Annotated in this window: 757 protein-coding genes, 17 tRNA genes, 3 rRNA genes, 1 other RNA gene, 7 pseudogenes, 2 CRISPR repeat arrays and 1 riboswitch (2 of these 788 cut by a window edge); of the genes and pseudogenes, 266 read left to right on the top strand and 519 right to left on the bottom strand. The window is 71.4% G+C overall.

Annotated elements, in window-relative coordinates:
• Positions 1–649, top strand: the 3' portion of a protein-coding gene (locus MANAM107_RS11300; protein WP_223908490.1) for an aldo/keto reductase. The gene continues 332 nt to the left of window position 1, outside the view; only the last 649 of its 981 coding nucleotides appear in the window; its start codon lies off the left edge, out of view; the stop codon is at positions 647–649.
• Positions 650–699: 50 nt separating this feature from the next.
• Here the strand turns inward: MANAM107_RS11300 and MANAM107_RS11295 are convergent, their stop codons facing one another.
• From MANAM107_RS11295 to MANAM107_RS11280, 4 genes are all read right to left on the bottom strand, one after another.
• Entirely contained in the window at positions 700–1050 is a 351-nt protein-coding gene (locus tag MANAM107_RS11295; RefSeq protein WP_223908487.1) for a DNA primase, read from the bottom strand.
• 111 nt (positions 1051–1161) lie between these two features.
• Positions 1162–2256: an NAD(P)/FAD-dependent oxidoreductase gene (locus MANAM107_RS11290; RefSeq protein ID WP_223908484.1), complete on the bottom strand. Its 1095-nt coding sequence runs from the start codon at positions 2254–2256 to the stop codon at positions 1162–1164.
• A gap of 38 nt (positions 2257–2294) precedes the next feature.
• Positions 2295–4331 (bottom strand): M3 family metallopeptidase, encoded by a 2037-nt coding sequence (locus tag MANAM107_RS11285; protein WP_223908476.1) that lies wholly within the window; start codon positions 4329–4331, stop codon positions 2295–2297.
• A gap of 67 nt (positions 4332–4398) precedes the next feature.
• Positions 4399–5580, bottom strand: coding sequence for a bifunctional GNAT family N-acetyltransferase/nucleoside triphosphate pyrophosphohydrolase family protein (locus tag MANAM107_RS11280; protein ID WP_223908473.1), 1182 nt, complete (start codon positions 5578–5580; stop codon positions 4399–4401).
• Positions 5581–5753: 173 nt separating this feature from the next.
• On the opposite strand from MANAM107_RS11280, the gene MANAM107_RS11275 reads away from it, so the two are divergent.
• A complete protein-coding gene (locus MANAM107_RS11275) occupies positions 5754–7106 on the top strand; it encodes a hypothetical protein (protein WP_223908470.1) in 1353 nt (450 codons plus the stop codon).
• Positions 7107–7139: 33 nt separating this feature from the next.
• Here MANAM107_RS11275 and MANAM107_RS11270 read toward each other — a convergent pair whose 3' ends face one another.
• On the bottom strand, positions 7140–8438 hold the full coding sequence (locus MANAM107_RS11270; RefSeq protein ID WP_223908467.1) for an MFS transporter: 1299 nt from the start codon (positions 8436–8438) through the stop codon (positions 7140–7142).
• A gap of 304 nt (positions 8439–8742) precedes the next feature.
• On the opposite strand from MANAM107_RS11270, the gene MANAM107_RS11265 reads away from it, so the two are divergent.
• Together MANAM107_RS11265 and MANAM107_RS11260 are read left to right on the top strand one after the other, a co-directional pair.
• Positions 8743–9336: a DUF805 domain-containing protein gene (locus MANAM107_RS11265; RefSeq protein ID WP_223908464.1), complete on the top strand. Its 594-nt coding sequence runs from the start codon at positions 8743–8745 to the stop codon at positions 9334–9336.
• A 134-nt stretch (positions 9337–9470) separates the two neighbouring features.
• Positions 9471–10208 (top strand): DUF805 domain-containing protein, encoded by a 738-nt coding sequence (locus tag MANAM107_RS11260; protein WP_223908460.1) that lies wholly within the window; start codon positions 9471–9473, stop codon positions 10206–10208.
• A 92-nt stretch (positions 10209–10300) separates the two neighbouring features.
• On the opposite strand, the gene MANAM107_RS11255 is transcribed toward MANAM107_RS11260, so the two are convergent.
• Positions 10301–10388: transfer RNA gene (locus tag MANAM107_RS11255), tRNA-Leu, on the bottom strand.
• Positions 10389–10511: 123 nt separating this feature from the next.
• Positions 10512–11393, bottom strand: a complete 882-nt coding sequence (locus tag MANAM107_RS11250; protein WP_223908457.1) for a D-hexose-6-phosphate mutarotase — start codon at positions 11391–11393, stop codon at positions 10512–10514.
• Positions 11394–11697: 304 nt separating this feature from the next.
• Between MANAM107_RS11250 and MANAM107_RS11245 the strand changes: the two genes are divergently transcribed.
• Positions 11698–12948 carry an AI-2E family transporter gene (locus MANAM107_RS11245; protein ID WP_373314103.1) on the top strand — a complete coding sequence of 417 codons (1251 nt, stop codon included), beginning with the start codon at positions 11698–11700 and terminating at the stop codon, positions 12946–12948.
• Positions 12949–12994: 46 nt separating this feature from the next.
• Here the strand turns inward: MANAM107_RS11245 and MANAM107_RS11240 are convergent, their stop codons facing one another.
• From MANAM107_RS11240 to MANAM107_RS11220, 5 genes are all read right to left on the bottom strand, one after another.
• Positions 12995–16525, bottom strand: coding sequence for an error-prone DNA polymerase (locus tag MANAM107_RS11240; protein ID WP_223908452.1), 3531 nt, complete (start codon positions 16523–16525; stop codon positions 12995–12997).
• Between the two features lie 40 nt (positions 16526–16565).
• The gene (locus MANAM107_RS11235) at positions 16566–18875 is read right to left on the bottom strand and encodes an HNH endonuclease signature motif containing protein (RefSeq protein WP_223908448.1); all 2310 of its coding nucleotides are present in this window, start codon (positions 18873–18875) and stop codon (positions 16566–16568) included.
• Between the two features lie 441 nt (positions 18876–19316).
• Positions 19317–20117 (bottom strand): beta-carotene 15,15'-monooxygenase, encoded by an 801-nt coding sequence (locus tag MANAM107_RS11230; protein ID WP_223908445.1) that lies wholly within the window; start codon positions 20115–20117, stop codon positions 19317–19319.
• Positions 20114–20884 (bottom strand): SatD family protein, encoded by a 771-nt coding sequence (locus tag MANAM107_RS11225; protein WP_223908442.1) that lies wholly within the window; start codon positions 20882–20884, stop codon positions 20114–20116. Before MANAM107_RS11225 ends, MANAM107_RS11230 begins: the two co-directional genes overlap by 4 nt.
• A gap of 130 nt (positions 20885–21014) precedes the next feature.
• On the bottom strand, positions 21015–21659 hold the full coding sequence (locus MANAM107_RS11220; protein WP_223908438.1) for a thymidine kinase: 645 nt from the start codon (positions 21657–21659) through the stop codon (positions 21015–21017).
• A 136-nt stretch (positions 21660–21795) separates the two neighbouring features.
• On the opposite strand from MANAM107_RS11220, the gene MANAM107_RS11215 reads away from it, so the two are divergent.
• On the top strand, positions 21796–22518 hold the full coding sequence (locus tag MANAM107_RS11215) for a phosphatase PAP2 family protein (protein WP_223908435.1): 723 nt from the start codon (positions 21796–21798) through the stop codon (positions 22516–22518).
• 2 nt (positions 22519–22520) lie between these two features.
• On the opposite strand, the gene MANAM107_RS11210 is transcribed toward MANAM107_RS11215, so the two are convergent.
• Together MANAM107_RS11210 and imuA' are read right to left on the bottom strand one after the other, a co-directional pair.
• A complete protein-coding gene (locus MANAM107_RS11210; protein ID WP_223908433.1) occupies positions 22521–24248 on the bottom strand; it encodes a DNA polymerase Y family protein in 1728 nt (575 codons plus the stop codon).
• Positions 24245–25132 (bottom strand): DnaE2-dependent mutagenesis accessory factor ImuA', encoded by an 888-nt coding sequence (imuA', locus tag MANAM107_RS11205; protein WP_223908429.1) that lies wholly within the window; start codon positions 25130–25132, stop codon positions 24245–24247. The genes MANAM107_RS11210 and imuA' overlap by 4 nt, the downstream gene beginning before the upstream one ends.
• 260 nt (positions 25133–25392) lie before the next feature.
• Here imuA' and MANAM107_RS11200 point away from each other — a divergent pair, with 260 nt between their 5' ends.
• Positions 25393–25968: a YbhB/YbcL family Raf kinase inhibitor-like protein gene (locus tag MANAM107_RS11200; protein WP_223908426.1), complete on the top strand. Its 576-nt coding sequence runs from the start codon at positions 25393–25395 to the stop codon at positions 25966–25968.
• Complete coding sequence (locus MANAM107_RS11195) at positions 25965–26816, top strand: SDR family oxidoreductase (protein WP_223908422.1); 852 nt, start codon at positions 25965–25967, stop codon at positions 26814–26816. Before MANAM107_RS11200 ends, MANAM107_RS11195 begins: the two co-directional genes overlap by 4 nt.
• A 48-nt stretch (positions 26817–26864) precedes the next feature.
• Here MANAM107_RS11195 and MANAM107_RS11190 read toward each other — a convergent pair whose 3' ends face one another.
• From MANAM107_RS11190 to acnA, 6 genes are all read right to left on the bottom strand, one after another.
• Positions 26865–27323, bottom strand: a complete 459-nt coding sequence (locus tag MANAM107_RS11190) for a tRNA (cytidine(34)-2'-O)-methyltransferase (RefSeq protein ID WP_223908419.1) — start codon at positions 27321–27323, stop codon at positions 26865–26867.
• Between the two features lie 67 nt (positions 27324–27390).
• Complete coding sequence (locus MANAM107_RS11185) at positions 27391–28737, bottom strand: dihydrolipoyl dehydrogenase family protein (protein ID WP_263421965.1); 1347 nt, start codon at positions 28735–28737, stop codon at positions 27391–27393.
• A gap of 686 nt (positions 28738–29423) precedes the next feature.
• On the bottom strand, positions 29424–29981 hold the full coding sequence (locus MANAM107_RS11180) for a TetR/AcrR family transcriptional regulator (protein WP_223908412.1): 558 nt from the start codon (positions 29979–29981) through the stop codon (positions 29424–29426).
• A complete protein-coding gene (locus tag MANAM107_RS11175) occupies positions 29963–30859 on the bottom strand; it encodes an alpha/beta fold hydrolase (RefSeq protein WP_223908409.1) in 897 nt (298 codons plus the stop codon). The genes MANAM107_RS11180 and MANAM107_RS11175 overlap by 19 nt, the downstream gene beginning before the upstream one ends.
• 749 nt (positions 30860–31608) lie before the next feature.
• Complete coding sequence (locus MANAM107_RS11170) at positions 31609–31854, bottom strand: helix-turn-helix domain-containing protein (RefSeq protein ID WP_223908406.1); 246 nt, start codon at positions 31852–31854, stop codon at positions 31609–31611.
• A gap of 493 nt (positions 31855–32347) precedes the next feature.
• Positions 32348–35038, bottom strand: a complete 2691-nt coding sequence (gene acnA, locus MANAM107_RS11165) for an aconitate hydratase AcnA (protein WP_223913139.1) — start codon at positions 35036–35038, stop codon at positions 32348–32350.
• Positions 35039–35645: 607 nt separating this feature from the next.
• Here acnA and MANAM107_RS11160 point away from each other — a divergent pair.
• A complete protein-coding gene (locus MANAM107_RS11160; protein ID WP_223908404.1) occupies positions 35646–37472 on the top strand; it encodes a DUF7926 domain-containing protein in 1827 nt (608 codons plus the stop codon).
• 106 nt (positions 37473–37578) lie between these two features.
• Here MANAM107_RS11160 and MANAM107_RS11155 read toward each other — a convergent pair whose 3' ends face one another.
• Positions 37579–39003 (bottom strand): class I SAM-dependent RNA methyltransferase, encoded by a 1425-nt coding sequence (locus tag MANAM107_RS11155; protein ID WP_223908402.1) that lies wholly within the window; start codon positions 39001–39003, stop codon positions 37579–37581.
• A complete protein-coding gene (locus MANAM107_RS11150) occupies positions 39000–41087 on the bottom strand; it encodes an APC family permease (RefSeq protein ID WP_223908399.1) in 2088 nt (695 codons plus the stop codon). The genes MANAM107_RS11155 and MANAM107_RS11150 overlap by 4 nt, the downstream gene beginning before the upstream one ends.
• Positions 41088–41145: 58 nt before the next feature.
• Here MANAM107_RS11150 and MANAM107_RS11145 point away from each other — a divergent pair, with 58 nt between their 5' ends.
• Both MANAM107_RS11145 and MANAM107_RS11140 read left to right on the top strand, forming a co-directional pair.
• On the top strand, positions 41146–41811 hold the full coding sequence (locus tag MANAM107_RS11145; protein WP_179901423.1) for a potassium channel family protein: 666 nt from the start codon (positions 41146–41148) through the stop codon (positions 41809–41811).
• 3 nt (positions 41812–41814) lie between these two features.
• A complete protein-coding gene (locus tag MANAM107_RS11140; protein WP_223908397.1) occupies positions 41815–42507 on the top strand; it encodes a potassium channel family protein in 693 nt (230 codons plus the stop codon).
• Here MANAM107_RS11140 and MANAM107_RS11135 read toward each other — a convergent pair.
• From MANAM107_RS11135 to MANAM107_RS11120, 4 genes are all read right to left on the bottom strand, one after another.
• A complete protein-coding gene (locus MANAM107_RS11135) occupies positions 42470–43141 on the bottom strand; it encodes a DUF3159 domain-containing protein (RefSeq protein WP_223908394.1) in 672 nt (223 codons plus the stop codon). The genes MANAM107_RS11140 and MANAM107_RS11135 overlap by 38 nt on opposite strands.
• Positions 43138–43515, bottom strand: a complete 378-nt coding sequence (locus tag MANAM107_RS11130) for an OB-fold nucleic acid binding domain-containing protein (protein WP_179901420.1) — start codon at positions 43513–43515, stop codon at positions 43138–43140. Before MANAM107_RS11130 ends, MANAM107_RS11135 begins: the two co-directional genes overlap by 4 nt.
• 2 nt (positions 43516–43517) lie before the next feature.
• Complete coding sequence (locus MANAM107_RS11125; RefSeq protein WP_223908384.1) at positions 43518–44237, bottom strand: DUF3710 domain-containing protein; 720 nt, start codon at positions 44235–44237, stop codon at positions 43518–43520.
• 131 nt (positions 44238–44368) lie between these two features.
• The gene (locus MANAM107_RS11120; RefSeq protein ID WP_124933930.1) at positions 44369–44674 is read right to left on the bottom strand and encodes a DUF4193 domain-containing protein; all 306 of its coding nucleotides are present in this window, start codon (positions 44672–44674) and stop codon (positions 44369–44371) included.
• A gap of 317 nt (positions 44675–44991) precedes the next feature.
• Here MANAM107_RS11120 and sepH point away from each other — a divergent pair, with 317 nt between their 5' ends.
• The gene (gene sepH, locus MANAM107_RS11115; protein WP_223908380.1) at positions 44992–46512 is read left to right on the top strand and encodes a septation protein SepH; all 1521 of its coding nucleotides are present in this window, start codon (positions 44992–44994) and stop codon (positions 46510–46512) included.
• Between the two features lie 43 nt (positions 46513–46555).
• Here sepH and MANAM107_RS11110 read toward each other — a convergent pair whose 3' ends face one another.
• On the bottom strand, positions 46556–47800 hold the full coding sequence (locus MANAM107_RS11110) for an alkaline phosphatase family protein (RefSeq protein ID WP_223908376.1): 1245 nt from the start codon (positions 47798–47800) through the stop codon (positions 46556–46558).
• Positions 47797–48402, bottom strand: coding sequence for a DUF5998 family protein (locus MANAM107_RS11105; protein WP_223908373.1), 606 nt, complete (start codon positions 48400–48402; stop codon positions 47797–47799). The genes MANAM107_RS11110 and MANAM107_RS11105 overlap by 4 nt, the downstream gene beginning before the upstream one ends.
• Before the next feature lie 114 nt (positions 48403–48516).
• On the opposite strand from MANAM107_RS11105, the gene MANAM107_RS11100 reads away from it, so the two are divergent.
• The 3 genes from MANAM107_RS11100 to MANAM107_RS11090 are packed head-to-tail and all read left to right on the top strand — an operon-like array spanning position 48517 to position 53835.
• Complete coding sequence (locus tag MANAM107_RS11100) at positions 48517–51039, top strand: DNA gyrase/topoisomerase IV subunit A (RefSeq protein ID WP_223908370.1); 2523 nt, start codon at positions 48517–48519, stop codon at positions 51037–51039.
• Positions 51039–52697 carry an amidohydrolase gene (locus MANAM107_RS11095; protein ID WP_223908367.1) on the top strand — a complete coding sequence of 553 codons (1659 nt, stop codon included), beginning with the start codon at positions 51039–51041 and terminating at the stop codon, positions 52695–52697. Before MANAM107_RS11100 ends, MANAM107_RS11095 begins: the two co-directional genes overlap by 1 nt.
• Before the next feature lie 10 nt (positions 52698–52707).
• Positions 52708–53835 carry a glycerate kinase gene (locus MANAM107_RS11090; protein WP_223908363.1) on the top strand — a complete coding sequence of 376 codons (1128 nt, stop codon included), beginning with the start codon at positions 52708–52710 and terminating at the stop codon, positions 53833–53835.
• Between the two features lie 22 nt (positions 53836–53857).
• On the opposite strand, the gene MANAM107_RS11085 is transcribed toward MANAM107_RS11090, so the two are convergent.
• Both MANAM107_RS11085 and MANAM107_RS11080 read right to left on the bottom strand, forming a co-directional pair.
• On the bottom strand, positions 53858–54913 hold the full coding sequence (locus MANAM107_RS11085; RefSeq protein ID WP_179899738.1) for a GNAT family N-acetyltransferase: 1056 nt from the start codon (positions 54911–54913) through the stop codon (positions 53858–53860).
• Positions 54914–55049: 136 nt separating this feature from the next.
• Positions 55050–57293 (bottom strand): DNA gyrase/topoisomerase IV subunit B, encoded by a 2244-nt coding sequence (locus MANAM107_RS11080; protein WP_223908360.1) that lies wholly within the window; start codon positions 57291–57293, stop codon positions 55050–55052.
• Between the two features lie 173 nt (positions 57294–57466).
• Here MANAM107_RS11080 and MANAM107_RS11075 point away from each other — a divergent pair, with 173 nt between their 5' ends.
• A complete protein-coding gene (locus tag MANAM107_RS11075) occupies positions 57467–57745 on the top strand; it encodes a DUF7455 domain-containing protein (RefSeq protein WP_179899736.1) in 279 nt (92 codons plus the stop codon).
• 17 nt (positions 57746–57762) lie between these two features.
• The gene (locus tag MANAM107_RS11070) at positions 57763–58227 is read left to right on the top strand and encodes a rhodanese-like domain-containing protein (RefSeq protein WP_223908357.1); all 465 of its coding nucleotides are present in this window, start codon (positions 57763–57765) and stop codon (positions 58225–58227) included.
• Between the two features lie 112 nt (positions 58228–58339).
• On the opposite strand, the gene MANAM107_RS11065 is transcribed toward MANAM107_RS11070, so the two are convergent.
• Positions 58340–59983: an RNA polymerase sigma factor gene (locus MANAM107_RS11065; protein WP_223908355.1), complete on the bottom strand. Its 1644-nt coding sequence runs from the start codon at positions 59981–59983 to the stop codon at positions 58340–58342.
• Positions 59984–60140: 157 nt separating this feature from the next.
• Between MANAM107_RS11065 and MANAM107_RS11060 the strand changes: the two genes are divergently transcribed.
• A complete protein-coding gene (locus MANAM107_RS11060; protein ID WP_223908352.1) occupies positions 60141–61367 on the top strand; it encodes a polyprenyl synthetase family protein in 1227 nt (408 codons plus the stop codon).
• Between the two features lie 64 nt (positions 61368–61431).
• Positions 61432–63537 (top strand): Stk1 family PASTA domain-containing Ser/Thr kinase, encoded by a 2106-nt coding sequence (gene pknB, locus MANAM107_RS11055; RefSeq protein ID WP_223908349.1) that lies wholly within the window; start codon positions 61432–61434, stop codon positions 63535–63537.
• A 27-nt stretch (positions 63538–63564) separates the two neighbouring features.
• Here pknB and MANAM107_RS11050 read toward each other — a convergent pair whose 3' ends face one another.
• Together MANAM107_RS11050 and MANAM107_RS11045 are read right to left on the bottom strand one after the other, a co-directional pair.
• Positions 63565–64905: a class II 3-deoxy-7-phosphoheptulonate synthase gene (locus MANAM107_RS11050; protein WP_373314102.1), complete on the bottom strand. Its 1341-nt coding sequence runs from the start codon at positions 64903–64905 to the stop codon at positions 63565–63567.
• 79 nt (positions 64906–64984) lie between these two features.
• Complete coding sequence (locus MANAM107_RS11045) at positions 64985–65374, bottom strand: MarR family winged helix-turn-helix transcriptional regulator (protein WP_223908342.1); 390 nt, start codon at positions 65372–65374, stop codon at positions 64985–64987.
• A 193-nt stretch (positions 65375–65567) separates the two neighbouring features.
• Here MANAM107_RS11045 and MANAM107_RS11040 point away from each other — a divergent pair, with 193 nt between their 5' ends.
• The gene (locus MANAM107_RS11040) at positions 65568–67751 is read left to right on the top strand and encodes an MMPL family transporter (RefSeq protein WP_223908338.1); all 2184 of its coding nucleotides are present in this window, start codon (positions 65568–65570) and stop codon (positions 67749–67751) included.
• Positions 67752–67812: 61 nt separating this feature from the next.
• On the opposite strand, the gene MANAM107_RS11035 is transcribed toward MANAM107_RS11040, so the two are convergent.
• A complete protein-coding gene (locus tag MANAM107_RS11035; protein WP_223908335.1) occupies positions 67813–69042 on the bottom strand; it encodes a pyrophosphate--fructose-6-phosphate 1-phosphotransferase in 1230 nt (409 codons plus the stop codon).
• A 1402-nt stretch (positions 69043–70444) separates the two neighbouring features.
• On the opposite strand from MANAM107_RS11035, the gene MANAM107_RS11030 reads away from it, so the two are divergent.
• A complete protein-coding gene (locus MANAM107_RS11030) occupies positions 70445–71275 on the top strand; it encodes a peptidase inhibitor family I36 protein (RefSeq protein ID WP_223908332.1) in 831 nt (276 codons plus the stop codon).
• 140 nt (positions 71276–71415) lie between these two features.
• Here MANAM107_RS11030 and hchA read toward each other — a convergent pair whose 3' ends face one another.
• Positions 71416–72279 carry a glyoxalase III HchA gene (hchA, locus tag MANAM107_RS11025; RefSeq protein ID WP_223908330.1) on the bottom strand — a complete coding sequence of 288 codons (864 nt, stop codon included), beginning with the start codon at positions 72277–72279 and terminating at the stop codon, positions 71416–71418.
• Positions 72280–72582: 303 nt separating this feature from the next.
• A complete protein-coding gene (locus MANAM107_RS11020; RefSeq protein WP_223908328.1) occupies positions 72583–72780 on the bottom strand; it encodes a hypothetical protein in 198 nt (65 codons plus the stop codon).
• Between the two features lie 149 nt (positions 72781–72929).
• Here MANAM107_RS11020 and MANAM107_RS11015 point away from each other — a divergent pair, with 149 nt between their 5' ends.
• Together MANAM107_RS11015 and MANAM107_RS11010 are read left to right on the top strand one after the other, a co-directional pair.
• Entirely contained in the window at positions 72930–73391 is a 462-nt protein-coding gene (locus MANAM107_RS11015; protein ID WP_223908326.1) for an XRE family transcriptional regulator, read from the top strand.
• Positions 73388–73732 (top strand): HepT-like ribonuclease domain-containing protein, encoded by a 345-nt coding sequence (locus tag MANAM107_RS11010; RefSeq protein ID WP_223908322.1) that lies wholly within the window; start codon positions 73388–73390, stop codon positions 73730–73732. The genes MANAM107_RS11015 and MANAM107_RS11010 overlap by 4 nt, the downstream gene beginning before the upstream one ends.
• Positions 73733–73770: 38 nt before the next feature.
• Here MANAM107_RS11010 and MANAM107_RS11005 read toward each other — a convergent pair whose 3' ends face one another.
• From MANAM107_RS11005 to MANAM107_RS10995, 3 genes are all read right to left on the bottom strand, one after another.
• The gene (locus MANAM107_RS11005; RefSeq protein ID WP_223908320.1) at positions 73771–74106 is read right to left on the bottom strand and encodes a hypothetical protein; all 336 of its coding nucleotides are present in this window, start codon (positions 74104–74106) and stop codon (positions 73771–73773) included.
• 195 nt (positions 74107–74301) lie between these two features.
• Complete coding sequence (locus MANAM107_RS11000) at positions 74302–78222, bottom strand: tetratricopeptide repeat protein (RefSeq protein WP_223908318.1); 3921 nt, start codon at positions 78220–78222, stop codon at positions 74302–74304.
• A gap of 68 nt (positions 78223–78290) precedes the next feature.
• A complete protein-coding gene (locus MANAM107_RS10995) occupies positions 78291–79175 on the bottom strand; it encodes a lysophospholipid acyltransferase family protein (RefSeq protein ID WP_223908316.1) in 885 nt (294 codons plus the stop codon).
• A gap of 275 nt (positions 79176–79450) precedes the next feature.
• On the opposite strand from MANAM107_RS10995, the gene MANAM107_RS10990 reads away from it, so the two are divergent.
• Positions 79451–81103, top strand: coding sequence for a DEDD exonuclease domain-containing protein (locus MANAM107_RS10990; RefSeq protein ID WP_223913136.1), 1653 nt, complete (start codon positions 79451–79453; stop codon positions 81101–81103).
• Between the two features lie 43 nt (positions 81104–81146).
• On the opposite strand, the gene MANAM107_RS10985 is transcribed toward MANAM107_RS10990, so the two are convergent.
• A complete protein-coding gene (locus tag MANAM107_RS10985) occupies positions 81147–81590 on the bottom strand; it encodes a DNA-binding transcriptional response regulator (protein ID WP_223908313.1) in 444 nt (147 codons plus the stop codon).
• A 188-nt stretch (positions 81591–81778) separates the two neighbouring features.
• Between MANAM107_RS10985 and MANAM107_RS10980 the strand changes: the two genes are divergently transcribed.
• Positions 81779–82402 (top strand): superoxide dismutase, encoded by a 624-nt coding sequence (locus tag MANAM107_RS10980; RefSeq protein WP_223908311.1) that lies wholly within the window; start codon positions 81779–81781, stop codon positions 82400–82402.
• Positions 82403–82522: 120 nt separating this feature from the next.
• Here the strand turns inward: MANAM107_RS10980 and MANAM107_RS10975 are convergent, their stop codons facing one another.
• The 4 genes from MANAM107_RS10975 to MANAM107_RS10960 form a co-directional block, all read right to left on the bottom strand.
• Positions 82523–83527, bottom strand: coding sequence for an FKBP-type peptidyl-prolyl cis-trans isomerase (locus MANAM107_RS10975; protein WP_223908309.1), 1005 nt, complete (start codon positions 83525–83527; stop codon positions 82523–82525).
• Positions 83528–83687: 160 nt separating this feature from the next.
• Positions 83688–84077 (bottom strand): HesB/IscA family protein, encoded by a 390-nt coding sequence (locus MANAM107_RS10970; protein ID WP_223908307.1) that lies wholly within the window; start codon positions 84075–84077, stop codon positions 83688–83690.
• 87 nt (positions 84078–84164) lie between these two features.
• Positions 84165–85823, bottom strand: coding sequence for an ABC-F family ATP-binding cassette domain-containing protein (locus tag MANAM107_RS10965; protein ID WP_223908304.1), 1659 nt, complete (start codon positions 85821–85823; stop codon positions 84165–84167).
• 37 nt (positions 85824–85860) lie between these two features.
• Positions 85861–86490 (bottom strand): hypothetical protein, encoded by a 630-nt coding sequence (locus MANAM107_RS10960; protein ID WP_223908302.1) that lies wholly within the window; start codon positions 86488–86490, stop codon positions 85861–85863.
• Positions 86491–86871: 381 nt separating this feature from the next.
• Between MANAM107_RS10960 and MANAM107_RS10955 the strand changes: the two genes are divergently transcribed.
• Positions 86872–88962 (top strand): glucose PTS transporter subunit IIA, encoded by a 2091-nt coding sequence (locus MANAM107_RS10955; protein ID WP_223908300.1) that lies wholly within the window; start codon positions 86872–86874, stop codon positions 88960–88962.
• Positions 88963–89100: 138 nt separating this feature from the next.
• On the opposite strand, the gene ppk2 is transcribed toward MANAM107_RS10955, so the two are convergent.
• The 8 genes from ppk2 to MANAM107_RS10915 all read right to left on the bottom strand — a co-directional run bounded on the left by ppk2 (position 89101) and on the right by MANAM107_RS10915 (position 96167).
• Entirely contained in the window at positions 89101–89955 is an 855-nt protein-coding gene (gene ppk2, locus MANAM107_RS10950; protein WP_223913133.1) for a polyphosphate kinase 2, read from the bottom strand.
• A 73-nt stretch (positions 89956–90028) separates the two neighbouring features.
• On the bottom strand, positions 90029–90883 hold the full coding sequence (locus tag MANAM107_RS10945; RefSeq protein WP_223908297.1) for a TrmH family RNA methyltransferase: 855 nt from the start codon (positions 90881–90883) through the stop codon (positions 90029–90031).
• A gap of 8 nt (positions 90884–90891) precedes the next feature.
• The gene (locus MANAM107_RS10940) at positions 90892–92142 is read right to left on the bottom strand and encodes a chloride channel protein (RefSeq protein ID WP_223908294.1); all 1251 of its coding nucleotides are present in this window, start codon (positions 92140–92142) and stop codon (positions 90892–90894) included.
• Positions 92143–92229: 87 nt separating this feature from the next.
• Complete coding sequence (locus tag MANAM107_RS10935; RefSeq protein ID WP_223908291.1) at positions 92230–92733, bottom strand: potassium channel family protein; 504 nt, start codon at positions 92731–92733, stop codon at positions 92230–92232.
• A gap of 27 nt (positions 92734–92760) precedes the next feature.
• Positions 92761–93327, bottom strand: a complete 567-nt coding sequence (locus tag MANAM107_RS10930) for an HdeD family acid-resistance protein (protein WP_223908289.1) — start codon at positions 93325–93327, stop codon at positions 92761–92763.
• Between the two features lie 126 nt (positions 93328–93453).
• Positions 93454–94713 (bottom strand): SPFH domain-containing protein, encoded by a 1260-nt coding sequence (locus tag MANAM107_RS10925; RefSeq protein ID WP_223908287.1) that lies wholly within the window; start codon positions 94711–94713, stop codon positions 93454–93456.
• 59 nt (positions 94714–94772) lie between these two features.
• A complete protein-coding gene (locus MANAM107_RS10920; RefSeq protein ID WP_223908274.1) occupies positions 94773–95249 on the bottom strand; it encodes an NfeD family protein in 477 nt (158 codons plus the stop codon).
• Between the two features lie 78 nt (positions 95250–95327).
• On the bottom strand, positions 95328–96167 hold the full coding sequence (locus MANAM107_RS10915) for an ABC transporter ATP-binding protein (RefSeq protein WP_223908272.1): 840 nt from the start codon (positions 96165–96167) through the stop codon (positions 95328–95330).
• Between the two features lie 115 nt (positions 96168–96282).
• Here MANAM107_RS10915 and MANAM107_RS10910 point away from each other — a divergent pair, with 115 nt between their 5' ends.
• Complete coding sequence (locus MANAM107_RS10910; RefSeq protein WP_223908270.1) at positions 96283–96984, top strand: Rv1486c family protein; 702 nt, start codon at positions 96283–96285, stop codon at positions 96982–96984.
• A 30-nt stretch (positions 96985–97014) separates the two neighbouring features.
• On the opposite strand, the gene glgA is transcribed toward MANAM107_RS10910, so the two are convergent.
• Positions 97015–98244, bottom strand: coding sequence for a glycogen synthase (gene glgA, locus MANAM107_RS10905; protein ID WP_223908267.1), 1230 nt, complete (start codon positions 98242–98244; stop codon positions 97015–97017).
• 303 nt (positions 98245–98547) lie between these two features.
• Here glgA and MANAM107_RS10900 point away from each other — a divergent pair, with 303 nt between their 5' ends.
• Both MANAM107_RS10900 and serB read left to right on the top strand, forming a co-directional pair.
• Complete coding sequence (locus tag MANAM107_RS10900; RefSeq protein WP_223908265.1) at positions 98548–99792, top strand: glucose-1-phosphate adenylyltransferase; 1245 nt, start codon at positions 98548–98550, stop codon at positions 99790–99792.
• 114 nt (positions 99793–99906) lie between these two features.
• Positions 99907–100620 (top strand): phosphoserine phosphatase SerB, encoded by a 714-nt coding sequence (gene serB, locus MANAM107_RS10895; RefSeq protein WP_223908263.1) that lies wholly within the window; start codon positions 99907–99909, stop codon positions 100618–100620.
• Between the two features lie 59 nt (positions 100621–100679).
• Here serB and MANAM107_RS10890 read toward each other — a convergent pair whose 3' ends face one another.
• The 3 genes from MANAM107_RS10890 to MANAM107_RS10880 all read right to left on the bottom strand — a co-directional run bounded on the left by MANAM107_RS10890 (position 100680) and on the right by MANAM107_RS10880 (position 102833).
• Positions 100680–101177 (bottom strand): SixA phosphatase family protein, encoded by a 498-nt coding sequence (locus MANAM107_RS10890; protein WP_179899498.1) that lies wholly within the window; start codon positions 101175–101177, stop codon positions 100680–100682.
• A gap of 73 nt (positions 101178–101250) precedes the next feature.
• The gene (locus tag MANAM107_RS10885; protein WP_223908260.1) at positions 101251–102111 is read right to left on the bottom strand and encodes an SDR family oxidoreductase; all 861 of its coding nucleotides are present in this window, start codon (positions 102109–102111) and stop codon (positions 101251–101253) included.
• Positions 102108–102833 carry an SDR family oxidoreductase gene (locus MANAM107_RS10880; protein ID WP_223908259.1) on the bottom strand — a complete coding sequence of 242 codons (726 nt, stop codon included), beginning with the start codon at positions 102831–102833 and terminating at the stop codon, positions 102108–102110. The genes MANAM107_RS10885 and MANAM107_RS10880 overlap by 4 nt, the downstream gene beginning before the upstream one ends.
• Positions 102834–103164: 331 nt before the next feature.
• Between MANAM107_RS10880 and dusB the strand changes: the two genes are divergently transcribed.
• Positions 103165–104355, top strand: coding sequence for a tRNA dihydrouridine synthase DusB (dusB, locus tag MANAM107_RS10875; RefSeq protein WP_263421964.1), 1191 nt, complete (start codon positions 103165–103167; stop codon positions 104353–104355).
• A 62-nt stretch (positions 104356–104417) separates the two neighbouring features.
• Here the strand turns inward: dusB and MANAM107_RS10870 are convergent, their stop codons facing one another.
• A complete protein-coding gene (locus MANAM107_RS10870; RefSeq protein ID WP_373314101.1) occupies positions 104418–105791 on the bottom strand; it encodes a YibE/F family protein in 1374 nt (457 codons plus the stop codon).
• Positions 105792–105910: 119 nt separating this feature from the next.
• A complete protein-coding gene (locus tag MANAM107_RS10865) occupies positions 105911–107302 on the bottom strand; it encodes a glycine--tRNA ligase (protein ID WP_179899476.1) in 1392 nt (463 codons plus the stop codon).
• 168 nt (positions 107303–107470) lie between these two features.
• On the opposite strand from MANAM107_RS10865, the gene MANAM107_RS10860 reads away from it, so the two are divergent.
• The 6 genes from MANAM107_RS10860 to MANAM107_RS10835 all read left to right on the top strand — a co-directional run bounded on the left by MANAM107_RS10860 (position 107471) and on the right by MANAM107_RS10835 (position 111766).
• Positions 107471–108556, top strand: a complete 1086-nt coding sequence (locus tag MANAM107_RS10860; RefSeq protein WP_223908257.1) for a metal ABC transporter substrate-binding protein — start codon at positions 107471–107473, stop codon at positions 108554–108556.
• An 11-nt stretch (positions 108557–108567) separates the two neighbouring features.
• Positions 108568–109464, top strand: coding sequence for a metal ABC transporter ATP-binding protein (locus tag MANAM107_RS10855; RefSeq protein ID WP_223908256.1), 897 nt, complete (start codon positions 108568–108570; stop codon positions 109462–109464).
• On the top strand, positions 109464–110354 hold the full coding sequence (locus tag MANAM107_RS10850) for a metal ABC transporter permease (RefSeq protein WP_223908253.1): 891 nt from the start codon (positions 109464–109466) through the stop codon (positions 110352–110354). The genes MANAM107_RS10855 and MANAM107_RS10850 overlap by 1 nt, the downstream gene beginning before the upstream one ends.
• Positions 110351–110764 (top strand): Fur family transcriptional regulator, encoded by a 414-nt coding sequence (locus MANAM107_RS10845; protein WP_223908249.1) that lies wholly within the window; start codon positions 110351–110353, stop codon positions 110762–110764. The genes MANAM107_RS10850 and MANAM107_RS10845 overlap by 4 nt, the downstream gene beginning before the upstream one ends.
• 187 nt (positions 110765–110951) lie before the next feature.
• Positions 110952–111278 carry an ArsR/SmtB family transcription factor gene (locus tag MANAM107_RS10840; protein WP_223908246.1) on the top strand — a complete coding sequence of 109 codons (327 nt, stop codon included), beginning with the start codon at positions 110952–110954 and terminating at the stop codon, positions 111276–111278.
• Positions 111275–111766, top strand: a complete 492-nt coding sequence (locus MANAM107_RS10835) for an SRPBCC family protein (RefSeq protein ID WP_223908244.1) — start codon at positions 111275–111277, stop codon at positions 111764–111766. The genes MANAM107_RS10840 and MANAM107_RS10835 overlap by 4 nt, the downstream gene beginning before the upstream one ends.
• A gap of 213 nt (positions 111767–111979) precedes the next feature.
• Here MANAM107_RS10835 and uppS read toward each other — a convergent pair whose 3' ends face one another.
• The 15 genes from uppS to MANAM107_RS10760 form a co-directional block, all read right to left on the bottom strand.
• Positions 111980–112759: a polyprenyl diphosphate synthase gene (gene uppS, locus MANAM107_RS10830; RefSeq protein ID WP_373314100.1), complete on the bottom strand. Its 780-nt coding sequence runs from the start codon at positions 112757–112759 to the stop codon at positions 111980–111982.
• A 90-nt stretch (positions 112760–112849) separates the two neighbouring features.
• Positions 112850–113599 carry a DNA repair protein RecO gene (gene recO, locus MANAM107_RS10825; protein WP_223908242.1) on the bottom strand — a complete coding sequence of 250 codons (750 nt, stop codon included), beginning with the start codon at positions 113597–113599 and terminating at the stop codon, positions 112850–112852.
• Positions 113600–113845: 246 nt separating this feature from the next.
• Positions 113846–115645: a 2-isopropylmalate synthase gene (gene leuA, locus MANAM107_RS10820; RefSeq protein WP_223908240.1), complete on the bottom strand. Its 1800-nt coding sequence runs from the start codon at positions 115643–115645 to the stop codon at positions 113846–113848.
• 1109 nt (positions 115646–116754) lie between these two features.
• A CRISPR array of direct repeats spans positions 116755–117148; the repeat unit is 37 nt; unit sequence GTCTCAATGCACCTTATGGCGCGGGGTGCCTTCTGAC.
• A gap of 284 nt (positions 117149–117432) precedes the next feature.
• A complete protein-coding gene (locus MANAM107_RS10815) occupies positions 117433–117672 on the bottom strand; it encodes a helix-turn-helix transcriptional regulator (protein WP_223908238.1) in 240 nt (79 codons plus the stop codon).
• Between the two features lies 1 nt (position 117673).
• Positions 117674–118519 (bottom strand): ABC transporter permease, encoded by an 846-nt coding sequence (locus MANAM107_RS10810; protein ID WP_223908235.1) that lies wholly within the window; start codon positions 118517–118519, stop codon positions 117674–117676.
• The gene (locus MANAM107_RS10805; RefSeq protein WP_223908234.1) at positions 118516–119403 is read right to left on the bottom strand and encodes an ABC transporter ATP-binding protein; all 888 of its coding nucleotides are present in this window, start codon (positions 119401–119403) and stop codon (positions 118516–118518) included. The genes MANAM107_RS10810 and MANAM107_RS10805 overlap by 4 nt, the downstream gene beginning before the upstream one ends.
• Positions 119404–119586: 183 nt before the next feature.
• Positions 119587–123138 carry a proline dehydrogenase family protein gene (locus tag MANAM107_RS10800; RefSeq protein ID WP_223908233.1) on the bottom strand — a complete coding sequence of 1184 codons (3552 nt, stop codon included), beginning with the start codon at positions 123136–123138 and terminating at the stop codon, positions 119587–119589.
• 142 nt (positions 123139–123280) lie between these two features.
• Positions 123281–124462, bottom strand: a complete 1182-nt coding sequence (gene era, locus MANAM107_RS10795; RefSeq protein WP_373314052.1) for a GTPase Era — start codon at positions 124460–124462, stop codon at positions 123281–123283.
• A complete protein-coding gene (locus MANAM107_RS10790; RefSeq protein ID WP_223908232.1) occupies positions 124455–125792 on the bottom strand; it encodes a hemolysin family protein in 1338 nt (445 codons plus the stop codon). Before MANAM107_RS10790 ends, era begins: the two co-directional genes overlap by 8 nt.
• Complete coding sequence (gene ybeY, locus MANAM107_RS10785; RefSeq protein WP_179900237.1) at positions 125789–126247, bottom strand: rRNA maturation RNase YbeY; 459 nt, start codon at positions 126245–126247, stop codon at positions 125789–125791. The genes MANAM107_RS10790 and ybeY overlap by 4 nt, the downstream gene beginning before the upstream one ends.
• Complete coding sequence (locus MANAM107_RS10780; RefSeq protein WP_223908231.1) at positions 126244–127446, bottom strand: PhoH family protein; 1203 nt, start codon at positions 127444–127446, stop codon at positions 126244–126246. Before MANAM107_RS10780 ends, ybeY begins: the two co-directional genes overlap by 4 nt.
• Before the next feature lie 134 nt (positions 127447–127580).
• Positions 127581–128453 (bottom strand): EamA family transporter, encoded by an 873-nt coding sequence (locus MANAM107_RS10775; RefSeq protein ID WP_223908230.1) that lies wholly within the window; start codon positions 128451–128453, stop codon positions 127581–127583.
• A 64-nt stretch (positions 128454–128517) separates the two neighbouring features.
• Positions 128518–129264: an ABC transporter permease gene (locus MANAM107_RS10770; protein WP_223913118.1), complete on the bottom strand. Its 747-nt coding sequence runs from the start codon at positions 129262–129264 to the stop codon at positions 128518–128520.
• 2 nt (positions 129265–129266) lie between these two features.
• Positions 129267–130085 carry an ABC transporter ATP-binding protein gene (locus MANAM107_RS10765; RefSeq protein ID WP_223908228.1) on the bottom strand — a complete coding sequence of 273 codons (819 nt, stop codon included), beginning with the start codon at positions 130083–130085 and terminating at the stop codon, positions 129267–129269.
• A 64-nt stretch (positions 130086–130149) separates the two neighbouring features.
• Positions 130150–130770 (bottom strand): TetR/AcrR family transcriptional regulator, encoded by a 621-nt coding sequence (locus tag MANAM107_RS10760; RefSeq protein WP_179900239.1) that lies wholly within the window; start codon positions 130768–130770, stop codon positions 130150–130152.
• Positions 130771–131519: 749 nt separating this feature from the next.
• Here MANAM107_RS10760 and MANAM107_RS10755 point away from each other — a divergent pair.
• Positions 131520–134213, top strand: coding sequence for a helix-turn-helix transcriptional regulator (locus MANAM107_RS10755; protein ID WP_223908226.1), 2694 nt, complete (start codon positions 131520–131522; stop codon positions 134211–134213).
• A 63-nt stretch (positions 134214–134276) separates the two neighbouring features.
• On the opposite strand, the gene MANAM107_RS10750 is transcribed toward MANAM107_RS10755, so the two are convergent.
• A complete protein-coding gene (locus MANAM107_RS10750) occupies positions 134277–135083 on the bottom strand; it encodes a 16S rRNA (uracil(1498)-N(3))-methyltransferase (protein ID WP_223908224.1) in 807 nt (268 codons plus the stop codon).
• Positions 135084–135246: 163 nt separating this feature from the next.
• Here MANAM107_RS10750 and MANAM107_RS10745 point away from each other — a divergent pair, with 163 nt between their 5' ends.
• Positions 135247–136032, top strand: coding sequence for a YggS family pyridoxal phosphate-dependent enzyme (locus MANAM107_RS10745; RefSeq protein WP_223908222.1), 786 nt, complete (start codon positions 135247–135249; stop codon positions 136030–136032).
• A gap of 66 nt (positions 136033–136098) precedes the next feature.
• Here MANAM107_RS10745 and dnaJ read toward each other — a convergent pair whose 3' ends face one another.
• Positions 136099–137220 carry a molecular chaperone DnaJ gene (dnaJ, locus tag MANAM107_RS10740; protein WP_179901238.1) on the bottom strand — a complete coding sequence of 374 codons (1122 nt, stop codon included), beginning with the start codon at positions 137218–137220 and terminating at the stop codon, positions 136099–136101.
• Positions 137221–137274: 54 nt separating this feature from the next.
• Positions 137275–138384, bottom strand: a complete 1110-nt coding sequence (hrcA, locus tag MANAM107_RS10735) for a heat-inducible transcriptional repressor HrcA (protein WP_223908219.1) — start codon at positions 138382–138384, stop codon at positions 137275–137277.
• 129 nt (positions 138385–138513) lie between these two features.
• Between hrcA and MANAM107_RS10730 the strand changes: the two genes are divergently transcribed.
• The gene (locus MANAM107_RS10730; protein ID WP_223908216.1) at positions 138514–139587 is read left to right on the top strand and encodes a DUF3097 domain-containing protein; all 1074 of its coding nucleotides are present in this window, start codon (positions 138514–138516) and stop codon (positions 139585–139587) included.
• A 40-nt stretch (positions 139588–139627) separates the two neighbouring features.
• On the opposite strand, the gene MANAM107_RS10725 is transcribed toward MANAM107_RS10730, so the two are convergent.
• The 6 genes from MANAM107_RS10725 to lepA all read right to left on the bottom strand — a co-directional run bounded on the left by MANAM107_RS10725 (position 139628) and on the right by lepA (position 147474).
• Positions 139628–141037: a sodium:proton antiporter gene (locus tag MANAM107_RS10725; protein ID WP_223908212.1), complete on the bottom strand. Its 1410-nt coding sequence runs from the start codon at positions 141035–141037 to the stop codon at positions 139628–139630.
• Positions 141038–141198: 161 nt separating this feature from the next.
• Positions 141199–142023 carry a DUF2189 domain-containing protein gene (locus tag MANAM107_RS10720; RefSeq protein ID WP_223908210.1) on the bottom strand — a complete coding sequence of 275 codons (825 nt, stop codon included), beginning with the start codon at positions 142021–142023 and terminating at the stop codon, positions 141199–141201.
• 219 nt (positions 142024–142242) lie between these two features.
• Positions 142243–143556, bottom strand: a complete 1314-nt coding sequence (hemW, locus tag MANAM107_RS10715; RefSeq protein WP_223908208.1) for a radical SAM family heme chaperone HemW — start codon at positions 143554–143556, stop codon at positions 142243–142245.
• Positions 143553–144578 (bottom strand): tRNA (guanosine(46)-N7)-methyltransferase TrmB, encoded by a 1026-nt coding sequence (gene trmB / locus MANAM107_RS10710; protein ID WP_223908205.1) that lies wholly within the window; start codon positions 144576–144578, stop codon positions 143553–143555. Before trmB ends, hemW begins: the two co-directional genes overlap by 4 nt.
• 11 nt (positions 144579–144589) lie before the next feature.
• The gene (locus tag MANAM107_RS10705) at positions 144590–145426 is read right to left on the bottom strand and encodes an MOSC domain-containing protein (RefSeq protein WP_223913114.1); all 837 of its coding nucleotides are present in this window, start codon (positions 145424–145426) and stop codon (positions 144590–144592) included.
• Positions 145427–145596: 170 nt separating this feature from the next.
• Positions 145597–147474 carry a translation elongation factor 4 gene (lepA, locus tag MANAM107_RS10700; RefSeq protein ID WP_308443620.1) on the bottom strand — a complete coding sequence of 626 codons (1878 nt, stop codon included), beginning with the start codon at positions 147472–147474 and terminating at the stop codon, positions 145597–145599.
• Between the two features lie 205 nt (positions 147475–147679).
• Between lepA and MANAM107_RS10695 the strand changes: the two genes are divergently transcribed.
• Positions 147680–148471: a hypothetical protein gene (locus MANAM107_RS10695; protein ID WP_223908203.1), complete on the top strand. Its 792-nt coding sequence runs from the start codon at positions 147680–147682 to the stop codon at positions 148469–148471.
• Positions 148472–148593: 122 nt separating this feature from the next.
• Entirely contained in the window at positions 148594–149073 is a 480-nt protein-coding gene (locus MANAM107_RS10690) for a DedA family protein (protein ID WP_223908202.1), read from the top strand.
• Positions 149074–149222: 149 nt separating this feature from the next.
• Here the strand turns inward: MANAM107_RS10690 and MANAM107_RS13310 are convergent, their stop codons facing one another.
• Together MANAM107_RS13310 and MANAM107_RS10680 are read right to left on the bottom strand one after the other, a co-directional pair.
• Positions 149223–149576 (bottom strand): NUDIX domain-containing protein, encoded by a 354-nt coding sequence (locus tag MANAM107_RS13310; protein WP_373314051.1) that lies wholly within the window; start codon positions 149574–149576, stop codon positions 149223–149225.
• A 621-nt stretch (positions 149577–150197) separates the two neighbouring features.
• Positions 150198–150521: a CRISPR direct-repeat array (repeat unit 37 nt; unit sequence GTCTCAATGCACCTTATGGCGCGGGGTGCCTTCTGAC).
• 379 nt (positions 150522–150900) lie between these two features.
• Positions 150901–151857, bottom strand: a complete 957-nt coding sequence (locus tag MANAM107_RS10680) for a pirin family protein (protein WP_223908200.1) — start codon at positions 151855–151857, stop codon at positions 150901–150903.
• 525 nt (positions 151858–152382) lie between these two features.
• Here MANAM107_RS10680 and MANAM107_RS10675 point away from each other — a divergent pair.
• From MANAM107_RS10675 to MANAM107_RS10620, 12 genes are all read left to right on the top strand, one after another.
• Positions 152383–154155 (top strand): anthranilate synthase component 1, encoded by a 1773-nt coding sequence (locus tag MANAM107_RS10675; protein ID WP_223908199.1) that lies wholly within the window; start codon positions 152383–152385, stop codon positions 154153–154155.
• Between the two features lie 5 nt (positions 154156–154160).
• A complete protein-coding gene (locus MANAM107_RS10670) occupies positions 154161–154964 on the top strand; it encodes an anthranilate synthase component II (protein WP_223908198.1) in 804 nt (267 codons plus the stop codon).
• Positions 154961–156094 (top strand): anthranilate phosphoribosyltransferase, encoded by a 1134-nt coding sequence (gene trpD / locus MANAM107_RS10665; RefSeq protein ID WP_223908196.1) that lies wholly within the window; start codon positions 154961–154963, stop codon positions 156092–156094. Before MANAM107_RS10670 ends, trpD begins: the two co-directional genes overlap by 4 nt.
• A gap of 169 nt (positions 156095–156263) precedes the next feature.
• Positions 156264–158648 (top strand): tryptophan synthase subunit beta, encoded by a 2385-nt coding sequence (gene trpB, locus MANAM107_RS10660; RefSeq protein WP_223913108.1) that lies wholly within the window; start codon positions 156264–156266, stop codon positions 158646–158648.
• A 1-nt stretch (position 158649) separates the two neighbouring features.
• Positions 158650–159504, top strand: a complete 855-nt coding sequence (gene trpA / locus MANAM107_RS10655) for a tryptophan synthase subunit alpha (protein ID WP_223908192.1) — start codon at positions 158650–158652, stop codon at positions 159502–159504.
• A 372-nt stretch (positions 159505–159876) separates the two neighbouring features.
• Positions 159877–161430, top strand: coding sequence for a hypothetical protein (locus MANAM107_RS10650; RefSeq protein ID WP_223908189.1), 1554 nt, complete (start codon positions 159877–159879; stop codon positions 161428–161430).
• Positions 161431–161665: 235 nt separating this feature from the next.
• Entirely contained in the window at positions 161666–163048 is a 1383-nt protein-coding gene (locus MANAM107_RS10645; protein WP_223908187.1) for a sugar porter family MFS transporter, read from the top strand.
• A 108-nt stretch (positions 163049–163156) separates the two neighbouring features.
• A complete protein-coding gene (locus MANAM107_RS10640; RefSeq protein WP_223908184.1) occupies positions 163157–163843 on the top strand; it encodes a type II toxin-antitoxin system PemK/MazF family toxin in 687 nt (228 codons plus the stop codon).
• Between the two features lie 111 nt (positions 163844–163954).
• Positions 163955–165940 carry a hypothetical protein gene (locus tag MANAM107_RS10635; protein WP_223908180.1) on the top strand — a complete coding sequence of 662 codons (1986 nt, stop codon included), beginning with the start codon at positions 163955–163957 and terminating at the stop codon, positions 165938–165940.
• A complete protein-coding gene (locus tag MANAM107_RS10630; RefSeq protein WP_223908177.1) occupies positions 165933–166640 on the top strand; it encodes an ATP-binding cassette domain-containing protein in 708 nt (235 codons plus the stop codon). The genes MANAM107_RS10635 and MANAM107_RS10630 overlap by 8 nt, the downstream gene beginning before the upstream one ends.
• Before the next feature lie 141 nt (positions 166641–166781).
• Positions 166782–167042 (top strand): 30S ribosomal protein S20, encoded by a 261-nt coding sequence (gene rpsT / locus MANAM107_RS10625; protein ID WP_223908174.1) that lies wholly within the window; start codon positions 166782–166784, stop codon positions 167040–167042.
• Between the two features lie 162 nt (positions 167043–167204).
• Positions 167205–168692, top strand: coding sequence for a DUF1846 domain-containing protein (locus MANAM107_RS10620; protein ID WP_223908171.1), 1488 nt, complete (start codon positions 167205–167207; stop codon positions 168690–168692).
• A gap of 4 nt (positions 168693–168696) precedes the next feature.
• Here MANAM107_RS10620 and holA read toward each other — a convergent pair whose 3' ends face one another.
• From holA to MANAM107_RS10600, 4 genes and pseudogenes are all read right to left on the bottom strand, one after another.
• Positions 168697–169764: a DNA polymerase III subunit delta gene (gene holA, locus MANAM107_RS10615; RefSeq protein ID WP_223908168.1), complete on the bottom strand. Its 1068-nt coding sequence runs from the start codon at positions 169762–169764 to the stop codon at positions 168697–168699.
• Between the two features lie 239 nt (positions 169765–170003).
• Positions 170004–171563: pseudogene (locus MANAM107_RS10610) on the bottom strand (ComEC/Rec2 family competence protein); the annotation flags it as partial.
• Entirely contained in the window at positions 171560–172450 is an 891-nt protein-coding gene (locus MANAM107_RS10605) for a ComEA family DNA-binding protein (protein WP_223908166.1), read from the bottom strand. The pseudogene MANAM107_RS10610 and the gene MANAM107_RS10605, both read right to left, overlap by 4 nt.
• A 100-nt stretch (positions 172451–172550) precedes the next feature.
• Positions 172551–173372, bottom strand: coding sequence for a DegV family protein (locus MANAM107_RS10600; RefSeq protein WP_223908164.1), 822 nt, complete (start codon positions 173370–173372; stop codon positions 172551–172553).
• A gap of 319 nt (positions 173373–173691) precedes the next feature.
• Between MANAM107_RS10600 and MANAM107_RS10595 the strand changes: the two genes are divergently transcribed.
• Together MANAM107_RS10595 and MANAM107_RS10590 are read left to right on the top strand one after the other, a co-directional pair.
• Positions 173692–174423 carry an NPCBM/NEW2 domain-containing protein gene (locus MANAM107_RS10595; RefSeq protein ID WP_223908162.1) on the top strand — a complete coding sequence of 244 codons (732 nt, stop codon included), beginning with the start codon at positions 173692–173694 and terminating at the stop codon, positions 174421–174423.
• 39 nt (positions 174424–174462) lie between these two features.
• Positions 174463–175296: a hypothetical protein gene (locus tag MANAM107_RS10590; RefSeq protein ID WP_223908159.1), complete on the top strand. Its 834-nt coding sequence runs from the start codon at positions 174463–174465 to the stop codon at positions 175294–175296.
• A gap of 26 nt (positions 175297–175322) precedes the next feature.
• Here MANAM107_RS10590 and MANAM107_RS10585 read toward each other — a convergent pair whose 3' ends face one another.
• From MANAM107_RS10585 to MANAM107_RS10570, 4 genes are all read right to left on the bottom strand, one after another.
• The gene (locus MANAM107_RS10585; RefSeq protein ID WP_223908155.1) at positions 175323–176579 is read right to left on the bottom strand and encodes a glycosyltransferase; all 1257 of its coding nucleotides are present in this window, start codon (positions 176577–176579) and stop codon (positions 175323–175325) included.
• Position 176580: 1 nt separating this feature from the next.
• On the bottom strand, positions 176581–176727 hold the full coding sequence (locus MANAM107_RS10580) for a hypothetical protein (protein WP_223908153.1): 147 nt from the start codon (positions 176725–176727) through the stop codon (positions 176581–176583).
• A 188-nt stretch (positions 176728–176915) separates the two neighbouring features.
• The gene (locus MANAM107_RS10575; RefSeq protein WP_223908151.1) at positions 176916–177278 is read right to left on the bottom strand and encodes a hypothetical protein; all 363 of its coding nucleotides are present in this window, start codon (positions 177276–177278) and stop codon (positions 176916–176918) included.
• A gap of 443 nt (positions 177279–177721) precedes the next feature.
• Entirely contained in the window at positions 177722–178201 is a 480-nt protein-coding gene (locus tag MANAM107_RS10570) for a DUF6318 family protein (RefSeq protein ID WP_223908148.1), read from the bottom strand.
• Positions 178202–178842: 641 nt separating this feature from the next.
• Between MANAM107_RS10570 and MANAM107_RS10565 the strand changes: the two genes are divergently transcribed.
• The 7 genes and pseudogenes from MANAM107_RS10565 to MANAM107_RS10545 all read left to right on the top strand — a co-directional run.
• Entirely contained in the window at positions 178843–180924 is a 2082-nt protein-coding gene (locus MANAM107_RS10565; protein WP_223908147.1) for a helicase HerA-like domain-containing protein, read from the top strand.
• 57 nt (positions 180925–180981) lie between these two features.
• On the top strand, positions 180982–182511 hold the full coding sequence (locus MANAM107_RS10560; protein ID WP_223908146.1) for an ATP-dependent nuclease: 1530 nt from the start codon (positions 180982–180984) through the stop codon (positions 182509–182511).
• Between the two features lie 971 nt (positions 182512–183482).
• Positions 183483–184742, top strand: coding sequence for an IS256 family transposase (locus MANAM107_RS10555; protein WP_223908145.1), 1260 nt, complete (start codon positions 183483–183485; stop codon positions 184740–184742).
• 95 nt (positions 184743–184837) lie between these two features.
• The gene (locus MANAM107_RS13305; RefSeq protein WP_373314050.1) at positions 184838–185287 is read left to right on the top strand and encodes a transposase; all 450 of its coding nucleotides are present in this window, start codon (positions 184838–184840) and stop codon (positions 185285–185287) included.
• A pseudogene (locus MANAM107_RS13300) lies at positions 185259–185690 on the top strand (transposase). Before MANAM107_RS13305 ends, MANAM107_RS13300 begins: the two are co-directional and overlap by 29 nt.
• An 11-nt stretch (positions 185691–185701) precedes the next feature.
• Positions 185702–186199 (top strand): transposase, encoded by a 498-nt coding sequence (locus tag MANAM107_RS13295; RefSeq protein WP_373314049.1) that lies wholly within the window; start codon positions 185702–185704, stop codon positions 186197–186199.
• 28 nt (positions 186200–186227) lie between these two features.
• Positions 186228–187359, top strand: a pseudogene (locus MANAM107_RS10545) (IS110 family RNA-guided transposase); the annotation flags it as partial.
• Between the two features lie 46 nt (positions 187360–187405).
• Here MANAM107_RS10545 and MANAM107_RS10540 read toward each other — a convergent pair.
• A complete protein-coding gene (locus tag MANAM107_RS10540; RefSeq protein ID WP_223908144.1) occupies positions 187406–188137 on the bottom strand; it encodes a hypothetical protein in 732 nt (243 codons plus the stop codon).
• Positions 188138–188210: 73 nt separating this feature from the next.
• Positions 188211–191195: a leucine--tRNA ligase gene (locus MANAM107_RS10535; protein WP_223908143.1), complete on the bottom strand. Its 2985-nt coding sequence runs from the start codon at positions 191193–191195 to the stop codon at positions 188211–188213.
• Between the two features lie 364 nt (positions 191196–191559).
• Between MANAM107_RS10535 and nhaA (MANAM107_RS10530) the strand changes: the two genes are divergently transcribed.
• Positions 191560–192915: a Na+/H+ antiporter NhaA gene (gene nhaA / locus MANAM107_RS10530; RefSeq protein WP_223908142.1), complete on the top strand. Its 1356-nt coding sequence runs from the start codon at positions 191560–191562 to the stop codon at positions 192913–192915.
• A gap of 47 nt (positions 192916–192962) precedes the next feature.
• Here the strand turns inward: nhaA (MANAM107_RS10530) and MANAM107_RS10525 are convergent, their stop codons facing one another.
• The 7 genes from MANAM107_RS10525 to MANAM107_RS10495 all read right to left on the bottom strand — a co-directional run bounded on the left by MANAM107_RS10525 (position 192963) and on the right by MANAM107_RS10495 (position 199983).
• A complete protein-coding gene (locus MANAM107_RS10525) occupies positions 192963–193412 on the bottom strand; it encodes an HIT family protein (protein ID WP_223908140.1) in 450 nt (149 codons plus the stop codon).
• Between the two features lie 135 nt (positions 193413–193547).
• Positions 193548–194219, bottom strand: coding sequence for a metal-dependent transcriptional regulator (locus MANAM107_RS10520; RefSeq protein WP_263421963.1), 672 nt, complete (start codon positions 194217–194219; stop codon positions 193548–193550).
• 128 nt (positions 194220–194347) lie between these two features.
• Positions 194348–195073: a vitamin K epoxide reductase family protein gene (locus MANAM107_RS10515; protein WP_223908137.1), complete on the bottom strand. Its 726-nt coding sequence runs from the start codon at positions 195071–195073 to the stop codon at positions 194348–194350.
• Positions 195074–195196: 123 nt separating this feature from the next.
• Positions 195197–197200 carry a serine/threonine protein phosphatase gene (locus MANAM107_RS10510; RefSeq protein WP_373314048.1) on the bottom strand — a complete coding sequence of 668 codons (2004 nt, stop codon included), beginning with the start codon at positions 197198–197200 and terminating at the stop codon, positions 195197–195199.
• A gap of 8 nt (positions 197201–197208) precedes the next feature.
• Positions 197209–198105, bottom strand: coding sequence for an HAD hydrolase family protein (locus MANAM107_RS10505; protein WP_223908136.1), 897 nt, complete (start codon positions 198103–198105; stop codon positions 197209–197211).
• A gap of 104 nt (positions 198106–198209) precedes the next feature.
• Complete coding sequence (locus tag MANAM107_RS10500) at positions 198210–198392, bottom strand: methionine/alanine import family NSS transporter small subunit (RefSeq protein ID WP_179900116.1); 183 nt, start codon at positions 198390–198392, stop codon at positions 198210–198212.
• 1 nt (position 198393) lies between these two features.
• Positions 198394–199983, bottom strand: coding sequence for a sodium-dependent transporter (locus tag MANAM107_RS10495; protein ID WP_223908135.1), 1590 nt, complete (start codon positions 199981–199983; stop codon positions 198394–198396).
• A 343-nt stretch (positions 199984–200326) separates the two neighbouring features.
• On the opposite strand from MANAM107_RS10495, the gene deoD reads away from it, so the two are divergent.
• The gene (deoD, locus tag MANAM107_RS10490) at positions 200327–201049 is read left to right on the top strand and encodes a purine-nucleoside phosphorylase (protein WP_179900114.1); all 723 of its coding nucleotides are present in this window, start codon (positions 200327–200329) and stop codon (positions 201047–201049) included.
• A 251-nt stretch (positions 201050–201300) separates the two neighbouring features.
• Positions 201301–201582: a DUF1540 domain-containing protein gene (locus tag MANAM107_RS10485; RefSeq protein ID WP_223908134.1), complete on the top strand. Its 282-nt coding sequence runs from the start codon at positions 201301–201303 to the stop codon at positions 201580–201582.
• Between the two features lie 170 nt (positions 201583–201752).
• Here MANAM107_RS10485 and MANAM107_RS10480 read toward each other — a convergent pair whose 3' ends face one another.
• From MANAM107_RS10480 to MANAM107_RS10425, 12 genes are all read right to left on the bottom strand, one after another.
• Positions 201753–202667, bottom strand: a complete 915-nt coding sequence (locus tag MANAM107_RS10480; protein WP_223908133.1) for a hypothetical protein — start codon at positions 202665–202667, stop codon at positions 201753–201755.
• 243 nt (positions 202668–202910) lie between these two features.
• Positions 202911–203726: a MerR family transcriptional regulator gene (locus MANAM107_RS10475; protein WP_223908131.1), complete on the bottom strand. Its 816-nt coding sequence runs from the start codon at positions 203724–203726 to the stop codon at positions 202911–202913.
• Positions 203727–203846: 120 nt separating this feature from the next.
• Positions 203847–204482 (bottom strand): MarC family protein, encoded by a 636-nt coding sequence (locus MANAM107_RS10470; protein ID WP_223908129.1) that lies wholly within the window; start codon positions 204480–204482, stop codon positions 203847–203849.
• A 233-nt stretch (positions 204483–204715) separates the two neighbouring features.
• A complete protein-coding gene (locus MANAM107_RS10465; protein ID WP_223908126.1) occupies positions 204716–205675 on the bottom strand; it encodes an aldo/keto reductase in 960 nt (319 codons plus the stop codon).
• A gap of 266 nt (positions 205676–205941) precedes the next feature.
• A tRNA-Ala gene (locus tag MANAM107_RS10460) sits at positions 205942–206017 on the bottom strand.
• Between the two features lie 85 nt (positions 206018–206102).
• Positions 206103–206178: transfer RNA gene (locus tag MANAM107_RS10455), tRNA-Ala, on the bottom strand.
• Positions 206179–206298: 120 nt separating this feature from the next.
• Positions 206299–206901 (bottom strand): histidine phosphatase family protein, encoded by a 603-nt coding sequence (locus MANAM107_RS10450; protein ID WP_223908123.1) that lies wholly within the window; start codon positions 206899–206901, stop codon positions 206299–206301.
• 10 nt (positions 206902–206911) lie between these two features.
• Positions 206912–207322, bottom strand: coding sequence for a ribosome silencing factor (gene rsfS, locus MANAM107_RS10445; RefSeq protein ID WP_223908120.1), 411 nt, complete (start codon positions 207320–207322; stop codon positions 206912–206914).
• Positions 207323–207450: 128 nt separating this feature from the next.
• A complete protein-coding gene (locus MANAM107_RS10440; protein WP_223908117.1) occupies positions 207451–209379 on the bottom strand; it encodes a hypothetical protein in 1929 nt (642 codons plus the stop codon).
• The gene (gene nadD, locus MANAM107_RS10435) at positions 209369–210016 is read right to left on the bottom strand and encodes a nicotinate-nucleotide adenylyltransferase (RefSeq protein ID WP_373314098.1); all 648 of its coding nucleotides are present in this window, start codon (positions 210014–210016) and stop codon (positions 209369–209371) included. Before nadD ends, MANAM107_RS10440 begins: the two co-directional genes overlap by 11 nt.
• A gap of 206 nt (positions 210017–210222) precedes the next feature.
• The gene (locus MANAM107_RS10430; protein WP_223908111.1) at positions 210223–211290 is read right to left on the bottom strand and encodes an ROK family protein; all 1068 of its coding nucleotides are present in this window, start codon (positions 211288–211290) and stop codon (positions 210223–210225) included.
• Positions 211291–211293: 3 nt separating this feature from the next.
• Positions 211294–212205, bottom strand: a complete 912-nt coding sequence (locus tag MANAM107_RS10425; protein WP_223908108.1) for an SIS domain-containing protein — start codon at positions 212203–212205, stop codon at positions 211294–211296.
• Between the two features lie 296 nt (positions 212206–212501).
• Between MANAM107_RS10425 and MANAM107_RS10420 the strand changes: the two genes are divergently transcribed.
• The 11 genes from MANAM107_RS10420 to MANAM107_RS10370 all read left to right on the top strand — a co-directional run bounded on the left by MANAM107_RS10420 (position 212502) and on the right by MANAM107_RS10370 (position 227388).
• On the top strand, positions 212502–213278 hold the full coding sequence (locus MANAM107_RS10420) for a DeoR/GlpR family DNA-binding transcription regulator (protein WP_223908105.1): 777 nt from the start codon (positions 212502–212504) through the stop codon (positions 213276–213278).
• Between the two features lie 166 nt (positions 213279–213444).
• A complete protein-coding gene (gnpA, locus tag MANAM107_RS10415) occupies positions 213445–215658 on the top strand; it encodes a 1,3-beta-galactosyl-N-acetylhexosamine phosphorylase (protein ID WP_223908101.1) in 2214 nt (737 codons plus the stop codon).
• A 223-nt stretch (positions 215659–215881) separates the two neighbouring features.
• The gene (locus MANAM107_RS10410) at positions 215882–217078 is read left to right on the top strand and encodes a glycosyltransferase family protein (protein WP_223908097.1); all 1197 of its coding nucleotides are present in this window, start codon (positions 215882–215884) and stop codon (positions 217076–217078) included.
• Positions 217075–218286: a glycosyltransferase gene (locus MANAM107_RS10405; RefSeq protein ID WP_223908094.1), complete on the top strand. Its 1212-nt coding sequence runs from the start codon at positions 217075–217077 to the stop codon at positions 218284–218286. Before MANAM107_RS10410 ends, MANAM107_RS10405 begins: the two co-directional genes overlap by 4 nt.
• 2 nt (positions 218287–218288) lie before the next feature.
• Entirely contained in the window at positions 218289–219461 is a 1173-nt protein-coding gene (locus tag MANAM107_RS10400; protein ID WP_223913101.1) for a glycosyltransferase family 4 protein, read from the top strand.
• 161 nt (positions 219462–219622) lie between these two features.
• Positions 219623–221536 carry an ABC transporter ATP-binding protein gene (locus tag MANAM107_RS10395; protein WP_223913096.1) on the top strand — a complete coding sequence of 638 codons (1914 nt, stop codon included), beginning with the start codon at positions 219623–219625 and terminating at the stop codon, positions 221534–221536.
• Positions 221533–222672 (top strand): aminoglycoside phosphotransferase family protein, encoded by a 1140-nt coding sequence (locus MANAM107_RS10390; RefSeq protein ID WP_223908090.1) that lies wholly within the window; start codon positions 221533–221535, stop codon positions 222670–222672. Before MANAM107_RS10395 ends, MANAM107_RS10390 begins: the two co-directional genes overlap by 4 nt.
• Positions 222669–223838 (top strand): phosphotransferase, encoded by a 1170-nt coding sequence (locus tag MANAM107_RS10385; RefSeq protein ID WP_223908086.1) that lies wholly within the window; start codon positions 222669–222671, stop codon positions 223836–223838. Before MANAM107_RS10390 ends, MANAM107_RS10385 begins: the two co-directional genes overlap by 4 nt.
• Positions 223829–225157: a UDP-glucose dehydrogenase family protein gene (locus MANAM107_RS10380; RefSeq protein ID WP_223908083.1), complete on the top strand. Its 1329-nt coding sequence runs from the start codon at positions 223829–223831 to the stop codon at positions 225155–225157. Before MANAM107_RS10385 ends, MANAM107_RS10380 begins: the two co-directional genes overlap by 10 nt.
• Before the next feature lie 91 nt (positions 225158–225248).
• Entirely contained in the window at positions 225249–226676 is a 1428-nt protein-coding gene (locus tag MANAM107_RS10375) for a sensor histidine kinase (RefSeq protein WP_223908080.1), read from the top strand.
• Positions 226677–226710: 34 nt separating this feature from the next.
• Entirely contained in the window at positions 226711–227388 is a 678-nt protein-coding gene (locus tag MANAM107_RS10370; RefSeq protein ID WP_223908077.1) for a response regulator transcription factor, read from the top strand.
• Positions 227389–227424: 36 nt separating this feature from the next.
• Here MANAM107_RS10370 and MANAM107_RS10365 read toward each other — a convergent pair whose 3' ends face one another.
• The 8 genes from MANAM107_RS10365 to MANAM107_RS10330 form a co-directional block, all read right to left on the bottom strand.
• Positions 227425–227865 carry a hypothetical protein gene (locus MANAM107_RS10365; RefSeq protein ID WP_223908074.1) on the bottom strand — a complete coding sequence of 147 codons (441 nt, stop codon included), beginning with the start codon at positions 227863–227865 and terminating at the stop codon, positions 227425–227427.
• A 14-nt stretch (positions 227866–227879) separates the two neighbouring features.
• Positions 227880–229208, bottom strand: a complete 1329-nt coding sequence (locus tag MANAM107_RS10360; RefSeq protein WP_223908071.1) for a glutamate-5-semialdehyde dehydrogenase — start codon at positions 229206–229208, stop codon at positions 227880–227882.
• Positions 229209–229352: 144 nt separating this feature from the next.
• Positions 229353–230369 (bottom strand): DUF6199 family natural product biosynthesis protein, encoded by a 1017-nt coding sequence (locus MANAM107_RS10355; RefSeq protein WP_223908069.1) that lies wholly within the window; start codon positions 230367–230369, stop codon positions 229353–229355.
• A 198-nt stretch (positions 230370–230567) separates the two neighbouring features.
• Positions 230568–231662, bottom strand: coding sequence for a glutamate 5-kinase (gene proB / locus MANAM107_RS10350; RefSeq protein WP_223913092.1), 1095 nt, complete (start codon positions 231660–231662; stop codon positions 230568–230570).
• Positions 231663–231763: 101 nt separating this feature from the next.
• Complete coding sequence (gene obgE, locus MANAM107_RS10345; protein WP_223908067.1) at positions 231764–233332, bottom strand: GTPase ObgE; 1569 nt, start codon at positions 233330–233332, stop codon at positions 231764–231766.
• A 96-nt stretch (positions 233333–233428) separates the two neighbouring features.
• A complete protein-coding gene (gene rpmA / locus MANAM107_RS10340; protein WP_124934477.1) occupies positions 233429–233686 on the bottom strand; it encodes a 50S ribosomal protein L27 in 258 nt (85 codons plus the stop codon).
• A gap of 60 nt (positions 233687–233746) precedes the next feature.
• Positions 233747–234067: a 50S ribosomal protein L21 gene (gene rplU, locus MANAM107_RS10335; protein ID WP_179899450.1), complete on the bottom strand. Its 321-nt coding sequence runs from the start codon at positions 234065–234067 to the stop codon at positions 233747–233749.
• Between the two features lie 340 nt (positions 234068–234407).
• Positions 234408–238430: an Rne/Rng family ribonuclease gene (locus MANAM107_RS10330; protein ID WP_223908065.1), complete on the bottom strand. Its 4023-nt coding sequence runs from the start codon at positions 238428–238430 to the stop codon at positions 234408–234410.
• 524 nt (positions 238431–238954) lie between these two features.
• On the opposite strand from MANAM107_RS10330, the gene MANAM107_RS10325 reads away from it, so the two are divergent.
• Both MANAM107_RS10325 and cydB read left to right on the top strand, forming a co-directional pair.
• The gene (locus tag MANAM107_RS10325; RefSeq protein ID WP_223908063.1) at positions 238955–240472 is read left to right on the top strand and encodes a cytochrome ubiquinol oxidase subunit I; all 1518 of its coding nucleotides are present in this window, start codon (positions 238955–238957) and stop codon (positions 240470–240472) included.
• A 27-nt stretch (positions 240473–240499) separates the two neighbouring features.
• Positions 240500–241633 (top strand): cytochrome d ubiquinol oxidase subunit II, encoded by a 1134-nt coding sequence (cydB, locus tag MANAM107_RS10320; protein WP_223908061.1) that lies wholly within the window; start codon positions 240500–240502, stop codon positions 241631–241633.
• Positions 241634–241849: 216 nt separating this feature from the next.
• Here cydB and MANAM107_RS10315 read toward each other — a convergent pair whose 3' ends face one another.
• The gene (locus MANAM107_RS10315) at positions 241850–244228 is read right to left on the bottom strand and encodes a glycogen debranching protein (protein ID WP_223908059.1); all 2379 of its coding nucleotides are present in this window, start codon (positions 244226–244228) and stop codon (positions 241850–241852) included.
• 207 nt (positions 244229–244435) lie between these two features.
• On the opposite strand from MANAM107_RS10315, the gene cydD reads away from it, so the two are divergent.
• The 3 genes from cydD to MANAM107_RS10300 are packed head-to-tail and all read left to right on the top strand — an operon-like array spanning position 244436 to position 250102.
• On the top strand, positions 244436–246223 hold the full coding sequence (gene cydD, locus MANAM107_RS10310) for a thiol reductant ABC exporter subunit CydD (RefSeq protein WP_223908056.1): 1788 nt from the start codon (positions 244436–244438) through the stop codon (positions 246221–246223).
• The gene (cydC, locus tag MANAM107_RS10305; protein ID WP_223908052.1) at positions 246220–248082 is read left to right on the top strand and encodes a thiol reductant ABC exporter subunit CydC; all 1863 of its coding nucleotides are present in this window, start codon (positions 246220–246222) and stop codon (positions 248080–248082) included. The genes cydD and cydC overlap by 4 nt, the downstream gene beginning before the upstream one ends.
• Positions 248060–250102 carry a sensor histidine kinase gene (locus MANAM107_RS10300; protein ID WP_223908049.1) on the top strand — a complete coding sequence of 681 codons (2043 nt, stop codon included), beginning with the start codon at positions 248060–248062 and terminating at the stop codon, positions 250100–250102. Before cydC ends, MANAM107_RS10300 begins: the two co-directional genes overlap by 23 nt.
• Positions 250103–250526: 424 nt before the next feature.
• Here MANAM107_RS10300 and MANAM107_RS13290 read toward each other — a convergent pair whose 3' ends face one another.
• The 7 genes from MANAM107_RS13290 to coaD form a co-directional block, all read right to left on the bottom strand.
• Positions 250527–251048, bottom strand: coding sequence for an RCC1 domain-containing protein (locus MANAM107_RS13290; protein WP_223913087.1), 522 nt, complete (start codon positions 251046–251048; stop codon positions 250527–250529).
• Positions 251049–251140: 92 nt separating this feature from the next.
• Positions 251141–251794, bottom strand: a complete 654-nt coding sequence (locus tag MANAM107_RS10290; RefSeq protein WP_223908046.1) for a response regulator — start codon at positions 251792–251794, stop codon at positions 251141–251143.
• A gap of 291 nt (positions 251795–252085) precedes the next feature.
• Positions 252086–253186 (bottom strand): bifunctional DNA-formamidopyrimidine glycosylase/DNA-(apurinic or apyrimidinic site) lyase, encoded by a 1101-nt coding sequence (gene mutM / locus MANAM107_RS10285; protein WP_223908043.1) that lies wholly within the window; start codon positions 253184–253186, stop codon positions 252086–252088.
• Entirely contained in the window at positions 253179–254018 is an 840-nt protein-coding gene (gene rnc, locus MANAM107_RS10280; protein WP_223913083.1) for a ribonuclease III, read from the bottom strand. Before rnc ends, mutM begins: the two co-directional genes overlap by 8 nt.
• On the bottom strand, positions 254018–254665 hold the full coding sequence (locus MANAM107_RS10275) for a YceD family protein (RefSeq protein ID WP_223908040.1): 648 nt from the start codon (positions 254663–254665) through the stop codon (positions 254018–254020). The genes rnc and MANAM107_RS10275 overlap by 1 nt, the downstream gene beginning before the upstream one ends.
• A gap of 42 nt (positions 254666–254707) precedes the next feature.
• A complete protein-coding gene (locus MANAM107_RS10270; RefSeq protein WP_179900723.1) occupies positions 254708–255280 on the bottom strand; it encodes an ATPase in 573 nt (190 codons plus the stop codon).
• 25 nt (positions 255281–255305) lie between these two features.
• Positions 255306–255809 (bottom strand): pantetheine-phosphate adenylyltransferase, encoded by a 504-nt coding sequence (coaD, locus tag MANAM107_RS10265; RefSeq protein ID WP_223908038.1) that lies wholly within the window; start codon positions 255807–255809, stop codon positions 255306–255308.
• Positions 255810–255978: 169 nt separating this feature from the next.
• On the opposite strand from coaD, the gene rsmD reads away from it, so the two are divergent.
• Complete coding sequence (gene rsmD / locus MANAM107_RS10260; protein ID WP_223908035.1) at positions 255979–256545, top strand: 16S rRNA (guanine(966)-N(2))-methyltransferase RsmD; 567 nt, start codon at positions 255979–255981, stop codon at positions 256543–256545.
• A 46-nt stretch (positions 256546–256591) separates the two neighbouring features.
• Here rsmD and MANAM107_RS10255 read toward each other — a convergent pair whose 3' ends face one another.
• Both MANAM107_RS10255 and MANAM107_RS10250 read right to left on the bottom strand, forming a co-directional pair.
• Positions 256592–258850, bottom strand: a complete 2259-nt coding sequence (locus MANAM107_RS10255; protein ID WP_223913080.1) for an ATP-dependent DNA helicase RecG — start codon at positions 258848–258850, stop codon at positions 256592–256594.
• Between the two features lie 294 nt (positions 258851–259144).
• Positions 259145–261085, bottom strand: a complete 1941-nt coding sequence (locus MANAM107_RS10250; RefSeq protein ID WP_223908032.1) for a DAK2 domain-containing protein — start codon at positions 261083–261085, stop codon at positions 259145–259147.
• Positions 261086–261370: 285 nt separating this feature from the next.
• Here MANAM107_RS10250 and rpmB (MANAM107_RS10245) point away from each other — a divergent pair, with 285 nt between their 5' ends.
• Positions 261371–261562 (top strand): 50S ribosomal protein L28, encoded by a 192-nt coding sequence (gene rpmB, locus MANAM107_RS10245; RefSeq protein WP_124933394.1) that lies wholly within the window; start codon positions 261371–261373, stop codon positions 261560–261562.
• Positions 261563–261670: 108 nt separating this feature from the next.
• On the opposite strand, the gene MANAM107_RS10240 is transcribed toward rpmB (MANAM107_RS10245), so the two are convergent.
• The 3 genes from MANAM107_RS10240 to MANAM107_RS10230 form a co-directional block, all read right to left on the bottom strand.
• Positions 261671–262114 (bottom strand): GNAT family N-acetyltransferase, encoded by a 444-nt coding sequence (locus MANAM107_RS10240; protein ID WP_223908031.1) that lies wholly within the window; start codon positions 262112–262114, stop codon positions 261671–261673.
• A gap of 113 nt (positions 262115–262227) precedes the next feature.
• Positions 262228–263301 carry a thiamine-phosphate kinase gene (locus MANAM107_RS10235; RefSeq protein ID WP_223908029.1) on the bottom strand — a complete coding sequence of 358 codons (1074 nt, stop codon included), beginning with the start codon at positions 263299–263301 and terminating at the stop codon, positions 262228–262230.
• A complete protein-coding gene (locus tag MANAM107_RS10230) occupies positions 263288–264457 on the bottom strand; it encodes a D-alanine--D-alanine ligase family protein (RefSeq protein ID WP_179900717.1) in 1170 nt (389 codons plus the stop codon). The genes MANAM107_RS10235 and MANAM107_RS10230 overlap by 14 nt, the downstream gene beginning before the upstream one ends.
• A gap of 84 nt (positions 264458–264541) precedes the next feature.
• On the opposite strand from MANAM107_RS10230, the gene MANAM107_RS10225 reads away from it, so the two are divergent.
• A complete protein-coding gene (locus MANAM107_RS10225) occupies positions 264542–265327 on the top strand; it encodes an AMIN-like domain-containing (lipo)protein (RefSeq protein WP_223908026.1) in 786 nt (261 codons plus the stop codon).
• Between the two features lie 37 nt (positions 265328–265364).
• Here the strand turns inward: MANAM107_RS10225 and MANAM107_RS10220 are convergent, their stop codons facing one another.
• The 5 genes from MANAM107_RS10220 to leuC all read right to left on the bottom strand — a co-directional run bounded on the left by MANAM107_RS10220 (position 265365) and on the right by leuC (position 270998).
• Complete coding sequence (locus tag MANAM107_RS10220) at positions 265365–266408, bottom strand: NAD(P)H-dependent glycerol-3-phosphate dehydrogenase (protein WP_223913076.1); 1044 nt, start codon at positions 266406–266408, stop codon at positions 265365–265367.
• A gap of 41 nt (positions 266409–266449) precedes the next feature.
• The gene (locus MANAM107_RS10215; RefSeq protein ID WP_179900569.1) at positions 266450–267217 is read right to left on the bottom strand and encodes a lysophospholipid acyltransferase family protein; all 768 of its coding nucleotides are present in this window, start codon (positions 267215–267217) and stop codon (positions 266450–266452) included.
• Between the two features lie 96 nt (positions 267218–267313).
• Positions 267314–268636, bottom strand: a complete 1323-nt coding sequence (gene murA, locus MANAM107_RS10210; RefSeq protein WP_179900568.1) for a UDP-N-acetylglucosamine 1-carboxyvinyltransferase — start codon at positions 268634–268636, stop codon at positions 267314–267316.
• Positions 268637–268803: 167 nt separating this feature from the next.
• Complete coding sequence (gene leuD / locus MANAM107_RS10205; protein ID WP_223908023.1) at positions 268804–269511, bottom strand: 3-isopropylmalate dehydratase small subunit; 708 nt, start codon at positions 269509–269511, stop codon at positions 268804–268806.
• A gap of 23 nt (positions 269512–269534) precedes the next feature.
• Positions 269535–270998, bottom strand: coding sequence for a 3-isopropylmalate dehydratase large subunit (leuC, locus tag MANAM107_RS10200; protein ID WP_223908020.1), 1464 nt, complete (start codon positions 270996–270998; stop codon positions 269535–269537).
• A 163-nt stretch (positions 270999–271161) separates the two neighbouring features.
• Here leuC and MANAM107_RS10195 point away from each other — a divergent pair, with 163 nt between their 5' ends.
• Positions 271162–271893, top strand: coding sequence for an IclR family transcriptional regulator (locus MANAM107_RS10195; protein ID WP_179900564.1), 732 nt, complete (start codon positions 271162–271164; stop codon positions 271891–271893).
• A gap of 249 nt (positions 271894–272142) precedes the next feature.
• On the opposite strand, the gene MANAM107_RS10190 is transcribed toward MANAM107_RS10195, so the two are convergent.
• From MANAM107_RS10190 to nrdR, 3 genes are all read right to left on the bottom strand, one after another.
• Complete coding sequence (locus MANAM107_RS10190; RefSeq protein WP_223908017.1) at positions 272143–272928, bottom strand: phosphotransferase; 786 nt, start codon at positions 272926–272928, stop codon at positions 272143–272145.
• A 76-nt stretch (positions 272929–273004) separates the two neighbouring features.
• Positions 273005–274132, bottom strand: coding sequence for a glycosyltransferase family 4 protein (locus tag MANAM107_RS10185; protein ID WP_223908015.1), 1128 nt, complete (start codon positions 274130–274132; stop codon positions 273005–273007).
• Between the two features lie 70 nt (positions 274133–274202).
• Entirely contained in the window at positions 274203–274664 is a 462-nt protein-coding gene (gene nrdR, locus MANAM107_RS10180; RefSeq protein WP_179900562.1) for a transcriptional regulator NrdR, read from the bottom strand.
• Between the two features lie 341 nt (positions 274665–275005).
• Between nrdR and MANAM107_RS10175 the strand changes: the two genes are divergently transcribed.
• Complete coding sequence (locus tag MANAM107_RS10175) at positions 275006–276007, top strand: L-lactate dehydrogenase (RefSeq protein ID WP_179900561.1); 1002 nt, start codon at positions 275006–275008, stop codon at positions 276005–276007.
• Positions 276008–276084: 77 nt separating this feature from the next.
• Here the strand turns inward: MANAM107_RS10175 and lexA are convergent, their stop codons facing one another.
• Positions 276085–276879 (bottom strand): transcriptional repressor LexA, encoded by a 795-nt coding sequence (gene lexA / locus MANAM107_RS10170; protein WP_223908013.1) that lies wholly within the window; start codon positions 276877–276879, stop codon positions 276085–276087.
• A gap of 237 nt (positions 276880–277116) precedes the next feature.
• Between lexA and MANAM107_RS10165 the strand changes: the two genes are divergently transcribed.
• A complete protein-coding gene (locus MANAM107_RS10165) occupies positions 277117–278154 on the top strand; it encodes a LysM peptidoglycan-binding domain-containing protein (protein ID WP_223908011.1) in 1038 nt (345 codons plus the stop codon).
• Between the two features lie 57 nt (positions 278155–278211).
• On the opposite strand, the gene MANAM107_RS10160 is transcribed toward MANAM107_RS10165, so the two are convergent.
• Together MANAM107_RS10160 and hflX are read right to left on the bottom strand one after the other, a co-directional pair.
• On the bottom strand, positions 278212–280236 hold the full coding sequence (locus MANAM107_RS10160) for an ATP-dependent DNA helicase (RefSeq protein WP_505606732.1): 2025 nt from the start codon (positions 280234–280236) through the stop codon (positions 278212–278214).
• Between the two features lie 6 nt (positions 280237–280242).
• Positions 280243–281895, bottom strand: a complete 1653-nt coding sequence (hflX, locus tag MANAM107_RS10155) for a GTPase HflX (RefSeq protein ID WP_373314047.1) — start codon at positions 281893–281895, stop codon at positions 280243–280245.
• Between the two features lie 271 nt (positions 281896–282166).
• Between hflX and MANAM107_RS10150 the strand changes: the two genes are divergently transcribed.
• Positions 282167–283558 carry an MFS transporter gene (locus MANAM107_RS10150; RefSeq protein WP_223908009.1) on the top strand — a complete coding sequence of 464 codons (1392 nt, stop codon included), beginning with the start codon at positions 282167–282169 and terminating at the stop codon, positions 283556–283558.
• Positions 283559–283686: 128 nt separating this feature from the next.
• On the top strand, positions 283687–284310 hold the full coding sequence (locus MANAM107_RS10145) for a class I SAM-dependent methyltransferase (protein WP_223913067.1): 624 nt from the start codon (positions 283687–283689) through the stop codon (positions 284308–284310).
• 192 nt (positions 284311–284502) lie between these two features.
• Here the strand turns inward: MANAM107_RS10145 and MANAM107_RS10140 are convergent, their stop codons facing one another.
• The 7 genes from MANAM107_RS10140 to MANAM107_RS10110 form a co-directional block, all read right to left on the bottom strand.
• The gene (locus MANAM107_RS10140; RefSeq protein WP_223908008.1) at positions 284503–285549 is read right to left on the bottom strand and encodes an LppM family (lipo)protein; all 1047 of its coding nucleotides are present in this window, start codon (positions 285547–285549) and stop codon (positions 284503–284505) included.
• Between the two features lie 229 nt (positions 285550–285778).
• A complete protein-coding gene (locus MANAM107_RS10135; RefSeq protein WP_223913064.1) occupies positions 285779–287278 on the bottom strand; it encodes an MFS transporter in 1500 nt (499 codons plus the stop codon).
• Between the two features lie 140 nt (positions 287279–287418).
• Positions 287419–288786, bottom strand: coding sequence for a branched-chain amino acid transport system II carrier protein (gene brnQ / locus MANAM107_RS10130; protein WP_263421962.1), 1368 nt, complete (start codon positions 288784–288786; stop codon positions 287419–287421).
• Between the two features lie 152 nt (positions 288787–288938).
• Positions 288939–289922, bottom strand: coding sequence for a diaminopimelate epimerase (gene dapF, locus MANAM107_RS10125; protein WP_223908004.1), 984 nt, complete (start codon positions 289920–289922; stop codon positions 288939–288941).
• 180 nt (positions 289923–290102) lie between these two features.
• Complete coding sequence (gene miaA / locus MANAM107_RS10120; protein WP_223913061.1) at positions 290103–291110, bottom strand: tRNA (adenosine(37)-N6)-dimethylallyltransferase MiaA; 1008 nt, start codon at positions 291108–291110, stop codon at positions 290103–290105.
• Between the two features lie 6 nt (positions 291111–291116).
• The gene (locus MANAM107_RS10115; RefSeq protein ID WP_223908002.1) at positions 291117–292034 is read right to left on the bottom strand and encodes a YbjN domain-containing protein; all 918 of its coding nucleotides are present in this window, start codon (positions 292032–292034) and stop codon (positions 291117–291119) included.
• A complete protein-coding gene (locus tag MANAM107_RS10110) occupies positions 292034–292495 on the bottom strand; it encodes a YbjN domain-containing protein (RefSeq protein ID WP_223907999.1) in 462 nt (153 codons plus the stop codon). The genes MANAM107_RS10115 and MANAM107_RS10110 overlap by 1 nt, the downstream gene beginning before the upstream one ends.
• A gap of 246 nt (positions 292496–292741) precedes the next feature.
• On the opposite strand from MANAM107_RS10110, the gene MANAM107_RS10105 reads away from it, so the two are divergent.
• Positions 292742–293329, top strand: a complete 588-nt coding sequence (locus tag MANAM107_RS10105; protein WP_223907996.1) for a DM13 domain-containing protein — start codon at positions 292742–292744, stop codon at positions 293327–293329.
• Between the two features lie 113 nt (positions 293330–293442).
• Here MANAM107_RS10105 and nhaA (MANAM107_RS10100) read toward each other — a convergent pair whose 3' ends face one another.
• Together nhaA (MANAM107_RS10100) and miaB are read right to left on the bottom strand one after the other, a co-directional pair.
• Positions 293443–295308 carry a Na+/H+ antiporter NhaA gene (gene nhaA / locus MANAM107_RS10100; protein ID WP_223907993.1) on the bottom strand — a complete coding sequence of 622 codons (1866 nt, stop codon included), beginning with the start codon at positions 295306–295308 and terminating at the stop codon, positions 293443–293445.
• Between the two features lie 231 nt (positions 295309–295539).
• On the bottom strand, positions 295540–297255 hold the full coding sequence (miaB, locus tag MANAM107_RS10095; protein ID WP_223907991.1) for a tRNA (N6-isopentenyl adenosine(37)-C2)-methylthiotransferase MiaB: 1716 nt from the start codon (positions 297253–297255) through the stop codon (positions 295540–295542).
• Between the two features lie 217 nt (positions 297256–297472).
• On the opposite strand from miaB, the gene gcvP reads away from it, so the two are divergent.
• The 3 genes from gcvP to gcvH all read left to right on the top strand — a co-directional run bounded on the left by gcvP (position 297473) and on the right by gcvH (position 302328).
• Complete coding sequence (gene gcvP / locus MANAM107_RS10090) at positions 297473–300523, top strand: aminomethyl-transferring glycine dehydrogenase (RefSeq protein ID WP_223907988.1); 3051 nt, start codon at positions 297473–297475, stop codon at positions 300521–300523.
• An 11-nt stretch (positions 300524–300534) separates the two neighbouring features.
• Positions 300535–301809, top strand: a complete 1275-nt coding sequence (locus MANAM107_RS10085) for a glycine cleavage system aminomethyltransferase GcvT (protein ID WP_223907985.1) — start codon at positions 300535–300537, stop codon at positions 301807–301809.
• A 126-nt stretch (positions 301810–301935) separates the two neighbouring features.
• Positions 301936–302328: a glycine cleavage system protein GcvH gene (gene gcvH / locus MANAM107_RS10080; RefSeq protein ID WP_223907981.1), complete on the top strand. Its 393-nt coding sequence runs from the start codon at positions 301936–301938 to the stop codon at positions 302326–302328.
• A 143-nt stretch (positions 302329–302471) separates the two neighbouring features.
• Here gcvH and MANAM107_RS10075 read toward each other — a convergent pair whose 3' ends face one another.
• Together MANAM107_RS10075 and MANAM107_RS10070 are read right to left on the bottom strand one after the other, a co-directional pair.
• On the bottom strand, positions 302472–303980 hold the full coding sequence (locus MANAM107_RS10075) for an NAD(P)/FAD-dependent oxidoreductase (protein ID WP_223907978.1): 1509 nt from the start codon (positions 303978–303980) through the stop codon (positions 302472–302474).
• A gap of 154 nt (positions 303981–304134) precedes the next feature.
• The gene (locus MANAM107_RS10070) at positions 304135–305343 is read right to left on the bottom strand and encodes an ROK family transcriptional regulator (RefSeq protein ID WP_223907974.1); all 1209 of its coding nucleotides are present in this window, start codon (positions 305341–305343) and stop codon (positions 304135–304137) included.
• A 197-nt stretch (positions 305344–305540) separates the two neighbouring features.
• On the opposite strand from MANAM107_RS10070, the gene MANAM107_RS10065 reads away from it, so the two are divergent.
• From MANAM107_RS10065 to MANAM107_RS10050, 4 genes are all read left to right on the top strand, one after another.
• Positions 305541–307739 carry an alpha-galactosidase gene (locus MANAM107_RS10065; RefSeq protein WP_223907972.1) on the top strand — a complete coding sequence of 733 codons (2199 nt, stop codon included), beginning with the start codon at positions 305541–305543 and terminating at the stop codon, positions 307737–307739.
• A gap of 83 nt (positions 307740–307822) precedes the next feature.
• Positions 307823–308731 carry a carbohydrate ABC transporter permease gene (locus MANAM107_RS10060; protein WP_223907969.1) on the top strand — a complete coding sequence of 303 codons (909 nt, stop codon included), beginning with the start codon at positions 307823–307825 and terminating at the stop codon, positions 308729–308731.
• A 12-nt stretch (positions 308732–308743) separates the two neighbouring features.
• Positions 308744–309682: a carbohydrate ABC transporter permease gene (locus MANAM107_RS10055; protein ID WP_223907966.1), complete on the top strand. Its 939-nt coding sequence runs from the start codon at positions 308744–308746 to the stop codon at positions 309680–309682.
• A gap of 86 nt (positions 309683–309768) precedes the next feature.
• On the top strand, positions 309769–311121 hold the full coding sequence (locus MANAM107_RS10050) for an ABC transporter substrate-binding protein (protein WP_373314097.1): 1353 nt from the start codon (positions 309769–309771) through the stop codon (positions 311119–311121).
• A gap of 198 nt (positions 311122–311319) precedes the next feature.
• Here MANAM107_RS10050 and MANAM107_RS10045 read toward each other — a convergent pair whose 3' ends face one another.
• From MANAM107_RS10045 to pgsA, 7 genes are all read right to left on the bottom strand, one after another.
• On the bottom strand, positions 311320–313041 hold the full coding sequence (locus MANAM107_RS10045) for a formate--tetrahydrofolate ligase (protein ID WP_223907962.1): 1722 nt from the start codon (positions 313039–313041) through the stop codon (positions 311320–311322).
• Positions 313042–313241: 200 nt separating this feature from the next.
• On the bottom strand, positions 313242–313736 hold the full coding sequence (locus tag MANAM107_RS10040) for a regulatory protein RecX (protein WP_223907960.1): 495 nt from the start codon (positions 313734–313736) through the stop codon (positions 313242–313244).
• Positions 313736–314965, bottom strand: coding sequence for a recombinase RecA (gene recA / locus MANAM107_RS10035; protein ID WP_223907958.1), 1230 nt, complete (start codon positions 314963–314965; stop codon positions 313736–313738). Before recA ends, MANAM107_RS10040 begins: the two co-directional genes overlap by 1 nt.
• A gap of 290 nt (positions 314966–315255) precedes the next feature.
• Entirely contained in the window at positions 315256–315486 is a 231-nt protein-coding gene (locus MANAM107_RS10030; RefSeq protein ID WP_223907956.1) for a DUF3046 domain-containing protein, read from the bottom strand.
• A gap of 185 nt (positions 315487–315671) precedes the next feature.
• A complete protein-coding gene (locus tag MANAM107_RS10025) occupies positions 315672–316079 on the bottom strand; it encodes a helix-turn-helix domain-containing protein (protein WP_179899411.1) in 408 nt (135 codons plus the stop codon).
• Positions 316080–316294: 215 nt separating this feature from the next.
• Positions 316295–316801 (bottom strand): CinA family protein, encoded by a 507-nt coding sequence (locus MANAM107_RS10020; RefSeq protein WP_373314046.1) that lies wholly within the window; start codon positions 316799–316801, stop codon positions 316295–316297.
• A 38-nt stretch (positions 316802–316839) separates the two neighbouring features.
• Positions 316840–317451, bottom strand: a complete 612-nt coding sequence (gene pgsA / locus MANAM107_RS10015; RefSeq protein WP_223907950.1) for a CDP-diacylglycerol--glycerol-3-phosphate 3-phosphatidyltransferase — start codon at positions 317449–317451, stop codon at positions 316840–316842.
• A gap of 129 nt (positions 317452–317580) precedes the next feature.
• Here pgsA and MANAM107_RS10010 point away from each other — a divergent pair, with 129 nt between their 5' ends.
• The gene (locus MANAM107_RS10010; RefSeq protein ID WP_223907947.1) at positions 317581–319023 is read left to right on the top strand and encodes a CapA family protein; all 1443 of its coding nucleotides are present in this window, start codon (positions 317581–317583) and stop codon (positions 319021–319023) included.
• Positions 319024–319081: 58 nt separating this feature from the next.
• On the opposite strand, the gene MANAM107_RS10005 is transcribed toward MANAM107_RS10010, so the two are convergent.
• The 7 genes from MANAM107_RS10005 to MANAM107_RS09975 form a co-directional block, all read right to left on the bottom strand.
• Complete coding sequence (locus MANAM107_RS10005; RefSeq protein WP_223907945.1) at positions 319082–321970, bottom strand: DNA translocase FtsK; 2889 nt, start codon at positions 321968–321970, stop codon at positions 319082–319084.
• Positions 321971–322071: 101 nt separating this feature from the next.
• Positions 322072–322998, bottom strand: coding sequence for a PfkB family carbohydrate kinase (locus MANAM107_RS10000; protein WP_223907944.1), 927 nt, complete (start codon positions 322996–322998; stop codon positions 322072–322074).
• A gap of 14 nt (positions 322999–323012) precedes the next feature.
• A complete protein-coding gene (locus MANAM107_RS09995) occupies positions 323013–324647 on the bottom strand; it encodes a ribonuclease J (RefSeq protein WP_223913055.1) in 1635 nt (544 codons plus the stop codon).
• Between the two features lie 173 nt (positions 324648–324820).
• A tRNA-Glu gene (locus MANAM107_RS09990) sits at positions 324821–324893 on the bottom strand.
• Positions 324894–324957: 64 nt separating this feature from the next.
• A tRNA-Glu gene (locus MANAM107_RS09985) sits at positions 324958–325030 on the bottom strand.
• 41 nt (positions 325031–325071) lie between these two features.
• Positions 325072–325144 (bottom strand) — tRNA-Glu (locus tag MANAM107_RS09980).
• A gap of 24 nt (positions 325145–325168) precedes the next feature.
• A tRNA-Gln gene (locus tag MANAM107_RS09975) sits at positions 325169–325240 on the bottom strand.
• Positions 325241–325445: 205 nt separating this feature from the next.
• Between MANAM107_RS09975 and MANAM107_RS09970 the strand changes: the two genes are divergently transcribed.
• Entirely contained in the window at positions 325446–326288 is an 843-nt protein-coding gene (locus tag MANAM107_RS09970; RefSeq protein ID WP_223907942.1) for a hypothetical protein, read from the top strand.
• A 75-nt stretch (positions 326289–326363) separates the two neighbouring features.
• Here the strand turns inward: MANAM107_RS09970 and gltX are convergent, their stop codons facing one another.
• Positions 326364–327959 carry a glutamate--tRNA ligase gene (gltX, locus tag MANAM107_RS09965; RefSeq protein ID WP_223907940.1) on the bottom strand — a complete coding sequence of 532 codons (1596 nt, stop codon included), beginning with the start codon at positions 327957–327959 and terminating at the stop codon, positions 326364–326366.
• 142 nt (positions 327960–328101) lie between these two features.
• On the opposite strand from gltX, the gene MANAM107_RS09960 reads away from it, so the two are divergent.
• Both MANAM107_RS09960 and MANAM107_RS09955 read left to right on the top strand, forming a co-directional pair.
• Entirely contained in the window at positions 328102–328917 is an 816-nt protein-coding gene (locus MANAM107_RS09960; RefSeq protein ID WP_223907938.1) for a hypothetical protein, read from the top strand.
• 82 nt (positions 328918–328999) lie between these two features.
• Positions 329000–330274 carry a MalY/PatB family protein gene (locus MANAM107_RS09955; protein ID WP_223907935.1) on the top strand — a complete coding sequence of 425 codons (1275 nt, stop codon included), beginning with the start codon at positions 329000–329002 and terminating at the stop codon, positions 330272–330274.
• Between the two features lie 33 nt (positions 330275–330307).
• On the opposite strand, the gene MANAM107_RS09950 is transcribed toward MANAM107_RS09955, so the two are convergent.
• Positions 330308–331228 carry a fumarylacetoacetate hydrolase family protein gene (locus tag MANAM107_RS09950; RefSeq protein ID WP_223907932.1) on the bottom strand — a complete coding sequence of 307 codons (921 nt, stop codon included), beginning with the start codon at positions 331226–331228 and terminating at the stop codon, positions 330308–330310.
• Positions 331229–331506: 278 nt separating this feature from the next.
• On the opposite strand from MANAM107_RS09950, the gene MANAM107_RS09945 reads away from it, so the two are divergent.
• Both MANAM107_RS09945 and MANAM107_RS09940 read left to right on the top strand, forming a co-directional pair.
• A complete protein-coding gene (locus tag MANAM107_RS09945; protein ID WP_223907930.1) occupies positions 331507–333273 on the top strand; it encodes a hypothetical protein in 1767 nt (588 codons plus the stop codon).
• Positions 333274–333473: 200 nt separating this feature from the next.
• Entirely contained in the window at positions 333474–334463 is a 990-nt protein-coding gene (locus MANAM107_RS09940) for a hypothetical protein (RefSeq protein ID WP_223907928.1), read from the top strand.
• A gap of 111 nt (positions 334464–334574) precedes the next feature.
• Here the strand turns inward: MANAM107_RS09940 and MANAM107_RS09935 are convergent, their stop codons facing one another.
• The 4 genes from MANAM107_RS09935 to MANAM107_RS09920 form a co-directional block, all read right to left on the bottom strand.
• A complete protein-coding gene (locus tag MANAM107_RS09935) occupies positions 334575–336197 on the bottom strand; it encodes an alanine/glycine:cation symporter family protein (protein WP_373314096.1) in 1623 nt (540 codons plus the stop codon).
• 255 nt (positions 336198–336452) lie between these two features.
• On the bottom strand, positions 336453–337955 hold the full coding sequence (locus MANAM107_RS09930) for an alanine/glycine:cation symporter family protein (RefSeq protein ID WP_223907924.1): 1503 nt from the start codon (positions 337953–337955) through the stop codon (positions 336453–336455).
• 54 nt (positions 337956–338009) lie between these two features.
• Positions 338010–339497 (bottom strand): alanine/glycine:cation symporter family protein, encoded by a 1488-nt coding sequence (locus MANAM107_RS09925; protein WP_223907921.1) that lies wholly within the window; start codon positions 339495–339497, stop codon positions 338010–338012.
• Entirely contained in the window at positions 339494–340984 is a 1491-nt protein-coding gene (locus tag MANAM107_RS09920; protein ID WP_223907918.1) for an alanine/glycine:cation symporter family protein, read from the bottom strand. The genes MANAM107_RS09925 and MANAM107_RS09920 overlap by 4 nt, the downstream gene beginning before the upstream one ends.
• A 105-nt stretch (positions 340985–341089) precedes the next feature.
• Here MANAM107_RS09920 and MANAM107_RS09915 point away from each other — a divergent pair, with 105 nt between their 5' ends.
• Positions 341090–343789 (top strand): DEAD/DEAH box helicase, encoded by a 2700-nt coding sequence (locus MANAM107_RS09915; RefSeq protein ID WP_223907915.1) that lies wholly within the window; start codon positions 341090–341092, stop codon positions 343787–343789.
• A 385-nt stretch (positions 343790–344174) separates the two neighbouring features.
• Here the strand turns inward: MANAM107_RS09915 and mmuM are convergent, their stop codons facing one another.
• From mmuM to MANAM107_RS09900, 3 genes are all read right to left on the bottom strand, one after another.
• Positions 344175–345137: a homocysteine S-methyltransferase gene (mmuM, locus tag MANAM107_RS09910; protein ID WP_223907913.1), complete on the bottom strand. Its 963-nt coding sequence runs from the start codon at positions 345135–345137 to the stop codon at positions 344175–344177.
• A gap of 668 nt (positions 345138–345805) precedes the next feature.
• A complete protein-coding gene (locus MANAM107_RS09905; protein WP_179899953.1) occupies positions 345806–346189 on the bottom strand; it encodes a YccF domain-containing protein in 384 nt (127 codons plus the stop codon).
• Positions 346190–346296: 107 nt separating this feature from the next.
• A complete protein-coding gene (locus MANAM107_RS09900; protein ID WP_179899954.1) occupies positions 346297–347217 on the bottom strand; it encodes an ATP-grasp domain-containing protein in 921 nt (306 codons plus the stop codon).
• 263 nt (positions 347218–347480) lie between these two features.
• Here MANAM107_RS09900 and MANAM107_RS09895 point away from each other — a divergent pair.
• From MANAM107_RS09895 to MANAM107_RS09875, 5 genes are all read left to right on the top strand, one after another.
• A tRNA-Lys gene (locus MANAM107_RS09895) sits at positions 347481–347553 on the top strand.
• Between the two features lie 52 nt (positions 347554–347605).
• A tRNA-Lys gene (locus tag MANAM107_RS09890) sits at positions 347606–347681 on the top strand.
• Positions 347682–348043: 362 nt separating this feature from the next.
• The gene (locus tag MANAM107_RS09885) at positions 348044–348250 is read left to right on the top strand and encodes a hypothetical protein (protein ID WP_179899942.1); all 207 of its coding nucleotides are present in this window, start codon (positions 348044–348046) and stop codon (positions 348248–348250) included.
• 113 nt (positions 348251–348363) lie between these two features.
• Positions 348364–348840: a thioredoxin-dependent thiol peroxidase gene (gene bcp / locus MANAM107_RS09880; RefSeq protein WP_223907911.1), complete on the top strand. Its 477-nt coding sequence runs from the start codon at positions 348364–348366 to the stop codon at positions 348838–348840.
• A gap of 152 nt (positions 348841–348992) precedes the next feature.
• Positions 348993–349074 (top strand) — tRNA-Leu (locus MANAM107_RS09875).
• Positions 349075–349232: 158 nt separating this feature from the next.
• Here MANAM107_RS09875 and MANAM107_RS09870 read toward each other — a convergent pair.
• Positions 349233–349526 (bottom strand): antibiotic biosynthesis monooxygenase family protein, encoded by a 294-nt coding sequence (locus MANAM107_RS09870; RefSeq protein WP_179899956.1) that lies wholly within the window; start codon positions 349524–349526, stop codon positions 349233–349235.
• 211 nt (positions 349527–349737) lie between these two features.
• On the bottom strand, positions 349738–350511 hold the full coding sequence (locus MANAM107_RS09865) for an excalibur calcium-binding domain-containing protein (protein ID WP_223907908.1): 774 nt from the start codon (positions 350509–350511) through the stop codon (positions 349738–349740).
• Between the two features lie 247 nt (positions 350512–350758).
• On the opposite strand from MANAM107_RS09865, the gene rph reads away from it, so the two are divergent.
• Together rph and MANAM107_RS09855 are read left to right on the top strand one after the other, a co-directional pair.
• Positions 350759–351637: a ribonuclease PH gene (gene rph, locus MANAM107_RS09860; RefSeq protein WP_223907905.1), complete on the top strand. Its 879-nt coding sequence runs from the start codon at positions 350759–350761 to the stop codon at positions 351635–351637.
• 1 nt (position 351638) lies between these two features.
• Positions 351639–352370, top strand: coding sequence for a non-canonical purine NTP pyrophosphatase (locus tag MANAM107_RS09855; RefSeq protein WP_223907902.1), 732 nt, complete (start codon positions 351639–351641; stop codon positions 352368–352370).
• An 18-nt stretch (positions 352371–352388) separates the two neighbouring features.
• On the opposite strand, the gene MANAM107_RS09850 is transcribed toward MANAM107_RS09855, so the two are convergent.
• The 5 genes from MANAM107_RS09850 to clpS are packed head-to-tail and all read right to left on the bottom strand — an operon-like array spanning position 352389 to position 355733.
• Complete coding sequence (locus tag MANAM107_RS09850; RefSeq protein ID WP_223907899.1) at positions 352389–352967, bottom strand: DUF3054 family protein; 579 nt, start codon at positions 352965–352967, stop codon at positions 352389–352391.
• Positions 352964–353761 (bottom strand): MBL fold metallo-hydrolase, encoded by a 798-nt coding sequence (locus tag MANAM107_RS09845; protein ID WP_223907896.1) that lies wholly within the window; start codon positions 353759–353761, stop codon positions 352964–352966. Before MANAM107_RS09845 ends, MANAM107_RS09850 begins: the two co-directional genes overlap by 4 nt.
• Entirely contained in the window at positions 353758–354579 is an 822-nt protein-coding gene (gene murI, locus MANAM107_RS09840; protein WP_223913052.1) for a glutamate racemase, read from the bottom strand. Before murI ends, MANAM107_RS09845 begins: the two co-directional genes overlap by 4 nt.
• A 30-nt stretch (positions 354580–354609) precedes the next feature.
• Positions 354610–355398: a DUF2017 family protein gene (locus MANAM107_RS09835; protein ID WP_223907893.1), complete on the bottom strand. Its 789-nt coding sequence runs from the start codon at positions 355396–355398 to the stop codon at positions 354610–354612.
• Complete coding sequence (clpS, locus tag MANAM107_RS09830; RefSeq protein WP_223907890.1) at positions 355398–355733, bottom strand: ATP-dependent Clp protease adapter ClpS; 336 nt, start codon at positions 355731–355733, stop codon at positions 355398–355400. Before clpS ends, MANAM107_RS09835 begins: the two co-directional genes overlap by 1 nt.
• A 139-nt stretch (positions 355734–355872) precedes the next feature.
• Between clpS and MANAM107_RS09825 the strand changes: the two genes are divergently transcribed.
• On the top strand, positions 355873–357204 hold the full coding sequence (locus tag MANAM107_RS09825) for a nicotinate phosphoribosyltransferase (RefSeq protein ID WP_263421960.1): 1332 nt from the start codon (positions 355873–355875) through the stop codon (positions 357202–357204).
• Between the two features lie 136 nt (positions 357205–357340).
• Here MANAM107_RS09825 and MANAM107_RS09820 read toward each other — a convergent pair whose 3' ends face one another.
• The 13 genes from MANAM107_RS09820 to MANAM107_RS09760 form a co-directional block, all read right to left on the bottom strand.
• A complete protein-coding gene (locus MANAM107_RS09820; protein ID WP_223907884.1) occupies positions 357341–359161 on the bottom strand; it encodes a DEAD/DEAH box helicase in 1821 nt (606 codons plus the stop codon).
• A complete protein-coding gene (locus tag MANAM107_RS09815) occupies positions 359158–359517 on the bottom strand; it encodes a DUF3039 domain-containing protein (protein ID WP_223907880.1) in 360 nt (119 codons plus the stop codon). Before MANAM107_RS09815 ends, MANAM107_RS09820 begins: the two co-directional genes overlap by 4 nt.
• 110 nt (positions 359518–359627) lie before the next feature.
• Positions 359628–360365, bottom strand: a complete 738-nt coding sequence (gene nagB / locus MANAM107_RS09810) for a glucosamine-6-phosphate deaminase (RefSeq protein ID WP_223907877.1) — start codon at positions 360363–360365, stop codon at positions 359628–359630.
• A gap of 155 nt (positions 360366–360520) precedes the next feature.
• A complete protein-coding gene (locus MANAM107_RS09805; protein WP_223907875.1) occupies positions 360521–362278 on the bottom strand; it encodes a transporter in 1758 nt (585 codons plus the stop codon).
• Positions 362254–363057 (bottom strand): ABC transporter ATP-binding protein, encoded by an 804-nt coding sequence (locus tag MANAM107_RS09800; RefSeq protein ID WP_179900265.1) that lies wholly within the window; start codon positions 363055–363057, stop codon positions 362254–362256. Before MANAM107_RS09800 ends, MANAM107_RS09805 begins: the two co-directional genes overlap by 25 nt.
• Before the next feature lie 155 nt (positions 363058–363212).
• Positions 363213–363494: an HU family DNA-binding protein gene (locus MANAM107_RS09795; RefSeq protein WP_179900264.1), complete on the bottom strand. Its 282-nt coding sequence runs from the start codon at positions 363492–363494 to the stop codon at positions 363213–363215.
• Between the two features lie 257 nt (positions 363495–363751).
• Positions 363752–364450: an N-acetylmannosamine-6-phosphate 2-epimerase gene (locus tag MANAM107_RS09790; RefSeq protein ID WP_223913049.1), complete on the bottom strand. Its 699-nt coding sequence runs from the start codon at positions 364448–364450 to the stop codon at positions 363752–363754.
• 254 nt (positions 364451–364704) lie between these two features.
• A complete protein-coding gene (locus MANAM107_RS09785; RefSeq protein WP_223907873.1) occupies positions 364705–365766 on the bottom strand; it encodes an ROK family protein in 1062 nt (353 codons plus the stop codon).
• Between the two features lie 57 nt (positions 365767–365823).
• Entirely contained in the window at positions 365824–366744 is a 921-nt protein-coding gene (locus MANAM107_RS09780) for a dihydrodipicolinate synthase family protein (RefSeq protein ID WP_223907871.1), read from the bottom strand.
• Positions 366745–366850: 106 nt separating this feature from the next.
• Positions 366851–367669 carry an ATP-binding cassette domain-containing protein gene (locus MANAM107_RS09775; protein ID WP_179899760.1) on the bottom strand — a complete coding sequence of 273 codons (819 nt, stop codon included), beginning with the start codon at positions 367667–367669 and terminating at the stop codon, positions 366851–366853.
• Positions 367669–369831 (bottom strand): dipeptide/oligopeptide/nickel ABC transporter permease/ATP-binding protein, encoded by a 2163-nt coding sequence (locus tag MANAM107_RS09770; protein WP_223907869.1) that lies wholly within the window; start codon positions 369829–369831, stop codon positions 367669–367671. The genes MANAM107_RS09775 and MANAM107_RS09770 overlap by 1 nt, the downstream gene beginning before the upstream one ends.
• Positions 369831–370796: an ABC transporter permease gene (locus tag MANAM107_RS09765; RefSeq protein ID WP_223907866.1), complete on the bottom strand. Its 966-nt coding sequence runs from the start codon at positions 370794–370796 to the stop codon at positions 369831–369833. The genes MANAM107_RS09770 and MANAM107_RS09765 overlap by 1 nt, the downstream gene beginning before the upstream one ends.
• Positions 370797–371066: 270 nt before the next feature.
• On the bottom strand, positions 371067–372710 hold the full coding sequence (locus tag MANAM107_RS09760) for an ABC transporter substrate-binding protein (protein WP_223907863.1): 1644 nt from the start codon (positions 372708–372710) through the stop codon (positions 371067–371069).
• A 232-nt stretch (positions 372711–372942) separates the two neighbouring features.
• Here MANAM107_RS09760 and MANAM107_RS09755 point away from each other — a divergent pair, with 232 nt between their 5' ends.
• A complete protein-coding gene (locus tag MANAM107_RS09755) occupies positions 372943–373704 on the top strand; it encodes a FadR/GntR family transcriptional regulator (RefSeq protein WP_223907860.1) in 762 nt (253 codons plus the stop codon).
• A 130-nt stretch (positions 373705–373834) separates the two neighbouring features.
• Here MANAM107_RS09755 and MANAM107_RS09750 read toward each other — a convergent pair whose 3' ends face one another.
• The 4 genes from MANAM107_RS09750 to MANAM107_RS09735 form a co-directional block, all read right to left on the bottom strand.
• The gene (locus tag MANAM107_RS09750; RefSeq protein WP_223907857.1) at positions 373835–374671 is read right to left on the bottom strand and encodes a carbohydrate ABC transporter permease; all 837 of its coding nucleotides are present in this window, start codon (positions 374669–374671) and stop codon (positions 373835–373837) included.
• A gap of 3 nt (positions 374672–374674) precedes the next feature.
• On the bottom strand, positions 374675–375562 hold the full coding sequence (locus tag MANAM107_RS09745) for a carbohydrate ABC transporter permease (protein ID WP_179899755.1): 888 nt from the start codon (positions 375560–375562) through the stop codon (positions 374675–374677).
• Between the two features lie 52 nt (positions 375563–375614).
• On the bottom strand, positions 375615–376994 hold the full coding sequence (locus MANAM107_RS09740; protein ID WP_223907854.1) for an ABC transporter substrate-binding protein: 1380 nt from the start codon (positions 376992–376994) through the stop codon (positions 375615–375617).
• Positions 376995–377064: 70 nt separating this feature from the next.
• Positions 377065–379377 carry an exo-alpha-sialidase gene (locus MANAM107_RS09735; protein ID WP_223907851.1) on the bottom strand — a complete coding sequence of 771 codons (2313 nt, stop codon included), beginning with the start codon at positions 379375–379377 and terminating at the stop codon, positions 377065–377067.
• Positions 379378–380040: 663 nt separating this feature from the next.
• Here MANAM107_RS09735 and MANAM107_RS09730 point away from each other — a divergent pair.
• Positions 380041–382005, top strand: coding sequence for a solute carrier family 23 protein (locus tag MANAM107_RS09730; RefSeq protein WP_223907848.1), 1965 nt, complete (start codon positions 380041–380043; stop codon positions 382003–382005).
• 434 nt (positions 382006–382439) lie between these two features.
• Here the strand turns inward: MANAM107_RS09730 and MANAM107_RS09725 are convergent, their stop codons facing one another.
• The 7 genes from MANAM107_RS09725 to ftsE form a co-directional block, all read right to left on the bottom strand.
• Positions 382440–383696, bottom strand: coding sequence for an aminotransferase-like domain-containing protein (locus tag MANAM107_RS09725; protein WP_223907845.1), 1257 nt, complete (start codon positions 383694–383696; stop codon positions 382440–382442).
• A 40-nt stretch (positions 383697–383736) separates the two neighbouring features.
• The gene (locus MANAM107_RS09720; RefSeq protein WP_223907842.1) at positions 383737–385242 is read right to left on the bottom strand and encodes a sodium:solute symporter family transporter; all 1506 of its coding nucleotides are present in this window, start codon (positions 385240–385242) and stop codon (positions 383737–383739) included.
• Positions 385243–385501: 259 nt separating this feature from the next.
• Positions 385502–385872: a transfer-messenger RNA gene (ssrA, locus tag MANAM107_RS09715) on the bottom strand.
• Positions 385873–386051: 179 nt separating this feature from the next.
• Positions 386052–386591: an SsrA-binding protein SmpB gene (gene smpB / locus MANAM107_RS09710; RefSeq protein WP_223907839.1), complete on the bottom strand. Its 540-nt coding sequence runs from the start codon at positions 386589–386591 to the stop codon at positions 386052–386054.
• A 114-nt stretch (positions 386592–386705) separates the two neighbouring features.
• A complete protein-coding gene (locus tag MANAM107_RS09705) occupies positions 386706–387992 on the bottom strand; it encodes a peptidoglycan DD-metalloendopeptidase family protein (RefSeq protein ID WP_223907836.1) in 1287 nt (428 codons plus the stop codon).
• Positions 387993–387998: 6 nt separating this feature from the next.
• The gene (gene ftsX, locus MANAM107_RS09700; RefSeq protein ID WP_179899748.1) at positions 387999–388913 is read right to left on the bottom strand and encodes a permease-like cell division protein FtsX; all 915 of its coding nucleotides are present in this window, start codon (positions 388911–388913) and stop codon (positions 387999–388001) included.
• Positions 388914–388925: 12 nt separating this feature from the next.
• Complete coding sequence (gene ftsE / locus MANAM107_RS09695) at positions 388926–389615, bottom strand: cell division ATP-binding protein FtsE (RefSeq protein ID WP_179899747.1); 690 nt, start codon at positions 389613–389615, stop codon at positions 388926–388928.
• 231 nt (positions 389616–389846) lie between these two features.
• Between ftsE and MANAM107_RS09690 the strand changes: the two genes are divergently transcribed.
• Positions 389847–390380: a TY-Chap domain-containing protein gene (locus tag MANAM107_RS09690; RefSeq protein ID WP_223907834.1), complete on the top strand. Its 534-nt coding sequence runs from the start codon at positions 389847–389849 to the stop codon at positions 390378–390380.
• Positions 390381–390498: 118 nt separating this feature from the next.
• On the opposite strand, the gene MANAM107_RS09685 is transcribed toward MANAM107_RS09690, so the two are convergent.
• The 8 genes from MANAM107_RS09685 to MANAM107_RS09650 form a co-directional block, all read right to left on the bottom strand.
• A complete protein-coding gene (locus MANAM107_RS09685; RefSeq protein WP_223907831.1) occupies positions 390499–391296 on the bottom strand; it encodes a single-stranded DNA-binding protein in 798 nt (265 codons plus the stop codon).
• 224 nt (positions 391297–391520) lie between these two features.
• Positions 391521–393005, bottom strand: coding sequence for a GTPase (locus MANAM107_RS09680; RefSeq protein ID WP_223907828.1), 1485 nt, complete (start codon positions 393003–393005; stop codon positions 391521–391523).
• Positions 393002–394597 (bottom strand): GTPase domain-containing protein, encoded by a 1596-nt coding sequence (locus MANAM107_RS09675; RefSeq protein ID WP_223907825.1) that lies wholly within the window; start codon positions 394595–394597, stop codon positions 393002–393004. The genes MANAM107_RS09680 and MANAM107_RS09675 overlap by 4 nt, the downstream gene beginning before the upstream one ends.
• Positions 394598–394867: 270 nt before the next feature.
• On the bottom strand, positions 394868–395740 hold the full coding sequence (locus tag MANAM107_RS09670; RefSeq protein WP_223907823.1) for a hypothetical protein: 873 nt from the start codon (positions 395738–395740) through the stop codon (positions 394868–394870).
• Positions 395737–396246: a hypothetical protein gene (locus MANAM107_RS09665; RefSeq protein ID WP_223907820.1), complete on the bottom strand. Its 510-nt coding sequence runs from the start codon at positions 396244–396246 to the stop codon at positions 395737–395739. The genes MANAM107_RS09670 and MANAM107_RS09665 overlap by 4 nt, the downstream gene beginning before the upstream one ends.
• The gene (locus MANAM107_RS09660; RefSeq protein WP_223907817.1) at positions 396243–397100 is read right to left on the bottom strand and encodes a collagen-like protein; all 858 of its coding nucleotides are present in this window, start codon (positions 397098–397100) and stop codon (positions 396243–396245) included. The genes MANAM107_RS09665 and MANAM107_RS09660 overlap by 4 nt, the downstream gene beginning before the upstream one ends.
• 109 nt (positions 397101–397209) lie before the next feature.
• Positions 397210–397725, bottom strand: coding sequence for a hypothetical protein (locus MANAM107_RS09655; protein WP_223907815.1), 516 nt, complete (start codon positions 397723–397725; stop codon positions 397210–397212).
• Positions 397722–398042: a helix-turn-helix domain-containing protein gene (locus MANAM107_RS09650; RefSeq protein ID WP_223907813.1), complete on the bottom strand. Its 321-nt coding sequence runs from the start codon at positions 398040–398042 to the stop codon at positions 397722–397724. The genes MANAM107_RS09655 and MANAM107_RS09650 overlap by 4 nt, the downstream gene beginning before the upstream one ends.
• A gap of 76 nt (positions 398043–398118) precedes the next feature.
• Here MANAM107_RS09650 and MANAM107_RS09645 point away from each other — a divergent pair, with 76 nt between their 5' ends.
• Positions 398119–398379, top strand: coding sequence for a helix-turn-helix domain-containing protein (locus tag MANAM107_RS09645; RefSeq protein WP_223907811.1), 261 nt, complete (start codon positions 398119–398121; stop codon positions 398377–398379).
• 304 nt (positions 398380–398683) lie between these two features.
• Here MANAM107_RS09645 and MANAM107_RS09640 read toward each other — a convergent pair whose 3' ends face one another.
• The 3 genes and pseudogenes from MANAM107_RS09640 to MANAM107_RS09630 form a co-directional block, all read right to left on the bottom strand.
• Positions 398684–399172 (bottom strand): IS3 family transposase, encoded by a 489-nt coding sequence (locus MANAM107_RS09640; protein ID WP_263421894.1) that lies wholly within the window; start codon positions 399170–399172, stop codon positions 398684–398686.
• 151 nt (positions 399173–399323) lie between these two features.
• Positions 399324–399512 (bottom strand): annotated as a pseudogene (locus MANAM107_RS13285) (IS3 family transposase); the annotation flags it as partial.
• A 53-nt stretch (positions 399513–399565) separates the two neighbouring features.
• Positions 399566–399850: a transposase gene (locus tag MANAM107_RS09630; protein WP_223907808.1), complete on the bottom strand. Its 285-nt coding sequence runs from the start codon at positions 399848–399850 to the stop codon at positions 399566–399568.
• 250 nt (positions 399851–400100) lie between these two features.
• Between MANAM107_RS09630 and MANAM107_RS09625 the strand changes: the two genes are divergently transcribed.
• Positions 400101–400370: a hypothetical protein gene (locus MANAM107_RS09625; protein WP_223907806.1), complete on the top strand. Its 270-nt coding sequence runs from the start codon at positions 400101–400103 to the stop codon at positions 400368–400370.
• 229 nt (positions 400371–400599) lie between these two features.
• Here the strand turns inward: MANAM107_RS09625 and MANAM107_RS09620 are convergent.
• Positions 400600–400675, bottom strand: a tRNA-Arg gene (locus MANAM107_RS09620).
• A gap of 305 nt (positions 400676–400980) precedes the next feature.
• On the opposite strand from MANAM107_RS09620, the gene MANAM107_RS09615 reads away from it, so the two are divergent.
• Positions 400981–403743: an ATP-binding cassette domain-containing protein gene (locus MANAM107_RS09615; protein ID WP_223907804.1), complete on the top strand. Its 2763-nt coding sequence runs from the start codon at positions 400981–400983 to the stop codon at positions 403741–403743.
• A 46-nt stretch (positions 403744–403789) separates the two neighbouring features.
• Here MANAM107_RS09615 and MANAM107_RS09610 read toward each other — a convergent pair whose 3' ends face one another.
• A complete protein-coding gene (locus MANAM107_RS09610; RefSeq protein WP_223907801.1) occupies positions 403790–406558 on the bottom strand; it encodes a serine/threonine-protein kinase in 2769 nt (922 codons plus the stop codon).
• A gap of 198 nt (positions 406559–406756) precedes the next feature.
• Here MANAM107_RS09610 and orn point away from each other — a divergent pair, with 198 nt between their 5' ends.
• Together orn and MANAM107_RS09600 are read left to right on the top strand one after the other, a co-directional pair.
• The gene (orn, locus tag MANAM107_RS09605) at positions 406757–407392 is read left to right on the top strand and encodes an oligoribonuclease (RefSeq protein WP_223913043.1); all 636 of its coding nucleotides are present in this window, start codon (positions 406757–406759) and stop codon (positions 407390–407392) included.
• Positions 407393–407605: 213 nt separating this feature from the next.
• Positions 407606–407678 (top strand) — tRNA-His (locus MANAM107_RS09600).
• 114 nt (positions 407679–407792) lie between these two features.
• Here MANAM107_RS09600 and MANAM107_RS09595 read toward each other — a convergent pair.
• The gene (locus tag MANAM107_RS09595) at positions 407793–409214 is read right to left on the bottom strand and encodes an MFS transporter (RefSeq protein WP_223907799.1); all 1422 of its coding nucleotides are present in this window, start codon (positions 409212–409214) and stop codon (positions 407793–407795) included.
• A 325-nt stretch (positions 409215–409539) separates the two neighbouring features.
• Here MANAM107_RS09595 and MANAM107_RS09590 point away from each other — a divergent pair, with 325 nt between their 5' ends.
• The 7 genes from MANAM107_RS09590 to MANAM107_RS09560 all read left to right on the top strand — a co-directional run bounded on the left by MANAM107_RS09590 (position 409540) and on the right by MANAM107_RS09560 (position 419365).
• Positions 409540–410424: a polysaccharide deacetylase family protein gene (locus tag MANAM107_RS09590; RefSeq protein ID WP_223907797.1), complete on the top strand. Its 885-nt coding sequence runs from the start codon at positions 409540–409542 to the stop codon at positions 410422–410424.
• A gap of 271 nt (positions 410425–410695) precedes the next feature.
• Positions 410696–411460 carry a sugar transferase gene (locus MANAM107_RS09585; RefSeq protein WP_223907795.1) on the top strand — a complete coding sequence of 255 codons (765 nt, stop codon included), beginning with the start codon at positions 410696–410698 and terminating at the stop codon, positions 411458–411460.
• Positions 411457–412644, top strand: coding sequence for an ATP-grasp domain-containing protein (locus tag MANAM107_RS09580; protein WP_223907793.1), 1188 nt, complete (start codon positions 411457–411459; stop codon positions 412642–412644). The genes MANAM107_RS09585 and MANAM107_RS09580 overlap by 4 nt, the downstream gene beginning before the upstream one ends.
• Positions 412641–413882, top strand: coding sequence for an ATP-grasp domain-containing protein (locus MANAM107_RS09575; RefSeq protein WP_223907791.1), 1242 nt, complete (start codon positions 412641–412643; stop codon positions 413880–413882). The genes MANAM107_RS09580 and MANAM107_RS09575 overlap by 4 nt, the downstream gene beginning before the upstream one ends.
• The gene (locus tag MANAM107_RS09570) at positions 413879–415156 is read left to right on the top strand and encodes a glycosyltransferase (protein WP_223907788.1); all 1278 of its coding nucleotides are present in this window, start codon (positions 413879–413881) and stop codon (positions 415154–415156) included. Before MANAM107_RS09575 ends, MANAM107_RS09570 begins: the two co-directional genes overlap by 4 nt.
• A gap of 931 nt (positions 415157–416087) precedes the next feature.
• Positions 416088–417995 (top strand): nucleoside-diphosphate sugar epimerase/dehydratase, encoded by a 1908-nt coding sequence (locus MANAM107_RS09565; protein ID WP_223907785.1) that lies wholly within the window; start codon positions 416088–416090, stop codon positions 417993–417995.
• Positions 417996–418048: 53 nt separating this feature from the next.
• Positions 418049–419365: a hypothetical protein gene (locus tag MANAM107_RS09560; RefSeq protein WP_223907783.1), complete on the top strand. Its 1317-nt coding sequence runs from the start codon at positions 418049–418051 to the stop codon at positions 419363–419365.
• Between the two features lie 49 nt (positions 419366–419414).
• Here the strand turns inward: MANAM107_RS09560 and MANAM107_RS09555 are convergent, their stop codons facing one another.
• Complete coding sequence (locus tag MANAM107_RS09555) at positions 419415–419933, bottom strand: hypothetical protein (protein ID WP_223907781.1); 519 nt, start codon at positions 419931–419933, stop codon at positions 419415–419417.
• A 326-nt stretch (positions 419934–420259) separates the two neighbouring features.
• Here MANAM107_RS09555 and MANAM107_RS09550 point away from each other — a divergent pair, with 326 nt between their 5' ends.
• The 4 genes from MANAM107_RS09550 to MANAM107_RS09535 all read left to right on the top strand — a co-directional run bounded on the left by MANAM107_RS09550 (position 420260) and on the right by MANAM107_RS09535 (position 425656).
• On the top strand, positions 420260–421471 hold the full coding sequence (locus MANAM107_RS09550; RefSeq protein ID WP_223907779.1) for a DegT/DnrJ/EryC1/StrS family aminotransferase: 1212 nt from the start codon (positions 420260–420262) through the stop codon (positions 421469–421471).
• The gene (gene wzy / locus MANAM107_RS09545) at positions 421468–423084 is read left to right on the top strand and encodes an O-antigen polysaccharide polymerase Wzy (RefSeq protein ID WP_223907778.1); all 1617 of its coding nucleotides are present in this window, start codon (positions 421468–421470) and stop codon (positions 423082–423084) included. Before MANAM107_RS09550 ends, wzy begins: the two co-directional genes overlap by 4 nt.
• A 74-nt stretch (positions 423085–423158) precedes the next feature.
• Positions 423159–424286, top strand: coding sequence for a glycosyltransferase (locus MANAM107_RS09540; RefSeq protein ID WP_223907776.1), 1128 nt, complete (start codon positions 423159–423161; stop codon positions 424284–424286).
• On the top strand, positions 424286–425656 hold the full coding sequence (locus tag MANAM107_RS09535) for a lipopolysaccharide biosynthesis protein (RefSeq protein ID WP_223907772.1): 1371 nt from the start codon (positions 424286–424288) through the stop codon (positions 425654–425656). Before MANAM107_RS09540 ends, MANAM107_RS09535 begins: the two co-directional genes overlap by 1 nt.
• A 27-nt stretch (positions 425657–425683) precedes the next feature.
• Here MANAM107_RS09535 and tagD (MANAM107_RS09530) read toward each other — a convergent pair whose 3' ends face one another.
• Positions 425684–426082: a glycerol-3-phosphate cytidylyltransferase gene (gene tagD, locus MANAM107_RS09530; protein WP_179900292.1), complete on the bottom strand. Its 399-nt coding sequence runs from the start codon at positions 426080–426082 to the stop codon at positions 425684–425686.
• 492 nt (positions 426083–426574) lie between these two features.
• Between tagD (MANAM107_RS09530) and MANAM107_RS09525 the strand changes: the two genes are divergently transcribed.
• Entirely contained in the window at positions 426575–427192 is a 618-nt protein-coding gene (locus MANAM107_RS09525) for a UDP-N-acetylglucosamine 2-epimerase (protein WP_223907768.1), read from the top strand.
• On the opposite strand, the gene tagD (MANAM107_RS09520) is transcribed toward MANAM107_RS09525, so the two are convergent.
• The 9 genes from tagD (MANAM107_RS09520) to MANAM107_RS09480 all read right to left on the bottom strand — a co-directional run bounded on the left by tagD (MANAM107_RS09520) (position 427189) and on the right by MANAM107_RS09480 (position 437206).
• Entirely contained in the window at positions 427189–427623 is a 435-nt protein-coding gene (gene tagD / locus MANAM107_RS09520; RefSeq protein ID WP_223907764.1) for a glycerol-3-phosphate cytidylyltransferase, read from the bottom strand. The two genes, MANAM107_RS09525 and tagD (MANAM107_RS09520), sit on opposite strands and share 4 nt — an antisense overlap.
• Before the next feature lie 213 nt (positions 427624–427836).
• A complete protein-coding gene (locus tag MANAM107_RS09515; RefSeq protein WP_223907762.1) occupies positions 427837–428958 on the bottom strand; it encodes an LCP family protein in 1122 nt (373 codons plus the stop codon).
• A gap of 109 nt (positions 428959–429067) precedes the next feature.
• On the bottom strand, positions 429068–430228 hold the full coding sequence (locus MANAM107_RS09510) for a branched-chain amino acid aminotransferase (RefSeq protein ID WP_223907760.1): 1161 nt from the start codon (positions 430226–430228) through the stop codon (positions 429068–429070).
• 122 nt (positions 430229–430350) lie between these two features.
• Positions 430351–431394 carry a 3-isopropylmalate dehydrogenase gene (locus MANAM107_RS09505; RefSeq protein WP_223907758.1) on the bottom strand — a complete coding sequence of 348 codons (1044 nt, stop codon included), beginning with the start codon at positions 431392–431394 and terminating at the stop codon, positions 430351–430353.
• Between the two features lie 245 nt (positions 431395–431639).
• The gene (locus MANAM107_RS09500) at positions 431640–432254 is read right to left on the bottom strand and encodes a hypothetical protein (protein WP_223907755.1); all 615 of its coding nucleotides are present in this window, start codon (positions 432252–432254) and stop codon (positions 431640–431642) included.
• Positions 432251–433669 carry an AAA family ATPase gene (locus tag MANAM107_RS09495; protein WP_223907752.1) on the bottom strand — a complete coding sequence of 473 codons (1419 nt, stop codon included), beginning with the start codon at positions 433667–433669 and terminating at the stop codon, positions 432251–432253. Before MANAM107_RS09495 ends, MANAM107_RS09500 begins: the two co-directional genes overlap by 4 nt.
• Positions 433670–433862: 193 nt before the next feature.
• Complete coding sequence (ilvC, locus tag MANAM107_RS09490) at positions 433863–434894, bottom strand: ketol-acid reductoisomerase (RefSeq protein ID WP_223907750.1); 1032 nt, start codon at positions 434892–434894, stop codon at positions 433863–433865.
• Positions 434895–434903: 9 nt separating this feature from the next.
• Positions 434904–435416, bottom strand: coding sequence for an acetolactate synthase small subunit (ilvN, locus tag MANAM107_RS09485; RefSeq protein ID WP_179900300.1), 513 nt, complete (start codon positions 435414–435416; stop codon positions 434904–434906).
• Positions 435417–435421: 5 nt separating this feature from the next.
• Positions 435422–437206: an acetolactate synthase large subunit gene (locus tag MANAM107_RS09480; protein ID WP_223907747.1), complete on the bottom strand. Its 1785-nt coding sequence runs from the start codon at positions 437204–437206 to the stop codon at positions 435422–435424.
• A gap of 402 nt (positions 437207–437608) precedes the next feature.
• Here MANAM107_RS09480 and MANAM107_RS09475 point away from each other — a divergent pair, with 402 nt between their 5' ends.
• Positions 437609–439219 (top strand): aspartate:alanine exchanger family transporter, encoded by a 1611-nt coding sequence (locus MANAM107_RS09475; RefSeq protein ID WP_373314045.1) that lies wholly within the window; start codon positions 437609–437611, stop codon positions 439217–439219.
• Positions 439220–439267: 48 nt separating this feature from the next.
• Here the strand turns inward: MANAM107_RS09475 and MANAM107_RS09470 are convergent, their stop codons facing one another.
• The 4 genes from MANAM107_RS09470 to MANAM107_RS09455 all read right to left on the bottom strand — a co-directional run bounded on the left by MANAM107_RS09470 (position 439268) and on the right by MANAM107_RS09455 (position 446471).
• Complete coding sequence (locus MANAM107_RS09470; protein WP_179901596.1) at positions 439268–440584, bottom strand: threonine/serine exporter family protein; 1317 nt, start codon at positions 440582–440584, stop codon at positions 439268–439270.
• A gap of 372 nt (positions 440585–440956) precedes the next feature.
• Positions 440957–441073: ribosomal RNA gene (gene rrf, locus MANAM107_RS09465) — 5S ribosomal RNA — on the bottom strand.
• A gap of 185 nt (positions 441074–441258) precedes the next feature.
• Positions 441259–444449: ribosomal RNA gene (locus tag MANAM107_RS09460) — 23S ribosomal RNA — on the bottom strand.
• 486 nt (positions 444450–444935) lie between these two features.
• Positions 444936–446471 (bottom strand): 16S ribosomal RNA (locus MANAM107_RS09455).
• The 16S, 23S and 5S rRNA genes sit together here, the layout of an rRNA operon.
• A 779-nt stretch (positions 446472–447250) precedes the next feature.
• On the opposite strand from MANAM107_RS09455, the gene MANAM107_RS09450 reads away from it, so the two are divergent.
• Positions 447251–447763: a DoxX family protein gene (locus MANAM107_RS09450; RefSeq protein ID WP_223907742.1), complete on the top strand. Its 513-nt coding sequence runs from the start codon at positions 447251–447253 to the stop codon at positions 447761–447763.
• Positions 447764–447872: 109 nt separating this feature from the next.
• On the opposite strand, the gene MANAM107_RS09445 is transcribed toward MANAM107_RS09450, so the two are convergent.
• From MANAM107_RS09445 to gatC, 4 genes are all read right to left on the bottom strand, one after another.
• Positions 447873–449255: an NAD-dependent malic enzyme gene (locus MANAM107_RS09445; RefSeq protein WP_223907739.1), complete on the bottom strand. Its 1383-nt coding sequence runs from the start codon at positions 449253–449255 to the stop codon at positions 447873–447875.
• Between the two features lie 194 nt (positions 449256–449449).
• A complete protein-coding gene (gatB, locus tag MANAM107_RS09440) occupies positions 449450–450946 on the bottom strand; it encodes an Asp-tRNA(Asn)/Glu-tRNA(Gln) amidotransferase subunit GatB (RefSeq protein ID WP_223907736.1) in 1497 nt (498 codons plus the stop codon).
• Complete coding sequence (gatA, locus tag MANAM107_RS09435) at positions 450943–452490, bottom strand: Asp-tRNA(Asn)/Glu-tRNA(Gln) amidotransferase subunit GatA (RefSeq protein WP_223907732.1); 1548 nt, start codon at positions 452488–452490, stop codon at positions 450943–450945. The genes gatB and gatA overlap by 4 nt, the downstream gene beginning before the upstream one ends.
• Positions 452490–452792: an Asp-tRNA(Asn)/Glu-tRNA(Gln) amidotransferase subunit GatC gene (gene gatC / locus MANAM107_RS09430; RefSeq protein ID WP_179901134.1), complete on the bottom strand. Its 303-nt coding sequence runs from the start codon at positions 452790–452792 to the stop codon at positions 452490–452492. Before gatC ends, gatA begins: the two co-directional genes overlap by 1 nt.
• A gap of 372 nt (positions 452793–453164) precedes the next feature.
• On the opposite strand from gatC, the gene MANAM107_RS09425 reads away from it, so the two are divergent.
• Positions 453165–455276: a L,D-transpeptidase gene (locus MANAM107_RS09425; RefSeq protein WP_223907729.1), complete on the top strand. Its 2112-nt coding sequence runs from the start codon at positions 453165–453167 to the stop codon at positions 455274–455276.
• A gap of 98 nt (positions 455277–455374) precedes the next feature.
• Here the strand turns inward: MANAM107_RS09425 and ligA are convergent, their stop codons facing one another.
• Entirely contained in the window at positions 455375–457909 is a 2535-nt protein-coding gene (gene ligA / locus MANAM107_RS09420; RefSeq protein WP_223907726.1) for an NAD-dependent DNA ligase LigA, read from the bottom strand.
• A gap of 330 nt (positions 457910–458239) precedes the next feature.
• Here ligA and MANAM107_RS09415 point away from each other — a divergent pair, with 330 nt between their 5' ends.
• The gene (locus MANAM107_RS09415) at positions 458240–462376 is read left to right on the top strand and encodes an FHA domain-containing protein (protein WP_223907723.1); all 4137 of its coding nucleotides are present in this window, start codon (positions 458240–458242) and stop codon (positions 462374–462376) included.
• A 208-nt stretch (positions 462377–462584) separates the two neighbouring features.
• On the top strand, positions 462585–462833 hold the full coding sequence (locus MANAM107_RS09410; protein WP_179900557.1) for a WhiB family transcriptional regulator: 249 nt from the start codon (positions 462585–462587) through the stop codon (positions 462831–462833).
• A 91-nt stretch (positions 462834–462924) separates the two neighbouring features.
• Here MANAM107_RS09410 and MANAM107_RS09405 read toward each other — a convergent pair whose 3' ends face one another.
• Complete coding sequence (locus tag MANAM107_RS09405) at positions 462925–464397, bottom strand: sensor histidine kinase (RefSeq protein WP_223907720.1); 1473 nt, start codon at positions 464395–464397, stop codon at positions 462925–462927.
• A gap of 156 nt (positions 464398–464553) precedes the next feature.
• Here MANAM107_RS09405 and MANAM107_RS09400 point away from each other — a divergent pair, with 156 nt between their 5' ends.
• The 5 genes from MANAM107_RS09400 (at position 464554) to MANAM107_RS09380 (ending at position 467991) form a co-directional block, all read left to right on the top strand.
• Positions 464554–465048, top strand: coding sequence for a DUF2505 domain-containing protein (locus tag MANAM107_RS09400; RefSeq protein WP_223907717.1), 495 nt, complete (start codon positions 464554–464556; stop codon positions 465046–465048).
• Between the two features lie 185 nt (positions 465049–465233).
• Positions 465234–465680 carry an OsmC family protein gene (locus MANAM107_RS09395; RefSeq protein ID WP_223907715.1) on the top strand — a complete coding sequence of 149 codons (447 nt, stop codon included), beginning with the start codon at positions 465234–465236 and terminating at the stop codon, positions 465678–465680.
• An 81-nt stretch (positions 465681–465761) separates the two neighbouring features.
• On the top strand, positions 465762–466439 hold the full coding sequence (locus MANAM107_RS09390; protein ID WP_223907713.1) for a hypothetical protein: 678 nt from the start codon (positions 465762–465764) through the stop codon (positions 466437–466439).
• Complete coding sequence (locus MANAM107_RS09385; RefSeq protein ID WP_308443618.1) at positions 466436–467293, top strand: thymidylate synthase; 858 nt, start codon at positions 466436–466438, stop codon at positions 467291–467293. Before MANAM107_RS09390 ends, MANAM107_RS09385 begins: the two co-directional genes overlap by 4 nt.
• Before the next feature lie 80 nt (positions 467294–467373).
• Complete coding sequence (locus MANAM107_RS09380; protein WP_223907709.1) at positions 467374–467991, top strand: dihydrofolate reductase; 618 nt, start codon at positions 467374–467376, stop codon at positions 467989–467991.
• Between the two features lie 463 nt (positions 467992–468454).
• Here MANAM107_RS09380 and MANAM107_RS09375 read toward each other — a convergent pair.
• A pseudogene (locus MANAM107_RS09375) lies at positions 468455–469723 on the bottom strand (IS256 family transposase).
• 213 nt (positions 469724–469936) lie between these two features.
• Between MANAM107_RS09375 and MANAM107_RS09370 the strand changes: the two are divergent.
• On the top strand, positions 469937–471214 hold the full coding sequence (locus MANAM107_RS09370) for an MFS transporter (RefSeq protein ID WP_223907707.1): 1278 nt from the start codon (positions 469937–469939) through the stop codon (positions 471212–471214).
• On the opposite strand, the gene MANAM107_RS09365 is transcribed toward MANAM107_RS09370, so the two are convergent.
• From MANAM107_RS09365 to fumC, 7 genes are all read right to left on the bottom strand, one after another.
• A complete protein-coding gene (locus MANAM107_RS09365) occupies positions 471209–472162 on the bottom strand; it encodes an ABC transporter substrate-binding protein (RefSeq protein ID WP_223907704.1) in 954 nt (317 codons plus the stop codon). The genes MANAM107_RS09370 and MANAM107_RS09365 overlap by 6 nt on opposite strands.
• Positions 472159–472839 (bottom strand): ABC transporter permease, encoded by a 681-nt coding sequence (locus MANAM107_RS09360; RefSeq protein WP_179900962.1) that lies wholly within the window; start codon positions 472837–472839, stop codon positions 472159–472161. The genes MANAM107_RS09365 and MANAM107_RS09360 overlap by 4 nt, the downstream gene beginning before the upstream one ends.
• Positions 472836–473552 (bottom strand): ABC transporter permease, encoded by a 717-nt coding sequence (locus MANAM107_RS09355; RefSeq protein WP_223907702.1) that lies wholly within the window; start codon positions 473550–473552, stop codon positions 472836–472838. Before MANAM107_RS09355 ends, MANAM107_RS09360 begins: the two co-directional genes overlap by 4 nt.
• Positions 473549–474475, bottom strand: coding sequence for an ABC transporter ATP-binding protein (locus tag MANAM107_RS09350; RefSeq protein ID WP_179900960.1), 927 nt, complete (start codon positions 474473–474475; stop codon positions 473549–473551). The genes MANAM107_RS09355 and MANAM107_RS09350 overlap by 4 nt, the downstream gene beginning before the upstream one ends.
• 234 nt (positions 474476–474709) lie before the next feature.
• Positions 474710–475102 (bottom strand): VOC family protein, encoded by a 393-nt coding sequence (locus MANAM107_RS09345; RefSeq protein ID WP_223907699.1) that lies wholly within the window; start codon positions 475100–475102, stop codon positions 474710–474712.
• A gap of 94 nt (positions 475103–475196) precedes the next feature.
• Complete coding sequence (locus tag MANAM107_RS09340; RefSeq protein WP_179900958.1) at positions 475197–476033, bottom strand: nitroreductase family protein; 837 nt, start codon at positions 476031–476033, stop codon at positions 475197–475199.
• Positions 476034–476189: 156 nt separating this feature from the next.
• Positions 476190–477626 carry a class II fumarate hydratase gene (fumC, locus tag MANAM107_RS09335; RefSeq protein WP_223907696.1) on the bottom strand — a complete coding sequence of 479 codons (1437 nt, stop codon included), beginning with the start codon at positions 477624–477626 and terminating at the stop codon, positions 476190–476192.
• A 193-nt stretch (positions 477627–477819) separates the two neighbouring features.
• Between fumC and MANAM107_RS09330 the strand changes: the two genes are divergently transcribed.
• Entirely contained in the window at positions 477820–478011 is a 192-nt protein-coding gene (locus MANAM107_RS09330) for a CsbD family protein (protein ID WP_179900956.1), read from the top strand.
• Between the two features lie 162 nt (positions 478012–478173).
• Here the strand turns inward: MANAM107_RS09330 and MANAM107_RS09325 are convergent, their stop codons facing one another.
• The 3 genes from MANAM107_RS09325 to MANAM107_RS09315 all read right to left on the bottom strand — a co-directional run bounded on the left by MANAM107_RS09325 (position 478174) and on the right by MANAM107_RS09315 (position 481488).
• Positions 478174–479016 carry a purine-nucleoside phosphorylase gene (locus MANAM107_RS09325; protein ID WP_179900955.1) on the bottom strand — a complete coding sequence of 281 codons (843 nt, stop codon included), beginning with the start codon at positions 479014–479016 and terminating at the stop codon, positions 478174–478176.
• Between the two features lie 86 nt (positions 479017–479102).
• On the bottom strand, positions 479103–480608 hold the full coding sequence (locus tag MANAM107_RS09320) for a purine-cytosine permease family protein (RefSeq protein WP_223907693.1): 1506 nt from the start codon (positions 480606–480608) through the stop codon (positions 479103–479105).
• 175 nt (positions 480609–480783) lie between these two features.
• On the bottom strand, positions 480784–481488 hold the full coding sequence (locus tag MANAM107_RS09315; RefSeq protein ID WP_373314044.1) for a ferritin-like fold-containing protein: 705 nt from the start codon (positions 481486–481488) through the stop codon (positions 480784–480786).
• A gap of 467 nt (positions 481489–481955) precedes the next feature.
• Between MANAM107_RS09315 and MANAM107_RS09310 the strand changes: the two genes are divergently transcribed.
• The gene (locus MANAM107_RS09310) at positions 481956–483620 is read left to right on the top strand and encodes a DEAD/DEAH box helicase (protein ID WP_373314095.1); all 1665 of its coding nucleotides are present in this window, start codon (positions 481956–481958) and stop codon (positions 483618–483620) included.
• Positions 483621–483683: 63 nt separating this feature from the next.
• On the opposite strand, the gene MANAM107_RS09305 is transcribed toward MANAM107_RS09310, so the two are convergent.
• Positions 483684–484313 (bottom strand): MarC family protein, encoded by a 630-nt coding sequence (locus MANAM107_RS09305; protein ID WP_179901307.1) that lies wholly within the window; start codon positions 484311–484313, stop codon positions 483684–483686.
• Between the two features lie 428 nt (positions 484314–484741).
• The gene (locus MANAM107_RS09300; RefSeq protein WP_223907691.1) at positions 484742–485587 is read right to left on the bottom strand and encodes a PHP domain-containing protein; all 846 of its coding nucleotides are present in this window, start codon (positions 485585–485587) and stop codon (positions 484742–484744) included.
• A gap of 101 nt (positions 485588–485688) precedes the next feature.
• On the opposite strand from MANAM107_RS09300, the gene MANAM107_RS09295 reads away from it, so the two are divergent.
• The 4 genes from MANAM107_RS09295 (at position 485689) to MANAM107_RS09280 (ending at position 490120) form a co-directional block, all read left to right on the top strand.
• Positions 485689–486828: a Gfo/Idh/MocA family protein gene (locus MANAM107_RS09295; protein ID WP_223907688.1), complete on the top strand. Its 1140-nt coding sequence runs from the start codon at positions 485689–485691 to the stop codon at positions 486826–486828.
• A 109-nt stretch (positions 486829–486937) separates the two neighbouring features.
• On the top strand, positions 486938–488596 hold the full coding sequence (locus MANAM107_RS09290) for an aminopeptidase P family protein (protein WP_223907686.1): 1659 nt from the start codon (positions 486938–486940) through the stop codon (positions 488594–488596).
• Positions 488597–488693: 97 nt separating this feature from the next.
• Positions 488694–489068 carry an ArsR/SmtB family transcription factor gene (locus MANAM107_RS09285; RefSeq protein WP_223907684.1) on the top strand — a complete coding sequence of 125 codons (375 nt, stop codon included), beginning with the start codon at positions 488694–488696 and terminating at the stop codon, positions 489066–489068.
• Between the two features lie 83 nt (positions 489069–489151).
• Positions 489152–490120 (top strand): cation diffusion facilitator family transporter, encoded by a 969-nt coding sequence (locus tag MANAM107_RS09280; RefSeq protein ID WP_223913029.1) that lies wholly within the window; start codon positions 489152–489154, stop codon positions 490118–490120.
• 53 nt (positions 490121–490173) lie between these two features.
• On the opposite strand, the gene MANAM107_RS09275 is transcribed toward MANAM107_RS09280, so the two are convergent.
• Positions 490174–491025, bottom strand: coding sequence for a sugar phosphate isomerase/epimerase family protein (locus MANAM107_RS09275; RefSeq protein ID WP_179899338.1), 852 nt, complete (start codon positions 491023–491025; stop codon positions 490174–490176).
• A 4-nt stretch (positions 491026–491029) separates the two neighbouring features.
• Positions 491030–491896, bottom strand: a complete 867-nt coding sequence (locus MANAM107_RS09270) for a YflT domain-containing protein (RefSeq protein ID WP_223907682.1) — start codon at positions 491894–491896, stop codon at positions 491030–491032.
• A gap of 79 nt (positions 491897–491975) precedes the next feature.
• Here MANAM107_RS09270 and MANAM107_RS09265 point away from each other — a divergent pair, with 79 nt between their 5' ends.
• From MANAM107_RS09265 to MANAM107_RS09255, 3 genes are all read left to right on the top strand, one after another.
• Positions 491976–493268 carry a magnesium transporter MgtE N-terminal domain-containing protein gene (locus tag MANAM107_RS09265; RefSeq protein WP_223907680.1) on the top strand — a complete coding sequence of 431 codons (1293 nt, stop codon included), beginning with the start codon at positions 491976–491978 and terminating at the stop codon, positions 493266–493268.
• Positions 493261–493872: a DUF1003 domain-containing protein gene (locus tag MANAM107_RS09260; protein ID WP_179899298.1), complete on the top strand. Its 612-nt coding sequence runs from the start codon at positions 493261–493263 to the stop codon at positions 493870–493872. The genes MANAM107_RS09265 and MANAM107_RS09260 overlap by 8 nt, the downstream gene beginning before the upstream one ends.
• A gap of 72 nt (positions 493873–493944) precedes the next feature.
• A complete protein-coding gene (locus tag MANAM107_RS09255) occupies positions 493945–495087 on the top strand; it encodes an Mrp/NBP35 family ATP-binding protein (protein WP_223907678.1) in 1143 nt (380 codons plus the stop codon).
• A 115-nt stretch (positions 495088–495202) separates the two neighbouring features.
• Here the strand turns inward: MANAM107_RS09255 and MANAM107_RS09250 are convergent, their stop codons facing one another.
• On the bottom strand, positions 495203–496177 hold the full coding sequence (locus MANAM107_RS09250) for a twin-arginine translocase TatA/TatE family subunit (protein ID WP_223907676.1): 975 nt from the start codon (positions 496175–496177) through the stop codon (positions 495203–495205).
• A gap of 306 nt (positions 496178–496483) precedes the next feature.
• Between MANAM107_RS09250 and MANAM107_RS09245 the strand changes: the two genes are divergently transcribed.
• Entirely contained in the window at positions 496484–497119 is a 636-nt protein-coding gene (locus MANAM107_RS09245; RefSeq protein ID WP_223913026.1) for an O-methyltransferase, read from the top strand.
• A 174-nt stretch (positions 497120–497293) separates the two neighbouring features.
• Here the strand turns inward: MANAM107_RS09245 and MANAM107_RS09240 are convergent, their stop codons facing one another.
• The 8 genes and pseudogenes from MANAM107_RS09240 to dapE form a co-directional block, all read right to left on the bottom strand.
• A complete protein-coding gene (locus tag MANAM107_RS09240) occupies positions 497294–497482 on the bottom strand; it encodes a DUF3117 domain-containing protein (RefSeq protein WP_179899302.1) in 189 nt (62 codons plus the stop codon).
• A gap of 157 nt (positions 497483–497639) precedes the next feature.
• The gene (locus MANAM107_RS09235) at positions 497640–498389 is read right to left on the bottom strand and encodes an LOG family protein (protein ID WP_223907673.1); all 750 of its coding nucleotides are present in this window, start codon (positions 498387–498389) and stop codon (positions 497640–497642) included.
• A gap of 260 nt (positions 498390–498649) precedes the next feature.
• Positions 498650–498784, bottom strand: a complete 135-nt coding sequence (locus MANAM107_RS13350) for a hypothetical protein (RefSeq protein WP_263421893.1) — start codon at positions 498782–498784, stop codon at positions 498650–498652.
• Positions 498781–499770: an integrase core domain-containing protein gene (locus MANAM107_RS09230; RefSeq protein WP_444541953.1), complete on the bottom strand. Its 990-nt coding sequence runs from the start codon at positions 499768–499770 to the stop codon at positions 498781–498783. The genes MANAM107_RS13350 and MANAM107_RS09230 overlap by 4 nt, the downstream gene beginning before the upstream one ends.
• A gap of 122 nt (positions 499771–499892) precedes the next feature.
• Positions 499893–500390, bottom strand: a complete 498-nt coding sequence (locus tag MANAM107_RS13280) for a transposase (protein WP_373314043.1) — start codon at positions 500388–500390, stop codon at positions 499893–499895.
• 11 nt (positions 500391–500401) lie between these two features.
• Positions 500402–500794: pseudogene (locus tag MANAM107_RS13275) on the bottom strand (transposase).
• Between the two features lie 10 nt (positions 500795–500804).
• Positions 500805–501254 carry a transposase gene (locus MANAM107_RS13270; protein ID WP_373314042.1) on the bottom strand — a complete coding sequence of 150 codons (450 nt, stop codon included), beginning with the start codon at positions 501252–501254 and terminating at the stop codon, positions 500805–500807.
• Positions 501255–501789: 535 nt separating this feature from the next.
• On the bottom strand, positions 501790–502989 hold the full coding sequence (dapE, locus tag MANAM107_RS09220; RefSeq protein WP_223907671.1) for a succinyl-diaminopimelate desuccinylase: 1200 nt from the start codon (positions 502987–502989) through the stop codon (positions 501790–501792).
• 146 nt (positions 502990–503135) lie between these two features.
• Between dapE and MANAM107_RS09215 the strand changes: the two genes are divergently transcribed.
• Positions 503136–503744 carry a GNAT family N-acetyltransferase gene (locus tag MANAM107_RS09215; protein WP_223907669.1) on the top strand — a complete coding sequence of 203 codons (609 nt, stop codon included), beginning with the start codon at positions 503136–503138 and terminating at the stop codon, positions 503742–503744.
• A 235-nt stretch (positions 503745–503979) separates the two neighbouring features.
• Entirely contained in the window at positions 503980–505707 is a 1728-nt protein-coding gene (locus MANAM107_RS09210) for a phospho-sugar mutase (RefSeq protein WP_223907667.1), read from the top strand.
• A 46-nt stretch (positions 505708–505753) separates the two neighbouring features.
• Here the strand turns inward: MANAM107_RS09210 and MANAM107_RS09205 are convergent, their stop codons facing one another.
• The 7 genes from MANAM107_RS09205 to MANAM107_RS09175 form a co-directional block, all read right to left on the bottom strand.
• Positions 505754–506617 (bottom strand): metal ABC transporter permease, encoded by an 864-nt coding sequence (locus MANAM107_RS09205; protein WP_223907665.1) that lies wholly within the window; start codon positions 506615–506617, stop codon positions 505754–505756.
• On the bottom strand, positions 506614–507384 hold the full coding sequence (locus MANAM107_RS09200; protein WP_223907663.1) for a metal ABC transporter ATP-binding protein: 771 nt from the start codon (positions 507382–507384) through the stop codon (positions 506614–506616). The genes MANAM107_RS09205 and MANAM107_RS09200 overlap by 4 nt, the downstream gene beginning before the upstream one ends.
• Positions 507381–508319: a metal ABC transporter substrate-binding protein gene (locus MANAM107_RS09195; RefSeq protein WP_223907659.1), complete on the bottom strand. Its 939-nt coding sequence runs from the start codon at positions 508317–508319 to the stop codon at positions 507381–507383. The genes MANAM107_RS09200 and MANAM107_RS09195 overlap by 4 nt, the downstream gene beginning before the upstream one ends.
• Before the next feature lie 308 nt (positions 508320–508627).
• Positions 508628–509281, bottom strand: coding sequence for a deoxyribose-phosphate aldolase (gene deoC, locus MANAM107_RS09190; protein WP_223907656.1), 654 nt, complete (start codon positions 509279–509281; stop codon positions 508628–508630).
• A gap of 193 nt (positions 509282–509474) precedes the next feature.
• Positions 509475–510344 carry a serine/threonine-protein kinase gene (locus MANAM107_RS09185; protein WP_223907653.1) on the bottom strand — a complete coding sequence of 290 codons (870 nt, stop codon included), beginning with the start codon at positions 510342–510344 and terminating at the stop codon, positions 509475–509477.
• 337 nt (positions 510345–510681) lie between these two features.
• A complete protein-coding gene (locus MANAM107_RS09180) occupies positions 510682–511719 on the bottom strand; it encodes a hypothetical protein (protein WP_223907650.1) in 1038 nt (345 codons plus the stop codon).
• Complete coding sequence (locus tag MANAM107_RS09175) at positions 511716–512711, bottom strand: hypothetical protein (protein ID WP_223907647.1); 996 nt, start codon at positions 512709–512711, stop codon at positions 511716–511718. Before MANAM107_RS09175 ends, MANAM107_RS09180 begins: the two co-directional genes overlap by 4 nt.
• A gap of 168 nt (positions 512712–512879) precedes the next feature.
• On the opposite strand from MANAM107_RS09175, the gene MANAM107_RS13265 reads away from it, so the two are divergent.
• Positions 512880–513149 (top strand): hypothetical protein, encoded by a 270-nt coding sequence (locus tag MANAM107_RS13265; RefSeq protein ID WP_373314041.1) that lies wholly within the window; start codon positions 512880–512882, stop codon positions 513147–513149.
• Between the two features lie 60 nt (positions 513150–513209).
• Positions 513210–513464 (top strand): transposase family protein, encoded by a 255-nt coding sequence (locus MANAM107_RS13260; protein WP_373314094.1) that lies wholly within the window; start codon positions 513210–513212, stop codon positions 513462–513464.
• 397 nt (positions 513465–513861) lie between these two features.
• Here the strand turns inward: MANAM107_RS13260 and MANAM107_RS09165 are convergent, their stop codons facing one another.
• From MANAM107_RS09165 to MANAM107_RS09140, 6 genes are all read right to left on the bottom strand, one after another.
• Positions 513862–515211, bottom strand: a complete 1350-nt coding sequence (locus tag MANAM107_RS09165; protein ID WP_223907644.1) for a thymidine phosphorylase — start codon at positions 515209–515211, stop codon at positions 513862–513864.
• Positions 515208–515591, bottom strand: a complete 384-nt coding sequence (locus MANAM107_RS09160) for a cytidine deaminase (protein WP_263421959.1) — start codon at positions 515589–515591, stop codon at positions 515208–515210. The genes MANAM107_RS09165 and MANAM107_RS09160 overlap by 4 nt, the downstream gene beginning before the upstream one ends.
• Before the next feature lie 62 nt (positions 515592–515653).
• Positions 515654–516964, bottom strand: coding sequence for an ABC transporter permease (locus MANAM107_RS09155; RefSeq protein WP_373314040.1), 1311 nt, complete (start codon positions 516962–516964; stop codon positions 515654–515656).
• A gap of 3 nt (positions 516965–516967) precedes the next feature.
• Positions 516968–518242: an ABC transporter permease gene (locus tag MANAM107_RS09150; RefSeq protein WP_179899312.1), complete on the bottom strand. Its 1275-nt coding sequence runs from the start codon at positions 518240–518242 to the stop codon at positions 516968–516970.
• Entirely contained in the window at positions 518242–519849 is a 1608-nt protein-coding gene (locus MANAM107_RS09145; RefSeq protein WP_223907640.1) for an ABC transporter ATP-binding protein, read from the bottom strand. Before MANAM107_RS09145 ends, MANAM107_RS09150 begins: the two co-directional genes overlap by 1 nt.
• Positions 519850–519935: 86 nt before the next feature.
• On the bottom strand, positions 519936–521027 hold the full coding sequence (locus MANAM107_RS09140; RefSeq protein WP_223907637.1) for a BMP family lipoprotein: 1092 nt from the start codon (positions 521025–521027) through the stop codon (positions 519936–519938).
• Positions 521028–521376: 349 nt separating this feature from the next.
• Between MANAM107_RS09140 and MANAM107_RS09135 the strand changes: the two genes are divergently transcribed.
• From MANAM107_RS09135 to MANAM107_RS09105, 7 genes are all read left to right on the top strand, one after another.
• Positions 521377–522078 carry a hypothetical protein gene (locus tag MANAM107_RS09135; protein ID WP_223907634.1) on the top strand — a complete coding sequence of 234 codons (702 nt, stop codon included), beginning with the start codon at positions 521377–521379 and terminating at the stop codon, positions 522076–522078.
• Between the two features lie 11 nt (positions 522079–522089).
• Positions 522090–523106 carry a hypothetical protein gene (locus tag MANAM107_RS09130; protein ID WP_223907631.1) on the top strand — a complete coding sequence of 339 codons (1017 nt, stop codon included), beginning with the start codon at positions 522090–522092 and terminating at the stop codon, positions 523104–523106.
• 205 nt (positions 523107–523311) lie between these two features.
• On the top strand, positions 523312–524016 hold the full coding sequence (locus MANAM107_RS09125; protein ID WP_223907629.1) for a hypothetical protein: 705 nt from the start codon (positions 523312–523314) through the stop codon (positions 524014–524016).
• Positions 524017–524282: 266 nt separating this feature from the next.
• On the top strand, positions 524283–524954 hold the full coding sequence (locus MANAM107_RS09120; protein WP_223907626.1) for a hypothetical protein: 672 nt from the start codon (positions 524283–524285) through the stop codon (positions 524952–524954).
• 101 nt (positions 524955–525055) lie between these two features.
• Complete coding sequence (locus tag MANAM107_RS09115; protein WP_223907623.1) at positions 525056–525991, top strand: hypothetical protein; 936 nt, start codon at positions 525056–525058, stop codon at positions 525989–525991.
• A gap of 133 nt (positions 525992–526124) precedes the next feature.
• A complete protein-coding gene (locus MANAM107_RS09110) occupies positions 526125–526826 on the top strand; it encodes a hypothetical protein (protein WP_223907620.1) in 702 nt (233 codons plus the stop codon).
• Positions 526823–527884, top strand: coding sequence for a hypothetical protein (locus MANAM107_RS09105; protein WP_223907616.1), 1062 nt, complete (start codon positions 526823–526825; stop codon positions 527882–527884). Before MANAM107_RS09110 ends, MANAM107_RS09105 begins: the two co-directional genes overlap by 4 nt.
• Before the next feature lie 122 nt (positions 527885–528006).
• Here the strand turns inward: MANAM107_RS09105 and MANAM107_RS09100 are convergent, their stop codons facing one another.
• The 15 genes from MANAM107_RS09100 to MANAM107_RS13125 form a co-directional block, all read right to left on the bottom strand.
• Entirely contained in the window at positions 528007–528780 is a 774-nt protein-coding gene (locus tag MANAM107_RS09100) for a hypothetical protein (protein ID WP_223907613.1), read from the bottom strand.
• 19 nt (positions 528781–528799) lie between these two features.
• Positions 528800–529822: an IS630 family transposase gene (locus MANAM107_RS09095; protein ID WP_223907610.1), complete on the bottom strand. Its 1023-nt coding sequence runs from the start codon at positions 529820–529822 to the stop codon at positions 528800–528802.
• A 430-nt stretch (positions 529823–530252) separates the two neighbouring features.
• Complete coding sequence (locus MANAM107_RS09090; protein ID WP_223907607.1) at positions 530253–530759, bottom strand: hypothetical protein; 507 nt, start codon at positions 530757–530759, stop codon at positions 530253–530255.
• Positions 530760–531035: 276 nt separating this feature from the next.
• Positions 531036–531356: a hypothetical protein gene (locus tag MANAM107_RS09085; protein WP_223907604.1), complete on the bottom strand. Its 321-nt coding sequence runs from the start codon at positions 531354–531356 to the stop codon at positions 531036–531038.
• On the bottom strand, positions 531346–536064 hold the full coding sequence (locus MANAM107_RS13130) for an FtsK/SpoIIIE domain-containing protein (RefSeq protein WP_263421892.1): 4719 nt from the start codon (positions 536062–536064) through the stop codon (positions 531346–531348). Before MANAM107_RS13130 ends, MANAM107_RS09085 begins: the two co-directional genes overlap by 11 nt.
• 10 nt (positions 536065–536074) lie before the next feature.
• Entirely contained in the window at positions 536075–538750 is a 2676-nt protein-coding gene (locus MANAM107_RS09070) for a LysM peptidoglycan-binding domain-containing protein (RefSeq protein ID WP_223907602.1), read from the bottom strand.
• Entirely contained in the window at positions 538747–539175 is a 429-nt protein-coding gene (locus MANAM107_RS09065; protein ID WP_179899326.1) for a TadE/TadG family type IV pilus assembly protein, read from the bottom strand. The genes MANAM107_RS09070 and MANAM107_RS09065 overlap by 4 nt, the downstream gene beginning before the upstream one ends.
• A gap of 35 nt (positions 539176–539210) precedes the next feature.
• Positions 539211–539573 (bottom strand): TadE/TadG family type IV pilus assembly protein, encoded by a 363-nt coding sequence (locus MANAM107_RS09060; RefSeq protein WP_263421958.1) that lies wholly within the window; start codon positions 539571–539573, stop codon positions 539211–539213.
• 101 nt (positions 539574–539674) lie between these two features.
• The gene (locus MANAM107_RS09055; protein ID WP_179899327.1) at positions 539675–540079 is read right to left on the bottom strand and encodes a TadE/TadG family type IV pilus assembly protein; all 405 of its coding nucleotides are present in this window, start codon (positions 540077–540079) and stop codon (positions 539675–539677) included.
• Positions 540079–540288, bottom strand: a complete 210-nt coding sequence (locus tag MANAM107_RS09050; protein ID WP_179899328.1) for a hypothetical protein — start codon at positions 540286–540288, stop codon at positions 540079–540081. The genes MANAM107_RS09055 and MANAM107_RS09050 overlap by 1 nt, the downstream gene beginning before the upstream one ends.
• A 39-nt stretch (positions 540289–540327) precedes the next feature.
• A complete protein-coding gene (locus MANAM107_RS09045; protein WP_223907597.1) occupies positions 540328–541251 on the bottom strand; it encodes a type II secretion system F family protein in 924 nt (307 codons plus the stop codon).
• On the bottom strand, positions 541248–542129 hold the full coding sequence (locus MANAM107_RS09040; protein WP_223907594.1) for a type II secretion system F family protein: 882 nt from the start codon (positions 542127–542129) through the stop codon (positions 541248–541250). Before MANAM107_RS09040 ends, MANAM107_RS09045 begins: the two co-directional genes overlap by 4 nt.
• Positions 542126–543442, bottom strand: coding sequence for a TadA family conjugal transfer-associated ATPase (locus MANAM107_RS09035; protein ID WP_179899331.1), 1317 nt, complete (start codon positions 543440–543442; stop codon positions 542126–542128). The genes MANAM107_RS09040 and MANAM107_RS09035 overlap by 4 nt, the downstream gene beginning before the upstream one ends.
• On the bottom strand, positions 543439–544197 hold the full coding sequence (locus MANAM107_RS09030) for a CpaE/TadZ family protein (RefSeq protein ID WP_223907591.1): 759 nt from the start codon (positions 544195–544197) through the stop codon (positions 543439–543441). The genes MANAM107_RS09035 and MANAM107_RS09030 overlap by 4 nt, the downstream gene beginning before the upstream one ends.
• Positions 544197–544880, bottom strand: coding sequence for an SAF domain-containing protein (locus MANAM107_RS13125; RefSeq protein WP_263421891.1), 684 nt, complete (start codon positions 544878–544880; stop codon positions 544197–544199). Before MANAM107_RS13125 ends, MANAM107_RS09030 begins: the two co-directional genes overlap by 1 nt.
• Positions 544881–545144: 264 nt before the next feature.
• Between MANAM107_RS13125 and MANAM107_RS09020 the strand changes: the two genes are divergently transcribed.
• On the top strand, positions 545145–545444 hold the full coding sequence (locus tag MANAM107_RS09020) for a hypothetical protein (protein ID WP_179899334.1): 300 nt from the start codon (positions 545145–545147) through the stop codon (positions 545442–545444).
• A gap of 295 nt (positions 545445–545739) precedes the next feature.
• Here MANAM107_RS09020 and MANAM107_RS09015 read toward each other — a convergent pair whose 3' ends face one another.
• The 3 genes from MANAM107_RS09015 to MANAM107_RS09005 form a co-directional block, all read right to left on the bottom strand.
• Complete coding sequence (locus tag MANAM107_RS09015) at positions 545740–546972, bottom strand: mannose-1-phosphate guanylyltransferase (RefSeq protein WP_223907587.1); 1233 nt, start codon at positions 546970–546972, stop codon at positions 545740–545742.
• Between the two features lie 879 nt (positions 546973–547851).
• Positions 547852–548979 (bottom strand): YihY/virulence factor BrkB family protein, encoded by a 1128-nt coding sequence (locus MANAM107_RS09010; RefSeq protein WP_223907584.1) that lies wholly within the window; start codon positions 548977–548979, stop codon positions 547852–547854.
• A gap of 18 nt (positions 548980–548997) precedes the next feature.
• Positions 548998–549564: a 2'-5' RNA ligase family protein gene (locus MANAM107_RS09005; RefSeq protein ID WP_223907580.1), complete on the bottom strand. Its 567-nt coding sequence runs from the start codon at positions 549562–549564 to the stop codon at positions 548998–549000.
• A 355-nt stretch (positions 549565–549919) separates the two neighbouring features.
• Here MANAM107_RS09005 and MANAM107_RS09000 point away from each other — a divergent pair, with 355 nt between their 5' ends.
• The 5 genes from MANAM107_RS09000 (at position 549920) to MANAM107_RS08980 (ending at position 555568) form a co-directional block, all read left to right on the top strand.
• Entirely contained in the window at positions 549920–550717 is a 798-nt protein-coding gene (locus MANAM107_RS09000; protein WP_308443659.1) for a DeoR/GlpR family DNA-binding transcription regulator, read from the top strand.
• A gap of 93 nt (positions 550718–550810) precedes the next feature.
• The gene (gene galK, locus MANAM107_RS08995; RefSeq protein ID WP_223907574.1) at positions 550811–552124 is read left to right on the top strand and encodes a galactokinase; all 1314 of its coding nucleotides are present in this window, start codon (positions 550811–550813) and stop codon (positions 552122–552124) included.
• Positions 552125–552360: 236 nt separating this feature from the next.
• Positions 552361–553431 (top strand): efflux RND transporter periplasmic adaptor subunit, encoded by a 1071-nt coding sequence (locus MANAM107_RS13120; RefSeq protein ID WP_257492847.1) that lies wholly within the window; start codon positions 552361–552363, stop codon positions 553429–553431.
• Positions 553428–554213: an ABC transporter ATP-binding protein gene (locus MANAM107_RS08985; protein ID WP_223907572.1), complete on the top strand. Its 786-nt coding sequence runs from the start codon at positions 553428–553430 to the stop codon at positions 554211–554213. Before MANAM107_RS13120 ends, MANAM107_RS08985 begins: the two co-directional genes overlap by 4 nt.
• The gene (locus tag MANAM107_RS08980) at positions 554210–555568 is read left to right on the top strand and encodes an ABC transporter permease (RefSeq protein ID WP_223907570.1); all 1359 of its coding nucleotides are present in this window, start codon (positions 554210–554212) and stop codon (positions 555566–555568) included. Before MANAM107_RS08985 ends, MANAM107_RS08980 begins: the two co-directional genes overlap by 4 nt.
• Before the next feature lie 207 nt (positions 555569–555775).
• Here MANAM107_RS08980 and MANAM107_RS08975 read toward each other — a convergent pair whose 3' ends face one another.
• Positions 555776–556618: an exodeoxyribonuclease III gene (locus MANAM107_RS08975; protein WP_223907568.1), complete on the bottom strand. Its 843-nt coding sequence runs from the start codon at positions 556616–556618 to the stop codon at positions 555776–555778.
• Between the two features lie 34 nt (positions 556619–556652).
• Here MANAM107_RS08975 and MANAM107_RS08970 point away from each other — a divergent pair, with 34 nt between their 5' ends.
• Positions 556653–556949: an acylphosphatase gene (locus MANAM107_RS08970; RefSeq protein ID WP_223907565.1), complete on the top strand. Its 297-nt coding sequence runs from the start codon at positions 556653–556655 to the stop codon at positions 556947–556949.
• 79 nt (positions 556950–557028) lie between these two features.
• On the opposite strand, the gene MANAM107_RS08965 is transcribed toward MANAM107_RS08970, so the two are convergent.
• The 4 genes from MANAM107_RS08965 to MANAM107_RS08950 all read right to left on the bottom strand — a co-directional run bounded on the left by MANAM107_RS08965 (position 557029) and on the right by MANAM107_RS08950 (position 562246).
• Positions 557029–557931, bottom strand: coding sequence for a bifunctional methylenetetrahydrofolate dehydrogenase/methenyltetrahydrofolate cyclohydrolase (locus tag MANAM107_RS08965; RefSeq protein ID WP_223907562.1), 903 nt, complete (start codon positions 557929–557931; stop codon positions 557029–557031).
• Entirely contained in the window at positions 557928–559238 is a 1311-nt protein-coding gene (gene glyA / locus MANAM107_RS08960; RefSeq protein ID WP_223907559.1) for a serine hydroxymethyltransferase, read from the bottom strand. Before glyA ends, MANAM107_RS08965 begins: the two co-directional genes overlap by 4 nt.
• A gap of 52 nt (positions 559239–559290) precedes the next feature.
• Positions 559291–559379, bottom strand: a riboswitch (ZMP/ZTP riboswitch).
• 157 nt (positions 559380–559536) lie between these two features.
• Positions 559537–560658 (bottom strand): VOC family protein, encoded by a 1122-nt coding sequence (locus MANAM107_RS08955; protein ID WP_223907556.1) that lies wholly within the window; start codon positions 560656–560658, stop codon positions 559537–559539.
• Positions 560659–560962: 304 nt separating this feature from the next.
• Positions 560963–562246: a CobW family GTP-binding protein gene (locus tag MANAM107_RS08950; protein ID WP_223907554.1), complete on the bottom strand. Its 1284-nt coding sequence runs from the start codon at positions 562244–562246 to the stop codon at positions 560963–560965.
• Between the two features lie 17 nt (positions 562247–562263).
• Here MANAM107_RS08950 and rpmB (MANAM107_RS08945) point away from each other — a divergent pair, with 17 nt between their 5' ends.
• From rpmB (MANAM107_RS08945) to MANAM107_RS08905, 9 genes are all read left to right on the top strand, one after another.
• The gene (gene rpmB, locus MANAM107_RS08945; RefSeq protein ID WP_223907551.1) at positions 562264–562500 is read left to right on the top strand and encodes a 50S ribosomal protein L28; all 237 of its coding nucleotides are present in this window, start codon (positions 562264–562266) and stop codon (positions 562498–562500) included.
• The gene (gene rpmG / locus MANAM107_RS08940) at positions 562497–562667 is read left to right on the top strand and encodes a 50S ribosomal protein L33 (RefSeq protein WP_179900952.1); all 171 of its coding nucleotides are present in this window, start codon (positions 562497–562499) and stop codon (positions 562665–562667) included. The genes rpmB (MANAM107_RS08945) and rpmG overlap by 4 nt, the downstream gene beginning before the upstream one ends.
• Entirely contained in the window at positions 562667–562972 is a 306-nt protein-coding gene (gene rpsN, locus MANAM107_RS08935; RefSeq protein WP_179900953.1) for a 30S ribosomal protein S14, read from the top strand. Before rpmG ends, rpsN begins: the two co-directional genes overlap by 1 nt.
• Before the next feature lie 103 nt (positions 562973–563075).
• A complete protein-coding gene (locus MANAM107_RS08930) occupies positions 563076–563327 on the top strand; it encodes a type B 50S ribosomal protein L31 (RefSeq protein WP_223907549.1) in 252 nt (83 codons plus the stop codon).
• A gap of 65 nt (positions 563328–563392) precedes the next feature.
• Positions 563393–563515 carry a type B 50S ribosomal protein L36 gene (ykgO, locus tag MANAM107_RS08925; RefSeq protein WP_017194831.1) on the top strand — a complete coding sequence of 41 codons (123 nt, stop codon included), beginning with the start codon at positions 563393–563395 and terminating at the stop codon, positions 563513–563515.
• Positions 563516–564045: 530 nt separating this feature from the next.
• A complete protein-coding gene (locus MANAM107_RS08920; protein ID WP_223907546.1) occupies positions 564046–565047 on the top strand; it encodes a hypothetical protein in 1002 nt (333 codons plus the stop codon).
• Between the two features lie 192 nt (positions 565048–565239).
• The gene (locus MANAM107_RS08915) at positions 565240–566211 is read left to right on the top strand and encodes an IS481 family transposase (RefSeq protein WP_223907543.1); all 972 of its coding nucleotides are present in this window, start codon (positions 565240–565242) and stop codon (positions 566209–566211) included.
• A 9-nt stretch (positions 566212–566220) separates the two neighbouring features.
• Positions 566221–567081 (top strand): formyltetrahydrofolate deformylase, encoded by an 861-nt coding sequence (purU, locus tag MANAM107_RS08910; RefSeq protein WP_179901067.1) that lies wholly within the window; start codon positions 566221–566223, stop codon positions 567079–567081.
• A 13-nt stretch (positions 567082–567094) separates the two neighbouring features.
• Positions 567095–567604 carry a beta-class carbonic anhydrase gene (locus MANAM107_RS08905; RefSeq protein ID WP_223907539.1) on the top strand — a complete coding sequence of 170 codons (510 nt, stop codon included), beginning with the start codon at positions 567095–567097 and terminating at the stop codon, positions 567602–567604.
• A 72-nt stretch (positions 567605–567676) separates the two neighbouring features.
• Here MANAM107_RS08905 and MANAM107_RS08900 read toward each other — a convergent pair whose 3' ends face one another.
• The 3 genes from MANAM107_RS08900 to nucS form a co-directional block, all read right to left on the bottom strand.
• Positions 567677–568972, bottom strand: a complete 1296-nt coding sequence (locus MANAM107_RS08900) for an N-acetylglucosamine-6-phosphate deacetylase (RefSeq protein ID WP_223907535.1) — start codon at positions 568970–568972, stop codon at positions 567677–567679.
• Between the two features lie 153 nt (positions 568973–569125).
• On the bottom strand, positions 569126–570358 hold the full coding sequence (locus MANAM107_RS08895; RefSeq protein WP_223907533.1) for a DNA glycosylase AlkZ-like family protein: 1233 nt from the start codon (positions 570356–570358) through the stop codon (positions 569126–569128).
• A gap of 31 nt (positions 570359–570389) precedes the next feature.
• The gene (gene nucS / locus MANAM107_RS08890) at positions 570390–571085 is read right to left on the bottom strand and encodes an endonuclease NucS (RefSeq protein ID WP_179901063.1); all 696 of its coding nucleotides are present in this window, start codon (positions 571083–571085) and stop codon (positions 570390–570392) included.
• 164 nt (positions 571086–571249) lie between these two features.
• Between nucS and MANAM107_RS08885 the strand changes: the two genes are divergently transcribed.
• Entirely contained in the window at positions 571250–572644 is a 1395-nt protein-coding gene (locus MANAM107_RS08885; RefSeq protein WP_223907529.1) for a heparan-alpha-glucosaminide N-acetyltransferase domain-containing protein, read from the top strand.
• 117 nt (positions 572645–572761) lie between these two features.
• Here the strand turns inward: MANAM107_RS08885 and MANAM107_RS08880 are convergent, their stop codons facing one another.
• The 15 genes from MANAM107_RS08880 to MANAM107_RS08810 all read right to left on the bottom strand — a co-directional run bounded on the left by MANAM107_RS08880 (position 572762) and on the right by MANAM107_RS08810 (position 586112).
• Positions 572762–573199, bottom strand: a complete 438-nt coding sequence (locus MANAM107_RS08880; RefSeq protein WP_223907525.1) for a DUF2550 family protein — start codon at positions 573197–573199, stop codon at positions 572762–572764.
• A 3-nt stretch (positions 573200–573202) separates the two neighbouring features.
• Complete coding sequence (locus tag MANAM107_RS08875; protein ID WP_223907522.1) at positions 573203–573493, bottom strand: F0F1 ATP synthase subunit epsilon; 291 nt, start codon at positions 573491–573493, stop codon at positions 573203–573205.
• A gap of 26 nt (positions 573494–573519) precedes the next feature.
• Positions 573520–574956, bottom strand: coding sequence for a F0F1 ATP synthase subunit beta (atpD, locus tag MANAM107_RS08870; protein WP_223907520.1), 1437 nt, complete (start codon positions 574954–574956; stop codon positions 573520–573522).
• 90 nt (positions 574957–575046) lie between these two features.
• Positions 575047–576012, bottom strand: a complete 966-nt coding sequence (locus MANAM107_RS08865) for a F0F1 ATP synthase subunit gamma (protein WP_223907518.1) — start codon at positions 576010–576012, stop codon at positions 575047–575049.
• 3 nt (positions 576013–576015) lie between these two features.
• Complete coding sequence (atpA, locus tag MANAM107_RS08860) at positions 576016–577647, bottom strand: F0F1 ATP synthase subunit alpha (protein WP_179899859.1); 1632 nt, start codon at positions 577645–577647, stop codon at positions 576016–576018.
• Between the two features lie 76 nt (positions 577648–577723).
• Entirely contained in the window at positions 577724–578539 is an 816-nt protein-coding gene (locus MANAM107_RS08855) for a F0F1 ATP synthase subunit delta (RefSeq protein WP_223907516.1), read from the bottom strand.
• Positions 578536–579123, bottom strand: a complete 588-nt coding sequence (atpF, locus tag MANAM107_RS08850; RefSeq protein WP_223913016.1) for a F0F1 ATP synthase subunit B — start codon at positions 579121–579123, stop codon at positions 578536–578538. The genes MANAM107_RS08855 and atpF overlap by 4 nt, the downstream gene beginning before the upstream one ends.
• A complete protein-coding gene (gene atpE / locus MANAM107_RS08845; protein ID WP_124932557.1) occupies positions 579123–579332 on the bottom strand; it encodes an ATP synthase F0 subunit C in 210 nt (69 codons plus the stop codon). Before atpE ends, atpF begins: the two co-directional genes overlap by 1 nt.
• A gap of 67 nt (positions 579333–579399) precedes the next feature.
• Positions 579400–580257 (bottom strand): F0F1 ATP synthase subunit A, encoded by an 858-nt coding sequence (gene atpB, locus MANAM107_RS08840; protein WP_223907513.1) that lies wholly within the window; start codon positions 580255–580257, stop codon positions 579400–579402.
• 199 nt (positions 580258–580456) lie between these two features.
• Entirely contained in the window at positions 580457–580906 is a 450-nt protein-coding gene (locus MANAM107_RS08835) for a pseudouridine synthase (RefSeq protein WP_223907510.1), read from the bottom strand.
• The gene (locus MANAM107_RS08830) at positions 580903–582294 is read right to left on the bottom strand and encodes an MraY family glycosyltransferase (protein WP_223907507.1); all 1392 of its coding nucleotides are present in this window, start codon (positions 582292–582294) and stop codon (positions 580903–580905) included. The genes MANAM107_RS08835 and MANAM107_RS08830 overlap by 4 nt, the downstream gene beginning before the upstream one ends.
• The gene (locus tag MANAM107_RS08825) at positions 582291–583130 is read right to left on the bottom strand and encodes an L-threonylcarbamoyladenylate synthase (protein WP_373314039.1); all 840 of its coding nucleotides are present in this window, start codon (positions 583128–583130) and stop codon (positions 582291–582293) included. The genes MANAM107_RS08830 and MANAM107_RS08825 overlap by 4 nt, the downstream gene beginning before the upstream one ends.
• A gap of 53 nt (positions 583131–583183) precedes the next feature.
• Positions 583184–583669 (bottom strand): DUF456 domain-containing protein, encoded by a 486-nt coding sequence (locus MANAM107_RS08820; protein ID WP_179901735.1) that lies wholly within the window; start codon positions 583667–583669, stop codon positions 583184–583186.
• Positions 583670–583927: 258 nt separating this feature from the next.
• On the bottom strand, positions 583928–584644 hold the full coding sequence (locus tag MANAM107_RS08815) for a response regulator (protein WP_223907500.1): 717 nt from the start codon (positions 584642–584644) through the stop codon (positions 583928–583930).
• Positions 584645–584756: 112 nt separating this feature from the next.
• Positions 584757–586112 (bottom strand): PspC domain-containing protein, encoded by a 1356-nt coding sequence (locus MANAM107_RS08810; RefSeq protein ID WP_223907497.1) that lies wholly within the window; start codon positions 586110–586112, stop codon positions 584757–584759.
• A gap of 136 nt (positions 586113–586248) precedes the next feature.
• On the opposite strand from MANAM107_RS08810, the gene MANAM107_RS08805 reads away from it, so the two are divergent.
• The 3 genes from MANAM107_RS08805 to MANAM107_RS08795 all read left to right on the top strand — a co-directional run bounded on the left by MANAM107_RS08805 (position 586249) and on the right by MANAM107_RS08795 (position 590595).
• Positions 586249–587559: a hypothetical protein gene (locus MANAM107_RS08805; RefSeq protein ID WP_223907494.1), complete on the top strand. Its 1311-nt coding sequence runs from the start codon at positions 586249–586251 to the stop codon at positions 587557–587559.
• A gap of 72 nt (positions 587560–587631) precedes the next feature.
• Positions 587632–589911, top strand: coding sequence for a PspC domain-containing protein (locus MANAM107_RS08800; protein WP_223907491.1), 2280 nt, complete (start codon positions 587632–587634; stop codon positions 589909–589911).
• A gap of 159 nt (positions 589912–590070) precedes the next feature.
• A complete protein-coding gene (locus tag MANAM107_RS08795; RefSeq protein ID WP_223907488.1) occupies positions 590071–590595 on the top strand; it encodes a hypothetical protein in 525 nt (174 codons plus the stop codon).
• Positions 590596–590618: 23 nt separating this feature from the next.
• On the opposite strand, the gene MANAM107_RS08790 is transcribed toward MANAM107_RS08795, so the two are convergent.
• From MANAM107_RS08790 to guaA, 12 genes are all read right to left on the bottom strand, one after another.
• The gene (locus MANAM107_RS08790) at positions 590619–591200 is read right to left on the bottom strand and encodes a DJ-1 family glyoxalase III (protein ID WP_223907484.1); all 582 of its coding nucleotides are present in this window, start codon (positions 591198–591200) and stop codon (positions 590619–590621) included.
• A gap of 95 nt (positions 591201–591295) precedes the next feature.
• Positions 591296–591826: an NAD(P)H-dependent oxidoreductase gene (locus MANAM107_RS08785; RefSeq protein WP_223907480.1), complete on the bottom strand. Its 531-nt coding sequence runs from the start codon at positions 591824–591826 to the stop codon at positions 591296–591298.
• A complete protein-coding gene (locus tag MANAM107_RS08780) occupies positions 591823–592626 on the bottom strand; it encodes an ABC transporter permease (RefSeq protein WP_179901085.1) in 804 nt (267 codons plus the stop codon). The genes MANAM107_RS08785 and MANAM107_RS08780 overlap by 4 nt, the downstream gene beginning before the upstream one ends.
• Entirely contained in the window at positions 592623–593789 is a 1167-nt protein-coding gene (locus MANAM107_RS08775) for an ABC transporter substrate-binding protein (RefSeq protein WP_223907477.1), read from the bottom strand. Before MANAM107_RS08775 ends, MANAM107_RS08780 begins: the two co-directional genes overlap by 4 nt.
• An 8-nt stretch (positions 593790–593797) precedes the next feature.
• Positions 593798–594631: an ABC transporter ATP-binding protein gene (locus tag MANAM107_RS08770; protein ID WP_223907473.1), complete on the bottom strand. Its 834-nt coding sequence runs from the start codon at positions 594629–594631 to the stop codon at positions 593798–593800.
• On the bottom strand, positions 594607–595746 hold the full coding sequence (locus MANAM107_RS08765) for an acyl-CoA dehydrogenase family protein (RefSeq protein ID WP_223907470.1): 1140 nt from the start codon (positions 595744–595746) through the stop codon (positions 594607–594609). The genes MANAM107_RS08770 and MANAM107_RS08765 overlap by 25 nt, the downstream gene beginning before the upstream one ends.
• Before the next feature lie 949 nt (positions 595747–596695).
• Positions 596696–597472 (bottom strand): alpha/beta hydrolase family protein, encoded by a 777-nt coding sequence (locus tag MANAM107_RS08760; protein ID WP_223907467.1) that lies wholly within the window; start codon positions 597470–597472, stop codon positions 596696–596698.
• Positions 597469–597864, bottom strand: a complete 396-nt coding sequence (locus MANAM107_RS08755) for a hypothetical protein (protein WP_223907464.1) — start codon at positions 597862–597864, stop codon at positions 597469–597471. Before MANAM107_RS08755 ends, MANAM107_RS08760 begins: the two co-directional genes overlap by 4 nt.
• Positions 597865–597866: 2 nt before the next feature.
• Positions 597867–598472: a DUF4230 domain-containing protein gene (locus MANAM107_RS08750; protein ID WP_223907461.1), complete on the bottom strand. Its 606-nt coding sequence runs from the start codon at positions 598470–598472 to the stop codon at positions 597867–597869.
• 159 nt (positions 598473–598631) lie between these two features.
• Positions 598632–598769, bottom strand: coding sequence for a hypothetical protein (locus MANAM107_RS08745; RefSeq protein WP_179900204.1), 138 nt, complete (start codon positions 598767–598769; stop codon positions 598632–598634).
• 120 nt (positions 598770–598889) lie between these two features.
• On the bottom strand, positions 598890–600152 hold the full coding sequence (locus tag MANAM107_RS08740; RefSeq protein ID WP_223907459.1) for an ATP-binding protein: 1263 nt from the start codon (positions 600150–600152) through the stop codon (positions 598890–598892).
• Between the two features lie 255 nt (positions 600153–600407).
• On the bottom strand, positions 600408–601997 hold the full coding sequence (gene guaA, locus MANAM107_RS08735; RefSeq protein ID WP_179900209.1) for a glutamine-hydrolyzing GMP synthase: 1590 nt from the start codon (positions 601995–601997) through the stop codon (positions 600408–600410).
• A gap of 247 nt (positions 601998–602244) precedes the next feature.
• Between guaA and MANAM107_RS08730 the strand changes: the two genes are divergently transcribed.
• Positions 602245–602532 carry a hypothetical protein gene (locus tag MANAM107_RS08730; RefSeq protein ID WP_223907456.1) on the top strand — a complete coding sequence of 96 codons (288 nt, stop codon included), beginning with the start codon at positions 602245–602247 and terminating at the stop codon, positions 602530–602532.
• Positions 602533–602633: 101 nt separating this feature from the next.
• Here the strand turns inward: MANAM107_RS08730 and MANAM107_RS08725 are convergent, their stop codons facing one another.
• The 10 genes from MANAM107_RS08725 to iolC form a co-directional block, all read right to left on the bottom strand.
• The gene (locus tag MANAM107_RS08725; RefSeq protein ID WP_223907453.1) at positions 602634–603806 is read right to left on the bottom strand and encodes a zinc-binding dehydrogenase; all 1173 of its coding nucleotides are present in this window, start codon (positions 603804–603806) and stop codon (positions 602634–602636) included.
• 188 nt (positions 603807–603994) lie between these two features.
• Complete coding sequence (locus MANAM107_RS08720; protein ID WP_223907450.1) at positions 603995–605329, bottom strand: MFS transporter; 1335 nt, start codon at positions 605327–605329, stop codon at positions 603995–603997.
• A 216-nt stretch (positions 605330–605545) separates the two neighbouring features.
• Positions 605546–607039, bottom strand: a complete 1494-nt coding sequence (locus tag MANAM107_RS08715; protein WP_223913012.1) for a CoA-acylating methylmalonate-semialdehyde dehydrogenase — start codon at positions 607037–607039, stop codon at positions 605546–605548.
• Between the two features lie 348 nt (positions 607040–607387).
• The gene (locus MANAM107_RS08710) at positions 607388–608935 is read right to left on the bottom strand and encodes an AlbA family DNA-binding domain-containing protein (protein WP_223907446.1); all 1548 of its coding nucleotides are present in this window, start codon (positions 608933–608935) and stop codon (positions 607388–607390) included.
• The gene (locus tag MANAM107_RS08705) at positions 608932–611355 is read right to left on the bottom strand and encodes an AAA family ATPase (RefSeq protein WP_223907442.1); all 2424 of its coding nucleotides are present in this window, start codon (positions 611353–611355) and stop codon (positions 608932–608934) included. Before MANAM107_RS08705 ends, MANAM107_RS08710 begins: the two co-directional genes overlap by 4 nt.
• Positions 611352–611657, bottom strand: coding sequence for a DUF1819 family protein (locus MANAM107_RS08700; protein WP_223907438.1), 306 nt, complete (start codon positions 611655–611657; stop codon positions 611352–611354). Before MANAM107_RS08700 ends, MANAM107_RS08705 begins: the two co-directional genes overlap by 4 nt.
• A 190-nt stretch (positions 611658–611847) precedes the next feature.
• Positions 611848–613755, bottom strand: coding sequence for a 3D-(3,5/4)-trihydroxycyclohexane-1,2-dione acylhydrolase (decyclizing) (gene iolD / locus MANAM107_RS08695; RefSeq protein WP_223907437.1), 1908 nt, complete (start codon positions 613753–613755; stop codon positions 611848–611850).
• A gap of 37 nt (positions 613756–613792) precedes the next feature.
• On the bottom strand, positions 613793–614677 hold the full coding sequence (iolB, locus tag MANAM107_RS08690; RefSeq protein ID WP_223907434.1) for a 5-deoxy-glucuronate isomerase: 885 nt from the start codon (positions 614675–614677) through the stop codon (positions 613793–613795).
• Positions 614678–614711: 34 nt separating this feature from the next.
• Positions 614712–615590, bottom strand: a complete 879-nt coding sequence (locus MANAM107_RS08685) for a Cgl0159 family (beta/alpha)8-fold protein (RefSeq protein ID WP_223907431.1) — start codon at positions 615588–615590, stop codon at positions 614712–614714.
• 10 nt (positions 615591–615600) lie between these two features.
• Positions 615601–616587, bottom strand: a complete 987-nt coding sequence (gene iolC, locus MANAM107_RS08680; RefSeq protein WP_223907427.1) for a 5-dehydro-2-deoxygluconokinase — start codon at positions 616585–616587, stop codon at positions 615601–615603.
• A gap of 451 nt (positions 616588–617038) precedes the next feature.
• Here iolC and MANAM107_RS08675 point away from each other — a divergent pair, with 451 nt between their 5' ends.
• From MANAM107_RS08675 to iolG, 3 genes are all read left to right on the top strand, one after another.
• Positions 617039–617794 carry a GntR family transcriptional regulator gene (locus tag MANAM107_RS08675; RefSeq protein ID WP_223907425.1) on the top strand — a complete coding sequence of 252 codons (756 nt, stop codon included), beginning with the start codon at positions 617039–617041 and terminating at the stop codon, positions 617792–617794.
• 412 nt (positions 617795–618206) lie between these two features.
• Complete coding sequence (locus MANAM107_RS08670) at positions 618207–619283, top strand: transaldolase family protein (protein WP_223907423.1); 1077 nt, start codon at positions 618207–618209, stop codon at positions 619281–619283.
• A 244-nt stretch (positions 619284–619527) separates the two neighbouring features.
• Positions 619528–620517: an inositol 2-dehydrogenase gene (gene iolG / locus MANAM107_RS08665; RefSeq protein ID WP_223907421.1), complete on the top strand. Its 990-nt coding sequence runs from the start codon at positions 619528–619530 to the stop codon at positions 620515–620517.
• 82 nt (positions 620518–620599) lie between these two features.
• Here the strand turns inward: iolG and MANAM107_RS08660 are convergent, their stop codons facing one another.
• A complete protein-coding gene (locus MANAM107_RS08660) occupies positions 620600–621061 on the bottom strand; it encodes a peptidase inhibitor family I36 protein (protein WP_223907419.1) in 462 nt (153 codons plus the stop codon).
• A gap of 674 nt (positions 621062–621735) precedes the next feature.
• Between MANAM107_RS08660 and MANAM107_RS08655 the strand changes: the two genes are divergently transcribed.
• From MANAM107_RS08655 to MANAM107_RS08635, 5 genes are all read left to right on the top strand, one after another.
• Positions 621736–622710, top strand: a complete 975-nt coding sequence (locus tag MANAM107_RS08655) for a LacI family DNA-binding transcriptional regulator (protein WP_263421890.1) — start codon at positions 621736–621738, stop codon at positions 622708–622710.
• Between the two features lie 106 nt (positions 622711–622816).
• Positions 622817–624085: a Gfo/Idh/MocA family protein gene (locus MANAM107_RS08650; protein WP_223907413.1), complete on the top strand. Its 1269-nt coding sequence runs from the start codon at positions 622817–622819 to the stop codon at positions 624083–624085.
• A gap of 21 nt (positions 624086–624106) precedes the next feature.
• Positions 624107–625765: an MFS transporter gene (locus MANAM107_RS08645; RefSeq protein ID WP_223907409.1), complete on the top strand. Its 1659-nt coding sequence runs from the start codon at positions 624107–624109 to the stop codon at positions 625763–625765.
• Positions 625766–625973: 208 nt separating this feature from the next.
• Positions 625974–626900: a myo-inosose-2 dehydratase gene (iolE, locus tag MANAM107_RS08640; protein WP_223907405.1), complete on the top strand. Its 927-nt coding sequence runs from the start codon at positions 625974–625976 to the stop codon at positions 626898–626900.
• 385 nt (positions 626901–627285) lie between these two features.
• Positions 627286–628353 carry an IS630 family transposase gene (locus MANAM107_RS08635; RefSeq protein ID WP_223907402.1) on the top strand — a complete coding sequence of 356 codons (1068 nt, stop codon included), beginning with the start codon at positions 627286–627288 and terminating at the stop codon, positions 628351–628353.
• Between the two features lie 323 nt (positions 628354–628676).
• On the opposite strand, the gene gap is transcribed toward MANAM107_RS08635, so the two are convergent.
• Entirely contained in the window at positions 628677–629681 is a 1005-nt protein-coding gene (gene gap / locus MANAM107_RS08630; protein WP_223907399.1) for a type I glyceraldehyde-3-phosphate dehydrogenase, read from the bottom strand.
• An 11-nt stretch (positions 629682–629692) separates the two neighbouring features.
• Complete coding sequence (locus tag MANAM107_RS08625) at positions 629693–630355, bottom strand: TetR/AcrR family transcriptional regulator (protein ID WP_223907395.1); 663 nt, start codon at positions 630353–630355, stop codon at positions 629693–629695.
• Positions 630356–630758: 403 nt separating this feature from the next.
• Between MANAM107_RS08625 and MANAM107_RS08620 the strand changes: the two genes are divergently transcribed.
• The 4 genes from MANAM107_RS08620 to MANAM107_RS08605 all read left to right on the top strand — a co-directional run bounded on the left by MANAM107_RS08620 (position 630759) and on the right by MANAM107_RS08605 (position 635895).
• Complete coding sequence (locus MANAM107_RS08620; RefSeq protein ID WP_223907392.1) at positions 630759–631526, top strand: sulfite exporter TauE/SafE family protein; 768 nt, start codon at positions 630759–630761, stop codon at positions 631524–631526.
• 317 nt (positions 631527–631843) lie between these two features.
• The gene (locus MANAM107_RS08615) at positions 631844–632329 is read left to right on the top strand and encodes a pre-mRNA-splicing factor (protein ID WP_223907389.1); all 486 of its coding nucleotides are present in this window, start codon (positions 631844–631846) and stop codon (positions 632327–632329) included.
• A gap of 228 nt (positions 632330–632557) precedes the next feature.
• Positions 632558–634612 (top strand): phosphate acetyltransferase, encoded by a 2055-nt coding sequence (pta, locus tag MANAM107_RS08610; protein WP_223907386.1) that lies wholly within the window; start codon positions 632558–632560, stop codon positions 634610–634612.
• An 89-nt stretch (positions 634613–634701) separates the two neighbouring features.
• A complete protein-coding gene (locus MANAM107_RS08605) occupies positions 634702–635895 on the top strand; it encodes an acetate/propionate family kinase (RefSeq protein WP_223907383.1) in 1194 nt (397 codons plus the stop codon).
• Positions 635896–635986: 91 nt separating this feature from the next.
• Here the strand turns inward: MANAM107_RS08605 and MANAM107_RS08600 are convergent, their stop codons facing one another.
• Together MANAM107_RS08600 and MANAM107_RS08595 are read right to left on the bottom strand one after the other, a co-directional pair.
• Positions 635987–636430: a GtrA family protein gene (locus MANAM107_RS08600; protein ID WP_223907380.1), complete on the bottom strand. Its 444-nt coding sequence runs from the start codon at positions 636428–636430 to the stop codon at positions 635987–635989.
• Between the two features lie 120 nt (positions 636431–636550).
• Positions 636551–637147: a ribonuclease H family protein gene (locus tag MANAM107_RS08595; protein WP_223907377.1), complete on the bottom strand. Its 597-nt coding sequence runs from the start codon at positions 637145–637147 to the stop codon at positions 636551–636553.
• A 224-nt stretch (positions 637148–637371) separates the two neighbouring features.
• Between MANAM107_RS08595 and MANAM107_RS08590 the strand changes: the two genes are divergently transcribed.
• Together MANAM107_RS08590 and MANAM107_RS08585 are read left to right on the top strand one after the other, a co-directional pair.
• Positions 637372–639072: a sodium:solute symporter family protein gene (locus MANAM107_RS08590; RefSeq protein ID WP_223907375.1), complete on the top strand. Its 1701-nt coding sequence runs from the start codon at positions 637372–637374 to the stop codon at positions 639070–639072.
• Positions 639073–639102: 30 nt separating this feature from the next.
• Positions 639103–639342: a hypothetical protein gene (locus MANAM107_RS08585; protein WP_179900579.1), complete on the top strand. Its 240-nt coding sequence runs from the start codon at positions 639103–639105 to the stop codon at positions 639340–639342.
• A gap of 210 nt (positions 639343–639552) precedes the next feature.
• Here MANAM107_RS08585 and MANAM107_RS08580 read toward each other — a convergent pair whose 3' ends face one another.
• A complete protein-coding gene (locus tag MANAM107_RS08580) occupies positions 639553–639819 on the bottom strand; it encodes an HPr family phosphocarrier protein (RefSeq protein ID WP_179900580.1) in 267 nt (88 codons plus the stop codon).
• A 284-nt stretch (positions 639820–640103) separates the two neighbouring features.
• Entirely contained in the window at positions 640104–641228 is a 1125-nt protein-coding gene (locus MANAM107_RS08575; RefSeq protein ID WP_223907372.1) for a GuaB3 family IMP dehydrogenase-related protein, read from the bottom strand.
• A 77-nt stretch (positions 641229–641305) separates the two neighbouring features.
• Between MANAM107_RS08575 and MANAM107_RS08570 the strand changes: the two genes are divergently transcribed.
• Entirely contained in the window at positions 641306–642070 is a 765-nt protein-coding gene (locus tag MANAM107_RS08570; RefSeq protein ID WP_223907369.1) for an exonuclease domain-containing protein, read from the top strand.
• Positions 642071–642101: 31 nt separating this feature from the next.
• Here MANAM107_RS08570 and guaB read toward each other — a convergent pair whose 3' ends face one another.
• Positions 642102–643664: an IMP dehydrogenase gene (gene guaB / locus MANAM107_RS08565; RefSeq protein ID WP_223907365.1), complete on the bottom strand. Its 1563-nt coding sequence runs from the start codon at positions 643662–643664 to the stop codon at positions 642102–642104.
• 395 nt (positions 643665–644059) lie between these two features.
• On the opposite strand from guaB, the gene MANAM107_RS08560 reads away from it, so the two are divergent.
• A complete protein-coding gene (locus MANAM107_RS08560) occupies positions 644060–644362 on the top strand; it encodes a WhiB family transcriptional regulator (RefSeq protein WP_179900358.1) in 303 nt (100 codons plus the stop codon).
• A 186-nt stretch (positions 644363–644548) separates the two neighbouring features.
• On the opposite strand, the gene groES is transcribed toward MANAM107_RS08560, so the two are convergent.
• Positions 644549–644845 carry a co-chaperone GroES gene (gene groES / locus MANAM107_RS08555; protein WP_124932604.1) on the bottom strand — a complete coding sequence of 99 codons (297 nt, stop codon included), beginning with the start codon at positions 644843–644845 and terminating at the stop codon, positions 644549–644551.
• A 298-nt stretch (positions 644846–645143) separates the two neighbouring features.
• Between groES and MANAM107_RS08550 the strand changes: the two genes are divergently transcribed.
• Positions 645144–646511 carry a class I SAM-dependent methyltransferase gene (locus tag MANAM107_RS08550; RefSeq protein ID WP_223907362.1) on the top strand — a complete coding sequence of 456 codons (1368 nt, stop codon included), beginning with the start codon at positions 645144–645146 and terminating at the stop codon, positions 646509–646511.
• Between the two features lie 150 nt (positions 646512–646661).
• Complete coding sequence (locus MANAM107_RS08545; protein WP_223907359.1) at positions 646662–647855, top strand: glutamate--cysteine ligase; 1194 nt, start codon at positions 646662–646664, stop codon at positions 647853–647855.
• Between the two features lie 89 nt (positions 647856–647944).
• On the opposite strand, the gene MANAM107_RS08540 is transcribed toward MANAM107_RS08545, so the two are convergent.
• Complete coding sequence (locus MANAM107_RS08540; RefSeq protein WP_223907356.1) at positions 647945–648583, bottom strand: hypothetical protein; 639 nt, start codon at positions 648581–648583, stop codon at positions 647945–647947.
• Positions 648584–648862: 279 nt separating this feature from the next.
• Here MANAM107_RS08540 and MANAM107_RS08535 point away from each other — a divergent pair, with 279 nt between their 5' ends.
• Positions 648863–649444 (top strand): hypothetical protein, encoded by a 582-nt coding sequence (locus MANAM107_RS08535; protein WP_223907353.1) that lies wholly within the window; start codon positions 648863–648865, stop codon positions 649442–649444.
• A gap of 98 nt (positions 649445–649542) precedes the next feature.
• Here the strand turns inward: MANAM107_RS08535 and tsaD are convergent, their stop codons facing one another.
• From tsaD to MANAM107_RS08485, 10 genes are all read right to left on the bottom strand, one after another.
• Positions 649543–650604, bottom strand: coding sequence for a tRNA (adenosine(37)-N6)-threonylcarbamoyltransferase complex transferase subunit TsaD (tsaD, locus tag MANAM107_RS08530; RefSeq protein ID WP_223907351.1), 1062 nt, complete (start codon positions 650602–650604; stop codon positions 649543–649545).
• Between the two features lie 157 nt (positions 650605–650761).
• Positions 650762–651532, bottom strand: a complete 771-nt coding sequence (locus tag MANAM107_RS08525; RefSeq protein WP_124932607.1) for a succinate dehydrogenase/fumarate reductase iron-sulfur subunit — start codon at positions 651530–651532, stop codon at positions 650762–650764.
• Complete coding sequence (locus MANAM107_RS08520; protein ID WP_223907347.1) at positions 651529–653529, bottom strand: fumarate reductase/succinate dehydrogenase flavoprotein subunit; 2001 nt, start codon at positions 653527–653529, stop codon at positions 651529–651531. Before MANAM107_RS08520 ends, MANAM107_RS08525 begins: the two co-directional genes overlap by 4 nt.
• Before the next feature lie 12 nt (positions 653530–653541).
• Positions 653542–654264, bottom strand: a complete 723-nt coding sequence (locus tag MANAM107_RS08515) for a succinate dehydrogenase cytochrome b subunit (RefSeq protein ID WP_179900363.1) — start codon at positions 654262–654264, stop codon at positions 653542–653544.
• A gap of 306 nt (positions 654265–654570) precedes the next feature.
• Entirely contained in the window at positions 654571–655077 is a 507-nt protein-coding gene (gene rimI / locus MANAM107_RS08510) for a ribosomal protein S18-alanine N-acetyltransferase (protein ID WP_223907344.1), read from the bottom strand.
• 74 nt (positions 655078–655151) lie between these two features.
• The gene (tsaB, locus tag MANAM107_RS08505; protein ID WP_223907340.1) at positions 655152–655961 is read right to left on the bottom strand and encodes a tRNA (adenosine(37)-N6)-threonylcarbamoyltransferase complex dimerization subunit type 1 TsaB; all 810 of its coding nucleotides are present in this window, start codon (positions 655959–655961) and stop codon (positions 655152–655154) included.
• A 118-nt stretch (positions 655962–656079) separates the two neighbouring features.
• A complete protein-coding gene (locus tag MANAM107_RS08500) occupies positions 656080–657087 on the bottom strand; it encodes a hypothetical protein (protein WP_223907338.1) in 1008 nt (335 codons plus the stop codon).
• Entirely contained in the window at positions 657080–657643 is a 564-nt protein-coding gene (gene tsaE / locus MANAM107_RS08495; protein WP_223913009.1) for a tRNA (adenosine(37)-N6)-threonylcarbamoyltransferase complex ATPase subunit type 1 TsaE, read from the bottom strand. The genes MANAM107_RS08500 and tsaE overlap by 8 nt, the downstream gene beginning before the upstream one ends.
• Positions 657644–657806: 163 nt before the next feature.
• On the bottom strand, positions 657807–659246 hold the full coding sequence (gene alr / locus MANAM107_RS08490; protein ID WP_373314093.1) for an alanine racemase: 1440 nt from the start codon (positions 659244–659246) through the stop codon (positions 657807–657809).
• 125 nt (positions 659247–659371) lie between these two features.
• Entirely contained in the window at positions 659372–660991 is a 1620-nt protein-coding gene (locus MANAM107_RS08485) for a bifunctional ADP-dependent NAD(P)H-hydrate dehydratase/NAD(P)H-hydrate epimerase (RefSeq protein WP_223907331.1), read from the bottom strand.
• A 98-nt stretch (positions 660992–661089) separates the two neighbouring features.
• Between MANAM107_RS08485 and MANAM107_RS08480 the strand changes: the two genes are divergently transcribed.
• Entirely contained in the window at positions 661090–661476 is a 387-nt protein-coding gene (locus MANAM107_RS08480) for a holo-ACP synthase (RefSeq protein ID WP_223907328.1), read from the top strand.
• A 142-nt stretch (positions 661477–661618) separates the two neighbouring features.
• Here the strand turns inward: MANAM107_RS08480 and glmS are convergent, their stop codons facing one another.
• A complete protein-coding gene (glmS, locus tag MANAM107_RS08475; RefSeq protein WP_179900425.1) occupies positions 661619–663511 on the bottom strand; it encodes a glutamine--fructose-6-phosphate transaminase (isomerizing) in 1893 nt (630 codons plus the stop codon).
• Between the two features lie 105 nt (positions 663512–663616).
• On the opposite strand from glmS, the gene coaA reads away from it, so the two are divergent.
• Positions 663617–664585, top strand: a complete 969-nt coding sequence (gene coaA, locus MANAM107_RS08470) for a type I pantothenate kinase (protein WP_373314092.1) — start codon at positions 663617–663619, stop codon at positions 664583–664585.
• A 149-nt stretch (positions 664586–664734) separates the two neighbouring features.
• On the top strand, positions 664735–666300 hold the full coding sequence (locus MANAM107_RS08465) for a dihydrolipoyl dehydrogenase family protein (protein WP_223907322.1): 1566 nt from the start codon (positions 664735–664737) through the stop codon (positions 666298–666300).
• Positions 666301–666621: 321 nt separating this feature from the next.
• Here MANAM107_RS08465 and MANAM107_RS08460 read toward each other — a convergent pair whose 3' ends face one another.
• The 5 genes from MANAM107_RS08460 to truA form a co-directional block, all read right to left on the bottom strand.
• A complete protein-coding gene (locus MANAM107_RS08460; protein WP_223907319.1) occupies positions 666622–667248 on the bottom strand; it encodes a hypothetical protein in 627 nt (208 codons plus the stop codon).
• A 191-nt stretch (positions 667249–667439) separates the two neighbouring features.
• Positions 667440–668798 (bottom strand): phosphoglucosamine mutase, encoded by a 1359-nt coding sequence (gene glmM / locus MANAM107_RS08455; RefSeq protein WP_223907317.1) that lies wholly within the window; start codon positions 668796–668798, stop codon positions 667440–667442.
• Positions 668799–669101: 303 nt separating this feature from the next.
• Positions 669102–669596 carry a 30S ribosomal protein S9 gene (gene rpsI, locus MANAM107_RS08450; protein WP_124932619.1) on the bottom strand — a complete coding sequence of 165 codons (495 nt, stop codon included), beginning with the start codon at positions 669594–669596 and terminating at the stop codon, positions 669102–669104.
• A gap of 42 nt (positions 669597–669638) precedes the next feature.
• A complete protein-coding gene (gene rplM / locus MANAM107_RS08445) occupies positions 669639–670082 on the bottom strand; it encodes a 50S ribosomal protein L13 (RefSeq protein ID WP_124932620.1) in 444 nt (147 codons plus the stop codon).
• A 346-nt stretch (positions 670083–670428) separates the two neighbouring features.
• Entirely contained in the window at positions 670429–671508 is a 1080-nt protein-coding gene (gene truA / locus MANAM107_RS08440) for a tRNA pseudouridine(38-40) synthase TruA (protein WP_223907314.1), read from the bottom strand.
• A gap of 93 nt (positions 671509–671601) precedes the next feature.
• Between truA and MANAM107_RS08435 the strand changes: the two genes are divergently transcribed.
• The 4 genes from MANAM107_RS08435 to MANAM107_RS08420 all read left to right on the top strand — a co-directional run bounded on the left by MANAM107_RS08435 (position 671602) and on the right by MANAM107_RS08420 (position 678441).
• Positions 671602–672360 (top strand): ROK family protein, encoded by a 759-nt coding sequence (locus MANAM107_RS08435; protein ID WP_179901887.1) that lies wholly within the window; start codon positions 671602–671604, stop codon positions 672358–672360.
• Between the two features lie 201 nt (positions 672361–672561).
• The gene (locus tag MANAM107_RS08430; protein WP_223907310.1) at positions 672562–674109 is read left to right on the top strand and encodes a Re/Si-specific NAD(P)(+) transhydrogenase subunit alpha; all 1548 of its coding nucleotides are present in this window, start codon (positions 672562–672564) and stop codon (positions 674107–674109) included.
• 4 nt (positions 674110–674113) lie between these two features.
• Positions 674114–675610, top strand: coding sequence for an NAD(P)(+) transhydrogenase (Re/Si-specific) subunit beta (locus MANAM107_RS08425; RefSeq protein WP_223907307.1), 1497 nt, complete (start codon positions 674114–674116; stop codon positions 675608–675610).
• A gap of 248 nt (positions 675611–675858) precedes the next feature.
• Positions 675859–678441 carry a tetratricopeptide repeat protein gene (locus MANAM107_RS08420; RefSeq protein ID WP_223907304.1) on the top strand — a complete coding sequence of 861 codons (2583 nt, stop codon included), beginning with the start codon at positions 675859–675861 and terminating at the stop codon, positions 678439–678441.
• 233 nt (positions 678442–678674) lie between these two features.
• Here MANAM107_RS08420 and rplQ read toward each other — a convergent pair whose 3' ends face one another.
• The 45 genes from rplQ to rplJ form a co-directional block, all read right to left on the bottom strand.
• Positions 678675–679436 (bottom strand): 50S ribosomal protein L17, sunset domain variant, encoded by a 762-nt coding sequence (rplQ, locus tag MANAM107_RS08415; RefSeq protein ID WP_223907301.1) that lies wholly within the window; start codon positions 679434–679436, stop codon positions 678675–678677.
• A gap of 30 nt (positions 679437–679466) precedes the next feature.
• Entirely contained in the window at positions 679467–680468 is a 1002-nt protein-coding gene (locus tag MANAM107_RS08410) for a DNA-directed RNA polymerase subunit alpha (RefSeq protein ID WP_179900198.1), read from the bottom strand.
• Between the two features lie 154 nt (positions 680469–680622).
• Positions 680623–681024 (bottom strand): 30S ribosomal protein S11, encoded by a 402-nt coding sequence (rpsK, locus tag MANAM107_RS08405; protein WP_124932629.1) that lies wholly within the window; start codon positions 681022–681024, stop codon positions 680623–680625.
• A gap of 57 nt (positions 681025–681081) precedes the next feature.
• Positions 681082–681456 carry a 30S ribosomal protein S13 gene (gene rpsM / locus MANAM107_RS08400; RefSeq protein ID WP_124932630.1) on the bottom strand — a complete coding sequence of 125 codons (375 nt, stop codon included), beginning with the start codon at positions 681454–681456 and terminating at the stop codon, positions 681082–681084.
• Between the two features lie 173 nt (positions 681457–681629).
• Complete coding sequence (gene rpmJ, locus MANAM107_RS08395; protein ID WP_005987264.1) at positions 681630–681743, bottom strand: 50S ribosomal protein L36; 114 nt, start codon at positions 681741–681743, stop codon at positions 681630–681632.
• Positions 681744–681777: 34 nt separating this feature from the next.
• Complete coding sequence (infA, locus tag MANAM107_RS08390) at positions 681778–681999, bottom strand: translation initiation factor IF-1 (protein ID WP_003781847.1); 222 nt, start codon at positions 681997–681999, stop codon at positions 681778–681780.
• A gap of 231 nt (positions 682000–682230) precedes the next feature.
• Positions 682231–684024 (bottom strand): family 20 glycosylhydrolase, encoded by a 1794-nt coding sequence (locus MANAM107_RS08385; RefSeq protein ID WP_223907297.1) that lies wholly within the window; start codon positions 684022–684024, stop codon positions 682231–682233.
• 54 nt (positions 684025–684078) lie between these two features.
• Entirely contained in the window at positions 684079–684912 is an 834-nt protein-coding gene (gene map / locus MANAM107_RS08380) for a type I methionyl aminopeptidase (RefSeq protein WP_373314091.1), read from the bottom strand.
• 101 nt (positions 684913–685013) lie between these two features.
• Complete coding sequence (locus tag MANAM107_RS08375; protein ID WP_223907291.1) at positions 685014–685595, bottom strand: adenylate kinase; 582 nt, start codon at positions 685593–685595, stop codon at positions 685014–685016.
• The gene (gene secY, locus MANAM107_RS08370; protein WP_179900196.1) at positions 685592–686884 is read right to left on the bottom strand and encodes a preprotein translocase subunit SecY; all 1293 of its coding nucleotides are present in this window, start codon (positions 686882–686884) and stop codon (positions 685592–685594) included. Before secY ends, MANAM107_RS08375 begins: the two co-directional genes overlap by 4 nt.
• 304 nt (positions 686885–687188) lie before the next feature.
• Complete coding sequence (rplO, locus tag MANAM107_RS08365) at positions 687189–687698, bottom strand: 50S ribosomal protein L15 (protein ID WP_179900195.1); 510 nt, start codon at positions 687696–687698, stop codon at positions 687189–687191.
• 1 nt (position 687699) lies between these two features.
• On the bottom strand, positions 687700–687909 hold the full coding sequence (gene rpmD / locus MANAM107_RS08360) for a 50S ribosomal protein L30 (RefSeq protein ID WP_179900202.1): 210 nt from the start codon (positions 687907–687909) through the stop codon (positions 687700–687702).
• Complete coding sequence (gene rpsE, locus MANAM107_RS08355; protein ID WP_179900194.1) at positions 687909–688616, bottom strand: 30S ribosomal protein S5; 708 nt, start codon at positions 688614–688616, stop codon at positions 687909–687911. Before rpsE ends, rpmD begins: the two co-directional genes overlap by 1 nt.
• A 34-nt stretch (positions 688617–688650) precedes the next feature.
• The gene (gene rplR, locus MANAM107_RS08350; RefSeq protein WP_124932635.1) at positions 688651–689031 is read right to left on the bottom strand and encodes a 50S ribosomal protein L18; all 381 of its coding nucleotides are present in this window, start codon (positions 689029–689031) and stop codon (positions 688651–688653) included.
• A 2-nt stretch (positions 689032–689033) separates the two neighbouring features.
• Positions 689034–689573 (bottom strand): 50S ribosomal protein L6, encoded by a 540-nt coding sequence (gene rplF, locus MANAM107_RS08345; protein WP_124932636.1) that lies wholly within the window; start codon positions 689571–689573, stop codon positions 689034–689036.
• Between the two features lie 20 nt (positions 689574–689593).
• Positions 689594–689992, bottom strand: coding sequence for a 30S ribosomal protein S8 (gene rpsH / locus MANAM107_RS08340; RefSeq protein ID WP_179900193.1), 399 nt, complete (start codon positions 689990–689992; stop codon positions 689594–689596).
• A gap of 58 nt (positions 689993–690050) precedes the next feature.
• Positions 690051–690236, bottom strand: coding sequence for a type Z 30S ribosomal protein S14 (locus MANAM107_RS08335; RefSeq protein WP_003781856.1), 186 nt, complete (start codon positions 690234–690236; stop codon positions 690051–690053).
• A 1-nt stretch (position 690237) separates the two neighbouring features.
• The gene (rplE, locus tag MANAM107_RS08330) at positions 690238–690804 is read right to left on the bottom strand and encodes a 50S ribosomal protein L5 (RefSeq protein WP_218929171.1); all 567 of its coding nucleotides are present in this window, start codon (positions 690802–690804) and stop codon (positions 690238–690240) included.
• Between the two features lie 11 nt (positions 690805–690815).
• A complete protein-coding gene (gene rplX / locus MANAM107_RS08325) occupies positions 690816–691160 on the bottom strand; it encodes a 50S ribosomal protein L24 (RefSeq protein WP_179900191.1) in 345 nt (114 codons plus the stop codon).
• A gap of 1 nt (position 691161) precedes the next feature.
• The gene (gene rplN / locus MANAM107_RS08320; RefSeq protein WP_179900190.1) at positions 691162–691530 is read right to left on the bottom strand and encodes a 50S ribosomal protein L14; all 369 of its coding nucleotides are present in this window, start codon (positions 691528–691530) and stop codon (positions 691162–691164) included.
• A 548-nt stretch (positions 691531–692078) separates the two neighbouring features.
• Entirely contained in the window at positions 692079–692387 is a 309-nt protein-coding gene (rpsQ, locus tag MANAM107_RS08315; RefSeq protein WP_179900552.1) for a 30S ribosomal protein S17, read from the bottom strand.
• Positions 692384–692629 carry a 50S ribosomal protein L29 gene (rpmC, locus tag MANAM107_RS08310; protein ID WP_124932642.1) on the bottom strand — a complete coding sequence of 82 codons (246 nt, stop codon included), beginning with the start codon at positions 692627–692629 and terminating at the stop codon, positions 692384–692386. The genes rpsQ and rpmC overlap by 4 nt, the downstream gene beginning before the upstream one ends.
• Positions 692629–693048, bottom strand: coding sequence for a 50S ribosomal protein L16 (gene rplP / locus MANAM107_RS08305; RefSeq protein ID WP_179900551.1), 420 nt, complete (start codon positions 693046–693048; stop codon positions 692629–692631). Before rplP ends, rpmC begins: the two co-directional genes overlap by 1 nt.
• Before the next feature lie 3 nt (positions 693049–693051).
• A complete protein-coding gene (gene rpsC, locus MANAM107_RS08300) occupies positions 693052–693861 on the bottom strand; it encodes a 30S ribosomal protein S3 (RefSeq protein ID WP_179900550.1) in 810 nt (269 codons plus the stop codon).
• On the bottom strand, positions 693861–694238 hold the full coding sequence (gene rplV, locus MANAM107_RS08295; protein ID WP_179900549.1) for a 50S ribosomal protein L22: 378 nt from the start codon (positions 694236–694238) through the stop codon (positions 693861–693863). The genes rpsC and rplV overlap by 1 nt, the downstream gene beginning before the upstream one ends.
• A 31-nt stretch (positions 694239–694269) precedes the next feature.
• Positions 694270–694548, bottom strand: a complete 279-nt coding sequence (gene rpsS, locus MANAM107_RS08290) for a 30S ribosomal protein S19 (protein ID WP_008729396.1) — start codon at positions 694546–694548, stop codon at positions 694270–694272.
• 12 nt (positions 694549–694560) lie between these two features.
• Positions 694561–695397, bottom strand: a complete 837-nt coding sequence (gene rplB / locus MANAM107_RS08285; protein ID WP_124932646.1) for a 50S ribosomal protein L2 — start codon at positions 695395–695397, stop codon at positions 694561–694563.
• 21 nt (positions 695398–695418) lie between these two features.
• The gene (gene rplW, locus MANAM107_RS08280) at positions 695419–695724 is read right to left on the bottom strand and encodes a 50S ribosomal protein L23 (protein ID WP_223907287.1); all 306 of its coding nucleotides are present in this window, start codon (positions 695722–695724) and stop codon (positions 695419–695421) included.
• Positions 695721–696365: a 50S ribosomal protein L4 gene (gene rplD / locus MANAM107_RS08275; RefSeq protein WP_223907284.1), complete on the bottom strand. Its 645-nt coding sequence runs from the start codon at positions 696363–696365 to the stop codon at positions 695721–695723. Before rplD ends, rplW begins: the two co-directional genes overlap by 4 nt.
• A 4-nt stretch (positions 696366–696369) precedes the next feature.
• Positions 696370–697038: a 50S ribosomal protein L3 gene (gene rplC, locus MANAM107_RS08270; protein WP_223907281.1), complete on the bottom strand. Its 669-nt coding sequence runs from the start codon at positions 697036–697038 to the stop codon at positions 696370–696372.
• Positions 697039–697046: 8 nt separating this feature from the next.
• Complete coding sequence (rpsJ, locus tag MANAM107_RS08265; RefSeq protein ID WP_003786051.1) at positions 697047–697355, bottom strand: 30S ribosomal protein S10; 309 nt, start codon at positions 697353–697355, stop codon at positions 697047–697049.
• Between the two features lie 214 nt (positions 697356–697569).
• Positions 697570–698820 (bottom strand): class C sortase, encoded by a 1251-nt coding sequence (locus tag MANAM107_RS08260; RefSeq protein ID WP_223907278.1) that lies wholly within the window; start codon positions 698818–698820, stop codon positions 697570–697572.
• A complete protein-coding gene (locus MANAM107_RS08255) occupies positions 698814–702410 on the bottom strand; it encodes a CshA/CshB family fibrillar adhesin-related protein (RefSeq protein WP_223907275.1) in 3597 nt (1198 codons plus the stop codon). Before MANAM107_RS08255 ends, MANAM107_RS08260 begins: the two co-directional genes overlap by 7 nt.
• 489 nt (positions 702411–702899) lie before the next feature.
• Positions 702900–704483 (bottom strand): SpaH/EbpB family LPXTG-anchored major pilin, encoded by a 1584-nt coding sequence (locus MANAM107_RS08250; protein WP_223907272.1) that lies wholly within the window; start codon positions 704481–704483, stop codon positions 702900–702902.
• Positions 704484–704632: 149 nt separating this feature from the next.
• Complete coding sequence (locus MANAM107_RS08245; protein ID WP_223907268.1) at positions 704633–707536, bottom strand: CshA/CshB family fibrillar adhesin-related protein; 2904 nt, start codon at positions 707534–707536, stop codon at positions 704633–704635.
• A gap of 403 nt (positions 707537–707939) precedes the next feature.
• Entirely contained in the window at positions 707940–709130 is a 1191-nt protein-coding gene (gene tuf, locus MANAM107_RS08240; protein WP_179900775.1) for an elongation factor Tu, read from the bottom strand.
• Between the two features lie 193 nt (positions 709131–709323).
• Entirely contained in the window at positions 709324–711462 is a 2139-nt protein-coding gene (fusA, locus tag MANAM107_RS08235) for an elongation factor G (protein WP_223907265.1), read from the bottom strand.
• A gap of 111 nt (positions 711463–711573) precedes the next feature.
• Positions 711574–712044, bottom strand: coding sequence for a 30S ribosomal protein S7 (gene rpsG, locus MANAM107_RS08230; protein ID WP_179900777.1), 471 nt, complete (start codon positions 712042–712044; stop codon positions 711574–711576).
• Complete coding sequence (gene rpsL, locus MANAM107_RS08225) at positions 712044–712418, bottom strand: 30S ribosomal protein S12 (RefSeq protein WP_026428007.1); 375 nt, start codon at positions 712416–712418, stop codon at positions 712044–712046. The genes rpsG and rpsL overlap by 1 nt, the downstream gene beginning before the upstream one ends.
• A gap of 476 nt (positions 712419–712894) precedes the next feature.
• The gene (locus MANAM107_RS08220) at positions 712895–714046 is read right to left on the bottom strand and encodes a hypothetical protein (RefSeq protein WP_223907263.1); all 1152 of its coding nucleotides are present in this window, start codon (positions 714044–714046) and stop codon (positions 712895–712897) included.
• A 283-nt stretch (positions 714047–714329) separates the two neighbouring features.
• Positions 714330–718286 carry a DNA-directed RNA polymerase subunit beta' gene (locus MANAM107_RS08215; RefSeq protein WP_308443617.1) on the bottom strand — a complete coding sequence of 1319 codons (3957 nt, stop codon included), beginning with the start codon at positions 718284–718286 and terminating at the stop codon, positions 714330–714332.
• A 202-nt stretch (positions 718287–718488) separates the two neighbouring features.
• The gene (gene rpoB, locus MANAM107_RS08210) at positions 718489–722010 is read right to left on the bottom strand and encodes a DNA-directed RNA polymerase subunit beta (protein WP_179900870.1); all 3522 of its coding nucleotides are present in this window, start codon (positions 722008–722010) and stop codon (positions 718489–718491) included.
• A gap of 506 nt (positions 722011–722516) precedes the next feature.
• The gene (locus tag MANAM107_RS08205; RefSeq protein WP_223907257.1) at positions 722517–723506 is read right to left on the bottom strand and encodes a putative endonuclease domain-containing protein; all 990 of its coding nucleotides are present in this window, start codon (positions 723504–723506) and stop codon (positions 722517–722519) included.
• A gap of 737 nt (positions 723507–724243) precedes the next feature.
• Entirely contained in the window at positions 724244–724633 is a 390-nt protein-coding gene (gene rplL / locus MANAM107_RS08200) for a 50S ribosomal protein L7/L12 (RefSeq protein ID WP_179900889.1), read from the bottom strand.
• A gap of 63 nt (positions 724634–724696) precedes the next feature.
• Positions 724697–725218 carry a 50S ribosomal protein L10 gene (gene rplJ / locus MANAM107_RS08195; protein WP_179900890.1) on the bottom strand — a complete coding sequence of 174 codons (522 nt, stop codon included), beginning with the start codon at positions 725216–725218 and terminating at the stop codon, positions 724697–724699.
• A 532-nt stretch (positions 725219–725750) separates the two neighbouring features.
• Here rplJ and MANAM107_RS08190 point away from each other — a divergent pair.
• On the top strand, positions 725751–726425 hold the full coding sequence (locus MANAM107_RS08190) for a prepilin peptidase (protein ID WP_223907253.1): 675 nt from the start codon (positions 725751–725753) through the stop codon (positions 726423–726425).
• A 71-nt stretch (positions 726426–726496) separates the two neighbouring features.
• On the opposite strand, the gene MANAM107_RS08185 is transcribed toward MANAM107_RS08190, so the two are convergent.
• The 9 genes from MANAM107_RS08185 to MANAM107_RS08145 form a co-directional block, all read right to left on the bottom strand.
• The gene (locus MANAM107_RS08185) at positions 726497–727177 is read right to left on the bottom strand and encodes an OmpA family protein (RefSeq protein ID WP_223907249.1); all 681 of its coding nucleotides are present in this window, start codon (positions 727175–727177) and stop codon (positions 726497–726499) included.
• Positions 727174–727929, bottom strand: coding sequence for a hypothetical protein (locus MANAM107_RS08180; protein WP_223907245.1), 756 nt, complete (start codon positions 727927–727929; stop codon positions 727174–727176). Before MANAM107_RS08180 ends, MANAM107_RS08185 begins: the two co-directional genes overlap by 4 nt.
• Before the next feature lie 210 nt (positions 727930–728139).
• A complete protein-coding gene (locus MANAM107_RS08175) occupies positions 728140–728562 on the bottom strand; it encodes an OmpA family protein (protein WP_223907241.1) in 423 nt (140 codons plus the stop codon).
• 230 nt (positions 728563–728792) lie between these two features.
• Positions 728793–729383, bottom strand: a complete 591-nt coding sequence (locus tag MANAM107_RS08170; RefSeq protein ID WP_223907238.1) for a hypothetical protein — start codon at positions 729381–729383, stop codon at positions 728793–728795.
• A gap of 342 nt (positions 729384–729725) precedes the next feature.
• Entirely contained in the window at positions 729726–730415 is a 690-nt protein-coding gene (rplA, locus tag MANAM107_RS08165) for a 50S ribosomal protein L1 (protein WP_179900893.1), read from the bottom strand.
• A gap of 138 nt (positions 730416–730553) precedes the next feature.
• Positions 730554–730985, bottom strand: a complete 432-nt coding sequence (gene rplK, locus MANAM107_RS08160; RefSeq protein ID WP_179900894.1) for a 50S ribosomal protein L11 — start codon at positions 730983–730985, stop codon at positions 730554–730556.
• Between the two features lie 209 nt (positions 730986–731194).
• Positions 731195–732010 carry a transcription termination/antitermination protein NusG gene (nusG, locus tag MANAM107_RS08155; protein WP_223907234.1) on the bottom strand — a complete coding sequence of 272 codons (816 nt, stop codon included), beginning with the start codon at positions 732008–732010 and terminating at the stop codon, positions 731195–731197.
• A gap of 98 nt (positions 732011–732108) precedes the next feature.
• The gene (gene secE, locus MANAM107_RS08150) at positions 732109–732339 is read right to left on the bottom strand and encodes a preprotein translocase subunit SecE (protein WP_223907230.1); all 231 of its coding nucleotides are present in this window, start codon (positions 732337–732339) and stop codon (positions 732109–732111) included.
• Positions 732340–732436: 97 nt separating this feature from the next.
• Positions 732437–732509 (bottom strand) — tRNA-Trp (locus MANAM107_RS08145).
• A 202-nt stretch (positions 732510–732711) separates the two neighbouring features.
• On the opposite strand from MANAM107_RS08145, the gene MANAM107_RS08140 reads away from it, so the two are divergent.
• Positions 732712–733779, top strand: a complete 1068-nt coding sequence (locus MANAM107_RS08140; protein WP_223907227.1) for a DUF4862 family protein — start codon at positions 732712–732714, stop codon at positions 733777–733779.
• Positions 733780–733893: 114 nt separating this feature from the next.
• On the opposite strand, the gene MANAM107_RS08135 is transcribed toward MANAM107_RS08140, so the two are convergent.
• Positions 733894–735042, bottom strand: coding sequence for an MFS transporter (locus MANAM107_RS08135; protein WP_263421889.1), 1149 nt, complete (start codon positions 735040–735042; stop codon positions 733894–733896).
• Positions 735043–735282: 240 nt separating this feature from the next.
• On the opposite strand from MANAM107_RS08135, the gene MANAM107_RS08130 reads away from it, so the two are divergent.
• Both MANAM107_RS08130 and MANAM107_RS08125 read left to right on the top strand, forming a co-directional pair.
• Positions 735283–735900 carry a winged helix-turn-helix domain-containing protein gene (locus MANAM107_RS08130; RefSeq protein ID WP_223907221.1) on the top strand — a complete coding sequence of 206 codons (618 nt, stop codon included), beginning with the start codon at positions 735283–735285 and terminating at the stop codon, positions 735898–735900.
• Between the two features lie 376 nt (positions 735901–736276).
• Positions 736277–737509: a pyridoxal phosphate-dependent aminotransferase gene (locus MANAM107_RS08125; RefSeq protein ID WP_223907217.1), complete on the top strand. Its 1233-nt coding sequence runs from the start codon at positions 736277–736279 to the stop codon at positions 737507–737509.
• Between the two features lie 184 nt (positions 737510–737693).
• Here MANAM107_RS08125 and MANAM107_RS08120 read toward each other — a convergent pair whose 3' ends face one another.
• From MANAM107_RS08120 to MANAM107_RS08110, 3 genes are all read right to left on the bottom strand, one after another.
• On the bottom strand, positions 737694–739037 hold the full coding sequence (locus tag MANAM107_RS08120) for an MFS transporter (protein WP_223907212.1): 1344 nt from the start codon (positions 739035–739037) through the stop codon (positions 737694–737696).
• 163 nt (positions 739038–739200) lie between these two features.
• Complete coding sequence (locus tag MANAM107_RS08115; protein ID WP_223907209.1) at positions 739201–740727, bottom strand: alanine/glycine:cation symporter family protein; 1527 nt, start codon at positions 740725–740727, stop codon at positions 739201–739203.
• A gap of 242 nt (positions 740728–740969) precedes the next feature.
• Positions 740970–742214: a phosphotransferase gene (locus MANAM107_RS08110; protein WP_223907206.1), complete on the bottom strand. Its 1245-nt coding sequence runs from the start codon at positions 742212–742214 to the stop codon at positions 740970–740972.
• A 207-nt stretch (positions 742215–742421) separates the two neighbouring features.
• On the opposite strand from MANAM107_RS08110, the gene MANAM107_RS08105 reads away from it, so the two are divergent.
• Together MANAM107_RS08105 and MANAM107_RS08100 are read left to right on the top strand one after the other, a co-directional pair.
• Entirely contained in the window at positions 742422–743570 is a 1149-nt protein-coding gene (locus tag MANAM107_RS08105; protein WP_223907203.1) for an adenosine deaminase, read from the top strand.
• Positions 743567–744583: a LacI family DNA-binding transcriptional regulator gene (locus MANAM107_RS08100; RefSeq protein ID WP_223907200.1), complete on the top strand. Its 1017-nt coding sequence runs from the start codon at positions 743567–743569 to the stop codon at positions 744581–744583. Before MANAM107_RS08105 ends, MANAM107_RS08100 begins: the two co-directional genes overlap by 4 nt.
• Positions 744584–744601: 18 nt before the next feature.
• Here the strand turns inward: MANAM107_RS08100 and MANAM107_RS08095 are convergent, their stop codons facing one another.
• The 5 genes from MANAM107_RS08095 to MANAM107_RS08075 all read right to left on the bottom strand — a co-directional run bounded on the left by MANAM107_RS08095 (position 744602) and on the right by MANAM107_RS08075 (position 749017).
• A complete protein-coding gene (locus MANAM107_RS08095) occupies positions 744602–745381 on the bottom strand; it encodes an inositol monophosphatase family protein (RefSeq protein ID WP_223907197.1) in 780 nt (259 codons plus the stop codon).
• A gap of 8 nt (positions 745382–745389) precedes the next feature.
• Complete coding sequence (gene uhpT / locus MANAM107_RS08090; RefSeq protein ID WP_223907193.1) at positions 745390–746802, bottom strand: hexose-6-phosphate:phosphate antiporter UhpT; 1413 nt, start codon at positions 746800–746802, stop codon at positions 745390–745392.
• 204 nt (positions 746803–747006) lie between these two features.
• Positions 747007–748236: a UDP-N-acetylmuramate dehydrogenase gene (locus tag MANAM107_RS08085; RefSeq protein WP_373314090.1), complete on the bottom strand. Its 1230-nt coding sequence runs from the start codon at positions 748234–748236 to the stop codon at positions 747007–747009.
• 299 nt (positions 748237–748535) lie between these two features.
• The gene (locus MANAM107_RS08080) at positions 748536–748634 is read right to left on the bottom strand and encodes a 30S ribosomal protein bS22 (RefSeq protein ID WP_003792170.1); all 99 of its coding nucleotides are present in this window, start codon (positions 748632–748634) and stop codon (positions 748536–748538) included.
• Positions 748635–748774: 140 nt separating this feature from the next.
• Positions 748775–749017, bottom strand: coding sequence for a helix-turn-helix domain-containing protein (locus MANAM107_RS08075; RefSeq protein ID WP_179899792.1), 243 nt, complete (start codon positions 749015–749017; stop codon positions 748775–748777).
• Between the two features lie 309 nt (positions 749018–749326).
• Here MANAM107_RS08075 and MANAM107_RS08070 point away from each other — a divergent pair, with 309 nt between their 5' ends.
• Complete coding sequence (locus tag MANAM107_RS08070) at positions 749327–750781, top strand: TrkH family potassium uptake protein (RefSeq protein WP_223913004.1); 1455 nt, start codon at positions 749327–749329, stop codon at positions 750779–750781.
• A 195-nt stretch (positions 750782–750976) separates the two neighbouring features.
• Positions 750977–751645, top strand: a complete 669-nt coding sequence (locus MANAM107_RS08065; RefSeq protein WP_223907186.1) for a potassium channel family protein — start codon at positions 750977–750979, stop codon at positions 751643–751645.
• Between the two features lie 88 nt (positions 751646–751733).
• On the opposite strand, the gene lacZ is transcribed toward MANAM107_RS08065, so the two are convergent.
• The 8 genes and pseudogenes from lacZ to dhaK all read right to left on the bottom strand — a co-directional run bounded on the left by lacZ (position 751734) and on the right by dhaK (position 762162).
• The gene (lacZ, locus tag MANAM107_RS08060; RefSeq protein WP_223907183.1) at positions 751734–754952 is read right to left on the bottom strand and encodes a beta-galactosidase, LacZ type; all 3219 of its coding nucleotides are present in this window, start codon (positions 754950–754952) and stop codon (positions 751734–751736) included.
• Complete coding sequence (locus MANAM107_RS08055; RefSeq protein ID WP_223907180.1) at positions 754949–755746, bottom strand: carbohydrate ABC transporter permease; 798 nt, start codon at positions 755744–755746, stop codon at positions 754949–754951. Before MANAM107_RS08055 ends, lacZ begins: the two co-directional genes overlap by 4 nt.
• A 4-nt stretch (positions 755747–755750) precedes the next feature.
• Complete coding sequence (locus MANAM107_RS08050) at positions 755751–756722, bottom strand: carbohydrate ABC transporter permease (protein WP_223907177.1); 972 nt, start codon at positions 756720–756722, stop codon at positions 755751–755753.
• A gap of 136 nt (positions 756723–756858) precedes the next feature.
• Positions 756859–758166 (bottom strand): ABC transporter substrate-binding protein, encoded by a 1308-nt coding sequence (locus tag MANAM107_RS08045; protein WP_223907173.1) that lies wholly within the window; start codon positions 758164–758166, stop codon positions 756859–756861.
• Positions 758167–758522: 356 nt separating this feature from the next.
• The gene (locus MANAM107_RS08040; protein ID WP_223913001.1) at positions 758523–759488 is read right to left on the bottom strand and encodes an aldose epimerase family protein; all 966 of its coding nucleotides are present in this window, start codon (positions 759486–759488) and stop codon (positions 758523–758525) included.
• A 428-nt stretch (positions 759489–759916) separates the two neighbouring features.
• A complete protein-coding gene (locus MANAM107_RS08035; protein ID WP_308443657.1) occupies positions 759917–760324 on the bottom strand; it encodes a PTS-dependent dihydroxyacetone kinase phosphotransferase subunit DhaM in 408 nt (135 codons plus the stop codon).
• 195 nt (positions 760325–760519) lie between these two features.
• A pseudogene (gene dhaL / locus MANAM107_RS08030) lies at positions 760520–761161 on the bottom strand (dihydroxyacetone kinase subunit DhaL); the annotation flags it as partial.
• Entirely contained in the window at positions 761158–762162 is a 1005-nt protein-coding gene (gene dhaK, locus MANAM107_RS08025; protein ID WP_223907170.1) for a dihydroxyacetone kinase subunit DhaK, read from the bottom strand. The pseudogene dhaL and the gene dhaK, both read right to left, overlap by 4 nt.
• Before the next feature lie 301 nt (positions 762163–762463).
• On the opposite strand from dhaK, the gene MANAM107_RS08020 reads away from it, so the two are divergent.
• From MANAM107_RS08020 to MANAM107_RS07995, 6 genes are all read left to right on the top strand, one after another.
• Complete coding sequence (locus MANAM107_RS08020; RefSeq protein ID WP_179900906.1) at positions 762464–763135, top strand: hypothetical protein; 672 nt, start codon at positions 762464–762466, stop codon at positions 763133–763135.
• A gap of 107 nt (positions 763136–763242) precedes the next feature.
• Positions 763243–763743, top strand: a complete 501-nt coding sequence (locus MANAM107_RS08015; protein ID WP_223907167.1) for a nodulation protein NfeD — start codon at positions 763243–763245, stop codon at positions 763741–763743.
• Between the two features lie 113 nt (positions 763744–763856).
• Positions 763857–765278 (top strand): flotillin family protein, encoded by a 1422-nt coding sequence (locus MANAM107_RS08010; protein WP_223907164.1) that lies wholly within the window; start codon positions 763857–763859, stop codon positions 765276–765278.
• Positions 765279–765525: 247 nt separating this feature from the next.
• Positions 765526–767616, top strand: coding sequence for a transketolase (gene tkt, locus MANAM107_RS08005; protein ID WP_223907161.1), 2091 nt, complete (start codon positions 765526–765528; stop codon positions 767614–767616).
• A 216-nt stretch (positions 767617–767832) separates the two neighbouring features.
• Entirely contained in the window at positions 767833–768342 is a 510-nt protein-coding gene (locus tag MANAM107_RS08000; RefSeq protein ID WP_223907158.1) for a hypothetical protein, read from the top strand.
• 453 nt (positions 768343–768795) lie between these two features.
• Positions 768796–769527, top strand: a complete 732-nt coding sequence (locus MANAM107_RS07995; protein ID WP_223907155.1) for an L-ribulose-5-phosphate 4-epimerase — start codon at positions 768796–768798, stop codon at positions 769525–769527.
• A 190-nt stretch (positions 769528–769717) separates the two neighbouring features.
• Here the strand turns inward: MANAM107_RS07995 and MANAM107_RS07990 are convergent, their stop codons facing one another.
• From MANAM107_RS07990 to MANAM107_RS07970, 5 genes are all read right to left on the bottom strand, one after another.
• The gene (locus MANAM107_RS07990; RefSeq protein WP_223907151.1) at positions 769718–771115 is read right to left on the bottom strand and encodes an MFS transporter; all 1398 of its coding nucleotides are present in this window, start codon (positions 771113–771115) and stop codon (positions 769718–769720) included.
• An 83-nt stretch (positions 771116–771198) separates the two neighbouring features.
• Entirely contained in the window at positions 771199–772146 is a 948-nt protein-coding gene (locus tag MANAM107_RS07985; protein ID WP_223907148.1) for a sugar kinase, read from the bottom strand.
• A gap of 80 nt (positions 772147–772226) precedes the next feature.
• Positions 772227–773114: an L-ribulose-5-phosphate 3-epimerase gene (locus MANAM107_RS07980; RefSeq protein WP_223907144.1), complete on the bottom strand. Its 888-nt coding sequence runs from the start codon at positions 773112–773114 to the stop codon at positions 772227–772229.
• Positions 773111–773776 carry an orotidine 5'-phosphate decarboxylase / HUMPS family protein gene (locus MANAM107_RS07975; RefSeq protein ID WP_223907141.1) on the bottom strand — a complete coding sequence of 222 codons (666 nt, stop codon included), beginning with the start codon at positions 773774–773776 and terminating at the stop codon, positions 773111–773113. Before MANAM107_RS07975 ends, MANAM107_RS07980 begins: the two co-directional genes overlap by 4 nt.
• 15 nt (positions 773777–773791) lie before the next feature.
• Positions 773792–774784, bottom strand: coding sequence for a phosphotriesterase family protein (locus tag MANAM107_RS07970; protein WP_223907139.1), 993 nt, complete (start codon positions 774782–774784; stop codon positions 773792–773794).
• A 279-nt stretch (positions 774785–775063) separates the two neighbouring features.
• On the opposite strand from MANAM107_RS07970, the gene MANAM107_RS07965 reads away from it, so the two are divergent.
• The 4 genes from MANAM107_RS07965 to disA all read left to right on the top strand — a co-directional run bounded on the left by MANAM107_RS07965 (position 775064) and on the right by disA (position 779907).
• Positions 775064–776182 carry a sugar-binding transcriptional regulator gene (locus MANAM107_RS07965; protein ID WP_223907136.1) on the top strand — a complete coding sequence of 373 codons (1119 nt, stop codon included), beginning with the start codon at positions 775064–775066 and terminating at the stop codon, positions 776180–776182.
• Between the two features lie 319 nt (positions 776183–776501).
• The gene (locus MANAM107_RS07960) at positions 776502–777128 is read left to right on the top strand and encodes a hypothetical protein (protein ID WP_223907133.1); all 627 of its coding nucleotides are present in this window, start codon (positions 776502–776504) and stop codon (positions 777126–777128) included.
• Positions 777129–777281: 153 nt separating this feature from the next.
• Positions 777282–778700, top strand: coding sequence for a DNA repair protein RadA (radA, locus tag MANAM107_RS07955; RefSeq protein ID WP_223907130.1), 1419 nt, complete (start codon positions 777282–777284; stop codon positions 778698–778700).
• A 139-nt stretch (positions 778701–778839) separates the two neighbouring features.
• Positions 778840–779907, top strand: coding sequence for a DNA integrity scanning diadenylate cyclase DisA (gene disA, locus MANAM107_RS07950; protein WP_179899500.1), 1068 nt, complete (start codon positions 778840–778842; stop codon positions 779905–779907).
• Positions 779908–779963: 56 nt separating this feature from the next.
• On the opposite strand, the gene MANAM107_RS07945 is transcribed toward disA, so the two are convergent.
• From MANAM107_RS07945 to MANAM107_RS07935, 3 genes are all read right to left on the bottom strand, one after another.
• A complete protein-coding gene (locus MANAM107_RS07945; protein ID WP_223907126.1) occupies positions 779964–780680 on the bottom strand; it encodes a hypothetical protein in 717 nt (238 codons plus the stop codon).
• Positions 780681–781429: 749 nt separating this feature from the next.
• Complete coding sequence (locus MANAM107_RS07940; protein WP_223907123.1) at positions 781430–782377, bottom strand: iron-sulfur binding domain-containing protein; 948 nt, start codon at positions 782375–782377, stop codon at positions 781430–781432.
• Positions 782374–782922, bottom strand: coding sequence for an amino-acid N-acetyltransferase (locus MANAM107_RS07935; protein ID WP_223912994.1), 549 nt, complete (start codon positions 782920–782922; stop codon positions 782374–782376). The genes MANAM107_RS07940 and MANAM107_RS07935 overlap by 4 nt, the downstream gene beginning before the upstream one ends.
• Positions 782923–783430: 508 nt before the next feature.
• Here MANAM107_RS07935 and MANAM107_RS07930 point away from each other — a divergent pair.
• Positions 783431–784777, top strand: coding sequence for an MFS transporter (locus MANAM107_RS07930; RefSeq protein ID WP_263421888.1), 1347 nt, complete (start codon positions 783431–783433; stop codon positions 784775–784777).
• Positions 784778–785179: 402 nt separating this feature from the next.
• Here MANAM107_RS07930 and MANAM107_RS07925 read toward each other — a convergent pair whose 3' ends face one another.
• Positions 785180–786262, bottom strand: coding sequence for a sugar-binding transcriptional regulator (locus MANAM107_RS07925; RefSeq protein ID WP_223912986.1), 1083 nt, complete (start codon positions 786260–786262; stop codon positions 785180–785182).
• Positions 786263–786621: 359 nt separating this feature from the next.
• On the opposite strand from MANAM107_RS07925, the gene MANAM107_RS07920 reads away from it, so the two are divergent.
• Together MANAM107_RS07920 and MANAM107_RS07915 are read left to right on the top strand one after the other, a co-directional pair.
• Positions 786622–788385 (top strand): glycerol-3-phosphate dehydrogenase/oxidase, encoded by a 1764-nt coding sequence (locus MANAM107_RS07920; protein WP_223907121.1) that lies wholly within the window; start codon positions 786622–786624, stop codon positions 788383–788385.
• Positions 788386–788670: 285 nt separating this feature from the next.
• On the top strand, positions 788671–789528 hold the full coding sequence (locus MANAM107_RS07915; protein WP_223907119.1) for a DeoR/GlpR family DNA-binding transcription regulator: 858 nt from the start codon (positions 788671–788673) through the stop codon (positions 789526–789528).
• An 88-nt stretch (positions 789529–789616) separates the two neighbouring features.
• On the opposite strand, the gene MANAM107_RS07910 is transcribed toward MANAM107_RS07915, so the two are convergent.
• The 4 genes from MANAM107_RS07910 to MANAM107_RS07895 all read right to left on the bottom strand — a co-directional run bounded on the left by MANAM107_RS07910 (position 789617) and on the right by MANAM107_RS07895 (position 794062).
• Entirely contained in the window at positions 789617–791179 is a 1563-nt protein-coding gene (locus tag MANAM107_RS07910; RefSeq protein WP_223907117.1) for an FGGY-family carbohydrate kinase, read from the bottom strand.
• 350 nt (positions 791180–791529) lie between these two features.
• Entirely contained in the window at positions 791530–792402 is an 873-nt protein-coding gene (locus MANAM107_RS07905; protein ID WP_223907114.1) for an HAD-IIA family hydrolase, read from the bottom strand.
• Between the two features lie 66 nt (positions 792403–792468).
• Positions 792469–793536 (bottom strand): DUF7973 family transport facilitator, encoded by a 1068-nt coding sequence (locus tag MANAM107_RS07900; protein WP_223907111.1) that lies wholly within the window; start codon positions 793534–793536, stop codon positions 792469–792471.
• Positions 793537–793585: 49 nt separating this feature from the next.
• Positions 793586–794062, bottom strand: coding sequence for an RpiB/LacA/LacB family sugar-phosphate isomerase (locus MANAM107_RS07895; RefSeq protein WP_179899508.1), 477 nt, complete (start codon positions 794060–794062; stop codon positions 793586–793588).
• Between the two features lie 634 nt (positions 794063–794696).
• Here MANAM107_RS07895 and glpK point away from each other — a divergent pair.
• The 10 genes from glpK to MANAM107_RS07845 all read left to right on the top strand — a co-directional run bounded on the left by glpK (position 794697) and on the right by MANAM107_RS07845 (position 807386).
• Complete coding sequence (gene glpK / locus MANAM107_RS07890; protein WP_223907099.1) at positions 794697–796220, top strand: glycerol kinase GlpK; 1524 nt, start codon at positions 794697–794699, stop codon at positions 796218–796220.
• Between the two features lie 115 nt (positions 796221–796335).
• Positions 796336–797301 carry a hypothetical protein gene (locus MANAM107_RS07885; RefSeq protein WP_179899510.1) on the top strand — a complete coding sequence of 322 codons (966 nt, stop codon included), beginning with the start codon at positions 796336–796338 and terminating at the stop codon, positions 797299–797301.
• 283 nt (positions 797302–797584) lie between these two features.
• Positions 797585–799279 carry an L-lactate permease gene (locus tag MANAM107_RS07880; protein ID WP_223907096.1) on the top strand — a complete coding sequence of 565 codons (1695 nt, stop codon included), beginning with the start codon at positions 797585–797587 and terminating at the stop codon, positions 799277–799279.
• 418 nt (positions 799280–799697) lie between these two features.
• Positions 799698–800513 (top strand): (Fe-S)-binding protein, encoded by an 816-nt coding sequence (locus tag MANAM107_RS07875; protein WP_223907093.1) that lies wholly within the window; start codon positions 799698–799700, stop codon positions 800511–800513.
• On the top strand, positions 800510–802240 hold the full coding sequence (locus tag MANAM107_RS07870) for a LutB/LldF family L-lactate oxidation iron-sulfur protein (RefSeq protein ID WP_223907090.1): 1731 nt from the start codon (positions 800510–800512) through the stop codon (positions 802238–802240). Before MANAM107_RS07875 ends, MANAM107_RS07870 begins: the two co-directional genes overlap by 4 nt.
• On the top strand, positions 802240–802890 hold the full coding sequence (locus tag MANAM107_RS07865; RefSeq protein ID WP_223907087.1) for a LutC/YkgG family protein: 651 nt from the start codon (positions 802240–802242) through the stop codon (positions 802888–802890). Before MANAM107_RS07870 ends, MANAM107_RS07865 begins: the two co-directional genes overlap by 1 nt.
• A gap of 248 nt (positions 802891–803138) precedes the next feature.
• Complete coding sequence (locus MANAM107_RS07860; protein WP_179899515.1) at positions 803139–804404, top strand: alpha-hydroxy acid oxidase; 1266 nt, start codon at positions 803139–803141, stop codon at positions 804402–804404.
• Positions 804405–804657: 253 nt separating this feature from the next.
• A complete protein-coding gene (locus tag MANAM107_RS07855) occupies positions 804658–806265 on the top strand; it encodes a peptide MFS transporter (protein WP_223907084.1) in 1608 nt (535 codons plus the stop codon).
• Between the two features lie 81 nt (positions 806266–806346).
• A complete protein-coding gene (locus MANAM107_RS07850) occupies positions 806347–806973 on the top strand; it encodes a uridine kinase family protein (protein ID WP_179899517.1) in 627 nt (208 codons plus the stop codon).
• A 95-nt stretch (positions 806974–807068) separates the two neighbouring features.
• Positions 807069–807386 carry a DivIVA domain-containing protein gene (locus tag MANAM107_RS07845; protein ID WP_223907081.1) on the top strand — a complete coding sequence of 106 codons (318 nt, stop codon included), beginning with the start codon at positions 807069–807071 and terminating at the stop codon, positions 807384–807386.
• Between the two features lie 79 nt (positions 807387–807465).
• Here MANAM107_RS07845 and MANAM107_RS07840 read toward each other — a convergent pair whose 3' ends face one another.
• The 11 genes from MANAM107_RS07840 to folP form a co-directional block, all read right to left on the bottom strand.
• Positions 807466–809136 carry a lysine--tRNA ligase gene (locus MANAM107_RS07840; RefSeq protein ID WP_223907078.1) on the bottom strand — a complete coding sequence of 557 codons (1671 nt, stop codon included), beginning with the start codon at positions 809134–809136 and terminating at the stop codon, positions 807466–807468.
• 145 nt (positions 809137–809281) lie between these two features.
• Entirely contained in the window at positions 809282–810421 is a 1140-nt protein-coding gene (locus MANAM107_RS07835) for a hypothetical protein (protein WP_223907075.1), read from the bottom strand.
• A gap of 220 nt (positions 810422–810641) precedes the next feature.
• The gene (gene panD / locus MANAM107_RS07830) at positions 810642–811100 is read right to left on the bottom strand and encodes an aspartate 1-decarboxylase (RefSeq protein WP_223907072.1); all 459 of its coding nucleotides are present in this window, start codon (positions 811098–811100) and stop codon (positions 810642–810644) included.
• Between the two features lie 201 nt (positions 811101–811301).
• Positions 811302–812408, bottom strand: a complete 1107-nt coding sequence (panC, locus tag MANAM107_RS07825; protein WP_223907069.1) for a pantoate--beta-alanine ligase — start codon at positions 812406–812408, stop codon at positions 811302–811304.
• Positions 812409–812492: 84 nt separating this feature from the next.
• Positions 812493–812780 (bottom strand): DivIVA domain-containing protein, encoded by a 288-nt coding sequence (locus MANAM107_RS13175; protein ID WP_179900790.1) that lies wholly within the window; start codon positions 812778–812780, stop codon positions 812493–812495.
• Between the two features lie 174 nt (positions 812781–812954).
• Positions 812955–813962 (bottom strand): Rossmann-like and DUF2520 domain-containing protein, encoded by a 1008-nt coding sequence (locus MANAM107_RS07815; protein ID WP_223907066.1) that lies wholly within the window; start codon positions 813960–813962, stop codon positions 812955–812957.
• Positions 813959–815776: a PH domain-containing protein gene (locus MANAM107_RS07810; protein ID WP_223907062.1), complete on the bottom strand. Its 1818-nt coding sequence runs from the start codon at positions 815774–815776 to the stop codon at positions 813959–813961. Before MANAM107_RS07810 ends, MANAM107_RS07815 begins: the two co-directional genes overlap by 4 nt.
• Positions 815773–816267, bottom strand: a complete 495-nt coding sequence (locus tag MANAM107_RS07805) for a PH domain-containing protein (RefSeq protein ID WP_223907059.1) — start codon at positions 816265–816267, stop codon at positions 815773–815775. Before MANAM107_RS07805 ends, MANAM107_RS07810 begins: the two co-directional genes overlap by 4 nt.
• A gap of 86 nt (positions 816268–816353) precedes the next feature.
• Positions 816354–816839, bottom strand: coding sequence for a DUF3180 family protein (locus MANAM107_RS07800; protein WP_223907056.1), 486 nt, complete (start codon positions 816837–816839; stop codon positions 816354–816356).
• Positions 816839–819337, bottom strand: coding sequence for a 2-amino-4-hydroxy-6-hydroxymethyldihydropteridine diphosphokinase (gene folK, locus MANAM107_RS07795; RefSeq protein ID WP_263421887.1), 2499 nt, complete (start codon positions 819335–819337; stop codon positions 816839–816841). Before folK ends, MANAM107_RS07800 begins: the two co-directional genes overlap by 1 nt.
• The gene (folP, locus tag MANAM107_RS07785; protein ID WP_223907053.1) at positions 819334–820206 is read right to left on the bottom strand and encodes a dihydropteroate synthase; all 873 of its coding nucleotides are present in this window, start codon (positions 820204–820206) and stop codon (positions 819334–819336) included. The genes folK and folP overlap by 4 nt, the downstream gene beginning before the upstream one ends.
• Positions 820207–820616: 410 nt before the next feature.
• On the opposite strand from folP, the gene MANAM107_RS07780 reads away from it, so the two are divergent.
• Positions 820617–821444 (top strand): ABC transporter ATP-binding protein, encoded by an 828-nt coding sequence (locus MANAM107_RS07780; protein ID WP_223912980.1) that lies wholly within the window; start codon positions 820617–820619, stop codon positions 821442–821444.
• Positions 821444–823912, top strand: coding sequence for an FtsX-like permease family protein (locus tag MANAM107_RS07775; RefSeq protein ID WP_223907050.1), 2469 nt, complete (start codon positions 821444–821446; stop codon positions 823910–823912). The genes MANAM107_RS07780 and MANAM107_RS07775 overlap by 1 nt, the downstream gene beginning before the upstream one ends.
• Before the next feature lie 36 nt (positions 823913–823948).
• On the opposite strand, the gene MANAM107_RS07770 is transcribed toward MANAM107_RS07775, so the two are convergent.
• Entirely contained in the window at positions 823949–824632 is a 684-nt protein-coding gene (locus MANAM107_RS07770; protein ID WP_223907047.1) for a response regulator transcription factor, read from the bottom strand.
• 93 nt (positions 824633–824725) lie between these two features.
• Between MANAM107_RS07770 and MANAM107_RS07765 the strand changes: the two genes are divergently transcribed.
• A complete protein-coding gene (locus MANAM107_RS07765; protein WP_223907044.1) occupies positions 824726–825982 on the top strand; it encodes a sensor histidine kinase in 1257 nt (418 codons plus the stop codon).
• Positions 825983–826530: 548 nt separating this feature from the next.
• Here MANAM107_RS07765 and folE read toward each other — a convergent pair.
• From folE to dacB, 6 genes are all read right to left on the bottom strand, one after another.
• Complete coding sequence (gene folE, locus MANAM107_RS07760) at positions 826531–827103, bottom strand: GTP cyclohydrolase I FolE (protein WP_179900758.1); 573 nt, start codon at positions 827101–827103, stop codon at positions 826531–826533.
• Positions 827104–827202: 99 nt separating this feature from the next.
• A complete protein-coding gene (gene ftsH, locus MANAM107_RS07755; RefSeq protein ID WP_223907041.1) occupies positions 827203–829257 on the bottom strand; it encodes an ATP-dependent zinc metalloprotease FtsH in 2055 nt (684 codons plus the stop codon).
• 327 nt (positions 829258–829584) lie between these two features.
• Positions 829585–831078: an NlpC/P60 family protein gene (locus MANAM107_RS07750; protein WP_223913209.1), complete on the bottom strand. Its 1494-nt coding sequence runs from the start codon at positions 831076–831078 to the stop codon at positions 829585–829587.
• Positions 831079–831206: 128 nt separating this feature from the next.
• Positions 831207–831761, bottom strand: coding sequence for a hypoxanthine phosphoribosyltransferase (hpt, locus tag MANAM107_RS07745; protein WP_223912977.1), 555 nt, complete (start codon positions 831759–831761; stop codon positions 831207–831209).
• 412 nt (positions 831762–832173) lie between these two features.
• Positions 832174–833403 (bottom strand): Rv3626c family coenzyme F420 biosynthesis-associated protein, encoded by a 1230-nt coding sequence (locus MANAM107_RS07740; RefSeq protein ID WP_223907037.1) that lies wholly within the window; start codon positions 833401–833403, stop codon positions 832174–832176.
• Positions 833404–833415: 12 nt separating this feature from the next.
• Complete coding sequence (gene dacB / locus MANAM107_RS07735) at positions 833416–834813, bottom strand: D-alanyl-D-alanine carboxypeptidase/D-alanyl-D-alanine endopeptidase (protein ID WP_223907033.1); 1398 nt, start codon at positions 834811–834813, stop codon at positions 833416–833418.
• A gap of 346 nt (positions 834814–835159) precedes the next feature.
• On the opposite strand from dacB, the gene MANAM107_RS07730 reads away from it, so the two are divergent.
• Positions 835160–835660 carry an inorganic diphosphatase gene (locus MANAM107_RS07730; protein ID WP_179901576.1) on the top strand — a complete coding sequence of 167 codons (501 nt, stop codon included), beginning with the start codon at positions 835160–835162 and terminating at the stop codon, positions 835658–835660.
• A gap of 189 nt (positions 835661–835849) precedes the next feature.
• Here MANAM107_RS07730 and MANAM107_RS07725 read toward each other — a convergent pair whose 3' ends face one another.
• Positions 835850–837253, bottom strand: coding sequence for a C40 family peptidase (locus MANAM107_RS07725; RefSeq protein ID WP_223907030.1), 1404 nt, complete (start codon positions 837251–837253; stop codon positions 835850–835852).
• Between the two features lie 690 nt (positions 837254–837943).
• On the opposite strand from MANAM107_RS07725, the gene MANAM107_RS07720 reads away from it, so the two are divergent.
• The 4 genes from MANAM107_RS07720 (at position 837944) to MANAM107_RS07705 (ending at position 843069) form a co-directional block, all read left to right on the top strand.
• Positions 837944–839359 carry an O-acetylhomoserine aminocarboxypropyltransferase/cysteine synthase family protein gene (locus MANAM107_RS07720; protein ID WP_223907026.1) on the top strand — a complete coding sequence of 472 codons (1416 nt, stop codon included), beginning with the start codon at positions 837944–837946 and terminating at the stop codon, positions 839357–839359.
• A 50-nt stretch (positions 839360–839409) separates the two neighbouring features.
• Positions 839410–840576 (top strand): homoserine O-acetyltransferase MetX, encoded by a 1167-nt coding sequence (metX, locus tag MANAM107_RS07715; protein ID WP_223912972.1) that lies wholly within the window; start codon positions 839410–839412, stop codon positions 840574–840576.
• 652 nt (positions 840577–841228) lie between these two features.
• Positions 841229–841618 carry a hypothetical protein gene (locus MANAM107_RS07710; RefSeq protein WP_223907023.1) on the top strand — a complete coding sequence of 130 codons (390 nt, stop codon included), beginning with the start codon at positions 841229–841231 and terminating at the stop codon, positions 841616–841618.
• Between the two features lie 407 nt (positions 841619–842025).
• A complete protein-coding gene (locus tag MANAM107_RS07705; protein WP_179900457.1) occupies positions 842026–843069 on the top strand; it encodes an alpha/beta hydrolase in 1044 nt (347 codons plus the stop codon).
• 34 nt (positions 843070–843103) lie between these two features.
• On the opposite strand, the gene MANAM107_RS07700 is transcribed toward MANAM107_RS07705, so the two are convergent.
• The 14 genes from MANAM107_RS07700 to MANAM107_RS07635 form a co-directional block, all read right to left on the bottom strand.
• Positions 843104–843751, bottom strand: a complete 648-nt coding sequence (locus MANAM107_RS07700; protein WP_223907020.1) for a response regulator — start codon at positions 843749–843751, stop codon at positions 843104–843106.
• Complete coding sequence (locus tag MANAM107_RS07695; RefSeq protein ID WP_223907016.1) at positions 843748–844923, bottom strand: sensor histidine kinase; 1176 nt, start codon at positions 844921–844923, stop codon at positions 843748–843750. Before MANAM107_RS07695 ends, MANAM107_RS07700 begins: the two co-directional genes overlap by 4 nt.
• Positions 844924–844927: 4 nt before the next feature.
• Complete coding sequence (locus MANAM107_RS07690) at positions 844928–845089, bottom strand: hypothetical protein (protein ID WP_223907013.1); 162 nt, start codon at positions 845087–845089, stop codon at positions 844928–844930.
• 13 nt (positions 845090–845102) lie between these two features.
• Positions 845103–847061: a serine hydrolase domain-containing protein gene (locus tag MANAM107_RS07685; RefSeq protein ID WP_223907010.1), complete on the bottom strand. Its 1959-nt coding sequence runs from the start codon at positions 847059–847061 to the stop codon at positions 845103–845105.
• 196 nt (positions 847062–847257) lie between these two features.
• Positions 847258–849009, bottom strand: a complete 1752-nt coding sequence (locus MANAM107_RS07680) for a restriction system modified-DNA reader domain-containing protein (protein ID WP_223907007.1) — start codon at positions 849007–849009, stop codon at positions 847258–847260.
• Between the two features lie 148 nt (positions 849010–849157).
• The gene (locus MANAM107_RS07675) at positions 849158–851749 is read right to left on the bottom strand and encodes a transglutaminase-like domain-containing protein (RefSeq protein WP_263421886.1); all 2592 of its coding nucleotides are present in this window, start codon (positions 851747–851749) and stop codon (positions 849158–849160) included.
• Positions 851746–853104, bottom strand: coding sequence for a DUF58 domain-containing protein (locus MANAM107_RS07670; protein WP_223907004.1), 1359 nt, complete (start codon positions 853102–853104; stop codon positions 851746–851748). The genes MANAM107_RS07675 and MANAM107_RS07670 overlap by 4 nt, the downstream gene beginning before the upstream one ends.
• Positions 853101–854123 (bottom strand): AAA family ATPase, encoded by a 1023-nt coding sequence (locus tag MANAM107_RS07665; RefSeq protein WP_223907001.1) that lies wholly within the window; start codon positions 854121–854123, stop codon positions 853101–853103. The genes MANAM107_RS07670 and MANAM107_RS07665 overlap by 4 nt, the downstream gene beginning before the upstream one ends.
• Positions 854124–854395: 272 nt before the next feature.
• A complete protein-coding gene (gene ppdK, locus MANAM107_RS07660; protein WP_223906998.1) occupies positions 854396–857110 on the bottom strand; it encodes a pyruvate, phosphate dikinase in 2715 nt (904 codons plus the stop codon).
• A gap of 227 nt (positions 857111–857337) precedes the next feature.
• Positions 857338–858417 carry a putative glycoside hydrolase gene (locus MANAM107_RS07655; RefSeq protein ID WP_223906995.1) on the bottom strand — a complete coding sequence of 360 codons (1080 nt, stop codon included), beginning with the start codon at positions 858415–858417 and terminating at the stop codon, positions 857338–857340.
• A 2-nt stretch (positions 858418–858419) separates the two neighbouring features.
• Entirely contained in the window at positions 858420–860717 is a 2298-nt protein-coding gene (gene pelF, locus MANAM107_RS07650) for a GT4 family glycosyltransferase PelF (protein ID WP_223906992.1), read from the bottom strand.
• The gene (locus MANAM107_RS07645) at positions 860714–862162 is read right to left on the bottom strand and encodes a hypothetical protein (protein ID WP_223906989.1); all 1449 of its coding nucleotides are present in this window, start codon (positions 862160–862162) and stop codon (positions 860714–860716) included. Before MANAM107_RS07645 ends, pelF begins: the two co-directional genes overlap by 4 nt.
• 427 nt (positions 862163–862589) lie before the next feature.
• Complete coding sequence (locus tag MANAM107_RS07640; protein ID WP_223906987.1) at positions 862590–865181, bottom strand: ATP-dependent Clp protease ATP-binding subunit; 2592 nt, start codon at positions 865179–865181, stop codon at positions 862590–862592.
• 300 nt (positions 865182–865481) lie between these two features.
• On the bottom strand, positions 865482–866384 hold the full coding sequence (locus tag MANAM107_RS07635; protein ID WP_223906984.1) for a LysR family transcriptional regulator: 903 nt from the start codon (positions 866382–866384) through the stop codon (positions 865482–865484).
• Positions 866385–866436: 52 nt separating this feature from the next.
• On the opposite strand from MANAM107_RS07635, the gene MANAM107_RS07630 reads away from it, so the two are divergent.
• The gene (locus MANAM107_RS07630) at positions 866437–867543 is read left to right on the top strand and encodes a threonine ammonia-lyase (protein ID WP_223906981.1); all 1107 of its coding nucleotides are present in this window, start codon (positions 866437–866439) and stop codon (positions 867541–867543) included.
• Positions 867544–867723: 180 nt separating this feature from the next.
• On the opposite strand, the gene MANAM107_RS07625 is transcribed toward MANAM107_RS07630, so the two are convergent.
• The 7 genes from MANAM107_RS07625 to MANAM107_RS07590 form a co-directional block, all read right to left on the bottom strand.
• On the bottom strand, positions 867724–868515 hold the full coding sequence (locus MANAM107_RS07625) for a response regulator (protein ID WP_223906977.1): 792 nt from the start codon (positions 868513–868515) through the stop codon (positions 867724–867726).
• Positions 868512–869636 carry a sensor histidine kinase gene (locus tag MANAM107_RS07620; RefSeq protein ID WP_223906973.1) on the bottom strand — a complete coding sequence of 375 codons (1125 nt, stop codon included), beginning with the start codon at positions 869634–869636 and terminating at the stop codon, positions 868512–868514. Before MANAM107_RS07620 ends, MANAM107_RS07625 begins: the two co-directional genes overlap by 4 nt.
• A gap of 35 nt (positions 869637–869671) precedes the next feature.
• Positions 869672–869824, bottom strand: a complete 153-nt coding sequence (locus tag MANAM107_RS07615; protein WP_223906970.1) for a hypothetical protein — start codon at positions 869822–869824, stop codon at positions 869672–869674.
• A gap of 18 nt (positions 869825–869842) precedes the next feature.
• Positions 869843–870481, bottom strand: a complete 639-nt coding sequence (locus MANAM107_RS07610) for a response regulator (protein WP_373314088.1) — start codon at positions 870479–870481, stop codon at positions 869843–869845.
• A gap of 155 nt (positions 870482–870636) precedes the next feature.
• Positions 870637–871821, bottom strand: a complete 1185-nt coding sequence (locus MANAM107_RS13115) for a sensor histidine kinase (protein WP_263421956.1) — start codon at positions 871819–871821, stop codon at positions 870637–870639.
• Between the two features lie 5 nt (positions 871822–871826).
• The gene (locus MANAM107_RS07595; protein ID WP_263421885.1) at positions 871827–872753 is read right to left on the bottom strand and encodes an ABC transporter permease; all 927 of its coding nucleotides are present in this window, start codon (positions 872751–872753) and stop codon (positions 871827–871829) included.
• Positions 872754–872807: 54 nt separating this feature from the next.
• A complete protein-coding gene (locus MANAM107_RS07590) occupies positions 872808–873767 on the bottom strand; it encodes an ABC transporter ATP-binding protein (protein WP_223906964.1) in 960 nt (319 codons plus the stop codon).
• 122 nt (positions 873768–873889) lie between these two features.
• On the opposite strand from MANAM107_RS07590, the gene MANAM107_RS07585 reads away from it, so the two are divergent.
• From MANAM107_RS07585 to MANAM107_RS07575, 3 genes are all read left to right on the top strand, one after another.
• Complete coding sequence (locus MANAM107_RS07585; RefSeq protein WP_223906961.1) at positions 873890–875974, top strand: PQQ-binding-like beta-propeller repeat protein; 2085 nt, start codon at positions 873890–873892, stop codon at positions 875972–875974.
• Between the two features lie 114 nt (positions 875975–876088).
• Positions 876089–878167: a PQQ-binding-like beta-propeller repeat protein gene (locus MANAM107_RS07580; RefSeq protein WP_223906959.1), complete on the top strand. Its 2079-nt coding sequence runs from the start codon at positions 876089–876091 to the stop codon at positions 878165–878167.
• Entirely contained in the window at positions 878167–879555 is a 1389-nt protein-coding gene (locus MANAM107_RS07575) for a hypothetical protein (RefSeq protein WP_223906955.1), read from the top strand. Before MANAM107_RS07580 ends, MANAM107_RS07575 begins: the two co-directional genes overlap by 1 nt.
• A 186-nt stretch (positions 879556–879741) precedes the next feature.
• On the opposite strand, the gene dtd is transcribed toward MANAM107_RS07575, so the two are convergent.
• The 5 genes from dtd to MANAM107_RS07550 form a co-directional block, all read right to left on the bottom strand.
• On the bottom strand, positions 879742–880191 hold the full coding sequence (dtd, locus tag MANAM107_RS07570) for a D-aminoacyl-tRNA deacylase (protein ID WP_223906953.1): 450 nt from the start codon (positions 880189–880191) through the stop codon (positions 879742–879744).
• Positions 880191–880589, bottom strand: coding sequence for a DUF2516 family protein (locus tag MANAM107_RS07565; protein WP_179901359.1), 399 nt, complete (start codon positions 880587–880589; stop codon positions 880191–880193). Before MANAM107_RS07565 ends, dtd begins: the two co-directional genes overlap by 1 nt.
• A gap of 275 nt (positions 880590–880864) precedes the next feature.
• On the bottom strand, positions 880865–882151 hold the full coding sequence (ygfZ, locus tag MANAM107_RS07560) for a CAF17-like 4Fe-4S cluster assembly/insertion protein YgfZ (RefSeq protein WP_223906950.1): 1287 nt from the start codon (positions 882149–882151) through the stop codon (positions 880865–880867).
• Positions 882152–882293: 142 nt separating this feature from the next.
• Positions 882294–883004, bottom strand: coding sequence for a heme-binding beta-barrel domain-containing protein (locus MANAM107_RS07555; RefSeq protein ID WP_223906947.1), 711 nt, complete (start codon positions 883002–883004; stop codon positions 882294–882296).
• A gap of 61 nt (positions 883005–883065) precedes the next feature.
• The gene (locus MANAM107_RS07550) at positions 883066–884046 is read right to left on the bottom strand and encodes a hypothetical protein (protein ID WP_223906944.1); all 981 of its coding nucleotides are present in this window, start codon (positions 884044–884046) and stop codon (positions 883066–883068) included.
• A gap of 206 nt (positions 884047–884252) precedes the next feature.
• On the opposite strand from MANAM107_RS07550, the gene MANAM107_RS07545 reads away from it, so the two are divergent.
• The 3 genes from MANAM107_RS07545 (at position 884253) to MANAM107_RS07535 (ending at position 886736) form a co-directional block, all read left to right on the top strand.
• Positions 884253–884921 (top strand): winged helix family transcriptional regulator, encoded by a 669-nt coding sequence (locus MANAM107_RS07545; RefSeq protein WP_223906941.1) that lies wholly within the window; start codon positions 884253–884255, stop codon positions 884919–884921.
• 154 nt (positions 884922–885075) lie between these two features.
• The gene (locus tag MANAM107_RS07540) at positions 885076–885696 is read left to right on the top strand and encodes a DUF47 domain-containing protein (protein ID WP_223906938.1); all 621 of its coding nucleotides are present in this window, start codon (positions 885076–885078) and stop codon (positions 885694–885696) included.
• 8 nt (positions 885697–885704) lie between these two features.
• On the top strand, positions 885705–886736 hold the full coding sequence (locus MANAM107_RS07535) for an inorganic phosphate transporter (RefSeq protein WP_223906935.1): 1032 nt from the start codon (positions 885705–885707) through the stop codon (positions 886734–886736).
• Positions 886737–886891: 155 nt separating this feature from the next.
• Here MANAM107_RS07535 and pstB read toward each other — a convergent pair whose 3' ends face one another.
• The 4 genes from pstB to pstS form a co-directional block, all read right to left on the bottom strand.
• Positions 886892–887671 carry a phosphate ABC transporter ATP-binding protein PstB gene (gene pstB, locus MANAM107_RS07530; RefSeq protein WP_223906933.1) on the bottom strand — a complete coding sequence of 260 codons (780 nt, stop codon included), beginning with the start codon at positions 887669–887671 and terminating at the stop codon, positions 886892–886894.
• 73 nt (positions 887672–887744) lie between these two features.
• Entirely contained in the window at positions 887745–888875 is a 1131-nt protein-coding gene (gene pstA / locus MANAM107_RS07525; RefSeq protein WP_223906930.1) for a phosphate ABC transporter permease PstA, read from the bottom strand.
• 1 nt (position 888876) lies between these two features.
• Positions 888877–889920 carry a phosphate ABC transporter permease subunit PstC gene (gene pstC, locus MANAM107_RS07520; RefSeq protein ID WP_223906928.1) on the bottom strand — a complete coding sequence of 348 codons (1044 nt, stop codon included), beginning with the start codon at positions 889918–889920 and terminating at the stop codon, positions 888877–888879.
• Between the two features lie 71 nt (positions 889921–889991).
• Positions 889992–891095, bottom strand: a complete 1104-nt coding sequence (gene pstS, locus MANAM107_RS07515) for a phosphate ABC transporter substrate-binding protein PstS (protein WP_223906925.1) — start codon at positions 891093–891095, stop codon at positions 889992–889994.
• Positions 891096–891803: 708 nt separating this feature from the next.
• Between pstS and MANAM107_RS07510 the strand changes: the two genes are divergently transcribed.
• Both MANAM107_RS07510 and MANAM107_RS07505 read left to right on the top strand, forming a co-directional pair.
• The gene (locus tag MANAM107_RS07510) at positions 891804–892778 is read left to right on the top strand and encodes a DUF2599 domain-containing protein (RefSeq protein WP_223906921.1); all 975 of its coding nucleotides are present in this window, start codon (positions 891804–891806) and stop codon (positions 892776–892778) included.
• A 92-nt stretch (positions 892779–892870) separates the two neighbouring features.
• Positions 892871–893125, top strand: coding sequence for a hypothetical protein (locus MANAM107_RS07505; RefSeq protein ID WP_223906917.1), 255 nt, complete (start codon positions 892871–892873; stop codon positions 893123–893125).
• Positions 893126–893218: 93 nt separating this feature from the next.
• On the opposite strand, the gene MANAM107_RS07500 is transcribed toward MANAM107_RS07505, so the two are convergent.
• The 3 genes from MANAM107_RS07500 to MANAM107_RS07490 all read right to left on the bottom strand — a co-directional run bounded on the left by MANAM107_RS07500 (position 893219) and on the right by MANAM107_RS07490 (position 897824).
• Entirely contained in the window at positions 893219–894229 is a 1011-nt protein-coding gene (locus MANAM107_RS07500; protein ID WP_223906913.1) for an NUDIX hydrolase, read from the bottom strand.
• A 12-nt stretch (positions 894230–894241) separates the two neighbouring features.
• A complete protein-coding gene (locus MANAM107_RS07495; RefSeq protein WP_223906910.1) occupies positions 894242–897085 on the bottom strand; it encodes an RNA degradosome polyphosphate kinase in 2844 nt (947 codons plus the stop codon).
• Between the two features lie 82 nt (positions 897086–897167).
• The gene (locus MANAM107_RS07490; protein ID WP_223906907.1) at positions 897168–897824 is read right to left on the bottom strand and encodes a hypothetical protein; all 657 of its coding nucleotides are present in this window, start codon (positions 897822–897824) and stop codon (positions 897168–897170) included.
• A 320-nt stretch (positions 897825–898144) separates the two neighbouring features.
• Between MANAM107_RS07490 and MANAM107_RS07485 the strand changes: the two genes are divergently transcribed.
• A tRNA-Lys gene (locus MANAM107_RS07485) sits at positions 898145–898221 on the top strand.
• A gap of 389 nt (positions 898222–898610) precedes the next feature.
• On the opposite strand, the gene MANAM107_RS07480 is transcribed toward MANAM107_RS07485, so the two are convergent.
• From MANAM107_RS07480 to MANAM107_RS07445, 8 genes are all read right to left on the bottom strand, one after another.
• Positions 898611–899465: a hypothetical protein gene (locus tag MANAM107_RS07480; RefSeq protein WP_223906904.1), complete on the bottom strand. Its 855-nt coding sequence runs from the start codon at positions 899463–899465 to the stop codon at positions 898611–898613.
• Between the two features lie 287 nt (positions 899466–899752).
• A complete protein-coding gene (locus MANAM107_RS07475) occupies positions 899753–900010 on the bottom strand; it encodes a GlsB/YeaQ/YmgE family stress response membrane protein (protein ID WP_179900976.1) in 258 nt (85 codons plus the stop codon).
• A gap of 211 nt (positions 900011–900221) precedes the next feature.
• Entirely contained in the window at positions 900222–901841 is a 1620-nt protein-coding gene (locus MANAM107_RS07470) for a DEAD/DEAH box helicase (protein WP_263421884.1), read from the bottom strand.
• A gap of 146 nt (positions 901842–901987) precedes the next feature.
• Complete coding sequence (locus tag MANAM107_RS07465) at positions 901988–902929, bottom strand: EamA family transporter (RefSeq protein WP_373314038.1); 942 nt, start codon at positions 902927–902929, stop codon at positions 901988–901990.
• Between the two features lie 211 nt (positions 902930–903140).
• Positions 903141–904166 carry an AEC family transporter gene (locus MANAM107_RS07460; RefSeq protein ID WP_223906900.1) on the bottom strand — a complete coding sequence of 342 codons (1026 nt, stop codon included), beginning with the start codon at positions 904164–904166 and terminating at the stop codon, positions 903141–903143.
• A gap of 172 nt (positions 904167–904338) precedes the next feature.
• A complete protein-coding gene (locus tag MANAM107_RS07455) occupies positions 904339–905289 on the bottom strand; it encodes an endonuclease/exonuclease/phosphatase family protein (protein WP_223906897.1) in 951 nt (316 codons plus the stop codon).
• Positions 905290–905304: 15 nt separating this feature from the next.
• Positions 905305–905748 carry a peptide-methionine (R)-S-oxide reductase MsrB gene (gene msrB, locus MANAM107_RS07450; protein WP_223906894.1) on the bottom strand — a complete coding sequence of 148 codons (444 nt, stop codon included), beginning with the start codon at positions 905746–905748 and terminating at the stop codon, positions 905305–905307.
• A gap of 146 nt (positions 905749–905894) precedes the next feature.
• Positions 905895–907304 carry a mechanosensitive ion channel family protein gene (locus MANAM107_RS07445; protein WP_223906891.1) on the bottom strand — a complete coding sequence of 470 codons (1410 nt, stop codon included), beginning with the start codon at positions 907302–907304 and terminating at the stop codon, positions 905895–905897.
• 142 nt (positions 907305–907446) lie between these two features.
• On the opposite strand from MANAM107_RS07445, the gene MANAM107_RS07440 reads away from it, so the two are divergent.
• Entirely contained in the window at positions 907447–907776 is a 330-nt protein-coding gene (locus MANAM107_RS07440) for a PadR family transcriptional regulator (protein WP_223906888.1), read from the top strand.
• A complete protein-coding gene (locus tag MANAM107_RS07435) occupies positions 907776–908864 on the top strand; it encodes a permease prefix domain 1-containing protein (RefSeq protein ID WP_223906886.1) in 1089 nt (362 codons plus the stop codon). Before MANAM107_RS07440 ends, MANAM107_RS07435 begins: the two co-directional genes overlap by 1 nt.
• 90 nt (positions 908865–908954) lie before the next feature.
• On the opposite strand, the gene MANAM107_RS07430 is transcribed toward MANAM107_RS07435, so the two are convergent.
• The 3 genes from MANAM107_RS07430 to MANAM107_RS07420 all read right to left on the bottom strand — a co-directional run bounded on the left by MANAM107_RS07430 (position 908955) and on the right by MANAM107_RS07420 (position 909250).
• A tRNA-Phe gene (locus MANAM107_RS07430) sits at positions 908955–909027 on the bottom strand.
• Positions 909028–909075: 48 nt separating this feature from the next.
• A tRNA-Asp gene (locus MANAM107_RS07425) sits at positions 909076–909149 on the bottom strand.
• Positions 909150–909177: 28 nt separating this feature from the next.
• Positions 909178–909250: transfer RNA gene (locus MANAM107_RS07420), tRNA-Glu, on the bottom strand.
• Between the two features lie 214 nt (positions 909251–909464).
• Between MANAM107_RS07420 and MANAM107_RS07415 the strand changes: the two genes are divergently transcribed.
• Both MANAM107_RS07415 and MANAM107_RS07410 read left to right on the top strand, forming a co-directional pair.
• Entirely contained in the window at positions 909465–909854 is a 390-nt protein-coding gene (locus MANAM107_RS07415) for a metallopeptidase family protein (RefSeq protein WP_373314087.1), read from the top strand.
• A 95-nt stretch (positions 909855–909949) separates the two neighbouring features.
• On the top strand, positions 909950–911302 hold the full coding sequence (locus MANAM107_RS07410) for a glycoside hydrolase family 3 N-terminal domain-containing protein (protein ID WP_308443616.1): 1353 nt from the start codon (positions 909950–909952) through the stop codon (positions 911300–911302).
• A gap of 35 nt (positions 911303–911337) precedes the next feature.
• On the opposite strand, the gene MANAM107_RS07405 is transcribed toward MANAM107_RS07410, so the two are convergent.
• The gene (locus tag MANAM107_RS07405; protein ID WP_223906881.1) at positions 911338–913200 is read right to left on the bottom strand and encodes a variant leucine-rich repeat-containing protein; all 1863 of its coding nucleotides are present in this window, start codon (positions 913198–913200) and stop codon (positions 911338–911340) included.
• 434 nt (positions 913201–913634) lie between these two features.
• On the opposite strand from MANAM107_RS07405, the gene MANAM107_RS07400 reads away from it, so the two are divergent.
• On the top strand, positions 913635–914501 hold the full coding sequence (locus tag MANAM107_RS07400) for an ABC transporter ATP-binding protein (protein WP_223906878.1): 867 nt from the start codon (positions 913635–913637) through the stop codon (positions 914499–914501).
• Positions 914502–914504: 3 nt separating this feature from the next.
• Positions 914505–915193 carry the 5' portion of an ABC transporter permease gene (locus MANAM107_RS07395; protein ID WP_223906875.1) on the top strand. 1903 nt of this gene lie beyond the right edge of the window, so 689 of the gene's 2592 nt are visible here — the first part of the coding sequence; the start codon lies at positions 914505–914507; its stop codon lies beyond the right edge, outside the window.

Raw genomic sequence — 915193 nt, 5'->3', positions numbered from 1 at the left:
GCGCCTGGGCACCGACCACCTGGACCTGTGGCTGGTGCAGGTCCCCGACACCACCACCCCCCTGGAGGAGATGGCCCACGCCCTGAGCCTGGCCGTCTCCTCCGGGCGCGCCCGCTACGTGGGCCTGTCCAACCACCCGGCCTGGGTGACGGTGCATGTGGCCGACCTGCTCAAGGCCACCGCCCAGGGCCCGGGCCTGGCCGCGGTCGAGGTCGAGCACTCCCTGCTCTCGCGCGGGGTGGAGCGCGAGCTGCTGCCCGCGGCCTCGGCCCTGGGCTTCGGCGTCATCGGCTACGCGCCGCTGGGCCGGGGCGTGCTCACCGGCAAGTACCGCTCCTCGACTCCCCCCGACTCCCGGGCGGCCTCACCCCACCTGCGCTCCTATGTGGCCCCCTACCTGGCGCAGGCCCACCAGGGGGTCACCGAGGCGGTGGCGACGGCGGCCGCAGGCCTGGACCGCAAGCCGGTGGAGATCGCCCTGTCCTGGGCGCGCGACGCCCCGGGGATCTCCTCGACGATTGTGGGGGCCCGCACCCCCGCGCAGCTCCAGGGGGCGCTGGCCGCCGAGGACCTGCGCCTGCCCGTCCAGATCCGCCACGCCCTGGACGAGGTCACCGCCCCGCCCATGGGCTACCCCGAGCGCTTCTAGCGCGCCCGGGGACGGCGAGGCGGCGGCGGGGAAGGCGGCCTCAGCGCGCCTCAGCGGCGCTCGGGCTCCTCGTCGTCGTAGTCCTCATCGTCGTCATCGTCGTCGTAGTCGTCCTCGTCGCCTTCATCGTCGTAGTCATCGTCATCGTCGTCATCCACGACGTCGTCGTCCACGTCGTCGTAGTCGTCGTCATCCTCGCCGTCCCCGTCGAAGGTCTCGAAGGGCAGCTCGATGCCGTAGGCGGTGAACAGGGTGTCGTCGTAGGTGAAGAAGGCGTCCTGGAGGGCGTTCTCGGCAGCGACCACGGCCGGCGAGAACTCGTCACCGGTGACGGCGGCATCCAGGTGCGCCTCGAAAGCGGCGATGAGTCGGTTGAGCGCGGACCGCGGGTCATTCGTCATGGAGGACACACTACCGGCAACCCCCGCCGTGGTGAACAGAGTGGAGGCGATGGTGCCCGAGCCGATGCCGGCCCCCTCACCGGGTGAGGGGGCCGGGAGCAGCGGGGCGGGTCACTCGGCCACGCCCAGCTCCTCGCGCACGAAGCCGAGGAAGAGGTCCTCCCCCTTGATCCGGCTGGTCTCCTCCGGTCCGATGACGACGCGCACCCCATCGCGCATGATCTGGGCGGCCCCGCCTCCGGGCCCCAGGGGCAGGACCACCATCTCCGGCCCGGGCCGGTAGGTGGCGGTGGGCTGCTTGCCGGCGATGAGGTCGGCGATATTGCGGGCCACGACCTGGGCGTGGGCGCGGGCGGCGTCGGCGCGCTTGGACTCGCGCACGTCGGTGATGTCCCCGATGGCCCACACGCCGGGGTGGTCCACGACCCGCAGCTGGTCGTCGACCCGGATGGTGCCGTTGTAGTGGCGGATCTCCTCGTAGTCCGTGCCCAGGTAGCCGGTGGCGGCGGCCGATCCGTAGGCGCGGAACCACATGTCGGCCTCGATGCGCCGCCCGCTCTTGGTGTCCACGCGGAAGGGGGCCAGCACGCCCACATCCACCGGGGGCAGGTAGGCGAGCTTGTCGCCGGTGATGATCTCCACGCCGCGCTCCTGGAGCTGGGAGACGATGGCCTGGCGCATCTCCTCCTTGTAGTCGCCCTCGGGGATGATCCGATCGGCGGTCTCCAGGAGGGTGACCGCGATGTCGGGGAAGGCGGAGGTGATCTCCCCGGCCAGCTCGATGCCCACGGCACCGGCCCCCACGATGAGCACGCGCCCGGACTGGGCCAGGTTGGCGCGCATGCGCTCGATGCGGGCCTTGGCGATGACCGCCGAGGACTCCAGGTGCTTGGCCGGGAAGGGGTAGTTGGTGCCGGTGGCCAGGACCAGGTAGTCGGCCTCGATGGGGCCGTGCCCCGAGACCTCCACGGTGGTGCCGTGCACGGCCAGGGCGGTGCCGTGCACCACGCGGCCGTTGGTCAGGAGCTTGTCGTAGGGGATGAAGATCTTGTCGGCCCACTGGCTGTCCACAGCGGCGCGCAGGGCGGCGGCGTGGTTGACGAAGGTGTCCTTCTGCTCGATGAGGGTGACCTGTGCGACGTCGTCGAGCGCCTTGGCGACCGTGATGCCGCCGTAGCCGCCGCCGACAATGGTGACGCGGGCCATGTGCTTTCCTTCCGTTGAGGGGTGTGGTGGTGGCGTGCTCACAGCAGACCGCGGCGCTCCAGGAGCGGCTGGATCTGCGGGTCGTGCCCGGTCAGGGCCCGGTAGGAGGTCAGGGCGTCGCGGGAGTCGCCGCGTGAGAGGAACTCCCGGCGCAGGGCCTGCCCGGCGGTGCGGTTGAGGCCCTGGTCGCCGTCGATGGCCCCCTGGCCATCGGTGCGCAGCCACGCGGTGGCGTCGGCGTCCATGACCTCGCTCCAGATGTAGGCGTAGTAGGCGGCCGCGTAGCCGCCGGCGAAGCAGTGGGAGAAGTAGGTGGACCGGTAGCGCGGCGGCACCAGGGCGTCGTCGATGCCGGCGGCGGCCAGGGCCCGGTGCTCGAAGGCCTCGACCTCCTGCGGGTCGGTGGGCACCTCCTGGGCGGCCAGGGTGTGCCAGGCCTGGTCCAGCAGGGCGGCGCCCAGGTACTCGGTGGTGGCGTAGCCCTGGCCGAAGGCGCCCTGGCGGCGCAGCTGCTCGCTCAGGGCGGGGGGCATGGGCTCACCGGTGTCCACGTGCCGGGCATAGGAGGCCAGGATCCGGGGGTGCAGGGCCCAGCTCTCGTTGACCTGGCTGGGGAACTCCACGACGTCGTTGGGCACGTTGGTCCCGGAGGCCGAGGGGTAGCGGGTGTCGGCCAGCAGGCCGTGGAGGGCGTGGCCGAACTCGTGGAAGCAGGTGATGACCTCATCCCAGGTCAGCAGGGCCGGCCCGGTCTCGGGCTGCTCGATATTGGCGCAGTTGATGACCACGGGCCGCCGGTCCAGCAGGTGGGACTGCTCCACCAGGCTGGACATCCAGGCCCCGCCGGCCTTGCCGGGCCGGGCGTAGTAGTCGCCGACGAACAGGCCCAGCAGGGGGGCGCCGCGGTCCTGGCCGTCACGCACCTCCCACACGCGCACGGTGGGGTCGTACATGTGGGCCGCCAGGTCGGGGCGCTCGTGGAAGGTCAGGCCGTACAGACCTGTGGCCGCGGCGAAGACGCCCTTCTCCACCACGCTCCACAGCTCCAGGTAGGGGGCCAGGACCTCATCGTCGACGCCGAAGCGCTCCTTGCGCTCGGCGGCCTCGTACAGGGGCCAGTCGGCCGGGCCGAAGGCCTCCCCCGGCCGGGTCTGGGGGTCGGCGGCCATGCGCTCGGCCAGGCCCCGGGCGTCCCGGCGGGCGTTGGCCATGGCCGGGCCGCTCAGGCGCGAGAGCATCTCGGAGACGGCGCGGGTGGTCCGGGCGGCGGACTGCGCGGCCACGATGGCCGCGTGGTGGGGGTAGCCCAGCAGCTCGGCCCGCTCGGCGCGCAGGGCCGCCAGCTCCAGGACGATGTCACGCGTGTCGTGCTCCCCGCCCAGGCCGCGGGACATGGACCGCGCCAGGAGCTCGACGCGCTCCGCATGCGGGCGTGTGGTGGCCAGCGCCGGGGCGGCCGTGTAGTTGGCAACCCCCGCGGCGTGCATGGCCTCGGTGGCCAGGGTGGAGAAGCGAGACTCCAGCGCGGTCGTGCGGGCGTTGATCTCGCGCAGCCGCTCGGCCCGCTCCCCCTCCAGGGAGACGCCGTCGCGCTCGAAGGCCTCCACGCTCAAACGGACGAGCCTGGCGGTCTCCTCATCGAGGCTCGCCGCCTGCTCGTCCAGGGCCTTGAAGCGCCGGTAGAGGCGCGCATCGAGGGTGTAGGCGTCCTGGTGGGCGGACAGCTCGGGGGCCAGCCGCTCCTCCAGGGCATCCAGGTCGGGGCAGTAGGTGGCCGAGGTCAGGCAGGACAGCACGGTCAGGGCCCGGCCCAGCAGGTCGCCCGAGCGCTCCAGGGCCTCGACCGTGTTGGCCACGGTGGGTTCGGCGGGGTCGGTGGCCACGGCCTCCCACTCGGCGCGCTGGGCGGCCATGCCCGCCCGGATGGCGGGCTCGATGTCCTCGTGGCGCACCACCGCGAAGTCCGGCAGCCCCAGTTCCAGGGCCCAGGGGCGCGCCAGCGGGTTGGACTCGGGGAGCTCGGTGCTAGGGACTTCGGCGTCGGGGGCGCCGTGGGCGCCGTCGGTCAGGCTCATGGGCTCATCGTGCCACGTCTGGGACCTTGGGCCGGTAGCGGCAGCATGGCCGGTGGCAACGCCACCCTCATCCCCTTCCCGCCCGCAGCGCCCCGGCGACATCGGGCGGGAAGTAGCCCGGCCCCTTGAGGACCTTGCCGTCCTCGCGGTAGATCGGCCGGCCATCGGCCCCCAGCTTGGACATGTTGGAGCGCTGGACCTCGGCCAGCACCGCGGCCAGGTCGATCCCCGTCTCCAGGGCCATGCCGTAGATGACGTAGATGAGGTCGGCCAGGGCGTCGGCGCTCTCCACCACATCGCGGGTGCCCTCATCCCCGGCCACCGCCCGGGTGTAGGCCGCCTCGATCTCGGCGCGAGCGGCGGGGCCGTAGACCGCCCCGGTCAGCTCGGCGAACTCCTCGGCGATGAGGCTCATGCGCATCTCCAGGCTCCGGCGCTCCAGGGAGGGCCCGTCGGTCTGGATGGGCAGGCCGTAGGTGTGGTGGAAGCGGCGCACCAGCGCCTCGGGGTCATCGCCCTCGCGCCGCCCCACCTCGGTGGTGGCCACCAGGGGGGTGCGCGCCCCGCGGGCCTGGGCCGGGCCCTGCGCCGTCGGCCCGTCCCAGGGGGCCTGGGGCCGGCGGGGGTCGGTGGGCAGCAGGGTGGCGATCCAGCCGTCGTGCAGGACGCCGTCGTTGCGCAGCAGGCGGCGCACCTGCCCCTCCTTGCGGAACCCCACGGACCAGGCGAGCCTCCAGGAGGCCCAGTTGGGCACGCCGTCATGGATGTCGCAGCGCCATCGCAGCGCGGACAGCGGGCCCCTGCCCGCCTGGGCCACGGGCCCCTCGGGGTCGAAGGCGGCCTCGATGACGGCGCGCACCGCCCGGGCCATGAGGCCCCGCCCCCGGTACGGCGCGCCCAGCCAGTAGCCGATCTCCGCAGTGCCGTCCCCGGCCAGGGACAGCCCCACGACGCCGACCAGGGCGGGCACGCCGTCGGGCTCGCCGTCGGAGCCGGCCGGAAGCTGCTGCGCGACGGGCCGCAGCGCCCAGGTCAGCTCCTTGCCCTGGGCCCAGCCGCGCGGGACGATCTCCTCGGCGAAGACACGGGCATCATCCCGGGTGTAGCCGCGGGGCACCGAGGTCCACTCCTGGATCTCCGGGTCCTGGCACAGCTGGAAGATCCGCTCGATATCGGCGGTGGTGGGCGCTGAGAGCACGAGCCCGGGCGCTTCCCGCCCACCGGGGGCCTCAATGGTGAATGACTCCATGCCCGGCAATGGTAGTGCCGAGGACGAGCCGCCCGGTCCTGGCCCGCCTCACCGGGCCCGGTCCGGGCCGGTCTCAGCAAGCTCCCATGAGCCTGCACCAGGATCGAGCCGCTGGGCGGACGCCAGGTGCGCCGCAGGCAGAGCACGTCGACTATACGATCAGGTGAGGCCCCATGTCGCCACTGCCCCCTCCGTCCCCGTCCACTCCCGCGCCGTCGGGCTCGGTCCCGCGCTGGCTGCTGCCCCGCGTGCGGGTGCGCCAGCAGGGGCAGGTGATCCGCGTCGAGCAGGTGGTGCCCGCGCGCGTGGCCGAGATCCACACCGATACCCATGGCTCGGGCACGACGCACGGCGGGCGCACGACCCGGCGCTACGAGTCCGGGCTCGGCTCGCCGAGCGGCATCCCGCTGGTGCGCGAGCGCCTGACCATCCCCGCCGGGCCGGTGGGCGCCGAGCAGGTGGAGCAGGCGATCGGGGCGGCGCTGGCCGGCTTCCAGCCCGCCGCCTACCGGGGCGCGCCCGCCCGGCCCAGCCTCGCGCCCCTGCCCCACCTCATCGGCGCGGTGGCCTTCCTCGCCTTCGCCTGCGCGGCCGTCGTCATGGCGATGCGCATGCGGATGGACCTGGTGGGCTCCGCCGGCCCTGGCCAGCTGATCTGGATCCTCCTGGCCTTCCCCGCCGTCTTCGTCCTGGTGGGGGTCTCGATGGCGGCGGTGTGCGCGCGCCGGGCCTGGGTGCTGCGGATCCCCACATCGATCGCCGAGGATCAGTGGGGCCTGCTGCGCCAGGTGCTCACGGGCGTGGCCGGCCAGGAGCCAGGCTCCTCCCGCCCCCTGGATGTGGAGCTGGGCAGGCGCCGCGACCTACTGACGCATCCGCCCAGCCAGTACCCGCAGGGCGGGAGGATCGTCCGGGCCACGACTGCCGATGGCCGCATGGGACCGCCCTGGCCCGACGCCCAGGACGTCCACCGCCTGGTCAGGGCCGGACGACGACGTGCCCTGGCGACGGGGCTCTTCCTCGTGGTGCTCCTGGTGCCGGCGGCCCTGATCGCCGCGGGCATCTCCGCCGGCACCGGGTTCCCCCTGCTGCCCCTGGCCTGTGTCGTGGCGAGCCTGCCCCTGGCCATCATGCTCGTGCTCCTCAAGGGGGCGGACCCCGTGGTGGTGACCTATCCGCGCCGGCTGCCCGGGGAGCCCCGCCCTCTGAGGGTGGGGCTGGAGGACGTCGACGTCCCCAGCCTGCCCGGCTGGTGCGCCGCCCGGCGCCGCGAGGACGCCTGGGACGCCGCCGCCATGATCTGCGCCATCCTCTTCGGCGCCAGTGTCGCGGGCACCCTCGTCGGCAGCATCCTCACTCATCAGGCGATGCCCCCGTACCCCCCGGACCCCGCCTCGGGAGGCGGCTCCGCCATCTGGCTCATCATCGCGGTGGTGGCCCTCGTCGTGGTGACATTCTCCGTGCGCGCGGTGCTCCGGGTCCGCAGCGACGACGTCGAGCGCCGGCGACGGGCCGGACTGGCCTGAGCGGCGGGGCGGGCTCCGCCGGCGGGGCCGGCCTCAGCCCCGGCGGCGCAGGACCGGCCAGCAGGTGGCCAGCACCAGTCCCCCGATGAGCCCGTAGGCCAGGGCCACCCACAGTCCGTGGGAGTCGGAGAGCCACCCGACGACCGGGGGCATGATGAGGCCGGCGGCGCGCGCCAGCCAGGAGACGATGGTCAGGCCCTGCCCGGGGGCCAGGCCGGGGATGTCGTCACCGGCGGAGTAGGTCACCGGCACCGCCACGGCGCATCCCACCCCGGAGATGGCCATGCCGATGAGGGTGCCGGGCACGGAGGACATCACCAGGGCCAGGCCCATGCCCGCCACCACCAGCACACCTCCCCAGGCGATGACGGCGCGGGCGCCCAGGGCGTCGACCACCCGGTCCCCCACGAGCCGCCCCACGATCATCGTGCCCTGGATCGCGACGATGCCGAGCCCCACCTGGCCGGCGGCGGCCCCCTGGCCGGCCAGGAGCAGGGAGGACCAGTTGTGGCCCACATCCTCGGGGAACATGGCCGCGGCGCACAGGAGCGAGACGACGACGAGCACGCCGACGGTCAGCACGCTCACCCGGCGGGGCGCTCGGGTCCCGCCCTCGGCGGGGGCGTGCGCAGTGGTCTGCACGGGGGCCTGCGAGGTGCGCTCGGCGGGATCCTCCGCGGATTCCTCGGCGAGGAGCTCGGCAGGAGCCTGGGGCCGGTCAGCGTCGTCGTCGCCGGGCAGGAACCAGCCCAGGACCAGGGGGCCCGCACTGAGGAGGGCCAGCACCACGGCGGTCATGAGCATGTGGTGCCCCGGGGGGATGCCGGCCCCGGCGGCGGCCTGGCCCATGGCGGCGCCCAGGACGGCGCCCAGGGACCAGGCGGCATGGAAGCTGGTGACGATCGAGGAGCCCCAGTGGCGCTGGATGCGCAGGCCGTGCGCGTTCTGGCCCACATCCACCACGGCATCGGTGCCGCCCATGAGCAGCAGGCACAGGGCGAGCCACAGCCAGGACTGGGCGTAGGCGGCCCCGGCCAGGGCCGCGGCGACGACCACCATCCCCAGGCTGGCCACGCGGGCGGAGGTGAAGCGGGAGATGAGTCGGGGGGCGGCGAGTCCGGCCATGAGGGCGCCCACGCTGGTGGCGGCCACGGCCTGCCCGAAGGAGGCCTTGCTCAGATCCAGGTGGGCCACGATCTCGGGGTAGCGCGGCACCAGGTTGGCCACGCCCAGGCCGTTGGCCAGGAAGACCAGGTAGACGGCGATACGGGCGCGGATGAGCTGCGCGGGGGTGTGGGCACCAGAGGCGCCGGGGAGGGAGGGCAGGAGCATGTCAGTCGTTCATCAGTGGTTCTCAGTGGCGGATCCGGCGGCTGCCCGGCGGCCGATCCTGCTGGTGGCTCGGCCGCGGCTGCGGGCCGTGAGGGCGTCGGGGCGCGCAGGTGCGCGCGGAGGTCGCAAGGGGCCATCGTAGCGGTGGGGACCGCTCCCCAGCCCCCTGGAAGCCGATGCGGGGATATGAGGATGACGAAACCCGCCTCCTGTGCCTACTCTGGGCACGTGCACCCTCGCGGTGCCTCGAAGCTCAGTCCTCCCGACTCGAGCGCCTCCTGAACTCTCAACCCCTGGAGCCTCTATGTCCTACGGAAACACTCCCGACCCCTACGGCGCTCAGCCGCAGCAGGGCTACCCCCAGCAGCCCGGTGGGTTCCCCGGCCAGCCGGGGGGCATGCCCGGCGGCTACGGTGCCGGTGGCTACCAGTTCGGCGCCCCGGCTCTGAGCCCCGAGGTCGCCCCCCTGCCCGGCGCCAGCATCGGGGATGCCATCAAGCGCTTCTTCCAGCGCTACGCCCAGTTCCGCGGCTACGCCTCACAATCGGAGTATTGGTGGGTCCAGCTGTTCCTGGTGATCCTCCAAGTGATCGGCTACATCATGGTCATCGCTCCACTGATGGCCGCCGCCGTGGCCACTTCGGAGGACCCCACTGTTGCAGAATCCTCCGCAGCCGCTCTCGGCGCGGGAACGGTGGTCCTCGCGCTGATCTTCTTCGTTGTCTTCCTTGCACTCATCATCCCGAGCCTGTCCCTGTCCGTCCGTCGCCTGCACGACGCCGGGTACTCAGGATGGATGGTGCTGCTCATGTTCGTCCCCTACGCCGGTGCTATCGCTCCTATCGTGTTCGGACTTCTGCCCTCGAAGCCGGAGAACTACCGGCCCGAGTGGAGCTGATCAGATCCACGGGACCCACTCATCCTGAGCCATCGGGGCGGGCAGCACGCGATCATTGCACGCTGCCCGCCCCGATCCCTCTTCTCGCTCATTCTCACCACCCTTCCCGCCTCCCACCGGAACGGAGCCTCCTCATGCCCGACGGCCACTCCTCGCAGGCCGACTACCCCGGGGCCTCGCCCTATCCCGACTACCGGCCGAGCCCCGCCCCGGGGCACTCGCAGCCCTCTGTGTCAGCCGACCATGCCGGGCTCCCCGCCGGATACGGCCAGGCCGCCTACACCGGGCAGTACCCCTCCCCCACCTACCCTGGCGGCCTCACTTACCCAGGCAACTACCCCGCCTACCCGGGCGGCTACCCGGCCATGGGGACCGTCCCCTACCCGTATCCGTACCCGGGCGGCTACCACCGCTTCGGCATGCTCCCGCTCCCACCAGAGGCCTCTCCACTACCAGGTGCCAGCCCGGTGGAGGCGGTCAAGCGCTTCTTCCGCCGCTACGCCCAGTTCCGCGGCTACGCCTCGCGCTCGGAGTACTGGTGGACCCAGCTGTTCCTAGTGATCCTCGTAATCGGTGGCTATGTTGCGCTCTTCGTTCCTTTCATCCTCTCCTCAGGGAATCCCGCTGCGGCCGAGTCCGACGCCTCTAGCAGTGACGCGAGGCTCTTGATCTCCATGCTGATCTTCCTCGTGGTCAACCTTGCGCTGACCATCCCTTACCTCGCGCTGTGCGCCCGCCGCCTGCACGACGCCGGGCAGTCAGGGTGGCTGACACTGCTGCTCTTCATCCCCTACATCGGTCCTTTCATCATCCCCATCGTGTTCGGACTGATGCCCTCACGCCCGGACCTCTACCGGCCCGAGTGGAGTTGAGCAGCGAGGCGCGGGCCCACCTGGGATGAGGGTCAATAGCCGGAGGGCCGGGCAGTTCCAAGAACTGCCCGGCCCTCCGGCCTCGTCAGCGGTGTCCGAGGGGGGACTTGAACCCCCACGCCCGTTTAATAAGGCACTAGCACCTCAAGCTAGCGCGTCTACCTATTCCGCCACTCGGACTCTTCTGCGCCCGACGCAGGGGGATCCCCACGGGGCGACGCAGAGAAACTTAGCACGTCCGTGGCGGGGCCCACCAAGCCGCCCGCCGGTGCTTCCGCTCACACTTGGGCCCCGCCGGGGCTATCACATCGGCTCGACCTCGATGCGCGCCTGCATCGACCAGCTCTGCCCCGGAGCGATGAGCGGCGCGTGCTGGCGCACCGCCGCGCTCTCGACGCACACCATGGTGGGGAACTCGTCGTCGGCCATATCCGCCAGCCCGGCACTGAGGGTGGACCACGGGTTCCACACGATGGTGGAGGGCGCATGGCGCTTGGAGACGATGATGCGCCGCCCGTGCCCGGGATCGGTGACCTCCACGGTGCTGGCGGAGTCGTAGATGCGGTCCACCGGCCCGTTGATGCGCACCGGCCCGTCCTGGACCTGGACGGCAGCCGGGTCCTGGGCCAGGTTGTCGGTGTAGCCGGCGCCCTCCAGGCCCGTGATCCGCGTGACCGTGACGTCGTGGAGGGACAGGTAGGTGTGCAGCGCCGCCTCCACGGTGCGCACCTGGGGGCCGGTGTTACGCACCGACAGGGTCAGCTCCAGGCGGCTGCCCACCTCCACGCTGTAGAGCAGGCTCAGGCCGTCGTGGCTCAGGCTCAGCAGGGCGCGCACCCCCTGGTCGGGCGTGGCCTCCACCGAGCGCAGCGTCCATGTGGCCGTGCGGGCCCAGCCGTGCTTGACCACGGCCCGGCCATCGATGCCGGCCCCGAAGTCCGGCAGGCATAGGGGGATGCCCCCGCGGATGGCGGTGGCGCCGTCGAAGACCGCCTGACGGGAGGTGAACAGGACCTCCCTGCCGCCGCGGGAAGCCCAGGAGGTCACGGTGGCGCCGTGGAGGTGGATCTCCGCGGAGCCGGCGGGGGCGTCGATGAGCAGGCGGGGCTGCCCGCCCCGGCCGGGGGTCAGCGCGGCGCTGGGAGGAAGTCGCAGTGCCGGGTCGCATGATGGTCCACTGATCATGGTCTCACGCTAGTAGGCTGAGGGCCGTTTCGTCAGCGGCATCACGGCCAAGAGAAGAGCACACGTGTCCGAGCATCACGATCCGCCCACCGAGAAGGACGAGAAGGAGCCTGCCACCCGGGATGAGCCCGGGGAGCAGGCCGAAGCGCGCGCGCAGGAGCAGGCGGATGAGGACGCGGGCAGTCGGGCGGGCGGGCCGGCACGCGTCGCCGCCCCATCCTCCGGCCCCCTGACCTGGCCCAGGAGAGCGCACTCGGCCTGGCGCCGCACCCTGGAGCGGGTCGAGGAGCGCCGCCGCGCCACGATGCGCGGCCCCAGTGCCGCGCCCAGCACCATGGCCTCCACCGCAGCGACGCTCAGGACACCCGGGGCCCCCGCGGCGTCGCCGGGACCCGCCGAGGGCGCGGAGCAGGACGGCCCCGGCGTGCCCTCGGTGGTCACCACCCGCTCCACCGCCCTGGACTCCCTGCCCTCATGGCTGGTGCGCGGGGGCCTGGGGGCCTGGCTGGGCCTGGGCATCATCATCATGATCGCCCTGGTGGTCCTGGCCACCTCCATGATCATCCCCGTGTTCGTCGGGGTGTTCATGGCCCTGGTCCTGACCTCCATCCTCCAGCCCCTGGTCAACCTCTTCGCCCGGATCATGCCCCGCTACCCGGCGACCTTCCTGGCGCTGCTGACGACCCTGGCCGCCATCGCCGGCCTGCTGACCTACGTCGTGGCCTCGGTGACCAGCCAGTGGAACTCCCTGGCCACCCAGTTCAGCGATGGGCTGGACACCATCGTGGACTTCGTGGAGCACGGGCCCCTGCCGGTGCACCTGACCCAGCAGGAGTTGGCCACCCAGTTCCAGGCCCTGGTGCGCCAGGGCCAGGACTACGTCCAGTCCAACGCCCCGCACCTGGCCACCGAGATCCTGTCCAATGCCAGTGGCCTGGTGGATGTCTTCGCCGTCCTGGCGCTGGCGATCTTCTCCACGATCTTCTTCCTGGCCTCCGGGGGCAGGATGTGGCGCTGGTTCCTCAACGAGCTGCCCGCCCACATGCGTGAATCCGTCCACCGCGCCGCGGGGGCCGGCTGGTACACCTTCGCCGGCTACGCCCGGGGCACGGTCATCGTGGCCCTGACCGATGGGATCATGGCGGGCATCTTCCTCCAACTGGTGGGCATCCCCCTGGCCGCCCCCCTGGCGGTCCTGGTCTTCATCGGCGCCTTCATCCCGATCGTGGGGGCGCCCGCGGCCATGATCATCGCCATGGTGGTGGCCCTGGCCTCCGACGGCTTCATCACTATGATCGTGGTGTGCGTGGGGGTGGCCGGGATCGGTCAGATCGAGGGCCATATCCTCCAGCCCCTCATCATGGGCCGCCAGGTCTCCCTCCACCCGGTGGTGGTCATCATCGGCGTGGCCGTGGGCACCTACGCGGCCGGGCTGCTGGGCGCGATCATCGCCGTGCCCATCATCGGCGTGGTGTGGTCGGTCTACTCCGAGCTGCATGTCAGGGACGCCCCCGTCGTCGGGGAGCTGCCCGCCTACTCCTCGCAGGGGTCCTGAGCTGCTGGGGCCGCTGAACCGGTGGAGCGACGCCGCAGCGCGGCACTCACTGCCAGTCCCGGCTCCGGGTGGGGGCGGCGCCCTCCAACACCTCCAGGTGCTCGGCGCGCAGGGCGGTGACGCCGGGGCCCGTCTGCGCCGCGTCCCCGACCTCGGGCAGCGGCGGCTCCGACTGCTCCACGACCCCGCGCACGACCAGGGCGCCGGCGCGCCGCCCCACGGTCCGGTACCGCTTCCACATGCCGGCCGAGCACACGACATTGAGCAGCCCCGTCTCATCCTCCAGGTTGAGGAAGATCAGCCCGCTGGCGGTGTGGGGGCGCTGGCGGTGGGTGACCACGCCCGCCACCCGCACCCGCACGCCGTCGTCCTGGGCGCGCACCTGCGCGGTGGTGAGGATGCCCGCCCCGCTCAGGGCCTCGCGCAGCAGTCCAATGGGGCAGCCCTGGGTGGAGACCCCTGTCAGGCGCAGGTCGGCGACCATGCGGGAGCGGTGGTCCATCTCGGGCAGAGGCGGCGCCGTGGTGCCGACGGCGGTCCCCGGCAGGGTCGGCTGGAACCAGTCCCCGGCGCGCGGCCTCCCGCGGCCTCTGCGGCTCCCGTGCTCCTGGGAGAGGGGGCCTGCCGCCCACAGGGCCTCGCGCCGCCCCACCCCCAGGCTGCGCAGCGCTCCCGCGGCCGCCAGGGACTCGAGCTGGGAGCGGCTCAGTGGCAGGCGGCGGGCGAAGTCGGCCAGGTCCCGGTAGGGGCCCTTCTCGCGCTCGGCCACGATGGCCCGGGCGCTGTCCTGGCCGATGCCCCTGATGGGGGCCAGGCCCAGGCGCACCGCCAGGTCGGGGTGGGCGTCGATGGTGGTGGGCGCGGTCGGAGAGGGGAGCACCGGCGCCCACTCCTGCTCGCCGCCCGTCCCGGCGTCGCGCGCCTCCCCCCGGGTGGGGCGCTGCTCGACGACGGCCTGGACCTGGGAGGAGGAGACGTCGGCGGCCAGGACCCTCACGCCGTGGCGGCGGGCGTCGGCCACCAGGCTCTGGGGCGACCAGAAGCCCATGGGCTGGGCGGCCAGCACCCCGGCGTAGAAGTCCTCGGGCTTGCGGGCCTTGAGCCAGGCCGCGGCGTAGACGAGGTAGGCGAAGGAGAAGGCGTGGGACTCGGGGAAGCCGAAGTCGGCGAAGGCCCGCAGCTTGTCGAAGAGCGTCTCGGCGATATCCCGCGGGGCGCCCCGAAGGCTCATCATGCCCTCCACGAAGCGCTCGTGGAGGGCCTCCATGCGCTCGGCCGAGCGCTTGGCCCCCATGGCCTGGCGCAGGGCGTCGGCCTCGGCGGGGCTGAAGCCCGCGGCGTCCACGGCGATCTGCATGAGCTGCTCCTGGAAGAGGGGGACGCCCAGGGTCTTGGCCAGGGCCGGCTTGAGGGACTCGTGCAGATACGTGACCTCCTCCCTCCCCTGGCGGCGACGGATGTAGGGGCTGACGGCGTCGCCCTGGATGGGGCCGGGGCGGATGAGGGCCACCTCGACGACGATGTCGTAGAACTCCTGGGGCCGCAGCCGCGGCAGGGTGGCCATCTGGGCGCGCGACTCCACCTGGAAGACCCCCACCGTGTCCGCGGCGCACAGCAGGCGGTAGACGGCCGGGTCGTCCTCGGGCAGGGTGTGCAGCCCCCAGGGCCGGCCCGCCTGGGCCGAGCGCAGCACACCGGCGGGCGCGTGGTCGGCGTGCTCGCCCGGTGGCTGCTCGGGAACGGCCTCCCCGCGCCGGGCCAGGCCGTCGAAGGCCAGGCGCAGGGCGGTCAGGGCCCCCAGCCCCAGCAGGTCGAACTTGACCAGGCCGGCGGCGGCGCAGTCGTCCTTGTCCCATTGCAGGACCGAGCGCCCCGGCATGGCCGCCCAGCGCACGGGGCAGACCTCGGTGACGGGGCGGTCGCACAGGACCATCCCCCCGGAGTGGATGCTCAGGTGGCGGGGCAGGCGCAGCAGCCTCTCGGCGATATCGATGACCTGGGCGGGCACCTCCTCGTCCCGGCGGCCCGGCTGGCCCCGGTGGCCCGGGTCGGTCGCCGGGGCCGGGCCCGCGGGGGCGCCGTCGTCGGGGCGCAGTGAGGACCAGCGGTCCATCTGCGAGGCCCAGGCGTCCTGGAGGCCGGCGGGGTGGCCCAGGGCGCGGGCGGCGTCGCGCACGGCGGAGCGGGGGCGGTAGGAGATGACGTTGGCGACCTGGGCGGCGCAGTGGCGCCCGTAGCGGGAGTAGACGTGCTGGATGACCTCCTCGCGCCGGCAGGCCTCGATGTCCAGGTCGATGTCCGGGTAGCCGGCGCGCCCCGGGGACAGGAAGCGCTCGAAGAGCATGCGGTGGCGCACCGCGTCCACGGCGGTGATGCCCAGGGCGTAGCAGACGGCGGAGTTGGCGGCCGAGCCCCTGCCCTGGCACAGGATGGCGGCCTGCTCGCAGTACTCGACGATGGCGTGGACGATGAGGAAGTAGCCGGGGAAGCCGAGCTGCTCGATGACGTCGAGCTCATGTCCCAGGACCTCCCAGGCGCGGGGGTCCTGCTCGGGGGTCCCGTAGCGCCGGAGGGCGCCGCGGTGGGTGAGCTCGCGCAGCCAGGTGGCGGGGGTGTGCCCGGGCGGGACCTCGATGGCGGGCAGGTCGGGGGCGATGAGGGACAGGTCGAAGGCGATCTCGGTGCCGATCCGGGCGGCGGTGAGCACGGCGTGCGGGGCTCTCCGGTGGAGGCGGAGCATGTCCGCCGGGCTGCGCAGCCAGCGGCCGATGGCGGGCAGGTGGCCCCGTGCCCCGTCCAGGTCGGTGACCAGGCGGGTGGCGGTCAGGACATCGGCCAGGCGGGCGTCGCGGGGGCGGGCGCAGCGCACGGCTCCGGTGGCGACCAGGGGCAGGCGGTGGGCGGCGGCCAGGCGGCTGAGGGCCTCGGTGAGGGCGGCGTCGGTGGGGCCTGCGGTGAGGGTGAGCTCGACGGCGAGCCCGACGTCGGCGCCCTGCTCTGCCAGGAGTGCGGTGGGCGCCCCGACAGCGGTCGGCCCGCTGCACGGGTGGCTGCCGGACGGTCTGCGGGGGCGGTGGGGGTCGGCGAAGAGGTCGGCGAGGCGCCCTAGGCAGGCGTCGGCTGCGGCGAGGTCCCAGGTCTCTGGGCGGTGGGGGTCGCCCAGGGCGCGGCGCAGGGGCCCGTTGGCGGTGCCGGTGAGGATGAGGCAGGACCCCTCCAGGGCAGTGGCGAGGGCGGCCGGGTCGTGGGCGGGCTCCTGGGCGTGGCCGGCATTGAGGTTGTGCTCGGAGATGGCGGCGGCCAGGCGGCGGTATCCGTGCGGGCTGCGCGCCAGGACGGGCAGGTGGCTTCCGTCGGCCAGGGTCAGTTCGGTGCCGTGCACGGTGGGCAGGCCGTGGGCGCGGCCGGCCTGGGCGTGCTTGACGATGCCGGGCATGCCGTTGTGGTCGGTCAGGCCCAGGGCCTCCAGGCCGAGTTCGACAGCGGCGGCCGCCAGGTCCTCGGGCTCATTGGCGCCGTCGAGGAAGGAGTAGGCGGAGTGGGCGTGGAGCTCGGCGTAGCGGTGGGGGCTGGTCATGAGAGGTTGGGCGTCAGCGGCCGGAGAGGGGATGGTCTCTTCAGAAGGGCGGAACGGCGTCGAGCAGGGGAGCCAGACCGAGGAGGTGGGCGGCGCGCGGGTAGTCGGTGGCCTCGAAGGCGCCGGCGCGCTGTCCGGGGCCCGGCCCGCGGGTCTCCAGGGCAGCGCCTGCTGCTGCGAGGGCGCGCATTGTCGTGAGGCCTGCGGGCGGTCCTCCTTCAGGAGTGCTGCTCCTCGGGCCCGTGCCGTGGCCCACCGCACTGCTGCTCATGATGCGGCCGGCCGGTGTGATGGGGGTCTGGGCGGGGTGGGTGCTGGCGAGTCCGCGCTCGAGGCGCTCCAGGAGTGGGGCGGTGATCTCCTGGCTGAGCGTGGCGGGCACTGCTGCGCCCTGGTGCTGGTGGGAGTGGGGCCCGAGGCGCCGGGGCAGGAGGTGGATGGTGCCGTCGGCCTGCCGGCGGTAGCGGGCGCCGGTGGGGGTGCGCCAGGTCAGGGCGCCCTCGGGTGTGCGGGTCAGCGACCATCCGGGGGTGTGCTTGAGGCGGTGGTGGGCCTCGCAGAGGACGGTGAGGTTGTCCATGGAGGTCACGCCGCCTGCGCTCCATGGCGTGATGTGGTCGAGGTCGCAACGCCGGGCGGGGACCTCGCAGCCGGGGTGGGTGCAGGACTGATCGCGCAGGCGGACGCGCTCGGCCAGGTCCTGGGCGGGGCGGTAGCGCCTGCGCCCCACATCCAGCACCGCACCGGTGAGCGGGTCGGTGACCAGGCGGCGCCAGGTGCCCCCGGCCGCCAGGGCCCGGGCGACGCGGGCGGGGACCGGTGAGCGGCGCGAGCCGATGACGACCTCGGCGACGGGCCCTGCCGTGGGCGCAGCAGCAGTGGCAGCAGTACTGCTCGGGGTACCACTGGCGGCAGTGGGATCAGCAGTGGTGCCGGCGCCGGGATGGGTACCGGGATCCGCATCGGCGCCGGGCAGGAGGTGGTCGAGGGGGACGGTGACGTCCACGCGGACCTGCAATCCCGGTGGGAGGTGGAGGGCCGGCTCCCCCGAGGGCATCCACCATGGGCTCGTGGAGCTCATGAGGCCGCTCAGTGAGACCAGCAGCCCCTCCAGTGGAACGCCGTCGGGCATGGGGTAGCCGTCGCCCCCAGGGACCGGGCGAGCAGCGCCGTCACGTGGTGCGTCCGCAGCCATGCCGAGGTCTTCGGGCGCGCAGGCCGCGTTCTGACTGGTGCGCAGCGTGGCGAGCGTCATGGCGGTCAGCGCGTCGGCGCGCAGCTGGGCGGGGGTCCTGTCATCACCCGTGGCGCGGGCTGAGGCGGCGATGGCGTCGAGGGTGGCGTCCAGCAGGAAGGCATCCATGGTGGGCATGAGGAGACTCATCCTCCACACGCCCTCACCGGCGGGACGCGGGCGGCTCACATGCCTGCCGCGCACATGGCGCTGGCGGCGCTGGCTGGTGCCTTCGGGATCGTGGGCCACCAGGGCACGGTCCAGGTCCCGGGCCAGTTGGGCGTGGGTGCGGCGCGGGGCCCGGGGCAGGACCTCCTCCTGAACGGCCAGCGCCGTGTGGGACGCAGCGCCGTCGAGCCGTCCGACGACGAGGGCGGCCTTGGTCCCGTCCAGCAGTCCGGATCGGTGCAGGGCCTCGGTGGGCCCCAGCTCCGGGGTCATCAGCGCCTCCCCGCGCTCAAGGATCTGGCCCGCGCGCGTGCGGGAGATCCCCAGGCGGCAGGCGATCTCACTGGAGGTGGTGAAGCGGTTCTCCTCCGGGGTCACGAAGCGCGGCGCCGCCCCCTGCGGCCCCCAAGGCGCCGGGCCCGTGCGGAACTCGGGGCTCTGAGCCAGGCAGGCGGCCGCCATCGACTCGGCCCACGTGGCCCACGAGCCCAGGCGGTGACATGCGGCGACCAGCTCACTGAGCCCGTCAGCCCCCAGTGCCAGCAGCCCACTGCCCTGGATCATGTCCGACGGCAGGACCGCAAGGCCAGCCGCCTGCTGCGCGATCCCCGCCTCAGGGCTCACAGCAAGACCCGCGGTCAGGTCCTCGCTCGAGGCCGCACCAATGCCCGAGAGAAGATCCGTGGCAGGATCGACGACGCCGCCGTTGCGGGAGCCCGCAGAACCCACAGAATCCGCAGAATCCTCAGGAGTGTGGGGGTCGGCGGGCTCCGCAGACGTCGCCGCAGGGACGAGCAAGGGCGAGAGGAGCGCCTCGATCACCGCCGCCAGGGCACCACCGGGGGCCATCGCAGCGATCCGCTCGCAGGCCTCCTCCGGCTCACCCCAGTGCGCTGGGAGGGGCGCAGCCCGAAGCGGCAGGGCAGCCTGCGCCTCGGGAGACTGCACCTCAGAGTCCTGGGCCTCGAAGTCCTGGACCTCGAAAACCCGCAGGTCACGAGTCCGCGAGGCAGGAGCCCGCCGAGTAGGCGCCTTCCGGGCAGAGGCCTGTGAAGCGGTGCTCCGCAGCGGCCCGGCGACAGTGGCATCGCGGGACACGCAACGCAGGCGCGCAGTGCGATCCTCCACCACAGGAAGCGCGGTAGAGGGCCGGGTCAGCACGCCACTTTCGAACATGTGTACAGTCTACCCCAGACCCTGCGACATGAAAACCGCTCACCGCACGACTCCGCCCCGCCTCCGCCCGGCCTCGGCGGCCGGCCCCTGAGGAGCCGGCGATCAGGGACAGGCCCCGGCACTCGACGGGCTCAGGCAGCACCCCGGCACGCCTCAGCCGCTCGCCCCAGGCCGCATCCGAAGCCGGCCCGGACCCACGAGCCCCCAGGGGCCTCAGAGCCCGAGGGCGCGGATGAGCAGGATCCCCAGCGCGGCCAGGGCCCAGGAGGCCAGGGAGCCGACCAGGAACTCCTCGGCCTTCCGCCCGCCCTCGTCCTTGCTGATCTCGGGGAAGCGGATCACCCCCTTGGCCGCGACGATGGCCGCCACCGCCTCATGGGCACCGGCGCCCGCCAGCAGCAGGATGAGGATGCGCTCCAGTGGGCCGATCCATCTGCCCCCGCGCATCACACTGACCGCCGGCACGTCCGCGGCTCCGGACGCCGCATCGACTCCGGGCGCCGCGCCGCCCCCGGACCGCCGCCCATCCCTCCCGACGTCGGCACGCCCAGCGTCCGCATACCCAGCACCAGCCCAAGCGCCACCACCATCAGCGCCCCGCACCCCCCGGGCCAGGGCCAGGAGTGCCGAGACGGCCTCATTGGCGGGCCCCACCAGGAGCAGCACCACCCCCACGGCACCGGCCGCGGCGGCCAGGCGCCCCGGAGCCGGCTGGGCCAGGAGCGCACTGACCCCCAGCACGGCGATCGCCGTCGCCCATCGCGCCAGCACGGGCCAGGGCCCCGAGGCCGCAGGGGACACGACCCACAGGCCCCAGGCGACCACTCCCCCCATGAGCGGGAGCCAGGCCCACCACGGGGCCGCGTCGAGACCGAGGCACAGGCCGGCACCCGCCAGAAACGCCAGCACCAGGACGACGGCGCGCACCACGGGTCGCCATCGCGCCGGCGCCATGTCGCTGGCGGGTGCAGCACAGGCGGCGACCCCCAGGGCCAGCACAAGCGCCGCCGTCATCGCCGCCCCCCGCTCCGCGCGCCGCCGGCGCTGCGCGCTCCGCCGGCAGGCGCCGCCCCAGTCGCACCGAGATCCTCCAGGAGCCGGTGGGATTCCAGGATGGCCGCGCCAGCGCCTCGGGCCAGATCGGAGACGGCCTGCTGGCTGACCTTCTCCGCGCGGGCGATCTCGACCTGCCTCTCACCCAGGATGAGCCCGGCCATCATGCGGCGCTGGCGGGGCTGGAGGCGCGCGACGGCGTGGTCGCGCAGGAGCAGGACGGAGTTGACGACCGCCTCCCGCTCGCGCAGCCCCCGGCCTCCTGGCCCCTCACCCTGCGCACTGCCTCCAGGCCGCTCCCGGCCGCCGGGAGCCCGCGGTGAGCAGCACAGCCAGGTGCGCACGAAGCGATCCCCCCGGTCCTGGAGGGCGTGCGCATGCTCGATGGCATCCCGGGCGGCCCACCATGCCGAGCCGTCCTGAATAGGAGCGCCCGCCGCCCCCCGTGCACCGTCGAGCTCGACGGCATCCCCTTGGCCGACGCCGAAGCGCAGGTCGTGGCCCGGAGGCAGGAGGAGGTGGGTGCGCAGCGTCAGGATCAGGGCATCGCCGAGCGTGGCGGCCACCGCCTGAAACTCATCCCCGACACTGGCATAGGGAGGCCGGGGCAGCCCCAGGCCCTGGGCCGCCCGGTCCAGGGCCGCCAGGAAGGTCCGCTGGGCACCGGCCCGGTCAGGCAGGTGTCGAGAGCCGATGATGTCCGCGATGATCGCATAGGAGGCATCCACTCCTCCACAGTAGCGCTTGTATAAGCTGAATGACAAGCAGATCCTCGGAGCGCTACCGCCACGCCTCGCCGCCACTCACCACGACTCCACTTGTCTCACAACCCTGACAAGCACTACCCCGACCACCCCCTCACTCGCCCGCCAGCACTCCTCCCGCGGCGAGGTAGCACTTGCCGCACAGGGACTCATAGGTGATCTCACCGGCGTCGATGGCCACCTGGTCGCCGTCGAAGACATAGCCGCCCTCCCCCGCCCGCCCCGGGGCCGCGATCCTGCGCGCATTGAAGATCGCCTTGCGCCCGCAGCGGCAGATGGTCTTGAGCTCCTCCAGGGAGTGGGCGATCTCCAGCAGGCGCCGCGAGCCGGGGAAGCTCAGGGTGCGGAAGTCGGAGCGGATCCCGTAGGCCAGGACCGGGACGTCGTCGAGGAGCACCAGCTCCATGAGCTGGTCCACCTGGGCGGCGGAGAGGAACTGGGCCTCGTCGACCAGCACGCAGTCCAGGACCCGGTGCAGCGCCTCCCCCGCCTCAGCGCCCCACTCCCCCAGGGCCCGGCACCGCACCAGCTCGCGCAGGTTGTCACCCTCCCCCACCAGCAGGTCCACCCGGCGGCGCACCCCCAACCGGGAGACCACCATGTCATCGCCCTTGGTGTCGACCACGGCCTTGATGATGAGCACGCGCTGGCCGCGCTCCTCGTAGTTGTAGGCGGTCTGGAGCAGTCCCGTGGACTTGCCAGAGTTCATGGCGCCGTAGCGGAAGTAGAGCTTGGCCATCGATCCCTCCCCGGCGCAGGCGTCACCGGATGTCAGTGCAGCTGGACGATGCGGATGCTACCCGCCAGCAGCACCGCGGCTCGCGGCACAGAGAAGACACAGTACCTTCATATGCGACGACGCTACTGTGCCTCCCATGGTCCGTGCCCATCACCTGCCCGCCACCTGGCGCACCGCGCGCGCCAAGACACTGGCCGTCCTCGCCGTCATCTTCCTGGGTCTCTTCTCCTGGCTGGCGCTGAGCGCCACGCACAGGAGCGGCCCGGCCCTCTACGACCAGAGCGTCACCGACTGGGCCATCACCGTACGGACAGCCCCGATGACGGCGATCATGGACGGGTTCTCGGCCCTGGGCTCCACCCCGGGCCTGACGATCCTCACCCTGGTCTGCGTCCCCGCCCTGGTCTGGGCGGGCCGCCGCACACAGGCAGCCGGCCTGGCCCTGGCCATGATCGGCTCCTCCCTGCTGACCGTGGCGCTCAAGCTCCTCTTCGGCCGCGAGCGCCCGAGCACCCACACGCTCCTGGGCGATCCGGCGCTGACCCTGTCCTTCCCCTCGGGGCACTCCTTCAACACGGCGGTCTTCGCCGGGGCGCTGGCCTGCTGCGTGCTGCTGGGAGGGGCCGGGCTCCTGGGCAGGGTGCTGGCGGTGGTCGCGGCGGTGGGCACGACGGCGATGGTGGGGGCCTCCCGCGTGTACCTGGGGTACCACTGGATGACCGACGTGCTGGCGGGCTGGTCCCTGGGGGTGGCGTGGCTGTGCCTGGTGGCCCTGGCCATCCTGTGGCTCCAGGGGCGCCGTTACCGGCCCGGGGAGGCATCAGCGGCCGGTCCGGCCGCTCAGGCAGCGCAGTCATAGATTCAGTCATAGACGGCCTCGATCCACCACCGGCCCGAGCGCATGAGCAGTAGCGGCGGCCCCGTGTCGGTGGTGACCTGCAGGTAGGCGCGGCGCTTGGGGCCCTGGGGGGTCCACCACCCCTCATCCATGGGCCAGGGGCCCGCCCAGGACAGGATCCTCAGCTCGGCGCCGCCCCTGTGGGGCCAGCCGTCACTGCCGTCACCGCCTTCGATGCGGATGGTGGCGGGATCGCCGTCGAGCTGGCCGTGGATGTCGACGCCCAGCTCGCGCCCGCGGTCATCGTGCAGGGCGGCGGGACGGGGGCGGGCCAGGACCAGGGAGGGCGAGGGCCGGGGCAGGGCATCCGCCCAGGCAGGGGTCGTAGAGCCCGCTGCAGGGGCCCCGGTGCGGGCGGTCCTGCCGGCGCTCCCGGTGCCGGCGCCCGGCTGCTCGCCCCAGGGGGTCAGGCGCACGCGCGAGCGGGGGTCGCGCCCCTCGATGAGCAGGGGCACCTGGACTCCTCCCGCGCCCAGGAGGGACTCCACGCGGTGGGCGGCACGGGCGGCGCGGGCGGCAGCCTGCTGGTCGGGGGCCTGCCACAGCCCGGCCTGGGAGGCGCCGGCCGCGCTGAGCTCCAGGGCGGTCAGGCTCAGGCGCGTCAGGGGCGCGGTGGGCGGGCGCCCGCTTCTGCCGGCGAGCCACCCCTCGAGCTGCCAGCGCACGCGGTCGGTCAGCTCGACGGCGCTCGGCGTGGTCTCCAGCAGCCACAGGCGGGTCAGCTCGCCGCCGTCCTGGCACTGGGCCTCCACGCGCAGGCGCCCGGCTGCCGCGCCGGCGGCCACGAGGCGGTCGGAGAGGTCCTCGGCCAGGCTGCGGGCGGCGAAGGCGGCGGCGTCGGCGCGCTCCACGGGCGGGTCGAGGCTGATGCCCGCCGAGATGTCCTTGGCGGGGCGCGGGCCCCGCGGCACCTGGTGGTCCGTGCCCGAGGCCAGGCGGTGGAGGCGCGCTCCGATGATGCCGAAGCGCGCGGCGACGTCCTTGAGGGGCAGGGCGGCCAGGTCACCCAGGGTATGCAGGCCGAGTCTGGCCAGGATCTCCAGCAGGCCGAGCGCCTCCTGGCGCAGGCGGCGCGTGGTCAGGCAGTCCAGGGCGGATCTCAGGGGGCGGGGGGCCAGGAACTCAGGCGTGGCCCCGGGTGGGACGATCGTGCTCTGGCGGGCGGCCAGGACGGCTCCGGGCAGGGAGTCGGCGATGCCCACCTGGCATTCGACGTCGGCACCCCGGGCCAGGGACTCGATGAGGCGGGCGGCCAGCTCCTCCTCTCCCCCCGCCCACCGGGCCGGGCCGCGAGCGCCCGAGACCGCCAGGCCGGGGCGGGCGACGAGGGGTGCGGGCAGGTGGGCCTCCAGGGCGTCCATGACGACCTCGAAGCTGCGGGCCTCCCGTGGGGGCTGGGTGGGCACGAGGGTCAGGCCGGGGCACAGGGAGCGGGCGGTGCGCAGGGGCATTCCCACTGCCAGGCCGGCGGCGCGGGCCGGGGCGGAGGCGGCCAGTACCTCGTGGGCGCCAACGACGGCCACGGGCTCCAGGGCGGGGTCGGGCAGGAGGGGCCCTCGGTGGGGTGCGGTGGTGCGGCGCTGGGCGCGGGCCTCCAGGGTCAGGGCGACCACGGGCCAGTCGGGCACCCAGATGGCGACGAGCCGGGGCGGTGAGGGCGTCGGGGACGGCGGAGTCGGCAGCGTGCTCATCCCGCCTCCTGACGGCCCGGCAGAGCGGCGGGCGCCTCGGTGGGCGGGGCGGTGGGGGTGGGTTCGAGGGAGGCATGGCTCAGGCCCTCCTCGCCGAGGACCAGGGTGGTGGCGTCCTGGCCGCGCCGGGGATCGGACAGTGACCAGGTCAGGCGGCGCAGGTAGCCGGTCTCCATCTCCCGGGCAGCGGGAGGGGGCGGGCAGGGTGGGCGCAGGGGCACGACGACGCCGGCCCCCTCGGATCGGGCCTCCTCCCGGCCTGCGTCATCGGCGTTGAGCAGGGCGGCCTCCAGGGTGAGGGCCTCCTCCCAGGGGGCGCTGGTGAGGATGGTGGCGCGGCGCTCGCGGGCCCGCGCGGCCAGGAGCCGGCGGTGGCGGGGGCGCAGGGCGGTGGCGTCCCGCTGCCCGATGAGCAGGCCGCCCACGCCGTCGAGCAGGGCGGTGGCGGCGGCCAGGATGGCCGCGGGCTCCAGGCCGGCGGTGGGCACGACCAGGACCCGGGACAGGTCGAGCCCCAACTCGTGGGCCGCGCACCACCCCAGGTCCTGCCCGCCGAGCACCGCGCACCAGCCGTGGGTCCCCTGGTGCATGGCGAGCGCGGCCAGCAGGAGTGCGGTCGATCCGCTGATGCTGACGGCCCCCGGACTCCCGGCGCCCAGCCGGCTCCAGGGGTCTCGATTGGAGTCGTGCTCCCGGCGGGAGGGGGCAGGGCCGTGGGCGGGGGTGGCGCGCAGGGCGCGCTGGACCTCCTGGGCGCCGCTGGAGGACAGCCCGACCCGCTCCTCGGCCCGGACCAGGGCCCGTCGGGCCGCGCTCAGCCGTGCGTCCTGCGGTGTGCCCTGCGGTGCGGGCGGCCGCGCGGCGGCCTGCGGTCGCTGCGGCACCACCGGGACCTGAGCAGCCCAATCCTCCGCCCGAACCACTGCCTGAACCACTGCCCGCCTCCTGTCCTGCCTCACGGCCCCTCGCAGCCTCACCCCAGCATCGAACGTGTGTTCGACTCAGGATATGAGGATAGCGCCTCCCGGCGACACCTCACGCGGCTCCGACCGTGCTTCGCCGCCGCTTGCGGTGACGCGCAGGCGCCGGGCCGTCTAGAGTGGAGAGCCATTCCTCAAGCACCGCGATCCTCTGGAGGCTCCTCATGGCATCCGATCTCTCACGCCCGCGCCCGCCCGCCCCCTACGACCTCCTGCCCGCCGTCCCCTCCTTCACCCTCACCTCCCCCGATATCGCGGAGGGCCAGCCCATCGCGGATGCCTTCACGGGCATCCACGACAACATCTCCCCCGCACTGGAGTGGTCGGGCTTCCCCGAGCAGACGCGCTCCTTCGTCGTGTCCTGCTTCGACCCCGATGCCCCGACCCCCTCGGGCTGGTGGCACTGGACGATCGTGGACCTGGACGCCTCGGTCACCTCCCTGCCCCAGGGGGCGGGCGCCAGCGACCTCCAGCTCGACGGCGCCGCCTTCCACCTGGCCGGCGACAGCGGCGACCACGCCTGGTTCGGCCCCTACCCGCCGGCGGGCGACGGCGACCACCGCTACATCTTCGCCGTGCACGCCCTGGACGTGGACACCCTGGGCATCGACGACGAGACGACCCCCGGGGCCGCCGCCTTCCACCTGCTCTCCCACTGCATCGGCCGGGCCCTGCTCACCGCCACCTACAGCGTTCCCGGGCAGCCCGGCGAGCCCGCCTTCCTCAAGGAGGGCAAGTGACCCCACACTCCGGTGAGGCCCCCGGGCTCCGCTCGGGGCGCCGTCGCCGCGGCAGCGAGGCCTTCACCCCGGCCTTCGGCTTCTCCGCGGCCAGCACCTTCGGGCGCCACCAGCGCCGCCCCGTCGCGCTGGTGACCGGGGCGACCTCGGGGATCGGGCTGGCTGTGGCCCGCGACCTGGCCCGCGACCACAACATCATCCTCATGGCCCGCACGGTCAAGGACCTCGAGGAGCTGGCGGCCGCCCTGGAGGAGGAGTCCCGGGCGGCGGTCCTGGTCTGCCCGGTGGACCTGACCAATGACACCGCCGTGACCAGGACGATGGGGCGTCTCCAGCTCGACAGCCTCGATGTCGTCGTGCACTGCGCGGGGGTGGAGGCCACGGGGGCCGTGGACCGGCTCACCCCGGCGCGCTGGCGCTCCGTGCTGGACCTGGACCTGGTGGCGGTGGCCCATCTGACCAGCCTGCTGCTGCCGGCGCTGCGCGAGGCCCGGGGGCTGGCGGTCTTCGTCAACTCCGGTGCGGGCCTGCGCTCCAGCCCCGGCAACGCCCTGTACAGCGCCGCCAAGGCCGGCCTCAAGGCCCTGGCCGACACCCTGCGCGAGGAGGAGCGCGGGAAGGTGCGGGTGACCACCATCTACCCCGGGCGGGTGGACACCCCCATGCAGGAGCGCCTCCACGCCCTCAAGGCCGCACGCCTGCGCACCGAGGGGCAGACGGTTCCGGCCTACCGCGCCGCGGACCACATGACGCCACAGTCCGTGGCCTCGGCCGTGCGCCTGGCGGTGAGCACCTCCATGGACGCCGTCGTGGAGGACCTGGCCATCCGGCCCTCGGGGATGCTCTGAGGGCTCCCGCAGGGACTCCCGTGACCAGGCCCGACCAGCCCGCCCTGATCACTGGCCCCCGGGGAAGCCCAGGGTCCGCCAGGCCTCGTACAGGCCGATGGCCGCGGAGTTGGCCAGGTTCAGGGAGCGGTTGCCCTCCACCATGGGGATGCGCACCCGCGCGCTGATGCGCGCATCACTCAGGATCCCCTCGGGCAGGCCGGTGGGCTCGGGGCCGAAGAGGAGGGCGTCGTCGGCACGCCAGTCCACCTGGGTGTAGAGGGTGGGGGTGTGGGCGGTGAAGGCGAGGATCCGCCCGGGCACCGCCTCCAGGCACTCCTCCCAGGTGGCGTGCACCCGGGTGCGGGCCAGGTCGTGGTAGTCCAGGCCGGCACGCCGCAGCTTGGCGTCGTCCATGTCGAACAGGGGGTCCACGAGGTGGAGCATGGCCCCGGTGTTGGCGCTCAGGCGGATCGCGGCCCCCGTGTTGCCGGGGATGCGCGGCTCGAAGAAGATCAGGTGCAGCACGGCGCCCATTGTGGCACCGCCGTGGTGCTGCCCCGCAGGCGGGGCGGGGCGCCGTGCTGCTGCGGGATCAGCCCAGGGAGTCCAGGACGATGTTGAGCCCCTCGCTCATGGTGGGGTGGGTGATGACGGCGTCGCGCAGCTGGCGCCAGGTCAGGCCCCCCAGCATGGCCATCTGGACGCTGGTGACCACCTCGCTGGCCTCAGGCCCGATGATGGCGGCACCCAGGATGAGGTCGGTGCGCGCATCGACGATGACCTTGTAGAAGCCCTCGGTGCGCCCCAGGGTCTTGGCGCGCGGGACGGCGGCGGTGGGGGTCTTGGCCACGCGCACCTCGTGGCCCGCGGCCCTGGCCTCCTCCTCGCCCAGGCCGACGTGGCCCAGCTCGGGGGTGGTGAACACGGCCCAGGGGATGAGGCGCCCGGCGGTGGAGGCCTCCTTGCCGGCCAGGATGTCGCGCAGGACGCGGAAGTCGTTCCAGGAGGCATGGGTGAACTGGGGGGTGCCCGCGACGTCGCCGGCGGCGTAGACGCCCTCGGCGGTGGTGCGCAGATGGTCATCGACGACGACGAAGCCGCGCTCGGTCAGCGCCACGCCGGCGGTCTCCAGGTCGAGGCCCTCGGTGACGGGCCGGCGCCCCAGGGCCACGAGCAGGTGGGAGCCACTGGCCTGGCGGCCGTCCTGGGCGGTGACGACGATGCCCGGGGCCCCGGCCTCGGCAGGGCCGACGCTCTGGGCGCGCGCCCCGGTGAGCACGGTGACCCCCAGGGCCTCCAGGTCGGCGGTGACCTGGGCGGCGACGTCGGCGTCCTCGCGGTCCAGGATGTGCTCCCCGGCGTGCATGAGGGTCACCGGCACGCCCAGCAGCCCCATGAGGGAGGCCATCTCCACGCCGATGACTCCCCCGCCCAGGACCACGAGGCTGGTGGGCAGCTCGGGCAGGGTCAGCAGGTCCTCGCTGGTCCAGTAGGGCACGTCGGCCAGCCCCTCAATCGGGGGCACGGCGGGGGTGGTCCCGGTGTTGATGAGCACGGTGGTCCCGCGCACGCGGCGAGTGGAGCCGTCGGTCAGGGCGATCTCCACGGTGCGCTCGGCGATGAAGCGGGCGGTGCCCATGACGAAGTCCATGCCCGAGCCCGGGTAGAGCGTGTCGCGGTGGGCGGCGACCATGCCGCCCACGACCGCCTCCTTGCGGGAGCGCAGGGCGGCCAGGTCGATGCGGGCCCGGGCCAGGGCGCCGGCGCCGCCATCGGCGGGCAGCTCGACGCCGTAGGCTCCTGAGCCCTGGACCTCGTGCAGGACGCGGGCGGCGGAGATGAGGGTCTTGGTGGGGATGCAGGCGACATTGATGCAGGTGCCGCCGATCTTGTCGCGCTCGACCATGACGACGCGATCCCCGGCCTTGGCCCGCAGCATGGCCAGGGACTTGCCGGCCTTGCCTCCCCCGACCACGAGGAGGTCGACCTCCTCGACGGCGCCCCCGCCCTGCTCCTGATCCTGTGCCCTCTCCTGCGCGGTGGTGCTGGCCTGGTCGGTCTGGTTCGTCATCGGTGTCCTTCCCCTTCTTGTCCTGCCCGCGCGCCTCATGAGCGGGCCCGGCCTGCGCCGACTGGGCGGGCCACACGGATGAGAACAGTGCGGGCGGGGCGCTTCCTTCCTGCGGGGCCGGACGGGAGTGGGCGATTCTGCTCACACCGACATCCCCGGCGACTGCTCTCCTCCTGCTCCCAGACTCACCGGGGACTCGGGCGACGGGCAACTGCGTGCTGCTGGAGAGCAGGCGCTCGGGCGAGGAGCGAGTGGAGGTCTGCATGGTGCAGGCCAGCGATCTTGTGGATGTCAACCATGTTGTCAAGAGGAGCCTGGCTGTACTCAAGGCCTCCTTCCTACCGATGGATGTGGCAGTGTGGAGCGCTCAGGCATGACCTATGACGGGATTACCCCGGTAGGTGTGCCAGGAGAGTGGCTCCTGTTTATGGATGCGGCGGTGTTCGAGCGCGGGGGAGGCGCTCATCGCCCAGGGGTGCGACGCTCCACGTTGTTCGCGCCCGGGATAGTGGTGGCGACCCTTCCGGACGCAGAGGTGGTCGAGGGTCTGGGCATCACTCCCGGCCGAGACGGCGCAGCCCGGCGTCGAGCATCTCCAACAGGGCAGTGAAGCTCTCCTCCACAGGCTCGGGGCGGGCGAAGCCGCCTGCGATCTCGATGTCCACGAAGCCGTGCAGAGCGGCGCGGGTCATGCGCACCGCATCGATGAGGCGCTCTGAGGGGATCTGGTAGCCCTCCAGGGCTGCGATGACGATCTCGACTGTGCGCTGGGCGCTGGCGGCCAGAGCCCCGGCGTGGTGCTGGGTCAGGGGGTAGAGGCCGGGGTGGTCGTGGGCAAAGCGCCTGTAGGCCTCCCCCAGTGCGCGCAGGGCGCTCGCCTCCGACTTTCCCATGACGGAGGCGGCCAGTGCCTGGGCCAGCATGTCCACGGCCAGGGATGCCACCCGGCCCACGAGGTCCTCCAGGCCTCCCACGTGCTTGTAGAGGCTGGGTGGCGCCACGCCCATCTCCCCGGCCAAGCGGGCCAGGGCCAGTGCCTGGAGCCCCTCGCGGTCGACAAGCTGCGCTGCGGTGTCGGTAACGCGCTGGGGGGTCAGTCCCGCTCGCGGCATGAGCGCACTCCTTCGCGATCGGCGCTCGCGACCCAGCCTGCGTCCCGTCCTTGAGGCGAGCACCCCCGGGCCAGGCTGATGATCGACGACGATACTGCGGCGGGCCGCTCCAGCATGGGGGCGTGGCCGGCCCGGGGCACCATGAGGATCTCGGCGCGCGCCGCCTGGCCGCCCAGGGCGCCGGCCGCCCATGCGGCCTCGGCGGCCGGGTCTTTCCAGTCCGGGTCCTCGCAGCCCATGACGATGAGCGATGGGCAGGCGACTCGCTCCAGCCAGGGTTCCACGACACGGTGGTCGGTGCGGGCCGTGCGCTGGAAGGCGCGCCAGCGGCCGGGCCCGCGCAGCCGCGCGGTGAGCTCCGCCGCGCGATGCGGGGCCTCTGTGAGTCCCGGCCACAGGGAGACCGAGTACCTGCGCCACAGCCGGGGTCCCCAGGGCCTGAGTAGGAGGAGCCGGAGGGCCAACGGTATGAGGGTCCTTCCCAGTGGGCCCGCCGGGCCGCGCAGGAAGGGGCCGATGAGTACGAGGGCGTGCACCAGATCGGGGCGGCTGCCCGCCACGATCACCGCCGAGGCGGCGGACATGGAGGCGCCGATGAGGATCGCGGGGCCGGCATCGAGGTACTCGATGAGGGCGATGAGGTCGTGGGCGGTGGGCTCATCGCCGTAGGACTCGAAGGTGGCATCACTCTCACCATGGCCCCGGAGGTCTGCTGCCACCACGCGGAATCCCGCGTCGGCCAGGTTGCGGGCCAGGGGGTCGTAGGCCTGGCGCACGTCCCCCATCGCCGGTGAGCACACCACCAGCGGGCCACTGCCCGACTGCGAGAAGGCGATCCGGCCACCCGGCACATGAAGGTAGCTAATGTTCATAGCCATAACCCTAGTATAGTTAACTGCGATCCTTCAAGGGCCCCATCACCCGAGAGGCCCCGCCACCGCCCAGACTCGACGGCGTAGCCACCGAGGACAGTGCAGCCGCTGACCGCGGCGCCGTGCCGTGAGGGTCCAGGGGAGGTCATTTTGGCGATGTCACCTCCGCTCACACCCCGCGAGACCGGCTCACCCGAATCACGCTCAACCGCACACCGGCAAGCCCACCACAATCAGCGCCAGCCCTAATAAGAGGTTGCGCAGGTAGGTGGGTGGTGGCGCTGCGCGGTGGTAAGCGTCGGCCGCAGATTGCAGGGCTCACCTGCACATTGCAGGACTCGGCTGCACTTTGCACCCCTGGCAGACCTGCAAAGTGCAGCCAACACCTGCGAACTGCAGCCGTCCCCCGCAAAATGCCGACGGCGCCGCCCCCGCAGGACACCACCGCCCGCTAAGCGACTGCGCAAGCAGATAGGGGCTGCACCTCGTGGTGCCGACCCTGCCTACCCGCGCAGTCTCTCATCGACGCGGTAGGTGCAGAGATCCTCCACCCCTGCTCGCGCCAGGCCACCTCAGCGCGACGCATTCCACCCTCCCTGAATTCACGCCAGCTCACCTGGACACATTCCACCCCAGGTGACATCACAAGAACGACCTCACATGTGGCACCCCAGCGGCCAGCCGGGACGGCCCACCGGTGAGGGCGCGGGGCACGGAGCCAACCGGGGGCACAGCCAGGGACACAGGGGCACAGATCAGAAGAACAGTTCGCGGCGGGGTCGGGCGCGCTTCTGGAGCAGGTCGGTCACTGGAAGATTGAGGTACCAGGCGACGAGCTCCACCTCCGTGATCCCCCACTCCACCCGCCCCCTGTACCTCAACGACACCGCGGAACGCGAGAGCCCCAGGATCTTGGCGATCTCCGCCTGGGACACCCCGACCCTCGCCGCCTCCAGGCGGATGTTGCCCGCAACCACCTCGGCCAGGCTGCCCTCCAGCACCGCTGACCCGCGCGCTCGACCACGAGGCCGGTCCTGAGACCAGTCGTGGGACCTGGATGGGGACTGAGCCCGGTACCTCCCCGCCTCATGCCCCCGCGCCGCCGGCACCCTAGTGCCGGGCCCGCCCGCCTCGGGCCGATCACCGGGAGCCTGCCAGGGATCAGCATCCCAAGACCCCCGGTCCTCACCCCACGACTCCAAGCCGCCGGCGTCATCGACGTCGCCATCCGGGGTCCACCCCGTCACCGGCCATAGATCAGCCATCGTTCCTCCCACCCAGTCCATCGCATCCACTGCGGCAGTGTGCGCACATGTGGTGGTCATTGTGGGCATCAGTACGACACCCACGCCCGGGCAAGGCGCCAGGGCTGTGGACAGGCCGGCGCGCAGCAGTCAGAACCACTGCCTGGGGAGCGCAGTCGCACCCGGCGCAGGGCCGAGGACGGCCCCAGGCAGCATCCGATGCTCGGTGAGGCCCAGAGCCAGGTGGCGCTCAGGCCCGAGTGGCGAGCTGGCGCAGCACGTACTGCAGGATGCCGCCGTGGCGGAAGTAGTCCGCCTCGCCGGGGGTGTCGATGCGCACGACGGCGTCGAAACCGATCTGCGTGCCATCGGCCCTGGTGGCCGTGACCGCCACCGTCCTGGGCGTCACGCCCTCGTTGAGCGCCGTCAGGCCGGTGATCGAGAAGGTCTCGGTGCCATCCAGCCCCAGGCTCGCCGCCGACTCCCCCTCGGGGAACTGCAGGGGCACCACGCCCATGCCGATGAGGTTGGAGCGGTGGATGCGCTCGAAGGACTCGGTGATGACCGCCCGGACCCCCAGCAGGGCCGTGCCCTTGGCCGCCCAGTCGCGCGAGGAGCCCGAGCCGTACTCCTTGCCGCCCAGGACCACCAGCGGCACGCCCGCGGCCTGGTAGGCCTGGGAGGCGTCGAAGATCGACTCCTGCTCGCCGGTGAGGAAGTTGCGGGTGTAGCCGCCCTCGACGCCGTCGAGCAGCTGGTTGCGCAGCCGGATGTTGGCAAAGGTGCCGCGGATCATCACCTCGTGGTTGCCGCGGCGCGAGCCGTAGGAGTTGAAGTCGGCCCGCGCCACCCCGTGCTCGGCCAGGTAGCGCCCCGCCGGGGAGTCGGGCTTGATGGCACCGGCCGGGGAGATGTGGTCGGTGGTCACCGAGTCGCCCAGGAGCGCGAGCACCCGGGCGCCCTCGATGTCGCTGACCGGGGTCAGCTCCATGGTCAGCCCCTCGAAGAAGGGGGCCTTGCGCACATAGGTGGAGGACTCGTCCCAGGCGAAGGTCTCGCCCTCAGGGGTCTCCAGGCTGCGCCAGCGCTCATCACCGGCGAAGACGTCGGCGTAGTCGCGCGTGTACATCTCCCGGTCGATGGTGGCGTCGATGGTGGCCTGCACCTCGGCGGGGTCGGGCCAGATATCGGTCAGGAAGACCTCGTTGCCCTCCGAGTCGCGCCCCAGCGGCTCGGTGGCGAAGTCGAAGTCCATGGTCCCGGCCAGGGCGTAGGCGATGACCAGGGGCGGGGAGGCCAGGTAGTTCATCTTGACATCGGGGTTGATGCGCCCCTCGAAGTTGCGGTTGCCCGAGAGCACCGAGACCACCGCCAGGTCGGCCTCGTTGACGGCCTCGGAGACCTCGGCGGGCAGCGGGCCGGAGTTGCCGATGCAGGTGGCGCAGCCGTAGCCCACCACATTGAAGCCCAGCTCGTTGAGGGCGGGCCACAGCCCCGCCTTCTCGTAGTAGTCGGTGACCACCTGGGAGCCGGGAGCCGTGGAGGTCTTGACCCAGGGCTTGGAGCGCAGGCCCCGGGCCACGGCGTTGCGGGCCAGGAGCCCGGCCGCCACCATGACGCTCGGGTTGGAGGTGTTGGTGCACGAGGTGATCGAGGCGATGGCCACATGCCCGTGGTCCAGCTCGGTGGCCGTGCCGTCGGCCAGGGTCACCGCGGTGGGCCTGGAGCGCTCCGAGGCGTAGGAGGGCAGCACCGAGGCGAAGGCCTCCTTGGAGGCACTGAGGTCGATGCGGTCCTGGGGCCGCTTGGGGCCGGCGATGGAGGGGACCACCGTGGACAGGTCCAGCTCCAGGTACTCGGAGTAGACGGCCTCGCGCGAGGGGTCGTGCCACAGGCCCTGGGCCTTGGTGTAGGCCTCCACCAGGGCCACGTCCTGCGGGGAGCGCCCCGTCAGGCGCAGGTAGTCCAGCGTGACCTCGTCGATGGGGAAGATCGCCGCCGTCGAGCCGAACTCGGGGCTCATATTGCCGATGGTGGCGCGGTTGGCCAGCGGCACCTGCGCCACGCCCTCGCCGTAGAACTCCACGAACTTGCCCACCACGCCATGGGCGCGCAGCATCTGGGTGATGGTCAGCACGACGTCGGTGGCGGTGGCACCGGCGGGGATGGCCCCGGAGAGCCGGAAGCCCACCACCTTGGGGATGAGCATGGACACGGGCTGGCCGAGCATGGCGGCCTCGGCCTCGATACCGCCCACGCCCCAGCCGAGCACGCCCATGCCGTTGACCATGGTGGTGTGGGAGTCGGTGCCCACGCAGGTGTCGGGGTAGGCCTGAGTCACGGCATCGCCGTCGGGGCCGGTGGCCCGGCGGGTGAAGACGGTGCGGGCCAGGTACTCGATATTGACCTGGTGGACGATGCCGGTGCCCGGGGGCACCACGCGGAAGTTGTCCAGCGCCCCCTGCCCCCAGCGCAGGAACTGGTAGCGCTCGGCGTTGCGCTCGTACTCCAGCTCCTTGTTGCGCTCCAGGGAGCCGGCAAGCCCGAAGGAGTCGATCTGCACCGAGTGGTCGATGACCATCTCGGCGGGGGCCAGCGGGTTGATGACCTCCGGGTCGCCCCCCAGGTCGGCCACGGCCTCGCGCATGGTGGCCAGGTCCACGATGCACGGCACCCCGGTGAAGTCCTGCATGACCACGCGGGCCGGGGTGAACTGGATCTCCGTGTCGGGCTCGGCCTGGGGGTCCCAGTCGGCCAGGGCGCGCACGTGCTCGGCGGTGACATTGGCGCCGTCCTCCGTGCGCAGGAGGTTCTCCGCCAGCACCTTGAGGCAGTAGGGCAGCCGCTCCAGGCCGGGAACCGCGTCGAGGCGGAAGATCTCGTAGGCGCGCCCGCCCACATCGAGCAGGTCGCGCGAGGCGAAGGTGTTGATACTGGCCACCGGGTTGCTCCTGTCAGTCAAGCTGGTCCGCATCCTCCCCGCCTGCGCGGGGTCTCCACGGCGGAGGCTACCCAAGGCCGTGTCATCCGCCGTCAATGACTGCCCGGGCCTCCCTGGTATCGGCACACCGCCGCCCATTTACGTCACGGCGCCCGCACACAACCTCCCAGGGCCCTGCGTCCAACAGGAGCGCCAGGCCCGCCGCCAGGGGCCTGCACCGGGGCGAGCGGCGACCGCACCAACACCGCCGACGGCGCAGCTCAAGCATCCAGCCATGTGACCCGGGTAACGATCCAGTTCCCCTCAGGGGCGCCCGGGGGATCGCCGGACTGGAGAGCCGGACTGGAGAACTGCCGCCTGGCGGCCCCGGGGCGTCGCGCGCCCGATATCAATTCGATGACGACCGCCGTCGCATCACGGCGCCGCGGCCCGGGGAATAGGACCGCCGCACCCGCCCGCTCATTCCTCCGGGCTACAACACGGTAAACATTAGCGGAATCGGTTACTTCTGGACCGAGGACTTCATAGAATCCCTTCAAACCGCCCCCTCTTTCGGAAGGGCGGTCCTTGCATGTCTACTCCCACCTATTCTCAGATGGAGGCGCTGATGCCGATTCAGCTTCCCCTACCTCGCCGCAAATACGCGGCTGCCGTCCTCGCCGCTGTGCTGCTCATGCTCGGAGGCCTCGTGGCCCTCCTGACCCCCGCCGCACACGCCGACCAGAACACCGGGGTCAAGGTGACCTTCGAGCCCCTGGTCCTGGCCGACAAGGACGGTCAGGAGTTCCCGGGCAAGCCGGCGCACCAGGAGGACCCGGTGCGCATGAGGTTCGCCTGGGACGCCTCCGCGGCCAATCCTCAGCCCGGGGAGTCCTTCTCCATCACCCTGCCCGCGGAGTACCGCTACCGCGAGATCGGCCGCAAGGACGACCTCATCCTGGGCAACGGCACCAAGGTCGGCGACTGCGTGACAACCTCCGATACCCTCACCTGCACCTTCAACACCGCGATCAGTGCGGCCACCGAGCTCAAGGGCTCGGGCAACCAGATGATCGTCGCCCAGAAGGTGACCCAGACCAATAAGACGACCTTCGACGCCAACGGCACCCAGACCGAGATCTTCCACCCCAACAATGAGCCCATCCTGCCCATCGCATGGGTGGAGAAGGACCTGGGCAAGTACGCCAACTCCCTCAAGCGCGAGTCCAGCGCCCTGACCTGGCACATCCAGTTCAGCGGCACGACCATCGCCAACCACCTCAAGGCCGCGGACGGCACGGTCAGCACCGTGACCTTCACCGACGTCGCCGGCGGGGGCCAGGTCCTCAACGCCGACAAGGGCACCTGGTACGTGCGGGTCAACCCCAAGCAGTACGGCGGCGGAGCCGACGCCTACTTCGACGTGGCCAGGGCCGACGGCACCGTCATGAGCGCCGAGCACGGCACCTTCACCCTGACGCCCACCATCGGCGAGGACGGCATGACCGCCTCCGTGACCCTCACCCGCACCGACGGCGCCTTCGACCCCGAGGCCAACTACGAGATCGTCTACCAGTCCCTGGCCGAGGGCGGCAGGATCGTCCCGGGCAAGGTCTACACCAACAGCGCCACGCTCAAGGGCGGTGCCGGCACCACGGTCAACGCCCAGATGAGCTACAAGGACCCCATCTCCTACGACGTCCAGCTGACCCAGGGCTTCGGCTCCTTCGGGGTCAAGAAGTACATCACCGGGGCCCACCAGGACCGCGTCACCGCGGACACGAAGGTCACGGTCACAGTCGCCTACGAGCTGCCCAAGGGCACCACCGAGAAGGACTACCCCGCCTGGACCAACAAGCCGCCGGCCAGCCCCTACACCATCGAGGTCGCCGCGGGCCAGCAGCAGGCCGCAGCCGCCCTCTACCAGTTCCCCAAGGGCACCGTCATCACCCTGACCGAGCAGACCGACCCCAAGGCCCTGCCCGAGTCCCTGGCCTGGGGGTCGAAGATCTTCTCCATCGACGGCACCGAGACCCCCGACACCACCACCTTCACCGTGGGTGAGAGCGTGACCGCCGTGGGCCTGTACAACGAGGTGGTCGAGGTCCCGCCGGTGGTGCCCAGCCCCGAGCCCTCGGTCACGCCCGAGCCCAGCCCCGAGCCCTCGGTCACGCCTGAGCCCGAGCCCTCCCAGGAGCCCAGCCCCTCGGTCACGCCCGACCCCGGCCCGGAGCCTAGCCCCTCGCTCATGCCCGAGCCCAGCCCGGAGCCCAGCCCCTCGGGCAATGTTGTGCCGGTCCTGCCCACGCCGAGCGACACGCCGACGACGACTCCCCCGCAGAGCACCGGCTCCCTGGCCCGCACCGGCGCCAACGTCCTGGTGGCCCTGCTGGTCAGCGGCGGTGTCCTGGTCACGGGAGCCATCGCGCTGGCGGCACGCCGTCGCGCGGAGTGAGGCGCTCAGTGAGCCATGAGCCTCACTGAGTAGGCCCAGCGACGAGGCGGGCCCCAGTCCTGAGAGGAGAGGACTGGGGCCCGCCTCGTGCCATGCCCGCCGGCCCTCAGCCGCGCTCGAGCACGCAGATGGTCTCGAAGTGGTGGGTGTGGGGGAACATGTCCAGGGCGCTCATGGCGGCCAGGCGGTAGCCCGAGTCGAGGAGTGTGGCCAGGTCGCGAGACAGGGCCGCCGGATCGCAGGCGACCAGCACGATCCGCTCGGGCCCCAGGGCGGCCAGGGCGCGGCAGACCTCGCGGCCCGCGCCCTGGCGCGGGGGGTCCAGGACGACGACGTCGGGCCCGCCGCCCTCGAAGGCCGTTGCGGCCCGGGCCACCGATCGGGCCGTGACCCGGCCGGTGGCCAGGTGGGCGCGGCTCCAGCCGTGCAGGTTGCGCCGGGCATCGCCCACCGCTCGGCCGCTGGACTCCTGGGACAGGACCATCCCCGAGGAGCCCACGAGCATCGCCAGGGGCAGGGTGAACAGGCCGGAGCCGGAGTACAGCTCCAGGACGCGCCGCCCCGAGGCGGCCTGAGCCAGATCCGAGGCCGGCGCCGCCGGATCAGGACTCGGCTCCGCCCCCAGGGCCGCGCGCACCACGCGCTCGACCAGCACCTGCGGCGCCTGGTGGTGGATCTGCCAGAAGCCCTCGGCGTGCACCGAGTAGTGCAGCTCGCCCAGGCCCAGTCCGCCGGCCTCGACCAGCTCCTCCACCCGGCGCCTGCCGGTGGAGCGGGCCGAGGAGGTCAGCACCCGCCCATCGATGAGGACCAGGGGCTCTCCGGCGCTGGGGGCGATGGCCTCGATACGGGCCCCGGGCCGGTAGTGCTTGCGCCAGCGCGAGCGCTCCAGCAGGCCGATCTCCTGGATGGCGGGCACCGCCAGGGGCAGGGTCTCCAGGGGCAGGACCGTGCCGGAGCGGAAGACGTGCATGCCAGCACGGCCGTCGGGGCCCACACTCAGGGACACCCGGGTGCGGGTGGCCGTGCCCGGTGCCCGACGGCGGGCCCGGCCGGGCTCGGTGCCGTCGGCCTCCGAGGGCATGGGCTCGATGCCGATGCTGCCCGAGCCTGCCGCCTCGGGCAGGGCTGCCACGGCCTCCTGGACCTGCGGCCCGCCGATGCGCCGCAGGCAGTCGGCCAGCACCCAGCGCTTCCAGGTGCGCTGGGCGGGCAGGGCCACATGGGCCAGCTCCCCGCCGCCCACGCCCCCGGGCCCGGCCTGCGGCCACACCGAGGCGACCCGATCGGGCGAGGCCTGGAGGATCTCGACGGCGTCGGCCCGCCAGATCTTGGCGTTCTTCTCCGTCATCCGGGCGCGCACGCTCTCCCCCGGCAGGGCGTGGCGCACGAAGATCACCCGGCCGGTGGGGTCCTGGGCGGGGCGTGCCACGCAGTGGCCCCCGTGGGCGGGCGGGCCCACGCTCAGGGTGATCTCCTCGGCGCCTGCAGGCGCCCGGCTCGCGGCTGGGGGCTGGGACTGGGAGGTCATGCTCGCTCCTGGGGCTGTGGCGGCTGGTGGGCGGGGGTGGGGCGCAGGCGCCGGTCCTCAGCGCGGCGCGCGGCCACGTCGGTGTCCGCGATGCCCTCGGGAACCGAGCCGCGCAGCCCGTGGTGGATGTGGGTCTGGCCGGGGCGGCCCAGGAGCCAGGGCACGGAGGCCACGACGACGCCCGGGGTGAACAGCAGCGCGGTCTTCAGGCGCAGGGCGGTCTGGTTGTGCAGGATCTGCTCCCACCAGTGCCTGACGATGTACTCGGGCAGGAAGACGACGACGAGGTCGCGGGGGGACTCGCGGCGCACACTGCGCACATAGTTGACCACCGGGCGGATGAGGTCGCGGAAGGGGGAGTCCAGGACGGTCAGGGGCACCGGCAGGTCGGCGTCCTCCCAGTGCCCCAGGAGGCGCTCGGCGGCCCCGTCCCCCACATCGACGGTGACGGCCTCGATGGAGGTGGGGTGGGTGGACTGGGCGTAGGTCAGGGCCCGCAGGGTCGGCTGGTGGAGGCGGGAGGCCAGGACGATGGCGTGGACCCGGGCGGGCAGGAGGCGGGCGTCGCGCAGGTCGGCGATGGCCAGCTCCCCGCTCACGCGCCGGTAGTGGCGCCGGATGCGGTGCATCAGCAGGTAGAGCAGGGCCATGATGAGCAGGGTGATCCACGCCCCGTGGGTGAACTTGGTGGCCAGGACGACGATGAGGACCAGCCCGGTGCCCGCCACGCCCAGGGTGTTGATGGCGCGCGAGCGCCGCATCCGCCTGCGGGCGGCGGGGTCGGTGGCGGTGGCCAGGCTGCGATTCCAGTGGCGCACCATCCCGATCTGGGAGAGGGTGAAGGAGATGAAGACGCCCACGATGTAGAGCTGGATGAGCCGGTTGGTACTGGCCTGGAAGCCGATGATGAAGGCCACGGCGCCCAGCCACAGCACGAGGATGCCGTTGGAGTAGGCCAGGCGGTCGCCGCGCTGGGACAGCTGGCGGGGCAGGAACTCGTCACGGCCCAGGACGGAGGCCAGGACGGGGAAGCCGTTGAAGGCGGTGTTGGCCGCCAGGACGAGGATCAGCCCGGTCACGGCGGTGACCAGGTAGAACATGGGGCTGAAGCCGGCGAAGACGGTGGCGGCGATCTGCCCGATGACGGGGTCCTGGTGGTAGTCGGGGCCCACGGGGGCGCCCTGGTCGAGCAGCTGGGTGGAGGGGTCCTCCACGACGCGCACGCCGGTGGCGCCGGCCAGGTGGATGATGCTCATGAGCATGGCGGCGGCGATGGCGCCCAGCAGGAGCAGGGTGGTGGCGGCGTTCTTGGACTTGGGCCGCTGGAAGCTGGGCACGCCGTTGGAGATGGCCTCCACTCCGGTCAGGGCGGCGCAGCCCGAGGAGAAGGCGCGCAGGATGAGGAAGGCCCCGGCCAGGCCGGTCAGTCCCTGGTCCCAGCCGCTGTGGGCCACGACCTCCAGGTCGGCGCTGGGGGCGCGCCCCAGGGCCCCGGTGGCCTCCTGGACGAATCCGGCCACGGCCATGGCGCCGATGGCGGCCATGTACAGGTAGGTGGGGATGGCGAAGGCGCCGCCGGACTCGCGGCTGCCGCGCAGGTTGAGCAGGGCCAGGAGGGTGACGACGCCGACGGCGATCTGGACCTTGTAGGGGGCCAGGGAGGGCAGGGCGGCGGCCAGGTAGCCGGTGCCCGAGGACACCGAGACCGCGACGGTCAGGATGTAGTCGCACAGCAGGGCCGAGGCCACGACCAGTCCGGCGCGTGGGCCCAGGTTGGTCGAGACGACCTCGTAGTCGCCGCCGCCGGAGGGGTAGGCGTGGACGGTCTGGCGGTAGGAGGCCACCACCAGGGCCAGGACGGCCAGGACGGCCAGGGCGATCCAGGGGGAGATGGCGGTGGCGGCAAGGCCTGCGATGGCCAGGGTGATGAGGACCTCGTCGGGGGCGTAGCCGGCGCTGGACAGGGCGTCGGAGGCGAAGACCGGCAGGGCGATCCGCTTGGGCAGGAGGGTCTGCCCGAGGGCCTGGCTGGGCACTGGGCGACCGACCAGGAGCCGCTTGAGGCGATCAGCGAAGTCACGCACGGGAGCCGATGGTAGTCCACCTCGGTGGGCGGCCGGGGTCTGGAGTACCGTTGCGCCCGTGCACTTCGTCATCATGGGCTGCGGACGGGTGGGGGCCTCCATGGCCGCCCAGCTGGACCGGATGGGCCATTCGGTGTCCGTCATCGACAGGTCGTCGGATGCGTTCCGACGGCTTCCCGCCGATTTCACGGGCAGGAAGGTCAAGGGGGTGGGCTTCGACCGCGATGCGCTGGAGCAGGCGGGTATTGATGAGGCCCACGCCTTCGCGGCGGTGTCCAACGGGGACAACTCGAATATCGTCTCGGCGCGCGTGGCCCGCGAGCTCTACGGGGTGGAGCGGGTGGTGGCGCGCATCTACGACCCTCAGCGCGCCGATGTCTACGAGCGCCTGGGCATCCCCACGGTGGCCACGGTGCGCCAGACCGCTGAGCAGATGATGCGCCGGATCCTGCCGCACAGCACGGGGCGGGAGGTCTCGGACGCCTCGGGCGAGGTGGCGCTCATCGTGCCGGACTTCTCCCCGCAGTGGGCGGGGATGCCGGTCAGCGCGGTGGAGGAGCGCACGGGGGCGCGCGTGGCGTGGATCTCCCGGGGCGGGGGCGCCCTGGTGCCCCTGTCCACCACAGTCGTCCAGGAGCATGACCGGCTGCATATGGCGGCCCTGGCCACCCGCCTGGTCGCGGTGCAGCGCACCTTGTCCCGTCCGCCCGTCCAGGAGGTGTGAGTCGTGAGGATCCTCATCGCCGGAGCCGGTTCCGTGGGCCGCTCGATCGCCCGTGAGCTCATCAGCCACAGTCATGAGGTGGGGCTGGTGGACCGCTCCCCCGAGGCCATGCGCATCGCCTCGGTGCCCGAGGCCGACTGGCAGCTGGCCGACGCCTGCGATCCCAGTGCCCTGGAGGCGGCCGGGGCCGGGGAGTGCGACGTCGTCGTGGCGGCCACGGGCGACGACAAGGCCAACCTGGTGATCTCACTGCTGTCCAAGACCGAGTACGGGGTGCCGCGCACGGTGGCCCGGGTGAACAACCCCAAGAACGAGTGGCTCTTCGATGAGACCTGGGGGGTGGATGTGGCCGTGTCCACCCCGCGCATCATGACGGCGCTGGTGGAGGAGGCGGTGAGCATCGGCTCGCTGGTCTCGCTGTTCCACTTCCACCAGTCGGGCGCCTTCATGCACGAGCTGACCCTGCCCGACGACTCCCCGGTGATCGGACTGCGCGTGGGCGAGGTCGAGCTGCCCCCGCACACAGTGCTCTCCGCGATCCTGCGCGACTACCGCCCCATCCGCCCCGATCTCGACGAGCGCTTCGAGCGCGGCGATGAGCTCATCTTCCTCACCGCCCGCGAGGGCGAGGCGACCCTGGGGCAGATCCCGGAGGTCTTCACCGCCGCTCCCGCTGCGGGCGGGGACGGGCGATGAGCCAGGCCAGCCACACGCACACCAGGTACAGGGGCACCCCCAGGACGAGCCGGGCCACCCCCAGGGCGCCCAGGGCCGAGGCCCCGGCGAGGTAGAGGGGCACCTCGACCACCAGGCGCAGGGCGAACATCCCCGCCAGGACGGCGGTGGCCAGGGTGTGGCGGCGCTGCTCGCCGGCGGTGGGCCGCTGGGGCTGGTGGTCGGGGCCGGTGCGGGTGGAGTGCCACAGGCCGATGAGCAGTCCCACCAGGGGGCGGCGCACCAGGATCGATCCGGCGGTGACCACCAGCCACACGGCGTTGATGAGCAGGCCGGTGGCGTAGAAGTTGGAGGCCTGCCCCGAGCGCCAGGCCCAGGCGGCGCTGATGAGGGCCAGGACCGCTCCACTGAGGACCTGGGTCAGGCCCTGACGGGCCAGCAGGCGGGCGATGAGGGCGATCGCGCTCAGGGCCAGGGAGGCCAGGATCGCCGGTAGCAGGGCCGCGGGCCGCAGGGCCAGGATGGCCACGAAGACCAGGGTGGGGGCCACGGATTCGATGAGGCCGCGCCAGCCGCCCACGGCGGCGCCGATATCGAAGCTCTCGGCGTCGATGGCGCCCAGGCCCCCGCGCTTGGTCGGCTCATGCGTGCTCATTGTCCGGCTCCCAGGATGGTGTAGGTGGGGTTGTAGATGGTCGGGCGGCTGCGGCCCGCCAGGACCATGCCCTCGACGATGAGGTGGACGCCGGGGCTCACCCCGGCGATGGAGCGCCGCCCCAGCCAGACCAGGTCCACCGAGCCGGTGCCGTCGAAGAGCTGGGCGACCAGGACCGGCTTGTGGGACACGGGCCGGTAGGTGACCGCGCGCAGTACCCCGGAGACGCAGGCCCGGCTGCGGGGGGTGATGCTGGAGATGGGGATGGTGCCGCGCCGCTGGGCGGAGCGGGCCTCGTCCTGGGCCTGGATCTGCTCGCGGTCGGCCCGCACGAGGTCGAGCAGTGCGCGCAGCGCCCCACCCAGGGGCGCCATGCTCAGCGCACCTCGGCGATGGTGGGGCCAGGGGCGATCGGGTCGATGCCCGGCAGCTCCTCGGCCTCGGGGGCGGGGGCGCTCCCGGGGGCGTGCAGGGGCAGGATCTCGCGCGGCGGGCGGGCCTGCTTGTCGCGCACGACGACGATGCCGCGCAGGACCTCGCGCAGGGTGGAGTCGGTGCCCTGGCTGGCGGCGGGGCCCTGGAGGACGCCGCGCAGGAACCAGCGGGGGCCGTCGACGCCGATGAAGCGCACGGTGCCGGTGGAGGTGGTGCCGTCGGGGGCGCGCATGGGGATGTGGGCGAGGATCTCGGCCCCGTGCTCGCCCTCGACCTCCTCATGCCTGGCCCGGGCGCCCGAGAGCTCCCGGGCGATGTCGGAGCGCAGCTCCTCCCAGATGCCGGTGGTCTTGGGGGCGGCGAAGGCACGCAGCTCCAGGGCCGATCCGCCCAGGGCGAGCACCACGGCGGTGATGCTGCCGTCGGGGGCCTGCTCCAGGCGCAGCTGCATGCCGTCGACGGCGGGGATCCTCAGCGACCCCAGGTCCAGGCGCCCGACGTCCTCCTGATCACGGGGAAGGTCGTGGGAGTCCCAGGGGCCGTGGCCGCCAGAGGCCTGCTGAGAGCGGCTGGCGCGGGCGCCGCGCTCCGGCGAGGCGCCGTCGGCGGCCTCATCCCCGGTGCTGCCACTGCGTGTGTCGCGGCGCGAGAACAGTCCCATGAAGGTCTCCTGAGGTTGGCGGAATCGGGGCGCACCGCCCCGGGGCGCCACTCTAGATGATGGGCGGGTCGGGGGCAGGCCGAGGGGCGGCCGGTGGGCACTGCCGGCGGCGCCCGGCCCGAGCGACCGGATCAGCCCGCGCAGTCGGCGCACACCGGCAGGCCGGTGGCGTCGTCGACGTAGGCCAGCTGGCTGCGGTGGTGGACCAGGAAGCACTCCGAGCAGGTGAACTCGTCCTCGAGCTGGGGCACGACGTGCACGCTCAGCTCCTCGCGGGACAGGTCGGCGCCGGGCAGCTCGAAGCCCTCAGCGGCCTCGTTCTCGTCCTCCTCGATGGCCGCGGAGGACTGGTCCTTCTGCCGGGATGTCAGCTCCTCGATGGAATCGGCCTCGGGCTCGTCATCGTTTTTGCGCGGGGCGTCATAGTCGGTCGCCATGCCTCGTCACTCTCTCTGTCGACGGCTCTCGGTTGGCTCCCGGAGCTCAGTGGCCGAGGGCCGCTGCGGATCGGTGCCGCCGCGGCGGAGCACCGGCCCGGTTCCGGGGAAAGGGCACGCGCACCATAGCACCGGGGCGCGCTGCGTCAAGCAGTTTTACTCACATGTCCGGGCGGCGCGCGCCAAGGCCGCCTCCAGGACGGTCCTGCGCTCTTCACAGGAGGCACACCGGCCCGCCTCCCGCGCCATGGCTCCCGGGGATGGCAGGCTGAAGCCCGTATCGTGCAGATGGCGGGATGCGGAAGGAGACTCAACCCATGGTCGAGCTCGAACTACTGGGCGCCAACGGGGATACGGTCGTCATGACCGACGCTGAGGGCGAGCGCTACAGCATCGTCATCGACGATGCGCTGCGCGCGGCGGTGCGCCGCGACCGGGCCGCCGTCTCCCCCCAGCTCGGCCCGCTGGCCGCGGTCGGCGGCGCGGGGGGCACGGGCTCCTCGCCACTGCGCCCCCGCCAGCTCCAGGCCCTCATGCGCGCCGGTGCCACGGCCGCCGAGGTCGCCGCGAGCACGGGGATGAAGGTCGACCATGTGCGCCGTTTCGAGGGGCCGGTGCTGGCCGAGCGCCAGTGGGCCGTCTCCCAGGCGCAGGCCTGCCGCATCGGCTGGGAGAAGGACTCCCCACTGCTGGGCGAGCTGGTGGTCGACCGCCTGGCCACCCGCGGGGTGGACCCCTCCTGCCTGGAGTGGGATGCGCTGCGCGAGGGCCGTGAGCCCTGGCTGATCCTGGTGACCTTCATCCAGGCCGCCGAGGAGAAGCAGGCCCGCTGGACCCTGGATCTGACCTCCCGCGCCGTCCACGCCCTGGATGATGAGGCGCGCTGGCTGACCGAGGCGGCCTCGGCCGGGCGCCGCCCCGTCGTCTTCGACCAGGACTCCGCCGCCCAGGGGGCGCGCAGTGCACAGGCCGCCCCCTCGGCGCATTCAGCGCATTCGGCGTACTCGGCGCCGGCGGGCTCCCCCGCTCCCGCGGCCTCGGCGGTCTCCGCCGCCTCGGCCGCCAGTGCCCCGGGCTCGGCCCCCGGATCGGCGGGCTCCCCCGCACCCGCCCCGCCGCCGGCCTTCCACGAGGCCCCCGCTCTGGAGATCCCGACGCTGGCCGCCTCGGCCCAGGACAGCACTGATGCGCTCCTGGCCGACCTGGCCTCGAACCGGGGCCGGCGCATGGAGGTCGAGCTGCCCCTGGACGACGACGCGCTGCCCCCGATCCCGGGCAGCGCCCCGGCTGCGGGCGGCACGGGCCAGGCCCACGGCGCAGGCGATCAGGGCGGCGTGGCGACACCCACCGGCGCGCCCGCCTCGGCGGGCCACGAGCCCGAAGCGACCACCCAGACCTCGGGGATCCGCGCCCAGGTGTACTCCATGTCCGAGCGCAGGCGGCGCTCGAGCAGCAATCACCCGGCGGGATCCCGGCTCGGCGGCCAGGAGGGCGCCGCCCACGGTCCCGGGGGGCTGCCGCCCTCGGCGGTGCCCACGGCCTCGGCGGGCATCCCCCGCCAGGGCATGCAGGCCCCACCCCACCCGCCGGCAGGGCCAAGCGCTGAGTCGGCCGCACCGGCTGGTGCGCCGGCCGCCGCACCAGCAGCAGGGCCGGCCACTGAGCCCGCCACCGAGCCGGTCCCCCAGGTGCCGGCCTCGCGCCGCGGCAGGGCGGTTCCCGGCCAGGAGCCCCTGCCGCAGATGCCCGCCGCCCCCACGCCCAAGCCCAAGCGGCGCTCGGCCCGGCGCACGATGCCCTCCTGGGACGACATCGTCTTCGGGGCCAAGCCCGAGTAACGCCCGGCCGCCTCCTGCCGCGCTCAGGCGCGCCCAGCAGCGCTCAGGTGCGGGTGATCAGCAGGGGCACCAGGGTCTCGGCGGGGGTCAGGGAGCCGTGCACGCCGGGCATAGCCATGGCCGCCGGGGAGTGGGCGCGCGGATCGACCACCACCCATCTGCCGGCCATGGCCACCACCACGTCCCCCACGACGCTCAGGGCCCGCTCGTTCAGGGGCCCCAGGAGGGCGGCCGCCTCCCGGCGGGTGCCCACCCAGGCCGCCCGCTCCCCCAGCTCCTCGCGCCAGCGCTGGGCGACCTGATGGGCCAGGTCCTCATCGCCGTCGGCCACGTGCAGGTGGGTGAAGCGCGGCTCGCCGGCCACGGCCACCACGTCGCGGGCCAGGGCCCCGACGGCGGGGATGGTGATGCGGTGCTCGGCGTCGGTGTCCACCATGCCGTGGTCGGCGGTCAGGATGATGCGCGTGCCGGCGGGGACCCGACGGCGCAGCTCGGCCATCGCCGCATCGAGCCGCTCGAGCTGGGCGAGCCACTCCTGGCTGCGCCAGCCGTGGGCGTGGCCGGTGTGGTCGAGCTCGCCGACGTAGAGGTAGACCAGGGGCGTGCCCCGGCGCAGCGCCTGCGCCGCCAGGCCCGGGCGGGCCTCGAGGCGGTCGGCCCCCAGGTGCTCGGTGCCGCGCAGGCCCGCCACGGTCAGGCCCGAGCCGGCGAAGCGGGCCGGGCCGATGCTCACCGCCGCGGGGGCCCCCGTCCCGTCCTGGGCGCGCAGGCGCTCGAAGACGGTGGGCACCGGCTGCCAGGCGCCGGGGTCGATGGCGCTTCCCTGCCAGGAGATGAGGCTGAGGAGCTGGTCGGGGTGCGGCGTGGTGCCCTCGGGCAGGACCGGCCCCACCTGGGGGCTCAGGACGCTGTAGCCCACCATGGCGGTGGCCCCGGGCAGGGCCGTGGTGCCCAGCATCGTCAGGGCCGCCGCGGTGGTCGAGGGGGCGCAGGTGCTCACCGCGGCCTCGAGGCCGTCACCAGCGCCGGGACCGGGGCGAGCGGCGCGGGTCTCGGCGAGCCAGGAGCGCAGGGTGGCGGCATGCCCCATGCGCTGGCCCAGCAGCTCCATGCCCAGGCCGTCGACCAGGACCAGGACGGTGCCCGCGCTCTCCTCCATCCCCCAGGCCCGGGCCAGGGCGCGGGCGCGCGCCTGGTCGAGGGCCGCCGGGGTCCCGGCCTCGGACAGCGACAGGCCCGCGCCCACGGCCGCGGCCGCCAGGACGCCGCGCAGGCCCGGCTCGCTCATCGGCCGGCCAGCTGGGCAGTGGCCCGCGACAGGGCCCCGGCGAAGGCCTGGGCGCGCTCCAGGGCGGCGTCGCCCTCGACACCGGCGGCGATGCGCAGGGCGATGTCGTCGGGCATGGAGACCCCGGTCACGCCGTGATCGGCCTGGCACTCGGGGTCGGCGCAGGAGGTGGGCTCCAGGTCGATGCGGCGCACCGAGCCCCAGGACACGGCGATGGTCATCTCGGTCAGGGTGCCCCCGCCATCGGCGGGCTCGCGCACCCCGCGGGTCAGGGCCACCGAGCCGATCCGGCTGATGGGCACGGCCTCGGAGGTGGCCAGGGCGCCGGGGCGCCCGTCCTCGCGGGGGGCGTCGTCGACGTGGACGATGATGAGGCGGCTGGCGGTCAGCACCAGGACGGTCAGGTGCCGGTGGACGGCCTCGGCGAAGGTCGTCTCGGCCTGGACCAGGCTGATCTCCACCTCCTCCCCCGCGGCGCTGAGCGCCAGGGTGTCCAGGACGAGGTCGGGGTAGTAGCCGGCGCGCTCAACCTCCCGGGCCAGCTCGGCCCCGGCGCGCGAGGCGCACAGGGCCCGCCGCTCCAGTCGTTCCATCGCAGTCATGCCAGCATTGTGCCACTGCTTGCGCCGCTGCCGGCCGCAGGCCCGTCACCGGCCCCCGCCCGGTCCGGGGTGTCGGTGGTTTGCTTCGCGGGCCCAAGACCGGAGAATGCGCCCATGCCGAAGTCCGCCTCCACCCAGGCCCCTCCCCCCGACGGCGAGATCGTCGATCTCAGCCTCTCGGCGGAGATGCGCTCGAGCTTCCTGGAGTACGCCTACTCCGTCATCTACTCCCGGGCCCTGCCCGACGCCCGCGACGGGCTCAAGCCCGTCCAGCGCCGCATCCTGTTCCAGATGGACCGCATGGGCCTGCGCCCCGACCGCCCGCATGTCAAGTGCTCGCGCGTGGTGGGCGATGTCATGGGCCGCCTCCACCCCCATGGGGATGTGGCCATCTACGAGGCCCTGGTGCGCATGGCCCAGCCCTTCACCATGCGCCTGCCCCTGGTCGACGGGCACGGCAACTTCGGCTCCCTGGACGACGGCCCCGCGGCCGCCCGCTACACCGAGGCGCGCCTGGCGCCCCCGGCACTGGCCCTGACGGCCGATATCGACGAGGACACCGTCGACTTCTCCCCCAACTACGACTACACCCTCACCGAGCCCGAGGTGCTGCCCGCGGCCCTGCCCAACCTCCTGGTCAACGGGGCCTCGGGCATCGCCGTGGGCATGGCCACCAATATGCCGCCCCACAACCTCCATGAGGTGGTGGCCGCGGCCCGCCACCTGCTCACCCACCCCGAGGCGGGACTGGAGGAGCTCATGGGCTTCGTGCCCGGGCCGGACCTGCCCGCCGGCGGCATGATCGTGGGCCTGGACGGCATCCGGGAGGCCTACCGCACAGGGCGAGGCAAGTTCCTCACCCGCGCCACCGCCCATATCGAGTCCATCGGCCCGCGCCGCAAGGGCATCGTCTTCACCGAGCTGCCCTACATGGTGGGGCCCGAGAAGGTCATCGCGCGGATCAAGGAGGCGGTGACCTCCAAGAAGCTCCAGGGCATCACCGAGGTCAACGACCTCACCGACCGCAAGAACGGCACCCGCCTGGTGGTGGGCATCAAGAACGGCTACAACCCCGAGGCAGTCCTGGCCCAGCTCTACCGGCACACGCCCCTGGAGGACTCCTTCGGCATCAACAACGTGTGCCTGGTCGACGGCCAGCCGCGCACCCTGGGGCTGCGCGAGCTGCTGGAGGTCTTCGTGCGCCACCGCCTGGAGGTGGTCACGCGCCGCACCCGATTCCGCCTGGACCGGCGCCGCGAGCGCGCCCACCTGGTGGAGGGCCTGCTCATCGCCATCCTGGACATCGATGAGGTCATCGCCCTCATCCGCTCCTCCCAGGACGCCGCCGACGCGCGCACCCGCCTCCAGCAGGTCTTCGACCTGACCGAGCCCCAGGCCTCCTACATCCTGGAGCTCCAGCTGCGCCGGCTGACGAAGTTCTCGGTCATCGAGCTGGAGAAGGAGCGCGAGGAGCTGGCCCGCGAGATCGAGGCCCTGGAGGCGATCCTGGCCGATGAGGTGCTGCTGCGCCGGGTGGTCTCGCGTGAGCTGGAGGCGGTGGCCGAGCAGTTCGGCACACCGCGGCGCACCGTGCTGCTGGAGGCCCCGGGCACCGGGGGCCAGGAGGTCGCGGCCCCGGCCGGTGGGGCCGGCGGGTCCGGTGCCGGCGGTGGGGCCGGGGCCCTGCCCCTGGCGGTCAGCGCCTCGTCGGACGCCCCGCTGACAATTCCCGATGGCCCCTGCCGGGTGCTGCTGTCGGCCACGGGCCGGGTGGCGCGCGTCCAGGGCCAGGAGCCGGTGCTGCGCACCGGTGGGCGCCAGAGCCATGACGCCCTGGCCGCCCAGGTGCCCGCGAGTGTGCGCGGCGCGGTGGGGGCCCTGACCAGTGCCGGTCGCCTGGTGGTCCTGGAGGTGGTCTCCACCGCGGAGATCCCCCGCACCGAGGGGGCCCCGTCCCTGGCGGGGGGCACCCCGGTGGGCCAGCTGCTGGACCTGGATCCCGGTGAGACGGTGGTGGGGCTGGCGCCCCTGGGTCGGGACCAGGTGGCGCCGATCGTCCTGGTGACGGCCGCGGGGGTGGTCAAGCGGGTCAAGCCCGGTGATGAGCCGCGCAATGCCGAGGCCTGGGAGGTGATCTCCCTGGCGCCGGGCGACCGGGTGGTCTACGGGGGGACCGCCGGGGATGAGGACGTGCTGGCGCTGGTCAGCTCCGATGCCCAGCTGCTGCGCTTCCAGGCGGCCAAGGTGCGCCCCCAGGGCCGGGGCGCGGGCGGCATGGCGGGCCTCTCGCTGCGCGAGGGGGCCAGGGTCATCGCCGCCGGGGCGGTGCCCGAGGAGCTGGTGGCCGAGGCGGTGGTGGTCAGTGTGGCCGGGGCTCGTGGCGCCCTGCCGGGCACCGGCGGGGGCAGTGCCAAGGTCACGCCCCTGGACCGCTACCCGGTCAAGGGGCGGGCCACGGGGGGCGTGCGCACGCACCGCTTCCTGCGCGGTGAGGACGAGCTGGTGGCGGCCTGGGTGGGGGTGGCCCCGGCCCGGGCGGTGGGCCCCGATGGCAAGGCCGTGCCCCTGCCCGAGCCCGATGAGCGCCGTGACGGCTCGGGCACCCCGCTGGCCGGTGCCCTGGCGGGGATCGGATGATGGCCGGCCTGCTCATCCGCGGGGCGCGCCTGGTGCCCTTCCGCTCCCGCACCCGCCTGGCGGCCCTGCGCATGAGCGGCGCCCGGCCCCGGGGTGGGCCGCCGGGGCCGGCACCGGAGCCGGTCGATGTGCTGGTGCGCGACGGCGTCGTGGCGCAGGTGGGGCCGGGCCTGGGTGCCGGGGAGCTGGGCCGCGGGCGGGCCGGTGGGCTCAGGGTCCTGGAGGCCGGGGGCGCCTTCCTCATCCCCGGGCTATGGGACGCACACGCCCACCTGGATCTGGAGGCCGCCCGGCAGGCGCGCCTGGACACCGCGGCCACCACCAGCGCCGAGCAGGCCCTGGAGATCGTGGCGCGCGCCGCCCGCGAGCTGCACGGGGGCGGCCCGGGCGAGGGCGGCCCGGTGAGTATCCAGGGCTTCGGCCACCGCCTGGCCAACTGGCCGCGCACCCCCACCGTGGCCGAGCTCGACGCCGTCACCGGGGCCATCCCCACGGTCCTCATCTCCGGTGATGTCCACTCCGGCTGGCTGAACTCCGCGGCCCTGGGCGCCCTGGGGCTTGCCGGGGCCGGTCCGGGAGCGCCTGGCGGCCCGATCACCGAGGATGCCTGGTTCGCCCTGCTGGACCGCCTCGATGAGATCCCCGGCAGTCGCGAGCTGCGCGAGTCGGGGTACCGGGCGGTCCTGGAGCGCATGGTGGCCCTGGGGGTCACCGGCGTGGTGGACATGAGCTGGGCCGAGGGCCCCCAGGACTGGCCGCGGCGCCTGGCGGCCATGAGTGCGCAGGGTGGCGGGCCGGCGGTCCTTCCCCGTATCCGCACGGCCGTCTACCGCGAGCGCCTCCAGGAGTGGATCGACGCGGGGCTGCGCACCGGAGCGCCGCTGCCGGGCTCTCCCCGGGCGGCCGATGGCAGCTCCCTGGTGGTCCAGGGGCCGCTGAAGGTGATCGCCGATGGCTCCATGGGCACCGCCAGCGCCCACATGTGCGCCCCCTACCCGGCGGCCCTGGGCCTGGAGAGCCCCTGCGGGGTGGCCAATATCGGCCGCCGGGAGCTGGCCCGCCTCATGGAGCGCGCCCACCGGGAGGGCTATGAGGTGGCCATCCACGCCATCGGGGATGCGGCCATGAACGATGTGGCGGCCGCCTTCGCCGCCTCCGGGGCCCGCGGGAGGGTCGAGCACGCCCAGCTGCTGCCCGCCGACGCCCTGGCCCGGCCCGAGGGTGCGCTGCGGCGCCTGGTGGCCTGCGGCGTCGAGCTGTCCATCCAGCCCGCGCACCTCATCGACGACTGGGCGGCCGTGGGTCGGGTGTGGCCGGGGCTGGAGGCGCGCAGCTACGCCTTCGCCGACATGATGGCGGCCGGAGCCCTGCTCCACCTGGGCTCCGATGCGCCCGTGGCGCCCCTGGACCCCTGGCTGGCCATGTCGGCGGCCGTGGGGCGGCGCACCCCCGGGGGCGGCATCTGGTCGCCGGAGCAGTGCCTGTCGGCCGAGGAGGCCCTGGCCGCCTCGGTCGGCGGCGCCTCCAGCGTGCGCCGCGGCAGCCGCGCCGATCTGGTGCTCCTGGAGCGCGACCCGCTGAGCCTGGAGGCCCAGGAGCTGGCCGGCCTGCGCCCGGTGGCCACCATCGTGGCCGGAGCGGTGGCGTGGGCGGCGTAGGGACGGTGGCATGAGGATCGTGATCGCCCCGGACTCCTTCAAGGAGTCCATGTCCGCTCCCCGTGCAGCCGCCGCCATGGCGCGGGGCGTGCGCGCCGTCCTGCCCCGGGCCCAGGTGGTCGAGGTGCCCATGTCCGACGGCGGTGAGGGCTTCACCCGGGCGGTCGCCGCCTGCCTGGGCGCCCAGATCCTCCGGGTGGAGACCATCGACGCGCTCGGGCGGCCCACCATCGGGCAGATGGCGGTGGCGGGCACCACGGTGGTCATGGAGATGGCCACCTGCTGCGGGCTCGAACTCATCGCTCCCGAGGAGCGCGACATCCTGGGCTCCGACACCCGCGGGGTGGGCCGCCTCATCCGCGCGGCCCTGGATGCGGGGGCTCGCCGCATCCTGCTGGGCATCGGGGGCTCGGCGACCAACGACGGCGGGGTGGGCATGCTCGCCGAGCTGGGGCTAGGACTCCTGGGCCCCGGGGGCCGCCGGATCGGCCCGGCCCCACGCGACCTGGCCGCCCTGGAGCGCATCGATGCCTCGGGGCTGGATGCGCGGCTGGCCTCGGTGAGTATCGAGGTGGCCTGCGATGTGGACAATCCCCTGCTGGGCCCGCGCGGCGCCAGCGCCGTCTTCGGCCCTCAGAAGGGTGCCGGGTCCGAGCAGGTGGCCCGCCTCGATGAGGTGCTGGCCACCTGGGCGCGCGTGAGCGGGCACCCGGATCTGGCCCAGCGGGCCGGGGCCGGGGCGGCCGGCGGCCTGGGCTTCGCCCTCATGACCCTGCTGGGGGCGCGCCTGGTGCCCGGCGTGGAGCTCGTGGCCCGCACCGTGGGCCTGGAAGGCCTCATCGCCGGAGCCGATCTGGTCCTCACCGGTGAGGGATCGGTCGATGCCCAGACCCTGGCGGGCAAGACCCCCGCCGGGGTGGCCCGGATCGCCCGGGCCCGGGGCGTGCCCGCCGTCGTCCTGGCCGGGCGGGTGGGGGCCGGAGCCGATGCCCTGCTGGAGGCCGGATGCCTGGCCGTGGTCTCGATCAGCCAGGGTGATACCACCAGCCTGGCCCAGGCCCTGGAGGCCGCCGAGACCAGCGCCGAGCGCGCCGCGGCCAGCGTCATGCGCCTGTGGGCCCACCGCCCGCCCTGCTGACAGGCTCCCAGGCCAGGAGGGCTTAGACGTCGAGCACGTAGAGGATGGTGCCGCGGGTGGGCTCATAGCCCAGGGACTCGTAGAGCTCCGAGGCGCCGTCGGGGTTATCGGTGTCCACGCCGGCGGCCGCATAGTCCATGCCCTCGGCCGCGTAGGCGCGCATGGCCGCGCACAGCAGCGCCGAGCCCACCTTGCGGCTGCGGTAGTCGCTGAGCACCCCCAGCATGTCGCTGTAGCCCTCGCGCCACCCCAGGGCCTCCCAGTCCTGCTCGTAGCGGCTCGAGCGCAGGTAGCCGGCCACGCGGGCGCGGTCGCTGGAGCGGTCCATGACCACGAAGCTCCAGTGGGGCACCACGAAGGCGCCGCCGGCCGCCCACTCCTCGGCGCTGACCGTATGGGCCCCCCAGTCATCGCCGACCGCCTGGTTGTGGGCGCGGCGCACCAGGTCGTCGATCTGCGGGGTCCAGGGCTCCACGCTCAAGAAGCGGTCCAGCTCGATCTCGGGGATCTCCTGGGCCAGGGAGCGGCGCACCTCCCGGTACCAGCGGCGCGGCTCGAAGCCCAGGTGGTGCAGGTGCTCCTGCATGCGCTCGTCGTCCTCCAGCACCGTGGTCACCACATGGGCCACGGCGTGCTGGTCCCCGCTCGTGCCCCGCCCACCGGCCCGCTCGGCGCCCACCAGGTGGCGGGCCCGCTCGGTCTGCCAGTGCAGCAGGGCCCGTCCGATGCCCTGCTTGCGGCTGGCCGGGTCCACCACCCCGGTCATGGAGGCGTAGATCTCCCCGGCGGGCCGCAGCCGCACCAGGCCGAAGGCGCGCATGACGCCCTCGGCGTCGCGCCCGGCCACCCCCGAGTAGGTCGGGTCGACGAAGTACTCGGCGGTCTCCTGCTCCGTGGTGCGGTAGGGCGGGTTGTCCACGGCCTCGGCGCGGGCGATGAGGGCGGCCAGCTCGGCGTTGTCCTCCGGCCCCAGGGGCATCCAGGACAGGTGCCGGGGCAGGGCCGAGCGCGGGCCGGGGCGCAGCATCGCCCAGGGCGAGTGTCCCCCGCCGCGGGGGTATCCGTAGACCGGTGCCATGGGCGCCTCCTTCAGTGCTCGCAGTACTCGGCTCCAGTACTCGGCGGGGCCGCCGGCTTCCGGGCGCCCGTAGCCCCCGCCGTGGCGCCCGTGAGGAGACTACCCCAGGGCGGTGCCCGCGCGGCCCGTGCGCGGCTCAGGCGTCGATGCGCTCCCGGTCGATGTCGGAGGCGCCCTCGATGATGAAGTCGCGCCTGGGCTCGACGGTCGAGCCCATGAGCAGCTCGAAGACGGACTCGGCCTCCACCAGCTCGGCCTCATCGCCCAGGGTGATGCGCCGCAGGGTGCGGTGCTCGGGCTCCATGGTGGTCTCGGCCAGCTGGTGGGCGTCCATCTCCCCCAGGCCCTTGTAGCGCTGGGGCTCCTTGAAGCTGCGGCCCTGGCGCTCCAGGCGGCGCAGGGTGGCCACCAGCTCCTCATCGGAGTAGGTGTAGAGGACCTCCTTCTTGCGCCGCCCCTGGCCGGACACCTCGATGCGGTGCAGGGGCGGGACGGCGGCGAAGACGCGCCCGGCCTCGATCATGGGGCGCATGTAGCGGAAGAAGAGGGTCAGCAGCAGGGTGCGGATGTGGGCGCCGTCGACGTCGGCGTCGGTCATGAGGATGACCTTGCCGTAGCGGGCCGAGGACAGGTCGAAGGTGCGCCCCGAGCCCGCGCCCACCACCTGGATGATGGCGGAGCACTCGGCGTTGCGCAGCATGTCGGCCTGGGAGGCCTTCTGGACGTTGAGGATCTTGCCGCGGATGGGCAGCAGGGCCTGGAACTCGGAGTTGCGGGCGTTCTTGGCCGTGCCCAGGGCCGAGTCGCCCTCGACGATGAACAGCTCGGAGGCCGCGACGTCGTCGCTGCGGCAGTCGGCCAGCTTGGCCGGCAGGGTCGAGCTCTCCAGGGCGGTCTTGCGGCGGGTGATCTCCTTGTGCATGCGGGCGCTGATGCGCGCCCGCATCTCCCCCACGATCTTGTCCAGCAGGGCCCGGGACTGGGTCTTGAGGTCCCGCTTGGAGGAGGTCAGCAGGGCGGTCAGCTCGGTATCGACCACCTTGGCCACGATCTGGCGCACGGGGGCGGTGCCCAGCACCTCCTTGGTCTGCCCCTCGAACTGGGGCTCGGGCACCCGCACGGTGATGACCGCGGTCAGGCCGGCCAGGATGTCGTCCTTCTCGATGCGCCCGTCGCGGCTGGTGACCTTCAGGGCCCGGGCGTTGGACTCGATCTGCTTGCGCACCACGCGGGTCAGGGCCTGCTCGAAGCCGACCAGGTGGGTGCCGCCCATGGGGGTGGCGATGATGTTGACGAAGGAGCGCTCGGTGGTCTCATACCCGATGCCCCAGCGCAGGGCGATGTCCACGGTGCAGGTGCGCTCGACCTCCACGGGGCGCAGGTGCCCGCTGGCATCGAGCTGCTGGACGGTCTCGGTGTAGGTGCCCGAGCCGGTCAGGCGGAAGGTGTCGGTCACCGGGGCGTCGGTGGCCAGGAAGTCCACGAAGTCGGCGGTGCCCCCGAGGGCCTGGAAGACCTCGATGTCCTGGCCGCCGGTGTCGAACAGGTCACCGCTCTCGGTGGGGTTCTTGGCCGAGGCCCGCAGGGAGGGCTCGGCCACGGCGTCGTCGGTGGCGCCCGCGTCGGCGGCGGGAGTGGTGGAGGCGGCCAGGGCCTCAGCCTCGGGGCGCTGGTCATCGAGGGTGAGCCTGAGACCGGGGACTAAGAAGCTGGTCTGGCGCAGGCGGGCGCGCAGGGCCCCGGCGTCGTACTCGGCGGGGCGCGGGAAGATCTGGGGGTCGGCCCAGTAGCGCACACGGGTGCCGGTCACCCCCCGCTTGACCCTTCCGACCACGCGCAGCTCGGAGGCCCGGGTGAAGCCGGTGAAGGGCGAGTCGGGGCCGCGGCCCGCCGAGTCGTCGAAGGTGCCCGGCTCCCCGCGGTGGAAGCTCATGGCGTAGGTCTTGCCGCCCCGGTCGACCTCGACGTCCATGCGCGCGGCCAGGGCGTTGACCACCGAGGCGCCCACGCCGTGCAGGCCCCCGGCGGCCCCGTAGGAGCCGCCGCCGAACTTCCCGCCGGCGTGGAGCTTGGTGTAGACCAGCTCGACGCCGCTCAGGCCCGAGGAGGGCTCGATGTCCACCGGCACGCCGCGGCCGTTGTCGCGCACCTCGATGGAGCCGTCGGCGTGGACGATCAGGGAGATCTCGTCGCCGTGGCCCTCCAGGGCCTCATCGACGGCGTTGTCCAGGATCTCCCACACGCAGTGCATGAGGCCCCGCTGGTCGGTGGAGCCGATGTACATGCCCGGGCGCTTGCGCACCGCCTCCAGTCCCTCCAGGACGGAGAGGTGGCGGGCTGAGTAGTCTCCTCGGCTGGTGGTCTTCTCGGTAGGGGGCACGGCCGGACTGTAGCCGATACGCGGCCCGCGGGCCGCCTCCCGCGCCGCGCCCGGGCCAGCACTGGTCAACCCGAGCGAGCACGGCGCCCCCTGGTGCGCCGTCGGCGAAACGGGATGCGCCGCAGGCGGAAACCCCGCTTTCCGGGGTCTGCCGGCCCCGGCCCCGTGATGGAATGCCGGGCATGAGCACCACCAGCACCTCCCAGGCTCGCCAGGGCGCTGAGACCGCCGTCGAGCAGACCGACGCCCCCGCAGCCGACCAGGCCCAGCAGCGCCCCCTGACCACGGCGGACCGCTGCGATGTGTGCCAGGCCCAGGCCTATGTGCGGGCGGTCATGCTCACCGGGGAGCTCTTCTTCTGCGCCCACCACGCCCGCCAGCACGGCGAGAGGCTGCGTGAGGTCGCCCTGCTCTTCCAGGACGAGTCCTCCCGGCTGACCAGCGGCGAGTAGCAGCGAGTAGCCGAATGATGCCGACCGACCCAGCCTCCCCCGTGCACTCGGCCCCCTCGGTGCGCCGTCCCGCCCGCTGCCCGCGGCTGGGCGCCGTCGTCGTGATCGGCGCGGCCCTGGCCCTGGCGGTGGCGGGCTGCTCGAGGGCATCCACCGGCGCCTCCTCGCCGTCGGGCGCCCCCAGCGCCGGGGCCAGCGCCCCCTCCACCCAGGCGGTGACCACCATCGATGTGCGCGCCCCCGAGGAGTACGCCGAGGGCCACCTGGAGGGCGCGGTGAACATCGACATCACCGCCGAGGACTTCACCTCCCGGATCCAGGAGCTCGACCCCAGCGCCTCCTACCAGGTCTACTGCCGCTCGGGGAACCGCTCCGCCCAGGCCGTCGCCGCGATGCGCGAGGCCGGCTTCACCCGGGTCACCGATCTGGGCAGCCTCCAGGAGGCGGCCAGCACCACCGGACTGGCCACCGTCACCGAGTGACCGAGTAGGCCGCAGCAGGCCGACGTAGGCCCCGCGCGCAGTGCCCTGCCGGAGCCCCAGAGGGGCGCCCGGCAGGGCACTGGCTGTATCGAGGCGGTGCCAGTCCAGGCAGTCAGTCCAGGTAGTCGCGCAGGACCTGGCTGCGCGAGGGGTGGCGCAGCTTGGACATGGTCTTGGACTCTATCTGCCGGATGCGCTCACGGGTGACCCCGTAGACCTTGCCGATCTCATCCAGGGTCTTGGGCTGGCCGTCGGTCAGGCCGAAGCGCATGGAGACCACGCCGGCCTCCCGCTCCGAGAGCGTGTCGAGCACGGCGTGCAGCTGCTCCTGCAGGAGGGTGAAGCTCACCGCGTCGGCGGGCACCACAGCCTCGGAGTCCTCGATGAGGTCGCCGAACTCGCTGTCCCCGTCCTCGCCCAGGGGGGTGTGCAGGGAGATCGGCTCGCGCCCGTACTTCTGGACCTCGACGACCTTCTCCGGGGTCATGTCCAGCTCGACGGCCAGCTCCTCGGGAGTGGGCTCGCGGCCCAGGTCCTGGAGCATCTGGCGCTGGACGCGGGCGAGCTTGTTGATGACCTCCACCATGTGCACCGGGATGCGGATGGTGCGGGCCTGGTCGGCCATGGCCCGGGTGATGGCCTGGCGGATCCACCAGGTGGCGTAGGTGGAGAACTTGAAGCCCTTGGTGTAGTCGAACTTCTCCACCGCGCGGATGAGGCCCAGGTTGCCCTCCTGGATGAGGTCCAGGAAGAGCATGCCCCGGCCGGTGTAGCGCTTGGCCAGGGAGACCACCAGGCGCAGGTTGGCCTCCAGCAGGTGGTTCTTGGCCCGCTGGCCGTCCTGGGCCACCCAGTGCAGCTCGCGGCGCAGCTTGGCTGGCAGGTCGTTGCCCTCCTCGGCCAGGAGGTGCTCGGCGTAGAGCCCGGCCTCGATGCGCTTGGCCAGCTCCACCTCCTGCTCGGCGTTGAGCAGCGCCACCTTGCCGATCTGCTTGAGGTAGTCCTTGACCGGGTCGGCGGTGGCACCGGCGGTGACCACGCGCTGGGCCGGCTCGTCGCCCTCATCGGTGTCCGAGACGGTGAAGGAGCCGTCCTTGTCCCCCGACTTCGCGCGCTTGCCCGCCTTCTTGGCGGCCGCCCTCTCGGCCTCCTCGCGGCGCATCCTCTCCAGCTCACCGGTCAGGGCGGCGATGGAGGGCTGCATCTTGATGCCCTTGATGACCCAGCCGCGGAAGATGTAGCCGTTCTGGGCCAGGTAGTCGCGCGCGACCATGGGCTCGGAGCCGGCCACGATGAAGCGGGGCACGGGCCCGTGCCCGTAGGGGGCCAGGGTGATGGGCTCCTCGATGGTCCCGTGCCCGGAGATCTCCAGGTCCTCCACGACGGTGCGCGAGCGGATGAACAGGGTGGCGCCCGGGGCCAGGCGCACCCCCTTGAGGGAGGCCACCGTGTTGAAGGGGCGGCGCTTGGTGCCGTCGCCGTCCTCCTCCAGGCTCACGTCCAGGTAGTAGTCTCGCAGCTCGGGGGCAGGGCCCTCGTCCTGGGCGCCCGAGGCCTCCTGCTCGTCATCCCGGTCGTCGGAGTCGTCGTCGGAGTCCTCGAGGTCCTCCTCGTCCTGCTCGTCCTGCGAGTCCTCGTCGAAGTCCTCGTCCTCCTTGTCGTCATCCTCCTCGTCGAGGTCGAAGTCCTCGTCCTCGACGGTGTCATCGACGTCGGAGAGCTCGGCGCGCTCGCGTGTCATTGTGGAAGAAGCCACGGAGTTCCTTTCGCGTGGGCGTGCGGGTGGGTAGCGGGTGGTAGGCGGGTCGCGGTGCGCGGGCATGGGCCGCACCACGGGCTGAAGCGGACAACCGTCCGAGTGTAGCGTTTATTCCCCGGGGCCTTGGCCGCCACGGGCCCTCTAGGCTAGCGCCATGAGCGATGTCAGCGACATGAACAGTGCTCAGGGCTCGGGCCTCGCCGACGCACTGGCGGCCCTGCGCACCGCCGTGGAGTCCCGCCTCATCGAGGTCATCGAGGCCCACCGCCGGGACTGGCAGGACCTGGGCCGGGCCGGAGCGCACATGCTCGATGCCGCGGCCCTGGCTCTGCGTGGCGGCAAGCGCATGCGGGCGGTGCTGGGCGGGGTGGGCATGAGCCTGCCCCAGGGCTCCCCCGATCCGGCCGCACGCTTGGCCGGCCCCCACTCCGCCCACCTGGGGGCGGCCCTGGAGTTCTACCAGGCCAGTGCCCTGGTGCACGACGACGTCATGGACGGGGCCCTGACGCGGCGCGGGCTCCCGGCGGCGCACCGGGCCTTCGCCTCTAAGCACGCCGAGGGCGGCTGGCGCGGCCGGGCCGAGGACTTCGGGGTCAGCGGCGCCATCCTGCTGGGGGATCTGCTGCTGTCCCTGGCCTGCCAGGAGATGAGCGCCCTCAGCGCCCCGCAGGGGCCGGCGCGGCAGGGCTCAGGGCGGGAGGGCTTCCCGCACGCCGGCGCGGCGCTGCGGGCGCGGGCGGCCTTCGACGCCATGACCGCCGAGGTCGCCCTGGGCCAGTTCCTCGACGTGCGCAGCGAGGTCACCCCCTTGCCCCTGGACCAGGACCCCGGGCGGGCCTCGGCCCGGATGCACCACGACGCCCTGGCCGTCATCCGCCACAAGTCCGCCCGCTACTCCGTCCAGCACCCCCTGCTCATCGGGGCGCTGCTGGCCGGGATGGAACCGGCCAGCCGGGCCGCCGAGCTGCTGGGGGCCTTCGGCGAGGAGATCGGCATCGCCTTCCAGCTGCGCGACGACGAGCTGGGCGCCTTCGGGGACCCCCGGCGCACCGGCAAGCCCGCGGGGGACGACCTGCGCGAGGGAAAGCGCACCGTCCTGCTGGCCCTGACCTGGGGGCGCACCGACGACGCCGGGCGCGCCCTGCTGGGCGAAGTCCTGGCCAACCGGGAGGCCGGCCAGGACCAGATCGGGGCCGTGGCGCGGATGATCGAGGACTGCGGCGCCAGGGCCGCCCATGAGGAGGCCATCGCCACCCACCGGCGCGCCGGGGAGCGGGCGCTGGAGGAGCTGCGGGCGCTGGCCGGCGGGCGGGGGGTGGAGCCCGCGGCCCTGGAGGAGCTGGCCCACCTGGCGCTCAGGCTCACCGAGCGCGAGGCCTGAGCCCGCGGGGGCCGGGGCCCGGCGCTGGCGCACCCGGCCCTCGGTTGACCGTAGAATCAGTCCCGTGGTCACGGATCCCCTCATCGGTCGTCTCATCGATTCTCGCTACGAGATCGTCGACCGCGTCGCCCGTGGCGGCATGGCCACCGTCTACCGCGCCCACGACCGCCGCCTGGATCGCCGGGTGGCGCTCAAGCTCATGCACGCCCACCTGGCGGACTCCCCCGACTTCGTCTCGCGCTTCCGCCGCGAGGCGCGCGCCGCCGCCCGCCTGTCCAACCCGGGGGTGGTGGCGGTCTATGACCAGGGCAGCCTGGAGGGCGTGGCCTACCTGGTCATGGAGTACGTGGAGGGGCCCACCCTGCGCGACCTCATCGCCTCGGGCCCGCTGTCGGTCAAGGAGGCGCTGGGCCTGGTGGCCCAGGTGCTGCGCCCCCTGGGGGCGGCGCACCGCGCGGGCCTGGTGCACCGGGACATCAAGCCCGAGAACGTCCTGCTGCCTTCGGACGGCTCGGTGGCCAAGGTGGCCGACTTCGGGCTGGCGCGCGCCGTGACGGAGGTGGCCCAGACCACGACGGGCAATGTGCTGGGCACGGTGGCGTACCTGGCCCCCGAGCTCATCACCTCGGGGGCCTCGACCTCCCGCGCGGATGTCTTCTCCACGGGCATCGTCCTGTACGAGCTGCTCACCGGCGAGCAGCCCTTCACCGCCGACTCCCCCATCCAGATCGCCTTCCGCAACGTCCATGAGGACGTCCCCCTGCCCTCGGCCCTGGTGCCCGAGATGCCCGCCGACGTCGATGAGCTGGTGGCCATGATGACGCGCCGCTCCCCCGAGGACCGGCCCGAGGACGCCGATGCGGCCCTGGCCCTGCTGCGCAGCGTCGTGGAGGAGCTCAGCGCCTCGGAGCTGGCGGTGCGCCGCGGGGGCGGGACCGGCTCGGTGCGCACCCAGACGGCCATGTCGGCCAACGCCCAGGCGGCGCGCGCCGCGATCGCCGACAGCCCCCAGGATGGGGAGGAGCCCCAGGCCCCGCCGCATGCGGGCATGCGCACGATCTCCCTGCCCATCGGCTCCATCGGCCCGCGCCCCGAGCAGCGCACGCGCCGACTGCTGCTCAGATCCGGCTCCCAGGACGCCCAGCGCACCCATGAGATCACCGTCGCCCCGGTGCGCTCGGCCGGCTCGGCGGCCACTGCCGGCTCAGCGGGCTCGGCCGGGGGATCCCGCCCGGAGCGCTCCGGGCGGGCCTCCGGGGCGGGGGCGGCCGCCCCGCTGCGCTCCCGGCGCGCCGTCGTCATCGGGGCGGCCCTGGCCATCACGGCCACCAGTGCCTCGGCCGCATGGTTCTTCAATGCCGGCCCGGGCCGACGCATCCCCGTGCCCGACATCGTGGGCATGGGCCAGGATGAGGCCAGGTCGGCCGTGGAGGCCGAGGGCCTGGTGTGGTCTCCCCCCACGCGCGACTACTCCGATACGGTCCCGGCGGGCAGCGTCATCTCCTGCGAGCCGGGGGTGGGCCAGCGCGTGGCTCCTGGCCGGGCGATCACCGCCGTCGTCTCCCGGGGCGTGCAGACCACGCAGGTGCCCGACCTGGCGGGCAAGACCGAGGAGGAGGCGCGCGCCGCCCTGGAGGCCCAGGGCCTGAGTCTGGGCGAGGTCACCCAGGACTACTCCGCCGACGTCGCCGCCGGGCAGATCATCTCCTCCGACCCTGCGGCGGGCAGGACCGTCAACCACTCCACCTCGGTCTCGGTGGTCGTCTCCCAGGGCAGGCGGCCCACCACCGTGCCCGACGTGGCCTCCATGAGCAAGAAGGAGGCCACGGAGGCCCTGGAGAAGGCGGGGCTGCGCCTGGGGCAGACCTCGGAGGCCTACTCCGATGAGGTCAGCAAGGGCAAGGTGGTCTCCTCCTCCCCCGCCGCGGGCGCCGCGGCCTCCTACGGGGACTCGGTGGACCTGGTGATCTCCAAGGGGCCCGAGCAGGTGGCGGTGCCCGATGTCACGGGGATGAGCGAGGATGACGCCAAGGAGACCCTGGAGGACGCGGGGTTCAAGGTCGATGTCAAGAGGCGCCTGGGCGGCGCCTTCGACTCGGTCCGCTCCACGGACCCGGCCCCGGGCACGCGGGTCAAGCCGGGCTCGACGGTGACCATCTACGTGTGGTGAGCCCGCCGTGAGGCCGGCGCCCCGGTCTCAGCGCAGGAGCTCGGCGACCTCGAAGGCCATCTCCAGGGACTGCTGGTGGTTGAGGCGGGGGTCCACGAGGGTCTCGTAGCGCCGGGCCAGGGCGGCCTCGTCGATGAGCTCCCCGCCACCCAGGCACTCGGTGACATCATCGCCGGTGAGCTCGACGTGGATGCCGCCGGGGACGGTGCCCATCTCGCGGTGGACCTCGAAGAAGCCGCGGACCTCCTCCATGATCGTGTCGAAGCGGCGGGTCTTGTAGCCGTTGTCCGAGGTGATGGTGTTGCCGTGCATGGGGTCGGTGATCCAGGTCACCGGCCGCCCGTCGCGGCGCACGGCCTCGACGAGGGGCGGCAGCGCCTGGCGGATGTGCTCGGCGCCCATGCGGGTGATGAGGCTCAGGCGCCCGGGCTCGCCGGCCGGGTTGAGGTGGTCGATGAGCTCGAGGAGCTCGCGGGGCGTGGTGGTCGGGCCGATCTTGACGCCGACCGGGTTGTGGATGCCCTCGAGCAGGGCCACGTGGGCGTCCCCGGCACCGCGGGTGCGCTCCCCCACCCACAGCAGGTGGGCGGAGGTGCCGTACAGGCGCCCGGTGCGCGAGTCCTGGCGGATCATGGCGTCCTCGTACTCCAGCAGGAGGGCCTCGTGGGCGGCGTAGAAGTCGACCTGGCGCAGGGCCTCGAAGTCGACGCCGGCGGCCTCCATGAAGCGCATGGCCCGGTCGATCTCCCCGGCGAAGGACTCGAAGCGCTTGTAGGCGGGGTTGGCGGTGAAGCCGCGGTTCCAGGAGTGGACCTCGCGCAGGTCGGCGTAGCCGCCCATGGTGAAGGCGCGCACGAGGTTGAGGGTGGTGCCCGAGCGCAGGTAGGCGTCCAGCATGCGCGCCGGGTCGGGGGTGCGGGCCTGGGCGGTGAAGGCGTGCCCGTTGACCGAGTCACCCCGGTAGGAGGGCAGAGTCACGCCGTCGCGGGTCTCGGTCTCGACGCTGCGGGGCTTGGCGTACTGCCCGGCCATGCGCCCGATCTTGACCACCGGGGTGGAGGCCGCGTAGGTCAGGACCGCGGCCATCTGGAGGATGGTCTGGACCTTGAGGCGGATGGAGGTGGCCGAGTTGTCGTCGAAGGACTCCGCGCAGTCCCCTCCCATGAGCACGAAGGCCCGGCCCTGCGCGGCTGCGGCCATCTGGGCGCGCAGGGCGTCGACCTCGCCGGCGAAGACCAGCGGTGGACGGGCGCGCAGGTCCTCCCCCACGGCCGCCAGGGCCTCGGCGTCGGGGTAGGCGGGCTGCTGGAGGGCAGGCCGGTCCCGCCAGGCCGGGACGGCGTTGCCAGGAGTGTCGAGCTCGTTCATCACGGGCGCCAGCATAGGTCAGCGCGCCACAGGCACCGCCATGGTGGTCACCAGGTGGGCGCAGGCGGGCCTGGCCCGCTCAGGAATCGGCCGTGCCCGGTGCCGGGATGTCCAGCAGCCTGCTGGTCAGCTCCAGCAGGAGCGCCCGCTCCTGGGCGGTGAGCACTGCCAGGAACTCCTCCTCGGCGGTGGCGATGGCCCGCTGGCCCTCGGCGATGACGTGGTGCCCCTTGTCGGTGATGACCACGACGTGCTTGCGCCGATCGGCGGTGCTGCGCTGGCGCGAGGCCAGGCCGGCCGCCTCGAGGTCATCGATGACCCCGACCATGACATTGGGGTCGATGCCCAGTAGTGCGCTCAGCTCCTTCTGGGACAGCGAGGGGGCTGCGGCCACGGTGGACAGCACGTTGAAGTGGCGGGGCCTCACCCCCACGCTCCCCAGGGCGCCGGAGGCACGGTCGAGGGCCACGTCACCCAGCTTGATCAACCGGTACCCCAGACCTGCCGACAGGGGCGACCCCAGGCTCACTGCCACGACATCCTCCACAGGGCTTGATCGCCCCGACCTGCCCGGAGCGCGTTTCGATGGTACTACCGTGCCAGCACCACCGGATAAACCAATCTCGGTTTACATATCATATTGATCGCATACCATAGCGGTCATGAACGAGATGAGGGGCGCCGCGCAGTGCCGCACGACAGCCCACCGGACCAGCCGCTTCGAGGCCTGCCTGGAGGCGATCGCGCGATGGTCGGTCCAGCGCCGGCGAGCGGTGGCGGCCGCGGCCCTGGCCCTGCTCGTCCTTGCCGCCGTCGCCGCGGCCGGGACGATGCCCCGCCTCCAGCTGGCCAGGTTCGAGGTGCCCGGCTCCCCGTCCGTGCTCGCCGCGGACCACCTGGAGAGCCGGGGCACCGGCACCCCCAACCTCACCCTGCTCCTGCGCCCCGCCCAGGGCCACGCCCTGGACGATCCGCAGGTGCGCGACTCTGCCGACCAGGTGGCCCGGAGGCTGGAGCAGACCCCGGGGGTCGAGGGCGTCTTCTCCTACTGGAGCACCGGGCACTGGGAGGCCATGTCCTCACGCGAGGGCGACAGCGCGCTCATGATGGCCCGCCTGGTCGGCGATCCGACGACGACGCGCACCCTCCTGGACGACCTGTCCCCCGCCATCTCCGGCCGGCACGGGGCGGTGCACGTGGAGGTCGGCGGCAGTGACGAGGTCTTCCGGCAGGTGGCCGACCAGGCCCGGGCCGACTTCCTCATCGCCGAGGTCATCATCCTGCCCGGGGTCCTGGTCCTGCTGCTCATCGTCCTGCGGCGCCCGGCGGCCGCGCTGGCGACCCTGGGCCTGGGGATCGCCTCGGTCCTGGGGTCCATGGCCCTCATCGGGGTCATCGCCTCCCTGACCGAGGTCTCCACCTTCGCGGCCAACCTCATCCTGGTCATGGGCATCGCCCTGGGCGTGGACTACGGGCTGTTCGTCATCGCGCGCCACCGCGAGGCGCGGGAAGGCGGCCTGGACCCGGAGGGCGCCGCGATCCAGGCGGTGCGGGGCGCGGGGCATACGGTCATCGTCTCGGCCGCAGCGGTGGCCGCCGCCCTGGCCGCACTCCTGCTGCTGCCCTTCCCCTTCCTGAGGTCCTTGGCCTACGCGGGGATCTGCGTCGTCGCCGTGGCCACGGTCCTGGCCGTCGTCGTCCTGCCGGCCCTCCTGGCGATGCTGGGCGCCCGGGTGGACGGGCGGGGCCCCGGCACCGGCCGCGATGACGGGCTCTTCGCCCGCGGGGCCCGGGCGGCGATGCGCCGTCCGGTCGCGTGCCTGCTGGCGGGCCTGGCGGTCACGGCGGTCATGGCGCTGCCGGTGCTCAGGATGGAGGTGGGGCCTCCCGATGACCGCATCCTGCCCCCGCACACCAGCAGCCGGCAGGTGGCCCAGGCCATCCGCGAGGGCTACCCGGTGGATGTCGATGACATGATCGCCATCTCGATGACGGCCCCGGCCGATCAGGGACCGCCGCAGAAGGCCCGCGGCTACGCCGAGGCCCTCAGCCGCGTACCGGGGGTCAGTGAGGTGGTCGACCCACGGGAGCGCGGCCTGCCGATCGACGTGCCCCTGGTCCTCATCCCCACCGAGGAGGCCCTGGAGGCCGATCCCTACGCGCTGGTGGAGCGGGTCAGGGCGGTGCCCGGGCCCCAGGGCGCCGTCGTGGGCGGGTACCCCGCGGAGCTGGCGGACTACCGCCAGGCCCTGATCGAGCGCCTGCCCCTGGCGCTGGGCGTCCTGCTGCTGCTGAGCACCCTGGTGCTGGTGGCGGCCACGCGCAGTATCGTGCTGCCGATCAAGGCGGCCCTGCTCAACACGGCGTCGCTGTCGGTGCTGGGCGGGGCGCTGGTGTGGGTCTTCCAGGAGGGGCACCTGGCCTGGCTGCTGGGGGTGAGCACCACCGGGACCCTCGACCTGTCGATCCCGATCCTCATGGTGTGCATGGCCTTCGGGCTGTCCATGGACTACGAGGTGCTCCTGGTGCTGCGCATCCTGGAGGAGCACCGGCGCGGGGCCGGGCTGGAGGATGCGGTGGCCGTCGGGGTGCAGCGCTCGGCCCCGCTGGTGACCAGTGCCGCGGGGATCCTGTCGGCCTCCTTCCTGGTCTACCTGACCTCCTCCATCGCCTACCTCACGATGCTGGCGGTGGGCATGGCCCTGGTCATCCTCCTGGATGCCACCCTCATCCGCCTGGTGCTCCTGCCCGCGACCATGAGGCTCATGGGGCGGGCCAACTGGTGGTGGCCCATCCCGCCCCGAGGGGGCCGGCGACGAGGGCGCCCCGCCGCCGCGGACCGCTGAGGGCGGCCTGCGACGGCGGGGCGGGGGCTCGGCGGCGCTGAGGGCGCTGAGGCCCGGCGGCTCAGTGCTCGGCGCTGACCTCGGCGGGCTCGATGCTCTGGCCGAGCTCGCCCATGAGCTCGATGAACCAGGGCTGGGTGATGTCGAAGGGCTTGGCGCCGGCGATGCGCGGGAAGGCGATGGCGGCCAGCTCGTCGTTGTTCTCCTCGTCCTGGCCGATGACGCCGGACTCGCCGCGCAGGGCGCACTCGACGGCCAGGTCGCACATCTGCTTGATGAGGGCCAGGTCCTCGGCGTTGGCGTGGGCGGCGCGCGAGTAGTAGCCGGACTTCTGGACCATGACCTTCTCGGCCCCGATGAGCTCGGCGAACTGCTTGGCGAACCACTGGCCGGGGTTGATGGTGTCGAGCTTGACGTGGCCGAAGGGGTCGCGCTGGACCTCCTGGCCCGCGGCCTCCATCTCGGCGATGATCTCGGGGACGCCCGCGCCCTCGGACAGGAAGATGTTGACATTGCCCTGCTCGTCCATGATGGCCTTGAGGCGCTCGGCCTCGGCGGCGATGTCGAGCTTGGCCTCGGGGACGAAGACGGCGTGGACGTCCCAGCGCTCCTTGGTCAGGCCCAGGGAGGGGGCCCACTTCCTGGTCTTGAGCAGGTCGTGGTAGCGGCGGGCGGTCTCGGCGGTGAGGTAGCCGCAGTTGCGGCCCATGCACTCGTGGACGATGAGCATGCGGGGGTTGGAGCGGTGCTCGCCGATGATGTTGAGGGCGAAGCCGGCGCCCTCCTCGGCGGCGGTCCAGGCGCCCAGGGACTGGCGGATGGGCACGACGTCGTTGTCAATGGTCTTGGGCAGGCCCACGACGGTGAGCTCGTAGTCGTTGTCGTGCAGGTAGGCCGCCAGGTCCGCGGCGGTGGTGTTGGTGTCGTCACCGCCGATGGTGTGCAGGACGTCGACGCCGTCCTTGCGCAGCTGCTCGGCGGCGAACTCCAGGGGGTTGACGCCCTCGGCGACCAGCCCGCGCTCGACGAGGTTCTTGGCGTTGGTAAGCTTGACGCGGGAGTTGCCGATGGGCGAGCCGCCGTACTCGCGCAGGATCCCGGCGTTCTTGCGGGCCTCGTCGTCGATGACGATGTAGTTGCCGGTCAGCAGGCCGTGGTAGCCGTACTGGTAGGCGATGATCTCGACCTCGGGGGCGACCTCGGTGTAGCGCTCGATGAGGTCGCCGACGGCGGCGGACAGACAGGGGGCGAAACCGCCCGCGGTGAGCAGGGCGACGCGACGGATCGACATCGGGAACCTTTCAGGTTGTGGACTCGCGGGGCGTGGGCCCCGGTCGGGATCGTGCGGCGCATGCCGCACCGGGCACGAGTCTACGTGCCATCGGCGCCCGCGGGCGGCGACCGGCAGTTGGGACCCCGGTAGGAGGCGGAGCGCGGGCCGGCGGGAGGGGCGCACAGGGCTGAGGGCCTCGAAAGGGCGTCGGTTCGCGATTTCGACGTCGCTTCGCGACGTGGACGTACCCTGCGGGTGTCGCCTCCGTCGCGAAGCGACGCCCATTGTGCGCGCCGCCGGCCCCTGCGCCGCCCAGGGCGAAGACCCGTGGGAGCCTTCGCGGGCCGGGGCCTCCACACATCCGGGGAGCAGGAGCACCCACGAGGGTCCTTCCCGGCACGTCGCACAGCACACGACGACAAGCCCGCCGGCATTGGGCACCAGGACCCATTCGTGCGCGGCTCCCCCAACATCGACCCCGATCCGTCGTCGCTGCTCCGCTACGGGCCGATAACGCCGAGCCGAGCACCGCAGCCAACCGCAAGCAGATCACCATCCAGCCGCCGGATCAGGCCAGGCCTAGCGCTCACTGCACGTCTTCAGGATATCGGGGGCGGGGCGGGCCGTGAATGAGGGCCTGCGGCAGGGTGAGGGTTGACCAACCTCCCGGACGCCTTGACAACCCACACTAACGCCACCCCCTGAAAGGGCGTCATGGCATGACGGCGCGCATCGCCTACCACCTGGGTCTGCACCGCCCCACAGTCCGGCGCATCCTGACCCACTACCGCATTCCACACCACCGTCACGCTCATCAGGCGTGCACACCATCGCCAGCGACAAGGCATCCCCAACCCCGCTGGAACGGCCAGTCCGCCGATCGGCCCGCGACGATCCCCAGCACCTTGACCCACCACAGCCAAGTGGTCACCGCCGGCCAGGCAGGCTGCAGTTCAGGCAGGCATGACCGAATGCCAATAACAGTATGAAGCCGCAAAGTCAATGTAATCAACTCACCATACCCGGCCATCAGGAAGAACCTCCGATCACCGCACGAAGGCCAGCATGAACCCCAGAAGCAACCTAGTAGCCTGCCACTAACAGCGGAGATCTGAGATTAACATGAAACTTATCCACGCCAATGTCCTAACATAGCGCTCACTCCCCCACCAGATCAACTCGCGATGGGGACTCCACCCCCTTGACAGAACTTAAACATAATCCATAGTTACGCATTTATCACACCTCCCGTCATTGCATCAAGGGGACTATTATCCTGGCACTCCCGAGCGTATTCCTCTAACGTTCTCAACACCAAATACCCACCAGCCACGAGGAGCGGCAATCACAATCTAAGAACGACTGCACAACGACTCCCATCGACCACCATCAATCCACATCTTCAAAGAGGAAGACTCCCATGATCACCATCTCCCTTCGCCGCGCCGCCAGCGCCGCATCCATCCTCACCCTCACCATCGGAGCCCTTGCCCTACCTACCACAGCACAAGCCGCCGAGCGCGACGGAGTATGCGACAGCGGAGAAGTCTGCTTCTACCACAACAGCAACCAGCAGGGCTCCGTCTCCGACTTCACCGGCTCCATCCCCAACTACGGGAACTCACAACCCAACTGCTACGAGTTCAAGGGCTCGGGGAAGGGCAAGGGCAACTGCCTCAAGAACGACGCAGCCTCCGTCACGAACAACACCGACCAGCCCGTCACCGTCTACTACAACTCCAACTACAAGGGAGCCAGCCAGACCATCCCCGCAGGAGCCTCCGTCAACCTCAATCCCACCCTGAAGAACAACAACGCCTCCCACCAGATCGGCACCGACACCACCAACACACCGCCGCCGGGATCGGGGTCCCTCGATAATCCCCACGGCCCCGCCTGGGGGTCCAATGGGGGCTACACCCCTCGGTCTCAGTGGCTCAAGGACAGGATCGAGCAGGAGTTCCCGAACGTGGAGTGCAACACCTACAAGAGCGCCAAGAAGAGCTCCTCGCATTACACCGGCAATGGCCTGGACTGCTTCGGCAGCCCTGAGGACCGGGAGCGCGTGGCCGAGTGGACGAAGGCCAACGCCCACAGCCTGAAGGTGTGGTACGTCATTCACAATCAGAAGATCTTCAGCCTCTCCAGGCAGCAGGAGGGCTGGAAGACGATGAAGGACCGAGGCTCCGATAGTGCGAACCACAAGGACCACGTCCACATCTCCCTGCAGGATCCCGCCCACCAGTTCTAGTGGTCAATGGGCTGAACCCTGAGGACCATCAGCCTCGACGCTCTCGCCGGACCCGGCGGCCTGCCGGGTCCGGCGAGAGTCCCTGCGCTGCGGGCGCACACAGTTCCGAGCAGCCCCGCGGCGGGGCGGGCACCGGGGCCTCAGGCGTAGCTCTGGCCGGTGAGGGCCTCCACGGCCATGCGGCCCAGGGCGTTGGCCGCCAGGGGGCTGTCGCCGGTCAGGAGCAGGCGGTCGCGGTGCACCTGGCCGCTCATGGAGTCGTTGACCACGGTCAAGCCCTGCTCGCCCAGGCGCTGGCACAGCAGCCACTCCAGCTGGCCGGGCAGGTAGCCGATCTCGACGTTGGCGCCGGTGTCCAGCGCGTCGGGGAAGGCGCACAGGGAGTAGCCGGCGAACAGGGAGGCGCCGTCCTCATCGGTGGCGGCGCACAGGGCGGCCGGGCCGTGGCACAGGGTGATGATGGGGCGCTCCTCCTCCAGGGCCCAGGCCAGGGTGTCCCGGACGGCGGTGCTGGTGGGGATGCCCGCGCCCATGGCGCCATGGCCCCCGGGGATGAACACGGCGGCGTAGGGCGAGTCGGGCCCCAGCTCGGTGGCGACGATGTCGGCCAGGCGCTTGGGCCGCAGCAGTCTGGGCAGCAGCGCCTCATAGGCGGCCTTGACGGCGGCGTCGTCCTGGGGCATGGCCCACATCTCGAGCTTGGCCATGGCACCCGAGAGCGTGGCCACCTCGATCTCGTAGCCGGCGGCCTGCAGGTGCATGAGCGGCACGAGGGTCTCCACCGGGTGGTTGCCGGTGGAGAACAGGCGCCCGCCCCGGGTGGGCAGGTAGCGCTCGTCCACGGCGATGACGAGGATGCTGCGCGGCCCGGGGCCGGCCTGGGGCGCGCCGGCGGCGCCGTCGAAGTCGGTGGTGCGCGGGACGTACTGGCTCAGGGAGTACTCCGAGGGGAAGAAGGCGTTGTGCTCGGCGCGGTCGGGCACGGGGGTTGTCGATGCGGTCATGCTGATCAGCCTCTCCTCACAGTTCTACGGTGCCCGATCGATGCTAGCAATAGATCCAGGATGATCGAGGATGGGAGGGCGGGGGCGGGCAGCGCAGGAGGCATGGGGCGCGGGAGGCATGGGGCGCACGGCCCCGAAAGGGCGTCGGTTCGCGGTTTCGACGTCGCTTCGCGACTTGGACGTACCCTGCAGGTGTCGCCTCCGTCGCGAAGTGACGCGCGTGTCGCGAAGCGACGCTCATTCTGTGGGCGGCCGGCCCCTGCGCCGCCCGGGACGGGGCTCAGGCGGCCGTCGCTGGAGGCCTCAGACGAGGTTGGGACCGGGCTCACCGCCAGCCGGGCCGGGGCGATGAGGTAGGTGGCGGCGCCGACCGGTGCGCAGGGCATGGCTGAAGAAGGCATCGATGGTGATGACGTAGGAGATCATGAACCCGGCGAGCACTGCGGTGTCGACGAGGGTGGCGGCGTAGAGGGCCCCGGGGACCGCTGCATCGTGGTGCATGCCACTATTCTTGGGGTCCCAGTGGTCGGATCCACGCCCTCTCCCCCACCCTGGGGCACCCGCCCGCCAGCATGATGAGCACCGAGGCTCCAGTCGCGCATGGCCCACAGGACCGCCGACCGTGATCGCATGTGCGCTATCATTGCTGCATGGGGCCACGATCCGAGGCTGATCGACTGCGATTCCGCCGCACTGCGGCCGGCATGACGCAGCGGGAGCTGGCTGCCGCCTCCGGGGTGAAGCAGTCCCTGATCGCCTCTGTCGAGAGTGGCGCACGGCAGCCCTCGAGCAACGTGCGCGCCCGACTGGATCATGCCCTGAAGATCCGCCCCTCGGTCCTCCTCAAGCACGCACGCCATGAGGTGAAGGCCAGGGCAGCCCAGTCCGGGTGCAGCGACATGCGCGTATTCGGATCGATCGCTGAAGGCACGGACGACCCTGATTCCGATGTCGATCTTCTCATCCGTTTCCCCGCTGATGCGGACATCGTTGATCTCCTGCATCTCCAGGAGGACCTCTCGGATCTGCTCACCGTGCCGGTGGATGTCGTCTCCGACAGGAGCACCTCACCGTCCTTGAATAGCGCCACGGCCCGGGCGATACCGCTATGAATGAACCGATGGAAGGCCGCATAGCGCGCCGCCTTGCAGATCTCTCAAGATTCGGAGAAGAGGCGGAGTTCATCGGCTCTCACGGCTATGAGGCGTACACAGCAAGGACCGAGCAGGGCGCACTGCTCCGCAATGCTGGTGAACGCATCCTCATCAAGGTGGCCACCGTCGTGGAGAAGCTGCCCGACGATTATAAGGGCGATCATCCAGAGATCGACTGGACCGGGATCACCAGGATGCGCAATCTTGTGGCGCACCACGACGACAAGGTCAATGATGACCTGCTGTGGCGCACGCTGACCACCCGCCTTCCCGGCCTGATCGCCAGCCTCGGCCTATAGCCCGCCGAGCCCGATATTCCCCACCGAGCCCGACGGCGCTACCGCCCGCCTCGGTGGGGAGTGTCGGGCTCGGCGAGGGGGAGGTCGCAGATGGTCAGGTGAAGCGTCTCTCGGCGCAGCGGCTCGGCGAGCGCCCCGCCCATGGCGCCATGAAGGTCCGTGCAGAGCCCGCCCATCCATGCGGCGTCCTGCGGTGGGACCCAGGCAATGACAGTACTGCCGAAGAACCCCGTGAAGGAGCCGGTGGCGGGGTCCACCTTCTGCGCCAGCCCGGGCGGGTAGCCGAAGGTCGACTCATCGGGCACCGAATCCCTCTGAAACCCGCAGACGCGCTCAACCATCGCCTCCAGCGACTCCGACGAACCACCCCTCATCTGCAACCTCATCAAATCATCTTCCACAGAACATTTATTTCCGTCCAGATCAACACTAGTATACCCCCATCAAATCCAAAAATTCGCGCCTTAATCTGCTCAAGAAGAGAATAAACTTAAAAACTATACAAACAAATAAAGGCACGCCAGCATCTTGTGTGCTATTTGCGCCAGCAATAGCCGATCGCAATAAATCTAAAGGCCAGGATCATCCCCGCTAAACCCTTTGGATAGAAAGCGCTCTTGCACGAGCTCTATCGCAAGATCTGGATAAATCTTCATGAGGACATTGAATCGTTCCCACACACTAGCTCCGAGCATCCATGATCGAACTAAGAATTGACTCGCAAGAATCCTCCACCCTCCGTCCCGAGAGTCAGACTCAGATGCGTCCATAGATTCCAAACAGACTAATGCTAAGTTCCCACAATACTCTGCGGCAGCCAGCCGCGTAGCGAACTTACTTACCGATCTAAACTCCGATTGAACAAACCTCTTGGCCCGCTCACACTCACCCAAATTATTGAGGGCACGCACCGCATGCCCCAGTGCCATCACAGAATAGCGACTGGCGGCCTGCCAAAAAAAATCCTCCTTCTGAACTGTCTTTCTAGCTAACTTCGCTATACGGATTGCATCATTCACACAATTTATCTGCGCGAACACCTCGGCGACATCAGCTAACATGCAGGACTGCTGCCAGCCTGCATCATCCATCGCCAAGACCGTGCCCTCAGCCATATTCGCCATCTCCTCCGCATTCTCAGGATTTCCTATGCGGGTCATCAACGTCATTACGCCAACCAACGCCGCGACCCGTGATCGCAAGTGAGCGTCGTCCCAAGCTTCATTAATAGTTTCGTTCAGCGTCCGAACGGCATCGACTCCCCGATCTAATTCGAAGAAAATTGTCGCCAGCTTAAGCAATGAATCAACCTTGGATAGAGGGTCACTCTCGCCCTGAATCGCATCTTTAGCCGAAGCCGTCACCCTCAGCGCGTCATCCATCAGCCCTAAGTCAGCGAATGCGTTCGCTACGTCCACTAAAATAGAAATTCTTAAGGTGTCAAAATCCTCCACATTCTCGGTCGCCAGTTCTGTTTCCTTCAAGATATTCACCGCCTTATCGACATCCCTCACATTGGCGAGCATCCTTGCAATATCAATCTGGAGATGTAGCCGCGATTCCAAATCACTCACACTCAGAGTAGCCGGCTCAGCCAGACGCAATACTTTCAATGCATCATTCACATACCCACCATTAATTAACGCCTCAGCTACACCAACCAACTCGCTAGCCTCGGACATCTTATCCACTTCATAAGGGAAGCTCTCTTCAATAGTTCTCCGGAAGTGTAAGGCGGCGCTTTTTGCCTGGCCGGCCAGCCGCTCTGCATCGTTCATGCACCCCATTTTCGCCGAGGCCCACGCTACATTGAGCAGTGCGCGGCAACGAAATTCACCATCTACGGCAAGCGCGGAATGTTCGGCCTCCTCCAATACAGGACGTGCATGGTCTCTCCTCCCTAATTCAATTAATACGACGGCAGCACGACTGAGAACAATAGATTTTAATTTATCTTTATTTCCAACCAGAATAATGTTTTTCGCAATGTCAACCTTGTTCAGCGCCTCGTCCGCCCGTCCCAGTTTAATTAGAACCTCAGCAGCATTGACCAAAATAAAAGAGTACCAAACCGGTTGAATAGACATTTCCTGTTCAACTACGTTCAATAAACGTAATGATTCATTCGAGCACTTTAGATCAGCAAGCACTTCTGCAATTTCAATGAGTGTATAGTACTTTGAGTCTTTATTAGACTCCGATGCCGCCGACTCAGCCTGTTTCAATATGCGTTGAGCATCAGTTTCACGCCTCAGACTTACATACATTCTTGCGATATCGACGAGCGCATTTGCGCATAATTCTGGATCTGTTTCAGCTAGAGCGATCTCTTCAGCTTTATCATATTGACAAAGGCATGCGAAAAGACTGGCCCGCACACTTGTTCGCAGACGGCGATTGCATAGTCCCCAGATTTCCTTACCAACGTACCCAGTGATCGCAGGAACGCTGGAAAGTACAGCCTCAAAAAGACACTTATGTATCTCTTCCGACCAACCCGTAGAGATACTGTACCTAAAAATCTCATTGATCATCTTCGCACGATCATCAAGATCGGTTGTACTCATGATTCTTTCGCGAATATCATTTGCAGATAGCCCGAGAAACTCCACACTGAACTCGACCATTCCCGGAATGTAGACGTTTCGCTCCAACAGCGCCTTTCTCTCTTCCGCAACCGAGAGGAGATATTTCATTACCCGTTCAGACAATTTCGTCGCATCAGTAACAAGTATCGATTCGCAAGCCTCATCGATCGCGTGCAGAGATCGATACGCACTGCCATAACGACGCACGATCTCCTCATTGCGACTCCTATCAGCCAGCAATTCGAGCACTCCGACATCACCCAGAGATTTTTTGACGACTTCCTGATAACCACCACCAAGCGCGTAGGACGGCGTTTCCCGCGACCATCCGCTCCTATCAACAAGATCCCACATCCATTCAATAATCAAATGACGGTGAGATTCCAGCGCCTCGACTCTCAGATCCGCCCACCACTGCTCATCCTCCGGATCGTCACCCTCACCAAAGCGATCCGGCTGAAGTCGGCGCAACACCTCCCTGAGCACAACATCGTGACCGAGCTGATACGCTGGGACCGGCTTCCCTTCCCAACCAACGTTGAGCGGATGGAGCAGGCGCCCCGATGAACCTCCGACGAACGACTCGACTTCGTCAATCGAGACTTCCATTCCGTCACGAGCAAGAAGCCCACACAAATCTCGCGCTGTTAACGCACCCTCACATGCGGCGAGAAAAGCCCCGACCGGAAGGCCCATCCGAGCACCGAAGAACTCCCGCAGCTGCTCAGGACTAATACTGGCCTCAGCGTGCGGCGACGAGGTTAGTTCGGCAACCCGCGCCACCTCACGGTCGGTGCAGATCACATCGCCAGGAACCGGAGGATTGGGGCGCGAAGCCGTCACAACCCTCACCCCACGCGGCAAAGAGCGCGGGAACACAGACAGGATCGAGGCGGCCCCCGACGCGCTTGTCCTCTCAAAGTAGACATCCTCATCCAACCCGTCAATGAGCAGGACCAGGACCTTCCCCTCGTTCTCGCAGAAACTCGCCGCAAAACGTAGCGCACGCGCTAAAGCAGTCTGCTGCTCCTCCTCCCGAGGGGAGCGCACATACCTGTCCCCGAGTATATTCGCAAGCTGCGCCATAATCACGAAGACAAAATTATTCCGCCCATGCCCAGCCTCGTTCTTACGAACGAAATAAGAAACTACTCGAACACCCTCAGGTGGGTTCTTGGCGAAGGTCGCCATCAGCGCGGTCTTCCCACTCAGCATCCTAGCCTCATAAGCCAGCCAGGACTCTGAACCGTCCTTAACAAAGCGCCGCAGCTCCTCCATCTCCTCCTCACGATCCTTGAGCTCCTCAGGAGTCAGGGAACGGATCTTCTCGTTGTGATCGGCGATGACCTGATCAACCAACTGCCCCTCCACCGGGCGGTCGCGCAATTCCGACAGGATGTCGCCCGTTTCCTCCAAGCAATCGAGTATGAGGCGCAGCGCCTCAGCGTCAGTCAAGCACTCTACAGCCCTCCTGCAGGCAGTCTCCAACACCCGATCGAAAGCCACTTTCGCGGAGGCCTGCTCCAGCTTCTCCCGGCGCTCGTGACCGCCCGCTCCCAGTAATATGGACCGGAGTTGTTCCCAGTCATACCCGGCCCGCCGTCGATGCTCATCAGCCAGTCCGCGGAAAAGCTCCGCCACATACGATGAGGCTAACTCCCAGTCGGTTTCTGAGATATCCCTGTAGTCAGGATCATCGAGAGGAATGGCCTTAGCGATGTCCTCGGCGACGCGTTGCCCTGCACGAGTGCGTGCACCCTGATTCGGCTGCAGCTGCTTCATCCGATCTATCAGGCCGGAGGCATCACCCACCAGATCAGCACCGGCAGCCTGACCACCAGCCCGTAGCGCCACCTGCACCACCGCGAGGCCAACGCTGAGAAGAACTGCGCTGTTCACCACTCCGCCACACTCCATCCAACGTTATCGCGGGTACCTAAGGCGCGGCCGCCCGCCCTCAGCGGTCGTTCTCACATATCCGCAGAAGGAGCGTTACCCGCATCCTCGCCGTCCCCTCCGCTCTCGGCGGGCCTGTCCTCGGCCTCGTCCGGCGGCTCGGGCACGCTGACCTCGGGGGCGGGGCGGCCGCCGGGGGCGGACACGGGCGCGGCTGCCGGGCGGCGCTGGGCCTGGGCCTGAAGCATCTCGGCGACCACCTCGTCGGCCGTCTTCTTCTCCGCGTCCATCGCGTTCTTCACATCCGCCGCATACAGGTCCACATACTCCTGGCCCGAGAGGGCCATGAGGGCGTACATGATCTCATCGGTGATCGAGCGCAGGACGAAGCGGTCGTTCTCCAGCCCCTTGTAGCGCGAGAAGTCCAGCGGCTCGCCAATGACGATCCCCACCCGATGGCGGGTCGAGGGGATCGCCTGGCCGATCGGCTGGGCCAGGTTCGAGCCGATCATGGCCACCGGCACCACCGGGGCCCCCGTCGCCAGGGTGATGCGGGCCACGCCCGTCTTGCCGCGGTAGAGGCGCCCATCGGGGCTGCGGGTGCCCTCGGGGTAGATGCCGAACAGGTGCCCCGCGCGCAGGCGGTCGATCCCCGCCTGGAGAGCCGCCTGGGAGGCCTTGCCCCCACTGCGGTCCACCGGGATCGTGCCCACCGTCTTCATGAAGTTCTTCACCGCCCAGCCCTTGATCCCCTTGCCGGTGAAGTAGTCGGCCTTGCCGATGAAGGCCACCTCGCGATCCACCAGCAGCGGCAGGAAGAAGGAGTCGATGACCGCCAGGTGATTGGAGGCCAGGATCGCCGCGCCCTCCGCCGGAATGTTCTCCTCCCCGCGGATCCAGGGCTGGTAGAGCATCTCCAGGGCCGGGCCGACTGTCGCCTTGATGGGTCCGTATCCCACGGGGCCTCCTGTCACTACATGGTCAGGCGGTCGCCGTGCGGGACCGGCATCACCAGGGGAGGATGAGGCCAGGACCGTCGGGCCGCTCGCGTATGGGCACGATTCTAGGGGCTGGGAGCACCTGCGCGCACCGGGTTGCACGCCCGGGCGGGGCGGGCCCCGGTCGCAACGACGTCGGCGCCCTGCCCTACCCTGCCCACGTGAGCACTCCGCCGTCGACGCTGCCCCCACCGGGCCCACCGGGCCCGCCGGACCCGCCGACGGCGCCCGTAGGCATCCAGGCCAGCCTGGAGGACCTGGGCACGCCCCTGAGCCACGTGACCTTCCTGGTGGTCGACGTCGAGACCACCGGCGGCGCCCCCGGGGCCCACGCCCTGACCGAGATCGGAGCCGTCAAGGTGCGCGGCGGCCGGGTCCTGGAGGAGTTCTCCACCCTGGTCAACCCCGGGGCGGCCATCCCCGCCCAGATCACCATGCTCACCGGCATCACCAATGCCATGGTTGCCGGCGCCCCCGCCGTCAGCGCCGCCATGGAGGCCTTCCTCACCTGGGCCGACGGCGCCGCCCACCACGACGCCGCCGCGCCCCGGGAGGAGACCGTGCTCGTGGCCCACAACGCGCGCTTCGACCTCAGCCATCTGCGCGCCGCAGCCCAGCACAGCGGCCAGGACTGGTCCGCGCCCCGCGTGCTGGACACCCTGGCCCTGGCCCGCCGGGCCTGGAGCCGCAGCGATGTGCCCAACCACCGCCTATCCACCCTGGCCTCCTTCGTGGGCTCCCCCACCCGCCCCACCCACCGGGCCCTGGACGACGCGCGCGCCACCGTCGAGGTCCTGCACGCCGCCCTGGAGGCCCTGGCGCCCCTGGGGGTCACCCACCTGGAGGACCTGGCCACCGCCACCGACCCCGTCCCCGCGCGCCGGCGCGCCAAGAGCCGCCTGGCCGACCCCCTGCCCACCTGCCCCGGCGTCTACCAGTTCTGCTCCGCGGCCGGCCAGGTGCTCTACGTCGGCAGCGCCTCCAGCCTCAAGCGCCGGGTGCGCTCCTACTTCACGGCCGCGGAGAAACGCCGCAAGGTCGCCCAGATGCTCGACACCACCGTTGAGGTCCGCCATATCGCCACCCCCACCCTCATCGAGGCGCGGGTGCGCGAGCTGCGGCTCATCGCCGAGCTCGACCCGCCGGTCAACCGCCGCTCGCGCTCCCCCGGCAGGCAGCCCTGGCTCCGCCTGGCCCCCGGCCCCCAGCCCCGCCTGTCCCTGACCACCGTACTGCCCACCAGTGAGGCCACCGGCGCCGTGGGCCCCTTCGCCTCGCGCCGCAGCGCCCAGGAGGCCCTGCGGGCCGCGGAGTCCGTCCTGCGCCTGGGCCGCTGGGACGGCGCGCACCGCCGCGTGCGCCCCGACGACGCCCCCGCCACCGCCGACCAGGCGGCCGCCTGCCTGTCGGGGCACATCGACCTGGTGGCCACTCCCCTCCTGGAGCGCATCAGCGCCCTGGCCGCCGACCAGCGCTACGAGGAGGCCGGCGCCTGGACCCACCGCCTGCGCGCCCTCCTGCACGGGGTACTGCGCGCCGAGCGGGCCAGGCCCCTGCTGGCCTGCCCCCACCTCATCGCCGCCCGGCGCCGCCAGGGCGGGGGCTGGGAGCTGATCGCCGTGCGCTGGGGCATGCTGGCCGGCTCCATGGCCACCCCGCCCGGTGCGGATCCCCGCCCCGGGGTTGAGGCCCTGCGGGCCAGCGCCAGGATCGTGGAGCGCCCCGAGCGCGTCGGGCAGGGCGCCAGCGTGGAGGAGACGCTCCTGCTGGCCGACTGGGCACTCGATGAGGGGGCGCGCCTGGTCGAGGTCGAGGGCGACCCGCAGTGCCTGGCCTGGCCCCTGGGCGCGGCGGCGCGCCACCGCAAGGTCCTCGACGCCGAGCCGTGAGCCCGGCGCCGTGGCCCCATGCCCGTGGGCGCGATGGGCGGGCTCAGCCCGCGGGGACGACGCTGCCGGGCCGGGCCGTCAGCGCCGCCGTCACCGCCGCCTGGAGGCTCAACGGGTCCAGGGGCCGCGGGACGACGGCCTCGGCCTTGGCCCAGGCCGACAGCCAGGCGTCCTGGGGCCGGGCGGTCAGCAGCACCACCGGCGGGCGCTGGTCCAGCTCGGTGAACAGCTCGTGGGCCAGGCCCATGCCCCCCAGCTTCTTGGCCTCGGCGTCCAGGACCAGCGCATCGAAGGGCGCCAGGCCCTCCTGGCTGCGGTCCTTGATGGCCATGCGCACGCCCTCGGCCGTGGCCGCCTCCTTCCAGGACACCAGCGGCAGGCCCTTGGCGGGGCGCCGCCCGACACCCTCGATGACCTCGCGGCGCACCGTGGCATCGTCGGAGAAGACGAGGAGCTCGAGGCGCTGGGACGCGGCCTGATTGGTCATGCGATCCTCCATTGTCGGCGCACGGCGCTGGCCGTGCGTGGGCAGAGCGTTCAGCGGTCAGTGTAATCACAGGTGGCTGGAGCCCACCCTCTTCTCCGCTGAGAGCACTGCGCCTACCATCATCCTTGTCCGGGACTTCAGTCCCACCTGTGTGGGCTGGAGCTTCATCGCCGAAGAAAGGCACCTCGATGGCCGTTTACACCCTGCCCGAGCTCCCCTACGACTACGCCGCCCTGGAGCCCCACATCTCCGGGAGGATCATGGAGCTCCACCACGACAAGCACCACGCCGCCTACGTCGCCGGGGCCAACGCCGCCCTGGAGGCCCTGGCCGCCGCCCGCGAGAGCGGTGACCTGGGCGCCATCAACCTGTGGGAGAAGAACCTGGCCTTCAACCTGGCCGGCCACACCAACCACACCGTGTTCTGGAAGAACCTGTCCCCCAACGGCGGCGGCCAGCCCGAGGGCGAGCTGGCCGAGGCCATCAAGGACTCCTTCGGCTCCTTCGAGAAGTTCAAGGCCCAGTTCGCCGCGGCCGCCCTGGGCATCCAGGGATCGGGCTGGGCGGTGCTGGCCTACGACACCATCTCCGGCAAGCTGGTCATCTTCCAGGTCTACGACCACCAGTCCAACCTCCCCCTGGGCGCGGTCCCGCTGTTCCTGGTGGACATGTGGGAGCACGCCTTCTACCTGGACTACCTCAACGTCAAGGCCGACTACGTCGCCGCCATCTGGAACATCGCCAACTGGCAGGACGTCTCCGAGCGCCTGGCCGAGGCCGTGGCCAAGGCCGGCGGCCTCATCCTGCGCTGACTCATTCCTGCGCTGAGCCGCACTGACCACGCGCGCTGAGAGCAGCTCGGCCCCGGAAGCCCTCCATGGGCTTCCGGGGCCGAGTGCATGACGGCGCGGGGCGGGGCCGGCCCGCCGGCCTCAGAGCACCTGCTCGATATCCATGACGAAGGCGCTCGCCGGGGTGCCGGTGGTCTCGTCCTTGGGCATGAGGATGACCACGCGGGAGCCCGCCGGCACACCCGCCAGCTTGTCCAGCGGCGGCTGGTCGTCCAGGACCAGCACCTGCGGGGAGTCCTGATCCCAGGTGGAGAAGGGCTGGCCGGCCTGGCCGCCCGCCCACGGGGCGCCCGCGGTGTGCGCCAGGACCTTCGATCCGGCCTCCAGGGGAGCGCCACTGCCCCGGGCCAGGACGATGACCTCGGGCTCGGTCGGCTCGGCCGCGCCCTCATTGACGGTGATCGTGGCGGCCTCCCCCAGGCTCCCGCTGACGCTCACGCCGCGCTCGGCGAGGGCCGCCTCCCCCTCCACCACCGCATCCTTGGTGCCCGCGGAGATCTCCTCGGGGCTGCCGCCGCCCAGCACATCGACGACGAAGACCAGGTCGCCCGAGGGCTGCCCCTGCTGCGGCAGCTGCTCGGCCGCCGCGCTGGGGGTGGGCTGCTTCTCCCCGTAGGCCAGCTCCGCGGGGATCGACAGGAGCACGCGGTCCCCCACGTGCGTGCCCGCCAGTCCGCAGGTCCACCCGGGGATGACGGCCTTGAGGGAGAAGGAGGCAGGGGCGCCCCGGCCCCAGGAGGTGTCGAAGGCCTGGGAGGAGTCCCACTCCCAGCCCACGTAGTTGGCCACGATGACGTCGTCGGAGCCGATCTGCGCGCCACTGCCCTCGGTGAGGGTCTTGACCGTGAGGTTCTCAGGGGCCTGGCCACCACCCCAGGAGACCGCCGGCTCCTCGCCGTCAGCGCCCGAGAGGGTGGGCAGGGTCGCGGCGTCGGAGTCCACCGTCACCGTCGAGCAGTCGACGGCGGTGGGCGGGGCCGCCGGGGTGGAGGCGGCGGCGTCGGGCTCGGCGTCCTGCCCGCACCCGGCCAGGGTGAGGCAGGCCGCCAGGGCCAGGGTGGACAGGGTCAGGGGCGTGCGACGCACAGGTGCTCCTTGAGATGAGGCGGTAGAACGGTCACGACGATGTCTCGGGAGTGCCGGGATACTCCCCCGCAGGAGGGGCTGGCAGGGGTGGGGCCATCATGCACGGCGCCGCCGACTCCTGCGGGGAGCCGGCGGCGCAGCGCGTGTCGAGGGGCGCGGGTCAGTTGAAGGACTCCCCGCAGGCGCAGGTCCCCGCAGCATTGGGGTTGTCGATGGTGAAGCCCTGCTTCTCGATGGTGTCGGCGAAGTCGATGGTGGCGCCCGAGAGGTAGGGCACGCTCATGCGGTCCACGACCACCTCCACGGACTCCAGCTCGGCCCCACCGGTGGGGAAGGCGCGCAGGGCGTCGCCGTCGAGCAGGCGCTCATCGAAGTAGAGCTGGTAGACCAGGCCCGAGCAGCCTCCGGGCTGCACGGCCACGCGCAGGCGCAGGTCATCACGGCCCTCCTGGATGAGCAGGCTGGCAACCTTGGCCGCCGCCGTCTCGGTGAGGACGACCTCGTGCTCGGGGGCCTGCGCGTCGGCGTCGGTGAGGGTGCTCTGTGCCATATGTCTCTCCTGTGAAGCGGTGCTGAGGTGCTGCGAGGCCGCGGCACCAGCATTGTTCCCGCTCCACCCTACGCCCTCCGGCGCGACTCAGGCCAGGGTGACCAGCTCCATGTACTCCTCGCCCCACAGGTCCTCATCACCGTCGGGCAGCAGCAGGACGCGATCGGGGGCCAGGGCCTCCACCGCCCCCTCGTCGTGAGTGACCAGAACCACGGCACCGGTGAACGTGGACAGCGCCCGCAGGATCTCCTCACGGCTGGCCGGGTCCAGGTTGTTCGTGGGCTCATCGAGCAGCAGCACGTTGGCCGAGGAGACCACCAGCATCGCCAGGGCGAGCCGGGTCTTCTCCCCGCCCGACAGAACGCGGGCGGGCTTGTCGGCGTCGGCCCCCGAGAAGAGGAAGGATCCCAGGATGCTGCGCACCTGGGTGTCGTCCATGCCGGGAGCCGCGCGGCGCAGATTGCCCACCACCGTGTCGGCGTCATCGATGGTCTCGTGCTCCTGGGCGTAGTAGCCGATCTTCAGGCCGTGGCCGGGCACGACCCGGCCGGAGTCGGACTCCTCCACCCCGCCCAGCAGGCGCAGGAGCGTGGTCTTGCCCGCGCCGTTGAGGCCCAGGACCACCACGCGCGAGCCGCGGTCGATGGCCAGGTCCACGCCGGCGAAGACCTCCAGGGAGCCGTAGGCCTTGGACAGGCCCATGGCCCGCAGCGGCGTCCTGCCGCAGGGTGCGGGGTCGGGGAAGCGCAGGTGGGCGACCCTCTCCACCTGGGCCTCCTCCTCCAGCCCGGCCAGGAGCCGGTCGGCTCGCTTGAGCATCTGCTGGGCGGCCACGGCCTTGGTGGCCTTGGCGCGCATCTTCTCCCCCTGGGCGCGCAGGGCGGCCGCCTTCTTCTCCGCGTTGGCCCGCTCGCGACGACGGCGGTGCTCATCCTCCCCTCGCTGCCTGAGGTAGGCGTCCCAGCCCAGGTGGTAGACGTCGAGCACCCCGCGGCCGGCATCGAGGTACATCACCTGGTTGACAGTGTCGCGCAGCAGCTCGACGTCGTGGCTGATGACCACGAAGCCGCCGGAGTAGGCGCGCAGGTGGTCGCGCAGCCACAGCACCGAGTCGTGGTCGAGGTGGTTGGTGGGCTCATCGAGCAGCAGGGTCTCGGGCTGCTGGAACAGGACACGGGCCAGCTCGACGCGCCGCCGCTGCCCGCCCGAGAGGGTGCCGATGGGCTGGTCCAGGACCCTGTCGGGCAGACCCAGGGCCGCAGCGATGCGGGCCGCCTCTGAGGCGGCCGCATAGCCGCCGGCCATGGTGAACTCGTGATCCAGGCGCGTGTAGCGGTCCAGGGCCTTGGCCTGGGCATCGCCCTCGGTGGTGGCGATGCGCTCCTCGGCCTTGCGCATGCGGGCCAGGAGCCGGTCGATCCCGCGGGCCGAGAGGATACGGCCCCGGGCGGGCTCCTCCAGGTCGCCGACCTTGGTGTCCTGGGGCAGGTAGCCCACGGTGCCGTTGCAGCTGATCGCGCCCTCATGCTCGACGGCCTCCAGGCCATGGCGCTCATCGGCGTCGGCCACCGGCTGGCCCGAGCCCTGGGCCACGGCGCTGGCGGCCAGGAGCTTGGTCATCGTGGTCTTGCCGGCGCCGTTGCGGCCCACCAGCCCGATGCGCATCCCCTTGTCGACTCTGAAGGAGGCGCCGCCGACGAGCTGGCGGGCACCGATGCGCATCGTGAGGTCCTGGACGTTGATCACGCGCGCCATCGTACGGCTCTGCGGCCCTCCAGGGACGTCAGTCCCACCACAGCCACCAGCCCTGCGCGCCCGAGGCCCACTCGGGGCGGGTGCGCAGGATCTCATCGGGCATGGCCAGGCCGTCCAGGCGGTAGCGTGAGGCGATACGTGACCACAGCTCCTGGCACTGGCACTCGCCCCGGTGCTCGGGGTGGATGCGCAGGTCCTGAAGGTCAGTGTCGGCCACCCACAGGGCCTCGGCGCTCAGGCGCTCATCGTCGCGCTGGGGGCCGATGCCGTAGCCGGACAGGCGCACCTGGCCATCGGCCCGGGCGCAGGCGGTGAGCATCGCCCCCAGGGTGGGGGCCAGGTTCTGCCGGTCGGCCAGGGCGGCCTCGGGCAGGATCTCCAGGAGCTGCTGGGCGGTGGCGGCATCCAGCCCCTGGTAGGGCACGTAGTCGCTCACGGGCCCGGCCCCGGTGTCGATGAGGGAGGGCCCGCACCAGCCGGCGGGGGCCAGGCCCACGCTGCGCCGGGGATCGGGCCATTGGGCCAGCAGTGGCCACATCCCCACCCGCACGCTCCAGCCGGCGGGGCCGTAGAGCCCCTCCTCCCGGCGCTTGGGGAAGGGCGGCGGCTGAAGGATGGGGGCGGCGGGCGTGATGTCCGGGGTCGTGGCGGTGCTCATGGGCTCTTCTCCTCAAAGGCGGGATCGCTGCGCGGCGGATGACGCGGTGCCCCCGGTGGGGCACCGCCCCAGGCTGCGACGCCGCGCACGCCGCGTCATCCGCACGACGGCGCCCCTGTGAACCGCGCGGCGCACAGGTGTCACTTAGACGCATTGGGGTGCGCGGCTCGCCCCGTGATCCCGGGCCCGGAGGGGCTCGAGGCCGCCCGGCGCGCTCCCCGAGCAGCCCCGCAACCAGCCGTCCTATGAGATTTCGACGCATGGCAGTAGCCTGTTCCCGAACCGTCTCCCTTGACGGCACACGACAAGCGGTGTGCAGGTCGCCCCCGATCGCATCGATACAGGTGCCCCTATCGACCCTGCCGCCGGGAAAGGCCCCACATGGCAACCACCACGTCCACCCCAGAGGCGATCCTCGACGCCGTCGGTGGCGCTGGCAACATCGTCCACCTCACCCACTGCGCCACCCGCCTGCGCTTCGAGCTCAACGACGCCTCCGTCGTCGACAAGGCCGTCGTCGAGGCGATCCCCGGCGTCATGGGCGCAGTGCCCCAGTCGGGGGATCGTTACCAGATCATCATCGGCGGGGCCGTGCAGGGGGTGTACAACGACATCAGCAACCTGCCCGCCATGAAGGCCAAGGGATCGGGCGGCTCCGACGCCGATGTCAAGGCCGCCGCGCGCGCCAAGGCCCGCGGCAAGAACGCCTACGTCGACGCCTTCTTCGAGTACCTCTCGGACTCCTTCCGCCCCCTGCTCCCGGTGCTGCTGGGCGCCTCCCTCATCATCGCCTTCGAGGCCTTCCTCGACGCCTTCGGGCTGGTCGACTTCCGCGACGATGCCGCCAAGGGCGCCTCCTGGGTCTTCGTGGACGCCATGTGGCGCTCGGTGTTCTACTTCCTGCCCGTCATGGTGGCCTACAACGCCTCCAAGAAGCTCAACATCGACCCCTGGGTGGGCACGGCCATCATGGCCTCGCTGCTCACGCCCAACTTCATGAGCCTGAGCTCGAACTACACCGAGACCGAGGAGGGGTCCGGTCTCTACAAGGCCGGGGTCATGTTCTCCGACCAGGTCACCTGCACCACCAACGCGACCCTGGGGACGGAATCCTGTGTGGCCAGGATCTTCGGCCTTCCCATGCAGCTCAATGACTACGGCGGCCAGGTCTTCGTACCCCTCATGATGGTGGCCGTCCTGGCACTGGTCTACAAGATGCTGACCAGGATCTTCCCGGCCAACCTCCAGATGGTCTTCGTGCCCTTCTTCGCCTTCGTCATCATGATGCCGCTGACCGCCTTCGTCCTGGGCCCCATCGGTGTGTGGGCCGGTAACGGCATCGGCGCCGGGCTGGCCTGGCTCAACGGGCACGCACCCATCGTCTTCGCCATCCTCATCCCGCTCATCTACCCCTTCCTGGTGCCGCTGGGCCTGCACTGGCCGCTCAACGCGCTCATGCTCGTCAACATCCAGACCCTGGGCTACGACTTCATCCAGGGCCCCATGGGCGCCTGGAACTTCGCCTGCTTCGGCGCCACCGCCGGTGTGCTCGTGCTGGCCATCCGCGACAAGGACAAGGTCATGCGCCAGACGGCCTCCGGCGCCCTGGCCGCCGGCCTCATGGGCGGTATCTCCGAGCCGAGCCTCTACGGTATCCACCTGCGCTTCAAGCGCATCTACCCGCGCATGCTCGTGGGCTGTGCCGTCGGTGGTCTCATCGTGGGCCTGGGCGGCGGCCTGAAGGCCTCCACCTTCGTGTTCACCTCCCTGTTCACCATCCCGGTCTTCTCCCCGGTGGTGCTCTACCTCATCGCCATCGCCGCCGCCTTCGCGACCTCGATGACCCTCATCATCATCACCGACTACCGCACCAAGGAGGAGCGCGCCGAGGCCCTGGCCACCGCCAACGGCGCCGCCGCCAGTGCCGTGGCCGTCGAGGCTACCGGCCCCGCCGCTGAGCCGGTCAACGAGGCCGCCGAGGTCAAGCCCGCCCTCGTGCCCGGCACCGTCACCGAGCTGGTCTCCCCGCTGGCCGGCACGGTCCTGCCCCTCGATGAGGTGGCCGACCCGGTCTTCTCCTCGGGCGCCGTCGGCCAGGGAGTCGGCGTCAACCCCGAGGGCGACATCGTGGTGACCGCCCCGGCGGACGGCAAGGTGCTCGTGGCCCCCGCCTCCGGGCACGCCTACGGCATCACCCTGGACAACGGCGTGGAGATCCTCATCCACGTCGGCCTGGACACCGTCAACCTGGAGGGCAAGGGCTTCGACGTCAAGGTCTCCCAGGGCGACCGGGTCACGGCCGGCCAGGAGCTCGTCGTCGTGGACCGCGCGGTCATCGAGGAGGCCGGCTACCCGCTGACCACCCCGGTGCTGGTGACCAACACCGCCTCCTTCGCCTCGGTGGAGGTCGTCCCCAGCGGTGAGGTGGCCTCCGGCGCCCCACTGCTGAGGATCACCGCCAAGGACGAGTGACCCACCGGCGAATGAGCGCCGACGAGTGACCCCGGAACCCCGGAGTCGCAGGGGCGGGGCGGAAGGGATGACCCTTCCGCCCCGCCCCGCTCTATCCGCTCCATCGGCGCCGCCCCATCCGCCCGGCGCTCCGCGGCCTCATTCTTCAGGCTCCTCCTGGACCTGACGGCCCTCATCCTCCAGGTCCACATACCTGTTACGTGCGTCAGCTGCACTCAGCGTCCCCGCATAGTCGGGCACCTCCAGCTGCAGGGAGCGCTCCATGCGCTGGTAGCCGTTGGAGGCGGGGCGGGAGGGCAGTGCCAGGGACGGGCGCTCCACCCCGCTGTAGGGGATGGAGCTGAGCAGGTGATGGATCATGTTGATCCGCGCCTTGCGCTTGTCCACCGCCTCCACCACATGCCAGCGGGCCGCATCGATATCCGTGTGCACGAACATCTCGTCCTTGGCCCGCGAGTAGTCCTCCCACCGGGTGATCGACTCCATGTCCATGGGCGAGAGCTTCCAGCGCCGCATCGGGTCGGTCATGCGGGACTCGAACCGCTTGTACTGCTCCTTGCGGGACACCGAGAACCAGTACTTGCGCAGCAGGATGCCGTCGTCGACAAGCATGCGCTCGAAGACCGGGCACTGCTGGAGGAAGCGCCGGTGCTCCTGGGGGGTGCAGTAGCCCATGACATGCTCCACGCCGCCCCGGTTGTACCAGGAGCGGTCGAACAGGCAGATCTCCCCGGCCGCCGGCAGGTGGGCGATGTAGCGCTGGAAGTACCACTGGGTCCTCTCGCGCTCGGTGGGGGCGGGCAGGGCCACCACGCGCGCGACGCGGGGGTTGAGGTACTCGGTGATGCGCTTGATGGCCCCGCCCTTGCCCGCGGCGTCGCGGCCCTCGAAGACGACGACGATCCTGGCGCCGGTGGCCGTCACCCACTCCTGCATCTGCACCAGTCGGGCCTGGAGCCTGAGCAGCTCGGACTCGTACAGGGCGCGGTCCATCCTCGGGTGCCTGGGGTGCTTCTTGGCCATGCCCGAGTCTCCCACGCGCCGCGCCCGCACGCTCCCCGGGGGCCTACAAGCGCAGGGCCCAGAAGGCGACGGCGGCTGCGGCGGCCACATTGAGGGAGTCCACCTGCCCGGCCATGGGGATGCGCACGACGGCGTCGGCCCCGGCCACGGTCGCCCGCCCCAGGCCATCACCCTCCGTGCCCAGCACGACGGCCACCCGCGAATCCGCCCCCGTGCAGGCCGGGGAGGCGGCGAAGTCCTCCAGGGTGAGCGCCTCGGGGCTCAGGGCCAGGGCGGCCACCGTGAAGCCCGCCCCGTGGAGCTCGCCCATGGCGGGCCACGGATCGATGCGGGTCCAGGGCACCTGGAAGACGGTGCCCATGGAGACCCTCACGCTGCGCCGGTAGAGGGGATCGGCGCAGCGCGGCGTCACCAGGACGGCATCCATCCCCAGGGCGGCGGCACTGCGGAAGGCGGCCCCCACGTTGGTGTGGTCCACCAGGTCCTCCAGGATCGCCACCCGCCGGGCCCCTAGGCCGCCCCGCGCCCGGGCCAGCAGCTCGGGCACCGGCTCCAGTGCGGGGCGGTTCATGGCGGCCAGCGCGCCGCGGTGCAGGTGGAAGCCGGTGATGGACTCCAGCACCTCCTCGGGTGCCAGGAAGACAGGCACCGGACCGCCGTCGGCCCGCCCCCGGCAGCCGGTGGCGGCGGCGATCACCGGCGCCATCTCCTCATAGTGGCGCGGAGCCATGAGGAAGGAGCGGGGCGCGTGCCCCGCGGCCACCGCCCGGGTGATGACCTTGGTGGACTCGGCCATGTACAGGCCGCGCCGGGTCTCCAGGCGGCGCCGCAGGGCGACGTCGGTCAGGCCGGTGTAGTCGGCCAGGCGCTCATCGGCGCCGTGCAGGTCGATGAGCACGGCGCCGCCTAGTGCCCGTGGCCCGCAGAGAGCCTCGCGGGCAGGGTCCTGGCCGCCAGGACGCCCACGATGCAGGCCACCGCCAGGGCCAGGACCGTGACATCGGGAAGGAGGAACCACACCAGCACGAAGACGGCCACGGGCTTGCGCAGCGCCACCGCGGTGGCCGCCGCCATGCCGGCCACCATCGCCGTCTGCGCATCGAGCGCGGGCAGGAGGGCCAGGGTGGCCGCCCCCGCGCCGGCACCGGCGAACATGAGGGGGAAGAAGTCCCCTCCGCGCCAGCCCGCGGCCAGGCTGAGGGCGGTGGCCACCACCTTGCCCAATGCGAGGAGCACCAGCAGTCCCCAGGCCCCCTCCTCGGTGTAGGAGACCAGCACCCCGAAGTCGTCATGGCCGGAGAAGCGCAGCACCGGCCACGCGCCCAGCAGCACCGCCAGCAGCGCGGAGCCGATGAGGGTCTGCATGCGCGGGGAGCCGAGCCTGGGCGCCAGGCCCGTCAGCCAGTGGCGCACCAGCAGGTAGAGGGCCGCCAGGACCGCCCCCACCACGGCCGGTATGAGCGCCAGCAGGCTGGGCAGCGTGGCCTCCTGGGCGGGCGGCAGTTCCAGGGGGTGGGACTCCAGGCCCAGGACGCGCCAGGTCAGGACGAAGGCGACGAAGCCAGCCAGGGAGGCGCAGAAGATCGGCAGGCGCCCCGCGGGCACCCCGCCCTCCCGGTAGACCGCGCCCACGGGCGGTGCGCCGTAGAACCCTGAGAGGGCCGCGGCCGTGCCGGCCTCGGTGATGAGCTCGGCCTCCGCCCGCGTCCGGGCGATGCGGTCCTTGACGATGATGGACAGTTCGGCCACCACCGCCAGCAAGCCCGCCTCTGGGCCGATCGCCCCGCCGAAGCCGATCGCGATGACGGCCGACAGGCCCAGCACCGCGATCTTGCGCCACTGCCGGGAGGTGGGGCCCCGGGGGTCGAGCTGGTCGTCGAGGTCCGCCTCCAGGGAGTAATGGCGCAGTGAGGCAATGAGGATACCTCCGAGCATGACCACCGCCACGGTGTACCACCGCGCCTGACTGTGATCCCAGATGAGGTGCTGCAGGGTCCTCATGAGGAAGAAGGTCACGCCTGTGACCGCACCCGCCACGAATCCATAGCCGACGGCGACGCCGTAGAGGCGCGCCGGAAAGTGCGGCCCGGTGGTCCCACCAGTGGTCCCGCCGGCGGGACCATCAACAGTCCCCGGTGCGCTCGCCTCATCGATCATCGTCCTGCCCCCATCATTCGTTTTGACTCCTGCACTCCTGGGCGCCCCACCGGTGCCCCTGTCCTCACCGCGCCTCACTGATGAGCCTCACTGCTCACCGCCGCCCTCCTGCGGCCGGCCCGTCCCCCGGGAGGAGCCCTGCCGGACCCGGCGCAGGCTGTCTGAGACGGCCGAGGCCAGGGCCCCCAGGAGGACGACGTCGAAGATGATCATCATCGCCACCAGGGCCCGCGCGGCCTGGCCCACGGGGTGGATGTCCCCGTATCCGACCGTCGAGAGGGTCGTGATGGTGAAGTAGAGGGCGTCGGTACGCGTCTCCAGGCCGGTGAACTGCTCGGGCTGGTGGACCGCGATGGCGTAGCAGATCAGCGCCAGCATCGCCACGGCGGCGATGAAGACGTTGACCAGTCGGCCGATCCTCTCGGAGTAGTAGCGCAACTGGCGGATGACCACCCCGGCCAGGCCCGCGAGCAGCACCACCGACATGCCGGTGCGCGCAGGAAGATCCTTGTCCGGGGAGACCGGCAGGACGTAGAAGGCCCCGATGGTCAGGGCCGCGACAACCAGATGCTCGACCGTGCGCCGGGACATCGCTCCCAGTCCTCCCGCTCAGGGGCCTCAGGCGGCCTGAGGGGACTCGGGCATCTGCTTGGCCGCCGAGCGCGCGCGCACGCCGGCGATGATGAGCGTGATACCCCAGGCCACCGCCAGGATCCCCAGGAGCCAGGTGAGGGTGAGCAGCGCCTGGGCGGGGTTGGCCAGGACGACGATGCCGGCGAGGATCCACAGCACGCCACCCAGCGCGAGCAGGACCTTGTCCATGACGGCCTCGGGGACGAAAGCGGCCACCAGCTCGGTGAGGCCGCGGGCGAGCAGGAAGACGCCCAGGATCCAGGCCGAGACCGCCACGCCGATGCCCGGGCTGGCCAGGACGGCGATGCCCGCGATGACCCCCAGGACGCCGGAGACCAGGTGCCAGCCACGGGCGCCGCGGTCCTTGACGGCCATGACCAGCGAGGTGATGCCGTCCATGAGGGCGTAGGCCCCCCAGATGATGGCGAAGACCAGCGTGGAGACCCCGGGCCACAGGGCGAGCAACAGCCCCCACAGCACCCCCAGGACACCCAGGGTGAGCAGAGCGGAGGAGGAGCGCTGAGTCATCTCCTTGAGCGATGCGGGACCCATGACAAGACCACCTCTACTAGTGAAGGCGTGACAAAACCCGGTCAAGGTACCACATCCGTCAACCTGCCGATCAGCCGTGCAGGGGCGCGCCCGCCGGCGCGCCCCTGCACGGGCCTCGTCACGGGCCTACTGCTGGGGGCGGCGGTAGTCCCCGTAGGGGTCGGCCCCGCCGTCCCTGTGTGCCGGGGGCACCGCTGGCGGAGCCGCCTGTCCCTGCTGAACCGGATGACCCGGCTGGGCCTGCGGCGCCGCGGGTGCCGCCTGCCCAGCAGGTGCCGTGGGCGCGGCCTGCGCCCTGCGGGGAGCGCCGGGCACCTCCTCACTGGCCTCCTGAGAGGCGGACTCCGCCTCCCCGCGGGCCTGGGCCAGGGCCTCCTCCGGGGTCTGGAGGTTGGTGGTGGCCAGATCCGAGGCGATGCCCAGGTCCACCGAGGTGCCCGACAGGTCCACCCCCACGGGCTCCTCCGGCGAGGATCCCGAGGGGCCCTGGGGGCCGGGCCCGCCCGAGCGCCCGCCCAGGGCGCCGGAGATGCCATCCAGGGCGGCGGTGAACTCCGTGGGCACGATCCACATCTTGGACGAGGAGCCGTTGGCGATCTTGGGCAGGGTCTGCAGGTACTGGTAGGCCAACAGCTTGGGATCGGCGTTGCCGCGGTGGATGGCGTCGAAGACCTGGAGGATCGCCCGGGACTCGCCCTGGGCCTTGAGGATCGCCGACTGGGCCTGGCCCTCCGCCCGCAGGATCGCCGACTGCTTGTCACCCTCGGCGGTCAGGATCTGGGACTGCTTGACGCCCTCGGCGGTCAGGATCGCGGCACGCCGGTCGCGCTCGGCGCGCATCTGCTGCTCCATGGCGCCCTGGATGGAGGCCGGCGGGTCGATGGACTTCAGCTCCACATTGCTCACGCGGATGCCCCAGCGGCCGGTGGCCTGGTCCAGCACGCCGCGCAGCTGGCCGTTGATCTGGTCGCGGCTGGTCAGGGTCTGCTCCAGGTCCATGGAGCCGATGACATTACGCAGGGTCGTCACTGTCAGCTGCTCGATCGCCTGGAGGTAGTTGGCGATCTCGTAGGTGGCCCGCTTGGGGTCGGTGACCTGGTAGTAGATGACCGAGTCGATGCTCACCACGAGGTTGTCGGAGGTGATCACCGGCTGGGGCGGGAAGGACACGACCTGCTCGCGCAGGTCCACCGTGTTGCGGACCCGGTCGATGAAGGGGACCAGGAAGTGCATGCCCGCCCCGTACTCGGCCTGGAACTTGCCCAGGCGCTCGACGATGATGGCGTAGCTCTGAGGCACGATCCGAACGGCGCGGAAGATCGCGACGACGACGAACACGGCGAGGAGCAGAAGGATGAAAACGGGAACGATGGTGATGCCATCCACGGTGAAGGGCCTCCTGAAGATAGGGGTCTGCTGGGTTACTCGTTGTTCTCAGTTTGTTCTCAGTCAGTGGTCCGGATTCGCGCGTCACGGGTCTCGGCGCCGGCGGACGGGGCGACGACCGCGATGGCGCCATCGATATCGACCACGCTGACCTGGGCCCCCGCGCCGAGCGGCTCGCCACCCCCGGCCGAGGCCAGGCGCGCACTCCACTCCGCGCCGTCCAGGCGGATCCTGCCGCCCTGGTCGTCCACCGACGTCAGGGCGATGGCCTGCCGGCCCACCAGGGCCTCGGCATTGGTGCGCATCTCCGGCGTCGTCGAGGCCAGCCGGCGCCTGGCCCAGGGGCGCACGGCGAAGAGCAGCAGTGCGGAGACCGAGGCGAAGACGACGACCTGGGCCCAGGCCGGGGCGCCCAGGGCCGAGGCCCCGGCGGCGCCCAGCGCACCGCCCGCGATCATGAGGAAGGTCAGCTCGGCGGTGAGGGTCTCGATGACGATGAGGACAAGGGCCCCGGCGAGCCATAGCAGCCATCCCATGGGCTACCTCCTGATACGGGTGGGCGGAAAGCGGAAAACGGTCGGTGGGTCCAGGGCCCCGGTGGAGCCCAGCGGACCCTAGTGGGCGGGTGCGGGCGCCGTCTCAACGGCCCCGGCGGCCCCCGGCGCGCCGTCGACCGCTCCCCGGGCCCAGTAGCGCCCGCGGTCCTGGCGGACCTCCAGGGGCAGGTCGAAGGTGGCCGACATGACCTCGCCGGTGATCACCTGCTCCAGGGGGCCCGCCCCCTGGATCCGGCCGCGGCGCAGCGCCAGGGCATGGGTGAAGCCGGTGGGGATCTCCTCCAGGTGATGGGTGACCAGCAGCATCGAGGGCGCCCCGGGCGAGGAGATGATCTCGCTCAGGGAGGCCAGGAACTGCTCGCGCCCCGCCAGGTCCAGGCCCGCGGCCGGCTCATCGAGGATGAGCAGCTCGGGATCGGGCATGAGGGCCCGGGCGAGCTCGACGCGCTTGCGCTCCCCGGAGGACAGGCCGGCCCACCGGCGCTCGGCCAGATGCCCGGCCCCCAGTGCGGCCAGCAGGCCCCGGGCGCGATCGATATCGAAGTCCTCGTACTCCTCGCGCCAGCGCCCCACCTGCCCGTAGGAGGCGGACAGGACGATGCCCAGCACGTCCTCGCCCTGGTCGACGCGGGCGGCCAGGGCGGAGGAGCACAGGCCGATCCGCGGGTGCAGCTCGGTGACATCCACGCGCCCCAGGCGCTCGGCCAGGACCTCCACAGTGCCCTGGGAGGGGAAGAGCCGGGCGGCCGCCATCCTGGCGATCGTCGTCTTGCCCGCACCATTGGGCCCCAGGATCACCCAGTGCTCCCCCTCATCCACATCCCAGGAGACCTGGTCGAGAATGCGGGTCTCGCCGCGCCTGAGGGAGACGCCGTCGAATCTGAGCACGCTGGTCATGGCCCTACCCTACCGCGGAGCCGTGATCTGACTCGCATGCGTGCGCTCCCAGCGAGGCAGGCGCCGGGCCGATGGCTCCCGGGCGGCACGGCCGACCCACCGGTAAAGTACGCCCATGGATCCTCTTGAGCTCCCCCTCAGTGTCGTCCTGGCCCTGTGGGCGCCGCTGCCCTCCTCCCGGGGCCCGGCACTGGTCCAGGGCCCCGACGGCGCCCACGAGGTCCGCCAGGCCTCCCAGCCCCAGGGCCCGGGGCTCCAGGAGTGGCTGGACTCGGTGCGGCCCCTGCGGCGCGTGGCGGCGGTCCTGGCCCCCTCCGCCGACGGCGTCCTGGCCCAGGGGCGGGCGGCGCAGGCCGGTCAGGCCGTGGTCCTGGAGGGCGCGGCCGGAGCGCACCTGCTGGTGCCCCAGGAGACGGGCACCAATGTCATCTGGCACCTCGAGCCCCTGGCCCGCCCGGTGCCCTCCTTCGATGCCGGCCAGGCCCGCCGGGAGGTCCATGCCGCCACCGAGGAGGCCATCGACTCCCTCATCGAGCTGGACCTGGCCCGCGAGCGCCCCGATCTGGCCGACACCCTCAACGACCTGGTCACCGCGGTGCTCGACCCCCGCCTGGTGCCCCCGTCCCTGGAGCCGCGCCGCATCCAGCTGCTGGAGCGCTCCCTGCGCCTGGCCGGGATCTGCCGCCTGGCCCTGTCCGACGACGGCGCCGCGGCCACAGCAGTGCAGGCGCAGCACCGCGCCGAGGTGCTGCGCCCGCTGCTGGGGGTGGCCCTGCGGGGTGCCGGGGCGGCCACCGACTGGTGGAGCCTGGCCTGAGGCGGCCGCGCCCCGGCAGGGCCGGCAGGCTCAGCCCTGGGACAGGACCCAGTCGTAGACCTCCATCGTCCGCTTGGCGATGGCCTCCCAGGCGAAGTGGTCCTCGACCCGCTTGCGCGCGGCCGCTCCCATGGCCGCCACCCGCGCCGGGTCGGTGACCAGGGCGGCCAGGCGCTCGGCCAGGTCGGCCTCGAAGCGGGCCGGGTCGATGGGGGTGCCGGTGCCGTCCTGGACCTGCTCGATGGGCACGAGCAGGCCGGTCTCGCCCTCGACGATGACGTCGGGGATGCCCCCGGTGGCCGAGCCGACCACCGGCAGGCCCACCGCCATGGCCTCCAGGTTGACGATCCCCAGGGGCTCGTAGACCGAGGGGCACACGAAGACGTCGGAGGCGGCCAGCACGGCGATGAGCTCGGGGCGCGGGAGCATCTCCTCGATCCAGACCACGCCGGTGCGCTTCTCGCGCAGCCCGGCCACCAGGGCCTCGACCTCGGCCTTGATCTCGGGGGTGTCGGGGGCGCCGGCGCACAGGACGAGCTGGACGTCGTCGGGCAGCATCTCGCAGGCGCGAAGGAGGTGGGGCAGCCCCTTCTGGCGGGTGATGCGGCCCACGAAGACGACGGTGGGCCGGTCGGGGTCGATGCCCAGGCGCGCCAGCGTGGCGGCGGCCTCGGCGTCGGCCTGCTCCCCCTCGGGGCGCTGCCAGGCCTCCAGGTCGATGCCGTTGTGGACCACCTTGACCCGCTCGGGGTCCACGGCGGGGTAGGAGCGCAGGATGTCCTCGCGCATGCCGTTGGACACGGCGATGATGCCCGCGGCCCCCTCGTAGGCGGTCTTCTCCGCCCAGGAGGACAGGGCGTAGCCGCCCCCGAGCTGCTCGGCCTTCCAGGGGCGCAGCGGCTCCAGGGAGTGGGCCGAGATGACGTGGGGGATACCGTGGAGCAGGCCCGCCAGGTGGCCGGCGAGGTTGGCGTACCAGGTGTGGGAGTGGACCAGGTCGGTCCCGGCGGTGCCCTGGGCCATCTCCAGGTCGACCCCGAAGGTGCGCAGGGCGGCGTTGGCCTCCTCGAGCTCGGCGATCTCGGGGTAGCCGGTGACGCCGTCGTCGGCCCCCTCCGTGCCCGGCTCGCGGGGGCCTCCGAAGGCGTGGACGCGCACGTCGGCCAGGGGGCGCAGCACCTTGGCCAGCTCGTTGACATGGACTCCGGCGCCGCCGTAGATAAAGGGCGGGTACTCCTTGGTCAGCAGGTCGACCCTCATGGGTGTGCCTCTCCTTAGGGGGCTGATCTCGCACCAGCGGTGGTGTCTGGGTGGCGGCCCGAGATGTGCCGGGCTGCACATCCGACGGTAGCCGTACCGTGCCCGCTGCGGAAGCGTTCGGCGCACTGATCTGATCTTCTGGGCCCCAGCGACGGCCTCCAGCAGCCGGAGCGGGCCGTATCTGGGACGTAGGCCAGGGGTGAGGCGCCCGCTGGGCCCGAGGGAGGCGGGAGGCGCACGGTTTGATGATTCCGTCACGCCAATACCTCCCCTAAGCCGCCCCGGGGAAGTAGTGTGGGCCACATGGCTCAACCTCGTGTTCTCGCAATCGTCCTGGCAGGCGGTGAAGGCAAGCGCCTCATGCCACTGACGGTGGACCGTGCCAAGCCCGCCGTTCCCTTCGGCGGCATCTACCGGCTCATCGACTTCTCCCTGTCCAACATGATCAACTCCGGCTTCCTCAAGGTCGTGGTTCTCACCCAGTACAAGTCCCACTCCCTGGACCGCCACATCTCCAAGACCTGGCGCATGTCCGACATGCTGGGCAACTACATCGCCCCGGTGCCCGCCCAGCAGCGCGTGGGCAAGCACTGGTTCCTGGGCTCGGCCGATGCCATCTTCCAGTCCCTCAACCTGCTCGACGACGAGCGGCCGGACTACGTGGTCATCACCGGCGCGGACAACATCTACCGCATGGACTTCTCCCAGATGCTGGAGCACCACATCGCCTCGGGGCTGCCCTGCACGGTGGCCGGCATCCGCCAGCCGCGCTCCCTGGCCGACCAGTTCGGCGTCATCGAGACGGCGCCGGAGAACCGCGGCAAGATCAAGGCCTTCGTGGAGAAGCCCAAGGAGACTCCGGGCCTGCCAGACTCCCCCGAGGAGGTCCTGGCCTCCATGGGCAACTACATCATGGACGCCGACGCCCTCCTGGAGGCCGTCACCGTGGATGCGGCCGACGAGACCTCCAAGCACGACATGGGCGGCTCCATCGTGCCCTGGTTCGTGGCCCAGGGCCGGGCCGGCGTCTACGACTTCAAGGACAACAACGTCCCGGGCTCCTCGGAGCGAGACTGCGACTACTGGCGCGACGTGGGAACGGTGGACGCCTTCTACGAGGCGCACCAGGACCTCATCTCGGTGACCCCGGTGTTCAACCTCTACAACGACCGCTGGCCGCTGTTCGCCGGCTACCAGACGGCCATGCCCCCGGCGAAGTTCGTCTACGGGCACCACGAGCGCCTGGGCCACGCGGTGGACTCCATCGTCTCCCCCGGCGTCATCGTCTCGGGCGGTGAGGTGATCTCCTCGGTGCTCTCCCCCGGGGTGCGGGTCAACTCCTGGTCCTCGGTGCGCGAGTCGGTGCTCATGGACGGGGTGGAGGTGGGCCGCAACACCGTGGTCAACCGCGCCATCCTGGACAAGTACGTGCGCGTGGAGGAGGGCGCCATGGTGGGCATCGACCCCGAGCACGACCGTGAGCGCGGCTTCACCGTCACCGAGTCGGGCATCACCGTGGTGGCCAAGGGCCAGGCGGTCACGCGCTGAGGCCCGGCAGGGGCCGGCGGCCCGATGGCCGGCCGGTCAGCCCAGCTGGCGGGGCGCCGTCGTCGATTCCCCCCGACGACGGCGCCCCGCGCGCATGGTCGCTAGCATGCGGCTATGACCTCCTCCCCCGACCGCGTCAGCGGCGCGCGCGCCAGTGGCCCACTGCTTCAGGAGGGCCCGGGCCTGCTGGTGATGGATGTGGACTCCACGCTCATCGACCAGGAGGTCATCGAGCTCATCGCCGAGCACGCGGGGGTTCGCGAGCAGGTCGCGCGGATCACGCAGCGGGCGATGCGCGGAGAGCTGGACTTCACCGCCTCCCTGCATGAGCGGGTCGCGGCCCTTCGGGGCGTTCCCGTCAGCGCACTGGAGGAGGTGGGCCGGCAGGTGAGCCTGACCACCGGGGCCGTGGAGCTCATCGAGGAGCTCCACGCCCGTGGCTGCCGTGTGGGGGTGGTTTCGGGGGGCTTCATGGAGGTGGTCGGCCCGCTGGCCTCCCGGCTGGGCCTGGACCATGTGGCGGCCAACCGCTTGGGGGTCGATGGAGGGGGCCTCAGCGGGCGGGTGCTGGGCCGGGTGGTGGACCGCGCGGAGAAGGAGCGGCTGCTGCGCACCTGGGCGGCTGCCGATGGGGTGCCGATGGAGCGCACGGTGGCGGTGGGCGATGGCGCCAATGACCTGGGCATGATCGGTGCGGCGGGCCTGGGGGTGGCCTTCTGCGCCAAGCCGGTGGTGGTGGACCAGGCGCCCGCCGCGGTGCACGTGCGCGATCTGCGCGCCGTCCTCGACCTCCTCCCATCACCCCCTTCTTTTCGACAATTTGCATGAGATCGGCCTTTTCCGGGCCTGGAGAAGTACGATCTCATGCAAATTGTCGAAGGTTAGGGCTAGCGACGGCGGGCAGTGAAGATCTCGCGGATGCGGGCGCTGCGGGGCTCGAGCCGGGTCCAGGTGGTGGGCACATCGATGAGGACGGCGGTGGCCGTGGGCACGCCGAAGGAGATCTGGGCGGCGATGTCGTCATCGGTGTCGTGGAGCATGTGCCCCAGGATGGAGACGGTGGGCTCATGCCCCACCACGACGATGGAGCGCGCATCCCGGCCCTCCTGGGCCAGCAGATCCAGGATCCCGGTGGCGCCCATGGTGTAGATCTCCTCATGGACACTGGTGCGCGCCGGCTCCAGTCGGCTGCGGATGGGCCGGGCGGTGTCACGGGCGCGGGCGGCCGGGGAGACCAGGAGCAGATCGGTGGATATCAGGCGGCTGCGCAGCTCGCGGGCCAGCAGATCGGCCAGCGCGGCCCCCTTGGCGGTCAGCGGGCGCTCGATGTCGGTCAGGGCATCGTGGGAGGCCTTGGAGTGGCGCACGAGGACCAGGCGCCTCATATCCGTTGTCTGTGCTGTCACAGTGCCACCTTACGGCACTGGGGCGATGCACGACGGCGGGGCGCCGTCACGCTCAGGGACCGGCCAGGAAGGCCCCGCCATCAGCGCGCAGGACCTGCCCGGTGGTGGCGGGCAGCCAGTCGGAGAGCAGGGCCAGGGCACTGCGCGCCACCGGCTGAGCGTCCTCGGCCGACCACCCCAGGGGCGCGGCCCGGGCCCAGCGGGCGGCCATGTCGTCCAGGCCCGGGATGGCCGAGGCCGCCGGGGTGCGCAGGGGACCGCAGCTCAGGGCGTTGACGCGCACCCCCTGCCCGCCCAGCTCGGCGGCCAGGTAGCGCACACCGGCCTCCAGCGCCGCCTTGAGGGGGCCCATCCAGCCGTAGCCGGGGTGGGCGCGGGTGGACTCGAAGGTCAGGGCCACCACGCTGGAACCGGGGGCCAGCAGGGGGCGCACCGCCTGGGTGAGCTCGACCAGGGAGGCTGCGGAGGTGGTGAAGGCCTCCTGGAGACGGCGCTGCCTGAGCACCGCCTGTTCCGGCGGCCCCGCCTGGTCGGGCAGCACGGTGCCCAGCAGCCCGCGGTCGGCGTGGGCGATGGCGTGGACCAGGCCGTCGAGGCGCTCGACGCCGGCCGCCCTGAGGTCGGCCTCCAGCGCCGCCAGCTGCGCCGGGTCGGAGGCATCCAGGGCCAGGGCCTCCTCCAGTCCCAGGCGGCGGGCCAGGGAGCGGGTGGCGCCGATGGTGGCCGGGGCGCCGGTGAGCAGGACCCGCGCACCCTCGCGGTGGGCCAGGGCGGCGATGGAGGTGGCGATCGAGGTGGGCCGCAGCACCCCGGTGACCACGATGGTGCGGCCCGCCAGGAGACCGGGGGCCGGGCCCACCTGCTCCGCCGGGCCCACCGGGCCCACCGAGTCCGCCGACTCCGCCGGGGTCACCGGCCCATCCCCAGTCCGCCGTCGACGCCCAGGACGGCGCCGGTGACGTAGGAGGCCCCCGGGGAGGCCAGGAAGAGGATGGGGCCGACCACCTCCCGGGGGTCGGCGAAGCGCCCCAGGGGGATCTGGCGCAGGTGGTCCTCGCGCTGGGCAGGGGTCAGGGAGGCGGTCATGTCGGTCTCGACGAATCCGGGGGCGACGGCGTTGACGGTGATGCGCCGGGGCGCGAGCTCGCGGGCCAGGCTGCGCGTCAGCCCCTCGACCCCGCCCTTAGAGGCCCCGTAGGCGGCGGTGCCCACTCCCCCGCGGGCGGCCAGGACCGAGGAGACCAGGACGATGGCGCCGCGGCGCTGGCGCATCATGGCGGGCAGGGCCTCCTGGACGGCGTTGAAGGTGCCGCTGAGGTTGACCCCCAGGGCCTCATCCCAGGCCTGGGGGCCGATGCCCGCGGCCAGGGCCGGGGAGCTCACTCCCGCGGCGGTGATGAGCACCTGGGCGGGGCCGTGGGCGCCGGCGGCGGCGCTCATCGCGGCCGCCAGGGCGGTGCGGTCGCTGACGTCGGCGCTCAGGGGGAGGACGCCGTCGGGGGCGGTGCCGCTGCGGGAGATCCCGGCCACGCGCTCCCCCCGGGCGGCCAGGGCCGCGGCGACGGCGGCCCCGATGCCGCGCGAGGCGCCGGTGACGACGACGGCACGCGGCTCGGGGGCGGTCTGCTCACTCACGCCCTCACCCTAGAGGAATGATGCCGCGGGGCGCGGGTCCGGCCCTCCGGGGCCCGGGCGCCACGACGGACCCGGCCCGGCGGGCCATGACCCCATACTGACCCCACACTGGCCCCACGCTGGCCCCACGCTGGCCGCATGCTGACCCCGCGCGGCCGGTCGCGCGCGGCCTGCGTCACGCCTGTGCCGGTCCGCGCCGGCCCTGTGCCAGCATGGCCCGGTGACCACCGCTGAGAATACCCCCGTCGACGCATCGCCCACGCACGCACCGCAGGCAGCCCCGCTGCGCATCGGCCCCATCGAGGTCGCCACGCCGGTCGAGCTCGCCCCCATGGCGGGGGTCACCAATGCCTCCTTCCGCAGGCTGTGCCGCCGCTTCGCCGAGGAGGCCCTGCCCGAGGCGCTGCGCCCCTCCCGGCCCGGGCCCCAGCCCACGCCCGAGGGCGGCCTGACCGGTCCCGCCGGGCTGTACGTCACCGAGATGGTCACCACCCGGGCCCTGGTGGAGCGCAACGAGCGGACCCTGAGCATGGTGCGCACCGATCCGGGCGAGCGGGTGCGCTCCATCCAGCTCTACGGGGTCGACCCGGCCACGGTGGGAGCCGCGGTGAGGATCCTGGTGGAGGAGGACCTGGCCGACCACATCGACCTCAACTTCGGCTGCCCGGTGCCCAAGGTCACCCGCAAGGGCGGGGGCGCGGCCCTGCCGTGGAAGCGCGACCTGCTGGCGGCCATCATGGGCGAGGCGGTGCGCGCCTCGGGGCAGGCCGCCAGGGCGGCGCGGCGGGAGCGCGAGGTGCCGGTGACCATCAAGATGCGCCTGGGGATCGATGAGTCCCACGAGACCTTCCTGGACGCCGCCCGGGCCGCGGCCGATGCGGGGATCAGCGCCGTGGCCCTGCATGCCCGTACCGCCCGCCAGCACTACTCGGGGACGGCTCGCTGGGACCAGATCGCCCGGCTCAAGGAGGCCACCAGCCTGCCGGTGCTGGGCAACGGGGATGTGTGGAGCGGCCAGGACGCGGTGGAGATGATGCGCTCCACCGGCTGCGACGGCGTGGTGGTGGGGCGCGGCTGCCAGGGGCGGCCCTGGCTCTTCGCCGACATCGTGGCGGCCATGCACGGGCGTGAGGAGCGCACCCGCCCCGATCTGGACGCCGTCATCGCCGTCATCTGCGAGCACGGGCGGATGCTGGCCGAGGAGATGGGTGAGGACCGGGGTGTGCGCGATCTGCGCAAGCATGTGGGGTGGTATCTCAAGGGCTACCCGGTGGGCGGGGCGGCTCGCGCCATGCTCATGCAGGTGCGGGACCTGGCCACCCTGGAGGCAGGCCTGGCCCGGATGCGCTCCCAGCTGCCCGAGCAGGTGCCCTTCCCGGGCGCGGCCGCCGAGGGCCCGCGGGGCCGGGCCGGCAGCCCCAAGACCCCCCACCTGCCCGAGGGCTGGCTGGACTCCCCCTACCTGGCCCACGCGGATCGCGAGATGCTGGCCGACGCCGAGCACGACGTCTCCGGGGGCTGAGCGAGACGGCCCGCGCAGCGGCGTCTGAGCGACGGCGGGTCAGGCAGGCCAGCGGCGGCGGGTCAGGCACCGCGAGCGGCCAGGCCCCCGGGCTCCTCGGCCTGCTCGATGCGCTCGGCCTGCTCAGGGCCCTCGATGTCCTCGTCCTCCTCCACCGGAACGGTGATGCGGCACAGGGCGGCGGCGATGGCGGTGGTGGCGGGGATGGCCAGGACCAGGCCGATGGAGGAGACCAGGGTGCGCACGATCTCCTCGGCGATCTCCCCCGACAGCAGTGTCCCCATCACGGGCCGGTCGATGAGGGCGGCCGACAGGATGAGGGGCAGGGCTGTGCCGGCGTAGGCGAAGGCCAGGGTGTAGACGGTCGAGGCGATGTGGTCCCGCCCGATGCGCATGCCCCCGGTGAACAGGCGGGCGCCCGACATCGCGGGGTTGGCGGCGTGCAGCTCCCAGACCGCGGAGGCCTGGGTGATGGTGACATCGTTGAGGACCCCCAGCCCGGCGATGACCATGCCGCAGGTCAGCAGGGTCTGCAGGTCGATGCCCTCGACCACCGAGGCCAGGGTCAGGGCGGACTCGTCGGTGGCGCCGGTCAGCCGGGCGGTGCCCGTGCCCCACAGGGAGAGCACCACGGTGATGACCACGCCCGCCACCGTGCCCAGCAGCGCCGTCGTGGTGCGCACGCTCACCCCATGGGCCACGTAGACGGCGGCCAGCATCATGGCCATGGAGCCCACGAGGGTGACCGCCAGCGGGGAGGAGCCGGCCAGCAGCGCGGGGATCATGAACAGCACGAGCACGGCGGTGGCCACCAGCAGTCCCAGGACGCTCAGGGCGCCCTTGCGCCCGGCCACGGCCACCACGAGAACCAGGTAGAGGACGCTCAGGGCCGCCACGGGAACCTGGCGCTGGTAGTCCACGAAGACGTAGGGGGTGCCCGAGGCCACGGCCTCCGGGGAGTACATGACTTGGAGGGTGTCGCCCGGCTTGGCGATGCGCAGCGACTCGGTCGGGATGTGCACGGGCATGACCAGGCCCTCGCCGGCGCCGGAGTTGATGGTGGCGCACACCGCGTCCTTGAGCAGGGCGCCGTTGGACACCCCCTCCAGGGCGCCGGTGGCGTCCTGGCAGTCCTCGACATCGCGGGAGGTGACGGTGGCGGTCTCCAGGGCCACGCCCTCGACGGCGAAGGGGCGCGAGCCCACCAGCGTGCTCCTGCCCGGCCACAGGATGGCCAGGCCCACCAGGGTGGCGATCACCAGGACCCCCACGATGATGGCCAGGACGGTGCGTACCACCTGGGCCTCGTAGGCGTCGAGGTTGAGGGGGCCGGAGTGGGAGTGGGAGTGGATATGGCCGCCCGTGCCGTGGGGCGGCTGGGGGGCGCTGTCCGATGGGGCGGTCTCCGACGTCGTCTCGTGGCTCACGCGGACCATCATGCACCCCGCGGGCGCCCCGGTGGCCGCGCCGTCCCGATGCCGGCACTCCCCATGACGGCGCATCCCCGGCCGCCGAGGATGGGCGGCCGGGGATGCGCGGTGGGCTCAGGGACCGGTCAGCAGCCCACGAGGCGCTCGGCCAGGTAGCGCTCGACGCCCTCCAGCGGGATGCGCTCCTGGGCCATGGTGTCGCGCTCGCGCACGGTCACCGCCCCGTCCTGGGGGGAGTCGAAGTCGTAGGTCAGGCAGAAGGGGGTGCCGACCTCGTCCTGGCGGCGGTAGCGCCGGCCCACCGCACCGGCATCGTCGTAGTCCACGTTCCAGGAGCGGCGCAGGCGTGCGGCCAGCTCGCGGGCGGGCCCGGTCAGCTCCTCCTTGCGGCTCAGCGGCAGGACGGCGGCCTTGACCGGGGACAGGCGCGCGTCGAGCTTGAGGACGATGCGCTTGTCCACGCCACCCTTGGTGTTGGGGGCCTCGTCCTCGTGGTAGGCCTCCACGAGGAAGGCCATGAGGGAGCGGGTCAGCCCGGCCGCCGGCTCGATGACATAGGGGGTCCAGCGCTCGTTGCGGGTCTGGTCGAAGTAGGACAGGTCCTTGCCGGAGTGCTCGGCGTGGGTGGACAGGTCGAAGTCGGTGCGGTTGGCGATGCCCTCCAGCTCGCCCCACTCGCTGCCGGCGAAGCCGAAGCGGTACTCCAGGTCCACGGTGCGCTTGGAGTAGTGGGAGAGCTTCTCGGCGGGGTGCTCGTAGAGGCGGATGTTGTCCGGGTCGATGCCCAGGTCGACGTACCAGGCCTTGCGGTAGTCGATCCAGTACTGGTGCCACTCCTCATCGGTGCCGGGCTCGCAGAAGAACTCCATCTCCATCTGCTCGAACTCGCGGGTGCGGAAGATGAAGTTGCCGGGGGTGATCTCGTTGCGGAAGGACTTGCCCACCTGGCCGATGCCGAAGGGCGGCTTCTTGCGGGCCGCGCCCATGACGTTGGCGAAGTTGACGAAGATGCCCTGGGCGGTTTCGGGGCGCAGGTAGTGCAGGCCCTCCTCGTTGTCCACCGCGCCCAGGTAGGTCTTGAGCAGGCCGGAGAAGGCGCGCGGCTCGGTCCAGGAGCCGGGCTGGCCGGTGACGGGGTCGGGCACGTCGGAGAGCTGGACGGTGTCGGGGTCCAGGCCCTTGCGCTCGGCGTAGGCCTCGATGAGCTCGTCGGCCCGGTAGCGCTTGTGGGTGTGGAGGGACTCGACCAGCGGGTCGGTGAAGGCGTTGACATGCCCGGAGGCCACCCACACCTCGCGAGGCAGGATGACCGAGGAGTCCAGGCCCACGACGTCGTCGCGCGAGCGGACCATGTACTGCCACCACTGGCGCTTGATGTTCTCCTTGAGCTCCACGCCCAGGGGCCCGTAGTCCCAGGCGGAGCGGGTGCCTCCGTAGATCTCGCCGCAGGGGAAGACGAAACCGCGGCGCTTGGCCAGGTTGATGACGGCGTCGAGGCGTGAGGGGGTCTGTGCCACCGGTTCTCTCCTTGGGAGTCGTCGCGATCCCACCTGGTTGGCGGGAACGAGTGGGGCCAGTGTAGGCGGCCCGCCCCCGGTGGCCGCCATGGGCTGGATGGCCGCGGGTGCGAGGCGTCTCACGAAGGGGCGTGGCGCGGTTTGACCCGACCACCCGATGCGTTGAGAATGATTCGCATGAATGATTCGACGAGCACATCCGCGGCGCGCCCACTGCGCCGCGCGGCCGCGGCAGGCGCGGCACTCATCCTGGCAGCGGGCCTGACGGCCTGCTCCGCCCTGAGCGGGGAGGACTCCTCGGGAGGCGCCGACGGCGGCTCGCTGGCCGTCTCGACCTCCTTCTACCCCATCGGCTTCCTGGCCGAGACCATCGGCGGGGAGCACGTCACCGTGACCTCGGTGACGCCGACGAATGTCGAGCCCCATGACTACGAGCTCTCCCCCAAGGACGTCGCCGCCCTGGGCCAGGCCGACATCATCGCCTATGTCCCGGGATTCCAGCCCTCGCTCGACGACGCCGTCGCCCAGGTCTCCGGGCCCACGGTCCTGGACCTGTCGGCCCAGGCCGACCTGGTCCACCACGACGGCGTGGAGCACGACCACGATCATGGGCATGACCACGACCACGGCACCGAGGAGGCCCACGACCACGGCACCGAGGAGGGCCACGACCACGGAACCGAGGAGGCCCACGACCACGGCACCGAGGAGGCCCACGACCACGACCATGAGCACTCCGACGGCCTCGACCCGCACTTCTGGCTCGACCCCCAGCGCATGAGCGCAGCGGCCACCGCCGTGGAGGAGGCCCTCTCGGCCGCCGACCCCGACCACGCCGCCGACTACCAGAAGAACCTCGAGGCCCTCACCACCGAGCTGACCTCCCTGGACACCAGCTACCAGGAGGGCCTGGCCACCTGCGAGCGCACGACCTTCGTCACCTCCCACTCCGCCTTCGGCTACCTGGCCGAGCGCTACGGACTGACCCAGGCCTCGGTCTCGGGCATCGACCCCGAGGCCGAGCCCAGCCCCGCCCAGATCGCGGCGATCAAGAAGGTCGTGGAGGAGACCGGGACCACGACGATCTACACCGAGGAGCTGGTCTCCACCAAGACCGCCGACGCCCTGGCCAGCGAGACGGGCGCCACCACCGCTGTTCTGAGCCCCATGGAGTCGGCCCCTGAGAAGGGCAGCTACGTCGATGGGATGAAGGCGAACCTGCAGGCTCTGCGCACCGGGCTGTCCTGCACGTGATCCGCCCCGACATGAGCCATTCCGTCAGCAGTGCGACGCCGCCCCGGAACTCCTGGGCGGCGTCGCCGCCGTCACCCGCGCTGGTGGAGGTCGAGGACGTCAGTGTCGTCCTGGGCTCCTCCCTCATCCTGGACGGGGTGAGTCTGCGTGTGGGCCGAGGAGAGTCGGTGGCCCTCCTGGGGGCCAACGGCTCGGGCAAGTCGACCCTGGTCAAGACCATCCTGGGGCTGGTGCCCACGGTGGCGGGCTCGGTGCGCCTCCTGGGAAGGCAGGTGCACCAGCGCCGCGGCGTGGAGTGGGACCGGGTGGGCTACGTGCCCCAGCGGGTCACCGCCGCCTCGGGGGTGCCGGCCACCGCCCTGGAGGTGGTGCGCTCGGGACTGCTGGGGCCACGGCGCCCCTGGGGCGACCGCGGCCCCCGGGCCGGCAGGCGGGCCATGGAGGCGCTGGACGCCGTCGGCCTGGCGGACCGCGCCCGCGACCACGTCCAGGTCTTCTCCGGCGGGCAGGCCCAGCGCGTGCTCATCGCGCGCGCCCTGGTGCGCCGCCCTGAGCTGCTCATCCTCGATGAGCCCCTGGCGGGCATCGACCGGGCCAGCCGCGAGTCCCTGGCCGCGATCCTCACCGGGCTGCGCAGCAGTGGGCTGACGCTCATCACGGTGCTGCACGAGATGGGCGAGCTGGCCGAGGTCGTCCAGCGGGCCGTGGTACTCCAGGACGGCCGGGTCCTCAGCGACGGCCGGGCCGCCGACCTGCGGCCCGAGCGCCACGACCACGCCCGCCATGACGAGATCGGCCACGACACCACCCAGGACTGCGAGCACGAGCACCCCCACGGCGAGCAGGCCCCACCGGTCCACCACGCGCCGGTGCTGCGCGCCCGACTGCCCCGAGAGGAGCACCCCTGATGCTTGCCGACCTGACCGCCATGCTCTCCACCCACCTGATGCAGCGGGCCTTCATCGTGGCCGTCCTGGTGGGCCTGTCCGCCCCGGTGGTGGGCACCTACCTGGTTCAGCGGGGCCTGGCGCTCCTGGGCGATGGCATCGGCCATATCGCGCTGACCGGGGTCGCCCTGGGCTGGCTGGCCGGCGCCGCGGCGCACGCCAGTCCGCGCGACGCCCTGGCCATCCCCGGGGCGATCCTGGCCAGCGTCCTGGGGGCGGTGGTCATCGAGGTCATCCGGGCCCGCGGCCGCACCCGCGGGGACGTGGCCCTGGCGATCCTGTTCTACGGGGGCATCGCCGGGGGCGTCATCCTCATGCCCCTGGCCGGCGGAACGACGACGAACCTCAACTCCTACCTGTTCGGCTCGATCGCCACGGTCTCGGTCTCCGATACCTGGTTCGCCATCGTGCTGGCCGCCGGGGTGCTCCTGGTGGGCCTGGGCCTGCGCGGACCTCTGTTCGCCCTGTGCCACGACGAGGAGTTCGCCCGGGCCTGCGGCCTGCCCACCGGGGCCCTCAATATCGTCATCGCCATGGTGGCGGCCCTGACGGTCTCGGTGTCGATGCGGGTGGTGGGCGCACTCATGGTCTCGGCGGTGATGATCGTGCCGGTGGCGATCGCCCAGCTGGTCTCCCACTCCTTCACCCGCACCATGCACCTGGCCATGGCCCTGGGCGTGGTGGCCTGCGTCAGCGGGTTGACGATCACCTACTTCGTGCGCCTGTCGCCCGGCGCCATGATCGTGGTGCTGCTGGTGTGCGCCTACGCCGCCGTAGCGGTTCTGACCGCCGTGGTCGGGGCGGTACGGTTGTCCCGTCGGGCACGTCGTCATCAGGAGGCCAGCCCATGAGCGAGAAGACCACGATCCGCCCCCGGGCCACCCGCCAGCGCGCCGCGGTGGCCGATATCCTGGCGCGCACCGAGGGCTTCCGCTCCGCCCAGCAGATCCACTCCGCCCTGGAGGCCGAGGGGACCAAGGTGGGCCTGGCCACCGTCTACCGCAACCTGCAGTCCCTGGCCGAGTCCGGCGACGTCGACCAGTTGCGCAGCGCCGAGGGGGAGCTGCTCTACCGGGCCTGCGAGCGCTCCGAGCACCACCACCACATCGTGTGCCGCAGCTGCGGTCACACGGTGGAGGTTGCCGGCGGTGAGCTGGAGGCCTGGATCGACCGGGTCTCCCAGGCCCACGGCTTCACGGCCATGGAGCACACCGCGGAGTTCTTCGGCCTGTGCGGCTCCTGCTCCGCCGTCGGGGACTGAGACTGAGGGCGGAGCTCGGGAATGGGCGGGCCATGCGCCTCGCGGGGCGGCGGCGCCCAGGGGTGACGCCGGGGCCGATCCCGCAGGAGCGCCTCCTCGCACTGAACCCGACTCCTGTCATGCCCCATAGCTGCACCGCACGGACCGCCTCTTGACATGTGACTATACAGTCACCAATCATGAGGCGGTGGACGATGACGATCAGGACAGGGTTTTCAAGGCACTGGCCGACCGCACTCGCCGGGCGCTGCTCGACCGGCTGCGCTCCCGCAACGGCCAGTCGCTGGCCGAGCTCACCGAGGGCTTCGAGATGAGCCGCTTCGGCGTGGCCAAGCATCTGCGCATCCTGCAAGACGCCGGTCTGGTGGTGATGCGGCGCGAGGGGCGATGCACTGCGCACTACCTCAATCCAGTCCCCATCCAGCAGATCCACCACCGGTGGATGAACCCCTACACCACCGGATTCAGCCAGCACCTCATCGATCTGAAATCAGTATTAGAGGACCAGCCATGAACGCAGCCACCAACACCACCCCTCCCCCGAGCTCGGGAGTCCCACAGATCTACCAGCTCTTCATCCGCGCCACGCCCCAGGCGGTGTGGGAGGCCATCACCACACCAGAGCTGACCAGGCAGTACTTCTACGGGTCGGCCGTCCAGACCGAGGCCCGTCCCGACGGCGCCTTCAACTACCTGTCGCCCGACGGGCAGAGCCTGTGGGGGCGCGGGACTATCGCCGAATGGGACCCGCCCCACCGTCTGGTGCACACCTGGCGCTCCCTGTACGACCCCCGGGCCCACGACGAGCCCGCCAGCCGCGTGACCTGGGAGATCACCGAGCAGGAAGGTGGGTACTGCCTGCTGAGGGTCACCCACGACCACCTGGAGCACTCCCCCATCACTGCCGACGGCGTGGCAGGAGAGGGCTGGATGCTGGTGCTCAGCGGGCTGAAGAGCGTGGTGGAGACCGGCCAGGGGCTTATCACCGCCAAGGAGGCCTGAGGGGCCTGATGAGGTCGTGGGCCTTGAGCGCCCCGCGATGGGCAGGGCACCTCCAGGGCTGTTCATAGTGGCAGTGGGTTTCGCTGGATCACCCACGTTTCGCTGAGTGACCCGCATTCCGCTGGCCCGAACAGTGCCATCCGGGCCAGCAGGATACGAGTGACCCAGCAGTAATCGAGTCACCCAGCGGGCCGGTGGCGTAGGCCTTGGCACTCAGGGGGCGACGCGGTCGATGGCGCCGCCGAAGCGCCGTTCGCGCAGGGCGTAGTCCTCGCAGGCCTTCCACAACTCGGTGCGGTCGAACTCGGGCCAGGGCAGGTCGGAGAAGTACAGCTCGGCGTAGGCCGAGGACCACAGGAGGAAGTTGGAGGTGCGCCGCTCTCCCCCGGTGCGCACGAACAGGTCGACCTCTCTCATCGTCGGGGAGTAGAGGTACTGCTGGAAGAGGCTCTCGGAGATCGCCGAGGGCTTGAGGCGGCCTGCGGCCACATCCTCGGCGATGGCCCGGGCGGCGTCGGTGATCTCGGCGCGCCCCCCGTAGTTGATGCACATGTTGAAGGTCATGCCGGTGTTGCCAGCGGTCAGGCGCTCGGCGGCGCGCAGCTCGGAGAGCACCGAGCGCCACAGCCGCGGGGTGCGGCCCACCCAGCGCACGCGCACATTCCAGGAGTGGAGCTGGTCGCGCTGCTCGCGCAGGACGGTGCGGGTGAAGCCCATGATGAAGCGCACCTCGGCCGGTGAGCGCCTCCAGTTCTCGGTGGAGAAGGCGTAGGCGCTCAGCTCCTGGACCCCCAGTTCGACGGCGCCGGCGATGACGTCGATGAGGTTGGCCTCCCCCGCCCGGTGGCCCTCGGTGCGGGGAAGGTTGCGGGCGTTGGCCCAGCGCCCGTTGCCATCCATGACCAGTCCGATGTGGGCGGGGAGCCTGGCGGGCTCGATGGCCGGAGGCGTCAGTCCGGGGCGGTGCAGCGGCGTGGGCGCGGAGACGGGGATCTCGGGGATCAGCTCGTTGCGCGGCTCGGCCCGCGGGTCGTCGGGCCCAGGAGCCTCCGGTGCGCGACGGGGGTCATCAGATGCCACGGCTCATGCCCTTTCCACGAGTGCCAGGGAGCGCAGTCGGCGCTCCAGATGCCAGGTTGTGTACGCCGAGACCAGGCCGGATGCCTCGGAGCGCTCACGCTTCCCCGAGGCGTCGGCCAGCGGCCAGTCCCCGGAGAGCAGTGCCCCCAACAGTGCCATGGCCGCGGGGTCGACCACCACCGCACCGGCGCTGCGGCAGGTCTCGCACACCGCACCCCCGGCCTGGATGTGGAAGGCCCCATGAGGCCCGGGCGCCCCGCACAGGGCGCAGTCGTAGCACGAGGGGGCCCACCCGCCCAGGGCCAGGGAGCGCAGCAGGTAGGAGTCCAGGATGAGGCCGGGGGCGTGGCGCCGGTGGGCCATGGCCGCCAGGGCCCCGGCGAGCAGGAGGTACTGCTGTGGGCTGGTCTCGGTGCCCAGGTCGCCGTTGTCGGCGCTGAGGCGCTCGGCGGTCTCGGCCATGGTCGAGGCGCAGGTGAACATGGCGTAGTCGGCGCAGATCGCCCGCCCGAAAGGGTCGATGGTCTCTACCTGGGTGACGACGTCGAGGCTGCGCCCGGCGTGGAGCTGGACGTCGATCATGGAGAAGGGCTCCAGGCGGGCGCCGAAGCGCGAGGAGGTGCGGCGCACGCCCTTGGCCACGGCACGCACCTGGCCGTGGTGGCGGGTGAGCATGACGATGATGCGGTCGGCCTCGCCGAGCTTGTAGGTGCGCAGTACCACGGCCTCGTCGCGGTACAGCCTGCTCGTCACGGCCGCAGTCTCTCACGGCCCGGCACCCGCCAGGACGCTGCGACCAGGGCCGAGTCCGTCACTGGGGGCGAGTGGGAGGCAGGCGGGTGCGGGTGGGGGTGCTCTTGGCTACCATCCGCGTCGCTCGTTCCTCGCGCCGCTCCCGCCAGCCCCGCCACGCCTGCGAGCACCCCCACCCGCACCCGACCACTGCTGCCTGGAAAGCTACCGGCCGCCGCCGGCGCTGCCGCGGGCACTGCGAGAGGGTCAGCGCAGGGCGCGGTTGACCGCGGAGATGACGGCCTTGAAGGAGGCGGTGGTGATGGAGTGGTCGATGCCCACGCCCCACAGGACCTGGCCGTCCACCTCGCACTCGACGTAGGCGGCGGCCTGGGCGTCGCGCCCCCGGGACAGGGCGTGCTCGGCGTAGTCCAGGATCCGCAGCTCCAGCCCGGTGGTCTCCAGGGCGGTGACGAAGGCGTCCAGGGGACCGTTACCCTGGGCAACCAGCTCGCGCTCCTGACCGCCATCGGCAACGGTGACGGTCAGCTCCGAGCACTCCCCCTCGCCGTTGGAGGTCAGGGTCGCGCCCTTGAGCGCATAGCGGCCCCAGGGCTCCAGGCCCTCGAGGTGCTCCTGGCCCTCCCCGCCCACGCCGTCGGCCGGCAGGTACTCGTCGGCGAAGATGCGCCACAGGCCGGAGGCGTCGACCTCGCCGCCATAGGTGTCCGTGTGGCGCTGGACGATGCGGGAGAACTCGATCTGCAGGCGGCGGGGCAGGTCGAGCTTGCGGGTGGTGCCCAGCAGATAGGCCACCCCGCCCTTGCCGGACTGGGAGTTGACCCGCACCACGGCTTCGTAGGAGCGGCCCACGTCGTGGGGGTCGATGGGCAGGTAGGGCATGGACCAGGGCACGGCGGTCTCGGCCTGCTCCTCGCCGAGCCCCTCGGCCCGGCGGGCCTGGACCTGGGCGGCGCGGGCGGCGAAGCCCTTCTTGATGGCGTCCTGGTGGGAGCCGGAGAAGGAGGTGTAGACCAGCTCGCCGGCGTAGGGGGTGCGCGGGGGCACATCCATGCCGGTGGCGCGCTCGACGGTGCGCCGGATCTCATCGATGCGGGAGATGTCCAGCATGGGGTCCACGCCCTGGCTGAACAGGTTGAGGGCCAGGGTCACCAGGTCGACGTTGCCGGTGCGCTCCCCGTGGCCGAACAGGCAGCCCTCCACGCGGTCGGCCCCGGCCAGCAGGCCCAACTCGGTGGCGGCCACGCCCGAGCCCCGGTCGTTGTGGTTGTGCAGGGACAGGCACACGTGCTCGCGGTGGGGCAGGCTGCGGCTCATCCACTCGATCTGGTCGGCGTAGACGTTGGGGGTGGCGCGCTCGACGGTGGCCGGCAGGTTGAGGATGATCTCGCGCCCGTCCTCGGGCTGCCAGACGTCCATGACGGCGCTGCAGACCTCCAGGGCGTACTCGCGCTCGGCGTCGACGAAGATCTCCGGGGAGTACTCGAAGCCGAAGACCGTGTCCTGGGTGAGGACCTTCTCGGCGCGGGCGATGACCTGGCGGGTGCCCTCGACGGCCAGGTCGCGGACCTGGCCGCGGTCCATGCGGAAGACGACCTCCCGGAAGAGGGGGGCGATGGCGTTGTAGAGGTGGACGGTGGCCCGCGGGATGCCCACGCAGGCGTCCAGGGTGCGCTCGATGAGGTCGCCGCGCGACTGGGTGAGGACCGAGATGGTGACGTCCTCGGGGATGGCGCCGTCCTCGACCAGGGAGCGCACGAAGTCGAAGTCGGTCTGCGAGGCGGCCGGGAAGCCGACCTCGATCTCCTTAAAGCCCATGGCCACCAGCAGGTCGAAGATGGAGCGCTTGGCGGTGGGGCCCATGGGCTCGATGAGGGACTGGTTGCCGTCGCGCAGGTCGGTGGACAGCCACCGGGGCGCCTGGGTGATGCGCCTGGTGGGCCAGGTGCGGTCGGGCAGGTCGGTGGCGACCGTGTCCAGGAACGGCCGGTACTTCTGGAAGGGCATGCCTGAGGGCTGCTGGGGTGCAGGGCGGGCGGTGCGCATGGGGTGTCTCCTGGGGCGTGCGTCGTGGGTGCCCGGCGACCTGGGTCGCCGCGGGCCGGGCATGGGCGTCAGCCGCGGTCGGGGTGCCGGCCTGTCAGGCCCCGCCGCGGCGACTAAGCAGCAGGCCCTGGCAGGGCCGCAGGATCGCTCGCACGGGATGAACCTATCGCGAATCCGCATCCCTGTCAGGCTGCGACGCAGTGTGGACTGGGGGTGGGTGGGCAGGAGGGGTGGGCAGATGGTGCCGAGGGTGGGGGTGATGGCAGGGACGGGGCCGGCCTGCGCCGCGGGGTTCTCCGCATCCCGCGGGGTTCTCCGTATCCCGCTGGGTCACATTGGCCGATCTCAGCGGGCAGGATGCGGATCACCCAGCAGAGAACGGCAAGCCCAGCGGGAAACCAGCCGTGCCCATGCTGGGACGGGCCCACACTCTCGGGGAACAGGTCACCGAGGTTGTGGCCATCACCCTGACGGGCGAGGACAACTGAGCCCGGCCACCGCGCAGGGCACAGGAGTGGTGTCCATGGCCCTTGGCTGGCAAGGTCGAGACTATCGCGGTAGACGTCCCGAGGCATCGCCCAGGACCCGCCCGATGGAAGGCAAGTGTCTTCCTGGCCATCGGGGCCGCAGTTGTGGCCCGGCCAGAGCATCTTCCAACGCCCGGCCGAGGACGAGGATCCTCTTGCGGGCCAGGCCGTAGCGGTGGCTGCCGCTGTTAGTGGAGACCGGCCCCCGTTCGCCGGGTTGGCAGCACTTCGCGGGGTTGTCTGCAGATCGCAGGGCTTGTCAGTACTTCGCACCCCTGGGACCCCTCCGATCCACCGACAACCCCAGCGATCTGCAGACGACTCAGCAATCCGCACATCTCCCCCGACCAGCCTCAGACCAGAACCCACACAGGAATCGTCTCCGCCATGAGGGGCGCACCCGCGGTACAGCGGACTCTCCCGCGTCTCGCTGGGTCACTCGCATCCCGCTGGGTCACATAGCCCGATCTCACCGGGCAGGATGCGGATCACCCAGCAGAGAACGACAAGCCCAGCGGAAAGCAATTGTGCGCGGGCGCCTTCTAACTGTTCTACAAGTGGGTGCAGCCCATGTGGAACAAGGTCTCAATGCACCTTATGGCGCGGGGTGCCTTCTGACGCTGACCTGGAGATATATCTCAGCAGGGAGAGGGTCTCAATGCACCTTATGGCGCGGGGTGCCTTCTGACACAACCGCGAAAACACCGGCATCGCTTCAATGAGTCTCAATGCACCTTATGGCGCGGGGTGCCTTCTGACAGCTCTAACCCGTCCCCACCACCCGAAAGGAGGTGAGTCTCAATGCACCTTATGGCGCGGGGTGCCTTCTGACAGCTCTAACCCGTCCCCACCACCCGAAAGGAGGTGAGTCTCAATGCACCTTATGGCGCGGGGTGCCTTCTGACACATCGGTTAGGAGACCCCATGCAGATCATCACCGTCTCAATGCACCTTATGGCGCGGGGTGCCTTCTGACCCACCCCTCGAATCACCCCCTGTGACCAGCAGCGATACGAGGCGCAGCGCAGGCGACCCGTCGGCACCCTCCAGACCGCCCCGGCACAAACCCCTTTGTACCACATCCACGCAGGTCAACACCACAGCGCCAGCGACGCCCCTCCAACGCCCCCGCCACCCGGAATCCAACGACACCATGCGGAGAAGTCCCCCTCCCCCGCCAACATCAGACATCCGATATGCAGGACCAAGGTCCTGCTCGTCGCCCATCCCGCCAGCCCGGCCGGCACTCCCGCCCGGACCTCAGCCCAGCGGCGGGAACTCCTCCAGGGAGAAGACCGACTCCACCGGCACCTCGAAATAGCGGGCGATCCGCAGCGCCAGGTGGAGGGAGGGGGCGTACTCCCCGCGCTCCAGGTAGCCCACGGTCTGATAGTGCACGCCCAGGGCCTCGGCGAGCTGGCGACGGCTGACCCTGCGGTCGGCGCGCATGACGGCGATGCGGTTGTGAATGGCGTCGGCCTCCTGGGTTCCCGGCGCCATATCACATGCCCGTCTGGCGGCGGATCTTGGCCTGCATGCGCGACAGGCTGCCGATGGTCTCCTGATCGACCGAACGGCGGATAATGAAGGGGACAACGGCGAAGCCCACCACCGCCCACGCCGCCAGCACCCCAATAGCTACTACAGGCTGGAAGCGCCCCCCGGGCTCCCAGGCGGGCAAGCCCACCAGCAGCCACCGGCTCAGGTGACCCGCCCAGTAGAAGGGCATGCCGTACTGCAGCCGCTGGAGCCACAGGGGCATCTGCGTCATCGGGATCGCAAACCCGCTGGTGACCAGCAGCGCCATGACCCCGGCAGTGGTCGCCATGAGGCCATAGGCGCTGCGAGCCACCGAGGCCACCAGGAAGCCGATCGGCGCAACCGCCAGCGACGCCAGGAGAAGCGCCAGCAGGCTGAGCAAGGCGTCGGCAGGATCGAGCGACACCCCATCGATGAGCAGCGAGGCGGCCAGGAGCAGGGAGCACTGGGTGACCAGCACGGTGACCACGCAGGAGATGGTCTTGCCCACCGCCCAGACCATGGGCCCGTGAGGCAGGATCCTCACCCGCAGCAGCGCCCCGCCGGCCCGGTCCTGGTAGGCCTCGTTGGCGATCTGGATGACGGCCAGGGCGCTGAAGGAGCCCACAGCGCCGGCGGCCAGGACGCTGCCGAAGGACAGGCCGCCCGCATCGGGGACGTCCGCCTGCGTCCGGGCCACGAGCACAACGATCATCACAGGCAGGACCACGGAGACGACCCCTGCGCTGAGGAACTGGGGGCGCAGGTCGGCCAGGGCCTGGCGGACTCCCGCCCGCAGGATTCCCAGGGGCACGGCGATGGGACTCATGGCTGATTCTCCTTCCCGGTCGGCAGTCCACCGGCGGAGCCGGCCCTGGCCACGAGCGCCAGATAGGCCTCCTCCAGGGTGGAGCGCGAGACGGACAGGCTGCTGACGTGCTCCAGATCCAGGGTGCTGATGAACTCCTCGGGGCGGTCGGTCACGTGGACGTGGCGGCCGCCGCCCTCGATCCAGGTGACCTCGGCCCGACCCGGCAGGGATTCGCGCAGCTGCGTGGCGGTGCCGTTGGCCACGATCCCTCCCCCGGCCAGGATGAGGATGCGCGAGGCGATGCGCTCGGCCTCAGCCAGGTCGTGGGTGGTCATGAGCACCGTGGCGCCCGACTGGTCGACCTGATCCAGGATGAGGTCGTGCATACGGGCCTTGGCGGCAGGATCCAGCCCCGTGGTGGGCTCATCGAGGATGAGCAGCTCGGGGCGGGCCAGCAGCGCGGCCGCGAGGTCGACGGCGCGCCGCTGCCCGCCCGAGATGTCGCCCAGGCGGGCGGAGGCCCTGTCCTCCAGGCCGACGGCGGCCAGGGCCTGCTCCGCCCGAAGCACTTGGTCGACGACGGTCCGCTGGGCCGAGCGGATCCACTCCAGCTGGTCGCGCACCCGCCATTTGGGGTGGTCTGACCAGTTCTGCTGGACCAGTCCGATCCGGGCCCAGAAAGCCGGACCCGCCCGCCTGGGGTCACGGCCCAGGACCCGCACGGCGCCCGAGGACGGGCGCAGCGAGCCCAGGAGGAGCTCGACCAGGGTGGTCTTGCCCGCCCCATTGGGGCCCAGCAGGCAGACCACCTCACCCCGGCCGATGCTCAGGTTCACGCATCGCAGCACTGGCAGGGCACCGTAGGAGAAGTCCAGGCCCTCGCATCGGACCACCTCTGACATGGCACACCTCCTCACAGTGGATACACGATCTAGTGTAGCACTACTACTACATATCGTCATGCGGCAAGGACAGTCCTGCGTGGGGCGAACCGGGCCGTCACCACGTGCACGGCCCCCGCCGCACCCGAGGGATCCGGGGCGGCGGGGGCCGGCGGCAAGCGCCCGACAAGGCCGAGGCCGGGACTACAGCAGCCCCTCGGCGATGTCGAAGGGGGTGCCGAAGCGGTGGCTGGTGACCGACACCGACTGCTCGTGCAGGAAGGGCAGCAGCTCGCTGTGCGGGCAGGCCGTCACCTCCCCGGTGTACAGGGCCACATCCGGGCTGCCCCCGGTGATCCGGGAGGCCTCGTCCCACCGCGCCTCGGCGCTCTGATCGCGCGGCCCCAGGAGGCGCACCCGCACGCCCAGCTCCCCGGAGGCGGCCAGGTCGGCCAGGCGCGCCTGCCAGACCACCGGTGCCTCGACCACCACCTCGACGCCGGCGCCCGCCAGCGCCCCGCCCAGGCCGGGGCTCAGCGGCTGATCCGTCGAGAGGCGCACCGGGGCACCGGACAGGACCGCCGCGGCCATGACGCGCACCAGGTCCACCGGGGCGGTGCCCGCCTCGGCGCGCACCACGGCCGGGCCGGGCCGGTAGCGCAGCACATTGCGCTCGCAGGGCAGGCCGGTGACATCCACGGCCCGGCCGTAGGCCTCATCCCAGGCCCGGGCATCAGCGGCCAGGGCGCCGCGCAGGAAGGCCAGGTCCTCGTGGGACAGCTCGTGGCGCGCGGCGTCGTAGAGGCCCTCGACCGCCGGGGAGGCCTGGCCCTCGGCCCGCGCCCCGTCCCGGTCCCCCGCCACGAGGTCGCCCAGCCCCAGCAGGTAGCTGGGGCCCCCGGCCTTGGTGGTCGAGCCGATGGCCGAGCGCTTCCAGCCGCCGAAGGGCTGGCGCCGCACGATCGCCCCGGTGATGCCGCGGTTGACGTAGAGGTTGCCGGCCTCGACCTGCTCCAGCCACAGGGCCAGCTCCTCGGCGTCGAGGGTCTGCAGCCCCGAGGTCAGGCCGTAGTCCACCGCATTGACCGCGTCAATGGCCTCCTGGAGGGTGTCGACGCGCATGACCCCCAGGACGGGGGCGAAGTACTCGGTCAGGTGGTACTCGCTGCCGGGCCTGACCCCCGCCCGGATGCCGGGGCGCCACAGGCCACCGCCCAGGTGCTGGGGGCGCAGCACCCAGTGCTCGCCGGCGCCCAGGGTGGTCAGGCCCCGCAGGGCCTTGGGCTCATCGGGCACGACGACGGGCCCCACCTGGGCGTCGAGGCTCTCCGGGGCGGCCACGCGCAGCGAGGCGGTGGCGTCCACGAGCTGGCGGGCGATGCGCTCCGAGCGCCCGGCCGAGCCCACGAGGATGAGCAGCGAGGAGGCCGAGCACTTCTGCCCGGCGTGGGCGAAGGCGGAGGCCACCGTGTCGCGCACGGCCAGGTCGGGGTCGGCCGAGGGGGTGACGATGATGGCGTTCTTCCCGCTGGTCTCCCCCAGCAGGTGCATGTCCGGCCTCCAGGAGCGGAAGAGCCGGGCGGTGTCGTAGGAGCCGGTGAGGATGACCCGGTCCACGCCCTCATGGGTGACCAGGTGCTGGGAGACCTCGCCGTCCTCGATGGGCGCCAGCATGAGGACGTCCTGGGGCACGCCCGCCTCGTGGAAGGCCGCCACGAGCTCGGCGGCGCAGCGCTTGGCCGGCGGCGCGGGCTTGAGGATGACGGCACTTCCCGTGGCCAGGGCCGCGGCCACGCCCCCGGTGGGGATGGCCAGGGGGAAGTTCCAGGGCGAGGCCACCACGGTCAGGCGCGAGGGGACGAAGCGCGCCCCGGCCAGGTAGTCGGGGTCCTCCAGGCACAGGCTCATCTCGGCGTAGTGGCGGCAGAAGTCGATGGCCTCGCTGACCTCGGGGTCCGCCTGGTCGATGGTCTTGCCCGCCTCGGAGGCCGCCACCTCGATGAGCTCGCCGCGGCGCACGGCCAGCACGTCGCCGACCCGGTTGAGAATGGCGGCCCGCTCCGTGGCGCCGAGCCCGGCCCAGGCGGGGGCCGAGTCGCGCAGGAGCTCGACGGCGGCGTCGACGGCCTCGGCGGTCGCCAGGCGAGCCGCCCCGGAGGCCACGGCCTGGACGCCGCGCTGGGAGGTGGGCACCGCCGCGGCGATCTGGCGGGCCCAGCGCCGGTTGGCGGCCAGGGACGGGTCGGAGTCGGGGGTGGCGGCGAAGGGGCGCGGCTCGGCGTCCATGGGCGGCAGGCCCGCCTCCTGCTCGGCCAGGCGGTCCTGATCGCGACGGGCCGTGGGCAGGGGCGCGGAGGGATCGACGTCGGCCAGGGCCGCCAGGAAGCGGTCGCGCTCCCGGGTGAAGACCGCCTCATCGGTGGCGATGTCGAAGACCCCGGACATGAAGTTGGCCGGCGCCGCGTTCTCCTCCAGGCGCCGCACCAGGTAGGCGATGGCCACATCGAACTCGGTGGGCGAGACCACCGGGACGTAGAGGAGCAGGTGACCCACGTCGCGGCGCACGACCTCCTGGATGCCGGTGGCCATGCCCGAGAGCATCTCGAACTCCACGGCGTCGCCGTCCTCCAGGCCGCGCTCGGCGCGCATCTCGTAGGCCAGGGCGATGTCGAACAGGTTCTGGCCGGCCACGCCCAGGCGGATGCTCCGGGTGCGCTCGGGGGTCATCGCCCAGTCCAGGATGCGCTTGTAGTTGGTGTCGGTGGCCTGCTTGGAGGGCAGGGTGGTCATCTGCCAGCCGTGGATCTGGGCATCGACGGCCTCCATGGCCAGGTTGGCGCCCTTGACCACGCGCACCTTGATGCGGGCGCCGCCGGCGTCCACGCGGGCGGTCGCCCACTGCTGGAGGCGCTGCATCGCGGCCAGGGAGTCGGGCAGGTAGGCCTGCAGGACGATGCCGGCCTCATAGCCGGCCAGGTCCTCCTGGTCCAGGATGGCGGTGAAGACCGCCAGGGTCAGGTCGAGGTCCTTGTAGTCCTCCATGTCCAGGTTGAGGAAGGTGCCGTGGTCGCGGGCCAGGCGGTACAGGGGCGTGAGGACCTCCACGCCGTGGGCCACCACCTCATCGAAGCCCCACGGGTTGTGGGGACCGGTGACCGCCGAGACCTTGACCGAGACGTAGTCGACGTCCTCGCGGGCCACCAGGTCGGCGACATCGGCCAGGCGGCGCCCCGCCTCCTGCTCGCCCAGGACCGCCTCGCCCAGCAGGTTGACGTTGAGCCGGTTGCCGCCCTTGCGCAGGCGGGCCAGGGCCGGGCCCAGCCCCCGCTCGGTGGCGTCGACCACCAGGTCGCCGACCAGCTCGCGGAAGGTGCGCCGGGCGATGGCCGCCACCGCCGAGGGGGCCAGGCGCGAGGCGAGCCCGCCCAGGCCCATGGCCGCCGACAGCGCCGGGGGCAGGAAGCCGGTGCGCCCAGCGGCCAGGCGCTGGAGGGCCCGCCCGGCCACGTCGAGGTCGGCGGGCCGCACGACGTCGTCGACGAAGCGCGTGGTGAACTCCAGGCCATCGGGGTCGGCCAGGATGCGCGACAGGAGCTCGGCCGTGCGGGGCACCGGCTCATGGGCTGAGGCATCCGCCCAGATGCGGGCGCGGGCCACCGCCCGGGCGCCAAGATCCCACAGCTCGGCGGGGCAGGCTCCGGGCGCCGGGCGCCCGGGGGCGGGCTCAGGGCCGGTGTGAGGTGACGTCGTTGTCATAGTGCACTCCCATTCTTGTGCGTCAGGAGGGTGGCCAGGACCGATGGGCCTGCCGCGGCGGCCCACGAGTTCATGAGTCCCAGTGTGCGCCATGACCGCGCCGAAGCACAGCCGGGCCGCGACACGATCCGCCCCGATGGCCTCAGAACCCGAGGCGGGCCAGGGCCTTGGGGTCGGACTGCCAGTCCTTGGCGGTGCGCACATGCAGATCGAGGTAGACCTTGCGGCCCACCAGCTCCTCGATGCCCCGGCGCGCCTTGACACCCACCTCCTTGAGGCGCGAGCCGCCCCTGCCGATGATGATGGCCTTCTGGGAGTCGCGCTCGACCACCAGGGAGATGCGCACCTGGAGCCGCTGGCCCGCGCCCTTGACCAGGCCGGCCTCGCGGGTGGTGTCACTGGGGTCGGCGATCTCATCGACCACGACGGCCAGGGAGTGGGGCAGCTCCTCGCGCACCCCCTCCAGGGCGGCCTCCCGGACCAGCTCGGCGATCATCACCTCCTGGGGCTCATCGGTGATCTCCCCGGTGGGGTACAGGGGCGGGGACAGGGGCAGGTGCTTGATGAGCACCTCCTCCAGGGTCCCGATCTGCTCGCCGCTCACCGCCGAGACCGGCACGATGTCGGCCCACTCCCCCAGGGCGTCGACGGCCAGCAGCTGGGCGGCCAGGTCCTGGCGCGAGACCTTGTCGGCCTTGGTGACCACGGCCACCACGGGCCTGCGCAGATCGGCCAGGTCCCGGGCGATGAAGCGGTCGCCGGGCCCGATCCTCTCATCGGCCGGGATGCACAGGGCCACGACGTCGACATCGGCCAGGGTCTGGCGCACCAGGTCGTTGAGGCGCTTGCCCAGCAGGGTGCGGGGCCGGTGCATGCCGGGGGTGTCGACCAGCACCAGCTGGGCGCCCTCGCGGTGGACCACGCCGCGCACATTGTGGCGCGTGGTCTGGGGGCGCCCGGAGGTGATGGCCACCTTGGTGCCCACCAGGGCGTTGGTCAGGGTGGACTTGCCCGCGTTGGGGCGCCCCACCAGGCAGGCGAAGCCCGCCCGGAAGTCCTCGGGGTAGTCCGGGATGCTCACCTCCACACGGGCCGAGGCCGGCAGGCCCCCGGGGCCCTCGGGCCACTCACCGTCGTCATCACCGTCGCCGCCGTCGTCACCGTCCTCCCAGTCGTCCTCCAGGGCGTTGGGGCCGTCCATGAGCTCGGCGTCGGAGGGGAAGCGGAAGCCCGCCGGGGGCCCGGGGCGCTCGGCATCCCGCTCAGGGCCGTCGGTGCCCACGGGCTCCGGGCTGGTCTCGTGGCTGTCGTGCGTCCTAGTCATCGGTGTCCTTGTCGTGCGCGGGGTCGTGGGCGTCGTGGGGCTCGCAGGCGGGGCGGTCGTCGGGATCGGCCTCGGGGATGCGGGAGACCAGCAGGGAGGCGACCTGGCGGCGCCGCCCGGCGACCTCCCCGGCCGTCAGCCTAAGCCCCTGGATGTCCCCGGTGGCGCCGGGCAGGGGGACACGGCCGATGGCCCTGGTCAGCAGGCCGCCGGCGGTCTCGACGTCGTCGTCGTCGATCTCCAGATCGAACAGGGCGCCGAGCTCGTCCAGGCCCAGGCGCGCGGGCACGCGGTAGACCCCGGGGCCGACCGGCTCGGGCTCGGGAAGCTCGGGGTCGTGCTCGTCGGTGAGCTCGCCCACGACCTCCTCCAGGAGGTCCTCCATGGTCACCAGCCCGGCGGTGCCCCCGTACTCGTCGACGGCCAGGGCCATGTGGAAGCGGCCGGTCTGCATCTCGCGCAGCAGGTCGTCGGCCGGCTTGGTCTCGGGCACGTACTCGGCCTCGCGCACGAAGGCCGAGACCGGCAGCTCCTCATGCTCGGGGTGGGCCGCCAGGCGCCGCAGGACGTCCTTGAGGTAGAGCAGGCCGCGCACGTCGTCGGCGTCCTCCCCGATGACCGGCACGCGCGAGTAGCCCGAGCGCACGAACAGGCGCATCGCCGCCGAGGCCGGCTTGAGGGCCTCGATGGTGACCATGTCGGTGCGCGGGACCATGACCTCGCGCACGAGGGTCTGGCCCAGCTCGACGACGCTGCGCAGCATCTGGCGGTCCTCGTCCTCGATGGTCTCGGGCTCGCCGACCTCATCGATCATCTCGCGCAGGTCCTGCGTGACCGCCTCGGCCGCCTCGGCGTCGGTGGGCGGAGCGCCGCGGAGGCGGCGGGAGGCCAGGCGCTGCCAGGGCCGGGCGGCCGCATCGACCCAGACCAGCAGGGGGCCCAGGGCCAGCAGGGTGGCGGCGGGGTGGCGCTGGCCGTAGGTGCGCGGGGACAGGCCCACCACCAGGCCCAGCAGGAGGATGTTGAGGACCACCGCCGCGGCCAGCACCAGCCACCAGCGGTGCACCAGCCCGGAGACGGCCAGGGTGGTCAGGACGGCGGCCAGCATGTCCACGGCGATGCGCGCCACGCCGACGGCGGCCAGCACCGGGCCCCGGCGCCGGGCCAGGTCCTGCACGCGCCGGGCCCCGCGGCGCCCCTCCTCCACCAGGTCCTCGGCGGCGGCCCGGGTGAAGCGCCCCAGGGCTGCCTCCCCCGCGGACAGCAGGGCCCCCAGGCCCAGGACGACCACGGCGCAGGAGATGAGGGGAGCGACGGGGATGCCGCTCACGCGCGCCGCTCCGCCAGGAAGGTCAGGAGCAGCTTGCGCTGGAGGTCGAACATCTCCTTGCGCTCCTCGGGCTCGGCGTGGTCGAAGCCCAGGAGGTGGAGGATGCCGTGGGTGGTCAGCAGCAGCATCTCCTCCACCGCGGAGTGGCCCGCCTTGAGGGCCTGCTCGGCGGCCACCTGCGGGCACAGCACGATATCGCCCAGGGTGCCGGCGGGCGTCTGGGCGCCGGGGGCACCGGGGCGCAGCTCGTCCATGGGGAAGCTCATGACATCGGTGGGGCCGGGCAGGTCCAGCCAGCGCATGTGGAGCTCGGCCATGGGCTCGGGGTCGATGAACAGGATGTTGAGCTCGGCGGCGGGGTTGACGTGCATGGCGCGCAGCACGTGGTCGGCCAGGGCGGTGAACTCCGCGGCGTCGATGTGCACGGATGTCTCGTTGTTGACCTCGGTGGTCATGCGCGGCTCCTGTCGCTGCGGTGGGTGGAGGGGCGCGGGCCCGCGGTGGTGCGGGCCCGGGGGCGGTGCCCCGAGCGCTCGGGGCGGGCCCTGCCGGCGCGGGCGGCGCGCTGGGCCTCCTGAGCCGCGCGCTGGGCCTCGTCCTGGGCGTAGGCCTCGATGATGCGGCCCACCAGGCGGTGGCGCACGACATCGGCGCTGCCCAGCTCGCAGAAGGCGATGCCCTCCACGCCCTGGAGGATGCGCTGGACGGTGACCAGTCCGCTGGGGCGCCCGCCGGGCAGGTCCACCTGGGTGGTGTCCCCGGTGACCACCATGGTGGAGCCGAAGCCCAGGCGGGTGAGGAACATCTTCATCTGCTCGGGGGTGGTGTTCTGGGCCTCATCGAGGATGACGAAGGCGTCGTTGAGGGTGCGCCCGCGCATGTAGGCCAGGGGGGCGACCTCGATGGTCCCGGCGGCCATGAGCCGGGGCAGGGCCTCGGGCTCGAGCATGTCGTGCAGGGCGTCGTAGAGGGGGCGCAGGTAGGGGTCGATCTTGTCGGTCAGGGAGCCGGGCAGGAAGCCCAGGTTCTCGCCGGCCTCGACGGCGGGGCGGGTGAGGATGATGCGCGAGACCCGCTTGCGGGCCAGGGCATCGATGGCCTTGGCCATGGCCAGGTAGGTCTTTCCGGTGCCGGCCGGGCCGATGCCGAAGGTGATGGTGGCCTGGTCGATGGCGTCGGTGTAGGCCTTCTGCCCCAGGGACTTGGGCCGCACGGTGCGCCCGTGGGAGGTGAGGATGCCCTCGGTGAGGACCTCGGTGGGGCGGGTGGCCGCCTCCAGCAGGCCGATGGCCCGCTCCACGGCGTCGGCGGTCAGCGGCGCGCCGGTGCGGGCGACGTCGATGAGCTCGGAGATGAGGACGATGACGGTCTCGACGCGCTCGGCGGGGCCGGTGACGGTCACGGAGGTGCCGCGCACGTGGATGTCGAGGTCGGGGAAGCCCTTCTCGATGGCGCGCAGCACCTCGTCGCGGGCCCCCAGGAAGGCCACGGGGGCCAGGTCCGCGGGCAGGGAGAGGGTGCGCACGACCCGGTCGGCCCCGCCGGTGGCCGGGTCGGCGGGCGCGTCGGGCACGCGGGCGGCATCCCGCGCGGGGCTGGAGGTGGTCTGCGGCGTCGGGGACGGCGCTCCTGGGTCGATGGGCGCGTTGGTCATCGAGCCGATCCTAGCGGGCCGGGCAGCGCTCCTGCTGCACATCTTCAGAGGCCCGCGGAGCAGCGGACTGCGACTTTTCCGCATGATGCGGTCGGGGCCGGCGTTGAAGATGTGCCACGGGGGCGGTGCGGGGCTCAGGCGGCCACCAGCGCCAGGGTCCCGGCCACGAGCAGGGCCAGGCCCACCAGGTAGCGCCGGCCCACGGGCTCGTGCAGCACGAGGGCGGAGAAGGCGACTGTCACCAGCACGCTCAAGCGGTCGATCGGCACCACGACGCTCGCCGGGCCCTCCTGCAGGGCGCGGTAGAAGCACAGCCAGGAGGCCGCCGTGGCCGCCCCCGAGGCCAGCACCCAGCCCAGCTCGCCGCGCGGCACCCGCCTGACCTCCCCCCACTTGCCCGTTGCCAGGACCAGCGCCCAGGCCATCACCAGCACCACCGCGGTGCGCACCGCGGTGCCCAGGCTCGGCTCCACCCCCACGATGCCGGCCTTGCCCAGCACCGCCGTCAGGGCCGCGAAGACCGCCGACCCCAGGGCGTAGACCAGCCAGCCCCCGCCGCCGCGCAGCGCGTGGGGCAGGGCCCGCAGATCGTCGCGCTCCAGCATGAGCAGGGTGCCGGCCGTCATGAGCGCCACGCCCGCGCCGCCGGCCGGGCTCAGCCCCTCCCCCAGCAGCACCACGGCGAGCAGCACGGTCATCACGGTGCTCATCTTGTCGATCGGCACCACCTTGGAGACCTCCCCCAGCTGGAGCGCCCGGAAGTAGCACAGCCAGGAGGCGCCCGTGGCCAGGCCCGAGAGCACCAGCAGCACCAGGCTGCGCGCATCGGCCCGTCCCAGCGAGTCCTGCGAGCCCACCAGCAGCACCATCGCCCAGGCCCCCGCCAGCACCACCGGAGTGCGCAGCGCCGTGGCCACCGTGGAGTCCGTGTGCCGGATCCCGGCTTTGGCCAGCACGGCCGTCACCCCGGCGAAGAAGGCTGCGCCGCAGGCGAAGAGCATCCACATAAGGACACCCTAAGCCCACGACGCGGCCGGGACGGCGGGGCGGGACCGGAGAAGCAGGTCGGTCTCAGCGGGTCCGGCGCGGGATCGTCATGGCCGCCACAGCCAGCACCACCAGGGCGAGGCACACCAGGCAGGCCAGGTTCCGCAGGTAGTCGCCGGTGACCTCGGCGTGGGCGGTCAGCTGGCCCACGGCGTCCACCGACCAGCTCATGGGCAGCACGTCGCTGATCACCTCCAGGGCCCGCGGCAGCTGGTCGCGGGGCACCAGCAGCCCGCACAGGAACAGCTGGGGCGCGATGACCACCGGCATGAACTGCACGGCCTGGAACTCGGTGCGGGCGAAGGCCGAGACCACCAGCCCCAGGGACACGCCCACCAGGGCGTTGATCAGGGAGCTGAGCACCACCCAGCCCCAGGCGGCCTCGATGCGCACCTCCAGCCCCCAGGCCGCCACGGCGCACAGGATGAGGGACTGGCCCACCGCGGTCAGGGCGAAGGCGGTGGCGTAGCCGAAGAGCAGGTCGGTGCGGTGCGCGGGGGTGGTCCACAGCCGCTCCAGGGTGCCGCCCGTGCGCTCGCGCAGCATGGCCACGCTGGTGACCAGGAACATCACCACCATGGGCAGAATCGCCATCATCGAGACCGCGATCCGGTTGAACAGCAGGTCGGCCCCCGGGTAGTCGTGGTAGACGAAGTACAGCAGGGTCAGCAGCAGGGCGGGCACCACCGCGATGAGGCCCACGGTGCGGCGGTCGGCCCGCAGCTGGGCCAGGATGCGGCCGGTCGTGGCCAGGTAGGTGCGCAGGCTCAGCCTCATCGGCCCTCCTCCTGATCCTTGTTCTCCTGTCCAGCACCGGACTGCCGGATGACGGCGAGGAAGGCGGCGTCGATCGTCTCCTGGCCGGTGCTGGCCAGGAGGTCCTGGGCCGTGGTGGCTGCCAGGATGCGCCCCTGGCGCATGAGGAGCACCTGGTCGCAGCGGAAGGCCTCATCCATGACGTGGCTGGAGACCAGGAGGGCCGCCCCGGCCCGGGCCATGGCGCGGAAGGCGGCCCACAGGTCCTCGCGGGTCACCGGATCCAGGCCGACGGTCGGCTCATCCATGACCAGCAGGTCGGGATTGGCCACCAGGGCGCAGGCCAGGCTCACGCGCCCGGCCTGCCCGCCGGAGTAGCTGGTCACGGGCCGGTCGGCGATCGCCTCCAGCCCCACCTCCGCCAGGACCTCCTCGACGCCGCGGGCGCGATCCCCCGCCAGGGCCGCGAAGTAGCTGATGTTCTGGCGCGCGGTGAGGTCCTTGTAGACCGCGAGGTCCTGGGTGACATAGCCGATGCGCCCGCGCGCGGCACGGGCCCCGGGGGCGTGCCCCAGGACCCGCGCCCGCCCCGAGTAGCGCTGGACGCCCACCAGCGTGCGCATGAGCGTGGTCTTGCCGCAGCCCGAGGGACCCAGCAGCCCTGTGATCGTTCCCGGCCGGATCGCCAGATCCAGGCCGTGCAGGATCTCGCTCCCCCCACGGCTGACCGTGAGCCCCTCGGCCTCGACGGCGGCCTGCGCCACGATGCCCCGGCAGCCGCCGGCCCCGGGGCAGGCGGAGCCGGCAGGCGCTCCTCCCATCTCGTTTTTCATCATGTGATGAATATAGAGGGTGTCACGCTCCACGTCCAGGGCATATCGAGGGACCAGCCCGGGCCGGTCAGGTCCGGGGCGGTGAGAGCGCGGGAAGGTCGCCCACCGCGTAGCGCTGGATGGTGGGCCCCACGACGGCGACCACCTCCTCCAGGCCCAGCGGGCCGAGCTCATCCATGCGCGCCACCCAGCGCGTCAGGCCCAGCCCGAGCAGCTGGCTGGAGATGAGCTGGGCCCGCAGCCGGGGGCGGTCACCGCTCAGGCGCTGCGCGAGCACCGAGAGCACCCCCTCGGCCAGGAACTCCCGGAAGGCCCCCAGGGTCTCGTCCGCCTCGACCGCCGCGCGCAGCACCGCGGCGAAGCGCTCGCCGCCCACTCCGTCCCACAGGGAGACGAAGGCGCGCACGATCCCCTCGCCGAGCTCGTCATCGGGCAGGGCGACGACGTCGGCCAGGCGCTCGTGGATATCCAGGCGCGCGCCCGCCTCATTGACCACCACCGCCTCCAGGAACAGGGCGGAGCGGTCCTTGAAGTAGTGGTGGACCAGGGCGGGGTCCACACCGGCCTCGCGCGCCACCGCCCGCAGGGAGGCCCGGTAGCCATCCCGCGCGAAGGCGGTGCGGGCCGAGTCCAGGATGGCCTGGCGCGCGTCGGGGGCGCCGGCCGGGCGCCGGCCGCGGGGGCTCACCGGCGCCCCCACACCAGGGCCCGCACCGCGCCGGCCGCATCACCAGCACCGCACACCGCACGGAGGCCCCCTCCAGCTCCGCCCCGCCACCACCGGCGCTGCATCCCGACCCCGCACCGCCTGACCGCTCCTGACACCTTCCGCACCTCATTTCCTCGTCTGCTTGCACGATCCGACGCCGGCCGCCCACCGCCACCGCATCGCTCCGGCCGCCCGCACACCGTCGGGCATCCACGCCACCGGAGACCCCGACTCTGCCACCGCCCGCCCCGCTCGGTCATGAGGCGCTCCGCGGGCCGCTCACAGCCCTTCACCCCACAGCCCTTCACCCACAGCCACCCGCCTCCGTCCGCGCGCACCGTCCGGCTGAGGCATGCGTCGCCCGCCACACCACGGGACCAAGGTCCTACCTCGTGATGGCGGGAACTCGCAGCACACCCGCCTCACGCCCCTACCAGGACGAGGGCACCCGAGCCGGCTCAGCAGTTTTCTTGTGTGATCCCACGGATATCACAGGTCGATCACAGCGGCGTGCCGGGTGCCGTGGCGGGCCGGCGGGGCCATGCTCACTGAGCGGACGTGCACGCCAGGGGCCGAAACCTATCCCCCGGGGCCTGGGAGCACTTATGGTGGTCGTCATGTACGACAAGGTCAAAGCACGGGCCAGTTTGTACAGTTTTCTTGTGGACTGCCGCAAAGGGACCTCCCCGGCCGCGGCAGGCCTGGCCCATAGCAGCTCTCCGCGGCGCGTGCCCAGTATCCGACGCGACGAGCTCGCCGCCGTGCTCGGGGTCGACACGGACTACTACGCCGATCTTGAGCGTGGGCTCCTGGAGACACCGATCCCGGCCGAGCTGGAGGACCGGATCGCCCGCGCCCTCCATCTTGAGGGCGAATACCGCCAGGAGCTGGCGACGCGGCTGCGCGATGTCTATGAGGTCAGGCCAGACGCTCCTGCCGCATCGGCCCAGGCCACCGGACGGCACCGGGCCTCGGCCGCAACCGACTCCGCCTCCCCGGGCCTGGATGCCTCCCCCGGCTCGGCACCCGAGCAGGGGGCGGTGGCCGCATCGGCGCCGGTGACCGCGATCCCGGAGCAGCCGGCTCAGGCCACCCGGGATATCGGCTACGGCACGGTGCCCGCCACCAGCCAGTCCCCCGTCGTCCCGGCGGTCTCGGCGGAGGCCCCGGCGGGCACCTCCACGGATGCGCCCGCGCAGGCCGAGGCCCCCTTCTCCTTCTCCCTGTCCTCCCGGACCCAGCCCACCGGGCCACAGGCCGTCTGGACCCCGGCAACAGGAGTTCAGGCAGCCGGGAATCACGGCAGTCACCTGCCTGGGAGCCGGCCGACGCCGTCCACGCAGACCGGCTCCGTACCCGAGCAGCCCGCACCGGCCTCGGCCCCCTCCCGCATCGGCTCCCCGCCCGGCTCCTCCCCCGCATCGGCCCAGACCGGCTCGTGGTCCGAGCCGCTGACGGCGCCCCTGACCTCCCCCCAGCCCGGGACCGCCTCGGAGGCCTCCGATCCGCTGTCCGCACCCCTGACCGCCCCGCTGTCGGCCCGCTCCGCGGAGTCGCTGCCCCTCGCGCCGGCGTCGGACTCCTTGTCGGCGCCGCTATCGGCGCCCTCGGCGGCACCGCTGTCCGCGCCCTCGGCCGCTCCCCTGTCGGCCGCATCGGCCGCGCCGCTGTCCGCACCCTCCGCCCAGACCGGCCAGTGGTCCTCCCTGGCCTCATCGGAGCCGCAGGCCTCGCCTGCGGCGCTCCCGCCCCGCACGCCCTCCCCGGAGGCCCTGCCGGCATCCCCCGATCCGGCCTCACTGCTCCCCCAGCCGGTGGCCGGGTCCTCCGCGGAGCACAGCACCTGGGATGCGATCCCTACCATCTCCCAGCCCGGGCCCGCCAGCGCCGCCCAGAACGACCAGGCACAGCCCGCCCAGTCTCAGCAGGTCCAGCCTCAGCCGGTCCACGCCGCGCCGCTCTCAGCGCAGCACACCGGATCCCAGCCGCGGGTCGCCTCTCAGGACCAGCCCGCGGCCCCGGAGGTCTGGGAGCACTCGGACCGCTGGCCCGGTCTGCGTCCCTCGGCAACCGCCGCCGTCTCGAATCCCGGCCGCCCTGCGCGGATGCCCGGCATGCAGGCGCCTGAGACGCAGGCGGGCCCGGCACGGCCCTCGCCCGCGCTGCCCGCACCCGCAGGCGCCGCGTCGGCCGCGTCGGCCCAGTTCCAGGCGGCCCAGCCCCAGCCCGGTCCAACGCCGTCGGCGGCGCCCGCCACCGCTCCTGCGGCCCGATTCGCCCGGCCCGGTCCGGCTGGGTCGCCGGAGCAATCCGGGCCCTCAGGGCCGCCCGGCTCCTCGGCCCCCTCAGCCCGCTCGACGCCGTCGGCGCAGTCGGCCTACTCAGCGCAGTCCGCCTACTCGGCACAGTCGGCCCAGTCCGCTCAGATGGAGCGGGTCCCGGCCCAGGGCATGGCGCCTGATGAGCTGCGCGCTGCCTTCGCCCACGCCCGCGAGCCCGGCATGACCGGCCCTCAGCCGCAAGTGCCCCAGTCCCCCCAGGGCGCTGCTGCCCCGGGGGCGGCGCCCCTGGCCTCCGCGACTGCACCCATCGGCTACCCGACGGCCCCCGAGCAGACCGGTCCCCAGGGGATCCAGCAGATCCAGGCCCTGCCCGCATCGGCGCAGGCCCAGCAGCTCCCCTCGCCTCAGGCCCTCCAGTCGGCCCCCGCCCTCCAGTCGGCCCCCGCCCTCCCCGCGGCCCAGGCATCCCCGCCGGCGGCGGCCTCACCCGTCGGGCCGGTCGGTCCCGCCCCGACGGCCCAGCAGCAGGCGGCGACCGGCCAGCATCCGGCCATCACCGGTCAGCAGCAGGCCATCACTGGTCAGCAGGTGGCGGCACCCGGCCAGCAGCGGGCCCAGTCGCCCAAGCCCGCCCTGGCACAGTTCCTGGAGACCTTCGACATGCCCGCGCTGCTGCGCAGCCGCACCCTGGGCATCCTGGCGGCCAACCGCAGTGGCTCGCAGCTGTACGCCCCGGTCCTGCAGTGGAGCGGCGGGCACGGCCAGCACGTCAACCTCCTGGAGTTCGCCCTGGTGGGAGGCGAGACGGCCCGCGGGTTCTGGCCGGACTGGCCGCTCGTGGTCTCCACGGCGATCAGCGAGTTGAGCCTCATGGCCGAGCAGCACCCCGACGACCCCGAGGTCATCAGCACCGTGGGCGCGCTCATGACCGCCAGCCGGGACTTCGGGCGCATGTGGTCGGAGACCACGCCCCAGCGCCTGGCCAATGAGGGCACCGAGACCATCAACCATCCGCTCCTGGGCCTCATCGAGCTGCCCTACCGGATCCTGTACATGGACGACGACGGCAGCCACGTGGTGGTCTACGCCCCGGTGCCGGGCTCGAGCGCGCATACCGTCATCAAGCGCCTCAGCGAGTAGGAGCGGCCGAGTAGAGGCGGCACCGAGCAGGCGCGGGGAGGAGCCGAGCACCGCCGGGGTCTCTCAGCCCCACAGGCCCTGGCGCTGGGCCAGGACGGCCAGGGCCACCGGGCCCGCCGAGGCGGTGCGCATGATGTGGGGCCCCAGCCGGACCGTCACCGCCCCGGCCTGCTCCAGGGCCGCGATCTCCTCATCGGTGATCCCGCCCTCGGGGCCGACGACGACGGCCAGCACCGGCCGCGGTGCCCCGGGCTCATCGCGGGGCGCCGGTGCGGGCAGGGAGGCCAGGGGCACTGTCGCCTCCTCGTGCAGGACGGCGACGACGCCGCCGTCGGCGACGCACCGGCGCACCCGGGCGGCCAGCTCAGCGGTGGAGTGGGGCGCCTCCACCGTGGGGATGACGGCGCGACGGGCCTGCTTGGCGGCCTCCCGAGCGGTGTTCTGCCAGCGCTGGCGGCCCTTGTCCCGCTTGGGGCCCTGCCACAGGGACACGCAGCGCGAGGCCTGCCAGGGCAGGATCGCCTCCACGCCCACCTCGGTGGCGGTCTCCACCGCCTGCTCATCGCGCCCGCCCTTGGCCAGGGCCTGGATGAGGGTGAGGGCCACCGGCGGGGCCGGCTCCTCCACGCGCTCGACGACGCGCACCCCCAGCCGATCCTTGGCGCTCGCCCCGGGGCTGGTGACCAGGCAGCGCAGGCGCAGCCCGGCGCCGTCGACCAGATCCACCCGCTCGCCGGCGCGCAGGCGCCGCACGGTCAGGGCGTGGCGGGCCTCGGGGCCGGTGAGCACGAGCTCGGCGCCCGAGGCAATGGCCTGGCCGACAGCCGGGGTGGTGGTCTGGGGGGTGAGGATGAAGACGGGGGCGCTCACGCCTCCAGCCTACGGGGCGAGCGCGCCCCGCAGGGTGCGGCGCTGGGGCCATGGTGTCGGTGGGGCACGGCGGCATCGTCGTGACTCCGGTCTCACCCCGCACCAGTCCCGCACCGCGCCGGCCTCGCGCCGTAGGTGCGCCGCGGGTGTAGCGTCATAGCCCATGACCCAGCCCCCGGACTCCGCGCCTACCGGCGCCCCCGTCCCCACCGCCGTCACGCCCGAGGACCTCTCCCGCAGTCTGAGGGCGGTGCGCCACCGCATCGCCGAGGCCGCCCGGCGGGCGGGCCGCGATCCCCAGGCCATCCGCCTGCTGCCGGTGTCCAAGACCGTGCCCGAGGAGCGCCTGCGGACGGCCTTCGCCGCGGGCATCACCCAGATGGGTGAGAACAAGGTCCAGGAGGGGCTGCGCAAGAGCCGGGGCCTGGCGGACCTGGGGATCCACTGGGCGCTCATCGGGCACCTGCAGACCAACAAGGCGCGCGATGCCGCCTCCTTCGCCGATGAGTTCCAGGCCCTGGACTCCCTGCGCCTGGCCCAGGCCCTCCAGCGCCGCCTGGAGGCGGCCGGGCGCACACTGGAGGTCTACGTGCAGGTCAACTCCTCGGGCGAGGCCTCCAAGTCCGGCCTGGAGCCGCAGGAGCTGCCCGCCTTCCTCGAGGCCCTGGCCGACTACCCCGCCCTGCGGGTCCAGGGCCTGATGACCCTGGCGGCGCGCACCGATGATTGCGAGCGCGTACGCGCCTGCTTCCGGCTCATGCGCGAGCTGCGCGAGGCGGCCCTGGCGGAGGGCACGGTGGGCCCGGGCCTGCTGTCGATGGGCATGAGCGGCGATCTGGAGCTGGCGATCGAGGAGGGCTCGGACTGCGTGCGGGTGGGGCAGGCGATCTTCGGGGCCCGCGCCACGCCCGACTCCCACGGCCGGCCCGAGCAGGGCCCACCCGCCTGAGTACCGCGGCCGCCCCGGGTGCGGGGCCCTCGGCAGTGCGCGTGGCCCGTCAGGCGGCCCCGCAGCTCAGCGCCCGGAGAAGCGCTCCTTGAGCTTGCCCATGACGCCCTCATCCTTGGCGGGGGCGACGTCGTCCTCGCCGCGCAGGCGGGCCAGCTCGGCCAGGAGCTGGCGCTGCTTGTCGTCCAGGCGGGTGGGTGTCTCCACGACGATGGACACGTGCAGGTCGCCGCGGCCCTTGCGGCGCAGGCGCCCCACCCCCAGGCCGTCGAGGACGACCTCGTCGCCGGGCTGGCTGCCGGCCCTGACGGTGACCTGCCGGTCGCCGTCGAGGGTCTGGAGGGTGAAGGAGGCGCCCAGGGCGGCGGCGGTCATGGGCACGCGCAGCTCGGTGTACAGGTCGTCGCCGTCGCGCTCGAGGAACTCGTGGGGCTTCTCGTGGATCTCCAGGTAGAGGTCGCCGTGGGGGCCGCCGGCGGGGCCGGCCTCGCCGCGGCCCGACATGCGGATGCGGGTGCCGGTGGACACCCCGGCGGGGATGGAGACCTCCAGGTCCTGGCGCACATGCCTGCGCCCCTCCCCCGAGCAGTCCTTGCAGGGGGTGACGATGACGGTGCCGTATCCCTGGCAGCCCGGGCAGGGCGAGGCGGTCATCACCTGGCCCAGCAGGGTGCGGGTCATGCGCTGGATGGTGCCCGTGCCGTTGCACTGCGAGCAGGTGACGGGCTCGGTGCCCGGGGCGCAGCAGGAGCCCCCGCAGGTGGTGCAGGTGGCGTAGGTGTCCACGGGGATGGTGCGGGTGGCCCCGAAGGCGACGTCGGAGAGCTCGACCTCGACGGCGACCAGGGAGTCCTGGCCCCGGCGGGCGCGCGAGGCGGGGCCGCGGGTGCCGGCGGCGCCGCCGAAGAAGGACTGGAAGATACCGCCCAGGTCCCCGAAGTCGGCCCCTGCGAAGCCGCCGCCGAAGCCTCCCCCGCGCAGGGCGTCCTCCCCGCCCAGGTCGTACATCTGGCGCTTGTCGGCGTCGGAGAGGACCTCGTAGGCGGTGGAGACCTCCTTGAACTCCTCCTCGTGCCCGGGACCGGCGACGTCGGGGTGCAGCTGGCGGGCCTTCTTGCGGTAGGCCCTCTTGATCTCCTCGGCGCTGGCGTCGCGGCTCACGCCCAGCACCTCGTAGTAGTTGCTCACGTCAGGTGTTCCTTCGTCTGCTTCTGGGTGGTCTGGTGATCACGGAGCCGCGGTCTAGGGGGCCGGGTCCTGGCTCTCGGGTGGGGACAGGAATCGGGAGAGGTAGAGGGCCACGGCGCGCACAACGGCCATGGTGGCGGGGTAGTCCATGCGGGTGGGGCCGATGACGCCCAGGTGGGCGACCACGTCCCCGCTGCGCGGGCCGTAGACGGTGGTGACGACGGAGGCCTCGGCCAGGGCGTCGTCGCGGTTCTCCGAGCCGATGCTCACGCGCACGCCCTCATCGGACTCCCGGCGGGGGTCCTGCTCGGAGCTGAGCAGGCGCAGGAGCACCACCTGCTCCTCGATGGCGTCCAGCAGGGGGCCGATGGAGGCGAAGTCGGGGGTGGAGCGGGCCAGATTGGCGGTGCCGGCGACGACGAGGCGCTCCTCGGCGTCGGGGCTCAGGGCCTCGACCAGGGCCTCGGCGACGGCCTCGAGCAGGGGCCGCTCGTCTGGGGGTGCCTGCTCGGCCAGGGAGGCCAGGATGGGGGCGGCCTCGGCGGCACGCCGCCCCACCAGGGCGGTGTTGAGCCGGGTGCGCAGGCGATCCAGGAGCGCGGGGTCGATGAGGTAGGGAAGGCCGATGACCTCGGGGCCCTCGGGCTGCAGCGGCACGGCGGCCGGGTGACCGGGGGCGATGGTGCGCTGCTCGACGCGGCCGGTGTCGGTGATGATGACCAGCAGGAGCCGGGTGGGGCTGAGCGCCACCAGCTCCAGGTGCTGGAGGGCGGCGAGCTTGAGGCTGGGGTACTCCACGATGGCGAGCTGGCCGGTGAGCTGGGCCAGGGCCCGCACGGTGCGGGCCACCACCTGCTCCAGGTCGACGGCGTCCTCCAGCAGGGCGGTGATGGCGTTGCGCTCGGGTGCCGAGAGGGGCTTGATGCGCGCCACCTGGTCGACGAAGAGGCGGTAGCCCTTCTCGGTGGGCACGCGCCCGGCGGAGGTGTGGGGCTGGAGGATGTAGCCCTCGTCCTCCAGGGCCGCCATGTCGTTGCGGATGGTCGCGGGGGACACGCCCAGCCGGTAGCGCTCGGCCAGGGCCTTGGAGCCCACCGGCTCGCGGTTGCGCACGTAGTCGGTGACGATCGCTGAGAGCACCTTGAGGCGCCTGTCATCGGCCATGGGCGCCTCCTTCCTCCCTCGCGCCCGCGCCCGGGAGGCGATGAGCGCTTAGCACTCCCGGGCTGTGAGTGCCATCCTACGCCGTGGATCGGCGGGTCAGAGGGTGGTGAGCCGTGAGGTTCCCCTACCGTGCCGAGGGTGAACACGCCCTACCGCCCGCCCGTCCCCGGAAGCACCGCCGCTCGCCGCGCCGCCCTGCGCGCCCGGGCCGAGCAGTCCGCCGGCCAGTCCCCGCAGGGCCAGCAGGGCCGGCAGGGGCGCCGAGGGGCCCGGGGCGGCGACGCCGGGCAGGCGGCCCGCCGCCCCTCCGCCTCGGACCGCTACGGCGGGGATGTGCTGTCCGCCGACCCCCACCGCAGTGGCCCCCACGCCGTGCGCCCCGCCTCGGTGACCATGCCCGTGGCGCGGGGCATGGTGGTCGAGGACCGCCGCACCGGTTTCGTGGGGGCGGCCGTGGCGGTGGAGAAGTCCGGCGGCCAGCACCTGGTGGTCCTGGAGGACCGCCACGGCACCAGGCGGGCCTTCCCCTTGGGGCCGGGCTTCTGGTTCGAGGGCCGGCCGGTGATCCTGGACCCGCCGGTGGCGCGCCCTCGCCCGCCGGCCGGGCCGCGCAGCGCCGCCGGGCGACGGCTGACGGCCTCGGGCTCCTATGCGGTGGAGGGCGAGCGGGCCCGGGTCGCGCGCGCCTCGCGCATCTGGGTGGAGGGCAGGCATGATGCCGAGCTGGTCGAGAGGGTCTGGGGCGACGACCTGCGCCATGAGGGCGTGGTGGTCCTCATGCTCGAGGGCGTGGACAACCTGGCGGCCGTCCTGGAGGACTTCGCCCCCAGCCCCCAGCGGCGGGCCGGCGTGCTGGTGGACCACCTGGTGGCCGGCTCCAAGGAGTGGCGCATCGCCGAGCAGGTGCGCTCCATGCCCGGCGGGGACAATGTGCTGGTGCTGGGCCACCCGTATGTGGATGTGTGGCAGGCGGTCAAGCCCGAGCGCCTGGGCCTGGAGCGCTGGCCCGAGGTCCCGCGCGGCATCGACATCAAGCACGGCACCCTTGAGGCCCTGGGCTGGCCGCATGCCGACCAGGCCGATATCGCCCGGGGCTGGCAGCGGATCCTGGCCACCGTGCGCTCCTACAAGGACCTGGAGCCCAGCCTGCTGGGGCGCATGGAGGAGCTCATCGACTTCGTCACCGCCCCGGGCACCCGGTAGCGGCCCCAGAAGCCTCCCCGGTAGCGGCCCACGCGGCCGCTCACACCGCGGGGGCGGCCAGCTCCAGGCGGCGTGCGCGCATGAGCAGCAGGGCGTCGCGCAGCAGCAGGGCCGCCACCAGCGCTGCCCCCAGGGCCCTCCACAGCGCGCCCTGGGCGAGGAAGAGCAGCACCATGGCGGTGATGACCGGGACCAGGTGCTGGAAGGAGCGCAGGATGTAGAAGCCGAAGGTGGGCATCTGCACGCCGTCGGCCTCCGCCACGGACTTGACCATGAAGTTGGGGCCGTTGCCGATGTAGGTGATGGCCCCGCACAGCACCGCGCCCAGGGAGATGGGCACCAGGTAGGCCTCGGGCACGCCCGCCACGCTCGGCCCGCCGGGGTGGGGCACCTGCCCGGCCATCTCGAAGAAGGTGACGTAGGTGGGGGCGTTGTCCAGCACCGAGGACAGCCCCCCGGTGAAGACGAAGAAGGTGATCCGGTTCAGCGGCAGGCTCCCGGCCACCTCGTCCAGGTAGTGCAGGGCCGGGATCATGGTCAGGAAGATCCCGATGAACAGGGCGGCGACCTCGGTGATGGGCCCCCAGGTGAACTGGTTGTCCCCGAAGCGGATCCCGCGGTCGGTCAGCAGGTAGGAGGCCGCCGCGGCGGCGAGCATGATGATCTCGCGCAGCGGCAGCCAGTCCCCCGCCGTGGTGTGCCCGGCCTCGATGGCGTGGGCGTCCACGGAGGGGGCCAGGGCCACCGCGGCGATGATGACGGCGAAGAGCGCGAAGTTGAGGGCTCCGCGCAGCCCCAGCGGCTCGATCTGGGTGTCGTCGGCCTCGACGGCGGCCACCGGCTCGCGCGAGTAGTAGTAGGAGTCCAGGGCGTAGTAGCCCAGCAGCAGCAGGCAGTTGACGAAGAGCCATTGCGGCAGCAGCGTGAGGGTCCAGGTGAAGGGCACCCCTCGCAGGAAGCCCAGGAAAAGGGGCGGGTCGCCCAGGGGCGTGAGCAGGCCGCCGCAGTTGGCCACGATGAAGATCGTGTACAGCACCGTGTGGACGCGGTAGCAGCGCTCCCGGTTGGTGGCCAGCAGCGGGCGGATGAGGAGCATGGCGGCCCCGGTGGTGCCGATGAAGGAGGCCACCAGGCCCCCCACGGCCAGGAAGACCGTGTTGTTGCGGGGGGTGGCCTTGATGTCGCCCTTGAGGAAGATGCCCCCCGAGACCACGAACAGGGACAGCAGCAGACTGATGAACTGCAGGTACTCCACCACCGAGGCCAGGACCACCTGCCAGCCCCCGGCCAGGCCCATCCAGGCCGCCACGGGCAGTCCCAGGGCCAGGGCCACCCCCAGCTGGGTGGGGCGGCGCTCCCAGTGGTGCGCCGTGGCGGGGATGAGGGGCAGGACGGCGATGCAGGCCAGCATCGCTGCGAAGGGGAGGACGGACCACCATTGCAGGTGCACGGCTGTCTCCTTGATCGATCAGTGCTCCTGCGTCCACACTACGCCCGCCCCGCGATCCTCAGGCCCGATCGGCCCGATCGGGCTCCATGGGCGGGATGCCTGCCGCGCTCCGGGGCGCCCGATGCTGCCAGGACGGCGCCGGGCGCCCCGGGCCGGCGGTATCAGGCCGCCACCTGGCGGCCCTGGGAGCGCACGTAGGCGTAGGCGGTCATCAGCGCGACCAGTGGGACCGTGACGACCCAGCCGATAGCGGTCACCGCACCAAGGAGGTAGAGGCCGGATCCGGTGAGGGCGAAGGGCAGGTACGTCCCGACGTTGGCGCTCAGGGTCCGCCAGGAGATCTTCATGGCCTCGATGCCGTCCACGCCCCTGTCCGCTGCGGCGTACACGGAGAAGTAGAGCAGGAAAAGCGCGATGATCCCGGGGATGAGGCACAGCAGGGTGCCCACCCCGACGGCCAGCCAGGTCAGGAGGGCTGCAACCAGGGTTCCTCCCAGGTTCGGGAAGGTGAAGAAGTCGGAGAAGGCTACGCGCTGCCCGGAGGCGGCCTTGAGGCCGACGTGGGCGAAGACGATGGTGGACAGCAGGCTCAGCACGTAGCCGACGGGCTGGCCGAAGGGGATGCCCAGGCCGTAGGTGACCTCCTCGTTGTCGATGGTGACGGTCATTTGCGCAGTAAGCAGGCCGATGACCAGGGTCCACAGGCCGAAACCCCCGAGGATGACCGCGGCATTGGAGGTGACGACCGACCACGCCCAGGACAGGCCCTCACCGACACTGGGCGGCGCCACCGGCGCCCCGTAGCCGGGCTGCGGGCCATAGCCGGGCGCGCCGTATCCGGGCTGGGCGGCATATCCCTGTTGGCCGGCTCCTCCCGCGGGGTAGGGCGGGTAGCCGGGCTGCTGCTGGGCGCCGTAGCCGGATTGGCCGTCACCTGGCTGCTGGCCGTGGTCGGGGTACTGCGGGTTGGGTGGATAGGTACTCATAGCCCATCACTCTTCCACAGGTAAGGCCTCAATCGCAGGTGAATGCCGGATCTATGCGCATCCCGTGCTGGGGCGATCGGGTCGCCATGGGGGATGGCCCGGCGAGGCCCGGGCCTGCCGGATCGCGGCGATGCCCTCCGCCTGCTCCTGGTGCCGTGGCCGCGCGGGGTACCACCGGGGGCGACCGCCGGCCAGCCCCCTGCCTACTGCGCGCGGCCGCTACCCGCTCAGGGCCCGGGTGACGGCGTCGGCCATGAGGCGGCCGCGCAGGGTGAGTACGGCCCGGCCCTGCTCGGCGGCCCGCGGCTCCAGGAGCCCATCGGCCACGAGGCCGGCGACGACGGGCGGCAGGTGCGCAGCGCCACCGACCGCCATCGCACGCCGCTCGGGTGGGCCGGCCCGGACGATGCCGCGGGCCGGCCCACCACCGGGCGCCGCGCCGAGCCCCGCCAGATCGATGCCCTGGCGCAGGCGGATGCCCAGCATGATCCGCTCCAGCTCGCGCGATTCGGCGTCGATGATCTCGTGCCCGGCCACCGGCAGGTGCCCCGAGGCGATCTGCCCCGCCCAGGCCACCGGGTGCTTGGTGTTCCACAGGCGCACATCCCCCAGGTGGGAGTGGGCGCCGGGCCCCGCACCCCACCAGTCCCAGTCGAGCCAGTAGGCCTGGTTGTGCCGGCACTCGTGCCCCGGGCGCGCCCAGTTGGAGATCTCGTACCACTGGTAGCCGGCGCTTGCGAGCAGTTGATCGGCCAGCTCGTACTTGGCGGCCTCGTCGTCGTCCTGGGGCATCTCCAGCTCGCCGCGGCGCACCTGCGACCACATGCGCGTGCCCTCCTCGATGACCAGGGCGTAGGCGCTGACGTGGTCCGGGCCGATGCCCACCGCGGCCTCCAGGGAGCGGCGCCAGTCCTCCATCGACTCCCCCGGCGCCCCGTAGATGAGGTCCAGGGAGGTGCTCAGCCCCGCGCGCCGGGCCCAGGCGACCACCTGCGGCACCCGTTGGGGGGCGTGGGTGCGGTCCAGCACGGCCAGGACGTGGGGCACGGCCGACTGCATGCCGAAGGAGACCCGGGTGAAGCCGCCCTCGGCCAGGGCCGCCAGGGAGGCCTCGTCCACCGAGTCGGGGTTGGCCTCCGTGGTCACCTCCGCCCCCGGGTCGAGCCCGAAGCACTCGCGCACCAGCCCCAGCATGGCCACCAGGTCGGCGGCGGGCAGCATCGTGGGGGTGCCCCCGCCCACGAAGACGGTCTGGACGGGCCGCGGCGGCAGGCCGACGGCGTCCATGGCCGCCCGGGCGGCCCTCAACTCACCCGCCAGGGTGCCCACGAAGTCCTCAGCGGAGGCGCCCGGCCCCATCGACAGGTTCGTGTAGGTGTTGAAGTCGCAGTACCCGCAGCGCACCCGGCAGTAGGGCACATGCAGGTAGATCGACAGGGGCCGGGGCTCGCCGCCCGGGGCGGGCGCGGCGGCCCTCCCCGGCAGCTCCCCCATGCCCGGCAGGGGCGGGCCCAGGGGCTGGGCGGGGCTCACTCCCGCAGCCCCCTGCCCGGCCCATCAGGGCGTAGGCCCCCCAGAGCGTCGGCCTCGCGCAGGCGCCAGGGCTCGCGCTCCACGGCGTCCCAGGCCGCCCGCTGGGCCTCCAGGCGCTGGAGCATGGAGGCGCCCAGCTCGGGCTCCCAGGCCACCTCGGTGCGCACCGCCCTGAGGTCGCGCACGGTCCGGCCCGCCTCCAGGCCGCGCTGCTCGAAACGGGTCATCACCCGGCCGGCGAAGCGCTCGGACCACCCCCCGATGACACCTGCGGGCGAGCCGGGGTCCATGCCATTGCCCGGGTCGCCCGCCACCGCGCCCTGCGCGCCCAGCCCCGGCCGGGCACCGGCATCGTCATGGCGGAAGTAGGGCAGGGTGGCATCGGGGCGCAGCCCGGCGGGCAGGGCCGAGACCTCCTCGACGACGTCGCGCATCTGCCAGGCGTAGTCCGCCCAGTCCGTGGCCATGCGCCACACCCCGCCGGGGCGCAGCACGCGCGCCACCGAGTCGGCGAAGCCCTCGGTGACCAGGCGGCGCTTGCGGTGGCGGGCCTTGCGCCAGGGGTCGGGGAAGAACACCCACACCTCGCTGGCACTGCTCACCGGCAGGGCGCGGGCCAGCACCTGGGCGGCGTCGGCGGGCACCACCCGCACATTGCGCAGCCCCTGGCGAGCGATGGCCGCCACCATCCTGGCGATGGCCGTCTCCCAGACCTCGATGGCCAGGTGGTCGGCGCCCGGATGGGAGGCGGCGTGGGCCAGCAGGGCCTCCCCGCTGCCCGGGCCCACCTCCACGATCAGGGGCCGGGCCTGGCCGGCATGGCCGAAGAGCGCCTCCGGCTCCAGGCGGAACCCGGGGGCGACGGTGCGCACGGCGTCATCCCGCGGGACCTCCACCACGTAGCGCGGCCCCAGCTCGGACAGCGCCTGGGCCTGGGCCGGCCGCATTCTGCCCCCGGCGCGCGAGTAGGAGCGCACGCGCGAGGGAATGGCGTGGGAGCGGGGCGGGTGCTGCTGGGCCATGGGTCTCCTCCTCATCCGACCGGCTCATCGACGGCGGCCAGCAGGTACTTCCTGGTGAAGTCCGCGATCACGCAGTCGCCGCGCGCCTCGGCGGCGAGCACGGCCCGGGCATCGCGGGGGTCGTGGTGGGCGAACCAGCGCCGGCAGCTCACGCCGTGGCCAGCAGTGGAGACCACCCGCACCTCGTCCCCGGCCCGCACCCGGCCCTCGGCCAGGACCGACAGGTAGACGCCCACGCGGTCGCGGGCGGAGAAGAGCTCCACCCAGTCGGCCCGACCCATGCCGCGGGCGAAGGTGGAGCAGGGGTTGCGCACCCCGGTGACCCGCACCAGGATGCCGTCGGATCCGGGGCTCCCACGATCCTCAGCGCCCCGGCCGGGGTGATCGGAGCGGCCGGGCGGGCCGATGGACAGCACCGCGCCGATCTCGACGTCGTCGATCCCTGCGGCGCCGTCGTCCTCGATGAGCATGTTCTCCCCCAGCGCCCCCGGGCCGATCCCTCCCAGCTCGCGGGACCAGTGGCGCGCCTCCGCGCCGCTCATCACGTACAGGGCCTTGTCCAGGCCGCCGTGGTGGGCGCGGTCGGCCTGCTGGTCGACGACGATGCCCAGGGAGTTGACGGCCACCGCGCCCGCGATCGCGGCCTTGTGGATGGCCGAGACCCCCGGCGACCCGCAGTCCGGGCGCAGCCGCTCCACGGCGCACACCGCCGAGACCCGGCCCACGGCCTCGCCCCGGCCGAAGGGCGAGGGCTCCCCGCGGTGGCGACCGTCAGCGCCCGCATGGGGCTCGCCCAGCACCCGGGCCAGCTCCCGGGTGAGCACCAGGCCCGCGCCGTCGTCGTCCATGGCCGCGCGCACGCTGGGCGAGGCGACCGGCGCGCCACCGCCCGCCGGTGCCGCACCGATCCTGGTACTCGCCTGCCTCATCTGCTACTCCTGACCGCGCCCCGGCGCGAGCCGCCGGCACGGCCTGCGATCCGCGGCCCTCTCACCTGCACCCGCTCACTCGTCCCGGCTCACTTGTCCCTGCCCGTGGGGGTGTCAGCGCCCAGGGCGGCGATGAAGGCCTCCTGGGGCACATCCACACGGCCGATGGCCTTCATGCGCTTCTTGCCCTCCTTCTGCTTCTCCAGCAGCTTGCGCTTACGGGTGATGTCACCGCCGTAGCACTTGGCCAGCATGTCCTTGCGCAGGGCCCGGATGGTCTCCCGGGCGATCACCCGCGTGCCGATCGCGGCCTGCACCGGCACCTCGAACTGCTGGCGCGGGATGAGGTCCTTCAGGCGCTTGGTCATCATCACCCCGTAGGAGTAGGCCGCATCCCGGTGGACGATGGCGCTGAAGGCGTCGACCCTCTCGCCATTGAGCAGGATGTCGACCTTGACCAGGTTGGCCTCCTGGGAGCCGTCCATCTCGTAGTCCAGGGAGGCGTAGCCGCGCGTGCGCGACTTCAGGGCGTCGAAGAAGTCGAAGACGATCTCGGCCAGCGGCAGGGTGTAGTGCATCTCCACCCGCGTCTCGGACAGGTAGTCCATGCCGGCCATCGTGCCGCGGCGCGACTGGCACAGCTCCATGACGGTGCCCACGAACTCGCTGGGGGTCAGGATCGTGGCCCGCACCACCGGCTCGGAGACGGTGGAGACCTTCCCCTCGGGGAACTCACTGGGGTTGGTCACCGTGTGGGTGGTGCGGTCCTCCATGGTCACCTCGTAGACCACCGAGGGGGCGGTGGAGATGATGTCCAGGTTGAACTCGCGCTCCAGGCGCTCGCGGATGATCTCCAGGTGCAGCAGACCCAGGTAGCCGCAGCGGAAGCCGAAGCCCAGGGCCACGGAGGTCTCGGGCTCGTAGGTCAGGGCGGCGTCGTTGAGCTTGAGCTTGTCCAGGGCGTCGCGCAGAGCCGGGAAGTCCGAGCCGTCCACGGGGAACAGGCCGGAGAAGACCATGGGCTTGGGGTCCTGGTAGCCGGCCAGCGGCTCGGTGGCCGGGGCCGCCGCGGAGGTGACGGTGTCGCCCACCTTGGACTGGCGCACGTCCTTGACCCCGGTGATGAGGTAGCCCACCTCCCCGGCCCCCAGTCCCGCCGAGGGCCTGGGCTCGGGGCTGATGACGCCGATCTCCAGCAGGTCGTGGACGGCGCCGGTGGAGAGCATCTCGATGCGCTCGCGCGGCTTGAGGGCGCCGTCGACGACGCGCACGTAGGTGACCACGCCCCGGTAGGTGTCGTAGACCGAGTCGAAGATCATGGCGCGGGCCGGGGCGGCGGGGTCGCCCACGGGGGCGGGGACGGCCTGGACGATGCGGTCCAGCAGCTCGGGCACGCCCGCCCCGGTCTTGCCCGAGACCTTGAGGACGTCCTCGATGTCGCAGCCGATGAGGGAGGCGATCTCCTCGGCGTGCCGCTCGGGCTCGGCGGCGGGCAGGTCGATCTTGTTGAGCACGGGGATGATGGTCAGGTCCCCCTCGATGGCCATGTACAGGTTGGCCAGGGTCTGGGCCTGGATACCCTGGGCTGCGTCGACCAGGAGGACGGCTCCCTCGCAGGCGGCCAGGGAGCGGTTGACCTCGTAGGAGAAGTCGACGTGGCCGGGGGTGTCGATCATGTTGAGGGCGTAGGTGCGCAGGGAGCCGTCGGGGCCCTCCACGGTCCAGGGCATGCGCACGGCCTGGGATTTGATGGTGATGCCGCGCTCGCGCTCGATGTCCATGCGGTCGAGGTACTGGGCGCGCATGTCGCGGGGCTGGACGACGCCGGTGGCCTGGAGCATGCGGTCGGCCAGGGTGGACTTGCCGTGGTCGATGTGCGCGATGATGGAGAAGTTGCGCAGCAGCTCGGGCGCGGTGGCCGCGGGCTGGACGCTGCTCATCTGCTCTGGCGTGGGGATCGGTGACACGTGTGCTCTTCCTCAGGCGGGCATGGGTCGGGCCCAAGTCTCCCACGTGCCCGCGCCCGCGCCATCAGGCGCCGATGTGAGACGGGTCGGACTCCCCATCCGGCAGTGCTGCCATCCGGGGCCGAATGGCCGCCAGGGACGGTGCGCCGCAGGTAGCGTGCCACCCGTCCCCTGCTCTTCTCTCCTTCCCCTCCCAGGAGGTCCCATGGATACCAGCCTCATGCTCATCAAGGCGGCCCTCGTGGCCCTCACCATCCTCGTGGTGGCCCTCATCGTCGGAGCCTCCAGGGGCGCCCGCCGCGACGGGCCGGTGCGCATCACCGCGCCCGTCGGCCCGGGTGGCCCCAGTGGCGCGGCGGAGACCATTGATGTGCCCCGCCAGCGCCCGTCGGGCTCCATGAGGGTGCTCGGCGTCATCACGATCGCCTGCGGCGCGATCCTGGTGCTGATCGCGGCGGTGGTCCCCGATCCCATGGCCGTGGCGGTCCTGGGGGTGATGGGGGCCGTCATCACCGGCGCGGGCGTGCACACCCTGCGCTCCTACCGGAACTGCTCGCTGGTGGATGCCCCGACGATGACGATCATGACCACCTGGCGCGGCCGGGAGAAGCGGGTGGCCCATGAGGAGATCACCACGTACCACGCGGCGAACCGGCGCACGGCGGTCGTGCGCGACAGCCGCGGCCAGGGCCTGACGATCGACCTGGCCCGGTTCTCCGTGCCCCTCCTGGCCCGCCACCTCATGCAGCTGGAGGCCGAGGGGGCACTGGCCGGCGGGAGCCTGGGCGATTCCCGCAGGATCACCAAGGGCCTGAGCAATGTGGAGTTCACCTTCAAGATGCGCTTCCCCGACCACTACAAGGCACTCCTGCTCCAGGGGCCGGGGGCCAACCCGGCCGCCTTCCAGCGCGACCCGGCCGCACCGGCGGGCAGGGGCTGGGCCGGCCCGGCCTACAGCGCCTGGCTCCAGGCGCTCCAGGCGACGCTGCGGGGGTAGTTGCGGGTGCTGCCCCGGGGCGGGGTTGCGGGGTGGTCGCGGCCTGCCGGGCCGCACAGAGGTACAGAGGTATCGCCGGCATCACTGCGACCCGCTCCCCTGCTTAGGCTAGCCTGACCCGCGTGATGGACCGGATCAACGAGCTGCCCTACGCCTGGGTCTTCCTGTTCTTCTGGTGCGGGGCCATGATGCGCTCCCACACCATGTACTGGATCGGGCGGGGCGTGACGGCGGGCACGGCCCGCAGCAGGTGGGCGGCGATGCTCGATCACCCCCTGTACGCCACGGCCCAGGCCTGGACAGCTCGCTGGGGCGTGCTGGCCATCCCCATGTCCTTCCTGACCGTGGGGCTCCAGAGCTTCATCCAGCTCTCGGCCGGGGTGGCGCGCATGCCGCTGCGGCATTACATCCCGGCCACCGCCGTGGGGGCGGTGGCCTGGGCCACGATCTACACGACCGTGGGCATGGCGGTGCTGGGCGCCTGGTTCTCCACCACGACCGGCCGGATCGTCTCGGTGGCGATCATCGCGGCCTTCGCCACCTCGGTGGTCCTCCAGCACCGCCGTCTCAAGCAGAGCCGCCTGACGCGGGCGGGCGCGTGAGTATGCGGTGAGCACTCCCCCTCCGGCTCTGACGCTCCTTGGGCCCCTCCTGAGCACATGCGCTCGTAGCCGAGAGCGGCTCCGAGGCGCAGCCGCGTGCGCGCCCGCCCTCGCAGCCCCGCCCGCGCCCTCCTTGTGACGAGAAGGCCTCATTCCGCCATGCCCACCTCAGCGGCGAGACGGCTCAGCTCGGAGGGGTCGTCCTGCTGAGGGTTGAACCATCTCCATCCTGCGGTATCGGAGGAGCTCCTCGCATCGGAGGGAGGATCCTCGCGGAGGCGCACATGGGCGATGGCGCCGTGATGATGGAAGTCGATGAGCGACCCGTCCGCCGAGCGATCCACGTGGATCGCGAATCTCGAGAAATCTCCTATGGCGAGACTGCTGACCCCGAGCTCTTCATGGAGCTCTCGACGCAGCGCCTCATGCCATGACTCGAAGGGCTCGGGGCTCCCTCCCGGAAGATCCAGGAGCCCTTGATACGGTCCACGAGTTTTTCTCACGCAGAGCAGCAGGCCATTGCATCGTATACGTGCGTAAACACCGAAATGATAGGCGCCCAGCAATCCTCTCCCTTTCAACTCGCACCGATGCGCATCGCACTCCCGGCAGATTCAGCATGGCGACTGAGCACACCATAGAGCGCCCCATTACCCTACTACACGAAAGGCTCGCTCACAGGGAATCCAGTCTTTGGCGGGCCACCTGTCACTGGACGGAATAACATCCCGCCCCAGAGACCATGCAGGGAGCTGCTCACCGACCGAGGTGAATGTCTCTAGACGTAGGATGCTCCCGCTCCCCGACCCGACTAAGAACAGCGGATCGCTACGCCTGCGCATAGCCCTCATGACGGTATCCCGGAGGAGCCCGCCCCCATGGGCGCAGTGCAGGAGACCTGTCGAGGCCCTCTCGGTCGCCCCGGCGATCAAGGGGCGCACGCGCTATGCCGCGGGGTCTCCCGCATCTCGCTGGGTCACCCACATCCCGCTGACCCAGACAGGCGGATCTCAACGGGCAGAATGCAAGTCACCCAGCAGAAAACGACCGACCCGGCAGAGAACCGACCCACACAGGGCGCCTTCTGACCAGGTGGTGGCCGAGAACCAGAAGCGCATCAACGCATCTCAATGCACCTTATGGCGCGAGGTGCCTTCTGACTTGAGTCAGTGGCTCTATAGCGGAAGGGTCGATAAGTCTCAATGCACCTTATGGCGCGGGGTGCCTTCTGACCGTGGTTCCTGGCTCGGGCCCGGCAGCTCGGCGTGTCTCAATGCACCTTATGGCGCGGGGTGCCTTCTGACTGGACGCAGCCGCTTGCGGCGTGTCTTGTCGAGCCGTCTCAATGCACCTTATGGCGCGGGGTGCCTTCTGACGGTTCCCTTTAAAGGCTGGGCACAGCCCCAGCTTGGTCTCAATGCACCTTATGGCGCGGGGTGCCTTCTGACCCACCCCTCGAACCACCCCCTGTGACCAGCAGTGATACGAGGCGCAGTGCAGGCGACCCGTCAGCACCCTCCAGACCGCCCCGGCACAGACCCCTTTGTACCACATCCATGCAGGTCAGCGCCACAGCGCCAGCGACGCCCCTCCAGCGCCCCCGTCACCCGGAATCCAACGACACCATGCGGAAAAGTCACCCTCCCCCGCCAACATCAGACATCCGATATCCGCGACCAAAGTCCCACCCCCACGCTCTTCGATGCCCCCAGACCGACTCATCCACAGCCCTCGGCGGATCAATCGGTTGGTGCTACCAGGGACGGCGAGTGCCCGGCACGTCGGCCGGGGATGGCCCGCTTCGGCCGGTGGGGCAACCGCCGGGCCTCAGTGATGACGGGGGTCCTTCCCGGTGGGCTGCCTGCGCGGCCTGAGCCGGGAGGTGGGCATCGGCGGAGCGGGAAGGGGCCCCGGCTGCCCCGGCGGGAACCGGCCGAAGATCGCGGGCTTTCCGGCGTCATCGGGATGCATGGCCTCGAATCCCATCTCGGCCTGGTAGCGGCGGCGGTACTCGACGATCTCGTCATGGGTGCGGCCGATGAAGTTCCACCACATGACGATCTGCTCGCCCAAAGGCACGCCGCCGAGCAGGATCACCCGTGCCCCAGCCCGGCCCGCAGTGATCTCAAGCGCATCCGACCCGACGGGTGCGTAGGCCAGGCAGCGGTGCGGGGCCCTCACTCCATTCACCGCCACATCGGCATCCTCGGCCAGTACCGCATGCTCGAAATCCGGACGCACCTCGAGCCCGATAGTCGCACCCGGATCGATGAGCAGCTCCGCGCCGAGCAGGTCCGGCGTGCGCGTGCGCACCGGGGAGGCCGAGCCGAGCAGCTCGCCGATGAACACCCGGGCGGTGACCCCCTCGCCGATCACGGGCTCGGGAGCGTAGTGGGCGAAGTGGTTCTCGCTATGCCGGGTCTCCTCGGGCAGCGCATACCACAGCTGCACCCCGTGCAGCGAAGTGGTCTCGGGCGTGCTGAACTCCTGGTGGGTGATGCCACGGCCGGCGATCATGAGATTCAGCTCCCCGGGGCTCACCGAGGCGGCATTGCCGCCGGAGTCGAGATGATCGATCCTCCCGGTGAAGAGCCACGAGACGGTGGCGAGCCCCGTGTGCGGGTGGCGGGGGACCTGCATGCCGCCAGTCGCCGAGACGTCGTCGGGGCCGTAGTGGTCAAGAAAGCACCACGCACCCACCAGCGACCGCTGCCGCTGCGGCAGGGTCCGGTAAACGGTCATGGCGCGCAGCCCGCCCAGCGGCACCGGCCGGGGCTCCAGCACCTCGATATCGGTGCACGGCTGCCCGGGCCCGAGCACAGAGGCGGTGGGGTGAGGATCGAGGTTCGTCATGTCGCTATCCGGCTTCCTTAGTCCCGCGACCATTCTCATGACCGCACTCCAACGTGCTATTCAGAGGTCGCTGCGACCGCATGATATCCAGAACAGCTGTCATGACGTCTCCACCGGTGCGCAGTGGCCGCCGGCAGCCGCGGACCACGATCCTCCAGCCCCTCCCCGCCCGCGCACCCCCGGACGCCCTCCCCGCACAGGCGGGCATGTGGGCGGGCCGCAGGAAGATCCCGCGATGCGGACGATTGTGCCGGTCGGCCCACCGCGGTCTACAGTGGCCCCCATGACTGCTCGGCACACCATCTGGTGGTGGCTCCCCTCAGGGCGAGCCGCCACATCGCCGCGCTAGGACGCACCGGCTCGCTCACCGCGGGCCACCCCGGCACCATGCGTGAACGGCCCGCCTGACTCCCGCCGTCAAGGACACCCCAGGAGACACTTCAGGAAAGAGGCCCCATGACCCCCACGCCACCGACGCCGGTCACCAGGACCGTGGCCTATCACGCCGACGGCGGCGCCCTCCTCGAGCACCTCGCCCAAGAGGGCGTGCTGCGCACCGACCAGGGCCCGCACAACCAGCGCCCGCGCCCCCTGGACTGCGTCCTGCTGGAGAGCGCCGACATCACCACCAAGGCCTCGCGCACCACCATCGCCGTCCTGGAGGCCTCCGCGCGCCTGACCTGCTGGGGCCCCCAGGTCGTCGTCGAGGCCCTGCCCGAGCACAGCGCACCCGCCACGGCCGCCGGCCCCAGCCCCGACGGCCTGGCCGCCATCGAGCGCCTGGAGTCCCAGCTGGGCGAGCACGTCGTCGACCGCCGAGCCGGGCACCTCACCCTGAGCCTGCCCACCAGCGCCGACGACGACCCCACCACCGAGGAGCGGGCCCGCCTCACCGCCCTGTCGACCATCGAGCCCCTGCGCCTCCTGGCCGCCGCCGAGGTCGACCACCCCCACCTGCCCCTGGAGGCCGGGGCCTTCGCCTTCGACTACCTGGCCACCTTCGAGGCCCTGCCCGAGGTCGCCCAGGGCGCCAACACCTGCCCCGACTACCTCTTCTACGACGCGCGCATCATCCTGGTGGTCGACCACCCCACGGCCACGGCCACCCTCGTGGGGGCCTCGGTGGACGCCGCCGGCCTGGAGGCGCGCATGGAGGAGCTGGCCACCGCCATCGATGCGGCACCGGCCGAGACCACCACGGCCACCCCCGCCGACCACCCCACGTCCGCCCCCGCGGAGCAGATCCCATCGGCGGGGCCGCTGCAGGCCACCCCGACGGTCTCCGACGCCGGCTTCGAGCAGATGGTGGTGGACATGAAGGAGCGCATCGCCGCCGGGGACGTCTACCAGGTCGTGCCCTCGCGCGGCTTCACCATCGCCTGCCCCGACGCGCTGGCCGCCTACCGGGTCCTGCGCCGTTCCAATCCCAGCCCCTACATGTTCTACCTGGCCGCCCCGGACTTCGAGCTCTTCGGCGCCTCCCCGGAGTCGGCACTGCTGTACTCGGCGCGCACCGGGCAGGTGGCCATCCGCCCCATCGCCGGCACCAACCCGCGCGGGCTGGCCCCCGACGGCAGCATCGACCACGAGCGCGACACCCGCCTGGAGCTCGAGCTGCGCACCGACGCCAAGGAGGTGGCCGAGCACGTCATGCTGGTGGACCTGGCCCGCAACGACGTCGCCCGGGTGTGCCGCCCCGGCACGCGCCAGGTGCGCGACCTCATGCGCGTGGACCGCTACTCCCGGGTCATGCACCTGGTCTCCGAGGTCAGCGGGGAGCTGGCCGAGGACCTCGACGCCCTGGACGCCTTCCGGGCCTCGATGACCATGGGCACGCTCACCGGAGCCCCCAAGCTGCGGGCCGCCGAGCTCATCCGCACCGCCGAGGGCGTGCGCCGCGGCTCCTACGGCGGCTCCGTGGGCTACATCCGCGGCGACGGCGAGCTGGACACCTGCATCGTCATCCGCTCGGCCTTCGTGGCCGGCGGGCAGGCGCTGGTCCAGGCCGGGGCCGGGGTGGTGGCCGACTCCGTGCCCGCCAAGGAGGCCGCCGAGACGCTCCACAAGGCGCGCGCCGTCCTGGAGGCCGTGGCCGCGGCCCAGGGCCGGACCCTGGAGATCAGCGCCGTCGTCGACCCCGGCGGTGCCGGGCCGGCCGACGGCCACGGCCCCGGCCACGGCGACGGCCGAGCGCAGGCCCACGGGACTGCGGAGAGGACTCAGAGGTGAGCGCCATGACACCAGCCACAGCCATCGGCCGCAGCACCGGCGCGAGCCGCGGGGCCCCTCCCCCGGCCGAGGCCCCCGCCCGCGTCGTCCTGCTGGACAACCGCGACTCCTTCGTCTACAACCTCGTCGACCAGTTCGCCTCCCTGGGCGCCGACATCGAGGTCTACCGCAACCACGTCAGTGCCCAGCGGGTCCTGGAGGCCCTGGAGCCCACCGCCGCTGAGCGGGAGGCCGGGCGCCGCCCAGTGCTGTGCCTGTCCCCCGGGCCGGGCCACCCGCGGGACTCGGGCTGCCTCATGGAGCTGGTGGAGGCCAGCATCGGGCGGGGCATCCCCGCCCTGGGCATCTGCCTGGGCTTCCAGGCCATGGTGGAGGCCTGCGGGGGCACCATCGCCCCGGTGGGGCCGGTCCACGGGCGCAGCGACCGGGTGGAGGTCACCGCCCAGGGGCGCGCCGACGCCGCGCTGTCGGTCCTGGACGGCGCCCCCCTGGATGTGGCCCGCTACCACTCGCTGGGCACCCGGGCGCTGCCCGAGGACCTCATCTGCCTGGCGCGCACGAGCAGCGCCGGCGGGCAGGACGGTGCCGGCATCGCCATGGCGGCCCGCCACCGCAGCGCCCCGGCCCTCGGCCTGCAGTTCCACCCCGAGTCGGTCCTCACCCCCCAGGGCCCGGCCCTGCTGCGGGCCATCATCACCGACCTGGCAGCCAGCCGGCCAACGGCCACGCCGACCACTACGCCGTCGGCCCAGCCGATGAGCGCGCCGACAGCACCGACCGCACCGCCGACGAAGGAGACCAGCCGATGACACCGCAGGCCGAGAACAGCCCAACCGGCACCCACAGCGCCGGGGAGGGCCTTCCTACCGCCGAGGACGCCCACGCCCTGGTGCGCACCGTCATCCAGGGAGGACGGCTGAGCCACGAGCAGGCCTCCGTGGTCTTCGCCGCCCTGGGGGCCGGCGACCTGTCCGAGGCCCAGAGCGCCGCCCTCCTGGCGGGCCTGCACGCCCGAGGCGAGGAGTCCCAGGAGCTGACCGGTGCGGCCACGGCCTTCCGCGCCGCCGCACGCGCCTTCCCCGCCGTCACCTTCCCCCTGGTCGACGTCGTGGGCACCGGCGGGGACGGGGCAGGCACCATCAACATCTCCACCGGCGCGGGGCTGGTGGCCGCCTCCATGGGCATCTCGGTGGCCAAGCACGGCAACCGGGCGGTGTCCTCGCGCACGGGGGCCGCCGACGTCATCGCCGAGCTGGGCCTGCCCCTGGACGTGGCCCCGGAGGTCGCCGTGGAGCTGCTGGCCCGCGACCACTTCACCTTCCTGTTCGCCCAGGCCTACCACCCGGCCATGCGCCACGTCGCCCCGGTGCGCCGGGCCCTGGCCACCCCCACGATCTTCAACGTGCTGGGCCCCCTCCTCAATCCCGCCCACCTGACCTACCAGCTCATGGGCGTATGGGACCCGGCCATGCTCGACGTCATCGCACAGTCCATGGTCCAGCTGGGCCGCAAGCGCGCCCTGGTGGTCCACGGCTCGGGGCTCGACGAGATCGCCGTGCACGGCCCCACCCTGGTGCGCGAGGCCACCCCCCGCGGGGTCAAGGCCTACGAGGTCACCCCCGACGAGCTGGGGGCCCGGACCTACGAGCTGGACGATCTCAAGGGCGGCGATCCGGCGCTCAACGCCGACCTGCTGCGCGAGGCCCTCGCCGGCCAGGGCCGCCCCGCCCACCGCGAGGCCCTCGCTGTCAACGCCGGGGCCCTGCTCTACCTCGCCGGCCCCGCCGACAGCCTGGCCGACGGGGCCGCCATGGCCCGCGAGCAGATCGCCTCCGGGGCGGTGGCCACCCACCTGGAGTCCATGACCAAGGCCGACGAGCTGGCCGACGGGCCGGCGGGCGAACCTGCGGGCGAACCGGCCGCCCCGGGCCGGGCCTGAGGCGGTAGCAGGGATGAGCACGCACGAGACCACGGAGCGCCCCATGAACGATGCCCCGCGCAACGATGCCCGCAGGGATGACGCCCTGCCCGACGGGCCCGGCCCGCAGCCCCTCCGGCCCGGCGCCGCCACTGCGCGCGCCCACCGTGAGCCCATCGAGGCCCGCCTCATGGACACCGGGACCGTCCTGGACACCATCGTCCAGGCCCGCCGCCAGCGCATCCCCGAGCTGCGCGAGCGCTTCGGCCATCTAACCGCCGGGGACCTCCCCCGCTCCCAGCGCTCCTTCGCCGCCGCCCTGCGACGGCGCAGCGGGCCGCGGGCCAGTGCCCAGCCCGCCCTCATCATGGAGTGCAAGGCGGCCTCGCCCTCGCGCGGCACCATCCGAGCCGACTACGACCCCGCGGCCCTGGCCGCCCACTACGCCCCCCACGCGGCGGCCGTCTCGGTGCTCACCGAGCCCGACCGCTTCAACGGCTCCTTCGAGGACCTGGCGGCCGTGCGCGCCGTGGTGGAGGCGCCGGTGCTGTGCAAGGACTTCATCGTCGATGAGATCCAGGTGCTGGCCGCCCGCCACCTGGGGGCCGACGCCATCCTGCTCATGCTCTCGGTGGTGCCCGACGAGGTCTACCGCGAGCTGGCGGACCTGGCCGCCGGCCTGGGCATGGGGGTGCTCACCGAGGTCTCCACCGCCCAGGAGATGGAGCGGGCCGCGGCCCTGGGAGCACAGGTCATCGGCATCAACAACCGCGACCTGCGCACCCTGGACACCGACATCGCCCGCACCGAGAAGCTGGCCCCCCTGGCGCCGGCCGGGGCGGTGCTCGTGGGCGAGTCGGGGATCGAATCACCCGACGACGTGCGCCGCCTGGCCGGGATGGTCGACGCCCTCCTGGTGGGCTCCTCGCTCTCAGGAGCCCCGGACCCGGGCGCGGCGGCGGACGCCCTGGCCACAGCCGTGCCCACGGCCGCCGCCACCGGGACGGCCGCGGCTGTCAGCGCGCCCGGGGAGCGGGCCGGGGCCGGCGGTCACGCCGGGCGGGAGGCGGGCCGGGACGCCGCGACGCCGTCGGCGGCACCGGCGGCTGCGGCGTCGTCGGCGCCCCAGAACCCGGACGGCGGCGCACAGCGGCACGGCGATGAGGCGCAGCCGAGCAGCACAGCCCGGCCGGGCGGAGCGGCCCAGGCGGGCCGGGCGACCCACCCGCGCCTGCCCGCCTTCTTCGGGCCCTACGGCGGCCAGTTCGTCCCCGAGCTGCTCATCCCCGCCCTCGACCAGCTCGAGGACGCCTTCATCGAGGCCCAGGCCGACCCGTCCTTCGCCGCCGAGCTCGATGAGCTCATGACCCGCTACCTGGGGCGGCCCACCCCGGTCACCGAGCTGCGCAACCTGCCGGTGGAGGGCCGCGCGCGCATCCTGCTCAAGCGCGAGGACCTCGTCCACGGCGGAGCGCACAAGGGCAACCAGGTGCTGGGGCAGGCGCTCCTGGCCCAGCGGATGGGCAAGAGGCGCATCATCGCCGAGACCGGCGCCGGCCAGCACGGGACGGCCACCGCCATGGTCTGCGCCCTGCTGGGGCTGGAGTGCACCATCTACATGGGGGCCACCGACGTCGTGCGCCAGGCCGCCAATGTCGAGCGCATGGAGCTCATGGGCGCCACAGTCATCCCGGTGGCCTCGGGCGCCGGCACCCTCAAGGACGCCGTCAATGAGGCGCTGCGGGACTGGACGGCGTCCTTCGCCACCACCCACTACCTCCTGGGCACGGCCGCCGGCCCCCACCCCTTCCCCACCATCGTGCGCGAGTACCACCGGGTCATCTCCCGCGAGGCCCGCGCCCAGGTGCTGGCCCTCACCGGGCGGCTGCCCGATGAGGTCATCGCCTGCGTGGGCGGGGGCTCCAACGCCATCGGCATGTTCGCCGAGTTCATCGACGACGAGGGCGTGGCCCTCACCGGGGTCGAGCCGGCCGGGGAGGGGCTGGGCACCGCCCGCCACGGCGCCCCCATCAACAAGGGCCTGGTGGGCATCCTGCACGGGGCGCGCAGCTATCTCATGCGCACCGCGCAGGGCCAGGTCGAGGAGTCCTTCTCCGTCTCGGCGGGCCTGGACTACCCGGGGGTGGGCCCCGAGCACGCCTGGCTGGCCGACACCGGGCGCGCCCGCTACGTGGGGGTGGAGGACGATGAGGCCATCGAGGCCTTCCGCCTGCTCTCGCGCCATGAGGGCATCATCCCGGCGGTGGAGTCCGCCCACGCCCTGGCCCATGCGCTGGCCGTGGCGCGCCGGGCGCCGGCCGGGGGCGAGCCGCCGGTCCTCCTGGTATGCCTCTCGGGTCGGGGGGACAAGGACCTGGACCAGGTGCGCATGCGCCTGGGCGGATCCTTCTCCACCGATGGCGCTGTGGCCCGCGCCGCCCGCATGGTCGAGCAGATGGGCAAGCGCAGCGAGTACACCTCGCTGGCCGCCGGCGCCACCGCCGTCGGCGGCCCGAGCCAGGGCCCCGGCGCCGCTGATCCCGGCGCGAGCACGAGCCCGGTGAAGGAGTCCTGAGATGAGCCGCTACCCCCAGATGTTCGCCGACCTCGCCGAGCGCCGCCAGGGGGCCTTCGTGCCCTTCGTCATGGTGGGCGACCCCACGGCGTCGGCCAGTGAAGCCATCATCGAGGCTCTCATCGAGGGCGGCGCCGACGCCCTGGAGCTGGGCGTGCCCTTCTCCGACCCGGTGGCCGACGGCCCCACCATCCAGCGGGCCCATATCCGCGCCCTGGAGGCGGGGGTGGATTTCGATGCCTGTCTGGAGGTGGTGGGCCGGGTGCGCTCCCGCCACCCGGAGCTGCCCATCGGCATGCTCATCTACGGCAATGTGCCCTTCGCCCTGGGGCTGGAGGCCTTCTACGCCCGGTGCGCGGCGGTGGGCATCGACTCGGTGCTGCTGCCCGATGTGCCGGTGCGCGAATCCGCGCCCTTCTCCGCGGCTGCGGCCGAAGCCGGGGTTGATGCGGTCTACATCGCCCCGCCCTCGGCCGCCGAGCACACGCTCGACGCGGTGGCGGGGGCCTCGCGCGGCTACATCTACGCCGTCTCGCGGGTGGGGGTCACCGGCACCGAGCACGCCTCCTCCACGGTGGGCCTGTCCCAGGCGGTGGAGCGGCTACGGGGAGCCGGTGCGGCCCCGGTGATGCTCGGCTTCGGGATCTCCCGGCCCGAGCAGGTCGCCGAGGCCATCGCGGCGGGAGCCGATGGGGCGATCTCGGGCTCAGCAACCGTGCAGATCATCGAGGCCCACCTCCCCGCCCTGGCGGCCGCGCCGCAGGGGTCTGCGGCCCATGCGGCCGCCCTGGAGGCGCTACGCGCCGATCTCACCGGCTTCGTGGCGGCGATGAAGGCGGCCACCGGCACTCGCTGAGCCGCCGGCGGGCAGGGGGCCGGCCCCAGGCCCGGTCCCGGACTGCTACAGAGTCCGGGACCGGGACGGGCACAGATCTCATCCATAGGGCGCCCAGCAATCCCCATGGCGAACCAATGAAAACGTACCAGAAATAAACACGGAACATTTCGATGGTGCGCAGCCGTCGCCCCACGCACACCCAACAATGCACAATGAGGCCACCGAGAATCACCAAGAGAAGTGAGCATCGACGCAGGTCAACCACCGTTTAAGCGGCAATCCTACGGAATATCGAACCGGGCGCACAGGTCCTTTACAGCCGATAGAAGAACCGACATAATCGAATGGCCACCATTATTCTTCTGGCTCCCCCTCGGAGAAAGGCTATTCATGCGCACGCCACCACCCGGAGCACCGGCGCTCCGCCATGGAATTGCACGCCTGCTGGCGCTGGCCCTGGCGGTGCCACTGATCGCCACCGCCCTGCTCGCCGCCCCGGCCCAGGCCACTCCCACTCCCCCGGCCACAGGCGCGATGGCGCTCACCGGCTCCTACGACCCCGGCGGCGCCGGGTGCCACGGGCATACCAGCGCCCCGGACTGCCTGTCCTGGGACCTCGTCATCCCCTCCACGGCGGTGGGCCACCAGAGCACGGAGATCACCATCGAGGCCGACTCCGCGCCCGGGCAGTGGACGTGGGACTGCCGCGCCGAGGACCTGGTGGCAGGATCGAGCTCCTTCTACACCAGCCACTACAGCGGCGGGCCCATTGAGAGGCTGGCCTCCACCGGCCTGGGCTTCTACAACCACCTCTACTACAGCCACTACGGGGACTACGCCGGCTCGGTCAACCGGGTCGAGTGCACCCCCGAGCACCTGAGCCTGACCTACGCCGTCGACTTCGCGACCTGGAGCCAGGACGCCTACCTGGTGCTGGAGGACATCGGGGCCATCGCCACCGCCCCCGGGACGGGGGCGCGCACCTACTCCGCCGCGATGTCCATCACCACCTCCCAGTCCGCCACCCCCCAGACCCTGAGCGCGAGCGCGGGCAAGCCGGACCAGGCCGACGCGCACGCCACCGTCACCACCGAGCGCGTGGCTGTCCAGGACGAGCCCTGGGGGGCGGGGCGCTACGCCATCACCGTCCGGAACGACTCCACCACCGCCCTGTCCGACTTCTCGGTCTCCAGCGCCGTGACCGCGGGGCCCGCCTCCCTGACGTCCCTGACCTGCGACTTCAGCGCCCTGGGCGGCGAGGTGGTCACCGACACCACCGCCTCCGATGGGATGAGCCTCTACGCCGGCAAGGCCTCGATCCCCGCAGGCAAGAGCGCCACCTGCTACCTGGAGGCCACCGGCGTGTCAGGGCGCAACACGATCTCCAGCAGTGCGAGCACAAAGGCCAAGGAGATCTTCCCCTCCGAACTGCAGGACGTGCGCGCCGACGTCGAGGCCTCCGTCCAGGCCGACACCTCGGTCACGGTCGAGCCCGCCAACATCAACGGCCTGGGCGAGAGCCCCTACGTGCGCGTGACCTACACCGTGGACTACAAGAACCTCACCGACGTGGGGACCACCACCTCCCCGGTCACCCTGAGGCCCCAGGCCCCCCAGGGCCTGACCCTGAGCTACGCCACCGCTGACGGCGCCTACTGGCTGCGCCCCCTGGACGCCTTCATGCCCGGGGCCGACGGCGCGATCACGCTGGGCGGGGGCATCCCCGTCTCCGGGGACTCCACGGCGAGGCTGAGGGTCTTCGCCGTCTACCGGGTCGACACCGGCGCCGTGGACCGAGCAGGAGGATGGGAGGCGCTGAGCCGCTGCGATGCCGCCGACCCGTCCACGGGGCTGAGAGCCACCGTGGAGCTCGCCCAGGCAGGCGGCATCCAGGCCGCCAGCCACGCCACCTGCACCGCCGTGACCCGCCAGACGGGCCAGTAGGCCCCCGCGCTGTGCCTGCGGCCCCGGCCGCCGGCACAGCGACCGCGACAGGATCGCCGGGAGCGGCGCGAGCGTTGAACCCAGCCGCTCCCGGCGGCCGCCCGCAGCCGGCGTCGTCGGCCACGGCCCACCGGAGGGTCGATACGCGCACCCAGCCACCCCACCCCTGATAGTGTGTCTTGTCACACCGGGTTGCGGTCGAGCAGCCCACCCTCTGTGACGAAAGAAGCCGACGATGCCGTCAGCCGCCCACAGCAAGATCAGCCTACTCGTCATCCGCAGCGCCATCGTGGCCGCGCTGGGAGGACTCCTCTTCGGATTCGATACCGCCGTCATCTCCGGAACGACCAACAACCTGCGCTCGGTGTTCGACCTGAGCGAGTTCGGCCTCGGCTTCACCGTGGCCACCGCCCTCATCGGCACCATCATCGGCGCCATGTCAGCGGGGCGGCCCGCAGACATCTGGGGCCGCAAGAGCATCCTGCTGACCATCGGCCTGCTCTACACGGTCTCGGCCCTGGGCTCGGCCCTGGTGTCCAACTGGTACCTGTTCATGTTCTTCCGCCTCATCGGGGGCATCGGTGTGGGCGGGGCCTCAGTGGTGGCACCGATCTACACCGCCGAGATCTCCCCCGCCCGGGTGCGCGGCCGGCTCGTGGGGCTGGTGCAGTTCAACGTGGTGCTCGGCATCCTGCTGGCCTACCTGTCCAACTACATGCTGGCCAAGATCTTCGACTACGAGGTGGCCTGGCGCTGGATGTTCGGTATCGAGGCGGTCCCGGCCATGGCCTTCCTCCTGCTGGCCCTGACCATCCCCGAGAGCCCCCGCTGGCTCTACAGCAGGGGCCGCACCGAGCAGGCCCGCTCCATCGTCGAGCGCCTGACCTCCTCCCGCCAGGAGGCCGACTTCGAGATCGGGGAGATCGAGCAGGCGCTGCAGCAGGATGCCTCCATGGGCAAGGCGCCGTTCTTCGTGCGCCGCAACAGGCGGGTCATCCTGCTGGCCTTCGCGATCGCGGCCTTCAACCAGCTCTCGGGGATCAACGCCATCATGTACTACGCCCCGGACATCTTCCGCATGGCGGGGGCCGGCTCGGATACCGCCTTCCTGTCCTCCATCGCGGTCGGGGCCATGAACCTCATCGCCACGATGACCGCGCTGACCGTCATCGACAAGTTCGGCCGCCGCAGGCTCATGATCGTGGGCTCCATCGGCTACCTCATCTCGCTGGGCTCGATCGCGGTGGTGTTCTTCATGTCGGGCGAGAGCTTCTCCGGCGGCGCCTCCACCCTGGTGCTGCTGAGCCTGCTGGTGTTCATCGCGGCGCACGCCTTCGGCCAGGGCTCGGTGATCTGGGTGTTCATCTCCGAGATCTTCCCCAGCCGCATCCGTGCCCGCGGCCAGGCCCTGGGCTCCTTCACCCACTGGTTCTTCGCCGCGGTCATCTCCTGGAGCTTCCCGGCCATCGCCGGGGGCCTGGGCGGGGGATGGGCCTTCACGCTGTTCCTGGTGTGCATGGTGGGCCAGCTCGTCTGGGTGCTGACCACGATGCCCGAGACCAAGGGCGTGCCCCTGGAGGAGATGGAGGAGAGACTGGGCCTGGGCAGCGGGCGGTAGCGGCGCCCACCGCCTTCCGGCCGCCCGCCGGGGCTGCCCGGCGCCGGGCGGGCCTGCGCGGCCGGACCCGTGCGGCGCCGTCGGCGCGCCTGCGGCTAGGGTTGGCCCATGGCCAGCCTGCTCAACCGGATCCTGCGCGTGCTCGGGCGCGCCGCCGCCGACGCCGCCTCCGAGGCGCTGACAACCGCGACCAGGCCCACGACGACCACCGGCGGCCCCGCCGACCGCCCCAGTACCGGGACCTCCTCGGGCTCGGGCAAGGCGGACTCCGGCTCGAAGGGCCGCTCCGGTAGCGCCTCGTCCCGTGGCACCGATCGGCCCAATCGCAGCCGCGGGGCCGACGACGCCGCTCGGGGCAGGGGCGGCGCCGCGCCGCACCGCGGGGTGGCGGTCTACGACGTCGGCTCCCTGGGCCTGCCCGACTTCACCTACTCCCCCGACCCCGACGGGGATGCTGACCCCGGCGAGGTGGTGTGGACCTGGGTGCCCTATGAGGAGGACGCCACCCAGGGCAAGGACCGCCCGGTGCTGGTGCTCGCCCGTGCCCAGGGCCGGCTGGTGGTGGCCCAGATGACGTCGAAGGATCATGACCGCGACGCCGCCCAGGAGGCGCGTTGGGGCCGCCACTGGCACGACGTCGGCTCGGGGCCCTGGGATGCCCGGGGGCGCCCCAGCGAGGTGCGCCTGGACCGGCTGCTGAGCGTGGAGCCGGACGCGGTGCGCCGCGAGGGGGCCACCATGCCGCGCGGCACCTTCGAGGCCGTCGTCGCGGCCCTGCGCGCCCACCACTCCTGACCCACCCCTAACTTTCGACAATTTGCATGAGATCGGCCTTTTCCAGGCCTGGAGAAGTACGATCTCATGCAAATTGTCGAAAGTGGGGATCGCCTACTGCACCCACTCCATATGAAGAATCTCCTCAAAGCCACCTGGGCCCTCAACCTCGCACTGTGCCTGGCAACCGTCCTGCTTGTCCCCCAGACGCTCGTATCCTTGTTCCCGGCCGAGACAAGCGGCTACGTCATTATCAGTGAGACCGGCGTCGACCCCGACGATCTCCATCGGATCGGCGAGCAGGCCGGCGTCGAGGTCGCCCAAGTACGCCACATCACGGACTACGACGACGACGTCAACGCATCCTTCTCGACAACCGCCGTCGAGATCCTCGGCTACAAGGCCGACGACTACATCCGCCCGCCGCTGACCCCCCTGCTCCTACCGGAGTCCATCGCCTACAGCGCCAGCACCGTCCAGGACGACGCCCTGGGAGGGTGGTACGCCATCGGCTCCCACCAGAGCACCACGCAATTCCTCAACCGCGTCACCGGCCAGTGGGGCGATCGGATCAGCGGCTCAGGGATCCTGTCCCCGGGCCTTGCCCCGTCCACCGCCATCAGCTCCGAGATCGGCATGAGCCTGCTGGTGGCCCAGATGATCCTTGCCCTCGTCCTGGCCCTCACCACCGCCTCCCACTCTCCCTCCTACAGGAACGCCCGCCTGCTGGGCCGCTCCCACACCCGCCTTGCTCTCCACCTCCTCTACAACAGCCTCCGGGCAACATGCTGCTGGCTCCTGCTCCCCCTGGCGCTGCTCGCCCTGATGGTGGCCTACGACGCCTACGGATCCACCATGCTGAACATCCACCGCATGAGCGCCGAGCTCATCGGCTGCTGCACCGCCCTGACCCTGGCCGCAACCCTGACAGGCACACTCGCAGGATGGGCCGTGCTCGCCGCCGGGAGCCGGCGGCGCCCCGGGACTGAGGCGCGCCCACGCCACGGGATCGCCCTGCTGACCTACGCACTCGTGCTGGCCATGACCTGGTCCTTCTCAACAGCGAGCATCAACCTCGTCATCGACGTCCTCCAGGCGCAGGCGCTGCGCAACCAGGCCCAGGCCCAGCAGTCCCTCCCGCCGGCCACCTCCCTGAGCATCTGGTCCGTCAACGAGCCCACCTTCACGACCAAGACACCCCAGATCGCCTCCTTCATCACCCAGACCCAGCAGGAGGGGCGCCTCATCCTGACCTGGGCGGTCCCCAACGGCTCCACCGGGGACAGCGGCGAAAGGCCCACGCTCTACCTCAACAGCACGGCTGCCGCCAACTACGGCCTGCCCGAGACCACCGATCAGCAGGCCACCCTCTACCGGCCTCGATCACTGGCCGGCCAGGACGAGGCCCTGACCCAGGGACTCATCGAGCAGGCGCACTTCAACACCCTGCACGGGGCGAGCGCGGGCACGATCACCGTTACCACCCACGACCTGGAGGACGTCAGCGCGCTACTGCCGGACAACCTGCCCGCCGTCAGCTACTTCCTCAGCTCCGAGGGAACCCGCACCAACGACTGCCTCATCGCCGTCGTCCCCGACGGCTACTTCGCCCCGGACGACTACCTGTCCGCCATCACCCAGGGGGCGGCAGTCCTCACCGACCACAGCATCGTCTCCCTGCGCGAGAGCCTGCGCGAGCACCATGTGGAGGACCTCGTGGCGCGCTTCGACACCGTCGGCACCGGTAACACGGCCCTCAGAGAGCAAACCACGCGCACAGCGGCCCTTCACGGCCTCATCCTGCTGACCGCCGCCGCCGGTGCTGCGGCCAGCGCCGGGCTCGCAGCACGCGCCTGGGCGCAGGCCAGACGGCGCAGACGCGAGATCGAGCGTCTCCTGGGCCAGCGGCCGCTGGCCGGACGTCTCCTGACCTTGGTCCTCATCACCATCCCTGTCCTCATCCTCGCCTGGCCGCTGCTGGCCCAGCCCACTGCCGAGCTGGCCCTCACTCAGGGGGCATGCGCCCTGGCCCTCGCCGCGGCCGCCGTCGTGGGAGCGTGCCACACCACCACCCGACCCACCCACCCCCGCCGCAGGAGGCAGGCCCGCCATGACTGACACGCTCACCGCCACAGGCCTGACCATCTCCAGGGGCGGTCGCCTGCTCGTCGACGGGCTCGACCTGTCCCTGAAGGAGGGCACCGTCACGGCACTGATCGGCCCCAATGGCTCCGGCAAGACCACCACCGCGTGGTGTCTGGGCCTGTACGACCTCGATTTCAACGGGATGGTCACCATCGATGGCCGGCCTTCCAGCCAGATGAGCCCGCGCGACATCCGCCGGGCGCACCGCACCACGATCGCCCTCCAGCCCCAAGACCTCCTTCTGGAGGACTCCTGGACACCCACCGCCACCCTGCGCCACGCCGCTTGGGCTCTCGGGCTCCCCCGGCGCCAGCGCGGGGCACGGATCACCGACGCCCTGGCCGCCACAGGGCTCACCCGCCTGTCCCGGACCCGCACCGGCCTGCTCAGCGGAGGGGAGCGGATGCGGGTGGCACTGGCGCGAACACTGCTCATCGAGCATCCCCGCCTGGTCATCCTCGATGAGCCCACCGCCGGAGCCGATGAGGAACTCGCCGCGGTGGTCATCGAGGCCCTGAATAAGTGGACCCGGGCCTCGGCGGCGATCCTCGTGGTCACCCACGACCCCAGGCTCGTCGAGCGCGCGGAGAGCCGGGTCGCGCTCGGCACAGGCGAGCAAGTTCACGCAACCGGTGCCCGCGAGCGCGAAGCCCTTGAGAATCCGGCCTGGTAGAGTCGCGCACTGGACCTCTGGCCTGGCCGGCTGCGGGGTCCGGCGACCGGGCCAGCCAGGTGCCCCACCACCTCATGTCAGCCCGTGGCGCGAACCCTCTCTTCCGGCCATCGACCGAACCAGACACGAGAAAGCTTCACCGTGGCGAACATCAAGTCCCAGATCAAGCGCATCAAGACCAACGAGAAGGCCCGTCTGCGCAACAAGTCCGTCAAGTCCGAGCTCAAGACCTACGTGCGCCGCGTGCGCGAGGCCGTTGAGACCGGCGACAAGGACGCTGCTCTCGAGCACCTCAAGGCGGCCTCCCGCAAGCTGGACAAGGCGGTCTCCAAGGGCGTCATCCACAAGAACCAGGCCGCCAACCGCAAGTCCAAGCTCGCCAAGCGCGTCGCCTCCCTGTAAGGCACGCACAGCAGTGAGCACGGTCGAGGGCGCCTCCCCAGCGGGAGGCGCCCTCCCCTTTTTTGCGTCCCTGCGCCGTCGACCCGACCGCCACCCGCGCCGCAGCGCGCCCACCCGCCCATGACACACCCATCCACCCCCGCACCCCCACCAGGAGAGCCGATGCGCATCGGATTCGATCGTGACAAGTACCTGCACATGCAGTCCACCCATATCGCCGAGCGGCGCGCCCAGTTCGGCGGCAAGCTCTACCTGGAGTTCGGCGGCAAGCTCGTCGACGACATGCACGCCTCCCGCGTCCTGCCGGGATTCACCCCCGATAACAAGATCGTCATGCTCGCCGAGCTGGCCAGCGAGGTCGAGGTGGTCGTGGCCGTCAACGCCAAGGACTTCGCCCGCAACAAGGTGCGCGCCGACCTGGGCATCCCCTACGAGGACGACCTGCTGCGCCACATCGACGCCTTCCGCGGCTACGGGCTGTACGTGGCCAGCGTCGTCATCACCCAGTGGACCCACGACAACCGCCAGGCCCAGGACTTCAAGCGCAAGCTCGAGACCCTGGGGCTGAAGGTCTACCGCCACTTCCCCATCCCCGGCTACCCCAACGACGTCGCGCGCATCGTCTCCGATGAGGGCTACGGGCGCAACGAGTACATCGAGACCAGCCGCGACCTGGTGGTCGTCACCGCCCCCGGGCCGGGCTCGGGCAAGATGGCCACCTGCCTGTCCCAGCTCTACCACGACCACCAGCGGGGCCTGGCCTCGGGCTACGCCAAGTTCGAGACCTTCCCCATCTGGAACCTTCCCCTGGACCACCCGGTCAACATCGCCTACGAGGCCGCCACCGCCGACCTCGACGACGTCAACATGATCGACCCCTTCCACCTGGCCGCCCACGGCGTCCAGACCGTCAACTACAACCGGGACGTGGAGATCTTCCCGGTGCTCACCCGCCTGTTCGAGGAGATCCTGGGCTCCAGCCCCTACGCCTCCCCCACGGATATGGGCGTCAACATGGCCGGGCACTGCATCAGCGACGACGAGGCCTGCCGGGAGGCCTCCCGCCAGGAGATCATCCGCCGCTACTACAAGGCGCTGGTGGCCGAGAAGCGCGACGCCGCAGAGCCCGTCCAGTCCAACCGCATCGCCCTGCTCATGGCCAAGGTGGGGGTGAGCACCCACGACCGCCCCGTGGTGGACCCGGCCCTGGCCGTGGCCCGCGCCACTCACGCGCCGGGGGCCGCCATCGAGCTGCCCGACGGGCGGATCGTCACCGGCAAGACCAGCGCCCTGCTGGGCTGCTGCTCGGCGATGCTGCTCAATGCCCTCAAGACTCTGGCGGGCATCGAGGACGGCGTGGAGCTGCTGGCGCCGGAGTCCATCGAGCCCATCCAGACCCTCAAGACCCAGCACCTGGGCTCGCGCAACCCGCGGCTGCACACCGACGAGGTGCTCATCGCCCTGGCCGTCTCGGCCAATGGGGATGACAATGCCCGGCGCGCCCTGGACCAGCTCGAGAGCCTGCGCGGCTGCGACGTGCACACCTCCACGATCCTGGGCCCCGTGGACGAGGGCATCTTCCGCTCCCTGGGCGTGCAGGTCACCAACGAGCCGGTCTACGCCACCAAGTCCCTGTACAAGAAGCGGTAGCGCCTCAGCGGGCGGATCGCCCGCCGGCCCGGGGCGCCGATCCTGCGCTCCGGGCCCGGCAGATGGTCAGCACTGCGCGCTCGACGGCGTAGACGGGGTCCCGGCTGGCGCCCTTGGTCTCGGCGTCGGCCCGGGCCACGGCCAGGATGGAGGCGGCCAGGGCATCGTCGGACCAGCCCGAGAGCTCGCGCCTGGCCCGGTCGACCTGCCAAGGCGCCATGCCCAGCTCGGCGGGGCTCATGCGCCTGCCCCCGGCGGCGGCCACGCGCGCCAACTGGCGGATCTTCATGGCCAGGGCCGCCACGATGGCCACCGGGTCGGTGCCCGTGGCCACGGCGTGGCGCAGGGCGGTCACGGCGGCGGGGGCGTTACCGGCCGCGGCGGCGTCGGCGACGGTGAAGCCGGTGGCCTCGATGCGCCCGGCGTAGTAGGTGCGCACGTGCTCCACGCTCACGGTGCCCTGGGTGTCGGCCAGGAGCTGGTCGACGGCGGCGCTCAGCTCGCGCACGTCGCTGCCCAGGGCGTCGACGAGCGCCCCGACGGCCTCGGGCTCGATGCGCCGTCCGGCGCGGCGCACGTCGGCGGTGACCAGGGCGGACTTGTCCTTGGCGCTCTTGATGGCCTCGCAGGCGATGACCGGGTAGGGGGAGGCCTTGATCGCATCGAGGAGCCTCTTGCCGCGCTGGCCCCCGTTGTGGCGCAGGATCACGGCGACCTCGGGGTCGGCGGCGCCCACGTAGGCCAGCAGGTCGCTCAGGAGCGCGTCGGTCATCTGCTCCAGGGCGGGGATGAGGATGAGCCGCGGCTCTCCGAACAGGGAGGGCGAGACGAGGGTGTCGAGCTGGTGGGCCTCATAGGTGGCGGCCTCGACCCGCGTGACCTGCGTCGTGGGGTCCTTGGCCTTGGCCTGGGCCACGAGGAGCGCCACAGCCCGGTCGGCCAGGATCTCCTCCCCGGCGCGGATGAGGACCACCGGGGCGAGCTCGGCCTGGTCCCAGGGGATTCCTGCCGGGGCGCTGGAGCCTCGGGCGCTGCGCGCCCCGCGGGAGCGCGAGGATCGGGGGGATGCCATGGGCCAAGCCTGCCACGGGGCGGCGGCCTGCGCCCCGCCGCGGCGCGCAGGATGCCCGGCAGGCGCCCCGCGCCGGGAGGGCGGCGCAGCAGGCCTGCGCACCTGCGGCGCGCCCCGGGGTGGGCCAGGGCGAGGGCGACGGCCTCGGCCCCGGCTGCCCCCAGCGCGCCGGTGATCCCCGCGGGCCAGGCCATCTGGGCTCCTGGCAGGTGGGCGAAGGCCCCGGCGACCGCCACCAGCCAGGCGCAGCCCGCCGTCGCCGGCCGGGCGATGAGCCAGGCGGCCGCGGGCCACAGGGGTGCGATGAGGGCCGCCAGGACGCCGCAGACCGTGACCAGGGGGACCACGGGCGCGGCCAGGACGTTGGCGGGCACCGACCAGGCCCCCACGCTGGGCTGGAGGAGGATGAGGATGGGGGCGCAGGCCGCCTGGGCCACCAGGGGCAGTGCCACGGCGGTGGCGGCCCACCGCGGCAGGTGGCGGGACAGGGCTGCGGCCGCCGGTCGCTGCCCCAGCAGGATGCCCGCCGTGGCCGACACGGACAGGGCGAAGCCGTAGTCGCGGGCCTGCCAGGGGTCGATGAGCAGCAGCAGGACGATGGCGGTGTACAGGGAGGGCAGCGCCGTCGCCCGCCGTCCCGCGGCCACCCCGAGGAGCATGACCGAGCCCATGGCGGCCGAGCGCAGCACCGATCCCGAGGGGCGCACGAGGATGACCAGGCCGGCCAGGAGGAGGGCCCCGATCAGGGCCCGCCACCGGCGCGGCACCACGCCCAGGGCCGCCAGGCACAGCCCCAGGACGATGGCCACATGCTGCCCCGAGACGGCTGTGAGGTGGGTCATGGAGACAGTGCGCATGTCCTGGCGCACGGAGGCGGGCAGGGCATGGTCGTCCCCCAGGGCCACCCCGGGCACGAGCTCGCGGCTGCCGGCGGGCCAGGGCCCCGGTGGGGCCTGGCCGGGGCCGGCCCCACCGGTGGGGGCGCCGGCGGCCTGGGCAAGGCCCCGCCTGAGCGCGGTGACGGCGCCCAGGGTGCCCGAGGCGGGCTCGAGGAGCCGCACGCTGGCGGAGCGGCCGATGAGGGCGACCTCCCGCCTGCCGGGGTCGGTGGTCTCCGGGCTCGCGCGCACCCGCACCCGGTCGCCCATCTCCAGGCGGGCCCACTCCTGCCCGGCCAGGACGATGGCGCGCTGCCGGCAGGGCCGGCCCTCGAGGCTCTCGACATCCAGGATGGTGATGACGGTGGTGGCCCTGGGCGTGGCCGATACCCGGGGCTGCTCGGCGATGGTGCCGATGAGCGTCACGGAGCCTGGGCGCGTGGTGGCGGCGGTGAGGGGGTCGAGGCTGCGGGACCACATCTGGGCGGCGCCCACTGCCAGCACGCCGCAGACGGCCACCAGGCAGACCAGGAGGCTGGCGGTGGGTGAGCCGATGGTCTCGGGCCGGTCCTGGGGCGCTCCCGGCCGGTGGTCGGCGCGGTGGCGCGGTGGGCGACGGCGCAGGACGGCAACAGCCAGGAGGGTGGCGGCCCCCAGGCAGGCCAGGGCGACGGCGGCCACTGTGCTCCACGCTGCGGCTGGCCGGCCGACCGCCCAGAAGGCCGCCGCCCAGGCACCGAGGGCGGGGGGCAGGAGCCGCAGGTCGAGGGCCTCGGGGGCCTTGCCGCTGCGGGCGTGCGGGGGCTCGCGCCGGGAGGGGGCGAGGGCCGAGAGGAGGGCGGGGTCGTCCCAGGGCGCTGCCGCGGCGGGGCGGGCCGGAGGCTGCGGACCGGGGGTGTCGGGGGTGTCGTCGCGGGTCATACAGTGGCCGCCTCCTTGAGCGCCTCGAGCTTGGCCTGACCGATGCCGGGAACATCGGTGAGGTCCTCCACGGAGGCGAAGGGCCCGTGGGTCTGGCGGTGCTCGACGATGCGCTGGGCCAGGGCCGGGCCTATCCCGGGTAGGTCCTCGAGCTGGGAGGCGGTGGCGGTGTTGATGTTGATGCGGCTGCCGGGCGCCGCCTGGGGGCCGGACCCGGCCGCATCTCCTGGTGCCTGCGGGCCCGGGGCACCGGGGGCTGCCGGCCCGCCCGCATGGGCGGGATCCTGGCCGGGGTCCTGGGGCGGGAGGGTCTCCCCGAGGCGGGGCACCCGCACCTGCTCGCCGTCGGCCAGGACACGGGCCAGGTTGAGCTGGTCGGTGTCCGCCTCGGCGGTGGCCCCGCCGGCGGCCTCGATGGCGTCGACGACGCGCGCCCCATGGCGCAGCAGGACGACCCCGGGGCTCTGGACAGCGCCGGCGACGTGGACGACGACCCGGTCCTGCGCGGGGGCTGCGGTGCTCAGCGGGTCCACCGGGGCTGTGCCGCCTCCTTGGGCGCCGGCACCGCTGGGGGCCGCGGGGCCGGCCGGCTGCGGCGCTCCGGCTGCGCCCGGTGGGACGGCTTGGGCGGGGGAGGCTGCTGCGGCGTCGGTGGGGGCCGGGGTCGGGACGGGTGCGGGGGCTGGGGCCGAGGGCGCCAGGGCGACGGCGCGCAGGGCGAGCAGGAGGGCCAGGGCGATGAGTGCCACACCGGTGGCGATGGCGGCGCGTGGGGCGATGGCCAGGCGCCGGGGATGGGTCTCGGGCTCGATCGGGTCGGTGGAGCAGGCGAGCCGCACGAGCTCCTCGAGGGGCCGCTTGCCCGAGTGTGCCCGCCTGCCTGCCATGCCTCGACGCTACTGCGGGGCGCGCGGGGCGTCTCGCGCACCTGCCATGCCTGTGGATGGGGCCTGCAGGAGCGATGGCTGTGGAGACCGGCTCGCGGCTCTATTCCAGGGCGGGGGCCACTGCGATGCCCAGGGCACCTGGTCCCAGGTGGACGCGCAGGGCCCGGTCGATGGGCAGGGTCAGGGTCTGGACGGTGATGGCCCCGGCCGCATCGAGGGCTGCGCGCAGCTCCTGGGCGAGCTCGTCGAGGGCGGTGGGGTCCTCGCCCTGGATGGCCAGGCGCACGGGCCCGGCCGGGGGGCGCGGCCCTGACAGGGCGGTGCCTCCGGCGGCGTGGACGGCGTGGTCGATGAGGCTCCTGCGGGCCCGTGCGGCTCCTCGCACGGTCTCGACGGCCCGGATGCCTGCGGGGGCGACCTCGAGGACGGGGCGGATGCCCAGGACTCCGCCGAGTCGGGCGGTGGTCCTGTCGATGCGGCCGGAGCGGGCCAGGTGGCCGAGGCTGTCGATGATGAAGTACTGGTGGGAGCGGGCCGCGGACTCGTGGGCCAGGGCGGCGCCGTGCCGCAGGTCCCGTGCGCCGCTGGCGGCCAGGGCGGCCAGGGCGAGCGCTCCCGAGCAGGTCCCGGAGTCGATGACCGCGACGTGGGCCTCCTCGTCGGCGTTGACCTGCTGGGCTGCCAGGCGCGCATTGTCCAGGGTGCCGGACAGGGATGCGGACAGGTGGAGGGCCAGGACCTGCCGGCTGCGCCTGGCGGCGCTGCGGTAGGCCTGGGCGAGCTCCTCGATGCTGGGCCGGGAGGTGGTGGATGCGCCGGTCTCATCGGTGTGGGTGTGGAGGGCGACGACGTCGATGCCGTGGTCCTGGGCGAGGCTGCGCGTGAGGCAGGCGGCGGAGTCGGTGACGACGGCGATCGGCATGCCGACAGCCTATCGGTCGATCGGTGCGCCCCGCCGCGGCGATGATGGCCTGGGACGACGCCTGCGCCGGGGTGACGGATCCGACCATGGAAGCACGCATTCTCAGGGACCGATTTTCCGCCTTCTTTCATTGATTATTCTACTTCCTTTCAGGATGCTTCAATCTTATGCGACTGCTACGAAAACGAGAAGTTCTCGACCATTCATTGTGCCTCACCGCAAGCACGGCCTTACCGCAACGCAAACCTACGGGCACAGCCCCGGCAGAGCATCACCGCCCACGATGCGGTGGGCGTCAGCACACGCCTAGCATGCACTCATGAAAACCATGAAACGACTCGCTCCCCACTCTTCGCGACCACTGATGCTCGCATTCGTCACCGCCCTGGCAATCTCCGGATGCGGCACGGATAGCGCTGACCAGGTCGCCGCCGAAACGACCTCCACAACAGTCACGTCAGCAGCACCCGACCAGGCCCCTGAATCACCCAGCACGACCCCCGACACCAGCACTCCCCCAGCCCCCACTCCGAGCACGACCCCTGACCCCCAGGGCGGAGGCACCACGCCTCCCCCGCCCTCCGACGCCGGCTCCACGGGCGATCCCGGCAGCACCAAGGGCGCAGCCCCTACCCTGCCCACCGGCAAGAACCTGACACGCGACGACTTCTTCAATCCGCCGGACAACAGCAAGCAGGCCCCTTTCGATGTGGCAGGTGAAAAGCATGAGGGAATCGGGGTGAGTGCCGTCGGCCGCGGAAACGATGAGCTGGAGCTACGACTCGGCAACCGGTACAGCCGCCTGACCTTCAACGCCGGCCAGGCCGATACCTCCGAGGCATCGGACACGTACCTGAGGGTGGAGATCATCGCGAATAACGCAACTGTCAGCACCACCGACGTGCCCTTCAATGAGATCAAGCCCTTCGACGTTGATGTCACCAATGTCAACGCCGCAAAGATCAGGCTCTCAAAGGTGGACGACAAGGGGAACATCAGCTACTCGGAAAAGAAGATCACCGCCGTCCTCTTCGATATTCAACTCCAGTAGATCAAAAGCACCCCACCAACCCATCTGGCGGATACGAGCATGGAATCCGAGACGCAGGAGAATCCATCCCAGACTGATCCAGTGGCAAACAAGACTCTCCACTGGACGAGACTCTCTGCCATCTGGGCCAAATACAATGCCATCATCACGACGATCGGCGTCGCGATCGCCGCAATCAGCTTCATAGTCACGATGAACAAGGCTGCGATCACCGCCCCCGGGCATCCCGTAACTCACGACGACGGCACCGCCGCGACCACCGCTATCTCTACAGGCGCTCCTCCTGCAGACCCGTCAGACCTCTCCTCCACCCCACCCACAGGCTGCTTCAAGGACGATTCTCCTGTCCCGTGCAGCTCCCCTCATGATAAGGAGGTGTTCCAGCCCGGAGAAGGACTCTCCTGCGACACCAGTGGACTCATCACCTACCTGGGCGGCCAGCCGGGGGTGGATCTGCTCAATGCGGATCTGGAGGTCGCCGCCGCCAATAGCGACGGCACGCTCTGCGCCATCACCAGCAAGAACGACCTCCCTCACACGTCGATTGAGGGGATATGGGCTCCTGGCCGTGGCAGCGAGTACCCCGCTGGCGGTCAATTCAGAAGGTGCCTCGACAGTCGAGGAAATCCAGCACCCTGCAACGACGAGCACTTCTCAGAGATCATCTATGAGGGGCCCGACGATGTCGATTGCGAAGCGAAGTACTCGGAGTTCACCGGCAGGAGCTTGAAGGAGGATTATTCGACGATCAAAGTTCTCTCGAGCTCTTCGGGAGAGCAGAAGATCTGCACAGCCGCACTACGCTCCAATTCCGATGCGCTTACGGCATCACTGCGCTGGCTGCACAGCAAAGCCCTGCCGGTGAGGCGGTAACGGGGCGCCGGTCCGGCACAGTCCTCTTAGGCCCCCACTGATCGAGCCTCGATGAGCCCGGTATAGAGCTCGGACAGCCGTCCGGCGGCGGTGGCGACGTCGAAGTCCCGTGATACCTCCAGGGCGCCGCGGCGCAGGCTCTCCAGGCGCGCGTCGTCACCCAGGACCTCGTTGAAGGCCCGGGCGAGGTCCTCCCCTGCAATGCCGCCGGCGAGGACCGCGTTGCGCTCGGTGAGGCACTCGGTCATGCGCTCATCGCAGTACACGATGGGCAGCCCCGCCGCGGAGGCCTCCAGGAACACCATGGGCTGGTTGTCGAAGTGGTAGGAGGCCAGGGCGAAGATGTCGGCCTGCTTGAGCATCGCGGCCACCTCCACCGGTGAGCGCATCCCGGCGAAGATCACCCGCCGGCCCACCCCGAGCTCATCGGCCCGCCGACGCAGGTCCTCCTCGCTGGGGCCTCCTCCCACCAGTACGAGGCTGACGCTGCTGTCAGTGAGATGCGGGAGCGCCTCGATGAGCGCTATCTGGCGCTTCTCCGGGCTGAGGCGGGCCACGCAGATGATGAATCGCTGTCCCGGGGCCTTATCGATGGGCGAGTCCTCGCCGTGGGCGTGGCGGTAGCGGGAGGTGTCGATGCCATTGGGCAGGATCATGCACGGTGAGCTCAGTCCTCCGTCGTCGATGAGGATCTGCGCCAGGTGCTGGGAGGGGGACAGGCAGGCATCGCACTTGTTGGCGAAGGCCGCGGTCAGTCGCCAGCCATGGCGCGACAGCGCCGCCTTGATGGTGGCCCGGCGCAGGTGCTTGATGGAGTCGCGGTGGACTCTGGGCAGCACCGGGGCAGACTTCAGCGCCACGGGAAAGGCGAAGGACAGGGCGAGGAGCCCGGCTATCACGGCCACCGGGTAGTCGTCGATGAGCTCGGTGTAGAGGGTGTGAATAGTGGTCACATGCGGGATCCCCTGGCGCTTGGCCACGGTCTGTGCCAGCACCCCCAGGCTGAACTGGGTCTGGCTGTGGACGATGTCGAAGCCGTAGCGGTCGAATCGCCTGGCCAGGCCCGGATAGATATTGGCCATCTCCCGGCTGTCGAAGACGTAGTACTTCGAGGAGGACAGGCGGATGATGTGGTCATCCTGCTCCACGTGGCCCTCCACCTTGGGTGCCACGATGAAGACCTCGTGGCCCATGCGCTCCAGCGCCTCGCGGAAGCCCGCCGTGGAGGTCGCGACCCCATGAACCGAGGGCAGGTAGTCGTCGATGAAGAAGGCGATCCGCATCTCAGCGCCCACCCGCCTCGTGGAAGACGACGTGGCGCCCGAACCGGGGCACGGCATGCCCGCAGAGCACGGATCGGGGCTCCCCCACCGGGTGGAGGCGGTCGCCAGGGCGGGCCTGGGCGCTGGGCGTGGTGGTCGGCCAGTTCATGGATGGGGCGAACCTCGTTGCTGGGGATGGGCAGGGGTCCTGTGCAGGGCCCGCCGGGGCGGCGCGCCCTGTCAGAAGGGTTCGATGGACCGAGGCTACCCCGGGGAGGACAGGTCGGGACCCTCCCCTGCCCGGGAGGGCTGCGTCACACCCCGGGCGCGTCTCGGCGCTCAGCCCAGGTGTCGGGTTCAGTGGCCTTGGGCCTCCTCGCCCTGGTCGGTCAGATAGGTCTGCAACCTCACCAGATCGAAGGGCTCATCACTCTCCGTGGTCGTCAGCACCCCGGCCACCGCCCGCGCCGGGCCCCCATCGACCGAGTACGTCGCCCGCCACGTCGTGGTCAACGTGATCCTGACCCCCTGCGCCGTGGCGGAGTACTTGTGGAACACCGTGTGATCAGGCCACGGCGCCCCCGCATCCGTCGTGGTCAACGACGTCCCATCACCCCAGGACCACGTATAGGACACCGGCGTGGCCACCACCCGCACCGCCGAGCCACCCACCACCGTGTCAACCACCTGATCAGCACCCGAGGTATACACAATCACCACCTTGGACACCAGCGCCCGAGACCCCGGCGGCTGACGCACGATCCCCGACCCCTGCGCCACCACCCGCTGCGCATCCGACGAGGTCACCACCACCGAACCACCCCCACCAGACCCAGGCCGAGATCCCCCCACCAGCGACAGGACATCACCCTGACACTCCTTACCCATCACAGAATCAGCAGCCTCATTCCGCCTGCACGCACCCGGCGAGGCATCCGCACTCACATCCACGCCGCCCTCAGCACTGGAATCACCCCCACCCGAAGCACCCACATCCTCCTGCGGCGCCTGCGCAATCTCCGTCTCCCGCGTCTGAGTCATATCGATCGAGTTATCCAGACCTTCAGCCGTGAAATTAACCCCATCTTCACCTCCATCCGCGACCGCTATCGAACTGACACAAAGCAGAGGCAGCACAAACATCGCGCACCATGACCGCGATCTCATTGAACATCACCGCCACGAATAATCCACCGCCCGTTCTCATACTTCATAGCTAGGATGACGACAACGCGATCCCGGGCCTCACCCATCTTGGGCTCACCTCCAGTGCCGTCATAGGTGCGGGTCTCTTCCTGCTTGATCGCGATATCCACACGGGAGTAGTCGCTGCCCGCGCCAGGCTCGACATACTGGGTCTGACTGACCGCCGGCGTCCAGAACTCAGTCCACCCGCCCTTGCTGTGCAGCTCGGTGACATTGTCGATCACTGATGTGCAAAAGGCGCAGTCCTTACGGGTCATCGCCCGCCACTCCGTCAAGTCCCCCGTGGCATACACATACGGATAGAGCTGAACGAAGTACTCCGCCGTCGCGATCGCCCCAGCCGGGGAGTCCTCATCCATACCCACCGGCCTGTCAGGCAACGGGGTCGCCAGAGCCGCCTGACGACTGGCCGCCTGCTCCGCCGGCAGCTCCACCACCGGCCCACCACTCGGATCGGCCGCCACACCAGAGTCCAAAGCCCCCGACCCCCCAGACGCAGCACCCGACGCACCCGCCGAGCCCTCACCACCCCCAGCACTCGCCACCGGCGCAGCAGCCCCACCACCACACCCACCCAGCACCGGCACCACCAGCACCAAGCACACCACCACCAACCGCACCCACCCAGAGCGCCAACCCCCGCGCCCGACCACCGGCACCAAACGCCCTCGACCCACCAGCCCACGGGCACCACGCCCCGGGGCCCGCCACCGCGGCCCCCGAGCCCCCGGCCCCCGCCCCACGGGCCCACATAACGACCTCAAGCGCCGCCGACCCACCGGCCCGCGGGCATCACCGCACCGGCCAGGTCCCACCGTCCCAGAGCGCCAACCCCCGCGCATGCCATACGTGCTCATCATCGACCACCATCATCACCAAGCAGAGAAACCGGGAACCACCAGCACGGTCCACACTGACCAGTACTGATCACACGACTGTAACCACACCACCGGCCCCACGCCACCCCAACCACCACACCTGTGGACAACCCCGCCCCCACGCCGTCGCTCAGGCAGTCGGGGTGCACGGCCGCCCGGGAGTCGGCCCCGATGTCACAGTGAGCGTTTACGATGGCATCATGACCGACTCCGCTGATATCGCACGCCTCAAGGCCGAGGCCGCGCAGGCCGCCGCTGAGGCCGCCGCAGCCAAGGCAGCCGCCGCCCAAGCCGCCCTCGACGCCGCGATCGCCTCCGGGGCCACGCCCGATGCCCCATCCGACGACCAAACCGCCGATGCCGACGACGGCGCCGGTGCGGCCGAGCGCGCCTCTGAGGCGGGCGAGGCCGCAGCGCAAGCCGTAGCGGGCAGCCCGCCGCCCGCTGAGCAGGAGCCCGCCGAGGAGGCGCAGCAGCCCGCTGAGCACCCTGCGGTCGAGGCCCCAGGCGCCGAGGCCGCCGCCCGGCCAGCCGCGACGCCGTCGGAGCCCCCTGCGGCCGCTCCAGCAGAGTCCACAGCGCCATCGGAAGGTGCCGCGCCCTCGCACGAGCCAGCGCCATCGAGCTACGCCGCCCAGGTCCGCGACGGCTACTCCTTCTCCGCCCCGACCCTGCCGGTGGGCACCTACCTCGACACCCAGGCCGAGGGCGAGCCCGCACCCGTGGCCGGCCTGTCGGTCGGCATCCCCCTGGGGCTGCTCAACCGCCACGCCCTGGTGGCGGGCGCCACAGGAACCGGTAAGACCCGCACCCTCCAGCTGCTGGCGGAGGGGCTGAGCGCTGCGGGTGTCCCGGTCTTCCTGTCCGACATCAAGGGAGACCTCACGGGCCTGGCCGAACCGGGCACCACCAGTGACAGGCTCACCGCCCGCACGGCCGCCACCGGCCAGCAGTGGGCTCCCCAGTCCTTCCCCCTGGAGCTGTTCACCCTGGGCGGCGGCGCCCAGGACGGGGCGGTCAAGGGCACCCCGATCCGCACCACGGTCACCGAGTTCGGGCCGATCCTGCTCTCGCGGGTCCTGGACCTCAACGACACGCAGGCCTCCGCCCTCCAACTCGTCTTCCACTGGGCCGACGCCCAGGGCCTGGCGCTACTGGACCTCAAGGACCTGCGCGCCGTCGTGGACTACCTGACGAACACGGATGCCGGCAAGGCCGAGCTCAAGACCATCGGAGGGGTCTCGGCGGCCACGGCCGGGGTCATCCTGCGCCAGATCGCCGCCCTGGAGGCGGCCGGCGGGGACGCCTTCTTCGGCGAGCCCGCCCTGGACGTGCGCGACCTCATGCGCACCGCCCCCGACGGGCGCGGCCTCATCTCCGCCCTGGAGCTGGCCGACATCCAGTCCCAGGGCACGCTGTTCTCCACCTTCCTCATGTGGCTGCTGGCCGAGCTCTTCGAGACCCTGCCCGAGGTGGGCGATCCGGACAAGCCCACGATGGTGTTCTTCTTCGACGAGGCCCACCTCCTCTTCTCCGGCGCCACCAAGGCCTTCCTGGAGGCAGTGGTGCGCACCGTGCGCCTCATCCGCTCCAAGGGGGTGGGCATCGTCTTCATCACCCAGTCCCCCACGGATGTGCCCGACGAGGTCCTGGCCCAGCTGGGCTCGCGGATCCAGCACGCCCTGCGCGCCCACACCCCGGCCGATGCGGCGAACCTGAAGAAGGCAGTCTCCACCTTCCCCACCAGCCCCCTGAACCTCAGCCAGGTGCTCACCAGCCTGGGCACGGGCCAGGCGGTGGTCAGTGTCCTGGATGAGAAGGGCCGACCCGCGCCCGTGGCCCCCGTGGTCGTCAACGCCCCCGCCGCCGTCATGGGCCCGGCCCAGGAGGCCACCGTGGCCCAGGTGCTGTCCTCCTCGGCCCTGGCCTCGAAGTACGCGACGACGGTGGACAACGAGTCCGCCTACGAGCTGCTGGCCAGCCGCGTGGCGGCCGATGCCCAGGCCGCCGAGGAGGCGCGCGCCGCGGAGGAGGCCGCCAAGGAGGCGGCCAAGGCCGAGGCCGCCGCCCAGAAGGCTGCGGAGAAGGAGGCGGCTCAGCGCCAGAAGGAGGCTGAGCGGCTGGAGCGCGAGGCCGCTAAGGAGGCCGAGCGCCGTCAGCGGGAGGCCGAGCGCGCCGCCCAGCGCCGCAACCGGGAGATCGAGAGGACCATCGGCTCGGTGGGCCGCCAGATCACCCGGGAGATCACCCGCTCCATCTTCGGCACCCTGCGACGGCGGTAACGTCCAGAATCGAAACAAGGCGACACGCTAGAAGCAACGCAAAGGAAAAGGAACACGATGAAATCAGAAATTCGCCCATCTCAGATCAACGACCTCTCAGAAAGAGTTCGCAGAAATAAATATGCAGAATACCTAAAGTCAATGCGTCTTGTTAAAATTCGAGGGTTCAGTGATACTGAGATTACCTTTGATTTTCCAGTTACCGCTCTGATTGGCCCCAACGGGTCAGGAAAAACCACAGTTCTTGGAGCGGCTGGCTTGCTTTATAAGTCCGTGTCACCTAGACGTTTTTTTGCAAAAAGCGGGCGCTACGATGACTCCATGCAAAATTGGAAAATAGAGTATACCGCGCTTAGCGAAAACATGAAGTCTGGAACGTCGATAACTCGAACCGCAAGTTTCCGTCAGGCAAAATGGAATCGAGACGCATTAACCCGTTCAGTACTAGTAATTGGCATCGATAGGACACTTCCTGCAACAGAACGAAAGAACCTAAACCCATTCATTGGAAACAACTTCAAGGGATCTGAAGAGCACACTTTTTCGCAAGCAATTGTCGATGCGGTTCAGAAAATCTTGGGAAAGAATGCGGACAACTACCTAAGTATCAGCGCAGATAAAACTAAGACGAAAATCTTTGCCATGCGCGACGAGTCAACCTCGAGTGTAGGGTACTCTGAATTTCATTTCGGAGCCGGGGAAGCAAGTATAATTAGAATCGTATCAGAAATCGAGGAAGCACAGGATGGGTGTTTGATGTTGATCGAGGAGATCGAAAATGGCCTCCATCCGTTAGCGGTGAGGAGATTAGTTGAATATCTAATAGATGTCGCTAAGAGAAAGTCAACCCAAGTCGTTTTCACGACGCATTCCAATGCAGCACTAGAGGCACTTCCAGACGATGCAGTTTGGTCATGTTACGACGGGAAGGTAAAGCAAGGGAAACTTGACATCGAAGCTCTCCGCACTCTGACAGGAGAAGTAGAGTGTCAGGCAGCAGTTTTCACAGAAGACAGTTTTGGTGCTGTTCTAGCGGATATAACTTTACGAAAACTGAAATCGCAAGGTGTGAAAAGATCCTCCATAGAAATTCATCACATGAGTGGAGCTGACTCTGCATATCAGCATGTCGCCTACCACAACAGTAATCCAACTTCATCCTTTCCTGCAATTGCACTACTAGATGGCGACATGAAAAACAACTCGAAATTCTCTACAAAAGAAATAAAAGCAGGTGATTTGAAGTTTACCTCGACTGTGTTTTGTCCCGGCGATTCCCATCCGGAAGTCGAGATATTCGAGGATGTTTACGCTAAACTAACTCAGATTCTCGGGAAACTTACGCAACGATTGACACTAGACACAGACTCGCAAACTCAGGTAAAGAAATCAATAGAGACGCGTCGGTCCACATGCCGAGACCCTCACCTGCTATTCGCACAGATAGCAGAAGATTTAGACTTCCTACCAACCGACACCGTTGAAAGAGCATTTATAACGATTTGGTGCGATAGTTTCCCGGAAAAAGTGGAACGAATGTGGGAAGGAGCACTCCCCTGCCTCGTGTCTCAAGGAATTAGGGAGTGAAATATAGCTTCACCCTAAACCACTCTCATTGTTTATTCTCATCACTTCTTGTGCCTAGTGTCAAGGGGTGGGAGCAGCGAGGAGGCGTTCGAGGGCTTGGCGGGGGGCTAGTCCGGGGTGGCTCGGGGGCGTTCATTGAGTTCTTCAGCGATGGTGGTGGGGTAGAGCTGGTACTGGGGATGGGGGGGGCCTTTGGGCAGGTCCTGGCGGATCAGTCCACCTGTGTTCTCGTTGGAGCCTGATTGCCGGGCCGTGGGGATCGGCGAGGTAGACCGGCATGTCGGTGGCCTCGATGAGCTAGCGCCCCGCCAGCACCACTTGGACCCAGCTAGTCGCCGTCCGCTGGCCAGGCCGGATGTCATGGGCATTGCGGTGGGCAGCCAGCCAGGCGCTGATGGTACGGGCAGTGGAAAAAACAGGCACATCAAGCGTGGCACGATAGGACACCCGTGCGGGGCCTGACCGGAGCAAGTAGATGTTGTTCATACACACCACTGTGCCCCCAGGCCCCGCATGCCCCTACCCACGCCCGTTACCTTGTTGGTGGTCCTGGGTGGTCCGGGGCCGGGCCAGCCGCCTCCGGCATGATGTCTTGCCCCTGTCTACCCAATGATCCGGGGGGTGTTGTCACCGGTGGTGGCGGGCAGAGGGTGACCGCTGATCAGGGGAACGACCCGCCGTTGTGCGGCGAGGTCTTTCGCAGGCGTGGGTGCGGAACCGTCTGCTCACGCGCTGGCCGTGTCACGAGCACGAGAGGCGTTGTAGGGCGCATGGACATCGAGGATATTGAGGTCTTCGTCGGCACCGGGCGTCGGCAACGAGCACTGGGCGACAGCACTGACCCGGGACGGGCGGGGGTGCGTCTCGTAGTGTGGTGGTAATTCCTGCGGGGCTTGGCCAGCCGGGGGTGCTGGGGTGGGCATCGTGGGGTCCGTGTTCGTCGACCAAGATTCACAAGGAGTGTCCCCACGATGCCCAAGAACCAGTCTGCCGTGTCCGTGCTGATCCGGGAAGTCCTGGACGACCCCGGCCTGGCCCATGACGAGGTGTTCCGCCGGATGCTGCAGGCCGGCCTGCAGGACCTGGTGGACGCCGAGGCCGCCGCCGTGATCGGCGCGGCGCCCTATGAGCGCACCGAGCAGCGCACCAACAGGCGTAACGGCAAGCGCGCCAAGACCTTGGACACCACTGCCGGAAGCATTGAGCTGGCCATCCCCAAGCTGCGCACCGGGTCCTTCTACCCCTCGCTGCTCAACCCTCGCAGGCGGGTCGACAAGGCCCTGTACGCGGTGATCGCCACCGCCTGGGTCGAGGGGGTCTCCACCCGCAAGGTCGACGACCTGGTGCGGGCCCTGGGCTGCGAGTCGGGGATCTCCCGCTCGACGGTCTCGCGGATCTGCAAGGAGCTCGACGAGGCCGTCGGGGAGTTCATCTCACGCCCGCTGGACCACGACTGGTTCCCCTACCTGTTCCTGGACGCCACCTACCTGGACGTGCGCATCGGGCGCCGGGTCGTCTCCCAGGCCATGGTGGTGGCTACCGGCGTGTCCGGGTCCGGTAACCGCGAGATCCTGGGCATGGCCCTCGGGGACGCCGAGACCACCGACTTCTGGACCGGTTTCCTGCGCTCCCTGCGCCAGCGGGGATTGAGGATCTCCAGCCCAACCGACCCGCTGGGGGTCGCACTGGTCACCAGTGACGCCCACGCCGGCCTGAGGGCCGCGGTCAAGGCGATCCTGCCGGGCGCGGCCTGGCAGCGGTGCCGCGTGCACTTCGCCCGCAACGTCACCCACACCGTGGGCTCAGCCCACTCCAAGCCGGTCAACGCCCTGATCTCCACCGTCTACGCCCAAACCACCCCCCAGGCCGTGGCAGCGCAGTACAGCAAGGTCGTTGACTCCCTGAGCGAGTCCTTCCCCCAGGTCGCCCAGATGCTCACCGACGCCCAGAGCGACCTGACCGCCTTCGCCGCCATGCCCCGCGAGCACTGGCAGAAGATCTGGTCCAACAACCCCATCGAGCGCCTCAACCGCGAGATCAAGCGCCGCGCCGACGTCGTCCAGGTCTTCCCCGATCGAGACAGCGCCACCCGCCTCATCGGCGCCATCCTGCTCGAGCAGCACGAGGAATGGCGCTACGCCGAACGCCGCTACCTCTCCCAGACCTCAATGAACCAACTCGCCACCACCCTGACCACCGACCAACCCACAGCGACCACCATCACCCGATAGAACACTTACACCACACAAAAAGACTTGACCACGGGCGGAAGGTCTGGGCGTGTTAACTGTTCTGTGTAAGCCCTCTTGGAAGGACTGGCACACTGATGACTGTGATGGATGACAAGACTGTTCCTGCTTCTGGTGCTCAGGTGGCTGCTGAGCTTCGGGACTGTGGTGCTCTTGATGGGCTGTTGGCCCAGATCCGTGAGGGCTCGACGCCTCTGACTGGTCAGGACGGGCTGCTGCCCGCACTGCTCAAGGAGTCCTTGGAGGCCGGGCTGCGCGCCGAGCCAGGTGACCACCTGGGCTATGCCAAGGGCGAGCCCACCACCGAGGCCAGGGGTAACGCCCGCAATGGCACCACCACTAAGACCATCGATTCGGAGGTGGGGTCCTTCGAGATCGAGGTCCCCCGGGACCGGGCGGGGAGCTTTACCCCGCGCCTGGTGCGCAAGGGCCAGCGCCCGATGGACGGGTTGGATGCGTGTGAATCACCAGGCCTGGTACGCCCGGGGGGATTGAGAAGTGCGCGACATCTCCCATCACCTGCGTAAGACGCTGGGGGTGGACCTGTCCAGTGCGACGATCACCCCAGGATCACTGACGCGGTGCGCTGGGGCGGTCATGGACTGGCAGCAGCGCCCGCTGGAGGCCTTCTACCCGGTGGTCTACCTGGATGCCATCAGGATCAAGATCCGCCAGGGCAATCGGGTGGCCAATCGTGCCGCTCATATCGCCATCGGCGTGGATATGGAGGGCATCAAGCATGTGCCTTAAGCATCTGGGCCCCGGGCCGACGAGGGAGCTTCCTTCTGGGCCCACGTATGCGCCGATCTGGCCAACCGGGGCGTGTCTGACGTGCTGATCGTATGCTGTGATGGGCTAACAGGCTTGCCCGAGGCCATCGAAGCGACCTGGCCCGACTCAGTGGTCCAGACCTGCGCGGGTACCACCTGATCAGGGCCTCCATGCGCTTTGTGTCCTACGCCGATCGCAGGAAGGTCGCCGCGGCCCTCAAGCCGGTCTACACCGCCCCCAATCAGGAGGCCGCCTGGCAGGCCCTGGAGGACTTCGCCTCCAGCGACCTGGGCGGTAAGTACCCCCAGACCGCGGCGACCTGGGAGCGGGCTTGGGAACGGTTCACCCCTTTCCTGGCTTTCCCCCCGGCCCTGCGACGAGTGATCTACACCACTAATAGTATCGAGTCGCTGAACTACCAGCGGCGCAAGGTCACCAAGAACCGAGGCCACTTCCCTTCCGACGAAGCCGCCACCAAGCTGCTGTGGCTGACCATCTGCGACATCGAGGACAACCGCGCCTACGAACGAGCCAAGGAGACCGGCAAACGCGCCCCCGACAGGCGTGCCAAGGGCCACCTCATCGAAGGCCAGACCACCACCAACTGGAAGCAGGCCCTGGCCCAACTCACCACCGCCTACCCCGACCGCATCAACCCCTACCTCTAACCCACCCGCTTACACAGAAAACTTGACAGGCTCGAAGGTCTTCGACAAGGCTCTGCCCAACGACGAGGCCGGTCTACGAGCCCTCTACAAGAAGCTGGAGGACCACGGAAGCCTCCTGGTGGTGGTCGACCAGCCCGCCACCATCGGGGCCCTGGCCGTGGCAGTGGCTCAGGACATGGGCATCACTGTGGGCTACCTGCCGGGCCTGTCCATGAGGCGCATCGCCGACCTGACCCCAGGACAGGCCAAGACCGACGCCCGTGATGCTCAGGTGATCGCCCAGGCCGCCCGGACCATGCCCCACACCCTGAGAGCCATCAATGCCAGTGACCAGGATGCAGCAGCGCTGAGCATGCTCACCGGCTTTGACCTGGACCTGGCCCGCCAGGTCAACCAGACCGCCAACCGTATCCGGGGCCCGTGTGCACCCAGATCCACCCCGTACTCCAGGCCGTCCTGGGCCCCCGGCTCGAGCACGACGCCGTTCTGGAGGTGATCGCCTCCTGGCCCACTCCAGCCAAGCTCAAGCGGGCGGGTAAGACAAGGATTGACACCAAGCTCAAGACTCACGGGGCTCGTCGCCATGCCTCATGGACGCAGGAGATCATGGGCGCCCTGACCAAGCAGACCCTCACCGTCGCGGGGACCGACGCCGCTGGCGTCGTCCTGCCCCACCTGGCGCGCCAGCTCATCGCCCTGCACGCCCAGCGCCGTGACATCGCCACCCAGGTCGAGGCCCTGGTGGAGGCCCACCCTCTTTACGAGGTCCTGACCACCCGTGCCCGGGATCGGGGTCAGGACCGCCGCAGTGTTCATCGCTGAGACCCTCGGGCGCACCTTCGACACCGGTGCGCACCTGGCCTCCTACGCCGGTCTGACACCCGTGACCAAGAGGTCGGGCTCCTCGATCCGCGGCGAGCACGTCTCCCACGGCGGCAACAAGAGACTCAAGCGAGCCATGTTCGGCTCCGCCTTCGCCTCCCTGAGATCCGACCCCATCAGTCGCGCCTACTACGACCGCAAGATCGCCCAGGGCAAACGCCTTGGGCCAAGCCATCCTCGCCCTGGCCCACCGCCGCATCCTCACCCTCTACGCAATGCTCAGAGACGGCACCCTCTACAACCCCCAACCAGCACAGCCACTAGCAACCGCCGCTTGACACACCGCATAGGGGCACCCCCCTTTTCTTTATCGCCAACCCCATATCACCACTTCACGCTCGACCCACCATTTTCAAGAAACTCATTAAGTTTACCCACCAGAACATCCATAAGGCTGTCAGATATCCTTGCCGTCCATCGACCACGCCCATCATCCACCGGAAGTCCCATAAACCCAGACCGAGAACTACCTGTGGGGTTATAGATGATAAAATCAAGATCCTTGACAAGAAAAAAGAAATCCCCATTAAGAGACTGCACCTTTATAAGAGGGTTACTTTTATAGACATCCTTAAGGGCTGCGACCTTCGAAAACCTGACTCTATTATCAGGAATAAAGTACACATATTTAACCCCGCGTTGAATATTTCTTCGAACAACGTCTACGAAATCTCCACGCTCAAGATCTCCAGCGAGATCCACGGAAACAATCCACACTTCCTCCACCGATTCGCCAGCTTCGACCGCCTTAAGATAAGCATTATCCACAATCCATTCGAATCCCCCAAAATCCGCCTTTCTTAAAAATAAATCAACTCGTTCATCTATGCGCCTTGAAGCGCGCTCCACCGGAGCCACATAGCGCGCGTGGACTGTAAGCGAAGTAAGAATATACACAACGAAGACTGATACTACGCAAGCGACTGCCAACCAGGGATCAGATCGACCGAATATCCAGTCTAAAGCTAGAGAAAGAAGGAAGGCAAGCACTGCTGAATATACTGGAATTAAACCCGCCTGGAGCGATCCATCTTTAATCCAATTCTTGACCTTCATGAACATCGCAACTTCTTCTTAGGTTCGCCTCTTTTTTAGCAAACTAACCAATCTTGGAGTCTGTTTCATCTCCCTACTCCGGAACGATGCTCACCAGCTTCGGGGCCCGCACGATCACCTTGCGCACGCCCCGGCCCTCCAGGGTCCGCACCACGCCCGGGGCGGCCAGGGCCAGTCGCTCCAGCTCCTCGGCGCTGATATCCGGGTCCACCTGAAGGCGGTCGCGCACCTTGCCCTTGACCTGGACCACGCAGGTGACCTCCTCGGCGCGCAGCAGCGACTCGTCGGCCACCTCGGGGAAGGGCTCGCGGGCCAGGGAGCCCGCATGGCCCAGCCTGCTCCACAGCTCCTCGGCGATATGGGGGGCCACCGGCGCCGTCATGAGCACCAGGGCCTCCATCGCCTCACGGGGCACCGCCTCCAGACCGGTGAGGTGGTTGTTGAGCACGATGAGCTTGGCGATGGCCGTGTTCAGGCGCATCCCCTCATAGTCCTCGCGCACCCCCACGATCGTGCGGGCCACCAGGCGCCTGGTGGCGTCGTCGGCCGCCTCGTCGACGACGGTGACCTCACCGGTCTCCTCGCTGACGGCATTGCGCCACAGGCGCTGGAGGAAGCGCTGCGCCCCCACCACGGCCCGGGTCTCCCAGGGGCGGTCCACGTCCAGGGGGCCCATGGACATCTCGTAGACGCGGAAGGTGTCGGCCCCGTAGGCCTCGTACATCTCGTCGGGGGTGACGATGTTCTTCAGGGACTTGCCCATCTTGCCGTACTCGCGGCGCACCGGCTGGCCCTGCCAGGTGAAGACCGGCTCGCCGCCCTCCCCCGTCTCCTCCACGACCTCCTCGGCGGGCACGTACTGGCCGCGGGCATCGGTGTAGGCGTAGGCCTGCACGTAGCCCTGGTTGAACAGGCGGTGGTAGGGCTCCGAGGAGCTGACCACGCCCAGGTCGAAGAGCACCTTGTGCCAGAAGCGGGAGTACAGCAGGTGCAGGACCGCATGCTCCACTCCCCCGACGTACAGGTCCGTGCCGCCCGAGGTGTTGCCGGCCTCGGGCCGGGGCCCCATCCAGTAGGCCTCATTGGCCGGATCGATGAGCGCGTCCTCATTGGTGGGGTCGGCGTAGCGCATCTCGTACCAGCACGAGCCGGCCCACTGGGGCATCGTGTTGGTCTCGCGCCGGTAGGTGCGCAGGCCATCGCCCAGGTCCAGCTCGACCTCCACCCAGTCGGTGGCCTTGCCCAGCGGCGGCTCCGGGGAGGACTCGGCGTCCTCAGGATCGTAGGAGCGCGGCGAGTAGTCGGTGACCTCGGGCAGCTCCACGGGCAGCATCGACTCGGGCAGGGCGTGGACGCCGCCCTCCTCGTCCCACACGATCGGGAAGGGCTCGCCCCAGTAGCGCTGGCGGGAGAAGAGCCAGTCGCGCAGGCGGTAGGTCACCGCCCGGCGGCCCGCACCCCTGGCCTCCAGCCAGTCGATCATGGCGGCCTTGGCCTCCTCCTTGCCCATGCCGTTGATGTCCAGGTCGCCCCGGGCGGAGTTGACCACAACGCCGTCGCCCGTGTAGGCCCCCTGCGACAGGTCGACGCCGTCGGGATCCTCAAGCGGCCCGATGGTCTGGACCATGTCGACGCCGTAGGCGGTGGCGAAGGCGTGATCGCGCTCATCGTGGGCGGGAACGGCCATGACGGCCCCGGTTCCGTACCCCATGAGCACGTAGTCGGCCACGAAGATGGGGATCTGCTCGCCGTTGACCGGGTTGATGCCGAACAGGCCGGTGAACACACCGGTCTTGACCCGCCCCTCATCGGTCCGGTCGGCCTCGGTGGTGGCCGCGGCCCGGGCGCGGTAGGCGGCCACCGCCTGCGCCGGGGTGGCGTACCCGCCGGTCCAGGACTCCCGGGTGCCCTGCGGCCAGGCGGCCGGCACCCTCAGGGCGCCAGCATCGGCGGCGATCTCGTCCTCCGAGCGCACCGAGGCCGAGGAGTCGATGCCCCCCAGGATGGGGTGCTCGGGGGCCACCGCCATGAAGGTGGCGCCGAAGAGCGTGTCCGGCCGGGTGGTGTAGACCTCCAGGGCGGCGTCCTCGCCCGCCCCCGGCACGGCGAAGGCCACCTGTGCGCCCTCGGACCGGCCGATCCAGTTGCGCTGCATGAGCTTGACCTTCTCAGGCCAGTCCACCGTGTCCAGGTCCTCGGCCAGGCGGTCGCCGTAGGCGGTGATGCGCATCATCCACTGGCGCAGGTGGCGCTTGAAGACCGGGTAGTTGCCGCGCTCGGAGCGGCCCTCGGCGGTGACCTCCTCATTGGCCAGCACGGTTCCCAGGCCCGGGCACCAGTTCACCGGCGCCGAGGAGACGTAGGCCAGGCGGAAGGAGTCGATGACCCCGGCCTGCTCACTTGCGCTCAGGCTCTCCCACTGGCGCCCGTCGGGCACGGCCACCTCGCCGCTGGCCAGCTTCTCGCGCAACTCGCTCACGGGCCGGGCCGCCCCCAGGCCCCGCCCGTCCCGGCGCGGGGCGGTGGGGTCGAACCAGGAGTTGAAGATCTGCAGGAAGATCCACTGGGTCCAGCGCACGTAGTCCACGTCGATGGTGGCCAGGGAGCGGCGGGGGTCGTGGCTCAGGCCCAGGCGGCGCAGCTGCCGGCGCATATTGGCGATATTGGCCTCGGTGGAGATGCGCGGGTGCTGGCCGGTGGTGACCGCGTACTGCTCGGCGGGCAGGCCGAAGGCGTCGTAGCCCATCGTGTACAGCACATTCCTGCCGGTCATGCGGGTGAAGCGGGCCACGACGTCGGTGGCGATGTAGCCCAGCGGGTGGCCCACGTGCAGGCCCTTGCCCGAGGGGTAGGGGAACATGTCCAGCAGGAAGAACTTCTCCTGCTGCGCGCCCGGTCCGGCCAGGTCGCCCACGGGGTTGTCGGCGCGGAAGGTCCCCTCGGCCTCCCAGCGGTCCTGCCAGGCCGTCTCGATGGAGTCGGCCAGTGCCGCGGTGTAGCGGTAGGGGGTTGCCTCGGCGGTGCCCTGGGATGACCCCTGGGAAGTGGTGTCCGTCATGGCGGAGATGCTCTCTTCCGTGCTCGTGGCGTGGATGCGGGGCGACGCCGCCCCAGCCTGATCGAGGACGGGAGCCGGTCGTGCAGGTGCACAGCCTATCGCCCGGCACGGCGGGCCCCCAGGGCTGTCCGGCGCGTGGGCGGGCGAGCCCGGTCACGTCGGCACCGGCCCTGTCCCGACGACGGCGGTGCGGAGCCGGTCCGCACCGGCTCCGCCGGGCTGCTGCGCGGGATGGGCTCGCGGGCATCAGTTAGTCTGAGGGCTGTTCTTATTCCGGTGACCCAGGCGGCTGCCCGGCGGGAGGCTGACTGCGACGACCAGCCCGGTGAGCCCGTGTTGGGCTCGGCCCTGAGGAGAGGTAGGCATGACCCGATCCGCGAACGGCGCCCGCAGGCCCGACCACGCCCACAGCCCTGCGCACCACTCCCCGAGCCATTCGCCAGGTCATTCCCCGGGCCGTCAGCCCCGCCCCCACCGACCGCCCCTGCGCCTGCGCGACCTGCCCGGCCGCATCGCCCACCGCCTGGAGTCCGAGGTCTTCTCCGGGCTGCTCATGGTGGCGGCCGCGGCGGTGGCGCTCCTGTGGGCGAACTCCCCGTGGCGGGAGTCCTACGCGGCGGTCTCCTCCACGGTGATCGGCCCCCACGCCCTGCACCTGGACCTGACGGTCTCGGCCTGGGCGGCCGATGGGTTGCTGGCCATCTTCTTCTTCGTGGTGGGCCTGGAGCTCAAGCAGGAGTTCGTCGTCGGCTCCCTGCGCGATCTGCGGGAGGCGGCGCTGCCGATGCTGGCGGCCGTCTTCGGCATGGTGGGGCCCGCCGTGGTCTACGTCGGGATCCAACTGGCCTCGGGCAGCGGGGAGCTGACCGGCTGGGCAGTGCCCACCGCCACGGACATCGCCTTCGCCATGGCGGTGCTCTCGATCTTCGGGCGCGGCATGCCCCCGGCGGCCCGCACCTTCCTGCTGACCCTGGCGGTGGTGGACGACCTTCTGGCCATCATCGTCATCGCCGTGTTCTACTCCCACGGCTTCAGCCCCCTGGCGCTGCTCGGGGCCCTGGCGGTGGTGGTGGTCTTCGGCCTGCTGGTGCGCAGGGGCATCACCCACTGGTACCTGCTCATCCCCCTGGGCGTGGTGGCCTGGTGGCTCATGCACTCCTCGGGCGTGCACGCCACGATCGCCGGGGTGCTGCTGGGGATGACGGTCCCCGCCAAGCCCACGCGCCGCGAGCCCCAGGGGATGACGGCGCGCCTGGCCCACCTGGTCCACCCCTGGAGCGCCGGCCTGGCCCTGCCGGTCTTCGCCCTGTTCGCCGCCGGGGTCAACATCATCGACGGCGGGGGCCTGGGCGAGGTGCTGACCGACCCGGTGTCCATGGGCGTCTACCTGGGACTCCCCGTGGGCAAGATCCTGGGGATCTGGGGCTCGGTGGTGGTCCTGACCCGCCTGACCCGCCTGCACCTGGGCCACGGCGTGGACAGCGCCGACGTGCTGGCCCTCTCGGCGATCGCGGGGATCGGCTTCACCGTCTCCCTGCTCATCGCCGGCCTGGCCTTCGGCGAGGGCCCGACCACCGATCACGCCCGGGCGGCGGTCATCCTGGGCACGCTCATCTCAGCCATCCTGGGTGCCGGGCTGCTCCAGCACCGGGTGCGCCAGCCACGGCGCGGACGGCCCTCGACCCGCGGCCATGTCATGCGCCCCCACCACGAGCACTGACCCGAGCTCTGGAACGAGCACTGAGAGGCACCGCCGGGCGCCGGCGCTCAGGAGGTGTGCGCCGAGCCTATGGAGGCGGGAACGTACTGCCCCCAGCCGTCCTGGCGCAGGCCGGCCCGCAGCCGCTCCATGGCCTCGTCGAGCTCCTCGCCGGTGACGTCTGCGCGGGCCGAGGAGAAGGACAGGTCAGCCTCGGAGCGGATCGGCAGGACGTGGAGGTGGAGGTGGTCCACGCCGTAGCCGGCGACCACCAGCCCGGCCCGGGAGGCGCCGAAGACCCGCACCTGGGTGGCGCCGATGCGCTTGGCGACCACCGCCATATGCGCCACCACCTCGTCGGGGGCATCGACGTAGGAGTCGACCTCGATCCGGGGCACCACCAGGACATGGCCGGCGGTGTGGGGCTCGATAGTGGCGAAGGCGACGACCACCTCATCGGCCCACACGAAGCGGCCGGGGATCTCGCCGTTGATGATCTTGGTGAAGAGCGTGCTCATGGCCCCATTGTGCGCGGTGCCCGGTGCGCGCTGCACATCCTCAGCGGGGCCACCGGGCGCTCCGAGGAGCCCGGCCCCGGGATCATGCGGTTCCCACAGCGGCGGCCGGCCCTCAGGGCGCTGAAGACGTGCGGCTCAGGACAGGACCCACAGGGAGCCGTCGGGAACGGTGGCCTCGGTCGCCCCTAAGGCTCCCGCATCACCGTCCGGGCCTGCGGCGTGCTCGGGCCGGCCGCTCACCGCCCGCACAATGCTCGCCCAGCCGCCGCAGGGGTCCTCCACCCGCCTCAGGACGCGCACCCGGGTGTCCAGGCTGATGCCCGCACGGGTGAGTCGGCGCAGGGTGTGGGAGTCGTCCTTGATCCGCCCCACTATCCCCTCAGCACCCGTCTCCAGGGTCTCGATGCGCACGAGCTCGGGGATGTCCAGGTCGCCATCCTCGGTGGGGATGGGGTCGCCGTGGGGGTCGCGGGTGGGGTGGCCCAGAACGGCATCCAGGCGCGCCAGCAGCCGGTCGGACACGGCGTGCTCCAGCTCCTCGGCCTCCTCATGGACCTCATCCCACTCGAAGCCCAGTCGGGTCACCAGGTAGGTCTCCAGCAGCCTGTGCCGGCGCACGATGGCCATCGCCCGCCGCCTGCCCTCCGGCGTGAGGGTGACGGCCTTGTAGGGCTCGTGGGCGACCAGCCCCTCCTCCACCAGGCGGGTCACATTCTCCGAGGCGGTGGAGGGCGCGACCTCCATGCGCCGAGCCAGCCCGGTGATCGAGGCGCCGGTCCCGCCCCACTCGCAGGCGGCCCACACCACCTTGAGGTAGTCCTGGGTGACGGTGGAGTCGACGGCGGGGCCGGGCCGCTGGGCGCGGCGCTGGGCGGGCCTGGAGGAGGTCCTCGAGGCCGGGCCGGATGATGCGCTGGTCACGGTTCTGCGCTGTCTTACCGCAGGAGGGCCAGCCACTGGTCCCAGAAGGCGACCACGATGACGAGGATGACGGCCAGGTACATGGCGCCGGTGATCCACCAGCGCATCCGCACCAGGTCGGCGGCACGCTCGGCCCCCAGGCCCAGGTGCCCGCCCAGGGCGGCCCAGCACCAGGTGGTGGCGGCCACGGGGATGGTGGCCGCCCAGATGACCATGCAGTAGGGGCACAGCTTGCCGAAGGCGACCACGGAGACCCACAGGAACCAGGCGATGAAGGCCACACCCCCCAGGCTCCCGGCGCTCAGCCCCCACCAGGCCCAGCGCGGCAGGCGCAGGCCGCTGGCCAGTAGGGCGCCGAGGCAGGCCAGGACGGCGAAGGCCATGGCTCCGATGAGGGAATTGGGAACGCCCAGCAGATTGCCCTGCCAGGCGTTGAGGCTGTCCCCGCAGGCGACCAGGGGGTTGACGTCGCAGGTGAGGTCGGCCAGGGGGTTCTTCAACAGCTGGATCTGGGCGGTCAGGAGGTGCCAGGAGGCATAGATGCCCGCCGCAGCGCAGATGATGAGGGTCCAGGCGTAGGAGCGGGGGGCGCCGCTGCGCCGCAGCCAGCCCGGGCCCTGGTCCTCGCGGCGCACCTGGGCCAGCAGCGCACTGTCGCGCTCGACGGCGCGACTGAGGTAGGCGTCGAGCTCCTCCTGGCTCATGGCGTCGATATCGGCCTCGGTGGGCACCTGTGTCATCTTCCAGTGTCTCCTTGTCCCCGGATGGGCGCGGTGCCATTGTGCCCCATGGGCGGGCAATGGTGCCCCGCCGTCGGCTCCGTGAGACGGGGACGGCTCCCACTCCCCCGGCCCCGCTGCTTCTCAGGGGGCCGTGGTCTCATCGGGCTCCACCGCCTCATCGGTGGGGGCGGTGCCGGCCTCCTGATTCGCCCGCTCGGCCTCGTCCGGGGTCTGGGGCGGGGGGACCGGCTGCCAGGCACCGACGGTGACCGAGGCGTCGGGGTGCAGGACCACGGCGCGCCAGGCCACCAGGGAGCCGTCGCGGTCGAAGGACAGCACGTGGAGGTAGGCGTCCTCGGTGACCGAGCCCAGGGAGGTACCGCCCTTGCCGGCGCCCGAGATGAGGGTGGAGACCGGCCCGTGCGGCGACTGGAGGGTGCTCATGCCCCGCTCGGCGTGGACGTGCCCGGCCAGGAGCAGGGGCGCGCAGCCCTGGGAGGTCAGGGGCCCGAAGGTGGCGGGCTGGTGGATGAGGACGACGTCGGTGGGCGCGGTGCAGCTGGTGGCGGCCAGGCCGGCACCCACCTGCGCGGCGTTGCGCCCACGGCGGCTGGAGGTCCCGGTGGCGGCAATGGTGCGGTCGGGGTCCTCGTCCCCCAGGACGCGCAGGCCGCCGACACTCTGGATGGTGCCGTCGGTCACCGTCCAGCCCTGGGAGCGCAGCCGCTGCGCGGTGGAGTCGGAGTCGTGGTTGCCCACAGTGGCGACCTTGGCGGCCGAGGCCGGCACCGCCTGGCTCAGGGCGTCGACGCACAGCTGCTCGGGCTCCGAGCCGGTCATGGTCAGGTCGCCGTCGTCCATGTGGATGTCGGCGCCGGCCAGCCGGTCCAGGATCCCGGTGAAGGTGATGACGTCGAGGTTGCAGTGCAGGTCGGTGGACATCACCGCGGTGGTGGTGCCCCGCCGCTCCACCGCCCGGGCACCGGTGGCCTGCGGTGGCCTGCTCGTCGGCCCGGCCGAGGGCGTCGATGCGGCGGCCGAGGGACCCGCCGACGCCGCAGGGCCCGCATCATCGGCCTGTCCCAGGGCCGGCTCCGTGGCCTGCTCCGTGGCCTGCTCCGCCGCCTCATCGGTGGCCTCATCGGTGGGCTGGCCGGGCCCGGGGGCCGGCCGACCCAGGCGACGCACCGAGACGGCGCTCACCCGCTGGTCGAGGTCCTCGCGGTCGACGCTGCCCTGCGCGGCGGTGACGTCCACGAGTCCGCCGGTGTCCTGTGCGGCGCTCCAGGCGGCGCGCAGGTTGGTCTCGGCGGCGGAGTAGAAGGCCTGGTTGTCCTTGAGGAAGGAGGTGACGCGGGGGCCGTAGGCGGCCACGACGTCGGCAATGCGCCCCGAGAAGCGCGCCTGCGCCAGGGGCGTGCCCTCCAGGGCCTCCAGGGTGGTGCCGCGGGGGGCCTCGGACCTGACGGCGGGCACGAGCAGGGCCATGGCCGTGCACAGCGCCGCGGCGCCGGCGATGATCGCCGGCGGCCTGCGCCTGAGGCCGGCCGCCAGCGTGTCGCGCAGCCTGCCGGTGGTCGCCAGGCGCCCGGCGGCCACCAGGCACAGGATGAGGGACTCGATGAGGCCCGCGCGGCGCAGTGCGTCGTGGAGCAGGGCGTGCAGGCCCCGGTGGATGGTCAGCTCGGGGTGGCTGACGACGCCGATGTAGGAGGCGACGTCGGAGGACAGGGCCTGGCCCACGCTCTGGGCGTCGGCGGCCTCGGGCTGCGGCTTGGAGGGGATCTCCCCGGGGACGACCTCCAGACCGAGGACCCCGGCCGGGGAGTCCATGGAGGCGATCCCCAGTGGGCCCATGTCCAGGGTGATGGTGGAGTCCAGGGTGGTGGACCAGGTGGCCTCGTGGGGCCCCAGGGGCGCTTGGGCGCTGGCGGTGCTCAGCCCCACCAGCAGGGAGACGATCGAGGTCACTGCCACCAGCGCCAGGGCCCGTACCGTCCTGCGGAAGGTCACGGTGCGCCGGCGCCACCACAGCCAGACAGTGCGCCCCGCCCCCGCCGATGCGCGACGGACCGCGTGCGTGGCCCTGCGCCACAGGGGCGGTGGGGCGGGAGCGAGGGCCGCTGGGGCCGTCGAGTCGGGCACAGTCCTCCTCAGGAGATGGTGGCCGGTGCGGATGCCGGCACGCTCGGGGCGCCGGGGCCGGTGGCGCGCAGCCGGGCGGTCAGCCCGGTGACGCGCTCAACGGTGTCCTGCCAGCCCGTGACCGCCCAGCAGGGCACGCCCAGGGCCTTGACGGGGTAGTCGTTGCCCTCGGGATCGAGGCGGTCGCCGATGAAGAGCATGTCCTCCAGGGCGATGCCGGTGATCTGGGCGAGCCGGCGCATGCCGTAGGCCTTGTCCACGCCCTTGAGGGTGATATCGACGCTGGTTGTGCCCCCTGAACGCACCTCCAGCTCGGGCAGTCGGGCGGCGACGGCACTGCGCAGCCTGTTCTTCTTCTCCCCGCTGGGATCCCAGGCGGCCTTGGCCTCCAGGGGCGCCTCCTGTCCCAGGGCGGAGAAGGTGATCTGGCTGCCCCGGTCCTCCAGGGCAGGGCCCCAGGTCTGCTCCTCCCACAGGCCGAGCCTCCGGGCCTCGGCCTCAACGACCTCGAATCCCTCACGCACCTGCTCGGGGGTCAGGTCGTTGGCGTAGACCAGTCGCCAGGGGTCCTGGCCGCTCTGGCCAGACCCGCCCGGCTGATCCGCCCGGCCCGACGGGACCTGCTGGCCGTGGTCGGACATTTCGTAGGCGTAGTAGCGGGTACCGCAGGTGGGCATGAGGTGGAGGCCGGCCAGCTGGGCCGGGGTGGCCTCCAGGCGGGCGAGCACCTGGTTGCGGAACTGCCCGATCTGCCCCCCGGAGATGATGCAGACCGGGACCACCTCCAGCAGTCCGCACAGGGCCCGGGCCATGGGGGCCGGCATCGCCGTCTTCGAGGGGGCGAGGGTGTCGTCCAGGTCGAAGGCGACGAGGGAGGGCAGATCGGCTGCGGCGGAATCAGTCATGGCCGCATTGTTTCCCACCGACCTGGGAGGCGGCGGGGACATCCCGGCGGATCAGGGGCATCCGTGATGAAGATGTGCTGCGACAGCGGCGCCACCGCAGCGGCTCACTCCTCAGTGCCCGTGGCACTCGTGCCGCGCAGGTGGCTGTGGGCGAGCCGTGAGGCCTGCTCACGGGCGTCGCGCTCCTCCCGGCGCCCCCGGGAGATCAGTGCGGTCACCGAGACCGCCAGGCCGCCCCAGATGATGACGACGGCGGTGAGCATGAGAGCGATCGCCGCTCCGGTCATGTCACTTCACCTCCTCGAGGGCATCGAGGTCCAGCGGGGTGAAGTCGTCGACCGGCGTGGCCCACCGCATCACACTCATCACCGTCGCGGCGATGGCGACCATGAGCAGCGCGCCCCACCCGAAGAGCAGCTCGAAGGACCGGGAGTAGTCGGGGGTGTAGCCCTCAGTGATATAGGACGAGACGGTCTGGACGAGCATGACGCCCAGCAGCAGCGGGACCGCGACCATGATGACCGCCCGCCACCAGGGGCCGATCAACCGGGACTCCGAGACCAGGTTGAGGTGGCGCTCGATGACCGGCAGGCGGCGCAGGACGATCCCCAGCGCCAGGCACATGACGATGGCGGAGAAGACGACGCCGATGTTGTTGATGAAGGCGTCGACCACATCCAGGGTGTACAGGCCCGAGGAGGTGCCGAACAGGACGAAGGACAGCAGCGCCGAGGGCAGTCCGGCCAGGAGGACCGCGCTGCTGGTGGGCAGTCCGAGCTTCTCGGAGACCGCGGCGATGACCACCTGGATGATGGAGATGAAGGAGGTCAGGCCCGCCATGGTGAAGGAGGCGAAGAAGAGCACCCCGAAGATCGGGCCCCCGGGCATCTGGGAGATGACGGTGGGGAAGGTGGTGAAGGACAGCCCCACCCCCGCGATGTCCTCCAGCTGGGAGACCTCCACGTTCTGGGCGTGGGCCATGAAGCCCAGGGTGGCGAAGACCCCGATTCCCGCCAGGATCTCGAAGGCGGAGTTGGCGAAGGCCGCCACCGTCCCGGTGCCCACGAGGTTCGAGCGGCGCTTGAGGTAGGAGGCGTAGGTCAGCATGATGCCGAAGCCCACGGACAGGGAGAAGAAGATCTGCCCGAAGGCCGCCATCCAGACACGGTGGTCGCTCAAGGCCTCCCAGTTGGGGGTGAACAGGGCGTTGAGGCCGTCCGTGGCGCCCGGGAGCAGCAGCGCGCGGCCCACGAGGGCCAGGAACATGACCACCAGCAGGGGCAGGAAGACGCGGTTGGCCTTCTCCACCCCGTTGGACACGCCCCGGGCGACGGTGAAGATCCCGAAGGCCCACACGATGAAGAGCGGGATGACGACCCCGGCCACCGGGGTGAAGGAGTAGGCGGGCGTGCCACTGGAGGACAGCTCGCCCAGGCCGATATAGCTCTGGAAGAAGCCTGCGGCGTCCTGGCCCCAGGCGGTGTTGATCGAGAAGATCGTGTATCGCAGGGCCCAGGCCACCACGACCGCGTAGTAGGTCATGATGATGAAGCAGATGAAGACCTGGAACCAGCCCAGCCACTCGAGCTTGGCGTGCACACGGCGGAAGGCCGCCGGGGCTGATCCGCGGAAGCGGTGGCCCATCGCGTAGTCCAGGAAGAGCACGGGGATGCCCACACCGATGAGTGCGATGATGTAGGGCACCACGAAGGCCCCGCCGCCGTTGCTGTAGGCCACGCCGGGGAAGCGCCAGATATTGCCCAGGCCGATGGCCGAGCCGACGGCGGCCAGGAGGAATCCGACCTGGCCGCTCCACTGCTCGCGCGCTGGCGCCTGGGATGGGTGTGAGCCCCGTGGGGCTGCGGGAGATGAAGCCATATCGACCTTCTCGGTGGACCCTTTCGGGTACGTGACGGAACAGTGCACTGCGCACAGGCCCGGGACGAGCGTCATCGCGGCGGGTTGGTGCAGCACATGCGGGCGCCTGCGACGCGTGCATAGAACACTGCACGGTAGGCGCCTGACCTCCATCTGTCTCCCGGCGTCCAGCATGCGGACCGGTATGCGGCGCAGACGGGGTCGTGAGGCGAGGCGCACGGACAGCAGGAGCCAACCGGGCGCAACGGCGCGTGTGCCACACTTAACGGCATCGAGCGCCGGGCTCTGCCCCCTTTCCCGGGGTATCCCCGCTGCGCATCTGCCAACCCTGAAAGGACCCGTCATGGCCACACCCCATATCGCCGCCGAGCCCGGAGATTTCGCCCCCGCCGTCCTCATGCCCGGCGACCCCAGGCGCGCCCAGCGCATCGCCGAGATGCTCATGGACGACGCCCGCCTGGTCACCGATGTGCGCGGCATGCTGGGCTTCACCGGCACCGTGGATGGCAAGCCGCTGAGCGTCATGGGCTCGGGCATGGGCCAGCCCTCCTTCACCATCTACGCCACCGAGCTGTTCAGTCAGTTCGGGGTCGAGCGCATTATTCGCGTGGGCACGGCAGGCGGCATCGCCCCTCGGGTGAAGGTGGGCGACGTCGTCATCGCCACCGGCGCCCACACGGACTCGGCCATGAACCAGTTGCGCATCCCGGGGGTGAACTTCTCCGCGGTGGCCGACTTCCACCTGGCCCAGGCGGCCTGGGAGGCCTCCCGCAGTGCCGAGGCGGCACAGGACGGGACTGTTCACGCCGGCCCGATCATCTCCCGCGACCACTTCTACTTCACCCCCGAGGGCCAGACCGAGCGCCTGGCCGCTCACGGCGTCCTGGCGGTGGAGATGGAGGCCGCGGCCCTGTACGGCGTGGCGGCTGAGTTCGGTGCGCAGGCGCTGGCGGTACTGACGATCTCGGACCACCTGCTGGACCACTCCGAGGACATGAGCGCCCAGGAGCGCGAGACCCGCTTCACCGGCGCCCTGCGCCTGGCGGTGGCCGCAGCCCACAGCTAGGGCCTGCGCCCTATTCGTGCAGGTCTGCCTCACCTGCCTGGAATAACGAAATACTCCGGCACATAATAGGAGTGATCCCAGCACCGGCAGGGGAGCATCAACCCCACCTTGCACATCGACAAAAACGCTGCCATTCCAACGTTCTTGAGTCGACAGACCATCAGGCTAGGCTGGCCTTCGTTGCCGCTCGATCGAGACGGATTTACGTTAATGACGTACCGATCATCCGACCGCTCGAGAAGGAGGCCATCATGGCTACCGTCACCCAGATCACGTCCTGCGAAACCACCTCCTGCGCCTTCAACCACGGGGGCTGCACCGCTTTTGCCATCACGGTCGGCGGCGACACCGGTGCACCCACCTGCGGCACCTTCATCAACCTGGATGCGCGCGGCGGCCTCCCCGTGGCCGAGGGCCACGTGGGCGCCTGCCAGCGCCTGGAGTGCGTGCACAACACCGACCTCATGTGCACCGCTGAGGCGGTCAGCGTCGGCGGTGACACCGCCACCTGCCTGTCCTACGAGGCGCGCTGAGCACCTGCCCACCAGCTCGAGCGGCTGTGGGCAGGACGACGCCTAGACGCGCGGACTGTGGGCCCCGGCACCATGCCGGGGCCCACAGTCCGTGCTGTGCTGATCGGCCTGTGCGGGGGGGACGGCTCCGGATGACGCAGCGCAAGCGCACTGGGCGCCCCGCCCTGCCCTTAGGGGCGCGAGAGGCGGCCGGGCAGGAGCGCGGCAGCCAAGGCCTCTAGGCTCTGGCCCACCTCGTGGGCGGCCGTGGGGCCGTCGGGGAAGGCGACCACCAGGGTGGTGATCTCCTCGGGACTGATGCGCATGAGGGTGGCGCCATGGGCATCGACGTCGACGCACAGGGTCCTGCCCCACAGGCTGGAGCACACGCCGACCGAGGGCCGCGTGGAGCAGACCCAGCCGAGCGCCTCGCCACTGACGACGGCGTCGCAGATGGCCTGAAGCCCCAGCTCCCCGACGGCGGCGACGGACTCGTGGGCGGCGAGCACCTCGTGGGAGCTCCAGGTGCCGAGGGCGGGGTGCGGCGCCGCGGCGTCGGCATCGCGTCCATCGATGGCGAGGATCTCGGTGATGGTGTGGCTGGAGACCCCGGTGACGCAGTGGAGCATGACGCGCTCGGTGGCGATGACGCCCAGGCGGCCACCGGGCCAGCCGGCCACTTGGCTGACGCGCTCCAGGGGGTCGTCCCCCGTGATGGCGCAGTGGCAGGCCGGGGTGCGCACCGAGGCCAGGAGCCCGTCGATGGTCTCCTCCTCGACCCAGGTCAGGGAGCCGAGCAGGTGGGCGGTGGCCGCGGTGATGCGAACGCCCGGCTCGGCGGCGTCCAGGGTGATGTCCAGGCGGACCTCGGTGGCCAGGCCGTCGGGGGCGATGGCCAGGGGCGCCCCCGGGGCGGGGCAGGCGGCGATGAGGATGCGCCCATCGTTGAGCAGCGCATGCGCCACGTAGGCCGCCGGGGCGGAGGGGTCAATGCGGTAGGCCGTCACCGCGGCGCTGCCAGCGCCCGACAGGAGCCTGCGGGCGGTGCGGCGGGCGCGGTGGGCGATGTCGGGGGCGCTGCCGCTCCCTGCCTGGGCTGACGTCACACGAGTGCCTTTCCTGCGAGAAGGTGCAGTGCTGGTACCGCACCTGCCAGAGGTGAGGCTACCCTCAGCAGCGGGGCTGATCCAGTGCCGTATCGTCGTGCGGGCGTGGATCGCGTCTCAGTGGCTGACCAAATGCTGACCGGCCATTGTCCCGGATGGACTGGCGGCTGCCATCGTCTGCCATCGCCGCATGGCCGGGTCCCGGCACGGCCCCGCGCGGGGCCGTGCCGGGACGGCGGGCGCTCAGGCCACGGGCACGCAGATCTCGGTGACGTAGTCCTCGGGGCTCTGGGTGTCGGCAGGGCTGACCAGGTAGCGGTTGTACATGGGTCCGTCCACCTGGAGGCCGGATTCGGCGATGTACTGGGCCAGGGCGGCGTTCTGCGCCTCGAACTGGGAGTAGTCGCCGTGGAAGGCGGCCACGGCCACCCGCTGGGCGGGAAGCTCCCGGGCGGTCAGCGGGGCGGCGACGCGGGCGCCCCGGGGCGCGGGCTGCCAGACCTCGATATCGATGTCGGCCTCGCGGTACTCCTCGTCGTGGAAGATGGCGCCGCAGGGGCCCCCGGTGTAGGGCACGCCCTGCTCCTGGACGCAGGCCATCAGCTGCTCCCAGACGCGGGACTCATCGGGGTAGGTGTTGATCCTCCTGCGCAGGGAGACGACGTGCTGGGCGGGGTGGGTGGTGACGGTGATGTCGGTCATGAGGGTCCTCCTGACGTGTGCGATGAGCTGGTCGATCTCGGCGACGCGGCGGCGGGCGGCCTCGGCGTCGGCGGTGAGCTGATCGCGCTGCACGGCCAGCGCGCGCCCCAGGGCCTGGGGGTCCTCGCGCAGCGGGAGCAGGGCGGCAATGGCCGGGACGGAGAAGCCGACGTCGCGCAGCTGGCGCACCAGCCTGGCCTCGACGACTTGGTGGGCGTCGTAGAACCGGTGCCCGGTGGCGGCGTCGATGCGCGCGGGGCTCAGCACGCCGTGGGCGTCGTAGTACCGCAGCATGCGGACCGACAGCCTGGTCAGGGTGGAGAACTCGCCGATGCGCAGCAGCCGTGTCTCGGTCATGGCCCCATCATGGGACCTGACATCGTGTGAGGAGCAAGAGCCCTCATCCGCGCCTGACAAGCCGCTTCGTGAGCCCGCCGGGTCGAGGGCCGGACCGGCGGGCTCGGTAGGCGCCTGCGATCACAGGATGGAGGCGACCATGCCGACGCCGAAGACCATCAGGACGAGGCCCGACAGGCGTGTCATGACGGCGGTCAGTCCCTCCGAGGGCCGCGCGCCCCGGCCCGCGGCCAGCATGAGGCTCACGCCCAGCACGAGGAGGGCGATGATCACGGCGATGGCGACAGCGGACAGGCCTGCTGAACCACTGGACCGCTCTGCCGACAGCATGAGGCACAGAATGCTCACGATCGTGCCGGGACCCATGATGAGGGGGAAGGTCAGGGGGTAGCCGGAGATCCTCTTCAGGGCGCTGTAGCCCTCCTTCTCGCGCTGCGTGCCATCGGTGATGGAGGACTGCTGTCCTCTGAGCATGGCCAGGGCGATGATGGCGATGACGAGGCCTCCCCCGGCTAGGAGGCCGGCCTCGCTGAGGCTGAGCATGCCATGGATACCGCCACCGCCCACCACCACGGGGCTGGAGACGAGGAGCACTACTGCGATGAGCGCGCATCGCAGGGTGACGCTCAGTGCGGTCCGGCGGCGCTGGGCAACCGACTGCCCGCTGGTGAGCTCCAAGAACCGGGGGACGTCGAGGAAGGGGTTCATCACGGCAAGGAGGACGACGACGGATCCGATGATTGATGATGCATCCATAGCCTTCACGCTGCACATCCAACCCTCATCCGGGCTGGGCGGACCGTGATCGATTCCTGAGTCAGCCATGCCCGTGGAGGCTTCGCTATCACGCGCGCCGAGACGCGCACTCGTGGCGCGATCGTCGCAGGGCGCATCGCCGCATGATGCCTCCACCATCAGCCTCGGTCAGCGGAGTCGATGAGGCGCGGGCCCAGGATGCGCGGTTGCCCGCAGAACACGGGCGCCGGGCCTCAGGGCACGTGGTGGCCGGCCGCGCGCACGAGCCCGTACCACTCGCCCCGGGTCAGCGGGATATCCGAGCCGGCAGCCGCCTCACGCAGGCGCTGTGGGGTTGTGGTGCCCACGACCGTCTGGATGCCGGCGGGGTGTCGGGCGATCCATGCCACGGCGATCGCTGCCGGCGCAGCACCGTACTTCTCGGCGAGGCGGCGCAGCTCCTCAACGAGCTCGGGGTGGTCCGGGGAGTCCATGAGCGTCCCGGGGCCCAGACCCGTGTGGAAGGGCGACCAGGCCTGGAGGGTGGTGGAGTGGATACGGGCGTGCTCGACCAGGCCGCCGCCGTCGCGGGTCAGCGAGTCCTGGGAGGGGACGATGTTGGCGGCCAGTCCCTGGGTGATGATCGTTGAATGGGTGATCGACAGCTGCACCTGGTTGACGACGATGGGCTGACTCACAGCGGTGGCCAGCAGGTCGATCTGGCGCGGGGTGTGGTTGGAGACCCCGAAGGAGCGGACCTTGCCGGTGGACTCCAGGTGGTCGAATGCGCGGGCAACCTCCTCGGGCTCGACCAGGGCGTCGGGGCGGTGGAGCAGCAGGATGTCGAGGTAGTCCGTGCCCAGGGCCCTCAGCGACTCCTCTGCGGAGGCGACGATGTGCTCGTAGGAGTGGTCGTACCCCCACGGATCGGAGATGATGCCGGTCTTGGTCTGAAGGATGATCTGCTCGCGCTCGGCGGGGGCGAGCTTCAGTGCACGGGCGAAGCGCTGCTCGCAGTGGTGGTAGCCGCCCCCGCGGTGGTTGAAGCCGTAGAGGTCGGCGTGGTCGAAGACATCGATGCCAACCTCCCGCGCGGCGTCGTACAGGGCGCGGATCTGCTCGTCGCTGCGGTCGGCGATGCGCATCATGCCGGAGATGACATTGGATGCCCGCATCCCGGTGGCGCCCAGGGGCACTGTCCTCATCGGGCTCATGGATGCTCCCTCCTGTGCTCGGCGGGCGGGCGCGGGGATCGCGGCGCCTCTAGCGCATTGGAAGAGGATAGGCCGCTCCCGCTGCCCCGAGCGACCTCGGCCACCCTCCCCCGATCTCCGTGAAGCCCTCGGAGACGAGCCGGACCCGCGAACCACCACCAGGCGGGGAACCAGGCCCCACACCCCATCCCCCACCGCCAGGCGCACAGCGCCACCAGCACCACAAAGGCCCCGCCGTCAGGCGGGGCCCTCGCTCAGAGTTGACGTGGTGGAGCTAGGGGGATTCGAACCCCCGACCTCTTCCATGCCATGGAAGCGCGCTACCAACTGCGCCATAGCCCCTTGATGGTGCTCGCAGGGCGCCATAGGGCCCCGGATCAGCCACCGCCCGCGTACCGAACCACTCCAGTACCGCGATCTCGACGACTGGTGGAGCTAGGGGGATTCGAACCCCCGACCTCTTCCATGCCATGGAAGCGCGCTACCAACTGCGCCATAGCCCCGTCCTGCGGGCGCCGCCCCTGCGGGCGACGCGGACAACTGTATGTAGTCCCAGGCCACCGGGGCAAATCCCCGGCACGTGCACTACCTCACCACGCTCGCCGCCCGGCCCACCGTCGCACTCACCCCAGGTTCCAGGCCACCAGCGCCCATCCCGGCTCCCGCCGAGAGCGGCGCAGCACCCCGTAGTGGCTGTTATCCAGCCCCCTGAGCCCGAACCAGGCGGAGGGCTCCAGCCCCAGCAGCCGGCACGCCCCCACCGTCAGCGCCGAGCCGTGGCAGGCCACCACGATGACCTCGCCCTCCGGCGCATCCTGCGCCAGGCGTGCCAGTGCCCCACCAACACGGTCGGCCACATCAGCGCGGGCCTCCACTCCCACTCCCTCGGGCTCCGCCCCGGTGCGCCAGCGCCGGTACTGCTCCGGCCAGCCGGCCTTGATCTCCCGGCGCGTCAGGCCCTCCCACTGCCCGAAGGAGCGCTCCGCCAGGTCGTCGTCGATCCCCACTTCCATCCCGCAGCGCTCGGCCAGGATGCGCGCCGTGCCCCGCGCGCGCTGCAACGGGGAGGAGACGATCCGCTGCGGCCCCAGCGCCTCCAGGGCGGGGGCCACCGCAGCCGCCTGAGCCAGCCCCTCCTCGTTGAGCGGGATGTCGATCCGCCCCTGGACGCGCTTGTGATGGTTGTAGTCGGTCTGGCCGTGCCGCCACAGAACAAGATCCGTCACGATCGGCCCATCAGATCCCGGCCGCCACCGGCGAGTCCTGCCCCAGCGCCTCATCCTCCCCGTCCATCGCGGGCAGGGCGATGCGCGGGCAGTCCTTCCACAGCCGCTCCAGGTCGTAGAACTCGCGGTCCTGCTCCTGCTGGATGTGCACGACGACGTCCTGGTAGTCCACCAGCACCCAGTGCGCCTCCGTCAGGCCCTCGCGCATCTGGCGCTTGGCGCCCGCCTTGATCATCGCCTCATCGATCGCGTCGACGACGGCACGCACCTGGCGGTCGTTGGCGGCCGAGACGATGAGGAAGGCGTCGGTGAGGACGAGGCGATCGGAGACATCGATGGCGATGATCTCCTCAGCCTTCTTCTGCGCGGCGGCGCGGGCTGCGACGACGCACAACTCGATGGCACGGTCAGTAGCGGGCACGGTGCTCCTTCAGGGTTCGATGATGATCGGCAGGCGACCTGGGCACGCGCCACCATACGGCCATGGAGCCGGGCGGCGCACCCGGCTCCATGACAATACAGGTCAGACGATACGGGTCACTGGAGGCCTCAGACGACCTGGCTGATCCAGGCCTCCACGCCCTGCACCGCCGCGCCCTGAACCTGGGCCGCCGCGCTGGAGGAGCCGCCACTGACGAGGTACCAGACGATGGCCAGCACCACCAGGGCGACCACCAGGACCACCAGGAGGATGAGCAGCACCTTGCCCGCTCCGGAGGAGCGCTCCGGCTCCTCCTCGGACAGGCTCACCTGGGCCTGCTGCGCGGAGGGCACCGCGGCCGGCATCTGCTGGTCCCAGGCCGAGCCGACCTGGCCGGCCGCACCCGCCTCGGGGAAGCCGGCATCGGAGACGGGGGCGTACTCCACCGAGGTGGTCTGCTCCATGCCCGTGGTCGAGTACGGGCTGACGGGCTGCTGCCCGCCCACCAGGGAGTTCTCCGAGGTCATCCGCTCGCGCAGGGACTTCCACTGCGGTGCGGCCGAGTCCTCGCCGTCAACGCCCTCACCCACGGCAATGGCCTCCTGCACCGTGGTCTCCTGGGCGTCTGCCGTCACCTCGCCCAGGCCGTCCACCGACTCGGCGGACTGCCCGGCCTGGGCCGCCTCCTGCCCGGAGGCGACGCTCTCGGCAGGGCTCACGGGCTGGATCGCACTGAGCTCACCGGTGGAGACGTTGACCGTGCGCACCCCCTGGGCCGCGGCGGGGATCCGCACGATGGGACGGCGCACCGAGCCCCCAGTGGCCGCCATCGGCGCCTGCGCGCCCTCGCCCGCAGCGGCTGCCTGTGCTTCGGCTGCCTGCGGCTGGGCACTAGCAGCGTCCTGGACAGGGATCGCATCGGCGGCGCGCACCGCCGCCTCATCAGCCCTCTGGTCGACCGACCAGGAGGGGGCCTCCTGGGCCCCAAGGGCCTCCTGGGACGCAGCGCTCGGCACCGTGCCGGGGGCGCCGTCGGCCTCCTCGGCCTGCACGCCCCAACCGGTCGGGACCGCCTCGCCCGCAGTCTCGGCACCGCTGCCGATACCGCCCTGGGCGGCGTCGGCGGGCACACCGTCAGCAGAGCCCAGTGCTGCAACGCTGGGCACCTGCCCCGTCTCCAGTCGCTCGCGCAGGGAGGAGCGGGTCGGGACCGGGGCGGGCTCGCCATCGGTGCTCACGTGCTCGGCGGCCGCACGCTCGGCCTCCGCCGAGATGATCGGCAGGTCGACGGCGTCCATGAGGCCCGTGGGGAGCTCGGAGATCGCCACCGCCTCGTCAGCGGTCAGGGAGCGCCAGCTCGGGCCCGCCTGACCGGCCTCGGACTGGGGGGCCTGCATGTCGGCGTCGGCACCCGGACCGGCCTCGGCCCCGGACTCGGCCCCGAGGGCGGGCTCGGCGCCCGCACCGGTCTGCGCGACCGCGCCGTAGGCAGCAGGCTCGTGGGAGTCGTGGGGCTCAGGCGCCCCCAAGGGCAGCGCCGTCTGCGGCGCCTCCGCCGGGGACTGGCCCTGGAGCGGGGATGCGGCACTGCCGGCGGTGCCCCACGCCTCCCCGGAAGGCTCCCCGGACTCCCCCACGCGGGGCGCCTGGACGGTGTCGTCGAAGGCGGCGGAGTCCTGGGCGGCCGAGCCGACCGCGGGCACCGAGCTGGGCGTGGTGGGCTGCTGGGAGGAGTCCTGCCCGGCGCCGCGGGACCGCGCCTGCCTGGAGGCAGGAACGTCGGGCTGCTTGGCGGTGGGGTCCTGGAGGGCGCGAGCCTGCTCCGGGGTGATCTCCCCCGCCTCCACAGCGGCCTTGAGGGCCTTGGCCTCCTCCCGCAGGCGCCGCATCTCACGGCGCGTGAGCAGGGGCTGCTGCCCGGTCAGGATGGCCTCGCGCTCAGCTGCCCGCTCGGCCTGTCGGATAGCGCGACGGCTGCTGCGTGGCGCCCGGCCCTGCGAGCCCTCCGCAGCATCGTCTTGCGTCAGGTCGTTCACGCCGGTCTGGTCAGTGCTCACCGTCGTTCTCCTTCCTCAGGGACTGCTCGTGGGCCACCCGCGCCGTCATCGACGTCGTCGATGCGGGGCGCAGAGGCATACGATAGAGCCCGTACTTGCGGATGTACTGCACAACGCCGTCGGGAACCAGGTACCACACCGGGATCCCCTCCCCCACCCGCCGACGGCAGTCCGACGACGAGATCGCCATGGCCGGAACCTCCAGCAGCGAGACGCGATCACGGGGAAGGCCCGAGTCGCTCAGGACATGCCCGGGGCGCGTCACCCCCACCATGTGCGCCAGGCCGAAGATCTCCTCGCTGCTCTTCCAGGTCAGGATCTGCTCCAGCGCATCAGCACCGGTGATGAAGTACAGCTCGGCTCCGGGGTACTCCGCCGTGATGTCGTGGAGGGTGTCGATGGTGTAGGTGGTGCCGCCCCGGTCGATATCCACGCGCGAGACGGTGAAGCGCGGATTGGGGGCGGTGGCGATGACCGTCATGAGATAGCGGTGCTCGGCAGGAGAGACCCTCCGGCCCTTTTTGAAGGGCTGCGCCCAGGTCGGCACGAAGACGACCTCATCGAGGTCGAAGACGTTCTGGACCTCACTGGCCGCCACGAGGTGCCCGTGGTGGATGGGGTCGAAGGTTCCGCCCATGATGCCGATGCGCAGCGGGCGCGCAGGTGTACTCACGCCGTGCGCCTCGCATCATGACTGGCGGTCACGTCCGGTCTCCTCCGTAGTGCGGATTCGTGCAGTTGTTGAATATCCTGCCATGCACCGCAGCGTTTGTGGGCCTCCGCAACGCCCGGAGCGAAGCATTGGCGCCACGTTCTTTGAGCGGTGCGCGAACCGGGACCGACTCAGCCATCACCCGCGCGGGGCGCATCCGGCATCCGACCAGGGGCCGCCTGAGCACGAGGAGCGGCCGCCATGGCCCGCCCCGCGCTCCCCAGGGCCTGGGACCAGGAGCCCAGGGCCGCCGGCAGCACCCGCGGCGCGGGAACGAGCTCCAGGCGCTGGGCGACGCGCTCGCGCAGCGGGGCGAAGAAGTGCTCCTGGCCGGCCCGCATCAGCCCGCCGCCGATGACGACGTCGAGAGGGCCCAGCAGGCAGGCGCCGGTGGCGATGAGGTCGGCCAGCGCATCCAGGGCGGTGCCCCAGATCCGCGCGGCCCGCTCATCGCCTGCCTCCATGGCCCGCAGCACCCCCAGGGAGCCCTCGGAGCGGGCCCGGAGGCCCGCGGGCTCATCGGCGCCCCCGGGCAGGGTGGCGGCGTAGCGCAGGGCCATGGCCGAGGCCGAGGCGATGGACTCCAGGTGAGCGTCGGCCCCGGGGCGGTCCGGATCGGGCACGAGCATGAGCCCGACCTCCCCGGCCCACCCATCGCCGTCGACCGGGGAGCCACCGAGCATGAGCACCGAGGCGATGCCGGTGCCGATGGCGAGGTAGAGGCAGTCGGGGCCACCGGCGCCCCAGCGGCTCTCCGCCCAGGCCCCCGCCCGCACGTCATGGGACAGGACCACCGGCAGGCCCAGCTCGTCCTCCATATGGTCGCGCATGGGCACGTCGCGCCAGCCGAGGTTGACCGAATTGACCGCGATGCCCTCGGACTCCCGCACGATCCCGGGCACGGCCACCCCCACCGAGGGCGCCAGGTCCTCCAGGACCACCGGCGGGCCGCTGGCCCCGCCATCCCTCGCACCATGATGCACCTGCCCGGCGGAGATACGGCCGCGCAGCTCGGCCACCACCCTCCCGACCTCCTGCCTGAGGCCCACCAGAGTGCGGGGCGTGGGGAGCTCTAGGCTGCTCAGCAGCGAGCCGCGGGCGTCGCAGACCACCGCCTTGATCGCCGTGCCGCCCACGTCGACGCCCAGGGCGCAGCACGGCACCGGAATCGGCTGGGGCGCCGCCTCGCCGTCGGGCACGGCTCAGCCCTCATCCTGGGGCAGGATGACGGCGCGGGTCAGGTGGCGGGGGCGGTCGGGGTCCAGGCCGCGGGCCTCAGCGCGGGCCACCGCGACCCTCTGGGCCAGCACGAGTGCGGCCACCGGATCCTGGGGGAAGACGAGGAAGTCGGCGCCGGTGGCGGCCACCTGCTCGGCCATTCCCGCGGGCGCCTCGCCGAAGACCCACACCAGGCGCCCGGGCTGGGCGATGGCGATGGGGCCGTGGCGGTACTCCATGGCCGGGTAGGACTCGGTCCAGGACTGGGAGGCCTCGCGCCACTTGAGCCCCGCCTCATTGGCCAGGCCGAAGCACCAGCCGTCGCCCAGGAAGGAGACCTGCTCGGCATCGATCCAGGCCTGGGGGATCTCCTGGCCCAGGACGGCAGCCAGGTCCTCCAGCGCGCCCTGCAGGTCCTGGCCCAGGCTGGCGCGCAGGAGCATGAGCGCGCTGGTGGCGAAGCGGGTCTGGACCACGGACTCCTCATCGGCGAAGTCCAGGACGATCTCGTCGTCGACGTGGGCGGCGATGGGGCCTCCGCCCACTGCGGTGATGAGGGTCAGCGCCGCCCCTCGGGAGGCCAGGTCGCGGGCGGTCTCCACGATCTCGGTGGTGGTGCCCGAGCGGGACAGGAGGATGATGCGCTCGTAGTCGCCGCTGCGCCCGACGGGGAACAGCGAGGAGGTGAAGGCATCGGAGGAGCCCTGGCCGAGCTCCTCGCGCAGCAGGCAGTAGGCCTGCGCCATGAACCACGAGGTGCCGCAGCCGATGACGGCCACGCGCTGGCCGCTGGTGGGCAGTCCCGGGGCGGGCCGGCCTTCCCGCGTGGCGCGCTCGATGGCGCTGCGCCACACCTGGGGCTGGGATTCGATCTCTACCGTCGTCCTACTGGCCACGCCGCCTCCTGGAGGATCCGAGCGGTGGCTCGCCCACCGCCCACGATGATTGATTGCGACGAGACTACCAGTAGATCTATCATTTTGCATCACAACAATCCGAGCGCTCGGGTCCGACCTGGCCTATGCTGCTGCCGCGAGCACTGCGCAGCGCGGCGCATGGTGCCTACCGCGCCCATCGCGCCGGGGCCGCCATTGCTCATCCATCGCGCATCCACCGCATACTCACCGCATCGTCACTATCGTCACTGCACCGCCACCGAACCGCACACCGCACCACCCCGCAGGAGGGCCCGATGTCCCGCCACGAGCGACTGTCCACCATCCTGGGCATCATCGTCGATGAGGGCAGCGTCCGCATTGACGACATCATCGAGCGGCTGGGCATCTCGGCCGCCACCGCCAGGCGCGACCTCGACCTCCTGGCCAACCAGCAGCTCATCACCCGCACCCGGGGCGGCGCCAACGCCAACCCCACCTCCGCCGAGCTCCCCCTGCGCTACCGCACCTCCCGGATGGCCCAGGAGAAGGCCCGCATCGCGCGTGCCGCAGCGGCCATGGTCGGCCCCGGGGACTGCGTGGGCCTCAACGGCGGCACCACCACCACCGAGATCGCCCGCGAGATCGCCCTCCTGCCGGGCCTGACCGACCCGGACAACCCCGTCACCGTCATCACCAACGCCGTCAACATCGCCAGCGAGCTGACCGTGCGCCAGTGCGTGCGCGTCGTGGTCACCGGCGGCGTGGCCCGGGCCCGCTCATACGAGCTCACCGGCCCCCTGACAGAGCTCATCCTGCCCTCCATCACGGTGGGAACGCTCTTCCTGGGCGTCGAGGGCATCGACGAGCGCGGCACCTACGCCCAGCACGAGGGCGAGGCCGCCGTCAACGCGGCCCTGGCACGCACCGCCCGGCGCGTCGTCGTCGTCTGCGACCACACCAAGCTGGGCGCCACCGCCTTCGCGCTCATCTGCCGCGCTGCCGATATCGACCTGCTCATCACCGACGACGGCGCCCCGGCCGACCAGGTCCAGGCACTGCGCACCGCCGGGATCGAGGTGCGCCTGGTCTAGATCAGCCCGCATGCCCGCAGCCATCCGGCACGATCACCGGCACGGTCAGGGCCCGCCCGGCCGGACCATCGCCGACTGCCGTCCCGGCCGGCACCGCCTCCGGTCGCCCCACGGTCCACCCGCCATCCACCACCGCCAGCCCTCCCAACCCTCCCAAGGAGCCCCCATGCCCCGCAGCACCGGCCGCGTCACCCTGCCCATCCAGGAGGGGATCGACTCCCAGATCCGCGAGCTCGTCGCCCTCCTGGGCGCCGACGCCGTGCGCAACTCCGATGGCACCGACCTGCCCGCCATCGCCTCGGAGCTGGTGGACACGGTCTACTCCACCTACTTCCCCGCCCGCGGCGACCAGGACTTCGCCCTGGCCCACCCCGAGACTCTCATCAACCAGTACCTCATGAGCGATCGGGTGACCGCCGCCAGCGGCGAGCCCCTGGTCATCGATGTGCTCGCCGGCTACTTCGCCGATCAGTTCCAGCCCTGCTACGAGCGAGTGGAGCGATTCTGGGAGGTCATCGACCGCACCACGGGCGAGGTGGTACCGGTGGAGGGCTGGAGCGTGGACCGCGAGCGCGGGACGGTGACCATCGCCGCCCCCAGGGCCTGGCACGTCTACACGGTCTCCTTCCTGGCCGAGCAGCTGTGGGACTCCACGCAGATGTACAACTACATCACCAATGGGTGGCAGGACGATCCGGGGCGGGTCAAGGAGCGGCCCTACGACGTGCGCAAGAACGGGGTGTGGGAGCACACCCGGGCGGCACTGGCGGCCTGGCTGGAGGAGCACCCCGAGGTGGACGTGGTGCGCTTCACCACCTTCTTCTACCACTTCACCCTGGTGTTCAACGCCGAGGGCAGGGAGCGCTTCGTCGACTGGTTCGGCTACTCCGCCTCGGTCTCCCCGCAGGCCATCGACGCATTCGAGGCCGAGTACGGCTATGCGCTGCGCGCTGAGGACTTCGTGGACGCCGGGTACTACAACTCCCCCTTCCGCCCGCCCAGCCGGGCCTTCAGGGACTGGATCGACTTCACCTCGCGCTTCGTGGCCCAGCGCGCCAAGGAGCTGGTGGACCTGGTGCATGCCCAGGGCCGCAAGGCGATGATGTTCCTGGGGGACAACTGGATGGGCACCGAGCCCTATGGGCCGCACTTCGCCTCCATCGGGCTGGATGCCGTGGTGGGCTCGGCGGGGTCGGCGGCCACTACCCGCCTCATCAGCGATATCCCGGGGGTGGAGTGCACGGAGGTGCGCTTCCTGCCCTACTTCTTCCCCGACGTGTTCAACCACGACGGCGGCGACCCGGTGGGGCAGGCCAATGACTTCTGGCTGTCCTCGCGGCGTGCGATCGTGCGCCGCCCGCTGGACCGGATGGGGTACGGGGGGTATGTGTCCCTGGCCCTGGAGTTCCCCGACTTCGTGGCCCGCGCGGCCGAGATCTGCCAGGAGTTCCGCGACATCCACGACCTCAGTGCGGGCCGCGAGCCGTGGTGCGCCCCCTTCACGGTGGGGATCCTCAACTCCTGGGGGGCGCTGCGCAGCTGGCAGACCCACATGGTCGCCCACGCCCAGTGGTACAAGGCCTGCTACACCTATGCCGGGGTGCTGGAGTCGCTGGCCGGACTGCCCTTCACCGTGCGCTTCCTGTCCTTCGACGAGGTGCTCGACGGCGGTGTGCCCGAGGACGTCGGCGTGCTCATCAACGCCGGTGCGGCCGCCACCGCCTTCTCCGGGGGGCCGGCCTGGGACGACCCGCGCCTGGCCGAGGTGCTGCGCGCCTGGGTGGCCCGGGGCGGGGGCCTGGTCGGGGTGGGCGAGCCCAGCGCCTGGGACAAGGGCGGGGCCTTCCTCCAGCTCGGTGATGTGCTCGGCGTCGAGAGGGAGCGCCAGCTGACCCTGTCCACGGACCGCTACCCCACACTGGTCCCCCACCACCCGATCACCGAGGACCTGCCGCGCGATGAGCAGGGCCTGGCGGCACTCGACCACGGCGAGGGGGCCGGTGGGGATGTCTACGCCCTGGGGCCGGGCACGCAGGTGCTGGCCTGCACCGAGGGCTCGGTCAGGGTGGCGGCCAACGGCTTCGGGCAGGGGCGGGCGGTCTACTTCTCGGGGCTGCCCTACAGCGATGTCAACTCCCGCACCCTCCAGCGCGCCCTGTACTGGGCGGCGGGGCGTGAGGACCTCATCGAGGAGGGCTGGTGGACCTCCAGCCCGCAGACCGAGATCGCCTGGTACCCGGAGGCGGGACGCTTCCTGGTGACCAATAATGCGCGCCAGGCGGTACGCACCACGGCGCGCGGCCAGGGCCGCACCTGGGACCTGGAGATCGGGGCCATGGGCTGTCGGTGGGTCGACGTCGAGCCCCAGCAGGCCGGATAGCGCGGGCAGGCCGGGCCCGGGAGTGTCGCGGGGCGTGACGACGCCGCCGGCGGCAGGCTCGAAACCGGTTCTGGGGGCGGTCTGACCAGGGCATTCACGAGTTTAAGAACTCTCTCATCCTGTCCTCATCCTCACCTTGCGATGGTTCACCAGGCTTGCAGTGTGGCCCGGAGTAGGGCCTCCTGCACTCCGCTCGCAGGCTGATGATGAAGAGGTGCCTCCTATGAACGCCGCCCCCATCCGGGTGATGCTCTACAGCCATGATGCCCAGGGCCTGGGCCATCTGCGCCGCAACCTGGCGCTGGCCCACCACTTGGCGCAGCAGCTGCCCGACATCGCCTCCACCGAGGTCACCGGCCTGGTGGCCACCGGCCTGACGCCCGATGGGAGCTTCGAGCTCCCCCAGGGCTTCGACTGGCTGGTGCTTCCCGGGGTCAAGAAGACCGGGGGCATGTACCTGCCCCGCCGGCTGCGGGCGAGCCGCGATGAGCTGGCGGTGCTGCGCTCCAGCCTGCTGGAGGCCTCGCTGCTGTCCTTCGCCCCCGACCTGGTCATCATCGACCGCCACCCCTACGGGGTGCGCCAGGAGCTGCGCGAGCCCCTGAGGCGCTTCAAGCGCACCCACCCGGGATCGCGCGTGGTGCTGGGCCTGCGCGAGATCCTGGACTCCCCTGACACGCTCGCCCGTGAGTGGGCCTCGCTGGGCTCCGGTGAGCTGCTGCGCGAGCTCATCGACCAGGTGTGGGTCTACGGCGACCCGAAGGTCCACAACCTGGTGGACACCGGAGAGGCCCCCGGGGTGCTCAGCGACCGGATCCGCTTCACCGGCTACCTGGCCCACGGCCGCTCCCGCCTGGAGGACTCCCAGGCCCAGGCCACTGCGCTCGACGAGCCCTTCGTCCTGACCACCGCCGGGGGCGGCTCCGACGGCTTCGGCCTGCTCATGGAGGCCGCTGCCATGGAGCCCCCCGCAGGCCACCAGCATGTGGTGGTCTCCGGCCCCCAGCTCAGCGACTCCGAGTTCGCCAAGGTGGCCCGCAGTGGCGGCCCGCGCACCCTGGTGCGGCGGACCTGGCCGGGGCTGAGCCGGCACATCAACGACGCCTCGGCAGTGATCTCCATGGGTGGCTACAACACCGTGTGCGAGATCCTGGCCACCTCCACCCCCGCTCTCCTGGTGCCCCGCGAGGTGCCGCGCCTGGAGCAGCTCATCCGGGCCAGCGCCCTGGAGCAGTCCGGGGCGGTGGACCTGCTGCGCTCCGAGGATGCGGACTCTGCGGCCCTGACCCAGTGGACGGCGGCGGCCGTGGAGCGCCCTGTCAGCCGCGACCACATCGACCTGGCCGGGCTGAGCACTGTGCCCGGACTGGCGCACGAGCTCATCACCAGCCCGGCCACGACCGCAGGGGCCCCGGCATGACGCGCATCGGCTATATCCTCAAGGTCTACCCCCGCTTCTCCGAGACCTTCATCGTCACCGAGATCCTGGCCCGCGAGGCCCAGGGGGACGACCTGTCCATCTACGCGCTGCGCCCCACCACCGATTCCCGCTTCCACCCCGAGATCGCCCGGGTGCGGGCCCGCGTCACCTGGGTGCCGCGCCCCCTGAGGGCCATCGACATGTGGGCCCAACTGGCCCAAGGCCTGAGCCAGGAGTCCGACCGCGAGCGCTTCGCACAGATCCTGCCGGTGCTGGCCACGCTGCCCGGGGACGAGGTGGCCCAGGGCGTGGAGCTGGCCCGCCAGGCGCGCGCCGACGGCGTCACCCACTTCCACGCCCACTTCGCCTCCCTGGCCGGGCGCATGGCCTGGATCGCCTCGGCGCTGACCGGCATCCCCTACACGGTGACCACGCACGCCAAGGACATCTTCCACGAATCGGTGGACCAGGCCTGGCTCAAGCGCATCTGCGCCGATGCGGACCGGGTCATCGCCATCAGCCGCTTCAACGAGGAGTTCCTGGGCTCCCTGCTGGAGGGCTCGGGGGCCAGGATCTCCCTGCGCTACAACGCCCTGGAGCTCGACCGCTTCCCCTTCGTCCCGCACGCGGCCCCCACCGCCCCCCTGCGGGTGTGCGCCCTGGGCCGCCTGGTGCCCAAGAAGGGCTTCGCCGATCTCATCACGGCGGTGCGCCTCTTAGTGGATGACGGCGTGCCGGTGCGCCTGGAGATCGCCGGGGACGGCGAGGAGCGCCAGGCCCTGGCTGCTCAGGTCCGGGATCTGGGCCTGGGCGAGCAGGTGAGCTTCCTGGGGCCCCTGACCCAGGCCGAGGTGCGCGAGCTGCTGGCCCGCTCCGATATCTTCGCCGCGCCCTGCATCGAGGCGGCCGACGGCAACCTGGACGGGCTGCCCACGGTGGTCCTGGAGTCCATGGCCTGCGGCACGCCCGTGGTGGCCACGTCCGTCTCGGGCCTGCCCGAGGTGGTCCGCGACGGTGCCACCGGGATCCTCCTGCCTCCGGGCAGGCCGATCGATCTGGCGGCGGCCCTGGAGCGGGTGGCCTCGGGCGAGGTGGACACCGCGGCCCTGGCGGCCGGGGCGCGCCGCCTCATCGAGGAGCAGTTCGACTCCCGTGAGCAGGCTGCGGCCCTGTCGGCCTGGCAGCGCCACGGCCAGGAGGGTGAGTGAGAATGCGCATCGCCTACATCTGCATGGATCCGGGCATCCCGGTCTTCGGCACCAAGGGGGCCTCGGTCCACGTCCAGGAGGTCATCCGCGAGATGCGGGCCCTGGGCCACGAGGTGGTCCTGTATGCGGCGCGCTTGGGCGACCACCGCCCCGGCGACCTGGACGATCTGGTCGTGGAGCACATCCCGGTGCGCGCCCAGGACCCGGCCCTGCGCGAGCGGGCCCAGGTCCGGGCGGCCCAGCACGCCGTGGAGCTGGTGGTCGGCCAGGGGGCGGACCTGGTCTACGAGCGCTACTCCCTGTTCAGCGCCGCGCTGTCCGGGATCGTCGAGGAGCTGGGCATCCCCGGGGTCCTGGAGGTCAACTCCCCCCTCATCGAGGAGCAGCGCGAGCACCGCAGCCTGGCTGATGAGTCCCTGGCCCGGCGGGTACTGCGCGCACAGGTCTCCAGCGCCACGAGTGTCGTGTGCGTCTCCGATCCGGTGGCGCAGTGGGTGCGCTCGGTCGTCGTCGACGGCGAGGAGGGCCCTGCGGGCGATGGCGCCGTGGCCCCGGCCCCCCAGCACGTGCACACCGTCCCCAACGGGGTGAGCGTGCGGCGCATCCAGCCCCAGCCCGAGGCCGCCGACGGCCCCGACGGCGTTGTGGTCACCTTCGTGGGCACCCTCAAGCCCTGGCACGGAGTCGCCGACCTGCTGGAGGCGGCCAGTGCCTCCCAGGGCGGCTGGAGCCTGCGCATCCTGGGCGACGGCCCGCAGATGGACGCCCTGCGGGCCCGCGCCGCCGAGCTGGGGGTGGCGGTGGACTTCCGCGGTGCGATCCCGCCGCAGGACATGCCCGCCCACCTGGCGGGCTCGGCGATCGGGGTGGCGCCCTACCCGGACCTGGGAGGCGAGGAGCAGCAGTACTTCTCCCCCCTGAAGGTCCTGGAGTACCTGGCCGCCGGACTGCCAGTGGTGGCCTCCGCCGTCGGGCAGGTGCCCCTGCTGCTGGAGGGTGTGGGCGTGCTGGTACCGCCCTCTGACCCCGTGAGCCTGGCCCGCGAGCTCGACGCCCTGGCCGCCGAGCCGCAGCGGCGCGCCGACCTGGGGCGCCGTGGCAGGCGCCGTGCTGAGGAGCGCCACTCCTGGAGCTCGGTGGTCTCCACCATCCTGGCGACGGTGGAGGTGCGATGAGCACGGCTGAGCGCAAGGGCGCTGAGGAGCGCAGCGGCGATAGCCACGCTGGTCGCGGTGCCGAGGGCGGGACGGGTCGGGGTGCTGAGCGCCCTGGGCCCTCGGCCACGCGCCAGACGCTGCGGCTGCTGCGCCCCGACGCCGCGCCCCAATGGCGCCTCATGGTCGGCGGAACCGTGGCCCTCCTGGCGGAGGTCGCCTTCCGGGTCCTGGAGCCCTGGCCCATGAAGATCGTGGTGGACTCCGTGGTGGCCTCCCTGGGCACCAGCACTGGGACCGCACCGGCCGGCCTGAGGATGCTGCTGGGCCTGGGGGCCGTCCTGGTCGGGATCGTTGCGGCTCGGGCACTGTGCAACTACCTGGCCACCGTGGCCTTCGCCCTGGTGGGCTCGCGCACCGCCGCCTCCCTGAGGGCCCGCGCCTTCGAGCATGTCCAGGGCCTGTCCCAGCAGTTCCACGCCCGCAACCGCAGCGCCGATACCGTCCAGCGCCTCATCTCCGATGTCAACCGCATGCAGGAGGTAGCGGTCACCGCCGGCCTGCCACTGGCCGCCAATGTGCTGACCCTGGTGGTCATGCTGGTGGTCATGGTGGTGCTCGACCCCCTGCTGGCCATGATCGTGGTCCTGGCGGTGGGCGCCTTCGTCCTGACCTCCTCGGGCTCCTCCAAGCGGATCACCGCCGCCTCCCTGCGCAGTCGCCGCTCCGAGGGGAACCTGGCCAACACCGCCCAGGAGGCCCTGGGCGCCATCAAGGTGGTCCAGGCCTACGGCCTGGAGCCCCTGCTCCAGGAGCGCTTCAGCGGCGTCAACACCGTCTCCCTGCGCGAGGGGGTGCGCTCCCGGCGCATCGCCGCGCGCCTGGAGCGCAGCACCGACGTCATCGTCGGAGTGGCCACGGCCGTGGTCATGGTCGGTGGGGGCCTGCGGGTCCTGGAGGGGGCGATGACCCCGGGGGACCTGGTCCTGTTCACCACCTACCTGCGCACCACCATGAAGCCCCTGCGGGACATGGCCAAGTACACCGGCCGGATCGCCCGGGCGACGGCCTCGGGCGAGCGGGTGGCCGATCTCATGGCCGTCGAGCCCGATATCGTCTCCCCCGACCGGGGGCGCGAGCTGCGCTCGGTGCGCGGCCTGCTGCGCTTCGAGGAGGTGCGGGCCGCCTACGAGGGGGTCGAGGTGCTCCACGGCGTCAGCCTCAGTGTCATGCCCGGGGAGCATGTGGCCCTGGTGGGCCCCTCAGGGTCGGGCAAGTCCACCCTGGCCTCCCTGGTGGTGCGGGCCATGGACCCCACCAGCGGCACGGTGAGCCTCGATGGCCATCCCCTGACCGAGCTGAGCCTGGGGCCCCTGCGATCCCAGGTCTCGGTCCTCCACCAGGAGGCGGTGCTACTGACCGGCACTATCCGGGAGAATATTCGCCTGGGGAGGCCCGGCGCCAGTGATGAGGAGGTTGAGCAGGCGGCCCGCGCCGCCCACGCCCACGATTTCATCAGCGCCATGCCCCAGGGCTATGACACCGAGGTGGGCGAGCGCGGCGGGACCCTCTCGGGCGGGCAGCGCCAGCGCGTGGCCATCGCCCGGGCCTTCCTGCGCGACTCCAGGCTCGTGGTCCTCGATGAGGCCACCACCGGCCTGGACCCCAAGTCCGTGGGCCTGGTGCTCGATGCCATCGAGGACCTGGTCTCGGGGCGCACCACCCTGACCGTGACCCACGAGCCCCAGGCGGCCCTGCGCGCCGACCGCATCGTGTGGCTCCAGGACGGCCGCATCCTCATGGACGGCTCTCCGCAGCGCCTGCTGAGGACCTCCGCGATCCTCCGCGCCTGGGCCGGCTCCGAGCAGGGCGAGGAGCAGGACGCGTATGGCCACCGGCAGGGCGGCGATGAGGAGCCGGGGCGCGACGTGCCCCAGGAGCAGGGCCGGCCTCAGCGGCTCAGCGACGGCCAGGACCAGCACGACCCGGAGCAGAGCCGGGGGCCGGAGCAGCAGGACCCGCAGGCCTCCGATGACTGCGAGCCGGAGCCTGCCGACCAGGAGCCCGAGCCCCAGGAGTCAGGAGCCCGCATATGACCACCTCGACACTCAGCGCCCTGCAAGGGGTGCTCGACGCCGATACCCTCAGTGAGCTCACCGGTGCGCAGGTGCGCGCGGTGCGGCTGCGCATCAAGCCGGGAGTCTCCGTGCTGGTGGGGCTGGCCGACCGCGGCACGGGGCGCACCGCGGGCTGGGCGCGCCTGCTGTGGCCGGTCTCGGCCTCCAAGGCCGTCAAGGTCCAGCAGCGCGCCGAGCGCCACGGGCTGGAGGTCATCACCCGCACACTGCGCGATGGGCTGGTCCTTCAGACCGGAGTGGTGGAGGCCGACCCCAAGCTGGCCCCCTACCTGGCCCAGGCGCGCCAGCACGGCCTGCTGGGCGATTGGGACGCCGGCCAGGTCCTGCGCTACAACCCCTCACGGCGCCTGGTGCTGCGCCGCGACGACGGCGTGCTGCGCATCCGCACCGCCCCCGGGCCGCGCGCGGAGCAGATCCACCGCGCCGTGGGCCGCCTGGTGCCCGCGCCCGCTCTCAAGGAGCTGGGCGGGCGATGGGACTCCGGGCGCTACAGCCTCCAGGAGCTGTGCGGCACCACCGACCTGGAGCGCTCCCCCGATCGGCAGGACACCCGCCGGGCCGGTGAGCTGCTGGCCCGCCTGCACGCCTCCACCCAGGAGCTCGACGAGGGCCTGCGCCGGCGCCTGCCCCATATGCCGCCCTCGGCCCGCCGCCTGGCCCAGACCCACGCGCGCATCCTGGAGCCCCTGGCCCCCGAGCTGGCCGCCCGGACGCGGCAGGTGGCCCAGCTGATGCCCGATGAGCTCGCGGGGCCGGCGGTCCTCATCCACGGCGATGCCTCCCCCGACCAGGTGCTGCGCGACCCGGCCACCGGCCGCCTCTGGCTGACCGACTTCGACCGCACGGGGCTGGGCCCGGCCGTGGCCGACCTGGGCTCCTACCTCGCGGTCTGCCCGCTTGAGATGGGCCGGCCACTGCTGGAGGGCTACGAGCAGGGCGGGGGGAGCCTGCCGGATCCGGACCAGTTGCGCCGGGCCATCGCCCTGGCCGAGCTCTCGCGTCTGGCCGAGCCGCTGCGCCACGCCGATCCCGACTGGAGGCAGGCCATCGAGGAGCGGATCGGTCGTCTGGAGAATGCAGGAGCGCAGGCATGAGCACAGCACACGCCACGGGCGCGCCCGGCACGCAGGCCGGCCCGGATGGCAGGGGCGCTCAGGCCGCCACGGCCCAGGGGCATCGGCCCTCAGGGCTGCTGGGCAGGCTCTCAGCCATCCCGGGCATCCTGCGCGCCTGGCCCGCCAAGAACGGACGGGTCGCCTTCGAGTGCCGCGACCAGGAGGGACGCCTGCGCGCCGGTGTCCTGGATCCCCGCCTAGACGAGCCCGACCTGCTGCCCTACGCCAGTGATCCTGCCCTTCCCGGCCTTTCGCCCGACCTGAGCGGCCGGCTCGTGGTCCACCGCGCCGGGCGCCGGGCTGTGGTCCTGGGAGCCGACCGGGTCAGCAAGCTCACCCGCCCCGGGCGGGCACGGCCCTCACCCTCCAGCCTGGAGGCCTTCGAGGCCTTCGCACAGATGGGCCTGCGCGTGCCCAGGATCCTGCGCGCTGATGAGGATCGCATCGACCTGGAGCTGGTACCCGGCCGCAGCCTGGGCGAGCTCGGCGACGCCGGAGTGCCCGGGTGGCAGCGGCTGGTCCAGGTCTGGAGCCGGCTCCGGCCCCCTGGCACGAGCCTGCCCCTGCACTCCCCCGCCCACGAGGCGCGGGTCCTGCATGACTGGTATGAGCGCGCCACCGGCAGCGGGCTGCTGGAGGAGGCCACCGCGGACCCCCGCGCCGTGCCCGCCCTGGGGCGGGCCGTGGAGGCCGCCTGCGCCGAGCTGGAGGCGGGCGCTGCTGCGGACGGTGCCGGGCCGGCCCTGACGCTGTGCCACCGAGACCTTCACGACGGCCAGCTGCTGTGGGACGGGCAGGACCTGTCCCTCATCGACCTGGACACCCCCGCCCTGGCCGAGGCGGCCCTGGACCTGGGCAACCTCATGGCCCACGCCGAGCTCATGGCGCTCCAGGGGCGCCTGAGCCCCCAGGGCCACGACCGCGTCCAGGGCCTCCTGGAGGATCTGGCCGCTGCCAGCCCCACCACGGGCGCCCGGCTGGAGGCCTACCGCCGCGGAGCACAGCTGCGCCTCATCTTCGTCCACGCCTTCCGCCCCGGGGCGAAGGCATGGCTGCCACGCTGGACGAGCAGATGCCTGGCAGTCCCTTCATCCATCCACCACACCATCGACGACACCACCGACGGGAGCACCTCATGCGTTTGACAGTCATCGGCTGCGGATACCTCGGAGCGGTCCACGCTGCCGCCATGGCGCAGCTGGGCCACGAGGTCCTGGGCATCGACATCGACCCCATCAAGGCCCAGAAGCTGGCCCAGGGCGAGGCTCCCTTCTACGAGCCCGAGCTGCCCGAGCTGCTCGTCTCCGGCGTCGAGCGGGGCAACCTGCGCTTCACCGCCGACCCCACCGAGAAGGGCACCGCCGAATGGATCGCCCAGGCCGACGTGCACTTCATCGCCGTGGGCACCCCCCAGGGCACCCGTGCCGGGGAGGCGGACCTGTCCCAGGTGTGGGCCGCCGTCGACCTGCTCATCCCCCTGCTGTCCGGGGGGCGCCGGCCGCTGGTGGTCGGCAAGTCCACGGTTCCGGTGGGCACCGCCCTCCAGACGGCCCGCCGCCTGGAGGGGCGCGCCCGACTGGTGTGGAACCCCGAGTTCCTGCGCGAGGGCTTCGCCGTCAAGGACACCCTCCACCCCGACCGGATCGTCTACGGCCTGCCCCAGGACCCCCAGGAGGCCGACTCCGCGCGCGCCGCCCTCGACGAGGTCTACGCCCCGATGCTGGAGGAGGGCATTGCCCGCATCCTCACCGACTACGCCACCGCCGAGCTGGTCAAGACCGCCGCCAACTCCTTCCTGGCCACCAAGATCAGCTTCATCAACGCCATGTCGACCATGTGCGAGGCCACGGGCGCCGATGTCACCGTCCTGGCCCAGGCCCTGGGGCTCGATGAGCGCATCGGCAGACGGTTCCTGCATGCCGGGGTGGGCTTCGGCGGGGGCTGCCTGCCCAAGGACATCCGGGCGCTGCGGGCCAGCGCCACCACCCACGGCGCCCAGCGCCTGGCCGGGCTGCTGGAGCAGGTCGACACCATCAACCAGGACCAGCGCGACCACGTGGTGGACCTGGCCCTGGAGCGGCTGGGCCGGGGCGCCGACCGGGCGGCCGTGACCATACTGGGGGCGGCCTTCAAGCCCAACAGCGACGACCTGCGAGACTCCCCCGCCCTGGATGTGGCTGAGCGCCTGGCCGACCACGGGGCCCGGGTGACCATCCACGACCCGCACGCCATGGACCGTGTGCGCCAGGACCACCCCCGCCTCCTCCCCGCCGCCTCCCCCGAGCAGGCCCTGGAGGGCGCCGAGCTGGTCATCCTGGCCACCGAATGGGCGGAGTTCACCGGGATGGATCCCCACCGGGCGGCCCAGCTGGTGGCGCAGCCGGTGATCATCGACGCGCGCAACGCCCTGGATCCGGCGGCCTGGCGCGAGGCCGGCTGGGACTATCGGGGCATCGGCAGATGAGCGGACCGGCTGGCAGGGCCGGTACGGCCTCGGTGATAGGCCCGGCATGACCACCTACCACCGGGGCCGTGGCACAGGGCACAATGCAGCCGTGAACGCCGAGAAGATCTCACCCTCGGCCACGGTTGGCGCACGGGTGCTGGCCGCCATCATCCTGGTGGCCAGCATCGCCCTGGCCAGCTGCGGCGCCATCGTGTGGGTCCTGGGCCAGCAGACCCTTCATGTCGATATCGATGAGCACCTCCAGCGCAGCCGCGACCGCTTCGAGGTGCTCGCCATCGAGGGAGTCGATCCTGCCACCGGCGCCCCCTTCGTCGACGCCTCCCAGGTGGTCTACACCCACATCCAGCGCTCCGTGGTGCGCCCCGGGGAGAGTGAGCTGGGCTTCGTTGATCAGGAACTGCGCTGGTTCCCCTCCGCCGATGTCACCCTGCGCCCGGAGAAGGACAGGCAGCTGGTGGAGCGCCTGGGCGAGCTGAGCGCCGCCCCGCAGGCCACGATCACCACGATCACCACCTCCTCAGGCTCCTACCGGGTCATGGTGGTGCCCCTGCGCGATGGCAGCAGCCAGGCGGCCCTGGCCCAGGTCGTCGACATGGAGGACGCCGGCGCCAACCTGCGTCGCACCATGGTGCTCTACGCGGCCGCCGCCGTCTTCACCGTCGCCCTGGTCACCGCGCTGGCCTGGTTCGGCGTCGAGCGCCTCCTGCACCCCATCGGGGTGCTGCGCCGCGCCACCGAGTCGATCGGCGCCAATGACCTGACCTCCCGCGTGCCGGTCAAGGGGCGCGACGACCTCAGCGCCCTGGCGCGGGCCATCAACGGGATGCTGGACCGGGTGCAGCGCTCGGTGGAGGCCGAGCGCAGCCTGCTCGACGACGTCGGCCACGAGCTGCGCACCCCCATCACGATCATCCGCGGCCATATGGAGCTGCTGGACCCCGAGGACACCCAGGATGTCGTCCAGACCCGGAGCCTGGCCATCGACGAGCTGGATCGGATGGGCACCCTGGTCAGTGACCTGCTGGAGCTGGCCAAGACCACCGAGTCAGGCTTCTTCCGCCCCCGGGCCACTCAGCTCTCCGAGCTGACGGTGCAGGTCTTCGACAAGGCCCGCGCCCTGGGCGAGCGCCAGTGGGTGCTGGAGGAGTCGGCCACATCCGTGTGCCAGGTGGACCCCACGCGCCTGACCCAGGCCTGGCTCCAGCTGGCCGCCAATGCCGTGAAGTACTCCGACGCGGATTCGCGCATCGCCCTGGGCTCGCGCGTCGAGGACGGGCAGGTGCGCCTGTGGGTGGCCGACGAGGGCATCGGCATCGCCGAGGCGGATCTGGAGCTGGTGCGCCAGCGCTTCGGGCGCAGCGCCGAGGCGGAGCAGAGGGCCCCGGGCACCGGACTGGGGCTGAGTATCGTGGAGAACATCCTCAGCGCTCACGGGGGTGCCCTGGAGATCAGCTCCCAGCAAGGAGCCGGCTCTGTGTTCACCCTCAGACTGCCGTGCAGCCACCACGGCCAGTAGTGTGCCCACACCGATCACGAAGGGAAGGCGACCGATGAGCAGCATCCTGGTGGTGGAGGACGAGGCGCGCATCGCCTCCTTCCTCGTCAAGGGACTCAAGTCAGCCGGATTCACCGCCCAGACAACGGCCTCGGGGGTTGAGGCGGTGCAGCTGGCCGTCCAGCTGACCGCCCGTGGGGAGATCGATCTCATCATCCTGGACGTGGGCCTGCCCGACATCGACGGGTTCACCGCCCTGGAGCAGATGCGCGGACAGGGCGTGACCACCCCCGTCATCATGCTCACCGCCCGCACCTCGGTGGCCGACCGGGTCGCGGGCCTGGAGGGAGGGGCGGACGACTACATGCCCAAGCCCTTCTCCTTCGAGGAGCTGCTGGCGCGCATCCGGGTCCGGCTGCGCTCAGAGGCCACCCAGCCCGCTGCCGAATCGATGCGTCTGAGCCACCGCAACCTGGTGCTGGACCTGCGCACCCGGACCATGGAGATCGACGGCGCCACTATCGAGCTCTCGGCCCGCGAGTTCGCCCTGGCGGAGACCTTCATGCGCCACCCCGGCCAGGTTCTCAGCCGTGAGCAGCTCCTGAGCACCGTGTGGGGCTACGACTTCGATCCCGGCTCCAACGTCGTCGAGGTCTACATGTCCTACCTCAGGAGCAAGCTCGGCAAGGACAAGTTCCAGACGGTGCGGGGCATGGGCTACCGCCTCGTGTGACGCATCCCGGCCACGGCTCCCCGCCGCAGGCCGGTCTCAGTCGTCGATCTCCGCGGCGTCGTCGGCATCATCGAGATCATCGGCGTCATCGTCATCGGCCGGCGCCTGAGGCGCAGCAGGAGGCGCCTGGGGTGCCGCGGGTGGTGCCTGGGGCGCCGGCGGCTCGGCGTGGCCCCCCTGACCGCCCTGGTCGCTGCGGCCCTGGGGGTCGACGGCTGCCGGGGCGGGAGGCTCGACGGCCTCCGGGCTGTGGTGCTCACTGGCGCTCTCCGTCGCGGCGGCGCTGTGGGAGGCGGTGGGCCCCGGAGTGGCCGACCCGGAGGAGGCCGGCCTGGGGGTGATATCGATGCCCGGGCCGCTGGTGGTCCCACTGGGGGAGCTCATCGCGGACCAGGTCACCCAGGTCAGCAGCACCGAGGTCACCAGGATGGTCAGGACCGCGATGAAGCGGCCCCGGGGGCGGATCAGAGTCGTCATCATCGCCTCCTTCTTCAGGGACGCACGTGGCCGTCGCCCTCAACGATCCACATGGTCGTTGTCAGTTCGGTCAGGCCCATGGGCCCACGGGCGTGGAGCTTCTGCGTGGAGATCCCCAGCTCGGCGCCCAGGCCGAGCTGCCCGCCGTCGGTGAAGCGGGTGGAGGCGTTGACGATGACGGCGGCCGAGTCCATCCCGGCGATGAAGGCGGTGATGACGGCGGTGTCCTGGGCCAGGACGGCCTCGGTGTGCCCGGTGGTGTGGGCTCGGATGTGCTCGATCGCCTCCTGGACATCGGGCACCACACGCACCGCCAGATCCAGGGAGCCGTACTCGGTGTCCCAGTCCTCCTCGGTGGCCTCCACCAGCAGGTCCTGGTGGGCCTCGGCCGCGGCGGGGCCCCGGAGGATCCCGCGGGCGGCGGCGTCGGCGTGGAGGGTGGTGCCCCGGCTCCACAGGGCCCGGGCCGCCCGGGGCAGCCAGGAGTCGGCGATGCCCTGGTGGACCAGGAGGGTCTCGGCGGCGTTGCACACCCCGACCCGCTGGGTCTTGGCGTTGACGATGATATCGACGGCGGCCCCCGGCTCGGCGCTGGCATCGACGTAGATGTGGCAGTTGCCCGAGCCGGTCTCGATAACCGGCACCGTGGACTCCTCCACCACGGTGCGGATGAGGCCCGCCCCGCCGCGCGGGACAAGGACATCGACCAGTCCGCGGGCGTGCATGAGGGCACGGGCGCCCTCGCGCCCGGCGGCGTCCACGCTGGCCACGAGGTCGGCGGGCAGGCCCTGGGAGGCCAGGGCACCGCGCAGGGCCTCCACGATGGCGGCATTGGAGGCCTGGGCGGCACTGCCCCCGCGCAGGATGACGGCGTTGCCGGACTTGACGGCCAGGGCGGCCACATCCACGGTGACATTGGGGCGGGCCTCGTAGATCATGCCGACCACGCCCATGGGCACGCGCACGCGCCGCACCCGCAGGCCGTTGGGCATGACCGAGCCGTCGACGATCTGGCCGACGGGGTCGGGCAGGGCGGCGATCTCGCGCAGGGCTCCGGCGATCGCCTCCAGGCGCCCGGAGTCCAGGGCGAGGCGGTCCAGCAGGCCCGGCCTCATGCCCCGATCCCGGCCGCGGGCCAGATCGAGCGCGTTGGCGGCCAGGATCTGCTCCTCGTGGGCTGCCAGCGCATCGGCCATGGCGTGCAGGGCGGCGTCCTTGACGGCGCGCGGGGCGCCGGCGATGGCCCGCTGAGCGGCGCGGGCGGCCGTGGCCACCGAGGCCACCAGGGCCGTGGCCTCCTGCGCGGCCCCTGCCTCGGCCTGACTGTCGGGAGTACTGCTCATGCCTCCACCATACGGGCAGGCCGGGTCCCGCGGTATGCCCCCTGCCGTGGCGCCAGCCACCCCGATTCCGGCGGCTTCGACCTATCCGGCCGCATCATGGCAGACAACGACAAGGCCCATGGCAGGGTCTTGCATGGCAGGGGTCTATGAGGGGCCGGCGGAGGGCAGGGACTCATCCGTGGAGGGAAGCCAGGGCACCAGGACGCCTGGAGCGACCTGCTTATCCGTCTGCTCGTCCATCCACACGTAATCAAGACCCGTACGCTGTTGGGAGACGAACACAGTGGGCACGAATTCGCCTCGCGGACTGGAGTACATGCGCCGGGTCCCGGCAGTGGCGATAGGCCGGTAGGAGGGAGCCTCGTAACTCTGCGCCATGGCCACCTGATCCTCACTGAGTGGTACGGCGACATACGCGCCATTGACCGTCTGCCCGCAACGGGTCTCATCCGACACCCCCCTCACCGAGATCCGTATCCGCTCATTGCTGGTCGTGGCGGATATCGAGCTGATCGCGCAGACAGGCCGAGAGAGCCTGACGATGATGTAGGTGGCCTCGCCCAATGTGCCCTCCCCCGCATCCGGAGTGGACGCCTGGGTCATGTCGAGGGTCCCCAGGGCCGTCTTGGAGTCGATCACCGTTGCTGCGGCGAAGGCCGCCGGGTGATCACCACTGGTCCACGGATAGTAGACGGGGTCGAGCCCAACAGTGGTAGCCGAGGAGCTCGCCCCCTCACTGCCACTGCTGTCGGATTGGAGGACCGGGGTGAAGATCGTCACCGGATCACCAAGGGCGGCAGGGCTCTGAGCAGCGGAGGAGAAGGCATCGATCGGATCCGGAGATACCGGGTACGGCTCCAGGCCGTCATCCGTCGGCTGCGCGAATGGGTCGTATGAAGATGCCGACCGCGTCCGCGAGTCCCGCTGGGACTCCTGTGAGCCTGGCGGCCCCTGCAGCAGCACCCCGATGAAGATCAGGACTCCGATAACGGAGATCACACCAGTGATACGGGAAAGGGCGAACGAGGCTTCCGAGGGTTCATTGGCCTCCGGGTTTCGGAATTTCCAGGATTCGGTGGCTCTCCACATGCCGCGCGGATCAAAAATGGACCACAGGCCTATCAGCGCGACGATGATCAGAAGAAGAACGGCGAATCCCATGAGTATTCCTCCCTGAGACGACACAGGATGCACAGGAGCGGTATCGTGGGGCACGGTGCTGCGGGGTTTTCGCCCTGAGCTCGCTCCACGTCGCCTCGACGGCAAGAATCCTAAGCCCAGAGCCACAGATGGGGGGCGTTCTCAACCTGGGAATCTCCCGGGGATGATACTGCGCACCGGTTTCCTCATCAGCGCGGCTCAGGCGCCGGCGGTGCGGGGCAGTTCGGCCAGGTCGTCGCGGTGGACCACGGGCGCCACATGATCGGGGGCGGGCGTGCCCGCGGCACGGGCCGCCAGGACCTCCCCGAGCTCGGCGGCCGAGTAGCGGCAGATGCCGCGCGCCACAGCGCGCTCGGGGCCGACGATATCGACCACCGCCCCCGACTCGAAGTCGCCGCTGACCGCCGTGACGCCCGGCAGCAGGAGGGACTTCTTGCCCACTGTCAGTGCGCGGGCCGCTCCCTGGTCCACCAGGATCCGGCCCTCGGGCATGGAGGCGTGGGCGATCCACAGCCGGCGGCTGGGCCGGTGGGGGCCGGTGGGGTCGAACCAGGTGCCCACCTGGGCCGGGAGGTCGGGCCCGGCCAGCAGGGCGGCCGCGTCGTCGGCGGAGGCGATGAGGGTGGCCGTGCCCGAGGCGCAGGAGATCGTGGCCGCTTGGACCTTGGTGGTCATGCCCCCCGTGCCCACCTGGGAGCCGCGCCCGGAGACCGAGACCCCCTCCAGGTCGGCGGGCCTGCGCACGTGGCGGATGGGACGGGCGCCGGGAGTGCCGGGGCGGGCTGTCCACAGGCCGTCGACGTCGGTGAGCAGCACCAGCACATCGGCGGTCACCAGGTGGGAGACCAGCGCCGCCAGGTGGTCATTGTCCCCCAGGGAGAACTCGTCGGTGGCCACCGCATCGTTCTCGTTGACGATGGGCACCGCGCCCAGGGACAGCAGCGCGTCGAAGGTGGCGCGCACGGTTCGGTAGTGGCTGCGCACGGCCACATCCTGGGCAGTCAGGAGCACCTGGGCGGCCACCACCCCGTAGGCGCTCATGGCGGTCTGCCATCGGGCCATGAGGTTGCCCTGACCCACCGAGGCGGCCGCCTGGAGCAGCCGCAGCTCCTGGGGCCGGGTCTCCAGGCCCAGCGGGGTCAGGCCCGCCGCCACCGCCCCCGAGGTCACCAGGATGACATCGTGGCCCCGGCGCCGCATGCCCGCGGTCAGCCCGGCGATGATGTCGATGCGGTTGAGGTCCAGCCCGCCGTCGGGGCGGGTCAGGGAGGAGGAGCCGACCTTGATGACCACCCGGGCGCCCGGCGCCAGGCTCTCGGGGCGGTCACGGTGCGCCGTGGTCCCGCTGTCAGCCCCGCTGCCGACCCCGCCGTCCTGCCGGGAGGGAGCCCGGCTCACCGCTCCCCCTCCCAGTGGGAGGCGTCGGTCCACAGGCCCTCGACGGCCTCCTGGCGCAGCTCGGCACGGGCCGCCTCCTTGGCGTCCATCATCTCGTGGTACTGCTCGCGGCGCTGGGCGTTGGTGCGCCGCTGGCTCTGGTCGATACGCAGATCGGTGCCGCGGGCTCCCAGCAGCTCGGGGCCGGTGGACATGGCCGGCTCCCAGGTGAAGAGCACGCCCCCCTCCACCTCGCCGATGAGGACGGCATCCCCGGCCCGGGCACCGGCCTTGACCAGCTCATCCTCCACTCCGGCGGCCGCCAGGCGGTCGGCCAGGTAGCCCACCGCCTCATCGTTGGAGAAGTCGGTCTGTCGCACCCAGCGCTCGGGCTTGTCGCCGCGCACCTGGTAGACGCTGCCCTCACTGGGGTGGGTGATCTGGCGGACCTCGGCCACCGGCTCGGGCCTGCGCCGCCCCACCGCCTGCGGCCGGATGACCTGGCGGTCGGGCCGGGCCTGCGCGGCGGGGGCGCAGGCGCGGGCCTGCTCCACCAGGCGGGCCAGGGCGAAGGACAGCTCCTTGAGCCCGGTGTGGGCCACGGCCGAGACCTCGAAGACCTGCATGCCGCGGGCCTCCAGGTCTGCTCGCACGAAGTCGGCGAGCTCGGCGGCCTCGGGAATGTCGATCTTGGTCAGCACCGCGACGCGCGGGCGGTCCATGAGCGGGGCCAGGCCGGTCAGGGCCGGGTCGGCCTCCTGCTCGCTCAGGCGCCGGGAGTAGGCCTCCAGCTCGGCCTCGATGACGTCCAGGTCGCTGAGGGGGTCACGGCCCGGCTCCAGGGTGGCGCAGTCCAGGAGGTGGGCGATGACCGAGCAGCGCTCGATATGCCGCAGGAACTCCAGGCCCAGGCCCTTGCCCTGGGAGGCCCCGGGGATGAGCCCGGGCACATCGGCGATGGTGTAGCGCACGGATCCGGCCTCCACCACGCCCAGGTTGGGTACCAGGGTGGTGAAGGGGTACTCGGCGATCTTGGGGCGCGCCGCGCTCATGGCGGCGATGAGCGAGGACTTGCCGGCGCTGGGGTAGCCCACGAGGGCGACGTCGGCGATGGTCTTGAGCTCCAGGGTGACGTCCTGGGCCTGGCCCGGCTCCCCCAGGAGGTGGAAGCCGGGGGCGCGGCGCCGGGGGGAGGCCAGGGAGAAGTTGCCGCGGCCCCCGGTGCCTCCCTGGGCGACGACGACGGTGCTGTCGGGGTCGATCAGGTCGGCGATGACCGTCCCGTCCGCGGCCTTGACCACGGTGCCCTGGGGCACGGGCAGGATGAGGTCCTGCCCGTCGGTGCCGCGCCGCCAGTCCCCCATGCCCGGGGTGCCGTTGCCGGCGCGCCGGTGGGGCGAGCGGTGGTAGCTCAGCAGGGTGGTGGCCGAGGGGTCGACGCTCAGGACGACGTCGCCGCCGTGCCCGCCGTCACCGCCGTCGGGCCCGGCCAGGGGCTTGAACTTCTCGCGGTGGATGGAGGTGCACCCGTGACCGCCGTCGCCCCCGGCGACGTGGAGGACCACTCGATCGATGAAGCTGGGCATGGGGTCCTCCTGGTCTCGGGTGTGCCTATGCTGCGAGGGCGGACGGCCCGAGCCGTCCGCCCTCGCGAGGAAAGATGGGGTGCGTCCCGCTGAGGCTCAGGCCTCGGGGAGCACGACGTTGACGACCCTGCGGCCGCGGAAGGTGCCGAACTCGACGTTGCCGGCAGCCTTGGCGAAGAGGGTGTCGTCGTTGCCGCGGCCCACATTGCTCCCGGGGTGGAAGTGGGTGCCGCGCTGGCGGACGATGATCTCACCGGCCTTGACGAACTGGCCGCCGTAGCGCTTGACGCCAAGGCGCTGGGCGTTGGAGTCGCGGCCGTTGCGGGAGGAGCCAAGACCCTTCTTGTGTGCCATCTCGGGCTTCTTTCTTCTCGATCGTGTGCGTTCAGATTGCCGGTCTCCCCGGCCGGAGGGTCACTTGATAGCGGTGACCTTGACGGCCGTCAGCTGCGCGCGGTGCCCCTGGCGCTTGCGGTAGCCGGTCTTGTTCTTGAACTTCAGGATGTTGATCTTGGGGCCCTTCTCCTCGCCGAGGATCTCGGCGGTGACGGAGGCCTTGGCCAGGTCGGCAGCGGCGGTGGTCACCTTGTCGCCATCCACCAGCATGAGGGGGGCGAGGGAGACCTCGTCACCGATCTCGCCGGCGAGCTTGTCGACAACCACGACGTCGCCGACGGAGACCTTCTCCTGACGGCCGCCGGCCTTGACGATCGCGTAGACCACTTGAATGCTCATCTCTGTCGTGATTCTGAATGCCCCACTCCTGTGCGGGAGGGGCATCTCCTGGGCAATGGTGCGACACGCACCGACAGGCAACTCTAGGCGATATGCCGCGAGCGTCCAACCTCCCGACCGCCCACCGCCCTGTGTTCTTGGGCACGGCCGGCCTCCGGCCGGGCCAGGTCGGGCCCACCGCACTTGCCCGGGAGGTCGTCAGCAGGGAGGGTGGTGGCGAGGATCGGACCTCACTTCGCGGAACTGCAACCCTACCGCCCTCCCCGACCCCGCTCACGCCAACGGCACACCCTGCCCGGGGAAGGACGACTCACGGCTCAGGAGGCCGGAGGACGGGTTCTCAGGCGCCGTCCGTCTCGGCACCACCTGCCTTGCCGTCCGCCGGTTCGGGGCTTTGAGGCGCGGTGGCCGGGGCGCTGGCGCGCCGGCGCGGCTTGCGCGCGGTCCTGGCCGGCGGCGCCTCCTGGGCGACCGCGCCGGCGTCGGCCTCAGCGGCGCCGGGCTCGGCCGGATCCTGACCGGCCCGGGATGCCTTGGTGGCACCGCTTTCCTTGCTGGATCTGCTGGACCTGCCGGTCCTGCTCCCGCCAGCCTTGCTGGACTTGCCGGTGGCGCTCGACTCCGACCCCGAGCCCGACCCCGAGCCCTGAGCAGGCTCGGCGTTCGTCTCCTGGCCGGTCTCCTGAGCCGCCTCCGCAGCACTGGTCTTCTTCGAGGAGGCGCTCCGACGGCGAGGCTTCTTCGCCGCGGTCTGGGCAGCAACCACGCCATCGTCCTTGGCCTGGTCGGCCGCCGCCTCGAGGGGGCTTTCGGAGCCGGCCTCGGCAGCGCGCTGCTGCTCCGTAGCCGACGGGGGTGCCGACTCCGACTCCGACTCCGGGGCATCCTGCGCGATGGCGTCGACCGCCACGGTCCGGGAGGTGCTCCTCCGGCGCGTCCTGCCGGCCTTGGCGGACGGCGATGAGGCCTCCGCCTCGGCTGTCTCCGACGACGTCGAGGACTTCGCTGCCTTCGCCGCCTTCGACGACTTCACGGTCCTGGCGGACCTCGCCGCCTTCTTGGCGGGCGCGGCACTGCCGGCAGCACCCTCGTCACCGGCCGTCTCAGCGGCCTGCGACTCATCGCCGGCGCCATCCTCAGCGCCGTCCCCGGCCTCCTGCTGGGCCTGGCTGTCCTTCAGCGCCTGCTCGTGGGCGTGCTCCGCGGCGGCAGCGATCTGGGCCAGGGCGCCGCGCACGGCCGCCCGAGCCTCCTGGCTGTCGCGCGCAGCATCCTTGGGGTCCTCCTGGGTCTGCCCGCCCCCACCGGCGGCCTCCGCCTCGGCGGGGTCCTGTACCCCCTTGCTCTTGCGACCGGACTTCCTGGCCTTCTTGGGCTCCGGGGCCGCCTGCGCACCGCCCTGGGAGGCGGGCTGCTCCTCCTCACGGCGCTTGCGCCCACGGCCCCGGCCCCGGGAGGCCGAGGCGGACATGTCGGCCTGCTGGTTCTCCACGGGCTCGTCATGGACGATGAAGCCGCGGCCGTTGCAGGACTCGCAGGTGGTGGAGAAGGCCTCGACGAGGCCCTGGCCCACCCGCTTGCGGGTCATCTGGACCAGGCCCAGGGAGGTGACCTCCGTGACCTGGTGGCGGGTGCGGTCGCGCCCCAGGCACTCCACCAGGCGGCGCAGGACCAGGTCGCGGTTGGACTCCAGGACCATGTCGACGAAGTCGATGACGACCATGCCGCCGATGTCCCGCAGCCGCAGCTGGCGCACGATCTCCTCGGCGGCCTCCAGGTTGTTGCGGGTGACGGTCTCCTCCAGGGTGCCCCCGGCACCGGTGAAGCGGCCGGTGTTGACATCGATGACGGTCATGGCCTCGGTGCGGTCGATGACCAGGGTCCCGCCGCTGGGCAGCCAGACCTTGCGGTCGAAGCCCTTGGCCAGCTGCTCGTCCACGCGGTGGGCGGCGAAGACGTCGTCGGGCCCGGTCCAGTGCTCCAGGCGGTCGACCAGCTCGGGGCTGAGCTCGCCGACGTAGCCCGAGATCGTCCTCCAGGCCTGATCCCCGGAGACGATGAGGCGGCGGAAGTCCTCGTTGAAGACATCGCGCACGACCCGCACGGCCAGCTCGGGCTCGCCCTTGAGCAGGACGGGGGCCTTGCCCGAGCCCTTGAGCACGGAGCCGGCCTTCTTGTCGATGGCCTCCCACTGCTCGACCAGGCGGGCGACATCGGCGGCCAGCTGCTCCTCGGTGGCGCCCTCGGCGGCGGTGCGCACGATGACGCCGGCGCTCTGGGGGACCACGCGCTTGAGGATCTTCTTCAGGCGGGAGCGCTCGGTGTCGGGCAGCTTGCGGGAGATGCCGGTCATGGTCCCCCCGGGCACGAGCACCAGGAAGCGGCCGGCCAGGGTGATCTGGCTGGTCAGGCGGGCGCCCTTGTGCCCGATGGGGTCCTTGGTGACCTGGACCAGGATGGTGTCCCCGCTCTTGAGGGCGTCCTCGATGCGGCGGGGCTTGCCCTCCATGCCCGCGGCGTCCCAGTTGACCTCCCCGGCGTACAGGACGGCGTTGCGCCCCTTGCCCAGGTCCACGAAGGCGGCCTCCATGGAGGGCAGCACGTTCTGGACCCGGCCGATGTAGACGTTGCCGACCATCGAGGTCTGGGTGTGGCGGGCCACGTAGTGCTCGACCAGCAGGTCGTCCTCCAGGACGGCGATCTGGTTGAGGCCGTCGGACTCGCGCACGATCATCTGGCGGTCCACGCTCTCGCGGCGGGCGAGGAACTCGGCCTCGGTGATGATGGGACGGCGGCGCCCGGCGGCGCGGCCCTCGCGCCTCCGCTGGCGCTTGGCCTCCAGGCGGGTCGAGCCCTTGAGGGCGGTGACCTCGTCACGCGCCTCCCGGCCGGTCTCGCCGCGGGTGCGCGAGCGGCGACGACGACGGCGCGAGCCCTGCTCGGCGCCCTCCTCACCGGCGGCCTCCTGGTTCCCCCTCACCGACGGCGGGTCCTGGGGCTCCCCGTCCTCCGCGGCCTGGGGATCCTCGTCGCCCTCGGCGCCCGAGTCGCGCTCGTCCTCGCGCAGGCGCGAGCGACGGCCGCGCCCTCCACGGCGGCGCTTGCGCCGCGCGGATGCGGCCTCCTCACCCGCGGCCTCCTGGGGGGCCGCCTCTCCCTGATCGGCCTGGGCCTCCTCGTCATCCTCCGGCTCCGGGGCGGCGGCCGGGGCGGTGGTCGAGGCCGTGGCGCGACGACGGCGCCGGGAGCGGCCGGCCGGAGCCGTAGAGGAATCCGCCTCGGCGCCGTCGGTGCGGGCGGCGTCGGAGGGCTCCTCGGCGGCCTGGTCGCGGTCACTGCCGCGCAGGGCCTGCTCGGCACCCTCGGAGTCCTGGGGCGCCTGCGCCCGGCCGCGGCGCGAGCGGCCCCGCGACGCGCCCTGATCGGACGTGGAGCCCTGGCTCCGGGCGGGGCGGCGCCCACCGCTCCTGGGATCCAAGGCCTGGGCGTCGCGGGAGTCTGCGTCGGCGTCCTGGGGCTCGGGGGTGGTCCTGGCCGCGGTCACCCGGCGGCGACGGCGGGCCCGACTGGGGTCGGGGGCCTGGAAGAGCAGGGAGGCGGCGGGCAGGCGCAGCGGCTCGGCCTCGTCATCGCCCCCGGAGTCGTCCTCAGGGGCGGCCTCGGTCTCGTCCTGCCCGTCCTGCTCCTCGGGGTCACTGGTGCCCTCGGTGTCCTCGAGCTCCTCGGGGTCACCGACATGGGGGGCCTCGTCGGCCTCCGCAGGGCCGCCGGGCCCCGAGCCGCCGGCGTCCTGCCGATCGGCCCGGTCGGCTGGGCCCTGAGTATCGCGCGCCTCGCCGTCATGCTGCTCGTCGTGCGCCCCGCCGTCCTGGTCGGAGGCCGGCGGGGCAGCCTGGGCAGCGGGGGGCGCGGCCTGCTCGGGCGCCGCTGCGGGGGCGGTGGCCCGGCGGCGCCTGCGGACGGGCGCGGCGGGGGCCTGGGGCTCCTCGGCGGCGTCGTCCTTCGCAGCACTACCAGTCGCCGCGGCGCTGCGGGTGATGGGGGGTGCAGGGGCCTGGGCATCCCCGGGGCCCTGGGGCTCATCCGAGCCCCCCGGGGTCCCCGAGGTCTTCGCGCGGCGCGAGCGGGCGGGGCGCTCCGCAGGCGGGGTGGTACTGGTGGCGGTGGCCTTGCGCCGACGGCGCGCCGGAGCCTTCGCCGACTCCACCGACTCCTGGGCCGCCTCCCGGGCTGAGTCCTCATCCACGGCCGAGCCGGCGGCCGGACCGGTGGAGGCCTCCTCCTGAGCCTGGATGGAGGGAGCCGAGTCGTCCCGGACCTCGGCTGATTCTGTTGATTCTGTTGATTCGGTGCGACGTGCCATGACTGGGCTGCACTCTCCGGGCGCCGCTGCACCGTCGTACCCCCGGCGCGTCAGCGCGGTTGTGCCCCTGCGCGAGCGCGAGGGCGAGTTCATGAAGTCTCAGTGGTGCGGCGCCATGGGGCGCCTGCCTCGAGGGCGTCCGCACGCGCCGGACTCGCGGCGGCGCTCATGGCGGCGCGAGAATCCCGGGCGGGTTCGTCTCCGAGGACCCGGGCACCAGGTGCCGGTACGGGGCACTCGGAGCCGAGGAGAGTATTTCACATCTGCGCCACCCGCGCCGCAGGCGGGCCCCATCCCGCACCGCTTCACCTGTGGGCGCAACCAGGAGGGCCCGGGGCCGCGCTCGGCGGGTCACGGCCGCACGACCGTCAGACCCGCCTCTGGCTGCGGAGATGATCGTTACCGAACCTTATTGACACTTTGATGACAAAGCGTCAGCGTGTCATTATGGTGGCCCTATGCAGTTGCGGAACGGACCGCAACACTTCCTATAAGTTTCGCCATCCTTTTGAAAGGTGGTGTCGATGAACCTCGCACCGATGGCGCTGGACTCCCTCGACCTGGCTCGCTGGCAGTTCGGCATCACGACCGTCTACCACTTCATCCTGGTGCCGCTGACCATCGGGCTGTCCCCCCTGGTCGCCCTCATGGAGACGCTCTGGAGGCGCACGGGCAACAAGCAGTGGCTGGTGGCCACGAAGTTCTTCGGCAAGATTCTGCTCATCAACTTCGCCCTGGGCGTGGCCACCGGTATCGTCCAGGAGTTCCAGTTCGGCATGAACTGGTCGGAGTACTCCCGGTTCGTGGGCAACGTCTTCGGCGCCCCCCTGGCCTTCGAGGCGCTCCTGGCCTTCTTCATGGAGTCCACCTTCCTGGGCCTGTGGATCTTCGGCTGGGACCGCCTCTCCCCCAGGCTGCACAACCTGTGCATGTGGGCGGTGGCCGCCGGCACCAACTTCTCCGCCTTCTTCATCCTGGCCGCCAACTCCTGGATGCAGCACCCCGTGGGCACCGTCGTCAACCCCACCACCGGCCGCGCCGAGCTCGACGGTCTGGCCGGCTTCGGCAAGGTCCTGTCCAACCCGATCCTGTGGACCACAGTCGTCCACGTCATCGCCTCGGCCTTCCTCGTGGCGGCCGCCGTGATCCTCGGCGTCTCGGTGTGGTGGATGACCAAGGCGGTGCGCGCCGAGCAGGAGTACGAGGCCCGTCACCTGTGGCGCCGCCTGGCCAGGTTCGGCGCTGTCACCATGGTGCTGGCCGGAGCCATCACCGCCACCTCCGGGCACTTCCAGGGCCACCTGGTGGTCGAGGAGCAGCCCGCGAAGATGGCCGCGGCCGAGGGCCTGTGCCACACCGAGTCCGGGGCCCCCTTCACCGCCATCGCCTTCGGGGACTGCGATGAGGGCATGACCCGCTTCATCTCCGTGCCCGGCGTCTACTCCTTCATGGCCACCAATGACATGAACGCCGAGGTCATGGGGCTCCAGGAGGCCCAGGAGATGTACCAGGAGCGGTTCGGCGAGACGGACTCCCACGGTCGGCCCATCGACTACACCCCCAATGTCATGGTGACCTTCTGGTCCTTCCGCCTCATGATCGGCCTGGGCATGGCCTCCATGGGGATCGGGGTGCTGGCGCTGTGGCTGACCCGCTCGGGCAGGCTCATCAGCAGGCCCTTCCTGGGCAAGGCCGCGCTGTGGACCATGTGGCTGCCCTTCATCGCCTGCTCCTTCGGCTGGATCTTCACCGAGATGGGCCGTCAGCCCTGGGTCATCGTGCCCAACCTGGCCGACCCCGTCTCCCAGGTCTACATGCTCACCGCCGATGGCGTCTCCACAGTGGTCTCGGCGAGCACCGTCCTGAGCTCGATGATCATCTTCACCCTGCTCTACGCCGCCCTGGGAGTGGTCTGGTTCGTCCTGCTGCGCCGCTACATCCGCGAGGGCGTGCACACCCCCGTCGACCCGGAGCAGGCCCCGCAGCCCTCAGATGACACGAAGGACCAGGCCCAGGCGCCCGTGCTGTCCTTCGCCTACTGACGATCGAACCAAGGAAGGTAGAACCCCATGACTCTGGCAATCCTCTGGTTCATCCTCATCGCCATCCTGTGGATCGGCTACCTCGCCCTGGAGGGATTCGACTTCGGGGTGGGCATGCTGCTCAAGATCCTCGGGCGCGATGAGAAGGAGCGCCGCGCCATGCTCCACGCCATCGGCCCCCACTGGGACGGCAACGAGGTGTGGCTGCTGACCGCCGGCGGCGCCACCTTCGCGGCCTTCCCCGAGTGGTACGGCACCCTGTTCTCCGGGGCCTACATCCCCCTGCTGTGCATCCTGCTGTGCCTCATCGTGCGCGTGTGCGCCATCGAGTGGAGACCCAAGATCAACTCCCAGACCTGGAGGGACCGCTGGGACTGGGCGCACACCATCAGCGCCTGGGTGCCCTCGATCCTGTGGGGTGTGGCCTTCGCCAACCTGGTGCAGGGCATGCGCATCGAGGTGCTGGACATGACCACCCGCCAGGTGGTGCCCGCCGCCGACGTCCCGGCCGACACCCTGCTGTACGGCAGCTCCCACCAGATCACCGGCGGGTTCTTCTCCATGCTCACGGCCTTCACCCTTCTGGGCGGCGTGGTCACCTGCCTGCTCTTCCTCAACCACGGAGCGCTGTTCATCGCCCTGAAGACCACCGGCGAGCTGTCCCAGCGGGCACTGAGGCTCTCCCGCCGCCTGGGCCCGGCCGCCACGGCCGTGACCGCGGTGTGGGCCATCTGGGCGCAGATCGCCTACTCCCCCAACGCACTGTCCTGGCTGCCGCTGATCATCGCCGCCGTCGGGCTGCTGGCCTCGATGAGCGCGAGTGCCACCGGCCGCGACGGCTGGGCCTTCGCCCTGCACTTCGTGGGCATCGCCATGGCCGTGGTCTTCATCTTCGCCTCCATGGCCCCCGATGTCATGCGCTCCTCCATCGACCCGGCCTACTCCCTGACCCTGACCCAGGCGGCCAGTGCCGAGACCACGCTCATCATCATGACGGCGGCCGCGGTGGTCTTCGTGCCCGGAGTGCTGGCCTACACGATCTGGAGCTACAAGGTCTTCGCCAAGCGGATCAATGCCGATGACATCGACGAGGGCAAGGGCGGCCTGCACCCCACGAAGGTGCGCGACTCCGCCCAGCCCGAGGCCCTCATCGGCTACTGAGCCGCACGAGTCCGGCCATCCCCAGGACCCAGAGGCCCTGGGGATGGCCGGACTCTGAGCACAGCGGCAGGAGCGGCGGCACATGGCCGGGATCGTCCACACTCCGGCAGGGCCCTGACCCGCACGATACGGGCAGGTCCTGCCCTGTGCAGCCGACCGGCGACGCGCACCCGGCCTGCGCCCGGGCCCGCTCCGGGCGCGCTCCGGGCGCGCTGCTTAGCCCTGCTGCACCGCCTGCGTCGGTCCCGCCAGGCAGACGACCACCGACCACGCGGCCACCGACTGCGCTCCGCTGAGCACCTCACCCGAGCCCTCGCGCCAGCAGTTCGACTCCCGCTCCGCCCAGGCCGCGGTATCCACCAGGCGCCGCCACACCCGACCGCCGCCGGCCTCCGGCAGCTGGAAGTCCACCGGCTCGGAGGCCATGTTGACCATCACCCAGAAGGCCTCCCCGGGAGCGTCGATGTGGATCGCCAGCGCCCGATCCCCCTCCTGGGGCGAGCCTGCCCCATCGGAGGCGCGGAACAGGTAGGACACGTCATCGCCGCCGACCTGATCATCGCCCCAGTTCGCCTGGTGCAGCGCAGGATGCTCATGGCGCAGGCGCATGAGGAAGGTCGCGAAGCGGAAGAGCGGGTTGACCTGCGCGCTCTCAGAGTCGAAGGCGCCGAGGTTGTCGTGGTAGGCGGCCCCCGAGCCGTCCTCCACACCCACCCGCTGCGGGGCGCTCGAGGCCACCATCGCGTAGTTGTTGAGCATCGCCACCGTGTCCAGCGCCCAGGGGTTGTTGTTCCCGTTCTGGGTCCGCCCCATCTCGTCCCCGGCCACCACCATGGGCACGCCCCGCGAGAGCAGGAGGATCGCCCACAGGTTGCGCAGCCGCTGCCGGCGCAGCGCCTGATCACCCCCCGAGTCCCAGGACATGTTGTCATCACTGCCGCCGTCAGAGGGCCCGAAGGGCGCGGGCTGATCATTGACCTTGGTCTGGTAGCTCACCAGGTCGGCCAGGTTGAAGCCGTCATGGGCCACGATGAAGTTCACCGACTTCTGCGGCCCGCCGTTATCGGCGAAGTGGTGGTAGTCGCCATTGACCATGTCGATGAACTCGCCGGTGTTGCCATCGCCCTTGGTGAAGCGGCGCACGGCATCGCGGTAGCGGCCGTTCCACTCCCCCCAGCCCCGCGGGAAGTTGCCCACCTCATAGCCCCACAGGTCCCAGGCCTCGGCGATGACCTCCACATGCTCCTGCTCGGCCAGCTCGGCGATCGCCGTCAGCAGCGGATGATCTCCGAAGAAGCGCTTGAGATTGCCCCAGTCATCGGGCTCGGCCTCCCCCGGCATCCTCCCCAGGACCGTGGCCAGGTCGAAGCGGAAGCCGTCCACGCCCATCTGCGAGCACCAGTAGCGCAGGGAGTCCAGCACCAGCTGCCGGGCCGCGGGCGAGGAGAAGTTCAACTGGTTGGAGGTGCCCGTGGCGCCGTCGACCAGCATCCTGTCCCGGGTGAGCTGGTAGTACTCGGCCGTGGCGAAGCCGCCCAGGCTGGTGAAGCCGGTCGTCGTCACCTCGCCGTTCCAGTTGCCGCCCTCCGCGGTGTGGTTGTAGACGACGTCGAGGTAGACCTCCATCCCGGCAGCATGGAAGGCATCGACCATCTCCCTGAACTCCCGGGTGGGCCCGCCCCAGCTGCGGTCGGCGGCATAGCGCCGGCTGGGGGCGAAGAAGGCCAGGGTCATGTACCCCCAGGAGTTCGTGGCGCCCGAGCGCCCCGACTCCGAGGCGTTGGTCTCGTGGACCGGCAGCAGCTCCACCGTCGTCACGCCCGCCGCCTTGAGGTAGGGGGCGAGCATCCCCGCGCCCCGGTAGGTGCCCCGGTACTCCTGGGGAATATCCACCACGTCCTCGAAGCCCGACTCCCCCGCCAGCAGCTCGCTCAGGCGGGCGGCCGAGGGGTGGCCGGTCAGCTGCCGCACCCCGGCCTCGTAGATGATCGCCTGCTCGGCCGGGATCCGCGGCTTGGGGACACGGCGCTCAGCGCCGTCGTCCTCCTCCACCACGATGCCCTTGGGGGCATAGGGGCCGGTGTCGATCTGACGGCGCGGCACGCCGTCGACCAGATCGCCTCCCGTTCCCAGCACACCATCATTGACGCCCAGCTCCCCCAGGGCGTCGGTGAAGGCGCTGTGGGTGATCTCCCGGGCGTAGGGGTCGAACAGGACCTTGTTGGGGTTGAAGCGGTTGCCGTCCTCATCCAGGTCGGCGATGAAGCCCGCCGCGGAGCCGGGCACCCAGGCCTCGTCGTAGGGCCAGTTGGGGCCCCACACGCGCCAGCCCAGCAGCGCGCCGGCCCCCAGGCCGCCGATCCTGGCCCGCCACACGCCATCGGCGCCGCGCTCGGGCAGGAAGACATCGGAGGCCTGCGCGCCCAGGGCCTGGGGGTAGACCTCCAGCTGGACGCGGGTGGCGGCAGGGGCGCAGACCGCGACGGTCACGCCGTCGGGCCCCAGGTGGGTCCCCAGCGGCCAATCGGCCTGGGCCCAGGTGGACTGCTCGAGCGGGAACGGCGACGGCGCAGCGGAGGTAGAGGCAGCAGACATGGCCGCGAGCCTGGCACCCGAGCCTGATAGCCGGCTGAGCACCGCGGTGCCCCCCCCGACCGGCACCCCCGACCGGCGCCCCTGACCGGTGACGTGCTCGGGGCCGGGGGCGATCAACGCGCCGCGGTCAGGCGGGCCCGCCTGCCAGGAAGGATCCGCCCTGACGGCCATGTGGGACCCTCGTCCCACGCCCACTAGACTGGCCGGGTGAAGCCACTCGACCCTCGGCTGCTGCGCCACGCCCGCGCCGCGCGCCGGTACATCGTCATCACGACGATCACCGGCATCCTCACCGCGGGCCTGGTGGTGGCCCAGGCCGTCCTCATCTCGCGGGCCATCGCCCCGGTGATCCTGCGACCGGGGGCCACCGGCCAGGTGGGGGCCATGGTGGCAGGGCTGATCGTCGTCGTCGCGACCCGCTGCCTGGTCCTCTACCTCCAGGAGGCCCTGGCCCACCGGGCAGCCACCCGCACCATCATCGAGCTGCGCCGCGCCGCCCTGGAGCACGCCGCCGCCCTGGGCCCGCGCTGGCAGGCCGAGCACGGCGCCGCCACCGCCACACTGCTCACCCGCGGCCTGGACGACCTGGAGCCCTACTTCACCCGCTACCTCCCCCAACTCCTCCTGGCCGCCACCGTCACCCCCGCCACCATCGCCGTCCTGGCCACGCAGGACATCCCCTCCACCATCACCGTCATCCTCACCATCCCCCTCATCCCCCTCTTCATGATCCTCATCGGCCGGATGACCCAGAGCTTCTCCCAGGAGCGCCTGGCCACCATGGAGCGCCTGGGCAGCCAGGTCCTCGACCTCATCGCCGGGCTGCCCACCCTCAAGGCACTGGGCCGCGAGCGCGGCCCCGCCGATCGCGTGCGCGCCCTGGGCCGGGACTACCGCCTGGCCACCATGTCGACCCTGCGGGTCGCCTTCCTGTCCGGGGCGGTCCTGGAGTTCCTCACCACCCTGTCGGTGGCGATCATCGCGGTGGCCATCGGCTTCCGCCTCATCTACGGCACCATGGATCTGCCCACTGCCCTGCTGGTGCTCATGATCGCCCCCGAGGCCTACCAGCCGCTGCGCCAGGTCGGCTTCCACTTCCACGCCTCGGCCAACGGCGTGGCCGCGGCGCAGGCCGTCTTCGAGGTCCTGCAGGCCCCGCTGCCGCCGCGCGGCACCAGGCCCGCCCCCGCTGCGGGCGCCACGGACATCGACCTGGAGGGCATCGGGGTTCGCTCGCGCGGCCAGTGGGCCCCCTACCGGCTGAGCGCCCGGATCCCCGCCGGTGGCCTCACCGCCCTGACCGGCCCCTCTGGTGCGGGCAAGACCACCACCGCGCAGGTGGTGCTGGGGCTGCTCGCCCCCGACGAGGGGCGGGTCATGCTGCGCCCCTCCGGCCAGGGCGCGGGCACCGGTCCGGCCGGCGTCGACCTGGTCGAGGTCGAGCCGGGCGGCTGGTGGGAGCAGATCGCCTGGGTGCCCCAGCGCCCCGTCATCGTCCCGGGCAGTGTCCTGGACAACGCGCTGGGCGCCCCCCGGGAGGCCGCACCGGCCTCCTGCCCGGCCGCCGGCGACGTCCCCCAGGAGCTGATCGAGGCCGCCCGCATCACCGGCTTCGATGAGGTGCTCGATCAGCTGCCCGAGGGCTGGCGCACGATGGTGGGCCAGGGCGGGGTGCGCCTGAGCCTGGGGCAGCGCCAGCGCCTGGCCCTCACCCGGGCCCTGGCCTCCCCCGCCCCGCTGGTGGTAATGGATGAGCCCACCGCGCATCTGGACGCCGCCAGTGAGGCCCATGTGCTCGATGGCGTGCGCGCCCTGGCCTCCCAGGGCCGCACCGTCCTGGTCATCGCCCACCGCGCCGCCCTCATCGCCCTGGCCGACCACGTCATTGAGGTCAGCCCCGGAGCGCCCGAGGGCGCCGCTGCCGACGACGGCGCCCGGCCCCAGTCTTCCTCGCCGGGCCCCGTCTCCCCCACCGGTGTGGGGGTGGCGGGATGAGGGGCATCCTGTCGGCTCCTGAGCGCCGCGCCCTGCGGCGCGCCCTGGCCCTGCTGGACCTGGGCCGGGCCAGGGCGGCCGCGGCTGTCATTCTCGGTGCCACGGGCATGGCCTCAGCGATCGCCCTGGCGGGGGTGGCGGCCTGGATGATCGCGCGCGCCGCCCAGGTGCCGGAGGTGGTGGCCCTGGGCGTGTCCCCGGTGATGGTCCGGCTCTTCGGCATCTCGCGCTCCGTCCTGCGCTACTGCGAGCGCCTGGCCTCCCATGACACCGCCCTGCGGGGCATGGGGGCGCTCCGGGCCCGCCTCTACGAGATCCTCGCCTCGGCACGGGCCGACACCGTGGCCGGCCTGCGGCGGGGGGATGTGCTGGCGCGTGTGGGCGCCGACGTCGATGCCGTGGGCGATGTGGTGGTGCGCGCCTACCTGCCCATGGCGGTGGCCGCCGTCCTGGGGGTGGGCACCACCCTGGCGATGGGGCTCGTCTACTGGCCCGCCGGGCTCATCATCGCCGCCTGCCTGCTGCTGGCGGGGGTCGGGGGGCCGCTGCTGTCCATCCGCTCGGCGCGCCTGGCCGAGCTGGCCCGCCAGGAGGGGGCCACTGACCTGTCCGCCGCGGCGGTGACCATCGCCGAGTCGGGATCCCAGCTGGCGGTGGACTCCCGCCTGGGTCAGGCGCTGGGGGCCCTGGAGCGGGTGGAGCGCGACCTGGGGCGCAGCCGGGACCGGGCGGCCCGGCCCGCCGCCCTGGCGGCCATGATCGACGCCCTGTCCCTGGGCCTGGCGGTCCTGGGCTGCCTCCTGGTGGGGGTCCCGGCGGTGGCCTTAGGGCAGTTGGGCGGGCAGTGGCTGGCGGTCATCGTCCTGCTGCCGCTGGCCGCCTTCGAGGCCACGGCGGCCCTGGGGCCGGCCAGCGTCCAGCTCGTGCGCTCGGCCGGGGCCGCCGGGCGCATCATGGAGCTCATCGACGGCGCCCGGGCCAGCGCGGCCGAGGCCGACCGCACGGCTCCCTCGGGCACCGCAGCCGGCCCACGGGGCGCCGGCGGCACCGCCGGCGGGACCAGGACCGCCAGTGGCCGGGGACCCCATCTGACGGCGCGGGGCCTGGCCGTGGGCTGGCCCGGTGGGCCGATCCTGGCCTCGGGCATCGACCTGGACCTGGCCCCGGGCAGTCGCCTGGCACTCGTGGGCCCCTCGGGCATCGGCAAGACCACCCTCATGCTCACCCTCGCCGGCCTGCTGGAGCCCCGGGGCGGGACCCTGCTGCTCGACGGCGCGCCGCCGTGGTCCATGACCCGCGAGGAGGCGGCCCGGCGCATCAGCCTGACCGCTGAGGACGCCCATGTCTTCGCCACCACGGTCCTGGAGAACCTGCGGGTGGCCCGTGGGGATGTCACTGACCGGGAGGCGCGCGAGCTGCTGGGCCGCGCCGGGCTGGGGGCCTGGCTGGAGGGCCTGCCCCAGGGCCTGGAGACCCTCATCGGCACCGGAGGCTCGACCCTGTCCGGAGGCGAGCGCCGTCGTCTGCTGCTGGCCCGGGCCCTGGCCGCGCCCGCCCCGCTCATGGTCCTCGATGAGCCCGGTGAGCACCTGGACCCCGCGACCGCCGACCGGCTCGTCGCCGATCTGCTGCGGCAGGGCGGCAGTGGGCGCCACGGCGTCATGCTCGTCACCCACCGCCTCAGCGCCCTGGAGGCCGCCCAGGAGGTCATCGTCCTGGGCCGGCCGGAGCGGGCCGGGCCCGAGACTCCCGCCCGCATCCTCGCCCGTGCCGGCCACGAGGAGCTGGTGCGCACCCATGAGCCCTACCGCTGGTCCCTGGAGCAGGAGGATAGTGATGGCGCATATGCCGCACGGTGAGCCGGCTGGCCCCGCAGCGCCGGATGACGGCCGGGCCCCAGGCGGGGCCGGCAGCGCGCCCCCGGCCGGGGCGGGGGCGATCCCCGTGGCCCTGCCCGGCGTCCCCGACGACCTGGCCCTGGAGGTGCCCACCGGCCCCAGCCCCGATGACCCGGTGGGGGTGCGCCGCCTGGCCTACGCCGTCCACGCCGACCAGCTGACCTCCACGCGCCACCGACCCGAGGGGCCCGGGCACCAGCCCTGCCTGGACGGGGGCACCGTCGAGCTCATCCAGGCGGCCCTGCGCCTGACCGGCTCCCTGCGCGTGCCCGAGGCGCTGCGCCGCCTGGTGGAGTCCGCCTGCTCCATCACCGGCGCCGCCTGGGGCACGATCGCGGTGCTCAGCCGCGCCGATGCCGCCAGCGGGTCGCCCACGGGCAGTGCGGGGACCACGGTCTCCAGCGGCGCCCCCACCGCCTCCCCCGACGAGCTCGCCCTCCTGGCAGGCAGGGTCAGTCCCACCGGCCCCCAGGGCTCCGACGTTGTCATCGACAACGACCTGTCAGGTGCGGCCGCCTTCACCGGCGCCATCGAGGACGAGGAGGCCGGCAGCCTGCTCAGCGCCCCCCTGCGCGTCCACGGCCAGGTCTACGGCCGCCTCTACCTGTGCGACAAGCCCGGGGGCTTCGGCCCCAGCGACGTCGACACGGTCCTGACCCTGGCCGAGGCGGCCGCCGTCGCCGTGGAGAATGCCCGCCTCTACCGCGAGGCCCGGGACCGCGAGCAGTGGATGTCGGTGTCCCAGGAGCTGACCACCCTGCTGCTGTCGGGGGCCGAGGAGGATGACGCCCTGACGCATATCGCCCGCCGGGTGCGCCAGGTCGCCCACGCCGACACCGCCGCCCTCATCCTTCCCAGCATCGCCGATACCTGGATCTGCGAGATCGCCGAGGGCGAGCACGCCGAGGACCTCATCGGCACCTTCTTCCCGCCCCAGGGCAGGGCCCTGACCACGCTGTCCCAGCGCACGGGCATGGTGGTGCGCTCCCTGGCCGCGGCCTGGCAGCGCGGGGACCTGCGCCTGCCCCAGCTCGCCCGCTTCGGCCCGGCCCTCTACGCCCCCATGATCCACCGGGGCAGGGGGGTGGGGGTGATGCTGCTGCTGCGCGCCCAGGATGCCGCCCCCTTCACCGACAAGGACCTGGAGATCGCCGAGCTGGTGGCGGGGCAGGCCACGATGGCCTTCGAGCTGGCCGACGCCCAGCACGCCGAGGAGATGGCCACCCTGCTCGACGAGCGCGCGCGCATCGGCCGGGACCTGCACGACCTGGCCATCCAGCAGCTCTTCGCCACCGGTATGCAACTGTCCTCGGCCCAGAGCCGACTGCGCCAGGCCGAGGTGCTGGACCGCGAGACCGTCTGCTCGGTGCTGGCCTCGGCCCTGGAGGCCGTCGATGACTCGGTGCGCCAGATCCGCTCCATCGTGCGCTCCCTGCGCGACCGCGACGAGGATGTCAGCGTCGTGGAGCGCCTGCGCCGTGAGGCCTCCCTGGCCCGCACCGCCCTGGGCTACGCCCCCTCCCTGCTGCTCAGCGTCGACGGCTCAGGCCTGGCCCAGGCCGGGCGCCAGGAGGAAGACGAGCTCATCGCGGCCGTGGACGCCGCGGTGGATGCCGACCTGGCCGACGACATGGTGGCGGTGGTGCGCGAGGGCCTGAGCAACGTGGCCCGCCACGCCCACGCCTCCTCGGTGACCGTGGATATCAAGATCGACGGCGTGCTGCCGGGGCGGGCCACCGGCCCCGCCCTGGGGCCCGCCTCCGGCAATGCGGCCGCCGCCGACGCCCCCGTGGTGGAGATCGTCTGCCGCGACGACGGCGTGGGGGTCGACCCGGGGGTCACACGCCGCTCGGGGACGGCCAACATGGCCGAGAGGGCCCGGCGCCACGGAGGCTCCTTCGTCATCGGCCCACGGGCCCGCTCTGATGGGGCGCGGCGCGGCACCTGCTTCACCTGGAGGGCTCCCCTGGAGCGGCCCTGAGCGTACGGCGCCATGGTCATGGCCATGATCATGACCGCCCGGTGGACATGCCGTGCGTGCGGAAGGGGGACCACCGCCAGACCCCGTTTCCACCCCGACCCGGTCCGGAGTGCGAGTGCGGGGGCAAGAAGCGATCGTGGGGTACAGAAAGCGAGTGCGGGGTGCTCGCTTTCTGTACCCCACGATCGCATATTGGCGAGCCCTGGTACTACCGGGAGCTCAAGGCCCACGACGGCGCAGTAGCCGACATCCACCATCCCTCACCACCGATCTCGTACCTCAGGGTTCCGTCTCGTACCTCTAGCCTACGAGATGGAACCCCGAGGTACGAGATCGCGACCGCCGCACCAGAACCGAGCAGGCACCTACCCAAGGACCCCTGCAGGTATCGCTCCACCGTCCGCAGCCTCCCCGGGAAGGACACCTAGAAGAGACGCCAGTCCGCAGTATTCAGTTGACCATGGCTATTGTCGCCAGCAGCAACAACAGAGCCGTCAGCGCGCAGCCCTACGGTATGCGCGCCGCCTGCAGCGATGGCTACGACATCCGTCCACGTAGAGACATCGCACTGCCCGCGTTCGGAACTTCCCGCGGCGACAACAGTTCCATCGTGGTGCAGCCCTACACTGAAGCGCCATCCCGCAGCAACCTCCGCTACATCCCGCCAGCCCTGCACATTGCATTGCCCATGGTTGTTCCAGCCGCAAGCTCGAACAGTTCCGTCAGCACCGAGGCCCACTGTGTGCGATTTCCCAGTGTTGCGGGAGATGTGCACACATCCAGCAGCGACATCAACAATATCTCGCCACGTCGATGTCCTGCATTCACCAGCGGTATTTGCTCCAACAGCGATCACTGTGCCATCAGCCTGCACACCGACTGTATGTCGACTGCCTACAGCAATCACATGGCGAGACACGTCAATCGTCCCCCTACAACACAACATCGATTCGTGCCGCCTGAAGCAGGTGGCCTGGCCGATGCCGGCCAAGAGCCGGCCTCACCGCGGATAGAAGGGGCAGGAGCGGAGCGGGCGGCTCAGCCGCGGCGCCAGCCCGAGGCGCGCTGCCCGGCCACCCAGGCGGCCACCTGGGTGCGCCGTTGGAGGCCCATCTTGGCCAGCAGGGAGGTGATGTGGTTCTTCACCGTCTTCTCCGCCACGCCCAGGCGCTCGCCGATCTCCCGGTTGGACAGGCCGTCGCCGATGAGCTCCAGGACCTTGCGCTCGGCATTGGTCAGGTCGGCGGTGGGGTCGTCGTGGTCGGCGCGGCGGCGGGTGACGGTGCGCTCATCGAGCAGGACCCGGCCGGAGGCCACGGCCCGCACGACGTCGCTGATCTCGGCGCCGTGGACGGTCTTGAGCAGGTAGGCGCGGGCGCCGGCCTCCAGGGCCTCGGCCAGGGCCTCGTCGTCGTCGAAGGAGGTCAGCACGATGGGCATGGCCTCGGGCACCAACTCCCCCAGCTCGTGCATGAGCTCGATGCCGGTGCCGTCGGGCAGCTGGAGGTCGACGAGGATGACGTCGGGGCGCACGAGCTCAGCGCGGCGCACCGCCTCGGCCCGTGAGCCGGCCTCGGCCACGACATCCAGGCCGTCGGCCCTGTCGATGATCTCGGCGATCCCGCGGCGGACGATCTCATGGTCGTCCACGATCATGACGCGGACGTGGTCCGCGGACAGGGCGTTCGGCATGGCCCGAAGACTACCAGCGCTGGGGCCCCGCCGGGGACCAACGTCACAAATCCCGGGGGTCGTCGGCGCGGCCCGGAAGCCGGTGGGGATCGGCGGGCGGTCGTGCCGAGCAGAGCAGCCGCCCCGGGCCCGGAATGCGAGCCCGGGGGGCGGATAGCGACTGCGGGGTCATCGCACTGTGCACCCCGGACTCGCATACTGCCGTCAGGCTCAGGCCAGGGACCACCCAGCGCTCAGGGCGCCAGGATCGCCATGCATGGGGTGCGCGAGGCCGCCGTGGGCCGGCCGCCCTCAGGAGCGGGAGGCACGACGGCGGGGCTCCCCCATCAGGCGCGGCCGGGTCTGGCAGCGGGGGCAGAAGGTGTGGGAGCGTCCGCCGACGACCTCGGTGCGCAGCGGCGCCTGGCAGCGGCGGCAGGGCAGGCCGGCGCGCCCGTAGACGGCCAGCTCGCGGGCGAAGTACCCGGCGGCCCCCTCAGCATCCACGTACAGGGCATCGAAGCTGGTCCCGCCCACCGCCAGGGCCCGGCGCATCACCTGGGCGACCGACTCCAGGAGGCGCTCGCTCACCCGCGGGCCCAGTGCCCTGCCCGGGCGCAGGCCGTGGATGCCCGCGCCCCACAGGCCCTCATCGGCGTAGATATTGCCCACGCCCGAGACGATCCCCTGGTCCAGCAGCAGGGACTTGACCGCGCGCCGCGAGGCCCGCATCCGGGCGATGGCACCACGGCGGTCCAGGGCCTCATCGAGCAGGTCCCGGGCGATATGGGCGGCCCCCGCGGGAAGCAGCGGCACCCGGTCCCCCACTCCCCCGGGCGCACCGTCCACGGTGGGGACCAGGTCGCTGGCCCACAGGCCGCCGAGCATGCGCTGGTCCACCAGGTCCAGGGCCGCCCCGGTGCCGGGGTCCTGGGGCTGGGAGCTCAGGTGCAGGCGCACGCGCAGATGCCTGGGACGGACCGACAGCTCGCGCACCAGGCTCGGGGCGCGGGTGGCCGTCATATCGACCCGGGGCTCGTGCCCCGCCCCCAGGAAGGGATCGGGATCCGCCCCGCCGCCGACGGCGGGCCCCTCCCCCACCCGCTCATCGCCCGCCTGCGCAGCCCCCTGGCCGGGTCCTGGGGCGCCGGTTCCGCGCACGAGGAGCTGGCCGCTCATGCCCAGGTGGGCCGACAGTGCCCGCCCATCATCCAGGGGCAGCCACAGGAACTTGCCGCGGCGCACCGCCGCGGTGATGCTCCGCCCGGTCAGCTGGTCGCAGAAGGCCTGCGGACCCCCATCCTGGCGGCGCAGGGGCCTGGGGTCGAGCACCTCGACGGCGGTGATGGTGCGCCCGGTCAGGTGCCTGGCCAGACCCGCACGGACGGACTCGACCTCCGGCAGCTCAGGCATTGCCGGCCCGCCCCCGGCCCCGGAGACCCGCCTGCCCCACCTGCTCCTGACCGGCCAGGTGGGCGCTGAGGTCGACGCGCAGGGCGTCGTTGACGCCGGGAAGGTCCAGTCCACCGTCGCCGTGGGAGGCCAGGATCGCGGCGTAGGCGGCCTCGGCGGCCTCATGCTCGGCGACCTTCTTCGATGAGCCCCGGCCCGAGCCCATGACCCTGCCATCGACGATGGCCTGGGCCGAGAAGACCCGGTGGTGGTCGGGGCCCTCACCGCTGACCTCGTAGGAGGGGGCACCCAGGCGGTGGGCGGCGGCGAGCTCCTGCAGGCTGGTCTTCCAGTCCAGTCCCGCCCCACGGGTGCGGGCCGAGTCCAGGAAGCGCGAGACCAGGCGGGTGACGACGGCCCGTACCGTCTCCAGGCCATGGGTGAGGTAGGTGGCGCCGATGAGGGCCTCAACGGTGTCGGACAGGATGGAGTCCTTGTCCCGACCGCCCGAGAGCGCCTCACCCTTGCCCAGCTTGATGAACTCACCCAGGCCCAGGTCGCGCGCCACGGCCGCCAGGGCCGGCTCGGAGACCGTGGCGGCCCGCATCTTGGCCAGCTGCCCCTCGGGGACCTCGGGGTGAGTGCGGTAGAGGTGCTCGGTGACGATGATGCCCAGCACCGAGTCCCCCAGGAACTCCAGGCGCTCGTTGGTGGGCAGGCCGCCGTTCTCATTGGCCCAGGAGCGGTGGGTCAGGGCCAGCTCCAGCAGCGCTGCCTCGATGGTGGGGCCCCAGCGGTAGACCAGCACCTCGGTGTCGGTGCGCGCCGGTGGGGCGCTGCGGCGCCGGGCCATCACACGCCCTCGTCCCGGTGCGGCCCACCCTGATCGGGCCCCCCGCCGGGACCGTCGCCCGCAGCGCCCTCGGCGTCGCCGGCCCCAGGCCCGGGGCCCGCGGAGCCGGTGGCCTGGTCCATGAATCCGGCCAGGGCCGCCCAGCGGGGGTCGATGACCTCATGGTGGTGATCGGCGGGCAGGTCCTCCATGCGCTCACCGCACTCGGGGCACAGCCCGGGGCACTCGGGGCGGCACAGCGGCCGCAGGGGCAGGGTGGGGATGATGGCGTCGCGCAGGGCAGGCTCCAGGTCCAGGGTGGTCTCCCCCAGCTCCAGCAGGTCCTCGGCCTCCTCATCGCCCTGGGCGCGCTGGGCCTCGATGGCCTCGGGCAGGAAGTAGAGCTCATCGATGCTCACGGTGCGCTCCTCATCGAGGTCGCGCAGGCAGCGCACGCACTCGCCATGGATCCGGCACTGGGCCCGGGCCTGGGCCAGGACCCCCTCATCCATGGAGGTCAGGGTGACCTCGATATCCAGGTCGCTGCCCTCGGGCACGCCGATGACCTCATTGCCCAACTGGGCGGGCGCCGGCGTGCTCAGGTGCAGGCTCTTGACCGAGCCCGCGGGGCGGGGCAGGTCCACGATGTCGATGACCAGTCCGGGCATGTCTCCTCCGCTGGATGCGTGGTGGGCGGTGGGGCGGGGCGTTCAGCGCAGGGGGCCGGGGTCGACCGACCAGTTCGCCCGGCGGCGCACGGGCTCCTGGACCTCTCCGACGGCGGGCTGGGACAGCGGCTCGCCCTCCCAGGTCTCCAGGCGCGCGGCCAGGACCTCCCGGCCGGCACGGACCTGCTCGGCGATCTTGGCCACCTCCTCCTCCAGGGCCGCCAGGGCCTTGTCGGAGTACTCCTCGGCCCCGTGGCGCAGGGCGGAGGCCTTGTCCTCGGCGGCGGCGATGATGGCGTCGGCGCGGTCATTGGCCATGCGCACGATGTTCTCCCCGGCCACGAGGCGCTCAGCCTCCTGGTGGGCGTGGGTGACCAGCCGCTCGGACTCCTCGCGCCCCTGGGCCAGGACGGCGTCGGCGTCGGCGACGATCTCCTCGGCCCGGTGCACCGCGGTGGGCACGGAGCGGCGGGCCCGGGCGATGAGCTCCTGGGCGGCCTCGCGGTTGACGATGGCTGAGGCACTCATGGGCATGGAGCGGGCCGAGGCGATGAGCTCGTCGAGCTCATCGAGGATCCTCAGCAGGTCATCTCCGGCATCACGACTGGTCGTCACGGTTCTTCCTCTCGATTCGCGGGGTTCAGGGTACCTGGTGGCCCTGACGGCGCGCCGTGGCCCGGGCCAGGCCCTGGGCGACGACGGGGGGCACGAGGCCCGAGACATCCCCCCCGTGGGCGGCGACCTCCTTGACCAGGGAGGAGGAGATGTGGGCGTGGGCGGGAGCTGCCGTCAGGAAGACGGTCTCAGGAGCCCCCAGGTCCCGGTTGAGCAGGGCCATGGGCAGCTCGGCGTCCAGGTCGCTCCCGCTGCGCAGCCCCTTGACGATGGCCGAGGCACCGCGCGAGCGGCAGTAGTCGGCCAGCAGGCCGGGGACCAGGTCGACCTCCACGCCCGCCAGGCCGGCGGTGGCCCGGCGGGCCAGGTCCAGGCGGTCCTCGGCGCTGAGCAGGTGGCGGCCCGCCTTGGAGGTGTTGTGCGCCACGGCGATGACGACGGTTCCGAACAGGGCGGCGGCGCGGGTGGCGATATCGAGGTGCCCCAGGGTCAGGGGGTCGAAGCTCCCGGGGTAGACGGCCAGACTCATGGGCTCACGGTAGCGGCGCGATGCGCGCCACCGCGGGACGCACGCCGGGATCACGCGGGGATCACACGCCCACTGCGCCCCTCCGCGCGCCCGTGCGCCGTACCCGCCCACCGCATCCGCCCACCGCGCGATAGCCGTGGGTGAGGGCCGCTGCGGGTAGGGTCGGTTCATGACCAGGATCGTGGCGGGCAGCGCCGGGGGGCGCAGTATCGAGGTGCCGCGCACCGGCACGCGCCCCACCTCCGAGAGGGTCCGCGAGGCGCTGTTCGCCCGGCTGGAGCACTACGGGGTCATCGAGGATGCGCGCGTGCTCGACCTGTGCGCGGGCTCGGGAGCCCTGGGCCTGGAGGCCGCCAGCCGCGGAGCCGCCGAGGTGACACTGGTGGACTCGGCCCGCGCAGCCGTCCAGGCCTGTCAGCGCAATGCCAGGGCGCTGGGGCTGCGGGGCGTGCGCGCCGTGGGGGCCAAGGCCGCCTCCTACCTGGCGGGCCCCGCCGGGGCCCCGATCGACCTGGTTCTGCTCGACCCGCCCTACGACATGGGCCAGGCCGACCTGGAGGCCATCCTCACCCCCCTGGTGCGGGATCAGGACCCGTGGCTGGCCCCCGGCTCGGTGGTGGTGGTCGAGCGCTCCTCGCGCACCCCCGAGCCGACCTGGCCCCCCGGGCTCGGCCGCTTCTCCTCCAAGAGGTACGGCGAGACCCTCCTGTGGTTCGCCGAGCCCGAGGCCCCCTGAGGCCCGCGCCCCACCGGCAGCCTCCACCATCCCCCGGACCAGGCCTCTAGGAGCGCTCCAGGTAGGCCTGGGACTCCTCATCGAGGCGCTCGGCGATGGCGGCCGCGAGCGCGCGGTGCTCATGGAGCTCGGGGTCGGCTGCGACGATTCTCTCGGCCTGGCGCCGGGCGGTGGCGATGAGCTCGGCGTCGCGGGTCACGCGCAGCAGGTCCAGCCCGGAGACACGCCCCGACTGGGAGGCCCCCAGGACGTCGCCCTCGGCGCGCAGTTCCAGGTCGGCCTCGGCCAGGGCGAAGCCGTCGGTGGTCGAGGCGAAGGCCTTGAGGCGGTGGAAGGCGGGGCTGCCGACCTGGGCACCGGTGACGGCGGTGCACAGGGACTCGCGCCGGCCGCGGCCCACGCGCCCGCGCAGCTGGTGGAGCTGGGACAGGCCGAAGCGCTCGGCGTCCAGGATGACCATCATGGAGGCCTCGGCGACGTCGACGCCGACCTCGATGACGGTGGTGGCCACCAGGACGGGGGTGCGCCCCGAGGCGAAGGCCTCCATGGCCTCCTCCTTCTGGGCGCTGGTCATCCTGCCGGTGAGGGTGGCCACGCCGATGCCCTCCAGAGCGGGCTCGGCGCGCAGGCGCTCGGCCCAGTCCTCGACGGCGGCCAGGGGCCGGGCGGGGCGGGGCCCCCCATCATCCCGGCCGTCCCCGGGCGCACCGGCGTCCCTGCCCGGGGCCGGACCGGTCCCGGCCCCCCGCTCCTCCTGGTCCGGGTCGTCCTGCCCGGCGTCGATGCGCGGGCAGACCACGTAGACGCGCCCACCGGCGGCCACCTCCCGGGCGGCGCGCCGCCAGATGCCGGCCACCCAGGTGCTGCGCTCCCAGGGCACCAGGTGGGTGGTCACGGGGCTGCGGCCGGCGGGCACCTCGTCGAGCACGCAGGTGGCCAGGTCCCCGAAGACGGTCATGGCGATGGTGCGCGGAATAGGGGTGGCGGTCATCACCAGCAGGTGGGGGGTGTGGCGCTGGCCGGTGACCGGGTCGGAGGCCCCGCCGCGCTCGCGCAGGGCGTCGCGCTGGGCCACGCCGAAGCGGTGCTGCTCATCGACCACGACCAGCCCCAGGAAGGGGATCTGGACGGTGTCGGACAGCAGGGCGTGGGTGCCCACGACAATGGCCCCCTGCCCGCCCGCCAGGTCGGCCAGGATGGCGCGGCGCTGGGCGGCGGGGGTCGAGCCGGTCAGCAGGTGGATGCGGGTGGCGCGCTCGGCCCCGCCGAGCATGCCCGCCTGGCCCAGGGGCCCGAGCATGGCGCGCAGGGAGTCGCAGTGCTGGGCGGCCAGGACCTCGGTGGGGGCCAGGAGGGCGGCCTGCCCGCCATCGCCCACCACCTGGAGCATGGCGCGCAGGGCCACCACGGTCTTGCCCGAGCCGACGTCGCCCTGGAGGAGGCGCTGCATGGGCACGGTGCTGGCCAGCTCGGCGGCGAGCCGGTCCCCGACCCGCTGCTGGCCGGCGGTCAGCTCGAAGGGCAGGGCGGCGTCCAGGTCGGCGCGCAGGGAGTCGGGCCCGGGCAGGGGCCAGGCCACGGCGGTGCGGGTGGCCTCGTGGCGGGCGCGGCGCTGGGCCAGGGCGACCTGGAGGACGAGGGCCTCCTCGTGGCGCAGGCGGGCGCGGGCGGCGCGCCACTGGTGGGCGTCCTGGGGGCGGTGGGCCCACTGGTAGGCGGTCAGGGCGTCGATGAGCCCGGCCCGGCGGCGGATGTCCTCGGGCAGGGGCTCGGGCACGTCCTGGGGGTCGAGCTGGTCCAGGACGGTGCGCACGGCCTTGGCCACCCGCCAGGAGGGCAGGGCGTCGGTAGCGGGGTAGATGGGCAGGGGGCGGGCCAGAAGCGCCTCGCGCTCGGCCTGGTCGAGCTCGTCGAGGACCTGGAACCTCGGGGAGGCCAGCTGCTTGCGGCCCTGGTGCAGGCCGACCCTGCCGCTGAGCAGGACGGTGGTGCCGGCCCTGAGCTGCTCGGCGCTGGCCTTCATCTGGCCCGGGGAGCCGAAGAGGACCATGCCCATGGTCGAGGCGCCGTCGGTGACGGTGGCCTCCATGAGGGCCGGCGGGCGCCCGGAGCGGGTGCGGCGCGAGGCCGAGCGCACCACCTGGGCCTGGATGGTGGCCTGCTCGCCGTCCTTGAGCGCGCTCAGGTCGGTCAACTCCCCCCAGGCCTCATAGCGCCGGGGCAGGTGGCGCAGGAGGTCGGCCCCGGTGCTCAGGCCCTGGGCGGCCAGCTGCTTGGCGGTGGCCTTGCCCACGAGCCGCTCCAGGGGGCGGTCCAGCAGGGGCACGGCTCCGCGGGGCGCGGGCCCCGGCCCTGCGGGGGCGCTGGAGGCTGGGGGTGGTGTCATGCGAGGTGGCTGCGGGGTAGCGGGGTGTGCGGGCGTCGTGTGCTGGCCGCGCTCCGCCACGACCGTACCGCCTGGCGGTGGCGTCGCGTCGGCTGCCGGCAGGCTACCGCACCGCGCGCCCCGGGCGGCCCGCGCCACTGCGGGGCCGGCGTGCCGCGGCTGGTCGAGGGCGGCTGCTCGTTCTCGACGGCGATGGCGCGACCACTCGCGCGACTACTCGATGGCGATGAGGACGTCGGGGGCCTCCTGGCCTCCGGCGTGGACGGCGACCTCCATCCCCCTGGTGGCCCCCGCGGCGCCGGCGGACAGGAGGCCCACGTCGCTGCTGGCGTGGCGGCCGGTGATGACGGTGAGGAGCTCGTCGTCGGGGCGCAGGGCCGAGGCGATGGCCCGGGCCACGGCCTCGGGCTCGGCCTGCGCCCCGCTCAGGCCGATGGTGCGCAGCCTGGCAGCGGCCCTCCAGGCGCGGCGGGCCAGGTCGGAGACCTCGGCCTCCCCCGAGCACCCGGCCACGGCGACGGCGGCGGCCAGGACGCGGGCCTCGTCGTCGGTGTCGCACACGAGCAGCTGGATGCCCTCGGGCTGGTGGGGGTCGTTCTGCCCAGACCCGCGCCCGGCCGCAGTGCGGCCCGGGACGGCGGGGCGGCTCACCGAGGCGGCGGCCGAGCGGGCCGCCAGGACGCGGGCGGCCTCGTGGGCGGCCTCGGTGCAGGCAGGGTCGCAGGGCAGCACGATCGCCTGGGGGGCGCCCAGGTCCCCGGCCGCGCGCATGATCCCGTCGCGGTCGGGGTCCAGGACGACGGCGGCGCCCGAGCGGGCCAGCTGCTCGATGAGGCCCGGGGCCCGGGTGCAGGCGATGACGCCCACCCGCTGGTCGCGGGCGGGGGCAGAGGGGCTGTGGGCCGCTGCCCGGGCGGCGGCCGGGGTCGGGCCGGCCGGCCTGGGCATGGCCGCCTGGGAGGGGTGGGTGCGCACGGAGTGGGCCTTGCGCTCGGCCCTGCGGGCGGCCAGGCGCTCGAAGGACACCACGTGCCCTGCGGCCCCGGAGGATCGCGGCCCCCAGGGGGAGGGCGGCTCGTCGGTGGCCACCACCAGGGCGGTGGGGTGGAGGTGGTGGATGCAGATCTGGCGGGCGCGGCCCTGGCGGGGCAGGGCCGCGCGGGGGGCGTCGGTGTGGACGTGGACCTGGTAGAGGCCCACGCCCAGGGCGTCGGGAGTGCCCACGACGCCCACCGAGTCGCCCAGGGCCTCCAGGTCGTGGCGCAGCTGCTCGGCCTGCGCGGCGGTGGCCTCCAGCAGGTACATGACCTCGAACTCGCCGGTGGAGATGCCCCGGGCCGCTGAGGCCGGGCCGTGCAGGGCTCCGCCCTCGGCCAGGTCGGCGAGCATCTGGCGGGCCACCGCCGTGTAGGGGGCCCGCGCCCACAGGCCGGCGCGCCCGCGGCCGCCCTGGGGCTGGGCACCGGCCTCAAGGGTGGTCTCAAGGGGGGCCTCAAGGGTGTCGGACAGGCAGGTCAGCAGGAGCATGAAGGCCGCCCCGCCGGCGTCCACCGGTCCGTGCCCCAGTCCGGCGGTCTCCACCACCGACTCCTGGGCGCCCAGGGCCGCGGCCGAGGCGATGGAGCCGGCCGTGGCCGGGGCTCCGGGTGCGGGCTCCTCCATGGCGGCCCTGGCCGCTGCGGCGGCGTCGCGGGCCACGCTCAGCAGGGTGCCGGTCACAGGGCGGGAGATCGCCGCCCAGGTGGTGGAGGCCATGCGCTCATAGGCGGCCACGAGCTCGACGGGGCGCAGCCGCGAGGGGTCGGGGGCCTGCGCGCAGATATCCGCCAGGGCGGCCAGGGCCTGGGAGATGAGCAGTCCGGAGTTGCCGCGGGCCCCCCTGACGGCGCCGTCGGCGGCGGCGCGGGAGACCTGGGCGGCGTCGGCGGCGCGGGGCAGGTGGACCAGTGCGTCGCAGGCCGAGCGCAGGGTCAGCAGCACATTGGTTCCGGTGTCGGCGTCGGGCACCGGGAAGACGTTGAGGGAGTCCACCAGGTCGCGCACCTCGGCGGCCACATCCTCGGCCAGGGCCAACCAGCGGCGCAGCACGGCCCCATCGATAGCCTCGGGCACAGCACGGGGCGGGACCGGGCCGTTTCCATCAGGCTGGGCCATCACCGCCTCCTTCTCATTGAGATCTGTGCCGGGTACCGGGCCGGAGCCGAATCCCCGGATATTCAGGCTACCCGGTAGATTCTCGCTTGTCCCATCGGGGCTGGTCAGTGCCGCAGGCCCGCCGAGCCCTTCATGTGCCTGAGCACACGCCCTTCGCGCTTGGGGGCGCTCGGTGGCGTCCGCTATTGTATGCGGGTTGCCCGGTGCGCCTCTGCGCTGGGTGGTGGACCTAGCGCCGGGCCGGTCGGCTCGAGTGCTCAAGCATTGAAGATCAGGAGTGAAACCGTGGCTGCTGTGTGCGACGTCTGCGGCAAGGGCCCCATCTTCGGCAAGAGCGTCTCGCACTCCCACGTGCGGACCAACCGCCGGTGGAACCCGAACATCCAGCGCGTGCGTGCTCTCGTGGACGGTGCTCCCAAGCGCCTCAACGTGTGCACGTCCTGCCTCAAGGCCGGGAAGGTGACGCGCAACATCTGAGCGCGCCCGCATCCGACTGGCAGCACAAGGCCGCCGCCTCAGCCCGAGGCCAGCGGCCTTCGTCGCGTCCGGGAGGCACGCCCGACCACGGCGCTCCCCGGCCTCAACTCACCCCCGGGGCTCGGGCGGGGGCGGCAGGGGCCGCATGAAGCACACCGTCCCCTCCTGATCGGCGCTGACCAGGCCCACCGAGCGGTAGAAGGCCTCAGTGGCCTCATCGGCGTCGGTGAGCAGCTGGAACTGGCGCACATGGGAGAAGCGATCCAGGGCGGCGCGCAGCAGCATCGTGCCCAGGCCCCGGCGCTGGGCCTCGGGGCGCACAAGCAGATCCTGGAGCCAGGCGATGCTCACGTCGTCGCCCACGACGCGCACCAGGCCGAGCAGGCGCGCCGTTCCCGCCTCCCGCAGCGCGCACACCCACAGGCTGGCGCGCACCGCCTCCTCCAGGCGCTCGGGGTCCTGGGTGTAGGGGCGCCACCCCACCGAGTCGTAGAGCTCGACCAGCTCCTGGCGGCCGGGGACCGCCTGCTCCTGGTAGGTCTCGATGCTCATGGCCGCCTCCGGTCCTTCTGCGGGCGGCCCACGGCGGCCACCGCCCTCATCCTGCCAGATGCTGCCGGAGCCGGCACGGGCGGGAGGCGCCCACGGGCCCGCGCCCCGACCGATCAGCCGAAGTGGTCCCAGCCGGCACCCAGGTCCGGCTCGGCGCCGCCGATGAGGACGCGGGCACGGCCCGGCCCCTGCGCCGGGCGCACTGAGCCGATGACGCGGGCGCCTGCCGGCAGGCCACCCACCGCCTCGGGTGGCACGGTGGCCAGCAGCCCGTGGTCCTCTCCCCCGGTGAGCACCCAGCGACGGGCCAGGGCGCGCGGATCGGGCCCACTCGGGCTCCCCGCGGCCGCCCGCAGGCCGGCCAGCTCGACCGCCACGGGCTCCAGCAGCGCCAGGTCCTGCGCCAGGGCCCCCTCGACCGGCTCATCGAGGTCGAGGACCACGCCCGAGGCCCGGGCGATGCGCCCGGCATCGCGCAGCAGGGAGTCCGAGACATCCATCATCGCGTGCGCCCCGCAGGCGGCCAGGGCCGGGCCCGCGGCCAGCGGCGGCCGGGGGGCGCGGAAGACCTCCACGCACTGGCGCGCCCCAGGGCTCAGGGCCGTCTCAGCGCCCCCGTCGGCGGCGCCCGCATCCAGGAGTGCCAGGCCCGCCGCGCTGCGGCCCAGGGTGCCCACGTGCACGACGGCGTCGCCGGCCCTGGCGCCCCTGCGCAGCACCGGGGCCCGCCCCTCCAGGTCGCCCAGGACGGTCACGGCGACCACCAGGGACTCCCCGGCGCTCAGGTCTCCGCCGACCACCCCGGCCCCGCAGGGCGCGCAGCCCTCGGCCAGGCCGGCGGCGAGATCCTCCACCCAGGCGGAGGCCGTGGAGGGCGGCAGGACCAGCCCCACCACCAGGGCCGTGGGCCGGGCGCCCATGGCGGCGGCGTCGGCGAGGTTCTGGGCGGCCGCCCGCCGCCCCACATCCCGGCCGGTGGACCAGCCGGTGCGGAAGTGGTGGCCCTCGACCAGCACATCGGTGCTCACCGCCACCCGCGCATCGGGCTGGGCCAGCACCGCGCAGTCATCGCCGCTGCCCACCAGCTCGCCGGGGGCGTGGGGAAGCCGTGGGGCGATGAGCGCCAGCAGACCCTCCTCGCCCAGATCGGCCACCGTCCGGGCGGAGGGGTCCTCAGCGGTTGACATCCGTGGAGCGCTCCAGGGCCAGCTCGATGAGCTCGGTGACCAGGGCGGTGTAGTCCAGTCCCGAGACCTGCCACATGTAGGGGTACATGGAGAAGGGGGTGAAGCCCGGCATGGTGTTGACCTCATTGACCACAGCCCGCCCCTGAGGGGTCAGGAAGAAGTCCACGCGGGTCAGGCCCTCGGCCCCCAGGGCCTCGAAGGCCCGGGCGGCGGTGTCCATGACCAGCTCGCGCTCCTGGGGGCCGATGCGGGCCGGGCAGACCATGGCCACGGCATCGTGGGCCAGGTACTTGGTCTCGTAGTCGTAGAACTCCCCCGCCCCCTGGGAGGCGTCCATGACGATCTCGCCGGGCTCGGCCACCCGGGGCGCGGCCCCATGGCGGCCCTGGAGGACGGCCACCTCGATCTCGCGTCCCTCGATGCCCGACTCCACCAGCACCTTGGGGTCGACCTCCCGCGCCGCCTCGATGGCGGCCGCCAGGTCCCCGCCCCGCTCCACCCGGGTGATGCCCAGGGAGGAGCCGGCGCGGGCCGGCTTGACGAACAGCGGGTAGTCCAGCGCCTGGCAGGCCTCCAGGATCCGCTCGCGCTCACCGGCCCAGCTGCGCGCGCTGATCGCCACATGCGGCGCGGTGGCGATCCCCGCCGCCCCCAGCAGCACCTTGGTCACCTGCTTGTCCATGCCCGCGGCGCTGGCCAGCACCCCGCAGCCCACGTAGGGAAGGCCCAGCATCTCAAGCATGCCCTGGATGGTGCCGTCCTCCCCGTAGGGCCCGTGCAGCAGCGGCAGGACGACGTCGACCTCCTCCAGGACCCGGGTGCCCGTGGAGGTGCTGACCCTCAGGGGCCCTCCTCCCAGCGGCGCCGACAGCTCGCCGCGCCCCAGGCCCTCGCTCGTGATCCGCACCGGGGGACGGGCGTCATTGAGCTCCAGGGCGGCGGGGTCGTCGTCGACCAGCACCCATTGGCCCTGGGGGGTGATGCCCACCGGCACCACCTCGTAGCGCTGACGGTCGATGGCCGAGAGCACTCCGGCCGCGGTGGCGCAGGAGATGGTGTGCTCGCCGCTGCGCCCGCCGAAGACGACGGCGACGCGCGGCCTGCGCGCTCTGGGAGTGCTGGTAGGAGAGGAGTCGGGGTGGTGCGTTCCTGGCATGCTCCCACGCTACCGCCTCAACTGGCCGTATTCTGACGCATCAAGCGCATCCAGCGCATGATCATTTGATTTTCAGGAGACATGATGGATCAGCAGCCCCCTGCCGCGGGCACGGCGCCCCCTCCCCGGGCGCTGCCCGACCGCCTCCTCAGGCGCCGCACCGCCCTGCCCGCCGCGGCCCTGATCCTGGGCGGTGCGGCCCTGACCGCCTGCGGGGCGAGGACCAGCCCCCCGGCCCCGACATCCGCCGCCCCGTCCCACTCCGCCCCACACCCCTCGGCCACGGGCTCGGCGACCACGACCGGGCCCGGGCAGGGCGGCCGGACAGGAGCGGTCTCGGTCGAGCCCTCCCCCGCCCCGACAACCGCGGGATCTCCGGACGGCAGCGAGACATCCACCGCCGGCGGCCAGGCCTGGGGCACGGGCTCGGAGGGCAGCCCGGCCGCAGAGGGCGCAGCGCTGATCATCACCGATGTGCGTGCGGGCACCCACGACCAGGAGGGCTACGACCGCCTGGTGGTCGAGTTCTCCGGCCAGGGCACTCCCGGCTGGCTGGCCCCGCGGTGGGCGCAGGAGGCCACGACGCCGGGCAAGGGCGAGCCCATCGAGGTCGGGGGCAGCCATCTGCTCATCATCACCGGCACCGGCGCCATCGGCGCCCCCACCCCCGAGCAGCAGGCCCGGATGCACCGCGGGCCCCTGGACCTCAGCGTCCAGGGCCCGGGCATCGCGGGGGCGCATGTGGACATGCCCTTCGAGAGCGAGTTCCAGGTGGTCCTGGGAACCGGCACCCAGGACTACCGGGTGCTGACCCTTGACGACCCCACCCGTCTGGTCATCGACGTGGCCCACCCGCCTCAGGCGGGCTGAGCCCGGCGCATCCGGCCCCGCAGACCCCTGCCCGCGCCTACTGCTGGGGGGAGGCGTGGACGCCCTCGGCCTTGCGGGGGCGGGCCAGCAGCGCGTCGGTGACCTCGGCGACACTGGCGGCGCCCTCGACGACGGCGACCACCCCCGCCGTGATCGGCATCTCCACGCCGTGGGCACTAGCCAGATCGAGCACCGCCCGGGCCGACTTGGCGCCCTCGGCCACCCCCCGGGAGGCATCGGCGGCCTGCTGGGCATCCATGCCCTGGCCCAGGTGGCGCCCGAAGGCCAGGTTGCGGCTCAGCGGCGAGGAGCAGGTGGCCACCAGGTCGCCCATGCCGGCCAGGCCCGCGAAGGTCTCGGGCCGGGCGCCCAGGGCCATGCCCAGGCGGGTGATCTCCACCAGCCCACGGGTGATGATGGTGGCCTTGGAGTTGTCCCCCAGGCCCTGGCCGCCGGCCGCCCCCACGGCCAGGGCGATGACGTTCTTGACCGCCCCGCACAGCTCGACGCCCAGGACATCGGTGTTGGTGTAGGGCCGGAAGGAGCCGGTGGCGCACCGGGCGGCCACGCGGGCCGCCACCTGGGGGTCCTGGGCGGCGATGACGGTGGCGGTGGGCTGGCCCGCGGCGATCTCGTCGGCCAGGTTGGGGCCCGAGACCACGGCCACGCGCCCGGCGTCCAGATCCAGGGCCTGGGCCAGGACCTGGCTCATACGCAGGCCCGTGCCCAGCTCGACGCCCTTCATCAGGGACACGGCCACGGCCCGGTCCGCCAGAGACCCGGCCAGGGGCGCGATGATGGCGCGGGCCTGCTGGGAGGGCAGGGCCACCACGATCAGCTCGGCGCCCTTCACCGCGGCGCCCATGTCGGTGGTCGCCCGCACCCCGGGTGGCAGGCGGTGCCCGGGGACGTAGTGCTCATTGGCCCCGGCGTTGATCTCGGCGGCGATCTCCTCGCGCCGCGCCCAGATGGTGGTGGGCGTGCCGGCCTGGGCCAGGACGGAGGCGAAGGTGGTGCCCCAGGCGCCCGAGCCGATGACGGCCGCCCGCCCAGGGGCGGGGGCGCCGACGTCGTCGGGCATGCCGGCCCCGCCAGCCGCGACGGCGGGCCCGGCCGCCGTGGTCACAGGCCCTCCCCGGGCCCGGGCTCCTGCGGCTCGGGATCGGGCCGGCGCACCCCGATCTGCCCCTTGCCCGGGTCGCCGTCGTACTTCATGTCATAGGGCCGTGGCGCCTTCTCCCCGCGCAACTGCTCGACCAGGGCGGTGATGGCGCTCATGATCTCGGCGGTGCAGGCGCGCACCGCCTCATGGTCCTGGGTGTCGGTGCCGAAGCGCGTCAGGTCCAGGGGCGGGCCGATGAGGATGCGCACATCCTTGCGGGGGAAGGGCCGCAACTTCTTGGAGTAGCCGTCGAGGATGAGGTGGGCCCCCCACTGGCCCATGGGCAGCACGGGGGCACCGGTGGCCATGGCCAGGCGGGCCGCGCCGGTCTTGCCGGTCATGGGCCACCTCAGCGGATCGCGCGAGAGGGTGCCCTCGGGGAAGACCATGATGGACTCCCCCGCGCGCAGCACCCGCTCGGCCTCGCCCAGGGAGGAGGAGGCCGCGGAGCTGGAGCGGTGGACGGGGATCTGCCCGCCCGCCCGCAGGATCGAGCCCAGCACGGGCACATCGAAGAGCGTGGATTTGGCCAGGGAGTAGACCGGGACGTCCTGGTCCACCAGGGCGCGCATCGCCGTCAGGGAGTCCAGCTCGGTGAGGTGGTTGGCCACGGCGATGAAGGCGCCCTGGGAGGGGATGTTGTCCACCCCGTCCACCCGCTGCCGGGAGACCGCCTTGAGGAAGGGGATGATCGCCCCGCGGGAGGCGAATCGGTAGAACGGGGACATGCGTCGCGTGGTGGGCACGGCCCGAAGCCTACCGGGTCCCCGGGGGCGGCGCGGCCCCGCACCCGATCCCACCCGCCCCACCAGGGGGCGGGATGCTCAGGCCAGGCGGGTGACAGCGGCGTCCAGGGAGGAGAGCTTGAACATGAAGTTCTCATAGCCGCGGTCGATGAGGTTGACGCCCTCGACCCGGCTGGTGCCCTCGGCGGCCAGGGCGGCGATGAGGTGGGAGAAGCCGCCGCGCAGGTCGGGCACGACAATGTCGGCCCCCGTCAGCGGAGTGGGCCCCGAGACGACGGCGGAGTGGTAGAAGTTGCGCTGGCCGAAGCGGCAGGCGGTCCCGCCCAGGCACTCGCGGTAGACCTGGATGGTGGCGCCCATCTTGCGCAGGGCCCCGGTGAAGCCGAAGCGGTTCTCATAGACGGTCTCGTGCACGATGGACAGGCCCGTGGCCTGGGTCAGGGCCACCACCAGGGGCTGCTGCCAGTCGGTCATGAAACCGGGGTGGACGTTGGTCTCCACCACGATGGACTTCAGGTCGCCCCCGGGGTGGTAGAAGCGGATGCCCTCCTCGCGCACGTCGAAGGCGCCACCGACCTTGCGGAAGATGTTGAGGAAGGTCGTCATATCGCTCTGGTGGGCGCCGTGCACGAAGATGTCGCCGCGGGTGGCCAGGGCGGCGGAGGCCCATGAGGCGGTCTCGATGCGGTCGGGCAGGGCGCGGTGGTTGTAGCCGGAGAGCTCCTCGACGCCCTCGACGTGGATGGTGCGGTCGGTGTCCACCGAGATGATGGCGCCCATCTTCTGCAGCACATCCACCAGGTCCATGATCTCGGGCTCCACGGCGGCACCGCGCAGCTCGGTCAGGCCGTGCGCGCGCACGGCGGTGAGCAGGGTCTGCTCGGTGGCGCCCACTGAGGGGTAGGGCAGCTCGATGACCGTGCCGTGCAGGCCGCCGGGGGCGGTCAGCCGGATGCCCTGGGCCTGCTTGTCCACGATGGCGCCGAACTGGCGCAGGATCTGCAGGTGGTAGTCGATGGGGCGGTCACCGATGCGGCAGCCGCCCAGGTCGGGGATGAAGGCCTCGCCCAGGCGGTGCAGGAGCGGGCCGCAGAAGAGGATGGGGATGCGCGAGGAGCCCGCGTGGGCGTCGATATCGGCGACGTGGGCGGACTCGACCCGGGAGGGGTCCAGGTGCAGAACACCCTCGCCCGGGTCGTGCTCGATGGTCACCCCGTGGAGGGTGAGCAGGCCCGAGACGACGTCGACGTCCCGGATGACCGGCACGTTGCTCAGCACCGAGGGGGTGGCCCCCAGCAGCGCGGCAACCATGGCCTTGGGCACCAGGTTCTTGGCCCCCCGGACTGTGATCTCCCCGCTGAGCGGGCGGCCGCCCTCGACCTGGAGCAGACCGTCGACCATGCGTACCTCCATCGTGTGCAGTGTGGGAAGGCGCTGCCCCCACCGGGGCTCAGGCCCGGCTGCGCAGCCGTCCCAGCATAAGCGCACCGGCGGCGGTGGGATAACGCTCCGGCGCCCGGGGCCGGGTGGCCTTGGCCTCAGGGCGGCCCCCGCCCCTCACCCCGGCCTCACCCCTGGGAGGCGCTGGGCGCGGCTCCGGGGCGCAGGGAGGGCAGGGGCACGTGGACCACGGGCATCTCGGCGGAGCGCGCGGGCACGACCTCCTCCTTGGGCAGGTGCCTGGCCGGCAGGGTGCGGGGCTTGAAGGCCGGGCGGCTGCGCTCGTAGGCGACGATCTCCTCCTCGTGCTTCAGGGTCAGGGAGATGTCGTCCAGGCCCTCCATGAGGATCCAGCGCACGTAGTCATCGATCTGGAAGGAGCAGCGGAAGACCCCCGCCTCCACCGTGCGCTCCTCCAGGTCCACAGTCACCTCGGCGCCCGGCTCGGTCTCCAGGATCTTCCACAGCTGCTCGCAGTCCTCCTGGCTGATGATCCCGGCCACGAGCCCCTGCTTGCCGGCGTTGCCGCGGAAGATATCGGCGAAGCGCGGGGCCAGCACAACGCGGAAGCCGTAGTCCTTCAGCGCCCACACGGCGTGCTCGCGCGAGGAGCCGGTGCCGAAGTCCGGGCCCGCCACCAGCACGGAGGCGCGCTTGTAGGCCTCCTGGTTGAGGATGAAGTCGGGCTCCCCCGCCCGCCAGCCGGCGAACAGGGCGTCGTCGAAGCCGGTGCGGGTGATGCGCTTGAGGTAGACCGCAGGGATGATCTGATCGGTGTCCACGGCACTGCGGCGCAGGGGGGCGCCGATGCCGGTGTGACGGATGAACTTCTCCATGATTCGGTGACTCCTTCGCGTCCTCAGGCCACGGCCAGGGCCGACGGCGTCGCGGCGCCCGCCCCGGCGCCGTCCTCATCGAGCGGGGGCAGGTCCGCGGGGGTGGACAGGGTCCCGCGCACGGCGGTGGCGGCGGCCACCACCGGGGAGACCAGGTGGGTGCGCCCACCCTTGCCCTGGCGTCCCTCGAAGTTGCGGTTGGAGGTGGAGGCCGCCCGCTCCCCCGGGGAGAGCTGGTCGGGGTTCATGCCCAGGCACATGGAGCATCCGGCGTTGCGCCACTCGGCCCCGAAGTCCTTGAAGACCCGGTCCAGGCCCTCGGCCTCGGCCTGCAGGCGCACGCGCGCCGAGGCCGGCACCACCAGCATGCGCAGCCCCTCGGCTTTGCTCCGCCCACGGATGACCTCGGCGGCGGCCCGAAGATCCTCGATACGCCCATTGGTGCACGAGCCCAGGAAGACGGTGTTGACGGCGATCTCGCGCAGCGGGGTGCCCGGGGCCAGGTCCATGTACTCCAGGGCCCGCTCGGCCGCCAGGCGCTCGGTGGCGTCGGCGATCCGCTCGGGGTCGGGCACGGCGGCGGAGATGGGCAGCCCCTGGCCGGGGTTGGTGCCCCAGGTGACGAAGGGCTCGATGTCGGCGCCCTGGAGGACCACCTCGGTGTCGAACACGGCGTCGTCGTCGGTGCGCAGGGAGGACCAGTACTCCACGGCCGCCTCCCAGTCCTCGCCCTGGGGGGCGTGGGGGCGATCCTTGAGGTAGTCGAAGGTGACCTGGTCGGGGGCGATCATGCCGGCCCGGGCACCGCCCTCGATGCTCATGTTGCAGATGGTCATGCGGGCCTCCATCGACAGCGCCTCGATGGCCTCGCCCCGGTACTCGATGACATGGCCCTGGGCTCCGTTGGTGCCGATCTTGGCGATGATGGCCAGGATGATGTCCTTGGCGCCGCTGCCCGGGGGCAGGTCGCCCTCGATGGTCACGCTCATGGTCTTGAACGGTGCGATGGGCAGGGTCTGGGTGGCCAGGACGTGCTCGACCTGGGAGGTGCCAATGCCGAAGGCCAGGGCGCCGAAGGCGCCGTGGGTGGAGGTGTGGGAGTCGCCGCACACCACGGTGGTGCCCGGCTGGGTCAGCCCCAGCTGTGGGCCCACGGCGTGGACGATGCCCTGGTCGGCGTCGCCCAGGGAGTGGATGCGCACCCCGAACTCCCGGCAGTTGGCGCGCAGGGTCTCGATCTGGGCGCGGCTGGTGACATCGGCGATGGGCAGGTCTATGTCCAGGGTGGGGGTGTTGTGGTCCTCGGTGGCCAGGGTCAGGTCGGGCCGGCGCAGCCGGCGGCCGGCCAGGCGCAGGCCCTCGAAGGCCTGGGGGCTGGTGACCTCGTGGACGAGGTGCAGGTCGATGTAGAGCAGATCGGGGGCACCGTCACTGCCCTGGGACACGATGTGATCGCGCCAGACCTTCTCCGCGAGGGTCATTCCCATCGCAACGCACTTCCTTCCATGCACAGGCCACTGAATTCTGAGGCTGAGCGGGCGCTGCGCACCGGCCACCATTAATATGGTGGCCAGGATGCTGACACCGCGCCACTTCTAGTCGGATGGAGACTACTTGAAGTCTCACCTCCTGGGATGGGAATATCAGAGTATGGACAGTTCGATCGAGAGCGAGAGCAGCGGCGTCGGCGTCATCGACAAGGCCTGCCTCGTGCTCAACGCCCTGGAATCGGGCCCCGCCACCCTGGCCCAGCTCGTGGCCACCACGCACCTGGCGCGCCCCACCGCCCACCGCATCGCCGTGGCCCTGGAGTTCCACCGCCTGGTCACCCGCGATGGGCAGGGGCGCTTCACCCTGGGGCCCCGGCTCAACGAGCTGGCCGCCGCCGCGGGCGAGGACCACCTCCTGGCCGTGGCGGCCCCCATCCTGGCGGCACTGCGGGACAAGACCCACGAGTCCGCCCAGCTCTACCGGCGCCAGGGCGATGTGCGCATCTGCGTGGCCAACGCCGAGCGGCCCATCGGGCTGCGCGACTCCATCCCGGTGGGGGCCACGATGTCCATGCAGGGCGGCTCGGCGGCCCAGGTGCTCCTGGCCTGGGAGGAGCCCGACCGCCTCCACCGGGGCCTGATGGGCTCGCGCTTCAACGCCACCATGCTCTCGGCGGTGCGGCGCCGCGGGTGGGCCCAGTCCGTCGGCGAGCGCGAGCCCGGCGTCGCCTCGGTCTCCGCCCCGGTGCGCGGCGCCGGGGGCAAGGTGGTCGCCGCCATCTCCATCTCCGGTCCCATCGAGCGCATGGGCCGCCAGCCCGGGCGCACCCACGGCCCCGTGGTCATGGCCGCGGCCCGGCGCCTGACCGAGGTGCTGCGCAACGAGGACTGAGCGCGCACGGGGATGGCCGAACGGGGTCTTGACGGCCGGGGAGCCGGCCCGGCCGGCCACCACCGCAGCGGCAGGTCGTCGGCCTGTCCGCGCTCAACGGCCCGCACATGGCGGGGTTGTCTGCACTTCGCAGGTGTTGTCTGCACGATGCACCCCTGGGAGCCCTCCATCCTGCAGACAGCACCTGCATTCTGCAGACGACCCTGCGTTCTAGGCCCGCCACCGCGGCCGGTCATCGCCTCCACCGGGTCAGGTGAGGGCCGGCGCAGTCAGCGCCTCGGTGAGGGCCGAGGCATGGTCGCGAAGGTAGGCGATGTCGCGCAGGTAGACCGCGTCGTGCCCCTGGTCCAGGTGCGATTGGAAGGCGGCATCCCCCCTGGCCGCCTCGGCCCGCATGTAGCCGACCAGATCGGCCAGCCGCTGGCACAGGACCTCGATCACCCGCGCGCGATCCACCTCGCCGTAGTGATCGCAGAACAGCCTGGCCCGCCGAGCCTGCTCGGCCAGTGAGCCGAACCCGATCTCATTGCCCGGCGCCGTCAGCGGGGCGAAGCGGTAGACCGCATAGGCCACATCGCGGATGCGGGGGCCCGGGTGCGCGGTGTCGAGGTCGATGAGGCCCACCACGCGGCTGCCGTCGAAGACGCAGTTGTACGGGGCGATATCGCCGTGGCAGATGACCTCGTAGGGCTCGACCGCCTCCAGCATCCAACCATCGATCACCTGGGTCGCGAGGTCGCGCGTCACCTCATGCCATTCGCGCAGCACCCCGGCCACCGAGACAAGCGCCTCATCGCTGCGCAACCGCTCAGGCAGTGGGTAGCCTCCCGCCTCCCCCTCGATGAACCCGAGAATCTGCCGCCCGTCGTCGGAAAGACCGAGGAAGCGGGGCGTATAGGCGAAGCCCCTGCCCTCCAGCTCGATGAGCAGGCGCTCAACATTGGCACTTCCCTGCCGCCGCGAGCGCAGGACCCGGCCACCGACCCTGGTCACGCGGGTCGACCCGCCGCCGAGATCCACCACGGCTCCGCTCATCCCTTCTCCCCTCATCCTGCCCCCGGGAGGCCCCGACCCCGAAGGCCCGGCCCTGGTCCCCCGACCCGGTTCCGCCTCAGCGGCGGTGGGCGATGGCCCGGCGGTAGGCCTCCACCGCCCGGCCCACCACATGGCCCCACTGGGGCCCGGGCGGGACCGTGTCATTGTGCTCCTTGATGCGCGCCAGCAGCTCGGGCTCGGTCAGCAGCCGGACCAGAGCCCGGGTCAGGCCGGCGTCGTCGTCGGCCAGCAGGCCATCGACGCCGTCGGTGATGAAATCGCTGACGCCCGACAGGCGCGGCGCGACCACCGCCAGGCCCGCCGCGCGGGCCTCCAGCACGCTGATACCGAAGGACTCCATCGGATTGGCCTGCAGGTAGATATCGGCCCGGGTGAAGGCCTGCGCCAGCTCGCTGCGCTCCACCCGGCCCGCCAGCCCGATGCGGTCGGCCACCGGACTGGCGGCCACCTCGCGGGCCACACGCTCGCGCATGGGCCCATCACCGTACATCTCCAGGACCGCATCCGCGCCGCTGCGCTCCACCGCCGCGGCGAAGACCCGCACCACCTCAAGGGGGCGCTTGCGCTCGATGAGGCGCAGCGAGGCCACCACCCGCAGCGGCCGCGGTCCCTCCTGCCCGGCCGGGCGCTCCAGGTGCCAGTGCTCCAGCGTGATGCCATTGGGCAGGAGGCCCACGCCCCCACCGGCCCCGGCGTGCTCCACCTCGCGGGCGAGCATGGAGGACACGGCGGTCAGGTCCGCATGGCGCTGCCAGCGCCTCACCGGGCTGAGCGGCCCCAGCGCCGCCCCGGCGCGGGCCCAGGAGCCCAGGACGCAGTGGAAGGTGATGGCCAGGGGCAGGCCCCGCGAGCGTGCGGCGGCAATGCCCGACCAGGCGAAGGGCGAGACGATCCCGACCTGGACGTGGACGACGTCGGGGCGCCAGCGCTCCATGACCGCCCCGATCTCCCGGCGCCCCCGTGGATGGACCGGCAGCTCGGCGGGCAGGGGCACCGTGGTGCGGAAGACCGGGAAGCCGTCGGGGTTCTCCACGCTGCGGCCCCGGGCCGGCCCATCGGGGGTGGCGGTGACGACGGCGGGCTCGTGGCCCGCGTCCAGGAGGTTGCGGGCCAGGTCGCGGACCTGGGTCTCGATCCCGCCCAGGCGCGGCGCATAGCAGTCGGAGACGATGAGGATGCGCATGCCGCCAGTGTGCCACGCACCGGCGGCGCCACCGGCCGCCCTGACCGCCGTGGGCCGACCCCGCGCGGGCTCAGGCGGGCGAGCCCGCGCCGCCGGTCCGCAGCTCGGCGATGGCCGTCTCGAAGTCCTCCAGGCAGTCGAAGGAGGAGTAGACCGAGGCGAAGCGCAGGTAGGCGATCTGGTCGAGCTCGCGCAGCGGCCCCAGGATCGCCAGGCCCACCTCGTGGGAGTCCACGAGAGCCTGGCCCCCTGCCCGGATGGACTCCTCGACCTTGTGGGCCAGAAGCGCCAGATCGTCGTCGGAGACGGGCCGGCCCTGGCAGGCGCGGCGCACCCCCACCATCACCTTGTCCCGACTGAAGGGCTCGACGGCACCCGAGCGCTTGCGCACCGACAGGCTGGTGGTCTCCAGGGTGGTGAAGCGCCGCCCGCACTGCTGGCACTGGCGTCGACGGCGGATGGAGGCGCCGTCCTCGGCGGTACGGGAGTCAACGACGCGCGAGCCGTCATAGTGGCAGAAGGGGCAGTGCACGCGGACATCCTCCGATTTTCATCGCCTCGCGGTCACTGGGAGATTAAACGCCCACCTCCTCCAATAGCAAGAGGCAGTCATGGGTGGCCGGTGATTGATCACCAGGGACTGCGGTGCGCCGCCGCCTGCGGCCCCCACCAGGCCCGGCGGCAGCCCTGGGCCGGCGCCCCAGGACCGAAGGGCCTAGGCGGAGGCGCTGAGCAGGCGGGGGCGGGACAATGCGCGGGTGCCATGGCGCATCGGCAGGGGGCAGAGGCTGTTGGCCGGTGGCACCAGCACGTAGGCTGGCCTCGGGCGGGCGACAGTACGGTCCGCCAGTCGATCCCATCGAGGAGAAGAACGTGTCCGACCGCATCACCAACACTGCTGAAGGCTCCTACCCGACTTCCCGCTCCGGTCGCCCCTCCAAGGTCGCCATCATCGGCGCAGGAGCCGTTGGCTCCACACTCGCCTACGCCTGCGTCACCAAGGGCGTGGCCCGCGAGATCGTGCTGCAGGACATCGCCAAGGAGAAGGTGGAGGCCGAGGCCCTGGACATCGCCCAGGGCATCCAGTTCACCTCCGCCGGCGCGGTCTCCGGCTCCGACGACCCCGAGATCTGCCGGGACGCCGACGTCATCGCCATCACCGCCGGCGCCAAGCAGAAGCCGGGCCAGTCCCGCCTGGAGCTGGCCGGGGCGACCGTGGGCATCATGGAGAAGATCCTGCCCAAGCTCGTCGAGGTCGCCCCCAACGCGATCTTCCTGCTCGTGGCCAACCCGGTGGATGTGGTCACCTACTGCGCCAAGAAGATCACCGGGCTGCCCGAGAACCAGGTCTTCGGCTCGGGCACCGTACTGGACACGGCCCGCATGCGCTACCTGGTCTCCCTGGAGACCGGGACCGCCACCCAGAACATCCACGGCTATATCGCCGGTGAGCACGGCGACTCCGAGGTGCCGCTGTGGTCCTCCACCGAGATCGGCGGCGTGCCGATCACCCAGTGGGGCGCCACCCTGGACGGCGGGGTCTTCGATGAGGCCAAGCGCGAGCGCATCGCCCACGACGTCGTGCGCTCGGCCTACCGCATCATCGAGGGCAAGGGCGCCACGAACTACGCCGTGGGCCTGGCGGTCCAGCGGATCATCAGCGCCGTCCTCAACGACGAGCAGCGCGTGCTGACCATCTCCCCGCTGCTGGAGGACTGGCACGGCATCTCCGATGTGTGCATGGCCGTTCCCACCATCGTGGGCCGTGAGGGCGCCGGGCGCCGCCTGGAGCTGCCCCTGACCGATGGGGAGCACACCGCCCTCAAGGCCTCGGCCGACCACCTGCGCGAGGTGGCCCGCGGCCTGGGCTACTGAGCCCATCGCCGGCCCCCGAGGGCTGATCGGAGGGGCCCGGGCATCTGACGTGCCCGGGCCCCTCCGGTAGGCACTCGCTACAGGGAGCGCAGAACGGTGACGACCTTGCCCATGATCGTCGCGCGGTCGCCGTCGATGGGGGCATAGTCGGGGTTGCGCGGCAGGAGCCACTGGTGGCCGTCGCGCCGGGAGAGCACCTTGACCGTGGCGCTCGCGCCGTCGACGTCCTCGATGAGCGCGGCGACGATCTCGCCATTGGCGGCGTCCGCCTGGGCGCGCACCACCACCCAGTCCCCGTCGCAGATGGCGGCCTCGATCATGGAGTCGCCGTGGACCTCGAGCATGAACAGCTCTCCCCCGCCGGTCAGGCGCCGCGGCAGCGCCATGACGTCGGCGACCTCCTGCTCGGCCAGGATCGGGCTGCCCGCGGCGATGCGCCCGACCAGTGGCACCGCCACCGCCTCCCCCTCCTCGACTCCGGGCAGGGCCTGCAGTCCTCCCGACCACCGGCCCTGAGCCCCAGGATCGCCAGCGCCCTGCGGTGGGGCCAAGGAGGGGTCCTCCTCCTGCGCGCTCGGGCCCGGGGGCACCGGGGGCGGGGAGACGATCTCCATGGCCCGCGGGCGCTTGGGGTCGCGGCGCACCAGGCCCAGGCGCTCGAGCTTGTCGAGCTGGTGCTTGACCGAGGAGGGGCTGGTCAGGCCCACTCGCGCACCGATCTCCCGCAGCGAGGGCGGGTACCCGCGCACCGAGACAGCCTCGCGCACCGCCTCGTAGACGGCCAGCGCCCGCTCGTCCAGGTCGCCCAGGATCTCGGCGACGGTGGGCGCGGCCGCCCGCCCGCCCGCCTCCCGGTCCACTGTGGTGCTCATCTCCCTGCCTTCCCCTGTCATTACCCGTCATAGCGCCCCTGAGCGCGGCGACGGCGCTCCAGGGCGCGTCCTCGTGTCGGTTTTCGTGTCGGTGCCCCGTGGTGGTCTTGACACGTCAAGCCTAGAGGCAGGACGGGCACAGTTCAAACACCTGTTCGAAGAGGTGCTGGACGCTCCCGCCTCCAGGCAGTAGTCTATCGAACAGTTGTTCGTCGAACACGTGTTCAGGAGGAAGACATGAGCGCCACCATCGCCCCGCCCCGGCCCAGTGCCGGAAACCCCAGGCAGGCATCCTCCCGCAGGCCCACGCTGCGACTCGTCCCGAGCACCGGGGTGCAGGATCCGGCCGCCCCAGCGGCGCAGCCCCACCCGGCGCCGCGCCCGCAGCTCGGCAGCCGACCCGCACGCCACCTGCGCCTGGTCACCAGCGCCGCGATCGACGCCGTCACCGGCATGGGCATCGGGGCGGGCGCCTCCCGCCCCGATGGGATCCCGCTCCCCCTCCCGCCCTCCCCGGCCGGCGCCTCCCCCGAGACCGCCGGTCCCACCAGTGCAGCAGTGCCGCTGACACCCCCGGCAACGGCTCCGTCCCTCCGCGCCCCGGCACCCCGGCGCCCCGGCGAGCCCCTGGCCCTGCGCGACCCCGCCGTCCACCCGTCTAGCCGCCCGGGGGCCACGCAGGCCCACTCCGAGCGGCGCGGTGCCAGGATCGCGGCCGGGATCACGACCGGGATCGCGGCGCTTCCCGACCCGCCGCGCAGGACCTCCACCCCGGCCCGGCGGCAGGGCTCCCGCACGGCGGCCGGCAGCACGACCCCGGCCGGCAGGGCGGCATCGACCAGGGCATCAGGCAGGACGGCGCTCCTGGCCCCCAACCACCCAGCGGTGCGCTCGGCCAGGATCCGCTCCGCGCAGGAGGCCGCCCTCGGCGCCGGCAGCGCTCGGGCGCTGCCAGCCACCGAGCAGCGGGCTCCGCGCCGCTCCGCCTCCTCCCAGGCCCTGCCCCTGCCGGTGCGCCGCTTCATCGCCGCCCTGGGCGCCTGCCTGATGGTCATCATGCTGATCTCCTCCGGCCTGGTGGTCTCCGGCCTGGCCAGCACGCAGCCCACGCGCACCACCACGACGGTGGTCCAGCCCGGGCAGTCCCTGTGGGAGGTGGCCTCGGCCACCGGCTCCTCGGATGTGCCCCAGACGGTGGCCACGATCGTGGAGCTCAACGGCCTGGACAGCCCCACCATCCACGCCGGCGAGACACTCACCATCCCGGTGCACTGACGCCGGGGCGACTGAGACCAAGGCGGCGCAAGACCGGAGGGCGGCCGGGGCCGATGCTCAGTCCCGAGCGGCCAGGCGCTCCAGCGCGCCGCGGACCACCTCAGGATCCGTCGTCGGCCACAAGGCGGGAATGGAACGGGTGAGGAATCCCGAGTAGCGGGCGGTGCGCAGTCGGGAGTCCAGCACCGCGACCACACCGCGATCGTCTGCCCGGCGGATGAGGCGCCCGGCCCCCTGGGCCAGGAGCAGGGCGGCATGGGTGGCCGAGACGCTCATGAACCCATTGCCTCCCGCGGCCGCCACGGCCTCGGTGCGCGCCTGGGCCACCGGGTCGTTGGGGCGCGGGAAGGGAATGCGGTCCATGACCACCAGGCGGCAGGTACGCCCGGGCACATCCACCCCCTGCCACAGGCTGAGGGTGCCCACCAAACACGCCCGCTCGTCGGCCGCGAAGGCCTCCACCAGTGCCGGCAGGCTGTCCTCCCCCTGGGCATGGACCGGTAGATCGGTACTGCCGCGCAGCACCTGCGCCGCCTCCTGGGCCGCCTGCCGGGAGGAGAACAGCCCCAGCATGCCGCCCTGCGAGGCCTCGACCAAGGCCAGCATCTCATCCAGAGCCGCCTCGGAGATCCCCGCGCCGGGCCGGGGCAGGTGGGCGGCCACATAGAGGATGCCCTGGCGCGGGTAGTCGAAGGGGGAGCCCACATCGATGCCCTCCCAGGCATGACCCGCCAGCACCAGTCCCAGGGACCGGGCCACCGGGTCGAAGCTGCCGCCCAGGGCCAGGCTCGCCGAGGTCAGGACCACGGCCCTGTCCGCCAGGAGCGCATCGGCCACCGGCCCCGCCACATCGATGGGCGCGATGAGCAGCCGGGCCGGATCATTGCCCATGCGGGGCCGCTCCACCCAGGCCACATCGCGGCCGCGCGCCACCGAGTCCGAGACCATCCTCTCCACGGCATCCAGCAGATCCCCCACCGCGGTGCGGGCCAGGGCCAGGCCACCCGCACCGCCTGCCGCTTCGGCACCACCGCGCTGGCCGGCGGCGCGGGCCCGCTCGCGCACATCCACGGCCACCTGGCGGGCGGCGGCCTCCAGCACCACGAGGGCATCTCCCAGGGCCGCCGGCAGACCTCCCTCCAGGCGGCCCTCCGGCATCTGGGCCAGCACCAGCTGGAGCTGCTGGCCGGCGGCCTCCAGCTCTGAGACCAGCACGGAGGCGTGCTTGCGCGCGGTGGCCGCAGTGCGGGCCACCGCCGCCGCGGAGAGCAGCACCGTGCCCTGGGAGCGCACCCGATCAGCCAGCTCGTGGGCCTCATCGACCACCAGCACCTCATGCTCGGGCAGCAGCCCCGGGTTGCCCGCCGCCACCACCCCCAGCATCGAGTGATTGGTGACCACCACATCAGCCTGGGCGGCCTGGGCCCGGGCCGCCTCGGCGAAGCAGTCGCGCCTCAGGGGGCAGGAGGCCCCCAGGCACTCGTTCCTGGCCACCGAGACCTGCGCCCAGGCCCGGTCAGAGACCCCGGGCACCAGATCATCGCGGTCACCGGTGCCGGTGCGGGCGGCCCATTCGCGCAGCCGCACCACCTGCTCCCCCACGCTGGCCTCGCCGCCCTCGCCGACCGCGGGCCGGGCCACCGCCTGCCCGGCGTCGAACAGGGCGCCGTCGTCCTCGGGGTAGCCGCCCTGGAGCCGGTGGAGGCACAGGTAGTTCTGCCACCCCTTGAGCAGGGCCGTCACCGGTCGGGTGCCGCTGACATGCTCCACCGCCTCGGCGGCCAGTGGGGCGTCCTTGACCAGGATCTGCCGCTGAAGGGCGAGGGTCGCGGTGGACACGACCACCCGCTGGCCGGTGGACACCGCGTGGACCATGGCGGGAACCAGGTAGCCCAGGGACTTGCCCGTCCCGGTGCCCGCCTGGACCAGCAGATGGGCGCCGTCCTCGATGCTTCGGCTCACCCGGGCGGCCATAGTCGCCTGCCCCTGGCGGGGGCTGCCGCCCAGGCGCTCGACGGCGGCCTCCAGGGCCTCGCGCACCTGCTGCTCATGCTCCCCGGGCGGGGGCGCCGTACTCGCCACCGGCACTCAGGACTGGGCCGATGGGCGGGCGGCCGACTCGAGCTCTGCCGCCAGGGCGGCGCTGACCCGGGCCACGATCCGGGTGCCGTCAGGGGCGTAGTCGATGGTCTCGATCTCGCCCTCGGCATGCACCCGGGAGACCAGGTCGCCGCGAGAGTAGGGCACCACCAGGTCCACCGTCACCTCGGGGCGCGGGAGCATCTGGTCGATGCGCTCGCGCAGGGCCTCGATCCCCTCCCCGGTGCGCGCCGAGACCACCATGGCCCCCGGCAGGCGCGTGCGCAGGGCCGCCAGGGTGACGGCGTCGGCCAGGTCGGCCTTGTTGAGCACGATGAGCTCGGGGACCTCCAGGGCGCCCGGGATCTCCGAGAGCACCGTGCGCACGGCGGCGATCTGGCTGACCGGGTCGGGGTGGGCGGCGTCGACGACGTGCAGCAGCAGGTCCGCGCCGGCCACCTCCTCCAGGGTGGAGCGGAAGGCCTCGATGAGCTCGTGGGGCAGGTTGCGCACGAACCCGACGGTGTCGGTCAGGGTGTAGACGCGCCCATCGGCGGTCTCGGCCCGGCGCACCGTGGGATCCAGGGTGGCGAACAGGGCGTCCTGGACCATGATCCCGGCGTCGGTGAGCCGGTTCATCAGCGAGGACTTGCCGGCGTTGGTGTAGCCGGCGATGGCCACCGAGGGGATCCGCCCGCGGCGGCGGGACCCGCGCTTGGCCTGCCGGGAGGGCTCCATGGCCTTGATCTGCCTGCGCAGCTTGGCCATGCGCTCACGGATGCGGCGGCGGTCCAGCTCGATCTTGGTCTCGCCGGGGCCGCGCGAGCCGATCCCCTGCCCCCCGGCCACGCGCCCGCCGGCCTGCCGGGACATCGACTCGCCCCAGCCGCGCAGGCGCGGCAGGAGGTACTCCAGCTGGGCCAGCTCGACCTGGGCCTTGCCCTCCCGGGACTTGGCGTGCTGGGCGAAGATGTCCAGGATGAGGGCGGTGCGGTCGACGACCTTGACGCCCACGGCATCCTCCAGGGCGCGGCGCTGGGAGGGGGCGAGCTCGCCGTCGACGATGACCGTGTCGGCGCCGTTGGCCGCCACCATGTCCGCCAGCTCACGGGCCTTGCCGCTGCCCAGGTAGGTGGCCGGGTCGGGGTGGTCGCGCCGCTGGATGAGGGCGTCGAGGACCTCCGAGCCGGCGGTCTCGGCCAGGGCGGCCAGCTCGCGCAGGGAGGTCTCGGCGTCCTGGGAGTCCTGCTCGGCCCGGGCGGTGGCGGAGCCCAGGCCCGTCGCCGGGGCGGCGCGCCGGGTGGACAGGTCCAGGCCGACCAGGACGACCCGCTCCAGGCGGACCTGGCGGTACTCGACCTCGGAGACGTCCTCGAGCTCGGTGGACAGCCCTGCCACCCGCCGCAGGCCGGCGCGGGCCTCGCGCTCGATGGCGCCGTCGTCGAGGTCCCCGCCCTCCTGCGGGCCGGCCAGGGAGCCGGTGGAGGCGGCGGTGGAGGCCAGGGCGGTGCCCGTGCGCGACAGGACGCGGGCGACGATGTCCTCGGCCGTCGTCGTGGGGGGCGCGCCCGCAGAGACTGCAGCGTCAGCAGAATCGGCCGGGCCCGCGGGGTCCGCGGAGCAGGCGGAGTCAGTGGAGTCAGGGGTGGGGTGGTGGGTCACAAGGATTCCTTCTCGTCGGCATACGCGTCGGCCCGCTCCCGGGTGGGTGGAAGCAGCCCAGGGGCCATCGGGCCTGCAGGGGACTGGGGGGCGAGTGCCTGTGGCGTCACAGGCGGCTCAGCGCATACGAAGAATCCACATGAGGCAGGACTATAGCGCCCGGTCCCGTGCGAGGCCAGTGCGACCCGACGGCGGGAGGCGCCCGCCCCTGCCCGCAGGCCCAACCCCGGCACGGGCATCGCCCGGCGAGCGGCTCGGTAGCCTGAGCATTGTGAGCCATGCCCCTGCTGCTGACGAGCCGTCCCCCGCACTCTCCCTGCGCAACACCCTGGTCACCCGTCAGGGCCATCTGGTGATGGCGATGCTCGTGGTCGAGCTGCTGGCCGGGATGCAGATCTATATCAACCAGACCGTCCTGCCCCTGCTGGCCACCGACCTGCACGCCCGCAGCCACTATGGTCTGGTGACGGCGGCCGCGCAGGTGCCCACCTTCCTGACCATGCCTCTGGGCGGGGCGATGCTCGCCCGCTGGCGGGCGGATCGGCTCATGACGGCGCTGACGGCCCTCCTGGTCGTGGGTGCCGTCCTGGGCGCGCTGGCCCCGGGCATCGAGGTATACGTGGCAGGGGAGGTGCTGCGGGGCCTGGCGGCCGGGGCGCTGGCCACTGTGTCGATGGGCGTGCTCGTGGCGGGCCTGCCCGATGCCTGGCGGCGACTGTTCCTGGCCGTGGGGTCGGCGACCTGGGTGATCTCCTCACTCCTGGGCCCCGCCTACGCCGCCACCATCTCCGAGCTCTACAGCTGGCGCTGGGCGCTGGTGGCCTACATCCCCCTGCTCATCGGGGCGCGTCTGGTGATGTCCCGTGAGATCCGCGGCCTGCGGGTGGGCCAGGATGAGGGAGCCGGGGCCCCCTGGCCGGCGGCACTGGCCCTGGCGGGCGGGGTGGGGATCATCGGCGCCCTGCCCGCGGCCGGCCCCTGGTTCTGGCCGGGCTGCGCCATGGGGGTGGCGGCGGCACTGTGGGCCTGCGCGCGGGTCTTCCCGCCCGGCACGCTGCGCCTGGTCCCGGGGCGGCGGGCCGGGATCGCCACCCTGGCCTGGGTCAGCACCGCCTACCTGGCCCTGGACTACCTCGTGGCCCCCGCGGCCCACGATGTCCTGGGCCTGGATGCGGGCATGATCGGCTGGGCGCTCACGGCCGCGGGCGTGGCCTGGTCCGCCGTGGCGCTGTGGAACGGCTCCAGGCCCGCCCGGGCCCCCGGCCGCTACATGCGCCGGATCTGCCTGGGGGCGGTGTGCTTCGTCGTCGGCGGGCTGATCATGGCAGCGGCCTTCCACGGGCAGGCGCCCTGGTGGTGCATGCACGTGGGCTTCACCCTGGCGGGGGCGGGCATGGGCCTGAGCCACCAGGACACGATCATCCGCTGCGTGAGCCCGCCCCCGGCCCAGGAGGACCGGCCCGGGGACGGCATCTCCGAGGCGCGCGCCGCGACCTCGGTGACCATCGCCTCGGCGGCGGGCGCCGCCACCCTGGGCACGCTGGCCGCCGCCTTCGTGGCCCCCACCGATCTGGGGGTGGAGCAGGACCGACTGGTGGGGATCGTCATCGTCCTGGTGGTCCTGCTGGCGGCCACCCCGCTGCTGGCCCGGCGGGCGGCCTGAGCCGCCGGCCCCCGCCCGCTGCACATCTTCAGCCACGGATCGGGCCCAGGGCCCCGGGTTTTCCGCATGATCGCGTCGGGGGCCCGGTTGAAGATGTGCAGCGGGGCGGGGCGGGTGGTGGCGGTAGCCTGGCGGGCGTGAGCGAGCAGCACTACTTCAGCCCCTCCCCCCAGGCTCCCGCGCAGGAGCGCACTCACCGCTTCCTCATTGACGGCCACCACTACGAGGTGGTCACCGCCTCGGGGGTCTTCAGCACCGATCGCCTGGACAAGGGCACCCAGGTGCTGCTGGACCACGTGCCACGCCCCCCGCAGGAGGGGACGCTGCTGGACCTGGGCTGCGGCTGGGGCCCCATCGCACTGGCTCTGGCGCAGGCCTCCCCCGGGGCCGAGGTGCTGGCCACCGACATCAACGAGCGCGCAGTGGAGCTCACCGCGCGCAATGCGGCCCACGCGGGCCTGGGCAGTATCAGGGCCTGCCGGGCCGATCACCTGCTTGGCGAGCTGCGGGCCTCTGGCCGAAGGGTGGATCTCATCTGGTCCAATCCGCCGGTGCGCATCGGCAAGGAGGCCCTGCACGAGCTGCTGTGCACCTGGCTGGCCCTGCTGTCGCCAGGCGGCGAGGCCTGGCTGGTGGTGGGCAAGAACCTGGGCGCGGACTCCCTGGCGCGGTGGCTGACCGACCAGGGGTGGGCGGCGTCGCGCGAGGCCTCCTCCAAGGGATTCCGGGTGCTGCGGGTGCGCCGGGGCTGAGCCTCCGGCGCTCGCCTGGCACACAGGCGGCTGGGCGTGGGAGCGGTGCCGGTGCGCTCTATGAGTGCGGTCCGCCTCTGCGCCCCCGTCCGTGATCCCTGTGGTCGGCCCGGCATGACCCGGTGGCATGGTCCTCGCTCATGTACCGCACAGGCTGATGCCGGCGGTTGGCGTCGTGCGCGTCCGTGGCACTTAGGGCTGCGGCGCCTGAAAGCGCCGCCAATCCTGGTTCGGATCCTGGGGCGGCTCCGGGGCGTACTGACCAGGGACCGGCTGGCCCGGGGCGTACTGACCAGGGACCGACTGGCCCGAGGCGTACTGACCAGGGACCGACTGACCCGGGGCGTAGTGGCCCTGGAGCGGCTGCGTCGATGCAGCAGGGTCGGCCATGTACTGGCCCGGGACCGGTTGGCCCGGGGCGTACTGGAACTCAGGGACGGGGGCGTAGGCCGATGGCTGCTGGCCGGGGACCTGAGAGGAGGGTCCGGCGGCATAGCCCGGGAAGGACTGCCCCGCTGCCTGTGGCAGGTACTGCCCGACCGGGGTGGCGACCCCCATCTGCGCAGGAACGGCCATCGCCTGGCTCTGCTTCTTGCGCCGTGACATCACCACCGCCGTGACGACTCCCGCCGTCCCACCCAGAACGACCAGGAGGAGCACCGCCCACACCCATGACGCGACTCCCGGTGAGTCGGCGCCCTCGGCGCGCATCTCGCCCTCGCGCTGGGCGTTGTCCCAGCGCACGGTATCGCCGTCGATCTTCCCGCTCTTCGAGGCCGACTCCACGTCACCGGGGAAGACGACCGCGACCTCGGCCTTGTCCATGGAGTCGAAGGTGCCACTGTCGAAGACGACCTCATACGTCTTCTCCTTGTGCCTCACCGAGACGTCGGTTCCCAAGAAGTCATCAGCCGAGGACATTCTCATTCCCTTAACCGTGATCCGGCAGGCAGGATCACCGTGGATTTCAGTCGTGGCGACCGTGATATCACCATCAGTATCCGAGAAATTGGAGATATCGCAGAAGTCATCCAATTCACTGCTCGATCCCCCCTCCTCCACCAGGATAACGTCGACATCCACCTTGCCGTCCTCACGAAAGGTCAAGGTGTACTTCAGGTGGGAGTCGCCGTAGGCGGCGGCAGCCGGCGGAGCGCAGACCACCACAAATGCGGGCAGCAGCATCACCAGCAGCGCAGGCAGGAGACGAGAACGCAGCGCACGGAGGGAAGGGCTCATACGTGGAATGCTATCGCTATTCGACCCTGCTGGGGAGCGCATGAGAACTCACGACGGCGACCATGGATACTCATCCCCATCAATGCCCATACCACCCCGTGCACCCGGGGAGACGAGCCCGGCGGCGCCCTCCTCGATCGAGACGGCCAGATCGCTGCCGAAAAGGCGCCACCGGAGATCAGCATCCCGAAGACCCGGGGTGGGGCGCGACCCCACGCCCCCCGCCGGCTCACCGCGCCCGGGAGACCCGCAGGTCGACCGCTGCCACCACGGCGGCCAGGGCGATGATAAGGACCTCCAGCGCCAGGCCCACCTGGGTGGCCGTCCCCCAGCCCCGGCGGGCGGCGACGGCGAAGGCCAGGCCGGTGATCATCGCGATGCCGATGGAGGTGCCGATCCTCTGCCCCGTCTGCATGACCCCTCCGGCGGCCCCCGCATGCTCCACGGGCACATCCGCCAGGGACAGTGTCTGGTTGGGAGTGACGACCATTCCCTGGCCGATGCCCAGGATGCCCAGGCTCACCGCCATCCACCAGGGGCTCCACCCGGCACTGGCCTGGAGGTGGACCACCCCGATCGAGGCGGTCATCCCGATGATCCCCAGGATCATGCCCCACAGGACCATCGCCCGGCCCACCCGGGCGGTCCTCCGGCCGGCGGCCGCGGAGGAGATCCCACTGGCCAGCGCCGAGGGCACGGAGATGAGCCCGCTGGCCAGGGCGCTCAGGCCCAGGCCGGTCTGCACGTACTGGACGACGATCAGCCACACCGCGGTGTACCCCATGAAGTAGATCGCGATGGTCAGGCTGCCGAAGGCGAAGGAGGGGATGCGGAACAGCTCGAGATTGACCATCGGCGATCTGCCGCGCCCGGCGTAGCGCCGCTCCCAGGCCGCCCACGCCAGGATGACCAGGAGGCCGACGAGGAGGAGCGACCAGATCCACCCGCCGTGGCCGGCGGCGGTGAAGGGAAGCATGATGAGGACGGTGCCCAGGGTGAGCAGGAGCATGCCCACGGGGTCGAGGTCGGGCAGGCGGCCTCGGACCGGGCGCTGCACGGGCCGGCCCGCCGTACTCCCCCGCCCGCCGTCGTCTGCGGCGGTGTCGGGGGCGTCGGCGGGGCCGGCGCTGGCGGGCTCGCCCCGCTGCCTCCGGCCCCAGGCGCTGGAGGGAAGGGCGCGCCAGGCGGCCCCGGCGCCCGCCAGGGCGAAGGGGACGTTGATGAGGAAGGAGGAGCGCCAGCCCCACTCCGGGCCGAGCCAGCCGATGAGTCCCCCGGCCAGGATCGGGCCGAGCGCCACCGAGATCCCGATGATGCCTCCCAGAAGCCCATAGGCCCGCCCGCGCAACTCACCGGCGAAGTACTGCTGGATCATGCCGGTGACCTGCGGGTTGAACAGGCCGGCACCAACACCGGTGAGCAGGCGCGCCAGGTTGAGGCCGACGGTGTTGGGGGCCAGTCCGGAGGCCAGTGAGCCCAGCCCGAAGACCAGCAGTCCGACGATGAAGATCCGGCCCCGCCCCAGCACGTCGCCGGCCCGTCCCGCGGGCACCAGGAGCACGCCGAAGACCAGGGCGTAGCCGGAGACCAGCAGCTGCAGTCCGCCGCTGCCGGTCCCCAGGTCGCTGCCGATGGCGGGCAGGACGACGTTGATGCTGGAGACCGCCAGCAGCGAGACGAAGGCCGGGATGAGCAGGATGGCCAGGAGGCGGCGCTGCCCGGGACTCATCGTGGGGCGGCCGGCTGAACTGCTTGCGGGGGTGGCTGGAGCGGCGGGGTCGGGTTCGGGCGGAGCAGGCACCGGGGGAGGCTATTCCTCCAGGCCCTCAGTCGTACAGTGCGGGACCTCCATCCACGCCGGTATCCGGCTCATGCCCCGCTGCGGGGCGGGGCGGGATGCTCGGTCGGACCGGTCTGGGCCGACGACGCCGCCTGTGCCCTGTCGGGGGCCGGTGCGGGATCCCCGGGGGCGGACCAGCGCCCGCGGCGCAGGTCGATGGCCAGGCCGATCCCCAGGGCGATGAGGGCCGGCAGGATCCATCCGGTCGAGGCGCTCCACACCCCGGTGCGCGCCAGGGCCTGCCCGGGGGCCGACCAGCCGACCTCCTCCAGGGCCGAGACGGCACCCAGCACTCCGGCCACGGCCACCGGCCAGGTGTAGGCCGCCCGCAGGTGCCCAGGGGCCAGGGCGTCCAGGAGCGTGACCACCACCAGGCTGATCGTCATCGGGTAGAGCAGGAGGGTCAGGGGTGAGACGATGGTCAGGATCGCACCGAGCCCCAGATTGGCCAGGAGCATCGACAGGGCGGTGCCTCCCAGGAGCTGGCGGTTGAAGGGCACCGCCGGCCAGGCGGCGTAGGCGTAGCCCGCCCAGGCGGCCAGGAGCCCCACCACCGTGGTCAGGCAGGCCAGGATGACGATGGCGGCGAAGATGATGACACCGAGGGCGCCCAGGGACTGGGCGGCTGCCGCACGCAGGAGCGCGGCGCCGTCGTCGGCGGGCCCGGGGGTGCGGGCGCCCACGAGGGCCAGGCCGATGTAGACGCAGGCCAGGAGGGTGGCGGCGATGATGCCGGCCAGGCAGGTGGCGCGCAGGATCTGGCGGGGCTGCGCGATGCCCCGCTGCCGCAGGGAGGTGATGACGACGATGCCGAAGACGGTGGCCGCCAGTACATCCATGGTCAGGTAGCCCTGGGTCAGGCCGGTGCCCAGCGGGGCCCGGGCGTAGGGGCCCTCGGCGGGGCGCGGGACCCCGGTGGCGGTCAGCAGGACCGCCCCGCACAGGACGGCCAGCAGGGCCAGGAGCGCGGGTGTCAGCCAGCGGCCGATGGAGTCGGCCATCCGCCCGGGGCGCATGGCGATGAGGAGGGCCAGGCTGAAGAACACCACGATGTGGAGGGCCAGGACCCAGCCCCCGGGCCTGAGGCCCATCAGCTCCAGGACGGGGCGGGTGGCCAGCTCGTAGGCGACGGTGGCCACCCGGGGCACGGCGTAGAGCGGCCCGATCGACAGGTAGACGGCCAGGGGCATGAGCACCCCGAAGCGCGGGCCCACCCGGCGGGCCAGTCCCAGGATGCCCTCCCCGGAGGTGGATACGGCCATGATGGCCACCAGGGGCATGATCACGCCGGTGGTCAGGAAGCCTGCCATCACGGCGGGCAGCCCGCTGCCCGCCGAGGCCCCCAGGACTGGGGGGAAGATGAGGTTGCCGGCCCCGAAGAACAGGGCGAAGAGCATGAGGCCGGTGGTCACGGCGCTCAGGGCGCCCGCAGCGGGCCGGGAGGACGGCGCTGTCCTGTGGATGGTTGGGTGGGTCACGGTGTCTTTTCTTGGCTCGTGCCGGGATGCTCGGGTCCCGGCAGACGGGTCAGGGGGCGAGGTCTCGGGGCTCAGGGCAGGCGCACGCGGGCGGTCAGCTGCGCCGGCCCGGTGAGCAGGATGGAGGCGCCGGGGGCGAGCGGATCGGTCCCCACGTGCACGCCCAGCTCCCCGCCCGGCACGAGCAGCCGGTAGTCCTGGGTGGCGTGATCGGCGTCCTGCCCGCTCCACAGGCTCAGGGCCACGGCGGCGGCGCAGCATCCCGTTCCGCAGGAGCTGGTCTCCCCCACGCCCCGCTCCAGGATGCGCAGGCGCGCCACGCCGACGCTGCGCCCCGTGTGCGGGTCGGTCTCCTCGCCCAGGGGGACGACGAGCTCCAGGTTGGTGCCGGCCTCGGGCTCGGGGTCGTAGCGCACCGGCGCACCGGAGTCGCGCAGGCCCGCGAACTCGGCGGCCTCCAGCTCCTCCTCATCGGCCAGGGCGACGACGGTGTGCGGGTTGGGCATGCGCACGCTCAGTGCCGCCCGGGGCCCGTCGAGCCCGGGGACCTCGACGGCGGTGTCCCACCCCTCCTCCTGGGCCCGCCGGGGGTGCGCCAGGCGGGCGGGCCCCATGTCCACCGTCCACAGGTCGCCCAGGCGGGTGATGGTGCGGGCGCCTCCGCGCGTGCCGATGGTCAGGCTCTGCCCGTCGGCGGTGGGGGCAACGCCCTCGGCGTCCAGGACGTGGGCGAAGAGGCGGGCGGCATTGCCGCACATCTCGGCCACGGAGCCGTCGGCGTTGTAGTAGTCCATGAACCACCTCGCCTCCGGGACCGCGGCCGCGAAGTCCTGGGCCCCGGGAAGGGCTGCGGTGCGCACGACGCGCACGAGGCCGTCGGCGCCCACGCCTGCGCGCCGGTCGCTCAGCGCGGCGATATCGCCGGCGCTGAGCGCCACCTGGCAGTCGGGGTCGATGAGCAGGAGGAAGTCGTTGAGGGTGGCGTGGCCCTTGAGGAGCTCGCGCCCCTGAAGGCCTGTGGCGCCGCCCTGGTGGGGGCCTGAGGTGTCCGGCATGGGCCCCAGCCTAAGGGACGGCCGGCCATGGGCTGCTGCGTGCGGGGATTCCCAGGGCCTTCCCGGACCCCACTGCTCCGCTCTCGCCCCTCTCACCGGGGCCCTGCGGTGGGCGGGCGCCGTGTCCACAGCCTCAGGACCCGCCCCTGGGAGGGGGCACCTGGGCCGGGCCGGTGCGCCTCAGTCGGCCAGGCGCGCCTCGAGCAGGCCCAGGGCCGCCCCCAGGGCCCGCCCGGCGGCCTCCCGCGGCGGCGGGGCACCGGCGCCGCCCAAGGCCTCGCGGCCGGCCGCGCCGCCGGGGGCAGCGCCGCGGGTGGGCACGGTACCGGTGTCGATCCAGTGCACGCGCGGGTCGCGGCGGAACCACTTGATCTGGCGCGAGGCCAGGGTGCGCGTGGCCTGGACGGTGCGGGCGATGGCCTCCTCGTACCCGAGATCGCCGTCGAGGACCTCCAGGGCCTGGCTGTAGCCGATGGCCCTGGGCGCGGTACTGCCCTCGCGCAGCCCCCGGCCCACCAGCTGCTCGACCTCCTGGAGGAGCCCGGCATCGAACATGGCCCGGGCGCGGGCATCGATGCGGGCATTGAGCCCCTGGCGCTCGGGGCGCAGGGCCAGGTGGAGGGTGGGGGCGGCGTCCCGGTAGTCGGGCAGGCCGGCAGAGAAGGGCCGACCGGTGATCTCGATGACCTCCAGGGCGCGCACGATCCGACGGGCATCGCCGGCCTCGATGCGCCGGGCCGCCAGGGGATCGCGGCGGGCCAGCTCCTGGCGCAGCGCCTCCAGCCCCTGGACGCGGGCGCGCTCCTCCAGCGCACGGCGCACCCGGGGGTCGGTGCCGGGGAAGTCGATGTCGTCGGTCAGGGCCCGCACGTAGAGCCCGGAGCCTCCCACGATGATCGGCACGTGGCCGCGGGCCTCGATGGCCGCCAGATCCGCCCGGGCGTGACGCTGGTAGGAGGCGACATTGGCCTCCTGGTGGACCTCCAGCACGTCGATCTGATGGTGGGGCACGCCCCGGCGCTGGTCGAGGGGCACCTTGGCGGTGCCGATGTCCATGCCCCGGTAGAGCTGGGAGGCGTCGGCGTTGACGATCTCGGCCCCGTGGCCGGCGGCGGCCAGGTGCTCGGCCAGGTCCAGGGCCAGGTCGGACTTGCCGGTGGCGGTGGGCCCCACCACGGCGATGCGCAGGCCCACTCAGATCTCCGGCAGCAGGGGGCCGACAGCGCTGAGGGCCTGGGTGCAGGCCGACAGGGCGGTGTTGAGGTGGAGGCGCAGCTGGGCGTCGGTGATGCCCGAGCTCATATCCATCATGTAGGTGGCCCGCACCCGGGGCCCCACGGGGCTGTCCAGGATGCCGACGGTGGGGAAGAACTTGTCGCGGTTCCAGTCATTGGCGCTGGCGGCGATCTCGTCGCGCTGGGAGACCGGCGCCGGGTCCTGCCAGTCGCCGGAGACCAGGAGCCAGCCGTCGTGGCCCTGGGGGATCTCGATGACGAAGGGGAAGTCGTCCCAGGTGCCCAGCAGGCAGGCGTGCCCGTCCTCGTCGTGGCGGCGCACGGCGTAGCCCATCGGGCCGGTGATGGTGTGCTCGACACGGTCGAGGTCGAGGGCGTCGATCGCCTCGGGCCCGCCGAGGAGCCGCCCGGCCCCCTGCGCACCCGGGATGCCGGTGCCCCTGGCGGAGGCCGGGGGCTCCACGCCCTCGGCCGGGTCGATACCGGCCCCACCCGCACCAGTGGTGCCCGTACCCGTCTCGCCTGCGCCCGAGACACCCGGACCGGCGCTGTCCTGGCCAGCCGTCTTAGCGCCCGCGGGGCCTGCACCGCCGCTCCCAGCCGCCTGCGGCTCCGGCGGGAGGGAGGCCGGCGCTGAGGCGGAGCCGGCACCGGGCCCGGTGGGCTGGGCCGGGGCCTGCGGGGCGCTGCGTCGTCGGGGGTCGGAGCCGGGCCCCGCGGGTCCTGAGGCCCCTCGGCCCCGCCGGTCCTCCTGGGGCCCCGCAGTATCCGCCGGCGGGCAGGAGGTGGGGTCCTGCGGGGGCAGGGCGCGCTGGTCCCAGCCCTTGCCCAGCAGCCTGAGGATGAAGTCGGTGAGGCGGTGCTTGCGTCGTGCCATCAGGGCTCCAGGCTACCGCGCAGCGGATCGGGGAACTGGTCCTCGGCCTCCCTCATGAGGGCGATGATGAGCCGGCACCCGGTGAAGATGAACTCGGAGAGCTGCTGGTCGGTCATGCCCGCGCCCAGGGGGTAGGTGACCTCTCCGTGGAGGCGCACGACGCCGTTGTCGGAGATGGTCAGGTAGGCCTTGGGGCCGATGCGCGTAATGTTCCAGTCCTCCACCAGGTCGCGCAGTGGCCCGAGGGACTCGGTCTCGGCGATACGGTGCCACACGCCGCGCAGCTGGACGGCGCGCGTGTCCTGGAAGACGACGTGGACGGTCACCAGCCTCCAGGGGATGCCCACGTCCCCCTCGTCGTCGACGAAGTACCTCAGCCCCAGATCCTGGACGCAGGCCCGCACGCGCTCAGCGTCGACCGGCGTGGGCGCCGCGGGCACAGGGGCATCGGATCTGGACATGGCGCCCAGGGTAAGCGGTGGGGGCATCGGCCCGACGGCACATCCCGGCGGCTCCACCATGAGCGCAATACCCTCCCGCCTGCGGCCGGGAGCACCCGACCGCACCCGCCAGCACTCGGGGGCGGGCCTCGGCGTCGGTACGCCGCCGTGGGGGCGACGGGAATAGCCGGGACGGGAGCCTGGTTGGAATGGACAGCCCGCTCATAAGAATATGTGCGGCGAATCCCAAGAATCATAGGTGACATCATGAAGTTTGCGCGTCAACGCCGCCGCCCCCTGCTGATCCTGGGCGCTGCGGGCCTCCTCGTCCTGGCCGCCGGCCTGGCGGTGTTCAAGCCGTGGCTGCTGCTGGTCGACGTCAAGGTCGACGACGAGGTGCCCGTGGTCGCCGCAGCGCCCGCCGCCCCGGAGGCGGGGGGCGCGGAGGCGGGCGGCACCGATGCCGCCGCCGACCCCACCGCCCAGGGGGACTCTGGGGCCGCCGTGGTGGTCTCCAGCGGGACGTTCATCTCCCACGAGCACGAGACCAGCGGCACGGCCAGCATCGTGCGCCACCCCGACGGCTCCCACCAGCTGGTCCTGGAGAACCTGGAGACCTCCAACGGCCCCGATGTGCGCGTGTGGCTCAGCGCCGGCCCAGTGGTCGAGGGCAGGGACGGATGGTTCACCGCGGGCGAGCACGAGCACCTCGATGTCGCCCCCATCAAGGGCAACCGCGGCAACCAGGTCTACGACCTGCCCGAGGGCTTCGACCCCTCGGTGTGGCCGACCGTGGACCTGTGGTGCGAGGACTTCTCCGTCTCCTTCGGCGCCGCCGCCCTGGAGCAGCCCTGATCCGGCCCCCTGGAGGCCGCCAGTCCCGACCGTGCCGCGGTCCCCGTGCCATCGCCGGGGGCCGCGGCGCTTCTCGTCTCCCGTGACCTCCCAGCCTCGATCCCAGTGCCTCCTCAGCCGGGCTCCTTCTCCCACATCCCGTTGAGCGCCTCGGAGAAGGTCCAGCGGTTGAGCAGGTGCTCGAAGCGCTCCCCGTCGATGTAGACCACGGGGCTGCCGTCCTCGGTGAGCCCCTCGACCTCCAGGGCGTCCTTGAGCACCTTGGGCTCATCGATCCCCGAGTCAATGCGCTCCCACAGGGCGTCGGCGTCCAGGCCGACGTCCTGGGCCGCCTGGGAGATGGTGCCCGGGGTGACCTGCCCGCACAGCCGGGCCAGGGCGTCGTGGAAGGGCCACAGCCGGGACTTGTCCTGGTGCCTGGCGGCCTCCAGGGCCAGCGCGGCCAGCAGGCTCTCGGGACCGGAGAGCTTGTGGCGCAGGACCAGGCGCACCTGGCCGGCGTCGCGCAGGTGGGCGATCCCGTGGAGTGCCTCCATGAGGCGCCAGCGCCCCTCATCGCTCATGTCCGCGTAGTTGATGAGCGTGTGGGGGGCACGGGGGTCGCCCGTGGTCAGGTCCACGCCCTCGTCGACGCCGCGGCGCAGCCGCTGGCCCGGCGGCGGGGGCAGGGGGCTGAGGTAGTCCGAGATCCGGAAGATGAGCGTGGCCAGGACCAGGGCGCTCACCGAGGCGCACAGCACGCCGATGCGCGCCTGGTCGCTCACCGCCTCGTCCTCCAGGGCGATCCCGGCCACCAGGAGGGAGATGGTGAAACCCATCCCCGACAGGGCGCCGATGCCCATGATGCGGGGCAGGTCCAGACCGGGCAGGCGCGAGGAGGGCACCATGTGCAGGACGACGGCCGCGCCGAGGGTGACCCCCACGAGCTTGCCCACCACCAGGCCGATGATGACCGCCCAGGTCACGCGCGAGGCGAAGGCGGCGTCCAGGGACTGCGAGCCCAGCTGGACCCCAGCATTGGCCAGGGCGAAGAGCGGGACGACCACGTAGTTGACATAGGGCAGCAGCAGGAAGGACAGGCGCTGGTTCATGGGCATGGAGTAGGCCAGCGCCTCGCGCAGCAGCGCAGCGGTGCCCGGGGCCGGGGACTGCCGGTAGAGCCGGGCGAGCTCGCCGGCGCCGTTGACGTCCTGGCTGCGCACGGAGTAGACGGGCAGGAGCAGGGCGATGAGGACGCCCGCCAGGGTGGCGTGCACCCCTGAGCGGTAGAAGGCGTACCAGATGACCCCGGCCAGCAGGAGGTAGAGGGGTGCGCGCCAGGCGCCCCAGCGGGCCAGGGCCCATACGCCCACCAGTCCCAGGACCGCCACCCCCAGGGCGATGAGGTTGAGGGAGGCGGTATAGAACAGGGCGATGACCACCAGGGCGCCGATGTCGTCGATGACGGCGAAGGCCAGCAGGAACAGGCGCAGGCGCGGGGCCCGTTTGGGGCCGATGACGGCCAGCATGCCCAGGGCGAAGGCGGTGTCGGTGGAGATCACCGACCCCCAGGCGCCCAGCCCGGGGGTACCCATGGCGATGATGAGGTAGAGGAAGGCCGGCACCACCAGGCCGCCCACCGCGGCGGCGGCGGGCAGCAGGGCGCGGCCCGGCAGCCGCAGCTCCCCCAGGGTCAGATCCCGGCGCACGTCCAGGCCCACGAGGAAGAAGAAGACGGTCATCAGCCCCTCATTGACCCACTCGTGGGCGGTGAGGTCCACGCCCAGGGGGCCGACGCTCAGGGACAGGCGCGTGGCCCAGAAGGCGTGGTAGCTCTCACCGAGATTGGCCCACACCAGGGCCGCGAGTGTGGCCAGGCACAGCGCGACGGCGGCATAGGTCTCATTGGTGAGGATGTCTCGCCAACGCCGACGACGACGCAGATAGGCGTCAACGGACTCGGCAAGACTTGCTGAGCCGGACCGTGCAGCAGCGTTCACCGGCACTCCTTCCTGGCGGATGGCCTGCGGCGGCCTGAGGCAGCGCGCCCACGGACAGCCGCAGCCCGGGACACGTAGCCACGATGGTAGGCGCTCCAACGCCCCTCATGTGACCGCTCCAGTACCTGAGCAGCCCCGATGCGCGTGCCTCGCAGCACGCGACAGTGGCCGTGCTCACCAGCGGTGGGCCGGCGAGGCGATCCGGCGCGCGGCTCCAGCCCGACGGGCCGCTCAGGGGCGCTCGCCCGCGCCCGGGGCGCCCACGCGGATGGTGGGCAGGCCCAGGCTCACCGGCGCGGTCTCGGGCTCGGGGGTGGAGCATGCCTCGGCCCGGCGGCGCTGCCATGCCTCGCCCGCCCGGGTGCGACGCACCTCGAACAGGGCCGGGCCGTCGTCGAGCCACAGGTGATCTCCGGGCGCTCCGCCGGCGGGGCTGCTCGCACCGGCCGGCCCGCAGTGGGCCGAGTCGGCGATGAGGTTGTGGGGGGCGCCGTGAGTGACGCGCACGCTGACCATGTCGCCCGGCCGCGGGGCGCCCCCCTCATAGTCCTGGGGGTCCATGCCCTCGGGCAGGGCCAGGTGCACCAGGCGGTTGTCCTCGGCGCGCCCCGAGATCCGGCAGGTCGCGGCGTCGCGGCGCCCCTCCCCCTCGGCCACGAGCACCTCGACGACGCGCCCCTCCTGAGCCACGTTCTCCTCGTGGGTGATACGGCGCACGAGCTCGTCCAGGCGGCGGTAACGGTCCTTGACGACCTCCAGCGGGACCTGGTCCTGGCGGTCGGCCGCAGGGGTGCCGGGGCGCGGGGAGTACTCGAAGGTGAAGGCCGAGGCGAAGCGCGCCTGCTCGACCACCCGCAGGGTGTCCTCGAAGTCATCCTCGGTCTCCCCGGGGAAGCCCACGATGATGTCGGTAGTGATGGCGGCCTGGGGGATGCGGGCGCGCACCCGCTCCAAGATCCCCAGGAAGCGCTCGGAGCGGTAGGAGCGGCGCATGGCGCGCAGCACGGCGTCGGAGCCGGACTGCAGGGGCATGTGGAGGCTGGGCATGACCGCGGGAGTGGTGGCCATGGCCTCGATGACGTCGTCGGTGAAAGCCGCCGGGTGGGGGCTGGTGAAGCGCACCCGCTCGATGCCCTCCACGGCGCCGGCGGCCCGCAGGAGCTTGGCGAAGGCGCCGCGATCCCCGAAGCCCACGCCGTAGGAGTTGACGTTCTGCCCCAGGAGGGTGACCTCGATGGCCCCCTGGGCGGCCACGGCCTCGATCTCGGCCAGGACCTCACCGGGGCGCCGGTCGCGCTGGCGGCCCCTCAAGGAGGGGACGATGCAGAAGGTGCAGGTGTTGTTGCAGCCCACGGCCACCGACACCCAGGCGGCGTAGGCGGACTCGCGGCGCGTGGGCAGCGTGGAGGGGAAGACCTTGAGGGACTCCTCCAGCTCGACAGCGGCCTCGGAGTTGTGGCGGGCCCGCTCCAGCAGGGCCGGGAGCACATCGAGGTTGTGGGTGCCGAAGACCACATCCACCCAGGGGGCGCGCTCGACGATCCCCTGCCCCATCTGCTGGGCCAGGCAGCCGGCCACCGCGATCTGCATGCCGGGGCGCTCGCGCTTGACCGCGGCGAGCTGGCCCAAGTTGCCGAACAGGCGGTTGGCAGCGTTCTCGCGCACCGAGCAGGTGTTGAGGATGACGACGTCGGCTCCGCCGTCACCGGCGCGGGTGGCCCGGGCGGCGGCCTCGGGCACCTCCTCGACGCGCCGGTAGCCGGCGGCCTCCAGCAGGCCCGCCATCCGCTCGGAGTCGTGGACGTTCATCTGGCAGCCCAGGGTGCGCACGTGGTAGGTGCGAGCGGGCCCGCCCTGGCCGGCAGCGGCACGCGCGTCGATGAGAGGGGCACTGGCGGCGCCGGGGGCCTGTGAGGCCGGCGAGGCTGTGGAGGGAGTGATCGTCATCGCGCGTGATTCTAGGGCCGTGGGCGGGACACGCCCAGCGAGCCGCCCCACTCGTGACCGGATGCACGAGCCGGTGCGCGGGCGCCAGCCCGCAGGCGATGAGCTCAGGGGCCTGACGAGGCGCACTCGCCGTCGGGACCGCCCCGCCCCGTCCGGCCCCCGGGCCGGCGGATCTGCGTTTATGATGACAGGCGTCTCATGACCCCCGGAGGTTCTCATGGCCCACCGATGTGCCACCCGACATGCCACCGACCTGGCCCCCTTCGTCTCCCGCCACCTGGGCACCGCGGGCCCGGACATGGCGGCGGTCCTCCACCGCCTCGGCATCCAGGACCCCCCTGAGCCCGCCGATGCGGGCGGCGCTGAGGAGGAGGGCCTGGAGCAACTGGCCGCGGCGGTCCTGCCCGCGGGCCTGGCGGCACTGGAGCGCCCCGCGCATACCCACCCGGCCGACGTGGGCAGTGGTGGCCTGAGTGAGGCCGAGGCCGTGGAGGCCCTGCGCGGGCTGGCCGCCCTCAACGACCCCCACACCGAGATGATCGGCCAGGGGTACCACCCCACGCGCACCCCCGCCGTCATCGCCCGCGACATCCTGGGCAACCCTGCCTGGACCACCGCCTACACGCCCTACCAGGCGGAGATCTCCCAGGGCCGCCTGGAGGCCCAGCTGCTCTTCCAGACCACCATCAGCGACCTGACCGCCCTGCCTGTGGCCTGCACCTCCCTGCTCGATGAGGCCACGGCCGTGGCCGAGGCGGCCATGCTCATGGCCCGGGCCTCGCGGCGCACGGAGGGCACCGTGGTGCTGGACGCCGGCCTGCACCCCCAGTGCCTCCAGGTGGCCCAGGCCCGCTGCCGCGCCCTGGGGCTGGACTGTGCAGTGACAGACGTCGAGCAGATCGTCGAGGCCGGCCTGCTGGACCGCCTGGACGCCCCGCCCCTGCTGGGGGCCGTCCTGGCCCACACCACGACACGGGGCTCCATCCAGGACCTGGCCACCGCCGTGGAGGCCGTCCACGACCGCGGCGGACTGGTGGCCATCGACGCCGACCCCCTGGCCCTGACCCTGCTGAGCGCACCCGGGCAGATCGGCGCCGATATCGCCGTCGGCTCGGCCCAGCGCCTGGGGGTGCCCCTGCTCTTCGGCGGCCCCCACCCCGGGTACATGGCCGTCAGCCAGCGCCTCCAGCGCCAGCTGCCCGGGCGCATCGTCGGGGTCTCGCGCGACGCCGAGGGCGCCCCCGCCTACCGCCTGGCCCTGCAGACCCGCGAGCAGCACATCCGCCGGGAGAGGGCCACCTCCAATATCTGCACCGCCCAGGCCCTGCTGGCGGTGGTGGCGGCCATGTACGCCGTCCACCACGGCCCCGAGGGCCTGCGGGCCATCGCCGAGCGGATCCACGCCCGGGCCGCCCAGATCGCCCTGGGCCTGCGCCGCGCCGGTCTGGAGCTGGAGCACGAGGACTTCTTCGACACCCTGAGCATCCGCCTGCCGGGCAGGGCCGCCCAGGTCCTGGAGCGGGCCGCGGCGGGCGGGTACAACCTGCGGCTGCTGGACGCCGACCACCTGGGCCTGTCCACCAACGAGACCACCACCGGGCGGCACGTCGAGGAGCTCATCGCCCTGCTCACCGGCCGGGATCGCGCGGAGGCGGGGCAGGCTCAGGGCCGCGCGGCGGGTGCCGCTTCCGATGAGGATGGGGCGGCCGAGGCCCTGCCCCTGCCCGCGGGCCTGAGGCGCTCGGGGGACTACCTGACCCACCCCTCCTTCCACCTCTACCGCTCCGAGGCGGCCCTGGTGCGCTACCTGCGGCGCCTGGCCGACCGCGACCTGGCCCTGGACCGCACGATGATCCCCCTGGGCTCATGCACCCTCAAGCTCAATGCGGCCGTGGAGTCCGCACTGTGGCTGGAGCCGGCGCTGGCGGGCATCCACCCCTGCGCCCCGGCCGACCAGACCCGGGGGTGGAGGCTCCTGCTGGCCCAGCTCTCCGAGCGCCTGGTGGGCCTGGTGGGCTACGACCGGATCAGCCTCCAGCCGGCCTCCGGGGCGCAGGGCGAGCTCACCGGCCTGCTGGCCATCGCCGGCTACCTGGAGTCCATCGGACAGGGCCAGCGCGACACCTGCCTGGTGCCGGCCTCGGCCCACGGCACCAACGCGGCCTCCGCGGCGGGGGCCGGGATGCGCGTCGTCGTGGTGGCCACGGCCGCCGACGGCTCCATCGACGTCGACGACCTGCGCGCCACGCTGGAGGCCAACGAGGGGCGGGTGGCGGCCATCATGCTCACCTACCCCTCCACGCACGGGGTCTTCGAGCCCCAGGTCTCCCAGGTGGCCCAGATGGTCCACGACGCCGGGGGGCAGGTCTACATCGACGGGGCGAACCTCAACGCCATGTGCGGGCTCCTGCGCCCCGGCGACCTGGGCGGGGACGTCTCCCACCTCAACCTGCACAAGACCTTCGCCATCCCCCACGGAGGCGGCGGTCCCGGGGTGGGTCCGGTGGCGGTCAAGGAGCACCTGGCACCCTTCCTGCCCGCCGGGCCCCGGGGCAGCGCGCCGGCCGAGCCGGGCGACCCCGATGCCGGGTTCCAGGGGGCGCCCGCGGCCGGGGCCCGCTTCGGATCGGCCGGGGTGATGCCGCTGGCCTGGTCCTACCTGGCCCTCATGGACGACGCCGACCTGCGCCGGGCCTCCCTGAGCGCGATCGCGCACGCCAACTACATCTCCCGCGAGCTGGAGGACTGCTTCCCCACCCTGTACACCGGTCCCGGGGGCTGGGTGGCCCACGAGTGCATCCTGGACCTGCGCGAGCTGACCGCCGCCACGGGGGTGAGCGCCGAGGATGTGGCCAAGCGGCTCATCGACTACGGCTTCCACGCCCCCACCCTGGCCTTCCCGGTGGCGGGCACGCTCATGGTCGAGCCCACCGAGTCCGAGCCCAAGGCGGAGATCGACCGCTTCATCGCCGCCATGAGGGCCATCCGGGCCGAGATCGACCAGGTGGGCTCGGGCCGGGTGGCCCTGGAGGACTCGGTGCTGCGCCGCAGCCCCCACACCCTGGCCCAGGTGGCCGCCGATGAGTGGGAGCGCCCCTACCCCCGCAGCCAGGCGGCCTTCCCCCTGGCGGGCATGGAGCGCGACAAGTACTTCGCCCCGGTGGCCCGCATCGACAACGCCTATGGGGACCGCAACCTGGCCTGCACCTGCCCGCCGCCCGAGGCCTTCGATGACGGGGCCCGCACCGACGACGGCGCCCACACCTGAGGAGAGATGAGATGAGCGATTCAGTCCCGATGGCCCCCGAGCCCCGCCGCACGCCCCTGCATGCCATCCACTGCGAGCTGGAGGCGGTCTTCACCGACTTCGGCGGCTGGGAGATGCCCCTGCGCTACGGCTCCGACCTAACCGAGCACCGGGCGGTGCGCACCAGTGCGGGCCTGTTCGACCTGTCCCACATGGGCGAGGTCAAGGTCGAGGGCCCCGGTGCCGGCCAGGCCCTGGACCACGCCCTGGTGGGCCGGATCTCCGCGGTGGCGGTGGGGCGGGCCCGCTACTCGATGATGGTCACTGAAGAGGGCGGTATCATCGATGACCTCATCGTCTACCACGTGGGCGATGAGGAGTTCCTCGTGGTGCCCAATGCCTCCAACCGGGAGCAGGTGGCAGCCGAGCTGGTGGCGCGCTGCGCCGGCTTCGAGGCCACGGTCTGCGACATCTCCCTGAGCACGGCGCTCCTGGCGGTTCAGGGCCCGCGCGCCGAGGAGATCCTGCGGGGCGTGGTGGAGTCGGGGGCCGGGATCCCGGCCGCCCTGAGGCCCGAGCCCGGACAGTCCCAGGATGAGGACTGCGGGGCCGATGTGCTGTGCGGGCCGGGGATCCTGGCTCGTCTGCGCTACTACGCGGCCGTACGTGCGACGGCCGCCGGGCACTCCGTCCTGCTGGCCCGCACCGGGTACACCGGGGAGGACGGCTTCGAGCTGTTCTGCGGGGCGGAGGACGCCGAGGACCTGTGGCGCGTCATCACCGCCAGCGCCCAGGGGCTGGCGCTGGGGCCTGTCGAGGATGGGCAGGAGGTGCCGCTGCCGGTGCTCACGCCCTGCGGGCTGGCCTCGCGCGACTCCCTGCGCCTGGAGGCGGGCATGCCCCTGTACGGCCATGAGCTGACCCGCACGATCACGCCCTACGACGCCTGCCTGGGCGCCGTGGTGGCCCTGGACCGGCCCGACTTCGTGGGCCGCGCGGCCCTGGAGGAGCGCAAGGAGCGGGAGGGGCAGGAGGGCACCGAGGTGCTCGTGGCCCTGGCCGGTCAGGGCCGGCGCGCCGCCCGGGCGGGCTGCCCGGTTCTGGATGAGGCCGGCAGGCAGTTGGGCACGGTCACCTCGGGCCTGCTCTCCCCCACCCTGGGCCATCCCATCGCCCTGGCCCGCCTGGCGCCGCACTCCCCGCAGGAGCCCGCCTGGCCGGTGGGCACGGAGCTGAGCGTGGATGTGCGCGGGCGCCTCATGCCCATGAGCGTCGTCGCCGCGCCCTTCTACAAGCGCCCGCGCTGACCCGCGCCCGCCGCGGGCGGGCCCCGGCTGTGGCCCGACCCTGCCGCGCAGCACTCCTCACGCCCCTGACACTCCGACCGACTGCACCCCGTCACCTCGACTCAACCCACTGGAAGGACATCCGCCATGGCACGTCAGACCGTTCGACCCGAACTGCGCTACTCCGAGGAGCACGAGTGGGTCGACTCCTCCTCCCCGGCCCGCGTGGGGATCAGCGCCGTGGCCGCCGATGCCCTGGGCGAGGTGGTCTTCGCCGAGCTGCCCGAGGTGGGCGGCCAGGTCAGCGCCGGGCAGGTCTGCGGCGAGCTGGAGTCCACCAAGGCGGTCTCCGACCTCTACTCCCCGGTGAGCGGGACCGTCGTGGCGGTCAATGGGGCCCTGGAGGAGGACCCCTCCGTCATCAACACCGACCCCTACGGGGCCGGCTGGCTGTTCACCGTCGAGGTCAGCGGCGAGGGCGAGCTGCTCAGCGCCGAGGACTACGCCGAGCGCTTCGACGCCGAGGTGCTGTCCGACTGAGGCGGCGCGCCCGCGCAGATCGCCGGGGCTGCCTGCGATTCGCCGGGGTTGTCAGTGGTTCGGAGCCCTGGGAGACCGTCATTGTGCAGACATCTCCCGCAATCCGCGGACACCCCCGTGCCCTGCGCAGGCCCCCCGGCCGTTCAGGCGCCCTTGCGGCGCTCGGCGATCCTGGCATCGTTCTGCGCGGCCTGGGCGAAGGCCGCCCCCGGCCGGGCCACCGACCCGAAGGACGCCAGGTCGCGGCGGAAGACGACGGCGGCCAACCAGTCCATCATGATCCGCACCTTGCGGTTGACCGTGGGCATGGCATAGACGTGATAGCCGCGGTGAGCAGTCCAGGCGGTGAATCCGCGCAGGTTGCGGCCCATGATCCGGGCCACGCCCTTGCCGATGCCCAGGGAGGCCACCGTCCCCAGGTTCTCGTGGGCGTAGGCGGTCAGCTCGGGCTCCTCGCCCTGGGGGGCCGCCAGGGTGGCCGCGAGATTGTCGGCCAGGAGCCTGGCCTGGCGCACCGCATGCTGGGCGGTGGGGGCGCAGGTGGCGCCCTCCTGATCGCTGGTGATGTCCGGGACGGCCGCGCAGTCGCCGGCCGCCCAGGCACCGGGAACGACGACGCCGTCGCGCGCGATCTGGAGGGTGGGCAGGGTGGTCACGCGACCACGGGCCTCGATGGGCAGGTCGGAGTCGGCCAGGACCGGGGCGGCCTTGACCCCGGCGGTCCACACGATGGTGTCGGCCTCGAACTCGCTGCCGTCGGACAGCACCACGTGGCCGTTCTCGCAGGAGTTGAGGAAGGTGTTGAGGCGCACGTCGATGTCGCGCTCGCGCAGCTGCTCCAGGCCGTAGCCGGAGAGCTCCTCGGTCAGCTCGGGCAGGATGCGGCGCGAGCCCTCCACCAGGATGAAGCGGACATCCTCCTGCTCCACCGAGTCGATGGAGCGCACGAAGGCCCGGGCCATGTCCTCCAGCTCGGCGATGGCCTCCACGCCCGCGAAGCCCCCGCCGACGAAGACGAAGGTGAGCAGGCGCCGACGACGCTCCTCATCCCAGGTCGAGGCGGCGTCCTCGATGCGCGAGAGCACGCGGTTGCGCAGGGCCAGGGCCTCCTCGACCTGCTTGAAGCCCAGGGCCTGCTCGGCCAGCCCCGGGATGGGCAGGGTGCGGGCCTCGGCGCCCAGGGCCACCACCAGGTGGTCGTAGCCGATGCTGTAGGGCTCGGGGGCCTCATGGGTGGACTCGGGCACGGGCGGGGTGATGGTGATGGTCCGGCTGGCGTGGTCGATGGCCGTGACCGATCCGGTGAGGATCGTGCACCCGTCCAGGGAGCGGCGGTGGGCGGCGATGATGTGGCGGGGCTGGATGGAGCCGGCGGCGACCTCGGGCAGGAAGGGCTGGTAGGTCATGTAGGGGCGCGGGTCGATGACGGCGATCTCGAGATGCTCGGTGCCCAGGCGCGCCCGCAGGGCGCGGGCGGTGCAGAAGCCCACGTAGCCGCCACCGGCGATGACGACGCGCGGGGGGCGGTGGCCGCCGTCGCCGGTGGGCAGGTCCTGAACACGGGGGCGGGCGGGGCGGTTGGCCAGGGCGAGGGCGGCGCCGGCGGCCAGCAGTCCGGCGGCCGACAGCGCGAGGGCGGTACGACGACTCATGCGCACAATCTAAGGGCAGCCTTAGTGATTGCCACAGCCGGGCCCTAGGTCCCCAGTCATGGTTCGCGTCACACTGCGGTCGCAGCGCCGCCCGGCAGTGCCCAAGTGCGCCCAGCAGCCGCCGTCTCCCCGGCCGGGCGCACCGCCCCGGGGCTCAGCGCCCGCCCACCGACTCCGCCCAGCTCTCCACCGCCAGGGCTGCGGCGCCCCGGGCCCACTCATCGAACTCGAAGGGGCGCAGCCTCACCGGGGCCGGGTGGGCCTGCCAGTGCCTCAGCCGCGAGATCTCCTCATCGAAGGCCGCGCGGTGGGCCTCGATCACGCCGACGGCCTCCCCCGAGACCACGGTCAGCTCGGGCTCGATGAAGGCGATGAGGGTGCCCACCAGGACTCCTGCGGCGCGAGCGGCCCGCTCCAGGACGCCGCGCACCTGCGGGTCCTGCCCCAGCTCGGGGCCCAGGGCCTGCTCCAGGCCCACCTCCCGGCCCAGAACCGAGGCCAGGGCCGCCGCGATCCCGGGGGTGGAGGCCAGCGCCCGGGCGCATCCGGCATGCCCCAACTCGCAGCGCGGCCCCTCGGCGGCCACCGGCAGGTGCCCGACCGAGCCCGCCGCCCCCCGGGCCCCGGAGACCACCTGGCCGCCCACGACGATGCCGCAGCCGATGCCCGCCCCCAGGGTGAGCAGGGCGAAGGGGTCCTTGCCCCGCCCCGCCCCGAACCAGGCCTCGGCGTGGGCGAAGGCGCGCACATCATTGGCCACGGTGCAGGGGATGCCCGTGGCGGCCTCGACCCTGGCGGCCAGGGGGACCTCCCGCCACCCCAGGAAGGCGGCGCGCGCGACGATGCGGTGGGCCACCACCGAGCCGCCCAGGGAGATGCCGATGGCCTCGGGGGGCCGGGGGCGCGAGGAGGCCAGACGGACCAGGGCCGAGGCGATGAGCCCCACGACACTGGTGGCGTCGGCGGCCCCCAGGGGCAGGCTGTCCTGGGCCAGGACCGCCCCCAGGGGATCGGTCAGGACCGCGTAGAGCCGGTCGGCGGTGAGCTTGACACCCAGGAAGGTGGCGCATGCGGGGGCCAGGGCCAGCAGTCTGGTGGGCCGCCCGGGCCCGTTGCGCCCCTGGGCGGGATGCTCCTCGACCAGACCCGCCTCAAGCAGGGGGCGCACCGTGCGGGTCGTCGTCGGCGGCGACAGGCCCAGGCGCTCGCCCAGGTCGGTCCGGCTCATCGGACCGTGGGCCACCAGGGCCAGCAGGGCCTGGGCGCCCAGGCCTCGGGCGCGCCCGGGCTCGCCCCAGGACCCCCGCGCCCCGGCCGGAGCCGGTGCCGCCTCCTGCCAGTCCTCCGACGAGTCTGCGGGCACCGCCCCTCCCTCCTTGCGCACTGGCGATCCCACTCCCCCGCGCCGGCGACCGCCGCCCATGGGGAGCGCGGCGCGGCCGCGTAGCCGCGCCCTGCGATCCCCCGAATAATACGGGCCTTGCGCAGCAGAGGCCCATCAGTTATTTTCACTTGACAAGAAATGACGGTCCGCCCCGGCCGTCCCCTGGAAGGACAACGATGACCATCCATCTGCGCCATGCAGGCACCTCCCTGGTGCTCGACCTGCTGCCCGACCGCCTCCCCGTGGTGCGCCACTGGGGCCCGGACCTGGGACCCGTTCGCGAGGAGGACCTCGCCGACCTCCAGCGGGCCAGCGCCACCTCGGCCGGCCGCAACGCCCACTGGCTGACCAACGACCTGCCGGTCCTCCCCCTGGCCCACCTGGGGTGGAGCGCCCGGCCGGCGGTCCTGCTCTCGCGCGCCGACTCCTCGGCCTTCTCCCCCCACCTCGACGTCGTCGAGCACGAGAGCACCACCGAGGACGGCCCGGCGGGCACCACTGCCGTCCTGCGCTCCAGCGGGCGGGACACCGGCAACCTCCTGACCCTGGGCACCGAGCTGCGGCTAGAGCCCAGCGGCCTGGTGCGCCTGCGCGCCTGGGTGCGCGACGACCGCCCCCAGGATGGCCCGGACGGAGCGGGCACCGGCGCGGACGCGGATCTTCTCATCGGCGAGATCACACCGGTCATGCCCCTGCCCCAGGAGGCCCAGGAGGTGGTGGACATGAGCGGCCACCACTGCCTGGAGCGCACCCTCCAGCGCACGGAGCTGACCCTGGGCACCAGGCTGCGCGAGTCCTGGGAGGGCCGGCCCGGGCACGACGCGGCCACCTGGATGGCCGCGGGCACCACCGGATTCGGGTGGCGCAGCGGGCGCGTCCACGGCGTCCACCTGGCCTGGTCGGGCAATGGCCGGTACCTGGCCCTCCACACCGCCGCGGGACGCAAGCTCCTGGGCGCCGGCGAGCTGCTCCTGCCCGGAGAGGTCCGCCTGGGCCCCGGCCAGACCTACACCACGCCGTGGACGGTCTTCTCCTGGGGCGAGGGGCTCGACGCCCTGGCCCACCGCAGCCACGCCTGGCTGCGGTCCCTGCCCTCCTACCCCTCCCGCCCGCGCCCGGTGCTGCTCAACACCTGGGAGGCGGTCTACTTCGACCACGACCTGGACAAGCTCAAGGCCCTGGCCGAGGCCGCCGCCCAGGTGGGCATCGAGCGCTATGTGCTCGACGACGGCTGGTTCGGCTCCCGGCGCGATGACACCTCCGGCCTGGGCGACTGGCAGGTCTCCCCCGAGGCCTGGCCCCAGGGCCTGGAGCCCCTGGTGGAGCACGTGCACTCCCTGGGCATGGAGTTCGGCCTGTGGTTCGAGCCGGAGATGATCAACCTCGACTCCGACCTGGCGCGCACCCACCCCGACTGGGTGCTGTCCGACGCCTCGGGCGGCGCCCCCGAGCACCGCAACCAGCGGGTTCTGGACCTGTGCGCCCCCGGCGCCTGGGACTACCTCTATGAGTCGATCTCCTCCCTGGTCGAGCGGCTGGGCATCGACTACATCAAGTGGGACCACAACTCCCCCCTGCTGGCCACCGGCCACGCCACCGCCGAGCCGACCTGCGGGCGTCAGGGTGCGGGCGCCGTCCACGACCAGACCCTGGCGCTCTACCGGCTCCTGGATGCCCTGCATGAGCGCTTCCCGGAGCTGGAGATCGAGTCCTGCGCCGGCGGCGGGGGGCGCATCGACCTGGGCATCCTGGAGCACACCCAGCGCGTATGGGCCTCGGACTGCATCGACGCCCACGACCGCCAGGACATCCAGCGCGGCACCTGCCTGCTGCTGCCCCCCGAGCTGGTCGGCACCCATGTGGGGGCCGGGCGCGCCCACACCACGCTGCGCGAGCTGGACCTGGACTTCCGCGCCGGCACGGCGATCTGGGGGCACATGGGCGTGGAGTGGGACCTGACCCAGGCCGACGCCGCCTCCCGCGAACGCCTGGCCGCCATCATCGCCCTGCACAAGGAGCTGCGCCCGCTGCTCCACGCAGGGCTGGGCGTCCACGCGGACCTGGCCGAGGATGAGGTGCTGCGGATCGAGGGGGTCGTGGCCCCCGACGGCTCCCAGGCCCTGTTCCAGATCGCCTGCCTGGGCCAACTGCCCGCATGGCCCTCCACCCCACGGCCTCTGCCGGGGCTGGATCCGAGCCGCCGCTACCGGGTGCGCCTGGCGGCCCCCGCCTACCCCGAGCTGACGCTGCGGGCACCGTGGATGGAGGGCGAGGGGGTGGTCCTGCCGGGCTCCTACCTGTCGAGCACCGGGCTGGCCCTGCCCGTCCTGCACCCCGATCACCTCATTCTGCTGCACCTGAGCGCCGTGAACTGAGCCGTGCCGTCCTGCCCACCCGCGTCCGAGATGCCCGCCTCCTCATCCCGCCTCCGCCTGATCACTGTCGATTTGGAGATCCGATGTCAACGTCCTCATCCTTGACGGCGCCCAGCGCCGGTCGGCGGCCCCGCACCGATACGGCGCTGGGCCTGGCCTTCATCCTGCCCGCGGCGATCGGCCTGGTCGCCTTCTACATCTGGCCGCTGCTGCGCGGCCTGTACCTGTCCGTCACCGAGTACAACCTGCTGACCCCCGAGGTCTTCACCGGGACCGCCAACTATGAGCGCATGCTCCGGGACGCGATCTTCTGGAACGCGGTGAAGGTGACCGTGCAGTACGTGGTCATCAACATCGGGGTCCAGACGATCCTGGCCCTGGCCATCGCGGTGCTCATGCAGCGCCTGACCCAGTCCACGCTGGTGCGCTCGATCGTGCTGACCCCCTACCTGGTCTCCAATGTGGTGGTGGCGATGCTGTGGCTGTGGATCCTGGACAACACCCTGGGCATCACCAACGAGCTCATCGAGGCCCTCACCGGTGAGAGCGTCAACTTCTTCTCCTCCTCCCTGGCCATCCCCACCATCGCCCTGATCAACGTGTGGCGGCACGTGGGCTACACGGCCCTGCTGATCTTCGCCGGGCTCCAGGCGATCCCGGGCACCGTCTACGAGGCGGGCAAGGTCGATGGGGCCAGCGAGTGGACGATGTTCTGGCGCATCACGGTGCCGCTACTGCGCCCGATCCTGGCCCTGGTGCTCATCATGACGATGATCGGCTCCTTCCAGGTCTTCGACACGGTCTCGGTGACCACCCAGGGCGGGCCGGTCAACGCCACCCGGGTCCTGCAGTTCTACATCTACGACATGGCCTTCGGGCGCTTCCAGTTCGGCTACGCCTCGGCCATGGCGGTGGGCCTGCTGGTGGTCCTGGCCCTCATCACCGCGCTGCAGTACCGCCTGACCCGCGCCGGTCAGACGGACCTGGACTGAAAGGAGACCGCCATGACCTCCACGGCGAGCACCGCCCCCACCACTCCCGCCCCCTCCTCCGCCGCGCCCGAGGGCCGCAGGCTCAACGCGGGCCGCATCGCCGCCTGGGCGGCGATGGTCCTCATCATCGTGGTCACCGTCCTGCCCTTCTACTGGGTGCTGCGCACGGCGCTGTCGTCCAATGCGGGCCTGGCCTCCGACCCCACCTCCCTGCTGCCGGTCGATGCGAACCTGCGCGGCTTCCAGCGGGTCTTCGGCATGCAGAGCCCCGAGGAGGCGATCGCCGACGGCGGCTCGGGGGCCTCCTTGAACTTCTGGATCTACCTGCGCAACTCCGTCGTGGTCTCCACGCTGGTGACGGTCGGCCAGGTCTTCTTCTCGGCGATGGCCGCCTACTCCTTCGCGCGCCTGCGCTGGCCGGGGCGCGATGCCGTCTTCGGCGTCTTCCTGGCGGCCCTCATGGTGCCCTCGATCTTCACCCTGCTGCCCAACTTCGTGCTGGTCAAGGAGCTGGGCCTGGTGGACTCCATGCTGGGGGTGGCCCTGCCCACCATGTTCATGACGCCCTTCGCGGTCTTCTTCCTGCGCCAGTTCTTCATGAACATCCCCCGCGAGCTGGAGGAGGCGGCGCTGCTCGACGGCGCCTCGAAGGTCCGGGTCTTCTTCCAGCTCATCCTGCCCATGGCCAAGGCCCCGATCACCACCCTGGCGATCCTGACCTACATCACCGCCTGGAACGACTACTTCTGGCCCCTGCTGGTCTCCTACACCGACTCCTCGCGGGTGCTGACGGTGGCCCTGGCGGTCTTCAAGTCCCAGGCGCCCCAGACCGGCCCCGACTGGTCGGGCCTCATGGCCGCCACACTGGTGGCCGCGCTGCCCATGCTGCTGCTTTTCATGGCCGCTGCCAGGCGCATCGTCAACTCCATCGGCTTCACCGGGATCAAGTGAGGAGCAGCCCCATGACCCCCGCACTGTTCAACCGCTCCCGCCCCGCCCCTGCGCCGTCGGGCTCCGCCGGCCTGCGCGGCCCGCTGATGACCCGGCGGGGCGCCCTGGGCGCCCTGGCGGCCTCGGCGACGGCGCTGACCCTGGGCGCCTGCGCACCGCGCTCCTCCGAGGGCCGGGCCGACACCATCGACTACTGGCTGTGGGATGCCAGCCAGCTCCCCGCCTACCAGGCCTGCGCGGACGCCTTCCTGGAGGAGAGCGGCATCACCGTGCGCATCACCCAGATCGGCTGGGACGACTACTGGACCAAGCTGACCGCCGGCTTCGTGGCCGGGACCGGGCCGGATGTCTTCACCAACCACATCGCCAAGTTCGCCCAGTTCGTGGACCTGGAGGTCCTGGTGCCCCTCGATGAGCAGGCCGCCTGGTCCGGTGTGGATGCCTCCGCCTTCCAGCCGGGCCTGATCGACCTGTGGAAGGGCGAGGACGGGCACCAGTACGGCTGCCCCAAGGACTGGGACACCGAGGCGGTGTTCTACAACAAGGACATGGTGGCCCAGGCGGGGCTGAGCGAGCAGGACCTGGCCACCTGGGAGTGGAACCCCCAGGACGGCGGCACCTTCGAGCGGATCCTGGCGCGCCTGAGCGTGGACCGCAACGGCGTGCGCGGCGATGAGCCGGGCTTCGATGCCAAGCACGTGGCCACCTACGGGCTGGGCATCCAGAGCGCGGGCGCCGGGGACGGCCAGACCCAGTGGAGCCCCTTCACTGGCTCGATGGGCGAGTGGCACTACACGGATCAGGAGACCTGGGGCACCCGCTACCGCTACGACGACCCCGACTTCCAGCGCACCCTGGACTGGTACTTCGGCCTGGTGGACAAGGGCTTCCTGTGCCCCAATGGCGCCTTCTCCGACGCCACGAGCACCGACGTCCAGCTCGGCTCGGGGGCCGTGGCCATGGCCATCAACGGCTCGTGGATGTTCAACACCTTCGCGGGCCTGGAGATCAATGTTGGTGTTGCGGCCAACCCCAAGGGGCCCAACGGCACGAGCCAGTCCTTGTTCAATGGGCTGGGCGACTCCATCGTCAAGCAGTCCACGAAGATCGAGGCGGCCTCGAAGTGGGTGGCCTTCCTGGGCACGGCCAAGGCCCAGGACATCGTGGCCTCCCACGGGATCGTCTTCCCGGCGATCTCCTCCTCCTCGGCCAAGGCCATCGAGGTCTTCGCCGAGACGGGACTGCCCACCGAGCCCTTCACCCAGCATGTGGAGGACGGGACGACCTTCTTCTTCCCCCTGACCTACTTCGGCGCGGATGTCACGGCGATCATGACGCCCGCCGTCGAGGCGCTGTGGGCGGACCGGGTGCCGGCCTCAACACTCACGCAGTACAACGAGCAGGTCAATCTGCTCTTCGAGACCTCCACCCACGATTAGGCCCGCATCTTCGCGATGACCCCCTTCCGGGACGCGGATCCGCCACTCGTAGCAGGACGGATCCGCCTCCCGGAGGGGAGATCCTCGGGCGAGGCGCTCGCCTGGGAGACGGTCACCGGTGACGGACTGGCGGATCAGGCGCATGCACCGCGGTGAGATCCGGTTTCACCGGCTTGACCTCCGGCTCTGCGGCAGGCCTCAGCGCAGGCCCAGGATCTCGCCGGTCTCGATATCGACGTCGATGCGCTCGGCCGCGGGACGACTGGGCAGGCCGGGCATGGTCGACAGGCTCCCGCAGATGGCGTAGACGTAGCCGGCCCCGGCGGCCAGGCGCACCTCGCGCACGGGCAGGCGCCAGCCGGTGGGCGCACCCTTGAGGCCGGGCTCGGCCGACAGGGACAGGGGCGTCTTGGCCACGAGCACCGGCAGGTCCCCGTAGCCCGCGGCCTCGTAGTCCTCCAGGAGGCGGGTGGCGGCCGGGGTGTAGTCCACGCCGTCGGCCCCGTACATGGCGGCGATGGACCCGATCTTGGTACGCAGATCGTCCTGCGGCCGGTACAGGGGCTGGAGCGCCGCAGGGGCGCCGGAGGCCTCCTGGCAGGCCTCGACGACGGCGCGGGCCAGATCCTGGCAGCCGGCCCCGCCCTGGGCCACCGGGTGGCAGGCGGCCGCACGCGCCCCGGCCTGGCGGGCGATGGCCTCGATCTCGGCGATCTCGCTGGGGTGGTCGGTGGGGAAGACATTGATGGCCACCACGGGGCTCAGGCCCAGGCCGCGCACGATCTGGAGGTGCTTGAGCAGGTTGTCCGCCCCCTCGCGCACCTCCTGGGGGCTCTCGGCGAGCATCCCCTCGGGCAGGTCCTTGCCCGAGACCAGGCGGTAGCGGCCGCTGTGGGCCTTGAGGGCCCGGACGCTGACCACCAGGACGGCGGCGCGGGGGTGCATCTGCGAGACGGCGCACTTGAGGTCGACGAAGCGCTCCAGGCCCATGTCGGCCCCGAAGCCCGCCTCGGTGAGCACGTAGCCGCCCTGGCGCATCCCGCGGGCGGCCAGGCGGTCGGCGATGACCGAGGAGCAGCCGGTGGCGATATTGCCGAAGGGCCCGGTGTGGAGCAGGACGGGGACGCCCTCCCCGGTGCGCACGAGGTTGGGCTCCAGGGCCTGGCGCAGCAGCGCGCACATGGCGCCGGCCGCTCCCAGGTCCTCGGCGGTGACCCAGCCTCCCTGGCGGGTGCGGCCCACCACGATGCGCCCCAGGCGCTGGCGCAGGTCGGCCAGGTCCGTGGCCAGGGAGAGGATGACCATCACCTCGCTGGCGGGGGTGATGTCGAAGGAGGCCTGGCGGGTGACGCCGTCGGCCTTGGCGCCCAGGCCGGTGACGATGTGCCGCAGGGCGCGGTCGTTGACGTCCAGGACGCGCGGCCAGGTGACGGAGCGCTCCTCGATGTCCAGGGCGTTGCCGTGGTGGAGGTGGTTGTCGATGATGGCCGACAGGAGGTTGTGGGCGGCAGTGACGGCGTGGAAGTCCCCAGTCAGGTGGAGCCCCACCCGGTCCACGGGCAGGAGCTGGGCCCGACCGGCCCCACCGGCCCCGCCCTTGATGCCGAAGGTGGGGCCCATGGCGCCCTGGCGCAGGGTGAGCACGGCCTGCTCGCCGATGCTGACCAGGCCCTGGGCCAGCCCGATGGCCGTGGTGGTCTTGCCCTCGCCGAAGGGGGTGGGGGTGATGGCGGTGATCACGACGTAGTTCGCCCCCGCCTGGTCCTCACCGGCGCCCGGCAGGGCTCCCAGGTCGATCTTGGCGACCTCGCGCCCGTAGGGGACGACATGCTCGGCGGCGATGCCGGCCCGGGAGGCGAGGTCCTGGAGGAGGTCGCCGCGGTTGAGTGCCTGGCTGCGGTCGGGGGCGGAGTCGCTCATGTCCTCAAGCCTAGGGGCGCATGACGGTCTCGGTGCGGTTCTTGGCGATGCAGCATGCCTGGCGCGAGTCGGCGGTCACCGCACGGCTTGTCGCTGCGTGCCGGTGCGGGCCACAGGCGGTCGCCTCCCGGTGAGGATCGCCACCCTCCTCGAGGCCGGCCCGGCTCAGGCCGCTGGGGCCGCTTGTCCCCTCAGGCGGCTCAGTCCTGCCCGGCCAGGGCCTGCTCGACGGCGCACACGGAGGCCTCCTGCCCGTAGCCCTTGCGGCCCAGCATGGCCAGGAGGCGCCGACGCCGGACCTGAAGAGGCAGGCCGCCCATGGAGGCGAGCCTCTTGCGGGCCAGGGCCAGGGCGGCTGCAGACTCATCCTGGGTCCCGATCTGCCCCAGAGCCGAGGCGATGGCCCCCTCCCCCAGGCCCTTGCGGCGCAGCTCCTCGGCGATGGCGCGCCGCGCGGCGCCCTTCTCGGCGAAGCGGGTGCGGGCCAGCCGGGCGGCGTAGGCGGCGTCGTCGATGAGGCCGGCGGCCTCCAGGCGGTCGAGGACCTCCGCGGCGATGGCGGGGTCCACCTCCTTGCGCTCCAGGAGCTGGGCCAGGGCGGCTCGGGGGGCCGCGGAGCGGTCGAGGCGGCGCAGGACGATCTCCCGCGCCTCCTCGACCGCCCGGGCATGGGCGTCAGGGACGAGCCAGGGCATCAGAACCCACCGGCGTCCTCACCGAAGATCGAGTCGGCCTCCGCGGCGGCATCCTTGGCCGCCTTGCCCGCGGAGTCCTTCGAGGCCTTGGAGGTCTTGCGCCCCCGGGCACGGGCCGTCTTGACGGCGCCCGCAGCCGCGGCGTCGGTACTCGGGGTGGCCGCTGCGGCCACGGCGGCCTCCGCAGCGGCCGCCTCGGCCTCCTCCTTGGCCCTGCGGCCGGGCTCGCCGATGCCCAGGGCGGCCAGGATCTTCTCCTCGATCTCGCCGGCCAGCTGCGGGTTGTCCTTGAGGAAGGCGCGGGCGTTCTCCTTGCCCTGGCCCAGCTGGTCCTCCCCGTAGGTGAACCAGGCACCGGACTTGCGCACCACGCCGTTGTCCACCCCCAGGTCCAGCAGGCTGCCCTCGCGGGAGATGCCCTGGCCGTAGAGGATGTCGAACTCGGCCTGCTTGAAGGGCGGGGCCATCTTGTTCTTGACGATCTTGACCCGGGTGCGGTTGCCCACGGGCTGGTCGCCGTCCTTGAGGGTGGCGGTGCGCCGCACATCCAGGCGGACCGAGGAGTAGAACTTCAGGGCCTTGCCGCCCGTGGTCGTCTCCGGGTTGCCGAAGAAGACGCCGATCTTCTCGCGCAGCTGGTTGATGAAGATCGCCGTGGTGCCGGTGGAGGACAGCGCTCCGGTGATCTTGCGCAGCGCCTGGCTCATCAGCCGCGCCTGGAGGCCCACGTGGGAGTCCCCCATCTCCCCCTCGATCTCGGCCTTGGGCACCAGGGCCGCCACGGAGTCGATGACGATGATGTCCAGGCCGCCGGAGCGGATGAGCATATCGGTGATCTCCAGGGCCTGCTCCCCGGTGTCGGGCTGGGAGACCAGGAGGTTGTCGATATCCACCCCCAGGGCCTTGGCGTAGACCGGGTCCAGGGCGTGCTCGGCGTCGATGAAGGCGGCGTTGCCCCCGGCCCGCTGGGCGCTGGCCACGGCATGGAGCGCCACGGTGGTCTTGCCGGAGGACTCCGGCCCGTAGACCTCGATGATGCGCCCGCGCGGCAGCCCGCCGATGCCCAGGGCCACGTCCAGGGCGACCGAGCCGGTGGGGATGACGGCGACCGGCGGGCGGGTGTCGTCCCCCAGCCGCATGACAGAGCCCTTGCCGAAGCTCTTGTCGATCTGTGCGAGGGCGGTGGCCAGGGCCTGGGACCGGTCCTGGGTCTGGGATGCTGCGGGCATTGCTCTACCTTCGGTTCGGGCGGCTCTCAGCCGCGGTGGGCATGGCTGGTCGTGGAGCAGACCCCCTCTCCGGGGCTCTGGGACGACGGTAGGCCCGACCACTGACACATTCGCGTGCACCTGGACCACCCTGTGGAGGAGGGGTGCAGCGCCGTCGTCCGGGAGGAACAGTACCCGAACACCTGTTCGATCACAGCATCATCGCCGCCCGGCGCGTCAGATGAGCCCGGTCACGCCCCGCGGAGGAGCAGAAGGTGACGCCACCGGCCCATCGGCCCGCCCCAGCCGCGCTAGCCCCTGGCACGGCGCTCGCCGTCGCGGCGGATGACCCAGCGCTCGGCCTCGGAGCGCTCGGTCTCCTCGCACAGGGCGCTCCACACCCGCCGGGGCTCGACACCCGCCTCCAGGGCCTGGGCCCCAGTGGATCCCAGCACCCCCAGGACGAGGTCCTGCACCAGGGACCTGCCGTAGGCCGGGCCGAAGACCTCGTCCACGGCCTGCCAGAACTCCGAGTGCTTCACCGCGCCCGCCTCCCCCTCACGCCGTGAGTGCCCTTGATGCCGTCCGTCATGCCGTCCGCGCCGCCGGCACCGCCCGTGCCGGGGCGCAGCGGGCACGCCACCCCAACGTACCTGCAATGACAGCATCCCCGGCGCGTCGGGGACGGCCGGGGATGCATGATGACGTGGCGGCGGTCCGCCAGGCCTCAGCGCAGGGCGATGCCCTGCTGACGGATGAGCTCGTCGGGGACCGTGTCCGGGATAGCCACGCCCTCGTTGAGGGCGATCCGGTCCGAGACCTCGCGCAGGACCATCGACAGCGGCGCATCGAGGGCCTGGCAGATGGAGGCGAGCAGCTCGGAGGAGGCCTCCTTCTGCCCGCGCTCGACCTCGGAGAGGTACCCGAGGGAGACGCGCGCCTGGGAGGAGACCTCTCGGAGCGTGCGCCCCTGGTGCTGGCGGACGCTGCGCAGGACTTCGCCGATCTCTCGACGCAGGAGAACATTCTCGTGCTTGGTGGTGTCCACGGTGGCACCATACCCTGCGGCAGGTGCCTGACGCACTGGCATCCTGTTAATCGGACGGGTGGTGCGGGGGTGAGTCGCGTTGTTCATCGTCTGGCACAACCATTCACGTCGTGGATTCATTCCCGCCATTGGAGATCGCCCCCAACGGCGCTGAAGCGATCCTCAACGACAATCCTGAAAGGAACCTTGAAGCCTCCTAGGTTCGCGCCCAGTCCTGGTTGAGCCTCCGACCCAGCCCGCCTCCTCGCCCGCCTGCAGCCGTCTCATGCCGATCCCACACCGGCCGACCGGGCACCGGCGGCTCAGTCCGATGTGTCAAGAATCTCAGCCAACAGGCTCAGTGCGGCCGCCGCGGCGGCCGTGCGGACCTCGTCGCGCCCGCCGGGCAGGACGAGCTCGCGGTGCTCCCGCGCCCAGGGGGCGCAGGCGGCGATATGGACGGTGCCCGCCCGGTGCCCGTCGGCGGGGCCGGGGCCCGCGACGCCGGTGGTGGACACGGCCGCCTCAGCACCCATGAGGCGGGCGGCCCCGGCAGCCATCTGCTCGGCCACGAGCGCATCGACGGGTCCGGTGCGCTCCAGGTGAGCGGCGTCAACGCCGAGAACCTCGGCTTTGATGCGGGTGGCGTAGGCGACGACGGCGCCCACGAGGACGGCCGAGGAGCCGGGCACCTCCACCAGGCTGGAGGCCACCATCCCGCCGGTGAGGGACTCGGCCACGGCCAGGGTCGTGCCCCGGCGGCGGGCCAGGCCCAGGACGCGCTCGGCCGGTGCGCGCAGTGGCGAGGGGATGGCCTGCGGTCGGTTCACGGCGATCCTCGGTGGCGGGGCAGGGCCGTTCGGGCCGCTCAGCCGCCGTTGCCGCGCGCTAAGCGCAGCGCCTGGCGGACATAGTCCAGACCCGTGACCACGGTGACCACCAGGGCGGCGGCGATGATGAGGTAGGCGCCCCACACGAGCAGCTGCGCCAGGCCTGCGGGCAGGATGAGGCCCCAGGGGGTGAGCAGGCCCACCAGGCCCGCCATCTGCAGGACGGTCTTGAGCTTGCCCCCGCGCGAGGCCGCCATGACGGCGCGGCGCAGCATGAAGAAGCGCAGCACCGTGATCCCCAGCTCGCGGACGATGATGAGGATCGTCACCCACCACCACAGGAGCCCATTGACACTGAGCAGGAGGAAGGCGGAGAGGGTCAGGGCCTTATCGGCGATCGGGTCGGTGATCTTGCCGAAGTCGGTCACCAGGTTGCGTGAGCGCGCCAGCTGCCCGTCGAGCCGGTCGGTCAGAGCGGCGCCGGCGAAGACCACGACGGCCGCCAGGCGCATGAGGGCGCCCGGCTGGAGCATGAGCCACACGAAGACGGGCACGAGGACGAGTCGCAGCACGGTCAGCGCGTTGGCGATGTTCAGCACTGGCGCATGCTGCGTCTCCTTGGGCCCGCCAGGGACGGTGGTGGCATTCATCAGTCACGATGGTAGTCGTTCCCGTCCCACTTGGGGCGTAGGAGCCGGACGAGCCGGGACGCCGCTGGGACGCCGCTGGCGGGGGCCTGCCTTCACCGGTCACTCAGGTCACAGCCCTAGTCTGAGTGTGTGTCCTCCTCCACATCTTCTGGCCAGTCCAGTTCCGACGATCCTCGCAAGGCCGATGACACAGCCGACGGCGCAGCGCTCACCGCTGCGCCGGTGCTCGCGGGCCAGTCGAGTCGGGGCCGGCGCCTGTCCTCGGCGACCGAGGTACCGCACCGCAGGCGCTGGCGCCGGGCGGCGGTGGCCATCGCGGTCATGGCGGTGATCGCGCTGGCGGCCTGGGTCGTCACCGATCACCTGCACGAGATCCGCCCCGGCGGGCCGGGAGTCGCCCGGGACTCGGCCCGGGCCCAGGGAGCCACGACGCCGGCGCTGCCGGAGGTGTCCTTCTCGATCGGCTATGCCGGGGATGTGCTCATGCATATGCCGGTGCTGGAGTCCACGCCCCAGGGCTCGGGGGATATCTCCTCCCTCGTGGCCGCCCAGACCCCCTGGGTCGAGGGCGTGGATCTGGCGCTGTGCGGGCTGGAGGTCCCCGTGGCGCCCGACGGCGTGTACTCGGGCTACCCCTCCTTCGGGATGCCCGAGCAGGTGGTCGCCTCCTTGGCCGGCGGTGGCTGGGACGGCTGCGCGACGGCGTCGAACCACAGCGTGGATCGGGGCCAGGAGGGTGTGGAGGCGACGCTGGATGCCCTGGAGGCCAACGGCATGGGGCATGCGGGCACCTTCCGCTCCGCTGAGGACGCCGAGACCCTCTTCCAGCTCTACGACATCGAGCGCGAGGGCAGGACGATCACGATCGCGCAGATCGCCACCACCCATGATCTCAACGGCTATGAGGATCCCACGGGCTCCTCGGTGGGGATCAACGACGCCGAGGTGGTCAAGCAGGCGGCGATCAAGGCGCGAGCGGCGGGGGCGGACCTGGTCATCGCCCACGCCCAGGTGGGGCCGGAGTACGACTCGACCCCGCATCCCGACCAGGTCCACTACGCCCAGGCGCTGGCCAACACTGCGCAGATCGATGTGGTCTTCGGCGCCCACCCGCATGTCCCCCAGCCTGCGGCCAAGCTGGAGGGCGGTGTGGAGGGCCGGGGCATGTGGGTGTCCTACTCCGCGGGCAACTACATCTCCAACCAGGATGAGGAGGCCGCGGGGCTGCTCAGCGATGTCGGGCTCTTCGTGTGGATCGATGTCACGGCTCATGCCGATGGGTCGGTGACGGTCGATGGCCTGAACTGGCGGCCCTTCACCATGGATACCGCGGCCGGCCATATGGTGCGCGACCTGGCCTCCCTCCATGAGGGCGAGCGGCCCGAGGGGCTGCAGATCAGCGAGGAGGAGATCGAGCGCCGATGGACGGCCCTCATGGGGTTCATGGACCCGGCCACGATGGCCCATGCCCCGGCGATCCCGTCGGGCCCGGTGCCCGTGGCCCTCACCGAGGAGCAGATCCGCTCCAGGGTCGCTGAGGCATCCGCGTCCCCCACGCCGTCCTCCGGCTGAGGCCCGGGGCGCCCGCCGGGAGCCGCCCCCACGGCGTTGAGATGCGGGGCCGGTCCCTTCACCAGGAGGGGCCGCGGCCGGTGAGGGACCAGGCGTCCTGGGAGTCCTCCTCGGCCGATTCATCCTCCCAGGGCTCGGACTCCGGCAGGCCGGGGTCCTGGGCCAGGGGGTCGGTGTCGTACCTGTTGGAGGGCAGGGACACGGTGCGCGGCACTCCCGCGGCGCCGTCGGCCCCGGCGGCGGCCGGGCCCTCCTGCCCTGCGAGCCCCTCGACCATCGCGGCCTCGTCCTCAGCCGGGTCCTGAGCACCCGAGGGCGCGGCGCCCTCGCCCTTGATCCAGGCCAGGGTCTCCTCCAGCTGCTCGGGCTGGACGAGCACGTCACGGGCCTTGGAGCCCTCCGAGGGACCCACCACCTCCCGGGACTCCAGGAGGTCCATGAGCCGGCCCGCCTTGGCGAAGCCCACCCGCAGCTTGCGCTGGAGCATCGAGGTCGAGCCGAACTGGCTGGAGATGATGAGCTCGGCGGCCTGCAGCAGCAGGTCCATGTCGTCGCCGATCTCCTCATCGATCTGCTTCTTGACCTCCGGGACCACCACGTCCTCGCGGTACTCGGGGGTCAGCTGGGCCTTGACGTGCTCGACCACGGAGCGGATCTCGGTCTCGGTCACCCACGATCCCTGGATGCGCACCGGCGTCGAGGCGCCCGGCCCCAGGTAGAGGGCGTCGCCCTGCCCGGTGAGGGTCTCGGCCCCGTTCTGGTCCAGGATGACGCGCGAGTCCAGCTGGGAGGCGGTGGCGAAGGCCAGGCGCGAGGGCACATTGGACTTGATGAGCCCGGTGACCACCTGGGCCACGGGCCGCTGAGTGGCCAGGACCAGGTGGATGCCGGCGGCGCGCGCCAGCTGGGTGATGCGCTGGATGGAGGCCTCGACATCCTTGGGCGCGGTCATCATGAGGTCGGCGAGCTCGTCGACGACCACCAGCAGGTAGGGGTAGGTGCTGATCTCCCGCTGGGAGCCGGGAAGTGGCTGGACCTCCCCGGCGCGCACCGCCTTGTTGAAGTCGTCGATGTGCTTGTAGCCGAAGGAGGCCAGGTCGTCGTAGCGGGCATCCATCTCCCGCACCACCCACTCCAGGGCCTCGGCGGCCTTCTTCGGGGAGGTGATGATGGGGGTGATGAGATGGGGGATGCCCTCGTAGATGGTCAGCTCCACGCGCTTGGGGTCCACCAGTACCATGCGCACCTCCTCGGGGGTGGCGCGCATCATGATGGAGGTGATCATGGAGTTGACGAAGGAGGACTTTCCCGACCCGGTCTGGCCGGCCACCAGCAGGTGGGGGGTCTTGGCCAGGTTGGTGACCACGTAGTCGCCCTCGACGTTCTTGCCCAGGCCCACCACCAGGGGGTGGGCCTGCTTCTTGGCCGCCTGGGAGCGCAGGACGTCCCCGAGCTTGACCATCTCGCGGTCGGAGTTGGGGATCTCGATGCCGATGGCGCTCTTGCCGGGGATGGGGGTCAGCAGGCGGATCTCATCGGAGGCCACCGCGTAGGCGATGTTCTTCTCCAATCCGGTGATGCGCGAGACGTTGACGCCGCGGCCGCGCGCCACCTCGTAGCGGGTCACCTGGGGCCCGCGGGTGTAGCCGGTGACGGTGGCATCGACGTTGAACTCGGCGAAGACGTTCTGGAGGGCCTCGACGACGGCGTCATTGGCGGGCGTGCGCGTGGAGTGCGCGGGCCCGGGGCCCAGCAGCTCGTCCTCGGGCAGGGTGTAGGTCGAGCCGTCGGGCAGGGACATGTCGCTCAGGGCGATCTGATCGGCGAAGTCCGTCTCCTCCGGAGCGTCCTGGTCGACCTGCGGGGTCTCGGCCGTGATGGCGTCGAAGTCGCTGATGCCGGCCGGCTCGATGGGCCCGGGAGCCCCGGCGGGCGCGGGGGCCTCGGGGGTGCGGGCGCTGCGGGGCCCGGTGCGCCGCGGCTGGCGCGAGCGCGGCGCGGCGCCGACGGCGGGGCCGGCCGCCTCCTGCCCCAGATCGGGCAGGGGGTCCTCCGCCCACTGCGAGGCATCGGCGTCGGGCAGCAGGGAGGTGGTCTCGTCGTCGGCCAGGTCGAGTGCGGGATCCAGCGGGAGCCGGTCGCGCTGGGCCGAGCGCTTGCGCCGCCCACTGCCCCGGGGCCGGGCGGGCTTGTCCTCGGTCTCCAGGGCGGAGCGGAAGGCCTCGTCCCCGTCGTAGGAGTCCAGCACGGTGGTGTGCTGGGCCTCGGGCTCGGCCCCGCGGCTGCGGCGCATGCGCCCCAGGGCGCGCTGGGCCAGGGAGTCCTGACCGCCCTCCCCCGTCATCTCGGCGCGCCGCTGGGAGACCCGCTCGCGCAGCTCGGCGATGGTCAGCCCGGACAGGACCAGGGCGGAGAAGGCCAGGAGGAGCAGGAAGAGGATGAAGGCCCCCACGGCGGAGAACAGGGAGGCCAGGGGGTAGCCCACGAGCCAGCCCAGCAGGCCCCCGGCGTCCTCCAGGCCCTCGATGCCGTCGGTGAGGCGGGGGTTGCCCGAGCCGACCTGGATCATGCCGGTCACGGCCGTCAGGATGCCCAGGCAGCCCACGGCGACGCGCGCGTGCACCGCCCCCAGGCTGTGCACGCGCAGCATGGCCACGCCCAGCGCCCCCAGGAGCAGGGGCACCACGATGCCCAGGACCCCCACCGGGCCGGCGGCGATGTGGTGCAGGAAGCCCCCGGCGGCGCCGGAGACCCCGAACCACTCGCGCAGGCCCAGCATTCCGGCCAGGCCGATGAGGGCGAAGGCCCAGGCGGTGCGGCGGTAGCGGGAGCCGGGCAGGTTCTGGGTGGCGGTGGGCGCACCCCGAGACCCGGAGGCGCCCTGCGCCCGGCCCCGGGATGGCCCCGCGGAGGGGGACTGACTGCGGGTGTGACGACGATTGGCCATGATGCCCTGAAACTATCGGATTCTGCCCCGCCCGGGGCCTGCCACGCCGCCGGGGCGGGCCAGGAACAGGTCACGTCGTGGACCGTGGGCGCGGGCCCGACTCAGGACTGGCTCGCCAGGAGCGCGTCGATCTCGGCACGGCTGGGGGCGCGGGCAGGGCCGATGCGGGCCACGGCCTCCGAGGCGGCGGCGTTGGCGCGGCGGGCGGCGGCCACCGGGTCCAGGCCGTCCATGAGCCCGACGACCAGGACGCCGGTGTGGGTGTCCCCCGCGCCCGTGGTGTCCACGACCCCGCGGGCGAAGCCCGGCACCTCGACGGTCTCGGCGCCCACGGGCCCCAGGACGCAGCCGTGGATGCCGGTGCGGCGCACCAGCAGGGCCTGGGGGCAGGCCTCGCGCAGTGCCTGGGAGCCGCCGATGCGGGCGATGAGCCGGGTCATCTCCAGGTCGTTGCCGGTCAGCAGGGAGCTGCGGTGCAGCAGGGGTGCGAGGATGGCATCGGGGATGTCGGGCTGGACCGGGCCCAAATCGATGGCCAGCCCGACGCCGGAGGGCATGGACAGCAGCCACTCGACCAGGACCGGGCAGCTGGTGGGGTGGGCCAGGTCGTAGCCGGTGGCGTAGACCCAGTCCCCCGCCATGAGGTCGATGCGCTCCAGGTCCTCGCGCTGGGGCTCGGCCTCCACGCCCTCGGTGGTGATGAAGGTGCGCCGGCCGGTGGGCTCGATGAGGGTGGTGCAGGTGCCGATGTCACCCACGAGCTCCTCGACGAGCAGCTCGACGCCGTCCTGGCGCATGGCCTCGCGCACGCGGGCCGAGTTGGGCCCGGTGCCCAGCGTGGCGGCCAGCGCGGCGGGCAGGCCCTGACGGGCCACCGCCGAGACCACCGTGTAGCCCCCGCCGACGACGGGGCCCGAGGAGACCCCGGTGATGGCGCCCCCCGGCGCGGGCACCCGCCCCACATGCAGCGGCAGGTCGATGAGGACCGAGCCGGTGGAGATGAAGCAGGGGGGCCTGTAGAGCGTCATCGCGCGCCCGCCCCTCAGGCCTCGATGACGACGGGCACGATCATGGGGCGGCGCTTGAGCCTGCGGCCCACGTAGCGCCCCAGGGTGCGGCGCATCACCTGGGCCAGGGAGTGGGAGTCGGCGTTGCCCGAGGCCAGGGCGGCGGCCAGCGCCTCGGTGACCTCGGGGAGGATCTCGTCGAAGACCGAGTCGTCCTCGGCCATGCCCCGGGCCTGGATGTGGGGGCCGGCCAGGATGGTGCCGGTCTTGGTCTCCACCACCGCGTAGACCGAGACGAAGCCCTCCTCGGCCAGGATGCGCCGGTCCTTGAGCTCGCTCTCGTCGATCTCCCCCACCGAGGCGCCGTCGACGTAGATGTAGCCGCAGGGGATCTGCCCGGCGATGCGGGCCACCCCGTCCTTGAGGTCCACGGCCACCCCGTCCTCGCACAGCACGACGCGATCGGGGTCGATCCCGGTCTTGACCGCCAGCGCCCCGTTGGCCACCAGGTGGCGGATCTCGCCGTGGATGGGCATGACATTGCGGGGCTGGACGATGTTGTAGACGTGGAGGAGCTCCTCGGAGGAGGCATGCCCCGAGACGTGCACGGTGGCGTTGCCCTGGTGGACCACGCGCGCCCCCAGTCGCATGAGCTGGTTGATGACCCGGAAGACGGAGTTCTCGTTGCCCGGGATGAGGGAGGAGGCGAAGATGACGGTGTCGCCCGGCTCGATGGTGACCGTGCGGTGCTCGGAGTGGGCCATGCGGCTGAGGGCGGCCATGGGCTCGCCCTGACTGCCGGTGACCATGAGGACGCGTTCCTGGGGCGGCAGGGAGGTGACGTCACGGGGGTCGATGAGGACGCCGTCGGGCACCTTGAGGTGGCCGCGCTCGGCGGCGATGCCCATGTTGCGCACCATGGAGCGCCCCACCAGGGCCACGCGGCGGCCGTGGAGGGCGGCGGCGTCGAGCACCTGCTGGACGCGGTGGACGTGGCTGGCGAAGGAGGCGACGACGATCTGACCGTCGGACTCGGCGAAGACCTGGTCCAGGACCGGGCCGATCTTGCTCTCATGCCCGATCATGCCGGGGACCTCGGCGTTGGTGGAGTCCACGCAGAACAGGTCCACGCCCTCCTCTCCGAAGCGGGCGAAGGAGCGCAGGTCGGTGATGCGCCCGTCGATGGGCAGGGAGTCCATCTTGAAGTCGCCGGTGGCCAGGACGTTGCCGGCGCTGGTGCGGATCATGACGGCCATGGCGTCGGGGATCGAGTGGTTGACCGCCACGAACTCCAGGTCGAAGGGCCCGTAGTCGACCCTCTCGTGCTCGGTGACCTGGCGCAGGACGGGGGTGAGGCGGTGCTCCTTGAGCTTGGCCTCCACGAAGGCCAGGGTCAGGCCGCTTCCCACCAGGGGAATGTCCTCGCGCAGGCGCAGCAGGTAGGGGACCGCGCCGATGTGGTCCTCGTGCCCGTGGGTCAGGACCAGGGCGACGACGTCATCGATGCGGTCCTCGATGGAGGAGAAATCGGGCAGGATGAGGTCGACGCCGGGCTGGTGCTCCTCGGGGAACAGGACGCCGCAGTCGACGATGAGGAGCTGGGAGTCCAGCTCGAAGACGGTCATGTTGCGCCCGACCTCGCCGAGCCCTCCCAGGGGCGTGATGCGCATGGTGCCCTCGGCGAGGGGCCCGGGTGCCTTGAGTGCGGGAAAGTACGTCACCCGGGCAGTCTAACCAGTGGTGGGGGCCGGGCCGCCGCGCCCGCGCAGCACCGGGTGCCGCCCTTGGCGCACCGGGATGACGAATCGGGGCCCGAGCCGTGATGACTCGGGCCCCGAGGCCGTACCCCCAGCCGGATTCGAACCGGCGCCGCCGCCGTGAGAGGGCGGTGTCCTAGGCCGCTAAACGATGGGGGCAGTATGTGGGAGCGATCGCTCCGCCGATGGGGAGAGCAGCCCTGGCGGGTCTGCCTCCCATCCGTACCCCCAGCCGGATTCGAACCGGCGCCGCCGCCGTGAGAGGGCGGTGTCCTAGGCCACTAAACGATGGGGGCCTGACATGAGCCGGCTGCCTGACGGCCTGCCTGCTCCTGCGTACCCCCAGCCGGATTCGAACCGGCGCCGCCGCCGTGAGAGGGCGGTGTCCTAGGCCGCTAAACGATGGGGGCCAGATGTGATGGAGTTGTTCTCCGCTGGGGTACCAGGACTCGAACCTAGAATAACTGAACCAGAATCAGTCGTGTTGCCAATTACACCATACCCCACTGGTATGCGATCCGGAGGACGACCTCCGGAAGCAGCGGGAGATAATCTACACGCGGCTCCCCGCCCCGCCAAATCCTCAGGGCGTGAGTGCTGACACAGCCCCGGGCGGCCCGGATGCGGGCGGATGGCCTCCACCCGCGCCGCGCCATAGAATCCTTGATGACACCCGTCTCAACCCGATCCCTCCCGGAGGTCCGCGTGACCATGACCCCATCGAAGCCATCGACGCCTTCCCCCGCCTCGTCCCGCCACCGCCGCCCCGGCGCCCTGCGCCTGATGGCGGCCGCCATGTGCCTGAGCACCGCCCTGGCCCTGAGCGCCTGCGGCGCCCTGGGCGGCTCCTCGGGCGCCTCGGGCTCCTCCACCCCCTCCCCGGGAAGCCATGCCGTGGCCAAGCGCACCGACAAGGGCTCCCCCGCCCCGGCGTCGAGTGCCCCGGCGCACAAGGGCACCGGGGTCAAGACGAAGGACCCCAAGGCTCCCAAGGAGACCCAGGCCGCCAGCCCGAGCCCCAGCCCCACGCCGTCACCGACCTGGCCCAACCCCACCATCAAGTTCTACAACGAGGACACCTCGATCTGGTACCAGGACGACCGCGTGGTCAACCTCGACGCCGTCGGCTCCTCGGGCAACCTCGAGGGCTACCGCACCAACAACGGCGTGTGCATGGGCTATGTCAGCCGCGAGGCCAGCCAGCGGGTGTGGAGCCTGCGGGGCGACGACGCCCTGCTGTCCTCGGTGCTCATCGACCGCAAGCAGAACGTCTTCACCGATTACAGCGCCCAGGGCGTGGTCGGAGCCGACTACGTGCGCGATGACGACGGCACCATGCCGGGCTACGAGCTGGCCTTCACCGCCACGATGAACTTCGACGACGGCTCCTCCGAGCCGGTGGAGGGCTACCGCTTCGCCCGCACCGTGGGCGACTCGGGCTTCCAGTTCGAGGTCATGCTCATGTGCCGGGCCGGTCACAACATCACGGTGGACCAGTGGCACACCGTGCTCAGCGGGCTGCGCCTGGAGGGCATCGACGCCAAGGAGATGTAGGCCGGCGGCACAGACCGAGCCGGGGCCGCCCGGGCCAAGGCCGGCCAGGCTGCCCCGGCCGGCCTTGGCCCGTACTCAGCCCAGGTGCTCGCGCAGGGCCCGCAGGCGGGCCAGGCTGGAGGAGGCGCCCAGGATCTCCATGGACTCGAACAGGGGCGGGGAGACCTGCCTGCCGGTGACGGCCACGCGCAGGGGCCCGAAGGCCAGGCGCGGCTTGATGCCCTGCCCCCCGGGCATGCCCTCGCCCTCGACGATGGCCCGGCGCAGCGCCTCCTCCAGGTCGGCGGTGATCCACTGCTGGGGGCCCAGGGCCTCCAGAGCGGCGATGCCCGCATCCAGGACGTCGGCCGCGGAGTCCTTGAGCCTGCTCACCGCGCGCTCGTCCAGGACGAGGTCGGCGTCGTCGACGAAGAGGAAGCCGAGCATGTCGCGGGCCTCGCGCAGCAGTTGGATGCGGGTCTGGATGAGGGGGGCGGCGGCCTGGAGGATCTCCTGCTCGCGGGCGGTCAGGCCGGCGTAGGCGGGGGCCGAGACCAGGGGTGCGGCCTCGGCCTGGCCGCTGGGGTCGGGGAAGGCGTCGGCCAGGTAGGGCACGAGGCGGTCGCGGAAGTCCTGGGGGTCCAGGAGGCGGACCTGCTCGGCGTTGATGGCCTCGCACTTCTTGGCGTCGAAGCGCGCCGGGTTGGGGTTGACCTCGTGGACGTCGAAGGCGGCGATCATCTCCTCCCCGGAGAAGACGTCGCGGTCGGCGCTGAGCGACCACCCCAGCAGGGCCAGGTAGTTGAGCAGGCCCTCGGGGATCATGCCGCGGTAGCGGTGGATGAGCAGGTTGGACTCGGGGTCGCGCTTGGACAGCTTCTTGTTGCCCTCCCCCATGACGTAGGGCAGGTGCCCGAAGGCGGGGATGGCCTGCGCCCGGCCGATGTCCACCAGGGCGCGGTACAGGGCGATCTGGCGCGGGGTGGAGGACAGCAGGTCCTCGCCGCGCAGGACGTGGGTGATGCCCATGGCGGCGTCGTCGACGGGGTTGACCAGGGTGTAGAGGGGCTCCCCGCCAGCACGCACGACGACGTAGTCGGGCACCGAGCCGGCCTTGAAGGTGATGGGGCCGCGCACGAGGTCATCGAAGGTGATGTCCTCATCGGGCATGCGCATGCGCAGCACGGGCCGGCGGCCCTGGGCCAGGTAGGCCTCCTTCTGCTCCTGGGTCAGGTCGCGGTCGTAGCCGTCGTAGCCGAGCTTGGGGTCGCGGCCGGCGGCGCGGTGGCGGGCCTCGATCTCCTCGGGCGTGGAGAAGGACTCGTACAGGTAGCCGGCCTCGACCAGCTCGGCGGCCACCTGCCGGTAGAGGTCCATGCGCTGGGACTGGCGGTAGGGCTCGTGCGGGCCCCCGCGGCCCACGCCCTCGTCCCAGTCCAGGCCCAGCCAGGTCAGGGAGTCGATGATGGCCTGGAGGGACTCCTCGGAGTCGCGGGCGGCATCGGTGTCCTCGATGCGGAAGACGAAGGTGCCACCGGTGTGGCGCGCCCAGGCCCAGTTGAACAGGCAGGTGCGCACCAGCCCCACATGGGGGGTCCCGGTCGGCGAGGGGCAGAAGCGGACCCGGATGGGGCTGGTGCCGGGGGCGGGAATGGTCTGGGGGGCTGCGGCGGCAGGGGCGAGGTCGTTCATGATGCGCTTAGCCTAGCGGCGGGCCGGGGAGGAGTGCCCATCGCCATCCCGAGCGGTATGCACGTGATGGCACTACGGTCATCCCATCCTCAACCCACCTGTGGCGCTACCCATGGCGCCCTGCCAATGACCGGAGGCCCCCATGCTGTCCCTGCCCCTATCCCTGCCCCGCCCCCACCGCACCGCCCCCGCGCCCTGCGCCCCGGCCCGCCCGACGGCGTCACGGGGACTGCGCGCCGCCCTGGGCCTGAGCCTGGCACTGGCCCTGCCGGTGCTGGCCGCCTGCCAGGACCGCGAGGTCGCCGTGGCCACGCCGAGCCCCACCCAGGCCCAGGAGGCCACGGCGGCCTCGTCGCCGACATCCCCGTCGTCGGCCCCATCCTCGGGATCCTCGACGGACCCCTCGGCCGGCGGCCCGGCCTCCTGGACCTTCCCGGTCGATGCCCCCGGGTGGCGTCAGACCATCAGGGACCAGGACGGCGTCAACCAGTTCACCAATGATGCGGGGTGCCTCTTCACGGTCGGCCAGAACCTCCTCGAGGGCCCCACGGCCGGGGATCGCGCGGATACGGAGGACATCTCGGCTCGGATCGAGTCCTCCTTCGAGAAGCACTCCGGGGCCACGAGCATCTCCTTCACCTCCGAGGATGACGCCACCACCATCAAGACCCTGGGAGGGGAGCCGGTGGAGACGATCCGCAAGGACTGGACATACACGGCCGACGGGCAGGACTACCGGGGGACCCAGTGGGTGCGCGCCTTCACCGCCAGTGAGACGCCCACGGATATGCGGGTGATGTACGCCTGCCCCGTGGGCGCCTACTCCCAGGCCGAGCTGGACCGCCTGCTGGAGGACACCGCCTTGATGGGCGCCTGGCCACTGGATATGGACGATCCCGCGGCCGGGCCCTCAGCGGGTGCCGATCGCCAGGGCGCCTCGCCCAGCGGCCGGGGCTAGGGCAGCGCGGATACCGCGGGACTCGCGGTGCGGGGCGGCGGTGCTCATGGTGCCGGCGGCCCCGCACTCATAGACTCCCCGTATGCCAGATCTCTCCGCCGGCCCTGATTCGGCAACCTCATCCGCCCCCGGCGCACGCGGTGCGACGGCGCCCCTGCCCCCCACCGGCCTCACGCGCGCCTTCGACGCCCTGACCCCGCAGATCATGCGCGAGCGCGGCTCGCTGAAGTGGAGCCACTACCCCGGCGATGTCATCGGGGCGTGGGTGGCGGAGATGGACCTGGGGACGGCGCCCGCCGTCGCCGAGGTGCTCCAGCGCGCCGTGGCCGAGGGCACCCTGGGCTACATGCCCTCCGGCCTGGCCCGGCAGGCCCGTGAGGAGACCGCCCACTACCAGGGGCGGGCCTTCGGCTGGCAGGTGGGGGTCGAGGAGGTCAGCCTCCTGCCCGACGTCCTATCCGCCCTGGGCGCCGTCATCGCCCACCACACCCGCGCCGGCTCGGCGATCATCGTGCCCACCCCGGCCTATATGCCCTTCCTGTCGATCCCGGGGCGCTATGGGCGCGAGTGCCTCCAGGTCCCGGCCCGGGTGGGCCGCGGGGGCGGCTCGCCGCGCTGGGAGCTGGACCTGGAGGCCATCGAGGCGGCGATGGCGGCCGGCGCGGGACTGCTGGTGCTGTGCAACCCGTGGAACCCGGTGGGCCGGGTGCTCTCGGCCGGCGAGCTCGACGCCGTGGCGGCGCTCTCGCAGCGCTACGGGGTGCCGGTCTTCGCCGATGAGATCCACGGCCCCCTGGTGCTGGAGCCGGGGCTGGCGCATATCCCCTACGCCTCGCGCCCGACGGCCGATGCGGACCTGACCTTCACGGCCACGGCGGTCTCCAAGGGCTGGAACATCCCCGGGCTCAAGTGCGCCCAGCTCATCGCCTCGGGCGGGGCGCGCCGGGCCTGGGAGGCCGAGCCCCTCAGCGCCGCCCTGTCGGAGCAGGCGGCGGCGCTGGGGGCGATGGCCGCCGTGGCCGCGCTGCGCGAGGGCCAGGGCTGGCTGGAGGAGGTGCGCTCCTACCTGCGCGCCAACCGCGACCTGGTGCGCGAGGCTCTGGCCGGCGTCGAGGGCCTGGAGGTGACCGTGCCCGAGGGCACCTACCTGGCCTGGCTGGACTTCCGGGGCCTGGGGCTTGAGGAGCCGGGCGAGTACTTCCTGCGCCACGGGGTGGCGATGAACGAGGGCGCGGCCTTCGGGCGGGACTGGTCGGGCTTCTGCCGCCTCAACCTGGCCACGGGCCGAACCATCGAGGCCGAGACGGTGCGGCGGATCGTGCAGGCCGCCCGCTCCCGGGGCGCCGGTCGGCAGTAGACGGGCAGCGGCCGACTCCGGCCCGTCCCGGGCTCAGCGGCGCACGACGGGGTTGGAGAAGGCCCCGATGCCCTCGACGCCGACCTCGATGCGCTGACCGGGACGCAGCTCGCCCACGCCTGCGGGGGTGCCGGTGAGGATGACGTCCCCGGGCAGCAGGGTGAAGATGGTGGAGGCGTAGGCCACGAGCTCGGCCACGGGGCGGGTCATCTCCCGGGTGCTGGCCTCCTGGACCAGGTGGCCGTCGAGGTAGGCGCGCACGACGGCATCGTCGGGGTTGAAGGCGACGGCGCCACCGGGCTCGGGGATCTCCAGCCAGGGGCCCAGAGGGCAGGAGGTGTCGAAGGCCTTGCCCCGCACCCATTGGGGCTCGGCGCGCTGGCGGTCGCGGGCCGAGACGTCGTTGGCGACGGTGTAGCCCAGGACGACGTCGTCGACCCGCTCGGGAGTGACGTCCTTGGCCAGGGACTTGATGACCACGGCGAGCTCGGCCTCGTAGTGGACCTCGGTGCTCCAGCGGGGCAGGACGATGGGGGCGTCGGGGCCGATGACGGCGGTGTTGGGCTTGAGGAAGACCACGGGCTCATCCGGTGCCCCCTCGCGGCGGTCCCCGCCTGCGGGGTCGGGGTAGGTGCCGGCGAAGCCCACCACCTTGGAGCGGGGGATGACCGGGGAGAGCAGGCGGGCCTCGGCCAGGTCGACGACCTCGCCGGTGGCTTGGGGCGGGGTGAAGAGCGGGTCGCCCTTGAGCACGAGGATGTGGCCCTGCGGCGGGCCGGCCGGGCCGGGCAGGGGCGGCTCCGCGACGGCGGCGGCGACGGCGGTGCCGGTGGCCGGCGGCATGGAGCCGGGGCTCGCGGCCTGGACGGCGGAGGGGTGGGTGGAGCTGGCCCCGGAGAGCTCGACGATGCCGTAGCGGGGCTCATCGCCGGTGGAGAAGCGCGCGATCTTCATGGGGCAAGGCTAGGAGATCGGAGCCGATGCGTGGGGCTGCGGCACCGCGCGCCCCGAGCAGATGGGTGAAGGCAGCACCCCCGGAGCTGAGAGCCCCTGATCCGGGGGCAGAACGGGGCGCAGCCGGTTCACTCCGGCTCGCGGTTGGGGGACAATGAAGGGCCTCCCTATCGAAGGAGTCCATGATGTCAATGCTGTCCATGATTCCCACGATAAGACGACACCGAACCTCCCCCATCGCCGTGCTTCTGGCCCTCGCCGCCCTCCTCCTGGCACCGATGACGCCGCTGTCAGCCGCCGCAGGCGATCCACCCCTGTGCGATCCGGTCACCCAGCGCTTCACCACGACCTCGTCCGATACCGGTGCGCCCCAAGACCCCCAGCGGGCACGCAAGGCCATGCAGTGGCTGAGGTCGATGATGGATCCGCCGCAGGACCTCGGCGGCGGGGCCGACATCAGGCTCTCTGGTGGCCACGGCTACCGGGACAGCGGTGAGGTCTCGGGCTCCTTCACCCTCGACGATCCCGAGCAGTACCCCGTCGTGAGCACCGAGCTGAGCCTCGATGGTCGCTCCTCGATCCCCAGCGACTACCGGGGACAGGTCTCGGGCACTGCTCCGGCGGGTGTCAAGGGAGTCGTCAAGGCCTACCTGCACACCGACCGGGCCTATGAGCAGGCCGCGGTGATCCCGGCGGTCGTCCAGCCCGATGGCAGGTGGGAGCTCGACCTCTCGCCCGTCGACCCCGGCCGGGCGGGCGAGTGGCAGTTCCAACTGCATGATGCCGCGACCGGTGAGCAGATCGGCGGCAGCTGGCCGGAGCACCGGGAGAACCTTCGGATCGAGCTGTACTCGCTCACCGAGTCGGGCAGGGCACTGGTGGGGATGCCCGCTCCGAGTGGGCCGTCCTTCACCCTGTCGACCCGCCACGAGGGCCTGAAACTGGCCCGCCTGGTCGATGCCCGAGACGGCACGATCCTCGCCGAGCACCACGAGGCAGCGACGGCTGATCTCATCCGGTCCAACAGCCACGCCCCCGGGCAGGTCGGCTACGGCGACCGCAGGTACACCAGTGATACCTACGATCAGGCACTGGCACTCATCGTGGCGGTGGGCGCTGATGATCGCGGCATGGCCGATCGGCTGGTCAACGGGCTGCGCTCCCTCCAGACCACCTCGGGGCAGGATGCCGGGGCTTTCCCCCGGGATGCCAGTCAACTGCTGAATCCTGAGACCGGCGCTCCCCTGGAGGTGACCCGGACGTACTTCACCGGGCGCCAGGCCTTCATCCTGTATGCACTGCTGCGCTACCAGGAGCGTTACGGCGATATCAACGGTGTCAGTGGGATGGTCCGCAGAGGGCTCGGCTGGGTTGCGACCCAGAGGAGCACCACGGGAGCCGAGGCGGGGCTGTACAGGGGAGGCAGGGCCCCTGACCAGATCACCTGGCACTCCACGGAGCACAACACCGATCTGTGGCACGTCTTCGAGCTCGCCTCCCGAGTCCTGGGCGAGAAGGGGTATCGCGACCAGGCCGATGCCCTGGCGCGGGCGATCATGGACAGGCTCTGGAACGCTGGGGAGCAGCGCTTCAACCGGGGCTGGAATGCCAGCGGCCCCGACACCGCCGATCCTCTCGACTCTGCCAGTTGGGGGTCGGTGTTCCTCCACGCCATCGGCGAGCATGAGAAGGCCCGGGTGGCCCTGGGGCACACCCGGCGGTTCCTCCACGAGGAGGGACCCGTTCGGGGCTATACCGCGCGCATCGAGCCGGGTCTGGACCGCAACATCTGGTTCGAGGGCACTTTCGGGGTGACGCACGCCCAGGTCACCGCGGGCCTGTGGGACGAGGCGCGCATCAGCGCCGAGGGCGCCTCCCCCGCCCAGGCGGCGGACGGCTCCTGGCCCTACACGCTGAGGGATGACCCGGTCGAGGAGGTCACCTCGGCCGGCTCGGTGGCCTCCACTGCCTGGTACCTCCTGGCGACCTCGACGCCGCAGGCCATGTGGTCGGAGTGCCGGGTCCCCGGGGCCGGCGCGCCCTGACCGCTGCCGCGTGGCTCCACCGCCCCAGAGGGCGGCCCATCGCGAGGCGCGCCTGCGGTCGGGCCATGGGGCCGGCTCCCCATCTGCCCCGCCCTCATCCTGGGGCGCTCAGGCCGCATCCGCACTCTCCTGTTGTGGAGGCCAGACCATAGTTGCGTGCTCAGCGCCAGCAGCATCCCCACCTCCTGGAAGGACCCGCCATGACAGCACCCGATCAGCACCATGGACCACGGAGGTGCGGGATCGTCGCGATCGCCGTGGCCGCTGCCCTGACCTGCGCCTGCAGCCAGACGGCTCCCTCCACTCAGAGCGGAGCAACGGCCTCGGGCGCCTCCCCCGCACCGGCCAGCACGTCCACCCAGCCCTCGGCCGCTGCCTCGGCGAGCACGACAGCCGAGACAGTCCTGGGGGTGAGCAAGGATCCGGCGACGTGGTCGCTTCCCTTCGATGCCATCGAGGACGCCTCCCTGGCGTATCTGAAGAGCTATGCCCTGGACCTTCTGGTCGACCAGTGCATGTCCGATGCCGGCTTCGAGGACTACGAGGTGCTCACCCCGTCCTCGCCTCCCCCCGGAGCCCAGAGCGCGGGCAAGGAGCACCTGTTCACCGTCCCCATCGCTCAGGAGCACGGGTACCGGAAGCAGTTCCGGCAGGACTCGGGCAGTGGTGACCCCAGCATCTACGACAATAAGCCCGAGGCCTTCCACGCGCAGTGGAACGACTGCACGACCACCAGCCAGATCCAGCTGGATGCCGAGCTCTCCAGTGGCGAGTCCGACGCCGACTGGGACGCTCGGCTCAGCGGCTTCACGGTCGATACCTCGGGCCCCGAGCTCCAGGATGCCGCTGCCCAGTGGCACTCCTGCATGGAGCCTCAGGGGATCGCCGATCTGCCGGAGCAGCCCTGGACACCCATGTACTTCTCACAGGACATGCCGGAATCACTGACGACCGCGTTCTACGGGGATCCCGTCGGGCCCCCCAGCGCCGAGGAGATCGAGGTCGCCACCGCCGACGCCCAGTGCCGCGAGTCCTCGGGCTGGACGTCCTTGCTCTATGAGACGACCTGGGACCAGCAGGCCGCCTTCGTGGAGGAGCACAAGGCCGAGGTCGATGCGCGCATGGCGCACAACGCGGCCCAGACCGAGAAGGTCCGCACCGTCATCCGCGATCATGGCGGTCAGCTCTAGCTGTTGAGCCCGGCGTCTGCTCGGCCCTCCGAGCAGACGCCCGCCGCCATGCGGCCCGCCGTCGGAGCCCAGCGAGCCCTGCCGCGCTCGGAGCCGGGCCGGGCGGCGGGCTCAGGCCCGGGCGGTCTCTCCCCCGGCGTCCTCGGTGGAGCCCGCCCCGGCGGTGCCCGCCGCGGAGGCCCCGCGGTGGGCGGCGCCGTCGGCGGCCCAGATATCGCCGGGCAGGGCTCCGGGCAGGTAGGGGTTGTCGGTGGCGATGAAGCGGATCTCGCTCTGGCGGCCCTCGCGCACGGCCCGGTGCTGGGCCTCCCAGTCGCGCAGGGCCCCGAAGGCCCACTTGCCCAGTAGGGCGATGGCCACGATGTTGATGATCGCCATGAGCCCCATGGCCACATCCGACAGGTTCCACACGAAGGTCAGCTCGGCCACGGAACCGACGAAGGCCGCCACCAGGATCATCACCCGCAGGCCGGTGTGCCAGGCCCGGCTCGCCGCTCCCCCGCGCAGGAAGTCGATATTGATCTCGGCATAGGTGAAGTTGCCCAGCAGCGAGGAGTAGGCGAAGACGAAGATGATCGCCGCCATGAGGTTGGCCGACCAGGGCCCCAGGACCTCGGCCACCGAGGTCGAGGTCAGGGAACCGGCCGCGACCCGGGCCGCGTCGGGGTCCAGGGCGGCGCGTGCCGGGTCGTAGACGCCGGAGAGCAGGACGATGAGCGCGGTGGCGGTGCACACGATGATCGTGTCGACGAACACCCCCAGGGACTGGATGAAGCCCTGGTGCACGGGGTGGGAGGTGGTCGCCGTCGCCGCCACGTTGGGCACCGAGCCCTGACCGGCCTCATTGGAGAACAGGCCGCGCTTGACCCCGTTGATGGCCGCGGCGTACAGGCCCCCGGAGATCCCGTAGAAGGCCACATCCCCGCTGAAGGCGTCCTTGACGAAAGACATCATGATTCCGGGAATGGCATCCAGGTTGAGCAGCAGCACCACCGCTGCCAGGATGACATAGGCCATGGCCATGATCGGCGCCAGCCACTCGGCGACCCGCGCCACCAGCCGGATCCCGTTGAAGATGATGGGCCCGGTGATCAGGACCAGGAGGACGGCGGTGATCCAGGGGGAGATGTTGAAGGTGGACTTCAGCGTCGTGGAGATGGCGTTGGCCTGGGTGGCCTCATAGGCGAAGCCGAAGACGAAGGTGATGACGACGGCGAAGATGCTCGCCCACGCCTTGGAGCCCAGTCCCCGCTGGATGTAGTAGGCCGGCCCACCGCGGAAGCTGCCATCGGGGTTGGGGATCTTGTACATCTGGGCCAGCGTGGACTCTACGAAGCCGGTGGCCATGCCCACCAGGGCCACCATCCACATCCAGAACACGGCACTGGGCCCGCCCATGGTGATGGCGATCGCGACCCCGATGATGTTGCCCGTGCCTACCCGGCTGGCGATGCCCACGGCGAAGGCCTGGAAGGGGGAGATCCCCTCATGGGCGGCGGAGCGGGAGACCAGGATGGTCCTGACCATATTGGGGAAGTGGCGCAGCTGGACCCCATCCGTGCGGACCGTGAAGTAGAGGCCGATGCCCACCAGCAGCCAGATCAGCAGCCCCCCGTAGAGCTTGTCGCTGACATTGCCCAGCGCTTCGGTCGCAGGGGCGAGAACCGAGTCGACCGCATCGGTCAGCTGATCGAGGACGCCGGTACGGGTCTGAGGGGCGCTCAAGGGGATCATGGGCATCGTGCCTCCGGGTCGGACAAGCAGGCGCACGTCGCGATCCTCCATGCCTCCGTCCTCCTCTGCGAGGGGCAGGAGCATCGTGCCTGCGAGGGGCACGGGGAGCAGCACATGCTCAGGGATCACACCACGAGCGCGAGAACCCGAGCAGGCTACGGGCCGCCGTGTTTCGATAAGGTGACGCCGGAGGTCGCGGGTGCGCCGGCGGTTGGTCGTCGCGCCGTCGCGTATCGCAGCCTGCCGGCCCCGCCCTCAGGGCCGGGGCCGCCGCGGCCAGGCCGCGGTGCTCAGCTCGGCGGGCAGGTGGGGGGAGTCGGCGTGGAAGGCGGGGCCGCCAGTGCCCGCCCAGTCACCGGCGCCCCGGACGCCCGCGCCCTGAGCACTGCCGTCCTCCCCCGCTCGCAGATGCCGCGTCTGGGCCTCCCAGTCCCGCAGGGCCCCGACCACCCACCTGCTGAGCACCAGGATGGCCACCAGGTTGAGGATCGCCCCCAGGCCCAGCATGACGTCGGCCAGGGCCCACACCGTCGTCAGCGCCTGGAGGCTGCCGACGGCGGCGCAGGCCACCGCCGAGACCTGGAGCAGCCGGGCGGCCCCGGGGCGGTCGGTGAGGTAGTCCAGGCAGATCTGGGCATAGGAGAAGGCCCCGATGATCGTGGTGTAGGCCAGGACGACGATGAGGATCACCATGGGCCCGCGGCTCCACTGGCCCACCAGGTGGGCGATGGCGTCCTGGGTCAGGGTGTTCGCCGCCTCGGCGGTGGTGACTCCCGGGGCGTAGACCTCGGGGCCGGCCACGAGGATGGCCAGGGCGGTGGCGGTGCAGATGAGCAGGGTGTCGACCAGTACCCCGAAGGCCTGGATGAAGCCCTGCTGGACGGGGTGGGCCACCGTGGCCGAGCCGGCGGCGCAGGCGGCCCCTCCCAGGCCGGCCTCATTGGAGAACAGGCCGCGGCGCACACCGTTGAGCAGCGCGGCGAAGGCGCCCCCGGCCACTCCGGCCAGGCCCTGGCGCAGGCCCAGGGCGCTGCCCCAGATCGACTCCAGTGCCTGCCAGGCCTGGACCGGGTGGGTCAGGAGGATGACCACGACCAGGACCAGGTAGGCCAGTGCCATCACCGGCGCCAGGAGCTCGGCCGTGCGCGCGATGGAGCGCAGGCCGCCCAGGAGCACCGGCGCGGTCAGGGCCACGATGATGAGCGCACCCACCTGCGGGGTGATCGGCGTGGCCGAGGCCAGGGAGGAGACGATGGCATTGGCCTGGAGCATGGGCATGGCCAGACCGTTGGCGATCATGAAGACCACAGCGAAGACCACCCCCAGGGCCGGCAGTCCCATGCCCCGGGCGATGTAGTGGGCCGGCCCTCCCCGGTAGGTGCCGTCGGGGCGCCGGACCTTGAAGATCTGGGCGAGGGTGGACTCGCTGAAGGCCGTGGCCGTGCCCAGGACGGCCACCACCCACATCCACAGCACCGCACCGGGGCCGCCCATGATGAGGGCCAGGGCCACCCCCACGATATTGCCCGTCCCCACCCGGCTGGCCAGCCCGACGGCGAAGGCCTGGAAGGAGGTGATGCCCCCGTACGCGCCCGAGCGAGAGCCGCGCACGGCACTGAGGATGCCGGCCGCGTGGCGCACCTGGACGGCGCGGGTGCGCACCGTGAGGAACAGGCCCCCGGCGACGAGGAGGACCACGAGCACCCAGGAGAACAGCAGGTCCGAGGCGGTGGTGAGGATCTCGTTGATAGACGGCATGGCTGCTCCTGCAGGGGTAGCGGTCAGTGGTCGTGGGCGCGGGGTGCCGGGGCCTCAGCCGCGGTCAGCGCCGCCCCGGTCCGCCGGCTGCCGCGCACCGGGCTGCCGTCCATCCGCCTCCCAGATGCCGGGGACGACGTCGCCGGGCAGCAGGGGGTTGGCGTGGCCGACGAAGACCGGCTCGACCCCGCGGGCGCGCTGGGCCTCGAAGTCCCGCAGCGCCCCGACCGCCCAGGGCATCAGGCGCACGATGACCACGAGGTTGAGCAGGCCCAGCAGGCCCAGGGCGATATCGGTCAGGGCCCACACGATCGGCAGGCTCAGCACGCATCCGGCGAAGGCCGCACCGGTGAGCACCAGGCCGAAGAGCTGCTCGGCGCGGTGCTCCCCGCCCAGGAAGTTGACGTTGACCTGGGCGTAGGAGTAGCAGCCCAGCACCGTGGAGAAGACCAGGACGAAGATGAGCACCACCATCGGCCAGGTGGTCCAGGCCCCCAGGTGCTCCACCACCGCCTGCTGGGTCAGGACCGCGCCCTCCAGGGAGGGGTTCCCGGGCTGGTAGGTGTCGGTGGCCAGCAGGATGAGCATGCCGGTGGCGGTGCACACCAGGATCGTGTCGATGAAGACGCCGAAGGACTGGATGAGGCCCTGGCGCACCGGGTGGGCCACCGTGGCGGTGCCCGCGGCGTTGGGCACGGTGCCCAGGCCCGCCTCGTTGGAGAACAGGCCGCGGCGCACACCGTTGAGGACAGCCGCCAGGACGCCGCCGGCAACGCCGAACAGGGCCTGGTCGGCGCCGAAGGCGCCCCGGAAGACCGAGCCGAGCACGTCGTCGAGCTCACCGATGTTGAGCACGATGACCACGGCGGTGGCCATGATGTAGATGAGGGCCATGATCGGCGCCAGCCACTCGGTGACGCGGGCCACCGACTTCAGCCCTCCCAGGACCACCGGCCCGGTGAGCATCACGAGGAAGACCCCCACCATCCACGGCTTGACGTCGCTGACCGTGGCGGTGATGACGCCGGCCAGGGCGTTGGTCTGGACCATCACCACGGTCACGCCCACCGAGATGATGCACATGACGGCGAAGACCCTGCCCCAGGCACGCGAGCCCAGCCCGTTCTTGATGTAGTAGGCGGGTCCTCCCCGGAAGGTGAAGTCTCGCCCGCGCTCCTTGAAGATCTGGGCCAGGGTGGACTCCACGAAGCTGGTGGCCATACCCACCAGGGCCACCACCCACATCCAGAACAGGGCGCCGGGGCCGCCGGCCACCACCGCCAGTGCCACCCCGGCGATGTTGCCGATGCCCACGCGGGCGGCCAGCCCCACGGCGAAGGCCTGGAAGGAGGAGATGCCCCCGTGGGCCCCTCCGCGTGAGCCCGCGATGGACTGGAGCATGGTGCCCAGGTGCCTCAGCTGCACGGCACCCGAGCGCACCGTCATGTAGACGCCCACGGCCACCAGGACGGCCGCCAGCAGGTAGGTGTAGAACCAGTCGTCGATGCGCAGGAGCCAGTCCTGGATGCTGGTGGGAGTCATGGGCGGGCCTCCATCGTCGTCGGCTCCTGAGCGGGCGGCCCCGCAGCGGCCCAGACGTCTCCGGGCAGCTCTGCGGGCAGGTGCGGGTTGTCGGTGGACACGAAGACCGGCTCGGCGATCCCCGCCGCCTGCTGGGCCTCCCAGTCCCGCAGGGCGCCCACGCCCCACCGGGCCAGGGCCAGCAGGGCCACCAGGTTGGTCACGGTCATGAGCGCCATGGTGATGTCCACGGTGTTCCACACCACCGTCAGGGTGGCCAGCGCCCCCAGGCCGGTGGAGGCCACCGAGACCAGGCGGGGCAGCCAGCGCCAGTGGGGGGCCGAGGAGATGAAGCTCATCGAGACCTCCGAGTAGGTGGCGGCGGCGATGATCGAGGAGTAGGCCAGCACGAAGATGAGCACCGCCATGGGCACCGCCGTCCACCCGCCCAACACCGCCGCGACGGCCTCGGAGGTCAGGGTGGCCGCGGCGTCGGGGGTCAGGGTGCCGGCAGTGGTGGCGGCCGGGCTGTAGACCCCCGAGACCAGGATGATGAAGGCGGTGGCGGTGCACACCACGATGGTGTCCACGAAGACCCCCAGGGACTGGATGAGCCCCTGCTGGACCGGGTGGGCCACCGTGGCGGTGGCCGCGGCGAAGGGCGCGGTTCCCTGCCCGGCCTCATTGGAGAACAGGCCGCGCTTGGTGCCGTTGATGAGGGCCGCCAGGATCCCCCCGGTCACTCCCCCGGCGAAGGGCCGGGGCCCGAAGGCCGAGGTGACGATCGTCCACAGGATCGTGCCGAGCTCGGTGATGTGCAGGCAGACGATGATCAGGGCCAGCAGCATGTAGATGAGGGCCATGATCGGGCTCATCCATTCGGTGACGCGCGCCACCCGCCGCACCCCTCCCAGGATGACCAGCGCCGAGAGCCCCACCAGGACCGCGGCGGCCGCCCCCTGGGAAAGGCCCAGGGGCGAGGCCGGACCGATGACCCCGGCCACGGCGTTGGCCTGGACCATGATGATGGAGAAGCCGCAGGTGAAGATCGTCAGGGCCGCGAAGGCCACCCCCAGGGGCCGCGAGCGCATGCCGCGGGCCATGTAGTAGGCGGGCCCGCCCCGGAAGGAGCCGTCGGCGTGGCGGACCTTGAACAGTTGGGCCAGGGTGGCCTCGAAGAAGGCGGTGGCCATGCCCACCAGTGCCACCATCCACATCCAGAAGATGGCGCCGGGGCCTCCCAGGATGAGGGCGGCGGCCACGCCGAAGACGTTGCCGATGCCCACGCGGGCGGCCAGGGAGATGGTGAAGGCCTGGAAGGAGGAGATGCCGCCGCCGGCGCCGCCGCGCGAGCTCGCGACCTGACGGACCATGGCGGGCAGGTGTCGCAGCTGGACGCCGCGGGTGGCGATGGTCAGGACGATCCCGGTGCCCACGAGCAGCCACATGGTGATGTGCAGGGTGATCCAGTCGGAGATGGTCTGGAGATGCTGGGCGAGGGCGTCCATGGCGGTCTTTCACGGTGGGATACGTGGAACGCCCCGCATGCTCTCATGAGTTGGTGCGGGCGTGCAGCAGCGGGTCGGATCGTGGCCCCGTGAGACGATGGGCCCATGACCTCCCCGGCGACCGCCCCGGCTCTCAACGCGATGCTCGACGCCCTCATCCCGGCTGATGACCCTGATCGGATCCCTGAGCCTGAGGATGTCTACCTGGCCTTCTCCCAGTGGGCGCAGGATTCCGGCCGCCCCCTCTACCCGCATCAGGATGAGGCCCTGTCCCAGATCCTGGAGGGTCGCCACGTCATCGCCGCGACCCCCACGGGCTCGGGCAAGTCGATGATCGCCCTGGCGGCCCATACCGCCTCGCTGGCCCGTGGGGGGCGCTCCTACTACACCGCGCCGCTCAAGGCGCTGGTCAGCGAGAAGTTCTTCGAGCTGGTGGGGCTGTTCGGGGCGGGCAATGTCGGGATGGTCACCGGGGACACCTCGATCAATGCGGGCGCCCCCGTCATCTGCTGCACGGCGGAGATCCTGGCCAACCAGTCGCTGCGCGAGGGCGGGGCGATGGATGTCGACTGCGTGGTCATGGACGAGTTCCACTACTACGCCGACCCCCAGCGCGGCTGGGCCTGGCAGGTGCCGCTCCTGGAGCTGCCCCAGGCCCAGATGGTGCTCATGTCGGCCACCCTGGGGGATGTTTCCTTCCTCGTGGGGGATCTGGAGTCGCGCACGGGGCGGCGGGTCGCCGTCGTCGACGACGCCGTGCGGCCGGTGCCCCTGGAGCTGGACTACAGCGTGGAGCCGATCGGCGAACTGCTCCAGCGCCTGGTGGGTCAGGAGCGGGCCCCGGTCTACGTCGTCCACTTCTCCCAGAAGGAGGCCATTGAGCGGGCCACGGCGCTGCTGAGCGTGGACCTGGTGCCCAAGTCCCGCAAGGAGGAGATCGCCGCCGCCCTGGGGGGCTTCCGCTTCGGCGGGGGCTTCGGCGCCACCTTGTCGCGGCTGCTGCGCTCGGGCATCGGGGTGCACCATGCCGGGATGCTGCCGCGCTACCGCAGGCTGGTCGAGCGCCTGGCGCGCCAGGGGGTGCTGGCGGTCATCTGCGGGACCGACACCCTGGGGGTGGGGATCAATGTGCCCATCCGCTCGGTGGTGCTCACCTCCCTGGTGAAGTTCGACGGCGCCAAGGAGCGCCACCTCACGGCCCGGGAGTTCCACCAGATCGCGGGCCGGGCCGGGCGCGCCGGCTTCGATACCCGGGGGTATGTGGAGGTCCAGGCCCCCGAGCACGTCATTGAGAACGCCAAGGCGCTGGCCAAGGCCGGGGATGATGAGCGCAAGCGCCGCAGGATCGTGCGCAAGAAGGCCCCCGAGGGGCGGGTCAACTGGACGGACAAGACCTTCGAGCGCCTGCGCGACGCCGCCCCCGAGACCCTGACCAGCCAGTTCCAGGTGACCACCACCATGGTGCTCAACCTCATGGAGCGCCCCGGCGACCCGGTGGCCCATATGGCCGGCCTGCTGGATCGCGCCCACCTGTCCGCGCCCGAGCGGCGCACCCAGGTGCGCCGGGCCCTGGAGATCTACCGCTCCCTGCGCACGGCGGGAGTGGTCGAGCACGTCTCCTCCGCCGTCGCGGCGGCCGACGGCCGCCCCCGCCTGCGCCTGGCCGTGGACCTGCCCGACGACTTCGCCCTCAACCAGCCGCTGGCGCCCTTTGCCCTGGCGGCCATGGACCTGCTGGGCGTGGACTCCCCCGAGCACACCGTCGATGTGGTCAGCGTGGTGGAGGCCACCTTGGATGATCCGCGCCCGGTGCTCTATGCCCAGCAGAGGGCGGCGCGCGGTGAGGCGGTCGCCGTGATGAAGGCCGAGGGCATGGATTATGAGGAGCGCATGGCGGCCCTGGAGGAGGTCACCTGGCCCCGGCCGCTGGCCGAGCTGCTCGCCCCGGCCCTGGAGATGTACCGGCAGTCCAACCCGTGGGTGGCCGACTACGAGCTGAGCCCGAAGTCGGTGGTGCGCGAGATGGTGGAGAGCGCCATGACCTTCTCCGACCTGGTCTCGCGCTACGAGCTGGGGCGCAGCGAGGGGGTGATCCTGCGCTACCTCACCGATGCCTACCGAGCGCTGCGCCAGGTGGTGCCCGAGGAGCACCGCAGTCCTGAGGTGGTCGAGCTCATCGACTGGCTGGGGGGCCTGGTGCGGGCGGTGGACTCCTCCCTGCTCGATGAGTGGGAGGCCCTGGGGGCGGCGCAGTCCGGCCGCGCCCAGGAGGGGGCGGCCCTGCTGGAGGGCGACCGCCCGGATGCGGATGACTCCCTGGGCGTGGAGCGGGCCTTCGGCGCCGATGAGGAGGGCCGGGTGGCCCTGACCCGCAACCGGCACGCCTTCCGGGTGGCGGTGCGCCGGGAGCTGTTCCGCCGCGTGGAGCTCATGGCCCGCGACGACGTCGAGGCCCTGGCAGCGCTGGACGCCTCCTCCGGCTGGGGGCAGGAGCGCTGGGATCGGGTGCTGGGCGAGTACTGGGAGGAGTACGACTGGATCGGCACGGACACCGCGGCCCGATCCGTCTCCCTGGCGCCGCTGGATGAGGAGCCCGATGAGCAGGCCCTGGCGGCCGCGGGGGTCTCGGAGCGCCTGCGCGAGGCCCTGGCCGCCCAGGGCAGGAGCGTGTGGCTGGCCACCCAGATCATCGAGGATCCCGACGGCGACCATGACTGGAGGCTGGTGGCCCTGGTGGACCTGGAGGCCTCGGACCGGGAGGACCGCGCCGTCCTGCGGCTGCTGAGCGTCGGCCCGCAGGCCTAGCCGTCCGTCCTCGGGAGGCGGTCGGCAGGCGGCGAGTGGGGCCTCCGGCGGGGTGCGGGCGATCGCCAGGGCCCGCCTCACCTGCTGGGGCGGGGGCGCCTGGAGTGCCGGATCGGCTGGGCTGAGCCTGTGCCGGGGGAGGTGCAGTGCCATCGGGGTCGCCTGCGAGGGCTGGTGGTGTGCTAGGCCTGGCAGCGGATCAGGGCGATGGCGGGGCGGGTCCGATTGGGCGTCACTTCGCGACGAATGCGTCACTTGGCGGAATGGACGATCCCTACAAGGTACGTCCATTCCGCGAAGTGACGCCCGTTCCGCGAAACGACGTCGTTCCTGAGCCCCGGCATCCTCAGTCCCCGGAGATCCCCAGGCCCCGGAGGTAGGACACCTAGCCCGAGGGAGGGGCGGGGGTCAGCGCCGTGGCCAGGACGGCCGTGTCGGCGGGCGTGGTGCGGCAACATCCGCCGATGAGGCGCGCCCCCGCTCTGGCCCAGGAGCGGGCGTGGGCGGTGAATCGGCGCTCGGCGGGCACCACCGTCCAGGTCTTGGTGGAGGGGTGGTAGAGGTCCCCGGAGTTCGGGTAGGCCACCAGTGGCTTGGTCGTCACCGCTCTCATGGCCTCCAGGGCGGGGAGCACCGCCTCGGGCGCCACGCAGTTGACCCCGACGGCGATGACACCCGCCGCCTCCTGGGCCCAGGAGGCGGCCCGCAGCAGGGGGGTGCCGTCAGCCAGGCGCTCGCCCCCACCATCGACCTGGAAGGAGACCCAGGCCCGCGCCGCCGGTGAGAGGCGCTCCAGCAGCTCGACGATGGCCTGGGCCTCATCGAGTCTCGGCATCGTCTCCACGGCGATGACATCGACGCCCTGGTCCAGGAGGATCTCCAGTCGCGGGGCATGGAAGGCGTCCCAGCCGGCGTCGTCGAGGCGGTAGTCGCCGGTGTACTCGCTGCCGTCGGCCAGGGAGGCGCCGTAGGGGCCCACCGAGCCGGCCACGACCGCCTGCCGCCCGCCCGCAGCGGCATGGGCGGCCCGGGCCTCCAGCGCCAGGCGGGCGGAGGCCGCCAGGGCGGCGCGGGCCCTACCCTCATCAAGGCCCGCGCGCATGAAGGCCGGCAGGCTGGCCTGGTAGGAGTTGGTGGTGATCACCTGAGCACCGGCAGTCAGGTAGTCGGTGTGGACGGCGCTGATGGCCGCCGGCCGGTCGATGAGCGCCAGGGCCGACCACAGCTCGTGGGAGGTGTCCACGCCTCGCGCGTCGAGCTCGGTGCCCATGGCGCCGTCGAGGATCACCGGGCCGCGCGCCAGGGCGGCGGTCAGGCGGGAGGCCGGGCGCGAGGGGCTGATGTCCATGCCTCTACAGTGGCCGACCCGCCAGGTGCCTCAGGCGGGCGCTCACCCAGTGAGAAGGCCTGACGGGCCGGCGGACCGCACCACTAGCGTCACAGCCAGGGCTCCTCCCCCACGCCCTGGCGCTGCTGAGCGCACCGGCGGGAGCGGCGGCGGTATCAGCCTCGTCGACGCCGTGCCCCAGGACGCTGCTCCCCGCAGCACCGCAGGGGCCTAGGAACCGGGCCATATGCCTGCTCATCGTCTTCGATCCGGTGCAGCGGCCCGCCCTGGGGATCACCACCGCCTTCCTGGTGCTGTGCTACGGCGGCTACTGGCTGCGGGCGTGGCGGATCCGCCTGTGAGGGGTGCCCGGCAGGACCGCCGGGCACCGGGCCCCGCCTGACGGCCGCTGGACGCCATCGCGGACCCGGCGAGGAGGGCCGCACTCCGCCGCCAAGGCGCCCCTCCCTCTCAGGCCACCACGTGCCCCGCAGGGCGGGCAGGTTGGGCGTCGCTTCGCGACAGGCGCGTCACTTGGCGGAAAGCGCGACACCTGTAGGTGTCGCGCTTTCCGCCAAGTGACGTCGAATCCGCCAAGTGACGCTCAATCGTGCGCTGCTCCCCCAGCGCGGCACCTGCCGGGCGGCCCCTGCCTGCCTCTGCCGGCGGCACCGGGGCGGGTGACTCGCTCACAGGATCCCGGGGCGCTCCACAATCTGCTTGCCGTAGGGGAAGCAGGTGACCGGGATGAGCTTGATATTGGCGATGGCCAGGGGGATCCCGATGATGGTGACGGCCTGGGCGGCGGCGGTGGTCAGGTGGCCGATGGCCAGCCACAGGCCGGCAACGAGGAACCAGACGATGTTGGCGATGCCGCTCATCACTCCCGCGCCGGGAGTGGCCACCACGTCACGGCCGAAGGGCCACAGCACATAGCCGGCGATCCGGAAGCAGGCCACGCCCGCGGGGATGGTGATGATGAATATGCAGGCGATGACGCCGAAGAAGACGTAGGCCAGGCTGAGCCACAGGCCGCCGAAGATGACCCAGATGATGTTGAGCAGGGTGCGCATGCCCCTTATCTACCACATCCGGGTCGGCACGCTTCAGCCCGCCGGGATCCGCCGGGACCGGGGCCTCATCGCAGTGCGGGCCGAGGGCCGGGGCGTGGGCCGCCGGCTCACCAGAAGACGCGCTGGGCGATGGCGTCGGCGAAGTTGTCCAGGGCCCCCGGGGTCGATCCCAGGTAGAGACCCGCATCGATGAGCGAGACCTCCATGAGGTAGAAGCCGCCCTGACCGTCGCCGACGACGTCCACCCGGTTGAACAGCAGCTGGATGTCCCGCCCGGCGGTCTCCTTGATGAGCTGGTGGATGGCCTTGCGCACCTGCTCACCCCACAGCCACTCCTGCTGGCTGGGCTCGCGGGCGGTGACGATCTCCTCGTGGACCTGGTCGGTGGAGCGGAAGGAGGGGTGGAGCATCGGGGCCTTCTCCACCGCGTGGGACAGCACGCCGTTGAGGTAGACCAGGGAGACCTCGCCCTTGCGGTCGACCTCCTCCAGGTAGCGCTGGACCATGACCGAGCGCCCCCGGCCCAGGTGGTGGACGGCGTCGTTGATGGCCTCGGAGCGCGAGCGCGCGTCGGTGGCGGTGTATCGGCCGGTGCCTCGGCCCCCCGAGGAGATGGCGGGCTTGACCACGAAGTCCCCGTGGGCGGGGAAGCGCGTGTGGACCTGGTGCTTGGAGTAGTTGGCCTCCGGCTCCAGCCAGGTGGTGGGGATCGTGGGGACGCCGAGCCCTGCCAGGCGGTTGAGGTAGTGCTTGTCGGAGTTCCACACCAGGACCTCATGCGGGTTGAGCAGCCTCCGCACGGAGCGCGACCAGGCCAGGAACTCCTGGTACCTGCCCTTGCGGGCGTAGTCGCGCACGGAGCGCAGCACCACCATGCCCGCCTGGGACCAGTCCGCATCGGCGTCGTTCCACACGGCGATCCGCGGCTCGATCCCCCGCTCGCGCAGGGCATCGGGCAGGGCGCGGTTGTCCTCGTCCAGCTCGGGGAAGTCGGCGCATGTCGCCAGGGTCACGATAGGGTCAGTCACGGTCCTCACGGTACCGCGCTCCCCGCCCGCATGTGTGACGACGGCGTGTGATGCCAGTCGGCGGCACCGTTCGGCCAGCGCCATCCGGTCAGGTGCGGCCGGCCTGAACGGCCTGCGACTCCTTGCGGACTCCTTGCGACGACCTGGGACGACCCTGAGATGTCCCGCACATTCGGGGGTTTTCGGGGCGGGCGACTGGACGCGGCCGCCTCTCGGGCGTTAGAGTCTCCTCCGGTCACCGCGGCGATAGGGCCTCGTGGCACGCACCGTTAGCTCAATTGGTAGAGCAGCTGACTCTTAATCAGCGGGTTCAGGGTTCGAGTCCCTGGCGGTGTACGACTCCCCGACGCCTCAGGCATCAGGGAGGCGCAGTCCCGACCGGGACTGAGCACCGTTAGCTCAATTGGTAGAGCAGCTGACTCTTAATCAGCGGGTTCAGGGTTCGAGTCCCTGGCGGTGTACCACGAGGATGAGCCCGAGAGGCGGCACCCAGCGCAAGCAGGCCGCCCCGGCATGATGAGGCGGGCCGCCTGAGACACGAGGTCTGAGGCACAAGGCCGAGAGACACGAGTTCTCGGTACCGCCGCCCACGATCCCCACCGCACCACATCGGTGATCGGTCTCAGCAGTGACGAGCGCTGCTGGCATCCGGTCCTCGTGACCCCTCCGGTCAGGCAGAGTGCGCGGCCCCCAGGCGCCCCGCACGCGATAGCGCATACCGGCACAGCCATCCGCCGGGTCGCAGGAGATCCCTGCGCTCCGCCCGGCACCACGGCCCTTGGCGGGCCGGGCCCGCCAAGGGCCGAGACGAGACGAAGGACGATTGATGAATACCGCACTGACAGCAACGGACAATGGCCCCCTGAGCCGCCCGGCCTCCCATGGCCCGGTGGCGCGCGACCAGGCCGAGCGGGAGCTGCTCGCAGCCCACGCCGAGCTGGACTCCCTGGGCACTGAGGTCTCCCCCTCCCGCCTGGAGCGGGCCCTGGAGCGGCTGGCCGCCGCCGAGCACCTGCTGGCCCTGGCGGCCTGAAATTCACAGGGCCGGCGTCCGCGACATCACTAAAATCTGACGGCGGACTCCTGACATTTCAGGGCTCCTAGTGCGAGGATGCTCCTAGCGGCGACCGCCACGAAGGAGGATCCATGAGCCGGCTCACCGTCGGGGACACTGCCCCGGACTTCTCCCTGCCCGATGCTCAGGGCATCACCGTGACACTCAGCGAGCTGCTGGCCCAGGCCGACAGGGGCGTCATCGTCTACTTCTACCCCAAGGCCTCGACCCCCGGCTGCACCAAGGAGGCCTGCGACTTCCGCGACTCGCTGGCCGCACTGCAGTCGGCCGGCTACTCGGTGGTGGGGCTGTCCCCCGATCCGGTGGCGGCCCTGGCCAAGTTCACCGAGCGCAACCGCCTGAGCTTCCCCCTGCTGTCCGACGCCGACCACAGCGTCATGGAGGCCTGGGGCGCGTGGGGCGAGAAGAAGAACTACGGCAAGGTCTACACCGGCGTCATCCGCTCCACCGTCGTGGTGGACCCCGACGGCAGGGTCGCCCTGGCCAAGTACAACGTCAAAGCCACCGGGCACGTGGCGCGCCTGCGCACCGAGCTCGGCGTCGACTGAGTCGGCCGGCTGCCTCGGCTGAGCGCGCCTCAGGCCGCATGCCCCACCGGCCCAGTGGCTCGGTGGGGCATGCGGCTGCCGCGGCCCGGCACGGGCTCGTGCTGGCAGGCGTGTGGGCGGGAGGGCGCTGAGGCGGTAGTGTGAGCCCCCGAGCGCGAGTGGCGGAACTGGTAGACGCCCCAGGTTTAGGTCCTGGTGCCTTCGGGCGTGAGGGTTCGAGTCCCTTCTCGCGTACGACTCCGCCAGGCCGTCCGCGCCCGGCACCGGCCGGCGCCGCCCAGCACGCAGTTCTGCCTTTCTCGACGCGGATCCGCACCTCGGGGCAGGGGTATTCTGCGTCTTGAAGGGCGCACGTGCGGACCGGGCCCATCACCGAGGGCCCCGCCCCCTGCTCACTCCTCGTGCTGGACCACCTCGAAGCCGAGCACCTCGATGCTCATGCCCCGGCGCTTGTCCTCCTCATGCCCGCCGGAGGGGCGGGCCGAGATCCAGGCCTGGTAGTCCTCGCGCGTGTCCCACCGGGTGACCACGAAGTAGCGCTCCTCCCCCACCACCGGGCGCATGAGCTCGAAGCTCTGGAAGCCCTTGGCGGCGTCCACGGCCCGCTTGCGCGCCGCGAAGCGCTGCTCGATCTCGGCCTCGGCCCCCTCGGGGAAGGTCAGGGCGGTGATATTGACGTAGGTCATGTCCGTGCCTCCTTACGCGGCGGAGCTCCCGCCGCCTGCTTCAGGGTCAATCCAAGTACGCCCAGCCTAACCTCATCAGGCACAGCCGAGGAGCACAGGGCCCTCAGCAGGCCCCGGCAGGAGGAGGGCTGCGGAGCGGAACAGGACCAGGGCCCGCTCCCTCGCATTCCGGGAGAACCCGACGCCGGCAGCCGCCGGCACAGGGCCGGGACTACTTCACCTCACAGGCGATACCGTCGCCATCGCGGTCCAGGTCCAAGCGGTAGCCCGGATCCCCGGCGTACAAGGGCGCCGCGCCAGCGGCACGCGCCTCCTTGCAGCTCCCGTAGAACTCAGCCGCCGGCGCCGCAGGAGCCACCGGGGCAGGAGCCTCCTGGGCGTTCTGCTGCTCGGCCTCCTGGGCGGCCTGCTCAGCCGCAGCCCGATCCGCGGCCTCCTTCTCCGCTGCGGCCTGCTCGGCGGCCTGGCGTGAGGCCTCCTCGGCGGCCGCCTGCTCTGCCGCGGCCTTATCCGCCGCCTCCTTCTCCGCGGCCTGGCGTGAGGCCTCAGCCTCAGCCGACTGCGTCGCCGCGGCGTCGGCGGAGTCATGGTTGACCATGAGGGTGACCTCCTGGTCGGCCGGCACCGCCGTGCCCGCGGCCGGGTCCTGGGTGACCACGGACCAGTTGCTCTTCTTCCACACCGACTCCTGGCCGTCGGCGTCCTTGAAGGTGGGGCTGCGGGTCAGCCCTGCCGCCTCCAGGGCCTCCACAGCGGCATCGCCCTTCATCCCCACCACCTCGGGAACGGTGACGGTGGCCTCCTGCGAGGCCGAGGGCGCCTGCGAGGCCCGGCCCGCCGCCTCCGTGCTGCCGCATCCGCTGAGGATGAGGCTCAGGATGACGACGGAGGCAAGGGCGAGGGCCTGCAGCCAGGTATCCGGCCGGCAGGCGGCGCGGAGGTGTCGAAGGGAAGGGACCATGGGCAGGAAAAAGGCCCTGGGCATGGGGGGCTCCTTAGGGAAGGGGCGGGATAGGGGTAGCAGCCACAACGATAGGAGGCCTACTCCCGCCCCACGCCTGCACCCGTGGGAATGTGACTGTATTGAGACCGGGCGCCTGCCGCCTCACCCGCCTGCCCCACCAGGCTCACCGCACCCTGCCAACGCCGGCCGTGGCCCCTGCCCCCATCCCGCCCGCCGGGCCCGCCGCAGTCCCACATGCGCATCCGACCCAGCGGGTAGGCTGCGCAGCGTGACTGACACCGATACCTCGACCTCGCCGAGCAGCCGCGCCTTCACCCGGCGCGATGGCCGCGCCACCGATGAGCTGCGCCCCGTGACCATCACCCGCAACTGGCTCGACCACGCCGAGGGCTCGGTCCTCATCAGCTTCGGGCGCACCCGCGTGCTGTGCGCCGCCTCCTTCACCGAGGGCGTGCCGCGCTGGCGCAAGGGCAGCGGCCAGGGGTGGGTGACCGCCGAGTACGCCATGCTGCCGCGGGCCGGCTCGGAGCGCTCGGGCCGCGAGTCCGTGCGCGGCAAGGTCGGCGGGCGCACCCACGAGATCTCCCGCCTCATCGGACGCAGCCTGCGCGGCATCATCGACGTGGCCGCCCTGGGCGAGAACACCATCGCCCTGGACTGCGACGTCCTCCAGGCCGACGGCGGCACCCGCACCGCCGCCATCACCGGCGCCTACGTGGCCCTGGCCGACGCCGTGGCCTGGGGAACCGGCAAGGGCCTGATCAAGCCCCGGGCCGGCAGACCGGTCCTGTCCGACTCCCTGTCGGCCATCTCGGTGGGCATCATCGACTCCGTGCCCTGCCTGGACCTGCCCTATGAGGAGGACGTGCGCGCCCACACCGACATGAACGTGGTCCAAACCGGGCAGGGCCGCTTCATCGAGGTCCAGGGCACCGCCGAGCACGCCCCCTTCGACCGCGACGAGCTCAACGCCCTGCTGGACCTGGCGGCCACGGGCAACGCCCAGCTCGCCGCCCTGCAGCGCCGGGCCCTGGAGGCCACCGGGAGCGGCCCCCTGACCATCTCCTCCGAGACCGCCGTGCCCGCCGAGGGCGCTGAGACCGCCGCCTCCCCCGGCCAGGAGGCCCCCTCCGCCCGGGAGTCCTGAGATGAGCGCCCCGCCAGAGAACCGGCCCCCGGGCACGACTCCCGCCGCCGAGGCGCCCCGGGACGCCCGCCTGGTCCTGGCCACCCGCAATCCCGGCAAACTGGCAGAGCTGCGCGCCATCCTGACGCCCCTCGTCCCGGGCCTGCCCGAGCAGGCCATCATCTCCGCCGCCTGCCTGAACGCGCCGGAGCCCATCGAGGACGGCCTGAGCTTCGCCGCCAACGCCCTCATCAAGGCCAGTGCCCTGGCCCTGGCCACCGGCCTGCCCGCCGTCGCCGACGACTCCGGCCTGTGCGTGGACGTCCTGGGTGGGGCGCCCGGCATCTTCTCGGCCCGCTGGAGCGGGCGCCACGGCGACGACGCCGCCAACCTCCAGCTGCTGCTGGACCAGATCGCCGACGTCGCCGACCCCCACCGCACCGCCCGCTTCACCTGCGCCGCCGTCCTGGTGGTACCCCCGCCCTCAGCCGGGCATGCGGACAGCCGCCGGGAGCCGGAGCGGGTGGTGACCATCGAGCGCTCCATGGAGGGCCGGCTCCTGCACGCGCCCCGCGGCCAGGGCGGCTTCGGCTACGACCCGATCTTCGTGCCCACCAGCGAGGACGCCCCACCGGGACGCGGGCGCACCACGGCGCAGATGGATCCCGCGGAGAAGAACGCCATCTCCCACCGCGGCAAGGCCCTCACCGCCCTGGCCCCTGCCCTGGCCGAGGTCCTGTCCCAGGATCCCTGACCGCCGGAGCGACGGCGCTCAGCCCGCCCCGCCGGCCCGTTCCGCCTCCTCCTGGGCGGCCATGCGGCGCGCCAGTGGGGCGGGCACCAGGCAGTCGTGGGCGCGCACATAGCCGTAGAGCCAGCGCCACCCGCCCAGGAAGGCCAGCAGGAAGGCCCCGGTCATCACCATCCAGGAGCCGGCCCGGCCCGCCCCGCCCACGGCCAGGTGCAGCCCGCTCCAGGCGCACCAGGCAGCAGCGATGACGATGAGCCCGTCGGGCGCCACCGCCTCCAGGTGGTCGGGCCGGCAGCGCCTGAGCAGCCAGGCCACCAGCCAGCCCACCACCACCGCGACCATCGCCTGCCACAGCGGGGTGGCCAGGGCGTCCAGCGTCCTGGTCGCGGCCGCGCCGAAGAGCGCCACCAGGGCGACGGCGACGACGTCGGAGGGCAGGACCAGCCACCAGCGGGTGCGCCGCTCGCGCGTCCAGGGGCAATCGGCGCCGTCGGGCAGGGCGGGGGTGAAGGTGATGCGGCGGGCGGGTGGCCCGCCAGGAGCGCAGGACGGCGCCGCATCCACAACCCGGGCGCCCTCGCCCCCATCCACCGTGCTCACAGCTCCCAGGTGGCCCCGGCGGTGGCCGCCTCGCAGGGCCCGGCATAGACCGAGCGGGCCTCGGCCACCGGCACCGCCGGATCGGTCCAGGGCTGGATGTGGGTGAGCACCAGGCGCCGGACCCGGGCCTGGGAGGCCAGCTGGCCCGCCCGGCGCCCCGTGAGGTGCATGCCGGGGACCGTGTCGCGGCCCTCGACGAAGGCCGCCTCCGCCAGGAGCAGGTCCACGCCCTTGGCCATGGCGCTCATGCCCGGGCACAGGTCGGTGTCCCCGGTGAAGGCCAGGGAGACCCGCCTGCCCGGGCGCCCCTCGCTGGGGCCCTCGATGCGGTAGCCGTAGGCCTCCACCGGGTGCAGGGCGGTGAAGGGCGTGATCGTCATCGGGCCGATGCGCAGCGTCTGGCCCGGAACGGCCGTGATGAAGTCGAACTCGGTGCGGTAGTCCTCCTGCGGGCCCGCCCCGTCCACGCCGCGCAGACGATCGAGCAGCTCGGAGGGCCCCAGGCAGGCCACCGGCCCCAGGGCGCCGGTGGGGCGCCAGCGGCGGTAGACGTGCATCCCCACCAGGTCCACCATGTGGTCGGCGTGGCAGTGGGAGATGGCGATGGCATCCAACTCGGCAGGGTCGAGGCGGCGCAGCAGCTGCCCCATGGAGCCCGGCCCCAGGTCCAGCACGATGGAGTGGATGCGCTGGACGCCGTCGGGCCCGGCGCCCACCGCCTGCACCAGGTAGGAGGAGGCCGAGGACTGCGGGCCCGACATCGAGCCGGTGCAGCCGATGATCGTCAGCCTCATGCCGCACCCCCCGCGCCCGCCGGCCCGGGCACCGCATCGGCCCGGACCACATGGCTGACCTCCGGCCCCAGGAACCTGCGGGCCAGGCCCGCGAAGGCCGCCGGATCACCGGTGGACCGGAACTGGTGGACGGGCTCCCCCGCCTCAGGGCTGCGCAGCAGGTCGCGCTTGGCCAGCGCCCGGTAGACGTCCTTGGCGGTCTCATCGGAGGAGGTCACCAGGGTCACGTCCTGGCCCATGACATAGGAGATGGGCCCCACCAGCAGGGGGTAGTGGGTGCATCCCAGGATGAGGGTGTCGACCTCGGCAGCCTGGATGGGCTCCAGGTACTCCCGGGCCACGTCGAGGACCTCGGGCCCGGTGGTGATCCCCTTCTCGGCCAGCTCCACGAAGCGCGGGCAGGCCTGGCTGGTCAGGCTGATCCCCGGCACCACGCCCAGCGCGTCCTCGTAGACGCCCGAGTCCACGGTCCCCTGGGTGGCGATGAGCCCGACCCGGCCGTTGTGGGTGACATGGGCGGCCGCCCGCGCGGCCGGGTGGATGACCTCGATGACGGGCACGCCCTTGCCCTTGGTGTAGCGGTTGCGCGCCGTGTGCAGCACCGCCGCCGAGGCCGTGTTGCAGGCGATGACCAGGAGCTTGACCCCGGAGTCGACCAGTTCGTCCATGACGCGCAGGGCCAGTGTCCGCACCTCGTCGATGTCCCGCGGGCCGTAGGGGCCGTGGGCGGTGTCCCCGATGTAGAGCACCTGCTCCCCGGGCAGCTGATCCAGCACTGCGCGGGCGACCGTCAGGCCGCCGACACCGGAGTCGAACATCCCGATCGGAGCGTCATTCACGTGGCGAGACTATGCGGGCCCCCAGTCCCCGAGCACCGCGGCCACCAGTGATTCCTGCCACCAGGTCACCAGGTCGTAGATGAGGGCGGTGGCTCTGAGCCACTGGGCGTGAGCAGGATCATCCATGCCGCCCGGCCCCGCGCCCCCACCCGCCTCGCTCGCAGGACCGCCGGCCTCCTCCAGTGCCACCCGGTGCACCCGCTCGGCGTCCTGGGCGGTCTCGATGCTCAGCCGCTGGGCCAGGACGAGGCGGATGTCATTGATGGCCCCCAGCCACGCGCCCTCCTGGCCCCGGCGCACCAGCACCGCCCCCGCGGGGCCGGAGGGCCGGGCCAGCTCGGCGGCCATCGCCTCCAGGCGCCCGTGCTTGTCCTGGCGCAGGGGCTCACGGGTCAGGGAGCCCACCTCCCGGGCGGTGGCCGGATCCTGCGAGGCCTCGGGCAGCAGGACCCGTAGGAGGGGTCTGAGCTCCTCGGGCGCCTGCTCCAGGGGATCGCTGGCCGTCATCGCGTCCGCGGTCCCATCCACCCCGTCCACCGCCCCGCCCATGGGCGAGCGCCCGACGGCGTCCCCGGCCCCGGGCCAGGCGGGGGCCGGGAAGTCCAGGGCCTCCAGGATCTCCCGATCCCGGCCCGACTCCCCCGGGCGCCCCGGGCCCGCATGCCCCTGCCCGCCTCCCAGCGGGGCACCGGCCTCGAGCACCGCGGCGACCTGCATCGCCAGGCCGGCCAGCAGCTCGCGCTCCCAGTCCTCCATGGCACAGGCCGGCCCCTGGGGCGTGGGGGTGAAGGCGCGCATCACAGGCCGCCGTCGTCCTGGCCCGGGCCGGAGTCCTCGCCGCCGGCCAGAGGCTCGATGGTGGCGCGCAGGCCGTAGCCGTGCATGGCGGTGACATCGACCTCCATGCGCTCGCGGGCCCCGCGGGAGACCACGGCGCGCCCCGCGGTGTGGACCTCCATCATGCGGGCCCGCGCCGTGGGCAGGGGGAAGCGGAAGTAGGAGTGGAACACCCAGGTCACATAACTCATCGTGTTGACCGGATCGTCGTGGACCACGGTGGACCACAGGGGCCGGCGGCGGGCGCGGGCATCCTCGAGGGCCTCCGGTTCGACGACGGGCAGCGCGGCGCTCATGGATCCAGCCTATCGCCTGGCCCGCACCGAGTCGCCGGGATCGGGGCCGGCTGCGCCCACGGGGCTCCAGCGGCAGGGATGTAGTTTGGGCCTCGTGAACACCTTGCGCCCTTCACCGAGCACCTCGCTGCTGACGGACATGTACGAGCTGACCATGCTGCAAAGCGCCCTGCGCTCGGGGGCCGCGCATCGCGACAGCGTCTTCGAGCTCTTCGGCCGGCGCCTACCGGCCTCACGGCGCTTCGGCGTGGTCGCCGGCACCGGGCGGCTGCTGGAGGCCATCGAGGCCTTCACCTTCACCCCCGAGCAGATCGACTTCCTGCACCGCACCGGGGTGGTGGACGATGAGACCCTGGACTACCTTCGCGACTACCGCTTCTCGGGCACGGTGCGGGGCTACGGCGAGGGCGAGTGCTATTTCGCGGGCTCCCCGCTGCTCAGCGTGGAGGGCACCTTCGCCGAGGCCTGCATCATCGAGACCCTGGCCCTGTCGATCTACAACTACGACTGCGCCGTGGCCTCGGCGGCCTCACGGATGACCATTGCCGCGCACGGGCGCCCCTGCATCGACTTCGGCGCGCGGCGCACCCACGAGCAGGCGGCGGTGGCCGCGGCCCGGGCCGCCGTCGTCGGCGGGTTCATCGGGACCTCCAACCTGGAGGCGGGGCTGGCCTACGGCATCCCCACCTTCGGCACCTCCGCGCACTCCTTCACGCTGGTGCACGACTCGGAGGAGGATGCCTTCGCCGCGCAGATCGCCTCCCAGGGCCCCGGCACGACCATCCTGGTGGACACCTATGACGTGGCCACGGGTGTGGAGCGGGCCGTGACCGCGGCCCGGGCCGCGGGGGGCGAGCTGGGCGCGGTGCGCCTGGACTCCGGCGACCTGGTGGCGGGGGCCTTCAAGGTGCGCGCCCAGCTCGACGCCCTGGGGGCCACCAGCACGAGGATCACGGTGACCAGCGACCTGGACGAGTACGCCATCGCGGGCCTGGGCGCCGCCCCCGTGGACTCCTACGGCGTGGGCACCCGGCTGGTAACCGGCTCGGGGCGCCCCACCGCCGCCCTGGTCTACAAGCTCGTGGAGCGCCGGGGGGCCGATGGCACGATGGAGGAGGTCGCCAAGTTCTCCTCGGGCGGGAAGTCCACGGTGGGCGGGCGCAAGTGGGCCGGGCGGGTCCTGGACTCCTCGGGCACCGCCGTCGAGGAGCTCGTGGTCTCCTCCACCACCGAGGACCAGGGGATGGAGGCCCTGGCCGCCGCCCAGGCCCGTCCCCTGCAGCTCACCCTCATCGACCAGGGCCGGGTTGTCGAGGAGCACCGCGGGCCCGGGGCCCTGGAGGCGGCCGCCGAGCGCCACCGGGTCTCGCGCGCCGAGCTGCCCTACGACGCCTGGCGCCTGAGCGAGGGCGATCCCGCCCTGCCCACGCGCCACCTGGACCTCAACGGCATGCAGGCCTCGCGGCGCTGAGCCGCCCGGCACCGGCCCCGGCCGCGGTAGCCCGGCCGGCGGCCCGCTTTCGCACGTCTCCCCTCCACGACGCGGATTGCCCCCTCCACCCCGGTCAATCCGCGTCTTGGAGAGCGCATCTGCGCAGGGCCCGGGCTCAGCGCTTGCCCACGAACCAGCGGCGCAGGGTCTGGATGCGCTTCTCGATCTCCTCGGTGGAGGCCGCGGCCACCTCCGGCCCGCCGCACACCCGTCGCAGCTCGGTGTGGACCACGCCGTGGGGCTGGCCCGAGCGCCGGGCCCAGGCCGAGACCAGCTGGGAGAGCTCCTTGCGGGCCGCGGCCCTGCGTCGGGCGTCGTCGATCCCCGCGTTGGCGCGCCGGCGCTGGGCGGCCGCGGCCTCCTTCTTCTGGGCCCGGATCTGGTTGTCCTGGCGCTGGCGCAGCAGGGCCGTGACCTGCTCGGGCTCCAGCAGGCCGGGAAGCCCCAGGTACTCCTGCTCCTCCACCGAGCCCACCATGGCCCCGGTGCCGAACTCCCCGCCGTCGAAGAGCACGCGGTCGAACTCGGCCTGGCTGCCCATGGCCTCGAAGCCGGGCAGGAGCTCGGCCGAGGCCGCCTCCTCCTTATTGGCCTGGGCCAGGAGCCGGTCCTCGGGGCTGAACAGGGCGTCCTCATCGGCCCCCGCCCCGGGCTTGGCCAGCACGTGGTCGCGGGCCACCTCCATCTCCCCGGCCAGCCCCAGCAGCGGGGTGACCGAGGGCAGGAACACCGAGGCGGTCTCGCCGCGGGCCCGCGAGCGCACGAAGCGCCCCACCGCCTGGGCGAAGAACAGGGGGGTGGAGGTGGAGGTGGCGTAGACCCCCACGGCCAGTCGGGGGACGTCCACACCCTCGGAGACCATTCGCACCGCCACCATCCAGCGCTCGGTGGAGGCCGAGAAGGCCTCGATGCGGCTGGAGGCGCCATTGTCATCGGAGAGCACCACGGTGGGGCTGGTCCCGGTGATGGCGCGCAGCTGCTTGGCGTAGGCGCGGGCGGTGGCCTGGTTGGAGGCGATGACCAGGGCGCCGGCGTCGGGGACCTGGCGGCGCACCTCGCTCAGGCGCTGGTCGGCGGCGGCCAGGACGGCGGGGATCCACTCCCCGGCCGGGTCCAGGGCGGTGCGCCAGGCCTGGGACTCCATGTCCTTGGTCAGGGGCTCTCCCAGGCGGGCGGCGACCTCGTCGCCGGCCTTGGTGCGCCAGCGCATCTGGCCCGAGTAGGACATGAACATCACCGGGCGCACGACGCCGTCGCGCAGGGCATCGGCGTAGCCGTAGGAGTAGTCGGGCTCGGAGCGCGGCACGCCCGCGGCGTCGGGCCGGTAGCGCACGAAGGGGATGGGGGCCACGTCGGAGCGGAAGGGGGTGCCGGTCAGGGCCAGCCGGCGCCGCGCCGGGGTGAAGGCCTCCCGGATGGCGTCGCCCCAGCTCAGGGCGTCGCCGGCGTGGTGGATCTCATCGAGGATCACCAGGGTGCGGGAGCGGTCGGTGCGGGCCCGGTGCAGGTTGGGGTTGGCGGCGACCTGCGCGTAGGTCAGGGCCACCCCGTCGAAGCGCGATCCCAGTGCGCCCTGGGAGTTGGCATAGGAGGGGTCGATGTGGATGCCCACGCGCGCGGCGGCCTCGGCCCACTGGTACTTCAGGTGCTCGGTGGGGCACACGACGGTGACCTTGTGCACCTCCCCGGCGCTGAGCAGCTCGGTGGCCACGCGCAGGGCGAAGGTGGTCTTGCCGGCCCCGGGGGTGGCCACGGCCAGGAAGTCCTGGGGCATGGCCTCCAGGTACTGGCGCAGTGCGGCGGCCTGCCAGGCGCGCAGTGAGCCGGCCGTCCCCCAGGCGGCACGGCGGGGGTAGGCAGGGGGGAGGGACTCAGCGGCCGACGTCGAGGCGCGCGTCGGGTGGTGGAGGGACTGGCCGCCGACGGCCGGGCTCACTGACCGCCTCGTCCGAAGGGCAGGCGCGGGAAGCGCGGGCCCCTGCCGCCCTGGCCGCCGTCGTTCATCTGCTCGTAGATGGACTTGCAGGTGGGGCACACCGGGTAGTTCGACGGGTCGCGCCCCGGGGTCCACACCTTGCCGCACAGGGCGACGACGGGCCGGCCGGTGGCGGCGGCCGCGGCGATCTTGTCCTTGCGCACGTAGTGGGCGAAGCGGTCGGCGTCGCCGTCGTCGGTGGACTGGAGCTCCTCGCGCTCCAGGACCGCGGTGCCCACGCTCTGAGAGGGCTCGGCAGCGGGGTCGGACGGGAAGCCGGGGCTCCCGGGGTCGGTGCTGGCACGGGTCTCACTCATGGGCCCAGTGTAGGCCGCCGGGCCGGCGCGCAGGGGCCCGGCCCCGCCCCGGGCCCCTGTGGGGAGCCTCTCCCCCGGCCCGGCGGCGGGCCCGGCCGGGATCGCCGGCCTCACTGCGCGGTCAGCAGGCTGGCGGCCTCGGGGTCGATGAGGACCAGGGCGTCGTCGTGGTTCTGCATGACGGTGGCGGGCCACTGGGCGCTGACCGGCCCCTCGACGAGTTGGGCGATGGCGGGGGCCTTGCCCTGGCCGGTGGCGATGAGCACGAGCTTGCGGGCCTCCATGATGGTGGCCAGCCCCTGGGTGATGCAGTGGGTGGGGACGGCCTCGATGTCGCCGCCGAAGAAGCGGGCGTTGTCGCGGCGGGTCTGCTCGGTCAGGACGTCGATGTGGGTGCGCGAGTCCAGGGGGCCGCCGGGCTCGTTGAAGCCGATGTGCCCGTCGGAGCCGATGCCCAGGATCTGCAGGTCGCAGTAGCCGGCGGCCGCCATCTGCTCCTCGTAGTCGCGGCAGGCGGCCTCCAGGTCCTGGGCCAGGGCGTCGGGGCCGTGGAGGGAGCCGGGGCGCATATCCACGCGTGAGCGCAGGTGGGTCTCCATGAAGGTGGCGTAGCGCTCGGGGTGGCCGGCGGGCAGCCCCACGTACTCATCGAGCATGAAGCCCTCGACCCGGGCCAGGGAGATCCGCCCGGCCTGGCAGCGGCGGGCGAGCTCGTCGTAGAGGGGCAGGGGGCTGGAGCCGGTGGCGGTCCCCAGGACGGCATCGGGCTTGGAGTCCAGCAGCGCCTCGATCTCGTCGGCGGCGCGCTGGGCGATGTCCTCGGCGGTCTCCAGGATGACGACCTTCATTGCTGCGTCCTCTCTGACACGTGGGGATGACCTGGGCCTACCCGCTCGGGCGGCGGCACAACTCTACTCCCCAGGGCCCCGGCCCGATGGCTTTCGCCCTCGTGGGGTGGCGCGCGGAGCCGGCGGGCCGACGACGGCGGGGCCGTGGGCGCGGGTCAGGCGGCCTGGCTGTGGCCGGGCCAGGACTGGATGGCGGCCAGGAGCTCGGGGCCGCGACGATCGAGCAGGCGCCCCGCCCGGGCGATGGCCAGGGCCAGGGCCCCCGCGCCCCAGGCGGCGCCGACGGGAAGGAGCAGCCAGCCCCAGGAGACGTGGCCGGTGACCACGGCCGCGACGGCCGGCGCGCCCACGGGCGCTGCGGCCAGGAGGATGGCCAGGAGCCCGAGCATCTGCACCAGGGCGGCCACCAGGGCCATGCCCGAGGTGCGCGAGCTCAGCGGGGAGGCCCCCGGAGGCACGACCTCGTAGGGCAGGAGCACACTGGTCAGCAGCGACCAGGCCAGGGCGCAGCCGTGCAGCGCCGCGCTGCCCCCGATGAGGGCCGGGGCGGCGTCCCAGCGCCCCGCCCACAGGCACACCCCCACCACGCCGATGGCGGCCACGGGCACCTGCCAGACCAGGGCGGCCACCGCCCTGCCCGCCAGGTCCTGGCGGCCGGGCACGCCTGCGCTCATATGGCTCCACACCGCGGTGGAGTCATAGCCGATGTCGTTGTGGATGGACCACCCCATCATGAGCACCAGGACGGGGACGATCAGCAGCACGGCGATGGGGGCCTGGCCCAGCGCAGCACTGGTGTGCACCTCCTGGCCGTTGACGGAGACCCGGACGGCCCGAAAGGCGGGCATGGCCACCAGGAGGATGGGAACCATGATCACCGAGATCAGCTGCAGCAGGTAGCGCGGATCGGAGCGCCAGTAGCGCAGGCCCCGGGCGGCGATGGCCGCACTGGCGGCGGGCAGGAGGCGGGAGAGCCTGCCGGCCCAGGGCAGCGCCTCGGGGATCGCGGCCCTATGGGCGCCCTCGCCCGCCCCTGGGGCCGTCCCCTCAGCCGCTGGAACATGGGCTGGGGCACGGGAGCCGTAGGACTGCGAGGCGCCGGCTGTGGAACCGGTGGTCGTCATCACCCGGGCCACGAGGCGATACCAGGGCCGCAGGAGCGCCAGCGGGAGAAGCCAGGCTCCCAGGGCCACGGCGATCGCCGCCCAGGCCGGCCCGGTGGCCAGGAGCCCCGGCGCGGCGAAGGACCACCCCAGGGGGCTCAGACCCAGGGCGGTGGCGGCCGTGCGCAGCCCCGCCAGGTCCTGGAGGCTGCGCGCCTCCAGGACCTCAGTGGCCAGGGAGGGCAGGAGGGCGGCGATCATGACCAGGAGCGAGGCGATGACGGCGGTGGTCTCGCGCCCGCGCCGCGAGGCCCAGGTTCCCGCGCGGACCACGACCAGGCGCGAGAGCAGCACGCAGGTGGTCAGCCCGGCGGGCGCGCACAGTGCCGCCAGGCCGGCGGCTGCCGGCTCACCGGCCGCCAGCCAGGCGATCGTGGGAAGCAGGAGCACCACCGCGGTGAGGACTCCGGGGATGCCGCAGGCGGCTGCGGCCAGCAGTCCCCGGGCCAGGGCGGGTGAGGGCGCGGTCCAGGCGGCGATGGCGCGCGGGTCGAGGGTGGAGTCCACGCCGGTCAGGAGCAGGGGCACCATTGTCCAGCCCGCCACGATGAGTGCGCCCAGGCCGCCCAGGACCGCTGCGGTCTGCGCCGGGGAGGCCAGGCCCCCCAGCGCGACGACCCCGATCGCGGCCCCGCACAGGAGCCCCACGCCGTGGAGCAGGCCGATGACGGTGCCCACGATCGCCCAGGGGTTCGTGCGCAGGGCGTTCAGGGTCAGGCGCCATCTCAGTGCGATGAGGGCCGCAGCCATGCCAGTCCCTCCGTGCGCACCGGTGCGCCCACGATCTGGGCGAAGCGGTCCTCCAGGCCCTGGGAGCCGGCCACCTCATCGGTGGTGCCGGCGGCCACGACGCCTCCCTGGTGGATGATGGCCACGTGGTCGCACAGCCGCTCGACGGTGGCCATGACGTGGCTGGACATGACCACGGTGCCGCCCGCGGCGGCGAAGTCCTTCAAGATGGCCTGGATGGTCCTGGCCGAGATGGGGTCCACGGCCTCGAAGGGCTCGTCCAGGACGAGGATCGAGGGCGAGTGGACCATGGCGCAGGCCAGGTGCACCTTCTTGCGCATGCCCGCGGAGTAGTCGGCCACGAGGGTGGTCCCGGCCTCCCACAGCCCCAGGACCCTGATGAGCTCGGTGGCCCGCTGTAGGACGATCTCGCGCTCCATGCCCCGCAGCAGTCCCGAGTAGGTGACCAGCTCCAGGCCGTTGAGGCGGTCGAAGGTGCGCAGGCCGTCGGGCAGCACACCGAGGTGGGCCTTGGCCCTCATGGGCTCGGCCCAGATATCGATGCCGTGGACCAGGGCGCTGCCGGCGTCGGGGCGCAGCAGCCCGGTGGCCATGGACAGGGCCGTGGTCTTGCCCGCACCGTTGGGGCCCACGATGCCGTAGAAGCTGGAGGCCGGGACGCTCAGGCTCATGCGGTTGACCGCCACCTTGCGGTCGAAGGCCTTGACCAGGGACTCCAGGCGCAGGGCGGGGACCGGCGGCGCCGGGCTCGCGGTACTCGCCGAGGTCGTGTCGCTCATGCCCCGAGCCTAGGCTCACCGGATGATGCCCCGGCTCCTCCCTGAGAAGGGGTCGCCCTCCTCCCCGGGAAGGGCCTTCACGCGCCCGGAGGGCGCCGGGCCTCATGGCCTGGCGCCCTCCGGGCAGGTCTTCAACGGGTGCGTGCGCCCCGCAATCAGCCGGCGACGGCCTTCTTCAGGGAGGAGCCGACGGTGACCTTGACGCCGTAGCCGGCGGGAATCTGGATCTCCTCACCAGTGCGGGGGTTGCGGCCGGTGCGCGCGGCTCGCTCAACGCGCTCAATGCCCATCAGGCCGGTGATCTTGACGGCCTCGCCCTTGGAGACGTTCTCGACCAGGACGTCCTGGAAGGCGCCCAGGAAGGCGTCGGCGTCGGTCTTGGTCAGGCCGGCCTTCTCGGCGATTGCGGCAATGAGCTCGGTGCGGTTGACAGACATGTCTTCCCTCTCGATCGCGGTTGGGCACCCATTTGTGGTGCCACTTCCTGCAACGCTACGCATAGAACCTGGGATTTGTCAGGTACGAAGCCGGTGTTGCGCCGCATGATGCGTAACAATTGACACATCCGGGCAACTCCCGTCACACCTGTCACATGCGACGCGAACCGCGGAACGACGGCGATTGCCGGCCTGCCCCACCCGGTCGGGCTCCCGGCCCGCGCGGCAGCGCCCTCGATGGCGTGTCAGCCGTCGTGTCAGCCGCCGACGGCGCTGCGGTGCGCCGACTGGGCCCCGCTCACCGCCTCGACGAACCAGGAGGTGATAGTGGTGGGATGGGTGATCGCCGTGCCCACGACGACGGCCCAGGCCCCGCGCTCCATGGCCGCGGCCGCCTGATCCGGGGTGTGGACGCGGCCCTCGACGATGAGCGGGCGCTGGCAGGCCGCGGCGATCTGGTCGACGAGCTCCAGGTCGGGGCCCTGGGTGGCCGGGCGCTGCCCGGTGTACCCGGCCAGGGTGGTGCCCAGCAGGTCGGCCCCGGCGTCCTGGGCGCACCTGGCGTCCTCCAGGCAGCCGCAGTCGGCCATGACGAGGATCTGCGGGAAGGCCTCGCGCAGGCCCTCGATGGTGCGGGCCAGGCTCAGGCCGTCGGGGCGCTCGCGGCGCGTGCCGTCCAGCGCCACGATCTGGCAGCCGGTGGCGGCCACGGCCACGGCGTGCTTGAGGGTGGGGGTGATGAAGACGCCCTCGTGCCCGTCCTTCCACAGGCCGATGACCGGGACCTCCACATGCTGGTTGATGAGTTCGAGGTCGGCCAGGCCCTGGGCGCGGATGGCCACCGCTCCCCCGCGCACGCAGGCCTGGGCCACCTGGTCCATGGTGCGCGGGTCGCGCATCGGCTCGCCCGGGTAGGCCTGGGCCGAGGCGATGAGCCCCCCGCGGATGGCCTCCAGGACCGGGTGGCCGGAGCCGGCGCCCCGGTCCTGCCGGGGCCGTGAGTCCGGTGGCGCTGAGGCCGTGGCCTGCGCGCCTGGCTGGGGGGATGCGGGGCTGGTCGTCTCGGGTGTCGTCTCGGGGGTGATCTGGGAGCTCACGGTCTCTCCTTGCAGTTCCTTCGTGCTGTGCGCAGTGCTGTGCTCGGCTGTAGTGGGCTGGGCGGGACCGGCGGGGACTCGGGACCGCGCCCCTGCCGCGCTGGGAGGCGCGCCTAGGGCCGCATGTCCTCGGGCCCCGCCGTGCGGACGGGGCCCGGTGCGGCCCCCGTCCCGTCCTCCGCGATGCCGGCGAGCCTGAGGGCCCCGCGGGCGGCGCCGATGATGGGGGCACTGGCGCCCAGGACGGCGGGCACGATCCGCAGGTCGGCCAGGGGATCGATGATCTCGCCGGCGAAGGCCTGGCGCAGGGGCCCCCACCACAGCTCCCCGGAGCGGGCCAGGCCCCCCGAGATGATGATGAGATCGGGGTCCATGAGGGTGGCCGCCCCCGCCAGCGCCCGGCCCAGGGCGGTGGCCGAGTCCCGGTAGACGCGCCGGGCCAGGGCGTCCCCGGCGCCGGCGCGCTCCTCCACCTCCCGGGCGTCCCGGGCCTGGCGATCGCCCCCCAGCGCCAGGTAGCGGCGGTGGATCTGGGGGCCGGCGGCCACGGCCTCCAGGTGTCCGGGCCGCCCGCAGGTGCAGCGCTCGCCCGCCGCCTCGGCCACCGGGATGTGCCCGATCTCGCCGGCCACGTGGTGGGCGCCGCGGCGGGCGCCGCCGTTGAGGACCAGGGCCCCGCCCACCCCGGTGCCCACGGCGGCCACCAGGACGCAGGGCAGGCCCTGGCCGGCGCCCAGCCAGGCCTCCCCGGCGGCGTAGGCGTCGACGTCGTTCTCCACGTGGATGGGCAGGGCACCGAGCTCGGGCTCCACCAGGGCGGCCACCCCGGCGGCGACCTCGGTCCCGGCCCAGTCGGTGATCGCGTCGGTGGAGGACACGATCCGGCCCGCCTCGACGTCGACCACGCCGGCGGTGCCGATGCCCACGCCCGCCACTACCGCGCCCGGGCTGCTAAGGGCGCCGCGGGCGGTGTCGCGCACCAGGGAGGCGATGGCCTCCAGCATGGCCCGGGGGCCCTCATGGGCGGGGGTGGGGCGGGTCTGAGTCCGGCCCACCGGCTCCCCCGCCGCGCTGACCAGGCTGGCGGCCATCTTCGTCCCGCCCAGGTCCAGGCCCACGACGAGGCGGCGCTCCTGCCTGCTGGGCGGCTTGGGGACCGGGGCGTCGGCGTTCATGGCATGTCCTCGCATTCGGCGGTCGGGGGCGGGGCTGCGGCGGGAGCCCGGCAGCCCTCAGATGAGTCCCTGAGCGGTGGCGATGGCCAGGATCTCGTCCTTGACCCGCCCCTCCAGGGCGCGCACGGGGAAGGCCATCTGGTTGGTGGCGATCGTTCCCTGGGCCTCCATGACGGTCTTGAAGGCGCCGATGCCCGTGGCGTCGGCCGAGCGGCCCCGGGGTACGAAGACGATCTCGAAGCCGGCGCAGATCTCGTCCTGGATCTGGCGCGCCCGGGCCCAGTCGCCCTCCTGGGAGGCCTGCCACAGGAGGGCATAGCGGTGGGGGTCGACATTGCCGTAGCCGGGCACGACACCGTCTGCGCCCAGCAGGAGCATCCCGTCGACGACGCACTCGTGGCCGGTGAGCAGGGCCAGGGGGTGCCCGGCGGCCTCGTTGGCGGCCACCAGGCGGCGGAAGCCGACGTCGTCGCCCGAGGAGTCCTTGACCCCGGCCAGGACGCCCTGGCCTCCCAGCTCGACCAGCATGTCGCGCTCCAGCTTGACCCCGCCCAGGCGCACCGGGACGTCGTAGGCGAACAGGGGGGCGTCAACCGCCCCGGCGACGGCCCGGAAGTGCTCGGCGATCTCCTGGGTGTCGTTCTTGGCGTAGAAGGGGCAGGTGGCCACGACGGCCTGGGCGCCCAGGTCGACGGCGCGGCGGGCCTGGGCGATGACGCGCTGGGAGGTGGTGTCGATGGCCCCGGCCAGGACCGGCACGCGCCCGGCCGCCGCGCTCACGGTGCGCTCGATGACGGCGTCGCGCTGGGCGTCGGTGAGGTAGGCGACCTCGCCGGAGGAGCCCAGGGCGAACAGGGCGTGGACGCCTCCGGTGATGAGGTGCTCGACCACTGCCTCCAGGCTGTCCAGGTCGAGGTCGCCCTCGGCGGTGAAGGGGGTGATGACCGGCGGGATGACGCCGGTGAATCGGGTGTCCATGTGTCGTGCTGTCTTTCGATGAGAGAGGTGAGAGGGGGTGGTAGAGGCGGTATGCCCTCGGGCCGGAGCGCCGCAGGAGGCAGGCGGCGGCCCGAGGGCTCCGGCCTCAGGCGTCCAGGAGCGAGGGGACCGCTGCCAGCAGGGTCCGGGTGTACTCCTGACGGGGGTGGGTGAAGATCTCCTCGGTGCTGGCCGTCTCCAGGATCCGCCCGAGGTACATCACGGCGATCCGGTCCGAGACGTAGCGCACCGTGTTGATGTCGTGGCTGATGAAGACCAGTCCCAGCCCCAGGGTGGCCTTGAGGTCCTGCAGGAGGTTGAGGACCTGGGCGCGCACCGAGACGTCCAGGGCGCTGGTGGGCTCGTCGGCCACGATGATGTCGGGGTCCAGGGCCAGGGCCCGGGCGATGGCCACGCGCTGGCGCTGCCCCCCGGAGATCTGGCGCGGCAGCACGTTGAGGGCGGAGTCGGGCAGGCCCACCAGGTGGAGCAGGTCGCGCACCCGGGCCTCCCGCTCCCGGGGGGAGCCGATGCCGTGGACGTTGAGCGGGTCGATGAGCGTGTCGTGCACCACCATCCGCGGGTTGAGGGCGGTGGCGGGGTCCTGGAAGACCACCGAGATGCTGCGCCCCAGCTCGCGGCGGGCGGCCGCTGAGCGGCCCAGCGGCCTGCCCTTGAAGATGATCTCCCCGCTGGTGGCCTCCTGCAGGCCCACCATGACGCGGGCGGTGGTGGACTTCCCGCAGCCGGACTCGCCGACCAGGCCCAGGGTCTCACCGCGCCGCACCGAGAGGCTGACGTCATTGACGGCGTGGACGGTGTCGGGCTTGAAGAGCTTCCCGGTGCGCGACTTGTGGATGACGTGGACTCCGCGCAGCTCGACGACGGGGTCCTGGGGGCTCCAGGTGGAGGTGGTCGAGGGCATCAGTGACTCTCCTTCGCAAGCAGGGCCTCGAGCTCGGGGGTGATGGCGTAGCGGTGCTCGGGGGCACCGGCCACCTCCTTGAGCACCGGGCGGGTCTCCAGGCCGACCTCGGGGTAGGAGGAGCGCGGGGCGAAGCGGTCGCCCTTGACGAACTCACTGGGCGAGGGCACCACGCCGCGCACCTGGTGGAGGCGCTGGGAGCCGGACTCGATGGACAGCACGGCGCCCAGCAGGCCCCGGGTGTACTCGTGGACGGGGTTGGACAGCAGCTCGCCGGTGGGGGCCTGCTCGACCACCTGGCCGGCGTACATGACGGTGATGCGGTGGGCGAGCTTGGCCACCAGGGCCAGGTCGTGGGAGACGAAGACCATGGCGAAGCCCAGCTTCTCGCGCAGGTCGTTGAGCAGATCGACCACCTGCTTCTGGACGGTGACATCCAGGGCCGTGGTGGGCTCATCGGCCAGCACCAGGGCGGGGTCGCGGGTCAGGGCCATGGCGATGAGGACGCGCTGGCGCTGGCCCCCGGACAGCTCGTGAGGGTAGCTGCGCAGGGTGCGCGCGGGATCCAGGCCCACAAGCTCCAGGAGCTCCTCGGCGCTGCGGGTGCCGCCGCGCCTGGTCAGCTGCTTCATCTGGGAGTGGATGAGCATGGAGGGGTTGAGGGAGGACAGGGCGTCCTGGTAGATCATGCTCATCTCGTGGCCGCGCAGGGCGTTGTGCTCGGCGGGGGTCATCTCCAGCAGGTTCCTGCCCTGGAAGAGGATCTCCCCGCTCAGGCGCGCGCTGGGAGGCAGCAGGCCCATGACGGCCATGGAGGTGATGGACTTGCCGCACCCCGACTCACCCACCAGGCCCATGGTCTCGCCGGGGCGCACGGAGAAGGACACCGAGTCGACGATGTCGACCTCGCCGTGCTGCTGGGGGAAGGCGATGGACAGGTTCTTGACCTCCAGGACGGGCTCGGCCCCGGTGTCGTGGTAGACCAGGCGGTCGGTGCGCCTGCGCTCGGCCACGCGCAGGGCGGCCAGGCGCTCGGACAGGGGCACCTCCTCGGCGGCGGGGGCCACCAGCCCGGTCAGGGAGCTGAGCTGGTCCGGCGTCGTTGTGCTCGACGACGCCGTGGCGTTGTCCCGCACGGCCTGGGCGGCCTCATCCCAGGCCTGCTGGACCTCGCGCAGGCCCTCGCCGGACTGGCCCATGGCCTCCTCGTCGGCCTGCACGTCGGCCTTGACCCTGATGCGGGGAGAGGCCATGGCGTCGGTCAGGCCCTCAGCCAGGATGTTGAGGCACAGGGTGGTCACCAGGATCATCAGGCCGGGGAAGAAGGTGGGCCACCAGTGCCCGGACAGGAGCAGGAGCTTGCCCTCGGAGAGCATGTTGCCCCAGGTGGCCGTGGTCACCGAGGTGATGCCTGCACCGATGAAGGACAGGGAGGCCTCGAAGACGATGGCGTCGGCCACCAGCACCGTGGCGTAGACCATGATCGGGGCGATGCAGTTGCGCATCACGTGCCTGATGAGGATCCACGGGACCCGCGCCCCCATGACCTTGGAGGCCGCCACATAGTCCTCACCGAACTGGGCCAGGATGTTGGCCCGCACCACGCGGGTGAGCTGGGGGGTGTAGACGACGGAGGTGGCCAGGATGATGACCAGGACCAGGGGCAGGCGCCCTGACATCGCCAGGACCAGCACGGCGGCCAGAGCGATGCCCGGGAAGGACATGACGACGTCGAGCAGGCGCATGAGCGCCTCGCCGATCCACTTGCGACTGGTGGCGGCCACTGCTCCCAGGACGAAGGCCAGGAGCAGGGCGATGCCGGTGGCGCTGAGTCCCACCACCAGCGAGACCCGTGCCCCGTAGACGGCGCGGGAGAAGATATCGCGGCCCGAATCGTCGGTGCCGAACAGGTGGGAGCCCGAGGGCGGGACGGCGGAGTCGACAATGGACAGCTCCACGCCGTTCTTCTCCACCACCCGGGTCTCGGAGGCCAGGCCCGTGGCGCTGGGGCTGTAAGGCGCGATGAGGGGCGCCAGGACTGCCATGAGCGCCAGCAGGGCCAGCGCGGCCACGGCGATGCGCGCTCCGATCGGGAGGGCCTTCCAGCCCTGGAAGCGCAGGCCGGGGGCGGAGGCCCTGTCGAGGGTGCGTCGGTGCAGCATCAGATGCTCCTGATCCTCGGGTTGACCAGCACGTAGAGCAGGTCGACGACGATATTGATGATGATGAAGGCCAGGGCCACGGTGATGGACACGCCCTGGACGATGTTGACATCGGCGTTGCGCACGCCCTGGAAGATGAGCTTGCCCATGCCCTGGATGTCGAAGATCATCTCGATGACCACCGCGCCGCCCATGGAGTAGCCCAGTCGCAGGCCAAGGACGGTCAGCGGCGTGATGAGGGCATTGCGCAGCACGTTGCGCCCCACGACGACGTGCTTGGGGATGCCACCGCCGATGGCGGTGCGCACGTAGTCCCGGTCGAGCTCCTCGACCATGGCGGTGCGCACGACGCGGGTCAGGGAGCCGGTGTTGGGCACCGCGATGGCGATGACCGGCAGGAAGATCTGGTGGATGTAGGCGGAGGGATCCTCGCTGAAGGGGACCCAGCCGGAGACCACGGCGGGGAAGATGCCCGAGCCCCCGGGGATGTCACCGAGCCACTGGATGAGCAGGAGGGCGAGCCAGAAGGAGGGAGTGGCCAGGCAGATGATGGAGATGACGCGGATGACCTGGTCGGGCCAGCGGTCCCGGTAGAGGGCAGCCAGGACGCCCATGATCGTGGCCATGATGACGGCCAGGAGGACGCCGATGAAGGTCAGCTGCAGGGTGATCGGGAAGGCGGCGGAGACCATGGTGACGATGGGGTCTCCGCTGAGGCTGGTGCCCAGGTCCCCGTGCGCCAATCCCACGAGGTAGGTCCAGTATCGCTGCAGGAGCGGGTCGTTGAGGTGGTGCATCTCGCGGTACTGCTCGAGGGCGTCTGCCGTGGCCGCCTCCCCGAGCGCCACGCGCGCGGGGTCGATGGAGGACAGGGACATGACGACGAATACGAGCAGCGTCACGCCTAGCACCATGAGGGGCAGCGCGAGCAGGCGCCGGCCGATCAGGCGGAGGAGGTTGGACACTGGGATGCTCCTTTGCTTCGGTGCCCACTGCCCGGCGCTCCTGCGGCAGGCCGGGCGGTGCATCTTGTCGGTCGGCTGCAGTGCCGAGCCGCAGTTCTATTATCAGACATCTGATGTCAGACAGCAAATCGATTCCACTCGTGCCGTCGCGCCCTCCAGACAGCCCGTGGCGCCGGGGCGGTGGTGCACCGCCCCGGCGCCACGGGCCACCCGTAGGCCGGCTCCCGGGGCCGAGCTGGTCAGTGCGGCTCCATGCGGAGCCGACAGCGGTCAGGACACGGTGGTCCCGACGTCGATGAATGCCACGCCCGGGAAGTTGACGGGCTGATAGCCCGAGAGCGTCTCGGAGTTCCAGGCCATGGGGTTCTTGCGATGGAAGAGCGGGTAGAGCGGGATCTCCTTGGCGATGGCCTCGAAGGCCTCCTGCCACTTGGCCACCTGCTCCTCACCCTCCAGCGGCGAGCCCGCGTCGAGCAGCTCCTGGAAGGCGGTGTACCCCTCAGTGCCCTTCCAGTGCATGCGGGTGTCGGTCCACAGGTCGGCGGAGTACCACCAGCGCATGAGCAGGTCGGCGTCATTGCCGAAGACCGAGGGGTCTCCGGGTGCGACCAGCACATCCCAGGCCGAGCCGTCCATGTCATTATCGACGATCTCATAGACCTTCTTGGACGGCTGCTCGTCGTACGCGACATCGATGCCGATCTCCTTGAGGTTCTCCTTGATGATCGGCCGCGCCGCTGCGAAGAAGCCGTGGTCGGAGACCAGGAGCTTCAGGGAGGTCAGACCCGCCTCCGAGGCCAGCTTCTTGGCCTTCTCCAGGTCGCGCTTGTAGACCGTGGAGACCTCCTTGTAGGCCGGGTGCTCCTTCTGGACGAAGCAGGTGGCGGGAATGGCCAGGCCGGACATTCCGGTCTCGCAGATCTTGTCGTAGTCCAGCGCGTACATGACCGCCTGGCGCGCCTTGACGTCCGCCATCGTCTTGCTCTTGAAGTTGAACATCGAGAACACCAGGGCAAAACCCGGATCGGCGGAGACCTGGATGGGGGACTCGTAGACGGCCAGATCCGCAGCGGCCACCGAGTCGATGGCCTGGACCACGCCGGAGGTCAGGGCGTTGGAGCGGGCAGTGCCGTCAGGCATGATCTGCCAGGTCATCTTCTTGGCCAGGGCGGGGCGGGGCCCGTTGTAGTGATCATTGCGCTCGAAGACGACTGTCTGCGTGGAGGTCCCGTTGTCCGTCAGCAGGTAGGGACCGGTGCCCACCGGGGCATTGGTGAAGCCCTCGGCGTCGGCCTCGACGACCGCCTTGGGAACGATCTTGACCACGGAGACTCGCTCGGGAACCAGGGAGAAGGCGTACTTGAGCTTGAGGGTGACGGTCTTGTCATCCTTAGCCTCGACCTTGTCCAGGAAGGGCAGGAAGGAGGCGTAGGTCGAGGAGTTGGCCGGGTCCAGGACGCGCTCGAAGGAGAAGACGACGTCGTCGGTGGTCACCGCGGTGCCATCGGAGAACTTGGCATCCTCGCGCAGGGTGACCTCGTAGGTGGTGTCATCGACCATCGTGGGAAGGTCGGAGCCAAGGGCCGCGTAGGGCTCGCGGGTGATGAGGTCGAGCTCGGTGAGCCCCTCGAAGATGTGCCAGTCGGCCGACAGGTTCAGTGCTGCGGTGGCCTTCATCGGGTCGTAGCCCGCGTTGTTGGGCTCATAGGAGATGCCGGCCTTGATCTCACCGTCCTTGTTGATCCTGGCCAGGTCCGGAGTCACCTGCGCCGTGGCGCTGGCAGTGCCGGTCGAGGAGGAGGACGAGCCCCCACCACAGGCGGCGAGCGCAGCGGCCAGCCCTGCTGCCAGGCCCATCGTGGAGCTGAGCCGGATGAAGTCGCGCCGGGTGGCGCGGGGGGATGAGATCGCCATTGAGTTCTCCTAAAGTCGGACGTCTGTTGTCTGACGTTGGTAGGATGACTGTAGCAGACGCCGGACCGTCCGACCAAAGCGACCACCAACCGTTACCAAGCGCTGACCCATACGCAGCGCTTCGGGCGCGGATCAGCGACAATGATCGCGGCGGTCCCACCGGTCCCGGCGACACCAGCCCGGCACCCCGGGCAGCAGGCAGACGATCAGGCAGAGCGATGGAGCAGTGAAGGTGGACAAGGCAGCACGCACCACGACTGGTAGGAAGACCGGCAGGAAGGCGCCCCGGGGCGCCTACGCCTCCCTGACCCGCAGGCCGCGGACCCAGGCCGCCACGGCCATCAGTGCGATCAAGGAGTACATCCTCACTGAGGGCCTCAGACCCGGTGACCCCCTGCCCACCGAGTCCCAGCTGTGCACGGACCTGGAGGTCTCCCGCTCCTCGGTGCGCGAGGCGGTGCGGACCCTGGTGGCCCTGGACATCGTCGAGGTGCGCCACGGCCATGGGACCTTCGTCTCCGACGCCTCGATGCGCCCGATGGTCGAGTCCCTGGTCTTCCGGGGCCTGCTGCACTCCGGGGAGGGCTACCGCGGCCTGCGCGACGTCGTTGAGGTGCGCGCCACCCTGGACCGGGCCCTGGCCCCCCGGGTGGTGGAGGCCTGGACCGACCGCGAGGACCCCGAGCTGGACGCGATCGTCGACGAGATGGAGGCCCTGGCGCTCAAGGGCAGCCTGTTCACCGAGCCCGATCAGGCCTTCCACACCCGGCTGCTCGATGCGCTGCCCAACCACCTCTTCCAGTACCTGACCGAGGCCTTCTGGACGGTGCACGCGCTGACGGTGCCACTGCTGGGCGCCCCGACCCCCGATGACATCATCACCACCGCCCGCGCCCACCGCACCATGCTCGCCGCCGCGCGCGCCGGGGACATCGAGGCCTACCAGCAGGCCACGACCGAGCACTACGCCCCGCTGCTGGCCGCCCTGTCCTGAGCCGGCGGCCCCGCGCGCCGGGGCCCATCGCGCACGGCTGCGGGCACTGGCGCCCCGGGCGGCCGCATGACGACGGCGCCGCCCCACCGGCATCGTGGGGGCGGCGCCGCTCGTCTCGCCGGTAGCGGGCCTACTTCACCGACCCCTCCGACAAGCCCGCAGCGATGTATCGCTGAATGGCCATGAAGAAGATGACCGACGGGACGATGACGATGACGGAGGCGGCCATCATCGCACCCCAGTCCAGGACCTCGGAGCCCTGCAGTGAGTAGAGCCCCACCGCCACTGGCATCTTGTCCGACTCGGTGATGAACAACAGGGCGTAGAGGAACTCGTTGAAGGTGTTGATGAAGGTGTACACCGCAGTGGCCACGATTCCCGGCAGGATGATCGGCACGGATATCTGCCAGAACACGCGGAACCGGCTGGCCCCATCAACCGCTGCCGCCTCCTCGATTCCCACCGGAACCGTCTGGAAGAAGCCGATGAGCATCCATATCGCATAGGGGATCGAGAAGGAGAGGTAGGCGATCACCAGTCCGATGTAGCTGTTCATCAGCCCCAGCCTCACCATGGTGACCGTGTAGGGGATCGCCAGCAGGATCGGGGGGAACATGTAGGTCCCGATGAGGATCTTCGTCAGTTGACGGCCGACCCTGGGGAAGAACCTGACGACCCCGTAGGCCCCCAGCAGGGAGATGAGCACCGTGATGAACGTGGAGCTCCCCGCCAGCATGAGGGAGTTGCGCAGGTTCCCCAGGAAGCCGATCTCGCCCACGACCTTGCGGTAGTGCTCCAGAGTGGGATTCAGGGAGAAGAGCTGCAAGGGGCTGCTTGCCAGCTCCTGCGAGGTCTTGAACGAGGAGAGCACCACCCACAGCAGGGGGAAGACGGCGATCGCGGCCGCGATGATGAGGAAGGCGTAGATGCCCACCAGGCCCCACCTGCTCTGTCCTACATGACGCATGATCTAGCCCCTCTCCTGATCCCAGTGACGAAGCACCCTGAAGGCCACCATGGCAAGCAGGAGCAGGAAGACCAGGAGCAGCACGGTCACCGTCGAGGCCACACCCAGCTGGCGCAGGCTCCAGCCGGCCTGGTAGGCGAAGATCGGCAAGGTGGTGGTGCGCTCCCCGGGCCCTCCCCCCGTGAGGAGGAAGAGCAGATCGAAGTTGTTGAATACCCAGATGGTCCTCAGGATCACCAGCAGGCCGATGACCTCACGAATATGGGTCAGTGTGATGAAGCGGAAGCGCTGCAGTCCGGAGGCGCCATCCACCATGGCCGCCTCATACTGCTCCTGCGGGATCGTCTTGAGGGCGGAGAGGATGTTGACCATGAACATCGGGGCGCCGAACCAGATGTTGATGGCCAGGACCACCCAGAACGTGGTCTCCGGCTTCCCCAGCAGCGCGATGTTGCTGCTCGTCAGCCCTGTGGAGCTGAGGAGATTGGGGAGGAATCCGTAGACATCGTTGAGGATCCACTTCCAGGCGAAGGCGGTGATGATCGCCGGGAAGGCCCACGGCACGATGAGCAGGGTCCGCAGCACGCCGGAGCCCCGCGGGATCCGGTCCAGTGCCAGCGCCAGGGCCATGCCGACCAGGAGCTGGCCCACGATCGAGGCGGCCGTCCACTTGATCGAGACCCCGAAGGCGTTCCAGTAGTCCTTCGAGACCAGGAGCTCGGTGTAGTTCTCCAGACCGATGACCTCATAGCTCTGCCGCAGCAGGTGCTTGTCGGTGAAGGAGTACCACACGCTTGAGAGCACGGGGTAGATGAGCAGCGCCAGGACCACGATGATCGACGGCGCCACGAAGCATATTCCAGACCAGTTGATGCGTTTGATGCGGGTCATGATGGCAGTCCTCCCCGGGTGGCGGGGCGCTGGGCCCCGCCACCCGATCGGCTCAGGAGATCTTCGCTCCGGCCGCCTCGAAGGCGTCGTTGAGCTTGCTCTCGCAGTCCTTGGCCGCCGCCTCGATGTCGGTGCCGTCGGCGATGATCGAGTGGAACATCTTCTCGATGAGCGCCTGCCCGGTCAGGACACCGGCCTGGGCCACCGGGCCGTTCTCCATCCCGATGGCGCTGCCGACCCCGACCTGCTCCTGGATCACCGCGATCGAATCGGAGTACTTCGTGATCGTCTCGTCCTCCAGGTAGGCCGGCTCGGTGGTGACATCGCTGAGAACCGGCAGCATTCCGCCGGGCACGGAGTGGAGGAAGTCGATGTACTCCTCCTTGCTGAAGAGGAACTCCAGGAAGGCCTTGGCCTCCTGCCTGACCTCGGAGGCCTCCCAGACCACCAGGGGGACGTTGGAGACCTCTGCGGGGTAGTTCGCCGTGTCGGAGGCCTTGAGCCTGGGCAGCGGGGCCGCGGCGATGGAGTCCACCAGGTCGGGCCGGTTCGAGGCCACTCCCGAGATGTGGAAGCCGGAGTTGAAGTCGAAGGCGGTCTTGCCCTGGTAGAAGAGTGTCGCCTGATCCAGGACCGCGTAGTCCAGGGAGCCCTCCGGGGAGACCTCCTTGTACAGGTCGACCCAGTACTTGATGCCCGCCAGCGCCGCCGAGGAGGTGAGGTTGGCCGAGCCGTCCTTCTTCAGCAGGGTCTCCCCCGCCGAGCGCACGTAGAAGTTGAGGTACCGGGCGCCCATGAAGTCGCCTGTGCCCAGGGGCACGGACAGGCCGTAGAGGTCGTCCGACCTGCCGATGGCCTTGGCAGCGGCGGCGAGCTCCTCCCAGGTCTGGGGCACCGCGATCCCCTTGGCATCCAGCACGTCCTTGCGGTACCACATCACCTGGGCGTGGGAGTAGATCGGCACGGAGTAGGACGCCCCCTCGAGCTGGCCCTCGGCCAGTGCGGGCTCGGGGAAGCGGTCACGGCCGATGGAGTCGATGACGTCATCGAGGGGAACCAGCGCCTCGGCATTGATCATCTCCACGACCTGGTTGGGCAGGGCCGTCGAGATGTCGGGAACCTGCCCCGAGGTCAGGCCCGTGGTCCACTTCGTGTTGAACTCACCCCAGGAGAACTGCTCGATCGTGATGGTGACATCCGGGTTCGCGGCGTGGAACTCATCGGCCATCCTCTGCATCCACTCGGCGCGCGGCCCCTGGGTGAAGGAGGACCACATGGTGACATTCCCGGACAGTGGCCCGGTCTCCTCCTGCGAGGCGCGCTCGGAGCCGCCGCAGGCGGCCAGTGCTCCGGCGAGCCCGACTCCGCCTGCGATGAGCAGGCCGCGGCGGCTGAGGAGGGGCGAGGACAGGTGGCGGATCGTGGGGGTCATGAGAGTTCTCCTTTGAACTGGACGGTGGCAATCAATGGGCTCGGTGGGCGATGGCGAGGGCACGGGTCGGTCACGCGGGCTCCACCTCCTGAGGATCGGCTGATGGCACTTCTGCCGGCTCCAGGTCCAGGCCGAACCAGCTCAGCGGGACGCGCGAGAGGTAGAGGCCCTGGTACTCGTTCTCCCACAGCACCCCCAGGGCGCCGTCGGGCAGCGGGCACAGGCACTGGTAGACGTGGTGGCCGGGGTTGAGGGTGCGCGAGCGGTGCCAGGTCCGCCCGCCGTCCAGGCTCAGCCGCAGCACGCCGCAGCCGCGGTAGGGCAGCATGAGCGAGGCGTTGGCGAAGACCACCCGGTCCTGGCCCGCCGGTGAGGGCAGGCTGATGGCGTTGGGCTGGCACCAGATCTCGGGCAGCTCCTCATCGAAGGCCACCTGCCCCCAGGTACTCCCCCCGTCCTGGGACAGGGCCACGGCCACCCGCCCCTCCGGGGCCTGATTGCGCATGAGCAGCATGAGGCTGCCGTCGTGCCGCTCGATGACCGTGGCCTCGTGCAGCGAGTAGGCCTCGTCGGTGAAGGCGGCGGGGTCCAGCGCGCCATCCGGAGTGGGCCGGCCGGTGTTGGAGGTGCGTCCCAGGCTCCAGGTCTCCCCGTGGTCATCGGAGTACAGGACGGTGGCGCACATGGCCAGCCAGTTGGCCTCGTTGTTGAAGTAGACGGGGATGACGAGCCTACCGCGGTGCTCCCCGTGGCGCAGGACGATGCCGTTGCCGGGGCCCGTGCCCAGGAAGCGCATCCACGGCTCCTTGACCTGCGGGTTGAGGTGGCGCGGCTCACTCCAGGTAAGCCCGTCGTCGTCGGAGTAGAGGTGGAGCAGGTAGCTGGTGGGGATCATGCCCAACTCCTGGTCGGGATCGGCCCCCGGCGCCAGGGCGATGTTGCCCGCCGGACTCCCCTGGCGGGTGATCCCGCCATCGGCGCCGACCCGCCAGGGGGTGGACTCCCCCTCCATCCCCACCACGGCGCCGTCGGGCTCCAGGGCGTAGCGGCCCTCCTGCCAGTCGCGCAGCAGCATCCTGCCCTGCTCATCGAAGCCCACCGACGCCCAGCAGTGGGGCTGGCCGATCCCGCCGGGGAAGTGGTCGATGAGGACGTGGATGCGCCCGGTGCCGGGATCCTGGACCATGCAGGAGTCGATGACATTGGCGGCGTCCTGGCCGGTCCCGGGGCAGTCGATGACCGTCGTCGGCTCCTGCCAGGTCACCCCGCCGTCCAGGGAGCGGCGCACGACGAAGTTGATGTCGTTGGGGGCGTCATTGGGGCTGGAGACGCGCTGGTCGGCTCCGGCCAGGACGGTGCCCGAGGCCAGGGCCAGGATGCTGGGGATGCGGTAGGAGGCAGAGCCCCTGTAGCCGCGGTCGAAGACCGCGTCGGTCTCGATCGGCTCGACCCCGCTGAGGCGCTTGACCTGGGCGTCGTTGAGGATGCGGGTGTGGATGCCGGCGCGGGCGACCTCCCCGGCCAGCCTCACGCCATGGTGGTCCTGCCCCACGACGATGCGCTCCAGGCCCTGGACATCCCCCAGGAAGAACTCCCCGGGGCTGTGGGCCTCCCGGAAGCCGTCGACGTAGAGATCGACGGCGCCGTGGCCCACCACCAGGGCCACATCGTGCCACTGCCCCTGGCTCCACTGCCCGGTGGCCTCGACGACGCGCTCGCTGCTCGCGGCGCCGTCCCGGGCGCTGAGTCGGTAGGTCAGCCCGTGGGGGCCCACGGCCAGGCTCAGGGCGCCTCCGCGCCCGCTGGCCGCCAGGATGACCCCGTGCTGCCCCCGCCCGCGCGAGCGGAAGCGCAGGCTGAGCGAGCCGCGTCGCAGGCCCGCCAGGCGCTCGACGTCGTAGGCGCTCAGATCACTGGCGGCGAACTCCACCTCGGGGACGGCGGGGCGGGCCAGGGCGAGCACCTCGCGGGAGCTGAGGACGCCGGGGTGGACGGTGAAGGACTCGATCTGCGCGCCGGCCCCGCCCAGCGCCAGGTCCTCCAGCGCCCCGAGGTCGGCGAGGAAGGCGGTGGTGGTCCCGCAGAAGGCCTGGTAGCCGTCGATGTAGAGGCGGGTGCCCCGCGGTCCGGCGGTCAGTGCCACGGAGTGCCACTGCCCGTCGTCGAGCCCCCGTACATCCTCGGCGTCCAGGGTGCTGTGCTGCTCGGGCAGGCGCACCTCGTACAGGAGCCTGGAATCGGCCAGGCGCAGGGTCAGGGACCTGCCCTCGGCCCCGAGGAGGCGCAGCAGGGGCCCTGAGGCGCGGGCCCTGACGTCGAAGGTGATGCTCCCCCGGGAGGCCGTGGCGTCCAGGGCGTGCACGTCGTGGTGCGATGAGTTCATGATCCGTCCAGTGGTCAGTGGGGGCGCGGCCAACCACAGGGGTGCCGCGCTGGGAGTTGATCGGGGTCAGGGCCCTGGCAGCAATGCGATGGGCCCGGGGCGGGAGCCGCAGTGGCCGGGCGATATGCCTGAACCGCCGTGGCTGGGCGCAGTGCGGGGCACAGCGGTGCTCCGGGGGCCGGAACCGGTGATGGCCGTGGGCCCCGCCGGCGGAGTAGGTGCGGGCGGCCCTGGACGGAGCTCATCCGATACCAGGGGCCGGGCAGGCGCTGTCAGGGCGGGGCTCAGGCGCGGACCGGGGAGGGTCCGCGGCCCTGACGGACGGCGGACTGGCGACGCGCGGTCATCGTGACGCGCCATGGCGATTCCGCGTACATGACTGCCTCCCCCTTCTCATCATCGAGCGGTCGTATCGCAGTGATCCACCACCAGACGTCAGTTGTCTGATGTTGTGAGAGAAGAGTAGCAGCACTTCTCCGCCACCGCCACTGCCCCGCGCCGACCAGCGCCCTCGCCACGCCCTTCCCCCGGCCAGGAGTATCGAGCAATGATCCGCCTGCCCCAATCCCCTCACAGGCATCGGCACCTGCTGGGACCGCGCAGCGGGCCGGGCCGTGCCGTATGTATGCTGAGGCGCCCTGCCCCCTCGTGAGGGAGACCGCCGTGTCACACCACTCCCCAGCCCCGAGCACCCCCCAGAGCCAGCGACCCAAGGATCCTGTCGACGCCGTCCCGCCGGTGGGCCAGCTCGCCGTGCTGAGCATCCAGCACGTCCTGGCCTTCTACGCCGGCGCCGTCGTCGTGCCCCTGGTCATCGCCCAGGGCCTCCACCTCGACACCGCCACCACCATCCACCTCATCAACGCCGACCTGCTGACCTGCGGCATCGCCACGATCATCCAGTCCGCCGGGCTGGGCCGGCACATCGGCGTGCGCCTGCCGCTGATCCAGGGCGTCACCTTCACCGCGGTCTCCCCGCTCATCGCCATCGGCCTGGCGGCCACCGGTGGGCGGGGCAGCGTGGAGGGGCTGCCAGCCATGTACGGCTCCATCATCGCAGCCGGCCTCCTCACCTTCCTTGCCGCCCCCTACTTCGCCCGCATGCTGCGCTTCTTCCCGCCCGTGGTCACCGGCACCCTGCTGACCATCATGGGCACCACCCTCATGAGCGTCTCGGCCTATGACATCGTCTCCTGGGGCTCCCAGGCGGCCCCGGGCCAGGACGCCGCGGCCCTGACCCTCAGGGGCCTGGCCTACGCCCTGGCCACGATCGCCGTCATCGTGGTGGTCCAGCGGGTCTTCAAGGGCTTCATGTCCACCATCGCGGTGCTCCTGGGCCTGGTGGGCGCCACCGCCGTGGCAGCCGTGCTGGGGGACACCGACTTCTCCGGGGTCGGCTCCGCCGCGCCCATCGGCCTGACCACGCCCTTCTACTTCGGCGTCCCCGAGTTCACCCTCACCGGCATCATCTCCATGGTCATCGTCATGGCGGTCACGGCCGTGGAGACCACCGGGGACGTCTTCGCCACCGGCGAGGTGGTGGGCAGGCGCATCACCCCCAGGCATATCGCCGCCGCCCTGCGCGCCGACGGCCTGTCCACCCTGCTGGGCGGGGTGCTCAACTCCTTCCCCTACACCTGCTTCGCCCAGAACGTGGGCCTGGTGCGCCTGACCCGGGTGATGTCGCGGTGGGTGGTCACCGCGGCCGGCGTCATCATGATCATCCTGGGGCTGCTGCCCAAGGCCGGTGCGGTGGTCGCGGCCATCCCCACCCCGGTCATCGGGGGCGCGAGCCTGACCATGTTCGCCTCCGTGGCGGTGGTGGGCATCCAGACCCTGGGCAAGGTCGATATGCGCGACAACCGCAACGCCGTCATCGTGTCCACCTCCATGGGCCTGGCGCTGCTGGTGACCTTCAAGCCGGATCTGGCTGCGGCCATGCCATCCTGGCTGGCCATCCTCTTCGGCTCGGGGGTGACCCTGGGCTCGATCACCGCGATCGTGCTCAATATCGTGTTCTTCCACCTGGGCAGCGGGCGCAGCGACGACGTGACCGTGGTGGGCGGCCGCCCCGTGGAGCTGCGCCAAGTCGGCGAGATGGACCGGGAGGCCTTCGTCGAGACCTTCCGCGACCTGCACGTGGGGGTGGACTGGCCGGCCGAGCGCGCCTGGGAGCGCCGTCCCTTCGCCACCACGGCGGATCTGCGCCACGCCTTCGAGGAGGCGGTCCTGACCGCCCCGCCCCAGCAGCAGGAGGAGCTCATCGCCGCCTATGAGCCGATCACCGACCTGGTTCTGTCCCCCAGCCCCGAGAGGCAGGCGGGCCTGGACACCGCCGGCCTGGCCCTGGGCCCCTTCGACGACGCCGAGCGCGCCGAGCTGGAGGCCCTGGCCCGGGCCTATGAGGAGCGCTTCGGCCGGCCCCTGGTGATGTGCCTGACGCATGTGACCGATCGCCGCGAGCTCATGGCCCGCGGCTGGCAGCGGGTGGAGGCCTCCGCCGCCCGGGAGTTCAGCACCGCCCTGGGCGAGATCATCGATATCGCCGACTCCCGCTTCGAGGCCCGGGTGGCCGACGCCAACCCGGTGCGCAGCGCCTGGGCCCGCACCTTCGAGAAGCTGGACTAGGGGTCCTTCCCGGCAGGCTGTCAGCGGGGAGGGCCCCGGCGGGTGCGGGTCGCCCGGCGCGCGTCGCACAAAGAACGTCACTTCGCGACTTGGGCGACACTTGGCGGAATGGACGTACCTTGCAGGTGTCGTCCATTCCGCCAAGCGACGCCTTCGTCGCCAAGTGACGTCGAATCGCAGCCCACCACCATCAGCCCTGGCTCACCGCGGTCCTGATCCCTATCCCGGGGCGCTGCGCCTCTCCCGGCAGAGGCGAGCCCGGCCACCCGCATCCCCTGGCCACCACCATGCCGGGGAGGAGCAGCGGGCGCCCGGACCTGTGGCGAAGACCGTCGCCGGTGACCCTCGGTGGGCGGCAGGCCGCCGAGGATGCGGCTCGACGCCGACGGCGAGGGCACGCGATCGGGCGTGACGTCGCCAGCCTCGGTGCGGCCTCAGGCCGGGTGGGCCTGGCGCAGGTCGTCGATGACCTGGGCCAGGCGCCGCGCCCCCTCCTGGAGCGCCTGCGGCGAGGAGCCGGAGTAGGCCAGGCGCAGGCAGGCCCCGGGCGGCTCGCCCGCGAAGCACGCCCGTCCGGGCACGACGATGAGCTCGCGCTCGATGGCCGCACCCAGGATGTCGGCACCCGGGTCCACCCCCTCGAGGGTCACCCAGGTGAAGAAGCCACCGGAGGGCACCGTCCAGCGCACGCCATCGGGGACGTGCTGAGCCAATGAGTCGAGGAGGCCCTGGCAGCGCTCGGCGTAGGCCTGGCGCAGGCGGCCCAGGTGCTCGGACCACGAGGGGGTGCCCACGTAGGCCGCGACGATCTCCTGGGCCAGCACGCTGGGGTGGATGTCCACCGACTCCCCGGCGATCTGGAGGCGGTCGCGCACCTGGGGCGGGGCCGCCATCCACCCCACCCGCATGCCTGGGGAGAAGATCTTGGAGAAGGAGCCCAGGTGCACCACGCCGGCCGGGTTGAGGGAGTACAGGGAGGCGAGCGGCTCGGTGCCGGGGAAGCCGACGAAGGCGTAGGGGTCGTCCTCGACGATCGGCACGCCGCGGCGCGCGCAGATCTCGACCACCTGCTCGCGCCGCGGCTGGGACAGGGTGGTGCCCGAGGGGTTCTGGTGGTGCGGGATCGTGTAGAGGTAGCCCACGCGCCGGCCCTCGCGCTGCGCGGCGTCGAGGGCCTCCTCCAGGGCCTGGGGCACCAGGCCGTCGTCGTCGACGGGGATCTGGCGCAGCTCGGTCTCGTAGGCGCCGAAGACGCCCATGGCCCCCACGTAGGTGGGCCCCTCGGCCACGACGACGTCCCCGGGGTCGCACAGCAGCTTGGTGGCCAGGTCGATCCCCATCTGGGAGCCGGTGGTGATGAGCAGCTCGCGGGGGGAGACCTGGGCGCCCTGCGCGGCCATGAGAGCGCCGATGACCTCTGGCAGGGCTGCGATGCCGGCACCGGAACCGTACTGGAGGATCTCGGCGCCCCGATCGCGCAGGAGGCGGGCGGAGATCTCGGCGATCTCCTCATGCGGCAGGAGGGCGGTGTCAGGATTGCCCCCGGCCAGGGACACGAATCGCGGATCGAGGGCGAGCTCGAAGACCGCCCGCACCGGGGAGGGGCGGAACTCGTGCTCGCGCCTGGCGTAGCGCATGGCCGGCTCCGCTGCGAACCGCTCCTTGCCGGTGGGGGTCGTGGCTGAGGTCATGGTGCGCTTCCTTCCTGCGGCCCTCGATGGATCGCCCCGCTCAGGCCGTGGCGGGCGCGTCCTCGCCGATGTCGATATTGGGCGTGATCCGGTTCTTGTCCAGCGCGGTCACCGTCAGGTAGGACACCAGGCCGACGATGATGCCGAAGGTGATCGGCCAGTTGCCGCCGATGGCGAAGTCCGCTCCCCCGCCGCTCTCGCCGTAGACCATCGTCCCGGCCACGGTCAGCGCGCTCAGGGCCAGGGAGACCAGGCCGGCGCGCGGGGAGATGCGCCGCAGCACGAAGGAGAAGAAGACCGGGATGAACACGCAGCCCGAGAGGAACCCGTAGGCCAGGTCCAGGGCCTTGAAGATGTCGGAGATGACGACGGCCAGCAGCACCGTCAGCAGGCCGATGGACAGGGCGATGGCACGGTTGATCCACACATCGCGGCTGGTGGTCGCCTGCCCATGGGCGTCAGGGCCTCCCGTCTGCGAGGCCGATTCGGAGGACTTCTGACCGCGCACGAAGCGCAGGTACAGATCGTTGTAGACCACCGTCGAGCAGGCCAGGATCGTCCCGGAGGCCACCGACATGCAGGCGGCCAGGGCTGCGGCCAGGAGCAGTCCCGCCACGCCGGCGGGCAGGAAGGCGCTGACGCCGGCCTCGAAGGCCAGGGCGGAGTTGTCGACCTGGATGCCCGCGGCCAGGACGGCCATGCCGAGCAGCACGGCGCACAGCGCGTAGAGGATCGAGTAGACGCCGGCCAGGATGGTCCCGGTACGCGCGATGCGCTCGTTGCGGGCGGTGAAGACGCGCTGCCAGATGTCCTGGCCGATGACCAGGCCCGGGACGTAGAGGAGGATCCAGTACAGGGTGCCGGACCATCCGTAGGCGCCCAGGTCCCAGTGGGTCTCGGGCACCTTGTCCAGGAAGCCGGACAGGCCCCCGATCCTCGGGCTGGCCAGGACGAACATCGGGGCCAGGATCATCACGCCCAGCGTCTTGATGACGAACTGGACGATATCGGTCATGGTCACCGACCACATGCCGCCCAGGAAGGTGTAGAAGACGACGACGAGTCCGGAGATCGCCATGGCCACGGTCTCCGGGATCCCGAACAGGCCTGCGGCGATGGCCCCCATGGAGACCACCTGCACGACGGTCAGGGAGATGGTGTAGACGATGGTCAGCACGGCTCCGAAGACGCGCGCCGACGGGCCGTAGTTGCGCTCGACCACCTCGTTGATGCTCAGGGCGCGCAGCCGGTTGAGCTTGGAGGAGATGAGCATGCCCAGGGCGATGAGCCCCATGCCCAGGGAGCCGCCCACCAGGATGCCGGCCACACCGTCCTCGTAGCCCTTGCCCGTGCCGCCCACGGTCACCGCGCCGCCCACGGCCAGTGCTGCGATGCAGCCGAAGAACACCGGGAAGCCGAGACGGCGGCCTGCGACCAGGTAGTCCTCGCGACTCTTGGTGCGGCGCATCGACCACAATCCGATCCCGATCATCGCCAGGAAGTAGGCCACGATGACCACGAAGTCGAGTGGGTGGAGAGACTGCATCTCGGGGCTCCTTTGCCGTATGGACCGCGACCGGTTCCGGTCGGACGGGGAGGTGGCAACTGGCTGTCGCCCACGGCGGGAAGTGTAGCCGTGGATTCGCACAAGACACACCGTTATCGCGATCATGCCCTGCTGGGAGCCGAAAACGCCCGCCGACGGCGCCGCGCGGCCCCCCTTGCCCGCAGCAGCGATGAGGGCGGTGCGGCGGGTGGGCGCCGGAGCGCAAGCGGCCCCCGCGCGCACTGCGCCCGGGGGCCGATGGTGGAGATGGGGGGAATCGAACCCCCGTCCGACGGGCATGCAACAGGACTTCTCCGGGTGCAGCTCGCTAGTGATTTTCTCAGCCCCGGCGCCTCACACGAGCAAGGGCGCCGACGGGCTCAGTCGATAAGGAGTCCCGAGGAGCCTACCGACACGGCTCCTCAGCAGTGGCTTCCTAGATGACGCCAGGGACCGGGGCGGAAGCGCTCCCCGGGCTGACGGACTTCGAGGCTCGCTCAGGCGGCGAGGGCGAAGTCGGTGCGAGTGTTATCGGCACCTATTGGTTCGCACAGAGCGTTGACGAGATGACTGTGCATCCTCGACCCGCTTCCCCTGAACCCACGACCGTCGTCGAAACCGATCATCCCCTATGGAGTTCCCCTCCGTGCTGCACACCCGCACCTTCCGAACCGCCATGGGGGCGGATCGGGGGCCACAGGCCTGTAGCAGCAAGAAACAGTAGCAGAAGCCGGCCGGACTGGCCAGGGGCCTCGCTGATGATCGCGGGCCCGGCACCCTGTCAGCAGGGCCGGCCCCGCCCGCGGGTCTCAGCCCTGCCGGCGGTTGGCCGCGGCGATGGCGCGGGCGGCCTCGCGCTTGTCCTGGGCCTCGCGCAGGGCCTGGCGCTTGTCCCAGTCCTGCTTGCCCCGGGCCAGGGCGATCTCGATCTTGACCCGGCCCCGGATGAAGTACAGCTCCAGGGGCACCACGGTGTAGCCCTTGGCCTGGACGCGCATGGCCAGGCGCTCGAGCTCGCTGCGGTGCAGCAGGAGCTTGCGCTTGCGCCGGGGGGTGTGGTTGTTCCAGGTCCCCTGGAGGTACTCGGGGATGTGAGCGCCCTGAAGCCAGGCCTCCCCGTGGCGGTCGATCTCCACCCAGGCCTCGGTCAGGGAGGCCCGGCCCATGCGCAGGGCCTTGACCTCGGTGCCGGTGAGGACCATGCCCGCCTCGTAGCGGTCCTCGATGGCGTAGTCATGGGTGGCCTTCTTATTGCGGGCGATCGTCTTGCGCGCATCGGAGGCGGCCTTGGCCCTCTGCCCGGGCGTGGGCTTGGCGGGCCGCTTGGACCTCGCGGCGGTGGGGCTCATCGTCGTCTCCTTCCCCAGGCTCTCGTCATCGGGCGCGTGCACCCGGGCGCGGCTGCGCACCGAGCACAGGAGTCTACGCCGCCGCCGGCGCCCCCAGAAGCCTGACAGCCCCGATCAGAAGCCGGACAGGGACATGGGGTCGATCTCCGAGCCGTTGACGATGACCTCGAAGTGGACATGGGGACCGGTGGCCCCGCCGGTCATGCCCGTCAGGCCGATGGTGTCGCCGCGCGAGACCGTGGCGCCGTCGGGAACGGAGTGCTGCGAGAGGTGGCAGTAGGCCAGGATGACGGACTGGCCGTCGATGATGCCGCCGTTGACGAACACCCCGTTGCCGCACGAGGAGTTGGAGAAGTTGGTGACGGTGCCGTTGACGCCCGCGTACTGGGGGGTGCCGGTGGAGGCCACCAGGTCCACCCCCGCGTGCAGCCTGCTCTCCCCGGTGATGGGGTGGATGCGGTAGCCGAAGGGCGAGGCGACGGTCAAGGGCCCGGCGATGGGGTGGCCGATGGAGCCCCCGCCCAGGTCGGAGGCGGCGGCGGGCGCTGGGGCGGAGGTGCCGCGGTTGGCCTCGTCGATCTTGGCGATGGTGGCCGCTGCGGCCTCCTCATCGGCGGCGGCCTGGGCCTGCTGGGCCTCCAGGTCGGCCTTGCGCTCCTCCAGGGTGGTGGTGGCCGACTGGGCGGTGGCGGCGGCCTGGGCCACCTCGTCGCGCTTGGTCTGGGCGGTGTCCTTGGCCTGCTGGGCGGCCTTCTCGGCGGCATCGGCCTCGTCCTTGAGGGTGGACACGCGCTGGGTGGCGGCGTTCTGGCGGGCCTCACGGTTGGCGTTCCTGGCCCGCTCGGCCTCGGCCTGGGCCAGGACCGCCTCCTGGACGCCCGAGCCGATCTCCATGGCCGAGGCCCGCTGGTTGAGCTCGGTGACGTCCTGGGAGGCCAGCACATAGGTCCACGAGCTCACCGTGTTGTCTCCCTGGTAGGTGGCCACGACGATCTCGGCCACCGACTCGGTATTGGTGCTGGCGGTGCTCTCGGAGGCGGCGGCCTCCTGCTGGATGGTGCTGAGGTTCTCCGTGGCGGTGTCCAGCCGCTCGGAGGCGATCTCCTGCTCGCGCTCCTTCTCGGCCAGGGTGGTCTGCGCCGCGGACAGATCCGCCTCAGCAGTGGTCAGGTTGCTCTGGGCGTTCTGCAGGTCGATGTAGGCCTGGCCGAGCTCGGCGCTGACCCCCTCCAGGGAGGCGACGAGCTCCTGCTGGCGGCGCTGGGCGTCCTGCTGGTCCTCCACGGCGTCGGAGCGCTCATCGGCCACGGCCAGGCCCATGGGCATGAGGACGAGGCTGATGGCGGCCAGGACGACGACGGCCAGGCGCCGGGGCGAGCGGAGGGCAGGACGAGGGACCATGACGAATCAGACCTTTGTGTACTTCGACAGCGAGAAGGCGGAGGACAGCGCCGCCAGGACAATGGCCGCCAGGATGAGCCAGGGGGCCAGGTAGGCCACGGCGGTGGTGTCGATGAAGGCGCTGGTGAAGCTGATCGAGCCCGCCAGCCAGGTCTGGACCACGTAGTGGACCCCGGCCCACAGGGTCCCCACCGCCAGCAGCGCGCCGATGAGGGCGGCGATGACGCCCTCGAGGATGAAGGGCAGCTGGATGAAGAGGTTGGAGGCGCCCACCAGGCGCATGATGCCGGTCTCCCGGGAGCGGGACATGGCCGACAGGCGGATAGTGGTGGAGATGAGCAGGACCGCGGCCACACCCATGATGGCGGCCAGCCCCCCGGTGATCCAGGAGGCCCGGTTCATCACCAGGAAGAGGGGCTCGAGGGTCGACCCCTGGTCGACCACGCGCTCAACGCCCGCGTGGCCGCCGAACTGCTCGGCCACCACCTGGTAGTTCTCGGGGTCGACGAGCTTGATGCGGAAGGAGACCGGCATCATCTCCTCAGTGGCGTTGCGGCCCACCGCGGAGTTGCCGTAGGAGGCCATGAAGTTCTTGTAGGCCTCCGCCTTGGACTCGATGTGGTAGGACTCCACGAAGGAGGCCAGGGACTGGTTGACCGTGCGCTCCACGGCGTCGATCTGCTCCTGGGTGGCCTCGCCCTCGGCGCAGGTGGGGTAGGCCGAGGCCTGCGGGCACATGTAGACCGAGACCTCGACCTCGTCGTACCACTCCCCCTTCATTGCTGCGATCTGGGCCTGGAGCAGGCCCGAGGCGCCCACGAACAGCAGGGAGACGAAGGCGACCAGGATGACCGAGACCGTCATGGCGACGTTGCGGGTCAGGCCCTTGAGGGTCTCGGAGAGGATGAAACGAAGTCGCATGTGCTTTCTCCTTCAGCGGTCCGAGCCGTAGACGCCGCGGTCCTGGTCGCGCACGACCTTGCCGGCCTTGAGCTCGATGACGCGCTTGCGCATCTGGTCGACGATCTCATCGTCGTGGGTGGCCATGACCACGGTGGTGCCCTGGCGGTTGATGCGGTCCAGCAGCCGCATAATCCCCACCGAGGTGGAGGGGTCGAGGTTCCCGGTGGGCTCGTCGGCCATGAGGAGCTTGGGCCGGTTGACCATGGCGCGGGCGATGGCCACGCGCTGCTGCTCCCCGCCGGAGAGCTCGTGGGGCAGGCGCTTCTCCTTGCCCGCCAGGCCCACGAGGTCCAGGGCCTCGGGCACGGCGGACAGAATGTAGTGGCGGGGCTTGCCGATGACCTGGGAGGCCAGGGCGACGTTCTCCAGGACGCTCTTGCTCTCCAGCAGCCGGAAGTCCTGGAAGACGAAGCCCATCTCGCGGCGCAGCTGGGGGACCTTCCAGGAGGAGACCTGGGACAGGTCGCGGCCCAGGACGTGGACCTTGCCAGAGGTGGGGCGCTCCTCGCGCAGCGCCAGGCGCAGGAAGGTGGACTTGCCCGATCCCGAGGCGCCCACGAGGAAGACGAACTCGTCGCGCTCGACGGTGATGTCGACCTCATCGAGCGCAGGACGCGCCCCTCGCTTGTAGACCTTGGAGACGTGATCGAAGCGGATCATCGGCTGGCTGCTCCCCTGACTGCGCTCCCGGGCAGGTCCCGGGAAGTTCCCGGGCGCGGCACCCGGGCTCCTGCTCACGGTATGCGGCGTGCCGCCGATTCCGTGGTTGTGACACGCCCTGCGGGGCTGTGGGGTACGCCGATCGGCGCACTGCAACCTTCCCGTGCCCCGACCAGGGCCGGGTGCGGCGAGCGGCCGGCGGCCGTCTGGTCCGGGACTACTGTGAGGGCCATGAGTCAGCCGCCGATCGCTCCCCACCAGCCCCATGGCGCCGATTCCTTCGCCTCCCGCGTGGACCTGGGCTCCTGGGCCCGCTTCACCCCCTCCCTGGGAGACTTCCTGGAGGAGGCCTGTCGCCCCCGCTCCACCCCGGGGGCCACCAGTGGCGCCACGGTGCTGCTGACCGCGCCCGCCGTGGTGGCCGACCCGGAGGATCTGCCCCGAGGCCGTGGCCTGCTGCGTCGTCGCGGCCATGGGCCGGCCGGGGTCTCCCCCGAGCCCCCGGGCGTGGTGCTGGTGGGGCGCGGCGACGGCGTCCAGCTGGCGGCCCCCACCTGGGACGCCCGGGGCCGGGCGCTGCTGGGCCGCAGCCAGTGCCGGGCGCTGGAGGACCTGGGCTGGCAGGGCGGCTGGCAGAGCGGGGAGGCGATGAGCAGGCTCCTGCCCGACGGCGCCAGCGCGGCCGAGCACACTACGAGGATGCTCATCGAGGTGCTCCGGGTCCCCCACCCGGCCGACCTCGACCACCTCCTCCACGAGCACTGACTCCTTCGCGGGCACCGGGACCGCCACGAGTGCTGAGGCCAACGCCGTCGGTAGGGCCAGGACGGCGCATCCGATCCCCTCACCCCTGCTGAGACTGGGTCCCGCGAGCGCGGACCGCTCAGAAGGCGGGCTCGGGCAGCTCGTCGACCACCACGTAGTCGGCCGACCGGTGGTAGCCCGGCTGGGGGACGGTCACCAGCGCCACAGGACTCCCAGGGCCCTGACCGCGAGGGTCCGGGTCCACCTCGGCACCGGCCTGCTCGGCACTGTCGGCCTCAGCACTGCCGGTAGCGCTGCCGGCCTCAGCACCGACCGTCTCGGCGCGGTGCGGCTCTGCGCCCTGGGCGTCGGCCCGCCAGTCGGGCTCCGGGGCCCAGGGGGCCGCGTCGGGCGTGGCCGGTGATCCCGCCGAGCCGGCGCTTGCCGCGGTGCCGGTGGCGCTCACGGCGCCGGCCTCGGCTGGGGCCGAGCCGGCGGCGTCGTGGTCCGGCCCGACCGCCTGCGCGGCCGCGGCCTGACCGGTGGCCTCGGTGCGGCCGTCCTCAGTGGCCGGCGCCGGCTTGATCCGCATGAAGCGGGTCTCGCCGCGCGTGAGGTCGTGGCCGGCGGACTGCAGGACGATGACATTGCTGGTGCGCTCCCCGCTGCCGGAGTCCCAGGTGTCCTCGGTCAGGCGCCCGGAGAGCAGGACGGGGTCGCCCTTGCGCATGGAGCGGCTGATGTTCTCCGCGAGCTGCCCCCAGGCCTTGGCGGTGAACCACATGGTCTCACCGTTGTGCCAGCCCTGGTCGGTGCGGTAGGTGGGGGTGACGGCCACCCGGAAGCGGCAGTAGGGGCGGTTCCTGCTGCCCACGCGGGACAGGAGGGGGTGGGTGCCGACAACCCCCTGGACGGTGAGGTCGAGCTGACGTGTCATGGCGGTGCTCCTTGGTCGGGTGGGCCGGCACCGTGCCGGCCCCTGCGCCCTACCGTGCGCGCCCACCGCCGTCGCGCGCACGGGATGCCACCGGCCCTGTGGACAAGGCCTGCATTCGGGGCACCTGTGGTGCCCGGCTGCCCCCGGAATCATGCGCCTGAGCCTCGTGGCCCGCCGACTACCCGGGTAGTCGGCGGGCCACGAGGCTCAGCGGCGCGGTGCCGTCACCGGCTCAGCGCGGACTGCAGGAGCCGGTGCTTGTCCAGGACCTTGGAGGCAGGCAGGCACAGCCCCCGCTCCACCACTGCGGCCACGCGGCCGCGCACCTGCTCGCCGTAGTGGTCCGCCTCCCGGTTGGCCCGCACACGGCGTCGGAGCATGGCCACCACGGCGGCCACCACGCCTAGGGCGATGAGCACCGGGGGCACGATGAGGCCTCCCACCACACCCGCCAGGACGGCGACGAGCCAGCCCAGGCCCGCCAGGACCAGGCCGACACCTCCCCACCACAGCAGGTCGATGAGTGGCTCACGGTGACGGGGCAGGGGCACCGAGCTGACGGCCTCGGCGGTCTGGGCGGCCAGGCGCTCGGAGGTCATGACGTCCTCCTCCAGGCTGGAGGCCCAGGGGCGCGGCAGCCCTTCGGAGGTGCGGTTGACCCACTGGGCGTGCGCGGCCACCACGGCGCTGCGCGCGGGGGGCTCGGGGCGGGCCAGGGCGCGGGGCAGGACCCGCGCGAGGCTGGAGCGCACCGAGTCCTCCACGGCCTGGGCTCCCGAGGCGCGCAGCAGGGCGGTGGTGGTCTCCTGGGCGGCGGCCGGGTCGAGGTCCACGCTGTGCTCGGCGGCCGTGGGCCGCAGGCGCAGGGCGATGGCGTCGAGCTCGGCCGAGGCGGTGCGCGCGGCGTTGGACTCGCGGGCCACCCGCTGGCGCAGCAGGGTGCGCACCTGCGCCAGGTTGTCCCCGCGCACCGCCGAGACCGGCAGGACCTGGACGCTGCTGAGCCCGTCCTGGACCAGGAGGGAGTGCACGTCGGCCAGCAGGGCCTCGTGCCCGCTCTCGGGCAGGGTGTCGATCTGGTTGACCAGGACGAGCATGTCCTCCTCGCGCGCGCCCAGGCCCCGCAGGTAGCCCTCGTGGAGGGCCGCATCGGCGTACTTCTGGGGGTCGACCACCCACACGAGGATGTCGGCCAGGGGCACCAGGCGGTCGACCTGCAGGGAGTGCTCGGTGGTCACCGAGTCGTAGTCGGGCACGTCCAGCAGGACCAGCCCGGAGAGCCCGTCCTGATCCGAGGCGTCCAGGAGCGAGTCCCGGCGGATGCGCCGCTCGGTGGAGACCCCTAGGAAGTCCAGCAGGGCACCGGCGTCGTCGCCCCAGGTGCAGGCCGCCGCCCGGGAGGTGGTGGGGCGCCGGGCGCCGACGTCGGCGAAGTCCAGCTCAGTCAGGGCGTTGAACAGGGAGGACTTGCCCGAGCCGGTGCCCCCGAACAGGGCCACCACGGTGTGGTCCACTCCCAGGTCGAGGCGCTCGGCCACGGCGTCGAGGGTCTCATGGGCGGGGATCGACAGGGAGGCGGGGACCTCGGTGGGGCAGGCCTCCAGGGCCCGGCGGATGCCGTTGAGCCGCTGCTCCAGATGGGCGGCATCCAGGATGCGGGGGCTGGTGGCGGGGGACGGGACGGGGCTGGTGGTGTCGGGCTGGGTCATGCTGAGGCTCCGGGGCGGGTGAAGGGCTTGAGCTCGCCGGCGCGCAGGCGCAGGGCCGCGGCGAACCCGGAGGCGGGCGCGAGGGAGGCGGCCGCTCCAGGAGGAACAGTAGCGGTCAGCGCCTCCTCCACGGCCTCCATCAGCAAGGAGCGCGCCTCGACCACCTGGGCCTCCAGGCCCAGGCGCCGTGCCGCACTGACGGCGCCCTCGACCCCGCAGGCGCTGGCCACGAGCAGGTCCACCGCACTGTGGGGGCTCAGGCCCTTGGGGGCCGCCTTGACATTGGCCGCCAGGTAGCCGGCCCAGGCCTCGATCGTGGTGGCCGGCGGATCACCCTGCCCCAGGAGCCGCGTGGCGCGCTCGCCGGCCCCGGCCTCCTCCCAGGTCTGCTCGCTCCTGCGCAGCAGGCCGACGATGGCGGCCTGGAGGTGGGCGGCCAGGGCCTCGCGCGCGTCCCGGGCCAGGACCTCCAGGGCCTGGGCGCGGGCCTTCTCAGTGCGTCCCAGGAATCCCCGGCGCAGCCGGTTGCCCTGAGCCAGTGCCGACAATGGTCCACCGGCCGAGGCCAGGGTGAGCCAGCGGGTGGCGGTGGCCCCCTCCCCGGCCGATCCGCGCTCCAGGTCCATGCGCAGCCTCGCAACGGCCGCCTGCCTGAGGGAGGTGTCCAGGCCCTCCAGCTCCTGGGCCGCGGCCCTCTGGGCGTCGGCGGCCTCGGCCAGGCGGGCCAGGTCGGTGCGCAGCGCCGTCCACACGCCCTTGCCGGCCCGCCGCACCAGGCCCGCGGCGCGGTGCCTGCCGGCCAGGAGCTGGAGCCAGTCGCGCACCTCGGCCACCGACTCCCGGGGCAGCATGCCCTCGTGGGGGCCCGCATCGGGGACCACGAAGAAGGGCGCCTCGGACAGGCCCAGGGTCTGCAGGCGCGCAGCCAGGTCGCGGCGCACCTCCGACAGGATGGTGGAGGGGACCCGGTTGAGCACCACGGCGATGGGGGTCTCGCGCCCGGCCGCCTCCTCCAGCGTGGCCCAGGGCGTCTGGTCGCCGTAGCGGGCGGCGGTGGTGACGAACAGCCACAGGTCAGCGGCGTCCAGGAGCCGGCCGGCCAGGGCCCGGTTGGCCTCGTGCACCGAGTCCAGGTCGGAGGCGTCGATGAGGGCCAGGCCCGCCGGGATCGCCGGGGAGGAGACCTGGAGGCAGGCCTCCGTGAGGGGGTGGCCGGCCAGGGACTCCTCGTCCTCGGGATTGACCACCAGGACCGGGGTGCGGGTGGTGGGGCGCAGGACCCCGGCCTCGGTGACCTCCTGGTCGAGGATCGAGTTGACCAGGGTGGACTTGCCCGCCCCCGTGGAGCCGCCGACGACGACGATCGAGGGGATGTCGGCGTCCTGCAGGCGGGGGATGACCTGGTCGCGCACCTGGCCGGTGAGGCTGGCGTGGAGGACGCGGTCCTCCTCCACGCCCTCGGCGCGCAGCGTCAGATCGAGCTGGTCGAGGTCGTGGAGCAGGTCGGTGAGGACATCGAGCAGCTGGGCACGGGACAGGGCGGAGACGGGAACGTCTTCCTCAGCGCGGCGCGGGGAAGCAGGTACGGGCATGACCCAACCCTAAGAGCAGTTCCCACCAAATTCGCAGATTGAGCCAAGGCGATTACCTCACGGGGCAACCACGGCGCCGCTCGATGGCGCCTGCCGACGGCGCGCGCCGCCGCGCAGGAGCGCGGGCGCCCCATGCTCTCGCGTGTTCCTGTGGGGCGCCCGCGCTCATCATTGCCTCCTTTCCTCTCATGGCCCGGTAGGGCCTGACCGCCCGTGCGCCTGCCCTGCGCCCGGGCCGTTCCTGGTCGGTCCTGGTCGGTCCTCAGGCCCTCATCTGGCGGGGGCCAGGGGGCACTCGTGCTGACCGATCCAGGCCGACATCGCCGTGCCCTGCGGGGGCACCCATGCCGGGCGGGCCGCCCAGCACAGGGTCTCGCGCAGGGAGCGGTACATCTCGGTCTCGTAGACCCCCGTGGGGCTGGTCGGGGTGGCCGATTGCAGGAGCCGGCCGCCGCCCAGGTTGATCGCCACGTGGTAGACGTTGCCGAAGTAGGGCTGGACCACCCCCGTGCGGACCCGCTCATAGGACCTCTCCGGGTCCTGCTCGGCGAAGAAGAGCAGGTCCCCGCGCTCGATGTCCGTGCCGTCGGTGAACCACAGGTCCCCGCGCACGAACAGCAGGCGCGCCAGGCGGTGGGCCTGCCAGATCTCGGCCCTGCGCGGCTCCACCCCCAGGGGCACGTACCAGCCGGTGCGGGTATTGCTGTCGGCGACGTACGTCGTCGTGCGGTACTCCCAGCCGGCCAGGACCATGCCCACGAAGTGGGAGCAGGTCACCGGGTAGGGCTTGGGCTGGCTGGAGTGCACCGGGGTGCGCGACAGTCCCGGCCCCTGGCGCTGGGCGTTCCACCTCAGGTCGGTGCCGCCCTCATCGCGGAAGGTGTAGGCCCGTCGCAGGAGGTCGCTCACCGCCCCGGAGTGCTGGGCCGGGCGCGGTGGGCCCGACGGCAGGCCCGTGGGCACAGCCACGCCCCCATCCGCCGTCGGCACCGAGACCAGCCCCAGCGCGCCCGCGGGAGGCGCCGAGGCGATCCGCCACTCCATCCCCGCCCCATCGGCACTGCGGTAGTAGCCCCGGGTCGACACCGAGCCCGACAGCCCCGTGGCACTGAGCAGGTCCCTGACAGTCTCAAGAGTCCTCATCGCCGGTACTCCTCGATCCGGGCCACCGGTACCTCCCGGTCGCCCTCCATCACGCGCAGGGCGCCCTGAGAGCCGTCCGCCAGGAGCACGCGCATCCCATCGCCGGCCTTCGGGAGGATCTCCACCCCCAGGATGACGATCCCCGCCGTCCTGGGGTGGATGATCGGCCGCCACGAGCCCAGCCCCGAGGTGCTCACGCGCAGCTCGATCTCATGGGTGCGCTCCTGCGCGGAGGCGGGCAGGACCGCGGTGGCCAGGGACTCGATCCCCAGCGGCTGGACTCCCCCGGGCCGGGCGTAGCGGGCGGCCTGGAAGCCGACCTGCGTGGGCTCGGCGGCGGTGTAGCGCACCCGGGCGAGGTAGGACGGGGCGATGCGGCCGGTGGCCCGGGCGGTGTAGACGCCGATGGTGCCCGTCGCCCCGGTCCAGGTGAAGGACCCCCGGGAGCGGTCGGCCGCCACCCCGCCATTGGACCACCAGGAATCAGGCCAGGAGAACAGGCTCATGCCGCCCTCCGGATGATGAGGGTCCCCTCGGCGGTGTCGGCGGGGACGGGAGCCTCGAGGTCCAGGACCAGGACGCCGACCCCCGCGGGTCCGCGCGCACCGGCCGGACCCTGCGGACCCGCCTGGCCTGCGGGACCGGCCGGTCCCACCGCTCCGCGGGGCCCTGCCGGACCGGCGGGACCCGCAGGACCGGTCTGCCCCCGCTCGCCCTGCGCACCGCGGGGGCCGGCCTGACCCGCCCGACCCTCCGGGCCACGCGGGCCCGCAGGCCCGACGGGCCCGACGGAGCGAGCGGCGCGCACGGCCTCCTCCAGGGCCGCCCGGGTCGCATAGGTGGCCTGGGCCACCTCCGTGCGCAGGTAGCCGCTCAGGTCCCCGGCAGGGCGCTCCTTGGCGAGCTCCTCAACGCGCGCCTCCAGGGACTCCAGACGCCGACCCTCCCGCGAGGAGCCGGCCTGCAGGGCATCGGAGTGGCATCGGGCACCGGACTCGGCATCACCGACCACATCGGCCAGGTCCACCGAGCCGCCCTGGGGAACCAGCACGTGCATCGTGCGGGACCCCAGGCCCGTGACCCGTACCACCACCGTGTACGTCCACTGCCCGGCAGGGACGACACCGGGCCCGGGGGCCACCACATCCACGGACACCGCGCCATGGGAGTCCAGCGGGACCGTCACCGGCTGGACCACACCGGCCTGCCCGTGGGCCTGGGCGAGGGCCACATAGGAGGGGGACGGGGTGAAGGTCACCTCCCCCGTGGCCGGCCGCCCCATGGGGTCGACCCATCGGCCCGTCACTCGCCCGTAGGGGGCGCGGGCCTCCGCCGCAGCGGTCTCGATCTTCTTGGTCATCATTGGCCTCCTTAGCCATTGTTGGGATTCGGGTCCAGGACCCGGGGGGAAGGACGACTGGCCTCCAGTACGTCCGAGCGGATCCGGCCCTGAGGGCAGGGCACCGGGCTCATTGGTCGGCGCAGCGCCCCTCCTGGCCCGACCGCCCTGCCTCCAGGGCGTCGATCCGCGTGATCATGGCTTCGCGGTCGCAGATGGCCTCCGCCCTCAGCGCGGCATCGCGCTCGCGGGCGTGGCGCTCTGAGTCCACCACCATGTCCATGAGCACATCCACCTTTGAGTCAAGGCGGGACATGCTGGTCTCTAGTCGCGCAACGGCCTCCTGGACCCGGTCCAGGTCCTCGCGCATCCTCATCTCGTGGGGGCCGGTCGGACCGGGGCCCGGGGCGGCGCCGCCCGCAGTGCTCGCCGACGACGTCCGGTGCTCCCCGGGGCGGGCCTGCGCCTCGGCCCCGGTGAGGGCGCCCAGGGCCCGGCCCTGCCCGCGGCGCCCCGTCAGTCCACCGGCCAGCGCCCCCATGAGGGCCGAGAGCATGCCGGCCATGGCGGTCAGCCAGGCCGGGTCCCTCCATGCCGGATCCCGCCAGACCGTGCTGTCGGCCGCCACCTCCAGGATCGCGTTCATGGGGCACCGCCCCGCGACGGGCCTGGTAGCCGTGGGGCGGCTCCGCGGTGCCGGGGATGGCGGGAGCAGGGCCCGGACAGGGACTGCTCGGCCCGCTCCATCAGCTCAGCCCCGGTGGTCCCCAGGGCGCCGGCGATGGCGCTGAGCTCGCCCACCGACAGGGCGGCGCTCCCGATCACCGTGCGGTGGACGGCACTGGAGCTCACGCCCGCGTCGCGGGCCAGGTCCTTGAGCGGCACCCTGGACTGGCGGATCGCTGCGCGGACCTCGGAGAGGATCGCCTCATCCATGGCGTACCGAAATGGGGTCACTGTCATGGCGCCATCCTGAACCCACTTCGGTGCATTTTTCAAGGCACACTCCACTGTGCACCTATTTTGGTACACTTTCGTTATGCCTCGTAAGCCCAAGCCCTTGGAGCCCCTCGACCTCGCAGTGATCGCGATCCTCGTTGGACGCCAGGAGGAGGTGGGCCTGTCCCAGCGCCGGCTCTCGCGCACCACCGGCATGTCCCTCAACCGCGTCGGCATCATCCTGCGCGCCGAGGGGCCCGCCCCCACCGTCGGGGAGCTCGACGCCCTGGCCGGCGCCCTGGGCGTGCAGGGATCCGAGGTTCTCAGGCGGGCCGAGGGCCAGGTCGCCGGCACCCCTTGACCCCTGGCCAGGCCCCGCCGGCCCCGCCGGCCCCACCGGACGCCCCGACTGCGCCTCTGGCCACTCACCCCATCGGCGCCGAGGCCATGCGGCGCGCGAAGCGCCTGCCGGCCATGGTCGATGGGATCACCCCGAGGGCGAGGCGGGTCGCGCGCCTACGTCTCACTTTCAGAGAAGACGTCGACGTAACCATCACCTACCGCACCGCCGAGATCGACCGCCACGACAACCTCGAGATGAACATCGCCCTCACCGGTCGTGATTGGAGTGCTGGGTGTTTTTCGGACTGTGGTTGTTATGTGGGTCAGGCTGCTTTCTGGTGTCCCAGGAGTTGGCGTTCGACCTCGTTGGGTGTGCGGTATCCCAGGGCTGAGTGCAGGCGGGTGTGATTGTAGGTCAGCTCGATCCATGAGGCAATATCGTTCATGGTTTTCTTGCGTGTGGGGTAGACCATGCGGTGGGCCCTCTCGTTCTTGAGTGTGGCATTGAAGGACTCTGCCCAGGCGTTATCCCAGCACACCCCGGTCCGCCCTACCGAGGCCCGGATGCCATACCTGTTCAGATGTGCCGAGAACTGCTCGGAGGTGTATTGAGAGCCCCGGTCGGAGTGGAAGATCGTCTCACCTCGGATAATAGGGCAGTTGCGCACGGCCATATCGATGGCCTCGCATACCAGGGAGGTTCTCATGTGATCCGCCATCGCATAGCCAACGACTTTCTTTGTGGCGCAGTCCAGGATGGTGGCCAGGTAGACGAATCCCTCCCAGGTGCGGATATAGGTGATGTCCCCCACCCATTTCCTTCCCGGTGCCTTGGCGGCGGTAGTCGCGTTCCACCAGATCGGGCCTGGAGTTCACATCTGCGGCCGGGGTGGTGGTGCGGACCTTTCGGCGCGGCCTGGCGGCGATCAGGCCGGCCTGGCGCATGAGGTAGCGCACCGTGTCACGGTGCACCACCACGCCGCGCCGTCCTAGGCGGGCAGTGATGCGCCGATACCCGTAGGTGCCATCAGAGGCCTCGAATTCAGCCCTGACTAAAGCCTCCAGATCTTTTCTTCTGATATCCCGGCGAGACTGGGGGCGGCCTCTCCAGGAGTAGTATCCCGAGCGTGATACCCTCGCCCAGCGGCACATCGATGAGATGGGGTAGTTGCCTTCTTCGCGATTGATGAGCTCGTACTTCTGACTCACTGCTGTTCCTTCGCGAAGAAGGCCGCCGCTTTTTTCAGGAACTCGTTCTCCTGCTGCAGTTCGCGGACCTGCTTTTTCAGGCGGGCTACCTCTGCAGCCTCAGCCGCTGCCTGTCTTTCCTCTTCGCTGCTGTGCTCCTTCTTGTACTTCGCGACCCAGTTGCCCACGGTCTGGGGTATCAGGTCGTAGGAGGCGGCCACCGATGCGATCGACCGTTCTTTGTCGATCACCTCGCGCACCACCTGTGCCTTGAACTCCTCAGAGTACTTCGCCCTTGACATGGCTCCATCCTATCGGATCAAAAGGGAGACGAAAATATCCCCCTGTCCGAGAAACACCACCCACTCCAGTGCTGGGAGAGAACTACAAGCAGGACGGCGCCTCCCTCGCGCAGGAGTGGGCACTCCTCCTGTCGAAGATGTACATTGGGCTCGACGGAGGCCCCCGGCCCAGCCCCGAGGATGAGGCAAGACTCACCGAGCTCTTCCGACAGGTCCGGGCTATGCTCGCCTCCAGACGCGAGGAGCTATCATGACAGCAAGGACTGACCACATCCAGCAGTTCCTACTCATCTACGATCGCAGCCGTGACGAACTCATCTCCCACGAGTCGTTCGGCGACGACGTCGAGGCGGCCACCACCGCCTACCGCGCCGCAGAGATCGAGTACCACGACCACCCCGAGATGAATATCGTCCTCGTCGGGGCCGACTCCCTTGACACCGTAAAGGTGACTCATAGCACATACTTCACCGGTGCTGCATCCAGGCTGCTGACCTCCCTGGACTCCCTCTCGAGTTGACCAGCAGTGCTCTCCCGTATGGGGGCGCCCCTACATGGGGCGCCCCCATATCTGCGTCTTGGAACCGGTGGACCTCGGGACTCCGCTCTCACGGTCATGTGCTGGCTCTCGATCGATCCTCGCCTCCAGGATGCACCCCACCACGGCCAGGCCTCAACCAGGCCTCCCCGGCGTATCGGCGGAGAGGCAGCAATCGTTGGCATCGTCGTTGGGATCACTGAAGAATCGTTGGTGCCCCCGCCCGGACTCGAACCGGGAACCTGCGGATTAGAAGGCCGATGCTCTATCCATTGAGCTACGGAGGCGTGCGCCGCGGCGCCGCCCCAGCCTACGGCATCGCGGGCCGTCAGCCCCAGCCGGCGATCAAGCAGCGGATCAGACAGCAGACCCCGGCAGCGCCGCGCAGCGGGCCGCGGCGCTCGATAGTCGACCGCGAGTGGACGGCAGGGGTAACCGGGAGCCGCGGCGGTGAGTCGGCATGGACCGTCGGCGCGAGCTGGGCAGCCCTCCCCAGGGTATGGCATTGCGCTCGCTCTTGGGCCCCTGAGCGATCCGCAGGACCAGTATGGTGACCACTGGCCCCCGCCCCCACCCCGGAAGGACTGCCGCAGTGGTTCCCACCGCGCTTGTCGTGCGCCAACTCTCCGCTCAGGCCTCCTGTGAGCCCCAGACCTTCACCGGCCCCTTGACGGTGGGGCGCTCCCCGGACTGCGCGGTGCAGATCATCCACCCCCTGGTCTCGCGCACGCACCTGCTCCTGACCCCCACCCCGGCCGGGTGGCAGGTCACCTGCCAGGGCCGCAACGGCATGCTGGTCGACGGCGTGGTCACCCGCGAGGCCCTCATCAACCAGGGCACGCGCATCCAACTGGGTGACGCCTCCGGGCCCGCCCTGGGCCTGACGCCTGTGGCCACCGCCCCGCCCCAGGGCCCCGGTCCCGCCGGCCAGCAGGCGCCCTCCGCCACTCCGGGGCCGCAGCCCTATGCGCCTCCCGCCCCCGCGCCGAGGGCCGCCTCCGGCCCCCAGGTGGGCGGTGCCATGCAGCCCCCCGGCCCGAGCGGCCCGACGACGCCGCCCCCGGTCCCCCAGCAGGCCCCCATCCCCCGGCCCGCCCCGGTCGCCGCCTCGGGAGCGGCCCTGACCGCCCAGCAGGTGCGCGCCGTCGCCTCGGCGCCGTCGAGCCCCATGGCCGGCATGCCCCAGCCCGCACCTGCCGGCGCCATGTCCTCGGCAGCCCCAGCGGCGACCGTCATCGCCCCCACTCCCCCGCCGTCCCCCGCCTCGGGGGAGGCCGCCTCCTCCCCGCGCAAGGTCCTGCAGTCCTTCCGCATCACCTCCTCGGGCACCATCGGGCGCGCACCGGACAACGCCCTGGTCCTGGACGACCCGCTGGTCTCCAAGCATCATGCCCGCGTCGACCTGACGCCCCAGGGGATCGTGGTCACCGACCTGGGCTCGACCAACGGCATCTACGTGGCCGGCCAGCGCGTGCCCACCGTGCAGGTCACTCAGCCGGTCGTGGTCGGCATGGGCTCGACCTTCGTGTCGATCAGCCCCGATGGCCTGTGCGAGGTCCAGGTCTCCGGGGGTGTCAGCGGGGAGCTGGTGGGCAAGGACCTGACCTTCCGGGTCAACTCAGGCCAGCTCACCCTGCTGGACGGGATCTCCTTCTCCCTGCCGGGCAACGAGCTGCTGGCCGTCGTGGGCCCCTCGGGTGCCGGGAAGTCCACCCTCCTCAAGGCGCTCACCGGCGAGCAGAAGGCCCAGGAGGGCCAGGTCCTCTTCGATGGGCTGGATGTCTACGAGCACTACCCGGTCATGCGCAACAAGATCGGTGTGGTGCCCCAGAACGACGTCGTCCACGCAGCCCTGACAGTGCGCCAGACCCTGGAGTACGCCGCCGAGCTGCGCTTCGCCAAGGACGTGACCAAGGCCGAGCGCAAGCAGCGGATCGCCGAGGTCCTTGAGGACCTGGATCTCAGCGCCCACGTGGACAAGCGGGTCAAGAAGCTCTCCGGCGGGCAGCGCAAGCGCGTCTCGACGGCCATCGAGCTGCTCACGCGCCCCAGCCTGCTCTTCCTCGACGAGCCCACCTCGGGGCTTGACCCCCAGTTGGACCGCGATGTCATGGATCTGCTGGCATCCCTGGCCCATGGCACCCGCCCCGGCGACACCGGCCGCACCGTCGTGGTGGTCACCCACAACGAGAACCACATCGACCGGGCCGACAAGGTCCTCATCCTGGCGGCGGGGGGCAAGCCCGTCTACTACGGATCCCCGCGCGAGGTGCTGCCCTACTTCCGCGCTCGCCTGGGCGAGATCGCCGCGCGCGGCCAGCTCCTGCTCAACGCCCCCAAGGGCACGCTGCCCGATCCCCCCGCCGTCGACGGCTACGCCGATGTCTACGCCCTCATCCGCAACCACACCACCGAACTGCGGGCCCACCTGGAGGCCACCGTGCCCTCCACCCGTCGGGGCGGGGCCCGCCCCGCCCAGTCCACCCCCGCCCCCGAGCAGCGGCGCACGGCCAAGCAGTCGGCCGTCCGGCAGATCTCCACCCTGGTGCGCAGGCACCTGCGGATCATCGCCGCCGACCCCTCCTACCTGGCCTTCATGCTCATCCTGCCGGTGATCATGGGGCTGCTGACCAAGGCCATCGAGGGCTCCGACGGCCTGTCCATCCCCGACTACCCCGATCCCACCCCCGACAACCCGGTCATCATCTACTCCACCCAGGCCATCGAGCTGCTCGTCATCCTCATCACCGGCGCCGCCTTCTCCGGCATGGCCGCCACCATCCGCGAGCTCGTCGGCGAGCGGGACGTGTTCCTACGGGAGAAGGCCGTGGGGCTGCGATCCGGGTCCTACATGATGGCCAAGGCGATCGTCCTGGCCCTCATCGTCACCGTCCAGACCGCCGTCATGGTGGGGATCGCCCTGGCCCTCAACAAGGCCCCCTCCGACGCCGTCCTGATGGGCAGTCCTGGACTGGAGCTGGCCTTCTGCTGCTGGGCCGTGGCCTTCGTCTCGGGACTGCTCGGACTGGCCGTCTCGGCCTTCGTCTCCTCCTCCGAGCAGGTGATGCCGGTCCTGGTGGTCTCGATCATGGCCCAGCTGGTGCTCTCCGGCGGGATCATCCCCATCGATGGCCGCGCGGTCTTCGAGCAGTTGAGCTGGTTCATGCCCGCCCGCTGGGGCTATGCCATGGCGGCGGCCACCACGGAGATGAACACCATCATCCCCACCCGCAAGGACGGCCTGTGGGATCACGAGGTGGGCCAGTGGCTGATGAACTACGGGATCCTCTCGGCGATCGGCCTGGTGTGCCTGTGCCTGTGCCTCATCGGCCTGGTCCGCCGCGGCCGGCGCTGAGGCGGGCGCCTGCGGGCGCCGCCGGGCCTCAGCGCCTCCCAGGGCCTCAGGACACCAGCGAGATGATGACGAGGTCGTCGCTGCCCTGGGTCAGCATGGCGCGCCCACCGCTGCCGCCGCTGGCGGGCTGGAGGACGTAGGAGAGCATCCCCTCGTACTGCCAGACCGGCTCACCGTCCTCCAGGGAGATGGCCAGCAGGGTGGTGCCCTGGGAGCCGGAGAAGGTCGAGAGACCGAACTGGACGAGCAGGACGTTGTTGCGCAGCACGCCGACGGGGGTGATGGCGCAGTCCTGCCCGGAGGAGAGCTCGGGCAGGGCCAGGTCCTTGCCGTTGGCCTTGGCCGTGCAGCCGTGGGTGTCGACCGTCAGCTCGACGCTCTTGCCCTGGCCGAAGGCGTGGTTCGAGCCGGGGCTCTTCGCGATGGCGGTGTAGGCCTCGGCGAGCGCCTCGGCGTCCAGGGGCTCGGAGGTGGCCAGGGGCGGCACATTGGAGAAGTTGCCCTTGATCGTCGAGAACTGGGTGCCGTCGGCCTTGTAGATGGTGACGCTGTCCTTGGACACCAGGGCGAAGGCCTCGCTCCCCGTGGAGATGTCGAAGCCCCCGGGGCGCTGGGTGGGGAAGAGGTCGGCACCGGGCCGCTCCTTGTCGCTGCCGGTCCCGCTGAAGACGTCGCCCCGGGAGGCGATGACATCACCGCTCTTGGCTGAGAGCACCTGGATCTGGTTGCCGCTGGCCTGGTAGACCAGGACGAAGCCATTGGCGACGCTGCCCGTGGAGTACTTCCCCGAGACCGTCCACACCTCCTTGCCCGCGGAGTCGAAGGCCCTGAGGGGGGCTGAGCCGCCGCCGTCCGAGGTGTCGGCGACGATGGCCAGCTCGGGGGTGGCGCCGATCATGTCGAAGGACTCCATCTTCCCGGGGATCGACCGGGTCTTGCCGTCCTTGCCCACCAGGATGTCGTCCCCCCCGAGCTCCTGGCACAGGAGGGTCTCGTCGTTCCAGAAGGTGTGCTCATCGCAGTCCCCGGTCCACACCGGCTTCTTGCTAGTGCCGGTGGCGTCGTAGAGCTGCAGCCCCTCGGAGGTGGTCATGGCGTACATCGCCCCGGTGGGCGAGACGCGCGCCTCGCTCTGGTTGGAGATGCGCTGGTCCTCGCGCACCGAACCGCTGGTGGGCAGGGAGACGGCCCATCCGTTGTCGGCCTCGGCGGTGCCCCACGAGCGCCACCACACGACGCCGGCGGCCACGACGGCGATGACCACCAGGGCTGCGGCGGCGGGGATCCACAGGCGACGGCGTCGCTTGCGCCTCGTGGGCGCCCCGCCGCCGTCCTGGCCCTCCACGGCCAGGCCTGGCGGGGTGTAGCCCCCGGCTCCAGCAGCGCCGTGCCCCGCGAAGGCGGCAACGCCCGGGGCACCCGGGGCGCTGGCGGCCGTGGAGCCCGGGGCACCGGGGCCGGAGGGGGCACCGGGGACGCCCGCGGCCGTGGGCTGGGCGCCGGAGCCCGCCGGGTAGGGGGCGGCCCCCTGGTAGGGGGCGCCCGGGTAGCCCGCCGCGCCCTGATAGGCCGCACCCTGGTAGGCGGCGCCCTGGTGGGGCTGCTGGTAGGCGCTGTAGGGGGTGGCGGCGGCGGGGGTGACGCTCGCCGCCTCGACCCCCGACGCTCCTGGCGCTCCCGGCACTCCTGGCGCCTGCGGGAGCGTCGAGGAGGTCTGCCCCACCAGGGTCTCCCCGTGCACCGGCGTCGGGGAGGCCCCCGCCGGGGCGCCGGGGGTGGCGGCGTCGGAGGCCTGGTCCCAGTCGTAGGGGACGGTGGAGATGGTGGAGACCGGGGGCGCGGGCAGGCGGCGGGCCGCGGGCAGGCCGGCCAGTGCGGTCTGGAGCACCTCCAGGCGCTGGATGATGTAGGCGATGGGGGGACGGCTGGAGGGCTGCTTGGCCAGCATGGAGGCGATGAGCTCCCACAGTGCGTCGGGGACGCCGTCGGGCCGGCCCGGTTCGTAGCGGGCGTGCTGGGCCAGGAGTCGGGCGGGCTCCCCCACGAAGGGCGTGATGCCACAGGCCATCTCGTAGAGCATGATGCCCAGGGAGTAGATGTCCGCGGCCGGGGTGGGGGCCTGGGCCGAGAGGATCTCCGGCGCCATGTACAGGGGCGTGCCGATGGCGCCGGTGAGGTGGGCCGAGGTGAAGGCGTCGCAGATCCGGGCCACGCCGAAGTCGGCCACCCGGGGCACCACGGTGTCGGGGGCCGGGAGGGACTGGGGGGTGAGCGCGGTCTGGGCGGAGGCGGAGATGGCCACGCCGGTGCCTCCCGAGGGCCCTGCCGGCGCCGCGCCGTCGTCGCCGGGGGCGGGCAGGCCGCTGAGGAGGATGTTGGCGGGCTTGATATCGCGGTGCACGACGCCGGCGTCGTGGACGGCGCCCAGGCCCTGGCTGATGCGCAGGCCCATGGCGGCCAGGCCGGCGGGGGTCATGGTGCCCTCGGCCCGCAGCAGGTCGCGCAGGTCCCCGTCCTCGACGTAGTCCATGGCGATGGCGAAGGTCTGCCCCTCGATGACGACGTCTCGGATGGCCACCACGTAGGGGCTGCGCACCCGCATGAGCGTGGAGCGCTCCTTGATGAACCGGTCGATGACGTCGGGGTTGTCCACCAGGTCGGCGCGCAGGATCTTGAAGGCCAGCGGCTCCTGGGAGTCCACCCGGCGTCCGCGCCACACCTCGCCCTGGGCCCCTGAGCCGATCAGCGCTTCGAGGAGGTAGGAGCTGCCGAGCCGGCGCGGTGCCGAGCGCTCCGGCGCTGAGTAGTCAGTCATTGAGGACTCCACAGGGGTCGAGAGGACAAGGGCGGATAGCCGTTACCACTTAGAGACACTACCGTCTCCCGGGCCGGCGCGACTGGGACCCCGGGGGGTCATCCCTCCCCGCTCCCCAGGTGGTACCCGGGTTGTCCCCATGAGGGCCGTGCGCCCGGGGCGGTGGGCGAGGACTAGACTCCTCCTGTGAGCCGACAGATGACGACCTCCGATCCCCTGGTGTGGATCGACTGCGAGATGACGGGACTGGACCTGAGTGCGGATGCGCTCATCGAGGTCGCGGTCATCGTCACCGACTACGAGCTCAGACCCTTGGGGGCGGGCCTCGATCTGCTCATCACCCCTCCCGCCTCCGCCCTGGAGCAGATGGATGACTTCGTGCGCTCCATGCACACCGCCTCGGGGCTTCTCGCCGAGCTCGAGGGCGGGATGAGCCTGCCCCAGGCCCAGGACCGGATCATGGAGCACGTGACCTCCCTGGTCCCCGAGCCCCGCACCGCCCAGCTGGCCGGCAACTCCGTGGGTACCGACAAGGCCTTCCTCAGCCGGGACATGCCCGAGCTCATCAACCACCTGCACTACCGGGTGGTGGACGTCTCCTCGATCAAGGAGCTGGCCAAGCGCTGGTACCCGCGCACCTTCTTCCACTCCCCGGACAAGCGCGGCGGGCACCGGGCCCTGGCCGACATCCTGGAGTCCATCGACGAGCTGCGCTACTACCGCTCCATCCTCTTCCCGGCCGGGGAGGGCCCCACCTCCGAGGAGTGCAAGGCGGCCGCGGCGGCGATCACCGCCTCCCCCACCGTGGCCACCCCGGCCACCCCGGCACCGTAGGCCCGGCACGGGCATCCGCGGGCGCATCCGCCGTCAAGTGCGCAGGGGCACTGGGGGCATGGTGGCGCAGAGGCTCGCGCAAAGGCTCGGTGGCGCCGGCTCAGGGCCGCTCACGGGGCGACGACGCGACGTGATGCAGTGCACGGGGACCCGTTTGGTTCCGGCACTGATGTGCCGATAAAGTACCGTCCTGTTGCGAGGCACTCGCACATGGTGGCTGTAGCTCAGTCGGCAGAGCGCCTGGTTGTGGTCCAGGAGGTCGCGGGTTCAAACCCCGTCAGCCACCCCGCCTCACGGTCCCGGCCCGCCAGGGCCGGGACCCTTCTGCATATGCCGCCACTGCATGCGCACCGCCCCCACGCCATCAGCTCGGGAGCGCTGGCCCTACTCCCGGGCGTGCTCAGTGGCCTGCCGCTGCGTCGTGGGGCCCCGGGGACTCGCGGCGGGCGTGCTGCTCCATGAGCACGCGCTCGTCACGCCCGACGATCCACATGAGCACCATGGCGAGCACGACCACGCCCAGCAGGCACATGTAGGTCACGCTCCAACCGAAGTGATCGATGAGGTAGCCCACGCAGGTCGATGCGAGGGAGGCACCGAGCAGGTACCCGAACAGACCGGTGAACCCTGCCGCGGTACCGGCGACATTGCGCGGCGAGAGATCGATGGCCTGCAGGCCGATGAGCATGACGGGACCGTAGATGAGGCCGCCTATGATGGCGATCAGCAGGTAGAACAGGCCGAGCGGCGCCGTGGGCGGGAGCAGCCAGTAGCAGGCCAGCGCGATTCCGACGCCTCCGATGAACAGCAGTCCCGCGCCGGAGCGCCAGCCCTTGAACACCTTGTCGGACACCCAGCCGCACAGAAGGGTGCCGACGATGCCGGCGAGCTCGTAGATGGCGAAGCCGAGCAGGCCGTCCTTGACATCGGCGCCATGGATCTCCTGGGTCAGGTACACCGGGATCCAGTTGAGCACTCCGTAGCGCAGGGTGTAGGCGAACACGTTGGTGATGGCCAGGAGCACGATCACCCGGTTGACGAGCACATGCTTGACCAGGACCTCGTGCCACGGCATCGAGGCCTTCTCGGTCTCGACCTTGGAGGGGTCATTGCGGTACTCCTCGATCGGGGGAAGCCCCACGGCCTCCGGGCGGTCGCGCACGAGCAGGAGGGCGACAGCGGCCACGACCAGGGCGATGAGGGCCGGGAACCAGAAGGCGGGCCTCCAGTCGGCCGGCCCCGATGCCCACTGATCGAGGGCGAAGGCCACGGCGATGCCGACGCCTGCGCCGCCGACATTGTGGGCGCAGTTCCAGATGGAGGTCTTCCAGCCGCGCTCATTGGTGGAGAACCAGTGGACGAGCACTCGGCCGGAGGGGGGCCAGCCCATGCCCTGGAACCACCCGTTGAGGAACATCATCGCGGCGAACAGGCCCACGGACGCGCTCAGGAGGGGCACGAAGGCCAGGAGCAGATTGACCACGGCGGACAGGGCCAGGCCCAGGGGCATGAAGTACCGGGCATTCGCCCGATCGGAGAGCATGGCCATGAAGAACTTCGACAAGCCATAGGAGAACAGGACAGCATTCGCCACCAGACCGATGTCCGTGGCGGTCATGAGGTCGTGCTCCTTGAGGACCGCCGACACGAGAGAGACATTGTTGCGAATGAGGTAGAAGCCCGCATACCCGATGAAGATGCCCATGAACACCGAGAACCGGTACTTGTGGTAGAGGGGGCGCACCTGCGCATCCGGGACGCGGGGCGCCGCGGGCGGCGCCGAGAGGAGCCCCAGCGATCGCTTGCTCGTGCTGGTCGACATATCCGCTCCTTCGCGGGGCCCACAGCGGCGGGGGCGCCCTATCGAGTCCGTTCAGGCCGAGCGCCGGTCCTTGCACTCCCCCGTGACGGATGGCAGCGATTATATCACTTATATCACTGAATACGAATCATATGCGTTGACTTTACCGGACCCCGATGCCACCCAGCCGCCAATCGGTCCAGCCCGGCCTGCAGGTCGGGCGGGCGTCGGGACTCACGCCCCGGCGCCTGGCCCGCTCATCCGCTCATCCCCATAGGGGAGGACAGCGGCGCCCAGGAGGTGGGAGGCTCGGGCAGCACCCACCGCAGACGAACCGGAGAGACCCGTGCAGCGACGCGACTTCATGCTCCTGCTCGCCGCAGGCACCGCCGGCGCCCTGACCGCCTGCTCCGCCAGGAGGACCGCAGGCAGGCCGGCGGACCCGGCCAGCGCGCCGACACCCACCGCAGGCCATCACCCCGCCGGCTCCACCGGCCCCGCAACCGCATCCGCCACGCCATCGGCCTCCCCCACCCCGTCCCTCAGCCCCCTGCACCTCCAGGACGGCCCTCCCGAACTGCCCGCACCCACCCCGCCCGGCGCCGTCATCACGGGCCTGCCCCAGAACGTGGGCGACGTCCTGGCCCTGACCATCGACGACGGCGCCTCCCCCGAGGTCGTGGATGCCTACCTGGACTTCGCCAGGGACTCCGGAGTGCGCCTGACCTTCTTCATCAACAGCATCTACCCCTCGTGGACCCAGTCCCGGGACAAGCTCACCCCCATGGTCGACTCCGGTCAGGTCCAGCTGGCCAACCACACTCACAGCCATGCCGCGCTGACCTCGCTGTCCACCGCCGGCATCATCGAGGAGCTCGCCCAGTGCGAGTCCTTCCTCAACACCACCTACGGGGTGACCGGCATGCCCTTCGTGCGCCCGCCCTACGGGTACAGGAACGAGGCCACCGACGCCGCATGCGCCCAGGCCGGCTACTCCACCTCGGTGATGTGGTACGGCTCCCTGGGCGACTCGGGACTGCTGGCCCCCGAGGTCCTGCTGGGCGAGGCCGAGAAGTGGCTCCAGGCCCAGCACATCGTCCTGGGTCACGCCAACGCCCCCACCGTGACCCAGCTCTACGGCCAGATCATCGAGATCCTCAGGTCCCGCTCCCTGCTGACCGCGACCCTTGACGACATCTACCTCGGCCCGGACCACGACCGTCGCGTCTGACCCGACCGGCCCCGCCACCGGCAGCCGGGGCACCCGGCGCGGCTCCGCTTGACAAGAACCCTCAGAAGAACCAGCCGAATTCCTGGAGAAAACCTGAAAGTCACTTTCGTCTTCTTTCAGGGTCCTCCGTGTACACTCCATAACAATTGTCACGGAACAGTAGCGCATGATCGCCGTCCGGCAGTCCCGCAGCCCCCAGGCCCCACCCGGTGCCGCGGCTCGGGCCGGGCCGGGGCCATCCCTGCGCGCAGAGACGAGAAAGGCGGGCTACGTGCGCACGAACGAGCCGCTGACCGGGCCGATCGGGCTGGTGGATGAGGCCGCGCAGGCGGTCGCGGACGAAGCAGCCACGGCACCCACCGCGACCCCCGACGGGGCCGGGCAGGACGCTGAGGGCGCTGGAGAGACCCAGTACACCTGGACGCAGCCCACCTCCTTCTACGCCCGCTACGGCAAGCGCGCCGTCGATCTGACCGCCGCCACGATCGCCCTGCCGGTCCTGGGGGCCCTCAGCCTGGGCGCGGGCCTGGCCATCACCCTGGAGGACCGCGGCCCAGTGTTCTTCCGCCAGGAGCGCTGGGGCCGGCACGGCAAGCCCTTCAAGATCGTCAAGCTGCGCTCCATGAGCGTGGGGGCGCGCGACCTGCGCAACGCCGACTCCTCCACCGTGGCCAGCCGCAACGACTCCCGCGTCACGCGCGTGGGGCGCTTCCTGCGCCGCACCTCCATCGACGAGGTCCCCCAGCTCATCAATGTCCTCACCGGAGACATGAGCCTCATCGGCCCGCGCCCCAACCTGGCCACCAAGCCCCTGGAGCGCATGAGCCCCCTGGAGCGCCGCCGCCTGTCGGTCAGGCCCGGCATCACCGGCTACAACCAGGCCTTCTACCGCAACTCCACCACGCTCCAGGAGCGCTACGAGGCCGACTGCTACTACGTGGACCACCTCACCCTGGCCCTGGACCTGAAGATCCTGGCCCGCACCATCCGCACCGTGCTCACCAGCGAGAAGCTCTACACCGAGGACGGCCGATGAGCACCACCGCCCTCATCCTGGGGGCCTCGCCCCTCCAGGTGCCCATGATCCGACGCGCCCGCGAGCTGGGGATCCGCACCGTGGTGGTGGACATGGATCCCCAGGCCCCCGGCGTCGCCCTGGCCGACGAGTTCCACCCCATCAGCACCAACGACGTCGAGGCGGTCACCGCCCTGGCCCGCGAGCGCGGGGTCGACGGCGTGACGACGGTGGGCACGGACATGCCCGTGCGCTCCATCGCCGCCGCCACCCAGGCACTGGGGCTGCCCGGGCTCAGTGAGCACACGGCGCTGATCTGCACCGACAAGGGGCTCATGGCCCAGGCCTTCGCGCAGGCCGGGCTGCCCCACCCCGCCTTCGAGACGCTCTCGACCATCGAGGAGCTCCAGGCGGCCCAGGAGCGCTTCGAGCGGCCCTTCATCCTCAAGCCCCTGGACTCCTCGGGCAGCCGGGGCGTGGTCCAGGTCGATCCCGCCACCGACCTGCGCCAGGCCTTCGACTACGCCATGGCCTCGGCCCGCAGCGGGAGGATCCTCATCGAGGAGCTGCTCGTGGGCCCCGAGATCAGCTGCGAGGTGCTGTGCATCGACGGCGTCGCCCACGTGGTGGCCCTGACGGACAAGGCCACCACGGGGGCCCCGCACTTCGTGGAGACCGGGCACACCCAGCCCGCGGTCCTGAATGAGGACACCTCCGCGGCCGTCCACCGGCTCATCGCGGACACGACGCGGGCCATGGGCATTACCGACAGCCCGGCCCATATCGAGATGATCCTCACCTCCTCCGGGCCCCGCCTGGTCGAGCTGGGCGCCCGCCCGGCCGGGGACTTCGTCTCCTCCCACCTGGTGCCGCTGTCCACCGGCCTGGACTTCATCGGCCTGATCCTGCGCCAGGCCTGCGGGGAGCGGATCAGCCCGCCCCAGCCCCAGGCGCTGGCCGGCGCCATCCGCTTCTTCAGGACCAGGACCGGCACGGTCACCGGCTTCAGCGGGATCGAGCAGGCCCGCGCCCTGCCGGGCGTGCAGGAGGTCATCCCCCTGGTCGAGCCGGGGCACCGCGTCACCGGCCTGCACTCGAGCACCGACCGGCTCGGGCTGGTCATCGCCCGGGGCCGGGACCACGACGAGGCCGCGCGCATCGGCGAGGCCGCCAGAGAACTCATCACCGTGGAGGTACAACCATGAGCACCCAGCACCGGCAGGGGCCCGCCGCAGGGCGCCGCATCCTCATCATCGGCGCGGGCCGCGGCCAGGTCGGCCTCATCCGCGCCGCCAAGCGCCTGGGCGCCACCACCGTGGTGGCCACACTCCCCGATCCGCACCTGCCCGGGCTGGCGGAGGCCGATGAGGTGGCCGAGGTCAACATCCTGGATGCCGACGCCGTCGTGCAGGCCGCCCGGCAGGCCGGGGTTGATGCCGTGGCCACCAGCTGCCTGGACACCGGGCTGGAGGCGCTGGGCGCCGTCGTCGACGCCCTGGGGCTGCGGGGCCTGAGCCGGGCCACCGCGCGCCTGTGCTTCGACAAGCTGGAGATGAAGGAGCGCCTGGAGCAGGCCGGCGTCCCCACCGCCGTCTACGTCCCGGTCGCCTCCGCCCAGGAGGTGCCCGCCGCCCTGGAGCGCACCGGCCTGCCAGCCGTGGTCAAGGCCACCGACCTGCAGGGCTCCAGTGGGGTGTTCATGGTCGACACCGCCCAGGAGGCGATGGAGGCCTACACCCGTGCCGCGGAGCTGAGCCGCGGCGGGCGGGTCATCATCGAGCGCTTCCTGGAGGGCCGCGAGTTCGGCGCCCAGGCCCTCATCCACGACGGCGAGATCCTCCACATCACCGTCCACGGGGACGACCTGGCCACCGGAGCGGTCCCGGTGCCCGTGGGCCACCACGTGCCCATGGAGGCCGAGCCAGCGCTGCACGAGCAGGCACGCCGGGTCATCGCCGATGCGATCCATGCGCTGGGCCTGCGCGACTGCGCCATCAATGTCGACCTCATGGAGAGCCGGGGCATCGTTCATGTCATCGAGCTGACCGGGCGCGCCGGGGCCAACGGCCTGCCCGAGCTCATGAGCACCCTCTACGGGCTGGACTACTACGAGATAGTGGCGCGCGAGGCCCTGGACCTGGAGGTCCGCCAGACCTGGCAGTCCGCCTCCCCCTGGCCCGGGGCGGTCCTGGCCCTCATGCTCATCGACCCCGAGGCGCACGGCACGATCACCTCGGTCCACACCCCCCAGGAGCTGCCCGAGTGGGCCACCGACCTCCAGGTCTTCAAGGCCGTCGGCGAGACGATGGAGGGCTTCTCCTCCTCCAACGACTGCATCGGCCAGGTGGTGGTGCGCGGTGAGGGCATGGAGGAGTGCCGCCGGCGCGCCGAGGAGCTCGGCGGCGCCGTCCGCCTGGAGATGAGCGAGGTGCCCGGGGCATGAGGCGCCTGGTCCTTCTCGCCAATGCCTTCCCCTACGGCACCTGGGAGACCTTCCTGGAGACCGAGCTGGAGTACCTCGGCGACATCGATGAGGTCAACATCATGTCCCTGTCGGTACGAGCCGATCAGCGCCGGACCCGGCGCCCCCTGCCCCACCCCTCCATGAAGGCCCACCCCATCGCCTTCCGCTCACGCCTGTTCTACCTGCTGGCCTCGGTGCGCGCCCTGACGGACGCCAACCTGTACCGCGAGCTGCGCAGTCTGGCACGCGACGGGCGGCTGCGCGGCTCGCGCATCGTCACCCTCTTCGTCTTCCTCAGCCGCACCCACCATGAGGCCAGGGCCTGCCGGCGCCTCCTGAAGGAGGCGGGGGCCGATTCCCAGGACTCGGTGGTCTTCTACTCCTACCGCTTCAACTACCAGCCCTACCTGGCCTGGCTCCTGGGCCGCCACTTCCCCCGCTCCACCTCCGTGGCCCGGGCCCACCGCGCCGATCTCTACGAGGAGCTGGCCCCCACCGGGTACCTGCCCCTGCGCGAGCACACCATCGACCACCTGGAGCGGATCTACTGCATCGCCGATCACGGGCGCGACTACCTGGCCACGCGCTTCCCCCAGTCACGGGACAAGACCGTGGTGGCCAGGCTGGGGACCACCGACCACGGCACCACCCCGAGCTGGCCCGAGCGCAGGCCCCTGCGCGTCGTCAGCTGCTCGACGATCACCGAGGTCAAGCGCCTCGACCTGCTCCTGGAGGCCCTGGCGGGCTCGAGCCTGCCCATCGAGTGGGAGCACTTCGGCGAGGGCCCCCTGCGCGAGGACCTGGAGGCCCGGGCCGCCGAGCTGCTGGACGCGCCCTCGTGCCCGGTCCAGCTGCGCCTGCACGGCTTCGTCAGCAACACCGATCTGGTTCAGGACTATGTGCGCCAGGCGCGCCACGTCCTGGTCAACGTCAGCTCCTCGGAGGGCGTGCCCGTCTCGATCATGGAGGCCATGTCCACGGGCATGCCCGTCATCGCCACCGACGTGGGCGGCACCAGTGAGCTCGTGTCCACCGGGGTCAACGGCATCCTGCTGCCGCCCAACCCCACGGCCCCCCAGGTCCTGGCGGCCGTGGAGAAGGTGGCCTCGATGAGTGAGGCCGAGTACACCGCGCTGCGCCGTGGAGCGCGCCGCACCTGGGAGGAGCGCTGCGAGGCCACCAGGCTGTACACGGACTTCGCCTCCGAGCTCAGCGGGCTCTTCCCCGCAGCCCCCTCCTCAGACCCCTCCTAGGACCTTAGGCGCATGTCATCCGAATGACATGCATGTCGTGCCACGGGAATTCATCCGCGCGATAACGCGACGGCGCACCAGACGCGCCACGCGCGCGTGAGCGGCATCAAATGTTGACGACCTCACGCGCACTGACATGGCGACCAATAGGCGTGAATCCTCGTGACGAGACAGCGACGGGACTGAGCGCAGGCGGCTCATGCGCCTCCGCTGCGCTCATGCCACATCACAAACCGTGCCGCCAGCCTCGCAGCAATTACTGCAATCATAAGACATGAAACGCGGCGAGAATCGGGGGAAACCTCAATTCTTGAATAAATCCTGACACTCACCTTAAAGCAGGCAGGGAATCTTCATGCTCTCCCGCACTGTTCACCATCAGCATAATTCATCCACCCCACCACTTCCGCATCGCACCCTCCCGACGCCAGCGCGACACCGCTAATAGCTGGAACGGCGCCATCCCCTAGACGGAGAGGGGGCGCTCGCACATCCGGCCCACCCGCCGCGCAGCACCCCCTCGGGAACGACTCCGTATGATCACCACAAGGAAATACACAGGGTTTTGGTGGTTATCGCTCAGGGCGACATGTTTAGAGGAAGGTCACGTATTCGGGAAAGCCCGGGCACCCGCCACGGGCGGCATCCCGCACATGCCCCGCATCGGCCCAGCACACGCCGCATCCACCGAGGTCGACACATGATCCACACAGCGCACTCCTACGTCAATCCCGCCATCAAGTGGTCCACCAGGGTCCTCTTAGGATGTGTCATAGTTATGGTGGTGTTATTGCCCAACTCCCTAGCGGCGCGCAACCGCATTGAGCATCGACCACCGGCTCCCCAGTCGCGCGCCACCGTGGTGTCAGGGCGCACCACAGAGCGCCATCAGGCGACCTGAGAGCCGAAAGCGAGTATGCAGCAGATGAGGATGAGTAATCGAAAGGCCGCGGTTGCACTCACAACCGACACCCTGGGCTGGCTCCTGGCCGGAGTCATGGTCCTGGCCCTGGGCAGCCACGAGCCGCCCGCCCCCACCCAGGGCTTCGCCGTCTTCCTGGGCGTTGCCATAGCGACGAACCTGATCCTGGGCACCCTGGTCCTGCTGACCTACCGCAGGCGCTTCCACACCGCCTCCTTCGAGGAGGTCTCGGTCCTGGCCTGCCAGTACGCGATCGCGGCACTGGCCGGATTCCTGGCCGTGGCCGCCTGGTCGGCCTCCACCGGCCAGACCATCTCCGCACTGGCCACCACCCTCATCCCCGTCCTCAGCCTCGTCATCGCGCTGCTGCTGCGCTTCGTCTTCCGCGCCGCGCGCGCCTACCGCAAGGCGCGCGACTACCAGCGCGGCGCCCATGACAAGGACCGCATCATCATCATCGGCGCCGGTGAGGTGGGCCACCAGATCGTCCGCCTGACCAAGAACGACGCCGCCTCCCCCTTCCTGCCCGTGGGCCTGGTCGACGACGACGAGTCCAAGAAGCGCCTGCGCCTGAGCGGGGTCCCGGTCCTGGGCACGGTGGACTGCCTCATCGAGTGCTGCGAGAAGCACGAGGTGCGCACTGTCATCATCGCGATCGCGGACATGCCCAACGACCGCCTCAAGCAGATCACCGAGGACTGCGCCCGCCACGGCATCAAGACGATGACGATCGTGCCGGTCCGCGAGATCGCGCGCCGCCGCCTGCAGTTCTCCGACATCAAGGACATCGACCTGGCCGACGTGCTCGGGCGCCGCGAGATCCACACCGACCTGTCGCGCATCAGCGAGTACATCTCGGGCAAGTCCGTCCTGGTCACCGGCGCCGGGGGCTCCATCGGCTCGGAGATCGCCCGCCAGCTCCACCGCCTGGGCCCGCGCGACCTGGTCCTGCTGGACCGCGACGAGTCGGCGCTGCACTCCATCCAGCTGGGCATCTACAACCAGGGACTGCTCAACAGCCGCGACATGGTCCTGTGCGACATCCGGGACAAGGACGCGCTGCGCGAGGTCTTCCAGGAGCACCGCCCCGAGGTCGTCTTCCACGCCGCCGCCCTCAAGCACCTGCCCCTGCTGGAGCAGTACCCCGATGAGGGCTGGAAGACCAACGTCCAGGGCTCCAAGAACGTCCTGGAGCTCTCCGAGGAGTTCGCCGTCTCCACGCTGGTCAACGTCTCCACCGACAAGGCCGCCGACCCCACCTCGGTGCTGGGGCGCACCAAGCACCTGGCCGAGCAGATGACCACCGGCCTGGCCATGGAGCGCGGCCTGCGCTTCGTCTCGGTGCGCTTCGGCAACGTCCTGGGCTCGCGCGGCTCCATGCTGTGGACCTTCAAGCACCAGATCGACAGCGGCGGCCCGGTCACCGTCACCGACCCCAAGGTCCAGCGCTACTTCATGACCATCCCCGAGGCCTGCCAGCTGGTCCTCCAGGCCGGCGCCATCGGCCGCCCCGGCGACACCATGGTGCTGGACATGGGCGAGCCGGTGCGCATCCTCGACGTCGCCCAGCGCCTCATCGCCCAGTCCGGGCGCGACATCCCCATCGAGTTCACGGGCCTGCGCCCCGGGGAGAAGATCTCGGAGGACCTCATCGCCTCAGGCGAGGACGGCCAGCGCCCCTTCCACCCGCTCATCAGCCATGTGCAGGTCGATCCGCTCATGCCCGCGAGCATCGAGACCGCCCACGACTGGGCCATGCACGGACGTGCCGTCCACTCCGAGCGCAGCGAGCACGCCGAGGCCTCCGAGCACCTCAAGAGCACCACGAGCGACAAGCACGCCGAGGAGCACGTCGGCGCTGCGGCTCAGAACGCCCAGCGGCATGTGGCGATCTCCCAGCGGGGCGGGGCACGGTGAGCCGCCCAGGGCCGCACTGAACCGACATCACAGACAGGACGCTGATTCAGACCATGGAACTGTGGGATCTTCTGGCACTGGCGCGCCGGCGCATCGGGACCATCATCGCCTGGCCCGCGATCGGGATGCTGGTGGCCGCAGGGCTGTTCTTCATGACCCCGACCAGTTACACGGCCAACGCCGGAGCCTACGTATCGGTGTCCGTGGGCAGCGCCGACACCATGGCGACGACCTACTCCAACGCGGCGACCCTGGCGGAGAAGAAGGCCACCGCCTTCGTCCCGGTCTTCACCTCCACCACGCTGGCCCAGGACGTCATCAACGACCTGGGGCTGGATATGACCCCCAATGAGCTGGCCTCCAACATCACGGCGGACAACGTCACCGGCACCGTGACCATCAACGTCACCGCCACCGCCAACTCCGAGCAGGAGGCCATCGACATCGCCGACGCGGTCATCGCCCACGCCGCCACCCGGATCAAGGGCCTGGAGGGCGAGACCTCCCCCGTCACCGTCGTGCCGCTGTCCTCCGCCGCCCTGTCGGGGGTCGCCACCAGCCCCTCAGCGGTGAAGTACCTGGGGATCGGGGCTGCGGGCGGGCTGCTCATCGGACTGATCGTCGCCTTCTGCGCCTCGGTCATGGACACCCGCATCCAGAGCCTGGAGGAGGCCTCCCGGGCCAGTGGCGCCACCGCCCTGGGCGCCCTGACCGTTCGTGGCGCCCAGCGCAACGACGCCGTCCTGCGCCGCATCCGCGAGGTGGTCCTCTACACCGGGGGCGGCCGGGTGCCCGCACGCACGGTGCTGGTGGCCTCGGCCACCGGTGAGGCCGGGACCTGGAAGGTCGCCTCGGAGCTGGCGCGGGCCACTGCTCTGGCCGGTCAGCAGACCGTCCTGGTCGACGCCCGGATAAGCACCGGCGAGGGCGGCTCCTCGGAGGCCGGCCTGGCCGAGGTCCTCTCGGGCTCCAAGCGCCTCAACGAGGCCGTCTCCCCCTCCGGGGTGCCCGGACTGCTGGTGATGAGGGCGGGCCATGCCTCGGATCCGGCCGCCTTCCTGGCCTCACCGCGGATGGAGGAGGCCCTGGCGATCCTGTCGCGCGACCGCTGCGTCATCATTGCCGGACCCGCCCTGCACCCGGGGGCCGAGGGGCTCATCCTGTCGCGACTGGTCGAGCGCATCGTCATGGTCGCCCTGTTCAAGCACACGACCGCCGACCAGCTGGCCCAGGCCGTCGAGGCGCTGGGCTCCCAGGCGGACCAGGACGGCGGGGAGGGCCACGGCGAGCTCAGCGGCGTCATCCTCAACGACGCCCCCTCCTCCGCGCTGGACCGCCTGCGCTACGGGGACTTCAACGAGGCGGCCTGAGGTGGACGGCCGCCCCCTGAGCCCTCTGGCCTCCCCCAGGCGCCCCGTCTCACTGGCCGCGGGGCTCGCGCTGGTCCCCCACGCCGGTCTCCAGCCAGCACAGGGCGATGCTCGTGGCATCGACCCGATCCAGCACATCGATACGGCGCTCGCCCTTCATCCGCAGGACCGTGCGCTGGGCGACCTGGGGGTCGCAGACGATCACGTGCTGGCTCACGCGCATCGCCAGGTCCATGACGCTGGGGCCGGCCGGGCCCTCCTGGCCATCGGTGACGATGACCAGGGCCTGCGCCCAGCCCAGCTGCGACTGCCAGGAGCCCTCGGACAGGGTCGCGCTGGTGCGGATGCGCACATCGATGCCGAGCATCCGCAGCGTCTGAGCGGCCTCCATGAGGGCGTCCATGGCGGGATGCGCGGTGGTGCCCGGATCGCCGACGCCGATGGCCAGTACGGTGAAGGTACGCTCCGCCCTGCGCAGTGGCCTGCTGGGCACCAGCGGTGGGGCCGGACGCGGGTCGAGTCGCAGCTCGGCGTCGGCCTCGCGGCGCACCCGGGCCGAGGAGCGCATCGGGAAGACCCTCACCGCAGTGCCCCGCATGCCGCGCCCCGCGGGGCGGTGCGGACCGGGCTGTCGGCGCTGCGCGCGCTGACGGTGGTGGGGAGTGCCTGTTCGCTCATGGTCGACTGTGTCCTTCTTGCCACATATGTCCGGGGCTCGCGAATCGGCCCGATGGACGCTGGGCTAAGACTACGGCGCGCTCGGGGCGCAGGAGATCGTGGATACCCGATCGATACCGCCGCGCCCCGTAACTCGCATCACTGCCGCGGGTGGCGCCTGCCCAGCGCCCCCGGGCAGCCCCTGACCGGCATCAACCACCACGACGAGGACTCCAGATGAGCAACGCCATGATCCCCTTCTCCCCTCCGGTCATCACCGAGGAGGACATCGAGGCCGTCGTAGCGGTGCTGCGCTCGGGCTGGATCACCTCCGGGCCGGTGGGGCGCGACTTCGAGCAGGCCCTGACCCGCTACACCGGGGCCGCGGGAACGGTCGTGCTCAACTCGGCCACCGCCGGCCTGGAGATCGCCCTGCGCCTGAGCGGGGTGGGCCCCGGCGACGAGGTCATCGTCCCGGCCTACACCTACACCGCCAGCGCCTCGGTGGTACGCCGCGTGGGCGCCCGCATCGTCCTGGTGGACACCGAGCCCGGCTCCTGCCTGCCCTCGACCGAGGGGATCCTCCGGGCCGTCACCGAGCGCACCAAGGCCGTCATCACCGTCGACCTGGCCGGCATCCCCTTCGACACCCGCCCCCTGGCCCGCGCCCTGGAGGCACTGCCGCCCACGCAGGCCACCTCCAGCGCCCTGGCGGGGGAGCTGGGCCGCCCCGTCCTCATCGCCGACGGCGCCCACTCCCTGGGCGGCCGCCTGGCCCAGGACCATGCGGGCACCATCTCCGATCTGACGGCCTTCTCCTTCCACGCGGTCAAGAACCTCACCACCGCCGAGGGCGGGGCCCTGCAGTGGCGCGCCGGCCTGCCCACGGACCCGCAGGCCCTGGAGCGATCCATCCGCCTGCTGTCCCTGCACGGGCAGTCCAAGGACGCCCTGGCCAAGATGACCGGGGCCTCCTGGGAGTACGACGTCGAGATCCTGGGCGGCAAGGCCAATATGCCCGATGTCCTGGCCGCCCTGGGCCTGTCCCAGCTGGGCCGCTACGAGTCCATGATCCAGCGGCGCCTGAGCGTGGTGGAGGCCTACCGCAGCGGGCTGGAGGACATCGGCATCACCGTGCTGGCGCATGAGGCGCCCGGCGTGCGCTCCAGCGGGCATCTGGCCATCGCCTCCCTGCCCGTGGCTGGAGTCGAGGAGCGCAACGCCTTCATCGAGGCCATGCGCCGCCGGGGCGTGTCCACCAATGTCCACTACAAGCCCCTGCCGATGCTCAGTGCCTACGCCGGGCTCGGCCTGTGCCCCGAGGCGACGCCCAACGCCGTCGGCTTCTACGCCACCGAGGTCACCCTGCCCCTGCACATGGCCCTGACCGACGACGACGTCGAGCGCGTCTGCCAGGCCGGCCGCGAGTGCCTGGCCGAGGTCTCATGAGCGCACTGCCCTCCACCCTTGCCGGTCACCCGGCCCGGGGACGCCGGTCCTCCCGCCTCACCGGGAGGCGGGAGGACCGGCGCCTGCGCACCGCACCGCACCGGCAACGGGTGCTGCCGGTGATCCTGAGCAACCTCACCCTCCTGGTGCTGGTGCTGTGGAGCGAGTGCGACTGGCCCTGGGCCCTGCTCGTGGCCGTGTGGCTCAACCTCTTCCTGTACTGCGTGCTGACCAGGTCCCGGCCGGTCTTCTTCGGCGGCTACCTCGTCTCCTTCTTCATCCTGATGCTGTGCCAGGCCACCCTGGAGCGGATCTTCGACTACCAGTCCGGGCACGCCGAGCCCGCGGCGCTGCCCCGGACCATTGAGATCCTCTACGTGGGACTGACCTTCTCGGCCGTGGGGTACGTCCTGGCGGGCATGGCGACCTTCCCCCTGGCCGCCGCGGCCGCGCGCCTGCGGGGGCTGCTGGGCCGGGCCGGGGTGCGGATCGCCCGCCTCCAACGGGCCAGGCCCCGGGGCGGGGAGCCGGTGCGCCTGAGGCTGGCCTCCCTGCTCGTGGTGCTCCTGACCTTCCCCTTCAGCGCCTTCTGGCTGGTCTCGACCATCGCGCGCACCGGGATCGCCGGCTACCAGTCCCTGTACACCACCGAGTACATCACCCAGAACAGCGGGATCGTGCACCTGCTGGGGACCTACAGCTCCGAGGTCGCCTTCGTGGCCTACCTGGTCTTCCTGGCCACCATGCCCTCCCAGCGCCAGATGATCCTGCCCACGGTGGCGCTGACCTCCATCAAGGGCCTCTACCTGCTCATGGGGGTGCGCCGGGAGTTCACCGTCTTCGCCATCATCATGGTGTGCTACGTCATCCTGCGCAATAAACTCGACCCCGACCAGGGCTGGGTCACCCGCCGCCGGGCCACCGTCATCGCAGTGGGCACCGCCGCCATGGCCTTCCTGTTCACCGCCATGGAGAACGTGCGCGGGCGCGGCTCGTCCTCCTCACTGCTGGAGTTCTTCTACAACCAGGGCGTCTCGGTCAGGGTCATCGACAATGTCGTCGTCTTCGGCCACCGCCTCCCCGAGCAGTTCTACCTGGCCTACTTCGCCCACTACGGCCTGGTGGGGCGCCTCTTGGGCTACCCCCAGCTCCAGGGCAACTCCCTGGAGCGGGCCGAGATCGGCGGCTCCCTGTCGCACTCCCTGTCGCGCATCGCCCTGGGGGAGAACGCCTATGTCAGCGGCGTGAGCACCGGAACCTCCTTCCTGGCCGAGGGCTACGTCCAGTACGGCATGCTGGGGGTCGTGGCGGTCAGCGCCGTCGTGGGCGCGGTCCTGCGGTACGTCGACGGCCTGGGCTCGGCCACGCCGTGGTCCAACTGCCTGCGCATGCTCATCGTGCCCTCCCTCATCTGGATCCCGCGCGGCCCCGCCTCGGACTTCATCGGCGTCCTGGTCGAGCCGACGACGATCATGGCCTTCACCGCCATCGCGGCCATCATGGTCATCTCCTACGGCGTGCAGATCCTCACCCGCCCCCGTGACCCCGCCCCGCGCAGGAGTGCCCTCGCGGCCCTGCCGGGCCGCTCCCCCGGGCCGCCGTCGGCCCCCTGAGCCCGGCCGTGCCCCTCGCGTGGACCCCACCGGCGCCCCGTCCCGACCCGTCGCATATGAAGAAGGAACAATCCGTGGTAGGAGCCTCCCCCCAGGATGCCGCCCAGCGCCCCGCCGTCCTCGTCGGGGGCATGACCGCCAATGAGGGGGGCAAGGAGGCCTTCATCCTCTCCGCCTTCCGCCTGCTCAAGGACAGGTACGACTTCACCTTCCTCACCGACCGCGACACCATCGCCCACGCCGAGGAGCTGCGGGCCGGCGGGGCCCGGATCGTGCGGGTGCCCGACAGGCGCGGCCACCCGCTGGCGCATCTGCGGGCGGTCAACCGCGTGGTGCGCCAGGGCCGCTTCCACGCGGTATGGCTCCACCAGACGGTGGTCAACTCCCTGGAGCCCCTGGTGGCGGCGCGCCGGGCAGGGGTGCCGGTGCGGATCCTGCACTCCCACTCCTCGGCCAACATGTCGGGGCGGATCTCCGGCGTCCTGCACCATCTCCAGCGCCCTCTGGTGGGCGGGTGCGCCAACCGCCGCTACGCCTGCTCGGCGGAGGCGGCCCAGTGGTTCTTCGGCTCCTCGCCGTGGACCTTCGTGCCCAACATCTTCGACCCCCGCCCCTTCACCTTCGACCCGGTGCGGCGCCAGCGGGTGCGCGCCGAGCTGGGCCTGGACCCGCAGACCACCGCCATCATCCATGTGGCCAGGCTGGGGCCGGCCAAGAACCACGTCTTCGACCTGGGCATCATGTCCCACCTGCGCCAGATGGGCACCGATGCCCATCTGCTCCTGTGCGGCCAGGGCCCCTACGCCCAGGACCTGCGCCAGCGCGTGGAGCAGGCCGGGCTGAGCCGCTCGGTCAGCTTCCTGGGGGCACGCTCGGATGTGGCCGACCTGCTCCAGGGCGCCGATGTCATGATCCTGCCCTCCACCTTCGAGGGGCTGCCCTACACGGCCCTGGAGGCGCAGGCCGCGGGCCTGCCGCTGCTGATGTCCCAGGCGGTCAGCGCCAGCGCCCGCGTCGGCGGCCAGGTCGAGGTCCTCGACCTGGCCCGGGGCCCCCAGCCGTGGGCCCAGCGCATCACCGAGCTGGCGGGCTCCGCGCATGCCCGCGGGCCCAACGCCATTGCCGGCTCCGCCTTCGATACGGCCACCGCACTGGCCCGCTTCGAGCGCCTGCTCCGCTGCGATGAGACGGCGGGCTCCTGATGGGATCGCTGTGGACCTTCCTGAAGAACTCGGGGATCTTCGTCCTGGGCACGGTGCTGTCCAAGCTCATCGCCTTCGTCATGCTGCCGCTCTACACGGCGGTGGTCCCACCGCAGGACTTCGGCTACTACGACCTGAGCGTGACCTACCTGACGGTGGTGTGCGAGTCGCTGTTCCTCAACATCTGGGTCGTCATCCTGCGGCGGATGTACAAGAGCCAGCATGATCAGGTCCGCGCCCTGCAGGCCGGCGCCCTGGTCTTCCTGGGCTCCACGATCGTCTACGTCCTGCTCGGGATCGCCGCCGCGCTCCTGCTCGATATCCGCTACCTGGGGCTCATCGCCTGCCTGGGCATCGTGCAGAACATCGAGTACGTCTACAAGCACGCCTGCCGGGGCCTGCGCCGCAACTGGGACTACGCCTTCTCCGGGGTGCTGGCCTCGGTGGTGATGATGGGGATGAACATCCTGCTCCTGGTGGGCCTGGACTGGGACTTCCGCGCCCTGTACGTCTCGACCATCGTGGCCTACCTGTGCGAGATCATCTACGTCGAGGTGCGGGCCGGGGTGGGGCGCCGGATGCTCTCATCCTCCTGGCGCTGGGGGGTGTGGCCCGCAGCCCGGGCCATGCTCGTCCTGGCCATCCCCGTGGGCCTCAATGCGCTGGTCTACTGGACGATCAACTCCCTGAACCGCGCCGTGGTGGGGGCGGTCCTGGACCTGGCCCACAACGGCCTGTTCGCCATCGCCATGCGCTTCGGCGCCGTCATGATGCTGGTGATCACGGCGATGACCTACGCCTGGCAGGACCTGGCCTTCGAGCGATCCCGGGAGCACAGCCGCTTCTTCTCCCGCGCCGCCGGGGCCTACGCCACCGCCCTGCTGCTGGGGCTGGCGCTTCTCATCCCAGTGCTCAAGGCGGCCTTCCCCTGGGTCGTCGCTCCCCAGTACGCCGCGGCACTGGCAGTCATCCCCTTCGCCCTGGCGGTATCGACCCTCAGCGGCTACTCGAACTTCCTGGTCAACATCTTCTATGCGATCGATCGGAATACCGACACACTCTGGGCCATCGGCATCGCTGGAGCGGTCAATATGGTGTGCGTCTTCCCCATGGTCCACCTGTGGGGGCTCATCGGGGCGTGCACCTCGACGCTGCTCGGCTACAGCGCCGGCATCGCCTACATGCTCTACCGGCTTCGCGGTGAGATCGGGATGAGGGTCAGTCCGCGGGAGCCGCTCATGGGGCTGGCAGTGGTGGGTCTGGCCATGGCCGTCTTCTACCTGGCAGGTCCCGTCCTCAACATCGCTGCCGCCGTGGTCATCCTGGCGATCGGGGCCCTGGGAGCCAGGCGCCTCATGCCCCGCCGATAGACGCGCTCCTGCGGCCGGCAGGCGGGATCAGCGGGCGGCGGGATCGCCGTGGGAGGGGCGGGAACCGTCCTCGACCTCGGGGGTGCGGGGCAGGTAGACGACCTCGCACAGCCCCTCGAGCTGGTCATTGAAGGTGTGGATCCAGTCCTCCCCCATGACGAACACGTCGATCTCGTGCTCGACGACGTCGGTGGTCTTCTGCTGCCAGGTGCGCTCGGGGATGACCTGGTCGACGTAGCGGATGGCCTCCAGCAGCGCCTTGCGCTGCTCGTAGTCGAAATAGGCGGTCTTGCCCTTGGCGGCATTGAACTCATCGGTGGACAGCGCCACGACGAGGTAGTCACCCAGGGCCTTGGCCCTGCGGAGCAACTCGATATGCCCATAGTGGAGCAGATCGAAGGTCCCATAGGTGATCACGCGTTTCATCAAGTCGATCCTCGGATAGGCAGGTCCGACGCTTGTGGGAATCGTACAAGCATTCGGCATCTTGTCGTCGATTGCGCGCACAGTAGTTGAACGCACATGCAGTTAGTCTAGAGACTTCGACAGCGCCGCGAAGGCCGTGTTATCGCACTGAGCCTGCCCCCGCGCTATGATCGTCCTCACCCACTATTGGGCACCCTGCAAGTAGGCCGAAAACCCGGCGGCCTCGTCTCCTGCGGCCCAGGATCCCGAGGCCGACACGTGATCTGCCCCCTGCTGGGCGCCGCGGCGGGCGCGTTGCCTGGGTCTCACGCAGGATTGCACGCCTGTCACAGCACCGGCCGGTGGTCACACTCCGGTTGCAGAGCCCGGCCTGGACTCCTCCTCGCGGCGGGGAGGGGATTCCCACAACTACAGTGGAGCAGGACAGCACGCGCCGCGCACCTCCCCGGTGCCCCGGCACGCATCCCGCCCGATCACCGCCGGAGGCCCTCGGTGAGTATCAGTGTCATGGCCGTCTACGCCACCACCGCGCAGGCCGGCGCCCTGGCTCCCCTCATCGAGGCGCTGAGCGCCCACCCGGGCTCGCGCACGACGACGGTGTCCACCGGCGAGCACCGCCATCCGGCAGGTCGGCCGCGCGCCGGCGATCCCGTGCTCCGGGCTGCGGGACAGGCGGCCCTCAGCCCTCAGGATCACCCGGAGGCAGTGAGGGCCGAGCACGACCTGGGCCTGACCGCGGGCGAGTACGGCCGCAATACCCTGACCGCGGAGATCTTCACCCGCTTCGGCCGCCTGCTGGCCTCCCAGCACCCGGACGCCGTACTCGTCGGCGGCATCACGACGTCGATCTGCGCGGTGGCGCTGACAGCCTTCAACCACGGCGTCCCGGTCCTGCACCTGGAGGCCGAGGCCGACGAGCCGCCCTGCTCGCCCTACCCTCTGGAGGCTGATCGCAGGCTCCTGGAGCGGGTGAGCGCCGTCCACCTGGTCACCAGGGCAGAGACCCGGGGCAGGCTGGTGCGCCAGGGGGTGCCCCAGGAGCGCATCATGTCAGCCGGCGCCCCGCTGCCCGTCCCGGCGCCCTCCTCAGCCCACTGCCCGGCCGCCTAGAGCCACACGCTGTTGAGCCTGCCTCCATCGGTGTCGCGCTTGGCGCCCAGGAGGTAGTCCTTGATCCGGGTGGTGGAGACCTCCGGGGTGCGCGGCAGGTAGACGAGCTCGCACAGGCCCTCGAGCTGGTCGTCGAAGGCGCCCTGCCAGTCCTCCCCCATGACGACGACGTCGATCCCGTAGGCCGCCACGTCGTCAGGCTTCTGCTCCCAGGTGATCTCGGGCACCACGAGGTCCACGTAGCGCACGGCAGAGATCATGGCCGCGCGCTCGTCATAGCCGTAGCGGGCCTGCTTGCCCTTGACCGCGTTGAACTCGTCGGTGGACAGTCCCACCACCAGGTGGTCGCCCAGGGCCCGTGCACGCCGGAGCAGCTCGATATGCCCGTAGTGGAGCAGGTCGAAGGTCCCATACGTCATCACGCGCTTCACAGTTCCGCCCTCGGCTCGTTGGGATGGCGTGCCAGGGGAGGAGGCACGGCGCTTTCCACCAGTCTTCCACGCCATGCAGGGCACACTCGCTCCACCCGTGGTCCCGCGGGCGGATCGAGGCTGAAATGAGACCCCGAGCCGGCCGCGGCGCCAGCATCGCGTCCCAGGCCGGGCCGGTGAGCGGTGGGGCGGAGCCGGCGGGGCCGGGAAGGATCAGTTGACGGTGGTGGGCAGCAGCTCGACGGACTCCGGGGCCGTCTCCAGGTACTCCCCCACCGTGTCCTGGGCGAAGGCGGTGAACAGCGCCTGGCTCCCCTGCGAATCGAGCTCGACGATGGATTGGCCGTCCGGGGAGGTGGACGTGCCCGCGACCGGGGCGGTCATGAAGTGGATATCGCCACTGCGCAGGTCACGCATCTGCCAGGCCAGGGACTGCATCTCATCAAGGGTGAAGGACTCATCCACGGCCACGGTCTGGGTGGCCGTGCGCAGGAAGGAGTAGAGCCTGGTGGGGCTGGATAGGGTGCCATTGCTGAAGATCTGCTTGACGATGGCGCGCATCCAGGCCTGCTGACGCTTGACACGGTCGAAGTCGCCGCCGGGCAGGGAGTCGCGCTCACGGGCGTAGGCCAGGGCCTGCGCACCGTTGAGCTGCTGGGGCCCGGCCTGGAAATCAGTGCCCGCCAGGGTCTGGGGCTCCTTGAGGTCGATGGTCACCCCGCCGATCTCATCGGTCAGGGTGGTGAAGGACTCGAAGTCGGCGATGGCCACATGGTGGATGCGGATACCGGTGAGGGCCTCGACGGTCTGGATCGTCAGGGAGGTGCCCCCGTAGGCGTAGGCGGCGTTGATCTTGGCTTGGCCGTGCCCGGGGATGTCCACCCAGGTGTCGCGGGGGATGGACACGACACTGACGTCCTTCCTGTCCCCACTGATCTGCATGATCATCAGGGCGTCAGTGCGCTGGGCCCCAGCCTCCCACTGGGAGGGGTCGCCCGCACTGATCCTGGAGTCCGAGCCCAGGACGAGGATGTTGGTGGCGGGCTGCTGATCGCCCTCGACCCGCTGGTGCGGCGCCCTGGTGGCGATGCCGGCGAAGGGGTCGGCGATGGTCTCCAGGCCCGAGCCCAGCGAATGGCGCAGCCACAGGCCCAGGCCCGCGATGACGAGGACCACCACGAGCACCACCATGCCGGCACTGAGCAGGACCGCCCGCAGGGTGCGACGTCGAGCCTTGCGCGAGCCCGAGGGCCCCGGGTCCTGGCCCTCCGCCGGGTCGGGGGCGGATGCGTCGTCGGCCGTGGGCTCCTGGGGGTCGGTGGGCGCAGGGGTCATGGTCCAATGGCACCATAGATCCGCGCCATTCTTATGCGCTTGCACCAAAATCACGCACGATTCACAGACTCGCTCCAGGAGCGGTACGCCGGGCCGGGTCGGGCAGGCCTCAGGTGAGCCGGTACATCCACCCGTGGGGATCGGGACGGCGCCCGTACTGGATCCCAGTGAGCAGGTCGTGGATCCTGCGGGTGACCTCGGTGCCGGCGATCTCCGCCTCCATGCCATGCCCTGCCAGGCGCCCGATGGGCACGACGACGGCGGCGGTCCCGCAGGCGAAGACCTCTGAGACTCGTCCGGAGACGATGTCCTCCAGCAGGCCCTGGAGGCTGATGGTCTCCTCGGTGACCCGGCGTCCCTCATCGCGCAGCAAGGTGATGATGGAGGCCCGCGTGGAGCCCTCCAGGATGGAGCCGGTGAGCCGGGGGGTGCGCACCGAGCCGTCGGCGTCCACCACCATGATGTTCATCCCCCCGAGCTCCTCGAGGTTCTGCTCGGTGGCGGCGTCCAGGAAGCAGACCTGGTCGCAGCCCGCCTCGTAGGCCTCCTGCTGGGGCAGCAGGGAGGAGGCGTAGTTGCCACCGGTCTTGGCCGCACCCGTGCCCCCGGGGCCCGCGCGGTGGTACTCCCTGCTCACCCAGATGCTCAGGGGCTCCAGGCCGTGGGGGAAGTAGTTGCCCGCCGGTGAGGCGATGACGTAGTAGTCCACCTGCCGGGCGGGGCGCACGCCCAGGAAGGGCTCGGAGGCGAAGGCGAAGGGGCGCAGGTAGAGGGACTCGCCCGCTCCGCCGGGGACCCATTCGTGGTCGGCCCGGACCAGGTCGACCAGGGAGGCGATGATGTCCTCCTCCTCCATCTCGGGCAGGGCCATGCGCCGGGCGGAGGCGTTGAGCCTGGCGGCGTTGTAGCGGGGCCTGAAGGTCCACACCGAGCCGTCCTGGTGCCGGTAGGCCTTGATGCCCTCGAAGATCTCCTGGCCGTAGTGGAGGACCGCCGCCGCCGGGGAGAGCGTCAGGTCCTGGTAGGCGATGATGCCGTGCTGGCCCCAGCCCTCGTCCTGGGTCCAGCGGGCATGGGCCATGTGGTCGGTGAAGGTGGTGCCGAAGTGCAGGTCCTCCAGGGCCTGGGCCCTCAGGGAGGCACTGGCGGCGCGCTCATTGCGGGTCAGGGGGAAGCGGCCGGCCAGGGAGTCGGCACTGGGGACCGGGACGGCCGCGGCGCGTGCCAGGGGCGTGGGCTGGGGGTCGGGACGGGTGGCTGTCTCGGTCATGGGCTCACCCTACCGCCGCGGCGGCGCCGCAACCCCGGATGACGGCGATGCTCAGGCCGCTGCCAGCCCCCGCCGGCGGTGGGCCGTGGTCCGGGCCGGGATCCCCTGGCGCGCTGCAGCACTCAGGCCTCCAGGGCCTGGGCGATGGCATCGCCGATCTCTGCGGTGCTGCGGCTGCGCCCATCGGCCCTGCCGGCCATATCGGCCTCGACAGCGGCCTCGATGCGCCGGGCGGGGCGGGTGTGGCCCAGGTGGTCGAGCATGAGGGCGGCCGCGGAGATGGTCGCGGTGGGGTCGGCGATGCCCTGGCCCGCGATGTCGGGGGCCGAGCCGTGCACGGGCTCGAACATGGAGGGGAAGGCGCCCTCGGGGTTGATGTTGCCCGAGGCCGCCAGGCCGATGCCCCCGGTGATGGCCCCGGCCTCATCGGTGAGGATGTCGCCGAAGAGGTTGTCGGTGACGATGACGTCGAAGCGCCCGGGGTCGGCGACCAGGTAGATGGTGGCGGCGTCGACATGGGCGTAGTCCACGGTGACCTCGGGGTACTGGGCGGAGACGGCCTCGACGGTGCGCCGCCACAGGCCCCCGGCGTGGACCAGCACATTGTGCTTGTGGACCAGGGTCAGGTGCTTGGCGGGCCGGGAGGCGGCCTTGGCGAAGGCGTAGCGCACGACCCGCTCGACGCCGAAGGCGGTGTTGACGCTGACCTCGGTGGCGATCTCCTGGGGGGTGCCCTGGCGCACCACTCCCCCATTGCCGCAGTAGAGCCCCTCGGTCCCCTCGCGCACAACGACGAAGTCGATCTGCCCGGGCTCGGCCAGCGGGGTGGGCACACCGGGGTAGAGCTTGGAGGGGCGCAGGTTGACGTAGTGGTCCAGGGCGAAACGCAGCCGCAGCAGCAGGCCTCGCTCCAGGATCCCGGAGGGGACGGAGGGGTCACCCACGGCGCCCAGGAGGATCGCGTCGTGGCCCTTGATCGCCTCCAGGTCCTCATCGCTGAGGGCCTGCCCCGTGCGCTGCCAGTACTCGGCGCCCAGGTCGTAGTGGGTGGTGGCGATCTCCACCCCGGTGCCGCTGAGGGCCTTGCCCAGGACCTTGAGCGCCTCGGGCACCACCTCCTTGCCGATGCCGTCGCCGGGGATCACTGCCAGGTCAATGGTCGTCATGGCACCAGCCTACGGCCATCGCCACGATGCGGACCTCGGGTCTCGGATCGTGGGTGCCCCGGGGCGCACGGCCCGACGACGGGGGCGCAGAATGCCGGGGTTGGCTGCAGAACGGCAGTCTGAGCAGCGGATCGCATCTCGGGGAGACCTGCAATCCGCTGCCATCCCCTGCATGATGCAGACAACCCCGCGATCTGCAGCCGTCCTCGTCACGCTCCTCACAGCTCCTGGGCCCTCTGCGAGGCCTACGGGCTCAGCACGCTCCTCAGGTGGGGCCGCACGGCGACCATCGACTCGATGAGGCGCTCACGCAGCCGCACCCACGCCCCCAGCCCGGCAACCCCGCCCTCCGGGTTGATGGCCCTGATCGTCTCGGAGCGGAACCGGCCCCATTCCAGGTCACTGGCGCTCCGCTCCGCCCAGGCCCTCAGGACGGCCTTGGGATCGGAGACCTCCTCCAGTGCCCGCAGGCGACCGATGCTCCAGTGCCCGGACAGCCATACCCGATATGCCTCATCACCCCAGAGCTGGGCGAGGGCCCAGGCCTCAGTCTCCCGGACGGGCACCACAGGGACGATGTGGCGGTGGCCGTGAGGGCGGAGGATCTCCTCCTGCCTGGCGCGCAGCCCTGCCTGATCGGCATCACGGTGGACGAAGACCAGTGTGAAGCCCTCATCCTCCGCCAGCGCGGCGATCTTCTCGGCCACCGGCGCATGCCGTAGCCGGCGGGGAAGCCTCACCGCCTCCACGCGGACGTCATCACCCGGGACCAGGGACATGACGAGCCCCTCCAGGGGCGAGGTCAGGCTGTCATCGGAGGTGCCCTCCCCGATGAAGGCGCAGTTCCAGAAACCGCTCACTGCTCGCCCTCGGCCATGACGGGGCTCTCCAGGAAGTCGATCAGCTCGGTGCGGGAGACCGGCTGGATTCGCCGCTCATCCCCCGGCCCCTCCCGGCCCGCGGCGCGCCAGGTGCCTGGGAGCGGGTGGAAGGAGGTCGACGTCGTCACCTCCCCTGCTCCCGAGCTCCGCCGCCAGGAGACCGCGCACAGGACATCCCCCGGGGCGGCCTCCAGGACCTCCTGGACGACATAGGGCGAGTGGGTGTTGATGACCACCTGACCGTACCCCTCCTGTCCCTCCTGCCGGGGCCCCGCCATGGAGCGGAGCAGATCGAGCAGGGCGCGGAGGCGGGCAGGGTGCACCCCGTTCTCCGGCTCCTCGATGAAGACCGCCCCTGCGCCGTCGATGCCGGTGGCCAGGGCACCGAGCACCAGCAGTCTGAGGGAGCCGTCCGAGAGCGCACGTGCGGGCAGCTCGGGGCCCTCCCCCACCTGGGCGCGCAGCTCCAGGAAATCGCCGTTGCGGATGACCTCGAGATGGCGCAGGTCGAGCAGATCACCCAGGGCGCGGCGAAGGCCGTCATAGATCTGGGCGCCCCGCTCCTCGGCACGGGCATTGAGGGCCGCGGGCAGATGGGCGCCCGAGTCCGCCAGCCGCCCGGCCTCGTCGATGCTGTCGGCGGCGCGGATGAGGCTCGGCTCCAGGGCCAGGAAGCGCCATGAGCGCAGCTGCGCGGCCACCTGCCCGGGAACCGTCCCGGCACGGGCCTGGGACAGGGCGGTCCTGTCGAGCTCCCCGACAAAGTAGGAATGATCAGGGATGGACGGAAACTCCCCATCATCACGAGGGCCGAGATACTCCTCCGGGTCCCGATCGTATACATCCCAGACCATCGTCCCGCTCCCCGCCTCGTAAGCCAGCGGGATCTGCGGGCCAGGCTCGATATAGGTCCTCCTGCTCTGCGGGACCTGCACCGCCTCCGCCAGCGCAGGGCAGGCCGGAGGCCTGGTCGCCGACTCCAGGGACTCGGTGATGAGGCGGATCGGAGCCGAGCGATTGCCCCGGTACTCCGTATCCACACCCAACTCGACCTCGTAGCGCAGATAGGTATCCCGAAGAGTGACCCTGCGCCCCCTGGCGTCCCTGAGGCTGCCGGGGATGATCATCTCGGCGGCCAGGCGCAGATTCTCCTCCCCGGATAGGACCGCCGCGCTGAGCACGGACTCCTGAGTGCCGCGCTGGCCCGGCACCGAGCGGACCGAGGCGATCGCATCGTTGAAGGAGTGGTCCGCCAGGGCACCGAGGAAGGCGATCGCATCGAAGAGGTTGGACTTCCCCACGCCATTGGGGCCCGCAATGCAGGTGAAGGGCCCCAGGTCCACGGCGACATCCCTGAGGTTCTTGAATCCAGAGACCTCGAAGCGCGTGAGCATCCACTCTCCCCTTCCCGCCGCGCCATGCTGCAAGCCGCGGACTCAGTGTATCGGCCGCGCCCACCGGACTGCGGGGGCCGGGAGACGCGGGGCGGACCCGCGCCTGCTCGGGGCAGGGCACGGGTCCGTCCGGATTCGACCGTCGTCGACAGCCGCCCGCACTGAGGAGGGGACGGCGCCGTCGGGGCAAGGCTCAGCGCGAGACGGAGCCCTCGGTGTAGTCCTGGTCCAGCTCGGCGCGCCAGGCGAACATGGAGCGGACCTCGCGGCCCACCGACTCGATGGGGTGGGCCTCGCCCTTGGCGCGCAGCTCCTTGAACTCCGGGGCGCCCGCGGCCTGGTCGTCCATGAAGCGCTTGGCGAAGGTGCCGTCCTGGATGTCGGCCAGGACCTCCTTCATGTGCTCCTTGACATCGGGGGTGATGACGCGGGGGCCCGAGACGTAGTCGCCGTACTCGGCGGTGTCGGAGATCGACCAGCGCTGCTTGGAGATACCGCCCTCGACCATGAGGTCCACGATGAGCTTGAGCTCGTGGAGGACCTCGAAGTAGGCCATCTCCGGCTGGTAGCCGGCCTCGGTGAGGGTCTCGAAGCCGTACTGGATGAGCTGGGAGACGCCGCCGCACAGCACCGACTGCTCGCCGAAGAGGTCGGTCTCGGTCTCCTCGCGGAAGCTGGTCTTGATGGCGCCGGCGCGCGTGCCGCCGATCGCCTTGGCGTAGGACAGCGCCAGCTCCCAGGCGCCGCCCGTGGCATCCTGCTCCACGCACACCAGGGCCGGGACCCCGCGGCCGGCCTCGAACTCGCGGCGCACGGTGTGCCCGGGGCCCTTGGGGGCCACCATGATGACGTCGATGCCCTCGGCGGGCTTGATGTAGCCGAAGTGGATGTTGAAGCCGTGGGAGAACAGCAGCGCCGAGCCGGCGGTGATGTGCGGCTCGATCTGGGAGGTGTAGAGCTCGGCCTGGACCTGGTCGGGCGCCAGCACCACGACGACGTCGGCCCAGGCCACAGCCTCGGCGATCGGCTTGACGGGCAGGCCGGCCTCCTCGGCCTTGACCACGGAGGAGGAGCCCTCGCGCAGGCCCACCGCCACCTCGACGCCGGAGTCACGCAGGTTGAGGGCGTGGGCGTGGCCCTGCGAGCCGTAGCCGATGACGGCGACCTTCTTGGACTGGATGATGGACAGGTCGGCGTCGTCGTTGTAGAACTTCTCAGCTGCCATAGTTGCTTCTCACTTCTCCTTGAGTTGATCGGTCATGGCTCGGGGGCCCCGGGTGATCGCGACCGTACCGGATTGGACGATCTCCTTGACGCCGTAGGGTTGGAGGGCGGTCAGCAGTGCCCTGACCTTGGACTCCGAGCCGACGGTCTCGATAACCACGGAGGTGGGGGCGACATCGATGACATGGGCCCGGAACAGGTCGACGACCTGGAGCACCGCGGTGCGGTTGGCGTCGTCGGCGCGCACCTTGATGAGGTACAGCTCGCGCTCCACGGAGGTGGCCGGGTCGAGCTCGACGATCTTGAGCACATTGACCAGCTTGTTGAGCTGCTTGACCACCTGCTCCATGGCCAGGCCCTCGGCGTCGGCGATCACCGTGATCCGCGAGATGTCCTCCCGCTCGGTGGGGCCCACCGCCAGGGAGTGGATGTTGAAGCCGCGGCGGGTGAACAGGGCCGAGACGCGCGTGAGCACGCCCGGCTTGTTCTCCACCAGGACGGACAGTGTGTGCGTGTGGCTCACCTATCTCACTCCTCTTCCCACTGGGGGCTCATGCCCCGGGCGTGCTGGATCTCGTCATTGGACACCCCGGCGGCGACCATCGGCCACACCTGGGCATCGGCCGAGACGATGAAGTCGACGACGACGGGGCGGTCGTTGATGGCATTGGCCTGGGCGATGACCTCATCGACATCCTCCAGGCGCTCACAGCGCAGGGCCGCGGCCCCGTAGGCCTTGGCCATGGTGACGAAGTCAGGGATGCGCACCGTGTCCGCCCCGGTGTGCAGGTCGGTGCTGGAGTAGCGCTCCCCGTAGAACAGGGTCTGCCACTGGCGCACCATGCCCAGGGAGGAGTTGTTGATGATGGCCACCTTGATGGGGATGTTGTTCAGGGTGCAGGTGGCCAGCTCCTGGTTGGTCATCTGGAAGCAGCCGTCACCGTCGATGAGCCACACCGGCCGATCGGGGTGGGCCTGCTTGGCGCCCATGGCCGCGGGCACGCCATAGCCCATGGTGCCCGCGCCCGCCGAGGTCAGCCAGGTGTGCTGCTGGTGGAAATCGATGTAATGGGCGGCCCACATCTGGTGCTGGCCCACTCCGGTGACCCAGATCGTGTCCGGGCTGGCGGCCTTGCTCAGGTGGGTGATGACCTCCTGGGGCTGGAGCAGGCCGTCGTCGGTATCCGTCCACTCGGTGGGGTAGGTGGCACGTGCCCGCGCGATCTCGGCATGCCAGGCCGAGGTGTCGACGGGCCCGGCCTCGGCGATCGCCTCGCGGTAGGCCCGGGTCAGGGCGGGCACGACCTCCGCCAGGTCGCCGACGATGGGCACATCGGCGGTGCGGATCTTGGAGATCTCCGCCGGATCGACGTCGACGTGGATGACCGAGGCGCGGGTGGCGAAGGTCGAGGGCTTTCCGGTGACCCGGTCGTCGAAGCGGGCGCCCAGGCACACCAGGAGATCACTGCGCTGGAGCGCCCCCACGGCGGTGACCGTTCCATGCATGCCCGGCATGCCCAGGTTGAGCGGGTGGTCGGAGGGCATGACGTCCAGCGCGGTCAGCGTGGTGACGAAGGGCGCGCCGATGAGATCGACGAGCTCGGTGAGATCCGCGGCCCCCACCCCGGCGCGGTTGAGACCGCCGCCCAGGTAGAGCACGGGGCGCTCGGCGGCGGCGATGGCCTCGGCGGCCTGGGCCAGGCGGCGCGGGTTGGGCCTGCCCGGCAGGTGGTATCCGGGAAGGTCCATCGCCGGCGGCCAGGAGAACTGCGTGCTCCCCTCCAGCGCGTCCTTGGCGATGTCGATGAGCACAGGACCCGGGCGCCCGGAGGCGGCCAGGTGGTAGGCCTCGGCCACGCGCGGCACGATGTCATCGGCGCTGGTGACCAGGAAGGAGTGCTTGACGAAGGGCATCGTCACGCCCAGGATGTCGGCCTCCTGGAAGGCATCGGTGCCGATGGCCCGACTGCTGACCTGGCCGGTGATGGCCAGCATGGGGACGGAGTCCATGTGCGCATCGGACAGGGGCGTGACCAGGTTCGTCGCACCGGGACCCGAGGTGGCCACGCACACGCCCGGCTTGCCCGTGACCATGGCGTAGCCCTGGGCCGCGTGCCCGGCGCCCTGCTCGTGGCGCACCAGGATGTGGCGGATGCGCTCGCTGGCCAGAAGCGGATCGTAGAAGGGAAGAATGGCTCCACCGGGCATACCGAAGATATCGGTGACCCCCAACTCCTCCAAGGACCGCACAAGGGCCTGGGCTCCGGTCATCACCTGCCGGTCCTGGCCTGAGGGAGCGTCCTTGCGCGTCATCGCTCGCCCTCCTGTTCTTCGTGCTGCTCCCAGCACTCTGCCGGGTAGAAGAACCGTAAGGCAGCTCATGGGCCGAGTCACATCAGGGAACCTGTGATCTCACATCGTGGGACCATGCACTGTGCTGGAGGGTGATCGACACCCCGTCCACGCGTGCCCTCCGGGGCCGGCCCGGCGCAGACCCTGTGCAGACCCGGGCCGGCCGCGCACTGCCCCCTCGCCGCGGGCCTTCGGCCACCGACCGACCCCGGCCCTTGGTCCAAGGCATGCTCATGACGAGATGACACAATGATCTCGTCTGCGGAGGCCAGCGCAGTGCGCACCGAGCGTCACCGGCCTCCCACCCTCGCTCCACGCTCGCCCTGTTGACGGCGGCATGACGAAAGGCGGCACACCCCTGTGGTGACCACGGTCCTTGAACATCTGTCCGAGAACTCCGTTCTCACCCTGTTCCTGCTCATCGGCCTGGGCATGCTGCTGGGCCATGTCAAGGTCAAGGGGGTGAGCCTGGGGGCCGCCGCTGTCCTCTTCGCCGGGATCGGCCTGGCCGCCCTGGGCACGTCCCACGGCGCGGAGATCGAGGTGCCCCACGAGATCGGCATTCTGGGCCTGGCGATCTTCACCTTCGCCATCGGCATCCAGTCCGGACCGAACTTCTTCCACGTCCTGCGCACCGCTGCAGGGCCCCTGAGCCTGCTGCTGGTGCTGCTGCTGGCCGGGGCGGGCGCCGGGGTGGCGGTGGGCCGCGCCCTGGGCATGGACAGCGCCCTCATCGCCGGCACCTTCGCGGGGGCGATCACCAACACCCCGGCCCTGGCCGCGGCGGGCAATGCCGCTGTCACGGCGGGGAATCCCGAGGGGACCGCCGTGGCCACGGTGGGCTACGCCGTGGCCTACCTCTACGGCGTGGTCGGCATGCTCTTCTTCTGCCTGCTGGCGCTGCGCTACCGCCGCAGCGACAAGGACACGCCCTCCCCGCTGATCAACCGCACGATCCGGGTCGAGCGCGAGGACGGCCCCGTCATCGCCGACATCATCGAGAAGATCTCCGGGGAGCTGAAGTTCTCCCGGCTGCGGCGCGGTGAGACCGGCCCGATCATGCGGCCGACCAATGACGACCGTCTGTTCAAGGATGACCTGGTCACCGTCGTGGGCACCCAGGAGGCCGTCAAGCAGGTGATCTCAGCGGTGGGCCACGACTCCTCCCACTCCCTCATCGAGGACCGCAAGTACCTGGACTTCCGCCGCATCACCGTCTCCGACCCCAAGCTGGCCGGGCGCACCATCGCCGATCTGGACATCGACCGGCGCTTCGGGGCGACGATCTCGCGGGTGCGGCGCGGGGATGTGGACATGGTGGGCTCCCCCGAGCTGGTCCTCCAGCAGGGCGACCGCGTGCGCGTCGTGGCGCCCACCGGCCGCATGAAGGAGATCTCGGCCTACTTCGGGGACTCCGCGCGGGGCCTGTCCTCCATCAACCCCGTGGCCCTGGGCCTGGGCATGGCCCTGGGCATCATCATCGGCGAGTGGCGGTTCCTCACTCCCACGGGGGCCACCTTCTCCATCGGCTCGGCGGCCGGCACCCTGATCGTCGGCCTCGTCTTCGGCCGGATCGGCCGCATCAAGGGCTTCGTGACGGCCATGCCCTTCACGGCGACGGCGGTGATCGCGGAGTTCGGTCTGCTGGTCTTCCTGGCCCGTGCGGGCGTGACCGCCGGCGGCCAGATCGCTGAGGCCTTCACTGGTGGTGACTGGTGGAAGATCCTGGTCACGGGCTTCGTCATCACCACGATCGTGGGCCTGGGCCTCTATGTCTCGATGCGGTGGATCGTCAAGATGGGCGGCACCCGCCTGGCGGGCCTCATCGGGGGTGCGCAGACACAGCCGGCGGTTCTGGCCTTCGCCAACGAGCGCACTGGCTCCGATCCGCGTGTGGCCCTGGGCTACGCGATGGTCTACCCGGTGGCCATGATCGTCAAGATCTTCCTGGCCCAGATCCTGGGCGGGCTGTAGCGACGGCGATGCGCCCACCCGACGCCGTGACGTCGGGTGGGCAGGCGGTCAGCGACTGGCGTGCGCCTCGGCGGCTGCGGTAGGGGCCTCGGGGCGCCGGTGCTCGGGCAGGGCGGAGGTGGATACGTCGTGGCGCCAGTTGTGGTCGGTCAGGATACGGGCCAGGGCCAGACCCACACCGATGGCGGTGATGACGAAGAAGACCTCCACGAGATTGGCCATGGCGGTATCGATCGCGACGGTCGGGTCCGAGCCGTGCTCGTTGAGCGCGGAGACGGCGCGGTAGAAGGGCACGCCCGGGATCATGATGACGACAGCGGGCACCGACAGGGCCACACGGGACTGGGAGGACCGTGCCACGAAGAGCTGGGCCATGAGGCCGATGACCATGGCGGTCAGGCCGACGGCGAGCTGCCAGGGGATGCCGAGCTCGTCGATGAGGAGGAGCCGGCCGGTGTTGGCCAGGGCGCCGATGACGGCGGACAGCAGGCAGGCACGGGCAGGGGCGTTGAACAGGACGGCGAAGCCGTAGGCGGCCACGAAGGAGCACAGGAGCCGCAGTACGTAGAGCAGCACCCCGGTGGGGGCGGCTGTGCTGGTGGCGTCGACCTGCCAATGGAAGGCGTGGGTGACACTCCATACCGCCACGCCGGCGGAGGTCATCACCATCACCACATAGGCGAAGCGTGAGAGCGCTGAGGAGAAGTCCTGTCGCACGAGGTCGAGCATGGCGGTGACCATGGGGAAGCCGGGGATGAGGAAGAGGATGGCGGAGATGATGCCGCCCTGGTGGTTGCCCGGAGCCAGGCCGCTCAGGCGCAGCAGGGCGATGAGGCCCATGTAGAGGGAGGATGAAGCGGTGCCGCAGAGGAGCCAGGTCAGAAAGTGCTGGTAATGGCGCACCAGGAGGGTGCGCCGCAGGTACTGGCCCACTGCGGCTGCGATGAGCACGCACAGGCACTCGGGCCAGCCGCCGGCGTTGAGAAAGCAGAATCCGGCGCATGCCAGGCCTGAGGCGAGGGCGTTGACCGGGGCGCTGTACAGGCCGTGCGTGGCCTCGACCTCGTCGAGCTTGGCGTTGAGCTCCTCGGCGCTCTCGCGCTCTCGCAGATCATGGACGATGCGGCGCAGCCGCTCCAGCCTGGCGACGTTGACTCCGCCCCGGCGCACCTCGGCGGTCTCAGTGCGGAAGCGCTGCCCCACATAGGAGGAGGTGACGATCTCCGTCATGGTCACGGTTGCCTCATGGCGGTCAATGCCCAGGGCGGCCGCCGTGCGGGCCATGGAGGACTTCACGCGGTAGGAGCCTGCGCCGGCGGCGAGCATGAGGCGGCCCATGCGCAGGACGAGGCCGGAGCGGAGCATGAGGGACTCCCTCTCGCCATCCCTTGCTATGGGCTCGGCCTCGTGTGCCTCGGGAGCCGAGGCCGTCATGCGGCCTGCCGCATCTTCACCTGCGGTATTGATGCCGTCGTGCGTGCTCGCGGTGGTTCCGGCGTCGTCGGCAGTGCGGTGCCGGACCCCGGCAGGAGTATCGGCGGGTTCATGCGGATGGAAAGTCACGTCGCAATGGTGCTCCTCCCCGTCTGCGGGAGGGGCAGTGATGCATATAGTGGGTCGGAGGCGGCCGCATGTTGAGATGGGCGGGATATATCGCGGTAGTCGCCGATAGGAGGAAAAAGCGGCCCCGCACGCCCCCGGGTTTGTTTGGGGGTGTGCGGGGCCGTTGTGGTGTGTGCTCGGTGGTGTCCTACTCTCCCGCACCCTGGCGGGTGCAGTACCATCGGCGCTGGCTGGCTTAGCTTCCGGGTTCGGGATGGGTCCGGGCGTTTCCCTGCCGCTGTGACCACCGAGACGTCTTGTGGTGCCACGTGGGTGTGTGGCTGGTGGCCGCCCCCCACTACTGCTGTTGTTGGGGGGTGGTGTTCTATGGTGTTATGCGCTTGGGACCCGTGGTGGGTTGGTTGTGGACCGTATAGTGGGCGCTTGGTGTGTGGTGCTCGCGTGCTCTCACCCGCCCAATGAGTCTTGGGTGGGTGTGTGTTTTGTGTTGGCCGATTAGTACCAGTCAGCTTGTACCATTACTGGTTGTACACTTCTGGCCTATCCACCCAGTGGTCTACTGGGGGCCTTCCACCCCACTGGGGGGTGTGGAGACCTGGTCTTGGAGATGGTTTCCCGCTTAGATGCTTTCAGCGGTTACCCGTCCCGAACGTAGCCAACCAGCCGTGCCCCTGGCGGGACAACTGGCACACCAGAGGTTCGTCCGTCCCGGTCCTCTCGTACTAGGGACAGGCCTCCTCAAGTCTCCTGCGCGCGCAGAGGATAGGGACCGAACTGTCTCACGACGTTCTAAACCCAGCTCGCGTACCGCTTTAATGGGCGAACAGCCCAACCCTTGGGACCTGCTCCAGCCCCAGGATGCGACGAGCCGACATCGAGGTGCCAAACCATGCCGTCGATATGGACTCTTGGGCAGGATCAGCCTGTTATCCCCGGGGTACCTTTTATCCGTTGAGCGACGACCCACCCACACGGGATCGCCGGATCACTAGTTCCTACTTTCGTACCTGCTCGACCCGTCGGTCTCGCAGTCAAGCTCCCTTGTGCACTTGCACTCAACACCTGGTTGCCGACCAGGCTGAGGGAACCTTTGAGCGCCTCCGTTACTCTTTAGGAGGCAACCGCCCCAGTTAAACTACCCACCAGGCACTGTCCCTGACCCGGATCACGGGCCCAGGTTCAGGCGCGCACCATAACCAGAGTGGTATCTCAAGGCCGACTCCACCACCGCTGACGCGGCGGTCTCATTGTCTCCCACCTATCCTGCACAAGCTATGAGGCACGCCAATACCAAGCTGTAGTAAAGGTCCCGGGGTCTTTCCGTCCTTCTGCGCGAAACGAGCATCTTTACTCGTAGTGCAATTTCGCCGAGCTCATGGTTGAGACAGCGGAGAAGTCGTTACGCCATTCGTGCAGGTCGGAACTTACCCGACAAGGAATTTCGCTACCTTAGGATGGTTATAGTTACCACCGCCGTTTACTGGGGCTTAAATTCACCCCTTCACCACCACGAAGGGTGGTTGAGGGCTCCTCTTAACCTTCCAGCACCGGGCAGGCGTCAGTCCGTATACATCGCCTTACGGCTTCGCACGGACCTGTGTTTTTAGTAAACAGTCGCTTCTCCCTGGCCTCTGCGACCCTCACCCCTAGCCCGCAACGGGGCTTCAGGGCTCGGGCCCCCCTTCTCCCGAAGTTACGGGGGCATTTTGCCGAGTTCCTTAACCATGATTCACTCGTGCGCCTAGGCATACTCTGCCCGACCACCTGTGTCGGTTTAGGGTACGGGCGGCTGGCACCATCGCGTCGAGGCTTTTCTCGGCACCCCAGGATCACCCTGCTATCCCCCACCACCGGTGGGGTCACCATCACGCCTCACCCCTGCCACCAACTGGCGGCTGGCCCCCGGATTTGCCTGGGGACCGGGCTGCGCGCTTGAACGGGCCAAGCCATCAGGCCCGCGGAGGCTACCACTGTGCGTCACCCCTGTTAATACGCTTGCCTACCTGCACGGAGGGTCCCCAGACCCCGGCCCCCCACCACAGCCCCACCACCCCGAAGGGCAGCAGCAGCCATGGCACACAGGAGACCCGGGCGTGGGTCAGCACCCGCGCGTCAGCATGGGCGGTGCTTCGCCGGTACGGGAATATCAACCCGTCATCCATCGACTACGCCTGTCGGCCTCGCCTTAGGTCCCGACTCACCCAGGGCGGACTAGCCTGGCCCTGGAACCCTTGGTCATTCGGCGCTAGGGCTTCTCACCCTAGTATCGCTACTCATGCCTGCATTCTCACTCCCACGCAGTCCACCCACGATCACTCCCGGGCTTCACCCCACGCAGGACGCTCCCCTACCACCCCCGGCCCCTGAACACCCCACAACAGGTGGGACGCTGGGGAACACGCCGGGGATCCGCGGCTTCGGCGGTGTGCTTGAGCCCCGCTACATTGTCGGCGCACGACCACTTGACCAGTGAGCTATTACGCACTCTTTCAAGGATGGCTGCTTCTAAGCCAACCTCCTGGTTGTCTGCGCGACCGCACATCCTTTCCCACTTAGCACACGCTTAGGGGCCTTAGCCGGCGATCTGGGCTGTTTCCCTCTCGACCACGGAGCTTATCCCCCGCGGTCTCACTGCCGCGCTCATACCCGACGGCATTCGGAGTTTGGCTGACGTCAGTAACCCTGTGGGGCCCATCAGCCACCCAGTAGCTCTACCTCCGCCGGGCAACACACGACGCTGCACCTAAATGCATTTCGGGGAGAACCAGCTATCACGGAGTTTGATTGGCCTTTCACCCCTACCCACAGCTCATCCCCCCAGTTTTCAACCTAGGTGGGTTCGGTCCTCCACACGCTCTTACACGTGCTTCAACCTGGCCATGGGTAGATCACCCCGCTTCGGGTCCAGAACGCGCCACTACACTCGCCCATTTCGGACTCGCTCTCGCTACGGCTACCCCCCACGGGTTAACCTCGCGACACGCCACTGACTCGCAGGCTCATTCTTCAAAAGGCACGCCACCACCCCACACCCCCAAAAATGAGGACACGAGGCTCTGACGGCTTGCAAGCGCCCGGTTTCAGGTACTATTTCACTCCCCTCCCGGGGTACTTTTCACCATTCCCTCACGGTACTATCCACTATCGGTCATCAGGAGGTATTCAGGCAGCCAAGTGGTCTTGGCAGATTCACACAGGATTCCACGAGCCCCGTGCTACTCGGGCACCCCACCCGCACACACACGCACCAGTTCAACCTACGGGGGTCTCACCCACTACGCCACGCCATCCCAGACGCTTCGGCTACCAGCACACGCACGCACCGCCCTCCGGCAGAAGAGCAACAGCAGAGCCCCACAACACCACGCACGCAACCCCTGCCGAGTATCACACGCACACGGTTTAGCCATCATCCGCTTTCGCTCGCCACTACTCACGGAATATCTTCTCCTACGGGTACTGAGATGTTTCACTTCCCCGCGTCACCCCCCACGCCCTATACAATTCAGACGCAGGTGACACGACATAACTCGTGCCGGGTCCCCCCATTCGGAAACCCTCGGATCACAGCCCGCCAGCCGGCTCCCCGAGGCTTATCGCAGGCCACCACGTCCTTCATCGGCCCCTGATGCCAAGGCATCCACCGAACGCTCAAAAAAACAAAACACAAACAAAACACAAACAGAACACCAAAAACACATACAGCACTACCAACAAGAACCCCACACCACACCAGGCAACACCAGATGCACGCGCGGGGCCCTCATCAGATGCTCGCGCCCACTATACAGTTCACAACCAACCCACCCACACCACCAACCACACCCCCCTCAGGATGCAGCCAGCAGCCAGGCCACCCAGGGCACGATTGCCCCAGAACCCGACAGCATGCCACCAGCCCCACCCCACGACCACCCCCCACAAGGAAGGGCACCCCCAGGACCAGGCCGCACCACCACCCACCACACCCCCACCCCCCCAAACAAGAAGGAGCCAAGGAGCGCACCAGACAGCAGCAGTTCCCTACACCACGCCAACACTCCAGGCCCACCAGCCCCAGACCCAGCACCAGGCCCGCACCCACACAGGGCTACGGCAACAAACCCAGCACCAGACCCCACCAGGCCAGCACACCAAGAAAGAAACTCCCTAGAAAGGAGGTGATCCAGCCGCACCTTCCGGTACGGCTACCTTGTTACGACTTCGTCCCAATCACCAGCCCCACCTTCGACCGCTCCCCATAAGGCCACGGGCTTCGGGTGTTGCCAGCTTTCATGACGTGACGGGCGGTGTGTACAAGGCCCGAGAACGTATTCACCGCAGCGTTGCTGATCTGCGATTACTAGCGACTCCAACTTCACGGTGTCGAGTTGCAGACACCGATCCGAACTGAGACCGGCTTTAAGGGATTCGCTCCGCCTCACAGCATCGCAGCCCTCTGTACCGGCCATTGTAGCATGCGTGAAGCCCAAGACATAAGGGGCATGATGATTTGACGTCATCCCCACCTTCCTCCGAGTTGACCCCGGCAGTCTCCCGCGAGTCCCCACCACAACGTGCTGGCAACACAGGACAAGGGTTGCGCTCGTTGCGGGACTTAACCCAACATCTCACGACACGAGCTGACGACAACCATGCACCACCTGTAAGAGCGCCAAAAAATGGAAGCCCCGTCTCCGGGACGATCGCCCTCATGTCAAGCCTTGGTAAGGTTCTTCGCGTTGCATCGAATTAATCCGCATGCTCCGCCGCTTGTGCGGGCCCCCGTCAATTCCTTTGAGTTTTAGCCTTGCGGCCGTACTCCCCAGGCGGGGCACTTAATGCGTTAGCTACGGCGCGGAAGAACCCGGAAAAGGCCCCCCACACCTAGTGCCCAACGTTTACGGCGTGGACTACCAGGGTATCTAATCCTGTTCGCTCCCCACGCTTTCGCTCCTCAGCGTCAGTAACGGCCCAGAGACCCGCCTTCGCCACCGGTGTTCCTCCTGATATCTGCGCATTCCACCGCTACACCAGGAATTCCAGTCTCCCCTACCGCACTCAAGCCGGCCCGTACCCACCGCAAGCCCCCAGTTAAGCCAGAGGATTTCACGACAGACGCGACCAGCCGCCTACGAGCTCTTTACGCCCAATAATTCCGGACAACGCTCGCGCCCTACGTATTACCGCGGCTGCTGGCACGTAGTTAGCCGGCGCTTCTTATCCAGCTACCGTCAACCCACCCACAAAGAGATGAGCCTGCTTCACTGGCGAAAGAGGTTCACAACCCGAAGGCCTCCATCCCTCACGCGGCGTCGCTGCATCAGGCTTGCGCCCATTGTGCAATATTCCCCACTGCTGCCTCCCGTAGGAGTCTGGGCCGTGTCTCAGTCCCAGTGTGGCCGTCCACCCTCTCAGGCCGGCTACCCGTCACCGCCTTGGTAGGCCATCACCCCACCAACAAGCTGATAGGCCGCGAGCCCATCCCCCACCAGAAAAAAACCTTTCCCAACCCATGCATGCGCACAGACCAGAATATCCCGTATTAGCCCCACTTTCATGAGGTTATCCAGAAGAAGGGGGCAGGTTACTCACGTGTTACTCACCCGTTCGCCACTCATCCACCCAAAAAAGGGCTTCACCGTTCGACTTGCATGTGTTAAGCACGCCGCCAGCGTTCGTCCTGAGCCAGGATCAAACTCTCCAAACAAAACAATCAGAGAAAACTATCCCCATGGCCCAACCCACCCCACAAAAAACAAGGCAGGCAAACCAAAAACAAAACAGACCCAACAACAACCCCACACACCACACAAAACATGCAGCACACAGAACCATCATCAAGCCCAACATGGCATAAAAAACATGACACACTATCGAGATCTCAAACAACACACCCAGCAGGTGCTCACGGCGCTCATCGCAAGTGCCGTTCGCTCTTGCGAGCAACAGAGAAAACTCTAGAGGAAACTCGGCCCGGTCGTCAACTCCAGAATCGGTGACCCTGGTCGCATCGAAGGCCGCTCTTGAGTTCTCATCACCGCGGAAGACCTCCCCCATCAGGGCGGTCCGCAGCGGCAGGAGGAACTATAAGCAGCCGGCCGGCCGCCGCGTCAAGCCGCGGCGATACGACCCTCGCCACACTCCCCCACCGGCCCTCATCGCCCCGCCGACTCCTCACGACCCTTCGTCCCACACCCCTTCACCCCGCACTCGTCGGCCCCCGTTCCGGCCGATTCCGCCGTTGCTGCTGGTGCGGCACCTCGCCCGGCCACCGGCACGAACACGCGCGCGTCACCGAAGCGTGACACCGGTGCGCCCCATGCCCTAGGGTCATCCCGCACTTATTCAACGATCAACATCCTGTGAGTACCGGCACGTCGGGCGATCAGCCCGGGACGCGCCCCACTGGCCACCTGATCCTCGATCATCGAAAGGCACGGCATGTCCACCACTCCTACATCGTCCGCCCCGGCCTCAGCAGTGGTCATGAGCGACCACATCGTCACCCGCCCCGGCGCCCGCAGGGCGCTGGCCGCACTGCGGCTCCTCATCGGCTTCTACTTCCTGTGGGCCTTCCTCGACAAGACTTTCGGCCTGAGCTTCATGACCCCTCCCGACCAGGCCTGGATCCGCGGCGGCCAGCCGGCCCAGGGCTTCATCATCGCCGTCACCGGCGATGGTCCCCTGGCGGGCTTCTTCTCCCTGTTCGCCAATGCTGCGGGCGATGTGCTGTTCATGCTCGCCCTGCTGGGCATCGGCACCGCCCTCATGCTCGGCATGGGGCTGAAGGTGGCCGCGCTCAGCGGCACCGCCCTCATGTTCTTCCTGTGGCTGGCCGAGTTCCCGCCCCTGAACGTCGGGCAGGCCACCAACCCGATCATCGACACCCACTGGGTCCTGGCCGCCGCCATGATCGTCATCGCCCTGACCCGGGCGGGCGACACCTGGGGCCTGGGCCGGTGGTGGTCACGCATCGTCGGGGACTCCTGGCTGCGCTGATCCTCAGCGGCGCCTGAGCGGGGCCGGGGCGGCCAGGGCACTTACTGCCTGGTCGCCCCGGCCCCGCTCGGCTATCGGCCGATCATCGGCCGGCGGCGCCGCCCCGGCGCTACTCGGCCAGGCGGCGGACGGCCGAGGCCACGGCGTCGGCCACGCGGGTGTCGAAGGCGCCGGGGATGATGTAGACGGGGCTGAGCTCGTGGTCCTCGATGACCGAGGCGATGCCGGTGGCCGCCGTGCGCAGCAGCTCGGTGGTGATCTCGGTGATACCGGTGTCCAGCAGTCCCCGGAACAGGCCCGGGAAGGCCAGGACGTTGTTGATCTGGTTGGGGAAGTCCGAGCGCCCCGTGGCCACCACGGCGGCGTAGTCGGCGGCACCGATCGGGTCGACCTCGGGGGTCGGGTTGGCCATGGCGAAGACGATCGCATCGTCGTTCATGACCTTGAGGTCCTCGGGCGCCAGGAGGTTGCCCGAGGAGACCCCGATGAACACGTCGGCCCCCTCCAGGCCCTCCTTGAGGGATCCGGTGACCCGGCGGGGGTTGGTGTTCTCCGCCAGCCACTTGCGGTGCTCGTTCATGCCCTCGGTGTCCTGGGCCGACAGGGCGCCGTCGCGGCCGTAGCCGACGATGTCGGTGGCCCCGTGGGCCATGAGGAGCTTGGCGATGGCGTTGCCGGCGGCCCCCACGCCGGACAGGACGATGCGCACATCCTCGATCCGCTTGCCCACGATCTTCAGGGCGTTGATGAGCGCGGCCAGGGTTACCACGGCGGTGCCGTGCTGGTCGTCGTGGAAGACCGGGATGTCGAGCTCCTCGCGCAGACGCGCCTCGATGTCGAAGCACTTGGGGGCGGCGATGTCCTCCAGGTTGATGCCGCCATAGGCCGGGGCGATGGCCTTGACGATGGCGATGATCTCCTCGGGATCCTTGGTGTCCAGGGCCACCGGCCAGGCATCGACGTTGCCGAACTGCTTGAACAGCACCGCCTTGCCCTCCATGACGGGCATGGCGGCGGCGGGGCCGATATCCCCCATACCCAGCACGGCGGTGCCATCGGTGACCACCGCCACGGTGTTCTTCTTGATGGTCAGCATGCGGGCGCGCTCGGGGTGGTCGTAGATGGCCTTGCACACGCGGGCCACTCCCGGGGTGTAGACCCGGGCCAGGTCACGGCGGTTGTGGATCGGGTAGGTGCCCACCACCTCGATCTTGCCCCCGACGTGAGCCAGGAAGGTGGAGTCGCCGACATTGCGCACCACGACGCCCTCGATCTCCTCGAGCCTGGCCACCAGCTCGCCGCGGTGCTTGGAGTCCCGGGTATCGGCAGTCAGGTCGACGGTGAGGGTATCGCCTCCGGCCTCCGCGACATCGACACCCGTGACCACGGCGCCGGTGGCGGTGGCGGTGTCCACCAGGCTCGCCACTGCCCTCTGGGAGGCGGGCACTTCCAGGTGCAGGGCGACGGTGTAGCTGGGACTGGGCTGGACCATGGGTCACTTCCTCCGAGGGTTCTGGGGCGGATCACGCACATCGCGGACCTGCTGCGAGCCTATCCCGAGGCCATGCCGGGGGCGGGGGCGGATCGTCCCACGGGTCCCGGCATGCGAGACATGTCCATGAGACTTCACTCGCAGGGGCGGGCGCCGATCCTCTCGGCACCCGCCCCTGCGAAGATGACCGGCGCTCAGCCCTGGACCCGCTCCATGACGAGCTCGCGCACGCGCCTGGCGTCGGCCTGGCCCCTGGTGGCCTTCATGACGGCGCCCACGATCGCACCGGCGGCCTGGACCTTGCCGCCGCGGATCTTGTCGGCCACATCCGGGTTGGCGGCCAGCGCCTCATCGACGGCCGCCAGCAGGGCGCCGTCGTCGGAGACGACCTCCAGGCCCCGGGCGGTGGCGACCTGCTCGGGATCGCCCTCCCCCGCCAGGACCCCCTCGAGGACCTGGCGTGCCAGGGAGTCGGTCAGCCGGCCACTGTCCACCAGGGCCTGGAGCCCGGCGATCTGGGCCGGGGTGACCGGCAGGTCCTCCAGCGCGATCTCCTGGTCCTTGGCGGCGCGCGCCAGCTCCCCCATCCACCACTTGCGGGCGGCCTGGCCGGTGGTGCCCGCCTGCACCGTGGCCTCGATGAGCTCCAGGGCGCCGGCGTTGACCACATCGCGCATCTCGGTGTCGCTCAGCGACCACTGCGCCGCCAGGCGACGGCGCTTGGCCGCCGGCATCTCCGGCAGGGACTCGCGGATCTGCTCGACCCACTGGCGCGAGGGCGCCACCGGGACCAGGTCGGGCTCGGGGAAGTAGCGGTAGTCATCGGCGTCGGACTTCACCCGGCCGGGGCGGGTGGTGCCATCGGCCTGGCCGTGGCGGGTCTCCTGGAGGACCTGCCCGCCGTCGGCCAGGATGGCCGCCTGGCGGGAGATCTCGTAGCGGACCACCTGCTCGATACCGCGGAAGGTGTTGACGTTCTTGGTCTCGGTGCGCGTGCCCAGCGGGGCGTCGGGCGACTCACGCAGGGAGACGTTGACATCGGCGCGCACATTGCCCCGCTCCATGCGGGCCTCGGACACGCCCAGGGCCCGGAAGATGTCGCGCAGGGTGCGCACGTAGGCGGCGGCCACCTGCGGGGCGCGCGCACCGGCGCCCTCGATGGGGCGGGTGACGATCTCCACCAGGGGGACGCCGGCGCGGTTGTAGTCCACCAGGGAGTACTGGGCGCCCTCGATCCGCCCGTCATGACCGCCGACGTGGGTGTTCTTGCCCGCGTCCTCCTCCATATGCGCCCGCTCGATGGGGATGGTGAAGGGGGAGCCGTCCTCCAGCTCGATCTCCAGGGCGCCGTCGTAGGCGATGGGCTCATCGGACTGGGAGGTCTGGAAGTCCTTGGACAGGTCCGGGTAGAAGTAGTTCTTCCGGGCGAAGCGGCACGAGGAGGCGATCTGGCATCCCAGGGCCAGCCCGATGCGGATGGCGTACTCCACCCCCTGGGCGTTGACCTGGGGCAGGGCGCCGGGCAGCCCCACGGAGGTGGGGGTGACCATCGTGTTGGGCCGGGCGCCGAAGACATTGGGGGCGGCGTCGAACATCTTGGTGGCGGTGCCCAGCTCGACGTGCACCTCCAGTCCCAGCACCGGGTCGTAGCGGCGCACGGCCTCCTCGAAGTCCATCAGCTTCTCACTCATCGCTGCTCCTCCAGCTCTGCGGCGCGGGAGAGCAGCGGCGCCCCCCACTGCTCCTCCAGGGCCGCCTCCAGGACGGCGCCCACGCGGTACAGGCGATCATCGGCCCGCTGGGGGGCCAGGATCTGGAATCCGACGGGCAGGCCATCGCGGCTCAGGCCCGAAGGCAGGCTCATGGCGGGCACGCCCGCCAGGTTCGCCGGGATCGTGGTGACGTCCAGCTTGTACATCGCCAGGGGATCGTCCTTCTCCCCGAAGCGGTAGGCCGTCACCGGCGCCGTGGGCGAGACCAGGATGTCGAAGCGCTCCCAGGCGGCGGCGAAGTCGCGCTGGATGAGCGTGCGCACCTTCTGGGCACTGGCGTAGTAGGCGTCGTAGAAGCCGGCCGACAGCACGTGGGTGCCCAGGATGATGCGGCGCTTGACCTCATCGCCGAAGCCCGCCCCGCGGGTGGCCGCCATGACCGTCTCGGCGGTCACCGGCCCCGAGGCCGGCTCCACGCGCAGCCCGTAGCGCATGCCGTCGTAGCGGGCCAGGTTGGAGGAGGCCTCGGCGGGCATGATGAGGTAGTAGGCGTCCAGGGCGTACTCCAGGTGAGGCAGCGAGACCGCATCCACCCGGGCCCCGGCCCCCTGGAGCAGCTCGACCGCCGCATGGAAGGAGTCCACGACGCCGTCGTGGTAGCCCTGGCCGCCGTCGAGCTCGGAGATGACCCCCACGCGCAGCCCGGCCAGGTCCCGCCCCTCCTGGGCGGCGCGCACCACCGCGGCCATGCCGCGAGGCGCATCGGGCAGCGAGGTGGAGTCCAGCGGGTCGTGGGAGGCGATGACATCGTGCAGCAGGGCGGTGTCGAGCACCGTGCGCGCCATGGGGCCGGGCGTGTCCAGGGAGGAGGCCATGGCGATGACGCCGTAGCGCGAGACCGTGCCGTAGGTGGGCTTGACCCCCACCGTGCCGGTGACGGCCGCGGGCTGGCGGATGGAGCCGCCGGTGTCGGTGCCCACGGCCACGGGGGCCTCGAAGGCGCCCACGGCGGCGGCCGAGCCGCCCGAGGAGCCTCCGGGGATGCGATCGAGATCCCAGGGGTTGGCGGTGCGCTTGAAGGCGGAGTGCTCGGTGGAGCCGCCCATGGCGAACTCATCGAGGTTGGTCTTGCCCAGGATCGGCAGACCGGCGGCCCTGAGGTTGCGCACCAGGGTGGCGTCATAGGGGGGCACCCAGCCCTCGAGGATGCGGGAGGCCGCCGTGGTGGCCTGGCCCCGGGTGCAGATGAGGTCCTTGACGGCCACGGGCACACCGGTGAGCTCATCCACCGCTGAGCCCGAGCGCCGGGCGGCATCGGCGGCATCGGCGGCGGCCAGGGCCTTGTCGGCATCGACGTCGAGGAAGGCGCCCACGGCGCCGTCCACCGCCTCGATGCGCTCCAGGTGGGCGGTGGTCAGCTCCCGGGAGGAGACCTCGCCGGAGGCCAGGGCGGCCGCCTGCTGCGCGGCAGTGGCCCGGATCAGGCCCGCCGCGTCCGCGGGATGGGGCATGGCATCAGTCATCAGGCCTCGTCCTCCCCCAGGATCTGGGGCACGAGGAACATGGAGTCCTCGGCCGCCGGGGCGCCCGCGAGCAGCTCATCGACCTCCAGGGTGGGGCCGACGACGTCCTCTCGCAGGACATTGGTCAGGGGAACGGGATGCGAGGTGGCGGGCAGATCGGGCGTGACCACGCTGGAGACGCGGGCGAAGGAGGAGGCGACGGCGTCCAGCTCCCCGGCCAGGCGCGTCACCTCCTGCGGGCTCAGCGCCACGCGCGCCAGGGCCGCGACGCGGGCGACCTCGTCCTTGGAGATGGCTGACATGGGCGCGAGTGTAGATCACCGGCCCCGGTGGGTTGGAGACGACTCCCCATGTCGCCGCGAGCGCCCGCGGCGCATCATGGCGGCGCAGGCCGGACGGGAGCATCGGTGAATCCGCGCCGGCGCCCCACCGATCTGCGCCGACATCGCGCTGATATGCGCCGAGTGCATCTCACAGCCCCTCAGAGCGCCGAGATGCTTGACATCGCCTGCCGTGGCGGCTGTCATGGTCCGTGGAGATCCTCACCTCGGGTCCGCTCGGGGAGAGCAGGACGCGGATGCGCGCACGTGCCCACGCGAATAGAAGCAGGCTCCTTGCCGGTTGGGCCTGAGGCCCGGCCCCATAGGACGACGATGAGGTAGAGGACGGAAGTCATGAGCAGCGATGAGTTCCCGGCCGGCGGCCCCACGGGCGCCGACGCCGCGCCGGAAGAGCCGGGCAGCCGGGCCCCGCAGCGCACGGCCGTGCTGAGCACGCCCTACGGGCAGTCCACCGGCCTGCGCAGCACCGAACCCGCCTCGGCCCAGGAGGAGTCCCCCGCGCCCGGGCAGGCCCCGGACTGGGACCACTGGGACACCGCCCTGGACGAGAACGCTGCAGACCCCGACCCGGCCACCCCCCTCCGTCCCGCCCCCGGGGCCACGAGCATGTCGGCGGCCACCCCGCAGGAGGCGCCCCTGGACCCGGTGGATTCCGCAGGAGGCGCGGACTCCACGGCGCCCGAGGGTGCGCAGGCGAACCGCGCACCCGAGGACACAGAGGGCGCAGAGGAGGCTGCGGGCACCGCTGGCCATCCCGCTCGGAGCGAGCAGGCCACCACGGTGGTCCCCGCCGTCGTGGAGCCGGCCCCGCAGGACCAGGCGGCACCCGCCGCGCCGCGCTCCCGCATCCTGGACGGCCCCCTGCAGGAGGTCGGCGATGAGGCGGGTGCCGGTGACACGGATGACCTGGCCCCGCAGGACGCCGCGGCAGCCGAGGCGGTGGCCGGCGGTGCGCTCCTGGACGGCGAGCCGCAGAAGGACGAGGACGAGCCGCTCTACGACGCCGGGCCGCGCCGTCGCCGGTGGCCCGTCTGGGTGGCGGCGGCCTCCTTCCTGCTCCTGGCCGGCGTGGGTGCGGGCGGCTACGCCTACGCCTCCCACTACGCGGACCACGCCGTGCCGGGCACCACCGTGGCCGGCACGGATGTGGCCGGTCGGAGCCGCCAGGAGATCGTGGAGATCATCGAGAGCCGGGCGCAGGGCGCCACCGTGTCCATCTCCGGCGACGTTCAGGCCACGGCCTCCCTGGCCGACCTGGGCGCCACCGTGGATGCGCAGGCCACCGCCGATGCGGTGATGGCCCGTGGCGAGAGCGTCGTCAGCCGCTTCGAGGCGCTCCTGGGCGGGCAGAGCGTGCCGGTGGTGGTCTCCACCAACGAGCAGACCGCCGCCGACTACGCCGTCTCCCTCATCCCCTCCGACCAGGCCAAGGCCATCAATGCCACGGTGGTCCTGGGCGAGGACGGTCAGACCTTCTCCACCACCCCCGCCTCCTCGGGCACCTCCCTGGACTCGGGCGCCATCGCCACCGCGGCCAAGGAGGCGGCGGGCTCCCTGTCCCCCACCTCGGTGGCGGTCTCCTTCGGCGTCTCCGAGCCCGCCGTCTCCGACGCCGATGCCCAGAAGGTGGCCGACCAGGCCAACGCCTGGGTGTCCCAGGACGTGACCATCACCGTGCCCGCCACCTCGGACCAGGAGGAGGCCACCTACACGGCCGACGCCGCGGAGAAGGCCTCCTGGATCACGCTGACCACCTCGGTGGATGCCGCCCCCACCCTGTCCGTGGATTCGGGCAGGGTCAGCCAGTGGGTGAGCGCCCAGGCCGAGGAGGCCAATGTCGAGCCGATCAACGGCAAGCGCAATGTCACCACCAAGGGAACCGTGGTGGCCACCCCGCTGGAGGCCGAGGACGGGCGCACCGTGAGCAATGCCGAGACGGTCGCCACCGACATCGTCACCAACCTGGGCCAGGGCAGGGCCTATACCGGCTCCTTCGAGGCCACGGTGGTCAAGGCCACCTGGGATGAGCGCACCATCGCCGACGGCGCGGAGAAGCTGGTCTACCAGGCGGCGCCCGGTGAGAAGTGGATCGATGTCAACCTGGCCAACTACACGGTGACCGCCTACGAGGGCGCCACCGTGGTCTACGGCCCGGTGACCATGGTGGACGGCGCCAAGGAGACCCCCACCGTCACCGGCACCTACCAGGTCTACCTGCAATACCCCTCCCAGACCATGGAGGGGGACAATGTCGACGGCACCCGCTACCGCACCGAGGACGTGCCGTGGGTGACCTACTTCTACTCCGGCTACGCCTTCCACGGCGCTCCCTGGCGCTCGGACTTCGGCTACTCCGCCTCCCACGGCTGCGTCAACATGCCCTCCTCCGACGCCCAGTGGATCTACAACTGGGTCGAGATCGGCACCACCGTGGTCAGCCACTAGGAGCGCAGGCGCCGGACCCGCTCTCAGGGGGCCGCCCGGGGATGTCCCCGGGCGGCCCCCTGATCCGTCCCCGTCGCGCGGGTGGGCCCGGGAGTGCCTCAGTCCGACTGCCCACCGGCGGCGCCGGCATCAACCGCCGTGGGGCCGCCCTCCAGCAGGGCGGTGAAGCCCTCCTCATCGAGGATCGGCAGGCCCAGCTGGCGGGCCTTGGCCTCCTTGGAACCGGCCTTGTCCCCCACGACGACGTAGCTCGTCCTCTTCGACACGCTCCCGGCGGCCTTGCCCCCTCGGGAGATGATCGCCTCCTTGGCCTCATCGCGGGTGTAGCCCTCCAGGGAGCCGGTGACCACGATCGTCAGACCCTCCAGGGTGCGCTGCGCCCCGGGGGCGCCGGCCCCCGCAGCCGCGCCGCCACCGCCGTCACCAGGGGCGCCGGCGGGCGGGAAGGCCGCGGTGGGGCCGTCGTCGACCATGCGCACACCCGCGGCCTTCCAGCGCTGGAGGATCTCGCGGTGCCAGTCCACCTCGCGCCAGGCCACCCAGGAGGCGGCGATGGTGGGGCCCACGCCCTCGACCTGGGCGAGCTGGTCCTCGTCGGCCTGGCACAGGGCCTCCAGGGAGCCGAAGCGCTCGGCCAGGGCGCGGGCCGCCGTGGGCCCCACATGGCGCACGGACAGGGCCACGAGGATGCGCCACAGGGGCCGGTCCCTGGCCGCCCGGAGCTGGGCGAGCATCGCCGTGGTGCTCCGGGATGCCGCGGTGGGCCTCTTGACCCGGCCATCGGGGGCGTAGACCTGCTTGGTCCAGAAGAAGCGGCTCAGACGCCAGTCGCCGGTGGGGGTCCCGCGCCGGGTGACCGCGCGCCATACGAAGACCTCGCGCAGATCCTCCTCGGCCAGGTCGAACAGGCCCGCCTCGCCGTCGAGGACCGGCGGCTGCTCGAGGATCCCCGCGGCCCGGATCCGCTCGGCGACGGCATCGACCCTCTCGGAGACCGCCATCGCCTCCAGCTCCTGCGCCGGGATGGAGATGCTGCCGCGCTCGGTCTCCAGGCTGTGGCCCGCGGCCAGGGCGGCCAGGGCCTCCGTGCGCCCGGCGTCGGGCCGGGTCAGGGCGCTGGCGGCCTCATCACCCAGGCCCTCGATGTCCAGAGCCCCGCGCGCGCCGATATGGGCGATGCGCTCGGTCACCTGCGCGGGGCAGGAGCGCGTGTTGGGGCAGCGCACATCGACGTCGCCGTCCTTGGCCGGGGCCAGGCGGGTGCCGCAGGAGGGGCAGTGCTCGGGCATGACGAAGCCCCGCTCCGAGCCGTCCCTCGACTCGGGCACCGGCCCCAGGATCTCGGGGATGACATCACCGGCCTTGCGCACGATGACGGTGTCCCCGATGAGCACGCCCTTGCGGACCACCTCGGTGGCGTTGTGGAGGGTGGCCCGGGCCACCCGGGAGCCCGCCACCAGAACGGGCTCCATGATGCCGAAGGGGGTGACGCGGCCGGTGCGCCCCACCTGGACGTCGATGTCCAGCAGGCGGGTGCGCACCTCCTCGGGCGGGTACTTGTAGGCCGCCGCCCAGCGGGGCACGCGGGAGGTGGCGCCCAGCGCCCGCTGCACGGCACGGTCATCGATCTTGAAGACGATGCCGTCGATCTCGTGGAGCAGGTCGTGGCGGTGTGCGGCGTAGCGCTCGATGTAGGCCTCGCGCCCGGCGCGGCCCCGCACGACGGCGTTGTACGGGGAGACCGGAAGGCCCCAGGCCTGGAGGCGCTCATACCACTCGTGCTGCTGGGCGACAGGCCCCTGGCCGTCGTGGAGGATGACCGCCCCCACCCCATGGGCGATCATCGACAGGGGCCTGGAGGCCGTGATGGCCGGGTTCTTCTGGCGCAGGGAGCCGGCGGCGGCATTGCGGGGATTGGCGAAGACCTGGAGGAGGGGGGCCCCACTGGCCTCGCGCTCGACGTTCTGGCTGCGCCGGGCCTCGTTGAAGGCCTCGAACCCCTTGACCGGGAAGTAGACCTCCCCGCGGACCTCGAGCAGGCGGGGGTGGCCGGTCCCCGACAGGACGCGGGGAACATCGGCGATGGTGCGCACATTGCCGGTGACATCCTCGCCCGTGGTGCCGTCCCCACGGGTCGCTGCCCGCGTGAGGACGCCGTCCTCATAGGTCAGGGCCACCGCCAGGCCGTCGATCTTGACCTCAGCGGTCATGGCCAGATCCTCGTCGGGGATGCCGGTCTCGGCAACCATGCGCGCCGCCCATTCCTGGACCTCCTCGATGGAGAAGACATCCTGGAGGGAGTACATGCGCTCATGATGCGGGGCGGGGGCGAAGTCGGTGGTGGCCCGCCCGCCCACGCTCTGGGTGGGCGAGCCCGCCGCGGCCAGGGCCGGGTAGACGGACTCCAGCTCCTCCAGCTCGCGGTAGAGGCGGTCGTACTCGGCGTCGGACATGGGGCTCTGGGCGTCGAGGGCGTTGTAGTAGGCGTCGCGGGCGCCCTCGATGCTCAGGACCAGCTCGTTCCACCGGGCGCGCCGGTCGGCGGGGATGGCGGATAGCCCCCCAGCCCCCCCTGATCTCGAAGGAGCCGCGGGCGCCCCGGGGGCGGTCTCATGAGGACTGGCGGTGTGCATGGGGCACATCATCCCCTACCCGGCCCAGCGTCCCGCTCAAGCAGCTGTGGGGCGGGGCGCATGTGGCCGGGCGATCCGCGGCCCGCGCACAGCCGGCCGGCGGCCCGGCCGGCGGCACCGCGGGCGTCCCGGCGCCTCGTCGCCCAGCCCGACCACCGCCGCCTCGCCTCCGTGTCCTCCACGGCCTCCGCGACCTCCGCGGCCGGTGTTCGCGCCATCATGCGCGAGGTCCGGAGGCAGCAGCGGTGGATAACCCGTCACAGCGGTGCGCTGTCCACAGGGCCGGCGCCTGAGGAGGACAGCCGCGAGCGCCGGGGCCACCCTCGGCCCATGAGCATCGCACTCCTCCCAGGCCCCCGGGAGCGCGCCACCGGTGAAGGCCGTCTCCTGCGACTTCCGCGCCTCCTGTGGGGCAGGGCTGCCGGCGCCTCGGCCGCCCCTGCCCACCGGCAGGCGGCCGGGCCGGGCCGAGCAGCCGAGCAGGCCGAGCAGTCCGAGCGGGCGGCCCAGGCGGAGCTGGCCGCGCAGGCCGCTGGCGCCGCCCTGGCCTCGCGCTGGCATCTGGCGGTCCTGGAGGGGCCCGACGCCGGCCTGGTGCTGCCTGCAGGGGGCGCCCGAGGCATCGGGCGCGATGGGGTGCTCACCGATCCCCTCATCTCGCGCCGCCACCTGCGCACCCGCGAGCGCGACCGGTGGCTGCTGGTGCGCGACGCCGGCTCGGCCAACGGCACCCGCAGACGGGTGGGGCCGCTGTGGCTGAGGCTGCGCGGGGAGGCACGGCTGGGTGAGGGCGCCCAACTGCGGATGGGCGGGACCCTGGTGGAGCTGCGCCGTCGGCCCCTGGATCTGGCGGTCCCCGCGCCGCCCGCTCCGCAGTCGGCCGCCTGGATGCTCACGGCGAGCCTGCTGTGCGTGGCGGTCATGGTGGTCCTGGGGATTGTCGCCATGCGCACGGGCAGCCGGGGCGCGATGGGCCTGGTGATGCTGGCCCCCATGGTGCTCATGGCCCTCATGCGCCTCATCCCCCTGCTCCAGGCCAGGGGCTCTGCCGGCGGGCAGGGGCGCGAGGCCCGGCGGGCCCGGCGCCAGGGGCTTGGCCGGCCGGGCTGGCGCTCGGGCAGGCCCGACCCGCCCACCATGCTCCTGGCCCTGGCCGCCCGCGCCCCCTGCCTGGTCGTGACTGACGGCCGGCGGGTCGAGGGGATGACCGGGGGCCCTGAGGAGGAGGCCTCCGGCTCCGGCGCCTCCCGGGGCAGGGGCTCCCAGGGGCCCCAGGACGCGCTGCGGGCGTGGACCGACGGGGCCGGGCGCCGTCGGGTCCTCTCGCTGCGCGATGGGGACTGCCTGGCGCTCAGCGGCCCGGCGGCCCACGACACGATGGCCTGGTGGTGCGCCCAGGTCCTGGCGCGGGCCTGTGCCCGCATCCGCCTGAGGCCGGGCGGGGTGGAGCTCCTCTGGGGGCCGCCATCGCGGGAGTGCTCGGCGAGCCTGCTGGTATGCCATGGCGACCGGGTGCCGGCAACGGCGCTGAGCGTGCTGCGCGCACCCGTGGAGGCCCCCTCCTGCACTCCGGTGTGGTGGCGGGCCGTCTGCCGCCTCCAGGGCCTCACCGACGAGTCCGCGGGCGGGACCGGTGGGGCGGGGCGCGTGCCCCGGGAGGTGCTCCTGAGCCAGGTGGTCGAGGAGCTGGAGGCGCTCGACAGCGGGGAGCTGGCCGAGCGCTGGTCGGCCTCCGGGCACTCGCCGTCGAGCGGCCCCTCCCGGACCGGTGGTCAGGCGAGCGGCGCCGGGCCCGGCAGGGGCGGGCAGGGCGCCGCAGGTCCGAGTGGAGCCGAAGCGGGCAGCGCGGCGCGGTTGGAGGCCGTCCTGGGGGTGGGGGCCCACGGCCCGGTCCGTGCGGATCTGGTGAGGCACGGCCCCCACGCCCTGCTGGCGGGCACCACCGGCTCGGGCAAGTCCGAGCTGCTGGTGGCCTGGCTGCTCCAGCTGGCCCTGGGCACTCCGCCCAGCCGGCTGACCCTGGTCCTGGTGGACTACAAGGGCGGCGCCGCCTTCGGTGCTCTGGAGCGCCTGCCCCACACCGCCGGTGTGCTGACAGATCTCGATCCCGCCGGCACCCGGCGCGCCCTGAGCTCGCTGGAGGCCGAGGTGCGCCGTCGTGAGCGGCTCCTGGCCCGTCACGGTGTCAAGGACATCGCGGGCCTGCCGGCGCAGGTGGTGGTGCCGCGCCTGGTGGTGGCGGTCGATGAGTTCGCGGCGATGGCCGCGGAGCACGCGGAGGTTCTCGGCTCCCTGGTGCGCGTGGCCGCGCAGGGCCGCAGCCTGGGCATCCACCTCATCCTGTCCACGCAGCGGCCCCAGGGGGCGGTCTCCCCCGCGGTGCGGGCCAACACGCCCCTGCGAGTGTGCCTGAGGGTCCTGGATGCGGGCGACTCGCGCGATGTGCTGGGGCACGACGGCGCCGCCCGGCTGCCCCCGCATGCGGGGCGGGTCCTGGTCGAGGGCGCGCAGGCACCCGGCGCGTCCAGGCGGCCGGCGGAGGGGCTGTCGGGGCGGCCGGCGGGGTCGGAGGCGGAGCGCTGGTCGCCGTGGGCTGAGGCACTGGGGGGCGGGGGCCGGCCGGTCCCGGGCGTGCTCCAGGCTCCCTGGTGCGGCCCGCCGGAGCGGCTGGCCGCCCTGGTGGACCGGATCGCCGAGGCCGCGGCGGGCGGCCCGGAGCCGTGGCGGCCCTGGGCGCCTCCGCTGCCGGAGCGGGTGGAGGCCGACCGGGCCCAGGCGATGGTGGAGGCCTCAGGCGGTCCGGGCACGGCCCTGCACCCGGGCTCATCCGCAGGGCCCGTGGCTCCCGGGGCCGACGCCGGAGGCGGTGAGCGGTGCGGCGGGCAGTGCGGCGGGCACAGCCATGACCGGGGCGGTGAGTCCCTCGACCCCCAGGCCGCTGGGCCGGGCGCGGCTCATGACCGTCTCCTCCCGGCCCAGGGGGTCGTGGTGGCCCTGACCGACCTGCCCGAGGAGCAGCGCCTGGGGCTGTGGCGCTGGAGCCTCGATGCTCCCCTGCTGGTCCTGGGCGCCCCGGGCTCGGGGCGCAGCACCGCCCTGGCCTCCATCGCGGCGCAGGCCGCCGGCATCGGGGTGGGGGTGCACGTGTGCGGGCCGGCGGCGGGCCCGCTGCGCACCGCGATGCCCGGGGCCGGCGATGAGGGCACGGATCCAAGAGCCCGGGCGGAGGATCCGGCAGGCGCGCCGGGGACCGATCCGGTGGGCACCGTGGTGGGGCCCGAGGATCCGCGGCGCCTGGCCCGGCTGTGGTCCCTGGCGGCCAGCGGGGCCCTGTGCGGCAGCCTGCTGTGCCTCGACGACGTCGAAGCCCTCCTCCCGGCGGTCGACCAGGCCCTCGGTCCTGGGCAGGGGCACGCCCTGCTGGAGTCCGTGCTGCGCACCGCCGGCGCCACCGGCACCCGCCTGGTGCTCAGCGCGCCCCTGGCCGCCGCCAGTACCCGCTGGGCCGGCTCCATCGGGCTGCGCCTGGTGCTGGGGGCCTGCACGACGGCGCAGGCCTCACTGGCGGGGCTGCCCCACGGCACGGTCACCGGCGCCGGCGCGGGCCGCGGCGCCATCCTCCGGGCGGGATCGGCCACCGCCTGCCAGGTGGTCCTGCCCCCGCCGTGGCCCGACCCCGCCCATGTGCCTCCGCCCGGGTCGACGGTGCAGGGGCGGGGTGGGCAGGCCGGCGGGCGCGGGCCGGGGCCCATGCGCCTCAGGCCCCTGCCGCGCAGGCTGGGGGCTGGCGGCGCCCCGCCCGGGGCCTGGGCCGTGGGCGGTGACGAGGCCGGGCCGCTCATCCTGGAGCCGGGTCTGAGCGTCCTGGTGGTGGGGCCGCCGGGCTCCGGGCGCTCCACCGCCCTGGAGACCCTCAGGCGCGCCCTGGTGGAGCTCGGCCGGCCCGAGGCGCTCAGCGCGGTGGTGATCGGCACTCGGGCGAGCCGAATCGAGGCGATCGGGCCACGCCGAGGGCTCGCGCCGGCGCCCGGGGGCCGGGTGCCGGCGGAGAACGGGACCAGCGCGGGGCCCGGCCCGGCCCCGTCGCGCGGCGGGCAGGAAGTGCAGGCGGCCCTGCAGGAGGCCGGGCAGGGCGCGCTGCTCGTCGTCGACGACCTGGACCGCCGTGACCCCGGCGTCCAGGCCGCCGTGGAGGCCGCCCTGGACCGGGGCGCCACGGTCCTGGCCAGTGCCACGACGGAGCGGGCCGCGGCGACCTACCGGGGTGCACTGGCCCTGCTGCGCGAGCGGGGCGCCGTGGTGGTGCTGTGGCCCGGCCTGGGGCCGGCCGCCCAGGTCGCCGGGATGGGGCTGCGCGCGGTGATCGACCCCCAGGCCCTGACGCTGCCGGGGCGCGGGGCCCTGGTCCACCGCGGATCCTGCATGCCCATCCAGGTCGTGGCGCCCGACCCCGCTCCGCTGCCCTGATGCCCCTGCACGGGCCGGCCCGCACTGGCCCGCACCGCCCTTCTGAAAAAGCCCTGTGAGCATGACGACAGGGTCACGGCGCAGGTCTCACCCCCGGACTCTTGCCCGCCGCCCGCGCGCGTGTGAAGGTAGTTCGCGGAAGCGGCGGGCCGCCCCTGCGCATGAGGCGCGTGCCCTACCGCGATGGAGAACCTTGAAGGGAGCCCTCATGGACTGGCGCAGTCAGGCAGCATGCCTCACCGTGGACCCCGAGCTCTTCTTCCCCGTCGGCAACACCGGTCCGGCCATCGCCCAGATCGCACAGGCCAAGGAGGTCTGCTCGCGCTGCGAGGTGGTGGACACCTGCCTGAAGTGGGCCCTGGAGAACGGCCAGGACGCAGGCGTGTGGGGCGGCATGAGCGAGGACGAGCGCCGCTCCCTCAAGCGCAGGGCCGCCCGGGCCCGCCGCTCCTCCTGATCCGACGCCACCCGACCGCCCCGCCGCAGCCCCCGCCCCCAGCACCGCGGGGGCACCCGACGACGCACAGGGCCCTCGAGGGCGGCCCCGCTCAGCGCTCCTGGCCCAGGTGGGCGTGGAGGACCACATCGGTGCCCTGCCCGTGAGGGCCCGGCTGCCAGTCGATGGTGCCGCGCAGCTCGCCGCGCACCAGGGTGGTGACGATCCGGGTTCCCAGCCCTGACCTGAGACTGCCCGGGACGATGCCCTTGCCGTTGTCCAGCACATGGACCTCCACGGCGTCGCCGTTGCGCTCGGCCCGCACCACCACCTGGCCCTCGCGTCCGTCCATGCCCTCCATGCCGTGCTCGACGGCGTTGGTCACCAGCTCGGCCAGGACCGTGGCCAGGGCCTGGGCGATATCGGCATCGACCACGCCGAAGGAGCCCTCCAGGCGGGTGCGCACCTCCCCGTTGGGGGTGGCCACCATGGCCGCCATGCGCAGGACGGAGGAGAAGACCTCATCGAAATCCACCCGCTCATCAACATTGTGGCTCAGAGCGTCATGGACGGTGGCGATGGTGGTCACGCGGCGCTCGGCCTCGGCCAGGGCGTGGCGGGTCTCCTCATTGGAGGCGCGGCGGGCCTGCATGCGCAGCAGGGCCGAGACGGTCTGCAGGTTGTTCTTCACCCGGTGGTGGACCTCGCGGATGGTGGCGTCCTTGTTGAGCAGGACCTGCTCGCGGCGGCGCACCTCGGTGACGTCGCGCACCAGCAGGATCGCCCCGGCCCGCCGCCCCTCCAGGGTCAGGGGGATGGAGCGCACGGTGAGGAACACCCCGCTGGCCTCGACCTCGGTGAGCCATGCCTGACGGCCCATGAGCACCACCGCCAGGGCCTCATCCACGGGCGTGCGCGGGGGGATGATCGAGGTGACGGCCTCGGCCAGCACGAGGCCGTCGAGCTCCCCCTCCAGGCCCAGGCGGTGGAAGCAGGAGCGCCCGTTGGGGCTGACGAACAGGACCTTGCCGTCGGCGTCCAGGCGCAGGAAGCCGTCGGCCACACGGGGCGTGCCGTGGCGGATGGTGGTGCCCGCCCCCGAGATCGGGAAGCAGCCCTCGGCGATCATGCGGCACAGGGCATCGGCCAGCTCGTCCATCTCGCGCTCGACGATGCGCCCCCCGCGGATGACGCCCACGGAGGTCTCCTTGGTGACCACGGCGATGGCTCGCCCCTGGCGCACGACGGGCACATAGGTCTCGTGGACGGCGGAGGTGCCCGTCCAGTAGGGCTCGAGGGCCTCCCTGATCTGGGCGTGCAGGAGGGCCTCGGTGGCCATGGCCTCGCGCGAGAGCGGCATGCGCCTGCCGATGACGTCCTCCAGGTGGACGGTGGTGCCGCTGGAGGGCCGGGTGTGCCCGGCGGCCACGAAGCGCCCATCACCGGTCTGGACCCACAGCACCAGGTCGGAGGTGGACAGGTCCGCCACCACCTGCCAGTCGGCCATCAGCTGGTGGATCCAGTCCAGGTCGGTATCGGACAGGTCGGTGGAGTCCCGCAGGGAGCGCGGCAGTGAGATGGGCACCCGACCAGGGTATCGGGAGCGGGCCGCGCCGTCCCATTGAGCACACGAGGCACACCGGACCCACCGGCCGCATCCGGTTCAGATCCTGGCAATTGTCTGGATTTGCACCGCGCTCTGCAGTTCGTGAGCCGGCGGTGCTCATGGCAGGATCGCGCCATGAGGAAGACCATCACCATCACCTACCCCGCCGATCCCGCCCGCACCAGCGCCATGCTGGCCGACCCCGACTACCACAAGGAGCGCGCGGCCCGCGTGGGCCTCCAGGACGCCGCGATCGACGTCGCCCAGCGCGGGCAGGGCTTCGCCGCCACCATCGCCGGCCACGTGGACGCCTCCCGCCTGCCCGCTGCCGCGGCCAAGCTGGTGCGCTCGGGAGTGACCTTCACCGTCACCGAGTCCTGGGGCGAGGCCGCCGCGGACGGATCGCGCACCGGCTCCTACGACATCGATGTCAAGGGCGCCCCGGTGCGCGCCAGCGCCACCGCCACCATGGCCCCCGCCCAGGAGGCCACCGTCGTCACCGTGGACCTCGACCTCAACGTCACCGTGCCGCTGGTGGGCAAGACCATCGAGGACAAGGCCATGAGCCGCGTGGACCGCGTCGTCGCCGATGAGGAGCAGCGGGCCGCCGCCTGGCTCGCCGGCCACTGAGACCGCCGGCCACTGTGGCCGGCGAGGCCGGCGACCACGGCCAGTGAGCGCCCGGGGTGCGCCGTGCCCGCACCCCGGGCGCCGCCCATGGCGGGGCCCGAACCCCGCCTCTATTCCCGGTTCGCCCGGCGCGCACCGGGGCCTCGAGGGCGGGGATGAACCCGCGCGTATGGCACGATCGCCGCATGACTGAATCCAGCACCACCCCCCAGTCCTCCGCCCCCGGCGCCGTGTGGGCCGAGCGCGTGGGAACCCGCCAGTACGTCGGCCACAACGCCAACGGCGCCGAAGTGCGCGTGGGCATGGGCCCCGGCGAGTTCTCCCCCGGTGAGCTGCTCAAGATCGCCCTGGCCACCTGCAACACCCTGTCGGCCGACCACCGCCTGGCCAAGGCCCTGGGCGAGGGCTTCGCCGCCACCGTGGGCTGCTCCACGGTCAAGAACGAGGCGGAGGAGCGCTACGAGTCCTTCCAGGTCGAGATCGTCACCGACCTGTCGGGCCTGGATGAGTCCAAGCGCTCCGTGCTGGCCGAGCGGGTCGAGGGCGCGATCGATCGCTCCTGCACCGTGGGCCATACCCTGGAGAAGGGCGCGGCCATCACCCTGGAGATCGTCGACCCCGACGAGGACTAGGCGCGGACGAGCGCGCAGTCCGCGACGCCTCGACCACCACGACCGGGCACCATCCCCGCCATCTCACCCCAGGAGGCACCCTTGTCCACCTCAGCCGGCAGGCCCACCGCCCTGGAAAGGGCGATCAATAAGGCCATCGACATCCCCGCCGCCCGCATCACCGAGCGCGTGGCCCGTATGCGCCGGGACCGGCCGGGCGCCGACAACGCCGAGCTGGTGGAGATGGCGGCCGCGCGCTTCCGCCGGGAGGCCGGGATCTCCTCCGGCGCGGTGGGGGCCTCCGCGGCGCTGCCGTCGGTGGGCACGGGCACCGCAGCCGCCCTGACGGTGGGGCAGACCGCCGTCTTCGTGGCCTCGGCCGTGACCTACGTGCTCACCGTGGCCGAGCTCCACGGGCTGCGGGTGGTCGACGTCGAGCGCCGTCGGGCCCTGGTGCTCTCGGCGCTGCTGGGCCGCGAGGGGGCCGAGGCGGTCCAGGGCCAGTTGGGCCTGACCTCCCTGTTCTGGGCCGCCCAGATGCTCGCCCAGATGCCGCTGCCCACGGTGCGCTCGGTCAACACCCAGTTGGCCAAGCGCATGGTCAAGAAGACGGCGGCCAAGGGCGGCGCCCTGGCACTGGGGCGCCTGCTGCCCTTCGGCATCGGCGCGGCCATCGGCTGGACCGGTGGGCGCGCCCTGGCCAATCACGTCATCGAGGGCACTCAGGCAGCGCTGGGCCCCGCAGCCCTCATCGACCCGGCCGAGGTCATTGAGGTATGAGCACCGCTTACCCGGCCCTGGAGGCGATGGGCCTGCATGCCCCCCGGGGGGTCGACGTCGCCTACGAGAACCTCGTGGCCGAAGTCCTGGCGCAGGGCACGCCCAAGGCCGACCGCACCGGCACGGGGACCCGATCCCTGTTCGCCCGCCAGCTGCGCTACGACCTGTCCGCCGGCTTCCCCCGGGTGACCACCAAGTTCGTGGCGATGAAGGCCGTCAAGGGGGAGCTGCTGTGGTTCCTCCAGGGGGCCACGAATGTGCGCTGGCTCCAGGATCGGGGCATCACCATCTGGGATGAGTGGGCCGACGACGCCGGCGAGCTGGGCCCCGTCTACGGCTCCCAGTGGCGCTCGTGGCCCACGCGCGAGGGTGGAGCCATCGACCAGATCACGACCCTCCTGACGACCCTGCGCACCGATCCCGACTCGCGACGGATGCTGGTCTCGGCCTGGAACGTCTCCGACCTCGACCAGATGGCCCTGGCCCCCTGCCACGCCTTCTTCCAGTGCTATGTGGCCCAGGGGCGCCTGAGCCTGCAGGTCTACCAGCGCAGCGCGGACCTCTTCCTGGGGGTGCCCTTCAACATCGCCTCCTACGCCCTGCTCACCCATATGCTGGCCCAGCAGGCGGGTCTGAAGGCGGGCGAGCTCATCTGGACCGGCGGGGACTGCCACATCTACGACAATCATGTCGACCAGGTCCGCACCCAGCTCTCCCGCGTGCCCCGGGCCCACCCCTTCCCCACCCTGCGCCTGGAGCGCGCCGCCTCCATCGGGGAGTACACCATGGAGGGCATCGACGCCTCCCAGGGCTACAGGCACCATCCGGCGATCAAGGCCCCGGTGGCCGTCTAGGCCGGCGGCCACGCGGCCGCCACCGCACAGCACCGGGCGCAACCAGACCTGGCAGCACGAGGCAGAGAGGCGCCAGCCCCATGACACCGAGCACGCAGAGGAGCCCCGCTGGGGGCCTGGGCATGATCTGGGCCCAGGATGTCACCGGCGTCCTGGGGGCCGATGGCGGCATGCTGTGGCGCGTTCCGGCGGACTTCCAGCACTTCAAGGCCACGACGATGGGCTGCGGCCTGGTCATGGGCCGCACCACCTGGGAGTCCCTGGGCGGGGCCCTGCCCGGGCGGCGCAATGTGGTCCTCACCCGCAACCCCCATTGGCGGGCCCCCGGGGCGCTGCGCGCCTCCAGCCTGCGCCAGGGTCTGTCCATCGCGGCTGGCGGGCTGGCCCTGGAGCTGGGCGATGACCCCCGCACGGGGCAGGCCGCCGGGCTCCCGCGCCTGTGGGTGATCGGTGGCGCGGATGTCTACGACCAGGCGCTGGCCGCGGGCCTGCCCGATGTGCTGGTGGTCAGCGTCCTGGACCTGGACGCCTCCCAGCGGGCCCAGGAGCGCGGCCTGCCGGAGGCCGCCCTGGTGCGGGCGCCGGCGATCTCGACCCGGCAGTGGGTCATCGACCCGGCCCGCTCCGACGCCCCGGGGGCCTGGCGCCCCGTGTCGGGCGACGCCCGCTGGCGCCTGGAGACCTGGGTGCACCTCTGATCTGCCCGAACTGATCAGTCGATCCGCCAGGTCCCCTCTCCCGGATCCCGAGGCCCGCCCCGGCCGCGGATCTCATCGTCACCCGGCCGGTGCTCCGGTGGAGAACCCGCAGGGCGCCTGGAACGCAGGAGCAGGAGGCACAGGCCGTCCTTCTCTGTGACGTGGTGACCGCGGTCGGCCGGTGGAGGCCCTGACCGGTGGCTCTCTGCGGGATGTGGGGCTGCACGATGAGGCGCTTCGATGGTGGTGGGCCGGGGCCGACGGCGCTCCAGGGCGGTGGCGATCCACGGCGTTGGTGGGGCATGTGGTGGGGCGGGTGCGATTGGGCGTCACTTCGCGACAGGTGCGTCGTTTGGCGGAATGGACGTACCTTGCAGGGGTCGTCCATTCCGCGAAGCGACGCCCAATCCGCCAAGTGACGCCCAACTGCAGGGTCAAGTCTCTTGGTGTGGTGTTTTTTGGGTTAGGTGGTGAGGGTTATCAGGGGGTGGTTGTCGGGGGTGGTGTGGGTCAGGGTGTGGGTGAGTTGCTGGAGTGAGGTCTGGGATAGGTAGCGGCGTTCGCTGTACTGCCATTCCTCGTGCTGCTCTTGGAGGACGGCGCCGATCAGGCGGGTGACGGACTCGCGGTCGGGGAAGACCTGGACGACGTCGGCGCGGCGCTTGATCTCGCGGTTGAGGCGCTCGATGGGGTTGTTGGACCAGATCTTTTACCAGTGCTCGCGGGGCATCGCGGTGAAGGCGGTCAGGTCGGGCTCGGCGTCAATCAGCATCTGGGCGATGGCGGGCAGCCAGGACTGCAGGGAGTCGATGACCTGCTTGTACTGGGCGGCCACGGCCTGGGGGCTGGTCTGGGCGAAGATGGTGGAGATCAGCGCATTGACAGGCTTGGAGTGGGCCGAGCCCAGGTGCTGGGTGACGTTGCGGGCGAAGTGGACCCGGCAGCGCTGCCAGGCCGCCCCGGGCAGGATCGCCTTGATCGCGGCCTTCAGGCCCGCGTGGGCGTCACTGGTGACCAGCGCCACGCCCAGGGGATCAGCGGTGCTGGCGACCCTCAATCCCCGCTGGCGCAGGGAGCGCAGGAACTCGGTCCAAAAGTCGGTGGTCTCGGCGTCCCCGATGGCCATGCCCAGGATCTCGCGCCGGCCCAGGGCTGATACTCCGGTGGCTACTACCAGGGCCTGGCAGACCACGCGGTGGCCCATGCGCACATCGAGGTAGGTCGCGTCCACGAACAGGTAGGGGAACCAGGAGTGGTCCAGGGGCCGGGTCAGGAACTGGCCCACGCCCTGGTCGATGTCCTTGCAGATGCGCGAGACGCTCGAGCGCGAGATGCCTGACTCGCACCCCAGGGCCTTGACCAGTTCATCGACCTTGCGTGTGGAGACCCCCTCGATCCAGGCCGAGCAGATCACGGCGTACAGGGCCTTATCGACCCTCCTGCGCGGGTTGAGCAGGCTGGGGAAGAACGACCCGGAGCGCAGCTTGGGGATGGCCAGCTCGACCTCTCCGGCAGTGGTGGCCAGTGTCTTGGCTCGCTTGCCGTTGCGCCTGTTGGTGCGCTGCTCGGTGCGCTCATAGCGGCCGGCGCCGATGACCGCGGCCGCCTCGGCATCGATCAGGTCTTGCAGACCGGCTTGCAGCATCCGGCGGAAGACATCGTCATGGGCCAGGTCAGGGTCGGACAGCACTTCCCCGATCAGGGCAGACACGGCAGACTTGTGCGTGGGCATCGTGGGAACACTCCTGGTGAATCTTGGTCGAGAATCTGGGTCCCACGATGCCCACCCCAGCACCCCCGGCTGGCCAAGCCCCGCAGGAATTGCCACCACACTACGAGACGCACCCAACTGCAGCCCCGCCGCCCTCCCGGGCCGCCCCGAATAAGAAGGGCGCCGCCCCTCTCCGGTGGCAGCCTCACGGGGAAGGGCGACTAGAGTACTGCGGTGCCCGATCCCTCCCACGCCACGCCGGGCGCGCCGTCGCGCTCGGTCCTGTCCGATACCCGCCTGCGCGCCCTGCTGGCCGTCTGCCTGTTCACCTATGTGGCGCAGAACATGCTCAACGTCTCGGTGGCGCCCCTGTCCCGCAGCCTGGGGCTGCACGAGTGGGTGGTGGGCCTGGCCGTCTCCAGCGCTGCCCTGACGGTCACGGTGCTCAGCCAGTTCTGGGGGCGCCGCTCGGTGGCCTGGGGGCTCCGTCGGGTCCTCATCGCGGCCCTGAGCCTGGCGGTGGGGGCGGGATGCCTCTTCGCCCTGGCAGTGGCCCTGCGCGCCCACGGCCTGCTGGGCACCGGGCTGACCGCCGCGCTCATCGTCGTGGCGCGCGGCCCCCTCTTCGGTGGGGCGGTGGCGGCGATACCGCCCACGGGCCAGGCGCTCATCGCCCAGATCACCCCGGATCAGGCCTCCCGGGTGCGGGGCATGTCGGCCTTCTCCGGCAGCGTGCAGCTGGCGATCGTCCTGGGCTCGCTGGCCTCCTCGGCGCTGGGGGCCTGGTCGATCTACGCCCCCGTCCACGCCACGCCCGTGGCCGTGGTCCTGGCCCTGGCCATCGGCTGGCTCTGGCTCCCGCGGGAGGAGGGCGGGGCCGCGGGCGGCGGGCGGGCGCACGTCCCGGCGCTGCCGCCGCGGGTCTCCTGGCGCGATCGGCGGGTGAGCCCCTGGGTCGGCTCGGCCTTCGGCCTGTTCTTCACCTCCGGCATGGTTCAGATCACGGCGGGCTTCCTGGTCCAGGACCGCCTGGGCCTGGCCCCGCACCGGGCTCTGGGCATGACGGCGGTGATGCTGCTGGCCAATGCCGCGGGGGCGACCCTCACCCAGCTCCTCCTCGTTCCCCGCCTGGGGTGGGCGCCTGAGCGTCTGGTGCGCATCGGCAGCACGACGGCGCTGGTGGCGCTGGGCGCCCTGTGGGCCGCGCCGGGCCTGTGGCTCATGGCGGCCTCCACCCTGCTCATCGGGGTGGGGGCCGGGCTCCTGGGCCCGGGCTTCACCGCCGGGGGCTCGCTGTCTGTCAGTGCCGCCGAGCAGGGCGGTATTGCCGGCCTGCTCCAGGCCACGGCGGCCTCGACCTGGATCCTCGCCCCGGTGACCGCCACCGCCCTGTACGCCTGGCAGCCCGCAGCGCCCTTCGCCCTGTCGGGCGCGGTCCTGGCCTCCTCCACGGCCGTGGCCTGGATCCGCCTGGGGCCGGCCCGGCACAGCCCCTCTCGTCCCGGCCTATGAGCCCAGGCCCTGCGCCGCCATCCAGTCACGGGCGATGGTGGGGGCCTGGATCTGCTCGGCGGTGGAGCGGGCGTTGAGGGCCCTGAGCTCCTCGGTGGTCAGCAGGGCCGAGACCCGGTTGATGGCCGTGACGGCCAGGGCCGGCAGGGTGGCCGCCACCACGGGGGTGACGTTCTGGGGCAGGATGAGCCCCTCGGGGTCCTCCAGGATCACCAGGTCCTTGGCGGCGATGGCCGGATCGGAGGAGTAGATGTCGGCGACATCGACAGTGCCGTCGGTGACGGCCTTGACCGTCAGCGGCCCGCCCGAGTCCTCCACAGGGGTGACGGCGGCCTCGACGCCGTAGACGCGTTTGAGGCCCTGCGGCCCGTAGGGCCGGGTGTTGAACTCGGAGTTGGCCGCGATGCTGATGGGGCGCCCCAGGGAGGCCAGGTCCCCGATGGTGGTCAGGGAGTGCTCCTGGGCGGTGGCGCGGGTGACGACCAGGGAGTCCTGGTCGGTGGCCGGCGCCGGGGTCAGGGCGGTCAGGGAGGCGGGCAGGGCCTGGAGAAGGGCGTCGTAGATGCCGTCGGTTCCGGTGGCAGTGGTCTGGGGGTCGTAGTACTGCAGCAGGTTGCCGCCGTACTCGGGCAGGACCTGGATCATGCCGGACTCCAGCTCGGGCAGGTAGACCTCGCGCTGGCCGATCTGGAACTGGCGCTGGACCTCCAGCCCGGCGTGCTCCAGCGCCTGGGCGTAGATCTCGGCGATGATCTCGTTGGAGTAGTACTGCTGGCTGCCCACGACGATGGTCTGGCCCGCCACGACGGCGCCGCCCTCCTGGGCGAAGGGGTCGCGGTTGGAGCAGGCGGCCACGGCCCCCAGGGCCAGGGCTCCGCCCAGGGCCAGCAGGCCGCGGCGCCCAGGGGCCGGGGGCCCGGTCACTGGTGCGGGGTGGGGCGTGCTCATGCGGGGTCCTTCCGGTAGTGGCGCGATCCTGCGGGGGTCCAGACCCGCTGCGCCAGGGCGAAGGCGCATTCGGAGGCCAGGGCCAGGGCGATGACCATGAGCGCTGCGGCCAGCATCATCGTGTAGTTCTGTGTCTTCAGGCCGAGGAACATCAGGCGCCCCAGTCCCCCGGCCCCGGTGTAGGCGGCCAGCGTGGCGGTGGAGATGACCTGGAGGCTGGCCGAGCGCAGGCCGCCCAGGAGCAGGGAGGCGCCCAGGGGGATCTCGACGCGCCACAGGATCTGGGCCTCGCTCATCCCCGAGGCCCTGGCGCCGTCGACGGCACTGGCCGCTGCCGCCCGGATGCCATTGGTGGCCCCGGCCAGCACGCTGGGCAGGGCCAGGATGGCGAAGGCCAGGAGGGGAGCGGCCAGTCCGATGCCCAGGGCCAGGGCGAACAGGGTGATCAGGCCCAGGGTGGGCAGGGCTCGCACTGAGCCGGACAGGGCCTGGACCCAGCCGCGCCCCATGCCGCGGTGGCCCACCCACCAGCCCGCGGGCACGCCGATGAGGGCTGCGGCCCCCACGCCCAGCAGGGAGTACAGCACGTGCTGGAGGGTCAGTGTCCCGATGCCCATGGGGCCGCCCCAGTGGGCGGGGTCCGCGATATAGGCCAGGGCCCCCAGGAGGAACCTCATGCCGCCCCGCTCCCTGCCTGCGCGAGCCCATCGGCGGGGGCCTCCCGCTGCGGCTCATCGGCCGGGGACTGCGAGGTGCTGCGACGGCGGGTCCAGGGCAGTGCCAGGCGGCCCCCCAGGATGATGAGGCCGTCGAGGGCCAGGGCCAGGGCCAGGGTCAGCACCAGCCCGGTGAGGATCTCGGCGGTCAGGCCCCGTTGGAAGCCGTCGGTGAACAGGCGGCCCAGGCTGCGCACGCCCAGGACGGCGCCCACCGTGGTCAGGGAGACGGTCGAGACGGCCACGACCCTCAGCCCATTGAGGATGGTGGGGCCGGCCAGGGGCAGCTCGACGGTCAGGAAGCGGCGCATGCGCCCCATGCCCATGGCCGTGGCCGCGTCCAGGGCGCGCGGCTCGATGGCGTCCAGGGCGTCGGCGGTGGCGGGCACCAGCAGCGCCAGGCCGTAGAGGGTCAGGGCGACCACGACGTTGAGGACGTCACGGATGCCGGTGCCCAGGATGATGGGCAGGATGACGAACAGCGCCAGGGAGGGGATGGCGTACAGCAGGGAGGAGCCCGAGACCAGCACGGCGCGCAGCACCCGCGAGCCCTGGGCCAGTCGGGCGATGGGGATCGACAGGGCCAGGGCGGCGGCGATGGCCGGCAGGCACTGGGCCAGGTGCGCGCCGAGGTACTCGGCGATGAGGGGGAGGTTGGCCACCACCCAGCTCATGACCGCTCCCCCACGGCGCCCCTGAGGCTGTCGGCTCCCGCAGGAGCACTGGCGGCAGTAGTCCTCATGCCGGACGGCGCAGCGTCGCCGTCCTGAGCCAGCAGGCCGACGGCACGACCCGAGGCGTCCACGACGACGCTGCGGTGGCCGCAGTGCTCCAGGCGCAGACGGCGCTGGGCGTCGTCGAGCCCCAGGAAGCGCACGACGAAGTCGTCGGCGGGGTCGGCCAGCAGCTGGGCCCCGGTGCCGCGCTGGGCGATCTGGGCGCCCTCGCGCAGCAGGATGATCTCATCGCCCAGGGTCAGGGCCTCCTCGACGTCGTGGGTGACGAACAGGATGGTCTTGCCCAGCTCGGCCTGGATGCGCACCATCTCGCGCTGGAGCTCGCGGCGCACGAGGGGGTCGACGGCGCCGAAGGGCTCGTCCATGAGCAGCACGCCGGGGTCGGCGGCCAGGGCGCGGGCCACCCCGACGCGCTGGGCCTGCCCGCCGGAGAGCTGGTGGGGGTAGCGCGCGGCGAGCTGGGGGTCCAGGCCCAGCAGGTCCATGAGCTCCATGGCTCGCCGGCGGGCACGGTCGCGGTCCTGGCGCAGCAGGCGCGGCACGAGCGTGATGTTGTCGATGACGCGCTGGTGCGGCAGAAGGCCCGCGTTCTGCATGACGTAGCCGATGGAGCGTCGCAGGGAGACGGCATCGCCATCGGCGACGTCCTTGCCGTCCAGCAGAATGCGCCCGCTGGTGGGCTCGACCATGCGGTTGACCATGCGCATGAGCGTGGTCTTCCCGCATCCGGAGGAGCCCAGGAGAACAGTGGTGGTTCCGGCCTCAATACTGGCGCTGAAGGAATCAACGGCTGCGGGCCCGCGGGCCTTGGTGTCACGGTAGTGCTTGGTGACGGATTCGAACTCGATGGTGCTGCTCATATGCAGCGGTACTCCTTCCGCAGCGGTGCCAGATGGTGCACCGGCGACTGCGCAGGTATGACCATAGCAAGACTGACAGGGACCACCGCCCCATGGGCCTGAGGAAACTCGCAGAAAACACCGAATGGTGACCGACAGGTCATCGCCGCGACTCGATACGGCGAGGGTTTCTCATGAGTACGACGAGGCTTCCTCATGGGGCGGGATGCCCCGCGCCCCGGTCCGGGCAGCGGCTCAGGTCCAGTCGGCGACGACCTCGACGCGGTTGCCCTCGGGGTCCAGCAGCACCAACTCGTAGTAGCCGTCGCCGGTGCGCCGGGGCCCGTCGACCACCGCGACGCCGCGCTCCCCCAGGCGCGCGGCGAGCGCATCCACGGCGGCCTCATCGGCGAGGCGGAAGGACAGGTGAGCCCATCCCGGCCGGTCCCCTCCGCCGGGCCCCACGATATCGGGCCGATGCATGAGCTCCAGGCGGGCGCCGCCCCCGAAGACCAGGAAGTAGGTACTCAGACCGGTGCGCGGGTTGTGGTAGCGCTCGCCGGCGGTCCCCTGGAACCACTGGGAGTAGAAGTCGCGGGCGGCCTCCAGGTCCTGGACCCAGAGCGCGGCGTGGTCGATACGGGTCATGGTCGCTCCTCACACTGCTTATTCGATCCTGCGCGCCCCGTGGTTCTGTCAGGTGAGTCACCGCCCGGCCCCACGGCGCCCGCTCACGGCGCCCTCAGGCCTCGGCGCGGGAGTCGGGGGCACCGTCGCTGCCGGGATCCTCGGGCCCCTGCGGCCCGTCGAGGAAGCGGAGGCCCTGAGCCTGGTAGGTGGCGGCCACGGTGGGGAAGTAGTAGGTCGAGTAGATCCGGGAGGTCTCCTGGGACCAGGTGCCCATCTCCTCCATCCCCTGCTCATCCCACCAGGCGCGCAGGGCCTGGTCGTAGGCGCGGGCGCCCTCCTCCACGGCGCGGGCGTCGTAGCGCTCCTCCATGGCGTAGGACTCCAGCGGCATGCGGGGCTTGACCCGGGGCAGCCTGTCGGGATCGGCCACGCCCAGGGTGGTGGCCACCACCGGGAAGGTGTGCTCGGGCAGGCCCAGGAGCTCAATGAGGCCGGCCGGGTCATTGCGGATGCCGCCGATCGCCGTCGTGGCATAGCCCAGACTGTGAGCGGCGGTCTGGAAGGTCGCCAGTGCGATGCCGGCGTCGACGGCGCCCACGAGCACCCCCTCGGCGCTGCGGTGGGCGACCTGCTCGCGCCCGTGCCACTGCGCGGCCAGGCCGGTGCGGTGGTAGTCGACCACGAAGACCACCACGACATCGGCCCCCGCCACCTGCGGCTGGCCGCCGGCGATCTGCGCGATCGCCTTGATGCGCTGCGGATCGCGCACGACCACCAGGCTCAGCCCCTGGGCGTTGATCGAGCTGGGCGCCTGGCGGGTGGCCAGGAGGATCTGGTGGAGGTCGTCGGCGGGGACGTGCTCCCCGGTGAAGGCCCGTACCGAGCGGCGCTCGCGCAGCAGGGCCAGGGTGGGGTTGGCGGGCTCGGGGGCGGCTGTCTCGTTGAGCATGCGAATCTCCTCGCGGTAGGCATGAGCTCGGGGTGCCTGTGGCGCCCCGCTGCCCCAACCTACCCCGGCGCCCCGGACCTCGGGGCCGGGGCGCCGTCGTCGTGCACGATCTGCCCGCGCGCAGGCGGGGGTATCAGTGCGGCATCGGGGCGGGCGTCAGTCCTGGGCCGCCGAGGGGTGGGTCATGTCGGCCGGCACCACCCAGGCGTCGAAGTCCTCGGCGGTCACGAAGCCCAGCTCCAGGGCGGACTCGCGCAGGGACAGGCCCTTGTGGTGGGCGTTCTTGGCGATCTTGGAGGCCTTGTCGTAGCCGATGTGGCGGTTGAGGGCCGTGACCTGCATGAGGTTGGTCGTCAGGTTGGCCTCGATGCGCTCGATGTTGGGCTCGATGCCGTAGGCGCAGTTGGTGTCGAAGGACACGCAGGCGTCGCCCAGCAGCTGGATGGACTCCAGGACGCACCAGGCCATCACCGGCTTGAAGACGTTGAGCTGGAAGTTGCCCTGGGAGCCGGCGAAGCCGACGGTCGCGTCATTGCCGAAGACCTTGGTGGCCACCATGGTCATGGCCTCGCACTGGGTGGGGTTGACCTTGCCGGGCATGATCGAGGAGCCCGGCTCGTTCTCGGGGATGATGAGCTCGCCGATGCCGTTGCGCGGCCCCGAGGCGTACCAGCGCACATCGTTGGCGATCTTCATCAGCGCATCGGCCAGGACCCTCAGGGCGCCGGAGACCAGGACCAGGGCGTCGTGGGCCCCCAGGGCGGCGAAGAGGTTGTCGGCCTGAGTGAAGTCGATGCCCGTCTCCTGGCTGATCCTCGCGGCGCACAGCTGCCCGAAGCGCGGGTGGGCGTTGAGGCCGGTGCCCACGGCGGTTCCGCCGATGGCCAGCTCGCGGGCACGGGAGTCGGCGTAGCGGATGCCGTCCAGGGCGAAGTCGATCTGGGCGACCCACCCGGAGAAGACCTGGCCCAGGGTGATGGGGGTGGCGTCCTGGAGGTGGGTGCGCCCCACCATGACGACGTCGTTGTAAGCCTTGGCCTTGGCGTCCAGGGTCTCGCGCAGCTGGGTGATGCGCGGGTACATGGCCTCCAGCTCGCTGACCACCGCGATGTGCATGGCGGTGGGGAAGGTGTCGTTGGAGGACTGGCCGCGGTTGACATGGTCGTTGGGGTGGACCGGGGACTTGGTGCCCATCTCGCCCCCGGCCATCTCGATGGCGCGGTTGGAGATGACCTCGTTGGCGTTCATGTTGGACTGGGTGCCCGAGCCGGTCTGGAAGACCACGAGGGGGAACTCCTCGTCGAGCGCCCCGGAGATGACCTCGTCGCCGGCGGCGGCGATGAGGTCGGCGATGTCCTGGGGCAGCTCGCCGAGCTCGGCATTGGCCAGGGCGGCGGACTTCTTGAGCACGCCCAGGGCCCTGATCATGGGCCTGCCCCATACGAAGGTCTCGCGCCCGATGTCGAAGTTGCCCAGGGAGCGCTGGGTCTGGGCGCCCCAGTAGCGGTCGGAGGCGACCTCGACGGCGCCCATGGAGTCGGTCTCGGTGCGGGTGGGGACGGCCTGGTCGGGCGTCTTTGCATCAGTAGCCATGGCGCCAGGCTACCGCGCGACCGGGGTCCGCCGGCATGCCCACGGACGGCCGCGCCGGTGATGGCCGCCTATCCGCGCCTCCGGCGGCCTCGCCCGGGCACCCACTGGGTCCGAGGCGATGGCACGCCGACTCTCAGAAGATTCTCAGATAGGCTTGTCAGGGTGGTGGAGATCCCAACGGAAAGGAATGCTCATGGGTGACAACGGAGCCTTCGACAGGCTGGCAGGCAAGGCCAAGGAGACCGCGGGCAAGCTCACCGGCGATTCGGGGACCGAGGCCGAGGGCAAGCTCCAGCAGGCCGAGGGCAAGGTCAAGGAGGTCGTCGAGGACGCCAAGGGCGCCGTCGAGGGGGCGGTCAACCGCTTCAAGCGCGACGAGAAGTAGTCCTCCCACTCTCGCAAGCCCGGGGCGCGTGGGGCCGGGGGCCATACCGGCCCCTCCCCCACGGCACCCCGGATCAGGCGGCCCCGCTCGGATCACCCGCGCGGGGCCGTTGTGCGTCCAGTGCATGCGGGCCCCGCCCGGAGCGGGCGCCGGGCATGCCCCCTACAGGGACGCCAGGACCGCCTCGATGCCGCGGGCGACGACGGGGTGGGCCCGGGCGGCCAGGCGCACCACCTCCTGGGGATCGGTGGGCTGCTCGGAGGCGCTGAGGTCGGACACGACGCTCAGTCCCGCCACTCCGACTCCCAGCTGGTGCAGGGCGATGGCCTCCAGCACCGTGGACATGCCCACGCAGTCGGCTCCGAGCCCCGCCAGCATGCGGGTCTCGGCCATGGTCTGGTACTCCGGCCCGCGCAGGGCGGCGTAGACCCCGGACCTGCCGGTGACCTCCTCCAGCCCGGCGGCCAGCTGCGCATCCCAGGTGGCGCGCACATCGGCGAAGACCGTGCCCTCGAAGGGCGAGGCGCCGGTGAGGTTGAGGTGGTCGGTGATGACCATGACCTCCCCTAGGCGCCAGTCGCGCAGGCAGCCATTGGCATTGACCAGGACGGCGGCGCGCACCCCGCTGGCCGCGGCGGCCCGGGCCAGGGCCACCACCGGGGCCGGGCCGCCGCCCTCGTAGAGGTGGGTGCGGCCGAAGGCCACCAGCACATGCCTGCCGCCGCGCTCGTAGGAGGCCAGGAGGTCCTGGTGGCCCGGGGCGGCCGGGGCCCGGACACCCGGCAGGTCCGACAGGGGCAGGCTGGCCTGGGGCGCTCCCCACTGCTGCAGGGCGTCCGCGCTGCCCGAGCCCAGGACGACCAGCAGGTCGTGACGCGGCACGCAGGTGCGCCGGGCGATCTGGTGGGCGCCCTCCAGGGCCGGGCCTGCGCCGGCAGGGCCGCCGGACTCGATGAGCGCCTGGAGGACCTGGGCGCCGGGACGCGAGACCATGCGCTCGCTCATCCCGCTCAGGCCTCCCCAGCCGCCCGGCGCCCCGGGCGCCTCCGGTGCCCCACTGCCGCCCATGGGCCTGTCTGCGTGACCGCTGCTCATGCCTCGCCGCCTGCCCCGGCCCCGCTGCGGGCGCCGTCGGGCCGCGCGCCGGCGGCCTCCTGGGCCCGCACCCGCCCGCGCCCCAGCACCAGGTGGCCGACCAGCCCGATCAGCAGGGCCACCAGGACCCCGAGGTTGGCGTAGGCCCATGGCCCCTCGCGCCCGCCCAGAGGCCCCAGGAGGTAGCCCTGCCAGGTCAGCCAGGAGGCGGAGGAGTTGGTCACCAGGCCCCAGCCCAGGGCGGCGCCCACCGCCATGAGGCCGATGGCCTCCCAGTTGACCGAGCCGTAGATGCCCCGGGAGGTGAACAGGGCCGCCTCGTCGTAGTCGCGGCGCCGCAGCACCACCTCCGCGATCATGATGCCGGCCCAGGCGGCGATGAGGACGCCCAGGGTGGTCAGGAAGCCCTGGAAGGGCACGAGGAAGCCCGAGGAGCCGAAGATGACGGCGATGGTGCCCAGGGCCATGATGGTGGCGTCGATGGCGGTGGCCGTGTGGCGCCGCACCGGCAGCCCGGTGGCCAGGAGGGACAGGCCCGAGGAGTACAGGTCCATGATGATGCCCCCGGCCAGTCCCAGGATGGCCACCAGCGCGAAGGGGATGAGGAACCAGGTGGGCAGGATGGTGGTCAGTGCCCCGATCGGGTCGGCGTCGATGGCCTGCCCCAGCTCGGCGTCGGAGCCCACCAGGAGGATGCCGCAGATGACCAGGACGATCACGGGCAGGGCCGAGCCGAGCGTCGTCCAGCCCACCACCCCTGGCGTGGAGGCGCTGCGCGGCAGGTAGCGCGAGTAGTCGGCGGCGGCATTGACCCACCCGAGACCGAAGCCGGTGGCCACCATGACCAGCGCGCCGATGAAGGCGGCCGTGGAGCCCGCGGGCAGCGCCGCCAGGGCCGCCGGGTCGATGTGGTCGGCCACGAGGACGAGATAGAGGACCGTCAGGATGCCCGTGGCCCAGGTGATCCAGGTCTGGACCCGCATGATCGCCTCGAATCCGAGGATGCCGGCGCTGGCGGCCAGGCCCACGGTCACCAGGAAGCCGATGATCTGGGCGCTGGTCCGGCCCTGCCAGCCCATGGCGTGCAGGACGGTGGCCGAGGCCAGGGTGGCCAGCACGCACAGGACGGTCTCCCAGCCCACGGTCAGCATCCAGGAGATGGCGGCCGAGACCCGGTTGCCGTTGTAGCCGAAGGCGGCGCGGGACAGGGCCAGGGTGGGCGCGCTGCCGCGCTTGCCCAGGATGGCGATGACACCGCACAGGCCGAAGGAGACCACCACGCCCACGGCCGCGGCGGTCACCGCCTGGGCGAAGGACAGTCCGAAGCCCAGGACCCAGGCGCCCCAGGACAGGCCCAGCACGGAGATATTGGCGGCGAACCAGGGCATGAACAGGTCGCGAGGCCGGCCCTTGCGCTCGGACTCGGCGATGACGTCCAGGCCGGCGTTCTCCAGCAGGGATGCGCTCGGGGCCTGGGTCTGGTCGGGAGCGTCAGTGCTCATCGAGTACCTCCGGTGGGACGACGGACAGTGCCCGAGCATAGCCCCACAGCCGCCCGCCCCCCGGCCGGCGCTCGGGGCCGTCGCCTGCCGGCGGTGAGCGTGGGGAGGAGGGCGGGGATGCCCACCATCGGGCCGCGCCGGGCGAGGGCCGGCACGATGCCGCCGACGGGCGCCGTCAGACCCGCAGGCCCAGGCCCTTCATGCGGGAGATGGCACCCTGGGAGAGGACCTCGTGCAGCTGGTCGGCCGAGGTGCCCGCCACGAGCTCGGGGAACTGGGTCAGGAGCCGCTGGAAGGTACCGATCTCCTCACCGACCACACGCCGCGCCCACAGCCCCAGGCGGGCGGCGAGCTGGGTGTCGGCGCTGATGGCGGAGTCGAGCTCCATGGCGGCGCAACTGCCGATCGGGTCCTGGGCCAGCTCGTCGATGAGGCTGGTGCGCAGCGGCTCGGGCAGGGAGTCGCACAGGGCCATGCCGAAGTCGATGAGCAGCCCGAAGATGAGATAGGTCTTGACCAGCCGCTCGGCCCAGTCCAGGGGCCGCAGGCGCTCGTCGAGGTCGCCCAGGAGGCCGACGAAGCGCTCCGCGGCCGGGTAGGCCTGGATGCCTGCTGCGCTGGCGTGCTCGACGACGCGCTCGAAGGAGCCCACCTCCCAGGCGCTCATGTGCAGCAGCGCCACCCGGGAGTCCATGGTCGGGGCCTTGTCGGCGTCCTTGGCGTAGCGGGTGCAGGCGGCCGTGCGCGAGTAGGCGAGGACGCCCACGACGCCGGCCGCATACGTGGCGCGAGCCGGCCCGCCGCCCTCGAGGGGACCCATGGCAGCGGACTCGGCGGCGTCCTTGACGTCGGGCCGCGCAGGAGGTGTGGAGGCAGTCATGGGTGCCAGCGTAGCCAGAGCGGCGCCGGCGCGCTGGAGACCCGGCCTCAGGACCGGCCCCCGGTTCCCATGCCGCCCTCCACCCCGCTGCGATCCGCGGAGCCCCGGCCTTGAGCCGTGATATCTACCACGCGATCACCCCCGGGCTCATGGCGGATGGTGCGCCACTACCGTAAGACGGCTACTGTGTTCTCGTCCACGGTTGCCCGGTCGTCCAGCAGCCAGGCCCCACAGGCCGCTTCGCGCGGCCGCGACGGGGGCACGATTCACGATCGGCTGCCTCATCACACCGCGCCACGGCCAGCCCGGAGGCCCCGGGAATCTCAGGGGAATCCAGGCACGCCGCGCCTGCCGCCGGCCACCGCTCGCACCGCCAGTGCTGTGCGAGCCGCCCCGCAGTGCGCATGCGCTCGACCAGACAACGTCAGACAAGGAAGCTCGTGACCGACGAGATCAGCAGCCCCCAGATCCCCGAGCCCCAGGCGCAGCGGCCATCCGCCGATGAGCCCGCGCCCAGCCGCCCCTCCTCCGGCATCATCGAGACCGCCGGCGCCCATGCCCCCATCCTGGATGAGGCCACGCCCGACATCACTGATGAGGGCCAGGCCCAGGACCTCACGGCCCGGACCTTCGCCGATTTCGGCGTCGAGCCGGAGATCTGCGAGGCACTGGCCGCCAAGGGGATCACCCACCCCTTCCCCATCCAGGCCCTGACCCTGCCGGTGGCCCTGGGCGGCCAGGACATCATCGGCCAGGCCAAGACCGGAACCGGCAAGACCCTGGGCTTCGGCATCCCCCTGCTCATGGACACCCTGGGCCCCGGGGAGGAGGGCTGGGACGAGGACCCGGCCTCCGGCTCCCCCCAGGCCCTCATCGTCCTGCCCACCCGCGAGCTGGCCAAGCAGGTCGCCGATGAGCTGTCCACCGCTGCGGCCAGGCGCACCGTGCGCATCACCCAGGTCTACGGCGGGCGCGCCTACGAGCCCCAGATCGAGGCCCTGGAGAAGGGCGCCGAGGTCGTGGTGGGCACACCCGGCCGCCTCATCGACCTCATGGACCGCGGCGTGCTGGACCTGACCCACGTGACCACCGTCGTGCTCGACGAGGCCGACGAGATGCTGGACCTGGGCTTCCTGCCCGATGTGGAGAAGATCCTGGCCCGCACCCGCCCCGACCGGCACACCATGCTCTTCAGCGCCACCATGCCCGGCGCCGTCGTGGCCCTGGCCCGGCGCTACATGACCAAGCCCACGCATATCCGCGCCCAGGACCCCGGGGACGAGGGCATGACGGTCAAGTCCGTCCAGCAGGTCGTCTACCGCGCCCACGCGCTGAACAAGGTCGAGGTCGTCGCCCGCATCCTCCAGGCCGAGGGCCGTGGGCGCACGATCATCTTCGCGCGCACCAAGCGCACGGCGGCCCGCGTGGCCGAGGACCTGTCCTCGCGCGGATTCGCCACCGCCGCCCTGCACGGTGACCTGGGGCAGGGCGCCCGGGAGCAGGCGCTGCGGGCCTTCCGCAACGGCAAGGTCGATGTGCTGGTGGCCACCGACGTCGCCGCCCGGGGAATCGACGTCGACGACGTCACCCATGTCATCAACTACCAGTGCCCCGAGGACGAGAAGATCTATGTCCACCGCATCGGGCGCACCGGGCGGGCCGGCAACTCCGGCACCGCGGTGACCTTCGTGGACTGGGACGACGTGCCGCGCTGGCGGATCATCGCCAAGGCCCTGGGCCTGCCGATCGATGAGCCGGTGGAGACCTACCACACCTCCGAGCACCTGCGCTCCGACCTGGGCATCCCCGAGGGCGTCACCGGCAGGCTCCCCCGGCACAAGCGGGTCCTGGAGGGCCTGGACGCCGAGGAGATCGAGGACCTGGGTGAGACCGGTCGGAGGGCTCGCTCCGGCGCCCGGGGCGGGCGCGGCACCGGTCGCAGCGGTGGACGCCGCGATGGCCGCGGCGCTGAGGGGGCCGCGGGCTCCGGGCGCTCGCGCACCGGGCGGGGCTCGCGCTCGGGACAGGAGTCCCGCTCCTCGCGGCGCTCCGAGGGTGAGGCTCCCCGGCGCAAGCGCACCCGCAAGCGCACGCGCGGTGGCCGGCCCACCGAGCCCACCAGCGAGGCGTGAGTCGAGGCATGAGGTATTGACCGCCCGGCGGGCGCCCGGTAGGGCACCGCCGGGCGGTCCCTTTTAGAGGTTCTCCCGGAGGAAGGCGAAGACGCCGTCGGCGGTGATCTGCACGGCGATGGCGGCCAGGAGCAGGCCGAAGACGCGGGTGAGGATGCGGATGCCGGTCTCGCCCAGGAAGCGGTTGAGGGTCAGGGAGAAGCGCAGCGACAGCCAGATGATGATGTGGGTGCCGATGATGGCCGCGGTGACCGAGACCCATCCGGCCACCGCGTCCCCGGCGGTCTCCACCGCCACCATGGCGGCCACGATCGCCCCTGGGCCCGCCAGCAGTGGTGTGCCCAGGGGCACCAGCGCGGCGTTGGCGGTCACCGAGTCGGGGTCGGGGCTGTCGTCGGCCTTGCCGGTCAGCAGCTCCAGGGCCACCAGGAGCAGCAGCACTCCCCCGGCCACCTGGAGCGCGGGCACCGAGATGCCCAGGAACTTCAGGATGTAGCGCCCGAAGACGGCGAAGACCAGGATGACGGACAGGGAGACCCAGGTGGCCTGGCGCGCCGAGACCTTGCGCTCCTGCGGGCTCTGGCGCGCGGTCAGGGACAGGAAGATGGGGATGGCGCCCAGCGGGTCCTGGATGACCAGCAGGGTGGTGAAGCTGGTGGCGAAGAGCGCCACATCGAACACTGAGTCGAGCATGGAGGGTGACGGCGGCTTTCTGCGGCTGTGCACTGTGGGCGCTCAGCGCCCCGGAGGCCGCGGATCGGCTGGTTGAATGGGGACCAGCGCAGGGTACTTCACCGCGCGACAGTTGCGTCCCGCCGGCCCCTGTGGGGTGCGTCGTCGGCGCCCTTCCGGTTCGGGGTGGGCGGGGTCGGCGGTGATGCCCAGGAGGGGCGCGTGTCTCGCGGAGGGTCGGGGCCGGGGACGGCGTCGGGCCGCAGTTGGACGTCGCTTGGCGGAATGGACGACCCCTACAAGGTACGTCCATTCCGCCAAGCGACGCACTCGTCGCGAAGTGACGCCCAATCGCACCCGCCCCTCCATCCGCCAGGCCCCGTCGCCACCGATCCAGACAGCCCGGCGCTCCAGGCCCCCTGCCCCGGTTCCGGGCCAGCGGCCCGGGATCAGGGAGTCAGGAGCGGCAGGGCCCCCTCATCGAGGATCTGCTCGAGCAGGGCCGGGTCCATGAGGTTCTCCCCCAGCGCATTGGGCTTGCCGGTGCCGTGGTAGTCCGAGGATCCTGAGCGGCCCAGGCCCAGCCTCGTGGCCAGGGTGCGGGCCTGCTCGCGCTGGAGCGGGCCGTGATCGCGATGGTCGACCTCCAGTGCCGCCAGGCCGGCCTGGGCCATGGCCTCGAAGACCTCGTCGGGCACGAGCCTGCCCTGGCGGGAGGCGGCGCGCGGGTGGGCGGCCACGGGCACTCCCCCGGCGGCCCGCACCAGTCGGCAGGCCTCCACGGGGTCCAGCGCCCAGTGGCGCACGTAGTAGGGCGACCGGGGGGACAAGGGCCCGGCGAAGGCGGCGCTGCGGTTGTCGAAGCAGCCCGCGGCCACCAGGGCGTCGGCCAGGTGGGGCCTGCCGATGGTGGCCCCCTGGCCCGTCTGGGCCACGACATCCTCCCAGGTGATGGGGTAGTCGGCGGACAGGCGCTCAACCATGCGCCGGGCGCGGGTGGCCCGCGAGCTCCTGGCCCGCTCGAAGGCGGCGCTCAGGTCGGCGTCGTCGGGCCGGGGGAGGTAGGCCAGCAGGTGGAGGGAGACGCCGTCGGCGGCGCAGGAGATCTCGACGCCGCGCAGCAGGGACACGCCGGTGCGCGCCACGGCCCGCCCGGCCTCCGCCCACCCCTGGGTGGTGTCGTGGTCGGTCAGGCCGACGACGTCGAGGCCCGCCCGGGCGGCGGCGGCCATGAGCTGGGCGGGGGTGTCGGTGCCGTCGGAGCAGACCGAGTGGGTGTGGGGGTCGATGCGCACCGGGTCAGTATAGGAACCGGCCGGTTCGCCCCCGGGCGCCGCTGCGGCATCCCGCGGGCCGAGACCCTGCGGCGAGGGCGCACGGGTGGAAGACTCCTCCTATGGTCTCCACCGCACTGCCCGACACCGGCCCAGACGCAGACCCGGCCGCCACCGCGGCTCCTGACCCGGCCATTGACCCGGCCACTGAACCGGGCACTGGGCCGGTGCGCTTCGGCGTGGTCGGCGTGGGCTTCATCGCCCAGTGGTTCGCCGAGGCGGTGGCCCAGGAGCCGGCGGCGCGGATCGTGGCCGTGGCCTCGGCCCACCCCGAGCGCGCCCGCGACTTCGCGCAGCGTCACGGCGTGCCCCATGCCCACGCCGGCTTCGATGAGATGCTGCACGCCCACGGCCCGGCCGGCGATGACCCGATCGACGTGGTCTACATCGCCTCGCCCAACGCCCTGCACGCCCAGCAGGCCATCGCCTCCCTGGAGGCGGGCTTCCACGTGCTGGTGGAGAAGCCCTTCGCCCTGAGCCCCACCGAGGCCAAGGCGATGGTGGACAGTGCCCGGGCGGCGGGGCGCTTCCTCATGGAGGCCTGGCTGCCCGCCTTCGAGCCGGGGGTGGCCAGGCTGCGCGAGGTGCTGCCCCGCCTGGGCCGAGTGCACCGGGCGGTACTGGTCAAGGAGCAGTTCTCCTCGCGCATGGAGGCCTACCGGGCCGGGGAGCTCCCCGCCGTCCTCGATCCGGCCCAGGGCGGGGGCTCCCTCATGGACCTGGGGATCTACCCGGTGAACCTGGCCATCCACCTGTTCGGCACACCGGACCGGGTGACCGCCACCGGGCAGCTGCTGGACTCCGGGGCGGACTCCCACGGGACCGTGGTGCTGTCCTACGAGCACGGCCCGCACCGGGGCCTGGAGGTGGTCTGCCTGCACTCCAAGACCTCGGTGGGGGCCATCGACTCGGTGATCGCCGCCGAGCAGGCGGCCGTGGTCATCGATGACTGCCAGTGGCCGCGCCGTATCGAGCTTCGCGGCCCCCGAGAGCAGGAGCCGCGGGCCCTCCTCGAGGATCTCTCGGTCCGACGCCGGGGCCCGCAGCTGGCCTACGAGCTGGCCGAGGTGTGCCGCCTGGTGGGCTCGGGGGCGCACCAGGCGGGCCTGCACCCCCTCTACGCCTCCCTGGCCGCCGTCGATGTCCTGTCCCAGGCCCGGGCCCAGGTGGGGATCCGCTTCCCCGAGGACCTCCAGGCCTGAGGCGGGCCCGAGTCGCTCAGTAGGGCCGGGGCTCATACCCGAGCCGGTCCGGGAGTGCATGCGGGGCTCCCACAGTGACGTCGGGCCGGCGCAGTGGGAGGATGCGGGCATGACGCAGACCCCCAACGCCCCGAGCAGCCCCTCCGCACCCGATGCCGCGCCCGCGGCCTCCTCCGATCCGACCAGCGGCACCCAGGACTCCCAGCCCCTGGCCGAGCGTGTGAGCAACCGCTCCCACCGGCCCAGCAGCCGGGCCTTCCGCGACTTCATCGGCTCGGGCTGGGGCCCGCGGCCTCAGGACCTGCCGCAGCGCGCCGACTCCGCCCCCTGGGCCGCGGCCCGTCGAGAGGCCCTGGGCGCCCTGTTCCCCGGGGAGCGCCTCGTCATCCCCGCCGGCCCCCTGCGCGTGCGCAACAACGACTGCGACTACCGCTTCCGCCCCCACAGCGCCTTCGCCCACCTGACCGGGACCGGCACGGACTTCGAGCCCGACGCCGTCCTGGTCCTCGAGCCCCTGTCCCCCGCTCCCCAGGCCGGGCGGGACAGCAGCCAGGAGGCGCCCGGCACTCAGGAGGCCATCGGGGGCGGGCCCACCCATGAGGCGGTCCTGTACTTCCGCCCCCGGGCCTCGCGCAGCTCGGAGGAGTTCTACGCCGACTCCCGCTACGGGGAACTGTGGGTGGGGGTGCGCCCCTCCATCGAGGAGGTCGAGGCGACTACGGGGGTGCGCTGTGCCCCGATCGACTCCCTGCCCGACGCACTGGCCAAGGACGCCGGGGCCGGTGCGGTCCAGCTGCGCGTCATGGCCGAGGCCGATGAGGCCGTCACCTCCCTGGTGATGGAGACCCGGCAGGCGGCCGGGCTGGCGCTGGGGCAGGAGGCCGTCGAGCTCGACAGCCGCCTGGCCGAGGCGGCCAGCGAGCTGCGGCTGCGCAAGGACCAGTGGGAGATCGACCAGCTCCAGGCGGCGGTGGACGCCACCAAGGCGGGCTTCGAGGACCTCATCCGCTCCATCCCGCGGGCCACGGGCCACTGGCGCGGGGAGCGGGTCCTGGAGGGCGCCTTCGCCGCCGTGGCCCGCCAGGAGGGCAACGGCCTGGGCTATGACACGATCGCGGCGGCCGGGGACCACGCCAACACCCTGCACTGGATCAGCAATGACGGCCCGGTCCGGCCCGGCCAGCTGGTGCTGGTCGACGCCGGGGTGGAGGTCGACTCCCTGTACACCGCCGATGTCACGCGCACCATCCCGGTGGACGGGCGCTTCACCGAGGTCCAGCGCCGCGTCTACCAGGCGGTCCTGGATGCCGCGGACGCCGCCTTCGCCCGTGCCGGGGAGCCCGGCTGCCTGTTCAAGGACGTCCATGCCGCCGCCATGGAGGTCATCGCCGCCCGCCTGGAGGAGTGGGGCCTGCTGCCCGAGGGCGTCAGCGCTGCCGACTCCCTGGCCCCCGAGGGCCAGTACCACCGCCGGTGGATGGTGCACGGCACCTGCCACCACCTGGGCCTGGATGTCCACGACTGCGCCCAGGCCCGCCGGGAGATGTACATGGACGCCGCCCTGGAGCCGGGCATGTGCTTCACCATCGAGCCGGGCCTGTACTTCCGGGCCGACGACCTGCTGGTGCCCGCCGAGCTGCGGGGCATGGGGGTGCGCATCGAAGATGACATCATCGTGCGCCCCGATGGGCGGGTCGAGCGCCTCACCCAGGGCATCCCGCGCACCATCGAGGAGGTCGAGGCCTGGGTCAGCGGCCTCATCGCCTGAGCCGGCTCGCCGGGCCCCACTGGTGCCACGGGCCGGGGCGTAGGCTCCCCGGCCCCGGCCATTGACTCAAATCGCCATATACCGATAATATCGGCATATGGCGAACAATCATGGACTGCTGGCCTCCGACAGGACCGAGGACACCTCTGCGGTGCAGGACTCCACCGCCCTGGCGGCGCTCCTGGACACGCTGGGAGACCCCACGCGCCTGGCGATCCTGTCCCACCTCCACGGCGGGGAGCACCGGGTGGGCGAGCTGGCCGCCCACCTGGGCCTGGCCCAATCCACCGTCTCCCAGCATCTGGCGATCCTGCGCAGTGCGGGGCTGATCTCCACCCACTCCCACGGGCGGGCCCATGTCAGCGCCCTGGAGCATGCCGGCGAACTCGATGCGCTGCTGGCCGCCGCCACCGCCCTGGCCCGCGCCGTCCAGGCCCGGGCCGGCGGCCCGGCAGGCGGGAGCGAGCCGTGAGCGGGCAGCCCTGCACGGTACCCCCTGCCGAGGCCTGCGCCCACGCCCCGGCCCTGGACCACGGCCGCGCACCCGCCGGCGGGATCCAGGGTGGGGACCATGCCCACGGCCCCCACCAGGAGCGGGCCGCCTCCAGCCACTCCCACAGCCACTCCCACAGCCATGGGGCCGGGGCCTCACGCGGTCGCATCGCCGTGGCGCTGGCCCTGACGCTGGGGGTCATGGTCGCCGAGGTGGTCACCGCCCACCTCACCGGCTCCCTGGCTCTCCTGGCCGACGCCGGGCACATGCTCACCGACTCCGCGGGCCTGGTGATGGCACTGGTGGCGGCGCACCTGTCCACCCGGCCCGCCACGGACCGCTCCACCTGGGGCCTCAAGCGCGTCGAGGTGCTCGCCGCAGCGGCGCAGGCCGGAATACTGGCCATCGTGGGAGTGCTCGTGGCCGTGCGCGCCGTGACCGACCTGGCCAGCCCGCCGCAGGTGGCCTCTGCCGGCATGCTCATCATGGGCGCTGCGGGCCTGGCCGCGAATCTCCTGTCCCTGCTGATCCTGGCCCCTTACCGGGAAGGCAGCCTCAACACGAGGGCGGCCTTCCTGGAGGTCCTCAATGATGCGCTGGGCAGCGTCGGGGTGCTGGCGGCCGCGGGCGTCATCTGGGCCACCGGCTGGACCCGGGCCGATGCCATGGCCTCCCTCCTCATCGCCGTCCTCATCGCGCCGCGAGCGCTGAGACTGCTCCGGGAGGCCGCCTCGGTGCTCCTGGAGCTCACGCCCGCCGAGCTGGACCTGGGCCAGGTGCGCGAGCACATGGAGAGCGTGGAGCATGTGGAGGAGGTTCACGATCTGCACGCCTGGACGGTGGCCACGGGACTGCCGGTACTCACCGCCCACGTGGTGGTGCGCGACCAGTGCCTGCGCGACGGCCACGCGCCCCGGATCCTCCACGCCCTGCAGGACTGCGTGACCGGACACTTCCCGGTCAGGGTCGAGCACGCCACCTTCCAGCTCGAGCCCGCCGGGCACCGCGAGCACGAGCACCTGGCACACTGAGCGCCCGGCTCACCGGGCCCTGCGGGCACCCGCCCGGCAGGTCCCACAGGCTACTACTGGCTCTTGCGGTAGCGCTTGCGGGTGGGCTCGGGGATGGGGACCGGATCGGCGCCCTCCAGGTGGTGGCGGGCGAAGGCCAGGGCGCTGGCCAGCCCCTCACGGCGCTGCGCCGGGCTCATCGAGCGGGTGGAGACCTCGACCACCACCTGGCCACCGCCCTTCTCGAAGCCGGTGGCCGCCAGGTGCTCCAGCACCCCGGCGCAGTCCTGGTTGCCCTGGCCGGGCAGGAGGTGGTCGTCCAGGGGCCCGGGCACGCCGTCGGTCAGGTGCAGGTGGCGCAGGGTGGGCCCCAGGGCGCGCGCCATCGCCAGGGCGTCGGATCCCGAGGTGGCGGCGTGGGAGATGTCCAGGGTCACCGACCGGTATCCCTGGCCCACCGGGTCCCAGGTGGGCGAGTAGGCCTGGAAGTCCCGGGTGGAGGGCGCCGAGCGCGGCCGCCAGGTGAACATGTTCTCCACTGCCAGGTGCATGCCCGTGGTGGCCTCGCGCTGGGCCACGCCCGCCACGAAGGAGCGGGCGTAGCGGGTCTGCCAGAAGAAGGGCGGGTGGAGCACCACGGTGCCGGCCCCCAGGTAGTGGGCCAGCTCGATGGAGCGGTCGATCTTGTCCCACGGGTCGACCCCGAACACCCCGCGGGTGACCAGGAGGGTGGGGGCATGGACCGCCAGGACCGGCTGGCCGTGCTCCTGGGCCAGGGAGGACAGGCGCACCGCGTCCTGGGTGGCCTTCTCGCTCCAGACCATGACCTCCACGCCGTCGTACCCCAGGGACTGGGCCAGGGCGAAGGTCTCCGCGGCATTGCCGGGATAGACCGAGGCCGTGGACAGGCCCACAGGGATGGCCATGCTCTTATTCCTCACCCTGGACACGATCGGAGCCGCCCCGGGAGGGGGGCCTGGCAAAAGGATCGTAGTCCGCCGGGACGGGCTCGGGGGCGGGTTCGGGGCTACCGGATCCCTGCCCCGCGGGCTCAGGGGTGCCCGGGACCGGCGCTGCCGTCCCCGGCCCGCTCGACGCCGACGCGCCAGGATCCTGCGGGGCCGCGCCCGGGCCCGCGGGCGCGTCACTGGGCGAGGTCCCGCCCTGGGGGGAGATCCGCACCCCGAAGCGCGGCTGCTCATCGGGGCGCGAGCCGAAGGCGGTGGGCCCGCCGGAGGCCTCGGCGCGGGCCCGGCGCCGCTCCTGGGCGCGCACGGCCGCCTGGCCGCCGCGGGTGAGGTTGCCGGGGACCTCGGCCAGGGCTAGGGCCGCCTCGCGAGCGTCCTGGGCGGCGATGATGGAGTAGCGCGAGGCCACCACCTGGCTGATGGAGGTGAAGTCGCGCCGTCCCCGGGTCATGGCGTAGCCCACCACCTGGAAGAGCACGCCCCAGACCACGCCCAGGGCCACGCAGCCCACCAGCGAGACGGTCGGGGTGGAGCCCGAGGGGCTGAACAGCGACATGACGGCGGCGAAGAGCACCCCAATCCACAGGCCGCTGCCCATGCCGGTGACCACCGCCCGACCCCAGCTCATGCGGCCGGTGATCCGCTCGACCTGACGCAGGTCGGTCCCGATGATCGAGAGGTACTGCACCGGGAAGCCCTCATCGGACAGCGCGTCCACGGCATGCTGGGCCTCGGCGTAGGTCGCGAAGGAGGCGATCTCCTCACCGCGCGGCATGGTGACGCCGCGGGAGGCGACCGTGGAGGGGCTCGACGGCGGGTAGGCGCTCATGGGCTGAATCGTCCCACGCGCGGGCGCGCGCGGGGAGGCGCAGCCCCGCCTTCACGCCAAGGGCGCATACTCTTGGCTTGTGGAGAACACCAGGATGCGCACGGGAAGCAGGGTCTTCGTCGCCCGACTCATCGGCACCTCCGTCTTCGATCCCCTGGGCGACGCGGTGGGCAAGGTCCACGACGTCGTCGTGCTGCTGCAGATGCGCGGCGAGCCACGGGCGGTGGGCTTCGTCATCGAGGTCTCCTCGCGGCGCCGCGTCTTCCTGCCCCTCTCGCGCGTGACGGCCATCGAGCCGGGGGCGGTCATCACCACGGGCCTGGTCAACATCCGCCGCTTCAACCAGCGCAATGTCGAGACCCTCGTGGTCGGCGAGCTGCTGGACCGGGTGGTCGACCTCAAGGACGGCTCGGGGAAGGTGACGATCCACGACGTGGCCATCGAGCGCGACCGGGGCATGGACTGGAAGGTCACCCGGCTCTTCGTCCAGCGGGGCTCGACCGGGCCCCTGGGGCTGCGGCGCGGGGAGACCTTTATCGTGCGCCCCGAGGAGGTCACCGGGCTGGCCGGCAGCGCCGAGCAGCAGGGCGCCACCGCCCTGCTGGCCACCATGGAGGACCTCAAGCCCGCCGACCTGGCCGACGTCCTGCGCGACCTGCCCCGGGCCAGCCAGCTGCGGGTGGCCGCAGAGCTGAGCGACGAGCGCCTGGCCGACGCCCTGGAGGAGCTGGGCAATGAGGCGGCCGTGGCCATCCTCTCGCGCCTGGAGGCCTCCCGCGCCGCCGATGTCCTGGATGTCATGCAGCCCGACGACGCCGCCGACCTGGTCGCCGAGCTCCCCCAGCTCAAGGCCGCCGAGCTCCTGGGCCTCATGGAGCCCGAGGAGGCCGAGGACGTGCGCCGGCTCATGGCCTATGACGAGTACACCGCCGGCGGCCTGATGACCACCGAGCCCATCATCCTGCCCCCCGAGGCCACTGTGGCCGCCTTCCTGGCCCATGCCCGCAAGGCGGAGATCACCCCGGCCCTGGCGGCCATCGGCTTCGTGTGCCGCCCGCCCCTGGAGTCGCCCACCGGCAGGCTCGTGGGCGTGGTCCACCTCCAGCGGGCACTGCGCGAGCGGCCCCAGCGGATGATCGGCTCGATCCTGGACACGCATGTGGACTCCGTCAACGCCGAGGACTCCATCGGCACGGTCACCCGCCTGCTGGCCACCTACAACCTCACGGCCCTGCCGGTGGTCGACGACGCCGGGCGCCTGCTGGGCGCGGTGAGCGTCGACGACGTCCTGGACCACCTCATGCCCGATGACTGGCGCGAGGCCGACGAGGCCGTCACCGACGAGACCATTGAGAGGAGCGCCAATGCCTGACCAGCTCGATCAGCCGCTTCCCAAGAACCGGGCGCGGTGGCTGCGCTGGACCCATCCCTCGCGCACCTCCCGCTCCGATACCTCCGGGCGGGTGGCCGAGGCTATTGCGCGCTTCTCGGGCACCCCCACCTTCCTCATCTGGCTGACGGCCTTCGTGGCGGTGTGGATGGCCTGGAACTCCTGGGGCCCCGAGGAGATGCGCTTCGACAAGGCCGAGCTGGGCTTCACGGCGCTGACCCTCATGCTCTCCCTCCAGGCCTCCTACTCCGCACCGCTGATCCTGCTGGCCCAGAACCGCCAGGACGACCGCGACCGGGTCACCGCCGAGCAGGACCGCCAGCGCGCCGAGCGCAACCTGGAGGACACCGAGTACCTCACCCGGGAGATCGCCTCCCTGCGCCTGGCGATGAATGACGTGGCCACGCGGGACTTCGTGCGCTCCGAGCTGCGGGATCTGCTCTCAGAGATCCTGGCGGAGGAGCAGCGCACCCGCGAGGAGATCTCCGAGCTGGCCGAGGAGGCCGAGGAGCCCCGCGAGGCCCGCGGGCCCGCGGCACCGGGGCGCCGCGCCGGCAGCATCGGCCCCGGGGGCAGGGGCGAGTGAGGCGCTCGTCGTATCCCCGTCACGTGCGATGGGCCACGGCACCGCCCCACCGGCCCGCTCTAGGATGGGCCTATGCCACGACCCACGCAAGAAGCCGTTCTGGAGGCCCTCGCCCGCGTTGACGACCCCGAGATCCGCCGCCCCATCACCGATTTGGGGATGGTCTCCTCGGTCGAGATCTCCGAGGACGGCGCCGTCGTCGTCGGGGTGCTGCTGACGGTGGCCGGCTGTCCCCTGAAGGACACGATCACCAGCGATACCCAGCGCGAGGTGGGCAAGGTCGAGGGCGTCACCGGCGTGACGGTCGAGATGGGGGTCATGAATGATGAGCAGCGCGCCGACCTGCGGCGGCGTCTGCGCGGCGGGGCCTCCGAGCCGGTCATCCCCTTCACCCAGCCCGGCAGCCTTACCCGCATCTATGCGGTGACCTCCGGCAAGGGGGGCGTGGGCAAGTCCTCGGTGACCGCGGGCCTGGCCGCGGCCATGGCCGCCCAGGGCCTGAGCGTGGGGGTGGTGGACGCCGACATCTACGGCTTCTCCATCCCCCGCATGCTGGGGGTCGAGCAGGTGCCCACCCAGCTCGACGGGATGATCGTGCCGCCCATCGCCCACGGGGTGAAGGTCATCTCCATCGGCATGTTCGTGGAGGACAAGCAGCCGGTGGTCTGGCGTGGCCCGATGCTGCATCGCGCCGTCCAGCAGTTCCTCACCGACGTGTTCTGGGGGGACCTGGACGTGCTCCTGCTGGACCTGCCCCCCGGCACCGGGGACGTGACGATCTCGGTGGCCCAGCTCCTGCCCAATGCCGAGATCCTGGTGGTCACCACCCCCCAGACCGCGGCGGCGGAGGTGGCCGAGCGCACGGGGCTCATCGCCACCCAGACCAAGCAGCAGGTGGTGGGCGTCATCGAGAACATGTCCTACATGCCCCAGCCCGACGGCTCGCGGGTGGAGATCTTCGGCTCGGGCGGGGGCCGTAAGGTCAGTGAGTCACTGGGGCAGGCACTGGGCTACGAGGTGCCACTCCTGGCCGAGCTGCCCCTGGACATCCGCATGCGCGAGGGCTCGGATATCGGCACCCCCGCCACCGTGGCCGATGAGGGCCGGCCCGCCGCTGATGCCCCGGCGGCCCAGGAGCTGTCCCGGGTGGCGCAGCGGCTCACCCATCGCGCCCGGGGCCTGGCGGGCCGCAGCCTGGGAGTGACCCCGGCCTGAACGGGGGTGCACCTCCGCAGTGTCGCCCCTCTGGACACGGATTCACCCCCTTCGGAGGGGCGAATCCGCGTCTTGATGGGGTGAACTACGGCCTGCCGGTCTGGAGATCAGGGGGTCAGGACTCGACCGTGGCGCTGGCGGCCTGCGCCCGGGTGCGGGCGGCGGAGTTGGCGGCCCGCACGATATCGCGCGGGGACAGGGGGCGCACGACGCCGGCGCTCTGAGGGCCATGCTCGGCAGTCGCATCACCCGGTTCGGCGCCCTGGGCACCGGAGTCCACAAGACTGGTGGGGACGGGCGCTGGAGCCGCCTTCTCCTGCGGGTCGTCCTCCTGCGCAGCCTCCTTGCCGGCCTCGTCCTGCCCCTCAGCCGGGACACTGTCGTTCTGCTCAGCGCCGCCCTGCCCAGCGGCGGACTCAGCCGGCTCAGCCGGCTCGGCAGACTCAGCCGACTCGACTGACGCAATCGGCTCAGCCGCGGCATCGGGCTGGTCCATCGCTGAGGAGGGCTCGTCGACGGCCGGCTCAGGTGAAGCGGCCGGCTCGGCCTCAGCGGCAGCCGGCTCAGCCTCAGCGGCGCTGTCAGCACTGTCAGTGGCGGCCTCAGCCGCGGAGCCGGCTGCGGACTCATCCTCCTCGGCGGCCGGCTCAGCCTCGGCGGCGCTGTCGGCAGCCTTGAGGGCCTCGGCCTTCTTCTGGGAGATCTGGTTGCTCAGGGAATTGGCCCGATCCTGGGCGACGGCATCACCCACGGCCTTGGCGGCGGCATCGGAGGTCTCCTTGGCGGCGTCGGCCACGGAGCGGAAGGGCTGGGTCAGGTCCTTGCGGATGGCCTCGATGTCCTCACCCAGGGCGTCGCGCACGATCCTGCGCGGGTCGTACTGGCGCGGGTCCAGGCTGGACAGGTCGAGGTCGGCCAGCTCGGGCCCGACTTCCTCGGCGATCTGGGAGCGGGCGCTGTCCAGGAACAGGCGCAGCTGGCGCACCATGCGGGTGAGCTGGCGCGTGTACTCGGGCAGGCGCTGGGGCCCGACCACCACCACCGCCACCAGCATGATGACGAGGAACTCCGATCCTGAAATGCCGAACACGCGCTCAGTATAGGGATCCGGAACCCATGGCTCATGCGCCCGCCGGTCAACCGCGGCGCAGCCCACGCCGCCGCAGGCCGGCACCAGGCGATGCGGGCCGGGCAGGCGGCGCAGAGCTGGGGGCGGGAGTCGGTGCACAATGCCGCCGGTGCGTCGGGCGGCTTCGCGGGGCGCGGGATCACATGGCGGCCGGCACCGCCTGGACCCGCCGGGCGCTGCGTGCCAGTTCCCGTCAGGCGCCCTGATTCCTGGAACAATGGCGGCCAGGGCCGCACCTGGCGGCCCGCGGCAGGAAAGAGGCTCATGGTGAGTGCGGACAAGACGCTGAGCTGGTCCTACACGGAGGACTTCAGTGTGGAGGACGAGGCCACCGCCCAGGCCCGGATGCGGGGGCTGGAGCTCGGCATCACCCCGGTGTCCCCGGGCACCGGGGCCTGTCTGCGCATGCTGGCCGCCTCGGTGGGGGCCAAGTCCGTGGCGGAGGTCGGCACCGGCACGGGCGTCTCGGGGTTGTGGCTGCTGGGCGGGATGGGGCCCGACGGCGTCCTGACCACCCTGGACATCGAGCCCGAGGTCCAGCGCGAGGCCCGCTACGCCTTCGACGCCGCGGGATACCCCACCTCTCGCACCCGCATCATCCAGGGGCGCGCCTCCGACGTCATGCCCAGGATGGCGGCGCGCACCTACGACATGGTGGTGCTCGACGTCGACCCTCAGGAGGCGGCCTATCTGGCCCGCGATGCGCTGCGCATGCTGCGGGTGGGCGGGGTGCTGGCCGTGACCCGGGCCCTGTGGAATGACCATGTGGCCGACCCTGCCCGGCGCGACGCGGTGACGGTGGCGGCCCGCGAGCTGGGCAAGGCCCTGCGCGACTCCGAGGCGCTGCTGACCACGCTGCTGCCCGTGGGCGACGGCCTGCTGGTCACGGTGCGCCGGGCCTGAGGGCCGTGGTCATCCCGCGGCCCTGCGACAGGCACCCCTGACCATCGACGCCGCGTCCCCGGCTTCGCCCGGGCCGAGCCCGCCCAGAGAGGGAGCGCGGGCGCAACACAGAAGGACCAGACCCCGAGGGGCCTGGTCCTTCACGCTTGAGCCAGGACGGCGAGCAGCGGCGGCTCAGCTCTTGGCGCTGGCCAGGGAGTCACCGAACTCGGCCAGGGCATCGCCGAGCTCCTTGACCTCGTCCGCCGTGATCTCCAGGACAAGGCGACCACCGCCCTCAAGCGGGACCCGCATGATGATCGCTCGGCCTTCCTTGACAACCTCAAGAGGTCCGTCGCCGGTCCGGGGCTTCATGGCAGCCATGTGCTCACCTTTCGTCACGTGGCACGGATTCATCACCGTGCAACCTTTCTTAGTCTACTCCATGAAGGGCATCGCTATCGAATGGTTCGCCGGCCATGACGCGCCTCACGCCGAGCCCCGGCAGCCGCCCGCCTGGGCCCGCCCTGGGGACTCGCGCTCAGGCGGGCTGCTCGCCCCGGATCCTCCGGGCGGCGCCGACGACGAAGTCCACGGCCTCCTGCGCGGTATCCACGACCTGGATGAGGTCGGGATCCTGGGGGGAGATCATGCCGCGCTCGACGACGGTGCTGCGCATCCACTCCAGCAGCCCCGACCAGTAGCCGGAGTCGACCAGGACGATGGGGAAGGAGGAGACCTTGCGGGTCTGGACCAGGGTGAGGGATTCGAAGAGCTCATCGAGGGTGCCCATGCCTCCGGGCATGACGACGAATCCGTCGGAGTACTTCACGAACATGGTCTTGCGGGCGAAGAAGTAGCGGAAGTTGATGCCCAGATCCACATACTCGTTGAGGCCCTGCTCGTGGGGCAGCTCAATGCCCAGCCCCACCGAGACCCCGCCCGCATTGTGCGCGCCCCTGTTCGCGGCCTCCATCATTCCCGGGCCGCCCCCGGTGATGACGGCGTAGCCGGATCGCGCCAGCCCCGAGCCGATCTCCTGGGCCGTCTGGTAGGCGGGGTCGGTGGGGGCGGTGCGCGCAGAGCCGAAGACGCTGATGGCCGGCCCCAGCTCGGCCAGGGCGCCGAAGCCCTCGACGAACTCGGACTGGATGCGCAGGACGCGCCAGGGGTCGGAGTGGAGCCAGTCGGTCTCATCGCTCTGGCTCAGCAGGCGCTCGTCGGTGGTCTGCTCGGGGATCTGGGTGCCTCGCAGCAGCACCGGGCCCCGGTGGTAGGTCTGTCGTGCCATAGCCGCATGATCCCCTACCGCGCTCACCGGCGCCTGATCGACACCCGGATGCCAGCCGGTTCGCACCCTCCCCCGCTCTCCCGGACCCACGCCGGGTCAGCGCGGGTGAGTGGTCCGGACTGGAGCGCCGAATCTGCGTCGCTTGGCGCAATGGGCGTCACTTGGCGGAAAAGGCGACACTTGTAGGCGACGTCGATTCCTGTGATGTCTCGGGACATGGGTGACAGTTCTGTGTCAGGACATAGGTGACGGTTGGTGTGTCAGGACTTCGGTGACGTTTGTGTCTGGTAGTGGGCTGGTCCGTCTGGGGGGTTGGGGGTGTGGGGGGAGACGTAGGTGATGCCGGGGGCGGGCCAGGTGTACTGGGCCAGGACCTGGCCGCCGGGGATGGTCAAGACGATCGTTTCGGGGTCCCAGGTGATCTCGACTTCGTATCCGGCGTGGGCTGTGGAGACCAGGAAGACGATGGATTTGAGGCGGGCGGTGCCGTTGGCCTGGATCCGGCTTCGTCGTTGACCGCGCTGGGGGGTCCTGGAGCGGGGTGGTGGCTTGCGGGTGGTGGGCGTCGCGCCGGGGATGAGGGGCTCGTCGCTGGCTGTGCTGGGGCGCGGGGCGCGGCGATGGGGGTGGCGGCCCAGGCCTGGGCCGGGGTGATGTGCCCGGGTAGGCCCTGGTGGGGGCGCTCGTTGTTGTAGATGCGGTCGAAGGTGTCGACCTGGGTCTGGAGGGCCTCGATGGATTCGGCCAGGGGCTGGGCGTCGAGGTAGCGCAGGAGGGTGGAGTGGAAGCGCTCGTTCTTGCCCTGGGTGGTGGGCTTGTAGGGCTTGCCGGTGATGGGTTCGACGCCCAGGGTGCGGATGTGCTCGACCAGGGCGCCGCGCCGGCCCCGCCTGGTGGGGCCCAGTGCGGCCCCGTTGTCGGTCAGTAGTCTTTGGGGCACCCCGTAGCGTGCCATGGCCGTATCGAAGGTGGCGATCGCCGCGGTGCTGGTCTGGCCCTGGGCGGCCAGGGATGCCAGCGCCAGGCGGGAGTGGTCGTCGATGAGCTGGAAGATCACGCATGTGCGGCCGCCAGCGAGCACGTAGGCCGTGGCGTCCATCTGCCAGCAGGCATTAGGCGCGGGGTAGACGAAGCGCCTCCAGGCCGCCCTGGGTTTCTTGGACGGCTCGATGCGCGCCAGGCCCCGTTCCCGGAACAATCGCGCTAGCCAGGCCGGGGAGGGGGCGTCCAGGCCCATCTGCTTCATCTTGTCGTGCACCGAGACGGGCCCATGATCCAGGCCCGAGGACGCTAGTGAGGCGCGTACCGCCGCTGCCTGGTCCTTGATCTGCTCTCCCAGCGCGGTGGGGCTGGTCCTGGGCCGGCGTGACAGGGGCTCCAAGACGGCGGCCTGGCCCATCTGCTCGGCACGGCGACGCAGTTTGTAGAAGGTGTTGCGGCTGAGGCCGTGCTCAGCGCAGAACGAGGTCAGAGCCTGTCAAGTTTTCTGTGTAAGCGGGTGGGTTAGAGGTAGGGGTTGATGCGGTCGGGGTAGGCGGTGGTGAGTTGGGCCAGGGCCTGCTTCCAGTTGGTGGTGGTCTGGCCTTCGATGAGGTGGCCCTTGGCACGCCTGTCGGGGGCGCGTTTGCCGGTCTCCTTGGCTCGTTCGTAGGCGCGGTTGTCCTCGATGTCGCAGATGGTCAGCCACAGCAGCTTGGTGGCGGCTTCGTCGGAAGGGAAGTGGCCTCGGTTCTTGGTGACCTTGCGCAGCTGGTAGTTCAGCGACTCGATACTATTAGTGGTGTAGATCACTCGTCGCAGGGCCGGGGGGAAAGCCAGGAAAGGGGTGAACCGTTCCCAAGCCCGCTCCCAGGTCGCCGCGGTCTGGGGGTACTTACCGCCCAGGTCGCTGGAGGCGAAGTCCTCCAGGGCCTGCCAGGCGGCCTCCTGATTGGGGGCGGTGTAGACCGGCTTGAGGGCCGCGGCGACCTTCCTGCGATCGGCGTAGGACACAAAGCGCATGGAGGCCCTGATCAGGTGGTACCCGCGCAGGTCTGGACCACTGAGTCGGGCCAGGTCGCTTCGATGGCCTCGGGCAAGCCTGTTAGCCCATCACAGCATACGATCAGCACGTCAGACACGCCCCGGTTGGCCAGATCGGCGCATACGTGGGCCCAGAAGGAAGCTCCCTCGTCGGCCCGGGGCCCAGATGCTTAAGGCACATGCTTGATGCCCTCCATATCCACGCCGATGGCGATATGAGCGGCACGATTGGCCACCCGATTGCCCTGGCGGATCTTGATCCTGATGGCATCCAGGTAGACCACCGGGTAGAAGGCCTCCAGCGGGCGCTGCTGCCAGTCCATGACCGCCCCAGCGCACCGCGTCAGTGATCCTGGGGTGATCGTCGCACTGGACAGGTCCACCCCCAGCGTCTTACGCAGGTGATGGGAGATGTCGCGCACTTCTCAATCCCCCCGGGCGTACCAGGCCTGGTGATTCACACGCATCCAACCCGTCCATCGGGCGCTGACCCTTGCGCACCAGGCGCGGGGTAAAGCTCCCCGCCCGGTCCCGGGGGACCTCGATCTCGAAGGACCCCACCTCCGAATCGATGGTCTTAGTGGTGGTGCCATTGCGGGCGTTACCCCTGGCCTCGGTGGTGGGCTCGCCCTTGGCATAGCCCAGGTGGTCACCTGGCTCGGCGCGCAGCCCGGCCTCCAAGGACTCCTTGAGCAGTGCGGGCAGCAGCCCGTCCTGACCAGTCAGAGGCGTCGAGCCCTCACGGATCTGGGCCAACAGCCCATCAAGAGCACCAGAGTCCCGAAGCTCAGCAGCCACCTGAGCACCAGAAGCAGGAACAGTCTTGTCATCCATCACAGTCATCAGTGTGCCAGTCCTTCCAAGAAGGCTTACACAGAACAGTTAACACGCCCCGAGGTCACCGCCCCGCGCGGGGCGTCATCGGGCCAGTTAGCGATCGCCAGACGGATACGGGGGTCAACGGGTTTGCTCACCAGCCCATCGAAGTGTCACCACCACGCCCCCTCAAAGCGTCACCCATGTCCTGAGGCAGAACTGTCACCTATGTCCCTAGACATAACAGGAATCGACGTCGCCTACAGGTGTCGCCTTTTCCGCCAAGTGACGCCCATTCCGCCAAACGACGCGCTTCTTGCTCCGCCGACGCCCCGCCAGTCCCGTGCTCACCCAGACCGCGGGCACCAGCATGCTGGGCGCCGCCAGAGTCTCCAAAGACCAACCACCAGAGAACCCACCGGGAGTCCCCAGCGCTGACACCCACCCGGCCCCCTGCCTGCGCTCCTGTCGGCGCAAGCTCAGGACGGCCCCGATGGTCGGCGGCAAGCCAGGAACGGGTACCCCAGCGCCTCGCCGCAAGCACTTCCGCAACAGAACCCAGTCAGCTCAGCCAGGTGCGCAGGATGGCGGCGACGTCCTCGATCTGGTTCACGGGGCAGTGCTCGTCGTCGGTGTGGCAGAGCATGGGGTCGCCGGGGCCCAGGTTGATGGCCGGGATGCCGGCGGCGGAGAAGCGGGCGACGTCGGTCCACCCGTACTTGGGGCCCACGTCCCCGCCCCGGGCGCGCACGGCCTCGATGAGCTCGGCGGCCATGGGCGTCTCCAGGCCGGGGCGGGCCGCAGGGGACAGGTCGTCGACGACGACCTCAACCTCCCCCGAGCCGGCAGTGATGACGGGGGCGTGCTCATCGCCGTCGGCGGGCAGCCCCGCCAGGATGCGCAGAGCGCGGTCCAGGGCCTCCTGGGCGCTGAGGTCGGGGGCGAAGCGGTAGTTGACGCTCAGGCGGCAGCGGTCGGGGATCGTGTTCATGGCTATGCCCGCGGCGATGTCCACCACGGAGAAGCCCTCCCGGTAGACCAGTCCCTCCACCTCCACCTCGCGCACCGGGGCGGTGGCGGCCCGCTCGATGAGCGGGGCTGCGGCATGGACCGCGTTGACGCCGCGCCAGGAGCGCCCCGAGTGGGCGGCCAGGCCGTGGACGGTCAGGATGAGGCGCAGGGTGCCATTGCACCCGCCCTCGATCTGGGCCCCGGTGGGCTCGGCCAGCACCGCGAAGTCCGCCTCCAGCCACTCGGGCCGCTCGCGCAGCACCCGCCCCAGGCCGTTGAGGTCACTGGTGACCTCCTCGTTGTCGTAGAAGACCCAGGTGGCGTCGCGACTGGGACTGCTCAGCGTGGCGGCCAGGTGGAGGAGCACGGCCACGCCGCCCTTCATGTCCACGCTGCCGCGCCCCCAGATGACCTCCTGACCCTCGCGCTCCTCCAGGCGCCCGGGCACATTGCCGGTGTGGTGGGAGACGGGCACGGTGTCCAGGTGCCCGGCGATGACCACGCGCTCGGGGCGCCCCAGGCTGGTGCGGGCCACCACCGTGTTGCCGTGGCGCAGCACCTGAAGGTGGGGCAGGGCCTCCAGCGCCTCCTGGACGGCGTCGGCCAGGGGGCCCTCACAGCCCGAGACGCTGAAGGCGTCCACGAGGGCCAGGGCGATCTGGGCGGGGGTGGCCGCATCGGGGCCGCTCAGGGACGGCAGGCGGAGGGCCAGGGGCGACGGGTGCGGTGAGGCGGGGATCGGGGCGCTCATGCCCCCAGGCTAGAACGGCGCGCCGGGCCGCGGGGCGGCTGCGGCGGGTCATGCGGTCGGCGATGCGCCTGGCGGCAGGGTCGGGCCCGGGACGCACTGGGAGCGCACCGGGCGCTGGCCGGGCCGGTCGGGGCTACTGTGTGCCGGTGAGCCCTGAGATCCGCATCCTGCGCGAGGACGACCCTGAGCACGACGCCCTGCTGGACCGGGGCTGGCGGGTGGTGGCGACCTCCTGGGGCGCGCGCCTGAGCCTGACCGACGACGCCGATCCGGCCCCCTTGCGCCGTCGGGTCGAGGAGGCCGAGGCCCTGGGCTACCGGGTCCTGGAGCTGGGGGCCCAGGAGGCCGGGGAGGCCGTCGCCCTGGATGCGGCCTGCGCCGAGGACTACCCCTGGACCCCGGCCACGGGCCACCAGGACCTGGATCCTGAGGAGCTGGCCCGCGCCCTGGCGGGGCGGGCGGCTCGGGCCTTCGGCGCCCGCGGCCCCGACGGCGCCCTGGTGGCTCTGACGATCCTGGAGCCCCTGGAGGACCGCTGGGAGGTGGACCGCACCTGCGTGGCGGGTGCCCACCGGCGCCGGGGCCTGGCGGTGGCCGTCAAGGCGGCCTCGATCCTGGCGACCTTCGCTCAGGGCGCGCGCAGGTGGGGCACGGGCGGCGCGGCGGTCAACCGGGGCTCCCTGGCGGCCAACCGCGCCCTGGGCTTCGAGCTGGAGCCCCTGTGGCACTCCCTGGAGGCGCCCCGGAGGGCGTGATCCGGGTCAGCGTCCACGCAGGGTGCGGTCTCGCCTCGGCGACCGCCCCCTGCCTCCCCTCGATCCGCATCGACGCCGGCCGCCCCGTCCCGCACCCATGTCAGCCACCCAGTCTGCTTTCTGGAAAATCTCAGGATTCTCACACCACAATGGCCTCGCGCCTGTGTCTGGAAACACCCGTGAGCGCCGTCATGATCAGCGTTCCATGCTCCGAGGTCACGGTAGCGTGCCGTGCATGACCCAGTCTCTTGAGCAGGATCTCGACGCCGCCGTCACGTCTTGGATCGCCGAGGACCCCGACCCGGTCACGCGGGCCGAGCTCGACGGGCTCCTCCAGGCCCACCGCAGCGGTCAGGCCGAGGCCACCGCCGAGCTGGCCGACGCCTTCGGCTCCACCCTGGCCTTCGGCACCGCCGGGCTGCGAGGGAGACTGGGAGGGGGCCCGGCGCGCATGAACCGGGTCGTGGTCATCCGGGCCGCCGCGGGCCTGGCCGCCTACCTGCGCGAGCAGGTCGGGGAGGGCTTCACCGCGATCATCGGTTATGACGCCCGGTACGGCTCAGCCCAGTTCGCCCGTGACACGGCCTCGGTCATCACCGGCGCCGGGGGGCGGGCGCTCCTGTTCGACTCGCACTGCCCCACCCCGGTGCTCGCCTTCGCCCTGAGGCATCTGGAGGCCGACGCCGCGGTCATGGTCACCGCCTCCCACAACCCTCCCCAGGACAACGGCTACAAGGTCTACCTGGGCGGCCGGGCGGTCTCGGACTGGGGCCAGGGCGCCCAGATCGTGCCGCCCTATGACGAGCGGATCGCCGCGGCCATCGAGGCGGTCGGCCCCCTCAGCGATGTGCCCATGCCCGAGCAGGGGTGGGAGGTGGTGGATCCGGCAATCCGCGAGGAGTACCTGGAGCGGGTCACCCAGGCCGCCTGCACCCGGAGGATCGCCCCGTTGAGGATCGTCCTGACCGCCATGCACGGCGTGGGCGGCCCCCTGTGCCGCCAGGCCCTGGAGCGGGTCGGCTTCGACGACATCGTGGAGGTGGCCGAGCAGTTCGAGCCCGACCCGGACTTCCCCACCGTCCCCTTCCCCAACCCCGAGGAGCCCGGCGCCCTGGACCTGGCCATGGCCCTGGCCCGCAAGGTCGACGCGGATCTCATCATCGCCAACGACCCCGACGCCGACCGCTGCTCGGCGGCGATCCCCGACCCCTGTGCCGAGGGCGGCTGGCGCCAGCTCACCGGCGATGAGGTGGGCGCCCTCCTGGGCGAGCAGGCCGCCGAGTTGGCGGCCTTCGCCGGCACCGGCGTCCTGGCCAACTCCATCGTCTCCTCTCGGCTGCTGCGCCGCATCGCCCAGTCCCACGGCCTGGGCCACCGCCAGACGCTCACGGGCTTCAAGTGGATCAGCCGGGTGCCGGACCTGGTCTTCGGCTATGAGGAGGCACTGGGCTACTGCGTGGATCCGACGGCGGTGCGGGACAAGGACGGGATCTCCGCCTCGGTGTGCCTGGCCTCCCTGACCTCGGTGCTCAAGCAGCAGGGCCGCAGCATCCCCGACCTGCTGGACCGCCTGGCCCGGGACCACGGCCTGCACGCCACCAGCCCCCTGAGCCTGCGCGTGGAGGATCTGAGCATCATCACCGAGACCATGGAGCGGCTGCGCTCCGGCGGTGCTCCCGCCAGGCTGGCGGGCTCCCCGGTGGTTGAGGAGATCGATCTGCTCGACGGCGCCCCGGACTGCACGGGGGATCGACTGCCGCCCACCAATGGGCTGGTGTGGACCACCGCGGCCGACGACCGGGTCATCATCCGGCCCTCGGGCACCGAGCCCAAGCTCAAGTGCTACTGCGAGGTGATCCTGCCGGTGGGCAAGCAGGACGATATGGCCGCCCTGCGCCGGGCCGCGGCCCAGCGCCTGGAGGAGATCAAGTCCGACCTGCGCGGGGTGCTGGGGATGGGCTGAGCCCTCCCGGGGCCTGTTGCCGCATCGTCGTCCACTGCCGGGGATCCTACCGGCTCTCGCCCACCCGTCGGCGCAGCAGGCGGGGCAGCACCCCGTGCCGGGGCGAGCCCAGGTAGGCGGCCAGGAAGGCCAGCGCCTGGCACACGGTCACCCACCCGGCGGCCGAGGCATTCGTCCAGTACGCGATGTAGAGGCCCACCACTGTGCAGACCGTCGCGATCAGCGGGGCGATGAGGAGCATCCGCCCCATCCGGTCGGTCAGCAGGTGCGCCGTCGTGCCCGGGACGATGAGCATGGCCACCACCAGGATGACGCCCACGACCTGGAGCGCCACGATCGTGGTCAGCGCGAGCAGCACCAGCAGGAGCGCATTGATGCGCCCCGGGCGCAGCCCGATGGCATGGGCATGCACCCGGTCGAAGGCGAAGAGCGTCAGATCCCTGCGCCGCGCGAGGAGCACCACCGCCACCCCGAGGGCCAGGACCAGCACCATGGTCCGGTCCGCCGGCGAGATGCCCAGGACATTGCCGAAGATGATCGAGTTGAGGTCCGTGTTCGAGGGGTAGCGGGACTTCAGGATGAGGCCGGTGGCGAAGAAGCCCGTGAAGACCACCCCGATCGCGGCGTCCCCCTTGACCCGGCTCGTATCGCGCAGCACCCCGATGAGCCCCACCGAGGCCAGCCCGAAGACGAGGGCACCCACGGTGAAGGGCAGCCCGAGCATGTAGGCCAGGACCACCCCGGGCAGCACCGCATGGGAGACGGCGTCCCCCAGCAGGGACCAGCCGATGAGCACCAGCCAGCAGGACAGCAGCGCGCACACGATCGCCGCGGCCGCGGCCACGATGAAGGCGTTGACCATGAACCCGTAGGCGAAGGGCTCGGTCAGAAGGGTCAGGAGGTCGCTCATCGCAGCATCCCCTCCCCCGCGCCGGGCTCGGTGCCGAAGGCGCGGGCGACATTCTCGCCGGTCAGCACCTGGGCGGTGGGCCCGGCGGCCAGGATGCGGCGGCTGAGCAGGACGACGTCGTCGGTCAGTGCCCGCAGCGAGCCCAAGTCGTGGGTGGACAGGAGGATGGCGCAGCCCTCGGCCGCCAGCTCGCGAAGGAGCGCGGTGATGGCGGACTCGCTGGCCCGGTCCACCCCGGCGAAGGGCTCATCGAGCAGCAGGAGCCTGGCGCCCTGGGCGATGCCCCGGGCCACGAAGGCCCGCTTGCGCTGCCCGCCGGACAGGGCCCCGATCGGGCGGGCGGCCAGGGCGGTCAGGCCCGTGCGCTCCATGGCGGCCTCCGCCGCCTCCTGGTCGGCGCGCGAGGGGCGGCGCAGCAGCCCCATCCGCCCGTAGCGGCCGGTCATGACCACCTCGCCCACGGCGATGGGGAAGTCCCGGTCGACGGCGTCCTCCTGGGGGACGTAGCCCACCAGTCCTCGGCCCCGGGCCGCACGCCCGTCCAGACCCGCGACGGCGATGGTTCCGGCATCGGGGCTCAGCAGGCCCATGATGGCCTTGAAGAGCGTGGACTTGCCCGAGCCGTTGGTGCCCACCAGTCCGCAGACACGGCCCCGGGCGACCTCCAGGCCCACGTCCTCCAGGGCGCGGAGGCTGCCGTAGCTCACGCTCAGGCCGTCGACTTTCAGGACCGGCTCCTGGCCGGGGGCCGCCGCATCCCGGCTCACTGCGAGGCCTTCCCGGTCAGGGCCGCGGTGATCGTGGCCGCGTCGTAGCGGATGAGGTCGAGGTAGGTGGGCGCATCGCCGTCGGCGTCGGTCAGGGAGTCCACGTACAGGGTGCCGCCGAAGGCGGCCCCGGTCTCAGAGGCCACCTGCCGCATGGCCTTGTCGTTGACGGTCGACTCGCAGAAGACGGCGGGGACCTGACTGGAGCGCACCAGCTCGACCGTGGCGGCCACCTGCTGGGGGGTCCCCTCGCTCTCGGCATTGACCGGCCACAGGTACCCCTCGCTCAGGCCCGCGTCGGCCGCCAGGTAGGAGAAGGCACCCTCACAGGTGACCAGGACCCGCTGGGACTGCGGCAGGCCGGAGATCGTGGCGACCATGTCGTCCTTGACGGCTTGGAGCTCGGCCTTGTAGGCCTCCCCGTTGGCCTGGAAGTCGGAGGCGTGGCTGGGGTCGAGCTCGCTGAAGGCCTCGACCATGACGTCCACGTAGGACTGGGCGTTGGTCGGGCTCATCCAGGCGTGCGGGTTGGGCTGGCCGGCGTAGGCGTCGGAGGCGATGCTGACGGGCTCCACGTCCTGGCTCAGGGTGACGGTCCTGGCCTGGGAGCTCGCCGTGAACTGCTCGAACCAGCGCTCCAGTCCCAGCCCGTTGTTGAGGATGAGGTCGGCACCGGCGGCCGCCTTGATGTCCTCGGGGGTTGGCTCGTAGTCGTGGATCTCGGCACCCGGCTTGGTGATGGAGCGGACCTCCAGGTGCTCCCCGGCGACCTGCCTGGCCATGTCCGCGATGACGGTGAAGGTGGTGAGCACCACCGGCTTGCCGGAGTCCCCGCCGGAGCGGGCCGTGCCGCAGGCGGCCAGGAGCGGGAGGGCCAGGGTGAGGGCCGCCAGGACGGCGATGGCCCGACGCAGGGGGATGACGACGGTTCTCATGCCCTCATCATAGTTTCGGGCACCCGAAACTATGCAAGTCGAGTGGCCCTGTTGCACATCTTCACCTGCCCCGCATCGGCGAGTCCGCAGCATCATGCGGGCCGAGCCGGGGCGCCGGATCGGTCCCGAAGATGTGCAGCAGGAGGGCCGCTGCACATCTTCGGCCGCCCTCAGCGCAGGCGCCGGATGCGGATCCGCATGATTCCGGCATTCGCCTCATCGGCCAATGGGTGAAGATGTGCAGCGCCCCGGGCGTGGCCGGTGGGATCGCCGGCCGTTGGGGGCCGGAGGTGTGGGACTGCTGGGCCTCAGCCCTCCATCTCCTCCAGGATGGCGGCACTGGAGGACAGGCCCAGGCGGCTGGCCCCGGCCTCGACCATGGCCAGGGCGTCGGCCGCGGTGCGGATACCGCCGGAGGCCTTGACCCCCAGGCGATCCCCCACGGTGGCGCGCATGAGGGCCACCGCATGGGTGCTGGCTCCCCCGGCCGGGTGGAAGCCGGTGGAGGTCTTGACGAAGTCGGCCCCCGCGGCCTCGGCCGCGCGGCAGGCGGCGACGATCTGCTCATCGTCAAGGGCGGCGGACTCGATGATGACCTTGAGCAGGGCGCTCCCGCAGGCCTCCTTGACCGCGCGGATATCGGCCTCGACCTCGGACCAGCGCCCCTGGGCGGCCAGGCCCAGGTTGATGACCATGTCCACCTCCTGGGCGCCCTTGGCCACGGCGTCGGCCGCCTCGGCGGCCTTGACGGCGGTGGCGTGGGCGCCGCTGGGGAAGCCGCAGACCGTGGCCACATGCAGGCCCTCGGGAACGGAGACGGGCAGCATGCTCGGGGAGACGCATACCGAGTACACGCCCAGCTCGGCGCCCTGGGCCACGAGGGCCTCCACCTGCTCGGCGGTGGCCTCGGGCTTGAGCAGCGTGTGGTCGATGAGGCTGGCGATCTGGGCCCGCGTGGTCATGGATGGTCCTTCCGGTAGGCGTGAGCGGATCACTGGAGTGGATCGGTGCGAAGCAGGATGCGGGCGCCGGCGCCCGCCGACCCAGCCTACGCGGCCCGGGCCGCAGGCAAGCCCCAGGGTCGTGGTCCGCGGCCTGTCACGGGTCAGCCGCCGCCGAGGCCTGCCAACCGGTGCCAGCTGCCGTCAGTCGGGGTCAGTCGGGTTCGGCCGGGGTCAGGAGGGCGAGGATGCGGGGCCAGCCGCCGAGCTGTCGTGGACCGGGCGATCGTGGATCGCGGGGGGCCAGGAGGTCGAGTGCCCGCACGCTGCCGCTGCCGGGCTCGTAGAGGTGCACCGCTCCCGGACCGGGGTCGCGCTGGCCGATGAGGGCCCAGGGCAGGGCGAGCACATAGTGCCGGGGCACGACCAGGCTCCCGCACGCCCGGGCCGATAGCCCGGCCAGCCCCGGGGCGCCCCGGTCCAGGCGCAGGGGCCCTCCGGTCAGGAGCAGGGCGGGGCGCCCGCGCGCCAGCTGGCGGCGCATCTCCTCGACCTGCTCCGGCCAGTGCGGGCCGTGGTCGCGCACCCAGCGCACCTCGTAGCGCATGGCCCGCCCTGGGCGCACCGGGGAGGCGGGGGCGGGGGATGCGTCAGGCGCTCTGGGGCCTGCGGGGGCGGCGGACCCGGCCGGCAACGGCTTCGCCGATGCGGCGCCGGTCGTGCTCATGGCCCGACCCACCGCCCAGGGCGTGGAGCCCAGGGCCCGAGGCCAGGATGCCAGCCACAGGCCCGCACTGTTGATGGTGCGCTGGAGGGTCTTCTGGCGGCGGTTGAGGGCCTCAGCCAGCAGGGCGCCGGTGGTGGGTCTCGCACCAGGGCTCACGCCCCTGTCCAGGGCCCGCCCCAGCCTGCGGCCCTCCTGGTCGTCGAGGAGGAGCCTGGCGGCGAGCAGGCAGGCGGCGCCGCAGGTGGTGGCATCGGCCTGGGTCATGGTCACCGCATCGCCGGCCTGGGAGAAGCGCCCAACGCGCAGGCGGGAGTTGGCCACTCGGATCCGGGGCTCGGTGACGACCACTGGCGCCACCCCTGCCACTGGGCCCGGCGGCTGAGGGCCCTGCGAAACCGGCGCCCCGCTCGTCACGCTCCCTGACGCCGCTGCCTGAGTCGATGGCGAGTCGCAGGAGGAGGCTGATGCGGTCTCTCCGGAGGCGGGGAGCCGGTCAGCAGGGTGGTCTGCGGGAGCCATGCCACCATCGTAATCCCCCGCCCGCCCGGAGCTTTCCGGGCGTCCTCCCGAGTCCCATCATAGAGATCGCAACCAAACCGCAAGACGCTTCATGGGATGAGCCGCTCTCAGGGACGGCGCATGCTCTCAGAATGCGGATAGCGCCAAGAATCCGTGGGCCCGCGATAAGCGATGCTCAGTGCCGGTAGTGCACCGCCCTCATTGTACTAACGAACACGTCCCTCATCATCGCCATTCGGAGGTCGAGCTCCTCGGGAGGAAGACCGTCCGGAATTTCAGCAAGAAGACGCCCCCATTCCAGTACCCCCACTAGTTCGAGGGGGTCGATATCAAGATGCCTTGTGGGAAGATGCACCACCCCTGTAGCACTCTCCACCCTCAAACGCTCAAGAATGGATAGAGAGGCATAATCAGGATGATTCTTCTTCAGCATGACAACAACATGATCGCCGCGAATATAGGAACCGCCGATGAGACTCCAGGGCAAGAACAGTGCAGGCAGCCAGGTCGTCCTGTCGACGACCCCCTCTCGATCGATGATCATTCCCACACCCCGAAGAATGATACCCGTCATGGCAGCAGCGATGATGGCGCAGATCAGTGCCACGGAGAGGAAGAACCGCATTAGCTCGTCGGTCCTCGCCGTCACGCCCACATAGCAGAGCAGTGCCGCGCATGCGGAGATCACGCTACAGGTGCCGATCGGCCTGCGGCCGACGAGGCGCAGGGAATCAGTCCCGAGCTCACCGACCATGCTCGACGGCGCCGGCACGGATGACTCCCGCAGATGAGCGCCACTACCCGCGCCCACCACCCAGGAATCCTGCGACGGACCATCGCGATGAGCACTCTCTGCGGTGCTGGACGTGCGATAGAAGAATCTGGGGAGGAGAAGAGTGGGAATGGCTGCATAGACTACTGCGACTACCACGAGGACTGCATTAATGACCAGTGAGGCACCAAGAACGTACTTCAGAGCATCGGGAGGCCGGGGCGAGACGGCGATGAAGGCCCCTGCGATCATGAGGAGGAGGCCGGCGAACGGAAGGCACATGAGGTTGAGCCTTGTTCGGAATGCATGGAGGCCGAGCAGGGCCTGTCGCACCGACTCCGCCTCCGGACCGGCAATGAGAGCGATCCATCGTGCAATCGCCGCAAGGCCAAGAAGGGCGATCAGGGCGCCTATCGCTCCGGCTTCTTCCGGCAGAATCACATTCCACCTGCGCTCACTGAGAAGCATTGGCCAGGGCCGGGGTACCTCGGATCACCAAGAAGCTGACGGCGAAGATGACCGTACCCACCGCCTCCATCGCTCATGGTCGTTGGATCACCCGAGATCTCCAGACCTGGCTCGTGGGCGGTGAGGATGCTGTGAATCCATTCCAGCCGATGAGGGCTGTTGAAAATCTCAGCAGCCCACGCAGGATCATTCTGGGCATCCCTGAGAAAGTTAGCAAAATTCATGATATTACCCACAGGAGTTAACAACAGGAACAACGGTTGTGCGCGCCGCTGCCGGTAGGGCTTCGGTCGTCGTGAAGCTCGGTAGGAGATTTTCTGCTCACTATCTGCGATCCAGGATCCGACGATCTCGCCTCGATCATTTCTGTCAACACTCTTGAATGCAGAAATATCCTTCCAGGCAACTTCCACTACGCGATCCCCCACCCGCTGACGCAGACCCCAGCCATTCATCTCAATACTCCCAGGATGGCGCTTCCGCTTACTTCGAACTACACCATAGTATCCCGCCCATCCGAAGAAGAACGCCCCAAGTAACGCTAAAACTGCCAGAATTACAAGGGACGGAATCTCTTCTCCTGGTGGCTGATATGCTGTACAACTCAAGAAGAAGAAGAAAAACGCTGATGATCCCCAAAAAAGACGGGCGGCTATAGATGTGAGGAGCGGATCAGTTTCAGTGTCCGCCACTATTATAACCGATGCATCACCTTTCATCAACTCAGGCGACGTCACTTCGTAGGACGCAGTTCTCCCGAAGTGCCAGCATTGAAGCCCACTGAACAAACCCACTAGAATGCACGCAACATTCGACGCAGCAAGGGAAATCGGATTAATAGGGGGGTCAATAAGTCGAATCAAGACCGCCCCAGCAATACCGACTATCGGCAAAAAGAAGGCAAAGAACGCCAATAAAGAGTTCTTTCTTCTGCAAGCACTACTTTTCTCGATTCGAGTCGACATCTCATATCACCCACTATACTTACACATTAACTAGCATGACTGAGCCTTTCTCACCGGGAGGTGAGGTGTCGGTGTGGGGATCGTTGAGGTGCTGGGGAAAAGTAGGCGTGTCGTGGGTGGGGGCATGCGGGGCCTGGGGGCACAGTGGTGTTGACCAATAACATCTACTTGCTCCGGCCAGGCCCCGCACGGCTGTCCTATCGTGCCACGCTTGATGTTCCCGTTGCCGCCGCCCGCACCATCAGCGGCTGGCTCACCGCCCACCGCAAGGCCCATGACATCCGCACCGACAGGGTCGCGGCCCACAATCCCGATACCGGCTGCCACATGTGGTATTCGGGCAAGCACAAGGCCTTCGGGGGCAATGTCCAGGTGCTCACTGACCCCACCGGCTACCCGGTATGGGCCAGCCCGGTCGAGCCCGGAACCGGCCCATGACATCACCGCCGCCCGGCGCCACGTCCTACCAGCCCTGCACCAAGGGCCGCTGCCCAAGGGCTGCCCACTCTGGCCGACAAGGGCTACACCGGGGCAGGTATCGGCATCAAGACCCCCATCAAGGGGGCCAAGTCCTGCCCCGATGATGCGACCTACAACACCATCCAGACCGGCCTTCGAGCCCCCGCCCAGAGAGCCAACGCCCTGCTCAAAGGCTTCAAAGCCCTGAGAAAAGTCAGCCTGGACCCTTCCACGATAACCTCCATAGCCTCAGCAGCCCTGGTCGTCCTCAACCTCAACAACCAACTCCGATGAGAAAGGCTCACGGTACGTAGACCACCGGAGGCATCGGCAATTCGCGCAGACGTGAGCCCTGATGCCGGTCGGCGCTCGACGACGCGAGAGGCATGCGATCTCTATCCATGCCCCATACTTTACCCATCCGATATACGACCTGCAATCACAACGTGTCATACAGCCATCACTTAAGACAGCATCTCACCACACGAGATCCCGAGCCGGATCACCGCCATCGCGCCGAAAGGACCTGATGTCCCTCAGACCCCTTCGTGTAGAGATTACCTCCTATGATCGACACTGCGGGCGATCTGTTCCAAGCAATGGCCGAGGAACGTCGCCTTCACCGCGCGCGGCACGGCCTTGCCCCAATCCTCGACTCCGGCCCGGGCTGGTCCGCCCGGTTCGGATCGGCTCAGGCCGATTCGTCGGTGATGCGCTCGATGATGACGCCCCGGCCCCGGAGCACCTGGGCCGCCTCGGCCTGCTCCGAGCCGGCCGGGGAGACGGCGACCCCTTCCCGGAGGACCTGGAGGGCCCGCTCGAAGCGCTCGGGGGTGTCGGTGTGGAGGGTGGCCAGGGGCGTGCCGGCGCGCACCTCGTCCCCGGGCTTGGCGTGCAGCTCGATGCCGGCCCCGGCCTGCACGGCGTCCTCCTTGCGGGCACGCCCCGCGCCCAGGCGCCAGGCGGCCACGCCCACGGCCAGGGCGTCGAGCCCAGTGAGCACGCCGTCGTCGGGGGCGGTGAGCACCTCGGTGTGGGCGGCGCGCGGCAGAGCGGCGTCGGGGTCCCCGCCCTGGCGGGAGATCATCTCCCGCCACACGTCCATGGCGCGCCCGTCGCCCAGGGCGGCGCGCAGCTCATCGCGGCCGGTGGGCCGCCCGGCGGCGGCGAGCATCTCCTGGCCCAGGGCCACGGTCAGCTCCACGACGTCGTCCGGCCCGCCACCGGCCAGGACCTCCAGGGACTCGCGCACCTCCAGAGCGTTGCCCACGCTCAGGCCCAGGGGGACGGACATGTCGGTCAGCAGCGCCCGGGTGACCACGCCCGCCTGCACGCCCAGGCCCACCATGGTGCAGGCCAGCTCCCTGGCCTGGTCCAGCTCCTTCATGAAGGCGCCGCTGCCGACCTTGACATCCAGGACCAGGGCCCCGGTGCCCTCGGCGATCTTCTTGGACATGATGGAGGAGGCGATGAGCGGGATGCAGGAGACGGTGGCGGTGGTGTCCCGCAGGGCGTAGAGCCTCCTGTCGGCCGGGGCCAGGCCGGCCCCTGCGGCGCAGATGACGGCGCCGGGGCCGCGGTCGCCCAGCATCTCCATGATCTGGTCGTTGCTCAGCTCGGCCCTCCAGCCGGGGATGGACTCCAGCTTGTCCAGGGTTCCCCCCGTGTGGCCGAGGCCCCGCCCGGAGAGCTGGGGCACGCTGACGCCGAAGACGGCCACCAGTGGCGCCAGGGGCAGGGTGATCTTGTCCCCCACGCCCCCGGTGGAGTGCTTGTCGGCGGTGGGGCGTGCCAGGGCGGAGAAGTCCATGCGCTCACCGGAGTCGATCATGGCCCGGGTCCAGTCAGCGATCTCCTGGGGCTCCATGCCGCGCAGGTAGATGGCCATGGCCAGGGCGCTCATCTGCTCCTCGGCCACCACCCCGCGCGTGTAGGCGTCCACCACCCAGTCGATCTGGTCCGGGCTGAGCCTCCCGCCGTCGCGCTTGCAGGCGATGACGTCGACGGCGTCGAAGGGCTCCACGGCGGGTGCGCTGGTCATGGGCGGGCCTCCTGGTGGGCGGGTGCGGGCTGCTGGACGGCGGTGAGGGCCTCGTGGGTGAAGCGCTCGGGCAGTACCTCGTCGATGGTCATGATTCCCCCGGGCATGGCCAGCTCCATGCCGGGGGCGGCGTGCTCGGACAGGAGCTGGCGGCAGCGCCCGCAGGGGGCGCAGGGCTCACCGCGGGCGTCCACGCAGGCGAAGGCGGTCAGGCGCCCTCCCCCGGTGCGCACCAGCTCGGAGACCAGCCCGCACTCGGCGCACAGGGTGACCCCGTAGCCGGCGTTCTCCACATTGCAGCCCGAGACCAGGCGCCCGTCGTCGACCAGGGCGGCGGCGCCGACCTTGAACCGGGAGTAGGGGGCGTAGGCCCGCTCCATGGCCTCGATGGCCAGGAGCCTGAGACGCTCCCAGTCCTGGGCGGCGGCCGGCTGCGCGGCGCTCACGGGTAGGGCACCCCCTCGGCGGCGGGGGCGCGCACCTTGCCCACGAACCCGGCCACCGCGAAGATGGTGACCACGTAGGGGAACATGAGGATGACGTTGGCGGGGATGGGGCTGCCGATGACCGAGAGGGTCTGGCCCACCGAGGTGGCGAAGCCGAAGAGCAGGGAGGCGCCCAGGGCCCCCAGGGGGTTCCAGCCTCCCAGGATCATGGCCGCCAGGGCGATGTAGCCGTTGCCCGCGGCCATGTCCTTGGTGAAGGACAGCCCGGATCCCAGGGTGAAGAAGGCCCCGCCCAGGCCGGCCAGGGCCCCGCCCAGGACCAGGTTGGCCACGCGGGTGCGCATGACGTTGATGCCCACGGTGTCGGCGGCCTTGGGGTGCTCCCCGCAGGCGCGCATGCGCAGGCCCCAGCGGGAGCGGAAGAGCATGACGGACAGGATCGCCACGGCGGCGTACATGAGGTAGACCAGGATCGTCTGGCGGAAGAGCACCGGCCCGATGACCGGGATCGCCGAGAGCCCCGGGATGGCCAGGGTGGGCAGGCGCATGGCGGCGTTGAGGCCTGCGGGGTCCTCGGACAGGACGGTGGAGAACAGGAACCCGGTCAGTCCCAGGACCAGGACGTTGAGCACCACGCCGACGACGATCTGGTTGACCCGGTACTTCAGCCCGAACAGTGCCAGGAGCAGGGCCACGAGCATGCCGGCGAAGGGCGCGGCCACCAGGCCCGCCCAGGGGCTGGAGGCCAGGGAGGCGACGACGGCGCCCAGGAACGCCCCGCCCAGCAGCTGGCCCTCAATGGCGATGTTGATGGTTCCCGAGCGCTCCCCGATGAGCCCGGCCAGGGAGCCGAAGACCAGGGGCACGCTCAGGGCCAGGGTGGAGGACAGGATGGTCACCACGGGGATGACGGATTCGCGGCCGGCCCCCACCCAGGTCAGGAAGGACAGGACGAAGGCCAGGGCCATGGCGGCCTTGATGACCACATTGATGTGGCCGCGCGCCTCGGCCAGTCGGAAGGCCCAGACGGTGACGGCCGCGTTGAGAACCGCCATGACGGCGATGACCGCCTTGGCGAGCAGGCTGAGAGAGGGCAGCTGGAGGAAGTCGCTGCCCGTGGCCAGCTGGAAGGTGGTGTGCCCGTGGGACTTGAGCATCATGAGCACCTGGAGGACCAGGACGATGACGCCGGTGACGGGGATCTTCAGGGCCATGGGCTCGCGCACGACCAGCTCGGCCGGCGCATCAGGGGCCACGGCGGTGGGATGGCCCGGGGCGCCGTGCGTGGTGCGGGTGGTGGTGCTCATGACTCAGGCCTCCTGGGCGGCGGTCGCCGGGATGCGGTTCTCGTGCTGGCGCCTCCAGGAGCCCTGGGCGGGCAGCCGGTAGATGGCGCGTACCAGTGGCGGGGCCGCGATGAACAGCACGATGGTGGACTGCAGGACCAGCACGATGTCCACGGGCGTCCCGGTGGCGGCCTGCATGAGGGTGCCTCCGGCTCTCAGGGCGCCGAAGAGGAGCCCGGCCAGGACGGTGCCCAGGGGCGTGGAGCGCCCCAGGAGTGCCACGGTGATGGCGTCGAAGCCGATGGTCCCGGCCACGGACAGGCTCAGGTGCTGCTCGGTCCCCAGGACGGGGGCGGTGGCCGCCAGCCCGCACAGGGCGCCTGAGACCATCATGACCAGGACGGTGACCAGGGGCACGTTCATTCCCGCGGTGCGCGCGGCATTGGCGTTGAGGCCGGTGGCCCGGAACTGGAAGCCCAGGGAGGAGCGCTCCATCATCCACCACACGGCCGCGGCGGCCAGCAGGGCGACGACGAAGCCCGCGTGCAGGCGGAAGGACTCGCCCAGCAGTCGGGGGTAGTGGGCGGTGGCCTGCATGTAGATCGACTTGGGGTTGGAGTTGCCCTCCCCGATGAAGGCGTCCAGGGTCAGGACCTGGGCCAGGAGGTAGCCGGCCACCGAGTTGAGCATGATGGTGACGATGACCTCGCTGGCCCCGGTCTTGGCGCGCAGCACTCCGGCCAGGCCGCCCCACAGCAGCCCGCCCAGCGCGGCGAAGGCCATGGCCACCAGGATGTGGACGACGGGGGGAAGTCCCCAGGCGATCCCCACATAGCTGCCCAGGATGGCGCCCAGGATGAGCTGGCCCTGCCCGCCGATGTTGAACAGGCCCGCCCGGAAGGACACCGCCATGCCCAGGCCCGCCAGGATGAGGGGGGTGGCGATGGTCAGGGTCTCGGTCAGCGGGCGGACGGCGCGGTGGAGGGTGGCTGCGCGCCAGTCCAGGATGGAGCCGCGCAGCAGGGCGGCGTAGGCCTCGTTCAGGGAGGTGGCGGCCGCCGAGAGGAAGTCGCTGGGGCGGGCGAAGAAGTAGCCCGCGGTGGTGCGCACCTGGGGGTCGGCGATGAGGATGAGCAGGCTGCCCACGATGAGGGCGCTGAGCACGGCCAGGATGCCCATGAGGGCGGTGGACTCGGCGATCTGGCGCAGCAGCGGGGGCCGGTCGGCCGTGGCCGCCGGCTGTTCCTTGTGGGCTGCGCCCTGATCCTTGGGGGCTGGGGAGGCTGTCTCCTGGCTCATCACTTCTCCTCTGGGTCCGCGGCGGTGCCGGCGTCGGCAGGGCTCTCCCCGGTCTCGCGGGACTCCGGCGCCTGCCCGCCGTCGGGCTGGGCCGCCTGGGCCTGGGCCTGGTCGGCGGTGGCCCCGGCCATCATGAGGCCCAGGACGTCGCGCGGGGTGTCGGGTGGGACGATGCCGACGATCCGCCCGCGGTACATGACGGCGATCCTGTCGGACAGGGCGTAGATCTCATCGAGCTCGGAGGAGATGATGAGGACGGCGGTGCCGGTGTCGCGCTCGGCGACGATGCGCTTGTGGACGAACTCGATGGAGCCCACGTCCAGTCCGCGCGTGGGCTGGCAGGCCACGAGGGCCTTGAGGGGGCGGGAGAGCTCGCGGGCCAGGATGGCCTTCTGCTGGTTGCCGCCCGACAGGGTGGAGATGGGGTCGCCCACGTCGGTGACGCGCACGTCGAACTCCTCGCGCAGGGTCTCGGCGTTGAGGCGCACCTTGGTCGGGGACAGGCTGGGCCCGGCCCCGAAGGCGGGGTCGTCGTAGCGGTCCAGGATCATGTTGTGGGCCACGGAGAACTCCGCGACCATGCCGTCGTCGGCCCGGTCCTCGGGGACGAAGCCCAGGCCGGAGCGCAGGCGCTGGTGGACGCCGTGGTCGGTGACCTCGGTGCCGCCGAAGGCGATGGTGCCGGTGGTGGGCTGGCGCAGTCCCAGGATGGTCTCGCTCAGCTCGGTCTGGCCGTTGCCCTGGACGCCCGCGATGCCCAGGATCTCGCCGTTGCGGACGTGGAGGTCGACGTCGTCGAGCAGCATGGCGCCGTTCTCGACCAGGGTGACGCCGTCCAGGGTCAGGCCCTCGGCGCCCGGGGCGGCGGGCTCCTTGTCGACGGTCAGGGACACGTCGTGGCCCACCATGAGCCCGGCCAGGTGGCTGGCCGAGGCCGTGGGCTCGGCCGTGCCCACGACGCGGCCGCGGCGGATGACGGTGATGGTGTCGGCGACCGCGCGGACCTCGCGGAGCTTGTGGGTGATGAAGACGATGGAGGTTCCCGAGGCCTTGAGCTCGCGCATGATGGCGATGAGCTCGTCGGTCTCCTGGGGGGTGAGCACGGCGGTGGGCTCATCGAGGATGAGGACCTGGGCCTGGCGCGAGAGCGCCTTGATGATCTCCACGCGCTGCTGGACGCCCACGGGCAGGTCCTCGATGCGCGCCTCGGGGTCGACGTCGAAGCCGAAGCGGCGGGAGATCTCCAGCACCTTGTCCCGGGCGGCCCGGGCGTCGATGAGCCCACCGCGGCCGGTGGGCTCGTAGCCCAGGGCCACGGACTCGGCGACGGTGAAGACCGGGACGAGCATGAAGTGCTGGTGGACCATGCCGATGCCCGCGGCCACGGCGTCCCCGGGGCCGGAGAAGGACACCGGGGCGTCGTCGATGAGGATCTGGCCCGCATCGGGCTGGTAGAGCCCGTAGAGCACGTTCATGAGCGTGGACTTGCCCGCGCCGTTCTCCCCCAGCAGGGCGTGGATCTGTCCGGGCTCGACGGTGAGGTCGATGTGGTCATTGGCCACGAGCGGTCCGAAGACCTTCGTGATCCCGCGCAGCTCGAGCTTCACGCTGTGCTCGCCTCCCAGGTAGTGGTATCGGTCGGTGCGGCCGGCGCGCCCGGTCCGGGGTGATGGACCGGGCGCGCCCGGTCTGCTCAGGAGGGGTCGTAGGGGGTGCTCACGTCGAGGGTGCCGTCGATGATCTGCTTGCGCAGCTCCTCGATCTTGGCCTTGACATCGGCGGGGACCTTGGAGTCCTGGTCGTGGAAGGGCGACAGGGCCACTCCGTTGTTGTCCAGGGTGCCGATGTAGGGCTCGGCGGTGTAAGAGCCGCTGGAGGCCTCCTTGACGGTGTCGTAGACGGACTGGCCGATCTCCTTGACCACGGAGGTCAGGATGATCTCGCCGCCGTCGGTGGACTCGAAGCCGTCGGAGTCCACCCAGACCACGAGCTCCTCACCGGAGCTCTCCTTGACCGTGGACAGGGTGCCCAGGCCCACGGGTCCGGCCACGGGCATGATGATGTCGGCGCCCTGGGAGATGAACTGGTTGGTCAGGGCCTGGCCCTTGGCGGTGTTGGAGAAGTCGCCGACGAAGGAGCCGCCCTCGGGGTTGGAGGGGTCCCAGCCCAGGACCTTGACGGACTTGCCGGTGTCCTCGTTGTACTTGGCCACGCCCTTGGCGAAGCCCTCCATGAAGATCTGAACAGTGGGGATGGGCCTGCCGCCGTAGGTGGCCACAGTGCCGGACTTGGACATGGCGGCGGCGGAGTACCCGGCCAGGTAGGCGGACTCGGCGGTGTTGAACAGCAGGGGCTTGCCGTTGGGAACCTCGACGGTGTCCCCGGCGGTGTCGGCGAAGGTGGCGTCGATGAGGGCGAACTCGACATCGGGGTTGGCCTGGGCGGCGGTGGTCAGGTCCGCGGCGAGGTTGAAGCCGACGCCGAAGATGATGTCGCAGTCCTGCTGGATGAGGCTGTCGATGTTGGTGGTGTAGTCGGCGGCGCTCTCGGACTCCAGGGTCTTGATGGACACGCCCAGGTCGGCCTCGGCCTTCTCCAGGCCCTCGCGGCCGGACTGGTTGAAGGACTGGTCGTCGAAACCGCCCTCGTCCGAGACCATGCAGGCCAGGAAGTCGCCTGCCGCGCCATTGCCCGAGTTCGCGCCCTGCTCGGGGGCGGCGCCGCAGGCGCTCAGGGCCAGGGCGGCGGCGCATCCGAGCGCCATCGCAGAGTGAGCCTTCTTCATGGGTACCTCCGTGACAGGATGTGGGGCACAGATCGGTGCGCCTGTGCACATGCCCTAGAATACGCGGTCCTCCAGGCTGCTGATGCCATGGCCCCTGAGCGGCCAGCCATGGTGGCGACCGCTGCTCCAGGCCGGAGGCGGCTCACCGGGCTGCGACCACCCATTGTCGGGTTGCTCACGTTGCGCCACCGAGCCGGTCACAGGCGGGGCACCACCAGCGATCCCGTCGCATGAGCCGGTCCCCACGCAGCACAGTCCTGCCAGTGCTATCCTGACGCAGGACGAGGCACCAACCTACTACTGCAATAGTCCTTATCCATATACGGCAGGGCCGTTTAAGGAGGCAGGCATGGACGTCGGTTCATTGCGCTCCCGAGTTCTCCTCGGCACTCGAGTCTATGCGGGTCCGGTTCTGGCCTGCCTGGTGTGCGCGAGCGGATTGGCGGCCTGCGCCTCCAGCACCGATTCGACGGCGCAGTCGACGGTTCCTGCATACACCGCCGCACCGCCCTCGACTTCCCCGGCAGATATCGACACCGGCCCTCCCGGCCCTGCGGACGGCAGTGGCGCGCCCGCCTCAACCGCGTCCACGGATTCCCTATCGAGCCCTTCGGACAACTATACGGTCACCTCAGTACCCGGCGGCTTGACGCCGGAGCAGGAGCAGGTGCTCATCGCTTACGCCTCATATGACCAGAGGGCCTGGAGGTCATATCGGTCACTCAGTCAGGATGACGCCGCATCGGTGGGCGAATACGCTAGCGGCCAGGCCCTCATCAGTTTCAATACGATTTTCGCGGACCGCGCAGCACAGCAGGTGAGGGTTCAGGGCAGCGGGGCGGTGTCATTCGCATCCGTGGAGATGACGGGCGATAGCCAGGCAGTGGTCACGGTATGCGTGGACACGACAGGGGCATCGCTGGTGGATGCCACTGGAGCGCTGGCCGGGGAGGACATCCAACACCGCTACTCATCCCAATCCATGCTCCACAGAAGTGGGCAGAAATGGATGGTCGTCTCTGACGAGAATACCGGAGTCGACGATTGCTGAGACAGCGGCACATGAGCGCGCTCTTCCACAGGTCCCGGCTCGGGGTCATCACCGTGGTGATCACGGCAGTTCTCGCCGCCCTGCACCCTGTCGCCGCCTACGGGACGACGGGCGGCGGCTCGGCCACCGCCGACACCCAGGGCAGCACCATCAGTGTGAGCGTGAGCGTCACCTACGACTCCTCCTCCGGTGGTGCGGTGACGGCCGCAGCCTCCTCCTCATCGACGACGGCGCATGTCGCGCCAATCTGCAAGTACATCCCCCTGGCGACCGGCAAGGGCTTCGCCGAGCCCGAAACCCGGCGCTGGTGGGGCATGTACGATGGCGATCCCACATATGGGAGCATGTCCGACATCATCAGGGACGCAACGGCGCAGGACTGGAAGTCTCACGCCGACGATGAGCAGGGCATGTGGTACATCATCTCGTGCAGTCTCGCCGCAGCCGGGTCACCAGAAGCCTTGGAGGAGGCGCAGGCGTCCTTCTACGGGGCGAACCCAACGGTGCTCTGGGTGGACGGAGGCTCCCCTCCCCCGGCTCGCTTCTACATATCTCCGGAGCAGTTGGCCCGGAGTGCCTGGGACGCAGTGACGATCCCCGACCCCTCGATCTCCCACAATCCATCCCTCGGGACATCTGGTGCAACACTGGTCGGCTACGAGACCTGGGTGTGGGCGGAGGGCACACCGATCTCGATCACGGCCGTTGCCACGGCCGGGGATACGAACGCCACAGTGACGGCCACCTCCTCCGGCCTGACGCTCAGCGCGCCGGACGCTCAGGCCTCCTGCAGTGGCTTCGGGATCCGCTGGACCGCTGGCACTCAGACAAACGACTGCTCGATCGTCTTCACCCGGTCCTCAGCGCTTCATGGCGGCACGACCCCCTTGACCGTGTCTGCGACCTACGCGGCCTCATGGGACTCCAATACTGGCGCAAGCGGAAGCCTGGGCCATATCACCACCTCCTCGACAACGCCGATCCCGGTCGCCGAGGCCCAGACCCTCAACGCGAGTGGGGATCACTGATCACCCAAGGCCAGGGCTTTCAGGCGGGTCACCCGCAGGGGCACCGACGAGTTGTCCTCGGCCTGTTGGCGGGGATGCGGGTCGTCGGTGTGCGGTCATGGGCAGGGCTCCCCGGGGGCGGTCGTGGTGCCTGCTGGATCGCGAGGGCTGTTGTGGGTAGATTGCGCGATGGTAACGGTAAGGTCACGTGATGGGAGGGCTCATCGTGGGAAGTGCACGCAACCGGGCAGCAGGAGGGGTGCTGGCCGCATTCCTGGCCCTGGCCGCGGTGGGGGCCTGCTCCTCAGGCGGGCAGCAGGCCTCGGACCCGACAACCCTGGCCCAGTACACGCCCCAGACCACAGCACAGGCCTCAGGGGCCCCACCCTCAGCCTCCTCCGAGGGCTCCACTACCGACACCCCCTCCGGGGCCGACGCCACGGCGACGAGCTCGAGCACCTCGATCACCACCGAGGAGCTCTCCCGGCCCGACATCAACTACACCATCACATCCCTACCGACCGACCTCACGCCCGAGCAGATCAGCGTCCTGCGCGACTACGCCTACTACGACCAGGTCACATGGGAAATTTTCCGCACCATGAACGGAATGGATGAGGCACAGACAGTCCTCACCGGCCAGGCCCTGGAGACCTTCACCAGCACTTACAACAGACTGGAAAACTCAGGACAGCACCTCGAGGGCTCCTACACCGTCGATGTCACCTACGTGGAGATCAGTCCCGAAACCGGAACGGCAGTCGTCGGAACATGCTCCGACAGAACAGCGGTCCAAGTAATCTCCACAGACGGCCAGGATGTCTCTGAATCTAACGGATGGGGTCGCGGGGTGACGGTGAGTGACATGGCGAAAGAGGGCGACAGGTGGATCGTCACGGCTGACAGGAATGAGGAGCACGGAAGTTGCTGATGGCCGCATGCCATGAGACCGCCGAGGTATCCGAACCCACCCAAGGCTAGGAACTATGAGGTAAGTCACCCTACAGGGAGTGTCGTTGGCCTGTTGGCGGGGATGCGGGTCGTCGGTGCGCGGTCATGGGCAGGGCTCCCCGGGGGCGGTCGTGGTGCCTGCTGGATCATGGGAGCTGCTGTGGGTAGATTGCGCGATGGTAACGGTAAGGTCACGTGATGGGAGGGCTCATCGTGGGAAGTGCACGCAACCGGGCAGCAGGAGGGGTGCTGGCCGCATTCCTGGCCCTGGCCGCGGTGGGGGCCTGCTCCTCAGGCGGGCAGCAGGCCTCGGACCCGACAACCCTGGCCCAGTACACGCCCCAGACCACAGCACAGGCCTCAGGGGCCCCACCCTCAGCCTCCTCCGAGGGCTCCACTACCGACACCCCCTCCGGGGCCGACGCCACGGCGACGAGCTCGAGCACCTCGATCACCACCGAGGAGCTCTCCCGGCCCGACATCAGCTACACCATCACCTCCCTCCCATCAGATCTGACCCCAGAGCAGATCGCCGTCGCCCGCGACTTCGCCTATTACGACCATGTCACATGGGGAACTGTTCGCACCATGAACGGAATGGATGAGGCACAGATAGTCCTCACCGGCCAGGCCCTGGAATCCTACACCAATACCTACAACCATTTGAAGGCCGCCGGGGAGCACTATGAGGGCACCTACATCGTCGACATCACCCATGTTGAAGTCAGTGCCGAGACGAGCACCGCGATCGTCGGGACATGCTCCGACAAAACTCAGACACGGAAGGTATCTGCGGACGGCGAAGACGTGAGCAACCCCAACGATCATGGTCGTTATGCTGAGACGATAGAGATGACAAAGGAGGGCGACAGGTGGATCGTCGCAATCGCCAGGCAAGAGGGGCTCGGCAGTTGTTGACAGTATTGCGCCGCCATTCCGTCGGGAAGGCCGCCCTGATCGGCGTGCTTCTTCCGATCGTGAGCCTGGTAGCACTGACTACAGCCTCCCAGGCTGCTGCTATGACCAACAACACGGGTAGTAGTGCCCAGGAGTCGGGAGATGGATCCGTGACGATCACCGTGTCAGTGGAGTCGACCACGGCCTCTGGTGGCTCTGGAGGGGCACCTGGAGCCGACGGATCGGGAACCACGTCACAGCAGGTGGAGGCCACGGTACTGCCAATCTGCTACCACAAGCCGTATATCAGCGGAACAGAGGCGCGGGCGTGGGTGAATTCCATCTACGAGAAGAAGAAGGACGACGCGAAGGCCAAGGAGGCGGCCGACCGACTCTACCCGAATTCAGAGGCGAGAGCCAATGAGGGCGGCATGTGGCATATCCGCTACTGCGATCGCTCCAGGGCGGCTAATGATGAGGAGTTCCGGGCCGCGTTTCGTGCTTTCTATACGGCCAACACAGAGTTAAGGCTATGGGTGCCCGCAGGTTCCAAGCCCCCGACTCCCCCTATTCCTGGAAGCGTCCTGGCCCGCGCTGCGATGAAGGCGATCACCATCCCCGCCCCCACAGTCGAGACGAACCCCAAGCTGGGCCAGAACGGCGCAACGCTGGTGGGCTATAACACCTGGGTGTGGGCCACAGGTGACACGCCGACCTCTATCACGGCTACGGCAACTGCCGGGGACTCCTCAGCGGAGGTGACGGCCTCGTCCTCGGGCCTGAACCTGTCCGCACCCGATAGCGAGGTGTCCTGCACCGGATTTGGCCGGGAGTGGACGCCGAACGAGCCTGATGGCGCCACAAGCGATTGCATGGTCTCCTTCACTCGCTCCAGCGCTCACCTGGGCGGCACAACACCGCTGAAAGTCCAGGTGACCTACGGGGTCACGTGGTCAGCTTCGGACGGCACCAGTGGCAGCCTGAACTCGGTGACAACGAACTCGCAGTTCGACATCCCCGTGGCTGAGGCGCAGACCCTCAACGGGAGTGACAACTGACGACTGACGTCCTCCCTCTCTCCCTCCTTGATCGCACCTGCGCCTGAGGGGCCATGGGTAGGACGACACCTGGCTCTTGGCCGGACTGTCATGTACGATCACAACATTGATCTGTCGATGTGGAGGGATCATCATGACTGCTTCTGGTACCGTTCGTCGCTCTATTGCGGCTGGCTGTGCGCTGCTGATCGCGGCGGGAGGTGCGGTTGCCTGCTCCGCCGATGGCGGGTCATCCACCTCGCAGCCCACGGTCCCGGCCTTCTCACCGCAGGCCTCCGCCCCGGATACCGCCGGCGAGCAGGAGCATGCTGCGGCTAGCGCCTCGGCGAGCGCCTCGACGCAGGAGGTGACCACGCAGTCCCTGTCCAATGAGGAGATCGGCTATGAAGTGACGTCCATCCCAGAGGACCTCAACGGGAAGCAGCAGGATGCCCTCAAGGCCTTTGTCGCCTATGACCAGTTCACTTGGAACGTGTGGTTCACCCCGGCGGGTACCGGTGCGGGTACTCAGGGGGCGGAGGAGTTGGCCAAGGGCGATGAACTAGCGTTCTTCCAGGGCAATTATGCGGCGCTGGAGCCCGGTGAGCGACTCTCCGGCCCGGTGCATGTGGCCTTCCTCTACGTCGACGTGCAGGATGCCTACGCGCCCGCGCGCGCTGAGGTGGTGGCTTGCACGGATCGTCGGGATGTGCGCAGTTTCAACGGCGCCGGTCAGGAGACCACCGACCCTTCCCAACAAGGGCGCTACCAGCACCGCTATATCCTGGATAATTCTGATGGGAAGTGGAAGATGATCGGCAGTATCTTCGAGTCGCAGAACGAGTGCACCGCATGAGGAGCAGCACCACCAGATCATATCCGCCGCGTCCGGGCCGCTCGCTCATCCCGGCGCTCTGCGCAGTGCTGGCCCTGCTCCCGGGCGGGCTGGCCCACGGCGACGGGGGGCAGTCCTCAGCCGCTGGCACTGCTGCGGGCTCGGCGGGCGGTTCGGGCGGGAGCCAGCAGATCACGGTCTCCGTGGTATACACGTATTCCGAAGGTGGATCGGGCGGCGGTGGCGGAGCCATAACCTCCGAGTCCTCGACGACAGCAGCGGCCACGGTGGAGCCCGTGTGCAGCTACTCGCCGGGGTCCACCGGGAAGGAAAAGTACGAGTGGCTCAATTCCCAGGGCACTGCCGCCACCGCGGCCATGACTGGCGAGAGCGCGGAGGACTGGAAGAGCGACTACCCCGACCTGGATCAGCACAAGGATGACACGGAGGGCCGCTGGTACTCCCCAGAGTGCCGCTGGAGCAGTAGCAGTGATATGTCTTCGGAGGAGTACCGGAGGATATCCTCGGAGTTCTTCGCCAATAATGGCCCTGTGTTCGTTCCCGCGGGCGGGACGCCGCCGGCGCCCCTGATCGACGGCAGGACGCTGGCGGAGGCGGCGTGGGATGCGGTGTCGATTCCGGACCCTCACGTGGATTACAATCCCAGGCTTGGCAGCTCCGGTGGCACACTGGTGGGCTTCCAGACGTGGGTGTGGGCCACTGAGACCCCGGCGGAGGTGATTGCGACGGCGACCGCTGGCCCGGTAACGGCGACGGTCACGGCCCGGTCGAGTGGGCTGAGCCTGTCGGGACCTGATCTGGTGGAGGACTGCGAGGGTTTTGGACGGCCATGGGCGCAGGATGCTGGTGCGACGGACTGCTCGGTGACCTTCACTCGTTCCAGTGCTCATCTTGGAGGGACCACGCCAGTAAAGATCTCCGTGTCGTACCGGACGGAATTTACTGCGTCGGATGGCGCTGGTGGCGCTCTTGACGCGGTGACGACGACGAGCACGGTGGGTATTCCTGTGGCCGAGGCCCAGGTGCTTAACAGCACTGGTAAGCCTTCGGCCCCCTGACCTCTTGACTCTCATCTGGAGAGCACTGCACCGGCGCACTTCTGCACAGTGTATCTGGTCTGCACGGTGTATCTGGTCTGCACAGTGTACTTGGTGCAGGAATCCTGATAATCGGGAAGCTTCTACTCGCTGGCCTGGGTTGGCGAGCCGGTTGCAGATGGGTCTTCTGAGGTGCCGGCGGTGGTGGTGGGCGCAGGCGAGGGCGTCAAAGACCCGAGGCCTGTGTGGTCCAGGGTTGCCTCCGCCTTGCGCAAGGCAGGATCAATCAGATCCATCGGAGATAAGTCGGCAGGCTCACCCGACGGATTCGTCACCGACAAGTACATCAGCCCCTTCTTACCCTCATGATCGAAGCGAAGAAAAACACGCTGCGTCGTGCTCTTCGTGCCAGCATTCTCGTTCGTGACAACGTTGGTGTACCCCAGAACACCATACGGAACGACATTCTGAGCAAGGGGCTCAAAGAGTTCAGTAGCTTGAAAATCTATTCTGTATTTCATAGGAGCCGTCTTAATGCATTCATCTATCGCATACTGAACATCGCGGAGCGGATTACTCCCTGTACTCTCATATATAAGAGTTTGCTGTACGAGTACTCCGTTACTGGAATCAAGTCGAATAGTTGTAGGAGGGTATTTTTCTCCACGTGAATAGAATCTGTGCAGCACCGGCCTCATATCTATACATCCTGTCATTTCGTCGATTCTCGTAATCTCTGATGACGTGGCACCCGGAACATCAGCAACCTCCAGCATCCGCTCGGCCGTCATCTCACGAGGATCACGCTCCCCACCCAGTGAGCATCCAGCCACAAGCAGCAGCACAGCCATCAGCGAACAGATCATTCTTCGGATCAGCACATGCACCTCCTTCATAAAACTATTGGCGTCATTCATGGGACTTTTCTTATGGCGGTCATGAAACAAGATCGTTTGTTTGGGTTTTTATTGGGAGGTGTTCGAAGTCGTAGTCGAAGGTGCGGCTGTTGATGTAGTCGATGAATGCTGCACAGGTGTCCTCGGGGGTGTCTTTCTGGATGTTGGCGATGCTGGCCTTGGCGGCGTTCCAGACGTGCTCGGTCGGGTTGTGGTCCGGTGCGTAGGGAAGTGGGTAGATGAGTCTGAGGTTCTCGAACTGGCCTCCTGGTTTGAGCATTTCCTTGAGGGCCCTGGCGTGATGTAACCCGGCGTTGTCCAGCACCACGGCGATCTTGCCGGTGCCTGTCTGCTTGATCAAGCGAGTCAGGGCCATGATGATCTGCTCGGCGTTCTGGTTTCCCTCAATGGGGTAGACCTTCATCTTCTTATTGCGCAGGCTCAAGGCCCCGAAGAAGGAGTGCGCCGAGCGCGTGCGATCGACGTGGATCTTGGTCCGCTCGCCCTTGGGCAGCCACATGCGGCGGGTCTCGGCCTCGTGCTCGATGCGGACCTCATCGACGGTGCACACCTCCCACCCGCCGGCCAGCAGGTCGGCGACTTCCTGGCGGATCTGGGCCATGCGCTCGGTGATGGCGTCCTCGTCGCAGCGCTTCTCGAAGGGGTCGGCCAGCTTGAGGCTCATGCCCAAGAAACGCATCAGCAGCTGGTAGGACGACTCCGGGGCGTACTGGACGCCGAACCTGGCCTGAACCACATCACGCAGGGCTGGCACGTCCCAGAACTGAGCCTTGATCCCCGACTGCTCGGGCGGCAGCCTCAGTACCTCTTCGAGCTGGGCCTTTTGATCCCTGGTGAGCTCGGCCGCTTTCTGGTTGCCGCCATGACCGCTCACCACCGAGCACAGCCTGGAGCGCCGCCAATCCGAGAGCCATTCCCCCACGTTCCTTGCGGTGCGGTCGACCATCTCAAAAATGACGCCCGTATCAACACCTCGGGAAGCGTAGAGAATCGCCCCGGCTTTCAATCTCACGAGAATCAGAGTGTCATTGCGCTTCTCCACCTCAAAAGGACCTCGCGTTCTTCCGACGTCACATCAACCCTCATACACCCATTCTATACCGCATCCGCGCTAAACTCCACCCAAGAACGCTCCGGAATACGGTTTCGTTCAAAGCCGGCCATACTCACATCAACGCGAGGGTAACCCTCACGATATGAACGCGCTCTATCGAAAAGAGTCACCATGGGCCAACACCCCGCCTCGATTGACAAGGAATCAGTGAATTCAGATAACACCGCACCGGAAACGTCCTCTGCGCGAAGCATGTAATCCCTTGCGCTCAGAACTGGTTGAGACGAACTGCACCCTGAGATGAAGAGCATGCTCGCAACTGATAGTGCCGCTGCTGGAGACATGGATCGACGCAGCATTTGAACCTCCACAACATTGTTTAGCAGATGCGGTCAGTTTTCAATATCACGAACGAACCTCACTCACTGGATTGTATTGGCGAGCCGGCTGCAGATGGGGCTTCTGAGGTGCCAGCGGTGGTGGTGGGCGCAGGAGAGGGTGTCGAAGAGTCCAGGCCTGTGTGGTCCAGGGCTGCCTCCGCATTGCGCAAGGCAGGATCGATCAGATCCATTGGAGACAGGTCGGCAGGCTCACCCGACGGATTCGTCACCGCCAAGTAGATCAGCCCCTTCTTCCCCTCATGATCGAAGCGAAGGAACACACACTCGTTCGTCTTCTTCTCGCCGGTCTCCATATTTGTCACCACACTCTTGAACCCCACAACCCCATCCGGCAGCTCGCCCTCATCGATAAACTCCACCGCCTCACTCACCTCAGCGGACGACTTCCCACTATGATACTCAAAAGGACTCATCGTGGAACATGATTCAATAGCATAATGAAAGTCGTGTAAAATACCAGGGGGAGACGCATCGTATATCAGGGACTCCTGAACAATCGCACCCTCGTCAATCTCAATACTCACATCAGCGCGAGGGTAACCCTCACGATATGAACGCGCTCTATCGAAAAGAGTCTCCATGGGCCAACACCCCATCTCGATCGACAAGGCATCGGTGAATTCAGATGACACCGCACCGGAAACGTCCTCTGCACGAAGCATGTAGTCCCTTGCGCTCAGAACTGGTTGAGACGAACTACACCCTGAAATGAATAGCATGCTCGCGACTGATAGCGCCACTACTGGAGACATAGATCGACACATAATTTGAACCTCAACAATATTGGAGAGCAAATGTAATTACTTTTTTTCGGGATCATAGAAATCCACAAAACTACCTTTGTAGGCACTCTCAACATCTCCGACTGTGACCATGTTGCGGTATCCCGATTCCACCCCGGCTATTCCGCGTAAATCACTGTTAATATCCTTCAACTTTTTCTGAGCCGCTTCTTTTTTAGCGTTGAACTCGGCATCCGTCTCCCCGTCATTCTTGGTCATGTTCTGCACCTCGGATGCCATCGCATCGTACTCCTGGCGAGTCATGAGCCGGAACGTTCCATCGGGATTCTCAACAGCGGCCGGGTTACCGACTATTCGCGCGCCTTTCTCAGCTGACATCCATCCGGGGCACCTGGCTCCACACCCACCCCGCGGGTGAGATGGAAATCCCCCGGCCGGCGGGCACTGCTCCACCAACGGAGCGAGGAAGGCGAGCGGAGAGAACCTGACCATCGTCGGCGCTGCGCGGCGCCATGACGATCCCCGTACGAGTTCGACGGAGCCTCGCCATGAGACCCCCATACATTCCCTGGGCCTCCTCCACACCGCTGGCCACGAGAATGCCGCCGGCGCTATCCCGCGCCCCCTTGAAATGCTCCTCCATCGTCGCGCACAGCACGTGGTCATTGCCCAGGATGTCATAGTCATCGATCACGATGAGCGTCTCCGGGCCGTGCCTGGACAGCAGGCCCTTGAGATCCTCAGGCTTCGCCGTCGAATCCAGCACCCCCAGCACCCCCGGGTGCGAGGCCAGGCCGGCCAACGGGGAGCGGCGCGGCAGAACGAGCACCGCATGCACCCCGCCCTCCACGGCCGTGTACGCCCCGAAGTACAGGGCGGTCGAGCGCCCCGAACGGCGCGGCCCCGCCACCAGGACCCCGTTGCCCGCCTCCTCCATCGACAGCGGGAGCAACCCCAGGTTGTCCCCGCCCACCGCCAGGGCAAAGGACCCCGGCGCCAACTCCGGCCCCAGCTCCAGCGCATCCGCCGTCGAGATCATCACCGGCAGCTCATCGACCCTCCCCGGGCGCCTGCTGCGCGGGGTCTCGCCCCAGCGCTCCACGCTCTCACGGCCAGCCGCATGAATCGCCGCCACCTGCGCGGTTCCCGCGGTCTGCGCCGTCAGCAGCGCGAGCTGAACCTCGCGAGGACGCACCCCACTGCGGAAGGCCCGCCCATCGGGCATCGTCAACGGCACATCGCGCGGACGCATCCCCACCACCTCGTAGTCCTCGGCGGCAGGAAGCCGCAGCACCAGACGATCCTCCAGCATCATCCCAAAACGCCCCCGGAACAGCGTGCGGTCACCGGCCACCACCACGCGCACGCCCACCGCAGGCCCCTCGCGCATAAGCGTCTCCACCCGCTCCAGCAGCGCCCCACCATCAACAGACTCAAACGTCGCCGTGAAGGAGTCCCACCGGTCGATGAGCAGCACCAAGTAGGGGATCCGCTCCTCCGACGGCGCCGCCGCACGCTGCTCGGACAGCGCCGCATACCCCTGGGCGGCCAGCAGCTGCTGGCGCCTGGCCGCCTCCCGACCCAGCACATCCAGCAGGCGCCGCACCCGCTCAGGCTGATCGCGCGTCACCACCGCCCCGCAATGCGGCAACGACATGCACGGAAGCAGCGCCCCCGTCCCCGCATCGATCCCATACAGATGCACCTCCTCGGCCGAGGCCGTACGAGCCACCGCCACCGCAATCCCACGCAGCACACTGGAGCGCCCCGAGCGCGGCGCCCCCGCGATCCCCAGGTGCCCCTCCCGGCAGTAGTCCCACACCATGGGCCGCTGGTCCTGGTCACGAGGCAGGTCCTCCAGGCCCAGCAGCAGCGGCGGCAGGAAACCCGCCTCGCGCACAGCCGCATCACTGTCCGCCTCCCCAGCCCCCTCGACGCCGCCCGGCCGGGCCGGGGCCGCCACCTCCGCCGCCTCAACGTCGTCATCCTCATGCGGCACCGGCGTCCCCGCCTCCTGGACCGGGGTCCAATGCTCCAGCTCGGTGAGCGTCACCACCTCGGGCAGCGGCGGCAGCCAAGGGCTGTGCGGCCGCGGCCGTCCCGTCGAGGCATGGGCCTGCCCCATGGCGTTGACCAGGGTGGCCAGATCCGTGGGGATCGTCGCATCCTCCTCCACCTGGGGCGGGGCCGCCTCCGGGCGGGAGAGCTCCATGAGGCTCAGGTCCGCGGCCCGCAGCTCCGCGCGCGGCGTCGCCCCACGCGGGCGTCCCCCCACGCGGGAGGACTGGAACTGGCGCAGACTGGCATGCCCCAGGCGCGCGTTGGCACGCCCCGGGATCGACGGCGGGATATGCGCCGAGGCCGAGTGCTCGATGACATCCTGGGAGTCCGCCTCGTCGGTCACCCGCAGGGCGATGCGCAGGTTCGTGTTCGACTTGATCTCCGCGGTCACCACGCCCGCAGGCCTCTGGGTGGCCAGCACCAGGTGCACCCCCAGGGAACGCCCCCGGCGGGCGATGTCCACCAGGCCGGTGACGAAGTCCGGCAGCTCGGAGACCATGGCGGCGAACTCGTCGATGATGATCATCAGCCGGGGCATGGGCTCATCCCCCGGTTGCATCGCCGCCACATAGTCCTCGATGTCCTTGGCATCCGCACCGGCCAGCTGGTGCTCGCGGCGCCGCAGCTCCGCCCCCAGGGACTCCAGCGCCCGGGAGGTCAGGTGCCCATCGAGGTCGGTGACCATGCCCACCGTGTGCGGCAGGCGCGCGCAGTCCTTGAAGGCCGCACCGCCCTTGTAGTCCACCAGGACGAAGGTCATCGACTCCGGCGTATTGCCCACGCACAGGGAGGCGATGAGGGTCTGGAGCAGCTCGGACTTACCCGACCCCGTCGTCCCCGCCACCAGGGCGTGGGGGCCATCGGCCCGCACATCCAGCCAGAACAGCCCCTCGGCGTCCTCCCCCACCACAGCGCGCGTGGTGCGGCTGGAGCGCTCCCAGGCCCGGAGCACCAGCTGGGCATCGGGCTCGGGCATGGACAGCACATCCAGGAGCCGGGAGCTGGTGGGGATGGCCCCCTCCGCCCCCTCGGCCGAGACATCGTGGACGGGCGCCAGTGCCCGGGCCACCCGCTCGCACCAGCCCGCGGGCACCAAGTCCAGCAGCACCTGCTCGATCTCATCAAGATCGGTCTGCGAGACCGAGGGGATATCGGGACCGGTGGACACCACCGCCCGGCACTCCTCGGGCAGCGAGGTGCGATCGGCATCCACGCAGATGAGGCGCACCCCCACCCCCGGGCCGTCGCGCAGCACCCGGATCATCCCGGGGCGCTGGCGCAGCGCATGCGCACCATCGAGGATGACCAGGACCTGGCCCATCGCCGGGGCGCCCCGGCCGCCGCCGTCCTGGTTGGAACGGGACTCCACCAGATCGGCGAGCTCGTTGATGCGCCGCATCACCGACTCATCATCCACGCCCACCTTCGCGCGGGCCCCCATGCCCTCGGCGTTGCGCAGGTGCGGCAGCCAGCGAGCCCAATGCCACCGCTCATGCGCCTGCCGCCCCTGGCCGGGATCCATGATGAGCACCATCTCCAGCTCGGCCGGCGAGTGCAGGGCCGCGGCCTGCGCGGCCAGCCAGGGCGCCACGCGGTCACGGTTCGCCCCCGAGACGCCGACCACGCCCAGCGTCGCCAGCGGCACGGTCACCGGCACATCCGGGGCCGTCCAGCGCAGGCGCTCCTCATGGCGGGGCCGCTGCGGATCCTGCAGGATGACGTCACTGGCCAGGTCCGCCGTCCCCACCCGCAGCTCCAGCCAGTCGGGATCCGAGGGGCGGCGCTCCCACAGGTCGGCCCGGGGCCCCGTGGTCCGCAGGAGGATCTCCGCGGGGTCGGGCGAGTCCAGGCGGCGCAGGCGCCTCTCCTCGGTCAGCGCCCGGAAGGCGGCGTCCTCGGCGATCTCCCGCTCCTGCTCGTAGCGCGCCAGCTGGTCCTCGTAGTTCCTCCTGGAGTTGGAGCGGCCCTGGACCTGGTTGGCGATCATCATGATCGGGGAGAGGATCATGAACATCAGGGAGTAGACACGGCGGGTGAGGAGGAACATGCCCAGCCCCATCACCAGGGGCGAGAGCATGAGGGCGAAGGGAAAGGGCGGCTTGCGCGGGTTCTGGGGCTCACGCGGCAGGGCGAACTCGGTGCGCCGCAGCGGACGGGCCAGGCGCGGAGGCCGGTTGAAATCGATCGTGGTGGCCCCGGGGGTCGGGGTCATCACCGCATTGATCCGCGGGACCTCGCCCACGGTGAGCTGGACCTCGCCCACGGTGAGCACCGCGCCCTCCTCCCAGGGCGTGGGGCCCTCCAGGGGGCGCCGGTCAAGCTCCAGGTAGCTCCTGGGCCCCTCGGGATCCAGGGACTCGCGCCCCTGCAGCACCGGGCCATCGGCCTCCTGCTCCTCCTGGTTGCGCTTGCGCCGGCGCCGGCGACGTCGCGGCTTGTCCTGGGGCTCCTCCTGCCGGTCGGCGGGCAGCACCAGCGGCCCTGGCAGGGGCCTGACCCGAGGGGGCGCCGGAGGCAGGGGGCGCTCGGCGACCTCCTCCGGCGCGGTGAGGACCACCCGGCCGCCCGCCTGGACCGCCAGGTCGGCCACCTGCTCCTCCAGGCCCTCCAGCGGGATGTCGCAGCCCGGTCCGCCCAGGGTGTAGCGCCCCAGGCCCAGCCGGTGGACCGCGCCCGCGCCCCAGCCCGAGATCACCCGCAGCTCGACGACGCCGCCGGGCTCCACGTCGTCGGGGCGGGGCGCGCCCAGCCCCAGAACCATGCCGTCGTGGATCGGCCCGCCGCCCAGGACCGCCTGGGGATCGAGGCGGGTCGAGCCCGACCACAGGGTCGGCGCCGGCTCCTCACGGGCCTCGCCGCCCGCCACCACCAGTCGCAGGGGCTGGGCGGAGGGGGTCCTCGGGGTGTACCGGTCCAGGACGCTGGCCAGGTCCGCCACGGTGGAGTCGGGCTGGGCGACGACGATGAGGTCCTGGGGCGAGGGATCGGGATCCTCGGGCCGCAGGGCCGTGATGAAGAACTGCACTGCCGTCCCCTCAGGCGCCGATGCGCCGCACCGACATGCCGGGCGCCAGGTCCTCGATCAGAGCCGCCGTCGCCGGATCCAGGGCAGTGAGGTCATCGACCCCGGAGGCCTCCATGAGCACGTGGATGTCCCGCTCCAGCTCGGAGCTCCCCCGCCTGGCGGCCAGGCGCAGGCGGTCCCGCCACAACTCCTGGTTGAGGTCCACCACCTTCAGGCCGATATCGACCGCACCGGCCGCGCCACCGGGATCGGTGTCCCCGAGCAGCTCGACCAGGCGATGCGCGGCATCCACCACCAGGGCGTCGTACTGGCGCGCAGTGCGCACGCGGGCCACCCAGCCGTAGTGGCCCTTGGGCATGCCCTGCCCGATGGGGCCGCGCACCAGGCGCAGCGCCTCGATGAGCAGCTCGGCCTCGCGCCGGGGGTCCTTCCGGGAGGCCTCCAGCAGGGAGCGCAGCACATCCCAGTCCATGACCACTCCCGGGCCCATGTGCAGGCGGCCCTCGGCATCCTGGCGCAGGTGGGGGGCTCCGTCGGCATCAGTGCCCAGCCAGGTGCGCAGCCGCTCCACAGTGGCCTCGATGACGTCGCCCGTGACCCCCAGGGGCCAGATCATCGCACCGAGCACCTCGGGGCGGATGCCCTGGGGGTGGAGGGCCACGCAGATCGCGGCCTCGGTCAGGATGCTGCGGCGGGCGCGGTCCACGGCGCCCCCGGCCTCCACCAGGGTCTCGCCGAGGATATGGATGCGCACCGGTGCCGTGCGCATGACCGCCGTCATCACCGGGGGCTGGGGCGGGTCCGGCACAGGCGGGCGGCCGCCATCCACCGGGGCCGGGGCCGCCAGGAGCTCGGCGAGGCCGGCCAGCTCGTGCTCCGTGGCGCGCGTGGCCGTCACCGTGATGCCCAGCGGGTCGATGCGGGCGGTGCCGGAGGCGTCGATCTCGATCCTCCATCGCGCGCCGCGGTCACTGCCGGTGCGCACCAGGGCGAGGCTGCGGCCCGGGGGCAGCGGCGGAAGGACATCGCCCCCGGCGACGAGCATGAAGGTCGTGGGCGCCTCATGCCGGCCGGTGAGGATGCCGTCGGTCTCCCGAGCACCGGCCGAGTGCACCAGCTCATGGGGGGACTGCAGGCGCCCGCCCAGCATCTCGTGCAGCACCGGGGGCAGTCCGGAGCCCGCCACCTCCGCGCCCTCCGACCACGGGTTGGTGCACAGCTCCAGGGCCAGCGCCCCCACCATCTCGGCGGCCATCATGGGGTCTCCCACGACGCCGACCTCCCCATCGGCCGCGGCCAGGTCGATGAGGATGTCGGCACCGCTGGCATCCCGTCCGATCGTCACCAGGCCGGGCAGCAGCGGTGGGACCCCGGCCGGGACCGCGGGCTCCTGGCCCGCGGGGATCGCCCAGGTCAGGCCCCCGTCCTGCACCTGCCAGGGCGCCGGGGCCTCCATCCGGGGCTGGCTCAGGCGCATGTAGCAGGCGGTGTCGTTGATGGCCACGGCGTAGGGCCGGGGCGGCTCCTCCATGGCGCTCAAGGAGCGCAGCACCGCGTCCAGACGCAGGGAGCGGGCCTCGTCGGCCCCCACGCGCAGCAGCCTCTCGAGCTCGCCGGCCTCCTCCCCCGGCGCGGCGCCCACCCACTGACGGCGCCGGCGCGCCAGCAGTGCCACGAGCGAGGCCGCCAGCAGGGAGCCGACAGCGGGCATCTGGGCCGGGGCGACGTCCTGGACGGCACTGACCCGGTTCTCCGCCTCCTGGACGGCGGCGGAGCGGTCCAGCATCTGGGGCGGGGGCGCCGGGTTCTCCACGGGCACCGCCACCACGCGCTCCACGGACTCCGCGGAATCGGGCATGACCAGCAGCCATCCGGGCTGGATGAGCCGGGCCAGCTCCAGGGAGCGGCCATCGGGCTGGAGACGCCCCGCGTTGAGGTCGTAGATCTCCTGGTAGCCCCGCCCCTCGCCCAGGTTGCGCTCGGCGATGTCCCACAGGTTGTCGTGGTAGCGCCCGTCAGGGGGCTGGACGACGTACACCCGCTGGCCCACCAGCTGCTGGCCGGTCTCCGGGTCCAGCTCGATATCCCCCAGCATGTAGCGCACATGCTCGCTGCTCTGCCCGGCCTCGTGGCCGGAGGCGTCCTGCCCCGCGATCCCGCCTGCGGCCGGCTGCACCCCGGTGGTGCCCTGGCCTGCGGCGCCCGCCGCCCCCATCTCCTGGGCGGAGGCGGCCGCCTGGGCCGCGGCGTGGGAGGGCAGTGCGGGCACGGCCGCCGCGGCGGGCGCACTCAGGGCACTGGCCAGCAGCATGGAGATGACGAGCCTGCGCACCAGGCCCTGGATGCCTCCGGACAGGGGCACATGCACCGGCATCCCCTGCCCGCGCACCGCCGAGACGATCTCCACCACGGTGCACACGGTGAACTGCAGCCATGCCAGCCACAGCACCCAGTAGAGCACTCCGAGCAGCACCTCCAGGGACACCGCCTGGAGCAGCATGGAGGCGTGGAACTCCCGGGGCACCGGGGGCAGGCCCACTGTCTGGAGCAGGAGGAGGGGGAGGCCCACGATGATCAGGAGCAGCACACCCGCGGCCAGGATGGAGCGCAGGGGCGAGGGCCTGTCCTGGCCCGCAGGCGCCCGGAAGCGCTCAGGGCCTCTCACAAGAGCGGATTCGGCACTCACAGGTCTTCCTCCCCGTAGATTCCCACAGCGACCCGGGCTTGGCCGGTCGCCGTGACATGAACTGAATCGAGGCCCACCAGGCGCAGCATGGAGGTGGGCACGTTGTGCTCGATGGTGACGGTCACCGTCTTGGGGGTGACCACCACCTCGGAGTCATTGGCATGGTCGGTCTGGACCAGGTAGCCGCGGGCGGCAGCCTGGGCCTCGGAGGTGTCCAGGACGATGTCGCCTCCTGAGCGGACACTGCTGTCGGCCAGGTGCTGGGCCCCCGCGCGGGCGGCCTGCTCGGCGTCGTCGGTCATGGAGGCGCGAGCGGTCAGCACCCTCCCGCCCTCGATGCACAGGCCCGCCACCAGGATGAGGACGGCCGCGATGATGATCGCGAAGACGGAGACCGAGCCGCGCTCCTGCGTGAAGGAGGGCATTCTCAGCCACGGTGACTGGCGCCGGCGCCGCATGCTCATCTCGTTCCCCTCCATGTGTCCACCGGTGCGGTCGAGGTCGCCTCGACCTGCGTGCTGCCGGGCAGGAAGACCAGCCCGAGATCAGCCAGCTCCACTCGGCAGCTGACCGTCACCCGCACCACCCCGCCGCGCCCGAAGCTGCCGACATTCGTTGTGGAGGAGCAGTTGGCCCTGGCGGTGTCGGCAGCCGCCAGGCTGGCGTTGGCGGCCGCGGAGGCCGCGCTGGAGGACCGCTCCATGGAGGCGGCCCGGGCGGCATCACGAGACGCCGCCTGCACCATGCTCTCGGTCGAGACCAGCCTGCCCCCCGCAACCGCGATCATGACGATGAGCAAGAGCACGGGAACCAGGATGATCATCTCCACGGACATCGTTCCCGACTCCCCGCCCCTGAGGCGGGCGAGGCATCTGCTGAGACGGCATGCCGGGCTCCGGAGCCGGCCCGCGGCGCCCATCGCACTCACGTGTCCTCCCGGAAGGTCTCCAGCTGCGAGGTCACCGAGGCCTCCACGCGCGGTGCGAGGCCGGCGACGACGTCCATCGCCTCCCCCGAGACCACCACGACGACCTCGTTGCCCTTGATGACTGTGTACACCTCGACCTCGGCCAGCGCCTTGCCCCCCACCCGATGGGCGTAGGCGATACCGTCCGCCTCCGCCTTCTCCGGGCTGCTGCCACTGCGGATCTCGCGAGCAACCTCCCGGGCCGTGGTGATCGCCACCTCATTGCCGTACCAGCTCAGTGCGACCTGCACCGTGAACAGCACGATGAGCAGGAGCAGGGGGAAGAAGACGAGCAGCTCCACGCTGGAGGCCCCCGTCTCATCCCTCCTGTCCCGCAGGCGGCGCATCCGGGTCGGGATCATCAGGGAACGGTCGGCACTTGCAGGTTGCTGGAGGCCTCCGAGACCATGGCGTACACCGCCCGCCCCGCAACGGCGGCCAGGGCGATGAGGATGCCGGTGATGATGACCCACTCGACGGTCGAGGCGCCCCTCTCATCGGAGGACGGCTGCGAGAGGCGATCGCGCAGGCGGCCCGAGAGGATCTGGAGTGTGCAGATCAGGTGAAGCATGATTCCTTCCCTTCCTGTGGTTGGTGAACTGCCGGGCAATCAGGAATTGCCCAGGATCCCGGTCAGAGCCGGGTAGATGAGAAAGACGATGAAGCCGATGGCGATGACGAGCTGGGCCACCAGCATGGACTCGGAGTTCTCCCCCGCCTTGCCCTCGGCATCGGCCAGGTCCTTGCGGCGCATGCTGGAGGCCCTGGCGGCCAGGGATTCGCGGATCTTCGCCCCATCCTCGGCCACAAGGGCCAGTGCCGCGGAAAGATCCCTCAACTCGGAGATGCGCAGCTGGGTGCCCAGCTGCCCCAGCGCCGCCCACGGGGTCTCCCCCCGCAGCCGGGCGATGTCCAGGGCGTCACGGATACGGACCATGGCCGGGTCGTCGGAGAGGCTGGAGGCCGAGTCCAGGGCCTCGGGCACACCGCGGCCGGCGGACATGGACATGGAGACCAGATCCAGGTAGGAGCCCACCACGTGGCGGAAGTCCCGCCGCGCCTCCTCCGCCTGACGGCGCAGGCGGACCGTGGGCAGAGCTCCCATCGCCAGGCCCAGGAGCACACTGACCAGCAGCGGCGTCGTCCAGCTCATGGGGGCGCCAATGGTCTCCAGGAGCGCCACGATCAGCAGCGGGGCGACGAAGGCGCCCACCCCCATCAGCAGCGAGACGGCCAGGTGGCGCTCCAGGGAGCGTCCCAGGACCGCCAGGTCACCGGTGAGGGGGGAGATCTCGATCCCCGAGCGCCTCAGGATCGCGGCGGCCCGGATGCCCAGCGTGTCCATCCATGCCGGTGTGGCGCCCTCCCTGGGGTTGAGGCGACGGACATCCTGGCGGAGGCGGTCCTCGTCACGGCGCGTATCGAGCTCGGCCAGTGCCGCGGCGGGCTGCACCGCGGGCGGTGCGATGAGGATGACGAGCAGCAGCAGGCCCGCGCCGCTGAAGGCGCCTCCCAGGAGGATCCAGGTGATCATCGCACCGCACCCCCCTCAGGACCGACGTCGACCGCGCGCACTGTCAGGAAGCGGCGCGGCAGGCGCACTCCGGCCAGGACGCGCATCCACATCATCCCGATGGCGAACAGGCCGATGACGACCAGGAGCACCAGCTGGCCCTGGATCGAGGCGTAGGGCGCGACGAAGTCCTTGTTGAACAGCGCCAGCCCCAGCATCACCACGACGGAGAAGATGACCACGATCTGGGCCGAGCGCCGGGTCCCCGCACGCGAGGCCGAGACCCGCTGGCGCATGTCGAGCTCGGCGCGCGCGGTATCGGCCAGGGCCCCCAGCAACTGGCGCAGGCCCGGGCCGCGCAGGCGGGCGTTGACGATGAGGGCCGCGACGATGAGGTCCGCCGTGGGATCGTCGAGGTCGTCGGCGAACTGGCGCAGCGCCGTCGGCAGGGGCACGCGCACACGCATCCGATCCGCCAGGAGCGCCAGATCGTCCCGGATGACAGGCGCCGCGGCGTACACCGTGGCGGGAATGGCCTGCTCCAGGCCCACCGCGCCGGCGATCGTGTCCCTCAGCGACTCCGTCCAGGTGGCCAGGGCGTCGATCCGTGCAGCGGCGAGCTTCTCCTGCTTGGCCCCGCCGAAGAGCAGCGGCCAGACGATCACCAGGCATGCTCCCGCCCCGGCCAGCACGATCCACCGCGTGAGGACCAGGATGAGCACGCCGACTCCGACCGCGGCCAGCGTCCGCTTGGACATGCTCTTGATCAGGCCGCTGCTCTGCCCCCGCCCCGAGTCGGGAAGCATGTCGGCGCCCATGAAGAAGCCGACCAGGAGGAACAGGCCCCCGCCGATGAGCGCCCCGGAGAGGATGGCGACCATGGCCGTCGAGTCAGTCATGCCACCCTCCCGGCGTAGGAGGCGGCGGGGTCATAGCCTGCGGCCATGAGGTCGGCCACGCAGGAGATGGGCGCGGCCGGCTGGGCCATGCCGCTGCGGTCGTCGGCGAAGATCTCGCTGGAGAGCACGCGCCCGTCCACGCCGTTGACCTCGCGGACCGAGGCGACGTAGCGCCGCATCCTGCCGCCCTGGTGGAAGCGGTTCTCCCGGGTCAGGAAGATGACGAAGTCCACCGCGCCCGCGATGAGGAGGTTGGTGGCGTCCTGGGGCAGGTGCTCCGCGGACTGGATCGCGTAGGTGGCGATGCGGTTGAAGACCTCGGAGGAGGAGTTGGCGTGGATGGTGGACAGTGAGCCGTCATTGCCCTGGCTCATGGCGTTGAGCATCGTGACGATCTCATCGCCCAGCACCTCACCGACGATGACCCGCGAGGGGTTCATGCGCAGGGAGCGGCGCACCAGGTCGGCCATGGAGATGGCCCCCGCCCCCTCGGAGTTGGGCAGCCTCTCCTCGAAGGCCACCACATTGGGGTGCAGGTCGGCGAACTCCCCCAGTCCCAGCTCGAGGGCGCGCTCCACAGTGATGAGCCGCTCACTGGGCGGGATCTCGTTGGCCAGCGCCCTGAGGAAGGTGGTCTTGCCCGCGTTGGTGGCCCCCGCGATCATGATGTTCTTGCGGGCGCGCACCGCGGCGGAGCAGAAGGCCGCCAGGCGCGGGGTCAGGGTTCCCAGCCGCACCAGGTCCTCCAGGCCCACGCGATCCAGGCGGGCCCGGCGCACCGAGACCGCCGGACGGGAGCACACATCCATGACGGCCGACAGGCGCGAGCCGTCCGGCAGGCGCAGGTCGAGCTGGGGGTTGGCCGAGTCGAAGGGACGGGAGGCCAGTCCCGAGTAGGAGCCCAGGACCTGGACCAGCTCGACCAGTTCGTCATCGGAGTCGGCCACCGGCGCCCCGCGCTCCTCACGGCCGTCGGCGTACTGGATGAAGACGTTGTCGTAGCCGTTGATATCGACGTTCTCGACGTCGGGGTCCTCCAGGAGCGGCTGGAGCCGGCCCACACCGAACAGGGCTGCGTGGATCCCCTGGGAGACCTCCTCCTCGTCCTGAGCGCTCAGGGGGCTGCGCCCCGCCGCGATCTCGCCCCGGGCGTGCTGCTCCAGGACGCGGCCGATGAGGGCACGGGCGAACTGCCGCTCGTCCTCCGGGCTCATCGGGGGGATGCCCGAGGTGGCGTCGTCGCGCCGCTGCTGGGCCAGGAGATCGGCGACCTCCTCGCGCATCTGGCGCACAAGGTTCTGGTCAACGCTCATCGCACCGCTCCACTCATCGGAAGGTCGGCCAGGGCGGGCAGCAGGGTGCGCGCCGACCTGACCAGCAGGCTGCGCCCCAATGGGAGCGCCCGGCGCCCCGCCAGGGCATCGGCCGCACCGGTATCGTGCGCCAGCACTCCCAGGACCGGGGCACTGACACCGCTGGAGTGCAGCAGGCGGGCCAGGTCCGCGCCCTCGTGGCGGTTCTTCCACGGAGCGATGAGGATGACGCCCAGCCGCAGCCGCTCAGCGCGGTGACCGGCGTCGTTGAGCATCCACAGCAGGCGCTCCCGCAGGTGCCCGTAGTTCTCCACGCCGGGACGGGTGACCAGCACCGTGATATCGGAGGCCAGGGCCACCCCGAGGCTCGGTGCCCCCGGTGCGATGCGGCCGACGTCGGCGATGACGTCCCCGTGGCGCCGCAGGCTGGCGGCCAGGCCCGCCCATCCGGCTCCGATCGCGGTGGCCTGGTCGGGGCGCGCAAGGCCCAGCAGGACGTCGAGGCCACCGCTGATGACCGTCAGGTGCTCCTCCACCCGGGCCGCGGGGTCCCTGCGCACCGCGGCGGCCAGGGAGACCACGCCGCGGTTGGGGTCCAGGGGCTGGCCCTGCTCGGTGCGGGCCCGGTACAGCAGGTCCGAGCCCGCGGGGTCGAGCTCGGCCAGCAGCACGGGCCGGGGCCAGATCGCGGCGATGACATGCGCTGCGGTCGTGGCGCCGGGAGCCCCCTTGACCGAGGCGATCGAGACCAGCATCAGCCCTCCTGGATCGGCTGATCCGAGGTGGACAGGACCACGGCGATGCCGCCACCGGCACCCGCTGAGGCGAGGGCGGCCGCATCCGCCTCGTTGACGATGATGGAGACCACCGCCCCCGAGTTCCAGTCCCCGTCCGTGCCGGAGGTGGGCACGGCGTCGAGGACCTGCGCCCCCCTGATGGAGACCGACTGCCCATTGACGTCGATGACATCCACCAGGTCCCCGGCCTTGAAGCCGTTGGCGGGGAAGCGGCCGACCTCCAGGGAGACGCCGACCACCTGCCTGCCCTCCCCCGGGATCGCCGCGGCCGCGAGCTGGGAAGTGTCCAGGAGCTGACCCTTGGCGATCTCCACGCGCGCGGTCCTGCCCACGACCTGATCGACCTGATCGGTGCGGATGAGGGTACCCAGGCCGGAGGAGACGGGCGTGGAGACCAGGTCCTCGCGCTCGATGACCTCGCCCGCCCTGATGGTGTCGGCGGCCACGAGCATCTCGACCCTGTGGTCCAGCCGGGTGGCCAGGAACCCCGCCAGTGCCGCGCCGCCCACGATGAGCAGGACCGCCAGCACGGCCAGCAGTGGCCGCCTCTCGCGGGGCGCGGAGGGCAGCCGGCCGGCGCTGTCGGCCTTGGCGGCTTGGGTGGATCTCAGGCCGCGCGCATCACGGTCATGGCGGCGCATGGCGCGTCCATCCTGGGGTTGGGCCATGGTGAGGGGCACCTCTCAGTGGGCGATGGGGCGGCAGTACCGTATCGCAATCGTGACCCTGAGGGGGTCATTGGGCGCGTGACAACCGCTAAAATCTCATGGGGAGTTTTCTCCTTGCACGATGGGGTGCTCCCGTGTCAGGGTATGGGCGACAACACACTCGATTATCGACGACGTTGTTGCTCTCGGCGCACGCCGCGAGTTGCCAGTTTCCCAAGGACCAACAAGGAGTTCTTCATGTCTTTGCAGGCAGACCTCGACACCCTGGCCGCCCTCTACGACACCCTGAGCAACAACGTTCAGCTGTGCCACAACATCCAGACCACCACCGACAGCTCCCTGAGCGCGGCGGTGTGGGAGAGCCCCAACGCCACCGCCTTCCGTGCGGCCTGGGACGAGTTCAAGCCCAAGCTGGTGGCCTTCGAGGACGCCCTCGCCGCCGGCGCCTCCGACGTGGCCACCAACCACAACAACAACGCCACGGCCAACGGCGTCACCGACGCGCGCCACCTCACCCCCGTGACGGCTATCGCCTGAGCCGCCCGCGCGAAGCAATACGGTGTGGTACCCGGGTACCTGGGTACCACACCGTATTGCTTTGCCATCACCTCGTCATATCAGCGTCTCATCAATGCCGTATCAGCACATGCGCCACCCACGCCCCACCGCGGCGCCATACATCTGACGAATCGCACCTGAACGCGCTTCGCCGCGCACGCTTTTTGTTCAACAGAACGTCTGATAGCAGCGACATCCACTCGTCACGAATTCAATGACCGCTGGGGGCCACGGGAGAACCACACCGGAGAACCATAAGTGGCCTCCTGCGGGATCAGAGAAGCTCGTCGCGGCCCGTCTCCTTGAGCCGGTCGACCACCGCCTTGACCTCCTGGGCGCGCTCGGGGGTGGTCACCAGCAGGGCGTCGGGGGTCTCGACGACGACCAGCCCCGGCACCCCCAGGAGGGTGATCCGCCGTCCCGTGGCAGTGGCCACCAGGGCGCCCGGGGAGTCGATGGCCTCGACCCGCTCGCCCTCCACCGCCCCCTGGCCCAGATCCAGGACCGAGGCGCCTGCGGCAGCACCCCTGGTACGGGGCGCCGCCAGCTGGGACAGGGCCTCGAATCCGCCGACGTCATCCCAGCCCATGGCGGCCGGCACCGTGGCCACGGCGCCGGCGGCCGCGGCGGGCTCGGCGATGGCGTGGTCGATGGCCACGGCCTCCAGCCCCGGCCACACCCGGGCCAGGACCTCCTCACGCTCGGGGGTGTCCCAGGCCCGGGCGATGGTGCGCAAGCCCTGGGCCAGGGCGGGCCGGTAGCGGGCCAGGTGGTCCAGAAGCACTCCGGCGCGGGAGACGAACATGCCGGCGTTCCAGCGGTAGTCGCCACTGGCCAGGTAGGCGGCGGCGGTGTCGGCGTCGGGCTTCTCGGTGAAGCCCAGGACCCGGCGCCCCGCGGGCGCACCGGCCACCCCCAGGGGCTCCCCGGCGTGGATGTAGCCGAAGGCGGTGGAGGGGCCGGTGGCCTCGATGCCGATGGTGGCCACCCAGCCCTGTTGGGCCAGCACGGCCGCCTGGCGCACCGCGTCGCGGAAGGCCTCCTCATCGGCGATCGTGTGGTCCGCGGCGAAGGAGCCGACCACGGCCTGCTCGCCGTGGCGCTGGGCGATGATGGCAGCGGCCAGGCCGATGGCCGCCATGGAGTCGCGGGGGGCGGGCTCGGCCAGCAGGTTCTCGCGCGGCACCTGCCCCAGCTGCTCGGCGACGGCCGCGAGGTGGGCCTGCCCGGTGACGATCGTGGTGCTGGCCGCCAGGGGCGCCAGGCGCTCGACGGTGGCCTGCAGGAGGCTGCGCCCACTGCCGGTGAGGTCCAGGAGGAACTTGGGCCGCTCCCGGCGGCTCAGCGGCCACAGCCGCGTGCCCGCACCGCCGGCGGGGATGATGACGTGCACCGGGCGCTCGGGCCCACCAGCGTCCAGGGCGGGGCCGACCTCCTCGGCGGCAGGGCCGGCCAGGCCGGCCTGTGAGGGGTCGGGCGGTGCGGCGTCGTGACGGTCATCGCTCATCACGCCAGGGTAGCGGCCCCGGGGGCACAGCCCGCGGCACCGCTGCCTGAGGCCCGGACCACAGCTCCGCAGGCCATCACCGTGCTCGCCGCAGCTCCCCTCGCGCCGCCCGCCCCGACCCGCCTTCGCCTGCCGCGTCCCGGCCGGCCTCCAGCGCCGGTGCGCCCCGTCAGTGGTGCCACCACCGATGCGCCCCAGCGGCCGCGCACCATCCCGGACCCGCCCGTGCTCACCCCCGGCCGCCCGGCCCGCTCAAGGCGGCGATGGGGCCACTGCCTGGAGGTCGTCGGCGGTCCATCGGGAGAGCTTCCCACCTGTCAGAGCTGGCCCGCGGGGCTCCTCGCTGCACATCTTCAGCATCCCACAGCCGAATGGGCTCCTCACGAACCGCGGAATAACACCAATCCACCAATGGGTTGGACCGTGAAGATGTGCAGCACAGCACCGGCGAGCGTCAGCCCCCTCCGACGACGTCATCACCCGACCATGTCCAGGGCGATCCGGAGCCCGCAGGCCCCGACCGGGAAGTGGGAGGGCCACAGGTCACGCCACCTCCTACAGATCACCGGCCCTGCCTGCGAATAGCGGGGTTGTCGGTGAATCGCAGGGGATGTCTGCAGATCGGAGGGGTCCCAGGGATCCAAAGCACTGACAACCCCTGCGATCTGCAGACATCCCCTGCAAAGTGCGGCCACCCCCGCGACCTGAGCCCACCCCGCCGGCAGCAGCGGGCGGCCCCCGGGAGCGCCCACGACGGCCCAGCCCGCGCCGGACCCGCCCCCGGCAGCACCCCTTCAAGGCCCGGACCACACCCGTGCAGCCCGGCGCCGGTCGACTACCGCCCGCTCAGCCGCTGGCGGTCACCAGGCAGCCGCTGCCTCAGCGGTCGTCCGCGACGCCATCGAGGGCCTCCCGGCCCCTCTTGGCAGCGCCCTGGACCGGCTCGGAGGTCGCAGGCGTGGAGACCCGGATCGCCCCCTCCTCCAGGGGCACCGGCGCGACGTAGTCGGGATGCTCCGTGGGGTCGGCCTCCAGGTTGCCGGTCATGGCCTGGCGCGGCCAGGCCAGCGTGGCCGGCACGCTCAGGGTCACGTAGTTGGGGCGCTCATGGGCGTGGACCTCATCGGGGTGGTCCACCATCTGGGGCTGGGGCGGGTTGGCCATCCAGGCCGCCGTCAGCAGCAGGACGCGGCTGGCCAGGTGCATCCACACGATGAGCACGATGATGGCGGTGAAGGAGGCCAGCAGTGGGTTCTCGGCCGCTGAGCCCACCCCGCTGCTGCCGGCCTGGCGCAGCACTCCGAAGGCCACCGCCCCCAGGGCGCAGCCCTGCAGCAGGTCCCGGCGGGGCGGGCGGATGCCGCACACTGTGATGACCAGGGCCAGCACGGCGGCGTCGATGAGGAAGGAGATGGCCAGGCCCGCGACCCGTGCTCCGGAGCCGGTCAGGGCGGCGGGCACGTCCAGACCCCGGCTCAGGCTGCCGGCCAGCAGGGAGGTGGCCACGGAGGCCACCGCCGTGACCAGGACGGCGACCATGACCACCACGAAGCACAGCAGGTTGGCGGCCTGGATGGTCACGAAGCCCCGGGTCTGGTGCACCATGCCGAACATGGCGCGCAGGGCGATCCTGATCGTGCCCATGAGGCTGACCGCGGAGTAGAGCAGGATGAGGCCGGCCACGATGGAGCCGACGTTGAGCGCGGAATCCAGAGTGAGCTGCTCGACGGTCACCAGTCCGCCATTGCCGGTGTCCACCACGCCGGGCAGGGTGGAGTCGATGGCGGAGATGACCCCGTCGCGCTGGGCCGGCCTGCCCCCGATGGTGGCCATGAGCACCGTCACGCCGATGGCCAGGGCCGAGAAGACCGAGAAGAGCCCGGTGTAGGCGATCCCACCGGCCATGAGGCCCCCGCGCGCCATGGAGTAGCGCGCCAGCGTGCGTCCCAGGCGCGAGCGCTGGTAGAGGTCCATGAGGCGGGCGGTCCAGGTCTTGACACGGTCCATGCGCATCACTCGATTCACTCAGGGCGCCGGGCTCAGCGCCGAGGAGGCGAAGGCCGGGGCCGCCACGATCTGCCAGCCCCCCTGGCCGGTGAAGCGGTAGAGGTGGAGGCTGGAGGCGGTGAAGCGGATGTCCAGGTCCGCCGCGGCGCCTGCGGCATGATCCAGGGCCTCGTCGTCGATCTCGTGGGCCAGGGTGACGTGGGGGTGGAAGGGGTAGCTCAGGGGGAGCGCCAGGGGGCCGCCCTCGTCGCGAACGGCGCCCTGGAGGTCATCGCACTGGGCCACCCCGCGGCTGAGCTCGAGGAAGACCACGGGGTTGACCGGGCGGAAGGTGCCCACCCGCTGGAGGTGGATGGTGAAGGGCGCGGTGCGGGCGGCCACCCGCTCCAGGTGGGCGGTGATGGCCCCCATGCTCGCGATCTCGACGGCGGTCGGGGGCAGCAGGGTGATATGCGGGGGTACCACGGCGGCCAGCGGGTCGCCGGCGGCCTCGCGCACAGCGCGGACCCTGGCGGCCTCCGGCTCGGGCAGGGCGATGGCCACACCGATGACGCACTGGCCCGCGTCGGGTGCGGGAACGTTCATCTCCCGGCCTCCTTCACCTCTGTCCGCCCCCGGAAGGCCTCATGGCGTCCCCGGGCGGTCGTCAACGACTCCGCCGCCCCGCCGTCGGTGCCGGCCGGGTGATCAGCGGCTCCCCGCGGCGATCGCATCGGCGATGGCTGCGATAGAGCTCCCGTCACCCTACCGTGCCATGGCACCAAGGTCCTATTCGGCGGCGGTCACTCCCAAGGGCCGCGGATCACATCCGGGGGATGCAGCCCGGAGAACACCACACGGAGATGTTCGACTCTGTGCGCACTCGTGCGAACCTGGGGTATCTGGCAGGATGGGCACCGTGCACACCGCCCCCACCGCCACAGGCCCCCGACCCTCGCCGATGCTCGCCCGCCAGCGCCAGGAGCACATCCTGGAGCGCGTGGCGGCCACCGGTGGCGTGCGCGTGGCCGACATCGTCGAGGAGCTGGGGATCTCGGAGATGACCGTGCGCCGCGACATCACCGAGCTGGTCTCCCAGGGCCGGGTCGAGCGGGTCCACGGCGGGGCCGTGGCCGCCGGCGCCACCTCCCTGGAGCCCCGCTTCCAGGCCAAGTCCACCCTCCACCCCGACGCCAAGCGGCGCATCGGCGTCGAGGCCGCGGCGCTCGTGCGCCCCGGGGACTCCCTGGCCCTCTCGGGGGGCACGACCACCCTTGCCCTGGCCCGGGCCCTCACCGAGCTCGACCACTTCCCCACCCTGACCGTCATCACCAACTCCCTACCCGCGGCCCAGCTGCTCTTCGACGCCGCCGACGCCTCCCGCGCCGAGGGGAGCGAGGCCCCCTCGATCATCCTCACCGGTGGGGAGCGCACGCCCTCCAACGCCCTGGTGGGACTGGTGGCGGTCGACTCCCTGCGCACCCTGCGCGTGGAGTGGGTCTTCCTGGGGGCGCACGGCTTCACCCCCGAGGACGGGCTCATGACCCCCAACCTCATGGAGGCCTCCACCAACCAGGCGCTCGTCGCCGCCGGGCGCACCGTGGTGGCCACCATCGACGCCTCCAAGTGGGGGGTGCTGGGCCTGCGCTCCTTCTGCGCCACCCGGGACATCGGCGTCCTGGTCACCGAGTCCGAGCCCGACGCCGAGACCACCGCCGCCCTCGACGAGTCGGGAGCCGCCCTGCGGATCGCCGCCTGAGCCGCCCGGCCGCGACCGCCCTGCCCACCCGCCCCCACGCCTGACAGCTACCGACCGACACCACCCACACGCCACACCACCTCAGGAGAGCCCATGAGCGCACCGTCGCACTCCCCCGCACCGCCCGCCTTCTCCCCCGCCCTGGAGCCCCGGGAGGCGGCCGGCGCCGCCGCCGAGCTGTTCCGCCAGGCCTTCGACGCCGAGCCCGACGGCGTGTGGTACGCCCCGGGGCGCGTCAACATCATCGGCGAGCACACCGACTACAACGGGGGCCTGGCCCTGCCCATCGCCCTGCCCCACCGGGCCTACCTGGCCCTGCGCCGTCGCCCGGACCGGACCATCCGCCTGGTCTCCTCCCGGGACGCCGAGGCCGTCGAGGTCCTCGACCTCGACGCGATCGGCCCCAAGGGCACCCCCGGCGAGGTCACCCAGTGGGCCTCCTACATCGCGGGGGTCGCCTGGTCCCTGGAGCGCGAGGGCTTCACCGGTCTGCCGGGCTTCGACGCCGCGCTGGTCTCCTGCGTCCCCCTGGGCGGGGGCCTGTCCTCCTCCGCGGCCCTGGAGTGCGCGGCCGCAGTCGCCATCGACGAGGTGGCCGGCCTGGGGCTGGCCGGGCCCGTCCAGGAGCCCGACGACGCCGGCCGCGCCCGCCTGGTCGGGGTGTGCGTGCGCACCGAGAACGAGATGGCCGGGGCCCCCACCGGGGGCATGGACCAGTCCGCCTCCCTGCGCTGCCGCGAGGGCCACGCCCTGGAGCTCGACTGCCGCGACGGCTCGGTGGAGCATGTGCCCTTCGACCTGGCCGCCCAGGGGCTGGCCCTGCTGGTCATCGACACCAGGGCCGAGCACTCCCTGACCGACGGCCAGTACGGGGCGCGGCGCGAGGCCTGCGAGGAGGCGGCCCGCATCCTGGGGGTCGACCTGCTGGCCGACATCGCCCCCCAGGACCTCGATGAGACCCTGGAGCGCCTGCGGCGCAGCGCTGGGAGGGACGGCGGCCCGGACCCCGAGCGCGCGGAGGTCCTGGTGCGCCGGGTGCGCCACGTCGTCACCGAGATCGCCCGCACCAGGGAGCTGGTGGCCCTCCTGCAGCAGGCCGATGCCCTCAGCGGTGAGGCGCTGGCCGCCGTCGGCGCCCTCATGGACGCCTCGCACGAGTCCCTGCGCGTGGACTACGAGTGCACCGGCCCCGAGCTGGACACCGCGGTGGAGGCGGCCCGGGCCGCGGGGGCCCATGGGGCGCGCATGACGGGGGGCGGCTTCGGCGGGTCGGCCATCGCCCTGGTGGACGCCGAGGCCGTCCCAGAGGTGGCCCGCGCCGTCGCCCGGGCCTACGCCACCGCCGGCTTCCGCCCCCCGGCCTTCCTCAACGCCCTGCCCGGCGCCCCCGCCGGGCGCCTGGCCTGACCGCCGGCGCCGCCCGCCGCTCCCATCCCGGGGGCGGCGCCGCCCCCGGTGGTTCTCCACCTCCGACGGCACGGTCCCCCCGGCCCTCGGCACCACAGGACCACATGCCTCATCCACTGGGATGACCCAGCCGCCGGATGCGGCTCATCCTCCAGCATGAATCGGCGGGCGCACAGCAGCGCATACGATGAGGGCGATTTCTCCCGATCCCTCATTCACATGAGAGAAGACCCATCGTGAAACGCTACATCGTGCCCACCCTCAAGGCGCTGATCGCCGTCGTCATCGCCGTGGCCCTGACGAAGATCGCCTTCTTCCCCTCCAAGGACGCCTCATCGGAGCAGACCCTCCAGCCCGGCTTCACCGTTGCCGCCCCCACGGTCACGGTCGCCAAGGGCGATATCTCCAACGCCGTGAGCGTCGAGGGCCAGATCGTCGAGGACGCCCCCGTGGAGGCCAAGTCGACCCTGGCGGGCAGCGTGGCGCGCCTCATCTACGAGGACGGCGCCACCGTGTCCGCGGGCGAGCCGATCATGACCCTGAAGAAGGTCGAGACCCAGGAGCCCACGACCTCCGTCGACGAGGAGGGCAACCAGCGCACCACCCAGCCCGAGCCCAAGACCACCTGGGTGGATGTCTACGCCCCCGCCTCGGGCACGGTGAAGTACAAGGTCATCCGCGATCAGGAGACCCCCGTGGGCACGGTCGTGGCCACCGTCGCCCCCGGCACCTACTCCGCCAAGGGCACCGTCACCGCCTCCCAGCAGTACCGCCTGACCAGCCCGCCCTCCGAGGCCAGCGTCTCGGTGGACTCCGGGCCCGCGCCCTTCTCCTGCACCGACCTCAAGGTGGGCACCAGGAACACTGACACCACCACCTCGGCCAACCCCGCGGCCGGTGGCGGGGAGCCCGCCGCCACCCCCGAGGACGGCAACAAGGTCGAGGTGCGCTGCTCCGTGCCCTCCGACCAGCAGGTCTTCCCCGGCCTGAAGGCCACTATCAACATCGACGCCGGCTCGGCCACCGACGCCCTGCTCGTCCCGGTCTCGGCCGTGGAGGGCAACTACTCCACCGGCGTCGTATGGCTCCTGTCCGACCCCGCCGACCCCGCCTCGGCCACCAAGACCGAGGTGAGCCTGGGCATCAACGACGGCAGCAGCATCCAGGTCACCGAGGGCCTGTCCGAGGGGGACACCATCCTCCAGTTCGTCCCCGGCAAGGACGTCAAGCGCAAGGGCGAGCCCAACAGCTGCGAGCCCGACGGCTCGGTGTGCTACGACGAGAAGGGTGAGGAGATCACCTCATGACCGCCCTGGTGGACATCAGCGGCGTCACGCGCACCTTCGAGATGCCCGACGGCGAGCGGCTGGAGATCCTCAAGGGAGTCGATCTGCGGATCGAGCCCGGCGACCACATCGCCATCGTGGGCCGCTCGGGAACCGGCAAGTCGACCCTGCTCAACATCCTGGGCCTGCTGGACAAGCCGACCTCCGGTACCTACCTGCTGGAGGGACGGGACACCACCCGCATGGGCGAGGCGCGCCGGGCGCGCCTGCGGGGTCAGGCCTTCGGCTTCGTCTTCCAGTCCTTCAACCTCATCCCCGGGCTCTCGACCACGGAGAACGTCGCCGCCCCCCTCCTGTACGCCCGCGGGACCGCCTTCTGGGGGCGCACCGCCCGGGCCGAGGAGCTGCTGCGGGCCGTGGACCTGGGGCCCAAGATCGGTGGTCGTATCGATCGCCTCTCCGGTGGCGAGCAGCAGCGGGTGGCCATCGCCCGGGCCCTGGCCCGCAGGCCCCGCATCATCCTGGCCGATGAGCCCACCGGCGCCCTGGACGTGGACACCGGCAACGCCGTCATGGGCCTGCTGGAGTCCCAGTGCGAGCAGACCGGTGCGGCCCTGGTCATGATCACCCACGACCTGGCCGTGGCCGCCCGCGCCCGCACCCAGTACCGGCTCGACCACGGTGTGCTCACCCGCATCGAGGTCTCCTCCCACCGGGTCGGCTCCCTGGAGGAGTTCCAGGAGACCGTCCCCGACCAGCACCCCACCGCCCCCATCCCCGCCCACCAAGGAGAACTGGCATGAGTGAGATCATCGGCGCCCTGGTCGAGGCCTGGGGGCAGGTGCGGGTGGGCAAACTGCGCGTGCTGCTGTCCCTGGTGGGGGTGGCCGCTGCGGTGGCCTCCATGACCTTCGTCATCGCCTTCGGGGAGATCAGCGTCTACACCATCCAGGAGTACCTCGCGCGCTTCTCCGGGGAGCCGGGGACGGTGAGCCTGACGGTCTCCCCCACCAAGGCCGACGAGGAGATCGGCGCACCGGCCGATGCCGGCGGTGCTGACGGCACCGGCGGCTCGGGCGGCGCCGATGGCGGCCGGGGATCGGCGCTCCAGGCGGGACCGGGCGGCGCCGCCGGCGGTGATCCCGTGACCGCCAACCGGCAGACCGAGAAGATCAGCGCCGCCATGGACACCTTCGTGGACCGCTACCAGGTTACCTACGCCGCCACGACCTACCAGATCCCCCTGCGCCTGGCCTTCCCCGACGGTCCCGCCAAGGTGGACACCACCGCCGTCAGCGGTCAGTACGAGCAGATCCACCGCTCCTACGCCGATCAGGGCCGCTGGCTGAACCAGGACGACGCCGACGACCTGTCCCCCTCCCTGGTGGTCAGCCCCAGCGTGCTCCAGCGCCTGGGCATCGAGAGGATGGACGGGCCGGTAACGGTCGAGTCCTACCTGCCGACCCGGGCGACCTTCACCATCGTGGGCGTCCTGCCTGCCGAGCCCCAGCAGTACGACGCCACCGGCAATCCCGTCCCCGAGCCGCTGACGGCCTTCGTCCTGCGCGACTCCCTGGAGCCGCTGCTGCCCAAGGACTTCACCCGCCCCTCCCCCACCCTGGAACTGTGGGTCGGCAAGAGCGGGGATGCCGAGATGCGCGCCCTGGTGCGCAACGACTTCAATGCGCAGTTCGGCGCCGGCTCCGCCCAGGTCCGATCCAACCTGGAGGGGCAGGGGGGCGTGGACTCCTCCAGCACCTTCACCCGCGTGGTGACGATCTCCGGCCTGTTCGTCATGATCCTGGGGGCGCTGAGCCTGGTCAACATCTCCCTGGTGACGGTGCGCCAGCGCATCAATGAGATCGGGGTGCGGCGCTCCTTCGGGGCCACCAGTCAGCGGATCTTCTTCTCCATCATGCTGGAGTCCGTGGTGGCCACGGTCCTGGCGGGCATCGTGGGGATCGCGATCGCCGTGGTGGGGATACAGGTGGTACCCCTGGCCCCCATCCTGGGCATCGAGCCGCATGTGCGCCCGCCCTTCCCCATGACCGCGGCCCTCATCGGGCTGCTCTCGGCCACGGGCGTCGGCGCGCTGGCGGGGATCATCCCGGCGATCGTGGCGGTGCGCATCCGCCCCATCGACGCGATCCGCTACTGAGGGCCCGCCAAGGGCGCGGAGGGAGTCCCCGGTCCCCTGCGGCCCGCTGCGCCTCCTGGCGCTGCCGGATGGCACTGCCCAACGACGGTGGGGCCGGCTGCGCGATAGCGGCCGGCCCCACCGCCGTCCTTGCGCCGTCCCTCCGCCGCCGATCCGCCCCCGGCCGCCGTCGAGCGGTACCGGGGACGGCGGGAGGATGCGGGAGGCTCAGACGCCGTCGTACACGCCGTCGTACTCGATGACCAGCGGGGCGTGGTCGGACCAGCGCGAGGCGTAGTCGGGGGCGCGGTCGATGCTCAGGCCCGTGGCCCGCTCGGCCAGGGCCGGGGTGGCGACCTGGTAGTCGATGCGCCATCCGGCGTCATTGTCGAAGGCCTTGCCGCGCTGGGACCACCAGGTGTAGGGCCCCTGGGCCTCCGGACCCACCAGGGCGCGCGAGACATCCACCCAGCCCGAGGAGAACCAGGACTCCAGGTGGGCGATCTCCTCATCCATGACGCCCGCGATCCTGTTGTGGTTGGGCTTCCAGTTCTTGATGTCGCGCTCGGAGCGCACGACGTTGAGGTCGCCGGCCATGAGCACCTGGGGACCGCCCTGCTGCGCGGCCTGGAGCAGGGCGGCCATGCGCGCATCGACCAGGTCGAGGTGGGCGTACTTCTGATCCATCTTCTCGGTGCCCAGCTGCCCGGAGTGCAGGTAGGCGGAGATGACGGTCAGAACGGAGCCGTCGGCCAGGGCCAGGTCGGCCTCCAGCCAGCGGCCCGAGTCGACGTCGGGCTCCTGGTCGGCCTCGGGGGCCACGCCGTAGCGCAGCTCGCCGATAGTGGCCGGGCCGCCCTCGCGCACGGCGATGCTGACCCCGGCGCGGCCCTTGATGCGGCAGGGCCAGGTGGCGGCCGTGTAGCCCTCCAGGAGGCCGGCGGCGATCTGCTCATCGGCGCGCACCTCCTGGAGCAGGAGGATGTCGGGGGCGGAGTCGGTCATCCACTGGCCCATGCCCTTGCGGGCCGCGGCGCGGATGCCGTTGACGTTGACGGTGGCGATTCGCATGACGCCAGCCTAAGGGGTGGGCCACCATGGGCCCATGGCTGACACCGATTCCCGCACCCGCACGATCCACGCCCTGGTCTCCGGCCGGGTCCAGGGCGTGGGCTTCCGCTTCCACTGCGCCCAGGAGGCCCAGGGCCTGGGGCTGGTGGGCGAGGTCCGCAATCTGCCCGATGGGGATGTCGAGGTCCTCGCCCAGGGGCCGGCCGATGATGTCGCCCGTCTGGTGGCCTGGCTCTACCACGGCCCGGACTGGGCCTCGGTGACCGGGGTGAGGCTGACCGAGCGGCGGGCCGGGAGCCTGCGCGCCCGCCGCTTCGACATCTCCTACTAACCCCAACCTTTCGACAATTTGCATGAGATCGTACTTTTCCAGGCCCGGAAAACGCCGATCTCATGCAAATTGTCGAAAGTTAGGGGGTGGCGGAGCGCTCGGCGGTCTCGACGACGTTGGCCAGCAGCAGGGCCCGGGTCATGGGCCCCACTCCCCCGGGGTTGGGCGAGAGCCAGGAGGCCACCTCGTCCACGCCGTCGGCCACGTCCCCGGCGATCCGTCCCTTGCCGGTAGCGGGGTCAACGACGCGCGAGACGCCCACATCCAGCACCACGGCGCCGGGGGCCACCATCTCGGGCCGGATGATGGCGGGACTGCCCGCCGCCGAGATGACGACGTCGGCGCGGCGCACGTGCTCGGCGAGGTCCTGCGTGCCCGTGTGGCAGATGTCGACAGTGGCGTTGACCTCCTTGCGCCCCAGCAGCAGGCCGATGGAGCGGCCCACGGTCACCCCGCGGCCCACCACGCACACGTCCTTGCCCCGCAGATCGATGCCGTGGCGGGTGAGCAGCTCGATGCAGCCGCGCGGGGTGCAGGGCAGCGGGGAGGTGATCGGTCCCGAGCCGCGCAGGACCAGCCGCCCCAGATTGGTGGGGTGCAGGCCATCGGCGTCCTTGTCGGGGTCGATGCGCTCCAGGACGGCGTTGGCATCGATCCCCGCCGGCAGGGGAAGCTGGACGATGTAGCCGGTGCAGGCCGGATCCGCGTTGAGGCGGTCGATGGCCGCCTCCACCTCCTCCTGGGTGGCGGTGGCCGGCAGGTCCTCGCGCAGGGAGGTGATGCCCACCTCGGCGCAGTCGGCGTGCTTGCCCGCCACGTAGCGCACCGACCCGGGGTCCTCTCCCACCAGGACGGTGCCCAGGCCCGGCACGATGCCGCGCTCGCGCAGGGCGGCCACGCGCTGGGCCAGCTCGGCCTTGATGGCCGCGGCGGCCGCCGTGCCATCCAGGACCCGGGCGGCGCCGCCCCAGGGGGCCCTCACTGCTCCAGCCCCGGGTAGAGGGGGAAGGCCCGGGTCAGCGTGTCCACCCGCCCGCGCAGGCCGGCCAGCAGCTCCTCGTCGGCGGTGCCCGCGGCCCCGCGGATGAGGGCGGTGGCGATGATGTCGGCGACCTCGGTGAACTCCGCGGCGCCGAAGCCCCGGGTGGCCAGGGCGGGGGTGCCGATGCGCAAGCCGGAGGTCACCCGCGGGGGGCGCGGGTCGAAGGGGACGGCGTTGCGGTTGACGGTGATGCCCGCGGTGTGCAGGAGGTCCTCGGCCTGCTGGCCGTCCAGGACGGAGTCCACCAGGTCCACCAGGACCAGGTGGACATCCGTGCCGCCGGTGACGAGCTTGACGCCGGCGGCACGCACGTCGTCGGCCAGGAGGCGCTCGGCGATGATCCTGGCGCCCTCGATGGTGCGTGCCTGGCGCTCGGCGAACTCCTGGGTGCCGGCGATCCTCATGGCCACGGCCTTGGCGGCGATGACATGCATGAGGGGGCCGCCCTGCTGCCCGGGGAAGACCGCGGAGTCGAGCTTCCTGCCCCACTGCTCGGGGCGGTTGGACAGCAGCATGCCCGAGCGCGGGCCGCCGAGGGTCTTGTGGACGGTGGTGGACACGACGTCGGCGTGCGGCACGGGGCTGGGGTGCAGACCCGCGGCCACGAGCCCGGCGAAGTGCGCCATGTCCACCCACAGGGCGGCGCCGACCTCATCGGCGATGGAGCGGAAGGCCGCGAAGTCCATATGCCGGGGGTAGGCCGACCAGCCGGCGATGATGACGGTGGGGCGCTCGCGCAGGGCGGCCTGGCGCACCTGGTCCATCTCCACGCGGTAGCTGGTCTCGTCCACGCCGTAGGCGGTGGCCCGGTAGTTCTTGCCCGAGAAGTTGATCTTCATGCCGTGGGTCAGGTGGCCGCCGTGGGCCAGGGACAGGCCCAGGATGGTATCGCCGGGGGTGGCCAGGGCGTGCAGGACGGCGGCATTGGCCTGGGCGCCCGAGTGCGGCTGGACATTGGCCCACTGGGCGTCGAAGACCTCCTTGGCGCGCTCGATGGCCAGGGACTCGGCGACGTCGACGACCTCGCAGCCCCCGTAGTAGCGGCGCCCGGGGTAGCCCTCGGCGTACTTGTTGGTCAGGACCGAGCCCTGGCACTCCAGCACCGCCCGCGGCACGAAGTTCTCCGAGGCGATCATCTCCAGGGTTCCGCGCTGGCGCTCCAGCTCGCCGGTGAGGACCGCGGCGATCTGGGGGTCGAGCTCGGCCAGCGGCTGGTTGAGGGACGGGGTCGTGGCATCGGCAGTCATGTTCTTCCTCCGTGGTGGGGCGCACGGCCGGGCGGGTGCGCGAGAAGAGGCGACCCGCGGCCCAGGCGAGCGACCCCGGAGTCTGGTGATTCGTGCCGCTCCCCGGTGGTGATCCACCCCGCGCCAGTCGCGACGCGCCTACCCTACCGCGCCGCGCGGGGCCGCGCTGTGCGGGGCCGCGCCAGGTCGGCAGGAGACCCACTGGAGGCGTCCCGACGGCGGGGCCCGGGCGCCGTCGGGACGCGACGACGGCGCGGCCGGCCCCAGGCAGCGCGGCGCGGCGACGGCACAGCGCGGCTCAGCGGAAGTCGGCCAGGGTGGGCTTCTTCATGGTGGTCATGGTCTGCCAGGCCCCGGGGCGTCCGATGAGCTCGGTCATGCGCTCCGGGGTGATCGTCCAGGAGATGCCGAAGCGATCCTTGAGCCAGCCGCAGGCCTCGGCCTCGGGCACCGCGGAGAGCCCCTCCCACAGCAGGTCGACCTGCTCCTGGGTGGCGCACTGGACCGTCAGCGACACACCCATGCCGAAGGTGAAGTCGTGGGGGACACCGGAGTCCATGAGGGTCAGGCGCTGACCGGCCAGGCGCACATAGCCCTGCATGAGGGCGCGATCCCCCTGGCCCGCCTGGGGCGGGTAGAAGGACATCTGGTCAGCACCCGATCGCACCGGCGCCCCCGGGCCCTCCGCCTGCGAGGCGCCCCCCTGCTCCCCGGCGCTCCCCGAGGCCCCGAAGGCTCGCGCGAAGAGGTCGACGTACTGGGTGGCGGCCTTCTCGGCCTGGCCCTGGCCGTGGGGGAACATGAGGGCCGGGACGATCTCCACGCCGCGGGCACCCGGGTCCGGCCGGCGCTCGCGGTCCGACGGCGCTGCCTCCTCGGCCCGGCCGAGCTCGCTGGCGGTGACCGCCCGCCCGGCGGGGCCCAGCAGCAGCTGCCAGCTCACGCCGTAGCGGTCCTCCACCCAGCCGAAGCGCTCGGAGAAGGGGTAGCGGCCCACGGGCATGAGGATGCGGCCCTCAGCCGCCAGGGCCTCCCACAGGGCGTCCAGGTGCGCCTCGGCGTCGGGATGCGCCTGAGGATCGAGATGGACCATGAGGGAGATGGCGGGGTTGGGCCGGTGCTGGGGGCCGGCGTTGATGGCGCTGAGCTCAAGGCCGGCCAGGCGGAAGCGGATCTCCAGGACCTTGCCCGCCATGCGCGCCTGCCCCTCGGCCAGGCCCTGCTCGGGGTAGTGGGAGGTGGCCACGATGCCGGTTCCCGCGAGCGCCTGCGCATCGTGGGCCAGGGCCCGCGCGAAGGCGTCGGTGTAGAACTCCACGGCCTGCGGGGCGCAGCCGTCGAACCACAGCGCGGGGACGATGCGCTGGATCGGCCCCTGCCCGCTCAGGCCTGGGTGGTGCCGGCTCTCCTGCTCGCTCATGGCGCCAACCTACCGGCCGGCTCCGACGTCTCCCCGCCCGTCCTCGGGAGGTCGTCAGCAGGCAGGGCGCGGTGGGCCAGGGCCGGCGGTCAGGGGGCGATTGGACGTCACTTGGCGGCAGAGGCGTCACTTGGCGGAATGGACGACACCTACAAGGTACGTCCATTCCGCCAAGTGACGCCCGTTCCGCCAAACGCCGCCGCAGCGGGCGCGGCGGGCAGTGCGCTGAGCGCCGGCGCACCGACCAGCGGCGCGTCGCAGGGGCGCCGCGCGCCGCCGGCGCTCAGGACGGGCTCAGCCCGCCTCAGTCCTCGCCCCCGAACCAGTCGCCCAGGCCGTCGTCGACACCGATCCAGGCCAGGGCGTGGGACATCTCCTCGCTGCGCAGCAGCACCCTGTCGAAGGCCCGGCGCACCTGCTCGCGCACCTGGGGGTCCCCCACCCCGGTGACCACCAGGTGGCAGCGCGGCTCGCCCGGGGCGGCCCCGTCGGGGGCTCCGCCTGGCACTGGGGCGGGCCTGCCCGGGGCGGGAGCAGCACCGGAGGCGGCACCGCCATCGAGGCCGACGCCGGCCAGCGCTCCCGCCTGCGCCCCGCCGGCCCCGGGGAGATCGGGGACCTCGGCCCAGCTCCCGGCATCCCCCACGCTGAGGGCGCCCCCGGCGACCTCCCAGGCGCAGACGCGGCCGGGCCTGCTGGGCAGCCAGAAGCAGCCGCGGGCGCACAGCCCGTGTCCGGCCAGGTCGGCGACGAGCTCACGCAGCCGTCCGGGGTGGAAGGGCAGGGTGGCGAACAGGTCGAGGGTCCACACCCCGTGCTCGTCGGGTCCGCCCCAGGCCTGGGTGGTGGCGGGGTGGACGCGGCCGATGGCGGCCCCGGCGTCGTGGGTGATGGCCAGCAGGCACTCCAGCAGCGGGGCGTCCATGCCGGGCAGGAGGAGGGTGCTGTGGGGACGCAGGTGCTCGATGAGGTCGGCCCCGGCCCCCGCCTCGTCCTGCCCCAGGGACAGGATGAGGTCGGCGTAGCCGAGGTTGACCATGTGGACCTCCCCGGTGCAGCGGGCGTCCTCGGGATGGGCCTCCAGGCCGCGCTCGGAGAGTAGGTGGTGCTCGAGCAGCTCGTCCTGGGCGGTGGAGGCCTCCAGGGCGTGGGCGACGCCGGCCAGTCGCAGGTCCAGGCCCTCGGCCCGCCCGACCTCCTCCAGCTCCTGGGCCAGGCGGGGCACGAGGTGGACCAGCTCGATGGCCGGCGGCAGGAGGACGACGGTGGTGCCGCCGGGGTCCTGGATGGCGCGGTCCTGCGCCACGGCCACGAGCACCTCGCGCAGCGAGCAGGTGTGGCAGTGGGTGGGCATGGGCAGGTCCAGTGACACCGGCTCCTGGTCCAGGCCGCCGGTGCTCACCAGGCGCACGATGCCCTCGGGGCCCTCCTGGGGCAGGAGGCTCGCGCGGATGACGACGGCGTCCTCGCCGCTGAGCGCCAGGTCGATGAGGCCCAGCAGGGCGGGGTCGACGGCGCTGATGAGGGCCAGGGAGTGGGCGGTGTCGGGCACGGCATCCTCGATCCATTTGACGGGAGTGACAATCATTCTCAATAATGCATGGCATGACCACCTACTGCCAAGTCACAGGGGCCGCGCCGGTCTTCGGCAAGTCCGTGTCCCACTCCCACCGCCGCACCTCGCGCCGCTGGAACCCCAACCTCCAGCACAAGCGCTACTGGGTGCCCTCCCTGGGGCGCACCGTGCGCCTGACGGTCTCGACCAAGGGGATGCGCATCATCGACAAGCGGGGCATCGACGTCGTCGTCGCCGAGATGCTGGCCCGGGGGGAGAGGCTGTGAGCAAGACCGCCAAGGACCTGCGCCCCATCATCAAGCTGGTCTCCACCGCGGGCACCGGCTACACCTACGTCACCCGCAAGAACCGCCGCAACACCCCCGACCGCCTGGTGGTGCGCAAGTACGACCCGGTGGTGCGCCGGCACGTGGAGTTCAAGGAGTCGCGCTGATGGCCAAGAAGTCGAAGATCGCCGCACAGGCCCGCCGCAGCCAGGTGGTGGCCCGCTACGCCGAGCGCCGCGCCGAGCTCAAGCGCGCCAGCGTCAACCCCCATCTGAGCCAGGCCGAGCGCGAGGAGGCCATGGCCGCCCTGCACGCGCTACCCCGCGACGCCTCCCCCACCCGCCTGCGCCGGCGCGATGTCATCGACGGGCGCCCACGCGGCCACCTGCGGGTCACCGGCACCTCCCGGGTGCGCTTCCGCGAGATGGCACTGCGCGGCGAGCTGCCCGGGATCCGGAAGTCCTCATGGTGAGGGCGCCGGGCAGTCCGGCCGGAAGCCCCACCATCAGCCCACCGCCACCACCCCGCAGTACCCCGATCAGCCGCATCAGCACCCCAGAGCAAGGAGCCCGCCCATGAGACCCGGCATCCACCCCGACTACGGCCCCGTCGTCTTCCGCGACAAGTCGGCGGACTTCGCCTTCCTCACCCGCTCGACCCTGACCTCCACCGAGACCATCGAGTGGGAGGACGGCCAGACCTACCCGGTCATCGACGTCGAGGTCTCCAGCGCCTCCCACCCCTTCTGGACCGGGCAGGGACGGATCCTGGACACCGCCGGCCGGGTGGAGAAGTTCGAGCGCCGCTACGGCAAGCGACGGCGCTGATCACACCCCGCACCCCCAGCCCGGACCCGACCCGGGCCATCACCCCGAGCAGGAAGGAACCCAAGATGAAAGTCCGCGCCTCCATCCGCTCCCTGGCCAAGCAGCCCGGGAGCAAGGTCGTGCGCCGCCGCGGCCACACCTACGTCATCAACAAGAAGAACCCGCGGTTCAAGGCCCGCCAGGGCTGAGGCCCGGCGCGCCACCGCCAACACACAGCACCCGAGGGGGTGCGCCCCGCCTGCGCAGGCGGGGCGCACCCCCTCGTCACGCACACCTCACGGCGCCGCCCCCACGAGAAGCAAGGCTGCACGTCTCCTGGATATCGCCGTCATGACAGAAATACAGTCACCGAATATTGCTTGCACACCGGCACCACAATCCCTCTCCACCAACTTGAGAAAGAAGATGAGAAAGCAATGCAGTGGAGATTCGCAATCCCCACAATCACCCTAAGAAATCCCTCAAGAAAACCTCAAGATATCCTGACAAGACACCCAGCGGAACGACGCTCGGGTCATTCTTTTTCAGGCAACCACAAGGCCGAGCGCAGGAAGACGTAGCATTCCACCGACGCCTCCGCCCCAGGGTTGCCCACTCGCCTTTTTCATGTATCGTTTCATCCGCCGTCTTTCATCGGCTCCGCCCATTCCACTCCACTTCTTCTTCCACCTTTCTCCACGTCACGCACGAGTCAACGAGCCGAGAGGAGCAACCCCCTATGCGTGCACGCAGCCTCGTGGCCGCCGCCGCGACAGCCATCCTGGCCCTTGGAGCCGCCCCGACAGCGTCGGCGGAGGAGCCCTCGCCCCCCGCCTTCACCGTCAGCAGCCCCACCGCCCAGGTCGGCACCAATGTCACCCTCTCCCGCGACAACATCTGCCCCCAGGCGGAGGCCAATGAGACCGCGACAGTCACCGTCCTGCGCGACGGGCAGACGGTCACCACCGAGCAGGCCGCTGCCGGCAGCATGTGGATGGGCACGATCAAGGTCCCCGACACCCCGGGCACCTACACCTACACGCTCAACTGCCAGACCGCGAAGGGGACCACCGCCTACGCCCCGCAGACCATCACAGTCCTGCCCGCACCGCCGGAGAACCTGACCGCGTCCATCGGCACGATCACCCGCAATGGCTGCACCGTCTCCATCCCGGTGACCACCACCGGCGCCTACACATTCGAGATGGAGGTCTGGGACGATCAGCGGCGCCTTCAGGACACCGTCTGGGAGACCAAGGGCGATGGCACCACCGTCCTGCACTGGACGATCACCGGGCGCGCCGACGACACCTTCCCGGAGGACATCTACTTCAACATCCGTGTCAACGGCAGCGAGAACATCAACAAGGCCGAGCAGCGGGCCAACGCCACCTTCTCCTACCCCGATGAGGTCGCCGACGCCTGCTCCGCCCAGGTCCCGGTCAATGCCTCCGTGCGCTCCGATACCCCCAGCCCGGCCGCCGGCCAGAGGATCACGGTGGAGGGCACGGGCCTGGTGACCCTGGAGCCGACGGATATCACCCTGGAGGACGGCACCCGCATCGGCGGGAGCGCCGATGGAACCCCGCACATGTACTCCACCGCCACCGACGGCACCTTCTCCTACGACGTGACCCTGCCGGCCACACTGCCCCCGGGCGACCACACGCTGACGATCAAGGGACGCTCCTCACAGCGCTCGGCGCAGGTCCCGATCACCGTGCGCGGCGCACAGCCCTGATCGCCTCCCGAGCCCCGGCCCTCACCGCAGCGGCCGACCACCGCGCGGCGCGCAGCACGGCACCATGCCGCGCTGCGCGCCGCGCTAGGTGTTCTTCCCATGGAGGTTGTGTGCGGCGTGGTGTGAGGGGGTAGGCGAGGACCTCCGGTATCGATGTGGGTTACCACGCTCACTCGATCCACGGAGGTCCTCGTGTCATATGTTACTCATGCTCGTGCTGCTCTGAGTGTTCAAGGGCGGCTCAAGATCGCCAGGCTGGTTATCGACCAGGGGTGGGCCCAGGCCCGTGTCGCCCAGCGGTTCGATGTCAGTCGGGGCACGGTGTCCAAATGGGTGGCCCGCTACCGCACCGGTGGCCGCGCGGCGATGCAGGACCGCTCCAGCCGCCCGATCAGCTCACCGCGGCGCACTGCCCGGCGCACCGAGAGGCGCATCATCGCCCTGCGCACTACTCGCCGCTGGGGCGCCCACCGGATCGCCTACCACCTCCATCTTCCCCAGTCCACGGTCTCCAAAGTGCTGCACCGCTACCGGGCACCACTGCTGGGACACATCGACAAGACCACCGGTGCGCGCCTGCGCAGGCCCCGGCCCGTGCGCTACGAGCGCCGCGCCCCGGGCGAACTGGTGCACGTCGATGTCAAGAAGCTCGGCCGGATCCCCGATGGCGGCGGCTGGCGCACCCTGGAACGCTCCGCAGGCGCCCACCGCTCATCGATGGGGTACTCATACCTGCATTCAGCCATCGATGACTACTCCCGCCTGGTCTACTCCGAGATCCTGGACGATGAGCGCCAGGACACCGCTGCCGGGTTCTGGCACCGGGCCCGGGCGTTCTACGCCTCCTTGGGGATCACCGTGCAACGAGTGATGACCGACAACGGCTCGTGCTACCGCTCCAAGGCTTTCAACACCGCTTTGGGCAGCAGCGTCAAGCACCAGTACACCCGCCCCTACCGGCCCCAGACCAACGGGAAGATCGAGAGGTTCCACCGCACCCTGGTCGAAGAATGGGCCTACGCCCGCCACTACGACTCCGACCAGGAACGCGCCCAGGCCTACCCCCACTGGCTCCACCACTACAATCACCACCGACCCCACACCAGCATCGGAGGCAAACCACCCATCGACCGCGCCCACAACCTCCATGGGAAGAACAGCTAGGCTTCCCCCATGGCACAGCCCGATTCCCCCACTCACCTCGTCCTGTCCCTGTCCTGCCCGGACCGGCCCGGCATCGTCCACGCGGTCACCGGCGCCCTGGCCCGCCGCGGCGGCAACATCACCGAGTCCAAGCAGTTCGGGGACGCCGACACCGGGCTGTTCTTCATGCGCGTCCAGGTGCTGACCACCGTTCCGCGCCAGGAGATGGAGAAGGACCTGGCCGAGCTCGCCCGCGACTACTCCATGGAGTGGAGCCTCGATGAGGTCGGGCGCCCCATGCGCACGCTCATCCTGGTCTCCAAGGAGGGCCACTGCCTGACCGACCTGCTGTTCCGGGCCCGTAGCCAGGGGCTGCCCATCGACGTGGCGGGCGTGGTGGGCAACCACGAGGATCTCAGGCCCGTGGCCGACTTCTACGACGTCCCCTTCCACCACATCCCGGTCACCCAGGACACCAAGGGCGCCGCCGAGGAGCAGCTGCTCTCCCTGGTGGAGTCCCTGGGCGTGGAGCTGGTGGTCCTGGCCCGCTACATGCAGATCCTCTCCCCCGCGCTGTGCGAGCGCCTGCGCGGGGGCGTCATCAACATCCACCACTCCTTCCTGCCCTCCTTCAAGGGAGCCCGCCCCTACGCCCAGGCCCACGAGCGCGGCGTCAAGCTCATCGGCGCCACCGCCCACTACGTGACCGCCGATCTCGATGAGGGCCCCATCATCGAGCAGGACGTCACCCGCGCGGCCCACGAGGACTCCGTGAGCGTGCTGCGCTCCAAGGGCCAGGACGTCGAGCGCCGGGTCCTGGCCCAGGCGGTGCAGTGGCACACCGAGCACCGCGTGCTGCTCAACGGCCACCGCACCGTCGTCTTCGCCTGAGGTGGCCCCCGTCATGGCTGATCCCCACGGGCCGACGGCGCAGCAGGCGCTGAGCGCGGCCCGCTGCCACGCCGAGGGCTTCCGGCCCGCCCGGGGCGACAGCGCCCGGCTAGCCGTCGTGGCCTGCATGGACCGGCGCCTGGACCCCATGTCCCTGCTGGGGCTCCAGCCCGGGGACGCCTACGTCATCCGCAACGCCGGGGGCCTGCTGACCGAGGATGTCCGCCGATCCCTGGCCATCGCCCAGCACCTGCTGGGAGTCGAGGAGATCCTGGTGGTGCGCCACACCGACTGCGGCATGACCGGCCTGGTCGACGAGGAGCTCCTCGAGGCCCTCACCGAGGCCACGGGCCGGCGGCCGCAGTGGAGCCCGGGCGGCTTCACCGACGTCGGCCAGGCCCTGAGCCAGGACCTGGCTGATCTGGCGGCCGACCCGCATGTGCCCGGCGGCGCCACCGCCCGCGGCATCATCTACGACGTCACCACCGGCGCCATCACGGAGGTCCGCCGCGCCGGCGCCTGAACGCGCCCGCCTCCGGCGCGATCAGCCAGCGGGCCCGCCGGCCGTTGGGACTGGCCGGGCGGTCGCGCGGCGTCAGGCCACGGCCCGGCCGCGACGGAGGACCTCCACGGGCCGCAGCCCGGCGTCGGTGAGGATGACGTCGGCCCGCAGCCCGGCCTGCAGCGCACCGACACTGCGATCCCCCAGGATCCGCGCCCCCTGGACGCTGGCGGCGTACACGGCATCGACCAGGTCCACGCCCCCCTGCCAGGTGGTGCGCACGACGTCGATGAGGTGGGCGGTGCCGCCCGCGATGGACTCGCCCTGGGCGAGCCGGGCCACCCCCTGGCTGACCCGCACCGCGGCCGGCCCCAGGACGTACTCGCCGTCGGGCATGCCGGCGGCGGCCATGGCGTCGGTGATGAGCACGAGGCTCTCGCGCCCCAGCGTCTCGAACATGTCCAGGACGAGGGCGGGGTGCAGGTGCACGCCGTCGCCGATCATCTCCAGGATGCACTCCCCGCGCTGGGATGCGGCCAGGAACTCGGGCACCGGGCCGGGCGTGCGGTGGTGCATGGGCCGCATGCCGTTGAACAGGTGCGTGGCGGTGGAGCGCTGCGAGCGCACCGGCAGGCCCGCCTCGGTGCGGGCGGCGATGCGCGCCGCGGCGTCGGCCAGGGCGGCGCGCACCGGGGCCGCCTCGGAGTCGGTGTGGCCGAAGGAGGGCAGGGCCCCGCCCTCGATGAGGGCCGCATTGATCCCGTCGGCCCCGGTGATGCCGGGCTTCTCCGGGGCGATGGTCATGGTGACCACGTGCCCGCGCCCCAGCTCCAGCAGCTCGCGGGTCAGCGGGGTGTCGGGGTCGATGATGTAAGTGGGGTCCTGGGCGCCGCAGCGCTCCACCGAGACGAAGGGCCCCTCGAAGTGGATGCCCGCCAGCTCGCCCTCCTGGCACAGGTCGGCCAGCAGGCGGGTGCGCTCCTTGAGGATCTCGGGGGCGGCGGTGACGCAGGAGGCCACCAGGGAGGTAGTGCCGTGGCGGCGGTGCTCCATGACGCAGACCATGGCCTCCTGCCGGGTGGTGGCATTGGGGAAGGACTGCCCGCCGCCGCCGTGGCAGTGGACGTCGACCAGTCCGGGCAGGATGTAGCCCCCCTCGGGGGCGCAGACGGCGTGGTCGATGACGGCGCCGTGGCCGGCAGCCCCGACCTGGTCCGCCTCCCCCACCCAGGCGATGCTCCCCTGGTCGATGATGACCGCCCCGTCCTCGATGATCCGCTCGGGGGTGATGACCTGCCCCCGCAGCGCCCGGGGGGAGTCGGGGTTGCTGGGGCCGCGCCCGCTGGCGGCTGCGCCCTGGGAGGCGCGTCTGGTGGCTTCCTCGCTCATGGGGCCGAGTCTGGCACCAGCCAAGACATCAGACAACTTCCTTCCCCCGCCTCCCGCGCTGCACATCTTCAGCCCAGGCGCCGACGTGATCTCGCGGAGAAGTCGGGGGCCACGCCGGCGAAGCGGCCCGAAGATGTGCAACGGCGGAGGGGATCAGCGGGCCAGGCGCTGCTCGATACGGGCCACAGCCCGGGCCGTATCCCTCTCCAGGCGCGCCGGGCGCTCCTGGGCCAGCCAGATCAGCCCCTGGGAGGGCCGCACGGCCACCAGCCGCCCCCGGTCGACCACCAGCGGGCGGAACATCCCATTGGCCGAGGGGCAGATGAGGCGCTCGCCGGCCTCATCGGTCAGGCAGGAGCGGTCCTTGTAGCCCACATGCAGCTCGTCGAAGGAGCCCAGGACATGCGTGGCCCGGGCCGCCCGGGCGGTGGCGCCCTCGGCGAGCAGATCGAGCAGGTCGGCGCGCATGTAGAGCACATCGGGCCCCGGACCTGTGGCCGCCCCGGCACGCTCCACCGGCTCCAGGCGCCCGCGCATCCCGCCGACGGCGCGCACCCGCACCAGGGGCACCTGGGCGCGCGAGGCGTCCACCGGGTAGTCGGAGGCGCCGGTGGCCTCCACGGCCGCCTCCAGCGCCTGGGCCGCCTGCCGCTTGGGCAGGGTGGTCCAGCGCGCCAGGTCGTCGGCGCCGATCGGCCCGTGGCTGGTGGCGTAGCGGCGGGCGATCTCGGCCAGGGCGGCGCTGTGCCCCGGCTGCCCCGCGGCCACGCCCGCCCCCGCTGGGCCGCCGTCGGCATCGGGCAGCGGCGAGGCATCGACGACGAGGTGCTCATTGCCCCGCCGCGGGCCCTGGACCAGCACGCCCTCGCACTGGAGGCGCACCAGCAGGTGGCGCCTGCGGTAGGAGGAGACCTCGGTGCCCTGGAAGGCCTCCATGAGCCCGGCCTCCTGCCAGGCGGTCAGCAGGTCGGCGCGCGGCACCGGCCCCTGGGCGGCGATGAGCTCCAGGGCCACCTCGGCGGCCCGCGCGCACAGGGCCTCATCGACCCCGTAGGCGCTCTCGGAGCGGCGGGTCCAGGCCTCCATGCGGTGCCTGAGGGCGGCGCGCAGCCAGTGGTGGTCCTCGGCCGTGGTGATGTGCACAGTGCCGCGCATCGGCCAGGACCGCACCAGGCGGCCCCGGGCGAAGGCCTCCTCGACCTGGCTGCCCAGGGCCGGGGAGCGCACGAGGAGGACGTGGGGGACGGCGGAGACCTGCTGGCCCTGGATGGCCAGCTGGCGGCCAACGGCCTCGACGGCGTCGGGGGCGCTGGTGGCGGGCACGAGGCCCTGGGAGACGATGCGGGCCAGGCTCGCCTGGCGGGGAAGGGCTGGGGTCACTGGCATGCCGGGTCCTGGATCGGTGGGCGCCGCCGGCTCAGAACAGGCGGGACTCGACGTCGTCCATGCCGCGCATGGCGTCGTAGTCCAGCAGGACGCAGCGGATACCGCGGTCCTGGGCCAGTACCCGCGCCTGGGGCTTGATGGACTGGGCGGCGAAGACCCCCTGGACGGGGGCCAGCAGCGGATCGCGGCGCATCAGCTCGAGGTAGCGGGTGAGCTGCTCGACGCCGTCGATGCCGCCCACGCGCTTGATCTCCACCGCCACGCTGCCGCCCTGGGCGTCCTTGGCCAGGATGTCCACCGGGCCGATGGCGGTGGGGTGCTCGCGGCGCACGAGCCGGTAGCCGGGGCCCAGGATCTCGATCTGCTCGGCCAGGAGCTCCTGGAGGTGGGCCTCGACGCCGTCCTTGGTCAGTCCCGGGTCCGCGCCCAGCTCCTGGGAGACATCGGAGTGGATCTCGAAGATGCGGATGACCAGGCGGTCCTCGGTCTTGGTGGAGGCGACCTCCCAGATCTGCGAGACGCCGTCGGCCGCCTCCTGGGGCTCGGGCTCGGTGACGCTCAGGCGCGCGGGCGCGGTCATCCAGTTCAGGGGCTTGTAGGAGCCGCCGTCGGAGTGGACCAGGACCGAGCCGTCGGCCTTGAGCATGAGGAGCCGGTTGGCCCGGGGCAGGTGGGCATCGAGGCGTCCGGAGTAGTCCACGGAGCAGGAGGCGATAACGAGGCGCACGCCGACACCCTAGCGGCTCGGGGCACGCCTCGGGGCGCATCCCCGCCCGCGGGTGCCCCCGCCGGTGCCGCAGTGGCGGCCGCACGCGGTGAATCGCAGGGGCGGCTGAGGCGCTGGGAGGCGCTGGATGGACAAACCGGGGGGCGACCGGAGATCATTCGGCCATGTCGCCCGATAGGACCGTCCTCGGGACGGGGGCCGCAGTTCCCTCCCCATCCCCCGCCTCCTGGGCCCTGCCCCGGACCACCGGCCCCTACCTCACCGGCACCGCGGGCCCGGCCCGCCTCACGGGGATCGACGCCGCCCGGGGCCTGGCTCTGCTGGGCATGGTGGTGGCGCATATCGGCCTCACCTCCTGCGGGCTGACCAGCCCCGAGGGTCTGCTGTCCGTGGTGCACGGGCGCTCCTCGGTCCTGTTCGCCGTCATCGCGGGCTTCTCCCTGGGCATCATGACCGGCCGCACCACGCCCCACCGCGGGGCGTGCCTGGTCAGCGCCCGCCTGCGCATCCTCGTGCGCTGCGCCCTCCTGCTGGTCCTGGGGGCCCTGTGCACGCTGCTGGACACCTCGGTGGCCGTCATCCTGGGCTTCTACGCCGCCTGGCTGGCCCTCGCCCTGCCCTTCGTGCGCCTGCGCGCATCCGTCCTGCTGGCGCTGTCCGCGGTGATCGCCCTCATCGGACCGGTGCTCCTCATCGTCCTGCCCCTGTCCCTGGCCGAGCTGGGCCTGTCCAGCAGTACCGATGACGGCAACGACGCGGTCCTGTCCTTCTTCGTCTACGGAACCTATCCCGGCCTGCTGTGGGTGGCCTACATCCTCCTGGGCCTGGGGCTCTCGCGCCTGGACTGGGGCCGCAGCGCCCAGCTGTGGCGCCTGGCCGGCGCCGGGGCGCTGTGCGCGATCCTGGGCTACGGCGGGGCGGTGGCCGCCGGCCACGCGCTGGGGTTGCCCGAGCCGGATAGGCCAGTACTGGTCACCCCCGCGGACCCCCTGCAGTGCGCGCCGGGCACCGCCCCCTCCGGGCTGCCGGGAGGAGGCCTCCCCGAGGTGCCCGGATCCTCGGGCTCCTCCCGTCTCCCCGCGGTGCCGCCGTCCTCGGACCTCCCGCCGGGCCCGACCGCTCCGGTCCCGGTCCCGCAGGGCGACCAGGGTGCGGAGGGCACCGACCGGCCGGTGGCCGAGGCGGACTACGGGCCGCTGAGCAGCTCGCACTGGTCCTCCCTCATCACCGCCAGGCCGCATGCCAACACCTCCTTCGAGGCGGTGGGCTCCTCAGGCGTGGCCATGCTCGTCATCGCCCTGGCCCAGCTCATCGCCGCCCGCTCCCGCCTGGTCCTGGCGCCGCTGGCCGCGGTGGGCTCGATGTCCCTGACCGCCTACTGCGCCCACCTGGTGGTCATCCACGCCGCCACCCTGACCCCGGGCACTGGGAATGGGGCGGCCCTGGCAGTGTGCCTGGGCCTCGTCCTGGCGGCGATGGCCTGGTTCACGGTCTTCGCCCGCGGGCCCCTGGAGCACGTGGTCCACGTCATCTCCCTGCGCGCCACCCAGGCGGACTGAGGGGCGGGAGGACTCCCGGGGCCGAGCGGCTCAGTGCCGCAGGCCCGGGCCGGCTCGTCCTGTCGCCCCGGCCCGCCTCCCCTGGCCCGGGTGCTGGCTGCCCCGAATGCCGCCCGATCAGAACAGCCGCGGCTGCTGGGGGGAGGCGGACTCCACCCAGGCCACGAGCGCGGAGTGGGACTCCTCCATCATGGCCAGCTCGAAGGTGTGCGCCGCCCGGGAGGAGTCCAGCCGATCCTGCGGGACCTGGGCGCACTCGATGTCGATGACGCGGCTGTCGGCCCGGCGGCGCCTGGCCGAGCGCAGCTCCAGCTCCAGGCGGGGCCAGGAGCGGGTGGGGCGCAGGGACAGCGAGACGAGGCGGTACCAGTCCAGGGAGTCGTGCCGGAAGGCGGCCACGCCGCTGAACCAGCGTGAGCCCCCCGAGCTGCGCCAGGCGCACTCGAAGGAGCCCACCTGGCCGGCCAGGAAGCGCAGGCGGATGAGGAAGGCGGCGATGAGCAGCACGATGGCGCCAATGGCGGTGACCACGACGGCCCATGCGTGCACTCCCATCGCTCAGCCCTCGGTGCCCTGTGGGGCTCCTCCGGGCGTCTCCCGGTGGGCCTGGTCGGCCGCGATGGTGATGACGTCCTGGTCGACCGAACAGAAGCCGCCCTCGACCCCGATGGTGACCCTCTGGCCGTCAAGGGCCTCGACATGCAGCTGTCCTTGGCCCATGAGGGCCAGGAGGGACTGGCGGCCGGGCAGGATGCCCATCTCGCCGTCGATGAGCGGCACGCGGACCTGTGAGGCCTGTCCGTCCCACACCTGGCCGGCGGGTGAGACCACCTCGATGCGCAGAGCCACGTTTCCTCCTCCCTGTCCCCGGGTCCTCAGGCCCCCAGCTCGGCGGCGCGGCGCTCGAGGTCCTCGATACCGCCGATGTTGAAGAAGGCCTGCTCAGGAAGGTGATCGTACTCCCCATCGCAGATGCGGCGGAAGGCCTCGATGGTCTCGCTCAGGGGCACCGTGGAGCCGGGCACGCCGGTGAACTTCTCGGCCATGTAGGTGTTCTGGGACAGGAACTGCTCGATGCGCCGGGCGCGGGCGACGGTGACCTTGTCCTCCTCGCTGAGCTCGTCGACCCCCAGGATGGCGATGATGTCCTGGAGCTCCTTGTTCTTCTGGAGGATGGACTTCACCCGGGTGGCCACCCCGTAGTGCTCGGTGCCCACGTAGCCCGGCGCCAGGAGGCGGGAGGTGGAGGCCAGCGGGTCCACCGCCGGGTAGATGCCGCGCGAGGCGATCTCGCGAGAGAGCTCGGTGGTGGCGTCCAGGTGGGCGAAGGTGGTGGCCGGGGCCGGGTCGGTGTAGTCGTCGGCGGGCACGTAGATGGCCTGCAGGGAGGTGATGGAGTGGCCGCCCGCGGAGGTGATGCGCTCCTGGAGCTGGCCCATCTCATCGGCCAGGTTGGGCTGGTAGCCCACCGCGGAGGGCATGCGCCCCAGCAGGGTGGAGACCTCGGAGCCGGCCTGGGTGAAGCGGAAGATGTTGTCGATGAACAGCAGCACGTCCTGGTTCTGGACGTCGCGGAAGTACTCGGCCATGGTCAGGGCGGACAGGGCCACGCGCAGGCGGGTGCCCGGGGGCTCGTCCATCTGGCCGAAGACCAGGGCGGTCTTGTCGAAGACGCCGGCCTCCTCCATCTCCACGATGAGGTCGTTGCCCTCACGGGTGCGCTCCCCCACGCCGGCGAAGACCGAGACGCCGCCGTGGTTCTGGGCCACGCGCTGGATCATCTCCTGGATGAGGACGGTCTTGCCCACGCCGGCGCCGCCGAACAGGCCGATCTTGCCGCCCTGAACGTAGGGGGTGAGCAGGTCGATGACCTTGATGCCGGTCTCGAACATCTGCTCCTTGGACTCCAGCTGGTCGAAGGCCGGGGGCTGGCGGTGGATGGGCCAGCGCTCGGTGATCTCCAGCGTCTCCTCGGGGCCGAGGTTGAGGACCTCGCCGGTGACGTTGAAGACGTGGCCGCGGGTGACGTCGCCCACCGGCACGGTGATGGGGGCGCCGGTGTCGCGGACCTCGGTTCCGCGCACGAGCCCGTCGGTGGGCTTCAGGGAGATGGCGCGCACGATGTTGTCGCCCAGGTGCTGGGCGACCTCCAGGGTGATCTCGTGGGGCTCCTCCCCGGCGCCGGTGTCCTGGACGGTCACGTGCAGCGCGTTGTACATCGCGGGGATGGCCTCGGGCGGGAACTCGACGTCGACGACGGCGCCGATGATGCGGGTGATGCGTCCCGTGCCCGGGGTGGTGGTGTCAGCCATGTTCGTCTCTTCCGTGTTCCGTGTCTGTAGCAGTCTTCGAGACTCCGGGCCCGGTGGCGGGTCCTGCGAGTACCAGGTGGGCGGCGCGTCCTAGCCAGAGCCCAGGGCATCGGCACCCGAGACGATCTCGGTGATCTCCTGGGTGATGTCGCCCTGGCGCGCGGCATTGGCCAGGCGCGTGTAGGTGATGATGAGGTCCTCGGCGTTCTCGGTGGCCGTGTGCATGGCCTGCTGGCGGCTGGCCAGCTCGGAGGCCGCCGACTGCAGGAGGGCGTTGCGGATGCGGATGGCCACGTAGCGCTGCAGGAGCGCCCCCATGACCTCCTCGGCACTGGGCTCGAACTCGTAGAGGGCCGGGGCGCCCTGGTGGGCCGCCTGCTGCGGGGCCTGGGCCGCACCGGGTGCGGCGGCCTGGGGCTGCTGCTCGCCTCCCGCGGGCGGGGCCTCCTCGCCGACGACGATAAGCGGCAGCATGCGGCGCACCTCGGGGACCTGGGAGACCATGGAGACGTAGCGGGTGAAGACGATGTAGACCTCGCCGACCCCCTCCTGGGCGGGGGCGAGGAACTCGGTGAGCAGGGTGGAGGAGACCTCGGCCATGGTGGCCTCGGTGGGGCGGTCGGACTCCCCGGTCCAGGCCCGCTCGATGGCCCTGCCGCGGAAGGCGAAGTAGGACTGCGCCCGGCGCCCGAAGGTGTAGATGCGCGGCTCCTTGCCCTCCTCGACCAGCTGGGCGATGAGGCGCTCGGACTCGCGCAGGATGGCGGCGGAGTAGGCCCCGGCCATGCCCCGGTCCGAGGTGCACACCAGGACCGCGACCCGGGGGTTGTCCGACTCCTGGGAGATCTGGGTCAGCAGGGGGTGGTCCAGGTGGGCGTGGGCGCCCACGGCGGCCACGGCCTGGCCCAGGGCGCGGTCGTAGGGGGAGGCCTCCTGGGCAAGGCGGCGGGCGGCGCCGATCCGGGAGGAGGCGATGAGCTCCATGGCCCGGAAGACCTTCTGGAGGGTCTGGGTGGATCGGATGCGCTGCTTGTAGACGCGCTGGTTTCCCGCCACGTGTCAGCCCCTCTTGAGGACGATCTTCTCGTGGGTGCGCTCGGCACCGGCCGGCTCCTCGGGTCCGGCGGCCTGGGCCTCCAGGATCTGCCCGCCGGCCAGGTAGGTGCGGCGGAAGTCCTCGACAGCCCCGCGCAGGGCCTCCTCGGTGTCCTCGCTCAGCGTTCCGGACTCGGCGATGGTCTGGAGCAGTGCGGTGTTGCGGCGCAGGTGGTCCAGCAGGGAGGCCTCGAAGGGCAGGACCTCGGAGACCTCCAGGTCGTCGAGGTAGCCGTTGGTGCCGGCCCACACCGAGACCACCTGCTCGGCCACGGGGTAGGGGGTGTGCTGGGGCTGCTTGAGCAGCTCCATGAGGCGCTCGCCGCGGGTGAGCTGGGCGCGGGTGGCGGCGTCCAGGTCGGAGGCGAACATGGCGAAGGCCTGCATGGAGCGGTACTGCGCCAGGGTGATCTTGAGGGTTCCGGCGACCTTCTTCATGGCCTTGATCTGGGCGGCGCCGCCCACGCGGGACACGGAGATGCCCACGTCGACGGCGGGGCGCTGGTCGGCGTTGAACAGGTCGGACTGCAGGAAGATCTGCCCGTCGGTGATGGAGATGACGTTGGTGGGGATGTAGGCCGAGACGTCGTTGGCCTTGGTCTCGATGATGGGCAGCCCGGTCATCGAGCCCCCGCCCAGCTCGTCGGAGAGCTTGGCGCAGCGCTCCAGGAGGCGGGAGTGGAGGTAGAAGACGTCGCCGGGGTAGGCCTCGCGGCCCGGCGGGCGGCGCAGCAGCAGGGAGACGGCGCGGTAGGCCTCGGCCTGCTTGGACAAGTCGTCGAAGACGATGAGGACGTGCTTGCCCTGGTACATCCAGTGCTGGCCGATGGCGCTGCCCGTGTAGGGCGAGAGGTACTTGAATCCGGCCGGGTCGGAGGCGGGGGAGGCCACGATCGTGGTGTACTCCAGGGCGCCGCGCTCCTCCAGGGTGGCGCGCACCGCGGCGATGGTCGAGCCCTTCTGGCCGGTGGCCACGTAGATGCAGCGCACCTGCTGGGCCGGGTCCCCGCTGTCCCAGGCCGCCTTCTGGTTGAGGATGGTGTCCAGGGCGATGGCGGTCTTACCGGTCTGGCGGTCGCCGATGATGAGCTGGCGCTGGCCCCGGCCGATGGGGATCATGGAGTCGATGGCCTTGAGCCCGGTCTGGAGGGGCTCGTGGACGGACTTGCGGGCCATGACGCCGGGGGCCTGGAGCTCCAGGGCGCGGCGGGAGTCCGAGGCGATGTCGCCCAGGCCGTCGATGGGGCGGCCCAGGGGGTCGACCACGCGCCCCAGGTAGGCGTCGCCCACGGGCACGGACAGCACCTCGCCGGTGCGGCGCACGACCTGGCCCTCGTCGATGCCGTCGAAGCCGCCCAGGATGACCACGCCGATCCGGCGCTCCTCCAGGTTCATGGCCAGTCCGGCGGTGCCGTCCTCGAAGGTGAGCAGCTCGTTGGCCATGACGCCGGGCAGGCCCTCGACGTGGGCGATGCCGTCGGCGGCGAAGACGACGTGCCCGACCTCGTGGGCGGCGACCTCGGCGGGCTTGTAGGACGCGGCGAACTCGCTGAGGGCCGAGCGGATCTCCTCGGGCCTGATCGTCAGCTCTGCCATCTGTCGTCTCCTCGTATGTCCTTGCGTGAGTGGGTCTGTGGTCTGGGGCGCCGCGGTGCGGCTGTGCGGGGTTGGGCTAGCCGGCCATCTGGGTGCGCAGCTGTGCGATGGTGCTGCGCACGGTGCGGTCCATGACGTGGCTCCTGACGGTGATGCGCATCCCGCCGATGACGCCGGGATCCACCACGGTGTTGAGCTCGACCTGGCTGCCCAGGCGGCGGGTGAGGATGGCGCGCAGGCGCTCCTCCTGGGACCTGGTCATGGGCTGGGCCGTGACGACGTCGGCGATGGTGCGGTGCTGGATGGCGGCGGCGCGCTCGATGACGCGGCGCAGGTTGCGGCGGGGCCCGCCCTCGGTGCGGTGGCGCACGCACCAGCGCAGCAGGCTCATGGCCGGCGCGGAGATGTGCGCGGCGAAGACCTGCTCGGCCAGGCGCACGCGCGCCTCAGTGGTGGTGCGCCGGGAGGGCTCCAGGGCCTGACGCAGCTCGCGGTCCTGGTCGAGGTGGCCCACGACGCCGAAGAGCTCCTGCTCGATACTGCCCATGGTGCCGTCGGCGTGCGCCCCGTGCAGGACGGCCTCGATGCCCAGGTCGTGGAGCGCGGAGATGATGTCCACGGGGGCGGACCAGCGGCCCCGCGCCATGGCGCTGACCAGCTCCACGACACGGTCGTCGACCCTGCCCCTCAGCAGGCCGGCGGCCAGGTCCGCCTTGTCCTGGGCCTGGCGGCCCGGATCGGTCAGGGGGCCGCGCAGGGGTGCCTTGGCCACCTGGTGGGCCACCGCCAGGATCTGACGGCCCAGCTCCTGGCCCTCAACCCCGGCGGCGTTGAGCACGGGGGTCCATGCGGCCCTGACGTGGGCGCGGGTGGCCGCGGTTCCCGAGTTCACCTCAGCTCCTCCACGGCGGCGCCGTTGTCCACACCCGGCACGGCGGGAGCCTGCTCGAGCTCGTCGAGGAAGCGGTCGATGACCCGGGCGGACAGCTCGGTGTCGCGCAGCTGCTCACCCACGATCCGCTCAGCCAGGGAGGAGGCGAGCATGCCGACGTCGGCGCTCAGGGAGATCTGGGCGGCCTGCTTGTCGGCCAGGATCTGGCGGCGGGCGGAGTCCTGGATGGCCACGGCCTCCTCCTGGGCGGCACTGCGGGCCTGGGCGATGATCTCCTTGGCCTGGGCCTGCGCGTCCTGGCGGATGCCGGCCGCCTCCATGCGGGCCTCCTCCACGATCCGGGCGGCCCGCTTCTCGGCGTCGGCCTGGTCCTCCTCGGCACGGGCGGTCAGGTCCAGGCCCCGCTGGATGCGCTCGGCGCGGTCATCGAGGGCCCGGTAGATCCTGGGCAGCCCGAAGCGCCCGACCACCAGCAGGATGAGGAGCAGGACGACGGCGGCCCAGAAGACCTCGTACAGCGGCGGCAGGATGAAGGCGGTGCCTCCGCCCCCCTCCTCGGCTGCCACGACGATGACGGGACTCATCACTTGACGACGAGCGGCAGGACGAAGCCGATGAGGCCCAGGGCCTCGACCATGCCCGCGCCGATGATCATGTTGGTGAACAGGCGGCCGGCGACCTCGGGCTGGCGGGCGGTGGCCTCCTGGGTCTTGCCCACGAGCAGGCCGATGCCGATGCCCGGGCCGAGGGTGGCCAGGCCGTATCCGACGTAGGCGAGTGCGACAGACGTCATGTGCGGTTCCTTCTTTCTGGCGCCGGGCGGCGCGGGTTGGGTCGTTGCGGTGGCTTGGGTCGCGCCGTCAGTGGCTCTCGATGGAGAGCTTGATGTAGACGGCGCTGAGGATGGTGAAGATGTAGGCCTGGAGGACGGCCACGAAGATCTCGAACAGGGTCATGACGATCATGGCCGCGCCGGTGAGGGCGGACAGGACCGAGGCGGTCTGCAGGTGCATGAGCAGGGTGGTGGTGCCCAGGTAGGTCATGGCCAGCAGCAGGTGCCCCGCCACCATATTGCACAGCAGACGCAGGGTGAGGGTGGCCGGCCGCACGATGAAGGTCGAGAGCAGCTCGATGGGCGTGATGAGCAGGTACATGCCCTTGGGCAGGCCGGGGGGGAAGAGCTGGGAGGTCAGGAAGTGGCCCAGGCCCTGGGCGCGGATGCCTGCGCCGATGAAGACCACGTAGGTGGTCAGGGCGAAGACCAGGGGGACGGCCACCACCGAGGAGGCGGCGATGTTGAGCCCGGGCAGGACTCCGGCCAGGTTCATGGCCAGCACGCCCAGGAACAGGGTGGTCAGGAAGGGGGCGAAGCGCCGGCCCTGCGGGCCACCGAGCATGGACACGGCGATGTTGTCGCGCAGGAACTCGGCCAGGAGCTCCATGAGCGCCTGGCCGCGGCCGGGCACCCGCTTGACCCCCAGTGCCACGGCGGCCACGAGCAGGCACAGCGCCGCTGCCATGACCAGGCGCACGACGACGATCCGATTGATCTCCACGATGGTGCCCCGGCCGGCGAAGGACTCGGGGAAGAAGTCGGCCACGCCCGGGGCGTGGGGGTGCTGGGTGAAGGCGGGCACGGCGGTGGCGGCGATGACGGCGCACAGCAGGATGACCAGGGCCCAGTACCAGCGCGGCGTGGCGTAGCCGCGGGGCGTCACGGCGTCGTCGGCGACGGTGTGCGTGGACAGGATGTCCTCCTGAGGTCGATGCTCGGGGCTAAGCAGGGCTCCCTAGGACTGAGGGGCCGCATCAGGCGGCGATCCTACCATTCCTTAATGACGCCGCCTCACCCGCGGGCCGCGGCGCTGCGTGGTCGCCCGGCACCCGGGCGCCGCGCAGGCCGCCGGGGGTAGGGGCTCAGGCGCCATCGCCGGAGGTTCCCGGCTCCACGGTGAGGATCCGGGCGCGCGAGAGGATGATGGTCTCGGCGAGCATGCCGGCGATGATGGCGGCGATGAGCGAGACCCCCATTACGGTGAGGTCGAGGCCTGCAGCGCGCCCGCCGAGCAGGGCCGCCAGGAGGATCCCGATGCGCAGCAGGTACCCCCCCGCCACCCAGGCCGCCAGGGCGGCGAATCCCGAGCGGGCCATGCGCCCCAGGAGGATCCAGATGGAGGACAGCAGCGCCGTCGTGGCCAGCGCACCCACCAGGAGCGTCGCCAGGGGCCGCTGGACGCCGAGGGCCAGGACCCATAGGGCCTGGGCCGCAATGAGGGTGCCGGTGACCATCAGCAGGACGCGCCTGAGCCGGACGGCGGCCTCCAGGAGGGCCCGGCTGGAGGCGGTCGCGGGGGCGTCCTGGCTCATCGGCGGTCTCCTGGCAGCGGTTCCGGTGCGGCGGGGGTCCGGGGCGGCCCGCCTGCGCCCGGCCGGGCGCCCTGGCCGGCGGGATGGTGGGCGCCCTGGTGGGCGGGGTCCTTGACGGGGCGGTGGGCCGCCTGCGCGGCCGGGGCCTGCCACTGGTGCCGGGGCGGGCGCTGAGCCACGATCGGGATGGCGCCTGTGCCCGGGGGCGCCTCGCCCTGGGCCGGGCGGGTGATGCGGCCGGTACCGGAGACCAGGTGGGAGGAGATGACGCGGGCGTGGCGCGCACCGGTGCGCCGGGTCATGGCCGAGCGAACCCCGGGCATGAGGTCGACGGTGACGACCACGCCGATGATGACGGCGACCGCCGCCCCCAGCACCACCCAGTGCATGGGGAAGAAGGCCATGGCCGCCACGGAGAAGGAGCCCACGGCGGTCCAGATGTACATCACCAGCACGGCCCGCCGGTGGGAGTGCCCGGCTGCCAGGAGGCGGTGGTGCATATGGGTGCGGTCGGCGTGGAAGGGGCTGTGGCCGGCCATGATGCGGCTGACGATGAGGCGGACCATGTCGGTCACGGGCAGCAGCAGGATCGCCAGGGGCAGCAGGATGGGCAGGAAGGCGGGGACGGCCCGCGAGCCCTCCAGGCCGCCCGGGTCGATCTGCCCGGTGACGATGATGGTGGAGGCGGCCGAGACCAGGCCCAGCTGCATGGAGCCGGAGTCGCCCATGAAGATGGTGGCCGGGTTGAAGTTGTGGGGGAGGAAGCCCACGCACACCCCGATGAGGGCGGCCACCACGGTGGCGGCCAGGGAGGTGTAGGACTCCGGGGAGGTGGTGCGGGTGAGCACATAGGCGAACAGGAAGAAGGCCGTCGCCCCGATGCCCACCACGCCGGCGGCCAGCCCATCGAGCCCATCGACCCAGTTGACCGCATTGATAGCCACGAGCACCACGATGACGGTGGAGACCAGGGACAGGCGGGCCGAGCCGATGGTCAGGCCCCCGATGGGGAAGGTGAAGAGCTGGACCCCCTGCCAGGCCATGACGCCCGCGGCCAGGGCCTGCCCGGCGAGCTTGGTCATCCAGTCCAGCTCCCACAGGTCGTCGACCACGCCCAGCAGGCAGACCAGCCCGGCGCCCAGGACCACCGCCCAGGCGCTGGAGTCGATGACATCTGCCAGGTAGGGGACCTGACTGGCCACGGCCACGGCACTGGCCAGGCCCAGGAACATGGCCACGCCGCCCAGGCGGGGCGTGGGGGTGGCGTGCACGTCCCGGGCGCGCACCGGCGTCAGGGCGTTGGAGACCAGGGCCACGTGCCGCACGATGGGCACGGCGATGTAGGTCACGGCGGCGGCCACCGCCAGGATGAGCAGGTAGACCTTCACTCGATCGCCTCCTCGGTCCGCAGCGGCGTATCGGCAGCACTGGGAGCAGCCGTGGCCTCGGGCGGGATGGGAGTGCCGGAGGCGGACGGGGCGCTGGGCGGCGCGGCGGCGATCTCCTGGACCAGGCGCGCATCGAGGACCCCCTCGCGCAGGATGACCGGGGTCTGGGCGTGGGGGCCGGAGAGGTCGACGATCGTCGAGGGCAGGGGGCCGGGGGTGGAGCCGCCGTCGAGCAGGAGGATGTCCCGGCACGGGGAGGCCTGCGCGCCGCATGACTCGGCGTCCTGGGGGCTCTGGGGATCGGGGGAGCCGGCGCTCCGGACCCGCCCGGAGAAGGCGGCCCTGGCCTCGGCGGCGCTGGTGGCCGGCGGCGCCCCCGTGCGGTTGGCACTGGTGACCGCCAGGGGGCCGGCGGCCCGCAGGAGCTGGAGGGTCAGGGGGTGGTCGGGCATCCTCACCGCGATGGTGCCGCCGGTCTCCCCCAGATCCCAAGACAGGTCGGGGGCGGCGTCCAGGACGAGGGTGAGGGGCCCGGGCCAGAAGGTGGAGATGAGGGTGCGGGCGGCCTCGGGCAGCTCGTCGACCACCGCCTTCAGGTCGGCCGGACCCGAGACCAGCACTGGTGGGGGCATGCTGCGCCCCCTGCCCTTGGCCGCCAGGAGCCGTCCGACGGCGTGGGCCGAGCGCGCGGCGCAGCCGATGCCGTAGACGGTGTCGGTGGGCAGGATGACCAGCCCGTCCTGGGCCAGGTGCTCCACGGTGTGGAGGAGGCGCGGGTCGGGGGCAGGGCTCGCAGTGGGCCGGATCGGTTCGGAGGGCGGGCTCACGGCCAGCATCCTCGCACGGATCGGGTGCGGGGCGGGAGCACCATGGGAGCCGGTGGGCAGGGCTACCCGACCAGCAGCGCGGCGCCCCAGGCCGCGGCCGCGATGAGGCAGCCGGCCAGCTCCAGGACGATGGCCAGGCCCTGGGCCTTGATGGCCTCCCAGGCGGCGGAGCGGGCGGGGGCCTCCTGGCCGCGGCGCAGCCACTCCCACAGGTAGACGCCCAGGGTGAAGCCCACCGGCAGGCCCACCACCGGGATGAGGAAGAAGCCCGCGATCCCGGCCAGGCCGCCCACGATGAGGGAGATGCCCGGGACGCCGGCGCTGCTCAGGCGCCGGCCCACCAGGATGTACTTGCCCACACCGGTGAGGATGATGGCCGCTGCGCTGATGGCCAGGACCACCCAGGCGGCGGTTCCTCCGGTGAGGAGCGCCCACAGGACCACCGCCCCCAGCACGACGATGGGACCGGGGTAGATCTGGGTCAGGGCCCCGCCCAGGCCGATGAGGATGGCCAGGGCGATGAGGACGTTGAGAAGGATCGGGTCCATGGGGTCTTCCTGGTTGTCGGTGCGCAGGCGGCCGGTGCCGCCGCGGCATCAGTACGGTATCGACACCGTCCCTCGCCCAGCACCCGCACGGCCCCCGCCCACGACCGGCCGGTCATCGATACGGTGCCTGCACGGTATCTGCGCGGCATCTGGATGCCATCCACGCGGTCTCTAGACGTTATCTGCACGGTATCTGCACGTCACAGGGTACAGCGGTCCCCGAGCACCGCAGGCCGAGGCGCCCGGGGAGAACTGCCCTCACACGATGCGGCGGGCCACCGCCCATCGGGTCAGCTCATTGCGGTTGGACAGCTGGAGCTTGCGCAGCACGGCCGAGACATGCGTCTCCACCGTCTTGATGGAGATGAACAGCTCCGAGGCGCACTCCTTGTAGGTGTATCCCCGGGCGATGAGGCGCATGACCTCCCGCTCCCGGGAGGACAGGCGGTCCAGCTCGGAGTCGGCCACCGCCACCTCCCCCGCCCCGGCCCCGAAGGCGTCCAGGACGAATCCGGCCAGTCGGGGGGAGAAGGCGGCGTCCCCCGCGGCCACACGGCGCACCGCCTGGGCCAGGTCCTCGGTGGAGATCGCCTTGGTGACATACCCGCGGGCCCCGGCCCGAATAACCCCGACGACGTCCTCGGAGGCATCGGAGACCGATAGTGCCAGGAAGCGGGTGGCGGGCACATCGTGGCAGGCGGCCACCACCTCGGCCCCTCCCCCGCCATTGCCCCCCGGCAGGTGCACGTCGAGCAGGACGACATCGGGCTGGAGGGCATGGACGGCGGCGATGGCGCCCTCGACGTCGTCGGCCTCGGCGACGACGTCGAGATCCGGGGCGTGGGCGGTCAACTCGGCGCGCACCCCGGTGCGCACCAGGGCGTGGTCATCGACCACCAGGACGCGCAGGGCGGCGCCCTCCTGGTGGCCGCCGTGGGTGGCGGCGGGGCCGGTGGAAGGGGATGGGGTGGTCATGGGAACTCCTGTCGTGTTCACTTCTTCCTCGATGCTTGTCAGCGTCTCCACGCTGTCTCCACGCCGCCTCCGCTGCGGCTACCGCAGTGCTTGCGCAGGGCGGAGCACAGCCTCAGTCCGGGGCGGGCAGGACCAGGCGGACCTCGGTGCCCCGCTCCAGGCGGCGCAGGTGGGCCTGGCCCCCGTGGCGCTCCATGCGGGCGATGATGGACTCCCGCACCCCGTGGCGGTCCGGGGCGATCCTGGCGAGGTCCTCCGGATCGAAGCCCTCGCCCCGGTCGCGGATGAACACCTCAGTGCCCCAGGCCCCGGCCTCCACGTAGAGGGAGACCGGTGGGGCGCCGTGGCGCACGGCGTTGGACAGCGCCTCGCGCGCCGCGGCCACCACCACCTCGGTGGAGCGGTCCGGGGCTCGGTCGCCGACGCACACGGTATCCACCGCCACCCCGTAGCGGTCCTCGATCTCCCCGGCCAGGTCCTGGAAGGCGTCGGCCACCGAGGTGCCCGGCTCGGGGCGGTCGGTGTAGAGCCAGGCCCGCAGCTCGCGCTCCTGGGAGCGGGCCAGGCGGGCGACCACCTCCGGCTCGCCCGAGCGCCGGCGGATGAGGGTGAGGGTCTGGAGCACCGAGTCGTGCAGGTGGGCGGCGATATCGGCCCGCTCGGCCTCGCGGGCCTCGGCGGCACGGGTCTCGGCCAGGGCGCGGTGGGTGCGCAGCCACAGGGGCGCCAGCACCAGGCCGACGCCCACCACCAGGGCACCACCGGTGAGGCCACCGGCCAGCAGCGCCCGCGGCGGGGTCTCAGAGGCCACCCACAGCACGATGCCCACGGCGGCCAGCACCACGCCCCCGGCCAGGCGCAGCGCGGCGCCGGGCCGGCGTGCGGGGCCGGTGAGCGCATCGACCTGGGACCAGGCCAGGGCCGCGCCGGAGACGATGAGGACCAGGGGCAGTAGGACGCCGACATCCCGCAGGCCGCCGCTGCGCCACAGGGCGGCCAGGGCAGCGGCCGCAAGGAGTGCGCCCCCGCCCAGGGCGGTGCCCAGGCGGCGCGAGGCGGTTGTGCTCGCCCGGGGGCGGGAGGCCAGGCGCCGCCGGGCCGGGGACCGGGTGCCCCAGGCCTCGGCCCAGGGGTCGCCCACGGGCACCGCCACCCACAGCAGGAGGTAGAGCAGCAGGCCCGCTCCCCCGGCGAGGGCCAGGACGACGGCCGCCAGCCGCACCTGCCGCACGGGCAGGCCCAGGTGGGCCCCCACCCCGGCGCACACCCCGGCGATGAGGGCGGGCCGGCGGGAGGAGGCGGGCTCGGGCCTCGGGACGTGGGGCGGCGCAGCTGCCAGGCGCCGCCCCGGGCGCCTGAGCGCCAGGCGCTGGGAGGCCGGGGCATCGGGGGCGGACGGCGCAGGGCCGGCGGCGGGGCCCTGTGGACCGGCCCGCCCCGGAAGGCGGCCGGGCTGCGTCGTCGTCATGGCCTCATCATGCCCCCATCCCGCCGCGATGCGGGTCCTCAGGGGGCTCGATCAGGGGAGGAATCCCCCGATATCCGGGGCCGATCAGGGTGTTCCCTGATCGCGCGCGCCCCGGGGCGCAGCGCAGGATGACGACATGGATGCCAGCGCCCCGTACCACTCCACTCCCTCCGCCCCCGCACCTCCGGCCCACGACACCGGCCCGGGCGGGCCCTCGCTCCCTCAGCGACCCGCCCCGATGAGGCGCAGGGGGCCCGCTCGACGCCTGAGCCTGGTCGTCCTGGCCCTATCCCTGCTGGCCACGGCCCTCATCGGCCTGCTCCTGACGCGCGGCGCCGTTGGCCTGGTCAACGGGGGCCTGCTCCTGCTCGGAGTGCCGGTGGGGATCCTGGGGGCCGGGATCGTGGCCAGTGGGGTGGGGCGCCGTCGCGGCGGCTGGATGAGCCTGCTGGGCTGGCCCGCCCTGCTGGTGGCCCTTCCCGTCCTGGCCGTGGGCGCCGCAGTGCCCGCCGCCGTGCGGGCCATCCCGGTCAACAGGATGGAGGAGGCGGTGGGACGGACCACCTACACCTGGCAGGACCTGGTCGAGGCCGGCGAGGGCACCGGCCGGGAGCTGCCGGTGATGGCCGGGGGCCAGGTCATCCTCGACCTGCGCGAGATGCCGCAGGAGGCCCCGGCGCTGAGCACGATCGACCTGGAGGTCGGCGTGGGTGAGGTGCGGATCCTCACTCGCGAGGATGCTCCCATCGCGGTGGAGGCCGAGTCCTCCATGGCGTGGTTCTCGGCCCGCGCTCCCCGGGTCTGGTCCATGGACGGCACGCGGGCACGAGGCACCACGGGGCACGACGGCTGGGATACGTGGGATATGGGCCCGCAGGAGGTGTGGGATGAGGAGGAGTACACGGTGGACGGCGCTCCGGCCCGGATCTCCACCACCTCCAGCGGCGCCCCCCTGCGCTCGGCGACCCTGCGCTCTCCGACCGCGCAGTCCGACGGACCCGCCCTGACGGTGCGGGCGCGCCTGGGCGCAGGCCAGGTCACCGTCGTCGGCCCCCAGGAGGTGACCTGGGCGGGGGACGCCGCCCAGGAGGTGTGGGTCGTGGAGTACTGGCGCGATGAGACCGGGCGGATCCATCTCGATGACCATGATCTCGTTGTCCCGGGCATGACCCACCCGGCGATCAGTGCCCGCAGGGCGCAGCAGTGCGTGGACCGGGCCCGCGGCATCTCCTCGGGCTCCGCCGATGGGGACGCCGATGAGGACCGGGATCGCCCCGGCCGCGACTGGGATGCGTGGGGGGACCTCGACGAGCTCACCGCCGAGCAGCGGCAGGCCTACCGCGACTGCGCGCAGCAGGCCGCCACGGACCGGGAGCAGGCGGCCGCCGCCACCCCGGCACCCGGCCCCACAGCCGGCCCTTTGCCGTCGGCCGGCGCCACGCCCTGAGGCCGCGACCCCCGGACACCCCAGCGATCCCTGACCCATGATGAGAGCAACGACACCCTTGAGGAGCCAGCCATGAGCGCCGATGACCCCCAGCCCCCCTCCCCCGGCGACGGCGGCAGCACCGAGCGACGCGACGGCGCGGATCGGGGCGCACCGCCCTCTCCGCCGCCCCACCAGTCGGCCGATCACCCGGCCCAGGACCACCAGGCGCCCCCCGGGCACCATGAGGAGCCGCACCGCCCGCAGGAGCAGTCGGGCCCGGGCGGTCAGGTCCCCCCGGGCAGGCAGGCGCCCGGTGACCCGCGGATCAACCCCTTCGCCACGGCGCCCGGCGATCCGGGAGGCCCGGGCCGGGGCCGCTCCCCGGAGGCGCTCGGCGGCTTCTTCGCCTCGATCCGACGCTCCGGCCTCGTGCGCACTCAGGAGCGCTGGGTGGGCGGGGTGGCCGGGGGCGTGGCCCGCCGACTGGACGTCGACCCGGCGCTGGTGCGCTGCGTGTGGGTCGTCATCACCGTGTTCTCCGGGCTCGGCCTCATCGTCTACGGCCTGGCCTGGGCCCTCCTGCCCGAGGAGTCCGATGGGCGCATCCACGCCGAGCAGGCGCTGTCCGGGGACTTCGATGCGGGTCTGGCGGGGGCGATGGGGGCGGTGGCGATCGGCCTGCCCCTGCTCGACGGCGGGCTCGTCCCCACCTGGTATGTCGATGCCTGGGGCCTGCCCGTCTTCGGCGGCCTTGTGTGGGGCTTTTTCTGGATCGGCGTCCTCGCCCTGGTGATCGTGGGCGGCATCAACTACTCCAGGGGCCGCGGGCACCACGGCCCCAGCGGCTCCAGCGCCGCGGAGCGCCCGGCGCCCTTCGGCGCGCCCGCACCGGGCCCCATGCCTGCCGCATACCCTGGTCCTGGCGCGCACCCCGCGTCCACGGCGCACCCCGCCTCCGCCGCGTCCTGGGCGCCCGGGGCCGTGACCGGGCACCAGCCGCCCGGCGGGGCGGTTCCGCCTCCCGGCGCCGCCCCGCACAGCACCGCCTCTCCCGGTGCGACCGGCCCCGGTGCGCCGCCCCGCACAGCACCGGGCCACCTACCGGGGTACAGCCCCCGCCCGCATGCGGTCCCCCACCAGGCGGCCTACGCCGTCCCCCGGCCGGTGCCCCGGCCCCCGCGCCGCCCGGCCCCGGGCCGGGGCACCGGCCTGGCCGTCCTGGGGCTGACGCTCCTGGCCTGCGCGGCCGCGCTGCTGGCGATCAGCACCGGAGCCCTTGGCGCCGGGCAGGCCGTGGTGTGCCTGACCGGGGCGGTGCTCATCATCCTGGGCGGGGCAACAGTCCTCAGTGCGCTGCGTCGTCGACGGGGCGGCTGGATCGCGGCTATGGGGGTTCCCATGCTGCTGCTCGCGGTGCCCGCCCTCGTTGCGGGCCTGGTCCTCCACAGCCATACCCACTGGCGGGACGACGGTGGGATCCTCGGCGGCAGCGAGACGGTCTACACCTGGGCCGACCTGAGCTCCGGAACCGCGCCGCTCCAGGATCTCAAGCGCGGCGCGGGCAGTATCGTCCTGGACCTGCGGGACATGCCCGAGGACGCCACCGGTGCGCACAGCGTGTCAGTGGAGATGGCCGCGGGCCGGCTGCAGGTCCTGACCCACCCCGGCCGCTCCCTGCGCATCACCTCCGAGGCCGGGGCGGGCGAGTTGAGCGCTGACCTCCTGAGCCAGTGGAGCACCACGGGCGGCAACAGCATCTCCGATCTCAGGCTCCAGGCCTCTCAGACCGAGGACCACACGCTGTCCGGAGAGCGGATCACCCGGTACACCGCGGAGTCGACCGGAGCGGGACGGGAGGTGGCGCTGACCTCGCCTGCGGCGCAGACGGCCGGCCCCGTCCTGACCATCGACACCGAGATGGCGGCGGGCACGATCGAGATCACCGAGGTGCCAGAGGAGACCACCTGGACCGGTGACCCCACCCAGAGGACCTGGGTGGTCAGCACCTGGACCGACGCCGACGGCGCACAGCACCACGGACGGGGCGTCTCGCCCGTGCCCGGCATGGAGCATCCCGCGATCGGCACCGACGTCGCTGCCTCCTGCCTGGAGGGCACGAGCCTGGAGGACCTCGACGACAGCGACGCCTGGGAGGACCTCGACGAGCTCTCCACAACCGAGCGCGAGCGCTATGAGGCCTGCGTCTCCCACAGGGTGCTGGAGGAGGGCGCCCCCTCCTCGGATGGCTCCAGCAGCCCGGGGCCGAGCGCGCAGCCCAGCGACGCACCCAGCACGGAGCCCAGTGCGGAGCCGAGTGCGGGGTCCAGCCAGTCGGCCTCCGCCGAGCCCTCGGCCTCACCGACCCGGTAAGGCCGTCCCACGGGGCCCACCACGCGATCCGAGGAGTCCGCAGATCGACACGGGCCCCACAGGCGCACGCCCCAGACCCACCGGCAGACCCACTAACAGCCCCACAGACATCCCCACAGACATCCCCACAGACAGCCCCACAGACAAGGAGTGAGGACCATGAGCCAGACGCATGAGAGCCGCGGCCAGCAGCAGGCGCCCGAGGCCGAGCCGACCACCGAGATGAGTACTGAGATGGACTCTGACGTGACCGCCGGGGCGGGCATGTCAGAGCAGCAGAGCAGCCGGGAGGCCCAGACCTCCGTCCTGCCCACGAGCCCGCATAAGCCGGCGGGGGCCGACGGTCAGCAGTCCCCCGACGGCCCGGCCCGCAGCATGGGCAAGGACGGGGCGCGCCAGGCGCCGCAGGGCCCCGGAGTGCCGCTGGGCGGGCCGGATCCCCGGGCGCAGGATGGCGTGTGGTCGGCCAGGACCGTGGCCGGCGCAGGCACCGCCGAGCCTCAGGGGATGAGCCCGGCCACGCTCGTGTGGGGCACGATCCTGCTGCTGGTGGGGGTCTTGCTGGTGGTGATCGGCCTGGGGGTGCGCGTCGATCTGGTGACCACCGGCATCGTCATCCTGGCGGCCGTCGGCGTGGCACTGCTGGTGATGGCCCTGCTCCCCCGGCGCGGGTCCCGCTCCTGAGCCCTGCGCCCGCCAGGAGGCTGTCAGCCCTGGTAGACGATGGCGGTCTTGAGCGCCTCCACCGCCTCGTCCCCCAGGTAGTGGCGCACGATCTCCAGTCCGAAGTCGATGGCGGTGCCCATGCCCCGGGAGGTGATGATGCTGCCGTCGATGACGACGCTCGCCTCGCTGGTGCGGGCACCGTGGTCGGCCAGGACGCCGAGGAAGCCGGGGTTCGACGTCGCCTCACGGCCCTCCAGGAGGCCCAGTTCGGCCAGGATGGAGGGGGCGGCGCAGATGGCCGCCACCGGGCGGCCGGCCTCCACGCGGGATCGGACCTCGTCCATGAGGGGCCGGCAGGCCTTGAGGTTGGGGGTGCCGGGCAGGCCACCGGGCAGGACGAGCATGTCGTAGTCGGCCAGGTCGGCCTCATCCAGGGTGCGGTTGCAGGTGACGATGATGTTGTGGGAGGACACGACGCTGCGGTCCTGGGTCACCGAGATCATGTCGGTGGCGATGCCCGCGCGGAAGAGCAGGTCCACCACGGCCAGGGCCTCGACCTCCTCCAGGCCGGGGGCGATGAAGACCGCCACTTTCTTGTCGGTGGTCGCCTGGAAGTCGGGCATGGCTCCTCCTGGGTGATGGCGCGTCGGGCGGCCGGTGGGCTGTCCGTGCACCTTATGCCGCCGCGCTGCCACGGGGAAGTCCCTGTGCTGCGGGCTCAGCCGCTCAGCGCCAGGAATCGGATGAGCTCACGGGAGGAGGCCTCCACCCGCCGTCCCAGCTCAGGGCCGGGCTCCTGATCCTGCCACTCCCCCGAGGTGACGAACAGCACGCTGGGCAGGACGACGGCGCGCAGGGAGGCGAGCATCGGGCGCAGGCTCTGATCCAGGACCAGGGTGTGGCGCCGGGTGCCGCCGGTGGCGCCCATGAGCGTGGGCACGCCCCTGAGCGCGTCTCGTGGCAGCGCATCCAGGAAGCACTTGAGCAGGCCGGAGAAGGAGGCGTTGATCGTGGGGGTCAGCAGCACCAGGGCGTCCGCCGCGCTGACCAGCCTGGTGGCCTGTTGGACCGCCACGGTGTCCTCGCCCGTGGTCAGGGCTGCGACCAGCTCGGTGGCGATGGTGCGTACCTCAAGGTGCTCGGCGGTGGTGCCCGGCCGCTGGCGCACCACCTCCTGGGCGATGAGGCGCCCCAGGCGGCTCGTCCCGGATGCGGGTGCGTGCCCCGCCGATACGACGACCAGTCTCATGAGCGCTCCTGCCTTTCGCGTCGAGTCGCCAGCGCCCAGCGGGCGACGGAGTCGATGAGGTATCCCAGGGTCCCGATGACCACGATGAGGGCGGTGATGTGGTGGTAGGCCAGCTGGTCCTTGGCGTTCATGATCTGGTAGCCCAGGCCGGAGGTCACCCCCAGCATCTCCGCGGGCACGAGCACCACCCAGGCGATGCCCAGTGCCTGGCGCACCCCGGCCAGCAGGGCGGGACGGGTGGTCGGCCAGGTCACCCGCCGCAGTGCCTCGGTGCGGGTGGCGCCCAGGGAGCGGGCCACGGCCAGGTGGCTGGGATTGACCCGGCGCACGCCGTCGGCCACGGAGCTGAGCACCGGCCACACGGCCCCGGCGGCCACCAGGGCCACCACGGGCGGATCGCCCACGCCGAAGGCGATGATGACCACCGGCGCCCAGGACAGTGGCGAGACCATCCGCAGGAACAGCAGGGTCGGGGCCGCGGTGCGCTCCACCGGAGGCCAGGAGCCGACGAGCACTCCCCCGGCGAATCCCACCGCCACCGCCAGGGCCAGCCCGCACAGGAGGCGGAAGACGCTGGAGGCGGCGGCGGTCAGGAGCACGCCGTCGGCGGCCAGCTCCACCAGGCCGGTCAGGGTCCTGGTGGGCGAGAACTGCTGGACCAGAGGACGGGAGCTGAACAGGATGTCGGTGGCCAGCCACCACAGCCCCACGGTGGCGGCCACGCCCGCCACGGGGGCCAGGAGCCGGGCGGTGGGCGCGGCCAGGTGGGGCCACGGGCGGTGGGCGGTCGTGGTGCTCATGGGCCGACCTCCTCAGTCCTGTGCGGCACGGGCGTGCCCGCGCGCTCCAGGGCCGCGCGCACGAAGGCGTCGTCCACCAGCTCGCGGTGGGCGCGGGCCGGATCCAGGCCCTCCAGGAAGGAGCGATCGCCGTCCACGGCGGTCTGGCCCAGCATGTCCACCAGGGTGGTGGTGTAGGACTCGTGCGGGAAGGCGCTGAAGCCCAGCCTCTGCCCGTGCCAGTCGGGGTGGCCGGCCCAGGCGGGTGCGGGGCGCTCCAAGGCGCGCTCGACGGCGGGGCGGGCCTGGGGCAGGTAGCCCGCACTGGTGAGCACGGAGGCGGCCCGGCCCCGGTTGTCCTCCAGCCAGGCCTGGGCGGCGATGAGCCCGTCGACGACGGCCTGGACCGCCCGGGGCGAGGAGTCGATGAGGTCCTGGCGCACCACCAGGCCGCAGCAGGCATGGTCCCGCCACACATCGCCCAGGAGCCTGCTCACATGGCCCACCCCCTGGATCTCGGCCACCGCCCCGAAGGGGTCGGCCACGGTGAAGCCCGCGATGGCACCGCTGGCCAGGCCCGAGACCATCTCGGCCGGGGGCATGACCACCAGCTCGACCTCCTGGGGCCCGGCAGTGGTGCCGATGACCGGCCGCAGTCCCCAGGAGCCCAGGAGCCGCTGGGTGATGACGGAGTGGATGGACCACCAGTACGGCACCGCCAGCCGGCCGCCGGCCAGCCCGGCCGCCTGGGCCTGCGGGTGAGCACCGGTGCTCGGCTCTGGGCCGGCGGTGACCATGCAGGAGCCATTGGTGTGCCCCCAGGCGATGACCCGGATGGGGGCGGAGGCGGCGAACCTGAACTGCAGTGCCATGGGCATGAGCATGTGGACCACATCGACCTCGCCCACGAGGATGGCCTGGCCCAGGGCGTCCCAGGAGCGGAAGAGGACCGGGGGCGCCGAGGCCACCCCCGCGGCCGCCCACAGGCCGCGCTCGTGGGCGATGAGGAGGGCGGAGGCATCGGTGATCGGCAGGTACCCGACCCGCAGAGGCCGTCCCAGCAGGCTGCCGGCACCCTGCCGGGGCGGCGCCACGGAGCGCCAGGCGCCATAGCCCCCCAGGGCGACCACCGCCGAGGCCGAGCCCAGTCGCCCCGCCAGGGCGAGGATGTCGCGTCGTCTCATCGTCCTACCTATCTGCGCTCATCAACGGGCTCGTCCTGGTTCTTGGATCCGTCGAATACCGCGGTGGGCACCGTGGTACCCACCGCCTCCCCCGCCCCGGCTCCGGGGACGGGGATGGCCGACCTCGTGGATGCCGTGGAGTCGTAGGCCTGCCGGATCGGCGTGCGCAGGGGGTGGGCCAGGGCGGCGGCCTGGTCCGCGGCCGGCGCGGGGTTCGGCCAGCGCCCGACGATGGAGCCCGCCGAGATGAGCACGATCTCGTCGGCCAGGACGAGCGCCTCATCCAGGTCATGGGTGACCAGCACGCTGCTCAGGCCCCGTGAGGTCAGCTCCCCTCGCAGCCACAGCTGCAGGTCCGAGCGCGTGGCCGGGTCCAGGGCGCTGAAGGGCTCATCGAGGATGAGCAGGTCGGGGCGGATGGCCAGGGCACGGGCGAAGGAGGCGCGCTGGGCCTGGCCGCCCGAGACCTGGTCGGGGTAGGCCCCGGCCACGGCCGTGATGCCCAGCAGGTCGAGCAGCTCATCGACCAGTGCCTCGTCCGGCTCATTGGCCCGAAGCCGCTGCCCGAAGCCCACGTTCTCACGGATCGTCAGCCACTCGAAGAGCAGCGGCTGCTGGCGCACCACGCCCTCGCGCAGGCGCGCGGCCGGCCACTCGATGCTTCCCGAGCTGGGGCCCAGCTCGCGGGTCAGCAGCCCCAGGAGCGTGGACTTCCCCGCACCACTGGGGCCCAGGACCGCCAGCTGGCGCCCATGGGTGATCTCCAGGCTGATATCCTTGAGCGCATCGACGCCGCTGTAGGCGACCCCGACGTCATTCAGTCGAGCGACGACAGTTCCCACCGCAGGTGTCCTTCCGAGGGTGACTGGACGGGTAGGAAGGCGGCCTCGCGCAGGCGCCGCGCGGCACCCGAGGCCAGGCGGTACCCGCGCCCGCCGGCCAGGGTGGCCTCCAGGCGGGTGGCGCGCACCGCCAGATCGGAGGCCTGGAGGCGGACCTCCAGGATCTCTCGGGCGCTGGCCGCGCCCACGTCGGCCACCAGTGCCTGCCAGCGGCGCCGGTGAGCCTCGACGTCGTCGCGCAACCGGGCAAGATCGGAGGCGAAGACGGCATTGCCGTCCCGGTCCGCGGCGGAGGCGCTCTCGGCCAGGGACCGCTGGATGAGGCCCACGCTGAAGGAGGACTGCAGGGCGAGCATGGTGGGCTTGAAGCCCCGGGCGAAGGCGGCCAGGTCCGTGCTGATCACCTGGTGCGCGCCCACGGCGACGCCGTCGAGGGTGACGCTGCCCGAGGCGGTGGCATCCAGGGCCAGCAGGCCGGTGACCGGGGATACCCGCACCTGGCTGACCGGCACCCAGACCACGATGGTGCCCTGGGGCGTGCGTGCCGGGACCACCATGACGGAGTCCTCCAGGAGCACGGAGACCCAGGGGATGAAGCCGCTCAGGCGCCATCCCGTGCCCTGGGGCTCGGCATGGACGGCCAGATCGCCCACGCCCGCCAGCCACTTCAGCCCGGCGGCCATGGCCGTGGCCCCGAAGCGCCGTCCGGCCCGCAGGTCGGCCAGGACCCCTTCGGTGGCCGCGCTGCGCTCACCACGGGCCAGGTACTCCTGGACCACGCGGTGGGCCCACAGGCCGAAGGCGGTGGTCATGCACTGGGTGGCCAGGGCGGCAATGAGTGCGGCGGGGGCGCTCACGTCATCGGCGCGGGGGCCGGCGGCCAGGCGCGCCTCCACGCCCAGGTCCAGCAGGCCGGCCCCTGCCAGTTCCTCCAGCAGCGGCCGAGGGGTGCGCGAAGCCGCATCGACCTCGGCGGCCCAGGCGCCGGCCTGCCTGATAAGGGTGGTGGCAGAGTCTCTGAGGGAATCGTCGAAGAAGGCGCCGAAGGCCTCGCTGGGGGAACTGCTGACGGAGTCGTTGGAGGAGGGGGTCGAGGAAGCGGGGTCCAGTGTCATGAGTACTCATTCCTGCTCGGTGGAGCGGCTGGTCGGGGTCGGATCTGGACTGGTCTGGTGGGGTCTGGACCGGGACCTGCTGTGAGTGCGGTCAGGGTCGGGTCAGGGACTGTCAGCGGCGATGAGCACCGGCTCGTACTGGGCAGTGCGCACCGCCGGTCCCGTACTCGCCGGGGCTCGCCGCCGGCCAGCGGGTGGATCGGCGGGGAGCGGGGCGGGTGGTCGGCGAGGCGGGCGGTGCAGATGCGGGGCTGTGGTGCTCACGGCCCGGCGATGGCAGGGGCTGGCCTGCGCCCGGTGGGGCGCTGCGCGGAGGTGCGCAGGCACGATGTGGGAAGGCTCTGCGCGGGAACGGTGCCCCGGGCCTGTCCGCCCGGGGCCGGTCGCCCCCGCGGGCGCCTGCCGCGCCTCGGTCCCTCTCGGGGCGCTGGCCCCAGGGGCAGTGCGGGCGGGCTGCTGGGGCGGCGGCTCAGGGCGGTTGGCGGAGCCATCGATGCAGCCCTCAGGGACGGCTCCGGTCAGCGCACCGGCGGGCACCGCAGGCTGCCGGGGCCCCGGAGCCGGGGGCGGTCAGTCGCGCAGGCGGCGCACCAGGCCCAGTGCCCGACGGGCCCGTGGCGGTGGGGCAGGCCGCGGAGAGGGCCACTGGTCCTGGCACCGGCCCGGGGCGACGGGCCCGCCGTCATCCGCTCAGCAGCAGCTGGGCATGGGCTCCGGTGTGCCGGGACAACAACAGGGGCACCCACAGCAGGCCTCGATCATCGCGGCCCGGGCTGCCTGGGGCAGGGCGGACAAGGCACTGAGCGCGGTGGGAAGCGGTGTCATCGTGCTTCTCTCGTGGGTGGGATCACCGGACGAATTGTTCCGGCTCGCACAGGTTAGGCAGGAGGTCCCCCCGCGCTGCACAACGGTCTCACTATCCAGAACGCCACCGTGCTGCCGCGGGGGCTCACCCCTCCAGGATGCCGTTCCAGGCCAGGAAGCCGGTGGTTGTCCTCATGGCGCGCTCCCAGTTGGCGTCCCCGAAGCCGTGGGCGGCACCGGGGATGGTGACCACCTCGGCGTCGGGCAGGGCGCTGGCAGCCCGCAGGGAGACCGACAGGGGCACCGCGCGGTCCTGATCGCCGTGGACCAGGAGCACCGGGCGGCGGTAGGCGGAGAGCTCGGCATCGACATCCAGTCCCCAGGCATCGCGCGCGTAGGCGCGCCCCAGGCGGCTGCCCCGGTAGTCGAACTCCGCGGGCACGGCCTCCAGGCTGCGGAAGTGGGCCCGCAGGTCGCGGGCCAGCCCCAGGGCCGGGTACCACAGGGCCAGGGCGCTGATCTGCTGGGGGCGCCGGGCGGCCGCGAGCGCGGCCACGGCCCCTCCCAGGCTCAGGCCGAAGAGCGCTACCCGGGAGGAGTCCACCTCCGTCCATGCGCAGGCCGCCGCGAGCACGGCCTCCAGGTCGGCCAGCTCGGTCAGGACGGACATGGCCAGGGGGTCGCCGTCACTGGCGCTGCCGCCCCCGCCGCGGAAGTCGAAGCACACCGCCACGGCCCCGGCGGCGGCGAAGCGCCGGGCCATGGGGGCGACCCGGGTGTGGGAGCCCTCCATGCCGTGGCAGCACACGACCAGCGGCGCGGGGGTGAAGGAGGCGTCGTCGGGGATGTAGGCCAGGCCGCCGAGGCGCTGGCCCTCCACGGTGAGGGCCAGGGGGCGGGAGGTGCAGGGGGAGCGTGTCATCGAGCGGCACCATGCCATACCGCGGCGCCGGTGCGCACGCTCCCGCCCGGGCCAGCGCCCTCTCGACGCCGTCGGGCATCACCGCCGTCGGGCGTCGCTGTGGCACTCAGGCCGCAATGAGGCCGAGGCGGCCGGCCAGGGACTCGCCCCCGGTCGTCCAGGGTCAGATCGAGCCCCCGGTAGTCCATCGTGGGCAGGGCGCCGGTGTCCAGGGGCGGTGGGCTCCCCGGTGGGCGGGGGGGTGCGGGCCCCGGAGTGCCGGGCTCGTCGTCGGTGGTGGAGTCGCGGGATGCGCCGCAGGCGGTCAGGAGCGCTGCGGCGCCCAGGGCTCCCAGGCCGACGACGGCGCGGCGGGAGGCGGCAGAGCCGGGGCGGGAGTCCTGGGTGTCCACGGCTACTGGGGGACGGGGCCGTCGTCGTGGACGAACTGGATCGTGTAGCCCTGCGAGCCGGTGGTCAAGGGCTGGAGGAGGCCCTCGATGACGTCCTCGGCCTGCTGGTCGGCGGTGGCCATGAGGGTCTCGTCGTCCAGGTTCTTGGAGATGTCGGCCTCGGCCTCGGCGATCGCCGCCGTGACATCCTCCTCGCTGCTGCCGCTGATGAGCGTGAAGCTCTTGTCGTACATGACGATGGAGCTGGGGTCGATCGCGATCTGCTGGACCGTGGCCTTGGGGATCTCCACCGTGATCTGCTTGCCCTCAACGGTGACGTCGACATCCGTCAGGTCGACGCCCACCCGGACATTGGCCGAGTAGATCATGTTGAAGGTCTTCTTGTTGATCAGGGGAATGCTGCCCTCCTCGTAGCGGATCAGACCGGTGTGGGTGACCTTGACCGTGGTCAGCTCGGAGCTGGTGGAGATCTGCTGCTCGATCCCGTGCGCGGTGATGACCGGGTCGCCCCAGTTCGCGTAGGTCACACCCGCAGCGAATCCGCCGCCCGCCAGTACCAGGGCTCCGGCCCCCACGCCGATCCTCTTCACCGCGCCCATCACGCCCATGACTGCCTCAGCATCCTTTGACGAATTGTCTTCTTCTCTCTTATCGCGCGCTCTTTCCGTGAGTCGCGCGATCCGCCCCACGGCACCTGGGCGCCGTGGGGCGGTCATTCGCCTCGCATAGTATCGTCCGTCGTCAGCGCCCGACGAGCCGGCCCCGCCTCATAGCCCCGGGCGGGCCAGGGGGATGACCAGGACGCCGTCATCGCGCCGGCAGGCGGCGGCACCCGCGGTGAGGACTGCCAGGAGAAAGGGCGCTGCCATCCGGTCGTCGTCGACCCACTGAGCCAGTGAGCGCACGTGACGGGCAGCCTCGTCAGCCCGGGCCTCGCCCGGCTTGGACCGGTTCGTTGCATCATGTGGCCGACCCCCTGCACTCCTGCCCACCGGGAGCCCGCCGCGGGAGCACGGGCCCGGCGTCTAGGGGCGAAGCGCGCTGAGCGGGAAGGTGAGTGCGCCGTCGGGCATCCGCATCGTCGGGCCATTCGCGGTGACGACCGCGGTGAAGACCGGCGCCCCGGTGCGCGCGGTATCGATGTCCCTCACGAAGGCCGCCAGCGATCCCTGGGCAGAGGGGATCTGCCGGGCGCCGAGCTTGACCTCCATGGCGGCCCAGCGTCCGTCGTCGAGCTCGACCACCACATCAGCCTCTTTACCCGCCTTATCGCGGTAGTGGTAGATGCGGCCCCCGTGAAGCTCGGCGAAGATGCGCACATGTTGGACCACCTGGGACTCGAACCACAGCCCGGCTGTCTCCAGGTCCTGCATGAGCCGCTCCACCGAGGTGGCGGTCACCGCGGCGGCGAGGGCAGGGTCGACGAAGTGGAGCTTGGAGGAGGTGCGCACCGCGTAGCGGGACCGCAGATGCGGCGCCCACGCGGGTTGCTCCTCGATGACGAAGAGCCTCTTGAGAGCGTTGATGTAGGCTGCCACCGTCTCCGCCGTGATCGCCCTGCCGCTCATGTCCTTGACGATGGAGGAAAAGGAGACCTCGCTGGCGACATGCCGGGCCAGGGCGCGCAGAAGCGCTTGCATGCGGACCGGATCGCGCCGCGGCTCACCATCGAGCCGGCCAATGTCGATAGTGACCAGGTCATCGATGTAGTCGCGAAGGTGCCGTTGCGCCTGTGCCGTTGTGGCATCAAGGTCGCCGGGCCACCCTCCGTGCACCAGTGCCTCCAGGCACTGGCGCACATCGACGCCCGAGTCGAGCGTGCGCTCAGGCTCCTCGCCGTTGAACAGCGCCATCAGTGAGACCTCTCCCGTTGCGAGTCCGCGCTCGAACAAGGTCATCGGGCGCATCCTCACCCGAGAGATGCGATGGGCCCCCGAGTGGCGCACAGCATCCTCAGCAGGGACGGAGGATCCGGTGAGGATGAACTGCCCCACCGCCTGCCTGCTGTCGATCTCCCGCCGCACGGCATTCCACAGGACCGGCGCTACCTGCCACTCGTCGATGAGCCGTGGCACCCGCCCATCCAGCAGGAGACCTGGATCCAGCTCCAGAGCTGCCCGCACCTGGGGCAGGCCGGAGTCCATGGCGATCTCGGAGGAGGCGTGACGCCGCCCCGTCATGGTCTTGCCGCAAGCCCTCACCCCCTCGATGAGCAGTCCCCCCGAGTACCCCAGGACGTCGTCCACCAATGAGTCGACAACCCTGGGACGATAGTGCTGCCCGGCCATAAGACCCACTCCTTGACGCCTGCTCGAACCCGACTGAGCATCCAGCCAGGGCCCAGTGGAACGTGATGACCTACGCAGATCCGCGAACCGCCGGAGCCCTGCAGGGCGAACCCGGATGTTGGCGCCCACTCAACCAGGAACTTGGCGCCCATTCAACCCGGATGTTGGCGCCATCCTAATCCGGAACCTGGCGCCGCCCCAGCCGGGGCACTGGCGCCGGGGATCACCCCGGCAAGCGCCCGGCTCCCGCGCGCCTCACTCCCACTCGATGGTGCCCGGGGGCTTGGACGTGCAGTCCAGGACCACGCGGTTGACCTCGGGAACGGTGTTGGTGATCCGGTTGGAGATGCGGGCCAGGACGTCGTAGGGCAGGCGGGTCCAGTCGGCGGTCATGGCGTCCTCGCTGCTCACGGGGCGCAGCACGATCGGGTGGCCGTAGGTGCGCCCGTCGCCCTGGACGCCCACGGAGCGCACGTCGGCCAGGAGCACCACCGGGCACTGCCAGATCTCCTCATCCAGGCCCGCCGCGCTCAGCTCCTCGCGGGCGATCGCGTCGGCGGCCCGCAGGATGCGCAGGTTGTCGGCCGTGACCTCCCCGATGACGCGAATGCCCAGGCCGGGGCCGGGGAAGGGCTGGCGGGCCACGATCTTGGCCGGCACGCCCAGCTCGCGCCCGATGGTGCGCACCTCGTCCTTGAACAGCTCGCGCAGCGGCTCGATGAGCTCGAAGTCGAGGTCCTCGGGCAGGCCGCCCACATTGTGGTGGCTCTTGATATTGGCGGCGCCCTCCCCGCCGCCGGACTCCACGACGTCGGGGTAGAGGGTGCCCTGGACCAGGAACCTGATCTGCCCGCCGGCGGCGCCGACCTCCTCGACGACCCGGCGCTGGGCGGCCTCGAAGGAGCGGATGAACTCCCGGCCGATGATCTTGCGCTTGGCCTCGGGCTCGGTGACCCCGGCCAGTGCGGCCAGGAAGCGCTCGGACTCATCGACGGCGATGACGCGGATGCCCATGCCCTCGGCGTAGTCGCGCACCACCTGCTCGCGCTCGCCCTCGCGCAGCAGCCCGTGATCCACGAAGATGCAGGTGAGCTGGTCGCCCACCGCCCTGTGCACCAGGGCCGCGGCCACCGAGGAGTCCACCCCGCCGCTCAGACCGCAGATGACGTGGGCATCGCCCACCTGCTCGCGGATGCGCGCCACCTGCTCCTCGATGATGTTGCCCGGCGTCCAGCTGGCGGGGATGCCGGCCTCATGGTGCAGGAAGTTGACCAGGGCGGACTGGCCGTGCTCGGAGTGGAGCACCTCGGGGTGCCACTGGAGCCCGTAGAGGCGGCGTCCGCGATCCTCGAAGGCGGCCACCGGGGTCTGGTCGGTCGAGGCGGTGACCTCGAAGCCCTCAGGGGCGGCCTGGACGGCGTCGCCGTGGCTCATCCACACCACCTGATCGGCGGGCGTGCCGGCGAACAGGCAGCTGGCGGAGGCCACCGTGGCGGGGGTGTGGCCGTACTCCCGGGTCCCGGTGCGCCCGACCCTCCCGCCCAGGGCCTGGGCCATGGCCTGGAAGCCGTAGCAGATGCCCAGGACCGGGACCCCGGCGTCGAACAGGGCGGGGTCGATGCCCGGCGCCCCATCGGCGTAGACCGAGGAGGGTCCGCCCGACAGGATGATGGCGGCGGGCTCCTTGGCCAGCATGTCCGCCACCGGCATCGAGTGGGGCACGATCTCGGAGTAGACGGAGGCCTCGCGCACGCGGCGAGCGATGAGCTGGGCGTACTGGGCGCCGAAGTCCACCACGAGGACGGGCCCGGCGGGGTGGTCTGCGGGAGTCTGGCTGGTCGTCACCGGGCCAGGATAGCCGGGCGGCCCGGTGGAGGCCCAACGGCGGCCCAGCGGTGGCGAGCCCTGGTGCGGCCATAGCGGCGGCGCACAGGTCACACTTGTTTGTCTGGACAAAGTGCGCGGCCCTCCGTAGGCTCGCCGGCGACGGAGGAACCTCCGCCCAGCCCCGCAAGGGCTGCACATCGCCGTGCAGGGACGCACGGCGATCAGGCCAGCGGCCCTGCTCGGCGCGACCGAGAGGAATCCAGCCATGACCACCACCGTCGCCGAGCGCGCCGCACAGGCCCAGACCCCCACCACCGCCCAGCAGACCGCTGCCCAGCAGACCGCCGCCCAGCAGACCACCGACGCCCAGGCCGAGGCGCGCCGCCTGACCTTCATGGCGACCATCGTTGCCATGATGATCACCGTCGCGACCATGGCGGCCGTCGGCGTCGTCACCTCGATCCCCGCGCTGCTCCTCGCGTCTGCCGCGCTGACCATCACGACCGTGGGCGTGGGCCTCTACACCGGCCTCACCAAGCTCCCCCTCCGCTAATCCACCCCTCCCCGCCTCCTTCCTTTCGACAATTTGCATGAGATCGTACTTCTCCGGGCCTGGAGAAGTACGATCTCATGCAAATTGTCGAAAGGAAGGGGTTAGAGGGACATATCGACGACGGCGCGGCCCCGGATCTCCCGGTTGTGCAGCGCCTCATAGCCCAGGCCCGCCTCCTGCAGCGGCAGGCGGCGCGAGACGATCTCCTTGTAGCTGATGACGCCGCTGGCCGCCAGCTCCACCACGGCGGGCAGGTCCTGACGGGTGCGCGCCCCATAGGAGCCCAGGATCGACTGGGAGCGGCGCACGGTGCGGTTGATCTCCACCCCGGCGGTCTGCACCCCGGCCCCCAGGCCGATGGGCACCATGCGCCCGCCGTCGGCGAGAACATCCAGGGCGGTGGTCCAGGTCGCGGGGATGCCCAGGGCCTCGAAGGAGACATCCACCCCCCGTCCACCGGTGAGCCGGAGAACCTCCTGGCGGGCGTCGTGGGTAGCGGAGTTGACCACCGCGGTGGCGCCGTAGTCGAGCATGGGGGCGAGCTTGTCGTCGTCGACGTCGATGGCGATGACCTGGCTGGCGCCGAAGGCCCTGGCGATCTGGACGATATTCGTGCCCACTCCCCCCACCGCGACGACCGCCACGCTCTCCCCGAAGCGCAGGTCGGCCCCGCGGCGCACGGCGCCATAGCCGGTCATGGCCGCACAGCCCAGGATGGCGGCGGGAACCATGTCGATGCTCTCGGGCACGGGCGCCACCGCAGTGGCGGGCACGACGGCGTACTGGGCCAGCCCTCCCATGGAGTACATGGCCACCGGCTCGCCCTCGGTGGTGGCCAGGCGGGTGGTGCCGTCGTAGAGGACCCCCTTGAGGCGGTTGAGCTCGAAGAAGGGGCCGCACAGCTCGTCTCGCCCAGAGGCGCAGGCCTCGCACTGACCGCAGGGCATGAGGAAGCCCCCAGCCACCCGCTGCCCCACCTCCAGCCCGATGTTCTCGTTGCCGGGCCCGACCTCCACGATGGTGCCCGAGACCTCGTGCCCCAGGACGGCAGGCAGGGGGAAGGCGATGGCGCCGCCCATGACGTGAAGGTCGGAGTGGCACAGGCCGCAGGCGGCCACCTTGATGAGGACCTCGCCCGCCTTGGGCCGCGGGGTGCGCAGGGTCTCGATCTGCAGGCCCCTGGCGGGATCGCGCAGGACTGCGGCCATCATGGTCTCGGGGATGGTGTCGGAGATGGTCTTCTCAGGGGTCTGGACTGCCTCGTTGCTCGTCATGCTCGATTGCCTCTCGGTGAGTGCGCTGGATCTCGTGGTGCCGCAGGTGCGCAGGTACTGGGTCGCGACGACGTCGGGCCCACCGGCAGGCCCGGTTCGCGCCATTCACCGCAGCCTACGCCTTTTGTCCTGACAAAAAGAGGGGCTGAAGGTCCCTATCCGGCACCGGCGCACCGGACGGCCCTGCGTCAGGGCACACCGATCTCGCGAGGCAGGCGCGCCATGACCACGACTGCCGAGGCCAGGGCCATGGCGAAGAAGACCCAGGCCATCACCTCCGGGCCGCCGCGCTCCAGGGCCACCAAGGGGACCGCGAGCGCCGGGATGCGCGCCAACGACCGGCCCACGGCCACCATCCGGCGCTGCGCCCCCACCAGCCATGGGGGCACGCGCGGATCCACCGCGCCCTGGCAGGCCGGGAGCACCAGTGCCTGCTGGGCCCCTGCGATGACCACCAGGGGGATGACGGCGAGCCAGAGTGCGGCCCGCCCGGAGACCGCCGTCAAGGCGACCAGCAGTGTGGAGGCGATGACCGCCAGGCTCACCCCGAGCATGACCGCGATGAAGCGCCTGGCGGTGGTGGCCGCGGCGAGCAGGATCGCCAGGACTGCGATGAGGAGCCATCCCACGGCGCTGACCGCCACCTGGGCCCCCGATCCTCCCAGGACCAGGATGACGGCCGGGGCGAGGATGATGGCGGCGGCGCCCAGAGGCGCCTCCTGGGCAATGACGAGCACCGCAGCGGCGCCGGCGGCCCGTCGGATCCCCCGGACGCGCAGATCGGCCAGGGTCAGGGGCTGCTGCTCGGCGGCCATGCCCGCCTCGTGACGCGCCCAGTCGATAGCCACTGCCGCTTCCAGGGCGCCGTGCAGGCGGCGCAGCACCCCGAAGGCCTCGAGGTCGCGCCCCCGGCCGGCCAACCAGACCGGGCTCGGGGGCAGGGCCAGCACCATCCCCAGGTGGGCCAGTGCCACCGCCACGACTCCCAGCCAGCCCGCGGTCAGTGGGTACGCCAGCCACCAGGAGCCCAGCAGTCCCAGCGCCGCACCCACCGGGACCAGGGCGATGGCCTGGGGCATGAGGCGCCTGTGGCCGGGCAGGGCCAACTCGTGGCAGGCCTGCGGCGCCACCAGAAGCAGCAGCCCCGCACCCAGGCCCACCAGGGCGGCTCCCAGGGCAGCGGCTCCCAGGGCGAGGGCAGCGTCGACGCGGGCCTCCGGGAGTGCGGCCAGGACGGCACCGATGATGAGGAGCAGGTCGGCCCCCGCCCCAGCCGCCCGGACCCCCAGGCGGCGGATGACCGGGGCGCCTGCGGCCGACCCCACCGCCGCCGATCCGCACATGAGGAGGACCACGGCCAGTGGACTGGTGATCCACGACCCGCCCGCACCGGGGCCGAGAGCGATCCTCAGCGCCAGGATGGCATCGAGCGATCCCAGGACAAGCCCCGTCACCCAGGCGTACAGGCGCAGGCGCACCGGGCTGCGCGGCCCCTGCGGCGCGGGCGGGCGGGGCTCAGGCACCGGGCTCGCCGTCGATGCGGCTGAGCGGTGGCCCATGGATCTCGCCGGCCCGCCCGTGCCGGCCAGGGGCGCAGCCGGGGGCAGCGCCCTCGGGGGCGCTATCCCGCCGTGTGGGGAGGACGGCTGCTTCCAGGGTCCGCGCCGCGGGCCGCGACCGGCGGGACGCACCGGGACCGAGCCTGGTGAGTGCGGTATCAGCCATCGACGGCCCCGGTCCTACTCCTCGCGTTGGAAGGACATGGTCGCGGCGTAGGTCTTCTCCGAGGGCCAGCGGCTGGTGATCGCCTTGGCCCGGGTGCAGAAGCGCACGCCCTCGGGTCCGTGGATGTGGGTGTCGCCCAGGAGGGACTCCTTCCACCCGCCGAAGGAGTAGTAGGCCACCGGGGTGGGGATGGGCACGTTGATGCCGACCATCCCGGCCTCGACGTCGAGCTCGAAGCGCCGGGCCACACCGCCGTCGTTGGTGAAGATCGCCGCGCCGTTGCCGAAGGGGGATGCGTTGACGATCCCGATCGCCTCCTCGTAGGTCTCGGCGTGGACGATGGACAGGACCGGCCCGAAGACCTCCTGGCTGTAGAGCTCGGAGTCCAGGGGCACGTTGTCCACGATGGTGGGGCCCAGGAAGTGGCCGTTCTCGTGACCGGGGATGACCAGGCCGCGGCCGTCGAGGACGACCTCGCCGCCCTTGGACTCGCCCTCGTTGATGAGGCCGATGATGAACTCCTTGGACTTCGCATCGATGACGGGGCCCATCTCCACCCCCTCGTCCATGCCGTAGCCGACCTTGATCCTCTCGGCGTGGGCCTTGACGCGCCGGGCCAGGTCCGGGCCGCATCCGCCGACGGCCACGACCACGGGCAGGGCCATGCAGCGCTCGCCGGCGGCCCCGAAGGCGGCGGCGCAGATGTGCTGGGCGGCGAAGTCAAGGTCGGAGTCGGGCATGACGATGGCGTGGTTGTTGGCCCCACCCAGGGCCTGGACGCGCTTGCCGTGGGCCACGCCGGTGTCCTGGACGATGTGGGCCACCGGGGTGGAGCCCACGAAGGAGATCGCGTCGATCCCGGGGTGCTTGAGGATCCCTGAGACCATGTCGCGGTTGCCCGAGACGACGTTGAACACGCCGTCGGGCAGGCCCGCCTCCTTGTAGAGCTCGGCGGTCAGCAGGGCGGCCGACGGCGTGGCGGAGGCCGGCTTGAGAATGAAGGCGTTGCCGGTGGCGATGGCCACCGGGTGCATCCACATGGGCACCATGGCCGGGAAGTTGAAGGGGCAGATGCCCGCGACGACGCCCACCGGCTGGCGCAGGGTGTGGATGTCGACGCCGCTGGAGATGTCGTAGGAGTACTCCCCCTTGAGGGCCAGGTTGATGGCGGTGGAGAAGTCGAGGGTCTCGCGGCCGCGCTGGATCTCCCCGATGGCGTCGGAGTAGTTCTTGCCGTGCTCCTCGACGATCATGCGGGCCATCTCGTCCTGGTGGGCCAGGACGAGCTCGCGCATGCGGAACATGATGGCGGTGCGCTTGGCCAGGGAGTACGCCGCCCACTCCTTCTGGGCCCGGGCGGCCACCTCGACGGCGTGGTCGAGGTCGGCGTCGGAGGCCTGGAGGAGCTCGGCCTCCACCTCGCCGGTGCCGGGGTTCTCGACGGGGAAGCGCCCGACCGGGCTGCCCTCGTAGTACTGGCCGTCGATCCAGTGGGAGATCGTCTTCATCGTCATTGACTCCTCAACGTTGCGGGCGTGTGGCCCCGGCGCCATCGCCGGCGCCAGCGGGCGCCACCTACCTTAGTCCCACACCCCGAAGTTTGTCAGCACATTTCAGCGTGCGGGATGAGATCCGCGCCCACCCGCCCGATCCGCTCGGGGATCCGCGGGCATCAGGCGGGTGGGCGCGGGGCGGTCCGCAGCAGGGGCCGAGGCCTACAGGTAGTGGCGCTGGGGGGCCCGGTCGCGCACGTAGTCCTCATAGGCGCGCCGGGTGGACTCCAGGCGGGAGACGCCCGGCCTCACCAGGGCGGGCGAAGCGCTCGCGCAGCTGGTGCTTGATGGTGGACAAAGAGCTCATTCGGCGTCTCCAGAAAGGCTGTCGAGGTAGGCGCGGCCGGTGTCGGTGAGACGGTAGCGCTGGAGGCGGCTGTTGGGCTTGTCGGGGATCGTCCGGGCGAGGTACCCCTTCTCGATGAGGGGGAGCAGATGGCGTCGGTAGTTCCCATAGGCGTCAGCAAGCCCAATGGTGGCCAGCAGCTCAGAACGAGATCGGGGAGTGTCAGCGGCGGTGAGGACCGCCATGACCTGCTCACTCGACTTGCTCACTTGCTCACTCGACTTACTCACTCGGCGGCCTGAGGTCTTGGCCGGGCGCGTCGACTTGGTGTCTTCGGACGCCGACTTAGTGCCTTGACTTAGTGACTTGACTCCCTCACTTGACTTGCTCACATGCTCACTGACCCGCCCGGGGTCGTGGTTGGGCACGTAGATCGTCACCCGCACCCGGTCCTGGACCTCCTCGATCACCGGCTCGGGCAGACCGGCCTCGGCGACCTGCGCGAAGACGCGCTGGACGCCGGTGCCCCACTGCTCCATGATCCCGGCCTCACGGAAGATGCGCGCCAGCGCCGGGTTGCGCAGCCGGGAGACCCTGCGCATGGTCTCCACGGTCATGCCGGGCAGCAGAAGGCCTGGACTGTCCACCTGGATGCGGTCGTCATAGAAGCCGATGCGGATGGGCGTGCCGCGCTCGGCGTAGGAGGAGTGAACAAGGGCGTTGACGATGACTTCGCGGATCGGCTCGACGGGGATGGAGTAGACGTCGCGGCGGCGGACCTCGCCGAAGACCGCGGTCTTGTAGGCGTGCTTGAGGAGGAAGCTCATGACCTGGTCCACGGCCAGTGGCATGGGGCCGTGGATCTCTGCCTGGTCGAAGATGTCGGTGCCGTGGGGTCCACGGAGGCGTCCGCACTGGACCCAGGCCGAGGGCAGGAAGCGGGTGGGGTCCGGGCAAGCGGCAAGGATGCCTGCATTCGTGGGGACGATCCCGGTGCCGTGCCTCACGGCGAGTCCGAGCGCGAGGAGGTCATCGACGCTGGTGGGGCGACCGCGCAGGTCGGATAGTGAGGCGAGGTCAAGGTCCTCGAGGCTGGCGCGGGGCTCGGGCAGGTCCTCGAAGGCGATGCCGCGGGCGTTGCGCTCGAGCTCGGCGACCAGTGCCGGGTCGGCTTGGCGGGTGGTGGAGCCCAGACGCACGTAGACGCCGGCCTCCGGCCCCTGCCGGGTGAGGTAGTGGGGGCGACGGGTGCTCAGCGGCACGTCGACGACGAGGACGGTCGTGCCGTTGAGCGTGACGAGGTCGATGGCGGGGACGAGCTGGGGTGAGATGTGGTCGCTGATGAGGCTGGCGACGCGCTCCTCCTCAGCCAGGGGGTCGGCGACGCCGACGACGGTACCGTCGTCTTCAACGCCGAGGACAAGTCGCCCGCCCGCCGAGTTCGCGAAGGCGGCGATGGTCCGCAGCGGCCCTCCGGGCGAGGACAGGTCCCGTTTGAGCTCCAGTGTCTTGCCCTCCCGGTCCGTGACCCGCCCGTCTGAACCGAGGCAGAGGTAGTCGGTCATGTGACAGTGCCTTCCGACGATGCGGACACGGAATCACCCAGGAGTTTGCGTTGATCGATAGCGAGAGCCGTACACATCGCGGACACATGCTCGGGATCGACGTGGTGCATAAGATGGAACAGTGCGCGGAGAACAGTCGTGACTTCAGTCAGCTTGAGCGGCTGAGAAATATCTCCACCATCAAAATGAGAGTAAGCGTGGAGGTATCTCTCGACACGCGTCCGGATAACGCCATCCAACAGACGATCTCTGCGCATGAGTTCCTGCAACGCGACATGGAATGAGCCCACCTTTCCGGGGCACCTAAAACTCAAGAACGCCTCAAGCATGCGTCTAGCGGCGTTGGGCATGAGCGCCAGTTCGTTCATTTGGTCCGCAAGACTTTCGTCACCACGCCTGTCAACGACCGCGTGGGCTACCCGCCAGAAAAGGAAATGATACTCAGATCGCAGCACCTTGCTGCGATCTTTATCCGTTTCCCAACGCCTGAGTTGCGGACGACGGGGGAATTGACCAGGTCCACGCGGGGCGACCACCGACGTCACTTCATAGGCCCGGAAGTCGCAGTCCTCGTGCTGCTGTCGAGATTCGAGCTGGATAAGCCAGTGGCGGAAGAGGTCGAAGTTGTGGGTGAGGAGGAAGACCTGACTGGCGTACGTGTTGACAACGGACTCCGCCCAGATATGCGCGGAGGCGCCGAAGAGAATTCCGTGGTCCAGGCTGGAGACCGGATCGTCGATGATCATAATTGGAGGCTCACCCTGAATCTTGTCCTTGCGAACACTGGCGAGGAAGTACAGCAGCGCGATCGCGGTCTGCTCGCCCTCACTGAGGTGGGTTGCAGGGTCTCCGGCTCGTTCGATGGCGTAGTGCTTCGAGTCTTGGGCGCTGAACTTGAGCTCGTCACACCCCAGGAGTCCTCGCAGCCCTTCGCTGAGTTCCGCTGCTCCGGGAATGGGATCACCATCCACGCTCTCAAGCACCGTAATCCGCTCCCCGAGTTCCTTCATCTGGTCCTGAAGCTCTTCGCAAGCCGCCCGCTTGTCCTCCACCTCCTTCTTCAGACGCATATACTCACCGGCAGCGTTCTTCACATGGTAGTGCTCGACGCGTGCGGCAGCCTCCCTAGCGTGTTTCGCGTGACTGTCGATCCTGCTCTGGTGTTCCTTGACCGCCTTCTCCAGTTCCGCGGTCTTCGGCGCTACCAACGCGAGATCTGATGTGAGCGTGGGAGTTCCGAAGGGGTTGTTCTTCTTCTCCTTCAACACCGCTTCAATCTGCTCGACAGCATTGACGTACGCCTTATGCTCCGTATCATAGGCCTGGCGAGCCTTCCCCAGATCTTCCCTGAGGCTTTCATATACCTCGGAGTCTGCAGGAAAGGCGTCCAGGTAGGTCTTCGACACCTCAGTCGAGGCGTCCAGACGCTTCAGGAGATTGTCAATAGCAGCCTGGAGCTCCTTGAAGGACTCATCGAAGTGCGCATTGAGAGCATTGATTCGCTCAGCGGTCAGCCCCTGCCCGCAGAACAGGCAACTCTCAAGACCTTCATGAAGATCGAGGCCCTGCTGCACCCACCTGGACCGTTGAGCATGCTCCACCAGCTCCTCAATAATATGATTGCTCACCACACTTGTCGATAGCAACTGGCGCGCTTCATCGAGACCATCCTGTTCCAGCACGGAAGGCCGAGGCTGCAGATAGACAGGATTCATCACCTCTCTGGTTGCATGGTCACGATCGGCCTGCAGTTCTGTGGATGCATCCTCCAGGATGGAGGGGTCCCCTTCGAGAAGTTCACGAACTTGCCGCTTAGTGTACGTGTTGGTTGCCCGATAACGAGAGACCTTTGAAGTCCTGAGATCGTCGACGACCTGCTTTGCCGTGTCTTTCAGCTTCCTATCAACGGCGTCTTCAGCGGACTTCGCTGCCTGCTCACGCTGGGGAAGCTCTTGGCGCTTGGCTTCCAGTTCAGGGCGTAACTCCTCGAGTTTCTTCTCAGCGTCGGCAAGCCTTTCACCGATGGTGAGGAGCGCTTCGGGCTGCGGTCCGTCGACCTCCTCAAATCGGAGGTTTCTGCGGACGAAGTCCTTGTTGAAGACCCTGACACGCCCCCAGAAGGCACGATCATTCAGACTGATCGCCGAACTGCCGGAAGTCGACGTATCGGAGGGATCACATACCTCGAGTTGCAGGCCCGCACTGACGACCTCATCGTGCCGATGATCGCGGTCGTCGGACTGATCAACTGCGTAGGCGGCACAGCCCTGCAGGAGGGTCGCAAGCGTGCTCTTGCCACTGCCGTTCTGGCCGTAGATCAAGTTGACACGCGCGAACTCGACGCCACCACTCGGCTTCCATCCCTGGAAGATGCGGTAGTTGTCGATCTTCTTGATCGTGTGGATGCGCGTCGGGCTCATCGGGCGCCGTTCTGGGGGGCAAGGGGGTGGGTGGGCCAGGTCCAGGTGGTGGCGTCGGTGCGCTTCCTCTCGATGGAGGCCACCTTCTGGAGGGCAGGGCCGAAGCGCAGGTAAAGGAAGAGGTTGATGGGAATCTTGGCGCGGGTGGATGGCTTGGTCTCCTCCGACTCGCTGTGCCACAGGGCCTTCGCGTCCCAAAAGCGCTCGAAATCCTCGGCGGACAGGAGGCCCCCCACCACGAAGGACAGCCTGTACGGCACGGGGACCGTCGCACCCACCTGGACACCAGCCGTGGACGCCACGCTTTCACCCCATTCCCACACTCGCCGCGCTCAGCAGCAACGCCTGGCGCTCACGCGACTCTACCTGATTCCCAGGCCCTCGTCGCTATCGCCCCCTGGCCTTGGGCAGCGGCCCGCCCGCCCGATCCCCTCGGGGATCCGCGGGCATCAGGCGGGTGGGCGCGGGGCGGTCCGCAGCAGGGGCCGATGCCTACAGGTAATGCCGCTGAGGCTTGCGGTCGCGCACGTAGTCCTCGTAGGCGCGCCGGGTGGACTCCAGCTCCGAGACCCCCGAGACCGGCACGTCCCACCAGCTCGACCCGGGCGGGTTGGGGCCGTAGAGGTCGGTCTCGATGTGGATCATGGTGGCCCGGTCACTGGCCGCGGCCGCACGGTAGGCCTCCTTGAACTCCTCGATGGTGCGCACCTCCATCACCTCCAGCCCCCAGGAGCGGGCGTTGGCGGCGATGTCCACCCCGGCGATGAGCTCCTCGTCGGCCAGGTGCCCGCCCTCGCCCCGCTGGCGGTACCTGGTGCCGAAGCGCTGGGAGCCGTGGGACTCCGAGAGCGAGCCGATCGAGGCGAAGCCGTGGTTCTGCAGCAGGACGTAGATGACCTTGATGCCCTCCTGGACCACGGTGGCCAGCTCCACGGGCAGCATCTGGTAGGTGCCGTCACCCACGATGGCCACCACCTCGGCCTCGGGGCGGGCCAGCTTGACGCCCATGGCGGCCGGGATCTCGTAGCCCATGCAGCTGAAGGCGTACTCCACGTGGTACTGCAGGGGGCTCGTGGCCTGCCACAGGGCCTGGAGGTCCCCGGGCATGGAGCCGGCGGCGTTGATGACGACGTCCTGGGGCCCCAGGAGCTCGTTGAGAGCGCCGAAGACCTCGGTCTGGGCGGGCAGGGGCCCGTGGCCCAGGTGGTAGCAGCGCTCGGTGGCCTCCTGCCAGGCCTCCTTCTCCGTGGCGATCTCAGCGGAGTAGGCCTCATCGACCCGGTGGCCCTCCAGCGCCGGACGCAGCGCCGCCAGGGCCTCGCGGGCGTCGGCCACCACCATCTCGGCGCTCTCCTTGGCGGCGTCGAAGGGGGTGACGTTGATGTTGACGAAGCGCACCTCGGGGTTCTTGAACTGGGTCTTGGAGGCGGTGGTGAAGTCGGAGTAGCGAGTACCGATGCCGATGATGAGGTCGGCCTTGTCGGCCAGGTGGTTGGCCGAGCTGCAGCCGGTGGAGCCCACCCCGCCCACCGCGCAGGGGTGGTCGAAGTTGATCGCACCCTTGCCCGCCTGGGTGTCGGCCACCGGGATCCCGGTGGCGGCGGCCAGGTCCCGCAGCTCCTGAGCGGCCCCGGAGTAGATGGTCCCGCCCCCGGCGATGATGAGGGGCCGCTTGGCGGCCCGGATGAGGGCGGCGGCCCGCTCCAGGGCGGCGGGCTCGGGGACGGGGCGGCGCACATGCCACACGCGCTTGCGGAACAGCTCCACGGGCCAGTCGAAGGCCTCAGCCTGGACGTCCTGGGGCATGGCGATGGTCACCGCGCCGGTCTCGGCCGGGTCGGTGAGCACCCGCATGGCGGCCAGCAGGGAGGGGATGAGCTGCTCGGGGCGGTTGATGCGGTCGAAGAAGCGCGAGACCGGGCGGAAGGCGTCATTGACGCTGACATCCAGGCTCGTGGGGTCCTCCAGCTGCTGGAGCACCGGGTCGGGGATCCGGGTGGCGAACTGGTCGGAGGGCAGAAGCAGCACGGGCAGGCGGTTGGTGGTGGCCAGGGCCGCGCCGGTGACCATGTTGAGGGAACCCGGGCCGATGGAGGCCGTGCACATCCAGGTCTGGAGCCTGTCCGTGGTCTTGGCGAAGGCCGCGGCGGCATGGACCTGGCCCTGCTCGTTGCGGGGCATGATGTAGGGCATCTCCCCCTCGCCCTGGCCGCGGGCGATCTCGTTCTGCAGCAGGGCCTGGCCGATCCCGGCCACATTGCCGTGGCCGAAGATGCCGAAGGCCCCGGCGATGAGGCGCCGCTCGACGCCGTCGCGCTCGGAGTACTGGTTGCTCAGGAATCGGATGGTCGCCTGGGCCACGGTCAGGCGGACCGTGCCGGCGTAGGCCTCGTTGCTCACGGGTTCCTTCCTCGGTTCTCGTCGGGTCTGTGTCGGGTCAGTTCATGGGCGTCATGGGCAGGCGGGGGTCGACCTCCTGGCCCTCCCAGGTCTGGCGCACCCAGGTGTGGTGAGGGTCGTCGGTCATGAGCCACACGGCGTCCTCGGCGGGGCCGGCCATGACGTTGAGGTAGTACAGGTCGTAGCCGGGGGCGGCCACGGAGGGGCCGTGGTAGCCGTAGGGCATGACGACGACGTCACCGGAGCGGACCTCGGTGCACACGTCGATGTCGTGGCCGGGTGAGGGGTAGATGCGCTGGAGGGCGAAGCCCTGGGCGCCGTCGGCCCCGAGGCGCACCTCGTAGTAGTAGATCTCCTCCAGGACCCGCTCGACCTCGGTGTGCTCATCGTGCTTGTGCGGCGGGTAGGAGGACCAGTTGCCCCCGGGGGTCAGCACCTCGCAGGCCAGGAGGTGGGACGTCTCCACCTCGTTGCCCAGGGCGTAGTTGTTGACCTGCCGGCTGGCGGGGCCGGCTCCGCGCAGGCCGGTGCCCACCTCCTCGCGGGGGCAGTAGCGCAGGGGCCGATCACTGGTGGCCCGGGAGCCGGGCAGGGCGATGCGCGCGCCCCCGGTGCTGCTCAGCCTCGTATCGGTGCGGCGGGGGATGTAGGCGTAGTCGGTGATGTCGGTGAAGACGGACTCGCGCCCGGTCAGCTCCAGGCGCCGGCCCTGGGCCTCCACGGTGCACCCGCCGCTCAGGGGCAGGACGAGGTACTCGCTCTCGCCCCCGGGGATATCCACACTGCCCCCCGGCTCCAGGGCCACCACGCGCAGGGAGCACCACTGCCATCCGGCGCGCTGGGGGGTCAGGTCGAGCTCGTAGGGGCCGTGGGCGAGCTCGCCTCGGCGGATGATGTACTGCGACTGGTCCGACTGGGGCATCGTGTCCTCGTTTCAGCGGTCTATCAGCGGTATCTCAGCGGTTCAGGAGTTCAACGGCATTGTCGACCGCGGCGGCGACATCCCCGCCGCGGGGGTAGAGCATGGACCGGCCCGCCACCAGGCCCCTGACCTGGGGCAGTCTCAGCGCCCTGCCCCAGGCCTCCATGGCGGCCGCCGGATCCTGGGGGACCTCCCCTCCCAGGATGAGGGCGGGCAGCGTGGTGGAGGCCATGACGCGCTCCATCTGCTCGACGCAGGGCAGCTTCAGCCAGGTGCGGGCCGAAGTCCGGCCCAGCCCCTGGGCGATGGAGATGGAGCGGATGACGGCCTCGGGGCTCAGATCGTTGACGGCGCGCTCCCCCTCCCACCGGGTGATGAAGGGCTCGATCATGGCGCTCAGGCCACGCTGGGCCAGGGAGTCGATGGCGCGGGCACTGGCCTCCAGGGTGTCGGCGGTGCGGGGGTCGGCGTCGTTGATGCGGGTGAGCATCTTGCCGCCGTCGAGCCCGGCGGCCTGGATGCCGGCGGCGTCGTAGCCGCCGAAGCGGTCATCCATCTCGAAGGAGGCCCCTTGCAGCCCCACCCGGTTCATCGAGCCCCACACGAGCTTGCCGTCCAGGGCGCCCAGGAGGGCCAGGTCCTCGATGATGTCGGCGGTGCCCAGGAAGCCGCCCACGCCCGGGCGCGACAGCGCCGTCATGCAGCGGCCCAGCAGGTCCTCCCGATTGGCCATGGCCAGCGGATCCGCTCCGGCCCCCAGTGCTCCGCGGGCGGGGTGGTCGCAGGCGATGACCATGAGCGGCCCGGACAAGGCGGCGCCGGCGCGCGGGCGGTCGGCGAGGGCCCTGGCGATCCGCTCGGGGTCGGTGGCCCGGATCGCGGCGATGTGCTCGGTCAGCGGTACTGCGCTCATCATCCCCGCCTCACAGCTCGACGTCGGGGGCCACGGCCCGGCGGTGCTCGCGCATGAGGTCGAGCAGCTCGGCCTGGGTGGGCATGGCGGTGGAGCACTCCAGACGGGAGGAGACGATGGCGCCTGCGGTGGAGGCGGCGAAGATCGTCTTGTCCAGCGGCCACCCACTGAGCAGGCCATGGCAGACGGCGCCTCCGAAGGCGTCCCCGGCCCCGAGCCCGTTCCTGGTCTCCACGAGGGTTGCGGGCATCTCCACGCGCTCGGTGCGGGTCTTGGCCAGGGTGCCCTCCCGGCCCTGCTTGACGATGGCCAACTCGATCCCGGCCTCCAGGAGCGCGTCGGCGGCGCGGTCCGGGTCACTCTGGCCGACGGCGACCTCGCACTCCTGGCGGTTGCCGATGGCCACGGTGACCTTGGGCAGGGCCGCGGAGACCTCCCGGTGGGCGGCCTGCCGGCTGTCCCAGAACATCTCGCGGTAGTCCAGGTCGATGATCGTGAAGGGCCTGCGCCCCCGGGCGTCCAGGGCGGCGTGGTGGGCGGCGCGCGAGGGCTCCTTGCTCAGCCCGGTGGCCGAGACCCAGAAGATGGAGGCGCCCGCGATGGCCTCCATGGGCATGTCCTGGATGGTCATCTCCAGGTCGGGGGCGGAGGGCTCGCGGTAGAAGTAGAGGGGGAAGCGGTCCGGGGGGAAGAGCTCGCAGAAGGTGACCGGCGTGTTGTAGGCGGGCCGGATGACGACGAAGTCGTCCGCGACGCCGAGGCGGCGCATCTCGGTGCGCACGAACCGGCCGAAGGGGTCGTTGCCCACGCCGGTGATCACCGCCGAGCCGTGGCCGTAGCGGGCGGCGGCCACGGCCACATTGGTGGGGCTGCCCCCGAGGAACTTCCCGAAGGTCTCCACGTCCTCCAGGCCGACCCCCTGCTGGAGGGGGTAGATGTCGACGCCACAGCGGCCGATGGTCAGTACATCGAGCCCGGGGCTCCTGGGGGGTCTCATGTCTCTTCCACGTCCTCGGGGTGGATCATGGGCCGGCGGGCCGTCCTGCTGGCACTACAGCGAAGCCTGCCCCACCCCGGGCAGCCCCGTCAAGCATTTGTCAGCACAAATAAAGGGGTTGTCCGCGGCCGGGCGCAGGCGGGCGCCGGCCCTCGCATCTCCGCCCGCCCCAACGCCGACGGCACTGCTTCTGAACTACTCCCGGCGGATCAACCGCCCGGGAGCGGCCGGCACTCCCGAGATGACAAGGCGCCCACCCGCTTCGTATCCTATAAGAGGGTCCCCACCCATTATCCCCTCACCCTTAAGGTGGCAGCACCGGCCGGTCCATGCGACCACGGCCACGCAAGCACGGCGGCCAGTGCCGGCCCCTTTGCGGTGCATCGCTCCCACCGCTGTATCACATCACCGATCACCAGCACAGACCACGACCACCCTCAGGTGCCATCACATGTCCACCGCCGACCCCTCGCCCTTCGCCCTCGACATCACCATCGACCGCTCCAGCCGCGTGCCCCTGCACACCCAGATCTCCGAGCCGCTGGCCGCGCTCATCCTGAATGGCACCCTGACCCCTGGAACGCGCCTGGAGGACGAGCTCTCGATGGCCAAGCGCCTCAAGGTCTCCCGCCCCACCGCGCGCCAGGCCCTTCAGCACCTGGTGGACCGCGGCCTGCTCAAGCGCAGGCGCGGCGCGGGCACCATCGTCTCCCCGCCGCATGTGCACCGCCCCATGGAGCTGACCAGCCTGCTCTCCGACCTGGTGGCCGCCGGCCACTCGACCTCCACCACCCTCCTCGACTACCACCGGCACCCCGCCAGTGCCGAGGAGGCCCAGCACCTGGAGACCGAGCCGGGCACGCCCGTGGTCACCTTCGAGCGCATCCGCCTGGCCGACGGCGAGCCCATTGCCGTGCTGCGCAACCTCATGCCCGCCGCGGTGGCGCCCACCGAGGCCGAGCTGGCCGCGAGCGGCCTGTACGACGCGCTGCGCGCCCACGACATCATCCCCACCACGGCCAAGCAGATCATCGGCGCGCGCAATGCCACCCCGAAGGAGGCCGAGCTGCTCCATGAGCGCCGCCGCGCCGCCCTGCTCACCGCCATCCGCATCACCTACGACCAGGCGGGGCAGGTCATCGAGTACGGCCAGCACATCTACCGGGCCTCGCGCTACTCCTTCGAGACCTCCCTGTTCTCCAGTTAGGCGCCCCCGGGAGGGCCTGATGGCTGGGCGGTGGACTGTGGGGCTCACGCTCGGCGTCACTTCGCGGAAAGGGCGTCACTTGGCGGAATGGACGACACCTACAGGGTACGTCCATTCCGCCAAGCGACGCTCCTGTCGCGAAGTGTCGCCCCATCGCACCCGGCCTGCCACCAGCCCCAGCCCACCACCGCCCTGGCCCAACGCCCCCGGCCCTGCGCACGACCCACGGGGCCGCCCGCAGGCGCCAGAGCGCGGCCCCACCGACACAAGCACGGTTTGTCCGAACAAATCATTGACAGGACCCCCCTGCGGCGTCTTCAATGGAGCCACCGGGCCGCGGATGCAAGGAAGCCCACCCGCGGCAGGAACCCCCACAGGCACCGCAGACACGAAGCAGGACAGAGCAGGACAGATGAGCATCGAATACACCCCCGGCCCCCTTCTCGACGCCGCCCGCAGCACGCCCACCGCCCTTTGGAACGACTCCGCCGACCCCGAGGAGCTGCGCCAGTCGATCTCCTTCGGCGGCGTCGGCGCCACCTGCAACCCCACCATCGCCTACACCTGCATCAACCAGCGCAAGGATGTGTGGCTGCCCCGCATCGCCGAGCTGGCCGAGGAGATGCCCGAGGCCACCGAGTCCGAGATCGGCTGGCAGGTGGTGCGCGAGCTGAGCATCGAGGCCGCCGCGCTCCTGGAGCCGATCTTCGAGGAGCACAAGGGCCGCAACGGCCGCCTGTCGATGCAGACCGACCCGCGCCTGGCCCGCAGCGCCCAGGCCCTGGCCGACCAGGCCGAGGAGTTCTCGGGCCTGGCCAGGAACATCATCGTCAAGATCCCCGCCACCTCCGTGGGGGTCAAGGCCATCGAGGAGGCCACCTACCGGGGCGTGTCGGTCAATGTCACCGTCTCCTTCTCCGTGCCCCAGGCCGTGACCACCGGCGAGGCCATCGAGCGCGGTCTCAAGCGCCGCGAGGCCGAGGGCCTGGACACCTCGACCATGGGCCCGGTGGTCACCCTCATGGGCGGGCGCCTGGATGACTGGATCAAGATCGTGGCCAAGCGGGACGGCCTCTTCCTGGACCCCGGCCACCTGGAATGGGCCGGGGTGGCCGCCCTCAAGCGCGCCTACCAGGAGTTCCAGTCCCGCGGCCTGCGGGCGCGCGTGCTCTCGGCGGCCTTCCGCAATGTCATGCACTGGTCCGAGCTGGTCGGCGGGGACCTGGTGGTCTCCCCGCCCTTCGCCTGGCAGAGGCTCATCAACGACTCCGACTACAGGGTCACCAACCGCATCGATGTGCCCGTGGCCCCCGAGATCATGGAGACGCTGCTGTCCATCCCGGAGTTCGTGCGCGCCTACGAGCCCGACGGCATGACCCCCGAGGAGTTCGACTCCTACGGCGCCACCCGCCGCACCCTGCGCGGCTTCCTCGAGGCCGACGCCGACCTGGACGCCCTGGTGCGCGACGTCATCATGCCCCAGCCCTGAGGCCATCCCCGGGGCCGCAGTGGCGCGGCTCGGCCCCGGGAGTCGACGGCGACGCACCGGCGGCCGCGTATCAGCACCGGGCATGACTCCCGCGCCGTCGGGGACGGCGGGCCGACCGCGCCGAGAACCTCTCGCGCCCGCGGCGCGCGGCACGGCGACAGCCCACCGATGATCTCCCGCCCCGCGACCAACCAGCCAACTACCGACAGCCACAGAACCACCCACGGAACACTGAGGAGCAACGATGCTCGCAATCGCCGTCATCGGCGCCGGCCGTATCGGTCAGGTGCACGCCAGGACCATCGCCGCCCACCCCCGGGCCGAGCTCGCCCTGGTCTGCGACCCCGCCGGAAGCGCCGCCAAGGACCTCGCGGACCTCTACGGGGCCCGCTCCAGCAAGGATGTCGAGGAGGCCTTCTCCGATCCCGCGATCGACGCCGTCATCGTGGGCTCACCCACGCCCCTGCACATCCCCCACCTCCTGGCCGCCGCCAAGGCGGGCAAGGCGGTCCTGTGCGAGAAGCCCATCGCCCTGGATATCAAGGATGTCGAGGAGGCGCGCGCCGAGCTCGACGCCGTGGAGGTCCCGGTCATGTTCGGCTTCAACCGCCGCTTCGACCCCAGCTTCGCGGCGGTGCGCGCCGCCGTGGAGGCGGGCAGGATCGGGGATCTGGAGCAGCTGACCATCATCAGCCGCGACCCGGCGGCCCCGCCGGTGGAGTATGTCAAGGTCTCGGGCGGCATCTTCCGCGACATGACCATCCACGACTTCGACACCGCCCGCTTCTTCCTGGGCGAGATCGTGGAGGTCTATGCGATGGGCCAGAACCTCGACCCGGCCATCAAGGAGACCGGCGACTTCGACGCCGCGGTGGTGACGCTGCGCGCGGCCAGCGGCGCGGTGGCCACGATCATCAACAACCGGCACTGCGCCTCGGGCTACGACCAGCGCCTGGAGGCCTCCGGGGCCGAGGGGGCGCTGCTGGCCGAGAACATCCGCCCCACCACGGTGCGCCTGTCCACCGCCGAGGTCACCGACGCCCAGGAGCCCTACCTGGACTTCTTCCTGGAGCGCTACGCCGAGGCCTACCGCCTGGAGCTGTCGGCATTCATCGAGGCCGTCGAGGAGGGGAGTACTCCCCCCACCTCCATCGCCGATGCCATTGAGGCGCTGCGACTGGCGGAGGCGGCCACCGAGTCGGCCCGGAGCGGCCAGCCTGTGCGCCTGGGCTGACGCCCTCCGGGCCCAGGCCCTGGGGGCGGGTACCGAGACTCGGTACCCGCCCCCAGGGCGGAACAACGCAGGAGCCGACGGCTCACACCGGGCAGACGCCCACGCAGGGCTTCGGGATATCCACGTAGTGGGAGGCGTTCTGGTTCTTCAGGCCGCTGTCAAGATCGGCCGAGGCCCCCGCGGGGATGACCTGGCTCCTGCCCCCGTAGTTGGAGTTGTAGTAGACGATCACCGGGTAGTTCGTGCGGTTGGTCACCGAGGCGGCATTGTTCTTCATGCATTCTCCGCGACCTTTGGCCTTCGGGTCAGGGCTCTTGAACTCATAGCAGCCGGGCTGACTGGAGCCGTAGTTGCGCACGGAGCCGGTGAAGTCGGAGATCGCGCCCTTTTGACCACTGTTGAAGTGGAAGCAGACCTCTCCGACATCGCACACGCCGTCGCGCTCGGCGGCGCTGGCGGGCGAGGCGGGCAGGATCACGGCACCGGCCGCGAGCAGGATGGCGGAGGCCGCACCGGCAAGGCGGCGGGCAAGCGTGCTGGACATGAGAGCTTTCCTTTCTGACACGGTGAATGAGTGGTGCGGCACCGCAGGCTCCGAGGCCGGGATCGGCGCCCCAGACCCCGGTGACGCAGCAGCGGCCAGTGGGCGCTCATCCCGGATTGAGCGCGACAGCAGTGCCGCCGCCCAGCGCCGGAGGGCTGCGGGAGGCGATAGCGGAATGACCACCACCGCCATCCCTATCCGGACACGAGAAGCCTAAGAATCCCTCATCGGCACCCGCAATGGGCCCTCCCACCCTTGACAAGCCGAAGTACTCTCTGCCTACCGTCGGTGATTGATGTCTGCTCCCGCTCTTCAGGGATGCATATCATCAACTGGTCAACCAATCGATCCCATCCGACCCCATTGCGGACTCGCATCGAGAACGCATCACCCCTGTCAACAGCGATATTGAATGAATGCTGAATGTCGACAGGAGAATCGTGGAGCACCAATAGAATGGCAGCAGAGTATCGGCCGGACATCGACGGCGCAGTATCATCCCCCCGCCCGCAGCCCCGGCCCCAGGAACCGCGCTCCCCGGGAGCGCAGCCATGACCGGTCAGGGGGCGGGACCGCAGGGACCCAGACCCCCAGACGGCCGCGAGGCGCGGAAGGACCACGGCGATGGCGCCGGGCGCCACGTCACCCAACTCGATGTCGCACGGGCCGCGGGCGTGTCCCGATCCGTGGTCTCCCATGTGCTCAACCGCAACGGGCGCATCTCCGAGCAGACCCGCGCCAAGGTGCTGCGCATCGCCCAGGAGATGGACTACCAGCCCCATGCGGCGGCCAGCGAGCTGGCCTCGCAGCGCTCCCGGCGCATCGTGGTCATCCTGCCCTACCTGGACAACCCCTTCTTCGACACACTCGTGCGCCACCTGCGCCACTACTGCCTCAAGGCCAGGCGCAGCCTGGTCGTCCTGGCCTCGGACCTGGAGGCCGGGCTGGAGCGGGCCACGCTCGAGGAGGCGCGGCGCATGCGGCCCACCGGCCTCATCCTGCCCGGAACGCGCCTGGAGCCCGAGGAGATCGAGCGGCTGGGCCGCAGCCTGCCGGTGTGCCTGCTGGACCGAGGCCTGAGCGACTCCCCCGTGCGCACGGTGCGGATGGATGAGTCCCAGGCCGCCGAGCAGATCGTGTCCCACCTGCGCGAGCAGGGCCACCGGCACCTGACATTCCTGACCCCCGCCGCGCCCATGCACGAGCACCTGGCGGCGGAGCGGGCCGGGGCCTGCCTCCGGGAGGCCCGGCGCCAGGGGATGAGCGCCCAGGAGATCCGCTGCACCGGCGGTGCCCTGCTGGCCCTGGAGGCCGCCCTGGAGGGGCGCCGCAGGCCGGTGGCCGTGGTGGCCTACAACGACCTGCTGGCCATCAACATCGTGGCGGCCGCCCACCACCTGGGCCAGCGGGTGGGCCCCGACCTGGCCGTGGCCAGCTATGACAACACGCGCCTGGCCTCCCGCCCGGAGTTCGACCTGACCAGTGTGGACCAGCGCCCCGAGCGGCTGGCGCGCGCCGCCGTCGAGCTGCTCACCTCCGAGGAGGCCCAAGGATCCGGGCGCGCGGGGCGGGCCCCTGCCACACGAACGGTGCGCCCCTACCTGGCGGTGCGCTCCTCCACGAAACGCCCACCCAAGCCCTTGTCCTGACAAAGTAGGTTCTGATACGGTCCCGTTACGCCGTTGCTGACGCGCGTTCCCCCTGTTACCGCGCTGCTGCCGCAGCACCCGACAAGGCCGTCGGAAAGGAAAATTCATGACCAAGAAGAGACCCCTGGGCGTCGGTGTCATCTCACTGGGGTGGATGGGGCGCCTCCACGCCCGCAGCTACCGATCAATACCCGAGCGCTTCCCGGAGCTGGGGGTGGCCCCGCGGCTGGTGGCTGCAGCCGACCCGGTCGAGCAGATCCGCGCCGAGGCCGTGGAGGACCTGGGCTTCGAGCGGGCCTACGCCGACTACCGGGAGCTGCTGGCCGATCCGCAGGTCGAGGCGGTCTCCATCTGCGCCCCCAACTTCCTCCACCATGAGATGGCCCTGGCCGCCGTCGAGGCCGGCAAGCCCTTCTGGATCGAGAAGCCCATGGGCATCAGCGCCGAGCAATCCCGCCAGATCGCCCAGGCGGCCCAGGACGCCGGCCTGGTCACCGCCGTGGGCTTCAACTACCGCCACACCCCGGCCATCGAGTACATGCGCTCCCTGGTCCGCTCAGGCGCCCTGGGGCGCATCACGAATGTGCGGGTGTGGTTCATCGCCGACTACAACTCCTCCCCGCTGAGTCCCCTGACCTGGCGGGCCTCGCGCGAGAAGGCGGGCGCCGGCGTCGTGCCCGACCTCATGAGCCACGGGGCCGATCTGGCCCAGTACGTCGTGGGCCGTATCGCCTCGGTCAGCGCGCTGACCGACACCTTCATCACCGAGCGGCCCATCCCCACCAAGATGGGCATCGGCCACTCCGGCTTCGAGATCGGCGAGGAGGTGGGCCCCGTGGGCAACGAGGACTACGTGTCCATGCTCGTGCGCTTCGACGGCGGGGCCGTGGGGACGATGGAGTCCTGCCGTGTCAGCGTGGGCCCGCGCGCCGAGTACGTCGTCGAGGTCTACGGCACCGGCGGCTCGGCCCGCTGGAACTTCGAGCGACTCAACGAGCTCGAGGTGTGCACCGGCCTGGACGGCGGGGCCGTCCACGGCTACACCCGCGCCATGGCCGGCCCCCAGTGGGGCCAGTGGCAGCGCTTCCAGCCCGCCATCGGCACCTCCATGGGCTTCGACGACATGAAGAGCATCGAGGCGGCCCAGTTCCTGGAGTCGATCCTCACCGGCGAGCAGATCGCCCCCTCGGCGGCCGACGCCTGGTGCGCCGCGGAGGTCGACCAGGCCATCGTCGCCTCCGCCGCCGACGGCCAGTGGCACGATGTGCCACGGGTCGCCGGCCCCACCACCTTCGACCGCGCCCCCGGCGCGCAGGGCGCCGCCACCGCGCCCCCCTCAGCCCCCACCACCCCCGCCGCACCCGCCGGCGCCTGAGTCACAGGAGCACACCCGCATATGAGCCAGACATCAACCGGCCTCTCCCTACGAGGCATCACCAAGGAGCAGATGCAGGCGGCGGTGGACCAGACACCGCCCTCGGGCAAGCACCGCGGCATCTTCGCTGTGGCCGCCGTGGCCACGCTGGGCTCCCTGCTCTTCGGCTACGACACCGGCGTCATCTCCGGGGCCCTGCCCTTCATGTACATGCCCTTCGCGGCCAAAGGCCTGCAGCTGACCTCCTTCGAGGAAGGGGCCATCGGCGGCACCCTCCTGGTGGGGGCGGCCCTGGGGGCGCTCATCGGCGGGCGCCTGTCGGACCGCTACGGCCGCCGGCACAACATCACCCTGCTGGCGATCCTCTTCGTCGTCGGCGCCCTGGGCACCACCCTGGCGCCCAACGTGTGGGTCATGTACCCCTTCCGGGTCGTCCTGGGCTTCGCCGTCGGCGGGGCCTCAGCCACGGTCCCGGTCTACCTGGCCGAGACGGCGCCCAAGCGCATCCGCGGCTCCATCGTGGCCATCGACCAGCTGATGATCGTCACCGGCCAGCTCCTGGCCTTCGCCATGAACGCGGCAATCAGCCACGTCCAGGGCGGCCCGCGCATCGCCATCGAGGCCGACCCCTCGGGCACGCTGGCCCCCGGCGAGTACGCCTACGACACCATCCGCTCCCTCCAGGCCTCCCAGGGGGGCACCATGAGCGCCGATGAGTACCACGCCTTCCTCAACCAGCTGGTGATCTCCTGGGGCAACGGCGAGACCTGGCGCTACATGCTCGTGCTGTGCACCCTGCCCGCCATCGCCCTGTGGATCGGCATCCGCCTCATGCCCGAGTCCTCCCGCTGGTACGTGGCCAAGGAGCGGCTCTACGAGGCCATCGGCGCGCTCAAGCGGGTGCGCGATGAGGACAAGGACGGTCCCCTGGTCGATGAGCTCATGGAGATGGCCGAGTCCCGCCAGCACGAGATCGCCGAGGAGGCCCGCTCACGCGGCCTGGGCTACGTCCTGGCCACGCCATGGCTGCGCAAGCTGCTGGGCGTGGGCATCTTCCTGGCAGTGGTCAACCAGACCACGGGCGTCAACACGGTCATGTACTACGCGCCCAAGGTGCTGGAGTACGCGGGCATGTCCACCTCCTCGGCGATCACCGCGCAGGTGGCCAACGGGGTCATGAGCGTCATCGGCTCGGCGATCGGGATCTGGCTCATCATGAGGTTCCGCCGGCGCCAGATCCTCATCGCCGACGTCACCGGCGTGGGCATCTGCCTGCTGGGCATCGCCGCGACCTTCCAGTTCCTCATCGCCCCGCACATGGCCGAGCACACCGCCCCGCCGGCCTGGGCCGCCTACCTCATCCTGGCGCTCATGTCGGTCTTCATGCTCATCGTCCAGTCCTCCAACGGCACCGTGGTGTGGACGATGATGGGCGAGCTCTTCCCCGCCAACGTGCGCGGGGTCATGAATGGCACGGCGATCTTCTGCATGTGGACGGCCAATGCCATCATCACCTGGACCTTCCCGCGGATGATGGAGACCCTCGGCGGGGGCTACACCTACACGATCTACGGGGTGCTCAACCTCGTCATCGCCGTCATCCTGCTGCGCATCATGCCCGAGACCTCCGATAAGTCCCTGGAGCAGATCGAGGCCGAGATGGAGGCGCGCTACTCCTGATCCCCACCACTCCGGGGCCGACGACGACGGCGAACCCGCCCATCGTCGTCGGCCCCGCCTCCCCACCGCCCCGCCCGCGATGACCCGCCGGCGATCAGCCCACCGGCAGCCCCGCAGGCGCCACCCCGCGACCCGCATGCGGCCAGTGACCGGCCGCCGATCCACCCACACCACCTAGCCGATGAACCCGCCAATGAAGGAGAGGACCATGGCCTTCCGACTCGACCCCACCACCGCGATCAAGGACCCCCACGGCATCAGCTGGGGCATGCACCCCATCACCTGGCGCAATGACGACATCCCCGAGGTCGGCGCCTTCAACACCCTGGAGGACATGCTGCTCGACCTGGCCGACACCGGCTATGCGGGTACCGAGTGCGCCGGGTTCTTCCCGCCCAAGGAGGAGGTCAAGGCGGCCGCCGAGGCCCGCGGCATCGCCATCGTGGCGCAGTGGTTCTCCTCCTTCATCGTGCGCGACGGCGTGGAGGCGGTCATCCCCGACTTCGAGGCCACCTGCTCCTACCTGGAGTACCTGGGGGCCACCCGCATCGTGGTCTCCGAGCAGACCGGCTCGGTGCAGGGCAAGCGCGATGTCTGCATCTTCACCAATAAGCCGGTGCTCAGCGAGGAGGAGTGGCCCGTCCTGGCCGAGGGCCTCAACCGCCTGGGCGGGATCGCCCACGAGCACGGCCTGGCGCTGGTCTACCACCACCACCTGGGCACGGTGATCCAGACCAAGGATGAGACGGTGCGGCTCATGGAGCTGACCGACCCCGCCAGGGTCTCCCTGCTGTTCGACACCGGGCACGCCTATGTGGGTGACGGCGATGTCATGGGGCTGCTGCGCCAGACCATCGAGCGGGTCAAGCACGTGCACTTCAAGGATGTGCGCCCCAAGAAGCTGGAGGAGTCCCGCGCGGCCGAGCGCTCCTTCCTCGATTCCTTCCTGGCGGGCATGTTCACCGTTCCGGGGGATGGCACCATCGACTTCACCGAGCCCTACCGGTTCCTCATCGACCACGGGTACCGCGACTGGATCCTGGTGGAAGCCGAGCAGGACCCGGCCATCGCCAACCCCCTTCAGTACGCCCGCAAGGCCCGGGCCTACCTGGAGGGCACGCTGTTCACGGACTGAATGAAGACCGCAATAGAAAAGCGTGCTGAGGCAAGATAGAGGCTGGGTGGGGTGCCGAGCGAGCCACTTCACCCAGCCTTTCATGCCCCCCCTGCACCTCGGAGCCTCCGGCCTATCTCACCCGAGAGGACATCCGCATGCATGCGTTATTAAAAACCAGCCCGCAGATGACACAAGCAACCCCCACCACCGCATAACTACTGGGAGCCACCCCGCTAACTAAACTGACGATAGTGAAAGTAGTCACTGGAACAATGTTCATAAACAGCGTTCCATTGATTGGCCCAAGAACCCTGTTCCCCTTGTTCTGGCTGGCTTTAAACAAAATCGTATTCCGGTGCGTTCTTGGGTGGAGTTTAGCGCGGGCGCGGTATAAAATGGGTGTATGAGGGTTGATGTGACATCGGAAGAGCGCGAGGTCCTTTTGAGGTGGAAGAAGCGCAATGACACGCTGATTCTTGTGAGATTGAAAGCCGAGGCGGTTCTCTACGCCTCCCGCGGTGTTGATACGGGCATCATCTCTGAGATGGTCGACCGCACCGCGAGAACCGTGAGGGAATGGCTCTCGGATTGGCGGCGCTCCAGGCTGTGCTCGGTGGTCAGCGGTCATGCCGGAAATCAGAACGCGGCCAAGCTCACCGGGGATCAAAAAGCCCAGCTCGAAGAGGCGCTGAGGTTGCCGCCCGAGCAGTCGGGGATCAAGGCCCAGTTCTGGGACGTGCCTGCCCTGCGTGATGTGGTCCAGGCCAGGTTCGGCGTCCAGTACGCCTCTAACTCCTCCTACCAGCTGCTGATGCGCTTCTTGGGCATGAGCTTCAAACTGGCCGACCCCTTCGACAAGCGCCGCGACGAAGAGGCCATCACCCAGCGCATGGCCCAGATCCGCCAGGAGGTCGCCGACCTGCTGGCCGGTGGGTGGGAGGTGTGCACCGTCGATGAGGTCCGCATCGAGCACGAGGCCGAGACCCGCCGCATGTGGCTGCCCAAGGGCGAGCGGACCAAGATCCACGTCGATCGCACGCGCTCGGCGCACTCCTTCTTCGGGGCCTTGAGCCTGCGCAGTAAGAAGATGAAGGTCTACCCCATTGAGGGAAACCAGAACGCCGAGCAGATCATCTTGGCCCTGGCCCGCTTGATCAGGGAAACAGGCGCCAACAAGATCGCCGTGGTACTGGACAACGCCGCCTTCCATCACGCCAGGGCTCTTAAGGAGATGATCGAGCCAGGAGGCCAGTTCGAGAGCCTCAGACTCATCTACCTACCGCCCTACGCGCCGGACCACAACCCGACCGAGCACGTCTGGAACGCCGCCAAGGCCAGCATCGCCAACATCCAGAAAGACACCCCCGAGAACACCTGCGCAGCATTCATCGACTACATCAACAGCCGCACCTTCGACTACGACTTTGAACACCTCCCAATAAAAACCCAAACAAACGATCTTGTTTCATGACCGCCATATCTCGACACTTAATATTGAGACAATGCCCGACAGACTTGTGCAAACTATACTACGACAGAATATATTCTATTTCCTGTCAGGGGAAATATGCTTCGTACTTTCTTTAAATCATCTCCTAAAATCTAATGGGCCACGAAGATACGACGCAGGTCATAACTCGAGAGAGTGCCTGCCCCGGTCTGTGAAGAAGGCTCTCTTCAACTGTGGGTAAAGCAGATTCCTACGAGCACAGAGGGAAATCAACCCCAAGAAGTCCGTTGCTCTCTCTCAGCAGCGAAGATCGGCAACATCCCATCGGGTTCCCCGCTCTGACATCACAGTTGAGCGCCAACCCTCTCGGAGAACTCCACGAGTCGGTTGGAGAAACCCCACTCGTTGTCGTACCAGCCGAAGACCTTGACGTGATTGCCGATGACTTCGGTAAGCGGGGCGTCGAAGATCGAGGAGTGCGGGTTGCCGACAACATCATGGGAGACCAGTGGCGCCTCAGAGTACTGCAGGTAGCCGTCCAGCGGACCGTCCTGCGCGGCCCGTCGGAAGGCCTCGTTGACCTCGTCAACGCTGGTGGGCCGAGAGGTCACGACGGTCAGGTCAGTGATAGAACCGACCAGGACCGGCACACGTAGCGCAGCACCAGTCAGGCGTCCGTCGAGCTCGGGGATGACCAGGCCGATGGCCTTGGCGGCGCCCGAGGAGGTCGGGATAGTGGATGCGGCCGCGGCCCGCGCCCGGCGCACATCAGTGTGCGGAGCATCATGGATGCGCTGGTCACCGGTGTAGGCATGGACCGTTGTCATGAGGCCGGACTCCACGCCGAAGGACTCGTGAAGAACCTTCGCCAGAGGCGCTAGAGAGTTGGTGGTGCACGAACCGTTGGAGAACACATCCGCCGCTCCCACGTCGAGCACGTCATCGTTCACACCGAGCACGAAGGTGGGCACAGCCCCCTTGGCCGGCGCTGAGACGATCACCTTCTTCGCACCTCCCCGGAGATGGGCAGCGGCCCTGTCCTCGGCTGTGAACAGCCCGGTGGACTCGATAACGACGTCAACCCCCAGCGATCCCCACGGGATAGAGGCGGGGTCGCGCTCAGACAGGACCCTGATGTTGCGATCCCCCACGCTCAGAACTCCTTCATCCGCGGCGACGCCGTCGAGGTGACCGCTCACGGAGTCCCACTCCAGCAGGGTGGACAAGGTAGCCGCATCGGTGAGGTCATTGACGGCAACGACCTCAACTTCTGCGTTATTGGCCAGCGCAGCGCGCAGATAAGTGCGCCCAATGCGACCGAATCCGTTAATGCCTACGCGAACAGTCATGATATCTCTCCTTATCGAGTGGATACAGTGGTGGAATCGGCCTTGGCGGGCGCAACGGCCGGGGGCTGGGATACAGGGGAGGGACGTGCGGGATCGGACTGCCCGGATGGCGGAGCACCCGCAACCTGAAGCAGATCCAGCATTCCAGCACAGGCTTTTCTGAAGGGCTCAGAATCCTGCTGCGCCATAGCCAGGACGTAACTTCCCTGGATGGTCGCCGAGATCGTGCAAGCCAGGCGGTCGGCATCGAGGTGCGCGCACAGGGCACCTGAATCGATGGCCTCACGGATCACCTGGGATAAGGCTTCGTGGATACCACGGAACGCCTCGGCCACCGGGGCGCGCAGCTCATCATCAGCGGCCACCGCCGGATCCTGGGTCATCCGCCCCACCCGGCAGCCCTTGAGGGCTTGACGCGGGCGGGTCAGGTACTCGGTGAGCCGACCCACCGGATCACCCCCGCCCAGCAAAGGCTCCACCGAGGGGGCCACAGTCTCCTCGCATGTGCGACTCAGGGCCGCCACACCCAGATCGTGCTTGGTGGGGAAGTGGTGATACATGCTGCCCTGGCCCACCCCGGAGCGCTCACGCACCGCCCTCGGGCTGGCGGCGCTGTAACCACGTTCCCACATCAGGTCCCCCATGGCTTCAAGAAGCCGATCACGTGACGTCATGAGCAGCAATGTACCTATCTCTAGGTATCCCGCACAACATCATAGTTGTTTTGAGACATACATCTCACTTGCCTCCACTAGCCAACAATCAGGCACCCTGCGCCTCCGCATCGCGGGCGGGACCCCTACCGAGATCGCCACAGCTCGCCCGACCTGCCGAACACACGTACCGTGCGCGGGCTGCCCGGAGATCCTTGAGGAGCACGGCGCAGCCCTCAACGGCCTCAGCACCTCTCCGGCGCCCTCCATCTCATAGTCCCCGGCAGCGCCCGCAACGCCGGAAGCCGGGGCTCCTCGTATCTGTCTGTTCCCGCGCGGGATGTCCACCGCCCTGACTGGGCACCACTGGGGCAATACTGGGTCGCATACCCGACCGCCCCGAACCACCCCAAGTACTCCCTCCGTGCTCCCCGAGCTCCCGGCCCTGTCCTGGATCCTCCTGCTCCTGGCCGCCGCCCTGGCGGGCCTGGCCAAGACCGCCCTGCCCGGAGCCGCCACCCTCGCGGTGGCCCTGTGCGCGGCGATCCTGCCCGCCAGGGAGTCCACCGGGCTCATGCTGCTCCTGCTCATGACCGGGGACCTGCTGGCGGTATGGAGCTACCGCAGGGATGCCGACCTTGCCATGCTGCGGCGCCTAGTGCCCTCGGTGATCACAGGAGTGGCCACGGGCGCGCTCCTGCTGCAGCTGGCCTCCGATACCGCCATCCGGCGCGCCATCGGCGTCATCCTGCTGATTCTCATCGCCGTCACCCTCCTGCAGCGCCATCGCTGCGCAGCACCGGGCGCCCCCGCCGCGCCCGCAGGGCACGACACGGCCTCCTCCCGCCCCGCCCGCCTGCTGTACGGCACCCTGGCGGGCCTGACCACCATGGTCGCCAACGCGGGCGGACCGGTGACCTCCATGTACTTCCTGGCCTGCCGCTACCCGGTCAAGGCCTTCCTGGGCACCACCGCCTGGTTCTTCTTCGCCGTCAACCTGGTCAAGCTGCCCTTCTCCATCGCGATCGGCCTGGTCAACCCCACCACCCTGGCCGTGGCGGCTGCCGGCGCACCCATGGTGGTCCTGGCCGCGCTGGCGGGCCGCTCCCTGGCCGATCGCATGAACCAGCGGGTCTTCGAGCCGATCGTCATCGCGCTGACCATCCTTTCGGCGCTGCCGCTGCTGCGCTGAGCCTTTCCTCGGCAAGCCTCTTTTCCGCCAACCCAAGCGCCGTCGTGACAGGCATATCAGCACCGGCGCCGAATCGACGCAGCAGCAGAATACCTCCCGAGGTATCCCAGCCATCATGCGGATAACTCCCACTGAATCAGCAGTCCAACCCACCCGAATCCCCAAGGATTGACACTCCTGCGCCGACAACTTACGGTGAAAACGACTCAGATCTCCTCTGGGTGAGGAGATGCGCATGCACGAGAACCAGCGGCCACGGGCGCGCAGGTGAGTCCCGCACCGCCAAGGGCTGACCTCCACGTGAGAGGGGAGAGACCATGGCGCCAGGAAACCTGGACAGATTCCCCAGAGGATTCTTCAACGACGTCGACCGATGGCAGCGTCAGGACCCCCATGTCACCTGGAGGGACGGCCTGCTCATCGCCCACTGCGCCGCGGTCTGGACGATCTGTGCGCTGAGCACGCGCGCACTCCTGGCCTCCCTGGGACACTCCGCCCTGCGAAGTCCCGCCCTTTGGTGCCTCATCGCGATGACGGCATGGATGACCCTGCCGCCACTGCAGCTCCTCATCCCCCAGCCCGCCATCCGGCGAGCACTGCGCATGGCCGTCGCCGCCAGCTCCCTGGCCACCTCCACCGCATGCCTCGGCTTCCTCCACGGCATCGCCGCAAGGGCCCCCGCACCCTCGCAGCGCCTGGATGACATGTGGATCGTCATCCTCTCGGCGATCGGCATGCTCATCCTGGGCGCCGTCGGGCTCCTCGCCCTCCTGCGCCCCACAGCCATGGAGCCCACCGGTTGACGCCCCGCCGCGGGCCCCAGGTGCTCGATGACCGCCGCAGCCCATCGGGCATCCAGCGCCGCGCGGCGCCCACAATCCCCGGAATCATGCGGTTTCTCACAACAATTCCACAACTCACACGGACCTTGGTCGCATAAGGAACGGTTCGCAGGGCAGACTGGGGCGGTGAGGAGCAGCGGAACGTCCCGCCGGCTCCCGCCCACAGTACAGATGCGAAAAGGACCCAACGTGGCGCGCAGTATCTACATCGCCTCACCCAATGCCGGAACCGGGAAGTCAACGGTGGCCCTCGGACTGGTGGCCTCACTGACCAAGGTCGTCGCCAAGGTGGGCGTCTTCCGCCCCTTCGTGGAGTCGCGCGATAACGATGACTTCCTCAACCTCCTGCTGGCCCGCTCGGGCTCGACCACGGCCCCCGAGCTCTGCGTGGGCGCCACCTGGGATGAGTTCCACGCCGACCCCGAGGAGTCCCTGTCGCGGATCGTCTCGGCCTACCGCACCATGGCCCGCGAGCACGACGTCGTCATCATCGACGGCTCGGACTTCACCGACGTCGTGGGCAACCCCGAGCTCGAGCTCAACGCCCGGGTGGCCGCCAACATCGACGCCCCCATCCTCCTGGTCGTCTCCGGGGCCCACGACCCCGAGGACGTCGTGGGCAGCGTCGAGGTCTCCATCGCCGAGATCGCCGACAACCACGCCCGCACCGTGGCGGTGGTGGCCAACAAGTGCCGCCCCGAGACCCGCCAGGCGGTGGCCCAGGCCCTGGCCGGCATCGAGGGCGTGGCCTCCACCACCCTGCCCGAGGTCCCGCTGCTGGCCGCCCCCTCGGTGCGCGAGGTCATGGCCAATGTCCAGGGCACCCTCATCGCCGGCGATCCCGCCCTGCTGGAGCGCGAGGCCGAGTCCGTGCTGGTGTGCGCCATGGACGTCTCCCACGTCCTGGAGCGCCTGAGCGAGGGCCAGCTGGCCATCGTGCCGGCCGACCGCTCCGCCGTCCTCATCTCCCTGGCCGCCGCCCAGGCCTCCTCCAGCTTCCCGGTCCTCTCCGGCCTGGTCCTCAACGGCGGCTTCCAGGTCGCCCCCCACGCCATGCGCCTGCTGGAGGGCCTGGGCATCTCCATCCCTGTCATCGCCTCCCCCCTGGACACCTTCGAGGCCGCCTCGATCTCCGGCTCCCTGCGGGGCCTGCTGGCCCACGGCTCGGAGCGCAAGCTGGACGTGGCCGTGACCACCTTCGAGCAGGAGGCCGACGTCGATGCGCTGTTGGCCGCGCTGGAGGTCGAGCCCTCCGGCGTCGTGACCCCCATCATGTTCCAGGCCGAGCTGGTCGAGCGCAGCCGCGCCGAGCGCAAGACCATCGTGCTGCCCGAGCCCGACGACGACCGCGTCCTGCGTGCGGCCGACGCCATCCTGCGCCGCGGCATCGCCGACCTGGTGCTCCTGGGCGACGAGACCGCCGTGCGCGCCCGCGCCGCCGAGCTGGGCCTGGACATCGCCGCCGCCCGTGTGGTCTCCACCGAGGACCCCGAGCTGCTGGAGAAGTACGCCGCGGAGTTCGCCCGCCTGCGCGCCAAGAAGGGCGTGACCCTGGAGGACGCCCGCGAGAAGGTCCAGGACGTGTCCTACTTCGGCACCATGATGGTGCACATGGGCGACGCCGACGGCATGGTCTCCGGGGCGGCCCACACCACCGCGCACACCATCGTCCCCTCCTTCCAGATCATCAAGACCCAGCCGGGGACCTCCATCGTCTCCTCGGTCTTCCTCATGCTCCTGGAGGACCGGGTCCTGGTCTACGGCGACTGCGCCGTCAACCCCGAGCCCACCGCCGAGCAGCTGGCCGACATCGCCATCTCCTCGGCGGCCACCGCCGTCCAGTTCGGGGTGGAGCCGCGCGTGGCCATGCTGTCCTTCTCCACGGGCGCCTCCGGCCAGGGCGCGGACGTGGACAAGGTGCGCGAGGCCACCGAGCTGGTGCGCGCCAAGGCGCCCGAGCTGGCCGTGGACGGCCCCATCCAGTACGACGCCGCCGTCGACCCTACGGTGGCGGCCAAGAAGGCCCCGGGCTCGGCGGTGGCCGGGCGCGCCAACGTCCTCATCTTCCCCGACCTGTCCAGCGGCAACATCGGCTACAAGGCGGTGCAGCGCTCCAGCGGCGCGATCGCCGTGGGCCCCGTCCTCCAGGGCCTGAACAAGCCGGTCAACGACCTCTCGCGCGGCGCCCTGGTGGAGGACATCATCAACACCGTGGCCATCACCGCCGTCCAGGCGCAGGGCTGAGCGGAACCGCCGCCCCGCTCCCCCGATCCGCAGCGGCCCACTGGCCGCACCGGCGTCAGCACCCCCGTCCACCACCGAAAGGCCCCCTCGTGACCCAGCAGGCCCAGCGCACCGTCCTCGTCATCAACTCCGGCTCCTCCTCCATCAAGTACCAGCTCGTCGACCCCGACTCCGGCCGGGCCCTGGCCTCCGGGCTGGTCGAGCGCATCGGGGAGGAGACCGGCGCCATCACCCACAAGCACGAGGGCCGGACCACCGAGATCACCCAGGCCGTACCCGACCACGGCGCCGGCCTGGCCCAGGTGCTGCGCCTCTTCGAGGAGAAGGGGCCCTCCCTGGCCGAGGCCCACATCGTGGCCGTGGGGCACCGGGTCGTCCAGGGCGGGCGCCACTTCTCCGGCCCCGCCCTCATCGACGACGACGTCGTGGCCCTCATCGAGGAGCTCGTGCCGCTGGGCCCGCTGCACAACCCCGCCCACCTCAAGGGCATCGAGGTGGGACGTAGCCTCCTGAGCGACGTGCCCCACGTGGCCGTGTTCGACACCGCCTTCTTCCAGGACCTGCCCGAGGAGGCCGCCCGCTACGCCCTGGACCGCGAGGTCGCCGACCGCTACTCCATCCGCCGCTACGGGGCCCACGGCACCAGCCACCAGTTCGTCTCCGGCGAGGTCTCCGCGCTGCTGGGCCGGGCGGACCTCAAGCAGATCGTCCTGCACCTGGGCAACGGGGCCTCGGCCTCCGCCGTCGTGGCCGGGCACGCCGTGGAGACCTCCATGGGCCTGACGCCCCTGGAGGGCCTGGTCATGGGCGGGCGCACCGGGGATATCGACCCGGCGGCCGTCTTCCACCTGGCGCGTGTGGCGGGCATGAGCATCGATGAGATCGACCACCTGTTCAACCGCGGCTCGGGCATGAAGGGCCTGAGCGGGGACAACGACATGCGCGAGGTGTGGAAGCGCGTGGCCGCCGGGGAGCAGGAGGCCCGCGACGCCATGGACGTCTACCTGCACCGGCTGACCAAGTACGTGGGCGCCTACACCGCCGTCATGGGCGGGCTGGACGCCCTGACCTTCACCGCCGGCATCGGGGAGAACGACGCCCGCCTGCGCCGCGAGCTGTGCCAGCGCCTGGCCTTCCTGGGCATCGAGCTCGATGAGGCGGCCAATGAGGAGCGCGCCGATGGGGCCCGCGTCATCTCCACTCCCGGCTCCGCGGTGACCGTGCTGGTCGTGCCCACCAACGAGGAGCTGGCCATCGCCCGCCAGGCCGTCACCCTCCTCTAACCCTTCCTTTCGACAATTTGCATGAGATCGTACTTTTCCGGGCCCGGAAAAGTACGATCTCATGCAAATTGTCGAAAGGTTAGGTCGGAGGTCAGCGGTAGACGAGGCGGGACTGGGCCAGGTAGTTGACGACGAAGAGCGTGGAGTCGGCCAGGATCTTGGCCAGCCACAGGGGTAGGCCCACCGCCGTGAGGGCCTCGAGCCCGAGGTAGGAGGCGCTCATGAGGCAGGCCTGCACGGTGGCGTAGCCCATCGCGGCACGCCCCAGGGAGGCGGAGTCCCGCTCGCATGCGGCGAACAGGCTCCGGTTGACCAGGAAGTTCATCGCGCTGGACACCAGGCGGGCGCTGACCACCGCACCGAGGACCGACCCGGTCATACCGCTGAGGATGAGCACCAGCATGTAGTCCACCATCCAGCTGGACAGCGACGAGGCGGCGAAGAGCACCGCGGTGGGGACCCGCTCGCGCAGGACGGCCAGGCCATGGAAGGAGATGCTGTCAAGGGAGAGCGGGAGGGCGGCGCTTGCGGTCATGGCTCAACCCTGCCGAGCCGCCTTATGGCGCCGGCATGACCACCCTGTGCTCAATCTGTGAAGACGGGCGATGCCTGCGCCCAGCCGCCGGCGCCGTCGGCAGGAGGTGGCCGGACCGGCTCAGAACAGCGTGCCGCTCTCCTCGCGCAGCCGGGCACGGCGGGCCGCAGTCGCCCCGGGGACCACAGCGCCGTCGTCGTCCTCAGAGGATCCGACGACGGCGGGGCCGCGGTCTCCCTCACCCGCCCCCGGCCATCCCGGCCCGCCGGGTACCGGGGTCCCACGCTGGTAGGCGGTGGCCGCCGCGCGGGCACGGGAGTCCGCCGCCTCGTTCATGGGGTGGCCCACATGGCCGCGCACCCACTCAAAACGCACCGAACGGCCCGCGAGCGCCTCATCGAGGGCCTGCATGAGATCGGCGTTGAGCACCGGCTTGCCATCGGCCTTGCGCCAGCCGCGCCTCTTCCACCCGGCCATCCACTTGGTCAGGGAGTTGATGACGTACTGGGAGTCGCACTGGATGAGCAGATCCTCCCCTGCCAGCCCCGCGGCCCGGGTGGCATGCAGCAGCTCCAGGACGGCGGTGAGCTCGCCACGGTTGTTCGTGGCGCTCGGCCAGCCTCCCGCCGCCCAGCAGCCCTCGTCCACATACCATGCCCAGCCCGCCGGGCCGGGATTGCCCAGGGCGGATCCGTCCGCCGCCGCGATGATCGTCATGGCACCCACCCTACCGGGGCGCTGCGGCAGGCCCGATGGACGCCAGGCACCCGGGCCCCGGACGCCCCTGGTGCCATGGCCCCGCACACGGCATCGGGCGGATGGGACACGATCGGGCTGCCAGGGCGCCCTCAGCGTTTTCCCTCCCCGGCGCCGAGGGGCTAGCCTGTGACAAAGACGTGATCTTCGTCCGCCATCCCCTCCCGGATTGCTGAGGTACATCGATGTCCTCCCCCCTGGCCTCCGCCTCGGCCACGCTCATCGAGGCTGAGTGGTACGACTACATCCCCATCGTCATCTACTTCGCCTTCGTCATCGGGGTGGGCCTCATGGTCCGCGCCCAGGCCACCACCTCCGATGAGTTCCTCACCTCGGGCCGCTCACTACCGGCCTGGGTCACCGGCATCGCCTTCGTCTCGGCGAATCTGGGTGCGGTGGAGATCATGGGCATGTCGGCCAACGGCGCCCAGTACGGCATGCCGACCTTCCACTACTTCTGGATCGGCGCCATCCCGGCCATGCTCTTCCTGGGACTGGTGATGATGCCCTTCTACTACGGCTCCAAGGTCCGCTCCGTGCCAGAGTTCATGCTCAAGCGCTACGGCGTGGCGGCCCATCTGGTCAACTCCCTGAGCTTCGCCCTGGCCCAGCTGCTCATCGCCGGCATCAACCTCTTCCTGCTGGGCAAGATCATGAACTGGCTGCTGGGCTGGCCCCTGTGGGTGGGGCTCATCGTCGCGGCCGTCATCGTCTACACCTACATCACGATGGGCGGGCTGTCGGCGGCCATCTACAACGAGGTGCTCCAGTTCTTCGTCATCGTGGCGGCGCTGCTGCCGCTGACCATCATCGGCCTGCACCGCGTGGGCGGCTGGGACGGACTGACCACGCGGATCACCAACAGCGCACTGGCGGCCGGCTCGGATCCCGCCCAGCAGCTCCACTCCTGGCCGGGCAATGCGATCTCCGGCTTCAGCTCCGATGTGCTGTCCGTAGTGGGCCTGGTCTTCGGCCTGGGCTTCGTGCTCTCCTTCGGCTACTGGACGACGAACTTCGTGGAGGTCCAGCGCGCCATGGCCTCGGACTCCATCTCCGCGGCCCAGTCCACCCCGATCATCGGCACCTTCGTCAAGATGCTGGTGCCCTTCCTGGTCATCGTGCCCGGAATGGTCGCAGGCGTCCTGGTCATCGAGGTCCAGCAGCTCAAGGCCGGGGCCACAGGCGCCTACGAGTACAACGACGCGATCCTCTACCTCATGCGCGATGTGCTGCCCAACGGTCTGCTGGGCCTGGCCATCACCGGTCTCCTGGCCTCCTTCATGGCCGGTATGGCCGCCAATATCTCCGCCTTCAACACGGTGTGGGGGGTGGACATCTACCAGGGCTATCTCAACAAGGACGCCGACGACGCCCACTACCTCAGGGTCGGCAGGCTCTCGACCCTGGCCGCCTCCGCGATCGCGATCCTCACCGCACTGATCGCCTCGCACTACTCCAACCTCATGGACTACCTCCAGACCCTGTTCTCGATGTTCAACGCGCCCCTGTTCGCGACCTTCATCATCGGGATGTTCTGGAGGCGGGCCACGGCCGCCGCCGGCTGGGTGGGCCTGGTGGCCGGGACCCTGGGCGCCCTGGCGGTCAACATCCTGCTGTGGACCGAGGTGCTGTCCATGCCGGGCCAGGGGGGAGCCTTCCTGGCCGCCGGAGTGGCCTTCGTCGTCGACGTCGTGGTCACGGTGGCGGTCACGATGGTCACCCAGCCCAAGCCCGAGGCCGAGCTCCAGGGCTTCGTCTACTCCCTGACCCCCAAGAGCGAGCGCACCGACCCGCACCTGCACGAGCTGCCCTGGTACCGACGTCCCGTCCCGCTGGCGATCATCGCCGCGGCCCTGGTCATCACCCTCAACAGCGTCTTCCACTGACGCATCGATCCGAGCAGAACAGGAACGGATATGAACAAGCGCTCCCTGACCGACATCCGGGCGGTGATCGCCGGGGCCCTGGGACTCATCGGCGTCTTCCTGCTGGCCTGCGCCGCCCTGGCCACCGACCACTGGCAGATGGCCCGCACCGGCGGCTACAACGCCAACCTGTGGTCGGGGCTGGGACTGCTGGTCATCGCTGCGGGCATGGGGCTGTGGTGGCTGGTGCGCCCCACGCCGGGGGGAGGCTCGGGCACCGGCGCGCAGTAGCGGCGCCCGGCCCGGGCCCTCAGCGGCCCCTGCCGCCGTCGCCGCTCAGCCCGACGGCGTGCGGACCGCCAGCCCCCAGCGCGACGGCGCCCTGAGCGCGGGTGGATCGCCCGGATCACCCGGGCGGCTCAGGCCGCACGGCCCGGACCCGAGAGCGCGGTGGGGGCGCGTCCCCACCGGGACGCGCCCCCACCGATGGGCTGCCTGGGCTCAGGCGTCGAGGTCGGTCTCCAGGAGGGCCTTGAGCTCCTCCAGGGCGGTCTCGGCGCCGTCGGCCTCGGAGGTCAGGGTGACCACATCGCCGAAGCCGGCGCCCAGGGTCATGACACCCAGGATCGAGGAGGCGTCCACGGCAGCGCCGCCCTCCTTGGCGATGGTGACGGGAACACCCTTCTCAGCGACGGCCTTGACGAAGGTGGCGGCAGGACGGGCGTGCAGACCGACCTTGGAAGCGATGGTGGCGGTGACCTGGGCCATGTGGAACTCCTTTGTGGTGCAGGGATCGGCATGGTGGGTGCGTGTGGCCCCCGTGTGCCGGTACGCAGCAGCGCGGCGACTGCCTGGGCATGACAGTACCGGAGATTGCCCGCCAGGTGCACCAATCAGCGCGATGAATAGTCCTAGGAGCCTTTCTCATCGGAGCTGGGGCGCGAGCACCCCCTCACCGGGAGCGGGCGGGGCGTCGCGGCGACCGCTCACCGGCCCCCAAGCGCGCACCGGTCTCCTTCCCCGGCCCGCGTTGGCGGGCGGCCGGGGCGGCCTTACGAGGCCTCGTAGGGGGCCAGCACGATCTCCACGCGCTGGAGCTCCTTGACGTCGCTGTATCCGGTGGTGGCCAGGGTGCGCCGCAGGGCCCCCATGATGTTGAGGGTGCCGTCGGCGCGGTCCGAGGGGCCGTTGAGGATCTCGGCCATGGTGCCCACGGTTCCCACATGGCTGCGGAAGCCCCGCGGCAGGCGCTCGTGCCTGGCCTCGGCGCCCCAGTGGTAGCCGCCGCCCGGGGCCTCCTGGGCGCGGGCCAGGGCGGCTCCGAGCATGACGGCGTCGGCACCGCAGGCGATGGCCTTGACCACGTCGCCGGAATTGCCCACGGAGCCGTCGGCGATGACGTGGACGTAGCGGCCCCCGGACTCATCGAGGTAGTCGCGCCGCGCCCCGGCGACGTCGGCCACGGCGGTGGCCATGGGCATGTGCAGGCCCAGGACCTGGCGCACCGAGGAGGAGGCCCCGCCGCCCTGGCCCACCAGGACCCCGGCGGCCCCGGTGCGCATGAGGTGGAGGGCCGCGGTGTAGGTCGTCACCCCGCCCACGATGACCGGAACGTCGAGCTCGTAGATGAAGCGCTTGAGATTGAGGGGCTCGGCGGATCCCGAGACGTGCTCGGCCGAGACGAAGGAGCCGCGGATGACCAGCAGGTCCACCCCCGCCTCCACCACGGTGCGCCAGTGCCGCTGGGTCTGGGCCGGGCTCAGCCGCCCGGCGACGACGACGCCCGCCTGGCGGATGCGGCTGAGGCACTCGGTGATGAGCTCGGGTCTGACCGGGGCCCGGTAGACCTCCTGCAGGACGCGGGTGGCCTCCTGCGGCGGGGCCTGGCGGATGCGCTCCAGGGCCGGGGCGGGGTCCTCGTAGCGGGTCCACAGGCCCTCCAGGTCCAGCACGCCGATGCCGCCGAGCTCGCCGACCATGATCGCCGTGTGCGGGCTCATCACCGAGTCCATCGGCGAGGCCATGACGGGCAGGTCCACATGGTAGGCGTCGATCTGCCAGCCCACGCGCACCTCGGTGGTGTCGCGGGTGCGCCTGGCGGGGACCAGGGCGATATCGTCGAAGGAGTAGGCGCGGCGGGCCCTCTTGGAGCGTCCGATCTCGATCTCTGAGCTCATGCGGGCATCCTAGGCCCCCGGCGCCCCGCTCCGGCATGCCCCGCATTGGTGTCATAGGCCGGTGGCATGCTCCTGCCATGAGCCACGCACGCCCTGACGCCCCCCGCCCCTCAGCAGCCCCCGCCACCTGGGTGGAGGGCCCGCTCCTGGGATTCGACACCGAGACCACGGGGGTCGACCCCCGCCAGGACCGCCTGGTGACCGCCGCCCTGGTGGCCCGAGGCCCCAGGCTGCCCGACGGCACGCGTAGCCAGGAGACCCGCACCTGGCTGGCCGACCCCGGCGTGGAGATCCCCGAGGCGGCCACCGCCGTGCACGGGGTGAGCACACAGCGGGCCCGCGCCGAGGGCCGGCCGCTGGCGGAGGTCCTGGCCGAGGTCAGTGACCGGCTCGTGGCGGCGATGGGCGCCGGCACCCCGGTGGTGGCCTTCAACAGCTCCTACGACCTCACGCTCCTGGAGGCCGAGCTCGCCCGCCACGGCCTGTCCACCATGCGCGAGCGCCTGGGCCGCGAGCTGGGCCCCATCGCCGACCCCCTGGTCATCGACCGCGGCGTCGACCGGTGGCGCAGGGGCAAGCGCCGCCTGAGCGACCTGTGCACCGTCTACGGCGTGGAGGCGGGGGCCCTGCACACCGCCGAGGTGGATGTGGCCGCCACCCTGGATGTCCTGGAGGCACTGGTCGCGGCATACCCCGAGGTCGGCCGCCTGGCCGTTGAGGAGCTCGTCCCCTGGCAGGCGCGGGCGCACCGCCAGTGGGCGCAGAGCTTCAACGAGTGGCTGAGCCGGGCCAATCCCGGCCGCGAGGGGGCGCAGACCTCCTGGCCGCTGCCCTCGTCCTGAGGGCCCGGGCGCCCGGGCCCCGCGGGGCGCCTCAGGCCTCCTGGCGCCCGGTGTAGTTGGGGGCCTCCACGGTCATCTTGACGTCGTGGGGGTGGGACTCCTTGAGGCCCGCACTGGTGATGCGCACGAACTGTCCGCGCTCCTTGAGGTCGGCGATGGTGCGGGCACCGACGTAGAACATCGACTGGTGCAGCCCGCCCACCAGCTGGTAGACGACGTCGCCCAGCGCCCCGGAGTAGGGGACCTGCCCCTCGATGCCCTCGGGGATGAGCTTGTCATCACCCGAGACATCGGCCTGGAAGTAGCGGTCCTTGGAGAAGGAGGTGCGCCCGCGCGAGCTCATGGCGCCCAGGGAGCCCATGCCGCGGTAGCGCTTCCACTGCTTGCCGTTGACGAAGACCAGGTCCCCGGGGGACTCGGTGCACCCGGCCAGCAGGGAGCCGAGCATGACGGTGTCCGCCCCGGCCACCAGCGCCTTGGCGATGTCGCCGGAGTACTGCAGACCGCCGTCGGCGATGAGCGGGATGCCTGCGGGGGTGCAGGCGCGGGCGGCCTCGTAGACGGCGGTGACCTGGGGGACGCCCACGCCGGCCACCACACGGGTGGTGCAGATGGAGCCCGGCCCCACGCCCACCTTGACGGCGTCGGCGCCGGCGTCGATGAGGGCCTGGGCGCCCTCGCGGGTGGCCACGTTGCCCCCGATGATCTCCACGCCGCCGAAGGCGGGATCGGTCTTCAGCCGGGAGATCATCTCCAGGGCCAGGGCGGCGCCGCCATTGGCGGTGTCCACCACGATGACGTCCACCCCGGCCTCGGCCAGTGCCGCGGCCCGGTCCCAGGTGTCGCCCCAGTAGCCGACGGCCGCGCCCACCACCAGGCGGCCCGCCTCATCCTTGGTGGCCGAGGGGTACTGCTCGGTCTTGACGAAGTCCTTGACGGTGATGAGGCCGGTCAGATGCCCCTGGTCGTCGATGATGGGCAGCTTCTCGATGCGGTGCTCAGCCAGGAGCGCCTTGGCGTCCTCCCGGGAGATACCGGTGCTTCCGGTGATGAGCCGCTCGCGCGGGGTCATGCACTCGCGCACCTCCATGGCGTCCCACCGCTCGGGGGGCACGAAGCGCAGGTCCCGGTTGGTGATGATCCCGACCAGGCCGCCCTCCTCATCGACCACGGGCAGGCCGGAGACCTTGTAGTGCCCGCACAGCTCGTCGACCTGGGAGATCGTCGCCTGCGGCGCGACCGTGACCGGGTCGGTGACCATCCCCGACTCCGAGCGCTTGACGCGGCGGACCTGCTGGGCCTGGTCCTCGATGGACAGATTGCGGTGCAGGATGCCGAGGCCGCCCTGACGGGCCATGGCAATGGCCATCTCCGCCTCGGTGACGGTGTCCATGGCCGCCGACAGGAGCGGCACGGACAGGCGGATCCGCCTGGTCAGGCGGGAGGAGGTATCCACCTCCGAGGGCACGACGTCGGTGAGCCCGGGCAGCAGCAGCACGTCGTCGTAGGTCAGTCCGGTGGGGGCGAAGATGTCTGGGCTGGTGATCGAGTCGCTCACGCAGCCATCGTATGACCACCGCTGCTGCCGGCGCATATCGCCGCCAGGATTCCGCCGGGACCCTCGGGCCGCCATGCGGCGCGGGCGGCCGCCGCGGATCGCAGAGCCCACACCGATTCAACCACTGAGTCAATAATACACGTCTCACGAGACCTTCACCACACCCGTTGCGGCCTCGACCATCGGGCCCGCCGGGCATAGGCTGGGAGAATAACTGACATGGGAGATCCCGGACACGCGGCGCGTCAATCACGCGGCACGATATGACCGTCGTTTCCAGATAAGAATGACGACGTCATATGCCCACAATAGAGTGGACATTCGCGGCGAACCGGGCATATCTTCTTGATTTGCCGGCCCTGCGATCATACTGTTATGTATGAGTCGCCGTCGGCGTTCCGTCGAGTTGCTTCCAAGGGGGGAATCGATTCATGCATGATGCTTCACGTCTGCCGGGGCCGATCTCAGCCCTGTGGGAGTGGCAGTACCGCGGAGCATGCTTGGGCATGGACTCCTCCATGTTCTTCCACCCCGAGGGAGAGCGCGGCAGCTCGCGGCGCCGCCGCGACGAGCGGGCCAAGGCGGTGTGCCGGCGCTGCCCCGTACTGGAGGAGTGCCGCAGCCATGCGCTGCGCACCCACGAGCCCTACGGCGTCTGGGGCGGCATGAGCGAGGACGAGCGGCGCGCCTACCACGAGCAGGCCGGCCGGCGCATCACCACCGAGCCCGCCTGAGGCCCGGCCCTAGGCGCCCACCGAGGCAGCGGCGCCGTCGGCGCCAGGGCCGCCGTCGGCCCCGCCCGAGCAGCCCCCAGGCGGACGCCCCTCCCAGGCGGACTCAGGGGCGGGCATCCGCAGATGCCCGCCCCTGAAGGGACTCACGGCCGCCCAGCAGCAGCGCCAATGGCGGCACGGATCCGATTACTTGGTGACGACGGCCAGCACGTCACGGGCCGAGAGGATGAGGTACTCCTCGCCCGCGTACTTGACCTCGGTGCCCCCGTACTTGGAGTAGATGACCACGTCGCCCTCGGAGACGTCGACCGGGATGCGGTTGCCGGAGTCGTCGACACGACCCGGGCCCACAGCCACGACCTTGCCCTCCTGGGGCTTCTCCTGCGCGGTGTCCGGGATCACCAGACCCGACGCGGTGGTCTGCTCGGCCTCAACCGTCTGGACGACGATGCGGTCCTCCAGCGGCTTGATGGAGATCGACATTGCGGACCTCCCCTTCTCGCTTCTCAGCGTTGCAGTGGAACGGCTTGATCGCCCCCGCATAGCGCCTGACCGCCGTCGCGGGGGTCGGCCCGGCACTGCTCGGAGTGCGAGTCGCATGGCGCGCCCACCCGCCGACCTGGGCCGGCACACGGATGGGGAGCACTCATGCGCCCGCACCGAAATCTACGACGTCGTTAGCACTCAGTCAACGCGAGTGCCAATGCGTGTCCCGGTTTCGCCCACGGCGTCAGCCAGGCCGTTCCCCGCCGGCGCGCCAGGCATGGAATGATCAGCGGCGATGGCCGACTCCCATGCCGACTCGCAGACCTCGCACGCCGCCTCGCACACGGCCCTGCTGCTGACGCCGCAGGGATGGGCCTTCCTGGGCTCCCTGCCCCCTTACGACCCGGACCGGGTCCTGGAGCTGGCGCAGCGCCTGCGCTCGGAGGGGCACTCCCCCGCCCTGGTGGCGGCCGCCCTGACCCAGCAGCGCCTGCGGGCACGGGCAGCGGCCAAGTTCGGCCCCTTCGCCGATTCCATGCTCTTCACCCCCGAGGCGCTGGAGCAGGCCACCCGCCTGGAGGTGGCCGCGCGCCACGCCGCGCGCTACGCCGCCGCGGGGGTGAGGCGCGTCGCCGACCTGGGCTGCGGCATCGGAGGGGACGCCATCGCCCTGGCGGGCCTGGACCTGCCAGTCCTGGCCGTCGAGCGAGATGAGGCCACGGCCGCCCTGGCAACAGTCAACCTCATGCACTTCCCCCACGCCGAGGTCCGATGCGCCGACGCCCTGGAGGTGGACCTGGAGGGGGCCGGGGTCGACGCCGTCTTCGCCGATCCCGCCCGCCGCGCGCAGGGCAGGCGGAGCATCGACCCCGAGCAGTGGTCCCCTCCCCTCAGCGGAGTGCTGGCCCTGCGCGAGCGCATCCCGGCGCTGGGCGTCAAGGTGGCCCCCGGCATCGATCATGCACTTCTGCCCTCCGAGGCCCATGTGCAGTGGGTGAGCGTCGATGGCCAACTCGTGGAGGCGGGGATCTGGTGCGGGCCCCTGGCGGTGGAGGGGCGCGGGCGCTCCGCCCTCCTCCTGCAGTCCCAGGCCTCGGGGGAGATGCGGGCCATCACCCTGTCGGACCCCGCCGTCAAGGACCCCTCCCAGCCCCCCGAGCAGGCCGAGTGCATGGACTCCCCCGGGGCGCTGGCCGAGCTCATCCACGAGCCCGACGGCGCCGCCATCCGCGCCGGCCTGGTCTCCTACCTGGCCCAGGCCCTGGGGGCGCGCCCGGTGGCCCCGCGCATCGCCTACCTCACCGGCGACGCCGTGCCCGAGGCGCCCGTGGCGCCCTTCCTGCGCTCCTGGCGCGTCACGGAGGTCCTGCCGCTGCGGCTCAAGGTGCTGCGCGCCCGCGTGCGCGAGCGCGGCATCGGCCGCCTGGAGATCCGCAAGCGCGGAGTGGAGGTCTCCCCCGAGGCGCTGCGCGCCTCCCTGCGGCTGAGCGGCGAGGCCGGCGAGACCTGGATCCTCACCCGTCTGGGCCCTGACGCCAAGGGGGCGGTCGTCGTCGCCGAGCCCTTGACGGGCCCCAACCCGCTCCAGGCCGAGGAGGCCCACGGGGCGGGAGCCCCACCACCGTATCCGCCCACCCCGACAGCCACGACCAGCGCCTCCTGAGAACCGGGAGCGCACTGGACCGCGAGCCGGCGCACCCGCCCCGCCGACCCCGCACCGGCACGCACCACGGTGCTCCGGCCCCGAGCGGACCGGAGCACCGGCCGCCCCGCAGACCACCAGCATCCGACCCTGCTCCGAAGGAGCCGCGCCATGAGCACGCCCGCCACGCAGACCACGCCCCGCCGCCAGCCCCTGGCCTTCGCGCCCTCCCCCCGCTCCACCCTGGGGGTGGAGTGGGAGTTGGCCCTCATCGACCGCGACAGCCTCGACCTGCGCCAGTGCGCCGCGGAAGTGCTGGCAGGGGTCGGAGATGACCCGCACGTGCACGGGGAGATGATGCTCAACACCGTCGAGCTGGTCTCGGGGGCGCGCACAACCGTGGGCCAGTGCATGGAGGACCTGGCCATGGCCTTCGACCGGGTCCTGCCGGTGACCGATCCGCTGCGCGTGGACCTGGGGTCGGCCGGCACCCACCCCTTCGCCGACCCCCTGGTGCAGAAGGTCACCGACGCCGAGCGCTACGCGCGCCTGGTGGACCGCACGCGCTTGTGGGGCCACCAGATGCTCATCTTCGGCACCCACGTGCACGTGGGCGTGGAGGACCGCGCCAAGGTGCTGCCGATCCTGAGGGCCCTGCTCACACGCACCGCCCACCTGCAGTGCCTGAGCGCCTCCTCCCCCTTCTGGGCCGGGGAGGACACCGGCTACGCCGACAACCGCGCCATGATGTTCCAGCAGCTTCCCACCGCTGGGGCGCCCGAGCAGTTCGAGGCCTGGGAGGAGCTGGAGGCCTACACCGGCGACCTCATCCACACCGGCGTCATCGAGGAGTTCTCCGAGATCCGCTGGGACGTGCGCCCCTCACCACGCCTGGGGACCATCGAGGTGCGCGCCTGCGACGCCGCCACCAACCTCACCGAGCTGGCCGGGATCGCCGCCCTGACCCAGTGCCTGGTGGAGGACTTCTCCCGCCGCCTCGATGAGGGCCGCCCCCTGGAGACCCTGCCGGACTGGTACGTGGCGGAGAACAAGTGGCGCTCGGCGCGCTACGGCATGGAGGCCTCCCTCATCATCAACGCCGCGGGCGAGGAGGAGCCGGTGGCGGCGACGGTGGAGCGGATGCTGGTGGACCTGGCCCCGGTGGCCGAGGACCTGGGCTGCGCCACCGAGCTCAACGGGGTGCGCTCCACCCTGGAGGCGGGGGCCTCCTATCAGCGGCAGATCGCCGCGACCGGGGCGGCCGGGGGGATGAAGGAGGCTGCGGTCAGGCTGCTGCTGGCCGAGGCGCGGGCCGGGCGCCCTCTGCGACCCACCGAGGTGCTGGCCTCCGCCTCCCGCCCCTGACCCTCCCCTACTTTCGACAATTTGCATGAGATCGGCCTTTTCCGGGCCTGGAGAAGTACGATCTCATGCAAATTGTCGAAAGTGGGGGGTCATTTGGCCGCGGTGCGGCTCAGGCCCGGCGCTTGCGGAGCCCACCCCGCTCGCTTGGCACCCTCGCTCTCCAGGATGCCGATGAGACTGGAGGCAGGGATCCCCAGGAGCGCGGGCTTGAGAACGATGGTGGGGTTGCCGCGCCGCATCGCCTTCTCCAGAGCCTTGACATTCCGGCCATTGGCGCGCAGGTAGTTGAGCATGGCCTGGGGATCGGTGAGATGGACATGGACCACTTGCGGGCGGCTCCAGCTGCTGGACTGAAGTGTCACACTGAACCCCGCAACAGCCGCCCAGGGAATAAGCCCCGCCGAGGAGCGGTCGATGCCGTCGTCGATGCCCTGGGCATCAACGGCCAGGCGGGGGCGGGGCGCGGACAGGAAGCGGATGAGGTCGATGAGGGCGATGGGCGTGCCCACCACAGCCGCGACGATCAACAGGATGGTCAGCTTGGACAGGCCCCGATCGGAGCTGATTGTGAAGGGGTAGTAGATCCGAAGGTAGAGTGCCAGGGCGCCACAGACCACATAGAGCACAGGTGCGAGCACCTTCCAGACCGTCACCTTGGCCGGCACCGTGAGAATACGCGGCGGGGCCTGGGTCAGGGAGGGGGCTCCAGGTGCAGAGGCAGCAGTCATCGCAGCTCCATTCATGAGATGGGCTCCCCCGGAGATCGGCAGCGGGCGGTCCTAGGCGCCGGAACCGATGCGGGCCCGCCGTGCACCTGCGCTGCGCCCAACAGCACTCACGAGGGAGTAAGAGGAATTAAGGGGATGGCCGGGATTCCCGACGACGGCAAGGATAGTAGCAGAATGGACGGCACCCACGAATCACTAAAATTTATCCGGCATATTCCAGTAGAAAACTGGGACTTTCGTCAGTTTTACCCTCTTTGACTCCTTCCCTACTCTCTGCCCGTGACGAACACCGACTACTCCCCCACACCAACAATCCCCTCAGCGCAGACGGCACCCGCACATGGAATGCCCATCGGAACGCCGAGCGCCCCTAAGGCCGACTCATCACTGGTTATCCACCCCCGCATCGTCCATGTGATCTGCGCCTCCATAACGGCACTGCTCGGCGCCGCCCTCGTCGTGCTTGGCATGATGCTCCTGGCCGTGATGTCCTCCTCGACCGACGACGAGCCATCGCTGGCCCTGGCCGGCATCATCATCGCCTTTGGCCTGCTCCTCATCGCAGTCCTGGTGGGCACCCTGCGCGCACGCACCGTCGTCGATGCCTCAGGCCTGCACCTGCGCGGGCCCTTCGGGCGCCAGCGGAACCTCACCTGGGAGGAGGCTCGCGGGCGCATCTGGGTCAACACGATCACCGCCCACCCGTTCCCGATCACCACCAGCACCATCGTCGTTGCCACCGACACCAAGGAGGTGACTCTGCCCTCGGCAGTCCGGCAGAGCCTGCGCCGCAGCTCCGCCGAGCGCAAGGCCAAGGAGCTGGCTGATCGGATCATCGCCATGGACCCCATGACCCGCTAACGGACGTTCCCCCTCCCTCCCCCTTCCTTTCGACAATTTGCATGAGATCGGCCTTTTCCGGGCCTGGAGAAGTACGATCTCATGCAAATTGTCGAAAGTTAGGGGTGGTGGGCGACGGTGAGGCTCAGAGGCATGGAGGAGTCGGGGGCGAAGTCCAGGGGCGAGGGCTGGACTCCAGCGCGCACCGCCGCCGCACCGAGGGCCGCGATCTGGGCGCCGTTATCCGTGCAGTAGCGCAGCGGCGGAATCCGCAGACTCAGCCCCGCCTGGTCGCAGCGCTCGGCCGCCAGCTCGCGCAGGCGGGAGTTGGCGGAGAACCCCCCACCCACCACCAGGGTGTCGCAGTCGTGGTCCAGGCACGCCTGCACCGCCTTGGCGGTCAGGGAGTCGTTGACCGCCTCGGAGAAGCCCGCGCACACGTCCTCCCGGGGGACCTGCCCCCCGGCATCCTCCACGGACTCCACGTACCGGGCCACCGCCGTCTTGAGCCCGGAGAAGGAGAAGTCGTAGCGGTGGCGGTGCTTGTCCTTGCCCGCGGCCAGGCCGCGGGGGAAGCGGATGGCCCGGGCGTCACCGGCCCGGGAGAGGCGGTCGACATGCGGGCCGCCGGGGTAGGGCAGGCCCAGGAGCCGGCCGACCTTGTCGAAGGCCTCCCCCGCAGCGTCGTCGAGGGTGCCGCCCAGCTCGACGACGTCGGTGGCGATATCCCGGATGCTCAAGAGGTTCGAGTGCCCCCCGGAGACGATGAGTCCGATGAAGCGCTCCGGCAGCGGCCCCTCGACGAGCTCATCAACAGCCAGGTGCCCGATGACGTGGTTGACGCCGTAGATCGGCTTACCCAGGCAGGCCGCCAGGGCCTTGGCGGCGCTCACGCCCACGGTCAGGGAGCCGATGAGCCCTGGCCCGGCGCTGACCGCCACCGCATCGACATCGGAGAGCTCAACGCCGGCGCGCTCCAGCGCGGCATCCAGGGTGGGGACGAAGGCCTGCAGGTGGGCCCGCGAGGCGATCTCGGGGATGATGCCGCCGAAGCGCGCGTACTCGTCCATGGAGGTCGCGGTGACGTCGCCCAGGAGCTCGCGGCCGCGCACCAGGGCCACGCCGGTCTCGTCGCAGGTGGACTCGATGCCGAGGATGAGGGGGGCGCTGGAATCGTTCACGGGTGTCAGCCTAGTGCCTGGGCGCCGCCGGCCCCGATCGGCGCCCGGGTGCCAGGAGGGGCCGCCCCAAGTGGGGCGGCCCCTCCTGGCGCCTCATCGATCAGCGCGCGGGCGCGGCGGGCACCGCTGGAGCCCCGGTCGGAGCCGATCGGGTGCCTCAGTGCGCGTGCTGGCCCTTCCACAGGGCGTGGCCCAGGTCCCGGTTGAGGCGGGAGATGACCTCCAGGGGCACAGACTTGGGGCAGACGGCGGCGCACTCGCCGATATTCGTGCACCCGCCGAAACCCTCCTCATCGTGCTGATTGAGCATGCTCACCACGCGGGCCAGCCGCTCGGGCTGGCCCTGCGGGAGCAGGCCCAGGTGGGCGATCTTGGCCCCGGTGAAGAGCATGGCCGAGGCGTTGGGGCAGGCGGCCACGCAGGCACCGCAGCCGATGCAGGCGGCGGCCTCGAAGGCGGCGTCGGCCTTCTCCTTCTGGACGGGGGCCGCGTGGGCCTCGGGCGCCCCACCGGTGTTGACCGAGATGTAGCCGCCGGCCTGGATGATGCGGTCCAGGGCGGAGCGGTCCACGATGAGGTCGCGCAGCACCGGGAAGCCGGTGGAGCGCCAGGGCTCGATGGTGATGGTCGAGCCGTCGGTGAAGGAGGGGTCCTCCGCCAGGTGGCGCATGTGCAGCTGGCAGGTGGTGGAGCGGATGGGCCCGTGGGCCTGGCCGTTGATGACCACGCCGCACTGCCCGCAGATGCCCTCGCGGCAGTCGGAGTCGAAGGCCACCGGCTCCTTGCCCTCGGCGAAGAGCTGCTCGTTGAGCAGGTCAAGGACCTCGAGGAAGCTCATGTGCTCCTCGATGCCGCTCATGGCGTACTCCTCGAAGTGCCCCGGGGAGTCCTGGTTCTGCTGGCGCCAGATCTTGAGCTTGATGTTCACTTGTAACTCCGCTGCTTGAGCTCGATGTCCTTGTAGACGAGGGCCTCCTTGTGGAGGATCGGGGGCCGGTCCTCACCGCCCCACTCCCAGGCGGCCACGTAGAGGAACTCGTCGTCGTGCCTCATGGCCTCGCCCTCGGGGGTCTGGGACTCCGACCGGAAGTGGCCGCCGCAGGACTCGCGGCGGTGCAGGGCGTCGATGCACATGAGCTCGGCCAGCTCGAAGAAGTCGAGCAGGCGCCCGGCCTTCTCCAGCGCCTGGTTGAGCTCGTCGGCCTGACCGGTCAGGCGCGCATCGCGCCAGAACTCCTGCTTCAGGGCCCGGATCTGCGTGATGGCCTCGCGCAGTCCGGCGTCCCAGCGCTCCATGCCGCAGTACTCCCACATGATGCGCCCCAGGGCCATGTGGAAGTCGTCCACGCTCCGCGTGCCGCGCAGGGCCATGAGGCGGGCGATGCGCTCCTCCACATCGCGCTTGGCCTGGGCGATCTCGGGGGCGCTGGGGTCGACCTTGCCCTCGCGCAGCATCTGCGCCAGGTAGTCGTTCATGGTGTCGGGCAGGACGAAGTAGCCGTCGGCCAGGCCCTGCATGAGCGCAGAGGCCCCCAGGCGGTTGGCGCCGTGGTCGGAGAAGTTGGCCTCCCCGGCCACGTAGAGGCCCGGGATGTTGGACTCCAGGTCGTAGTCCACCCACAGCCCGCCCATGGTGTAGTGCACGGCCGGGTAGATGCGCATGGGCACCTCGTAGGGGTCGTCCCCGGTGATGCGCTGGTACATCTCGAACAGGTTGCCGTAGCGGGCCGAGACGGCGTCCTTGCCCAGGCGGTTGATGGCCTCGGAGAAGTCCAGGTAGACGCCGCGGCGCATCATGCGCTCGTTGCCGGCGGCGTCGCGCTCCTTGATGGCGGGCCCCACGCCGCGGCCCTCGTCGCACATGTTCTTGGCCTGGCGCGAGGCGATGTCGCGGGGCACGAGGTTGCCGAAGGCGGGGTAGATGCGCTCCAGGTAGTAGTCGCGCGCCTCCTCGGGGATGTCGCGCGGGTCCTTGTCGCAGTCCTCGGCGCGCTTGGGCACCCAGATGCGCCCGTCGTTGCGCAGGGACTCGCTCATGAGGGTGAGCTTGGACTGGAAGTCCCCGGACTGGGGGATGCAGGTGGGGTGGATCTGGGTGTAGCAGGGGTTGCCGAAGTAGGCGCCCTTGCGGTGGGCGCGCCAGATGGCGGTGGCGTTGCAGCCCATGGCGTTGGTGGACAGGAAGAACACGTTGCCGTACCCGCCCGAGGCCAGGACGACGGCGTCGGCCAGGTGGGTCTCGATGGCGCCGGTGACCATGTCGCGGGTGACGATGCCGCGCGCGCGGCCGTCGACGACGATGAGCTCGACCATCTCGTGGCGGCGGAACTCCTGGACGGTGCCGGCGTGGACCTGGCGCTCCAGGGCCTGGTAGGCCCCGATGAGCAGCTGCTGTCCGGTCTGGCCGCGGGCGTAGAAGGTGCGCGAGACCTGCACGCCGCCGAAGGAGCGGTTGTCCAGCAGGCCCCCGTACTCGCGGGCGAAGGGCACGCCCTGGGCCACGCACTGGTCGATGATGTTGGCGCTGACCTCGGCCAGGCGGTAGACGTTGTCCTCCCGGGCCCGGTAGTCCCCGCCCTTGACGGTGTCGTAGAAGAGGCGGTAGGTGGAGTCGCCGTCGTTGCGGTAGTTCTTGGCGGCGTTGATGCCGCCCTGGGCGGCGATGGAGTGGGCGCGTCGGGCGGAGTCCTGGTAGAAGAAGACCTTGACGTTGTAGCCCTGCTCGCCCAGGGAGGCGGCGGCGGCGCCGCCCGCCAGGCCGGAGCCCACCACGATGATGTCCAGCTTGCGCCGGTTGGCGGGGTTGACCAGGGCGGCCTCGAACTTGCGCTGCTCCCAGCGGCGCTCGATGGGCACGGAGTGGGGGGCCTTGGTGTCGGCGATTGCCTCGCCCTCGTAGTACAGGCCGTCAATGAGCTCAGTCATGGTCGTTCACTCTCAGTGGGAAGATCCGATACCGGCCTCGGCGGCCTTCATCGCGTACTCGGCCGCGCTCATCGGCTCGGGGGTCAGGCCGAACAGGACCGCCGTGGGCACGATCATGAAGGCGGCGAAGAGGGCGAAGGCCACGACGAAGGCGATGAGCCGGATGAAGGGGATGGTGTTGCCGCGCACCGCGCCCAGGGTCTGGAGGGCCGACCACACCCCGTGCCACACGTGCAGGCACAGCGCCACCATGGCCACGGCGTAGATGAGCCACACCCACCACAGCTGGAAGCCGTAGTACACGTTGGCGTAGGCCTTGCCGTGCACGTACTCGCCGCCGGGGGTCAGGTGCAGGGTGGTGAACTGCAGGATGTGCCAGATGATGAACAGCAGGAGGATGACGCCGCCCCAGCGCATGGTGTTCATCGCGTAGCGCGAGGCGAAGTAGTCGGCCCCCGGCTTCTTCACGGCGTACTTGTCCGTCCCACGGGCCTTGCGGTTGCGGTGCCACAGGTGGAAGGCGCTGCCGGCGTGGGCCAGGAGGCACAGGAGCAGCACCACGCGCAGGATCCACAGCACTCCACTGTGCGGCAGGATCGGCACCAGCAGCTCGCGCAGGAAGTGCGCGTAGTGGTCGTAGGCGATCTCGCCCTCGAAGTAGTGGAGATTGCCGTAGGCGTGGAAGACGACGAAGAGGAGGAAGACGATTCCGGACAGCGCCATCATGCGCTTCATGAAGACGGTCGTCCCGAAGGCGGTCCGCCTCTTCCTTGAGGGAGCAGGTGTTTTGGCCACGGCGAAAGGCTAACGAACCTTGGAGCGCCCTTGGTCCCACCGGGGCGCGGCTGCGCAGACGTGCAGGTCGATCCGCATCATCCCGGGCCTTGTCCCGGATCGCCGGCCGCCGCGGGGACGACGGCGGAGGCCCGGCCGGGTCCCGGACGGCTCGCGTTTTCGCTACAGGCACGTCAGACAAATCGTTTCCGGTCACACCGGGGCTCCGGCAGCCTCCCGCTCGCGCGCGGCGACCGGCCTGCACCGCTACGGGGTTCGCACCGCCTCAGCGCCCACGGGGCCGAGGGGCTCGCGCAGCGTCAGGCGCATGACCACCGCGTCCTCGCGGGGGGCGGTGTAGTAGCCGCGGCGCAGGCCGATCGGCTCGAAGCCGTGGGCGAGGTAGAGGCGCTGGGCACCGGCATTGGACTGGCGCACCTCCAGCAGGATCGCGCCACAGCCCTGGGCCCGGGCGGTGCCCACGACCTCCTCCAGCATGAAGCGGGCCAGGCCCCGGCCTCGCACGGCGGGCAGGGTGGCGATGGTCAGCAGGTCGGCGTCGGCGGCGCCACCGGCGTGGTAGACGCCGGCATAGCCCACGGGCCGGCCCGCCTCCTCCACCACGATGTAGCGCCGGTCGGGGTGCGGGGCGCCGGCGGCCGCCAGCTCGGCCTCCAGCAGCCGCAGGCTCCAGGCCTCGGCGCCGAAGAGCTCGGCCTCCATCTGGGCGATGCGTGCCAGGTCGGCGGGGGCCATGTCCCGGATGGCTGTCATGGCGGCACTCGTGGCGGGGCTCTCCTGCGGAGTACCGGTGGCGGGGGCGGGCCCGCCCGGGCCCGCAGCGCCGGTCACGAGACCCGCTTGCGGGAGGAGGGCATCTGCACGTCGGCGTGGCGCAGGTAGATCGGCTCGGTGCTCAGCTGCTCACCGCGGGCGAGCCGGGCCAGGGCCAGGCGCACCTGGGCCAGGGCGTCCCCGGAGACCAGCACCGGCCCCGCGAGCGCGCCGCCGTCACCGGCTGCACCGTCACGAGCGCCGCCGTCACCGGGCGCTCCGGCCGGGGCCCGCCCCAGCTCGGGGTGGAGGGCCAGGCCCGATCCGGCCACGAGGTCGAAGGGGCCCAGCTCCCGGGCCTGCGCCGGGGGCAGGACGGACAGCGGGTCGAGGCGCTCGACGTCGTCGGCGCCCCGGGCGCGGTAGCGGGCCGCGTAGACCTCCCCGCGGCGGGCGTCGGTGGCCACCAGCACCACCGGGGTGCTACCGGCCTCCTGCCCACCGTCCTGCTGAGCGCCCGGTCCGACGCCGAGCCCGGCGTCGAGACGGTCCAGGGCCAGGCGGGCGACGGCGTCGAGGCTGGGGATCCCGTGGACGGGGAGGGAACGGGCCCTGCCCACGGTGCGGGCGGCCACCAGGCCGGCGCGCAGGCCGGTGAAGGGGGCGGGGCCGGTGGCGGCCACCACCGCATCCAGGGGGCGGTCGGCCACTCGCGGGTCGCCGAGCACCTGGGCGAGCATCGGCCCCAGGGACTCGGCGTGGGCCCGGGGGCTGTCCTGGCCGGCGGCCGCCAGGACCTCGAGGGCCCCGCCGTCCCGCGCGGGGTCGGCGTCAAGAGCGGTGACCTGGGTGCCCAGGGAGGAGTCGATGGAGAGGATGCGCACGAGGCCAGCCTAGATGATCGGCTCCCAGGCGAGCTCGTGGTCGCACCGGGGCCTGGCTCCTGGCAGGCCCGGGGCGTCCCGCACGCCCGTCCTGCACGCCGCAGGGCCGCCGGGGTCCTCAGAGCTTGGAGATGTCGATGTGGCTCTCGGGGATGGTGTCGGCCCCCACGGGGGTGGCCGGGTGCTGGCGCAGGGGTGCGGTGACCTTGCGCTCGTGGCGGATGGTGACGACCACGGTGATGACGCCCACGGCGACCACGCCGAGCACGGGCCCCCACACGGCCCAGTCCCCGGACTCGGGCTGGACGGCGGGAGGCGGGGAGGCCGTGGGCCGGGCCTCCGCCCGCTCGCGCAGGACGTGCCCGTACTCCACGAGGTCCACCGGGCCCGCCAGCAGGCTGGCGGCCCTGCTGCCCAGGGCGGTGACGGTCTGGCCCGACACCGAGTACCAGGCATCGGCGCTGGAGTCGTGGACGACCATGCCCGTGGTCGTGGAGGCCAGATCCATCGCCAGGGTCTTGTCCTCCTCCACCTCCCCGGTGACCTCCTCGCCGTCGACGGAGACAAGCAGGACGCCCGCCGGCTCTCCTCCAGCAGTCACGGGGGCCGCCCACGACCCCGTCTCCACCGGTGGGGCCTGCGGCTGGCTGCCGTCGAGGAAGCCCGGGGCCCAGGCGTGGACGGCCACGGGCTCGCCCACACTCACCTCGCCCTGCTCGCCGGTGTGCTGGCGCACCTGGGTGACGCCCTCCTGGTTCATCCAGGCCTGAGCGCGGGCGCGGGGGTCGTCGGCGGGGAATCCGGCCTGCGGGGTGCCCTCCGACGACGGCGCGGCCTGGTCGGGGCCCGGGGCCTGCGGCGTCTCCGGGGTGCCGGGGGCCGGGCTCACCTCCGGCGCGGGCTCGGCGCCCGTGCCGGTGGGCTGGGTGGGGGCCGGCTCGGTCGGATCGGCCGCTGCGGGGGGTAGGGAGGCCGGGATGAGCAGTCCCAGGAGGAGCGGTGCCATGGCCGCGGTGAGCACCAGGGCGCGCAGCCCCTGGCCCAGCCCGGCCCATGGGGCGCAGAACCGGGGACGGGCCAGGGCGCAGGCCGGAGGCAGGGGCTTGGGCCGCGATTGCTCAGTCATCGGCGTCACCGGGCACCTGGCCCCCGCCGAATCCGTCCAGTGCGTCCAGGACCACGCCCGCCCACCGCGGTCCCAGGGCGCGCACGACGATCTCGCGGCGCCCGTCGTCGGCCTGCTCCAGGTCGGGGCTCTGCCCGGGGCCGGTGGCCGGCTCGGCGGCGCCCAGGCCGCCGTGGGGGCGGCGCACCTCCACCTCCAGGCGGTTGTCGGCCAGGGACTCGACCTTGCCCTGGCCCCACTCCACCAGGGTGACCGACTCCTGCATGGAGGAGTCCAAGTCCAGGGCGTCAACCTCCTCCAGGGAGTCCAGGCGGTAGGCATCGACGTGGATGAGGTCGGGCCCCTGCCCCAGGGCGGGGTGGTGGCGGGCGATGACGAAGGTCGGGGAGGAGACGCGGCCGCGCACCCCCAGGGCGGCGCCGATCCCCTGGGCCAGGGTGGTCTTGCCCGCGCCCAGTCCTCCCGACAGGAGCACGAGGTCCCCGGCGCGCAGCAGTCCTGCGAGCCTGGCGCCCAGGGCGCGCGTGTCCTCGGCGTCGGTGGAGATGAGGCTCACGGCTCCGGCCTCGGCGGCAGCGGCCTGTGGCGAGGAGGCGGCGCCCTGGTCGGAGGCGGGGGGAGGATCGGTGGGGTCGGGCGACGTGCGGGGATGGTGCTGGGCACTCACGACGGCTCCTCATCGGGTGGGGGACATGGCTGACATTAGCCGACCCCGGGCCCTAGAGCGCATAGCAGCGCGGCACCCGCGGCCCCAATCGGGTCACGATCTCGTAGTTGATGGTTCCGCAGGCCAGCGCCCAGTCATCGGCACTGGGCACCGGGGCGCGCCGGGGACCGCCGCTGGCACTGCCGCCCTCATCGCCCCGGTCGCTGCCGACGGCGCTGGTCGCCCCACCGCCGACCTGGCCGCCAGGGCGGTCGGCGACGTCGTCCCGATCGCCGGCGGGGTCGCCCCACAGGACGGCGAGGTCGCCGGGCTGCGCCGGGGCGGGCAGGGGGGCTCCGTGGTCATCGGTCGCGGGGCCCAGGTCGATGACCACCTGGTCCATGCAGACCCTGCCGACGATGGTGGTGCGCAGGGCGCCCACCGCCACCGGCCCGCAGGAGGAGGCCGCGCGGGGAATCCCGTCGGAGTAGCCCAGGGGGACCAGGCCCACCCAGCGGGGGGTGGGGGCGCTCCAGGTGCCGCCGTAGGAGACCGCCTGGCCGGCCTCGATGCGCTTGACCTGCAGGAGGGCGGCCTCCAGCCTCATGGCGGGGCGCAGGCCCAGCTGCGCGCTGGAGGCCAGGGCGGGCTCGGGGCTCAGGCCGTACAGGCCGATGCCGGCGCGCACCAGGTCCAGGCGAGCCTCGGGGTGCCACAGGAGCCCCCCGGTGGCCGCCAGGTGGCGGATGCGCGGGCGCAGCCCCGCCTGGCGCACCACCTCCTCGGCCGCCCGGAATCTGGTCAGGTGCTCCTCGGTGGAGCCGGACTCGGGCTCGTCGGCGCGCGAGAGGTGGGACCACAGGCCCACCATGGCCACGACCCCCTCCCCCTGGGCCTGCGCCACTGCCTCGGCCAACTCGGGCAGGTCCTCGGCCACGGCCCCGGCCCGGGACATGCCGGTATCGACCTTGAAGTGGATGCGGGCGGTGGCGCCCTGGGCGCGGGCGGCCGCACTGATCGCCTCGAGCTGGGCCACCGAGTTGACCGAGAGGTCCAGGTCGGCCTCCAGGGCCAGGCGCAGGGCCGCGCCCGGGGCGGCGGCATGGCGGGCGCTGAGCACGGGGGTGATCCAGGTCAGCAGGCGGGGGGCCTGAGGGGTGGGCAGCGCCTCGGGGCCGGGGGCGGGGCGGGCGATGCCGGCCCGGTCCAGCAGGGAGCGCAGGTGCAGCGCCTCGGCGAGCTGGGCCACCCCCAGCCAGGTGGCACCGGCGTCCAGGCAGGTGGTGGCCACGGGACCCAGGCCGTGCCCGTAGGCATCGGCCTTGACCACGGCCATCCAGGGGGTGGCGGCGCGGGCGGCCAGGACCCGGGCGTTGTGGGCGATCGCCTCCAGGTCCACCACGGCGCGCGCGGTGGCCGCCGCCCCGCAGGGATCAGGGCCGGCGTCCGGGACCGCGGGCCCACCCGCGGGGTGGCCCGTGGCGGGACCAGTGCCCGCAGCACCCTGCAACATCGCCTCCAGCCGCGTACTCACAGTGCGATTGTTGCACTCCTTGAGCCCGCATGCCCAATAACGGCCCGGGATGGCCGGACCGCCCCCCGCCATGCCGGCCCTATCCGCCACCGCCGCTGGGCGGCTCAGGACTCGACCAGCAGGGCCGCCCAGGCCCGCGGGACGGCCTCGGCGATATCCATGGCGACGATGGGGGTGCCCACACCCTGCCGGTCGGCGGCCAGGGTCCCGGCCAGGGCGTGGAGGCGCACGGCGGTGGCGGCCACGCGCACCGCCTCCGGGGCGCTGGGGGCGAGCGCGCCGGCCTCCCAGGCGACGGCGGCCCCGGCCAGGAGGGCCCCCAGGATCCCGGCCAGGACGTCCCCGCTGCCGGCGGTCCCCACCCAGCCGGGGCCGGCCGGCACGCTGCACAGCGGGTGGCCCGGCGAGGCGATGAGGGTGGGAGAGCCCTTGAGCACCACGGTGGCGCCGGTGAGCCCACTGAGCCGCAGGGCCGCGCGGCCCGGATCGGCCTCCACCCGGGCCCGGTCCCAGTGGGGGCGCGCGGAGGCGGCCAGGGCGCTCAGCGCGGCGGCGGCCTCCCCGGCATGCGGGCTCAGGAGGTGCTGGGGCCCGCAGCGCGCTCCCCGGGCCACCAGGTCGGCCAGCAGCGGCAGGGCCCCGGCGTCGATGACTGCGGGGGCGCCTGCGGCCCGGGGGCTCCCGCCGTCGTCGAGGCAGGAGCTGAGCACCGCCGTGAGCTCGGCGGCGCGGGGCTCATCGGCCGGGTCGACGCCCGGGCCCAGAACCACCGCCTGGCAGCGGCCGGGGGCGGTCACGACCTCGGGGCGGGCGGACAGGACGAGGTCCTCGACCCGGCGCGGGGCGTGGAGGCGCACCATGCCCGCCCCCGCCCTGGCCGCCCCGGAGGCGGCCAGCAGCCCGGCGCCGGGGTAGGCCCGGCTCCCGGCCCACAGCCCGACGACGCCGCGGGTGTACTTGTGATCCTCGGGGCCGGGTGCGGGCAGGGCCAGGCCGGCGCGGGCCGGTCGCATGACCGTGGGCGGGCCCTGGGGCACCGGCAGGCCCAGGTCGACCACCTCCACCCGCCCTGCCAGGCGGCAGGCCGGCGGCAGGCACAGGGCGGCCTTGAGGCAGGTGAAGGTCACGGTGCGGTCGGCCGGCAGCACCGGTGCGGGCAGGGTCCCGTCGTCGACGCCAGTGCCGCTGGGCAGGTCCACGGCCAGCACGCGGAAGGGGCGCCCGCCGGCCGGCTCAGTGGCGCCGGCGCTCCCGGCAGTGCACTCCAGGAGCGGGGCGATGAGGGCGGCGGCCCGGGGGCGCAGCCCGCCGGTAGCCCCGATACCGGTCAGGCCGTCGAGAACCAGGTCTCCCCCGGCCTCCAGGAAGGCCCCCACCGCCTCCCGGGGGTCGCCGGCGAGGCGCACACCCGCGTCCCGGGCCCGGTCCAGGGCCGCGGGCAGGGGGTGGTCGGTGGCCAGTGCGGCGCTGACGGCGCAGCCGCGCCGGGCCAGGGCGGCCGCGGCCAGGAGGGTGTCGGCGCCGTTGTGCCCGCCCCCGACCAGGGCCAGGACCCGGGCGCCGGCCGCGCCGGCGCGGTGCCCGCGCAGCTCGTCGAGGGCCGCTGCGGTCACAGCGTGGGCGGCGGCCCTCATGTAGCGGTCGGTGCCCGCCGTCAGCGGGGCCTCGGCGGCGGCGATCGCGGCGGCCGGCCAGGCGGCGTCGGCGGCGAGGGTGGGGCTCATGGCCCCCATTGTCCCGCCCGCGCCCGGCGCCGTCCCGTATCCGGGCCGCTCGGGCCGCTCAGGCCGCGAGAGGGTCACGATTCCGGCACAATGGCACAGTGATCCGCGCTGCAGGAACCGACCTGGTCGATATCGTCCGCCTCAACGGCTACCTGGATCGGGTGCACCGGCTCAAGGAACGGCTCTTCACCCCCGGCGAGCTGGAGGCCTGCGCCGGGCGCCCCGAGTCCCTGGCGGCGCGGCTGGCCGCCAAGGAGGCGGTGCTCAAAGCCCTGGGCAGTGCCTGCGCCGAGCAGGACCGCACCCCGCCGCAGGGCTGGTCCTACCGCGAGGTCGAGGTCGTCTCGGCCCCCGGTACCCCGCCGCGCCTGCGCCTGCGCGGCGTGGCCGCCTCCATCGCCGCGGAGGCGGGCATCGGGCACTGGTACCTCTCGCTGGGGCACGACGGCGGCATGGCGCTGGCCTTCGTCGTCGCCGCGGCCTGAGCCCCAGCACAGCAGGCCCCCGGGCGCGGGCTCGGGGGCCCTCCAGGCAGCGCACGCCCCCTCAGCGCACGCCCGGCCGGGACCGGGCCGGGGCGGGCAGGATCCGCCGCCCCGGCCCGGTAGGCGGGTCGGTGGGCCCCGGCTACTCGACGGTGACGGACTTGGCCAGGTTGCGGGGCTGGTCGACGTCCAGGCCCTTGGCGGTGGCCAGGGCGGCCGCGAAGATCTGGAGGGGCACCACGGTCAGCAGCGGCATCATGAGGGTCGGGGTGGCCGGGACCCGGATGATGTGGTCGGCGAAGGGCTCCACCGCGGTGTCCCCCTCCTCGGCGATGACGATGGTGCGCGCCCCGCGGGCCCGGATCTCCTGGATGTTGGAGATGACCTTGCCGTGCAGCATGGGGCGGCGCGGGGTGGGGACGATGACGAAGACCGGCAGGCCCTCCTCCACCAGGGCGATCGGCCCGTGCTTGAGCTCGCCGGCGGCGAAGCCCTCGGCGTGGACGTAGGCCAGCTCCTTGAGCTTGAGCGCCCCCTCCAGGGCCACGGGGAAGCCCACGTGGCGCCCCAGGAACAGGAAGGAGCTCTGCGAGGCCAGCTCCTGGCCCAGGTCCTTGATGCTCTGCTCCTGCTCATCGAGGATCCGCTGGATGCTCTCGGGCATCCGGCCGAGCTTGTCGAGGTAGTCGATCACCTCGTCGGCCCACTTGGTGCCGCGCAGCTGGGCCAGGTAGAGGCCCAGCAGGTAGCAGGCGGTGATCTGGGCCAGGAAGGCCTTGGTGGAGGCCACCGCCACCTCGGGGCCGGCGTGGGTGTAGAGCACGGCGTCGGACTCGCGGGCGATGGTCGAGCCGTAGGTGTTGACGATGGCCAGGACCTTGGAGCCCTGCTCGCGGGCGTGGCGGATGGCCTGGATGGTGTCCATGGTCTCCCCCGACTGGGAGATCGCCACGGTCAGGGTCTTCTCGGAGACCACGGGGTCGCGGTAGCGGAACTCGTGGGCCAGCTCGACCTCCACGGGCACCCGGCACCAGTGCTCGATGGCGTACTTGGCCACGTGGCCCGCGTAGGAGGCCGTCCCACAGGCCACGACGATGATCTTGTCCACGCTGCGCAGCACGGCCGGGTCCACGCGCATCTCGTCGAGCTGGAGCTCGCCGCGCTCGTCGAAGCGCCCGCGCAGGGTGTCGGCCACCGCCGTGGGCTGGTCGTGGATCTCCTTGTCCATGAAGGTGTCGTAGCCGCCCTTGACCGCGGCCGAGGCGTCCCAGGAGACCTCCCAGGTGGCCGGCTCCACGGCCCTGCCCTCGCTGTCCCACACGCGGACCTCGTCGTTGGTGAGCAGGAGCACCTGGTCATCGCCGACCTCGGCGGCCCGCTTGGTGAAGGCCACGAAGGCGGCAACGTCGGAGCCCAGGAAGTTCTCGCCCTCGCCCAGGCCGATGACCAGGGGGCTGGAGCGGCGGGCGGCCACGATGGCACCGGGGGCGTCCTGGCTGACGGCCAGCAGGGCGAAGGTGCCCTCCAGGCGGGCCGAGACCGCGCGCATGGAGGCCACCAGGATGGAGGCGGCGTCGGCGCCCTCCCCCGCCAGGGCCAGGCGCTCGGAGTAGTCCATGTCCAGGACGTGGGCGACCACCTCGGTGTCGGTGTCGGACAGGAGCTCGCGGCCGGCGGCCTCGACCTCCTCGCGCAGGGGGCGGAAGTTCTCGATGATGCCGTTGTGGACCACCGCCAGGCGCCCGGCGCAGTGGGGGTGGGCGTTGGCCGTCGTCGGGCCGCCGTGGGTGGCCCAGCGGGTGTGGCCGATCCCGGCGGTGGCCAGGCAGGGGGGCGTCTCCTTCAGGGCGGTGCGCAGGCCCTCGAGCTTGCCGGCGGCCTTGACCGTGTCTATCTCCTCATCGCCCACCAGGGCGACCCCGGCCGAGTCGTAGCCCCGGTACTCCAGACGGCTGAGGCCGTCGAGCAGCACTGTCAGGGAGCGGTCGGATCCTGATTCGGTCAGGGGGCCAACATGGCCGACAATTCCACACATGTCATGATCGAATCACGCCCGCGCCGCTCATGCCAATGCGCCACAGGGATGAGACGGTGTGATCCGTGACGGCCCGCGGCCCGAGGGGCCCGGGCGGGCCGCAGGATTTGCCACACTGTCCCGGTGATCTCACCGCAGGGCGCCTCGCCCTATATCGAGCTGGACCGCCACCAGTGGGCGGCCCTGGCCTCCTCCACCCCCCTTCCGCTGACTCAGGCCGATGTCGAGAAGCTCCGGGGGCTGGGCGACCCCACGGACCTGGCGGAGGTCGACGCCGTCTACCGCCCGCTGACCGCGCTGCTGGAGGACTACATCGCCGCCACCCGCGAGCGGGCGCGGCGCACCTCCGGCTTCCTGGGGGTGGACGAGGCCCCCACGCCCTTCATCGTGGCGGTGGCCGGATCCGTGGCTGTGGGCAAGTCCACGACCGCTCGCCTCATCGCCCACCTGCTGCGGCGCTTCACGGCAACACCGCGTGTGGACCTAGTCACCACCGATGGCTTCCTGCTGCCCAATGCCGTGCTGGAGGAGCGCGGGCTGCTGGCGCGCAAGGGCTTCCCGGAGTCCTACGACCGGCGGGCCCTGCTGGACTTCGTGGCGGCGGTGAAATCGGGGGCGCCCAGCGTCAGCGCGCCGGTGTACTCCCACACCCGCTACGACATCCTGCCCGGGGAGCAGGTGACGGTGCGCCACCCCGACGTCCTGGTCCTGGAGGGCCTCAACGTCCTGCAGCCCGCGCCGCGCGGCAACCGCCCGGGGGCCTCGACCCTGGCGGTCAGCGACTTCATCGACTTCTCCATCTACGTCGATGCCGATCCGGCCGATATCCGCCGCTGGTACCTGGACCGCTTCCTGACCCTCAAGCGCACCGCCTTCACCGACCCGAGGTCCTACTTCCGCCGCTATGCGGCCCTGCCCGACGACATCGCCACGGTGGCCGCCTCCCAGGTGTGGGAGTCGGTCAACCTGGTCAACCTGCGGGAGAACATCGCCCCCACGCGCGGGCGGGCGACCCTGGTGCTGCGCAAGGACGCCGAGCACCGGATGAGCCGGGTGCTGCTGCGCAAGTCCTGAGGCGCCGTGCGGCGGGGGCGCAGCGGCGATCGGGACCGCCGGGACCACTGGGCACGACGGGGGATGACGAGGGCCGTCAGGGCCCGACGGCGGCCGTCTCCGCCCCCAGGAGGACGAGGGCCCGACCTGCGATGTGTGAGGATCGGGGCATGAGTTCATCGAGGAGCAACACGAGCACGCAGGCCGATCCCGCCACCAGGGCCGCGATCCCGCAGACCACCCAGGCGGTGGAGGAGGCCCGCCAGGCGATCGCGGCCGAGGCCGCCGTCGCCGTCGGGGAGCCCGGGGCGGCGCAGCCCGCGCAGAGCCCGCAGGTCTACGACGTCGTCGTCATCGGGGGCGGGCCGGCCGGGGAGAACGCCGCCCAGTACGCCATCCAGGGCACGGACATGACCGCGGCCGTCGTCGAGGGCGAGCTCCTGGGCGGTGAGTGCTCCTACTTCGCCTGCATGCCCTCCAAGGCGCTGCTGCGCCCTCTGGAGGTGGCCGCGGCCTCCCGGAGCCTGCCGGGCCTGCGGCCCGCGGAGCTGGATGTGCCCGCACTGCTGGCGCGCCGCGATGCGTGGTCCTCCCACTACGACGACGCCGGCCAGGTCCGCTGGGCCCAGGGGGCCGGCATCGCGGTGATGCGCGGCTGGGGGCGCCTGGATGGTGAGCGCCGCGTCGTCGTCGGTGGGCCCGAGGGCGAGCGGGTGCTCGAGGCCCGCCAGGCGGTGGTGCTGGCCACCGGCTCGCGCCCGGCACTGCCCGGCCCGCTGGGCCAGGTGGCCCCCTGGGACTCCCGCGATGTCACCGCGGTGCGCGAGGTGCCCGAGCGGCTCCTCATCGTGGGCGGCGGCGTGGTGGCCTGCGAGGCCGCGACGTGGATGTCGGCGCTGGGCAGCGAGGTGACCATGCTGGTGCGCAGGCGGCTGCTGTCCACCAGTGAGCCCTTCGCCTCCCAGATCGTGGCCGAGTCCCTGGCCGAGGCGGGCGTGCGGGTGGTCACCGGCGCCCAGGTGAGCGACTGCACGCGCCCGCAGGTGGAGGCCGAGCCGGTCCTGGGTCGCCTGCACGGCGGCCCGGTGAGCGTGACCTGCGGGCAGGAGGTCCATGAGGCCGATGAGATCCTGGTGGCCACGGGCCGCCGCCCCCTGCTGGAGGGCATCGGCCTGGAGTCGGTGGGTCTGTCCGCTGAGGATGTGGCCTCCGGCAGGCTGCCGCAGTGGCTCTATGTCGTGGGGGATGCCAGTACTGGGGCGCCGCTGACCCATATGGGCAAGTACCAGGCCCGGGTGGCGGGCGAGCGGATCGCGGCCCTGGCCGCCGGCCGGACCCCGCAGGAGGCGCCCGAGACGGTGCCGGTGCCGCGGGTGGTCTTCACCGACCCGCAGGTGGCGACCACCGGGCTGACCGAGGCTCAGGCCCGGGATGCCGGCCTGGAGGTGGTCACCGCCGAGCTGGGCTACACCTCCGCCGCCGGTGCGGCGCTGCTGCGCGACGACGCCCACGGGCAGGCCAAGCTGGTGGTGGACCGCGCAACGCGAGCCGTGGTGGGCGCGACCTTCGTGGGCCCGGAGGCCGGCGAGCTCATCCACGCCGCGACCATCGCGATCGTCGGCCAGGTCCCGGTGGAGCGACTGCGCCACGCGGTGCCCGCCTTCCCCACGGCCAGTGAGATCTGGCTGCGCCTCATCGAGTCCCTGCCCACCGAGGTGCTCCGCCCCGCGCAGTGAGCCGGCCGGCCGCGTACACGGCGAGGGCGGCCGCCGGGGCGCAGGCGCGGCGCACGCGGTGCGCGCAAGGCCCGCGTCACGGTGCACGGATTGGGCGTCACGTGGCGGATTCGACGTCGCTTCGCGGAATGGACGCACCCTCTCGGTGTCGCCTTTTCCGCGAAGCGACGCACTTTCCGCGAAGCGACGCTCTTCTGCGCTCCCGGCGCCTACCTGAATCACATCGGCCATCCGGGCCCCAGCCTGAGCGCACCGGGGCCGGACCGCCGGATCCCTCGTGCGGCCGGGCCGCCCACCCAGCCCCCTGAGGACGTGCAGCGCTCAGCCTATGGGCGGGCGGGAGTTGCGCGGCCAGGTGGGTGACGCAGGCGGATGACTGGCCCGGACGTAGGGCACAGGAGACTTTCGCAGGTTGCTGCGCACCGCCGCACAGGCGATCGCCAGCGCCAGCAGGGGCAGTGCGGGGCCGATGAGGAGGGTCTCGGGCCGACCCATGTCCCTAGCGAAGCCCTCGGGCCCGGAGAACATCTGCACCAGGCACATCATCAGCCCCAGGAGCGCGATCCAGAGCCCCGGCACGCCCAGCCGCCGGGGCAATCTGGCCTCCAGAGAGAACTCACTGCCAGCAAGGAGGAGCATCGCCAGGCCCAGCAGCGCCACCCACCCGGGAAGACCCTCGAGCGAGAGGCCGCTCAGCGTCTCCTGCTCCGTCTCCGCGCGTTCACAGGTTCCTTGGCAGGCGAACAGGAAGGTGTGCAGGTTCCGAGAGGAGACCTGAACACTCTTGCTCCCCTCTTCCATTCCCGTCGCCCACGGCGTGAGGAAGGCGCCGGTCATACCCACCACGCAGCCCCACCCCGTCAGGCTGAATAGCGCCTCCTGCTGGTACTTCACCTTGACACTAAGAGCCTCCACCCGACGATGGAGCCGATCATTCTGGTCAAACACGCAGTGATGATATCAATCTGTGACCTGCGTCATTGCGTCTTCATTCCGCGGGCCGCGGAACAACGGCGCAGGACTTCGCCGCGCGGTCCGCGAACCAGGGGGACAGGGCGTGGAGCCGGCCGCGACGCCCGCCACCACCCGGGTGGCTGCGCCAACGGCCGGCCCCGACTGCCGAAGGCAGTCCCCTCAGCTCACAGGCTCAGGTTGTCCTTGACCACGGTGGCCAGGGAGCCCGCGACCCGGTCGGCCTCGTCCTGGGTGGCGGCCTCGACCATGACGCGCACCACCGGCTCGGTGCCCGAGGGGCGCAGCAGAACCCGCCCGGTCTCCCCCATCTCCTTCTCGGCGGCCGCCACCGCGTCCTGCACGGCCTTGTTCGTGCCCGCAGCGGCCTTGTCCACGCCCTTGACGTTGATGAGGGTCTGGGGCAGGCGGGTGACCACGGAGGCCAGCTCGGCCAGGGTCTTGCCGGTGCGCTTGACGCGGGCGGCGATGTGCAGGGAGGTGAGCACGCCGTCGCCGGTGGTGGCGTGGACGGTGTCGATGACGTGGCCGGACTGCTCCCCGCCCAGGGTGTAGCCGCCCTGGAGCATGCGCTCGAGCACGTAGCGGTCCCCCACTCCGGTCTGGACGGTGCGGATGCCGTGCTCGCGCATGGCCAGGATGAGGCCCAGGTTGCTCATGACCGTGACCACCAGGGTGTCCGAGCCCAGGGTGCCGTCGGCCTTCATGCCGATGGCGAGCATGCCCATGATCTGGTCGCCGTCGACGAGCCGGCCCTCGGCGTCCACGGCCAGGCAGCGGTCGGCATCGCCGTCGTAGGCCACCCCCATGTCCGCGCCCACGGCGGTGACATAGCTCTGGAGCTGCTCGGGGTGGGTGGACCCGCAGTTGTCATTGATGTTGAGGCCGTCCGGGGAGGCGTTGATGACGATGACCTCGGCCCCCGCGGCGCGCAGGGCGGCCGGGCCCACGGTGGAGGCGGCGCCATTGGAGGCGTCGACCACGATGCGCAGGCCCGACAGGTCGGTGGCCACGGAGTCCACGAGGTGGTTGATGTAGTTCTGGTCGGCGATGGTCTCGCCCTTGATGACCCGGCCGACATCGGCTCCCGTGGGACGAGCCTCAACCTTGCCCAGGAGGGCCTCGATCTCGTCCTCCACGGCGTCGGCCAGCTTGTAGCCGCCGCGGGCGATGAACTTGATGCCGTTGTCCGGGAAGGGGTTGTGGGAGGCCGAGATCATGACGCCCAGGTCGATGTCCTGCGTGGCGGTGAGGTGGGCGATGGCCGGGGTGGGCAGGACGCCCACGCGGGTGACATCCACGCCCGAGGAGGCCAGGCCGGCGCTGATAGCGTGGTCGAGGAACTCCCCGGAGGCCCGGGTGTCGCGGCCCACGATGGCGCGGGGGCGGCCGCTGCGCGACGCCGGGGCCGAGGCGTCCTTGGTCAGGACGCGGGCGGCGGCCTCGCCGAGCTGGACGGCGAGAGTCGGGGTGAGCAGGTCGTTGGCCAGGCCGCGGACACCGTCGGTGCCGAAGAGACGAGCCATAGGGGATCCTCCTGTCGAGAGCGGAAAGCACCTCACATCCTGCCATGCCCGCTGGTCGCGCGCTGGATGCCCGCCCGCCACCTGCGGCCGGCGCGCCGGCGCCGCTGCACATCTTCAGCCGCCACCGGCAGGATTCCAGCGGGGAGAACCGCGGAATCATGCGGATCAACCAGGCGGTCGGTTCTTGAAGATGTGCAGCCCCGGCTGTGGCCCGGTGGGATCCCGGCCGCACGACGACGCCCCGCCGGCCACCCGGTGCGGGACCGGGACGGGGCGGCGGGGCGTCGAGAAGCGGTGAGGGGCTCAGCGCTTGGAGTACTGGGGGGCGCGGCGGGCCTTGTGCAGACCGGCCTTCTTGCGCTCCACGATGCGCGAGTCGCGGGTGAGGAAGCCGGCCTTCTTCAGGGTGGCGCGGTTGGCCTCACGGTCGATCTCGTTGAGGGCCCGGGCGATGCCCAGGCGCAGCGCACCGGCCTGGCCGGAGACGCCACCGCCGTGGATGCGGGCGATGACGTCGAAGCGGCCCTCCAGGTCCAGGATGGTGAAGGGGGCGCGCACGAGCTGCTGGTGCAGCTTGTTGGGGAAGTAGTCCTCCAGGGTGCGGCCGTTGAGGGTCCACTGGCCCGTGCCAGGCACGAGGCGGACGCGGGCGACGGCCTCCTTGCGGCGGCCCAGGCCGGCCCCGGGGGCAGTGATGGACTGGCCGCGGCCCTCGCCGGAGCCATCGGTCTCGGTGGTGTAGCTGGAGGGGTAGCTCTCCTCATCCAGCGCGTCAATGTCGACAGTGGTCTCAGCCACGATATGTCCTTTGCTTGTCGCGAGGTGCCGAGCGCGGTGCGCTTACTGGGCGACCTGGGTGATCTCGAAGGTCTGCGGGTTCTGCGAGGCGTGCGGGTGCTCGGCCCCGGTGTAGACCCGGAGCTTCTTGAGCTGGGCACGGCCGAGCTTGGTGTGGGGCACCATGCCCTTGACCGCCTTCTCCACGGCGCGCTCGGGGCGGGTGGCCAGCAGCTCGCGGTAGGAGATGGACCGCAGGCCACCGGGGTAGCCGGAGTGGCGGTAGGCCATCTTCTTGTCGGCCTTGCCGTTGGTCAGGGCGACCTTGTCGGCGTTGATGATGATGACGTAGTCGCCGCAGTCCTCGTTGGGGGCGAACTGGGGCTTGTGCTTCCCACGGAGCAGGGTCGCGGCCTGGGCCGCGAGACGGCCGAGGACGACGTCGGTGGCGTCGATGACGTACCAGTTCTTCTCGACGTCGCCGGGCTTCGGTGTATACGTGCGCACGGGCGTTGCCTTCGTTTCTCTTGGCGAGTGGACACGCCGAATCGCGTGAAGCTGCGCGGATCGGCGAGACCACCATGGTCAGGTGAGCGGTCGGAGCACAGGCGAACCGGGGCGAGTGGGACGGCACCGCGGACGCTTTCACGTGCTGCACGACAGTGGCACCCTACCGGCAGGCGCCAAGAGGGGTCAAAGGATCGGCCCCATCAGGCGCCGTGAGTCCCACCACGCCGCCGGGGCGCCCCCGTCCCGAAGGGCGGGCGTGTCGGCGCGGCCGTGTCGCGGCCGCAGCGGTGCTCCGTCGTCGTCTTCCGACGGCTCTGCCCACGACCCCGGCGACGGCGGCGCCTCAGCACTCCAGGCGCCGCACCACCCGGGCCCGCTGCGCCTGGGCCGCCAGCTCCTCGGGCTGCGGGTAGGTCACTGCCTCCAGGGTCAGACCGTGCGGCGGGGCCACCGGGGCGGAGGCCTGCCGCGAGCGCGCCGCCAGCAGCTCGGCCGGCCAGGACGGCGGACGGCGCCCCTGCCCCACGGCCAGGCCCGCCCCCACCAGCGAGCGCACCATGGAGTGGCAGAAGGCGTCGGCGGCCACCTCCAGGGTGACCAGCCCGCCGTCGGGCCCACCCTCGAGCGCCCGCCGCCAGCGCAGCGCGGTCAGGGTGCGGATGGTGGTGGCCCCCTGGCGGGGCTTGCAGTAGGACAGGAAGTCGTGCTCCCCCAGCAGGGGGGCGCAGGCGGCGTCCATGGCCTCGACGTCCAGACTCTCGGGCAGCCACAGGACGTGGCCGCGGCGGCGCGGGTCGCGGGGGGAGGCGGCGTCGGCGACGCGGTAGATGTAGCGCCGCTGGAGGGCCGAGAAGCGGGCGTCGAAGTCGGGGCTGACCCGGCGGGCCCGGTGGACAACGACGTCGCTGGCGCCACGAGGCAGGCTGAGCCCGACCGAGCGGGACCACTGCTGGGACTCGCGGGCCAGGACCCCGGCCAGGCGGGTGACGAGCGCCTCGCCGGGCGGGCGCTGGGAGCGGCCCGGCAGGAGCCGCCAGGCCTCGGCGGTCACGTCGAGGTGGGCGACCTGGGCGGCGGCATGCACGCCGGCGTCGGTGCGCCCGGCGACGGTCAGCCGCACCGGGGTGCGCAGCACGGTGGTCAGGGCATTGGTGAGCACGCCCTCGACCGTGCGCAGCCCGGGCTGGGCGGCCCAGCCGTTGAAGCCCCCGCCGTCGTAGGCCAGATCGAGGCGGATGCGGACCGCCCCACCGCCCGCGACACTGCCCGCGCCGTCGTCCTCGGGCCCCCCGGCGACGCCGCCCGCCTCGCCTGCACCGGCCTCCTCATCGACCCGCCCCGCCCCGACGGCGCGGCCTGCCCGGTCTGCCGGGTCTGCCCGGCCTGCATCGTCTGCTCGGCCCGCCCGATCTGCCTCTGCCATGCGCCTATCTCACCATGCCTGCCACCATGTCCCTCCGATCCCACCGTGCCTCACCGCGCCACGCCGGGCCCCGGAGGCGGTAGCGTCAGCCCCGTGACCTCTCCAACAACACTCTCGGTGGACTGCGGGGGCGGCGGCATCAAGGCCTCCGTCCTGGACTCCGAGGGCGCGATCATCTCGCGGGCGGTGCGCACCCCCACGCCCTACCCCCTGCCGCCCACCACCCTGGTCGAGACCATCGCCTCCCTGGCCGAGCAGCTGCCCGCCGCCGACCGCATCACCGTGGGCATGCCGGGGATGCTGCGCCACGGGGTGGTCGTGGCCACCCCGCACTACATCACCCGCGATGGCCCGCGCTCCAAGGTGCTGCCCGAGCTGGTGGAGGCCTGGGCCCGCTTCGACATGGGACGGGCCGTCAGCCAGGCCCTGGGCGCCCCCGCCCTGGTCCTCAACGACGCCGAGGTCGCGGGCGCCGGGGTGGTCACCGGGCACGGGCTGGAGATGATCGTCACCCTGGGCACGGGGCTGGGCAACGCCGTGTTCGACAACGGCGTGCTGGCCCCCCATGTGGAGGTCTCGCAGGGCCCGGTGCGCTGGGGGCTGACCTACGACGACTACATCGGGGAGCATGAGCGGCTGCGGCTCGGTGACGCCCACTGGTCCCGGCGGGTGCGCCGCGTCGTCGACGCCCTGCGACCCATGTACCTGTGGGACCGCCTCTACCTGGGCGGGGGCAACTCGCGGCGCATCACCGCCAACCAGCTGTCCAAGATCGGCGAGGACGTCGTGGTGGTCCCCAATGAGGCCGGCATGACCGGGGGCGCTCGCTGCTGGGCCATGGCCCGCCCCTGAGCCCGCCCCTGCCCCGGACCGCCGTCCGGTCCCGCCGTCTCGGGGCGCCGCCGCGTCGTCCTGCCTCGACTCATCGCTGTCACATGCGGTCGATAGGGTCTGGCTGTTCCGGCTATTGACGTCTTGTCGACCCTACCCCCTGCCCGTACAGTTTCCCCACCAGCCGACGGGATACGTTCCCATCAACCCCGAGGAGGCGCCGTGCGCATTGGAGTCCCCTGCGAGCGACCGGACAGGCCCCTGGTCTCCGCCACCCCGCAGACCGCCGAGAGGCTCTCGCGCCTGGGCCATGAGGTCCTGGTCGAGCGCGGTGCGGGCCTGAGAGCCAGCGCCCCCGATGAGGCCTATGAGGAGGCCGGCGCCCGCCTGGCCGAGCGGGCCGAGGTCTGGGGCTGCGACATCGTGCTGAGCACCGGCACTCCCAGCGCCGAGGAGCTGGACCTCATGAGCCGGGGCGCCATGGTCGTCGGCCGGTTGGATCCCGCCCGCCATCCCGAGCTGCTGGAGTCCCTGCGCGAGCGGGGCCTGACGGGCGTGGCGCTCGACGCCGTCCCGCGGATCTCGCGCGCCCAGGCCATGGACGTGCTCTCCTCCCAGGCCAACCTGGCCGGGTACCGGGCCGTCATCGAGGCCGCGGCGCACTTCGGGCGTCTGTTCAGCGGCCAGGTCACCGCCGCCGGCAAGTTCCCCCCGGCGCAGGCCTACGTCATCGGCGCCGGGGTCGCCGGGCTCTCAGCCATCGGCACCGCCCACTCCCTGGGCGCCATCGTGCGCGGCAGCGACGTGCGCCCCGAGGTGGCCGACCAGGTGCGCTCCATGGGGGCCCAGTTCGTGCCGCTGCCCGGCGCCCAGGAGGTCTCCACCGACGGCTACGCCAAGGAGCTGGGCAGCGATCAGGAGGCGGCGGCCCGCGCCCTGTACGCCCAGCAGGCGGCCCAGGCCGACATCGTCATCACCACCGCCTCCATCCCCGGCCGCCAGGCGCCCCTGCTGCTGGAGCGCGCCGCCATCGAGGCGATGCGCCCGGGCTCGGTGATCGTGGACATGGCGGCCGCCAATGGCGGCAACACCGAGCTGACCGTGCCCGGCGAGGTGGTGCGCACCCCCGGCGGGGTGACCATCGTGGGGCTCCTGGACCTGGCGGGGCGCCTGCCCGCCCAGGCCTCCCAGCTCTACGGGCAGAACATCGTCAACCTGCTGGCGCTGATGACGCCCGGGAAGGACGGCGTCCTCGCCCTGGACCTGGATGACGAGATCCTGCGCTCGGTGACGGTGGTCCACGACGGCTCGGTGCTGTGGCCCCCGCCGCCCATCAGCGTCTCGGCCGCGCCGTCGGCGCCCACGGGCCCCTCCCCCGAGGAGCTGCAGCAGGCCCGGGAGCAGGAGGCCGCCCAGCAGGCCCTCAGCCGACGGCGCCGCACCGCGGGCCTGGCCCTGGTGGCTGCCCTGGCGGCAGTCCTGGTGCTGGTGACGCCGGCGGCGGCCGCCAGCCACTACGTGGTCCTAACCCTGGCGGTCATCCTGGGCTTCCACGTCATCTCCAATGTCACCCCCGCCCTGCACACCCCGCTGATGTCGGTGACCAATGCGATCTCCGGGATCATCCTGGTGGGCGCGATCTCCCAGGTGGGCAGCGCCAACCCGCTCATCAGCGCCGTCAGCTTCGTGGCCATCGTGCTGGCCACGGTCAATGTCTTCGGCGGCTTCGCGGTCACCCACCGCATGCTCACCATGTTCAGGAAGGACTGAGACGATGCCTGCCACGCTCACCGCACTCGCAGGGCCCGCCTGGGCGCAGGCCGTGCCCGCCACGTCCCTGCCCGCTGCCGCCCTGCCCGCTCTGCCCTCGCCGGTGGCCCTGGCCTATATCGCGGCGGCGATCCTGTTCATCCTGGCCGCCGCGGGGCTCTCGCGCCATGAGACCTCCGCGGCGGGGAACATCGCCGGGGCGGTCGGCATGGGGGTGGCGGTCGCGGCGGCCATCGGCATGGCCCTGACCTCCGATCCCGGTCAGGGGGTGGTGGTCACCGCTGTGCTCATCGCCCTGGCGCTGGGCCTGGGGGCCGTGATCGGCATGACTTTGGCCAGGCGCGTGGCCATGACGGGCATGCCCCAGCTCATCGCCGTGCTCAACGGCCTCGTGGGCCTGGCCGCCGTCATCGTGGGGCTGAACTCCTACGCCTCCCCCGAGCCGGCCGCTGAGGCCCTGGGGGTCTTCCACCTGGGCGAGGTCTACCTGGGGGTGCTCGTGGGGGCGGTGACCTTCACCGGCTCGATCCTGGCGGCCCTCAAGCTCGCCGGGCGGGTACCGGGCCGGCCCATCACCCTGCCGGGACGCAACCTGCTCAACCTGGTGGCGCTCCTGGTCTGCCTGGCGCTGCTGGTGGCCTTCCTGCTGCTGCCCGAGGGCTCCCCGGCCGCCTGGGCCTGCCTGGCGGCCATGACGATCATCGCGCTCCTGCTGGGGATCCACCTGGTGGTGGCGATCGGCGGTGGGGACATGCCTGTGGTGGTCTCGATCATGAACTCCTACTCGGGATGGGCCTCGGCCCTGACCGGGTTCACCATCAACAACGACCTGCTCATCATCACCGGGGCCCTGGTGGGCTCCTCGGGCGCCTACCTGTCCTACCTCATGTGCCAGGCGATGAACCGCTCCTTCGCCTCGGTGATCCTGGGCGGCTTCGGCACCGAGGGCTCCTCGGCGCCCGCCGGTGGTCAGGACGGCCCGATCGACGAGGTCGACGCCGCCTCCGTGGCCCACCTGCTGCAGAGCGCCCGGCGCGTGGTCATCACCCCCGGCTACGGCATGGCGGTGGCCCAGGCCCAGTACCCGGTGGCCACGCTCACCGAGATGCTGCAGGCCGAGGGCGTGGAGGTGACCTTCGGCATCCACCCGGTGGCCGGCCGCCTGCCCGGGCACATGAATGTGCTGCTGGCCGAGGCCAAGGTCCCCTACGACGTCGTCCTGGAGATGGATGAGGTCAATGACGACTTCGGGGAGGTGGACGTCGTGCTCATCATCGGGGCCAATGACACGGTCAACCCTGCAGCCGAGGAGCCGGACTCCCCGATCGCGGGCATGCCGGTGCTGCGCGTGTGGGAGGCCCGCCGCGTGGTGGTCTTCAAGCGCTCGATGGCCGCGGGCTACGCGGGGGTGCAGAACCCCCTGTTCTTCCGGGAGAACACCTCGATGCTCTTCGGGGACGCCAAGGAGACGGTCGAGGCCATCATCCGGGCCCTGGAGTAGGCGGGACGGGCCCGTCAGAGCCGCCGGAGCCGCCGGAGCTGGAATGCGAGTGAGGGGTGCAGATTGCGAGTGCGGGGTACTCGCTTTCTGTACCCCGCACTCGCTTTCTGCGTCCGGGCCTGAGGCCACGGTGCTGCGGCCCGCAGGAGGGGATCGGGAGTTCCCGGCTCGGATGAGCACCGTGAGAACTGCGTCGCCCCTGGCATAATGCGGAGTGCTCCCTGTCCCAACGTCGTGAGGCCTGGACCATGACGCTCCCCAATGTCACCAGTGCTGTTCTCGCATGGTTGAAGGGCATTCCCACCCCTTGGTGGGTGACCGCCGTCATCGCCTTCATCGTGGGCTTCTTCTTCGTCGTGAACTGGTGGTCCGGGACGAAACCGTGGGACGTCGTGCGCTGGTTATGGCGCTGGGGGCGCAGGGGCTGGAAAGCCGCGCAGCAGCGGAAACGCCAACAGCAGCTCCCGAAGGTCGGTCTACCCCCCGTTGTGAACATCCCCGAGGCGTCCGCACGGCTGACCCTCGACGCCGTCCAACATCATGCGCAGGGCGCCGCCGGCCTGAGCGTGACTCGCCTCCTGGGAGCGGCCTCCAGCCCCGTCCCCTTCCTGGACCGTGCCGGGATACTGGCGGACCTGGAGGCGTGGGCGGTGAGTGATGAGCCCTTCGCCCTGTGCGTCCTGGGCGGCGATGGCGGCTCCGGGAAGACCCGCCTGGGTGTGGAGCTGTGCCGCCGTCTCAGTGCCGCCGGAGCGAGGCGGTGGCGCAGGTCGAGGTCGCAGTGGAGAACAGGGTTCCTGCGCGGCATCGAGGGTCTGGAGCCAGGTGGGGCGCACAGCGGGTCGGATACACGCTCGCTGCTCCTGGTCGTGGACTACGCCGAGACCCGCTCCGACATTGTTGGCCGCGTCATCAATCTGGCTCTCACAGCCGCCAGGGACGCCTCCCGACGGCGGATCCGGGTGCTGTTCCTCGTGCGACGGCCCGCACCATTGCCCGCATCCCGGAAGGGGGCGGATCCATGGGTGGATTCCCTGCGCCCGCAGGGCTCCGAGGCCGAGGGAATCAACCGGCTGCTCGATGAAGCGATGAGCATGGTCCTCAACGAGCAGGAGCTCTCTGAGGAGGATCGCCAGAGGCTCTTCGACAGTGCCGTGGCAGTCTTCCATGAGGCCGGAGCAGTCCCGAGTCGGTCGGAGAATCTGTCGCGCACGTCCTACTCCCAGCCTCTGCCCGTCATCGCCACGGCCTTCCTCAGTGCGACGCGGAGCACCGGACTCCCCCCGGCCTCCGAGGAGGATGTCTTCGATGGGCTGCTGGCGCATGAGGAGCGCTACTGGGAGCTGCACTGGCCCGATGCTCGGGATTTCGATCGAGCCCTGGCCCGCCAGGTGGCCGCCCTGGCCACGCTCGCCGAGATCGAGGATGAGGATGACGCGGTGGCGCTCCTCGGGCTCCTACCAGCCGCGGAGAATCTGGATCACAACGAGTTGACGTCACTCGCCGGCTGGTTGAGGGAGTGCTACCCGCCACCGCTCCAGAGTCCGGGAGCAGAGGAGGCATGGTGCGGGCACCTGGAGCCTGACCGTCTGGGAGAGCGCCTCATCACCTCGGAGATTGGGAATCTGGAGACGGCACTTCCTTCTCTCCTGGCCCCCGCGCGCGTGGGCACCGGTGCCCTGCGGACCTGGACCGTGCTCGAACGCGCCGCGGACGACCCCCGGGTAAGGGAGCTCGTCGGCTCCGCGCTCAATGACGTCCTGGAGGAACTGACGCAGACCGTCGAGAATGCTGCGATGACATCACGGAGCACGGATCTGCCAAACTCCCTGGCGGCTCTGCTGCTCAAGACGTCAACGAGCCTCAGTACCGAGTCCGCGCATCAAGCAGTGAGCAAACTAAGTCAGGGAGGCTACCTGATCACTCCCTTGGGACTAATTCTCGCGCGACGTGCCAGCGATGTCGAGGTCCAGGAGAGCGATCCAGAGCATAAACGTTCCGATTACGCCGTTCGCCTCCTGACACTGAGTTGGTGGAAATACAAGGTCGGGGATCTCCAAGCAGCACTGGATAGCGCCCAGCGAGCCTCCGACATCAACCGCGATCTGGCACGCACCAACCCCGACACCCACACCCCGAACCTCGCTGATTCCCTGAAGACTCTCGCCAAGTTTTTAGGCGAATCCGGCCACCTCTCCCCGGCCATCACGACAGCTCAGGAAACAGTCGACCTATACCGCAAGCTAACCCAGGGAAACTCCGTCCTCCATCATCCCGACCTCGCCAATTCCCTGAACACTCTCGCCATCCTCCAAGCCCAGAACATTCAAAACCGGTTCGATCTAGACATCGCTCTCGATAACATGCAGCTGGCCGTTAGTCTCTACGAGGGCCTAGCACAGACCAATCCCACCACCTATACCCCTTACCTCGCCACAGCCCTGACGAATTTCGCCAGTCTCCTAGCGAGAACTGGGGAAAATCAGATCGCTCTGGATATTGCCCGGCAAGCCGTCGACGCCTACCGCGACCTGGCCCAGGACAACCCCGCCGCCCATACCCCGGACCTGGCCATGGCCCTGGACAACCTCGCCAACCACCTAGTCAGCAACGGGGAGCTACAGGCTGCTCTGGAGACCGTCCACGAAGCAGTAACCCTCCGCCGCGAGCTGGCCCAGGCTGAGCCACGGGCATTCGGGAAGCTATACCTCGCCTCCCTGAGCCTCTATGCCGACCTGCTCGAAGCCGCTGGGCACGCGGTGGAGGCCGCAGCCGTTCGTCAGGAGCGCGAGGCCTTCCGCGCCCGCCTGGAAGAACTCGAGGAGGACTGACCCTCCCCCGGACCCCACCAGCGCCGGAATGCGAGTGCGGGGTACAGAAAGCGAGTACCCCGCACTCGCATTCTGCATCCGGTACTCGCTTTGTGACACGGCCCCTCCTGGGAGAAGCCGAAGATGTGCCACGGGTCAAGAAGAAAGGGAGGGCCCCATCCACAGTGGATGGGGCCCTCCCGCAATCAGCTCAGCGGCCAGAGAGCAAACAGCCTGAGAGGATCAGATCCGGCTCACTTCTCGACCTTCTGGGCGGCGGCGCCACCGGCGGGGGCGAAGCCCGCGGCCTCGGCCTCCTCGGCGCTGGCGAACCAGACCTCGGCCACCGTGGCGTCGTACCAGCGCGAACCCGGCACGTGGTACTTCATGGAGTCCTCATTGCCCTTGACCTGGTGGTCGGCATCCGGAGCCTCCGTGGCGCCCTCGGCCAGGCGCACTGCGCCGGCGTACTCCGCCTTCTCCCCCGCGGCCTCCGCAGCTGGCGCCTCAGCCTTCTCAGCCTCGGCCGCCTCCGCCTTCGCGGACTCCTCCGCCTTCTCCTCGACCTTCTCGGCCTCGGCGGGCTCCTCAGCCACGGCCTTCTCGGCGGCGCGCTTGGCGGTCGCCACCGCATCCTCGACGATCTCCTTCTTGGCCACGGGCTCCAGGACCAGGGAGATCACCGCCATGGGGGCGTTGTCGCCCTTGCGGGGCATGGTCTTGATGATGCGGGTGTAGCCGCCATCGCGACCCTCGAACTGGGGGGCCAGGACCTCGAAGAGGCGGTAGACGGCGAACTTGTCCGTCACCTTCTTCATCACGGTGCGGCGGGCGTGCAGGTCGCCGCGCTTGCCCTTGGTGATGAGCTTCTCCACGTAGGGGCGCAGGCGGCGGGCCCGGGCCTCAGTGGTGGTGATGGACTCGTGGATGATGAGCTGAGTGGCCAGGTTGGCCAGCATGTGGCGCTCGTGCTGGGCGCTGCCGCCCAGGCGGGGACCCTTGGTGGGGCGAGGCATGGTTGTCTCCTAGATGAATGACGAGCCGGCTCAGGCCTGGGGCTCGTCGCTGAACGTGGGGTTGGCGTAGTCGTCCTCCGAGACGTAGTCGACCGGGGAGCCCTTGAGGGACAGACCCAGCTCGGCCAGCTTCTCCTTGATCTCGGAGATCGACTTGGCGCCGAAGTTGCGGATGTCGAGCAGGTCCGCCTCACTGCGGCCGACCAGCTCGCCCACCGTGTGGATGCCCTCGCGCTTGAGCGCATTGGAGGAGCGCGCCTGGAGGTCGAGCTCGTCGATCATGAGGGCCAGGTCCTGCTGGAAGGCCTCATCCACCGGCGAGGGGCCGACCTCGATGCCCTCGGCCTCGACGTTGAGCTCACGGGCCAGCCCGAAGAGCTCGACCAGGGTCTTGCCGGCGGAGGCCAGCGCGTCGCGCGGGGTGATGGAGACCTTCGTCTCGACGTCCACGATGAGGCGGTCGAAGTCCGTGCGCTGCTCCACACGAGTGGCCTCGACGGAGTAGGAGACCTTCTTGACCGGCGAGTAGATCGAGTCCACGGGGATCCGGGAGATCTCCGCATTGGGGTCCTTGTTCTGGTTGGCCGACACGTAGCCGCGTCCACGCTCGACCGTCAGCTCGATCTCCAGCTTGCCCTTCTCATTGAGGGTGGCGATGACCAGCTCGGGATTGTGGATCTCCACGCCGGCCGGCGGGGTGATGTCCCCGGCCAGCACCTCGCCCGGGCCCGACTTGCGCAGGTACATGACCACCGGCTCGTCGTTCTCCGAGGACAGGACGATCTCCTTGATGTTGAGGATGATCTGGGAGACATCCTCCTTGACCCCGGCAATGGTGCGGAACTCGTGGGGCACCCCGTCGATGCGCACGCTGGTGACGGCCGCCCCCGGGATGGAGGACAGCAGCGTACGGCGCAGGGAGTTGCCCAGCGTGTAGCCGAATCCGGGCTCGAGGGGCTCGAGCACGAACCGCGAGCGGCGGTCCTCCTCGATGACCTCCTCGGTGAGCGTGGGTCGCTGTGCAATGAGCACGTGGTTTCCTTTCGTCGCGGCGCCCGCTATATGACGCCGGTCCTGATATGGGGCGGCCGGTGCTCTCCCGGCACCGCCCCGGCCTCACCTCGACGGCGGGGCATGGGCGGGGACGACGGCGCAGCACCGGGCCGCGCCGTCGTCCCCCGTGGTCTCAGACGCGGCGGCGCTTGGGCGGGCGGCAGCCGTTGTAGGCCTGGGGGGTGACGTCCGTGATCGGGCCGATCTCCAGGCCGGCGGCCTGCAGGGAGCGGATCGCGGTCTCGCGGCCGGGGCCGGGGCCCTTGACGAAGACGTCGACCTTCTTCATGCCGTGCTCCTGGGCGCGCCGGGCGGCGGCCTCGGCGGCAAGCTGGGCGGCGTAGGGCGTGGACTTGCGCGAGCCCTTGAAGCCGACCTGGCCGGAGGAGCACCAGGCGATGACCGCACCGGAGGGGTCGGTCAGGGACACGATGGTGTTGTTGAAGGTGGACTTGATGTAGGCGTGACCGTGGGTGACGTTCTTACGGTCCTTGCGGCGCATCTTGCGCGCTGCGGCGCGGGTCTTGGGAGGCATGCTTCCTTCTTCTGCGATGAGGTCGTCGGTCCGGGGCGGGGCCCGGATTCCTGCTGCTTACTTGGCCTTCTTCTTGCCGGCCACGGTGCGCTTGGGGCCCTTGCGGGTGCGCGCGTTGGTCTTGGTGCGCTGGCCGTGCACCGGCAGGTGGCGGCGGTGGCGCAGACCCTGGTAGCAGCCGATCTCGATCTTGCGGCGGATGTCGGCCTGGACCTCACGGCGCAGATCACCCTCGACCTGGTAGTTGGCGTCGATGTGGGTGCGCAGGGCGACGAGCTCGTCCTCGCTCAGGTCCTTGACGCGGGTGTCGGGGTTGACGCCCGTCGCCTTGAGGGTCTCATCGGCGCGGGTGCGCCCGATCCCGAAGATGTAGGTGAGTGCGATCTCCACTCGCTTCTCGCGAGGCAGGTCGACACCGGAAATGCGTGCCACTGTGTGGTTCTCCTGATGTGCTCCCGGAGGTCGTCACCCACCTCCTCCGCCCTGGGGCGGCCCCGGCCTCCGAGAACCGGGGGTTGCGGTCCGGCCTGCCGCTGCTGCGCCGGGCGGGCCCGCTGGGATGGGTGCTGGTGGTGGCCGCCGTGGGCGGCCCTCAGCGCTGGGCCTCAGCCCTGGCGCTGCTTGTGCCGTGGGTTCTCGCAGATGACCATGACACGGCCGTGGCGACGAATCACCTTGCAGTTGTCACAGATCTTCTTGACGCTCGGCTTGACCTTCATGATGTTCCTCCACCGACTGCGGTCAGTCGGCTTCTCACTTGTACCGGTAGACGATGCGGCCGCGGGACAGGTCGTAGGGGCTGAGCTCCACGACCACGCGGTCCTCGGGGAGGATGCGGATGTAGTGCTGCCGCATCTTGCCGGAGATGTGCGCGAGCACGACGTGCCCGTTGCTCAGCTCCACCCGGAACATCGCGTTCGGAAGGGCCTCGACGACCGATCCCTCGACCTCGATGACGCCGTCCTTCTTAGCCATGTTCCTCCATCGGTGCTCTCTCGCTCGAGTTCGTCCGGGCGACGACGCCGCCCGGAGGGACGCCCCCGCCGCGCCGCCCGGGCACAGGGCCTGATGGGCGTGCGGAATCGGCGGAGGAGTGTCCGGCTGCCAACTCTACGACAGGACCGCGCCCCACCACTATGCGAGATCCGCCATCGTGCCGGTGTTTCCGGCCACATGCGGCGCGCCCCGCGGATCGGGCGAGCGGGGCTACAGGTGCACCTCCGACTCGGGGTGGAGCTCCTGGCGGGGGAAGGGCCCGTACTGGCCCCACGGCACGGTGGAGGTGGCGTGGAAGCGGGTGCCGGCGGCGGCCAGGCGGGGTCCGTGGGCGGCGCAGCGGGCCAGGAAGTCCTCCAGGGACCGGCCGGGCGCCGCCGCGTCCTGGCCGCCGGCCGCGGGGAAGGGCTCGATGCACCAGCCGACCTCGGCCAGGGCCAGCAGGCGGGGGAAGAGGAGCCACTCGGCGTCTTGGCGGCTGCGCACGGTCTCACCCCACAGGGTGGCCTCGACGCCGTCGATCGCCTCGGCCCCCACGCCCTCCAGGATGCGGGCCGGGTCCCAGGAGCGCGCCTGGGGTACCTCCAGACTGCCCGCCCAGGTCAGGCCCAGGGGGCTGGAGGGGTCGTACTTGAGGTCGACGTAGGCGTGGGTCACCGGCGACATCACCAGTCGGGAGCCCTGGCCGACCGCCTGGCGCAGGGCCCGGGCCACCTGCGGCTCGGGGTTCCACACCTGGAGGATCCCACGCGGCCCGGCACTGACCGCCTCATTCCATCCCATGGGCTCACGCCCCAGCTCGCGGACCATCTCCTGGGCCGCGGCCAGGAGGCCGGCGTAGGGGGAGCCCTCCTGGGCACCGTAGCGGTGGGCCATGGCGTAGGGCTCATCGCCGCCGAGGTGGATGGTGCGCCCGTGGGGGTCGAGCCCGGCGACCTGCGTCAGAACATGGCGCAGGAAGACGAGGGTGGCCGGGGAGTGCGGATCAAGGTAGCTCCGGCCGACCTCGGTGGAGCCGTCGGCGGGCGCCGTGGGCGCCTGGGGCGTGCCCGCATAGGACGATCCGGGCGTGCACAGCTCGGGGATGGCGTGCAGAGCGGCGCCGGCATGCCCGGGCAGGTCGATCTCGGGGATGACCTCCACATGCCGTGAGCGGCAGAAGTCCAGGATCCTGCGATAGTCCTCCCGGGTGTAGAACCCACCCACGCCCGGGCGCTGCCCGTAGCCCTCGGCGCTGACGGCGGTGCGCCCCGAGACGGCGGTCAGCCGGGTGTAGTCGATGGTGTCGCCCTCGGCGCGCCCCTCGTTGGTGATCTCCAGGCGCCAGCCCTGGTCGTCCACGAGGTGGAGGTGCAGGACGTTGATCTTGTAGCGCCCGGCCGCCTCGACGATGGCGCAGACGTCCTCCACACCCAGGAAGGAGCGGGCGACGTCGAGCATGAGACCGCGGTGGCCGAAGCGGGGCGCGTCCTCAATGGACAGCGGGGGGATCCGGGCCAGGACGCCCGCCTCGCCCGGTGCCTCATCCACTGCCCTGCCGTCCTGCGCGCCGGTGGGCGGGCAGGCCGCCCAGGTGGCGCCGTCGGCGGCCATGACGCGGCGCGGCAGCAGCTGGAGGAGGGTGCGCACCCCCTGCAGGACGCCGCTGGGCGAAGCGCCCCGCAGCTCCAGGCCGTCCGCCCGAGCGCTCAGGGCATAGGCCTCGGGGCCCCCGGGGATCTGCTCATCGAGGTCCAGGCGCAGGGCGGGCAGGGCATCGCCGGTGGGCTCGCCCCCGGCCTGAAGGGGCGGGCCGGGCTCAGGCTCGGGCTGGTCGTGCTCGACCCGACCGCACCATCCCAGGCCGTTGCGCAGCAGCTCGGCGAGCTGCTCTGCCTCCTGGGCGCAGGCGGCCTGGCAGCGCAGCGGCGTGATGGGGGTCAGGAGGAAGGGGGCGCCGCTGGTGTGCTCCAGGCGGCTGGGGGCGGGCAGGAGGGGGAGGGAGGAGTCGCCGTTGACGTTCATGGCCACAGACTACCGCCCCTGCGCGGTCATGATCGCTCGACGCCGTCCGCGCGCTCAATCGCGCATTGTCACCGGGGCCAGGCCGTAGGGCTCCAGGCCCTGGGCGCCGCCGTCGGCCGCGGTGAGCACCCACACTCCCCCGGGCATGATCGCCACGGTGTGCTCCCACTGGGCCGCCCGCGAGCCGTCGCAGGTCACCACCGTCCACCCGTCGTCGAGCTCGCGCACCCGGGGGCTGCCGGCGGTGAGCATCGGCTCGATGGCCAGGACCATGCCGGGGCGCAGGCGCGGGCCCCGGCCCCGCACCGAGTAGTTGAGGACGTCGGGGGGCATGTGCATGCGGGTGCCGATGCCGTGGCCCACGTACTCCTGGAGGATGCCCAGCTCATAGCCCCGGGTGGCGGCGACCTGGGCCACGGTCTCCTCCACGGCGTCGCCCACGGCGTTGAGCCGCAGCTGGCGCGCACCGCCCTCCCCCGCGGCCGCGCGGGCCAGGGCGGCGATGGCCTCCCACAGGCAGCGCTGCGTGGTGGCATCCAGGATCCGGTCGGAGTCATTGCGGTAGGTGCCGCCCACCACCGTGGTGAAGGCGGCGTCCCCGTGCCACTGGGTGCCCCGCTCGTCGGTGATGTAGGCGCCGCAGTCGAAGGTCACCAGGTCCCCGGCCTCCAGGACGCGCGGCCCCGGGATGCCGTGGACCGCCTCCTCATTGACCGAGATGCACACGGTGGCCGGGAAGCCGTGGTAGCCCAGGAAGTTGGAGCGGGCACCGGCCCGCTCGATGACGCCGGCCGAGACGGCGTCGAGCTCGGCGGTGGTGATGCCGGGGCGCACCGCCTGACGCAGGGCCGCATGGATTTCGGCGACGACGAGCCCGGCCCGGCGCATGTGGCGCACCTGGTCGGGGGTCTTGATCTCGATCTGCTCGCGGCGCGGCACGGCGGCCTCCTTCGCGGCCCGGCCGGGCCGCAGCGTCGGTGGTGGGCGGCTCAGGCGATGCCGCGGGCGGCCAGGGCCTCCATGAGGCGCTCGGTGACCTCGTCGATCTGCCCCATGCCGTCCACGCGCACCAGCAGGCCGCGCTGGGAGTAGTGGGCGACCAGCGGCTCGGTGGACTCGGTGTAGACCTCCAGGCGACGGCGGATGACCGGCTCGGTGTCGTCGGCGCGGTCCTGCTCGTCCGCCCGCTTGAGCAGGCGGGCCACGACGGCCTCGGCGTCGACGGTGATCTCGACCACCGCGTCGAGGGACAGCCCGTCGCGGGCCAGGACGGCGTCCAGCTCATCGACCTGGTTCTGGGTGCGGGGGTAGCCGTCCAGGAGGAAGCCCTGGCGGCAGTCGGGCCGGCTCAGGCGCTCGGCGACCATGGCGTTGGTGATGGAGTCCGGGACGTACTCGCCGCGGTCCATGTACTGCGCGGCCTGGGCCCCCAGCTCGGTGCCGCGGGCCGCGTGGGAGCGGAAGATGTCGCCGGTGGAGATGGCGGGGATGGACAGGCGCTCGGCGATGCGGGCGGCCTGGGTGCCCTTGCCCGCCCCGGGAGCACCCAGGAGGACCATCCGTGCACTCATGAGAGGAACCCTTCATAGTGGCGCTGCTGGAGCTGGGAGTTGATCTCCTTGACGGTCTGGAGACCCACGCCCACCATGATAAGGATGGTGGTGCCGCCGAAGGGCAGGGATTGCGACAGGCCCAGCCAGATGACCGCCAGGGTCGGCACGAGGGCCAGGACCACCAGGTAGATGGAGCCCACCGAGGTCACGCGGTTGATGACGTAGGTCAGGTAGCGCACGGTCGGCTCGCCGGCGCGGATGCCGGGGATGAAGCCGCCGTAGCGCTTCATGTTGTCCGCGATCTCCTCGGGGTTGAAGGTGATGGCGGTGTAGAAGAAGGCGAAGAACAGGATGAGCAGCGCGTAGGCGGTGAGGTAGACCGGGTGGGTCTGCTGCAGGCGGCTGTTGATCCACTGCACCCAGCCCGAGGAGGGGTCGCCGAACTGGGAGATGAGCAGGGGCATGGCCAGGATGGAGGAGGCGAAGATGACCGGGATGACGCCGGCGGTGTTGATCTTGACCGGGATGTAGGTGGTCGAGCCGCCGTACTGGCGCCGCCCCACCATGCGCTTGGCGTACTGCACGGGGATGCGCCGCTGGGCCTGCTCCACGAAGATGACGGCCGCGGTGGCCACCAGGACGACGGCGATGACGATGAGGAACTTGCCCACGCCGCCCGAGCCGGTGGCGATGGAGATCATGTTGGCCGGGAACTGGGCGACGATCGAGGTGAAGATCAGCAGGGACATGCCGTTGCCGATGCCGCGCTCGGTGATGAGCTCGCCCAGCCACATGATGAGGCCGGTCCCGGCGGTCAGGGTGATGATCATCAGGCCCAGGGTCAGCGGCGAGTCATCCGGGATGACCGGCACGGTGCAGCCGGGGAAGAGCTGGTCGGCGGCCGCGGTGGCCACGATGGTGGAGGACTGCAGCAGGCCCAGGCCGATGGTCAGGTAGCGGGTGTACTCGGTGAGCTTGGCGGTGCCCGACTGGCCCTCCTTGTGCAGCTCCTCGAAGCGGGGCACGACCACGCGCAGGAGCTGGATGATGATGGAGGCGGTGATGTAGGGCATGATGCCCAGGGCGAAGACGCTGAGCTGGAGCAGGGCACCACCGGAGAAGATATTGATCAGGCCGAGCAGCCCCTGGCCCTCGGCCTGCCCCACGCAGATCTGGGCGTTGGCGACATCGACGCCGGGGCTGGGGACCACCGATCCGAGGCGGAAGAGGGCCATGATCCCCAGGGTGAAGAGGAGCTTGGCCCTGAGGTCTGGCGTCCTGAACGCCTGAGTGAACGCGCTGAGCACTCGATCTCCTGTGGACTCGGGGGTGGGTGGTGGTCGCGCACATGGCACGACGCGACGCAGGTCTTCCGCGCCCGGGACAGACTACCGCCTCATGCTAGCGGCCTGGGCGGAGAAACCTCCTTGCAATGCGGGCTTTGTCACGTACGGCGGGTCATCGGGCCGAGGTGCGCGGGCACCGGCGCGCCCGGTCCCCCGGCCCACGACGAAGGACCCCGGCCCCAGGGGGTGCCTGGGACCGGGGTCCTCGACGCCATCGGCGATGACCGCTGCGGGTGCCGGCTCGGGCCCAGTGGCCTCGGCCGATTCAGCGCGCGGTGATCGTGCCGCCCGCGGCCTCGACCTTCTCCTTAGCGGAGCCGGACCAGGCGTCGGCGGTGATGGTCAGGGCCACGGTGACGTCGCCGCCACCCAGGACCTTGACCAGCTGGTTCTTGCGCACGGCGCCCGCGGCGACGAGGTCCTCCACAGTGACGGTGCCACCGGCGGGGAAGAGCTCGGCGATGCGGCCGACGTTCACGGGCTGGAACTCCACGCGGTTGGGGTTCTTGAAGCCCTTGAGCTTGGGCAGGCGCATGTGCAGCGGCATCTGGCCACCCTCGAAGCCGGGGCGGACCTGGTAGCGGGCCTTGGTGCCCTTGGTCCCGCGACCGGCGGTCTTGCCCTTGGAGGCCTCACCGCGACCCACGCGGGTCCTGGCCTTCTTGGCGCCGGGGGCGGGGCGCAGGTGGTGGAGCTTGACGACCCGCACCCTCTGGCCCGCCTCGGCGGTCTGCTCGGCCGCGGCGTCGGCGGCCTGCTTCTTCGTGTCAGCCATCTCAGACCTCCTCAACGGTGACCAGGTGGTGCACCGTGGCAATCAGGCCGCGCACGCTGGGAGAGTCCTCGCGCACCACGGACTGGCGGATCTTGCGCAGGCCCAGGGTCTTGAGGGACTCGCGCTGGCGGTGGGTGCCCCCGATGCCAGAGCGGACCTGGGTGACCTTGAGCTGCTTGGTTGTCGGCTCGGTCTTGGTTGCGTCAGCCATCACGCACCCACTCCTTCAGCGGCCTTCTCGGCCTCCTTCTTCTCGGCCTCGGCGCGCTTGTCGGCCTCGCCCTCCGCGCGGGCCCGCAGCATGGACTGCGGGGCGACGTCCTCCAGGGGCAGGCCACGACGGGCAGCGACCGCCTCGGGCTGCTCCAGGCGCTTGAGGGCGTCCACCGTGGCGTGCACGATGTTGATCGCGTTGGAGGAGCCCAGCGACTTGGACAGGATGTCCTGGACGCCGGCACAGTCCAGCACGGCGCGCACCGGGCCGCCGGCGATGACCCCGGTACCCGGGGAAGCCGGGCGCAGCAGAACGACTCCGGCGGAGTCCTCCCCCTGCACCAGGTGCGGGATGGTGCGGCGGATCATCGGGACGTGGAAGAAGTTCTTCTTCGCGATCTCGACGGCCTTGGCGATGGCGGAGGGCACTTCCTTCGCCTTGCCGTAGCCCACACCGACCGTGCCCTCACCGTCACCGACGACGACCAGGGCCGTGAAGGTGAAGCGGCGGCCGCCCTTGACGACCTTGGAGACGCGGTTGATGGCGACGACGCGCTCGATGTACTTGTCGTCGTTGCCGCGACCACGGTCGCGGCGGTCATTGTTGCGGTCGCGGCGGCCGCGGCCCTCGCCCCGGCGCTCGTCGTTCTCGCGCTGGGCCGAGCCGTCGGACGACGCGGACCTGTCTCGCTGCGGTGCAGCCATCAGATGTTCCTCTGCTTTCTCGTCGTCGTAGTGCTCACAGCTTCAGGCCGCCCTCGCGGGCGCCCTCGGCGACGGCCGCGACCCGGCCGTGGTACTTGTTGCCGCCGCGGTCGAAGACGACCGCCTCGATGCCCAGGGCCTTGGCGCGCTCGGCCACGAGCTCGCCGACCTTGCGGGCGGCGCCGACCTTGTGGCCCTCCACGCCCTTGGCGGCCTCCTCCAGGGTGGAGGCGGCGCACAGGGTGTGGCCGATGGTGTCGTCGACGACCTGGGCCACCATGTGGCGGTTGGAGCGGGTGACGACCAGGCGCGGGCGCTCGGGGGTGCCGGAGATGTGCTTGCGCACGCGCTGGTGACGGATCTTGCGGGCGATGGCCTTGGCGTTGCCCTTGCCTCTCTTGATCGAGTAAGCCATGGTCACTTACCAGCCTTTCCGACCTTGCGGCGCACGTTCTCGCCGGCGTAGCGCACGCCCTTGCCCTTGTAGGGCTCCGGCGGGCGGATCTTGCGGATGTTCGCGGCGACCTCGCCGACCTGCTCCTTGGAGATGCCGGAGACCTTGATCTTCAGGTTGCCGTCCACGGTGAGGGTGATGCCCTCGGGGGGCTCGACCGTCACGGTGTGCGAGAAGCCCAGGGACAGCTCGATGGCCTGGCCCTTGGCGGCCACGCGGTAACCGGTGCCGACGATCTCGAGGTTCTTCTCATAGCCCTCGGTGACACCGACGACCATGTTGTGGATGAGGGTGCGCGACAGCCCGTGCAGCGAGCGCGAGCGGCGCTCGTCGTCGGGGCGGGTGACCAGGATGGAGCCGTCCTCCTGGCGGGTCACGCTCAGCGGCTCGCAGATGGTGCGCGACAGGGTGCCCTTGGGGCCCTTGACCGTCACCTCCTGGCCGTCGATGGTCACGTCCACTCCGGCGGGGACCGGAACGGGGAGACGTCCAATACGAGACATGGTTTTCCTCCGTTCCTCTCTTACCAGACGTAGGCGAGGACTTCGCCGCCCACGCCCTTGGACTCTGCCTGCCGGTCGGTCAGGAGGCCGGAGGAGGTGGACAGGATGGCCACCCCCAGGCCGCCCAGGACCTTGGGAAGGTTGGTGGACTTGGCGTAGACGCGCAGGCCGGGCTTGGAGATCCGGCGCAGGCCCTGGATGGCGCGCTGACGGTTGGCGCCGTACTTCAGGGTCAGGGTCAGCGTCTTGCCCACCTCGGCGTCGGCGACCTCGTAGCCGGCGATGTAGCCCTCGGACTTCAGCATCTCTGCGATGTTGACCTTGAGCTTGCTCGACGGCATCGAGACCGAGTCGTGGTAGGCGGAGTTGGCGTTGCGCAGACGGGTCAGCATGTCTGCGATGGGGTCTGTCATTGTCATGAGTGGGCCTTGGCCCTTCCTCGTCGCGGTTTCCTCCTCGGACCTGCGACGTAAGTTCTTACCAGCTGGACTTGCTCACACCGGGGAGCTCGCCCCGGAGGGCCATCTCCCGCAGGCAGATACGGCACAGGCCGAACTTGCGGTACACGGAGTGCGGGCGCCCGCAGCGCTGGCAGCGCGTGTAGGCACGCACACCGAACTTCGGCTTACGGTTCGCCTTCTCGATCAGAGCGGTCTTGGCCATGTCACTTCTCCTTGAAGGGGAAGCCGAGCTGCTTGAGCAGAGAGCGGGCCTCCTCGTCGGTCTTGGCCGTGGTCACCACGGTGATGTCCATGCCGCGGACGCGGTCGATCTTGTCCTGGTCGATCTCGTGGAAGACTGCCTGCTCGGTGAGACCGAAGGTGTAGTTGCCGTTGCCGTCGAACTGCTTGGGGCTCAGGCCACGGAAGTCGCGGATGCGGGGCAGGGAGATCGACACGAGGCGGTCGAGGAACTCCCACATGCGGTCTCCGCGCAGCGTGGAGTGGGCGCCGATGGGCATGCCCTCGCGCAGCTTGAACTGGGCGATGGACTTGCGGGCCCGGGTGACCTGGGGCTTCTGCCCGGTGATCGCGGCGAGGTCGCGCACGGCGCCCTCGATCATCTTGGAGTCGTGTGCGGCCTCGCCCACACCCATGTTGACCACGACCTTGGTGATGCCCGCGACCTCCATGACGTTTCCGTGCTGGAACTCCTTGAGCAGGGCGGGGCGCACCTCCTCGGTGTACTTGGTCTTCAGGCGGGGGACGATCTTGTCGGCCTTGTCTGCCATTTCAGCCATGGTCACAGGTCCTCCCCGCTCTTCTTGGCGTAGCGCACGCGCACGACGCGCTTGCGGCCGTTCGGGCGCTGACCCTCCTCAAGGCGGACACCCACACGGGTGCGCTTCTTGGTCTTGGGGTCAACGAGCATGACGTTGGAGGCGTGGATCGGGGCCTCGACGGTCTCGATCCCGCCGGTGCGGGCACCCTGGGCGGACTGCCCCACCTTGGTGTGCTTGGTGACGCGCTGGACGCCCTCGACGATGACGCGCTCGGCGCCGGGCAGCACCTTGAGGACGCGGCCGGTCTTGCCCTTGTCCTTGCCGGAGATGACGATCACCTGATCGCCCTTCTTGATACGTGCCATGTCAGATCACCTCCGGGGCGAGTGAGACGATGCGCATGAACTTCTTCTCGCGCAGCTCGCGGCCCACGGGGCCGAAGATGCGCGTGCCTCGGGGGTCGCCGTCGTTCTTGAGGATGACGGCGGCGTTCTCATCGAAGCGGATGTACGAGCCGTCGGGGCGGCGGCGCTCCTTGCGGGCGCGCACGACGACGGCCTTGACGACCTCGCCCTTCTTGACGTTGCCACCGGGGATGGCGTCCTTGACGGTGGCGACAATGGTGTCGCCGACACCCGCATAGCGACGACCCGAGCCGCCGAGTACACGGATGCAAAGGATCTCCTTGGCACCGGTGTTGTCGGCGACCTTCAGTCGCGACTCCTGCTGGATCATTGAGTGTTCTCCTGTCGTCGAGCCGGTTCTCGGCGAGTCGCCGAGCCTAGCCGAACGTTCTTCTGGACTTGCGCGCCCGCCCGCTCAGGCCACGGGTAGCCCGTAGACTCGGGGAGGTCCGCGGCGTGTGGGCCCCAGCAGACACAGGCGCACGCGGCACGAGGTCTCTGCTGGGCGCGCCGAGGGCGCACGCAACCCCGTCAGCCTAGTCCAGCGGCGCCTGCGCACGGAACCTGAGAATCCCCCGGAGGCCTGTGCCATTGCTCACCGGCCGTGCCCCGGACCGCCCGGCATGCCGCGCCCCGCTGGGTGATTCGCATCTCGCGGAGCGACTCGCATCCTGCGGGGTCGGATGGCGCGCCATCAGCGGGCGATATGCGAGTGACCCGGCGATAGCGGCCGGCGGCGCGCAGAGCGCACAGAGCGCACCGAGCCCACAGAGCGCACGGCCAACCCGGCCGCCGCAGCCGCAAGCAACGCCGACGCCGCAGCCTCCCCGGTGTGGGGGCTGCGGCGTCGGCGGTGGTGGGCCGGGGCTCACCAGCGGGTCACTTGGCCTTCTCGAGGATCTCCAGGAGGCGGAAGTGCTTGGTGGCGCTCAGCGGGCGGGTCTCCATGATGGAGACGAGATCGCCCACACCGGCCTCGTTGTTCTCGTCGTGGACCTTGACCTTCTTGGAGCGGCGCAGGACCTTGCCGTACAGGGAGTGCTTGTAGCGCTCCTCAACGAGGACGACGACGGTCTTGTCCATCTTGTCGGAGACGACATAGCCGCGGCGGACCTTGCGCTGGTTGCGCTCGGGGGCCTGCTCAGGCTGCTCCGGGGTCGGTGTGCTGGAAGTAGTCTGCTCGCTCACTTGGACTCCTGGCTGCTTGGAGCGGTACGGATGCCGAGCTCCCGCTCGCGCACGATGGTGTAGATGCGGGCGATGTCGCGGCGCACGGCCTTGAGGCGGCCGTGGTCCTCGAGCTGGCCGGTCGCCGAGGCGAACCTCAGGTTGAACAGCTCGGCCTTGGCCTTGGACAGCTCCTCGGCGAGGCGCTCGTTGTCCATGCCGTCGAGGTCGGACGGGGTCAGTCCCTTGGAACCGATAGCCATCAGACGTCACCACCCTCACGAGTCACGAAACGGGTCTTCATCGGAAGCTTGTGCTGTGCGCGGCGCATGGCCTCGCGGGCGAGCTCCTCGGAAACGCCGCCGAGCTCGAACAGGATGCGTCCGGGCTTGACATTGGCGATCCACCACTCGGGAGCGCCCTTACCCGAGCCCATACGGGTCTCAGCGGGCTTCTTGGTCAGCGGACGGTCCGGGAAGATGTTGATCCACACCTTGCCGCCACGCTTGATGTGGCGGGTCATGGCGATACGGGCCGCCTCGATCTGGCGGTTGGTGATGTAGGCGGGCTCCAGAGCCTGGATGCCGAAGTCGCCGAAGGCGATCTGGTTGCCGCCCTTGGACAGGCCCGTACGGTGCGGGCGGTGCTGCTTGCGGAACTTGGTCCGACGGGGGATGAGCACGGCTCAGGCCTCCGTTCCCTGCTCGGCGGCAGCGTTCTCGGCGGCCGGCGCCTGCTCGGCCTGCTGCTCGCTGTTCTGACGCGCTCCGCGCTCGCCACGGCGCCCGCCGCGGCGCTCACCGCGACCGCCGCGCCCGCGGGAGCCGGACTCGGCCTGCTGGCGGGCGAACTCGCGCTCGGTGAGGTCGCCCTTGTAGATCCACACCTTGACGCCGAGACGGCCGAAGGTGGTCTTGGCCTCGTAGAAGCCGTAGTCGATGTTGGCCCGCAGGGTGTGCAGCGGCACGCGCCCCTCGCGGTAGAACTCGCTGCGGCTCATCTCGGCCCCGCCCAGGCGGCCCGAGCACTGGACCCGGATGCCCTTGGCGCCGGCGCGCATGGCCGACTGCATGCCCTTGCGCATGGCGCGGCGGAAGGAGACGCGGGAGGCCAGCTGCTCGGCGATGCCCTGGGCCACGAGCTGGGCGTCCAGGTCGGGGCTCTTGACCTCCAGGATGTTGAGCTGGACCTGCTTGCCGGTCAGCTTCTCCAGCTGTCCGCGCAGGCGCTCGGCCTCGGCGCCGCGGCGGCCGATGACGATGCCCGGGCGGGCGGTGTGCAGGTCGACGCGCACACGGTCACGGGTGCGCTCGATGTCGACCTTGGAGATGCCCGCGCGCTCCATGCCGTCCTCCATGAGGCGGCGGATCTTGACATCCTCCTCCACGAAGTCGCGGTAGCGCTGACCGGGCTTGGTGGAGTCGGCGAACCAGCGCGAGCGGTGGTCCGTGGTGATGCCCAGGCGGAACCCGGTCGGGTTGACCTTCTGCCCCATTACCGGGCTCCTTCCTGACGTGCGGAGTCGGCCTTCTCGCCGACGATGATGGTGATGTGGCTGGTCCGCTTGAGGATCCGGCTGGCGCGCCCCTGGGCGCGCGGGCGGAACCGCTTGAGGGTGGGGCCCTCGTCGGCGAATGCCTCGATGATGAACAGGTCGTTCTCGTCGAAGCGCTCACCGTCGCGCTCGGCCTTGAAGCGAGCGTTGGCGATGGCGGACTCGACGACCTTGCGCACTGGCACCGCAGCGGCCTGCGGTGCGAATCGCAGCACGTTGACGGCCTCGACGGCGCGCTTGCCGCGGACGACGTCCACGACGCGGCGAGCCTTCATGGGCGTGCAGCGCACGTACTTGGCCTGCGCCTTGGCTTCCATAGTTCTCTGCCTCTCTTAGCTTCCGACGGCGTCAGCGACGCGACTTGCGATCGTCCTTGACGTGCCCGCGGAAGGTGCGGGTCGGAGCGAACTCGCCGAGCTTGTGGCCCACCATGGACTCGGTGACGAAGACCGGGACGTGCTTGCGGCCGTCGTGGACGGCGAAGGTGTGTCCGAGGAAGTCCGGCGTGATGACCGAACGACGGGACCAGGTCTTGATGACGTTCTTGGTGCCCTTCTCGTTCTGGGCGTCCACCTTCTTCTGGAGGTGGTCGTCGACGAAGGGACCCTTCTTCAGGCTACGCGGCATATCGGGCTCCTATCAGCGCTTCTTGCCGGTCCGACGACGACGCACGATGAGGCGGTCGCTGGACTTGTTCGGACGACGGGTACGGCCCTCGGGCTTGCCCCACGGGGAGACGGGGTGGCGACCACCGGAGGTCTTGCCCTCACCACCACCGTGCGGGTGGTCCACGGGGTTCATGACGACACCGCGCACGGTCGGGCGCACGCCCTTCCAGCGCATACGGCCGGCCTTGCCCCAGTTGATGTTGGACTGCTCGGCGTTGCCGACCTCGCCGATGGTCGCGCGGCAGGCGGCCTCGACGTTGCGGATCTCGCCGGAGGGCATGCGCAGCTGCGCGTACTTGCCCTCCTTGGCCACCAGCTGGACCGAAGTGCCGGCGCTGCGGGCGATCTTGGCCCCTCCCCCGGGGCGCAGCTCCACGGCGTGGACCACGGTACCGGTGGGGATGTGGCGCAGCTGGAGGCTGTTGCCGGGCTTGATGTCCGCGGTGGGGCCGGACTCGACGACGTCGCCCTGGCGCAGCTTGTTGGGGGCGATGATGTAGCGCTTCTCGCCGTCGGCGTAGTGCAGCAGGGCGATGCGCGCGGTGCGGTTGGGGTCGTACTCGATGTGCGCGACCTTGGCGGGCACGCCGTCCTTGTCATGGCGACGGAAGTCGATGACGCGGTAGGCGCGCTTGTGGCCGCCGCCCTTGTGGCGGGTGGTGATACGACCGCTGGAGTTGCGACCACCGGTCTTGTGCAGGGGGCGCACGAGGGACTTCTCGGGCGTGCTGCGGGTGATCTCCACGAAGTCGGCCACGGAGGAGCCGCGACGACCCGGGGTCGTGGGCTTGTACTTACGGATTCCCATATCGATCCTCTACCTTCCGGGTCACTGGGTGACGTCGCCGAAGATGTCGATGGTGCCCTCGCGCAGCGTGACGATCGCGCGCTTGGTGTCCTTCGACTTGCCCATGCCGGTGCGTGTGCGGCGCCGCTTGCCCTTGCGGTTGATCGTGTTGACCGAGTCGACCTTGACCGAGAAGATCGCCTCGACGGCCTGCTTGATCTCGGTCTTGTTGGCGCTCGGCGCCACGATGAACGTGTACTGGCCGCGGTCCATGCAGGTGTAGGACTTCTCGGAGACGACCGGCGCGATGATGACGTCGCGGGGGTTCTTGGACTTCTCGAGGCTCACTTGGACTCCTCCTCGCCCGTGCCCAGGAAGCCGTCCAGGGCGTCGGCTGTGAAGACGACGTCGTCGGAGTTGAGGACGTCGTAGGTGTTGAGCTGGTCGGCCCACAGGACGTGCGCCTCGGGGGCGTTGCGCAGGCTCAGGCGGCTGAGGTCGTCCTCGCGGCTGACCACGACCAGCGCCTTGCGGTCGGTGAGGTGGCGCAGGGCCGCCAGGGCGGCCTTGGTGGAGGGCGCCTCGGTGGTGACGAACTCGGTGATGACGTGGATGCGGCCGTTGCGGGCGCGGTCCGACAGGGCCGAGCGCAGGGCGGCGGCCTTCATCTTCTTGGGGGTGCGCTGGTTGTAGTCGCGCGGCTGGGGCCCGTGGACGGTGCCTCCGCCGACGAACTGGGGGGCGCGGGTCGAGCCCTGACGGGCGCGGCCGGTGCCCTTCTGGCGGTAGGGCTTGCGCCCGCCGCCGCGCACGGCGCCACGGGTCTTGGTGGCGTGGGTGCCCTGGCGGGCCGCGGCGAGCTGGGCCACGACGACCTGGTGCATGAGCGGGATGTTGAGCTCGGTGTCGAAGATCTCCGCGGGGAGGTCGACGGAGCCGGTCTTCACGCCCTTGGAGTCGACGATGTCGACGGTGAGTGCCTCAGTCATGGTCTCAGGCTCCCTTCACGGCGGTACGGACGACGACGACCGACCCCTTGGGGCCGGGGATGGCGCCGTTGACGAGCAGGACGCCCTTGTCGACGTCCACGCCGCGGATCTTCAGGTTCTGCACGGTGCGCTTGACGTGGCCCATGCGGCCGGCCATGCGCAGGCCCTTGAAGATGCGGCCGGGGGTGGCGCAGGCCCCGATGGAGCCGGGCTTGCGGTGGTTGCGGTGGGCGCCGTGGGAGGCGCCGACGCCGGCGAAGCCGTGGCGCTTCATGACGCCCGCGAAGCCCTTGCCCTTGGAGGTGCCGGTGACGTCGACCAGCTGGCCGACCTCGAAGGTGTCGGCGCCCAGCTCCTGGCCGGGGGTGAACTCGCCGGCCAGGGAGGTGCGCACCTCGGCGACGTGGCGGCGGGGGGCGACCCCGGCCTTGGCGAAGTGACCGGCCAGGGGCTTGGTCACCTTGCGCTCGTCGATCTCGCCGAAGGCGAGCTGGACGGCCTCGTAGCCATCGGTCTCAATGGTGCGGATTTGGGTGACGACGTTGGTGTCGACCCGCACGACGGTGACGGGGCGCAGGACCCCGTTCTCGTCCCAGATCTGGGTCATGCCGAGCTTGATGCCGAGCAGCGCCTTGGCAGGCGCGGCGGCAGCCGGCGTGTGAAGCGTTGTCATGGCGATCCTCAGAGCTTGATCTCGATGTTGACGTCGGCGGGCAGGTCGAGTCGCATGAGCGAGTCGACGGCCTTGGGCGTCGGGTCGACGATGTCGATCAGCCGCTTGTGCGTGCGCATCTCGAAGTGCTCGCGGCTGTCCTTGTACTTGTGCGGCGACCGGATGACGCAGAACACGTTCTTCTCGGTCGGCAGCGGCACGGGGCCCACGACCGTCGCACCTGCGCGGGTCACGACGTCGACGATCTTGCGCGCCGAGGAGTCGATGACCTCGTGGTCGTAGGACTTGAGCCGGATGCGGATCTTCTGTCCCGCCATGGCGCCTAACCTCTCTTGTACTTGCTTCTGCCGGTCCACGCGCTCGGGCGTGTCGCAGTGCGACGCGCACGGGCCCCTGAGTGCTCCTCGGGGTGCGGACCGGTCTGGACACACGGGAATCCGATCGGAGGATCGGCCCGTCAGACTGGACTCCCGGGCTGGGCCCGGGATGCGGCCGTGAGGAGGGGAGCCCCTCACCGGCCGAATAACGCTATCAGCGCCGGGCCCCGGACTGGAACCCGGATGGCCGGTCCAGTCCTGTGAGACCGCCCACCCGTCCCCCGCGCTCGGGCGTGTCGCACCGTGGTGCGCCTGCGGCCGCCCGGCCGCCGGCGTGACGGCGGCGGCGCCACAGGCCTCCCCGGCGCGCGTTGCCGTGCCGCGGGCGCAGTGCCGCCCGCGCTCCGCGGCCGCTACGGGGCCTGCGGCCGCGGCGCGGGACCCCGCCGGCCCGCTCGCGGCGGGCGGCGCCGTAGCCGGTGCGCCACAGGTAGGCCCCGAGCAGGATCTGGCCGGCGGCCAGTGCCACCGCCCACCAGGGGAAGTGGGGCACGTCGGGCGCCGCCCCCGCGGAGTCGATGGCCTCCTGGGGGGTGGGGAAGACGCGCTCACCGGTGACCAGGATGCGGTGGGTGTTGATGCCCAGGGGGGTGCAGGTGACCAGGGTCATGAGGTCCTTGCCCTCCTGGGCGCGCAGGGCCTCGGTCTCGTCGGGGTTGACCACCCGGGTCTCGATGACGCGGTAGACGAGGACCTCCCCGAAGACCTCGATGGAGAAGGTGTCCCCCTCCCCCACGCGGTCCAGGTGGGTGAACATGGTGGCGTCGGCCAGGCCCCGGTGGCCGGTGACCACTGAGCGGGTGCCGGGGCCGCCCACGGGCAGGGAGGTGCCCTCCAGGTGGCCCAGGCCCTTGAGCAGGGTCTCATCGGAGGTGCCGTGGTAGACGGGCAGGTCCAGGTCGATGACGGGGATGCGCAGGCGCGCCATGAGGCCCTCGGGGCTGGCCGACAGGATCGTGTCGTACTCCAGGGACTCGTCCTGGGAGGCCCCCTCCCCCGTGGGCACATGGGTGTTGGCCTCCAGGAGCGCCCCCACGGACAGGGCGTCGTTGTAGGCGTGGGCCTGGGCCAGCTGGGTGGCGGCGTCGGGGAAGGCGTCGGCCACCTGGGTCTCGTAGTTCCCGGTGACCTGGGACTGGTTGTACTGGGAGAACCAGGCGGCCACGGTCGGGTAGGCCAGGAGCAGCATCCCGGCCTCGGCCAGCAGGCAGGTGATGAGCGCGGAGATCGACAGCCTCCAGACCCGCCGGCCCCGCCCCTGCCGGCCCGCCTCCCGGAGCCGTGCGCCGCCTGCGCCCCGGCTCCCGCCCGGCGCGGGGGCCGGGCGGTGCGGGGCATCAGTGCGCTGGGGGCGGCCTCCGGCCCGGCGCGCCTGCGCGGCGCGGGGAGGGCGGGGCATCAGCATGCGGCATCCCGACGGCGGCGCCTGCGGATGAGGGGGACCAGGAGCGCGGCCGCGCTGAGCACGCCGCCGGCGATGAGGAAGAGGTGGGCGCCGCGGCCCCCGGTCAGGGGGATCGCCGGGGCGGCCGACTTCCGATTGACGATGTCGCCCAGGCCGACGGCCTGGTCCTGCGTATCGATGGTGACCTGCCGGGGGGTCGTGTCGAGCTGGTAGCCGGTGGGGGCGGCGGACTCCACCAGGGTGTAGCTGCCGTGGGTCACGCCCGTCAGGCGCAGGACGCCCGCGGTGGGGTCCTGGTCCGCGGAGTCCTCGGGGCACACCTCGGCGCAGTCGTCGATCTCCAGTGCCGTGGCCCCGGGCGCCGTGGGGGTCAGCCGCCAGGCCGAGCCGCCCAGGAGGGTGCCGCTCTCGTCGGTCTTGCGCCAGGTGACGGTGCCGGTGATGGGCTCGTTGAGGATGGGGCCGAGGTCGAGGCGCTGGTCCTGGAGGCTGATCTCGGCGTCGATGGGGGTGGTGTCGAGCCGGTAGCCGGTGGGGGCTACGGACTCCACCAGGGTGTAGCGGCCGTAGGCGACGTCGGGGACGGACAGGACGCCGGGCAGGGGGTCCTTGTCGAGGGACTGCTCGGAGCACACCTGGACGCAGTCGGTGATCTCGACGGCGTCGCCCGAGGGCCGGGTGGGGGTCAGGGTCCACTGGGAGCCCTCCAGGGGCGTGCCCTCATCGTCGACCTTCGTCCAGGTCAGGGTGCCGGTGATCCGCTGGTTGATGACGGCGCCCGCATCGACGCTCTGCCCCTGGGTGGTGATGGCGACCTCGTGGGGGGCGGTCTCGAGCCGGTAGCCGGTGGGGGCGGTGGTCTCCACCAGGGTGTAGCGGCCGTAGGTGAGATCGGGGACGGTGAAGGCCCCGGCGGCCGGGTTGCGGTCCCGGGACTGCTCGGAGCAGACCAGGACGCAGTCGGCGATCTCGATGGGGGTGCCGGAGGGATCCACCGGGGTCAGGCGCCAGGCGGATCCCGCCAGGGCGACGCCGTCCTCGTCGGTCTTGGTCCAGGTGGCGGTGCCGGTGATGGGCTCGTTGAGGATCCGTCCCAGGTCGAGTCTCTGCCCCTGGGTGGTGATGGCGACCTCGTGGGGGGCGGTCTCGAGCCGGTAGCCGGTGGGGGCGGCGGACTCCACCAGGGTGTAGCGGCCGTAGGGAAGGTTCTCGACGGTGAAGGCGCCGGCAGCCTCGTTGCGGTCCACGGACTGCTCGGAGCACGCGCCCTCGCAGTCGGTGATCTCGATGGGGTCGCCGCCGGGCTCCACCGGGGTGAGGGTCCACTGGGAGCCTCCCAGGGGCTGGTCCTTGTGGTTGACCTTGGTCCAGGTCGCACTCCCGGTGATCCGGGTGTTGACGACGGCGCCCAGGTCGATGGCGCTGCTGGGGCCGCCCCCGACGTAGCGGCCCTCCTTGACCTCGGTGGTGAGGTTGTATCCGGTGGGGGCGCCGGTCTCACGGACCCGGTAGGTGCCCCAGGCCAGGTCGGTGACGGTGATCCGCCCCTCGGCGGGGTCGGTATCGGGTGCGGAGTTGTCGGTGACGGCCGTGGGCCGGCCCTCGGCGCCGTCGGGCCCCACGGGGGTCACGCTCCACTGGGAGCCGCCCAGGAGCCGGCCGTCCTCATCGGTCTTGGTCCAGCTCAGGGTGGTGGGCAGGGCCTTGTTGGTGATCTCGCAGGTGACGCGGTCCTGGTTCCTGATCTCCACCGTACCGGTGGTCTGCCCGGCCTCGGAGACCGGCCCGTCACTGGAGGTGTAGGTGTAGCCCTCGGGGACGAGGGTGCCGGGGCTCTGGTAGCACACCCATCCCTGGGGCTGATAGCCCGGGGAGAAGGGGTGGGCGGAGGTCTCGGTCTCGGCCAGGGTGTAGGTGCCGGGCAGGACGGGGGCCTGGGGGGCGCCTCCGTCGCCGGAGAGCACGGGGGCGGCGCCGGGCTGCGCGGGGGTGGCGCTGAGCCGCCAGTGGGCGGCCTCCAGGGTGGAGGCGCCCGCCCAGGTGGCGTCGACGGTCTTGACCAGGGTGAGGGAGGGCAGGAAGACCGAGGCGGTGTAGTCCTCGACCTCGCCCGAGCCGGTGACGCCGGTGGGCTCCAGGGGAATGTAGGAGCCGTCGGGGAGCCTGTCATTGGAGATGCGCAGGCGCATGAAGGTGTTGGTGCCGCCGTCCTCGCCGAGGACCGAGCGCAGGGCCGTCAGGGGCACCTCCCACTGGGGGGTGGCGCTGCCACCGGCGCACTCCTCCTGGGTGCTGGCCTCGGTATCGGGGTCGAAGGCGCCGTCCCGGTTCCAGTCGATCCATCCGCGCACCTGGCCCGGCCCGGTGCAGGCGACCTCCTGGCGGAAGGACTGCCCCTGGATGGCGCTGAGCTGGACGTGGGAGGGCAGGGCGTCCTCGTCGCCGGCCCCGGGAGTGCCGGCCAGGCCGGCGTCCTGATCGTCACCGGTGGCGTCAGGGGAGAAGCGGGCGCTGGTCTCGGAGTCCGTGGTGGCGCCCAGGCGGGTGGCCGGGGGGCCGGCGGTGGCCACCTGCCCGCCAGTGGCGGCGGCCGTGATGTTGAAGGCGGTGGAGAACCATGAGTCGGAGCGGATGTCGGTACCGACGAGGCCGCCGCTCCAGGTGGGCTGGAAGGCGGAGCCGGCGGCCCCGTAGGACTCCGGGGCGTCGCCGAAGTCCATGTACCCGACGACTCCGAAGGCGACGGCGGAGTTGCCGGTGGCGATCATCTGGACATTGGTGGTGGAGGCGCCCTCGACGAAGAGGACAGAGACCGGCCCCCACCCCCCGGCGCGGTTGGAGCACTGGGTGGAGCTGGAGCGCAGCCTCAGGCCCGTGTAGCGCTCGCCGGTGACATCGGAGAAGGTGTTCCACTCCCCGCGGGAATCGGTGGTGCAGCCGGCGCTGCGGGCGGACTCCAGGAGGCGGTAGCGCCCTGAGTCGGCGTGGGCCGTGATGGACTCCCCCAGATTCCTGCCCGTATCCCAGGTGGAGGACTCCGCATCGGCCACCACCATCCCGGCCATGGGGATCTCCCTCTTGGGCAGGGCGTCGATGGCGCCCTGCCCGGGCTGGGTCTCGGAGAAGATGAGGTAGGTGCGGCAGGACACGGAGAAGGTGACCGTCACGGGATTGTTGATGTTGGCCCGATCGAGGTTGGCGATGCCGATGGGCAGGCCGCTCCTGGCGCTGCGCCCGGCATTGCCCTGGGAGTAGTTCGCGCCGTTGTTGTAGAGGCGGGCCAGTCCGTCGCCCCGCCAGCTCCCGGGCTCGTAGCCCAGGACGAGGTTGCCGCTGTTGCGCGAGATGGTGCACTGGGAGGCGCGCCAGGTGGCCGGGCGCGCCGAGGCCTGGGTCGGGGTGGACCAGCGGGTGTAGCTGCTCCCCGTGCTCAGAGCGGCCCTGCCGCCGTCGGTCCAGTCGATCCAGTCGATGACCTGCTGGTACCTGCCCAGCCCTCCGGCCGGGTTGCCCTGGACGGCTTGGGCGGGGCTGGGATGGAGGACGGGGGGCAGGGCGCCCAGGGCCAGGAGGGCGAGGAGTCCGGCCATGAAGGCCCCCAGCCGACGCTGACGCCTGGCCGCGGCGGGACGCGCGGGATGCCGCAGCGCGCGGGGGCGCTGCCACCAGGTTGGGGACACGGTCCGATCTCCTCCAGGACGATGGGCAGGGGCACGGCGGGTTGCCGGGACGACGGCGGAGCCAGGGCTCAGGGCGGGCGCGGGCCGACGGCGGCCCGGGGCGCCGCCCGCTCGCGCCGGGATAGGGCAATGGGATGAGTGGTGGGCAGGACCGGGCCGCGGCCGGCTCCCGGCCCTGGGGGCCGGCGGTGGGAGCGGGCTCGAGGACGACGCTACTGCCTGCCGGGGCCCGGGCCGGGTGGCTCGAGGACCGCGGAGCGGAATTGTTACGCTCTTGATGCGGCTCCTCCGCCAGGATCGGCCCCGGGCCGCTGCCGGCTCAGCACCGTGGTACCGGCCGGCAGCGGCCCGATTCCGGGGTCCTGGGATCCGCAGTGGATCACAGGGGCCCGCAGGGGATCACAGCGTGCTCTGCTTGCGCTCCCGGCGGCGGGAGACCAGGACGGAGCCGATGGCCACCATGAGCAGCGCGGCACCGGAGGCGGTCAGCAGGAGCTTGCCCGAGGCACCCGTGAGGGGCAGGTTGGGCACGGCGTGCTTGGTGTTCTCGATCTTGGTGACAGTGTCGGTGTTCTCACCGGCAGTGACCGTGAACTCGAAGTCCGCATCTGCAGGAATGGTGTAACCGGCCGGGGCCTTGGTCTCCACGACCACATAGCAGCGGTGCGCTGCGTCGGCCTTGTTGTCGCGGCCTGGGGTGGCCACGGAGTCCGAGACGAACAGGCCCGCGATGTTGAGGTTGCCGTCGGGGCCGCTGGTGAAGGTGTCCTGACCGTTGACGGTCAGGGGATTGCCGGTCTTGACAGCAGTGCTGCAGTTGTCGGCGTAGGGCTCCGCAGCGTTGTAGACCTGGAACTCGGCGCCCTGAAGGCCGGTGCCGTCCTCACGCGTGTCCGAGGCGTCGACCTTGCGGATGTTGACGGCGCCCCACTTGGTGTTGACCGGGGGGGTCGTCGGCGGGTTCTCCGGGTCGGCCGGGGGGTTCTCCGGGACCGGAGGCTTGTTGCCGTAACCGGTGTCGGTGATGAGCTGGGCAGTGTTGGAGATGTTCCCGTCGCCCACCGACGTGACCTTGCCGCGGAAGATGGCCTTGAGCTCAGCGCCCTTAGCGTCCTTGAGCTTGTCCAGGCCAGCGGAGGTGAAGTCGAGGTTGACAGTCTGGCCCTCGGTCTTGATCTGGTAGTCAGTGTTGAGGACCAACGCGGTGCCGTTGCTCAGGGTCACCTCGGTAACGCCGACCTCGCTCAGGCGGCCATCCATGGCGTCCTTGATGCGGAAGTACTTGTAGTAGGCGGCGTCATCCAGGGTGGGCAGGGTGGTGGTCACCGGGAAGGTGATGTAGGAGCCCAGCCCGTAACCATTGGTCTGCTGGTCGTCAATGGTCTTGGAGATACTGGCCCGGACGTTCTTGGGGAAGGCGTGGACATCGTAGAGCCACTCACCGCTGGTGGCGTTGGGGTGGGGGATGGTGACAACGAAGGGCTTGGCCTTCTGCACAATGTCACCGGGGGCCTTGGTCTCACAGACGAGGTAGGCCTTGACCGGCATGTTGCTGATCGTGGCCAGACCCTGCTGATCCGTATCCGGTGAGGTCATGCCGGCCCCGAAGGTGTAGCCCGCCAGCGTGGGAGCCGCAGGGTTGGCGCAGGCCGAGTCCGGGATGGCACCGGGCTGGGCCATCTGTGTGATCGCAGGCCAGTCGGTGGACTTCTTCAGGTCCAGCTCCTGGATCGGGTAGGCGGTGAACTGCACGCCGGCGACCGGGGTGCTGCCCTCCTGGGCGCCCTGGTTGTCGGCAGTACCCACGGTGCCGTCGCCCTCAATGTGCTTGTGAATGGTCAGGGAGCCGTTGGCGCTCTCCTTGATGTTGCCGTAGTTGGCGTCCTCGGCAGCAGCCACAGGGCTGAGTCCGAGCAGGCCCACAGCGGCGATCCCGGCTGCGGCAGCAGCCCGGCGCCCCAGGGTGGAGACGGAGGTTGTCATGTCTTGGGATTCCTTTCATCATGCGTCGCCGGGGAAGGCGCGCATCGAGGAGTGAGATGAGGGATCGATATGCCTGTGCCACGGCCCTCCCCCGGCGAGACGGGGAGCGGGTCCGGTGCGCGGCGCCCAGGGGCGCCGGTGGCAGGAGGTCAGTGCTGTGCTTTGCGGCTGCGGTTCCTCCTCACGATTGCGACGGCGAGGGCCAGGCCGCCGAGGACGGCCCCCGCGATGAGGAAGACGTGCGCTCCGCGCCCGCCGGTCAGCGGGATGGAGGGGACAGAGGTCTTGTGGTTGACAAAGGGGTCAGTGAAGGCGTGGTCCCTGGCGGCAGCCGTGATGGTGAAGGTGTGCGAGCTGCGGTCCAGGCGGTAGCCCGCCGGCGCCTCGGACTCCACCAGGCGGTAGGACTGGTCGTTGATGGGCAGGCCGGTCACCCGGAAGGAGCCCTTGGCGGGATCGGAGTCGTAGTAGGCGGCGCCCTCGGGGGCGGGGCAGGCCTGGCCGGCATCGGCCACGCAGTCGGCGATCTCCTCACTGATCCCAGTCCCGGGAGGACCGGTGAGGGTCCAGAAGGAGCCGCCCAGGGCGGAGCCGCCCTCATCGGTCTTCCTCCAGGTCACCGACCCCGAGTCCCGGCGGTTGATGATCCTGCCGTCCTGGATGGCCTCGCCGTCCTGCACCGTGGCGGTCAGGCTGGGCTCGAAGTCCTCCGGCCAGGGAATACAGGCATCGGGCAGATTCCTGGCGTCCACACCGTCAAGGGAGGGGGCCGCAGGATCGAAGCACACGGTGCCCTCGACGGGCGTGTATCCCGGGGGCGCCTGGGACTCGGTCATGGTGTAGACGCCCCACACCCGTCCCTCGACCCTGAAGCTCCCCGGCGCCGGATCCAGATCCATGGGAGTGTCACTCTCCCCGGCCTGGCACTGCCAGGCCTCCACGCAGTCCTCGATCTCCACCGGTGCCGGCAGCCCCGGACCGCTGAGCAGCCACCGACTGCCGCCCAGGGGCGTGACGCCGTCCTCATCGACCTTCTGCCAGGTCAGGGTGGCCGGCTTGGGCAGGTTGATGACCGTGCAGGTCATGCGCTCCGTTCCGGTAATCCTCAGGCTGTCGCCCAGCGTGGGCGCCGGTGCGAAGGACCTGGGCGGCCGCACCGTGCCGCTGGTCTCCAGGCAGGCCCACTCCTCGGCCTCATAGCCGCTGGCCGCCGTCGTCTCCGAGCTCTCGGACAGGGTGTAGGTGCCGCGACCCACCACGGTGATCCCGCTGCGCCCCTCCCCCTGGACCCGGTTGGGGGCGGCCGTGCCCCGCCCTCCCTGGGCGGTCAGCGTCCACGCGGTGGCCGGGAGCAGGGGCAGCTCGCCGGCATAGCTGTCGCCGACCTCCTTGACCAGCTCGATGGTGGGCACCCGCACGGCCACCCGGTAGTCCTCCACCTCACCGGAGGTGGTCGTGCCCGTGGGCTGAAGGTCGCCGTCATCCGCACTCACCCGCACCCGCATGTAGGTCTCAGGCCGGCTGCCCACCTCGCCATCCACCGAGCGCACGACATCCTGAGGCACTGTCCAGCTCAGCGGCACCAGCTGGGGCGCCTCGGGGCAGGCGACCTCATCGCTCTTCTCGGCGGCATCGAAGGCGCCATTGTGGTTCCAGTCGATCCACCCGGCGGCTCGGCCGGGGCCGGTGCAGGTCACCTCCTGGGTGAAGCGCTCACCGGGGGCGGTCTGGATGCCCCCGTTGGGCAGGGCCACGCCGTCCTCGTCATCCGGTGACTGTGCGGTGTCGTCGGCGTCGGCCCTGTCGCTGTACTGGAAGCCGCGCTCGGAATCGATGTGGCTGCCCAGCATCGTGCCGCTTCCCGTCATCGTGGCCGGCTCGGTCTCGGTGAACAGGTCCATGCCCTCACGCTCCAGCTCTCCCCCGTTCCAGGTGGGCTGGAACAGGGAGGAGGCCGTCCCGTAGGAGGCGGGCGCATCCCCGAAGTCCGTGGCGATGACCAGGCCCAGGGCCACGGCGGAGTACCCGCCGCCCTGCATCCGCAGCTCGGCCTCAGTGGCACCCTCCATGAAGACCACGGCCGCCGGACCGCCCACGCCGTTGGGGTAGAGGTAGTCGCCGCCGTTCTGGTAGACGCACTCATCCCCGCTGGGGTTGAGGCGGATGAGCCGGTTCTCCCAGAAGTTCGCGCGGGCCGTCGTCGGGCAGCCCCGGGAGCGCATCCGGTCCAGCAGCCTCCAGCTCACCGGCGTCCCCGGCGAGACCGCCGCCTGCACCCACTCCGCCTGGTGGCCCTGGGGCCCGAAGGACTGGGCGGAGGAGGCCTCGGCGTCGGCGAAGACCAGGCCGTTGAGGGGCACGCTGCGGGTGGTCCCATCCGCGCCGCGCAGCTCGGCCGAGCAGCTGACGGAGAAGCTCACATCGGAGTAGCCGCCCGTGGGGGTCCGGTCCACGCCGTTCTCCCAGTGATGCCGCCCGTCCCAGGTCTTGTTGCCGTTGTAGGCGTAGCCGTTGGCCAGGCCGATGACCATCTGGTTGTGGTTGGTGTAGTCCTGGGGGTAGGTCAGGCCCGGACTCCACGTGGCACTGCCGTTGCGCCATCCGGCTGGGCCGCCGACGTTGTAGAGGTTGTCCAGAACATCGCCCGCCCAGGTGCCGGGGATCGTGGCCACCAGCGGGCCCTGGGCCAGCCACTGCGGGATGACCGAGTTGTCGTGACCGTGGAAGGTCAGGTCCGACAAGGTGCAGGTGGTGATGAGGCTGCCGACCTCACCCATGTCGCGGTAGTTGGTGAAGCTGCGGGTCTGGCCGTAGTTGAGCACCGGCACATTGGGCTTGGACTTGCCGGCGAACTGGGAGTAATCGGCCCACTGCAGCCACTGGATGCTGTCCTTGAAGCGGCCCTCGCCCCCGGTGGCGAAGACGGCGGGCAGGGCGCCGGCGGGGGCGCCGGCGGGGGCCGCCTCCACACGGTTGGGGCTCTGGGCCGCCAGGAGGACGAGGCATGCTGCCAGCAGGCCTGTCAGGCCCTTGAGGAATGAGCGGTGGCTCAATCGCCCGGTCATGAATTCTGCTCCGACGGTGAATAAAAAGTGGTGCGGAGGGCGGGGCATCGCTCCATTGACGCCCAGCAACTCTTTGGTCTGCACCGAAATCTAGCGCACTCGACGGAGTAGAAGACCGATAATTATGGCTCTGCAATCAAAGATGCCCATTCGCGACCGTGAGTATCACGTGGGCATCTCATCCGCATTTCCTTGATCTCGCCACGATCACGGATGCTCGCCGAGGCGGCCCCTGGAGCGCCCGTGTCGTGACCGCGGCGAGACATCAGCGCCCGCGCAGGCAGGAGGCCTGCCCGCAACGACGACGATCCCCCGGGCCCTCGCGGGCCCGGGGGATCCTCATGCGCCGGCCAGTGAGACCGGCAGTGGTCGTGCCGACCGGGTCAGATCATCACTTGATGACCTTGGTGACGCGGCCGGAGCCAACGGTGCGGCCACCCTCACGGATGGCGAAGCCGAGGCCCTCCTCCATGGCGATGGGCTGGATGAGCTGGACGCTCATCTCGGTGGTGTCGCCGGGCATGACCATCTCGGTGCCCTCGGGCAGGGTGATGACGCCGGTGACGTCGGTGGTCCGGAAGTAGAACTGCGGACGGTAGTTCGAGTAGAAGGGGTTGTGGCGGCCGCCCTCGTCCTTGGTCAGGATGTAGACGTGGCCCTCGAACTCGGTGTGCGGGGTGATGGAGCCGGGCTTGCACACGACCTGGCCGCGCTCGACGTCCTCACGACGGGTGCCGCGCAGGAGCAGACCGCAGTTCTCGCCGGCCCAGGCCTCGTCCATCTGCTTGTGGAACATCTCGATACCGGTGACGGTGGTCTTCTGGGCCTCGCGGATACCCAGGATCTCGACCTCGGAGTTGATCGGCAGCTTGCCGCGCTCCACACGGCCGGTCACAACGGTGCCGCGGCCGGTGATGGTGAAGACGTCCTCGATGGGCATGAGGAAGGGCTTGTCCATGTCGCGCTCGGGGGTCGGGATGAACTCGTCGACCGCGTCCATGAGCTCCTTGACCTTGCCGGCCCACTCGGCGTCGCCCTCCAGGGCCTTGAGGGCGGAGACGCGGATGACCGGCGCCTCGTCGCCGTCGTAGTCCTGGGAGGACAGCAGCTCGCGCACCTCCATCTCCACCAGGTCGAGCAGCTCCTCGTCGTCCACCATGTCGGACTTGTTGAGGGCCACGAGCAGGGCGGGCACGCCCACCTGGCGGGCCAGGAGCACGTGCTCACGGGTCTGGGCCATGGGGCCGTCGGTGGCGGCGACCACCAGGATCGCGCCGTCCATCTGGGCGGCACCGGTGATCATGTTCTTGATGTAGTCGGCGTGACCGGGAGCGTCGACGTGCGCGTAGTGGCGCTTGTCGGTCTGGTACTCGACGTGCGCGATGTTGATGGTGATACCGCGCTGACGCTCCTCAGGAGCCTTGTCGATCTCGTCGAAGGGGGTGAACGGGTTCAGCTCGGGGTACTCGTCGTGCAGAACCTTGGAGATGGCGGCGGTCAGCGTCGTCTTACCGTGGTCGACGTGACCGATCGTTCCGATGTTGACGTGCGGCTTGGTCCGCTCGAACTTGGCCTTGGCCACTGGTGCCCTCCTGGGACTCGGGTAGTTCTCTTCGTCGTGATTCGACTAGCACATGCTAACCGCAGCGACGCCGAGAGTCTCTACTGATGGATGTTGGAAATCTTACTGGACTGGCATCCCCGGCCAGCGCGTCAGCGCCTGCCGGGAGGCGCCGGGGCTGATCGCTGAGCGCGAGCAGCCCCGGCAGGGGGCGTCAGACGCCCTTGACCTTGGCGATGATCTCGTCGGCGACGTTCTTGGGAACCTCGGCGTAGGAGTCGAAGGTCATGGAGTAGACGGCGCGGCCCTGCGTCTTGGAGCGCAGGTCGCCGACGTAGCCGAACATCTCCGACAGCGGCACGTTGGCGCGCACCACCTTGACGCCCGCGGCGTCCTCCATCGAGGCGATCATGCCACGACGGGAGTTGAGGTCACCGATGACGTCGCCCATGTACTCCTCGGGGGTGCGCACCTCCACGGCCATCACCGGCTCAAGGAGAACCGGGGAAGCCTTCTTGGCGCCCTCCTTGAAGGCCATGGAACCGGCGATCTTGAAGGCCATCTCGGAGGAGTCGACCTCGTGGTAGGCGCCGTCCACCAGGGTGGCCTTGATGTCCACCATGGGGTAGCCGGCCAGGACACCGGTGAGCATGGAGTCCTGGACACCGGCGTCCACCGAGGGGATGTACTCGCGGGGCACGCGACCACCGGTAACGGCGTTGGCGAACTCGTAGTGAGCGGCCTCGCCCTCGCCGGCCTCGCCCTCCTCGCGGACCAGGGGCTCGAAGATCATCTGAACCTTGGCGAACTGGCCGGAGCCACCGGTCTGCTTCTTGTGGGTGTACTCGACCTTCTCCACCTTCTTGCGGATGGTCTCGCGGTAGGCCACCTGCGGGGCGCCCACATTGGCCTCGACCTTGAACTCGCGGCGCATGCGGTCCACGAAGACATCCAGGTGGAGCTCGCCCATGCCGCCGATGACGGTCTGGCCGGTCTCCTCATCCAGGGCGACAGTGAAGGTCGGGTCCTCCTCGGAGAGCTTCTGGATGGCCACACCCAGCTTCTCCTGGTCGCCCTTGGTCTTGGGCTCGATGGCCACGTGGATGACCGGGTCGGGGAAGGTCATGGACTCCAGGACCACCGGCGCGCTCTGGGCGCACAGGGTGTCACCGGTGGTGACGTCCTTGAGCCCGATGAAGGCGTAGATGTGGCCGGCGTGGGCCTCATCCACCGGGTTCTCCTTGTTGGAGTGCATCTGGAAGAGCTTGCCGATGCGCTCCTTCTTGCCCTTGGTGGCGTTGAGGACCATCTCGCCCTGAGCCACCTTGCCGGAGTAGACGCGCACGTAGACGAGCTTGCCGTAGAAGGGGTGGGTGGCGACCTTGAAGGCCAGGGCGGAGAAGGGGGCCTTCTCGTCGGCCGCGCGGGTGACGACCTCCTCCTCCTTGCCCGGGGCGTGGCCCTCGACATCGGGGACGTCCAGGGGCGAGGGCAGGTAGTCCAGCACGGCGTCGAGCACGGGCTGGATGCCCTTGTTCTTGAAGGCCGAGCCGGCCAGGACCGGGAAGGCCTCACCGGCAACGGTCAGCTTGCGGATGCCGGACTTGAGCTCCTCAACGCTGAGCTCCTCGCCCTCCAGGTACTTCTCCATGAGGGCGTCGTCGGCCTCGGCGACGGTCTCGACGAGCTGGCCGCGCAGCTCCTCGGCCCGGGCCACGAGCTCGGCGGGGATCTCCTCGTACTCCACCACCGAGCCGCGGGTGTCCTTGCCCTCGGCGTCCTTCTCGGGGAAGCGGATGGCCCGCATCTCCAGGACGTCGACCAGGCCGGAGAAGTCGTTCTCGGCGCCGATGGGGAAGTTCAGGACGATCGGGGTGGCGTGGAGGCGGTCGCGGATCGTCTGGACGGAGAAGTCGAAGTCGGCGCCCAGCTTGTCCATCTTGTTGATGTAGCAGATGCGCGGGACGTTGTACTTGTCCGCCTGGCGCCACACGGTCTCGGACTGGGGCTCCACGCCCTCCTTGCCGTCGAAGACCGCCACGGCGCCGTCGAGCACGCGCAGGGAGCGCTCGACCTCGACCGTGAAGTCCACGTGGCCGGGGGTGTCGATGATGTTGATCTGGTTGTTCTTCCAGAAGCAGGTGGTGGCCGCGGAGGTGATGGTGATACCGCGCTCCTGCTCCTGCTCCATCCAGTCCATGGTCGAGGCGCCGTCGTGCGTCTCGCCCAGCTTGTAGTTGATGCCCGTGTAGAACAGGATGCGCTCTGTCACGGTGGTCTTACCGGCATCGATATGGGCCATGATGCCGATGTTGCGGACCTTGGTGAGGTCTGTCAGCACGTCGAGTGCCACGAGTGATGTCCTTCGTTCGTGAGGTCTTGGCGAGTGGGGCGGCTGCGCGGCTGCGCCGTCGGCCCGCAGCAGCGGGGCGGCGGGTCGCGGCCGAGCCGCGAGCGGCCGGTATTACCAGCGGTAGTGGGCGAAGGCCTTGTTGGACTCGGCCATGCGGTGCATGTCCTCGCGGCGCTTGACCGCGGCCCCCAGGCCGTTGGATGCGTCGAGGATCTCGTTCATGAGGCGCTCGGTCATCGTGTTCTCGCGGCGCTGCCGGGAGAAGTCCACCAGCCAGCGCAGGGCCAGGGTGGTGGCGCGGCTGGGGCGGACCTCGACGGGAACCTGGTAGGTGGCGCCACCCACGCGGCGGGAGCGGACCTCCAGGGCGGGGCGGATGTTGTCCAGGGCGCGCTTGAGCACGGAGACCGGGTCCTGGTCCGTCTTGGAGCGCACGCCCTCCAGGGCGCCGTAGACGATCCGCTCAGCGGTGGACTTCTTGCCGTCCAGCAGCACGCGGTTGACCAGCTGGGTGACCACCGGCGAGCCGTAGACCGGGTCGACGGCGAGGGGGCGCTTGGGCGCGGGACCCTTACGAGGCATTACTTCTTCTCCTTCTTGGCGCCGTACTTCGAGCGTGCCTGCTGGCGGCCCTTGACACCCTGGGTGTCCAGGGAGCCGCGCACGATGTGGTAGCGGACACCGGGAAGGTCCTTCACACGACCACCGCGGACGAGCACGATCGAGTGCTCCTGGAGGTTGTGGCCCTCACCGGGGATGTAGGCGGTGACCTCGATCCCGGTGGACAGGCGCACACGGGCGACCTTACGGAGGGCGGAGTTCGGCTTCTTGGGGGTGGTGGTGTACACGCGGGTGCACACACCACGACGCTGCGGGCTGGACTTCAGCGCGGGCGTCTTGGACGCCGTGCGCTTGGTCGAGCGGCCCTTGCGGACCAACTGCTGAATCGTGGGCACTATGGATTCTCCATCTTGACGTGCATGGACGTACTGTGCTGCCCGCGCTGCGCCCCGCCCTCCCGCCTGACGGCGCACGTTGCCGCGGGGAGGGCCGGCCCGCCACGCCCCAGGAGGGGCGGCGTCCGGAGCCCCGCGCAAGGGGCCCGTCGGTTCCCGCCGCGGCAGACCCGCGTGACCGCGATCCGGTGATCCGCGGCTGGGAACGGAATGAAGAGCGGTGACCGGCGTGCGGGCACCGCGGGCAATGCTACGGCCATGGCCTCACGCAGCACCAGGGCTGCGGGCGGCTGAGCCCCGTGAGACTGCGCACGTGCGGGAGGGAGGCGGCCAGGCGCAGCGGCGGGGGCGCGCTCCGGACACCGATCGCGCCTCAGGGCGCGAAATGCGAGTGCGGGGTGCAGAAGGCGAGTGCGGGGTACTCGCCTTCTGCACCCCGCACTCGCATTCTGCAGTGGTGCCGCCGGTGAGTGCTACTACTCCCCCTGCTCGCCGGAGCCGGGATCCTCCGCGGGCGCGGTGACCTGGTCGGCGCCCCGCAGGATGCCGATGAGCTCCTCGCGCCAGGGCACCTCGATGCCCACCGACTCCACCTGGCCCAGGAGCGCATCGATCTGGTCGGGGTCGACCTGCCCCGTGACCTCATGGGCCTCGGCCAGGGTGCGGTCCTTGAGGATCTGGCCGCCGTAGTAGCCGCCCGCGGCCACGGCCCCCAGGGGCAGGAAGAAGGCGCCGAGCATGAGGGCAATGGCGGCGGTCTTGGGCTTGGAGCGCGAGACGGCCACCAGGCTCGTGATGACGGTGAGGAAGGCCAGGACGGCGCCGCCGACGATCGCGCCGGCGGCGACCTGGTCGAGACTGCTGGTGTCCCCCTGGGCCAGGTCGAAGACGTGGAGGGAGACGAGCAGGGTGTAGGTCCCCCAGCCCAGCAGGGCGAGAGTGGCCAGGAGCATGAGGACGCCCAGTGGCAGGGCGAGGGTGCGCCGTCGCTGCGGGGGCCGGGGAAGCCTCACCGGTGGGGTGGCCGGCTCCACCGGCTCGGGGCGCCGGTGGGCAGGAGCCGGCTGGGATGCGGGTGGAGGGGCGAACCGGGGCTGTGACTGCCAGGCCGACTCGGGCGGGGTCTGGGTGGGCCGGAGGTGGGCGGGCATGACCGTGGTGCGCTGGGGGGTGCGCTGGGGCGTTCCGGGCGCTGCGGGGCGACCGGCCGCGGGCATGACCGAGGTGTGGGCCACCCCTGCCGGGAAGGCCGAGGTGGGGTCGGCAGAGCCCGGGAAGGCCTCGGTGTACTGGCCCTCGTACCCGGCCTGCTCGGCATAGGCCTCATAGCCCTGCCCCGCCCCTGCCGGGAAGGCCGAGGTGGGGTCGGCAGAGCCGGGGAAGGCCTCGGTGTGCAGGGCACCGGCGGGCAGGGCCGTGGTGGGGTCGGCCGAGCCCGGGAAGGCCTCGGTGTACTGGCCCTCGTACCCGGCCTGCTCGGCATAGGCCCCATAGCCCTGCCCTCCCCCGGGCACGGGGAAGGCCGAGGTCTCATCGGCTGAGTCGAAGGCCTGGGTGGTCGGCTCGGCGGCCATGGCCGGGGTTGAGGATGAGGCGGGCGGCTGTCCTGGACGTGAGGGCAGGGGCACGGCGATGACTCCTCCAGAGGCGGTCGGGGCGGCCGACGGCGGGCGCCGGCCTCCCCCGAGAGCCTACGTGCTCCTGGCGGGCCGGCGGCATCCTCCCGCCGGGCTCCGCCATGGGCAGACAGGCCCCGCCCACCCGACTCCCAATGCGGAGGCCGGGCCGGCCGAGGCCCCCACCCGCGATGGCCGCACCACCCGGGCATCGACAGGTATGGCTCTGGCGGCCACCCGTGGGGCGGCCGCCAGAGCCATGGGGCACCGGTGCCGGAGGACCGGCCTCAGCGGCTCAGAACTCGAAGTCCTCGCTACTGGTGAAGCCGGGGCGCAGGTCCTCGGAGAAGTCCGCGCGCATGTCGCCGCCACCGAAGTGGAAGTCGTCCAGGGCCACCGCCTCGCCGAAGGCGCCGTCGTTGAAGCCCGTGCGCGAGAACACCTCGGCCTTGACCTCCTCGGTGGGCTCCACCTCGATGTCGGCGTAGCGGGCCAGGCCCGTGCCGGCGGGGATGAGCTTGCCCAGGATGACGTTCTCCTTCAGGCCCAGCAGCGGGTCGCTCTTGCCGTTCATGGCGGCCTCGGTGAGCACGCGCGTGGTCTCCTGGAAGGAGGCGGCGCTCAGCCAGGAGTCCGTGGCCAGGGAGGCCTTGGTGATGCCCATGAGCTCGGTGCGGCCCGTGGCGGTCTTGCCGCCCTCGGCCATGACGCGGCGGTTCTCCTTGCGGTAGTGCATGACGTCGACCAGGTCGCCCTGGAGCAGGCGGGTGTCCCCGGAGTCCAGCACGGTGACGCGGCGCAGCATCTGGCGCACGATCACCTCGATGTGCTTGGAGTGGATGTCCACGCCCTGGGAGCGGTAGACCTCCTGGACCTCCTCCACCAAATGGCGCTGGGTGGCGGCCACCGAGCGCAGGCGCAGGACCTTCTTGGGGTCCACCGGGCCCTCGGTGAGGGCCTGGCCCGGCTCCACATGGTCGCCGTCGGCCACCAGCAGGCGCTGGCGCCGGGAGACGGGCACCACCACGTCCTCCTCGCCGTCGTCGCGCTTGATGACCAGGCGCTTGCCGTCGGCGTCGTCCTCGACGGCCAGAGTCCCGGCGGCCTCGGCCACGGCGGCCTCGCCCTTGGGAGTGCGGGCCTCGAAGAGCTCCTGGACACGGGGAAGACCCTGGGTGATGTCGGCGGCGCCCGCGGCACCACCGGTGTGGAAGGTGCGCATGGTCAGCTGGGTGCCGGGCTCACCGATGGACTGGGCGGCGATGATGCCCACGGCCTCACCGATGTCCACGCGCTTGCCGGTGGCCAGGGAGCGGCCGTAGCAGGCGGCACAGGTGCCCACCTCCGAGTCGCAGGTGAGCACGGAGCGCACCGTGATCTCCTCGACCCCGGCGTCGATGGCGGCGCGGATCTCCGCATCACCCAGGTCGGTGCCGGCCTCGACGATGACCTCGCCGCTGTCATCAACGATGTTGCGGGCCAGGGTGGTGCCGAAGACGGTGGTGCCCAGGATCTCGTTGGGCTCCTTGAATCGCTCGCCGCCGGCCTCCACCCAGGAGAAGATCCGCTTGGTCAGGCCCTTGCGGGTCCCGCAGTCGTCCTCGCGCACGATGACGTCCTGGGAGACATCCACCAGGCGCCGGGTGAGGTAGCCCGAGTCCGCGGTGCGCAGGGCCGTGTCGGCCAGGCCCTTGCGGGCGCCGTGCGTGGCGATGAAGTACTCCAGGACGCTCAGGCCCTCGCGGTAGTTGGACTTGATCGGCCGGTCGATGAGGCGCTGGCGGGGGTCGGCCACCAGGCCGCGCATGCCGGCGAGCTGGCGGATCTGGTCCCAGTTGCCTCGCGCCCCCGAGACCACCATCTGGTAGACGGTGTTGCGCTCGGGGAAGTTCTCCCGCATCGCGTCGGCGACCTCGGCGGTGGCCTTGGTCCAGATGTCGATGAGGGAGGCGTAGCGGTCCTCCTCGGTCAGGGCGCCCAACTCGAACTGGTCCTCGATCTCGGCGGCCTCGGCCTCGTAGCGGGCCAGGATCTCCGGCTTGGAGGCCGGGGAGACGACGTCGGCGAAGGCCACGGTGATGCCCGACCAGGTCGACCAGTAGAAGCCGGCGGCCTTGAGGGCGTCCAGGGAGGCGGCCACGTCCACACGCGGGTAGTTCTCCGCCAGGGCGTTGACGATGTTGCCCAGGGCCTTCTTGTCCACCACGTAGTTGACATAGGGGAAGGACTCGGGCAGGGCGGTGTTGAACAGGGCCCGGCCCAGGGAGGTGCGCAGGGTGATCGGGTCGCCCTCCTGGTGGCCCTCGGGGGCCTGCCAGCCCTCGGGCGCCACGATGCCCTCCTCGAAGCGGATGTCGCAGGCGGCGTTGACGTGCAGCTTGCCGAAGTCGTAGGCCATGACGGCCTCGGCGAAGGAGGAGAAGGAGGGCACGACCGGCTCACCGGCGGCGTCCCGCTCCACCTCCACGGCCGGGTCCGGCTCGCTGGTGAGGTAGTAGGTGCCGATGATCATGTCCTGGCTGGGCATGGTCACCGGGCGCCCGTCGGAGGGCTTGAGGATGTTGTTGGAGGAGAGCATGAGGATGCGCGCCTCCGCGGCGGCCTCCGCGCCCAGCGGCAGGTGGACGGCCATCTGGTCGCCGTCGAAGTCGGCGTTGAAGGCGCCGCACACCAGGGGGTGGAGCTGAATGGCCTTGCCCTCGATGAGCTGGGGCTCGAAGGCCTGGATGCCCAGGCGGTGCAGGGTGGGGGCGCGGTTGAGCAGCACGGGGTGCTCGCGGATGACCTCGGCCAGCACGTCCCAGACCTTGGGGTTGGCGCGCTCGACCATCCTCTTGGCGGCCTTGACGTTCTGGGCCTCCTTGAGCTCGACCAGGCGCTTCATGACGAAGGGCTTGAACAGCTCCAGGGCCATCTGGCTGGGCAGCCCGCACTGGTGGAGGGCCAGCTGGGGGCCCACCACGATGACCGAGCGGCCCGAGTAGTCCACGCGCTTGCCCAGCAGGTTCTGGCGGAAGCGGCCCTGCTTGCCCTTGAGCATGTCGGACAGGGACTTCAGCGGGCGGTTGCCCACGCCGGTGACCGGGCGGCCGCGGCGGCCGTTGTCGAACAGGGCGTCCACGGCGTCCTGGAGCATGCGCTTCTCGTTGTTGACGATGATCGTCGGCGCACCCAGGTCCATCAGCCGCTTGAGGCGGTTGTTGCGGTTGATGACGCGGCGGTAGAGGTCGTTGAGGTCGGAGGTGGCGAAGCGGCCGCCGTCGAGCTGGACCATGGGGCGCAGGTCCGGCGGGATGACCGGGATGTTGTCCAGGACCATCGACTCCGGGGCGGTGCCCGTCAGGCGGAAGGCGTTGACCACCTTGAGGCGCTTGATGGCACGGGTCTTGCGCTGGCCGGTGCCGGTCTCCACGATCTCGGCCAGGGTGGCGGCCTCGGCCTCCAGGTCGAAGTTGCGCAGGCGCGCCTGGATGGCCTCGGCGCCCATGGCGCCCTTGAAGTAGATGCCGTAGTCGGCAACCATGTCGCGGTAGAGCACCTCGTCGCCCTCCAGGTCACCGACCTTGAGGGACACGAAGCGGTCCCACACCTTGTCCATGTGCTCCAGGGTGCGCTGGGTCTTGCGGCGCAGGGCTGTCATCTCCCGCTCGGCGGTCTTGCGCAGCTTCTCGCGCTGGGCGTTGTCCGCGCCCTCGGCCTCCAGCTGGGCCAGATCGGACTCCAGGCGCTGCTGGCGGGCCTCGACGTCGGCCAGCCCGGCCTCCTCGACGTGCTTCTTCTTGACCTCCAGCTCGTTGCGCAGGGAGGGAAGGTCGTCGTGGCGGCCCTCCTCATCGACCTCGGTGACCATGTAGGCCGCGAAGTAGATGACCTTCTCCAGGTCCTTGGGGGCCAGGTTGAGCAGGTAGCCCAGACGCGAGGGCACGCCCTTGAAGTACCAGATGTGGGTCACGGGCGCGGCCAGCTTGATGTGGGCCATCCGCTCGCGGCGCACCTTGGAGCGGGTGACCTCCACGCCGCAGCGCTCGCAGACGATGCCCTTGTAGCGCACCCGCTTGTACTTGCCGCAGGCGCACTCCCAGTCGCGGGTGGGGCCGAAGATCTTCTCGCAGAAGAGTCCGTCCTTCTCCGGCTTGAGGGTGCGGTAGTTGATGGTCTCGGGCTTCTTGACCTCGCCGTGCGACCAGGAGCGGATGTCCTCCGCGGTGGCGAGGCCGAGCTGGATCCTGTCGAAGACGTTGGCGTCGAGCACAGTTCCTACTTCCGATGGTTCAGTCATCAGGTGGTGTGGTGGGGGCGCTCCGTCGTCGTTGTTCCAGGACGACGACGGTGCCCGGTGGTCCGGGAGGATGGGGGCGGCGCGGGCGCCGGTGCCGGCAGGCCCAGTGCCTGCGCCGCCCCCGGTCCTCAACCGGGACCCGTGATGGAGTTGTCGGTGCTAGCCGCGACCCGTCTCAGATCTCATCGACCGTGGAGGCGATGGCCCCGCCCGGGCGGCGGCCCAGGTCGAAGCCCAGCTCCTCGACGGCGCGGTGGGAGTCCTCGTCGTTGTCGTCCAGGCCGATCGCGTGCCCCTCGGCGTCCAGTGCCTCCACATTCAGGCACAGGGACTGCATCTCCTTCATGAGCACCTTGAAGGACTCGGGGATGCCGGGCTCAGGGATGTCATCGCCCTTGACGATGGCCTCGTAGACCTTGACGCGGCCGTTGACGTCGTCGGACTTGACGGTGAGCAGCTCCTGGAGGGCGTGGGCGGCGCCATAGGCCTCCATGGCCCACACCTCCATCTCGCCGAAGCGCTGGCCGCCGAACTGCGCCTTACCGCCCAGCGGCTGCTGGGTGATCATCGAGTAGGGGCCGGTGGAGCGGGCGTGGATCTTGTCGTCCACCAGGTGGTGGAGCTTGAGGATGTACATGTAGCCCACCGAGATGGGGTACGGGAAGGGCTCCCCGGAGCGGCCGTCGAACAGGCGGGCCTTGCCGTCGGGCTGGACGAGCTGGAGGCCGTCCTCCCCCGGGAGGGTGGAGTCCAGCAGCCCCATGAGCTCGTCGTCGCGCACGCCGTCGAAGACCGGGGTGGCCACGGGGGTGCGGGGCTCGGCGGTGATGCCGTTCTCCGGCAGGCGCAGGGTCCACTCCTCGCCGGCCTCGCGGGCGGCACTGGCATCCCAGCCGCGGGAGGCCACCCATCCCAGGTGCAGCTCCAGGACCTGGCCCACGTTCATGCGGCTGGGCACGCCCAGGGGGTTGAGGATGACGTCCACCGGGGTGCCGTCGGCCAGGAAGGGCATGTCCTCCACCGGCAGGATCTTGGAGATGACGCCCTTGTTGCCGTGGCGGCCCGAGAGCTTGTCGCCCACCGTGATCTTGCGCCGCTGGGCGATGTAGACGCGCACCATGCGGTTGACGCCCGCGGGCAGCTCGGCGTCGTCGGAGGCGGCGTCGATCTCGCGCACGCCGGTGACGATGCCGTACTCGCCGTGGGGCACACGCAGGGAGGTGTCGCGCACCTCGCGGGCCTTCTCCCCGAAGATCGCGCGCAGCAGGCGCTCCTCGCTGGTCAGCTCGGTCTCCCCCTTGGGGGTCACCTTGCCCACGAGGATGTCGCCGCTGCGGACCTCGGCGCCGATGCGGATGATGCCGCGCTCATCGAGGTTGGCCAGGGTCTCCTCGCTGACATTGGGGATGTCGCGGGTGATCTCCTCGGCGCCCAGCTTGGTGTCGCGGGCGTCGACCTCGTGCTCCTCGATGTGGATCGAGGTGAGCATGTCCTCGGCCACCACCCTCTGGGAGATGATGATGGCGTCCTCGTAGTTCAGTCCCTCCCAGGTCATGAAGGCCACGAGCAGGTTCTGGCCCAGGGCCAGGTCCCCGCCCTCGGTGGCCGGGCCGTCGGCCAGGACGCTGCCCACCTCCACGCGCTCGCCCTCGGTGGAGACCACGCGCTGGTTGTAGCAGTTGCCCTGGTTGGAGCGTCGGAACTTGGCGACCTTGTAGACGGTCTCGGTGGCGTCGTCGTTGGCCACGCGCACGAAGTCGGCGCACACCTCGGTGACCACGCCGGCCTTCTCGGCCACCAGCACATCCCCGGCGTCCACAGCCGTGCGGCGCTCCATGCCCGTGCCCACCAGGGGCGCATCGGGGCGGATGAGCGGCACGGCCTGGCGCTGCATGTTGGCGCCCATGAGGGCCCGGTTGGCGTCGTCGTGCTCCAGGAAAGGGATGAGCGAGGTGCCCACCGAGACCATCTGGCGCGGGGAGACGTCCATGAGGTCGACCTGGCTGGAGGGCACCAGCGCGGGCTCGCCGCCGGTGACCCGGCACAGGACGTGGTCCTCGGCGAAGCGGCCGTCCTCGGTGAGGGTGACGTTGGCCTGGGCGATGACGTGGCGGTCCTCGTCGTCGGCCGTCAGGTAGTGGGTCTCATCGGTGACCTGGCCGTCCTTGACCACCCGGTAGGGGGTCTCCACGAAGCCGAAGGGGTTGATGCGCCCGAAGGTGGCCAGCGAGCCGATGAGGCCGATGTTGGGGCCCTCGGGGGACTCGATGGGGCACATGCGCCCGTAGTGGGAGGTGTGGACGTCGCGGACCTCCATGGAGGCGCGCTCGCGCGACAGGCCTCCGGGGCCCAGGGCGCTCAGGCGTCGCTTGTGGGTCAGGCCCGCCAGCGGGTTGTTCTGGTCCATAAACTGCGAGAGCTGGGAGGTTCCGAAGAACTCCTTGATCGCAGCGGTCACCGGGCGGATGTTGATGAGCGTGTTGGGGGTGATGGCCTCGACATCCTGGGTGGTCATGCGCTCGCGCACCTGGCGCTCCATGCGGCTCATGCCCGTGCGCACCTGCGCCTGGATGAGCTCGCCCACCGCGCGGATGCGGCGGTTGCCCAGGTGGTCGATGTCGTCGTACTCCACGGCGATCTGGGTGATCTCGCCGTCGCGCACGCCCTCGACGCTCTCGGCGCCGGCGTGCAGGGCCAGGAGGTACTTCAGGGCCGCGACGATGTCCTCGATGCGCAGCACCGAGTCGCTCAGGTCGGTGACCAGGCCCAGCTTCTTGTTGATCTTGTAGCGGCCGACCTTGGCCAGGTCGTAGCGCTTGGGGTTGAAGTAGAAGTTCTCCAGCAGGGTGCGGCCGGCCTCGACGCTGGGCGGCTCACCGGGGCGGATCTTCTTGTAGATGTCCAGCAGGGCCTCGTCCTGGGTGGTGACCTTGCGGTCCTCGTCCAGGGCGGAGGTCAGCGCCGGGTAGCCCTCGAACTCCTTGCGGATCTCGGCCTCATCCATGCCCAAGGCCAGGAGGAAGACGGTGACGTCCTGCTTGCGCTTGCGGTCGATGCGCACCGCGACGCGGTCGGACTTGTCGATCTCGAACTCGAGCCAGGCCCCGCGCGAGGGGATGAACTTGACGTTGTAGACGAACTTGTCCGTGGTCTTCTCGGTGGTGCGCTCGAAGTACACCCCCGGGGAGCGCACCAGCTGGGAGACCACGACGCGCTCGGAGCCGTTGACGATGAAGGTGCCGCGCTCAGTCATGAGCGGGAAGTCGCCCATGAACACGGTCTGGGACTTGATCTCGCCGGTGGAGAAGTTCTCGAAGTCGGCCACCACGTACAGGGGGGCCGCGTAGGTGAGGTCCTTCTCCTGGCACTCCTCGGCCGTGTACTTCGGCTCCTCGAAGCGGTGGTCGTGGAAGGACAGGGCCATGGTCTCCGCGAAGTCCTCGATCGGGGAGATCTCGTCGAAGATCTCCTCCAGGCCCGAGGTCTCCGGCAGCGAGCCGGGGCGCTCCTTGTTGGCGGCGGTGACACGCTCCCGCCACTTCTCGTTACCGACGAGCCAGTCGAAGCTCTCGGTCTGGAGGGCGAGGAGGTTGGGAGCCTGCATGGGCTCCGCGATCTTCGCAAAATTGATACGGCGTGACGCTGTGCGAGCGGCGATGTCAGCAGCGGTAGGTGCAGAGGTGCGCGAGGCAGCCAAAGGGGATCCTTCCCTCAGATCGGGGATCACTCTTCGTACACTGGGTGCGGGCCCCGGCGGAGTGCCTCACCGGGGCGGCTGGGCCCCGGGCTTGGACACACCACTGGCGCTAGTACACACAATGGACGCAAAGCGCTAGCGTACACGCCCGCCCCACAGGTAGCCATGCCCAGCAGCACCCGCTTCTTGCGATTCCCACCACAGTCGCGCATACTGCCCCACGCTCACGCCCCCGGCGGGCCGCATCCCGTCCAGAGCGTCCCGGCGCCGCTGGGCTCCTGGCGATGAGCGGGACCGGCCGGGCGCAAGAAGAGCGTCACTTGGCGGAAAGTGCGTCGCTTCGCGGAAAAGGCGACACCTGCAAGGTACGTCCATTCCGCCAGGCGACGCCCAAGTCGCCACGTGACGCCGATCCTGCGGCCGCCGGGCCTCGACGACGCACCCACCCGGCGACCGCCGACCCGCCCGTGCGCCGGGCGCACCCGGGTCCCTCCCACGGCTCAGGCTCACAGCAGGACCGGCCCCTCGGAGTGCGAGCCCCACAGTCCCGCGCCGCGCAGGAGGGGGTCGGGCCTCAGCCCAGCCAGCACCGGGGCGGGGAAGAGGGCCAGGATGCGGCCGGCCAGGGCGCGCAGGTCGCGCAGGTCCTCGGTGGGGATGCGCAGCATGGTCCAGCCCTGGGCGTGGATGTCGTCCTGGCGGAGCTTCTCGTCGTAGAGGTCCTGCGGCGCCTGGTACTTCATGCGGCCGTCCACCTCCAGCACGATCCGCAGGCCGGGCCAGCTCAGGTCCAGGTACCTGGTGCCGCGGCGGCCCTCCACGGGGTGCTGGAGCTCGGGCGCCGGCAGGCCCAGGGCCAGCACGAGCCACCGCACCAGGCTCTCGGCGGGTGACTCCGACCACGGGCTGGCGGCGGCCAGAATCGCCCGAGCCCGCCGGATGCCATGCCTGCCGGCGCTCGCCTCGATCATCCGCTGCCAGGCTGCTCGGGCCTGCGCCAAGGGCGCCTCGCACTCGCCGGGACGCCACGCGCAGGGGTCGCAGACCAGGCGCAGGGCGGAGTCGGCGATGCACAGGGCGTTGTGGGCCGACTCGTCGCAGGCGCAGTCGAAGGCGGTGCGCAGCGCGGTGGTCACCGGCAGGCCCGCCACCTCGATGATGTCCTCGTCGGGCACGTCCAGGCGCTTGCGGCACAGGCGGACCCGCTGCACTCCTGTGGCCGACCCGCCCGGGGCCGGGGTGGGCGGGCCCGTGCGGGGGTAGTGGACGGCGGGCAGGCGCGTGGCAGTACGGCGGGGCCGGCTCGCCGTGGCGAGGTGGACATCGGGCTCCTGGCTCCACATCCCCAGCCCCAGCACGAGTGCTGCGGAACTGTGAGTCAGGCACCGGGCGGCCGGCGCCCGCTGCAGCGCCGCGATGGCGCGCGCCAGCGAGACCACGGTGCGCTGCTCCCATGGGGCGAGGTCGGGGCTGGTCACCAGGGAATAGCCACGCATGATGGGCAGCTCGTTCGTGCGCCGCGAGTGGGCGGGGCCACCGCGGCCGTGCCTGACGAGACGGACGCGGAGCCTGGGGGACATGGGGTAGTGCGTTGCGGGAGTCATGACCGGAGTGTGCGGCGGGCGGGCGGGGATGTCGCGCCCTGCAGGGGCTGCCTGTGGACAGCGGGGCTCTCTGCGCACTTCTCCACACCTGAGGTGCACGGCTCTGGCCGGAATGGCGCCATGGCCGTGCTTCAGCCGAGCGGGACCAACATGCGAGGCACCGCCACTGCGACTCCGGCTCCCGGTCCCGGGCTCCCGACTGCTCCCCCGTCCCGACGACGTGCCCGCCCGGCGACCGCCGGCCGGCCCCGACCAGAGCGCGACCGCCGTCGTCGGGAGGGGGCCGGGAGGCAGTGGGCAGAGACGGGAGCGGGTGCGGGGAGGCATCGCAGGGCGGGCCGGTGCGCCGTCGTCGGGAGGATGCGGGGCCGGCCGGGCGCAAGAAGAGCGTCACTTGGCGGAAAGTGCGTCGCTTCGCGGAAAAGGCGACACCTGCAAGGTACGTCCATTCCGCCAGGCGACGCCCAAGTCGCCACGTGACGCCCAACCTGCGGCCCCCGGCACGCCCCGACACCCCCGGGCCCAGGAACGCGACGTGGCCCCGCCCACCGCAGGGGTGGACGGGGCCACGTGGAAGCAGTCCCCCGGCGCGGCACCGGCAACTACCGGGCGCCACGCCGGGGCGGGACTCACTTGAGGGTGACGGTGGCGCCGGCGCCCTCGAGCTGCTCCTTGGCCTTCTCGGCGGCCTCCTTGTTGGCGCCCTCCAGGACGGCCTTGGGGGCGCCGTCGACCAGCTCCTTGGCCTCCTTCAGGCCGAGGGAGGTCAGGGCGCGCACCTCCTTGATGACCTGGATCTTCTTGTCGCCGGCGGCCTCGAGGATGACGTCGAACTCGTCCTTCTCCTCAGCGGCGGCCTCGCCACCGGCGGCGCCGGGGGCGGCGGCCACGGCCACGGCGGCCGGGGCGGCGGCGGTGACGTCGAAGGTCTCCTCGAAGGCCTTGACGAACTCGGAGAGCTCGATGAGGGTGAGCTCCTTGAACTGCTCGATGAGCTCTTCAGTGGTCAGCTTCGCCATGATGGGCGTTCCTTCCTGGTGTGGTTCCTGCGCGTGCAGGGGTGGTGGATGACGCGTGCGGCCTCAGGCCGCCGTCTCCTGCTTCTCGCGCAGGGCGTCGACGGTGCGCACGGCCTGGGAGGCCGGTGCGGCGAAGAGGTAGGCAGCCTTGGACAGGGACGCCTTCATAGCGCCCGCGGCCTTGGCCAGCAGCACCTCGCGGGATTCGAGAGAAGCGAGCTTGTCCACGCCGTCGGCGGACAGCACATCGCCGTCCATGACGCCGCCCTTGATGACGAGCTGCTTGTTGTCCTTGGCGAAGTCACGCAGGGCCTTGGCGGCCTCAACCGGCTCACCGGTGACGAAGGTCAGGGCGGAGGGGCCCTTGAGGTCCTCGGCGAAGGCCTCGAGGCCGACCTGGCGGGCGGCGATCGCGGCAAGCGTGTTCTTCACCACGGCGTACTCGGCGTTACCGGCGAGAGCACGGCGCAGCTCCTTGAGCTGGCTGACGCTCAGTCCCCGGTACTCGGTGAGCAGGACCGCGTCCGCCTCACGGAACTTGTCCGCGAGTGCAGCAACGGCTGCTTCCTTGTCAGGCCGTGCCATGAGCCCTCCTTCCGTGGTCTGCCGCAGGGCCCGCTCAGCAGAAGAGCCCCGCGCCGGTGGGCACGGGGCTCGCGGGCCGGGGCAGCCCGGCCGGGTCTCGTCTCACCTGCGCCGGCTCCGCCGTGGGCGGACTTGGCCCCACCGGAGTGGGGGACCTGCGGTCTTTGGCGGGGCCAACTGTACAGGCCGACGGCGCCGCTGCCGCAAGGCCCGAGGCCGTGGGGCTGGTCACGCGGGGCGGATGGCCTGGTTCCCGCATGGGTCGAAGCATGGAGCTCCCGACCTCCGGATCACGCGGCATCGGGCCCGCACGGGGCCCCTTGCTCTGCCAGGCTTGGAGCATGTCGATCACCGCCCCCACCTGCCCGCACGGGCGGGCCCTGCCGCGCACCGATCATGCCATCGCACTGGCAGCGCCCATGAGCAGGGCGAGCGCACCGCGGAACACCGCCACCGGCCCCCGTGTGCGCCACTGGCGCCTCCTCACCCACCATGCGTCCCCGGCTTCGGGGCCGTCGGCGGAGTCCCGGGGATGAGCGGGATCCTCACGGGCATTGCCGGAGTGCTCGTCACTGCCCTGTGCGCCGTCCTGGTGGGCAGGAGTGGGTCATCATGGTGCCGCGTCTACATCCGGGCCGTCGAGGATCCGCCGCCCCGCTACACCTGGCTCCTGAGCCCACCATGGCAGACCGGGCTGGCGCTCGTCGTCTCAGCCCTCGTCATCGGGTGGGCAGCTGCCTGCGATGCGCCGATGGACGGGCTTCTGGCCGCACCGATCGCTGCGATTCTCTGCCAGGCCGGTGCCGTGGATGCGGTATGCCATCGACTGCCCGACGCCCTGCTCTTGATCGCTGCGCTGCTCGCCATCCTCAGCGGCGCGGTGCGGTTGGCGACCAGCCCCCATGCCCCCACCGCATTGTCCTGGCTGGGGGCCACAGCCCTGGCGTACGCCATCACCTACCTGCTCTCCCGCATCAGATCCGGCATGGGCTACGGGGATGTCAAGCTCATGGGTGTGGTGGGGCTCTGGCTGGGCGGCTATTCCTTCCTGGCCCCCTTGTGGGCGCTGACGGCGGGGGCTTTCATCGGCGGACTGGCCGCCCTCGCCTTCATCGTGTTCAGGAGGGCGCGCCTCAAGGACTCCGTGGCGTTGGGTCCCTACCTCATTGCGGGAGTCCTGCTGGTCTGGGCCTTGGCCATCAGTTGAGCGGGCCGGGCATGCCGTCGGCCGCCTCCCACGCGGGGAGACGGCCGACGGCTCGCGAAACGAGGGACCTCCTACTGCTGCCAGGTGATCTCCACGCGGCGGTTGGCAGCCCTGCCCTCCTCACTGACCGAGCCGTCCTCCTTGGTCTCACTGGCCACCGGCTCACTCTCACCCCTACCCGAGGACTCCACCGTCAACGAGGGCACCTTGGAGGTCAGATAGTCGGCCACCGCCTGAGCCCGCTGCTCAGACAGCGTCTGATTATGCGCATCATCAGCCACCGAATCCGTATGCCCCACCACCGCCACCGACTCCGGCGGAGTGGCGCCCCACCCCGAGACGATCTCATCCAGCACCTGCTTGGCACGATCGGTGAGGGTGGCCGAGTCGGTCTCGAAGTTGACGTCGCCCGACAGGGTCGCCCTGGTCTTCGTGCCGTCGGAGTCCTTGGTGACCGCGCCATCGGAGGCGCCCACGCGCAGGACGAGGTCCATCCTCGGCATGACGATCTGCCTCACCGGTGCGATATCGGGCCGGACGGAGGCCGGCGGGATCGCCTCGCCGATAACGGCCGGCGGGTGGGTGACCGATCCTGAGGTCCTCGTGGCCACGCCGCCCTTGGGGTCCTCGGAGGACTCGTCATCGGCCCAGGCCGGGCCCACCATCCCACTCAGGACGACCCCCAGGGCCGCCAGGGTGCCCGCGCCCCTGAGGAGGCCGCGATGTGCTCTGCGGATTCCCGGGGCACTCATCGCGTCACCGACACGTTGTCGAAGGAGCCGGCCAGCGGGATCGTCACCGTCACGGTGCTCACATCCTCGGGCAGGGCGGCGAAGCTGGTCTGGAAGACCACTGTCTGACCAGGATCCACGAATACGCCCGACAGCCCCGAGGAGCACAGGCAGCTGCCCCCAGTGTCATAGGCGGCCCGGTAGACCTGACTGTTGGCCGTGTCGATGATAGTGACGCCGTCAGCATTATCGTCCCGTACAGGGGTGTTACTGACAGCCCCCTCAGCGTTGAGGGGCACACCGCTGATATCGTCGGCGAGGTTGCTACCCACCTGCCAGTGATCAGAGCCTTCAGAACCCATATTGGTCACGGAGAACAGGACGGTTGTCACCCCGCCCGAGACGGTCACCGAGTTCAGCGTCATCGTCAATGATCGCCCATTCTGGGAGGTCTCCCGCGAGGCGAGGACCGGAAGCTCAGTAGAGATCGGCACCGGCTCGGTGGAGCCAGCCGAGGCCCGGGTGGACTCCAGCACGGAGGTGACAGCCGCGGGAGCATTCGACGCCTGCTGCGAGCCGCCGTCGGCGGACTCCTCCGAGCCGCCTCCGAGGAAGGAGCAGGCGCCCAGCGTGCCGGTGGCCAGGGCGGCGGCGCTCACGGCGGCCAGCAGCCGACGGCGTCGTCCGCCCAGCGGCAAGGCGCAGCGCCGGGCTGCCCCACCGCCCTCGGCCCTCTCCGTGGTCCTGCCAGTGCGGATCGTCGTGCGGATCATCGCGAACCTCCATGATCGAGCAGGCCCCCGCGGCCCGCCGCTGCTCCCAGCGTAGAACTGCCGCCATTGCGGGCATATGGGCAGGATCCCACGGGGAAAGAACGTGCAGGGCCCGGGCCTCACCCCATTCCACGGGGAGGCCCCGGGGAGCATGGGGACGCCGTCGGCCGCCTCCCACGCGGGGAGACGGCCGACGGCGCACGATGCCTCCTACTGCTGCCAGGTGATCTCCACGCGGCGGTTGGCAGCCCTGCCCTCCTCACTGACCGAGCCGTCCTCCTTGGTCTCACTGGCCACCGGCTCGCTCTCACCCTTACCCGAGGACTCCACCGTCAACGAGGGCACCTTGGAGGTCAGGTAGTCGGCCACCGCCTGCGCCCGCTGCTCAGACAGCGTCTGATTATGCGCATCATCAGCCACCGAATCCGTATGCCCCACCACCGCCACCGACTCCGGCGGAGTGCCGCCCCACCCCGAGACGATCTCATCCAGCACCTGCTTGGCACGATCGGTGAGCGTCGCTGAATCGACGTCGAAGTTCACGTCCCCGGACAGGGAGGCCGTCGTCGTCGAGCCGTCGGAGGAGTAGGTGACCGCGCTATCGACGCTGCCCTGCCTGGAGATGGGCTCCATCGCGCGCACAATGAGGTCCGCGGTTCGGGGTACTGCCGGGCCGGTGCTCTCAGGGGGGATCCTCTCGACGGCAGCGCTGCCTGAAGGCGTTGAGGAGGCGGGGACCGCAACGCCCGGCGCGGGAAGGAGCGCCCCCACGGCGAGGGCCGCGACACCCGGCAGGAGTGAGAACCGCACCCTCCTACGACGGCCCCGACACTCACGGGCCCATGATCCAAGCACCCCGGGTCTCATCGGGCCACCGTCACATTGCTGAAGGTGCCCCCGCCGGGGATGGCGACCGTGACTGTGGAGGCCTCGGCGGGAACTCCGGCGAAGGTCGCCTGCAGGACCAGCGAGTTCCCCGGCTTCACATACTCCGTCAAGGGGCCGGAGCACAGGCAGCCGCCGTTACCGTCATAGGCCACCCGGTAGACCGTCGAGGAGGAGGGCTCGGTCAGCGTGAGGCCGTCGGCATTGTTCGTATCCCCTCCGGGGGAGGCTTTGCCATCGGCTTGCGGAACGGCGTCATCACCGTCGGAGAAGGTCTCATAGACCCACATGTCATCGTCCGGGTCATTATTCGTCACGGTGAAGGTGACGGTGATCGTGCTCCCCGTGCCATCGACCGAGTTGAGGGTGACGGTGGCCGCATTCCCTTCAACGGTCGTCTCATAGGAGCCGAGATTCCCCGGCGCTCCCCCGCCCTCGCCACCAGCACCGCTCGTAGCCGCGCCTGCGCTGCTGGCCGCGGAGGCAGGAGGTGGCGAGGCCGCATCATCGCCCCCTCCTCCCGTGAGCTGGCATCCCGCCAGCCCCAGCGCCAGCCCGGCTGCACTCATCGCAGCGAGTACTCGCCCAGTAGCCCGCCCAGTCATCCTCATCATGACGAAACCTCCATCGCGCTCGATTGCCACTCCTCGCCAGCCGTCTCGGCTTGAGGAATTGGCACCACCGTAGAAGGGTCACCGAAACAGAGAAATGGGCAGGTTCCCACGGGGAAAAGGCGTGTGGAGCCCATGCCTCACCCCATTCCACGGGGAGGCCCCGGGGAGTAGTGAGAGACATCGTCGGCCGCCTCCCACGCGGGGAGACGGCCGACGGCGTCGATTCAGCAGCGGAGGCAGCCCGGATCAGCGGGCTCGGAGCGCCGGCTGCCGTGCCCCGAAAGGCCTCAGGGCACCTCAGGCCTTGGTGACATCCACCGGGATGCCGGGGCCCATGGTGGTGCTCATGGTGGCCTTGAGGATGTAGCGGCCCTTGGAGGTCGAAGGCTTGAGGCGCAGGACCTCATCGAGGGCGGCCTGGAAGTTGTCCAGCAGCTGGTCCTCGGTGAAGCCGGCCTTGCCGATGATGAAGTGGAGGTTGGCGGCGCGGTCCACGCGGAACTCGATGCGCCCGCCCTTGATGTCGGTGACGGCCTTGGCCACGTCCATGGTCACGGTGCCGGTCTTGGGGTTGGGCATGAGGCCGCGGGGGCCCAGGACGCGGCCCAGGCGGCCGACCTTGCCCATGAGGTCGGGGGTGGCCACGGCGGCGTCGAAGTCCGTGTAGCCGGCGGCGACCTTCTCGATGAGCTCGTCGCCACCGACCTCGTCGGCCCCGGCGTCCAGCGCCTGCTGGGCACGCTCACCCTGGGCGAAGACGAGGACGCGGGCGGTCTTACCGGTACCGTGCGGCAGGGACACGGTGCCTCGGACCATCTGGTCGGCCTTGCGGGGGTCCACGCCCAGGCGGAAGACGACGTCCACGGTGGAGTCGAACTTCGTGACGGTGGTGCCCTTGGCCAGGCGGACGGCCTCGGCCGGCGTGTAGAGGATTCCGGACTGGATCTTCTCAGCGGCGGCGCGGTAGGCCTTGCTGCGCTTGGTCATCTGCTTCTCCTTAGCAGTCGTGGTTGGCGGGCCGCGCTGGGCCCTACCACGGGTGGTTCATGGCGTTGGTGGGTGCGCCGGGCCCTGGGCCCGCGCTCCGGGCCGCCCTCAGGCGCCCCGGTGGGTGATCGGGGTGCCTCAGGCCTCGACGGTGATGCCCATGGAGCGGGCGGTGCCGGCGATGATCTTGGAGGCGGCCTCGATGTCGTTGGCGTTGAGGTCGGGCATCTTGGACTCGGCGATCTCACGGATCTGGTCGGCGCTCAGGGAGGCCACCTTGGCGCTGTGCGGGGTGGCGGAGCCCTTGGAGATGCCCGCGGCCTTCTTGATGAGCTCGGCGGCCGGCGGGGTCTTGGTGATGAAGGTGAAGGAGCGGTCCTCGTAGACGGTGATCTCCACGGGGATGACGTTGCCGCGCTGCGACTCGGTGGCAGCGTTGTACGCCTTGCAGAACTCCATGATGTTCACGCCCTGGGCACCCAGGGCGGGGCCGATCGGCGGAGCGGGGTTGGCCTGGCCGGCCTGGATCTGGAGCTTGATCAGCCCGGCGACCTTCTTCTTGGGGGCCATAGTTGGGTCCTTATCGTGTCCGGAAGATGCTGCACGCCTGCCGTGCAGTGTATGCATGCGTGGGCACGCACAAGCGCCCATCGTAGCCCCGCCCGGGACTCCTCAGGGCGCTCGGTGCGCGGTTTCACAGGAGCCGAGCTGTGATCCTCGGCTCCCGCCCCTGCCCCGCCGCGGCCCGCAGGGAGGCTGCGGCGGGGATGCGGGGCGCCTCAGATCTTGGCGACCTGGGTGAAGGAGAGCTCGGCGGGGGTGTCGCGGCCGAACAGGGAGATGAGCACCTGGAGCTTCTGGGTCTCGGGGTGGATCTCGGCGATGGTGGCGGGCAGTGTCTCGAAGGGCCCGTCGGTGACGATGACGGACTCGCCCACCTCGAAGGCCACCTCGAAGACCTTGCCGTCCGCGGTGATCTGGGTGCCCGAGCCGGACTCCGGGGCAGCCTGGGCCTCGGCCTGCTGGGCGGCCACCTCCTCGGGGGTGGGGCCGAGCTGGGAGACGGCCTCCTCGAAGGTCAGGGGCACCGGGTTGTAGCGGTCGCCGACGAAGCCGGTGACGGCCGGGGTGTCCTTGATGGTGCGCCACACGCGGTCGGAGGTCTCCGGGTCGTCCAGATCCATGCGCACGAAGACGTAGCCGGGGATGCGCACACGGGAGACCTCCTTCTTCTTGGACCCGTTCTTGATCTCGATGACGGTCTCCATGGGGACCGTGGCATCGAAGACGTAGTCCTCGACCTCGAAGTTCTCGGCGCGGGTCATGATGTCGGTGGCCACCCGGCGCTCATAGCCGGAGTAGGTGTGCAGCACGTACCACTCCCCGGGCAGGGCGGACATCTGCTTGCGGAACTCCTCCAGGGGGTCGATCACCGGCGCCTCCTGGGCGGCGGCCTCAATCTCGGGGGACTCGACGGCCCCGTTGGACCCAGTGGCCTCGGAGTGCTCGTCGACCTGCGGGGCAGTGGCCTGCTGCGCGCCCTCGACGTCCTCAACGCCCTCGGCGAAGGGCTGGGCGGAGGTGTCCTCTGACATGGTGTACCTGCTTTCCGGTGGCTCGATGCGGGCGGGGCACGGCCCCCAAGTATGTCAGGCGCGCCCGGGAGGCTGCTGATCGGCAGCCCAGTCCGCGCTCAGACGAAGATCCACGTGACGGCGCGGTTGAAGACGAAGTCCAGCACGCCGGTGAACAGCATGATGGCGAGGATGAAGACGACCACGACGACGAAGTAGGTGCTCATCTCGGAGCGGGTAGGCCACACGACCTTGCGCAGCTCGTCGATGACCTGGCGGATGAACAGGGCAATACGCCCGAAGATGCCGCCACGGCTCTTGCGGGGGGTGCTCGCTGCGCTCTCGCTCATGAATGTCGGTCCTCAGGGTCATACGGCTCGGTCAGTGCCCGCATACGGGCGAGAAGACGGAACCGACGGGATCCCCCGACAGATCCGCCGTTCTCAGCAGGGCAGGCGGGACTCGAACCCACAACCGCCGGTTTTGGAGACCGGTGCGCTACCAATTGCGCCACTGCCCTTCAGCGGTGCCCTAGTCTGCCACATGGACAGCCCTCCACGACAGCCTGCCGCCGTGGGCTGCGACACGTCGCCGGTGGCGTATCATCTGATGTCTGATGCTTCGGTGGGGCTGCGACGACGTCGCCCACCACCGGCGGCGCCCCCACCGGTCCCGGCAGCATTGCCGGCCCCATCGCACCCATTGCGCTCAAGGAGGAGAGCATGACCCCCACCGGCGATCCCACCGCCCGCCCTACTGCCGGCCCCGCCACCGGCCCCAGCTCGGGCCCCACCGGCCCGGCCAGCCCTGCCGGAGCCACCGCCGGCCCCTCGCCACGCCCGATCGCCGTTCTGGGCGCCTACGCCTCCCTGCCGGGCAGGCAGGAGGAGGTCGAGGAGTACTACCGGCTGCTGGCCGCCGTCCCCAACGTCCGGGGCCTGGAGCTGCCCTTCCGCGACGACCTGGCCGGCCCCGCCGGCATCGACTGGCTGGTGGGGCGGCTCGCCCCCGCCTGGGACCGCAATATCGTCACCGCGATCCCCGGGACCATGGTGCGCGTGTGGGCCACCGCCACGTTCGGCCTGGCCTCCACCGACCGCACCGGGCGGACCGAGGCCCTGGCCTTCACCCGCGCCGTGCGCGACGGCGTCGAGGCCCTGCGGGAGGCGGCCGGGCGCGACGTCGTGGCCGGGGTCGAGCTGCACTCGGCGCCCTCGGGGGCGCCGGGGGTGGCGCACGTGGCGGAGGCCTTCGGGGAGTCCCTGGCCGAGGTGGCCGACTGGGACTGGGGCGGGGCGCTGCTGCTGGTGGAGCACTGCGACGCCTACGTCAGCGACGACCGCGGGGAGAAGCGGATGCTGACCCTGGCCGAGGAGCTCGAGGTGCTGCGCGAGCTGGACCATCCCGGGGTGCGCATGAGCCTGAACTGGGGGCGCAGCGCCCTGGAGGCCCACGACGCCGGGGTCCCACTGGAGCATGTGCGCACCGCCCGGGCCGCCGGGGTCCTGGAGGGAGTGGCCTTCTCGGGGGCCGGCCCGGTGGACACCCCCTACGCCAAGGCCTGGATGGACGGCCACCTGCCCCTGGAGACCGACGAGCCGGGCTCGGCGATGAGCGCCGCGCGCGTGCGCGAGTGCGCCCTGGCCGCCGTCGGGCCCGACTCCACGGCTCCTGCCGCCGGCTACCTGGGCGCCAAGTGCCAGGTGCCCGCCGAGGCGGATCTGCCCACGCGGGTGGCCATGCTCACCCGCATCCTCCAGGCCACCGGCGTGGAGCCGTGGACCTCCTGAGCACGGCCCGCACCGCCGCCGGAGCACGGGTCTGCGCCCGCCCGCCATCGCTCGTTCCGCTGACTGACGACCGCCCCACCCCAACCCGTGTGAGGCCGGAGCAATCGAGGGGCACTACCGGCCCACGGCCCACCCGGCCTCCAAGCGCGGCCGCACCCATGCACCGCGGGCCCCGATGAGGACACCAGCGGCAAGCAGATCGACGACGGCGAAGAGCACCAGGGTGGGCATCCCCCCAAGAAGATCAAGGCCGCGCCCCGCCAGGAACGGGGCGAGGATCGGTGGCGCCATGATCAAGGTCTGGATCAGGCCCAGTACTCGCCCCATGCCACCACTGGGGATGAGGCGCATCATGCGCGCGCTCGCCTCAGCGTTCCACACCGGCAGGATCAGCCCGGCGCACGCGAGAAGAGCCGCTTGAACAAGCGGAACCCGGGTCAGTGCACAGGACAGCAGTACCAGCGCATGGACGGCCTGAAAGCCGATGAGGATCGCCCCCGCCGGCAGGCGGTCGATGATCAGGGGCGCGAGGGCTGCCCCCAGGAGCATCGCCGCGCTCGGAGCCGTCAGCAGGAGCCCGATCTGCGCGGTCGGGACCTCCTGAAGCCTCCACCAGAGCATGAGCCCCAGGAAGAAGCCCGTCAGGGCCGCACTTCCTAAGGAGCAGGCGGCGGCAAGAGCCAGCAGGGGCGGCTGGGAGGCCAGCAGCCGGCAGGCCTGCCGCAGGTCACGGATGAAGGAGCGCGGCTCCTGCTCGACCGGCTCGCCCTCGTCACCAGGCTCCATGTCGGCCTCGATCCCGGCCGCGCAGGCAGCCCCGAGGACGTGACCTGATACCTCCGCCAGGAAGGGAAGCACGGGTGATACCGCCAGGAGCAGGCCTGCCAGTGGAGAGGAGACCAGCTCCACAGCACTAGACCGAGCCTGGTTGGCCGCCGCCGCGGAGGGAAGCTGATCCTCCGGGACGACATTCTTGACGGCCGCATCGGAGGCCAGGCCGAAGACCCCTGACATAGCGCCTGAGCACACGGCCGCCAGGCAGAGCACCCACATGCTCAGCGCCCCCAACCACCAGGCCAGTACGACGGCGGTGAAGACCACCGCGCGTAAGAGGTGCCCTCGAACAATGAGGCCGCGCCGGTTCACCCTGTCGGCGAGCACGCCGCCGGGCACGAGCGCCGCCACGCAGGCGACTCGGGTGAGTGTGCCGATCATCCCCGAGCTGGTCGCCGTCCCACCGATCGTCAATGCCACCAGGGGCATCGCGAAGCCCCGCAGGGAGGATCCCAGATCACCCAGAAAATCGCCGGTGAACCACCTCAGATAGTCGCGATTCCGCCACAGCGACGGAGGATGCCTCGCGCCCCGGTCACACTGCTCGCAACCATCGTCGCAACCATCAACGCCTCGCACCCACCCAGCATAGGAGAGCAGGAGTTGTTGCGCAATAACTGCTGCGCAACAACTCCTGCCGCCCGCGCTCGTCGGCGCTACCCTGATCCCATGCCTGAGGTTTCTGCAGACACCCGAGCCCTGCGCGCCATCTCGCATCCCCTGCGGCTGCGGATCATCGAGGAGCTGCGCAGCTCCTCTCAGCCCTTGCGGCCCCAGGACCTGGCTCAGGCCCTGGGCGAGCCGGGCAATGTCGTGCGCTACCACGTCAGCACCCTGCACAGGGCAGGGCTCCTCGTGGCGGCCGAGCCCCCAGCAGGCGCGGCCGCCCACGAGCGTTGGTACACCGCCTCACCGCAGATCCTCAACGGGGCACGCAGCGACGACTCCGATGCCCCGACTGCCGCCGCCTTCACCGACCTCATGCGGACCATCCACCTGCGCCACGCCGATGCTCTGCGCGCCGCGGAGCTCACCGGGCTCACCCCCACTCACCACGCCGATGGCACGGTGTGGCTCCTGGAGGAGGACGCCGCACGACTCGGGCCTCGAATCGGCGAGCTCGCCGCCGACCTGCGGGCAGCCTCCGCTCGTGCCGCTGAGACCGCGAGGATCACCGGCGCCCCCATACGGCGCTACAGCTACCTCCTGGACCTGTACCCCGATTCGGCCAATGGCCTGCCCATCGAGGCGACAGGCGAAAGGACTCCCCACCCGGCCCGCGAGTAGTCGTCCCTCCCTGGAAGGCTGCGCATGCGCTTGGCAGGGCGGCCTGCGGTACTGAGGTGGGCGCATAGGTTGAACCCCACTTCGCGGAAAGGTCGTCACTTGGCGGAATGGACGTACCTTGTAGGTGTCGTCCATTCCGCCAAGTGACGACCTTTCCGCCAAACGCCGCCCATCTGAGCCCCGCACATGCCCACGAGCACGTGCATCCCACAGGCAGCCGCATCCAGCGGGAGGGGAGCGGATGCGTCGGGCCGCCCCGCGCGGAAAACGCCTCCAGAGCTGGCCGGCACCGCCCCGAGGCCCACCGGGCCCGCCTGGAGGACACGACCATCCCCGTGCGCCCTGAGCGGGCGGCACGGCAGGGCGGTGTGGGACGATGGGAGCCGTGAGCACAGCCAGCACCGCGCCCAAGAGCCGCGTCTCCGCCCGCCTGTCCGCCATCGCCCCCTCCGCCACCCTCGCCGTGGACGCCAAGGCCAAGGCCCTCAAGGCCGCCGGCCGCCCGGTCATCGGCTTCGGTGCCGGGGAGCCCGACTTCGCCACCCCCGACTACATCGTCGCGGCCGCCGTCGAGGCCGCCAAGGACCCCGCCAACCACAAGTACTCCCCCGCCAAGGGCCTGCCGGTCCTGCGCGAGGCCATCGCCGCCAAGACCCTGCGGGACTCGGGCTACGAGCCCTCCCCCGAGGACATCCTGGTGACCAACGGCGGCAAGCAGGCCGTCTTCCAGGCCTTCGCCGCCGTCGTCGACCCCGGCGACGAGGTCCTGCTTCCCGCCCCCTACTGGACCACCTACCCCGAGGCCATCGCACTGGCCGGGGGCACCACCGTGGAGGTCTTCGCCGGCGCCGAGCAGGACTACAAGGTCACCGTCGACCAGCTCGAGGCCGCCCGCACCCAGCGCACCAAGGCCCTGCTCGTGTGCTCCCCCTCCAACCCCACCGGCAGCGTCTACACCCCCGCCGAGTTGACCGCCATCGGCCAGTGGGCGCTGGAGCACGGCATCTGGGTCATCACCGACGAGATCTACGAGCACCTCCTCTACGACGGCGCCGCCCCCGCCCACATCGTCGCCCTCGTCCCCGAGCTGGCCGAGCAGACCATCGTGCTCAACGGGGTGGCCAAGACCTACGCCATGACCGGCTGGCGCGTGGGCTGGATGATCGGACCCGGCGACGTCATCAAGGCGGCCACCAACTTCCAGTCACACCTGACCAGCAACGTCGCCAACGTCTCCCAGCGCGCCGCCCTGGCGGCCGTGGCCGGGGACCTGGCCGCGGTGGAGGAGATGCGCACGGCCTTCGACCGGCGCCGTCGCACCATGATCGAGATGCTCACCGCCATTGAGGGCCTGACCGTCCCGGTCCCCCAGGGCGCCTTCTACGCCTACCCCAGCGTCGAGGGGCTCATCGGGCGCACCCTGCGCGGCACCGGGATCGACTCCTCGGCCACCCTGGCCGGGCTCATCCTGGAGCACGCCGAGGTGGCGGTGGTCCCCGGTGAGGCCTTCGGCCCCTCCGGCTTCCTGCGCCTGTCCTACGCCCTGGGCGACGACGACCTGGCCGAGGGCGTCGGGCGCGTCCAGGCCCTGCTGGCTGAGGTCGAGTAGCCGGGCCCGGCCTCCAGGCGTCCCGCACTCACGCGTCCCTGCCGCCCTCACCAGGTGGCAGGGACGCGGCGCGCCACGGACCTCGGTGGTGCCGGCGGCGCAGGGGTCCATCTCCCGCACCGATCCCGGGGCCGGGTGGCCCGTCTCGGCAGCCGGACCCACCGGCCGGCGTCGGCTCCCGGCCTCAGCTCCCGGCCTCGGCGGCCGACGCCGCAGGAACGTCGATGAGGTCGGCCTGCGGCTGGGCGCGCCTCATGCGCGTGATGACCAGGTGCATCCAGATGAGGGTCAGCCCGGTGATGAGGGTCAGGACGATGAAGGGGGTGGAGGTCAGGTCGGTCAGACCCTCGATATAGGCGAAGGCCGGGGGCAGGAAGAAGCCGCCCAGGCCGCCGAGCATGCCCACCAGGCCTCCCACGGAGCCCACATTGCCCGGGAAGTAGGTGGGGATGTGCTTGTAGACCGCGGCCTTGCCGATGCCCATGGAGCAGCCCACCAGGAAGATGAGCAGCACCACCAGCCACAGGGGCAGCCCGTAGGCCCTGCCCTGCTCATCGACGCCCGAGGGCAGGCACAGGACGGTGAGCACCGCCCCGATGATGAGGAAGGTGCCGTACATGGCGGCGCGGGCCCCCCACCTGTCCGAGACCCACCCGCCCAGGGGGCGCAGCAGGGAGGCGGGGAAGATGAAGGAGGCCGTCAGCAGGCCCGCGGTGCCCAGCGACACCCCGAAGGCGTCCTGGTAGTAGCCGGGCAGGATCGCCGAGTAGGCCACGTAGGCGCCGAAGACGATGACGTAGTAGAGGCTGAAGCGCCACACGCGGATATCCGACATGGGCCGGAGCATGACGCGCACCGGGGTGGAGCGGCCGGGCTTGCGGTCCGGGCTCGGGGTGATGAGCCACAGGGTCACCGCGCACACGACCAGCAGCACGGCGTAGACCACGGGGATGAGGCGCCACCCGCCCTGGATGCCCAGCAGGTAGGTGGAGCCCGCCGTCGCCGCGATGATGCCCGGGCCGATGAGCTTGGTGACCGAGGCCCCCACATTGCCCGCCCCGAAGACCCCCAGGGCCAGGCCCTTGTGCCTCTCGGAGAACCAGGCGGAGTTCCAGGCGATGCCACTGGAGAAGGAGTTGCCCACGATGCCGACGCAGAAGGCCAGGACCAGCAGCATGGCGTAGCTGGAGGCCATGGACACCAGCACGCAGGCCCCGGCGCCCAGGGCCATCATCACCGTCATGACGATCCTGCCGCCGTAGCGGTCGGCCAGGATCCCCGCGGGCAAGCGCCACATGGAGCCGTTGAGGACCGCGACGGCGCTGATCCAGGACAACTGGACGGCGTCGAGGCCGAACTCCTTCTGGATCGGCTTGCCCAGGATCCCGAACATCAGCCACACCGCGAACATGAGGGTGAAGGCGATGGAGGACATGGTCAGCACCCGGTAGGCGCCCGGCGCCTCGTGATGCGGCGCCTCAGCGGGCGTCCCGGGATCAGCGGCGGGCACAGGGGGTTCAGCGGGCACGACGCACCTTCTCTCGACACGCGGCGACGACGGCTCCCGCCCCGGGGCGGGAGCCGTGCCGCAGGGATCACATCACCATAACGCCTATCCCCGCCTCGGACCGGGAGAATGGGGCGGGGTCGTGCCGGTCGGTGCCCCGGGGGTCCGCCCGCCGGATCGGGGCTCAGGACTCCTGGAGCGCCGGCGACCCCGGCACGGAGGTGAACTCGCCCCCGGGCCGGCGCAGGTGGGGGTCCTGGGCCAGGTAGTCGCGGGTCTCACGGACGATGAGGCCCGAGAGCACGAGCAGGCCGATGAGGTTGGGCACGGCCATGAGCCCGTTGGCGATATCCGCGAAGGCCCACACCGCATCCAGGCTCGTTACCGAGCCGATGAAGACGGCGATGGTGAACACCATGCGGAAGGGCAGCACCCCGTGGACCCCCACGAGCCTGACCACGCAGCGCTCGGCGTAGTAGGCCCACCCCAGGATGGTGGAGGAGGCCAGGAAGACCAGGGCCACCGAGACGATGTAGTGGCCCCACTGGCCGGGCAGGCCGTGGCTGAAGGCCTCCGCCGTCATGGTCTCGGGGTCCTGCCCCATCCAGCTGCCCGTGGTCAGGATGACCAGGCCCGTGCAGGTGACCACGATGATGGTGTCGATGAAGGTCTGGGTCATGGACACCAGGCCCTGGCGGGTGGGGTGCTTGGTCTTGGCCGCCGCTGCGGCGATGGCCGCCGATCCCATGCCCGACTCATTGGAGAAGATGCCCCGGGCCACCCCGTACTGGATGGCCAGGAGGACTGTGGAGCCCAGGAATCCGCCCGCCGCCCCCGAGCCGGTGAAGGCCCCCTGGAGGACCATGCCCAGGGCGTCGGGGATGGAGCCGATATTGGCCGCCAGGATGTAGAGGCACCCCGAGACGTAGAAGACGATCATCATGGGCACGAAGGCAGCCGTGACGGTGCCGATGGCATTGATGCCGCCCAGGAGCACCGCGCCGACGGCGATAGCCAGCAGGATCCCCACCAGGGCCGGGTCCCAACCGAAGGAGTGGGACAGCTGAGCGGCCACCGCATTGGACTGGGTGGTCGAGCCGATCCCGAAGGAGGCCAGGATGGCGGCCACGGCGAAGAACACCGACAGGAAGCGCCCCATGGGGCCCTTGATGGCGTGGCGCAGGTAGTACTGGGGCCCACCGGACTGCTTGCCGTGGGCGTCGGTGGTGCGGAAGCGCACCGCCAGGAAGGCCTCGGCGTACTTCGAGGCCATGCCGAACAGCGCCGTCACCCACATCCAGAACAGGGCCCCCGGGCCACCCAGGTGGATGGCCGTGGCCACGCCGATGACATTGCCGACCCCGACCGTGGCCGCCAGCGCCGTCGTCAGGGCCTGGTAGTGGGAGATATCGCCCTCGGCGGTGTCCTTCTCCCCGTCCTGGCGATCGAGGAGGGCGAAGCGCAGCGCCGGCCCGAGCTTGCGCAGCTGCAGGCCCCGCAGGCGCACCGTGAGCACCATGCCGGTGCCCAGGAGCAGGGGGATGAGGAACCACGGGCCCCAGATGAAGTCGCGGAGGGCGTTGAGCACCGCCTCGGCCTGCCCGGCCGCCCCCGTCGAGGCGGGCAGGGCCGTTGAGGACAGTACGGCCGGCAGGCCGGCGGAGGCGGTCCCGGGCGAGCCGGCGGGAGCCGCCGCCGGCAGTGCGGGCACAGGGGATCCACCAGCGGACCCGAGAGGGCCTGCCAGGGCGACTGGAGCGAGGGGATGGAGCATGACTGGCCTTCCCGCCCGGCGGGCACCGGACTCGCGGGCAGCCTACGGGCAATGGGGATGACAGGACGATGACGGCCCCGGACACCCGCCCCGGGCAGGGCGCCCTCACCGCAGGCGCGGCGAGCCCGGAGAAAGGCGGAGGAGCTGCTGGGCCCTTCAGCGCCCTTCAGCGGGCCCGTTCAGTGGGCACCGCGGCGGGCCAGGATCTCGCGGCCCTGGGCCAGCCAGGCCTCGGCCCGCGCCAGGCGCCCCTCGGCGTCGGCCCGCCACGGCCCGCCGTCCTCCCGCCGGGCGCCCGCCACCAGCGACAGGACCACCCCGGCGCAGCGCGCGCGCAGGGCCACGGGGTCCACGAGGGCCTCGGCCATCCGCGTCCAGGTCTCCAGGATGGGGCGCAGGCGCGGGTAGGAGGAGGGGGCCAGGTGGTCCAGGACGCTGATATGCCCCAGCAGGCAGGCCAGGTCATCGACCCGGTAGCCCGGTCCCAGGGAGTCCACGTCCAGCAGGCAGGTGACCTTCTCCCCCTCCATGAGGATATTGGCCTCGTAGAAGTCTCCGTGGACGGGGACCAGCGGCCCGGTGTGCGAGCTCTTCATCAGGTGCTCCACGCCGTCGGCCACGGCCCGGGCGCGCACCGCGCTCTGGGGCAGGACGGTGGCGGCGGCATGGGCGTAGTGGCGGGCCCGGTCGGACCAGGCGGGGTGGACGGGCAGCTGCAGGGCGCTGCGGGGCAGCGAGTCCAGCAGGGAGATCAGGCCGTTGAAGACCCTCTCGGCCTGGTCGACCTCCATCCCCTGGGACAGCAGGCTCGACAGGGCCACGCCGGAGCCGGCCGAGATGAGCACCAGGCCGTCGGAGTCCTCCCGCAGCACCTCCGGGGCCGGCACACCCGCGGCGGTGAGCATGCGGTGGCGCTGGGCGAAGCCGGCCGCCTGCGTGGGGCGCAGGACCTTGGCGTAGGCGGTGGTCTTATCCGGGAAGGTCGTGCGCACCACTGCCCGGCGGGTGGGGCGGTAGGCCACCATCGTGGCCTTGATCTGAGTGCCGATGCGGGCCGAGAGCAGCGCCGGGGTGCAGGCCACCGCCAGCCCCGGCAGCTCGGGGTCGGCCGGGTGGCGCCACACATGGACCACGGGCCCATCGCCTCCCGTGGGGGCCACGCGCGTGAGCCCGGGGGCACCGGGATTGGACAGGCGGGCGGTGGTCGCGCACAGGTACTCGGTGGTCGAGCGCCCCCCGGAGACGACGACGGCGGTGTAGCCCACGGAGACCCCCGCGCCGGGGCGGTGGTGGACCGAGTGGACCTCCCAGCTGGCCAGTCCCTGCCCCGAGGGCGCCAATGCCGCCGAGAGCACAGAGGCAGCGCGCGGCCCGGTCAGCAGGGCGACCTCCTCCGGCTCATGCGTGGCCGACGAGTGGTTCATGCCTCAAGTCTGCCCCACCGACTGCGCCAAGACCATGATTCGCCGTGGATAAGAGGTCCAGGCCGGGCTCGCGGGCGGGATGCGCACCGGTTCCCCGTGGGTCCGGCGCGGATCGGGCCGCGAGTCCGGCCCGCGGGTCCGGCCCGCGGGTCCGGCCCGCGGGTCCCGCCACCGGCTGAGGGGTCGCTTCATGGAACAATTCCGTCCATGCGCGATCTCGCCGCCCTGCCCAAGGCGCACCTGCACCTGCACTTCACGGGTTCCATGCGCCTGGAGACGCTGGTCGAGCTCGCCACCGCCACGCGCACGCGCCTGCCCGCCAGCCTCCTGGACGGCGACCCGCTGCGCGTCCCGGCGGACCGGCGGGGCTGGTTCCGCTTCCAGCGCGCCTACGACACTGCCCGAGCCCTGGTGCGCAGTGAGGAGACCATGCGCCGCCTGGTCCTGGAGGCGGCCATGGATGACGCGGCTGAGGGCTCGCGCCGCCTGGAGATGCAGGTGGACCCCACCAGCTACGCCCCCTTCGTGGGCGGTATCACCCCGGCCCTGGAGATCATCCTGGACGCCGCCCGCCAGGCCACCGCCCTGACGGGCGTGGAGGTGGCGATCATCGTGGCGGCCTCCCGCATGCGCCACCCCCTGGACGGGCGCACCCTGGCCCGCCTGGCGGTGCGCTACGCCGGGCAGGATCCGGGCAGCGTCGTCGGCTTCGGGCTGTCCAATGACGAGCGCGCCGGGCAGACGGCCTCCTGGGGCCCGGCCTTCGCCATCGCCCGCCGCGGCGGCCTGGCCTGCATGCCCCACGGCGGGGAGCTGCTGGGGCCCGAGCATGTGCGCGAGGTGGTCTCCGCCCTGGGCCCCACCCGCCTGGGGCACGGGGTGCGCACCGGGGAGGACCCGGCGCTACTGGCGGAGGTGGTCGGCCAGGGCATCAGCCTGGAGGTGTGCCCGGCCTCCAATGTGGGCCTGGGCGTCTACCCCAGCACGCAGCAGGTGCCGCTCCCCGCACTGCTGGCCCATGGGGCCCAGGTGGCCCTGGGCGCCGACGACCCGCTGCTCTTCCAGTCCCGGCTGGTCGACCAGTACGAGATCGCCCGATCCCTGGGCTGCGACGACGCGGCCCTGGCAGAGCTCGCGCGCGGCTCGATCCGCGCCTCACTGGCCTCTGCGGACTCCAAGCAGCAGTGGCTGGCCCAGGTCGAGGACTGGCTGGCGGGCCCCGACCCCGACTCGCAGCGCTCCGGACCCCAGCCCACCGGGGGCCCCGGCGGCGGCCTCCAGGGGGATGGCCCCGGGGACAGCCGTGGGAACGATGGCCAGTGGGGCTCCGCAGCACCGGAGGCGCAGAGCCGATGAGGCGCCCCACGCTCAAGGATGTCGCCGAGGCGACCGGGTACTCCGCTTCCACGGTCTCCCGGGCGCTGGCCGGCAGCCCGCAGATCAGCGAGTCCACCCGCCGTCGGATCGGGGCGGCCGCACGGCGCCTGGGCTACCAGGCCGACCCCATCGGCAGCCTGCTGCGCGCCCCGCGCCCCCGCGTCCTGGGGCTGCTGTGCCGCCTGGACCAGGAGCTCCACGTCGTCTACCGCGATCACATCCTGGCCCGGGCCGAGGCCCATGGCCTGCGCCTGGTCACCGAGAGCGTCGGACCGCTGCGCGGAGCCGGTGAGGCCATCGGGAACCTGCACCGTCTGCGCTGCCAGACCCTCATCATCATCGACCCGGCGACCGTGGCGCAGGCCGAGCCCGCCCTCCTGGAGGGGGCGGTGACCATCGGCCAGCAGCGGCCCGTGGCCGCCTCGGACCTGGTCACCAGCGACAACTCCGGAGGCATGGCCCAGCTCATCGACCACCTCCGGGGCCTGGGCCACCGCCGCCTGCTCTACATCGACTCCACCCCGGGGGTCTCGGCCGATGCCAGGCGCCGGGCCTTCCAGCAGGCCGCAGGGCAGGCCGGGCTGGCCTTCCACACCGTTGCGGGCGGGGCGGACGTCGACTCGGGCCTGGCCGCTCTCGCCCCGCTCCTGGACCTGGCCGGGAGCCTGCGCCCGGACCCCGGCCAGGAGCCGTGCACGGCGGTGGTGTGCTACAACGACCAGTGCGCCCAGGGCGCCATCATCGCCGCGCTGCGCGCCGGGCTGCGGCCGGGGGCCGACCTGTCGGTGGCCGGCGTCGACAACTCCCGGCTGGCGGCCTCGGCGGCCTTCGACCTGACCTCCATCGACCGCAGCCCGGCCGAGGTGGCGCGCCTGGCCGTGGAGCTGGCCGAGGCCCGGGTCGAGTCCGGCTCACCAGCCCATGAGCCGGTCAGCCGCACCGTGGGCACCACCCTGGTGCCGCGCTCCTCCACCGGCCCGGCGCGCCGCTGAGTGCTCCTGCGCTCCGCTCTACCGGGGGTCGATCATGAGCCGGTGCAGGAGCTGGTCGTGGATGGTCGGGGGCGCGGCGAGCACGGAGCCCTTCCACCGCAGGTCCAGGGGCGTGCCGTCCAGGCGGGTGACCCGCACCCCGAGCTCGGAGCAGATGAGGCTGGCCGCCGCGATATCCCAGGGCGAGACCCACATGTGCACGAAGGCGCCGGCCCGGCCGGCCGCGACCTCCACGCACTCCAGGGCCGCCGAGCCGTAGCGCCGGTGCCCGCGGGACTCCTCCAGGCACTGGGCCAGGCGGGGCAGGGCCCGCATCTCCTTGAGATCGGTGATGAGGACGGCGTCGCGGTAGCCGCGCCCGTCGACGACGGGGCTCAGGGCCTGGCCGTTGCAGCGCGCGCCGCCTGCGCGCACGGCGGTGTAGCAGCGGTCGGCCACCACGTCCATGACCACGGCGAGCACCGGGGCGCCGTCCTCGCACAGGGCCAGGCTGACCGCGTAGTCCCGATGGGTCTGGACGAAGTTCATCGTCCCGTCGATGGGGTCCAGGACCCACACCCGGCCCTGCCAGGTCTCCACGCCGTGTCCCTCCTCCCCCAGCAGGCCGTACCCGGTGGCCTGCAGGCGGGCGGCCACATACTCCTCGATGCGCCGGTCCACGGCGGTGACCAGATCGTTGCGGTCCGCCTTGACGCGGATCCCAAGGTCGCGGCCCGGGTGGAGGGCCATGGCGGCCGCCTCCCGGACGACGTCGACCGCCAGTGCCAGGAGATCGTCGAGATCGCTGCGGGGTGCCATGGCGCCCATCATTCCTCCTCGCCCTGGGAGAAGGCGCGGTCACCGCGGATGAGCCGCTCCTCCAGCAGCGCAACGACGATGAGGCAGGCCAGGCCCACCGCCGCCGAGGCGATGAGCACCGTGAAGGTCGATCCCCAGCCGTGCAGGGTGTGGCCCAGGATGGTGACGCCGTCCTTGGTGGGGTCGGCGATCCGTCCCAGGAGGACCTTGGCCATGGAGTCGCCGAAGACGTACCCGAAGGCGCGGGGCACGGCATTGACCACGACGGTGGCGGTCTTGGGGGCGAAGCCGATGACGCAGATGCCGATGAGCGTGACGGGCCCGAAGATGAGGAAGCCGATGAGGAACAGGGAGACATAGACCACGGTCGGGGTGGTGGCCTGGGAGTAGACCCAGATGGGGATGATGACCAGGGCGATGCCGATGGCGGCGGCCAGGGCCCGGCGCCCGCCCATCCTGTCCGAGGCGTAGCCCCACAGCAGGGAGCCGGCCAGGCCGCCGAGCTCCAGGGCGATGGTGGAGTTGACCGCGACGTAGTCGGAGAAGCCCAGGACATCATGGGTGTAGAGGACGTTCCAGTTGTCGATGCCGATGCGCACGCAGTAGGCGGCGACGTTGGCGATGCACAGGAACCAGACGGCGGGGTTCTTCACGACGTAGTCCATGAGGATCCGGCCCTTGGGGATGTCCTCGGTAACGGCGTCGGCCTTGGACTGGGGCTCGTCGAAGATCTCCTCGGGCGTGCTCCAGCCCAGCTCCACCGGGTCGTCCTTGCCGAAGAAGTAGCCCCAGATGCCGATGGGGATGGCCACGATGGCGGGCACGATGAACATGCCGATGACTGAGCCGTGGAACAGGGTGTTGGCGCCCCACAGGGCCAGTGCGCCGGCGATCATGGCGCCCAGGTTGTGGGAGGAGTTCCACCAGCCGATGAAGCGGCCCCGCAGGCGTCGTGGCGTCCATCGGTTCATCGTGGAGTTGCAGCACGGCCCTCCGGGGGCCTGGAACAGGCCGTTGAGGGACCACAGCAGGATCATCCACCCGTACGGGCTGCCCCCGGCGGCCAGCACGATGCCGATGAGGATCGAGGTCAGGCCCGAGGCGAGGAGCAGGGCGGCCACCACCCTCTTGGTGTTGCGCCCGTCGATGAAGAAGCCGAGCACCAGGCCGCCGAAGCCGTAGGTCAGGGAGAAGCCGAAGCCGATGGCCCCCAGCTGTGTGGTGGTCAGGCCCACCTGCTCCACGAGGAAGGGCTGGGCCGATTTGAAGTTGGTCCGCAGGAGGTAGAAGCCCCCGTAGGCGATGATGAGGACGGAGTAGGTCTTGAGGAACTCCCAGATCCAGCGCTTGCGCTGGACCTGGAGGGGTATCTGTCCCAGCGGCTTGGCGCTGATCCCGAACAGACCACTGCTGTTGTTCATGATCCACCTCGTTGTGGTTCAGAAGGGATGGGCGCCGCCCCGGCGGCGCGGGCCCGGGGCGGCGTGATGGTGCCCCACACGGTACACAAACGTTTGCACAAACGCAATCGTTTGCGTGCGGGGTTGGCGGCCCGCGGCGCAGGAGCTCCTCAGGAAGGCAGGCGCCCGCGGCGCGGGGCCCTCAGCGGTGGGCCCGGGCCGCCCTCACCAGCCCACGTGCACCGGCTCGGGCACCAGGGTCACGCCGTAGCGCTCCTGGACCCCGGCCACGACGGCGTCGCGCAGGGCCGCGATATCCGCCGCCGTGGCCCCACCCCGGTTGGTCAGCGCCAGGACGTGCTTGGTGGACAGCGAGGCGGGAGCACCACCCGGTGCGCCGCTCTCCGTGCCGGCGCCGCCCAGGGCGAAGCCCCTGGTGAATCCCGCATGGTCGATGAGCCAGGCAGCACTGGTCTTGACCAGGCCCTCGATGACGGGGGCGGCCCGGGTGCCCAGGACCACCTTGGAGTGGTCGGTCACGGGGAAGCGGGGGGCCTGCTCGGGCAGGGCCGCGGCCTGCTCCTCGGTGAGGATCGGGTTGGTGAAGAAGGAGCCGGCCGACCAGGTGTCGCGGTCGGCGTCGTCCAGGACCATGCCCTTGGAGCGGCGCAGCTCCAGGACCGCCTCGCGCACCCGCGCGGCTGGGACGCGCTCCCCGAGCTCGACGCCGAGGGCACCGGCGAGCTGGCTGTAGGCGATGGGGGCGGACAGGGAGGCCTGGCGCACATGGAAGCCCACCTCCAGGACCACCCAGCGGCCCGTAGGGCCCCACAGGCGCCCGCCGCCGACCTCGGCGTCGGTCAGGGAGCGCTTGAGGGCGGAGTCCCGGTAGGACAGGGCCAGCTTCGACAGGGGCAGGTGGGCGGTGCGGCCCGTCAGCCGATCCCAGGCGCGCACGGAGGCCAGGAGCTCGGAGACCTCGGCGCCGTAGGCCCCGATGTTCTGCACCGGCGCCGCCCCCACGGTGCCGGGGATGCCGGACAGGGGGGCGAAGCCCGCCCAATGGGAGGCGATGGCCTGGCGCACCAGGTCGTCCCAGGTGGTGCCCGCCGTCACGGTGAACTCCACGCCCCCGCAGGCGCTGTCGGAGTCGGTCCGCACCTCCTGGCGGGCGTCGCGCACCACCAGGCCCTCGAAGCCGGCGTCGGAGGCCAGGATGTTGGAGCCCCCGCCGATGACCAGCAGGGGGGTGCCGGCGTCATCGGCGCCCCGCACCGCGTCGATGAGCTCGGCCTCGGTGGTGGCCTCCACGAAGCCGCCGATGGGCCCGCCCACGCGCAGGGTCGTCATCTCGGCCAGGGTCGTGGGCGCCGGGCCGCCCAGCGGCCGGGCCAGGGCGGCCACGGCTGCGGGCCACGCCTCCTGGGACTCCCCCTCCGGGGCGGTCAGCGGCATCAGGCAGGCATCCGCAGCGTCAGGCCCCCGACCCACGGAGTCGGTGCGGGCTGCGCGGCTGGGCTGCGTCATGGGGCTCTCCTCGGGAGTCGGGCGCTGCTGGTGATCACGGTGGCAGGAGCAGGATAGGCCAGCAGCGCCAGCCCCAGCCCACGGGGCGACGGCGGCGGAGCCCCGGCACGGGGCGCTGGGCGGGCTCCGGCCCTGCGGGCGCGCCAGCCCCGGGTGGATGCACACGGATATGCACAGGGCCCCGTCCTGCGCGGACGAGGCCCTCGCCGATCACGGGCGCGTGACCGTCACTTCTTGTTGCGACGCTGGTGGCGGGTCTTGCGAAGCAGCTTGCGGTGCTTCTTCTTGGCCATGCGCTTGCGGCGCTTCTTGATCACGGATCCCATGAGATCTCCTTGCAGTTCGCTGGTCGTGCCCACCGGGTCCGCCGGGGCCGGGGATCGACCGGCGGGCGCCTTGGGGCGATTGGTCGGCGCGTGACGACTCACAGCCGACCACACGGGTGACCGGGTGAGTCTAGCGGGTCCTAGGACCCTGATGCCTCTGACTTCTCGTGGCCCCAGTCACCAAGCCCGGCGGCCAGGTACTCCTGGACGGCCCGCTCGGGGACGCGGAAGGAGCGCCCGACCTGCATCGCGGGCAGATCCCCCGAGTGCACCATGCGGTAGACGGTCATCTTCGAGACGCGCAGCATCCCGGCCACCTCGGCCACCGTGAGGAAGGAGGGGGCGCCGGAGGCGCTGGAGGATGTGGGCAGACCCGGTGCCATGACTCTTGAGTCCCATCGTCGAGGGCGCCCACGGGGGGCAGGAACACAGCCAATATAGCCCGAGCCGGCAGCCCGGCACAGGGTTTCGCACTCACATGAATCACGCGCGTCGCATCTCACACTGGAGTATCCAGCGCAACCATAGCCACCTTGGGCCCTGGAGCAACAGGAGTCCCGACAGCTCCTCGGCCGCCCCGGCACCGCACCGCCCGCAGCAGCGCCGGGCCGGCGCCTGGCCGGCGCACCACGAGCCCACCGCCGGCGGGTCACCGGCGCGCTGAGATGACCAGGAGCCCCCGGTCAGCAACAATGGCGGGCGTGCCCCAGCAATCCGACGCGCCTCGCAGGACCGCCAGGGCCGGCAGAAGCGCTCAGCAGCCCTCCGCGCTGCGCGAACTGCTGGGCCGGCTCCGCCGACTCGGCTCCCTCAAGCGAGTGGCCCAGGCTGCCCGCTTCACCCCCTCGCGGCTGGCCGTCGCCGTCTTCGCCGGGATCATCGCCGTCGTCACGGGGCTGCTCAGCCTGCCGGTGGCCACCGCCTCCGGGCAGCGGGCAGAGTTCGTCGACGCCCTGTTCACGGCCACCTCCGCCGTCTGCGTCACCGGCCTGACCACGGTGGACACCGCCACCTACTGGTCGCCCTTCGGCCAGGCCGTCATCATCCTGGGGGCTGCCGTGGGCGGCCTGGGCATCATGACCATCGCCTCCCTGCTCTCCCTGGTGGTCTCCCGCCACGTGGGCCTGACCCAGCGGATGCTGGCGGCCCAGGAGAACCAGTCGCGCCTGGGGGACGTCGCCTCCCTGCTGCGCGCCGTCATCTACACCTCGGTGGGATGCCAGCTGGTGCTCATGGCCGCCCTGCTGCCGCGCTTCCTCATCGGCGGCCTGGATCTGGGCCATGCGCTGTGGTACTCGCTGTTCATGGCCCTGTCCATCTTCAACAACGCGGGCTTCGTGGTCATGCCCGAGGGGCTGGCCCCCTACGCCTCCGACTGGTGGATGGGGCTTCCTATCGTTCTGGGCACCATCGTGGGCGCAGTGGGCTTCCCCGTCATCCTCGACGTCGCCGGCCACCGGCGCCGGCCCCGGGCTTGGAGCCTGCACACCAAGATCACCCTGACCACCTATCTCAGCCTCAGCCTCCTCTCGGCGGTCGCCATCGCGGCTCTGGAGTGGGGCAATGCGCGCACCTACGGGGCCCTGCCCACCAGCGGCAAGCTCCTGACCGCCCTGGTCAACGGCGTCAACGCCCGCTCCTCGGGGCTGTCCCTCATCGCCCCCGAGCACATGCACGAGACCACCTGGCTGCTCCAGGACGTCCTCATGTTCGTGGGCGGGGGCACCGCCTCGACCGCCGGGGGCATCAAGGTCACCACCTTCGCAGTGCTGGTCCTGGCGATCCTGGCCGAGGCCCGGGGGGACGAGGACATCGAGGCCTTCGGCCGCCGGATCCCGCCCTCCACGGTGAGAGTGAGCGTGGCGGTGGCCTTCATCGGGGTCTCCATCATCGGCATCGCCACCCTGGTACTGCTCCAGCTGACCCACCTGACCCTGGACCGGGTCCTGTTCGAGGTGATCTCCGCCTTCGCCACCGTGGGGCTATCGACGGGCATCACCCCGATCCTGCCCGAGAGCGCGAAGTACGTCGTGGTGGCCCTGATGTTCGTCGGGCGCGTGGGCACCATGACGGCGGCCTCGGCGCTGGCCCTGCGAGACCGCCGTCGGGTCATCCGCATGCCCGAGGAGAGCCCCCTCATCGGGTAGGGTCCCGCGACCCGCCCCTCCCGGGCGCCTCCCCGGTCACGAGCCCGGCGGTTGTGTACGCGGGCGACGCCGGAGGCTACCGTAGGCCTGGCCGGCCCCGTGACCGCCCCGGCCGGGATCCCGGAGGGCGCATGGCCGAGACCACGACCATCACCCGACCACCCAACCGCCACCGCAAGGACGCCGCGAGGACCCATGCCAGACCGCTCCGCCCACAACGACTCCACCCTCGTCATCGGCCTGGGCCGCTTCGGCTCGGCCGTGGCCGCCACCCTGGACCGCCTGGGCCGCGAGGTCCTGGCCGTGGAGACCAATCCCTCCACCGTGCGCCAGTGGACCGGGCGCATCCCCCTGGTGGAGGCCGACGCCACCGACGCCGAGGCCCTGGAGCAACTGGGCGCCACCGACTTCGGCACCGCCGTCGTGGGTGTGGCCACCTCGCTGGAGGCCTCCGTGCTCATCACCGGCAACCTCGTGGACCTGGGCACCCCCCAGATCTGGGCCAAGGCGATCTCCCGGGCCCACGGGCGCATCCTGCGCCGCATCGGCGCCCAGCACGTGGTCTACCCCGAGTTCGACGCCGGGCAGCGCGCCGCTCACCTGGTCTCCGGGCGGATGCTGGACTACATCGAGATGGAGAAGGGCGGCTTCACCATCGTCAAGATGCGCCCGCGCTCGGACCTGCACGGCTTCACCATCGGCCAGTCCAGGATCCGCTCCCGCTACGGGGTGACGGTCGTGGGCCTCATGAGCCCCGGCGAGCCCTTCGAGTACGCCACCCCCGACACCCTCATCGCCCCCGATGACATCCTGGTGGTCGGGGGCGACGCCGCGCTCCTGGAGCGCTTCGCCAACCGGGACTGACCCCTCCCCCCTGCACATCCTCAGCGCACCGGCCGCCTCATCGAGGTGAGGATGTCACCTCGATGAGGCGGCCGGCCAACCGGGCCTGCTACAGCAGCCCGCGGAAGGAGTAGCGCAGCTCCAGGCGGCCCGTGGGCAGGCGGTACTCGGGCAGGGGCCGTGCTCCCCAGGAGTCGTCGCCGGCCACGCCGCGCCGCATGAGGGCGGGGCGGATGACCATGCGCTCCGAGGGGGGCAGCTCCGTGGGGTGGGCGGCATTCTCCACCTCGAAAGGCGTCCAGGGCAGGGCGGAGAACTCCATGGGCGCCCCCGGCTCGCACTCGAAGCGCAGCCCCAGGCCCCGCGGCCCGCGCAACTCGGCCCAGCGCACCCCGGTGCGGCTGCCGGCCTCCTGCGGCTTGAGGTAGGCGGTCAGCTGCTCGCGGACCTCAGCCTCGTAGACGCCCAGGCGGGCGCCCCCGCAGCGGTCGACATAGCACTCCTGGGGGCCCTGGCCGTACCAGGTCAGGCGGCCCAGGGAGCCGGGGACCTCGAAGAGGGTGGAGAACTCGGGCAGCTCGGGCACCTCTCCGGCGGGCCGGAGCACCTGGGCCACCTCCACGGTCCCGTCGGCCAGCACCCGGTAGGACATCGAGCAGGTCGAGCCGGGCAGGCCCGCCAGCTCGTAGTCGAAGGCGACCGTGACCGCTGCGTCGTCCTGCTCCACCCGGGGCCAGGCGTCCACGGGCCGGGAGTAGCGGCTGGCCAGCAGCCAGGCGCCCTCGTGGAAGGGCCCCGCATAGCCGCGCTCATTGGCCGTGGGGGCGTGCCAGAAGCAGGGGCGCACCACAGAGCGCAGCAGCTCGTTGCCGCCGTCGGGGGTCATGCCGTAGCGGTAGGAGCTCAGGCCCCCCGCCAGGCGGGAGAAGAGCGCCTCGAAGTGCTCGCCCCGCACCCCGATGTTGTGCCCACCGCGGATGAGCTCGGGAGCCCGGGCCTCCACCCGCCAGAGGGGCCCGCCTGAGGCCGACGCCGCAGCGCCCTGCGCCGCCGTGCCGCCCCCAGCGGCTGGTCCGGCCTGCTCGCCACGGGTCAGCACCTGCTGATCCCAGGCGATCTCATGGCCGGCGGGAGCCCAGCTGGTGGCCCGCCTCAGGTGGAAGGAGACGGTCAGGGCGTACTCCCCCGCCTGCTCCGGCAGGCTCAGGGGCAGCGGGTAGGACTGCGTCTGCCCGGGTGCGACGTCGGTGTCCACCACGGCCCGCGCCAGTAGCCTGCCCTCGCGCTCCAGGCTGACCACGCATTCGACCTCGCTGGAGGCGGTAAACAGGAAGCGGTTGGTGATGGTCAGGCCCTCCTGGCTCACCTCGGTGAGCAGCGGCCGGTACAGGTGGGCCACCTCCGCGACCTTGGGCGAGGGGGTGTGGTCGGCGAAGAAGATCCCGTTGCCGCAGAAGTCGCCGTCATGCGGCGCCTCCCCGCAGTCCCCGCCGTAGCCGAAGTAGGTGCGCCCGCTGGAGCTGCGCAGCTCGATGGCCTGGTCGGAGAAGTCCCAGATGAAGCCGCCCTGGAAGCGGGGCTCGCGCTCGGCCAGGTCCAGGTAGCGGTCCACCGCGCCCAGGGAGTTGCCCATGGCGTGGGCGTACTCGCACAGGATGAAGGGCTTGGGCCCCGGATCCTCCTGGGCGCCGTCGGGCCGGCCGGCCTGCTCCACCGGGGCGCTGCGGGTGCGGATCTGCTCCTCGACGTGGGCGGCGGGGGTGTACATCTGGCTGATGACGTCGGAGGTCTGCGGGTAGCGGGGATCCCAGTGGACGCCCTCGTAGTGCACGGGCCTGGCATCCAGGCTGCGCAGCAGGTCTGCCATGTCGCGCAGGTTGGTGCCCCCGAAGGACTCATTGCCGCAGGACCACATGATGATCGAGGGGTGGTTCTTGTCGCGCTCGTACATGGAGCGGGCCCGATCCAGGACCGCCTCGCGCCACTGCGGAGCATCACCGGGGACGGCCGAGGAGATCGGCGCACCGCCCCTGGCGATGAGATCCCACATCCCGTGCGCCTCCAGGTTCGCCTCGTCGATGACGTAGAAGCCGTAACGATCGCACAGCTCGTAGAAGAAGCTGCTGTTGGGGTAGTGGGAGGTGCGGATGGCGTTGACATTGGCGCGCTTGAGGGCCACCAGGTCGGCCTCGGTCCTCTCGCGGCTGACCACCCGGCCCTGGAGGCCGAACTCGTGGCGGTTGACGCCCTTGAAGACGACGCGGCTGCAGTTGACCTTGAGGATGCCGTCCTCGATGGCCACGCGGCGGATGCCCACGCTGTGGGGAACGGCCTCGATCAGCCGGCCCTCCTCGTCGAGCACCTCGATGCTCAGGGAGTACAGGTGGGGGTCCTCGCTGCTCCACAGGTGGGGGTCTGGCACAGTGATGCTCAGGGCGCCTCGCCCCTCCTGCGCCTCCGAGCCCTCCAAGGCCTCCGAGTCAGCCGCATCCTCGGCGCCCAGCTCCCCGACGCCGTCGAGCACGGCGCGCACGCGACCGCGACCGCGCAGCCGGTAGTCCAGGCGCACGACGGCGGCGCCCAGGTCCGCTCCCAGCTCGGTGCGCACCCGGAGGTCCTCCAGGTGGACGGCGGGCAGGCGCCGCAGCAGCACGGAGCGGAAGAGCCCGGAGAACCGGTAGAAGTCCTGGTCCTCCAGCCAGGAGGCGGCCGACCACTTGAAGACCCGCAGAGCCAGGCGGTTGCGCCCGCAGCGGGCGGCGCCGGTGAGGTCGAACTCGGACGGGGTGAAGGAGTCCGTGGAGTAGCCGATGTAGTGCCCGTTGAACCAGACGGCCACGGCACTCTCGGCGCCCTCCAGGCGCAGGATGAGGCGCTCGCCCTCGGGCAGCGCGCCCAGGCTGATGTCCTTGACGTAGCTGGCCACCGGGTTGCCATGGATGGGGGCCTGGCCGGGCTCCAGCGCCTCGTGCCCGTCCCAGGGGTACTGGGTGTTGACGTACTGGGGGCGGTCGTAGCCGTGGAACTGGATGTGGGCGGGCACGGGGATGTCGTCCCAATGGCTGACATCGACGTCCTCGGCCCAGAAGCCCTCCACCGCCAGGGCGGGGTTCTTGGCGCAGCTGATCTTCCACACCCCGTCCAGGCTGGTCTGGAAGCTGGAGCGGCCCCGATCGGCCTCGTCCCAGTCGGCGTACCACAGGTGGTCGGAGTGGGCCGGGAGCCGGTTCTCGGCGATGAACCCGGGGTCGTGGAGGCATGCGGGGTCGAATGCCGAGGGGGGCTGCATGCCCTGCTCCGCCCCTGCGGCGCGGGTCGTCCCGGTCATTTCACCGCCCCCATGATGCCGTTGGCGAAGGAGCGCTGGAGGACGAGGAAGACGACCATGGCGGGCAGGGAGGCCAGGAGCACGGCGAGCATGAGCTCGCCGTAATCCGTGGTGTATCCGGCGGAGAGGTTGGAGATGAGCATGGGCATGGTCTGGAACTTCTGGTCCACCAGGATGATCCGGGGCCACAGGAAGTTGTTCCAGGAGGTCATGAAGGTCACCACGGCGGCTGCCGCGTAGGTGGACTTCATGGTGGGCATGTAGATGCGCACGAAGATCGCCAGCTCGTTGAGCCCATCGAGGCGGGCCGCCTCCAGGATCTCGTGGGGGAAGGAGCGCGAGGCCTGGCGGAACAGGAGGATGAGGAAGGGTGTGGAGACCACCGGCAGGACGACGGCCCACAGGGAATTGATGAGCCCCAGGCTGCCGAAGAGCTGGAAGAGGGGGATCATGGTGGCCGCGAAGGGGATCATCATCGCCAGCAGCAGGACACTCATCACCCGGTCCTTGCCCTTGGAGTGGAAGATCTCGAAGCCGTAGCCGGCGATCGAGCACACCAGGAGGGCCGCCACCGTGGTCACCAGGGCGATGGCCGCCGAGTAGCCCATAGCGGGGTAGACATTGGTGTCCATCTGGAGCTTGTGGAAGTTCTCCACCAGATTGGTCCCCGGCAGGAGCTTGGAGGAGATCACCTCATTGGAGGTGTTGGTGGCCGAGACCGCCATGAAGTACAGGGGGAAGACCGACAGGACCGCCGCCACGGTCAGGAACGAGTAGGACAGGAGCCGTCTCATGCGCTTAGCCATCGCGCTTGTCACCAACCTTCATCTGGATGATCGCGAGGACCGCGACGAGAATGAGGATCACGTAGGAGATGGCCGAGGCATACCCGAAGTTGGGGCTCTTGAGGAAGGAGAGCTCGAAGAGGTAGTGCGACATGGTCATCGAGGTGTAGGACGGGCCACCGCGCGTGAGGTTCCAGGACTCATCGAAGAGCTGGAGGGTTCCGTTGGTGGACAGGATCGCCGTGAGCAGGATCATGGGCTTGAGCTGGGGGACGATGACGTACCAGAAGGTCTGCCACGGACCGGCCCCATCGATGCGGGCGGCCTCGATCGTGGACTGGTCGATATTCTGCAGGCCGGCCAGGTAGAAGATCATGTTGTACCCGGTCCACCGCCACAGCAGCCCCAGGATGATGACGATGCGGGCGGTGCCGGTCTGCCCCAGCCAGTTGATCGGGCTGTCGATGAGGTGGACGGCCATCAGCAGGTCGTTGATGAAGCCATCGGTGGCGAACAGCGTGCGCATGACCAGGGAGTAGGAGACCAGGGACACGGCGCAGGGCAGGAAGATCGCCGTCCTCCAGAACCCCTTCCACCGCAGGTTGGGGTCATTGAGGATGACGGCCAGGATCATGGCCAGCACCAGCATGATGGGAACCTGGACCAGCAGGTAGATGAATGTGGTCCGCAGCGTCATCAGGAAGGTCTCATCACTGAGCAGCCGCTGGTAGTTGGACCACAGCGGCTCCGCATAGCGCAGCCTGGTCCCCTTTCCTGTCTGCATGGACAGCAGGAAGGCCTGGAGCATGGGATAGAAGCTCATCACCAGGATGAGCAGGGAGGCGGGCGCGAGGAAGGCCCAGCCGATGAGGCTGCGGCGCCTCTCCGATCTGGTGGGCCCGGATCCGGGGCGCGCTCCGGCGGATCCCTGAGCACCAGCGCGCGCCGCCTCACGCGCAGGCCCCCTGGACGAGACGTGCAACATGGACAACCTACTTTCTTCTCACCGTGTTCTTCTCGCCGTGCGGGGCCGGCCATGCGGACCCGGCCCCACTGCTCCGGGGCTGATACCCGCGGCCCTCCACGGCCGCCACGGGCACCAGCCCCGGGAATGGCGGACCTCAGCTCATGGCGAACTCAGTGGTCTCCTGCGCCTCTTTCAGAGCCGTCTTGGGGTCGGTTCCGTTGACGATCTGGGTAATGGCGGCCGTCAAGGCGTCGCGCCCCTCGTAGGCGTAGACACCGATATTGACTGCCGGCACCTTGGTGCCGTACTCCACCACCTGGGCGTAGACAGGCTCTCCGCCGTAGAACTCGACCGGCTTCTGGTAGACCTCGGACTTGGCTGCGGGCAGCCAGTTCGCGATCGCCCCGGAGGAGGGCAGGATCGTGTCGTAGAGCTCGGTGGACCCTGCGAAAGTGGCCTTGAGGAAGTCGGCCGCCAGCTCGTAGTCGGCATTGGAGGAGATCACCCAGGACGAGCCGCCGTTGGAGGTGTAGTTGGTGGCGCCGTCGACGCCGTCGAGCGACGGCACATTGGTCAGGGCCCACTTGCCGGACTGGTCCTCGGCGGTCTGGATGGAGCCCGAGATCCAGATGCCGTTCATGGTGCCCACCACCTGGCCATTGGTGAAGGTGGCGACGTACTCGTCCCAGGAGTTGACCTCGATGAGCACGCCGGTCTCCACCAGCTGCTTGTAGACCTCGGCGACCTTGAGGACCGCCGGGTTGTCGGCGATAGTCACCTTGCCATCCTCCGCGAACAGGCTGGAGCCCGAGGAGTGGAGGATCATGGTGGACAGGTCCGAGCCGCCCGCCAGGCTCGAGAGCATGGGAAGACCGGTCTTGTCCTTGACGGTCTTGCCCATCTCGATGAACTTGCTCCACGTCGTGTCGGTGAAGTCCTTGACCGTGTATCCGGCCTGCTCCAGCAGGTCGGTGCGCAGGGCCAGCACGGCAGTGCCCGAGTCGAAGGGCAGGGCGTAGTGGACCCCGTCCTCCATGGAGTAGTTGAGGACCGACTCGGGGAACTGGGAGAAGTCGACGCCGGAGTCCTCCAGGTCGGAGAAGATGTCCGGGTAGTTGGCAATGTTCTTCTGCGCCGCCAGGTTCTGCATGAGGAAGATGTCCGGCAGCTGGTCGGTCTCCTTGCTCTGGGCCAGGGTGGTGAGCTTCTGCTGCACGTCATCCCAGGCCATCTCCACGATGTTGAGACTGAAGTCCGAGTGGTCCTTCTTATAGATCTTCTCAGCCTCCTTCATCGCGTAGATGTTGAAGTTGGGGTCCCAGGTCCACACCGTCAGGGTGTTGCCGTCCTTGCCAGACGAGCCCTGGGACCCCCCGGAGCCGCCGCAGGCGGCGAGGCTGGCAGCGGCGGCGGCCGCCAGGGAACCGGCGAGGATGGAACGGCGTGAGAGCAGTGCAGACATGGCAGTCTCCTCCTTGAGATGCTCCTACGGGGCACGGGGCACAGCGATGCGCCCATATGCGATGTGATCAATGTGAGGACTTCGATGGGCAGGTGGAGTACCGCCCCGCATCCTGGCGCCCTCGGCTCCACCGGGCTCCTCCTTCGGAGCCCGGCCGGCATGGGAGTCCACTGGGATCATGACGTGGGGTGCGTCATCCTGCTTCATTGAAGCTTCTTGAGCGCATAAAGTACCACCGTTTCGCGGCCGTGGCGACTGGATCAAAGAGGAACTTCACGCGCGGCCTGCGCAGATACGCCCCATCGCGGGGAACTCGCCAGGCGGACCGCCAGCCATCGCAGCCCGAAGGCGCGGCCTCAGTCCTCCTCGCGCAGGCACAGGGTGAAGTCGTGGGACTGGCCCCGCGCCAGCCTGAGCAGGTCGCGACCGCTGTTGAAGGCATCCGGCGGGCAGGTCATGGGCTCAACCGCCACCCCGGTACGCCCCAGGTGCTCGGCGGTGTAGATCTGGAGCCAGGGCGCCTGGGCCTCCAGGACGACGCTGCTGCCATCCCGGCCCCCACGCAGCCGCACCTGCCAGGGCCCCTCGGGCAGGCCGAGGTAGGCGTTGTCCGTCGATGTCGGGCCCACCTGCCGCCCCTCGCGCCAGTCCCAGTCGGTGCCCTCCACGCCGCGCTCCCCAGTGGGCGCCAGGGTGGCGGGGTCGGTCTCCAGGACGAGCCGGCCCGGGGCGCTCAGGTGGCACTGGTCGATGGGGACCGATCGGGTGAGGTAGGGGTGGTAGGACACGCCGTAGGGGGCGGGCAGGGCGCCGTCCTTCCCCTGGGGGGCGCCCGGGGTGTGCGCGGCGGGCTGGGCGGCGCCCAGGCTCGTCGTCGTGATGCCCAGGCGCAGGCCCTCGCTCGCATCCAGGGTGAAGCGCACCCGGATCTCCAGGGTCCACGGGTAGCCGTAGGAGGCGGGCAGGAGGAGGGCGAGGACCGCCTCGCTGCCGGTGCGCTCGGCCACCTGGAAGTCGCTCCATCCCACCAGGCCGTGGAGGGCTGCACCGGTCTCGGGCTCGTTGCAGGCCAGCAGGTACTGGGTGCCGCCGTAGGTGTAGCGCGCCCCCGCCACCCGGTTGGGCCAGGGGGCCAGCGTCTTGCCCTGCCACCCGCCGGGCAGGCCGGTCTGCGCGTCGAAGGGCAGGACGAGGTCGCGCCCCGAGCGCCTCAGGTGGACCAGGGTGGCCCCGCATGTGGCGATGCGGGCCCGGTACGGCCCCGCCTCCAGGTCGATGAGCCGTCCGTTGATACCGGGCTGCGGCTCACCGGCGGCCTCCATGGCCCTCGCCGGATCCGCAGAGTCCTGACAATCCGGGGCATCACTGCCGCTCGCGGCGTACTGGTGCGGCTGCTGGGTGCGCGTGTGGGACATGGTGGGGTCCTTCTCAGGGGCCCGGCGCCGGACCCTCGGTCTGCCATTGGTCGGAAGTCCGCAAGGCGCGGTGGACTGTCGCATGCTGGTCCCGACGCCCTCACGGCGGCCCGCCCGTCCCGCAGCCCCTCGATGCGCTGCCTGGGGCTCGGGTCGAGCCGCCCCATCCTACCGCTATCCCCAGCCGGCATCCGGCCGGCACAGCGCGAGGGGACGGCACCCGCCGCGCCGCTCCCGCGGCCCACCGTCCCCTCGCGGCAGTGGCTGCCTGGTCTCGGGCGGCCATCGCACCGGCGCCGGCTCATCACCGGGCGTCATTCATGACGCCCCGAGCTTCATGACGCGCCGACCTGGGCCTCCTTGGCCGCCGACGCCGTCAGCGCCTCAGCGGCCACGGCATCCAGGTCGCGGCCAATGCCCGCCGCCGCATAGGCGCCCACAAGCCCCTCGATGAAGGGGGCCGCACTGATCCGCGTGCGCGCGGCCACCGGCTCCTCCAGCTGCTCCAGGGCGGCCTCGGCGCTCATGATGGCACTGCCCAGGTCGGCCAGGACCAGTACTCCGGCGCTGCCCCGCCCCTGGGCCACCCGCGTGATGGCCGCGGCCACGGCCGACCCGTCAGTCCCCAGACCGCCGTCGGGCAGCCCTGCGGCGATCTCGACGACGACGTCGAGGCCCGCCACCAGGCTGGTGGCCAGGTCGGCGGCGGCCTGCGCCAGGGCGCGCGAGTGCGAGACCAGCACGATGCCCACCGCGGAGGGCGCCGCACTCGGAGCGGATTCCTGCGCGGGCGCGACGGCCGCAGCCGCCGGCTCATCGGCGGGCGCCCCCTCCCGGGACTGCGCGCCCCCCGTCGGGGAGGCGCCATCGTCCGCACCGGTGCCGGGGGCAGGCACCGCCTCAGCGGCGGCGCCAGTCCCGCCGTCGCCGGCACTACCGCCGGCGACCACCTGGGCCAGGGCCTGGAGGATGAGGGCCGTGGAGGCCGCCCCGGGATCGATATGACCCACGGAGCGCTCGGCCAGGTAGGAGGCCCGCCCCTTGGTGGCGATCATCGCCTCGGTGGCCTGGCGGCCCTCCTCAGCCGCCCGGGCGGCCGCGGCGGTGGCGGCCACCAGGTCCTCGGGGTGGGAGCCGAGGGCCTCCAGGGCGGGGCTCCACGCATCGAGCATGGTCTTCTCCCCCGTGGTGGCCCGCCCGCGCGCGGCGATGCCCTCCACGCCCGCGGCCATCGCCTGCGCCAGCCCCTGGGCATCCAGGGCCGCGGCCGCCCCCGCGGCCGCCCCCATGCGCATGAAGAACGTGCCGTACAGGGGGCCCGAGGCACCCCCGACCGTGGAGACCAGGGTCATGCCCGCCTTCTTCAGCAGGGCCCCGATGGTCTCGAAGCCACCGGCCTCCAGGACCGCCTCGACGGCGCTGAGGCCCCGCTTCATATTGGCGCCGTGGTCGGCGTCCCCGATGGCCGCATCCAGGGCGGTCAGCTCCTCGGCGTGGGCGCTCACCAGTGCGGAGCACTCGTGCAGCCAGGCCCGCAGGTCGGCGGCGCCCAGCTCCTGGATGCCCGGCGCCCGGCTCATGCCCCCCACCTCAGCCCGGGGGTGAGGACCGGGGCGTCCCAGAGGCGCAGCATCTCCTCGTCGGCACGCAGCAGGGTCAGGGAGCAGCCGGCCATGTCCAGGCTGGTGATGTAGTTGCCCACCAGGGAGCGCTCCACCGTGACACCCGCGGCGCCGAGCTGGTCGGCGACGTGCCCGTACATGAGGTAGAGCTCGAGCAGCGGCGTGGCCCCCATCCCGTTGAGCATGGCGATGACACCGTGGCCATCGCCCTGGGGGAGCTCGGCCAGGATGGGCTCGATGAGCTGGGCGGCGACCTGCTTGGCCGGTGCGATCCTCTCGCGGTGGCGGCCGGGCTCGCCGTGGATGCCGATCCCGATCTCCATCTCGTCCTCGGGCAGGTCGAAGGAGGGCTTGCCGTTGGCGGGCACCGTGCAGGAGGTCAGGGCCATCCCCATGGAGCGTCCCGCAGCATTGACGCGCGAGGCGATCTCGGCGACCTCGGCCAGGCTGCGCCCCTCCTCGGCGGCCGCCCCGGCGATCTTCTCCACCATGACCGTGATCCCCACCCCGCGGCGGCCCGCGGTGTACAGGGAGTCCTCGACGGCGACGTCGTCGTTGGTCACCACGGTGGCCACCTCGATACCGGACTCCATGTCCACGATCTCGGCGGCCATCTCGAAGTTCATGACATCGCCGGTGTAGTTCTTGACGATGTGGAGCACGCCGGCGCCCCGGTCCACGGCGGTGGTGGCCGCCACGATCTGGTCGGGGACGGGGGAGGTGAAGATCTCCCCGGCGCAGGCGGCGTCGAGCATACCCGCGCCCACGAAGCCGCCGTGGAGGGGCTCGTGGCCGCTGCCACCGCCGGAGATGATGGCGACCCGGCCTTCCTCCTTGGGAGTGCGGCGGTAGACGATGTGGTGGTCCAGGTCGACGGCGAGCTGGTCGGGGTGGGCCGCGGCCATCCCCGCCAGTGCGTCCGCGACGACGGTGTCGGCGGAATCGATGAGCTTCTTCATGGGGGCGACGCTACCGGCCCGGGGCGGGCCCCGCCACACGGGCACGACGGCGATCCGCAGGCCACCGCGGCCCTACCCCGTGGCGCACCCCGCGGTGCGCCCCACGGTGCGCCCCGGCCCCGCCTCCCGGTATCGCCTCCCCCGTCAGGCCCCCTGCCCCACCCGACCCGACTCCGGCGCACTTCAGGGATGATTCAGAGCTTCATCAGATTCTTCTGCGTCCGGACTCTGTGTCTGAATCGGGGCCCATTCGCGCCTGAGATGGTATGCCGCAGGGCCCGGAGCCAGGCAGGATGGGCCCATGGACCTGCTTGTTGTGGCACCGGCGATCGGATTGAGCCTGGCGATCGCCCTGGTGGCCATCATCGTGGCCGGCCGCAGTGCGGCGCGGGCCGAGATCGCCGCCAGGGAGGCCTCCAGGATCTCCCGGGCCAGCATCGAGCGGCTGCGCCGGGTGCAGTCGGCGGCGCACAGCGCCCAGGCCGGGGAGCAGCGCGCCCTCAAGCAGCTGCGAACCGCCTCGGAGGAGCGGGTCATGGCCGACAAGACCCGGCTCTACCGGGCCTTCCTCCACCAAGCGGCCCAGGAGAACCGCCACCTCATGCGCCCCGGGCACGTGCCGGTCATCGGCTCGGCCGATGAGGCCCTCAACCACCTGCGGGTGGAGTCGATGCTGTGGGCCTCCCACGAGGTCCAGCGCGCCCTGCGCAACTTCACCATCCTGCGCTCGCGGCGGCCCCAGGCGGTGTGGCCCGACTCCTACACCATGGCCTACGCCCGCCTGGAGTCCGACCTGGTGGCCGCCATGCGCCGGGACCTGGACCCCACCAGCACGCCCCTGAGCGCCGAGCAGATCTGGGGCTCCATCAGTGCCGGGAGCATGGACCCCGCCTTCCGCCTGGCCCTCATCAGCCCCCTGTCCGACGTCCTGCGCAATACCGGCCAGGACCCCGCCCACTACGAGCTGGGCTGAGCCATTGGACTGACCAGCCCGCCCCCGCGTGGCAGAATCCCACCCGTGGCCACCGCCAGAGGCGGTGGTCACGATCCCCGATTCCCACATCCCAGGAGGGCGGACTCATGAGCATCTTCGCCTGGTGCACTCTCATCGGCTGCGCCGTCCTGCTGTTGGGGATCCTCCTGGACGGGCCCCTGGACGAGCTGCTGCCCGACGGCGCACTGCCGGTCCTGGCCGTCGCCCTGGCGGTCTTCGGGGCCGTGGGCATGGGCGTGGAGGCCGCCGCGGGCCAGTCCCGCCAGGTCTCCGCCGTCGTGCTGTGGGGCGCGCCCGCCGCCCTGGCCCTGGCCGCCGGCGGGGCCACGCGCTGGACCTGGTGCCGGCTGCGGCGCTCCATGCCCCTGGACGCCGCACCGCCGTCGGCCGCCGAGCTGGTGGGGCAGGAGGTCAGCGTCCTGTGGTGGAAGGAGGGCACCGGCGAGGTCCGCGCCCTCACACGCGGCCACCAGCTCACGCTGGCGGCGCGCTCCACCGAGCCGCTGAGCGCGGGCCAGAAGGCCTGGGTCCTGGACATCGCCGCCGAGGACGACGCGCTCCTCATCACCCCCTGGTTGCAGGACTGAGCCGCCCAGAGCCCCTCTCAGCCGCTGCGGGCCTCCCGGTCCCGCGCCCCGCAGCCTCCCCGCCCCGTTCCCATTCCCAGTTCCCTCCTCATCACCGAAAGGAACAGTCAGCCATGCTCGACTCCTCCGTGGTCCTACCCATCGCAGCACTGATCGTCATCGTGCTGCTCCTGGGCGGCTACATGCTCACGCGGGTCGTCGTCGTCCCCTCCAACCTCACCGGGCTCATCTCCGGGTCCAACCGGGGAGCGGTCAAGATCATCCACCCCGGCGGGCGCGACTTCGTGCTGCCGATCATCCAGTCCATCCAGTACCTGCCCTTCACCCAGACCACGATCGGCTTCAAGGTCACCGCCGAGGACGAGAACAAGATCAATGTCAATGTCTCGGCGGTGGCGGCCGTCAAGGTCGGGGACTCCGACGAGCAGGTGCGGGCCGCCGCCAAGCGCTTCCTGGGCAAGCCCAACACCGACCAGGCCATCGCCGACTCCGCCCGTGAGGCCCTCATCGGCTCCCTGCGCTCCATCATCGGCCACATGACGGTCACCGACCTCATCTCCGACCGCGACGCCCTGCAGAAGAACGTCTTCGACGACGCCAAGTCGGTCCTGGCCAACATGGGCCTGGAGATCGACATGCTCCAGGTCTCGGAGATCACCGACGCCGGCGGCTACATCGAGTCCCTGGGCGTGCCCGAGCAGCAGCGCGTGGAGAAGGACGCGCGCATCGCGCGGGCCAATGCCGAACGCGAGGCCCGCGACGCCGAGGTGACCTCGCGCCAGCTCATCGCCGAGCGCGAGCGCGACCTGGCCCTGCGCGCCGCCCAGCTCAAGGCCGAGACCGACAAGGCCCAGGCCGACGCCGACTCCGCCGGGCCCCTGGCGCGCGCCGCCAAGGAGCGCGAGATCGCCGTCATCGAGCAGGAGGCCGCCGAGGCCAAGGCGGCCCTGACCGAGCGCGAGCTGGACTCCTCGGTGCGCAAGCCCGCCGATGCCGCCCGCTACCAGCGCGAGCAGGAGGCCCAGGCCTCCAAGACCGAGGCACTGCTGCGCGCCGAGGCCGAGGCCGAGCGCACCCGGCTGGACGCCGAGGCCCAGGCGCAGGCCACCGTCGCCCGCGCCGAGGCCGAGGCCAAGGCGACGGCAGCGCGCGCCCGTGCCGAGGCCGATGCGATCGCCGCCCGGGGTCAGGCCGAGGCCGAGACCATCCGCGCCGCCGGTGAGGCCGAGGCCAAGGCGATGAGCGACAAGGCCGATGCCCTGGCCAAGTACGGCGAGGCGGCCACGCGCCAGATGCTGCTGGACAAGGCCCCCGAGATCGCCCGGGCCCTGAGCGAGCCCCTGGGCAATGTGCGCGACATGTCCATCATCTCCACCGAGGGCGCCAGCGCCCTGCCCCGGGCCGTGGCCGGCAATGTCGACCAGCTCGACGCCGTGCTGCGCAGCCTGGTGGGCACGGGCCTGACCGACATGGTGGGCCACCTCCTGCCCCAGGACGGCAGTGGGCACGGGGCCGAGGAGCAGGACACCCCCTGACCCTCCTTCTTTTCGACAATTTGCATGAGATCGTACTTCTCCGGGCCTGGAGAAGTACGATCTCATGCAAATTGTCGAAGAGTGGGGAGGGGTGGCGGGCCCACACATGCGTGCAGCGGGCTGCCGGGCCTGGCGCCCATCTGAGCAGGCGTTCACGCCTCTACTTGCCCGCCCGCCCCACAGCGGGGAGGATCGGTCCAGCCCCCTTCCGGGGCCGCCAGGCACTCGCACCATCCAAGGAGCCCGCATGACTGCTGAGCCACTGCTGACCGACCTCGACCACCGGGCCATCGCCGTCTCCAAGGCACTGGCCGCCGACGCCGTCGAGAACGCCGGCTCCGGGCATCCCGGCACCCCGATCTCCCTGGCGGGCGTGGCCTACCTGCTCTACCAGCGCGAGATGCGCGCAGACCCGGCCGACCCCGCCTGGCTGGGGCGCGACCGCTTCGTGCTGTCCATCGGGCACGCCTCCCTGCTGCAGTACATCCAGCTGGCCCTGGCCGGCTACGGCCTGGAGCTCGACGACCTGCGCCAGCTGCGCCAGTGGGGCTCCCTGACCCCGGGCCACCCCGAGTTCGGCCACACCGCCGGGGTGGAGACCACCACCGGGCCCCTGGGGGCGGGCATCGCCACCGCCGTGGGCATGGCCATGGCCGCCCGCCGCGAGCACGGGATGCTCGATGCCCAGACCGCCCCCGGGGAGTCGGTCTTCGACCACTACGTCTACACCATCGTCGGCGACGGCTGCATGCAGGAGGGCGTGGCCGCTGAGGCCGCCTCCCTGGCCGGGACCCAGGAGCTGGGCAACCTCATCGCCATCTACGACGACAACGACATCTCCATCGAGGGCGACACCGACATCGCCTTCACCGAGGATCCCTCGGCCCGCTTCGAGGCCTACGGCTGGCAGGTCCTCGACGTCGACTGGCGCGCCGGCGGCCAGTACCACGAGGACTACGAGGCGCTTCACGCCGCCCTGGAGGCCGCCCGGGCCGAGACCACGCGCCCCAGCCTCATCCGCCTGCGCACGATCATCGCCTGGCCCTCCCCCACCAAGCAGGGCCAGGAGTCCTCCCACGGCGCCAAGCTCGGGCCCCAGGAGGTCGCCGGGCTCAAGGAGGCCCTCGGCCTGGACCCCGAGCAGGACTTCCAGCTGCCCCAGGAGGTCCTCGAGCACACCCGCGCCCAGGCCGCCCAGAGGGCCGCCGAGCTGCGCGGCCAGTGGGACGAGCGCTTCGAGGCGTGGAAGGCCGCCAACCCGCAGGGCTCTGCACTGCTGGAGCGCCTGCTCAGCGGGGGCCTGCCCGAGGGGCTGGAGGAGGCCCTGCCGACCTGGGAGCCCGGGGAGGCGGTGGCCACCCGCTCGGCCTCCGGCAAGACCCTCAGCGCCCTGGCCCCGGTGGTCCCCGAGCTGTGGGGCGGCTCGGCCGACCTGGCCGGCTCCAACAACACCTCCATGGCCGGCGAGGCCTCCTTCCTGCCCGCCTCGCTCGCGGCGAGCCATGACGGCAGCCCCTACGGGCGCACCATCCACTTCGGTGTGCGCGAGCACGCCATGGGCTCGATCCTCAACGGGATCGCCGTGGATGGCCTGACCCGCGCCTACGGGGGGACCTTCATGGTCTTCTCCGACTACATGCGCCCGGCCGTCCGCCTGGCCGCCCTGATGCGGGTGGGCTCCATCTTCGTGTGGTCCCACGACTCCATCGGAGTGGGCGAGGACGGCCCCACCCACCAGCCCATCGAGCACCTGGCCGCCCTGCGCGCCATCCCGGGCCTGGCCGTGGTGCGGCCCGGGGACGCCAATGAGACGGCCGCCGCCTGGGCCGAGATCCTGCGCCGCCACCGCGAGCCGGTGGGCCTCATCCTCTCGCGCCAGAACCTGACGGTGCACGCCTCGCCCGAGGCCGCCGCCGACGGCGTGCGCCGGGGCGCCTACGTCCTGATGGAGGCCACTGACGCCTCGGGCGCCGAGGCCGCCCCCGAGCTGGTGCTCATCGCCACCGGCTCGGAGGTCTCCGTGGCCGTGGCGGCGCGCGAGATCCTCCAGGCCCAGGGCACGCCCACCCGCGTGGTCTCGGCCCCCTGCCTGGAGTGGTTCGCCGAGCAGGACGAGGACTACCGCGCCGCTGTCCTGCCCGCCGACGCCGTGCGGGTCTCGGTGGAGGCCGGCATCGCCATGGGGTGGCGCGAGATCGTGGGCGACGCCGGTGCCGTGGTCTCCATCGAGCACTTCGGCGCCTCGGCGCCCGGCGGACGCCTATTCGAGGAGTACGGCTTCACCGGTGACAATGTCGCGGCCGTGGCCGGACGTGCCCTGGAGGCCCGTCGCGCCTGAGCGTCGTCGTGCCTGAGCACCGTCAATGGACTGTCGGCGAAGGGCTGTCGGCGAGGTCCGCACCTCCTGCCTGATGCGCCCCCCGGGGAGCCCCGCCCCGGGGGGCGCATCACGCGCCGGGGCGGGTTCTTCTCCCCGTGCGCCACGTTGGACGGGAACGGCGTCGGTCCGGTTAGGCTGATCTCGCTCGTATCCCGTGCCTAAGGAAAGAGACCTATGTCCTACCAGCAGCCAGCGCAGTCACCCTTCCCAGGCCAGGACTCCCAGCCCGAGGCCAAGCAGTCACCATGGAAGACTCCGAAGTCCAAACTCTTCTGGCCCATGGTGGCCGGCGCCGTGGTCCTGTGGATCATCGTCGCCGTGCTCGTCTTCTCCAGCGATAGCAGCCGGGGCGTCACCCGGTTCATTCTGGTGGGCCTCGGTATTGCGATGGTCTACGGCGTGCGCTATGTCGAGGGCCTGCAGCGCCAGAAGGAGGCCCGCTCCGCCTCCCAGATGGGCTCGCCCCTGCCCCAGTCGGGCTACGACCCGACGGCGGCCGGCTACGGCCAGCTCTCCGCTCCGCAGGCCTATGGCCAGCCAGCCGGCTACGGCCAGGGCGGCTATGGGCAGCACCACGGCACACAGCAGGGCATGGGCCAGCAGCAGGCAGGCGCCCCGCAGGGCTACGGCCAGGGCAGTGCCGGCTACGGCCAGCCACCAGCGGGCTACGGCCAGCCCACCTGAGCACAATGCGAGTTCGGGGTGCAGAATGCGAGTGCAGGGTCATCGCATTCTGCACCCCGAACTCGCATTCCAGAGGCGGGCACTGGGGGCCAGTGCCTCCAGGGAGCACCTCCTGCGAACAGATGTGCGCGTTCATTGTGCCTTCCTCCTCCCAGCTGAGCCGCCTACCGCATCTCTGCGGCCCCTCAGCCCCTCTCAACCCGAGCACCGCCGTCCTTCGTGATCCGCCGTGCACACCCGTTCATCGGCGACTGCCGCGAGCCTTCGCCCGCCTCGTAGAATCCCACCACGGCCGCGGGCGGCGGGACTGCCCTCCGCGGCCCGCAGCAGGGCCTTGATAGGGCCTTGCGTGATGGACGCAGGGCGAACCCACGACGAAGGAGTACCAGTGGGAGGCAGTCATCCCGAGAACGAGAACGGCAATGACCACCGCATGACCACAAGGAGGACCGCATGATCGTCCTGTCCGAGCTCGATGAGGAGGTCCAGGCCGCGGTGGCCGCCACCCGCGAGCGCGTGGCGGCCCTGCACGCCGAGCTGCCGCGCTGGGGCCTGGTGGTCTGGACGGCGGGCAATGTCTCCGAGCGCGTCATGGTGGACCGCGGCCGGGGCCCGCAGTGCGCCGGCCTGTTCGTCATCAAGCCCTCCGGGGTCTCCTATGACGAGCTGAGCCCCGGCACCATGGTGGTGTGCACCCTCCAGGGCGACAAGATCGAGGACGGCACCCCGGCCTCCCTGACCCCCTCCTCGGACACCGCCGCCCACGCCTACGTCTACCGGCACATGGAGGGGGTGGGGGGCGTGGTCCACACGCACTCGACCTACGCCACCGCCTGGGCGGCCCGCCGCGAGCCCATCCCCTGCGTGCTGACGATGATGGCCGACGAGTTCGGCGGGGATATCCCCGTGGGCCCCTTCGCCCTCATCGGGGACGACTCCATCGGCCGCGGCATTGTCGAGACGCTGTCGGGCTCGCGCTCGCCGGCGGTGCTCATGGCCAACCACGGCCCCTTCACCATCGGCCGCGACGCCCGGGCAGCGGTCAAGGCCGCCGCCATGTGCGAGGAGGTGGCCCGCACCGTGCACGTCGCCCGGCAGGGCGGGGAGCCGGTGCCCATCGACCAGGCGCAGATCGACAGCCTCAACGATCGCTACCAGAACGTCTACGGCCAGCACGAGGAGTGAGGACGGGCGCGGTGCGCCGGTGGGGCCCCGGTGCGGGCCCCACCGGCGCACCGCCGTCGACGGCGCCGCACGGGCCGGCCCCGCGAACGCGCGGTGAGGGCCTCCGGCGGGGCGAGCGTATCGACTCGCACCCCGCCGGAGGCCCTCGCGGCCACTGGCGCCGCTGACAGCCCCGGGAGGGAGGGGCCTGCTAGATGTCCTCCAGCGAGGCCCCCTTGGTCTCCTTGGCGAAGAGGTAGATGAACCCGCCCAGGAACAGCAGGCCCGCGAAGATGAGGAAGGGCAGGAAGACCACCTGCGCGCTGAGCTTGGCCGAGCCGATGAGCGCTCCCACGAAGTAGGGGCCCACCACCTTGGCCATCGCCCCGATCCCGTAGCCCAGGCCCAGGCCGGTCGAGCGCGCCTCGGTGGGGAACTGCTCCCCCCCGAAGGCGTTGAGGATGCCGAAGGCCCCATCACCGAAGGTCATGATGATGAGGATCCCGATGAAGAACACGTAGCCGGCCGCGCCCACCTGGTCGCCGTGGACCATCCGGGTGGACAGGGCGGCGATGAGCGCCCCCACACCACCGATCATCCCGCAGCCGAACATGGTCCACCGCCGCCCGATGCGGTCGGAGATCCAGGCCGAGCCCAGGCGCCCCAGGAGGTCGCCCAGGGAGACGAGCATGAACAGCGTGGCCACCGTGCCCACGTGGAAGCCGAAGGACTGCCCCAGGAGGCTCTGCCCCCAGGACTGGACGGTGAAGGAGCCCATGATGAAGCAGAAGGATCCCAGGGCCACCACCAGGAGCTGGCGGGGGTAGCGGCTGAAGATGACCCGGTAGGAGGCAGAGCCGGTCTCCTTGATCTCGGGCAGGTCGGCCACCTGCTCCACGGGGATCTCCATGGCCCAGGCGTAGGCCTCCTTGGCCTCCTGCTCGCGGCCCTGGGCCTGGAGGAAGCGCGGGGACTCGGGGATGATCCGCGCCCAGGCGAGCAGGACGATGGGGATGCAGCCCACGGCGATGAGGCCGCGCCAGCCCAGGGCGTCCCCGAAGTACTTGGTGACCACCCCGCCCAGGAAGATGCCCGCGGGGATGAAGACACTGGTCAGGCCTGCCAGCAGGCCCCGCTGCCGGGCGGGGACGAACTCCTGGACGAAGGGCACGGAGGTGATGTTCAGGCCTCCCACGCCGATCCCCACACCGGTGCGCATGATGGCCAGGAGGATCCAGCCGTTGACCGGGGTCAGGGCGGAGATCGCGGTGAAGATGACCAGGACGATGATGCAGGCCACGAAGGCGTGCCGGCGGCCGAAGATGTCGGCCAGGCGACCCCAGGCAATGGCACCGACGACGGTGCCCAGGCCGGCCCCGGCCAGGATGACGCCGGAGTGGAAGCCGGTCAGGCTCCACCCGGGGGTCTCCATGAGGATGTTGACGATGAAACCGATGAGGAACAGGTCGAAGAACTCCGAGACATTGCCGACGATGGCCATGCCGATGAGGGACTTCTGGTGGCCGGTGAGGCGGTGGTTGTCGATCTGCTCGGGGGCGGTGCGGCCCTGGGGCGCACTGGTGAGGGCTGATGTACTCGATGTACTCATCTGCGGACCTCTCTGAAAGGATGCGGGTGGGGTGGGACGGGGGCCGGCGTCCTCGGCCCCCGTCGGTGCGGCCGTGCCAGCGCTCAGCGGACGATGTCCGTGCCCTGGCCGGCCATGAGCTCGCCGGGGTAGACGTGGGTGAGGTCGCCGTGGTGGGTCAGGGCCAGGCAGGCCACGCGGGTGCCCATCTCGATGCCCCGCTCGACGTCGTCGTCGAGCCAGCCGTGCAGGGTGCCGGCGACGAAGGCGTCCCCGGCGCCGGGGCGGTCCAGGACGGGCACCGAGCGGATCTCGTAGACCCGCTCCCCCTCGGGGGTGGACAGGTAGGTGCCGGCGCGCCCGTCGGTGGAGACCACCACGGGCACCTCCAGCTGCTCGCGCAGGGCGCGGCAGGCCTGGACCCCCGCCTCCTCCACCCCGAAGACGATGCCCGCATCGGTGCGCGAGCAGAACAGGATGGAGGACATCCTGGCGATGGGCTCGAGCACCTCGCGGGCCTGCTCCCCGCTCCACAGCAGGGAGCGGAAGTTGACGTCCAGAGCCACGGGCACGCCGCGCTCGCGGGCGGCGTCGGCGAAGTAGCGCACCACCCGCGCCGTGGCCGGCGTCAGGGCGGCGGTGATGCCGGTGAGGAAGACCACCCGCGTGTCCAGCAGGCTGTCCCAGTCCAGCTCCTCGGGGGTGATCTCCCGGAAGGGCGTGTGCAGGCGGTCGTAGGTGACCTTGCCCGGCAGGGGGAACTCCCCCGGCTCCAGGAAGTACAGGGCCACCCTGCCCTCATCGGCCAGCACCATGTGGGACATGTCCACGCCCACGGCGCTGTACTCGATGGCGATGCGCTCGGACAGCCCGCCGCGGGGGAGCTTGGTGGCCCAGGCGGTGCTGCGCCCGAGCTGGGCCAGCAGGCCCGAGACATTGGCCTCCGAGCCCGCGGCGGTCATGCGCAGGGATCGTGCGGTGGACAGGCGCTCCCCGTGCTCGCAGGTGAGCCGGATCTGCCCCTCCCCGATGGTCGAAAGGTCGTACGTCATTGTCGTTGTCCTCTCCGTGCGGCCCTTGGCCGGACCGGTGAATAGTCGATGTCAGTGGGTGGCGGTGGGTTGGTCGGTGGTCAGGCCGCGGTGCGCACCTCGATGCCGGCGCCGCGGGCACGGTCCTCGATGAAGGCGCGAGCCTGGCGGCAGCGCTCCAGGGAGTCCGGGGCGTCGTCGTTCCACATCTCGATCATGAGCCGCCCCGCCCAGTGCTGGTCCTTGAGCAGGCGGAAGCTGAGGTCCCAGTCGACGATGCCCCGGCCCATCTCCACGCGCCGGGGCTCCCCGCGGCGCACGTCCTTGGCGTGCATCGCCACCATGTGCCCGCGCCCGGCGGCCAGCTCGACGCGCGGGTCCAGGCCCTGCTCGGCGATATTGCCCAGGTCCGGGTAGACCTGCAGGTAGGGGGAGTCGACCTCGCGGACGAGCTCGACCGCCTTGCGGATGGAGGTCACGTCATGGCCGTCGACGTTCTCGATGCCCATGACCACGCCCAGGCGGGCGGCCATCGGCGCCGCGTCGGCCAGCATCTGGCGGTACCAGCGCTCGGCCTCGGGCCCGGGCTGCTCGTAGTAGGCGTAGTAGCCGGCGATCTGGATGACCGGCGCCCCCAGGTCGTGGCAGACCTCCAGGCCGCGGGTCATCACCTGGCGGGCCCGACGGCGCACCTCGGGGTCGGCTGAGCCCGGCCCGATCCGGCGGTGCAGGGACAGGCACACGCCCCCGATGGCCGCCCCGACGTCGTCGGCGGCATCGCGCACCCGCCGGCACTGGGCGGGCCCCCAGTCGAGGCGCTCCTCGCGCTGGGGGCTCTCGTCGATGGACAGGTCCAGGAAGGAGAAGCCGGCGCTGGGGACCTGCTCCAGGAAGCGCCTCCAGTCCTGTCCCGAGGCCAGGGGGTTGGAGACCAGGGCCTTCTCGTAGATGCCCAGGCTGATGCCCTCCTGAAGGTCGACGCCGCTCATGGCCACACCTGCGCCAGGGTCCGGCTCAGGTCGTGGGCCGCCGCCGCGGGGTCCTCGGCCTCGACGATGGCCCGGCCCGAGATGACGATGCCGACCCGGCGCCCGGCGAAGGCGGGCAGGTCCGTGGGCCCCACGCCGCCGGTGATGGTCACCGTCAGGCCCATCTCCGCCAGCTCGTCGACCCGCGCCATGTCCTGGGGCCCCCAGGACAGGTCGCCGCCGGCCTCACGGTCCCGCGATCGCTTGACGATGACGTGCTGGACGCCGGCCTCGCGCCAGGCGCGGGCGCGCTGGGGGTCGTACCACTCGTCGGCCAGCTCGACCTGGACCTCACCACCATGGGCGGCGGCGACCTCGCAGACCTGGCGGATGGTGGCCATGGAGGCCCCGGCCACGCAGGAGACCATGGTGGCCCCCGCCTCGAAGGCCAGGGCGGCGAGCTTGGAGCCGGCCTCGGCGATGCGGATATCGGCGAGGATGGGCTTGTCGGGGAAGAGCGCCCGGATGGCGCGCACGGCGTGCAGGCCCTCGGCGAGGATGAGGACGGTCCCGCACTCGATGATGTCGATATGGGGCGCCGCCCGCTGCAGGGGGCCCAGGGCGCTGGGCAGGTCGGGGGTGTCCAGGGCGATCTGGAGCCTGGGGGTGGTCGCGGTGCTCACTGCGCTCACCGCCGCTCAGCCCTGGAGGGGGTCGAAGGCGAAGAAGGTCGCCGCGTTGCCCACCAGGAGGTCCTGGACGTAGGCAGGGTCCACGCCCTCGTCCTCGATGAGGCGCGGGCAGAAGACGGCGGGATCGTAGTCGATGCCGGAAGTGGAGCCGTAGGCCTTCTGGTAGGAGGCCTTGCCCGAGTCGGTGCCCAGGAGGATCTGCTTGCCGTAGCCCTTGTCCCCCAGCGTCTTGATGAGGGTGACGCGGGCGTGGTCGGGGACGTACTTGATGCGGTTGGTGCCGTCGAGCTCGACGTAGGCGCCGAGCTTGACGATCTGCTCGTGGACCCAGGGGTCCCAGTTGCGCTGGATGTGGCCGATGGCGATCCTCTCGGGGCTCACGCCGTGGTCGATGAGGAAGCGGGCCTGCTCGGGCCCGCAGGTGCCTGCGGTGACGTGGGTGTTGATGGGGGCCCCGGTCTCCTTGGCGGCGATGGCCACGGCCTCGCCGGTCTTGAGCTCCCAGTCGGTGATGCGCCCGTAGGCGGTGGCCCACTTGATGCAGCCGGCGCGGATGTCGGTGCGCTTGACCAGCGGCCCCATGTAGTCGTTGGCGTCCACGCCCTCGACGATGTCGGCGATGAGCAGGTCGGCGATCTCGGTGACCGTGTACTGGTTGACCCAGGACTGGCGCCACTCCAGGTAGACCTTCTGCTGGTGGAAGCCGGTGGCCTGGATGACCTGGAGTCCCGGGACGCGGTCGACGACGTCGCGCAGCATGAGCACGCCGCGCCCGCAGGAGGCCGGGCACATGTCCACGATGGTGGCGCTGGGGGCGAAGCGCTTGGAGGCCTGGACGAAGGAGGTCGCCTCCTCCACGGCCTTGTCCGGGTCGTTGAGGAGGTGGTCGGGGTCGAGGTAGACCTCTCCGGCGCCGACGCGGATGAGGTGGTCGTGGGCGTTGACCACGCCCAGGCTGGAGGGGTCCACATCACCGTGGATCGTGCGGACGATGCCCATCGGATTCTCCTTCGAGTCGCTGGTTCGTGCGGGGGCGGTGGGCGTGGGCGCACGGCGCCCCGTGCTCTGGCCCGGGCGCGTCTGCGCGTGGGGCCCGGTGCTGGATCGGGGGATCGGGCCGCCCCTCCGCCTGCTGCCACGCTAGGGCGCGGTCTACCGGCACCCAAGGCCGGGGGTGATCAGATGTTCACGATCGCGGCATCCCGGAGAGGGGGAGTGCGGATGGTTTCACTGGGAAACGCGGGTCTCCTTCCGTGATCGTCTTGTTATCATGCACGTATGTGCGCTCAATTGTCTCGCTCGCGGGCGGCACTCCTGCTGGAGGTGGCCCAGTTGTACTGGGAGGAGGGGATGGCCCAGGAGGAGATCGCCGCGCGCCTGGGCTACTCGCGTCCCACGGTCTCGCGGATGCTGGCCCAGGCCCGCAGGACCGGGATCGTCACGGTGACCGTCTCCCACCCCATCCAGCGCCTCATGGCCCTGGAGAAGGCCCTGGTGCAGGCCTATGGGCTCACTGAGGCGCGCGTGGCCGAGGCCGGTCGCCAGGGGTCCGAGGAGGAGGCGCGGGCCTTGGAGCCTGGGGCGCAGGAGGGCGCGGGGCCCGGGGGGATCAGGGCGGCGGTGGCCCGCAGTGCGGGCGAGCTGCTGCTGGAGTACAGCGGGCCGCGCTCGGTGATCGCGGTGTCCAACGGACGGGCGGTGGGCGCCGTCGTCCATCACCTGCCGGAGCGGACCTGGCCGCACTCGACCACCGTGGCGATGCTGGGCGCCGCGGGGGACTCCCTCCAGCTGGAGGACGGGCCCGATATCTGCCGCAGCCTGGCTCTGCGCCTGGGCGGCCACTACCGGTCCCTGCCGGTGCCCCTGGTCTTCGGCTCCCTGCGCAGCGCCCAGGCGGTGCGCGAGGAGGATCAGGTGCTCACCACTCTGGAGCTGGCCGGTCGCAGCGATGTGGCCCTGACCGGGATCGGGAGCGTGGGGGAGTCGACCAGCCCGCTGCTGCGGCGCTGGATGACCCTGGGGGTGAGCCAGGAGTGCCGGGACAAGGGCGTGGTGGCGCACCTGTGCGGCCATCACCTCAATGCCTCGGGCCAGCATGTGGGGACCTCCCTGTGCGACCGCACGGTGTGCCTGGACCCCGAGCGGCTGCGGGATATCCCCATGGTCATCGGGGTGGCGGCGGGCCGGGGCAAGCTCGGTGCCATCAGGGCGGCACTGGCAGGCGGCTACCTCTCCGGGCTGGTCACCGATGAGCCCACGGCCAGGGCGCTCATCGCCGCCGCCGAGCGGGAGGGGGCGCGGGGCGGCGCCGCCGAGGCTCGGCGCGGCCGCCGTGGCGAGGCCGCACAGGAGGGTGCTCGACGGCGCTCCCCCAAGCACCGCGCCGCTCGCGGATAGCCGGGCGGAAGACCGCCGTCGGCCAGGGAAGGCCCAGGAGCGGGCGAGCGCTGGGGACAGTGCGGGCCGCCCTCTTTTCGACAATTTGCATGAGATCGTACTTCTCCGGGGCTGGAGAAGTACGATCTCATGCAAATTGTCGAAAGTGGGGGTGTGGAGGGCGGCGGAAGACCGCCGTCGGACAGGGCACCGGCGGGAGCGGGCATGGGGTGCGCTCCCCCAGGGGTGTTCGCCCCATGCCCGGCGGGTGCGCCGCCGCGGTCCTGGAGGGCATGCTGGGCCCCGTTCCTCACAACCATGATCCAGAAGGGGACTCCCTATGACCTCGCAGCACGACTGGAACAGCTCCGCCCCTCAGCCCGGCCCGTCTGGCGGCTCCTACGGCACCGCCCCGCAGGATCCCGGCGTGCCGGGTACCGGTGGGGCCAGGGGCTCCGGCAAGGACGGGGACGTCCACACCTACCTGTACTACCCGGCCTTCGCCTTCGCCGTCGTGCTGGGCGGCATCCTCGCCCTCGTTCTCTACGTCTGGATCGGCAACAGCACCACCGGCACCACGCGTATCCCCGTCATCCTGCTCGCCGCCCCCGCCCTCATCCTCGTGGCCGCCGTGCGCCTGGGCGACTCGCATGTTGCGAGGAGGTACCCCAACCTCGTGCCCGCCTCCAAGAGGGCGGCAGTCTCCCCGGTCCAGTCCCCCAGCCAGCCCTGGCAGGCACCTGCGCAGGTCGGCGGGCCCCAGGGCGGGGCGGCCCAGCACCCCTACGGCAGCCCCGGCGCCTACGCCCCCCAGGCCGGCTACGGCCACTCCAGTCAGCCCGGAGCCGGTGCACCCGCGCCCATGACGCCGGGCCACGGCCAGGTGGGGCACCAGGGGCAGTCCAGGATGCCCAGCCAGGCCCCCTACGGCTCCATGCCGAGCCCACCCGCCGGCCAGCAGATGTGAAGCCCGCGAGGGCCACCCTCCCCTTCTTTTCGACAATTTGCATGAGATCGTACTTCTCCGGGCCTGGAGAAGTACGATCTCATGCAAATTGTCGAAGGTTGGGGTGGGAGGGGCGGCGCCGTACGTGTCGCAGGCCCCCGATACCCTCCTGGCATGCCCAGCACCACCAGGACGCCCAAAGCCCCCCGGCCCACCTACACCTGCACCGAGTGCGGCTGGTCCAGCCCCAAGTGGCTGGGCCAGTGCCGCGAGTGCCGCGCCTGGGGGACCCTGGAGGAGGTCCAGCCCACCGCCGCAGGCGCCTCAGGCACCGGCGCGCTCCTGGCCACCGCCACCCGCCCCGCCACCGCCGCTCGGCCCATCGCCGAGATCAGCGCCGAGCAGGCGCGGGCCCGCTCCACCGGTGTCGGCGAGCTGGACCGGGTCCTGGGCGGCGGGATCGTGCCCGGCGCCGTCGTCCTGCTGGCCGGAGAGCCGGGCGTCGGCAAGTCCACCCTCCTGCTCACCGTGGCAGCCGCCTGCGCCGCCGCCAGCCGCGAGCGCGGCCAGGGCCCGGTCCTCTACGTCACCGGTGAGGAGTCGGCCTCCCAGGTGCGCCTGCGCGCCGAGCGCATCGAGGCCATCGACCCGGCCCTGCTGCTGGCCGCCGAGACCGAGCTCAGCGCCCTGCTGGGGCATGTGGAGGCCGCCCAGCCCTCCCTACTGGTGGTGGACTCGGTGCAGACCATCGCCTCGGCGCAGGTCGAGGGCAGCGCCGGGGGCGTGTCCCAGGTGCGGGCCGTGGCCGGGGCCCTCATCGCCACGGCCAAGGAGCGCGGCATCCCGGTGCTGCTGGTGGGGCATGTGACCAAGGACGGCGGGATCGCCGGCCCCCGGGTCCTGGAGCACCTGGTCGACGTCGTCACCCAGTTCGAGGGCGAGCGCCACGGCCGGCTGCGGCTGCTGCGCGCGGTGAAGAACCGGTACGGGCCCACCGATGAGGTCGGCTGCTTCGACCTGGGCGAGCGCGGCATCGTGGGCCTGGCCGATCCCTCCGGGCTCTTCCTGTCCGCCGCCCGCTCCGAGGTCCCCGGCACCTGCGCCACCGTGACCCTGGAGGGGCGCCGCCCCATGCCCGTGGAGATCCAGGCCCTGGTGGCCGCCACCAGCGCCGGCTCCCCACGGCGCACGACCTCCGGGGTGGACCACTCCCGCGCCGCCATGGCCCTGGCCGTCCTCGCGGCGCGCATGCGCGTGGAGACCGCCTCCAGCGACGTCTACGTCTCCACCGTCGGCGGGGCCAGGGCGGTGGAGCCCGCCACCGACCTGGCCGTGGCCATCGCGGTGGTCTCGGCAGCCAGGAACCTGCCCACCCCACCGGGCCTGGTGGCCTTCGGGGAGGTGGGCCTCACCGGTGAGGTGCGCGCCACGGTCGGCATCCAGCGCCGCCTGGCCGAGGCGGCGCGCCTGGGTTTCGACCGCGCCATCGTGCCCCTGCCCGGTTCCAAGGAGCTGCGCGGGGTTCCCGGCATGAGCGTCCTTCCCGTAGCACATGTGGGCGAGGCCGTGGGCGCGGCCCTGCCCCAAGGGTGAGAAGGACCCCTGTGAGAACTCACAGCACAACGAGCACCACGGCTACCGATACGATGAGCGCGGCCGCGCATCAGGCTGCGACCAGCCGCGCCCCGGGGCGGTCCCCTCACCCCGGAGCCCATGAACTCAGGAGACACCGATGATTGAGGCCGCCGGCCAGCTGCGCGAGACCCTCGCGCTCGTCGCCCCGGGCACCGTCCTGCGCGACGGCCTGGAGCGCATCCTGCGCGGGCGCACCGGCGCCATCATCGTTCTGGGATTCGACCCCGTGGTCGAGGCCATCTCCTCGGGCGGCTTCCACCTCGACGTCGAGCTCTCCGCGGCCCGCCTGCGCGAGCTGGCCAAGATGGACGGCGGCGTCGTGGTGGACATGGACACCTCCCGGATCCGGCGCGCCAACGTCCAGCTCCTGCCCAACGCCTCCATCCAGACCTCCGAGACCGGCATGCGCCACCGCACCGCCGAGCGCGTCGCCCGCCAGACCGGCTACCCCGTCATCTCGGTGAGCCAGTCCATGCGGATCATCTCCCTGTACGTCGACGGCAAGCGCCACGTCCTGGAGCCCAGCGAATCGATCCTGGCCAGCGCCAACCAGGCCCTGGCCGCCCTGGAGCGCTACAAGGCCCGCCTCGACCAGACCTCGGCCGGCCTGGACTCCCTGGAGATCGAGGACCTGGTGACCGTGCGCGACGTCACCTCCGTCCTCCAGCTCATGGAGATGGTCCGGCGCATCTCGGCCGACATCGACTCCTACGTCCTGGAGCTCGGCACCGACGGGCGCCTCCTGGCCCTCCAGGTCGAGGAGCTCACCCGCGGCCTGAGCGCCGAGCACGGCTTCCTGCTGGAGGACTACCTGCCCATCGGCCTGGAGACCACCACCGTCGAGGCCCGCCTCAAATGGGTGGGCTCCCCCGCCCTGCTCGACCTGGCCATGGTGGCGCGCTCCATGGGCCTGGGAGGCATCGACGGTCAGGACCTGGACGCCCAGGTCTCCCCCCGCGGCCTGCGCATCCTGTCCAAGATCCCCCGCCTGCCCGTGGTCACCGCCCGCGCCGTGGTGGAGCACTGGGGCTCCCTCCAGGGCGTCCTGGGTGCCACCGCCGAGGAGCTCGAGGCCATCGAGGGGGTCAACGCCCAGCGCGCCCGCACCCTGCGCGACGGCCTGTCCCGCCTGGCCGAGATCTCCATCGTCGACCGCTACGCCTGAGCCCGGCAGCCCGGCCCGCCAATGCCTCAGGTGCTCGCCTCAGGCGCGCCCGGTGCTCACTGGATGAGGATCACGGCGTCCTCGGTGAGGTCCTCGCCCCCCAGGGTGAAGCGGTAGTGGTAGGTGCCCGGTCCCGCAACCCGCTCATCGGCCGCCGGGGCCCCAGGATCAGTACCGGGTGAGGCGCTCCCATCCTCCTGCGGGGTCGGCGAGGCCGACGGGTCAGCCGACGCCGATGCCTCAGGAGACGCCGAGGAGGCGTCCCCGGCAGCCGGGGCATGGGCCAGATCGCAGTCCGAGCCCGCCGCGTAGCCATTCCACTCCAGGGAGACCTCGGTGGCATCGCCCTGCCCCAGCAGCAGGAGCCGCTCCTGGTCGCCGGCCGGGCAGGTCGCCGAGCTCCACACCTGCTCCTCACCGGAGGTGAGCTCGACGCCCAGGGAGGCCTGGCCGACGTCGAGCAGGCAGGGCTCGCTCCCGGAGTTGGTCAGGCTCGCTGTGAAGGAGCCGCCCTGGCCCGCACTGAGGATCTGCGGCCCGCTGGAGGCCACCTCCAGATCCCCGACGGCGCAGGACTGCGGCTGGGGGTAGACGGTGCGGGCCTGGGCGGCGGCGCGGTCGGCATCCTGGGTGCGGATGGTCTGGCGCACCCACAGGGCGGAGGCCACGGCCCCCGCGCCGAGGCCGACAACCAGGAGGATCGCCAGGCCCGCCACCACGGTGCGGCGCAGGCCGTAGCGGGGGCGGAGCCTGCCACGACCGCGGGCCCCCATGGCCCGTAGCCTGCGGCTATGAGGGTGCGCCCCGCCGGCGCGCATGGAACGGGAGGGGCGCCCCGCCTGGGTGGAGGTGGCGCGGTGGGAGCGGGCGGTTCCCGGAGCGGCCTGCCGGGGGCGCGGCGGGCCCTGCGCCCCGTGTCCCGTACTCCCGCCGGCAGTGGTGCGGCGCGGGCCGTGCCCACCGGGCTGCCCTGCCCGCCGCTGGCGCGCACTGGAGGCCTGCGTGGCGCGCCCACCCCGGCCAGTGCCCCGAGCCGACGACGCGGCGCGGGCCGCCGACGGGCGCCCCGCCGATGAGCGGGCGCCCCGAGACCCCGCACCACGAGCACCGGCGCGGGCATCGGGGCGGCCCGTACCCGACCCCGCCTGGCGCGAGGCAGTCCCCTGGTCGCCGCCCTGCCGGTCGCCCCTCATGCCGGCGTCGCGAGCACCATCGCGGCCAGCGGAGTCTCCGCGTGCCCCGCCCCGGGAGGCCTGGGCGCCCGGCGCGCCTCGGCGCGCGCCCGAGCCGCCCTGGGGCCGGGGCCGCGACTGGGCGCCCCGCGGGGCGCCTGCCGAGCCCCGCGGGGCCGCGCCCTTGGCCCGCCGAGCCGATCCGCGCCCGCCTCGTCCCCGTCCCTTCGCCATGCCCCGACTCTACCGGCGCCAGCGCCCCAGCCAGGTCAGCCCCACCGCGTGGCCGTGCGCCACGGGAAGGCGAGCACCCGGAGGCGGTCGGCGGCCCGGGCGACCGCGGACCGGCCTCAGGGAAGCCGGTAGGTCGCGCCGTCGTCGTCGGTGGCGATGAGCCCGTCGGTCAGGAGGCCGGCCAGGGCGCGGGCGGGCTGGTCGGGATCGGCCCGCCCCGCCCGGCGCCCCGCGGCAGCAGCCGCCACCAGCAGGTCGGTGCGCGCCAGGGCCCGCTGCGGGCTCTCGCGCAGGGCGGCCATGACCATGCCCCGGGCCTGGCGGTCCGTGCCGTGCCAGGCCTGGGTGCGGCGCCTGCCGGCATGCGCATCGGCGGGGCGCCCGGCCGCAAGCCAGGCGCACTGGGCGCGCCACGGGCACTGCTCGCACCGCGGATCGCGCGCCGTGCACACCAGGGCTCCCAGCTCCATGACCGCCACCGACCACTGGGCCGCCTGGGCATCCTCCTGGGGCAGCAGCGCCAGGGCCCGCTCCCGCTCGGCGCGGCCCAGGTGGGGCGGGGCCAGGGCCTGGCCGCCCACGGCCCGAGCCAGGACCCGTCGCACATTCGTGTCCAGGACCAGGGCGCGCCGCCCATAGGCGAAGGCCATGACGGCGCCGGCGGTGTACTCCCCCACCCCGGGCAGGGCCAGGAGGGCGTCGCGGTCGCAGGGCAGCCGGCCGCCGTGATCCTGGACCAGGGCCCGGGCGCACTCGATGAGCCGCAGTGCCCGGCGGGGGTAGCCCAGGCGCCCCCACACGCGCAGGACCTCGGCGGTGGGGGCCTCGGCGAGCTCGGCCGGGCCCGGCCAGCGCTCCAGCCACTGCCTCCAGGCCGGGATGACGCGAGCCACCGGGGTCTGCTGGCTCATCACCTCGCTGAGCAGCACCTCCCAGGGGGTGGTGCCGGGCCTGCGCCAGGGCAGGTCGCGGGCATGGCGGGCGTACCAGGCGAGGACGGCGCCGGCCGAGGGGCCCCGGGCGCCGTCGGCCCGGGCCTCACGGTCCTGGGGGCCCTGACTCACAGCTGCAGGAGCATGCGGGTGTTGCCCAGGGTGTTGGGCTTGACCCGTGCCAGGTTGAGGAACTCGGCCACGCCGTCGTCGTGGGAGCGCACCATCTCGCCGAAGACATCCATGCCCACCGGTGTGCCCGAGATCGGCCTGAAGCCGTGGCGGCTGAAGAAGTCGACCTCGAAGGTCAGGCAGAACAGCCGCTGGAGGCCCAGCAGGCGCGCCCTGTCGATGAGCTCACGCAGGATCGCCGAGCCCACCCCCGCACCCAGGTGGTCGCGGTGGACGGCCAGGGTGCGCACCTCGGCGATGTCATCCCACATGACATGCAGGGCGCCGCAGCCCACGATCGCCGACTCGACCGCCCCCGCGGGGTCGGCGGGCCGGGCCGCCCGGGTGGAGCCGACGGTGGCCGCGTCCTCGGCCACGATGAACTCCTGGACGTCCTCGAAGTAGGAGATGAGGTCCTTGGCGATGAGGATGCGCTCATCGGAGTAGGGGCGCACCAGATCGGCGATAGCCCGCACATCGGCCGGGCGCGCCTGGCGCAGCGCGATACGCGCCTCGGGGGTGGTCCCGACGAGCCGGGCGGCCGCCCCCTCCTGAGCCCGCCCCTGCACCACCGGCCCCGCCGGCTGAGGGCCATGGGGGTCGTGCGGATCGCGCAGGGCACCGGCCGCCCCGGCGGCCCCGCGGGCCTGGCCTGCGTGGGGGATCCGCGCCACTCGGGCTTCATCTCGCTGTGAGGTCACTCCGCCCATCCTGCCACGGTCCCCAACCCGCCACCAGCGGCTACGCGCACCCGCGAGCGCTCCCGGCCAGCCCGGCCAGGCCCACTCCCCTCCCATCGCCGCACCCTCCAGTGCCCGCTGCACATCTTCAGCGCCCCCGGCCACCACCAACCCCGACCTTTCCGCACCATCCCGTCCACACCCCACCCGAAGATGTGCAACGAGGGGGAGCCCGGGCCGCTGGCGGTATGGTGCGCTCACAGTGCTGACCTCACCCGCTCCCCCCAGATCGCCGCCCCGAGGCCGGCGCGGCGCGAACTCGAGGAACTGCCCGATGACCATGACTGACAGCCCCAACGGCGCCGACGGCGCTGCCGCTGGCAGCACCCAGCGGGCCCGCGCCGCCGCTCGCCTGGTCAGGCGCTCGCGGACCGGCATGCTCATCGGCTGGACCCTGTCGCTGGCCGGAAGCGAGGTCTTCGCCGGAGCCTCCCCGGCACTCGTGGTGGCCTCGGCCCTGCCGGCGGCCTGGATCGCCGGGTACGCGACCCTGACGAGCATGGAGGACATGCTCTCGCCCCTGGCCGTCAGGCTGCTCGGGCGGGCCCGCCCCGGCCGGGCGCTCCTGGCCTGCGAGTGCTACGACGTGGTCCTGCTCCTGACGGCACTGGTGGCGCTGGCACTGGGCGCCCCCACCGGGGCGGTCATCGCCGCCTACATGGTCCTGGCCTCCCCCATCCCCCTGGTGCTCGACATCGTCGAGGAGATCTACGGCGCGGAGATGGCCGCCATCGATGCCCAGACCTCCCTGCGCTTCACCTCCCACCTGGAGTCCCTGTCCGCCTTCTTCTCCGGCGTCGTCTCGATCCCCCTGGGCGCCTGCCTCACCTTCGTCTCCCCCTACCTCATCGTCCTGGCCAACCTCGTGCTGTCCGTGGCGGCCATCGGCGCCCGGCTCCACGGCATGCGCGCCGAGGAGGCGGCGGTGCGCCTCGCCCATCCCTCCGCGGAGGGAACCGAGAACGAGCCACTGTTCGGCTCCACCCCGGCGGCCCTCAGGCACCTACTGGGGCACCCTCTCGTCTCCCCGGCCAGCGTCCTGGCCCGCTCCTTCGCCACCGCCCTGGCCGGGTCCTACGTGCTCATCCACATCGGGCAGGCCCGGGGCCAGGGCCCCTACCTCGCCGTGCTGATCATGGTGGGGCTGGGGGCCACCGCCGGACCCCAGGTCACGCGGCTGGCGCGACGGGCCTTGAGCGCCCGGGCCGCCGCCACGGCAACCGGGGGCGACGACGTCGCAGCGCAGTCGGCAGGCGCGGCGGGCCTCGGGGCGGCGATGGCGATCACCGCTGCGGCCCTGCTCAGCAGCGCCTGCCTCGCCCTCGCCCCCTCGGCGCCGACGACGTCCCTATGGGCGGGATCGGTCATGCTCGCCGCCGTGGCCATGGCCTCCTGGGCCCTGGCCACGCTGCTCATCGGCCAGCGCCAGGTCACCCTGGCGGGTCAGCGCTTCCTGGATGCCACCGCCTGGGCCCAGGGCGCCGGGGCCCTGGGCGGCATTGCCGGGGGCTGGAGCGCCATCGCCCTGAGCACGACGGCGGACCCGCGCCCCGCACTCATCGGCGCCGCCCTGGTCTACGCGGCCCTGAGCGCCTACCTGTGGTGGGGCCGGCGCTCCTAGGCCCGGGGGCCCGGGAGGTGATGAGGCTGCGACGACGGTGGGGCCCTGCCCCGGGATGCACTGCGGGAGGGGCATCCAGGAGGGTCGGGCATGGCCGGGCAGGCAGGTGCTCGGGGAGGGCGCAGGGACCGAATTGGGCGTCGTTTGGCGGAATGGGCGTCACTTGGCGGAATGGGCGACACCTACCAGGTACGTCCATTCCGCCAAGCGACGCCCTTGTCGCGAAGTGACGTCCAACATGCACCCCGCACCCATCGCCGAGCACCTGCGTGTCCCGGAAGGCATGCCCCTCCCGGAGAGCCTGACCCTCCTGGGGAACCGCCCCGGTCCCGCAGCCTGCACCCTGCCGGCCAGGCCCACACCCCTACTCCTGGACAGGCCCCGCCTTTCGGGGAAGGCCGCCTAGGGACGGCGCTCGGTGCGGGCGGCCAGGTCGAGCACGGCCCTGGCGGTGGCATCGTCGACCACCAGATCGGTAGCGACCCTGGCCCGCAGCGCCGCCAGAAGGGCCGGGGCCTTGGCGACCCCCGCCACCACGCACAGCCGCCGCGGAATACGGGCCAGCTGGGCGGGGGTCGGCCCGGTGGCCCGGGCATTGAGATCGATGTCCCGCCACGAGCCGTCCCCGCGCAGCATCACCGTGCACACATCCCCCACCACCTTCTCGCGGCGTACCACGGCCCTGTCCGCGCTGGAGAGGTGCCCGCCCTCGTAGACCTGGGAGGGCAGGGAGCCCTCCAGGGAGCCCACGCCGAAGACCGCCAGGCGGGCCCGGCCCACCAGTGCCAGCACCCGGCGCACTGAGCGCTCGGACCACATGGCCTCACGGGTCTCGACGTGGTCGAAGAAGGCGGGCACAGGGAAGGCCACGCTGCGGGCCCGCAGCGCCCCGGCGATGCGCGAGAGCATCTCGCCGGCGCTGGTTCCCTCCTCCATGGGGTCGGTGGCGCCGTTGAGCTGAACCACTGTCAGCCCGGGCACCGTGCGGCTGGGCAGGGCCGCGCTGACCTCGGACATGGTGGTGCCCCAGGCCACCCCCACCACGAGCCCGCGGGCCGCCTCCTGGCCTGCCGGCGCCCCGCGGGAGTCCGCCTGTGCGCGGACGGGGCTGGATGCTCCGGCGCCCGCCCCGTCCCCTGCTGGGTCCGTCCCCGATCCCGTCCCCGGTCCTGGCGCCGCGGCGGCGCTGTGAGCACTGGGGGTCAGTTCACCGATGAGGTCGACCATGCGACCGGCCGCCACCCCCGCGACCTGCTGGAGGCGCAGGATCTCCGTGGCTCCCTCGCGCACGGGGACGATCTGGGCCCGTACCCCGAACTGGGAGAGGAAGCGGCCCTCCAGGCTGCCCGCTCCCCCGGGCTGGATCAGCTCGATGCGCACGATCCCCACCTGCTTGGCCCGCAGGAGCAGCCGCGAGACGGTGGAGCGCGAGACCCCCAGGTGGCGGGCGATGACCTCCATGGTCTCGCCCTGGACGTAGTACATGGAGGCCGCCTCGTAGGCGCGCAGCAGGCCGCCGGGGTCGTCGCCGGGGGCGGCACCCGCCGATACGGGCGGCGCCGACGACGGCGCAGCCGCCGCAGTCGGGCGCTCGGGGACCGCGGTGCGCCTGGTCCTGGAGTGCGGGGCCCGGCCGCGCCGCCCGCCGGTGGGGTCAGAGGCTGTCATGAGCCGTGATGAGTCGGGGCGAGCCATGATCGGCCATCGCAGTGGCGGATCGTCGTGGTCATGTTCCTCTCCTCCAGCGCCGGCCGTGCACGTTCGTGCATCATATTTGATCATCCTCCCATGGTGGTACCAGAGTATAGGCCGTCAGCACATGTCTCACAGGAGCGACAGCGACCATGCAGACTTCCCCCTACGGCCTTCAGTCAACCCCCGCCACCGCGCTCAACGGCGCCCAGCGCAGCGCCGCGCTGAAGGCGATGAGCAATGAGGAGGGCCTGGACATCCTCGTCGTCGGCGGCGGTGTCACCGGCGCCGGCATCGCCCTGGACGCCGCAGCCCGGGGCCTTCGCACCGGGATCGTGGAGATGGGCGACTGGGCCCAGGGCACCTCCTCCTACTCCTCCAAGCTGGTCCACGGCGGCCTGCGCTACCTCTACCAGCTCAACTTCGCCCTGGTGCACGAGGCCCTCACCGAGCGCGGGCGCCTCCTGAGCACCACCGCCCCCCACCTGGTCAAGGCCCAGCCCTTCCTGTGGCCGCTCAAGCACCACTACGAGCGCACCTACTCGGCCGTGGGTGTGGGCATGTACGACGCCCTGGCCCTGGCCGGCGCCCGCGGCCGCAAGACCGTGCCCATCCAGCAGCACCTGGGCAAGAAGGGCACCGCCGCCCTGGCCCCGGCCCTGGACGTCAGCGACCTGGCCGGCGCCATCCGCTTCTACGACGCCCGCGTCGATGACTCGCGCCTGGTCCTGGACCTGGTGCGCACCGCCGTGGGACTAGGCGCCCACGCCGCCTCGCGCACCCGGGTCACCGGCTTCCTCAAGGACGAGCGCGGGCAGGTCACCGGAGCCGAGGTCACCGACCTGACCACCGGCGAGGAGCTGGAGATCCGCGCCAAGCGCACCATCAACGCCGCCGGGGTGTGGACCGAGGAGGTCCAGGACCTGGCCACCAAGGAGGGCGGGCTGAAGGTGCTGGCGTCCAAGGGCATCCACATCGTGGTGCCGCGCGAGGCCATCGACGCCCAGACCGGCATCTTCCTGCGCACTGAGAAGTCTGTCCTGTTCATCATCCCCTGGCCCGAGTACTGGATCATCGGCACCACCGACACCCCCTGGGACCAGGACGTGGCCAAGCCGGTGGCCACGGCAGCCGACGTGGACTACATCCTGGAGCACGCCAACTCCGTGCTCAACCACCCCATCAGCCGCCAGGACATCATCGGCGTCTACGCGGGGCTGCGCCCCCTGCTCCAGCCGAAGCTCAAGCCCGGCGCCAAGGCCGCCTCGACCAAGGTCTCGCGCGAGCACACGGTCACCCGCGTGGCCCCGGGCCTGACCGCCATCGCCGGCGGCAAGCTCACCACCTACCGGGTCATGGCCGAGGACGCCGTCGACCACGCCCTGGGCGAGGCCCTCGCCCACGCCCACCCCTCGGTCACCGCCGACCTTCCCCTGGTGGGCGCCGAGGGCTACCACGAGCTGGTCGATGAGGCCGGGGGCATCGCCCGCGAGCGCGGCTGGACCCTGGCGCGCGTCACCCACCTGCTCGACCGCTACGGCTCGGAGACCCTCGACCTGCTGGCGGCCATCGACGCCGCACGGGAGCAGGGCGCCGAGCCCGGCGACCTGGACCAGCCCCTGGAGGCCGCACCCGAGTACCTGCGCGGGGAGGTGGCCTGGGCGGTGACCCATGAGGGGGCCCTGTCCCTGGAGGATGTGCTCACCCGCCGGGTGCGCCTGGACCTGTGCCAGCGCGACCGGGGCCTGGGCGCCGCCGATGAGGTCTGCTCCATCATGGCGCCGCTGCTGGGCTGGGACGAGGGCGCCATCGAGGCCCAGAAGAAGGCCTACGCCCAGCGCGTCGAGGAGATCGCCGCCGCTGAGGCCGAGGCCACGGACGCCGCCGCGGTGGCGCACCTGACCAACCCGATCTGAGCGAACCCCCACCAGCCTTAGGGCTCAGGGCCCGGGTGCCGGCGACCAGAGCCGGCACCCGGGCCCTGAGCGTGCTCGCCGCCGGCCGGGACGCCCTGGGGCGGGCCTCACCGGGAAGGGCACCGCATCCGTCCTGACGCGCGTGATTCTTCACATCCCCGGGATGGCGACTCCACTGGGGACGCCGCCGGCCCACCGGGGTCTACAGTGTCGGCATCGGCCCGGCGCCGCCCGTGCCGCGCCCTGCCGCCTCCCCACTGTCGTGCGACAAGAGAAGCCACTGCGATGACTGAGCCCTCCCCGACCGCGCACCGACGCCGGATGGTCATGGCCGAGGCCGTCATGCACCACGGATCCATGCGGGTCGGGGAGCTGGCAGAGCTGACCGGGGTGTCTACCATGACCGTCTACAGGGACCTGGTGGCCCTGGAGGAGGCCGGGGTGGTCCAGCGCGACCGCGGCCGGGTCATCGCCCAGGCCTGCGGCCTGCACGAGGCCGACGCCGTCTTCCGGCTGGACCAGCACCGGCAGGACAAGCAGGAGATGGCCGCCCGCGCCGCCGAGCTCATCCCCCCGGGCTCCTCCCTCATGCTCGATGACTCCACCTCCAGCGTCTGGCTGCTGCGGGCCCTGCCCCAGCTCTCCTCCATGACGGTGGTCACCAACTCCCAGATCGCCGCGGAGGAGGCCATCGGTGTCCACGGCACGCGGCTCATCCTCATCGGCGGGCAGTACCATCCCTGGGCCCACGCCACCGCGGGCCGGGCGGCCCTGGAGCAGATCCGCGACCTGCGGGCGGGCTTCTGCGTGCTGTCGGCCTCCGGGGTCGCCGGGCCGAGCTGCTACCACCCCCACCAGGACATCGCCGAGGTCAAGCGGGCCATGCTGGCCAGCTCCCAGGTGCGCATCCTGCTCATCGACCGCTCCAAGCTGCGCCGCCAGGCCCTGGTGCGCTTCGCCGACCTGACCGATTTCGACCACGTCGTCGTCGACTCCCGGATCTCGCCCGAGGACGCCGAGTCCCTCAGGCAGCGCGGCGTCGAGCCGATCATCGCCCCGCCCCTGCCCGCCGGCCGGCCGCCGGCCCAGCCTTCGCCCCCAGCCGGCACGACGACGGCGGAGGACGGCGGGGCGGGCGGATGAGCACCGCCCGCCCCGCCGTCGGGGTGATCAGCCGCGGTTTCGGGCAACCGGTGGCCGGTGCCGTCCCGGCCGGCGCCTCACGGCGCCGTCACTGGCGGGCGGCCTCGTGGTCCACCAGCGAGTGCACGGTCCGAGAGGCGGCGGGGAAGAGCTCGATGTAGCGCTCGAGGTAGTACTGGTACTCCTCGTGGGCCTGGGCGTCGGGCTCGAAGACGTCGATCTCGCGGACCATGGCCCTGCCGGCCTCGGGCAGGTCCTTGTAGATGCCCGCGCCCACGGCGGCGATCATGCACGAGCCCAGGGCGACGGCGTCGCCGACCTCGGTCACGGCGATCGGCACGCCCGTGACGTCGGCGTGCATCTGCATCCAGTCCCGGCTCTTGGTGGCGCCCCCGCAGGCGACCATGCGGGTGACCTCGAAGCCGCCCTCCCGCATCACCCGCAGGTTGTGCGCGGTGCCGAAGCACACCGACTCCTCGATGGCCCGGTAGACGTGGGCGGGGGTGTGGATGAGGGACAGGCCGGCGACGACGCCGCGCGCCTTGGAGTCGGAGTAGGGGGTGCGGTTGCCCTGGAAGTACTCGTTGATGATGAGGCCGTCGCAGCCGCGCGGGATCTCGGCGGCCTGGGCGTCCAGGACCTTGTAGGGGTTGAGGCCGACCTTCTCGGCGGCCTCGGTGATGCCCCCGGCGAAGTTGTCCTTGAACCACTTCAGGACCGAGCCGGTGGAGACCTGGCCGCCCTCGACCGTGTACTGGCCCGGCAGAACGCCGTCGGTGTAGGCCCCGAAGAAGCCCTTGCCGTGGATCTCTGTGGCGCACTGGCCGGTCAGGACGTGGGAGGAGCCGGTGATCAGGGCCATCGAGCCCGGGGAGAGCACGCCCAGGCCGATCTGACCCGCCCAGGCGTCGGCCGGGCCCTGGGCCACGGGGGTCCCCGGTCGCAGGCCGAGCAGCTGTGCGGGGATGGTCGCCAGGCCGCCGACGGGGGTTCCCAGGTCGAGCACGCGCTCGGGGATCTTGGAGAAGACGTCGCCGCAGCCGATGGTCTCGTAGAAGTCCGTGGGCCAGCCGCCGCGGTCGCGGTTGTAGTACATGCGCAGGGCGGCGGAGTTGATGTTGGTGGTCCACTCGCCGGTGAGCTTGTAGTTGACCCAGTCGGGGGCGTCGACCAGGTGGGCGGCGCGCGCGTAGGTCTCGGGCTCGTGTTCCTTGAGCCAGGCGGCCTTGAAGGGGTACCACTCGGCGATGGCCGGGGAGGTGCCCGCGCCGTTGTAGAGGCGGGCCACGGAGTCCGAATCGGCGGCGCGGGCGGCCTGCTCGGTGGCCCGCACGTCCATCCACATGATGGCCGGGCGCAGCTCCTGGCCGCGCTCGTCCATGGCCACCAGGGTCAGGGTGGTGGCGTCGTAGGAGATCCCGGCGATCTGCGCCGGGGAGACGCCCGAGGACTCCAGTGCCTTGTGGGTGGAGGCCTGCAGGGCGTTCCACCAGTCCTCGGGGCTCTGCTCGGCCCACCCCGGACGGGGGTGGTGGGTGGGGTAGCTCGTGGCCGCGAAGGTGATGGGGTGGCCCTCCAGGTCGCAGATCACAACGCGGCAGGACTCGGTGCCGAAGTCGATGCCCAGGAGGTAGGTGCCGGTGGTCGTCATGGTTCCTCTTCCTTGAGTAACGGGGGGTGACGCCTGCGCTGCGTGGCAGGGTCCGGCCGGGAGGGGTCAGTGGACCCGCTGGGTCCGGCTGGCCTTCCACGGTCGGGATTCGTCGAGACGTGTCGGTCGGTGCTGAGCGGGGTCAGCCCGAGGTGGACGGAGTCGGTCGAGGGCGGTCAGGGTCGGTTTCAGTCGGGTTCAGGAGGTGGCGGTCAGGAGCAGGGGGTAGCGGTCGGTCTGGGTCGGGCCCGCCGGCGGCGGCCGGGCGGCGTCGACGGGCGGTGGGGCTGCGCTGCGGCGGTCGGTCCGCCGCAGCGCAGTCCGGACGTGGCGGGCGGGGCCGCCGGCGCTCAGGCGGCGCCGGGGCCCTCTGGCTCCTCACGCCAGCCCAGCTCCTCCCAGATGGCGGCGGGGATGAGCCGGTCCACCCGGTCCAGGACGTAGTCGGGACGCCGGTCCTCGGGCCTGGCCGCGACGTCGTCGAGCGTGGCCTCCCCGGTCAGGACGCAGGCCGATCCCATCCCGGTGTCGAGAGCCATCTGGATATCGGTCTGGAGCCGGTCGCCCACCATCATGCAGTCCTGGGGGCCCAGGTCCAGGCCCGCCAGGGCCTCGTGGAGCATGATCGGCGAGGGCTTGCCCAGATTGGCCTGGCAGGCCACCCCGGTGCAGGCCTCGATCGCCGCGGTGATGGCCGCGCAGTCGGGCTCCCCGCGGCCGCCCGGGAAGGGGCAGAAGCGGTCGGGGTTGGTCTGGATGAGGATGGCCCGCTTGTGGAACCAGAGGGCGTCGAAGGCGATCTGGAGCTTGCGGTAGTCGAAGGTGCGGTCGTAGGAGGCGATGACGACGTCGATCTCCCCCGGGTCCTCCGTCAGGCGGAAGCCCGCCTCGACCAGCGCCCGCTGGAGCGGCTGCTCGGCGATGGCGAAGACCGCGGCCCCCGGATGGTTCTCCTTGAGCCAGCGGGTGGTCGTCACCACCGTGTTGCAGATGTCCTCGATCCTGGCCGGAAGGCCGAGCCCGGTGAGCTTGTCGAGGTACTGGCGCGGATCCTTGGTGGGGTTGTTGGACAGGTAGCGCACGGGGATCTCCCGGCGCTGGAGCTCGGCCAGGAGCCGCCGCGCCCCCGGCAGCAGGCCGTCGCCCAGGTAGATCGTCCCATCCAGGTCGAAGACGTAGGCCTTGGCCAGGTCCTCGGGGAATGACAGTGGTGAGTCGCTCATGAGGAGGCCTCCGTTTCTGTGCAGCCGATAGTGGCGGGTCCGCGGCGGGTCCGGTGCGCCGGAGCCCTAGGACAGCAGCGCGGCGAGGCTGACCACGATCGTGTTGCAGATCCAGATAGCGCCGGCCGGCGGGTCGATGTGGCTGGTGCCGCGGTTGTACCACAGGCGTGCGGCCAGCTCGCCGAAGGAGGCTGCCACGATGCCGAAGACACCACCGATGAGGACGGCGACGATCGCCAGCATCCAGGTGCGCGAGTCCCAGGTGGAGGTGGCGGTCCACTGGAAGGTGGCGAAGGTCGAGCCCATGAGGATGGGGAAGAACTGGATCGTGGCCAGCCCGCCGATATTGGTCACGTGGTGCTGGACCGGCATGCTGCGGTTGGTGATGAGGAAGAGGATGATCACCGCGGAGATGGCGAAGGGGAAGGTGTTGGCCAGGGCGGCGGCCAGGCTGCCGTCCATGCCCAGCTCGGTCAGGCGGGCGCCGACGTTACCGGCCAGGAACAGGCTGACCCCACCGGCGGCGGCCCCGAAGAAGCTGCCGATGGTGATGACCTGGCCGGGCTTCTCCTGCCACTCCAGCCAGCGCCCGTTGGTGCCAGGGGCGATCCTGGCCAGGCCCCTCTTGCCCTCCTCGAACTTGTGGGCGTCGTGCAAGGAGCCGGAGAACAGGCGGGTCCCGCCGAAGACGACACGGGCGGTCATGCCCGACAGCAACACGGCCAGGGCCACGGAGTCGGTGTGGCCGCCGAACCACGGGATCATGGAGATGCCGATCTGCAGCAGGTAGCCCAGGACGCCGAAGGCCGCGCCCACGAGCAGCACATCGGGGCGGCCCAGCCCCGCCAGGGGGCTGTTGACGTCCTTGCCGTCCTTCATGTAGCCCCGGTAGGCGGCGTAGATCGCCCCGGCCGCGCCGCCGGCGAAGGCGATATGCGGGCCCATGAAGGGGCCGAAGGCGATGTAGTCGAAGGCGAAGGTCGAGCCGGTGAAGGCGAAGACGCCCCAGGAGAAGATGACGCTGAAGCCGGTCAGGACGAAGGCGTAGTTACCACCGATGGAGGCGCCGATGGCGCCCCCGGCCAGTGCGAGGATCACTCCGAACAGGAAGATCCCAAGAGAAGCAGTGAACATCGTTGTTCCTTGAGTCGTGCGGATGGGGGATGGTGCTACTCGGTCACGGTCAGTGGGCGGCCCGGGAGTCGGCCCGGCCCTCGTGCTCGATGATGAGGTCGATATTGGCCTTGGAGTGCGAGGCCGGGTCGAAGGTGTAGCCCAGGAACTCGCTGGCCAGGCGGCGTGCCAGCTCGCGGCCGATGACGCGCTGGCCCAGGCACAGGACGTGGGCGTCGTTGGACATGATGAGGCGCTCGACGGAGAAGGAGTCATGGGCCGTGGAGGCCCGCACGCCGGGCACCTTGTTGGCGCTGATGGCCATGCCCATGCCGGTGCCGCAGAAGAAGATACCGCGGTCGGCCTGGCCCTGGGCGATCATGGTGGCGGCGGGGAAGGCGATGCTGGGGTACAGCGGCGTCTCGCCCGGGGCGCAGCCGGCGTCGATGACCTGCTCCACGCGGGGGTCGGCCTCGAGGTCGGCCTTGACGGCCTCCTTGTAGTCCACTCCGGCCGGGTCGGCCGCAATGACGATCCTCAGTCCCATGACAGCTCCGTCCTCGTCGGTGCACTCCAAGCCTCATCACCCGGAGAGCGCCCGACAGATCCTACAGATCCAGTGGTGTTTTCAACACGTCTCACGTGACTCCTCCCGTGAGGCGCAGCACCACTAGGCCTGTAGTCCTACCCCATCTCGCGCCCATCGTGGGCATCTGCATCGGGGCTCCGCACATCCGTGCACGCCCCGGCGGGCACCAGCGCACCTTCTATCAGCGGGCCCACCCGCCCCCGCCATCGCCTTCCCACGCATGACGACGACTGGGTAGCCTCCCACTCCATAGGGACCCGGCGCAGCCCGATGCTGCGCCACTGGGGCCATCCGAACCGGCACCCTCCTCGGGGATCTCGAACAGCTGCTCGAGATCCGCACCGGCGGTGCCGCGGGATCGTCAATGCACAAGGACGTGTAGGAAAGCGAGTCGAGCAGGCATGAGACCAGCCCCGGGACGCGTTCTCCGGCAGGCACTCCTGGAGGGGCCACCATCCCGGGCGGGCTCAGCCGCACGGCCCATGGGACGGCGCCTCCCCGACCATCCGGGCCACGCGCTCCCGCGCCCCGCCACGCAATGACTGCGCCCATGCCGGAGCGCCCCACCCGTCACACCATGGAAAGGACCCCCATGACCGAGAAGAAGTACGTCCTGTCGATCGACCAGGGCACCACCTCCTCGCGCGCCATCCTCTTCGACCACTCCGGGCAGATCGTCGCCGTGGACCAGAAGGAGCACGAGCAGATCTTCCCGCGCGCCGGGTGGGTCGAGCACGACGCCCTGGAGATCTGGCGCAACGTGCGCGACGTCGTCGCCGGGGTGCTCTCCGCCGCCGAGGTCAACCGCCACCAGATCGCCTCAGTGGGCATCACCAACCAGCGCGAGAGCGCCGTGGTGTGGGACAAGAGCACCGGCGAGCCCGTCTACAACGTCATCGTCTGGCAGGACACCCGCACCCAGAAGATCTGCGAGCGCCTGGCCGGCCAGGAGGGCCCCGACAAGTACAAGGAGCGCGTGGGTCTGGGCCTGGCCACCTACTTCTCCGGCCCCAAGGTCACCTGGATCCTGGAGAACGTCGAGGGCGCCCGCGAGCGCGCCGAGGCCGGCGACCTGCTCATGGGCACCATGGACACCTGGGTGCTGTGGAACCTCACCGGTGGGGTCAACGGCGGGGTGCACGCCACGGATGTCACCAACGCCTCGCGCACGATGCTGATGAACATCGACACCCTGGACTGGAACCCGGAGATCTGCGCCGACATGGGCATCCCGGTCTCCATGCTCCCCGAGATCAAGCCCTCCTCGGGCATCTTCGGCTACGGCCGCAAGAACGGCCTGCTGGTGGACACCCCCATCAGCGGCATCCTGGGAGACCAGCAGGCGGCGACCTTCGGGCAGGCCTGCTTCACCAAGGGCCAGGCCAAGAACACCTACGGCACCGGCTGCTTCATGCTCATGAACACCGGCACCGAGCCGGTGCACTCCACCAACGGCCTGCTGACCACCGTGTGCTACCAGATCGAGGGCGAGCCCGCGGTCTACGCCCTGGAGGGCTCCATCGCCGTGGCCGGCTCCCTGGTGCAGTGGCTGCGCGACAACCTGGGGATCATCAAGGACTCCAAGGACGTCGAGGAGCTGGCCAAGACCGTGGAGGACAACGGCGGGGCCTACTTCGTGCCCGCCTTCTCCGGCCTGTTCGCCCCGCACTGGCGCCCCGACGCCCGCGGCGCCCTGGTGGGCCTGACCCGCTACGTCAACAAGGGCCACATCGCCCGCGCCGTGGAGGAGTCCACCGCCTTCCAGACCCGCGAGGTCCTGGAGGCCATGAACGCCGACTCCGGCCAGGCCCTGACCGAGCTCAAGGTCGACGGCGGCATGACCCGCGACGAGCTGCTCATGCAGTTCCAGGCCGACCAGGTGGGCGTGCCCGTCGTGCGCCCCCAGGTCACCGAGACCACCGCCCTGGGCGCGGCCTACGCCGCCGGGATCGCCGTGGGCTTCTGGTCGGGCACCCAGGACGTCATCGACAACTGGGCCGAGGGCAAGCGCTGGAACCCCCAGATGGATGAGGCCGAGCGCGAGCGCCTCTTCCGCAACTGGAACAAGGCGGTCACCCGCACCCTGGACTGGGTGGACGACGACGTCGTGGAGTGATCCCGGCGCAGCCGGCGGTCCGCGCGCATGCGCGCCACCGCTGAGCCGCGAGTGCACCGGGGCCCGGCAGGACGATCCGCTCCTGCCGGGCCCCGCTCATGCGTAGAGTGCGGCAATGACCATTCCTCTGGGCCCGCTCCCGCTCCCCCGTACCGACGACGACCTCGGCCCGCGCCTGCGCAAGGGGATCGAGCAGGCGGCCACGCCAGCGCTCGACCGCCCCGAGGCCATGCGCCTCCAGGTGCGCTGCGCCGTCCCGGATATCGACCTGCTCGACGTCGACCTCAGCGGCACAGCGATCACCGCTCCCCCGGTGCGCTCGCACGGCCCTGAGGACTTGCAGGGCTCTGCGGGGCCCGGGCCGGAGCCGCAGGAGGAGGCGGAGGTCGCGGCCGCCTCGACACCGGGCCGGCTGCGCAGACTCCAGGTGCGGGCCCGGCCCATGGAGGTCCTGGGCGCGACGGTGCGCATCGATGCCCGCCTCCGCGACATTCGGGTCGCCTGGGAGGAGAGGGCCGGCAGCGGCTCCCTGGTCCTCAACGAGCCCAGCGCCCAGTCCCCGCTGCACGGGCGGGTGGAGCTCGGCGTCTCCCAGGCGGGCCTGGTCACCGCCATCGAGCGGCTCGGCACGCACCTGCTGGAGGGCAGGGGCGCACTGGACGAGGTGGAGCTGGAGATCAGCGGGGCGGCACCGGGGGCCCTGCGGGTCAACGGCAGCGGCCGGATCCGCTGGGGCCTGCTGCGGGCCCGGGTGCGGATCGGCGCCCAGGTGGACGTCCAGGAGGCCGATGCCCACCGCCCCGGTGCCGGCAGCGGCCCGGGGAGTGGGCCCAGCGGCTCGGGCGGGGCGCTGGGCGGCGGGCAGCCGGTGATGCTCGCCACGCTCTCGCAGGTGGCGGTGTCCTCGCGCCACCCGGTGGCGGCGGCGATGCTGTCCCGGGCCGCCAAGGACATCCGGGCCCTCGAGGGCAGGCGGGTGCCGCTGCGCTCCTCCGACGGGGCGGTGGCCGTCACCGACCTGAGCGTGACCACCGGCCCCGAGCTCAGCGTCTGCGCGGTGCTGGGAGGAGGCCCCGACTGAGCCGCCCATCCCGGCGGCGGGTGCGGACAGCGCCAGGCGAGGCGCGCAGGGCGGCCACCGCGCGGTCCGCACCCGAGGCGCACCAGAAGTAATCCGGCCATAAGTATGGTGACAATATAGAAATGGGCTGGGCGCGCCACGGGCATACTCACGGAGCGCGGCAGCGACGATTATGGCAGGATCGCATACGCGCGCCCGGCGCCGGCCTCAAGGGCCCAAGGTCCCGACACGGCGTGGCCCAGTGCCCCGGGCGCCTGACATATCACCGACCAGGAGACATCCGATGGAGTCTGTCCTCCTCCTACCCGCCATGAGCATCCCGCCCCTCGCGCCCTTCACGCCCTCGACGACGGCCGTGGGCGACAGCGTCTTCCTCACCGCCGCCGTGGGGCTGATCCCGCTCATAGCCTTCTTCGCGCTCATGGGCGTGTTCAAGGTCGCCACCCACTGGTGCTCGCTCATCTCCCTGGCCCTGGCCTGCATCATCGCCGTCGCCTTCTTCGGCATGCCGGTCGCCATGACGGCAATGAGCGCCACCCAGGGCGTGGCCATGGGCCTGGTGCCGATCGTCTACATCATCATCGCCGCGGTGTGGCTCTACAACCTCACCGAGGCCTCGGGGCGCTCGGCGGACCTGCGGGCCGTGTTCAACACCATCGGCAAGGGCGACATGAGGGCCCAGGCGCTCATCGTCGCCTTCTCCTTCTGCGGACTGCTGGAGGGCCTGGCGGGCTTCGGCGCCCCGGTGGCCATCGCAGCGGCCATGGTGGCCGCCCTGGGCCTGCCCAAGCTCAGGTCCGCCGCCGTGGTCATGGTCGGCAACGCCATCAATGTGGGCTTCGGCGCCATCGCCATCCCGGTGACCACCGCGGGCCGGCTCGGCGGCCAGGAGCCGGTGGTGGTGGCCACCTTCATGGGCCACCTGACCTGGATCTTCTGCGCCCTCATCCCCCTGGTGCTCCTGTTCATCCTCGACGGCATGCGGGGCGTGCGCCAACTGTGGCCCCTGGCCATCGTGGCGGGCCTGGCCACCGGCGCAGGCCACTTCCTGACCCCCTCGCTGTCCTACGAGCTCACCGCGGTACTCGCCTCCCTGCTGGGCCTGACCGCCTCCTACCTCTTCCTGCTGGTATGGACCCCCACCACCCCCCAGGAGCACCGCTCCCAGGTGTCCAACGACGACGCCCCCGACCGCGAGCGCGTGGTGCTGGCCCTGCTGCCCTACGTCCTGGTGGTGGTCATCATCGCGGTGACCAAGCTGTGGAGCCTGGGCTTCGACCTGAGCGCCGCCCTGAAGGCCACCGACCTGCCCATCACGTGGCCCGGCGTCTACGGGCAGCTGCTCACCGCCGAGGGCAAGCCCTCCTCCAGTGCCATCTACACCCTCCAGACCCTGTCCAACCCGGGCACCTGGATCCTGGTGACCGCCCTCATCGTCACCGTCATCTACTCGCTGCGCTCGGTGCCGGGGCGCTTCGAGATGAGCCTGCGGCTGAGCGCGGCCACCCTCATGCGCACCTTCCGCACCCTGCGCCTGGCGGTGGTGACCATCGCCAGCGTCATGGCCCTGGCCTATGTCATGAACTTCTCCGGGCAGACCACGGCCATCGGCGCGGCCCTGGCCACCACGGGGGCGGCCTACGCCTTCCTGTCCCCGGTCCTGGGCTGGCTGGGCACGGCGGTGGCGGGCTCGGCCACCAGCGCGGGAGCGCTGTTCGCCAACCTCCAGGCCACCGCCGCCCAGGGAGCCGGCCTGGACCCGCGCATCCTGCTGGCCGCCAACACGATCGGCGGGGGCCTGGGCAAGATCGTCTCGCCCCAGAACCTGGCCATCGCCTCCACGGCGGTGGACGCCCCGGGCACCGAGGCCGACATCCTGCGCAAGGTCGCCCCCTACTCCCTGGGGCTGCTGCTGGCGCTGTGCACCCTGGTGCTGGCCGCCTCCCAGGGCTGGCTGGGCGCCCTCCTGCCCGCCTGAGCGCGTCCGCCCGGGGCGACGGCGCCGAGCAGCGCCGTCGCCCCGGCCGCTCGCCCCGCACCGGTCGGGGCGAGCGGCCCGCACAGTGCGGCGAGCGCATAACCGCACTCCGGCCTGCCTCAATTTCACGCGCCCGCCGCGCCCCTCACCGGCCCGGCGGGCGCGGCGCGCAGGTGGCCGGCGACGTCGTCGGATCGGCGCGATGACGGGCAGTGGGCAGTGCCGCCACCGGCAGCCGACAGGATCCCGGGCGGGCCGGGCGGCAGGGTCGCGCAGGAGCGGGCATAGGCTGCGGAGCACGGCCCCGGCAGATCGAGCTGCCCGAGGCGCCTTTGATACCGACCAATGCCCTCCCCTGCGCCGTGGAGGCCGTCGGAGGAATCACCACCCCCATCCGGAGGAATCCTGGAGGACTACCGTGCGCATCGCACTCTTCGCGACCTGCCTGGCTGACACCATGTTCCCGCAGGCGGCCCAGGCCACCGTCTCGCTCCTGGAGCGACTGGGCCATGAGGTCCACTTCCCGCCCGGCCAGGTCTGCTGCGGCCAGATGCACGCCAATACCGGCTACTTCAAGCAGGCCGCCCGCGTCATCCGCAACCATGTGGAGACCTTCTCCCCCGTCCTGGACGGCCAGTGGGACGCCATCGTCATCCCCTCGGGCTCGTGCACCGGGGCGGCGCGCCATGAGCAGCGGCTGGTGGCCGAGCATGTGGGCGATACCGCCCTGGCCACGCGGGTCGAGCAGATCTCGGCCCACACCTACGACCTGTCCGAGCTGCTCGTCGACGTCCTGGGGGTGGTCGACGTCGGCGCCTACTTCCCCCACACCGTCACCTACCACTCCACCTGCCACTCCCTGCGGGTGGCCAAGGTCGGGGACCGGCCCCAGGCGCTGCTGCGGGCCGTGGAGGGCCTGAGCCTCATCGACCTGCCCGACGCCGACATCTGCTGCGGCTTCGGCGGCACCTTCTCGATGAAGAACTCCGAGACCTCCACCGCCATGCTGGCCGACAAGATGAGCGCCATCATCTCCACCCGCGCCGAGGTGCTGTGCGCCGGCGACTACTCCTGCCTCATGCACATCGGCGGGGGCCTGTCGCGCGTGCAGTCGGGGGTGCGGATCATGCACCTGGCCGAGATCCTGGCCTCCACCAAGCAGGCCCCCTTCGAGGGCAATATCTCCTTCGCCCCCCAGCACGTCCAGGCCAGCACCGAGGAGGCGGCACGATGACACAGGTCTTCCTGGGAATGCCCGGTACCGGGGGCTGGCGCACCGATATCGCCCAGCCCGCCGACACCCTGCGCTGGGGCCCGACCTTCCCCGAGGGCGCGCACAGGACCCTGGCCAACACCCAGATGCGCCGCAACCTGGGCCACGCCACGCGCACCATCCGCTCCAAGCGCGCCCAGCGCGTGGCCGAGATGCCCGACTGGGAGGAGCTGCGCAATGCGGCCGAGGCCGTGAAGTTCGAGGTGGCCTCGCGCCTGCCCGAGCTGCTCGAGCAGTTCGAGGCCAATGTCACCGCCCGGGGCGGGATCGTCCACTGGGCGCGCGACGCCGCCGAGGCCAACCGGATCGTGGCCGGCATCATCGCCTCCAAGGGGGTCGACGACGTCGTCAAGGTCAAGTCCATGGCCACCCAGGAGACCAATCTCAACGAGTACCTGGCCGAGCAGGGCATCACCGCCCATGAGACGGATCTGGCCGAGATGATCGTCCAGCTGGCCGACGACATGCCCTCCCACATCGTGGTGCCGGCCATCCACCGCAACCGCTCCGAGGTGCGGGGCATCTTCCTGGACCGGATGGAGGGCGCCCCCCAGGACCTGTCCGACAACCCCCAGGAGCTGACCGCCGCCGCCCGGACCTACCTGCGCAACAAGTTCCTGCGCGCCTCGGTGGCCGTCTCGGGCACCAATATGGGCGTGGCCGAGACCGGCACGGTCTCCATCGTGGAGTCCGAGGGCAACGGCCGCATGTGCCTGACCCTGCCCCAGACCCTCATCACCCTCATGGGCATCGAGAAGCTGGTGCCGCGCTTCCAGGACCTGGAGGTCTTCACCCAGCTCCTGCCGCGCTCGGCCACCGGCGAGCGGATGAACCCCTACACCTCGCTGTGGACGGGGGTCACGCCCGGGGACGGCCCCCAGGAGTTCCACGTGGTGCTCATGGACAACGGGCGCACCAAGACCCTGGCCGACCCCGTGGGCCGCACGGCACTGGCCTGCATCCGCTGCGGCTCGTGCATGAACATCTGCCCCGTCTACCAGCACACCGGCGGCCACGCCTACGGCTCGGTCTACCCCGGGCCGATCGGCTCGATCCTCACCCCCCAGCTCACCCAGGGCCTGGACGACGACGACCCCGTCCACACCCTGCCCTTCGCCTCCTCCCTGTGCGGGGCCTGCGGGGAGGTCTGCCCGGTCAAGATCGACATCCCCACGATCCTCATCCATCTGCGGGCCCGCTCCGTGGATGCCAAGCGGCGACTGCTGCCGGACATCTGGGACGTGGGCATGAGCGCCTCGGCCCCGGTGATGTCCAGCTCCGCCCTGTGGTCGGCGGCCTCCGAGGCGGTCAAGGCCTCGGCGCTCCTGGGCGGCCAGGACGGGCGCATCGGGGCCCTGCCCTTCCCTGCCTCCCTGTGGACCGGCGCCCGCGACCTGCCCGTGGCCCCCGGTGAGACCTTCCGCCAGTGGTGGCGCCGCACCCACCCCCAGGGGGCGACGCCGATGCGGTCTCAGGCCGCGACGGCGGGTGGGGCGCACGGCGCCCTGCCCACCGATCCACCGCCGGGGGCCGCCCCGGCCCCCGCGGGCAGCGCCGTCGACGACGGGGAGCCGGCCCCGGCCGTGCTGGACGCGCGTGGCGGCGGCACCGCCCCGCCCGAGGCCATCGCTCCCCCACCGCCCCCGGCAGCGGTCAGCAGCAAGAAGACGAGCCAGGAGGAGATCTGATGGATGCCAAGACCGCGATCCTGGCCCGCGCCCGCGACGCGATCTCCCGGTCCCAGTCCGAGCCGGTGCGCCCGGTCCCCCGCGACTACGTGCGCCAGGGCTCCGATCCGGCGGGCTCGCAGCCGGTGATCGAGGAGATGGTCGACACGCTCGAGGACTACTCGGCCCACGTCGCCCTGGCCCCCACCCGCGACGAGGTGCTCGACGCCATCGACGAGCTGCTGGGCCCGGCCCGCATCGTCGTCGTGCCCGCCGGGCTGCCCGAGGACTACAAGGCGGCCGCCGCCCGCTCCGGGCGCGAGCTGTGGGAGGACTCCCGGGAGGAGCCCATCGCCACCCTGCGACTCGATGAGGCCGACGCGGTGCTCACCTGCTCGCGCCTGGGGATCTCGATCTCGGGGACCATCGTGCTCGATGGCGAGCCCGACCAGGGGCGGCGGGCCATCAGCCTGGTGCCCGACAGGCACGTGGTGGTCCTGGAGCGCGCCTCGGTGGTGCCCACGGTCCCCCAGGCCGTCGACGTCATGGGACAGCACCCGACCCGGCCCATGACCTGGATCTCGGGGCCCTCAGCCACCAGCGATATTGAGCTCGTGCGCGTCAACGGCGTGCATGGGCCGCGCAACCTGGGCGTGATCATCGCCCATTGACCCGGTCCCGGGCCGGGGGGGGGGGGGGGGGGGGGACGGACGGTCAGGACCCGCCCGAAGCGCCTCTGACATGCTCAAACACCCTCCGGCTCCAGCCATTAGGGTCACCTTGCCTACCATGACTTATGTCCCATAGGATGATGAGCGTCCTGGCCGGGCAATAGATCTGCTCCGCCGAGTTCGGCGCAGATGCCCGGCACGGGCCCCGCTCCGCGGGCTCACACCGTCATCTCACCGTCGAGGTTTTCATGGTCAAGCGTCAGATGCCCAACCCCAGCGAGATCTTCGAGCTGCTCCAGTTCAAGAGGCCCCAGCTCGATCCCGTACGCCGCCGCCTGGACTCCGCGCTGACCATATGGGACCTGCGCCGGATCGCCAAGCGCCGCACCCCCGCCGCCGCCTTCGACTACACCGACGGCGCCGCTGAGGGCGAGGTCTCCCTGCGCCGGGCGCGCCGCGCCTTCCACGACATCGAGTTCCACCCCGACATCCTGCGCCCGGCCATCGACGTCGACACCTCCTGCCAGATCCTGGGCGGACCCTCGGCCATGCCCTTCGGCATCGCCCCCACCGGCTTCACCCGCCTCATGCAGACCGAGGGCGAGGTCGCCGGCGCGGGGGCCGCGGGCGCCGCCGGCATCCCCTTCACCCTGTCCACCCTGGGGACCACCTCCATCGAGGACGTGCGCGCCGCCAACCCCCACGGGCGCTGCTGGTTCCAGCTCTACGTCATGCGCAAGCGGGAGATCTCCTACGGGCTGGTGGAGCGGGCCGCGGCCGCGGGCTTCGACACCCTCATGTTCACCGTGGACACCCCGGTGGCCGGGGCCCGCCTGCGCGACAAGCGCAACGGCTTCTCCATCCCGCCCCAGATCACCCCGGGCACCGTGCTCAACGCCATCCCGCGGCCCTGGTGGTGGTTCGACTTCCTGACCACCCCCAAGCTGGAGTTCGCCTCCCTGCAGTCCACCGGCGGCACGGTGGGCGAGCTGCTGGACTCGGCCATGGATCCCACCATCAGCGACGAGGACCTGCGGATCATCCGGGAGATGTGGCCGGGCAAGATCGTCATCAAGGGGGTCCAGAACGTGCCCGACGCCGTGCGGCTCATCGACCTGGGGGTGGACGGCATCCTGCTGTCCAACCACGGCGGGCGCCAGCTCGACCGCGCCCCCATCCCCTTCCACCTCCTGCCCGCGGTGGTGCGCGAGGTCGGCAAGGACGCCACGATCATGGTGGACACCGGCATCATGAACGGTGCCGACATCGTGGCGGCCACCGCCCTGGGGGCGAAGTTCTCCCTCATCGGCCGGGCCTACCTCTACGGCCTCATGGCCGGTGGCCGCCGCGGGGTGGACCGCACCATCGAGATCCTCTCCGATGAGATCGTGCGCACCATGAAGCTCCTGGGAGTGGCCAGCATCGAGGAGCTCGAGCCGCGCCACGTCACCCAGCTCACCCGCCTGGTGCCGGTGCGCCCCCAGGTGCGCGAGGCCGCCGCCCAGGTCGGCTGACGGCCGCGCACCGCTGCACGCAGGAAGGGGACGGCGGGTGCCCAGGACTGATGAGGCCCGGGGCGCCGGCCGTCCCATTCCCCGACGTCAACGCACCCCGACCTCGTAGCGTTGACCCCGCCGCCGCGGCCACCGCCCCGCGGCCGGCCCCGGCGCCGCGCCCGGCCCCGGCGCCGCGCCCGGCCCCGGCGCCGCGCCCGGCCCCGGCGCCGCGCCCGGCCGCGGCGCACCCATCGGCTGGAGGAGAGCCCCCATGTCTCATCGCACCCCAACACCATCAGAGCACGGCCAGGCCCCCGAGGCCTCGGAGCCCACCGCGGGCCCGCCGGCCGCCGTCTCGCGCTGGCTGCCGCCGACGCTGCGCACCTCGCCCTCCCGGGAGGACCGCGGGCTCTTCGGGCACCCCCGGGGGCTGCCCTGGATGCTCAATGTGGAGATGTGGGAGCGCTTCTCCTACTACGGGATGCGCGCCATCCTGCTCTACTTCATCACCGATACGGTGGCCAACGGCGGACTGGGCACCGACCAGAACACCGGGCAGGTGATCCTGGCCGCCTACGGCGCGGCGGTCTATCTGCTGGCGATCCCCGGGGCGATCTTCGCCGACCGCATCATCGGCCCCTGGCCCTCCACCCTCTACGGTGGCCTGATCATCATGACCGGCCACCTGCTCCTGGCGATCCCCCTGGGCCCCCTGGCCTGGGCCGGTATCGTGTGCGTGGCTGTGGGGACCGGCTTCATCAAGCCCAACCTGTCCACCATCGTGGGCGGGCTCTACGATGACGACGACCCCCGGCGGGACGCGGGCTTCCAACTGTTCTACATGTCGGTCAATGTGGGCTCCTTCTTCTCCCCGCTGGTCACCGGCTGGCTCAAGGCCCACTACGGCTACCACGCCGGCTTCGCGGCCGCGGCGGTGGGGATGGCCCTGGCCCTGGTGGCCTTCTTCTACGGGCGCAGCCGCCTGTCGGCCTTCGCCTTCAACATCCCCAACCCGCTGCAGGGCCAGGAGAGGCAGCGGCTGCTGCTGGGGTCCCTGGCCGCCGTCGTGGGCTTCGCCGCGCTCCTGGCCCTCCTGACCACCGTCACCGGCGAGATGTCCTCCGCGATCGCCTACACCCTGTTCCTCGTGGCCGCAGGCTCCTCGATCGCCTACTTCGTGGTCATGTTCCGCTCCAAGAAGGTCACGGCGCATGAGCGCGGGCACCTGCGCGCCTACATCCCCCTGTGGGCCGGCGCCGTCCTGTTCTGGATGATCTTCGAGCAGGCCTCGGGCAAGATGGCCACCTTCGCCGAGTCCAACACCGACGGGCGGATCCCCCTCCTGGGGTGGGTGATCTCCCCCGAGACCTACCAGTCGGTCAACCCGGCCGTCGTCGTCCTGCTCGCCCCGGTGCTGGGGCTGCTCTTCACCCGCCGCGCCGGCAGGTTCCCCTCCACAGCGGTCAAGTTCGCCACCGCCGTGCTCATCATCGGCGTCTCGGCCCTCATCATGGGGGCCGGGTTCCAGTGGTGGCCCGGTGCTGACACCGGGCTCCTGGCGCCCTGGTGGTTCCTGGCCGCCGTCTTCGCCTTCCAGACCGTGGGCGAGCTCTTCCTGTCCCCCGTGGGGCTGTCGGTGACCACGGCGCTGGCGCCCAAGTCCTTCGCCTCCCAGGCCATGGCGCTGTGGCTGCTGACCTCGGCGACCGGGCAGGGCATCGCCGCCGTCGTCATCGAGCGCACCGGCGGGGTCTCGGATGCGACCTTCTACTACTGGCTGGGTGCGATCACCATCGTGGTCTCCGTGGCCCTCTACGCCGTGAGCCCCTGGACCAAGAGCCACATGGCCGACATCGAGGGCGCCCGCGGCCGGGACTGAGACCGGACCGCCCCGGGCGGGGCGGGCACCGGCACGATCGACCGTGCGATCGACGGCGCCAGTCCCATAGACTGGGCGCCCGTGAGTCCCCGCGTCATCCTGCTGACCGGCCCCTCCGGATCCGGCAAGTCCTCGCTGCTGCGCCGCCTCGGGGCGCCGCGCCTGCCCCTGGACGACTTCTACCGCGGCGGGCACGAGCCGGGAATGCCACTGGTGGGCGGAGGGATGTCGGGACCCGAGCCCGTCCATGACCCCTCCGGGCAGATCGACTGGGACCACCCGGCGGCCTGGGACCACCGGGCCGCCTTGGCGGCGATCCTGGAGCTGTGCCGGGGCGGAGCCGCACAGGTGCCCGTCTACTCCATCCCGGACAACGCCGCCGTCGACCAGCGGGAGGTCAGGATCGACGAGGATGCCCCGGTCCTCGTCGCCGAGGGGGTCTTCGCGGCCGAGCTGGTGGAGCCCTGCCGGGCCGCCGGGGTGCTGGCCGATGCCCTATGCCTGAGGCGCCCGCGCCTGCAGACCTGGTGGTTCCGCCTGCGTCGGGACCTGACCCACCATCGCAAGCCCCCGCATGTCCTGCTCACCCGGGGCCTGCGGCTGTCCCTGGAGGAGCCCCGGCGCATCGCCCAGTGGGCGGCCAAGGGCTGCCGGCCCGTGGGCCTGGCCGAGTGCGAGGCCCGCATCCGCGCCCTCATGCGGGACTAGCCCCACCGATACCGCTGCGCCGGACAGGCCCGGGGGTGCGAGGATGGGGCGCGGCGCCAAGCCGCGCAACCGCCCAGATGAAGACAGGAGACCCCGTGGCAGTCCTGACCGCCGACGACGTCATGGCCTGGAGGTTCCAGACCACCATGCTCCGCGCAGGCTACGATCAGGGCGTGGTGGATATCTTCCTCGACCGGGTGGTCGACGCCCTGCGGGCCCGGGAGGCCCAGGCGGGCGATGACCCCGGCACCCTCGCGGGGATCCTGACCTCCCAGGAGGTCCGCGCAACGCGCCTGCCCCGTGGACGATTCCGCCAGGGCTACCTCAAGGAGGAGGTCGACGCCCTCATGGCCCAGATCGCCGACACGCTCCAGGCATACGAGGAGCACACCCGAGGCTCAGCGCCCCTGTAGCCCCTTCTTTTCGACAATTTGCATGAGATCGTACTTCTCCGGGCCTGGAGAAGTACGATCTCATGCAAATTGTCGAAGGTTAGGCGCGCTTGACGATGGGGAAGGTGATCGTCTCGCGGATGCCCTGGCCGGTCAGGGCCATGAGCACGCGGTCGATGCCCATCCCCATGCCGCCGCAGGGCGGGAAGCCCTGCTCCATGGCCACCAGGAAGTCCTCGTCCAGGACCATCGCCTCAGGGTCGCCCTTGGCCGCGGCCAGCGCCTGGGCCTCGAAGCGCTCGCGCTGGACCACCGGGTCGGCCAGCTCGGAGTAGGCGGTGGCGGTCTCCATGCCGCGGATGTAGAGGTCCCACTTCTCCGTCAGGCCCGGACGGCTGCGGTGGTAGCGGGTCAGGGGCGAGGTGTCCTCGGGGAAGTCGAAGACGAAGGTCGGCTCCCACAGGCTGTTGCCCACGAGCTCCTCGAAGATGTCCTCGGCGATCTTGCCGGGCACCGCGTAGTCGTCGACCTCGATCTCATGGCCCTGGGCGATCCGCACCAGCTGCTCGCGCGGGGTCTCCACCGTGATCTCCTCCCCCACGGCCTCGGACAGGGAGGTGTAGAGGTCGATGATCCGCCACTGGCCCGACAGGTCGTACTCGGTGCCGTCGGCCAGGGTGACCACCTCCTGGCCCTCGGGCAGGTCGAAGGCCTCCCGGGCGGCGACCTGGATGAGGTTGCGGGTCAGCTCGGCCATGCCGTGGTAGTCGGAGTAGGCCTCGTAGGCCTCCAGGGCGGTGAACTCCGGGGAGTGGGAGGAGTCCACGCCCTCGTTGCGGAAGTTGCGGTTGATCTCGAAGACCCGGTCCACCCCGCCCACCACGGCGCGCTTGAGGTAGATCTCCGTGGCCACGCGCAGGTAGAGGTCGATGTCGAAGGCGTTCATCCGGGTGACGAAGGGGCGCGCCGAGGCCCCGCCGTGGATGACCTGGAGCATGGGGGTCTCCAGCTCCAGGTAGTCGCGGCGGTGGAAGTTCTCGCGGATCGAGTGCACGACGGCGGCCCTCGTGCGCACCATGTCGCGTGCGGCCGGGCGGGTGATGAGATCGAGCTCGCGGCGGCGCACGCGCTGCTCCTCCGAGAGGGTCACCGCCTCCCCGGCCTCATTGGTCCAGGTCTTGGGCAGGGGGCGCAGGGCCTTGGAGGCCAGGCGCCAGGCCGGGACCTCGACGTCGTCGTCACCGGCCTGCGCCGGCTCGGCGCCCTGGCGCAGGACCGGCTCGGCGAAGACGGACAACTCTCCGCGGCGCGAGCAGCCCACGTGCCCGTGGACGAAGAGGTGATCGCCCAGGTCGACGTCGGTCTTGAAGGCCGCCAGGCTGGAGTGGCCCTGGCAGGGGAGCAGCTTGGCAGAGAGCATCGCCTGGAGGGTGGCGCCCGCGCCGTCCTGGAGGGTGACGAAGCACAGCTTGCCGGTGTTGCGCAGGAAGACCACGCGCCCGGCCACGCCCACCAGGTCCTCCGTCTCCTGGCCGGCCTCCAGGTGCCCGAAGTCGCGGCGGACGGCCGCGATGGTGGTGCTCACCGGCAGGGTCACCGGGTAGGGGTCCCAGCCCTCGGCGCGCAGCCGCTCGCGCTTGCCCGAGCGCACCTCGAACTGCTCACCCGGGCCCGGGTCGGCCTTGGGCTGGCGGGCGTCGTCATCGGCCTGGGCGGGGGCGGGAGCGGCAGGGGCCGCAGCGGGGCTCGCGGTGGGGTTCTCGTCAGTCACGACTGGGAGTCTATATGCCCTCCGCAGCCCCACGCCCCGCCCCGACGGCGTCGTGCATCGCGGGCCGGGAGCGCGGGCGGGGTGCGGGGGGCGAGCCGGCTCCTCCCCCTGCAGGCGAGGCCCCAGCACCGCGAGGCGGCAGGGCTCAGTGCGCGGGGGCCCGCACTGGATACCTCACACGGGCGGGGCGGAGCGTGCGCCTGGCCAGCAGTCGGGGACGCTCGAATGTCATGCACAGCTCCTCGGGGAACCAGCCGGTGGCGATCTCATCCATGCTGGCGGGCTGTGGCGCCAAGGTGATCAGCCGGCCGCGCCGGGTGCACCTGCTGTCCCATCCGGCCGGCTCATCGAAGCGCACCGAGTCGACCACCTCCCGGTATCCGGGGCCCAGGTAGACCTGCCAGACGGGCCCGATCGGCAGCCCCGCGAGCACTGTCCCATCCAGGCTGAGGTCCTGGCGCCTCTGCCCCCGACCAACGATGACCGAGGTCGGCTCGCTGTACCTGCTCCACTGCCACCCGTCCAGGACCTCCGAGAGGCCCAGCTCAGCACCCAACTCGTCACCGACCTCGACCAGCATGGATCTGACGGTCAGCGGGTCGATGGGCACGGAGGCATCCAGGGGGATGCTCGCCTCGGCGATGTAGAGCCCATGGGGGTCGGGGACGAGCGTGACCAGGAAGGCGCCGAGCGGTCCGGGACCGCAGAGCACCGGCTCCTGGCCCTGGGGGATCATGGCATCCACGCGGCGCAGGCCCTCCTCATCCAGCGGCATCATCCGGGCCGTGCCGATGTACTGGCTGGGCAGGCACTGCGGCATCATCCGGCTGATCACCCGCATCCAGGCCGAGCCCGGGGCGGGGCACACCGAGGAGCGCACGTACCAGCGCCACGCCAGCGCGCGCACCGGCGGCTCCGGCTCATCCTCGTCGTCGTGCCGCATCGGGGGAGAGTCGTTCTGCGGCCACAGCATGCGCCAGAGGTCATCAGCCACCACACCACCCGTGACCTGTGCCAGCCGGATCAGCAGGTCCTGGGCCAGGTGGTCCATCCAGATCGTGTCGTTGCGCTGCCCCATATCCGGCTCATAGCGGTAGGGCGGGCGCTGCTGGCTCCCGGTGACGGCGACCAGGTAGTCCGCGAACTCCAGGTCCATGTCGATGGAGGTCTCCTTGAGAACCAGGACTGTCCTGCCCGTCTCCACCGTGATGCTCACGTGGGTCCCGTCCCCATCGTGGCCCGACACGCGCAGGTCTGGGGAGACCAGGCCGGCCGCGGTGTGCACGTCCTGGAGTGTCAGCGGCCGCCAGGTGAACAGGCATACGTGCATCTGCGTGTCCAACGGCGCCTCAGCCTCCCGATCGTCCCTGCTGGTCCGGGCTCAGGCTAACGGAGAACTCCGCGGCGGTGGCCCAATCAGGAGGGCGCAGTGAGCGGGCTGCTCCGCTGCGCCGTCCTCTCCAGTCGGCCCCATCGATCGTTGCGGCCGGCCGACGGCGTCCGGCCTATCGCGTCGGGGCGGACCGCGCCTCGGACAGGGCCAGGCCCGAGGATCGCAGGCCGCTGGCGGCCTCGTCCTGGGGGACCTGGCCGGGCTCGGTGCCGCGGTCGATCACCCGGTTGTGCTCATCGACGAAGACAACAGCGGGCAGGTAACTGCGGGCCTCCTGCTCATCGAGCTGGGAGTAGGCGATGAGGATGACGATGTCGCCGGGGTGGACGAGGTGGGCGGCCGCCCCATTGATGCAGATCTCTCCGGCGCCGCGCGGCCCGGGGATGACGTAGGTGGACAGGCGGGCGCCGTTGGTGCAGTCCAGGACGTCCACGCGCTCCCCGGGCAGCAGGTCGGCGGCCTCGAGCAGGTCGAGGTCCACGGTGATGGAGCCGACGTAGTCCAGGTCGGCCTGGGTCACGGTGGCGCGGTGGATCTTGGACGTCATCATCGTCCGGGTGCGGGTGCTCATCGCCGCTCAGCGTAGCGCCCGCGTGCCCGGCGCTATCCCGGTGGTGAGGCAGACGACAGGCCCCGGCCCCAGTACTCCAGCGCCCTGCCCCAGGGCACAGGCCGCATTCCGCACGCGGGGGGTGAGGATGTCCACTGAGGCGCCTCGGCGGCCTCCCCCGGCACGCCGCTCACGCGCCCCGCAGCAGGCTCCGCGGGATCCTCAGCCCCGGTCCGCCGGGAGATCCACCAGGCAGTTGTCGATGAGGCGGGTCGAGCCCACCCGGGCGGCCACGGCCAGCAGCGCCCGCCCGGGCCCTGCATACCCCGGCCGCCCCCGCTCCGCGCGGCCCGGGCCCCCCGGCTGCTCGCCACCGATGCCCGAGGACGGCGGGAGCCCGGGGCCCTGGCCGGTGAGGTCGGTGAAGGTCGCCGGGTCCACCAGGGCCACGTAGTCGGTGGCCACACCGGGGGCCCGGGCCAGGACCGCCTCGGCCGCGGTGCGCACCGCGGCGGGGCCCGCACCGCCGGCGGCCGCCCGGCGCCCGGCCTCCAGTGCCGCCGACAGGGCCAGGGCCTGTCCGCGCTGGTCGGCGGTGAGGTAGGCGTTGCGCGAGCTCATGGCCAGCCCGTCGGGCTCACGGCGGATATCGACCGGCACGATCTCGACGGGCACGGCCAGGTCCTCCACCATGGCGGTGACGATCGCCAGCTGCTGGGCGTCCTTGCGGCCGAACAGCGCCCAGCGCGGCGAGGTCAGGTGCAGCAGGGCCAGGACCACCTGGCACACGCCGGCGAAGTGGGTGGGCCGGGTGCGGCCCTCCAGGACGGTGGACATGGGGCCGGGGTCGATGCGCACGCGCGGCGGACCATCGGGGTAGATGACCTCGGGGGTGGGGGCGAAGACCACGAGCCGGCCCACGCCCAGGCGCCCCTGCGGACCGCTCAGGGCCCGCTCGAGCCCCTCCAGGTCCCCCTCGAGATCGCGGGGGTAGGACTCCAGGTCCTCCCCGGCGGCGAACTGGAGGGGGTTGACGAAGATGGTGACCACCACGGTCCCGGCCTCTCCCACGCGGCGGGCCGCCTCGCGCACGAGGTCGAAGTGCCCCTCGTGCAGGGCCCCCATGGTCATCACCACGGCGCGCGGGGCCGGGGCCCGCTCCAGGGCACGGGCGAGCTCCTCGCGGCTGCGGGTAAGCACAGCGCCCGCCCCGCCTCTCGCCGAGGCCCGGCCGGATGACTGGGCCTCGGCGCCAGCGGGCCGGTCGGCACTGCGCGGGCCGGCGGCGCCATCGGGGCCGGGAGCGCTCATGACTGGGTCGACGGGCATCGGAGGCATGCGATCACGCTAGTGCTCCGCGGCGCCCGGGACGAATCGGGGCCGGTCGGCTCCGCCCGGCCCCATCGGGCTCCCTCAGTCCCGCTCCAGGCGGCCCTTGGCGGCCTCGAGCTCATCGCGCAGGTAGGCGTTCTCCCGCTCCAGCTCCTCGATGCGGTGGTCGCGCGGGGCGATGGCCGCGGCGATCTGCTCCTGCGAGGCGGCGCCGGGCTCCCCGCTCGCCGCACTGACCTGCCCCTCCAGGAGGCGCATGGCGTCGACGACCTCCTCCAGGTAGGCGTCCACCTCCTCCTGCGCATAGCCCTCACGGGACCTGACGACCTCGAACCTCTTGTTCAGCACGTCATTGGCACTCAACGGCATTGTGTACTCCTAGCGATCAGTGGCGGCCCAGGGGCTCGACAGACAGTCGTGATGAGACCCTATGGTGCCACCCAGGCTCATCCCTTGCCGACAGTGCCCGGAAACGGCCGGATCACGAATAGGACACGGCGCCCATGGCACGGCACTGCACCGAGGGCCACCGGCCCGGGTCCCTCATCCCCCCGACGACGGCGCCCGACCCCCCGGCCCCTCCGCGCCGGGTCCGGTGCCGCCGGGTCCGGCGTCATCGCCCGGGATGGGCCCCAGGGCCTCGTGCAGCCGCCGGGCCTGGTCGGCGGTGAGCCTCCCCTCGGCCTGGCAGCGCTGGGCGGTGGCCGAGGCCAGGTGCCGGTAGGCCGCCACGACGTCGTCCAGGCCGCCGCCGTGGTCGCGGCTCAGCGCCTCCAGGGCGGCGATATGGCCGGAGACGGTGCCGACGTCGCCCCGTGAGACCGGGCCGGTGAGGGCGGCCCCGCCCTCGGTCAGGGCGCGGTCGAGGGCGGCGCCCAGGAGGGGGCGCAGGGTGGCCGCGCCATCCTGGATGCCGGCGGCCTCCAGGGCCCGTACGGCCTGCCCCACCAGGGTCACCAGGTGGTTGGCCCCGTGGGCCAGGGCGGCGTGGTAGGCGGGCCGGGCGGCATCGTCCAGGACGAAGGGCTCCCCGCCGAGCTCGACGACCAGGGCCTGGGCGATGGGCAGGACCGCGGCCGGGGCGGTCACGGCCATGGGGCAGCCCACGAGCCGGGCGAGGTCGGTGGACAGGCCCGCGAAGGTCATGGCCGGGTGGATGGCCAGGGGGATGGCCCCACCGCGCCTGGCGGGCTCCAGGACCGCCAGCCCGTGGAGCCCCGAGGTGTGGACGACCAGCTGCCCGGGCTGCCAGCGGCCGAGCTCGGCCAGGCCCTGCACCAGCGGGCCCAGGGCGTCGTCGGGGACGGCCAGAAGGACCAGCTCGGCGCGCTCGATGATCTGCTCGACCTCCAGCACCGGGACCCCCGGCAGGAGCATCTCCGCCCGCTCCCGGGAGTCCTCGGAGACGGCGTGCACGCCGATGACCTGGTGGTCCACCGCCCGCAGGGCCGAGCCCAGGACGGCGCCGACCCGGCCCGCGGAGATGATCCCCACCCCCAGCCGCCCGGGACGTCGGGAGGCGCCTGCCGGGTGGGCTGTCGCGTCACTCATGGGCCGATGGTCTCATGAGGCTGCGGCCCGGCCCCGGGCAGTCCCGCGGCGCGGCTGAGCCAGCGGTCGAGCCGCTCGGCGGAGCGGCGGTGCAGGGCCCGCCGGGAGATCTCGGCGGCCAGCGCCCGGGCATCCTCGACGCGGAGATTGGCGAGGGAGGTGGGCACGTCGGTGGCCACCATGTCGAGCCGGATCCTCGCCATGGCCCGACGCCGCGCCCAGGGCCCCTGCGTCACCCGCAGGGACTGGATGCGCTCGTAGGGCACCACGCTCACGCGCCGGCGCCACCGGCCGTCGCGGATGATGACGCAGGTGCCGGTCAGGGCCAGGGCCTGCCGCCGCCAGGCCAGAGGCGCGAAGAGACGGCCGCGCGGGGAGATGCGCACGAAGCCGCGCTCGGGGGAGCCCACCGGGGCGGCCGGGTCCCCGACGCCGTCGTCGTCGCCGCCCAGCAGCGCGCAGCGCAGCAGCCCATCGGGATCGGGGGCGCCCAGGTCGGGGACCACCAGCCACAGGGCGCGCAGCGCGGTAGGCCTGGCACCCACGGGCAGGAGCGCATTCTCCGAGCCGGACTCGCCGGCCTCCTCCTGCCCCGTCTCGCGGCCGGCGACGCTGGCGCCCACCGCCCACCAGTCCTTGGAGCGCCACAGCAGCGACTGGCTGATGCCCACCGCGTGCACGCGTCCGGGGGGCAGCGTCCGGGAGACCTCGGAGGTCAGGCCGTAGCGCATGCGGATACCGCTGGGGGTGGCGGCGGCCCTGAACCCCCAGCCGTGGTTGAAGCGCCCCCACAGCATGGTGATGACGCCCACGGGACCCGCCAGGAGCGAGAGCATGCCGCCCAGTGACGACAGCCTCGGGCTCAGGCCGCCGAAGGCCAGCGCCCCGGCCACGACGAGCCCGATGATGACGATGACCGCGCATCCCGCCATCAGGCTGCCGCTGCGCAGCATGGAGGCCAGGAGCATCCCCGTGCCGACCTGGTAGAGGGGGTGCTCCTCGGCCCGGGACGGGGTGGGCAGCCGGGGAGCGGCGGCGGCCTCCTCGAAGCCGCCGAGCCCGGGGCCCGTGGGGGATCCCGGGCGCCCGCCCTCCGGGGGCTGGACGGCGCCGGGCCCTGCGGCCGCCGCGCCACCTGGCCTCGCACCGCCTGCGGTCATGGCGCCGCCCATGGGCGCGCCGCCGCCGAGCACACCGGCCTCACCGGGCAGGGCCGCGCCGCCACCGAGGCCCTCCCGGGGCTCCTCCTGCGCACCGGCGGCCAGGGCCAGGATGCGGTCGCGCAGGGCCTCCAGCTGCCAGGTGCGCAGGTAGCCGATGACCACCCGCGAGTCCTTGCCGCCGGCGACCTCCACCGTCAACTGACCCAGGCCGACGATGCGCCCCAGGAGCGGGTGGACGATGTCGACGGACTGGATGCGCGGCAGGCGGGCGGTGCGCAGCTGGCGGAAGAGGACACCGGTGCGCAGGTAGACCCCGTTGGCATCCACGGCGTAGGAGCGGCGGTACCAGGACAGCAGGCCGATCGCCGCCCATCCCAGCACCAGGAGCAGGACGCCCAGGAGGAAGTAGAGGAGGTAGTCGCCCACGATGGTGCCGTGACGGCGCACGAAGCGGTAGGCCTCGATGAGCTCGTCCAGGTTCTGCACGGTCACGAAGGCCATGATTCCCGTGGCGATCTTCCACCCCTCGAGGAAGGGGGTGATGAGGGAGACGCGCTGCCAGGTGACATCCTGAGGGAGCTCGATGCGCCTGGCCTGCCGCGACCGCCGCCCGGCACCAGTACTGCTGCTGGGATGGGCCCGCCCCTTCACAGCCCTGCCATCCTCTCCTCACCGCGCTGGGACAGGACCCGGCGCAGGTGCTCAGCCTGATCCACCGGCAGCCCGTCGATGGTGGCGTCCGTGCTGGCCGAGGCGGTGTGGAGCTTGACCTCCGCGATGCCCAGTCTCGCAGCCAGCGGCCCCTGGGAGGTGTCCACGAACTGCATGCGGCCGTAGGGGATGACCGAGACGGAGCGGAACATGACCCCCTGGCGCCACAGCAGGTGGTCCTCGGTCAGGGCGTAGCCCATGGCCCGCACCTGGCGGGGGATGAACCACAGCCCCAAGGCCATGAAGGCCGCGGCGGCCCCGGTGATGAGGTGGAACCAGGGGCTGACCAGCGCCCCCAGGGTGACACCCACCGCCGCCAGGACCGCGTTGGCCAGGCCGGCGCCCAGGAGGCGCGCGGTGATGAGTTTGGGGGAGACGGGTTGGAAGTCCACTCCCTCGGGGGCGAAGGGGTCGACGGCGGGCGCGGTCATGGGGCTCCTCATCTCAATGGTCTGGCAGGTACGAGGCTGCCCCGTCGCGCGCCGGCCCGCAAGCCCTCCGGCGGGGCCCGCACCGGCTATCGGGCCGGGGCGCCGTCCTCGGCGCCCTCCCCGGGGGCCTCATCATCGTCGTCGGAGATGGCGCACCAGTGCTCCACGAGGAAGCCGATGAGGCACCACAGGGCGCAGGCCGCCAGGCTTCCGGCGGCGCTCCAGGCGAGATGGGTCATGGCCGACGATGGGGGTGAGAGGACCGCCAGGGCCAACTGCCCGGCGTAGACACCGCCGATGGCGGCGCCCACGAGCGCGGAGGCCTGCGCGGCGGCGGCAGTGGTCGCCGCGCCGGTGGGGGTCATCCAGGTGCGTTGGCGGGCGCGCAGGCGCCGCACGGCCAGGCCGCTGGTCAGCACGACGCCGGAGATCACCAGGGCGGCCACAGCGCCCCAGGGGGTCAGGCCCGGCACCCAGCCCCGGTGACGCATGACGGTCTCCCCCACCACCCAGGTGGTCACCGAGACGACCGCAAACCAGGCCAGGGCACTGGTCCAGCGGGTGCGCCGCATCAGGAGCCCTGACGGGGACCCATCCCGTCGGTGCCTCCAATGACCTCATTCCACTGCAGGGGGGCCTCCCAGGAGTCCTCCTCGCCGACCTGGGGCACGGGGAACTGGTCGGGCGCCTGGGGCTCAGGCGCCTGCCCCTGGGACTGATCGGGCCCCGGCGTCTGGCCGGGGACCTGGGCGGCGTCCACAGGCACGGCGTAGTCGGTGCCGAAGGAGGCGGCGGCGAAGGGGTTGTCCGCCTCCAGGCCGGCCGGCTCGACGTCGGGGAGGGCACCGGCCTGGGGGGCGCCGCCGGCCGGGGCCGCGGCCTCCGGGGCCCCCTGCTGGCCGTGGTGGTCCTGGGCCTGCTGCACCGCCGGGGCGTCCTGGGGGTTCTGGGCGTCCTGCGGCGGGAGCTCGCCGATCCCGGCCAGGTACTCGGCGGCGAGCTCGGCGTCGATGACGGACTGCTCGTTGCGGGTGGCGTTGAAGACCTGCTCGACCGGCTCGGGGTCCTCATCGACGACCGGCGGGGCCACGTAGGGGCCCGTGGGCTTCTCCGGGATGTTGTCGGTGTCGAGCCAGTCGAAGGCCAGCCAGCGCAGGCCCGAGCGGTCGGGGGCCTGCTCGGCCAGCTCGGTGACGGTGCGCCCGCCCAGCTCGGCGAAGGGGTCGGCCTGGGACCAGGGCACCAGGACGAAGGCGCGCTCGTGGGCGTGGGCGTGGGGCAGGGTCAGCTCGGGGTCCTGGCTGTCCACGCCCTCGACCGTCACCAGGTCGACGTCGAGGGTGCGCGGCCCCCAGTGCTGGGTGCGCACGCGCCCGGCCTCGGACTCCAGGGCCTGGCACACGGCCAGCAGCTCGCGCGGCGAGAGGGTGGTCAGGACGGTGACCACCGTGTTGAGGTAGTCGGGCTGGCGCTCCCCGCCCTCGGGCACCACGGCCACTGTGCGGGCCAGGGGCCCGACCTGGAGGACCTCGATGCCCTCGGTGGCCTTGAGGGAGCGCACCGCGGCACGCAGGGTGACCAGCACGTGGCCGGCGTTGGCGCCCAGGGCGAAGACGGCGCCCACAGGCCTGCCCGGGCGCTGCTCCAGCGGGTCGGCCGGGGCAGTCGTGGGCAAGGGGGCCGGGGCCTCCACGGGCTCGGCCGCGGTCTCCGGGAGATCGGCGGGCGAGGGGGCCAGTGCCGGGGAAAGCGGCCCCGGGGCCGCAGCGCCGCCCACGGCGCCATCGACCTGGTGCCCGCCATCCACGAGCGGGCCGTCCGTGAGGCCGAAGGACGCCTGAGCCGAGTCCGGGGCCTCAGCCAGGGGCAGGTCCGCCTCGGGCGCCGGGGCGGGAGCCTCCGGCTCGGCGGCCACGGGCTCGGACTCGCCGTAGGGCAGTGGGGCGGGCTCGACGCCGGGGGTCTCCTGCCCGCCCTCGACCGGATCGGCCGATCCGGTCGAGTAGGCACCGGCCTGGCCCGCGAAGGACTCGGCCACCGGCTCGGGCGCCTCTGCCAGGCCGGCACTGTGCGGGGCGGCCGGCTCATCGGCCGAGCCGACGGCGGTATCGCTGCTGGGCTCGGCGCGGTGGCGCCCCTCCCCCGGCAGTTGGACGGGCAGGCCCGTGGGCAGGGACTCCACCGGGGCGGCCTCGGGCGAGACCGCGGTGGGGGCCTCGGGCGCGTGAGCGCCGGCAGCACCGTCCACGGCCTCCACGGCGTCCACGGCACTGACAGGCTCGAAGCCGCCCAGGGGCTCGACGCGGGGCCCGGCCCCGTCGGTGGGCCCCAGGAGGGGGGCGCCGCCGTGCTCGGGGCCGGCCTCCGGCGAGCGCCGGGATGCCTGGTCGGTCTCGGACTCGCCCAGGCCCAGGAGGTCCTGCGCGGAGGCTCCGGGGGCCGGGGCGCCGGCCTCGTCGGCCTCACTCATCCACTGATCGGGGCCCCAGGGGTCGGAGGCGGGGGCCTCATCGGCGGGCGGGGGTGCGGACTGGAGGGGCAGGGCCCCCACGCCGAGGGCGGCGGCGGTCTCGGGCTCGGCCGGCTCGGCGCGGTGGGAGGTGAAGCGGCGCGGCTCGGCGGGGGCGTGCTCGGCCTCGGCAGGCTCGGCCGCGTGCGCCCCGGAGGACTGGCCGGCCGACTCGGAGGTGCGGTAGATGGTCATCGCCACGTCCTCGAAGGCCACGTCCAGGGGCGCCTGGGGCTTGTGCACCGTGATCTCGGCGGCCAGGACCCTGGGGTAGGCCAGGACGCGCTCGGCGATCCGATCCGCCAGGGCCTCCAGGAGGCTGACGGGCTCCCCCTCGATGACGGTGACCACGGCGTTGGCCACGGAGGAGTAGTCCACGGCGTCGTCGAGGCTGTCGGTCACGGCGGCCACCGCAGTGCCGCGTGCGCCCAGGTCGAGGGTGACGTCCACGGTGAAGAGCTGGCCCTCTTCCCGTTCGAAGGGCAGGACGCCGTGATGGCCACGGGCTGACAGCCCGACCAGGCGGATCCGGTCGGTGGTCGCGTTGAGGGTGGTGCTCACTGGTGTTCCTTCCAGAGGGAGGCGGTGCGAAGAGCATCCCGGTTGGCCGGGACCTCGTGGACTCTCACGGCCCAGGCGCCTGCGGCGGCGGCCAGGGCGGTGGTGGCGGCGGTGGCGGCGTCGCGCTGGTCAGGGGTGCCGCCCGGGCCGGCGCCCGGGTCGGTGGCGGCGGCCAGGAAGCGCTTGCGGGAGGCGCCGATGAGGACGGGGCGGCCCAGGTTCTCCCCCAGGCGGGCGGTGGAGGCCAGGAGCCGCCAGGACTGCTCGTGGGTCTTGGCGAAGCCCAGGCCCGGGTCGACCACCACCTGGGCGGGGTCGACGCCGGCGGCCTCCAGCTCGGCCAGGCGCCGGCCCAGCTCGGCCTCCACCCCGGCCAGGACCCCCTCGGGGTAGTCGGTGAGGGTGTCCATGGTCTCGGGGGATCCGCGCCAGTGCTGGCAGATGTAGACCACGCCCGCGGAGGCGATGAGGCGGTGCATGCCGGGGTCGGCCAGGCCCCCCGAGACATCGTTGATGATGGCGGCCCCGGCCTCGATGGCGGCCGCGGCCGTCGAGGCGCGCGTGGTGTCCACCGAGATGACGGCGCCCTGCGCGGCGAGCTCGCGCACCACCGGGAGGATCCGCTCGCGCTCCTGGTCGGGGCTGACGCGCCCGGCGCCGGGGCGCGTGGACTCCCCGCCGATGTCCAGCAGGTCCGCACCCTGGTCCAGCAGCTCGCGGCCGTGGGCCACGGCGGCCTCAGGGGTGTCCCACCGGCCGCCGTCGGAGAAGGAGTCCGGGGTGACGTTGAGGATCCCCATGAGCAGCGTGCGCTCGCGCGGCAGCGCGCCCGGCAGGGGCGCCGGGGCGGTGGCAGGCGGAGAAGTCACGGACCCAGGCTAACGGTTGGGCCGTCCCAGTGGGAGGACCGTGGCCTTTTCCGCCCGTCGCGAGCCGCTGGGAGCAGGTGCCCGCGCGCCGGGGAGGGGCCAGCCGCGCCGCGAGAGCGGCGCGAGTGCGGCGATGGCCGCGGGAGCGGGTCGAGCCGCCTGCCACGGGCCCGCAGGCCGGTCCCTGCGACCGGGCCCGAGAGCCGGGACGGGAGCGGGCCGGAGCCGCCCGGGCCGGGTCTCATCCCAAAGGCGGAGACCCCCGCCACCTCCGCTCCTTCGATGGATTCCGGCGCCATCGCGCGATTCCTAGCCTGGCGGGGTCAACCGGATGAATCCGGGCCCCGCCGCCGCGCCCAGGGCGCACAGCGCGCAGGTCCCCTGAGCCGAGGAGCCTCACGATGCCAGCGATGCCGACGACGCCACCACCCATCCAGCCTCCCCCGGGAGCGGCCCACCCGGGCGCCCCGGTGGTCCAGGCCCAGGCGCTGAGCAGGATCTACGGCCGGGGCGCCGCCCAGGTCCTGGCCCTGGACTCCGTCAGCCTGTCCGTGGCGCGGGGCGAGTTCGTCGCCATCATGGGCCCCTCGGGCTCGGGGAAGTCCACCCTCCTGCACTGCCTGGCGGGGCTGGACTCCCCCACCAGCGGCAGGGTGCTCATCGCGGGCCAGGACCTGGCCGGGATGGGGGACAAGCGGCTGACCGCCGTGCGCCGCGACCGCCTGGGCTTCGTCTTCCAGTCCTTCAACCTCCTGCCCACGCTGACGGCTCAGGAGAACATCCTGCTGCCCCTGAGGCTGGCGGGGCGCCGCCCCGATGAGGGCTGGTACCGCACCATCATCGACATCCTGGGGATCGGCGACCGCCTGGGGCACCGCCCCAGCGAGCTCTCCGGCGGCCAGCAGCAGCGCGTGGCCGTGGCCCGGGCCCTCGTGGGGCGCCCCGAGGTGGTCTTCGCCGACGAGCCCACCGGGGCGCTGGACACCGCCTCGGCGGCCTCGCTGCTGAGCGCCCTGGCCCAGATGTGCGAGCACCTGGGGCAGACCGTGGTCATGGTCACCCATGATCAGGATGCGGCGGGGGCGACCCACCGCATCATCCGCCTGCGCGACGGGCGCATCGAGGCCGACGCCCCCACCCGCCGCCCCGCACCGGCAGGGCCGCCGCCCGTCGCACCCGCAGCCCCTCATCCCGGCCACGCCGCAAACCCGGACCGGCCCTGGACGGGGGTGCGCTGATGCCCGCCCTGCTCGACCTGCGGCGCACGGCCGCCGCCGTGGTGGCCGTGGCCCTGGCGGCCGCGCTCATGGCCTTCGCCTTCATCGTCTCCGATTCCTTCGCCACCATGCTCACCTCCAATGCCCGGGCCTCGGTGGGCGGGGCCGACGCCGTCGTCATCGCCGGTCGCAACCGTGCACTGAGCGATCAGGAGGTCCAGGACCTGAGCACCCTGCCCGAAGTCCAGGAGGTGCGCCCCTACCGTGAGGAGCACATCTACATCGACCGTCCGGGCCATGCCAATGACGAGCACGCCTTCGTCCTGGACATCCCGCCCCTGACCGGCGAGACCCGTCTGACCTCCGGGCGCCTGCCGCAGGCTGACGGCGAGATCGCGATCTCCGCGAGTCTGGCCCAGCATCAGGACCTCGAGGTCGGCTCCACCGTCCCCCTGAGCCCCGACGCAGAGGGCGGCAGCCACTCCTCGGCCACCGTCGTCGGCATCATCAGGCCCGGAGCGGAGGTGAGCCGCAAAGACCCGCGCGAGGCCTTCATCTTCGCCAGCCCCCGGGAGCAGACCGCCCTGGGCCTGCCCGACCAGTACGCCGTCCTCTACCTCACCGCCGCCGGCGGCACGAGCGGCTCCCAGCTGATCGACGCCGCGTCCGCAGCCATGGCCCCCACCCAGCCCGAGGCCATTGTGCAGTCCGCGCAGGAGAGCATCGAGCAGCGCACCACCGACGGCAACAAGGTCGACTCGGCCGCCCTCATCCTGCTCAAGGTCCTGGGGCCCGTGTGCGCGGTGGTCTCCGCCATCGTCATCGCGACCACCTTCACCACGCTCGTGGCCAAGCAGACCCGCACCATCGGCCTGCTGCGCTGCGTGGGCGCCAGCCGGCGCCAGGTGCGCCTGGCCGTGCTGCGCGCCGGCCTCATCACCGGCCTGGCCGGCTCGGTCCTGGGCTCGGCGCTCGGCGCGCTCATGGCTGTCATTCTCATCCGGGCGCATGTCATCGATGCACTGGGGCCCCGGTACCTGACCGTCTCCTGGTCCCCCTTCGCCCTGACGATCCTGCTGAGCGTGCTCATCACCCTCGCCGCCGTCCTGCGGCCCGCGCACCAGGGCACCCGGGTCAGCCCGCTCATCGCCCTGACCGGCCAGGTCGCCGCTGCTGCGGCCCTCGGACGACGGCGCGCGGCGGCGGGCCTGGCGGGCCTGGTCCTGGCCGGCCTTGGCGTCGCGGTGATCCTGGCCGGTATCAGCCTGCGCAGTCCTGAAGTCACGGCCCTGGGCGCGGTGGTCATGGTCCTTGGCATCCTGTCGGCCCTGCCGCTGCTCGTCGTCGGCGCCGCTCGGATCGTCGAGCGCCTTGGCGGTGGGGCGCGGCGCCCCGTGCTCCAGCTCGCCTGCCGCAACCTGGCCCGCAACCCGGGGCGCGCCGCGGCCACGACCGCCTCACTGCTGGTCTCGGTCGCAGTGGCCGCCACGATGGCCACGGGCCTATCCTCCCTCAATGCCTCGATGGAGGGCTACGTGGCCGCGGGCTCCCCCATCGACATCCGCGTCCAGGAGATCGCCCCGGATCGGGACACCGCCGCGCTGACCAGGCAGATCGAGAACGTCGACGGCGTGGAGTCGACCATCCTCGTCCCCACACCGGAGCTCCATCTCGACGCGCAGGACCGCAGTGAGGAGATCACCGTCAGCGCCATCGACGACGGGGCCATCGCCCCCATCGTCCGCTCCCGCCACGGCCTCGAGGGGCTCGACGACAACACCCTCGTCGTCGGCGGCATCTTCCACCTGGCCGAGGGCAGCGAGGTGACGCTCAGCGGTCCCGCGGGCACGCGCCGGCTACGGGTCCATGTGGAGGAGGGCGGGTACGGCCCGGTCATCACCGAGGCCACCGCCGAGGCACTCACCGGCGGCGAGCCGGTGACCACCAGCCTGTGGGCGCGCACCACTGGCGACGGATCCAACGGCGCCGTGGCCGGCGCGGTGCGCCAGGAGCTCCACGGCTCGGGCCTGCTGGTGAGCTCCACCGACCAGGGGCGCCGGTTCTTCACCGAGCAGGTCAAGCGCACGGGGCTGATCATCAGTGCGATCCTCGCCCTGAGCCTGCTCATCACCCTATCCGGCCTGTCGAACACCGCCGAGGTCAGCGTGGTGGAGCGCACGCGGGAAGTGGGGGTCCTGCGCGCCACCGGCGCCGAGCGCGCCACGATCCGCCGCCTCTTCCTCACCGAATCGGTGCTCATGGCGCTCCTGGGCGGCGTCATCGGAACCGCCGTGGGCATCGGGGTGGGTGCTGCAGGCCTCGCCGCACTCATCGGGACTGAGAACGGTGCGAGCGCGCAGGTCGCGGTGCCCTGGCTGATCCTGGCGGGGGTGGTCCTCGTCTCCGGGGCGGTGGGTGCGGTGGCGTGCCTGCGGCCCGCGGGCCGGGCCGCGGCCGTGGCCCCCGTGGCCGCCCTGGCCACCGACTGAGAACCTGGAGGTACCCAGCTGCCCCTCGCCCGCTCCTCAGCCCTGGGCCTCGCGCTGGCGTTGGACGGCGACGACGAGCTTCAGGCGGGAGGTCACCGCGTACTTCCTCATCAGATGGGAGACGTGGGTCTTGACCGTGGCCTCGGAGATGACCAGCTGCTCGGCGATCTCGGCATTGGAGGAGCCCTCACACAGCAGGGACAGGACGGCCTGCTCGGCCTCGGTGACCTGGGGCGCTGCGGCGCCGCCGGAGGCCGGGGGTGCGGTGCGCAGGTACTGGGAGACCAGGCGGGTGGCGGCGGCCGGGGCGATGGTCGTGCCCCCGTCGCTGGCCGCGAGCACGGCGCGCACCACCTCCTCGGGGGCGGCGTCCTTGAGCAGGAAGCCGCTGGCCTGCTGGGCCAGGGCCTGGAGCATGGCGGTGTCGTCATCGAAGGAGGTCAGCAGGACCACCGCGATGCCGGGGTACTCGGCGCGCACCCGGGCGAGCAGCTCCAGGCCGTCCATGCCCGGCATGCGCACATCGGTGAGCAGCACATCAACGGGCACGCGGTGCAGGAAGGCCAGGGCGTCGTCGGCGCGCGAGAAGGTGGAGGAGACCTCGATCCGCTCACTGGAGGCCAGGTAGGCGCGCAGGGCGGTGAGCACGAAGGGGTCGTCGTCGACCACGGCCACCCGGACCACGGTCGCCTGGGAGCTGGGCTGGACGGAGGCGGACATGGAAGGATGCTAGCGGCAGGGCGCTGACGGCCCGCGGGGCCCGGGCCGGCGGCGCTGTGGTGACAGGCAGTGAGAGGCAGGCGGAGGGCTCTGATGCAGGCCAAGGCAAGGATCGCGACCCCGGGCGGGACCGGGGCGCAGCGCTCCGCCGCGCGGGTAATGGCCCGGGCCCTGGCCCGCAGCGGCCTGTCCACCTGGGCGCCCAGGGGCCGCACGCATCTGCTGTGCGCGGCCTGCTCGGGCCTGCTCACCCTGGCCTCGCTCGCCGCCCGCTACCCCCAGAGCACCCGCAGCACCGCGGTGATCCTGGCCGCCGGCGGGGGCCTGGCCGTGCTCTCGGTGTGGCCCCTGGGCGCAGCCGCCCTGTGCCTGGCGGCGGTGTGCCTCGACACCCCGGTGAACACCACCCCCATGCCCGATATCGCGCCGTGGCTGTGCGCCTCGGTGCTGGTCAGCCGGGGCTTCCAGCGCCTTCCGGCCTACGGGGTGGCGGTGAGCGGTGCAGCCATGGCCTACGCCGCTTTCCACTTCTACCCGAAGCCGGCCTACCCCGACGGCTATGTGGCACCCTTCTCCGAGACCTACCTCTACATCGGACTCCTGGGCGCGGCCTGCCTGGTGGTGGCCGAGCTCATCCGCCAGCCGCGCCGCCTGGCCGAGGCCGCCGCCGAGCGCCACCAGGCGGACCTGGAGCGCCAGCGCCTCCTGGTGGTCTCCGAGCTGCACGACACGGTGGTGCGCGATCTGAGCCATGCGGTCATGCTGGCCGAGCAGGCCCGCCTGGCCCACCCCGAGGAGACAGCGCTGTCTCCCGCGCTGGCCTCCATGACGGCCTCGGTGCGCACCTCCGTGGAGCAGCTGCGATTCAGCCTGCGCTCGATGAGTCAGGCCCGGGGCGGCGCGGGCCTGGATGTTCTGGCCTCCTCCGCGCCGCGGCCACTGTCCGAGGCGCTGGCCGAGGCCCGGGCCGTCATGGCCGGGCGCGGCATCGCCCTTGAGGCCGAGGGCCTGGAGCTGCTCGAGACCCCGCTGGTCGGCCCCGGGGTGCGCCAGCAGCTCACGCGCGTCTTGGGCGAACTGGTGGGCAACATGGCGAAGTACGCGGCGCCCGGGCCCGCGCGCCTCGTTCTCGACGCTGATGGCCGGAGCTTGGAGGCGATGGCCACCAATGCGGTGGCACCGCTGGAAGACACCGCCGGCCCGCCGGCGCCCGGCACCTCCTCGGGCCTGGGGTTGGAGGGGGCCAGGCGCCGAGTGGAGACTCTGGGCGGCAGCTTCGACGTCGCCCACGGACCGGACCGCTTCACCGTGGTCCTCTCCGTCCCCCTCAGTGCCGGCCGCCAAGGATGAGGCTCATGGCCTCCGAGCGCGTGGCAGCTACCGACGGCAACGAACTTTACGAGCTCCAGATAAAGCCGAATAAAGTAGATAAAGTTCCCTCTACCTCTACCTCCCGAGCGGCCCAGCACCAGCGGGCGCCGCCGGGCGTGCTGTAAAAGTGGCTGCGGTGTGCGCCTTGGCGGTGCCTGGCACTGACCTGTGGCACATCTTCGTCACCCTGCGGGCAGGGGCGTGCGCGGCCATCGGCTTGATTCCGCGGCTCCGGTTGACACCAGCCCGGTGAAGATGTGCAGCCCGGCCCTGCACTCCCGGTGACCCCGGCCGGCACGGCGAGCACGGCGCTGGCGGGCCACTGGCGTACCAAGAAGAGCGTCACTTGGCGGAATGGGTGTCACTTGGCGGAAAAGGCCACACTTGTAGGCGACGCCGATTCCGCCAAACGACGTCGAATCCGCCAAGTGACGCGCAATCTGTGCCACACGTCTGTGCCAGGCGGCCCGCCAACCGCCAACACGGCCACTGTCGCAACAGAGCATGGGGATCGGCTCAGTACCGGCTCAGTGGCGGCCGCCCAGGATGAGGCTCATAGCCTCCGAGCGGGTGGCGGCGGAGCGCATGATGCCGCGTACCGCCGAGGTGATCGTGTTGGAGCCGGGCTTGCGCACCCCGCGCATGGACATGCACAGGTGCTCGGCCTCCACCACCGCCAGCACCCCCCGGCAGCCCAGGCGCTCCACCATCGCATCGGCGATCTGGGCGGTCAGGCGCTCCTGGACCTGGGGGCGGCGTGCATAGCCCTCCACCAGGCGCGCCAGCTTGGACAGGCCCGTCACCCGCCCGTCCTCCCCGGGGATGTAGCCCACGTGGGCCACCCCGTGGAAGGGCAGGAGGTGGTGCTCGCACACCGAGTACAGGGGGATGTCGCGCACCAGGACCATCTCCTCGTGCCCGACGTCGAAGACCCGGTCCAGGTGGGCGGCCGGGTCCTCCCCGAGCCCGGCGAACATCTCGGCATAGGCGCGCGCCATCCGCTCGGGGGTCTCGCGCAGCCCGTCGCGCTCGGGATCCTCGCCGATGGCGATGAGCAGGTCGCGCACCGCGCGGCGCACCCCCTCGGCGTCATAACTCATCTCCGCCCTCCTGCCTGCTCCGGCCGGGCCCGTGGGGGCGCCGGCTCGTCTGCCCTGTGCCCGCGAGCCTCGCCCACCATGGGTGCTGCGGCTCGCCCCTCAGTGGATCCGCCCGTCAGTGGGCTCGGTGGACTCAGTGGGCACAACGGTGGCCGGCGCGACCTCGAGGACCTCCAGGCTCTCATCACTGCGCCACAGGGGCCGCTCGGCCTGCTTGATGACCGGGGCGAAGATCTCCTCCAGGTCCTTCTCCAGCAGGGTCTCGCGCTCCAGGAGCTGGCCGGCCAGGTCATCGAGGACCGCCCGGTTGCGGGTGAGGATCTCCCAGGCCTCCCGGTGGGCGGCATCCAGCAGGGCGCGCACCTCGGCGTCGACGGTGGCGGCCACCTGCTCGGAGAAGTCGCGGCTGGTGGCGCTGAGCCCCAGGACGGTCTCGTTCTCGGTGGTGCCCAGCTTGACGGCGCCCACCGCCGAGGTCATGCCGTAGTCGGTGACCATCTTGCGGGCCGTGGAGGTGGCCTTCTCGATGTCGTTGGAGGCCCCGGTGGTGGGGTCGCGGAAGATGATCTCCTCGGCGGCCCGACCGCCCATGGCGTAGACCAGTTGGTCGAGCAGCTCGTTGCGGGTCACCGAGTACTTGTCGTCCTGGGGCATCACCTGGGTGTAGCCCAGGGCGCGGCCGCGCGGCAGGATGGTGACCTTGGTGACGGGGTCGGAGTAGCGGCCGGCGGCGGCGCACAGGGCGTGGCCCGCCTCGTGGTAGGCCGTCACCCGCTTCTCGTGGTCGTTCATCACCCGGGTGCGCTTCTGGGGCCCGGCGATGACGCGGTCGATGGCCTCATCCAGGGCCCGGTTGTCGATGAGCTGGGCGTTGGAGCGGGCCGTGAGCAGCGCGGCCTCGTTGAGCACATTGGCCAGGTCGGCACCGGTGAAGCCGGGGGTGCGCTTGGCCACCAGGTCCAGGTCGACGTCGCGGGTCAGGGGCTTGCCCTTGGCGTGGACCTTGAGGATGGCGGCGCGCCCGGCCATGTCGGGGGCCTCGACGCTGACCTGCCGGTCGAAGCGGCCCGGGCGCAGCAGGGCGGGGTCCAGGACGTCGGGCCGGTTGGTAGCGGCGATGAGGATGACATTGGTGTTGGCGTCGAAGCCGTCCATCTCCACCAGGAGCTGGTTGAGGGTCTGCTCGCGCTCGTCGTGGCCGCCGCCGGTGCCGCTGCCGCGGTGGCGCCCCACGGCGTCGATCTCGTCAACGAAGATGATGGCCGGGGAGTTCTCCTTGGCCTGCTCGAACAGGTCGCGCACGCGCGAGGCACCCACACCCACGAACATCTCGACGAACTCCGAGGCCGCCATGGAGAAGAAGGGCACCCCGGCCTCGCCGGCGACGGCCTTGGCCAGGAGGGTCTTACCGGTTCCGGGCGGCCCGTAGAGCAGGACGCCCTTGGGGATCTTGGCGCCCACGGCGCGGAACTTCTCCGGCTCGGAGAGGAACTCGCGGATCTCCTCCAGCTCCTCGACGGCCTCATCCTCACCGGCGACGTCGTCGAAGGTGACGTCGGGCATCTCCTTGGAGCCGATCTTGGCCTTGGACTTGCCGAAGCCCATGGCGCCCCCGCGCCCCCCGCTCATGCGCGAGAAGATCCACCACATGAAGCCCAGGAAAATGACCACGGGCAGCAGCAGCTGGAGGAGGTTGGACCACCAGGAGGTGGTCGGCACCACGGAGTTGAAGCCCGCCGAGGGACTGGCGGCCTGCACCAGGCGGTCGACCTGCTCGGCCTGGGCGTCGGTGAAGGTGAACTGGACCTTGTCCCCCAGCTTCTCCTCGGACTCGCCCTCCTTCTTGGGCTTCTGGACGTAGGGCTCGGTCAGGTCGAGCTCGACGCGCTGAGTGCCATCCACCACAGTGACGGATTCGATGGTGTCGGCCTTGTCGCGCAGCAGGGCGATGCCGTCGGAGGTGTCGATGCTGCGGTAGCCGCCCATGGACCATAGGAGGCTGCCGGCCAGGAGCACCACGAGGATGATGGGCGCCACCCACAGCAGGGGGTTGCCCAGGGTGCCGCGGCGCTTCCTGTCACGGCCGTTCTTGGCGTCCCTCTTGTCCGCCCTGTTCTGGCTCCTACGGCCAGGCTTCTGGCCCGAGTCACTCATCTGTGGTGGATCCCTTCACGTGTCCGACTCTCAGACGTTAGCCGATGTCGGCCCTCCAGTCCCTATTGCGCTTGCTCACGTTCGCGCCCGGCGTTGCAGGCAACAGTGCCGAAACGCCCTCGACGCCGTCGGCCCGGGATCGGCCCGGGATCGGAGTGGGGCCGGCTCGGGCCGCGAAGGGGCCTGCCGCGCACAATGCGCCTGCGGGGTGCGAGAACCGAGTCCGGTTCTCGCACCCCGCAGGCGACTATCGATCAGCGGTCCGGGTCCCGCAGCCTCTCAGACCATCAGGCCGCGGTCCCGAATGCCGGCCTCCCGGCCAGCGGCTCAGCGCCGCCAGCGGCCGACGGTCGAGGACACGCTCACCGCGGCACGGCGGGCGCCCACGCGGCGGGCCAGGATGACGGCGGCACCCGTGGCCACCAGCAGGGTGGCGATCACAGCGCCGGCGATGGAGGCCCCGGTCATGGGCAACTGCTGGCCCTCGTCCTGGCCCTGCTTCGGCGCGGCGGCCTGCGGCTGCGGGGAGTGGGGGACGTCGCCCTCGACGTCGCTGGCGGCGATGACGGCCACGGCGGAGTCCTGGGGCGTCGGGGCCGCGTCGGGCAGGGGCCCCTGGGAGGCTCCCGGGGCGGCCGCACCGGTGCCGGCGGAGGCCTGCTCCGAGGACTGGCCGCCCTGACCGGAGCCCTGCTGACCCTGGCCTGCCTGGTCAGAGCCCTGTTGGCCCTGCTCGGCCTGGGAGGCACTGGACTGGCCGCCGTCGGCCGCCTGACCGGCGTCGGCGCCCTCGGAGGGTGCGGCGCCCTGGACCTGGGTCTCGGCCTCGGTCGCGCCCTGGGGAGCGCCGGGCTGGCCGGCACCCTGCTGGCCCTGGCCGGCCTGGTCGGTGGAGGCCGGGGCGGCGCCGTTGGAGGAGGCGCCCTGGCTGGAGGTCCCGCCCAGGTTGGGGCGGGCCACGAAACTCAGGTCGGCCTCCAGGGAGGTGCCCATCTTGGACACGTGCACGCCCTGGCCGGCGGCCCGGCCGGTGGAGTGCATGAGCATGCCGTCCCCGAGGTAGATGGCCACGTGGTAGACGTTGCCGAAGGTGGAGCGGGCGCCCTCGGCGGTGCCGGGGGTCACGGTCGGGTTGTGGCTGGAGAAGAACAGGACGTCGCCGCGCTGGTACTGGCCGTCGGTGTCCAGCCACAGGTCGCCGTTGGCGTAGAACCAGCTGGCGAGGTTGTTGGCCTGCCACATGGGCGAGCCGATGGCGTCAGGGCCGAAGTCCACCCCGTAGCCCACCTTGCTGTTCTGGTCGGCCACGTAGGTGGTCGAGTCGTACGTCCACCCCATGAGCGCCATCCCCACGAAGGAGGAGCAGGTCACGGCGTAGGGGGCGGAGTTGACGGAGTGGATGACCTTGCCGGTCAGCGGGGTGGGACGACTGGCGTCCCACTGCAGCTGGGTGCCGGCGTCGACGAAGGTCTGCCCGCGATTGATGAGGTCCTCCGTGGCAGCGGAGCTGGACTGGGTGCTCGGCCCCGAGGCGAAGCCCTGCGGCACCGCCCACTGGCCATCGGCCAGGGGCATGGCCACGTTCGCCGTCTCGTCGGTGGGGCGGGTGGAGGTGACGGTGTAGGTCATGCCCGCACCGTCCCCGGGGTACTCGTCCCCGGCAGTCCGCACGGTTCCAGACAGCCCCCTGGCCTGCTGCAGCTCGGCGAGCGTGTTGAACTGCGAGGAGGTCGATGTCTGTGACGCGGGGATCGCGCCTGCGGTGCCGGCCGCCGCCGCGGGGGCGGTCAGAGACACGGCGAGCAGGGCGGCGCCTGCCATCGCCGCTACGCGTCGAATGTGCGGTGTAGAAACTGCCATGGGTGGTCAACTCCTGGCGTCGAGATCGGTTGGCGAGACGTGACCATACCGTGATGCCGACGCATGGCAAGTTGATCCGGGGACCACCCTCAGCTCTCGTAGACCGATGGGCTCAAGGTCCCAATGAAGGGGAGATTGCGGTAATTCTCGGCATAATCCAGGCCGTAGCCCACGACGAACTCGGTGGGGATGTCGAAGCCCACATACTTGACATCCACCTCGACCCTCACGGCCTCGGGCTTGCGCAGGAGGGTTGCAGTTTCAACGGAGTTGGCGCCCCTGGAGCCGAGGTTGCCCATGAGCCAGGACAGGGTCAGCCCCGAGTCGATGATGTCCTCGACGATAAGTACGTCACGTCCCGTGATGTCGGCGTCCAGATCCTTGAGGATCCGCACCACACCGGAGGACTTGGTGCCCGAGCCGTAGGAGGACACGGCCATCCAGTCCATGGGCACCGAGCGCCGCAGGCGGCGCGAGAGGTCGGCCATGACGTAGACGGCGCCCTTGAGCACTCCAACCAGAAGCAGATCGCGCCCCTCGTAATCGGCGTCGATCTGGGCGGCCATCTCATCGAGTCGCCTCTCGATCTGCTCTTGGGTGATGAGGACCTGCTGAAGATCCCCACCCATGTCTGTCGCATTCATCATTGCCACCTATCTCCTTGCGCTCCCACCGAATTCCCGGAGCATTTCCGACCGACTCATCATTGCCCGAGGACCCACAGCCTGCCACATGCCGCCCCCCCCCGAGCCCCTCGGATCCCCCGGCGCGTCGAGGCCCCCCTCCGCATCGCGTGCGGGATATCACGATGCGCCATTGATCCGCCGAATTACGGGAAGATATCGGGACCGAGGTCCCCATGCTCCCCGGGAACGACCCGGGGAACGCCATCAGCGAACGACCCGCCGACAAGAACCTCAGGCTCAGCCTTGGCTTCAGATGAGCTCAGTGCTCGTTCCAATAACGATCATTGGTACCTCATATCCTACTCACCCGGCGCCCAGGTCCCGAGCACCGCACGCCGCGGGTCCCAGGCCCCGGCTCAGCGGTCCCGGCTCAGCCCATGCGCTCGATCCACAGGTCGGGCCGGGCGATCTCGGCCGGGGTGGGCAGGCACCGGGGCGAGGCCCACACCCGGTTGAGCCCCTCATGCCCCACCCGGGTGACGACGGCGCGCACGAAGGCGGCGCCGTCGGCGTACTGGGCCTCCTTGGCGTCCAGGCTCACCAGGCGGTGCAGGATCGAGCCGGAGCCCGGGCCCGGCCCCACCCCGATGGCATCGCCTCGGGCTCGCGAGAGCACCGCGCGCAGGCGGTGCACCGAGGGCAGGCGCTTGGGGCCCACCGCGTCCAGCACCGTCTCGGCGTGACCCTCCAGGAGGGTCAGGGCGCAGGACAGCTCCGTCAGGGCCCGGCGATCGCGGCGCCCCACCAGCTCCTCCAGCGACGGGCCCCTGCCCGCCAGGACCGCCCCGGCATGGGCCCCGCGCAGCCACCGGCTCCCGGAGGGCCCGCCGCCACTGCCCGGGCCGTGGATGGCGCCGACCACTGCGGCGATGACGGCGCGCATGCGGCTGGTGAGGTAGTCCATGAGCCAGGGGGCCGCCGCGAGCTGGACGGCGTGGGTGGTCTCGTGGAGGCTCACCCAGGCGGGCAGGTCGAGCAGGTCCAGGTCCAGGCGGCGCCGCATCTGCAGCACATTGGGGGCCACCAGGAGCAGGCGGGCCGTGGGGGCGCCCTCCTGGGCCCCACCGGCCACGGGGGGCGGGGCCGCCGCGGGGTCGGTGGGCAGCACCTGCCCGAGCAGGCGCGTGGAGATCAGTCCCAGCGCCCCGGCGACCTCCACAGCGCCCGCCCGCCGCAGGCCGGGGCCCACCGGCGGGGCCGGCACAGCCTCCATGAGCGCGCGCAGGCCCGCCGCCGAGGCGCGGATGAGGCCCCGGCGGTCGACCACGCGCACATCGGTGCCCGCGGCCACCAGCCCCGCGGCCCGGCGCAGGCCGGTGATCTCGGCGATCCAGGCCGGGGACTCCTGGGCCGAGCGCCGCAGGACCGCCACGACGCCGGCACGCGAGGAACGGGAGACCACGGGGCCCGGGGGCACGAGCGCCGAGAGACGGTCCACCGTCGGCCAGTCGATGAGGCCCGCCGCGGTGCCGGAAGCGGCAGCGCTACCGGCACCGGTGCCGAGCCCCCCGGTCTCGGGGGCACTGGGGACGGGGGCCTGCGGGACCGGCCCGCCTGCCCCGCGCCGGCCGGGCCGTCGGGTCGGGGTGCCGCCTGTCATCCCGGCCCCTCCTCAGCCCTGGCAGCCGCAGGCGGCCAGGGGGGTGATGAGAAGGTTGTCCAGGACCAGCTTGGCGCTGCCCGCGTTCTCGGCCGGGAATCCGTCCAGCAGGACGGCGAAGGCCAGCAGGCGCCCGTCGGCGGTGGTCACCACCCCGGACAGGGAGACCGACTGCTCCAGCGTCCCGGTCTTGGCCCTCACCGTCCCGGCGGCATCGCTGCCGTGGAAGCGGTCGTGCAGGGTCCCGTCCAGGGCGCCCACCGGCAGGGCCGAGATGAGGGCGCGGCCGGAGGTGCCGCCGTCGGGGCCCGCGGCCCTGGCCAGGATCTGCGCCAGGAGCCGGGAGGGGACCTTGTTGCCCTTGGCCAGGCCCGAGGAGTCCAGGAGGGTGACCCCGGTGGTGTCCAGGCCGTCCTTGCCCAGCTGGTCGAGCACGGCGCGGGCGGCGCCCTGGAAGTCGGCGCTCTGCCCCGCCGCGACGGCCACCAGCCGGCCCTCGACCTCGGTGATGGTGTTGTCGGAGGTCTTCAGCGACAGAGCCAGGATGTCCTCCAGCGGCGCGGAGTGAACCGAGGCCAGCTCGGCGGCCGAGTCGGGGGCGGCGGCGCGGGTGATGTCCCCCGAGACGGTGATGCCCTCGGCGGCCAGGTGCTCACGGAAGACCTGGGCGGCCTCCAGGGCGGGGTCCTCGGGGTAGGTCCCGTGATTGTGGTGGACCGAGACGTCCACCATGATCGGCTGGATCTTGGCCACCCAGGCCTCGTTGCCGGCCTCCCAGCCGTCATTCCAGGTGGGGCCGGTGAACAGGGTGTCGTCCAGGCGCACCGAGACGCTGGTGACGCCCTTGTCCTTGAGGGCCTGGGCGCTGAGGCGGGCCAGGTCGCCCAGGCCCGCCCGGCCGGCCGTGGCAGTGGGGTCGCCCGCGTCCTCGGCCAGGAGGACGTCGCCCCCGCCCACGAGGGTCAGGTTCTGGCCCTCCAGGACGGTGCTCGTGGTCAGGGTGTGGTCGGCCCCCAGGAGGGACAGGGAGGCCTGGGCCACCAGCAGCTTGTTGGAGGAGGCCGGGGTCACACCAGTGGTGCCCGAGTGGTTGACGAGCTCCTGGCCTGTGGCCACATCGATGATGGAGGCGCTGACCGAGCCCCCCTCCAGGGCCTTGTCGGCGGCCAGTTCCGAGACCATCGCGCTCAGGGCGGCGCTGGAGGGGATCGGGGCCTGGGGGTCGAGTCCCGAGGCCTGGGCGATGGCGGCGTCGGGGGCGGAGATCGTGGGGTAGGGCTGGGCGGCGATGTCCATCGGGGCCGCGGTCACGGGTCCGGGCACGAGGTCGAGTGCATCGGCCAGGCCATAGTAGCCGCCCGCGACGAGGAGGCTCGCCGCGGTCAGGGAGGCGATCTGGGCCTTGCGCATGGGTCCTCATTTACTGGCGGGTTGACGGGGTGGATACAGGCTGAAGACGAGAGTGGAGGCTGACGGTCGGGGCCGTCCCGGTGCCGGTGCCGACCACCGGGCGGCCGGTAGGGATGCCCGGTAGGCTGGTGCCGGTACCGGGGACGGCACTGGGCGACGCCGGACGGCGGCACCGGGTCCCACCGCTTGGGGCGGGTCGGGCGCCGCGGTCCGTAGTTTCCCACCTCCAACGCCCTCGTAGGCCACACTAGTGCCATTGCCGCCCGACCCGCCGGACTCGACGCCGAACCCGACGCCGGTTGATCGGCCTCATACGGACTGCTATGACAAGCGAAGGAGGCTCCACGTGGAGTTCGACGTCACGATCGAGATCCCCAAGGGCAACCGCAACAAGTACGAGATCGACCACGAGACCGGACGGATCCGCTTGGACAGGATGCTCTTCACCTCAACGCGCTACCCCGATGACTACGGCTTCATCGACGGCACCCTGGGTGAGGATGGCGATCCGCTCGACGCGCTGGTCCTGCTGGAGGAGCCCACCTTCCCCGGCTGCGTCATCCGCTGCCGCGCCCTGGGCATGTTCCGCATGCGCGATGAGAAGGGCGGGGACGACAAGGTCCTGTGCGTGCCCAGTGCGGACCAGCGGGCCTCCTGGCGCACGGATATCGAGGACGTCTCGGAGTTCCACCGCCTGGAGATCCAGCACTTCTTCGAGGTCTACAAGGATCTGGAGCCGGGCAAGTCCGTGGAGGGCGCCCACTGGGTGGGGCGCGAGGAGGCCGAGGAGGAGATCCGCCGCTCCTACGAGCGCGAGGCCGAGAACCTGGCCCACGGCGGGCACTGAGTCGCCCGGAGTCTGCGACACCGAATCGGCTGGGGCCGGGACATCATGTGAGGTGATGTCCCGGCCCCAGCCGATTCCTCGCTCCGTGCCCCGAAGCCCAACTGCCCTCCGGTGCTCCCCTGCCCGGCGCGGGCGGTGCCACCGCAGAGGCTCAGCTGGGCTCGGTCGGGCTCGGCGGGCCTGCCGGGCTCAGTAGGGGCGCACGGCCGTGGGCATGGCGCCGGAGTAGCGCATGGAGGTCACGGTGACGGTGAAGCCGAAGGTCGGCGCCTCGATCATCTGCCCGTCGCCCAGGTAGATGGCCACGTGGTAGATGCCCGACTGGGTGCCGTCGGAGGACCAGAAGACCAGGTCGCCGGGCTGCGCACTGGAGAGCGGAACATGCTGGCCCTGGCCGTACTGCACCCGGGAGGAGTGGGTCAGGGAGACGCCTGCGGCCTGGTAGGCCATCATCGTCAGGCCCGAACAGTCCAGGCCCGCGGCCGACTCGCCTCCCCACACGTAGGGGGTGCCGATGTAGCTCATGGCTGCGGAGATGGCGGTGGCGGCGGCATCGCCCGAGGCGGCCGGCGCGGGCGCGGGCTCCTCGGCCTCCTCCTCAACGGCGGGGGCCGGCGCGGGGGCCGGGGCCTCCTCGGCCTCCTCAGGCTCCCCGGCCTCCTCCTCGGCGGCGGGGGCCGGCGCGGGCTGCTCGTCCTGCGGCTCCTGCGCCGGGGGCTCGGGCGCCTCGGTGGCGGGCTGGTCCTCGGTGGCCCGGGGGGCGGGCTCCTGGGGCGCCTGCTGGGCGGCCGCGGTCCTGGCGGCCTCCTCGGCGGCGGCCTTGGCCGCAGCCTCCTCGCGAGCCTTGCGCTCGGCCTCGAGCTGGTCCTGGTGCTGCCTCTCCAGCTCGACGGTGGTGCCCCGCTGCTCGGCGAGCCTGGTCACCAGGGCATCGCGCTGGGTCTGGGCCTGGGTGACCTCGGCCTGGGCGGTGGTGGCGGCGCTGGCGGCAGTGGCCTTGGCGGTCTCGGCCTCGGTGGCGGCGGTCTGCTTGGTCTCGACCTTCTCGTCGGCGATCCCCTGCATGGTCTCGGCCACGGCCTGGAGCGCCTCGACGTCCTGGACCTTGGCATTGGTGCGCTCCCCCATGCGGGCCCGGGCGACCTCGGCGTCGGCGAGCTCGGAGATGGAGGTGGCGGTGACGTAGGGGGTCAGGGCGGTGATCGCGTTGCCGCCCTCCTGGTAGGTCTGGACGACGACGGCACCCAGGTCGGCGCGGGCCGTCTGGGTCTCCTGGGCCGCCGAGTCGGCGCTGTCCTGCGCGGTCTGCGCCTCGGAGGAGGCGGTGGCCAGCTCCTGGACGGCCATGAGGTAGTCCTCGTTGGCGATCTGGGCGTTGCGCTGGGCGGTCTCGAGGTTGACGTTCAGCTGGGCGAGCTGGGCCTCCAGCTCGCCGATGGAGGCGCTGGTCGAGGCCTCGGCCTCCTTGGCCCGATCGACGTCGTCCTGGGTGACGGGATCAGCATGGGCCGCGGGTATGACGAGGCAGGCCAGCGCCAGGACGGCGGTGGCGATGGTGCCGCGCCTCCATCGGTTCTGGAACGAGGGGGTCACTGGGGTCTCCGTCGGTCAGGGTCGGTCATCTTCGGTCACGGTCGGCCGGTCAGCGTTCGTGCGGCCACCGCCGGCCCTCCGGCACATCGGGATGCGGCGGTCGGCGGTGGGCGCCCGGCTGATCGGTGGAGGCGGCACCGAGGTGCCTCTCCGTGTGCTCCCACGCCACATTAGTCGCCTCAGTTCACCTTGGGAACACTGTTCACATTCTTCACATCCGCCACTTACATCACTGTGATTTCAGGCCTATCGGCGCCATTCCGGCCTTCGCCGTCGTCGATACCGTGACGTGACCCACGTGACATCCCACACAGGTGCACCCCAGGCGCTCCCCAGCCGTCCTTCCGAGCCACCGCCCCCGGGCTGCGGGGTGTCCGCCTGACGGACGCCCCGCGCCCCGACTTGCCCCCCGGAGCCGAGTGGCCGCTACAGTTCGGGCATGCCTTGGAACGTGTCCGGCCCGAGGGCCTCGGAGCCCCCGCAGCCCCACCGCATGCGAATGCGCAGCTGACGCGCACGCCGCAGCATGCCCACGTGCGCGTCCCCCCATCTCACCCACACCGGTGACCGCGGATCGAGGAAGCGCCAGGACACGCCGCACCAGCCCGCACCCCGCCCAACGCAAGGCGGGGGCCGTGCCCCGCACCGCCGTCGTCCGCCCCTGGTCACCACGGACCTAAGGAGCACACGATGACCACCCAGCCCACGCCCACCGCCACCCAGGCCCCCTCCCCCACCAGCCCCCGGGGCTGGCGCTTCGAGACCAAGCAGGTCCAGGCCGGCCACGACCCCAGGGCGGATACCGCCCGCGCCCGGGCCATCCCCATCTACCAGACCACCTCCTTCGTCTTCGATTCCGCCGAGCAGGCAGCCGCCCGCTTCTCCCTGGCCGAGCTCGGGCCCATCTACACCCGCCTGAACAACCCCACCAACGAGATCGTGGAGAACCGGATCGCCGCTCTGGAGGGCGGCGTGGGGGCGCTGCTGACCGCCTCGGGCCAGGGCGCCCAGACCCTGGCCTTCCTGACCCTGGGGTCGGCGGGCACCAATATCGTGTCCTCCCCCTCCCTGTACGGGGGCACCACGAACCTGCTCGCCCACTCCCTGCCCCGCTTCGGCATCGAGACCCGCTTCGTGGAGGACCCCTCCGACCCGCGGGCCTGGGCGGCGCTGGCCGATGAGCGCACCATCGCCTTCTTCGGGGAGACCATCCCCAACCCGCGCGGCGACATCCTGGACATCGAGGCGGTGGCGGGCGCGGCCCACGCCGAGGGCATCCCCCTGGTGGTGGACAACACGGTGGCCTCGCCCTTCCTGACCCGCCCCTTCGAGTGGGGCGCGGATATCGTGGTGGCCTCGGCCACTAAGTTCCTGGGCGGTCACGGCTCCTCGGTGGCCGGGGTGATCGTGGATGCCGGCAACTTCGACTTCGCCGCGAGCCCCGAGCGCTTCCCCGGCTTCAACACCCCCGACGAGTCCTACCACGGCCTGGTCTACGCCCGGGACCTGGGGGTGGGCGGAGCCCTGGGCGCCAACCTCGCCTTCATCCTCAAGGCCCGCGCCGAGGGGCAGCGCGACCTGGGCCTGCCCCTGGCCCCGCACTCGGCCTTCCTCATCGCCCAGGGCATCGAGACCCTCTCCCTGCGCATGGAGCGCCACGTGGACAACGCCCTGGCCGTGGCCTCCTGGCTGGAGGCGCGGCCGGATGTGGCCGGGGTGCGCTACTCGGGGCTGGCCTCCAGCCCCTACTACGAGTTGCACCGCAAGTACTGCCCGCGCGGGGCAGGGGCGGTCCTGGCCTTCGACCTGCCCGGAGGACGCGAGGCGGGGGCGGCCTTCATCAACGCCCTGGGGCTGTTCTCCCACCTGGCCAATATCGGCGATGTGCGATCCCTGGCCGTCCACCCGGCCACCACCACCCACTCCCAGCTCGACGACGCGGGCCTGGCCGCCGCCGGCATCACCGCCGGCACGGTGCGCCTGAGCGTGGGCATCGAGCACATCGAGGACCTCCTGGCCGACCTGGATCAGGCCCTGGCCGCGGCCGCCGCCGTCACCGGCACGGCCACCGGCCCGCAGGGATCCGAGGCGGGAGGCGGGCGGTGAGCACTCCCAGCACTGCTGAGCCCGCCCACCCCGGGCCGCCTGGAGCCCCGGTGGCGCAGGCCTACGGTGTGGGCACTGCCGCCTCCAAGCTGGTGGACCGCAAGGCGGGCTCCCCCACCGGGGCGTGGCGGCCCGGGGAGGAGCCCGGTCACCGCCGCTTCCTGGAGATCGGCGACCTGCCTCTGGAGTCCGGGGAGGTGCTGCCCGAGACGGTCCTGGCCTTCGAGACCTGGGGGGAGTTGAGCGCGGCGCGCGATAACGCAGTGCTGGTGCTGCACGCCCTGACGGGGGACTCCCATGTCACCGGCGAGGCCGGCCCGGGGCACCCAACGCCGGGCTGGTGGTCGGACCTGGTGGGGCCGGGGCGGGCCATCGACACCGAGCGCTACTACGTGGTGGCCGCCAATATCCTGGGCGGCTGCCAGGGCTCGACGGGACCCTCCTCCCTGGGGCCCGATGGGCGCCCGTGGGGCTCGCGCTTCCCGTGGCTGACCACCCGCGACGCGGTGGAGGCCGAGGCCCGCCTGGCCGACGCCCTGGGGATCGAGACCTTCCACCTGGTCATCGGCGCCTCCCTGGGCGGGCACCGGGCCATCGAGTGGGCGGTGACCCACCCGCACCGGGTGCGCAACCTGGCACTGGTGGCCACGGGCGCCTCGACGACGGCGGACCAGCTCGCCTGGTGCCACCTCCAGGAGCTGGCGATCGTGGCCGACCCCTTCTTCTTCGACGGCGACTACTACTCCCACCCGGTGGGGCCGGTGCGGGGGCTGGGCCTGGCCCGGGCCCTGGCGCATACGACCTACCGCTCGGCCGCCGAGCTCGATGAGCGCTTCGGGCGCCGCCACCAGGGGGCGGAGGACCCGGCGGTGGGTGGCCGCTACCAGGTGGAGTCCTACCTGGACTACCACGCGGGCAAGCTGCTGGCGCGCTTCGATGCCAACACCTACCTCATCGTCACCCATTCGATGATGGTCCACGACGTGGGCACGGGACGCGGCGGGATCGAGGCGGCCCTGGGGCGGGTGAGCGCGCGCACCCTGGTGGTGGATGTGGACTCCGACCGGCTCTTCCTGCCCGCCCAGGCCGAGGAGCTGGAGCGGGGGATCGCGGGGGCGCGCCGGGCGACGATCTCCTCCCTGCACGGCCATGACGGCTTCCTCATCGAGGCCGACCAGATGGACGCGATCCTGCGCGACTTCCTGGCCGGGGCGTGACGAGACGGCGGAAGCCCGAATCGCAGTGGAGCTCCACACCCACATCAAAGAATGCGACTCACGCCACAGCAACGATAGTGCACGCTCCATTGCCTCGAAATGATAGCGTCTTTTCTAGTACGCCTCGCGGATCAGCTCGAAGATCACGAACATCAAAATAATCCCACAAAGAGCGTTGATACCTGGTTAAACGGAAACTATAAAGTGCACAACCCTCTGGTTGAGGCCTTCAGTGCAATGGCAGATTAATCCTGAGGCAGCTCAAAGAAACCTTACCAAAGAGCGGTGGACACCTGGAGAGGAAAGCGAAAAGCGTTGGGCGTTACTTAGAGATCGAGACTGGAGTTCTACGACTTCCATCCACGTTGATAAGTAGGCGAATTTCATGGGAAGACTGTTGGTCGACAGACTTACGCAAGTGAGCACAAGCCTCCTAGTGCTCACTCTAGCAGGTTGCGCGTTATCCGGAAGCATTAACCCTAGTGGCACACCCACGCCCCCAGCGCCCCTCACCGATGAAGTGCTGTGCGGAGTCCTTCCCAACGAGGCGCTCACCGAGACCCTCGGGTTCTTAACAGTGACCTACAGGTATACGCACTCATCCGCCTCGGAAAGGGTCTATGGCCGCTCAGGCTATTACTATGATTGCACTATGCATTCCAGCAAAACGGATGAATTCGGTTTTTTTGAGTTCACTTACCAGCCAAGCACTACACTCCCTGACAACCCGGGATTTGATGGCCCTGTTGATTTTCAAGACATTCCGAATGTATTTTCCGAGTCCCTCACAGCGATTACTTTTGAGGGCCAAGAGGGAAGCGGATGGACGTGGGAGGTCAACAATGGAGCATACATATCATGGCTCTATCCGGATGGCCACCTCCTCACCGTTCGCCTCACCATCAACAACGCCACGGGAGATTTCACTGCCGAACAACTCAACAACTACCGCCACGTCGTCGGCACAGTCATCACTCAGATCCCCGAAGTCGCCTCCGGCCCCGCCGTTCGAACGATCGTGCCGTCACCCACCAGTACGTAACGAGGGACACCGCAGGCCCCAACGGGATCCATCACGCGAACAGACTGTGCGCGACTAAAGAAAAGCGATCCTCACTCCAGGATGACTGTGGAAGTTGCCGCAGAAGGTGCCCTGGTCCGTTTTTCACCGCGACGGCTGAGGAGGTCTCAACGCCTCCGTCCTACTCGCGGATCGGAGCACCAGAAAGCAGATCGGCAGGCCCGCAGGGAGCGGATGTGCGTCCTCAAGGTCGGATCCGCGGCGTCAGGGGCGGATACGCGCGGGGCCTCTCAGCGCTGAGGGCGAAGCCGGGAGCGGTGCCGCAGCGCAGTGGCCACAATGGTGGCGTGCCCGACTCCAGCAGCCCTTCGCAGCCCCGCACCTCCACGCCTCCGCCACCGCCCCAGCAGGCCACGGAGCACGCGCCGGTGGGGGCCTGGGGGCCCGACATCCTGGGCCCGGGCTTCCAGGCCCGCACCCTGGAGCTGCTGCCCGACGATGAGGACGACGGCGCCGTGGCCACCCTCGTGCGCCACCTGCCGGCCCTGGACCCGCAGGCCATCCCCGGCACGCCGTCGAGCCCGACCTTCATCTACCTCTACGTCCACGGCTGGAACGACTACTTCTTCCAAACCCACCTGGCCCGTGAGATCTCCCGGATCGGGGGCGCCTTCTACGCCCTGGACCTGCGCCGCTACGGGCGCTCGTGGCGCGAGGGCCAACTGCACGGGTGGTGCACCTCCCTGGCCGAGTACGACGAGGACCTGGGGCTGGCCCTGGGGGTCATCCGCGCCGAGCAGGACTGGGAGGCCGACCTGGTGCTCTCGGGCCACTCCACCGGCGGGCTCATCGCCTGTCTGTGGGCCGACCGCCACCCCGGGGCCCTGAGCGCCCTGGTGCTCAACTCCGCCTGGCTGGAGATGCACGGCTCGGACCTGCTGCGCACCGTGGGCGAGCCGGTCATCCGGACCCTGGCGCTGCGCGACCCGCGCATGGCCCTGCTCAGCGGCATGATCGACCCGGCCAAGTCCTTCTCCATCACCGACGGCTGGGATCCCGAGCTCGACGGCGAGCTGCCGGACCCCTCCTGGGAGGGCGACCCCTATGTCACCGGCTGGGAGATCAACCGGGCCTGGTCGCTCAAGCCCTCGGCCCCCATCCGCCCCGGCTGGCTGCAGGCGATCCTGGCCGGGCACGCGCGCGTGGCCCAGGGCCTGGATATCCGCTGCCCGGTGCTGTCGATGAGTTCGGCGCGCACCCGCCTGGGGGTGGGGCGCTCGCCGGACTCCCGCCACGCCGACACGATCATCGACGCCGATGCCACGGCCCGCCGCTCGGTCCAACTGGGGGACCTGGTGACGGTGGCGCGCTTCCGCGGCGGGGTGCACGATCTGACCCTGTCCGAGCCGCCGGTGCGCGAGCAGGTCTTCTCCGCCATGCGCCGCTGGCTGGCCGCCTACGTGCTCATGTGACAGTCCCGCCGGCGCGCAGGGCCGGTGGCGGCCCTCAGGCCAGCCCGTTGCGGAAGGCCCACACGACGGCCTGGACCCGGTCGCGGGCCCCGATCTTGGGCAGGATCCTGGTGAGGTGGGACTTGACGGTGCTGGTCTCCACCACGAGCTCGGCGGCGATCTCCGCATTGGACATGCCGCTGGCCAGCAGCTCCATCACCTCCCGCTCACGCTCGGTGAGCAGGGCCAGCTGCCCGTGGTTGACCACCGGGGCCTGGCGGCGGGCGAACTCGGCGATGACCCGGCGGGTGACGCTGTGGTCGACCAGCCCCTGTCCCTGGGCGAGCCGGCGCACGGCCCCCACCAGCTCCTCGGGCTCGCAGTCCTTGAGGATGAAGCCGTCCGCCCCGGCCTCCAGGGCGCCGAAGACGTCGGCGTCCATGTCGAAGGTGGTGACCACCAGGACGGCCGGTGAGCCGTCGTGGCGCTCGGCAACGATCGTCCGGGTGGCGCTCAGGCCATCGCCCTGGGGCATGCGCAGGTCCATGCACACCACGTCGGGCCGGGTCTGGCGCACCACGCGCACCGCCTCGCGGCCCCCGCCGGCCTCCCCCACCACGGTGATGTCGCCGTGCTCCTCCAGCAGGACCCGGAACCCGGCGCGCACGACCACCTGGTCGTCGACCAGTACCACTGTGATCATGCGTCCTCCTCCTGGACCAGGGGCAGGGCCAACCGTACCCGCCAGCCGCCCTGCGGACTCGGCCCGGCCTCCAGCTGACCGCCGACGGCGGCGGCGCGCTCGCGCATGACCGCCAGCCCCGTGCCCCCGCCGCCCGACTCACTGGGCTCCTGCTGCGCGGCGGTGTTGGTCACGCACAGGATGAGGCGGTCCCCGGCCCTGCGCACCTCGACGAGGATCCGGGCCCCCGGGGCGTGCTGGAGGGCGTTGCTGATGGCCTGCTGGGCGACGCGGTAGACGGCGGCCCCCTCCTGCGGGGACAGGCGCGGGGGCGGGCCCTGCGCATCGGTGCGCATGCGGATATCGGCGCCGACGTCGCTGATGGACTCGATGAGGGCCGGCAGGTCCGCCAGGCCGGGCGGGGCGGCTCCGTCCTCGTGGTCGCGCCGCAGCAGCCCGACGACGGAGCGCAGGCCCGCCAGTGCCTCCTTGGCCTGCCCGCGCAGTTGGGCCGCGGCGGACCTGGCGGCGGCGGGGTCACGGCCGATGAGCCTCTCGATGGCGGAGGCCTGCACGGCGATCCCGGCCAGGTGGTGGGCGGCGACGTCGTGCAGCTCGCCGGCCAGGCGGCGCCGCTCCTGGATGAGGGCGACCTCCAGCTGACGGGCGTGCTCCCGCCTGACGAGCTCGCGCAGGGCGGTGTCATACCTGCGGCTGCTGGCCAGGGCCGCGCCTCCGAGCATCGGCAGCAGGTAGGCGCCCAGCGAGCCGAGGAGGACGGCCGCGCCTCCCTGCCATGGGTCGGCGGGGCTCCTCCACTGCATGACCGCCATCTCGACGATCGCCAGTGCGCTCAGGAGCGCCGTCGCCGGGCGCAGGGGCAGGCGCATGCCGATGGCGAAGGCGACCACGGAGGGGCCATAGCCATGGACGACGTACCCCTGGGGCAGGATGAGCACGAGGAGCACCTCGATCGACCACACCAGGGCAAGGCACACCAGGGGCCGGGAGCGCCACAGCACCAGGGCGAGCCCCTCAGCCGCCAGTAGTCCCGCCCCGAGGCGGATGAAGGAGGCCGGGAAGGGGTCGCTGACCGACCCCAGCAGGATCACCGCGGCCCCCTGGGCGAGGGCCATCCCGAGGGCCAGCAGGACATCGTTGCGTAGCGGCGAGGACCGGCCCAGGAGAGTCATGGCGTCATTGTCCCTGCTCATAGGCCGGCAGGGCCGCCAGCAGCGGGGAGGCGGTAGTGATCCGCCGCCTGCCCGCCCGGCCGCGCGAGGAGATCACCGGAGCGGTGCTCGCGGGCACGACGGCCGGGGCCACCGGTGCGCTGCCGCCCCATGGCACTGTCCTCATCCCTCTCCTCCTCCTAGTAGCGGGTGCCGGAGGTCAGCAGGTTGGCGGACCAGGCCACCCAGGCCAGTGCCACCAGGCCCAGGACAAGCAGGCCGGAGACGGTGATGCGCCGCCATCCCTCCCGGCCCCGCAGCGCCGTCCACAGGTCCCAGGCCGCCGGGACAATCGCCAGGACGCCCACCCACTGGAGGATCTGCATGACCCTGAGCAGCAGATCGCTGGAGAACTCGAGGCTGGAGAAGGCCAAGGACCATATCACCAGCCAGCCGGGGGTGACCAGCAGGGCGATGAGTCCCCCGATCCGGGCGAGCCGGCCCGCCCAGGGCAGCGCAGGAGAGGCCTGCCCGCCGCCACGGATCGCCCTGCGCCTCAGCACGGCACCGACCGGCCAGGACACCAGGACGATGACGAGGAGCACCACACCACCGGCCAGCACAGGCAGGAGCAGCTGCGTGCTCACGCCAATAGGCAGGAGGGTGTGGGGCCCCACGAATGACAGGCGCACGCCCGGCCCGCTGGTGTCGGCGGCAATGCGGTCATAGCCCCCGACCCGCTGCCACACCCAGGGCTCGATCTCCTCATACTCCAGGGTCTGCCCCTGAGCGCTGATCACCAGGTTGCCGTTGTCCCGGGCCGAGACGCTCACGGTCTGGAGAGGGGCGAAGATCGCCAGGGAGGTGGTGAAGGAACCACGCGCCACCTGGTAGCTGCCGGCCACCTGCGCGGCCCGCTCGCGCGACTGCTCCGGATCCGCCTGCTGGCCGGCGGCGCCCGCCTGGTCGGCGTCCTGCTCGGCGGGGAAGTAGCGGTCGGTGAAGCCCTCCATGAGATCGGTGCGGATGGTCCCACTGGCATTCTCAGTGCCGCCACCGTTCATGGCGATGAAGATGCCGACGCCGTCCTCGGGGTAGATCTCAAAATCGGAGTGGAAGAAGGCGGTGTCTCCGCCATGCTCGACAATGCGGTGACCGTTGCGCTCATAGATCCAGTAGCCCAGGCCCATGCGGTCGCCCTTGGCCAGGTCGCCCAGCCCCTCGGGATCGGGGTTCGGGCTCCACATCTGCTCCCAGCCCGCCTCAGAGAGCAGCTCGGGGGAGCGCTCCAGCTGGGCGATCATGAAGGCCGAGAAGTCCGGGGCCGAGGCGGTCAGCGCCCCCGCCGGCGCATTGACCGACTCGAAGGGCTGAGCGGGCTGGTCCGCAGTGGTGTAACCGCCGGCCATCCTGTCCTCCAGCTCGGCGGGCAGGGGCTGGGCGTAGGTCGAGGAGCCCATGCCCGCCGGCTCCAGGACATGCTCACGCATATAGTCCTCGAAGGGCTGCCCACTGGCGCGCTGGACGATGTAGCCCGCCAGAGCCATCCCGTAGTTGGAGTACGCCGGGGTGGTCCCCGGGGCGAAGACCTGCGCCGGCCGGTCCTTCTTGACCGCGGCCTCCAGGTCCGAGGGGCCGCCGCCGGCCTCGATCACGGCCTTGGCCTTCTCCTCGAAGCCCGCAGTATGGGTGAGCAGGTGGCGCAAGGTCAGGGGCTCATCGAAGCCCCGCTCGATCTCGAAGTCCAGGTAAGCACTGATGTCCTCATCCAAGTCGAGCTTTCCCTGCTCCACCAACTGCATGACCGCGATCGAGGTCGGGATCTTCGAGATCGACCCCACCCGGAACAGCGTCGACTCCGCATCCACCGCCACCGGATCACCACCACCGACGCCCGTCTGCGCCCAGCCATAGCCCCGAGTGGTCAGCACCTGGCCGTCCTTGACCACACTGACCACAGCCCCCGGAACACCGCCGTTCTTCAGCGCATCAGGCAACTGGCCATCCAGCCACGCATTGACATCCTGCGCCGTCAACTCATGGGTCCCGCTGGGAGCCTCCACCGGGGGCGCGCTGGCGGGAGGGGCACTGGAGCAGGCCGCCAGCAGCGACAGCAAAGGCAGCAGGACCAGGACCGCCGCCCGTCGGATCGTGCTCATCGTCATCTCCTCGGCCCGCGGGGTCGGGGAGCTGCGGACCGGGATCAGCCTGGAGCACCGGGCTGTCTACCCTCTAGTGGCCCGCGATGGCACTGGCCCTACGACCAGCGATGCACACGACCCACCCGTGAGGCTGAGGCGCCCGGCCCGGTGGTCGGCCGTAGGGGAGGGACGCCGTACGGGAGGGATACCCCGCTCAGGAGCCCGACCGGTCCTGGGACAGGCGCTCGCGCAGCTCGCTGAGGTGGGGGCCGCGCAGTCCCAGGCGCCACACGCGCCACCCGTCGGCGTCGGTGACGTTCTGGGCGGCGTTGGCCGCTGAGGTCGGGTCGGTGAACTTGCGCCCGTCGGCCAGGGTGATGATGCCGGCGGCCGACAGCTGCGCCTCGTGGTAGATGCCGCGGCGCAGCCCCTGCCAGATGATCCGCTGGGGGCGGTCGAAGCTGGAGGCGATGGCCACCAGGTCGTCCTCATCCTTGGCCGATCCCCGCGATGGGGGGATGGCGGCCGCAGCGGGCCCGCCGCCCGCCGCCCAGGAGGAGCCGGTCTCCTGCGTCGATGCACCGCCCGCCCCCGTGCGCAGGGAGCTGCGGGTCAGGCGGGGCGGTGCCTGGGGCACCGCCGGGGACGGATCGGCCTGGGCCGCGGCCGGGCCCCCGTGGGCCGGCCCGTCCGCCTGCCCTGCGCCGGCGGCGGGGATCTCCTGGGTGGTGCCCGACGACGCACTGGGCGCCTGGGCGTCTGGAGGACCGCCCGCCTGCGTCGGCTCGCTGCCGCTGCCGCCGGTCTCAGGGCCGCCCACGGCGTCGGAGGCGTGCACGCCGCGCCGCACCACGGCCTCCCGGCGGGCCGAGACGGCGGCGTGGGCACTGCGCCCCGACGATCCCCGCCTGGCCGGCTCCGCTCCCCCGGATCCCACCGGTCGCGATTGCCTGGAGGCGGCGCTCTCCTCGCCGGTCGGTCCAGCACCATGCGCTGCGCGCTTCGTACCGCCCGGGGCCTCATCCGACCGACCGCCGGCCCGGGAGGCCCGCCCGGGCGCCCCCGGGGAGGAGGAGTCCCGCTCCGCCGCCTCTGAGCGTGCGGCCTGACTGGGCGGCTGCGGGGCGCCCTCAGGGGCGGCGCCCTCCTCGGTGCCGCTCGACTGGGGAGTGCGGCGCATGCCCGCGGCGCCACGGGCTCCAGAGCGGCGGCCGGCACCGGAGGCGGCATCCCGGCGCCGGTGCGGGGCGCCGTCCGAGCCCCGGGGCATGACGATCTCAATGGGGCCGGTGACCGGATCGGCCTTGGGCCGGGCCGCTCGGGGCGCCGAGGCGCCCGGGGCGGCCTCCTGGCCGGTGCGCTGCTCCGGCCCGGTCAGCGAGGGACGGGGGGCGCGGGCCACGAGCAGGGGACCCTCGGCGTCCAGGGAGCCGTCCACGATCTGCTCGACGACCACCACCACGCGGGCCTCATCGACCACGCGCACATCGACCTCGTAGAGCTCGACCCCCGAGCCGACGAGCACCGACAGGCTGGAGCGCACCTCGGGTGCCAGCGCGGCCGTCACCAGGGTCAGCCGGGGACCGGCCTCGACCTGGGCGGGCATGGCCTCGCGGAACTCGTTCCAGTCCTCGCGGAAGGACACCAGCCCCCCGGCGTAGCGCCCGGCCAGCTCGCGCCTGCCCAGGGCGGCGGTGGCGGTCAGCCGGGCCATGGCCGCCATGACCTCGGCGGCACTGAGGGACTGCAGGACCTCGACGAGCACCACCTGCCCGGTGGCGTCCAGGGCGGTCAGGCTCTCCCCGCCCGTGACCCGGCCCCACTCCAGGGGGAACAGGGGCCGGCGCAGGACCTCGACGATCTGGCGCTGGAGGGCGGCCAGGCTACGGGCCCGAGTATCAGCATCCGCCGAGCGCCCCAGTCGCACCGGGAGGAGGTGATTGCCGTCGAGCTCGTACATGGCCATGGAGAAGAAGCCCTTCCTCGTCGTGCATCAACCGCCGCCAGTGCGGGGCGCACGTCTGCGGCGCCCCGCTCATCCTCTCATGATCACAGTTCGGCAGCGATACCGTCTCGTGTCCTGCTGGCCTCATCCGCACCCCGCCCGGGCGGCCTCACCCGGGCCTGCGGGGCGCCCGGCCACCCGGGCGCAGGCCCGCAGGGAGCAGGCTGACCGGCGCCAGGACGGCCACCAGGCGCCGGGCCCGCCCCGCGGCGGCCCCCAGCGCCCGCGCACTGGCCTCCAGGGCAGTGAGAAGATCCTCAGCCGGTCCCCCGGCCCGGCCCGCGGGGCCGTAGCGCTCGGCGACGACGGCCCGCCGCAGGGTGCGCAGCGCCCTCCTGGCCTCCCGGCCCGCCTCGCCGGGCGCCGCCTGGGGCCTCCGGGCCGTCTCGGCCGCCTGGAGCACCCGGGCCAGGGCCTCCTCCACCGCCCCCTCGGTGGCGGCGCGCCCACCACCGGCGGTGGGCAGTCCCAGATCCTGGGCGGTGGCCAGCAGCTCATCCCAGGCGGCCTGGGCGGGCTGATCCCCGCAGCGCACCCGGGCCAGGCGGCGGCGCCGCAGGGCCTGGCGCGCCAGGGCCGGCGCGCCGAGCACCGCCAGGGCGGCCAGGCCCGCGGCCACCGCCATGGCCGCCCCGGCCAGGCGGGCCGCGATCCCGCTCTCGGCGCCGGGCTGGGAGCCCTGCGACGTCGACGGCGCGGTGGGCTCCGCCCCCGGCACACCCGCCGCCGGCGTGCTCGACTCGGGCGGCGCGCTGGGGGTGGCCGCGCCCGCGGGGCTGGTGGCCGGTGCGGGACTGGCACTGCCCGTCGTCGTCCCCTCATCGGCGGCCAGGCCGGCGCCGCCGGGCGTGGGCTCGAAGGCCACCCATCCGGCGTCGTCAAGCCAGACCTCGGGCCAGGCGTGGAGCTGGTGGCCGGTGACGGCGGTCCACTGCTCGGGCCCGGTGCTGCGCGAGGCGTAGCCCACGGCGATGCGGGTGGGGATGCCCTGGGAGCGGGCCATGACGGTGAAGGCGGAGGCGTAGTGGACGCAGTAGCCGCTGCGGGTGCCCAGGAAGGCCTCGATGGAGGCCATGGCAGAGGTGTCCTGGGCGTAGGGGGCGGACTCGTCGTAGGTGAAGTCCGGCCCGCGCAGCCGGGCCACCAGGGCCGCCGCCTGGGAGGCCCGGTCCGCCCCGGCCGGGGAGACCGCCTCCTGGGCGAAGGCGGCGATGGCCGGCGGGGTCTGCTCGGGCAGGGCCGTGTAGGCGCTCAGGGCCTCGGCGTCGGGCGGGGCCGGGGGCAGGGGCACCGGCGTGCGGGGGCGCCCCTGGGCATCGGCCACCGCGCTCCACCCCAGGAGGCTGTAGGTGCTGCCCGGGTTGAGGGGGGTGGCGCCCGCAAGTGCCGTGGAGCTCGCCTGCACCCAGCGCCACTGCCCCAGCTCGGGGACCTCGGCCTGCGCCCCCGGGGGCAGGGAGTCGGGTGTGGCCACCGGCTCGGTGACCAGGGCGGTGGACTGGAGGGTGGGGAGGCGGTCGGTGCGCAGCCCCTGGGTGGTCAGGGTCAGGGCGCCCAGGGTCTCGCGCGCCTGCTGGGCATCCAGGCCCGCGGCGGTGACGGCGCCCCCGGCGGTCAGGGTGCTGGGGGGATCGCCCGCCCGGAGCTGGTCGACGGCCAGGTCCTCGGCGGTGGCGTCCGGCTGCCAGACCTCCTCCTCCAGGGTGGTGATGACCCCCAGGGTGAAGCGCAGGCTCTCGCCCTCGGCGGCCTGGCCGGTGTAGGAGAAGGCCGTGGCGTTGGAGCCGCGCACCAGGTCGCGGGACAGCCCCACACTCAGGTCGGGGACGGTGGAGGAGGCGCCCTCGGGGTTCCACACGTGGTCCGGGGTCGTGGGGGCGCTGCTGATGAGGCCCCCGCCCAGGGCCAGGGCCGCCAGCCCCATGGCCAGGGCGCTCAGGCGCCGCAGGGGCCTGGGGCCGTGGGCGTTGCCGGGGCCGTGGCTGCGCGCGGGCCAGTAGCGGGCGGGGGCGGCGATGCTGATGAGGCCCAGCAGGCAGGCACTGACGGAGACGAGGGTGGCGGTGGGCGGCGTCGTGCTGAGGAACAGGGCGGGCAGCAGCAGGAGCCCGGCGGGCAGCAGGCCGCTGACGGCGATGGCGTCCCCGCCCCCGGCCGAGAGCACGGCGCTGGTCCAGGACAGCAGCAGGCAGGACAGGAGGAGCAGTGAGGCCATCGCCGGTGCGGGTGCCACCGGGGGCACGCCCTGGGAGATCTGCGCCCGGACCGCCGCCATCGCCCCGGAGGGCTCATGCCACCACATCTCGGGGAAGGGGCCGGCGCGCCCCGCCCAGGCCACCGCGCCCGCACCGGCGGCCAGCCCGGCCAGGATCATCATGAGGGCCCGCTGGGGCCACAGGCAGCGCCCCACTCCCGTGACCAGCACGGTGGCGGCGCAGACCGCGAGCGCCTGGTACAGCCAGGGCCCCGTGGCGAGCAGGCCGGTGAGCGAGTCAAGGCCCAGCCACCACAGGGCCGTCAGCAGCAGCGCGGCCAGGAGGGGCTCCAGGCGCCCGGGGGCGCTCATCACCCGGGCGCCCGCCTCCTGGGCCTGGAGCCGGGCGGGGGCCGGGCCGCCCGCGGGGCGGTGGGGCGTACGGAGCGCGGCGGGGGCAGCGGGGCGCTGGCCGCGGCGGGAGTTGCTGGTGGCGCGGCGGCTCATCGGTGCCTCCCCCAGGAGTGCCCACGGGCCTCCACCGTCCGCCAGGTGGCCGGGACCCGCGCCGTCGGGGTGGTGGGGGCGTCGGCGGGCTCGGGCGTGGTGACCTCAGGCTCAGGCGAGGAGGCGGCCCTCCCATGGCCGACCAGGACGAGGGTGCCGCGGGCCCGGGGATCCAGCGCCGGGTGGTCGCCCGGCCCGGGCGAGGCCGGGCCCGGGGCCCCGGTGAGCAGCACATCGGCGCGCAGAGCGGCCGGCAGTGGGCCGCCCAGTGCGCTCAGGGCCGGCTCGTGGTGGGCCACGGCCCGGCGCAGGGCGTCGAGGGGGTCGGGGGCGCCGTGCTCCAGCAGCGCCAGGACCCGGGCCAGGGCGGGCACGCGCTCCTCCTCGCAGCGGTAGCGCAGGCGCAGCCAGGACGCCTCCCCCGCCCGCCCGGCCTGCGGCGCACCGCACCGCGACAGCAGCAGCAGGTCGACGCTGCGACGCTCCTGCTCCCAGGTCTCGATGACGCCGGCGGCCAGGGCCACGGCCGTCTCGGCCTGCTCGGGGCCCTGGTAGGCCCCGAGGTCGACGACCAGGGCCAGGCGCGGCCGGGGCCGGGCCTCGTGCTCCGGCTCGGTGACCACGAGCCGGTCCAGGCGGGCCGACTGCTTCCAGTGGATGGAGGCCAGGGCGTCCCCGGGCCGGTAGTCCCGCAGGCTGCCCACGCGCTCCTCGCCCTGCTCCCCGGCGCGCCCGCCCGGCCGCAGGCTGGCCTGCGGCGCGGCCAGCGTCTCGGGCAATGGCAGGGGCTGGGGCAGGACCAGCACGGTCAGGCCCGCCCCCAGGGGCAGGCGGGCGCGGGCCAGGCCCAGGGGCTCGATGACCTCGATGCCCAGGGCCTCCAATGGGGCGGGGCCCCGCCGGGCGGCGCCGACCATCAGGAGGCTGGTGCCCCGCTCCAGGGGGGTCAGGGCCGGGGCGCTGGGGGCCTGGCCCACCCGCCAGGCGACCCAGGCAGGCAGGAATCGGGGCAGGAGGCAGCCGGTGCGGATCTCCACCCGCACCCGCTGGCCCACCTGCGGCAGGCCCAGGAGGCTCAGCTCCGCGCGGGGGCGGCGCAGCAGGTTGGCCACCACGATGACCACGACGGCGAGCAGGGCGGTGGCCACGGGGGCCAGCAGGAGGAGGGCGGCGTGGGTGAGCAGGTGCAGTCGCAGCAGGTACCAGGCCAGGGCCATGAGGGCGGCCAGGGCCACCAGCCCCCACCCCCGTGCGGTCAGCCCCACCCGGGGCAGGCGGACCGGGCGGGGCGGGCCGACCGGTCCGGGCCGCTGGACGCCGGGGGCCGGGGCGGGCGGGGAGAGGACCCGGCTCACCGGCCCGGCACCTTCGTGCGCGCCACGATGCGCGCCAGGACCTCCCCCGCGGCGGCATGGGCCTGGGCGGCCGAGGCGAAGCGCCCGGCCGGGATGAGGCGGTGGGTCAGGGCCCCGTGCGCGGAGCGGGCGACGTCGTCGGGCGTCACGAAGTCCCGGCCCCTCATGGCGGCGCGGGCGCGGGCCAGGGCGGCCAGCTGCAGCCCGGCGCGCGGGCTGGCCCCCAGGGACAGGGCCGGGTCGGTGCGGGTGGCCCCCACGAGGGCCACGATGTAGGCGGCGACCGGCTCGGCCAGGTGCAGGCCGGCCACGGCGGCGCGGGCGCGGCGCACGTCCTCAATGCCGGCCAGGGGCCTCAGCGCACTGAGCGGGTCGGTGCCACGGCGGGCGGTGTGCATGGCGGTCTCGGCACCCGGCTCGGGGTAGCCCATGGAGATGCGGGCCATGAAGCGGTCGCGCTGGGCCTCGGGCAGCAGGTAGGTGCCCTCCATGTCCAGGGGGTTCTGGGTGGCCACCACCATGAAGGGCTCGGGCAGGTCGAGGGTGCGCCCCTCGACGCTGACATGCCCCTCCCCCATGGCCTCCAGGAGGGCGGACTGGGTGCGCGGGGTGGCCCGGTTGATCTCGTCGGCGATGACCACCGAGGCGAAGACGGGGCCGGGGTGGAAGCGGAAGGCCCGGGTGGACTGGTCGTAGACGCTCACGCCGGTGACGTCGGCGGGCAGGAGGTCGGAGGTGAACTGGATGCGGGCCGCGCTCAGGTCCAGGCAGCGGGCCAGGGCGGTGGCCAGGGTGGTCTTGCCGACCCCGGGCACGTCCTCGATGAGCAGGTGGCCCCCGGCCAGGAGGGTGGCGATGGAGGTGTCCACGGCGCGCCTCTTGCCCACCACGACCGATTCGATCCGCTCCCGCAGGGCACTGGTGAGGGCCTGGAGGGACCCGGTCCACTCGTGGGGTGTCGGCGATGAGGGCCGGGGGCCGGCGCTGCCGGGCGGTGCCGAGGGCGCTGCACTGGTCATGATGCGATCATGGCACGCCCGCCGATCGGGACTCGCGCTGCCTCACCCTCAGCAAAACGGCTAGTCCGCGCAGAGTGCGAGGCTCCCCGGCCCTGTGGTCCACTGGCCCGCCACAAGGCCGCCACTGGACCCCTCCCCGGCCCCCAGTGGGCTCCTCCTGGGGGCTCGCCCGATGAGTGCGGCCGGGCATGCGCGGCGGCCCGCGGCCGGTGCCACCAAGGGCCTCGGCCGCGGGCCGCCGCGGGAGCGCTGGTGCGCTGCCCCCGGGAGCGCTACTCCTGGGTGGAGGTGAACACGGCCGCGCGCCCGGCCTCCAGGCGCGCCACCGGCACCCGGAAGGGCGAGCAGGACACGTAGTTCAGGCCCGCGCGGTGGAAGAACTCGATGGACTCGGGGTCGCCCCCGTGCTCGCCGCAGACCCCCAGCTTGAGGTCGGGCTTGGTCTGGCGCCCGCGCTCGGCGCCGAGCTCGACCATGCGCCCCACGCCGCGCTCGTCGATGGTCTCGAAGGGCGAGACCCCGAAGACGCCCTCCTCCAGGTACTCCTTGAAGAAGGTGCCCTCGACGTCGTCGCGCGAGAAGCCCCAGGTGGTCTGGGTCAGGTCGTTGGTGCCGAAGGAGAAGAAGTCGGCCTCCTCGGCGATGGTGTCCGCGCCCACGGCCGCGCGGGGCAGCTCGATCATGCAGCCCACCGGAAAGTCCAGCTCGTAGCCCGAGGCCTGGGAGACCTCGGTCAGTACGGCCTCGACCCGCTCGCGGGCGATCTGGAGCTCGCGCACCGAGCCGATGAGCGGGATCATGATCTCGGGGCGCGGGTCGCCGCCGGCCTTGAGGCGCTCCACGGCGGCCTCGGCGATGGCACGCACCTGGAGCTCGATGAGCCCGGGCATGGTCAGCAGCAGGCGCACCCCGCGCAGGCCCAGCATGGGGTTGGCCTCGTGGTTGCGGCGCACGACCGCCAGCAGCTCCTCATCGGCCGGGTCCAGGGTGCCGCGCTCGCGGTCCAGGGCCACCTTGACGCTCAGCTCGGTGAAGTCCGGCAGGAACTCGTGCAGCGGCGGGTCGATGAGGCGCACCGTCATGGGCTTGCCGTTCATCGTCTCGAACATCTGGACGAAGTCGCCCTTCTGCAGGGGCAGCAGGGCCGCCAGGGCGCTCTCGCGCTCCTGGGGGGTCTGGGCCAGGATGAGGTTCTGGACGAACTGCTTGCGCTCGCCCAGGAACATGTGCTCGGTGCGGCACAGGCCCACGCCCTGGGCGCCGCGGTGGATGGCGTGGCGGGCGTCGTCGGGGTTGTCCGCGTTGGCCCGCACCTCCAGGCGGCGGACCTCGTCGGCATGGCGCATGAGGCGGTCCACGCTGGTGATGAGCTCGCGGGAGTCGACGTCGCCGGCGGCGTCGAGGGCCACCTCCAGGCCGCGGCGCAGGTAGGTCATCACCGGGGAGTCGGCCACGGGGACCTCGCCGAGGAAGACCTCGCCGGTCTGCCCGTCGATGGCGATGGTGTCCTCACTGGTGAGGACCAGGTCCTCCCGGCCCCGTACCCGGATGGTCTTGGCGGCCGCGTCGACCTCGAGCTGGTCGGCGCCGCACACGCAGGTCTTGCCCATGCCGCGGGCCACGACGGCGGCGTGGGAGGTCTTGCCGCCGCGCGCGGTGAGCACGCCGACCGCCGCCACCATGCCGGGCAGGTCGTCGGGGTTGGTCTCGCGGCGCACGAGGATGACCGACTCGCCGGCCTCGGCGCGGGCCACGGCCTCGGCGTTGTCGAAGACGATGCGGCCCACGGCCGCGCCCGGGGAGGCCGGCATGGCCTTGGTGATGAGGTCGTTGTCCCCGGTGTGCTCGAACTGGGGGAACATCAGCTGGGTGAGCTGGTCGCCGGTGACGCGGGTGAGGGCCTCGTCCTTGGTGATGAGCTTCTCGTCCACCAGCTGGGTGGCCACGCGGAAGGCCGCGGCGGCGGTGCGCTTGCCCACGCGGGTCTGGAGCAGCCAGAGCTTGCCGCGTTCGATGGTGAACTCGATGTCGCACAGGTCCCGGTAGTGGGTCTCCAGGCGGCGCATCGCGGCGCGCAGCTCCTTGTAGGACTCCGGGTCGATGGTCTTGAGGTCGGACAGGGACAGGGTGTTGCGGATGCCCGCCACCACGTCCTCGCCCTGGGCGTTGACCAGGTAGTCGCCGTAGACGCCGGAGCGGCCGGTGGAGGGGTCGCGGGTGAAGCACACGCCCGTGCCGGAGGTCTGCCCCATGTTGCCGAAGACCATGGTGCACACGTTGACGGCGGTGCCCAGGTCGTGGGGGATCTTCTCACGGCGGCGGTAGATGTGGGCGCGCTCGGTGTTCCAGGAGCGGAAGACCGCCTCGGTGGCCATGTCGAGCTGGGCGCGCGGGTCCTGGGGGAAGTCGATGCCCGCGTACTCGCGCACGATCGCCTTGTACTCCTCGACCAGCTCGGTGAGGGCCGCGACATCCAGCTCGTAGTCCAGGCTCACGCCCCGGTCGGCCTTCTTGGCCTCCAGGGCGGAGGCGAAATGCTCGCCGTCGATGTCCAGGACGGTCTTGCCGAACATCTGGATGAGGCGGCGGTAGGAGTCCCAGGCGAAGCGCTCGTCCTGGCTGGCGGCGGCCAGTCCCTTGACGGACTCGTCGTTGAGGCCGATGTTGAGCACCGTCTCCATCATGCCCGGCATGGAGAACTTGGCGCCCGAGCGCACCGAGACCAGGAGGGGGTCCTCGGCGGCGCCGAGATGGCGGCCCAGCTCCGCCTCGACCTCGCGCAGGGCGGTGGTGACCTGGACGGCGAGCTCCTCAGGGACCTCACCGGTGGCCAGGTAGGCGCGGCAGGCGTCGGTGGTGATGGTGAAGCCTGGGGGGACGGGCAGGCCGAGACGGGTCATCTCGGCGAGGTTCGCCCCCTTGCCGCCCAGAAGGTCCTTCTGGTCCTTGTCGCCCTCGCTGAAGCGGTACACGTACGTGGTGGGCATCATCGCCTCTTTCGGTATGTGGTCCTGATGGGACTGGTGTCAGTGGACTGCGCGCCTGCGCGCGTCAACGGCCCCACTCTAGTGTGACCTCAGTCCTAGATCAAAAACGCGGCGCCCTGCGAGCCGCCCCTGCCCCGGAGCTGCACATCTTCAGCCCGCGGGCCGACGGGATTCTGCGGAAGAACCGGCCCCGGGCGGCGCGAGGGGCGCCGAAAATGTGCCACGGCTCAGGGGCGCAGGGCCAGGAGCCCGTGCTGCCCGGGCAGCACGACGCTGCGGGGCAGGGGCCTCCCATCGGCCAGTCCCCTGCGCCCGGGCAGGACCAGCCCCCGGGGCAGTTCGAGCTGGGCCCGATGGTGGGGATCCAGGACGACCGCGGCCAGGCCGCCCTCGAAGTCGCGCACCCAGGCCCCGCCCGCGCGCCGCGGCTCGCCCACGGGCCGGCCCAGGTCGGCGTCCAGCGCCGGGAACCAGGGGGTGCGGGAGTAGTCGTCGTGGCCCGTGGAGGCGTAGGCGCCCCGGCCGCCACCGAAGACCCAGAACGCGGCCAGGCCGTAGAGGGCGTGCGGGGCCCGGCCGCCACCGCCGTCGGGGGTGCGCACCATGGAGATGCCCGGCCCGCGCAGCTCGTGGATCTGCGCCAGGGCGGTGGGCTCATCGAAGAGCCGGCTGCCGCCCCACCCCAGCCAGCACTCATCGAGGCCGCCGCCCCAGGCGGCGTGGCGCTCCCAGCGGCCCGGCTCCCGGCGGGCCTCGGCGATGTTGGGCACCAGGATCTTGCCCACCCCGGCCAGGCCCCAGCCCACCTGCTCCACGAAGCCGTCCAGGACCCGGCGCAGGGAGGCGGTGTCCTCCACCTCCTCCAGGGGCAGGCTCAGGCCGTAGTAGTCATCGAAGACGTCGTTGTCGGACATGATGCCGTCGAAGGCCGTCTCCGCGGTGTCCTCGCAGACCTGCTCCACCCAGCGGGCCCGGTAGCGCTCGTCCCAGACCCGGGCCTGGAAGTGGCCGGGGTAGGTGGACCACTCCACGGCGCTGCCATCGGCGCGCCGGGCCAGCCAGCCGCGCTGGGAGACCTCCTGGAAGGTCAGGCCCGAGGCGCAGCGCTCGGGGGGCTCGAAGTCGCGGGCGGAGGACAGGCAGCGGTAGGCCAGGACCGTCATATCGGGGCGCTGGTCCTTCAGGCGCGCCGCCGCCTCAGTCTCCCAGGGCTGGAGGATGGCCGCGCGGTAGTGGCGTATCGCGAAGTCGACCTCCTGGGGCTCCAGGGGGTTGCCGTACCGGATCCAGGCTCCGACTCCGCTCACGCTCACGCTCCCTTCCCGGCACCGCCCTGCCGGTAGACCTTGTTGTAGGCGGCGTTGACCTTCTCCAGGTTGTAGGCGGCCTCCACACGCCCGCGTGCCGCCCGGCACAGCTGCTCGTAGAGGTCGAGGTCCTCGATGATGCGCTGGACCCCATCGGCCATGACCACGGGGTCGCCCGGCTCGATGATGGTGCCGCAGGGCCCCCACACGGTGCCGTCCTCGGCGACGATCTCGTCCTCCACCACCGAGCGCACGGCGCCGACGTCGGTGCTCACCGTGGGGATGCCCGCCCCCATCGTCTCCAGGGAGACCACGGGCAGCCCCTCGTTGTAGCTGGGCAGGACGAACAGGTCGAACTCGGGCAGCAGGGCCCGGATCTTGACGGTGCCGCGGATGGTGATGACCGACTCCAGGCCCTGCTCGATGATGTGGTTGAGGCACTTCTCGAAGTAGTCGGGGCGGTGCTCGGTGGGGCCGCACACATCCAGGTGCACGTTCAGGCCGCGGTCCACCATGAGCTTCATGGAGTCGATCATGTCCATGAGACCCTTTATGGGCACGACGCGGGCGATGTAGACCAGTTTCCACAGATGCCTGCCCGCGCCCTCCCTCCTGATCGCCTCCAGCGCCCTCATGCGGGCCGCGTAGGAGGCATCGAACTCGGTGGTGACGATGCCGTTGGGGATGATGATCGCCTTGCTCGCGTCCCCGCCCAGCTCGGTGGCCTCGGTGATGGCCCGGGGGTAGAGGTAGGTGCTGGCGTAGGCGTAGGGGTAGCACAGCCGCCCCATCTCCAGCCACCAGGCCATCCACATGCGCTGGCGGCCGGTGACGTCGAAGGTGCGGTAGTCGTTGAGGGTGATGTTGCGGTCCAGGCGCCGGTCCAGCAGGGTGTTGACGGTATCGCGCACGTAGAGGTTGTGCTCGGTGAGCAGGAAGCCGGTGCCGTGCAGGCGGGAGGCGGCCACCGACAGCAGGGCGGCGTAGCCGGTGGTGTGCGCGTGGTAGACCGCGGCGCGGGGCATGGGCTCGGAGAGCACGGCGTAGGCCAGGGAGAAGAAGTCGCGCAGGCACCAGAAGATGTCGGACATGGACATGCCCAGGTCCGGCATCATCTCCCGGTAGGCCTCCATGAACTCCTGGGTTCCCAGGATCGCCCACACCGGGTAGCGGCGCGTGCCCCCGGCCAGGCCCTCGGTGATGAGGTCCCACAGGGGCTCGGTGCGGCCCTCCTGGGCCAGGGCCAGCAGCGAGCCGACGAGCCGGCGGGACAGCTCGCGGCGCTTGCGCCGACCCATGCGCAGGTCGCGGGGGCGGGCCCGCAGGAAGGCCTCCTCATGCTCCTCCATGGCCAGGTAGAGCACCCGCACCCAGGCGACGTTGTCGGGCATGCCGTACAGGTCCTTGTTGGGCGCCTGGGAGTCCCAGGTCAGGTGGATGATGCCGAAGGTCAGCTCCGGGTTGCCGGTGATGATGTCGTGGACGACCGCCGAGACCCCGCCCTTGAGGTAGGGGTAGGTGGACTCCATGACGATGGCCACGTCCACGTCCTGGTAGACGCCGTCGGCGGGCACGCCGTCGGGCCAGGAGGGTGAGCCGGGGCCTGTGGCCGCCTCCTGGACGGGTAGGGGGAGCTCCTCGCTGGGCGAGACGGCGGGGAGGTCCTCGGTCAGCAGGACCCCCTCGGGCTCAACGACGTCGTCGAGCAGGGGCCCTGCGGGCTCGGGTGCGTCGGCCTCATACGGGTGGGGCGCGGGCGGGTACGGCACCGACGGCTGGGGCGCCGGCCCGGTCTCCTGAGGGCCAGCGCCGGCGGGCGGGACCATCGGGGTGGGCGCCACCGGGGTGGGCACCACCGGCATCGACGGCACCGGCGGCGCGGAGGCCTGGCGGGTGACCGGGTCGGCGGCGGGAGGAGAGGCCGGGCTGGGCCCGGTGGCCACGAAGCCGTAGCCCTGCGGGGTGGGCTGGAGGCCCGGTGGCACTGGCGACTCCCCCGCGCTCGCCGGCCGGCCCGCTCCGGGCTGATCCGGCGCTGACTGCCCCGGCGCGGGGCGCGTGGGCCCGGCGCCCTCCTGCCCGGGCCGTGCCGGCGCGGGGGGCGGCACGGAAGGACGGCGCTCCGCGGCCTGCTCGGCCTGAGCCGGCTCGGCACTGGAGGCCGAGCGGCGTCGGGCCGCCTGCGGTGAGGCCGCCGAGCCCCGGTTGCTCATCGAGGGAGGCATGGGCGCATATCCCCCGGCGGGCGCCGAGTAGTAGGAGGGCAGCGACTCCAGCCGCTTGCGAATGGATGAGCTCACCAGGACATCGCCTTTCCCCAGAAGAAGGAGTACTCAGGTGCGGCCCAGCGCCTGCGGTAGAGCACCAGGGCCGCCAGGCACAGGACGAGATCGACACAGGCCAGCGGCAGGTAGGCCCGGGTGCTGCCCTGGCCCAGCAGCAGGAAGGCGGCCGCGGCCAGGTGGACGGCCGACAGCAGCAGGGAGGACACGTGGTCGCCGATATGGTCGATCTCGTAGGCCAGGAGGGTCAGGATGGTGAAGAGCAGGGAGGAGATCCCCACGATGAGCACCTCGTGCAGATCCCCGGGAGAGGCCAGCGCGATGACGACGACGGTGATGAGCACCCCCCCGATGCCCACGGCGCAGGCCCGCACCAGGCTCGCGTTGAGCAGGTGGCGCAGCTGCTGGCCCCGGGAGCGCAGCTCCTCCATGTGCCGCTCCTTCAGGAGCGCCTGGAAGAGGGCCACCTCGGTGTTGACCCGCGGGGAGGTCACCGAGAAGTAGTAGCAGTAGGCGACGACCGCGGGCTGCAGGCTGAGGTAGACCAGGGCGACATGGAAGTCGGTTCCGGCGGACAGGAAGAGGAGGAACTTGTCCGACCACAGCACCCCGCCCAGGATGAAGCCGCGGGCCATGTCCTGGACCAGGGGCCCGGCGGGGATCGTGATGGGGCGCAGCAGGCCGCCGAGGGTCCTGCCCATGGCCAGCAGCTGGCTGACCGTGCCCAGCAGCGGGGGCAGGAACCACCAGGCGGGCACGGCCAGGAGCGCCAGGGCGTAGACGAGCCATCCCACGGCCCACAGGCGCCGACGTCCGGAGATGTCGGAGATGATGAGGGACTGGACGAAGACGACGTGGGCGATCAGCAGGGCCAGGTGGGCTGCCATGGCCCGGGCGCTCCAGCCGGTAACAGCGGCCACCGTCAGTGCCACGAGCAGGGAGGGGATGAGCGCCCACAGGAAGAGGGCGGGCCAGGCGGAGCAGTAACGGCTCAGCACCACGGCCGGGCCGCGCCCGATGGCGTCGCCGAGCAGGCGGTAGACGGGGTTGCCCACCACCTGGCTGATCCAGGGCACCACCACGGACACGCTCAGGATGATGGACTGCAGTCCCACACCCCCGATGGAGTTGCCGGCGATCCGAGGGGCGACGATGGGGAAGACGATGCCCAGCAGGATCGCCGGGGACATGGCCAGGATCATGGTGCCGGCCCAGGCCCGGCGGGAGCCGCGCGGCATCACTCCTCGCCGCAGGGCGCTGGAGGGGGGCGCGGTGACCAGGCCGAGGCTGATGACGATGATGACGGTCAGCACCGCCACGGTCGCCGGCGGCGGCCACTGGGCCCAGGCCAGCCCCCCGACCATGAGGCAACTGCCTCCCAGGGCCACGGACCCGTTGGCGGTGCGCAGGGTGGGGCGCCGCAACCGTGAGAGGTGGCGGGGTTCGTATCTGGCCTGACTCATAGCGGCTTTCTCAGTAACAAGGCGCGGATCCTGGCGCACAGAGGCGCCCTGGGGGGACCGGGTCGGTTGTCACAGGCGGCTGTCACTGACGACCACGGGTGTCACAACACTGTAACGGTCAGCGCCGCGCTCTCGGCCGAGAAGGGGTATCTCATCAGAGTGTTCCCCCTCTTTTTTAAGCATTCTTTCACTATATGTAGCAAATCACATATAGGGGCTTCTGTGGGTTTCGCCCCATCTCCGAGGCCTCCCGGTAGCCGCTGCGGACAGTGGGAACTGGCCGCGATGAACACACGAGCCCGTGGGAGCCAGGCGGTTCAACCCCGCCTGCCCCCACGGGCCCGTGCGACGCCGTCAAGCGCTCCCGCCCGTCGTCGAGCAGTGCCGACGACGGGCGGAAACCGAGGCTGGAGCCGACGGCGCCCGCTCAGGCGCCGGGTGCGGGTGCGGCGCCCTCGCTGCCCGGAGAGGTCCGCGGGGCGGCCATCGGGGCGCTGCTCACCGAGGAGCCCGAGACGATCTTCTCGGCCTCGCGCACCGCGGCCTCCTCGGCCTCGCCCGGCGTCCAGGGCTCACCGCGGAAGATGAACTCGCCCAGGATCGAGTCGCCCTCGGCGTCGACGATCACCTTCTGGCCGCGCTCGATCTCACCGAAGAGGATCTTCTCGCTCAGGGCGTCCTCGATGTCGCGCTGGATGGCGCGGCGCAGCGGGCGGGCGCCCAGGACCGGGTCGAAGCCGCGCTCGGCCAGCAGCTCCTTGGCGGCGTCGGTCAGCTCGATGGCCATCTCCTGCTCGGCCAGGCGCACGGCCAGGCGGGCGATCATGAGGTCCACGATCTGGCGCACCTCGGCCTTGGTCAGCTGTGGGAAGACGATGAGGTCGTCGACGCGGTTGAGGAACTCGGGCCGGAACTGCTGCTTGAGCTCGCGGTTGACGTGGGCCTTCATCTCCTCGTAGTCCATGGCCCCGGAGTCGGTGGACTGGAAGCCGGTGGCCACCGACTTGCCGATGTCCTTGGAGCCCAGGTTGGTGGTCATGATGATGACGGTGTTCTTGAAGTCCACCACGCGGCCCTGGGCGTCGGACAGGTGCCCGTCCTCCAGGATCTGCAGCAGGGAGTTGAAGATGTCGGGGTGGGCCTTCTCCACCTCGTCGAAGAGCACCACGGAGAAGGGACGGCGCCGCACCTTCTCGGTCAGCTGCCCGCCCTCGTCGTAGCCGACGTAGCCGGGGGGCGCCCCGAACAGGCGCGAGACCGTGTGCTTCTCGGCGAACTCGGACATGTCGAGCTGGATGAGGGCGTCCTCGTCATCGAAGAGGAACTCCGCCAGGGCCTTGGCCAGCTCGGTCTTGCCCACACCGGTGGGCCCGGCGAAGATGAAGGAGCCTCCGGGGCGCTTGGGGTCCTTCAGGCCCGCGCGGGTGCGGCGGATGGACTTCGACAGCGCCTCGATGGCCTTGTTCTGGCCGATGATGCGCTTGTGGAGCTCGCTCTCCATGTTGAGCAGCTTGGCGGATTCGGCTTCGGTGAGCTTGACCACCGGGATGCCGGTGGACATGGCCAGGACCTCGGCGATGAGGTTCTCATCGACCTCGGCCACCTGGTCCAGGTCGCCGGACTTCCAGGCCTTCTCCTTGGCGGCCCTCTCCTCGCCCAGGCGGCGCTCGTCGTCGCGCAGGGAGGCGGCGCGCTCGAAGTCCTGGTCGTCGATGGCCGACTCCTTCTCCCGCTTGACCTCGGCGATCCTCTCGTCGATGTCGCGCAGCTCCTGGGGGGCGGTCATGCGGCGGATGCGCAGGCGGGCACCGGCCTCGTCGACCAGGTCGATGGCCTTGTCGGGCAGGAAGCGGTCGTTGATGTAGCGGTCGGCGAGCTTGGCGGCCGCCTCGATGGCGTCGTCGGTGATGACCACGCGGTGGAAGGCCTCGTAGCGGTCGCGCAGGCCGGTGAGGATGCCGACGGTCTCCTCGATGCTGGGCTGCTCGACGGTCACCGGCTGGAAGCGGCGCTCCAGGGCGGCGTCCTTCTCGATCTTGCGGTACTCGTCCAGGGTGGTGGCCCCGATGGTCTGGAGCTCGCCGCGGGCGAGCATGGGCTTGAGGATGGAGGCCGCGTCCACCGCACCCTCGGCGGCGCCGGCGCCCACGAGCGTGTGGATCTCGTCGATGAACAGGACGATGTCGCCGCGGGTGCGCACCTCCTTGAGGACCTTCTTCAGGCGCTCCTCGAAGTCGCCGCGGTAGCGCGAGCCGGCCACCAGGGAACCCATGTCCAGGGAGTAGAGCTGCTTGTCGCGCAGGGTCTCGGGGACGTCGCCGTGGACGATGGCCTGGCTCAGGCCCTCCACGACGGCGGTCTTGCCCACGCCGGGCTCCCCGATGAGGACGGGGTTGTTCTTGGTGCGCCGCGAGAGGATCTGCATGACCCGCTCCATCTCCTTGTGGCGCCCGATGACCGGGTCGAGCTTGCCCTCGCGGGCGGCGGCGGTCAGGTTGCGGCCGAACTGGTCGAGGATGGCGCTGCCCGAGGGCGTGCCCTCCTTCGAGCCGCCCGGTCCTGCGGCCACCGCCTCCTTGCCCTCGTAGCCCGAGAGCATCTGCATGACGGTCTGGCGCACGCTGGACAGGTCCCCGCCGAGGTTGGTCAGCACCTGGGCGGCCACGCCCTCGCCCTCGCGCAGCAGGCCCAGGAGCAGGTGCTCGGTGCCGATGTAGTTGTGGCCGAGCTGGAGGGCCTCGCGCATGGACAGCTCGAAGACCTTCTTGCCCCGGGGGGTGAAGGGGATGTGGCCGGTGGGGGCCGACTGGCCCTCCCCGATGATCTCCACGACCTGGGCGCGCACGGCGTCCAGGGAGATGTCCATGGACTCCAGCGCCTTGGCCGCCACCCCCTCGCCCTCGTGGATGAGGCCGAGAAGGAGGTGCTCGGTGCCGATGTAGTTGTGGTTGAGCGCCCGGGCCTCGTCCTGGGCGAGCACGACGACGCGGCGGGCGCGATCAGTAAAGCGTTCAAACATCCGTGATTCCTCCTCGGCACGTGCACAGCGCGCCGCCCGGCCGGTGTTGGCGGTGGGAGTGGCGCAGCGCCGTTGGAGAGATGGCGCGGGCACGTGCTGACAAGGCTAACCAGGCGAAGGGGGCGCCCATGCCCCTGTTCGCGGTAGGCGTGAGTAGGGTTGAGTCGGGTCCGCTCAGGAATACAGCCAGCCGTGGGGCCGGGCGCCACAGGGCCGCAGCCAGCCACCACGCCCACATCCACAGCAGAGCGCCGGCCCTGCGGCCGGAGCGGCCGGGAGAGGACTGGCACAGGGCCAGGCTCAGAGCGCCGGGCCCTGCGGATCACCGGGGGCCACGGCCCCGGCGGCACCGCGGCAGGCGCCGACCAGGGCGTCGATGGCGGCAGGGCGCGGCACGGCGGCGTCCACGACGATGGCCACGTGGCGGCACTCGCCGACCAGCGGCCGCACCACCACCTCGGGGTGGCGGTAGGCACGCAGCGCCATGCCCGGCAGCAGGCAGGCGCCGATGCCCGCGGCCACCAGGCCCTGGACGGCGACGTAGTCGTCGCTGGCGTAGGCGACCTCCGGGTCGAATCCCGCCGATCGCCCGACGGCCGCCAGCTCCTCGTGGCAGCGCGCGCAGCCGGTGACCCACCGGCACTGGCCGCCCTGCGCGATGCTCTCGATCCCATCAGGGCCGGTGACCAGGTAGAGCGGGTCGTCCATGAGCGGGATGGTCCGGGTGCCCTGGGGATCCTCCTCGCCCTCGGTGTAGGAGAAGGACAGGGCGGCATCGACCCGGCCCCGGCTCAGGGCCTCCAGGGCCTCGGGCGGCTCGGCGTCGACGAGCTCGACGACCAGGCCGGGGTGGCGCTCGCGCAGGAGGGCCAGGACGCCGGGGACGAGGGAGGCGACCGCCGAGGGGAAGGCCGCCAGGCGCACGCGCCCGGCCTCGGCGCGGGCCATGGCGCCGATCTCGCGCTCAGCCCGGTCCATGAGCCCCAGGATCTCCTCGCCGCGGGCCGCCAAGGCCCGCCCCTCCCGGGTCAGGCGCACCCCGCGCCCGGCCCGGGTCAGCAGGACCGCGCCGGTGGCGCGCGCGAGCGCGGCCAGGTGATGGGAGACGGTGGGCTGGCTGTAGCCCAGCGCCTGGGCGGCGGCCGAGACGGTCCCGTGGCGCGAGAGCGCCACCAGTGCCTCGAGCTGGCGGAGGTCGAGCATGGCGCCATACTACGTCCATGCATGCGGAATCTTGATTGGATATTAAAAAAACATGCATTGGACCGATGTGACGGCGGTGGGGATGATGGAGGGCATGCTCAGCACCGCCACTGCGACCCCCACTGAGACCTCCGCAGCGATCGCCCCTGGCGCCCCCGCTGCCGCCAGCGCCGCACCCTCCTCCCCAGGCTCGGTGCCCGCAGGCCTGGACTTCGCGGCCGTGCTGAGCACCTTCGACGAGGTGCGCGCCCTGCTGCCCGAGACGCCGGCCTGGTCCTACCCGCTGCTCGATGAGGCCGCCGGGGTGGAGGTGGTGGTCAAGCACGAGAACGTCCAGCCCACCGGCGCCTTCAAGGTGCGCGGCGGGGTGGCGCTCATGGCGGCCCTGAGCCCCCAGGAGCGCAGCGCAGGGGTGGTGACGGCCTCCACCGGCAACCACGCCCAGTCCCTGGCCTGGGCGGGGGCCCGCCGCGGTGTGCCGGTGACGGTGGTCATGCCCACCAGTGCCCCGGCGCGCAAGATCGAGGCGGTGCGGGCCCTGGGCGCGCGGGTCGTGGTGGAGGGCGCCACGATGTGCGACTCCCTGGCCCACGCCGAGCACCTGGCGGGCACCGGTGGACTGCGCCTGGTCTCCCCCGGTGATGAGCCGGCGATCGTCCTGGGGCATGCCACGGTCTACCTCGAGCTGTTCCTGCGCCACGGCGACCTGCGCACGCTCTACGTGCCGGCAGGCTCCGGCTCGGGGGCGGCGGGGGCCTGCCTGGTGCGCGATGCCCTGGCCCCCCAGTGCCGGGTGGTGGCGGTCCAATCCGCCTCGGCCCCGGCCGCCTACCGCTCCTGGCGCGGCGGGGAGCCGGTGGTCGCCCCATGCACCACGCGGGTGGCGGGCCTGGCGGTCGGCACCGGCTTCACCCTGACCCAGTCGGTGCTGCGCGAGCGCCTGGACGACTTCCTGCTGGTGGAGGATGAGGACATCCAGCGGGCGGTCCAGCTGATGGCCACCCGCGCCCACACCCTGGCCGAGGGCGCGGGGGCGGCGGCCCTGGCGGGCCTCATGGCCGATGCGGGGCGCCTGGAGCGCGGCGGACCCTGCGCCGTCGTGTGCACCGGTGGCAACGCCGATGACGAGGAGCTGGCCGGGGTCTCCCCGGATCGCTGAGCCCTCCGATCACCGGGGCCAGGAGCGGGCCTGCCCCGGCGCCCCGCGGAGGCCTCGATGCCCATCGTCCTCACACAGGGCCTTCCGCGCCGTTGAACGGCGAGCAGGAATCATGCGGATCCGTATCGACACGGCACGCTCCTCAGACCCCTTTGTCAGGGATCTGGACACCACCGGGTCTCAGCCCAGGTCGAGCAGACCGCGGCGCAGCGCCTCGGTGACGGCGGCGGTGCGCGTATCCACCCCCAGCTTGCCGTAGACCCGCAGCAGATGGGTCTTGACCGTGGAGCCGGTGATGAACAGCTCCTGGCCGATCTGACTGTTGGACAGGCCCCGCGCCACCGCCTCCAGGATCTGGCGCTCGCGCGGGGAGAGGCCCACCGGCCCGCCCACCCCGCGCCGCCCGCCGGCAGGGCCACCGGCCCTGCCCTCGGCCGCCCCCGCGGCTCGATCCCCACTGCCGGTGCCACCGGCCCCGCGGGCCGCCTCGGCCAGGCGCGAGGTCACGGTGGGGCTCAGGACGCCGTGGCCCACGGCGGCTGCCCGCACCGAGGCCAGGATGGTTTCGCGCGGGGAGTCCTTGAGCAGGTAGCCGATGGCCCCGGCCTCCATGGCGCTCAGGATGTCACCGTCGGTGTCATAGGTGGTCAGCACCACCACGCGGGGGATGCCGCCGTGGCTCGGGCCCCTGGGCGAGGTGATCCTGCGGGTGGCCTCGGCCCCGCCCATGCCGGGCATGCGCAGGTCCATGAGGACGACATCGGGATCGAGGGCCTCGGTGAGCCGGATGGCCTCAGCGCCGTCCACGGCCTGGCCCACGACGTCGATATCCGGGGCGGGGGCCAGCATCCCCACGAGCCCCGAGCGCACCACCGGGTGGTCATCGACGATGAGGAGCCGCACGCGGCGCGCCCCCGGAGGTGAGGGCCGGGGCCCCCGGGCGGGGGCATCGAGGTCGACGATACTGCTCACAAGGGCATTCTCACCCGGATGACGGTGCCCGGACGACCCTTGGCCTCCGGCTCCCCCAGCGCGGTGATGGATAGTTCTCCCCCCATGTCCGCCACGCGCGAGCGCATGCCGCCGAGCCCGGCGCCCTCGGGGGCGCCCAGGGCCCCCACGCCGTCGTCCTGGACGACGGCGACCAGGGTCCCGTTCTCGGGGGCGACCACCACGTCAACGCGCTCGGCCCGGGCGTGGCGCACGACATTGCTCAGGGCCTCCTGCACCAGGCGCAGGACAACGATCTGGAGGGCGGGGGCAAGGCCCTCGGGCAATTCGGTGCTCAGCGAGATCCTCAGCCCGTGACGCTCCTGGGAGGCCACGAGCCGCTCCAGTGCCTGGCCCAGGCCGCCCTCGCTCAGGGCGCTGGGCCCCTGGCCCGTGACCAGGGATCTGGCCTCGATGAGGTTGTCGCGCGCGACCTCCTCGATCTGCGCCAATCGGCCCCGGAGGGCCTTGGGCCCCTGATGACCCGGCTCCTCCAGCTCGACCTGCGCGGCCTGGGCCAGGGTGGCCACCGAGACGAAGCCCTGGGCCAGGGTGTCGTGGACCTCCCGGGCCCAGCGCTCGCGCTCGGCGGCGGCGCCCGCCGCGTGCTCGGCCGCGGCGAGCTGCTCCTGGGCCCGGGCCAGGGCGGTCAGCGCCTCGGCCTTGGCGGCCAGGAGGGCCTCGGCCTCGGCGCGGCGGATATGGACCGCGGTCACCCAGGTGCCCGTGACCAGGGAGATCAGGACCGCCACCAGGGCTGTCGCCCAGCCCCTCGTATTGCCCTGGAGGTGCTCGACCGCCACGATGCCCGCACCCAGGACCGCCAGGCCCGCCACATTGGCCCAGTACCTGGTGTAGACCAGCCAGATGAGGGGGAAGAGGAGGAACAGCCCGAGGTAGGCCCAGGGGGTGCGCGTCAGGAGCACCAGGTCCGCGACGGCCAGCACCCAGGTGAGCAGGCGCCATACCCACCCCGGCAGCCCCAGGCGCCGCAGCGGGAGGTGGACGCCCCCGGGATCGCCGTTGTCGCGCAGCACGAAGGCCACGAGCCGGTCCCAGCGGCGGGGCCGCGGCGTCGGGGCACCCCGGGCCGCTGGGGACATCGGCCCCCCGGGCCCCGACGGCACAGCACCACCACTCACCGGTCCACAGTATCGCGCCGGGCCATGACGATGGCGGCCATGACGCCCAGGAACGGCCACACGGGCCTGATCGCCGTTCCCCTGCTGGCATCGGGGGCGCCTGGGGGCTCAGCGGTGCGGGCCCCGGCGGGCGCCAGGCACTCGCGCATGAGCCCGACCCACCGGCCTCAGCCCAGGTCGAGCAGGCCGCGGCGCAGCGCCTCGGTGACGGCGGCGGTGCGCGTATCCACCCCCAGCTTGCCGTAGACCCGCAGCAGATGGGTCTTGACCGTGGCCTCGGTGATGTAGAGTTCGCGGCCGATCTGACTGTTGGACAGGCCCCGCGCCACCGCGGCCAGCACCTGGCGCTCGCGCGGCGAGATGGCCACTGGCCCGCTGCGCATCGCGCCCGCACGGCGCCCGGCCGCAGGGGCCGCACCCCGACTGCGGGCCGCCCCCACCAGGCGCGTGCTCACCGCGGGGCTCAGGGCGCTCTGGCCCGCCGCGGCGGCCCGCACGGCGGCCAGGATGTCCTCGCGCGGGGAGTCCTTGAGCAGGTAGCCGATGGCCCCCGCCTCCACGGCACGCAGGATGTCGCCGTCGGTGTCGTAGGTGGTCAGGACCACCACGCGCGGGGCGAGTGGCGCGGCGAGGATCCGGCGCGTGGCCTCCACGCCGTCGAGCACCGGCATGCGCAGGTCCATGAGGACGACGTCGGGGGCCAGCTCGCCCGCGAGCCGGACGGCCTGCTGCCCATCGTCGGCCTCGCCGATGACGACCAGGTCCTCCTGCCCCGAGAGCATGCCCACGATCCCGGAGCGCACCACGGGGTGGTCGTCGACGACGAGGAGCCTGACCGCGGCACCCGAGGCCCCCGTGCCTCCGCCCTGCGACTCGTCCCGCGGCGCGACGGGATCGGGGGCGGGCGATGGCGGGGGCTGTCCGTGCGCGCCGCCCGCTCCGGCGCGGCTCTGCTCTGGGCTCATAGGCCCATCCTCGCCTCCAGGACCGTTCCCGTGCAGCCCTGGGCGTCGGGGGCATGGAGCGGGTCGACGGTCAGGGTGCCGCCCAGGGACTCCAGGCGCGCCCTCATCCCGCTCAGGCCCGTGCCCTCCGGGGCCCCGCGCGTACCCCGGCCGTCGTCGCTCACCGCGATGACGATCTCGCCGTCCTCAACGCCGGTGCTGACCTGTGCCGTTGTGGCATCGGCGTGGCGCACGATGTTGCTCAGCGCCTCCTGGACGGTGCGCAGGACCGCCACCTGCCTGGCCACGGGCAGGTCCTCGGGCAGGCTGGTGGTCAGGGCGACCTCCAGGCCGTGCCGGCGCTGGTCGGCGGCCAGGCGTTCCAGGGCCGCAGCCAGGCCGGAGTCCTGCAGGGCGCGGGGCCCCTGCCCGGCCACCAGGGCGCGGGCCTCGGCGAGGTTCTCGCGCGCGATCTCCTCGATCTGCCGCAGCCGCTCCCCCGTCTCCCTGCGGCGCCTCTCCTCCCCCGGCGCCGACTCCGACGCCGCGGCGCCGGGGTCACCGGGGAGCGCCGCCTCCACCTGGGCCGCCTGGGCCGCCTGGGCCAGGGTGATGACGGAGACGAAGCCCTGGGCGAGGGTGTCGTGGACCTCCCTGGCCCAGCGCTCGCGCTCGGCGGCGATACCGGCGGCGCGCTCAGCCGCGGCCAGGCCCTCCTGGGCGGCCAGGAGGGCCTCCAGGGCCTCCTGCTTGTCCGCCAGGGCCTGGACGGCCTGGGCGCGCGCCACGTGCACACCCCTGACCCACATGCCCATGAGTAGGGAGAAGCCTGTGGAGATGAGGGCAGTGGCCAGCCAGCTGGCGTCATGCGCGGCGGAGCCGACCACGGCGATCCCCAGGCCGAACAGGACGGTGGCCCCCACGCCGCGGCGGAAGGCGTCGTGGGCGAGCCACAGCAGGGGGTAGACGGCGAAGAAGAGCACGAAGGCCCCGGTGTGCCACCACAGCAGGACCAGGGTCAGAGCCGTGAGCCCCCAGGCCAGGAGGCGCCAGGCCCACCGCGGCAGGCCCAGGCGGTCCAGGAGGGCGCGGATCCTCGGGGCGGGCACCGCTGCCGGGGGCTGCCCCGGTCCGGGGCGAAGCCCGCCCCGGACCCTGCCGGTGGCGGGGGTCCGGGGCGTCGTCGGGCCGGCCGGCTCCATGGGGCTCACCGGTCCACGGTATCGCGGCGGATGATGACGATGGCGGCGATGATCCCGGCCACCAGCCAGGCGCCCACGATCACCAGCCCCCGGGCGGTCTCCCAGGCGCCTGTCGGCTCGGCCGCGGCGAAGGTGGAGGGCAGGAGCGCCTCGCGCATGAGCTGGGCGGACCAGCGCGCGGGAAGCACCGAGAAGGTGCTCACCATCCAGTCGGGCAGCTGGGACAGGGGGAAGAAGATGCCGGAGACGAACTGGAGCATGATGACCAGCGGGGTGATGAGGCCGGCGGCGGAGCGGGCGGTGGGGCTCAGCCGGCCGATGGCCAGCCCCAGGGCGGTGCAGGCGGCGATCATGAGCAGGCCGGTGGCCCCCAGCAGGACCCAGGACCGGGCGGTCGTGGGCAGCTCGATGCCCAGGGCGTAGCGGGCCGCGAGCAGGAGCATGGCGCTGTTGGCCAGGGCCAGGATCGTGTTGGAGGCGCACTTGGAGGCCACATCCACCCAGGCGGGGGCCGGCAGGCCGGCCAGGCGCCTGAGGGCGCCGTTCTCGCGCTCGGTGGCCACGATGACCGTGAGGTGCTGCAGGCAGGTGGTCAGGATGCCGGTGGTGATCATGGCCGGCAGGAGGTATTCGGCGTAGGACACGCCGGGGGCGATGTCGTCGGGGAAGACGGCGCTGAAGATGCCCAGCATGAACAGCGGGTAGAAGAACTGCATGGCCAGGCTGATGGGCTCGCGGATGAAGGTGAGCAGGCTGGTGCGGGTCAGGGTGACGACGGCGGCCAGGGGGCTGGACGGGCGCGGGCGCTCGGGGTGGGGCATGAGGTGGGCGACGGCGGCTGCGACGGTGGCGCTGGCGGCGGTGACGGCGCCCGGATCGGCAACGGGGGTGGTGGCTGAGGCGGGGGCTGAGATGGGGGCGGTGGCGGTCATGGCGGGTCTCCTTCGTGGCGGCTGGTGCGGTGGGCTGGGACCGGTCAGGGGCGGTCAGGATCGGTCGGGGCGACTGGCATGCTCGGCGATGAGCGCCAGGTAGTGGTCCTCCAGGGTGGGGGTGATGACCTCCAGGCCCTCGATCTCCCCGTCGTCGTCGGCCAGTCGGGCGAGCAGGTCTCGCACGACGGCGGTGGGGGCGGTGGTACTGACCTCGTGGGTCCGGCCGTTGTCGATCCAGCGCACGGTGCGCTCGGTGCCGGCCTGGCGGGCGAGCTGGTCGGGGCTGCCGTGGGTGACGACGCGCCCGCCCAGGATGATGGCGACCTCGTCGGCAAGGTGGGCGGCCTCGTCGAGGTAGTGGGTGGTCAGGAGCACGGTGGTGCCGCCGTCGCGCAGGTCCTCCACGAGCCCCCAGAAGTCGCGCCGGGCCTGGGGGTCGAAGCCGGTGGTGGGCTCGTCGAGGAACAGCAGCTCGGGGCGTCCGATGATGGCCAGGGCCACGTCGAGGCGACGGCGCCTGCCGCCGGAGAGGCGTGAGGCGCGGGTGCGGGCGTCGTCGGCCAGCCCGACGCGCTCGATGACGGTGGCCACGTCCTGGGGGTCGGCGTAGAAGCGGGAGATGTGGGTGACGGCCTCGGTGACGGTGAGGTCGGCCAGGTCGGTGGAGGCCTGGGAGACGATGCCCAGGCGGGCGCGCCAGGAGCGGGGGGCGTGGCGGGGGTCCTGGCCCAGGACCGTGATGGTGCCGGAGTCGGGGCGGCGCAGGCCCTGGAGGATCTCCACGGTGGTGGTCTTGCCGGCGCCGTTGGGGCCCAGGAGGGCCAGGACGCTGCCGGCAGGGACGGTGAGGTCGAGGCCGTCGAGGACCTGCTTGGCACCGTAGGCCTTGGCCAGGGAGCGGATCTCGATGGCCGGGGCGGTGAGGGCTGGGGCCGGGCGTGCGGTGGGAGCTGCGGGGGCGGTTGTGGTGGCGGCTGCGGCGAGGGCGGGGACTGGGGCGGTGGTGATCATGGTTCCAGTGTTGGAACTGGGGCGCCCGGGCGGTAGCCGTCAGCCGGTTCACAGTGGTGTCCGCCGATCGGTGGACATGCCGGACCTCGACACGGTCACGTGTTTATTACGACAATACCCCCATGCCGTCTCTCGATCAGGCCCCGCACGGAGCGGTCGACAACGCCGGCAGTTCCGCCGACGAGACCATGGCGTCGGTCGGCCCCGACAGGGGCGCGGCCCAGGGCCCCGGTGCACGGCCCCCCAGCATCACCGTCCTGCGCGCACTGCGGGCCGGGACGATGGCCGCTGTCGTCCTGCTCATGCTCACCGCGGCGTACCTGGCCGTCGCCTCCAGCACCCTGCTCGAGGACGACAGGGGCGGCGCCGGCAGCCCCAGCGGGCACCTGGTCTCCCCGGTCATCCTCCCCCTACTAGGAGCTGTGGCGTGGATGGTGGCTGCCGGCATCCGCAGCCTCAACCGCAGCGCGGTGGTCCTGGCCTCCGTGGTCATCGCCGCCTCGGCGGCCGGGGTCGCCGCCCGCATGCTGTCCCTGTGGTGGGGCGCCTACCAGGAGTCGGGCGTCTCGATCCTGCGCCTTCTGTGCGGGGCCACCGCTGCGCCGGCGATAGCCGCCATGCTCATCATCGACCTCCGCCTGCGCTTCCTGCGCACCGGCGATCGGGGAGGCCCTCCCGGCGGCCCGGATCCGGCACGGTGGTTCGGCCCCGGCGTCCATGCGAGCCGCGCCTCCAGCGCCGGACTCCGCCGGCACCGCCCGCAGCCCGCGAGGGCGCGCCTGGCCGTCGTCGCGTGCCTGCCGGCCCTCATCTGCCTGGTGCTCACCGCCACCCCCCACGCGGTGAGCCGGCCGGCCACCCGCACCTTCCCCGAGGCCACCCGGCTCTCCGCCGGTGACGCGCCCGCCCGGCCGGCCTCCATCGGCACTGAGGTCGCCTGGCGCACAGAGGTCACCGGGGTCACGGAGGTGACCGAGGGGCTCCCGGTGGTCGCCGGCAAGAGGGGACCGCTCGTCATCAGCAATGAGGGGATCACGGCGCTGAGCCCCGCCGATGGGGCGCCCCTGTGGATCTACCAGCGTGCGGCGGACTACAGCACGCCCGTCGTCAGCCCGGACGGGGAGCACCTCGCTGTCAGGATCCAGGGCCCCCGCATCCTGGAACGGGCCAATGATGCCTCTCCTCTCAGCGACCCCCTTCCTCTCACCCTCGTCCTGGAGACGCGCACCGGCAAGGTCGTCCTGGAGCGCTACAGCGCCGGAGGGATGCTCCAGCTCACCGACTCCGCAGTCCTGGACGGCAGGACCGCCCTCTCCCTGGACGATGGCTCTGAGCTCTGGCGCCTCGAGGACCATGGCTCCGAGAGCCCGGATCCGACACTGGTCGGCGGATGCCCCTACTCCGGACCGGCGGGTCACGCCTCCTTCATCCTCGACTGCGTCGTCCCGCGGAGCTCAACCACCAAGGGATCCCAGCGGTGGGCGCACGCCACCCTCACGCTTGTCGCCGACTCCGACCCGACCGCCGTCACCGAGGCATCGGGGGTTCTGGTGGACACCCTCTCCGGTGAGATCACGGTGGTCGAGGGGTGGACCGGCCAGAGCGTGGAGACGACGCCCACGACCAGTGCCGAGGCTCGCGAGGCCGACGCCGTCAGTCTTGACTCCCTGGCCGGCATCGCGGGCGCCGACCGCCGGACCACCGCCCTGGGCAGGACGAGTGGTCTCAACCATGCGGCCTCCACCGCCTCAGGCATGCTCGTCACCCAACCGCTCTACGATCCCGAGGAGGACGAGGCCCATGTGGAGCCCGACCAGCTCGGCTCCCAGGCGCTGGCGGTTGTCGACCCCGCCCGGCAGAGTGTGACGCCGATCGCTCAGGACGCCGGCCTGGCCGGGGCCCTGATGGGCATCGTGCCCGGGGATGAGCAGGCAGGCTCAGCGGCGATCCACCTGCAGGCAGGCGATGGAACCACCACAGCCACCATCCCCCTGGAGGAGGGTCCGACCTCCTCCACCTCCCGCAGCGCCGGGCCGACCACTCTCGGTGCGGCTGCGCTCTCCACGGCGCTGACGGCGGTGAGCACTCCCGGCGCCACCATCCTCATCCTGGACACCGACGCGGACGCGGCGCAGGAATCCATCACTGATTCCCCCGCCCCACGCACCGTGCACATCATCGCCCTGGCAGGCGCCGGCGACTCCTGAGCCGCTCGATGCCCTGACCGGGCAGGCCACTGGACCCACGGCCAGGGCGGATCCATGCCCCGCCCCATCCTCCCCGCCTCGACAGGATCACACCCTGGTCACAACAATGTGACCATGTCGCCCTCCCCCCGTGCCGCCACCCGCGACTCGGCCCCGTCCCACGCCTCCCGCGCCGACGACGGCGTGCCGCCACCTCCGGAAGGCGGGCCCGTCCCGCCGCGCGGAGCCCTGATGCTGCGAGCCCTGAGGGTCGGCCTCCTCATCGCCGTCCTGCAGCAAGCGGGCGTGACGATCTACTACATGACGAGCAAGGACACGTGGCTCAGGGATCCGCTGGACCGCCCGTTGCTGTTCAGCCCACTCCTGTGGTGCGCGATCATCGGGCTCTTCACCTGGATCGTCGCGACCCTGGGCCGGGAGCTCAGGCGCCGAGCCGCCATCGGCGCCAGTCTCATCATCCTGCTGTGCGCCACAGGCGTCGTCCTCCTCCAACTCCTGCGCTGGTGGGCGGACTACCAGGAGACCAGCGTCTCCATCCCGCTACGGCTCGTCCACGCCGCGGCAGCCATGGCCCTGGCCTCCGTGCTCGTCACCGACCTGCTGCTGCATCATCTGCGCACTGCCAACCCGCAGTGGAGTCATGACCACAACGACCTTTCCAAGTTGGGGCGGTTGCGCCGTCGCATCGAGCCGGGGGAGAGCAGCAGGCCCGGGAACCGCAAGCCCACGCACTACACCACCCTCCGCCTGGCCGCACGGACGCGCCTGAGCATGGCCGCCACAGCACTGGCAGTGATCCTGGCCATCACGGCTGCGGCCGTACTGCCCCACCTGTGGGCCCGTCCGACCACCGAGCTGTCCGCCACGCCGCCCAGCCCACTGCCTGAGCGCCCGGCGACGATCGGCACCCGGATCGCCTGGGATCAGGAGATTCCCGACGTCGTCGACATCACCACGACCGCCGCCGGCCTGGCCATCCTCACCACCGGCGGTATCACCACCATCAACCCCGCCGACGGCACCACCCTGTGGTCCTATCAGCGCCCGGCCCACTACGGCGAACCCGTAGTCAGCCCGGACGGGCGCCACCTGGCCGTCCGCATTGACGGCCCCAGAGGTGTGGACATCGGCGCTCGCCGCAACAGCGCCATCTCCGTGACCGTCGTCCTGGACGCGATCACAGGCCGCACCGTCCTGGAGCGCGTCAGCACCACCGGCGTGGGGGCGCCGCTGCAGCTGTCCGACTCCGCCATCCTCGACGACGGCACCGCCCTGTCCTTGGCCGACGGCTCCCAGCGCTGGCGCCTGGATCCGGAGTCCGGCACGTCGAAGGATGACCACGACTGCGGCTACCACGGGCCCGCCGGTCACGCCTCCTTCATCCTGGACTGCGATGAGGATGACAACGAGGGAACCGAGGAGGGAGGTGAGCAGTGGGAGGAGCGCGCCGGCCTCTCCCTCGTTCCGGACACCGACCCCACCGCTGTGAGCCGGGCCCACGGTATTCTCGTCGATCCCTTCAGGGCGGGCATCACGGTGGTCGGCGGGTGGACGGCGCAGGACACGGGCCGGGCCTCCGGCGAGACGAGCGCCTCTGCGAGGAGGGAGGCCCAGGCGGTCAGCCTCGATGCCCTGGCCGGGGTACAGGACCAGGCCGATACCCGGGCCGTCCCCCTGGGTGCGACGGCGGGCCTCAACTCCGTGGCCTCCAAGGCCTCGGGCACTCTGGTGACCTACCCCCTCTACGACGACGTCACGAACGAGGACATCATCATGCAGGACCCCCGACTGCCGCGGGCGCAGACCATCTTCGACCCCTCCCGGCGCACCGCCGTCGCCGCCTCGGAGGACACCGGTCTGGGCAGCGCCCGCCTCGGCGTCGTCCTCAGCAACGATGAGGGATCCCTCTCGGGACAGATCATCCTGGAATCCCAGAGCGGCACTGCCCAGGCCACGATCCCCCTAACGCAGGGTGGCACCTACCTGTCCCCCACGAATCTGGCCTTCCGCAGCAAGGGCGCCAATCAGCTCCAGAGACTCATCGGCGAGGATCCCGGACTTCGCGCCCTGAGCGCACCGGGGGCCACGATCATCGCCCTGGACACCGCCCCCACGATCGACCAGGGCTCCTACGCCGGCGAAGCAGCACCACGAACCTACCGGCTCGTGGGCCTCACGGGAGGAGAGCAGTAATGGGCCCTGCCAGCGCGCACCGGCACCACCAGGTGGCTCCGCGGGGCCGGCCGAGCCTGCGCGACCGCCTGTCCCGCCTCATCACCGTCGCCGCGCTCCTCCCCCTGGTCATCTCCGCCTGCAGCGCCAGCACGGAGGTGGGGGCCGACGTCGAGAACCCGGCGCAGGCGATCACCACCAGAGGCCTGGACGCCGAGGAGGTCAGCAGGCTTGAGGAGACCAGCCCCTCCTACCTCGGCTCCGGCAATCGCGTCCTGGCCACGGATAGCGGCGGGGTCTGGGTCCTGGACACCTCCAGGCAGACCGGCCGGCAGAGCGGGGGCGACGGCGCCGGGAGCGGTGGGGCCGGCGGCAGCACTGCCAGCAGCACACCCTCCGACGACGAGGAGACGACCGTCCCAACACTGACGATCATCTGCCGCGACCACGACACCGGACGCATGCAATGGGCGCTGACACTCGAAGAGGCCAAGGCGCCTGAGGACCACCATGACTGGACGGCCCCACAGCGCGCAGTTCCCGAGCTGCGCAAGCCCGCCGCCTCCGGCACTGGCGTCGTCAGCCCGGATGGGAGGCACCTGTCCCTCCTGCTGCGCCCATGGGTTCCCGGGGAGGAGGACACCACCGCCTCAGCAGCTGCGAGGATCCCGCAGCAGCGCACGCGCATCGCGGTTCTGGAGGCGGCGACCGGGAGGATCGTGCGCGTGGAGGAGGTCACGGGGCTAGTCCTGGGCCAGGCCCTGACCAACGGCGCCCTGGCCGTCCAGACCGCCCAGGACTTCTTCCCCGGGGGACGTGGCAAGGGAACGATCTCCGTCTTCCCACTGGATGGTGACAGCGCTGAGGCCACAACCATCCCCTCCGACAAGTGGCTCGTCGGAGCAGGCCAGGATTCCCTCCTGCTCGCCGACTTTCTCTTCCAGGCAAGGCACGATGAGACGAACTGCGGCCTGGGGTGCCAGGTGACAACCGTGACGAGGATGAGCCTGGGCGGCCAGAGCCTGGGGACGATCGACAGTGCCATCAAGGTCTACCCCGGCGGCTGGGTCGAGCGGTACACCGAGGCCATCGAGGCCGCCGACCTGGCGGTCCGAGAGGTGCCCGCCACATTGTCGGAGTTCGAGGAGATCGACACGTACTGGACAGACCTGGCCCGCGAGGTCGTGGATGTCGACACCGGAGCAGCGGTGTCCACCACCGCCATGGAGGTCGAGGCACGCCGACTGCCCACGGGACCCGGACTGCTGGTCACCAGGACGGATACCTCCCCCGACGACTCCGATGATCAGAGGAGGCGGCCCATCCCCGTGCTCTGGCTGAGCGCCGCCGACGACGGCAGTCCCCACACCGAGAACCTGGAGGCCGTCGCGGGGAACGAGGAGGACTGAGCTCGAGGCGCCCCATACCGCCCACGGCCGGGCCACATGGGGTCGGGCCGTCGGCCACGGTCATTCGCCGTCGGCCTCCGCACCGGCAGATCCAACCGGTGTCACTCCGCCTCCACCAGAATCGTCACCGGCCCGTCGGCCATCATCATCCGCCGTCGGCCTCCGCACCGGCAGATCCAACCGGTGTCACTCCGCCTCCACCAGAATCGTCACCGGCCCGTCGGCCTCCATGTCGATGCTCATGTGGGCGCCGAAGCTCCCCGTGGCCACCTCCAGGCCGCGGCCCCGCAACTGCGCCACCACCGACTCCACCAGGGGCTCGGCCACCGGCCCCGGGGCCGCCCTGTTCCACGAGGGCCGCCGGCCCTTGCGCACATCCGCATAGAGCGTGAACTGGGAGACCACCAGCACCGGCGCCCCCAGGTCACTGACCGAGCGCTCCGAGCCCGCCGCGCCATCCTCGCCCTCGAAGAGCCGCAACTCCGCGATCTTGCGCGCAATAGTCGCCACCTGCGCCTCGCCGTCGTCATGCGTGGCCCCCACCAGCGCCAGGAGCCCGGGCCGGGTGATCTCCCCGACCACCTCACCCTCAACGCGCACTGCCGCGCGGCTCACCCGCTGGAGAACCGCGCGCATCAGCGCCCCGGCCGCCAGTCGCGCGGGCCCGAGCCCGGCCCGCCCGGCCGCCGCTGAGAGGCCCGCCCCGGGATCCGGATCGAGGAGCGCACCCGCACCGGCGCGTAGTACCGCAGGGCCGGGCGCACATCAGCCAAGTAGACCGCATTGGCCACCACACCCAGCAGCCCCAGCATCGAGGCCGCCCCCATCAGCGCCACCACGCCCAGGCCCGCAGCATTGACCCCCAGCCAGAAGCCCTTCGTGCGCTTCCCCGCCGCAACATAGTGCGACGGCGACCGCAGGGCCGAGTCGATCAGTGCCCACACGCCCATGACCAGCCCAGCCACCTGGGCCAGGCGCCAGGCCCAGACCACGGCCTCCTGCAGGACAACGGCAATGGTGTACAAAACGCTCACCCGCCCAGGCTACCGGTGAGGCCGCCCAACCCCAAGGCCCACGCCCAGCGAGAACAGCCCCGCCCCTGCACATCTTCAACCGCCGCTCACGCCCTCGAACGGCGGAATCCCGCGAGCCTCCCCGCAGAATCCAGCTCGCGCGCCGCCGAAGATGTGCAGCGCCTCCCTCGCTGCACATCTTCAACAATCCACCGACCGGTCGAGCCCTGGAATGCCGCGGTCCTCCTCCAGTGACTGGCCCCGAGCCCGGCCGAAGATGTGCAGCCCCGGAGGGCTCAGCGCAGGAGGCCCTTGCGCAGGCCCTCCCCCGGGCGCTGCGCAGGACTCGCCTGGGCCCGCCCCTCGGGGGAGACCAGCAGCTCCTGGGCGGCATCCACGCGACCCACCTCCACGAGCCGGCCGTCCTCCTCCTCGGTCAGGGCCACGGTCAGCTGCTCGCCCACCGGCACCGCCCGCCGCAGCAGGGCCAGGGCCATGGGCCCCAGCTCATGGTGACGCACCACGGAGGTCACCGCCCCCACGGCCCGCTCCCCCAGGCGCACCACCGCCCCCGGCGCGGGCAGGTCCCCGCCCAGGCCGTCGAGCTGCAGGATGGTCAGGCGCCTGGGGGGCCGGCCCAGGTTGAGGGTGCGGGCCACCGTCTCCTGGCCCGGGTAGCAGCCCTTGTCCAGCTGCACGGCCGTGCGCAGCCAGTCCAGCTCATGGGGGATCGCCCGGGCGTCGGCCTCACGCGCCCACCGGGGCCGCCCCGCCTCCACGCGCAACGCCTCCCAGGCCAGGGAACCCGCCAGCGGCCCCACCGGGGTGGGCCCAACGATCCGCTCGAAGGCCTCGATGACGCGCCCCGCCTGCGCGGACCCGACCAGGACCAGTCCCGCCCGGTAGTCCCGGCCCGGGTGCGTCCAGTCCTCCAGCCCGACGTCGTAGCTGGTGCCGCCCTCCACAACGCCGGGCCACGGGTCGCGCCACAGGCCCCCGCCCTCGGCCGCGGGCCCACCGGCCGCAGGCCCGTCAGCAGCCGCCTTCTCGGCGCCCGCCTCGGCGGCCACCCCCTCAGGATTCGCAGGACCAGCAGCATCAGCCGGCCCCGCCAGGCCGCAGGCCTCCTCCAGCGCTGCCAGCCCCTGGCCCATGGCCCCCAGGGCCACGAGGTCGGGGCGCTCACCGACCTCCACGCGCAGCATGAAGCGCATGCGCTCCAAGAACTCCACCAGCGCCGCGCCCCGCCCGGCCTGGGTGACCAGGAAGAGCCGCTCACCGTCGTCGATGGCCGCCAGGGCGTGGCTGATGCGGCCGTTGGCGTCCAGCAGCAGGGTCTCGGTGCCGCCGTCGCCGGGCTCCAGTCCAGTGAGCACCTGACTGGACAGGGTGGTCAGCCAGCTCAGCCGGTCCGGGCCGGACACGGCCACCACGTCGCGGGCCAGGGGGCTGAGCGCCAGGCCCTCCCCCAGGGCGGCCTGCTCGCGCAGGGGGTCGCCGAAGTGGGCAGGGACGGCGGCGTCGGGATCGGCCTCGGGATTGGCGACGGCGCCGGGCCGGTTCATCAGGGGCAGTGGCGGCATAGGGCCTGACCTCCATGCGGGTCTGCGGTTGGATACGAGTCGATGGGATCTGCAGTTCTCCCCTTCAGGACGCAGCTCTCCCGGGGCACCGGGGGTGGATCTGCGTCCTGAAGGGGAGAACTGCGGACCGGGGCCGGAGGCCTCAGCCCTGCCCAGCCTCCGGGCCCGCCTGCGAGTCCTCCCGGCCGGCTCCGCCCTCCTCATCCGCCGCACCGGCGGCCAGTGCGGCGCCCGGCTGGTTGGCGGGGTCCTCGGGGTCCTCCACGCGCCCCAGGCGCCCCGAGGCGTAGGTGGTGGGCGTCTCCACGCCGAAGGCCGCCATGTCCTGGGTCCACATGAGGTCCCCGCCCACCAGCCCGAGCATGCGGGTCATCTCGGTGAGCGCGGCGGAGGTGCGGGTGCGCCCCACGGCCTGGCTCCCCACCTGGGCGCGCGGTCCCTGGATCCAGCCCTCCCAGACGGCCACATGCCCGGCGGGATCGGCGGAGACCAGCTCCAGGCTGGTGATCGGGGTGCGGGTGTCGGCGTCGTCATCGTCGGGCTGCTCCTGGCCCACCGGGCGCCAGTAGGTGGTCTCGGTGGACCAGATGCGGGCGGGAGCCAGCAGGGCGGCCCCCTCCAGGCCCGGCATCTCGAAGTCGAGGTCCTGGCTGCGGGTGGCATCCACCGTCCAGATCGTGGTGAGCTGGCGCAGGTAGGGGCCGCCGTCGTGGTCGAAGACCATCTCCTGGTAGACGGCCTGCTCGGGGATCGTCTCCCCATAGGTGAGGATGCCGTAGCCGCGCCAGGTCCCGATGAGCCAGGACAGGGGGTAGAGCTCGGGGGCGATGTCGTCCGGGAGGGTGAAAGCCATGGGGGCAGCCTAGGAGATGGGGCGCCCCCGGCGGCAGGGGCCTCGCTCAGCCGGTGATGAATCAGCCGGCGATGAAGCTGCCCATGAGGCGCGCGATGGCGTAGACCGGGATGCCCACGGCCAGGATCGGCACGACGGCGGAGGTCACCGCCGCCCGGCCGCCCGGCACCCACCGGTGGGTCCACAGGACCCGGTTGCCGGCGGCCATGAGCACGCCCGCCACGAAGCCCACGATGAGGCAGGCCGCGGCGCTCTGCAGGCCCGCGGTCACGCCCATGTGCGCGATGCCGAAGAACCCCGCCGAGGCCAGTACGCCCCCGGCGATGCCCGAGACGAGGGTGGGCACCGTGACGGTGAGGATCTCCAGGACGGTGGCCCGCACCTCCAGGACCGAGAGCAGGGCGCCGATGAACAGCGCCAGGCAGGTGGGCACGATGACCGCGGGGTCGGCCAGGCCCGACTCCAGGGCGCACCAGGCCGCCCCCGAGACCACCACCAGGCAGCCGCTGACCGTGGAGGACAGGTCCTCCACCAGCCCCCGGCGCCCGTCGCGGCGCATCATCTGGGCGATGAAGGCCCCCAGGACCGACAGCGCCATCACCACACCCGCGGCCCCCAGGTCGTGCAGGAGGAAGACCACGACCGTGGCCGCCCAGCCGGTCAGGGTCATGACGATCGCGGCGCCCCGGTCGTGGTGGGCCCGCAGCAGGGCGGGCCAGCCCTGGGCCGCCGCCGGGATGAGCAGGGCCACCAGGGCCAGGCGCGCCCAGGCGGGCAGGGAGGCGCTCACCGCCAGGAGCACCGGCACCAGGCCGGCGAAGGCCAGGCGGGTCCAGCCCGGCTCCACCAGCCCCAGCTCGACGGGGACCGGCTCGGCGGGCATCTCGTCCAACGGCGAGGCCAGCCCCTCCTCAGGCGCCGTATCCGCCTGAGCATCCCGGCCCCGCGCGCCCCCGAGCGGGCCGCTCATCTGCCCGGCGCCTGCGGGCGCGGGTGAGGCGGCGGATCGGGAGGGGCCGGGCTGGCGGTGGTGGGTGCTCACAGGGCGCATCGTCCCACACCCCGGGCACCGGTGGGTCGGCCTGGCGGCCCGCGCCCGGCCCGCCAGGCGCGCGACGACGCCGATTCCGCAGGTCGGAGGCGGGGCGGTCCGCCGATGTGATTGACTTGCCCCGTCCGGATCCAGGTGCGCTCCCGCCTGGGAGCGCCGCGGAGGCCGGGTCGACGCGACCCATGAAGGAAGACGCCGTGCGCATCATCATGTTCACACGTGAGACCGACGCCACCAAGGTGCTCCCCGCTGCCGCCTTCCTGGACTCCGAGGTCGAGTGCCTGGCCCCCACCCCCTCCTCCTACGCCGCCGTGGACTCCGCCGACGTCGTCATGATCGACGCCCGCGGCGACCTCGCCCGCGCCCGCGCCCTGTGCCAGCTGTTCACCGGCCCCATGGACTGCCCGCCCATCATCCTGGTCCTGGAGGAGGGCGGGGTGGCCGTGGTCCAGGGGGACTGGGGGGCCGCCGACTTCGTCGTCTCGGCCGTCGGACCCGCCGAGCTCTCCGCCCGACTGCGCCTCCTGCGGGCCCATGTGCCGGTGGTCGAGCCCCTGAGCAGCGACCTCATCGAGGTCGGCGATCTGGTCATCGACGCCACCGCCTACACGGTGCGCCTGCGCGGGACCATCCTGGACCTGACCTACAAGGAGTTCGAGCTGCTGAAGTTCCTGGCCGCCAACCACGGCCGGGTCCTGACCCGCGACACGCTCCTGGACGAGGTCTGGGGCGAGGACTACATCGGCGGATCGCGCACCGTGGATGTCCATATCCGGCGGCTGCGCGCCAAGCTCGGCCCCGAGCACGACCACATCATCGGCACTGTGCGCAACGTCGGCTACCGCTTGGACGCCCCCGAGGAGTAGCGCATTCGGCCCCGCCGGCCATGCGCGGTATCCTGAGTGCCGACGTCGGGCCGCGACGGGCCCCGGGCTCCAACTCAAGCCGCCACGAGCGGCATTCGCGCCGACTGGCGCTCTCCGGCCCGACGTCCCCACCCACCGCCGGTCAGGAGTGCGCGTGCGACTGCATCCCCGCAACAACGACGACGAGCTCATCGCACTCGTGGGCGAGGCCGCCCGGTCCCTGGTGACCGCCTCGGACCTGCTGGCCCGCATCATCGCCGCGGACCGCACCGACCGGGCCGCCCTGCGCGAGGAGCTGCACGCCGTCGAGCACACCGCCGATGAGCTCCACCACCGGCTCATCCGCCTCATCCACGACACCTTCGTCACCCCGGTGGACCGCGAGGACCTCCACCGCATCGGATCCCTGCTGGATGACTGCATGGATGCCCTCGATGAGGCCGGTGACATCGTGGTGCTCTACCAGGTGGGGTGGCTGCCGCCGGCCTGCACCGAGCAGGCCCAGATCCTCCAGCGCTGCGCCGAGCTCAGCGCCCAGGCCCTGCCCCGGCTACGGGCCGCCTCCGGCCTGCGCGAGTACTGGGTGGAGGTCAACTCGCTGGAGAACACCGCCGACCGGCTCTTCCGCAGCGCCATCGCCGAGCTGTTCGCCACCGAGCGGGACGCCATCCGCCTCATCAAGGTCAAGGAGGTCATCGAGCACCTGGAGGCCGCCGCCGACGCCTTCGAGCACCTGGCCGGGGCCGTGGAGTCCCTGGCGATGCGCGAGGGCTGAGGAGCCCCATGGAGGCCCTGGGCCCGGCCACGGCGGTCGCGATCGCGCTGGCCCTTGTCTTCGCCTTCACCAACGGCTTCCACGACGCCGCCAATGCCGTGGCGGCCTCGGTCTCCACCCGCGCGATCACCACCCACCGGGCCCTGGCCATGGCTGCGGGGCTCAACACCCTGGGGGCCCTGCTGGGCACGCAGGTGGCACTCACCGTGGGCTCGGGGATCCTGGAGAGCGACGACGTCGTGGGCCCCGTGGGCCTGGTGGTCGTGGGCGGCGCCCTGGTGGGGGCGATCTGCTGGAACCTCATCACCTGGTGGCTGGCCCTGCCCTCATCCTCCTCCCACGCCCTCATCGGGGCCCTGGCCGGTGCGGGCCTGGCCGGTGGCGTGGAAGTGCACTGGGGCAGGCTGCTCGACGTCGTGGTGGCCCCCATGGTGGCGGTGCCCCTGCTGGGCTTCGCCGCCGCCTGGGCGATCACCGCGGGGCTGCGCCGCCTCCTGGCCGCCCGTCCCTACCACCCCACCATGCGCCGCTTCCGGCTCCTGGAGACGGTGGCCGGCGCCCTGACCGCCCTGGGCCACGGACTCCAGGACGCGCAGAAGACCATGGGGGTCATGCTCATCGCCCTGGTCGCGGGCGGCTGGCTGGACCTGGCGGGCCTGGGGCAGGAGGTCTCGGCGGTGCCCCTGTGGGTGCGCCTGAGTGCCGCGGTGGCGCTGGGGGCCGGCACCTGGGCGGGCGGCGCGCGGATCATCCGGACTCTGGGAGCGCGTATCGCACGGCTGGATGCCGCCCAGGGCTTCGTGGCCCAGGCGGTCACTGCGGCGGTGCTCTGCGTCTCGGCCGTCGGGCTGGCCGCGCCGGTGTCCACCACGCACACCGTCTCGGCCTCGATCGCCGGGGCGGGCGGGGCGCGGCGCATGCGCCACGTGCACTGGAGGGTGCTGGGGCGCATCGCCTTCGCCTGGGTGGCCACACTGCCCGCGGCAGGACTGGTGGGCGCCGTCGTCAGCCGCCTCCTGGCCTGGCTCCTGGGCCTGTGAGCCCGCCGGGCCCAGGTTCGACGTCGGTTGGCGACTTGGGCGTCACATCGCGGAATGAACGTACCCCGCAGGCGACGCCGTTTCCGCGAAGTGACGTCTTTTCCGCGAAGCGACGCACCTGTGACGCCGCCGGGCCCCGGTGTCCGGCGCGCGCCTCAGCCGAAGCGGCCGGAGATGTAGTCCTCCGTGGCCTGCTCGGAGGGCGAGGAGAAGATCTTGGCCGTGGAGTCGTACTCCACGAGGTGACCGGGCTTGCCGGTGGCCTCCAGGTTGAAGAAGCCGGTCATGTCCGACACGCGCGAGGCCTGCTGCATGTTGTGGGTGACGATGACGATCGTGTAGTCGCTCTTGAGCTCGGCGATGAGGTCCTCGATGGCCAGGGTGGAGATGGGGTCCAGTGCGGAGCAGGGCTCGTCCATGAGCAGCACGGCGGGCTTGACGGCGATGGCCCGGGCGATGCACAGGCGCTGCTGCTGGCCCCCGGACAGGCCCGAGCCGGGGCGGTTCAGGCGGTCCTTGACCTCATCCCACAGGTTGGCGCCCCGCAAGGAGGTCTCGATGAGCTCCTCGGCCTCCTCCTTCTTCAGGCGCCGGTTGTTCAGGCGCGCCCCGGCCAGGACGTTCTCGGCGATGGACATCGTCGGGAAGGGGTTGGGGCGCTGGAAGACCATGCCGATGGCGCGGCGCACCTGGACGGCGTCGACCCCGGGGCCGTAGAGGTTGACGCCGTCGACGATGACCTCCCCCTCGACGCGGGCACCGGGGATGACCTCGTGCATGCGGTTGAGGGTGCGCAGGAAGGTGGACTTCCCGCAGCCCGAGGGGCCGATGAGCGCGGTGACGGTCTTGGGCTCGATGGTGACGTTGACGTCCTTGACGGCCAGGAAATCGCCGTAGTAGATGTTCTCGTCGATGACGTCGATTCGCTTGGACACGGGTGCTTCCTTCGCAGGGTCGGGGGCCGGGCGGTGCTGAGGCGGCGGCGCTGGGCGGCAGCGCCGGCCGGGCCTAGCGCTTGCCCTTGGGGCTGAAGCGCTTGGAGATGAGGCGGGCGGCCAGGTTGAGCAGCATCACCAGCAGGATGAGGGTCAGGGCGCCGGCCCAGGCCCGCTCCATGGTGGCCGCCTCGCCGCGGGAGTACTGGTCGTAGACGAGCACCGGCAGGGTGGACATGGAGCCCTCCAGCGGGTTGGTGTTGGTGCGCATGGTCAGGCCCACGGTGATGAGCAGGGGCGCGGTCTCCCCGATGACCCGGGCGATGGCGATCATCACCGAGGTGGTGATCCCGGCCACCGCGGTGCGCAGCACGACCTTGACGATGGTCAGCCACTTGGGCACCCCCAGGGCGTAGGAGGCCTCGCGCAGGTCGTTGGGGACGAGCTTGAGCATCTCCTCCACGCCGCGGATGACCACAGGGGTCATCAGGACGCTCAGGGCCACCGCCCCGATGATGCCCGCCTGGTAGCGGGGGCCGGCCAGGGTCAGGAACACCGAGTAGGCGAACAGCCCGGCCACGATCGAGGGGATGCCGGTCATGACGTCCACCAGGAAGGTCACCGCCCGGGCCACCCAGCCGCCGTTGTACTCCACCAGGAAGATGGCGGTGAACAGCCCCAGGGGGATGGAGATGGCCGAGGCGATCCCGGTGATCTGGAGGGTGCCGACGATCCCGTGGTAGAAGCCGCCGTTGGAGTCATCGGCCCCGCGCATGTTGGTCAGCAGGAACTCGGGGCCGAAGCGGGCGGCCCCGCCGGACAGGACCATCCAGATCAGGGAGACCAGCGGCACCATCACCAGGGCGAAGGCCAGGTAGACCAGGGAGGTGGCCAGGGTGTTGCGGCCCCAGCGCTCTCCCTCCTTGAACCAGGACACGGCGGTGGCGCCCACCACCCAGACCACCGCGGTGGCGGCCAGGACGGCGGCCGGGGACCAGGAGGCGAGCAGGCCGATGCCCCCCATGACGATGAAGGCGGCGCCCAGGGCCGCCCACAGGAACCAGTGGGGCAGGCGGTAGGAGGTCAGGGGCACGCCCTCGATGGTGGGAGGGTCGGCCAGGGGGTCGTGGGGAGCGCCCGCCTGCGGGCCCAGGGGCGAGCCGGCGGAGCTGCGGGTCGATGACGTCGATGGGGTGGTGCTCATATCAGTTGGCCCCCGAGAACTCGGCGCGGCGTGCGATCACCCAGCGGGCCATGGAGTTGACGGCGAAGGTGATGAGGAACAGGACCAGACCGGTGGCAATGAGGACGTTGACGCTCATGCCGAAGGCCTCGCGGAACTGGGCGGCGATATTGGCCGCGATGGTCTGGTGGCGGCCGGCCTCCAGGAGATGCAGACTCGTGCTCAGCCCCGGGGACATGATCATGAGCACGGCCATCGTCTCGCCCAGGGCTCGGCCCAGCCCCAGCATGGAGGCCGAGATGATGCCCGAGCGGGCGAAGGGCAGGACCGCCTGGCGGACCATCTCGTAGCGGGTGGCCCCCAAAGCCAGGGAGGCCTCCTCGTGGAGGGTGGGGGTCTGCAGGAAGATCTCGCGGATGGTGGCGGTGATGATGGGCAGGATCATGACCGCCAGGACCAGGGAGGCGGTCATGATGTTCTTGGCCGGGGCCGTGTAGTCGGCGAACAGGGGGATGAAGCCGAGTGCCCGGGTCAGCCAGGAGTAGAGGGGGTCGAGCTGGGGCACCAGCCACAGGAAGCCCCACAGGCCGAAGACCACCGAGGGGATGGCCGCCAGCAGGTCCACCAGGTAGCCCAGCCCCTGGGCCAGGCGGCGCGGGGCGTAGTGGGAGATGAACAGGGCCACCGCGATGCTCAGGGGCACCGCCACGCCCAGGGCGATGAGGGAGGACAGGAGCGTGCCGAAGACCAGGGGGGCCACGTACCCCCAGAAGCCCCTGCCCCGCAGGAAGGAGATCTCGGCCAGGTCGTCGGCGGAGGCGGTGAAGGCCGGCAGTGCCTGGCTGATGAGGAAGACCGTCACCAGGGCGAGCACCGCCATGATGAGCAGGCCCGCGCCCGCCGACATCCCGGAGAAGACCCGGTTGCCGGTCCGGCCCGGGGCCCGCCCGGTGCGGATGGCGGCGTCGTCGGGCAGCGGGGTGGCTGCCTGGGGCGCCGGGCGCGAGGGGGCCGGGCCCGGCCCCGTGGGGGGCGGAGCGGATGCTGTGGGTGCTGAGTGATCCACGTGCGGCCTTCCTTGTGGTGGTGGGGCGCGGCGCCGTCGGGCGGATGCGCCGGGGGGCTGGGGCGGGGCCCTCAGCCCACGATGGTCTCGATGGCGGCGTTGACCCTGGTGCGCAGCTCCTCGGAGATGGGCGCGCAGCCGGCGGCCCGGGAGGCTGCCTGCTGGCCCTCGGCGGAGGCGGCGTAGCGCAGGTAGGCCTTGAGGACGGGGGCGATCTCGGGGTCCTCGTAGCGCTGGCGGGCGATGAGGTAGGACACCAGGATGATGGGGTAGGTGCCCTCGGCGGAGTAGTTGAGGGAGTAGACCAGCCGGGATTCGGTGGCGTGCTCCGAGAGCTGGGAGGCGTCCAGGGTGGCGGCCGCGGCCTGGGCGGAGTAGGCCACGAAGCCGCCGGGGCCGCCCACCGCCACGGTGCCCAGGGTCTCGGGGACCTTGGAGGCGTCGGCGTAGCCGATGGTGCCGGGGGCGGCGGTGAGGGTCTGGATCATGCCCGAGGTGCCGTCCCCGGACTGCCCGCCGCCCAGCGGCCAGGTCTCGGCGCCCTTGTGGGGCCAGGCCTGGGGGGCGACGGCGTGGAGGTATCCGGTGACGTTCTTGGTGGTGCCCGAGTCGTCCGAGCGGTGCACCACCGTGATGCGGGTATCGGGAAGCTCGGTGCCCTCGTTGAGGGCGGCGATGGCCGGGTCGCGCCAGGAGGTGATGTCCCCGGCGAAGATCCTGGCGATGACTTCCCCGGTCATGTTCAGGCGCCCCTGGCCCGCCAGGCCGGGCAGGTGGTAGGCCACGGCGATCGGGGAGATGTAGAGGGGGAGCTCGACGGCGCCGCCCAGCGCCTGGGACTCCTCCTCATCCAGGGGGGCGTCGGAGCCGGCGAAGTCCACGGCCCCGGCCACCAGCTTGGTACGGCCCGCCCCGGAGCCCCCTCCCGCATAGTCGACGGCGGCGTTGAGGTTGCGGTCCATGAAGCCGTTGACCCACGCATCCTGGGCATCGGACTGGGAGGTGGCGCCGGCGCCCTTGATCTCGCCCTCCAGGTCGGTGGAGGCGCCGGGGGCGGGGGGTCCGGCGTCGCGCCCACAGGCGCCCAGGGCGGTGGTGGCGGCCATGGCGCTGAACGCGCCCAGGGCGCTGCGGCGGGTGAGACCGGGGGCGCGCGGTGAGTCGGATCGTGGCACGCCAGGAGACTAAGGAGCCCGGATGACCGCGGAAAGTGCCGGAGGTGAACACCCAGTGAACAGATGCGCTGTCCGCTGTCACGCCCCATGTCCACGCTGTGCCCGGCTTGATGAAAAACACCCCGACGCCGGACCAGGGCAGCCAGATGCACCGGCCACGCCGCTATGTACCGGGGCCACCGATATGCCGGTCTACTTCACCGATCCCCACAGGCCATGGCAACGAGGCTCCAACGAGAGCACAGGTGGCCTGATCCGCGAGCACCGACCCAAAGGCACCCCATCCCCCAGCACCAGCCCTACCCCACCGCCATCGCCCAAGAACACGGGTGGGCGCCCCCGCACCACCCTGGACCACCTCACCCCACGCCAAGCCATCGAACGCTTCCTCGTTGCTCCCACCCCTTGACACCAAGTCCGAGCCTCAGCAAGTGAGAATCTAAATGACATCTCAACACTCTCTTGACATCCAGTGCACGCAAGGCGACAGTCTCCAGAGAATTTTCACCACTAGGCCATAAATACCTTGCGCAATCCACGAATAGTGTTATTATAAAACGGAAAATACGACGCCCTCATATAGTCAATGGAGGTGGACTCATTGAATCGCCAATAAGTCTGCAGCAGCAGACGCCGACACCGACCCGCCCACGGGCATAGAATCCAGGGAACCGGCATCAGCACCCCCAACGACAGGAGTTTCCGGCCATGACCCCCAGAAAGACGCCCCTACTCTTTACTCTACTCAGCATCCCCCTCTCCACCCTAATAGTCTCGCCAGCATCAGCGGATCAGAGTTCAACAGACGAGACAGCCTCCGCCCTCCTCATTGCCGGAGAAATTGTCACTCAAGAGAACGTGACCCCGACCCCCAATACCTCAGGATATTCCTCCACCACAGCCAACAGCACAATAACAATTCCGCACCAAACGTCGGGCAATGTCATTATTGACGACCAGAAATCCGACGCATCCGACATTGCAATCAGCATCCCAGGAGACTCAACGGAAACAGCAACCCCATTAGCAGCAGGCGGCATCGCCTATGAGAATCAAGATTACAGCACCACCGTACTCCCAAAGAGCGACGGGTCCGTTCAACTGGTGACCACCGCAAAGTCCGCAACATCCCCCCAGGATTACACATACACATTCGCCATCAACGACGGATCTCATTTCCGCACGGAAGAAGACGGCGGAGTCTCACTGATCGGAGCAAATGGGAAATGGGAAGGAGGGTTGGCAGCCCCCTGGGCTAAAGACGCCAACGGGAACAGCCTTCCCACATTCTATCGCGTGGACGGAAATAAGATCACTCAACATATCTCGTTCAACAATAATACCGCATTTCCAGTTGTTGCGGACCCGTGGTGGGCCGGAAATCTCATCGACCACACCGAATGGGCAAACGACCTATGGGAGTGGAGCCCCACACTGAAAGTATACCCAACACTTTGGGGAAGGATCGCGCATCCCATTTATGGCGACCCCGCATGGTGGGAAACACTCGAAGAGACTGAACGCGACGGCCACCCGAACCCTGACACCGGGACGATGTACAACCAGTTTCTTTGCCACTGGGATTTCGTTCGCCTCCGTTCACCCAGAAAAGAAAGCTGGAATCTCGACACGAAACTACCAGATAAGGGCTACTTAGGGTTCCTCTGGAGCGGTTGCAACTAATGCGAACGATAAGCAGCACTGTACCACATGGGGCCCTGACCATCGCCTCCCGTACGGCGTTCACGGTCGCGCTCGTCGCGGTCAATGCAGCCGTGATCAGCTTCTATGCACTGTGGCATATCGCCGATACTGCGGCAGTCAACCGCGCCGAGGAGCACGGCTTCGCCCCTCAGCAGTTCCTGCCCCATGCCACAGCATTCTGGTTCGCCGCACATGCCTCACTACTCAGCGTCCTGATCCTTGACGTCATCGCCATGCCCGCGCTGCGCCGGGCATGGCGGCACCGGCGGGCATCGGTCGATGCGCGAGAGCCGGCGCCCCGGGCTGCCCAGAGCCGGGAGGGCTGACCTCCCCGGCCAGCCGCACGCATGCCAAGCGTTCCGGCGACGCTGGATCCCAGCGACGCCGATCCCCCAGCCAGGCGCCTTCGGGCAAGCGCCTCAGCGGCCCTCGGACAGGGCCGGGCGCTGCTTCTCGATGGCCACGGCCCGGATGCGCCCGTGGGGGCGGCGGGCCATGTGCAGCACCATGATCTCCCCGGTCTTGAGCCAGGGGTCGCGATCGGGCACCGAGCGCAGCAGCCTGCCCGGGGCGTACTCGGCCACCGCCTCCATGAGCGTGGGCAGCACCGGGCGGTGCGTGCACAGCGCCACCGGCGCCTCACGCACCCGCAGCGCCCGCTCCGCCACCTTCCGCGCCGCCTTGGGGCGCTCGGCGTGCGCGTGCTCGGTGATGGCCGCCTCCGTCTCCAGCTCGATGCCCGCCGCGGCGGTGTAGGGCGCGAGCGTGTCGTAGCAGCGCCGCCACGGGCTGGTGATCGCCCTGCCCACCCCGTAGGCCGACAGCACCTGGACCAGGGCGCGGGCCCGCACCTCGCCCTGGTCCTTCGTCAGGGGCCGGGTGGCCTCATCGGCCTCCTTGTCGCGCTTCGTGGGGCGGTTCCACACCGAGCGCTTGACGGCGCGCGCGTGGCGCACCAGCACCAGGGTCCAGGTGTCGAGCTTGCCGTCCTCCCACAGGTCCACCAGCTCGCCCAGCAGCTCGCGGTCGCGCTCATAGCTCAGCAGCCGGCGTGCCGCCTTGGCCCGCACCCAGGCGACGTCGTCGATCTCCGAGGCCAAGGCCGGCCGCACCGCGGGGCGGGCGCTCAGGGCCGCCGCGCCGGGGTCGGCGGGCCGGGCGACCCAGTAGCGGACCTCCTTGCGGGCGCCGTCGTCGAGCCGATAGCCCTGGGTGCTCAGCGGCTGGCCCAGGATGATGGGCACCCCGGTCTCCTCAGCGACCTCGCGCACCGCACAGCTGCGCGCGGACTCCTTCGGCTCGACCTTGCCCTTGGGGAAGGACCAGTCGTCGTAGCGGGGGCGGTGGACCAGGAGGACCTCCAGGTGCTTGCCCTCCTGGCGCCACACCAGGGCCCCGGCGGCGCGAACCCTCAGCTGCTTCGTGCTCATCGCCGCTCCCCCTCAGCTGCGGCCCTTGACCCGGGAGCGGGCCCGGGCCATGAGGCTGTCCTGGATGTCCTCCAGCCGCTCGCCGTCGGGGCCGTGCACATGGCGGGTCCAGGTGCCGTCGGGCTGCAGGTGCCAGGAGGCCACCTCATCGCTGGCGCAGTGGGTGACCAGCTCCTCGAGCTCGGCGACCATGGCGGGATCGGTGATGCGCACCAGGGCCTCGACCCGGCGGTCCAGGTTGCGGTGCATGAGGTCGGCCGAGCCGATGTACAGCTCGGTCTCGCCCCCCGCCGCGAAGGCGTAGATGCGCGAGTGCTCCAGGAACCGACCCAGGATCGAGTGCACCCGGATGTTCTCACTGAGCCCCGCCACCCCCGCACGGATGCCGCAGATGCCCCGCACGACGATGTCCACCGGCACCCCCGCGCGCGAGGCCCGGTAGAGGGCGTCGATGACGGTCTCATCGACGATCGAGTTGACCTTGATGCGGATCCAGGCAGGAAGGCCCGCACGGTGGTTGTCCACCTCCCGCTCGATGCGCTCCACCAGCCCGTCGCGCAGGCTGCGCGGGGCCACGAGCAGGCGCCGGAAGCGGGCGCGGGGGGCGTAGCCCGAGAGCTGGTTGAACAGCGTGGTCAGGTCCTGGGCCACATCACGGTCGCAGGTCAGCAGGCCCAGGTCCTCATACCCCCGGGCGGTCTTGGGATGGTAGTTGCCCGTGCCCACGTGGCAGTAGCGGCGCAGGCCGTCGGACTCCTGGCGCACCACCAGCAGCAGCTTGCAGTGGGTCTTGAGGCCCACCATGCCGTAGACCACGTGCACCCCGGCGCGCTCGAGCTTGCGGGCCCAGGAGATATTGGCCTCCTCATCGAAGCGCGCCTTGATCTCCACGATCGCCACCACCTGCTTGCCGGCCTCCGCGGCCTCGATGAGGGCGTCGACGATCGGGGAGTCCCCCGAGGTGCGGTAGAGGGTCTGCTTGATGGCCAGCACCTTGGGGTCGGCGGCCGCCTGGGCCACGAACTCCTGGACGGAGGTGGAGAAGGAGTCGTAGGGGTGGTGCAGGAGGATGTCGTGCTCGCGCATGGCGGCGAAGACGTCCGGGGCGCTGGAGGACTCGCGGGTGGCCAGGCCCCTGGCGGTGACCGGCACGAAGCGGGGGTACTTCAGCGCCGGGATGTCCAGGTCGTGCAACTCGTTGAGGCCGTTGAGGTCCAGGGGCGCGGGCAGCTCGAAGACGTCGTCGTCGCGCAGGCGCAGGGCGCGCACCAGGTAGCGGCGGGTGAAGGAGGAAATGGTGTCCTCCACCTCCAGGCGCACGCTGTCGCCGAAGCGGCGCCGCTCCAGCTCCTTCTCCATGGCCTTGAGGAGGTTCTCGGCGTCGTCCTCCTCCACCTCCAGGTTCTCGTTGCGGGTGACCCGGAAGAGGTGGTGCTCCAGGATGTCCATGCCGGGGAAGAGGTGGTCCAGGTGCTGGCCGATGACCACCTCGATGGGGATGACGGCGCAGCCGGCCCGGGTATCGGCGGTGTTGAGCTCGCGGCCCGGGACGGTGATGAGCCGCGGCAGGGAGCCGGGGACCTTGATGCGGGCGAAGTGCTCCTTGCCGCTGCGCGGGTTGCGCAGGATGACCGCCAGGTTGAGGGAGAGCCCTGAGATGTAGGGGAAGGGGTGGGAGGGGTCCACGGCCAGGGGCGTGAGCACGGGGAAGATCTGGTGGCGGAAGTAGCGGGTCAGGCGCTCCTGCTGCTCGGGGGCCAGCTGGTCCCAGGTGAGGATCTCGATGCCGTGCTCGGCCAGGGCGGGGCGCACGTCCTGCTGGAAGACGGCGGCCTGGCGGGCCGTGAGCTCCTTGGCGCGGGCGGTGACGCGGGACAGGACCTGGTGGGCGTTGAGGCCCGAGGCGCGCACCGGGGTGATGCCCGCCTTGATGCGGCGCATGAGGCCGGCGACGCGCACCATGTAGAACTCATCGAGGTTGGAGGAGAAGATCGATAGGAACCAGGCGCGCTCCAGCAGCGGCAGGCTGCGGTCCTCGGCCTGCTCCAGGACCCGCTCGTTGAAGTCCATCCAGGTCAGCTCGCGGTCGGCGAAGCGGTCCTCGAAGGACTCCAGGTCGGGCAGGCCCTCCTCGGGATCGGGGGCCTGGGGGGAGCCCTCGCCGGCGGGGGCCGCCGGGCCGGCTCCGACAGCGAGGCCCGCGGCGCCCGAGGAGGAGGCTCCCGCGGTGGTCGCCGGGGCGGTGGTGCTCACGGGTGCGGTGCCGGCGCCACCCGCTGCCACGGCCGCGGCGAGGGTCTCCGCCCTGCTGGGGATCGGGGAGCCGGGGCTGCAGCCGTCGCCCCCCTCCGCTGGGTCGGCCGGGGCCGCCGGAGCACCGGAGCCGCCCGCCCCACCGGTGTGCGCGCCGGCCTGCCCGCACGAGGGGGCCGAGGGCGCGGGGGCCTCGTCGATCTCGTCGAAGTCCTCATCCTCATACTGGGGGCCGGCGTCGTCGGCGAAATCGCGGGGGTCGGCCGGCTCGATGATGTGCTCATCGGGCTCCGTGCGCTCATCGGGCTGCGGGGCCGGTAAGGCCGCCGCCCCCGGCCCGGAGCCGGTGGCCACGGGCTCGCCCCCGCCATCACCATCCAGGTGGCCATCGCCGCGGGCAGGCCCCTGCGCCGCGCTCAGGGCCGGCGATGCCTGTGGAGCGGCCTCCACGGGCTGCCCGGCGCCCGGCGAGGATGACTCCTGCGCCTCCTCCTGCGGCGCGGCGGGCGTCGTGCCGGGGGTCGTCTCGGGGCTCTGAGACTGGCGGGCCCACCCGCCCAGGAAGCTGGACAACGAAGCGGGGGACGGCTGCGCACTGCTCATGGGGGAATGATCCCATGAGACGGCCCGGCTGTGGGCCCGCCATATGACCTACGTCGCCCGATATTCTCCTGCGCCCGGAGGATCAGTCCAGGAGGCCGGAGGCGGCACGGCGGGAGGCCTCCGTGAACTCCTCGGCGGTGGCCAGGAGGGCAGAGTCGCGGCGGGTAACGCGATGGGCGAGTTCGTCGGCGTCGTCCTCGATCCAGACAGGGTGGGAGCCGGCCGCCAGGGCGCGCAGGAAGCCGGCGGCCAGGCGCAGCAGGGGCGCCAGGGCGGCGACCGAGCCCTCCAGCCGCCCGGCCAGGACGGTGTCGATGCGCTCGCGCAGCTCCTCGGGGGCCGGAGCCGGGTTGGCCTGCGCCAGCGCGTCCTCGAAGCGGCTCTTAGCGCCCTTATCGTTGCTGAGGTCGAGGGTGGTGGCGTATCGGCGGGCCACGAGCTGCGGGTCGCGCCGGATCCACTCGCGCAGCAGGAAGAGGCGCCACAGAGTGCCGGGCAGGGTGGTGGCGGGCGAGTCGGCCCACAGCTCGGCGACGGCGTCGACGCCGTTGGCAGCCACCGCGGCCACCACGCCGTCGCGGGTGATGAGCTCCTCCTGCCCCTCGGAGGGGAAGCCGCCGATGAGGGCCTGGGCGGCGCGGTGGGCGAGCTCGGAGGCGACGGCGGTGTCGGCGCTGCCCTCGATCTGCTCGGCGGCCTCGGGGTCGAGGCGGGCGGGGCGGTGGAACTGGCGTGCCATCGGGGCCTCCTGGTGATCTGCTCGTGGGCTGCGATTGCGCGAGCGGGCCGCCACCCCGCCCGCTGGCGGAGCGCGCCTGCGGCCGGGCCGGCTCCCGGCGCGTGCGGATGGCCGGGGCCCGCGCCCGGGTATTGTCTCGCGCTGAGCGGTGCGGGTGGTAGCCCGGCGCGGCCATGGTCAGCCCTCGCACCGATCAGCCGCTGGGGCGTCGCGGGCGTCCTGGTGCTCCGGCCCCGGCGCACCACTGGCCTCTACCAGGGCACCTGCTGCGCCCTGCCCGGGGCGCTATGCTGGTCCCCGCGCCGGGCCCGCCCGGCCGCGCCCCCTTAGCTCAGTTGGTCAGAGCTGCGGACTTTTAATCCGAAGGTCGTGGGTTCGAGCCCCACAGGGGGTACCAGCAGGAACTCACTGTTCCCAACGACTATCCCCTCTCCGCGACACCCCGGAGACCTTCCGTTTCCCCTACACCCGCCGCACGATGACGGCACCAATGGCTACACCGGGGAGGGGCACCGGCGAGAACGGGCCGCCGGGCAGTTGACGAGCCTGGGAGCGGGCGTTGCACATCTTCAACGCCCCTCGGGCCCGCCCAGTCCGACTGGGCCGCGGAATCACGCCGTTCAACCAGGCGGTCGATTCTTGAAGATGTGCAACGCCGGGGGCGAGCCGGGCGGAGCCACGGCCGCCATCACCGACGGCACCCGAGTCGATGCCACGCCTGGGAAGAGCGGCTCATCGCTCCGATCTCACCACCCGGAGCGGCCCCACGACCCGCCTGAGCATCCGCTACTGAGCACTTGTCCGGTACGCATCGAGAACAGCACCGAGGTGGTCCCCGAAGACAGAGGCGATCTCCTCATGGTCGTATCCCGGAAGCCACGTGGCGTGAGTGCGCCCTTGAAAGCCTGCCGCAGTGTAACCGTCGTACCCGCCCCTGGCACGATCGATGCCGTTATACCCCTTCCCGAAGGGGTCCCGCTGGTCCGGGGAATCCCGGGGAACGTCGTCCAGGCCGGTGACCCAGTTCAGGGACAGGTTCTGCTTGGAGGCTGCGGAGAAGGAGTCGGCCCTTAGTCCCGACACTCCCCCACCGCCGAAGACGAGGAACCCGCCCTTGCTCATGCTGTTGGCATAGGCCGGGAAGAAGGCGCCGGTAATGAACTCCGAGCCGCCGGAGTATCCCACGAGCCACAGGGTCTCAGTGTTCGCGTGACGCTCGGTGCGTGCCCGATCGATGGCCTCGGTGAGATGGGTGATCTTGTCTGCTCGGCTGAAGCCCCCCTCAACAGGGGGGACGCCATCAGCATCCGTCGTATCATCCGTCCACCACAGGTCCGACCCGGGAGAGCGCACCGACAGCACGTCGTAGCCGCGACTCCGCGCCGCCTCCACGACGCTTCCCGGCCCCGTCAGTCCACCCTGAGTGCTCGAGGCGCCATCGGTGTCGTGCAGCTCCTGCCCGTCGCCGTCGAGGTAGACGACAAGCCCCTTCTTGGGCGCCCGGGCTGCGGGGTAGAAGCGCTCGGTCACCTTCTCGCCACCTTCGACGGCCAGCGCCCCCGACCCCGGCAGGAGCACCCCCGCCGTTACCAGGGGAGCCATCACGTGCGTGACGGTGCGTCGCGAGATCAATGCGGTCATGAGGTTCCTTTCCCATCGGTGTCCGCCAGGGACGCTAATGACGCCGACTGAGCAAGCCATCCCAGGGTCCAGGAAGACTCCTGATAGACAACACTCCAGATCCGCAGGCGAGCAGCCCGCATCCCCACACGCCAGCAGGCCGGGCCGCGCACGCCCACCAGGACCTCGACGGCAGCAGAAAGGCCGGGTTGCGGCAGGCGATCACCCGCAGCAACCCGGCCGACGTCGGTGGAGCGCCCGGAGCCGAGCCCTATCGACTGCCCAGGACCCGGACGCAGTGCCCCGCGCTACTTGCGCCGCGTCACAGCCAGGAAGACCGTGATGGCGCCCATGGCTGCGATGACCGACAGAATCCAGCGGATCCAGTCGATACCGGCGGTGTCGGCAACGCCGAGCAGGCTGGAGACCCAACCGCCCAGGAAGGCCCCGATGGCCCCCAGGATAATGGTCCACAGCACTGACAGATTCTGCTCGCCCTTCAGGAACAGGCGGGCCAGAGCGCCGATGACGGCACCGAAGATGATCATTCCAATGAGCTCGCCCATGGCTTTCTCCTCCTCAGAGATCGGATTGCGAGTTTGACGACGCTACAGGACATGAGCGGTGTCAGCAATGAACTATAATGAACTCCAACCCCAATGGGGCGCACCAAGCAGTTGACGTTTCACACAGCAGCAATTGCGAAAAAGACGTGACATCGGCGCTTACCGATGTTGCAAGCTTTGCAGCGCCGTGATGCCACGCGGACTCCGGGCCTCACTGATGGCGATGCGTGCGCGAGGCATGCGGGGCCGGGGCCTTCCTGCGAGTACTGCGCGCCCCGGCGCGCCCGTGGGCCTGCGCCTTCCCGCGTGACTGCCGACGCTCCTGGGTCTGGCCCCTCTCCGCGCCCCCAGCGCCCTGGCCCGCGCGCGCACCGCGTGGGGCCTGCCCCTCCCGCTGTCCCTGAGCCGCCCGGTCAGGCCGCCCGCGACGACGCGCCCCTCCCGCGGACCGACCCGCCAGGGAGGCCCGGACCGCGGGCGCCGCCCCCTTGACAGCGACCCCCTCGGGCATGTCCCCGGCCTCGACCAATGGCGCCACCTGGCCCACCAGGGCGGCCACGGCCTCGTCCTCGGGGCGCACGCGCTCCATATCGGCCTTGATCCTGGCCTTCCTCAGCAGGACCTGGACATCCTGCTTCTGCTCGGGCAGGACGAGGGTGACCACCGTCCCATCCGCCCCGGCCCTGGCCGTGCGCCCCGAGCGGTGCAGGTAGGCCTTGTGCTCCGCCGGAGGGTCGACGTGGACGACCAGTTCCACCCCCGAGACGTCGATACCGCGGGCGGCGATGTCGGTGGCGACCATGACATGCACCTGCCCGGAGGAGAAGGCCCTCATCGCCCGCTCGCGGGCCTTCTGACTCATATTCCCCTGCAGCTCGACCGCCGGGATGCCGTCCTTGGTGAGTTTGCGCGCCACGCGGCGGGCCAGGTGCTTGGTGCGGGTGAACAGGATCCGCTGGCCCGTCCCCGAGGCCAGGCGGCGCACGACGCCGTCCTTGGCGGTCTTATCCGCCACCAGCCACACGCGGTGGTCCATGGAGCGCACCGGCGAGGAGGCGGGGTCCACGGCGTGCTGGAGCGGGTCGTGGAGGAACTCGCGCACGAGCCTGTCCACCCCGTTGTCCAAGGTGGCGGAGAACAGCAGGCGCTGGCCGCTCTCGGGTGTGGCCCGCAGGATGCGGCGCACCCCGGGCAGGAAGCCGAGATCGGCCATGTGGTCGGCCTCGTCCAGGACGGTGATGGCCACCTCATCGAGGTCGATGATCCCCTGGCCCATGAGGTCCAGGAGCCGCCCGGGGCAGGCCACGACGACGTCGACCCCCGCCGCCAGCGCCCTCTCCTGGGGCTTCTGGGACACCCCGCCGAAGACGGTGGTGACATCCATGTCCACCACGCGGGCCAGCGGCTCGATGACCTCGGCGATCTGGAGGGCAAGCTCGCGCGTGGGGGCCAGGACCAGGCCGATGGGGTGGCCGGGGCGGGCCTTGTCCTGCTGGGCCAGGCGCTGGACCAGGGGCAGGCTGAAGGCCAGCGTCTTGCCCGAGCCGGTCCGCCCCCGCCCCAGCACGTCGCGGCCCGCCAGGGTATCGGGCAGGGTGGCGCTCTGGATGGGGAAGGGGGCGGCGAAGCCCCGGGAGTCCAGGTCGGCGGCGAGGTCGTCGTCGATCCCCAGGGAGGTGAAGGAGGCCTCGCCCTCGACGGGCAGGCGGGAGGAGGTGAATGCGGGCACGCGGTCGTCTTTCGGTCTGGCCGGGCCGACCCGCATCGTGCTGGTGTCGGCGCGGCTCTGCGGGGCGCCGGTGATCAGGGTCTCGACGGCGCGCGGATCCATCCGCGAGCGCCGGAGCCGGGGCACCAGCCGGGCCGCGGCGGAGTGCCGGGCCGGAGCCATTGTCGCACACGCCCGCCCGGGGCAGGCTGCGACGTCGACGACGGCGCTCGGGCCACCGGTTCGGGGCACCGGCTCACGCCGTTGGCTCAGGCCCTCGGCGCGCGCCCGGCGAGGGCCACCGCGGCCGAGATGAGCACCAGGCCGATCACCTCCCCGGCATTGGGCAGCTGGCGCAGCATGACCATGCCGACCAGCAGCGAGGTGGCCGGCATGAGGGAGGACAGCAGGGAGAAGGCGTCGGCGCGCAGACGGCGCATAGTGACCTGGTCCAGGGCGTAGGGCACGACGGTGGACATCACCGCCACGCCCACGACCGCCAGGAGCGTGCCGGTGCTGCTCACGGCGCGCAGGGCCGTGGGGGCGGCCATCGGCAGGTAGGCCAGGCTCCCGGCGACGGCGGCCACGGCCAGGCCGTCGATGCCCGCGCCGACAGCGGCCACCACGCGGCCCAGGAGGATGTAGCCGGCCCAGGCGCCCCCGGCGGCCAGGGCCAGGATCATCCCCAGCCGCTGCCCGGGGTCGGCCAGGTCCAGGCCGAGGCCGGAGATGGAGACCACTCCCGCCAGGGCCAGGACGGCGGCCACGCGCGGCATCCAGCCACGGCCGGTGATGAGGGCGACTGCCACGGGCCCCAGGAACTCCAGGGAGACGGCGGTGCCCAGCGGGAGGTGGTCGATGGAGGCGTAGAACAGGACATTCATCGTGGCCATGGCGATGCCGAAGGCGGCGCTCAGCGCCAGCTCGCGGGCCGCCCAGTCCCGCCGCCAGGGGCGCCTCCAGGCCAGGAGCACCAGGGCCCCGATGGTCACCCGCCACCAGGCGACCGTGGTGGAGGGCATGAGGGCGAACAGGGCGACGGCGAAGCCCGCACCCACGTAGGTGGACAGGCCCGCGCACATGAAGATGAGCGGCGCCGGGATGGCCGTGATGAGGCTGATGGGGCGCCCGCCCGATCGCAGGCGGGCACGGCCAGCCGGGGGCCTGGCCGCGGTGGGGGCGTGATCGGAGTCGGGGGGCAGGTCGGCCACCGCCCTATTGTGGCGCACATCGTCAGCCGCCCCCGAACCGGTCCTGCGACGGCGATCCGCGCCATGACGCCGTCGAGCCGCGCGGGCGGGATCCGAAGATGTGCAACGGGAGCCGCGTTGCACATCTTCGGCCTCGGCGGCAACGAGAACATGCGGAAAACCCGCCCTCAGCCTGGCCGAGGCGGCCTGAAGATGTGCAACGGCAGGGGGCTCAGCCCAGCACGGCGGCGGCCACCAGGACGACGGGGATGAAGCCGGCGGTGGTCACCAGGATGGTGTCGCGGGCCAGGTCCTTGGCGGCGCCGTAGCGGGAGGCGTACATGAAGACGTTCTGCGCCGTGGGCAGGCAGGCCACCACCACGGGGATGAGCAGCTCGCTGCCGCCCAGCCCCAGCGCCAGCCCCAGGAGCAGGGCCAGGGCGGGCATGACCAGCAGCTTCCAGACCACGGCCCACCACAGCGCACCCCGGCCGGAACCCGCCCGATGGGGCAGCCCCGGCCCCGCGGGCCCCGCGCCCGGCCCGTCCTCCTGCGGCCCGACGGATCGGCCGGCGCGTAGGGGGCGCGGGGCGCTGGCCAGGCTCACCCCCAGCGCGAGCATCATCAGGGGGACGGCCACCGCCCCGAGCATCTCCAGGACCTGGGAGACGATCCGGGCGAGCCCCTGGGCCGTCCCGTCGAGCGCGGAGGGATCCCACCCGGCGAGGTTGAGGACCACCCCGGCCACCACCGCCCACAGCAGCGGGTTGCGCAGGGGCGCGGTGAGGGTGGCGAAGCGGGAGGGGCTGCCGCGGCGGGTGGCGGCGTCGAGCACGGTGAAGGTGACGGGGGTGATGATGAGGAGCTGGAGGAGCAGAATGGGGGCGATCGGGGTGGCATCGCCCAGGATCAGGATGGTCACGGGGATCCCCAGATTGGCGGCGTTGACATACCCCGAGGAGATGGCGGCCACCGTGGCCTCAGCCCGGGAGCGGACCAGGACGAGGCGGTGCAGGAGCCAGGCGGTGAGGATGGCGATCAGCTCGGCGGCCACCGCTGCGGCGGTCGTGGCCGAGACCGCGGTGTGGAGATCGGCGCGGCTGAGGGTCAGCACGAGCAGCGCGGGGGTGGCGGCGAAGAAGCACACCCGGGTCAGAACGCTGTCGGCGTCGCGCGGCAGGGCGCCACTGCGCGCCAGGAGCCAGCCCAGGGCGATGGCCAGGCCGAAGACGGCCAGGCCCCCGAGGACCTCAGCCATGCACCCCTCCCCCGGCGCCGCGGCACCGGGGCCGGCTCCTCGGCGCCGGCCTGCTCATCGGAGTCCGTCGGCCCGCACGGGGCCGGCTGCGGGACCGGCCGCGGGGCGGTCCGCCGTGTCCATCGGGATGCGCGGGCGGGGCCGGGCCCCGGCGGCCCTCACCCGGGGCTCCTCATCGCACGGGCTCCAGATCCACCCAGGTCCCCACGTGATCGGAGACGACGAAGGTCCGCGTCCCCCAGTCCGTGGCGCGCAGGAGAGTGCGCGAGGCGGCGGCCTCGGTGGGACTGAGGGGACGGCCTGTGGCGTCGACCGGCCAGGGGTCGGTGAGCAGGTGGTCGATGCGGTGGGCGGGTGCGGCGGCGGGGAAGGTGGGGCCCTGCCCCAGTGCCCGGCCGATGCCCAGCGCGGCCAGGTGCTCCTCGCGCAGGTTGTAGTCGCCGATGAGCAGGTGGGGGCCCGGCAGCTCGGAGAGGTGGCGCCAGGCGGCGGCCAGCTGCTTGGCGGCGGTATCGCCGCGCGTGGCCAGGTGGGTGGAGGCGGCGCTGAGGCGGGTGCCGTCGGGCAGGGTGATGACGGCGGTGACCATGACCCGGTTGGAGGCGGTGAACACCTTGTAGGAGCGCGGATCCCAGGCGTTCTTGCCGCGGCGCACCCAGGACGAGGGGCCCCGGCCCAGGCGCAGATCGCCCCAGGCCTCCACCGGGTGGCGCGAGAGCAGGGCGTTGCCGTAGCCGATCGGCCCGGCTCCGACGGTGGCCCGCAGGAGCCCCAGGGGGTCGTGGCGGGCCGCGGTCAGCTCCGCGCGCAGGGGCCGGCGTCGCAGGCCCACCGCCGGGCCCGCGTAGGAGGCGGCGAAGCGGTGGAAGGACATGTCCAGCGCCCTGGCCAGGAAGGCGGCCTGGTCCAGCCGCCCGGAGCGGGGCTGACCCAGGTCCACCTCCTGGAGGGCCACGACGTCGGGGGCCAGTTCGGCGATCTGCTCGGCCAGGGCCTCCATGACGGTGCGGGCAGTGGCCGGCGAGGTGATATCCGCCTTGGCCAGGGAGCCGGTGGCGGCACTGCCGTCGCCGGCTCCCACTCCGGGCAGCCCGTGCTGCAGGTTGAGGCTCAGGACGCGCATCGCGATCGGTCCCCTTTACTGCGCCCGGATGCCGGTGGCGCCGTCGGCCGGCCCCTCGGCGTCGAAGGTCAGGCTCACGGAGTTCATGCAGTAGCGCTGGCCGGTGGGGGTGGAGGGGGCGTCGTCGAAGACGTGCCCCAGGTGGGAGTCGCAGGTGGCGCAGCGCACCTCGGTGCGCACCATGCCGTGGGAGGTGTCCGAGAGCAGCCTCACGGCGGTGGAGTCCTTGGGGTCGTAGAAGGAGGGCCAGCCGCAGTGGGAGTCGAACTTGGTGGTGGAGCGGAAGAGCTCGGAGCCGCAGCCCCGGCACCGGTAGATGCCCTCGCGGCGCTCATCGAGGAGCTCTCCGGTGAAGGGGCGCTCGGTTCCGGCCTCGCGCAGGACGTGGTACTCCAGGGGGGTCAGGGCGGCGCGCCACTGGGCGTCGGTGCGGGCGGCGGCCGCTGGGTCGATCGTCATGGGGCTATGGTGGCGCGGCGGCCGCTCCGACGCGAAGCCCGTTCACGCACCGGGAACTCCCAACTTTCGACAATTTGCATGAGATCGTACTTTTCCAGGCCCGGAGAAGTACGATCTCATGCAAATTGTCGAAAAGAAGGGTGGGGTCAGCGCGGGCCCAGGCCGCCCCGGCGGGCACGGCGCAGCAGGGAGCGCCCCTTGGACACGGCGCGCAGATGCGCCGGCAGGGCGGGCCGCTCCTCCGGGCCGGATGCCCCGGTCTCCCCGGACTCCTCCCCCTCATCATCAGGGCCGGCCTCCGAGCGCTGGCGGGCGATGAGCTCCTCGGCCATGCGGGCCACCTGCTCGGGCTCGGGATCATGGGTGACCTCCACCTGCTCGACCTCCACGCGGGTGCGCGGCAGGGCGTAGGGGGCCTCACGCTGGAGCCAGGTGACGAGACCCTCCCTCACATGGGTCTTGAGCGCCCCGACATCACCGGGGTCCTTGCCGGACAGGGAGATTCTCACCGACAGGGTGCCGCCCACCGCGTCGGCGACCTCCAGACTGGCCTGACGCCCATCCCAGATGGTCGAGGCGGCCACGATGCGGGCCAACTCGACCCGCAGGGCGGCGATGGGGGCGCGCCAGTCCAGCTCCAGGTCCAGGGTGCCGATCACCTGGGTACCGCCACGTGACCAGTTCTCGAAGGCGTTCTCGGTGAAGTAGCTGGAGGGCAGGACGATGCGCCTCTCATCCCCGGTGCGCAGGACGACGTAGGCCAGGGTGATCTCCTCGATGGTGCCCTGCTCGGTACCGGCCACCACGACATCACCCACGCGGATGGCATCGGTGGTGGCCAGCTGGACCCCGGCGAAGACATTGCTCAGGGTGGAGCGCGCGGCCAGACCGGCGATGACCGAGACCAGACCCGCGGAGGCGAAGAGGGAGCCCATGGCCACATACGCACCGGGGAAGGTCATGATGGCCCCCACCAGCCCGAGCGCGATGACAATGACCTCCACCACGCGGCGCAGGATCTGGGCCTGGGTGGTCACCCGGTTGGAGCGCCCGACGTCGCTGGAGGAGCGCATGGTCTTGACCACGGTGGTCTCCAGCGCGCGGGTAGTGCTGGCCGCCAGCCAGGTAGCCGCCAGGATGACGGCGATGAGCAGCGTGTGCAGGACGATCTGGTGGGTGGAGTTGCGCTCCTGGCCCATGACGGCCACCTGGGCGCCGCCGTAGGCGCCGGTCAGCGCCCCCGCGACGTAGCCGGCGGTGCGCCCGAAGCGGGCGAGCTCGGCGTAGAGCAGGCGCCGCCCGCCCATGGCGCGCAGGATGCGCAGGACCACGAAGACCACGGCCAGGCCGATGAGCGCTCCCAGACCGGCCTTCCAGGCGATGGTCAGCAGGTCGACGGTGGTCTCCTGGATGACCTCCACGGTCTCGGTGACATTGAGGGTGGGGGTCGACGAGGGGTCCACCTCCCCGGGGCTCCCGGAGGGGGTGGGGGTGGGCGTGGGCGTTGAGGAGGGGGAGGCGGAGCCGTCGGGCGTGGCGGTGGCGGCGCGGAGCATGGGCCCACAGTAGGCGGGGCGCCTGTGCCCGCACTGTGGGTTGGCGCGCCCCACCGTCGACGACGAGGCTCACCACTCGATGTACTACGCCTGCCGTAGTATGCTAGGTGAACCATCCATCGAGCCACGGGCAGGAGGGGCGATGATCAGCGCAGATGCCATTCGCGGATACGTCGACCTCATCGTCCTGTCCCTGCTCCACCAGCGCCCCTCCTACGCCTACGAGCTGGCCAGGACCATCACGCAGGAGTCGGCGGGCCAGTACACGATCAAGCAGACCACCCTCTACACCGCCCTCAAGCGGCTCGAGGCGGCGGGCCTGGTGGACTCCTTCACCGACGTCTCCGCCTCCGGCAAGTCCCGCACCTACTACCGCCTCACCGCCCCGGGAGCCGCGCACCTGAGCGCCAAGCTCCAGGAGTGGGAGCGCACCAAGGATCTCATCGACCACTTCGCCAAAGGACACTCCTGATGGACACCCTCGACTCCTTCCTGGACACCATGTTCGCCCCCTACCCCGCCTCCGAGCGCCTCCAAGCGGCCAAGACCGAGCTGCGGGCGATGATGGAGGACGCCTACAACGACGCCCTGGCCTCCGGTCGCACCCGCAATGAGGCGATCGGCCAGGTCATCACGGACTTCGGCAATCTGGAGGAGCTCGCCCCCGTCCTGGGGATCACCGCCGAGCTGCGAGCCGACGACGGCGCCCGCCCCGCCGAGCCGCCGGCGGACCCGGCCTACCCCACCGTCACGCTCCCCCAGGCCCAGGCCCTGGCCACGGCCCGCCGGAGCACCGCCTCGGCCCTGGGGCACGCCGCCAGTGCCTTCGTGGTGTCGCCCGCAGTGCTCATCGCCCTGACCGACCTGGCCGGCAGCGGTCGGATCGCCATGGGCGAGCCGGTGGCCAACGTCATCGGATTGACCTTCACCCTCACCCTGGTGGCCCTCGGGGCGGTCATGCTCGTGCGCCGCCGGCCGACCTTCGACGGCGTGCGCCACCTCATCGAGGGGCGCTTCACCCGCGACCCCATCGTCTCGGCCTGGGCGGCGCGCGAGCGCCAGAACCATGAGCAGGAGCGCTCCCGGAAGCTCGCCATCGCCGTCTTCCTGTGGACGATGTCCGCCCTGCCTCCACTGGCCAGCAGCCTGCTGACCTCGGGGTCGCGGGAAGGCAGCAGCGGCATGGGCGGGGTGGCCACGGCAATGACCCTGCTCCTCATCGCCACCGGGCTGCAAATCTACCTGCCCGCCACCTGGGCCTCCTCCACCTACAGCACCCTGACCACTCAGGGGCGCCCCGCCTCCAGAGGGGCCGACGGCCCCTCCTGGTCGGAGGGGCAGGGGGACCATGCGGATAGGGACCTGCTGCTCACCCTGGTATCGAGCATCTTCTGGCCCGCCTGCGTCATCATCTACCTGCTGTGGAGCTTCTTGGGGGACAGCTGGGACCGCTCCTGGATCGTGTGGCCCGTGGCCGGGCTGGCCTTCGGCGCCTTCGCCGCGGCGCGCTCCGCCTGGCGCCAGCAGCGCCGCTCCGCGGCGACCCCCGAGGCCCACTGAGCCGGTCTCCCCGGACGATCGTCAGCGGGCCGGGCAGAGCGCCAGACAGAGCGAAGGCCCGGATCCTTGTGGGATCCGGGCCTATCGCAGTGGCTCCGACCGGCGTCGATCCGGTGACCTTTCGATTTTCAGTCGAACGCTCTACCAACTGAGCTACAGAGCCTCGGGATGGATTCGGTCCGATCATTCCTGATCGGACCGACTCGCTCCGCGACCTCGACGGGACTTGAACCCGCGACCTCCGCCGTGACAGGGCGGCGCGCTAACCAACTGCGCCACGAGGCCATGAATGGCATTCACTTGCACGAATCCGTACCCCCAACGGGATTCGAACCCGTGCTACCGCCGTGAAAGGGCGGGGTCCTAGGCCGCTAGACGATGGGGGCCCTGGGGCCTTGGCGTCGTCGCGCCTCGAACCGGGTAGAACACTAAGGGCCGCATCTTCCCCGGCGCAAATCCCTGGCGCGTGAGCCTTAGCACAGCACGCTTCGCCGCGCCTGAGGGTCGCCCGAGCCACCGCCGGCCGGCGCCCCGCCTGCAGGCCCTGCGCCGTGGCAGGCTGTACCCATGACTCGATCCCCCGCGGCGCCACCCGATCCCATGCCCGTGCCCGGCATGTCCGAGGAGGACTTCGAGCAGGCCGTGGGTGATGCCCTGGACCGGATCCCACCGGACCTGGCCGAGGCCATGGACAACGTCGTCGTGCTCATCCAGGACGAGCCGGACCCCGACATGCTGCGCCCCGAGGACTACGACGAGGCGGGCCTCCCCACGCTCCTGGGGCTCTACGACGGCACGCCCCTGACCGAGCGCGACGAGGGCTGGTCCATGGTCCTGCCCGACCGGATCCTCATCTTCCGCGGACCCCTCCAGCGCTGGTGCACCACGCGCGAGGAGCTGGTCGAGGAGATCGCCGTGACCGTCATCCACGAGGTCGCCCACCACTTCGGCATCGACGACGAGCGGCTTCACGAGCTGGGCTGGGCCTAGCTGATCAGCCCGCCCCGCCGGCGCCACCCCTGACGCCCACGCCGCCCACGCCGTCAAGGGCCGCCCCACGGCACCGATGCCCTATGGTCGTGACCATGAGTGAGGAGCGCGACCCCAGCATGCCGGAGGCGGCCGCCGTCCCCAACTCCGCGGGCCCTACGGGGCCGACGGGCCCCGGGACCACCCGGAACCCCGCGACACCCGGGGCCTACGGCCATCTGCACGCAGGACGCCGGCCCGTCATCATGACCGCACTCCTGGGCGCTGCGGCCCTGGCCGGCTGCGGCGCCCAGGAGGCCTCATCGGGCTCACCGCAGGCCTCCTCCCGGCCGGCCCCTGCCACCGCCCCGCCCTCCCAGGCCGGAGCCTCCCCCTCCGAGGCCCCCGGCTCCGCTGCGCCGTCGGCGACGGACTCCTCCTCCCCCGATCCTTTAGAGGGCTGGAGCCTGGAGGAGAAGGTCGGCCAGCTCATCATGGTGGGCGTGGAGGCGGACGCACCCTCCCCACTGGCCTCAGCGGCCATCACCGACCACCACGTCGGCGGCCTCTTCATCGCCGGGCGCACCCAGGCCGGCAGCCAGGCCATCAGCGCCCTCGTCGGCTCACTGACCGGCCCGGCCTCGACCACCGGCGACAGGCCGCCGCTGCTGGTGGCCACCGACCAGGAGGGCGGCCAGGTCCAGGTGCTCTCAGGCCCGGGCTTCTCACCCATCCCCTCCGCCGAGCAGCAGGCGGTACTGCCCACTGACCAGCTGCTGGCCTCGGCCCGCACCTGGGGGCAGGAGCTGGCGGCCTGCGGGGTGACGATGAACCTGGCGCCGGCGGCCGACCTGGTCGACGTCGTGGATCCGGCCTCCAATGAGCCCATCGGTCGGTGGGGGCGCCATTACGGCCGGGACGCCGCCTCTGTCAGCGCCCAGGCCATGGCCTTCGCCCAGGGGATGGGCGAGGCCGGGGTCCTCGCCGTCTACAAGCACTTCCCCGGCCTGGGGCGGGTGGTGGAGAACACCGACACCACGGCGGGCGTGACCGACACGACCACCTCCCGCTCGGGGGACGCCGCCGTCTCGGTCTTCGCCAGCGCCATCAGTGGTGGCGCCCAGGTGATCATGATGTCCTCGGCCACCTACACGCTTATCGACGCCTCGGCGCCCGCGGTCTTCTCACCGACGATCGTCACCGACATGCTGCGGGGCGACATGGGCTTCACCGGGGTGATCATGACCGACGACGCCTCCACCGCCGTCCAGCTCCAGCAGTGGGAGCCGGGCGAGCGGGCGGTGCGCGCCGTGCGGGCGGGCTGCGACCTGGTGCTGGCCTCGGCCGACGCGAGTACGGCTGCACCCATGGCGCAGGCCCTGGTGGCGGCGGCGCAGGCCGACCCCTCCCTGGCGGCGCGCGTCGATGAGTCGGCGCGCCGCATCCTGGCGCTCAAGAACTCCCAGTAGACGGGCCCGCCGCGGCTCGCCTCAGCGGGAGGTGCTCAGCGGGACTTGATGGTGCCATCGGGCGGCCCGGTGGTGTCCATCTTCTTGGCCAGGCAGTGGTCGTTGGAGTAGCCCTGGGCGTCGCACCAGGCATTGGCCTCATCCGCGCTGGAGTAGGGGATGCCGGCCAGCGTCACCCACCAGCCCTCGCCGGGCTCGAAGACCGGCCACTCGTCGCTGTCGACGAGCACCGCGGTGCCGTACCGCTGGCGCAGCGCCAGGAACTCCGCCAGCGCGGAGCGCGCATCCCAGGTCTGCCCCTCGGCGACCAGACCGGGCCGCTTCGAGGAGAGTTGAGGAGTCCATTTGCCCACCAGGGAGCTGCGGACGCCGGAGCGGCCCTGCTCGATGTACCAGTTCAGGGCCGCCGAGGCGGCGGCGTCCTCACCGGAGGTGTCGGTGCTGGTCTCCGCGGCGCTCACCAGGCCGGGACTGACCAGGCCCTGGGATCCCAGGGTGGTGGGGGAGGGCCGGCTGATGAGCACCTTGCCCGTCATGGTCTCCACGCCCTGCCCGCCACTGCCGGACGGGGCGAGATCAGCCGCCGTGCGGAAGTAGTGGCCCGATCCATAGGCCAGGTCGAGCGCGGCCCCCTCGGCGGGGATGATGAGGGGCGTGCGGGAGAAGTCGAACTCCCCGGAGGCGACAACGGCGTCGGCCAGGCCCCCGCCGCCAGCGCTCGAGGGCCCGTACAGGTTGATCCGAACCGCTGAGCCGTCCAGGAAATCGCCCTGTGCGCAGGGGCTGGTGACCTTGACCCGGGCGGTCAGGCCTCCCTGCTCATCCGTGACGGACATCACCTGGACTGCGGGGGCGGTCTCGCACGAGGTCAGGGGGCCCGTGCTCGTGGCCGAGGGGATGCCGCCCGCGGCGTCGGCGCCTGCCGCCTCGCCGGCGTCGGCACCGGAGGCTTCCTGGCCTCCGGCCTCGCTCTCAGAGCCCTTGCCCGACAGGTGGGTCCCCAGGAGCACCCCGCCGCCACCGATGATGATGACCAGGAGCAGCACGATGATGCCCACCAGGAGCCGGGTGGTGGTGGAGCGCCGAGGCTGCTGCGTCTGAGGCTGGGCCTGGTACGGTACCGGGGCCTGGTAGGAGGGAGCGTAGACGCTTCCCGAGACGGCCAGATCGGAGGCCTCGTAGGCCTCGGGCGCAGCACTGGGGGTCTCGGCCCACGCGGCGATGTCCTCGGCCGACGGCGGAGGCGCAGGAAAACCGATCGTCTCCGGGGAGTCCGCCCGCACGGCGTCGTCCCCGCCGTATTCGGCGTCCTCGGTATCGTCCTGCGCGGCCCCATCCTCGCCGTCATTGTCGACGTCGAGCCCACCATCATCGGGCTCATCACCCGGGTCGGCGTCATCCGACTCAGCCGCGCCCACAGCCTCGGGACCGCCGCTCCCCGCGGCGTCCCCGGCCTCCTCGGCGTCATCCTGCGCGACGTCATCCTCGCCGTCTTCAGCGTCCTCGGTCTCCTCGACGTCGCCCACAGCCTCGGGATCGCCGCTCTCCGCGGCGTCCCCGGCCTCCTCGGCGTCGTCCCCGCCGTCTTCAGCGTCCCCGGCCTCCTCGGCGTCGTCCCCGCCGTCTTCGGCGTCCTCGGCGTCGTCCTGCGCGGCGTCATCCTCGCCATCCTCGGCGCCCTCATCCGCATCCCCGCGGGCCGACCCCGGCGACGACCCCACCCCCTGGGACTCCAACCAGGCGAGCAGATCGGGGTGGATGCCCGGATTCATCGCGAGCGCGGCCCACAGATCGGGCCGGTGGCGCGCGATGGCGGTGTGCAGGTCCTGGTCGGTCGTGTGCGCGGCGAGGGCCTGATCCGCCCGCGATGCCTCGATGATCAGGTGCAGGGGATCCATAGCGAAGACCTTCCTCAGACGTTGAAATCACAATGGAAGCGCAGACCCGTGACCTGCAACCACCGGGCCTGCACCCATCCTAGTCACCAACCTGTGACATCGATGAGGACTTCACCAGCCACTCTTCCCCACCCATCCACCGCACAGCCACCCCCGCTCTCCTTCGCAAGGACACCCCGGTTCCCTCCGCCAGGAGGAGTGACCCGCCCCACTACCATGAGAGAATTCCACTGCGACCAGCACCATCGACCGTTCCCACCCGACCGACGATACCTCACCCACGGCTACCCGAGCCCACCCGGCATCCACCCCCGTCAACCACGACCGCGACCAACCGCCCGGCACCCCCTGCCCACAGCGATCCCCCCACGGTGAGCAGCACGCGACACCGGGCCTGACGATCCACCCGGCCCATCACCCCAAGGAGGTTCCTCATGAATCCTGCATCCGCATCCCACCTACTCGCCTCCCACCGACCTGTTGAGGATCCCGTGGTACGGGCCCGAGGACTCACGAAGGTCTATGGACGCGGGTCGGGAGCCGTGGTGGCTCTCGATGCGGTCGATGTGGATATCGCCCGCGGCCGGTTGACCGCGGTGATGGGGCCCTCCGGATCGGGGAAGTCCACGCTGATGCACTGCCTGGCGGGCCTGGACTCGGTCACCAGCGGGCAGATCGTGCTCGATGGACTGGAGGTCTCAGGAATGAGCCAGCGCCGGCTGACCCGACTGCGCCGGGAGCGGATCGGCTTCATCTTCCAGTCCTTCAACCTCGTGCCGACCCTGACGGCGGCGGAGAACATCACGCTGCCCCTGGATATCGCCCGCGTGAAGGTGGACCGGGAGCGGTTCGATCAGGTGGTCGAGGCGGTGGGGCTGGCTGATCGGCTCTCGCACCGCCCGGCCGAGCTCTCCGGCGGCCAGGTCCAGCGCGTGGCATGCGCCCGGGCCCTGGTGGGATCGCCGTCGGTGGTCTTCGCCGATGAGCCCACGGGGAACCTGGACTCCCGCTCCACCGAGCAGGTGCTGGGGATCCTGCGCTCGAGCGTGGACCGCCTGGGGCAGTCGGTCGTCATGGTCACCCACGAGCCCGAGGCCGCGGCCTGGGCCGACACGGTGATCTTCCTGCGTGATGGGCAGGTGGTGGCCGAGCTGGCCGACCCCAGCGGTGAGCGGGTCCTCGACGCGCTGCGCGAGCTGGGCGGGGAGGCCCACTCCCGGGCCGCAGGCCCCTCGGCACCCGGGAGCCAGGGCCCCCGGGACGCCCAGGGCATCACCGCCGGCATGGACCAGGAGGTGTGAGTCGTGGGCAGAGTGGCCTGGCGCTCCATCCGCGCCCATGTCAAGCAGTTCATTCTCACCACCTTCGCCGTGGTGCTGGGGGTCGCCTTCCTCTCGGGCACCCTGGCACTGCGCGCAGTGATGTCGGAGACCTTCTCGGCCCTGACGGCCTCGACCTTCACCTCCGACCTCTACGTCACCGGCCAGCCGATCGCGCAGGACGACGACGCGGACTCCACCGGCCCGTCCCCCTCGGCGGGCACTGAGCCCATCGACGCCTCCCTGACCGAGGAGATCCGCCAGATCGAGGGGGTGGAGTCGGCACATCCGGTGGCCAGTACCCCCGTTGTCCTGGTGGGGGCCGACGACGCCCCCGTCACCTCCTCGGGCGCCCCCAGCCTGGTAGTGACCCTGTTCGACGGCGAATCGGGGATGACCTGGGTCCAGGGCCGCCGCCCCGAGGGCGATGCCGAGGTCGCCCTGGAGTCCGGGGCCCTGGAGCGCTCAGGGCTCAAGGTCGGGGACACCACGCATGTGGTCATCCAGGGCGAGCCCCGCCAGGTCACCGTCGTGGGGGAGCTCAGCTACGGCACCCCCCTGGCCGGGGCCACCATCATCGCCATGGACGGGGACTGGCTCATGCCCGTCATCGCACCCACCGGCCAGGTCTGGTCGATCTCGGTCAATGTGGCCCCTGGCGCCGATGCCTCCCG

It is taken from the genome of Actinomyces capricornis, from assembly GCF_019974135.1.
Classification (GTDB): domain Bacteria; phylum Actinomycetota; class Actinomycetes; order Actinomycetales; family Actinomycetaceae; genus Actinomyces; species Actinomyces capricornis.
This window is presented reverse-complemented; position numbering and strand designations above follow the sequence as displayed.

Excerpts from the sequence above, each read along its gene's own strand:
- MANAM107_RS11295 (WP_223908487.1), bottom strand. The coding sequence starts at position 1,050 with ATGACGAATGACCCGCGGTCCGCGCTCAACCGACTCATCGCCGCTTTC.
- MANAM107_RS11290 (WP_223908484.1), bottom strand. The coding sequence starts at position 2,256 with ATGGCCCGCGTCACCATTGTCGGCGGCGGCTACGGCGGCATCACGGTC.
- MANAM107_RS11285 (WP_223908476.1), bottom strand. The coding sequence starts at position 4,331 with ATGAGCCTGACCGACGGCGCCCACGGCGCCCCCGACGCCGAAGTCCCT.
- MANAM107_RS11280 (WP_223908473.1), bottom strand. The coding sequence starts at position 5,580 with ATGGAGTCATTCACCATTGAGGCCCCCGGTGGGCGGGAAGCGCCCGGG.
- MANAM107_RS11275 (WP_223908470.1), top strand. The coding sequence starts at position 5,754 with ATGTCGCCACTGCCCCCTCCGTCCCCGTCCACTCCCGCGCCGTCGGGC.
- MANAM107_RS11270 (WP_223908467.1), bottom strand. The coding sequence starts at position 8,438 with ATGCTCCTGCCCTCCCTCCCCGGCGCCTCTGGTGCCCACACCCCCGCG.
- MANAM107_RS11265 (WP_223908464.1), top strand. The coding sequence starts at position 8,743 with ATGTCCTACGGAAACACTCCCGACCCCTACGGCGCTCAGCCGCAGCAG.
- MANAM107_RS11260 (WP_223908460.1), top strand. The coding sequence starts at position 9,471 with ATGCCCGACGGCCACTCCTCGCAGGCCGACTACCCCGGGGCCTCGCCC.
- MANAM107_RS11250 (WP_223908457.1), bottom strand. The coding sequence starts at position 11,393 with ATGATCAGTGGACCATCATGCGACCCGGCACTGCGACTTCCTCCCAGC.
- MANAM107_RS11245 (WP_373314103.1), top strand. The coding sequence starts at position 11,698 with ATGCGCGGCCCCAGTGCCGCGCCCAGCACCATGGCCTCCACCGCAGCG.
- MANAM107_RS11240 (WP_223908452.1), bottom strand. The coding sequence starts at position 16,525 with ATGACCAGCCCCCACCGCTACGCCGAGCTCCACGCCCACTCCGCCTAC.
- MANAM107_RS11230 (WP_223908445.1), bottom strand. The coding sequence starts at position 20,117 with ATGACGGCGGCGCTTGTGCTGGCCCTGGGGGTCGCCGCCTGTGCTGCA.
- MANAM107_RS11220 (WP_223908438.1), bottom strand. The coding sequence starts at position 21,659 with ATGGCCAAGCTCTACTTCCGCTACGGCGCCATGAACTCTGGCAAGTCC.
- MANAM107_RS11215 (WP_223908435.1), top strand. The coding sequence starts at position 21,796 with ATGGTCCGTGCCCATCACCTGCCCGCCACCTGGCGCACCGCGCGCGCC.
- MANAM107_RS11210 (WP_223908433.1), bottom strand. The coding sequence starts at position 24,248 with ATGAGCACGCTGCCGACTCCGCCGTCCCCGACGCCCTCACCGCCCCGG.
- MANAM107_RS11200 (WP_223908426.1), top strand. The coding sequence starts at position 25,393 with ATGGCATCCGATCTCTCACGCCCGCGCCCGCCCGCCCCCTACGACCTC.
- MANAM107_RS11185 (WP_263421965.1), bottom strand. The coding sequence starts at position 28,737 with ATGCTGCGGGCCAAGGCCGGGGATCGCGTCGTCATGGTCGAGCGCGAC.
- MANAM107_RS11180 (WP_223908412.1), bottom strand. The coding sequence starts at position 29,981 with ATGCCGCGAGCGGGACTGACCCCCCAGCGCGTTACCGACACCGCAGCG.
- MANAM107_RS11175 (WP_223908409.1), bottom strand. The coding sequence starts at position 30,859 with ATGGCTATGAACATTAGCTACCTTCATGTGCCGGGTGGCCGGATCGCC.
- MANAM107_RS11160 (WP_223908404.1), top strand. The coding sequence starts at position 35,646 with ATGCCGATTCAGCTTCCCCTACCTCGCCGCAAATACGCGGCTGCCGTC.
- MANAM107_RS11155 (WP_223908402.1), bottom strand. The coding sequence starts at position 39,003 with ATGACCTCCCAGTCCCAGCCCCCAGCCGCGAGCCGGGCGCCTGCAGGC.
- MANAM107_RS11135 (WP_223908394.1), bottom strand. The coding sequence starts at position 43,141 with ATGAGCACGCATGAGCCGACCAAGCGCGGGGGCCTGGGCGCCATCGAC.
- MANAM107_RS11130 (WP_179901420.1), bottom strand. The coding sequence starts at position 43,515 with ATGGCGCCCCTGGGTGGGGCGCTGCGCGCACTGCTCGACCTCGTGCGG.
- MANAM107_RS11125 (WP_223908384.1), bottom strand. The coding sequence starts at position 44,237 with ATGGGACTGTTCTCGCGCCGCGACACACGCAGTGGCAGCACCGGGGAT.
- MANAM107_RS11120 (WP_124933930.1), bottom strand. The coding sequence starts at position 44,674 with ATGGCGACCGACTATGACGCCCCGCGCAAAAACGATGACGAGCCCGAG.
- sepH (WP_223908380.1), top strand. The coding sequence starts at position 44,992 with ATGGTCGAGCTCGAACTACTGGGCGCCAACGGGGATACGGTCGTCATG.
- MANAM107_RS11110 (WP_223908376.1), bottom strand. The coding sequence starts at position 47,800 with ATGAGCGAGCCGGGCCTGCGCGGCGTCCTGGCGGCCGCGGCCGTGGGC.
- MANAM107_RS11105 (WP_223908373.1), bottom strand. The coding sequence starts at position 48,402 with ATGACTGCGATGGAACGACTGGAGCGGCGGGCCCTGTGCGCCTCGCGC.
- MANAM107_RS11100 (WP_223908370.1), top strand. The coding sequence starts at position 48,517 with ATGCCGAAGTCCGCCTCCACCCAGGCCCCTCCCCCCGACGGCGAGATC.
- MANAM107_RS11095 (WP_223908367.1), top strand. The coding sequence starts at position 51,039 with ATGGCCGGCCTGCTCATCCGCGGGGCGCGCCTGGTGCCCTTCCGCTCC.
- MANAM107_RS11090 (WP_223908363.1), top strand. The coding sequence starts at position 52,708 with ATGAGGATCGTGATCGCCCCGGACTCCTTCAAGGAGTCCATGTCCGCT.
- MANAM107_RS11085 (WP_179899738.1), bottom strand. The coding sequence starts at position 54,913 with ATGGCACCGGTCTACGGATACCCCCGCGGCGGGGGACACTCGCCCTGG.
- MANAM107_RS11075 (WP_179899736.1), top strand. The coding sequence starts at position 57,467 with ATGCCGGGCATGAGCACCACCAGCACCTCCCAGGCTCGCCAGGGCGCT.
- MANAM107_RS11070 (WP_223908357.1), top strand. The coding sequence starts at position 57,763 with ATGCCGACCGACCCAGCCTCCCCCGTGCACTCGGCCCCCTCGGTGCGC.
- MANAM107_RS11060 (WP_223908352.1), top strand. The coding sequence starts at position 60,141 with ATGAGCGATGTCAGCGACATGAACAGTGCTCAGGGCTCGGGCCTCGCC.
- MANAM107_RS11050 (WP_373314102.1), bottom strand. The coding sequence starts at position 64,905 with ATGAACGAGCTCGACACTCCTGGCAACGCCGTCCCGGCCTGGCGGGAC.
- MANAM107_RS11040 (WP_223908338.1), top strand. The coding sequence starts at position 65,568 with ATGAACGAGATGAGGGGCGCCGCGCAGTGCCGCACGACAGCCCACCGG.
- MANAM107_RS11035 (WP_223908335.1), bottom strand. The coding sequence starts at position 69,042 with ATGTCGATCCGTCGCGTCGCCCTGCTCACCGCGGGCGGTTTCGCCCCC.
- MANAM107_RS11030 (WP_223908332.1), top strand. The coding sequence starts at position 70,445 with ATGATCACCATCTCCCTTCGCCGCGCCGCCAGCGCCGCATCCATCCTC.
- hchA (WP_223908330.1), bottom strand. The coding sequence starts at position 72,279 with ATGACCGCATCGACAACCCCCGTGCCCGACCGCGCCGAGCACAACGCC.
- MANAM107_RS11020 (WP_223908328.1), bottom strand. The coding sequence starts at position 72,780 with ATGCACCACGATGCAGCGGTCCCCGGGGCCCTCTACGCCGCCACCCTC.
- MANAM107_RS11015 (WP_223908326.1), top strand. The coding sequence starts at position 72,930 with ATGGGGCCACGATCCGAGGCTGATCGACTGCGATTCCGCCGCACTGCG.
- MANAM107_RS11010 (WP_223908322.1), top strand. The coding sequence starts at position 73,388 with ATGAATGAACCGATGGAAGGCCGCATAGCGCGCCGCCTTGCAGATCTC.
- MANAM107_RS11005 (WP_223908320.1), bottom strand. The coding sequence starts at position 74,106 with ATGAGGGGTGGTTCGTCGGAGTCGCTGGAGGCGATGGTTGAGCGCGTC.
- MANAM107_RS10985 (WP_223908313.1), bottom strand. The coding sequence starts at position 81,590 with ATGACCAATCAGGCCGCGTCCCAGCGCCTCGAGCTCCTCGTCTTCTCC.
- MANAM107_RS10980 (WP_223908311.1), top strand. The coding sequence starts at position 81,779 with ATGGCCGTTTACACCCTGCCCGAGCTCCCCTACGACTACGCCGCCCTG.
- MANAM107_RS10970 (WP_223908307.1), bottom strand. The coding sequence starts at position 84,077 with ATGGCACAGAGCACCCTCACCGACGCCGACGCGCAGGCCCCCGAGCAC.
- MANAM107_RS10960 (WP_223908302.1), bottom strand. The coding sequence starts at position 86,490 with ATGAGCACCGCCACGACCCCGGACATCACGCCCGCCGCCCCCATCCTT.
- MANAM107_RS10955 (WP_223908300.1), top strand. The coding sequence starts at position 86,872 with ATGGCAACCACCACGTCCACCCCAGAGGCGATCCTCGACGCCGTCGGT.
- ppk2 (WP_223913133.1), bottom strand. The coding sequence starts at position 89,955 with ATGGACCGCGCCCTGTACGAGTCCGAGCTGCTCAGGCTCCAGGCCCGA.
- MANAM107_RS10940 (WP_223908294.1), bottom strand. The coding sequence starts at position 92,142 with ATGATCGATGAGGCGAGCGCACCGGGGACTGTTGATGGTCCCGCCGGC.
- MANAM107_RS10935 (WP_223908291.1), bottom strand. The coding sequence starts at position 92,733 with ATGTCCCGGCGCACGGTCGAGCATCTGGTTGTCGCGGCCCTGACCATC.
- MANAM107_RS10930 (WP_223908289.1), bottom strand. The coding sequence starts at position 93,327 with ATGGGTCCCGCATCGCTCAAGGAGATGACTCAGCGCTCCTCCTCCGCT.
- MANAM107_RS10920 (WP_223908274.1), bottom strand. The coding sequence starts at position 95,249 with ATGGGATGGCTGCTATGGCTCGCCGGGGCCCTTGTCCTCATCGTCATC.
- MANAM107_RS10915 (WP_223908272.1), bottom strand. The coding sequence starts at position 96,167 with ATGACCAGCGTGCTCAGATTCGACGGCGTCTCCCTCAGGCGCGGCGAG.
- MANAM107_RS10910 (WP_223908270.1), top strand. The coding sequence starts at position 96,283 with ATGGATCCTCTTGAGCTCCCCCTCAGTGTCGTCCTGGCCCTGTGGGCG.
- glgA (WP_223908267.1), bottom strand. The coding sequence starts at position 98,244 with ATGAGGGTCGACCTGCTGACCAAGGAGTACCCGCCCTTTATCTACGGC.
- MANAM107_RS10900 (WP_223908265.1), top strand. The coding sequence starts at position 98,548 with ATGGCTCAACCTCGTGTTCTCGCAATCGTCCTGGCAGGCGGTGAAGGC.
- serB (WP_223908263.1), top strand. The coding sequence starts at position 99,907 with ATGACCTCCTCCCCCGACCGCGTCAGCGGCGCGCGCGCCAGTGGCCCA.
- MANAM107_RS10890 (WP_179899498.1), bottom strand. The coding sequence starts at position 101,177 with ATGAGGCGCCTGGTCCTCGTGCGCCACTCCAAGGCCTCCCACGATGCC.
- dusB (WP_263421964.1), top strand. The coding sequence starts at position 103,165 with ATGGCGGGGGTCACCAATGCCTCCTTCCGCAGGCTGTGCCGCCGCTTC.
- MANAM107_RS10870 (WP_373314101.1), bottom strand. The coding sequence starts at position 105,791 with ATGGTCCGCGTGAGCCACGAGACGACGTCGGAGACCGCCCCATCGGAC.
- MANAM107_RS10860 (WP_223908257.1), top strand. The coding sequence starts at position 107,471 with ATGATTCGCATGAATGATTCGACGAGCACATCCGCGGCGCGCCCACTG.
- MANAM107_RS10855 (WP_223908256.1), top strand. The coding sequence starts at position 108,568 with ATGAGCCATTCCGTCAGCAGTGCGACGCCGCCCCGGAACTCCTGGGCG.
- MANAM107_RS10850 (WP_223908253.1), top strand. The coding sequence starts at position 109,464 with ATGCTTGCCGACCTGACCGCCATGCTCTCCACCCACCTGATGCAGCGG.
- MANAM107_RS10845 (WP_223908249.1), top strand. The coding sequence starts at position 110,351 with ATGAGCGAGAAGACCACGATCCGCCCCCGGGCCACCCGCCAGCGCGCC.
- MANAM107_RS10835 (WP_223908244.1), top strand. The coding sequence starts at position 111,275 with ATGAACGCAGCCACCAACACCACCCCTCCCCCGAGCTCGGGAGTCCCA.
- leuA (WP_223908240.1), bottom strand. The coding sequence starts at position 115,645 with ATGCGCACCGCCCGCCCTGCACCCCAGCAGCCCTCAGGCATGCCCTTC.
- MANAM107_RS10815 (WP_223908238.1), bottom strand. The coding sequence starts at position 117,672 with ATGGCGCCGGGAACCCAGGAGGCCGACGCCATTCACAACCGCATCGCC.
- MANAM107_RS10810 (WP_223908235.1), bottom strand. The coding sequence starts at position 118,519 with ATGAGTCCCATCGCCGTGCCCCTGGGAATCCTGCGGGCGGGAGTCCGC.
- MANAM107_RS10805 (WP_223908234.1), bottom strand. The coding sequence starts at position 119,403 with ATGTCAGAGGTGGTCCGATGCGAGGGCCTGGACTTCTCCTACGGTGCC.
- MANAM107_RS10800 (WP_223908233.1), bottom strand. The coding sequence starts at position 123,138 with ATGACAACGACGTCACCTCACACCGGCCCTGAGCCCGCCCCCGGGCGC.
- era (WP_373314052.1), bottom strand. The coding sequence starts at position 124,462 with ATGACTAGGACGCACGACAGCCACGAGACCAGCCCGGAGCCCGTGGGC.
- ybeY (WP_179900237.1), bottom strand. The coding sequence starts at position 126,247 with ATGACCACCGAGGTCAACAACGAGACATCCGTGCACATCGACGCCGCG.
- MANAM107_RS10780 (WP_223908231.1), bottom strand. The coding sequence starts at position 127,446 with ATGACCAACGCGCCCATCGACCCAGGAGCGCCGTCCCCGACGCCGCAG.
- MANAM107_RS10775 (WP_223908230.1), bottom strand. The coding sequence starts at position 128,453 with ATGTGGATGCTCTTCGCCTGCGGCGCAGCCTTCTTCGCCGGGGTGACG.
- MANAM107_RS10765 (WP_223908228.1), bottom strand. The coding sequence starts at position 130,085 with ATGATGAAAAACGAGATGGGAGGAGCGCCTGCCGGCTCCGCCTGCCCC.
- MANAM107_RS10745 (WP_223908222.1), top strand. The coding sequence starts at position 135,247 with ATGACCCAGCCCCCGGACTCCGCGCCTACCGGCGCCCCCGTCCCCACC.
- hrcA (WP_223908219.1), bottom strand. The coding sequence starts at position 138,384 with ATGGCCGATGACAGGCGCCTCAAGGTGCTCTCAGCGATCGTCACCGAC.
- MANAM107_RS10720 (WP_223908210.1), bottom strand. The coding sequence starts at position 142,023 with ATGAGTACCTATCCACCCAACCCGCAGTACCCCGACCACGGCCAGCAG.
- trmB (WP_223908205.1), bottom strand. The coding sequence starts at position 144,578 with ATGGCCCAGCAGCACCCGCCCCGCTCCCACGCCATTCCCTCGCGCGTG.
- MANAM107_RS10705 (WP_223913114.1), bottom strand. The coding sequence starts at position 145,426 with ATGGACGACGACGGCGCGGGCCTGGTGCTCACCCGGGAGCTGGCCCGG.
- MANAM107_RS10695 (WP_223908203.1), top strand. The coding sequence starts at position 147,680 with ATGGATACCAGCCTCATGCTCATCAAGGCGGCCCTCGTGGCCCTCACC.
- MANAM107_RS10675 (WP_223908199.1), top strand. The coding sequence starts at position 152,383 with ATGACCCCCACGCCACCGACGCCGGTCACCAGGACCGTGGCCTATCAC.
- MANAM107_RS10670 (WP_223908198.1), top strand. The coding sequence starts at position 154,161 with ATGACACCAGCCACAGCCATCGGCCGCAGCACCGGCGCGAGCCGCGGG.
- trpD (WP_223908196.1), top strand. The coding sequence starts at position 154,961 with ATGACACCGCAGGCCGAGAACAGCCCAACCGGCACCCACAGCGCCGGG.
- trpB (WP_223913108.1), top strand. The coding sequence starts at position 156,264 with ATGGACACCGGGACCGTCCTGGACACCATCGTCCAGGCCCGCCGCCAG.
- trpA (WP_223908192.1), top strand. The coding sequence starts at position 158,650 with ATGAGCCGCTACCCCCAGATGTTCGCCGACCTCGCCGAGCGCCGCCAG.
- MANAM107_RS10650 (WP_223908189.1), top strand. The coding sequence starts at position 159,877 with ATGCGCACGCCACCACCCGGAGCACCGGCGCTCCGCCATGGAATTGCA.
- MANAM107_RS10645 (WP_223908187.1), top strand. The coding sequence starts at position 161,666 with ATGCCGTCAGCCGCCCACAGCAAGATCAGCCTACTCGTCATCCGCAGC.
- MANAM107_RS10640 (WP_223908184.1), top strand. The coding sequence starts at position 163,157 with ATGGCCAGCCTGCTCAACCGGATCCTGCGCGTGCTCGGGCGCGCCGCC.
- MANAM107_RS10635 (WP_223908180.1), top strand. The coding sequence starts at position 163,955 with ATGAAGAATCTCCTCAAAGCCACCTGGGCCCTCAACCTCGCACTGTGC.
- MANAM107_RS10630 (WP_223908177.1), top strand. The coding sequence starts at position 165,933 with ATGACTGACACGCTCACCGCCACAGGCCTGACCATCTCCAGGGGCGGT.
- MANAM107_RS10620 (WP_223908171.1), top strand. The coding sequence starts at position 167,205 with ATGCGCATCGGATTCGATCGTGACAAGTACCTGCACATGCAGTCCACC.
- holA (WP_223908168.1), bottom strand. The coding sequence starts at position 169,764 with ATGGCATCCCCCCGATCCTCGCGCTCCCGCGGGGCGCGCAGCGCCCGA.
- MANAM107_RS10605 (WP_223908166.1), bottom strand. The coding sequence starts at position 172,450 with ATGGCAGGCAGGCGGGCACACTCGGGCAAGCGGCCCCTCGAGGAGCTC.
- MANAM107_RS10600 (WP_223908164.1), bottom strand. The coding sequence starts at position 173,372 with ATGCCGATCGCCGTCGTCACCGACTCCGCCGCCTGCCTCACGCGCAGC.
- MANAM107_RS10595 (WP_223908162.1), top strand. The coding sequence starts at position 173,692 with ATGAAAACCATGAAACGACTCGCTCCCCACTCTTCGCGACCACTGATG.
- MANAM107_RS10590 (WP_223908159.1), top strand. The coding sequence starts at position 174,463 with ATGGAATCCGAGACGCAGGAGAATCCATCCCAGACTGATCCAGTGGCA.
- MANAM107_RS10585 (WP_223908155.1), bottom strand. The coding sequence starts at position 176,579 with ATGCGGATCGCCTTCTTCATCGACGACTACCTGCCCTCGGTTCATGGG.
- MANAM107_RS10580 (WP_223908153.1), bottom strand. The coding sequence starts at position 176,727 with ATGAACTGGCCGACCACCACGCCCAGCGCCCAGGCCCGCCCTGGCGAC.
- MANAM107_RS10565 (WP_223908147.1), top strand. The coding sequence starts at position 178,843 with ATGACCGACTCCGCTGATATCGCACGCCTCAAGGCCGAGGCCGCGCAG.
- MANAM107_RS10560 (WP_223908146.1), top strand. The coding sequence starts at position 180,982 with ATGAAATCAGAAATTCGCCCATCTCAGATCAACGACCTCTCAGAAAGA.
- MANAM107_RS10555 (WP_223908145.1), top strand. The coding sequence starts at position 183,483 with ATGCCCAAGAACCAGTCTGCCGTGTCCGTGCTGATCCGGGAAGTCCTG.
- MANAM107_RS13305 (WP_373314050.1), top strand. The coding sequence starts at position 184,838 with ATGACTGTGATGGATGACAAGACTGTTCCTGCTTCTGGTGCTCAGGTG.
- MANAM107_RS13295 (WP_373314049.1), top strand. The coding sequence starts at position 185,702 with ATGCGCTTTGTGTCCTACGCCGATCGCAGGAAGGTCGCCGCGGCCCTC.
- MANAM107_RS10540 (WP_223908144.1), bottom strand. The coding sequence starts at position 188,137 with ATGAAGGTCAAGAATTGGATTAAAGATGGATCGCTCCAGGCGGGTTTA.
- MANAM107_RS10535 (WP_223908143.1), bottom strand. The coding sequence starts at position 191,195 with ATGACGGACACCACTTCCCAGGGGTCATCCCAGGGCACCGCCGAGGCA.
- nhaA (WP_223908142.1), top strand. The coding sequence starts at position 191,560 with ATGACCCGATCCGCGAACGGCGCCCGCAGGCCCGACCACGCCCACAGC.
- MANAM107_RS10525 (WP_223908140.1), bottom strand. The coding sequence starts at position 193,412 with ATGAGCACGCTCTTCACCAAGATCATCAACGGCGAGATCCCCGGCCGC.
- MANAM107_RS10515 (WP_223908137.1), bottom strand. The coding sequence starts at position 195,073 with ATGACACAGGTGCCCACCGAGGCCGATATCGACGCCATGAGCCAGGAG.
- MANAM107_RS10505 (WP_223908136.1), bottom strand. The coding sequence starts at position 198,105 with ATGACTGATTCCGCCGCAGCCGATCTGCCCTCCCTCGTCGCCTTCGAC.
- MANAM107_RS10500 (WP_179900116.1), bottom strand. The coding sequence starts at position 198,392 with ATGACCGGAGCGGCGATCGCTCTCATGCTCACCGCCGTCGTCATCATC.
- MANAM107_RS10495 (WP_223908135.1), bottom strand. The coding sequence starts at position 199,983 with ATGGCTTCATCTCCCGCAGCCCCACGGGGCTCACACCCATCCCAGGCG.
- deoD (WP_179900114.1), top strand. The coding sequence starts at position 200,327 with ATGGCCACACCCCATATCGCCGCCGAGCCCGGAGATTTCGCCCCCGCC.
- MANAM107_RS10485 (WP_223908134.1), top strand. The coding sequence starts at position 201,301 with ATGGCTACCGTCACCCAGATCACGTCCTGCGAAACCACCTCCTGCGCC.
- MANAM107_RS10475 (WP_223908131.1), bottom strand. The coding sequence starts at position 203,726 with ATGACCGAGACACGGCTGCTGCGCATCGGCGAGTTCTCCACCCTGACC.
- MANAM107_RS10470 (WP_223908129.1), bottom strand. The coding sequence starts at position 204,482 with ATGGATGCATCATCAATCATCGGATCCGTCGTCGTCCTCCTTGCCGTG.
- MANAM107_RS10465 (WP_223908126.1), bottom strand. The coding sequence starts at position 205,675 with ATGAGCCCGATGAGGACAGTGCCCCTGGGCGCCACCGGGATGCGGGCA.
- nadD (WP_373314098.1), bottom strand. The coding sequence starts at position 210,016 with ATGGGCGGAACCTTCGACCCCATCCACCACGGGCACCTCGTGGCGGCC.
- MANAM107_RS10420 (WP_223908105.1), top strand. The coding sequence starts at position 212,502 with ATGTCCCGCCACGAGCGACTGTCCACCATCCTGGGCATCATCGTCGAT.
- gnpA (WP_223908101.1), top strand. The coding sequence starts at position 213,445 with ATGCCCCGCAGCACCGGCCGCGTCACCCTGCCCATCCAGGAGGGGATC.
- MANAM107_RS10410 (WP_223908097.1), top strand. The coding sequence starts at position 215,882 with ATGAACGCCGCCCCCATCCGGGTGATGCTCTACAGCCATGATGCCCAG.
- MANAM107_RS10405 (WP_223908094.1), top strand. The coding sequence starts at position 217,075 with ATGACGCGCATCGGCTATATCCTCAAGGTCTACCCCCGCTTCTCCGAG.
- MANAM107_RS10400 (WP_223913101.1), top strand. The coding sequence starts at position 218,289 with ATGCGCATCGCCTACATCTGCATGGATCCGGGCATCCCGGTCTTCGGC.
- MANAM107_RS10395 (WP_223913096.1), top strand. The coding sequence starts at position 219,623 with ATGGTCGGCGGAACCGTGGCCCTCCTGGCGGAGGTCGCCTTCCGGGTC.
- MANAM107_RS10390 (WP_223908090.1), top strand. The coding sequence starts at position 221,533 with ATGACCACCTCGACACTCAGCGCCCTGCAAGGGGTGCTCGACGCCGAT.
- MANAM107_RS10385 (WP_223908086.1), top strand. The coding sequence starts at position 222,669 with ATGAGCACAGCACACGCCACGGGCGCGCCCGGCACGCAGGCCGGCCCG.
- MANAM107_RS10380 (WP_223908083.1), top strand. The coding sequence starts at position 223,829 with ATGCGTTTGACAGTCATCGGCTGCGGATACCTCGGAGCGGTCCACGCT.
- MANAM107_RS10370 (WP_223908077.1), top strand. The coding sequence starts at position 226,711 with ATGAGCAGCATCCTGGTGGTGGAGGACGAGGCGCGCATCGCCTCCTTC.
- MANAM107_RS10365 (WP_223908074.1), bottom strand. The coding sequence starts at position 227,865 with ATGACGACTCTGATCCGCCCCCGGGGCCGCTTCATCGCGGTCCTGACC.
- MANAM107_RS10360 (WP_223908071.1), bottom strand. The coding sequence starts at position 229,208 with ATGAGCAGTACTCCCGACAGTCAGGCCGAGGCAGGGGCCGCGCAGGAG.
- MANAM107_RS10355 (WP_223908069.1), bottom strand. The coding sequence starts at position 230,369 with ATGGGATTCGCCGTTCTTCTTCTGATCATCGTCGCGCTGATAGGCCTG.
- obgE (WP_223908067.1), bottom strand. The coding sequence starts at position 233,332 with ATGCCCAGCTTCATCGATCGAGTGGTCCTCCACGTCGCCGGGGGCGAC.
- rpmA (WP_124934477.1), bottom strand. The coding sequence starts at position 233,686 with ATGGCACACAAGAAGGGTCTTGGCTCCTCCCGCAACGGCCGCGACTCC.
- rplU (WP_179899450.1), bottom strand. The coding sequence starts at position 234,067 with ATGAGCATTCAAGTGGTCTACGCGATCGTCAAGGCCGGCGGCCGTCAG.
- MANAM107_RS10330 (WP_223908065.1), bottom strand. The coding sequence starts at position 238,430 with ATGGCACGTCGCACCGAATCAACAGAATCAACAGAATCAGCCGAGGTC.
- MANAM107_RS10325 (WP_223908063.1), top strand. The coding sequence starts at position 238,955 with ATGAACCTCGCACCGATGGCGCTGGACTCCCTCGACCTGGCTCGCTGG.
- cydB (WP_223908061.1), top strand. The coding sequence starts at position 240,500 with ATGACTCTGGCAATCCTCTGGTTCATCCTCATCGCCATCCTGTGGATC.
- MANAM107_RS10315 (WP_223908059.1), bottom strand. The coding sequence starts at position 244,228 with ATGTCTGCTGCCTCTACCTCCGCTGCGCCGTCGCCGTTCCCGCTCGAG.
- cydC (WP_223908052.1), top strand. The coding sequence starts at position 246,220 with ATGAGGGGCATCCTGTCGGCTCCTGAGCGCCGCGCCCTGCGGCGCGCC.
- MANAM107_RS10300 (WP_223908049.1), top strand. The coding sequence starts at position 248,060 with ATGGCGCATATGCCGCACGGTGAGCCGGCTGGCCCCGCAGCGCCGGAT.
- MANAM107_RS13290 (WP_223913087.1), bottom strand. The coding sequence starts at position 251,048 with ATGTTGTGTTGTAGGGGGACGATTGACGTGTCTCGCCATGTGATTGCT.
- MANAM107_RS10290 (WP_223908046.1), bottom strand. The coding sequence starts at position 251,794 with ATGCCGAACGCCCTGTCCGCGGACCACGTCCGCGTCATGATCGTGGAC.
- mutM (WP_223908043.1), bottom strand. The coding sequence starts at position 253,186 with ATGCCTGAGCTGCCGGAGGTCGAGTCCGTCCGTGCGGGTCTGGCCAGG.
- rnc (WP_223913083.1), bottom strand. The coding sequence starts at position 254,018 with ATGGCCCGGCGCCGCAGCGCCCCACCGGCGCGCACCGACACCGAGGTG.
- MANAM107_RS10275 (WP_223908040.1), bottom strand. The coding sequence starts at position 254,665 with ATGCCCGGACTGGTCATCGACATCGTGGACCTGCCCCGCCCCGCGGGC.
- coaD (WP_223908038.1), bottom strand. The coding sequence starts at position 255,809 with ATGAGTCTGGCCGTCTACCCCGGGAGCTTCGACCCCCTGACCCTGGGG.
- rsmD (WP_223908035.1), top strand. The coding sequence starts at position 255,979 with ATGACCAGGATCGTGGCGGGCAGCGCCGGGGGGCGCAGTATCGAGGTG.
- MANAM107_RS10250 (WP_223908032.1), bottom strand. The coding sequence starts at position 261,085 with ATGGCCCAGCCTGATGGAAACGGCCCGGTCCCGCCCCGTGCTGTGCCC.
- MANAM107_RS10240 (WP_223908031.1), bottom strand. The coding sequence starts at position 262,114 with ATGAGCATCGAGACCTACCAGGAGCAGGCGGTCCCCGGCCGCCAGGAG.
- MANAM107_RS10235 (WP_223908029.1), bottom strand. The coding sequence starts at position 263,301 with ATGTCAACCGCTGAGGACCCCTCCGCCCGGACGGTGGCCGATCTGGGC.
- MANAM107_RS10230 (WP_179900717.1), bottom strand. The coding sequence starts at position 264,457 with ATGCCAGGAACGCACCACCCCGACTCCTCTCCTACCAGCACTCCCAGA.
- MANAM107_RS10225 (WP_223908026.1), top strand. The coding sequence starts at position 264,542 with ATGGATCAGCAGCCCCCTGCCGCGGGCACGGCGCCCCCTCCCCGGGCG.
- MANAM107_RS10220 (WP_223913076.1), bottom strand. The coding sequence starts at position 266,408 with ATGCCCGACGACGTCGGCGCCCCCGCCCCTGGGCGGGCGGCCGTCATC.
- MANAM107_RS10215 (WP_179900569.1), bottom strand. The coding sequence starts at position 267,217 with ATGTCCCCGTTCTACCGATTCGCCTCCCGCGGGGCGATCATCCCCTTC.
- murA (WP_179900568.1), bottom strand. The coding sequence starts at position 268,636 with ATGGTCGACGGTCTGCTCCAGGTCGAGGGCGGCCGCCCGCTCAGCGGG.
- leuD (WP_223908023.1), bottom strand. The coding sequence starts at position 269,511 with ATGGAGAAGTTCATCCGTCACACCGGCATCGGCGCCCCCCTGCGCCGC.
- leuC (WP_223908020.1), bottom strand. The coding sequence starts at position 270,998 with ATGGGAATGACCCTCGCGGAGAAGGTCTGGCGCGATCACATCGTGTCC.
- MANAM107_RS10195 (WP_179900564.1), top strand. The coding sequence starts at position 271,162 with ATGGACAGTTCGATCGAGAGCGAGAGCAGCGGCGTCGGCGTCATCGAC.
- MANAM107_RS10190 (WP_223908017.1), bottom strand. The coding sequence starts at position 272,928 with ATGAGCGGAGCCGTGGTGGATCTCGGCGGCGGGTCGACCCGCGTGACC.
- MANAM107_RS10185 (WP_223908015.1), bottom strand. The coding sequence starts at position 274,132 with ATGCGCATCCTCATCGTCTCCGACTGCTATGCGCCGCGCCTGGGCGGG.
- lexA (WP_223908013.1), bottom strand. The coding sequence starts at position 276,879 with ATGAGCACCACAGTGGACCGGGAGGCGGGCGGGCGGGCGGCCGCGCCC.
- MANAM107_RS10165 (WP_223908011.1), top strand. The coding sequence starts at position 277,117 with ATGAGCGCCACCATCGCCCCGCCCCGGCCCAGTGCCGGAAACCCCAGG.
- MANAM107_RS10140 (WP_223908008.1), bottom strand. The coding sequence starts at position 285,549 with ATGAGCCCTTCCCTCCGTGCGCTGCGTTCTCGTCTCCTGCCTGCGCTG.
- MANAM107_RS10135 (WP_223913064.1), bottom strand. The coding sequence starts at position 287,278 with ATGAGTCCCGGGCAGCGCCGCCTCCTGGCCATCCTGCTCATCCCGGCC.
- brnQ (WP_263421962.1), bottom strand. The coding sequence starts at position 288,786 with ATGCTCTTCGCCCTGTTCTTCGGGGCCGGCAACCTCATCTTCCCCCCA.
- dapF (WP_223908004.1), bottom strand. The coding sequence starts at position 289,922 with ATGCCGGACACCTCAGGCCCCCACCAGGGCGGCGCCACAGGCCTTCAG.
- MANAM107_RS10115 (WP_223908002.1), bottom strand. The coding sequence starts at position 292,034 with ATGGCACGACGCAAGCACCGCCTCACCGACTTCATCCTCAGGCTGCTG.
- MANAM107_RS10110 (WP_223907999.1), bottom strand. The coding sequence starts at position 292,495 with ATGTCCAGATCCGATGCCCCTGTGCCCGCGGCGCCCACGCCGGTCGAC.
- MANAM107_RS10105 (WP_223907996.1), top strand. The coding sequence starts at position 292,742 with ATGAAGTTTGCGCGTCAACGCCGCCGCCCCCTGCTGATCCTGGGCGCT.
- miaB (WP_223907991.1), bottom strand. The coding sequence starts at position 297,255 with ATGACGATCACTCCCTCCACAGCCTCGCCGGCCTCACAGGCCCCCGGC.
- gcvP (WP_223907988.1), top strand. The coding sequence starts at position 297,473 with ATGGCCCACCGATGTGCCACCCGACATGCCACCGACCTGGCCCCCTTC.
- MANAM107_RS10085 (WP_223907985.1), top strand. The coding sequence starts at position 300,535 with ATGAGCGATTCAGTCCCGATGGCCCCCGAGCCCCGCCGCACGCCCCTG.
- gcvH (WP_223907981.1), top strand. The coding sequence starts at position 301,936 with ATGGCACGTCAGACCGTTCGACCCGAACTGCGCTACTCCGAGGAGCAC.
- MANAM107_RS10075 (WP_223907978.1), bottom strand. The coding sequence starts at position 303,980 with ATGAGTCGTCGTACCGCCCTCGCGCTGTCGGCCGCCGGACTGCTGGCC.
- MANAM107_RS10065 (WP_223907972.1), top strand. The coding sequence starts at position 305,541 with ATGACCATCCATCTGCGCCATGCAGGCACCTCCCTGGTGCTCGACCTG.
- MANAM107_RS10060 (WP_223907969.1), top strand. The coding sequence starts at position 307,823 with ATGTCAACGTCCTCATCCTTGACGGCGCCCAGCGCCGGTCGGCGGCCC.
- MANAM107_RS10055 (WP_223907966.1), top strand. The coding sequence starts at position 308,744 with ATGACCTCCACGGCGAGCACCGCCCCCACCACTCCCGCCCCCTCCTCC.
- MANAM107_RS10050 (WP_373314097.1), top strand. The coding sequence starts at position 309,769 with ATGACCCGGCGGGGCGCCCTGGGCGCCCTGGCGGCCTCGGCGACGGCG.
- MANAM107_RS10045 (WP_223907962.1), bottom strand. The coding sequence starts at position 313,041 with ATGAGCGACTCCGCCCCCGACCGCAGCCAGGCACTCAACCGCGGCGAC.
- MANAM107_RS10040 (WP_223907960.1), bottom strand. The coding sequence starts at position 313,736 with ATGCCCTGGCTCGTCCCTGACGCCCATGCCCGGGCGGTCGAGGAGGCG.
- recA (WP_223907958.1), bottom strand. The coding sequence starts at position 314,965 with ATGCCCGCAGCATCCCAGACCCAGGACCGGTCCCAGGCCCTGGCCACC.
- MANAM107_RS10025 (WP_179899411.1), bottom strand. The coding sequence starts at position 316,079 with ATGAACAACGCGACTCACCCCCGCACCACCCGTCCGATTAACAGGATG.
- pgsA (WP_223907950.1), bottom strand. The coding sequence starts at position 317,451 with ATGAATGCCACCACCGTCCCTGGCGGGCCCAAGGAGACGCAGCATGCG.
- MANAM107_RS10005 (WP_223907945.1), bottom strand. The coding sequence starts at position 321,970 with ATGGCCAATCGTCGTCACACCCGCAGTCAGTCCCCCTCCGCGGGGCCA.
- MANAM107_RS10000 (WP_223907944.1), bottom strand. The coding sequence starts at position 322,998 with ATGACGCTCTACAGGCCCCCCTGCTTCATCTCCACCGGCTCGGTCCTC.
- MANAM107_RS09995 (WP_223913055.1), bottom strand. The coding sequence starts at position 324,647 with ATGCGCATCACGCCCCTGGGAGGGCTCGGCGAGGTCGGGCGCAACATG.
- MANAM107_RS09970 (WP_223907942.1), top strand. The coding sequence starts at position 325,446 with ATGACCCCATCGAAGCCATCGACGCCTTCCCCCGCCTCGTCCCGCCAC.
- gltX (WP_223907940.1), bottom strand. The coding sequence starts at position 327,959 with ATGAACGACCTCGCCCCTGCCGCCGCAGCCCCCCAGACCATTCCCGCC.
- MANAM107_RS09960 (WP_223907938.1), top strand. The coding sequence starts at position 328,102 with ATGCTGTCCCTGCCCCTATCCCTGCCCCGCCCCCACCGCACCGCCCCC.
- MANAM107_RS09955 (WP_223907935.1), top strand. The coding sequence starts at position 329,000 with ATGCCAGATCTCTCCGCCGGCCCTGATTCGGCAACCTCATCCGCCCCC.
- MANAM107_RS09950 (WP_223907932.1), bottom strand. The coding sequence starts at position 331,228 with ATGAAGATCGCGCGCTTCTCCACCGGCGATGAGCCCCGCTACGGCATC.
- MANAM107_RS09945 (WP_223907930.1), top strand. The coding sequence starts at position 331,507 with ATGACGCCGCTGTCAGCCGCCGCAGGCGATCCACCCCTGTGCGATCCG.
- MANAM107_RS09940 (WP_223907928.1), top strand. The coding sequence starts at position 333,474 with ATGACAGCACCCGATCAGCACCATGGACCACGGAGGTGCGGGATCGTC.
- MANAM107_RS09935 (WP_373314096.1), bottom strand. The coding sequence starts at position 336,197 with ATGATCCCCTTGAGCGCCCCTCAGACCCGTACCGGCGTCCTCGATCAG.
- MANAM107_RS09930 (WP_223907924.1), bottom strand. The coding sequence starts at position 337,955 with ATGCCGTCTATCAACGAGATCCTCACCACCGCCTCGGACCTGCTGTTC.
- MANAM107_RS09925 (WP_223907921.1), bottom strand. The coding sequence starts at position 339,497 with ATGACTCCCACCAGCATCCAGGACTGGCTCCTGCGCATCGACGACTGG.
- MANAM107_RS09920 (WP_223907918.1), bottom strand. The coding sequence starts at position 340,984 with ATGGACGCCCTCGCCCAGCATCTCCAGACCATCTCCGACTGGATCACC.
- MANAM107_RS09915 (WP_223907915.1), top strand. The coding sequence starts at position 341,090 with ATGACCTCCCCGGCGACCGCCCCGGCTCTCAACGCGATGCTCGACGCC.
- mmuM (WP_223907913.1), bottom strand. The coding sequence starts at position 345,137 with ATGGACATCAGCCCCTCGCGCCCGGCCTCCCGCCTGACCGCCGCCCTG.
- MANAM107_RS09905 (WP_179899953.1), bottom strand. The coding sequence starts at position 346,189 with ATGCGCACCCTGCTCAACATCATCTGGGTCATCTTCGGCGGCCTGTGG.
- MANAM107_RS09885 (WP_179899942.1), top strand. The coding sequence starts at position 348,044 with ATGAATACCGCACTGACAGCAACGGACAATGGCCCCCTGAGCCGCCCG.
- bcp (WP_223907911.1), top strand. The coding sequence starts at position 348,364 with ATGAGCCGGCTCACCGTCGGGGACACTGCCCCGGACTTCTCCCTGCCC.
- MANAM107_RS09870 (WP_179899956.1), bottom strand. The coding sequence starts at position 349,526 with ATGACCTACGTCAATATCACCGCCCTGACCTTCCCCGAGGGGGCCGAG.
- MANAM107_RS09865 (WP_223907908.1), bottom strand. The coding sequence starts at position 350,511 with ATGCCCAGGGCCTTTTTCCTGCCCATGGTCCCTTCCCTTCGACACCTC.
- MANAM107_RS09855 (WP_223907902.1), top strand. The coding sequence starts at position 351,639 with ATGAGCGCCCCGCCAGAGAACCGGCCCCCGGGCACGACTCCCGCCGCC.
- MANAM107_RS09845 (WP_223907896.1), bottom strand. The coding sequence starts at position 353,761 with ATGAGGCTGACGATCATCGGCTGCACCGGCTCGATGTCGGGCCCGCAG.
- murI (WP_223913052.1), bottom strand. The coding sequence starts at position 354,579 with ATGTTCGACTCCGGTGTCGGCGGCCTGACGGTCGCCCGCGCAGTGCTG.
- MANAM107_RS09835 (WP_223907893.1), bottom strand. The coding sequence starts at position 355,398 with ATGCGCGCCTTCACCCCCACGCCCCAGGGGCCGGCCTGTGCCATGGAG.
- clpS (WP_223907890.1), bottom strand. The coding sequence starts at position 355,733 with ATGAGCGCCGCGCTGCCCGTCGTCGAACCGGAGGCCCTCGAGGATGCC.
- MANAM107_RS09825 (WP_263421960.1), top strand. The coding sequence starts at position 355,873 with ATGTACGAGCTGACCATGCTGCAAAGCGCCCTGCGCTCGGGGGCCGCG.
- MANAM107_RS09815 (WP_223907880.1), bottom strand. The coding sequence starts at position 359,517 with ATGAGTGAGACCCGTGCCAGCACCGACCCCGGGAGCCCCGGCTTCCCG.
- nagB (WP_223907877.1), bottom strand. The coding sequence starts at position 360,365 with ATGAAGGTCGTCATCCTGGAGACCGCCGAGGACATCGCCCAGCGCGCC.
- MANAM107_RS09805 (WP_223907875.1), bottom strand. The coding sequence starts at position 362,278 with ATGGCTGCGGCCCTCATCGCACTGAGATGGCGCCTGACCCTGAACGCC.
- MANAM107_RS09800 (WP_179900265.1), bottom strand. The coding sequence starts at position 363,057 with ATGAGCGACACGACCTCGGCGAGTACCGCGAGCCCGGCGCCGCCGGTC.
- MANAM107_RS09795 (WP_179900264.1), bottom strand. The coding sequence starts at position 363,494 with ATGTCTGTCAACCGCACCGAGCTCATTGCCGCAATCGCCGAGAAGGCC.
- MANAM107_RS09785 (WP_223907873.1), bottom strand. The coding sequence starts at position 365,766 with ATGAACGCCGACGCCCCGGTCCCCAAGCCGCCCAGCAGGCAGGAGCGC.
- MANAM107_RS09780 (WP_223907871.1), bottom strand. The coding sequence starts at position 366,744 with ATGGACACCCGATTCACCGGCGTCATCCCGCCGGTCATCACCCCCTTC.
- MANAM107_RS09775 (WP_179899760.1), bottom strand. The coding sequence starts at position 367,669 with ATGCCCTCGACCACCTCCACCTGGAGCCCCCAGGACCCCGTCGTCGAG.
- MANAM107_RS09770 (WP_223907869.1), bottom strand. The coding sequence starts at position 369,831 with ATGCTGCACCGACGCACCCTCGACAGGGCCTCCGCCCCCGGCCTGCGC.
- MANAM107_RS09760 (WP_223907863.1), bottom strand. The coding sequence starts at position 372,710 with ATGGCGATCTCATCCCCCCGCGCCACCCGGCGCGACTTCATCCGGCTC.
- MANAM107_RS09750 (WP_223907857.1), bottom strand. The coding sequence starts at position 374,671 with ATGCGTCATGTAGGACAGAGCAGGTGGGGCCTGGTGGGCATCTACGCC.
- MANAM107_RS09745 (WP_179899755.1), bottom strand. The coding sequence starts at position 375,562 with ATGACCCGCATCAAACGCATCAACTGGTCTGGAATATGCTTCGTGGCG.
- MANAM107_RS09740 (WP_223907854.1), bottom strand. The coding sequence starts at position 376,994 with ATGACCCCCACGATCCGCCACCTGTCCTCGCCCCTCCTCAGCCGCCGC.
- MANAM107_RS09735 (WP_223907851.1), bottom strand. The coding sequence starts at position 379,377 with ATGAACTCATCGCACCACGACGTGCACGCCCTGGACGCCACGGCCTCC.
- MANAM107_RS09725 (WP_223907845.1), bottom strand. The coding sequence starts at position 383,696 with ATGACCTCAGCCACGACCCCCACCGGCAAGGAGCGGTTCGCAGCGGAG.
- MANAM107_RS09720 (WP_223907842.1), bottom strand. The coding sequence starts at position 385,242 with ATGCAGTCTCTCCACCCACTCGACTTCGTGGTCATCGTGGCCTACTTC.
- smpB (WP_223907839.1), bottom strand. The coding sequence starts at position 386,591 with ATGAGCCCCACCGCCGCGAGGTCCAAGCGGCCCGCCAAGCCCACGCCC.
- MANAM107_RS09705 (WP_223907836.1), bottom strand. The coding sequence starts at position 387,992 with ATGGTCCCTCGTCCTGCCCTCCGCTCGCCCCGGCGCCTGGCCGTCGTC.
- ftsX (WP_179899748.1), bottom strand. The coding sequence starts at position 388,913 with ATGCGACTTCGTTTCATCCTCTCCGAGACCCTCAAGGGCCTGACCCGC.
- ftsE (WP_179899747.1), bottom strand. The coding sequence starts at position 389,615 with ATGATCCGCTTCGATCACGTCTCCAAGGTCTACAAGCGAGGGGCGCGT.
- MANAM107_RS09690 (WP_223907834.1), top strand. The coding sequence starts at position 389,847 with ATGAGTCAGCCGCCGATCGCTCCCCACCAGCCCCATGGCGCCGATTCC.
- MANAM107_RS09685 (WP_223907831.1), bottom strand. The coding sequence starts at position 391,296 with ATGACACGTCAGCTCGACCTCACCGTCCAGGGGGTTGTCGGCACCCAC.
- MANAM107_RS09680 (WP_223907828.1), bottom strand. The coding sequence starts at position 393,005 with ATGACCCAGCCCGACACCACCAGCCCCGTCCCGTCCCCCGCCACCAGC.
- MANAM107_RS09675 (WP_223907825.1), bottom strand. The coding sequence starts at position 394,597 with ATGCCCGTACCTGCTTCCCCGCGCCGCGCTGAGGAAGACGTTCCCGTC.
- MANAM107_RS09670 (WP_223907823.1), bottom strand. The coding sequence starts at position 395,740 with ATGAGGACTCTTGAGACTGTCAGGGACCTGCTCAGTGCCACGGGGCTG.
- MANAM107_RS09665 (WP_223907820.1), bottom strand. The coding sequence starts at position 396,246 with ATGAGCCTGTTCTCCTGGCCTGATTCCTGGTGGTCCAATGGCGGGGTG.
- MANAM107_RS09660 (WP_223907817.1), bottom strand. The coding sequence starts at position 397,100 with ATGACCAAGAAGATCGAGACCGCTGCGGCGGAGGCCCGCGCCCCCTAC.
- MANAM107_RS09655 (WP_223907815.1), bottom strand. The coding sequence starts at position 397,725 with ATGAACGCGATCCTGGAGGTGGCGGCCGACAGCACGGTCTGGCGGGAT.
- MANAM107_RS09650 (WP_223907813.1), bottom strand. The coding sequence starts at position 398,042 with ATGACAGTGACCCCATTTCGGTACGCCATGGATGAGGCGATCCTCTCC.
- MANAM107_RS09645 (WP_223907811.1), top strand. The coding sequence starts at position 398,119 with ATGCCTCGTAAGCCCAAGCCCTTGGAGCCCCTCGACCTCGCAGTGATC.
- MANAM107_RS09630 (WP_223907808.1), bottom strand. The coding sequence starts at position 399,850 with ATGTCAAGGGCGAAGTACTCTGAGGAGTTCAAGGCACAGGTGGTGCGC.
- MANAM107_RS09625 (WP_223907806.1), top strand. The coding sequence starts at position 400,101 with ATGACAGCAAGGACTGACCACATCCAGCAGTTCCTACTCATCTACGAT.
- MANAM107_RS09610 (WP_223907801.1), bottom strand. The coding sequence starts at position 406,558 with ATGACTGACTACTCAGCGCCGGAGCGCTCGGCACCGCGCCGGCTCGGC.
- orn (WP_223913043.1), top strand. The coding sequence starts at position 406,757 with ATGACGACCTCCGATCCCCTGGTGTGGATCGACTGCGAGATGACGGGA.
- MANAM107_RS09595 (WP_223907799.1), bottom strand. The coding sequence starts at position 409,214 with ATGTCGACCAGCACGAGCAAGCGATCGCTGGGGCTCCTCTCGGCGCCG.
- MANAM107_RS09580 (WP_223907793.1), top strand. The coding sequence starts at position 411,457 with ATGAGCACCACCGCCCTCATCCTGGGGGCCTCGCCCCTCCAGGTGCCC.
- MANAM107_RS09575 (WP_223907791.1), top strand. The coding sequence starts at position 412,641 with ATGAGCACCCAGCACCGGCAGGGGCCCGCCGCAGGGCGCCGCATCCTC.
- MANAM107_RS09570 (WP_223907788.1), top strand. The coding sequence starts at position 413,879 with ATGAGGCGCCTGGTCCTTCTCGCCAATGCCTTCCCCTACGGCACCTGG.
- MANAM107_RS09565 (WP_223907785.1), top strand. The coding sequence starts at position 416,088 with ATGAGTAATCGAAAGGCCGCGGTTGCACTCACAACCGACACCCTGGGC.
- MANAM107_RS09560 (WP_223907783.1), top strand. The coding sequence starts at position 418,049 with ATGGAACTGTGGGATCTTCTGGCACTGGCGCGCCGGCGCATCGGGACC.
- MANAM107_RS09555 (WP_223907781.1), bottom strand. The coding sequence starts at position 419,933 with ATGCGCTCCTCGGCCCGGGTGCGCCGCGAGGCCGACGCCGAGCTGCGA.
- MANAM107_RS09550 (WP_223907779.1), top strand. The coding sequence starts at position 420,260 with ATGAGCAACGCCATGATCCCCTTCTCCCCTCCGGTCATCACCGAGGAG.
- wzy (WP_223907778.1), top strand. The coding sequence starts at position 421,468 with ATGAGCGCACTGCCCTCCACCCTTGCCGGTCACCCGGCCCGGGGACGC.
- MANAM107_RS09535 (WP_223907772.1), top strand. The coding sequence starts at position 424,286 with ATGGGATCGCTGTGGACCTTCCTGAAGAACTCGGGGATCTTCGTCCTG.
- tagD (WP_179900292.1), bottom strand. The coding sequence starts at position 426,082 with ATGAAACGCGTGATCACCTATGGGACCTTCGATCTGCTCCACTATGGG.
- MANAM107_RS09515 (WP_223907762.1), bottom strand. The coding sequence starts at position 428,958 with ATGACCCCTGCGCCCACCGACCCCCAGGAGCCCACGGCCGACGACGCA.
- MANAM107_RS09510 (WP_223907760.1), bottom strand. The coding sequence starts at position 430,228 with ATGACCGAGACAGCCACCCGTCCCGACCCCCAGCCCACGCCCCTGGCA.
- MANAM107_RS09505 (WP_223907758.1), bottom strand. The coding sequence starts at position 431,394 with ATGACGACCATTGACCTGGCAGTGATCCCCGGCGACGGCATCGGCAAG.
- MANAM107_RS09495 (WP_223907752.1), bottom strand. The coding sequence starts at position 433,669 with ATGCTCACGCGCTTCGAGGTCTCTGGATTCAAGAACCTCAGGGATGTC.
- ilvC (WP_223907750.1), bottom strand. The coding sequence starts at position 434,894 with ATGGCAGCTGAGAAGTTCTACAACGACGACGCCGACCTGTCCATCATC.
- MANAM107_RS09480 (WP_223907747.1), bottom strand. The coding sequence starts at position 437,206 with ATGACGCGCAAGGACGCTCCCTCAGGCCAGGACCGGCAGGTGATGACC.
- MANAM107_RS09470 (WP_179901596.1), bottom strand. The coding sequence starts at position 440,584 with ATGCTCCGCTCCGGCCTCGTCCTGCGCATGGGCCGCCTCATGCTCGCC.
- MANAM107_RS09450 (WP_223907742.1), top strand. The coding sequence starts at position 447,251 with ATGAGCGACCACATCGTCACCCGCCCCGGCGCCCGCAGGGCGCTGGCC.
- MANAM107_RS09445 (WP_223907739.1), bottom strand. The coding sequence starts at position 449,255 with ATGGTCCAGCCCAGTCCCAGCTACACCGTCGCCCTGCACCTGGAAGTG.
- gatB (WP_223907736.1), bottom strand. The coding sequence starts at position 450,946 with ATGAGTGAGAAGCTGATGGACTTCGAGGAGGCCGTGCGCCGCTACGAC.
- gatA (WP_223907732.1), bottom strand. The coding sequence starts at position 452,490 with ATGACTGATGCCATGCCCCATCCCGCGGACGCGGCGGGCCTGATCCGG.
- gatC (WP_179901134.1), bottom strand. The coding sequence starts at position 452,792 with ATGTCAGCCATCTCCAAGGACGAGGTCGCCCGCGTCGCGGCCCTGGCG.
- MANAM107_RS09425 (WP_223907729.1), top strand. The coding sequence starts at position 453,165 with ATGAGCAGCGATGAGTTCCCGGCCGGCGGCCCCACGGGCGCCGACGCC.
- ligA (WP_223907726.1), bottom strand. The coding sequence starts at position 457,909 with ATGCACACCGCCAGTCCTCATGAGACCGCCCCCGGGGCGCCCGCGGCT.
- MANAM107_RS09415 (WP_223907723.1), top strand. The coding sequence starts at position 458,240 with ATGAGCATCGCACTCCTCCCAGGCCCCCGGGAGCGCGCCACCGGTGAA.
- MANAM107_RS09410 (WP_179900557.1), top strand. The coding sequence starts at position 462,585 with ATGGACTGGCGCAGTCAGGCAGCATGCCTCACCGTGGACCCCGAGCTC.
- MANAM107_RS09400 (WP_223907717.1), top strand. The coding sequence starts at position 464,554 with ATGAGGAAGACCATCACCATCACCTACCCCGCCGATCCCGCCCGCACC.
- MANAM107_RS09395 (WP_223907715.1), top strand. The coding sequence starts at position 465,234 with ATGACTGAATCCAGCACCACCCCCCAGTCCTCCGCCCCCGGCGCCGTG.
- MANAM107_RS09385 (WP_308443618.1), top strand. The coding sequence starts at position 466,436 with ATGAGCACCGCTTACCCGGCCCTGGAGGCGATGGGCCTGCATGCCCCC.
- MANAM107_RS09380 (WP_223907709.1), top strand. The coding sequence starts at position 467,374 with ATGACACCGAGCACGCAGAGGAGCCCCGCTGGGGGCCTGGGCATGATC.
- MANAM107_RS09365 (WP_223907704.1), bottom strand. The coding sequence starts at position 472,162 with ATGAGCACGCCCCACCCCGCACCAGTGACCGGGCCCCCGGCCCCTGGG.
- MANAM107_RS09360 (WP_179900962.1), bottom strand. The coding sequence starts at position 472,839 with ATGAGGTTCCTCCTGGGGGCCCTGGCCTATATCGCGGACCCCGCCCAC.
- MANAM107_RS09355 (WP_223907702.1), bottom strand. The coding sequence starts at position 473,552 with ATGAGCTGGGTGGTGGCCAACCTCCCCCTCATCGCCGAGTACCTCGGC.
- MANAM107_RS09350 (WP_179900960.1), bottom strand. The coding sequence starts at position 474,475 with ATGAGCAGCACCATCGAGTTCGAATCCGTCACCAAGCACTACCGTGAC.
- MANAM107_RS09345 (WP_223907699.1), bottom strand. The coding sequence starts at position 475,102 with ATGACCCGTATCGACCACGCCGCGCTCTGGGTCCAGGACCTGGAGGCC.
- MANAM107_RS09340 (WP_179900958.1), bottom strand. The coding sequence starts at position 476,033 with ATGCTCAACGAGACAGCCGCCCCCGAGCCCGCCAACCCCACCCTGGCC.
- fumC (WP_223907696.1), bottom strand. The coding sequence starts at position 477,626 with ATGGCTACTGATGCAAAGACGCCCGACCAGGCCGTCCCCACCCGCACC.
- MANAM107_RS09330 (WP_179900956.1), top strand. The coding sequence starts at position 477,820 with ATGGGTGACAACGGAGCCTTCGACAGGCTGGCAGGCAAGGCCAAGGAG.
- MANAM107_RS09325 (WP_179900955.1), bottom strand. The coding sequence starts at position 479,016 with ATGAGCGAGCGCATGGTCTCGCGTCCCGGCGCCCAGGTCCTCCAGGCG.
- MANAM107_RS09320 (WP_223907693.1), bottom strand. The coding sequence starts at position 480,608 with ATGAGCACTGACGCTCCCGACCAGACCCAGGCCCCGAGCGCATCCCTG.
- MANAM107_RS09315 (WP_373314044.1), bottom strand. The coding sequence starts at position 481,488 with ATGACTGCCTCCACACCTCCTGCGCGGCCCGACGTCAAGGACGCCGCC.
- MANAM107_RS09305 (WP_179901307.1), bottom strand. The coding sequence starts at position 484,313 with ATGCTCGACTCAGTGTTCGATGTGGCGCTCTTCGCCACCAGCTTCACC.
- MANAM107_RS09295 (WP_223907688.1), top strand. The coding sequence starts at position 485,689 with ATGGTCTCCACCGCACTGCCCGACACCGGCCCAGACGCAGACCCGGCC.
- MANAM107_RS09290 (WP_223907686.1), top strand. The coding sequence starts at position 486,938 with ATGACGCAGACCCCCAACGCCCCGAGCAGCCCCTCCGCACCCGATGCC.
- MANAM107_RS09285 (WP_223907684.1), top strand. The coding sequence starts at position 488,694 with ATGGCGAACAATCATGGACTGCTGGCCTCCGACAGGACCGAGGACACC.
- MANAM107_RS09275 (WP_179899338.1), bottom strand. The coding sequence starts at position 491,025 with ATGGCCATCCCTGTGGGCCTGTCCACGGCCTCGGTCTATCCCGGCAAT.
- MANAM107_RS09270 (WP_223907682.1), bottom strand. The coding sequence starts at position 491,896 with ATGAGCGCCTACCCGCCGTCGAGCCCCTCCACGGTCGCCTCCCGCGGC.
- MANAM107_RS09260 (WP_179899298.1), top strand. The coding sequence starts at position 493,261 with ATGCCTGACCAGCTCGATCAGCCGCTTCCCAAGAACCGGGCGCGGTGG.
- MANAM107_RS09255 (WP_223907678.1), top strand. The coding sequence starts at position 493,945 with ATGCCACGACCCACGCAAGAAGCCGTTCTGGAGGCCCTCGCCCGCGTT.
- MANAM107_RS09240 (WP_179899302.1), bottom strand. The coding sequence starts at position 497,482 with ATGGCTGCCATGAAGCCCCGGACCGGCGACGGACCTCTTGAGGTTGTC.
- MANAM107_RS09235 (WP_223907673.1), bottom strand. The coding sequence starts at position 498,389 with ATGGCACGACAGACCTACCACCGGGGCCCGGTGCTGCTGCGAGGCACC.
- MANAM107_RS13280 (WP_373314043.1), bottom strand. The coding sequence starts at position 500,390 with ATGCGCTTTGTGTCCTACGCCGATCGCAGGAAGGTCGCCGCGGCCCTC.
- MANAM107_RS13270 (WP_373314042.1), bottom strand. The coding sequence starts at position 501,254 with ATGACTGTGATGGATGACAAGACTGTTCCTGCTTCTGGTGCTCAGGTG.
- dapE (WP_223907671.1), bottom strand. The coding sequence starts at position 502,989 with ATGAGCGCCCCGATCCCCGCCTCACCGCACCCGTCGCCCCTGGCCCTC.
- MANAM107_RS09210 (WP_223907667.1), top strand. The coding sequence starts at position 503,980 with ATGACCCAGTCTCTTGAGCAGGATCTCGACGCCGCCGTCACGTCTTGG.
- MANAM107_RS09205 (WP_223907665.1), bottom strand. The coding sequence starts at position 506,617 with ATGAGCGACCTCCTGACCCTTCTGACCGAGCCCTTCGCCTACGGGTTC.
- MANAM107_RS09195 (WP_223907659.1), bottom strand. The coding sequence starts at position 508,319 with ATGAGAACCGTCGTCATCCCCCTGCGTCGGGCCATCGCCGTCCTGGCG.
- deoC (WP_223907656.1), bottom strand. The coding sequence starts at position 509,281 with ATGACCACGCGGGCCCAGATCGCCAGCCTCATCGACCACACGCTGCTC.
- MANAM107_RS09175 (WP_223907647.1), bottom strand. The coding sequence starts at position 512,711 with ATGTCGACTCGAATCGAGAAAAGTAGTGCTTGCAGAAGAAAGAACTCT.
- MANAM107_RS09165 (WP_223907644.1), bottom strand. The coding sequence starts at position 515,211 with ATGACCAGCGCACCCGCCGTGGAGCCCTTCGACGCCGTCGACGTCATC.
- MANAM107_RS09160 (WP_263421959.1), bottom strand. The coding sequence starts at position 515,591 with ATGGAGCGGGCCTACGCCCCCTACTCCCGGTTCAAGGTCGGCGCCGCC.
- MANAM107_RS09155 (WP_373314040.1), bottom strand. The coding sequence starts at position 516,964 with ATGAGCACCACCACCCGCACCACGCACGGCGCCCCGGGCCATCCCACC.
- MANAM107_RS09150 (WP_179899312.1), bottom strand. The coding sequence starts at position 518,242 with ATGAGCCAGGAGACAGCCTCCCCAGCCCCCAAGGATCAGGGCGCAGCC.
- MANAM107_RS09140 (WP_223907637.1), bottom strand. The coding sequence starts at position 521,027 with ATGAAGAAGGCTCACTCTGCGATGGCGCTCGGATGCGCCGCCGCCCTG.
- MANAM107_RS09135 (WP_223907634.1), top strand. The coding sequence starts at position 521,377 with ATGGACGTCGGTTCATTGCGCTCCCGAGTTCTCCTCGGCACTCGAGTC.
- MANAM107_RS09130 (WP_223907631.1), top strand. The coding sequence starts at position 522,090 with ATGAGCGCGCTCTTCCACAGGTCCCGGCTCGGGGTCATCACCGTGGTG.
- MANAM107_RS09115 (WP_223907623.1), top strand. The coding sequence starts at position 525,056 with ATGACCAACAACACGGGTAGTAGTGCCCAGGAGTCGGGAGATGGATCC.
- MANAM107_RS09110 (WP_223907620.1), top strand. The coding sequence starts at position 526,125 with ATGACTGCTTCTGGTACCGTTCGTCGCTCTATTGCGGCTGGCTGTGCG.
- MANAM107_RS09105 (WP_223907616.1), top strand. The coding sequence starts at position 526,823 with ATGAGGAGCAGCACCACCAGATCATATCCGCCGCGTCCGGGCCGCTCG.
- MANAM107_RS09100 (WP_223907613.1), bottom strand. The coding sequence starts at position 528,780 with ATGAATGACGCCAATAGTTTTATGAAGGAGGTGCATGTGCTGATCCGA.
- MANAM107_RS09085 (WP_223907604.1), bottom strand. The coding sequence starts at position 531,356 with ATGTCAGCTGAGAAAGGCGCGCGAATAGTCGGTAACCCGGCCGCTGTT.
- MANAM107_RS09065 (WP_179899326.1), bottom strand. The coding sequence starts at position 539,175 with ATGCCCTCCTTCACGCAGGAGCGCGGCTCGGTCTCCGTCTTCGCGATC.
- MANAM107_RS09060 (WP_263421958.1), bottom strand. The coding sequence starts at position 539,573 with ATGATCATCCTGGTTCCCGTGCTCTTGCTCATCGTCATGATCGCGGTT.
- MANAM107_RS09055 (WP_179899327.1), bottom strand. The coding sequence starts at position 540,079 with ATGATCCCGACCCGGATGCGCCGCCTGCGGGACAGGAGGGATGAGACG.
- MANAM107_RS09050 (WP_179899328.1), bottom strand. The coding sequence starts at position 540,288 with ATGCTTCACCTGATCTGCACACTCCAGATCCTCTCGGGCCGCCTGCGC.
- MANAM107_RS09045 (WP_223907597.1), bottom strand. The coding sequence starts at position 541,251 with ATGATCACCTGGATCCTCCTGGGAGGCGCCTTCAGCGGCGCGGGCCTG.
- MANAM107_RS09040 (WP_223907594.1), bottom strand. The coding sequence starts at position 542,129 with ATGACTGACTCGACGGCCATGGTCGCCATCCTCTCCGGGGCGCTCATC.
- MANAM107_RS09035 (WP_179899331.1), bottom strand. The coding sequence starts at position 543,442 with ATGAGCGTTGACCAGAACCTTGTGCGCCAGATGCGCGAGGAGGTCGCC.
- MANAM107_RS09030 (WP_223907591.1), bottom strand. The coding sequence starts at position 544,197 with ATGCTGGTCTCGATCGCCTCGGTCAAGGGGGCTCCCGGCGCCACGACC.
- MANAM107_RS13125 (WP_263421891.1), bottom strand. The coding sequence starts at position 544,880 with ATGCGCCGCCATGACCGTGATGCGCGCGGCCTGAGATCCACCCAAGCC.
- MANAM107_RS09020 (WP_179899334.1), top strand. The coding sequence starts at position 545,145 with ATGTCTTTGCAGGCAGACCTCGACACCCTGGCCGCCCTCTACGACACC.
- MANAM107_RS09015 (WP_223907587.1), bottom strand. The coding sequence starts at position 546,972 with ATGAGCGATGACCGTCACGACGCCGCACCGCCCGACCCCTCACAGGCC.
- MANAM107_RS09010 (WP_223907584.1), bottom strand. The coding sequence starts at position 548,979 with ATGGACCGTGTCAAGACCTGGACCGCCCGCCTCATGGACCTCTACCAG.
- MANAM107_RS09005 (WP_223907580.1), bottom strand. The coding sequence starts at position 549,564 with ATGAACGTTCCCGCACCCGACGCGGGCCAGTGCGTCATCGGTGTGGCC.
- MANAM107_RS09000 (WP_308443659.1), top strand. The coding sequence starts at position 549,920 with ATGCTCGCCCGCCAGCGCCAGGAGCACATCCTGGAGCGCGTGGCGGCC.
- galK (WP_223907574.1), top strand. The coding sequence starts at position 550,811 with ATGAGCGCACCGTCGCACTCCCCCGCACCGCCCGCCTTCTCCCCCGCC.
- MANAM107_RS08985 (WP_223907572.1), top strand. The coding sequence starts at position 553,428 with ATGACCGCCCTGGTGGACATCAGCGGCGTCACGCGCACCTTCGAGATG.
- MANAM107_RS08980 (WP_223907570.1), top strand. The coding sequence starts at position 554,210 with ATGAGTGAGATCATCGGCGCCCTGGTCGAGGCCTGGGGGCAGGTGCGG.
- MANAM107_RS08975 (WP_223907568.1), bottom strand. The coding sequence starts at position 556,618 with ATGCGAATCGCCACCGTCAACGTCAACGGCATCCGCGCCGCGGCCCGC.
- MANAM107_RS08970 (WP_223907565.1), top strand. The coding sequence starts at position 556,653 with ATGGCTGACACCGATTCCCGCACCCGCACGATCCACGCCCTGGTCTCC.
- glyA (WP_223907559.1), bottom strand. The coding sequence starts at position 559,238 with ATGACTGCCGATGCCACGACCCCGTCCCTCAACCAGCCGCTGGCCGAG.
- MANAM107_RS08955 (WP_223907556.1), bottom strand. The coding sequence starts at position 560,658 with ATGAGCGAGCAGGAGAGCCGGCACCACCCAGGCCTGAGCGGGCAGGGG.
- MANAM107_RS08950 (WP_223907554.1), bottom strand. The coding sequence starts at position 562,246 with ATGATTGTCACTCCCGTCAAATGGATCGAGGATGCCGTGCCCGACACC.
- rpmB (WP_223907551.1), top strand. The coding sequence starts at position 562,264 with ATGACCACCTACTGCCAAGTCACAGGGGCCGCGCCGGTCTTCGGCAAG.
- rpsN (WP_179900953.1), top strand. The coding sequence starts at position 562,667 with ATGGCCAAGAAGTCGAAGATCGCCGCACAGGCCCGCCGCAGCCAGGTG.
- MANAM107_RS08930 (WP_223907549.1), top strand. The coding sequence starts at position 563,076 with ATGAGACCCGGCATCCACCCCGACTACGGCCCCGTCGTCTTCCGCGAC.
- ykgO (WP_017194831.1), top strand. The coding sequence starts at position 563,393 with ATGAAAGTCCGCGCCTCCATCCGCTCCCTGGCCAAGCAGCCCGGGAGC.
- MANAM107_RS08920 (WP_223907546.1), top strand. The coding sequence starts at position 564,046 with ATGCGTGCACGCAGCCTCGTGGCCGCCGCCGCGACAGCCATCCTGGCC.
- purU (WP_179901067.1), top strand. The coding sequence starts at position 566,221 with ATGGCACAGCCCGATTCCCCCACTCACCTCGTCCTGTCCCTGTCCTGC.
- MANAM107_RS08905 (WP_223907539.1), top strand. The coding sequence starts at position 567,095 with ATGGCTGATCCCCACGGGCCGACGGCGCAGCAGGCGCTGAGCGCGGCC.
- MANAM107_RS08900 (WP_223907535.1), bottom strand. The coding sequence starts at position 568,972 with ATGAGCGAGGAAGCCACCAGACGCGCCTCCCAGGGCGCAGCCGCCAGC.
- MANAM107_RS08895 (WP_223907533.1), bottom strand. The coding sequence starts at position 570,358 with ATGCCAGTGACCCCAGCCCTTCCCCGCCAGGCGAGCCTGGCCCGCATC.
- MANAM107_RS08885 (WP_223907529.1), top strand. The coding sequence starts at position 571,250 with ATGTCGCCCGATAGGACCGTCCTCGGGACGGGGGCCGCAGTTCCCTCC.
- MANAM107_RS08880 (WP_223907525.1), bottom strand. The coding sequence starts at position 573,199 with ATGGGAGTGCACGCATGGGCCGTCGTGGTCACCGCCATTGGCGCCATC.
- atpD (WP_223907520.1), bottom strand. The coding sequence starts at position 574,956 with ATGGCTGACACCACCACCCCGGGCACGGGACGCATCACCCGCATCATC.
- atpA (WP_179899859.1), bottom strand. The coding sequence starts at position 577,647 with ATGGCAGAGCTGACGATCAGGCCCGAGGAGATCCGCTCGGCCCTCAGC.
- atpF (WP_223913016.1), bottom strand. The coding sequence starts at position 579,123 with ATGAGTCCCGTCATCGTCGTGGCAGCCGAGGAGGGGGGCGGAGGCACC.
- atpE (WP_124932557.1), bottom strand. The coding sequence starts at position 579,332 with ATGACGTCTGTCGCACTCGCCTACGTCGGATACGGCCTGGCCACCCTC.
- MANAM107_RS08835 (WP_223907510.1), bottom strand. The coding sequence starts at position 580,906 with ATGAGCCAGGACGCCCCCGCGACCGCCTCCAGCCGGGCCCTCCTGGAG.
- MANAM107_RS08825 (WP_373314039.1), bottom strand. The coding sequence starts at position 583,130 with ATGCTGGCCGTGAGCCCGCCCTCCGAACCGATCCGGCCCACTGCGAGC.
- MANAM107_RS08820 (WP_179901735.1), bottom strand. The coding sequence starts at position 583,669 with ATGGACCCGATCCTTCTCAACGTCCTCATCGCCCTGGCCATCCTCATC.
- MANAM107_RS08815 (WP_223907500.1), bottom strand. The coding sequence starts at position 584,644 with ATGACCACCCCATCCCCTTCCACCGGCCCCGCCGCCACCCACGGCGGC.
- MANAM107_RS08810 (WP_223907497.1), bottom strand. The coding sequence starts at position 586,112 with ATGACGACGACGCAGCCCGGCCGCCTTCCGGGGCGGGCCGGTCCACAG.
- MANAM107_RS08805 (WP_223907494.1), top strand. The coding sequence starts at position 586,249 with ATGGATGCCAGCGCCCCGTACCACTCCACTCCCTCCGCCCCCGCACCT.
- MANAM107_RS08800 (WP_223907491.1), top strand. The coding sequence starts at position 587,632 with ATGAGCGCCGATGACCCCCAGCCCCCCTCCCCCGGCGACGGCGGCAGC.
- MANAM107_RS08795 (WP_223907488.1), top strand. The coding sequence starts at position 590,071 with ATGAGCCAGACGCATGAGAGCCGCGGCCAGCAGCAGGCGCCCGAGGCC.
- MANAM107_RS08790 (WP_223907484.1), bottom strand. The coding sequence starts at position 591,200 with ATGCCCGACTTCCAGGCGACCACCGACAAGAAAGTGGCGGTCTTCATC.
- MANAM107_RS08785 (WP_223907480.1), bottom strand. The coding sequence starts at position 591,826 with ATGAGACTGGTCGTCGTATCGGCGGGGCACGCACCCGCATCCGGGACG.
- MANAM107_RS08780 (WP_179901085.1), bottom strand. The coding sequence starts at position 592,626 with ATGAGCACCACGACCGCCCACCGCCCGTGGCCCCACCTGGCCGCGCCC.
- MANAM107_RS08775 (WP_223907477.1), bottom strand. The coding sequence starts at position 593,789 with ATGAGACGACGCGACATCCTCGCCCTGGCGGGGCGACTGGGCTCGGCC.
- MANAM107_RS08765 (WP_223907470.1), bottom strand. The coding sequence starts at position 595,746 with ATGACACTGGACCCCGCTTCCTCGACCCCCTCCTCCAACGACTCCGTC.
- MANAM107_RS08760 (WP_223907467.1), bottom strand. The coding sequence starts at position 597,472 with ATGACACGCTCCCCCTGCACCTCCCGCCCCCTGGCCCTCACCGTGGAG.
- MANAM107_RS08750 (WP_223907461.1), bottom strand. The coding sequence starts at position 598,472 with ATGGGCGTGATGGGCGCGGTGAAGAGGATCGGCGTGGGGGCCGGAGCC.
- MANAM107_RS08740 (WP_223907459.1), bottom strand. The coding sequence starts at position 600,152 with ATGGCCGGGCAGCACTATCGTCCCAGGGTTGTCGACTCATTGGTGGAC.
- MANAM107_RS08730 (WP_223907456.1), top strand. The coding sequence starts at position 602,245 with ATGACCACCACCGTCGCCGAGCGCGCCGCACAGGCCCAGACCCCCACC.
- MANAM107_RS08725 (WP_223907453.1), bottom strand. The coding sequence starts at position 603,806 with ATGACGAGCAACGAGGCAGTCCAGACCCCTGAGAAGACCATCTCCGAC.
- MANAM107_RS08715 (WP_223913012.1), bottom strand. The coding sequence starts at position 607,039 with ATGAAGACGATCTCCCACTGGATCGACGGCCAGTACTACGAGGGCAGC.
- MANAM107_RS08710 (WP_223907446.1), bottom strand. The coding sequence starts at position 608,935 with ATGACCGACTACCTCTGCCTCGGTTCAGACGGGCGGGTCACGGACCGG.
- MANAM107_RS08705 (WP_223907442.1), bottom strand. The coding sequence starts at position 611,355 with ATGAGCCCGACGCGCATCCACACGATCAAGAAGATCGACAACTACCGC.
- iolB (WP_223907434.1), bottom strand. The coding sequence starts at position 614,677 with ATGCCCCAGTCGGACCAGTCGCAGTACATCATCCGCCGAGGCGAGCTC.
- MANAM107_RS08685 (WP_223907431.1), bottom strand. The coding sequence starts at position 615,590 with ATGAGCGCAGTACCGCTGACCGAGCACATCGCCGCGATCCGGGCCACC.
- iolC (WP_223907427.1), bottom strand. The coding sequence starts at position 616,587 with ATGAGACCCCCCAGGAGCCCCGGGCTCGATGTACTGACCATCGGCCGC.
- MANAM107_RS08675 (WP_223907425.1), top strand. The coding sequence starts at position 617,039 with ATGTCCACCGCCGACCCCTCGCCCTTCGCCCTCGACATCACCATCGAC.
- MANAM107_RS08670 (WP_223907423.1), top strand. The coding sequence starts at position 618,207 with ATGAGCATCGAATACACCCCCGGCCCCCTTCTCGACGCCGCCCGCAGC.
- iolG (WP_223907421.1), top strand. The coding sequence starts at position 619,528 with ATGCTCGCAATCGCCGTCATCGGCGCCGGCCGTATCGGTCAGGTGCAC.
- MANAM107_RS08660 (WP_223907419.1), bottom strand. The coding sequence starts at position 621,061 with ATGTCCAGCACGCTTGCCCGCCGCCTTGCCGGTGCGGCCTCCGCCATC.
- MANAM107_RS08650 (WP_223907413.1), top strand. The coding sequence starts at position 622,817 with ATGACCAAGAAGAGACCCCTGGGCGTCGGTGTCATCTCACTGGGGTGG.
- MANAM107_RS08645 (WP_223907409.1), top strand. The coding sequence starts at position 624,107 with ATGAGCCAGACATCAACCGGCCTCTCCCTACGAGGCATCACCAAGGAG.
- iolE (WP_223907405.1), top strand. The coding sequence starts at position 625,974 with ATGGCCTTCCGACTCGACCCCACCACCGCGATCAAGGACCCCCACGGC.
- MANAM107_RS08635 (WP_223907402.1), top strand. The coding sequence starts at position 627,286 with ATGAGGGTTGATGTGACATCGGAAGAGCGCGAGGTCCTTTTGAGGTGG.
- gap (WP_223907399.1), bottom strand. The coding sequence starts at position 629,681 with ATGACTGTTCGCGTAGGCATTAACGGATTCGGTCGCATTGGGCGCACT.
- MANAM107_RS08625 (WP_223907395.1), bottom strand. The coding sequence starts at position 630,355 with ATGACGTCACGTGATCGGCTTCTTGAAGCCATGGGGGACCTGATGTGG.
- MANAM107_RS08615 (WP_223907389.1), top strand. The coding sequence starts at position 631,844 with ATGGCGCCAGGAAACCTGGACAGATTCCCCAGAGGATTCTTCAACGAC.
- MANAM107_RS08600 (WP_223907380.1), bottom strand. The coding sequence starts at position 636,430 with ATGACCGCAAGCGCCGCCCTCCCGCTCTCCCTTGACAGCATCTCCTTC.
- MANAM107_RS08595 (WP_223907377.1), bottom strand. The coding sequence starts at position 637,147 with ATGACGATCATCGCGGCGGCGGACGGATCCGCCCTGGGCAATCCCGGC.
- MANAM107_RS08590 (WP_223907375.1), top strand. The coding sequence starts at position 637,372 with ATGTCCTCCCCCCTGGCCTCCGCCTCGGCCACGCTCATCGAGGCTGAG.
- MANAM107_RS08585 (WP_179900579.1), top strand. The coding sequence starts at position 639,103 with ATGAACAAGCGCTCCCTGACCGACATCCGGGCGGTGATCGCCGGGGCC.
- MANAM107_RS08580 (WP_179900580.1), bottom strand. The coding sequence starts at position 639,819 with ATGGCCCAGGTCACCGCCACCATCGCTTCCAAGGTCGGTCTGCACGCC.
- MANAM107_RS08575 (WP_223907372.1), bottom strand. The coding sequence starts at position 641,228 with ATGAGCTCAGAGATCGAGATCGGACGCTCCAAGAGGGCCCGCCGCGCC.
- MANAM107_RS08570 (WP_223907369.1), top strand. The coding sequence starts at position 641,306 with ATGAGCCACGCACGCCCTGACGCCCCCCGCCCCTCAGCAGCCCCCGCC.
- guaB (WP_223907365.1), bottom strand. The coding sequence starts at position 643,664 with ATGCGCCGGCAGCAGCGGTGGTCATACGATGGCTGCGTGAGCGACTCG.
- MANAM107_RS08560 (WP_179900358.1), top strand. The coding sequence starts at position 644,060 with ATGCATGATGCTTCACGTCTGCCGGGGCCGATCTCAGCCCTGTGGGAG.
- groES (WP_124932604.1), bottom strand. The coding sequence starts at position 644,845 with ATGTCGATCTCCATCAAGCCGCTGGAGGACCGCATCGTCGTCCAGACG.
- MANAM107_RS08550 (WP_223907362.1), top strand. The coding sequence starts at position 645,144 with ATGGCCGACTCCCATGCCGACTCGCAGACCTCGCACGCCGCCTCGCAC.
- MANAM107_RS08545 (WP_223907359.1), top strand. The coding sequence starts at position 646,662 with ATGAGCACGCCCGCCACGCAGACCACGCCCCGCCGCCAGCCCCTGGCC.
- MANAM107_RS08540 (WP_223907356.1), bottom strand. The coding sequence starts at position 648,583 with ATGACTGCTGCCTCTGCACCTGGAGCCCCCTCCCTGACCCAGGCCCCG.
- MANAM107_RS08520 (WP_223907347.1), bottom strand. The coding sequence starts at position 653,529 with ATGACTGAGCTCATTGACGGCCTGTACTACGAGGGCGAGGCAATCGCC.
- MANAM107_RS08515 (WP_179900363.1), bottom strand. The coding sequence starts at position 654,264 with ATGAAGCGCATGATGGCGCTGTCCGGAATCGTCTTCCTCCTCTTCGTC.
- rimI (WP_223907344.1), bottom strand. The coding sequence starts at position 655,077 with ATGACAGCCATCCGGGACATGGCCCCCGCCGACCTGGCACGCATCGCC.
- MANAM107_RS08500 (WP_223907338.1), bottom strand. The coding sequence starts at position 657,087 with ATGACTGAGCAATCGCGGCCCAAGCCCCTGCCTCCGGCCTGCGCCCTG.
- alr (WP_373314093.1), bottom strand. The coding sequence starts at position 659,246 with ATGTTGCAGGGTGCTGCGGGCACTGGTCCCGCCACGGGCCACCCCGCG.
- MANAM107_RS08485 (WP_223907331.1), bottom strand. The coding sequence starts at position 660,991 with ATGAGCCCCACCCTCGCCGCCGACGCCGCCTGGCCGGCCGCCGCGATC.
- glmS (WP_179900425.1), bottom strand. The coding sequence starts at position 663,511 with ATGTGTGGAATTGTCGGCCATGTTGGCCCCCTGACCGAATCAGGATCC.
- MANAM107_RS08465 (WP_223907322.1), top strand. The coding sequence starts at position 664,735 with ATGAGTTCATCGAGGAGCAACACGAGCACGCAGGCCGATCCCGCCACC.
- glmM (WP_223907317.1), bottom strand. The coding sequence starts at position 668,798 with ATGGCTCGTCTCTTCGGCACCGACGGTGTCCGCGGCCTGGCCAACGAC.
- truA (WP_223907314.1), bottom strand. The coding sequence starts at position 671,508 with ATGGCAGAGGCAGATCGGGCGGGCCGAGCAGACGATGCAGGCCGGGCA.
- MANAM107_RS08425 (WP_223907307.1), top strand. The coding sequence starts at position 674,114 with ATGCCTGCCACGCTCACCGCACTCGCAGGGCCCGCCTGGGCGCAGGCC.
- MANAM107_RS08420 (WP_223907304.1), top strand. The coding sequence starts at position 675,859 with ATGACGCTCCCCAATGTCACCAGTGCTGTTCTCGCATGGTTGAAGGGC.
- rplQ (WP_223907301.1), bottom strand. The coding sequence starts at position 679,436 with ATGCCTCGCCCCACCAAGGGTCCCCGCCTGGGCGGCAGCGCCCAGCAC.
- rpsK (WP_124932629.1), bottom strand. The coding sequence starts at position 681,024 with ATGCCTCCCAAGACCCGCGCCGCAGCGCGCAAGATGCGCCGCAAGGAC.
- rpmJ (WP_005987264.1), bottom strand. The coding sequence starts at position 681,743 with ATGAAGGTCAAGCCGAGCGTCAAGAAGATCTGTGACAACTGCAAGGTG.
- infA (WP_003781847.1), bottom strand. The coding sequence starts at position 681,999 with ATGGCTAAGAAGGACGGCGTCATCGAGGTCGAGGGATCGGTCGTCGAG.
- MANAM107_RS08385 (WP_223907297.1), bottom strand. The coding sequence starts at position 684,024 with ATGAACGTCAACGGCGACTCCTCCCTCCCCCTCCTGCCCGCCCCCAGC.
- map (WP_373314091.1), bottom strand. The coding sequence starts at position 684,912 with ATGCGCCGGGCCGGGCTCGTCGTCGCCGAAATCCATGCGGCCCTGCGT.
- MANAM107_RS08375 (WP_223907291.1), bottom strand. The coding sequence starts at position 685,595 with ATGAGTGCACGGATGGTCCTCCTGGGTGCTCCCGGGGCGGGCAAGGGC.
- rplO (WP_179900195.1), bottom strand. The coding sequence starts at position 687,698 with ATGGCTGACACGAAGAAGCAGGCCGCCGACGCCGCGGCCGAGCAGACC.
- rpmD (WP_179900202.1), bottom strand. The coding sequence starts at position 687,909 with ATGGCTGACGCAACCAAGACCGAGCCGACAACCAAGCAGCTCAAGGTC.
- rpsE (WP_179900194.1), bottom strand. The coding sequence starts at position 688,616 with ATGGCTGCACCGCAGCGAGACAGGTCCGCGTCGTCCGACGGCTCGGCC.
- rplR (WP_124932635.1), bottom strand. The coding sequence starts at position 689,031 with ATGGCTTACTCGATCAAGAGAGGCAAGGGCAACGCCAAGGCCATCGCC.
- rplF (WP_124932636.1), bottom strand. The coding sequence starts at position 689,573 with ATGTCTCGTATTGGACGTCTCCCCGTTCCGGTCCCCGCCGGAGTGGAC.
- rpsH (WP_179900193.1), bottom strand. The coding sequence starts at position 689,992 with ATGACAATGACAGACCCCATCGCAGACATGCTGACCCGTCTGCGCAAC.
- MANAM107_RS08335 (WP_003781856.1), bottom strand. The coding sequence starts at position 690,236 with ATGGCCAAGACCGCTCTGATCGAGAAGGCGAACCGTAAGCCGAAGTTC.
- rplE (WP_218929171.1), bottom strand. The coding sequence starts at position 690,804 with ATGGCAGACAAGGCCGACAAGATCGTCCCCCGCCTGAAGACCAAGTAC.
- rplX (WP_179900191.1), bottom strand. The coding sequence starts at position 691,160 with ATGGCACGTATCAAGAAGGGCGATCAGGTGATCGTCATCTCCGGCAAG.
- rplN (WP_179900190.1), bottom strand. The coding sequence starts at position 691,530 with ATGATCCAGCAGGAGTCGCGACTGAAGGTCGCCGACAACACCGGTGCC.
- rpmC (WP_124932642.1), bottom strand. The coding sequence starts at position 692,629 with ATGGCTATCGGTTCCAAGGGACTGACCCCGTCCGACCTCGACGGCATG.
- rpsC (WP_179900550.1), bottom strand. The coding sequence starts at position 693,861 with ATGGGGCAGAAGGTCAACCCGACCGGGTTCCGCCTGGGCATCACCACG.
- rplV (WP_179900549.1), bottom strand. The coding sequence starts at position 694,238 with ATGGAAGCCAAGGCGCAGGCCAAGTACGTGCGCTGCACGCCCATGAAG.
- rpsS (WP_008729396.1), bottom strand. The coding sequence starts at position 694,548 with ATGCCGCGTAGCCTGAAGAAGGGTCCCTTCGTCGACGACCACCTCCAG.
- rplB (WP_124932646.1), bottom strand. The coding sequence starts at position 695,397 with ATGGGAATCCGTAAGTACAAGCCCACGACCCCGGGTCGTCGCGGCTCC.
- rplD (WP_223907284.1), bottom strand. The coding sequence starts at position 696,365 with ATGACTGAGGCACTCACCGTCGACATCGTCGACTCCAAGGGCGTGAAG.
- rplC (WP_223907281.1), bottom strand. The coding sequence starts at position 697,038 with ATGACAACGCTTCACACGCCGGCTGCCGCCGCGCCTGCCAAGGCGCTG.
- rpsJ (WP_003786051.1), bottom strand. The coding sequence starts at position 697,355 with ATGGCGGGACAGAAGATCCGCATCCGGCTCAAGTCCTACGACCACGAG.
- MANAM107_RS08260 (WP_223907278.1), bottom strand. The coding sequence starts at position 698,820 with ATGCTGATGCCCCGCCCTCCCCGCGCCGCGCAGGCGCGCCGGGCCGGA.
- MANAM107_RS08255 (WP_223907275.1), bottom strand. The coding sequence starts at position 702,410 with ATGGCCGGACTCCTCGCCCTCCTGGCCCTGGGCGCCCTGCCCCCCGTC.
- MANAM107_RS08250 (WP_223907272.1), bottom strand. The coding sequence starts at position 704,483 with ATGACAACCTCCGTCTCCACCCTGGGGCGCCGGGCTGCTGCCGCAGCC.
- rpsG (WP_179900777.1), bottom strand. The coding sequence starts at position 712,044 with ATGCCTCGTAAGGGTCCCGCGCCCAAGCGCCCCCTCGCCGTCGACCCG.
- MANAM107_RS08205 (WP_223907257.1), bottom strand. The coding sequence starts at position 723,506 with ATGCGTGGCTATTCCCTGGTGACCAGCCCCGACCTCGCCCCATGGGAG.
- rplL (WP_179900889.1), bottom strand. The coding sequence starts at position 724,633 with ATGGCGAAGCTGACCACTGAAGAGCTCATCGAGCAGTTCAAGGAGCTC.
- rplJ (WP_179900890.1), bottom strand. The coding sequence starts at position 725,218 with ATGGCACGGCCTGACAAGGAAGCAGCCGTTGCTGCACTCGCGGACAAG.
- MANAM107_RS08190 (WP_223907253.1), top strand. The coding sequence starts at position 725,751 with ATGAGCGGGATCCTCACGGGCATTGCCGGAGTGCTCGTCACTGCCCTG.
- MANAM107_RS08185 (WP_223907249.1), bottom strand. The coding sequence starts at position 727,177 with ATGAGTGCCCCGGGAATCCGCAGAGCACATCGCGGCCTCCTCAGGGGC.
- MANAM107_RS08180 (WP_223907245.1), bottom strand. The coding sequence starts at position 727,929 with ATGATCCGCACGACGATCCGCACTGGCAGGACCACGGAGAGGGCCGAG.
- MANAM107_RS08175 (WP_223907241.1), bottom strand. The coding sequence starts at position 728,562 with ATGGAGCCCATCTCCAGGCAGGGCAGCGTCGATAGCGCGGTCACCTAC.
- MANAM107_RS08170 (WP_223907238.1), bottom strand. The coding sequence starts at position 729,383 with ATGAGTGCAGCCGGGCTGGCGCTGGGGCTGGCGGGATGCCAGCTCACG.
- rplA (WP_179900893.1), bottom strand. The coding sequence starts at position 730,415 with ATGACCAAGCGCAGCAAGGCCTACCGCGCCGCCGCTGAGAAGATCCAG.
- rplK (WP_179900894.1), bottom strand. The coding sequence starts at position 730,985 with ATGGCCCCCAAGAAGAAGGTCGCCGGGCTGATCAAGCTCCAGATCCAG.
- nusG (WP_223907234.1), bottom strand. The coding sequence starts at position 732,010 with ATGTCAGAGGACACCTCCGCCCAGCCCTTCGCCGAGGGCGTTGAGGAC.
- secE (WP_223907230.1), bottom strand. The coding sequence starts at position 732,339 with ATGAGCGAGAGCGCAGCGAGCACCCCCCGCAAGAGCCGTGGCGGCATC.
- MANAM107_RS08140 (WP_223907227.1), top strand. The coding sequence starts at position 732,712 with ATGACCCCCACCGGCGATCCCACCGCCCGCCCTACTGCCGGCCCCGCC.
- MANAM107_RS08135 (WP_263421889.1), bottom strand. The coding sequence starts at position 735,042 with ATGCCCCTGGTGGCATTGACGATCGGTGGGACGGCGACCAGCTCGGGG.
- MANAM107_RS08130 (WP_223907221.1), top strand. The coding sequence starts at position 735,283 with ATGCCTGAGGTTTCTGCAGACACCCGAGCCCTGCGCGCCATCTCGCAT.
- MANAM107_RS08125 (WP_223907217.1), top strand. The coding sequence starts at position 736,277 with ATGGGAGCCGTGAGCACAGCCAGCACCGCGCCCAAGAGCCGCGTCTCC.
- MANAM107_RS08110 (WP_223907206.1), bottom strand. The coding sequence starts at position 742,214 with ATGAACCACTCGTCGGCCACGCATGAGCCGGAGGAGGTCGCCCTGCTG.
- MANAM107_RS08105 (WP_223907203.1), top strand. The coding sequence starts at position 742,422 with ATGCGCGATCTCGCCGCCCTGCCCAAGGCGCACCTGCACCTGCACTTC.
- MANAM107_RS08100 (WP_223907200.1), top strand. The coding sequence starts at position 743,567 with ATGAGGCGCCCCACGCTCAAGGATGTCGCCGAGGCGACCGGGTACTCC.
- MANAM107_RS08095 (WP_223907197.1), bottom strand. The coding sequence starts at position 745,381 with ATGGCACCCCGCAGCGATCTCGACGATCTCCTGGCACTGGCGGTCGAC.
- uhpT (WP_223907193.1), bottom strand. The coding sequence starts at position 746,802 with ATGAACAACAGCAGTGGTCTGTTCGGGATCAGCGCCAAGCCGCTGGGA.
- MANAM107_RS08085 (WP_373314090.1), bottom strand. The coding sequence starts at position 748,236 with ATGCCGCTGACCGCCCCGGAGGGGGAGTCCCAGGAGGCGTGGCCCGCA.
- MANAM107_RS08080 (WP_003792170.1), bottom strand. The coding sequence starts at position 748,634 with ATGGGATCCGTGATCAAGAAGCGCCGCAAGCGCATGGCCAAGAAGAAG.
- MANAM107_RS08075 (WP_179899792.1), bottom strand. The coding sequence starts at position 749,017 with ATGGCACCGGGTCTGCCCACATCCTCCAGCGCCTCCGGCGCCCCCTCC.
- MANAM107_RS08070 (WP_223913004.1), top strand. The coding sequence starts at position 749,327 with ATGGCGGGCGTGCCCCAGCAATCCGACGCGCCTCGCAGGACCGCCAGG.
- MANAM107_RS08065 (WP_223907186.1), top strand. The coding sequence starts at position 750,977 with ATGCCAGACCGCTCCGCCCACAACGACTCCACCCTCGTCATCGGCCTG.
- lacZ (WP_223907183.1), bottom strand. The coding sequence starts at position 754,952 with ATGACCGGGACGACCCGCGCCGCAGGGGCGGAGCAGGGCATGCAGCCC.
- MANAM107_RS08055 (WP_223907180.1), bottom strand. The coding sequence starts at position 755,746 with ATGAGACGGCTCCTGTCCTACTCGTTCCTGACCGTGGCGGCGGTCCTG.
- MANAM107_RS08050 (WP_223907177.1), bottom strand. The coding sequence starts at position 756,722 with ATGTTGCACGTCTCGTCCAGGGGGCCTGCGCGTGAGGCGGCGCGCGCT.
- MANAM107_RS08045 (WP_223907173.1), bottom strand. The coding sequence starts at position 758,166 with ATGTCTGCACTGCTCTCACGCCGTTCCATCCTCGCCGGTTCCCTGGCG.
- MANAM107_RS08040 (WP_223913001.1), bottom strand. The coding sequence starts at position 759,488 with ATGGAGGCCGCCGGTGAGCCGCAGCCCGGTATCAACGGACGGCTCATC.
- dhaK (WP_223907170.1), bottom strand. The coding sequence starts at position 762,162 with ATGAAGAAGCTCATCGATTCCGCCGACACCGTCGTCGCGGACGCACTG.
- MANAM107_RS08020 (WP_179900906.1), top strand. The coding sequence starts at position 762,464 with ATGGACCTGCTTGTTGTGGCACCGGCGATCGGATTGAGCCTGGCGATC.
- MANAM107_RS08015 (WP_223907167.1), top strand. The coding sequence starts at position 763,243 with ATGAGCATCTTCGCCTGGTGCACTCTCATCGGCTGCGCCGTCCTGCTG.
- MANAM107_RS08010 (WP_223907164.1), top strand. The coding sequence starts at position 763,857 with ATGCTCGACTCCTCCGTGGTCCTACCCATCGCAGCACTGATCGTCATC.
- tkt (WP_223907161.1), top strand. The coding sequence starts at position 765,526 with ATGACTGCTGAGCCACTGCTGACCGACCTCGACCACCGGGCCATCGCC.
- MANAM107_RS08000 (WP_223907158.1), top strand. The coding sequence starts at position 767,833 with ATGTCCTACCAGCAGCCAGCGCAGTCACCCTTCCCAGGCCAGGACTCC.
- MANAM107_RS07995 (WP_223907155.1), top strand. The coding sequence starts at position 768,796 with ATGATCGTCCTGTCCGAGCTCGATGAGGAGGTCCAGGCCGCGGTGGCC.
- MANAM107_RS07990 (WP_223907151.1), bottom strand. The coding sequence starts at position 771,115 with ATGAGTACATCGAGTACATCAGCCCTCACCAGTGCGCCCCAGGGCCGC.
- MANAM107_RS07985 (WP_223907148.1), bottom strand. The coding sequence starts at position 772,146 with ATGACGTACGACCTTTCGACCATCGGGGAGGGGCAGATCCGGCTCACC.
- MANAM107_RS07980 (WP_223907144.1), bottom strand. The coding sequence starts at position 773,114 with ATGAGCGGCGTCGACCTTCAGGAGGGCATCAGCCTGGGCATCTACGAG.
- MANAM107_RS07970 (WP_223907139.1), bottom strand. The coding sequence starts at position 774,784 with ATGGGCATCGTCCGCACGATCCACGGTGATGTGGACCCCTCCAGCCTG.
- MANAM107_RS07965 (WP_223907136.1), top strand. The coding sequence starts at position 775,064 with ATGTGCGCTCAATTGTCTCGCTCGCGGGCGGCACTCCTGCTGGAGGTG.
- MANAM107_RS07960 (WP_223907133.1), top strand. The coding sequence starts at position 776,502 with ATGACCTCGCAGCACGACTGGAACAGCTCCGCCCCTCAGCCCGGCCCG.
- radA (WP_223907130.1), top strand. The coding sequence starts at position 777,282 with ATGCCCAGCACCACCAGGACGCCCAAAGCCCCCCGGCCCACCTACACC.
- disA (WP_179899500.1), top strand. The coding sequence starts at position 778,840 with ATGATTGAGGCCGCCGGCCAGCTGCGCGAGACCCTCGCGCTCGTCGCC.
- MANAM107_RS07945 (WP_223907126.1), bottom strand. The coding sequence starts at position 780,680 with ATGGGGGCCCGCGGTCGTGGCAGGCTCCGCCCCCGCTACGGCCTGCGC.
- MANAM107_RS07930 (WP_263421888.1), top strand. The coding sequence starts at position 783,431 with ATGACCATGACTGACAGCCCCAACGGCGCCGACGGCGCTGCCGCTGGC.
- MANAM107_RS07925 (WP_223912986.1), bottom strand. The coding sequence starts at position 786,262 with ATGTACTACGTCCAGGGCGAGACCATGGAGGTCATCGCCCGCCACCTG.
- MANAM107_RS07920 (WP_223907121.1), top strand. The coding sequence starts at position 786,622 with ATGCAGACTTCCCCCTACGGCCTTCAGTCAACCCCCGCCACCGCGCTC.
- MANAM107_RS07915 (WP_223907119.1), top strand. The coding sequence starts at position 788,671 with ATGACTGAGCCCTCCCCGACCGCGCACCGACGCCGGATGGTCATGGCC.
- MANAM107_RS07910 (WP_223907117.1), bottom strand. The coding sequence starts at position 791,179 with ATGACGACCACCGGCACCTACCTCCTGGGCATCGACTTCGGCACCGAG.
- MANAM107_RS07905 (WP_223907114.1), bottom strand. The coding sequence starts at position 792,402 with ATGAGCGACTCACCACTGTCATTCCCCGAGGACCTGGCCAAGGCCTAC.
- MANAM107_RS07900 (WP_223907111.1), bottom strand. The coding sequence starts at position 793,536 with ATGTTCACTGCTTCTCTTGGGATCTTCCTGTTCGGAGTGATCCTCGCA.
- MANAM107_RS07895 (WP_179899508.1), bottom strand. The coding sequence starts at position 794,062 with ATGGGACTGAGGATCGTCATTGCGGCCGACCCGGCCGGAGTGGACTAC.
- glpK (WP_223907099.1), top strand. The coding sequence starts at position 794,697 with ATGACCGAGAAGAAGTACGTCCTGTCGATCGACCAGGGCACCACCTCC.
- MANAM107_RS07885 (WP_179899510.1), top strand. The coding sequence starts at position 796,336 with ATGACCATTCCTCTGGGCCCGCTCCCGCTCCCCCGTACCGACGACGAC.
- MANAM107_RS07880 (WP_223907096.1), top strand. The coding sequence starts at position 797,585 with ATGGAGTCTGTCCTCCTCCTACCCGCCATGAGCATCCCGCCCCTCGCG.
- MANAM107_RS07870 (WP_223907090.1), top strand. The coding sequence starts at position 800,510 with ATGACACAGGTCTTCCTGGGAATGCCCGGTACCGGGGGCTGGCGCACC.
- MANAM107_RS07865 (WP_223907087.1), top strand. The coding sequence starts at position 802,240 with ATGGATGCCAAGACCGCGATCCTGGCCCGCGCCCGCGACGCGATCTCC.
- MANAM107_RS07860 (WP_179899515.1), top strand. The coding sequence starts at position 803,139 with ATGGTCAAGCGTCAGATGCCCAACCCCAGCGAGATCTTCGAGCTGCTC.
- MANAM107_RS07855 (WP_223907084.1), top strand. The coding sequence starts at position 804,658 with ATGTCTCATCGCACCCCAACACCATCAGAGCACGGCCAGGCCCCCGAG.
- panD (WP_223907072.1), bottom strand. The coding sequence starts at position 811,100 with ATGAGCACCCGCACCCGGACGATGATGACGTCCAAGATCCACCGCGCC.
- panC (WP_223907069.1), bottom strand. The coding sequence starts at position 812,408 with ATGCCCGTCGACCCAGTCATGAGCGCTCCCGGCCCCGATGGCGCCGCC.
- MANAM107_RS13175 (WP_179900790.1), bottom strand. The coding sequence starts at position 812,780 with ATGCCGTTGAGTGCCAATGACGTGCTGAACAAGAGGTTCGAGGTCGTC.
- MANAM107_RS07815 (WP_223907066.1), bottom strand. The coding sequence starts at position 813,962 with ATGAGTGACGCGACAGCCCACCCGGCAGGCGCCTCCCGACGTCCCGGG.
- MANAM107_RS07805 (WP_223907059.1), bottom strand. The coding sequence starts at position 816,267 with ATGACCGCGCCCGCCGTCGACCCCTTCGCCCCCGAGGGAGTGGACTTC.
- MANAM107_RS07800 (WP_223907056.1), bottom strand. The coding sequence starts at position 816,839 with ATGCGGCGCACCCGCTGGACCAGTGCCCTGGCCTGGTTTGCGGTCGTC.
- MANAM107_RS07780 (WP_223912980.1), top strand. The coding sequence starts at position 820,617 with ATGCCGACGACGCCACCACCCATCCAGCCTCCCCCGGGAGCGGCCCAC.
- MANAM107_RS07775 (WP_223907050.1), top strand. The coding sequence starts at position 821,444 with ATGCCCGCCCTGCTCGACCTGCGGCGCACGGCCGCCGCCGTGGTGGCC.
- MANAM107_RS07770 (WP_223907047.1), bottom strand. The coding sequence starts at position 824,632 with ATGTCCGCCTCCGTCCAGCCCAGCTCCCAGGCGACCGTGGTCCGGGTG.
- MANAM107_RS07765 (WP_223907044.1), top strand. The coding sequence starts at position 824,726 with ATGCAGGCCAAGGCAAGGATCGCGACCCCGGGCGGGACCGGGGCGCAG.
- folE (WP_179900758.1), bottom strand. The coding sequence starts at position 827,103 with ATGAGTTATGACGCCGAGGGGGTGCGCCGCGCGGTGCGCGACCTGCTC.
- ftsH (WP_223907041.1), bottom strand. The coding sequence starts at position 829,257 with ATGAGTGACTCGGGCCAGAAGCCTGGCCGTAGGAGCCAGAACAGGGCG.
- MANAM107_RS07750 (WP_223913209.1), bottom strand. The coding sequence starts at position 831,078 with ATGGCAGGCGCCGCCCTGCTCGCCGTGTCTCTGACCGCCCCCGCGGCG.
- hpt (WP_223912977.1), bottom strand. The coding sequence starts at position 831,761 with ATGAATGCGACAGACATGGGTGGGGATCTTCAGCAGGTCCTCATCACC.
- MANAM107_RS07740 (WP_223907037.1), bottom strand. The coding sequence starts at position 833,403 with ATGACAGGCGGCACCCCGACCCGACGGCCCGGCCGGCGCGGGGCAGGC.
- dacB (WP_223907033.1), bottom strand. The coding sequence starts at position 834,813 with ATGCGCAAGGCCCAGATCGCCTCCCTGACCGCGGCGAGCCTCCTCGTC.
- MANAM107_RS07720 (WP_223907026.1), top strand. The coding sequence starts at position 837,944 with ATGACCACCCAGCCCACGCCCACCGCCACCCAGGCCCCCTCCCCCACC.
- MANAM107_RS07710 (WP_223907023.1), top strand. The coding sequence starts at position 841,229 with ATGCATTCCAGCAAAACGGATGAATTCGGTTTTTTTGAGTTCACTTAC.
- MANAM107_RS07700 (WP_223907020.1), bottom strand. The coding sequence starts at position 843,751 with ATGATCACAGTGGTACTGGTCGACGACCAGGTGGTCGTGCGCGCCGGG.
- MANAM107_RS07695 (WP_223907016.1), bottom strand. The coding sequence starts at position 844,923 with ATGACTCTCCTGGGCCGGTCCTCGCCGCTACGCAACGATGTCCTGCTG.
- MANAM107_RS07690 (WP_223907013.1), bottom strand. The coding sequence starts at position 845,089 with ATGAGGACAGTGCCATGGGGCGGCAGCGCACCGGTGGCCCCGGCCGTC.
- MANAM107_RS07685 (WP_223907010.1), bottom strand. The coding sequence starts at position 847,061 with ATGAGCACGATCCGACGGGCGGCGGTCCTGGTCCTGCTGCCTTTGCTG.
- MANAM107_RS07680 (WP_223907007.1), bottom strand. The coding sequence starts at position 849,009 with ATGGCCATGTACGAGCTCGACGGCAATCACCTCCTCCCGGTGCGACTG.
- MANAM107_RS07675 (WP_263421886.1), bottom strand. The coding sequence starts at position 851,749 with ATGAGCCGCCGCGCCACCAGCAACTCCCGCCGCGGCCAGCGCCCCGCT.
- MANAM107_RS07665 (WP_223907001.1), bottom strand. The coding sequence starts at position 854,123 with ATGACCAGTGCAGCGCCCTCGGCACCGCCCGGCAGCGCCGGCCCCCGG.
- ppdK (WP_223906998.1), bottom strand. The coding sequence starts at position 857,110 with ATGCCCACCACGTACGTGTACCGCTTCAGCGAGGGCGACAAGGACCAG.
- MANAM107_RS07645 (WP_223906989.1), bottom strand. The coding sequence starts at position 862,162 with ATGAGTCAGGCCAGATACGAACCCCGCCACCTCTCACGGTTGCGGCGC.
- MANAM107_RS07640 (WP_223906987.1), bottom strand. The coding sequence starts at position 865,181 with ATGTTTGAACGCTTTACTGATCGCGCCCGCCGCGTCGTCGTGCTCGCC.
- MANAM107_RS07635 (WP_223906984.1), bottom strand. The coding sequence starts at position 866,384 with ATGCTCGACCTCCGCCAGCTCGAGGCACTGGTGGCGCTCTCGCGCCAC.
- MANAM107_RS07630 (WP_223906981.1), top strand. The coding sequence starts at position 866,437 with ATGCATTGGACCGATGTGACGGCGGTGGGGATGATGGAGGGCATGCTC.
- MANAM107_RS07620 (WP_223906973.1), bottom strand. The coding sequence starts at position 869,636 with ATGTCCCCAGCGGCCCGGGGTGCCCCGACGCCGCGGCCCCGCCGCTGG.
- MANAM107_RS07615 (WP_223906970.1), bottom strand. The coding sequence starts at position 869,824 with ATGCGCGAGTGCCTGGCGCCCGCCGGGGCCCGCACCGCTGAGCCCCCA.
- MANAM107_RS13115 (WP_263421956.1), bottom strand. The coding sequence starts at position 871,821 with ATGGAGCCGGCCGGCCCGACGACGCCCCGGACCCCCGCCACCGGCAGG.
- MANAM107_RS07595 (WP_263421885.1), bottom strand. The coding sequence starts at position 872,753 with ATGACCGCCACCGCCCCCATCTCAGCCCCCGCCTCAGCCACCACCCCC.
- MANAM107_RS07590 (WP_223906964.1), bottom strand. The coding sequence starts at position 873,767 with ATGATCACCACCGCCCCAGTCCCCGCCCTCGCCGCAGCCGCCACCACA.
- MANAM107_RS07585 (WP_223906961.1), top strand. The coding sequence starts at position 873,890 with ATGCCGTCTCTCGATCAGGCCCCGCACGGAGCGGTCGACAACGCCGGC.
- MANAM107_RS07580 (WP_223906959.1), top strand. The coding sequence starts at position 876,089 with ATGTCGCCCTCCCCCCGTGCCGCCACCCGCGACTCGGCCCCGTCCCAC.
- MANAM107_RS07575 (WP_223906955.1), top strand. The coding sequence starts at position 878,167 with ATGGGCCCTGCCAGCGCGCACCGGCACCACCAGGTGGCTCCGCGGGGC.
- dtd (WP_223906953.1), bottom strand. The coding sequence starts at position 880,191 with ATGCGCGCGGTTCTCCAGCGGGTGAGCCGCGCGGCAGTGCGCGTTGAG.
- ygfZ (WP_223906950.1), bottom strand. The coding sequence starts at position 882,151 with ATGCCGCCACTGCCCCTGATGAACCGGCCCGGCGCCGTCGCCAATCCC.
- MANAM107_RS07555 (WP_223906947.1), bottom strand. The coding sequence starts at position 883,004 with ATGGCTTTCACCCTCCCGGACGACATCGCCCCCGAGCTCTACCCCCTG.
- MANAM107_RS07535 (WP_223906935.1), top strand. The coding sequence starts at position 885,705 with ATGGAGGCCCTGGGCCCGGCCACGGCGGTCGCGATCGCGCTGGCCCTT.
- pstA (WP_223906930.1), bottom strand. The coding sequence starts at position 888,875 with ATGAGCACCACCCCATCGACGTCATCGACCCGCAGCTCCGCCGGCTCG.
- MANAM107_RS07510 (WP_223906921.1), top strand. The coding sequence starts at position 891,804 with ATGACCCCCAGAAAGACGCCCCTACTCTTTACTCTACTCAGCATCCCC.
- MANAM107_RS07500 (WP_223906913.1), bottom strand. The coding sequence starts at position 894,229 with ATGAGCACGAAGCAGCTGAGGGTTCGCGCCGCCGGGGCCCTGGTGTGG.
- MANAM107_RS07495 (WP_223906910.1), bottom strand. The coding sequence starts at position 897,085 with ATGAGCAGTGCGCAGCCGTCCCCCGCTTCGTTGTCCAGCTTCCTGGGC.
- MANAM107_RS07490 (WP_223906907.1), bottom strand. The coding sequence starts at position 897,824 with ATGGCACGCCAGTTCCACCGCCCCGCCCGCCTCGACCCCGAGGCCGCC.
- MANAM107_RS07480 (WP_223906904.1), bottom strand. The coding sequence starts at position 899,465 with ATGACCGCATTGATCTCGCGACGCACCGTCACGCACGTGATGGCTCCC.
- MANAM107_RS07475 (WP_179900976.1), bottom strand. The coding sequence starts at position 900,010 with ATGGGCGAGCTCATTGGAATGATCATCTTCGGTGCCGTCATCGGCGCT.
- MANAM107_RS07470 (WP_263421884.1), bottom strand. The coding sequence starts at position 901,841 with ATGGATCCGCGCGCCGTCGAGACCCTGATCACCGGCGCCCCGCAGAGC.
- MANAM107_RS07460 (WP_223906900.1), bottom strand. The coding sequence starts at position 904,166 with ATGGCTGAGGTCCTCGGGGGCCTGGCCGTCTTCGGCCTGGCCATCGCC.
- MANAM107_RS07455 (WP_223906897.1), bottom strand. The coding sequence starts at position 905,289 with ATGCGCGTCCTGAGCCTCAACCTGCAGCACGGGCTGCCCGGAGTGGGA.
- msrB (WP_223906894.1), bottom strand. The coding sequence starts at position 905,748 with ATGACGATCGACCCAGCGGCCGCCGCCCGCACCGACGCCCAGTGGCGC.
- MANAM107_RS07445 (WP_223906891.1), bottom strand. The coding sequence starts at position 907,304 with ATGCTCCGCGCCGCCACCGCCACGCCCGACGGCTCCGCCTCCCCCTCC.
- MANAM107_RS07440 (WP_223906888.1), top strand. The coding sequence starts at position 907,447 with ATGATCAGCGCAGATGCCATTCGCGGATACGTCGACCTCATCGTCCTG.
- MANAM107_RS07435 (WP_223906886.1), top strand. The coding sequence starts at position 907,776 with ATGGACACCCTCGACTCCTTCCTGGACACCATGTTCGCCCCCTACCCC.
- MANAM107_RS07415 (WP_373314087.1), top strand. The coding sequence starts at position 909,465 with ATGCCCGTGCCCGGCATGTCCGAGGAGGACTTCGAGCAGGCCGTGGGT.
- MANAM107_RS07410 (WP_308443616.1), top strand. The coding sequence starts at position 909,950 with ATGAGTGAGGAGCGCGACCCCAGCATGCCGGAGGCGGCCGCCGTCCCC.
- MANAM107_RS07405 (WP_223906881.1), bottom strand. The coding sequence starts at position 913,200 with ATGGATCCCCTGCACCTGATCATCGAGGCATCGCGGGCGGATCAGGCC.
- MANAM107_RS07400 (WP_223906878.1), top strand. The coding sequence starts at position 913,635 with ATGAATCCTGCATCCGCATCCCACCTACTCGCCTCCCACCGACCTGTT.